This window comes from Sphingomonas kyeonggiensis, from assembly GCF_014204495.1.
GTDB classification, from domain to species: Bacteria; Pseudomonadota; Alphaproteobacteria; order Sphingomonadales; family Sphingomonadaceae; genus Sphingomonas; species Sphingomonas kyeonggiensis_A.
Map to the genome: position 1 here is coordinate 952,972 of NZ_JACHLN010000001.1, position 659,633 is coordinate 1,612,604.

The window sequence follows — 659,633 nt, forward strand, 5'->3', positions numbered from 1 at the left end:
ACTCCGGCGCTGTCGAAGCTCGCCAACCATGTCCGCTTCGTGCCGACGCGCGACGGCATGCGGATCGACCTGCTCGACGACGCCAATTATTCGATGTTCAACTTGGGCACGACTGCCCTGGTGCCCGAAGCGAGCGCGCTGATCGGCACGATCGCCGAATCGATCAAGGGCATGGAAAACCCGATCATGATCCGTGGCCATACCGACAGTCTCGGCTATGGCGATCCGCTGGCGATGAACAACTGGATGCTCTCCAGCGGCCGCGCCGAGGCCACGCGCCGGCGCCTGCTGTCAGGCAGCGTTACCGAAACGCGCTTCGAGCGGATCGAGGGCGTAGCCGACCGTGAGCCGCTGATCGTCGAGAATCCCGCCGACCCGCGCAACCGCCGCGTCTCGATCACCCTGCTCTATCGCCGGATCATGGACCAGGACCAGCAGGGCCGCTTCCGCCCGGGCCTGCGCGCCAGCCGCGAAGCCGGCGCGCCGCTCGAGCACTGAGCCGGCCCGCAAGGCGCGCCGGCGCGTTTCCTCAGAAGAACTGCTTGCGGAAGGTCAGCTTGACCGTGCGGCCGAGCGGATCGCGCAGATTGGGCGCATAGGCCGCCGGAGTCAGGCCATTTTGGTCGGTCACCCGCTGGCGGGCATTGAAGATATTGTCGACGCGCAGCTGGATCCGCGAACCGCGGAACCAGGGATGCTTGAGCAGGAAATCGATATCCTGGCCCGGGTTGTACTCGGCGAGCAGGTTCAGCTTGGCGAGGCTGCCGAAATTGAGCTCGCTGATGCTGCCCGGGATCGCCGCGCTGCCCGTGCTGGTATGCGTGCCGCTGGTCCAGTTGCCGTTGAGCTGGACGAGCATCGCGTCGCGCTTCACGCCCGCGGTGATGTCGATGCGGTGCGCGGCGATCGCCTGGGCGCTGTCGCCGCTCAGCCGGTCGATCACGGGCAGGCCCGGACGGATCTGGATCTCATCCTTGAGCACCCAGGTGTGATAGGCGCTGAAGATCAGGCGGTTGCCGCCCCCCCCGCCGCCAAAGCCGCCACGGCCGCCGCCCGGACCGCCACCAAAGCGCGGACCGCCGCCCTGACCACCACCACCGGCGCCCGGCCCCTGGCCCGGCGCATCGGTCTGCACCCGGCCCTGGCCCTGATCCTGCCCCTGGGGCTGCGGCTGGTTCTGGCCCTGCTGGCCCTGCTGCCCTTCGGGGCGCGGGCCGCGGAACTGCTGGCTCATCGTGCCGCCGAACAGGCTCGATTGCTGGCCGAAACGGCGGAACTGCTCGAACATCGCGGTCATCTCGGCCGGCATGGGCTGGCCGGTGCGCCGCGATTCCTCGCGCGCCTTCTGGAAGGCCTCGCGCCGCGCCTGCATCCGCTTCTGCTGCGGCGAGGCGATCGGCAGGAACAGGTTGAAGCCCCAGCGCAGTTCCGAATGCTCGGTCCGGTCATAGTTTACCGGGCGCGAATCGATGCTGAGCAGCCGGCCGGCGCCGTCGCGGACAAAGCGATCGGGGAACGCCGCCTCGACTTCGGCCGAAGCGCCGGGGAAGCTCTGGATCGCGTTGCGGAAGCGCGAATTGGTGTAGTTCACCACGATGCCGAGATTGGTCTCGGTTAGCGGGCGGATGTTGAGCCCGGCGCGGAACACGTGCCGGCTGTCGGCGCTCAGCCCCGGATTGCCGCCGGTGATCTGGCTGATGTTGACGCTCTCGCCGCGCACGAAGTCATAGACGGTCACATTGGGCGTGGTGACCACCGGATTGCCGAGCTGGCCCGGCGTCGGCGCGTTGCTGTCGTCGATGACGCTGACAATCGCCTGGACCTGGGTGATCGGCGACCAGTTGAAGCCATAGCCGGTAGTGGTCAGCCGGCCGAAGTCCGAGAGCTGCTCGACTTCGATATTGGCGTTGATCGAGAAGTCGCCGATCGCATCGAGCACGGCGCGGCGGCGGCTGGCGATCGGCACGCTGATATTGCCGCGGATGCTGCCGGTGTCGCGCGAGATGTCGCTGTTGCTGAACACCCCCGAGCGGAAGGAGCGGCCCGACAGGTCGTTGGTGCGCCCGGCCACGCGGATGCTGGTGGTTACATCGCCCGCCGGCAGCTTGAACAGCGCACCATTGGTGAGGAACTCGACATTGCCGACCTTCGTGGTCGATTCGGTCCAGTCGTTCGGCCGGATGACAAGCGCGCTGTAGGGCAGCTCGGCGAACGGGTTGAAGCTCGCGTCATTGGCGTTGAGCAGCGCCTGCATCTGCGAGGGATCGATGCCGCGCGTCGTGCTCGAATCGCTGCCGGTCTGCTGGTAATTGGCGTTGAGCGACCAGCGCCAGCTCTTGATCCAGGGCGCCGAATCGCCGTTGACGGTCACTTCGCCGCGCAGCGCCTGGCTGCCGCCCGAGCGGGTGAGCGGATTGAGATTGTCGTAGTAGCGCAGCAGCTGGACGTTCTGGCCGAAAGGCGAGAACCGGTTGCCCGCCGGCAGGGTCAGTGTCGCGCTGGGCAGGCCGAGCCAGGATTCATTCTCTGTGACGTCGAGGTTGATCGTCGCGGTCGCATTCACCTTGGGCGAGAGCGCGCGATTGTAGATGCCGCTGACGTTCAGCGTCTTCGCCGGGCCGATCAGGGTGCGATAGGGCGTGAGATCGGTGACGTTGGGATCATTCGCGTTGGCCGCATAGGCCGAGAGCGGGAGCGGCCCGTTCGCCGCGCCGACCGGCACGCCCGCGACGGTGACCGGCGCCCCGACCAGCGCGCTCAGCGCCGGATCGATCTGCGCGCCGCCGATGCCGGTGATGTTGCCGGTGGTGTCGAACAGCGAATTGCCCGCCCGGGTCACGCCGCGCTCGCTCTCGAGGATCGCGGAATTCTGGTTGTACTTCACATCCAGCGTCACCCGCCCGTCGCGGTTGAGCTTGAGGATGTTGACGTTGCCGCTGCCGGTGAAATTGCCGCCGGCGGTGGGCATCTGCCCCTCCAGCACGGTGGTGAGCGCCTGGAAGCGGCGGCGCAGCACGAAGTTGATCACCTTCTGCGTGGCCGCATAGCCATATTGCAGCGCGACTTCCTCGGGCAGGATGTCGATCCGCTCGATCGCTTCGGTCGGCAGGTCGCGGACTTCGTTCATGCTCGAGCGGCGGCCGCTGATCAGGATCACCGGCTGCTCGTCGCCGCGGCCCGAACCGCTGCCGAGCTGCGCCTGGAGCGCCGTGATCAGCTCCGACACGTTCGAGGCGCCATAGGCACGGATATCGGCGGGGTTGAGCTGCACCTCCGGCTTCACATCGGTCTTCACCGCGCCCGGAAGCACACCGTTGACGACGATCGCGCCTTCATCCCCCATCTCGTCGCTGCCGCTATCCTGCGGAGCCGCCGGCTGGGCCGATTGCTGCGGACGGGTCTGGGCCGGGGCCGGACTGGGTGCGGACTGCTGGGCCTGGGCCAGCGCGGTTCCCGGCATGGTGCCGACAAGCAATCCCGCAACAGCAGACCCGAGCATCAACGTCGAACGCATGAATTCCCCACCCTTTTCGAAAACCCCGGCGGTGCCGTGACACCGCTCGCATGAACAAGGCGTGGCTAAGCGCGACTTGTCGCAGAAGTTTGCCCGGTTCTCGAAAAAATTGCGGCACCGCGGCGATGTCGCCGGGTGCCTGCATTTTTCACTGGTGCGGTCGAGAAGACTCGAACTTCCACGGCCTTTCGGCCACAACGACCTCAACGTTGCGCGTCTACCAGTTCCGCCACGACCGCACGTGAAATCCGCTGGTTGGGATACCAACGGCTGGTAAGGCAGCGGCCCCTAGCAATGCGTTTCAGACATTGCAAGCGGTTCCGCCACGCTTTTCCAAACGAAGCGAAATCCGCTAAGCGCGCCCTCCCATGCGCCTCTCCCCCGATCTTTCCGCCGAGATGCGCCGAATCCTGTCGCTGGCATGGCCGGTGGCGCTGACCAGCCTCAACTGGACGATCCTCCACGTCACCGATGTCGTCGTGGTCGGCTTCACCGGCACCGAGCAGGTCGCGGCGCTGGGCGCGAGTCGAGCGCTGACCTTCCCGGGCATCGTGATGGGGCTCGGGGCGCTGACCGGCGTGCTCGTCCATGTCTCGCGCGCCGACGGCGCCAAGGACCTGCCCGGCACCGGCCGCGCGCTGCACCAGGGGCTGCTGCTCGCGCTCGTCCTTGGCCTGCTCAGCGCCCTGCTGCTCTTCGCCTTTGCCGAGCCGATGCTGCTCGGCATCGGCGTGGCGAGGGAAGTCGCGCCGCTTGCCGCCGATGTCGTGCGGGTGATGGCGCTCGCCTATCCCTTCCAGCTGCTGATCATCGCCGCGAGCTTCTTCCTGGAGGGCGTGAGCCGCCCGCAACGCGTCACCGTGGTCAACCTGGCGATCCTGCCGGTCAATGCGCTGCTCGCCTGGGCATTGTCTGCCGGGCATCTCGGCCTGCCCGCGATGGGCGCGACCGGCGCGGCGCTGGCCACTGCGATAGCCTCTGGCCTCGGCGCGGCCGGAATGGTCGGCGCGGCCTGGACGCTGCCCCGTGCCCGCCAGCGCGGCGTACAGGACCTGGCGCATCTGTTCAGCCGCGATTCGCTGACCGGCGCCCTTGGCCTCGCCAAGTTCGGGCTGGTGCCCGCCATCGCCTCGGGCCTCGAGCTGGTAGGCTTCTCGATCCTGATCGCGCTTTCGACCGAACTGGGCGACGTGACCACCCACGCCTTCCAGATCGTCTTCTCGATCCACAACGTCACTTTCTCGGTCGCGCTGGGGCTGGGATCGGCGGCGGGAGTACGCGTAGGCAATGCGGTGGGCGAAGGCGCTCCCCAGGCCGCGGCGCGGCGTGCGGCGATCGCCGCCGCGCTGGCCGCGCTGGCGACAGGGCTGCTCGCCGTGCTGCTGGTGCTGGTGCCCCACCCCTTTGTCGCGCTGTTCCCGGCGGTGGCCGAGGTGCGGACGCTCGCATTGGTGATGCTGCCGGTCTGGGCTCCCTTCATCCTGTTCGACGGGGTGCAGGTGGTATTCGTCTATGCGCTGCGCTCGCTCGGCGACCAGGTGGTGGCCGGGATCAACTCGGTGATCGCCTTCTTCCTGGTCACGGGGGGTGCAGGCCTGCTGCTCGTCCGCACGCTGGATCTGGGCGCGACCGGATTGGCGCTGGCATCGGGCATGGGCATGGTGGTCGCCGCGACATTGCACGGCACCCGGCTCTGGTGGGTCAGCCGCCGATTTCGGTAGCGAAGGTCAGCCGGGCCGAGCGCGCGCTGCGCGGCGGATCGACCTGGGCCGAATTGAAATCGATCACCTGCTTGGGACCAAGCTCGCGCACCTGCGGGGTGACCCGCCAGCTATAGACCAGCCGGTTCTGCTCGTCCTTCAGCTCGATACGGATATCGGGCACATGCTGCTTGTCGGCCGTGGGATTGGCCACCTTGCCGGAGATGATGAACAGCTCGCTGCCATTGGTCTGGGTGCGCAGCTCGACATTCTTCTCGGTGAACACCAGCGGCGTCTCGACTTCGCCGCCCAGGCCAAGACCGATCCCGAGCTGGGCGGCAAGGCCGGGCGCGCCCGAATAGAGGATCGCCCCGGTGCCGAGCAGCATCGAGAAGCCCGCGACGAACGCTGCGGCGGTCCAGCGCCGGGCCGGATTCCGGCGGGGCTTGAACGGCGGCTGCGGCGCGAAGGGATCATAATCGGGCGTGGCGCCGGCAGCGGCCATGATCGAGGCATCGTCGAACACGCGCGGTGCGGCGGGGGCTTCCCGCTTCGGTGCCTCGGCCTCGCGCTTGGGCGCCTGGGTTACCGGACCGTCCGACGCGGTCGCGCGGGTGGTCAGATCGAGCGCGACCGGGGCCTGGAACCAGCTATGCTTGCAGCTCGCGCAGCGCACGGTGCGGCCGTCGGCGCCAATGGCGCTGTCGGGCACCAGATAGCGGGTTCGGCACTGGCTGCATTCGAGGATCATTACGCGCGGCTCACGACACGGGGGCCTGTCGCCCGATTGTCACGATTCTAGACCCATCGATTCGCGGCCACAAGAGTCCCCGTCCCGAGTATCCCCAGCTTCTTGAGCGGGGCGGGTCTCTGTGCGATGGCAGGTGCAAGGGAAGCGCCGGGAGCCTGATGGCCAGCATCGTTCAATTCGAGAATGTCGGCCTGCGCTATGGTTCGGGCGACGAGACTCTCTCGGATGTCAGCTTTTCGCTGAACACCGGCAGTTTCTATTTCCTCACCGGCCCGTCCGGCGCGGGCAAGACCTCGCTGCTCAAACTGCTCTACCTCGCCCAGCGGCCAAGCCGCGGCACGGTGCGGCTGTTCGGCGAGGATGCCGGCGCGCTGCCCCGCACCCGGCTGCCCGGCTTCCGCCGGCGGATCGGCGTGGTGTTCCAGGACTTCCGGCTGGTCCCGCATCTTTCCGCCTATGACAATATCGCGCTCCCGCTGCGCGTCGCCGGCGTATCCGAGAGCGATATCGAGGCGCCGGTGCGCGAGATGCTCGCCTGGGTCGGCCTCACCGATCGCGGCCGCGCCAAGCCGCCGACGCTTTCGGGCGGCGAGCAGCAGCGCATCGCCATCGCCCGCGCGGTGATCGGCCGCCCCGAGCTGCTCGTCGCCGACGAGCCGACCGGCAATGTCGATCCCGACATGGCCGAGCGGCTGCTCCATCTGTTCGACAGCCTCAACCGCCTCGGCACCACCGTGGTGGTGGCGACGCACGACTTCCATTTGCTCAACCGCATCCCCAACGCGCATATGATGCGGCTGGAAAAGGGCCGGCTGAACGATCCCACCGGCGCGCTGCGCAACCCGCCGCCGGGGCGCGCATGAAGCTGAGCCTCAACCCCAATGCGCCCGACCGCCGCCTGCTCGACGAGAGCCGGCGGACCCGCGCCATGACCTGGATCATGGCGATCATGCTGTTCCTCACCGTGCTGGCCGGCGCGCTGGGGCTCGGCATGTTCGCCGCGACCGCGCAGCTCGACCGCCAGCTGGCCGGCCGGATGACGATCCAGGTCGTCGAGCCCAATGCCGCCACCCGCGACAGCGAAGTGAAGGCACTGCGCGCCGCCCTGCCGCGCGTGGCCGGCGTGACCCGTGTCGCCGAAGTCGATCGGCAGCGGCTGGCCGAGCTGCTCAAGCCCTGGCTGGGCGATACCGGGCTCGATCCCGACCTGCCGATGCCGGCGATGATCGATGTCGAGACGCGCGGCGGCAACAGCGCCGCCGTCGAGCAGACCGCCAGGGCGATCGCGCCGAACGCCCGGATCGACCGGCACGCCCAGTGGCTCTCGCCCGTGCGCAGCTTCATGACCACGATGAGCTGGCTCGCCGTCGGCCTGATGCTGCTGATCGCCACCGCCACCGCCGCGGTGGTGCTGCTTGCCGCGCGCTCGGGGCTGGACACGCACCGCGACACCATCGATGTGCTCCACATGCTCGGCTCCACCGATGTCCAGATCGCCCGCCTGTTCCAGCGGCGGATCGCGTTCGACACGCTGCTCGGCGGCCTGATCGGCACGCTGGCGGCGCTGGGGCTCGTCTGGTTCCTCCAGTCGCGCATGGCGCTGGTCGGCTCGGAGATGCTGAGCGGCGTGGCACTGCAGCAGCGCGACTGGTTCCTGCTCCTGCTGCTGCCGCTCGGCTTCGCGCTGCTCGCCACCTTCGCCGCACGCAAGACCGTGCTGCGCGCGCTGGGCCGCACGCTGTGATCCTGCGGCTGATTGCCTTGGTCGTGATCGCCTGGCTGCTCGGCTTCGCCGCGTTCATGGTGTCGCTGGGCCACCCGCTCGAGGGCCGAAAGACCGATGCGATCGTCGTGCTGACCGGCGGCCCCAAGCGGATCGACCGCGCGCTGGCCGTGCTGCGCGCCGGCGATGCGGAACGGCTGCTGGTCAGCGGCGTCGATCCCGATGTGCGCCCGGGCGAGTTCGCGGCGGAGTACAAGATCGACCGCAAGCTGATGCGCTGCTGCGTCGACCTGGGCTGGCAGGCGGTCGATACCCGCTCGAACGCCGAGGAGACGGCGGAATGGGTGAAGGAGCATGGCTACAAGACCGTGCGCCTCGTCACTTCCGACTGGCATATGCCGCGGGCGCGGCTCGAGCTTTCGCACGCGCTGAAGGGCGTCGAGCTGGTCGGCGATCCGGTGCGCAGCCAGCCTGGCTTCGCCATGCTGTTCCGCGAATATCACAAATATCTGGTGCGGCGGATCGCGCTGCTGATGGGCGCCAATTGATGAACCTGCTGCGCACGCTGATCTTCTCGATCTTCTTCTACGGCCTGTCGATCCTCCTGGTGCTGCTGGTGCCGCTGGTCGCGCTGCTCGGCGGCGATTCGCTGCGCACCTATGCGATGGCCTGGGTGGCGCTGATGACCTGGTCCGCCCGCTGGATCCTGGGGATCCGGGTGCAGATCGAAGGGACGATCCCCAAGGGCCCGGTGCTGTTCGCCGGCAAGCATGAATCGCTGTTCGAGGCGCTGGAGCTGAGCCGGCTGCTGGGCTCCCCGGCGACGGTGATGAAGCGCGAACTGGCGCAGATCCCGCTCTGGGGCTGGGCAGCGCGGCGCTACGGCGTGATCATCGTCAACCGCACCGCCAATGCCGCGGCGCTGCGATCGATGATGAAGGACGCGAAGGCGGCACTGGCGCAGGGCCGCTCGGTGCTGATCTTCCCCGAGGGCACGCGCGTAAAGCCGGGCGAGGCCCCCGAGCTGCGCTCCGGCTTTGCCGGGCTCTACCGGATGCTCGACCTGCCGGTGGTGCCGATCGCGGTGAAGAGCGGCCATGTCTGGCCCAAGCACGGCATCAAGAAGCCGGGCGTCATCACCTTCCGCTTCCTCGACCCGATCCCGCCGGGCCTGCCCCGCGCCGAGGCCGAGGCCAGGGTGCATGCCGGGATCAATGCGCTGAACGGCTGAGCGCGCTCCAGCAGGGCCTGCGCGGCGGCTCGCCAAAGTACACGAAGTACAGGCCAAGAACGGGTTTTTGTCGGCGCTATTTTCCCTATCTTCTCCGGCAACGCGCCGCATCCCGCAACGATCTTGCGCGGGCGTGATCCTATTTCCCCAACGGATTCAAGGAGCGGCCAGCCAGCAGGCCGACCGCCCGAGGCAAACAGGCAAAATCCTACATTGCAAGCCTGGGCCAGTCTGTTGGCTCCCCGGCGAAAGCCGGGGTGCAGATATTGCTGGAGGCCAAGGCCCTATTTGTGCGCGCGACCGAAGTCGGGCGCCGCATCGTCCTGGCCCTGCTCGATGATCGAGCGGCGGATCGTGCGGGTGCGGCTGAACAGCTCGAACAGCTCGTCGCCCTTGCCCCAGCGGATCGCGCGCTGGAGCGCGGTCAGGTCCTCGGAGAAGCGCTGGAGCATGTCGAGCACCGCTTCCTTGTTCGCCAGGAACACGTCGCGCCACATCGTCGGGTCCGACGCGGCGATGCGGGTGAAGTCGCGGAAGCCGCCGGCCGAATACTTGATCACCTCGGACTGGGTGACTTCCTCCATGTCCGACGCGGTGCCGACGATCGTATAGGCGATCAGGTGCGGCAGGTGGCTGGTGACGGCGAGGACGCGGTCGTGATGATCGGGCGCCATCGTCTCGACCTCGGCACCCAGGCGGCGCCAGAACTCCAGCACGCGCTCGACGGCGAAGGGCGCAGTGCCCTCCACCGGCGTGACGATGCACCAGCGGCCCTGGAACAGCGAGGCGAAGCCGGCCTCGGGCCCGCTATTCTCGGTGCCTGCCACCGGGTGCGCCGGCACGAACACGGCATCGGGCAGTGCGGCATGAACCGCCTCGACCACGCTTTCCTTGCACGAGCCGACATCGCTGACGATCGCATCGGCCGGCAGGTCCGCCGCGATCTCCGCCGCCGCCGCACCCATCGCACCGACGGGGACGCAGAGGATCACCAGATCGGCATCGATCACCGACGTGCCGGCGGTGTCGGCGATATCGTCGCACAGATCGATGCGCACCGCGGTCTCGCGCACCGCCGGATCGGCGTCATAGCCGGTCACCCGCACGCTTGGCATGTGCTGGCGGATGCCGCGCGCGATCGACGAGCCGATCAGGCCCAGCCCGATGATGGTGACGCGCGCGAAGGGCAGCATCAGTCCTCGCCAGCCATCTTGCGGAGCGAGGCCATCACGCCGCGCGTCTCATCCTCGGTGCCGATGGTGATGCGCAGGCCGTGCGGAAGCCCCTGGCCGGGCAGCCAGCGGACGATATAGCCGTCTTCCATCAGGCCCTTGTACGCCGCCTCGGCGGTGAGCTGGCCCTCGAACAGCACCAGCACGAAGTTCGCCTGGCTCGGCACGGCGCGCAGGCCCTTGTTGCCCAGCTTGGCGATCTCGTCCGAGAACCAGCGGCGCCACTGCGCATTATGCGCCTTGGTGTGGTCGACGAACTCGGTATCGCCCAGCGCCGCGACCGCCGCCGCGGTGCCCGCGATGGTGATCGAGAAGGGCAGGCGGATGCGGTGCATCGCCTCGATGATCGGCGCCGAGGCATAGCCCCAGCCGATCCGCTCGGCGGCAAGGCCGTACATCTTGGAGAAGGTGCGCGTCACCAGCACGTTGGGCGCGCTGCGAGCCAGCTCCATGCCGCCATCATCGTCGTCGCCTTCGATATATTCGGCATAGGCATGGTCGAGCACGAGCAGCACGCTGCTCGGCAGCCCGGCGTGCAGGCGCAGGATCTCCGAGCGCGGCGCATAGGTGCCGGTCGGGTTATTGGGATTGGCGACGAAGACGACCTTGGTCTTGTCGGTCACCGAGGCGAGGATCGCGTCGACATCGGTCGCGTAATCCTTGTCGGGTGCCACCACCGGGATCGCGCCGACGCGGCGAGTCGCGATCGGGTATACGGTGAAGCCGTAATGGACGTAGATGATCTCGTCGCCCGGGCCGGCGAACGCGCCGGCGGCGAGGTGGAGCACTTCGTCCGAGCCGTTGCCATAGATGATCCGCGCGGGATCGAGGCCATATTTGGCCGCGATCGTCTCGCGCAGCTCGACGGCGCTGGCATCGGGATAGCGCTCGAGGCTGGTCGCGGCGGTGAGGAAAGCCTCACGCGCCTTTTGCGAAGTGCCGAGCGGATTCTCGTTGGACGAGAGCTTGGTCACCTTGCGGCCGTCATCGGTGGTGGAGCGCCCGGGCACATAGGGGGCGATTTCCATGATCCAGGGCTTGGGAACGGGTGCGGTCATGGTCGCGCGGCTTGGCGGAATGGTTACCGGATGGCAAGGGTCCGGCGCTAGGGCTTCATGGTTAAGCAGGAGCCGAGGAGGGGCAATGCGGGGGAACGGCATCGTCTGGCGCGCACTGGAAGCGGCGCGACGACGGAATCTGGAAGCGGCGGGCGAGGCCATGCCGATCAAGGGCGCGAGCGGCGCGACACGGCGCGCGGTGCTGCAGGCAATGGCCGCCGGCGGCGTCGCCACTGCCCTGCCCCGCCCGGCCATGGCGCGCCCTGCCGGCCGCGTGGCGATCATCGGCGGCGGCATCGCGGGCCTGACCGCGCTGCATCACCTGCGCGAGGCGGGCGTCGATGCGTTCCTCTATGAGGGACGCAACCGCACCGGCGGCCGCATGTACACGCACAAATCGGGCGACTGGACGTTCGAAGTGGGCGGGCAGCTGGTCAACACCGACCATTATGACATGCACGGGCTGCTCAAGCGCTTCGGCGTGGCGCTGCTCGACCGCAAGAGCGAGCCGCACGACACGCTGATCCTGGCGAATGGTCGCCTGATTACCGATACCGAGCTGGCCGAAGCGCTGCGCCCGATCGCGGCGCAGATCGCCAAGGATGCCGACCGGCTCGACAAGGACCAGGCGCGAGTCGCGCCCGACCTCGATCGGATGTCGATCCACGACTATCTCGACAGGCACGCGGCGCTGATTCGCCAGCCCTGGCTGCGCCAGCTGCTCGAGGCGACCAGCCGGACCGAATATGGCGTGGAACCGAAGCGTGCCTCGGCGATCGAGCTGATCTTCAACCTGCCCACCGTCGATGGCGAACGCGCCGAGGTGCTGGGCGGCGCCGACGAACGCTATGTGATCGAGGGCGGCAGCTCGGCACTGGTCGAGGCGATGAGCGCGCATTATGCCGATCGGATCGCGACCGGAAAGCGCCTGCTCCGCGTCGAATCGGGGCTCAGGCTGCATTTCCTGGACGGCTCGACAGAGGCCGCCGATACGCTGATCGTCGCGGTGCCCGGCCCCCTCACCCGCCAGATCGACTTTCGCGTGCCGCTGCCCGCCGCCTGGCGTGCGTTCATCGGCGAGATGGAGCTGGGACTGAACGAGAAGGTCCAGTCGGGCACCAACGCGACGCCGTGGCGCCAGCCGATGGGCGTGGGCGGCGAGCTCTGGCAGACCGATGCCGACGCCGGCTGGGCGCTCGGCTGGGACGGCAGCGTCCACCGCAAGGACGGCATCTCGCCGGTCTGGACCTGGTTCCTGGGCGGCGACGAAGTGCTGCGCGCCGAGAGCGAGGCGCCTTCCGCGCTGGCCAAGCGCTTCGCCGCCAGCGCCGCACCGGCGATCCCCGGGCTGATCGAAGCGGCCACCGGCCCCTTCACCCGCACCAACTGGCATGCCCAGGCGCTGACGCTCGGCGCCTATTGCAACTATGCCCCTGGCCAGCTCACCCGCTTCTCGAAGCTGCTCTGCGTCGAGGACGAAGGCGGCAACCAGGTGCCCCATGCCGGGCGGATCTGGTTCGCCGGCGAGCATCTCTCCGACGCCTTCCCCGGCTATATGAACGGCGCGGCGCAGACCGGGCGGATGGCGGCGGGCGCGATCCTGGGCAAGCGGATCGACGCCAAGGCCGCTTGAACCGCGGGGCCAGCGCCCGTAACGAGCCGGATATGTCCGTCGATCCGCGCTATGGCACTGGCCGCTCGGTGACGCTGCCGGGGCCGTTGCGTCTCGACGGCGGCGTGCTGCTGTCGCCGGTCGACATCGGCTACGAGACCTATGGCACCCTCGCCCCCGATGGCGGCAACGCGATCCTGGTCTGCCACGCGCTGACCGGCGACCAGCATGTCGCCTCCGAGCATCCGCGCACCGGCAAGCCCGGCTGGTGGACGCGGATGGTCGGCCCGGGCAAGCCGATCGATACCGACCGCTATTTCGTGATCTGCTCGAACGTGCTCGGTTCGTGCCTGGGCTCGTCGGGCCCGGCGACGATCAATCCCGCCACGGCCAAGCCCTGGGGGATGAGCTTCCCGGTGATCACCATCCGCGACATGGTGCGTGCGCAGGCGATGCTGCTCGACCATCTGGGGGTGGACAAGCTCTTCGCGGTCGTCGGCGGGTCGATGGGCGGGATGCAGGCGCTGAGCTGGGCCGCGACCTTCCCCGAGCGCGTCGCCTCCGCCGTGGTCATCGCCAGCGCGGCACGGCATTCGGCGCAGAATATCGCCTTCCACGAAGTCGGCCGCCAAGCGGTGATGGCCGACCCGAAGTGGCGCGGCGGCGACTATTACGAGGACAATGATCCGCCCGTGGCCGGCCTCGCCGTGGCGCGGATGGCGGCGCACATCACCTATCTCTCCGAGGCCGGGCTCACCGCCAAGTTCGGGCGCAAGCTGCAGAGCCGCGAGACCAAGACCTTCGGCTTCGACGCCGATTTCCAGGTGGAAAGCTATCTGCGCCACCAGGGACTGGCGTTCGTCGATCGGTTCGATGCCAACTCCTATCTCTACATCACCCGGGCGCTCGACTATTTCGACCTGGCCGAGGAGCATGGCGGACTGCTCGCCAACGCTTTCAAGGGCGCCGACACGCGCTTCTGCGTGGTCAGCTTCGACACTGACTGGCTCTACCCGACCAGCGAATCGCGCAGCGTGGTGCATGCGCTGAACGCGGCGGGGGCGCGGGCGAGCTTCGTCGAGCTGAAATCGCCCTTCGGCCATGACGCTTTCCTGCTCGAAAGCCCCGAGCTCGACCGGGTGGTGCGCGGTTTCCTGCAGGCGGGGGTGGCATGAGCGACTATCGCATCTCGTTCGACAAGGCCGAGCTCGACCTCGACCTGATCCATGCGTTCCTGAGCGGCTCCTATTGGGCCAAGGGCATCCCGCGGCACATCGTCGAGACGTCGATCAAGCACAGCTTCTGCGCCGCCGTCTTCGCCAAGGACGAAGCCGGGCAGGACGAGCAGGTCGGCTTTGCCCGGCTGATCACCGACTTCGCGACCTTCGCCTATCTGGCCGATGTGTTCGTGCTGCCGGCGCATCGCGGCAAGGGCGTGGCGATGCAGATGCTGGAGGCGGTGCAGGCGCATCCCGAACTGACGGGGCTGCGGCGCTGGCTGTTGTTCACCCGCGACATGCAGCCGCTCTACGCCAGGCTGGGCTGGACGCCGATCCCGCATCCGGAGCGCTGCATGGAGCGGCACGACGTGGATCTCTACACGCGATGAGCCTGCGGCCAGACCTCGCGATCATCGCGGCGAATGTCGCGGCGGGCAGCCGCGTGCTCGATGTCGGCTGCGGCGACGGCGCGCTGATGGCGGCGCTGCGTGACACAAGGCAGGTGGATGCGCGCGGGCTGGAGCTCGATGCGGGCGACGTGGCTGCGGCGGTCGGCCGCGGGCTCTCGGTGGTGCAGGGCGATGCCGATACCGATCTGGCCGACTATCCCGACAACAGCTTCGACTATGCGATATTGAGCCAGACGCTGCAGACCACGCGCCATCCGGACCTGGTGCTGGAGAACCTGCTGCGGATCGGCAAGCACGCCTTTGTCTCCTTCCCCAACTTCGCCCATTGGCGGGTGCGCGCCTCGCTGCTGTTCGGCGGGCGGATGCCGGTGACCCGGCTGCTGCCGATCGCCTGGTACGCGACGCCCAATATCCATCACGTCACCGTCGACGACTTCCGTGCGCTGGTGCAGGAGCGCGGGATCGGAATCGAGGGCAGCTGGTTCCTGTCGGGTGACCAAAGCTGCGGCTCGGCAATGGCGAACCTGTTCGCCGAGCACGCCGTGTTCCTGCTGCGGAGGTGATACGATGCGGACGGTGAAGCGGCTGCATCCGGCGTTTCGCGACGATATCGGCGACCTGGTCACGCGCCGCCCGGTGCCGGGGCCGGCAATCGGCCATGTCGGCGCCTTCCTGTTCCTCAACCATCACGGACCGCAGCGCTATCCGCCGAACAATCGCGGCCTGCCCTTCGGCCCGCACCCGCATCGCGGCTTCGAAACGGTGACCTTCATCCTCGAAGGCGAGCTGGCGCATACCGACAGCGCCGGCCATGCGAGCATCATCCGCGCCGGCGGCATCCAGTGGATGACCGCGGGCAGCGGCATCGTCCATGCCGAGGTCTCGCCCGCCGATTTCAAGCGTGACGGCGGGCCGATGGAGATCCTCCAGCTCTGGGTGAACCTGCCCGCCCGGCTGAAGATGACCGCGCCGCGCTATGTCGGTGCGCAGGCCGGTGCGATCCCGGCGGTGACGGCGGACGGCGCGACCGTGCACCTGATCTCGGGTGCGTTCGGCGGCGCGCAAGGCGTGGTCGACTCGCTGACCGGCGTGTTCCTGAGCTGGGTCGAGATCGAAGCAGGCGGCAGCGTGACCTTTGACGGGCTCGCGGGGCGCGACGTGTTCCTCTATGGCGCGCGGGGCATGTTCCACGTGGAAGGCACCGCGGTGCCGCACTTCCACCTCGCCGAGCTGGGCCCGGGCGACGGCGTGACGATCACCGCGACCGAGCCGGCACTGTTCCTGTTCGGCCATGCCGCGCCGATCGACGAGCCGATCGTGGCGCACGGGCCCTTCGTGATGAACAGCGAGGCGGAGATCCGCCAGGCCTTCCACGACTACCAAGCCGGCAAGTTCGGCGTGGCGGAGATCGTGGAAGCCTAGTTCTTCACGCCCCAGTTCACCGTGACATTGGTCCGCGCGGTGCCCGATTCGGCCATCACCCGCAGCGTGCGCGCATCGCCCTGGGCCGCGCTGAACGACTTGCCGTCCTCGATGCTGAGCGCCAGCCCCGACGCCATCGCCTGCTGCTTCGACCAGGTGAGGATCGAGGAAGGCGTGGCGAAATCGGTGTAGATCACCGTGCCGCTGCGCTTGCCGGTGACCGCGACATCGCCGCTGGTGCAGCTGATGATCTTGGCTTCCTTGTAGATCGGCACCCAATCGGGCTTGTCGGCGCACGTACCCGCCGCGACCGCGGCGGGCGTGCCCTTGGACGCGGCATCGATCACATTCTGCGCGGCGGGATCGTCGGTGGTCTTGGGGCCGCCACAGGCAGCCGCCAGAAAAGCCAGACCAATTACAGCGCCGCGCATGGCAATCCTTTCACCGATCAGAACGGGACGTCGTCGTCCAGATCATCAGGGAACCCGCCACCGAAGCTATTGTTGCCGCCACCGCCATTGCCGCCGCCCGAGCGCTGGCCGCCGCTGTTGAAGTTGCCGCCGCCCCGGCTGGAGGACTGGCCGGCGAACTCGTCGCCGCCGCCACCCCAATCGTCACCGCCGCCCGAGGAGCGGCCGCCGCCGAAGCCGCCGCCCGCGCCACCGCCGCCACCCGGCGCGCCGTCGAGCATGGTCAGCACCGAGTTGAAGCCCTGGAGCACGATCTCGGTCGAATAGCGGTCCTGGCCCTGCGCGTCCTGCCACTTGCGGGTGGTCAGCGCGCCTTCGATGTAAACCTTGCTGCCCTTGCGCAGATAGCGCTCGGCGACATTGGCGAGGCCTTCGTTGAAGACCTTGACCGTGTGCCACTCGGTCTTCTCCTTGCGCTCGCCCGAGTTGCGGTCCTTCCAGCTTTCGGACGTGGCGATGCGCAGCTCGACGACCTTGCCGCCGTTCTGGAAGCTGCGGCTCTCGGGATCGCGCCCGAGATTGCCCACCAGGATCACTTTGTTGACGCTGCCCGCCATGGAAACTCCGCTATGAAAATCGTATCGACGGTGGCGCGTGCGCATGCCGCCGGTGAACGAATGGGGTACTATCCTTGGCCGAGATCATCAACCTGAACCGGGCGCGCAAGGCAAAGGCACGTGTGGAAAAGTCCGCCCGTGCGGAGGAGAACCGCATCCGCTTCGGACGCAGCAAGACCGAGAAGCAGGCGGAAGCCGCCGAACAGGCCCGGATCGCGAAGACGCTGGACGACGCCAAGCGCGATTGAGCGCCGCTACAGCCCCAGCCCCACCGCGCTCCAATAGGTCAGCCCCGCCGAGACATAGGCGAGCGCGAAGAGATAGCCGATCATGAACATCGGCCATTTCCAGCCATTGGTCTCGCGCCGCGTCACCGCGATCGTCGAGATGCACTGGGGCGCGAAGACGAACCACATCAGGAAGGCAAGCGCGGTCGGCAGCGTCCAGCGGGCGCGCAGATTCTCGGTGATCGTCGCCTCGCCCCGCGCATCCTCGGGATTATCGACCGCGTAAACGGTGCCGATCGCCGCCACCGCCGCCTCGCGCGCAGCCATCGCGGGAAGCAGCGCCAGCGAGATGTCGTGGTTGAAGCCGATCGGCTTGACCACGACCTCGATCCCGCTCGCGATGCGGCCGGCGATAGAATATTCGCTCTGCTTCTGCCCGGCGGGCGCCTGGGGGAAGGTGGCGAGCAGCCAGAGGATCGCCACCGTCGCGGCAATGGTGGTGCCGGCGCGCTTGAGGAAGATCATCGCGCGCTGCCACAGGCCGAGCAGCACGTCGCCGATCCGCGGCGCCTGGTATTTCGGCATCTCCATCATGAAGCCCGAAGTCGCGCCCTTGGTCACGGTCCGGCGAAGCAGCAGCGCCGCGCCGAACGCGCCGGCGATGCCGAGGATATAGAGGCCGAACAGCACCAGCCCCTGCAGGCCGATGCCGGGCAGGATCGCGCGATCGGGGATCAGCGCGCCGATGATGATCGCATAGACCGGCAGGCGGGCCGAGCAGGTCATCAGCGGGGCGATCAGGATCGTGGTCAGCCGGTCCTTCTCGTCGGCGATGGTGCGCGTCGCCATGATGCCGGGCACGGCGCAGGCGAAGCTGGAAAGCAGCGGGATGAAGGCACGGCCCGACAGGCCGACGCTGGACATCACCCGGTCCATCAGCATCGCGGCGCGGACCATGTAGCCGGTCGCCTCGAGCACCAGGATGAAGGCGAACAGGATCAGGATCTGCGGCAGGAACACCACGACCGCGCCGACGCCGGCGATCAGGCCCTGGGTGAGAAAATCGCGGACGAAGCCGGCGGGCAGCGCGCCCGAAACCGCATCCTCGATCCAGGCCATGCCGGCCTCGATCCAGCCCATCGGCGCCTCGGCCCAGGCGAAGACCGACTGGAACATGACGAACATCAGCGCGAGCAGGATGATCGGCCCGGCGACCGGATGGAGCACGATCGCGTCGATCCGGTGGGTCCAGCGGCGTGCGGCGGTCTCGGAAACGGTGACCGCGGTGGCGATCTGGCGGGCGCGGCGCTGGAGCACGACCATCTCGTGCTGGACGCCGTCGCTCTTGCGCAGCTTGTGATCGCCGCGGACCACGTCGCCCAGCCGCTCCTTGAGCATGTCGAGCCCGCGCTTGCGCACCGCGACGGTGGCGACCACGGGCACGCCGAGTTCGCGCTCGAGCGCCTGGGGATCGAGGATCAGCCCGTCGCGCTCGGCCATGTCGACCATGTTGAGCGCGACCACCACCGGCAGGCCCAGCGCGATCAGCTGGAGCGTGAAGCGCAGGTGGTTGTCGAGATTGGTGGCATCGACGACGACGATGATCGCATCGGGCAGCCGCTCGCCTTCCTGCTTGCCGACCAGCACGTCGCGCGTGACCTGCTCATCGGGGCTCGAGGGATCGAGGCTGTAGGTGCCGGGCAGGTCGAGCAGCTCGACCGGGCGGCCATCGGGCAGCGAGAAGCGGCCGGCATGGCGCTCCACGGTGACGCCGGGATAGTTGCCGACCTTCTGGCGGGCGCCGGTAAGGGCGTTGAACAGGGCGCTCTTGCCGGCATTGGGATTGCCGACCAGCGCAACCAGCGGGGCTGCGTTCATGACCGGAGGCTGACCTGGATCGCCGAGGCGACGTGACGGCGCAGCGCGACGGTCATCCGGCCGATGCGGCAGGCGATCGGCCCGCCGCCGAGCAGGCCCGACTTGTGGAGCAGCTCGACTTCCACGCCCTCATCGAGTCCCAGCTCGCGCAGGCGCCGGCCCTCGGGCTCGCTCAGCTTGCTCCAGTCGACAGTGGCGACGGCACCGGGCTTGTGGCGGGGCAGGCTGGCAAGCGGAATGGGCACGGGAATCGCAGCGGGGGCATTCATGCTGCGAGTCATTATCAATTGGGAGTGCGGTGCGCCAGTGCGCTTTTATACCGCGGGGTAGCGCAGCCGTCCGATAAAGCGCGACAGGCTGAAATGATGCTCGGGCGGCGTCAGCCACTTCGCCTTGGTGCGCTCGAACTGCATGATGTTCTCGATGCGGCGGGCAAGGAAGGCGCGGGTATCCGCCTGGCCCTCGCTCTCGTCGTCGAGGAACACCACGATCGTCGAGCCATAGACGGCACCGAGCGTCATGCGCTTGGTATAATGGTTATAGTCGGTGGCGGTATCGCCGGCGGCGCGCCAGATCGCATCGGCGGCGCGCCAGCCGAGCTTCGCGCCGCGCGCGGCGTTCTGCGGCATGGCGAGGATGGCGAGCGCACGGCGCAGCGCCTCGCGGTGCGGAGCGGCGAGATCGAGCCGGGCCTCGACCAGCGCGGTGATGCGCGCGCGGATCTTCATCGCCGCCAGCTGCTCGGGCGTGAAGCGGGCGAGCATCGCGGCATCGATATGGGCGAACCAGGCGTCGATCATCGCGACCGGGCCGTCGGTGAAGGCGAGATGCGCGACGTCGCGGTCGACGCCGAGGCTGTCCGCGGCAGCGTCGAGCGCGTGATTGTTCCAGCCGTCGAACGCCGCATTGACCGCCACTTCGGGGGCGAGCGCGGCGCGCAGTTCGTCGAGAGTCGCGTCCTTCAGGTCCATCATGCCGGTCTAGCCTCCTCAGATTCCTGCGCAACCCGCGCGCCGCCGCTGCGCACCAGCACCAATGCGATCGCGACGAGGATGGCGCCGATGAAGTCGGCCAGGCCCAGCTTCTCGCCATAGGCGCTCCAGCCGACGATCCCGGCGACGATCGGCTGGGAGAGCAGGCCGATGCCGACCACCAGCGGCGGAAGATGGCCGATCGCATAGATCATCAGCCCCTGCCCCACCACCTGGCTGGCCAGCGCGAGGCCGACCAGGATTCCCCAATGCTGGGGCCAGAAGGTCTCGCCCATCAGATGGGCGGCGAGCGCCAGCGGCAGGATGCCGGCGAGCGTGGAGAGCGCCAGCGCCGGGATCGGCGCCATCGCCTCGCGTGCCTTGCTCATCAGCACGAAATAGACGGTGTAGAGCGTGCCGGCGAGCAAGCAGAGCAGGTCGCCGACGAGATGATCGGGCGAGAGCTGGTAGGAGCGCCCGAGCAGCAGCCCGGCGCCGGCAGCGGCGAGCGCGAGCGCGAGGCCCTGGGTCCGCGTCGGCCACATGCGGGCGACGAGGAAGCCATAGATCGGGTACATCAGCGTCGCCGAATTGCCGAACAGCGTGGCGTTGGCGAGCGTGGTCTGCAGGATGCCGACATGCCAGCTCGCCAGATCGGCGGCGAAGGCGATGCCGCCCAGCGCGATCGCCGGCCACAGGCCACCCACGGCGGCGAAGGGGCGCTTCTGCCCGGCAAAGGCCAGCGCGATCAGGATCGGCGCGGCGATGGCGAGGCGCCAGAAGCCGGCCGAGACCGGCCCGACATCGGCCAGCCGCACGAACCACGGCCCGAAGGCGAGCGCGATGTTGCCGGCGAGAAGCGCCAGGATCGGCAACGCAGAGCCGGTTTGCGGCGACGAAGCTTTTCTTGAAGGGGCGGGCCGATGCATGCGCCCCCTTAGCCACCTATTTGGCCGTCGTCACAGTCGTTAGGGAATTTGCGACGATGCCGAACCTGTTCGATCCGATCCAGCTGGGCGCGATCCATGCGCCGAACCGCCTGTTCATGGCCCCCCTCACCCGCGGCCGCGCGACGCGCGCGCATGTGCCGACGCCAATCATGGCGGACTATTATGCCCAGCGCGCCAGCGCCGGCCTCATCATCTCCGAAGCCACCGGCATCAGCCAGCAGGGCCTCGGCTGGGCCTATGCCCCGGGCCTGTGGAACGACGAACAGACCGATGCCTGGAAGCCGGTGGTCGAGGCGGTGCATGCAGCCGGCGGCCGCATCGTCGCCCAGCTCTGGCACATGGGCCGGCTGGTCCATCCCGACTTCCTCGGCGGCGAGGCCCCGGTCTCGGCCTCGGCGAACACCGCGCCGGGCAGCGTGCGCACCTATCCGGCCGAGGAGAGCGGCGAGATCAAGCGCCCCTATGCCCAGGCCCGGCCGCTGCGCACCGACGAGATCCCCGGATTGCTCGACGACTATGCCCGCGCCGCCCGCAACGCGATCCGCGCCGGCTTCGACGGGGTGCAGGTCCATGCCGCCAACGGCTATCTGATCGACAGCTTCCTGCGCGACAATTCGAACTTCCGCGACGACGCCTATGGCGGCTCGATCCCCAATCGGGTGCGGCTGCTGAAGGAAGTCACCCAGCGCGTGGTCGACACGATCGGCGGCGATCGCACCGGCGTGCGCCTGTCGCCCAATGGCGAAGTGCAGGGCATCAACGACAGCAACCCGGCGCCGTTGTTCGAAGCGGCGGCGGCGACGCTCGACGAGATCGGCATCGCCTTTCTCGAGATGCGCGAGCCGCGCCCGGGCGGCACGCGCGGCCTGCCCGACCATCCGCCGGTCCATCCGGGGATGCGCAAGGTCTTCAAGGGGCCGCTGATCCTCAACGCCGATTATCATCTCGACGACGCCCAGGCCGCGCTCGATGCGGGCGAGGCCGATGCGATCGCCTATGGCCGCACCTTCCTGGCCAATCCGGACCTGCCGCTGCGCCTGCGCGAGCGCCTGCCGCTCAACCCGCAGCGCGAGGACCTGTTCTATATCGGCGGGGCCGAGGGCTATACCGACTACCCCGCCTGGGAAGCCAAGGCCGCCTAGGGCTGCTTGATGTCGATCCGCATCTCGTAGCTGGACGCGCCGAGCGGCTTGAACCTGCCTACGAAACTGTCGACCCAGGGGCCGCTGCCGCCGTCGCGGACGAGCAGCTGGCGGCCCTGATGGCGGACGCTGACCCGGTAATCGTCGAACGGCACGCCCGTCGCCACCCAGCCCTCCCCGGTCTGGCGCAGGCGGCGGGTGAGCGGCGCTCCGCCCTTTGATGGGACCAGCGTCACTTCGACTTCGCCGAGCGGAGTGAAGTCCATCACCGCGGTCTGCACCAGCACGATGCCGCCGACGCCGTAGCTGCTCTCGCCGCTGCCCTCGGTATAGCCGAGCCGGAAATTGCGGACGGTCGCCGCGGTGCTGGCGAAGTTCGCTTCGTTGGTGGGGATCAGCTTTACCTGGATCCGCTGCCCGTTGACGTTGAGCGTGGCATAGCCGGAGATGCTGTATTCGCCCGGCGCCATGTCGGCGACGCGGATTCGGTAGGTGCCGTTGGGGCCGGTCCTGGTCCCGCGCTGGTGGCTGGCGCCATATTGCATCGCCCGGCCGCCGCCGAACGACTGGTAGTTCACATAGATCTCGGCGCCGGCGACCGGCCTGCCCTGGTCATCGACCACCCGGCCGCTCACGCTGCCCTGCTGGGCCTGGGCCTGGCTGGGCGAGGGCGCGCAGGCGCAGCCGAGCGAGATCAGGGCGAAGGCGATGGCATAGCGAAACATGGATCCCTCCCGAAGGTATTCCGCGCGGGCTGCCGCGCGGGAGGATCGGGAGCAATCGAACCGCGACGGGCGCGGACCATGTCTCGACGGAGCTATTGCGGCCGGTCGATCGCGGTCAGCCAGGTGGCGCCGGCGGTGCGCAGCCCGGCGCGGGTCTTGGGATTGAAGGCCAGGAAGCCGAGCACCAGCAGGATCGGCCAGCCGATCAGCGTGACGAAGAACCCGAGGACAACAAGACCGATCAGCAGCACCGCAACAAGCTGCGTGACCCCGTCCTGGTCGAGCTGGATACGCCGCGGACCCTCGCCATCATACCAGCGCGCGCTGACGAAACTGAATCCCTCCCCTCCGGCATAGCGCCCAAGGGGGTCGGGCGAGCCTGACGGGCGGGGCGGGGATTGAACCCGTGACTGCGGTCGCGGTGCTTCCATGGCGCGCCGCCGGTCGGCAAATAGTTCGGGCCTGGATACGACAACAGGCGGGGAGGAAGACCGCCCCGCCTGCGTATCGATCACGATCAGCCGACGCCCCTGCTCCACTACACGGTAGCGGGTCGGGGGCATGTCCATGGGATCAGCCGAACTTGCTCTTGAGCGCCAGCATCGCCAGCGCCGCCTTGGCGGCCTCGCCGCCCTTGTCCTTCTCGTCGGGCTTGGCGCGGGTGAGCGCCTGGGCCTCGTTCTCGACGGTGAGGATGCCGTTGCCGATGGGCAGCGAATCCATCGCCAGCGCCATCAGGCCGCGGGCGCTTTCGTTCGAGACGACTTCGAAGTGATAGGTCTCGCCGCGGATCACCACGCCGAGCGCGACGAACGCGTCATAGCGGCCGCTCTCCGCCGCCATCGCCACCGCGCCGGGAATCTCGAGCGCGCCGGGGACGGTGATGGTCTCGTGGCTGTGGCCCGCTTCCTCGATCGCGGCGCGCGCGCCTTCGAGCAGCAGGTCATTCAGATGCGCGTAGAAGCGCGCTTCGACGATCAGGACACGTGCCAAGTCATTCTCCGGTATCGATGGGACGCTCGCCGACGATCGACAGGCCATAGCCGTCGAGCCCCACGAGCGTGTGGTGCGTATTGGTGAGCAGGATCATGTCCTGCACGCCGAGTTCGGTGAGGATCGTCGCGCCGACGCCATAGTCGCGCAGCTCGTCCATGTCCTTGACCTCGAGCGTGCCGGCGCGTGCCTGGAGCGCGACGGTGAACTGGTCGGGACGCGGCTTGTTGATCACCACGACCACGCCCGAGCCTTCCTCGGCGATGATCTCCATCGACCGGCGCAGCAGCCCGCCGCGCGCACCACCCTCACCGAAGATGTCGGAGAAGGGCGACAGCGCGTGCATGCGGACAAGCGTGGGCTTGGCGGGATCGATCTTGCCCTTGACCAGCGCGACCTGCTCGCTCTCGGTTGCCTTGTTCCAGAAGGTCAGCGCGGTCCAGTCACCGCCCCATTCGCTCTCGAACTGCGTCTCGGCGCGCTTCTCGACGAGATGATCGTGGCGGCGGCGATAGGCGATCAGGTCGCGGATCGTGCCGAGCTTGAGATTGTGGAACTGGGCGAAGGCGATGAGATCGTCGAGACGGGCCATGGTGCCGTCGTCCTTCATGATCTCGCAGATCACGCCCGACGGATTGAGCCCGGCAAGCCGCGCCAGATCGACCGCAGCCTCGGTATGGCCGGTGCGGACGAGAACGCCGCCGTCCTTGGCGATCAGCGGGAAGACATGGCCGGGCGAGGTGATCGCGTCCGGGCCGTTGGTCGCATCGATCGCCACCGCGACGGTGCGCGCACGGTCGGCGGCGGAGATGCCGGTCGAAATGCCTTCCTTCGCCTCGATCGAGACAGTGAAGGCGGTACCGAGCGGGGTGCCGTTGATGCGTGCCATCGGTTCCAGTTGCAACTGGCGCCCGCGCTCGGCGGTAAGCGCCAGGCAGATCAGGCCGCGGCCGAAGCGCGCCATGAAATTGACCGCGTCGGGCGTCGCCATCTGGGCGGGGATGACGAGGTCCCCCTCATTCTCACGGTCCTCGTCATCGACGAGGATGACCATGCGGCCATTGCGGGCCTCGTCGATCAGTTCCTCGGGCGAGGAGAGGAAACCATGCTTCAGGCGGGCGAGTTCAGGCTTTGCCACGGAGCGCCTCCATGCGCTGCAGGTAACGGGCGAGCACATCGATCTCGAGATTGACGGCCTGCCCTGCTTCAAGTGCGCCGAACGTGGTGACGGCGGCGGTGTGCGGAATGATATTGAGGTCGAACTCGACGCCGGCATCGGTATCGCGCACCGCATTGACGGTGAGCGAGACGCCATCGACGGTGATCGAGCCCTTGGGCGCGACATAGGGCGCGAGCTCGGGGCCGGCGGCGATCACGATGTGATGCGAGCCGCCGATCTCCTCGATCGACTTGACCGTGCCGATGCCGTCGACATGGCCGGTGACGATATGGCCGCCCAGCTCGTCGCCAAGCCTGAGCGCGCGCTCCAGGTTGAGCCTGCGGCCCGAGGTCCACATGCCCTCGGCCGTCCGGCTGATCGTCTCGCCCGAAACGTCGAACGCGACCCAGGCCGGGCCCTTGTCGACCACGGTCAGGCAGACGCCCGAGCAGGAGATGGACGCACCGAGATCGATGCCCCCGGTTTCATAGGCGGTGGACACACGGACATGCAGGTCGCCCTGCTTCTCGGTGGCCTCAACGGTGCCGATATCGGTGACGATTCCAGTAAACATCAGGCGCGCTCGTAGGCCTCCATCCTGTCCTTGCCAAGCATGCGGCTTTCTACCAGCCGCCAGCGATCCTGGGCATCGCCCAGCCGGGTGAGACCAATATCCCCAAGCGCCGGCCGCCCGTCGCCGCCGATCAGGATCGGCGCGCGGTAGAGCAGCAGCCGATCGACCAGGCCGGCGCGCAGGAAGGACGCAGCGGTCTCGGCCCCGCCCTCGACGAACAGATGGTTGATGCCCTCCAGCTTCGCAATGTCCACCGGGGATTTCAGTTCACCGGCGGCGGAAAGCACCAGCCGGCGCGGCGACCGATCCTCGAGGCCGGGCAGGCGGACGTCGAGCCGGGGGGTGTCGATCTCCATCGTCCGCCGGCCGACCAGGATCGCCTCGTGCCGGGCGCGCTCGAGATGAGTATGGGCCCGCGCCTGCTCGCCGGTGATCCATTTGCTCTCGCCCGAAGCGAGCGCGATGCGGCCATCGAGCGAGGTTGCGAGCTTGAGCGTGACGAACGGGCGGCCGCTGGCCAGACGAGTGAGGAAACCGGCCGTCGAACGGCGCGCCTCTTCGGTGCTGACGCCTTCGATCACTTCGATTCCGGCGGCGCGCAGGCGGGCGGCCCCTGCCCCATTGGTGCGTGGATCGGGATCGCCGAGCGCGATCACCACCCGGGCGACATCGGCAGCGGCCAGCAGGTTGGAGCATGCCGGGCCGCGCGCCGATTCATGCGCGCAGGGCTCGAGCGTGACATAGGCAGTTGCGCCGCGCGACTTTTCGCCGGCCTGCGCCAGTGCCATCGCTTCGGCATGCGGACGGCCGCCGGGCTGGGTCCAGCCGCGTCCGACAACGATTCCATCCCGCACGATCACGCAGCCTACATTGGGATTGGGCGCAGTCCGCCCCCTGCCCCGCTCCGCCAGCGCGAGCGCAGCCCCCATCCAGCGCGTGTCGCTCAGAAGCCGTGCTGGGTCAGCCAATCGTCATATTTCTTGAATTCGGCCTGACGCTTCTTCTGCGCCGCCTCATATTCGGCCTTGCGCTTCAGTTCCTCGGGCAGGTCCTTGGCCTGCTGCGCCTTGATATCGGCATCGCTGCGATCGAGGCGCCATTGCTGCACATAGATGATGTCGCGCTTGTAGGGTGCCTCGACGGCCGAATCCTTCACGAACATGTAGAGGATCACCAGCGTCACCACCATGGCGAGCATCATGAACCACAGCTCATAGGTCTTGCGGGTGGCAAGCCAGCGCCTGAAATCGCCAAAGGCGAGCAGCGGGTTGAATCTCTTGAGGTAGTCCATCTTGGTGCCGAAGATAGGAGCGCGGGGGCCCGAGAGCCAGCCCCCGCGCTATCAAGAACGTCCCGTTACTGGTCCTTGATCTCGAAGGTGACGCTGAGCGTCATCCAGCTTTCCTCCGCGACGCCGCCGCGCGTCGCCGGCTTGAAGCGCCATTTGGACAGTGCCTGGCGCCTGGTCGCGTCGAAGAAGGCCGCGCTGGTGGCGCTGACCTGCTCGACCGATTTCACCCGGCCATCGGCGCCGACCAGCACCCGGACCGAGACGCGTCCGTCGCGCTGGGCACGCAGTTCGGAGGCGGGATAGGCGGGCTGGAAATCCTCGGCATAGCGACCATCGCGCCGCGCGCCGACCAGCGGCGGCACGACCTTGGGCGGATCGAGCGAGACCGGCGGGCCGGTGTCGACCGGCTTGGCCGGCTCGGGAATCGGGGGATAGATCTCGGTCGTGGTCGCGGTGGGATTCTGTGTCGGCGCCTTGACCAGCGGTTCCGGCGCATTGGGCAGCGGCTGGGTCGGCGTCTTGGCCTTGACCTCGGGCTGCGGCTTGGGCGGGTCGATCGGCGGCGGGGGCGTTTCTTTCACCTCATAGGCTTCGATCACCGTGCCGGTCAGCGCCTTCACGACATTCGGTGCCGAATAGATCATTCCGGTAATGATGGCCCCGCTGACGAGCAGCGATGCGCCGATGCTGACGGCGCGCGATTGCTGGGGCTGGTAGCGATGTTCGGCATACATGGCGTTGCACTCCATCTCCTTCGCCGGACTGGGCCGACTCCAGTGATGATACAACATTACATTTTACGTGCAAATGATTTTGCGATCATGTGCCGCGCAGGCGTTCCAGGGCAGCATCCTTGCCGATCAGCGGGAGCAACGCCGCCATGTCGGGGCCATGCTCGCGGCCGGTAAGGGCGAGTCGCAGGGGCAGGAACAGCGCGCGGCCCTTGCGGCCGGTGGCTTCCTTGAGCGCACCGGTGAGCGCGGGCCAGGGGTCTGCCCAGTCGAGCCCGGCGGCGATCCCGGCGGCCTGGGCAAGGAAGGCGCGGTCCTCCTCGGCGATCTCGGCATGCACGGGGCCTTCGACCACCTGCCACCAGTCGGCGGCTTCGGCGATCGTGGAAAGGTTGGGGCGGATCGCGTTCCAGCCCGCTTCGGTCATGCCGGCGGGCAGGCGGTCCCGCACGGCTGCATAGCCGAACTGGTGGACGATGCGGGCATTGAGCTGGGCCAGTTCGTCCTCGTCGAACCGCGCGGGGGCGCGGCCGAAGCGGGCGAAGTCGAAGCTTTCGACCAGCGGCGCGGAATCGACAAAGGGTTCGACGGGATCGCTGGTGCCGAGTCTGGCGAGCAGGGCGCGCAGGGCCTGGGATTCGATCCCTGCTCCGCGGAAATGATCCAACCCGAGCGAACCGAGCCGTTTGGAGAGCTTGCCTTCGCTGCCGGTGAGCAGGGCCTCATGGGCAAAGCGGGGCGGCTCGGCACCGAGCGCGGCGAACATCTGGAGCTGGGTCGCGGTATTCGAGACATGATCCTCGCCGCGCACGACATGGCTGATGCCCATATCGATATCGTCGATCACCGAGGGGAGCAGATAGAGCCAGCTGCCGTCGGCGCGGCGCACCACCGGATCGCTCATCGTCTTCGGATCGAAGCGCTGCGGGCCGCGGACCATGTCGTCCCACTCGATCATGGCGTCATGGTCGAGCTTGAAGCGCCAGTGCGGGCGGACGCCCTCGGCCTCCAGCTTCGCCTTGTCCGCATCGCTCAGCGCCAGCGCAGCGCGGTCATAGACCGGCGGCAGGCCGCGCCCGAGCAGCACCTTGCGCTTGAGCTCCAGCTCCTGCGCCGTCTCGTACGCCGGATAGACTCGCCCCGCGGCCGCCAGCTCGGCCAGCCGCGCCTCGTAGCGATCGAACCGGGCCGACTGGCGTTCCTCGCCATCGGGATGCAGCCCCAGCCAGGCGAGATCAGCGCGGATCGCCGCGACGAAGCGCTCCTCCGAGCGCTCGCCATCGGTATCGTCGATCCGCAGCAGGAACCGCCCGCCATGCCGCTTCGCGAACATCCAGTTGTGGAGCGCGGTGCGGATATTGCCGACATGGAGCGTGCCGGTGGGGCTCGGCGCGAAGCGGGTGGTGACGGTCATGTGCTGCCCTTAGCCGTGCCGTGAAAGCCACGCCACCGATGCATTAGCCGTGTATAAGCACTTCCCCGTCTTGCCCCGCCGGGAATCGGCTGACAAAGGGGCGCAACGGGACACGCTGGAGATTTTCGATGAAATTGTTGGCCGGCAATTCGAACGCGCCGCTCGCCAAGGCGATCGCCGAGTATCTCGAGATTCCGCTGACCCAGGCGAATGTCCGCCGCTTCGCGGATGAGGAGATCTTCGTCGAGATCCTCGAGAATGTCCGCGGCGAGGACGTCTTCGTGCTCCAGTCGACCAGCTATCCGGCGAACGACAACCTGATGGAGATGCTGATCATGATCGATGCGCTGAAGCGCGCATCGGCCAAGCGCATCACCGCGGTGCTCCCCTATTTCGGCTATGCCCGCCAGGACCGTAAGCCCGGTCCGCGCACCCCGATCTCGGCCAAGCTGGTCGCCAACCTGGTGACCACCGCCGGCGCCGACCGTGTCCTCTCGGTCGACCTGCACGCCGGCCAGATTCAGGGCTTCTTCGACATCCCGACCGACAATCTCTTCGCCGCCCCGGTGATGAGCGCCGACATCCACAGCCGCTTCCCCGACAAGAAGTGGATGGTGGTGTCGCCCGACGTCGGCGGCGTGGTCCGCGCCCGCGCGCTGGCCAAGCGACTGGAGAACGCTCCGCTCGCCATCGTCGACAAGCGCCGCGAGCGCCCGGGCGAATCGGAAGTGATGAACATCATCGGCAATGTCGAAGGGCGCTTCTGCATCTTGATCGACGACATCGTCGATTCGGCGGGCACGCTGTGCAACGCCGCCGCCGCGCTCAAGGCGGCGGGCGCCGAGGACGTGGTCGCCTATTGCACCCACGGCGTGCTTTCGGGCGGCGCCGTCGCCCGTGTCGACGGTTCGGCGCTGGCCGAGCTGGTCATCACCGACTCGATCGGCAACCACGCCGTGATCGCCGAGAGCAGCAAGATCCGCCACCTGACGATCGCGCCGCTGCTTGCCGAAGCGGTCAAGCGCATCGCGGACGAGAGCTCGGTGTCGAGCCTGTTCGACTGATCTGCTTCCCCTCCCGGCAGGGAGGGGAGTTCAGCGGATCGCCTCGGCGACGAGCGCGATGCCGACGCCGATCATCAGCACATAGATCGCAGTGTAGAAGCGTGCCGCGTCGACCTTGCGCACCAGCCAGACGCCGGCGACGGTGGAGACGAGGGCGAGCGGCAGCAGCGCGGCCGAGGTCATAAGGTTGGCCCGGGTGAACTGGCCGAGCGCGAGATAGGCCGGCACCTTGATCCAGTTGGTCGCGGCGAAGAAGATCGCGGTGGTGCCGACAAGCACGTCGCGCGGCAGGTTGCGCGGCAGCACCCAGAGCTGGAAGGGCGGCTGGCCGGCATGGGCGATCTGGCTGGTGAAGCCCGAGGCGATGCCGAACAGCGATCCGATCCAGTCCGGCCAGCGGGCGGTATCCTTCGGCGTCGTGTTGCGCGCTGCCCAGAGCCGATAGACGCCGAACAGGATCGAGATCGCCCCGACCATCGCCATCACCGCCGCCGAGGGAACGCTGGCCGCGAACCAATAGCCGAGGGCGATGCCGAGCATCGAGCCGGGCAGCATCCAGCCGAGCAGTTTCCAATCGACGGTGCGGCGGAACGCCCAGACGCCGACCACATCCTGCGCGATCAGGATCGGCAGGGTGATCGCGGCGGCGCGGACCGGATCGATCGCGAAGGCGAGCAGGGGCAGGGAGAGGGCGCCCATCCCCGCGAACCCGCCCTTGGAGAGACCGAGCAGGATCACCGCGGGCACGGCGAGCGCGTAGAAATGCCAATCGGTGATCATGGCGCAGGCGCTACGGGCAAATGCCGGCAAGCGAAAGTGGGGCGCTGCGATCCTCCTTCGTCAGGCCGAACTTGTTTCAGCATCCAAGGCGCGGCGAGGGATATCGCCGGTGGAGGGTTGGACCCTGAAACAAGTTCAGGGTGACGGGGGAGTTGTGGGTAGCGCTGCCCTTCGGCGCCATCGGAGCTCGGCGCGGGGCGGCGTCATGCACCTTCGCCTGAGACCCCGGCTTTCGCCGGGGTGACGGTTAGGTTAGGGGCAGGGTCCATGGCAGAGGATCGCAGCGGGCAAACCGTCGTCATGTTCATTTCCGAGCGCACCGGCACGGACCCGGCGGGCTATGCGGAGGCCGCGGCGCGGATGGATGCGCTGGCGGCGCAGCAGCCGGGCTATCGCGGCGTCGATCATGTCGGCAACGACCAGGCCCAGGCGATCACGCTCAGCTATTGGGCCGACGAGGCCAGTGCCGTGGCCTGGCGCAAGCATCCCGAACATGCCGAGACGCGCGAGGCCGGGCGCGGGCGCTGGTATAGCTGGTACATGCTCCATGTCGCCGAGATCGGGCGCAGCTATAGCTGGCAGCGGCCGTGAAGTTCCGGCGGGTCGACGGCACCTTCGGGCTGCTGTTCACCGTCATGCTCGTCATCGCGGCGGGCAATACCGCGCTGCAATCGGTGCTGCCGGCGCTCGGCCGCTCGCTCCATGCGCCCGACAGCGCCGTCGCCGCGGTCTTCTCGGTCTCCGCCCTGCTCTGGGTGATCTCCGCGCCCTTCTGGGCCAATCGGTCCGACCGGCATGGTCGCCGCCTGATGGTGCTGATCGGCATCGCCGGCTTCACCGTGTCGCTCGGGCTGTGCGGCCTGTGCCTGGCGCTGGGAATCAATGGCTGGCTGGGACCGGTGGCGACCTTCATCGCCTTTGTCGCCGGCCGGGTGATCTACGGGACCTTCGGATCGGCGGCGCCGCCGGCGGTGCAGGCGATCGTGGCGGGACGGACCAGCCGCGAGGAGCGGACGCAGGCGCTGACGCTGCTCGCTTCGGCCTTCGGACTCGGCACGATCCTGGGCCCGGCGATCGCGCCCTATCTGGTGATGGGGCATCTCTGGCCGGGAGGACCATTGATAGGACTCGCCGGACCCGCCTTTGCCGCCAGCGCGATCGGCGTGGTGATCTGGATCGCCGCCGCGCGCGGCCTGCCCAAGGACGAGGGCCATGCGCATGGCGCCGCGATCTCCTATCCCTCGATCGGCGGGCAGGGGACCGGCGCGACGGTGACCGCCGCCACCGCCGAGGAAACCAGCGAGAATGTCCGCTATTTCGATCCGCGCATCCGCGCCTGGATCATCGCGGGGCTGATCATCGGCCATGCCCAGGCGATGACCGGCCAGGCGATCGGCTTCCTGGTGATCGACCGGATGCAATTGCCCCCGGTCGAGGCGCTGCACCCCACCGGGCTGGTGCTGATGATCGGCGCCGGCGCATCGCTGCTCGCGCAATGGGGACTGATCCCGATGCTCGACCTGCGCCCGCGCGCGCTGATCCTGACGGGTGCCGCGCTGGGGCTGCTCGGCTGCGTGGCGACCGGCACCGCGACGACGCTGTACGGTATCGCGATGGGCTATGCGCTGATCTCGCTGGGGATGGGGTTTGCCCGGCCGGGATTCACCGCCGGCGCCTCGCTGGGGGTAGGGGCGGACGCGCAAGGTTCGGTGGCGGGGAAGGTTACCTCGGTGAACGGCGCCGCGTTCGTGCTCGGGCCCTCGATCGGGGTAGGGCTGTACGAGGTCTGGCGGCCGCTGCCCTATCTGACCGCGGCGGGAGCGCTGGGGTGCCTGCTGGTCTATGCCTGGGTGGCGACGCGGCGGGCCGAGCCGAACACCCAATAAACGTCATCCCCGCGAAGGCGGGGATCCAGGGTTACAAAGCACTGTCCTCTGCGACTCTGGATCCCCGCCTGCACGGGGATGACGAATCAGTTTGGGCGGCGTTTAGTCCACGCCCTTCGGCCCGTGCGCCTGGAGCATGCCCGGCGAGATGAAGCCGATCGGCTCGATCGCCGAGGCCTGCTGCTTCAGCCGACCCGACATCGCCTGATATTCATTCTCCATCTCGGGCGTGACCGTGGCGCGTGAATCGGCAAGCGCCGCTTCGAAGTGCGCCGCGGTCACTTCCTTGGTCTGGAGCGACTGGCGCAGCGCGATCAGGCCGGCGCGGCGAACCACATCCTCCAGATCGGCGCCGGTATAGCGCTCGGTCTGCTCGGCGATCGCCCCCAGATCGACGTCGGACGCCAGCGGCATCTTCTCGGTCTGGATACGCAGGATGCGCTCGCGACCGGCCGCATCGGGCACGCCGACATAGATCAGCTCGTCGAACCGTCCGGGGCGCAGCAACGCCGGATCGATCAGGTTCGGCCGGTTGGTCGCACCGATCACCACCACCGACTGCAGCTCCTCGAGCCCGTCCATCTCGGCGAGGATCGTGTTGACCACGCGCTCGGTCGCCTGGGGCTCGCCCAGGCCGCCGCCACGCGCCGGCACCAGCGAATCGAGTTCGTCGATGAAGATCACGCAGGGCGCGACCTGGCGGGCGCGGGCGAACAGCCGCGCGATCTGCTGCTCGGACTCGCCATACCATTTGCTGAGCAGGTCGCTCGACTTGGTGGCGATGAAGTTCGCCTCCGCCTCGCGCGCCACTGCCTTGGCGAGCAGGGTCTTGCCGGTGCCCGGCGGTCCATAGAGCAGGAAACCCTTGGCCGGGCGGATGCCGAGGCGCCGGAACGCGTCGGGATCCTTGAGCGGCAGCTCGACGCCTTCCTTCAGACGCATCTGGGCATCGTCGAGCCCGCCGACATCCTCCCAGCGCACCGTCGGCGCCTGGACCATGACTTCGCGCATCGCCGAGGGCTGGACACGCTTCAGCGCCTCGAGAAAGTCCTCGCGGGTGACGGCCAGCGTATCGAGCACCTCGGGCGGGATCGTGCCCTTCTCGAGGTCGAGCCTGGGCATGATCCGGCGCACCGCCTCGATCGCCGCCTCGCGGGCGAGCGCCGAGAGATCGGCGCCGACAAAGCCGAAGGTGGTGCGGGCGAGCTCCCCGAGATCGACCTTGTCGCCGAGCGGCATGCCGCGGGTGTGGATGCCGAGGATCTCGCGACGCCCCCGCTCGTCCGGCACGCCGACCACGATCTCGCGGTCGAACCGGCCCGGCCGGCGCAGCGCCTCGTCGATCGCATCGGGGCGATTGGTCGCGGCGATGACGACGATGTTGGCGCGGGCCTCGAGCCCGTCCATCAGCGTGAGCAGCTGGGCGACCAGGCGCTTCTCCGCCTCGCCCGAAACCTGGCCGCGCTTGGGCGCGATCGAATCGATCTCGTCGATGAAGACGATCGACGGCGCCGCCTTGGCCGCTTCCTCGAAGATCTGGCGCAGGCGCCCTTCCGATTCGCCATAGGCCGAGCCCATGATCTCGGGCCCGTTGATCAGGAAGAATTGCGCGTCCGATTCATTGGCGACGGCGCGGGCGAGCCGCGTCTTGCCGGTGCCGGGCGGGCCATGGAGCAGCACGCCCTTGGGCGGATCGACGCCGAGGCGCTGGAACAGCTCGGGATAGCGCAGCGGCAGCTCGACCATCTCGCGGAGCTGGTCGATCGTGCCGGCCATGCCGCCGATATCGTCATAGGTGACGTCGGCGCGGCGGCCGTCGCCGCCGACCTCCTCATATTCGGGACGCAGTTCGACCTCGGTATTCTCGTCGATATGGACGATGCCCTTGGGGCTGGCCGAGACGACGTTGAGGCGGATCTCCTGCAGCGCATAGGCGGGCGCGCGGAGGAACTGGGCGACCTGGGGCGGGATGTCCGCGCGCTGCTGGGCGTTGGTGTTGACGACATCGCCCTGGGCCAGCGGGCGCTGGAAGAAGACGCGCTTGAGCGCCTCGCCGCTGCCCTGGAGGCGGAGATTCTGCTGGGCAGGCGCGAAGACGACGCGAGTCGCGGGCTTGGACACCGCCTTGCGCACCTCGACGAAATCGCCCGAGCCGACGCCGGCATTGGCGCGCTGGAGGCCGTCGATGCGCAGGATCTCGAGGCCCTCGTCCTCGGCATAGGGCAGCACGGCGAGCGCCGGGGTGGCGCGCTTGCCGACGATCTCGATCACATCGCCCTCGGTGAGGCCGAGCCGCGCCATCAGGGCGCGCGGCAGATGCGCGAGGCCCCGGCCGCTGTCCTCGGGCCGGGCATTGGCAACTTGCAGCTTGATCGGCTGCGCTTCTTCGTCCGCCATGTTTCTGTTCTCCGCAGGCGTTGTGCGGGGAACATGGGGTGCGGATTTCGCCGCCGCAACGGCGGAGGCGGCAGGGCCCGGCGCGAATCGCGCGGGCAAAAAAAAGGCCGATCTCAAGGACCGGCCGGGAAAGTTTTAGGAGAGGATGCCTGAAAGGCACGTGCTTTGTGCAGTGCGGCCGGTTTTTGTGCAAGTGCGAAAAGAAACATTAACGCGTGCACAACTTGCAATCGGTGATAACAAAGGTGATATATGGCTAACACCCAAAAGGGCATTGGCGTGGCGCAAAACCCACGCCAAGGATAATGACGCAGCGCAACAAAAAGAGAGCGAGATGCGACGACTTCCTCCCCTGACGGCAATCGAGGCTTTCGTGCAGGTGGCGCGACTGGGATCGATCAAGGCTGCCGCCGAGGAGCTGGCGCTCTCCTCGCCGGCACTGAGCCGCCGCGTCCAGGCGCTCGAGCGCTTCATCGGCAAGCCGCTGTTCGAGCGGCGCCACCAGGCGCTCAAGCTCAACGACGACGGCGACCGGCTGCTCGGCATGATCGCCCCGGCACTCGATACCATGGCGGATGCGGTGGAGACGATGACCAGCGGCACCGAGCTGCTGCGCCTGCGTCTCGGCCTGTTGCCGCTGTTCGCGACCCAGCGGCTGATGCCGCACATGGGCGACCTCAAGCGCAAGCATCCCGAGCTGCATCTCGACGTCGACACCGGCGGCCATGCGGTGGCGCGGCTGGGCGACGGGCTCGACGCGGCGATCGTGGTGGCGCGCGACATCGACCCGACGCTCTACGCCAAGCGGCTCGACCGCAACCGCGTCTATGTGATCGGCGCGCGCTCGCTGCTGGAAGGCGCCGACCCGATCACCCGGCCGGAGCAATTGTCGAAGCTGACCGCGCTCGTCCACCGCGACATGGCGGATACGTTCACGGCATGGCGCGCGGCGGCGGGACTCTCGGAGCAGGAAATCGAGCCGGCCGCGATCGACCATTTCGATTCGGGCACGCTAATGCTCGAGGCGGCAGCGCAGGGCCTGGGCGTCGCCTTCATGCTCGAATCGCATTTCGAAGCGGCGCGGGACGACCGGCTGGTCCAGCTCTTCGACCTGACCGTGGAGAGCGACTACAGCTACTGGTTCGTCTGCCGCCCACGCGCGCTGACCACGCGGCCGGTGAAGCTGTTCCACGACTGGCTGATCGACGTGCTCGAAGCCGATCGCGTCGCCTAGATACAAAAAGCCCCTCCGGATCGGGAGGGGCTCTTCGTTCGATCAGGCCTCGGTGCGGGCCTTGACGATCTTGCCCGGCTCGCGCGGCGGCTCGCCCTTGGGAAGCGCGTCGACATGCTCCATGCCCTCGGTGACCACACCCCAGACGGTGTACTGGCCGTCGAGGAAGGTCGCGTCGTCGAGGCAGATGAAGAACTGCGAGTTGGCGCTGTTCGGATCCATCGTGCGCGCCATCGAGCAGACGCCGCGGACATGCGGCTCGCGGCTGAACTCGGCGGGCAGGTTGGGCAGCTTCGAGCCGCTCATGCCGGTGCCGGTGGGATCGCCGCCCTGGGCCATGAAGCCGTCGATCACGCGGTGGAAGATCACGCCGTCATAGAAGCCTTCGTCGGCGAGGGTAGCGATGCGCTCGACATGCTTGGGAGCGAGATCGGGACGCAGCTGGATGTGCACGTCGCCGGTATCGAGGGTCATGACGAGCTTGGTGGGTTCGGACACGCAGATTACTCCTGAGAAGGATTTGCACTGCACCTAGTAGCGCGCGGGGCGACTTGCAAATCACGGCCGGCAATGGCAGCGGCGAAGGAGGGGCGAACAAGGGAGGTCGAACCGTGAGCGAGACCGAACTTCAGGCGGACAATAGCGCGCCCGAGCCCCAGCTCGACGAGGATGACCGGCTGCGTCCCGAGTTCGTCGATGCAGTGCTCGACGCGGTCCATGACGGCGATGCCGCGCGCGCGCACGAACTGGCCGAGCCGCTCCACCCCGCCGACATCGCCGACCTGGTCGAGCTTGCGCCGTCCGAGGAACGCCCCGCGCTTGTCGCCGCCATCGCCGACCTGATCGACGGCGACGTGCTGGCCGAGATGAACGACTGGGTGCGCGAGGCGCTGGTCGAGTCGCTCACCGCCACCCAGGTCGCCGATATCGCGGCCGAGCTCGATACCGACGACGCCGTCGCGATCATCGAGGACATGGATGTCGAGGACCAGCGCGAGGTACTGCGCGCGCTCGACCCCGACGACCGCGCCGCGATCGAGGAAGCGCTTTCCTATCCGGAGGAATCCGCCGGCCGCCTGATGCAGCGCGAGCTGATCGCGGTGCCCGAGCATTGGAGCGTGGGCGACGTCCTCGATTATCTCCGCAAGAACGAGGACCTCACCACCGATTTCTGGGAGATCTTCGTGGTCGACCCGGGCCACAAGCCGCTCGGCACCTGCCAGCTCTCCTGGGTGCTGCGCACGCCGCGCGTCGTCTCGATGGGCGATGTGATGAAGCGCGAGCAGACGCTGATCCCGGTCGACATGGACCAGGAAGAAGTGGCGCTGCGCTTCCAGAAATACGCGCTGATCTCCGCCGCCGTGGTCGACCCCAGCGGGCGGCTGGTCGGCATGATCACGGTGGACGACATCGTCCACATCATCTCCGAGGAAGCCGGCGAGGACGCGCTGCTGCTCTCGGGCGCCGGCGAAGGCGACATCAACGAGCCGGTGATCGACTCGTACAAGGGCCGCGTCCGCTGGCTGTTGACCAACCTGCTGACCGCGCTGGTGGCTGCCACGATCATCAGCCTGTTCGAAGGCACGATCCAGAAGATGGTCGCGCTGGCGGCGCTGATGCCGATCGTCGCCGGCGTGGGCGGCAATGCCGGCACCCAGACCATGGCGGTGACGGTGCGCGCACTCGCCACCAACCAGCTGACCCAGTCGAACACGCTGCGCGCGATCCAGCGCGAGATCTCGATCGCGCTGCTCAACGGCGTGACCGTTGCTTGCGTGATCGGCACGGCGGTGGGGCTGTTCTACCACCATGCGGCGCTGGGCGGGGTGATCGCGGCGGCGATGATGACCAACATCTTCATCGCGGGGCTTGCCGGCGTGGTCGTCCCGGTCACGCTCGACCGGCTCAAGGCCGATCCCGCGGTGGCCAGCTCGATCTTCGTGACGATGACCACCGATTCGATGGGGTTCCTCGCCTTTCTGGGCCTGGCCAGCGCGAGCGGGCTGGTCGGTTGATTGGGGCGGGCCGAACGCCCAGATTAGCGCCGTGCCACTCCATCTGACCAAGGTCGCCTTTGGCTGCGACTCCGTAGACTATCTCGCCCAGCGCCTCGCTTCGCGCGGCGACGTCTGGGGGCTGACCACCCGCTACCTTCCCAAGCGCCATGCGGAGATCGGCGGCGAGGGATCGCTGTTCTGGATCCTCAAGCACCAGCTGGTCGGCCGCACCCCGATTATCGGGTTCGGCGAAGCCGAAGGCGGGCGTACCGCGATCCTGATGGAACCGCGGCTGATCCTGGTCGCCAACCGCCCCAAGCGTGCGCATCAGGGCTGGCGCTATCTCGAAGGGACGGACGCGCCGCCCGACCTGGGCGAGGCCGGGGCAGGGATGGAGGAACTTCCGCCCGCGCTGATGGGCCAGCTGGCGGGGCTGGGGCTGATCTAGTTCGTGATCTTCTCGCAGGCGGCGAGCGCTTCGCCGGCGAGGTCGTCCAGGAGAGGCATGTCCGAAGGCTCCGCCCATATGCGGAGATCCCCGATCAGCGAGGGGTGCGCGCACAGCAGCGCGGCCTCGAGCATCGGCGCACATACGCTTTCCCCGCCGAGCGCCTCCTGTACCAGTGGCAGGGCGATCTCGGGATCGCGGATCGCCAGGCCGAGCATGGCCTCTCCGCGAATCACATCCTCCTCGTCCGATGCAGCGTGGAACAGCGCCTCGCGAACGGCCGGCGTATCGATCTCCTCCTGGGCGAGCAGCATGGTAGCCCAGTCGCGGTTCGATGCATCGGCATCGCGGGTCAGTGCGATGACCTGTTCGAGATTGGCATCGTCGGCAAGCGCCTGCTCCTCGGCAAGGATCGCCTTGAGCAAGGCGGACGCAGGCTCGTAGCGCTCGCCCTTCGCCATCTCAGTTCACCAGCAGCGGATAGGCGTTGCGGAACGCCGCGACTTTCGGCTTGTCCCAGCGCACGATGTAGGGGTGCGTCGGGTTCCGCCAGAAGAAGTCCTGGTGATAGGCTTCGGCCGGATAGAAAGTGCCCGTCTCCAGCTTCGTGACGATCGGCCGGGCGAAGGACCTGGCCTTGGTCAGCTGGTCGATATAGGCGGCGGCGACGCGGCGCTGGTCCTCGTCCTGCGGGAAGATCGCCGAACGATAGCTGGGGCCGCGATCCGGGCCCTGGCGGTTGAGCTGGGTCGGATCGTGCGCCACCGAGAAATAGACGCGCAGCAGCGTGCCGTAGCTGACCTTGCGCGGATCATAGGCGATGCGCACCGCCTCGGCATGGCCGGTGCGCTCGGTCGACACCTGGCGATAGGTGGCGGTCTGCGCGGTACCGCCGGCATAGCCGTTCGTGACCGAATGGACGCCCTTCACCGACTGGAAGACCGCTTCCATGCCCCAGAAGCAGCCGCCCGCCAGTACCGCGACCTGCTCGCCCTTGCTCGGTTTCACGTCGAGCGTGGGGACCGGCACGGGAACGGCACGCTCGACGACGCCCGCCGTCGAAAGCGCAGGGGCAACGAACAGCGCGGCTCCAAGGAGCGCGGCAGCGGGAAGCGACCATTTCAGCATGACCGCAATGTCGGGCTTGTTCGCCCTCAGCGCAAGGCCGCGCACGCTTCCTGGATTCGGCCGCACGCCTCGGTGAGCAGCGCGTCCGAGGTCGCATAGCTGATCCGCAGCGCCGGCGAGAAGCCGAAGGCCGCGCCGTGCACCGCCGCGACCCGCGCCTCGGTGAGCAGATAGCCGACCATTTCCTCGTCGGTGGTGATGACCTGGCCCTTGGGCGTGGTCTTGCCGATCAGCTGGCTGAACTCGGGATAGACGTAGAAGGCGCCTTCCGGACGCGGGCAGGTCATGCCGTTGATCTGGTTGAGCATCGAAACCACCAGATCACGACGACCCTGGAAGGCATTCACCCGCTCCTTGAGGAAGCTCTGATCGCCATTCAGTGCCGCAACAGATGCTGCCTGGGAGATGGAGGAGGGATTCGAAGTCGACTGGGACTGGAGCTTGCCCATGGCCTTGATCAGCCATGCCGGGCCGCCCGCATAGCCGATCCGCCAGCCGGTCATCGCATAGGCCTTGGAAACACCATTTGCCGTGAGCGTGCGATCGTAGAGCGACGGGCAGACCTGCGCGATCGTGGCGAATTCGAAGCCGTCGTAGAGGATGTGCTCATACATGTCGTCGGCATAGATCAGCACATGCGGGTGCCGCTCGAGCACCTCGCCGATCGCGCGAAGCTCGGCCGCGCTGTACGCAGCGCCGGTCGGGTTCGACGGCGAGTTGAGCACGACCCACTTGGTCCTGGCGGTGATCGCCGCATCGAGCTGCTCGGGCTTGATCTTGTAGCCCTGCTCGGCGCCGGCCGAGATGAAGACCGGCTTGCCGCCGGCGAACTCGACCACGTCCGGGTAGCTGACCCAATAGGGCGCCGGGATCACGACCTCGTCGCCCGCGTCGATCGTCGCGCAGAAGGCGTTGAACAGGGTGTGCTTGCCGCCCGAGTTCACGCTGATCTGGTTCTCGGCATAGGTCAGGCCATTGTCGCGGCCGTACTTTGCGATGATCGCCTGCTTGAGCTCGGGCGTGCCATCGACATTGGTATACTTGGTCTTGCCCGCGCGGATCGCTTCGATCGCGGCTTCCTTGACGAAATCGGGCGTATCGAAATCGGGCTCGCCGGCGCCGAGGCCAATCACGTCGATCCCCTGGCGCTTCAGCTCGAACACCTTGCTCGTCATCGCGAGCGTGGCGGAGGGCTGGATACGATTGAGCGCGGCCGAGGTCTGCATGAATGGCGCCTTTTCCGGGAGGGGAGACGCCGGGCCTATAGGACCGCGTTCTAGGCTTTCGCAACCGTTACGGCTGAAACCAATCCGCGCAGCGCATTGCCGACATAGAAGCCGCCCTGGAGATCGGCCGGGGTGAGATCCCCCTCGACCGCGCGGCCGCTCTCCAGCAGCTCGGCGCGCAGCACCCCCGGCAGCAGGCCGCGGGCGAGCGGCGGGGTGACCAGCATGTCGCCGCGCTCGACGAAGATCGAAGTGAAGCTGCCCTCGGTCAGGAAGCCCTGGTCGTCGGTGAACACCACTTCCCAGGCGCCGGACTCGCGCCGCGCCGCGTCATAGAAGCCGCGTCGGCTGGTCTTGTGCGCCAGTCGGAAGTCGTCCCGCGCGACTTTGCGGGGCTGAATCGCCACCTGCACCGGCGTGGCGGGTGCTTCGGGCAGCGGTGCGATGCCGATCGCGATCGCCCCCGACGGGGCGAGCAGCAGCCGCACCCGGGCCGGCGCGCGCAGGCGGAAGGTCGCCGCCTGCAGCTCGTTGCGCGCCTCGTGCCGGTCGAACTCGAAGCCGAACACGCGCGCGCTCGCCTTCATCCGCGCCAGATGCCGCTCGAGCAGCACCAGCCCGGCAAGCGGATCGAAGCGCATCGTCTCGATCAGGTCGAAGGGCTGTTCGCCGGCCGTGACGAAGGCGCCCTTGGCGAGGCACTCGTCCCATTCCTCCAGGGCGTTCGAATCAGCGACCACGCCCGATCCTAACCCGAGCACCGCGCTTGTCGCCCCCTGATCTATCGTCAATGTGCGGATAGCCACGTTGAAACTGGCGTCGCCGTCCGACTCGATCGCGCCGATCGCCCCGGTATAGATGCCACGCGGTCCCTGCTCGACTTCGGCGATCACCTGCATCGCGCGCAGCTTGGGCGCGCCGGTGACCGAGCCGCAGGGGAAGAGCCCCGCCAGCACCTCGACCGGCCCGGCATCGCCCGAGGGATAGGCGGTGACGGTGGAGACCATCTGGTGGACGGTCGGGTAGCGCTCGACCTGGAACAGCGACGGCACCTTCACCGTGCCCGGCTGGGCGAGGCGCGTGAGATCGTTGCGCATCAGATCGACGATCATCAGATTCTCGGCGCGCTGCTTGGGATCGGCGGCCAGCGCGGCGGCGATCGCGTCGTCCTCGGCCGGAGTCGCGCCACGCCGCGCGGTGCCCTTCATCGGGCGCACGGTGATGCCGTCCCTGTCCTCATTATACTCGAAGAACAGCTCGGGCGAGAAGGACAGCACCCACTCGCTGCCGGTGAAGACGAGCGCGCTGTGGCCGGCGGCGGCGCGGCGGCGGATCAGCGCGTAGAGCGCGGCCGGGTGGCCGGCGAAGGGCACATCGGCGCGGAAGGTGAGGTTGGCCTGATAGATGTCGCCGGCGCGGATATATTCGGCAACGCGATCGAACTGGCCGCGATAGGCAGAGGCGGTGATCCGCGGCACCGGCGCGCCGGCCCAGGCCCCCGCCGGATCGGGGAGCAAGGCCTCGGCATCGACCTGCTCGACATGGGGGAAGATGCCGAACCACATGCAGGGCCCCGCGCCGCGCTGAACGACAGCATGCGGCTCGATCCCCGGCGCGGCTTCGTAGGAAGCGAAGCCGGCGAGATGGAAGCCGTGATCGAACCAGAGCTGCATCTGCTGGAAGGCGCGCTGCACCTCCTCCGGCGTTTCCGCGCGCACCGCGCCCTGCGGCGTGTGGAACAGCCGGGCGCCGGCGCCACCGGGCCGGGCATCGTCGAGCAGGACGAAAGGAGTATCGGGCAGGGTCATGCCGTGCCCCGCATGCAGCCGCTTGGCACGGACGGCAAGCCCGTGTTGCGGCGCGGGGCACCGCGGCCTATCTCCGCGCCATGGCAAATCCCCCGATGCGCGCCGCGGTGATCCCGGTCACGCCGCTCCAGCAGAATTGCACGCTCCTGTGGTGCACCGAGACGATGCGCGGCGCATTCGTCGATCCGGGCGGCGACCTGGACAAGCTGCGCGCGGCGGCGAAGCAGGCGGGCGTGACGATCGAGAAGATCCTGGTCACCCATGGCCATATCGATCATTGCGGCGCGGCCGGCGAGTTCGCCAAGGAACTGGGCGTGCCGCTGGAAGGGCCGCACGAAGCGGATCGCTTCTGGATTTCGCGGCTCGACGAGGATGGCCGGAAATACGGGATCCGCGGCACCGTGTTCGAGCCCGACCGCTGGCTGGAGCAGGGCGACCAGGTGACGGTCGGCAACCTTACCCTCGATGTCTATCACTGCCCCGGCCACACGCCGGGCCATGTCGTGTTCCACCATCCCGAATCGAAGTTCGCGACGGTGGGCGACGTGCTGTTCCAGGGATCGATCGGCCGCACCGACTTCCCGCTGGGCAACCATCAGGACCTACTCGACGCGATCGTGCAGCGGCTGTGGCCGCTGGGGGACGACACCACCTTCGTCCCCGGCCACGGGCCGCTGAGCAATTTCGGGCACGAGCGGAAGACGAACCCGTTCGTTGCCGATTCGGTGCTGGCGGGGGGCTAAGCCCGTTATTTCGCCATTCCCTTATTTCGTCATCCCCGCGCAGGCGGGGATCCAGAGCCAAGGGCGGGGAACGCGCGGCCTGCGCTGCCGTTTCCGGCACCCCAACGCCTGATTGCTTCGAGCTTCCCGAACTACCCTGGATCCCCGCCTTCGCGGGGATGACGATTATGGGTGCGGGAAGGCAGTATCGACTCAGCCCTTCGGCCCGACCTTGAACACCGTGACCGGCGCTTCGCGGTACTGGCTGCCGATATAGATGCCGTAGCCGGCCAGCCCGAGCATCGTCAGCAGGGTGAGCGCGATGCCGATTCGGCGGCCCAGGCCCCAGCCGTCCATGCCGAAGGCGTGGAGGACGCGGCCGAGAATCAGCGCGAAGCCGACGCCCCACAGCCAGATGCTGGGGCCGCCCGCCAGCTCGACCAGCGCGAGCAGGACGAGAATCAGCGGCACATATTCGGCGAAATTGAGCTGGGCGCGCATGCGGCGGACGAGTCGATCGTCGCCGCCATCGCCGATGAAGACTTTTTCGGCGAGTCGCAGCCGGCTGATTCGCAGCGCGAGCCAGAAATTGACAACGGCGGCGGCACCGGCGGTGCAGAGCGTAACGGGCAGGATGATCATATAAGGTGTCCCCTCCAGAGGGTTCCTCCTACACTCCCTTGCGTCGCTCGCAAGAATCGCTATAGGCGCGCACTCGCTTTCGTGACCGTCCGCTGGTCCGGCGAGCGCCGGAGTTTCCGTCGCTTGCCCGCTGGGCCGTGCGGGCGTATCGCGATTTTGACTTTTGTTTCGTTAGAAGGTGCCGAAATGGCCGTTCCCAAGAGAAAGACTACGCCGTCGCGGCGTGGCATGCGTCGCTCTCATGACGCTCTGGTTCCGCAGGCGTTCCAGGAATGCCCGAACTGTGGCGAGCTGAAGCGTCCGCACGTGCTGTGCGGTTCGTGCGGCCACTATAACGGCCGCGAGATCGTCTCGGCCGAAGACTGATCGGTAACGATCGGGCCGAGATGCGCGGGGGCATGCGGGTATGACGAATTCCTCTCGAATCGCCGTCGATGCGATGGGCGGTGACGAGGGAATTGCGGTCATGCTCGCCGGTGTCGCGCGCGCACGCCGCCGGTTCGAGGGCATGGAGTTCATCCTCGTCGGAGACGAGGCGCAGATCCGCGAGGGTCTGAAGAACCACCCGAACCTGACGGCCGCCTCCGAAATCGTCCATGCACCGGACGTCGTCGCCTCGGAAGAGAAGCCGAGCGCGGCGATTCGGCGTGCCAAGACCACCTCGATGGGAATCGCCATCGACCTGGTGAAGAAGGGGCAAGCGGGCGCCGCCGTCTCTTCGGGCAATACCGGCGCGCTGATGGCGATGGCCAAGCTCTCCCTGCGCACCATGCCGGGGATCGACCGGCCGGCGCTCGCCGCGCTGATGCCGACGCTGGGCGAGAACGACACGGTGATGCTCGACCTGGGCGCCAACACCGAAGTCGACGCCCGCAACCTCGTCCAGTTCGCCGTGATGGGTGCCGCCTATGCGCGCACCGCGCTCGACCTGCAGAATCCGCGGGTCGCGCTGCTCAACATCGGCACCGAGGACATGAAGGGCACCGACTCGATCCGCGAAGCCGCGGCCGAGCTGCGCAAGGCCGATCATCTCCGCCTCGATTTTCAGGGCTTCATCGAGGGCAACAAGCTGTCGCGCGGCGATGTAGACGTGATCGTCTGCGACGGTTTCTCGGGCAATATCGCGCTGAAGACGGTGGAAGGCACCGCCCGCTTCGTGGCCGACCTGCTCAAGCGCGCCTTTTCCAGCTCGACCCGCTCGAAGATCGGTTTCCTGATCTCCAAGCCGGCGACCGAGCTGCTGCGCACGCACCTCGATCCCAACAACCATAATGGCGCGGTCTTCCTCGGCCTGAACGGCATCGTCGTGAAGAGCCATGGCAGCGCCAACGAACTCGGCGTCGACACCGCGATCGGCTTCGCGGCGAAGATGCTGCGCGACGATCTCAACCGGCGCATCGCCGAGGATCTCGGGAACTTCGAAGCAAAGGCGGCGTAGACACAACAAGATGACCCTGCGTTCCGTCATCATCGGCACTGGCTCCGCCCTGCCGCCCCGCCGCGTTTCCAACGCCGAACTCGCCCAGGAAGTGGATACGAGCGACGAGTGGATCGTCGAGCGCACCGGCATCCGCTTCCGCCATATCGCGGCGCCGGACGAGACCACCGGCACGCTGGCGGCCGAGGCGAGCAAGGCCGCGCTGGCCAGCGCCGGCGTCGCCGCCGCCGATATCGACCTGATCGTGCTCGCCACCGCGACGCCGGACCAGACCTTCCCCGCCACCGCCACCAAGGTGCAGGCGCTGCTGGCGATCGACGATTGCGTGGCGTTCGACGTCGCCGCGGTCTGCTCGGGCTTCCTTTATGCGGTGCAGGTTGCCGATTCGATGCTGCGCGCCGGCGTCCACAAGCGGGCGCTGGTGATCGGTGCCGAGACGTTCAGCCGCATCCTCGACTGGGAAGACCGCGCGACTTGCGTGCTGTTCGGCGACGGCGCCGGCGCGATCGTGCTCGAGGCGCAGGACAGCGCCGACGAGGGCGGGCGCGGTATCCTGGCGACCAAGCTCCATGCCGATGGCCGCTACAACGACATGCTCTATGTCGATGGCGGGCCCTCGACCACCCAGACCGTGGGCAAGCTGCGGATGAAGGGGCGCGAGGTGTTCCGCCACGCCGTGGTCAACCTCGCTTCGGTGATGTCCGAATCGCTGGCGCTGGCCGGGCTCAAGCCGAGCGACGTCGACTGGGTGGTGCCGCACCAGGCCAATGCCCGCATCCTCGATGCGACCGCGCGCAAGCTCGACCTGCCGGCCGAGAAGGTGATCGTCACCGTCGACCAGCATGCCAATACTTCCGCCGCTTCGGTTCCGCTCGCGCTTGACACCGCGGTGCGCGACGGGCGTATTCGCCAAGGAGACCTTCTGGTTCTGGAAGCGATGGGCGGCGGCTTTACCTGGGGCGCGGCGGTCGTTCGTTTCTGATAGCTGCGAAAAATCGCAGATATTCGTTGCGGAACCTCAATGTTCCCGTTTGCTGTGTCGAAACAATCTGATAGGACAGACTCGACAGAGATCAACTCAAGGGGGAGTTGCCGAATGACGGCCGCGGGAACGCTGACCAGAGCCGATCTAGCCGAATCGCTGCACCGGGAGGTGGGCCTTTCGCGCGCCGATGCCGCGCGCCTCGTTGAGCAGATCCTCAGCCATATGTGCGAGGCACTGGCCGAGGGGCAGAACGTCAAGATTTCGGGCTTCGGCAGCTTCATCCTGCGTGACAAGGGCGAGCGCGTCGGTCGCAACCCCAAGACCGGCGTCGAAGTGCCGATCGCGCCGCGCCGCGTCCTCACCTTCCGTGCAAGCCAGATGATGCGCGACCGCATCGTCTCGGCGAGCTGAGGGGGATTAGCCCATGCCGGGGGCCGAAAAGGCTGCTGGCGCGCTACGGACGATAGGGGAGCTCGCCCAGGAAATCGGGCGCCCGCAACACATCCTTCGCTACTGGGAAACGCGCTTCCCCCAGCTCCGCCCGCTCACCCGGGCGGGCAATCGCCGCTACTATCGGGCCGAGGATGTCGCGCTGGTGCGGCGGATCCACGACCTGCTCTCCAATCAGGGCTATACGATCCGCGGCGTGCAGAAGCTGCTCGCGGCGGAGAAGGGCACCAAGGTGGCGCGGGCCGCCGCCGGCACCGCCACGCCGGGCGCCACCGTCGACAAGCAGGGGTTGAAGGCCGTGCGCGATTCGCTCAGCCAGGCGCTGGACGAGGACGGCAGCTAGAAGCTCAGTTATAGTCCGGCCCGAGGGTCGGATCGAGGTCGCGCGGACGGGTGAAGCGGACCAGCTCGCCCCTGCCGGGCTTCACATCACCCCAGTCCGCCACGTCGAAGCGCATCTCGGCCAGGGTCGCCGTGGGGTATTTCTGCTCGACCGAAAGGCGCAGGTCACTCTCGGCCGAGAGCAGCAGCACCAGCTCCTCGAGTCCCGGGTTATGGCCCGAGACCAGAACCGAATCGGCACCGGCGGGGAGTTCGTGGACCAGATCGAGCAGAGTCGCGGCCGACGCGAGGTAGAGGCGCTGGTCCCAGTGCGGGGCGAGATCGCTGCCATAGCCCGTGGCGACCTGCGCCAGCGTCTCGACAACCCGCACCGCGGGCGAGGCGAGGACATGGTCGAAGGCCAGCCCTTCGGCCCTGAGGTGCCGCCCCATCATCGCGGCGGCGCGCTGGCCCTTGGGATTGAGCGGCCGATCGAAATCGCGGGCGACCGGATCGTCCCATCCGGACTTGGCGTGGCGGAGCAGCGTGAGCGTCTTCATGGATTCCCCGTCAGGCGTTCGCGGGGGCCTCTTGCCCCAGCTTTGACGCCAAGGAAAGCCGGACGCGATCAACTGCCTGATCCAGCGTGACGCGCGTCACCCGCGTGCCCGGCGGAAAGGCATCGAGCAGGCGCGACGGGCTGGCGGCGGAAAGCAGCACGAAAGTGCCGCGATCGTCCGCCCGGCGAATCAGCCGGCCGAACGCCTGGGCGAGGCGCGCACGCACGATACGGTCGTCATAGGCCGTGCCGCCCCCGGCAAGGCGGCGTGCGGCATGGAGCACGCTTGGCTTGGGCCAGGGAATGCCCTCCATCACCACCAGCCGCAGCGAATCACCGGGCACGTCCACGCCGTCGCGCAGCGCATCGGTGCCGAGCAGCGAGGCACGCGGATCGTCGCGGAAGATGTCGACCAGGGTGCCGGTGTCGATCGGATCGACATGCTGGGCGAGCAGGGGCAGCCCCTCGCGCGCCAGCCGATCGGCGATGCGGGCATGGACCGCGCGCAGGCGCCGGATCGCGGTGAACAGCCCGAGCGTGCCGCCCTCGGCCGCGACCACCAGCCGGGCATAGGCATTGGCGAGCGCGGCGGTGTCGCCGCGCTTCACATCGGTGACGATCAGCACTTCGGCCTGGTCGGCATAGTTGAACGGGCTGACCGCCGAGAAACGCTGAGGCGGACGCATCAGATGGACGGCGCCCGAGCGGGCCTCGGCCACATCCCAGTCGCCACCGGCACGCAGCGTCGCCGAGGTGATCAGCGCGCCATGCGCCTGCTTGAGTACGGTCTCGGCAAAGGGCTTGGACGGATCGAGCCAGTGCCGGTGCAGGCCGATATCATATTCGCGCCCCTCGACCCGATCGACCGCCAGCCAGTCTACGAAGGCCGAATCGGCCGGGCCGCCGATCCGGGCGATCAGCGCGAGCCAGGCGCCGACGGTATCGGCACGCCAGCCGAGCGACGCGACCGCACCTTCGATCCGGGCACGCGCCGGGCCATCCATCCAGTCGGGCGCCTCGGTAAGCACCGCTTCGAGCCGGCGACCGAGATGGACGAGCGGGCGAAGCAGCGCGTCGAGCGCTTCGCCGGCAGGACCGGCCGCCTCGACCAGAGCCGCATCGGGCTCGGCCAGTTCGGTCTCCAGGCCATAGCCCGCTTCGGCCGCGCCATTGACGTCCCGGGCATAGACCAGCCCGCGCACCGCGGCGAGGAGATGCTCGACCGGGCCGAAGGGCTCGCCCTCGTTGAGGCGCTGCAGCCAGCCGTCGCTGGGCAGCGCCTGCGCGGCATTTACCGCCTCGGCAATCGCGCGGCCGCCTTCCTCGTCATAGCCGGCCACATCGGACAGGCGGGCGGCAAGGCCCCGGCGCCGGCCGCGCGAACCCGATTCGGGACCAGTCACCCAGCGGCGGATCTCGATCGCTTCCTGCCCCGTCAGCGCGGCGGCGAACATCGCGTCCGCCGCATCGAACAGATGATGTCCCTCGTCGAAGACATAGCGGGTCGGGCGGCTCGCCGTCTCGCGGCCGCGCGCCGCGTTGACCATCACCAGCGCATGGTTGGCGATGACGATGTCCGCGTCCGCCGAGGCGCGGGCGGCGCGCTCGATGAAGCATTTCCGGTAGTGCGGGCAACCGGCATAGATGCACTCGCCACGCCGATCGGTGAGCGCGGTCGAGCCGTTGCGGCGGAACAGGGTGGGGAGCCAGCCGGGCAGGTCGCCGCCGACCATGTCGCCGTCGGCGGTATAGGCCGCCCAGCGCGCGACCAGCTGCGCGAGGATCGCCGCACGGCCCGCGAATCCGCCCTGCAGCGCGTCCTCGAGATTGAGCAGGCAGACATAATTCTCGCGGCCCTTGCGGGTGACGATCCGCTTCTTGCGTTGCTCGGGATCGGCGACCAGCCGCTCGCCTTCATGCCCCAATTGCCGCTGCAGCGCCTTGGTGAAGGTGGAGACCCAGACCGCACCGCCGGCCTGCTCGGCCCAGAGCGAGGCGGGAGCGAGATAGCCGAGCGTCTTGCCGATGCCGGTGCCCGCCTCGGCCAGCACCAGATTGGGCGATTCGCGCATGTCGCGCGGGGCGAAGGCGCCGGCCGCGGCCGCGGCATAGTCGCGCTGGCCCTGGCGCTGCTCGGCGCCGCTGCCGGTGAGCCGGGCGAGACGATCGGCGACATCGGCATCGCTGAGTGTCACCGTACGCGGCGCCACACGCGGTGGCTGCTCGGTCCATTCGGGCAGCTTCGAGAACAGCCAGCGCTCGGCCTGGGCGGGCTTGGCCAGCCGCTGGCTGAGCGCGGGCCCCCAAGGCCAGCGCAGCCGGAACAGCGACTGCACTGCGTTCCAGGCGCCTTCGCGCTCGGGCCAATTGCCCTCGGTGACCGCGAGCAGCTTCACCGCCGCGGCGCGCAGGAAGGGGGCGATATCGGCGTCGTTCGCCGGCGCTTCGAGCCCGGAGACGCGCGCCAGCCCCTTGGGGGTGGGCACCATGAAGCGCGCGGGATGGAGAAAGGCGAACAGCTCGAGCAGATCGAGGCCGGACAGATCGGCATAGCCGAGCCGCTGGCCGATCAACGGGGCGTTGAGCAGGATGACCGGCGTATCGGCGGCGATGCGAATCGCCTCGCCCCGGCTGATCGCGCGGCAATCGCCATCGGGCGTGGCGATCCAGACGCCGCCATGGCTGGCGTGGAGGGCGGGATAGGGCAGGGTCATCGCGCGCCCGGCCGCAGCACGGCGAGGAAGCGATCGGCATCGGGCAGGCCGCGCAGATCCTCATGACGCACGTCATCCCTGGTGCGGATCGTGAGCGCGACCCAGGCGCGGCGGCCCTTGCGCTCGACGATCGCCGCGTCGATCAGTTCGGCAAAGGCGAGATCGCGGTAGAAGCGCCCGGACAGGGGAACCGCCCAGGCGATGCGGCGATCGGTAACCACCACCGTGCCGAACAGGTCGAAGAACCAGGCACGCAGCCGCTCATGAAAGACAGCGAGCACATAGAGCGCGAGATAGCCGAACAGGCAGAATGTCATGCCGGAGAAGAACAGGCCGACGATCACCATGGGCTCCGCGCTCCAGATCATCCATTGCGCGCCAAGGAAGAAGAGCAGCGGCAGGAACACCGCGAACAGCAGGAAGGCACGGCCGGAGTCGAACGAGGCGAGGCCGGGCCGCCCGCGCCATCGCACCGACTCGCCGGGGAGGAGCGTGTCGATTTCGGCGGGCTGTTCGATCGCATCGAGCGCACCGCATTCGACGCCCAGTCCGCGCAACGCGGTCAGCACCCGCGCGGCGTCGCGGCTGCCGAGCAGCATGAGAATCCGCTGCCGGTTGCTGCCGACAATGCGCACCCGATGCCAGGCGCCATAGCCGTGCACGATGACACGGCGGATATCGGCGATCGCGATCCGATCGGTCATGCCATCGGCGGTGCGCTCCGCGGCCTGTCCATCGACGCGGTAACGCTGGCTGCCGCTGCGCACGATCGTCAGCAGGATCGCACCAAGGGCAAACGCCAGGACCAGCAGGACCAGCCCTATGGCACCCGAGCTGACCGCAGCCGCGGTTCCATCGTCGAGCGGGAAGCTCTGCCCGCCGATCCGCAACTCCGCCGTCCCGGCAATCCGCGGCATGAGCCCGGCAGCCAGCCAGCCGCCGGCAAACAGCCCAAGCGCGATGAACGGCGGCAACCAGAACGCCAGCGCGGCGCTGCGCGAGCTGTGCCCCTCCCAAAGGGCCGGCCCGGGCAGATCGTCGCCATGGCTGGCCGGAAGGGCGGGTTGCGCGGTCATGTACGCCTTTCGTTCTAGCGCCGCTTACCCGGCAAAGTGAAGGGAGCGCGGCATATTCTTTTCGTCCCACTCTCGCGGGGACACGCCAGAGCGGATGCCGGTGCGGCGTTCTCAGTAAATGCCCGGATAACTTCGAATATTTTTCCAGTCAGTTCCATATGGGACTGCGGCAATGCTTCGAAATTCGATTAGCGATCGACAGTCGCAAACCGCCGGAGATTCGGATTCCGGCGCTCCCACAAAAGAAAAGATTCAACCATCCTTTCATCGTGGAGACTTGTCATGCCTGATACACTTCCCGCATTCCCGACCATCGACAGCCTGAACTGGTCGCCGCCTTCGCAGACCGACCCCGTCGAAATGGTCCGGTCCACGCGCAACCTGATCATCTATGCAGATGCGGACAACGCCAACTACCAGGACAATGTCTGGGACCAGGAAAGCGGCGACGGCGCGCCACGGCTCAACAACTGGTGGGAAGGCAGCGCGCCGGTGGCCCGCCAGTTCGTGCTGCGCAAATATTGGAAGATGGTGCCCGGCACCTTCACCCATCTCTCCCCCGGCACCCAGCTGCAGAAGAGCTGGGAATATGACCATGGCATCTCGACCACCGACACCGAATCGATCACCGCGCAGATGGGCTTTTCGGGCGGCGGGCTCAGCGCCAGCCTGAGCGCGACACTTTCGCATTCGGTGACGATCAACGACCTGCAGAAGACCACCACCCAGTTCACCATCCAGCCGCCCGCCTCGGGCACCCGGGTGTGGCTGCTATGGGACCTGATGTACCAGTTCATGATCGTCCGCAGCGACAGCAACGACCCGATCCCGCAGGGTACCTATCGCGGCGACGTCGATTTCAGCAACGACGACCATTATTCCGGTGCCTATCTCAACTATCGCTGGACGAACCTGACCGTGTCGGCGGGCATATTGTGCCCGCAGGACCGGGTCTTCGCCTGACGCGCTTCCGGCCCCTCCCATCGCGGAGGGGCCGGATTTGGTCCCTGGCGCTTCCGAGAACTTGCAAAAACGCGGTGTTTCGCGCACGCGCGACCGATCATGACAGACGATAGCATCCTGCGCGCAGCCGCACTCGAATCCAAGGCCTGGCCCTACGAAGAAGCGCGCAAGCTGGTGAAACGCTATCCGCAGGGCAAGCCCGACGGTTCGCCCGTGCTGTTCGAGACCGGCTACGGCCCCTCCGGCCTGCCGCATATCGGCACCTTCCAGGAAGTGCTGCGCACCACCATGGTGCGCCACGCCTATGAGGAGATGACCGGCAACAAGACTCGGCTGATCGCGTTCAGCGACGACATGGACGGCCTGCGCAAGGTGCCGGACAATGTGCCGAACCAGGCGCTGCTCGCCGAGCATCTCGGCAAGCCGCTGTCACGCATCCCCGATCCGTTCGAGAAGTTCGAAAGCTTCGCGGCGCACAACAACGCGATGCTGCGCGAATTCCTCGATCGCTTCGGCTTCGAGTACGAGTTCGCCTCCTCGACCGACTATTATGGCTCGGGCCGCTTCGACGAGACGCTGCGCAAGGTGCTGCGCAACTACCAGGCGATCATGGACGTGATGCTGCCGACGCTGCGCGCCGAGCGCCAGGCGACCTATTCGCCGGTGCTGCCGGTGAGCCCGAAGAGCGGCGTGGTGCTGCAGGTGCCCGTGGAAGTGGTCGATGCCGAGGCCGGAATCATCCGCTTCGAGGATGAAGGCGAAGTGATCGAGCAGTCGATCTTCGGCGGCCAGGCCAAGCTTCAGTGGAAGCCCGACTGGGGCATGCGCTGGGCGGCGCTGGGCGTCGATTACGAGATGTACGGCAAGGATCTGATCGACAGCGGCGTGCAGAGCGGCAAGATCACCCAGGTGCTCGGCGGCAGGCGCCCCGAGGGGCTGATCTACGAGCTGTTCCTCGACGCCAAGGGCGAGAAGATCTCCAAGTCGAAGGGCAACGGCCTGTCGATCGAGGAATGGCTGACCTATGGCCCCGATGAGAGCCTCGCTTTCTATATCTATCGCGAGCCCAAGAAGGCCAAGTCGCTGCACCTGGGGCTGATCCCGCGCGCGATCGAGGAATATTGGCAGTTCCGCGCCAATTATCCGACCCAGGAGATCGCGCAGAAGCTCGGCAACCCGGTCCACCATATCCATGGAGGCAAGGTACCGGCCGAGACGCTGCCGGTGACCTTCGGGCTGCTGCTCAACCTGGTCAGCCTGCCGGGCGTGGGCAATCGCGAGACGATCTGGGGCTTCCTGCGCCGCTATTCGCCGGACCTTTCGCCCGAGAGCCATCCCGAGCTCGACCGGATGGTCGGCTATGCGATCCGCTATGCGAAGGATTTCGTCGAGCCGACCTTGCAGCGCCGTGCGCCGAGCGAAGCGGAAGCCGGCGCGCTGCGCCAGCTCGACGCGCAGCTCGCCGAACTGCCCGAGAACGCCTCGGCCGAGGATATCCAGAACATCGTCTACGAGATCGGCAAGACCGATGCGTTCGAGAACCTGCGCGACTGGTTCAAGGCGCTCTACGAGACGCTGCTGGGCAGCGAGCAGGGGCCGCGCATGGGCAGCTTCATCGCGCTCTACGGGATCGAGAACAGCCGCAAGCTGATCGCCGAGGCGCTGGCCAAGGCATGAACATCAGGATCGGCACGGCTCCGGCAAGGGCCATGCCGATCCTGCTTTGCAGCGCGACACCCACCCCATAGAGATCGGGCATGACCATGCCCGCATCGATCAAGCACCAAGCCAGAGACCGGCTTCGCGCCTTTCTGGAGAGCGAGGCCGCCGGCGGCATCCTGCTGATGTTCGCCTCGGCGCTGGCACTGATCGTCGCCAACTCACCGCTGGCGACCGACTATTTCCACCTGCTCCACGTGGAACTGGGCCCGCTCAGCATGCATGGCTGGATCAACGATGCGTTGATGGCGGTGTTCTTCCTGCTCGTCGGGCTGGAGATCAAGGCGGAGGTGACCGAAGGCCAGCTCGCCAGCTGGTCGCAGCGCACCTTGCCGGTGCTGGCCGCCGCTTCGGGCATGGCGGTGCCGGCGCTCGTCTATCTCGCGGTTATTGCCTCCACGCCGGGGCTGGCGCGCGGCTGGGCGATCCCGGCGGCAACCGACATCGCCTTTGCGATGGGACTGCTCGGCCTGCTCGGCAAGCGTGCTCCGGCTTCGCTCAAGCTGCTGCTCACCACCATCGCGATCGTCGATGACATGGGCGCGGTGGCGATCATCGCGCTGGCCTATACCGCCAAGCTCAACCTGATGGCGCTGCTCGGTGCCGGCATCACGCTGGCCTGCATGTATTTTCTCGGGCGCCGCGGCGTGCAGCGGCTGTCGCCCTATCTGGTGCTGGCGGTGGTGCTGTGGCTGTGCGTCTATGCATCCGGCGTGCACGCGACCATCGCCGGGGTGGCGGCGGCAATGATGATCCCCCGCCATGCCGCGCACCAGCTCGAGCATGCGCTCAACCCCTGGGTCGCGTTCGGCATCGTGCCGCTGTTCGGCTTCGCCAATGCCGGTGTGTCGCTTGCCGGGCTGGGCCCGGAGATATTGATCGCGCCGCTGCCGCTCGCCGTCGCGCTCGGGCTGTTCGTCGGCAAGCAGATCGGCGTGTTCGGCAGCATCTGGCTGGCGGTGAAAACCGGCATGGCGCCGCGCCCGCACGCCCGCTGGGGGCAGATCTATGGCATGGCGCTGCTCGCCGGCATCGGCTTCACGATGAGCCTTTTCATCGGCGGACTCGCCTTCCCGCCGGGGCCGCTGACCGACCAGGTCAAGATCGGCGTGCTCGCCGGATCGATCCTGTCGGCGCTGGCCGGCTACCTGGTCCTACGCTCGACCAGCACCGCCACCACCAGTACCGCGAACCCGCCGAGCGAGAGCAGCGCGCCGACCCAGCCGGTCGACGTCCAGCCATAGCCGGCGGCGATCGCCAGGCCGCCCAGCCAGGGGCCGAGCGCATTGGCGGTGTTGAAAGCGGAGTGGTTGAGCGAGGCGGCGAGCCCCTGGGCTTCGCCGGCCACGTCCATCAACCGGGTCTGCAGCACCGCGCCGAGCGCGCCGAGGAAGCCGATCGCGAAGATATCGAGCGCGATGCTCCATAGCTGATGCGCGGCGAGCGGATAGAAGGCGAGCGCAACCGCGCTGCCGAGTAGCAACACCGCGGCGGTGGGCATCAGCGCGCGGTCGGCGAACTTGGGCACGATGATGCTGCCCAGCGTCGCGCCCATGCCGAAGATCGCCAGCACCAGCGGGATCATCGCCGGCGACGCCTTGGTCACCTCGAGCATGGTCGAGGCGACATAGGTGTAGACACAGAACATGCCACCAAAGCCGATCGCGCTGATGCCGAGCGTGAGCCACACCTGGCCATTGGCGAGCGCGCCGAGCTCCTTGAGCGGGCTCGCGCCATGCTGGGGCGGATCGCGCGGGGCAAGCGCTGCGACCAGCACCACCGTCGCCAGTGCCAGCACGCCGACCACGACAAAGCCCCAGCGCCAGCCGACCGCCTGGCCCAGCCAGTTGGCGAGCGGCACGCCGAGGATCGTCGCCACGGTGAGGCCGAGCATCATCCTGCCAACTGCCTGCGACCGCTTGTTCATCGGCACCAGCGAAGCGGCGACCAGCGCGGCGATGCCGAAATAGGCGCCATGCGGCAGGCCGGACAGGAAGCGGAACAGCAGCAGCCAGTGATAGTTGGGCGCCGCCGCGCTCAGCGTGTTGAACAGGGCAAAGGCGCCCATCAGCAAAAGCAGCGTGAAACGGCGCGACAGCTTGGCAGCCCCCACTGCGATCAGCGGCGCGCCGACCACCACGCCCAGCGCATAGGCGCTGATGACATGGCCGGCCGAAGGCGCGTCGATGCCGAGCCCCTGCGCCATGTACGGTACCAGGCTCATCGTCGCGAACTCGGTGGTGCCGATGGCAAAACCGCCCATCGCGAGCGCGAAATGGACGAGGCCGACATTATGGGTCGGTGCGCGAGTGCTGGTGGGGGCGTGCATTGGCGCTCAAGTGGCCATGCTGCACTGCAGCGTCAATGCCTGTAGGGCGCAACATACGAATGCAGAAACTGCATTCAGCCTTTGAAGCAGTTCTCCCTGTGCCAGCCAAGGAACAAGGGATGCGGATGATCGGCCGCCCGTGCAGGCAGCCGCGCGCGACCGGAGCGGTTGAGCAAGGCCGCGATGCTATCGCGATCGTTGACGTGACGCGAGACCAGGATCGAGAGATCGTCAGCCAGCGAAAGCAGCCCGCGATCGAACATCCAGTGCACCGTCCCGGACAAGGCGAGCCCATTGGAGACGATGTCCGGGCCATTGGCCTCGACCGGGCGAATATGTGCAGCTTCTGCTTCGGCACGGCCGCCGCCATTGATTAGCTTCAGACCGGTCAGCGCACAGCGTGCGTCATAGGCATCGAGCACGGTACGTCGGAAAGCACGGTCCCGGAGCGGCCGCGAGACCAGTTGCTGGATCCGTTCACGCTCTTCGAAATGAAAGACCGGTCCTTCTTCGCGCACCCGATTTGCGGGCTCATCCCGGCGCGGCAGCAACGCGTCCTCGTCATGCAGCCCGAGATTGATGATCCGGATGAAATCCTGGGTCGAGATCGGACGTACCGCGGCCTGGGTGCGGCCGGAATTCTTCTGCGAATCGTTAAGCACGCCTCGCTCGACCACGACGCCATCGATCTTGAATGGCACCGGCGTGCCGAACTGTATGAAATCCCCCTCGGCGATCATCGCATAATACATGCCCGCCTGCTCGGGGTCGGGCACGATCGAAGCCACACGGGCCATCGCCCAATAGCCTCGCGTACGCTTCACCTTCACCGGCTCGTAATAGAGGATCCAGTCGCCAATACAGGCCTGTGCCCGCCCGAGATACTGCTTGGGAAAATGATAGCGGATTGCTGGCGTGTCCTGATAATTCGAATCTTCGCGGTGAATGAACACGCCGTTGGCCATACGTAATGACTATCGGGCCAGATCGGCCATTGGCAAGCGATCCGAAAGACTAGCTAGCCGAACATCCCCTCGCCAAGCTTGCCCTATAAGGAACTGTAACTGCGAAAAATGCAGGTGCGCCGTGCACTTGAGAGGCGCAGATGCGTTGGCGGACGATGACTGAAACTGGCGGCTATTCCCGCGGCACTCCCGGATACAGGCGCCTGACGCTCGCGATGCTGTTCGCCGGCTTCTCGACCTTCTCGCTGCTCTATTCCGCCCAGCCGCTGCTGCCACTGTTCGCCAGCGAGTTCCATCTGAGCGCCGAGGTCGCCAGCCTCGCCATCTCGCTCGCGACCGGACCGCTCGCGGTTGCGATCGTCGTTGCCGGCATGCTCTCCGACAAGCTCGGGCGGCGGCCGCTGATGGTGGGCGCGATGTTCGGTGCGGGGTTGCTGACGATGCTGACCGGCCTGGCGCCGGGCTGGGACGCACTGCTGGCCTTGCGCTTCCTCACCGGCATCGCGCTGGCCGGCATGCCAGCAGTCGCCATGGCCTATGTCAGCGAGGAGATCGAGCCGCGCTCGGTGGGGCCGGCGATGGGGCTTTATATCGCGGGCAGCGGGATCGGCGGCATGGCCGGGCGGCTGGGGGTGAGCCTCATCACCGAACTGGTCGACTGGCGCTGGGGCCTGATCGGCGTCGGCCTGGCCGGGCTGGCGATGGCCGAGGGCTTTCGCCGGCTCGCCCCGCGCTCGCGCCGCTTCGTACCGCAGGAAGTGCATCCGGGCGCCGTGCTCGCCGCCGGGCGCGACCTGTTCCGCGACCGCGCGATGCCCTTGCTCTATGCCGAGGCCTTCCTGCTGATGGGCGTGTTCGTCACCATCTACAATTATGTCGGCTTCCGCCTGCTCGCCCCGCCCTTCGGCCTGAGCCATGCGGCGATCGGCGCGATCTTCCTGCTCTATCTGCTCGGCTCGGTAAGCTCGACCTGGTTCGGGCACCTGGCCGAGAAGCGCGGGCGGCGGCTGATCTTCTGGATCCCCACCGCGATGCTGCTGGTCGGCGTGGCGCTGACCGCCTCGACCTGGCTGGCCCTGGTGGTGGCCGGGATCGGCATCGTCACCATCGGCTTCTTCGGTGCACACTCGATCGCCTCGAGCTGGGTCGGCAGGCGCGCACGGGCCAGCCGGGGGCAAGCGGCGGCCTTCTACCTGTTCTTCTATTACCTGGGCTCGAGCGTGCTCGGCTCGGCGGGCGGCTTTGCCTGGACCGGCTGGGGCTGGGGCGGCGTAGCCCTCTATTGCGGGGTGCTGACCGTGCTGGCGCTGGCCATTGCCGCCAAGCTCTCGACCATCCCACCGCTGCCGCTGCCCGAGGTCACGCCGCCGCGAGCGATGGGAACGGACTAGGCATCGAAATCCCCTTCCGCCTTCAACACCACCAGCGGCTCCAGGCACGCCGAAGGATTGCCGCCTTCTCGGCCGATCTCGCGCGAAAGGCAGGCACTGGCAGCCTGCACCAACCTGATCCGCTCGGCATAGCGCCGCGCCTCGCAGATCGCCGCGAAGCTGCCCGATGACGGACCATTGGCACCGGTCATGACCCCGACCAGCCCGCATTCGCGCCGGATATAGCCACGCCAGCCGGCGAGCAGCGCGGCGACGCTTTCAGCGGGAAAGATATTGCCGTGCGAGGGCGGAAGCTTCGCGACCTGGCGCAGCAGCACGGCATCGGCGCGATCGAGTTGTTTCGCCGCCTTCACCGCCTCCATCTGGTCGCGGCGCAATTCGTCGATCGACTGGGCCCGCACCGGCAAGACCGGGAACAGCGCCAGAGCAGCAAGCAGGGGAGCAAGTCGTCCTATCATGGGGGAAGACTATGCCGGGACCTGAACAAAACAAAAGGGGGCGTTCCGGCGAGGAACACCCCCAATATTGTTCGCCCGAGAAAGGGATCAGAGCTTCTCGGTCAGCTCCGGAACGATCTTGAACAGGTCACCGACCAGGCCGATGTCCGCCACCTGGAAGATCGGGGCGTCCTCGTCCTTGTTGATCGCGATGATCGTCTTGGAGTCCTTCATGCCGGCGAGGTGCTGGATCGCACCCGAGATGCCGATCGCGACATAGACTTCCGGGGCGACGATCTTGCCGGTCTGGCCGACCTGATAGTCGTTCGGAGCGTAGCCCGCGTCGACCGCGGCGCGCGAGGCGCCGACGGCGGCACCAAGCTTGTCCGCCAGCGGATCGATCTGCGCGTGGAACTGCTCCGACGAGCCGAGCGCGCGGCCGCCCGAGACGATCACCTTGGCGCTGGTCAGCTCCGGACGCTCCGACTTGGCGATCTCGGCACCCGCGAAGGTGGAGAGGCCCTTGTCGCCTTCGCCCGAAACCGCCTCGACGGCACCCGAGCCGCCGGTGGCCGCCGCCTTGGGGAAGGCGGTGCCGCGCACGGTGATCACCAGCTTCTTGTCGCTGGTCTGCACGGTGGCGATCGCGTTGCCGGCATAGATAGGACGGGTGAAGGTGTCGGCACCCTCGACCGAGAGGATGTCCGAGATCTGCATCACGTCGAGCGCGGCGGCGACGCGCGGCGCGATGTTCTTGCCGGTGGTGGTCGCCGGGAACAGGACCGCGTCATGCGTGCCCATCAGCGACACGATCAGCGGCGCGACGTTCTCGGCGAGGAAATGCTCATAGGCCGCGTCGTCGGCGACATGGACCTTGCCCACGCCTTCGATCGCCGCCGCCGCCTGGGCAACGCCATCGACGCCCTTGCCTGCGACGAGGAGATGGACTTCGCCAAGCTTCGCGGCGGCGGTGACCGCCGAGAGGGTGGCATCCTTCAGGCTCTGATTGTCGTGCTCGACCCAAACCAGCGTCTTCATTTCGCGACTCCCAGACCCTTGAGCTTTTCGACCAGCTCGTCGACCGAGCCCACCTTGATGCCGGCCGAGCGCTTGGCCGGCTCGACGACCTTGAGCGTCTTGAGGCGCGGGGTGACGTCGACGCCGTAATCCGCGACGGTCTTCTTCGCGACCGGCTTGGACTTGGCCTTCATGATGTTCGGCAGCGTGGCGTAGCGCGGCTCGTTGAGGCGGAGATCGGTGGTGACGATTGCGGGGAGTTTCAGATCGACCGTCTCGAGGCCGCCATCGACTTCGCGGGTGACCTGCACGCCCTGACCGCCCAGCTCGACCTTCGAGGCGAAGGTGCCCTGGGGCCAGCCGAGCAGCGCGGCCAGCATCTGGCCGGTCTGGTTGCTGTCGTCGTCGATCGCCTGCTTGCCGAGGATGATCAGCCCGGGCTGCTCCTCTTCGGCGACCTTGGCGAGGAGCTTGGCGACGGCCAGCGGCTCGATCTCGTCATCGGTCTGGATCAGGATGCCGCGATCGGCGCCCATGGCGCGCGCGGTGAGCAGCACGTCGGTCTCGGCCTTGGCGACGCCAATGGTGACCACGACCACCTCGGTCGCGGCGCCCTTTTCCTTCAGGCGCACGGCTTCCTCGATCGCGATCTCGTCGAACGGGTTCATGCTCATCTTGACGTTGGCGAGATCGACCCCCGTCCCATCCGCCTTCACGCGGGGCTTCACATTGTAGTCAAGCACGCGCTTGACCGGCACCAGAACTTTCATCGAAATCCTCTCCATCGCTGGAAGAACGGCAATGCCAACCGCTAATGCCCGAGATTCCGGCCAAGTCCACCCCAAACAGTGATAGGGCATACCCAATCATCGAAAAATCGGTGCGGATGGCCGTTTTGCCGAGGCGCCGCGAGTTCACCCGAAATTCAGACGCGAATATGCAGCTTCATGAAGGAAGGGAGAGGACAGATGGGGAAATACCAGCTGATCATCGGAGCGGCCCTGTCGACGGCGATCGCCGCGGCGCCCGCACTTGCACAGGAAACGCCGGTCGCCGCCAAGGACAAGGCGCCACCGAAGACCATCGCCAGGCCGGGCGGCGCGGTCTCGTCGAGCTATGCGCGCTGCGCGCCCGGCAGCCCGATCGGCGGCATCGTCGTGAAGGGCGGGGTGAACCCGACCAGGCGGGAGGGCGCGGCCGAGCCGGAATGCCAGTCCACGACAAGCAGCGAAGCGGTGGAGGGCCGAACCTATACCGGCGGCCGGCGCAATGAGGATGCACCCGCGGCAGCGGTCGAGGCAACGGCGGCCGGGGACGTGCCTTCGCGGCTTTCGATGACACCGACCACGGCCAAGACGGTCACGCCATCCGCGCCGGCGGGCAAGAGCATCAACGAGAAGGGCCTGCCGGCGCCGAAGCCGCACTGAACGAAAAAGGGCGGAAGAGACCTGTGGTCTCTCCCGCCCTTCGATCAGGAACGACTGTCAGCCAGTCGGGTCGCTCAGGCAGCGAGCTTCTTGACCTCGGCCACGATCTTCTGCGCGGCATCGCCCAGATCGTTCGCGGGAACGATGGCGAGGCCCGAATTGGCGAGGATTTCCTTGCCCTCGGCAACGTTGGTGCCCTCGAGGCGCACGACCAGCGGCACCGAGAGGTTCACTTCCTTCGCCGCGGCGACGATGCCGGCAGCGATGATGTCGCACTTCATGATACCGCCGAAGATGTTGACCAGGATGCCCTTCACGTTCGGATCGGCGAGAATGATCTTGAACGCCGCGGTGACCTTCTCCTTCGAAGCGCCGCCGCCGACGTCGAGGAAGTTGGCCGGGAACATGCCGTTGAGCTTGATGATGTCCATCGTGGCCATCGCCAGGCCTGCGCCATTGACCATGCAGCCGATGTCGCCATCGAGCTTGATATAGGCCAGGTCATACTTCGAGGCTTCGAGTTCGGCGGGATCTTCCTCGCTCTCGTCGCGCAGCTCGGCCAGGTCCTTGTGGCGGAACATCGCGTTCGAATCGAAGCCGACCTTGGCGTCGAGGACGAGGAGGTTGCCCTGCTCGGTCAGCGCCAGCGGGTTCACTTCGATCTGCGCGGCATCGGTCGCGACGAACGCGGTGAACAGCGACGACGCAACCTTGGCGGCCTGCTTGCCCTGATCGCCGGTCAGGCCCAGCGCGGCGGCGACGGCGCGGCCGTGGTGCGGCATGAAGCCGGTCGCCGGATCGACGTCGAAGGTGTGGATCTTCTCGGGAGTCGAGTGGGCGACTTCCTCGATGTCCATGCCGCCCTCGGTCGACACGACGAAGGCGACGCGGCCGGTAGCGCGGTCGACGAGGAGCGCGAGGTAGAACTCCTTCGCGATATCGGCGCCGTCAGTGATGTAGAGGCGGTTGACCTGCTTGCCATGCTCGCCGGTCTGGATCGTCACCAGCGTGTTGCCGAGCATATCGGTGGCGTGGGCGCGGACCTCGTCGAGCGAGAAGGCGAGGCGGACGCCACCCTTCGCATCGGGGCCGAGCTCCTTGAACTTGCCCTTGCCGCGGCCGCCGGCATGGATCTGCGACTTCACGACGAAGAGCGGTCCAGGCAGCTTCTTGGCGGCCTCGACGGCCTCCTCGACGGTGAACGCGGCGAAGCCGGCAGCGATCGGCGCGCCATACTTGGCGAGCAGTTCCTTGGCCTGATATTCATGGATGTTCATGGGACGCGCCCTCGTCTTTTGTGGCGGGAAGGAGTTTGCGGGTGCCTTAAGCACGGCGCGCGCGCGAATCCAAATCTTTTCGCAGTAAATGCGATTGCGACAAACTTGCAATAAGTCGTCGTAAACCCGGTATGGCGGCAACCACCTTCCACCGCTAGGAAATCGCCATGACCCTTTCCCTTGCCGCCGCGCTGCTGCTCTCGCCCTCCATCGAACCGGGTATCGCCCATCAGGCGCTCGACCGGCTCACCGGCTGCTGGGATGCGCCAGGCGACGTGATGGGCAAGCGGGTTGCGACTCGGGTGCGGGCCACCTGGCGGCTCGGCGGGCGCTATCTGCTGCTGGAATCGCACGGGCTCGATCCCGCCGATCCCTATGACGCGGCGATCACGATCGGCGACCATGACGGCGACAGGCTAAGCGCCTGGTGGATGGACAGCTTCGGCGCGGGCTACAGCGCCGCTGGCAAGGGCCAGGCCGACAAGTCCGGCACGATCGCGATCGACTATGCCTATCCCGATGCGCTCTACGCCAATCGGCTGGCGCCCCAGGGCAAAGGCTGGCGCTGGACGATCACCGAGCGCAAGCCCGATGGCAGCGAGAAGCCCTTTGCCAGCTACACACTGACTCCGATCAAATGCGAAGCCACCGTCTTCGCCTTCTGATCCGGAACGCCTATCTAACGCTCATGTCGCCCTGGATCGGCCTTGCCCTGTTCCTTGCCACGCTCGCCGGGATGGAGCTGTTCGCCTGGGCGATGCACCGCTGGGTGATGCACGGGCCGGGCTGGTTCCTGCATGAGAGCCACCACCGCGCCCGCACCGGCTGGTTCGAGTGGAACGACCTCTACGCGGTGATCTTCGCGGTGCCCTCGATCATCCTGATCTATGGCGGCGTGCAAGCAGGCTGGTGGCCTGGTTCCACGTGGATCGGTGCCGGAATCGCCGGCTATGGCGCGATCTATTTCGGCTTCCACGACGTGATCGTCCACCAGCGGGTGCGCCATCGCTATGTGCCGCGCTCGCGCTACATGAAGCGGATCGTCCAGGCGCACCGGCTGCATCACGCGGTCGAATCGAAGCAGGGCGCGGTCAGCTTCGGCTTCCTCTGGGCCGCGCCCGCCGACGAGCTGAAGCGCCAGCTCAAGGCCCGTGGCAGTTCGGCCCGCATCCGCACGAACCCGGATTGACGACTCATCCAGCGCCGGACACATGCTTGTGTCCATGGAGCATCTGAACCTCCCCGAGTCCGAATGGCGCAAGCGCCTCAACCCGGAACAGTTTCACGTGCTGCGAGAGGCCGGGACCGAACCCGCCTTTTCCGGCCGCTTCACCGACAACAAGGCCGATGGCCTGTATCTCTGCGCCGGCTGCAAGCTCGAGCTGTTCGACAGCGCCGACAAATATGATTCGGGATCGGGCTGGCCCAGCTTCACCCGGCCGCTCGATTCGGAGAACGTCACCGAGCATGCCGATGTCAGCCATGGCATGCGCCGCGTCGAACTGCGCTGCGCCCGGTGCGACGGACATCAGGGCCATGTCTTTCCCGACGGGCCGCCGCCGACCGGCCTGCGCTACTGCATCAACTCGGCCAGCCTCGATTTTCGTTCACGTGGTGGCAACCACAATGCCGCTAGCGACCGGGCTTGAGCGCCTGATCCTTGTGAGCGGGCCGAATAGGGCTTAATCGCACTCCCCCGATGCCATCGAAAAACCTGCCAGCCGTGATCCGCACGCCCAAATGGCGTGACCTTGCCTTCTGGAAGCGCCTTGCCTTCTGGACTCTGATCAGCGGGGGCAGCCTGGCGCTGCTTGCATTCATCGCGCTGTTGATCGCGGTCTATTCGACCAAGTCGACGCTGCCGAGCTTCGACGAACTCAAGTCGTCGCCCAACGGCCAGATGATCCGCGTCCATGCCGCGGACGGCACCGTGCTGGTCTCGCTCGGGCCGAGCTATGGCGAGTGGATCAAGTACGACCAGATTCCGCAGGTGATGAAGGACGCGATCATCGCCACCGAGGATCGCCGCTTCGAATCGCACTGGGGCGTCGATCCGGTCGGCGTCGCCCGCATGTTCTGGCGCGCCAAGCAGCTGCATGACGAAGGGCGGCGCCTGCAGGGCGGCTCGACCATCACCCAGCAGGTGGCACGCACCATCTTCCTGTCGAACAAATATGATCTCGGCCGCAAGGTGCGCGAAGGCATCATCGCGCTGTCGATGGAGCGCAAGTTCACCAAGAACGAGATCCTCGAGCTCTATCTCAACAAGGTCTATTTCGGCGGCGGCGCCTACGGCATCGACGCGGCGAGCCGCAAGTTCTTCGGCCATCCGGCGACGAACCTGAGCCTGGCCGAGGCGGCGGTGATCGCCGGCCTGGTCAAGGCGCCGTCGCATTATTCGCCCACCGCCGATGCCGACGCTGCGATCGGCCGCGCCAGCGTGGTGCTCGACCTGATGGCCGAGACCGGCAAGATCACCGAGGCGCAGGCCAAGGGCACCGATCCGCGCACCGTGGCGCTTGCGCCCGAACCCAAGCAGAACAGCGTCCGCTACTTCACCGACTGGGCGCTGCCCCAGCTCGAAGTGCTGATCGACGAGACCGAGGCGCCGCTCGAGGTGTGGACCACGCTCGACCTGGGCATGCAGCGCGCCGCCGACGATGCGATCCGCGCCAATGCCCCGAAGAACGCGCAGGGTGCGCTGGTCAGCCTCGACCGCGACGGCGCCGTCCGCGCGATGGTCGGCGGCAAGGACTATGTCGCCTCGATCTACAACCGCGCGACCCAGGCGACCCGCCAGCCAGGCTCGGCGTTCAAGCTGTTCGTCTATCTCGCCGCGCTGGAATCGGGCCACAAGCCCGACGACCTGGTGGTCGACGAGCCGGTGACGATCAATGGCTGGAGCCCCCGCAACAGCTCGGGTGCGTTCCGCGGCGAGATGAACATCCGCACCGCCTTCGCCTATTCGGTCAATACGATCGCGGCGAAGCTCGGCCAGGAGGTCGGTTTCGGCGCGATCGCCGACATGGCGCGCCGCTTCGGCATCACCACGCCGGTGGATACCCATCCGGCGATGGTGCTCGGCACTTCGGACGTGCGCCTGATCGACATGACCCGCGCCTTCGCCTCGGTGGCGAACAAGGGCGTGGCGGTGACGCCCTATGGCATCACCCGGGTGACCGCGAACGGCGCGGTGATCTACCAGCACGAGGTCGACACCAGCCATGTCCTCGTCGCGCCCTATGTGGCGGCGCAGATGACCGACCTGATGCAGACCGCGGTCGCCACCGGCACCGGCCGCGCCGCGCAGATCGGCCGCCCGGTCGCGGGCAAGACCGGCACCACCACTTCGAACAAGGATGGCTGGTTCGTCGGCTTCTCCTCGGGCCTGACCACCGGCGTGTGGATGGGCCGCGACGATGCCAGGGTCGTCCCCGGCCTGCAGGGCGGCACCGCCCCGGCACGCGCCTTCCATGACTTCATGATCAAGGCCGTCGCCAAGCGCCCGGTCGAGCAGTTCGACACCCAGGTGACCCTGCCCGAGTACCAGCTCGACGAAGAGAACGCCGCCTATGGCGAGCCCGACAATGGCGTGTTCGTCGACGAGGACGGCAATCCGGTGCCCGAGGACCAGCAGCCGCGCGGCGACGGCACCGAACAGGTCCAGCCGATTCCCGGCCAGCAGGGCGGTCAGGGCGACGAGCAGCTCGACCAGGACTGGATCGACCGGATGACCGGCCGCCGTCCCTCGGCGCCGGCCCAGCCGCAGCGTGATCCCCGGGACGCACCGCGCGACGCGCCGCGGCAGCAGGCGCCCCAACCGCGGGACGCGGCGCCTCGCGGCGAACAGCAGTAACGCTTCGTGAAGCCCCTCCCGGGAAGGGAGGGGAAATTACCGCCCGTACCAGTGCAGCCCGGCGCCGTTGCGCTTGAGCCAGGCCCGGGCGCGCTCGGGATCGCCTTCGTAGAGCTCGGCCACCACCCGGTGGAACGCCGGCGAATGGTTCATATGGATGCGGTGCGCCACTTCATGCGCCACCGTCGAGCGGCGGACGAAGCTCGGGGCGAGCAGCAGCCGCCAGCTGTAGCGGATCTGGCCCGAGGAAGCGCAGCTGCCCCAGCGGCCGCGCGGATCGCCGATCGATACCTTGGTGACGCTCACCCCGGCACGTTCGGCATATTCGGCGGTTTCCTCGCTCAGCAGATCGAGCGCCGCCTGGCGGAGCCAGCGCTCGATGCGCTTCTCCAACCCCTCGCGCGGGCCACCGCAGAGCAGCTGGTCGCCGATCAGGCGCGGGGTGCGACCGGCACCGGTCGCGGGCCAGACGATCTCCACTTCGGCATCGCCGATCGGAATCCGCGCGCCCGGCTCGAACGGCCGTGCCTCGGGCATCTTGGCCTGTTGCGCGGCGATCCAGCCCTGATGCTCGCGCGCCCAGTCCATCGCCTTCTTGAGCGAAGCGCGCGGAGGCAGAGTGAGCTTTATCCGGCCACTGCGCGGATCGACCGAGAGCCGCATCCGCCGCGAGCGGGCGTTGCGAACCACCTCGATCTCGGGGTCGCTCAAAGTTCGCGGTCCACCAGGTGATGCTCGAAGTCGATCACATCGTCCTCGCTGACCGTCCAGCCGCGAGTCGATTCACCGGCCTTGTGGACGGCTTCGGGATCACCGCTCACCAGATAATGCCAGTCGGGCAGCGGCTTGCCCTCGCTGCGCAGGCGATAGGCGCAGGTGGAGGGCAGCCACTCGATCTCGGGGACGTTGCGCACCGTCAGCCGCACGCATTCGGGGACATAGGCGTGGCGGTGCTTGTAATCCGAACAGCGCCCCATCCGCCGGTCGAGCAGCCGGCAGGCGACGTTGGTGGCGTGCAGCTCCCCCGTCTCCTCATCCTCCAGCTTGTGGATGCAGCATTTGCCGCAGCCGTCGCAAAGGGCTTCCCATTGCGCCCGGTCGAGCTTTTCCAGCGGCAGGTCTTCCCAAAATTTCCCGGTCATTTCACCCAGTGTTCGAGCTCCGCCACCAGGGCCGGAGCATCCTTCTCGATCGGCAGCGACGTGATTGGCTTGCCGTCCCGATCCATCAGATAGGCAATCTGGCTGTGTCCTACCAGATAGGCGCCGCCCGGACCGGGCGCTTCCTTCCTGGCATAGACCGCATATTGCTTGGTGACCGCCTGGATCGCCGCCGGCGTGCCGGTGAGCCCGACGATCCGGTCGTCGAAATTGCGGACGAACTCGCCGACCATCTTGGGCGTGTCGCGCTCCGGATCGACGGTGATGAAGATCGGCACGATCGCCTTCGCCTTGTCCGGCGCCTGCTTGTCGAGTGTCTTCATCGCCTGGCCGATCTTGAGCATGTCGTTCGGGCAGATGTCCGGGCAATAGGTATAACCGAAATAGACGATGCGATATTTGCCGGCGAAATCGCCGTCGCGAACCGTCTTGCCCGCGGGATCGGTGAGCGCGAACGGCCCGCCGATCCGCGCCCCGGCCAGCGGGGGCTCATCGGCCGCGCCGCCGCTGCAGCCTGAGACGATCAGTAGCAAAGGCGCAAAGGCCTGAAATATCCTGCTCATGGTATCGCCAGCCATGATCTGATAGTCCGGGGCTTGCAAGCACTGCCGCTATGGGGTTTGGGCAAACACATGATCGTACGCGTAATGGGCGCCGCCGGCGCCGCCCTGCTGATGCTCGCCGCCGTGCCGGCATCGGCCCAGCAATTCTCGGACAGCTACAACTTCCTCAACGCCATCCGCGAGACGGACGGCGCCAAGGTGAACAAGTATCTCGAGAACAAGTCGCTCCGCATCGTCAATGCGAAGGATCGCATGACCGGCGAGGGCGCGCTGCACATCGTGACCAAGCGCAACGACGCGACCTATCTGCGCGTGCTGCTCCAGCAGGATGACATCAACGCCAACCTGCCGGACGGCCGCGGCAACACCGCGCTGATCATCGCCGCCGAGCGGGGCTGGGGCGAAGGCGTGCAGATCCTGATCAAGTACGGCGCCAACGTGAACCTGGCGAACAGCAGCGGCGAGACGCCACTGATCCGCGCCGTGCAGGTCCATGACATCGACGTGGTCCGCCAGCTGCTCGATGCCGGCGCCAATCCGGATCGCACCGACAACGTCACCGGCAAGTCCGCTCGCGACTATGCCCATGACGAGACCCGCTACCCGCAGATCGCCAAGCTGCTCAACGAAGCACCCAAGGGCGGCAAGAGCAGCGGCGCGGCGGCACCGGCCGGCCCGAAACTCTAAGGCCCGGCATGGAAGCCGGGCCTTCCCGGCTTCCCCCTCGAACATCGAAGCTGCGGCCAGGCGCCAAAAGTACACAAAGTACAGGCCAAGAGCGGGTTTGTGCGCGCCTTTGGACGGCCCAGCACCGGCCGGAAGCGCGCCCCAAGCAGCCCTATTACGCGCGCGAGATCCTATTTTTCCAACAGGCCTAGAACGCCGCCTCCGCATCGGGATCCAGCATCTGGATCACCCGGCGCGCGGCGCGGCGGGCGAAGGCGAGGGTGGTCTTCTTGCGGGTGGGTGCCGGCAGCGGCACCGTCGCCGATTCGCGCATCACCGCCGCGTCGTAGCGATCGGCGACGATCAGCCCGGCGCGCGCCGGCAGGAAGCCTTCCTGCTCGAAGGGCCGCAGGTCGAAGCCTTCCGGCACCGCCCAGAAGAAACGGTCGCAATGCGCGAGATAATCGGTCCATTTGCCGTCACCGAGCAGATCGGCGCGCGAGACCTTGATCTCGACGATGACGATGTTGCCCCGGGAATCGATCGCCATCAGATCAGCGCGGCGACCGCCCTCGAGCGGCACTTCGGCCAGCGCGACGCAATCATGGCGCAGCAGCAGCCGCGTTACCCCGCGTGCCACGTCGGCGGCGATGAGCGGGTCTTCCGAAAGCGAAACGGCCGGGGAGTTCATCCCCGGCCGTTTAGAACATTAAGCGAACGCGGGGAACCCCGCGACTCGACTCAACGATAGAAAACGTGATTGCCGACCGAGCCGACACGGGCGCGCTTCCAGCTCGGCTTCACATAGCGGGCATGGAAATAGAGCGCTTCCGGCACCGGCGAATCCCACTGGTCCTTCATCGCGACCTGGGCAACGGCGAGCGCCTTCTTCCACTGGCCGTTCGACGGCGGGGTCGGCAGCTTGCCGCCGCGCACGAAGGAGAACTGGCCGCGCTGGGTGACGACACCGCACACCGAGGTGGGGAAACGACCCGACTCGGTGCGGTTGAGGATCACATCGGCAACCGCGAGCTGGCCCGAAAGGGGCTCGCCCTTGGCTTCGTAATAGATGCTGACGGCAAGACAGTTGAGCTCACGGTCGAGCGACGCGGGCGCATCCTGCGCAGCCACGGCATCAGACAGCGAATCGAAATCTTCGTCCGCATCCGCATTGGGGATCGGCTGGACGATTTCCGTCTTTTCCTGGACCGGAGTCGGCGCGGCCTGGGGGGCCGGCGCGGGAACCTGCTGGAGGTTCTGGACGTTGACCTGATGAACCGGCGCATCCTGCACGGTGTTGGTCACGTCGAGCGTGGCGGCATTCGCAAGTGCGCCAGCGCAAAAAGTCACGGCCGCGAAGCCCGCGGCGCGATGGATGAACTTCATTAGGGTTCGTTACTGTGCGGTTGGTGCGCGGCCGGCCCTGTTTCTCATATGGGCCGCCGGGCTTCCCCCCCGACTGCGTAACCGACCGACTTCACACCCCGGCAGGCACAACGCGATTGAAAGTGGTGGGCCCTTTCGCCGCGCGCGAGGCTTATGTCAATTCAATGTCATCGTTTCAGCGGCGAACCGTTCGCCGTCTGCGATATCCAGTTCAATCACCCACAGATCGGAATCGCGCTCGCGACGCCGCTGCCAATAGGCGGTGACTTCGCCGTCCTCGGCAAATAGCTGAGGTCCCGAGCGAATTAGCGCGGGAGCCCCATCGGGACCGAGGCCACGTTCGAAGAAGCGCGGATTGGCACCCCGTTCGACCAGCAGCAGCAGGACCGCACCGGCGGTCGCATCGCCTTTCGCCAGCACCATCGCACTGCCGCCGGCACCCTCGGCACGGCGGATCAGCGCATTGACCAGCATGCCTGTGGCAAGGCGCGCCATCAGCCCTGAGCGTAGCCGGGAAGCGTGGCGAGCGGGATGCGCGAGCGCATGAAGGTGCCGGTGCCGCGCGCCGCTTCCTCGCCGGTCGCATCGATCAGCCGCGCCTCGCCGACGAATACGCGGCGCTGCCCGCTCACCCAGCGCCCCTCCGCCACCACCGGGCCCGGGCCCAGCGGCTTGGTGAGCAGCAGGTTGAACTGGGTGGTGAGCACGAAGCGATCGGTGACCAGGCTGTTCACCGCGTAAAAGGCGGCGTCGTCGAGCATCTTGAAATAGCTCGTGCCATGCGCCGCGCCGGCGGCATGGAAATAGCGCTCGTCGATATTGAAGCGGATGCGCGCGACGCCGGGTTCCGGGATCTCGAGCACGGACTCGAACAGCCGGTTGATCGGCGCCGCGGCATAAAGGGATTCGAGCGCACGGAAATGCGCCTCCGCCCCCGTGGGAGACTCAGGCTGCGTCACGCGTCTCCACGCCGGCGAGCAGGGCATAGAGCGCATCGCGCGAGCCCGCGCCGCGCAGCTTGGCGGCGATGGTCTTGTCGCGCAGCAGCCGCGAGACACAGGCCAGCGCCTTGAGATGCTCGGCACCCGCGCCAACCGGCGAGAGCAGCATGAACACCAGGTCGACCGGCAGCTCGTCCACCGCGCCGAAATCGACGGGTTTGTCGAGCCGGACGAATATGCCGCAGACGCGGCGGATGGATTCGAGCTTGCCGTGTGGAATGGCGATACCGGCGCCAAAACCGGTCGAACCGAGCTTCTCGCGCTCGGAAAGCGTTTCGGCCACACCGCGGGCGTCGAGGCCGTAAGCCTCGGCCGCCGCGGCCCCCAGCGCCGCGAACAGCGCCTTCTTGCTGGCAACACTCACGCCGGAGAGCACTGCCTCCGGCACGAGCAAATCACTGATCGTCGTCATCGAAATTCCAGTTGAGGTCCGCCCCCCGGGGCCTGCCTAATACTCAGGCGGCGCGATTGGGTTCCACCCATCCGATCGTCCCGTCGCCGCGCCGATACACCATGTTATGGGCGCCCGTCGCGCTGTTTTTGAACAGCAGCGCATTGGTATTCCGCAGGTCGAGCATCATAACTGCGTCCGAAACGGTGGCATCCGGCACATCGACGCGGGTCTCCGCGATGATCAGCGGCGCATCCGAGGCCTCATCCTCATCCACGCTTTCCTGGAACAGCGTGTAGCCGGCATTGTTGTCATAGGATCCGTTATCATAGGCGCCATTCTCGGCGAAGGCGTTGACCACGCCATTCTGCCGATCCTTGAGCCGGCGCGTATAGCGGCGGAGCTGCTTGTCGATCCGGTCGGCCGCGCCGTCGAACGCGCCATGCGCCTCCATGCCCTTGTTGGTCGCCTTGAGGACCAGGCCCTGCATCACGTGCATCACGATGTCGCAGGTGAAGCCGTTATCGTGCGGCCCCTTGCCGAAGGTCGCCTGGGAGGAGAGAGCGCGCGAGAAATATTTGTCGGCGATCCCCTGGAGTCGTTCGGTCACCTGCTCCTTGAGCGCGGCGCCAGTTTCGACCTGATGCCCAGAAACCCGAATGTCCATCGTTCACCTCCACTTTTATGAGGACCCTAGCTGGGGCGGGGTCCGGACCGATTGACCGCGGTCAACTGCCGGGATCAACTGGTCGGGGCGGTGCCCCAGAGCGGCTCCTCCATCTTGGAAAGAAAGGCTGCGTGGCGTTCGAGTTCCGCCGGACTCGCAGCAAATTGTCGTGCGGGACGCACATGTACCCGCGTCGGCGCCTCGGCAGCGGTCTCGCGGACCACCGGCGCGTCCACCGCCAGGCCCAGCGTGATCTGCCGGCCCCCGGTCAGCTCGACATAGACCTGCGCCAGCAGCGAGGCGTCGATCAGCGCGCCGTGCAGCGTGCGCTGGGTCAGATCGATGCCGTAGCGCGAGCAGAGCGCATCGAGCGTATGCTTGGCGCCGGGATGCTTCACCCGCGCGATCGCCAGCGTATCGACCATGCGTCCGAGGTCGACGATGGGCCGGCCGCTGCGGATCAGCTCGCCATTGATGAAGCCGAAGTCGAAATTGGCGTTGTGCGCGATCATCGGGCTGTCGCCGATGAACTCGAGCATGTCCTCGACCACATCCTCGAACAGCGGCTTGTCCGACAGGAACACGTCCGACAGGCCATGGACGTTGAACGCCTCGATCGGCATCGGCCGCTGGGGATTGATATAGACGTGGAAATTGCGCCCGGTCAGCACGCGATTGACCAGCTCGACACAGCCGATCTCGACCAGCCGGTCGCCACCAGAGAAGCTGAGCCCGGTGGTTTCGGTGTCGAACACGATTTCACGCATTGCGACCTTATCCTCCCGCGCGGCCGACTAGGCAAGCGATGACATTACGTACCACCGCGCGCGTCTCCCCGATCGTCCCGCCGGTGGGGATGACGAAGTCGGCGCGGTCACGCTTTTCCGAGTCGGGGAGCTGGCGGGCAAGGATCGCTTCGAATCGCGCCTCGGTCATGCCCGGCCGGGCCAGCACGCGCTCGCGCTGCACTTCGGCCGGTGCGGAGACCACGGCGATCTTGTCGACATGGCGCCAGCCGCCGGCTTCGAACAGCAAAGGTATGTCGAGCACCACCAGCGGCGCATCGCGATTCGCGTGGAGAAAGGCCTCGCGCTTCTCGGCGACAGCGGGGTGGAGGATCGCCTCCAGCCGGGCAAAGGCAGTGGGATCGGCCATCACCGCCTCGCGCAGCAGCGTGCGGTTCACCCCGAGTTCGCTGGTCGTGTCGGGAAACTCGGCCTCGATCGCGGCGACGGCGTCGCCATCCGGCCCCTGGAGCCTGTGGACCTCGGCATCGGCATCGAACACCGGCACGCCGCTTTCCGCGAACATCGCCGCCACGGTCGACTTGCCCATGCCGATCGACCCGGTGAGGCCCAGGGTGACCGGGCGATCGCTCATTTCAGCAGCAACTCGCGCAGTTCGTCGTCGCGGTCGCGTGGCGGCTCGGCGCCGAAGAACAGCTCGAAGGCAAGCGCGGCCTGGCCGACCAGCATCTCGAGCCCGTCGACCGTATCGAGATCGCGGTCGCGCGCCTGGGCGAGCAGGTCGGTCTCGAGCGGGGCATAGACCGCGTCATAGACCACCGCATCCTCGGGCAGCGGCGACAGGTCGATCTCCAGCGGCGGCTGGCCGACCATGCCGAGCGCGCTGGCATTCACCAGCAAGGCGGCCGGCGGCAGCTTGGCGGTGAGCGGCAGTGCCTCGCCCTTGATCCCGAAGCTGGAGAGCAGGGCCGCGCCCTTCAGCACATTGCGGTTGAGCAGGGTGACCTTGCCGACGCCGACACGCGACAGCGCGAACAGGATCGCGCGGGCGGCTCCCCCAGCGCCGATCATCACGACATGCTGGCCATCCAAATCGAGCCCGGCGATCGGCGCATAGAAGCCGCCGGCATCGGTATTGGTGCCGATCAGGGCACCATCCTCGGCGCGAACCACCGTGTTGATCGCGCCGATCGATTCCCGGACGCCGCCGCGATCCTCGACGAACGCGAGCGACTCCTGCTTGTGGGGCAGAGTGATGTTGCAGCCGCGCCAATCCGGATCCGCCTTCCTCGACTCGAAATAGCCGGCGAGTTCCTCGGGCTTCACATGGGCGCGGCGATATTCGGCGGCGATGCCGAGCTGCTTCAGCCAGAAACCGTGGATCACGGGCGACTTGGACTGGGCGATAGGGTCGCCGATCACCTCGGCATATACAGTCATGACGTCAGAACCCCGCGGGTGCGCAGATAGGAAAGGATCGGCAGCAGCGGCATGCCGAGGATGGTGAACTGGCTGCCGTCGGTGCGGCTGAACAGCTGGACGCCCGGACCCTCGATCCGGAAGCAGCCGACGCACCCGGCGATCGCGGGCCATTCCATATCGAGATATTGCTCGATGAAGGCCTCGGAGAGCGGGCGGACATGGAGCTTGGCGCGATCGACGAAGCGCCATACCGCGCGGCCGCCCTCGGCGATCACCGCGGCGCTGTAGATGTCGTGCGTCTTCCCCGACATGCGGCGGAGATGGTCGGCGGCCTGCTCGCGGCTCTCGGGCTTGTCGAGCAGCGAGCCGTCATCGAGGGCGACCAGCGAGTCCCCGCCCAGCACCAGGGCGGCCGGCACCAGGCCGGAGACCTTGAGTGCCTTCAGCTCAGCCAGCGCATCGGCCAGGTCGCGCGGCGAGATGCCGCCGGCGAGCAGGGATTCCTTGGCCGAGGCTTCGTCGACCTGTGCCGTCACGGCTTCATGCGGCACGCCGGCATCGTTGAGCATCGCGCGGCGCGAGGCGCTCTGCGAAGCGAGTACGAGTTTCATTGGCTTCCTTTTTCGAGCGTCCGCTCGTTGCACAGCTGGATGATCGCCGCCGCGGTTTCCTCGATCGAGCGACGCGTGACGTCGATCACCGGCCAGCCATTGTCGGCGAACATCCGCCGCGCATAGGCGACTTCGCGGGTCACCGCATCCTGCTCGACATAGCTGGTCTCGGTGGCCTGGTTGAGCGAGAGCAGGCGGTTGCGGCGGATCTGGATCAGCCGGTCGGCGCTGGTGGTGAGGCCGACGATCAGCGGATGCTTGAGCTTGTAGAGCTCCGGCGGCGGCGGCGATTCCACCACGATCGGGATGTTCGCGGTCTTGTAGCCGCGGTTCGCCAGGTAGATCGAGGTCGGCGTCTTGGACGAGCGCGAGACGCCGGCGAGCAATATGTCGGCCTCTTCCCAATCCTCGGCGAGCAGCCCGTCATCATGCGCGATGGTGAACTGGATCGCATCGACACGGGCGAAATAGGCGGCGTCGAGCGTATGTTGCCGGCCCGGCCGCGCCTTGGCTTCCTGGCCGAGCAGGTTGGACAGCGCGTGATTGACCGGATCGAGCGGCGCGATCGCCGGCAGGCCCATCGCCCGGCAGCGGCTTTCCAGCGTGCGGCGGATCTCGGGGTTCACCAGCGTATAGAGCACCAGCCCGGGGTTCTGCGCGATCTCCTGGAGAATCCGCTCGAGATGCGCTTCGCTGCGCACCATCGGCCAGAAGTGGCGGAGCGTTTCGACATCGTCATATTGGGCGAGCGCTGCCTTGGCGATGTTCTCCAGCGTCTCGCCGGTGGAATCGGAGAGGAGATGGAGGTGAAGCCGCATCAGTGACCCTTGTGGAAGGCGCGAAGCGCCGCTGGGTGTGAATCTGTGGATAACATGGCTGACAGCCACTAGCGCAACCCGGCGCATGAACCAATCGGGTCAGTTTGATGACTCCCACTGGTGATTCGTCCACAGCCGCGTCCCCAGCTTGTGATTCCAATCCACAGCCTGTTGAAAACGGGGACGGCGATTCCGAATCCGAGGATTCCTGCGGGGCAGCGAGAGTCAAACTGTTGGCAAGGCGCGGACGATTCCATAAGCCCCGGCTTTCACGCGCCAACAGACTCCAACAATCTCTAGATTCATTCTTTATTGTTTTAGGAACGAGGCTCTGACCGACTCCCATTCCAAGCCGCTGCTCGAGACGCTCCAGGGTGTTCGACAGGAGACTCCGCCCGTCTGGCTGATGCGTCAGGCCGGGCGCTATCTGCCCGAATATCGCGCGCTCCGGGCCGAGAAGGGCGGATTCCTCGAACTCGCGCTCGACCCTGAAGCCGCGGCCGAGATCACCCTCCAGCCGATCCGCCGCTTCGGCATGGACGGCGCGATTCTGTTCTCCGACATCCTGATGGTGCCGATGGCGCTGGGGCAGAAACTCTGGTTCGAAACCGGCGAAGGTCCCCGCCTCGCGCCGACCGTGACCGCCCGTCAGATCCTGGATGGCCTTGAATCGCGTCCTGAAGCCCTGCAGCCGGTCTATGAGACGGTTCGGCAGGTCAGGGCCGCACTCGACCCGCGAACCACTTTCCTGGGCTTTGCTGGCAGTCCCTGGACCGTCGCCACCTACATGATCGCCGGCCAGGGCAGCCGCGAGCAGGCCGAAGCGCGCAGACTCGCCTATGGCGATCCCGGGCTCATGCAGGCGCTGATCGACCGCATTGCCGATTGCACGATCGACTATCTGGCGGCGCAGATCGATGCCGGCGTGGAAGCGGTGCAACTGTTCGACAGCTGGGCCGGCAGCCTCTCGCCCGAGCAGTTCGAGCGCTGGGTAATCGCGCCGACCACCCGCATCGCCGCGGCGGTGAAGGGCAAGGCACCGGTGATCGGATTCCCCAAGGGCGCCGGCGGCAAGCTGCCCGCCTATGCGCGCGAGACCGGCGTCGATGCGATCGGTCTCGACGAGACGGTCGATCCGGCCTGGGCCAACGCCGTGCTGCCGGAAGGGCTGCCGGTGCAGGGCAATCTCGATCCGCTCGCGCTGATCGCCGGCGGCGAGACGCTCGATCGCGCGGTCGACCGCATCCTTTCGGCCTTCCCAACCCGTCCGCATGTGTTCAATCTCGGGCACGGCATCCAGCAGGACACGCCGATCGCGCATGTCGAGCGGCTGCTGGCACGGATCAGGGGGTAGAGATGGCGGGATTCCTCGGCGGGGCGTATCTTTGGGTCAAGGCGTTCCACATCATCTTCGTGATCTTCTGGATGGCCGGCCTGTTCCTGCTGCCGCGCTATCTCGTCCATCACCAGGAAGCCCTGGGCACGCCCGAGGCAGCCGCCTGGGAAAAGCGCGAGGCGCTGCTCCGCCGAATGATCCTCACCCCCTCGATCGGGATCGTCTGGCTGCTTGGCCTGGTGCTTGCCGCCAATCTCGGCCTGTTCGAAGGCGGGGCAGGGCTCGGCTGGCTCCATGCCAAGCTGCTGATCGTGTTCCTGCTTTCCGGCTATCACGGCTGGGCGGTCGGCTATTCGAAGAAGCTCGCAAAGGGGCAGGGCGCGATCGCCCCGCGGACGCTGCGTCTGGTCGGCGAAGTGCCGGCGCTGGCGGTGATCCTCATCGTGATCCTCGCGGTGGTGAAGCCCTTCTGAGCGTTGGCGCAATTAAGTTGCGCCATTTCGGTTGGTCGCCGCAACTTACCGCTTGCCGCAAAAGCGCATACCAGACCGCGGAGACCGGTTGACTTGGGGGTAGGCCACTCCTAATTCGGCGCTGTGGACCGGGTCACCGGGCCATCCCTCCTCCAAGCATCGTTATTCGCGCGCGACTCTACCCGCCGACCGACGCTCCCCCCAGCATCCAAGCACCCGGACTCCCAATGCATCTCAAGGACCTCAAGAAGAAAGCCCCCGCCGAACTGGTCTCGATGGCCGAGGAGCTCGGCGTGGAGAGCGCTTCGACGCTGCGCAAGCAGGACCTGCTGTTCGGCATCCTCAAGGCAGAGGCCGAGAATGGCGAGCAGATCCTGGGCCTGGGCACGATCGAGGTGCTGCCGGACGGCTTCGGCTTCCTGCGCAGCCCCGAGGCGAACTATCTCGCCGGCCCCGACGACATCTATGTCTCGCCCAACCAGGTCCGCAAGTTCGGCCTGCGCACCGGCGACACGGTGGAAGGCGAGATCCGCGCGCCCAAGGATGGCGAGCGCTATTTCGCCCTGGTCCGCCTGGTCTCGGTCAATTTCGACGATCCCGACGCGGTTCGCCACCGGGTCAATTTCGACAACCTCACGCCGCTCTACCCTGAGAGCAAGCTGACGCTCGACCAGCTCGACCCGACCCAGAAGGACAAGTCGGCCCGCGTCATCGACATCGTCTCGCCGCAGGGCAAGGGCCAGCGCACGCTGATCGTTGCGCCGCCGCGCGTCGGCAAGACGGTGATGCTGCAGAACATCGCCAAGGCGATCACCGACAACCATCCCGAAGTCTTCCTGATCGTGCTGCTCATCGACGAGCGCCCGGAAGAAGTGACCGACATGCAGCGCTCGGTGAAGGGCGAGGTGATCTCCTCGACTTTCGACGAGCCGGCCCAGCGCCACGTGCAAGTCTCTGAAATGGTTATCGAAAAGGCCAAGCGCCTGGTCGAGCACAAGAAGGATGTGGTCATCCTGCTCGACTCGATCACCCGTCTCGGCCGCGCCTACAACACCGTGGTGCCGAGCTCGGGCAAGGTGCTGACCGGCGGTGTCGACGCCAACGCCCTGCAGCGCCCGAAGCGCTTCTTCGGCGCGGCGCGCAACATCGAGGAGGGCGGGTCGCTCTCGATCATCGCCACCGCGCTGATCGATACCGGCAGCCGCATGGACGAAGTCATCTTCGAAGAGTTCAAGGGCACCGGTAACTCGGAAATCGTCCTCGATCGCAAGGTGGCGGACAAGCGCATCTTCCCGGCGCTCGACGTCGGCAAGTCGGGCACCCGCAAGGAAGAGCTGCTGGTCGACAAGGCCAAGCTCACCAAGATGTGGGTGCTGCGCCGCATCCTCATGCAGATGGGCACCGTCGACGCGATGGAGTTCCTGCTCGACAAGATGAAGGACTCGAAGACCAACGAGGATTTCTTCGACTCGATGAACCAGTAAGCTGTCCCACGCTCCACGTGGAACAGGACGAAGAGGCCGGGCCCAGCGCCCGGCCTTTTTCGTTTTGATGCTGGACGCGCCCGACGCTTGCATGCCGCTGCAAGCACGTTAGGGCTTGGCCGATGCTCGACATGCTCCTCAGCGCCGCCGCAGCCGGAATCGGCTCTCCTGCCGATATCTGGCAGCATATCCTCGCCGATTTCTCGAACCTGGGCGATCCGTCCGCGCTTGCTGCCTTCGGCTCGGTGCTGATGATCGACCTGGTGCTGGCGGGCGACAATGCGATCGTCGTCGGTGCGCTTGCCGCGGGGCTGCCCGCGGAACAGCGTAAGAAGGTCATCCTGATCGGCATCGGTGCCGCGCTGGTCCTGCGCATCGCTTTCGCGCTGATCGTCAGCTGGTTGATGGGAATCGTCGGCCTGATCTTCGCCGGTGGCCTGCTGCTGCTCTGGGTGAGCTGGAAGTTCTGGCGCGAGATCCGCGAGGGCGGTCCGCACGCCGATGAGGTGGAATCGGGCCTGAAGCCGGCCAGGAGCTTCGCCGGGGCTGCTTGGGCCGTTGCCGTTGCCGACGTCTCGATGAGCCTCGACAACGTCCTGGCGGTCGCCGGCGCGGCCCGCGAGCATCCCGGCATCCTCGTCGTCGGCCTGCTGCTCTCGGTGGCACTGATGGGCATCGCGGCGAACCTGATCGCCAAGCTGATCAACCGCTATCCCTGGATCGCCTATATCGGCCTGATCGTGATCGTCTTCGTAGCGTTCCGCATGATCTATGAAGGCTGGGTGGGCACGCACGAGACGCCGGGGATCACCAGCTTCTTTTGAGGGTCTAATAGCGATGTTCTCGCATTGGCCTTGGACATCGCTGGTAATCTGCGTTGGGGTTGCGGTCGCGTACCGGGCCATTGTGCTGCTTTGTGGCAGCCGGTCGGTTCAAACCGCGCAACCGCTGCCGAAGAAACGCGGGACATTCGAGGCCGATCCATCGGCATTACCGCATGCGACGCTTGCTGCTTTCTGGGCCTATGGCGGAGACTATCCGGTGCCATATCCGGATGCGGAGAAGGTGGTAAGGGATCTGGAACGGCGTCACGGAATCGTACTGCCTGACGACTTCCGGGCCTATCTGCTGACCACAGCGCCGAAGGATGATCAGTGGGATGGCACCGATATGATCTGGTGGTCGCTCTCTCGAGTCCGGAGCATCCCGGAGGAGTATGAGCATTCGCTCAAGAATCCGCTGATCGCCGCAAAGGCGGAGCGCTATCTGTTCTTCGCCGATTATTGCCTATGGTTCTGGGCGTGGGCGATTTGCTGCGAGGCAGGCGAGGACTATGGCAAAGTCGCGATTATCGGGGCTGGAGATCGCTGGGTCGCGGACAGCTTCACCGATTTCGTGAAAGCTTATGTCGGGAATCCGGATTCGGTGAATTGAAGGAGCGATATAGTGGTACCTTCAATGCGCCACCGCCTTCGAAAACAGGTTCATCACCACCACACCGGCGATGATCAGTCCCAGCCCAAGCATTGCCGGCATATCGAGCTTCTGCCCCTGGAAAATCCAGGCGATCACGGTGATCAGCACGATCCCCACGCCGGACCAGATCGCATAGGCGATTCCGGTCGGAATCGTCCGCAGGGTGAGCGACAGGCAGTAAAAGGCAGCCGCATAGGCAACGACCGTGACCAAGCTGGGCACCAATCGGGTGAAGCCTTCGGACTGTTTCATGAAGCTGGTGCCGAGCACTTCGGCGGCAATCGCGATACCCAGGAAGAGATAGTTCATGGCGGACTCCGATGGGTTCGGAGCGGCAAGCCATGCGTCGCTTCGAACCGGGTTCGTTGGACGCCGAGGCTGAGAAGAACCCGCGCGCGGGCGCAGGAGCCACCACCCTGCTGCTCTATTTTCGACGGTTGATATCTAGACGGAAGCGATTCGTCTGTCACGTCGCCGGCGGAGGCGAGAGGTGGCGCGCTCACAGGAACACGCCACCTTCAAAGCAGCTTAGCCGAGGTTCTTCGCAAAGAACTCCGCTGTCCGCCCATCCGCGAGCTTGGCGGCCTCATCCGAGCGACGCTTGCCGAAGGTGTCGGCAAAGCCGTGATCCTCGCCGGCATAGTCGTACAGCGTGACCTTGGGGTGATCGTCCAGGCCGGCATGCATCGCCGCCTGGGCTTCCGGGCTGACGAAGTGATCGGCCTGGGGGATATGCATCAGCACCGGGCGCGAGATGCCGTGCTTCTCGCCGAGCAGATTGTCGATGCCCACGCCATAATAGCCGACGCTCGCGTCGCTGTCGGTCCGGGTCGCGCTCATGAATGCCAGGCGTCCACCCAGGCAGAAACCGACCACGCCGACCTTGCCGCCCTCGCCGAGCTGCGCACGCGCCGCGCGGATCGTTGCCTCGATATCGCGGATGCCGGCATCCTGGTTGAACTTGCCCATCAGCGCGAGCGCCTGCTGGAACTGCTCGGGCACGTCGGGATCGAGCTGGATGCCCGGCTCAAGGCGCCAGAACAGATCGGGCGCGAGGCTGAGATAGCCCTTCGCCGCCCAGTCATCGCACTTTTGGCGGATGCCCGGGTTCACGCCGAAGATCTCCTGGATCACGATCACCGCAGCCTTGGGCGTGCCCTCGGGCCGGGCGACATAGGCCTGGAAGCTGCCGCTGTCGTCGATCGTGTCGATGCTGATCATCTCGCTCACAATAAGGTCCTTCCGGAATAGCGCCGCTCATGATCGAGCAGCCAGGATTTGGTCTTGGGCCCGTCGCCGCCCGAATAATTGCCGAGGCGGCCGCCATCGGCGAGCACGCGGTGGCAGGGGACAAGGATGGGAAAGGGATTGCGCGAGCAGAGCTGGCCGATCGCCCGCGCGCTCGATCCGGTCCGGTGCGCGAGTTCGCCATAGCTCAGCGTCTCGCCGTAACCGATGCCGATCATCGCGGCGCGCAACTCTGTTCCACGTGAAGTCGGCAGGGGTTCGAGCGGCAGGTCAAAGTCATGCCGCGCACCGGCGAACCAGGATTCGAGTTGCTCGAGCGCGCTGCGGACCGCAGTTGCGCCGGCAGGGCAGGGTGATTCCGCGCCACCGATCGTCACCGAAACCAGCATGTCTTCGCCGCCATCCACCCGCACCGGGCCGATGGGCGTTGCGATCACACCATGGTCGCGCGCATACATGCATCCGAACTAGCAGCCGCATCGCGGCGCGCGCAACGGAGATAGCCATGAAGATCAACGTCGAGGTGGATTGCACGCCCGAGGAAGCGCGCCGGGCGATGGGCCTGCCCGATCTGGGGCCGGTGCATGAGCGCTATGTCTCGATGATGGTCGATGCGATCAACAAGCATGGCAGCCCCGAGGCCTTCCAGCAGATGCTGCAGAGCTGGTCGCCGATGGGCGAGGCGGGGATGGGCTTCTGGCGCGCGATGTTCGATGCCGGCACCGGGAGCAAGACCGACAAGTAATGGATACGATCTACGCGGTTTCCAGCGGCGCTCCGCCCGCCGCGATCGCGGTGCTGCGGGTGAGCGGTCCGCATGCGTTCGAAGTGGTGCGGGCGTTTGCCGGCGATCTGCCGAAGCCGCGCCGCGCTGCGGTGCGAGCGCTGCAGGATCCTGCGGATGGCGCGCTGCTCGATCGTGCGATCGTGCTGTGCTTTCCAGGGCCGAACACTGCGACGGGTGAGGACCTGGCCGAATTCCATCTTCATGGTGGCCGCGCCGTGGTCCGCGCGGTTGAAGCGGCGCTGGCTGCCCGACCGGGGCTCCGGTCGGCCGAGCCAGGCGAGTTCACCCGGCGCGCGTTGATCCATGGCCGGATCGACCTGAGCGAGGCGGAAGGGCTGGGCGATCTGCTGATGGCGGAGACCGAGGCCCAGCGCCGATCGGCGATCCGGTCGGCGGAAGGCGCGGTGCGTCGCGCCGTCGAGGGTTGGACGGATCGGTTGCTCGGGCTTGCCGCCCGGGTCGAGGCCGAGCTCGATCATAGCGATGAGGATGATGTCGCCGACGCAGCCCTGCTCCCGGCGATCCGATCGGGCGCGACTTCCCTGGCGGCGGATATCGAAGCGATTGCCGATCGCCCGCCGGTCGAGCGGTTGCGCGACGGCATAAGGGTGGTGCTCGCCGGGCCGCCCAATGCCGGCAAGTCGTCCTTGCTCAATGCGATGGCGGGCCGTGATGCGGCGATCGTCTCGCCGATCTCGGGTACCACGCGCGATCGGATCGAAGCGCCCGTGGTGCGTGGCGGGATCGCCTGGTTGCTGATCGACACTGCCGGCCTGGCGGAGCTGCCCGGCGACGAGATCGAAGCGATCGGCATCGCTCGCGCCCAGGCGGCCCAGGCCGAAGCCGACATCCTGCTGTGGCTCGGCGACGAGATTCCGCCCGCGCACGACCATCTGCTTTGGCTCAATCCCCGCGCCGATCTGCCGGGGCGGGAACGGGAAGCGGGCGAGGCGCGGCTGTCGCTGTCCTCGCGAACGGGCGAGGGCATGGATGCGCTCTGGCAGGCCATGGCGGGGCTTGCGAGCGATCTGCTCCCGCCACCGGACCAGATGGCACTCAATGCGCGTCAACGGGAGCTGTCCCAAGGCGCGGCCGCCGCGCTGCGGGCGATTGAGTGGGAAAATGACCTGCTGCTGATCGCGGAGCATCTTCGTTCCGCCATGCGCGCCTTCGACGCGATCACGGGCCGGGCAGGGGTGGAGGCGATGCTCGATGCGCTGTTCGGGCGTTTCTGCATAGGTAAATAGATGTTCCACGTGGAACGCTTTTGACGCGGCGCGTGCGATTCTGTAGCGCGCGGGCAATGGATTTCGACGTCATCGTCATTGGCGGCGGGCACGCCGGCACCGAAGCGGCTGCCGCCTCGGCCCGCCGCGGCGCGCGCACCGCCCTGCTCAGCTTCGACCTGTCCAAGCTCGGGGCGATGTCGTGCAACCCCGCGATCGGCGGCTTGGGCAAGGGTCATCTGGTCCGCGAAGTCGATGCGTTCGACGGGCTGATGGGCCGCGCGACCGATGCCGCCGGCATCCATTATCGGATGCTCAACCGGTCCAAGGGCACCGCCGTCCAGGGTCCACGTGTCCAGGCGGATCGCGTCCGCTATGCCGCCGCGATCCAGAAGATGCTCGCCGAGCAGCCCAATCTGCATCTCGTCGCGGGCGAGGCCGAAGCGCTGGAACTGGCGAGTGGTGCCGTCGCCGGCGTCCGCCTGGCCGATGGCAGCCTGCTCGAATGCAGTGCCGTGGTCCTTGCCACCGGCACCTTTCTCGGCGGCCGCATTTTCCGCGGCGAGGAGCGTGAGACCGGCGGCCGGGTAGGCGAGGGCTCCGCCATCCGCCTGGCCGGGCAGCTCCGCGAACTGGACCTGCCGATGGCGCGTCTCAAGACCGGCACCCCGCCGCGTCTCGACGGCCGTACGATCGACTGGGCGCGGATCGAGGAGCAGTCCTCCGACGGTGATCCCTGGACGATGTCGCCGCTCACCCCGGCGCGCGTGCTGCCCCAGCTCCATTGCGGCGTCACTCGCACCACCCACGTCACCCATGATGCGATCCGTGCGGGCCTCGATCGCTCACCGCTGTTCACCGGTGCGATCGATGCACAGGGCCCGCGCTATTGCCCTTCGATCGAGGACAAGATCCACCGCTTCGGTGATCGTGACGGCCACCAGATCTTCCTCGAGCCCGAGGGGCTCGACACCCACCTGATCTACCCGAACGGCATGTCGACTTCGCTGCCGGTCGATATCCAGGTGGCGATGGTCAATTCGATCCCCGGGCTCGAGCGTACCGCAATCGTCACGCCCGGCTATGCGGTCGAGTATGACCATATCGATCCGCGCGCGCTCGATGCCACGCTGGGGCTTCCCGCGATTCCGGGCGTCTGGTGCGCCGGGCAGATCAACGGCACCACCGGCTATGAGGAGGCAGCGGGGCAGGGCCTTGTCGCGGGCCTCAACGCTGCCGCCTATGCCCGCGATCTCGCGCCGCTGGTCCTTGATCGTGCGACTTCCTATCTCGGCGTGATGGTCGACGACCTGGTGTTGCAGGGCGTTACCGAGCCCTATCGCATGCTCACCGCCCGCGCCGAGTTCCGCCTTCGCCTGCGCGCCGACAATGCCGGCACCCGGCTCGGTCCGATCGCGGCGGGGCTGGGCTGCCTTGGGCCCCAGCGTCTCGCCTGGCTGGAGGCGCGGGCAGGGGGCAGGGCAGCGCTCGACCAGGTCTTTGCCGCCGAACGTACCGCCAGCGCGCTGGCAGCCCGGGGCGCCTCGGTCGCCCAAGATGGTGCCAAGCGCCCCGCGCGCGAATGGCTGCGCTTCCCCGGCATCGAGCTGCACCATCTCGATGTCCATCCGGATGCCGATCCCGATCTGCTCGCCGAATATGTCGAGGATGCCCGCTACGCGCCCTATCTCGAGCGGCAGGAAGCCGAAGTCGCCCAGCTCCGCGCCAATGACGCAGTGAAGCTTCCCGCGACGATGGACTTCGCCGCAATCGCCGGGCTCTCCAACGAAATGATCGAGAAGCTCACCGCGTCGCGTCCCGAGACGATCGGCGCAGCGGCGCGCATCCGCGGCATCACCCCGGCGGCACTCTCTGCCATCCTCCTTCACGCGAAACGGCGCGCCGCATGACCGAAGACGAAGCACGCGAGTGGATCCGTGCACATTTCAATGTTTCACGTGAAACGCAGCTACAGCGCTTCGGCGAGATTCTGCGCGAGGAGTCGGCGCGGCAGAACCTGATCTCGGCCGCATCGTTCGACGAGCTCTGGACCCGCCACTTCGTCGATTCCGCCCAGTTGATCCCGCTGGCGGGGGAAGCCGGGGAGGGCGCATGGGTCGATGTTGGCACGGGTGCCGGCATGCCCGGGCTGGTGGTCGCGATCCTGATCGATCGTCCGGTGGTGATGGTCGAGCCGCGCATCCGCCGGGTCGAGTTTCTCCGCGCCGCTGCCGACCAGCTCGGCATCGCCGATCGCGCTACCGTGGTTCACGGCAAGATCGAGAGCTACCAGCCCAAGCAGAAAGCGGCGATCGTTTCGGCTCGCGCCGTCGCCGCATTGCCCGATTTGTTCAAGACCACGGCGCATTGCACCGACTCTCCCACAATATGGTTGCTCCCAAAGGGCCGAAGCGTGCAATCGGAGGTGGAAGCGGCGCGCGCGAAATGGCAGGGTGCGTTTCACGTGGAACCCAGCATCACGTCGCCGGAATCGGGGATCGTGGTCGCGCGAAAGGTACGCCCCAAATGATCTGCATCGCTATCGCCAATCAGAAGGGCGGGGTGGGTAAGACCACCACGGCGATCAATGTCGGCACCGCGCTTGCGGCGACCGGCCAGCGCGTCCTGCTGATCGATCTCGATCCGCAGGGCAATGCCTCGACCGGCCTCGGCATCAGCCGGGCCGAGCGCGAGCATTCCTCCTATGACCTGCTCGTCACCGATGTCGACCTGGTCGATGTCGCGACGCCGACCAAGGTCCCCGGGCTTGATATCGTGCCGGCGACGCAGGACCTGTCGGGCGCCGAGATCGAACTGATTGAATTCGACGCGCGCACCCACCGGCTCGACAGCGCGATCGCGCGCCACCATGCCCAGCGCTGGGACGTGATCCTGATCGATTGCCCGCCGTCGCTCGGCCTGCTGACGATCAACGCGATGGTCGCCGCGCACGCGCTGCTCGTGCCGCTCCAGTGCGAGTTCTTCGCGCTCGAAGGGCTCAGCCAGCTGCTCAGCACGGTCGAGCGCATCCGCAGCCGCTTCAATCCCGGCCTGTCGATCCTCGGCGTGGTGCTCACCATGTATGATCGCCGCAATCGCCTGACCGACCAGGTTTCCGACGATGTCCGCGCGGTGCTCGGCCGCGTGGTGTTCGACACCGTCATCCCGCGCAACGTGCGTCTCTCCGAAGCACCGAGCCATGGCCTGCCGGCGCTGATCTACGATCATCGCTGCCCGGGCTCCGAAGCCTATATCGCGCTCGCACGTGAAGTGATCGATCGCCTGCCCAAGCTCAAGAAAGCCGCATGAACGACGCCACCCGCAAGCCTCGCCCCGGTCTCGGCCGCGGCCTCTCGTCGCTGCTGGGCGACGCCGTTCCCGAAGCACCGGTCTCCGGCACGCCCGATATCGCCTCGGGCCTGCGCATGCTCCCGGTCAGCTCGCTGGTGCCGCACCCGGACCAGCCGCGCCGCCATTTCGACGAGGAAGCGCTGGAGGAGCTGGCCCAGTCGCTCAAGCTGCGCGGGCTGATCCAGCCGATCGTTGTCCGCCCGACCGGCCATAACTACCAGATCGTCGCCGGCGAGCGCCGCTGGCGCGCGGCGCAGCGCGCGCGGCTCCACGAAGTCCCGGTCATCGTCCGCGACTTCAACGAAGCCGAGACGATGGAAATCGCGCTGGTCGAGAATATCCAGCGCCAGGACCTCAATGCGATCGAAGAGGCGGAGGCCTATGCCCGGCTGATCCGCGAGTTCGGCCATAGCCAGGAAGCGCTCGGCAAGCTCGTCCACAAGTCGCGCAGCCATATCGCCAATTTGCTCCGCCTGCTCGACCTGCCCGAGGGCGTACGCAACATGGTCGTGGTCGGCGAGCTCGACATGGGCCATGCCCGTGCGCTGATCGGCGCGCCCGAGGCGGAAAAGCTCGCCCGCGAAGTCGCGAGCAAGGGGCTTTCGGTGCGCGAGACCGAGAAGCTCGCCCGCCACGCCAAGCCGAACAGCAAGCGCAAGCCCGAGCCGAAGATTCGCGACGCCGATATCTCGGCGCTCGAGCACCAGCTGGGCGATGTGCTGGGCCTCAACGTCCGCATCGCGCACGGCGCCAAGGGCGGCACGCTGACGCTCTCCTATTCGACGCTCGATCAGCTCGACATGGTTTGCCAGCGGCTGAGCGGCGAGCGGATTTAGGTCGCTCATTCTTCAGAAGGGCAGGCTCTCATGACCAAGGAGCAACTTGTCGAGCAAATGAAGCTCGAAGGGCTTCGCACGGATATGCTCTGCAGGAACTCTGCGATACCGTCAGAGTGCTTCGTAGTCCGCCGGAATGGAGCAGTCTGGGAGACTTTCTACGCCGAACGCGGCCTTGAGACCGGGCTGCGGGCCTTTCCCACGGAGGACGCAGCTTGCCGAGCCTTACTCGTAGAGCTGCGGGCTAACGCTGCAGCATCAGGCCTCTAGGTACGCTTTATCCCTTCGCCCGCGCCGCCTGGCGCGCGATCGTCACCGCCTCGGCTTCGGCCAGAACCTCGCCGGCGCTGCCCGAATGCATCATCGCCCGTTCGGCTGCGCGCACCCGGTCGATCGCGCGAATCAACTGCGCGCCGTTCCAGCGACGCAGGGCACGGCCGGTAGCGGCTTTCTCTCGGAAGAAAACGCGATGCTTTTCAAGCACTTCGTCCATATCGCCGCCGCGATCCAGGTCGATCCGCATCTCGGCCATCGCCTGTAGCCGCCGGGCGAGCTGGCGCATCAGCGGCACGCCGATGCCTTCGCCCAGCCGAGCCAGCTCGAATCCAACATCGCCAACCCGGCCATCGACCACGGCGGTGATCGCATCGCTCAGGTCCGAATCCCCCAGGTCCGCGCCGATCGCGTCCAAAGCGGCGCTGTCGGCGTCCCTGGGGCGATCTGGAGCCGCATCGAGGAAAAGGGCCAGCTTCTCGATCTCGCGCGCCAGGATGGCCCTGTCGCCGCCCGTAGCGGCTGCCAGGCGCTGGGGCACGTCACCCATCAGCCGCAGGCCATGCTCGCGCGCGACATTGGAGGCGAGGCGGGTCGCATCCACGCCCTCGGGCACATAGCAGGCATGGGCATAGGCGTTCTGCGCGGCGATTACCGATTTCACCAGCTTGCCGCTCGCCTTCAGTCCCGGGCCGATCGCCACGACGGGGTTGCCGGCCTTCTCGGCGCTCAGCAGCAGGCCGATCGCTTCGGCAGCACCTTCCTCGACGCCGAGCACGCGGACATAACGGGTGCCGCCGAACAGCGAGAGCGATGCCGCTTCGTCGGCCAGCCGGCCCGGCTGCTCGCGCAGCGCCTTCATGTCGAGGTCGATGCGTTCCGCCTCGGGTCCCAACGTCTTGCCGAGCTTGGCCGCCAGGTCGGCGGCGCCCGCTTCATCGGGGCCGTGGAACAGATAGAGCCGCGTATCGGGGTTGAGCTTCTCGATCGCGGCGCGGATCTGCGTCGCGTTGGCCTTCACTGGCCGCCCGCCCCGGGCGCGGTCTGCGCATAGCGGGCGACGCGCGCGACGATCTGGTCGGCGACGATGCCCGAAAGCCGCTCGAGCGCGCTCTTCTCGGCCGCGATCGTGGCATATTCGCTGCCAACCACGTCGATACCGGCATCGGAGCCGGCAGTGGCGTCGAGCACGACATTGCCGTTGCTCAGGTCGATCAGCTGGTAGCGGGCGCGCAGCGTGCGGCGCTCGCGCGCCACTGAATCGTCGCGCTTCACGCCCAGGCCGGAGATCTGGTCGTCCAGCTTCACTTCCAGCCGGAAGCGGGCCGGGGCGTCGTTATGATCGAGCCGGTCCTTGAGCGCATTGGCGACCAGCCAGCCCGACTGGCCCTGGATCGGCGCGACTTCGACCGCGGAAAGCGTGGAGCGCACCGCGCCGTCCGGCCCGCCGCCATAGAGCGGACGCAGGCCACAGCCCGAGAGCGAGCCGGAAAGCGCCAAGGCGCCGGCGACGAGGAGCGCTACATGCTTCATGCGACGATGTTCACCAGACGATCGGGCACCACGATCACCTTCTTCGGTTGCTTGCCTTCGAGCGATCGAACGATCTTGTCGCTGGCAAGTGCCGCGGCCTCGACGATATCCTTGGCCGCGCCCTTGGGCATTAGCAGCGTATCGCGCAGCTTGCCATTCACCTGGACGGCGATGGTGACCTCGTCGTCGACGAGCAGCGCGCTGTCCACGGCGGGCCATTCGGCGTCGGCGATCAGCCCGCTTTGGCCCATATCGGCCCAGGCCTGCTCGGCGATATGCGGCACCATCGGCGCGACGACGCGGGCGAGCGTACGGATCGCGTTGGTTCTGGACGCGGAAGGTTGCGTCTTCTCGATCGCGCCGACCAGTTCGTAGAGCTTGGCGACCGACTTGTTGAAGGTCAGCGCCTCGATATCCTCGGCCACGCCGGCGATCGTGCGGTGCAGGCGTTTGTCGAGATCGCGATCCTCGCCGGTGCCAGCTTCGCCGTCCGCAACGCTATGGAACAGCCTCCAGAGGCGGTTCACGAAGCGCCAAGCGCCCTCGATGCCGTTCTCGCTCCACTCCAGGTCGCGCTCGGGCGGGCTGTCGGAGAGCATGAACCAGCGCACCGCGTCGGCGCCATACTGGTCGACGATCGGCTCGGGATCGACGGTGTTCTTCTTCGACTTGGACATCTTCTCGATGCGGCCGATCTCGATCGGCTCGCCCGAGGCGAGTTCCACCGCGCCGGCGCTGTCCTTGCGGATCTCCTGGGGGGAGAGCCAGCGGCCGTCGAGGCTCTTGTAGGTCTCGTGCGTCACCATGCCCTGGGTGAACAGGCCCTGGAACGGCTCGGCCACGTCGAGCTTGCCGATATGGCGCAGCGCGCGGGTGAAGAAGCGTGCATAGAGCAGGTGCAGGATCGCATGCTCGACGCCGCCGATATACTGGCCCACCGGCAGCCACTGCTCGGCCACGGCCTTGTCGAACGGCTTGTCCGTGGGCTGGCTGGCGAAGCGGATGAAATACCACGAGGAATCGACGAAGGTGTCGAGCGTGTCGGTCTCGCGACGCGCGGGCGATCCGCACTTCGGGCAATCGACATGCTTCCAGCTCGGGTGCCGGTCGAGCGGGTTGCCGGGCACGTCGAAGCTGACGTCCTCGGGCAGCACCACCGGCAGCTGGTCGCGCGGCACCGGCTGGGCGCCGCAGCTCTCGCAATGGATGATCGGGATCGGCGTGCCCCAATAGCGCTGGCGGCTGACGCCCCAGTCGCGCAGGCGCCACACCGTCTGGCCCTTGCCCCAGCCGCCTTCCTCGGCGCGCTGGATGACGGCGCGCTTGGCGTCGGCCACGTCCATCCCGTCGAGGAAGTGCGAGTTCACCAGCGTACCCGGGCCGGTATAGGCCTCGGCATCGTGGAATTCGGGCGCGGTCTTGTCGCCTTCGGAGACGACACGCCGGATCGGAAGCGAATATTTGCTCGCGAATTCGAAGTCGCGCTGGTCGTGCGCGGGCACGCCGAACACCGCGCCGGTGCCATAGTCCATCAGCACGAAATTGGCGATGTAGACCGGGACTTGCCAAGCGTTATCAAAGGGATGCGTCGCGGTGAGGCCGGTGTCGAAGCCCAGCTTCTCCTGCGTCTCCAGCTCGGCCGCGGTGGTGCCGCCCTGCTTGCACAGCTCGATGAACGCGCCAACTTCCGGGTTCGAAGCGGACAGTTTCTGCGCGATCGGATGATCCGCCGCCACCGCGATGAAGCTCGCGCCGAAGATCGTGTCCGGCCGGGTCGTGTAGACTTCGAGAGCTTCGCCGTCCGAAAGGCTCCAGTTGAACTGCAGGCCCTCGGACTTGCCGATCCAGTTCTCCTGCATCAGCTTGACCTTGTCGGGCCAGTGCTCAAGGCCCTGGACGCCGGTCAGCAGGTCGTCGGCGAACTCGGTGATCTTGAGGAACCACTGGCTCAGCTTGCGCCGCTCGACCAGCGCGCCGGAGCGCCAGCCGCGTCCGTCGATCACCTGCTCGTTGGCGAGCACGGTCATGTCGACCGGGTCCCAGTTGACTGCAGATTCCTTGCGGTAGACCAGGCCATTCTCGAAGAAATCGAGGAAGATAGCCTGTTCGTGGCCGTAATAGTCGGGCTCGCAGGTGGCGAGCTCGCGGGTCCAGTCGAGCGCGAAGCCCAGGCGCTTCAGCTGCGCCTTCATCGTCGCGATATTGGCGCGGGTCCAGCTGCCGGGATGGACCTTCTTCTCCATCGCGGCATTCTCGGCCGGCATGCCGAACGCGTCCCAGCCCATCGGGTGGAGCACTTCCATGCCCTTCATCCGCCGGAAGCGCGCGAGCACGTCGCCCATCGTGTAGTTGCGGACATGCCCCATATGGATGCGCCCCGAGGGATAGGGGAACATCTCGAGGACGAAGCTCTTGGGCTTGGGCGAATCGTCACGCGCGGCGAAAGTGCGGTTCTCTTCCCACACCTTCTGCCACGCGGCGTCCGCCTTCAACGGGTTGAAGCGAGACAAAGTCAGTTCCTGCAATCTTCTCGCGGCTCCGGCCTGCTTCGCCGGGCGGAGGAGCAGGCTGGAACCGACACTAGGGGATTAGTCGTTGGTCACCGCAGCGCGGCGAAGGTCGCGGGCGCGGGTGAGGATGATGTCCTCGAGCTTCTGCACCGTCGCGGCCTGCACGGGTGCTGCGACCCAGGCGCCGTTGCGATTGACTTCGCGCAGGGCGGCGACACGCAGCGCATCGGCGCGCAGATCCTGGTCGAGGATCGTCACGGTCACCTTCATGCGCTCGGTCTGCACGTTCGGGTTCACATACCAGTCGGTGACGATGACGCCGCCGTTGGAGTCCGTCTGCAGCAGCGGCATGAAGCTCAGCGTGTCGAGGCTGGCGCGCCACAGATAGGAGTTCACGCCGATCGTGGTGATCTTCGACGCCGCGAGATCCGCCTCGGGGCGCTTGTTGTGACCGCCGCACGCGGTGATCGAAAGAGCAAGCGACCCCAGGATCGCGGTGCGCAACAGGCGGTTCATCGTCACATTCCTAGCAGGCGAGAAAAGTCGGGGAGCATCTATAGTGGCGCATGTGGCGGGAGCAAGGCGGGAAGCCATGCCCCGATTCGCACGATTGAAACACTTCTCGTTAATGGGCCCGCAAGCAGATTCTGTGGGTCTGATGCAACACCGTCACGAAATTTGTGCCACCGGTGGAACCTCGCTTCGGAATCATGGTAGTCGGACCTATCTAGGGAATCATGACGATGCGAGTCGGACGGATCAGGACGGGAATTGCACTGGGAGCGCTTGGCGCTGCCGGTCTCCTGCTTGCGCCATCGATTCAGGCCCAGACCAGCAAGGCCGAGCGCGTTGCGGCGGCCAAGCGCGCGGCGCTGCCGGCGCGCGGCGGCATGGGCATCTTCACCCCTGCAGCGGCGGATCCCAAGCTCGCCGCCGTGCTCGCCCGTTCGGGCCTGCCCGAAGGCAGCTTCCGTTTCACCCCGGCCGAATCGCGCGGCAATGCCCGCGGCGTGACGGTCGCGGTCCGTGCCAGCTCGAGCCGCGCGCTGCGCAACCGCGACGTGACGCGGGACGTCGCCGCGGCGGCCATCCCGGTCAGCCTGGCTCCGATCTCGTACAATCTCGGCGTCTCGGTTGGCTGGAAGCGTCTCGCCGTTTCGGGTGACGTCACCCGCGTCGAGCTGGTCGACCAGCCGGGCAGCCGCGAGCGCGCCGATATCGGTGTCAGCTACACCGGCAAGCGCCTGAGCGGCCGCGTCACCGCGACCTCGGATCGTCCGCTGACCAACACCCCGGTGCTGATCGGCGACAAGCCGAGCTACTCGATCGATGTCGGCGGCAGCTATTCGCTGACCCGCAACCTCGATGTCACCGCTGGTGTGCGCTATCGCAGCGAGGAAGATCGCCTGCCCAAGCTCAACGAGAGCCGCCGCGAGAGCCAGGCGGTCTATGTGGGCACCGCCTTCCGCTTCTGACGGCGCCGTCGTCATCCCGACGAAAGTCGGGATCTCAGGCAGCTAGTCCTTCGCCTTTGTCCACGCGTCGATTGCCGCCCATCCATATATCCCGAACGGCCTGAGGCTCGCTGCCTTGCGCGTGTCCATGCCGCCCAGCGCGATCACCGGCACGTCGAGCCCGCGCACGAGCATCCCGAAGCGGCTTCGCCCGAGCGCGCGCGCGCCGGGATGCGAGCGGGTAGGGAAGGCGGGCGAGATAAACAGTGCCTCGGCGCCCGCCCGCAATGCCGCGATCGCCTCGCGACGGGTATGCGCCGGTGCGGTACGGATTCCCCGGCCCGGTGCGGCATGGCTACCGGCTTCGCCGCGCATCGGTTCGATTCCGGCTCGGACCAGCACCAGGCCCCGCCGTTGCGCGACCTTCCGCACCCGGGCAAACAGCGCCCGGCGTTCGGCTACCGGCAGACTGTAGTGCCGGAACACCACGCCCGATTCCCGCGGCAGCCGCTCCAGTGCCTCCCACAGCGCATCGCCCATGCGCTCGTCGGTCATCAGCCAAAGGCGCGGGAGGGGGTGGCGGCGGCGCATTGCCCTGCCTATAGCGCGCTTCATGCCGATAGACGAAGCCAGCCAGCGCCTTGCCGATGTGCGCGCCCGGATCGCGCGTTCCGCCAAGATCGCCGGCCGCAAGCCCGACAGCATCACGCTGATCGCCATCTCCAAGACGCAGGAAGCCGAGGCGATCGCGCCGCTGATCGCTGCCGGCCAGCGCGTGTTCGGCGAGAACCGCGTCCAGGAAGCCGAGGCCAAATGGCCGAAGTTGCGCGAGACGACTCCCGATATCGCCCTCCACCTGGTCGGCCAGCTCCAGTCGAACAAGGCCGAGGATGCGGTTGCGCTGTTCGATGCGATCCATTCGGTCGACCGCCCCTCGCTGGTGGGGGCGCTCGCCAAGGCGATGGACAAGGCCGGCAAGCGCCCCGCCTGCTTCCTTCAGGTCAATATCGGCGACGAGGAGCAGAAGGGCGGCTGCCCGGTGCTCGAGCTGCCGGCGCTGCTCAAGGAAGCGCAGGCGGCGGACCTGCCGGTCCAGGGGCTGATGTGCGTGCCGCCGCTTGAGCTGGAGCCGGCGCCCTATTTCGCGCTGCTTGCCAAGATCGCCCGCGATCACGGGCTCGAGGGCCTGTCGATGGGCATGTCGGGCGATTTCGAAACCGCCGTGACGATCGGCGCAACCCATGTCCGCGTCGGTACCGCGCTGTTCGGCGCCCGCGCATGAAGTACGACGCCATATTGTTCGACTTCGACGGCGTGCTGCTGGAGAGCGAAGCGGCCGGCAACCGCCAGATCGCCGCCTATCTCACCAGCATCGGCCACCCGACCTCGCCCGAGGATTCGATGGCGAACTTCATGGGCCTGGCCGGTGCCGATTTCCTGGGTGCGATCGAGAACTGGATCGGCCGGGCAATCCCCGACGACTTCCACGCCGTGCGGGCAGAGGAAGATGCGCGCGTGCTCGAAGAGGGGCTTCCTGCCGTGGCCGGGGCTATCCGCTTCGTCGAGGAACTGCCCAGGTCGCTGCCCCGCGCGATCGCCTCGTCCAGCCGGACCGAATGGATCGACCGGCATCTGCGCCATCTCGGCATCCGCGATTGCTTCGGCGACCATATCTATAGCGGCCGCGAGCATGTGACGCGCGGCAAGCCGGCGCCGGACCTCTATCTCCATGCCGCCGCGGCGATCGGCGTGCCGATCGAGCGCTGCGTGATCCTCGAGGATTCGCCGGTGGGGGTTACCGGCGCCGTCGCCTCGGGTGCCGACGTCATCGGCCTGTGCGCCGGCTCGCACTGCGCTCCCGACCATGCCGAGCGCCTCCGCGCGCTGGGCGTGAAGCTGATCGCCCATGATTTCGACGAAGTGGCGCGGCTGGTCGCCTGACTCTTCCTTCTTCGTCATCCCCGCGAGGGCGGGGATCCAGAGTCACGAAGGACATCGCCGCCTCCGCGGGACAACGGGAGGGGCCTAGAAGCCTCGAGCTTCCCTCGCGAGCAGATACTCCCGCAACGCCATGGCGTCACTCAGTGCATTGTGCGGCCGTCGGCTCAGCGCCGCGCTGTCGAAGCCGAAGGCGTCGCACAGCTCGAAGCGGATGCGGTCGATCGGATAGCGGTGCCCCGGCGCGACGATCAGCAGTTGGGCGGCATGGGCGATGTCCTCGGGCCAGTCGGCGACCAGCACCGGATCGGGATCATTGCCCAGATAGGTGGCAAAGCCATGCCCCATCGCCGCGCGGCTGATCGGCGCCACATCGAGCGCCGGCAGGATATGCTCCGCCACCCAGGGCGTCGGATCGGGGCAGGGGAGCGCCGCATAGAAGGGCGCACCGCCATCCTCCGGCACCAGCGCCAGCGAGATCAGCGGCCCGCCGAACCCGTTGAACTCGGTGTCGAGGAAATACCTCAGAGCTGGTGCCCCGTCCGGTCGCGCTTGGTGGCGAGATAGCGTTCGTTGTGCGGGTTGGGCGGCAGGAAATGGGGGACGCGCTCGGTCACCGTCACGCCTGCGGCTTCGAGTGCCGCTACCTTGTCGGGATTGTTGGTGAGCAGCCGGATACGGTGCTGGCCGAGCAGCGACAGCATCTTCGCCGCCGTGGCGAAGTTGCGCGCGTCCACCGCGAAGCCCAGCCGGGTGTTGGCGTCGACCGTGTCGAAGCCCTGGTCCTGCAGCGCATAGGCGCGCAGCTTGTTGATCAGCCCGATCCCGCGTCCTTCCTGGCGGAGATAGAGCAATATGCCCCAGCCGCTTTCCCGGATCGCCCGGATCGCCGCCTGAAGCTGCGGCCCGCAATCGCATTTGAGCGAGCCCAGCACGTCGCCGGTCAGGCATTCGCTGTGCAGGCGAACAAGCGGCGGATTGCCGTTGGGTTCGCCGATCAGCAGCGCGACATGCTCGCCGGGCATCTCGTCGGTGCGGAACGCGACGATCTCGCTGTCCTCGGCGTCGAGCACAGGGAGGCGCGCGCGGGCGACGATGCGCAGGCGATCGGCATCCTCATGCGCGTCGATATCGGCGGCGGTGATCGTCTCCTCGCCGGCAGCCTTGCGGACGAAGAAGGCCGGCAGCAGCCCCGCCACCCGGGCGAGGCGCAACGCGGCGGCCGAAAGCTCGGGCTCGGCCAGTGGGATCGCCCGGAACGGCCCCTTGAGCGGCGTGGCGAGATCGAATTGCGGATCGGCGAGCGCGGTCGCGGTGTCGAAGTCGAGCCAGGGTGCGCGCTGGACCAGCACCGGCGCATCGGGTGTCGCGGCATCGCGCTGGTTGGCGAGCTTGAGCGTTGCCGCGCGCCCGGCGGAGAGCAGCAGATCGGCCTCGCCGCCCGCGTCGAACGCCGCCAGTCGCGGCGCGTCGGCGGTCTCCACCGCAAGCAGCGCGAGGTCGCCGATCGCGATCGGCCAACCCCGGCGCAGCGCGTCGACCGCGCGGGCGGCGTCATGCGCGCTCAAAAGTCGAACTCCGTGATGATCGGCACATGGTCCGAAGGCTTGAGCCAGGAGCGGCAGGGCTCGCACACCTTGTGGCTGGTCGCCTTCGCGGCGACGTCGGGGCTCGCCCACATATGGTCGAGCCGGCGCCCGCGGTCCGATGCGGCCCAGTCCTTCGCGCGGTAGCTCCACCAGCTGTAATAGCGCGCCGGGGCAGGCACGAAGTGGCGGCCGAGATCGACCCAGTCGTTCGCCGCCTGCAGCCGGCCCAGCGTCTCGACTTCGATCGGGGTGTGGCTGACCACGTCGAGGAGCTGCTTGTGGCTCCACACGTCGCTTTCCAGCGGCGCGACGTTGAAGTCGCCGGTCAGGATAGAGGGAACGCTCAGGTCCTTGGACCAGGCGATCATCCGCTCGAGGAAGTCGAGCTTCTGGCCGAACTTGGGGTTCAGCTCGCGGTTCGGGATGTCGCCGCCGGCGGGCACATAGACATTCTCGAGCCGCACGCCGCCCGGCAGCCGCACGCCGACATGGCGCGCCTCGCCATTGGCCTGCCAGTCGAACCGGTCGTCCTCGACCACCGGCACCCTGGCGATGATCGCCACGCCGTGGTGCATGCGCTGGCCGTGCTTGATGATGTGGTCATAGCCGAGCGCGCGGAAGGCGCCTTCGGGGAAGTCGCCGTCGATGACCTTGGTTTCCTGCAGGCAGAGCACGTCGGGCGCTTCCTCGCGCAGGAACTGCTCGACGATCTCGATGCGGAAGCGGACGGAGTTGATGTTCCAGGAGGCGATCTTCATCGCGCCGGATTTAGGGAGTGTTTCGGCTCCGCACCAGTGGGGAGCGCCAGACAAGGAAAGGCCCTCGTCCCGGGGGCAATGGAACGAGGGCCGACCTAGCGTTCGTCACGCAGGCGGGAAGTGGAAATCCCGGGTAACAGGGGGAAAATCCCGGGTACGCCCCACATCCGCAAGACTGGTTCTAGGGCAGGCAACCTGTCGCCAGCATGAACGATGTTCAGCTTCAGCGCGGGCCCTGGCGCCGCGGGTCGTTCCAGCGGAACGTTCCGTCGCTCACATTGGTGTTGAACTGCTGGTTCGACAGCCGGATCGAGGTCCGGTTGTTCTGCGAATCCAGCGCCACCCAGCCCTGGAGCATCAGCCCGGCCGGGGCCGAGGCGTTCTTCTGGAAGATCAAGGTGATCCGGCCATATTCGGGATGCTTTGCATCATAGACCTCGACCGAGACGACCTGGTCGCTGCCGGTCGGGATCACCTTGGCGAAGCTGGCGATGTCCTTCTTCGGGTTGAGCAGCACGGCAAGCGGCGAGTTGCCGATCGGCCAGCGCTCGACCTGGCGGACCTGGTAGTCGATGAAATAGAGGCTGCGCCCGTCCGCGACGATCAGCTGGGGCACGCCCTTCTGATACTGGAAACGGATCTTGCCCGGGCGCTTGAGCGTCATCGTGCCGGTCAGCGTGCGGCCGTTGCGATCGGTCTGCGCGAAGCCGGCGACCATCGAGTTCACCGCCTGGAGATGCTGCTGCACCTGGGCGAGTTCATTGGCCGGGGCGGGCGCCGCGGCCGAGACCAGCGCCGGCGCCGAAAGGGCGAGGCTGAGGACTAGGGGCCGTGCAAACACGTGTCGTTTCTCCAAATTGCGGGGAAATGCCCTGGAAGGCGGGGCTTGAATGTCCCCTGAACCCCCAGGCCCTGCGATTCGATCCCGTTACAATTGCCGGCCGTCGGTATCCATCAGCACTTCGCGGCGGCCGACATGGTCGGGGCGCGAGACCAGCTCGTCCTTCTCCATCCGCTCGATCAGCCGCGCGGCGGAGTTGTAGCCCACGCGCAGCTGGCGCTGCAGCCACGAGGTCGATGCCTTCTGGCTCTCCGCCACCAACTGGATCGCGCGGCGATAGAGCTGGTCCTCGGGCGAATCGTCACCCTCGGGCGCGCCGTCCAGGCTGAACCCGCCATCCTCGGGCTCCTCGGTGACCGCCGAGATATAGTCCGGCGTCCCCTGCGAGCGCCAGAAATCGGCCACGCCCTGCACCTCGTCGTCGCTGACGAAGGGCCCGTGCACGCGCACCAGCTGCTTGCCGCCCGGCATGTAGAGCATGTCGCCCTTGCCCAGCAGCTGCTCCGCGCCCTGCTCGCCCAGGATGGTGCGCGAATCGATCTTGCTGGCGACGTAGAAGGAGAGGCGGGTCGGCAGGTTCGCCTTGATCACGCCGGTGATGACGTCGACCGAGGGGCGCTGCGTCGCCATGATCAGGTGGATGCCCGCCGCGCGCGCCTTCTGCGCGAGCCGCTGGATCAGGAACTCCACTTCCTTGCCCGCGGTCATCATCAGGTCGGCGAGCTCGTCGACGATCACCACGATCTGCGGCAGCGGCTGCAGATCGAGCGCTTCCTCCTCGTACATCGGCTTGCCGGTGTCGGGGTCATAGCCCACCTGCACCTTGCGCCCGAGCTTCTGGCCCTTCGCCTTGGCCTGGCGCACCTTGTCGTTGAACGAAGCGAGGCTGCGGACATTGGCGTGCGCCATCATCCGGTAGCGATCCTCCATCTGCTCCACCGCCCATTTGAGCGCGCGCACGGCCTTGGCCGGCTCGGTCACCACATCGGCGAGCAGGTGGGGAATGTCCTTGTACATGCTCAGCTCGAGCATCTTCGGATCGATCATGATCATCCGGCACTGCTCGGGCGTCAGCCGGTAGAGCAGCGACAGGATCATGCAGTTCAAGCCCACCGACTTGCCCGAGCCGGTGGTACCCGCAACGAGCAGGTGGGGCATCGGCGCCAGGTCGGCGATCACCGCGTCGCCGGCGATGTTCTTGCCCAGCACCAGCGGCAGCGTCGCGCCCTGGTCCTCGAAGCTCTGGCTGCCGATCAGCTCGTGCAGGTTGACCGATTCGCGCACCGCATTGGGCAGCTCGATGCCGATCACGCTGCGCCCGGGGATCGTCGCGATGCGCGCCGAGGTGGCGGACATGTTGCGTGCCACGTCGTCGGCGAGCTGGATCACGCGGCTCGCCTTGATGCCCGCGGCCGGCTCGAACTCGTACATGGTGACGACCGGACCCGGCCGCACCTCGACGATCTGGCCCTTCACGTTGAAATCGTCGAGCACGCTCTCGAGCAGCCGGGCGTTGCGCTCCAGCGCCGCCTTGTCGATTCCCGCATTCTTGTTGACTGGCGGTGCCTTGAGCAGGTCGATCGAGGGCAGCTGGTAGCTGTCCTTGAAGTCGAGGCTGGTCTGGGTCGGCGGCTTGGTCCGCGCCGGCGAGGGCGTGACGTTGCGGTCGGCGATCACCGGGCCCGGGCGATTGTCGGGCACCACGGTCTTGCGCGGTTCGCGGCCGTCGCGGATCTTCGGCTCGGCGAATTCGCGCTCGTCGAACACTTCCTTCTGCGGCGCGCCGAGCAAGGGCGCCTTGGCCGGGCCCTTCAGGTTCGGGATGCTCGGCAGGATCACCCGCTCGGGCAGCGAGAAGTCGAGGCTACGCCACCAGATGAACAGGCCGATCAGCCCGCAGACCAGCCCGAGCCCGCGCGCCGACCACCAGCTGATCGCCGGATCGCCGGTGAAGCCGATCAGCCAGTTGAAGAAGCTGGCGATGCTCAGGCCGACCACGCCGCCCCAGCCGCCGGTAAGCGACAACAGCGCATCGCTGGAGAAAAAGGCGAGGGCGGTGGCGATGAACACCACGCCGATCGCGACGCCGCGTGTCATCGGCCCCCAATTGCCGACGGGTCGGTCCTTGAGCAGCCGCATCGCGACGATCAGCCCCACCGGGAGGAACAGCCACACCGCGGGGCCGAGCAGCGCATAGAGCAGATCGGCGATCCACGCGCCGGGATCGCCCATCCAATTGCGCGCGGGCCCTGCCGCGGCAGTGTTCATCGACGGATCGGTCGGGTGATAGCTGCCCAGCGCCACGCCGAGCGCCAGCACGCCCAGGAACAGGGCGGCTCCGCCGATAACCGCGCCGCTGCGGCGCGCGCCGGCCTTCATGGTTTCGCGCCAAAGCGGCGCTTGTGCCCGGGACGCCATGCCCAGCCTCCAGATTTTCAGGGGTGCGAGCCGGTTAATCGCGCGAGCGGACTCCGCCGTCAAGCGTTCCCGCCACGTTCCGCCGCATTGTAAGAGGCGGCGCGCCAATTCCCCTCCCTGCAAGGGAGGGGTTAGGGGTGGGTTAGAAAAGGGCGGGCTCGATGCCCGACCTTTTCTCTTCTCGCCGGCGGACTGGCTGCGCTCGCTTCGCTCGCCACCCACCCCCGGCCCCTCCCTTGCAGGGAGGGGAGCAGGAAGGGCGCATCGGGGATGACGCGAACGAAACCACGCGCTACGGCACGCCAATGGATCGCGCAGATGTCCTCATTCTCGGTGGCGGGCTGGTCGGCTCGGCGCTGGCCACCGCGCTCGATGCGCATGGCATTTCCTCGATCGTGGTCGATCCGGCTGATCCGGAGCAGATCCTCGCCGCCCGGCATGACGGCCGCGCCTCGGCGATCGCCAGCGCGCCGATGCGCATGTTCGAAGCGATCGGCGTGGCGGAGCGGCTGGCGGGGAAGGGCTGCCCGATCCAGGGCATCCGCGTTTCGGACGGGCTGGAGCCCGGCAAGCTCGATTTCGCCCCCGGCGAAGGTGACGGCGCGCTCGGCCACATGTTCGAGAACCGCATCCTGCGCACTGCACTCTATGAAGCCGCGGTCGCCGCGCCCCTCGCCGATGTGCGGATGCAGACCCGGGCGCTTCACGTGGAACGTGGCGAATTCGGCGTCACCGCGACGCTCAGCGACGGCAAGCAGGTCTCCGCCCAGCTGCTGATCGGTGCCGAGGGCCGCAACTCGCCCACCCGCCAGGCCGCCGGGCTCAACACCGCGCGCTGGAGCTATGACCATGCCGCGATGGTCGCCACGCTCGGCCACGAGCACAGCCATGAGAATATCGCCTTCGAGATCTTCTATCCCGAGGGTCCCTTCGCGATCCTGCCTTTGCTCGACGACGAGAACGGCCATCGCTCGGCGGTGGTCTGGACGGTCAATGCCCGCGACGCTGCCGGCATGATGAAGATCTCCGAGCGCGCCTATCTGGCCGAGGCGGAGAAGCGGATGGGCGGTTTCCTGGGCAAGCTCGGTCCGCTCACCGCGCGCTTCAGCCACCCGCTCGGCTTCCACCACGCCGCCTGGATCACCAGCGACCGCCTGGCGCTGGTCGGCGATGCCGCGCACGGCATCCATCCGATCGCGGGGCAGGGCGTCAATGTCGGCTTCCGCGATGTCGCCACGCTGGTCGAGGTGCTGGTGGATGGCAAAAGGCTCGGGCTCGACATGGGCGATCCCCAGCTGCTCGCGCGCTACCAGCGCTGGCGCGGGCTCGACACCTTCATGGTCGCCGCTGCCACCGACGGGCTGACCCGCCTGTTCGGCATCCCCGGCAGGACCGCGAGCGCGGTTCGTCGCTTCGGCCTTTCCGCGGTCGACCGGCTGCCACCATTGAAGCACTGGTTCATGGCCGAGGCGCGCGGCGAAAGCGGCGATGTGCCGAAGCTGCTGCGGGGGATTCCGGCTTAGCCTGCTGAACCTGCTCCCCGGCGAAGGCCGGGGCCCAGTTGCAATGTCGTTCGAGAGTCTCCTGCGCTATCGATAGTGCGCCGAGCCTGGGCCCCGGCCTTCGCCGGGGAACGAGAAGGGTAGAATCACGATGCCGGTGTTGCCGTTCGCATTGCTGTTGCTGCTCCAGGACGCGCCCGCGCCGATCGATGCCGAACTGGTCGAGGTCGCCCCCGGCCCCAAGCGCTATTTCCACGCCGGTGACGAGCGGGAAGGGTGCCCGGCGCCCACCGCCGCCTGCCGGCGCAAGGGCTATGTCGTCGCCGGCGACAGGCTGGTCGCCTGGGAAGCGAAGGGTGCGCTCACGCGCGTCACCTATCTCGCCCCCGGCAGCACCTTGCCGAGCGAGGGCTGGATCGAAAGCGCTGCGTTGCGCCGGGTAGCGCCCACCCCGCCCAAGGCCAGTGACTGGTTGGGCGGCTGGAACGTCTGGGAGGCGGAGATCGATATCACCCGGGGCGCGCGGCCGGGCTCGCTCCATTTCAGCGGCAATGCCACCTGGGGCGCGCGCGATCCCGAGCGGGTGAAGATCGGCGCCATCAACACCGGCGGCTTCGGCGCCGACAGGCCTGTGCCGGCCGGCGACCGGATCGAAGTGTCCGACGCGGAAGAGCCCGATTGCCGCGTCGCGATGCGACTGCTCGGCCCGTATCTGATCGCGCGCGACAATGGCCAGTGCGGCGGGCTGAACGTGACGTTCACAGGCGTCTATCGGCGCTGAGCGCCGAATGGGGAGGGGTGTTGCGATGCAGGGCAAATGGAACTTCTATGCGTGCCTGATCGAGGACATGCCCGCCTCGATCTTACTCGACCTGAGTCTGATCGGAGCGGCGCCCCTCCATGGCTTCGATCGCCTGGGCTATCTGCGCCTCTACATGAATGCGCCGCGTCCAGACGGCCTGTCGAGCAATGACGAGTTCGACCGTCTTGTCGCGCTGGAGGACCAGCTCCTTGCGCAGCTCGAGCCGGACAGCCGGCTTCGCTATGTCGGGCGCGATACGGCGAATGGCGCGCGGACCTATTATTTCTACCTGGCGGAATCGATGCCGTTCGAGGATCGCGCGGCGCAGGCGATGGCGGCCCATCCCGAATATGCCTTTGATGCCGGGGAGCAGGACGACCCCGATTGGCGCGTCTATCGCGATTTCCTCTATCCCCGTCCGCAGGATCTGCAGGCAATCCGCAATCGTGATGTGCTGCAGGCGCTGCGCGGGCACGACGATCATCTGGAGTTGCCCCGCCAGATCGACCACTGGGCCTATTTCCCCGATGTGGCGTCGGCTCAAGCCTTTGCCATGTGGGTGGAAGGAGAGGGCTTCCATCTGTCGCCGCCTCCGCCCGGTTCGGACAGCAGCTTTGGGGTGCGCTTCGATCGAATCGATCAGCCGGACGCAATCGATTCGATCAACTTGCCGCTGGTCGAGAAAGCGAAGGCGCTGGGCGGGGATTATGACGGTTGGGAGTGCCAGGTCATCCGGCCCTAAGCCGCTATTGCAGCGTGACCTCGTCGTCCCCGTCATGGCGGCCGTAGAACTGCATCAGCTGCACCACCAGCTCACTGCGCTCGGCGAGCGTGTCCGCCTCAAGCAGCGCCTGCTTCGATGCCGCATCGAACGGGGCGATCTGGGCGATGCCGTTGACCAGCGATTCGTCGTCGAGCCGGCTCACCGATTCCCAGTCGACCGCATAGCCGAGCACATCGGCGAAGCGGCGCGATTCGATCTCCAGCGCGGCGCGCTCGGCCATGGCGAGCACTTCGATGTCGCCCACCGCCTCCAGCTCGGCCTCGACCTGGCGGAACGGCGTCGTGACGTCGAGCTCGCGCCGGATGACGAAGCGCGCCAGTCCTTCGAGCACGATGTCGAAGCGCCCGTCGTCGAGCGCTTCCACTTCGGCGATGCGGCCGACACAGCCGATCTCGAACAGCCCGGGCGGGTTGGCGGCGTCGCGCGGCTGGATCATCCCGATGCGCCGGTCGCGGACCAGCGCGTCGGAGACCATCGCCCGGTAGCGCGGCTCGAAGATATGCAACGGCAGGTGCATCCGCGGGAAGAGCAGCGCGCCGGCCAGCGGGAACACAGACAGCCGCGTGATCTTCCCAGAAGGCGTCATCCGAACAGGATCGCCGAAAGCTTGCGGCGCTGGGCGGAGACCCAGGGGTCTTCCAGGCCGACTGCCTCGAACAGCTTGAGCAGCCGCTGGCGGGCGGCGCCTTCGTTCCATTCGCGGTCGTCGCGCACCATCGCAAGCAGGGTCTCGGCGGCGCCGTCGCGGTCACCCGAGGCCATCTGGCCGCCGGCGAGCTCGTAGCGCGCTTCCATGTCGCCGGTGGCGGCCTGGGCGGCGAGGCCCGACAGGTCCTCTACCGGCTGGGCTTCCTTCGCCAGCGCGATCGCGGCGCGGGCCTGCTCGATCTCGGCACCCTTGGCGTCCTCGGGCAGGGCCGCGAGCACCGATTCGGCTTCCTCGGCGCGGCCCAGCGCCAGCAGGGCGCGGGCGCGGCCGGCGGCGACCACGGGATGCTCGGGCACCAGCTCGGCGATCTGCTCGAAGATCGACAGGGCGCGTTCCGGATCATTCTCGGCCAGCGACTGCTCGCCCATCTCGATCAGCGGCTCGAGCTCGGCTTCCGCCTGGGCTTCCGTGCTCTGCACCGGCAGCTGGCGCAGCAGCTGGTCGAGCATCGTGCGCAGCTGCGATTCGGTGCGCGCCGAGCTGAGGTCGGCGACCAGCTGGCCCTGGAACATCGCATAGACGGTCGGGATCGAGCGGACCTGGAACTGGTTGGCGATGAACTGGTTCGCGTCGACGTCGACCTTGGCGAGGATCACGCCCTTGCCGGCATAGTCGGTCGCCACCTTTTCCAGGATCGGGGTCAGCGCCTTGCAGGGGCCGCACCATTCCGCCCAGAAATCGATCATGACGAGGCTGGTCATCGAGGGCTCGACGACGTCCCGGCGGAAGCCGTCCACGGCTTCCTTTTCCGCGGGGGTGAGTCCAAGCGTGGCCAAGGTGTCTGCTCCTGAAAAAGATGCGCTTCGGTTCGTCGCGATATGTGGGCTTTCAGGGGCGATGCGCCAAGCCTTTAAAAAAACTGTGGCGATAGGGGTTGCGGACCCAAAAAGCCGGTGCTAGTGGCCGCGCCTCACCCAGCCCGGTGGCGCTTCGCTGCCCCGGACTAGAACGCCAGAGCGGGCGTAGCTCAGGGGTAGAGCACGACCTTGCCAAGGTCGGGGTCGAGGGTTCGAATCCCTTCGCCCGCTCCAGCGTTTCCCACCGGATTTCCGGTGCCTGGGAAACGAACTTCAGAAAATTTCCAAAGATCCGCCGGCGTTCGATGATTCGATCCGCGCCTACCCTATCGGATGGCTTGCGCGTGCCCGGGGTCGGATGACAAAGTGTTGCCGATGATCGCACGGCTCGCTCTGGCGCTTGGCGCCGCCCTTCTCGCTTCCGCCGCTTCCCCGCCCGACGGGATCGAGGGCGTGTGGCGCAATCCGCACAACAGCGTCCACATCCGCTACGAGCCCTGCGGCAAGGGCGCGATCTGCGGCACCGTCGTCTGGGCCAGCGACAAGGCGATCGCGGATGCGAAGCGCGGCGGCACCGAGAACCTGATCGGCACCCCGATCTTCCGCAATCTCTACAAGAACGGGCCGAATCGCTGGAAGGGCAGCGTGTTCGTCCCCGATATCCGCAAGACCTTCTCGGGCACCGTGACGATCGAGGGCGACCGCATGATCGGCCGCGGCTGCCTGGTGCTCGGCGTCGGCTGCAAGTCGCAGACCTGGTCGCGAATCACGGAATAAACCCGAACGCTGGGTTTCCGTAAGCGGCCTTGTTCGAGGGACGCGGGCTTTCCACTTCAGCGGGCATACAGGTTCCAACCGCAAGAAGCCCCGCCATGTTCGGAAAAGTCCTTCGGGCGATTCTGCCCGCATTCGTGCTGTTCTCGCTCGCTGCCCCCGCGTCCGCCTCCCCGCCCGACGCGCCGATCGCCAGCGAGTGGCGCAACCCCAGCAACAGCGTGCACATCCGCATCGACAATTGCGGCGGCGCGGTCTGCGGCACGATCACCTGGGCCAGCGACAAGGCGATCGCCGACGCGAAGCGCGGCGGCACCAACAGCCTGGTCGGCACCCGGTTGTTCCGCGACCTCAAGCCCGCCGGCCAGGGCAAGTGGAGCGGCAAGGTGTTCGTCCCCGACATCCGCCAGACCTTCTCGGGCACCATCCAGTTCCAGGACGGCGACAAGATGGTCGGCAAGGGATGCGTGCTGTTCGGCATCATCTGCAAGGCCCAGACCTGGTCGCGCGTGCGCTAGGCTTGTTGAGGCGGTACCGGCCCGCGCCCCCACCCGGCCACCCATATGATACTGCCGTTGGGTGGCCGGGTGGGGGCGCGGGCCGGTACCGCAATGCGCTGACAGGCGCATTCCAAAACCGCGTTTGACCGCCAGCTTCGGGCTGGCGGCAGGCCCCGCACCGGCTAGGGTGCGGGGCATGACCCAAGCACCCATTCGAGTCGGCATCGGCGGCTGGACCTTCGAGCCCTGGCGCGGGACCTTCTATCCGGAGAAGCTCTCGCAGAAGAAGGAGCTGGAATACGCTTCCCGCCAGCTCACCGCGATCGAGATCAACGGCACCTATTATTCCAGCTTCAAGCCCGCCACATTCGAAGGCTGGGCGAAGACCGTGCCCGACGGCTTCGTCTTCGCGGTCAAGGGCTCGCGCTTCTGCACCAATCGCAAGGTGCTGGCCGATGCCGGCGAATCGGTCGCCAAATTCGTCGGCCAGGGCGTGGTCGAGCTCGGCGACCGGCTCGGCCCGCTGATGTGGCAGTTCATGGCCACCAAGAAGTTCGACGCCCAGGATTTCGGCGCATTCCTCGACCTGCTCCCGCGCACCCATGAAGGCGTCAAGCTCCGCCACGCCGTCCAGGTGCGGCACGAGAGCTTCGCGGTGCCCGAGTTCGTCGATCTCTGCCGCAGGGCGGGCGTGGCGATCGTCTATGCCGATTCGCCGCAATATCCGGCGATCGCCGACATCACCGGCGACTTCGTCTATGCCCGGCTCGAGGCGGGCGAGGACGACAACCCCCATTGCTATCCCGATGCCGAGCTGCCGCGCTGGACCGAGGCGGCACGGACCTGGGCGTCGGGCGGCCGCCCGGCCGGCCTCCCCTATGTCGAGGACAGGGACCCGCCCGCGGCGCGACGCGAAACCTTCATCTTCTTCATCCATGGCGGCAAGATCCGCGCACCGGCGGCGGCGCAGGAGCTGATCCGCCGGCTCGACGAGTCGAGCCAGGGCTGACGTCAAACCGTCCGTCCTGGTCGCGAGACTGCCCGAATCCGTCGCAATTCTGCCGTTTTCGGACGAAGCGCGCGCATTTGCGAAAACTGACGGAAACAATTCAGTAAAAATGCGTGCCTTTCGGGATACAGCCGATTGGCAAAGCGCAACTTTATACCAACGGCCGCTTTACGCGCGAAACCCCTGCTCTCATCCAACGCACCGCACATGCCGTTTCAGGCGGTTTGAGCCAGTTCGTACCCACGCAATGTGCGCGTGGGGCAGTATGAAAAGGGTATCATGTTTACGCGTAACATCGCTCGCACGCTGCGTGCAGGCACCGCCTTGTCGGCGCTGACCCTGGCCACCAGCCTCCTCGCCGTCCCCGCCTTCGCGCAGGACACCGCTCCCACCCCCACCGCCGACCAGACCGCCCCGGCGGCCGACGAAGCCCCCGAAATCGTCGTCACCGGCTCGCTCTTCGCGACCAAGGTCACCACCTCGCCGGTCACCACCGTCACCGCCGACACGCTCGATGCCAAGGGCATCACCACCGTGCAGGACGGCCTGCAGCGCCTCGCCGCCAATAACGGCCCGACGCTCACCAACAGCTTCTCGGCAAACGGCGCGTTCGCCGGCGGCGCCTCGGCGATCTCGCTGCGCGGCCTGTCGACCAACTCGACGCTGGTGCTGTTCGACGGCATGCGCGCGGCCTATTATCCGCTCGCCGACGACGCGACCCGCAACTTCGTCGATCTGAACACGATTCCGGACGACATCATCGACCGCGTCGAAGTGCTCAAGGACGGCGCTTCGTCGAGCTACGGCGCCGATGCGATCGCGGGCGTGGTCAACATCATCACCAAGCGCAGCTTCCAGGGCGTCTCGGCCCGCGCCGAAGCCGGCGTCTCGCAGGACGGCATCGCCGCCAGCCAGCGCTTCTCGGTCACCGCCGGCACCGGCGATCTCGATCGTGACGGCTTCAACGCGTACATCAGCGGCTTCTACTTCCACTCGGACGCAGTCTACACCAAGGACCTGCGCGCGCCGTTCAACTCGGACGACCAGACCAGCATCGGCGGACCGAACAACCTGGTGAACGGCGACAATTTCGCACCGACCTATGCCGGTTCGAACATCTATGCCGCGCCGGGCTCGGGTGGCCGCTACCAGCTGCTCCAGTCGGGCTGCGCCAATGGCAACCTGACCCAGACGACCGCTGCCCAGCAGGCGGCCAGCGGCCTGCTGCCGACCTCGATCTGCCAGCAGGACCTGACCAACCAGTATGGCGTGGTCGCGCCGCAGGTCGATCGCTTCGGGGTCTCGGCGCATGTCGCCAAGACCTTCGGCGATTCGACGGAAGCCTATCTCGAAGTGAACTTCCAGCAGTCGCGCAGCCAGTATAGCGGCGCTGCTTCGTCGATCTATGCCAACGCGCCGGCCGGCATCTACTATGCGCCGTTCTCGACGCGTGGCACCGGCGCCGCCTTCGCACCTGGCTCGGGCGCGCTGACCCTCCCGGTCTATGTCTGCGCCGCGCGCGTGAACTGCACCGCGGCCAACGGCACGCTCAACCCGAACAATCCGTTCGCGGCTTCGGGCCAGACGGCGACGATCATCGGCGCGATGCCGAACCTCACCCGCAATGACGAGACGCGCAGCCGCGTGTTCCGCGCCGCTGCGGGCGTGAAGGGCACGTTCGGCGACGACTGGAACTACAAGATCGACGCGACGGCGATGCACACCGACCTGCGTCGCACGATGAACGGCTATGTCTATATCCAGCACCTGCTGGATGTGATCGCCGACGGTTCGTACAACTTCGTGAACCCGGCGGCGAACAGCCAGGCGACGCTCAACTATCTGGCGCCGGAACTGAACGTCGATGCGTCCTCGGATCTCTACCAGGTCCAGGCGAGCGTCAACAAGTCGCTGTTCGAGCTGCCGGGTGGCCCGGCCCAGCTCGGCTTCGGCGGTTCGTTCTTCTACGAGGCGGTCGATTCGCCCTCGGCGAACAGCGACATCAACGGTCCGACCCAGCGCTACTTCACGATCAACGCGTTCGGCACCAAGGGTAACCGCACGGTCACCTCGGGCTTCGGCGAACTGAGCCTGCCGGTCCTCAAGCAGGTCGAGCTCAACCTGTCGGGTCGCTATGACCACTACTCGACCGGTCAGGGCTATTTCTCGCCCAAGGTCGGCGCGAAGATCACTCCGATCGACATGCTGACGGTGCGCGGTACCTGGTCGCGTGGTTTCCGTATCCCGTCCTTCGGCGAGTCGAACGCACTCCCGACGACCGGCTACGTGACCAACTCGGCCGGCCTGTTCAACGATGCGTACCTGGCCCAGTATGGCTGCTCGGTCGCGACGTTCAGCACCGCCTGCCCGCAGTATCTGCGTACCGCGAGCTACGGCCAGACCACGCTCGCTTCGCCGGATCTGAAGCCGGAGAAGTCGCGCAGCATCACGCTGGGCGCGGTGTTCACGCCGATGCGCAACGTTTCGCTCTCGGTTGATTACTTCAACATCAAGAAGACCGATGCGATCACCTCGCTGTCGTCGGCCGCGGCCCTCCAGGCCTATTATTCCGGCCAGGCGATCCCGGCTGGCTACACGGTCATCCCGGATGCGGTGGATCCGGCCAACCCGTCGGCGCTGCCGCGCGTTGCCTATGTCCAGTCGCACTATGTCAACGCCAACACCCAGAAGGCGGAAGGCATCGACTTCGGAGCGAACGCACGCTTCAACGTCGGCGCGGTGACCTGGACGAGCAACCTCGACGCCACGCTCATGCTCGAGCTCAGCACCACGCTGGCAGACGGCACGCGCGAGACCTATGTCGACACGCTCGGCAACTACAACCTCACCGCGGGTTCGGGCACCTTCCGCTGGAAGGGCAGCTGGATGAACAGCTTCGCGATCGGCAACTACACGGTTACCGGTACGGCCAACTACACCTCGGGCTATGACCTCTCGGCCATGGACCAGGGCAATGCGTACAAGGATTGCGGCCTGGCGCCGTCGCCCGCGTACACCGGTTGCCGCGTGAAGAGCTACTTCACCTTCGACCTCAACATGACCGCCAAGGTCGCGGACAAGTTCACGATCTACGCGAACGTGCTGAACCTGTTCGACCGCCTGCCGGACTATGATCCGGTCACCTATGGCGCGTATCTCTACAACCCGGTCCAGGCCGGCGACGGCATCTATGGCCGCCGCTTCTCGGTCGGCGCGAAGGTCAATTTCTGATCCTTCGTCAGGACTGAAACGAAAGAGGGCGGTCCCGAAAGGGGCCGCCCTTCTTCTTTGGGGGCATTGGCCACTCCACGGTCCGCTCCCCGTCGCCTTCTTTACTCCGTCATCCCCGCGCAGGCGGGGATCCAGGGTAGTCCGGGACAATCGAAGCATCGAGCACCGGCTCACCGGACAGGGTGGAGCGCGCCGCGCCCTCAGGGTGCTTGGCTCTGGATCCCCGCCTGCGCGGGGATGACGATGGAATGGTTTTCCAGCTTTACTGTTCCCCGGCGAAAGCCGGGACCCAGGGTCACAAGCGGGACGGCAGAGAAACCCTGGGCCCCGGCCTTCGCCGGGGAACCGCTAAACCGCGAATATCGATGATTTCTAAGGCCGCTTCGGGCTCGCCCGGTCCGCCACCATCCGCTCGCCGTCGATCGTGATCGGCGAGGCGATGCCCGGCAGCCCGTCGCGGTTGATCTTCATGCCGCGCGCCACCACCTGGGGATCGGCGAACACCTCGCCGACATTGTTGATCGGCCCGGCCGGCACGCCTTCGGCTTCCAGTGCCTCGTACAGGTCGGCCTTGGCCCATTGCCGGATCGCCGCGTCGAGCAGCGGGATCAGCGTATCGCGATTCATCACCCGCGCCGGATTGGTCGCGAAGCGCGGGTCGCTGCCATAGTCGAGCCCCAGCACCCCGCAGAGCTTGCGGAACTGCGAGTCGTTGCCCACCGCGATGATCAGCGCGCCGTCGCGCGTGTCGAACGCCTGATAGGGCACCAGATTGGCGTGGCCGTTGCCCATCCGCCCCGGCACCTTGGCCGGGTTGGCCATCCAGTTGAGCGCCTGGTTGGCGAGCACGCCCACCTGGGTGTCGAGCAGCGCCATGTCGATATGCGCACCGTGCCCGGTGGCGTCACGGCGTCGTAGCGCCGCGAGGATCGCCACCGCCGAATAGACGCCGGTGAAGATGTCGGCATAGGCGATGCCGGCCTTTTGCGGCGCGCCGTCGGGCTCGCCGGTCAGGCTCATCGCGCCGCCCATCCCCTGGATGATGAAGTCGTATCCCGCGCGCGGCGCATAGGGGCCGGTCTGGCCGAAGCCGGTGATCGAGCAGACCACCAGCCGCGGGTTGAGCGCGCGCAGGCTCGCCGCATCGAGCCCGTATTTGACCAGCCCGCCGACCTTGTAGTTCTCGATGACGACGTCCGCCTCGGCCACCAGCGCGCGCACCGCCGCCTGCCCCTCGGGGGTGGCGATGTCGATCGCCCGGCTCTCCTTGCCGCGATTGCAGGCATGGAAATAGGCGGCGTCGCGATTCCCGCCTTCGGCGTCGTGCAGGAAGGGTGGGCCCCAATGGCGGGTATCGTCGCCTTCGCCCGGTCGCTCGATCTTGACCACCTCGGCGCCGAGGTCGGCGAGCAGCTGGCCGCACCAGGGACCCGCGAGGATCCGCGCCAGCTCGACGACCCTGATCCCCTCCAGCGGCTTCACGGCCGGTGGATCTCGTAGATCAGGTGCGGCTTCATCTCGCCGGCCATCAGCCGGTCGACAATGCCCGGCCGGGCGGTACCGCCGATCTTCTCCATGGCCTTGCGCGAACGCACATTGTCCACGCCGACGGTGAACACCGCGGTGCGCACATAGCGGTGGATATGGCCCAGCATCAGCCGCTTGATCTCGCGGTTATAGGCCCCGCCCCAGAATGCGCGGGCGATATAGGTCCAGCCGATCTCGATCTCGTCGGCCTCGGGCTCCCAATTGTCGAAGCGCGACGATCCGATCACCTGGCCGCTGGCCTTGTCGATGATCGTCAGCGCGCCGCCGCTGGCGATGCCGGCGTCGAAATAGGCGCGGAACACCGGCTCCTGCCAGCGGTCATGCGCCGGGTGGACTTCCCAGACGAGCGGATCGCTCGCCACCGCATAGAGCGCGTCCCAATCTTCCGGCGTGCTGGGACGCAGAGTCACCAGCGCGCCTTCGAGGGTCGGCTGCCGGTCGGGTGTCATCAGAACGCCGCGATCCCGGTGATCGCGCGGCCCAGGATCAGGCCGTGGACGTCGTGCGTGCCTTCATAGGTGTTGACCGTCTCGAGGTTGATCGCGTGGCGCAGCACATGGAATTCGGCCGAGATGCCATTGCCGCCGTGCATGTCGCGGGCGATGCGGGCGATGTCGAGCGCCTTGCCGCAATTGTTGCGCTTGATGATGCTGATCGCTTCCGGGGCGAGCGTGCCCTCGTCGAACATGCGTCCGGCCCGCAGCGCCGCCTGCAGGCCGAGCGCGATCTCGGTCTCCATGTTGGCGAGCTTGAGCTGGACCAGCTGGTTGGCGGCGAGCGGCTTGCCGAACTGGGCGCGGTCGAGCGTATATTGCCGCGCGGCGTGGAAGCAGGCCTCGGCCGCGCCCATGCTGCCCCAGGCGATGCCGTAGCGCGCGCGGTTGAGGCAGCCGAACGGCCCTTTGAGCCCCTGCACCTCGGGCAGCAGCGCGTCCTCGCTCACTTCGACGCCGTCCATCACGATCTCGCCGGTGATCGACGCGCGGAGCGACAGCTTGCCCTCGATCTTCGGCGCGGAGAGGCCCTTCATGCCCTTTTCGAGCACGAAGCCCTTGATCCCGCCGCCATGCGCCTCGCTCTTCGCCCAGACGACGAACACATCGGCGATCGGCGAGTTGGTGATCCACATCTTCGAGCCGGTGAGGCGATAGCCGCCGTCGATCTTCGCCGCCCGGGTGCGCATGCCGCCCGGGTCCGAGCCCGCATCCGGCTCGGTCAGCCCGAAGCAGCCGACCCATTCGCCGGTCGCCAGCTTGGGGAGGTACTTCCGCTTCTGCGCCTCGGTGCCATAGGCGTTGATCGGGTGCATCACGAGCGAGCTCTGCACCGACATCGCCGAGCGATAGCCCGAATCGACCCGCTCGACTTCGCGCGCCACCAGCCCGTAGGAGACATAGCCCAGCCCGGCGCCGCCATAGGCCTCGGGGATCGTCGCGCCGAGCAGCCCCAGCGCGCCCATCTCGGACATGATCTCGCGGTTGAAATGCTCGTCGAGATAGGCCCGCGTCACCCGCGGCAGCAGCTCGCCCTGCGCATAGTCGCGCGCGACGTCGCGTACCATCCGCTCCTCATCGGTCAGCTGCGCATCGAGCCCGAAGGGATCCGCCCAGTCGAACCGGCCCATCTCCGCCATTTCCTCGTCCTTCTCTAGTTCTCGGCCGTCCTAACGGCTCCGCATCCCGCTGCGTGTCGGGATGGCTTCATGGGGTATAGGATGCGGCTATCCCGCCGGGGGCGCAGGCGGCGGCGTATCCATCGCCGCCCGCTCGATATCGGTGAGCGCCACCCGCGCCGCGACATAGCGCCGCGCCGCCGCGGTCCAGCTCTCGGCGCTCGACACGCCCGGCATGTGCGCCACTTCCGCCAGCGCCGCCTCGACATCGCCGCGATCGAGCGCGCGCCTGGCCCGGCGCAGCCGCTCCGCCGGCAGCGGGCTCGGCGTATCGGCCTGGCGCAGCACCACGAGGTTGCCGAGCATCCGCCGCACCTTGTTCCACAAACTGTCGTTGGGATCGTTCGCCAGCCGCACCGCCAGCGTATCGAGCGCGAGCCGCAGGTCCTCCAGCGTCACCGGCTGGCCTGCCGCGCGCAGGATCGCCGCGACCGATTCGCCGTTCCGCTCGCCGAAGCGCTGCTTGAGCTGCCCCTCGAGCGGCCCCAGCGGCTGGCCGCGCTCGATCGCGCGCCGCGTCGCAAAGGCGACCAGGATCCGTTCCGCCCGCGTCGCATAGGCCGCGGCCCCCCGCGAGCTCGCCTCCGAATCGCGGATGCGCAGCTCGATCTGGTCGAGCTTGCCCGCCAGCATCGTCTCGCGCGCCGCCAGCGTCGCCAGGTCGGTGCCCGGCGGCAGCGCCGGCACGGACACGCTGGCAGGTGCGGGCAGCGGCGCGGGCGCCGGCGCGCGCGGGGAAAATCCGCCGGCCAGGCCGACCGCGCCGATGCTCACGCCGATGCCGGCGGTAAAGGCGATGGTGCCGATCAGGCTGGCGCTCCGCCACCACGGCGCGCGCGGCTGGGGCGCGAGGGTCTCGTCGCTCATATGCCCTTAATCGCCGCCCGGCCCCGCCCGGTCAATCGGCGAGGTGCAGCGCAAGCGCGATCAGCGTGTCCGGGCGCATGTCGCCGGCGACTTCGACCCGCCGCCAGCCGGTGCCCGCCGCCGCCGCCGCCCGCGCGCTGATCGCGGCGATGCTGGTGATCGCGCGGTGGTCGGGCGCCACCAGCTCGGCGAGCCGCGCCCCGGCCCGCGCCGACTGGACCAGCGCCACGCATCCGCGCAGCCGCACCGCCTGTCCGGGCGCCACGTCGAGCGGCGCGCTGGCATAGACGGTGATCGCCCGCGTCACGACGCCGCCCGCCTGCAGGACCGCCTCGCGCCCGCCCAGCCACAGCGCCCGCGTCACTCCCGCCGCTTCGGCCGCGGCGACCAGCGCGTCCGCGCCGCCTTCGCCGACATGCACCACCCGGAAGCCCGCCCGCGCCGCGGCCTCGGCGGTCACGCGCCCCACCGCATATACCGGCAGCCCGAGCAGCCCGCCCAGCTGGCCGCCTCCGTGGCGCAGCGCATTGGCGCTGGTCAGCAGCAGCGCGTCGAACCCCGCCGGATCGGGCGCGTCCCACGCCACCGGCGCCGCCGCGAACAGCGGCAGCCGGATCGCCGTCCGCCCCGCCGCCTCGATCGCCGCCGCGGTCACGCGGTTGCCGGGCTCGGGCCGGAGCACGGCGATCGGCCGGCTCATCCCTCGAACAGGCGGCGCACCGCTTCGGGCGCGCGATCGAGCAGGTCGCGCGCCAGTGCCGCCGGCAGGTCATGGTCGAGCGGCGCGCCTTCGATCGCGCCGTGGACATGCGCGGCGCCATCCTCGCTCAGCAGCTCGGCCTCGAGCGTCAGGATGCCGCCCTCGATGGTCGCCAGCGCCGCCACCGGCGAATGGCAATCGGCCTTCAATGCCGCCAGCAAGGCGCGCTCGGCGGAGACGCAGCCATGCGTCACCGCATCGTCGATCGCGCGCACCAGCTCGCGGGCATGCGCATCATCGGTGCGGATCTCCACGCCCACCGCGCCCTGCGCCGGCGCCGGCAGCATCACATTGGTGGGGATCTCGACACCGACGTCATGACGTCCCAGCCGCGCCAGCCCCGCCGCCGCCAGCAGCGTCGCATCGGCCTCGCCGGCGGCCAGCTTGGCCAGCCTTGTGTCGACATTGCCGCGGAACAGCACCGTCCTCAGGTCCGGCCGCAGCTTCTTCACCTGCGCGGCCCGGCGCGGCGAGCTGGTGCCGAGCACGCCGCCCTGCGGGATCGCGTCGATCGATTCGGCCCCCACCAGCCGGTCGCGCACATCGGCGCGCGGCAGCATCGCGGCGATCGCGATCATGTCGGTGCGGAAGGTCTCGACATCCTTCATCGAATGGACACAGGCATCGATCTCGCCGGCGAGCAGCGCCCGGTCGAGCTCCTTGGTCCACAGCGCCTTGCCGCCGATCTCGGCGAGCGCGCGGTCCTGCACCGTGTCGCCGGTGGTCTTGATCACGACGATCTCGAAGGCGCCCTCGGGCAGGCCGTGCGCCGCCATCAGCGCATCGCGCACCATGTTCGCCTGCGCCAGCGCCAGCGGCGAACCCCGCGTCCCGAGTTTGAAAACGGTCATGCGGAATGCCTTAGTAGCTCGAACGCCGCTTGTCGAAGCGGGCCTTGCTGGATTCCCCTCCCTGCAAGGGAGGGGCTAGGGGTGGGTGGCGACCCCGGCGAAGGCCGGGGGAGCTCAGCTATCGGCCCGCGATAAAGAAAAGGCCGGGCATCGAGCCCGCCCTTTTCTAACCCACCCCCAACCCCTCCCTTGCAGGGAGGGGAGTGGAATTGGCCCAAAATCCCCCACAACTTCGACAATCGCCCCGCGACACCCTAGATGCGCAACCAACGGAGTAAGAAACACACATCATGGCCCTGATCCTCGGCCTCGAATCGAGTTGCGATGAAACCGCCGCCGCATTGGTCACCACCGATCGGCAGGTGCTGGCGCACAAGCTCGCGCGCCAGGAAGCCGCGCATCGCCCCTATGGCGGCGTCGTCCCCGAAATCGCGGCGCGCGCGCATGTCGAGGCGATCGGCCCGCTGATCCAGGGTGCGTTCGAGGAAGCCGGCGTCACCCTCGCCGATGTCGATGCGATCGCCGCCACCGCCGGCCCCGGGCTGATCGGTGGCGTCATGGTTGGCCTGGTCACCGGCAAGGCGCTGGCGCTGGCCGGCAACAAGCCGCTGATCGCGGTCAACCATCTCGAAGGGCACGGCCTGTCGCCGCGCCTCACCGATCCCGATCTCCACTTCCCCTATCTGCTGCTGCTCGTCTCGGGCGGCCATTGCCAGCTGCTGCTGGTCGAGGGGGTAGGGCGCTACAAGCGCCTCGCCACCACGATCGACGATGCCGCCGGCGAAGCCTTCGACAAGACCGCCAAGATGCTCGGCCTTGGCTTTCCCGGCGGCCCGGCGGTCGAAGCCGCGGCGGCGCTCGGCGATCCCAGGGCGGTGCCGCTGCCGCGCCCGCTGCTCGGCTCGGCCGAGCCGCATTTCTCCTTCGCCGGGTTGAAGAGCGACGTCGCCCGCAAGGTCGGGCTCTACAGCGCCGAGGATATCGCCGCCTCCTTCCAGCAGGCGGTGGTCGATTGCCTGATCGATCGCACCCGCCGCGCCATCGACAAGGTCGACGCGACCGCGCTGGTCGTCGCCGGCGGTGTCGCCGCCAACAAGGCGGTGCGCGGCGCGCTCGAGCAGCTTGCCGCCGAATCCAACCTCCGCTTCGTCGCGCCGCCGCTCTGGCTGTGCACCGATAATGCGGCGATGATCGGCTGGGCGGGAGCCGAACGCTTCCTCGCCGGTTTCACCGATCCGCTCGATGTGGCGGCGCGGCCGCGCTGGCCGCTCGATCCGGATGCGGAAAAGGTCCGTGGTGCGGGAGTGAAGGCATGAAGATTGGCGTCATCGGCGGCGGTGCCTGGGGCACGGCGCTCGCCCAGGTCGCGGCACGCGGCGAGCAGGATGTGCTGCTCTGGGCGCGCGAGCCCGAAGTGGTCGAGAGCATCAACGCCCGCCACGGCAACGATCTGTTCCTGGCCAACGTCCCGCTCAGCACCAGCATCCGCGCCACGGGCAACCTCGCCGATCTCGCCGGCATGGAAGCGCTGCTGGTCGTCGCGCCTGCCCAGCATGTCCGCGCGGTCCTCTCCGAAACCCCGGTCGGCAACACGCTGCTGGTGCTCTGCGCCAAGGGGATCGAGGCCGGCACCAAGCTGCTGGTCGGCGAAGTCGCGCACCAGGTCGCGCCCGATGCCCCGCTCGCGGTGCTCTCCGGCCCCACCTTCGCGCACGAGGTCGCCGCCGGTAAGCCGACCGCCGTCACGCTCGCCTGCGAGCATGAGGGGCTGCGCACGCGCCTGTCCGATCGCCTGGCCGGGCCTGCCTTCCGCACCTATGGTTCGGACGATGTCGTCGGCGCGGAGATCGGTGGCGCGGTCAAGAACGTGCTCGCCATCGCCTGCGGCGTGGTCGAGGGTGCCGGGCTCGGGCTCAACGCCCGCGCCGCGCTGATCGCGCGCGGCTTTGCCGAGATGACGCGCTTCGGCATGGCCCGCGGCGCCCAGGCGGAAACGCTCACCGGCCTGTCGGGCCTGGGCGATCTCGTCCTCACCTGCTCCTCCACCAATTCGCGCAACTTCTCGCTGGGCCTCGGGCTGGGGCAGGGCCGTAGCGCCGCCGAGCTGATGGCCGATCGCAAGACCGTGGCCGAAGGCGCCTTCACCGCGCCCGTCCTCCGCGAAGCCGCCCGCGATGCCGGAGTCGACATGCCGGTCACCGAAGCGGTCAACGCGCTGCTCGAAGGCGCGCCGGTGGCCAAGGTGATCGAGGCGCTGCTCAGCCGCCCCTTGCGGGAAGAAAAACTGTGAAATGGGCGGCGATGCTGCGGGGGATCAACCTCGGCAAGCGCCAGCTCAAATCGGCGGAACTGAAGGCCGTGGTCGAGGGGATGGGCTTCACCGAGGTCAAGACGATCCTCGCCTCGGGCAATGTCGTGTTCGAAGCGGGCGACGCCAGCCCGGAAGCGCTGGAGCGCGACCTCCATGCCGCGCTCGAAAAGGCGACCGGGCTCAAGTCCGATGTCTATGTCCGCAATCGCGCCGATCTGGAGAAGCTGGTCGCGGCCAATCCCTTCCCGAAGGAAGCCGAGGAGCGCCCGAGCTTCCTCCTCGTCACCTTCCACCGCGAACCGCCGAGCCAGGCGGCGATCGACAAGCTCCTCGAAAGCCATGACGGCCCCGAGCGGATGGTGATTCTCGGCCGCGAGCTGTTCACCGATTTCCCCGAAGGCCAGGCCCGCTCGACCCTGATCCCCGCGATGCAGAAGGCGAAACTCGCCCACGCCAATACCGGCCGCAACTGGAACACGGTCCTCAAGCTGCTGGCGGCGCTGGGGGAGTAGAACACATTCCCCTCCCTGGAAGGGAGGGGCTAGGGGTGGGTGGAATGCTCGCCTACGGTGACCGCTCGGGTCGAATTGGCCGTAACACCAAGACGCGACCCACCCCAACCCCTCCCTTCCAGGGAGGGGAGAACAAGCGGATCACCACCACCCAGTTCCCCGGCGAAGGCCGGGGCCCAGTCTCGGCGCACTATCGACGGCACGGGAACCTCTCGAACGACATCGCAGCTGGACCCCGGCCTTCGCCGGGGAGCAGCTATGCGGGCGCCGTCAGAAGTCGACGGCGATACCCTTGCGCTCCCAATCCCCATACCGAGTCGGGTCCAGCGCATCGGGCTCCTTCTCCGCCGGCGCGGGCTTGGGCACGGGGGGGCTGGGCGTCAGATACGCGGGCGGTTTCACATTTGCGGGGCGCTGGGCCATAGGCTGCAGATCGTCCTTCCAATCCACGAGGTCAAGTGAAGCCCCCACGTCGCCCCAATCCCCGCCAGTCCGCGCCCGATGGCCCCGGCGTCCCCACCCGTCGCGCGGCGCTGAAGCTGCTCGATGCGGTGCTCCGGCGCGGGCTGGCGCTGGAGCAGGCGCTCGATTCGGCGGCGCAGGGTCTCGCGCCCAATGATCGCGGGCTTGCCCATGCGATTGCCGCCGAAGTGCTGCGCCGCTTGCCCGATCTCGATGCGCTGATCGATTCGGCGACCAAGCAGACGCTGCCCGAGGATGCCAAGGCGCGCTTCGCCTTGCGCATCGCTTTGGTGCAGGCGCTGGCGCTCGGCACGCCGGGCCATGCCGCGATCTCCACCGTGCTGCCCTTGGTCGATGGCGGTCCGCGCAAGCTGGTCCATGGCGTGTTCGGCACTTTGGTCCGCCAGGGCGTGACCCTGCCCGAGCCGCCGGCGCTGCCCGATGCGGTGGCGCTGCGCTGGCACGCCGCCTGGGGCGACCAGATGATCGAGGATGCCGAGCGCGCGATCGCGGTGCCGCCGCCGCTCGACCTGACCTTGCGCGATCCGTCGGTGGTGCCCGATCTGCCCGGCACCAGCCTGGTCGCCGGTAATCTTCGCCTCGACGAGAAGGGGCCGGTGGCGATGCTGCCGGGCTATGCCGAGGGCGAATGGTGGGTGCAGGATCTCGCCGCCTCGATGCCGGCGCGGCTGCTCGGCAAGGGCGCGGGGACGGCGCTCGATCTGTGCGCGGCGCCGGGGGGCAAGACGCTCCAATTGGCGGCGGCCGGCTGGCAGGTGACGTCGGTGGACGTGTCGGAAAGTCGTCTGGCGCGACTTCACGAGAATCTCGAGCGCACGGGGCTTGAAGCGACGGTGGTCGAGGCCGATCTGCTCCAGTGGCAGCCTTCGGGGCCGGTCGATGCGATCCTGCTCGATGCGCCGTGCAGCGCGACGGGCATCTTCCGCCGCCACCCCGATGTGCTCCACCGGGTGCGGCCCAGCCTGATCCGCGAGATGGCCGAGCTGCAGGGCAAGCTGCTCGCCCGCGCGGCCGAGTGGGTAAAGCCCGGCGGCACGCTGGTATACGCGACTTGCTCGCTGGAACCGGCGGAGGGCGAAGAGCAGCTCGAATCCTTCCTCCAGCGCGACCCGCGATATAAAATTGCGCCGATCGCGCCGGAGGAGCTGCCGGAAGGGGTGCAGGTGCGGGCGGATGGCACGCTGCGGTTGTTGCCGGGAATGCTGGCGGATGCCGGCGGGCTCGACGGGTTCTTCATCGCAAGGCTCGTCCGCAAGGCCTAAGCCGGTTGCGTGTGATTCGCGGGGTGCCTAAGGCTTTGTCATGGCCGTCCGCATCGCACCTTCGATCCTCTCCGCCGATTTCGCCAAATTGGGCGAGGAAGTCCGCGCCATCGACGCCGCCGGCGCCGACTGGATCCATGTCGACGTGATGGACGGGCATTTCGTCCCCAACATCACGATCGGCCCGGCGGTGATCAAGGCGCTCCGCCCGCACACCGCCAAGCCGTTCGACGTCCACCTGATGATCGCGCCGGTCGATCCGATGCTCCAGGCCTTCGCCGACGCCGGCGCGGACTGCATCTCGGTCCACCCCGAATCCGGCCCGCACCTTCACCGCACGCTCCAGACCATCAAGGGCTTGGGCAAGCGCGCCGGCGTGGTGCTCAATCCGTCCACGCCAGTGGAGTCGGTCGACTATGTCATGGACATGATCGACCTGATCCTGGTGATGAGCGTGAACCCCGGTTTCGGCGGACAGAAATTCATCGAGAGCCAGCTCGGCAAGATCGCCGAGCTGCGCAAGCGGATCGATGCCAGCGGCCGCGCGATCGATCTCGAAGTCGATGGCGGCATCGATCGCGAGACCGCACCGCGCGCGATCGCGGCCGGCGCCGACGCACTCGTCGCCGGCACCGCCACCTTCACCGGCGGGCCGAGCCAGTACGCGGCGAACATCGCCGCGCTACGAGGCGGGTGAATGACCAACCGATCGACTCCGGGGCCGACGGAGTCGAGCAGGGCAAGCGGCTCATCCGCACCGGCGGCGAGCGCGGCCTCAGCCTCGCCGAGCGGCTGTCCGAACATTTCCAGCGCCTCGCCTGGCGGAGCCCGCTCCACAATATGCGCCTGAAGGGCCGGCACCCCCTCAAGCTGATCGCGGTCGGCGAAGACCCGTTCTTCGGCGATGTCGAGCGCGGCAATGCCCTGCTCGACGGCGCCGTCTGCTTCCGCGGCGAGCAGCGTTCGATCGCCAGTCTCGACTTCGCCCGGCCGGACTGGTCGGTGGCGATGGGCGAGTATCTCCACGGCTTTGGCTGGCTGCGCGACCTGTCGAGCGTCACCACCCGCGTCACCGCCGCGCCGATCGCCGAGGCGCTGATGCAGCGCTGGCTGTCGGCCCATGGCGACAAGGTTTCCGAGCCCGCCTGGCGCGCCGATCTGGTCGGCCGGCGCATCCTCGCCTGGACGGCGCATGCCCCGCTGATCCTCTCGGCCAACGACCTCGTCTATCGCTCCTCGGTGCTCCACGCGCTCGCCAAGGGCGCCCGCCACCTCGACCGCGCCGCCGATCGTGTCGCCCCTGGGCCGGGACGGATCGCGGCCTGGTGCGGCGTGCTTGTCGCCGGGCTGATGATCCCGGGCGGCGATCCGCGCCGCTCCTTCGGCGAGACCGGGCTCAAGCGCGCGCTCGAACAGTCGATGTTCGACGATGGCGGCACCGTCGGCCGCTCGCCCTGGGGCCAGCTCGACGCGGTGCAGCTGCTGGCGATCCTGGCCAACGCCTATGAAGCGCGCCGGCTCGAGCCGCCCGCCTTTGTCGCCTCGGCGCTCAACCGCATGGTCACGGCGCTGCTCGGTGTCTGCCATGGCGACAGGGGGTTGGGCAGCTGGCAGGGCTGCGCCCCGGTTTCCGGCGCGATGATCGAGCAGGTCGTGGAGGCGACGGGCGTGCGCACCCGCCCGCTCAAGCAGGCGCGCGAATGGGGCTATCAGCGGCTGAACGCCGGCAGCACCGTGCTGATCATCGATGCCGCCCCGCCGCCGCTCGCCCGGCTGGCCGCCGGCGGTTGCGCCTCGACGCTTGCCTTCGAGCTTTCCGACGGACCGCACCGGATCGTGGTCAATTGCGGCGGCGCGAACATGGCGACGGCTTCGTTGCCGAATGCACTCACCGAAGGGCTGCGGACAACTGCCGCGCACTCCACGCTGGTGCTCGCCGACAGCAACTCCACCGCGATTCATCCTGATGGCTCGCTTGGCCGCGGCGTCGTCGAAGTCGAGCTGGCGCGTACCGAGAGCGAGAATGGTAGCCGGGTCGAAGCCAGCCATGACGGCTATGTCCGCCGCCTCGGCTTCACCCATCGCCGGTTGATCGCGCTGGGCGGCGACGGGCGCGACGTGCGCGGCGAGGACATGCTGCTCCCCGCCGACAAGCGGAAGCGCAAGGCCAACACGCCCTTCGCGATCCGCTTCCACCTCGCCCCCCAGGTTGAGATCTCGCCGACTGCGGACGGCCAGGCCGCGATCCTGCGCCTGCCGAGCGGCCATCTCTGGCAGTTCCGCTGCAAGGGCGGTTCGCTGGCGTTCGAGGATTCGATCTGGATCGACGGCGCCGGCAAGCCGATGGCGACCAAGCAGCTCGTCATTACCGGCGAATCGCTGGCGGGTGGCGCCAATGTGAGCTGGCTGTTTCACCGGGCGAAATAGGTGGCGCGGGTCGAGATATTCCGCGGCAAGGACGACCTTGAGCCCTTCCTCACCAGCGAATTCGGCTTTCTTCCCCGCATCGGCGAATATCTGGCGATCGAGGCCGATGGCTATTTCCACCACTATAACGTCGTCGAGATCTGGCACCGGCGCGACGAGGGCGGGGGCGACTTTATCCCCTGCATCCGCGTCGAACTCGACGACTAGGGGTTGCCAGCGGCGCCCCGATCCGTAGAGGGGCATGCCGCATGGACCAGATCAAGATCAGCCGTGCGCTACTCTCCGTCTCCGACAAGACCGGGATCGTCGAACTCGCAACCGCGCTTGCCGCACAGGGAGTGGAGCTCGTCTCGACCGGCGGCACTGCCACCGCGCTGCGTGACGCGGGGCTGAGCGTCCGCGACATCTCGGATCTCACCGGCTTTCCCGAGATGATGGACGGCCGCGTGAAGACGTTGCACCCCAAGGTCCATGGCGGCCTGCTCGCGGTGCGCGGCAATGCCGAGCACGAGGCTTCGATGGCCGAGCATGAAATCGGCGCGATCGATCTCGTCGTGGTGAACCTCTATCCCTTCGCCCAGACGGTGGCGCGCGGCGCCGATCGCGAGACGATCATCGAGAATATCGACATCGGCGGCCCGTCGATGGTTCGCTCGGCGGCGAAGAACCATGAGAGCGTCGTGATCCTCACCGATCCGGCCGATTATCCGCTGGTGCACGGTGCCACCACCACGCTCGAGCAGCGCCGCCTGTTCGCAGCCAAGGCCTATGCCGCCACCGCGGCCTATGACTCGATGATCTCGAGCTGGTTCGCCTTCGCCGATCAGGGCGAAGCCTTCCCCGAGACGCTCAACCTCAGCCTCAAGCGCGGCGCGGCGCTCCGCTATGGCGAGAACCCGCACCAGTCGGCCGCCTTCTATGCGGCGACCGGCCCGGCGGCGCAGGGCATCGGCCAGGCCCGGCAGGTGCAGGGCAAGGAACTGAGCTACAACAACTATAACGACGCCGATGCGGCGCTAGAGCTGATCAGCGAATTCCGCGACGGCCCGCCGAGCGTGGTGATCGTCAAGCACGCCAATCCCTGCGGCGTGGCGAGCGCGGATACGCTGGCCGAGGCCTATGCGGCCGCCTTTGCCTGCGACACCGTTTCGGCGTTCGGCGGCATCATCGCGGTCAACCGCCCGCTCGATCGCGCCACGGCCGAGCAGATCACCTCGATCTTCACCGAAGTCGTGGTCGCGCCGGGGGCGGACGAGGAAGCGCTGGCGCTGTTCGCCGCCAAGAAGAACCTGCGCCTGCTGCTCACCGACGGCCTGCCCGATCCGAAGCGGCCGGGCCTGATGGCCAAGTCGATCACCGGCGGCTGGCTGGTGCAGAGCCGCGACAATGGCGGGATCGACGCGGGTGACCTCAAGGTCGTTACCAAGCGCCAGCCGACCGAGCAGGAACTTGCCGACTGCCTGTTCGCCTGGACGGTGGCCAAGCACGTCAAGTCGAACGCGATCGTCTATGCCAAGGGCGGCAGCACGGCAGGCGTGGGCGCCGGCCAGATGAACCGTCTGGAAAGCGCCCGCATCGCAGCCTGGAAGGCCAAGGATGCCGCCGAGAAGGCCGGCTGGGACGAAACCCGCACGATCGGCTCGGCCGTGGCTTCGGACGCCTTCTTCCCCTTCGCCGATGGCCTGCTGGCCGCGGTGGAAGCGGGTGCCACCGCGGTGATCCAGCCGGGCGGCTCGATCCGCGACGACGAAGTGATCGCCGCTGCCGACGAAGCTGGCCTGGCGATGATCTTCACCGGCATGCGCCACTTCCGGCACTAAGACGCAAGGCCGTCACCCCGGCGAAAGCCGGGGTCTCAGGCGAAGGCGGGAAAGAACCACACGAGATCCCGGCTTTCGCCGGGATGACGGCTTATTCGTCAGATCTTCTCTTCGATCGGCAGCGTGGCTTCGCCCGCGCGCGGCATCTTGCGGAACAGGGCCTTGTCCTCGGGGCCGAAGCCGAACTTGATGATCACGAACAGATAGGTGATCAGGATCGCCGGCATGCCGAAGCTCAGCTCGGCCCATTCGGCGCTCTTGGGCAGCGACGTGAACGCGCCGCCGACCAGGCAGGCAATCGCGATCGCCGCGAAGAAGCTCGGCCGGATCGAGACGACCGGTGCGCCGGTAAGCCGGTAGAGCAGGGCGGCCTTCACCGCCGATCCGATGGTCAAGGATACCGCCAGCGCCAGTGCGGGACCGGCGGCCTGGATCGGCTCGGACCAGCCCTCTTCGCGGGCCACCACCACGAACACGAAGCTCAGCACGATCTGCAGCAGCAGCACGCAGACCGAGATGGCCAGGTTCTTGTGCCGGGCGATATAGACCAGCCCGGTCTCGCAGACCGCGCCGGTCGAGGCGAGCACTTCGGCGACGAGCAGGATGCACAAGGCGCCCGCGCCGATCACGAACTCCTTGCCGATCAGCCCCATCACGCCCTCGGCGGGGATCGAGAACATCACGGCGAGCGCCGCCTGCGCGCTGGTCACCCAGAAGCCGACCTGGCGGACCTGTTTGGCGACCGCCACCTTGTCGTCCTCGGCCAGCGCCTTGGTGACCACCGGGCCCAGGATCGGATCGAAGCTCGACTTGAGTCGCTGCGGCACCGAGGCGACCTGCTGTGCCATGTAATAGACGCCGACCACCGCCGGGCTGAACAGCAGCGCCAGGATGAAGCGATCGACATTGCGTGTCGCCCATTCGATCGCGTCGGCGCCAGCGAGCGGGGCGTTGGCGCGCGCCAGCCCCCAGATCGCGCTCGGATGCGGCCGCCAGCCGCGCGGCAGGCCGTAATCCTTGACGAACGGCACGATCGAAGCGGCAAGCGCGGCGATCATCGACAGGGCATAGGCGTAAAGCAGCCCGTCGCGCGCCGAGACATAGGAGAAGCCCCAGGCAGCGATGCTGATCGTCCAGGGCTCGATGATCGCCCGTGCGGTCACCGCGGCGCCGATATTGTGGCGATAGGCGCAAGCCGAAAGCGCGACGTCGGACAGGGCCGGACACAGCACCACCAGCGCGAGCAGCGGCTCGAGCCCGGTCACCGGGCTGTTGGGGAACATCGCCTGGGGGAAGAGGACCAGCACGCCGCTCGCGACCAGCGAGGCGATCAGCGCGACCACCATCGCGTCCCAGACGACATGGGCATGCGGCCGGTCGGTCTTGGCCAGCGCCTGGGCCAGCCCGCGCTTGAGCCCGAGGGTGGCGAGCAGCGCGGCGACTTCGATCACCAGCACCGCGATCGCATAGCGGCCGACAATGTCCGGGCCATAGGCGCGGCCGGCGATGAACAGGAAGGGCAGCCGGGCGACAAGCCGGATGATGAAGCCCAGCATATTGGTCCGCCCGCCCTTGGCGAGCGCGTTGATATCCTCACCGCCCGAAGGCGCGGTCACGGCCTCGCTCAATGCGCTGCGCCCCAGCTCGGGCCCACGCCGATCTCGACGCCGAGCGGCACGGTCAGCTTCACCGCCGGCTCGGCCGCGGTCGCCATCACCCGCTGGATGACCGGCTTGGCGGCCTCCACATCCCCCTCGGGCAGCTCGAACACCAGTTCGTCATGCACCTGGAGCAGCATCTTGACGTTGGGCAGCCCCGCTTCGAGCAGGGCCGGGCCCATCCGCGCCATGGCGCGCTTGATGATGTCGGCGCTGGTGCCCTGGATCGGTGCATTGATCGCCGCGCGCTCGCTGCCGGCGCGCTCGTTCGGGTTGGAGGCCTTGAGGCGCGGGAAGTGGGTCTTCCGGCCGAACAGCGTGGTGGTGTAGCCGCGTTCCTTGGCGAGGCTCAGCGTGTCGGCGATGTAGCGGTTTATGCCCGGGAAGCGTTCGAAATAGCGGTTGATCATCGCCTGCGCCTCGTCGGGCGTCACGTCGAGCCGCCCGGCCAGGCCCCAGCGCGAGATGCCGTAGAGGATCGCGAAGTTGATGGTCTTGGCGCGGCCGCGGGTGTCGCGGTTCACTTCGCCGAACAGCTCCATCGCGGTGCGATTGTGGATGTCCTCGCCCTGCTCGAAGGCTTCGCGCAGCGCGGGCACGTCGGCGATATGCGCGGCCAGCCGCAGTTCGATCTGCGAATAGTCGGCCGAGAGGATGACATTGCCCGGCTCCGCCACAAAGGCATCGCGGATCTGCCGCCCGGTCTCGGTGCGGATCGGGATGTTCTGGAGATTGGGGTCGGTCGAGCTCAATCGCCCGGTCTGCGCGCCGGTGAGCGAATAGCTCGTATGCACGCGGCCGGTCGCCGGATTGATCTGCGCCTGCAGCGCATCGGTGTAGGTCGACTTGAGCTTGGTGAGCTGGCGCCAGTCGAGCACCTTGAGCACCATCTCGCGGCCCGGCGAATCCTTGTCCGCCGCGATCCGCTCGAGCTCGTTGACATCCGTCGAATAGACGCCGGACTTGCCCTTGCGCCCGCCCTTGATCCCCATCTTGTCGAAGAGGACGTCGCCGAGCTGCTTGGGGCTGCCGATGGTGAACTTGAACCCGGCAATGCCGTGGATCTCTTCCTCCAGCGCCGCGATCTGGTGCGAGAAGTCGGTCGAGAGCTTGTGGAGGACCTGCGCATCCACCTTGATGCCCTCGCGCTCCATGCCGGCGATCACCGAGACCAGCGGCCGGTCGACCATCTCATAGACGCGGGTCGAGCCTTCATAGGCCAGCCGCGGCTTGAAGCGCCGCCACAGCCGCAGCGTGACGTCGGCATCCTCGGCGGCGTAGCGGGTGGCGGCCTTGAGATCGACCTGGCCGAAGCCGAGCTGGTTCTTCCCCGTGCCGACCACGTCCTTGTAGGCGATGCAGCTGTGCGATAGGTGCGTCGCCGCCAGTTCGTCCATGCCGTGGCCGTGCAGGCCGGCATCGAGGTCGAAGCTCATCACGATCGTGTCGTCATAGGGCGCGACATCGATCCCGACACGGCCCAGCACGATCATGTCGTACTTCAGATTGTGCCCGATCTTGAGGACCGCGGGGTCCTCGAGCAGCGGCTTCAGCCTGGCGATCGCCACCGAGCGATCGATCTGCACCGGCTTCTCGGCGAACATGTCGGTACCGCCATGGCCGAGCGGAATATAGCAGGCGAGGTTGGGGTGCAGCGCCATCGACACGCCGACCAGCTCGGCGCGCGTCGCATCGACGCCGGTCGTCTCGGTATCGATCGCGACCCAGCCCTGATGCCTGGCGATGGTGATCCAGCGATCGAGCGCGGTCTCGTCGGTGACCGTCTCATAGCCGTCGTGATTGCAGGGCGGGTCTTCCTCCAGCCCCGGCGTCTCATGCGTCTCGACCGGCGCCTCGGCCACCGCCGACAGCCGGTTGAGCAGGGTGCGGAAGCCGTGATGCTCGAGGAAGGCGCGCAGCGGCGCATCCGGGATGCCCTGCAGCGCGAAATCCTCGAGCGGCTCGGGCAGCGGCACGTCGCTCGCGAGCTGCACCAGCTGGTGCGACAGCCGCGCCATATCGGCATGCTCGATCAGATTGTCGCGCATCTTGGACGGCTTCATCGCCGGTGCCGCCTCCAGCACCGCCTCGACCGTGCCGAACTCCTGGATTAGCTTGGCGGCGGTCTTGGGGCCGATGCCCTTCACGCCGGGAACATTGTCGACACTGTCGCCCATCAGCGCCAGCACTTCGCCCAGCTTCTCGGGGCCGACGCCGAACTTCTCCTCGGTGTCCGCCGGGCCCAGCCGCCGGTTGTTCATCGTGTCGAGCATGTCGACCGACGGATCGGTCATCAGCTGCATCAGGTCCTTGTCGGAGCTGACGATGGTCACCTGCCAGCCCTGGGCCAGCGCCGCCTTGGTATAGCTGGCGATCAAATCGTCGGCTTCCCAGCCGGCTTCCTCGATGCAGGGCAGCGAGAAGGCGCGCGTCGCGTCGCGGATCATCGGGAACTGGGGCACCAGATCCTCGGGCGCCGGCGGGCGGTGCGCCTTGTACTGGTCGTACAGCTCGTTGCGGAAGGTGTGCTCGCTCTTGTCGAGCACCACCGCCATGTGAGTCGGGCCGTCGGCCTTGTTCAGCGTGTCGACCAGCTTCCACAGCATGGTCGTATAGCCATAGACGGCACCCACCGGCTCGCCATGCTTGTTGGTGAGCGGCGGCAGCCGATGATAGGCGCGGAAGATATAGCCGGAGCCATCGACGAGATAGAGATGAGGCATTGCCGCGCCGGGATAGCCGAGCCGGTGCGCCGAACAAAGCCCCTCAGGCCATTACGATATTTTGCAGGGTGAACTGGAAGGGCGAGGACTCGTCGCCCGGGCCGTTGCCGGTCATCACGATATCGGCGCTGGCGATGCCGAGCAGCGAGATCTCGCTATTGTCCTGCGCCACGCTGATCGGAACCGGCGAATCCGCCGGTGTCATCTGGGAGAAGGTGCCGACCCAGAGCCGGGGCTCCAGCACGAACTCGGCCCTCGCCCCCGGATGGATGACGGCACCGCCCGAATAGAGCCTGCTGTCCTTGTAGATCTGCGCGGTGATCGCCCCGCTCGGGAGGGTATTGATCAGCTCGATTGCCCGGGGGTTGCTCGCCGGACCGGTCATCTGGATCGTGTCGCCGGCATTGGTGAAGGTCGCCGCGAAGCGCTGGCCCGCTTCGGCCGGCAGGCGCGGCGTGTAATTGCCGTCGCTGTCGAGATAGCTGATCTGCGAAGCCGCCGGATAGGTGAAGGGGTGATTGCTGCCCGGCCCGCAATTGCGAATCACCTTCCAGGCTGCTGCGGGACCTGCCTGGGGAGGCGGCAGGTTCTCCGAATAGAACAGCACCTGCGTGTTGTGGGTGTCGTTCGATCTGTTGATGAAGTTGAGCCGGATATCCACGCGACTAGCTCCCCGGAAGTTTCGGCGACTATCCGGGGTTTTCGTTTCGGGTGCGAGTCGAGATTACACCGAATCATGGAATATCACGCCGAGTACATGGCGCCGTCCGCTGCGCACTTCGCTGACGCCATGACGCATGTTCACCCGGTAGTCGCCCCGGCTGCCGCGCACCGGGCGTTGATGCACGGCGAAGACCACGGCATCGCCCTGGCTCAGCGGCACTACCGAAGCGCGCGACTGCATGCGCGGGCGCTGCTCGGTCAGCACGAACTCGCCGCCGGTGAAGCCTTCGCCCGGCGCGGAGAGCAGCACCGCCAGCTGGAGCGGGAAGACATGCGCGCCGTACAGGTCCTGGTGGAGGCAGTTGTAATCGCCCGGGCCGTAGCGAAGCAGCAGCGGGGTCGGGCGTAGCTGGCCCGCCGCATGGCAGTGCGCGAGGAAGTCGCCATGCGCGGGCGGGAAGCGCTGCTCGATCCCCATCCGATGGTTCCAGAGATTGGCAAGTGCCGCGAGCGGCGGATAGAGGCCGGTCCGCAGCCGTGCCACGATGCCCGGCAGCGGATAGGCGAAATAGCGATATTCGCCGCGGCCAAAGCCGTGCCGCGCCATCACCACCCGGCTGCGAAATCCGGCTTCCGCATCATAGAGCGCGGCGGTTCCGGCGCATTCGGCGGGAGAGAGCAGGCCGGGCAGCACGGCCCAGCCCTGCGTGTCGAGCGATACGGCGATCGCGGTCCAGTCGAAACGGTCAAGCATGGCGCCGGGCTAGCGGGTTGCTGCCTCGCGCGCCTTCCGCTGCTTGCGCCCGAACTCACTTGCCGCTGGTGAAGGCCTTCCACGCCGGATCGGCAGTGTCCTGCACCGGCGGCGTGCTGCCATGATGCGCGACGATCGCCTGCGCCACCTGCTGCATCAGCATCTGGCGCTCGCGGATCGGGCGGCGGGTGTCGCCGATCATCACGGCCAGCGCATAGGAAGTGCCGTCCGGCGCGGTGAGGATGCCGACGTCGTTGAAGCCCGCGGTGCGCGAACCAAGGTCCTGGCCGGTCCCGGTCTTGTGGCCATAGACCCAGCCGGCAGGGACCGCGCCATGCACGCGGTAGCGCCCGGTCTTGGCACCATCCATCGTCCGGATCAGCCAGGCGGTCGAGGTCGGCGACAGCAGCTCGCCGCGCTTCAGCCGGGCAAGTGCCACCGAGATGCCGGCAGCGGCCGCGCCGTCGGGCGGGTTCTTCACATAGGATTCGTACGCCGCGAGGCGAACCGCGGGCGACAGCCGCGAGCGGGCGACCATGAAGGCGTTGCCCATCGAATATTCCTGCTTCCACTCCAGCCCGGCGGTGCCCGCCTGGAGCAATCGCTCGCCGGGGCCGAAGCGCACGCCGGTGATGCCCTTGCGCGCCAGGAAGGCGCGGATCGCGTCGGGCCCGCCGACCAGCCGGAGCAGCTTGTCGTTGCAGGTGTTGTCGCTCATCTGCATCGCCCGGCGGACGATCTCGCCGACCGTGGTGGTATAGCCCTGGTCGCCCTTCACCAGCGCGGCGATCGGCTGGTGGAACAGGGTGAAGTCGGCCTTGGTGATGGTGATCGGGTCTTCGAGGCGGATCTTGCCCTGGTCGATCTGGTCGAGCACCGTCATGGTGACCCAGAGCTTCGACACGCTCTGCTGCGGCATCGGCCGCGCGGCGTCGTTCGAGGTGACGATCCAGCCGTCCCGCACATTGGTCACCGCCACGCCGACCAGGCCGTCGAAATTGCGGGTGATGCCGTCGATCGCGCTGACCAGCCCCTGCGGTGCGGGCCTGCTCGGCTTCCAGGTGGCTGCGGTCGGCTTGGCGCTGCCTTCCCAGGGGAAGGCCAGGCTCACGCCGTAGCTGGCGGGCGCGAAGGTGGCGAGCGAGGGATCCCCGTGCACCGTGCAGCCGACCAGCATCGCCGGGCCGAGGCCCGCGATCGTCACTGCCCGTTGAAATCTCGAGAAGTCCTCGAACTTAAACACTTTTACCCGACCCTTTACCCGTTCGGAATCATGTAGCGGATGTGCGTATCGCGAAAGGCCGCGCTATCCCGGGTTGCGACGAATGCCAGTCTTGTAGCGGTGAAGCGTGAACATCGCGGAAACCGGACGCGCTTTTTGGCCAGAACGCAGGGAAAATCCTGAGGTTTCAATTGCCGCTGGCGGCGAGCCAGGCGTTGAGGCTGGTCGCGGTCGGATCCGGCGTGCAGCTGCCGATGCGCCGCGCGACGCAGCCCGGCGCATCGGTGATGCCCGGCGCGGCACAGCTTTCGAGGCGATATTGCCGGGGCAGCTCGGCGACATGCGCACGCGGTGCAACCAACACATCGAATGCATCGGCGCGGCGCCGGGCTTCCTCCGGCGTCCCGATCACATAGATCGGGGTATCGCGGCGATAGAGCGCATAGGCGCCGGCGACTGTGTCGCGCGGGCGATAGAGCGCGAGGCCGCAGGTCCCGGGCGGGCGGCCGGCGCGCTCCAGTGCAGCGGCGAGATCGGCTTCCATCGTCCAGTTCGGCCGGAAATGCTCCATGGCCAGAGCCGTCGAGGTCCCGCCCCACAGCAAAAGCGTGCCGGCAGTGGCCAGCGCCAGCCGGCGGCGGGGCACGCGGCGCAACAGGTCGGCACTGCCGATCGCCGCCAGGATCACCAGCAGCGCGGTGCTCGCCAGCACGAAGCGATATTCCTTGTGGCCGATCAGCGAATGGAAACCGAGATGGACCAGCGCGATCCAGAGCAGCGCCGGGTAGCGCTTCGCCCCGATCCATGCGAGCAGCAGGATCGGCGCCATCGCCAGATACCAGTACCAGGCGATCAGCTGCAGATAGCCGGTGATCGGCATGACGCCATAGGCCTTGGCGCGCCCTTCGATAATGTTGATCCGCGCCGCCTCGATCATCCAGCGGAAGGGGACGGCGCCCATGGCGATATTGGCCAGCGCATCCACCGCCAGCGCCCCGCATCCGCCCGCGATCATCGGCAGCCAGGCGCCGCGCCAGTCCGCGCGCGCGGTCAGGATCGCCAGGGTGAGCAGGGCGGGGGCGTATTGGATGCGCGCGACGAAGCAGAGCCCCATCAGCAGCCCGGCAAGGGCGAACCGGCGCGGTCCCGGCCGGTCCCGTGCGAGCAGCAGCCAGACCGCGCCCATCAGCAGCGCCAGCCCGATCGGCTCCGAGAGCGCGCGCGGGGCGAAGAAGACCAGCTCGAACCAGGTCGCCGCGACGAACCCCGCGACGATCCCGTGCAATCGCGACAGCCTGAGCCCGAGCGCCACCGCCGCGCCCACGATCACCAGCGAAAGCGCAGCCAGGGTGAGCCGCACGAGCAGCAGGTGCAGCGTCGTATCGGGGGACAGCGCGTGCCCCAGCCCCATCGGCAGGCTGAGCAGTTCGGGGATCAGCCAGCTGCGAAGGCCCGCGCGATAGTCCCAGGTCTGCACCCAGGGCCCGGCGACCAGGTGCCAGGCCGGCTCGAGATATTGCCAAATCTCGTCGAACCAGCCGACCATGAAGGGAAGGGCGGCGACGGCACGCAGCAGCGCCGCCAGCGCGATCGCCCCCCAGAAGATCCTTTTGGCGCTCAGGGCACCAGCACCGTGTCGACCGCCTGCGGCAGCGTCTCGGGATAGTCGAGATTGTAGTGCAGCCCGCGGCTCTCCTTGCGGTGGAGCGCCGAGCGCACGATCAGGTCGGCGCTTTCCAGCAGGTTGCGCAGCTCGATCAGGTCGGGCGTCACCCGGAAATGGCCGTAATAGTCCGCCACTTCCTCGCGCAGCATCTTGATCCGGTGCGCCGCGCGCTCAAGCCGCTTGGTGGTGCGCACGATGCCGACATAGTTCCACATGAAGCGCCGGATCTCGGTCCAGTTCTGCTTGATCACCACTTCCTCGTCGGAATCGGTGACGCGGCTCTCGTCCCAGGGCCGGATCGCCGGCACCGGGTGCAGCGCGTCCCAGTGCGCGGTGATGTGGCGCGCCACTGCCTCGCCGAACACGAAGCATTCGAGCAGGCTGTTCGACGCCAGGCGGTTGGCGCCGTGCAGGCCGGACTGGGTGACTTCGCCCGCCGCATAGAGATTGGGCAGGTCGGTGCGCCCGTCGCGGTCCACCATCACGCCGCCGCACGTATAATGCTGGGCGGGCACGACCGGGATCGGCTCGCGGGTCATGTCGATGTCGAGGTCGAGCAGCCGGGCATGGATCGTCGGGAAGTGATGCTTCACGAACTCGGCGCCCATATGGCTGATGTCGAGATGGACATAGTCGAGGCCGAGCCGCTTGATCTCATGGTCGATCGCCCGCGCCACGATGTCGCGCGGCGCCAGCTCGGCTCTGGAATCGAACTCCGGCATGAAGCGCTTGCCCGCTTCCTCGCCGGCATCGGGCGGCAGCAGCAGCCGCCCGCCCTCGCCGCGCACCGCCTCGGTGATCAGGAAGTTCTTGACCTCGAGATTGTAGAGGCAGGTCGGGTGGAACTGCATCATCTCCATGTTCGAGATGCGGCAGCCCGCGCGCCACGCCATCGCGATGCCGTCGCCGGTCGCGCCCCTCGGTGCGGTGGAGAACAGATAGGTCCGCCCCGCGCCGCCCGTCGCCAGCACCGTCGCCCGCGCGGTGAACAGCTCCACGCGGTTCGTCGCCCGGTTGAAGGCATAGACGCCCCAGACATTGCCCGCGCCCGAATAGCGCTCCTCGTGCCGGCTGGTCGCCAGGTCGATCACCACCTGGTCGGGCACCAGGGTGATGTTCGGATGGGCCTGCGCCGCCTTGAGCAGGGCCGTCTGCACCGCCAGGCCGGTGGCGTCGTCGACATGGACGATGCGGCGATGGCTGTGCCCACCCTCGCGAGTCAAATGCAGCGCGCCGCCCTCGGTGTTGAACGGCACGCCCAGCTCGGCCAGCCGCGCGATCGCAGCCGGCGCATTCTCGACCACCATCTCCACCGTGGCGCGGTCGTTCAGCCCCGCGCCGGCGATCATCGTGTCCTCGATATGGCTCTCGAAGGTGTCGCCGGGCTCGAGCACCGCGGCGATCCCGCCCTGCGCCCAGGCGGTCGAGCCCTCGGCGAACCCGCCCTTGGCGAGCACGGTAACCTTGAAGCGCTGGGCCAGGTTGAGCGCGGCGGTGAGCCCCGCCGCACCCGATCCGATCACAAGAACGTCGCTGCTATGGGGATCGTCCGACATGTCTCTTCCGCTGGTTCATGCCCGGACTAGGCGTTAGGCAGGAGTGCTGCAACGGGAGAGAGAGATGCGCCGCCAAAGCCTGGGTTTAGTCATGGCGATGATCGCTGCCTTCTGGGCCGTTCCGGCTGCCGCCAAGGGCTGCACGCTCGGCGCTGTCGGCCAGACCGTCCAGCTCCGCATCGGGGACACCGGCCGCGCCGCGATGCTCCATCTCCCCGCCGGCTTCTCCCGCGCCCGCCCGGCGCCGCTGGTCCTGCTGCTCCATGGCAGCGGCGGTACCGGCGCCGCGATGCTGGAGAATTCCAGGCTCGCCAAGGCCGCGGACGATCACGGGTTCATCGTCCTCGCCCCCGATGCCGGCATCCCGCTGGAAAAGGGCTATGTCTGGAACATCCCCGGCGTCCCCACCGTCTCAGGCAGGATCCCCGGCCCCGGCGATGCCGATGACGTCGCCTTTCTCGGCAAGGCGATCGACTGGCTGGCCGCCAATCGCTGCATCGATACCAGCCGCGTCTATGCCACCGGCCTGTCGGGCGGCGGGCGGATGACCAGCTGGCTCGGCTGCGTCGCCACCGATCGCTTCGCCGCGATCGCCCCGGTCGTCGGCCTGCGCGCCGGCAACCCGCTGGCGAGCGACAAGCGCGTCCCCGATCCCGCCACCTGCCGGCCCTCCAGGCCCCTGCCGGTGATCGCCTTTGCCGGCGATGCCGACGGCACCAATCCGATCCAGGGCGGCGGCGCAGGCTATTGGCAATATACGATGGCGACCGCGCTGCGCCGCTGGGCCGATCTCGACCTGTGCCGCACCGGCCCGGTCCAGCGCGACCTCACCGACAAGCTCTACGAGGTCCGCTATGCGAGCTGCCGCGCCGGCACCGAAGTCACCGGCCGGATCACGCGCGGCGCCGGCCATGTCTGGGCGGCGGACAATGACGCGATGTGGACCTTCTTCGCCCGGTACCGGCGGCGCTGATGGACGAGGCGAAGCGCCGCGAGATCGCCGCCCGGCGCGAAGCGATGCGCGGGCGGATCGGCCGCGAGGAACAGCGCGCCGCGCTCTGGGGGGACGACGAGAAGCTCGCCGCCGCCGGCACCCCCTTCCGCCTGCGCTACCGCGACGAGGAAGACCGGCCAGACTGGCGTGGCGGCCTCGTCCCCGCCGGCCTGTTCCATCTCGAATGGGACAGCGTCGCGCACGCGCATGAAACCGTGTTCGAGAATGAACGCCCCGCTTTCGCCCGCGCCGCGCTGGCCGCGCGGATCGGCCCCGACGACCTGTTCTGGGTCGTCCCCGGCAACGGCCTCGCCCCGATCATCGAGATCAGCCGCGCCGGCTTCGATCTTCATGCCGAAATGCTGATGGAGCTGGGCTCGGAGATGTGGCTGTCCGGCGCGCCGGACTGGCTGATCGAGTTCCGGAAGTGGGACGTGCGGATCGCCGGCTAGAAGCAACCCCGCTCCCCGGCGATAGCATTACGCTTCCCCGGCGAACGCCGGGGAACAGGAAGGGAGAACTCAGCCGTTCGCCGCCCGGGTCAGGTTCAGGAACACATCCTCCAGGTCCGCCTCGCGCGTGGACACATCGACGATGCCCAGCCCCGCGCCCTGCACCGCGCCCAGCACCTCGCCGGCATTCGCCTGGTCCTTGCGATAGGTGATGACCAGGGTGCGCTCACCCTTCATCTCCACCTTCTGGAAACAGGCATTGTCCGGCACCGTTGCCACGTCGCGGTCAACGGTGACCTCGACCACCTTTTCCTGCGCCATGCCCACCAGCTCGCGGGTCGGCTTGTTGGCGATCAGCTTGCCATGGTTGATGATCGCGATCCGGTCGCACAGCTGCTCGGCTTCCTCGAGATAATGGGTGGTCAGCACCACCGTAACGCCGCGCTGGTTGAGCTCGCGGACATAGGCCCAGAGCTGCTGGCGCAGTTCCACGTCCACGCCGGCGGTCGGCTCGTCGAGGACGAGCACGGGCGGCGAATGCACCATCGCCTTGGCGACCATCAGCCGGCGCTTCATCCCGCCCGAGAGCGTGCGCGAATAGGCGTCCGCCTTGTCCTCGAGGTGGACGGCGCGCAGCAGCGCCATCGCGTTGAACCGGTCCTTCGGCACGCCGTAGAGCCCGGCCTGGATCTCCAGCGTCTCCTTCGGCGTGAAGAAGGGATCGAAGATGATCTCCTGGTTGACGATGCCGATGCTCGCCTTGGCGTTGCGCGGATGGGCGTCGATGTCGAAGCCCCAGATCGAAACGTTGCCGCCGGTCTTGTTGACCAGCCCGGCCAGGATGTTGATCAGCGTCGACTTGCCCGCGCCATTGGGGCCGAGCAGCCCGAAGATCTGCCCGCGCGGCACGTCGAAGGTCACGCCGTCGAGCGCGCGCTTGCCTCCCTGATAGGTCTTGCAGAGAGAGTCGATCGCAATGGCCGCCTGAGTCATGCCCGCCGCATAGACGCTTGCGCGCCCGCGGCAAAGGTCAGGCGGCGTGGACCGCTGCGTTTGCCTCGGCCAGCGGCAGCCGGATCGTCGCGCGATAGCCTTGTTCGATCGGCGCCCCGTCCAGCCGCGCGGCGGCGCCGTAGAGCATGCCCAGCCGCGCCCTGGTGTTGGCCAGGCCGATGCCATGGCCGGGGCGGGAAGGGGGGCGTCGGGGTCCGGCGCCGCGATTCTCCACGATCAGCAGCAGCGCATCGCCCTCGCGCCGCGCCGCGATGTCGAGCGTCGAATCGCCGGCGGTGGCTTCCACCCCGTGCTTGATCGCATTCTCGACCAGCGGCTGGAGCAGGAAGCTCGGCACCTGCTGGCCGAGCATCCCCGGCTCGGCGGCGATCGACACCTGCAGCCGGCTGCCGAAGCGCGCGCCTTCGAGCTCCAGATAGCGTTCCACCGTCTCCAGCTCGTCGGCCAGCGCCACCATGCCGGTATCGAGGTCCATCGTCGCGCGCAGGAAGCCGCTCAGTCCCTCCACCATCTGGTTCGCCTCGGCGATTCGCTCGGTGAGGATCAGGCTGGAGATGGCGTTGAGCGAGTTGCACAGGAAATGCGGGTTGAGCTGCAGGCGCAGCAGGTTGAGCTCGCTTTCCAGCCCGGCGACGCGGGCGGCGGCGAGCTCTTGCTCGCGCAGCCGGATGCGGCGCACCGTGCCCAGGATCACGAACAGCGCGGCGGTGCAGCCGTCGATCAGGAAATAGATCACCGTCACCAGCAGCAGCGATTGCGGCGAATGGTCGGGCACGCGCGTGTCCATGAAGGCATGGACGAAGAACTGGCCGCCGAAGTCGGCCGCCATCTGGAGCAGCGCGGTCACCAGCAAGGCGGCGAGGCCCAGCGGCAGCGCGATCCACAGGGGCCGGCCGCTCGCCCAGCGCAGCGCGAGATAGATCAGCGATGCGAGCAGGATCGCCGCCAGCGTGCCCCAGATCAGCGTGATCCACTCGCCCAGGCCCGCCATCTGGCCGGAAACCGCGATGCCGGGCACGATCACCGACAGCGCGGCGGCCCAGAGCACGATGGTAAGCTGCGCCGCCTCGCGGGGCGCGGGCGCGACGATCTCCAGGGTAGGCGACATACCTCTTCCGTTTCTCGACGCGGGGGTGCCTATAGGGGATAAGCCACCGGGCTGTCATCCCGCCCGGTCATGCTGTGCGTTGCGAGCGGCGATGCGCGGCGTTATAGGCGCGGCATGACCGCGCACCTGCCCGAGCTTATCCGCACCGCTTCCGCCCGCGTCGCCTGTGACGGCACCGGCCCCGGCCTGCCCGCCGCCCTGGGTCATCCGCGCGTGTTCCTGCAGATCGACGAGCATGGCTATGTCGATTGCGGCTATTGTGATCGCCGCTTCGTGCTGATCGGCGGCCCGGCCGACGGCGCCGACCAGAGCCAGCTTCCCGATCATCCGGCTGGCGCCAGCATTTAAGCGTCCTATATCGGGGGTATGAGCATTCCCTCCGATCCGCGCAGCTACATCTATCGCGCCTCGCTCGACCCCGAGACGGCCGCGAAGCTCACCGCCGAGGCGCTGGCCAGCGCCGAGGATGGCGAGCTCTATCTCCAGTACCGCAAGACCGAGGCGTTCGGCTTCGACGACGGCCGGCTGAAGACCGCCTCGTTCGATACCCAGTCGGGCTTCGGCCTGCGCGCGGTGTCGGGTGAGACCACGGCCTTTGCGCACGCCAACGAGATCACGCCCGCCGCGATCCGCCGCGCGGCGGAGACGATGGCGCTGATCGAGCCGGGCAAGGCCGGCAAGGCGCCGCCGCCCCAGGGCAATAACCGCCATCTCTACACGCATCAGGATCCGCTCGATCTGGTGCCGTTCGCCGACAAGGTGAATCTCTGCCAGTCGATCGACGCGGCGGCGCGGGCGCGCGATCCGCGGGTGCAGCAGGTCTCGGTCGGGCTCACCGGTTCGTGGAGCGTGGTCGAGATCGTCCGGCCGGACGGCTTCATCGCCACCGATATCCGTCCGCTGGTGCGCCTGAACGTGTCGATCGTGGTCGAGCAGAATGGCCGGCGCGAGACGGGCAGCTTCGGGCTGGGCGGGCGCACGCTCTACGACAACCTCTTCCAGCCGGAGACCTGGAACCGCGCGATCGACGAGGCGCTGGCCCAGGCGCTGGTCAATCTCGACGCGGTTGATGCGCCGGCGGGCGACATGACCGTGCTGTGCGGTCCCGGCTGGCCGGGCGTGCTGCTGCACGAGGCGGTCGGGCACGGGCTCGAGGGCGATTTCAACCGCAAGGGCACTTCGGCCTTCTCCGGCCGGATCGGCGAGCGGGTTGCCGCGCCGGGGGTGACCGTGGTCGATGACGGTTCGCTGACGGACCGCCGCGGCTCGCTGTCGATCGACGACGAGGGCACGCCGACGCGCGAGACGATCCTGATCGAGGACGGCATCCTCAAAGGCTATATGCAGGACCGTTTGAACGCGCGTTTGATGGGGGTTTCGCCCACCGGCAACGGGCGTCGTGAATCCTTCCAGCACGCCCCGATGCCCCGCATGACCAACACGTTCATGAAGGGCGGCAAGGACGATCCCGCCGAACTTTTGAGCCGCGTGAAGAAGGGCATCTTCGCCAAGTCGTTCGGCGGCGGGCAGGTCGATATCGTCTCGGGCAAGTTCGTCTTCTCCTGCACCGAGGCCTATCTGATCGAGAACGGCAAGCTGGGTGCCCCGATCAAGGGCGCGACGCTGATCGGCGACGGCCCGACCGTGCTCAACAAGGTCACCGGCATCGGCAACGACTTTGCGCTCGATGAAGGCGTCGGCATGTGCGGCAAGGGCGGGCAGAGCGTTCCGGCCGGCGTCGGCCAGCCGACGCTGCTGGTGGACGGGCTGACGGTGGGCGGCACCGCGGCGTGATCCGGGCCGGGCGTCGCCTCCATGCGGCGCTCGTCACCTGGCCGGATGCGCGTGGCTGGCGTGCAATGGGGCGCGAGTTGCTCTGGGGGCTGCCCCTCATCGCACTGCTCGCCTTCGCCACCAGCCTCGCCCATTTCGATCCGATGCCCTTTGGCTTTCATTGGCTGGGCGTCTTCTTCACGCTGATGCTCGTTCCCGCATTGGGCGAGGAGCTGGTCTTCCGCGGCCTGATCGTCCCGCCGCCGGATCGCCCTTTCCCGCCATGGCAGGCGGCACTGGCGGTCGGCATGTTCGTCCTATGGCACCCCTTCCAGGCAGGGACCTTCGGCCCGCCCTGGTCGGCGATATTCCTCGACTGGCGCTTCCTGATGATCGTCACGGTGCTCGGCGCCCTGCTCGTCCGCCTCTATCGCGCGACCGGCAGCATCTGGCCCTGCGTCTGCACGCATTGGCTTATCGTCGCGGGGTGGAAGCTGTTGTTCGCCGGGCCGATCGGATAGGAAATGGGCATGAACCAGGCGCTTCCCGAACTCGACTGGACCGGCTGGCGCGGTACCGCGCAGCACCTTCACCTGATCACCCAGATCATCGGCAAGGTCCGCCTCGCGCATACCCCCTGGCTCAACCATAGCTGGCATGTCGTGCTCTATCCGATGGCCTGGGGTCTGACGACCGGGCCGATCCCGTGCGACGATGCCACGCTGCAGCTCGATCTCGACCTGCTCGAGAGCGAGCTCCGGCTTACGACCGACGGCGGCGGCGAGGCGAGCATCCCGCTCGGGCCCGGCAGCATCGCCGGTTTCCACGCCGCGCTGGTCGCCGCGCTGGCCGCGCTGGGCACGGCGGTAGCGTTCAACGGCGTCCCGAGCGAAGTCCCCGATCCGGTGCCCTTTGTCGAGGACACCGCCGAGCGCCCCTGGGATGGCGAAGCGGTACGCGACTTCCATCGGGCGCTGCTCTGGATCGACCGGGTCTTCCGGCAGTTCCGCACCGGCTTCCTCGGCAAGGCCAGCCCGGTCCATTTCTTCTGGGGCAGCTTCGACCTCGCGGTCACCCGCTTCTCGGGCCGCACCGCGCCGAAGCACCCGGGCGGATTCCCCGGCCTGCCCGATGCGGTGACCTGCGAAGCCTATAGCCATGAGGAAGCCAGCGCCGGCTTCTGGCCGGGGAGCGACGCATTCCCGAGACCTGCCTTCTACGCCTATGGCTATCCCGCGCCCGGGGGTTATGCCGATGCCGAAGTGGCCGCCCCGGCCTATTTCGACACCGGCCTCGGCGAATGGCTGCTCGACTATGACGCCGTCCGCACCGCGGAGGACCCGCGTGCGATGCTGCTCGGCTTTCTCCAGTCGACCTATGATGCCGCGGCCGATCTCGGCAAATGGGATCGTGCGCATCTGGAATGCTCGCCGGGTGTTCCCCGCAAACCGCGCATCGTCTAGAAACGCGGCATGGCCGAGTTCTTCGATGCGCTCACCGACGATCACCGCGCCTTCATCGCGCGCCAGCCGATGTTCTTCGTCGCGACGGCGGCGCCCGAAAGCCGGGTGAACCTCAGCCCCAAGGGCATGGACTGTTTCCGCGTGCTGGGACCCAACCGCGTTGCCTATCTCGACGTCGCCGGCTCGGGCAACGAGACGCATGCGCACCTGATCGCCGACGGGCGCATCACCATCATGTTCTGCGCCTTTGACAGTCCCGCGCTGATCCTGCGCCTCTATGGCCATGGCAAGCCCGTGCTGCCCCAGGATCCGGAATGGGCCGAGCTGGCCCCGCATTTCACGCTGCTGCCCGGTACCCGCCAGATCTTCGATGTAAGCGTGGACAGCGCGCAGAGCAGCTGCGGCTGGGCGGTGCCGCACATGACGTTCGATCGGGAGCGTGAGACGCTCAGCAAATATCATGTCAAGCACGGCGCCTCGGCGCGCTTCGCCAAATATGCGGTGCGCACCCACAGCATCGATGGCCTGCCCGTGCGCAATCCCAGCGAGGAACCCGCCTGATGGCGCTTGTCGAGATCGGCCGGTTCGACCGGCAGGAAGCTTTTATCGTCCAGGGGCGGCTGGAGGACGAGGACATCCCCAGCTTCGTGTTCGATGCCGGCACCAGCATCGCCGATGGCTCGTACCTGCTGATCCCGGTTCGGGTGATGGTCGATGACGAGGACGTCGAGCGCGCTCGCGCGATTCTGGATGCCGCAGCCTAGCCGAGCAGCAGTGCCGTTGCCTTCTTGGCGATCCGGATCAGCTCCTCGCGCGGCGTGCCGGCGCGGGCGCGGGTGCTCAGCGAATGGATCACCGAGGAGGCGATCTGCGCATCGCCGAGCGGATCCGCGCTGCCGGCCTGCACCATCAGCTTCTCGATCCAGCCATCCTGCAACGCGACGAACGCCGCCAGCGCCGCGCGGATGTCGGGGTCGGTCACCGCCTCGGTCGCGGCGGTATTCACCGCGATGCAGCCCGAGGGGCCGTCCTCACCGGTCAGGAAGCCCTCGATCGCGCCGATGAACAGTGCCTTGAGCATCTTCTCGGGCGGATAGGCCGCTTCATGGAGCGCCCGGAAGGTCGCATCGACGCTGGCATGCGTCCGCGCCAGCCCGGCGAGATACAGCGCCTTCTTGTCGCCGAACGTGGCGTAGAGGCTCGGCCGGTTCACCCCCGTCGCCTCGGCCAGGTCGTCGAGCGATGTGTTCGAATAGCCGAGCGTGCGGAAGCGCTGGAGCGCGGCACGCAGCACCGCTTCCTCGTCGAACTTGCGCGGCCTTCCACGGCCCCGGCTGGCTATTTTTGTATCGGTTCGCATTAAATTCCTTGACCCGGTTATTTTTGTGCGAGATCGTACAAAAATACAAGGGAGACTCGTCATGAAGCTCTATTTCACCCCCTTCGCCTGTTCGCTGGCGGCGCGCATCGCGCTGGAGGAGGCCGGGCTCGACGCCGATTATGTCCAGGTGCCCAGGGATCTGCGCCTGGCCGATGGCAGGGACTTCACCGAGATTTCGCCGATGGGCTATGTGCCGGCGATCGAGACCGGCACCGGCTTCGTCCTTACCGAAGGGCCCGCGGTGCTCACCTATATCGCCGAGTTGGCGCCCGAGGGCGCGCTCAGCTTCACCGGCTTTTCCGATGCGCATTACCGGATGCTCGCCTGGCTGAACTTCGTCAGCACCGAGCTGCACAAGGCCGTCTACATGCCGATCCTCGGCAAGGGTTACTCGGAAGCCGAGGAGATCGCGGCCCGCGCCCGCCATGCCCGGCCCTTCACCGTGCTGTCGAAGCATCTGGACGGGCGCGAATTCCTCCAGGACCGCTTCACCGTCGCCGATGCCTATCTAGTCGCGGTGCTCAACTGGTCCGAATTCAGCAAGGTGCCGCTCGCCGACTGGCCGGTACTCGCCGCCTATCGCGAACGGCTGCGAGCACGACCTTCGGTCGCCCGTGCGATGGCTGCCGAATGGCCGCTGCTCAAGGCCGCCTGATACCCTCCCGAGCTCCGGGCGTGGCCGCATCGCGGTCGCTCCCACCACACCTGCCCCTTCCGTCTCGCGCGGGAGGGGCATTTTTGTTGGAATCGCGCGAATCGCTGGGTTAGGCCTGTGCCATGCCCGCAACGATCAACTGCGACGTGGCGATTGTCGGCGGGGGACTTGCCGGCGGCCTGATCGCGCTCGCGCTGCGCCGGCGACGGCCCGATGTCGATGTCCGCATCGTCGAGGGCGGCAGCCGGATCGGGGGCAACCATCTCTGGTCCTTCTTCGCCAGCGATGTCGCGCCAGCCGATCGCTGGCTGACTGCGCCGCTGATCTGCCATGGCTGGCGCAGCTATGACGTCGCCTTTCCCACGGTCTCGCGGACGCTGCGCACCGGCTATTATTCGATCGAATCGCGCCGGTTCGACCAGGTTGTCCGCGGTGACCTGCCCGAGCAGGCGGTGATGACCCGGCGCGAAGTCGCTGAAGTCACGCCTACCACCATCCTCCTCGCCGATGGCGACCGGATCGAGGCCAAAGGGGTGATCGATTGCCGTGGCCCCGGCGACCTCTCGATGCTCGATTGCGGCTGGCAGAAATTCTACGGTCGCGAGCTGGAATTGCGCGGCGAGCATCATCTCGAGCGCCCGGTGGTGATGGACGCGACGGTCGAGCAGCTCGACGGCTATCGTTTCCTTTATGCGCTGCCCTTCTCGACCACCGGTGTCTTCGCCGAGGATACCTATTACAGCGACACGCCCGATCTCGATCCGGTGCTGCTCGGCAGCCGGCTCGATGCCTATGCGGAGGGGCGCGGCTGGAAGGTCGATCGTGTCGTCCGGGAGGAAGGCGGCGTGCTGCCGGTGGTGATGGGCGGTAGTTTCGAGGCCTATTGGCGCGCTGGGGGCGAGAAGGTCGCCAAGGCGGGCTCGCGAGCGGGTCTTTTCCACCCGCTGACAAGCTACACCCTGCCCGATGCGGTGCGCACCGCCACGCTGGTAGCGGCCGCCAGCGACCTTGGCGGTGCCGCACTGCACAATCTTATGCATGATTTCGCGCGATCGACATGGCGCCGCCGCCATTTCTACCGCATGCTGGCCGCCATGTTGTTCAAGGCCGCCGAACCCGAGGAGCGCTACCGCGTGCTGCAGCGCTTCTATCGCCTCGATCCCCAGCTGATCGGCCGCTTCTATGCCGGCCATTCGACCTTGCTCGATCGGCTGCGCGTCGTCTCGGGCAAGCCGCCGGTACCGGTCGGCCGCGCACTTTCGGCGATCCGGGAATCATACCGGTGAAGCGCGCCGCGGTGGTGGGTGCCGGGCTCGGCGGGCTGGCGCTGGCGATCCGGCTGCAATCGGCGGGTGTCGAGACCGTGGTGCTCGAAGCCCGCGACAAGCCCGGTGGCCGCGCCTATTTCTGGGAGCGTGACGGGTTCACCTTCGATGCGGGACCCACCGTCATCACCGCGCCAGAAGTGCTCGAGGAACTCTGGCAGCTCTCCGGTCGCCGCATGGCCGATGACGTCAGGCTCATGCCGGTCACGCCTTTCTACCGGCTGTTCTGGCCCGATGGCACGCGCTTCGACTATTCAAATGACGATCATGCGCTTGCCGCCGAGATCGCCCGGCTCGAGCCGCAGGATGTCGCCGGCTATGGCCGTTTCCTCGAATATTCCGCCGGCGTGTACGAGGAAGGCTATGTGAAGCTCGGCCATGTCGCGTTCCAGGACTTCATGTCGATGGTCCGCGCCGCGCCTGCGCTCGCCAAATACGGCGCCTGGCGATCGGTTTACGCCAAGGTCGCGAGCTTCATCCGCAACGAGAAGCTGCGCCAGGCCTTTTCCTTCCACACGCTGCTCGTCGGCGGCAATCCGATGACCGCCAGCTCGATTTACGCGCTGATCCACCAGCTGGAGCGCAAGAGCGGGGTCTGGTGGGCCGAAGGCGGCACCAACCAGCTGGTCGCCGCGATGGTCCGCCATTTCGAACGGTTGGGCGGAACGATCCGGCTCGGCGATCCGGTCGAGCGCATTGAGACGCTCGGCGATCTCGTCACCGGTGTGCGGACGATGGGCGGGCATGAGCTGCAGGTCGATGCCGTCGCCTGCAATGCCGACGTGGTCCACAGCTATCGCGACCTGCTCAAGGGCTCGCGCTCCAGCCAGCGCGCGGCGCAGCGCCTGCAGCGCAAGCGATTCTCGCCGTCGCTGTTCGTCGTCCATTTCGGGGTACGCGGGACCTTTCCGGACATCCCGCACCACTCGATCCTGTTCGGCCCGCGCTACCAGGGGCTGCTCGAGGATATTTTCGAGCATGGCGTGCTGAGCGAGGACTTTTCGCTCTATCTCCACCATCCCAGTGCCAGCGACGCCTCGATGGCGCCCGAAGGCCATTCGACCTTCTATGCGCTCGCCCCGGTGCCGCATCTCGGCAAGTTCCCCGCCAATTGGGACGAGATCACGCCGATCCTCGAGGAGCGCATCCTCACCGAGATCCAGCGCCGGCTGATCCCCGATCTCAAGGATCGGATCGTGACGAAGTTCAGCTACGCGCCTCCCGATTTCCGCGACGATCTCGGTGCGCATATGGGCTCGGCTTTCAGCCTCGAGCCGATCCTTACCCAGAGCGCCTGGTTCCGCACCCACAATCGCGACGATGCGATCCACAACCTCTTCTTCGTCGGCGCCGGTACCCATCCGGGCGCGGGCATCCCCGGCGTGGTCGGCAGCGCCAAGGCAACCGCGGCGCTGATGCTGGGGGACGGCAAGTGATCGACTTGCCCCAAAGCGCGTTCTGGCCGAATGCGGGGCGATCCATGACTTTCGGAAAGACCAGAATATGAAGCGCGTCGCAGTCTATTGCGGTTCGGCCAGCCCGGCCGATCCTGTCTATATCGAGGCCGCGCGCCATGTCGGGCGCACGCTGGCGGAGCGGAACATCGGCATCGTCTATGGCGGCGGCAAGCTCGGCCTGATGGGCGCGGTGGCGGATTCGGCGCTGGAGGCCGGCGGCGAGGTGATCGGCGTGATCCCCGAGTTGCTGGTCAATGCCGAAGTCGCGCATCGCGGCTGCACCGAGCTGCACGTCGTCGGCACGATGCACGAACGCAAGGCGCGCTTCACCGATATCGCCGACGGCTTCATCAACCTGCCCGGCGGCACAGGCACGATGGACGAGCTGTGGGAAGCGCTGAGCTGGGCCCAGCTCGGCTATCACACCGATCCGGTCGGCCTGCTCAACATCGCCGGCTATTATGACAAGCTCGTCGAGTTCTGGGAGCATATGGGCCAGGTCGGTTTCGTCCGCCCGCAGCACCAGAACATGCTGATCGTCGACACCACGCTCGAAGGGCTGCTCGACAAGATGGTCGCGGCCAAGCCGGTCGAGACGATCGTGCAGATGCGACGCGGCGATCTGTGAGCGCCTCGCTTCCTTCGCGTGCCGCGTTCGTCGCGACCGCGCAGGAATCGATCGCGCGCGGTTCGGGCAGCTTCTCGGCGGCCAGCCGGCTGTTCGACCGCAAGACGCGTGAGCGCGCCTGGCTGCTCTATGCCTGGTGCCGCGCCTGTGACGATCTCGCCGACGGGCAGGATCATGGCCACGGCGCGAGCGAGAGCGACAGGCAGGCGGGGCTCGCCCGCATCCGCCTGCTCACGCAAGCAGCGCTGGATGGACAATGGATCGGTGATCCGGCGTTCGACGCGCTGCGCATCGTCGTGGCCGAGGCCGGTATTCCGCACCGTTTCGTCTGGGACCTGGTCGAAGGTTTCGCGCTCGACGCCGACGAGTGGCATCCCCGGCACGAGGTGGATCTCTATCGCTATTGCTATCATGTCGCCGGCTCCGTCGGCTGCATGATGGCGGTCATCATGGGCGTGTCGCCGGACGACGACGCGACGCTCGATCGCGCCTGTGATCTCGGCATTGCCTTCCAGCTCGCCAATATCGCCCGCGACATCGAGGCGGACGACCGGATGGCGCGCTGCTATCTGCCCGATGACTGGCTGGTCGAGATGGATATCCCGCCCGGCCAGCACATGAAGCCGCCGTTCCGCCAGCGCCTTGCCGTGCTGGCCGGGCGGCTGGCGCGGGGGGCGGAGGACTATGCCGCGAGCGCCCGGGTCGGTACCCCGAAGCTCGGCTTTCGCTCGGCCTGGGCGGTGCTCGCCGCGACCGGTATCTATGGCGCGATTGCCGAGAAGGTCGCCGCACGCGGTGAACACGCATGGGATCACCGGGTCTCCACCTCGGGATTCGAGAAGCTCGGCTGGATCGGCCGGTCCTGGTGGCAGGCGCTGCACCGCCGGGATCTCTATCCCGCGGCCCCGCGCGATCCCGATCTCTGGACCCGCCCCCGTCCGGATTGAACGCAGCGTGCACCGGCTCGGTCGCGGGACGGAAGACGAACGCCCGCGGATGGGGGAACCCGCTCGGCATGCGTATCCTCCTTTTCCCGCTCGCTTGCCTGGCGCTTGTCGCTGCGCAGGATGCGCCCCAGGGTGCCGCCGAACTGGCCGGGCAATGGGATCAGACATCCACGCGCACCCAGCTGGTGCGCGTGCCGGTGCTCCGCGATCGGCCGACTGCTTCGCTTGCCGGCCGCGGCATGGTCACCGGACGGGGGCCGGTGACCAGCACCGTGCTGCGCGACGAGGAAGTGCCGATGCAGGTTCACTATATGGTCAGCCTGCGCATCCAGCCCGATGGCCGCTTCAAGTGGATCACCGAGAAGCGCCGCACCGCTTCGCCGACCAATGACTGCGAAATCCGCGAAGGCACGCGCCGCGACGGCATGGCCGGCTACGCCGATGGCCGGCTGGTGCTGAAGAGCGAGTCCGTCCGCGCGCTCAGCCTCGATTGCGATGGCACGGGCGACGAGACGCGCGAAGCCGGACGTGTCGATGTCTATGCGGTGCGCCGCCAGGGCAATATGCTGGTCCTCCAGTCCGCTGATGGCGAGGTCTGGCAGTTCCAGCGAGCCGGGGGCTAGGCCGGCCGCGCGATCCCCGAGACGACGACGCCCGCCAGCAGCGGTGCGACCACCGCTGCGATCTGCATCGACAGGGGGTGCGGATGGATCAGGACTTGGGTGATTGCGAAGCCGGTCGCCAGCAGCACGATGATCCAGCCGCTTGCTGGCCAGTTGCCTATCCGTACTGCCGCAACGCCACCCACAAGAGCGCCGAGCGTCCAGGCGCCTATGGTGGTAACACCCTCCAGAGTGTCCAGTCCTGGGGGCAGGCAATCGGGTGGCAGGGAAACATTCTGTCCGATGAAGAGCACGCCCAATATGGTGCCGAACCCCGCGGTGATCCCGATCACCAAACCAAGCAGCTGCTTCATTCCGTTTCCCCCGAAACAGTTTCGCATCTGCAACATAAATGAAACGAGACGGCGGTGCTAGCGGCCTTTGCCGTCCAGTTTCGGGGCGCCCTGGCGTGCCATTTCCGGCGTTTGGCGCTGGCAGGCGCCGGCGATCACCGGAAAATCTAGATCGGTATTGCGGCGCAACGCATCGGCCACAGCCTCCTGGCAACGCGCATAGCTGGTGTAGCGCGCCGGCTCGATCCGCGCCTGCCGGCAGTCGAGATTGTCGTCGCTGCAGCCCATGATCGCGAGCAGATAGAAGACCTGGTCCATCGCCGCCTCCTTCAAAGGCCAACAACGGCTCGCGCGTCCAACCGTTGCATCCCGGAGCCGAGCGCCCCAAATTCGCGGGCGATGGCTTCCAATCCCAACGCGTCCACCGGCGAGCGCTCCGTGCTCGCCACGCTTCGGCGCTTCCTCCCCTATCTCTGGCCCAATGGCGCGAACGGCCTGCGCGCGCGCATCGTCATTGCGCTCACCCTGGTGGTGATCTCCAAGTTCGTCCAGGTCGCCGGACCTTTCGCCTATGGCGCGGCGATCGACCGGATGTCCGGTGGAGCGCGCGATCTCGCTTGGCTCGTGATCGCGCTCGTCGGCGGTTATGTCGCCGGGCGTTTCGGCACCTTGTTGTTCGAGAATCTGCGCAACGTCGTGTTCGAGCGCGTCGGCCAGGATGCGACGCGGCGACTGGCGAGCGAAGTCTTCCGCCATCTCCATCGGCTCTCGCTTCGTTTCCATCTCGAACGGCGCACAGGCGCGATCACCAAGGTGGTCGAGCGCGGCACCAAGAGCATCGATTCGATGCTCTATTTCCTGCTGTTCAACATCGCCCCGACGATCCTCGAGCTGGCGATCGTGACGACCCTGTTTTGGACCAAGTGGGGCGGCTGGCTGGTCGCCGGCACCCTGGCGATGGTCGTCGTCTACATCGCCTTCACCCGCTGGGTGACCGACTGGCGCTCGAAGTTGCGCGAGAAGATGAATGATCTCGACACCGGTGCGGTGGCGCATGCGGTCGATTCGCTGCTCAATTTCGAGACGGTGAAATATTTCAACGCCGAGGAGCGCGAGGCTCGACGCTATGAAAATGCCGTGGCCTCCTATGCGAAGGCGGCGACGGTCAGCGAGAACTCGCTCGCCTGGCTCAATATCGGCCAGGCGGTAATCACCAACGCTATGCTGTTCGCCGGCATGGTGCTGGTGGTGAACGGCTGGGCGCGGCACCAGTTCTCGCCGGGCGACGTCGCGGTCGTCTCGACGCTGCTCACCCAGCTCTTCCGCCCGCTCGACATGCTGGGCTGGGTCTATCGCAACATCCGCCAGGGCGTGATCGACATGGCCAGCATGTTCGATCTGCTCGACGCCCATGCCGAGGTTCGCGACGCCCCGAACGCCGTGCCGCTCGCCATCGCCAGCGGCCATGTCCGCTTCGAAGCCGTGCATTTCGGCTATGATCCCGACCGCGAGATCCTGAAGGGCGTCGATCTCGACATCCCGGCCGGCGCCACCGTCGCGGTGGTCGGCCCCTCGGGCGCCGGCAAGTCGACGCTCGCACGGCTGATGTACCGCTTCTATGACGTCACCGGCGGCCGTATCACCATCGATGGGCAGGATATCCGCGACGTGACCCAGTCGTCGCTGCGCGGCTCGATCGGCATCGTCCCGCAGGACACGGTGCTGTTCAACGACACGATCGGCTATAACATCGCCTATGGTCGCGAGGGCACGACTCCCGACGAAATCGCCGTCGCCGCGCGGGGTGCCGCGATCGCCGGTTTCATCCAGTCGCTGCCCAACGGTTTCGAGACGCGGGTCGGCGAGCGCGGGCTCAAGCTTTCCGGCGGCGAGAAGCAGCGCGTCGCCATTGCGCGCACGCTGGTGAAGAACCCGCCGATCCTGATCCTAGACGAAGCGACCAGCGCGCTCGACAGCCGTACCGAGGCGGATATCCAGGCGACGCTCGAGGCGATCGAGCATGGCCGTACCACGATCGTCATCGCGCACCGGCTTTCCACGGTCGTCCATGCCGACCGGATCATCGTGCTCGAGGCAGGCCGGGTGGCGGAGCAGGGCACCCATGCCCAGCTCTTGCGCAAAAACGGTCTCTATGCCGAAATGTGGGCGCGGCAGGCGCAGGAGCGCGAGGCCGAGGGCGGAGAGGAAGTCCCCGCCGAATAGGAGGGGCAATGATCTGGTTCCTGGTTGCGCTGGCGGTAGTGATCGCGGCGCTCATTCTCTGGTCCGCCTATGTCGCGCGCGGGGTCGAGCGCTGGGTGCCGATGGACGGCCGCCAGGTCGAAGTGCCCGGCGTGCGCATGCATGTCGTCGAGATGGGCCCGGCCGATGCCCCGGCGATCGTGATGATCCACGGCATCATGAGCCAGCTGCGCGTCTTCACCTATGCGCTCGCCGGCCGCCTCGCTGCCGATCACCGCGTCATTGTGATGGATCGTCCGGGCTGGGGCTATTCCACGCTCACCGGTCCGCGCCTCGACCTGAACGCACAGGCCGATGCCGTCGCCGCGGCGATCGCGAAGCTCGGGCTGGAAAAGCCCTTGCTGGTCGGCCATTCAATGGGCGGTGCGGTCAGCCTGGCGCTGGCGCTGCGCCATCCGCAGGCGGTGCGTGGCCTCGGCCTGATCGCCCCGCTCACCCAGCCGATCGACGAAGCACCCGCGCCGCTCAAGGGGCTGGTGATACCTGGGCCGCTTCGCCCGCTGATCGCCTGGACGATCGCGGTGCCGCTCTCGATGCGCACCGGCAAGGCCAAGACGACTGCCGTTTTCGCCCCTGATCCGCTGCCCGAGGATTTCCCTGTCAAGGCCGGCGGCGCACTCGCCATCCGCCCGGCGAGCTTCGAGATGGGGTGCTTCGAGATCGACCATGCCCCTGGGGCGATGAAGGTCCAGGCGCCGCGCTATGGCGAAATCGCGATACCGGTCTCGATCCTTTATGGCCGGCAGGATGCGCTGCTCGATCCCGAGTTGCATGGCCGCAAGACCGCGTCGGACGTGCAGAATGGTACGGTCGCGCTGCTCGACGGCGGTCATATGCTCCCGGTGACGCATGTCGACGCAACCGAAGCCTGGCTGCGCGGTCTCTAGCTGCTGCCGATCTCCGCTGGCTGCGTGGTCCAGCCCAGCCGCGGGATGGTGATCGAGCGCTTGCCGGACAGGTCGGTGCGCGTCACGAACAGCTCCTTGCTCTCGATATATTGCAGGAGCCGGCGCACGCGGCCGAGCGAACTGGTGCCATAGGTCGCGGCGATCTCGGTGTCGCTCGGGCAGGGCGCGCCTTCGCGGGCGGCGCGCGCCACCAGCAGGAACGGCCCGAGCATGTCGTCGGGCAGTGCCCGTGCCGCTTCGAGCGCCTGCGCCCAGTCGTCGTCGGGGTCGCCGTGAATGCCGGCCCGTGCCGCCGAGAGCCGGCGCACGAAGCTGGACAGATCGAGCGGCGGCCGCGCGAGCCCGACCATCCGGCAGCGGACCAGGAAGTCCTGGTAGAGCACCGAAGGCGAACGATAGGTGCTTTCCTCGTCGGCGGTGATGTCGCGCAGCACCTCGGCGATCTTCTGCGCCGCTTCCTCGGGATCGACGTCCGGGATTTCCTCGCGCGCCGGCGTCGATCGGGCGAGCGCCTCGAGCAGCCGGTCGCTGGCGAGCTGGGGCGGGGCGGAGGGAGCCGGGGGTGCCGGCGGCGTCCATTCGGGCTCGGCGGGCGCGAGCAGCAGGTCCTTGAGCTCGGCCGAGGGGGCCTCGGGCAGCGGAGTCAGCTTGGGGCTGCCGCTGCGCGCGCTGGTCTCGACCGCGCCGATCTGCACCGAGATCGGCCGGCGCGACACGGCCGGGCCAAGCGCCAGGAAATGGCCGCGCGCCAGGTCGCGGATCGCCTCGGCCTGGCGGCGCTCCATGCCGAGCAGGTCGGCGGCGCGCGCCATGTCGATGTCGAGGAAGGTGCGACCCATCAGGAAGTTCGAGGCTTCGGCGGCGACGTTCTTGGCGAGCTTGGCGAGGCGCTGGGTGGCGATCACGCCGGCAAGGCCGCGCTTGCGCCCGCGACACATCAGGTTGGTCATCGCGCTCAGCGAGGCGCGGCGGACATCCTCGGCAACCTCGCCGCCGCCCGAAGGGGCGAACAGCTGCGCTTCGTCGACCACCACCAGCGCCGGGTACCAATGGTCGCGCGGGGCATCGAACATCGCGTTGAGGAAGGCCGCGGCGCATTTCATCTGCCCCTCGGCTTCCAGCCCCTCCAGGCTTAGCACCACCGATGCGCGATGCTCGCGGATGCGGGTGGCGAAGCGGGCGATCTCGCGCTCGCTATAGTCGGCCGCCTCGATCGAGATATGGCCGTATCGGTCGCTCAGGGTGACGAAATCACCTTCGGGATCGATGATCACCTGCTGGACATGGCCGGCGCTTTTCTCGAGCAGGCGGCGCAGCAGGTGCGACTTGCCCGACCCCGAGTTGCCCTGGACGAGCAATCGCGTCGCCAGCAGCTCCTCGAGATCCATGGCGACGGCATCACCCTTGCCGTCCTGCCCCATGTCCACGCGTACCGTCATCCCATCCGCTTTGGCGCATGGAGAGGGATGGGGGCAAGCGGCATCGGTGGAAAAGCTGTGAGCGATACGCCTGCGTCCCAATCGTCACCCCGGGCCAGGCCCGGGGTGACGAGGCAAAAGGTTCAGCGCCTGAACCCCAGCAGCACATTCCCCTCGGTCGACAGATAGTTCTTCCGGTAATCGAAGCGGCGGCAATCGGAGAAGATCAGCCAGTAATATTTCATCTGCTCCGACCACCAATAGCCCGGACAATGATCCGCCTGCGCCTTGGTGGTGACATCCGCCATGGTCGCATAGCCGAACGCGGCCTTGTTCCACTGCTGCATCGCCCGGAAATGCCGGGCGACCAGCGCGCGCCATTCCTCCTTGCGATCGAGCAGCCAGTGGTTGAACGCGGCATCGGCCAGCTCGGGGCGCAGCGCGTTGGTCTTGTAGGTCGGGGTGCCCTTTTCGGCGTCATAGCCTTCGGGCAGGATGCCGTACTTCGCCTGCACCTTGTCCCAGCTGCGGGTATAGGCTTCGCCCGCCGCCGTATCGCCGCCCTGGGCGAGCAACCCGCCATAAAAGGACGAAAGCTCGTCCTGCTCCCAGTTGATCCGCTTGCCGGTCTCGAAATCGACATCGACGAACCAGGTGTCGCCGTTCAGCTCGACCTTCTGGTTCTCCAGGATCGCCGCGGTGCAGCTCTTGTACATCACCAGGAACTCGCGGTCGCCGAACAGCTGCCAGCCGTCCCAGAGATATTCGTAGTAGCTGTCCGAAGGCGGGCCGATCGTCGCGCGGCGGCTCTTCCACTCGCCGGTCATGCAGTCGAACGAATCCGGCATCAGCCCGATCTCCGATCGCCGACCGAACAGCGCGACCATCGCGCGCTTGGCCGCCTTGTGGTAGCGCGGATCTCCGGTAAGCCGGCTCAGCGTGCCGAACTCGGTGATGCAACTGCCCACTTCGGCCGGATTGGTGATGGGATCGCGCAGCGCACCCGTCTTCAGGTTGATGAAGCGGTGCGGCAGCCCGATCGGCGAATGGTCGAAGCTCGGCATCAGCCGGTCGGCCAGGTCCTTGGCCTTGGCGAGCAGCAGCTTGTCGCCGCTGGCGAGATGCGCCGAGAGCAGCCCGCCGACCAGCCGGATGATCGTCTCGAACACCGAGACTTCGCCGTCCACGTCGAAATCGAGATTGGCGTGGATCCAGTCCACCCCGTCCTTGAACTCGGCATCCAGCTCCATCAGCCACAGCGTATCGAGTGCCTCGATCAGGCTGAGGCCGAGATGATGCCCCTTGATCGAGAAGCTCTCCGATCCACCCGAGACCGGCATGATCTGGTCCTTGCCCCAGGCCTTCTCGCGATAGTTCCGCCAGGCCCAGCGCATGCTTTCGCGCACTTCGCCGGCAAGTTCGCGCCAGTCCTCCTTCGCCGTGGCGGGCAGGGGAAGCAGCGCGGCGGCGCCACCGGCGATCAGGCCGCGACGGCCGATGCGAAAGCTGGACATGGCGTCAGGCTAGCGCGCGTCCGCGCTGGTGCAAACCCTGCTTGCCGGTGCCCGGCGGCTGACGGATAGTTGCGTGGAACAGGGGGAGACGGGGCGATGCGCGGCAAGACATGGATATTGGGCGCTGCAATGATGGCGGTGGCGGGCCCCGCCGCGGCGCAGGGCGTAAAGCTTGCCATCGGCGACGAAGTCACCTTCACGCTCGACAGCGGCAAGCCGGTTGCGCTCCGGAAGGCACCGGCGATACCCACCCGGTTCGAAACCGCGGTCGGCGCGCATTTCCTGGGGCTGGAGCCGCCCAAGGCGCCCGTCACCGAAGGCCAGGCATTCCCGAAAGATCTCGAACTGCCTGCCCCGCCGGTGCCGGATGCCGGCAAGATCCGTTTCCGTTTCCTGGGCGTGGCCGGCTCCGACCATGCGATGCTGGTCATCCAGAACGGCTATGCGCAGGCGCTCGTCTATCGCGCCAGGATCACCGCCAGGGGCCAGGCCGCTCCCACCGATGTCTGCCTGGTGATGCCGGGCAAGCCGAGCATCGAGCATTGGCCCTATGCGATCAGCGCGATCGAAGTGAGCGACTTCACGCTGGTCCCCTGGAAGCCCGAGGACGGAGTTCCGTGCGAATAGCCTCGACTTTCCGGGCCCTCGCCCGCTAACCGGGCGCGATGGTCCCCACCGATACGCTCCGCCGGATCTTCGGCTTCGACGCCTTTCGCGGCGTGCAGGAGCAGGTGGTCGCCCGCGTTCTCGCCGGCGAACGCACCCTGGCGGTGATGCCCACCGGTGCGGGCAAGTCGCTCACCTATCAGCTGCCCTCGGTGATGCTGGAGGGCACCTGCGTCGTCGTCAGTCCGCTGATCGCGCTGATGCACGACCAGCTGCGCGCCGCCGAAGCGGTGGGCATCCGCGCCGCCACGCTGACCAGCGTCGACGAGAACCGCGCCGAGACGATCGAGCGTTTCCGCGCCGGCGAGCTCGATCTGCTCTACGTCGCGCCGGAGCGCGCCTCGAACGAATATTTCCGCAACCTGCTCACCCAGGCGAAGCTCAGCCTGTTCGCGATCGACGAGGCGCATTGCGTCTCCGAATGGGGGCATGATTTCCGCCCCGATTACCGGCTGCTCCGCCCGCTGCTCGATCGCTTCCCGGAGGTGCCGCGCCTCGCGCTCACCGCGACGGCCGATGCGCATACCCGCGCCGATATCCTCGATCAGCTCGGGCTGCCGCAGGACGGGCTGATCGTCGCCGGCTTCGACCGGCCGAACATCCGCTATGCGATCGCCCCGCGCGAGAACACCACGCGCCAGGTGATCGACCTGATCGCCGAGACGCCCGGACCCGGCATCGTCTATGCCCAGACGCGCGCCGGAGTGGAGAAGCTCGCCGAGAAGCTCGCCGCCGAGACCGGCCGCCCGGTGCTGCCCTATCATGCCGGGCTCGATCCCGATGTCCGCCGTCGCAACCAGGCGGCGTTCGTGGCGAGCGAGGACATGGTGGTGGTCGCCACCGTCGCTTTCGGCATGGGCATCGACAAGCCGGACGTGCGCTTCGTCGCCCATGCCGGCCTGCCCAAGTCGATCGAGGCCTATTACCAGGAAACCGGCCGTGCGGGCCGCGACGGCGATCCGGCGGTGGCGCATCTCTTCTGGGGCGCCGACGATTTCGCCCGGGCCCGCCAGCGGATCGGCGAAGTCGAGCCCTCGCGCCAGCCCGGCGAGCGTACCCGGCTCACCGCGCTCGGTGCATTGGTCGAGACCGCCACCTGCCGCCGCCGCATCCTGCTCAAGCATTTCGGCGAGAACGACGCGCCGGAGAACTGCGGCAATTGCGACAATTGCCTGAGCCCGCCCGCCGCGGTCGACGTGACGGTGACCGCGCAGAAGTTCCTCTCGGCGGTGTTCCGCACCGGCATGTTGTTCGGGGTCGGCTATATCGAGAGCATCCTGCTCGGCCAGTCGAGCGACCGCAGCATCTCCAACGGGCATGAGAGCCTGTCGGTGTTCGGCATCGTCGATGGCGAGGAAGCGGCATTGATCAAGCCGGTCGCCCGTGCGCTGCTGCTGCGCGACGCATTGCGCGCCAATGACTATGGCGGACTGGAGTTCGGGCCCGAAGCGCGCGCGATCCTCAAGGGCGGCGCCAAGGTGGAGCTGGTGCTTCCCCCGAAGCGCGAGCGCCGCCGGCGCGGTGGCAGCCGGGCGGGCGGGGACAATCCGGTCGGCAATCCGCTGTTCGAGGCACTGCGCGCCAAGCGTCGCGAGATCGCGCAGGAAACCGGGCTGCCGCCCTATGTCATCTTCCACGATTCAGTGCTGCGCGACATGGCGCTGCTGCGGCCGGAAAGCATCTCCGCGATGGGCAACATCTCGGGCGTTGGCGCGCGCAAGCTCGATGCCTATGGTGATGCCTTCCTGCAAGTGATCCGCGAGGCTGCGTGAGACTGTTCTTCGCCCTTCCGCTGTCGCTCGCCGCCTGTGCCCCGGCGGCGCCGGTCGTGGCACCCGCGCCTGCGGTTTCGAGCATCGCGATGGATCGCAGCAGCTGGGGCCGCCCGGTCTCGCGCTGGACGATCGATGCGGCGGGCAAGGGCAGCTACACCGTGCCCGAGCCCGATGTGTTCAATGCCGAGCGGCTGGTGACGCGCGGCTTTGCCACGGGGCCCGAGGGTTTCGCCGAGATCCGCAAGCTGCTCGCCATCGGTGAAGCGCGTGCCGGGCGCGAGCTGGTCTGCGGTGCGCGGATCACCGATCAATATTATGGCACCGTCCGCTGGGGCGACGTGCACCTGGTCTATGACATGGGCTGCCAGGACAAGGCGACCGAGGAAGTGCTCAAGGGCATCACTGCCGCCGAGCGCAAGGTCGCAGCCTGGGCCGCCAACCAACCGATCCTCGAAACCCAGAAGGTGGAACGCCAATGAACCTGCGCCGCGTCGACGAGAGCATCTCGGTCGCCCCCCAGATCGCCGCCGAGGACATCCCCCTGCTCGCCGAGCAGGGCTTCAGCTTCGTGGTCAACAATCGCCCCGACGAGGAAGAGATGGGCCAGCCCGAGGGTGAGGCGATCCGCGTCGCGGCCGAGGCCGCCGGGCTCGGCTATGCCGCGATCCCGGTGACGCATGCCGGCTTCTCCTCGGCCCAGGTCGAGGCGATGGCGGCGGCGCTGGCGGAGGCCAAGGGCCCGGTGCTCGCCTATTGCCGCTCGGGCACGCGCTCCTGCAATCTCTGGGCACTCGCCGAGGCCTCGCGCGGCGGCGACCCCGTGGAGATCACCGCCAAGGCTGCCCAGGCTGGCTACGACATCTCGGGTATCCGCCCGCTGCTCGACCAGCTCTCGGGCAGGGCGTGAACCAGCTTTACGTCTCCCTGGGCTCGATCGGCGCGATCCTGGTGATGACGCTAGTGGCCTGGGCGCTGGGGCTCGGTCGTGGCGCCGCGATCGCCAGCGCCGAGGAAGCGCGGGAGACGGCGGAGGGGATGATCTCCGGCTTCGATGCCGGAGAGGCACTGCTCGGCAGCGACGGCAAGGCCGCGCTCGTCCATGGCAAGGCCGGCGATGTCGCGCTGCTGAAAATGCACGGCGCCCGTGTTGCGGCGCGGCATCTGCGGTTGCCGCTCGCCAGCCAGGCGACCCCCGATGGCCTCCGTGTCGACAGCGGCGACAAGCGCTTCGGGATCGTGCTGCTGCGCGGCGTGACAGGCTACTGACAACAGGGTAAGCAAGCGCCATGCTGGTGCCCCATCTCCCCGATCCGGTGACCTATGCCATTCCCGGCTTCGTCATCCTGATCCTGGCGGAGATGGTCATTGCCCGTATCCGCGATCGCCGCCGCTTCTGCCCGAAGGACACGCTGACCAGCCTCGCGCTCGGCTTCGGCAGCACCGTGGCCGGGCTGCTCACCACCGGCCTGGTCTATGCGCTGTCGATGTGGCTCTACCAGTATCGCCTCTTCACCATCGGCTTCGCCTGGTACTGGTTCGTCCTCGCCTTCCTGCTCGACGACCTGGCCTATTACGCCTTCCACCGCGCCGCTCACCGCGTGCGCTGGTTCTGGGCGAGCCATGTCATCCACCATTCGAGCCAGCATTATAACCTGACCACGGCGCTGCGGCAGACCTGGACCGGCTTTGTCAGCATCAGCTTCGCCTTCCGGCTGCCGCTGTTCCTGATCGGCTTCCACCCGGCGATGATCTTCTTCTGCGCCGGGCTCAACCTGATCTACCAGTTCTGGATCCATACCGAGATGGTCGGCCGCATGCCGCGCTGGTTCGAGGCGGTGATGAACACGCCGTCGCACCACCGCGTCCACCACGCGACCAACCCGCGCTATCTCGACAAGAATTATGCCGGGGTCTTCATCATCTGGGACCGCATGTTCGGCACCTTCGTGGAAGAGCGCGCCGACGACCGGCCGCGCTACGGGATCGTCAAGGACCTCGGCAGCTTCAACGTCCTCTGGGCCGCCTTCCACGAGTGGGTCGGCATCGCCAAAGACGTGTGGGCGGCGCCGGACTGGAAGTCCCGAATTGGCTATATGATCGCGCCGCCGGGCTGGAGCCACGATGGCAGCCGCGATACATCCGAGACCATAAAGGCGCGCTGGGAGGCGCGGGAGCAGCTACGGGGGGATTCGTGGAAGCAGCCGATATCGTCGTCATCGGTGGGGGATCCGGCGGGAGCGCCGTCGCGGGCCGCCTGAGCGAAGGCGGCAAGTACAGCGTCGCGGTGCTCGAGGCGGGTGGCCGCAACACCAGCATCAAGACCCGCATGCCCGGGATGATGCCGTTCCAGCGCCCCGGCGCCAACTGGGCGTTCGAGACGGTGCCGCAGCGCGGGCTCAACGGCCGGCGCGGCTACCAGCCGCGCGGGCGCGGCCTTGGCGGCTCGAGCGCGATCAACGCGATGCTCTATGTCCGCGGCCACCATAGGGACTATGATGAGTGGCGCGACCTCGGCTGCCCCGGCTGGGGCTGGGACGACATGCTGCCCTGGTTCAAAAAGGCCGAGCACAATGTCCGCGGCGCCAGCGACTATCATGGCGACAAGGGTCCGCTCTGGGTCAGCGACCAGCTCTGGGCGCACCCGGGCTCCGAGGCGTTCATCGACGCGTGCGGCGAGCTCCAGATCCCGCGCAACCAGGATTTCAACGGCGCCGAGCAATCGGGCGCCGGCCTGTTCCAGGTCACGCAAAGGAATGGCGAGCGCTGGACCGCCGCGCGCGCCTATCTCGATCGCCGCGACAATCTCGAGATCATCACCGATGCGATGGTCGAGCGCGTGCTGTTCGAGGAGGGCCGCGTCTGGGGCGTCGCCTATCAGCGCGACGGCCAGGCCCGCGAGATCCGCGCCCGCCGCGCCGTGGTCCTCGCCGCCGGTGCCTTCCAGACCCCGCAGCTGCTGATGCTCTCGGGCATCGGCCCGGGCGAGCATCTGCGCGAGATGGGCCTGTCGGTGCGGATCGATCGTCCCGCGGTCGGCGGCAACCTCCAGGACCATGTCGACTATGTCGCCGCCTTCGAGACCGAGGGCAGCTTCTTCCTCGGCCGTTCGCTACCCGGCACGCTCAAGTCGCTCGGGTCGATCGGCCGCTGGATGGTCAGCCGCAAGGGGCGGATGACCACGCCCTATGCCGAGGCCGGTGCATTCCTGCGCAGCGATCCGGCGCTGGAGCGGCCCGACCTCCAGCTCCATTTCCTGATCGCCATCGTCGAGGATCATGGCCGCACCGCCGTGCCCGGGCACGGCTTCAGCTGCCATGCCTGCGTGCTGCGGCCGGAAAGCCGGGGCACCGTCCGCCTCCAGTCGCTCGATCCCCGCGCCGCGCCGCTGATCGATCCGGACTTCCTCGGCGATCCGCGTGACCTTGAGCTGCTCAAGAAGGGCACGCGGGCGATGTACCGCGTGCTCGAGGCCCCCCAGCTCGCCCAGTACAGGGGCCGTGATCGCTATCCGATCGACCTGGACGACGATGCCGCGCTCGAGCGGCTGATCCGCGCCCGCGCCGACACGATCTACCATCCGGTCGGCACCGCGCGCATGGGCTCGGACGAAGGCGCGGTGGTCACCCCGCGGCTCAAGGTCCGCGGGGTCGAGGGGCTCTATATCGCCGACGCCTCGATCATGCCCCGGCTGGTCGGCGGCAACACCAATGCCCCCAGCATCGTGATCGGCGAACGCTGCGCCCAGTTCATCAAGGAAGATCTGGCCTCCTAATTCCCTCTACCGCAGAAGCGGTAGAGGGCGATGATTCCGCACATAAAAAAGGGCCGATGGTCGAAACCACCGGCCCAGTCGTCCGCAGGAGGAACCTCGGTTGGGCGCCGCGCTAAGGAGAGGTGTGCGCGGCGCCCGATCTCGTCAGTAGTTGTAGGCGCGCTCGCCGTGCGCGTTGATGTCGAGACCTTCCATCTCGACCTCGACGCTCGGGCGGATGCCGATCGTGTACTTCAGCACCAGGAACAGGACCGCCGACACGCCGCCCGAGAGCAGCAGCGTCACGCCCACGCCCGTCGCCTGGGTAACCAGCTGCGACGCCATGTCGTACTTGCCGGCAACCGCCGGGATCACGGTGAAGTCGATCCAGCCCTGGCCGCCCAGCGCCGGGTCGGCGACGACGGCCGTGCCGATCGCGCCGATGATGCCGCCGATGCAGTGCACGCCGAACACGTCGAGCGTGTCGTCATAGCCGAGCGCGTTCTTCACCGTGGTGACGAAGAAGAAGCAGCCGATCGAAGCAACGATGCCGAGCACCACCGAGGTCATCGGGGCGGCGAAGCCGGCAGCCGGGGTGATCGCGACCAGGCCGGCGACCACGCCCGAGGCTGCGCCGAGCAGCGAAGGCTTGCCGTGCACCACCTGCTCGATGATCGCCCAGGCGGCACCCGCGGCGGCGGTGGCCACCATGGTGTTGATGAAGGCGAGCGAAGCGAACTTGTTGGCTTCGAGGTTGGAGCCGGCGTTGAAGCCGAACCAGCCCACCCAGAGCAGCGAGGCGCCGATCATCGTCATGGTCAGCGAGTGCGGTGCCATCGGCTCGCTCTTGTAGCCGGTGCGCTTGCCGATCACGAGGCAGCCGACCAGGCCGGCGATACCGGCGTTGATGTGCACCACGGTGCCGCCCGCGAAGTCGAGCGCGCCCTTGCCCCACAGGAAGCCATGGTCGTCGGGCAGGCCGGCGGTGAAGTCCGGACCCGGCCAGTACCAGACCATATGGGCCATCGGGTAATAGACGAGGATCGACCAGATCACGACGAAGAGGATCAGCGGCGTGAACTTCACGCGCTCGGCAAAGGCGCCGACGATCAGCGCCGGGGTGATCATCGCGAAGGTCATCTGGAAGACGACGAAGGTCGTCTCGGGCAGATAGACGCCGTTCGAGAAGGTCGCGGCGAAGGTGTTGGCGTCAACGCCCTGCATCAGCGCCTTCGAGAAGCCGCCGACGAACAGGTTGAGCGCGCCGCCATTGGTGAAGGCCATCGAATAGCCGATGGTGACCCAGAGCAGGCCGGCGACGCAGACGATGGTGAGCACCTGCATCAGCACCGAGAGCATGTTCTTGGTGCGGACCAGGCCGCCATAGAAGAGCGCGAGGCCGGGCACCGACATCATCAGCACCAGCGCGGCCGAGACGAGCATCCAGGAGACGTCGCCCTTGTTGACCATCGCGTCGGTCGGCACGACCGGCGCTGCGGCGGCAGGCGCCTGCGCGAGGGCAGGCATCGCGGCGAACAGGGCGCCGAGCCCCGCTCCCGCGGCAATCTTCATCGCAAGTTTCATCTGGACCCCCATCTTACAGCGCCGTCTCGTCGGTTTCGCCCGTGCGGATGCGCACGGCCTGGCCGACATCGAGGACGAAAATCTTGCCATCGCCGATCGCGCCGGTGCTGGCGGCGGCCTGGATCGCTTCCACGGCGCGGTCGGCCAGATCGGCTCCCACCACGACCTCGATCTTGATCTTGGGCACCATGTTGGTGCTGTATTCCGCGCCGCGATAGATTTCGGTCTGGCCCTTCTGGCGGCCGAAACCCTTCACTTCCGACACGGTCATCCCCGCGACCCCGACACCCGTGAGCGCCTCGCGGACCTCGTCCAGCTTGAACGGTTTTATGATGGCGATGATGAGCTTCATGTCGCCCCCTCGTTGGCGGTTATCCCGAGGGGGTTCGTCGCAAACAGCGTGCCAAGCGCAAGAATCCCACGATTCCGTGGGGTTTGGGCGCAATCAAATATTACCCATGGGTAAATTTTTGTGCAGATGCGAAGGTCTGCTCAAAAAACGGGCAGGATTCGTTACGCATCCGAAGCCGTACTGCACAATTAATTCGCCCCCGCGCGCCTTCGGCTGGAAAATGCGGTAAGCCCTTGCCCATGGTGCTTGCCATCGCCCTCTCCGCGCTCGCGATGACGCTGATCGTCGGCGTGCGCTATCTGCTGGCGAGCGGCGGCTTCGCGCTGGCGACGCGGGTGAAGCATCCCGGCCTCTACACCGGGCTCGACCGGCAGATCCGCCGCGAGATCGGCTGGAGCCTCGCCAGTGCCGCCATCTACGGTGTGCCCGCCGGTGTGGTCGCCTGGGGCTGGCAGAACCATGGCTGGACGCGGATCTACACCGATGTCCACGCCTTCCCGCTCTGGTACCTGCCGGTCTCTGTGCTGCTCTATCTGCTCGCGCACGATGCCTGGTTCTACTGGACGCATCGGTGGATGCACCGCCCCGCGCTGTTCCGCCGGATGCACGCCGTCCATCATGCCAGCCGGCCGCCCACCGCCTGGGCCGCGATGAGCTTTCATCCCTGGGAAGCGGTCACCGGCGCGGTGGTGATCCCGGCGCTGGTGTTCCTGATCCCGATCCATGTCGGCGCGCTCGGCCTGGTGCTGACGATCATGACCGTGATGGGCGTCACCAATCACATGGGCTGGGAGATCTGGCCTCGCTTCGTCTGGCAGGGGCCGCTCGGCGCCTGGCTGATCACCGCCAGCCATCACCAGCGTCACCACGAACATTATGGGTGCAATTTTGGACTCTATTTCCGCCACTGGGACCGGCTTTGCGGCACCGACAAGGGCCTTGGGGATTTCGATCGCGGCCATGCTGCTGCTCGGCGCCGGATCGCCCGCGGCTGAGACCGGCGGTCCGCTCGAGATCGAGATGACCGGGCTGCGCTCGGCCAAGGGCGTCGTGCGGCTCTGCCTCGTCCAGGATCCGGGCGACTTTCCCGATTGCCGCGACGGCAGGGGCGCGCTCAAGCGCACGCTCCCGGCCGCCAATCCGCGCATCCGGCTCGAGGGCCTGCCAGTGGGCGACTATGCGATCGCCGTGATCCATGATGCCAATGGCAATTCGAAGCTCGATACGATGCTCGGCATTCCGCGCGAGGGTTTCGGCTTCTCGCGCAACCCCGCGATCCGTTTCGGTCCGCCCCGCTACAAGGACGCGCGCTTCACCCTCGGCGCTGATGCACAGCGGCAACAGGTCCGAATTCGCTATCTGTTATAGGAACTTGGGCGCTCCGGGCGGCGTTCTCGCGCCTGCAACATAACAGAGGGTGCCCCCATGATCCGACTTAGCGGTGCGCTTGTCGCCTCGTTCCTCGCCATTGCCCCGGCCTGCGCGCAGGACAAGGCCGCGCCCCAGTCGACCGGCGCGTCCGCCGAAGTGGCCGAAGCCGCCAGCGAAGGCGCCGCGCGTCTCACCCTGGGCGTCGGCGCGGCCTATTTCCCGGACTATGAAGGCTCCAGCCACAATCGCTGGACCCCGATCCCGGTCGCCAACGGCACGGTGGCGGGGATGAGCTTCACCCTGGTCGGCAACCGCGCCCAGCTCGACGTTATCCCGAACGGCACCGGCCCCGGCTGGGACATCCAGCTCGGGCCCGTCGCGGTCTACAACATGAACCGTTCGAACCGCGATTCCATCCGCGATCCCCGCGTCCGCGCGCTCGGCGAAGTCGATTCCGCGCTTGAGGTTGGTGGCTATTTCGGCATCGGCCGCACTGGGCTGATCACCAGCGATTTCGACAAGCTCTCGGTCACCGTGTCCTATCGCCGCGACGTCACCCGGGTGCACAAGGCCGGCATCTGGAACCCGGTGGTCACCTATTCGACGCCGCTCAGCACCAAGGCGATGGTCAGCCTCTCCGCCTCGGCCGAGATCGTCGAGGATCGCTATGCCCGCACCTATTTCGGCGTCACCCCGGCACAGAGCATCGCCAGCGGCCTGCCGATCTTCCGCCCCGAGGGCGGCCAGAAGGACATCACCTTTGGTGGCTATTTCGCCTATGCGCTCACCGGCAACCTCACCAAGGGCCTGTCGCTGGTCGCCGGCGGCACCTATCGCAAGCTGGTGAACGACTTCGCCGACAGCCCGCTGGTCAGCATCGCCGGCGATCGCAACCAGTGGACCGGCGCGGCGGGGCTGGCGCTGACCTTCTGAAGCTGCTCCATTGCCGCGATGCCTACAGACGATCTCTGGGTCACCGCCCTTTCCACCTGGTCGTCGACGCGCGAGAAGATCCTCGAGCACCGCTTCATCGCGGACGTGACGGCGGAGCTCTGGGCGCGCGGGATATTCGATTTCGCCGTGTCGCACAGCGAGGTCGACAATAGCGGCTACGACCTGATCCTCGAGGCGCGGGGCGTGACGCGGCATGTCCAGCTCAAGGCGATGCACCTGCGCAGCAGCACCGCCGAGTTCCCGGTGCAGGCGCGGCTCGAGGAGAAGCCGTCCGCCTGCGTCGTCCTCATGATCCACGATCTCAGGACGCTGGCGATCGCCGAATATCGCTGGTTCGGGGCGGCACCCGGAGCACCGCTGCCGTCACTCGGCAACAGCATCGGCAGGCAGAGCAAGCCGAACATGCAGGGGATCCGGACGGAGCGCCCGGCGATCCGCCGCCTGGCGAAGCGCCGGCTCGAGCCGGTCACGGGTGTGCCGATGCTTGTCGATCGCCTGTTCGGCGGCGCTGAACAAATGCTTGGAAGCGCGCCGGTTACGCCGTAAGAGTCCCGCCATCCCCGGGGGACCGCTTCGTCGCGGTTGAGAGGGAGGCCGCAGCCTCCGACCCGCTGAACCTGATCCGGTTGAGACCGGCGTAGGGAGGGAGCGGCCCCACCACAGGACCGTCCTCTCCCCGAATGGAGAAGTGACGAATGGCCGACATCCCCGCCAAGACCGAACTCGCCGTCACCACCGGCGCGATCCGCGGCTCGAAGAAGATCCATGTCGGCCCGTTGAAGGTCGCGATGCGCGAGATCCATCTCGAGCCGTCCTCGGGCGAACCGCCGGTCCGCGTCTACGACACCTCCGGTCCCTATACCGATCCCGATGCCCGGATCGACATCATGGCCGGCCTGCCCGAGCTGCGCCGCGACTGGATCCGCGCCCGCGGAGACGTGGAGGAAGTCACCCAGCGCGAAGTCCGCCCCGAGGACAATGGCCAGCTCGGTCCCGATCGTTCGGGCGGCGTCCAGCCCTTCCCGAACGTCCGCAAGAAGGTGCTGCGCGCCAAGCCGGGCATGAACGTCTCGCAGATGTATTACGCCAAGCGCGGCATCATCACGCCCGAGATGGAATATGTCGCCGAGCGCGAGAATCTCGGCCGCGCCCGCCTTGCGGAGTACACGCGCGACGGCAACAGCTTCGGCGCCGCGATCCCGGACTATGTCACGCCCGAATTCGTCCGCGACGAGGTCGCCCGGGGCCGTGCGATCATCCCGAACAACATCAACCACCCGGAATCGGAGCCGATGGCGATCGGCCGCAACTTCCTGGTCAAGATCAACGCCAATATCGGCAACTCCGCCGTCGCCTCGAACGTCGCGCAGGAAGTCGACAAGATGGTCTGGGCGATCCGCTGGGGCGCCGACACGATCATGGACCTGTCGACCGGCCGCAACATCCACGACACCCGCGAATGGATCATGCGCAACGCGCCGGTGCCGGTCGGCACCGTGCCGATCTACCAGGCGCTCGAGAAGGTCGGCGGCATCGCCGAGGACCTGACCTGGGAGATCTTCCGCGACACGCTGATCGAGCAGGCCGAGCAGGGCGTCGACTATTTCACCATCCATGCCGGCGTCCGCCTGCCCTATGTGCCGCTCACCGCGAAGCGCGTCACCGGCATCGTCAGCCGCGGCGGTTCGATCATGGCGAAATGGTGCCTGGCGCACCACAAGGAGAGCTTCCTCTACGAGAAGTTCGACGAGATCACCGAGATCATGAAGGCGTATGACATCGCCTATTCGCTCGGCGACGGCCTGCGCCCCGGCTCGATCGCCGACGCGAACGACGAAGCCCAGTTCGCCGAGCTCTACACGCTGGGCGAGCTCACCAAGCGCGCCTGGGAGCAGGACGTCCAGGTGATGATCGAGGGCCCCGGCCATGTGCCGATGCACAAGATCAAGGAGAATATGGACAAGCAGCTCGAGAGCTGCGGCGAGGCGCCCTTCTACACGCTCGGGCCGCTCACCACCGACATCGCGCCCGGTTACGACCACATCACCAGCGGCATCGGCGCCGCGATGATCGGTTGGTACGGCACCGCGATGCTCTGCTACGTCACGCCCAAGGAGCATCTCGGCCTGCCGGACCGTGACGACGTCAAGGTCGGCGTGGTGACCTACAAGCTCGCCGCCCACGCCGCCGATCTCGCCAAGGGCCACCCCGCGGCCAAGGTCCGCGACGATGCGCTGAGCCGCGCCCGCTTCGAGTTCCGCTGGCGCGACCAGTTCAACCTGTCGCTCGATCCTGATACGGCGGAGAAGTATCACGACCAGACGCTGCCGGCCGAAGGCGCCAAGACCGCGCATTTCTGCTCGATGTGCGGCCCGAAATTCTGCTCGATGAAGATCACCCAGGAAGTGCGCGACTTCGCGGCGAAGCAGAACGCCCCGGTCGAAGGCTTCCTCGCGGCGGAAGATGCCGAGGCCGGCATGGCCGCGATGTCGCAGCTCTACAACGAGACCGGCCGTGAGCTCTATATGGGCCAGGGCGACCGCGAGCACGACTGATGCGGAAAGGGGCGGCCGTGCGCGTCTCGGCCGCCCCCTTCGTTCGGCTCAGTGCCAGTGGCCGCTGCCGCCGCCGATCCCGCCCACGGTCGAGATCGACCCGGCCTGGAAGCTGCCCAGCGTGTTGCCGCTGTCGTCCATGAAGATGAAGCTGGTATAGACCGGCGTCGCCACCAGCGTGAAGCTCGAGGTCTTCGCATACAGCTTGTTGATGTCGTCGGTATAGACGTCGCCCTTCAGCGCGCCGCCGCCGGGGAAGGTCACGCCCCAGGCCGAGCCGTCAAAGGTCTTGCCGCCGTTCAGGATCGTGCACTGGCACTTGGTGTAGACGATCAGCGAAGCGACGCTGCCATTGGCGGGATAGGCCGTCGTCGCCGCCGCCCTGGGCGCGCTCTCCAGATGCGCCACGGCATTGTCGATTGCTTCCTGCGGCAGATGATCCGCAAGCAGTTTCCTGAAGTCGCTGGCGATCTGGTCGCGATCGATTTCGGTAACGGTGTCCGTCATGTGAAGTCCTCCCCATCTGGATCGGTCCAATCGAGGCGAGGATCGCCTCGACGATCCAAGGCTGATCTTGTGCCCGACTGCGCGCAATCACGGCTTGGGTCGGATCGGAGCATAACCATTTCGGCTGTTTCGTCGCCGACTCGCCGGAATTGCTGGTATTTCGGGCCACCACCGGCCCGGTCCGCGCCGGAATGACTCCGGAGCGGACCAGCCTTGCGCCGCGGACGGCACGGCACCGCCCGCGGCTCGGCGATCAGGACCAGCTGCCGGTGCCGCCATAGCTGCCCGAAATCGTCCCGATCGCGCGGCCCTGGAAGCTGCCCAGCGCATTGCCGCTGTCGTCGAGGAAGATCAGGCTGACATAGACCGGCGTCGCGACCAGCATGAAGCTGGTCGACTGGCTGTAGAGCCGCTCGGGATCGTCGGTGTGGATCGATCCGGGCGACCGGCTGGCCGGCCCGCCGCCCCAGAAATGCCCGAGGAAGGTCGGCCCGTCATCGACCACGCACTGGAGCTGGCCGGTGATCCCGCCGGTGATGATCAAGGTGGCGTCGCCGCTGCTGCCGGCGACCAGCGGCCGGCTTTCGAGATGGGCGCGGGCCGACTCCAGCACCTGTTGCGGCACCTTGCCGTCGAACAGCTGCTGGAGATCGGCGGCCTGCCGGCCGGGCTCGACGGTCTGCGTATCGGTGGTCATGAGGGCCTCCCCTGGAAGTGCGCGCCGCATGGCGTATCGGGTCGGAGATCGACTCGACCCGCCAAGGCTCCCCCGCGCCGCCCCAATCGGCAATCGCGGCATGGGCCGCTTCGGAGCAGACCCGTTTCGGGGTTAATCGGGTCAAGCACCGGGAGCGCCACGCTTTTCAGCGTCCCGGCCTGCCGCCACGCCGGAGACGCGTCCGAAACGGACGCGCCTCCCGCCAAAGCGGATGCGTGTCGCGATAGCCTGATGCGCAGGACAATGGGGGAGGCGGCGATGGCACGTGCGTGGCGGGGACTGGTCGGGGCTTTGCTCCTGTTGGGTGCGCTGGTGCCGGCGTCGCTCGCAAGGATGCAGGAGATGGAGCAGCCGTCGGATCGTCCCGACTTCTCGGGCATCACCAGCAAGGCGGCCGCGAACCGGCTGGTTCGCGAGGGCAGGCTGGTGAAGATCCACATCTTCCCCAAGGAACTGGGCGGGCCGAACGACCCGCGCAACTTCGTCTATATCCCGCCCGCAGTGGAAGAAGCCCGCCAACTCGTGATCGGCACCCTGCGCCGCTTCACCGAGGAAGACCTGATCGACAAGCTCGACGTCCAGGCGGAATACAAGGGCACCAGCATCATCCCCAGCCGCATCCACTACACGGCGACGCACAGCCGCGGCGGCCCGCCGTTCGAGGCGGTGGTGGAAGTTTGGTAGGGCGTGAGCGTTATTAAACTGAGTCTATAATGTCACGGATCGCCGCTTCAGCGTTTTCCCAAATGCGGCGCGGTCGATTACTCTTGACACCGCAGTGGCGGCTCGATTCAACTTAAACAGGTGAACGAAACGGGATCTTAACCCGTTCGAGCCCTGTTTAGCGCATTCCCAGGGGAATTCACAAATGTCACTTGAAGACGAATTTGCCCGTCTGGTGGCAAACGGAGCTATCCAGACTCCGCTTCCGGGATTCAATGTTCCCGTGCTGGAATCTGCGCCTGTCTGCGTAAGAACCAGAACTGTCTACAGCGTCGCTGAGGCTGTTCAATACAACAGGCGGTCTGTGGATGCCAAATTGGGGACAGGTTCTAGCTGAGATTCAGGCTGACGAATCTAAGCTCGCGCATAAATCTAAGAGCGCGATAGACAACGTTCGTCGTAAGTATCTCAGGCGCTTAAATAAACATACAGGCCGGAATGTCATAGGCTACTACTCCGGGTGGCTCACGAACCCTCGTGCGCCCGGTATAGATGTTAATGATGAAGACAAGGCAGCCTTTATGATGGCCATTCATGGCCTTGATAAGTCAAAAGGGCTGGATTTAATTCTTCACACGCCAGGGGGCGGAATAGCGGCGGCCGAATCTCTTGTAGATTATTTGAGACGCGTATTCGGCACGGATATTCGGGCCATCGTTCCCCATTTGGCGATGTCGGCAGGGACAATGATTGCATGTTCATGCAAAAGCATTGTTATGGGAAAACAATCCAACCTAGGCCCAATTGATCCTCAACTGAATGGTCTTCCTGCGGCGGCTGTCACTAAGGAAATTGAACGGGCTATAAGAGAGATTAAGGAAAGTCCGGAAAGGCTACAGTTCTGGCAATTTGTGCTAAACAAGTATTCCCCAACTTTTGTTGGGCAATGCGAGCAGGCAATTAAAATGGCTGCTGAGTTTGTGCGAGCCAGATTGCTGGATAATATGCTTATCGGCATAGATGGAGCGGAAGGCGTAGCTGAGGCTATCGTTAGCGGCCTTTCAGATGTCGAGGAGAATAAATCTCACGCACGCCATATTCACATTGATAAATGCCAGGACTTAGGCCTCAAAATTGAATGCTTGGAGGATGATCAGGATCTTCAAGAGGCAGTTTTGACGGTGCATCACTGCTATATGCATAGTTTAGGTGTAAGTGGCGCTTCAAAGATGGTGGAGAACCATCAAGGTGCGGCGTTCGTTAAAATTCCGACCTAGAACTCCAGATCATACGGTCCTGAAATGCCCGCCACCCCCGACCCAGAACCCCACCCCCTCTTCACCCCGCAGACCGCGCGCGCCACGCTGCGCGCCGGGAAGTTCGTGATGGAGGCGGAGGCGCGAGCGACGCCGATCGGGCTGCTCGCCATTGGCGGGATGGTCGCGGCTATCCTGTTGTCGGTTCCGCCGATCCTCCATGCCGGCCGCGCCCGCAAGACGCTGCCGTCGCCCCGGGACTGACGGGGCCGCGATCCTGATGGATGCCCGCGCGCAACACCCGGCGGGAATCGGTCCTACACCTCTCGCAATGTAGGATTTCGCCTGTTCCCCTCGCGCTATGGAACAGCTGGACCATCGCATCGCTTTCGATCCCGCGCTCTCCGCCGGCATCGATCCCCTCAACCTTCCCGCCGTCGCCCAGGGCGGTGCCGTTGCGCCGCCGGATGCGCGGCCGCTGACGCCGCTCGATGAGCACGGCCATTACCCGGACGACTATGAATGGGTGCCCGTGCGCCGGAAACATCGGCATGATGGCTGGTCCCCCGAGCGCCAGCGCGACTTCATCGAGGCGCTGGCCGATCGCGGCTCGGTGACCGAGGCGGCGCGGCAGGTCGGCATGTCGGTCGGCAGTGCCTACAAGCTGCGGCGCTCGCCGGGCGGCGAGAATTTCGCCCGCGCCTGGGAAATTGCCATCCACCACGCTGCGAACCATTTGGCAGACCTCGCTTTCGATCGTGCGATCCATGGCAGCGACGAGCCCGTTTTCGACAAGGAAGGTCGCCGCGTCGGCCGCCGCATGCGGATCAACGACAGGCTGCTGATGTTCCTGCTGCGCGCGCATCTGCCTGAACGCTATGCCCATGCGCACCGCGACACGCTGCCGGCCGGGGCCGTGCCCTATGTGCCGCCCATGGCGCTCGCCGATGCGCTGGCCGCGCTCGCGCCGGTCCAGCCGGCCGATCCTGCCGCTGGGCTTTCGGCGGAGGAGCTGGAGTACAAGCTCGAGATTGCCGACCTTGCCGGCGACAAGCTGCCGCGCTGGCTCTACGAAAAGTCGGAGGAGGAACAGGATACGCCCTCGGGGGCGCAGCTGGCCATCGATGCGCATTTCGATGCAGAGCTGGATCGGATACGCGGCGAGGGGACGATCTGATCCGCCGAAAAACGCGCTCTTGGCGTGTACTTCGTGTACTTTGGACCGGTAACGCCGCCGCTCAGAGCCCGCGGCGGCGCTTCCAGTCGAGCGTCACGCCGATGCGCTTGTCCCAGCTGCCGTCCCAATGGGTGGCCAGGCCATGCGCCTCGAGCTCGGCGACGATGTCGCGGGCGACGGCAAGTGCCGCGTCCTCGCCCTCGGCACAGGCGCCATAGTTGAGGTAGAGCCCGCCGCCGTCCACCGCGCCCTCGGTGTCCTGCATGTGGTAAAAGGCATAGCCGCGGATCTCGGCGCCGGTCTCCTCCGTGGCGCGGACCTCGTCCCAGATCTCGGTCGCGCCACAATTGCCGCAGCAGCTGAAGTTCTGGCGGGCGATCACGCCGCTCTCCTCGAGCGCGGCGAAGGCGGCGTCGAGCCGGTCGCAATCGGTCTCGTCGGGCCAGTGGCGCTCGGCGACGCGCTGCTCGGCCAGCGCCTCGCGCAGCGCCTGCTGGGCCATCGGGCGGAGCTCGTCGGGGGTCAGGTCGTCGGCAAAGGCGTCGGCCGCGTTGGTCAGGATCGCGTCCTCGTCATAGAAGCCGCTCGCCACGTCGCGGCGGATCTGGTCGCGGACCCATTCGGCCTTTTCGTCAGGCGGGGCCGCAGCAGGCGCCAGCTCCGTCTGCTCCGGAGCGCGCTTGCCGAACAGGCGGCCGAACAGCGACTTCATCATTTCCTCCATCGTCCGGAGGGCAAGATAGCAAGCCGCGGCGCCCGCGCCTATGCCGGGCGCCGCAAAATCGGGTCAGAACATGCCGGGCACGTCACGCTGCGGCACGCTCGGCGCCTGCGGGCTCAGCAGTTCCTGGGCGCCCGGGCTGCCGGTCTCGCCGGTGGTGCGGGCACTGGCGCTGGCGCCGCTGACGGCGCTGATCGCGGTGCAGCTCTTGCCCTGGATGAAGTCGAGCGCGGCGCGGGTCGAGGCTTCGCGCGGATCGCCCATCGGATAGGCGATGTCGTCCGACGCGCGGCAGCTCGCCTTCACGATGCTGGAAAGGCCGGTGAAATAGGCGCCCTGATGGTCGCGATTCTCGAGCGCGAAGGCGATGATCCGGAAGCGGTCGTCGCAGGCGCTCTTGTCCACCGCGATCTGGCCGACCGGCTTGCCATAGGTGTTGGTGCCGACCAGCGCCATGTTGGTGCCGAGATAGGGCAGCATGCCCGCGGCGACGAGCTCGCTGGCCGAGGCGGTGCTGGAGGTGCCGATGAAGGCGACGCGGGTCGGCGCGATCGACTGGGTCTGCGGCGCGAAGAAGGCGGTGCTGTTCTGCGACGACTTGCTGGGCCGGAAGGTCATATAGTCGAACACGTCGGAGGTGCTGCGGTTGGCGCCCATCAGGTTGCCCATCAGCTCGGCGATCGAGACCAGGCCGCCGCCATTGTAGCGCACGTCGACAATGACTTCGGTCACCCCCGCCGCCTTGAACTGGGCGAAGGCGGCGCGCAGCGGGGAATCGGCGGTGTTGATGAAGGTGCGCAGATTGACATAGCCGACGCGGTGGCCGCCATCGTCGATGATCTTGGCGCCGTAGCGGCTGGAGACCGGGTCGAGCGTATAGTCGGTCTTGGCGATGGTCACCACGCGGGTGCCCGCCGTCGTGTCGGTCACGCGGAAGCTGCGGGTGGTGCCGGCGGTGTTGGGGCCGAGCGCTTCGGTCAGCCCGGCGCTGCCGCTGCTCGCCAGGATGTCGCTGACGGTGCGCAGGTTGGCGGTGGTGGTGCCCACCGCGAGGATCTCGGTGCCGCGGTCGATGCCGACACCCAGTGCCGTTGTGCCCTCGAAGGTCTCGGCCGAGAACAGCCGGTTGCCGCTCAGGTACAGCCGGAAGCCGAAGCCCGCGGTCGCGCCCGAATTGTAATAGGCGTTCTCCTCGGCGATCGAGGTGACATAGGTGAAGTAGCGGTCGCGGCCCTGCGAGCGCGCGGTGGCGGTCAGCGCGTCGACATAGTCGCCGACATTGGAATAGGGCGCCGGGTCGAGGCTGGTCGGCAGCGTCTCGGGGAAGAGGTACCATTCGTTGAGCTGCGCCGCGGCCCAGGCCTGGCGCTCGCGCAGCGTGCAGCCCGCGGTGGTCGGGGTCGGCGTGGTGGTGGGCGTCGGCGTGACACTGCCCGTCGAACCGCCGCCCGCCGATACGGAACCGCCGCCACCGCCGCTGCAGGCAGAAAGGGAAAGCGCGATCAGGGCAGTAAGGGTGCGACGCATGCCAGGTCTCCGAAGAGTTTCTGGAGCCAGCCTAAGTCAAGCCGCGAGACAAGTCATCCTGTTGTATTTGCGCCACTTCGGCGCTGTTGTTCAGCGCTGCAGCGGCGGCAGTGCCCAGTCGATCGGCTTCTGGCCGACATGCTCCAGGAACGCGTTGGCCTTGGAGAAATGGCGCGATCCGAAAAAGCCCGAATGGGCGGAAAGCGGCGAGGGGTGGGGGGCCTTGAGCACCAGGTGGCGCCCGCCCTTGTCGATCGAATCAACGAATGCTGCCTTCTTCTGGGCATGGCTGCCCCAGAGCAGGAACACCACCGGCTCTTCCCGGGCATTGACTAGCCGGATCACGGCGTCGGTGAACCGCTCCCAGCCGCGGCCCTGGTGCGATGCGGCCATGCCCATCTGCACGGTCAGCACCGCGTTGAGCAGCAGCACGCCCTGCTCCGCCCAATGCTCGAGAAAGCCGTGCTGGGCGCGCGGGATGCCCAGGTCGGTCTCCATCTCCTTGTAGATGTTGACCAGGCTCGGCGGGGTGCGGACGCCGGGCTTCACCGAGAAGCACAGGCCGTGCGCCTGGCCCTCGCCATGATAGGGGTCCTGGCCCAGGATGACGACGCGCACCTTGTCGAGCGGGGTCAGGTCGAGCGCGCGGAACCACTCGCTGCCCGCCGGGAAGATGCGCTTGCCCGCCGCCTTCTCGCCGACAAGGAACTGGCGCAGCTGCGCCATGTAGGGATCGGCGAACTCGCTTTGCAGCGGTTCAAGCCAGCTCGGATGGAGTTTCACCTCGGCCATGGCTTCCTGTCCGGGAGCATGCGCGTGCTGTCAATCGCTGCGCGCGCGGCAATCGGTCCGAAGCGGGCAGCGGGCGCAGTCGGTGCCGTCGAACCGGCACAGCGTCTGGCCGAGCTTCTTGGTGCCGATATGGAAGTCGAGGAAATCCTGGCCCCGCCATTCGGGCATCGCCGCGGTCACTGCTTCGCTCGCGTCGCGCCCCTCGGCACCGCGCCGCACGAAGCCGGTGCGCTGGAGCACGCGCAGCACATGGCCGTCGACGATCAGCACCGGCCGGTCGAGCGTGCTGCCGTTGAGCGTCGCGGCGGCGACCTTGCGGCCGACACCGGGCAGTCGCTCGAGCCAGGCCAGTGCCTCGCCCAGCGGCAGCGTGCCGAGAAAGCCCAGGTCGAAGCCCTTGCGCTCGGCCGCGATCCGGCCGAGCGCGCCGATCAGGTAGCGCGCCTTGTCCTCGGCATGGGTAACCGCGCCGATGCAGCGAAGCACGTCGGCCCGTCCCGCCGCCAGCACCTGCCCGGGGGTGCCGAAGCGCGCGACCAGCCGGTCATAGGCGGCGAGCGAAACCGGGTCCTTGGTCCGCCCGCTGATCATCGACTTGACCAGCGCGCCGATCGGCGAGCGTCGCGGCAGCGGTCCGGCAAGCGCCCGCATCGGCTCCAGCGCTTGCTGCCAGCGGATTATGTCGTCATGCCCGTAGAAGCCGAAGCCCGATTGCATGGTCTCGGTATAGAACATAATGAGAACAAGAACAATGGGGGTGGCCCATGCGTTGCCCCGAAAACGATAAGAGAATGCAGGATAGGGAGGAGCCGATGCCGTTCACCGGAAGCTGCCATTGCGGCGCGATCGCCTTTGTCGTGCAGGAGGATCCGCCGACGCGGGCGATGCAGTGCAACTGCTCGATCTGCCGCCGCAAGGCGCCGCTCCACCATTTCACCACGCCCGAGCGCTTCACCCTGCAGACCCCGATCGACGCGGTGGCGACCTATCGCTTCAACCATCACATCATCGCGCATCATTTCTGCCCGGTCTGCGGTGTCGCACCCTTTGCCGAGGGGCAGGGGCCGGACGGGCCGATGGTCGAGATCAACCTGCGCTGTGCCGACGGGATCGATCTCGATGCGTTGCAGGTGCAGCTCTACGACGGCGCCAGCCGCTGATACTGGCGGGCGCGGCGGCGGGATGGCATGGGGTGCTCCATGCACATGAACCACGATCCCGCCGCCGCGCCTGCAGAGACGATCGGCTTCGACCACTTCCTCGCGGTCGATATCCGCGTCGGCACGATCGTCGCGGCGGAGACGTTCCCCGAAGCGCGCAAGCCCGCCTACAAGCTGCTGATCGATTTCGGGCCGACGATCGGCCGTAAGCGCTCCTCGGCCCAGATCACCGAACATTATGCGCTGGAGGACCTGTCGGGCATGCAGGTGGCCGCAGTGGTCAATTTCCCGCCGCGCCAGATCGGCAAGATGATGTCCGAAGTGCTCACGCTCGGCTTCCCCGACGAAGACGGCAAGGTGGTGTTGTTCCACCCCTCCGTACCGGTGCCGAACGGGGGGCGGCTCTTCTGATCGCCCGCTTGAAGATACCGCTAACATTTCCGTTGAAACAAACCGGACACAGGCATAGCCTCCCTGCAAAATAACGAGGGGAGGAACTGATGACCAAGCGACTGGCGCTCGCCGCCATGGTACTCGCAATTCCGGCGGGGCTCGCATTCGCCCCGCTCGCCGCGCAGACGGCGGCGGCGGAGCCTGAAGTGCTCAACAACGCCAATCCTGACAGCTTCCAGGTCTATGGCCTGCCGGGCGGCGCCAAGCCGACGCCGATCAAGGACGCGAAGGTCCAGTTCGGCAAGGCAATCCGGGTCGATACGCCGGGGGACGGCAATCCGTGGAGCATCGGCGTCAACTCGCCGCTCCAGGCGGGCGTGAAGAAGGGCGACAAGGTCGTGATCGCCTTCTACGCCCGGGTCGAGAAGCCGGCCGAGGGCGCGACCACCGCGACCATCGCCAATGTCCAGATCCAGCTCGCCTCGGCGCCCTACACCAAGGTGTTCGGCAATCCGGTGACGGTCGGCCCTGACTGGAAGCTCTACACCGCCGCCGGCCATGCCGACCGCGACTATGCCAAGGGCGAGCTCGCCGCCGCGCTCCACATCAACACGGCGAAGCAGACGTTCGATATCGGCGCGATGGCGGTGCTCAACTACGGGCAGAAGCCGTAAACCACACGCAATGAACTGCTCCCCGGCGAAAGCCAGGGCCCAGGGTTTCTCTGCTTTGTCGCTCGTGACCCTGGGCCCCGGCTTTCGCCGGGGAACCAACAGGGGTTGCGAAGCTACGCCCGCACCACCGTAACCAGATAGTTCAGCGCCTCGCCGGTGCCGGTCACGAAGCCGCGCGCCGGCGAGAAGCCGAGGCCGGTGCGGTCGATCACCTTCAGCCCGGCGGCGACCAGCAGCTCCTCCAGCTCCTCGGGGCGCAGGAACTTGCTCCAGTCATGCGTGCCCTCGGGGATCGCGCCGGTGCCTTCGGCCAGCGTGATCATCGCAATGCGCGAGGCGAATGTGCGGTTCGGGGTAGAGAGCACCATCAGCCCACCCTCGGCGAGCGCACCCGCCAGCGCGCCGACGAACGCCGCCGGATCGGTGACATGCTCGATCACTTCCATCGACGTGACCAGGTCGAAGGTCCGGCCCGGCAGGTTCTCGATCCCGCCGGCGATATAGTCGATGTCGAGGCCCGTCGCGGCGGCATGGGCGCGGGCGGCGCCGATATTCTCGGGCGCGGCGTCGATGCCGGTCATCCGGGCGCCCAGTCGGGCCAGTGGCTCGACCAGCAGGCCGGCGCCGCAGCCCACATCGATCGCGGTCTTGCCGGCGAGCGGCGCAAAGCCCGCCGAGTCGCCGCCCCAGTGCAGGTCGATCGCCTGGCGGATATAGCCGAGCCGGGCCGGGTTGAGCCGGTGGAGCATCGCCGACGAGCCCTTCGGATTCCACCAGTCCGCGGCGAGCTTGCCGAAATGCTCAGCTTCACGCGGGTCAATCGTAGCTTTGGTTGCGCTTCCCATGAGCCGCTCCTATCAGGGCGCCCCATTATCGTCATCCCCGTGCAGGCGGGGACCAAAGGCCCGCAAAGCAGACAGGCTCATTACCATGGCGCGTATCGTGATGAAGTTCGGCGGCACCTCGATGGCAGGCATCGAGCGCATCCGGAGCGTCGCGGCGCGAGTCAAACGCGAATGGGAAGCCGGTAACCAGGTCGCGGTCGTCGTCTCGGCGATGGCCGGCGAGACCGACCGGCTGGTCAATTTCTGCCGCGAGGCGAGCTCGCTCTACGATCCGCGCGAATATGACGTCGTGGTGTCGAGCGGCGAGCAGATCACTTCGGGCCTGCTTGCGGTAGCGCTCCAGGCGCTCGGCGTGCCGGCGCGCTCCTGGCTGGGTTCGCAGGTCGCGATCCATACCGACGCGGCGCACGCCAAGGCGCGCATCCAGTCGATCGATTCGGCCGGGCTTGAAGAAGGCTGGTCGCGCGGCGAAGTCGCGGTGATCCCGGGCTTCCAGGGCGTCACCAGCGATGGCAGCAACCGGGTCACCACGCTCGGCCGCGGCGGCTCGGACACCTCGGCGGTGGCGGTGGCGGCGGCGGTCAAGGCCGATCGCTGCGACATCTATACGGACGTGGACGGTGTCTACACCACCGATCCGCGCATCGTCCCCCGGGCCCGCAAGCTCAAGAAGGTGACGTACGAAGAGATGCTGGAGCTTGCCAGCGTCGGGGCCAAGGTGCTCCAGACGCGCTCGGTGGGCCTGGCGATGAAGGAACAGGTCCGCGTTCAGGTGCTGTCGTCGTTCACCGGCGACGATGCCCCGATGGCGGACACGCTGCCCGGAACGATGATCGTGGGCGAAGAGGAGATTCAGGACGTGGAAAGCCAGCTCATCACCGGCATCGCGCACGACAAGAACGAAGCGAAGATCACCCTCACTGCCGTTCCGGACAAGCCCGGCGCGGTGGCGACGATCTTCAATCCACTGGCCGAGGCCAACATCAACGTCGACATGATCATCCAGAACATCGCGCACCAGAGCGCGGGTTCGGCGAGCGCGACCGACGTGACCTTCACCGTGCCGGCGGCGGACCTTGCCCGCTCGATCGAGACGCTGAACCAGGCCAAGGGCTCGATCGGTTTCGCCGAGCTGCTGCAGGATACCCGCGTCGCCAAGATCTCGGTGGTCGGCGTCGGCATGCGCAGCCATGCGGGTGTGGCGGCGACCATGTTCAAGACGCTCGGTGAACGCGGGATCAACATCCAGGCGATCACCACGTCGGAGATCAAGGTCTCGGTCCTGATCAACGAGGACGAGACCGAGCTGGCGGTGCGCATCCTCCACACCGCCTATGGGCTCGATGCGACCGACGAGGCCGCGTGATCGCTTCCTGACCGCCGGCTGCAACGAACCGTAACATGCGGCTGGATGCTGCCATGTTTCGGTCGCGGTGCCGCCGCGCGGGCGTGGTTGGGGGAAGTTCGTGATGCGGTGGCCTTCCCGTCTCTTTGCTGATTCGGGACTGCTCCGCAGGCGCGGCGCTGCCTTGCTCATCGCGCTCGTCATCGAGCTGCTGCTCCTGGCGCTCCTGCTGTTCTTCGTGCCGCCCCTTCCGGGCCGCAAGCAGGGCAACAGCCTCAATACCTTCGGGATCGAGGCGTCGAAGGGCGAGGAGAGCCCCGACAAGAAGCCGGCCGAGAAGCAGCAGAAAAAGGCCGCGCCGAAGCAGCAGGCGCAGTCCCGGACGCAGCCGCCTCCCCCGGTGCCGACTCCGGTCGAGAGCCCGGTGCCGATCGGCCCGCCGACCTTCCTCAAGCTCAGCCGCAACGATTACCAGCAGGGCGACATCGCCAAGGTGCCGTCGCGCGCGCCGGCTGACGCCCCGGACGGCGCCACCGCCGATGCGGGCGGTGGTGGCGGCGGTGCCAACGACACGCCGGTGGCGGGCCGCAAGGGCCGGCATGGCGAGACGCTCTATGTCGCCGAATGGGTGCGCGAGCCGCGCGATGCCGAGCTGTCGCCCTATATCAACGAGAACCGCGCCCGCTTCCCGGGCTTCGGCCTGGTCGCCTGCCGCACCGTGGCGCGCAACCGGGTCGAGGATTGCTACGAGCTCGACGAGACGCGCGGCACCGGTTTCGCCGGATCGGTTCGCCAGGCCGCCTTCCAGTTCCTGGTCCGCCCGCCGCGGGTGAACGACAAGCTGATGGTCGGCGAATGGGTGATGATCCGCATCGACTATCGCCGGGTGACACGCCAACCCTGAGCGATCTCTTGCCGGGAGCCCCCTGCCGAGGCTAGGCGAGGGCGATGACCAATGCATCTTCCGTCGGCGCCGAGCGCCTGGCCCGCCGCATGGCCCGCGGCTGCGAATTCCTGGGCAGCGAAACCGCGATCATCTCGGGCGCCATGTCCTGGGTGTCCGAGCGCAACCTCGTCGCCGCCATCTCCAACGCCGGCGGTTTCGGCGTGATCGCCTGCGGCGCGATGACGCCCGAACTGCTCGACGCGGAGATCGCCGGCACCAAGACGCTCACCGACAAGCCCTTCGGCGTCAACCTGATCACCATGCACCCGCAGCTCTTCGAGCTGATCGAGGTCTGCAAGAAGCATGATGTCGGCCATGTCGTCCTGGCCGGGGGCCTGCCGCCCGCGGGCTCGCTCGACGCGATCAAGGCCAATGGCGCCAAGCTGATCTGCTTCGCCCCGGCGCTCAGCCTCGCCAAGAAGCTGATCCGCAGCGGCGTCGACGCGCTGGTGGTCGAGGGCATGGAAGCCGGCGGCCATATCGGCCCGGTCTCGACCAGCGTGCTCGCGCAGGAGATCCTGCCCGAGGTGGCGAGCCAGGTCCCCGTCTTCGTCGCCGGCGGCATCGGCCGGGGCGAGGCGATCGCCGGCTATCTCGACATGGGCGCGGCCGGCGTCCAGCTCGGCACCCGCTTCGCCGCGGCGACCGAGAGCATCGCGCATCCGAACTTCAAGAAGGCATTCATCCGCGCCTCGGCCCGCGATGCCGTCGCCAGCGTCCAGATCGATCCCCGCCTGCCGGTGATCCCGGTCCGCGCGCTCAAGAACGCGGGTGGCGAGCTGTTCACCGCCAAGCAGCGCGAAGTCGCCCAGTCGCTCGACGAGGGCAAGGTCGAGATGATGGAAGCCCAGCTCCAGATCGAGCATTACTGGGCCGGCGCGCTCCGCCGCGCGGTGATCGACGGCGATGTCGAGCATGGCAGCGTGATGGCCGGCCAGTCGGTCGGCATGGTGACCAGGGAGGAGCCGGTCGCCGAGATCATCGCCACGCTGATGGCCGAGGCGGCGCACGCGCTGGAAAAGCGCGCGGCCTGATCCCTGCAGGGGAGCGCCTCAGCGGCGCTCCCGGTACAGCTGGTAGAGTTCCTTCGCGCACTGGAACACGGTCAACGCGGCGATCACGATCACGGCGATCTCCAGGCTCTTGTCCAGGCTCTCCTGCACGCGGGCGGCCTTCACCGTGTCCGTGCCGACCACGGTGACGATCTGCCCGGCCTCGTGCAGGATCTTGGCGATCCACAGCGTGCCCGCGGTGCAGCCCAGGATCAGCGCGGCGCGCACCGGCTTCCAGTGCGGGCGCAGGAAGCCGATCAGGCTCAGCGCGATCCGTGTGGAGACCAGCGCCACCACCGGCCAGTAGAGCCCCTGCCACACCGCCGCGCCGGTGATCCGCACATCGGCGTCATGCGGCACGAAGGGCACGGTGAAGCCGCCGGCCCACCAGACCAGGAAGGCGATGCCCAAGCCGATCTCGAACAGCGGCTCCCAGCGCTTCTTCGGCGGCAGGTCGAGGCGCAGCTTGCCCAGGTCGGGCAGCTCCTCGGGCTTCCATTTGGCGAGATACTTGTCGAGCAGTCCGATCCGCTCGATCACCGCGAAGGCAAGCGTCACCAGCGCGGCATTGTAGAGCAGCGCATGGACCAGCGCGCCCGATCCGTGCGCCATCGCGCGGGCGAAATTGCCGGTCACCACCAGCCCGCCGCCGATCTGCACCAGCTCGATCACCGCGACGATCGCCAGCACCACCTTGAGCACGAACCAGTAGAAGGGGAATACTTCCGCCCCGATCAGCGCGCGCTGATCGCCATATTGCCCGGCGACCGCCAGCGGATGCCCGAATTCGCGCAGCACCTGGCTCACCTCGCGCCTGTCGAGCGGCCGGCCGAGCATTTCCTCGCGATCCTCGATCCGCGCGGCGATCAGGTCGGCCAGCTCGGCGATGATGTCGTCGGCCTTGGCGGCGGGCAGGTTCCAGCGCACCGCGCCGAGATAGCGTTCGATGAGGTCCATCACTTGTCTCCCTCGGTAAGGCGCAGGATCGATTCCGAAATCGCGTTCCATTCGGCGAGCAGCTGGCCGAGCACGTGCAGGCCGTCGGCATTCAGCCGGTAGAAGCGCTTGTTGCGCTTGCCTTCCTCGCGCCATTCGCTGGTCAGCAGCCCCTGGGCCTCCAGCCGGCGGAGCAGCGGATAGAGCGCGCCTTCGTCGATCGGCAGCCCGGCTTCCTCCAGGCTGGTGCGCAGCGTGTAGCCATAGCGCTCCTCGCGCAGCGCCCCGAGCACCGCCAGTACCAGCGATCCGCGCCGCAGCTCGACGCGCAGTTTCTCGAACAGGTCTTCCTCGACCGGCATCGTCCTGTGCCTCATATCGTGTATGACACATACTATGTAGTACACAGTATATGTCGCGGCAAGGCCTTCGCCCGATCGTTACGCAAGTGATTGGAATATGCGACGAATCGAAGCGGTAACCGGCTGATTCACAAAGATTCTTCAGGGCAGATTCAGCGCGTCGCGAGAAGCTGTCACCGGGGATAGAGACCGGGGGGTTTCACACATGAAGAAGGTAATCTGGGGCGCTGCGGCGCTCGTTGGAATCGCGTGCGCAGTTCCGGCGCAGGCGCAATATCGGGGGGATTCGCGGCCCCTGCCACCGGCTGGGGCGACGTTCAATCAGCTGATCCCGGCCATCGCTGCCGATGGCCGGTACGACACCGTCAATCACCATATCTCGCGTGAGCAGACTGCCTGGCATGTCCGCGCCGCGCTCAACGTTGCGGCGCTTGGTTGCCGGGACGAAGCGGAGCGCGAGACGGTCGCAGCCTATAACGCGATGCTCGGCCGCCACCGGGCCTCGCTGGCCGCGGCCGATACGGCGGTGAAGGCGCAATATCGCGCGCGCTACGGCGCGGGCTGGGATTCGCGGCACGATCGCGACATGACCCGCGTCTACAATTTCTTCGCCCAGCCACCCGCCCAGACCGGCTTCTGCCGCGTCGCGCGCGACGTGCTGGCCGAAGTGGGGCAGGTGCGGCCCGAGGCGTTCGCCGCCTTCGCGGCCGACGCGCTGCCGCGGCTCGAGGCGCCGTTCACCGATTTCTACCGCGACTACGACGCCTGGCGGATCGCCGATCGCGCCTGGGGCAGCCGCCTGGCCAGCCTCCAGCGTTAAAAACCTTCGCAGCCGTAACGGTTTGTGTTCGTCGGCGCATGGCGCGGGCGAACACAATCTGTTAGCGCCTTGTGCATGCCCGTTTCCGCCGCCGCCTCGGCCCGCGAAATCCTGACGCGCCTCCACGACGTGATGGCGTCGCGCAACCCGGCGCAATCGAAGCTCAATTCGGTCGTCAACATCATCGGCGAGGCGCTGTCGAGCGAAGTCTGCTCGATCTACCTGCTGCGCGAAGGGTTGCTCGAGCTGTTCGCCACCCGCGGCCTCGCGCAGGAAGCCGTCCATGTCACCAAGCTCGCGCTCGGCGAGGGCCTAGTCGGCACGATCGCCCAGAATGTCGAGACGCTGAACCTCGACGAGGCCGAGATGCACCCGGCCTTCGCCTATCGCCCGGAAACGGGGGAAGAGGCGTTCCACAGCTTTGCCGGCGTGCCGATCATCCGGCGCGAGCGCTCGGTCGGCGTGCTCGCGGTCCAGCATGCCGAATCGCGGCGCTATGCGAGTGAGGAGATCGAGGCGCTGCAGACCGTGGCGATGGTGCTCTCCGAGCTGATCGCCAATGCCGACCTGATCGATCCCGCCAGCGCCGGCGGCTCCACCCGGCTCCAGTCGACCGCGCCCGAGCTCGGCCACGGCTTCAAGCTGGTCGATGGCATGGCCGCCGGCGTCGCGGTGTTCCACCAGCCGCGCATCGTCATCGAGCATACCGTCGCCGAGGATACCGAGGCGGAGCGCCACCGCGTCTATGCCGCGTTCGACAAGATGCGCGAGCAGATCGACCGGATGGCCAGCCAGGCCGAGTTTGGCGGCGGCGGCGAGCAGGACGAGATCCTCGCGACCTACAAGATGTTCGCCTATGACGAAGGCTGGTCGCGCCGGATCAACGAGGCGATCGATTCCGGCCTGACCGCCGAGGCGGCGATCGAGCGCGTCCAGCAGCGCACCCGCCAGCGCATGCGCGAGATCGACGATCCCCTGCTTCGGGATCGCATGCACGATCTGGAGGACCTGGCGAACCGCCTGCTCCGCATCGTCTCGGGCCAGCTCGGCACCGCCGCGCAGATGGGCCTGCGCCAGGATTCGATCCTGATCGCCAAGAATCTGGGTCCCGCCGAACTGCTCGAATATGACCGCCGCCGCCTGAAGGGCGTGGTGCTCGAGGAAGGCTCGCTCACCGCGCATGTCACCATCGTCGCCCGCGCCATGGGCGTGCCGGTGCTTGGTCGTGTCCGCAACATCCGCCAGCTGATCGCCGAAGGCGACATGATGCTGCTCGACACCGTCGAGGAAAGCCTGCTCGTCCGACCGACGCCCGCGATGGAAGAGGCGTTCGAGGCCAAGCTCGAGCTCAGCCAGAAACGCCGCGCCGCCTTTGCCCAGATGCGGAACGTGGCGCCGGTCACGGCCGATGGCCACCGGGTCGCGGTGATGATCAACGCGGGTCTGCGCGACGACATGGCCGCGCTGGACCTGACCGGTGCCGACGGCATCGGTCTGTTCCGCACCGAATTCCAGTTCCTCGTCTCGGCCACCTTGCCCCAGCGCGAGATGCAGCGCCGGCTCTACAAGGACGTGCTCGATGCGGCGGGCGACCGCTCGGTCACCTTCCGCACCGTCGATATCGGCGGAGACAAGGCGCTGCCCTATCTCAATCACGACGAGGACGGCGAGGAAGAGAACCCCGCGATGGGCTGGCGGGCGCTTCGCCTGGCGCTCGATCGCGATGGCCTGATGAAGGCGCAGGCGCGCGCGCTGATCGAGGCGGGTGCCGGCCGCCCGCTCAACATCATGTTCCCGATGGTCTCCGAACCCTGGGAGTTCGACGAGGCGCGCGAGCTGTTCGAGGCGCAGCGTACCTGGCTGGCCGCGCGCGGCCGCAAGATGCCGACCGAGATCCGCTACGGCGCGATGCTCGAAGTGCCGGCCCTCGCGGAGGTGCTCGACCTGCTGCTGCCCAAGCTCGATTTCCTGTCGATCGGCACCAACGACCTCACCCAGTTCCTGTTCGCCGCCGATCGCGCGCACCCCAAGCTGGCGCTGCGCTATGACTGGCTCAGCCCGTCGATCCTGCGCTTCCTCAAGCGTGTCGCCGATCAGTGCGCGGCGGCAGGCGTGCCGGTGGGCGTGTGCGGCGAGATGGGCGGGCGTCCGCTGGAAGCGCTGGCGCTGCTCGGGCTCGGCATCGATCGCCTGTCGATCACCCCGGCGGCGGTCGGGCCGATCAAGGCGATGGTCCGTTCGCTCGATCGCGCGGCGCTGATCGATGCGATGGGCGCGATGCTGGCCGAACCGGGGCGTTCGCTGCGCGATCAGCTCGAAGCCTGGGCAAGCGAACATTCCGTCGAACTGGCTTGATCTGCCGGTAAAATACCCCCTGTCGGCGTTGACAGGGGCGGCTTGGTGAACGACAGCTTCAGCCGTGGCGGGAGCTCCGGGCGCAACCCTTCCGCTACGGAGAGTATGGATGGAAGGCGAAGCCGCCGAAGACCCGACCCTGTTCCCCACCACGGTGGGCGAGAAGCTTCGTGCCGCGCGTGAAGCGCAGGGGCTCGATCTTCCCGAAGTAGCGGCGCGTACCCGAATTCCCCAGCGGCATCTCGAAGCGATCGAAAAGGGCAATTACGCCGGGCTTCCCTCGATCACCTATGCGCTGGGTTTCGCCAAGGCTTATGCCCGCGCGGTCGGTGCGGATGAAGTGGTGATCGCCCGCGAGCTGCGCACCGAGCTGCACCGCAATCCCGAGCGCGCCGCGCCGGTACCCGCCTATGAGACCAGCGATCCGGCGCGCGTGCCGCCGCGCGGCCTGGCGATCTTCGGCGTCATCCTCGCGCTCGTGCTGATCGCCGGCGCTATCGTCTATTACGGCACCGATCTTTTCCGCGGCAGCGCGCCGGCGCCCGAGACGCTGACCACCGAGGAGCCGGTGGCCAACACCGCCGACAATGGCGTGATGGCCAATGCCGCGACGCCGGTGGTGCCGAATGGCGGCCAGGTCTCGCTGGTTGCGCTCGACACGGTCTGGATCCGTGTCACCGACGCCAAGGGCCAGAAGCTGGTCGAGAAGGAGCTTGCGCCGGGTGAGCGCTATGACGTGCCGGCCGATGCCGATCATCCGCGCATCCGCACCGGCGGGCCGGAAAAGATCCAGGTCACGCTCAACGGCTCGAACATCGATCCGCTCGGCCGTGCCGGCACGACGGTGGATGTCGAGGTGAGTGCCGACGCGCTGCGCAACCGCAACCAGCCGGGTGCTGGGCCGATCGCCGGATCGTCACCGACCGCAGCTGCCCCGGCCGCCGCGCGTCGCGAACGCCCGGCTGCGCGCCTCTCGGTGAGCACGCCGACCCCTGCACCGGTCGAGCCGGCTGCGACGAGCGCTGGCAACAGCACGCCATAAGGATTTCCCCCGGGACTGGCGGGAAGTGCCTTCTGGCGGTTATAGCGAATTTCCGTTCACCTTGTTTGACCTGCACCGGGGGGTGTGATCGATGCGTTTTCTTCTCGCTGCAACGGCAATGGCCGTCGTCTTCGGTGCCGCCGGCACTGCCCAGGCCCAGGATTCCGCCATCTCCGGCCGTGTCGACCGGCTGGAGCGCGAGATGCGCGCCGTGCAGCGCAAGGTCTTCCCGGGCGGCGCCGGCCAGACGGTCGAGCCCCAGATCACACCCGAGACCAGCACTACCGTGCCGGGCATGCCCTCCAGCTCGCCGCTGAGCGACCTCACCCAGCGCGTGACTGCGCTTGAGGAGCAGCAGCGCACGCTCACCGGCCAGGTCGAGCAGGGCCAGTATCGCCTGCGCCAGCTCGAGGATGCCTTCGCCGCCTATAAGCGGCTTGCCGACAACCGCCTCAAGGCGCTCGAGGATCGTTCGACCGCCACTGCCGCGCTTGGCGGCGAGGACACCACCGTGCCCGCCGATACCGCCGGCGCGGTGATCCGGCCGCCCGCCCCGATCGGCACGCGTCCGAGCATCCCGGCGCCAGGTGCCGGCACCACGCCCGCCGCGCCCAAGCCGACCGGCACGCGCGCGCAGCAGGTCGCCGCGATCGAGAAGCCCGCCACCGGCGATCCGGCCGAGGACGGCTACACCTATGGCTTCCGCCTGTGGCAGGCCAAGCTCTATCCGGAAGCGCGCCGCGAGCTCGAGACCGTCGCGACGAAGTACCCGACGCATCGCCGCGCCAGCTATTCGCAGAACCTGCTCGGCCGCGCCTATCTCGACAGCGGCGCGCCCAGCCTGGCGGCGGTGGCGTTCTATGAGAACTACAAGAAGAACCCCAAGGGCGAGCGCGCGCCCGACAGCCTCTATTATCTCGCCCAGGCGCTCATCAAGCTGAAGAAGCCCGCCAGCGAAGTCTGCAAGGTCTATACCGAGCTCGACCAGCTTTATGGCGACAAGCTGTCGACCGAGATGAAGGCCGGCGTGGCCGAGGGCCGTGCAAGTCAGAAGTGCAAGTGACCGGCTGACGCTCGACCGCGACCAGGTCGAGCGTTTCCGCCGGGACTGTGTGGCGCTCACCGGCGCCGCGCCTTCCCCCGACAATGTCCTCGCGCTTGCCGTCTCGGGTGGGCCGGACAGTCTCGCGCTGCTGCTCCTCGGCCATGCCGCCTTTCCGGGCTCAGTGATCGCCGCCACCGTCGATCACGGCCTGCGCCCCGAGGCGGCCGAGGAGGCGGCGCTGGTCCGCCGCCTGTGCAACCAGCTCGACGTGCCGCATGAGACGCTCGCCGGCACCGTTCCCGCCGCCGGCAACCTCCAGCAGGGCGCACGGGCGCTGCGCTACGCGCTGCTCGCCGACTGGGCGATGGGCCGCGCGGCCTGGGTGGCCACCGCGCACCAGCAGGATGATGTCGCCGAGACCTTCCTGATGCGCGCCCGGCGCGGCGCCGGGGCAGGGGGACTCGCGGCGATGGCGGCCGCGCGCCCGCTCGGTCCCATCCAGCTTATCCGCCCGCTACTCGGATGGACCCGTGCCGAGCTGGAGGTGCTGGTCGAAGGCGCCGGCATCGCCCCGGTCCGCGACCCCTCCAACCAGGACCCCCGCTTCGACCGCGCCCGCATCCGCGCCCTGCTTGCCGAGGCCGGGGACCTGCCCGCCGATCGCCTCGCTGCCGCGGCGCGCAACCTGCGCGACGCCGAGGATGCGCTTGCCTGGATCGCCGAGCGCGAATGGCAGGGGCGGGCGGTGGTCGCCGGCGGCACGGTCGCGCTCGATCCCGCCGGGCTGCCCCGCGAGCTCCGCCGACGTCTAGCCGAACGCGCCGTCGCCACCGTCCGCGAAGCGCATGGCCTCAGCCCCGACTGGCGCGAGACCGGGCTCGAGCCACTGCTGGCCGCGCTCGATTCGGGGGGCACCGGTACTCTTGCGGAAGTGATCGGGCGAACCAAAGCCGCTATCTGGCGTTTCGAGCTGGCGCCACCCCGTCGATCACACTGATCGACGCTGTTCCATTGCCATTAACTTGGCCATGCCTATCTTGGGGCGTGAAAGGTACCGATTCCGCATGAGCGACAACGACAAGCAGCCGCAGGGTCCCGAGAATGGGGGCAACCCCTGGATGAAGAGCCTGTTGATCTGGGTGGGCATCCTGGCGGGCCTCGCCCTGTTCGTGACCTTCTTCGACAATCGCAGCGCGCCGGCCACTGGCGACGCGATCCCCTATTCGCAGTTCATCGCCAAGGTGAACAATGGCGAGGTGAAGTCGGTCAACGTCTCGCGTACCACCGGTCTGGTCAGCGGCGAGCTCACGGGCGGCGGCAAGTTCCGCACCAATGCGCCCGACGATCCCAAGATGATCGAGACGCTGCTCGCCAAGAACGTCCAGGTCTCGGCGCGCCCTGAGGAAGGGCCGAATATCTGGATCTACCTGCTCTACCAGTCGCTGCCGTTCCTGCTCATGCTCGGCATCGCCTTCTTCGTGATCCGCCAGATGCAGAAGGGCTCCGGCTCGGGTGCGATGGGCTTCGGCAAGTCGCGCGCGCGCCTGCTCACCCAGAAAGAAGGCAAGGTCACTTTCGACGACGTCGCCGGCATCGACGAGGCGCGCGAGGAGCTGCAGGAGATCGTCGAGTTCCTCAAGGACCCGACCAAGTTCGCCCGTCTCGGCGGCAAGATCCCCAAGGGCGCGCTGCTGGTCGGCTCGCCGGGTACCGGCAAGACGCTGCTCGCCCGCGCGATCGCAGGCGAGGCGGGCGTGCCCTTCTTCACCATCTCGGGCTCGGACTTCGTCGAGATGTTCGTCGGCGTCGGCGCGAGCCGCGTGCGCGACATGTTCGAGCAGGCCAAGAAGTCGGCCCCCTGCATCGTCTTCATCGACGAGATCGATGCGGTCGGCCGTTCGCGCGGTGCCGGCCTCGGCAACCAGAATGACGAGCGCGAGCAGACGCTCAACCAGCTGCTTGTCGAGATGGACGGCTTCGAGGCGAACGAGGGCATCATCATCGTCGCGGCGACCAACCGCCCCGACGTGCTCGATCCCGCTTTGCTCCGTCCGGGCCGCTTCGACCGTCAGGTCCAGGTGCCCCGTCCGGACATCGAAGGCCGTGTGAAGATCCTCCAGGTCCATATGAAGAAGGTGCCGCTGGCGCCCGACGTCGATCCGCGCGTCATCGCACGCGGTACGCCGGGCTTCTCGGGTGCCGATCTCGCCAACCTGGTCAACGAAGCGGCCCTGCTCGCGGCCCGTCGCGGCAAGCGGCTGGTCGCGGCGCAGGAGTTCGACGACGCGCGTGACAAGGTGCTGATGGGCGCCGAGCGCCGCTCGATGGTGATGACCGACGACGAGAAGCGGATGACCGCCTATCACGAAGCCGGCCACGCCCTGGTCTTCGCGCACGAGCCGACCGCCGATCCGATCCACAAGGCGACGATCATCCCGCGCGGCTTTGCCCTCGGCATGGTCCAGCCGCTGCCGGAGCGTGACAGCTACTCCTATCACCGCGACAAGATGCACGCCGATATCGCCGTGGCGTTCGGCGGCCGCGTCGCCGAGGAGCTGATCTTCGGCTATGACAAGGTGTCGTCGGGTGCCTCGAACGACATCATGCAGGCGACGCGCCTCGCCCGCGCGATGGTCACCAAATGGGGCCTGTCGGACAATGTCGGCCCGCTCGACTTCTCCGAGAGCGATGAGGCGTACGGCTATTCGATGGCGCGCTCCAAGCCGATGTCGGACGAGACCGCGCGGCTGATCGACAGCGAAGTGAAGGCGTTCGTCGAGCGCGGCCTCGGCCGTGCCCGCCAGCTGCTGAGCGACCATATCGACCAGCTCCACACCATCGCCCAGGCGCTGCTCGAGTACGAGACGCTGACCGGCGAGGAGATCAAGCGGCTGATCGCCGGCGAGGATCTCGGCCGCGAGGATCCGGGCGCCAGCGCCCGCCCGACCGCGGTCGCAGGCACCTCGATCCCCAAGATCCGCAAGCCCAAGGGGCCGTTCGGCCAGCCGACGCCGCAAGGTGCCTGATCCGGCGGAAACGCCGCCGACACGGATGTGAATTAGCCCTTCCCGGCAACCTTGCTGGGGAGGGCTTTTTCGTGCGCTTTCTGATCCCGCTTGCACTGCTGTCGGCCGCCGCTGCACAGGAGGCGCCGAACCTGACCATCGCCGATTTCCTGAGCGAGTGGCGTGTCGCGCAAGCCGAGACCGATCGCGGGGAGAAAGTCGCCAGGTTCAGCCGGCTCGCCGAGCGCCTCGCGCCGAGCTTCAATCGCTACAAGGCGCTGCTCGACGCGGACAAGGCAGCCGGGCGCCCGCCCCGCGCCTGCCCCGTCAAGGGCAGCAAGGCGACGGTCGACATCAACGCGCTCGTCACGGATCTGGAGAAACTGTCCGAGGCACAACGCGCAGCGCCGATGGACGCGGCGATCTTCGCTCAGCTCGACCGGCGCTTCCCTTGCCCGACGGCTTGAAGCCTCAGCCGAACATCCCCAGCGCGACCAGGATCAGCAGGAACAGCACCAGGATCCAGCTGATGAAGAAAGTCAGCACCCAGGCCCGCATGAACGCGGAGAACCAACCGATGTCATAGGCCTGCTTCAGCTGCCGGGTGATGTGGATGAAGGGGACGAGCACCGCCACCATCCCGAGCGGTCCGCCGCCCAGCCCGATCGCGGCGGCAATCGCCACCACGATGTAGAAGAGCGACATGAACGAGATCGAGTAGATGATGAAGATCGTGTGGTCGTACAGCTTGTACTGGCGCTTCCAGAAGAACAGCGACCACAGGAAGGGCAGCGATAGCGGGATCAGCAGCCAGGAGAATTTGTAGCTGGCCGACTGCAGCTTGTACATCATCAGCGCCGGGTTCTTCTGCCACTTCTCGATGCCGTGATCGAGCGCGTGCCAGCCGGTATGCACCTCGTCCGTGCTCACATCGACCGGACCGCCTTCCAGCGACTTGGCCGCCTTGTCGAGCCCGGCAAGCTGCTGCTGCGCATCGGCGATGTCCTCGCGATACCTGGCCTTGTCGTCCTCGTCCGTCGCCTTGGCGAGCTTCTTCTGCGCCTTTTTCAGATCGTCCTGCGCGTCCTTCTTCGCGAAGTCGATCGCCGCCGCCGGCCTGAGGTTGCCACCGTTGAGCTGGGTCGGCGTCGAGATGCCCACCCAGGAAAAGACCGCGAACATCGCGAAGACCGAGAACAGGAAGATCGCCATTGGCGAGACGAAGCGCGCGCGCTCGCCGGCGATATAGCGCTTGGTCAGCTCGCCCGGGCGCCAGGCCAGCATCGGCAGGGTGCGCCAGAACTTGCCTTCGAAATGGAAGACGCCGTGCACGATGTCGTGCCCGATCGCATGGAGCGAGCGGTGGACATGCCCCGCCTGCCCGCAATTATGGCAATGCGATCCGATCAGCGCGGTTCCGCAATTAAGGCAGAGGCCATGGCCCTCGCCATGTCCTTCGCCAGCCCCCGGCTCGACCGCACGGCCAAGCAACGCCCCAGTCGCCAGTTCCCCGGCTGCTTCGATTTCCCCCGACATGCGGCCTTGGCTACCAGCTTCATGCTGCACGTGCTAGCGAGTGAATCATGACTGACGCAGCAACCTTGATCGCCGATATGGCCGCCCGCGCCCGCCTCGCCTCGACGAAGCTTGCCGCGATGCCGACCCCGGCCAAGGCCGCCGCGCTTAGGGCCGCCGCCGCCGCCATCCGCGCCGATGCCGCTGCGATCCAGGCCGCCAATGCCGAGGACATGGCCGCTGCAGAAGCGAACGGCCTGTCCGGCGCGCTGCTCGATCGGCTCAAGCTCGACGAAAAGCGAATCGAGAGCATGGCGGCGGGCGTCGAGGCGGTGGCCGGGCTCGCCGATCCGGTCGGCGATGTGTTCGATCGGGTCGAGCGGCCCAATGGCCTCGTCCTCACCCGTGTTCGCGTGCCGATCGGCGTGATCGGCATCATCTATGAGAGCCGGCCCAACGTTACCGCGGATGCCGGTGCGCTCTGCGCGATGGCGGGCAATGCCGCGATCCTGCGCGGCGGCTCCGAAGCGATCCGCTCGAACCGCGCGATTCATGCGGCACTGGCGCGCGGCCTGGCCGAAGGCGGTATGCCCGAGGATGCGGTGCAGCTCGTGCCCATCACCGATCGCGCTGCGGTCGGCGCGATGCTCACCGCCGAGGGGGCGATCGACATGGTCGTGCCGCGCGGCGGCAAGGGGCTGGTGGCGCGCGTCCAGGCCGAGGCGCGGGTGCCCGTGCTCGCGCATCTCGACGGGCTCAACCACACCTATATCGATGGCGCCGCCGATCCGGCGATGGCGAAGGAACTGGCGCTCAACGCCAAGATGCGCCGCACTGGCATCTGCGGTGCGACCGAGACCTTGCTGATCGACCGCGCCTTCGCCGATCCCGCGCCGATCCTCGCCGCGCTTGCCGATGCCGGCTGCGAGCTGCGCGGCGATAGTGATCTGCAGGCGCTCGAGCCGCGCATGGTCGCGGCGAGCGACGAGGATTGGGATACCGAATATCTCGATTCGATCCTGTCGGTGAAGCGGGTCGATGGCGTCGACGATGCGATGGCGCATATCGCCGCGCACAGCTCGCACCACACCGATGCGATCGTCACGGCGGACGCGGCCGTGGCCGAGAAGTTCCTCGCCCAGGTCGACAGCGCGATCGTGGTTTGGAACGCCTCGACCCAGTTCGCCGATGGCGGCGAGTTCGGGCTGGGCGCCGAGATCGGCATCTCCACCGGCCGCCTCCATGCCCGTGGCCCGGTCGCGCTCGAGGGGCTGACGACCTATAAATGGGTGGTCCGCGGTACGGGGCAGGCGCGTCCTTGAAGCGCATCGGCCTGCTCGGCGGCTCGTTCAATCCGGCGCACAAGGGGCATCGCAAGCTCTCGATCCACGCGATTCGCGCGCTGGGGCTCGACGAGGTGTGGTGGCTCGTTTCGCCCGGCAATCCACTCAAGGACAAGGCGGGCATGGCGCCGTTCAAGCTGCGCATGGCCTCGGCCCAGCGCATGGCCCGCCACGCGCCGATCCGGGTGTCGGACATCGAGAAGCGGATCAAGACGCGCTATACCGCCGATACCGTCCGCAAGCTGCCCCGGCTGTTCCCCCAGCATCGCTTCATCTGGTTGATGGGCGCGGACAATCTCGCCCAGTTCCACAAATGGGAACGCTGGCGTGACATTGCCGAGCAGGTTCCGATTGCGGTGATCGCCCGTCCGGGATATGATCGCGATGCCCATGCAAGTCCTGCAATGGGTTGGCTGCGGCGCGCTGTGTGGCCCGCAGGCCAGGCGAAGAACTGGACGCGTTGGAGATTGCCGGCCCTCGTGCTGTTGCGCTTCCGCCCCGATCCTACTTCGGCGACGAGCCTTCGGGCCGCCGATCCCGCCTGGCACCGGCGTTACGTTGCGTCGTCTCCATCCCAACACCACACAGATTTGTTGCAACCCTAGGAGGCCCCTTGGCCACATCGCCCAATGTTCTGCGTTCCTCCGATGCCAATGGTGGCGTCGAGGCGCTGCACCAGCTCGTGATGGCGTCGCTCGACGACGATCAGGCGGTCGAGACGGTCTCGATCCCGCTCGCCGGCAAGAGCAGCATCGCCGACTATATGGTCGTGGCTTCGGGCCGCTCGACGCGCCAGGTCGCGTCGATGGCGGTGAAGCTCGCCGACAAGATCAAGGCCGAGTTCGGCCGCACCCCGCGCGTGGAGGGCCTGCCCACCGCCGATTGGGTGCTGATCGATGCCGGTGACGTGATCGTCCACCTGTTCCGTCCCGAAGTGCGCAGCTTCTACAATCTCGAGCGCATGTGGTCGTTCGGCGAAGCCGGCCAGGCCTGATTCGGTAAAGGGCCGCGCGGGCGATGCAGCTACACATCGTCGCGCGCGGCAAGATCGGGCGCAGTCCCGAGGCCGAGCTGGTCGATCGCTATCTCAAGCGCATCCAATGGCCGACCAGGATCACCGAGCTGCCCGATACCGGCGGCAGGATCCCCGACATCTCGGGCACCACCCGAATCGTCATGCTCGACGAACTGGGCGAGAACCTGCCGTCCAAGGCGATCGCCGAGCGGCTGGGCAGCTGGCGTGACGACGGGGTGCGCGAGGCGCGCTTCCTGATCGGCGCGGCGGACGGCTTTGACGACGCGGCCCGAGCCCAGGCCGACCTGCTGATCAGCTTCGGCCGTGCCACCTGGCCGCACATGATGGCCCGGGCGATGCTCGCCGAGCAGCTGTGGCGCGCCACCTCGATCCTTGCCAACCACCCCTATCATCGCGAAGGCTAGCGGCATGCTCCGCCCGCTCGCCATCCTTGCCGGCACCCTCGCTATCCTCGCCACCGGCAGTTTCGCGGCGGCGCAGGCGCCCGGCCTTGCCGAGCAGCAGGGCAGGCTGCGTGAGGCCAACGCACAGTCCCAGGCCGCCCAGGCGCGCAGCGCCGCGCTCGAGCGTCAGGCCGCCTCGGAGCGCGACCAGGCCCTGCGTGCCCGCGCCCAGGAAGCCGCCGCCGCCGAGCGGATCAAGGCCGCCGAAGCCGACATCGCCGCCGCCCGCGCCCGGATCGGCATCGTCGATCGCCAGTTGGCCGAGCAGCGCACCCGCGTCGCCGAGCGCCAGGGCCCGATCCTCCGCCTGATCGCCGCGCTCCAGTCGATGGCCCGCCGCCCCGCGGTGCTCGGCCTCGTCCAGCCCGGCTCGACCGCCGACATGGTCCATGTCCGCGCCGTGCTCGGCACCGTGATGCCCGTGGTCGAGGCGCGCACCCGCGACGTCCGCGCCGAACTCTCCCGCATCCGCGCGCTGCGTGCCGATGCCCTGGCCGCGGTCAACAGCTTCCGCGAGGCCCGTCAGCGCATCGAGAACGAGCGGACCGCGCTGGTCAGGCTCGAGGCCGATCACCGCGCCCGCTCGGCCCAGCTCGCCTCCAGCGCGCTGGTCGAATCGGACCGCGCGATTGCCCTTGGCGAGCGCGCCCGCGAGATCGTCGACCAGATGGAGACGGCGGGGGAGGCGGCGGAGATCCAGTCCGGTCTCGCAGCCCTTCCCGGGCCGCTGCCTCGCCCGGGCAGCGCCGCGCCGGCACCCACGAGCAAGCTCGGCGCACCCTATGTGCTGCCCGTCGCCGGCGCCGTCGTCACCGGCATGGGCGAGCTTTCGCCCACCGGCGTGCGCGCCCGCGGCGTGACGCTCGCCTGCGCCGCCAACAGCGATGCCGTCGCGCCCGCCGCCGGCCGCATCCTCTATGCCGGCGCGTTCCGTGACTATGGCGGGGTGGTCATCATCGATCACGGCAATGGCTGGACCAGCTCGGTCACCGGCCTCGGCGGCATCGCGGTGCGCGTCGGCCAGCAGATCGGCCAGGGCGCCCGCATCGGCCGCGCCCCGGGCAGCGACGCCCCGCGCGTCACCGTCGAGCTGCGCCGCCGCGGCGAGCCCATGGACCTTGCGCGCCTGCTCGGCTGATTGTGCCGTGCAATTGCCGCGATCCCGGCCTAGATTGTCCCTCGAACGCGTTTCCGGAAAGTAGTTGTTGATGCTCCGTTCGTTCCTTCAGGTCACCGCCGCCGTCGGCGCGCTGGCGCTCGTTCCCGTCGCCTCGGGCGCGATGGCCGGCGTCGATACGTCGAGCTTCAAGGAGCTCGACACCTTCATGGAAGTCTACAGCCAGGTGAAGGCGAACTATGTCGACAAGGTCGACGACGCCACGCTGATGAAGGGCGCGATCCAGGGCATGCTCGCCGCGCTGGATCCGCACTCCAGCTTCGCCGACGGGCTCGATTTCGACAATCTCAAGATCCAGACCGACGGCAATTATGGCGGCCTCGGCCTCACCGTCACCCAGCAGGACGGCGCGGTGAAGGTCGTTGCCCCGACCGAGGACACCCCGGCCGCCCGCGCGGGCATGAAGTCGGGCGACTTCATCACCCATATCGACGGCAAGTTCATCGTCGGCGGCAGCCTCGACGAAGCGATCGAGCAGATGCGCGGCAAGCCGGGCACCTCGGTCACCCTCACCGTCGTCCGCCCGGGCGGCGACAAGCCGCTCACCTTCACGATGAAGCGCGAGATCATCGTGCAGAAGCCGGTGAAGTGGGAGGTCAAGGACGGTGTCGGCATCATCAACATCAACACCTTCACCGCCCAGACCGGCGCCGACACGGTCAAGGCGATCCAGGAGATCGACAAGAAGCTCGGGCACAAGCCGCTCGGCTATATCGTCGATCTGCGCGAGAATGGCGGCGGGCTTCTCAGCCAGGCGATCGAAGTCTCGGACGTGTTCCTCGGCCATGGCGAGATCGTCTCGCAGCGCGGCCGCGAGAAGAGCGATATCGAGCGCTGGTATGCCGATGTGAACGAGCCCGGCATCACCTCGATCCCGGGCGATCTCGCCAAGGGGCTGCCGGTCGTCGTGCTGATCGACGCGGGCACCGCCTCGGCCTCGGAGATCGTCGCCGGCGCGCTCCAGGATCATCACCGCGCGCTCGTCATGGGCGTGCGCAGCTTCGGCAAGGGCTCGGTCCAGTCGATCCTGCCGATGGGCCCCCGCGCCGCGCTGCGCCTCACCACCGCGCGCTACTACACGCCGTCGGGCCGCTCGGTGCAGGAAGGCGGCATCAAGCCCGACCTGCTGGTGCCGCAGCTCACCGATCCCGACTACAAGAGCCGTCCCTCGATCCGCGAGGCGGACCTGCGCGCGCACCTGATCAACAACGACAAGGTCGATGATTCGGTGCTTGAGGATGACCAGCGCACCGATCCGCGCTTCGCCAAGACGGCGGACCAGCTGAAGAAGGAAGGCGTGGACGACTTCCAGCTCCACTACGCCCTCCAGACCATCTCCCGCCTCGGTCCCAAGACCCAGGTCGCAGCCGCCAAGAGCAAGTAAGCCATGCGTATCGACACTTTCTGCGCCGCGCGCTGGCTCGCGCTCCTGCTGCCCCTCGCCCTGGTCGGCGGTGCGCACACCACCGAATTTTTCGGGCTGGTCCCGTGCGAGATGTGCTGGTGGCAGCGCTATCCGCATTATGCCGCGATCCTGATCGCGCTCTCGGCCTTCCTGGTGAAGGATCGCCGTGCCCAGCTCGGGCTCGTCCTGCTCGCCGGCCTTGCCGTGGCGATCAGCGGCGGCATCGGCGTGTTCCATGCCGGCGTCGAGTATAAATGGTGGCAGGGCATCACCGCCTGCACCGCCCAGGTGCACGGCACCAACCCGATGGACATGCTGACCGACGCGCTGCGCCGTCCGCTGATCCGCTGCGACGTGCCGCAATGGACGCTGTTCGGCATCAGCCTGGCCGGGTTCAACGCGATCTTCTCGCTCACCGGTGCCGCCGCGATCTTCGCGCTGGCCCTGCGGAAGGCGCGCGCATGAGCTGGAAGCCCGGCGATCGGCGCGAGGGGACGTCCTCGATGGTCCGCGTCGATCAGGCGGGCGAATATGGCGCGACGCGCATCTATGCCGGCCAGCTGGCGGTGATGGGCGATCGCACCCCGATGGCGCGGATGATCGCCGGCATGGCGATTCAGGAAGAGCGCCACCGCGCATTCTTCGATTCGATGATCGCCCGGCGCGGCGTCCGCCCGACGGCGCTCCAGCCCTTCTGGAACGTCGCCGGCTTCGCGCTCGGCGCGGTGACCGCGGCGATGGGCCCCGAGGCGGCGATGGCCTGCACCGCCGCGATCGAGACCGAGATCGATCTCCATTACCAGCAGCAGCTCGAAGAGCTGGGCACGGGGGATCCGGAGCTCAGCGAAGCGGTCGCGAAATTCCGCGATGAGGAGCTCGAACACCGCGACACCGCGCTGGAGCATGGCGCGGAACAGGCCCCGGCCTATCCGCTGCTCTCCACCCTGATCCGCGCCGGTTGCCGGGCTGCCATTGCGGTATCGAAACGGATATAAAGCGTCTGTTCAGCCGTTGTCCCCGATGCACGGCATAGAGGAGTAAGCCGATGTTGAACCGGATCCTGATCGCGGGCGCGCTCGCCGCCGTCCCGATGCTGATGCCCGCCGCTGCCCATGCGCAGAGTTCGGCGCAGAACAGCGTGCTGATCATCTATGGCAACGACAAGTGCCCGACGAACAGCAACGGCGAAGAGATCGTGGTCTGCAAGCGCCTCGACGAGGCCGAGCGCTTCCGCATCCCGTCGAACCTGCGCGACCAGGGTGGGCCGCCGCAGAAGACCGAGAGCTGGGCGGTGCGCTCGCAGGACGCGGTGACCGCGGGCAATTTTGGTACCGGCAGCTGCACCTCGGTCGGCGCCAATGGCAGCACTGGCTGCTTCGTCAAGCGCGCCACCGCCGCCCGCGCCGAAACCCGCGCCCGCCGCAAGGCCGAGCAGAATTTGCCGCTGCCTTGATCTGCGGCCACATCCGATTCCCCTCCCTGCAGGGAGGGGAGTTAAGCTACTCCCGCACCGGCCACCGCCCCACCCATTCCGGTGGCTCCCGGCGCAGGCAATCCACGATGATCCACAGCATCACCGCTCCGCGCGCCGCGGCCGCCCAGGCGATGTCGATCGTACTGGCCGCCGGCCACACGCCGTCCATCCCGGCGAAATACCAGAATTCGGCAAAATAGGCGGCGATCCCCGCCAGCGCGAACAGCGCCACCGGCAGCAGGCGCGGCGCGGTCATCACCAGCAGCGGCCACAGCCACAGGTCGAATTGCGGCGAATAGACCTTGTTGGTCAGCATGAACCAGGCCAGCACCGGCGTCGCCAGCAGCCACAGCCGGTCGCGGTGTCGCCGCCAGCCGATCGCGACGATCGCCACCGCCCCGATGGCGAAGGCCAGAGTCGCGCAGAGGTTCTTGTCCTCGATGCTCAGCGGCAGCCAGCCGAGATTGCCGAGCACATCCCAGGTCCCCGCCGCGGTGCCGCTGCGCGATTGCGAGAACAGGTAGAATTCGCTCCAGTTGCGCGGTGCGAGCAGTGCGATGGGCAGGTTCACCGCGGCCCAGGCCGCGATCGCCGCCAGCGTCACCAGCGCGGCGCGGCGCAGTCGCTGCACCCAGTCCTTGCCGCGCTCGAACAGGGCGGAGAGCCCGATCAGCGGCAGGATCACGACCGGGAACAGCTTGGCCGCTACGCCCAGCCCGGCGGCGGCCGCCGCGCGCACCAGCCGGTCCTCGCGTGCCTGCAGCAGCGCCGCCACGGCCAGGGTCACCGCGATCATGTCCCAGTTGTGCCCGACATAGAGGACGAGCGGCGGCGCCGCCGCCCACCACCAGAGCCGCTTGCGGTCGACCCCCGCGCGCCACAGCATCCACAGCACCAGGAAGGCGAGGGCGATGTTCACCGCCGTCACCACGCCCAGGAACTTGGCGTCATTGGCGCGGGCGCCGAAGAGCAGGTGGGTCGCGGTCCCCTCGATCCAGATCGCCGCGCCGGTCAGCACCGGATATTCGATCGGGGTCTGCAGGTACGGGATCCTGCCCTTGTCCACTTCGCGCGCGGTCCAGAAGGGCACCGCGTCGCTGTAGCAGCCGGTGATATACTGCTCGGAATCGGTCCAGCCGCCGGGCATGCAATGCTGCTTGAAGCTGAAGCCGAGCAGGCAGGTGACCGCCAGGCCGATCAGCAGGATCCTGAATTGCCGGTCGATCGTCAGCCGCATCCCGCGCTCCCTTCGCCGCGCCTCCTCCCACAACCCACTGGACACTGCAATATCAGGAACATAGAAGGAACAAATGTCGCAGCTCGATCTCCGCGGAAAGCTCGCCATCCTCGCCGATGCCGCCAAATATGATGCGAGCTGCGCGTCCTCCGGCACGACCAAACGCAACGCGGCGAGCGGCCCCAAGGGCGGGCTCGGCTCGACCGAGGGGATGGGCATCTGCCACGCCTATGCCCCGGACGGTCGCTGCATCTCGCTGCTCAAGATCCTGCTGACCAACAGCTGCATCTTCGACTGCCATTATTGCATCAACCGCAAGAGCTCGAACGTCCGCCGCGCCCGCTTCACGCCCGAGGAAGTCGTCGATCTCACGCTCAATTTCTACCGGCGCAACTATATCGAGGGGCTGTTCCTCTCCTCGGGGATCATCCGCTCGTCCGACTATACGATGGAGCAGATCGTCCGCGTCGCACGGCTGCTGCGCGAGGAATATGATTTCCGCGGCTATATCCATTTGAAGACCATCCCCGATGCCGATGCCGAGCTGGTCCGGCAGGCAGGTCTTTATGCCGATCGCGTCTCGATCAATGTCGAGCTGCCGACGGTGGCGGGGCTCACGCGCCTGGCTCCCGAGAAATCGGCGCCGCGCATCGAAGGCGCGATGCGCGATGTCCGCGCCGCGATCGACGACACGGCGGATGCCGGCAAGCGCTACAAGTCGGCGCCCAAATTTGCCCCTGCCGGCCAGTCGACCCAGATGATCGTCGGCGCCGATGCCGCTACCGATGGCGACATCATCACCCGCGCCGCCGGGCTCTATGATCGCTTCCAGCTGCGCCGCGTCTATTATTCGGCGTTCAGCCCGATCCCCGATGCCAGCGCGGTCCTGCCGCTCCAGCGCCCGCCCTTGATGCGTGAGCATCGGCTCTACCAGTCCGACTGGCTGATGCGCTTCTACGACTATCAGCCCAGGGAAGTCGCGGCGGCGGCCGACCCCGCCACCGGCATGCTCCCGCTCGACATCGATCCCAAGCTCGCCTGGGCGCTCAAGTTCCGCGAGTCCTTCCCGGTCGACGTCAACCGCGCCCCGCGCGAACTGCTGCTGCGCGTCCCCGGCCTCGGGGTGAAGGCTGTCGATGCGATCCTCTCCGCTCGCCGCATGCGCCGCCTCCAGCTCGCCGATGTCGCGCGGCTCACTGCCTCGATCGCCAAGGTCCGTCCCTTCCTGGTCGCTGCCGACTGGCGCCCGGTCGCCTTGTCCGATCGTGCCGACCTGCGCAGCCTCGTTGCGCCGAAACGCGAGCAGTTAGAACTATTTGCGGCCTGATCGGTTCTGACTCTCCGACCAAGGGAGAGAGTAGAATGGCCGATGCCCGCATCTTCGCCGACCTGATTGCCGACCATGACCGCCAGCGCGACCTGCTCGAGCGCGTGGGGGAGACCTCGGGCGACAGCAAGGATCGTCGCGAATTGTTCGAGCAGCTCCGCCTCGAGCTGCAGGCCCATGCCGCCGCCGAGGAAGAGGCGCTCTACGCGACGATGCTCGCCGATCCCGAGCTGCGCGAGGATGCCCGGCATTCGGTGTCGGAGCACAAGGAAGTCGACGATTATCTCGGCGAACTGATGGACACCGACATGTCCTCGCCCGGCTGGCTGGTGAAGTTCAAGGAGATGCGCCACCGCTATCTCCACCATATCGACGAGGAAGAGGAAGAGATGTTCCCCACCGCCGCGAAGCACCTGACCGCGGCGCAGGAGGAACAGCTCGGCAAGCTCTTCGAGAAGCGCAAGCCCCGCGAACTCGAGCGCGCCGAAGCCAGTCCCCCGGGCGATGAACGCGATTAACTGACAGGACTGTCAATTCAGGGTCGAAGGCGTATCATCCCCAAAAAGAGGGAGAGAGGGATGCTTCGACTCTGCGCATTTGCGGCAATGCTTGCCGCGACTCCGGCCCTGGCGAAGGACATCATCGTCGAGGCCGGCCCCAACGCCCAGGAACGGCTTCAGTCCGCCCTGCTCGATGCCAGGCCCGGCGACACCGTCCGCATCGGCGCCGGCCGTTTCGAGCTGACCGACGGCCTCAGCCTCGACGTCAACGGCGTGACGGTGCGCGGCGCCGGGCAGCTCAGGACGGTGCTCAGCTTCAAGGGGCAGCTCGGGGCGGGCGAGGGGCTGCTCGTCACCTCGGACGACGTCGTGCTGCGCGACTTCGCGGTCGAGGATTCGAAGGGCGACGGCATCAAGTCCAAGGGCGCCGACCGGATCGTCTACAAGAACATCCGCGTCGAATGGACCGGCGGGCCCAAGGCGACCAACGGCGCGTACGGCGTCTATCCGGTCGAGAGCGGCGATGTGCTGATCGACGGTGTGACGGTCATGGGCGCTTCGGATGCAGGCATCTATGTCGGCCAGTCCAACCGCATCATCGTCCGCAATTCGGTCGCCAAATACAATGTCGCCGGCATCGAGATCGAGAATAGCGGCTTTGCGGAGGTCACCAACAACCTCGCCACCCACAATACCGGTGGCATCCTGGTGTTCGACCTGCCCGCCTTGCCCAATCGCGGCGCCGGCTGGATCACCGTCAGCGGCAACAGGGTGATCGACAACGACACCCCCAATTTCGCCCCGCCCGGCAACATCGTCGCCACCGTGCCCACCGGTACCGGCGTGCTGGTGATGGCCGAGAACGACGTCACCGTGACCGCCAACGATCTCAGTGGCAACGGTACCGCCAACATCATGGTCGTCGCCTATCGCAAGCCGTTCGAGGACAAGGGCTATGATCCCTATCCCCGCAACATCCGCCTCTCCGGCAACAAGCATGGCCGCGCCGGCTTCGCGCCCGCCATGCCCGGCGGCGCGCTGCTGGCGAAGATGCTGGGCGGCACGCTCCCGCCGGTCTTCTGGGACGGCACCGGCGGCGACCAGGTCCACCTTACCGGCGATGACGGCCCGGTGCTCACCCTCGCCCTGGCCCTTGGCGCCCCGCTCGACACCGCCAAGCCGCAGCTGATCAAGCTCGACAACCCGATCCCGCCGCCCTGGCAGACCTTCAAGCTGCCGGCATCGATGGAGGCCGCCGCCAAATGAAGGCGCTGCTCGGCGCGGCCGCCTTGTTCGCCGCCGCGCTGCTCGGCCGTCCAACGGGCGTGAACGACGCCGCGATCACGGCCGAAGGCTGGCCCGCGCACCTCTCCGACTACGCCTTCTTCACCGATCTCAAGGCCCGCGCCCCGGCCCCGCGGCTGGTCCGCTACACCCTCGAAACCCCGCTCTTCTCCGACTATGCCGAGAAGGAGCGCTACCTCTATCTGCCCGAGGGCAGCCGGGCGAAATACGATCCCGACAAGCCGCTCGACCTCCCCGTCGGCGCCGCGCTGATCAAGACCTTCGGCTACCGCACCAACGGCGTGTTCAAGCCGCTCGAGACCCGTGTCCTGCTCCACCGCGCCACGGGCTGGACCCCGATCCCCTATGTCTGGAACGCCGAGGGCACCGACGCCGATGTCAGGCGCGCCGGCACGCGCATCCCCGTCACCTTCGCCGACCCCTCAGGCGAGCCGCACAGCATCTCCTACGCCGTCCCCAACCAGAACCAGTGCAAGGACTGCCACGGCCTCGCCGGCCAGGTCGTCCCGATCGGGATCAAGGCGCGCTATCTCAACCATGGCGGGCAGCTCGAACAATTGCTTGCCGCCGGCATGCTCGACCGGCTCCCCGCCGATGCCCCGAGAGTCGCGCGCTGGGACGACACCGCCGCGCCGCTCGACCAGCGCGCGCGTGCCTGGCTCGAGATCAACTGCGCCCATTGCCACAACCCCCAGGGCGCGGCGTCCAACTCCGGCCTGTTCCTCGATCTCGGTCGCGCCGATCCCGAGCAGCGCGGCCTGTTCAAGCGCCCCACCGCCGCGGGCCGGGGGGCAGGCACCCGCGATTTCGACATCGTCCCCGGCGATCCGGAAGCCTCGATCCTGCTCTACCGCATGCAATCGACCGATCCCGGCATCGCCATGCCCGAGCTCGGCCGCGCGACGGTCCACAAGGAAGGCGTCGCGCTGGTCCGCCAGTGGATCGAATCGATGCCGAAATCGCCGCCGGCGCGTTAAACCGCCTTCATCGTCATCCCCGCGCAGGCGGGGATCCAGAGCCAAGGGCGACACCGCTTGTGACCCTGGATCCCCGCCTGCGCGGGGATGACGGGTTTGGAGGATGGCGTTGCGCGTAGTTACCCTGGCGGCGGAAGATGATTTCGAAGGCTGGCGCGATGCCGCGCGCGGGCTGGCACAGGCCGGCGTCCCCGCATCCGAGATCCTCTGGCAGGTCGGCGAAACCCCGGTCGACCTGTTCGCCGACGAAGCCGTGCTGCCCCCGGCCGCCTCGCGTGCCCTCAAGGTTCCGCGCGCGTTCCTCGACCTCGCCCAGTCGGCGATCCTCCATTCGGACCCCGAGCGCTTCGCCCTGCTCTACGCGCTGCTCGCCGGCGATCCGCACCGCGTCGCCGACCCGGCCGACCCGCTCGTCCGCAGGCTCGAGGGCATGGCGCGCGAAGTCCGCCGCGACATCCACAAGATGCGCGCCTTCGTCCGCTTCCGCGAAGTCCAGGACGCGCAGCCCTTCCCCGGCACCGGCGAGCCCAACACGCGCTTCATCGCCTGGTTCGAGCCGACCCATCACATCGTCCGCGCCAATGCCCGCTTCTTCGTCGATCGCTTCACCTCGATGCGCTGGTCGATCCTCACGCCCGAGCTCTCGCTGCACTGGGACACCGAGACCCTCACCGAAGGCCCCGGCGCGACCAAGGCCGATGCTCCGGGCGAGGACCCGGTCGAGGATATCTGGAAGACCTATTACGCTTCGATCTTCAATCCGGCTCGCCTCAAGACCGGCGCGATGCTCAAGGAGATGCCGCGCAAATATTGGAAAAACATGCCGGAGACCGCGTTGGTCCGGGAGCTGGTCGCCACCGCGCGCCAGCGGGAGACGGCAATGGTGGCAACCCAGCCCAGACCCGGCGGCAATATCGAGGGCGCCTGGGAGGCCCTGCGCGAGGAAGCCGCGCATTGCACCCGTTGCGACCTCTACAAGCACGCCACCCAGACCGTCTTCGGCGAAGGCCCGGTCGATGCGCGGATGATGATCGTCGGCGAGCAGCCCGGCGACCAGGAGGATTTGGCCGGCCACCCGTTCGTCGGCCCGGCCGGCGAAGTCTTCGACCGGGCAATGGTCGAGGCCGGGATCGACCGAGCAGGTGTCTACGTCACCAATGCGGTCAAGCACTTCAAGTTCGAGCCGCGCGGCAAGCGCCGCATCCATTCGAAACCCGATGCCGGCGAGATCCAGGCCTGCCGCTGGTGGTATGAGCAGGAGCGCCTGCTGGTGAAACCCGAACTCACGATCGCGCTCGGCGCCAGCGCCGCCCGCCAGATGCTCGGCAAGACGGTGACGATCGCCGCGACCCGGGGGCGGGCGCTCGACCTGCCCGATGGCGGTCGCGGCTGGGTGACGGTCCACCCGAGCTATCTCCTGCGCCTGCCCGACCGCGCGAAGGCGGAGGACGCGTTCGCCGCGTTCGTGGAGGACCTGAAGGGCGCGGAGAAGCTGCTGGCCTAAAAATCCTCTCCCGGAGGGAGAGGAGGACCGCGACGCGCAGCGTCGTGGTGGAGAGGGAACGCCGCAGGCGATATCGCTCGTGGCAGGCCCCCTCCACCAGCTTCGCTGGTCCCCCTCCCCCTCCGGGGGAGGATTTCTTCAGAACCCCAGCCGCTCCGCGATCCCCTTCACCGTCTCCGCCCGTCCCGGCGCGAACTTCTCCGCCATTGCCCGGTAGCGCGCCACCGTCTCCGCCCCGGCCCGTTCCGGCGATCCGGAATCGAATGGTGGCGCCGGATCATATTCCAGGCTCAGCTGCACGAACCGCGCATGGTCCTCGCCCCGGATCGCCGCGGTCAGCGCCAGCGCGAAGTCGATCCCCGCGGTCACCCCGCCGCCGCTCACCCGGTTGCGATCGAACACCACCCGCTCGGCCACCGGCTCGGCGCCGAACCAGGCGAGCTGCTCGCGCGATCCCCAATGGCAGGCCGATCGATATCCGCGCAGCAGCCCCGCCGCGCCGAGCAGCAGCGATCCGGTGCACACGCTGGTCACCCAGGTCGCTTCCGCCGCCACCTGCCGCAACCAGTCCAAGGTATCGGCATCCTCCATCGCCGCCACCGTGCCGAACCCGCCCGGCACGCACAGGATGTCGGCGCGCGGCACCTCGGCGAAGGTCGCGGTCGGATGCAGGTCGAACAGCGCATCGGTGCGCACCGGATCGCGGGTCTTCGCCACCAGGTCGAGCGTCACATTCCCCATGCGCGACAGCACCTGCGCGGGGCCGGTCAGGTCGAGCTGGGTCACGTCGGGGAACAGCAGGAAAGCGATATGCAGCGGTTCGGGCATCATTGTCCTCCAGCAGGGAAGGTGCCCAGGCGAACGGCGTCCACCCCCGCGCTTCCCGATGGTGCTCCATCTCGTATCGCCAGTCACGCGAGGCCAGGGGAACCTACGCCGGTGATACGCGTCTGTCACGCATGGTATCCCGGAGCGGATCCCCGGCGAAGGCCGGGGCCCAGTTTCGGCGAAGTGGGTGAGGCGGGTCGAACCTCTCGACCGACATTGCAACTGGACCCCGGCCTTCGCCGGGGAACAGGGCGGGCCTCGCGAAACCAAACCCCTTGCTTCAAACCTGCGCATCCAATATTAGTTCGTTCGAACGAACAAGATTCGGTGCGATGACCAGCCAGATCCTGATCGACACGGCAATCGAGCAATTCGGCCGCCACGGCTTCGAAGGGGCGAGCACGCGCGAGATCGCCCGCGCCTCGGGCACGGCGATGTCGTCGATCACCTATCATTTCGGCGGCAAGCAGGGCCTCTATCTCGCCGCCGCCGATCACATCGCCGCCAGTGTGAAGACCATCCAGGGACCGGCGCTCGAAGCTGCCCGCGCCGTCGCCGAGAAGGGCAGCCGCGAGGAAGCGATCGAGGCGCTGCTTGCCGTGCTCGACGGCTTCGCATTGATGATGCTCAGCCCGCAGACCGAAGCCTGGGCGCTGTTCATCACCCGCGAGCAGCAGAACCCCACCGAAGCATTCGACCGGCTCTATACCGGGGTGATGCAGGGCGTGGTCGAGACCTTCGTCGTCACCCTCAAGCGCGTCCGCACCGATCTCGGCGAGCGCGAGGTGCTGGCGATGGGGATCCTCCTGTTCGGCCAGTCGCTGGTGCTGCGGGTCGCCCGTGCCGCCGTCACCCGCATCCTTTCGGTCGAGACGATCGACGAGCCCACCCAGAAACTGCTCCGCGCCCGCCTGCGCGCCAACGCCCTCTGCATCCTGTCGGAGAATCCCGCATGAACCGCCGCCGCATCGCGATCCTCGTCGTCATCGTCGTGCTGGTGATCGCCGCGATCGCCACCAGCGGCTTCGGCCTGTTCCGCGCGAAGGATGACGGCGCGCTCAAGTTGAACGGCAATGTCGATATCCGCGAAGTCGATCTGGGCTTCCGGGTGAACGGCCGGATCTCGGGCATCACGGTGGAGGAGGGGGCCAAGGTCAGGCAGGGCCAGCTGCTCGCCACGCTCGATGCCGCCATGCTCGACAGCCGCATCGCCCAGGCCGATGCGAAAGTCTCCCAGGCCGAGGCCCAGCTGGCCAAGCTGCGCAACGGCAACCGCGCCCAGGATATCGCCCAGGCCCGTGCCCGGGTCGCCGCCGCCGCCGCGGTCGGCCAGGATGCCGATCGCGACTATGCCCGCCGCCAGCCCCTGGTCGAGCCCGGCGCGATCAGCCGCGACCTCTGGGAGCAGACCGTCGCCACCCGCGACAAGGCCCGCGCCGATCTCGCCCAGGCCCAGCAGGCGCTGTCGCTGATGAACGCCGGCAGCCGCAAGGAGGACGTGGCTGCCGCCGCAGCCGATGTCCGCGCGGCGACCGCCGCCCGCCAGAGCGCCGCCACCGATCTCGGCGACGCGCGCCTGCTCGCCTCCACCGACGGCACCGTCGTCACCCGCGCCCGCGAGCCCGGCGCCATCGTCCAGCCCGGCGAGACGGTGCTGACCCTGGCGATCATGCGACCGCTGCGGGTGCGCGCCTATGTCGCGGAGAGCGATCTGTCGCGGATCAGCCCGGGGATGCAGGTGGTGGTCACCGCCGACGGCAACCCCAGGCGCTACAAGGGCACGATCGGCTATATCTCCCCCCGCGCCGAGTTCACGCCCAAGACGGTCGAGACCGAGAACCTCCGCACCGATCTCGTCTACCAGCTCCGCATCATCGTCGACGATCCCGACGACGGCCTGCGCCAGGGCCAGCCGGTCAGCGTCTCCGTCCCCGGCGCCCGCCCGAAGCACAAGGGCTGAGGGGGTGGCGTCGCTGCCCCCTCTTCTTCGTCATGCTGAACTCGTTTCAGCATCCAACGCTCCCCCGGCGATATCGCTTGAGGCGCGTTGGACCCTGAAACAAGTTCAGGGTGACGCGGGAACTTGGCTGAGGGCGAAATGACCCAGCCCCTCGCCAGCACCACCGACCTCGTAAAAGCCTTCGACGCCAACCGCGCGCTCGACGGCGTCTCGATGGCGATCGAGCCCGGCCGCATCACCGGGCTGGTCGGGCCGGACGGCGCGGGCAAGACCACGCTGATCCGCATCCTCGCCGGACTGATGGCGCCCACTTCGGGGACTGTTTCTGTCCTGGGGGGCAAGCCGGGGGAAAAGCTCGAAACTCTCGGCTATATGCCCCAGCGTTTCGGGCTCTACGAGGATCTCTCCGTCCTCGAGAACCTCAAACTATACGCCGAAGTGCGCGGGCTGCCCCGAAACGAGCAGCAGGATAGTTTCGACAAGCTGCTCGCGTTCACCGATCTCGCCCGTTTCCAGGATCGGCTGGCCGGCAAGCTCTCGGGCGGCATGAAGCAGAAACTCGGGCTTGCCTGTGCCTTGGTGAAGACTCCTAAGGTTTTGCTGCTCGACGAGCCCGGGGTTGGCGTTGATCCGATCAGCCGGCGCGAGCTTTGGGCCATGGTGGGGGATCTTACCGAACAGGGCATCGGCGTGCTCTGGTCGACCGCCTATCTGGACGAGGCGGAGAAGTGCGACACCGTCTATTTGCTCAATGAAGGCAAGCTGTTGTTCGACGGTCCTCCCGCCGAACTGACCGGTCATGTGCGGGACCGGGTGATCCGGGTGAGCGGTTTCGAGGCCCGCCGCCGCCAGTTCCTCACCCGCGCGCTCGACCGTGACGACGTGATCGACGGCACGATCCAGGGCCGTTCGGTGCGTCTGCTGGTCGCCGACGGCAAGCCGGTGCCCGATGCCCAGGCGCTTGCAGCCGGACCAGACACCGAAGTGGACACAGCCGATCCGCGCTTCGAGGACGGGTTCATCGAGCGGCTCGGCGGCGGCCCCAAGGGCACTTCCGCTCTCGCCGCACGCTACCGCACCATCCCCGAGACCACGGACTGCGCGATCGAGGCGAACGGCCTCACCAAGGTCTTCGGCGCGTTCACCGCGGCCAGGGATATGAACTTCCGCATCCCAAGGGGACAGATATTCGGCCTGCTCGGGCCCAATGGCGCCGGCAAGTCGACCACCTTCAAGATGCTTTGCGGGTTACTTTCGCCAACTTCGGGGACTGGAGCGGTTGCTGGCAAGTCGCTCCGCAAGTCCGCCGCCGCGGCGCGGGCGTCGCTGGGCTATATGGCCCAGAAATTCTCCCTCTATGGCGACCTCTCCGTCCGCCAGAATCTCGATTTCTTTGCAGGGGCTTACGACCTGCCGCGCGACAAGGCGCAGCGCGCGATCGAGGCGATGATCGAGATATTCGAGCTGCACGACAAGCTCGACGTCAACGCCGGCACCCTGCCCTTGGGCTTCAAGCAGCGCCTCGCCTTGGCCTGCGCGGTGATGCACGAGCCCCCGGTGCTCTTCCTCGACGAACCCACCTCGGGCGTCGATCCGGTGACGCGCCGGGAATTCTGGATGCACATCAATGGTTTGGTCGAGAAGGGCGTGACCGTATTGGTCACCACGCACTTCATGGACGAAGCCGAATATTGCGACCGCGCGACGCTGATCTACCGCGCCGAGCAGATCGCCACCGGCACCCCGGATGAGCTCAAGGCCGAAGCCGCCCGCCTCACCGGCGCGGCCGATCCGACGATGGAGGATGCCTTCATCGCCCTGATCGAGGCGTTCGACCGCAAGCGCGAGGCGCGCGAGGCCGCATGAGGTTCCGCTTCGATCTCAGGCGCTTGGCCGCATTGGTCCGCAAGGAGGCCGCGCAGATCCTGCGCGATCCGTCGACCTTCCTGATCGCCTTCGTGCTGCCGATGATCCTGCTCTTCCTGTTCGGCTATGCGGTCTCGCTCGACAGCACCCGGACGCGCGTCGGCCTGGTCATCCAGGACAGCAGCGCGCCTGCTTTGCGTCTGGCCCAAGCCTATAGGAACTCGCGTTATTTCGAGGTCACCGAGGCCCGGACGGTGGCGCAGGTGCGCGACAAGCTGGTCGATGGCGAGCTGCGCGCGCTGATCGTCATCCCCCAGGATTTCGGCGCCGGGATCAAGCGCGGGCACATGCCGCCGATCCAGATCGTCACCGACGGGTCCCAGCCCAATACCGCCAATTTCGCAGCCGCTTACGGCGAGGGCGTGCGGGCGAGCTGGGCCGCGGCCGAGGGGCTCGAGCGCAATCCCGGCGCCCGCGAAGCCCCGGTGATCGTCTCGGCGCGCTACTGGTACAACCCTGAACTCAAGAGCAAATTCTTCCTCGTCCCCGGCTCGATTGCCAATGTCATGACCATGGTCGGCACGCTGCTGACCGCGCTGGTGGTGGCCCGCGAATGGGAGCGCGGGACGATGGAAGCGATGATGGCCACGCCAATCTCGATGGCCGAGTTCATCGCGTCCAAGGTCATCCCCTATTTCTTCCTGGCCCAGGCCTCGATGACGCTCTGCGCGGTCATCGGGGTGTGGGTGTTCGGGGTGCCGTTCCGCGGCTCGATCTTCGCGCTCTACGCCATTTCCTCGGCCTTCCTGATGCCCGCGCTCGGTCTCGGCCTGTTCATCTCGGCGGCGACCAAGAACCAGTTCGTCGCCAGCCAGGTGGCGCTGCTCTCGGCCTTCCTCCCCACCTTCCTGCTCTCGGGCTTCATCTTCGAGATCGGCTCGATGCCCTGGCCGATCCAGGCGCTGACCTATATCGTCCCCGCGCGTTACCTGATCCCCAGCCTCGAGACGGTGTTCCTCGCCGGCGACCAATGGGGGCTGCTGCTGCCCAACATCGGCATCATGCTGTTGTTCGGCATGGTGTTTTTCACGCTCTCCTTCCGCGTCACCCGCCGGAGCCTCGACTGATGCGTCGGCTCCTTGAAGGCGCCGGCTTGCGCCGGTTGGTCGCCATGATCGTCAAGGAGATGTGGGCGGTGCTGCGCGATCCGCAGTCGCGGCTGGTGCTGTTCGTGCCGCCGCTGATGCAGCTGTTCATCTTCACCTATGCGACCACGCTCGACGTCAAGAATGTCGATATCGGCATCCTCGATCGCAGCTCGGGCGCGCATTCGGTCGAGCTGGTCCAGCGCATCGCCGGCAGCCCGAACTTCCGCCATATCAAGCGTTTGGCGACCCCCGCCGAGCTCAAATCGGCGATCGACAACCAGAAGGTGATCGCCGCCCTGGTGATCGACGAGGATTTCGACCGCCAGCTCGCCCGCGGCCGGAGCGCCACCATCGGCCTGGTGCTCGACGGCCGCCGCTCCAACGCGGCCCAGATCGTCACCGGCTATATCACCAATATCGCCGGCACGATGGGCGCCGAGCTCGCCCCGCCCCAGCTGCGCGGGGCAGCGGGCGGCAGCGTGGTGACCAACTGGTACAACCCCGCGCTCGACTATATCTGGTTCACCTTGCCCTCGCTGGTCGCGATCATCACCTCGGTGGCGGGGCTCGCGGTCACCTCGCAATCGGTTGCGCGCGAACGGGAACTGGGCACGTTCGATCAGCTGATGGTCTCGCCCTTGCGGGTCCATGAGATCCTGATCGGCAAGATGGTGCCGCCCTTCATCATCGGCATGATCAACGGCAGCGTCTATCTGGTGGTCGCGCCCCTGGTGTTCGGCGTGCCCTTCACCGGATCGCTGCTGCTCTTCTTCCTGTCGCTCGGCATGTACCTGCTCGCGCTGATCGGGCTCGGCATGCTGATCTCCGCCGCCTCGCAGACCCAGCAACAGGCATTCCTCGGCGTGTTCCTGGTGACGACGCCGCTGATCCTGCTCTCCGGCTATGCCAGCCCGATCGACAACATGCCGGACTGGCTGCAGACGATCACCTATCTCGATCCCGCCCGCTATTTCCTCACCATCGTCCAGGGGCTGTTCCTCAAGGCGATGCCGGCGGCGGCGGTGTTCCACCAGCTCTGGCCCCTGGCGCTGATCGCCTGCGTGACGCTTTCCGCCTCGGCCTGGCTCTTCCGTGCGCGCATGGAGTAACAAGATGACCCGTTCGCTCCCGCTGTTCCTGCTGCCGGTGCTGCTGGCTTCCGCCTGCACGGTGGGGCCGGACTATCATGCGCCCGAGACCAGGGCTGCGCCAGACTGGCTCGAAGCCGGCGCACCCGGCCAGGTCGATCTGCAATGGTGGGACCGGTTCGGCGATCCGCAGCTCTCGTCGCTGGTCCAGCGCGCGGTGACGTCCAGCCCGGACCTCAGGGAAGCCCAGGCCCGGCTGGCCGAGGCACGCGCCAATCGCGAGGCGGTCGCCGGCGGGCGCCTGCCCAGCGTCACTGCCAAGGGCTCGGCGACCGAGAATGTGCTGAGCAACAACGGCCAGCTGCCGATCGGCAACATCCCGTTCCCCGGCTTCTCGCGTGATTTCCCGCTTTACGATCTCGGCTTCGATGCGAGCTGGGAAGTCGATCTCTGGGGCCGCCGCACCCGCCAGATGCAGGGCGCAACCGCGCGCGAGGAGAGCGCCGAATATGCCCGGCGCGACGTGATGCTCACCCTGATCGCCGAAGTCGTCCGCGGCTATATGGACCTGCGCGCCGCCCAGGCCGATGGCGCTACCGCCGAGGCGCAGGCGTCCTCGGATGCCGAACTCGCGCGTCTCACAAAGCTCCGCTTCGACCATGGCGAAGCCTCGCGGCTCGAGCTCGACCGTGCCGACAGCGCGGCCAGGGCTAGCGCCGCCGCCGTGCCCAACGCCCGCGCCCAGGCCAGCGCCGCCGCCTATCGAATCGCCACCTTGGTCGGCGTGCCGCCCGAGCAGGTGGTGCCCGAGCTGCAGGCTGCCGCACCTCTGCCGGCGAGCCCCGATGGCATCCTGATCGGCCTGCGCTCGGAGCTGCTCGAGCGGCGCCCCGATGTCCGCCGCGCCGAGCGCGAGCTTGCGGCGGCGACCGCCGATATCGGCGTCGCCACCGCTGATCTCTTCCCGCGCTTCAGCCTGCTCGGCAGCATTGGTCAGCAGGCGCGCAAGCCCGGCGATCTCGTCTCGGGCGATTCCTTCCGGCTCCAGATCGGGCCGAGCTTCTCCTGGCCGATCTTCCAGGGTGGCACGATCCGCGCCCAGATCCGCGCCGCCGATGCCCGCGCCGATGCCGCCGCCGCGCGCTACGAAAAGGCGGTGGTCGGCGCGCTGGCGGACAGCGAGGCGGCGATCAACCGCTTCCTCAATGCCCGCGCCACCGCCGAGGACGCCGCTGCCTCGCTGGCCCGAGAGCAAAGCGCCTTTTCGCTCGCGCAAAAGCGGGCGGACAGCGGCGAAGACGACAAGCTCACGCTCGAACGCGCCCGCCAGTCGCTGCTCGCCGCCCAGCGCCGCGACCAGCAGGCCCGCGCCGCCAAGGCGCAGGCGGCAACCGCGCTCTACAAGGCGCTCGGCGGCGGCTGGAGCTGAGCGATCGGCACGCGGATCTCGAAACTGGTGCCGCGTTCGATCGGAGCCAGCGCGATCGTCCCGCCATGCGAGGCGAGCAGCGAGCGCGCGATCGGCAGGCCCAGGCCGGTACCTCCGGCGGCGCGGCGGCTGGTGAAGAAGGGCTCGAAGATGCGCGCGCGATCCGCCTCGGGAATGCCGGGGCCGTCATCGGCGATGGTCAACAGAATCTCGCCATCCGCCTGCATCGCCGCCATCCGAACCCGCGCTGCACCGGCCTGGCGGCTGTTCTCGACCAGGCTCTCGACGATCGCCTCCAGCATCGTGCTCGGCAGCGCGGCGCGGGGCAGGGCTTCGGGCAGGTCGAGCGTGATCGCCAATCCGCGATCCGTCCAGGCATCGGCGATCCGGCGCAGCGGCAGGGCGACATCGGTGGAGGCGTCCGCCTCGGCTTCGGCCATGTCCGCCCGCGCCAGCTCCAGCAGCCGGGTGACCAGCTGGGCCAGCCGGTCCGCATCGGCGCCGGCATTGGCAAGGAAGCGACGGCGATCCGCCTCGTCCATGTCGGCGTGATGGTCTTCGAGGATCTCGATCGCGCCGCGAATGCCGGCGAGCGGAGTCTTGAACTCGTGGCTCACCGCATGGGCGAAGTCGCGCAGATAGCGCGAACGCCGGTCGATCGCGTCGGCCATCGTCGCGAAATCGCTGTAGAGCGCCTGGATCTCGATCGCGGCGGTGTGCGGCGCCTCGGGCACGGTGCCGCCGCCCCGCGCCACGTCGCGCGTCGCCTGGCTCAGCATCTCGATAGGCCGCGCGATGCCGCGCGAGAGCAGGCCGCTCAATACCACCAGGGTCGCGAAGATCGCGCCGATGCCGAACAGGATCTTCCCGCGATCCTCATAAAGGCCGCGGAACAGCGCGCGCGGCGAGCGGGAGAGCAGCAGCACCGCGACCACCTTGCCGTTCACCAGCACCGGCCGGGCATGGTGGATGCGCAGGCCCGAGGCCCGGCTCAGCCATTCAAAGGCATATTCCGGACGATAGTCGCCGCGCCGGCGCAGCACCGTTTCCGCCTTGCCGCCTCGCGCCGCCGCCAGTTCGGGCAGCCCGGCCAGGCTCTTCCCGGCATTCTTGCCGATCAGGATCCGGCCATCGGGCGCGAGCAGCAGGATCGAGGCGAGCGTCGCGTCGGCGGTCGCATCGAACAGGGGGGCAAGGCGGATCGCGGCGGCCTGGGCATCGGCCGCGGGACTGCCGGCCACGCTCGCGGGTTCGGGCCGCTCCGGCATCGGCCGGGTGCCGAGATCGATTGTTGACAGCGGGCCGCCGGCGATGCCGTTGGAGACGCGGGGGATCAGCTCGGGGCCACTCGATCCCGGCCATTCGGCGCTGGCAACTGCCGCCAGGGCCGTCCCTTGCGCGATCAGCTCCGCTTCGGTCTGGCGGACCAGCGTGTTCTCGTAGACGCGCAGGAACAGCGCGCCGACACCGGGCAGCGCCGCTACGAACACGAAGGTGACGAGCAGGATCGTCCGCAGCCTCAGCCGCGGCCAGAAGCGCCGGATCGGCGCCTTGATCGCTTCGGTCAGCCCTCCGAACATGCGCCGATGCGATAGCCGATGCCGGGGCGCGTCTCGATCAGGTCCTGCGCGCCGGCCTGGGCGAACTTGGCGCGCATGTTGCGGATATGGCTGTCGATCGTCCGGTCGGTGAGCGCGAAGCCGGGGCCGCGCAGCCGGTCGATCAGCGCGTCGCGGCTGAACACCTTGGAAGGCATGGCGGCCAGCGTGCGCAGGATACCGAACTCGGTGACGGTGAGCGGTACCGGCGCTCCCCCCCAGCGTGCTTCCCAGCTCTCGGTATCGAGCGCCAGCCTGCCATGGCGGATCGGCGGGGCAGCGCGGTCGACATCGGGCGCGTGGGCGGCGGTGCGGCGTAGCACCGCCATCACCCGGGCAACCACTTCGCGAGGCGAGAACGGCTTGGTGACATAATCGTCCGCGCCCAGCTCGATGCCGATGATCCGGTCGATCTCGTCGTCGCGCGAGGAGAGGAACAGGATCGGCAGCCCACCCTCGGCGCGCAGGCGGCGGCAGACCTCCAGCCCGTCCATGCGCGGCATGTTGATGTCGAGCACGATCAGGTCGGGCGCCTGGGTCTCGGCGATCTTCAGCGCCTCCTCGCCATCGGCTGCCTCGAGCGTCCCGAGCCCGGCCTTGGCGAGGGCGAAGACGAGCAGCTGGCGGATATGGGGATCGTCATCGGCGACAAGGATGGTGCGGGGCATGGGGCATTGGATCATCGCGACGCTGCTCCGGTCAATGGCGGAGTGGCATTGGCCGCGGCGTTGGCGACCGCGGCCTCGGTCGCCTGGGCCGCTGCCTCCGCCGCGCTGGCAGCGGTTGTCGGAGCGGGTTCGGGCGCGCTTGGCGGGGCCGGCAGCTGGATCGAGCCGTCGCAATCGCGGAAGGCGCCGGGTGGCAGGGCTGCGGGCATGGGCGGGTTGAGCCCGAGCAGCTGGCGGGCGGTGGCCAGCCGCTGGGCGCCGCGCCAGGTCCAGCTGCGCCAATCGGCCTGGGCGTCGGCGAGCATCCGGAACTGGAGGTCGCGGACGAAGCGCACCCGGTCGCGGAAGCCGGGCTGGAGCGGGCGACGTTCCAGCTCGACCAGCGAGACCAGCGCGGAGGAACCGCTGCGCGACAGGTAGCAAAGGTCGAGCTGCACGCCGCGCCCGCCAACCTCGCGGGCATGGCGGACATTCCAGGCCGCGGCGGTGGCGTCGAGGTCGACGACGCTCGCGGCGCTCAGCACCAGCGCGGCCATCAGCGCATTGGCGTTGATCATCCAGGCGGCGCTCTTGCCGGCGAGCATCCGCCAGCAGATCAGCGCGAGCCCGATCGCCACCAGCCCCATCCAGGCCAAGGCAGCGATGCGGAAGGCAGTGAGCGAATAGGCCTCGACATAGTCGAGCGTGCGCAGGATCGACGAGGCGACGAGCAGCAGGTTCTGCGCCACCCACAGCACCACCAGCCGCCGGATCGCGGGATTGGCGGCGCTCGGCGAGCCGGGCCGCAGCGCGACCAGCACGAACAATCCGGCGAGCAGCGCCGTGGCGATCAGCGGATAGGCGCCCTGATGGGCATAGTCCGCCAGGGTCATCCCTTTGGGCAGCGGCGCGCCGCTCCATAGAAAGGCAAGGTCGAGCCCGTTCTGGACCGCGAACACCAGGTTGAAGAGCAGCAGCGACAGGAGCAGCGACGCGGCGGGGAGGCTCGGCAGCGGCATTCCGGTGCGCGGTAGCAATGTGGTGACGCGCGTCGCCCAGCGCGACGGGCGCAGGCTCGGCCAGACCACCACCAAGGTCATGCCCCAGAAGACCACTTCGCCGAACCAGGGCAGGCGGACCTGGCCCAGCGTCTCGGCGATGATCGGGTTGGCGCTGGCGAAGAGTGCGACGAACAGGCCGGTCATCGCCAGCGGCAGGACCAGCAATGTCAGCAGGTTCGCCGGGGTGGGCCCGCCGCGCTGCGGACGCCGGCGCGAGAGGCGGGCCAGGTCGAGCAGCGGGGTGAGCGGGCCGCTCAATCCATGGGCGAGCAGGCGCAGGCCCCAGCGCCCGGCATCGTCGAACCGCCCGATCCGCGGCATCAGCGCGGCGATCGACAGCGCGCTCCAGAACAATGCCCAGCCGAGCGGCCACGGATCATAGGCCAGCACCAGCGCGAAGCCGGCCGCTATGCCCAAGGCAACCAGGCTGGCGGGCCGGCGCAGCGCCGGGCGGACCGCGAGCAGCAGGCCGATCCAGCCGAGCGCCAGCCCGCCGAACCAGGATCCCATCGCGCCGTTCAGCAGCAGCTGGTCGGCGGCGACGATCAGCAGGATCGCGGCGGGGATCTTGAGCAGGAAAAGGTAACGGTGCGCCATGCGGGTCTCCCAGGTTCGGGAGTGCTGATCGCGCATCGCCGTCCAGCCGGCATGCCGAAGCCGGTGGAGAGGCTGTGCAGATAGTGTGCAGGGCGATAGAGGCGCCCGACCATGACTCAGCTTCCCGCCCTTGGCTTCGATTTCGGCACCACCAACTCCGTCGCGGCGCTTGCTGTCGATGGCCGCTCCGAGCTGGTCCAGCTTGCCGGGCCGGAGCGCGCCGATCCGGTGTTCCGATCGGCCCTGTGCTTCTGGCAGGACGAGGATGTGCGCGGCGGGCTGGCGGTAGCCGCCGGCCCCTGGGCGATCGCCGAGTATCTCGAGTTCCCGGAGGGCAGCCGCTTCCTCCAGTCGTTCAAGTCGGTCGCGGCGAGCGCGAGCTTCGAGCATGCGATCGTCTTCGAAAAGCGCCTGCGCTTCGAGGAACTGGGCCGCACCTTCCTCGGGCTGATGGCGGCGCGGGCGGGCGGCGCGCTGGACGGCGGCGCACGCCGGGTCGTCGTCGGCCGGCCGGTCGAATATGCCGGCAGCCGGCCCGACGACGCGCTCGCCCGCCAGCGCTATGACATGATGTTCGCCGGCTTCGGCGCCGAGATCCACTATGTCTATGAGCCGCTGGGCGCCGCGTTCAGCTATGCCTCGCGGATCGAGGAGCCGGCGACGGTGCTGGTCGCCGATTTCGGCGGCGGTACCAGCGACTTCTCGGTGGTGCGGATCGAGGCGCCGGGCGCCGCGCGGCGCTGCGTGCCGCTCGCCCATGCCGGTGTCGGCATCGCCGGAGACCGGTTCGACCAGCGCATCGTCGAGCATCTGGTGCTGCCCCTGCTCGGCAAGGGCGGCAGCTATCGTTCGTTCGACAAGATCCTCGACATCCCCGGCGGCTGGTTCACCGACTTTTCCGACTGGTCGCGCCTCGCGCTGATGCGCAACCGCAAGACGCTGGCCGAGCTCGAGAAGCTCAAGCGCGCCGCGCTCGATCCCGAGGCCATCGGCCGGATGATCGCGGTGATCGAAGGCGAGCTCGGCTATCAGCTCTACCACGCGATCGGCGCGCTCAAGCGGGCGCTGTCGTCGGACGACGCGGCGCACTTCCATTTCGAGGGCGGCGAGCTGGCGATCGAGGCCGATGTGACCCGCGCGGAGTTCGAGGACTGGATCGCCCCCGACATCGCCCGGATCGAAGCGGCGGTGGACCGCGCGCTGACCATGGCCGGCACCGAGCCCCAGGCGATCGACCGGGTGTTCCTGACCGGCGGCACCTCGCTGACCCCGCGTGTCCGCCGGCTGTTCGCCGAGCGCTTCGGCACCGAGAAGCTGGCGACCGGCGGCGAGCTTACCTCGATCGCGCATGGCCTGGCGCTGATCGGACAGGAGCCGGACATCGGCGCCTGGACGGCCTGATCCAACATCCCGGGCGACGGCGACTCGCCAAAGTACACGAAGTACAGGCCAAGAGCGGGTTTTCCGGCCCGCAATTTTGACCTTGTCTACGGGAACGCGCCGTATCCCGCACGATCGTTGCGCGCGGCTGATCCTATCTTTCCTGCGGCTTCAAGGAGCGGCTGACCCCGGGTCGGCCGCGCAAGCCGAGCAGGCGAAATCCTACATTGCAAGGCTCGCCCACCCCGAATCTTCGCTTTCAATCTTTCCAAGCGCTTGCTTGTATGCTTTAGCGCTAATTCTGCTTTGGGAATCCAGGGCGGCGACAAGCAGAATGGAGAGGGCGCGCGTGGTCACGGGATCGATTTCGGAAGAAGCAGGCGCAAAATCGGGCTGGATGCCGGCCAGGGGCGCCGGCGCGCAGGAAATCGATGCACTGGTGACGCGGGTGCTCGCCGAGCTGACCCTCGACGAGAAGGTCACGATGATGTCCGGCAAGGGCTTCTTCGACGCGCTCGCCGAGGACGACCGGATCTGGGGCGCGCGGCCCTATCGCGCCGGCGGCGGCGTCGAGCGGCTGGGCATCCCGCCGCTGATGTTCACCGACGGCCCGCGCGGCGTGACGCGTGTCGGCTCCACTTGCTTCCCCTGCACCATGGCGCGCGGCGCCACCTTCGATGCCGCGCTCGAGCGGCGCGTAGGCGAAGTGATGGGCGTGGAGGCGCGCGCGCAGGATTGCAGCTTTTCGGGCGCGGTCTGCATCAACCTGCTGCGCCATCCCGCCTGGGGCCGGGCGCAGGAAACCTATGGCGAGGATCCCTGGCATCTCGGCGTGATGGGCGCGGCGATGGGCACGGGCATCCAGGCGCATAACGTGATCGCCACGGTGAAGCATTTCGCGCTCAATTCGATGGAGAATGCGCGCTTCAAGGTGAACGTGACCGCCGACGAGCGCGCGATGCACGAAGTCTATCTGCCACACTTCAGGCATTGCCTCGATGCCGGCGTGGCGACGGTGATGACCGCGTACAACAAGGTGAATGGCGAGTTCTGTGGCCAGAGCCGCGCGCTGCTGACCGATGTGCTGCGCGGCGAATGGGGCTTCGAAGGTTTCGTCCATTCGGACTGGGTGCGCGGCGTCCACAAGGTATACGGCGCCGCCGCGGGTCTCGACGTGGAGAATCCCGAGCCGCTGGTGTTCGGCGAGAAGCTGGTCGCCGCGGTCGAGGCCGGGACGATCGAGCCCGAAGTGATCGACCAGGCATGCCGCCGCATCCTCACCACCCAGTTCCGCTTCGCCGCGCAGGAAGATCCGCTGGAAGCGTATCCGAAGGAGCTGATCGCGCAGGAAAGCCACCGCGCGCTGGCCCGCGAAGTGGCCGAGAAATGCGCGGTGCTGCTCGAGAATGACGGCACGCTGCCGTTCGACCGCGCCAAGGTGCACAAGCTCGCGGTGCTGGGTGCGCTCGCCGATATGGAGAATACCGGCGACAATGGCTCGAGCCGGGTGCGGACTCCCTATGTCATCACCCCGCTCCAGGGCCTGCGCGCGCTGCTCGGTGACGATGCGGTGGCCTATGCCAGCGGCGAGGACCTGGGTGCCGCGACGCAGCTGGCGCGCGAGTCCGATGCGGTGGTCGTCGTCGCCGGCTTCACCGCCAAGGAAGAGGGCGAGTACATCATCGGCGACATTGCGCTGGGCGCCGATGGCAAGCCGGGCCGCCCGAGCATCTCCAAGGAGCCGATCGGTGGCGACCGCCTGTCGCTGGGCCTGCCCGAGGCGCAGGTCGAACTGATCCGCGCGGCGGCGGCGAGCGGCAAGCCGGTGGTGGTCGTGCTGGTCGTGGGCTCGGCGGTGCTGGTCGAGGAATGGCGCGAGGGCGCGAACGCGATCCTGATGAGCTTCTATGCCGGCATGGAAGGCGGCCATGCGCTGGCCAGCCTGTTGTTCGGCGAGGTCAGCCCTTCCGGCAAGCTGCCCTTCACCGTGGCGCGCGATGCGGGGGACTATCCGTTCTTCGATCGCGACGCCGATGCGATCGAATATGACCGCTGGCACGGCTATACCAAGCTCGACCGCGACAAGGTGACGCCGCGCTACGCCTTTGGCCATGGCCTCTCCTATGCGCGCTTCGCCTATCGCGGGCTGACGGCGCGGGTGGTGGACGGCGCGATCGAAGTGTCGGTGGCGGTGCGCAATGACGGCGAGATGGCCGCCGAGGAAGTCGTGCAATGCTATGTCGGCGCGCCTGGCGTCGAGGCCGAGCAGCCGGTCAAGCTGCTGCGCGCGTTCGACCGTGTGGCGCTGGCGCCGGGCGAGACCGGGATCGTGCAGCTGTTCGTGAGCCTGGAGAGTCTCTGCTGGCGTGATCCGGCGACGCATGGCTGGCGGCTGGAAGCCGGCGACTATCGCGTGCTGGTCGGCGGTGCGTCCGACCAGCTGATCGAGACGCGCGTTACGCTCTGATCTCGGCCAGCCAGCGATCGACGATGCGGGCGGTGGCGATGCTGTCCGCCGCGCTGAGGCCGGGCCGGACGAATTCGGTGGCGCCCGAGCGGATCGCGCGGTTCGCGGCTTCGAACTGGAAGCTGTAGAGGTGGCGCGGTTCGTCGACCGCGATCGCCTCGCGGCTCCCGTCCGGGCGGATCAGCCGCATCGTGTTCACTCCACCGGTCTTGCCGCCGGCGAACCAGAACTGGTCGACCTCCAGCCGGCCGGTGGTGCCCATCACATGCAGGATGTTTTCCTGGCGGACGCTGATCGAGCAGGAGAGATCGGCCATGATCCCGCCGGGGAAGCGAAGCAGCGCCGAGGTCCATTCATCGACGCCGCTCGGCCCGATATGGCCGACGGCGCTGATCGTGTCGGGCATCGGGATGGTGCCGCCGTCGCGGGCACCGGCGATAAGCCCGGCCATCGAGACCGGATAGCCGGCCAGGTCGAGGATCGCGCCGCCGCCGAGCTCGGGCTTGAACAGCCGGTGGCCGGCCCGCGCTCCCTCGGGCACCGCGAAGCCGAAGCTCGAGCGGATCATCCGCACCTCGCCGATCGCGTCCGAACGGATCAGCTCGGCGATGCGGCTGGCGAGCGGGTGGAAGCGGTACATGAAGGCTTCACCGAGAAAGGTCGCCGCGGTGCGCGCGGCGAGGAACATCGCTTCGGTCTCGGCGGCGCAGACGCCCATCGGCTTCTCGCACAGCACATGCTTGCCGGCTTGCGCGGCCGCGATCGCCCAGTGCGCGTGATGGCTGTGCGGGGTCGCGATGTAGATCGCGTCGATCCCGGGATCGGCGATCAGCGCCTCATAGCCGGTGACGACGCGGATGCCGGGGAAATGCTCGGCCAGCTCGGGTCGGCCGGGATTGCGGGTGCCGAGCGCGGCGATCGTGCCGGTGGTCGAGCCGGCGGCACCGGCGCGGAAATCGCGGGCGATGGTGCCGGGGCCGAGAATGCCCCAGCGCACGGGTGCGGCGCTCATGCCTGGCTCTCCTGGTGCGCCTTCAACGCGGCCAGCGCCTCGACGGCGTAGCGATGATCCTCCTCCTGGGCGAGACCGCTGATCGCGACCGCGCCGATCACCCCGGTGCCGGCGATCCGGATCGGCACCGCGCCGCCGGCAGCGACATGGGTGCGCAGGTCGAGCCCGAAGCGATCGAACGCGCCCGGCGGCGCGGCATCGAACTTGAGGCGCATTGCATAGCTGGAGCGCTCGAAGCGCATCACCAGCGCGATCTTGCGATCGATCCAGCCAAGATTGTCGGCGGTGGCGCCGGGCAGCAGCGCGCTGAACAGCCGCGTGCCGGCGCGGCGGATCTCGATCGCGATCGGGGCACCGGCCGCCGCGCCACGCTTGCGCAGATGGCAGCCGAGCCACCAGGCGTCCTCGGCATCGAAGCGCTGCAGCTGGAGCGATTGCTCCTCGCGGTCGATTGCTTCCAGGTCCATTGCCCGCTCTCCGATTCTAGTTTAATTTAGCGCTAAATCTACCAGGTCCCGATCAATGTCAAATAGCGGAGAGGCGCAAGCATGACGACGGTTTCCAAGGCGCCCCCGGGGGCCAATCCCGCGCATGGGCCGTTCCGCCCGCTGCTGCCGGGGCAGGTCTCGCAGGTGCGGATCATCCGCCGCGACGGCAGCGAGGACCGGCTGGTGCTCGAGGCTGACCGGCTGCTCGAGGCGCCGAACTGGACGCCGGACGGGGGCGCGCTGATCGTCAATGGCGGGGGGCATCTGTTCCGCCTGAAGCTGGCGGGCGCACCGGTGCTGGAGCCGATCGCGATTGACGGGATCGACGATGCCAACAACGACCATCTGCTCTCGCCCGACGGCCGGACGCTCTACATCACCGCGGCGCGCAAGGTGCATGCGGTGCCGGTCACCGGCGGCACGCCGCGCCAGGTGAGCCCGGCGGATGGGCTGGCTTATTATCTCCACGGCATCTCGCCCGACGGCAGCGCACTCGCCTGCGCGACGATCCGGCCGGGCGAGGTGCTGCGCTGGGGCATCGCGATCGTGCCCGAAGCGGGTGGCCCGGCGCGGCAGCTGCTCGAAGGGCCGGCACCGGTCGACGGGCCCGAATGGTCGCCCGACGGCGCGTGGATCTGGTTCAATGGCGAGCTGGAGGCCAGCGTGCCGGGCGACGCCAGCCTGTTCCGCATGCGGCCGGACGGCAGCGGGATCGAGCGGCGGAGCGAGGGCAACCGGGTCGACTGGTTCCCGCATCCCGACCCTGCCGGCGAGACCATCGCCTATATCAGCTTCCCCGAAGGGACGGAGGGACATCCGCCCAATCTGCCGGTCGAGCTGCGGGCGATGCCGGCCGAGGGCGGCGCGGTGCGGACGATCGCCAGCTTCTTCGGCGGGCAGGGATCGATCAACGTCAACAGCTGGTCGCCGGACGGGGAGTGGCTGGCCTATGTGGCGTATCCGGTGGGGTAGCGGGCTTCAGCCGGGTGAAGGTCCTAGCATTGGCCAGCCTGTTATCGCCCTGCTTGCTGCCATCCACAGTCGCTGGCAGACTTGCGCCATGAGTAGGTTAGAACGAGAGCGGTGGGCGTTGGGCCAAGAGCGTTGGCCAAACCTGCAAATCTTTCTTTCTCAGGATGTGTACGATGCTGTGCTCGGCGATCCGAAAGAGTTTCCGGGCAAAATAAGAGAGAAGCTGTCCGCGATTGAGCTGTCCAACCAGTTGGACATCACACGGGAATGCTGGGACTTTCTGGCGCACTTCAAAGATCGATATGACGATTGGAGCTTTCTGCGCGATGGCTTTGGCGTGTCGGGTAAGCCGCCTTCCGATAATCGAGGAAAAGGCCAAATGGCTCTTTCCCGCATGACGAATTTGTATGGCATTTTGGCCGAAGGGATCAGGGCTGAGCTTCCGAATTGGAAGCCAACTTCTTGATCGCGTGAATGTCCGCTTTCCATCCAGAATTGGTCGTCGGTATCCGTGCCGAAAGTAGCCATTGGGGCTTCACCCACTGGTTCCCCGGCGAAGGCCGGGGCCCAGTCTCGGCGCAGGTGGAGAGGGCAGTCAGACCTCTCGAACGACGTGGCAACTGGGCCCCGGCCTTCGCCGGGGAACCAGGGGTTGCTTAGACTGCGACGCCATCCAGCAGCCCGAGCAGGCGGATCGCCGTGTCGATCTGCCCGCCATCCCCGGCGCCTTCGGTGAGCCGCACATGCAGCGCCCGCCACGAGGCGCGCAGGCCGCCTTCGTAGCGCGGCAGTGCGGTGCGGGTGCCGGTGGCGTCGAACAGGCGGACTTCGGCCGGGGTGGAGACGGCGATGTCGTTGATGACGATCTCGCGGCGCAGGGTGCGCGAGACGGTCTCCAGCGCATAGCGGGTGCGGAAGCTGCGCCGGGCGCTGACCCGGGTGCCGTTCCAGCTGTCGGCGCTGTCGATCACCAGCGCGATCTCGTTCGGCGTGGTTGCAAGCAGGCGCAGGCCCTCGGCACGGCAGCCGAGCGTGTCGAGCAGCATCAGCAGCTCGAACAGCGCGGCGCGCAGCGAGCCGGCGGTCTCGGCGGCGGCATCGACGATCAGCGGCACGTCACTGGCCTGGGCGCGGATGCTCTCCAGCGCCGCTTCGGGCAGCGCGGCGGATGCGGCCAGCGCCAGGCCGATCGGGCGGCCGGTGGCGACGAGGCTGCGCAGCGCTTGTGCCGAGGCGAGGCCCGGTTCGACGATCATCACCGCGCCGGCGGCGGCATCGGCGAGCGCGTCGCCGCGCAGGGTTTGGACGTCCGCGCCCGCCGCATCGATAACGAAGCGATTGGGCAGGGTGGCGAGCACGGCCTGCTGGTCGGCGGGCATCACATGCAGCCGGTTCATGCGACGATCTCCATCACGTCGGCAGCGGCATCGGCAAGGTCGAGCGCGAAGGCGAGGTCCTCGACCGCGACGTCGAACGGGGTGTCGAGCGGCACGCCGCGCGTCACGACGTCATGCAGGTGGCGCCACTGCGCCGCATAACCGTTATCGGGATGGCTGAATCCATAGCTGCCACGCGCATCGCTCAGTGTCGCGCGGCCCGAGCCGGCGGAGATATAGGACGGGCCGAAATCGACATGGAGCCGGCGCTCGGCATTCGATGCCTCGAAGCTCCAGGACGGTGGCCATTGGCCGGGCATCACTGCGAGCAGCTCGGCGATCTGGTCGCCATTCCGCATCAGCACCGAATAGCCGAAGGGCGGGTGGCGGCGCGCTTCGACCACTTGGCCGAGCTGCGGATAGAGCCGGCGGATCAGCGGGACATGGTGGATGGCGAGGCCAAGGATGGTCTGGCGCAGGCGGTCGCGCTGGAATTCGGGCGGCTGTTCGGCGGGTGGTGCGGGCGGCGGCGGGGAGGGGAAGGCCTCCTCGGTCGCCGCGTTCACGAACTGGGCGTTGGGCGGCACGAAGATCGCCGAACGGATGCGAGTGGCACGCTGGCCCTCAGCTTCCCAGGCGGCAAGCCCGGCGCGGAAGCCCGGATCATACCAGTGCATCGTGCCGACCAGCACGGTCATGCCCGTCTCGGCGACGACGCGGCCGATCTGCTCCGCCTGTTCGCGGCTGACCGCCAGCGGCTTCTCGACCAGAGCGGCGCGCTTGCCGGCGCGGGCGGCGGCGACGAGCTGCTCGGCATGGAAGACATGCGGGCTGCAGATCGCGACCACGTCGATCGACGGATCCTCGATCACCGACGCGGCATCGGTGACGCCGGTAGCGCCGCAGCGCGCGGCGACGATGTCTGCCACCTCTGCGTTGACGTCCATCACTTTGCCCACGCGCCATAGCTCGGGCATCTGCGCCAGTGTCGGCAGGTGGATCGCCTGGGTGACCGGGCCGGCGCCGAGGAAGCCGATGGTCAGCGGCGCGCTCATGCGAGCGCCGTCCAGCCGGCGCGCTCGGCGCTGGCCTGCACCGCCGTCTCGACGAAACGCATCGTGCGCACGCCGTCTTCGATGCCGGGCAGGACGGTGCCGATCAGCGCGGCGTCGCCGTCGATCGCCTTGGCGAAGTCGCGATACTGGACCGCGAAGCCGGCAAGGATCGAGCCGCCAAAGCCGGGCGGCAGCGGCTCGCGGACGAGCAGGCCGGGCGACATCGGGCTGAGCAGCGAGACGGCGCCGTCGGCGGCGATGAAACGCAAAGTCTCGGGCGCCTCGGCATGCCAGTGCAGCGCGCCCTTCTCGCCGAACACCTGCAGCGTGAAGCCGAGGCGCTCGCCGACCGCGACCTGCGACGAAGCCAGCACGCCCGAGGCACCGCCGGCGAAGCGCATCAGGATATTGGCGTCATCGTCGAGCGCGCGGCCGGGGACGTGCGTGCGCACATCGGCGACGATCTCGCTGACCGTGTCGCCGGTGACATATTCGGCAAGGTGGAAGGCATGGGTGCCGATGTCCGAGATGCAGCCGCCCACGCCCGAGCGCGACGGATCCATCCGCCAGGCGGCGCGGGGATTGCCGGCCTGCTCCAGCGCGTTCGCCAGCCAGCCCTGGTTGAAGGTGACGACGACCTTGCGCACCGCGCCGATCATGCCTGCGGCAATGCGAGCGCGGGCCTCGCGGATGATCGGGAAGCCCGAATAGGTGAAGGTGAGCGCGTAGAGGCTGGTGCCGGCGGCGAGCGCGTCGCGCAGCTGCTCGGCTTCGGCGAGCGTGGCGGTGGCGGGCTTGTCCGACATCACATGGAGCCCGGCCTCGATCGCGGCCAGCGCGGCGGGCAGATGGAGATGGTTGGGGGTGGCGATCGCCAGCACCTGGATGCCGTCGGGACGGGCCTTCTCGGCGGCGATCATCTCGGCGTGGCCGGCATAGCAGCGATCGGGCGCCACGCCGTAATTCGCCCCCGCATCCCGCGCGCGTTCGGGGTCGCTGGAAAAGGCGCCGGCGACCAGCTCGAACCGCCCGCTCAGCTGCGCGCCCAGCTGATGCATCGGCCCGATGAACGAGCCGATGCCGCCGCCCACCATGCCCAGCCTGATCTTCGCCATCACGCGACTCTCCCATATCTGTGTTCTGATTTAGTTTAGCGCTAAACTAATCTAGGAAAGATTGTCAACCGTAGGCGTTGTTTGTTGTGCTAGAGGGTTCGCAAACAGGTCGCGATGCCAACCGGGAATCAGGAACGGGCAGGATGGCGCGGCGGCGCGGTAGTACAGGCGTAACAATCCAGGCGGTGGCGGAACGTGCCGGCACCTCGACGATGACGGTGTCGAATTTCCTCAACGGCACCGGCAAGATGGGTGATGCGACGCGGGAACGGGTGCGCGAGGCGGTCGAGGCGCTCGGCTACAAGCCCAATGCGGCGGCGCGCGCGCTGGCGAGTTCGGGCGCGGCGCGGATCGGGCTGGTCTATGCCAATCCCCAGAATGCGTTCCTCAGCGCGATGCTGGTCGGCACGCTGCATGCTGCGGCAACGCGCGGCGCGCAGTTGATGGTCCAGCACGGCGGCAAGAGCGCCGACTATGAGACGCTGGCCGAAGCGCTGCGCGCCCTGGTGCGGAGCGGCGCCAATGCGCTGCTGCTGCCACCCCCCTATTCGGAAGTCGTCGTGGGGCGGCCGATCCTCGCCGAGCTTGGCGTGCCGGTCGCGGTGGTGGCGGCCGGTCGGCCGATGCCGGGCATGGTCACGGTGCGGGTCGATGATCGGGCCGCGGCGGAGGCGATGACCAATTTGCTGATCGAGCAGGGGCATCGCCGGATCGGCTTTATCGGCGGCCCCGAGAGCCATGGCTCCACGGCAGGGCGACGCCAGGGCTATCGCGATGCGCTGCGCACGCACGGGCTGGCCGAAGAGGCCGAGCTGATGGTCGATGGCGACTTCACGTTCGAATCGGCATTGGATGCCGGCGAGCAGCTGCTCGAGCTTCCCAACCCGCCGAGCGCGATCTTCGCGGCGAATGACGACATGGCCGCCGCAGTCATCTCGCTCGCGCACCGGCGTGGCCTGCGCATTCCCGAGAAGCTGGCCATTGCCGGGTTCGACGATACGCCGATCGCGGTGAAGTCCTGGCCGCCGCTGACCACGATCCGCCAGCCGATCGCCGACATGGCCGAGCGGGCGACGCTTGCGCTGGTCACGCGACTCGCGGGCGGCGACTCGGCCGGCGACGACGATGTGCTGGTCGATTTCACGCTGGTCGAGCGGGGAACTACGGGCTTTCTTCCGGATCGCGACTAGGCCCAGGCTGCCGCGCCCGGAGCAGGGATGCGGCCAAAATGGCACAATCCGGACGGTGAATGCCCAATCCGCATTGGGCAATGCATTCCACCATTGACAATGACGTCGGAAAGTTTCAGCACAGGCTAGATTTAGCGCTAAGGCAACTTGCCGAAGCGACTGAACGGGAGCTTGGTCGCACGGTCGCGTCGCTCCTTAGGAGAACAAGGCGAGCCGCATAGCGGTCGCTGCTGTGGGAGGAACTGATGAGCGTCTCTAACATGAAGCTTAAGTGCGGCATCAGCGCTACGGCCCTGGTCGCGGCGGCCATGCTGCTGCCGGGCACGGCGTTCGCGCAGGACGCTGCCGCATCGGCCGAGGCCACGCAGGAAGCGCCCGCCGCCGACATCTCTTCGGAAGGCGAGATCATCGTTACCGCGAACAAGCGCAGCGAGCGCCTGGTCGAAGTGCCGGTCGCCGTCACCGCGGTCAGCGCCGACACGCTGTCGAGCGCGCAGATCAACGACACCGCCAGCCTCACCCGCGCGGTGCCGTCGCTCCAGTTCCAGCAAGGCAACAACCCGGGCAACAGCGGCTTCCGCATCCGCGGCGTCGGCACCCAGCTGTTCAGCCTCGGCGTCGAGTCGGCGGTGGGCGTCGTGGTCGACGGCGTGGTGGCGCCGCGCCAGGCCCAGGGCTTCAGCGACCTCGCCGATCTCGAGCGCGTCGAAGTGCTGCGCGGCCCGCAGGGCACGCTGTTCGGCAAGAACGCGACCGCCGGCGTGATCAACATCATCACCGCGCGCCCGTCCAAGACCTTTGGCGGCAATGTCGAGGCGACGATCGCCGAGCATAACGAGTATCGCGTGAAGGGATCGATCAGCGGCCCGATCAGCGACACGCTGCGCGCCCGGGTGAGCGGCTTCTACAATCACATCGGCGGCTACATCTACAACGCCGCCCAGGACAAGATGGTCAACGGCAACGAAAGCTGGGGCGCGCGCGGCAAGCTCGAATGGGATGCCGCTTCGAACCTCACCTTCCTGCTGACCGGCGACTATCGCGAGAACAATGCGGAGTGCTGCTCGCGCGTGCCGGTCTCGATCGTCACCCCGGCGATGAAGACGCTGCTCGGCACCTCGGTGGTCGCTTCCCCCGAGAACCGCACCATCTCGAACGACAATCTCAGCTATTACCACACCAAGTCGTCGACCGTGTCGCTGCAGGGCGACTGGGACCTCGGCTTCGGTACCGTCACCTCGATCACCGCCTGGCAATATTATCGCCAGAACGACCAGTTCGAGCCCGACCAGATCGCGTCGAACCCGGTGCGCTATGTCGGCGCCTTCCCCTATTCGCAGTGGAACAACAACTCCACGCACCTGGGCTACAACAACTATTCGCAGGAGCTGCGCCTCGGCTCGAACGGCAGCCGCGACTTCACCTATGTCGTCGGCGCCTTCTACAACCATCTCGATCTCGACCGTTCGCTGGCGCGCCGCCGCCTGCGCTGCGCCGCCGGCACGCTGGGCCAGCCCTGCACCCAGACCAGCGCCGACTCCTCGGGCTTCGAGGGCAATTTCAAGAGCGACAACTATGCGCTGTTCGGCCAGGTCGACTGGCGCGTGGCGGGCGGCCTGCACGTGATCGCCGGCCTGCGTGGCCAGTATGAGAAGCAGACCGTCACCGGCCGCGTCTTCGGCCCGCTGGTCGCCGGCGACGCGCTGTTCCCGGGCATCACCGTCAACAGCGGCACCCGCTCGCGGGACGATACCGCGTTCACCGGCAAGGCCGGCCTGCGCTACGAGTTCAACCGCAACCTGCAGGTCTATGGCAGCTATACCCGCGGCTATAAGGCCTTCGCGCTCGACATCGACGCGCAGACCCGGTTCGACACCCAGAACGGCATCGCGCCGGAGCATGTCGATGCCTATGAACTCGGCGCCAAGTGGATCGCGCCGGGCGGCAAGTTCGACGTCAACGCAGCGCTGTTCCGCTCGGACTTCACCAACCTGCAGATCCAGTCGCTGGTGAGCGATCCGGCCGCGGGCACGTTCATCACCGTGCTCGGCAACGCCGGCAAGTCGCGGTCGCAGGGCTTCGAAGTCGAGGCGAACTTCCATCCTTCGAGCGAGCTTTCGATCGCCGCGAACTTCACTTTGGTCGATGCCACGATCGACGTGCCGGGGCAGAGCTGCCCGATCCAGACGGTGTCGACCGGCACCTATGCGTCGAACTTCCCGTCCAACCAATGCTATGTCCGCAGCACCACGGTGAACGGCACCACGACGCTGTCGAGCGCGATCATCGACGTAGTCGGCGGCAACCTGCCCGCCACCCCGCGCTACCGTGTCGGCATCACGCCGCGCTACGAGCATGACTTTGGTTCGGTCGCGACCTTCGCCCAGATCAGCCTGAACTATCAGAGCAAGACCGGGTTCGCGCTCAACCAGGATCCGCTGCTCACCCAGCAGGGCTATGCGATCGTCGACGCCAGCGTCGGCATCCACACCAGCGACAACAAGTACGGGCTGACGGTGTTCGTCCGGAACCTGTTCGACCAGACCTATTACACCCAGCTGAATCATGGGACGATCCTGGCCAATGCCGCGAACCCCTATGACCTGTGGGCGAATGTCAGCAAGGACGCCGACCGCTACTTCGGCGCGACCTTCAGCGCCCGCTTCTAGGAGCCCCTCCTATCGGGCGGACCGTCCCTCCGGTCCGCCCACCCTTTTGTTTCTACCCGCGTGACCGAGGACTGGCCGATGCTTCCCTTCGCCCTCCTCCTGCTTTCCGCCCAGGCGGCGCCGGCGATCCCCGCCGCGGCCGCCCCCGCCGAGCGCCCGCGCGTGATCGTGCTCAGCGACATCGGCAACGAGCCCGACGATTCGGAGTCGCTCGTCCGCTTCCTGCTCTACACCGACAGTTTCGATGTCGAGGGACTGGTCGCCACCACTTCGGTCTGGCAGCGCGACAAGGTCCAGCCGCAGCTGATGCGCGAGCGGATCGATGCGTATGAAACCGTGCGGCCCAACCTGCTGCGCCACTCGCCGACTTATCCCACCGCCGATGCCCTGCGCGCCGTGCTCCGCTCGGGCCAGCCGAGCTACGGCATGGCCGGGGTCGGCAAGGGCAAGGACAGCGAAGCCTCGAAGCTGATCGTCCACGCCGTGGACCGCGCCGACAAGCGCCCGGTCTGGGTGCTGGTGTGGGGTGGGGCGGTCGATCTCGCCCAGGCGCTCTGGCATGTCCGCGCCACCCGCGGCCCGGCGCAGGTGCAGGCGTTCCTCAAGAAGCTGCGCGTCCATTCGATCTCCGACCAGGACGATGCCGGCCCCTGGGCACGGCAGAATTTCCCGTCGCTGTTCTGGATCGCCAGCATCCATGGCTGGGGCCAGTACAACATGGCGACCTGGGCCGGCATCTCGAGCGACCGGCGCAATGCCGAGCAATTCCCCGATCGCGAGATGGTCACCGATGGCTGGCTGTCGCAGCATATCCGGCGCGGGCCGCTTGGCGCGCTCTATCCGCTGCCCGAGTTCATCATGGAAGGCGACACGCCCTCCTTCCTCCACCTCATCCCCAACGGCCTGAACGATCCCGAGCATCCCGAACAGGGCGGCTGGGGCGGGCGCTATATGCATGCCGGGCCCGACGGCGCCGGGCCGTTCGCCGATGTGAAGGACGTCTTCACCCGCGACGGGCGGACCTGGTCGGGCAACCAGGCCTCGGTCTATCGCTGGCGTGCTGCCTTCCAGAACGACTTTGCCGCGCGGATGGCGTGGAGCGTCGATGCCAAGGCGAACCATGCGCCGGTCGTGGTGGCGCAGGGCGTCGCCGGGCTCGCGCCGGTGCGGATCAAGGCAAAGGCGGGCGAGACGGTGACGCTCGATGCCGCCGGCACCAGCGATCCCGATGGCGACGCGCTCGACACTCGCTGGTGGCAATATCGCGAAGTCGGCGGCATTCCCGGCCAGCCGGCGGTCGAGATCGCCGATGCCGGGGCACCGCGCGCCAGCTTCGTAGCGCCGACGGTAAAGGCGCCGACCGCGCTGCATATGATCCTCGAAGTGCGTGACCGGGGCGCCCCGCCGATCACTCGCTATCGCCGCGTCATCGTGGAGGTCTCGCCGCAATGAACTCGTCCCGCCGCCAGCTGATCGGCGCCCTGCTCGCAACCAGCGCGCTCGCCGCCGCCACGCCCACGGCTGCCAAGACCCGCAAGCCGCCGAACATCGTGCTGATCGTGCTCGACGACACGGGCTATTCGGATTTCGGCTGCTTCGGTTCGGAGATCCGCACCCCGAACATCGACGCGCTCGCCGCCGACGGCCAGCGCTTCAACCATTTCGAGAGCAAGGCGATCTGCACCGCGACGCGGGCGGCGCTGCTCACCGGGCGCAACAACCACACACTGGGTCTCGCGGACCTGCCCTCGGGCAAGTTCCAGCCGCCCGGCACAGGCAAGGATGCCGGCGATCTCGCCTCCAATGTCCAGCTGCTGCCCGAGGCACTGCGCGCACGCGGCTATGCGACGATGGCGATCGGCAAATGGCACCTCGCTACCGAATTCCAGGACGGCAGCCCCGGTAACAACGCCTCCTGGCCGCGCCAGCGCGGGTTCGACTATTATTACGGCTTCGTCAGCGGCTGGGCTGACCAGCTCCGCCCCGATCTGGTCGAGAACAACAAGAAGATCGGCAAGCCGTCCGACCCGAACTATCATTTCTCCGCCGACATCACCGATCGCGCGATCGCCAGGCTGGCCGAGAGCAAGGCGGCGGTGCCCGACAAGCCGCGCTTCCTCTATCTCGCCTATGGCGCCACCCATGCGCCGATCCAGGTGCCCAAGCCCTATATCGACGCCTATGCCGGCCAGTATGACAAGGGCTGGGACGCGATCCGCGCCGATCGCTTCGCCCGGCAAAAGGCGATGGGGATCGTGCCGCCGGGCACGAAGCTGCCGCCGCCCAATGCCGGCGACGACGCCTGGGAACCGCTCGATCCGGTCAAGAAGCGGGTCTATGCCCGGTTCATGGAAGCCTATGCCGGCTTCCTGACGCATACCGACGAGCAGATCGGCCGGCTGGTCGCCGCGCTCAAGGCGAGCGGCGACTATGACAATACCGTGTTCGTGCTGCTCTCCGACAATGGTGCGAGCGCCGAGCATGGCCAGACCGGATCGATCGGCCAGCTCTATCCGCCGGTCCATCTCGATGCCGCCGAGCTGGTTACGCACATGCAGGATATCGGCACCGCGCAGATCGGCATGCAGCGGCCCTGGGGGATGGCGAGCAACACGCCGTTCCGTCGCTACAAGTCGTGGCCCAATGCCGGCGGGGTGCGCACGCCGCTGATCATCAGCTGGCCGGGGCATCTGCCGAACAAGGGCGCGATCCGCCGCCAGCGCATCGACGCGGTCGATATCGCGCCGACCCTGGTCGCGCTGGCCGGGGCGCACTTCGATGCGGTGGTGGGCGGCAAGCCGATGCTCCCGGTCGCCGGTGCCTCGTTCCGCAGCGCGCTGTTCTCCGCGAGCGCGCCCGATCCGCGGCCGGTGCAGTTCTTCGAGCTGCGCGGCAACCGCGCGGTGCGCGCGGGCAAGTGGCGCGCGGTGGCGATCCACAAGCTCGGCACCCCGTTCGAGCAGGATCACTGGGCGCTCTACGACACGGAAGCTGATTTCGCCGAAGCAGAAGACCTCTCGGGTCGCAATCCGAACAAGGTCTCGGAGCTCAAGGCGATATGGCAGCGGGAGGCCAGCCGGTACGGCGCCCTCCCGCTGTCCGAGGGGCCGGACTATGTCCGCAAGCTCGACCGTTACCGCGACGCGTTCCTGAAGGACTGACATGAGCAAGCTCCGCCGCATCATCCTGTCCGGCTGCGCCGCCATGGCGAGCGTGGCGCTGGCGACGCCGGCGATCTCGGGGCCTACCAGTACGCCTGCCGCGCAGGCACAGGAAGCGCAGCAGCCTAACATCATCTTCGTGCTGGTCGACGATCTGCGCTTCGACATGATGGGCTTCCTCAACCCGGGGCTGAAGACGCCGAACATCGATTTCCTGGCCAGGAACGGCACCTATTTCCCCAATGCGGTGGTCACGTCCTCGCTGTGCAGCCCGAGCCGGGCGACGATCCTGACCGGCCAGACCGCGCGCAACCACGGCGTGGTCGACAACAACAACAGCTCGGAAGACGGGCTGATCTTCTTCCCGTCCTACCTCCAGAAGGCCGGCTACCAGACCGCCTTCTTCGGCAAATGGCATATGGGCTTCGACACCGATGCCCCGCGGCCCGGCTTCGACAAATGGGTGAGCTTCAAGGGGCAGGGCACCTATTTCCCGACCGAGCGGCTGAGTCCGGCGCAGCGTGCCGCCGGCGAGCGCCAGATGCTCAATGTCGACGGCCGCGAAGTGAAGCGGACCGGCTATATCACCGACGAGCTGACCGATTACACGATGGACTGGCTGGAGAAGGGCCGGGACAAGTCGAAACCCTTCTTCGTCTATCTCAGCCACAAGGCGGTGCATTCCGACGCGCTGCCGCCCGAGCGCTACAGGGACCAGTACAAGGATCTCGACATCCGGCTGCCCGATACGCTGGCGAACACGCCGGAGAACAATGCAGGCAAGCCGCTCTGGGTGCAGAACCAGCGCAACAGCTGGCACGGGGCCGACAATCCCTATACCGGCAAGCCCGACCTCAAGGAGCGGGTGCGCGACATCTACCGGACGCTCTCGCCGGTGGATGACAGCCTCGGGCGTATCCTCGCCTATCTGAAGAAGAACCGGCTCGAGAAGAACACGATGATCGTGTTCTATTCGGACAATGGCTTCCTGATCGGCGACCATGGCCTGATCGACAAGCGCAACGCCTATGAGCCCTCGGTGCGCGTGCCGATGGTGGTGTACGCGCCGGGGCTTGGTGTGGCGAAGGGAGCGACCAACCCCGCGCTGGTCCGCAACCTCGATCTTGCGCCGACCTTCCTCGACGTCGCGCATGTCGCGAAGCCCGGGCAGATGGAGGGTTCGAGCTTCCTCGGCCTGGCCGAGGGCAAGGTGACGCTCGCCGACTGGAAGCCCAGCGACTTCATCTACGAATATTATTGGGAATGGACCTTCCCCCAGACGCCGACGACCTTCGCGATCGAGCGCGATCGGGTGAAGTACATCCAGTATCACGGGGTATGGGACACCGAGGAGCTGTACGACCTCGCCAAAGACCCCGAGGAGCGCCGCAACCTGATCGACGACCCGGCCTATTTCGATGCCAAGGTCTCGCTGCGCAAGGCGCTGTTCGCCCAGCTCGCGAACGCCAGGGGCCAGCACGCCGTGCCCTATACCGAGAAGACCAGCCCCGGCGTGGTCTATCGGGTCGAGGGCGGCACGCACGCCGCGGACTTCCCGGCCGGCTGGTACAAGCCCGCCGACCTGCCGACCAAGATGAACGACATCTTCCCCGACAGCCCCGCCAAGACCAAGGCGACGGAGGCGGGCAAGCCCTATTTCCCCCAGAAGCCGGAATGACCATGACCGCAGCCACCGCCGCCGCCGACACCACGCCCTGGCCGGCGAGGACCACCGCCTGGTATGTCGCGATCCTGCTGATGCTGGCGAACACGCTGGCCTTTGTCGATCGCCAGGCGATGGCGCTGCTGGTGCAGCCCATCAAGGCCGACCTGCAGATCAACGATACCGCGATCAGCCTGCTCTATGGGCTCAGCTTCACGCTCTTCTATGTCGCGGTCGGCATCCCGATCGCGCGGATCGCGGATCGCTCGAACCGGCGCAACATCATCGCCGGGGCGATCTTCGTGTGGAGCGTGGCGACCAGCCTGTGCGGGCTGGCGCGCTCCTTCGCCGGGCTGTTCGCCGCGCGGGTGATGGTCGGCGCGGGCGAGGGCGGGCTGACGCCGGCGGCCTATTCGCTGCTCTCCGACTATTTCCCCAAGGAGAAGCTGCCGGCGGCGATGGGGGTCTATCAGATCGGCCTGTACCTTGGCGGCGCCTCGGCGCTGATCATCGGCGGGCTGATCTCGACCGCGATCCCGCCTTCCTCGACGGTGATCGTGCCGGTCTTCGGCGCGATGAAGGGCTGGCAGATCGTCTTCCTGCTGCTTGGCCTGCCCGGCATCGTGCTTACCGGCCTGATGCTGACGGTGCGCGAGCCGCTGCGCCGGGGTGCTGCAGTGGCGCAGGAGAAGGTGCCGCTGTCCGAGCTGTTCGCCCATATCGGCGCGCGCAAGGGCGCCTATATCGGCATCACCCTGGGCTTCGCGCTGATGATCTTCATCGGCAACGGCACTTCGGTGTGGATCCCGGCCTTCCTCCAGCGGACCTTCGGCTGGACCACCGCGCAGGTCGGCAGCCATTACGGGCCGATCGTGTTCCTGTGCGGCACCAGCGGTGCGCTGGTCGGCGGGTTCGTCGCGTCGAAGCTGCGCGCGGCGGGGCGCTCGGGGGCGAGCCTCAAGGCGTCGCTGTTCGGCTTCGTCGCGCTGGTGCCGATCACCATCGCCTTCCCGCTGATGCCGACCGCCACCGGCGCGCTGGCGCTGATCGGGCTGATGAACTTCTTCGCGGGGTTCAACTTCGGCGGCGGTCTCGCCACGCTGCTCGAGATGACGCCCAACCGGATGCGGGCACTGGTCTCGGCCTTCTACATGCTCACGATCAACCTGATCGGCGCGGCGCTTGGTCCCACGGCGATTGCACTGTGCACCGATTACTGGTTCGCCGATCCGCAGAAGCTGCCGGAGGCGATCGCATTGGTCGCCGGCGTGGCTTCGCCGCTTTCGGTGCTTGCCCTGTGGCTTGGCATGCGGTGCTATCGCGCGCAGACGGGGCGGGACGCCGGATAAGGGAGCGAGCAGGGGGTAGATGGCACGGGCACGACGCAAGGGGACGGGCGTCACCATCCAGACGGTAGCCGAGCATGCCGGCGTATCGGCGATGACGGTGTCCTATGTCGTCAACGGCACCGGGCGGGTAAGCGCGGCGACGCGCGAGAGCGTGCTCGAATCGGTGCGCGCGCTGGGCTACCAGCCCAATGTCGCGGCACGCTCGCTGGCCAGCGCCGCCACCTGCCGGATCGGGATCGTCTACCAGAATTCGCAGAACGCGTTCCTCAGCGCGATGCTGGTCGGCGCGCTCAACGCCACCTCGCGGTTGGGCGCCGAGCTGATGATCGGCAAGGTCGAGGCGCCGGTGATGGCGAATACCGAAGCGGCGATGCGCCTGCTGGTGCGCGGCGGGGCGAATGCGATCCTGCTGGCGCCGCCCTATGGCGAGCTGGTCAGCGGGTCCGGCCTGATCGCCGAGCTCGGCGTGCCGGTCGCGGCGGTGGCGCATGGCGGCGAGCTGCCCGACATGGCGACGATCGGCGTCGACGACCGCGCCGCCACAAGGGCGATGGCCGAGCGGCTGATCGCGCGCGGGCATCGCCGGATCGGCTTCGTCACCGGTCCGCCCAGCCATGATTCGAGCCCGTTGCGCCTCGCCGGCTTCCGCGATGCGGTGGCCGCGGCGGGGCTGCCCTGGGAGGAGGGCCTGGTCCAGCAGGGGCGCTTCACCTTCGAATCCGGGCTGGAGGCGGGCGAGGCGCTGCTCGCGCTGTCCAGGCCGCCGACCGCGATCTTCGCCTCGAACGACGACATGGCCTCGGGCGTCTCCGCGGTGGTTCATCGCCGCGGGCTGCGCATTCCCGAGGATATCGCGGTAGCCGGCTTCGACGATGCGCCGATCGCGGTGAAGATCTGGCCGTCGCTCTCCACCGTCCGCCAGCCGGTCGAGCTGATCGGCGAGCGCGCGACCGAGCTGCTCGTCGCCCGCGTCACCGGGCGCGACGATTTCGGCGACACCCGGTCGATCCGCATGCCCTTCGATGTGATCGAGCGCGAATCGACGGCTTTCGATCGCTGATTGCCGCCCCTAGAGTGCCCCGATGACGGAAAGCACAGAGGGCGAGGCCGACAAGCGTCGGCGGGGGATTCAATCGGTCGAGATCGGGCTGGGGGTGCTCGAGGCGCTGGCCGCGCTGGGCGAGGCTTCGACGCTGGGCGCGATCGCCCAGGCGAGCGGCCTGTCGGGCCCGCAGACGCACCGCTACCTCGCCAGCCTGACCGCGGCGGGGATGACCCAGCAGGACCGCACCACCGGCCGCTACGACCTGGGGCCGGCCGCGCTCAAGCTCGGGCTGAGTGCGCTCGCCCGCACCGATGCCTTCCGCGTCGCCGATACCGCGATCGAGGCGTTCGTCCGCGAGACCGGGCGCACCGTGCAGGTCGCCGCCTTGGGGCCGCAGGGGCCGACGGTGGTGCGCTGGCACATGGGCCGTCCGGCGGTGATGACTTCGTTCGGCGTCGGCGCGGTGCTGCCGCTCCTCTATTCCGCCACCGGGCACATTTTCCTGAGCTTCGTGCCCGAGGTTGAGACCGATCCGCTGCTCGAGCGTGAGCTTGCCGACAGCGAGATGACCGCCGCCGATGTCGCGGCGATCCGCAAGCGCGTCCGCGCCGATGGCCGTGCCTATGTCGAGGGCACGGTGATCCCCGGCCTGCGCGCCGCCGCCTTCCCGATCTTCGACATGCAGGGCCGCGCGATCCTGAGCGCCACCGCGCTGGTGCCCGGTGCGTACAAGGCGGACGACAGCGGCGCGGTGCTCGACAAGCTCGCCGCTTCCTGTCGCGAGGTCAGCGAAAGGCTCGGCTGGAGCGGATAATTCATTTGACATAGGACAATCAATTGCCCGATGGATAACGGGTGCGGCGCCCCCTACTCTGCGCCGCACACCCCATTTCGTGAGTATCGGGCATGACTCTCGCCAACGACCAGCGGACCCAGCTTGAAGCGCTGTACGAGGAGATGGCGCCCGCGCACCTGACGCCGCTGTGGGAATCGCTCGCCGAGCTGGTCCGCCCGCAGCCCAAGTCGCCCGCGCAGGTGCATCGTTGGTCCTATGCCGAAGCGCGCGACTATCTGCTGCGTGCCGGCGACCTGATCTCCGCCGAACAGGCCGAGCGCCGCGTGCTGATCCTCGAGAACCCCGGGCTGGAAGGCCAGTCGGCGATCGTGCCGAGCCTCTATGCCGGGCTGCAGCTGATCCTGCCGGGCGAAGTCGCCCCCGCGCACCGCCACGCCCAGTCGGCACTGCGCTTCGTGATGGAAGGCGACGGCGCCTTCACCGCGGTCGACGGCGAGAAGGCCATCATGCGCCCGTTCGATCTGGTGCTGACCCCCGGCTGGCAATGGCACGACCATGGCAACCCCACCGACAAGCCGATGATCTGGCTCGACGGGCTCGACATCCCGACCGTCCGCCATTTCGATGCGAGCTTCGCCGAGAAGGGCGAGGAGAAGGTCTATCCCGAGACGGTGAAGCCCGGCGACACGCTGGCGCGCTATGGCCACAACATGCGGCCGCTGCGCGGATCGCTGGCCGATCGCCGCCCGTCGCACCAGCCGCTGTTTCACTATCCCTATGCCGAGTGGCGCCCCGCACTCGATGCGATGGCGGCCTCGGCCGAGATCGATCCGCATCTTGGCCATGCACTGGAGTTCCTCAATCCGGCCAATGGCGGCCCGGTGATGTCGACTATCGCCGCGCATGTCCGCCTGCTGCCCGCCGGTTTCGAAACGCGGCCGCGCCGCAGCACCGACGGCACCGTGTTCGTCGTGGTCGAAGGCAGCGGCACCGCGGTGATCGAGGGCAAGGAAATCGCGCTCAATCCGCGTGACATCTTCACCGTGCCGTCGTGGCACGAGCTTCGCCTGCAGGCCGGGAGCACGCTGGTGCTGTTCGGCTATTCGGACAAGGCCGCGCAGGAGAAGCTGAACCTCTACAAGGAGCAGAATTCGTGACGACCCTCTTCGCCCCCAAGGATCCGGTGCTCGCCGCGACCAGCGACGGCAACCAGTTTCCCGTCCGCCGCGTCTTCTGCATCGGCCGCAACTATGCCGCCCATGCCCGCGAGATGGGCCGCGATCCGGACCGCGAGCCACCCTTCTTCTTCACGAAGTGGGCCGAGACCGTGGTGCCGACCGGCACGACCGTGGCCTATCCCAGCGAGACGGCCAATTTCCATTATGAAGCCGAGCTGGTGCTCGCGATCGGCAAGGGCGGGCGCAACATCGCCGCCGCCGATGCGCTGGAGCATGTCTATGGCTATGCCACCGGTCTCGACATGACGCGCCGCGACTTGCAGCTCGAAGCGCGCGAAAAGGGCCGTCCGTGGAGCACCGGCAAGAATGTCGAGCAGTCCTCGCCGCTCGGCCTGATCCATCCGGCCAGCGAGACCGGCACGTTCGACAGCGGCAGCATCAAGCTGACGGTGAACGGCGTGGTGAAGCAGGATGCCGATCTCAACGAGTTGATCTGGGACGTGCCCGATGTGATCGCCTATGTCTCGCGCTTCTACCGGCTGGAGCCGGGCGACCTGATCTATACCGGCACCCCGGCGGGCGTCGGCGCGGTAGTCGAGGGGGACGAGGTCGTCGTGTCGATCGCCGGCCTCAGCGATTGCGTGATCAAGGTGGGAGCGCCGGCGCGTGACTGATGCGGTGACCCTGCACGGCTATTTCCGCTCGGGCGCATCCTATCGGGTGCGCATCGCGCTCAACCTGAAGGGCATCGCCTATGCCGATGCCTTCCACCATCTGCGCAAGGGCGAGCAGAACGCGCCGGCATATCGCGCGATCAATCCGCAAGGACTGCTGCCCGCGCTGGAGATCGACGGGGCGGTGCTCACCCAGAGCCTGGCGATCTGCGAATATCTGGATGAAGTGCATCCGGAACCGGCGCTGCTTCCCGCGGAGCCGATCGCCCGCGCCAAGGTCCGCGCCTTTGCCCAGGTGATCGCCTGCGACACGCATCCGGTGCAGAACCTCAAGGTGCTCGCCAATCTGCGCGCGCTCGGGCTCGACGAGGCGCAGATCAATGGCTGGGCGGCCAAGGTGATCGAGGACGGGCTCGACGCGTGCAGCGCGCTGATCGAGGGCCGCTCCGGCACCTATTGCTTCGGGGACAGCGTGACGCTGGCGGACCTGTTCCTGGTGCCGCAGCTGGTCAATGCGCGGCGTTTTGGTGTGGATCTGCAGCGCTGGCCGAAACTGCTCGAGATCGAGCGCGCCTGCCTGGCGCTCGATGCGTTTGCCAAGGCGGCGCCGGAGAACCAGCCCGACGCAGAATGAGCCGACCCGAATACGGGCGGATACAAGGAGGACAGGATGACCGGATTTCCGCTGAACCGCCGCGCCCTGATCGGCGCGGCCGGATCGACTTTCCTGGCGAGCCTCGCCGCCCGCGCACGTGTGCCGGGCGGCTCCCGGCCCAATCTGATCCTGTTCTTCCCCGATGAGATGCGGGCGGATTCGCTGGCCTGCTACGGCAATCCGGTCACCCGCACCCCGGCGTTCGACCTGCTGGCGAAGCAGGGTACGCGCTTCGCCAATTGTCATGTCCAGACGCCGATATGTGCAGCCTCGCGCTGTTCGATGCTCACCGGGCTGCCGACCGGCGCGACCGGGCATCGCGGTTTCGGCTATCTGCTCCAGCCCGACGAGCCCAATTTGTTCCGCACGCTGCGCGAGGGCGGCTACGACACCTATTTCTTCGGCAAGAACGATGTGCTGGCGCCCGAGACCTTCGCGCGCAGCCTGACCGACTGGGCCGATCCGCCGGCTCCTGGCGCGGCGCCGGGCGATCATGCGCCCGGCGCGCGGCGCGGCAAGCTCGACGGGCCGACGACGATGCTGCTGCCCGCCACCGGCGATCGCCGCGCGACCAGCGATTACGGCATCCTTCGCCGCGCGATCCAGGTGATCGAGCGCCGCGAGCAGGACCGGCCCTTCTGCCTGTTCCTCCCGGTCTTCCAGCCGCATCCGCCCTATCATGCGCCCGACGGCTTCCAGGACATGTACAAGCCGGGCGACCTGCCGCCGCTGATCCCGCCGGGCACCAGGGGCCGGCCGGCCTATCATGCGGCGATCCGCGACAAATACCGTCTGAATGAAGTCGACGATGCGGTGCTGCGCCAGGTGCGCGCCACCTATTACGGCCAGGTCTCGTACACCGACTGGCTGCTCGGCGAGCTGATGGAAGCGCTCGAGCGCACCGGCCGCGACAAGGATACCGCGCTGCTCGTCAGCTCGGATCACGGCGATTATGCCGGCGATTACGGGCTGGTCGAGAAATGGCATGGCGGGCTCGAGACCTGCCTCACCCATGTGCCGATGATCGGGCGCGTGCCCGGCGGCGTGGCCGGCCATGTCGCCACCGGCATGACCGAGCTGTACGACGTGCTGCCGACCTTCCTCGATCTCGCCCGCCTGTCCTCCACCCACACCAATTTCGCCCGCTCGATGATGCCGCAGCTGCGTGGTGGGCAGGGTGATCCCGATCGCGCCGCCTTCACCGAGGCGGGGATGAACATCTATGAGCCCCAGGCCTTCGATTCGCCCTCGGGCGGGCTCTATGCGCGCAAGTCCGAGCTGGCGGCGGAGCAGCCGGTCTTGGTCGGCCGCGCAGCCTCGGTGCGCACCCAGCGCTACACCTTCGTCCAGCGGCCGCAGGGGCTGAGCGAACTCTATGATCGCCAGGCCGATCCGCGGGAACTGAACAACCTGATCGGCCGGCGCAGCCACGCCAAGGTGCAGGACGCGCTCGAGCGGCGGCTGCTCGACTGGTACATCAACACCACCGGCGTGCCCGCTGATCTGCGCAACAGCCGCGACGTCCCCAATTTCACCGCGCCGCTCGCCCCCAGGGGCGATGCCGCCGCCGCGAACGCCATTCTCGACAAGTGAGGCCGATGATGACCAAGCCCGTTCGCCTTTTCGCGCTCCCGCTCATGGCAACGTTGTCGGCTGCCGCCGCGCCGAACGACCCCGCGCGCGTCACCATTGCCTCGGGGCCGATCGAGGGCAGCGTCGAGGGCAAGGTGATTGCGTTCCGCGGCATTCCCTATGCTACCGCTCCGGTCGCGGATCTTCGCTGGCGTGCCCCGCAGCCGGTTTCGCCCTGGACGCAGGTGCGGGAAACGAAGGAATTCGCGCCGATCTGCATGCAGCAGATGATCCCGATGGACGAGCCGCAGTCAACTTCCGCGTCCGAAGACTGTCTGTTCGTGAACATATGGAAGCCTGTGTCTGTTTCGGCCAGGCTGCGGCCGGTGGTGGTCTGGATCCATGGCGGCGGCCTGATGAACGGCGGCAGCGCCTCCAGGATCTTCGACGGCGCAACCTTTGCCAACAACGGCTTCGTCACTGTTACGCTGAACTACCGCCTCGGCCGCTTCGGCTTCTTCGCCCACCCGGCCCTGACGGCGGCCAAGGAGGGGCCAACCGGCAATTTCGGCTTCATGGACCAGATCGCCGCGCTGAAGTGGGTGCAGGCCAATATCGCCAAATTCGGCGGCGATCCCAAACAGGTAACCGTGGTCGGCGAGTCGGCCGGCGGCATCTCGATCCTGACGCTGATGGGCTCGCCCGCGGCCAAGGGGCTGTTCGCCCGCGCGGTGGTGATGTCGGGCGGCGGGCGCAACCTGCTCGCGCCCAGGACGCTGCCCGAGGCCGAGCGCTTCGGCGAGAATTTCGCCCGGAGTTCAGGTATTTCCGCCTCGGGCCCGGAAGCCCTGGCGCAGCTGCGGGCCTTGCCGGCGGCGACGGTGTCCGAAGGCGTGTTCATGGCGATCGGCAAGGTGCCGGGCGGCGACACCTATGTCGGTGGCGGCATGATCGACGGCACCGTGATCACCGGCGCGACCGAGGACATCTTCCGCGCCGGCAAACAGGCCAGGGTCCCGCTGATCGTCGGCGCCACCTCCGACGACGCCCCGATCGGCGCACGGCCGGGCGACAAGGACGCGCTGTTCGCTGTTTTCGGCGCGAACCAGGCGGCGGCGCGGGCGGCCTATGATCCCGACGGCGCGCGCGATGCCGATATGGTGCGCCGGGCGATGGCACGCGACCGGGCGTTCCTCGAGCCGTCGCGCTTCATCGCGACTTCGGTCGCACGAACGGGCCAGCCGGTCTGGTTCTACCGCTTCTCCTATGTCGCCCAGTCGCTGCTGCCGTCGCCCGGCGCGCGACATGCGAGCGACGTGCCGTACATGTTCGGCACGGTGGCGGCGCGCTACGGCGACAAGCTCGCCCCGCGCGACGTCCAGCTGTCGGATGCCTTCCACGCCTATGTCGAGAATTTCGCGCGGACCGGGAATCCCAACGGGGCGGGCCGTCCGGCATGGGCACCGTTCCGGGCCGGGGACAAGGTACTGATGGACCTGGCGGCGGACGGCCAGGTGCGGATGACCCGCGATCCCTTCGCGGCGCGGCTCGACGTTGCCGAGGGGTTGGCGGGCAGCCGCTGAACGGCTGCTATTGCAGACGCGGGTTCAGGTCTTCCCGGAAGGCCGTCCGCCCGGTCTCCAGTAGCCGTTCAGGGGTCACGGGCCCTGCCGCCGCCGTGAGGTCCCGCACCCAGGCCCCGACCCGCGACGTGCCATGGGCCGCCTCCAGGCCGGCGAAGACACGCCATGCCGCTTCATAGCGTGCGGCGGTGTTGCTTTCGTCGCTGACCATGTCGTCCGGCTTGAAGCTGAACGGGCCGGCGGGCGCATAGTGCGGGTCGGCCTTGATCTTCTCCCGCTCCTCGGCGCTGACCTGGCGCAGGATCGCCTCGGGCTTCACCTGCATGCCGCCCCAGCGGGCAAGCGCTACCGGCTCGGTCGAGACCTGGAGCGCCCGGGCGCCCTCAAGTGCGTCCGCGCGGGCTTCGGCGGGCGCCAGGACCGCGACGACCTTGCGGCTGATCCATACGGCGTGCCCCTCATGGAACCAGCGCGGCGTCTGCGCGCCGGCGCGTTGCTGGAAGGCATGGACCTGCTCGTGCGGCATGACCACGACCGCCATCTTCTGCCCGGCGGGGGTAAGCGTGCCGTCCGGCGCGGTGGCGATCGTCCAGCGCTTCTCGGAGGTATCGCGCGGCGGAATATAGTCGGCGTGGGGCGTGAAGACCACGGAGGACCAGTGGGCATTGCGCCAGACCCTGCCGGTCTCGGCATGGAGCAACCGGATCTGGGCACCCAGGCAGGCCGCCCGTGCCCAGGCGGCCGGTTGCGCGGCGGGATCGTAATAGGCGTTCATGCGGCCGCCGCTCTCGCGATCGGTGATGCGCAGATAGGGAAGGTCGCCGCCGCGCGCGGCGATCGCCTCGACCTCGATCCCCTGCAGTTGCAGGCGCGTGCCGGCAGAGGCAGCGCAGGCAGCGCGTGCCTGGGCATCGAAGCTGGTGGAAGGCGCCGATAGCGCAAGGGCAAGCGTCAGCAAGGGCATTGATCGACTCCGATGGCTGGATTTCAGGCCGGGATCGGCAGCGGTGCGGCGGGATCGACCAGGCCGGCCGCGCGCAGATCGCGCCAGAAATCGGCGGGAATGCTTTCCTCAAGCGCGGCGCGGTCCTCGGCGATCCGCCCGGGGCGGCTCGCGCCCGGGATCACCGCGGCGACGGCGGGATTGGCGAGCGCGAACTGCAGTCCGGCCGCCTTCACGCTGATGCCGTGGCGATCGGCGAGCGCCTTGATCCGCGCCACCTTGTCGAGGATGGCGGGCGTGGCCGGGGCATATTCGAAATTCGGCCCGCCGACGAGCGCGCCGGAACTGTACGGCCCGCCGACGACGATGCCGAGCCCGCGCTCCGCCACCCTGGGCATCAGGCGCTGCAGCGCGCGGCCATGGTCGAGCAACGTGTAGCGGCCGGCGAGCAGCGAGCCGTCTGGGCGGGGGCCGTCGAGATCGAGCAGCAGCTCGATCGGCTCGACGCGATTGACGCCCAGGCCCCAGGCCTTGATCACGCCCTCGTCGCGCAGCCGGTCGAGCACCCTGAACGCGCCGGTCCGCGCGGTCTCGAACATCGCCAGCCATTCGTCGCCGTAAAAGTCCTGGGCGATGTCGTGCACCCAGACGATGTCGATGCGGTCGGTCCGCAGGCGCTTCAGGCTGTCCTCGATCGAGCGGAGCGTGGCGTCGGCCGAATAGTCGTTGATCACCTTGTTCGGGCGGCCATGCGCGAAGACGGCGCCTTTCTCGCCATTGTCGCGCGGGCCGTCCTCCAGCGCTTCGAGCACGACGCGCCCGACCTTGGTGCTGATCACATAATGATCGCGCGGCTTGCCCTGCAGCGCCGCGCCCATGCGGAGCTCGGCCAGGCCGGCGCCGTAGAAGGGGGCGTTGTCATAATAGCGTATGCCGTCGTTCCACGCCGCCTCGACGGTGGCCAGCGCCTCGTCTTCGGGGATGTCACGGAACATGTTGCCGAGCGGAGCCGCGCCGAAGCCGAGCCTGCTGCCGATGATGTCATGGAGTGCCATGGCTTCATTGCCCTCGCTTGGCCGCGCCGCCCTGCGCCGCTTCCTCGATAACCGCGGCGATCGCCTCGGGCTTCGACACGAAGACCGCGTGGCTGCCGGGGACTTCGCGGAGCGTCGCCCGGGCGCGCTGCGCCATGCCGCGCTGGCCGGCGGGCGGGATGATGTGATCGTCCTTCGGCACGACGAACCAGCTTGGCCTGGTCTTCCAGGCCGGCACGGTGATCTTGCCCTCCAGCGCCTTCGCACCCCAGGGCTGCTGCGAGTCCGCCATGAACCGTGCCGTCTCCGGCGCCACGTCGCCGGCGAAGAGCGCGGGGAACTGCGCCTTGTCGAGCGTCAGCGTGCCGTCGGGGCTCGGAATGATCGGCAGCGCGGGTGCGCCCGGCGGGGCGCTGGCGACGATCGAGGAAACCGACTCTCCCTGGTCGGGCGCGAAGGCGGCGACATAGACGAGCGCGGTGACCTTGGGATCCGATCCGGCTTCGGTGATGATCACGCCGCCATAGCTATGGCCGACCAGCACCACCTTGCCCTTGATCGTCGCGAGCGCGCGCCGGGTGGCGGCGACATCGTCCTCGAGCGAGGTGGTCGGGTTCTGCAGGACGACCACCTCATAGCCGTCCTTGCGCAGGATATTGTACACGCCCGCCCAGCCCGAGCCGTCGACGAAGGCGCCGTGGATGAGGACGATGGTCGGGTGCCCGGCATCATCGCTAGCTAGGGCGGGGGCGGCGCTGGTGGCGAGGCTCGCGGAGGCGAGCGCTGCGATTGTCTTGTTCATCTGGGTATCTCCGATTTCGGGGGGATCAGGGGCGGTTGTTGAGGATCTGCATCCGCGTCGCCTTGACCGGGCCGTTGGCGAGCTCGGGCAGGCGCGCGAACCAGGCCTGGACGTGCGGCGTGCGGTTGTGCGCTTCGAAATCCGCCTGGGTGGCGAAGATCTCGTAGAAGATGAAATGGCCGGGCCGCTCGCGATCCTCGTGGAGGAAATAGAGCAGGTTGTTGGGCTCGGCGCGGACCTTGGCGACGAGCGGCAACGTCGCCTGGCGCAGCGCGTCCTCCTTGCCGGGCCTGGCCTGGATCTCGGCGACCACGGCATAGGCGGTGGCGGGGATTTCGGCATAGCGGATGCCGGCATGATCCTGTGCCAGCGCCGGTACGGCGGGGGCTGCCGTACCGATCAGCATGGCGAGCGCGAAGCGGGTGGAAAGGCGCATCTTGCATCTCCTCTGAAAGAATGGGGTCAGTCGGCGACCCAATTGCCGTGAAAGCCGGGCGGGACGATGTGGGGCACGCGGATGCGGGCGAGGGGCGGTGCCTCGAAATCCCGGGCATCGAGGATCGCCAGGTCGGTGGTCCCGGCGGCCGCGTCGATCACGAAGCCCATCAGCCAGCCTTCATCCTCTTCCGCGCCCGGGTGCGCCGGCACGAAGATGAATTCGCAGGGATGACGGTCCGGACCGAAGTCGTGCGTCTGGCGGGTGCCGGTGGCGAGGTCGTGCTTGAACAGGCCGGTGCCGAGAAACGGATCGACCATCGCCATGGTATAGGCATAGCGATAGGTCTGGCCGAGCCGCCGCTCGTCGCAACGCGGAAACTCCTGCGGTGCCGGATCGAGCGTGGTGCGCCGTACCGTTTGCGCCACCGGATCGAGCGTCCAGCGCTCCAGGCTGCAACGCTCGGAATCGGGGCCCGAGGTTCGCCGCCAGAACATCCGGTCATGGACGACCAGGTCGAGGATCACGCTCCCGTCCGCAGCGTCATGCGCGTTGGCGGCGTGGAAGACGAAGCAGGGATCGACCGGGCACCAGATCACGTCGCCGGTATCGCCGTCACGCGGCAGCAGGCCGATGCGCGGCTTGTGGCCGGCATTCCAGCGATAGGGGAATTGATAGCCCGCGATCGCCGCGGTGAGCGAGAAGGTGACCGGCAGGTCGAACAGGATCGCGAACCGGCCGGTAAAGGCGAAGTCGTGAATCATCGGGCCGTGGCGCACCGGCACCTTCACTTCGCGCCGTACCTCGCCCTCGGGGCCGATCGCCAGGTAGCGGATCGCGCTCCATTTCGCCGCGTCATAGCTGACCGCGAGCATCTCGCCGGTCAGCGGGTCGACATGCGGATGCGCGCTGAGCCCGCCGTGCAGCGTGCCGGCGAAATCGGTGTAGCGCTCGGTCTCCAGCGTCTCGCCGATCACCACCGGTGTGCTGCCCGCTTCGATCAGCCCGAAGGTCTCGCCGCCATAGCCGATCACATTGGTGTTGACCGTGTCGAACAGATGGCGCGGCCCCGGCGTCCGTTCCTCGCCGAGCGCGTCGCTCACCGCGTTGGAGCGGATCCAGCGATTGCGGTACCAGAGCGCCCGGCCATCCTCGATGCGGATGCCATGGATCATGCCGTCGCCGGCGAACCAGTGATGCTTGCCCGGATTGGGGTGCATCGGATTGGGGCCCATGCGCAGGTAGCGTCCGCGGAGTGCCGGGGGGATCGTGCCGAAGACCTCGAGGTCTTCGATCGTCAGCTCCTCGCGCATCGGGGTGTTTACGCCGGTGATGTAGGGCGTGTCCTGCGCGGTGGCGGGACGGCGCCCGAGTAGCGAACCGAACATGGGCTGATCCTTCGCGATGGAGGATTAGGCGCGCGCCACCAGGCGCTGCCGTGCGGCGCGGGCATTGTCGAAGACCTGCTTGACCGGTCCGAGCGCCTGGACGAACTCGAGCTGCTCGCCTTCGGGACCCTTGCAGTAGATCAGCCGCCAGCCATTCGACTTGCCTTCGGTGATCGGATTGGAATTGGCCTGCAGCGGCGCTGCCTGGCGCTGGGCCTCGGTGGTGACGGTCAGCACGCGATTGGCGCGGACCTGGACCATGCCGCGCCGGGCCGATTCCGCTTCCAGGTCATGGATGAACTGGTTGAAGTCGACATCGTCGCGGATGTGGAAGCAGATATGCATCATCCGCGGAAAGGCCGGGCTCATATGGTCGAGCGGCTCGGCGAAGCTGCGCGGTCCGCCCAGTGGCTGGTCGGCGTCGCGATATTGGAGCAGCTCGAGCACGACATTGTCGAACTGGATGAAGCGCACGTCGAGCCGCTGGGAACCGCCCTTGAGATCGGGCACGCCCATCGTCCGCGGATTGACGCCGCGCACCCGCGCCTCGATCTCCTGGTCGGTCAGCAGCGTGTTGTGGATGCGCTCACCCTGGAAATCGCCGTCGCGCATCACTTCGGTGCCGCCGAGCACTTCGGTGTAGAAGGTGAAGGCGCGTTCCATGTTCTGGACCGTCAGCCCGAAATGCTGGACGCCCTGCAGCCGCATGCCGAGCGCACTGGCGCCCGCTTCTTCGGCGCTGGCGGGCACGATCCCGCCGGTTGCCAGCAAGCCCGCCATCGCGGCGCCGCCACTCGTCTGCAGCAGCTCGCGCCGATCGATTCCGGAGCGTTCCATCTTGTCGGTCATCGCCTGTCTCCTTCGTTCGATGTCATCGCCGGCCACGCGCCGGCCGTTTCAGGTGAAATCGCGTGGAACGGCGCTCCGCCATGGGGGGAGGGGCTGTCCGGGGGAGCGCCGTTCCTGTCTGGCGTTCATTGCGCCAGATATCCGCCGTCGATCGCGAGCTCGGTGCCGGTGACGTAGCTGGCCTCGTCGCTGGCCAGGTACAGGCAGCCATAGGCGACCTCGCTCGGCTGGCCGCCGCGCCGCATCGGCGTCGCGTCGATAACCGCCTCGTTGAGCGCTGCATCCTGTGCATCGGTGAGCGGCGTACGGATGAAGCCGGGCAGCACCGCGTTCACGCGAATGCCGTCCCCGACATAGGTGATCGCTGCGTTCCTGGTCATCTGGAGCACCGCGCCCTTGGCCGCGTGATAGCTGTGTGCGCCGGCAACCGCGGCGGTACCCCAGATCGAGGCGATGTTGACGATTGATCCGGCCTGCTGGGCCCGCATCACCCGCACCGCTTCACGCATGCCCAGGAACACGCCGGTCTGGTCGACCGCGATCATCCTGAGCCAGGCTTCCAGGCCGAGCGCGTGCAGCGGCTCGTACGCGATGACCCCGGCATTGTTGACCAGTATGTCCAGCCCGCCCGCCTGTTCGACCACATGATCCACCGCGCGGGCCCAGTCGCCTTCGCTCGTCACGTCGAGCGTCAATGGCGTGACCCCGTCCGGATAGGGCCGGGCCGGCGGCACGATATCGGCGGCGAACACCACGGCGCCTTCGCGAACGAACAGGTCGGATATGGCCTGGCCGATGCCGCTGGCGGCGCCGGTGACGAGGGCAACTTTCCCTGTAAGCCGCATGGCGATCGCTCCTGCTCGACGATGTCCTGATCGCTGTCTGGCGGACGCGGCGCCGCGCTTCGATGTCGTACGGGGTAGCCCGCAGCCACACTTTCGAGGGAAGCCGGAACGGAGCGAGGCACCCGGCCGGGGCGCGAAATGGCCGCTTTTCGGGGCTGATCCTCAAACGGGGGAAAAGCTGCTACGCCCTTTGGTGCCGACAGGCTCGGCATGCCGCGACAGGCCTGGGATGACGAAGGCGAGGGGGGAACGCCGGTGCGCATGCTGATTGCCGCTTGCCGGGGATTGCTCGCCGCGCTTCTCGCGGTCGCCGCCTTCTGTGCCGCCCCCGCCGCCGGCCAGGAAATTCCACCCCGTCTCGAGCAGTTCCGGCACGATCGCTGGATGACCTATGAAGGCGCGCCCGCCGGCATGGCCCGGATCGCGCAGACGCCGGATGGCTGGATATGGATATCCGCCGCCGAGGGCCTGTTCCGCTTCGATGGACTCACCTTCGAGCGGATCCCGGTGGAAATGGGCTCGCCCCTGGAGCGTGCCTCCGCCGGGCCGCTGCTGGTGGCCCGCTCGGGGGAGCTATGGGTCGGCTATGGCCAGAGTGCCGGCGTTGCGGTCTATCGTGGCGGCAAACTCCGCCATGTGCCGATGCCCAGCCCGCCGGCGACGATCAGCTATCTGGCGCAAACCCCGGACGGGGCAATCTGGGCGGTGGCCGGCTATCGCAACTTCGCCCGCGAGCGGCTGTTCCGCTTCGCCGGTGGCCGCTGGGAGAATGCCGAAGCGCGGTACGGGGTGGCGGAGGGCTATCTGAGCGAGCCGTGCGTCACGGCGGACGGAACGATGTGGCTCACCCGCTCCGATACCCGAAGATCGATACTCCTGTTTCTCCGCCCCGGTGCGAAGCGGTTTGAGGCCAGTTCATTTCCGCTCACCGGGTCCCGCTGCTTCGCGGATCGATGGGGCCGGCTATGGGTCCCCGGCAAACAGCTGGTGATGCTGGCCGGGCGGGACGGCAAGCTGCTCGATCGCCCGCCGGGCCTGCGGGAAGCCGCGGCCGCACCGCCGATCTTGCGGAGCATAGGCGCCGATGGCGGCCTGTGGGGTCTGGTATTGCGCAAGGGCGTCTATTACGCGCCCGGCGTGCCGGAAGCCGGGCGCGGGGCCAGCAATCGGGCAGGACTGTTCTCGGTCGCCGACGGGCTTACCTCGGAAAGCACCGCCGATCTCTTCATCGATCGCGACGGCAACATCTGGGTTGCCACGCAATTGGGGCTCGACCGGTTCCGCCGCGCCACCGCGGTGCGCGAGCCGTTCGTCACGGGCAATTTTTCCTATGGCCTCGCCATGAGCCAGAGCGGTTCGGAGGTCTATGTCAGCTCCGACCAGGGGGTATTCCAGCTTTCCCCGGGCGAGCCGCGCAAGCTTGTGCGCGATTGGCCGGACGGGCAGTGCCCTGCGCGCGGTAAGGGTCTCTGGCTGATCTACGGAACGCGGATCGTGCGGCTCCAGGAGGGGCGCGAGCACGTGATCCCCCGGCCTTCGGGCCAGAACCTGACCTCCGTCTGTGCCGAGGATCGCTTCGGCCGCCTCTGGGTCGGTACCGTCGGGAATGAACTCAGATGGCATGATGCGCGCGGCTGGCACGTGCCGGGGCGGCAGCTCCCCAGGCCGCAATCCGCGGATCTTGTGATCACCGCGGCCGGGGACCTGGCCTATACGACCGGCAAGGAGCTGGTGCAGGTGATTGGCGAAAAGGTCAGCATCACGCCGCTTGGCAAGCATGACCCGGGGGTGATTACCCATTTGTCGGCTGGCCTGGATGCCTTGTTTTTGAGCGGAAGCAACGGCCTGTTGCGGATACGCGGAAACAGGATCGATCGCCTGGACTGGCGGCGCGTGCCCTGGGCCGTGCAGCTGCGGGATCTGCTGCAGACGCCGGCGGGCGACACATGGCTGATGCGCCGCGACGTCATCTCCCGGGTCTCCACCCGGGACCTCGAACGCGCCTTTGGCGATCCTGGCGCAGCGCTGGAGCGGGTTGCGCTCGACCTGCGGGACGGTGTCCGGATTTCCCAGAACCTTGCCTTTGCCGGTCCCCAAATGGCGTTCGGGGCCGATGGCCGGGTATGGCAGCTCAACAACAATGGCGTCGCGTTCATCGATCCGGCGCAGCTTCTGCGAAGGGCGGTCCGCCCGCCTGTCACGATCCGGGCGCTGACGAGTGCCGGCGCCGTCCACCGCGATCCGGCGGCGCTGGTCCTTTCGCCGGGGACCCATGCCTTCGATATCGACTATACCGCGCTCTCCTATGCCCATCCCGAGCGGCTGCGGTTCCGCTATCGCCTGGAGGGTGTCGATGCCGACTGGGTCGATGCCGGTAGCCGGCGCCTGGCGTCCTACGCCAATCTCGGCCCCGGTTCGTATCGCTTCCGCGTCATCGCTTCGGACAATCGGCAGGACTGGAGCGATCCGGGCGCGATGCTCGACATCGTCATCAAGCCGACCTTCGTGCAGGGCTGGCCGTTCAAGCTGCTCTGCGCGATCCTTCTGCTCGGCCTGCTCTGGCTCGCTTACGCGTTGCGCCTGCGTGCCGTCGCCAACCGCATCCAGCTGCGCATGGCGGACCGGATGGCCGAGCGCGAGCGCATCGCCCGCGAGCTGCACGACACGCTGCTTCAAGGCATCCAGGGGCTGATGATGCGCTTCCAGGTGGTGGCCGACCGGATCACCGATCCCGTCACCCGGCAATCGCTCGACCGCGCGCTGGATAGCGCCGATGCGGTGGTGATCGAGGGGCGCGAGCGGGTGCGAGACCTGCGCTGTGTGCCGGAAGCGGGAGAACTCGGGCACAAGATCGATTCGCTGGTGGAATCGATGGTCGAGGGGGACGGCCCGCGGATCCGCCTGTCGGTCAGCGGCGGGCAGCGTTCGCTGCGTGCGCTAGTGACCACCGAGGCGCTGCGCATCGTCGAGGAGGCGCTCCGCAACGCCCTGCATCATGCGGCGGCGCAATCGATCTCGGTCGGGCTGGAATATGGCCGCCGGCAGTTCGTCCTGAGCATCCGCGATACAGGCGTCGGCATTCCCGAAGAGATACTCGCCGCAGGCAGCCGTTCGGGGCATTATGGCCTGATCGGCATGCGCGAGCGTGCTAGCCGGATCGGTGGGAGGCTCGATATCGTGGGCAGGAAAGGCGACGGGACGGAGGTCGTGCTGCGCGTGCCCGCACGCGCCGCCTATGCCGGGCGCCGTCGTGTTGCCGGCTGGCTGCAGGCGATCCTTGGGGGAGTGCGGGACGCGTGACCGCGGGCAATCCCATCCGTGTGCTGGCGGTCGACGATCATGCGGTGTTCCGCGACGGCATCGCCGCCATCCTCGCCCCTGAGCCGGACATGGTCCTGGTCGGCGAGGCGACCAATGGCGTCGAGGCTGTCGATGCGTTCCAGAATCTGCGCCCTGACGTCACGCTGATGGACCTCCAGATGCCGGTGCGCAGCGGCATGCAGGCGATCGCCGAGATCCGGGCGCAGGCCCCCGCGGCACGCATCGTCGTGCTCACCACCTATGACGGCGACGTTCAGGCCGTGCGCGCGCTCAAGGCCGGCGCCTGCGGCTATCTGCTGAAGAGCTCGCTCCGCAAGGAATTGCTCGAGACGATCCGCATCGTCCACGCCGGCGGCCGCTACGTCCCCGCCGCGCTGGCGCAGCAGATCGCCATCCATTCGGCTGAAGAGCCGCTCAGCGTTCGCGAGGTGGCGATCCTCCAGCACGTGGCGGCGGGCAAGCCGAACAAGGTGATCGCCTGGGAACTGTCGCTGTCCGAGGAAACGGTGAAGGCGCACCTGCGCAGCGTTTATTCCAAGCTCGACGTCAACGACCGCACCCAGGCAGTTACCGTCGCCCTGCGCCGCGGCATCATCGCCTTGTAGGGCGATAAAGGCCGACAGCCACGGCCACTCGGCCGGTCTATCCATATTAAGTAATTGATATTATTGAAATAATGGCGGAGCGGGAGGGATTCGAACCCTCGATACGGTTTTGCCGTATACTCACTTTCCAGGCGAGCGCCTTCGACCACTCGGCCACCGCTCCGCATGTCCCGGAAGTTGCGTGCCCTAACGATTGACGGGGGCGGAGGCAAGCAGCAGTCTTGCGCCATGCTGAAGCCCTTCCTCGCGCTTGCCGCGCTCGCCGCCATTCCGACCGCAACAGCCCAGACCGCGCCGTCGCCGGCCGATCCGGCGCCCGAGGACTGGAAGGCGATTCCCGACAACGAGATCCTGGTGATGACGCTGCAGGGCGGCCATCAGGTCTATATCCGCCTCGCCCCGCGCTACGCCCCCGCGCACGTCGCCAATATCCGCAAGCTCGCCGAGGCGCATTGGTGGGACGCCACCAGCGTCTACCGGGTGCAGGACAATTACGTCACCCAATGGGGCGGCGGCGACGACAAGACCGCGCTCCCGCCCGGCGTCATCGAGAATCCGCCTGCGGAATATGAATGGCCGGGCTTCGACGCGGTGAAGAACGTCACCTTCGCCAAGCCGGACAGCTATGCGGCCAAGACCGGCCTCAGCGCCGATGGCTGGCCGCTCGCCAATTACGGCGCGGTCAGCTCGCTCACCCATTGCTACTCGATGGTCGGCGTCGCGCGCGACCTGGCGCCATCGACCGGCAGCGGCGCCGAGCTCTACACCGTGATCGGCCACGCCCCGCGCCCGCTCGACCGCAACATCGCGATCGTCGGCCGGGTGATCGAGGGCATGCAATGGCTCTCTAGCCTGCCGCGCGGCACCGCGCAGCTGGGCGTCTATGCCAAGGACCAGGTGCCCACGCCGATCCTCTCGGTCCGCCTCGCCAGCCAGCTGCCCGAGGACGAGCGCCCGCACTTCCAGTATCGCGGCACCGACAACCCGCGCTTCGCCGCCTGGATCAAGGCACGCGAGAATCGCGACGGGGCGTTCTTCACCGTGCCGATGGGCGGGGTGGACGTGTGCAACGCGCTGCCGGCGGTGCGGCGGGCGCAATAGAGTTCGGTATGACCGTTCCCCGGCGAAAGCCGGGGTCCAGGGTGGCGAGCGAGTCGGCAGAGAAACCCTGGGCCCCGGCCTTCGCCGGGGAAAAGGCCGCGGAATGCGGCGCGGTTACTTGCCCACCCAGTCCGAGACTTCGACCGCGACCTGGTTGGCGGCCTTGTTGAGCGCCTCCGCGACCAGCTCGGGTTTCACTTCTGCGAGCGGCGCGCGCGCTTCGAAGCGGCGCTTCTGGAACTTGGTGGCATCGTCGCCTTGCACCAGCAGCGCGTCATAGATCACCACCGCCTCGTTGGTATCGGCATCGACGCCGAAGCTGCGCAGCTCGCCCGACAGGGTGGCGCCGGGATCGACCTGCGACTGGCGATAGCTCAGCACCGGTCGACCGGTGCGCGCCGAGATGGTGTCGCCGAGCAGGCGGGCGAACAGGCGCGGCGGCGCCTCCACCCACTGCGCATCCTTCACATAGGCGACGGCATTGCCGCCCTGATGGACGGGCACACGCGTCGTCGCGAGCTCGTGCGGGACCACCGGGAACAGCACGGTCACCGTCGAACCCGAGGCCGGCGTCTGCACGTCGCCGGGCTTGACCTGCTCGGCGGCGCGGATGGTCATGAACGGCACCTTGGGCGGCTTGCCGCCGAACGAGATGCAGCCGGAGAGCATCGCGGCGAGCGGGGCGGCCAGCAGGAGCGGGGCGAGCTTCTTCATCGCGTCTCTCACTTCTTGGGCTTGTAGTCGGGGAGCTTGGGGCTGCCGACCAGGCTGGACGCGCCGCCCTGGTCGAGCTTCTCGGAGACCGAGGAGAGCGACTGCGCCATGATCCGCAGATCCTGGATCAGCTGGCCGATCTCGGGCACGGTCTTCTTGGAGAAGGCCTGCACGCCCGGCCGTGCGTCGCTCAGCATCGCCTCGAGCGCATCCATGCTCTTCTTGGCCGAGGCGATGGTTTTGTTGAGATTGGCGATCGTCGGCTTCACGTCATCGGCGACGACGCCATTGGCGGTCTGTGCCAGCTGGCCGATCTGCTCGGTGGCGACGCCGAACTTCTGGATGGCGACCCGCGTCTCTGCGAGCGTCGCGGCGATCTCCGGTCCGCGATCGGCGAGGGCATCGGTCAGGCGGTTGGTGTTCGCCAGGATGCCGGCGATCGAGGCCTGGTTCTTGTCGCTCATCAGCTCGGTCAGCCGCTCGGTGAGCGTGGTCAGCCGCTCGAGCAACTTCGGCGCCGAGGAGAAGATCGCGCCGAGGCCGCCGGGCTTGGTCGGGATCACCGGAACGCCGAGCGGGCAGGCCGCCTTGGGGTTCTCGTGCGGGCACTTGATCTCGGGCGCGCCCTTCACCGCGCCTTCGAGCTGGATCGTGCTCGGGCCGGTGAAGCTGCTCTGGATCGTCGCGGTGGTGCCTTCGAGGATCGGCACCTCGTCCTTCACGGTGATGCGCACGCGGACCAGCTGGGGATCGGGCTTCCAGAATTCGATCGCCTTCACCTGGCCCGAGGGCACGCCGGAGAAGGCCACGGCCGAGCCCGGGTTGAGCCCATCGACGGCCTGGCGGAAGAAGATGTCGTATTCGCGCTCATTGCCGCCGGAGAGGCGGGCGAGCCAGACGATGAACAGGGCCAGCACCGCGAGCAGGATCAGCACGACGGCGCCCACCAGCACGTGATTCGAACGCGTTTCCATCAGCCCCTGTCCTCAGTCGCGTGCCCGGCATTTGCCTTGACGCTGCTGACCGCGGCGCGTCCGCGCGGTCCGTTGAAATATTCCTGGATCCACGGATGGTCCAAGGCGAGCAGCTCGGGAATCGTTCCCACTGCGATGACCTTCCTGTCCGCCAGCACCGCGACGCGATCACAGATCGCATAGAGCGTGTCGAGATCATGGGTGATCAGGAACACGGTCAGCCCCAGCGTCTTCTGGAGCGAGGCGGTGAGCTCGTCGAACGCCGCGGCGCCGATCGGATCGAGCCCGGCGGTGGGCTCGTCGAGGAACAGCAGCTCGGGATCGAGCGCGAGCGCACGGGCGAGCCCGGCGCGCTTCTTCATGCCGCCCGAAAGCTCGGCGGGGAATTTGGGCGCGGCCTCGGGCGGCAGGCCGGTCATCACCACCTTGTACGCGGCGATCTCCTCGAGCAGCGCCTGGTCGAGCTTGGGGTAATATTCCTTGAGCGGAACCTGGACATTCTCCGACACGGTGAGCGTGGAGAAGAGCGCGCCGCCCTGGAACAGGATGCCCCAGCGCTTGCGGATCTCGGTCGCCTCGGTCTCGTCGCGGCCGATCGTGTTCTCGCCGAACACTTCGATCTCGCCTTCGATCGGGGTCTGCAGGCCGATGATCGAGCGCATCAGCACCGATTTGCCGGTGCCCGAGCCGCCGACCACGCCGAGGATCTCGCCGCGGCGCACGTCGAGATCGAGATCCTCGTGCACGATCTGCTCGCCGAACCCGTTCTTGAGGCCGCGGACGCAGATGACGACATCGTCGTCATGGGAAAGAGTGGGCGCGGTCATATCCAGCCGACCTGGGTGAAGAACACCGCGAAAAAGGCATCGAGCACGATCACCAGGAAGATCGCCTGGACGACGGCGATGGTGGTGCGGCGACCGACCTGTTCGGCATCCGCCTCCACCTGCATGCCCTGGAAACAACCGGCGATCGCAATGATCGCGCCGAATACCGGCGCCTTGACCAGCCCGACCCAGAGATCGGTGAGCGGCACGACTTCGCGGATGCGCTGGACAAAGGTGACGGGCGGAATGTCGAGCTGAACCCAGCACAGCAGCCCGCCGCCGATGATTCCGATCAACGCCGAATAGAAGCCGAGCAGCGGCAGCATCATAACCACCGCCAGCACGCGCGGAACGACCAGCGCTTCCATCGGCGAGACGCCGATCGTGCGCATCGCATCGATCTCCTCGGTGAGCTTCATCGTGCCGATCTGCGCGGCGAAAGCCGAACCGGAACGTCCGGCGACCATGATCGCCGTCATCAGGATGCCCAGTTCGCGCAGCGTGATGCGGCCGAGCAGGTTGATCGTATAGACTTCCGCGCCGAACTGGCGGAGCTGCACCGCGCCCTGCTGGGCGATGACGATGCCGATCAGGAAGCTCATCAGCCCGATGATGCCGAGCGCCGAGACGCCAACCACTTCGAAGCGGTGGACGGTGGCGTTGAAGCGGAAACGGCTGGGATGCCTGGCTACGTTCCAGAAGGCGATCAGCGTCGCGCCGAAGAAGCCGAGCAGGCCGTAGAGCGTGTGGAAGGCGGTGAGCACCGCATCGCCGACTTCGGAGAGCAGGTGGACGAAGGGGCTGGCCGGCTTGCGCGGCAGCTCGATCGGATGCTCGGCGGCGACGACCTGGTCGAACAGATGCTGGCTTGCCGGTTGCAGCCCCTCGACCGGCGCTTCCTTGTCGCGTGCGAAGCGATGGACCACCCAGGCGCCGACCGTGTCGATCCGCTCGACCTGCGACAGGTCGATGCGGCTGACATCGCCCTCGACCGCATCGAGCCGGTCGGGCAGGTCGCCCAGGCTGGCGAGCGACAAATTGCCGGTGAAGCGGAGGACTGCGCCGCCGCTGCCGGAATCAACCCGTTCGAAATCGGCCAAGGCGCTCATCGCGCGCACCTTTCGGCGATTCGGGCTGGATCGGCAAGCGCCTCCGCTCGTAGATGCATCAATGCACTGTCTCGCAATCTACGACATGGACAAGACCATCACCGCGGCACCGACCTGGACGCGCTTCCTGGTGGCGGCGGCAAAGGCGCGCGCGCCGTGGCGGCTGGCGCTGTTCCCGGCGGTGGGCGTGGCCGGGATCGGCTATCTGCTCAAGCAGGTCGATCGGTCGGGCCTCAAGCAATTCTCGCAGCGGCTGCTGCTGGGCGGCGCGCTGACTCCGGAGGAGATGGCGAAGGTCGCGGAAGCCTTTGCCGAGCACGAAGTTGCCCACGGTGTGCTCCACGGCGCGCGCGAACGGATCGCGGCGGACCGGGCCGAGGGCTACCGGATCGTCATGGCGACGGCCTCGCACGGCTATTACGCCGCGGCGATCGCCCGGCGCCTGGGCATCGAGGACGTGATCGCAACCGAGGCTAAGCGCGATGGGCAAGGCCGAATTCTCTCACTGATTGAAGGCGATAACTGTTACGGGCCCGTAAAGCTCCATAGAATCGAGAGCTGGATGGCGGGGCAGGCGATTCCGCGGGGCAGCGCCCATGTCCGCGCCTATTCGGACCATGTCTCCGACGCGCCGATGCTCGACTGGGCGGACGAGGGCTATGCGGTCAACGCGCATGGCCCGCTGCGCAGGCTCGCCGCGGAGAAGGGCTGGCCAATCCTCGACTGGAGATAATCGCCACGGCGTTCGTTCTTCCCTTCGCACACAAGATGCGGAGAGGATCATGGCCAAGACGCTGGAACAACTGGCGGAAATGATGAAGGACGTCGATTTCGCGATGCTCTCGACGCATAGCGAAGGCGGCACCATCGCAGCCCGCCCGATGAGCAACAATCGCGACGTCGACTATGACGGCGACAACTGGTTCTTCGCCTGCGAGGACACGCGGCTGATCGCGGACCTGAAGGCGAATGCGCAGGTCGGCCTGGCCTTTCACGGCAAGGGCGGGCTGCTCGGCATGAAGCCGGTGTTCGTCCATGTCGAGGGCGTCGCCGAGCTGATCCACGACAAGGCGGCGTTCGAGGACCATTGGACCAAGGGGCTTTCGCTCTGGTTCAAGGAAGGTGTCGATACGCCGGGACTGGTGCTGATCAAGGTGCACGGCGTCCGGGCGCATTACTGGGACGGCGAGGACCAGGGCGAGATCGTGCTGGAAGGGGTTGCTGTCTAGCCATCCATCATCGTCATCCCGGCGAAAGCCGGGATCCCGTGCGGTATCGCGCCTTCGCCTGAGATCCCGGCTTTCGCCGGGATGACGCTAAACTACAGCAGCGTATCCACCGTGTGGATCAGCACGCCGACCAGGCCGCCGACCAGCGTGCCGTTGATGCGGATATATTGCAGGTCGCGGCCCACGGCATTCTCCAGCCGGCCGGTGATGGTCTGCGCGTCCCAGCCCTTGATCGTGTCCGAGACCAGCCGGACAATGCCGTCGCCATAATCGGTCGCCGCACCCACCGCGCTGCGGCGGGCGAAACGGTTGATCGTGTCGGCGAGCTTGCGGTCCTCCTGCAGGGTGACGCCGAACTGCCTGAGCGTCTCGCCCATCTTGCCGCCGAGCGCCTTGCCGGGGTCGCGGGCGAGGCGGAGCAGGGCGGCGCGGCTGGTTTCCCACAGCCCGTCGATCCAGCGCTGGAAAGCCTGGTTCTCGAGCATCTCGAGCTTGAAGGCTTCGACGCGTTCGCGCAGCTCGGGCTTGTGCTGGAGGTCGTATGCGAGCCGCTCGAGCCCTTCCTCGGCCTTGAGGCGCAGGGGGTGGCCGGGGTCCTCGTTCATTTCGACGAGCAGCTTCTCCAGCCCCTCGATGATCTTGTTGGCCAGCGTCTCGTCGAGCCCGGTCCAGCGCATGATGCTGCCGGCGCGGCTATGGACCATCTCGCGGATCAGATGCTCGTTGGCGTCGAGCGCGCGGGCGGCCCAGCGGGTCATGCCATCGAGCAGGGGAAGGTGGCGGTCCTTGGCGATCGCGGCGCCGAGCGCCTGGCCGAGCAGCGGGGCGATGTCGATCGCGCGCAGCCGGGCGGCGATCGCGCCCTTGGCCATGCCGCCGAGGCGCTCCTGGTCGAGCGATTCGAGGAAGTCGGCGGCGAGCCGGCTGGCGCCGCGGCCGATCCGGCCGTCGCCATGCACCGGATTGGCGAGCCAGCGGCCGGCGGCAGCGGCGATGTCGAGGCGCTGCATGCGCCGGGCGACGACCTTGGGGGTCAGGAAATTGTCGCGCAGGAACTGGGCGAGGGTGGAGGCGATCCGGTCCTTGTTGCGCGGGATGATCGCGGTGTGGGGGATGGGAAGGTGGAGCGGGTGGCGGAACAGCGCCGTCACCGCGAACCAGTCGGCGAGGCCGCCAACCATCGCCGCCTCGGCAAAGGCGCGCACATAGCCCAGCGCCGGGTGCAGATGATCGAAGGCACGGGCGAGCAGGAAGATCGCCGCCATCGCCACGAGCAGTCCGGTGGCGACCAGCCGCATCCGGCGCAGCGGCGCCGGCACGGCCTCGGATGAAGAAAGGGGAGCGCGCAACTTCGTCACACGCTCCCCAATACATCAGACGCGATCAAGTTCACTCCGCCGGTTGCGGTGCATCGTCCCCGGGCTTGTGCTCGATCGTGCCGCCGCCATGGCCATGGCCGATCACGCGGCTGCCATCATCGCCCGGCCGGAAGGTGAGCAGGCGGCGCGACAGCTTCGGTCCGAGCCAGTGCTCGAGGCCGACCGCGAGGCTGAACAATGCGGGGACCATCACCAGGGTGAGCACCGTCGACAGGATCAGGCCGCCGATCACGGTCATGCCCATCGGCGCGCGCCACGATCCGTCGCCGTTGAGCGACAGCGCGGTCGGCACCATGCCGGCGACCATTGCCACCGTGGTCATCACGATGGGCTGGGCGCGCTTGTGCCCGGCATCGACGATCGCGGTGAACTTGTCGACGCCCTTGGCCATCTCCTCCAGCGCGAAGTCGACCAGCAGGATCGAGTTCTTCGCGACGATGCCGAACAGCATCAGCATGCCGATGAACACCGGGAGCGACAGCGGCTGGCCGGCGATCCACAGCGCGATCAGCCCGCCCAGCGGCGCGTTGAGCAGCGAACCCATGTTCACCAGCGGCGACATGAAGCGGCGATACAGCAGCACCAGCACCGCGAAGACGAGGAAGATGCCCGTCGCCAGCGCGATGAAGAAGTTGTTGAGCATCTCCGCCTGCCACTTGGCGTTGCCGACGGTCATTTCCGCCACGCCGATCGGCAGGTTCTTCATGATCGGCAGCTGGTGGATCTTCTGCAGCGCCAGGCCCGAGACGATCGCCTTGCCGGTCTTCGGATCGGTCGCCAGGTCCGCGCCGATGACGACGCGGCGCTGGAGGTTCAGGCGCTCGATCTTGGTCGGGCCCGTGCCGAAGCCGATATCGGCGACGACGTCGAGCGGCACCGAGCCGCCGGTCTGGGTCTGCACCGGCAGGTTCTGGATCGTCGACAGCTTGGCGCGCGCATCTTCCTGCAGCGCCACGCGGATCGGGATCTGACGATCGGACAGCGAGAATTTCGCGCTGTTCTGATCGATGTCGCCCAGCGTCGCGATGCGGATCGCGTTCGACAGTGCCGCCGTGGTCACGCCCAGGTTCGCCGCGAGGTCGAGACGCGGCTTGATCACGATCTCTGGGCGGTTGAGGTCGCCGGCGATGCGCGGAGCCACCACTTCGGGCATCTTCTGCATCTGGTCGACCAGGGTGAGCGCGGTCTTGGTGAGCAGCTCGGGATCCTCGCCGCCCAGCGTCACGGTCAGCGCGCGGCCGCTCGAGCCCCAGCCGCCCTGTGCGCGGAAGCCGACACGGGCATCGGGGATGGCGAGCAGGTCCGGCGTGATCCGCCGGGTGAATTCGTCGCTGGTCTCCTTGCGATCGTCCTTGAGCATCGCGGTCACGCGGCCGCTGCCGACGAACGCACGCTCATAGACGTTCTGGACGTCGGGCTCCTGGCGCAGGCGGGCCGCCACGCGGCGAACCACGGCGTCGGTCTGCTCGAGCGTGGTGCCCGGCACCATCTCGACATTGGCGGTGACCTGGTCCTCGTCCTGGGTCGGCTGGAAGGTCATCGGCAGCATCGCGAAGAACACCACCGTGAGCGCCAGCGACGCGACGAAGCCGGCGATCGCCGACCAGCGATGGTGCAGCGTCCAGCGCAGCAGCTTCACATAGGCGTCCATGATCCGGCCTTCGCCGTGCGAGACATGGCCGTGCGCCTTGAGGAAATAGGCCGCGATCATCGGGGTGACGAGACGTGCCACGGCAAGGCTCATCAGCACCGAGGCGACGACGGTGAGGCCGAAATTCTTGAAGAACTGGCCCGACACGCCCGGCATCAGGCCGACGGGCAGGAACACCGCGACGATCGACATCGTGGTGGCGAGCACCGCGATACCGATCTCGTCGGCCGCGTCGATCGATGCCTGATAGGCCGATTTGCCCATGCGCATGTGCCGGACGATGTTCTCGATCTCCACGATCGCGTCGTCGACCAGCACGCCGGCGACCAGGCTGAGCGCGAGCAGCGTCATCTGGTTGAGCGTGAAGCCCAGCATGTCCATGAACCAGAAGCTGGGGATCGCCGAAAGCGGGATCGCCAGCGCCGAGATGAACGTGGCGCGCCAGTCGCGCAGGAAGATCAGCACCACGATGACCGCGAGCACGGCGCCCTCGATCATCGCTTCCATCGCCGAGTGATATTGCTGCTCGGCATATTTGGACCAGTTCGAGAGCAGCTCGAAATGGACCTTGGCGTTGTTCTTCTCGAGCTTCTGGAGCGTCTTTTCCGCTTCATGGAAGATCGCGACGTCCGACGCGCCCTTGGCGCGCTGGATGTCGAACGAGATCACTGCATGGCCGTTGAAGCGCGCGGCGCTGCGCAGCTCGGCATAGCTGTCGGTCACCGTCGCGATATCGGCGAGGCGCACGGTGCGGCCATTGCCGGTCGAGATCTGGGTCTGGCCGAGCGCATAGGCGTTCTTGGCGTTGCCGAGCACGCGGACCGACTGTTCATAGCCCGAGATCTCGGCGCGGCCGCCGGCGGCGTTCATGTTCACCGCGCGCAGCTGCTGGTTCACCTGGCTGGCGGTAAGGCCATAGGACTGGAGCCTGGCGGGATCGATCTGGACGCGGATCTCGCGGTTGACGCCACCATTGCGGTTCACCGCCGACATGCCGGTGATCGAGAGCAGGCTCTTCGCCACCGTATTGTCGATATACCAGCTCAGCTGCTCGACGGTCATGTCGGGCGCGATCGCGGTGAAGCTGGCGATGTCGTTGTCGCTCGCCGAATCGACGCGGCCGATCTGCGGCTCGAGAATGCCGTCGGGCAAATTGCCGCGGATCTGCTGGACCGCGCTGCGCACGTCCTCCACCGCGCGATCGATCGGGGTGCCGATCGCGAGCTGGACGACGGTCTGCGACTGGCCCTCGGTCACCGTCGAGTTGATCTCGTCGATGCCCTGCAGGCTGCGCACGGCGCTTTCCACCTGCTGGGTGATCTGCGTCTCGAGTTCGCTGGGCGCGGCGCCCGGCTGGCTGATCGCGATCCAGACGATCGGGAAATCGATGTCCGGATTGTTGTTCACGTCCATCCGGTTGAAGCTCATCAGGCCCGCAACCGTGAGGAACAGGAACAGGACGATCGGCGGAATCGGATTCCGGATCGACCAGGCCGAGATATTCCGGAAGCTCATCGCTTGGATCTCACTTCTTCAGGAGCTGGGGGATGACCTTCTGGCCCGGGTTCAGGAACGCGCCGGCGGTCATCACCACGCGCTCATTGCCGGTCAGGCCCTGCGTCACCGAGACGCCCGAATCGGTCACCGCGCCGGTGACGACGGGCGTGCGGACCGCCTTGTTGTCGCGGTCGAGCGTGTAGACATAATTGCCCTGCGCATCGCTCTGGATCGCCGACTGGGGCAGGATCACGGCGTTCTCGGCGCCGGTGATGATCTGCGCGCTGGCGAAGCCGCCCGGGCGGAGCGCCGGGTTATAGGCGAGCTGGATGCGGGCAATGCCCTGGCGGGTGTTCGGATCGATCACCGGCGAGACCTGCCACACCGTGCCGCTGAACACCTGGGTGCTGCCGGTCGGCGTGATCTGCGCGGTCGAGCCCACACGGGTGCGCAGGAGGTCTGCTTCGGCGAGCTGCGCGCGCAGCTCCATCTGGCCGCCCATCGCCATGCGGAACAGCACGCCCGAGCCGCCGCTGACGATCTGGCCCGGCTCGACCTGGCGGGTGAGCACCAGGCCGGCTTCCGGCGCGCGGATGTCGAGGCGGTGGTTGCGCGCCTGGGTCTCGGCGAGCTGGGCGCGGGCGACGCGGACGCGAGCCGACGCCTGGTCGCGCGCGGCGGTCAGCCGGTCGATATCGGCCTTGGACACGAAGCCGTTCGAAACGAGGCTCTGCGCACGGTCGAGATTGGCCTGGGCGAGCTTGGCATCCGCTTCGGCGACGCGCACCGACGCGGCGAGCGAATCGGCGGTCTGGACCTGGACCGAGCGATCGACGGTGGCGAGGACCTGCCCCTTGCCGACCCAGGTGCCCGGCTCGACCAGGACGCGGGTGACCAGGCCACCCTCGCCGACGACGCCGACCGGCATCTCGCGCTTGGCGGCAAGGCTGCCGGTGCCGCTGATCACGGTCTGCACGGCCTGGCGGCCAGGCGTGGTGACCGTGACGGTCGGCATCTGCGACGGGTTGTTGGACTTGCCCGCGGCCTTGTTGGCGGCGCCGTCCTGCTTGCCGCCCATGAACTTGCCCATGGTGAAGAAGCCGGCAACGGCGATCGCGAGGACGATCAGCGTAATCCAAAGCCACCGCCGCGACTTCGGCGCATCCCCACTATATTCCAGCCGCTCCTGTCGTCCGAACATCCCTGCCTCGTAATTCATGTGCGACATTCCGATCCGGCCGAAATCGGCCGCTGCCCCCAAGTTGATCGCACTGTATTAGATGAATAAGGCACCGGCTACAAGAGCCGTTTCGCGTGGCCGGCCAAATGCCCGTTCCGGCCATTTTCCGCAAGTATCCGGGATGTTTCCAGAACCGTTTCCGTCAAGAAACAGTTGCAATGAAGTCGCACTAGCGCGACCTTCCGCGCGGCTCGGGGGAGACGGGCCGAATCGAGGAGGGAATTCATGCCGCACGGGATTATTGGGTGGCTGCTCATCGGCCTGGTGGCCGGTGTGCTGGGCAAGCTGATCATGCCGGGCAAGGATCCGGGCGGCGTGATCGTGACGATCCTGCTGGGCATCGCGGGGGCGCTGCTGGCCTTTTACCTGACGCCGATGCTGGGTCTCGAAGTGCGCGACAGCACCTGGCAGGCCTATGCCGCCGCCACCGCCGGTTCGGTGGTGCTGCTGGCGCTCTACCGGCTGATCATGGTGCGCCGGGCGTAAGTTCTTCGGGACGGGGGCCTGCGCCGGCCCGTGCCCGATTTCCGTTCAGCTTCCATTTGTCCCGCGCGCGGCATGGCTGTGTGCGGGACAATCATGTTGGAGTGAATGATGATTCGACTGGCTCTTGCCGCTTCTGCCGCCGCGATTACCGTCGCGGCGCTTCCCGCTGCCGCGCAGAGCGACGCGCGCCCGGTGCTCATCGACGGCACCGTGCTCGATGTGAGCGCGACCGGCACCAGCACGCGCGTGCCCGATCTCGCGGTGATCGAGGCGGGCGTGGTCAGCCAGGCGAGCACCGCCGCGGTGGCGATGCAGCAGAACAATGCGCAGATGACCAAGGTCCTGGCCGCGCTGCGCAAGTCGGGCGTGGCCGAGCGCGACATCCAGACCGCGACGATCAACCTCAGCCCGCAATATCGCTATGCCCAGAACGAGCCGCCGGTGATCACCGGCTACCAGGCATCGAACCAGGTCTCGATTCGCTTCCGCGACATCGCGAAGAGCGGGACGATCCTCGACACGCTGGTCCGCGAGGGCGCCAACAACATTTCCGGCCCGAACCTGACGGTCGACAAGCCCGAGGGCGCGCTCGACGAGGCGCGGACCGATGCGATCAAGAAGGCGCGGGCGCGGGCCGAGCTCTATGCGCAGGCGGCGGGGCTCAAGGTCGATCGCATCCTGGCGATTTCCGAGGGCGGATCGCTGCCGATGCCGCCGGTGCCGATGATGGCGATGCGCGCCAGCGCCGGCATGGTTGCCGACAAGCTCGAGGTCGTGGCGGGCGAGCGCGAACTGAACGTCACCGTCTCGGTGCGCTTCCTGCTCAAGTAATCCGCGCATGAAAAAGGGGCCGTCCCTCGCGGGGCGGCCCCTTTTTGATCCTGGACCCGGTTAGCGCAGCGAACCGCGACGGACCAGATTGACCAGCGCGAGCAGAACGATCGCGCCGACCAGCGACACCAGGAACGTCGTCGGATTGATCACGCCGCTGTTGATGTCACCGCTGCCGAACAGCCAGCCGCCGATAAAGGCGCCGACAATGCCGACAATCACGTTCAGGAAAATGCCCTGCTGGGCATCGGTACGCATCACGATGCTGGCAAGCCAGCCGACGACGCCGCCGATGACCAGCCAAACGATAAGGCTCACCATAAGTCCCTCCGTTATCTAGGCCCGCGGACCGGGCGACGAAGGAAAAATGAGCGGGCGCTCGTGTTGGTTCCGTACCGATATTTTGCACGGAAACGGGAACTTTTCCCGAGAGCCATAAAGAAAAAGGCCCGCCCCGGTCGTGCCGGGGCGGGCCGATGCCTGCTCTTCGAGGGAAGAGATCAGTATTTCTGCTGGCGCTCGTAGAGCGAGCGATAATGCTGGATGCGCGTGACGCGCAGGCCCGGCATGCCCGAACGGTCGATCGCGCGCTGCCAGCCCGCGAATTCCTCGACGGTGAGGCCATAGCGCTCGCAAACCTCGTCGACACTGAGCAGCCCGCCATTGACGGCGGCGACCACCTCGGCCTTGCGGCGGACCACCCAGCGGGTGGTGTCCGCCGGCGGCAGCGTCTCGAGGGTAAGCGGCTCGCCGAGCGGGCCGATCACTTTCGCGGGACGGATCTTCTGGTTCTCAATCATCTACTCGCCTTTCGGGGCGGGGGGCCCCCGCTACGCAAACTGAACACGCCCACCGATATTCGTCGCTCTTTGAACATCGGCTAAAACGCCTCGGTAAATTCGCTCTTCATTCTTCCTGACGACGGGTTAGCGCTCGCGCGGCAAGGCGATGGAACGCCCCATGCGCAGGTGCGAGAAGCTGCTCGACCGGCGCGACCAGCGCCAACCGGGCCTGCGCGCGTGCCGTGGGACTCGCCGCCTGGCGCGCCGCCACGCCGACCAGCAGTACCGCCAGTTCGGTCGGCATGGCGGTGATCGCCACGTCGCGTTCCAGTCTGGCAAAACTCAGGTCCACGCGCTCTTCTACCCATCCGACAAGTTGAACTCGGATTTGGGCTTTCTACCCAAAAGTCTTGAAGGGTCCGTAAAGCAGGTGAAAACGAGCGCTTAACCAGCGTTACCGGAATCCAACCGGGGTGGCGCGGGGAACTACGAGTGCCTAAATGCGCGCGATCATGATCGCAGGAGACTTCCAGCTCGAGGCGCCGTTGAAGGCGCGCCGCATCGTCGTCGCCATGTCGGGCGGGGTCGATTCCTCGGTCGTGGCCGGGCTTGCCGCGGCTACCGGCGCCGAGACGATCGGCGTGACGCTGCAGCTCTACGATCATGGCGAGGCGGTGGGCCGCGCCGGCTCGTGCTGTGCCGGGCGCGACATCCGTGACGCCCGCGCGGTCTGCGACAAGCTCGGCATCGCGCATTATGTCTTCGACCATGCGTCGAGCTTCAAAAGCGAAGTGATCGACGATTTCGCCGACGAATATCTCGCCGGGCGCACGCCGATTCCCTGCGTGAAGTGCAACATGGGGCCGAAATTCACCGATCTGTTCGCGCTCGCCCGCGACCTGGGTGCCGATTGCCTGGCGACCGGCCATTATGTCCAGCGGGTGATGGGGGCAGAAGGCGCCGAGTTGCACCGTGCGTACGACCCGGCGCGCGACCAGAGCTATTTCCTGTTCGCCACCACTGCGGCCCAGCTCGATTTCCTGCGCTTCCCGCTGGGCGGCATGCCCAAGCCGCAAGTGCGCGAACTGGCCACGCAGCTCGGGCTGGCCGTGGCGGGCAAGCCCGACAGCCAGGACATCTGCTTCGTGCCCGACGGCGACTATGCCGCGCTGGTCAAGAAGCTGCGCCCCGAGGCGGGGACCCAGGGCGAGATCGTCGACGAATCGGGCAAGCTGCTCGGCCGCCACAAGGGGTTGATCCACTTCACCGTCGGCCAGCGCCGCGGGCTCGAGATCGGCGGCGCGCCCGAGCCCTATTATGTGCTGCGGCTCGATCCCGCGACCAAGCAGGTGATCGTCGGCCCCAAGCGAGCGCTGGCGGTGCGCGCGGCGCGGATCGAGGGGATCAACTGGCTGGGCGGCAGCTATTCGGGGCCGATGACCGCCAAGGTGCGCAGCCTCGCCAAGCCGGTACCCGCACGGCTCGAGGATGGCCGCGTGGTGTTCGAGACGCCGGAATATGGCGTCGCCCCCGGCCAGGCCGCGGTGCTCTATGCCGGCGAGCGCGTGCTCGGCGGCGGCTGGATCGCCGAGACCGAGCGGGCGGAACTGGTGCCCGCCTGACAGGCGGTTGCCGGACCCGTGCCGATGTGTATTATGTAAATAACACACATCGGAGACCCGCATGTTCCTGGCCGCCGCGCTTTCGATCGCCCTGCTGCAGTCCGCGCCTGATCCGGCGCTCCTCGCCGAAGTGAAGGCGGCGGATGCGGCGCTGTTCGAGACCTTCTTCGAGCGCTGCGATCCCGCGCGGCTCGCCGCGCAGGTGACGCCCGATTTCGAGATGTACCACGACAAGGACGGCGTGGTGGCGACCAGCGGGGACGCTTTCGTCGCGCTCTATGCAAAGGGGTGCGAGGCGAAGAAGGCACCCGATGCCTGGCGCAGCCGACGCGCGCTGCTGCCCGAGACGTTGCGGGTCGATCCGGTGCCGGGCTTCGGCGCGATCGAGGAGGGCGATCATGTCTTCTACGAGCGCCAGGGCGACGGGCCGGAGAAGCTGGTCGGCAAGGCGCATTTCGTCCAGCTGTGGAAGAGGGGGGCGGACGGCTGGCGGGTGGCGCGTATCCTCAGCTATGCGCACCAGGCGATGCCCTAGCAGCGCCCCGCATTGGCATTGGCGGCGCCACGCCCTATCTCCCGGCCTCGAATTGAGCGGGAAGGATTAGCGCGTGGCCGAATACGATTATGATCTCTTCGTGATCGGTGCAGGTTCAGGCGGCGTCCGCGCCTCGCGCGTCTCGGCGGCCTATGGCGCCAGGGTCGCGGTGGCCGAGGAATATCGCATCGGCGGCACCTGTGTGATCCGCGGCTGCGTGCCCAAGAAGCTGCTCGTCTACGGCGCGCATTTCGCCGAGGACCTGAAGGACGCGCGCCGCTTCGGCTGGAACGTGCCCGAATGCGATTTCGACTGGGCGGTGCTGCGCGACAATGTGCTGGCTGATGTCGATCGCCTCAACGGCCTCTACACCCAGACGCTGCACAACAACCAGGTCGAGACCTTCCTCGAGCGCGCCACCGTCACCGGCCCGCACGAAGTGATGCTGGCGAGCGGGCGCAAGGTCACCGCCAAATATATCCTCGTCGCCACCGGCGCGCATCCGCATGTGCCGGAATTCCCGGGCAGCGATCTCGGCATCACCTCGAACGAGGTCTTCCACCTCGACAAGCTGCCCAAGCGCGTGCTGATCGCCGGCGGCGGCTATATCGCCAACGAGTTCGCCGGCATCTTCAACGAGTTCGGCAGCCATGTGACCCTGGTCAACCGCACCGATGTCATCCTGCGCGGCTATGACCATTCGATGCGTGACCGGCTGCTCCAGATCTCGCTGATGAAGGGCATCGATTTCCGCTTCCACTGCGAGTTCAAGTCGATCGAGAAGCTGGAGAGCGGCGCGCTCAAGGTGACGCTGAGCAAGCACGAGCCGATCGAAGTCGATTGCGTGATCTTCGCTACCGGCCGCGTGCCCAATACGACGGGACTTGGCCTCGAGGATGTCGGCGTGCAGCTCGACGGCAAGGGCGCGGTGCAGGTCGACGCCGACAACATGTCGTCGGTCGATTCGATCTATGCGGTGGGCGACGTGACCAACCGGGTGCAGCTCACGCCGATCGCGATCCGCGAGGGCCAGGCGTTCGCCGACACGATCTTCGGCGGCAAGCCGCACCAGGTCGATTATTCCTGCATCCCGAGCGCCGTGTTCAGCCACCCGCCGATGGCCGGCGTCGGCATGACCGAAAGCGAGGCGCGCAACAAGCTCGGCTCGATCGCGGTCTATCAGAGCGATTTCCGCGCGATGAAGAATGTCCTCGCCGATCGCAATGAGCGTTCTCTCTACAAGATGATCTGCGACGGCACGACCGGCCGGGTCGTCGGCCTCCACATGATCGGGCCGGACGCGCCGGAGATCCTCCAGGCGGCGGCGGTGGCGGTGAAGGCCGGGCTGACCAAGGATGCCTTCGACCAGACCGTGGCGCTGCACCCGACCATGTCGGAAGAGCTCGTGCTGATGAAGTGATCGGGAAGTTCGTGCCGAAGGCGCGAACCGAAGGCTGCGGGGCAGCCTTCGCCGCTCACTCCCCCGCAGGGCGGGTGGGACTGGGCGATTCCTCTGCGGTGGACTTGGCGAACCGCCCCGCCGCCGCCCGCGCCAGCGTCGGCCCCAGCGCCAGCACCGCGAGGAACCGCAGCGCCTGCATCGCCATCACGAAAGGCTGGTCCACCGGCACCGAGGTCGCGATGATCGCCACCGAATCGAGCCCACCGGGGCTCACCGCCAGATAAGCGCTCACCGGGTCGATCCCGGTGACCTTCGACAAAACCAGCGACAGCGCGGCGGAAAAGCCGATCAGGGTGAAGGTGGCGAGCAGCACGCGCGGCAGTGCCCGGCCAGCCACGGCAAGCGTCTCGCGGGTAAAGGCCAGGCCGATCCGCCAGCCGACCAGCGCATAGCTTACCGCCAGCACCGGCTCGGGCAGGGTCATCCGCAACATGCCGAGCGCGTGCAGCGTGATCCCCGCCGCCATCGGCACCAGCAGCGCCCCGGCCGGGATGCGCAGCTTCAGGCCGATGAGCGCGCCGATCCCTGCAACCGACAAGGTAGCCAGTGAAGGGATCAGCGGGGCCGGGGCCAGCATCGTCACCAGCCAGTCGCCGCCATGATGCGCGCCGAGCGCCGCCGCGAGGATCGAGGCCACCGCGGCGACCGATACGACGCGGGTATAGGTCATGAACGCCACCAGCCGCGCGTCCGCGCCGAACGCATCGGCCATCACCACCATGGCCGAGGCGGCACCCGGCATCGATCCCCAGATCGCGGTGCTGCCGGGCAACACCTGCCAGCGGCTGAGCAGATAGCCGAGCAGGCTGCTCGCGCCGAGCGTAACCGCGGTCACGCCCAGGAACAGCGGCCACTCAGCCATCACCCGCGAAAAGGCACCGACATCGAGCGTGCCGGCGATCAGGCAGCCGATCACCGCCAGCATCGGCCCGAGCAGCAGCCCCGCCGAAAGCCCGATCCATTCCAGGATCGCCGTGCCCACCGCCGAAGCCGCGAGCAGGCCGAGCCATGCCCCCGCCTGGCGCCCGCTCAACTGTCGTGGGCGAGGATCGCGTCAGCCTCGTCCAGCGGCACCTTGCCGGCGCGGCGCGACAGCCAGGTCGTCGCGGCGATGTCCCAGGTGACGTTGCCGACGGTACGCATGATGTCGGGCAGCGTCTCGACCGCGACGAGCAGGCCGAGCGGGCTCACCGGCGCGCCGATCGTCGCCGCCACCGGGGCGATCGCGCTGACATAGCTGACCGTGCCGGGCAGGCTGACCGAGCCGAGCGAAGTGAGGGTGGCGACGACCACGCCCACCGCCAGCGTGGCGGGGCTGAGCGGCACGCCGAACCATTCGGCGACATAGATGGCCACCGCGAAGTTCATCGCCGGGCCGGTCGCGCGGAAAATCGCCACGGCGAGCGGCAGCGTCACGCCCGATACGGCCACCGGCACGCCGAGCTTGCCCGAGCCCTCGATCATCACCGGCAGCGTCGCCAGCGAGCTCTGGGTGCTCAGCGCCACCGCCTGGCTGGGCAGCGCGGCGCGGGTATAGGCGCCCAGGCGCACCCGCCCGCCGAACACCGCGACCGGATAGGCGAAGATCGTCACCGCCAGGCCGACGCCCGCGACGATCAGGATGTAATGGATCAGCGCGCCGAACGCGCCGGTGCCGGCCTTGGCGCCGACAACCAGTGCCAGCGCGAACACGCCGACCGGTCCGACCCACAGCACCCAGTCGATCACCACCAGCATCACGTCGCGGAGTGCCTTGAAGAAGTCGGTGAGCAGCTTCTGCGCCTCGCCGCCCACCCGGGTCATTGCGAAGGCGAAGATCAGCGAGAAGATGATCAGCGACAGGAACGCGTTCTCGGCCGCGGCCTTGACGATGTTGGCCGGGATGATCGCCGCCAGGAAATCGCCGATCGGCGGCACCGGGCCGATCTTCTCGGCGCCGGCCAGCGCGCCGCGCAGCGCGGTGGCGGATTCGTGCGGCAGCGGGGCGAAATGGAGGAACAGCGGGGTCAGGATCGCGGCGGCGGTCGCCGACAGCGCCAGCACGATGACGTATAGCGCGATGGCGCGGGCAGCCAGCCGCCCGGCCTGGGCGGCCTCGGCGGTGGCGGCGACGCCGGTGATCAACAGCGCCACGACCAGCGGCACGATCGTCATCTGCAGGCCGTTGAGCCAGGCCTGGCCGATCGGCTGGGCCCAGTCGGCCGCGATCGTCGCACCGGACGGCGCGTACGCGGCGAGCAGCGCGCCGACGACCAGTCCGGCAATAAGCGACAATAGAATACGAGTTGGTTGCGACATGCTCGCCCTTTTGGAGTTTCCGCGCTAATCCGGTGGCGGTTGAGGGCCTGCAAGGTCGCGAGAAAACGGCACATGGCAAGAAAATATTTCGGGACGGACGGAATCCGGGGGGCGACGAACCTGTCGCCGATGACCGCGGCGATGGCGATGAAGGTCGGCATGGCGGCAGGCGCGCACTTCCGGCGCGGCGATCACCGCCACCGGGTGGTGATCGGCAAGGACACGCGGCTTTCGGGCTACATGCTCGAGAACGCGCTGGTCGCCGGCTTCACGAGCGTCGGCATGGACGTGGTGCTGCTCGGGCCGATGCCGACTCCGGCGGTGGCGATGCTCACCCATTCGATGCGCGCCGACATGGGCGTGATGATCTCGGCGAGCCACAATCCCTATGCCGACAACGGCATCAAGCTGTTCGGGCCCGACGGCTTCAAGCTTTCGGACGAGGACGAGCTGGCGATCGAGGCGCTGATCGACGGGGAGGTGCCGCTCGCGGCTTCGGCCGATATCGGTCGTGCCCGGCGCGTCGAGGATGCGCGCGGCCGCTACATCCACTTCGCCAAGTCGACTTTCCCCGAGGAGCTGACGCTCGACGGGCTCAAGATCGTCGTCGATTGCGCCAATGGCGCGGCATACCAGGTCGCGCCCTCGGCGCTGTGGGAGCTCGGCGCCGAAGTGATCGCGATCGGCGTCACCCCCAACGGCAAGAACATCAATGACGGCGTCGGCTCGACCGCGCCCGACACGCTGTGCGAGACCGTGGTCGGCTCCGGCGCGCATATCGGCATCGCGCTCGATGGCGATGCGGATCGCCTCATCGTGGTCGACGAGCAGGGCAAGGTGGTCGATGGCGACCAGCTGATGGCGACGATCGCCGGCGGCTGGGCGCGGCAGGGCCGGCTTGCCGGGGGCGGCCTGGTCGCCACCGTCATGTCGAACCTCGGGCTCGAGCGGCACCTCTCGGCGCAGGGCCTCGGTCTGATCCGCACCTCGGTGGGCGATCGCTACGTCCTCGAGAAGATGCGTTCGTCGGGCTATAATGTCGGCGGCGAGCAGTCGGGGCACATCATCCTGTCCGACTATGCCACGACGGGCGATGGTCTGGTCGCCGCGCTCCAGGTGCTGGCCGAGCTGGTTCGCGCCGGCGCGCCGGCCAGCGAAGTGCTCCATCGCTTCGATCCGCTGCCCCAGCTGCTCAAGAATGTCCGCTTCAAGGGCGGCAAGCCGCTGGAGGATTCGCGCGTGAAGGACGTGATCGCCGCGGCCGAAGCGGAGCTGGACGGCAAGGGCCGCCTCGTCATCCGCGCGTCGGGCACCGAGCCGGTGATCCGGGTGATGGCCGAGGGCGACGACAAGGCGCAGGTGGAAGCGGTGGTCGACCGCATCTGCGACGTGGTGCGCGAGGCTGCCGCCTGATGCTCGAGATGCGCCCCGATTGCGAGCGCTGCGGCGCCGATCTGCCGGCGGACGAGGGCGGCGCCTTCATCTGCTCGTTCGAGTGCACCTTCTGCGCCGATTGCACCGATGCACTCGACGAACGCTGCCCCAATTGCGGCGGCGAACTGTTGGACCGGCCGGCGCGTGTCGGTAAGGCGCTGGCGAACAATCCGGCGAGCACGGAGCGCCGGTACAAGGGTTGAAACCCAGGGGCTGAGGCATGCCGCTATTCTTCTTCCGTCATGCTGAATTTGTTTCAGCATCCAATTATCCACCAGCGGTATCGCTTGAGGCGCGTTGGACCCTGAAACAAGTTCAGGGTGACAAAGGAATAGAGGTATGACTCCCCGGATACTCATCATCGCCGGCTCGGATTCCGGCGGCGGCGCCGGCATCCAGGCGGACATCAAGACCGTCACCATGCTCGGCGGCCATGCGATGACCGCGATCACCGCGATCACCGCGCAGAACACCTTGGGCGTCACCGGCGTGCATCCGGTGCCGACCGAGATGGTGCTGGCGCAGATCGATGCCTGTGTCGCCGATATCGGCGTAGACGCGATCAAGATCGGCATGATCGGCTCCGCCCGCACCGCGCTGGCGGTGGCCGGGAAGCTCGCCGAGCTGCCCGGCATCCCGGTGGTGTTCGATCCGGTGATGATCGCTTCGAGCGGCGCCACCCTGGCCGATGACACGACCATCGCCGCGTTCGAGCGGCTGATGGACCGCGCCACCGTCGTCACCCCCAATATCCCCGAGCTGGCGGCGCTGGGCGGCGATGCCCGCGCGCTGGTCGAGGCGCATCGCTGCGCCGTGCTGGTCAAGGGCGGGCATGTCGAGGGGCCCGTGGTCACCGATCGGCTCTATTCCGCCGATCCCGAGGATCCGCCCGAGATCGAGTGGAGCAATCCGCGCATCGACAGCGACAACACCCATGGCACCGGTTGTACCCTGTCCTCCGCCATCGCCTGCGGGCTCGCGGTCGAATGGGACCTGCCCGAGGCGATCCGCCGCGCCCGCCGCTTCGTCCGCATCGCGATGCGCGAGGCGCCCGGGCTCGGCCGCGGCCATGGCCCGATGGGGCAGCAGGCGGTGCGGCTCGACCTCAACATGAGCTTCTTCGAGCCGATGCTGAACCAGGTGACCGTGCCCGCCGCCGATCTTGCGGCGAGCGAGCGCTTCTACCGGCTGCTCGGCCTGCGCCAGGTCGTCCGCGCGAGCCCGCGCTATGCCCGGTTCGAGACCGAGGGCGGCGCCACCTTCAGCATCGCCACCGATCCCAGCTACACCGCCCCGGTCGTCTATTTCGAATGCGGCGACCTCGACGTCACCGTCGCCTATCTCCAGCAGCAGGGAATCGTCTTCGAGCAGGATCCCAAGGACGAGAATTGGGGCTGGCGCGAAGCCCGGCTGCGCGATCCGGCCGGCAATTCGGTTCGTCTCTACCAGGCTGGCGAGATGCGCCGCTATCCGCCATGGCGGGTCCAGGATGCCTGATCTCAAGTTCGAGCGGAAATATGGAAAGCTGCACGGCGGCCCGGTTGCCGGGGTGGACGAGGCCGGCCGCGGCCCGCTCGCCGGCCCGGTGGTCGCCGCCGCGGTCATCCTCGATCCCAAGTGCATTCCCGAGGGCGTCGACGATTCCAAGGCGCTGACCGCGCTCAAGCGCGAGCGGCTCTGCGCCGAGATCCTCGCCTGCGCCCAGGTCGGCCTCGGCATCGCCACGGTCGAGGAGATCGACAGCCTCAACATCTTCTGGGCGACGATGCTGGCGATGACCCGCGCGGTCGAGGCGCTCGGCCCGGCGCCCGCCTTCGTGCTGGTCGACGGCAATCGCTGCCCGGACTGGACGCACCGGAGCCATGCCGTGGTCGGCGGCGACGCGCTCTGCCTGTCGATCGCCGCCGCCTCGATCGTCGCCAAGCATCGCCGCGACACGATGATGATAGAGCTCGACGCGCTCCACCCCGGCTATGGCTGGGCGAGCAACAAGGGCTATGGCGCGAAGGTCCACCAGGAAGCGCTGCGCATCCTCGGCCCGACGCCGCACCACCGCAGGAGCTTCGCGCCGGTCGCCCAGGCGCATTTCGACTTCGGGATCCCGGCCGCCGAATGATTCGGCGATCTCCAGCCCGCTATGCCTTGGGGCGGCGCTGGCCGAATCATTGATTCGGGCGATCCCGGTCCTTCCGCCGCGCCGTCATCCGCTTCCGGTTCCGGCGAGCGCACGACAGGCGAAATGAGTCTTTTTCGCCACACCCCATATCTTGTGCCTGTGGATAACTTTGCGACTCAGCATGTGGATAAGTTCGTGGAGCGTTCTACAAGTTAACGGAATCGCAGGTTTTTTCGTTAACCAATCAGCGCTTGACGCGAGGCCATTCGCCGACAGAAACCGCCTCTCCAACAAGGGGAAAGAGGTTAATGGGGGTTCTCGAAAAGGGCAGACTCAAGCCGGCAACGGTGCGTTCATGGGTCGATGTGTTGCCCTACGATACGATCCTGCAGCAGGACTGCATCGAGGCGATGCGCGCTTTGCCCGCAAAGTCGGTCGACTGCATCTTCGCCGATCCGCCCTATAATCTGCAGCTCGGTGGCGACCTGAACCGTCCGGACGGCAGCGCCGTCGACGCGGTCACCGACGAATGGGACAAGTTCGACAGCCTGGCCGCCTATGACGCGTTCACCCGCGAATGGCTGGCCGAGGCGCGCCGCATCCTGAAGGACGACGGCACGATCTGGGTGATCGGCAGCTATCACAACATCTTCAAGGTCGGCTCGGCGATCCAGGACCTCGGCTTCTGGATCCTCAACGACATCATCTGGCGCAAGGCCAACCCGATGCCCAATTTCAAGGGCACCCGGTTCACCAACGCGCACGAGACGCTGATCTGGGCGAGCACCGGCGAGAAGGCGAAATACACCTTCAACTATCGCTCGATGAAGACGCTCAACGACGAGATCCAGATGCGCTCGGATTGGGAATTCCCGATCTGCGGCGGCCAGGAGCGTCTCAAGAAGGGCGGCACCAAGGTCCACCCGACCCAGAAGCCCGAAGCATTGCTCTATCGGATCATGCTCGCCAGCACCAAGCCGGGCGACGTCGTGCTCGATCCCTTCTTCGGCACCGGCACCACCGGCGCGGTCGCCAAGCGGCTTGGCCGCCGCTGGATCGGCATCGAGCGCGAGACCGCCTATGTCGAAGCCGCCAGGGAGCGCATCGAAGCGGCGCTGCCGCTCGACGAATCGGCGCTCAAGACGATGCAGGCGCCCAAGAGCCAGCCGCGCGTCGCCTTCGGCCAGCTGGTCGAGAACGGCTTCCTGAAGCCCGGCACCGTGCTGACCGACGGCAAGCGCCGCTGGAAGGCCGTGGTCGGCGCGGACGGCTCGCTCAGCTGCGACGGCCAGGCCGGCTCGATCCACAAGCTCGGCGCGACGCTGCAGAACGCCCCGTCGTGCAATGGCTGGACCTTCTGGAACTATGAAGCCGCCGACGGCCTCAAGCCGATCGACGCGATCCGCCAGAACTACCTGCTGGCGACCCAGCCGTAAGCCACGCTTGCGAAGGCGCGGGACGGTAATTGCTCTGTTCCCCGGCGAAGGCCGGGGCCCAGTTGCAACGTCGTCAGAGAGGTTCCCGCGCCTTCGATAATGCGTCGAGACTGGACCCCGGCCTTCGCCGGGGAACAGGCAGGCTTGGCGGCATGCGCACCGATGCACTTTCCCCTTCCCATGCGGGATCGCCTCTGGAACGGTCGCCGCATGACCTTCGATCTCCCCGCAGCCGCGCGGCTCTATCTCCGCCCCGTCCAGTTCGCCGATTCGCCGGTCAGACGCGACGGCGAAGTCGTCCGCCTCGCCGGCGGGCTCAGCTGGTGCTCGGCCTTCGAGCTGATCGCGCGGGAAGGCGGCAAGCGCGTGTTCCAGCGTACGATCGCGGTCGCCGATCTGCCGGACGATCCCCGCGTCGCCGCGATCCTCCAGCGCATCACCGCCCCGCGCGCGTCGCTGAAGCTTGGCGAGCGCGTCGTCCGGCTCGACCAGCCCCAGGTGATGGCGATCCTCAACCGCACGCCCGACAGCTTCTCCGATTCGCGCGCGCTCAGCGAGGATGTCGATGCGGCCGCCGGCGTGGGCGTCGACATGGCCGCGGCGGGCGCTGCGATCCTCGACATCGGCGGCGAATCGACCCGGCCCGGCGCCGCCGAGGTGTGGGAGGGCGAGGAGATCGAGCGCGTCGTTCCCGTGATCCGCAAGCTTGCCGCCGGTGGTGCCGCGATCTCCGTCGATACCCGCCGCGCCGCGGTGATGGCGGCGGCGCTTCAGGCCGGGGCGCATATCGTCAACGATGTCGCGGCGCTGCTCTACGATCCCCAGGCGCTGGAAGTGGTCGTGAATGCCGGTTGCCCGGTCGTGCTGATGCATTCGCCCGAGCCGGAAAGGGGCCCGCACGGCGGCGATGGCTATGGGGACGTGCTGCTCGACGTCTATGACTGGCTGGAGAAGCGGGTCGAGGACGTGGCCGCGGCCGGTGTCGATCGGGCGAAGATCCTGGTCGATCCGGGCATCGGCTTCGGCAAGTCGCTGCAGGACAATCTCGTGCTGATGAACGGCCTCGCGCTGTTCCACGGGATCGGTTGCGGGCTGCTGCTCGGCGCCAGCCGCAAGCGGATGATCGGCGCGCTGTCGAACGAGGCGCCGGCGGATCAGCGGCTCGGCGGCAGCCTGACGCTTGCGCTCAAGGGTGCCGATGCCGGGGCGCAACTCATCCGTGTTCATGATGTATTCGAGACGGTTCAGGCGTTGAGGGTCTGGCGTGGCCTGCGCGATTCGGCGCTGATCGCCCGCTAGAGAAACGGAGAAGAACCATGCGTCTCGCCCTTGCCCTCGCCCTGGTCGCCGCGCCGATGCCGGCACTTGCCCGGGAGCCGGGCCCGCAGGATGCCCGCGATACGGTCCAGGCCTATTACGCTGCGATCGAACGCGGCGATTTCCGCACCGCTTATGGTCTGTGGGATCGCGGTGGCCAGGCCAGCGGCAAGAGCTTCGCCGCGTTCCGCCAGGGCTTCGCCGCGACGGCGCACAGCCGGGTCGAGACGCGCAATCCGATCAACGCCGATGCGGGCATGAGCCAGCGCTGGATCACCGTGCCGGTCGATGTCTATGCCACGCTCAAGAACGGCAAGCGCCAGCATTTCCGCGGCAGCTATACGCTCCATCGCGTTGTTGCCGGGGTGAGCGCCAACCCGGCCGATGTGAACTGGCATTTGTCGAAAGCGAAGCTGGTCGCGGTACGCTGAGCCGGCTTGCAATGTAGGATTTCGCCTGCTTGTCTCGGGCGGCCGGTTCCTGGCCGGCCGCTCTTTGACGCTGCAGGAAAATAGGATCACGCGCGCGCAACAATATTGCGGGATGCGCGGCTAACCCAGGAAAACAGGGAAGATAGCGGGCCGTAAAACCGGCTCTTGGCCTGTACTTTGTGTACTTTCGCGAGTCGCGGCCTCCGCCGTGTTGGAGCGCCTAGAACCAGCCCGCGGCTTCCAGCCCCGGTGCCTGCGCGCGCGCCACCGGCGCCTCGATCCCGCCGGTCAGTAGCAGCCGGACATTGCGTCCGTCGCGCCGGGTGCCGGTCACTGCTTCGCGCGCCACCCACCAGCTACGATGGACCAGCGCGCCCGGCATGCCGTCCAGCTCGGCCACGGCATCGCGCATCCGCATCAGCAGCAGGGTCGAGCCGTGCTGCGTGTGGACGCGGACATAATGGTCCTCCATCTCCAGCGCGATCGGTGCCGCGCGCAGGTGCGGGGGCAGGCGCTCGACCAGCCGGGGCAGTCCAGGCTCGCCGGTGGGTGCGGTCTGTACGGGGCCCGGTTCGGCACCGGCCATACGCCGCTTCCGGGTGAACCAGAACAGCGCGCAGACCAGTCCGCCGAGCACGGCGACGTTGAAATAATGGGCGATCCATTGCTCGAGCGTCGGCCAGCGCGCCGGGTGCCAGATCAGGTTGGCGGCCCAGACCACCACGCTCATCGGCAGGCTGACGAGCACGCTGGCGGCGGCCCATAGCGACCATTCGGGCAGGTCGAGCTTCGGGGCGAAATGGTTCGCGGCGGTCATCGCCGGGAAATAGAGGAAGTAGCCAGCATAGCTCATCGCCAGCCAGTAGAGCAGCCTGAGGCCGAACGGCGCCGCGAAGCTGCCGAACGGGCCGATCAGCGCCAGCACCAGGCCCACGCCGAAGATGATCGTGCAGTCGATCAGGATTCGCCGCGCACTGCCCAACTTCGTTCGTCCCCCGTCCCGTTCGCGCTTCGCCAAATGGCAGCGCCCGGCGCGCGCCTGCCCGCCCACGCAGCAATCGGCCCGGCGGCGCAGACGCGATTGTCCGACTGCCGCCACCGGCCATGCTGGTCCCGCCAATAGCGTCGGGAGGCAAGCAATGGCCAGTCATGCAGGGGTTCGGGAAGAAGTTATGGGCGGGACGAAGGATCTGTCGCGCCTTGCCAAGGGGGCGATGCTCGCGGTCGCCGCGATACTGGCCGGAGCGACGATGGTCGCGGTGGCGCGGGTGCTGATGGGCGTGGCGCCGTCCACCTATGAAGCCAGGCAGGTCGCGGTGCTGATCCACCTGTCGAGCGTGCTGCCGGCGATTCCGCTCGGCCTGTGGGTGTTGCTGGCGCGCAAGGGCGATGCCACGCACAAGCTGCTCGGGCGGATCTGGGCGGTGCTGATGCTGGTGGCCGCAGGCTCGGCGATCTTCATCCGGACGATCAATCATGGCCAGTTCAGCCCGATCCACCTGTTCGTCCCGCTGGTCTTCCTAGCCCTGTTCCGCGCCATCCGTGCCGCCCGGATGGGCCGGATCGCCGTGCACAAGCGCCTGATGTGGACGCTCTACGGCGCCGGGCTGCTGCTGCCGGGCCTGTTCGCCTTCCTGCCCGGCCGGCTGCTGTGGAACTGGCTGATGCTCTAGCCGAGCCCGGCCTTCCGCCTGGCCGCCGGCCTCGCCAGGTCGCGCGCCGCGTCCCGCCCGATCCAGCGTGCGGCGGGAAGCGGTACGGCGGAGAGCCGCTCGGCGAGCTCGCTGGCCGAGTGGTGCAGGGTGGGGTTGCGCATGCCGATGGCCCGCAGCGCCCAGCTCACCCCCTTCTTGACGAAGTTGCGGTCGTCGCCGGCATGGGCCTCGATCAGGGGCAGTGTCGCAAGGAAGGGTTGGTCCGGCAGCTTCTTCGCGTGCAACGCCAGCCCGGCGAGCAGCGCGAAGGCGCCGCGGCGGACGAATTCGCGCTCGTCGCCTGCCCAGCGGGACACGGCGTCCCAGGCCAGCGGGCTCTTGTCGAACAGGTCGAAACAGGCAGTGTCGCAGGTCGCCCAATTGTCGAAACCCGCTGCCCAGCGGTCCATGCCTTTGGCAGTGAGGGCGCTGGGCTCGCCGACGAAGCAGGCGAGCAGCCGTGCTTCGTAAATCCCGGCATCCCAGAGCTGCTCGGCGAGTGCCTGGTCCCGGCCGAACGCCCTGGCGATGCCGCGGATGGTGCCGACCTTGATGCCGATCACGCGGTCCGCCGTGGTGATGCCGAAGCGCGGCATGCCTTCGGCCACGCCCGGTTCGGCGGCCTGTTCGAGCAGGTGGAGCGCGTCGGCCAGCATGGCCGCAGGCTAGGCTCAGGCAGCGCTCTGGTCGATCCCCAGCTCGCCGAGCTTGCGGTAGAGCGTCGAGCGCCCGATGCCGAGCCGGCGGGCCACCTCGGTCATCCGTCCGCGATAATGGCCGATCGCCAGGCGGATCACATCGGCCTCGATCTCGTCCAATGCACGCAGGTTGCCGTCGGGGCGGAACAGGGTGACGCCGGCATTGTTCGCGCCTGGGGCCTGATGGCCATTGCCCATGGGGCGGCCGGCGGCGAGCTGGGCGATCTGCGGGAAATCCGCGCGGGTCAGCCCGTCATTGTCGCAAAGCACCGAGGCGCGGAACAGGGCGTTCTGGAGCTGGCGGACATTGCCCGGCCAGTCATAGCTGCCCAGCAGCTGGAGCGCGTCGTCGGTGATGCCCAGCTCGCGCAGGCCCGGCTGGTCGGCGATGCGGGCGAGCAGGTGGCGGGCAAGCGCCGGGATGTCGCCGGTGCGTTCGCGCAGTGGCGGGATCGTCACCTGGACGACATTGAGCCGGTAATACAGGTCCTCGCGGAAGCGTCCGGCCTCGACTTCGGCCTGCAGCGTCTTGTTGGTCGCGGCGATCACCCGGACATCGACTTCGCGGGCATGGCGCGCGCCGATCGGCTGGATCTCGCCCGACTGGAGCACGCGCAGCAGCTTGACCTGCGCGTCGAGCGGCATCTCGCCGATCTCGTCGAGGAAGATGGTGCCGCCATCGGCATCGGCGAATCGGCCGATCTTGCGCTCGAAGGCGCCGGTAAAGGCGCCCTTCTCGTGCCCGAACAGCTCGCTCTCGACCAGATTGGCGGGGATCGCCCCGCAGTTGATCGAGATCATTTCCTTCTTGTTGCGCGGCGAAGCGGCGTGGATCGCCTCGGCCACCACTTCCTTGCCGACGCCGCTTTCTCCCTCGATCAGCACGGGCACGCGGGCGCGGGCAGCCTTGGCCGCGATGGCCAGCGCCGCGCGGAACTGCGGCGCGCTGCCGACGATCTCGTCGAAGGCGAGCGGCGCGGAGAGCTTTTCGGTGAGCGGGCGCAGTTCGCCCGCGGTCTTGCCGCCGACGGCCGCTTCCAGCGCGGCCAGCAGGCGCTCGGCGGCGAGCGGCTTGACCAGGAAGTCGGTCGCGCCGGCGCGCATTGCGTTGACGGCGTTGGCGACCGAACCATTGGCGGTGAGCATCAGGATCGGCAGCTGGGGCCGGCGCTCGCGCAGCTCGGCGATCAGCGCCGCCGCGTCGGCGTCGGGCGAGGCGTGGTCGAGGATGATCGCGTCGAGCGCCATCCCGTCGGGTGTGCCCAGCGTGGCGATGCCGGTCTCGGCCTCGCTCGCGAAGATCGTCTTCCAGCCGCGGCGCGCGGCAATTGCTGCGACGAGGCGGCGCTGGGCCGGCTCATCGTCGATCAGCATCAGGAGGCGCTGGCCGTTGCGCGTCATCGCTCTTCCATGTCCCTACTGTCCCGTTTCAGGCCGACCGTGATAAAGCAGATGGGTAAAGGCGGGCTTAAGCTTGCTGAAGCTGCGGCGGGGTTGAGGGAGCCGGCGCTGGTGGCTACAGTCGCTGCATAAAGTTTCAGGGGAGAGACGAATGGCTGACACCGGTGACAATGCCGCGCAGCTCAAGGCGCACGAGCAGACGTGGAATGGTTTCAAGGCGATGATGACCTGGGGCACGGTCGGTGTTGCCCTGATCGCTGCACTCGTCGTCTTCCTGATCTCCGCCAAGTGAAGATCGCGGTCCTGAAGGAAGCCGCCGCCGGCGAGCGGCGTGTTTCCGCGACTCCGGAAACGGTGAAGAAGTTCGTCGGCCTCGGCGCCGAAGTGTCGGTCGAGGCCGGTGCGGGCGCGGATGCATCGATCGCCGACCAGGCCTATGCCGATGCTGGCGCCACCGTCGGCGCGCGGACCGCAACGCTCAAGGATGCGGATATCGTGCTCGGCGTGCAGGGACCGGATCCGGCCAACCTTGCCGGCGCGAAGCCTGGTGCCTGGATCGTCGCGGGGCTCAATCCATTCGGCGAACGCGCCCGGGTCGATGCCTATGCCTCGGCCGGATTCGAGGCGCTGGCGATGGAGTTCATGCCGCGCATCACGCGCGCGCAGTCGATGGACATCCTCTCCTCGCAGTCGAACCTGTCGGGCTACAAGGCAGTGCTCGATGCTGCGGCCGAATATGGCCGCGCCTTCCCGATGATGATGACCGCGGCGGGCACCGTTTCGGCCGCCAAGGTCTTCGTCATGGGCGTGGGCGTTGCCGGGCTCCAGGCGATCGCCACCGCGCGCCGCCTCGGTGCCCAGGTCTCCGCGACCGACGTGCGCGCGGCGACCAAGGAGCAGATCCTGTCGCTCGGCGCCAAGCCGATCTTCGTCGAGGCGATGAAGGGCATCGAGGGCGAAGGCACCGGCGGCTATGCCACCGAGATGAGCGACGAATACAAGGCCGCCCAGGCCGAGCTCGTCTCTTCGCATATCGCCAAGCAGGACATCGTCATCACCACCGCGCTGATCCCGGGACGCCCCGCGCCGCGGCTGATCAGCGATGCGCAGATCGCCACGATGAAACCGGGCAGTGTGATCGTCGACCTCGCGGTCGAGGCCGGCGGCAATGTCGAAGGCGCGGTCGCCGGCGAGATCGTGACGATCCACGGCGTGAAGATCGTCGGGCACAGGAACGTGCCGTCGCGTCTCGCCGCCGACAGCTCGGCGCTGTTCGCGCGCAACCTGTTCAACTTCCTCTCCGCCTTCTGGGACAAGGAGCAGGGCAAGCCGGTCCTCGACGAGGAAATCGGCAACGCCATCCGCCTGACTCAGGGCGGCAAGGTAGTGAACGAGAGGCTGCTCGGGTGAGGTCCGCCGTGCTTTTAGCGGCGAGTGTTCTGATGCTACTTCCCGCGACGGCTTTCGCTCAGGTTAAGTCGGTTCGCTTCGCGTGGAAGATGGCGGCAACGATTCCTGATGGGTCGGAACTGATCGTGGGCAAGAAGCAGCGGGTTGGTCTCGTCAAAATCGCGCCCGCTGGTGCCGTACGATTGAACCGGGATGTGATTGTGGACGGGAACGTCCTGATTCCAGTCGGCACGATCATGGCTCCTTCGGTCCTGCCCGGCCTAATCTATTGCGAAGTGTCCCGGCGTCCGAAGCAGGATTTCTTCAAATGCCTCGAGGACACCGATGGCGATCGTGTCCTGGACAATTATTCATCGACCTTCGCGCGGGAATATTATGCGGGGTCTACGGTCAAGTACGAGTATATGCTCGGCAAGTTCGATCCGTGGAACCATCACGCGCTTCCTGGGCCTTTGGCGCTGTCGATCTTCGAGGATGCGGATGGGCCGGTGGTGACCATGGAGCTCGATCTTATCGGCAATGGTAAGCGCAATAGCACCTTTCGCCTCTGCACTGCGCCGGTTGGAAGGATTGACGAGTTGTGCATGGATCCGTTCAGGATCGATATCGCCCAACTACCGGCATCGACCAAGTATTTCGGCCTCCAGCTGACTCTCACCAGCTTGGACGCAGATAGCGTGCATATCTCATTCGTGCCGCCAGCCATCGGATCAGTCTTGGACTGAGGCTGGGGCAACTGGGGAAATAACATGGACTTCATCTCGATCCTGTCGATCTTCGTACTGGCCTGCTTCGTCGGCTATTACGTGGTCTGGTCGGTCACGCCGGCCCTGCACACGCCGTTGATGGCGGTGACCAATGCGATTTCCTCTGTGATCATCGTCGGCGCGCTGATCGCGTCGGCTGCGACCGGTTCGGAGGTTGCCAAGTGGCTCGGCCTTGTCGCCGTGGCGCTGGCATCCGTGAACATCTTCGGCGGCTTCGCCGTCACCGAGCGCATGCTCGCCATGTACAAGAAGAAGGGCTGAGCCGATGCACGAGGGGGCAGCAATCAATCCCTGGGTCGCCTTCGCCTATCTGGTGGCGGGCATCTGTTTCATTCTCGCGCTGCGCGGGCTTTCCAGCCCGGCGAGCAGCCGGCGGGGCAACCGGCTCGGCATGCTCGGCATGGGCATCGCCGTGGTCACCACGCTGATCACGCACGAGATCGCCAGCCCGATCGAGCTGGGCGCGGCGATCGCGATCGGCGGCGTGATCGGCTTCGTAACCGCGCGGCGGATCGCGATGACCGCGATGCCGCAGCTCGTTGCCGCCTTCCACTCGCTGGTCGGCATGGCGGCGGTGCTGGTCGCCGCGGCTGCCTTCCTCAATCCGGGTGCCTTCGGCATCCTGGGTGCGGACGGCGAGATCCTCAGCGTCAGCCGGGTCGAGATGGGTCTGGGCGTGGCAATCGGCGCGATCACCTTCTCGGGTTCGGTGATCGCCTTCCTCAAGCTCAACGGCAACATGTCGGGCAAGCCGATCCTGCTGCCGGGGCGCCATGTCATCAACCTGGCCGTGCTGGCCGGCATTCTCGGCCTGGTCGGCTATTTCGTCACCGACCAGAGCCCCTGGGTGTTCTGGACGGTCACCGCGCTCAGCTTCGTCATCGGCTTCCTGCTGATCGTGCCGATCGGCGGCGCGGACATGCCGGTCGTGGTGTCGATGCTCAACAGCTATTCGGGCTGGGCCGCCGCCGCGATGGGCTTCACGCTGCACAACAGCGCGATGATCATCACCGGAGCGCTGGTCGGCTCGTCGGGCGCGATCCTCAGCTACATCATGTGTCGCGCGATGAACCGCAGCTTCATCAGCGTGATCGCCGGCGGCTTCGGTGCGGTCGCCGATACGAGCGGCGGCGGTGCGGCGATCGACCGGCCGTGGAAGCGCGGCTCCGCGGAGGACGCGGCCTTCCTGATGAGCCAGGCCGAGCAGGTCATCATCGTGCCCGGCTACGGCATGGCGGTCGCCCAGGCACAGCATGCGCTGCGGGAGATGGGCGACAAGCTCAAGGAGCACGGTGTCCGCGTGAAATACGCGATCCATCCGGTCGCGGGGCGCATGCCGGGCCATATGAACGTGCTGCTCGCCGAAGCGAACGTGCCCTATGACGAAGTGTTCGAGCTGGAGGACATCAACAGCGAGTTCGCCCAGACCGACGTCGCCTTCGTGATTGGCGCCAATGACGTGACCAACCCGGCCGCCAAGACCGACAAGTCGTCGCCGATCTACGGCATGCCCGTGCTCGATGTCGAAAAAGCCAAGACGGTGCTTTTCATCAAGCGCTCGATGGGCGGCGTCGGCTATGCCGGTGTGGACAATGAGCTGTTCTATCGCGACAACACGATGATGCTGCTGGCCGACGCGAAGAAGATGGTCGAGGAGATCGTTAAGAGCCTCGACTGACGCGGATGCCTGGAACGAATGGGGGGACTTGGCATGGCGAGCGTGGGTTCGATTCTGGGTGGTGCGTTCGGGCTGCTGCGCGAACGCCCCGGCTCGGTGGCGATCTGGGCGGTGACTTATTGTGTCGGCGCGCTGGCGATCTCGCTGGTGATGGGCTTCGTGGTGGCCGGCACGGTCATGCCCATATCCGCGGATCCCAGCACGGCGATGTCGGTATGGGCAGGGCCGATGTTCAGCCTCATGCTGCTCATGAACCTGTTGCTGCTATTCCTCGTCGTGGTGCTGATGAACGCGGTGTTCCGCGTGATGCTGCGCCCGCAGGAGGGTGGCTTTGCCTTCATGCGGATCGGGATGGACGAGTTCCGCATGTTCGGGCTGGTCATCATGGTCTGCGTCGCGGCGTTTGCCGCGATCCTGGTGGGTGAGCTGCTGCTGCTTCTGGTCATCACGGTGCTCGGCTTCGCGCTGGGCACGAGCATGATCACGGGGGCGATCTCGTTCCTGCTGTTCCTCGCCTTTGTCTGCGCGGTGGTCTGGGCGGAGGTGCGCATCTCGCTGATCTTCCCGCTTACCTTCCATCGCCGGCGGATCAGCGTCGATGCTGCCTGGGAGCTGACCCGCGGCCGCTTCTGGATGCTGTTCGCCTGCTATTTCCTGATCACGCTGATCTTTGCCGTTGCGATCGGCATCGTGGTGTCCTTCGTAATGGGCGATTACTTCGCTGCGCTGATTGCCGCCAATGGCGATCAGGAGCAGATGCGTGCTGCCGCCGAAGCATTTGCCGCACGGCAATTCGCCATGCCGCTGGTCAACCAGATCCTGTTCGGCGTGGTAGGGGCGATATTCTTTGCAGCGGGCCTGGCGCTGGGCCCTGGCCTGCTTGCCAGCGCCACGCGCGAACTTCTCGGCGATGAGAGCGAAGCTTCGGTATTTGCAGCCGAATCCGACGGATCAGTCGTGGACTGATCCGGAACGGACAGGCAATGATTCGGCCGCCTGTCCGGGTCGCGCCACAAGCTCCGAAACGGAGCGGATAGAGCAATCCGTTCCGGAGGCTGGGCCTCTCCGGGACATTCTAGCCGAGCAGGCGATGGCGAATTTTCCCGCGGCCCCCCTCCCGAACCGCGACACGCTGGCGCAGGCGTTCAACGCGCTGCTCGTTACGGGCGCGGGCAGTGCCGAGGTGGTGGAGGCCGCGACCATGGCGGGGATCCGGATCCGCGACATGGTCGATCCCAGCCATGCCGGGCCGTTGCTCGATGCGGCCCGGCTCGATCTTGTCCTGCTCGATGCGCGCGCGGTGGCGGAAGCCCCGTTGCTATCGCTGCTCGATACCCTGGCGGCGCGCGATGGCCAGGCCGGACCGGCGCTCGTCGCGATCTTCTCGGCTGATCGGATCGACCTTGCCGGCCCATTGCTCGGGGTCTCGCGCACCCAGCTTCTTTGTGACCCGAGCGCATCCGAGCTGCTCGCCGCGCTGGTGCTGGCGCGTGCGCAGGGCGAAGCGACGCCGCATGCTTCGTGGAATGATGTCACTCGCGATTCGGAGACCGCGCGCCTGCGCCGGCTCAACGAGGAAGTCGCGCGGATCGCCGATGCGCTGGCACGGCTGACGCGGGGCGAGCTGGCCGAAGAAGACGAGATCGAACGACGGACAGGCGTCCGCGCGCCGGACCTGGGCTATCGCGGGCCGGATGAGCCGGTGCCCGATATCGCCTCGGCGGAGATTCGGGCGGTGATCCGGTCACGCCGTCTGCGCGGACAATATTTCGAAGCGGAGCTGTTCGCCGACCCGGCCTGGGACATGCTGCTCGACCTGTTCGCGGCCAGTCTCGAGCGTCGGCGCGTATCCGTTTCCAGCCTGTGCATCGCGGCCGCGGTGCCGCCGACCACGGCGTTGCGCTGGATCGGCACCATGCACGAGGCCGGCTTGTTCGGCCGCGAGGCGGATCCAGGCGATCGCCGCCGTGCCTATATCGTGCTGAGCGAAAAGGCGCTTGCGGGCATGCGCGCCTATGTCGGCGCGGTGCGCCGCGCGGGGCTCGGTCTGGTCTAGCGCGCCAGTGGGGGCTTGCCCCGAGGCGCGGGCTTTGGCATCGGGGCGCCACCGGCATCATGCCCGGGCGCTTAGCTCAGTTGGTAGAGCATCTCGTTTACACCGAGAGGGTCGGCGGTTCGAGCCCGTCAGCGCCCACCATCCCCCGATATCGCAGCCGATGCGCGGTTCAATGTACCGGCGCGGGAGCAGTGCCCGAGCCTGTGGTGACCGGGGGCGTGGCGGTGCCTGTTGCAGTTCCTGAGCCGGTACCGGTTCCCGATCCGCTCGTCGGCGGCGGTGCGGTGCCGGATGCCGGCGGGGGTGGCGTCGATGTGCCGCCGCCTGTGGTTCCGGTTCCGCGTGGCGTAATCGGCGCGAGCGCGGGCGGCGTCACTGTCTGGGAGGGGGCGAGGCTCGATGCCCCGCCCGTGGGCGTCGGTGTCGGCGGGTTGGCGGCGCCATTGGCGGTGATGCGGGCGCGATCGGTCTCCGCCGCGATGGCCGCCTCGCGCTCCGGATTGAGCGTGTTGAGCCGCAGCCGCTCCACGGTGTTCTGCGAGGCGATCCGGTCGAGCGGCACCTGATCGGTGCGGAAATGCAGTTCCACCGAACTGTCGAGATCGGCCGAGACATTGGTGCTCTCGTTGGTGGTGACGTCGTCGGTGCGGACATAGCCGATCGTCGAGTTGACCGATGCCGATGCGCTCCAGAAGCCGAACCCGCCCGAAGCGCTTGCGCCCACCGTGGTGCGGGTGTCGAAGCCGCTGTGCTCCTGTTCGCGCGCGGCGGATTGCGCGTCGATGTGGAAGCGCATCGAGGCGGCGATGCGGCCCGAATCGATCACGATCCGCTGCATGCCCATCTGCACCATCGTCGCCAGCATCTGCTGGCGGTTGCGGGCCAGGCTGCTGCGCACGAACGGGATCAGCTGCTGGGCATCGGTGCCGGGGATCGCGGTATCGGGCTCGAGGTTGAGGGCTGCGCGCACCGCATCGACCGTGGGCGGGGCGCCGACCGGGATCAGGCGGACCGGATCGGGGGTGTCCTCGGGGTCGGGGATGTCGCGGGGGTCGGGGGCTTCGGGTTCCTCGATGCGGAAGCTCTGGGGGAACTGGTCGGCGATCCAGCGCTTGGCGGGGTCGTCGCTTGAGCCGCCGGTGGAGGCGAAGCCGTCGAGGGACTGGGAGACGCCGCGGACCAGCTCGATATATTGCTGGAGCTGCTGCTGGTTGGTGTCGACCATCGCGCGGAAGATTCCGTTCACCAGTTCCGCGACGAATCGCGGGAAGCTGATGGCCCGCAGAACGGCGTGGGTGGTGCCCGCCACGCCGGCTACCGCGGTGCCGGAATAATGTTCGCCGGCACTCATGCCGGCGGCGACCGCCGGTCCCCCTTTTCTCGGCGCCGCCTCGGCTTCGAAGAGCTGGGCGGCATGGGCGATCCGCACCAGCGCGTTCGCGATTTCGCGCTGGTCGGCGGTGGGGAGGGATTCGAAACCCTCGGCGCCGACCAGCGAATCGCGGACCGCGCCGCGTACTTCCGGCGGTGGATCGGCCAGCGCCACCACCGCTCAATTCCCCAGGTCGCGCCAGCTGGCGGACGGAGGTGCCGCCCCATTCTGCCCCCGCACGATCGACAGCGTCTCGTCGACCCAGTCGACCGCCGAATCGACCACCGGATCATTGGGCTGGACCAACGCCCCGCCCGCCGTCTCGATCGTGTCGACATGCTCGGCCAGCCAGGCCAGCACCGCCATTCCGGCACGGCCGCGCCGCAGCAGGGTGAGCGTCGGCCGCGGCGTGCGGCGGAACTTGCGATCGATCGCCCCCACCGCGTCCCAAAGCGTCCGCGCATGCAGCAGCGTGCGCACCTGCCCGTTATTTAGGATCGCGATCGCCTGAGACAATGTGTCGAGGATCTGGCGGGCGAGCATCAGCACCATGCCGCTGGCCGCGCCCGAGACATTCTCGGCGACCTGGATCACCGCCTGGCGCGCGCGCCCCTGGCTGCCGCCGTCCGCGGCCTTCATGATCGCGTCGCACAGGTTGAGCAGCAGCTCCTCGAACTCGCCATTGGCCCGCGCGCTGGCATCCTCCGGACCCGTCGGCGCCCCGAACAGCCGGCCGAACAGCGACAGCCGCTCGGCCTCGTTCGGCCGCTCGTCGCGGCTCTGCCAGAAGCGCTCGACCGCCGGCGCGGCATCGCCGATCTCGCCGTCGAGCGCGCCGGTGCGCATCAGCCGGGTGAAGTCGTCCGCCGCCTGGATCAGTCCCGCCATCTCCAGCGTCGAAGCGAGATAGAGGCTGGCGATCGCGCGGATCTGCGTCGCATCGGCGCGCGCGGCCGGCGGCAGCTCGATATCGCCGAGCTCGGCGAGCATCGTCGCATGGGCATGGGCCGAGAGCAGCAGCCGCTCGGCATCGTCGACCGCGCGGACCAGGCCGAGCGGCACCGAGGTCTCGGCTTCGAGCGCCAGGGCAAGGGCATTGGTGTGCAGCATCGCTCAGGGTCCTGCCGGGGCGGGGGTGGGCGCGGGCGCGGCGGCACCAGGCGCGGGCGGGCGGGCGGCACCGCCACGTGGCGGCGGCGGGATCGAATTGCCCTGGATCGCGCCGATCATCTCGGGCGTCGCCATCTTCTCGAGCGGCAGATAGTCCGACTTGAAGTTGACCCGCACCTCGCCCTGCATCTTGGCGGCAAGCTCGAGCTGCGATTCGCTCGTCTCGTTGACCGCGGTGCTGACGGTGGCGACATGCGACTGCTCGTTGACGTTCACCGAGCCGCCGCCAAAGCCGAGGAAGCTGCCGCCGAACGCGCTGACATTGCGGTTGCGGCTCGACTGGCGGTCATAGGCCGAGGCGCGATAGTCGCGCTTGGCCTGGTCGGTCGCGCGCATGTCGAACTTCACCTTGGCGGTGATCGAGCCGTCGGTCACCACGATCCGGTTGATCCCCAGCATCACCATCGAGGCGAGCAGCTGCTGGCGCGACTTGGCCATGACGATGCGCGCGGCATTGACGAAGCCGATCTCGGTCTCCTCCTCGCTCAGGTCGGACGGGGCCGGGCCGCTCATGCCGAGCGTCGCGTGGATCTCGCTCAGCGCGGCTTCCTCGTCCTCGCCGGTGACGCGCAGCTTCGACTTGCCGCTATCCTCGTCGACGTCGAGCGCGAGCAGGTCGGGGAAGCGATCGACCATGTAATCGCGGCCCTGACCCATGCCGATATTCTCGGCCATATATTCCTCCGCGGTCTTGGCGACGGCGGAGATCAGCTCGGCATAGGCGCGCATCTGCTCGATCGTCGTTTCGACGATCGACTTGAAGACATTGTTGATGAGCCCGCCAACAAATGCAGGAAAATCAACATTATGGACGAGATTTGTGAACTGTTCGGTGCCCTGCGCGGCGGCACCGGCGACGAAGTCCTTGCCCGCGAAGCCGGGGGATTTGGAGAGGTTCTGGCGGGTCTGCTCGTTCGCGTCGGCGAGCCCGCGCGCGGGCGCGGCCATCGCACCTGCCGCAGGTGGCGGGGCCCCCAGCGCCGTGTCCTCGACCACCCCGGCGGGATCGTCGATATAGGCAAGCACCTTGACCATGTCGTTGGCGAGCTTGGCCTGTTCGAGGCTGCTCAGCATCGCGAAGGCCGGGATGCCGGTGAGCATCGCCTGCACCTTGGGGCGGACCCGGGCGATCGCGGCGGGCGTCATGCCGCCAGGGCCGCCGTACAGCGCCGGCGCCTGCGGATCGGGCTCGGAGGCGAGGGCCTGTGCCATGGCTCAGGCGTGCGCCGGTGCGGGCGCCGGCGTGGCGGCGGGAGCGGGCGCCGCCGGCGCCGGGGCCGGTCCCGGCGTATATTGCGGCTTGTTGTGATCGACCGGCTTGGAGCGCATCTGGATCGCCGCGATCATCTCGGGCGTCGCCATCTTCTCGAGCGGCAGATAGTCCGACTTGAAGTTGACATCGACCAGGCCGGCCAGGCTGGCCTTGGCGCTGATCTGGTCGGTGCTCTGGTCGCTTGCCACCGCCTGGGCGGTCATCACCGGCTTCTGCGAATATTTGTATTTGCCCTTGGTGTAGTAATCGGAATCATAGTTGCCGCTGTAGCTCGACTTCCCGCTCTGATAGCTGCCGCTGTAATCGCCCTTGCTGGTGCCGCCGCGCTCGCTCTCGCCTTCGCCGTCGGTGGTGACGGCGAGGTTGCCCGAGGCGTCGCGGGCATAGTCGCGGGCCATGGCGGTGCGCGACAGGGTTCGCTGGCTCGACGCGTTGAAATCGTAGAGGATCTTCGCCTGGATCTTGCCGTTGGTGACGACGATGCGCGACAGGCCCATCATCACCATGGTGGCGAGCAGCTGCTGGCGCGACGTGGCGATCTGGCCGCGCGCCGCCTTGATCAGCGTTTCCTGCACTTCGGGATCGGTGACGTCGATCGAATCGATCTCCTTGTCGGCATGGCTGCCCAGCGTGTCGCGGACGCGCTGGAGCCCGGCATCGAGATCGGCGCCGTCCTTGATGCGCAGCTGCGCGGCGCCGCCCCCGGAGAAAGCGTCGGCGCCGATATCGAACAGGTCGGGGAACTGCTCGCAGAGCTGGTCCTTGCCGTCATCCGAGGTGGTGTTGTCGTCGCGGAACTGGTTGAGCGACTTGGACACGTCGGAGACCATCTTCGAATAGGCCTCCATCTGCTGGATGTTCGAGGTGATGATCGAGTTGAAGACTCCGTCGATAAGTCCCGAAACAAACTCGACAAAATTCACTTGCCGCATGAATTCGCCGGCGGCCTGGGCACCCGCCATCAGCGATCCGGCGGAGAATTCCTCCTTGCCGATATCGTCGACCGCCTGCTTGTTCGATTCCCACTGGCTCTTTTCCGCCATCGGCTGCGCGGTGACCGACTGAGTGCCGGCCTCGGCCTGGCCGACCAGCGCATCGGCGATCAGCGCGGTATCCCGCGCCACCTGCATCTGCGTGTCCGCCGGCAGCTGGTGGAAGGACGGGGTGGCGGCGAGCATCTCGCGCACCTTGGCGCGCACCTCGGGCCGGGGCGTCGCCTCCGGGGCGACAATAGCGGGAGCGTTCATCTCTTCGATCCTCGACTGGCCGGCCGCAGCCGGCACCTCCTGTCTCAGGCAGCGGCGGGCATCGGCGCGCCGACCAGCGACGCCGCCGGGCTGATCTCGAACTCCACCGGGCGGAGATAGAGCTTCACCTTGGGCGGGCCGCTGGGGCCGATGCGGATGCCCAGGATGGTGAAGCGCCCGGGCCAGACATCGTCGGCCGGGGTGAAGGCTTCGAGGAAGCGCTCGAGTGCCGCCAGCTCGCGCGGCCGCTCGCGCAGGTTCATCGTCAGCAGCTGGAGGAAGTTGGGCGGCACATCCGGGATCGCATCGAGCATGATCTGCAGATCGAGCTCGACGCCCTGGGGACTGCGCCCGAACGCGACCAAGGCCGCGCCGTCGGGCACGTCGAAGCGGCCGCCGAGCGCGACGCCGACGATCTGGAGGATGCTGCCCAGCCGCGCGCCCAGCCCAAGCTCGTCGAGCATCGGCCGCATGTCGGTGATGCGGAAGCGGTTGGTGAGCAGGAAGGTCACCCATTGGCTGCCATAGTCGCGCCCCGCCACCAGCGTGGTGAACACCGGACGCAGGCCGGGCATCGCCGCCATCGCCTGGCCGATCAGCCGGGCGAGCGCGGGATTGACCTCGTTCATCGGATTGCCGTTGCCGCCCTCATAGGTGACGGTGGCGCTTTCCAGCCCGCCCTGATCGAAGCTCGATCCGAAAAAGGCGCCGTAGCGCAGGCCGCCGGCGCGGGTGAGGCCGCGCTGGCTCTCGCTCGCGCCGTCGAACCAGTGCAGCGCCTCGCGGCCGAAATTGTCGCCGACCAGCCGCCGCATCTCGCGGCTGGCCATGTCGCGCCGCTCGCAGCCCGACGCCTCGGGACCGAGCGGTTCCATGTGGAAGGCGAGCGCGCGGCTCTGGTTCGATCCGAACACCGGCTCGATCGGCGCCGCGCCGGGAACCAGCGCGTTGGCGGCATAGCGCGGATCGCCCATCGGCAGATCGAAGCTGTCCTCGAGCATGCGCCCGACGAAGCTCAGGGGGTTGGCGGTGCGCAAGGTGCGCGAGGCGCTGAACAGCCGCCCCTTCACCTGCGTGCTCAGTGGCTCATAGCCCATGGCGATGCTCCTTCCGCCCGGGGGTCAATAGCCATAGCCGTTGCGGGCATGGCCGTTGGACTGGGGTGCCTGGGCATAGCCCATGCCCATGCCGAGCCCGGCGCTGTCGAGCAGGTCGCGCGCGATCGACGGGATCTGGATCGGCCGGCTCGTCATGTTCGGGGCTTCGCGCGGCTGCGACATCTGCTCGATGCGGCCCTCGTCCATCGCCGAATCGGCGAGCCACATCTCGCAGGCATTGACCAGGTCATAGTCGTTGGGGTGCGACACCGCCGACTGGCCGCGCGGCCGGGTGGGCGGATTGCTGACCACGCCAAGATCGATCATCGGCGAGGTGGGATCGCGCAGCCGATCGTTGTTGTTGGCGATCCAGCTGCTGATGATCGCGCCGCTGGTGGCGAGCATCCGGTATTTGGAGCTGTTGCGCGCGCCGCCAAGCTCGGTCTGGGCGACCTGGTCGATCACGCCCCACATGTCCTTCTGCCCGATCGCGAGGAGCAGCTCCTTGTCCTGGAGCAGGCTGATCATGTCGTTGATCTGCTTCTGCAGGTCCGCGGCGGCATAGAAGGCCATGCCATAGCCGTGCAGCGACATGTTGGTGGCGAGGTCGCGCGCGGCCTTCTTCACCTGCTGCTGGTTGACCGCCATCGGGGTGGCAGCGCGGATCAGCGCATCGACCCGGGCCTCGCGCACCAGGGTGGAGACCGAGGAGACGAAGCGCAGCCACAGGTCCTGGAACTCGACATTGACCTTCACGCCGGGCTGGCCGGTCGGCAGGCCGAGCATCATCGCGTAGAAGCCCTGGCGCTCGCTCTCGCTCATCCGGTTCGGCGCCTCGCGCCAGTAATTGTAGAGCTGGGTGCCGGCCGGTCCCTTGATCAGCGCGAGGTCGCCGCGCTGCGACATCTCGACCAGCTTGTCGACGACCTGGAAGGCCTTCAGCTCCTCGAAGGCCGAGGCGAAGATGAACGAGCCCATCAGCTTGCAATGGCTGGCGACGACTTCGAAGGCGGTGGTCGCCTCGAGATCGGGCAGGTCGATCAGCACGTCGTGCATCGCCTGGTCGTCGCCGAGCGCCTGGACCTTGTCGAACTGGTCCTCGACCAGCCGCTTGAGGTTGACGTCATGGGCGGTGACGCCGCGGCCGACCAGCCCCTCGAACACCTTGGCATATTCGGCGCTGGAGACGCCGGGCTCCTTGCGGTCGCCCTGGATGTTCACCGCGGCGCCGACCTGCTTGAGGGTGCGCTCGGCCAGCTCGGTGCGGCCGGCGATGCGGCCGACGGCGCGGAACAGGCCCTCGCCGAACTCGGCGGTGTTCGGATCCTCGGGATCGGGCTGCGGGGTCTTGCCCGAGACGACCAGCCGGGGCAGCGCGGTGCCGTTATACTGGAGCAGGCCGAGGATCAGGCCGACGCGGGCGACTTCGGCGTCGCGCTCGGCCTCGGTGGCCTTGTCGCCCGCCATCTCGGGGAATTGCAGCACGCCCTGCTCATGCTCGACGGCGCGCGGGCGCAGGCCGCTCTCGGCGGACTTGAGCGCGGCGCGGGCGGTGGCGAAGAGCGGGTCGAAGTAGAATTTGCCCTTGTCGCTGTCGATCAGCGCCTTGAGCTCGCGGACGCGGGCGAGCTCGGCGGCGTCGGTCTGGCTGAGCTGGCCCAGCTTGGCGAGGCGCGCGGTGAGGTTGTCAAAGCTGCTGGTGATCGCTTCGCGGGCGGCCTTTTCACGGGCGGCGATGTCGACGAAGCGGATGGTCGGGATCAGGATGTCGGCCATTTGAGGGTTCCTTTCGAAAATCTTGGTCCATCTCGGGGAGGGCGCGGGGCGCCTTAGGGAGCGGGGCGGGCTCTAGCCGTCATCGGCGCCTCCCAGTTCGGTGGTGTCGTCGGCGTCGATCGCGCGATCGAGCAGTTCGAGCGCGCGGGCGGCGTCCAGGATGCCGGCGCCATTGCCGGCGGCGAGATCGGGGCGGTGCGGCTGGGCGCTGGCGATCAGGAGCTTCTTGATCGTCTCCGGGTCGACCGCGGCGGCGCGCTCCTGGGCGCGGGCGACGAGCAAAGCGGCGGCGCCGGCGACGAAGGGCGCGGCGAAGCTGGTGCCGGTGGCGCGCTGATAGCCGTCGAGGTCGGCGGTGCGGATGTTCACGCCGGGGGCGCAGAGCGCGACATGGTCGCCGCTGGTCGAGAAGCCGGCCATGCGGCGATCGGCATCGACGGCACCGACCGCGACGACCTGGGGGAAGGCGGCGGGCCAGTAGACGCGCCTGTCGCCGCTGTTGCCCGAGGCGGCGACCAGGGTGCAGCCGCGCTCGGTGGCATAGGCGACGGCTTCGCTGTGCGGCTTGGGCATGCCGGGCTCGATCGCCTCGTCATCGGTGCCGAAGCTGCAGTTGATGACGTGCGCGCCGAGCTGGGCGGCCATGACCAGCCCCATGTCGAGGTCGCTGATCGCGCCGATGCCGACGGGCTTGTGGTCGGGCGGCTGGGCGGCGCCGAGCGAGCGGATCGGCAGCAGGCGGCAGGCGCCGGCGAGGCCGGGCGGGATGCCGGCGCCGCTGCCGCCGATGATCGCGGCGCAGGCGGTGCCGTGGCCGACATAGCGGTCGGTCGGGTCGGTATCGGCGCCGCGATTGTCGCCGAGCAGCCGGATGCCGGTCGCGAGCTGGCCTTCGCTGAGCTGGACGGTGTCGTAGCCGCGCCGCAGCCGGTCGCCGGTATCGAGCGCCTGGCTGGAGAATTCGGGGTGGCGCAGGTTGATGCCGCTGTCGACCACCGCGACGATCACCCCGCCATCGCCGGCGCAATAGGACAGCGCGCGGCGGGCATTGACCATGTCGCGCGGGTCCCAGCCCGCATTGTCGTCATCCTCGTCGCGGCGGGGATGCCGGTCCGGGCCGTCCAGCCCGATCGTGCAGAGATAGTTGGGCATGGCGGACTCGACGATGTCGAGCTGCATCAGCGACACGGCGAGCGAGCCGATATGGGTGTCGGGCTCGACGTCGAAGCGCAGCACCCGGGCGATGCCGCTGATCTCCTCGGCCTCGCTATACCCCCGGTTGCGCGCGCCGATCGTGTGGAGCGCCTGAGCGGCGGCGTGGAGGCGCGAGACGCGGACGGCGCCGCCAAAGGACTTCACCACCCGGTCGAGGATCTGGTGCTGCGTGGTCTCCGCCGGCGTCGCGGCCTTGCGGCGGATATCGAGCGCGGCGGGGATGCCGGCGGGCACCTCGCCGAGCTTCAAGCGGACGAGCAGGCTGCCCGGCGCGGCATAGGCGCCGGCGCGGTGCGCCCAGGGCTGGACGAGGCGGCCGAGCCGGGCGGTCATGGCTGGGCTCCGTCGAAGCCGTTGACCGGCGTCGCGGGCAAGGGCCGGCGCGGCTGCTGGTCGAACCACAATTCGGTCGGCGCACGGGGATCGTGCGTCAGGCTCATCTGCCCGGCGAGCTGGTCGTGATCGGGCGCCAGCACGAGCTCATTGTCATGCGCCTGGACGACATTGACCGGCCGGCCGGCGATCATCACCTGGGGCGGCATCCCGCCGCGCAGCAGGTTGCGGCCCTTGACCCGCAGCCGCTGGCGCAGCTCGTCGGTCTGGTCGCCCTCATCGGTGCCGTCGCGGCTGACATCGTCGACCATCGGGCGCGAGGCGCGGGCGAGGACCTGCTCGAGCTTGTCGGGCGCCAGCCGGGTGATCCGGCCGACCGAGCCCGAAATGCCGCGCCGCTCCATCTCGTTGAGCTTCTCGACGGTGCGCACGCCGATCCCCTCGAGCCGGCGGCGCTCGGCGGGATCGAACTCGTCGCCCAGCGCGGAGAGCGGCACCTCGTTCTTGTCGTCGATCGACATGGGAACCGCATTCTCCTCGATCATCGGCTTGGTGATCGCGGTGAAGACGAGGTGGAGGACGGTGGGGTCCTTGTCGCTCGGTCCGGCCGGACGGATGCGCAACTCGCCCTGGTTGAGCTCGAGATGCGCCTTCAAATCCATCGAGATGTCCCGGATCGCGAAGGTGAGCGGCAGCCGGTCGTTCTGCGCCTTCAGCGTCATGCGCGCCTGGGCCGTATCGAGCTGCGACTGCACCGCCTGGATGAAGTCCTCGAGCGCCACCGCTTCGCCGGTATCGCCGTTCATTGCACCTCCTCCACCGGCAGCGTGCCGATGTTGAGCGAGAGGCGGCCGACCGGCCGGTCGAACCAGGTGCGGGTGCGCGTGCGCGGGACATCGGCGCGGACCATCGGCCCGGTGGGACCGGCCTCGACCGTCGCCTCGATCGGCAGGTCGAACGCGACGCTGGTCGCGCGCAGCCCCGCCGCCGGCAGCGCGGTGACGCCGTCGAGCAATTCGCCGATCAGGTCCTCGAGCGGGCGGCGGGCGGCGTCGGTCATGCAGCACCTCCGGGCGGAACCGGCAGCGGCGCGGGCGAGGCGGGTGCCGCCGGCGATGCAGGTGCGGCGACGGCGGGGACCGGGGCGGGCAGGGCGGCGGGGGCCGGCGCCCGTGCCGGCATCTGGGCCGGGCGCGCGGCGCGTTCGAGCAACGTGCGCCGGGCATCGTCGACGAACCGGTCGAGCGGCAGCGTCTCGCTGGCGAAGTTGATCTTCACTTCGCCGAACAGCTCGGCATTGAGCTGGCTGTCGGTCTGGGCGTTGACCCCGACGGTCGACACCTTGGTGACCGGCGCCTGATAGGAGGTGCTGCCTCGCGTCGACCAGCTGCCCGAGGGCGTGGCGTTGCCGGGATCGTCGCTCACCGCATAATCGACCGCGGTCTTGTCGGACGCCGCGGCGCGGAAGCGCAGCCGGGCGGTGATCGAGCCGTCCTTCACGACGATCCGGTTCATGCCCATCATCACCAGCGTCGCCAGCGTCTGCATCCGGTCTCCGGCGAGCCGGTCGCGCGCGGCGGGAACGAGCTGCTCCTCGATCAGCTCGGAGGTCAGCTCCTGCCCGCCAAGACCATAGTCGGAGAGCCAGGTCGGCGAGTTGCTCTCCCCGGAATCGCCGCCAGCGCTGCCACTGCCCCCGCGCGGCACCAGCGTGCCTTCGCTCTCGCCGCGCGCCAGCCCGATATCGCCGGGATATTGCGCCATCAGCCAGTCGCGCGCCTGGTTGGCGGTGACATTCTCGTCGCGGAACTGGGAGAGCGGCTTGGAGATCGCGGCGACCAGATCGGCATAGCTGTCCATCTGGCGGATCGACGAATCGACCATCGCATCCCAGGTTCCATGAATCAGCGAAGCCACAAAATCGGGAAAGTTCAGTTCATCCGAAAGTGCGCCGGCACGCCGGCCGATCGTCTCGGTGGCGGGCGGCGCCTTGCCGCCCGACGCACCCGAACCGGCACCCGGCGCGGTCAGCTCGTCCTGCTGGGCAGGCTGTTGCTGCGCGCCCTCACTGCCCCAGAAAGAGCCCGCCATCGCGTGCGATGGCACGGCATGGCTCGCCTGGCGCGAGGTGGCCGCCGGGGGCGGCGGAAGGTAGCGATCACCCGACATCGATCACGCCAGAGCGAGCGGGCGGGGTGCGTTGGTCGGGTTGCCGCCCCCGGGCCGCGAATGCTGCACCCAGCGGCTCTCGATATCGTGAGTGCCGTCGGCGTAGAGCGTGATGCGGGAGTTGGCGACCTGATCGTCGGCGATCACTTCGTCGAACGTATAGGTGATGTTGATGTGGAGCGCCGGCACCTGCGCCGCCCCGGGCGCGCTGGCATGCGAGCTGCGCGCATAGAGGCGGGCATCGTCCTCGATCGTTGCGTTGACGGTGAGGCCCCAGCCGGCGGCGTCATCATGGCCGATATCGTCGATATAGATATGGCCGAGCGAGGTGCCGTTATACTGCCAGCGGATCCGCAGCCAGCAATAGATGTCGTCCATCCCGAAGGTGCCGCCGACCACCGGCCAGTCGCGCAGTTCTATCGCGCCATCGAGGAAGGCGGCGGAGCGGGACGGTGCGCGGTCGTTCGGATGCTTGATCCCGCCCCAGCTCGCCAGGTTGGTGTGAATGTCGCCGCTGTTCTGGGCGATGATCTGCACTGCCGTGCCGGCGATCGTGGCGGCGGCGCCGATGTCCAGCGCGCGGCTGCGGGCGACCGGTGGCTCGGGCAGGGTGCGCGGCGCGGCCATGGCGAAGCCGGCCGGCGCGGTGGTGGTCCGGTTGATCTGGCGGCCGGCGGGCACGCCGGCGCTGAAGATCTGGACGTTCGCCGGATTGCCCGTCGCCGCCATCTCGTACTCGGTCTGGAAATCCTCGTAGCGCAGGATGTAGCGGCTGCCATGATCGTGCGTCGCGGTGTGGCGGCCGGGATTGCCCGGCGTGCCGACCGGCCGGTCCCAGGGATCGGCGACGCGGACATAATATTGGCCGCCGCTCGAATACATGCCGACGACGAGCACCGCATGGCCCGAGCGATCGGCCGAGCTGGCCATCTTGCCGACATAGAGCGGGCCGTGGTTCTCGATCAGCTGGGCGAAGCCGTCGGTCGAATAGCATTGCGGAGCATGGGCGGTGAGGCCGAGCTGGACCGCGGTGGCGGCGTGATCGACCCAGGGCAGGATATTCTCGATGTTCCTGCCGCAGCGCGCGCCGATCGATTCCGGGGTGATGCTCTGCTGGTTGCGCCAGCCTAGCATCATCGCGATCGTCGTCGCCCAGCAGCCATTGTCGGTGGGCTGCGCGACCAGCTGGACATTGTCCCAATTGATCGACCAGTCGGGTGCCGACATCGCGCTGCTGGTACGCGGCGCGGCCATCGCATAGCCGGCCGGCGGCGTGGTGCCGCTGTTGATCTGGCGGCCCGCGGGCACGCCGGCGCTCAGGATCTGGACGTTCACCGGATTGCTGCCCGATGCGGCCATCTCATATTCGGCCTGGAACGCTTCGTAGCGCATGATGTAGCGGCTGCCGTGATCGTGGCTGTCCGGATAGGCGCCGGGCTTGCCCGGGGTGCCGACCGGGCGATCCCAGGGATCGGCGATGCGGACGAAATACTGGCCACCGCTCGAATACATGCCGACGACGAGCACGGCATGGCCCGACAGGCCGCTCGCGGTGGCCATCTTGCTGACATAGAGCGGGCCGTGGTTCTGGATCAGCTGAGCGAAGCCGTCGGTCGAATAGCATTGCGGCGGATGGGCGGTTAGGCCGAGCCGAGCCGCGGTGGAGGCATGATCGTCCCAGGGCAGGCCCTGCTCGATATCATGGCCGGCGCGCTGCGCGATCGATTGCGGGGTGATGCTGCGCTCGTCGCGCCAGCCGAGCATCATCGCGATGGTCGTTGCCCAGCAGCCATTGTCGGTCGGCTGGGCGACCAGCTGGACGCCGTCCCAGTTGATCGACCAGTCGGGCGCGGACATTGCGCTGCTGGTGCGCGGCGCCGCCATCGCGAAGCCGGCCGGCGCGCTGGTGCCGGTGTTGGGCTGGCGGCCGGCGGGGATGCCGGCATAGATGATCTGGACATAGGCGGGGGTGCCGTCCGCCGCCATTTCATATTCCTGGGCGAAATCCTCGTAGCGCAGGATGTAGCGGCTGCCGCGATCATGGGTGCTGGCATAGGCGCCGGGCGCGCCCGGCGTGCCGACCGAGCGATCCCAGGGATCGACGACGCGGACATAATATTGGCCGCCATCCTCATACATGCCGACGACGAGCACGGCATGGCCCGACAGGTTGGTCGAGCTGGCCATCTTGCCGACATAGAGCGGGCCGTGGCGCTCGATCAGGCTGAAGAAGCCCTCGGGCGTGTAGCATTGCGGCTGCAGCGTCCCCAGGCCGAGCGCGGCGGCGACGGTGGCGCGCTGGTCCCAGGGCAGGCCCTGGTTGATGTCGCGTCCGCAGCGCTGGGCAATGCCGGCCGGTTCATAGCATTGCTGGTCCTTCCAGCCGATCAGCATCGCCAGCGTGGTTGCCCAGCAGCCATTGTCGGTCGGCTGGGCGATCCAGTCGACGCCGTCCCAGTTGATGCTGCGGCTTGCCGCCTGGGCGCGGGCATAGGCCATTGGCGCCGGCCGCGCGCTGCCCTCGAGCTTCTCGAACAGCGGGGTGAGCGTGGTCTCGGCCAGGCCGAGGTCGAGCGCTTCGCCGATGCGGGTGGCGAACTGGCCGCCGATGCGGGTGGCGCGATCGCGCGCGCCGGTGCCGGGCAGGCTGGGCGGCACATAGGCGGCCGCTTCCTGGCCGAACTGCAGCGCGAAGCCCGCGCCGATCGACACGGCGCCGCCCAGCCCCTGATCGGCGCCGTCGAGCCACAGCTCGGCGCCGACCACCAGCTCCTCGCCGGCATTGATCGCGGCGACCTTGCGCAGGCTGGCGAAGCCGTCGATCCCGAGCCTGTTATAGCCGAGCTTGAACTTCGCCTGGAGCGCGAGCTTGAGATGCTCGATGAAGTCGCTGATGCCCTGGGCATCGAAGCTCGAATCGGCGGTACCGAACAGGGCGGCCTGGCCGTCGGGCGCGAAGACCGCGCCGATACCGGCGCCGAACACCGGCGTATCGAGCGCCGGGCCGACCGAGATGGTCACGCCGCTGCGCGCGGCGAGCTGGGGCAGGGCGGCGAGGAAGGCGTTGAGCGGGTTGATCAGCCCGGTGATCCCGAACCCGGCCTGCCAGGCGGCGACGAAGGTGCTGCTCGCCGCGCCGAAGCGATAGAGGCTCGGCGGATTGACGTCGCTGCCCGCTGCCGCCGCGGCGCCGCGGACCTTTTCCATCAGCCAGGCGAGTGCGTCGTTCGCGCTCAGGCCCGAGCTCATGTTGAGCGCGACCTGGCCGCGCGATCCGGCCGACATCGGGCCTGAGCGGGCAAGGCCGGCGGCCTTTGCGGGGATATCGGGCATCGGGCCGAAGCCGTCGTCATAGGTACCGCCGCCGCCCGGCGCGGGGGGCGTGGTGACCGGGGCGGGGGCCGCGGGGGTGGCCGGCCGGCTGCCGGGAGTCGGCACGTCGCCGGCCCATTCGAGCACCGGCGCGGTGCGCGATGCGGTATAGCTGCGGCGCAGGCTGCGGCCGGTGAAGCTGTTGAGCGCGACATAGGGGCTGCCCTCGCGCGGCAGGGCGTCGACGCTCAGCCCGCCCACGCCGGTCGCCAGCCCGAAATAGAGCTTCTGCGCGCCGATGAAGCGGGCGAGCACTTCGGGCGGCACGACGAACACGCCGTCGCCGCGCGGCACGCTGAGGCGGCCCTGCTCGTCACTGCAGTAGAAATTGGCGGCGGTGCGGCGCGGCTTGTTCGCTCCGTCGAACAGGGTGACGTCGGTCGCCAGCACCACCTGTGCCTCGACATTGGGCTGGTCGACGCGGACGGCGAACCCCAGCATCGGGAACCGATCGCTGACCTCCATGCGGTTGGGACGGATCTGAGCAGTCATGGATCACCTGTCGTTGCTGGAAGGGGAGTTGCGGCCGGCATCGTCGCTGCCGGGGGCGGAATCGGGTCGGGTGCGGGCGGCGCGCAGCGCGCGGGCGCGCTCCTCGAAATCGCCGAGCGAGGAGAGGACGATGTCGAAGGGGGAGCTGTCCTGGCCGATCTGGGCGATCGGGCCGTTCTCGCGCTCATGCTCATGCACCGAGCGCGAGAGCAGCTCGGAGAGCATCTTGGCGTAGGACGGGGTGAGCACCAGGCGGGTGTGGATGCCGATCGTGCCGACGCCCTCATGGCCGCTGGGATAATATTGGCCGAGGTCGATGAGGAATTCGAAGGGGTTCTGGCCGAGCTCGAAATAGTTGACGTAGCTGGCGGGCGCGCGGCTGGCGTCGCGCATCGCCATGTCGGTCTCCACATCTGCCAAGCTGCCCTGACTCATCCGGCACGCCTCCTGCCGGACAGAGGAGCAAGCGCTGTGCCAGCTTGTGAAAAGCTTGCAAATCAGCAGGTTGGGTGATCGGGCTACGGGATAGTACGTAACATTGCGGCGGCACGGGCGTATCGGTGTTACGCGCGGTTGTTACAGGGTGGGGCCGCCTTCCGGGCCCTCGGGGCCGCCGCGGGTCATCTCGTACTTGGTCATCTTGCGATAGAGCGTCATGCGCGACCAGCTGAGCGAGCGGGCGGCCTCGGCGCGGTTCCAGTCGGTGCGGTCGAGCGCGGCGCGGATGAGGGCGCGCTCGTCCTTGCCCGAACAGTCGAAGCTGCGCTGCAGCCGGACGAAGGCGTCGGGGATATGGTCGAGCCGGATCGCGCCGCGCGGCGGATCGATGAAGATCGCCTCGACGAAGTTGCGCACCTCGCGGATGTTGCCCGGCCAGTCATAGTGGAGCAGCACGTCGAGCAGCTCGTCGTCGGGCGCGGAGACCTGGCAGCCGCAGCGGCGATTGAAGCCCTCGATGAAGTGGCGGATGTAGAGGGCGATGTCCTCGGCGCGCTCGGACAGGTCGGGCAGGGTGAGGCGGGCGACGTTGAGGCGGTAATAGAGGTCGGGGCGGAAGCTGCCCTCCTCCACCTGCTGCTCGACGTCGCGGTTGGTTGCCGCGATCACGCGCAGGTCGACCTTGACCGGCTTCTCGCGCCCGATCGGCTGGACTTCCTTCTCCTCGAGCAGCCGCAGCAGCTTGACCTGGCTGAACGGCGAGAGCTCGCCGACCTCGTCGAGGAACAGGGTGCCGCCGGCGCCGGCGATCACTGCCTTGCCGGTCTGGCTGCGCACAGCGCCGGTGAAGCTGCCCCGCTCGAAGCCGAACAGCTCCGCTTCGAACAGATTGTCGGGCACCGCGCCGCAATTGATCGCCACGAAGGGGCCGTCGTGGCGTTCGCTGAGCGCGTGGATGGTGCGGGCGCAATGCTCCTTGCCGGTGCCGGTGGAGCCGGTGATCAGCGTGGGCGCATCGCTGCGCGCGATCTTGGGCACAAGGGTGCGCAGCCGCACCATCGCGTCACTGTCGCCCAGAAGCCTGGTCTCGAGATCGTCCACCCGCTCACCCGACAGCATCCCGCGCCCGCTCCGGAGGATCCGGAGCAGTTGCGTCACGTGAACACGAAAAAGCGCGTGATGCGCCTGTTTCGGAAATCGTCATGTACTTGTGAGGCGGCCGCGATCGAATGGCGGCCATGATATCTAAGGCGACTCGACGGGCCTGTGGATAACTTTAACAGACCGGACAGTCGACTCCATTTAATGGTGGACGTTTCGTCTACTTTTAGACTGTGCGGGAATTGGCGAGTCGAAACCGCTCGACTCGAATAGACACCACCGATCCGGACCTGATTTGGATCAATCTCCGTCCGCGCCATGCCGGACAGGCAAATGGCGGAGAGCCGGATGGGCTCCCCGCCATGCGGGTTTCGATGCGTACGAACTCAGTTCGCGGTGAAGGTCGGTGCGCCGGCCGCGCTGTACTTCACCGTGACATAGCTGTTGTCGCACACGTTGATGCCGGTCCACACGCCGCTGCTGCTGTCGGCGAAGTTGAGCTTCACGTCGTATTTGCAGCCGGCACCCTTGTCGAAATGCACGGTCATCCGCGCACCCGGCTTCACCGTGGCGTCTTCCTTCTTGAAATCGGGATCGACCTTGTTGGGCTGCCAGGTGGTGGTGCCGGTCGGCGCGATCTCGACCGTCTTGATCGCCTTGCCGCTATTGTTGATCAGCACGAAATCCCAATCGTCCGCCATTGCCGGCGCGGCGATCGAGAGCGCGGCGATTGCCGCAAGACTCAGTTTCAGCATGACATGCCCCTCCTGCTTTTCCGGCAAAATGCGCCTGTCCGAAGCGCTCCGCAAGGAGATTTCAGAGAGGGCGGACCAGCCGGATCGCCTCGGCGATCCAGGGCGGATCGGCGACCACCTGCTGGCGCGCGCCGGCGCCGAACGGGAGGAGATGCAGCCGCTCGCCCTCGCGCCCGATCAGCCGCGCGAACAGGAAGCGGCCGGCGGGCCGCGGCACCAGCACATCGCGGTTGAGCGCGCCGCCAAACCCCTCCGGCGCGAGCGTGCGGCACCAGATCTCGTCACCGGTACGATAGTCGCCAACCCCGGCGGTCACCACCACCGCGACCATCCCGGGCTCGGCATGCGGCGGCACGATCGTGGCGGTCCTGCGCGGTGCCTGGGCGCCCCCGGCCTCCAGCAGCGCGGCCACGGGAATCTCCGGACGCTCGGGCAGCTTGACCAGATCGGCGGCATCGACGCCCAGCGCGGCGGCAATGCGATTGAGCCAGCCGACCGAGACGGTGCGGGTGCCCATCTCGAGCCGACCCACGGTCTGCGCCGTGGTCGGCGGCACGCAGCGCGCCGCGACTTCCTCCAGCGTGAGCCCCTTTGCCCGGCGCACTTCGCGGATGGCGGTAATCATCGCAGCCTCCAGATAACCAAATCGGTTTCTGCCTTTCCTACAATCGATCCTGCATGGCAAGAGAAACGAATCGCAACAAAAGGAGATCATCATGCGGGAACTGGTGGAGCGCGTGGTCGAGGATACTGCGGGGCTGAAGCGTCGTGTCACCGTCAACCTGGCGGAGTCGCCGCTCGCCTGGCTGGCGTCGCGCGGCCATGTCAGCACACGGCAGCTCGAGGCGGGGGAGCGGCTGCGGAGCGATTACGAGATGGCGGCACTGGGCCCGCGCGTGACGATGCGCTGGGATCCGGCGCCGGTGGGCCGTACCCCGGGTGGCGTCGCCGAGCGGCTGGATCCGACGCTGGCGCAGATCTCGGCGCGGCGTCGTTTCGATGGCGCAGTGGAGGCAGCGGGGCCAGGGCTGGCCGACATCCTGTGGCGCGTCGTCTGCGCCGGCGAAGGTATCGGTCCGGCGGAGAAGGCGCTGGGCTGGCCGAGCCGCGCGGGCAAGCTGGTGCTCTGCTTCGCGCTCGACCGCGTCGCCGATTTCTACGGGCTCAAATAGCGGGTTCGGGCTCGGCGGCGCCCTTGCCGACGAACCGGCCATAGGCCCAGCCGATCCCGATCAGCGCCAGGCCCAGGCCGAGGAAGGAGAGGATGCGCAGCACCCCGTCGAGCGCGGCGGCATCGACCAGGAAAACCTTGAAGGTGGTGGCGGTGAGCAAGGCGAGGCCGAAGATGCGCAGGTCGCGGCTGCCGCCGGCAATGCCGCGCCACAGCCAGAACAGCGCCAGCGCCAGCATCGCCGCGCTGTAGCCGCCATTCTCGGCCGTGCCGATCGCGCCGGTGAGCAGGGTGCCATGCGCCGCCTGGCGCACTGCGGCGAGCAGGGCGAGGAGCGCGAGCAGCGCCGCGCCCGGTCGCCAGCGTGCCGGCAAGGTCCATAGCCAGAAGCTCGCCAGCCCGAGATGCAGCACGGCGGCATTGAGGAGCGGCAGCGGGCCGACGGATTGCGGCTCGAACAAGGGGCTCAGCAGGAACAGGTCGAACCAGGCGATGCGGAACAGGCCGAGTGCGAGCAGCGCATGGCCGATCGCCGGGGCCTTGCCTTGGCGGAGCAGCCACCAGCCGGCGGCGAGGCTCGCCTGGCTCAGCACCGCGCGCTCGACAAAGCCCCAGGCGAGGAAGCGCGGCAGCGTCGCGATGGCGAGAGGCTGCTTGGCGACTGCATAGAGGAGGAGCACGCCCAGCGCGATTGCCGCGATCGACACGGTGCGGCGGAGGCGGCCGAAGAGGGCGGGATCGAACAGCAGGGCGATGGCCAGCGCGACGGGCAAGGCGAGCTCGCGCAGAAGCTCGGCCAGCGACGGCAGCAGCGGATAGGTTAGCCGTTCGCCGGAAAGCGAAGCGAGGACCAGCTCGCTGAGCGCACCGAGCGGCAGCGCGGCGGCGACCAGTGCCGCGGCAAGCGGATAGGCGGGCAGCGCATTGAGGCGGGGTGCACGGATCTTGCGCGCCCACCAGGCCAGTGCGGCGGCGACCAGGGTGAGCGGTAGCGACAACCAGTCGCCTGGGACGAACTGGCCCAGCCCGAGCCCGGCCAGGAATGCCGCCACAGCGGTGGCCGCGACCAGCATCGGATTGCCGGTCTCCGATCGGGTCCGCCAGGCGAGGCTGAACGTCGCGATTGCGGCGAGCAGCTCGACAATGCCCCAGGCCTCGGCGGGAAGCAGCACGGGTGCGCGCAGATGGGCGAGAAGGAGCGGTCCGGCGGTACCGAGCAGCGCGATCGCCGCCCAGATCGGATGGCGGCGCGCGAGGATATGGCCTGGAAACGCGAAGAGCGCGGTAGCCAGGATTGCCGCGATGGGGGTGAAGCCGCGGTCGGGCAGCCCGATCGCCAGCATCTCCAGCACGAGCAGCAGGGCAAGGGCGGCGAGCGCGCCGGGCAGATAGACGGCGTCCCGCCAGGCGAGGATCAGCGCCGCGCCGGCCAGGACGAGGTAGAAGCTCCAGGCCAGCCAGCCGAAATCGAGCGCCGGGGCGAGGATCGCGAGCTGCAGGCAGCCGGCCACGAGCGGCGCGAGGCGGAGCCAGCGATTGCCGGCACCGGTGGCCGGTAGCGCGGCGCTCGCGCCGATGGCGAGCAGCATGGTGAAGCCGCCGACCGCGGAGAGATCGTCGCTGCGGGTCACCAGCATCGCGATCAGGAAGTTGATCCAGGCAAAGCCCGCAACGCAGGCGGCAAGCGCCAGCCAGGCCCAGCCGCGATGGATGGCGAGGCCGAACAGCGCGGCGGTGAACAGTCCAAGATAGACGAGCAGCGGCCCGATCCCCGCGGCGTCGAAGCCGGCGACCATCGGGGCCGCGAAGCCGCCGACCAGCGCCATCACCGCGGTTGGCGGGCCATGGCGCAGGGCCAGCGCGAGCGCGCCTCCGGTGACCAGCAGGACCAGCAGGAAGGCAGTGAGCGGTGTGATCAGGTGGTAGAGCGCGGCCGCCATGTAGAGCGTGCCGTAGAGGCTGGCGATGCCGGCCCCGGCCAGCGCCTGGGCAACGCGCGGATCGTCCGCGGTGGCGGGCAGCCGCCGGGTCGCTTCGCTGCCCGCGATCAAGGCGAGGCCGAACAGGGCGGCGAGCAACGTCCGTGTCGAGGGGCCGAGCAAGCCGCTCTCGATCGAGTAGCGGACCAGGAAGAAGCCCGCGAGCACCAGTGCCGCGCCGCCGATCCAGATCGGCAGCTTGCCACCGATCAGCGTCTCCAGGCTGAACTGCGGGAGGGGGCGGGATTCGGAAGCGGGCCGCTGAGGCTCGGGCCCGGATCTGGCGGCACGCTCCGGCGCCGGCTCGGCGACCATGACCGGCGCTTCGGCCGTTCGATGACGTGCCGCCGCGGGCGAGGCCGGGCGGACGGGCGGCTCGCCCGCGCCTTCCTCGAGCGCAACGATCCGCGATTCGACACGGCGCAGTTCTTGTTCCAGAAAGGCCATGCGCCGCAGCACGATATAAAAGGCCGCAGCCGCGCCCAGCGCGAGGAGAAGGGTGAGACCAATCACTCACCCGATCCTTGCACAGTGGAGCGCACCTGTCGCGCACAACCCGGTTGCCCCGTGCAACCGATCGGATAGGCCTTTTGCCAAAAGCCTGGGAGAGGTTGGCATGATCGTGTTTGGTTCGACGCTTTCGCCCTATGTGCGCAAGGTCATGGTGTTCGGTGCTGAGAAGGGCCTGGAACTCGAGTTGCAGCCCGCCGGAATGGGGCGCGGGAGCCCGGAATTCATGGCCGCCAGCCCGTTCGGCAAGATGCCGGGCTTCAAGGACGGCGATTTCCTGATCTCGGACAGTTCGGCGATCGTCGCCTATCTCGATGCCAAATATCCCGAGCCCAGCCTGATCCCCGCCGAGCCGCGGGCCCGCGCCCGCACGATCTGGTTCGACGAACTCGCCGACACGATCATGATGGCGGCCGGGAGCGCGATCTTCGGCCAGCGCTTCGTACGCCCGCGCGTGCTCAAGATGGAATGCGACCATGAGGCGGCCGACGCCGCCGAGCGCGACCTGATGCCGCCGATCCTGGCCTATCTGGAGGGCGCGATCCCCGCGAGCGGGTTCCTGGTCGACGATCGGCTGACGCTGGCGGACATCGCCGTGGCCAGCCCGCTGGCGACGCTGGGCTGTATCGGCGTGACGGTCGATTCGGCACGCTATCCGCGGCTCGCCGCCTGGGTTGCCTCGATGCATGCCCGGCCGAGCTTCGCGGCGATCATTACGCGCGACCGCGCCATGGTCGACGCAATGGGCGGGCCCGTGCCGCGCGAGGCGGTTGCCGGCTAGGGTTGGACCTAGCCAGCGTCGCGCGGCGCGCCTATCTGGGCGCCATGCGGTTCGCCTTCATCAAATGCCATGGCTCGGGGAACGACTTTCCCCTGATCGACGCACGCGCGCTCACCCTGTCCGACGCGGACTGGGCGGGCGTGGCGCGTGCGCTCGCCGATCGTGCCGGGCCGGTGGGCGGCGACGGGCTGCTGCTGCTCACCGCGGGCGACGATGCCGGGCATGATTTCGGCATGCGCATGTTCAATTCGGACGGATCGGAGGCGGAGACCTGCCTCAACGGGCTGCGCTGCACCGCGCGGCTGGGCTTCGAGCTGCTCGGGCTCGACCATGCCCGGGTGCGGCTGAAGACGAGCAGCGCGGAGGTCGCGCGCGCCGAGCCGCTGGCGCCCGGCGTGGTGACGATCCGCGAGACCGCCGGGCCGGCGTCGACGCGCACCGCCGATGTCGGGCTGCGGGTGGCGGCGGCGGAGATCATCGACGCGCCGATCCCCGGGCTGCCGAGCGCGCGCGCCTTCACCGCGATCGCGATGCCCAACCCGCATCTGGTCACATTTGTTGAATCGGTTGATGAAGCCGAGCTGGTCGCGCTCGGCGACTGGTGCGAGGCGGGGCCCGAACTGATCCCGGCCCGCGCGAATGTCTCCTTCGTCGAAGTGCGCGGGCAGGACCTGTTCGTGCGCACCTATGAGCGCGGCGTCGGGCTGACCGACAGCTGCGGCAGCGCGATGGCGTCTTCGGTCTATGCCGCGGGCCGCACCGGGCGGGTGCCGTTCGGCACCGTGATGAAGGTGTTCAACAAGGGCGGGCTGGTGATGGGATCGTCCGATGCGGACGGCATGGTCACCATCCGCGGCAACGCGACCTTCCTCTACGACGCGACGATCACCGTCGATCCGGCGGCGGGCATTGCGGAGACGCCGCTGGTCCATGCCCGGCGCGAGGACGAAGCCGCTGCCTGGGCCGCGGCGATCCCGGCCTAGGCTTCGACGAACCCCGCCAGGTTGGCGAGCGAGGATTTCAGTCCCTGGACATGATCCTGCTTGCCGATCCCCTGCGGAACATCCTCGCAGGTGATCGCGACGCGGGTGCCGCCGTCGGCAGGCTCCAGCGTCCAGGTCATGCGCATGGTGCCGGCAAAGGCCGGGTCTTCCGAATCGAACACCGCCGCCTGGACGATGCTCCGGCCCGGGTTCAGCGCGGTGAAGCGCACCTCGACGACATCGGCATTTTCGGAGGTCTTGCCCGGTGCGTCCTGTTCGGGATCGTCATAGGACAGCGCCATGCGATAGCCGCCGCCCGGCCGCGCATCGAATGCCAGCATCTCGCCGGTCATCCCTTCGGGCGGGAGCCAGCGCACCAGCTCCGCGGGATCGATGAAGGCGCGCCAGATCCGGCTGGCCGGCGCCTTGATCAGCCGGGAAGCGCGATCGGTGCGCGAGACCGTCCTCACCCGAACTCCACGGCCTCGAAGCGCACCGGCCGGCCGATCGCCCGGTTGGCGAGCTCGGCTTCCCACATCACCCGGTGGCCGCGCACGATCGTGCCGATCGGCTTGCCGGTCAGCTGCTTGCCGGTGAAGGGGGACCAGCCGCAGCGCGAGGCGAGCCAGCTTTCCTCGATCGTCCAGCGTGCCTTGAGGTCGACCACGGTGAAATCGGCGTCATAGCCGACCGCGATGCGGCCCTTGCCGGCGATGCCGAAGATGCGCTGCGGACCGGCGCTGGTCAGGTCGATCACCCGCTGCAGCGTAGTGCGGCCCTCGGCGACATGGTTGAGCATCAGCGGCAGCAGCGTCTGCACGCCGGGCATGCCGCTGGGGCTGTCGGGATAGGGCTTGGCCTTTTCCTCGCGGGTGTGCGGCGCGTGATCCGAGCCCAGCACATCGGGCACGCCCTGGTTGAGCCAGTGCCACAGCCCGTCGCGGTGCGCCGCCGAGCGGATCGGCGGGTTCATCTGCGCGAAGGTGCCGATCGTGGGATAGGCTTCCTCGCCCGCCAGCGTCAGGTGCTGCGGGGTGACTTCGCAGGTGGCGATGTCCTTGTGCTGGCCCAGCAGCTCCAGCTCGGCCGGAGTCGTCACGTGGAGGACGTGGATCCGCCGCCGCGCCGCGCGGGCAAGGCCGAGGATGCGGCGGGTGGCGAGCATCGCGCTCTCGTCGTCGCGCCACACCGGATGGCTGGAAGGATCGCCGGGGACGCGCTCGCCGAGGCGATCCTGCATGCGGAACTCGTCCTCGGCATGGATCGCGACGCGGCGATGGCCCGAGGCGAGCACGCGCGCGAGATTGGCGTCGTCCGACACGAGCAGGTCGCCGGTCGAGGCGCCCATGAAGATCTTCACGCCTGCCGTGCCGGGCAGGCGCTCGAGCTCGGCGAGATGCTCGGCATTGTTGTTGGTCGCGCCGACATAGAAGGCGTGGTCGCACCACATGCGATCCTTCGCCCGGGCGAGCTTGTCCTGCACCGCCTCGGCCGAATCGGTGTTGGGCTTGGTGTTCGGCATCTCGAACACTGCGGTCACGCCGCCGAGCACTGCCGCGCGCGCGCCGCTTTCCAGGTCTTCCTTGGCCTCGAGGCCCGGTTCGCGGAAATGGACCTGGCTGTCGATCACGCCGGGCAGCACGTCGAGGCCGGTACAGTCGATCGTCTCGCCGGCTTCCAGCACGCCGCCGATCGCGACGATGCGGCCGTCCTTCACACCCACATCGGTTTCGGCAGGACCACCGGGCAGGTGCACGCGACCGCCCTTGAGCTTCAGATCGACAATCATATTCCGCGCCTCTTCCGTCGCCCCCGGCCACCCCCTACCTGTTCGGCATGACCGATACCAGCACCAGACTAGCCGACCGCGCCCTGATCCGCATTTCGGGTGAGGATGTTCGTGGATTCCTCCAGGGGCTGGTGACGCAGGACATGGCGGGCGTCACGCCGGAGACACCGCAATGGGCAGCCTTGCTGACGCCGCAGGGCAAGGCGCTGTTCGATTTCATCCTCTGGGCGGACAGAGATTCGATCCTGGTCGATTGCGAAGCGACGCAGCGCGAGGCGCTGGTACGCCGGTTGAGCATCTACCGGCTGCGCCGCCCGATAACGATCGAGCCGGTGGAGGGTGGGGTGCATTGGTCGCCGAAGGCCGGGCAAGGCGTCCCCGATCCGCGCCTCGCGGCGCTTGGTTATCGCTGGCTGGGCTCGGTGGAGGGTGATGAAGCTAGTGGTTGGCGGGAGCATCGCCTGCGCCTCGGTGTCACCGAAGGGGTCGAGGAACTGGGCCAGGACAAGACGCTCTGGCTCGAATGCAATGCCGGCGAGCTCGGCGGCGTCAGCTTCACCAAGGGCTGTTATGTCGGCCAGGAGAACACTGCGCGCATGCATTATCGCGCCAAGGTCAATCGCCGGCTTGTGGTCACGCCGCTGGGCGAGCCGGGCGACCGGACGCGTATCGCCTATCCGGATCTTGGCCTGATGGTGGAATTGCGCCGGGTGGAGTCGCTTGGCGATGCGCTGATGCCGCAGTGGCTGGCGGCAGCGCTGCAGGCGGACGCGAGCTAGATTCCCAGCCAGGACAGCCCACCGGGGAGAGCCGTTGCGGCGTAGTCGACCTGCAGCACGCGGCGGCGTTTCGGTCGCGTGGCGGCATTCGAGGCATGGAGAATCGGCGTCGCATACGCCCAGATATCGCCCGGTTCAGCCACGCAGGCATGGATGCCATGGGCTGCCACCATGCGCTCGATGTCGCTCTCCGCAACCAGGGTTCGATGCGATCCGGGCGCGACCAGCAAGGGAGCATTGTCGAGCGGTACCGGATCCAGGTGGACGCGCAGCGTCAGCATTCCGGCAAGCAATGCGAATGGTGGCGCGACATGGTGCATGCCGTGCTTGATCGTCCACGGGCCGAAGCCGGGGACATCGCAGCGTGCGGTGACGGCGATGGTGCGGTCCTGATGCCAGCCCAGGGCCCAGTTGGTGCGGTCATTCTTGTCGAACAGGATAGCGCGAACAGGCTGGGTATCCGGGCCGAGCCATCTCGCGGCGATTCGCCCGATTGTGCCTTGCGCTTCAAGCAGGTCTGGCAGGTCCGTGATCTCGCGAAGGCGTAGCCCGGGGCGATCGACGGGCAGGCCGGCGAGCGCGGCTTCGATTCTGTCTCGTGCCGCCAGCGCCGCACCGCGCAAATGCTCGGCGCCATCGCGCTCCAGGGAAAGGGGCATCGCCGAATCGATCATCTGGATCGAGCTAGTGCGCCTCATGCCCGGGGCGCAACCGCCCAAAGAAAAAGGGAGGCCGGTTTCCCGACCTCCCCAATTCTGTCAGTCCCTTGGGACCGGTCTGGCTTAGTAGCCCGAACCCGGACCGTAGGTGACTTCCACGCGACGGTTCTGCAGCTCGCGAACGCCGTCGGCGGTCTCGACGCGCGGCTTGCTCTCACCGAATGCTTCGGTCGAGATCGCACCGGCACCGATGCCACGAGCGGTCAGGTAAGCCTTCACCGAATCAGCGCGACGCTGCGACAGGCCAACGTTGTAGCTGGCCGAGCCCGAGCGGTCGGCGTGGCCGGCCAGCATGACCTGCGCGTTACCGCAGTTCTGGTAGTTGCTGATGGCGTTGTCGAGGATGCTCGCGGCTTCCGGCGTGATGTCCGACTTATCCCAGTCGAAGAACACGATGTACGGTCCCGGGGTGCAGACGACGGTCGGCGTCGGGGTCGGTTCCGGAGTCGGGGTCCAGGTCGGCGTCGGAGTGGGCTCCGGCGTCGGCGTCGGGGTCGGCTCGGGAGCCGGCGCACCGAAGTTGAAGGTCAGACCGCCGAGGATCGAGTGCGAACGGAACCGACCGTTGAGGGTGCGGCCCGAAGCATCCACCAGCGCGGTGGTCGAGCTGTTGAAGAAGCGATACTTCAGCGACACGTCGATCGAGTCCGACAGCGGAGCGCGAATGCCGGCGAGAGCCTGCCACGCGAACACGGTGTCCGAATCGTTCAGCGAGTCCTGATAGCTGTTCAGAGCGAGCTTGCTCTTGACGCGCGCGACACCGACACCAGCGCCGACGAAGCCCTGAACGCCATCATCGTCACCGAAGTCGAGCAGGCCGTTCACCATGAAGCTCAGGGCCGAAGTGCGGCCACCGGCATAGGCGTAGTTGCCCGGAGCGGCGTTGACGGCAGCGCCGGCAGCGGTGCGGACCGGCATCGTCACGGTGCTGACGATACGATTGACCGAAGCCTCGCGATAGCCAACTTCGGCTTCCGCACGGAACGGACCGAAGTCGTAACCGACGGTTGCGTCAGCGTCCCAGCCAGCCTTGTGGTGCGCAGTCACGACATCCTTGGCAGCGCCGATGTCGAACTTGATGTCTTCGACGAGCATAGCGCCGCCTTCGACACCCACATACCACGCATCGTCGCGGGCGAGGGCGGGCGTGCTCAGCGCGGTGGTCGCAAGTGCCAGAATTACGGCAAGCTTCCGCATCTTAATCCCCTTTCATGATTGTCACTACGGACAGCGAAAAACTCAGTACCGAAACGAAAGTTTCTGCGCAAGCGCACAAATCCGGGGACTGTTGCAGGAACGTCACAGTCAGCCGGAATGGATCAGGCCATGCGCACGCAATGCAACGATCACCGCAGAAATTGCGGCCCGCGCTGGCGCATCAACCACCGTCCCGCCTTCTGGTTCCGCAATTTCCGGCATTTGCGCGCCGACCACCTGTTGCCCTTCGACGACAAGCCGACCATGCGCTTCGCCTTGGTGCCATTCGCCGTTGCGGAATAGGGCATATCCGGCACCGTGGCCAAGCCATAGGCGCATGCCTTCGCGCGGAGTTGCGAAGCGCCAGCCGCCCTCCGTCCAGCCGGCGACGTCACCGCCATGACCTGACCAGGCCCCCATCGGCGCGGTACCCACGATCCAGCACTGGCCGGGAGCGGGGGTTTCCGGAGCGATGTTCAGGTCCATTGCCTCGGCCGTCGCCTGGACCAGCAGGTCGAGCCGGACAAGCGCTTCATTGTGATGGATTTCCTTCTGCGCCTGCCCGGCGTCGAGCAGCGGCAGGGCGAGTCGGCTGGTGATCTCGGTCATGCGGGTTCTCCTTGATCGGGCAGGGTCAGCGTTGCGGGCGGGGAGGCGCCGGCGGTGCCGAGCTGACGCACCTCGATTCTCGCGCCTCCGGCGATGGCGGCGGCCCCCAGCGTCATTTCGGGTGCCCGCGTCTCCACGGCCCATCCGATGCCGTCGTTCGGAATCAGGGTTACGCGGTAGCGCTCGCCGCCGGGCTCCGGAGCCAGGTCGCGCCCGTCCTCCCACTCCCAGTCCGAACGGCTGCGGCGTACCCAGGTCAGGCGTGCTGCACCGTCCGTTAGCCTGTGGGCGACTAGATGAACGGGAGGGAGCGGCAGCCAAGAGATGCCGTTGATGACAGCGGAAGCCTGTGCGGCTTCGCCGATGTCTCCCGCACCCTCGGCCAGCAGCCGCACCTCGGTGCCGATTGCGCCGCGTGGCAGGTCGGCCGTGGCGACCGTTCGGCTGTCGAGCAGCACTAAGCGGTCGCCCTCGACCTGGCTCCCGATCGCATTTTCGGTGCCACGCCGGCCGCGCCACAGGCCGGAAAGGCGCCATTGTCGTGCATCGAGCCGCTCGGCGCGCCTGAACTGGATCAGTTCGTCGCCCAGCATCGCGAGATTCGCTCCCGCGTCGAGCGCCATGTCGTCCGCATGGTCGAGCAGTATTGCGGGATTGGCGAGTTCGACGACGACATGGTTTCGCCGGTCCTCGATCTGCGGCGCTGCGCGTCCGGGCGGCGTGAGGATCCGGCCGAGCACGGCGATGCCCTGCGTGCCGCCGATTTCCTGCCACGCCGTGCCGCCGTCGATGCTGAGCAGCACCGCCGCCCGGCGCCATCCCTCGGCCTCGCCGGCGGCGGCGATCGCTATTCTCGGGGTTGTTGCGGGGACGTCGTCGATCGGCGGGAGCTCGAAGGCGTGCAGGATCGTACGTCCGATGGCCACGTCCTCGGCGCCAAGCGCACGGCCTCCGCTGCCTGGCAGGGGGGCGACTTCGGGGGCCAGGGCCACGCAGTCCAGGGACACCGACATTCCCTCGAACTTCCAGCCATCGACACGCCAGATGCCCGGCGTGCCCGCGATGCGCACCCGGCTGCCGGGCGGGATGGCAAGTGCTTCCCAGCCCAGATGCACCGTGCGGCGAGTGCGTTCGGTGTCCGTGCGGAGCAGCGCGGCCTCGGCCAGCGTCCGCGCGGTCCCGGCATCTATCGCGGCGGGCAGCTCGATTCGCATGTCCCGGCTGGCCGGCCCGGTACCGCCGGCGCGCTGCACGCCGATCTGCCAGTCGCGGGCCGGGTCGTAATGGCTGAGGCTCAGCGTGCGCGGCACCCGGGTCGCCGATGCGACGCTGCGATTCCCGCGACCATGCCCGCCGACGCCGCTGTCCTCGATCGTGATCGCCTCGCCGGTGCCGCAGTGCAGCACCGGTCCCTCGCCGAACCAGCCGCCCGCGGCCTGGCCCAGCAGTTCGACTACGCCGGCCAGGCTCGCGCCCTGTGCCGCGAAGCCTGCCAGCGCCACGCTCGGATCGGTTCGGTTCAGCGCGCCCAGCGCCACGGCGATGTCGCCGGCCGGCACCGGGGCGGCATCGGCCTCCACTTCGAAGCTGAGCGAGCCGGGTGAACTGGTCGGCCGGCATCGCGCTGCCGTCGCCCGGATCATGGACCAGCGCGCCCGAAGGCCGCGCCGCATTGTCGAGCAGCGCCTTGTTCCAGCGCGCCGCTTCATTGTGGATCGCGACGGCGCCCGAAGCCGCGCCCAGGCAGCCTAGGCCATAATGATCGTCGATCGGCGAGAAATTGCGCAGGTGGATCACCGCCGGCCGCCCGCCGCCATCCTCGGCCGCCAGCCGCGCCACCCGCTCGCCCACCTTGTAGCGATAGGCGACCGGCCAGCCCCGCGCATCGGGTTCCACGCTCACCCGCTCGGGGCGCAACGCATAGAGCTCGCGCACCGCGCCGCCGTCATCGGCCAGCACCTGGACATAGCCATTGCCGTGCAGCAGCAGCTGCGCCGCCAGCGTCTCGATCAGCGGCTGGCCGCCGCTGCGCGCGGTCACCAGCGCGAGCAGCGCCGGATCGCTGGCCTTCAGGGCCGCGCTGCCCGCGCCTTCGGCCACCAGCTTCACCGCCCGCTGCGCCACCGGATTGTGGCAATAGGCGTCGCGCACCTGCGCCTCGTAGCTGCGCGGCCATTCGCCCATGCTGCCGGCGAAGCTGCCCGCGCGCGACAAAGCCGGCCGCGCGCCTTCGCGCACGGACTTTCGCCCGAACCATTTCATGCGTTGCTCCTGAAACTCGCTGCAAATTCTCGCGATGTGCCCCGGGCGGCAAACTGATCCCCGGCGAAAGCCGGGGCCCAGGGTTTCCTGGCCGTATCGCTCGTGACCCTGGGCCCCGGCTTTCGCCGGGGAACGACAAGGTGGCGTAGGCTGCGCCCATTCCTCTCCCGGAGGAGGAACAGCTATGTTCTCAACCCCCGCATCTGCCACCCGCCGCCAGCTCGCCGGCAGTCAGCTTCCCGTCGCGGTCGCAATCCCGCGTCCAGTATCCCGCCGCCAGCCCGGCGCGCGCCGCCTCGATCGTCGGCCCGCTCCCCGGCATCGCGGCCGAGACCATCGCGGCAACCTCCGCCCGGTCCAGCCCGCCATCGCGGTCCGCATCGAAGCGCGCCACCAGCGCCGCGCTTCCCACATCCAGCGCGGCCCGCCCGATCGCGCACCCGCACAGCATCAGCATTCCGGCAAGTGCACCTGCCCGCCGGGCCCGGATCGGTCCCGTCATTTGTTTTCTCCCACTTGAAACTCCCCTCCCTTCCAGGGAGGGGGAACTCACAAAACCCGGATCGCCGCCTTGCCCCTGCGCCCGAGCATCAGCTCGTGCAGCGCCCAGACCAGCGCGTCCGCGCGGTCCGGCGATCGGCCGGGGCCTTCATAGCCGCCGCCCATCACCAGCCCGCACAATTCGTCCTCCAGCGCCGGGAAGGCGCCGGCATGCAGCACCTTGCCGCCTTCATAGAGCAGGCTCACCGGCTCGGCGCGTGCCGCCTTGCCCTGGCTGGCATGCACCAGGGTCACCGGCAGGTTGCTGTCGGCGCCGAGCAGCACGGCCTTCACCATCGCGCCGCCCTGGTTCTTCTCCGCCACCACCCGGTCGGCATCGTGCCGTGCGGCACAGGCCGCCACCGCATGCGCCCAGCGCTCGGGCGACACCCCGTGCACGCTGGCATCCTCGAGCACATAGGCCTTGCCGTCGCGCCCCAGCGCCGCCGCCACGATCCCGCAGCTGTCGCCGCCGATCCCCGCCGGCGGGTCGACGCCGATGATCCGGCGCGCCAGCTCGGGCAGTTCGCCCGCCCGGCAGGCATCGAGCAGGTCGCGCGTCCACAGCGCGCCTTCCACCTGGTCGAGCATCTCGCCGTCCAGCTCCTGCCGGCCGAGCCTGCTGCCCGCATATTGCGCGGTCATCGCCTCGACGAAGCTCGCCGGCAGCCAGGGATTGTCGCGGGTCTTGCCCAGGGTCTCGTGCACGCCGGGCAGTGCCATCACCATCCGCATCAGCTTGCCCGGGCGCGGGGTGGTGGTCACCACGGTCTGCGGCATCTCCCCCACCCGCAGCGTCATCGCCAGATTGTCCCAGGCCGCCTGGCCGCCGCGCCCCCATTTGGCGAGCTCGTCGCACCAGGCGAAATGATGTTCGGGCCCGCGCAGCCCGTCCGGCGCCGCCGCCGAATAGACCTGGGCCTGTGCGCCATTGGGGAAGCGCAGCGTGCCGGTGGTCCGGTGCCACACCAGTTCCTCGTCCACCCGGGCGGCGGCAAGCAGCCCGCCTTCGCCTTCCACCATCACCCGCTGCACATCGGCTTCATTGGCGCCGACCAGTGCGATACGCGCCTCGGGATGCGCGCGTGCGCGAGCGAGCACCCATTCGGCGCCCGCGCGCGTCTTGCCGAAGCCGCGTCCGGCGCGGATCAGCCAGATCCGCCAGTCGCCTTCGGGCTCGGCCTGCCCACGATGCGCCCATTGCCACCAGCGCTCGCCATATTCGCGCTTCTGCGGCGTGCTCAGCGCGCGGATCGCGTCGGCCCGCTTGTCGGGCGGATAGGTGAGCAGCCGCTCGAAGGCGTCATTGGCCATCCTGCTTCTCCGCCTGTTCCGCGGCTTCGCGGGCCCGGGCGCGATCGATCGCGTCGAGCTTCCGCATGATCGCCGCATCGGTATCCTCGGGCCGTGCCCGCTTGAGCCGCGGGCCACCCTTCCATTTGCCCTGCAGGCTGTTGCGGTGCAGGCCGAGCAGGCGGATCGCCTCCTGCACATCGATCTCGCGCCCGTCCGCGCAAGCGATCGTCCTGCCGCCGCCGGCCAGGATATGGCCGAGCAGCTCGGTCTCCAGCATGTCATAGCCAAGCGCCAGCGCCTTGCGCCATTCCTCGGCGAATTCCTCGTCCTTGCGCCGCAAATGATAGACGCTCGGCGGCGTCACCCCGGCGACATCGGCCGAGGCGCGGACATTGGCGGTGCCCGCCAGGTGATCGAGGAATGCTTCGCGCTTGGTCTTGGACCAGCGCACCCAGTGCCGTCGCTTCTTCTCCACGGCGCTTCTCCCGAAAAAGAAAAGGGCCGGATGGCGTTGCCGCCCCGGCCCGACTCGCAATTCTTCAGCGTTCCTGATTTGTGCCAGATCAGCGTGACGATGTCAAGAGAAAAGTGCCTATATGGTTCGTTGGGGCGTGCGATTTCCGGTTCGTGGGAGGGGAAGGGGAGGATTCAAAGGTGCGGTTGGCCCACCAGTTCCCCGGCGAAAGCCGGGGCCCAGGGCTTCTCTGCCGGATCGCTCGTGACCCTGGCCCCGGCTTTCGCCGGGGAACCGAAGGAGCTGAATCTTGAGACGCAGCCTCAGAAGGGCAGCCAGCGCGCCTTTTCGCTGAACTTCATATAGCCGGCGTTGACGCCCAGCCGCCAGCCGACGCCCAGGCGCACCGGGATCAGCACCACGTCGCCGCGGCGCATATAGGAGGCGGAGAGGCCGCCGACGAAATAGGCGCGGCCCTCGCCCTGGGGGAAGCGCTTGTAGAGGTCCTGGGTGTCGTAGAGGTTGTAGACCAGCACGAACACCTTGTTGGCGTCGCCGCCCAGGTCGAAGCCGATCGACGGGCCGGTCCAATAGACTTTCCGCTGGCCCTCGACCTTGTGGAACAGCATGCCCGAACCATATCGCAGGCCGACGCCGATCGCGCCCGAGGCTTCGCTGCCGGCGATATAGCCGTTGGGCTGGCCCTGGTCCTTGAGGATGTCCTCGATCAGCTTGGCCAGGCCCGATGCGCCCTTGCCGAACACGCCCTCGGCGGCGCCGACGAGCTCGTCCTGCTGGTAGGTGGTGGCCTGGTCGCGCGAGGTGCCGCCCTGCTGGGCGGAGGGGGCGGGCTGCTGCTGGCCGGCCGGGCCCTGCTGCTGGGGATAGGGATCCTGCGGCGGCGGGGCGGGGACGTCCTGCTGCTGCGCCGGCCGGTTGTACGGGTCCTGCGCGGGTGGGGGCGTGTTTATGTCCGAATCGATCGCGGTGTTGGGATCGATCGTGGTCATCTGCTGCTGGGCGGCGGCGGGCATGGCCGTCATCGCGAATGCGGCCGTCGCAGCCATCAACACCAGTGCACGAACGTTCATCGCGGAATTACCCCAGCTCATCAGATTGGCCCTTTTGTAGGGGGCGGGGCTGTCGCGGCAATGAACGAGCGGCAAATTGAGTCGATTTCACGTCAAGCTGGGCGTTGATTGCTGCGAAACCCGTCGCTATAGGCCCTGCCTTCGAGCCGTTATCCGGAGACGTGGGTGAGTGGCTGAAACCAACGCTTTGCTAAAGCGTCATACGGGAAACCGTATCGAGGGTTCGAATCCCTCCGTCTCCGCCACCCTGGTAATGCGCTGATATTACTTATATTTCTAATGTGACCCCGGCCCAGCCGGCCCGATTCGCAGGTCTTGGCAGCCGCCGCCAAAGCGCTTAGGCAGGGATATGCCCAGCTGGCAGCCCAAAGCGTCGATCCCGCGCACAGAGAAAAAATCCCGCACCCGCAAGCCGCGGCCCCGGTCGCTGCGCCTGCACGGCACCGTTGCGCGCACTCTCGGCATCCGGATCGTCTCCGGCCAGATCACGCCGGGCGAGATCCTCGAGGGCGAGATCGCCGCGAGCGAGCAGTTCAAGGTCTCCCGCACCGCCTATCGCGAGGCGATCCGCATTCTCGCGGCGAAGGGGCTGGTGCACTCCCGTCCCAAGATCGGCACCCAGGTCAGCCCGCGCCGCGAATGGCATCTGCTCGATCCCGATGTGCTCAGCTGGATCTTCGCCGGCGAGCCCGATGATTCGCTGATCGAGAGCCTGTTCGAGCTGCGCCGAATCGTCGAGCCCGACGCTGCCCGCCTCGCCGCGCTGCGCCGCACGCCCGAGCAACTCGCCCGCATGCAGGAAGGGTTGGCGGGGGTCGGCAGGCATGGATTCGATTCGGAGGAGGGGCGATGCTGCGATGAGGCCTTTCATTCGGCATTACTTGAGGCTTCCGGCAATGATTTCATCATGTCGCTCACCAGCGGCGTCGCTGCCGCGATCGAGCTGACCACGGCGTTCAAGCAGCAGCACCTTCCCGCCCCGCACGACGCGCTTCCCGTCCACCTCGCGGTGCTCGAGGCGATCGAGGCGCAGGACGCCGACCGGGCGCATGACGCGATGGCGCGGCTGGTCGAGCGCGGCTTCCAGGACACGATGGAAGCGCGCGATCCCGCCAACAACGCCGTCGGCCGTCGCCGCGCCTGCTGATACGCGACAGCTTTTCTATCGCCCGCCGCAACAACCGTGCTGACAAGCGCATTTGCATTTTGCCATAGCGCTGCCTAAGTCCCGCGCGAGCGATGTTACCGCTAACTTAATTCGAAAGACAGGAGAGCAGGCATGGCGCTGACCGGCGATTTGTTCATTGCATCGAAGCGCGTTCACCGTGACGGACCGGGCTTCCAGGCCGTAGCCGCGTCGACCGGCGCGCCGCTGGAGCCGAGCTTCAGCGTGGCGACCAAGGAAGACGTCGAAGCCGCGACCGCCGCCGCCGAGGCTGCCTTCCCGATCTATTCCAACCTGCCGCGCGAGAAGCGCGCCGAGTTCCTCGAGGCGATCGCCGAAGAGATCGACGCGCTGGGCGAGACGCTCACCGAGCGCGCGATGCAGGAAAGCGGCCTGCCGCACGCCCGTCTCACCGGCGAGCGCGGCCGTACCTCGGGGCAGCTGCGCCTGTTCGCCAAGGAACTGCGCCTGGGCGAATATCTGCGCGCGCGCATCGATCACGCCATCCCCGATCGCCAGCCCGCCCCCAAGCCGGACCTGCGCCTGCGCATGATCCCGGTCGGCCCGGTTGTCGTCTTCGGCGCCTCCAACTTCCCGCTCGCTTTCTCGGTTGCCGGCGGTGACACCGCCTCGGCGCTCGCCGCGGGCTGCCCGGTGATCGTGAAGGGCCATTCGGCCCACCCCGGCACCTCGGAGCTGGTCGCCGGTGCGATCGAGCGCGCGGTTGCCCGGACCGGCATGCCCGCTGGCGTGTTCTCGCTGATCAACGGCGCGGGCAACGAAGTCGGCTCGGCGCTGGTCAGCCACCCGGTGGTCAAGGCAGTGGGCTTCACCGGCTCGCGCGGCGGCGGAACGGCGCTGATGAAGCTTGCCGCGAGCCGTCCGGTGCCGATCCCGGTCTATGCGGAGATGAGCAGCATCAACCCGGTCTTCCTGCTCCCCGCCGCGCTCGAGTCGCGCGCCGAGGCACTGGGCAAGGCCTATATCGGCAGCCTGACCATGGGTGCCGGCCAGTTCTGCACCAACCCGGGCCTGGTGCTCGCGCTGGAAAGCCCGGCGCTCGACCGCTTCCTCGCCGCTGCGACCGAAGCGGTGTCGGGTGCGGCAGCACAGACCATGCTCACCCCGGGCATCCTCAAGGCCTATGAGCAGGGCGTTGCCCGCTGGGCCGCCGCACCGGGGCTGAACCAGGTCGCGCAGGGCCAGGAAGGCTCGGCAAGCTGCGGCCGCGCCGCGCTGTTCACGATGACCGGCGCGGACTTCATCGCCGATCCGAGCCATGCCGAGGAAGTCTTCGGCGCCGCTTCGCTGCTGGTGCGCTGCGCCACGATCGAGGAGCTACTCAAGGTCGTGTCGCTGCTCGAAGGCCAGCTCACCGCGACGCTGCACCTCGACGATGCCGATACCGAAGTGGCGGCCCAGCTGCTGCCGCTGCTCGAGCGGCTCGCCGGGCGCATCCTCGCCAATGGCTGGCCGACCGGCGTCGAAGTGACCGACGCGCAGGTCCATGGCGGCCCGTTCCCGTCGACCGCGGATGGCCGCAGCACTTCGGTCGGCACGCTGGCGATCGACCGCTTCCTGCGCCCGGTCGCCTATCAGGACCTGCCGGCGGCGCTGCTGCCCGCGGACCTGCGCGACGGCGATGCGGGCATCCCGCGCCGCATCGACGGCAAGCCGACGCTGTAAGGGTCCACTTCCCCTCCCTTCCAGGGAGGGGAGTATGGGTTGTTCGTCCCACCCGCGGGACGTTCGGCCCGGAGCGGGTGCATGTCCGCTCACCGGATGCTAGCATGGAGACCTTCCCGCAACGGAGGATCTCCATGCGTTTCCTGCTTATCGCCACCGCTCTCAGCTTCGCCGCCCTGCCTGCGCACGCGCAGGAAAAGGACGAGGCGGGCGCCCGCGCCGCGGTGAACCATTATCTCGCCGGCCACGCGACCGGCAGCGCGGCCGAGTTCTCCGCCGCCTTCCACCCCAAGGCGATGCTCTACTGGAACCGCGACGGCGCCTTTGCCGAGCGGACCAGCGCCGAGTACATCGCCGGCGCACCCGGCAAGCCTGCCGCGGATGAAGCGCAGCGCAAGCGCTCGATCGAGAGCCTCGACGTCACCGGCAATGTCGGCATGGCCAAGGTCGTGCTCGATTATCCGAGCGTTCGCTTCGTCGATTATCTTTCGCTGGTGAAGGCCGATGGCGAGTGGCGGATCGTCAACAAGATCTTCCAGGCCGAACGCAAGGCGAACTAGGGCGTGAACCCACAAATGGCCGCTTCTGGCGAGAGTGGCTGAACGGCTGACATTGGGTGGATTGCGGTCGTTGACCTCATCCTGCTCGTGACCAACCTTCGGGCCATTCAGACCGCAGATACGGCCTGATCTGAGTGTCGGTTGGCAGCTTCCCACGCAGGCAGCGGAGCGATGCCTGAACTTCCCTGCGTGGCGCGATCACATGAAAACCATCCGTGTCCGTCAAGCGACCCGAATAATTGAAAACCTCAAACCGTGTGACCCCGCATCTCCTCAAGTCCTCCATTAACGACCCTTCGATCACGCGCGAGCCGTCGGTTTGAATGTATTTCCCCAACGAGAATGTGCCCTCGTCCCCAAACAGCACCACCGCATCTGACTGCCACTCCGGTTTCGCGGCGCAGCTCGTGAAGATCAGGCACAATGAGATGGCCAAGACCTTCACCGGGAAAGCGGGGGCAAGGTCCTCCATGCAGGGATGATGCACTGCTCTGCTAATGTCTGCAATCGGGGCGCTTGCCGCCAGGCAGCTTTATCAGTCTACGAACTAGCCAAAGGCCTGCTCGACGCTTCCCGCAGTACGGAAGCGGAAAGCGATGTCGTGGCGGTAGGTCTCACCCGGATCGAGCCGTGCCGAGGGGAATTCCGGCCGGTTCGGGCTGTCGGGGAATTTCTGCGGTTCCAGGCATAGCCCCTGCCGGGTGACATAGACCTTCCCGCTAGTGCCCGGCGCGCCGCCCGCAAGGTGGTTGCCCGAATAGAATTGCAGCCCGGGCTCGCCGGAATGGAGATCGAGCACCCGGCCCGAGCCGGGATCGAACAAGGTCGCGACGCAGCGCGGGGCACCATCGATCACGAAATTATGGTCATAGCCATGGCCGAGCGTCAGCTGGGCATCGTCCGCGCCTATCCGTTCGCCGACCCGCCGCGGAACCCGGAAATCGAAGGGCGTGCCGGTGACTTCGGCGAACGCGCCCGTCGGGATCAGTCCGGGGCCGACCGGGGTGGTGCGGCTGGAGGATATCCGCAGCAGGTGATCGAGGATCGTCGCGCCGCTCGCTTCGCCGGCCAGGTTGAAATAGGCGTGGTGGGTCAGGTTCACCACCGTCGGCGCATCGGTGGTCGCGGTCAGCGCGATGGCGAGCCCGTCCTCTTCCATCGTATAGCGCGCTTCCACTGCCAGCGTGCCCGGAAAGCCGTTATGCCCGGCCGGGCTGACATGGCGGAAGGTGACCGACTCCGCCGACTGCGCGTTGACTTTCCAGATCTGCTGGTCGAGCCCGAACGGCCCCGAATGGAGGCTGTTGGCGCCGTCATTCGCCGTGACGCGGTGCTCGACGCCGTCGAGCGTGAAGCGCGCGCCGCCGATCCGGTTGGCATAGCGGCCGGCGATCGCGCCGTAGAAGCGCGGATGGCCGCGATATTCCTCGATATCCGCGAAGCCGAGCACGACATTTGCCGGATTGCCGTGCCGATCGGGCACTTCCAGCGTGCGCAGTGCCGCGCCGAGCGTGAGCAGCTCGGCGCGATAGCGGCCGCAGGCAATCGCGACCGTCTCGATCGGATCGCCCGCGACCGTCGTCACTTCGGCATACCCGGGCAGATCGAGTTGGCGGGATCCGAGACGATCCGCGCGTCGGACAGGCTGAACACCAGCGGATCGGAGGCGGTCACCACCACCGGTGCCGACACCGCGTTCATGTCGGTGCCGTTCTGCTGGTAGCATTTGAGCAGGATCTTCACCGTGCGCCACGTGCCGGTCTCACCGGTGAACAGGCTGGTGGCATCCAGCCCCTTGCCATTGCCCATGCCGAGCGTCACCGGCCCGCCCGCCGCGCGATCGAGGCGATAGGTGAGGGCGAGCGACAGGTCGCCATTGGCTTCGCGGCCAAGGTTGATCGGCGCGCCGCCGCCGATGCTCAGTCGCGCCGTTCCGCCGGTCCAGCTCAGCTGCTGCGCGCCTTCCTGGGTCTGCGGACCGTCGATCGGCGCGCGGGTGATCTTCGATTCGGTGGCGAAGGAGAAGGGCTTGGGCGTAACGCCCTTGGCGAAATAGACGCTGGTGTTGAGCGACGAGGCATCGAAGCCCGGATCCTCGCCCAGCACGGCGACCTTGCCCGGCTTGGCGTAGCTCAGGCCATAGCCGAGCGCGAACAGCGGGTCATAGCCCGGCTTGCCCTTGTTGAGGGTGAACTGGCCGGCGGTCTTGGGCCAGCTGAACGACAGCGTGCCGTTGAAGTCCTTGCGCGGCTTGCCGGCCTTGTCGCCGATAATCACGTCGGCCACGCCCGCGCCTTCGCTGCCCGGCAGCCAGGCGGCAACGAACGCGTCCGAGGCGTTGATCTCCGGGTTCACCCAGAGCGGCCGGCCCGAGAGGAACACCGAAACAGTCGGCACGCCGGCGGCCTTGAGCTTCTTGAGCAGGGCCAGCGCCTGCTTGTCGCCGGGCTGGAATTCCAGCGTCGGGATATCGCCGCGCATTTCGGCATAGGGCTGCTCGCCGAACACGACGATCGCGACATCGGGCTTGGCGGTGAAGCTGCCGTCCGCCGAAAGCGTCGCGGTGCCGCCGCCGGCCTTCACCGCTTCGGCAATGCCCGAGAAGATCGTCTGGCCGTTGGGGAACATCGAATTGTCGTTGCCGTCGCCCTGCCAGCTCAAGGTCCAGCCGCCGGTCTGCTGCGCCATCGAATCGGCGCCCGGCCCGGCGACCAGCACGTTGGCGGAGGCCTTTACCGGCAGCACGCCCGTGTTCTTGAGCAGCACCAGCGACTTGGCCACCGCCTCGCGCGCCACCGCGCGGTGCTCGGCATTGCCCAGCACCCCGGCCTTGCCTTCATAGGGGCGGGCCGGATCGAACAGGCCGAGCTTCGCCTTGACGCGCAGGATGCGGCGCACCGCATCGTCGATGCGCGCCATCGGGATGGTGCCGTCCTTGGCATGGCGCACCGTGCTCTCGAACAGGCCCTTCCAGCTGTCCGGCGCCATCGCCATGTCGAGCCCGGCATTGAAGGTCTGGGCGCAATCCTCCTTGGTGCAGCCCGGCACCTGGCCATGGCCGTTCCAGTCGCCGACGACAAAGCCCTCAAAGCCCATCCGGCCCTTGAGCACATCGGTGAGCAGCGACTTGTTGCCGTGCATCTTGGCGCCGTTCCAGCTCGAATAGCTGGCCATCACGGTGAGCGTGCCCGCCTGGATCGCCGGGACATAGCCCTGCGCATGCGTCCTGATCAGCTCGTCCTCGGAGACGCGGGTGTCGCCCTGGTCGACGCCCTCGAAGGTGCCACCATCGCCGAGGAAGTGCTTGGCCGAAGCCGCGACCAGCCCCTTCTGGATACGATCCTTGGTGCCGGGCTCGCCCTGCAGGCCGAGGATCATGTCGGCGGCATAGGAGCGGACGACCGCGGGGTCTTCCGAATAGCCTTCATAGCTGCGGCCCCAGCGATCATCCTGCGGCACGGCGAGGGTCGGGCCGAACGCCCAGTCGGGCCCGGTCGCGGCGGTTTCTTCCGCCGTCGCCTTGCCGATGCGGCGGATCAGCGCGGGATCGTGCATCGCGCCGAGCCCGACATTGTGCGGGAAGATCGTCGCGCCGATCACGTTGTTGTTGCCGTGCACCGCGTCGATGCCGAAGATCAGCGGGATCGGGGCATGCTTGCCGCGCGGCTCCATCGCGACGGCGCGGAAGGCCTTGGCGGTCTCCACCCAGGGCATCTGCGGCGAACGGTCGGGCGCGCCGAGCGGCGGCGAGCTGCCGCCTGCCAGGATCGAGCCGAGCGGATACTGGCGCAGCTCCTCGGGCTTCATCGCGCCGATATCGGCCTGGATCATCTGGCCGACTTTTTCCTCCAGCGTCATCTGCGCCATCAGATCGGTGATGAACTTCTCGGTCGCGGGATCGACCAGGCCCTGCGAGCCGGCGGTCGGCCATTTGGCGGGATTGGCGACCTGCTGGCCAGACAGCGTTGTCGGCGCGTGCTGCGCAAAAGCGGGCGATGCGGCCCAGATCATGGTGGTCGACAGCAACAGCTTCAGGCCAGGCCGCATTTCACTCTCCTCTTTTCTTGTATCTGGTAGCGATAACAGAAGTTCATCGGGCGAGTCCACGCTCCAGCCAGCGCGCGGCTTCGTCGGGACTTGATTTGTTACTGTCGCGATCGACCATGTAATTGGCCTCGCGCATCCGCTCGACCGGGATCGCGCCGATCAGCGGGCGGAGCGCCGCCTGGAAACGGACATCGTCGGCGCGTTTCGGGGCGAGCAGCAGGATCGCGTCATAGCCGGGAATGGCGCCCTTGGGATCGGCGAGCACCGCCAGCTTGTCGGCGGCGATGCGGCCGTCGGAGGAGAAGGCCGGGATCACGTCCGCGGTGCCGCTCGCCAGCGCGCGGTACATGAAGGTCGGCTGATAGGGATGGGCGGACTTGAAGCTCAGGCCATAGGCCTTCTTCACCGCCGCCCATTCGGGCCGCTCGAGGAACTCGACATCGGTGGCGAGGCTGAGGCTGCCGGCGACCGGCGCGAGATCGGCGATGCTGGTGATCCCGCGCTTCCTGGCATCGTCGCCGCGCATCGCGAAGGCATAGGCGTTCTCGAAGCCGAGCGAACCGAGCAGCGTGACCCTGTGCTTGTCGCGCGCCCATTTAGCGACACCGGCGACGATCGCGTCGCGCGGCGGCACGTCGTCGCGCCGCATCTCATTGGTCCAGATCGTACCCGAATAGTCGACATAGACATCGACATCGCCGCCCGCGAGCGCGCTGAACGCTACCGCCGATCCCAGCCCTTCGCGGTAGCGGACCTTGTAGCCCGCCGCCTCCAGCCGGTGCCCGATCAGCCGGGCGAGGATATACTGTTCGGAAAAGCCCTTGGCGCCGACTGTGATGGTGCCCCGCGACGAGGGCAGGGCCGGGACAAGCGCTACGGCAACCGCGACCAGCAGGGTGCCGAGGCTCGCCCAGGCAAGCATCCGCCTGCGCCTGGCGATGCCATATTCGGCCAGCCCCAGCAGCCCGTCGACCGCCAGCGCCAGGCAGGCGGCGGCGATGCAGCCCGTCAGGACCAGCGACCAGTTCTGGGTCTGCAGCCCGGCGAAGATCAGGTCGCCCAGGCTCGGCTGGCCGACGGTGGTGGAAAGCGTCGCCGCGCCGATCGTCCACACCGCAGCGGTGCGGATGCCGGCCATCAGCACTGGCAGCACCAGCGGCGCCTCGACCAGCCACAGCTTCTGCGCCGCGGTCATGCCCACGCCGTCCGCCGCCTCGATCACCGCCGGGTCGATAGTGGCAAGTCCGGTCACGCCGTTCCGCAGGATCGGCAGCAGCGCATAGAGCGACAGCGCGAGCAGCGAGGGCAGGAAGCCCAGTGCCGGTATCCCGCCGCCCACCAGCGAGGAGAGCGAAAGCAGGATCGGGTAGAACAACGCGAGCAGCGCCAGGCTCGGGATCGTCTGGACCAGACTGGCGAACCCCAGAGCGATCCGTCCCACGACGCGGTTGCGCGCGGAGAGCACGGCCAGGGGCAGTGCGATCACCAGGCCCAGCAGCAGCGCCGCCAGCGCCAGCAGCAGATGCTGGGCAAGCAGCTCGGGTACCCGGGCGAGTGCGCCGCTCACGGCTCCAGCTCCGCCAGCCGGTGCGCCTGCGCGCGGGGTACCGCGACCAGTGCGTCCGCTGCGGCGCCGCCCTTGCCGGCGAGCAGGTCGCGCGGGGTGGCGTCGGCAACGATGCAGCCCTTCTCCATCACCAGCACGCGGTCGGCGAGCAGCAGCGCCTCGGCCATGTCGTGGGTGACCAGGATCGTGGTGAGCCCCATCCGGTCGTGCAGCGCGCGGATCGCCTTGCCGAGTCCGTCGCGCGTCACCGGATCGAGCGCGCCGAACGGCTCGTCCATCAGCAATATGCCCGGCCCCGTCGCCAGCGCCCGTGCCACGCCGACGCGCTGGCGCTGCCCGCCCGAAAGTTCATCCGGCATCCGCGTGGCCATGTCGGCAGGCAGCTCGACGAGTCCCAGCAGCTCGGTCACGCGCCCCGCGCTATCCTTCCCGCCGGCCAGCCTGAGGCCGATCGCGACATTCTCCCCCACCCGCATGTGCGGGAACAGCCCGACATTCTGGAAGACATAGCCGATACGTCGCCGCAGCTCCGGCGCGGGGCCGGTATCCACCGGCTCGCCGCCGACCAGCACCGCGCCTTCGCTCGGTTCGATCAGCCGGTTGACCATCTTGAGCAGAGTCGACTTGCCCGAGCCCGAGGCGCCGACCAGCGCGACGAAGCTGCCCGCCGCGACTTCCAGAGACACCTCATCGACGGCCTTCACGCCCCCCGGCCAGACCTTGCTGACATTTTTGAAGGTAACGGAGCGGCTTTGCTCTGGCATCGCGCAGCGTTGTGCGAGATGAAATGGCAAAGGTCAAAACAACAGGAGAGGCGGGGACATGGCAGCGAAGGCAATCTTCATCACCGGCGGCGGATCGGGCATCGGGCAGGCAGTCGCGAAGCATTTCGCCGCGCAGGGCTGGCTCGTCGGGCTGGCGGACGTCAATGCCGCCGGCCTCGAGGAGACCCGGGCGATGCTTCCCGCCGGCATGGCCACCACCCATGTGATGGACGTGCGCGACCGCGCCGCCTGGGCGAGCGCACTCGCCGAATTCACCAAGGCGAGCGGCGGCCGGCTCGATTTCCTGTTCAACAATGCCGGCATCGCGGTGGGCGGCCTGCTTGCCAACAACACCGACCAGGAGGTCGACAATATCGTAGGGATCAACCTGGTCGGCGTGATCAACGGCGCGCGCGCCGCCTATCCCTATCTCAAGGCGACGCCGAGCTCGTGCCTGGTCAACACCGCCAGCGCCGCGGCGATCTATGGTGGAGCCGGGCTGTCGCTCTATGCCGCAGTCAAGTTCGCGGTGCGCGGCTTCTCCGAGGCGCTGGACGGCGAATGGTATCCGGACGGGATCAAGGTCCGCGTGCTGATGCCGAGCTTCATCGACACGCCGCTGCTCGATTCGATGGCGCAGGGCAGCAACCAGACGGCGCGCGAAGTGGTGCGCGGCCGCGGCCTGGAATTCACGCCGCTCGACATCGTCGCCAAGGCCGTGTGGGATGCGCCGAGCCAGGAAAAGGTCCATGTCATCGTCGGCAAGACCGCGAAGCAGATGGCCTTTGCCCAGCGCTGGATGCCCGGCGCGCTGCGCAAGCAGATGCGCGCGAAGTTCGGCTAGGCCAGCAGCGCGTCGATCTGCTGCGCCATCTGGATGTCGCGGGTGGAGAGCCCGTCCGCGTCATGGGTGGTCAGCAGGATCTCGACCTTGTTCCACACATTCGACCATTCGGGGTGATGATCGGCCTTCTCGGCGATCAGCGCCACGCGGGTCATGAAGCCGAAGGCCTGGTTGAAGTCCCGGAACTCGAACTTGCGGGTGATCGCGTCGCGCTCCGCGTCCCAGGTCCAGCCGGGCAGCGCGGCGAGCGATTCCTCGCGAAGTCCATCCGTCAGCCGCGCAACCATCACTGCCTCCTTGCCGTAGCTCCGTTCCCCGGCCTATTCCGGGCGACATGACCGGGCAAGCCCCAGACGCCGCCATTATCGAGCGCCTCGCCCGCGCCGCCCTTGCGCGCATCCCCGAGCCTTTCCAGGGCTATCTCGCCGACATCGTGCTGGTGATCGAGGACTTCGCCGATGACGAGACGCTCGACGCCATGGGCATCGAGGATCCGTTCGACCTGACCGGCCTGTATCGCGGGCGCCCCGTCGGCGAGAAATCGGCCTGGGACGGGGTGACCATGCCCGACGAGATCCACCTCTATCGCCGGCCGCTGCTCGACGAATGGGTGCACACCAGCGTGACGCTCGAATCGCTGGTCAACCATGTCGTGGTCCATGAGGTCGGGCATCATTTCGGCCTGTCCGACGACGACATGCACGCGCTGGAAGACTCGGCCGAGTGACGCGCCTTGCCCTTGAAGGCGTGGCCTGCCTGCGCGGCGGGCGGCTGCTGTTCGAGGGGCTGGACCTGGCGCTCGCGCCGGGCGAGGCGGCGCTGGTCAGCGGGCCCAACGGCGTCGGCAAGTCGAGCCTGATCCGCATCGCCGCCGGCCTGCTCTCGCCGGCCGCGGGCAAGATCGAAGTCGAGGGCGAGATCGCGCTGATGGCCGAGGCGCCGGCGCTCGATCCCGAACTGCCGCTGGGCAATGCGCTGGGCTTCTGGGCCGGTCTCGACGGCCGGCGGGGCGCGGTGCCGGACGCGCTGGCCGCGGTCGGGCTCGCCGATATCGCCCGGGTGCCCGTCCGCATGCTCTCGACCGGCCAGCGGCGGCGTGCCGCGCTCGCACGGGTGGTGGCGAGCGGGGCGCCGATCTGGCTGCTCGACGAGCCCGCCAACGGGCTGGACGTGGCATCGGTGGCGCTGCTCGAAGGGCTGATCGCCGGGCACCGGGCGGCGGGCGGCATCGCGCTGGTCGCCACGCACCTGCCGATCGCGCTGCCCGATGCGCGCGAGGTTGCGCTGTGAGCGCCTATGCCGCGATCGTCTGGCGCGAGCTGCGACGGGCGTGGAGCATCGGCGGACTGGCGCTGCCGGTCGTCTTTTTCCTGCTCGTCGCGATCCTTTTCCCCTTCGCTGTGGGCCCCGATGCGAAGCTGCTCGCCCGCATCGCGCCGGGGGTGATCTGGGCGGCGGCGCTGCTCGCCGCGCTGCTCCCGGTCGAGCGGCTGGTCGCGCCGGACGTGGAGAGCGGGGTGCTGGATCAACTGGCGGTGCGCGGGCTGCCCGATGCCGGGGTCGCTGCCGCCAAGGTCGCCGGGCACTGGCTGGGCTTTGCCCCGGCGCTGCTCGTCGCGACGGTGATCGCCTCGGGCTTGCTCCAGTTGCCCGGCGAAGCGCTGGTGCCGCTGCTGCTTGCGCTGCTGATCGGCACGCCGGGGCTGGCCGCGCTGGGTGTCGCCACCGCCGCGCTGGTTGCCGGGCTGCGTGGGGCGGGGGCGCTGGCGGGGCTGGTGATGCTGCCCTTCGCCGTGCCGCTGCTGATCTTCGGTGCCACCGCCGAGCAGCCGGGCGCGCTCAAGCTGCTCGGGGCAGTGAGCCTGTTGCTGGTGGCGGGCTGCCCGTTCGTGGCGGGGGCGGCGGTACGAATGGGGCGGAACTAGATCCGTTTTGGAAGTACACGAAGTACAGGCCAAGCGCGGTTTTTTGCGGTCCTTATTCTCCAGCAGGCGCGCGTGTCGGATTGCGCCCTTGGTGGCGCCCTATTTTTCCAACCGGTCGGAGCGCCTGGCGGTCAATATTGGCGGAGGGTGCCGTCCTGCGGGGAGCGGTTTAGGTAAATGTCGCTAGCTCAGGCCTCGGGCGGCAGCTCGTCGCCATAGACGACCATTGCCGAGCCCTCCGCCAGCGCATCGGCGGCGGCGGCGCGCAGGACCGGGTCCTCGGTCGCGCCCGGATCGGCGACTTCCATGCCCTTTTCCAGCCGGACCAGCATCCAGCCGGTGCCGAGCGCGACACCGGCGGCCTTGGCCTGCGCCTCTTCGAAGCTGTCCGCCGAGACATAGATCAGCATGGCGTGGCGCCCGCCGGGGCGGCGGCCCTCGACGGTGTCCGCCACCGCGGTCGCCAGGAATACCGAGAGGCCCATCAGCCGCGACTCCAGCGCGCGAAGATCGCGGTCGGCAGCTCGAGCCCGCGCGCTTCCTCGCGCACCGCCAGCTCGCCGCATTCCACCTTGCCCGGCAAATGCGACACGTGCTGGCGCAGCAGCTCGCCGATCGCCAGCGCCGACATGCGCACGGCATAGACGGTGAGGAACAGGAAGCGCGAATTGGCGTCGAGCAGCTTCGTCGTGTCGGCGATCAGGCCGGGCAGGCCCTCCTCCAGCTTCCACACTTCGCCGTTCGGCCCACGGCCCCATTTCGGCGGATCGAGGATGATTCCGTCATAGCGCCGTCCGCGCCGCACTTCGCGCGCGGTGAACTTGGCGGCGTCGTCGATCATCCAGCGGATCGGCAGGTCTTCCATGCCCGACAGCGCGGCATTGGCCTTGCCTTCCGCGACCGACTTCTTCGAGGCATCGACATGGGTGACCTTCGCCCCCTTGGCCGCCATCGCCAGGCTGCCGACCCCGGTATAGCCGAACAGGTTCATGAACTCGGGCGCGTCCATCCCGTCGATCTGCGACCGCATCCAGTGCCAGACCGGCGACATGTCGGGGAAGAAGGCGAGGTGGCGAAAGGGGGTGTTCTGCGCGGTGAAGCGCACTTCCTCCCAGCGCAGCGGCCAGCCTTCGCTCGGCACCGGCTTGGTGAAGTTCCAGCGGCCGCCGCCATCCTCGTCCGCGCCGGGCACGAACTCGCCATGCGCATCCCAGTTTTCGGAGGCGGGCGCCCACATTGCCTGCGGCTCGGGGCGGATGAAGCGATATTTGCCGTAGCGCTCGAGCTTGCGGCCATGGCCGCTGTCGACCAGCCCGTAATCGGCCCAAGGCTCGCCGGTGAGAGTGATGAGGTCCATGGGGGGTCTTTAGAGCGCAACAAAACGCCCGTCATCCCTCCCAATTCCTCCCCCTCCGGGGGAGGATTTAAGTGCGCGGCTTGGCGCGCTCGGCGATGTAATCGCGCACCGCGTCGAGCGTGCCGGGCAGCACGTCGTAGCGCTCCTGCCGCTCGAACAGGTCGCCCACGCGTGCCGGCAGCGAGGGACGGATGCCGGTGGCGCGCTCGACGGCGTCGGCGAACTTGGCCGGGTGCGCGGTCGCCAGGGTGACGACCGGAACATCGGCGGGGATGTCCGCGCGGCGCGCGGCGGCGAGGCCGATCGCGGTATGCGGGTCGATCACCTGCGCCGCCTCGGCCGAGGCCCAGCGCATCGCGGCGTTCATTTCGTCGGGGGTGATCCGATCGCTCGCGAAGATCTTCGCGGCGCCTTCGGTCTGGGCATTGGTCAGGCGCATCGCCTTGCTCGATTCGAAGCCGGCCATCTGCTCGGCGACGCTGCCGCCGGCGAGATCGGAGAGCAGACGCTCGAAGTTGGAGCTGACCTGGATGTCCATGCTCGGCGCGGCGGTCGGCGTGACGGTGCCCGCCGAATAGTCGCCGCTCGACAGCGCGCGATGGAGGATGTCGTTGACGTTGGTGGCGACGACCAGCCGCTCGACCGGCAGGCCCATGCGCGCTGCGACATAGCCGGCGAAGACGTCGCCGAAATTGCCGGTCGGCACCGCGAAGGCGACCTTCTGCGCCGGCGCGCCGAGGCGGACGGCGGCGTAGAAATAATAGACCACCTGCGCCATCAGCCGGGCCCAGTTGATCGAGTTGACCGCGCTCAGGCGGAAGCGGCCGGTGAAGTCGCGGTCGTTGAACAGCGCCTTCACCATCGCCTGCGCGTCGTCGAAGCTGCCCTCGATCGCGATGTTATGGACGTTGGGTGCCAGCACCGTGGTCATCTGGCGGCGCTGCACGTCGGAGACGCGGCCCTTGGGGTGCAGCATGAAGATGTCGACGCCGTGCCGCCCGGCAACCGCGTCGATCGCGGCGCTGCCGGTGTCGCCCGAGGTCGCGCCGACGATGGTCAGCGGCTCGCTGCTGCCGGTCAGGAACTTCTCGAAGAGCAGGCCGAGCAGCTGGAGCGCGACGTCCTTGAAGGCCAGCGTAGGCCCGTGGAACAGCTCGAGCAGGAAGTGGCGATGATCGAGCTGGACGAGCGGGGTGACCGCAGCCTGGGAGAAGCGGCCATAGGCCTGCTCGCAGAGCGCGCGGAGCTCGTCCTCGCCGAGGTCGTCGCCGGTGAAGGGCAGCATCACGCGGACCGCGGTCTCGACATAGGACAGGCCCTTGAGGCCCTCGATCTGCTCGCGGCTGAAGCTCGGCCAGCTGGTCGGAACATACAGGCCGCCGTCGCTCGCCAGGCCGGCAAGGGTCACGTCACGGAAGCCAAGCAGCGGCGCAGCGCCTCGGGTGCTCTGATATTGCATGAGGGCGGGGCCTAGCGGGGAGCGGGGAGGGGGACAAGATAGGCTATGTTTAGGTGGCGTCATTCCCCACTCCGTCATCCCCGCGCAGGCGGGGATCCAGAGTGGCAAAGCGACGTCTTCGGTAACCCTGGATCCCCGCCTGCGCGGGGATGACGATTATGGTTTGGGCTTCTGCCGCCAGCGTAGTGCGAGGACGTAGATCACCGAGGCGATAAGCGCGAACAGGAACCATTGCACCGCATAGGAGAGATGGTTGTTCGGCACGCTCGACAGGTCGGGTTTCGCGGTCGGTTCGAGCCCCGGCGCGGCGTTTTCCGAGATCAGCATCAGATGCTTGGGTTCGCTGTCGAACAAGCCGGCAAGCAGCGGGCGGTGATCGGGGGCATGGGTGATCGTGCCCGTCACCTTGCCACCGCTCCATGTGGGAAAGAATGTCGGATTAGCCGCCACGCCCATATCGACCAGCAGTAGCGGGCCCTCCGCGCCCGTGCGGCACTGGGCGATATGGCGATAGCCATTGGTGCCCTTGATCGAGCGTCCGCCTTGGGGGCGCCAGTCGATCACTTCGAGGCAGAAGGCATCGGCGCGGCGGAAGAGATTCTCGTCGCCCACCGGCAGACGCGGAAAGGCCATTTTCGGCTTGCCGAGATTCTGCGCATACAGCTTGAGCGCGTCGAGCTTCTCGCCGCGGCGCTCGAGCTGCCAGACGCCCAGGCCGATCATCAGGGCGACGGCAAGGGCGACGATGATCGTCGGGATCAGCGGAAAGCGTGGCATCATTCGCTCCGAACGCGCCCTTCGCCCGCGCGGTTGCGATATTCGAGCGCGAGCAGCAGCCCCTTGGAGAAGCGCAGCGAGAGGATCACCAGCGCGGCGGTGATCGGAATCCACAGCAGCGCATGGATCAGCAGGCCGGGCTGGAAGGTGAATTCGACCCAGAGCGCGAGGCCGGTGACCAGCGCGCCGATGCCGAGGGTGAGGAACACCACCGGCCCATCACCCACGTTGAACCGGGTGAAGTCGAGGTCGCAGGCACCGCATTTGTCGGCAAAGCCGGCGAAGCTGCGGAACAGCGTGGCCGCCCCGCAGCGCGGGCAGGCGCCCTTGGTCCCCGAAAGGATAGGGGGAGGCGACACCGGGCCGCCTCCCCCTGGATTATCGTTGGTCGTGTCGGTCACGTCAGCCGTGGACCGGCGCGCCCCAGCCGCCCCAGACATAGATGGAGGCGAAGAGGAACAGCCACACCACGTCGACGAAGTGCCAGTACCAGGCCGCCGCCTCGAAGCCGAAATGCTGCTTCGGGGTGAAATCGCCCTTGTACGCGCGCACCAGGTTCACGATCAGGAAGATCGTGCCGACGATGACGTGGAAGCCGTGGAAGCCGGTCGCCATGAAGAAGGCGCCGCCATAGCTCGAGCCGCCCTCGCTCGCCGCCTTGAAGGGGAAGGGGGCCTCCATATACTCATAGGCCTGGAAGAAGCTGAACGAGATGCCGAGCAGCACCGTCAGCCACAGGCCCTTCTTCAGCCCCTCGCGATCGCCGTTGATCAGCGCGTGGTGCGCCCAGGTCACGGTGCAGCCCGAGCAGAGCAGGATCAGCGTGTTGAGCAGCGGGAACTGCCAGGCGTTGAGCACTTCCATGCCCTTGGGCGGCCACTGCCCGCCGACCGCCTCGACATGCGAGGGGAAGAGCGAAAAGTCGAACCAGGCCCAGAACCAGCCGACGAAGAACATCACTTCGGAAGCGATGAACAGGATCATGCCGTAGCGCAGATGGAGCTGCACGATCGGCGTGTGATCGCCGGCATGCGCTTCCTGGATCACCTTGGCCCACCAGCCGAACATGGTGATCGCCACGAGCGCGAGGCCCGAGAAGAAGACCAGATAGGCGCTCGGATAGCTGTGCATCACCATGATGCCGCCGATGGCGAGCACAAAGGCAGCAAATGCACCGAAGAGCGGCCAGATGCTGGGTGGCAGGATATGGTATTGGTGATTCTTTGCCCCGGCCATCGATCTTCCCTGTCCTAAGCTTTTGCTCGGAGCTTAGGGCGCGAATTCGCTTCCCGCAACAACCCTCGTGTCGGGTCGATTCAGGATCCGTGCGCGGTGGCCGCCGCTGCCTTCACCGCAGGCGATTCGGACGGGTAGAAAGTGTAGGACAGGGTGATTTCCTGCACGTCGCGCGCATCCGGATCGTCGAGGATCTTGGGATCGACATAGAAGATCACCGGCATGCGCACCGTCTCGCCGGGCTTGAGCGTCTGCTGGGTGAAGCAGAAGCACTGGATCTTGGTGAAATATTTGCCGACGAAAGTGGGGGTGACGTTGAACGTCGCCGTGCCGGTCACTTCATGGTCGCCGGTGTTGGTGGCGGTGAAGAACGCCATGTCGCGCCCGCCGATATCGATCGTGTCCGATCGGCGTTCGGGCTGGAACTTCCAGGGAATGCCCTTCGCCACGTTCGAATCGAAGGCGACGGTGATCTTCTGGCCGACGCTGCCCGGCGCGCGCAGGCCGCGCTGGGTGGTGCCGTTCAGGCCGGTCGCCTCGCAGAACATCCGGTAGAGCGGCACCGCCGCGAAGCCGAGCCCGGTCATCGAACACACGCCGATGCCGGCGAGGATGGCGACGCGCAGGTTGCGGCTCGGCCACTTCATACGGCGTGGCCCAGCTGGATCTTCACGATCGAGATGGCGAACACGAGCACCACGAACAGCCCGAGCAGCACCGCCATCACCACGGCGCGGCTGCGCTGGCGGGCGCGGACCAGTTCGGCCTCCTCGAACGGAGTCGCGGGGGTCTGGATCAGATCATCGGTCATGCGAACCACCTGTCGATAACGAGCGCGCCGAAAACGACGAACAGATAGAGGATCGAGAATTTGAACAGCCGCTTCTCGGGCGCCATGTCGTCATCCGGCCCGGTGCGGCGGATCGCCACCTGCACCGCCATGGCGAGGAACAGGCCGGACATCACCGCGGCGGTGATCCCGTAGATCGCGCCGGTGAAGCCGAGCGGCCAGGGGGCGGCGGCGCACAGGATCATCGGGATCGTGTAGAGCCCGATCTGGATGCGCGTCGTGCGCTCGCCCGCCACCACCGGCAGCATCGGCACGCCGGCATTGGCGTAGTCGGTCTTCACGAACAGCGCGAGCGCCCAGAAATGCGGCGGGGTCCACAGGAAGATCAGCGCGAACAGCAGCACCGGCATGGTGCTGACGTCCCCGGTCGCCGCCGCCCAGCCGATCATCGGCGGAAAGGCGCCGGCGGCACCGCCGATCACGATGTTCTGCGGCGTCCGGCGCTTGAGCCAGATCGTGTAGACGAAGACGTAGAACAGGATCGAGGCGGCGAGGATCAGGGTCGCCGCCAGGTTGATCGCGAAATACATCAGCACGAGGCTGAAACAGGCCAGCCCCACGCCGAAGTGCAGCGCCGACTGGCGATCCATCCGTCCCGCCGGCAGCGGGCGCTTCTGCGTCCGCTTCATCTTGGCGTCGAGATCGGCCTCATACCACTGGTTGAGCGCCCCCGCCGCGCCCGCGCCCAGCGCGATGCACAGGATCGCGGTGAAGCCCAGGATCGGGTGGATATGCGCCGGCGCGGCAAGCATGCCGCAGAGCCCGGTGAAGACGACAAGGGTCATCACCCGCGGCTTGGTCAGCGCGAGGAAGTCACGCCAGTCGGCGGGAAGCGAAACGGTGGCGGCGGAAGTGCTCATGGTCGTGCCACCGGCTATAGGACAGCGCGAGCCGGCGGCAAAGTGGACGATTTGACCCGCGCCGGGCCGATCAGTGCTTCACCCTGGTGTCGAGCGGCGCGGCGGGCTTGGGCGGCACCGGCGGCTTACCGATCCAGGCGAGGCCGTGGGCAAGGTCCAGCGTCACCACCCAGTTGCGCAGGAACGGCATGCCGAGATTGCCGTCCATGATCATGTCCGGGGTGAACGCATCGCCGGTTGTCGCGCGGATGTCGCCCAGCACTTCGAAATCGGCCGGCTGCTTGTCTTCCAGCGCGGGGTCCATGCCCACCAGCCTAGCGATCGGCTTCGAAGCGAGCACGGTGCCGCCATTGCCCGAATCGAGCTCGAACCAGAGCGTGCCCTTCTTCGACGGCACCGCGGCCATCACCGCCAGCGCGCCGCCATCGATCTCGCGCTTCAGCCGGATGCGCAGCGGGCGCATCTTCGCGATTCGCGCGGCACGGCTTGCCTCCGATTCGAGCGTCATCACGCCCGCTGCGAAGTCGAAGGTCACGGTACGGCCCTCGAACAGGTTGAGCCCGATGATCCCGTCGAGATCGACGTCCCTGGGGTTGAGCTTGCCCATGTCGATAAGGCCGAGGATCGGCGGCGTGAGCGTGATCCCGGCCACGATGACCGGCACGGTCTCGCCGCAATGCGGTCCGTCATGACGGGTGCCCATCATGTTGTAACCGGTCAGCCGGCCCCAGGGTTCGCATCCCGCGCGCTTTGCGCTTTCCGGCGAAACAAGGGTGATCCCCGCACCGGTGTCGAGCAGGTAGAGCCCCTTCCTGCCGCCAACCTCGGCTTCGATTGCCCAGCGGGTGCGCCAGGGCTTCATCTGGATGACTGCGTCGGGCGCCGTGGGAGCCTGCTGCGCTTCGGCGGTGGGGATGGCGGCAAGCAGCAGCGCGAAGGCGGCGGGCAGGAACTTCATTGTCTGTCTCCCTGTGGTCCCGGGCATCGTTTCGATGTCGCATCTTTCGCGGCGATGAACTTGCGGCCGCGTCGCGACCAGATCCGCTGCCCATGCGACGGGGGCGAAACGAAAGCGCCCCGGAAGTTTCCTTCCGGGGCGTCTTCAATTCCAGCCTTTCGGCGCTGCTCAATGGTGTCCGTGATCGTCGATCACCGGCAGCGTTTCGAACTGGTGGAACGGCGGCGGGCTGGACAGCGTCCATTCCAGCGTCGTCGCACCTTCGCCCCAGGGATTGCCCTCTGCCTTGCGGCCGGCGAGCAGCGACTGGATCACGTTCCAGAAGAAGATCACCATCGACAGGGCCATGATCAGATAGCCGAACGAGGCGACCTTGTTCCACAGCGCATAGGCATCCGGATAATCCGGATAGCGGCGCGGCATGCCCTGCAGGCCCAGGAAGTGCATCGGGAAGAACATCACGTTCACGCCGATGAAGAACACCCAGAAGTGCAGCTGGCCGAGGAACTCGCTGTACATCCGGCCCGACATCTTCGGGAACCAGTAGTAGAAGCCGGCGAACAGCGAGAACACCGCGCCGAGCGACAGCACATAGTGGAAGTGCGCGACGACATAGTAGGTGTCCTGCATATAGTCGTCGACGCCGCCGTTCGCGAGCACCACGCCGGTGACGCCGCCCACGGTGAACATGAAGATGAAGCCGATCGCCCAGACCATCGGGGTCTTGAAGCTGATCGAGCCGCCCCACATCGTCGCGATCCACGAGAAGATCTTCACGCCGGTGGGCACCGCGATCACCATGGTGGCGGCGGTGAAGTACATCTTGATCGTCACCGACATGCCGGTGGTGAACATGTGGTGCGCCCACACCACGAAGCCGACCAGGCCGATCGCGACCATGGCATAGGCCATGCCGAGATAGCCGAACACCGGCTTGCGGCTGAACGTCGCGATGATGTGGCTGACGATGCCGAAGCCCGGCAGGATCATGATGTACACTTCGGGGTGGCCGAAGAACCAGAACAGGTGCTGGTACAGGATCGGGTCGCCGCCATATTGCGGGTCGTAGAAGGCGGTGCCGAAGTTGCGGTCGGTCAGCAGCATGGTGATCGCGGCGGCGAGCACCGGCAGCGCCAGCAGCAGCAGGAAGGCGGTGATCAGCACCGACCACACGAACAGCGGCATCTTGTGCAGGGTCATGCCCGGCGCGCGCATGTTGAAGATGGTGGTGATGAAGTTGATCGCGCCCAGGATCGAGCTGGCGCCGGCAAGGTGGAGCGACAGGATCGCCATGTCGACCGACGGCCCGGGCTCGCCATAGGTGGAGAGCGGGGCATAGACCGTCCAGCCCGTGCCCGCGCCGATGCCGACGAAGGGCGAGGCGAGCAGCAGCAGGAAGGCCGGGATCAGCAGCCAGAACGAGATGTTGTTCATGCGCGGGAACGCCATGTCCGGCGCGCCGATCATGATCGGCACGAACCAGTTGCCGAAGCCGCCGATCATCGCCGGCATGACCATGAAGAACACCATGATCAGGCCGTGCGCGGTGATCAGCACGTTCCAGAAGTGCATGGCGTCGTCGAACTTCGCCTCGTGGTGCAGATAGCCGATCCAGGTCGGCAGGTGCTGGATGCCCGGCTCGGCGAGCTCCCAGCGCATCAGGCCCGAGATCGAGCCGCCGATGATGCCCGCGACGATCGCGAAGATCAGGTAGAGCGTGCCGATGTCCTTGTGGTTCGTCGACATGAACCAGCGGGCGAAGAAGCCCGGCTTGTGATCGGCATCGTGGTGATCATGGGCATGGTCGTGCCCGTGATCATGCGCGTGGATGGCGGTGTCGGTCATCTCAGTTGCCCGTCGTGTTGCCGGCGGCGGCATTGGCGGCCGGCGCGGTCTCGTTGGTGGCGGCCGGTTCGGCGGCGGCGTTGGTCTCGGCGGCCGGCGCGGCGGCGTTCTGCGCGGCCTCGGCGGCAGCAGCCGCGGCGACCTCGTTCGGCATGGTGCCGCCCTTTGCCTTCACCCACTGGGCGAATTCGGCCGGCGACACGGCCTCGACCGCGATCGGCATATAGGCATGGCGCGCGCCGCACAGTTCGGAGCACTGGCCGAAATAGAGGCCGGGCTTCTCGATGATGAAGCTGGTCTCGTTGAGCTTGCCCGGCACCGCGTCGAGCTTGATCCAGAAGGCGGGGACCGCCCAGCTGTGGATCACGTCCTGCGCGGTGGTGACCAGGCGGATCGGCACGCCGACCGGCAGCACGACGCGCGTGTCGGTCGCCAGCAGGCGGGGGCCGTCGGCATCGGTGCGGAAGCGCTCGCCCTTGCCGACCTGGCTTTGCTCCTTGAGCATGTTCGCGGTCAGCTGGATGCCGCCATTGTCCGGATATTCATAGCTCCAGAACCACTGGTTGCCGATCGCCTTGAGGGTGATCGCATCCTTCGGCGCCGGCTTGAACTGCGCGGCGAGCAGGCGGATCGAGGGCACGGCGATCGCGATCAGGATCAGCACCGGCACCAGCGTCCAGACGATCTCGATCGGCGTGTTGTGCGCGGTCCGGCTCGGCGTCGGATTGGCGGCGCGGCGATAGCGGACGATCACCCAGAGCAGCAGGATCAGCACGAAGATCGAGATGATCGTGATCAGCGGCAGCAGCACCACATTGTGGAACCAGTGCGCTTCGCGTCCGGTCGGCGTCACCTGCGGCTGCAGCGAGATCGCGTCGGCGGTCGGCTGGCCGATGCCCGGAGCCGCCTTGGTCAGCGGCTTGCCGGTGGCATCGAGTGTGGGATCAGCAATAGCGGGGGTCGCGACAGCCGCCGGAGCGGCGGTGTTGGCGACCGGTGCCGCGGCATTTGCGGCAGGCTCCTGGGCGGATGCGGGCGTGGCGAACGCCATCCCCGCCGCCAGGAGGATCGAAGTCAACCCAAGCATGCGCATCGTCTATCTTCACCCTGTTCCGCAAGAGCCCCGGGCTGGGAAAGGATTACCCCCAGTGCAATCGGGGTATACGAGTCATGCATCCATTCTCAACCCTTTTTGATCGGCCGTTGCGGTCGATAGAGGCTGGTCCTAAGGGAAATCGACAATCCCGGGAATGATGGAGTGAGCATTGGAAGGCAACGCAGTTCTGGATGAGTTTCGTGCTGCAGGTGCGTTGCTCGAAGGTCATTTCATCCTGTCTTCCGGGCTTCGTTCGCCCATCTTCCTGCAAAAGATGCGTATTTTCGAGGACCCTGCGCGAACCGAGCGTGTGTGCAGTGCACTAGGAAAGTTGATTCGCGAGTCGTTCGGCGAAGTCGACATGGTCGTCTCGCCCGCGATCGGCGGAATCATTCCCGGCTATGAGACGGCGCGGGCACTCGGCTGCAAGGCCGTGTTCGTCGAGCGCGAAGAGGGCGAATTCCAGCTGCGTCGCGGTTTCGAGATTCCCGAGGGCGCGCGGATCGTGATGGTCGAGGACATCGTCACCACCGGGCTCAGCTCGCGCGAATGCATCGCCGCGATCCGCAAGCATCCGGGCAACCTGCTCGGCGCCGCCTGCATCGTCGATCGCTCGAACGGCACCGCCGATGTCGGCGTGCCGCTCGTCTCGCTGCTCAAGATGGACGTGCCCGCCTATCCCGCCGACCAGCTGCCCCCCGAACTGGCCGCGATCCCCGCGACCAAGCCGGGCAGCCGCGCGATTGCCTGAGATGGGCGGAAAGCTCCGCCTCGGCGTGAACATCGATCACGTCGCGACCGTGCGCAACGCGCGCGGCTCGGGCTATCCCGATCCGGTGCGCGCGGCGCTGCTCGCGGTCGAGGCGGGCGCCGACGGCATCACCGCGCACCTGCGCGAGGATCGCCGCCACATCACCGATGACGATATCGCCCGGCTGGTCGACCAGCTGACCGTGCCGCTCAACCTCGAGATGGCGGCGACCGAGGAGATGCTGGCGATCGCCCTGCGCGCGCGTCCGCATGCGGTGTGCATCGTGCCGGAGAAGCGCGAGGAGCGGACCACCGAGGGCGGGCTCGACGCTGCCGGGCTGCACAACCATCTCGCGCCGATGGTCGAGAAGCTGCGTGCCAATGGCAGCCGCGTCTCGCTGTTCATCGAGCCCGACGCGCGCCAGATCGACGCGGCGCTGCGCCTCGGCGCCCCGGTCGTCGAGCTGCACACCGGCCGCTATTGCGAGCTGGAGGAAGATGCGCGCGAGGCCGAGCTCAAGCGCATCGCCGATGCCGCCGCGCTGGCGGTGAAGGCGGGGCTGGAGCCGCATGCCGGCCACGGCCTGACCTTCGACAATGTGATCCCGATCGCGGCGATCCCGCAGATCATGGAGCTGAACATCGGGCATTTCCTGATCGGCGAGGCGATCTTCGACGGGCTGGCGCCGGTGATCCGCCACATGCGCGCGCTGATGGACGCGGCGCGGTGAGACGCGCCCTCTTCGCGGTGTTCGCGGTTGGCGCGATCGGCACCGCGACGGTGCTGGGTCTTCACCCGGTCTGGTTCGCGTTTGCCAAGCTCGGCGTGGAGGAGCGGATCGTCGATTGGGCCTTCTGGCAACAGTCGATGCCGGCAGTGGCGATAGCGCTGTTGGTCGGGGCGACGGGCCTGATGGTCGCGGATCGCCGTCCACGGATTGCCATGGCGTTGCTCCTGGCCTCTCCGGTTGTCGCCTTTGTAGCTGCTCACCTCATTCTGGCGCTTACCCTATGATCCTCGGCCTCGGCTCCGACCTCTGCAATATCGAGCGCATCCAGAAGTCGCTGGATCGTTTCGGTACACGCTTCGAGCAGCGCAGCTTCACCGATCGCGAGATCGCCAAGGCGAAGACCCGCCCGCACAACTATGCCGCGACGCTCGCCAAGCGCTTCGCCGCCAAGGAGGCTTTCTCCAAGGCGGTGGGAACCGGGTTCAAGGCGGGCGTGTTCATGAAGGACATCGGTGTCGTCAACGCGCCCTCCGGCGCCCCTACGCTGGCATTGACCGGAGGCGCGAAGGCGAGGCTTGACGCGATCACCCCTCCGGGTCACGTCGCCAAGGTGCATCTGACGCTGACGGACGATCATCCCTGGGCGTTCGCCATGGTGATGATCGAGGCGGTGAAGGAAGGTTGATGGGGGCGGACGAGCTCGCGTTGAGTCACGAAGCGTTCGAGGAAGAGGCCGAAGCCCGACCGCACACCGACTGGTGGGCGGAGGCGCGCGGCATCCTGTGGCTCGTGGTCGCGGTGCTCGGCTTCCACAGCCTGATCGCCAAGCCGTTCTTCATTCCCAGCGAATCGATGCTGCCCGGGCTGCTGGTGGGCGACCGGCTGGTCGTCACCAAATATCCCTATGGCTATAGCTGGGTGACGCCGACCTTCCATGTGCTGCCGCACATGCCCGGCCGCATCCTGGGGCGCCTGCCCGAGCGCGGCGACGTGGTGATCGTCACCCCGCCCGGCACCAATACCGACTATATCAAGCGGGTGATCGGCCTGCCCGGCGACATGATCGGGGTGCGCGGCGGCATCGTCTATCTGAACGGCAAGGCAGTGCCCCGCCGCGCGATGGGCGACCGCTACATTCCGGTCGATACCAACACCCGCTGCGACGACGACCATTATCACGGCTTCCTCGTCACGCGCGGCGGCAAGCAGTTCTGCCGCCTGCCGATCTTCCGCGAGACCCTGCCCAATGGCCGGTCCTACGACACGGTCGACCTGGGCTTCCGCGTGGGACGTGGCGACAATTACCCCGAGATCCGGGTGCCCCAGGGCAAGGTGTTCCTGATGGGCGACAATCGCGACAATTCGGCCGACAGCCGCTTCCCGCTCTCGCAGAACGGGCTGGGCGGGCCGGTGCCCTGGGAGAATATCGGTGGTCGCGCCGAATTCATAACCTTCAGCCTCGATGGCAGCGCCAGCTGGAACCCGCTGACCTGGCCCAAGTCCTTCCGTCCCGGCCGTGCCGGCACCACGCTCCACCCCCAACGGGATAACCAGTGATGAGTGATGCGCTCGAATCCGCGAAGGTCCACGTCGTCCAGGAGCCGGGGCCCAACGAGCTGCGCGATCCCGTGGTCCGCGCCGAGCTGAAAAAGGCGAGCGTCTGGTTCGGCCTCGGCATCGCGGTGGCGCTGTTCGTGCTCCTGGTCCAGCCGATCCTGATCATCTTCGGCGGCCTGGTCTTCGCCTCGATGCTCGACGGCGGCGCGCGCCTGCTCGGCCGCATCCTGCCGATCCCGCGCACGCTCCGGATCGTCATCGTCATCCTGCTGGTGATCGCCTTTTTCGGCGGCATCTTCTACCTGACCGGGATGCAGATCGCCGCCCAGGCGGAGCAGCTGCGCACCACGCTGGAAGTGCAGGCCAACAAGGTGGCGCAATGGGTGGCCGAGCTCGGGCTGATGCCGGGGCGCTCGGACCTGACCGGCTTGGCCAAGGAAGCGCTGGGCAGCGTCGGCAAGCTGACCTCGGCGGTCGGCTCGGTGTTCGGCGCGGTTTCCTCCTTCCTGATGATCGTGATCATCGGCCTGTTCGTGGCGCTGGAGCCGCGCATCTATGAGCGCGGGCTGCAATGGCTGGTGCCGAGCGATGCGCGCGACGCCTTCGCCGTCACGATCAGCCGCATGGCGACGACGATGCGCCGCCTGCTCGCCGGGCGCCTGCTCGGCATGCTCTTCGAAGGCGTGCTCACCGCGATCCTGCTGTGGTTCGCCGGGGTGCCGATGGCGCTGCTGCTCGGCATCATCACCGGCGTGCTCGCCTTCATCCCCAATATCGGCGCCTTCATCTCGGGCGTGATGATGGTCTCGGTCGGCTTCAGCGCCGGTACCGAGACGGGCATCTGGGCGATCATCATCTATTTCGGCGTGCAGAATTTCGACGGCTATGTCGTGCTGCCGCTGGTCGCGCGCCGCACGGTCGACATGCCGCCGGCGCTCACCCTGTCGTCGCAGATCCTTGCCTCCACCCTGTTCGGCGTGCTCGGCCTGGCGCTGGCCGATCCGATCGTGGCGATGATCAAGGTCGCGCTGGAGAGCGAGGCGGAGCGCGCCGCCCGAGCCGCCAATGAGCATGGCTCGCGGGTCAAGTGGCGGGTGCGGCTGCGCAAGGGCTATGACCAGGATGCACCCACGCCGCTCGAGCCACCGACGAGCGCGGCATGATCCTCTACGATTATTTCCGCTCCTCCGCGTCCTACCGCGTCCGTATCGCGCTGAACCTCAAGGGCGTGGCGGTCGAGCGGCGCGACGTCATGCTGCTCGAGAACCAGCAGCGCAGCCCCGAGCATCTCGCGCGCAATCCGCAGGGCTTCGTGCCGGCGCTGGAGGCGGATGACGGTCATGTCATTACCCAGAGCCTGGCGATCCTCGACTGGCTCGACGCGCGTTATCCCGAGCCGCGACTGATCCCCGCCGATCCCGATGCCCGTGCTGCCGCACTGGCGCGGGCGCTGGTGATCGCGGCGGACACGCATCCGCTCAACAATCTCCGCGTCATGCGCCGGCTCAAGGACATGGGCGTGGACGAGGCGGGGCGGAACGACTGGACGCGCCACTGGATCGCCGAGGGTTTCACGGCACTGGAAGCGATGGCGGGCGAGAGCCCGTTCCTTGGCGGCGACGCGCCCGGCGTGGCGGACCTGTTCCTGGTGCCGCAGATGTACAACGCCCGGCGCTTCGACACGCCGCTCGCCGCCTTTCCCCGGCTCGTCGCGATCGACGCGGCCTGTACCGCGCTGCCCGCCTTCGCCGCTGCCCATCCCGACGCCGTGGCGCCGAAGTGAGGTGCCTTGGGATCGCGGCGGGCTTGCTGCTCGCCGCGCCGGCCTTTGCCCAGGACCGTGACCCCGATGAGATCGTCGTCACCGGGCGCGGGCTGGAGGCGCCTCCGGGCGATGCTGCCTATGATGTCGTGACGATCGACCGCGCGCGGATCGCCGGGACCGCCAGCGGCCGGCTCGAGGACGCGCTGCGCGATGCTGCCGGGCTCGCCCAGTTCCGCCGCTCCGATTCGCGCTCGGCGCATCCGACCTCGCAGGGCATCACCCTGCGCGGCCTGGGCGGCAATGCCTCGAGCCGGGCGCTGCTGCTGCTGGACGGCGTGCCCCAGGCCGATCCGTTCGGCGGCTGGGTCGCCTTCCCGGCCTATCTCCCGAATCGTCTCGCCGGCGCCCGCATCGTCCGGGGTGGCGGCAGCGGCTATGCCGGGCCGGGCGCGCTGGCCGGCACGATCGAACTGGAGAGCAGCAGCCCCGCACAGCTCGGCGCCCTCAGCCTCGATGCGCTCTATGGCAGCCGCGACAGCGTCGACGTTTCGGGCGTCGGCGCGGCGGCCCTGGGGCGCGGCTTCATCACGCTTGCCGGCCAATATGCCCGGGGCGACGGTTTCACGCCGATTGTTGCGGAGGATCGCGGCCCGGCGGATCGCCCGGCGCCTTATGAGCAGGCGGCGGCGGCGCTCCGTGCGGTCACCGATCTTGGCGGCAATGTCGAGCTGCAGGCCAATCTCTCCGCCTTTGCCGACCACCGCGATCGCGGCGTCGACTTCACCCAGGTGAAGAGCGAAGGCGCCGACGCCAGCATCCGGCTGGTCGGTCGCGGCACCTGGGGCTGGTCGGCGCTCGCCTATCTCCAGACGCGCGGCTTTGCTTCGGGATTCGCCAGCGTCAATGACACGCGCACCGCTGCCACCGCCACGCTCGATCAATATGCCGTGCCCGCCACCGGCCTGGGCGCGCGCGTCGAGATCGCACCGCCCGTCGGCGGCGGTGTGACCCTGCGATTGGGCAGCGATCTGCGCCGCGTTTCGGGGCAAACCGAGGAACTCTACACCTATGTTTCGGGCCTGCCGACGCGCCGCCGCGTCGCGGGCGGCGAGAGCCTGACCGTCGGTGGCTTTGCCGATGCCAGCTACGAAAGCGGTCCGCTGACGCTCAGCCTGGGCGGTCGCCTCGATCATTGGGACATTACGGGCGGGTCGCTGCGCGAGACGTCGCTGGCACCGGGGCCGGTGCTCACCGACAGCCACTTCTCCGATCGTCACGGCTGGGAAGCCACGGGCCGCGCCGGTGCGGCTTATCGCCTGGGGAGAGTGACCCTGCGAGCGGCGGGCTATCGCGGCTGGCGTCTGCCGACGCTCAACGAACTCTACCGTCCCTTCCGGGCCGGCGCCGACGCGACCGCGGCGAACGCCGCGCTCGATCCCGAGCGGCTGACCGGTGCGGAGATCGGTGCCGACTGGCAGCCGACCCGCACGCTCAGCTTCCGTGCGACCGGCTATTGGAACCGGCTCGACAGAGCGATCGCCAATGTCACGATTGCCCAAGGGCCCGGCACCTTCCCCGGAGTGGGTTTCGTCTCGGCGGCGGGTTTCTATCGCCAGCGCCGCAATCTCGACGCGGTGACGGCGAAGGGCGTCGAACTCGACGGCCGCTGGACCTCGGGCGATCTCAGCCTGGGCGCTTCCTATGCCTATACCGATTCGCGGGTTTCCGCCTCGGGCGTGTCCGCGCCGCTCGACGGGCTTCGCCCGGCCCAGACCGCGCGCCACCAGGCGAGCGCGACTCTCGGTTGGAGCCGGGACGATGCCGGCGCCTCGCTGACCGCGCGCTATGCCGGGCCGCAGTTCGAGGACGACCAGAACACGCGAACCTTGAAGGGCGCCTTCACGCTCGACGCCGGTGCCGTGCTGCCGCTCACGCGCAGTTTCACGCTCCAGGCGCGGGCGGAGAATATCTTCGACGCCGAGGTCCAGGCCGGGATCAGCGGGCCCGGCGTGATCGAACGCGCCCTGCCGCGGACCTTGTGGCTGGGGGCGAAGATCAGGCTGCGGTGATCGATCTTCGTCATCCCGGCTTTCGCCGGGATGACGGCTATTTCTCCCCAACCAGCCGATCGAACAGCGCGAGATAGTCCGCGATCGGATCGCCGCCCACCGCGACCGGCGCGGGCCGCACCGCACCTGCACCCAGCCAGTGGTCCAGCGCCGCGACCAGCCCCTCTGCATCCTCGCGGTCGATCACCGTTCCCAGTTCGGGCGCATGGACGATCTCGCGCACCGCAACGCTCGATTCGGTCGAGACCACCGGCGTCCCCACCGACAGTGCCTCGCGCAGCACGCCGGGAACGCCTTCATAGTCCGAAGTCAGCACCGCCACTGCCGCGCCTTTCAGCGCGGGCAGAGGATCGCCGGCATGGCCGGGCATCGTCACCCGGTCGCCAAGCCCCAATGCCGACACCTGCGCTTCGAGCGCCGCCCGCGCGCCACCTTCGCCGAGCAGGAGGAGCTTTACCTGCTGGTCCGCCAGCCGGGGCAGGGCGGTGAGCAGCCGGTCCCAGCGCTTCTGCGGCTCGAGCCGGCCGACGCCGATCAGGTAACGTCCCTCGGGCAGCGCCACCGGCATGGCCCCGGCGATCGTCGCGGCGGGTGGATTGGCGATCACGCTTACCCGCGCGGCGGGCATGCCCATCTCGGCGATCGCTTCCGCCGCCATTGCCGGGGTCATCGCCACGACATGGTCGAGGAAGCGTGGGTGCAGCCTCAGCCATTGCCGATAGCGCCACGCCGCGCCCGACGAGAGCTCCGGGCGCACCAGTGCATTGGAGACCTTGCCGACGATCGGCGGGCTCTTCCGTCCCAGCCGCAGCCGGGTCGCGGCGGCGATCCCGCTATAGTGGTTGCCGGCACAGAAAATCAGGTCGGGTTGCATCGTGCGAACGTGCTGCGGCAGCGAGAGCAGCGCCGAATAGCGCGGGTCGCCGAGCTCGATCAGGTCGATGCCGTCGGGGATCTCGGCGGCCAGCGGTCCCTCGCGGCTGCCCAGCACCAGGGTCACCCGACGCCCCGAATCGAGCCATCCGCGCGCCATGCGCAGCATCGCGCGTTCCACCCCGCCACCCTGCAATCGCTGGGCATAGGTGAGGATATGGTGCGCGGTTTCAGGATGGGTGCAGTGCAACATAGACCTTGCGAATTGCCACTCTTACGCCCAAATCGCCCCCGCAATAAACCGCATTCTGCTGTCACCAGCCAATTTCGCGTCGTGTGAACTGGGGGCTGCAAAGCCGCATGGCGCCGGTAAAGTACTGTAATATGCCGGTTATTTAGGCAGCGGATACGAATCAGTGAACGAACCCAGTTTGGAGGCTTCGGTGAACACGAGCGTTGTCGAGGCCGTCCCCCTTCCGGGCGCGCCCGACCTTGCGGGTCTTGAGCCCGTCGAAAAGATCAAGCGTCGCTGGCCGGCGCTCGTTGGCGGTGCGCTGACGCTGCTGATGATCGTGGCGCTTGGCCGCGAGCTGTTCGGCTCGGGCCTTGCGGGCCTGTACCGCACGCTGCCGACCAACCCGCTCTTCTATCTGGTCTTCGCGCTCTATTATGTGGGGCCGCCGACCTTCGACTATATCATCTTCAAGCGGCTGTGGCAGATTCCGCTCGCCGGACTCGCCGCGCTCCACAAGAAGCGCATCTCGAACGAGGTGCTGTTCGGCTATTCGGGCGAAGCCTATTTCTACGCCTGGGCCCGCCAGCGCACCCAGATGGTCGCGGCGCCCTTCGGCGCGGTGAAGGACGTGATGATCCTGTCGGCGATCGCGGGCAACGCGATCACCTTTGTGATGATGATCCTCGGCCTGCCGCTCTATCTGGGGCTGGTGCCGCCGCAGTGGAAGCTGGCGGTGATCGGCTCGGTCGGGGTGCTGGCGCTGATGTCGCTGCCGTTCCTGCTCTTCTCCAAGCGCGTCTTCTCGCTGCCCCGCCGCGAGCTGTGGTGGGTGTTCATGGTCCACTGCATCCGTATCCTCACCGGATCGCTGCTCGTCGCCATCGCCTGGCATCTGGCGATGCCGAACGTGTCGATCGGCGTGTGGCTGATGATGGCCGCCGGCCGCCTGCTCGTCTGGCGCCTTCCGCTGGTGCCGAGCAAGGAAGCCGCCTTCGCCGCGATCACCGGGGTGGTGATCGGCCAGGGCTCGGCGATGTCCGAGCTGATGGCGCTGATCGCCGGACTCACCCTTCTCGCCCATGTCACGCTGATCGGAGGGTTCAGCGTCCAGGCCCTGCTCATGAGGAACAAGCAGCAATGATCCGCGTCCTGACCGCCAGCACCGCCGCCCTGCTCGCCTTCGCCGCGAGCCCGGCCGCCGCGCAGCAGGATCCGGTCGACGGCACCTGCGCGATCCCCGGCGGTGCGCGGCTCTATGTCAACGTCACCGGCCTCAAGGACCGGACCGGCCGGCTCAAGGTCGAGCTCTATCCGCCGAACGAGGAAGACTTCCTGCGCGACGACACCTCGCTCAAGAAGGAAGGCAAGCCGTTCCGCCGCGTCTGGGCGTCGGTGCCGCAGTCGGGTCCGGTGCGCATCTGCATCCGCGCGCCCCAGGCCGGCACCTGGGCGGTGCTGTTCACGCATGACCGCGACGGCAAGAACAAGTTCAACTTCTGGGAGGACGGCGCCGGCTTCGCCAGCAACCAGAAGCTCGGCCGCAGCCGGCCCAAGGTGCGCCAGGCGCTGGTCAATGTCGGCCCGGCTGGTGGACAGATCACGATCAAGGCCCAATATCTGCGGGGCCTGGGCGGTTTCGGTCCGCTCGACGACTAGGGAAGGTGCGGCCGATGCGCATCGTCGACGTCAACGAGTTCTACTCCCCCACCGGCGGTGGGGTGCGGACCTATCTCGATCGCAAGATGGGGATCATGGCCGATATGGGCCATGAGCTGACCGTGATCGCGCCCGCGCTCGAGTCGAGCGTCGAGGAGCGGCCCGGCGGCGGCCGGGTGATCTGGGTGAAGGCGCCGCCGCTGATCCTCGATCGCAACTACGGCATCTTCGTCAAGGACGAGCCGGTCTGGAACCTGCTCGACGAGCTGAAGCCCGACATCGTCGAGACCAGCTCGCCCTGGCTGCCCGGCTGGACCGTGGCACGGTGGCAGGGCGATGCGGTGAAGGTGTTCTTCGCGCATGGCGACAATATCGGCGCCTATCCGCAGCGCTGGCTCGACAGCGTGGCGACGCCGATCCAGGTCGAGCAGGCCTTTGCCTGGTACACGCGGTACATGAACCGCTTCCTCCAGCACTATGACGCGTTCGTCACCAACGGCCCGGCGCTCGCCAAGCGCTTCCGCCGGCGCGGCATGCATGTCGATGCGTCGATGCCGCTGGGGATCGAGCGGCAATGGTTCTCGCCCGATCTGCGCGACGAGAAGCTGCGCGTGGCGCTGCTCGCCCAACTCGGCCTGCCGCCCGAGGGGCATCTGCTGCTCGGGCTCGGCCGGCACCACAAGGAAAAGCGCTGGCCGCTGGTGATCGACGCGGTCGAGGCGGCGGCGAACGACCTGCCCGTCGGCCTGATGCTGATCGGCGACGGCCCGCAGCGGCGCCAGCTCGAGGAGCGGATCGCCGGCAGCCCGCACATCAAGATCTTCCGCCCGGTCTATGACCGGGTGCGCTTCTCGCGGATCATGGCGAGCTGCGATGCGCTGATCCACGGTTCGGATGCCGAGCCGTTCGGGCTTGTCGCCTCGGAAGCGCTTGCCTCGGGCCTGCCGCTGATCGGGCCGGACGAGGGCGGTTTTGCCGAGATCGCCGATCCGCTGTTCGCCGAAACCTATCGCGCGCGCGATGCCTATTCGGCGGCCGATGCGATTCGCCGCATGTTCGGCCGCGAGCAGACGATCCTGCGCAATGCCGCGCGCATCGCTGCCGGCAAGGTGCGCAGCGACGCCGATCACGCCGCCGAGCTCATGACCTATTATGCCGGCTTGCTTGAAGCCAGGCGGGGCGGCGTCGACTTGCGGGCCTCGGGCAACTCGTAGACCGAGATGTAGAGATCGCCGAGCGGCCAGCGGCCGCGCAGGCGATAGCCCAGCTCGTCCATCCGCTTCACCGTCAGCTGGTGCGATTCCGCGCGCTCGCCATAATAGGCCGGGCGCATCACCACGATCTCGGGCGGGTTGGCGAAGATCCGGTTGATCTCCTCGAGCTGGTCGACGCCCAGCGCGCCATTCTCGCGCTCGCGCGACAAGTGGCTGGGGAAGATCCACGGCGTCACCGTGCAGCGATCGGTATAGCTGTAGAGGATGGCGTTGCCCGAATAGACATACATGCAGCCGCTGCCCTTGCCGATACCATCGGCCAGCGCTTCAAGCTGCTCGGCATTGCCGCGGTGCCACTTGGCGCTCCAGGCGGTATATTCGCCGCCCAGGCCCGCTGCGAGCAGCATCACGGGCGCCACCCACTTCCGGCCGAATTCGGTGCCGCCCAGATAGCCGGCACAGCACAGGCTGGCCGGTACCAGCACCGGCAGGGCATAATGGTTGAACCAGCTGCCGAACACGAGCAGCCCGATGACGGCGGCGATCAGCCAGCCGAAGAAAAGCCCGCGCACCGGATGCTCGCTCGGGTCCTTTACCGGCACGTGGCGCGACAGGCCCGAGATGATCAGCAACAGCCCCAGGATCAGCGCGATCTTCAGGAAGGCGCGCAGCAGCACCAGGGGCGGATCGCTCAGCCGGTCTACGATCGAACCGAAATTGGCGTAGAACCAGGCCTCGCCATGCCCCATCAGGATGAACACGGCCCAGACGATCAGCGTCGGCAGCCACACCGCCGCCGCCCACAGGCAACCGCGACGCAGGATATGGGCGATGCTGGTGCCAAGCCGCATCTCGCGCCACATCAGCCAGATGCCGAGGAACATCGCCTCGAACACCACCGAATATTTCACCTGCATCGCCACGCCGACGATCAGCATGGCCAGCGTGCCGCGATGGATGCGACGGCGGTCGCCGCTCTGGTCCTCGGGCTTGGGCACCACCAGCAGGAAGGCCCAGGCCATCAGCAAATTGTAGAAGACCGGTGCCTGGCCACCCTGGCCGTCGGCGAAGTTGATCATGAACAGATAGAGCAGGGCGGCGATCAGCGCACCGCGTTCCCAGCCGGCCTTTTCGGCAAGCCGCGCGATCAGCATGGCGGTGCCCACCACGCAGGCCAGCGCCATCGCCTGATATACCCAGATCCCTGCCGGCACGCCGAAGGCGGCGGGCAGCAGGTAGATCAGGAACAGGCCGACGGGCTTGCGGTCCCACACATCGACAAAGGGCACCGCGCCGTGCAGCATCTGCTGCGCCGTGACGAAGTAGAATTCCTCATCGACATGGACCACCGGGTTCCCGAAGGTCAGCGCGCGCACCACGACGGCAGCGAGCAACAGGATGGACCAGCGCGGCAGCTGGGCGAACCCTGTGGTGAGGTCGGTCAGGCGAGTCGTCCGGCTCCCCAGCACTTCGGACTTGCTTGCCATCAGGAGCGCGAAGCCCCGGGCGGGAGGTGATGCTGCATGGAGTTGGGTCAGGGCCTTGTTGCTTGCGACGTGCGCTGTGCTTAGCGTCCATGGCGCACGCTGTCACGAACTCGACACGCAGGCCCGGCAAGGCTTGCGACGAAATAGCTTGGGAACGCCTCAAAATGACACTGCGCATTGATCGCCGCTCGCTCATCCTCACCGGCACGCTCGGCCTTGGCGCGCTGGCCATCCCGGGCTTCGCGCTGGCGCAGAGCCTGGCGCGTGGCTTCACCCATTCGGTCGCCAGCGGCGAACCGGGGCCGGACACGATGCTGCTGTGGACGCGCTATGTCCCGGTCAGCGGCGGCCCGGTGAAGCTCAAGGCCGAGATCTCGAAGACCGAGGATTTCGCGCACGTCGTCTCCGGCGGTGAGCAGATCACCGGCCCGTGGCGCGATCACACCGCCAAGATCACCGTCCAGGGGCTCGAGCCCGGCACCGACTATTTCTACCGCTTCGTGGCGCCGGACGGCGGCTTCTCGCCGGTCGGCCGCACCAAGACGCTACCGGTGGGCAACACGGCCAGGTTCGGCATCGGCATCTTCTCCTGCTCGAACCTGCCCTTCGGCTATTTCAACGCCTATGGCCATGCCGCCGCGCGCAAGGACATCGACCTGTGGGTCCATCTCGGCGACTATCTCTACGAGTATAAGGCGGGCGGCTATGGCCCGAAGGACGGCCCTGTCGGCGGGCGCTCGCCCGAGCCGGCCGGTGAGATCATCCTGCTCGCCGATTATCGCCTGCGCTATGCCAGCTATCGCTCCGATCCGGACCTGCAGGAGCTGCACCGCGTCAAGCCGATGCTTGTCCAGATGGACGACCACGAATCGGCCAACAACAGCCGCGAGATGAGCGCGCAGAACAACCAGCCGGGCGAGGCCGACTGGAACGATCGCAAGGCGGCGGCGCTCCAGGCGTTCAAGGAATGGATGCCGGTCTCGGAAACGCCCTGGAGCAGCTATGACATCGGCGGCCTCGCCACCCTGTTCCGCACCGAGAGCCGGCTGCTCTATCGCAGCGACGAGCCCGAACTCGGCCCGCTGTTCCGATCGGCCGATGCGCAAAAGGCGCTGATCGAATTCCGCGACGGTGCGCTCCAGGATCCGGCGCGCACCATGCTCGGCACCGAGCAGGAAGCCTGGCTCGGCCATGCGATGAAGAAGTCGGTGCGTTCGGGCCAGAAGTGGCAGGTCGTCGGCTTCGGCACGATCATGGGCAAGCAGCGCATGCCCGAGAATGCGATGGACTGGATCAAGGCCGATGCCGGCGCCGGCACCAAGGCCTATGTCCAGGCCGGCGTGACCGCGAGCAAGCTCGGCCTGCCGTCGGACCTCGACAATTGGGGCGGCTTCCCGGCGGCGCGTGCGCGCTTCCTCAAGTCGGCCCAGGCTGCCGGCGCCAATCTGCTGGTGCTCTGCGGCGACAGCCACAATGCCTGGGCATTCGACCTCGGCCAGGACGGCAAGCCCGCCGGCGTCGAGTTCGCCGGCCACAGCGTCACCTCGCCCGGCTATGAGAATGGCAGCAGCACCGATCCCAGGATCATTGCGGCCGCGCTTGTCGCCACCAATCCCGAGCTGAAATGGTGTGACACCAGCCGTCGCGGCTACATGGCGCTGACGCTCACGCCGGAAAAGGCGACCAACGACTGGGTGTTCATGGACACCATCCTCCAGCGCACCACCAAGGCGAGCGTCGGCCACACCGCAACCGTGACGCGTGGCCGCAACGTGATGGCCTGACACCCTATTCCGTCATCCTCGCCTGGGCGGGGATGACGGACTTCAGGCTAGTGCGAGGGCAGAAGCCAAAATCACTGCCCCGCCGATCAGCGCGCCTGCGATCCATCCCGCACCCGTCCGGATCGCCGCCGCCGTCGCGGCATCCCCGATCGGCTCCGCCTCGATCCGCCGGATCGCCGCGCGCACCAGCCGGGGCGCATCGTCGCCGAGCCCCGCCAGCGTCCAGGCGAGCATCCCGCCGCTTGCCGCCAGCCGGCCCGGCGCGAAGCGTTCCGCAATCAGGCGCGCCTGCGCCCGCCGGATCGCGCCCGACAGGTCGAAGCCCGGCGCGATCCGTGCCAGCACGCCGTCCATCGTCATGAATGCCTTGAACACCAGCAGCGGGTCGGGCGGCATCACCAGCCCTTCCTCGCGCAGCAATCGCAGGAAATCGGGCACCATCTCGGCCATCACGATCCGCCCACCGCCATGGCGCTGGACGATCTGCTCGGCGGCGCGGTCGATCGTGCGACGGGGCACGCCATGCCCTTCGGACCACAGCGCCAGCGTCTCGGCCAGTGCGCGCGGATTGCCCGAGGCGAGCGACATCACGAAGCCCAGGAATTCCTCGCGCCGCCCCGGCCCGACATGGCCGATCGATCCCAGGTCGAGCAGTGCCAGTCGGTTGCCGGGCAGGCAGAGCAGGTTGCCGGGATGCGGATCGCCGTGGAAGCGGCCATGGATCAGCACCATCTCGATGACGAGATCGGCGCCGAGCTCGGCGATCGCGCGCGGATCGATCCCGCGTTCCTGCAGTGCTTCCGCCGAGAGCGGCTTCACCCCTTCGATATAGTCCATCACCAGCAGCGTCTCGCTGGTCCACTCCCAATGGATCTCGGGCACCACCGCGCCGGGCTGACCGGTCAGGTCGGCCCGGATGCGATCGGCGTTGCGCCCTTCCTGGGTGAAGTCGAGCTCCTCGAGCATCGCCTGGCGCAGCTGCCGGGCGAGCGCGACGGGTTCGAAGCGCCGCGCCTCGGCGCTGCTCCGCTCGGCCAGGGCGGCGAGTTCGGCGATCAGCCGCATGTCCGCTTCCATCGCCTTGCGGATGCCAGGCCGCCGGACCTTGAGCACCACTTCGCGCCCGTCCATCAGTTGCGCGCGGTGGACCTGGGCCATCGATGCGGCGGCAAGCGGTATGGGGTCGAAGCGGGCGAATGCGGCCTCGGGCGGCTCGCCCAGGGCCTCTTCAACTGCCGCCCGGATCGTTTCGAAATCGAGCGTCGGCGCGTCGCTGTGGAGTTGCTCCAGCTCGGCGATCCATTCGGGCGGGAGCAGGTCGCCGCGCGTCGCGAGGATCTGGCCGATCTTGACGAAGCTCGGCCCCAGCGCCTCCAGCGCCAGCCGGGTGCGACGGGGCAGCGGCACGCCGCCATCGGGTTCGTCCCCTTCGCCGGCGAAGCCCAGGCGGGCAAGCAGTACGCCGAGCCCGAAGCGGGTGGCGACGCCGGCGATCTCGCGCACGCGGTGCTGGTCTCGGGCGGTGGCGGCAATCAGCTTGATCATGTCCCGCCAACGCGGGTGCCGGGCGAACGCTCCCTAGCCGGCGCGGCCCTCGAGCTTCAGCAGATAGTCTTTCGCATCCAACCCGCCGGCGAAGCCGGTGAGCTTGCCGGTCGATCCGATCACCCGGTGGCAGGGCGCGACGATCGAGATCGGGTTGCGGCCATTGGCGGCACCGACGGCACGGGATGCCTTGGGCCGGCCGAGCTTCATCGCGATCTCGCCATAGGAACGCGTCTCGCCGAACGGGATGGCGAGCAGCTCGGCCCAGACCGATTTCTGGAAATCGGTACCGTGGAAATCGAGCGGCAGGTCGAAGCGGGTTCGGCTGCCGGCGAAATATTCCTTAAGCTGGGTTTCGGTGGCGGTTAGCACGGGATGATTCCCGCTCTCGGCAACCGTACCCAGCTTCACGCGATCGGGGGAGTCATTCTCCCACAGGATCGCCACCAACCCCTTGTCGCTGGCGACCAGGGTGAGGTCGCCGACCGGCGAGGGGATCGTCTTGCTCGACAGGGTCATGGTTGGTCTCCTTACCCTGCCGATATGGCCTGCGCCGGAAAGGATCGCTTCCCGGCGCTTGCCACCAAAGCGTCAGTCGAGCGACTTGCTGGCCTGCTCGAACATGTCCTTGCTCAGCCCCGGCGTCGCGACGATGCGTTCCAGCTCGGCGCGCATCTTGGCGGCGCGGCCCGCGTCGAAGCGCTTCCAGCGGCCGAGCGGCGGGACCAGCTTGGCGGCGGTCTGCGGGTTGAGGCGATCGAGCGCGATCAGCTGGTCGGCCACGAAGCGATAGCCGCGGCCGGACACGTCGTGGAACGCCCGCTGGTTGACGCTGAACGCACCGATCAGCGCACGGGCGCGGTTCGGATTGGCGAGGGTGAAGTCCTTGTGGTTCGCCAGCGCCTCCACGGCCTGCGCCGTATCGTCGCGCGAGGACAGCGCCTGGGTCTGGAACCACTTGTCGAGGACCAGAAAATTGCTCTGGTAGCGTTGGTAGAAGGATTCGAGCGCCTCTGTGCGCTTTTCCGAATTGCCGTTTACCAGGGTGGTAAGCGCGCCCTGGCGGTCGGTCATGTTGTCCGCCGCCTCAAACTGGCCAAAAGCGAGCTCTGCCGCGTCCGCCGCGCCGCTGGCGGCGATATAGCCGAGCGCCACCGTCTTCACCCGGCGCGCGCCCTTGGCCGCAGGCGAATATTCGAAGCGATTGGCCTGCGCCCCGTCATAGGCCGCGCGCCACTCCGCATTGAGCGCCTTGCCGAGATCGCCGCGCAGCGCCTCGCGCGCCGCGAAGATCGCGTCGGGATCGACCACGCCCATCTGGTCGCCGATGAAGCTGTCCGACGGCAGCAGCACCGCCTCGGCGATGAACGCCTGGTCGAGCGACGCGTCGGTCAGCGTGTTGCGCACCGCCTCGATCACCGCGCCATGCTCGCCCTTGCCGCTGGTCACCGCGGCGACCAGCGTATCGAGCATCAGCTGCTGCATCGCCTCGTAGCGGGCAAAGGGATCGTCATCATGCGCCGAGAGGAAGGCGAGGTCCTTCGCCGTCCGGTTGGTCTCGACGATCACCGGCGCCGAGAAGCCGCGATTGATCGACAGCACCGGCGTCTCGGAGAGGTTCTCGAAGACGATCTCCTGCGCCGCGTCCTTGAGCAGCACCAGCTGCTCGTCGCACATCGGCCGCCCGGTCACGCCGCCGAACAGCTTGAGCTTGAGCGGCAGCACCATCGGCTCCTTGACCGGCTGGCCCGGCGTCGGCGGCACGCTCTGGGCGAGCTTCAACCGCGCCTTGCCGCCTTCCTGGGTCAGGTTGGCCGAGACGCGCGGCGTGCCCGCCTGGCTGTACCAGCGGCGGAACTGGGTGAGGTCGACGCCACCGGCCTCTTCCATGCAGCGCACGAAATCCTCGCAGGTCGCCGCCGTGCCGTCGAACCTGTCGAAATAGAGATCGGTCGCCGCGCGGAACTTCTGCGGGCCGAGGATGGTCGACATCATCCGGATCACTTCGGCGCCCTTGTTGTAAATGGTCGCCGTGTAGAAGTTCGAGATCTCGATATATTCGTCCGGGCGCACCGGATGCGCGAGCGGACCGGAATCCTCGGGGAATTGCGAGGCGCGAAGCCCGCGCACATCCTCGATCCGCTTGACCGCCTTCGAGCCCTGGTCGCCCGAGAAGCTCTGGTCGCGGAACACGGTGAAGCCTTCCTTGAGGCTCAGCTGGAACCAGTCGCGGCAGGTGACGCGGTTGCCCGACCAGTTGTGGAAATATTCGTGCGCGACCACCGCGGCGATCGCGTCATAGTCATAGTCGGTGGCGGTGTCGGGATCGGCGAGGATGTAGCGGCTGTTGAAAACGTTCAGCCCCTTGTTCTCCATCGCGCCGAAATTGAAATCGTCCACCGCGACGATGTTGAACACGTCGAGGTCGTACTCGCGGCCATAGACGCTTTCGTCCCAGGCCATGGAGAGCTTGAGCGCGTGCAGCGCGTGATCGGTCTTGGGCAGATCGGCTTCGCGCACCCAGATGCCGAGATCGACCTTGCGGCCGCTCATCGTGGTGAAATGCCCCTTGTTGGCCACCAGGTCGCCGGCGACCAGCGCGAACAGATAGCTCGGCTTGGGGAAGGGATCGTGCCATTCCGCCCAGTGGCGGCCGTCGCCGGCATCGCCCCCCTCACAATCGCCTTGCGCAATCGGATCGCCATTGGCGAGCAGCACCGGGAAGCGCGCCTTGTCGCCGGTCATCCGGACCTTGTACTTCGACAGCACGTCGGGGCGGTCCGGGAAGAAGGTGATGCGGCGGAAGCCCTCGGCCTCGCACTGGGTGCAGAGCATGCCCGACGAGGCATAGAGCCCCTGCAGCTGGGTATTGCGCTCCGGCGCGATCGTCACGACCGTCTCGATCGTGTGGCTTTCGCCGGTCAGCGGGATCACCAGGTCGGGGCCGTCCATCGTCCAGCCCTGCGCCTCGACGCCGTCGACCAGCACCGATTCCGCCGCCAGCGCATCGCCGTTGAGCACCAGCGGGCGATCATGCGCGCCGTTACGCTCGACCTTGAGCGTCGCCTGCACCCGGGTCGCGGTGGGATCGAGATCGAAGTCGAGCGCGATCTCGGGAACAAACCAGTCCGGCGCGCGATAGTCTTCGCGGCGAATGATCTGCGGGGTCTGCGGTGCGATGCGTGCGTCTGCCATGATCCCTCGGATATAGGGGCAACTATTGGATTGGGGACACCTAATTTGGTCGGGATCCCGGCTATTTTTCATAACGGCTATTCGTTCGCTTCGCGGGAGCCGCGATCCCGGCGCGCCGTAACGATATCTGCCGACTTGCGCCTGCGCCAAGCCGTGCTACCGAAGCGATATACCGAGTTACGCCCGAGAGGTTCCCCCCGAAATGATCCGTAACACCACGCCGCTCGCCCTTGCGCTGTTGCTGGCGATGCCCGCCTATGCCCAGAACGCCCCCGCACCGGCCCCGGCACCCGCGCCGACCGCCGCCGAGCGCAACGCGATCATCAATGCCGAGCTGCCGGCCGACCAGGCCGCGCTCAAGAGCCATGTGATGTTCCTCGCCTCGGACGCGCTCAAGGGCCGCGAGGCGGGCAGCAACGAGTTCAACATCGCCGCGCAATATGTCGCGTCGCAATTCTATTCGGCGGGCCTCAAGCCGGCCGGCGATGACGGCGGCTATCTGCAGAATGTGCCGCTGATCAGTGCCAAGCTCGACGGTCCCGGCACCTTCTCGCTCACGCGCAAGGGCGGCACGCCGGTCGCGCTCGAATTCGGCAAGGACTTCGTCTCCTCGGCCAATCCGGAGACGCCCGACTACACCGTCACCGCGCCGGTGGTGTTCGTCGGCTACGGCATCGTCGGCCAGGGCCGCGACGACTATAAGGGCGTCAATGTGAAGGGTAAGATCGTCGCCTATTTCGGTGGCGCGCCCGAGAGCTTCCCCGGCGAAGTCGCCGCGCATTTCTCCAACCCGGCATCCAAGTCGGAGATCGCCGCCAAGCATGGCGCGGTCGCCACGATCACGCTCGAATCGCCGCGCACCGCCAAGACGCGCCCGTTCAGCGTCTATGCCGGCGCGGTGGCGCGGGCGCGCTTCACCTGGGGCAACGCCAACGGCACCGGCCATATCGCCGCGCCGGGCACGCCTTCGGCCGGCACGGTCAGCCTGGTCGGCGCCGAGAAGCTGTTCGCCGGGGCCAAGCAGAAATGGGCCGATATCGCCAAGGCGGCCGAAGCCGATGACGCGAAGTTCAAGGCCGAGGCGCTGCCGGTGAGCATCACCGTCGCCGCCAAGACCGCGCTCACGCCCGTCCAGAGCTATAACGTCGCCGGCATGCTGCCGGGCAGCGATCCGACCCTGTCGAAGGAAGTCGTGGTCCTTTCCGCGCATCTCGATCACATCGGTGTCGGCCGCCCGGACAAGACCGGCGACACGATCAACAACGGCGCGCTCGACGACGCGGTCGGCATCGCCTCGCTGATCGAGGAAGCCAAGCGCTTCAAGACGGCGGGCACCAAGCCGCGCCGCTCGATCCTGTTCCTCGCGGTCACCGCCGAGGAGAAGGGCCTGGTCGGCTCGGACTATTTCGCCAACAACCCCACCGTGCCGCTGTCGAGCATCGTCGCCGATGTGAACCTCGACATGCCGATCATCACCTACAAGTTCCAGGACATCGTGGTGTACGGCGCCAGCCACTCGACGCTCGGCCCGATCGTCGAGCGCGCCGGCAAGGCGATCGGCGTGCCGCTGTCCGACGATCCGCTGCCCGGTGAGAACATCTTCGTCCGTTCGGACCATTATAATTTCGTCCGCAAGGGCGTGCCCTCGGTCTTCCTGTGGCCGGGTGCCGGCGGCCCGGGCCGCGCGGCGATCGATCACTTCATGAAGAACCACTACCACCAGCCCTCGGACGAAGTCGGCCAGCTGCCGGCGATCGACTGGGAATCGGGGGTGCGCTTCGTCGATGTGAACTATCGCATCGCCCGCGAGATCGCCGATGGCGACCAGAAGCCGGTGTGGAACAAGGGCGATTTCTTCGGCCTCACCTATGAAGGCGCGGGCGCCAAGTGATGATGAAGCGCGCACTCCTGCTCGCCGCGACCCTGCTCGCGGCGACTCCCGCTTTCGCCCAGGACCTCAGCAAGGACGAGGCGGCGCTCAAGGCGCATGTCCAGTTCCTCGCCTCCGATGCGATGAAGGGCCGCGATACCGGTTCGCCGGAGCTGACCATCGCCGAGCAATATGTCGCGGCGCAGATGCTCGCGGCCGGGCTCAAGCCGGCGGGCGTGGACGGGACCTGGTTCCAGCCGGTGCCGCTGGTCGCCTACAAGTCGGCCGATCACGGCACGCTCGTCATGACCCGCGGCGGGGTCCAGACCCCGCTCGAATGGGGCAAGGACTATGTCGCTCGCGCGGTGCCGTCCAACCCCAAGGTCGCGGTGGCCGGCCCGGTGGTCTTCGCCGGCTATGGCAGCGAGGCCGAATATAAGGGGCTGAACGCCAAGGGCGCGATCGTCGCGGTGCTGCGCGATTCACCGCATGACCTGCCGAGCGACATCCGCGCGCATTCGTCGCAGCCCGACCAGCAGGCTGCGGTTGCCGCCCGGCACGGCGCGGTCGGCGTGATCCTGCTCGAGGGCAATGCCCGCCACGCGATCTTCCCGTTCGCGGTCAGCGTCGGCTATGCGCAGAGCGAGGCGATGACCTGGGCCGGATCGGATGCCGGCGGCGGCGCGCCGCCCTTCGCCTATCTGGGCTTTGATGGCGCGGCGAAGCTGTTCGCCGGTTCGAAGATCAAGTGGGACGCCGTGCTCGCCGCCGACAAGGCGGACAAGAAGCTGCCCACCGGCGCGATCGGCGTGACGATCACCGGCACCGCCAACACCGCGATCCGCAAGCTCAGCGCCAACAATGTCGCCGGCCTGTTGCCGGGCACCGACAAGGCGGGCGAATATGTGGTGATCTCCGCCCATCTCGATCATGTCGGCGTCGGCAAGCCCGATGCGAAGGGCGACACCATCTATAACGGCGCGATGGACAATGCCGTGGGCACCGCCTCGATGCTCGAGGTCGCCCGGCGCTTCCAGGCATCGGGCAAGGCGCCGAGCCGCTCGATCCTGTTCGTTGCGGTGACGGCGGAGGAGAAGGGGCTGGTCGGCTCCGAATATTTCGCCGCCAACCCGACCGTGCCCAAGGGATCGATCGTCGCCGACGTCAATCTCGACATGCCGATCCTGACCTACAATTTCGTCGATCTGGTCGCGTATGGCGCGGATCGCAGCACGGTGGGCAAGATCGTCGAGCAGGCGGCGGCGGCCGAGGGCGTCAAGCTGGTGCCCGATCCCACGCCCGAGGAAGCAAGCTTCGTCCGCTCGGATCACTACAGCTTCGTCAAGGCGGGCATCCCCGCGGTCTCGCTCGATCTCGGGCCGGGCGGCGAGGGGGCTGCCGCGACCAAGGAGTTCCTCGACAAGCATTACCACCAGCCTTCGGATCAGGTCGAACTGATCAACTGGAAGCAGGGGCTGCGCTTCGTCGGGCTCAACTATGCGATCGCCCGCGCCATCGCCGACGGCGCGGACAAGCCGGTTTGGAACAAGGGCGACTTCTTCGGTACGCTGTACAAGGGCCCGATGGCGAAATGATCCTGCGCCGTTTCCTCCTCGCCGCCGCGCTGCTCGCGGCACCGCTTGCGCATGCGCAGACGGCGCCCCAGCCGCTGCCGCCCGAACAGGCGGCGTTGAAGGGGCATGTCCAGTTCCTCGCCTCGGATGCGATGCGCGGGCGCGAGGCGGGAACGCGCGACTATGAGATCGCGGCCGAATATGTCGCGGCGCAGATGCTCGCGATCGGGCTGCAGCCGGGGGTGGAGGGCAGCTGGTTCCAGCCGCTCAAGCTGGTGGCGTTCAAGCCGGCCGAGAAGGCGAAGTGGAGCCTGGTGCGCGGGAACAGCGAGATCCCGCTCCAGTTCGGCATCGATTTCGTCAACACCCCGGCGCCGGCCACCCCGGACTTCAAGGCCGAGGGCGGGATGGTCTTCGCCGGCTACGGCATCGTCTATCCCGAGGGGAAGCGCGACGATTACAAGGGGCTCGACGTGAAGGGGAAGATCGTCGCGATCCTCCCCGGCGTGCCCAAGGGGCTGCCCAACGAAGTCGAGGCGCATTTCGGCGACGACGAGGCGAAGGCGGCGATCGCGCAGGCCAGGGGCGCGGTGGCGGTGGTCGTGCTCGAATCGGTGGCGCAGCGCGAGCAGTTCCCGTTCGAGGCGATCGTTCCCTATTACGACTATGAGCGGAATAGCTGGGCGCGGCCGGACGGCACCGCCTTCGCCATCGCTGCGGGGGCGCCGCCGGTCGGCTATGTCGGCGGCACCGGCGCCGAGAAGCTGTTCCAGGGCGCGAAGATCAAATGGTCCGAGGTGCTGGCCGCTGAGCGCAAGGGCACGAAGATCCCGACCGGCCCGCTGGTCGGCACGCTCAAGGTGGCGAGCAAGACGCGGCTGGTGACCCAGTCGACGCGCAACGTCGTCGGGATGATCCCGGGCAGCGATCCTGCGCTCAAGGGGGAATATGTCGTGCTCTCCGCGCACCTCGACCATGTCGGGGTGGGCGACGCGGTGAATGGCGACCGCATCTATAACGGCGCGATGGACAATGCGGTGGGCGTCGCGACGATGCTCGAGGTGGCGCGCAAGTTCGTGGCTTCCGGCGAGAAGCCGAAGCGCTCGATGCTGTTCGTGGCGCTGGCGGGGGAGGAGAAGGGGCTGCTCGGCTCCGACTATTTCGCGCATTACCCGCCGGTGCCGAAGGACAAGCTCGTCGCCGACGTCAACATGGACATGCCGATCCTTACCTATCCGCTGGTCGATGTGGTGGCGCTGGGCGGCGAGCGCTCGAGCCTGGGGCCGGTGATCGCGGCGGCGGCGGCGAGCGAGGGACTGAAGGTCGTGCCCGATCCGAGCCCGGAGGAGATGTTCTTCGTCCGCTCGGACCACTACAGCTTCGTCAAGGCCGGCATCCCCGCCGTGTCGCTCGATACCGGGCCGGGCGGGCAGGGCGCCGAGGCGCAGAAGAAGTTCCTCGCCGAGAATTACCACAAGCCCTCCGACCAGATCGACCTGCCGTTCGACTGGAACTCGGCCGCCAAGTATATGCGGCTGAACTATGCGATCGCCCGCACCCTCACCGACGCGCCCGAGCGGCCGCGCTGGAACAAGGGCGATTTCTTCGGGGTCCAGTTCGGGGGCTATGGGGCGGAGTAAAGCGGCATGCGGCTGCTGGTGTTCGGTCCGGGCTATAGCGCCAGCCGCCTGATCGCGTGGCTGGCGGGGCGGGCGGAGATCGCCACCGTCACCCGCGAGACCTTCGTGGGCCGCGCGGGCGAGATCGCGGGCGCCACGCATATCCTCTCCACCGTCCCGCCGGGCGCGGACGACCCGGTTCTCGCGGCATATGGCCGGGAGATCGCCGCCTCGGGCGCGTGGATCGGCTATCTCTCCTCGACCGGCGTCTATGGCGACACGGGCGGCGCCTGGGTGGACGAGACCGCGCCCATCGGCACCGGCCGCCGCACCGCGCGTAGCGAGGCCGATGCCGCCTGGCTGGCGCTCGGTGCCCGGGTCTTCCGCCTGCCCGGTATCTACGGCCCCGGCCGCTCCCCGCTCGACCGCATCCGCGCCGGCGAGGCCAGGCGGATCGACGTGCCGGGGCAGGTGTTCAGCCGGGTGCATGTCGACGATATCGTGGGCGGCGTGATCGCGGGCTTCGACGGGCCGCCCGGCGCCTATAACCTCGCCGACGATCGCCCCGCGCCGCAGAGCGAGGTCATCGCCCATGGCTGCGCGCTGTTGGGCCTGCCGGTTCCGCCGCTGGTGCCGCTCGAACAGGCGAACCTCAGCCCCCAGGCCCGCGCCTTCTACGCCGAGAACCGGCGCGTCGCGAACGGCAAGGCGAAGCGCATCCTCGGCTGGCGCCCGGGCTATCCGGACTACCGGTTGGGCCTGCGTGCCTTGAGCGCCACGACCAACCCGGCGACCACCAGCACCGCGCCGCCCGCCGCCAGCCACGACCAGCGATAGCCCTCGAACAGGGTCGAGAAGAGCATCGCGATCACCGGGATCAGCACCCCGGTATAGGCCGCCTTGGCCGGGCCGATCGTGCGGATCAGCCGGAAATAGAGGCTGAAGCTCACCGCCGATCCCAGCACGCCGAGATAGAGGATGCCCCCGGCATAGCTGGGCCGCCAGTCGAACACCGGCGCGCCGACCGTGGCGAGCGCGAACAGCCCATCGAGCGCCGCGCCGCTCAGCATCGCCCAGCCGAGCATCGTCGCCATCGGATAGGCCTTGGCAGTGCTGGTCGCCTGCATCACGTTCGCTACCGACGCGCACATCACCCCGCCGAGCGCGATAGTGATGCCGAGCAGCGCGGCATGCGGGCCCACCAGGCTCAGCCGCGCCTCATGGACGAACAGCAGCGCGACGCCGGCCACCGCGATGGCCGAGCCGATCACCAGCTGCCGCCCCATCTTCTGGCCGAGGAAGACCCGCGCCAGCACCGCATTGGGCACCAGCAGCAACGCATAGACCACCGCGACCACGCCCGAGGTGATGTACTGCTCGGAGCGGTAGACGAGGTTGAAGTTGAGCACGAACTGGGCGAGCCCGAGCAGCACCGCGAAGCCGACGCCGCGCGCATCCATCTTCAGGCTTTCGCCACGCAGCAGCGCCCAGCCGAGCATCGTCACGCCCGCCACGGTGAAGCGATAGGTCACCGACCAGCTCGGCGGCACCACCAGCAGCTGGTCGCGGATCACGATCCAGGTCGATCCCCAGATCAGCGTGACGATCGCGAAGGGGATCAGGACGCTGAGGCGGGTGGATTGGGGGGCGGGCTCCGCGGTCACAGCGCCGCGATGGCGTCGGCCAGCGGCCGGATCGCATCCGCGCTCTGGTCCCAGCTGGTCACCAGCCGCACTTCGCCCTCGGCCCAGTCATAGAAGTCGAAGCCGAGCGCGCGCAGCGACGCCGCTTCCGCCGGGCTCACCTTGAGGAACACTTCATTGGCCTGCACCGGATGGACGAGCCGATCGCCCGCCGCCTGCGCGAGCAGCGCCGCGCCGGCATTGGCCGCGCGGCCGTTGCGGAGCCACAGATCGTCCTCGAGCAGTGCCAGAATCTGCGCCGCCAGATAGCGGCCCTTGGAGAAGAGCAGCCCCGCGCGCTTGCGGCGATAGAGCGTCGCCTCGGCCAGCTCGGGCTTGAAGAATATCAGCGCTTCGGCGCTCATCCCGCCATTCTTGACGAAGCCGAAGCTCAGCGCGTCTACGCCCGCGCGCCAGGTGACGTCGCCCGGATGGCAGCCGAGATGCGCCACGGCATTGGCGAAGCGTGCGCCGTCCATGTGCAGCCCGAGCTTGCGCGCCTTCGCCAGCGCGCCGATCGCCGCGACTTCGTCGGGCGTATAGGCCAGGCCATATTCGGTGGCGTTGGTGATCGAGATCGCATGCGGCTGGACCTGATGGACGTCCGGGCGGATCGGATCGATCACCGCGCGGATCGCGTCCGGCGTCAGCTTCGATCCTTCGCCCTCGCCGACCAGCAGCTTGGCGCCATGCGTGTAGAATTCAGGCGCGCCGCACTCGTCGACATTGATATGCGCGTCGCGGTGGCAGACCACGCCGCCATAGGGCGGGCAGAGCGCGGCAAGCGCAAGGCTGTTCGCCGCCGTGCCGGTCGGCACCCACAGCGCGCGCACCTGCGTGCCGAACAGGTCCGAGAACGCGCCGTCGAGCGACTTCGACCATTTGTCGCCGTCATAGGCGGTGTCGAGCTGGTTCACCTTGCCGAGCGCGGCGAAGACCTCGGGGCAGACGGCGGCGGCGTTGTCGGAGAAGAAGCGCATGGGGAGGTCCATGCGGGGGGGCAGGCGTAAGGTCAACAACGCTGCGCCCAAATCCGGTGGCGCCCTGTATCGACATTCGGGGGCCGCTGTCAGTCTCCCAACTCCCTGGCAAAGGCCGAATGCCTATACCTGCTAGGGCTGGCGCTTCCTTATGGTCATCGACTTGAAATAGCCCTCGGACCCCGGCCCCACCCACAGGCCGATGCCCCCTTCCTCCGCGGGGAGCTTCAGATCGTTGACGATCAGGCTCGGCTGGCCGGCGCCATTGACGTAGAGCTGCGCGGTGGTGCCGCGGACCACGAGCTTGAGCCTGGTCCATGCGCCGGATTCCAGATCGGCATAGGATTCATATTGTCCCGGATGTTCCTTCCGCAGCCGATGCCAAGGATAGTCGGGATGGGAGATATATTGGGTGCTGTGATTGCGCCGCAGCTGGTCGGTGGCCCTGCCATTGGTCGGGCGGATGTAGATGGCCTCGAATTTCTTCGAATCCTCCGAAATCCGGAAGGCGATTCCAACGAAACCCCTGGCATCCGTATCGCCTTTCACCGGTTGCCCGGCCAGCACCAGGTCGATCGTGAAATCCCTGGCCCGAACCCCATCGAGGCGTGCGAAGGTGGCATCGCTTGCGGGGCCGGCCCGAACCACCTCCAGGCGAAGCGCGCGCGAACCTCGATACGTCACGCGGGAAGCATCGACACCGACTGCAGTGATCTCCGCTTTGTCGAGCGACATGCTCCTTGCGGATGTGGCCGCGCGTTCCCGGGATTGCGGGGACGCGCCGCTGGACGATGCGGCTAAAACTTCAAGGCACAATGCCGCGAGTTTCAAGGATCGGACTCTGGTGTCTCTCATCATCGGTGCGCTTTCCCCAGGTCGGATGCGCTATGCGTGCGCGCAATATCCATCCATTGCCGTTCGTCCGCCGCCGCCCTTGCTGCTGCCAACCTGAACGGGGAGGGGCAGGGCCCCCAAAACCCGGGCGGTATCAGCTTTCAGTTCTCTCGGTTCCCCGGCCTTCGCCGGGGAGATGCAGGGGCTCGACCTGAAACCTAGCGTTCCTCGCCCCGGCGGTCATCCAGCCGGGCGCGGTCCTGCGGGCCTGGCGCATCCGGCGCGCGGTCCCGCCGCGGCCTGCGATCCTCCGCCGGCCGCGCGTCGATCGGCGCTTCGCCCTGCTCGTCGGGATCGACGCCCTGCGGCACCACCTGGGTCTCGATGCCCGAGCCCTGGATGAATTCGCCGACGCCGTTCAGCACATCGTCGAGTGTCGTGTCATTGCCGTCCGGCTCCACCGTCGGCTCGGGCGGCGGGATGCGCAGGTCGAGCGCGCGGGTCATGAAGTCGCGCCATACCCGTGCCGGCAGTCCGCTGCCCGACAGGCCGGGATTGGGCGAATTGTCGTCATTGCCCAGCCACACGCCGCAGACGATGCCGCCCGCATAGCCGATGAACAGCGCGTCGCGATTGTCCTGGGTGGTGCCGGTCTTGCCATAGGTCGGGATCGGCAGCGCCGCGCCGCGTCCGGTGCCGGCCTCGACCACGGTGCCGAGCAGGCTGCGCAAATCGTCGAGCTGGCGGCCGTTGAACCGGGTCGGCCCGCCCAGCCGCCGGGCCAGCCAGTCGCTCGCCGCCTCATCCTCGCTCAGCCCCTGTGGCCGCACCGGATAGGAGCCGTTGGCGACCGAGGCATAGGCGGCGGTCAGCTCGAGCAGCGAGACGGTGGAGGTGCCGAGCGCGATCGAGGCATCGTCGCCGATCGGGGTGGAGATGCCGAGGTCGCGCGCCGCCTGGGTCACCGCGCGCACGCCGAACTTCTGGGTCAGCCGCGCCGCCACGACGTTGGACGAGCGGGCAAAGGCGCGGCGCAGCGTGATCTCGCCGGCGTAATCGCCGTGGGAGTTTTCGGGCTTCCAGTCGCCGATCTGGACGGGGCTGTCATCGACCATGCTGTCGGGCTCCATCCCGCCGCGCAGGGCCGCGAGATAGACGAACAGCTTGAAGGTCGAGCCCGGCTGGCGCCGCGCCTGGGTCGCGCGGTTGAACGGGCTCTCGCGATAGTTGCGGCCGCCGACCATCGCGATCACCCGGCCATCGGGATGCATCGCCACGATCGCGATCTGCGACTTGTTGAGCCCGGCGCCGCGCACCGCGCGCTCGGCGGCCTGCTGCGCGCTCAGCTCGAGCGTGGTCTGCACGGTCTGCTCGGTGCCGACGCCGCCGGCGCGGTCACGCGCCTGGGGCAGCACCCAGTCGGCGAAATAGGTGCCGTTGGGCAGGTCGTCCTCGGACTTGGTGACGTTGAGCACCGCCGGGCGGATCGCGTCCGCCTTCGCCTTGGTCAGCAGCCCGGCATCGACCATCGAGGCGATCACCAGCTTCTGCCGGTCGCGCGCGCCCTTGAGGTTGCCGGTCGGCGCGAGGCGGCTCGGCGCCTGGACGAGGCCGGCGAGCAGCGTCGCCTGGCTCAGGCTGAGGCCCTCGGGCTCGACGCTGAAATAATGGCGGGCGGCGGCACGCAGGCCGTAGACGTTGTCGCCGAAATAGACGTTGGAGAGATAGCGCGAGAGGATCTCGTCCTTGCTCAGCCAGGCCTCCAGCCAGAAGGCGATCAGCACTTCCTGCGCCTTGCGCCCGAAGGTGCGCTGCGAGTTGAGGAAGGCGTTCTTGGCGAGCTGCTGGGTGATCGTGCTGCCGCCCTGCGAGCCGCCGTCGCTGGTCACATTGTGGACGAAGGCGCGCATGATGCCGCGCGGATCGACGCCCCAATGGCCGTAGAAGCGCCGGTCCTCGATGCCGACGAACGCGTTGCGCACATAATCGGGCAGCTTGGTCGCATCGACCGGGGCGGCGATCACCGCGCCGCGCCGGGCGATCGGCTTGCCCTCGGCGGAGAGCAAGGTGATCGAGGGCGGCGCCGGCGGCTGCAGCGACTTGGAGAGCGGCGCGGTCAGTGCCAGCCAGCCGACCGCGAGGAAGAACAGCACCAGCAGCCCGGCGATCGCCCAGCTCGCATAGCGCAGCCAGCTGCGCTTCTTGAGCACCACCGGCAGGTTGGTGGTGTAGCCGCCGGCCGGCAGCGGCGCGGCCAGGCCGGGCTGGATCGGCGGTGGCGGGGGAGGCGGCGGCGGAGTCGCGGCGCGGCGCCAGCGTGGGGCATAGTCCTCGGGCGCGGGCATGCCGCCCGAAAGCTCGAGCGGCGGCTCGGGCCTTTGCGGGGTCACGCGCTTGATCGCTTCGCCGATGCCCGCGCCGATCTTGTCGATCGAGGGCGGGCGCCAGGCGCGCGGCTCGGGTTTCGGCGCCGGTGCGGGCGTCGGCTCGGCATCGTCGCTGCCCCGGCGCAGCGGGAAGCGCACGTTCCGGGGATCGTTGCCGTCAGCCATTACTCATCGAATCCGCCGCGTGCATGGCGCCCTTCTAGCGCAGCATCTGTATTACTACAATAATACAGTTGATTACGAGACCGGCACGAACGCCAGGTGCTGATAGTCATAGCTGAAATCGGCGAGCGGCGAGAGCGCCTCCATGGTGATGCCGGTGATCCTGCCGTCCTTGACCTGGAAGCGGACGATCGCGTCCTCGCCGGCATCCTTGGCGAAGCGGGTGCGGAAGGTGTCGGGGCCCCAGGGCTCGAGCACGCTCTTGAACACCGGGGTCGGCGTGAAGTCGATCCACAGCTTGCCGCCCTTCTGGCTGACGACCACGTCGCCATACCAGGGATCGCGGTAGCGCCCGGCATAGGCGGCCAGCGGCAGCGAGGGCGCGCCTGCCGGCGCCTTGTCGATGCCGCCCTCGACGCTGGCCAGCGCTTCGTCCTGCGCGGCCTTGCTGCGCGTGCGGTAGCTCGCCACCCAGTCGAACGCCGGCGCGTCGATCAGCCGGTCGAGAATCGCGTTGCGGATCGCGGCGGAGACGCTCTCCTCGACATTGCTCAGCACCGACACGCCGATGCCGCGCGACGGGAGCATGCCGCTGTACGTGACCTGGCCGGAAAGACCGCCGCTATGCTGTACCAGCCGCATGCCGCGATAATCCTGGACGAACCAGCCGAGTGCATAGGCAGCAAGCACCGGGCGCGCCGGATTGGTGTCGGTCGGGCCGTCACTCGCCGACGTGATCGTCTGCGGCTTCCACATCTCCTTGGCCTGGGCGGTCGACCAGAGCTGCTTGCCGTCGGGCAGCTTGCCCTGGGCGAGCTGGACCTGCAGCCACTTGGCCATGTCGCTCACGCTGGCGTTGATGCCGCCGGCGGCGTCGACCATCTCGCCTTCGTCGGGCTGCACCACTTCCTGCTTGCCGATCCCGCGCACCGGCGGGCCCAGGCGCGCATGGCGGCCGGCGACATTGTCGGTCTTGAGCGAAAGGCGCGAGCCGACCGCGTCCGCCATGCCGAGCGGCGCGAAGATCCGCGTCTCGACGAACTTGTCCCAGGGCGTGCCCGAGACACGTTCGATCAGCAGGCCGGCGACGATGTAGAGGATGTTGTCGTAATCATAGCCGGCGCGGAAGCCGCGCGCGGGCTTCAGGTACGGCAGCGCCTTCAGCACGTCGGCGGCGACATGCGTGCCCGCCGGGAAGAACATCAGGTCGCCCGCGCCCAAGGGGAGCCCCGAGCGGTGGACCAGCAGGTCGCGCACCGTCATCATCTGGGTGACGCCGGGGTCGGACATGCGGAAGTCGGGCAGGTGCTTGATGACCGGGTCTTCCCAGCCGAGCTTGCCCTCGTCGACGAGCAAGGCGAGCGCGGCGGCGGTGAACGCCTTGGAATGCGAGGCGATGCCGAAGCGGGTATGCGCATCGACCGCGCCGGGCTTGCCGAGGGTGCGCACGCCGTAGCCCTTGGTGAAGGCGGGCATGCCGGGGCGGACGATCGCGACGGCGACGCCGGGCGTCTCGAACGCGGTGAGGAAAGGCGCGACGATCGCATCGATCGCCGCTTCGTCGAGCGCCGCCGCCAGCGCGAGGCGCGGAAACGCGACCGTCGCCGCGCCGCCCAGCGAAAGCGCCAGCGCGGTGCGCCGGTCGATGGTGAAACCGCTCATGCCTACATCCCCCGAAACAGGTCGTTATCGGGCAATGCTAGCAGATCAGGCCAGCAGCTCCACATCCCAGTAGAGCCAGTCGCGCCAGGTATCGTGGAGATAATTGGGGGGGTAGCGCCGGCCATGCTCCTGGAGCTGCCAGCTGGTCGGCCGTATCGGCTGGAGGTAGAGGGGCATCGCGGCCTGCTGGGGAGTGCGCCCGCCCTTTTTCAGGTTGCAGGGCGCGCAGGCGGTGGCGACATTTTCCCAGGTGGTGCGCCCGCCCTGGGCGCGGGGAATGACATGGTCGAAGGTGAGGTCGCGGTGGCTGCCGCAATATTGGCAGGCGAACTTGTCGCGAAGGAACAGGTTGAACCGGGTAAAGGCGGGGAATTGCGAAGGTCTGACATATTGCTTGAGCGCGATGACCGAAGGAAGCTTCAGCCTCGCGCTGGGACTTCGCACCTCGCGTTCGTAGTAGGAAACTACGTCCACCCGGTCGAGGAACAGCGCCTTGACCGCCGTCTGCCAGGGCCAGATGCTCAGCGGATAATAGCTCAGGGGCGTATAATCGGCGTTGAGCACAAGGGCAGGGCAGCTGTCCGGATGGCGGATCAGATCGGGATGATACATGCGCTCCCTCGCCCAGTTCGTGGTGGCACGCATCTCGCCGAGAAGCGTGACGCGGTGATGACAGCATATGCCGCGACTCGTGGTCAAGGGCCGTTCTGATGGTTGTCCACACCAGATTCGCACCGAGCCCGACGGGGCGCCTCCACCTCGGCCATGCCTGGTCGGCGCTCCAGGCGCACGACTTCGCGCGGGCGAACGGCGGGGCGTTTACCCTGCGTATCGAGGACATCGACGGCACCCGCTCGCGCCCCGAACATGTCGAGGCGATCCTGCGCGATCTGGAGTGGCTGGGGCTAGGCTGGGACGGGGAAGTGACCTTCCAGTCTCGGCGGCTTGCCCTTTACGAAGCCGCTCTCGACGATCTGCGCGCCCGCGGGCTGCTCTACCCCTGTTTCTGCACCCGCGCCGACATCGCCGCCAGCCTGACCGCGCCGCACGGGCCGGAAGGCCCGCTCTATCCGGGCACCTGCCGCGGGCTCGATGCGCCGGACCTCAGCAAGCCCCATTGCTGGCGGCTGGATGTGGCGAAGGCGCTGGCGTCGCTCGGCGATCCCGAACTCCTGTGGCACGACGCCTTTGCCGGCCAGGTCCGCGCCGACCCCGCTTCGGCGGGCGACGTCGTCCTCGCCCGCAAGGATGCGCCGGCCAGCTATCACCTCGCGGTCACGGTCGACGACGCCGCACAGGGCGTCACCCATGTCGTGCGCGGGGTGGACCTGTTCGCCGCCACCCATGTCCACCGCCTGCTCCAGGCGCTGCTCGGCCTGCCGACGCCGGAGTATCGCCACCACCCGCTGCTCCTCGGCCCCGACGGCACCCGCCTCGCCAAGCGCCACGGCGCCCCCAGCCTCGAGGCGATGCGGCTGGCCGGCGAGGATGGCCGCGCGCTGGCCGAGCGATTGCGCAACGGACAACTGCCAGTTGGCATCGCCGCGGCACAGGCGTAGGGTCGGTCCATGATCTTCCTGGCCTTCCTGCTGCTCGCGGCGATGTTCGCCACCCTGTTCATCCTCATCAAGGGGCTGGTGAACATGGCGCAGACGACCAGCCAGGACCTGGAGGGCACCGGCGACGGCCCGAGCCCGCGCGCGCTCAAGTCGCAGAAGCTGATGCAGCAACGCATCCTGTTCCAGGCGATCGCGATCGCGGTGATCGCGCTGATCCTGATCATGATGTCGGCCAAGGGCTGACGCGCCGGGCCCGCTCGGCCCTTCTTCAAGCCTCCAAGGTTGCCGCAATGACTCTCCAGACCTGGTGGCTGTTCGTCATGGCCGTGTTCCTGCTGTCGGGAACGCCGGGGCCGAACATGCTCCACATCCTCCAGCGCAGCGTAGAGTTCGGCCTGCGCCGCACCGTCGCGGCGATGGCCGGCTGCCTTGCCGGGCTGGTGACGATCCTTGCCGCCTCCGCCGCCGGCCTCACCGCGCTGCTGCTTGCCATTCCCGGCGCGTTCGAAGTGCTGCGCTGGCTCGGCACCGCCTATCTGGTCTGGCTCGGCATCAAGGCCTGGCGTGCCGACCCGACGCCGCTCGATGTCGGCGACGATGCCGCGCTGGCCGACAAGCGGCTGACCCCCGCCCAGCTGTTCCGCGGCGGCTTTGCGATCAGCATCTCCAATCCCAAGGCACTGCTGTTCGCCGCCGCCTTCTTCCCCCAGTTCGTCAGCGCCGCCGCGCCCAAGCCGCCGCAGTTCGCGATCCTGGTGCTCACCTTCGCGGTGGTCGAGTGCTTCTGGTACCTGGTCTATGCGCTGGGCGGCCGCGGCCTTGCCCGCCATCTCGAGCGGCCCTCGCTCAAGAAATGGTTCAATAGACTTACCGGCTCGATCTTCATCGGCTTTGGTGTGTTGCTGTTACGTTTCCGGCACAACTGAGTCCGCGGCGATTCCTATAAGTTGGGGGTAAACAGGAGGATGCCCCATGACCTTCGGAACTTTCATCGCACCTGACACCACGCTTCACGACGTTCCGGATCCTGCCGCCAAGCTCGGCGTGCCGATCCTCTCGGGCTATCAGACGCGCCACCAGATATCGGAGCTGCTCGGCCAGAACCGCATCTTCGATTCGATCGCCGAACGGGTCCGCCTGCTCAGCCTCGCCTATGAGGACCAGTGCTCGCCCCAATATTATTACGACATCGTCCGCACCCTGCGCGACTTCAACGGCCAGTTCGATCGGCTGGTCGAAGTCGGCGTCTATATGGGCGGCTCCACCGCCTATCTCGCCGGCTGCATCGATGCGTTCGACTTCGATCTCGACCTGGTCGATTTCCGCTCCGAATTCCTGCTCTTCACCTATGAGCGCGTCCGCCGCATGTTCCCGGAAGCAGCGCGCCGTATCCGCCTCTTCCATGGCGACGTGCCCAGCTATGTCCGCCATGTCATGCTCGAGGAGCGCGGCCACCGAAACATCGTCCATCACGACGGCGCGCATGATTTCAACCAGGTGGTGAAGGACTTCTCCGCCTTGTCCTTCGCCAGGGAGGATCTGGTCGCGCTGATCGCGCAGGACACGCATCTGCGCGGCACGCTCGAGGAGATGAACTTCGTCGATCTGGCGCTCTACGCGGTGTTCGGCACCGAGCTGAACTATGCCTCGATCGGTGCCGCCTATCACGGCGATACCGAGATGACCCGGCCCAACCGCTTCCAGGGCAATTACTTCATGCCCGGCGTAGCCGAGGGGGTGGTGCTGCCGATGGCGGCCAACCAGTTCCTCTATCCCCATCCCGCGCTGGGGATGGAGCATTTCCTGCCGCCGCGCCGCGCGGATATCGCCCGGGCCGCCTGATCCGGCTTCCCCCGTCATCGCCCGGGGCGTAGAGTCCCGGGCGATGGTCAAGCTCAACAAGATCTACACGCGCACCGGCGATGACGGCACCACCGGGCTGGTCGACGGCTCGCGCGTCTCCAAGGCCAGCCTGATCATGGCCGCGATCGGCGATGTCGACGAGGCGAACTGCACGATCGGCGTCGCCCGCGCGACGCTCGGCCATCATGCGTTCGGCGGCATGCTCGCGCACATCCAGAACGACCTGTTCGACATGGGCGCCGATCTCGCCACGCCCGAGGGTATCGAAGGCGCGCTGCGCATCACGCCCGGCCAGGTCACCTGGCTCGAGGAGCGGATCGACCATATCAACTCGGCGCTCGAGCCGCTGACCAGCTTCGTCCTTCCGGCCGGCGCCCCCGGCGCGCCCGAGCTGCATCTCGCCCGCGCCGTCACCCGCCGGGCCGAGCGCACCGCCGTCGCCGCCGGCGCCGGGGTGCAGCCGCTCGCCTATCTCAACCGCCTGTCCGACCTGCTGTTCGTCGCCGCCCGCGCGGTCAACCAGAGCGAGGCGGGCGACGTGCTCTGGGTACCCGGCGCGTCGCGCTGAGCATTTCCGGCCGGGCGGATCACCCGGATCCATCAACAAGCGATACCTTGGCATGGCTTCGCGCGGCGCGTCCGTCCGCTATCCCCTTGTGCGTGAACAAAAGTACGGGCCGCTTCGTTGACTCGACTACCGGGGGCAATCCGGACACCTATATCTCGCCGGTTGACGGCGATTGCGCGCGCCGCTAGGAGAACATAATGCGAACGGAAACGGGATCCGCTCCGGCTTCCAGCGCGCTTGGCGCGAAGTTCCTCCGCACCCGGGCGCTCAGCGAAGCGCTGGTCCGGCCGCTCTCCGATGCCGATGCCACGATCCAGTCGATGGACGATGCCTCGCCGGCCAAATGGCACCTCGCACACACGACCTGGTTCTTCGAGACCTTCGTATTGCGCGATCATGTGCCGGGCTATGCGCTGCACGACGATCGCTGGCCGTTCCTGTTCAACAGCTATTACGAAGCCGAGGGCCAGCGCCACGCCCGCCCGCGTCGCGGCATGCTCTCGCGCCCCAGCCTCGACGAGGTGCTCGCGTACCGCGCATATGTCGATGCCGCGCTGGCCGATGTGCTCCCCGATCTGCCGCCGGCGGCGCAGGCGCTGGTCCTGCTCGGCTGCAATCACGAAGAGCAGCACCAGGAGCTGCTGCTGACCGACATCCTCCACCATTTCTCGGTCAACCCGCTCGAGCCCGCCGTCTGGCAGGGCGCGCCCAAGGTGCCGGTGGCGATGCCGGGCCCGGTCGGCTGGATCGAGGGACGGGCCGGCCTCGTGCAGGTGGGTGTACCAAGCGATTCAACATTTTCGTTCGATTGCGAGGGGCCGCGGCACCAGGCGCTGCTCACCCCGCATGCGATTGCGGACCGCACCGTCACCAATGGCGAATGGGCGGCGTTCATCGCCGATGGCGGCTATCGCGACCCGCGCCACTGGCTGTCGGACGGCTGGGCCTGGGTGAAGTCGGAAGGCATCGAAGCCCCGCTCTACTGGCGGCGCGACGGCGATGTCTGGACGCGCTTCGGGCTCGACGGCCGCCGCCCGGTCGATCCCGCCGCGCCGGTCACCCATGTCAGCTTCTTCGAGGCCGATGCCTATGCCAGCTGGGCCGGCGCGCGCCTGCCGAGCGAGTTCGAATGGGAAGCGGCGGCATCCGCCTTCGATCCCGCGAGCGGTAACCAGCTCGATGCCGCCGGCCCGGTTGAGCCGCGCCCGTCCACCGGCGGTCCGGCTTTCTTCGGCGATGTCTGGGAATGGACCGGCAGCGCCTTCCGCCCCTATCCCGGCTTCCGTCCGGTCGAGGGCGCGGTCGGCGAGTATAATGGCAAGTTCATGAGCGGGCAGTTCGTGCTGCGCGGTTCCTCCTGCGCCACCCCGCGCGGCCATTCGCGCGCCAGCTACCGCAACTTCTTCTACCCCCATCAGCGCTGGCAGTTCACCGGCGTGCGCCTCGCAAAGGATCTGTGATGCTCAAGCAGGAACTCGAAGACGGCCAGGCCAGCCTGGCCGATCCGCATTTCCGCGCCGATGTGCTGAGCGGCCTGGAAGCGCGGCCGCGGGCGATCCCGGCGCGCTGGTTCTATGATCGCCGGGGCTCCGAACTGTTCGAGGAGATCACCCGGCTTCCCGAATATTATCCCACCCGTACCGAGACCGAGCTGCTCCGCCAGACCGGCCCCGAGCTCGGCGCATTGGCGGCGCGCGGCGCGGCGGTGGTCGAGTTCGGCTCGGGCTCCTCGGTGAAGACGCCGTTGCTGCTGCGGGCGATCGATCCCGCCGCCTATGTGCCGATCGACATTTCGGGCGATTTCCTCCGCCAGTCCGCCGCCGAGCTGGGCCAGGCCTTTCCGGGCCTGCCGGTCTATCCGGTCGAGGCCAATTTCCTCCGCCCCGTGCCGCTGCCCGAGCAGGTGACGGGCATGCCCAAGCTCGGCTTCTTCCCCGGCTCGACGATCGGCAACATGCAGGCCTGGCACGCGGTCAACCTGCTGCGGGCGATGCGCGAATGGCTGGGCGACGGCGCGCGGCTGCTGATCGGGATGGACCGGGTCAAGTCGCCCGATGTGCTGGTGCCCGCCTATGACGATGCCCAGGGCATCACCGCGGCGTTCAACCTGAACCTGCTTGAGCGGATCAACCGCGAGCTGGACGGGACGATCCCGGTCGAGGCCTTCCGGCACGTCGCGCTGTGGAACGACGATGCCGCGCGGATCGAGATGCATCTCGAAGCGGTGCGCGACATGGCGTTCACTGTCGAGGGCCGGCCGTTCGAGATGGCGGCGGGCGAGACGATCCACACCGAGAACAGCCACAAATATGGCCGCAACGGCGCCCGCATGCTGCTGCGTGCCGGCGGCTGGACCCCGATCCGGGAATGGACGGACGACAATGACTGGTTCGCGCTGATCCTCTGCGAAGCCCAGCCGCTGCGGGTGGCGCCGTGATTGGAACGGGCACTGCGTGGCGAGGCTCCGTGTTCCCCGGCGAGAGCCGGGGAGCGGAAATGGCTGAGTGCCTAAGTCTTCAATTCAGCGCCCGGCGCCGGTCCAGGCTGCGGCCGAACGCGACGAACAGGTAGATCGCCGCCGGCACCAGCACGATGCTCAGCACCACCTTGCTCAGCATCTGGCCGACCAGCAGCTCGCCGATCGGGAACACGCCGTAGAAGGCGACGGTGATGAAGATCAGCGTGTCGGCGATCTGGCTCAGCACCGATGCGATCGCGGCGCGCAGCCAGAGCAGCTTGCCGCCGCCGCTCTTGAGCGCGGAGAAGATGGTGACGTTGAGGATCTGCGAGATGCCATAGGCGATGATGCCGCCCAGCCAGATGCGCGGAGTGCCGCTCATCATCATCTCGAAGGCGTGCAGCCGGTCGGGCTCCATGCTCGGCGAGGCGGGGAGTGCCAGCACCAGCATCGAGAGCAGTACGGAAGTGACCAGCGGGACGAAGCCGATCAGCACGAGGCGACGGGCGGTATCCGGCCCGTGCAGCTCGGCGACGGCGCTCGAGACCGAGACGAGCAGCAGGAAGGCGAAGATGCCGGCTTCCACCGCGAGCGGGCCGACGCCCACCCAGTTGCCGATCTGCGAGATCGGACCGAGCGAGACCTGCTTGTTGCCCAGCACGCCGGCAATGCAGACCATGCCGCCATAGAAGATCGACAGGAAGAAGAGCGAACGCGGGATGCGAATGGTGTCCATGGGCGGACGCTAGCGAGAAATGCCCGCGCCGCAAGCCCCGGGGCCTTGCCTTGGTGGGGAAGCGCAAGGCCCGGCTGATCGGCCCCGGGCTTTCAATGTAGGGAATGTTCCTGCACTGTTCCCGGGTTGCGGCCCTTCGGGGCCGCGCCGCTCTTTGAACCGTCGATACGCCGACATTCGCTGCGAAGTTCCGGCGCCGAATCAATGCCCTGGCTATGGGCTGAGGTCATGGTCCGCCAACTTCCGCGCGCGCTGGCGTCTGGATGCAACCATCGACTCCGCGGGATTCTGGCCGCTTTCCGTCGGTTTCCATATCGTTTGGCGCGGCCCCGCGGGGGCCTCCCCCCGCAACCTGTGCCAATTTCGGCGTATGGATGTGTCCGCTTCTGCGGGGAATGGAGCGGCTGGGCTCTGGCCATGCCGCCACGAGCGTGTATGGTTGGAGGCTTGGGCGTTCGCCTGGGGGAATAAGCAGTTGAATCAGTTTCCGATCGGCATCTTCGGCGTGGTCGCGATCCTCGGGATCGCTTTCCTGTTCTCGTCGAACAAGCGCGCGATCAATCTGCGCGTGGTCGGCGCGGCCTTCGTCCTCCAGGCGGGCATCGCGGCGCTGGTGCTGCGGACCAGCTGGGGCCAGGCGGCGCTGCACGGCCTGTCGAACGGCGTCTCGGCGCTGCTCGGCTATGCCGGCGCCGGCACCAGCTTCCTGTTCGGCCCGCTCGCCAAGCCCGAGCTGGGCGGCCAGAGCTTCGCGATCGCCGCACTGCCGGTGATCATCTTCTTCGCGGCTCTGGTGTCGATCCTCTACCATCTGGGCGTGATGCAGTTCGTCGTCCGCTGGATCGGCGGCGCGATCGAGAAGGTGGTCGGTACCACCAAGGTCGAGTCCCTGTGCGCCGCCGCGAACATCTTCGTCGGCCAGAGCGAATCGCCGCTGGTGATCCGCCCCTATCTGGCGCGGCTCACCCCGTCGCAGCTGTTCGCGGTGATGAGCGTCGGCATGGCGGGCGTCGCCGGCACGATCCTGGCCGCCTATGCCAGCCTGCTTGGGCCGGCCTCGCTGCCCTATCTGCTCGCCGCGTCGTTCATGGCGGCCCCGGGCGGCCTGCTGATGGCCAAGATCATCATGCCCGACGAGCCGGTGAAGGCGGGCGAGCTTCCGCTCGGCGACGATGCCGAGGACGCGGCGATCAAGGTCGCCGAGCATGACATCGAGGAAGAGCGCGCCGCCAACATCATCATGGCCGCCGCCTCGGGTGCCTCGACCGGCGTGAAGATCGCCGTCGCGGTCGGTGCGATGGTGCTGGCCTTTGTCGCGCTGGTCGCGCTGGCCAATGGCCTGCTCGCCGGCGCCGGCAACTGGATCTACGACCTGACCGGCCATGCCGCCTGGGCGGGCTTCCTCCAGAATCTCAGCTTCCAGAAGATCATCGGCACGATCTTCGCTCCGGTCATGTACCTGCTCGGCATCTCCTGGCACGAGGCGACCGCGGCGGGTGGCCTGTTCGGCACCAAGGTGGTGCTCAACGAGTTCGTCGCTTTTATCGACCTGGGTGGGATGACCGATCTGGCGCCGCGCACCCGCGCGATCATCACCTTCGCACTGTGCGGCTTCGCCAATTTCAGCTCGATCGCGATCCAGATGGCCGCCACCGGCAGCCTGGCGCCCAACCAGCGGCCGATGATCGCCAAGCTCGGCATCCGCGCGCTGCTCGCGGGCAGCCTCGCCAATCTGATGAGCGCGGCGCTGGCGGGCCTGCTGCTGCCCTGATCCCTTGCGGGGTGCCGGCGTTAACCTTTTGGATACCGGCACCTCGTAAAATTACGTATATTCGCAGGCACAACGCTGCGCCGGGGGCGCGCTGTACCTGCCAAGAACAACCGACATCGGATGGAGAGCGGGTCGCGCGCCATCGAACGTACGCGCCGTGGATGCTCCGCGGCCTGGCGTCGGATGTGCGCTCTCCAGCACCTCAGTATCTGGAGTAAAGCGTGACCAATTTCATTGCCACCGGTCCGGATGCCCGTCCGCTCCGCATCCTGCGGCGACCGCCGCCCACACCCGGCGAGGAGGCGCTGGCGCGGGTTCGGGACTGCCTGGCACTGGCCTTTGAACCCGCCACCGCCGCCGGTCCGCATGCCCCGCGGCATTTACCACGCCTCGTTGCGACCACGAAACGTTCCAGACATCTGACGGAAGCATATTCTCCGCGGGTCACAACAATCACGCCGTCGGAGGCCGACATCCGCACCGAAATCTCCTTCCAGCCCGAAGTGCCGACCATGGACCGCAGAACCGACGACCGTTCGAAAATCTCGGTCTATCGATCGGCGATGCTGCGATGGGATGGCTATGAGGCGCTGTGCCTGATCCGCAACATCTCGCCGGGTGGGCTGATGGGCAAGCTCCACACCAGCCTGCCGCCCGACGAGCCGGTGACGGTGGAAATCCGGTCGGGAAACCATATCGCGGGCCGCGTCGCCTGGTCGGCTGACGGCATGGTCGGCGTGCAGTTCGACGAGAAGATCGACGTGCTCGAGGTGCTGCATGCGCCGGTGCACGGCGAGTCAGGCCTCGTCCAGCGCATGCCGCGGCTGCACATCGCGTGCCCGGTGAGCCTGGTGGCCGAGGGCATGCGGGTGAGCGTCACCCTGATCGACGTGTCGCAGGGCGGAGTGAAGGTGGAAGCCGATTTCCTGCGCGAGGGCGACGAAGTCGTCGTCGGCGTGCATGGGCTTGAGGGCCGCCGCGGCATCGTGCGCTGGGCGCATGACGGTCGCGCGGGGATCGCCTTCCTTGCGGCGATCCCGTTCGACACGCTCGCCAAATGGGCACTCGACCGCCAGGCCGAGCTGGCGGAAGCCGGCGGCGCCTAGCGCGTCGGCACCGGCTCCGCGCCCGAATAGTCATAGAAGCCGCGCCTGGTCTTGCGGCCATACCAGCCGGCTTCGACGTACTTCACCAGCAGCGGCGCCGGGCGGAACTTGGGATCGCCGGTGCCCTCGAACAGCACGCGGGTGATCTCGAGGCAGGTGTCGAGGCCGATGAAGTCGGCCAGGGTGAACGGCCCCATCGGATGGTTGAGGCCGAGCTGGCAAGCGGCGTCGATATCGGGGATCGTGGCCACGCCTTCGCCCAGCGCGAAGCACGCCTCGTTGAGCATCGGCATCAGCACGCGATTGACGATGAAGCCCGGCGCGTCGTTCGCATGGACGATGCGCTTGCCGAGCGACTGGCCGAACTTCTCGACTGCGGCGACGGTGGCGTCCGAGGTGGCGAGGCCGCGGATCAGCTCGATCAGGCCCATCACCGGCACCGGATTGAAGAAGTGCACGCCCATGAAGCGCGCCGGATCGGGCGATGCCTGGGCGAGGCGGGTGATCGGGATCGACGAGGTGTTGCTCGCCAGGATCGCGTCGGCGCCGAGCACCTTGCCCACCGCCTCGAAGATCTGGCGCTTGATCGCTTCCCGCTCGGTCGCCGCCTCGATCACCAGGTCGCAGGGGGCGAAGGCATCGGTGCCACCGACACAGGTTATGTTCGCCAGCGCCGCCTCGGCATCGGCGGCGCTGATCTTTTCCTTCTCGACCGCGCGGGCAAGCTGCTTGGCGATTCCGGCCTTGCCCGCTTCGGCGCGCGCCTGATCGACGTCCGAGAGCAGCACGGCATAGCCCGCCTGGGCCGAAACCTGCGCGATGCCCGCGCCCATCTGCCCTGCACCGATAACGCCAACCGTCTTCATGCCGTCTCTCCTTTGGGCCGCTCCTATCGATTCGGAGTCGAATCGGCTAGGCTTGGCGCATGCTGCTGCTCGCTCTCCTTCTTGCCGCCCCGGCCCCGCAAGACGATCCCGAAAAGCTCTATGGCGACTGGGTGGTGGCCTGCGACAATCTGCATGGCTGCGAGATGACTTCGCTCCAGCCGGGCGACCAGCCGGTGCCCGAGGACGATTCGGCCTGGGACGCGAGCATGTCGGTCACTCGCGCTGCCGGCCCGGCCGGCGGTTTCACTGTCGAGGTCTGGGCCTCCGGCAAGCTGGGCGGCAAGGTCACGCTCAAGATCGACGATGCCGCGCTCGCCACTGCGCTCGCCAAGGATGAGAGCGTGACCTTCACCGGCGCCGACGCGGCCCGGATCGCCGCCGCCATGCCCAATGGCAAGGCACTGGTGGTGATGGGCGCAGACGGCAAGGTTGCCGCGCGCATCTCGCTTGCCGGCTCCGCTGCCTCCCTGCGGCATATCGATGCCAATCAGGGCCGAGCCGGCACCGTGACCGCAGTGGTGGCCAGGGGCGCCAAGCCGGCCGGCATCGTGCCTGCTGCCCCGGTGGCCGAGCGGGTCGTGGGGATTCGCCCTGCGGGCACGCCGGCCGTCGTGACCAAGGCGATGCGCGCAGGCATGGAAAAGCAGAGCGAGTGCGGCGGGCTCTATGACGGCGCTGACAGCGTGCCCGAGGTCGAGACCTTCGCGCTGGGCGGCGGCAAGACGCTGGCGCTGCTGCCCTGCGGCGCGGGGGCCTATAATTTCAGCAGCATTGCCTTCATCGTCGCGAGCGGCAAGGCGGTGCGCGCCGTGTTCGACGGCAGCGACGGCATGCTGGTCAATGCCGGCTTCGGCAACGGCCGCCTCTCCAGCTACAACAAGGGGCGCGGCGTCGGGGATTGCGGCAATGCCGAAGTCTATGTGTGGGATGGACGGCGCTTCCGGCTGATCGAGGCACGCTCGATGGGCGAGTGCCGCGGCTCGACCAATTGGCTGATCACCTACCGTGCGACGGCGGTCTTCCGCTGAAAGTTGCGGGCGCGTCCCACTGGCCCTATGGGGCCGGGATGACCAACGCCCCCGACCCCGCACTGCTTGCCAAGGCCGAAACGCTCACCGAGGCGCTGCCCTATCTGCAGCGCTATGCCGGCGCGACTTTCGTCGTGAAATATGGCGGCCACGCGATGGGTGATCCGGAGCTGCAGCGCGACTTTGCCGAGGACGTGGTGTTGCTCAAGGCGGTGGGTATCAACCCGATCGTCGTCCATGGCGGCGGCCCGCAGATCGGCGCCATGCTCAAGCGCCTCGGTGTCGAATCGAACTTTGTCGGCGGCCTGCGCGTCACCGATGCCGAGACCGCGCGCATCGCGGAGATGGTCCTTGCCGGCTCGATCAACAAGGAAATCGTCAGCTGGATCGGCGCCGCGGGCGGCCGCGCCGTCGGCATCTCGGGCAAGGATGCCGGCCTGGTCACTGCCGAGAAGGTCACCGGCCGCGAGGCCGATCCGCTCCAGGGCATCGAGCGCCATGTCGACCTGGGTTTTGTCGGCGAGCCGACCGGCGTCAATCCGGCGATCCTGCATTCGCTGGCGGCGCAGGGCTTCATCCCGGTGGTCGCGCCGATCGCGCTGGGCGCGGACGGTCACACCTACAACATCAATGCCGACACGATGGCCGGCGCGATCGCCAGCGCCTGCGGTGCGTCGCGCTTCTTCCTGCTGACCGATGTCGCCGGCGTGCTCGACAAGCAGGGCGAACTGCTGACCGATCTCGATCCGGCACGCGTCGATGCGCTCAAGGCCGATGGCACGATCAAGGGCGGGATGATCCCGAAGGTCGAAACCTGCGTCAACGCGGTGAGGTCGGGCGTCGACGCGGCGGTGATCCTGGACGGGCGCATTCCGCACGCGATGCTGCTCGAGATCTTCACCCGCCAGGGCGCGGGAACGCTGGTCCACGCCTGATCCGGCAAGCGCCGGGGTTGTTGCGGGGCGCGGCCTTGCCTAAGTTCCCGCCCAACCATTCTCGGAGATCGCCTTGTCCTTTCTCATCATGCTCCTGCAGGTCGCGCAGTATCTGCTGTGGGTGCTCAGCTGGATCATCATCGTCCAGGCGATCCTGTCCTGGCTGATCGTGTTCAACGTGATCAACACCTACAACGACTTCGTCCGCTCGGTGTGGCAGACGCTCGAGGCGATCACCCGGCCGATCTATCGGCCGATCCGGCGGATCATGCCCGATTTCGGCGCGCTCGACCTGAGCCCGCTGGTCGCCCTGCTGCTGATCATCATCCTCAAGGACTATGTGCTGAACTGGGCGATCGCCCAGCTCGCTCCGGCCGTCTACTGATCGGCCGGTGCCGGCCTGGCGGCGCATCGCGGACGGGATCGAGATCGCGGTCCGCGTGACGCCGCGCGCCTCGCGCGACGCTTTCCTTGCCGGCACCGAGGAGCATTTCGCCGCGCGGCTTGCCGCGCCACCGGTGGAGGGCGCGGCCAATGCCGCGCTGGCGCCGCTGGTCGCCAAGGCGTTCGGCGTGGCCAGGCGGAACGTGACGCTGATCGCGGGCGATACCGCGCGGCTCAAGCGGCTTCGTGTCGAAGGCGATCCCAGGGCGCTGGAAGAAGTGGCGCAACGTCTCTATGGCGGGGCGCATGACGGCTGACATCATCGACGGCAAGGCGTTCGCCGCGGGACTTCGCGCCCGCGTGGCCGAACTGGTTCCCGCATTCCAGGCGGCGGCAGGGCGCGTGCCCGGCCTGGCCGTGGTGCTGGTCGGCGAGGATCCGGCGAGCGCGGTCTATGTCCGCTCCAAGGGCAAGCAGACCCGCGAATGCGGCATGGAGAGCTTCGAGCACAAGCTGCCCGCCGAGACGACGCAGGAAGCACTGATCGCGCTGGTCGATCAGCTCAATGCCGATCCGGCGGTGGACGGCATCCTCGTCCAGCTGCCGCTGCCGAAGCATATCGACGAGCAGGCGGTGCTGCTGCGGATCAACCCGGACAAGGACGTGGACGGCTTCCACCCGGTCAATGCCGGGCGCCTGGCGACGGGCCTGCATGGCTTCGTGCCCTGCACGCCGCTCGGCTGCCTGATGCTGCTCGAGGACCGGCTGGGCGACCTGACCGGCCTCGACGCGGTGGTGATCGGTCGCTCGAACATCGTCGGCAAGCCGATGGCGGCGCTGCTGACCCGGGCAAGCGCGACGGTGACGATCGTCCATTCGCGGACGCGCAACCTGCCGCACTATCTCAAGCACGCCGATATCGTCGTGGCGGCGGTCGGCCGGGCGCACTTCGTCAAGGGCGAGTGGCTGAAGCCGGGCGCGACCGTGATCGACGTAGGTATCAACCGCACCGATGCGGGCCTGGTCGGCGATGTCGATTTCGACAGCGCGGCGAGCGTGGCGGGCGCGATCACGCCGGTGCCGGGCGGCGTCGGTCCGATGACCATCGCCTGCCTGCTGCGCAACACGCTGGTGGCGGCGCACCGCAATGCCGGCGTGGCGCTCGAGAAGGGCGTGATCTGATGCTCCTTGCCGCGCTGGTCCTGCAGGCGGCGGCGCCGCAGAGCGCGGTGGATGCCGAGCGCGCCTTCAACGCGGCGGCACAGGCCAGGGGCCAATGGACGGCGTTCCGGGAATTCGCCGCCCCCGATGCGGCGATGTATGTGCCGCAACGGGTGAACGCGCGGGAATGGCTCGGGGATCGCAAGGATCCGCCCAAGTCGGTCGAATGGTGGCCGATCGCGAGCTATGTGTCGTGCGACGGCAAGCTTGCCGTGAACACCGGCGGATCGAAATGGCCCGACGGATCATCCGGTTATTTCACCACGCTCTGGATGCGGCAGCCCGACGGCTCGTGGAAATGGACGCTCGATTATGGTGCGCGGCTCGATGTGCCGAGGGCGCGAGTCGAGCAACCAGCGGTACGCAAGGCCGAATGCGCGAAATTGCCGCCGCGTTTTCCGCGTGCAACTCTGCCCCCCGGACAATCCCGTGCTAACCTTTTCGACTTTGACGATACGCTGACGGTGATGCCGATGCGCTTGCCGGATGGCTCCCGGAGGTTCCAGGTGTTCCTGTGGAATGGTACGGAGCATGTCCCTGTCATCGATGATGTGATCGCGGCGCCTTCCAAATGATCGAACTCTTCATCTCCACCTTCATCACCTTCTTCGTGGTGATCGATCCGCCGGGCTGCGCGCCGATCTTCGCGGGGCTGACCGCGGGTACCAGCGTGGCGCATCGCCGCGCCATGGCGCTGCGCGCGGTGGTGGTCGCGGCGATCATCCTGTTCGGCTTCGCGCTGTTCGGCGAGGCGCTGCTGCGCGCGCTGGGCATCAGCCTGAACGCCTTCAAGATCGCTGGTGGCATCATGCTGTTCCTGATCGCGCTCGAGATGGTGTTCGAGAAGCGTACCGAGCGACGCGAGGACCGGGCCGAGAAGATCAAGGCCGAGGAACCGACCGACATCTCGATCTTCCCGATGGCGATGCCGATGATCGCGGGGCCGGGTTCGATCGCCTCGACCATGCTGCTGATGTCGCAGAACAACGGCATCGAACGCACCGCCGTGGTGCTGGCGGCTATGGCGGCGATTCTGGTGCTCACCCTGCTTGCGCTGCTGGCCGCTGGCCCGTTGATGCGTGTGGTCGGCGCCAAGATCGAGGCGGTGGTGTCGCGGCTGCTCGGCGTGCTGCTCGGCGCGCTGGCGGTGCAGTTCGTGATCGACGGGATCAGCGCCGCGCTGGTCGCCGGGCGGGCGGTCACGGGGCACTAGGTTCGTCATCCCGGCCTTGAGCCGGGGTCCCGCTTCTTCTTTGGCAGCCAACACACCGTCACCCCGGCTCCAGGCCGGGGTGACGGTGTCGGTTAGCGAGCAGCGGCCTTCGCCGGTGCATCCGGCAAGTCGTAGCGGATCTTCCACAGCTGGAAGGGCAGTGGCGTGCCCGGACGGACTTCGCGCAGCGTCACCGGTTCGAGCCAGTTCGGCACCTGGCCCTTGATCAGCTGCGAATAGAAGCCGTTGGGGCCGCGGGCGCGGTAGAGCGTCGTTTCGGACATGTTCGGGCAGATCAGCAGATACTGCGCGCCATGCGCCTTGGCGATCGGGCGGAAGTTCGGCGTCGGCCAGGTGAAGGCGTGGTGGACGTCAAGGATCGCGCGGCCGTTGCGGTGATAGGGTCCGGCGATCGCGCTGTGGTGCGTGGTGACGATCAGGCGCGGCCCGAGATCGACATGGGTGAAGATCGTCGCGGCCGGGATGTCGTTGAGCATGCGCAGGTTGCTCAGCCGGGCGCAGGCGGCATTGGCGGCGACGATCTTGTCCGGTGCGGCAGGCTTGCCTGGCTTCGCGCCCTTGTCGGCCGAGAAGAAGGGCACGACCAGCCCGGCCCAGAGGCCCGACAGCAGCAGGAAGGCGAGGACGGTGCCGAACACCCGGATCAGCACGCCGAGGATGCGCGCGGGCACTGCGCCGATCCAACGGGCGAAGGGCTCGCGGATGCCGAGGAACCAGGGCACGATCACCACGAGCAGCGCGACCGAGCCGGGCACGGCGAGCAGCTGCGCGGCCGGGGCGGCGCGGACCTGCCAGAGCAGCATCGCGCTGGCGAAGGCCGTGAACAGTGCAACCGCCGCCCAGCCGACCAGCGCCTCGCTGCGGCGTGCGCGCCAGGTGGCGAACAGCGCGCCGATCACGCCGATCACCGGCAGCACCGCCATCGGGAAGGCGGTCTTGAAGGCATGCTTGTAGATCGGCCGCGCCTCGCGGACATTGTTGAGCCAGGTATTGGCCAGCTCGTCCGAAACCTGTTCGGGCCGGCCCAGGCATTGCGGGAAGAGCAGGGCGAAGCCTGCGACGATCGCTGCGCCGGCGGCCGCGGCAAGGGCGAGGCGGACCCAGCGATTGGCCGGGTTGAGCAGCGACAGCCCGAACAGCAGCGCGCCGGCGGCGATCATGACGGTGAGCCAGACCGGGGTGAGCGCGTCGCAGCGCAGCACCTGGTTGGCGTTGGAAGCGAAGACCGCGAAGCCAAAGGCCGAACCGCCGCCGAGCGTCAGCGCATAGACCTGCATGCGGCGGACATCTGCGCGGTCCCAGATCCAGCGCAGCGCGATGATCGCGCCGGCCATCGCGCAATAGGGCAGCATCTCGAGCCCTATGGTGAGCGAGGCGGCGCTGGCCAGGCCGACCGTGGCGCCGCCGCGCGCGCGCTTCGGATCGGCGAGGCCCGCGACGGTGAGCGCGAGGAAGGCGAGCTGCCAGCCATGATGGTCGATCCGCATCGGTGCATACATCGACATGGTCGAGGTGCAGCCCATCAGCACGACCAGCGCCACCGGCCAGGCCCAGGGCGCGATCAGCCGGCGCACCGCGAGCGACAGCCCGGCCATTGCCACCGACAGGGGGAGCAACGGCGCGAGTCCGCACGCCCAGCGCTCTGCCGTCGCGATGCCGACGAACGGCTTGAAGGCGAGGATCAGCCCGGCGAGCGGCAGATCGACAAGTCGCGACCAGTGGATGTCGGCCCCGCCCAGCGCCGGATCGAGGCGATACTGGCGAAGGTCGTACCAGCCCTGGCCGGCCAGCCAGGCGCGGACCTGCATCAGCCGCATATTGTCGTCGGTGTCGCCGAGCAGCAGCCAATAGATGTTGCCCTGGCGATCGTGGAGGAACCAGGCGACGACGCAGAGCCAGAAGAGCGCCATCCAGCGCAGCCAGTTGCGGTCCAATTCTCGATCGAGGCGGAACCCGCCCAGTACGTCCGGCTTCAAAATCGCTTCCCTCGCATTGATGCAGGCATTAGGGCCGGCGCTCGGCACTGGGCAAGCGATAGTGACAGCAGTACTCAAGCGATTTGAAGAGATGTGGGCGAATGGCGTGCTGGGGCAGCTCGTCCGCTTCGGCATTGTCGGACTGGCATCGACCTTCGTCTATGCCCTGGTCTACTGGCCGCTCGCCACCTACGCGATCCCGCCGGTGCTCGCCTCGATCGCGGGTTTCCTGGTCGCGGTCGTGTTCGGCTATGTCTTCCACAGCCGCTGGAGCTTCAAGGGGCACGAGGCCGAAGGCGGCGTCGGCACCCAGTCCAAATTCGTCGCGGTCCAGTCGGTCGGCATGGCGATGAACGCTACCTTCACCTGGATCTGCACCGGCCCGCTGCATCAGCCGACCTGGGTTCCGCTGCTGCCCGTGGTCTTCGTGACCCCTGTCGTTACCTTCGCGCTCAACCGTTATCTGGTGTTCAAATAAGATGGACCGCATCGTCTACGAGCGCATGGCCGCGCATGACACCACCCATTGGTGGTACCGCGCCCGCCGCGAGATTCTTTCCGACTACCTGACGCGCTACGGCGCGCTTCCCGACGGCGCGCGCATCCTCGAGATCGGCTGCGGCACCGGCCACAACCTGCCGATGCTCGCCCAGTTCGGCGAGATCGACGCGATCGAGATCGACGAGACCGCCGCCGCCAAGGCGAGCGAGCGGCTGGGCAAGCAGGTCGGCTCCTCGCCGCTGCCCGAGCTGACCGGCGTGGCCGATGGCAGCTACGACCTGGTCGCGGTGCTCGACGTGGTCGAGCATGTCGAGGACGATGTCGCGGCGCTCAAGGCGATCGCGCGCGTGCTCAAGCCCGGCGGCAAGATCCTGATCACCGTGCCGGCGCACCAGTGGATGTGGAGCGCACACGACGTGGTGAACCACCACAAGCGCCGCTATTCCAAGGGCACGCTGATCGCTTCGCTGCAAAAGGCCGGGCTGGGCTGGCGCAAGCTGCGCTGGTTCAACTCGCTGCTGTTCCCGGTGGCGGTGGCCGCGCGCTTCGTCGGCAAGCTGACGGGCAAGGACGACAGCGACGATTCGCCGCCGCCCAAGCCGCTCAACGCCGCGTTCGAGGCAGTGTTCGGGTTGGAGCGTCACCTGCTCGGCCGGCTGCCGATGCCGCCGGGCCTGTCGATCATCGTGCTGGCGGAGCCGAAGAAGTAACCGTCATCCCGGCTTTCGCCGGGGTGACGATCAGTCCGCCGGCCGCGGCGTCACCGGCGAGACGCTGACTTCGCCCGAATCGGCATAGCGATAGCCGAGCGAGGCATGGCCCATCACCGGGCCGGCGACGTCGGCGACGATGTAGAGCGGGCGGCGCTTGGATTCGACATAGAGGCGGCCGAGATATTCGCCGATCATGCCGAGCACGAACATCTGCACCGCGCCCAGCACCACCACGACCAGCATCAGCGAGGTCCAGCCGGGGATCGCCGCGCCCATCAGCCAGCCGGCGACGATATAGAGCACCAGCAGCGCGGACAGGCCCGTGAGGATCAGGCCGACATGGCTGGCGAAGCGGAGCGGCGCAGTCGAGAAGCCGGTGATCGCGTCGAGGGCAAAGCGGATCATCTTGCCGAGCGGGTATTTGGTCTCGCCGGCATGGCGCTCGTGCCGGTCATAGGGGAAGGGCACCTGCTTGAAGCCCACCCAGGCGACCATGCCGCGGATGAAGCGCGCCTGTTCGGGCAGCGACAGGAAGGCATCGAGCGCGCGCCGCGTCATCAGGCGGAAGTCGCCGGTGTCGAGCGGGATCGGCGTGTCGGTGATCTTGTCGAGCATGCGATAGAAGAAGGCGGCGGTGATCTTCTTGAAGATCGTCTCGCCGTCGCGCTTGCGGCGCACCGCATAGACCACGTCGGCACCCTGCGAGCGCATCGCGGCGCGCATGTCGGTCAGCAGTTCGGGCGGATCCTGGAGATCGGCGTCGATGATCAGGATCTCGTCGCCCGAGCACAGGTCGAGCCCGGCGGTGAGTGCGAGCTGGTGGCCGTGGTTGCGCGACAGGTTGATCGCGACGAGGCGGGGATCGCCGGCCGAGAGGCGCTGCATGACTTCCCAGCTCTTGTCGCGCGAACCGTCGTTGATCAGCACGATCTCGTAATCGTCGCCCACCGCTGCCCTTGCCGCGCCGGAGACGCGGCTGTGCAGCATCTCGAGGCACTGCTCTTCATTGTAGCAGGGGATGACGACGGAGAGCTTGGGACGCTTTTGCATGACCGGACGCTCTAACGCTGCGACGGGCCGACGTCGAGCGGCCCGTTGCATACGGTTGTGGACGCGGAAGTTGGCGTAGGTCGCTCGAGTCGCACTTCCGCGGTGCTGCGAAACGATATCGTTCGCGAGATTGGCGGGGTCACGCGAGCAGACGCTTCCTGCCGTGAAAGGTTGCACGGCTCCGCCGCGCATGCCGGGAAACCCGCGCATTTCCGGGCGCTGGTGCAGTGCTGCGCTTGGGATCCACTGAGTCAAAGAGCGGCCCTGAGGCTGCAAGAACATTAGCGGAACAAGGCCGTGTAGGACAGGCCTTTCGCCCGGTGGCCTCGTTACGGGGTTGACGCTTCCCGCACCCGCGCCTAACCAAACCGCAATTGAGAGTCACTTGCATTAGCAGAAAGGTTTCAGGGCATGCGCGGGGTTTTGGGGGTGGGGATCAGTCTTTGGGCTCTGGCGGTCGCGTTGCCCGCCAATGCGCAGGACAAGAAGGATGACGCGCAGCAGGATTCGACGATCACCGTCACCGCCACCCGCATCCCGGCCGACGTCAAGGAAGTCCCCGCCACGGTCACCGTGATCGACGAACGGCGGATGGCCGACGAACTGACCACCGACATCAAGGACCTGGTCCGCTACGAGCCGGGCATCAGCGTGCCGCGCGGCCCGACCCGCTTCGGCGCGGCGCAGGGCACCACCGGCCGCGCGGGCAATGAAGGCTTCGTCATCCGCGGCATCGGCGGCAACCGCGTGCTGATCCAGGTGGACGGCGTGCGCGTGCCTGACGGCTTCGCCTTTGGCGCGCAATCGACCGGGCGCGGCGACTATGTCGACCTGGGCCTGGTCAAGTCGGTCGAGATCCTGCGCGGCCCGGCCTCGGCGCTGTACGGCAGCGACGGCTTGGCCGGCGCGGTGAGCTTCACCACCAGCGACCCTGCGGACTTCCTGAAGGACGGCAAGAAGGTCGGCGGGCTGGCGCGCGCCGCCTACAGCTCGGCGGATGACGAATTCTCCGAAACCGGCGTGATCGCCGGCCGCTTCGGCGACCTGTCCGCGATGGTCGCCTATACCCGCCGCGACTATCATGAGCTCGACAACAAGGGCACGACCGGCGGCATCGGCACCGCCCGCACCGAGCCCAATCCGCAGGACGGCCATTCCAATGCCGCGCTCGGCCGGCTTGTCTACGAGCCCGACGCGCATAACCGCTTCCGGATCACCGGCGAATATGTCGACAGCCGGCTTGCCACCAATGTGCTGACCGGGCTGACGCCGCTGCCGGCCACCGGCACTACCATTGACCTGCTGCAGGCGCGCGACACCAGCAAGCGCGGCCGCATCGCCGGCGACTGGACCTGGAACGGCGAGGGCACGCTCGAGTTCGCCCGGCTGAGTGGCTATTGGCAGAACAGCAAGGATCGCCAGTTCACCGACGAGGACCGCAGCCCGGTCGCCGATCGCGAGCGGCTCAACACCTTCGAGAACCGCGTCTATGGCGCCTCGGGCGAAGTGCGCTTCGGCTTTGGCTCGGAAGAAGGGCTGCGCGCCAAGCTGACGCTGGCGGGTGACATCAGCTGGACCAACCAGAAGGGCCTGCGCGACGGCGTGACCCCGCCGGCGGGCGAGACCTTCCCGACCCGCGCCTTCCCCGAGACCGACTATATGCTGGCGGGCCTCGTCGCCGCTGCGGAAGTCAGCTTCGGGCCGCTGACGCTCTATCCCGCTCTGCGCTTCGATGCGTACAAGCTGACGCCCGAGAAGGATCCGCTGCTGCCGACCTTCGTCGCATCGGGCCAGGACGGATCGCGCGTCTCGCCCAAGGTGGGCGCGGTCGTGAAGCTGACCGAAGGCGTGCGGCTGTTCGCCAACTATGCCCAGGGCTTCAAGGCGCCCGAGCCGAGCCAGGTGAACAACTTCTTCGCCAATCCGCCGGTCGGCTACACCAGCATCTCGAACCCGAACCTGAAGCCCGAGACCAGCGAGAGCTTCGAAGGCGGCCTGCGCTATTTCAACGATTTCGTTTCGTTCGACCTGACCGGCTTCTATGCCCGCTATCACGACTTCATCGACCAGGTGGAGACGACCGGGCGCCCATTCCCGTCGCCGGCCAACCCGTGGATCTACCAGTGGCGGAACCTGGGCGGCGTGAAGATCCGCGGCTTCGAGGCGCGTACCGAAGTGCGCCCGGCGAAGGGCGTGACCGGTACGCTGGCGCTGTCCTACTCGCATGGCGACACGATCGGCACCAATGGCGCCAAGCTGCCGCTCCAGTCGATCGATCCGCTCAAGGTGGTGGGCGGCATCGGCTATGACGCGGCCGACCGGCGCTTCGGCGGGCGGCTGATGGCCACCTATGGCGGGCAGAAGGAGATCGCCCGGACGCGCGGATCGAGTTGCTATACCGGCACGGTCCCGGGCTGCTTCACCGGCACCGACTTCGTCACCTTCGACGTCACCGCCTATGTTCGTGTCACCGACGCGGTGACGGTGCGCGGCGGCGTGTTCAACCTGACCGACCGCAAATACTGGCTGTGGCAGGACATTCGCGGCCTCGCCGCGAGCTCCGCGGTGCGCGACGCCTATACCCAGCCGGGCCGCAACGGCTCGGTCTCGATCAGCTATCGTTTCTAACCGCTTCTGAGGACCAAGATCATGAAGCTGCTGCTCCCGATTGCCCTTTCGCTGCTCGCGCCGATGCCGGCGCTCGCCCAGACCACGGCTTCCGCGCCGGTGGCCAAGTCCGCCTTCGAGGCGGACCGGGCCGACATCCTGGCGATGGCCGGCACCTACAAGGTGAAGTTCGACATGCAGGAGAGCACCTCCTGGCGCACCGACTATACCCCGATCCCGGTGAAGGTGTCGGGCGGCAACGAAGTCGTCCGGGTGATCGAGGACAGCGGCAAGACCATCCGCCTCCAGCACCTGCTTGTCGTCGACATGGGCGAGGGCAAGAAGATGGTGATCAAGCATTGGCGCCAGGACTGGCAGTATGAGCCGGCGAAGGTGCTGGTCTATTCGGACCGCGATGCGTGGACCTGGACCGAGGTGCCCGCCGCCGAGCGCAAGGGCGCCTGGTCGCAGACCGTCTACCAGGTGGATGACTCGCCGCGTTATGGCGGCTGGGGCAAGTGGACCGATATCGGCGGAGTGCGGCGCTGGGAATCGAACCGCAGCTGGCGGCCGCTCGCCCGGCGCGATGCGGTGCGCGGGCCGGTCTATGACCGCTATCTGGGCGTCAACCGCCATGCCGTCTCGCCGGCCGGCTGGATCCACTGGCAGGACAATCTGAAGATGGACGGGGCCACCACGCCGGTCGTCCAGGAATATGTCCTCAACAGCTATACCCGGTTCGGCGACTTCGACGTGAAGGCGGCGGACGATTACTGGGCGGCGACCAAGGGCTATTGGGCTGCAATCCGCGGTGAATGGGATCGGATCGCCGCGACGAAAAAGGGCATCCGCATCACCGAGGAAGCCGATCACGGCACGGTGATCGCCGGGCGCGTGCTCGAGATCGCCGACGAGATCCAGCAGGGCAAGACCAGCGAGGCCGACGGCATCAAGACCGCCAAGGCGCTGATGGACCAGGCGACCAGGGCCGCCAACTAGAGTTCCCCCTCGGGAAAAGGCCCGCTTTCCTTGGTCGGAGCGGGTCGGGGGTGCGCACGGTTCCCAAGCCCTTGCGCACCCCCTTTTTTATCCGCGTTACAGCGCGGCGATCATGAAGGTCAGCAATTCCTCGTAGCGCAGGCTGTAGCGCTCCCCGCCCGGCACGAAGGGCCGGAGGATGTTGTTGTCGTCATCCAGAAGCTCCGGCTGTTCCTCCCACATGTCGTGGCAGAACAGGCCATAGGTGTGGGCGTCCAGGCCTTCCTGGGCAAAGGCGTCCCGCACTTCCTGCGCGATGACGCCGAAATGCCACCGGGCATCGTCGCCCTTGCCCGCGACGGCATCCCTGAACTTGTAGGCGCGGACCAGGGCCTTGCAGCGGATGGCGGCCGCGCGTTCCGCCGCGTCGAGATCGCGGATCTGCTCCTTGGCATTGGCGTCGGACGTGGAGATCGTGCCGCTGGCGGCATAGACGGTCGACCAGCGCAGCGGCCCGGAGCCATTGGTGGTCACATTGTCGGCACCGGGCTCGATCGCGTTGTTGCCGCCGCGGCCGACGAATAGCAGCGTCACGCCATGGCCGCCCAGGGCGATGCCGCCGGCCGCATTGTCGTTGGTGAGATAGTGATCGCTGGTGGCCGAGGTCTGGAAATAGCCGACCCGGGTGCCGTTCGTCCTTTCGAAACGAAGCTGGACGACATCCGATCGGAAGTTCGCCGCGATGTTCGATGCCGCGACGATGCTGGCGGACTGGATATTGATGCAGGGATCGCTCGGTGTCGGGTTGATGCCGAAGCCGATGCGGCCCGAGCGGATGCAGACCACGCCGGACAACGTACCATTGATATCGCCCTCGACGTCGATCAGCGTGCCCGAAGCGTTGGCACCGAAATAGGTGCCGAGCTTTCCGCCGGTGGCGATGCGGGATGCGATCAGGGTGGCGCGGCCGCGCTCGACATGGACCTGCCGGGCGGCGCCGGCGACGACCTGGCACCCTGCCATAAGCAGGTTCTTCGTCGTGTCGGCGCCGTTGTAGTAGAGGTTGTACTGGCCGGGATTGGCTTCGAAGTGCGAGCCGAAATAGTTGATGTTGCCGGCATCGTCATGCTCGGTGACCTTGATCCCGTCGCTGTCGGTTCCGAGCTGGTTGTTGCCTTCGATCTCGGAATTGAAGAAATTGACGATGCCGTTCGGATTGGCATGCGAATAGCCGCCGCGATCATTGTTGATCGCGCGAAGTCCGAAAAAGCCCAGGCTGTTGGGGGCGAAACTTGCGGTCTCGCTCAGGTGAAAGCCGAAGCCGCTGTCGCGAAGCGTCAGGCCGTAAAAGTCGCTGATCAGGCCGCCGGTGGTTTTCAGGGCATAGTCATAGCTCGAGATCAGGCCGTCCTGGACATAGACATCGGCGGTGTCGTTGACGGCGATGCCGACCGAGTTGGTCGTCGTGCTGCGGTCCGGGCCGGTGAGATTGAGGTTATGGAGCCGGAGGTTCAGCCGATACTCCGGAGCCGGGTCGCTCAGGTCGCCCAGCTTCAGCGCCGGCCCATCCTGCGTGGACGTAATCTTGACGTTGCCGGCGTCCAGCGCGGCGGGGCCGCCGAGGTCGCCCTTGATGACGATCGGTGTGGTGATCGTGGTCGGAGTGGTGGGGAAGGAAGGCAGGGACATCGCGATCTCCTTTGGTTGCGAATCGATGTTCCCATTATGTTCTTGTTCGGAATCCTACATTGCAAGCGCCGGAATCGAGGGCGCGGGGCCGGCGGATGACGCGGCAATGGGCTTGACCAATGTAATAGTACAACATAACAGTGATTTTTGCGCTGCGGCATGTGCGGCGGCGCGCTATGGTCGTGTTGGCGATATGAGCTTGCGGTATCAGCGGAGCGCCTGGGCGCGTGGCGGAGATCGGCTTGCCGGCCTGCGCGCGCTCTGGGCGGCGATGCTGCTGCTTACGCTGCTCGCCTTTGGCTGGCAGAGCTTCGCCACCCAGACCCACCGGCATTTCGGGCAGGCTGGCGTCTCGCTTGGGCTGTCCGTCCAGCAGCTGGGCGGAACCCGGGTCGAGAAGGGTGGGCAGGCGCCGGCCGATACGCCGGACAATTGCCCGATCTGCCAGGAAATCGCGCATGGCGGCGCCTATCTGCTGCCCGCGCCGATCGCCTTCCAGCCACCGGCGGCGCTTGCCGCCTGGTTTGCCGTCACCCTGCTGCTCGCGCTGGCGCTGCGCCAGCAATCGCACGCCTGGCGCAGCCGCGCGCCGCCCCTCCGCTCCAAGGCCTGAACCCACATAGTCGCGAAGGGCAGGTCGTGCCCTCGCACCCCGCCGGACCGCTGCTGCGCGCCCGGCGCCAAGGTCCTTGGAGTTTGTCTACATGCGTTATCTCTTCCTGCTGGGCGCGGCTTCCGCTGCCCTGATCCCGTCCATCGCTTCCGCACAGGACGCGCCGGCGGCCCCCGCCAAGCCCGACAGCAACACGATCGTTGTCACCGGTTCGCCGCTCGGCTCGCAGACGCCGACGATCGTCGCCACCGTCGATCGCGACACGATCGTCCAGACCGGCGGCGGCAATATCGCCGATGCGCTCAGCCAGGTGCCCGGCATCGCCGGCACCGGCTTTGCCTCGGGCGCCAGCCGGCCGATCATCCGCGGCATGGACGCGACGCGTGTGCGCATGCTCGAGGATGGCAGCAGCGCGTCCGACGTCTCCGATATCGGCCCCGATCACGGCGTGCCGATCGATCCGCTCTCGGCCCAGCGCATCGAGGTGGTGCGCGGTGCCGCGACCTTGCGCTATGGCAGCCAGGCGATCGGCGGCGTGGTCAATGTGCTCAACAACCGCGTGCCGACCGAGCTGCCGACCCGCGACCTGTCGGGCGAGCTGAGCGGCAGCTACGCGACCAATGCCGATACCTGGCAGACCGCCGGGCTGGTCGATGCCAAGGCGGGCGACCTCGCGCTCCATGCCGACGGCTTCTACCGCCATGCCGGCGATTATGAGACGCCGCTCGGTACGCAGGAGAACAGCTTTGTGCGCGGCTGGGGCGGGTCGCTCGGCGGCTCGGTATTCTTCGGGCCGGACAAGGGTAGCCATATCGGCGCCGCGGTGATCCATTACGACAGCGAGTACGGCATCCCGGCCGACACCGCCTGGATCGACATGCGCCAGACCAAGGTGATCGGCCGCTCCTCGTTCGAGCTGGGCGACGGGCTGCTCAAGTCGCTCGATGTCGATGCCAGCTATGGCGATTACCAGCACCAGGAGAAGAACCCGGACGGCTCGGTCAACACCACCTTCAAGAACAAGGAGTTCGACAGCCGTGCCGAGCTGCTGCTCGGCCAGATCGGCTTCCTCTCCAAGACCGCGATCGGCATCCAGGTGGGGCATCGCGACTTCTCGGCGATCGGCGAGGACAGCTCGTACCTGTCGCCGGCGACCTCGCAGAGCGAAGCGGCTTACCTGTTCACCGAGGTGCCCATCGGCAGCGCGCTGCATATCCAGGCGAGCGGGCGGGTGGAAACGGTGCATATCGAGGGCACGCCGGCATCGGACGTGTTCACCAAGCGCGACTATACGCCGCTGAGCGGGGCGATCGGCGCATTGCTCGACGTGACCCCGGCGGTGAAGCTGGGCGTGACCTTCTCGAGCACCGGCCGCGCGCCGGCGCTGACCGAGCTGTTCGCGCGCGGCGGGCATGACGGGCCGCAGACCTTCGAGACCGGAGATCCGTCGCTCAAGATAGAGCGGGCCAATTCGCTCGAAGGCACGATCCGGGTGAACTCCGGGCCGTTCCGCTTCGAAGGCAGCGTCTATGGCACCTGGTTCCACAATTACATCTATGGCGACCTGACCGGGCGGACCTGCGACGATGACGGCGCGTGCGTGGTCGGCGACGGCGAGGAGTTGAAGGAGCTCAACTACGGCCAGCAGGGCGCGCATTTCTGGGGGCTGGAAGGCGACCTGCGCTACCAGTTGTTCAAGACCCAGGCGGGCGGACTCGAGGCGCATGTGCTGGGCGACTATACCCGCGCCAAGCTCGACGACGGCAACAACGTTCCGCGCATCCCGCCCTACCGGATCGGTGGCGGGCTCAACTGGAAGAGCGACCGGTTCGATGCCGGCTTCCTGTGGATGCATGTCGGCGAGCAGGACAAGTTCGGCGTCTTCGACACTCCGACCGATGGCTACAACAACCTCAGCGCCAATCTGGTGGTGCGGCCGTTCAAGAGCCAGCCGGGGATCGAGCTGGCGATCGTCGGCCAGAACCTGACCAACGACGTGATCCGCAACGCATCGGCCTTCAACAAGGAAGATGTCGTGATGCCCGGGCGGACCGTCCGCTTCGTGCTGCGCGTCGCCACCTTCTGAGCCGCGATGCCGCCGCCGTGACGGCTTCGCGGCGGCGGCACGCTGTGGGAGAGACCCATGCGTTGCGTACAGCAGGACAGGGGCGTGTCGCTGCTCGACTGGTTCGAGCGGGCGGCGGCGAGTGCGTCGATCCTGTGCCTGATCCATTGCGCCGGGCTGCCACTCCTGCTGGCGGCGCTGCCGGCATTGTCGCGTGTGCTCGCGCTCCCCGAGAGCCTGCATCTGTGGCTGCTCGCCTTTGCGGTACCGGCTTCGGGATCGGCATTGTTCTTCGGCTTTCGCCAACATCGGGCGGTGTGGCCGGTCCTTGCCGGCACGATCGGCCTGGCCCTGCTGGCCGTCGGCGCGCTGCTGCTGGAGGGCGGGCGATACGAGACGCTGGCGACGATTGCCGGGAGCATCAGCCTGGTCGCCGCGCATGTCGGCAACTGGCGGCGGCGCCACGGCGGGCGGCCGCATGGCGGGTAGGAAGCGCGGCGCCGGCTTCCTGCACGAGCGGGTGCTACGGCTTCTTGAGCTACGCTACCCGCGGCCGCTCACCGGGCTCGAGCTGGTCGAGATGCTGCTCGACACGGGCGAGGTGGTGCCGCCGAGCCAGGTCTATCGTGCGCTCAAGCGGCTGATCGACGCGGGCGAGGCGTGCAAGGTGCTGGTCGCGGGCGGCTATGTGCCGGCCGGTCCGGTGCCGGCGATGTTGTTCTGGTGCCGCGGCTGCGGAGCGGTGCACGCGGTGGCGTGTCCCGAACTGTTCGCGCGGCTGGAGGCGGGGGCGACTGCCGCGGGGATGCGCGACGTGCGCAGCGTGGTCGAGGTGCCCGGGCTCTGCGGCAGGTGCGCGGGGCGCAACCCGGCCTAGGCCCGCTCGGCCGAGCTCACCACGTCCGCCGCGCGCAGCGCCGCGAGCAGGCGCATCAGGTGGGCGGCGTTGCGCACTTCCAGGTCCATCGTGTTGGTGTGGAAGGTGGTGTCGCGATTATCCATGCGCAGGCCGAGGATGTTCGCCTTTTGCTGGCCGATCAGCGTGGCGACCGCGCCGAGCGCGCCGGGCTCGTTCTTCAGCGTGATCTCGATCTGGGCGATGCCGCCCTCGGCCTTGTCGCCCCAGGTGAGGTCGACCCAATCCTCCTCGATCGTGTCGGCCAGGCTCGGGCAATCGATTCGGTGGACCTCGATCGGCTCACCCGGACGGCGGATGCCGACGATGCGGTCGCCGGGCACCGGGCGGCAATCGGGCGAGAAGTGGAAGGCCACGCCGGGCGTCAGCCCCTTGATCTCGATCGCGTGCTGCTGCGGCGGCAGGTCATGCTCGTCCTCGCCCTCGGTCGAGCCGGGCATGAGGGCTTCCATCACCTGGAAATCGGTGAACTGGCGACGCGCGATCGCTTCCATCAGCGTCGCCTCGTCCTGCACCTTGAGGCGCTTGAGCGCGTCGGGGATCGCGCTTTCGCCCGGGGGCGTCGGCAGGCGCTCGACGATCTCGTCATAGAGCTTGCGGCCGAGCGCGATCGTCTCCTCGCGTTCCTTCAGCCGGATATGGCGGCGGATCGCCGCGCGCGCCTTGCCGGTGATCGCGAAGTTGAGCCAGTTGGCCTGGGGCTCCTGCGCCTTGGACCGCAGGATCTGGACCTGGTCGCCCTGCTCGATCTCGGTGCGCAGCGGCACGACGCGGCCATTGATCTTGGCGCCCACAGCCTGGTCACCCAGGTTCGAGTGCACCGCATAGGCGAAGTCGATCGGCGTCGCGCCCTTGGGCAGCTGGATCAGCTCGCCCTTCGGCGTGAAGGCGAAGATCCGGTCCTGGTACATCGCCATCCGGGTATGCTCGAGCAGCTCCTCGGGGCTGTCGGCATGTTCCAGGATCTCGATAAGGTCCTTGATCCAGCTGACCTGGGTGTCCGGCCGGACATTGCTGGTCTTGTAGGCCCAGTGGGCGGCGAGGCCGTACTCGGCCTGGGCGTGCATGTCGCGCGTGCGGATCTGGATCTCGATGCGCGTGTCGCCGGCATGCATGATCGTGGTATGGAGCGAGCGATAGCCGTTGCGCTTCGGCGTGGAGATGTAATCCTTGAACCGGCCCGGCACCATCGGCCAGCGGCGGTGGATCACGCCGAGCGCGCGATAGCATTCCTCTTCGGTATCGACGATCGCGCGGAATGCCATGATGTCCGAAAGCTGCTCGAGCGACACGTGCCGCTCCGACATCTTCTTCCAGATCGAATAGGGGTGCTTCTCGCGGCCGGTGATCTCGGCGTCGATGCCGCCGCGCGAGAGGAGCAGTTTCAGGCCCGAGGAGATCTTGGCGATCCGGTCCTCGCCTTCGACCTTCAGGCTGTCGAGCCGCTTCGAGATCGATTCATAGGCTTCGGGCTCGATTTCCCGGAAGGCGAGCGTCTGCATCTCCTTCATGAACTCGTACATGCCGATCCGCTCGGCGAGCGGCGCGTAGATCTCCATCGTCTCGCGGGCGATGCGCTTGCGCTTGTCCGGGTTCTTGATGTGGACCAGCGTGCGCATGTTGTGCAGCCGGTCGGCCAGCTTGACCAGCAGCACGCGGACATCGTCCGACATGGCGAGCAGGAATTTCCGCAGGTTCTCGGCGGCGCGCTCGCTCTCGGTCTGCGCTTCGATCTTGGAGAGCTTGGTGACGCCGTCGACCATGCGCGCGACATTGTCGCCGAACAGGCGCTGGATGTCCTCGGGCGTGGCGACCGTGTCTTCCACCGTGTCGTGCAGGATCGCCGTGACGATCGTCTCGTCATCGAGGTGCAGGTCGGTGAGGATGCCGGCCACTTCGATCGGGTGGCTGAAATAGGGGTCGCCCGAGGCGCGCTTCTGGGTGCCGTGCGCGTTCACCGAGAAGACATAGGCCCGGTTGAGCATGGCTTCATCGGCATCGGGGTCGTAGCTGAGGACCCGGTCTACAAGTTCATATTGACGCAGCACGATATCTAAATGGGGCGCGGCGCTGCTGCTTTGCAATGAAATTGAGCGCGATCCGGGAATTTCGGACCGCGCTCAATCACTTTAGCCGAACTGGTGTGGCGCCGGCGCCATAGGCTCAGTGCGCCTTGGCGTTGCACTTCTCGAGGCTCGCGGCGTCGAAATCGGTGCCATTGGCGCGGAAGGCCGAAAGCTTGCCGACTTCACGGGCGACGAGCTCGCAGACGATGCCGTCGCGGGCATTGGCCTTGGCGGCGGTGCAGGTGCCGCCATTGCACTTCCAGAGGGTCGAGCGGGTGACGAGGCTGGCCTTGGCCGGCGCGCTCACCGGAGTGGCGGCGTAATAGCCGTTCGGGGCACCCTGCGCGATGCCGGCGGCGGGGACGAGGGCCAGCGTGGCCGCGGCCGCTGCGGCGAAGAAGCGGGTCATGGAAACCTCCTGGGGTCGAATCACACTGCAACGGGTGTTGCGACTCAATATCTAATTGACACAAAGGTAAGTTGCAACGAGAAACTATTGCTGCAATGCAAGAAGTTACGGCATTCCGTAGCGTCATAAATTGCGATAGGGTGACAAGTCATGGGTGGTGCCATTCGAGAGTCCCTGCGCCAGCTGGCGAATGACTGCAGCCTTCCGGCGGCACTGGAAGCGATGGGCGAGCGCTGGTCGTTCCTGATCCTGCGCGGCTCGTTCAACGGGCTGCACCATTTCGAGGAATTCCAGTCCGAGCTGGGCATCGCGCGCAACATCCTCGCCAATCGGCTGGCGCGCCTGGTCGACAAGGGCATCCTGGTCCGCGAGCCCTGCGCCGACGATCGCCGCAAGATCGAATATCGCCTGACCGACAAGGGCTATGCGCTGCTGCCGGCGATGATCGCGCTCAGGCAATGGGGCGAGCGCTGGGAGACCGGCACGCCTGCCTATCCGGTGCTGGTCGATGCCCGCGACAGCCGGCCGATCCGGCCGGTGCAGGTGCTGAGCCATGACGGACGGGCGCTGGGCAAGGGCGACCTGCTCTGGGCGCTGCCCGAGGATGTGGTGCGCGACGAGGAACTGGCCGAGGTGAAGGCGGCGGAATAGTCTCTTCTTCCTCCCCTCTGGCGGGGGGAGGATTTGGAAGTCAGCCGCCCAGCCCCGCCAGCCGCCCCCGCACATTCTCCGGGATCGGCTTCGACTTTCGGGTCTCCAGGTCGACATGGACGCTGACCATCTCGATCTCGGTGTGCAGCTCGCCGGTGTCGGCGTGGCAGAGCTCGATGCGCATCGTCATGCTCGATGTGCCGACCCGCTCGACGCGGGCGAAGCCTTCCACCATGTCGTCGAAGGCGAAGGGCTTCCTGTAGTCCACGCGCGCGCTGACGACGTTGAACTCGGCGTCGAGCCAGTCGGGGCCGATATCGCCCAGATCCGCCCAGCGCCAGAATTCGCCGAGGGTGACGTCGGCATATTCGAGATAGCGCGAGTTGAAGACGATCTTCTGCCCGTCAATCTCGGAATAGCGGACGCGGAAGCGGGTGGAGAATTGGAAGCCTGGGCGCATGGCGGTGGGTTGGCGCGGTGTGAGCGTCAGGTCAACCTGGGTAGCTCCCCGGCGAAGCCGGGGAGCGGGAGGAGGGAAACTAGGTCAGCAGCTTGACGCCGACGATCGCGAGCACCGTCGCCAGGATCGGCGTGAGTACCCGGTCTGACACGCGGGTCGCGATCAGGCTGCCGACGACGATGCCGGGGATCGAACCGAGCAGTAGCGCGACCAGCAGGTTGAGATCGACCGAGCCCATCGACCAGTGGCCGAGTCCGGCGATGAAGGTGAGCGGCACGGCGTGGGCGATATCCGAGCCGACCAGCCGGGCGACCGGCGAGCCGGGATAGAGGACGAGCAGCGCGGTCATGCCCAGCGCGCCCGCGCCGACCGAGGTGAGCGAGACCAGCACGCCGAGCGCCACGCCGAGCAGCACGGTGAGCGCGGCCACCACCTGCTCGTCGAGCTTGGCGAAGCGCCGGCCCGCGGCGCGGACGATCTGGACACGGAACAGCACTGCAACGGCGGTGAAGACCAGCGTGGCACCGAGAATGACGGAGATCAGGTGCCCGGTATCCTTGGCGTCGCGGTGGGCGGCGGCGAGGTAGAGCAAGGTGAGGATCGTCGCCGGCACGCTGCCGGTCGCCAGCCGGCGGACCACTCGCCAATCGACCGAGCCGCGCCAGCCATGGACGGCGGTGCCGACCGCCTTGGTGCCCGAGGCATAGAGCAGGTCGGTGCCGACCGCGGTGGCCGGGTGGAAGCCGAAGGCGAGGACGAGCAGCGGCGTCATCAGCGATCCGCCGCCAACCCCGGTCAGCCCGACAAGCAGGCCGACCAGAATCCCGGCCAGCGAATAAAGCAGGTCGATATGCAGCACTGGACCGGGCTCAGCCTGCCTTTGCCGGGGTGTTGACGCCCATCGACTTGAGATACTGCTTCACGTTGCGCGCCGCCTGGCGCAGGCGCTGCTCGTTCTCGACCATCGCGATGCGCACAAAGCCCTCGCCATTCTCGCCGTACCCGACGCCGGGTGCGACCGCGACCTTGGCATGGGTGAGCAGCTGCTTGGAGAATTCGAGGCTGCCGAGATGCGCGAGCGCCGGGGGCAAGGGTGCCCAGGCGAACATCGAGGCGGGCGGGCTGGGGATATCCCAGCCGGCGCGGCCGAAGCTCTCGACCAGCACGTCACGGCGCTTGTGGTAGAGCTGGCGGTTCGCCTCGACGATGTCCTGCGGGCCGTTGAGCGCGGCGCAGGCGGCGGCCTGGATCGGCGTGAAGGCGCCGTAGTCGAGATATGACTTCACGCGCGTCATCGCCGCGATCAGCTTCTTGTTGCCGACCGCGAAGCCCATGCGCCAACCGGCCATCGAATAGGTCTTGGAGAGCGAGGTGAACTCGATCGCCACGTCCTTGGCGCCCTTGACCTGCAGGATCGAGACGGTCGGCTTGCCGTCGAAATAGAGCTCCGAATAGGCGAGGTCGGAGAGGATCCACACCTTGTTCTCTCGCGCCCAGGCGACCAGCCGCTCGTAGAAGGCGAGGTCGACCGTCTCCGCCGTCGGGTTCGACGGATAGTTGACCACCAGGATCGAGGGGCGCGGCACGGTGAAGGCGATCGCGCGCTCGAGGCTCTCGAAATAATGCTCGTCCGGCGTGGTCGGCACCGCGCGGATCGTGGCACCCGCGAGGATGAAGCCGAAGGTATGGATCGGGTAGCTGGGGTTGGGTGCCAGCACGACGTCGCCCGGCGCGGTGATCGCGGTGGCGAGGCTGGCCAGGCCTTCCTTCGAGCCCATCGTCACCACGACTTCGGTCTCGGGGTCGATCTCGACGCCGAAGCGGCGGGCATAATAATTGGCCTGGGCGCGGCGCAGGCCGGGGATGCCGCGCGACTGGGAATAGCCGTGCGCGTCAGGCTTCTGCGCGACTTCGACCAGCTTCTCGATCACGTGCGGCGGCGGCGGCAGGTCGGGGTTGCCCATGCCGAGATCGATGATGTCCTCTCCCGCCGCACGCGCCGCTGCCCGCATCGCGTTCACTTCGGCGATGACATACGGGGGCAGGCGCTTCATGCGGTAGAATTCTTCGGACATTTCCTCATCTCTCAGGGGTTGGAGCGCGGCACGACGCTGTACCGTTCGGTTCCCCTACGCCATGTTCGCGTCTGCGGGAATGACGAGTTGGATGTGGTGCGCTAAAGCAGCGCTTGAAGAGGATGCGCATGGCCGAGACGACGACCCCGCCGATTCCCGACCTGGAAGACCTGCAGCACTGGACCTGGGTGCTGGGCCGGGCCCAGCAGATGATGCTGGAACATGGCTTCGACTGGGTCGAGCACATGCCGGCGGCGCCGCCGTTCGGCGCGCTGCTCGATCCGACCGCGGCGGTGAAGGCGAGCACCGATTTCTGGTCGGACACGATGAAGCTGTGGCAGCGCTTCCTGGATCCGACGCATGCCGAACCCTTCGAGGAATCGCCCGAGCAGGCGCGCGACAAGCGCTTCAAGGCGCCGCAATGGCGCGAGGAGCCGGTGTTCGATTTCCTGCGCCAGAGCTATTTCGTCATCGCCGACCATATGTTGCGCGGGGTCGATGCGATGGAGGGGATGGATTCGAAACAGAAGGAGCAGGTGCGCTTCGCGACCAGGGGATTCATCGATGCACTGAGCCCGACCAACTTCCCGGCGACCAATCCCGAAGTGCTCGAGAAGATCGTCGAGACCAAGGGCGAGAGTCTGCTCAAGGGCCTGTCCAACATGATGGGCGACATGGCCAAGGGCCAGATGACCCAGACGGCGGAAGGCGCCTATGAGCTGGGCCGCAACCTGGCGATGACGCCGGGCAAGGTGGTCAAGCGCACGCCGCTCTACGAGCTGATCCAGTATGCGCCGGCCGAGGGCGCCAAGCAGGTCTACGCCACCCCGCTGCTGATCTTCCCACCCTGGATCAACCGCTTCTACATCCTCGATCTCAACCCCGAGAAGAGCTTCATCCGCTGGGCGGTGGAGCAAGGGCTGACCGTGTTCGTCGTCTCGTGGAAGTCCGCCGATGCCACGATGAAGGACGTGGTGTGGGACGATTTCGTCGAAGGCGGGCAGATCGACGCGATCGACACGGTCCGCGATCTGCTCGGCGTCGAGGGCGTGCACACGATCGGCTATTGCGTCGCCGGCACCACGCTCGCGGCGACCCTGGCGGTGCTGCATGCGCGGGGCGAGGCAAGGAAGGTGGCGAGCGCGACCTTCTTCACCGCGCAGGTCGATTTCTCCGAGGCCGGCGAGCTCGGCATGTTCGTCGATGACGACCAGCTGGCGATGATCCGCAACCTGAGCGCCGACGGCTTTCTCGACGGGCGCTACATGGCGGCGACGTTCAACCTGCTGCGCGGCCGCGACCTGATCTGGAACTACGTCACCAACAACTACCTGATGGGCAAGGACTATGCCCCGTTCGACCTGCTCCACTGGAACTCGGACGTGACCAACCTGCCGGCACGCTGGCACATGAGCTACCTGACCGACCTGTACCGCGACAACAAGCTGGTCCAGCCCGGCGCGCTGACGATCAACGGGACGCCGCTCGACCTCTCCAAGGTGCTGACGCCGACCTATGTCCAGGCCGGGCGCGAGGACCATATCGCGCCGGCGCAGAGCGTCTGGAAGATGACCCATTACTTCAAGGGGCCGCTCAAGTTCGTGCTGGCGGGCTCCGGCCATATCGCGGGGGTGGTGAACCCCCCTTCGGCGCAAAAATACCAGTATTGGACCAATTCGGACAAGGTTGAGACGCTCGCGGAGTTCTTTGCGGGCGCAAAAGAGACTAAGGGGAGCTGGTGGCCCGACTGGATCGAATGGCTTGCAGCAATCGATTCGGAAAAGGTGCCGCCAAAGGGCGCTCGCGTGCCCGGCAAGGGGAAGCTTGCGGCGCTGGAAGATGCGCCCGGCAGCTACGTGCGTACGCGCTGATTTATCATCTAATTTGAACGCTTTGTGTATTTTTGTGCACTGCACAATAATGCTTGCAATGCCTGCCGGAAAAGCCTACATGTTGCATCGCAGCAATAGCTTTTAGGGAAGGCATATCATGGCCACCAAGGGACCGAAGACCGGCAAGCCAGCCGCTCCGAAGCCTGCGGCGCGCGCCAAGGCCGCGCCGGCGAAGGTTGCTGCGCCCAAGGCTGAGACGCCCGTGCAGGAGAAGGTTGCCAAACCGATCGTCGAGACGATCGTGAAAGCCCCCGTCGCCGAGCCGGCACCGGTCCTTGCGGACGCAACGCAGGAAGTGACTGAAACTGTTGAAGCCGTGGTCGAGCCGATCGTCGAGGCCGTCACGGAAACCGCAACCACCGCCGTGGAGATCGTCGAAGAGACGGTCGCCGCGCCGGCAGTGAAGGAAAAAGTGATGACCACCATCGAGAACGCCACCGGCAAGGCCCAGGCTCTGTTCGCCGAGTGGAACGACCGCACCAAGGCCGCTGTCGAGAAGTCGACCAAGCTGGTCGAGGAAGCCAATGACTTCGCCAAGGGCAATGTTGAGGCACTCGTCGAGTCGGGCCGCATCGCCGCCAAGGGCTTTGAAGGCCTTGGCCAGGACGCCGCCGAGTATAGCCGCAAGAGCTTCGAAAGCGCGACCGCCGCGCTGAAGAGCTTCTCGTCGGCCAAGACGCCGGCCGACTTCTTCAAGCTGCAGAGCGACTATTTCCGCGGCGCGTTCGACTCGTACGTCGCCGAGGCTTCGAAGAACACCGAGGCGCTGATCAAGCTCGCCAGCGACGCGGCCCAGCCGCTGTCGAACCGCGTTGCCGTCGCCGCCGAGAAGGTGAAGACCGCGGCGTAAGCCGGCGCTTCCCGCCAACCGGCGCAAGCCGGACAAATCGGCGCCGGAAGACACAGGATCAGGGCGGCCTTTCCTTCGGGGAGGGCCGCCCTTTCCTTTTGCGAAAAGCACCCGGCTGTTCTCAATCAGGGTTTACGCGTGCGGCGCGGCCTTGCCCTTGGGGACGCGAGCCCATATTTTCCGCGGCGTGACAGATCCCGTGACATTCGACACCAACATGCCGCTGCGCATGGCCGAGGACGGCAATGACGACGATCGGGGCAACAACCCCTCGATCGGCCTCGCCACGCGTACTCGCACGCGCACCAAGAAGCCGACGCCCTATCGGGTGCTGATGCTCAACGACGATTACACGCCGATGGAGTTCGTCGTGCTGTGCCTGCAGCGCTTCTTCCGGATGGACATGGAAGAGGCGACTCGGGTGATGCTCCACGTCCACCAGCGCGGCGTGGGCGTGTGCGGGGTGTTCAGCTATGAAGTCGCCGAGACCAAGGTGAGCCAGGTGATCGAGTTCGCCCGGCAGAATCAGCATCCGCTCCAGTGCACGCTGGAAAAGGCCTGATCCTTTCCTGACTGTCGTTGCGGCGTTTCCCGCATGGCCGTTCCCCGGCGAAAGCCGGGGCCCAGGGTTTCTCTGCCGCCTCGTTTGCGACCCTGGGCCCCGGCTTTCGCCGGGGAACCGGTGTTAGTGCATGGTTGCGGCCGCGGTCGCGGTTAATGTCGTTACACCCCTGCCTAAGGGCTTGTCCTCGTAGGCGTTTTTCCGGGCGACACAGGTTCGGCGCGAATCGGTAAAAGGCCCTCAGTTCCTGGGAACCGGGGGGGTTTGGGCGGGAACGCAGGGCCGGACGGCGCGACTTGTCACCGCTGACGTCCGGCCCGACTTTTTCCGAGAATCGATGGATGCCGCTCAGCGCGCCCTGGGGAGCCAGCTGAGATCGAGCCCTTCATAGCGATTGACGTAATTGGCGGCGCGGGCGAGCGCGCGTTCGTCGAGCAAGGTGACGCGACCGCCTTCGCGCGCGATCAAATGCTCCTCCTCGAGCTGGCGCAGCATCCGGTTGACGTGCACGGCGGTCAACCCGGTGGCGTCCCCCACTTCCTCCTGCGTCAGTCCCAGCGAGAAGACATTGGCCAGGCTCTTGTCGGTGGCGCGCAGGCGATTGCGCAGCTCGAGCAGCAGCGCGGCGACGCGCGCCTTGGCGCTGGTGCGGCCGAGCGCGGCGAGCCGGTCGGTGAGCGCCACCCGCTCGATCTGCGAATAGACGAACACCATCGCCGAGAGGCGGGGATGGGCGAGCATCAGATCCGACAGCACGCCGCGATCGAACGGGCATACGACGCAGTCCGAAAGCGCGGCGAGTGTCTCGGGGGCTTCCTGATAGACGGCGCTGGAGACGCCGAGCATGTCCCCCGGGAACATGAAGCGCAGGATCTGGCGGCTGCCGTCGTCGAGCAGCACATAGCTCATCATCAGGCCCTTGCGCAGGATGTAGAGCTCGCTGCAGCCCTCATTCTCACGCTGGAGCACCGCCCCGCGACGCACATGCCGCTGGCGTTCCTCCAGTTTTTCGAGCGCATTCTGCTCGATCTCGGTCAGATCGATCAGCTCGCTCAGCTTTTCCGCAAAACAACTGCCGGACACGCGATGGCTTCCCCCCACGCGCCGATGCAAAGCAGTGCAATTGAATCAATGCATTAAAATCGATCAAGGGCGCAAAAAACGCCTGCACCCGAGCGGAGCGCCCCCTCAGACTTGCGTGCAGCGGGCGAGCGACTAGAAGCCCGGCATGGACCGTATTCTCATTCGTGGCGGCAATCGCCTCTCCGGCAAGATTCCCGTCTCCGGCGCCAAGAACGCCGCGCTCACGCTGATGCCCTGCGCGCTGCTCACCGACGAGCCGCTGACGCTGCGCAACCTGCCCCGCCTGGCCGACGTCGACAGCTTCGGCCACCTGCTCAACGAGCTGGGCGCCTCGACGGCGATCGAGGGCACGCGGCCGACCGATTTCGGGCGGGTGATGACGGTGCGCGCGGGCAAGCTGACCTCGACGGTCGCGCCCTATGACATCGTGCGGAAGATGCGCGCTTCGATCCTGGTGCTGGGTCCGCTGCTCGGCCGTGCCGGCGAGGCGACCGTCTCGCTGCCCGGCGGCTGCGCGATCGGCAACCGCCCGATCGACCTGCACCTGAAGGCGCTCGAGGCGATGGGCGCTGAGATCGAGATCGCTGCCGGCTATGTGAAGGCAAGCGCGCCGGGCGGGCGACTCAAGGGCGGGCGCTTCAGCTTCCCGGTGGTTTCGGTCGGCGCCACCGAGAATGCGCTGATGGCGGCGGTGACCTGCAAGGGTACCACCGTGCTCGACAACGCGGCGCGCGAGCCGGAGATCGTCGACCTGTGCAACCTGCTCGTCGCGATGGGCGCGCAGATCAGCGGCATCGGCACCGAGCGGCTGGAGATCGAAGGCGTCGATCGTCTGCACGGGGCGACCTATGCGGTGATGCCCGACCGGATCGAGGCGGGCAGCTATGCGTGCGCCGCCGCGATCACCGGCGGTGACGTCGAGCTGGTCGGCGCCGAGGCGAACGACATGCGCGCGACTCTCGATGCACTCGTGCAGGCCGGCGTCACGGTCGAGGAGACCAAGGGCGGCATCCGCGTCGCGGCCAATGGCCCGCTCAAGCCGCTGACGCTGTCGACCGCGCCCTTCCCGGGCTTCGCGACCGACATGCAGGCGCAGTTCATGGCGATGCAGCTGGTTGCCGAGGGCGCCAGCGTGTTCACCGAGACGATCTTCGAGAACCGCTACATGCACGTGCCCGAGCTCGCCCGCATGGGCGCGCATATCGACGTGCGCGGCCGCACCGCCGTGGTGCACGGGCCGACCAGGCTGGTCGGTGCCCAGGTGATGGCAACCGACCTGCGGGCCTCGATGAGCCTGATCCTTGCCGGCCTGGCCGCCGAGGGCGAGACCCAGGTCAATCGCGTCTATCATCTCGACCGCGGCTATGAGCGGCTCGAGGAGAAGCTGCAGGCCGTGGGCGCCGATATCGAGCGCGTCGGCGACGGTTAGGATGCCGCGGGGGCGGGGCATCAGGCTGGCGATGGGATCGGCGGCGCTGCTGCCGGCCCTTGTGCTTGCCGCAAGCTGGTTCCTCGCCTCCAAGATCGCCGCCGGCCATGCATCGGTAGTTACGCCGGCAGCGGCGCCGGCCGAGCAGGTGAAGCTGACGGCACGAGACGGCGTCGCGATCGCCGGCACCTATTGGCCGGGCCGAACGGCGAACGCGCCGGCGGTGCTGCTGCTCCACGGCGTCGGCGCCTCGCGCAACCAGACCGCGCCGATGGCCGAGGCGCTGGTCGCGCAGGGCTATGCGGCGCTGGCGATCGATCTGCGCGGGCATGGCGCATCGACGATCACCGATCACAGCTATGGTCTCGACGAGGGGCTGGACGCACGCGCCGCGTTCGACTGGCTGAAGGCCCGGCAGCATCGCGGCAAGGTGGCGGTGATCGGCGTCTCGCTGGGCGGGGCGGCGGCGCTGATCGGGCGCGACGGTCCGGTGCCGGCCGACGCGCTGGTGCTGGTCGCCGTGTTCCCGGACATCCGCCACGCCATCTACAACCGCATGGCTTCGGTGCTGACGCCGGTGGGCGGGACGATCGCCGAGCCGCTGCTCAGCTTCCAGTCGCTGCCGCGCTACGGCGTCTGGCCCGGGCGCATCGCGCCGATCGCGACGATCCGCGATTTCACCGCGCCGGTGCTGGTGATCGGCGGGGCGTCGGACCGCTACACGCCGCCGACGGAAACCCGCGCGCTGTTCGAGGCGGCGCCGAGCCGCAAGGGGCTGTGGCTGGTGCCGGGGCTGAGCCACGGCGAGGTCAGCAACCTGCACGATGCCGAATGGGCCCGGCGGGTGAGCGGTTTCCTGCGCGGAACGATCGGAGCGCCCTAGCGGCTATTCCGCCGCGATTGCGATCGGCGGCGGGTCCTTGCGGTGGGCCGAGGCGACCTGGTTCCGGCCGTTCTCCTTGGCCTGGTACAGCGCCGCATCGGCCATGGTGAGCAGGTCGCCGGCGGTGCGGGTGGTCTCGGGGATCGAGGCGACGCCGAACGAAGCCGAGATCCTGGCATCGTGGATCGCCGACAGCGCCTCGATGCGGGTGCGCAGCATCTCGCCGATATGCATCGCATCGGCATGGTCGCATTCGGGCAGGATCACCACCAGCTCCTCGCCGCCATAGCGGCAGGCGACATCGGAGGGGCGCAGTGCGCCGATGATCGCGCCGGCGACCGCGCGCAGCACGGCGTCGCCCATCGCATGGCCATGCTCGTCGTTGAGCTTCTTGAAATGATCGAGGTCGATCATGATCGCCGAGAGCGGCGTGCCGCTGCGCTCGGCAAGGCTGGCGTAACGCTCCAGCGCATCTTCCATGTAGCGGCGATTGTAGAGCCCGGTCAGCGGATCGCGCAGCGCCTGGGTGCGCAGCTTCTCGCGCAGCGCGATGTTGGAGACGGCGAGCGACATCGCATCGGCGACCGCTTCGGCGAGCGGGCGGATCTCGGCGAGGCGCGCGGTGGCGTCTTCCGCGCCGGTGGCGACCTTGAGCATGCCCTGGATCTCGCCATGCGCCATCATCGGGACTTCGAGCACGGTCAGGCCCGATGCGTGATGCTCGCAGCGGAGCATGCCAGGGCCGTTGCCGTTGATATGCGCCTTGCCGCGCTTGAGCGCCCAGCAAAGCGAGGGCGACAGCGTCTTGAGCAGCCGCTCGTCCTCCGGCCAGTTCCAGCTGGTCGACAGCTCGAGCCGGTCGCGCGAATTGTTGAAGATGTAGAGCGCGCCGCAAAAGCCGGCGAGCAGGGTCTCGACCGTGGCGCGCAGCACGGCGTTGGCGTCGGCATAGCCATTGGCGCTCTGCAGCATGTCGGTCATCTGGAGCAGGCGCTGGACGCGGCGCCGCTCCGCCTCGGCTTCGACCGCGGCGAGGCGGCGCTGCTCCAGGCCTTCGTTGTTGCGCGGCGTGGCGAACACCAGGATCGCCAGGGCGATGCTGCCGGCCAGCATCTCTACCGCATAGGCGATGAACTGGCCGAGCTCGCCCTGCACGAACATGCTCGTGCCGCGCGCGACCATCATCAGGACGACCGAACCGGCAAGCGCCGCCGGCACGACGCGCATCAGCCGGTCAAGCGCTTGGGAGGACTTCGAGTTCATCTTCACCCATCCGAGAGCACCCGCTCGAACGGGCATACCCACTCATTATAGGGCGATCTCGGATGGGGTGTGCTCAGCGGGTGGCGGTGCTCATCGAATAGGGGCGGGCGGCCTTGCCGGTCGCCCAGCTCTTGTTCGGGGTGGCCGACATGGTGAACTTCAGTTCGCCGCCGGCGACGATCTCGTCATGGGTCAGATAGCCGCGCGCCAGCGGCTTGCCGTTGAGCGTGACCTTGCCGACATATTTGTTGGCGTCCGACAGGCCCTCGGCGACCACGGTGAAGCGCTTGCCGTTCGGCAGGTTGAGCGCGGCGCGATCGAGGAAGGGCCGGCCGATCACATACTGGTTCGAGCCGGGCGCGACGGGATAGAAGCCGAGCGCGGTGAAGACGAGCCAGGCCGACATCTGGCCGAGATCGTCATTGCCCGACAGGCCATCCGGCGTCGGCTTGTACTGGCTCTCGACAATCTGCTTCAGCCGCTCCTGGGTGCGCCAGGGCTGGCCGGCATAGCTGTAGAGATAGGCCACGTGGTGGCTCGGCTCGTTGCCATGGATATACTGGCCGATCAGTCCGGCAATGTCCTCGGCATGGCTGTAGTCGATCTTCGAATTGTCGAAGTCGAACATCGCATCGAGCTTCTTCACCACCGCGGCGTCGCTGCCGAGCAGCTTGAACATGCCGGCCTGATCCTGGGGCACGAACCAGGAATATTGCCACGCATTGCCCTCGGTATAGTCCGATCCATAGTTGATCGCCGTGGGGTCGAAGGGGGTGCGGTAGCTGCCGTCCGACTTGCGGGCGCGCAGGAATCCGGTCTTCGCGTCGAAGCTGTTGCGCCAGTTGCCGGCGCGCTTCTCGAAGGTCGCGGCGATGTCAGCCTTGCCCATCGCGCTCGCCATGCGGGCGATGGTCCAGTCGTCATAGGCATATTCGACCGTCTTGGAGGCCGCTTCCGGCTCCTTGTCGATCGGGACATAGCCGAGCTTCATATGCTGATCGAGGCCGCCATAGGGGCCGTAGGTGGCGCTCTTCACCATCGCGTCGAGCGCGGCGTTCGGATCGAAGCCCTTGATGCCCTTGAGATAGGCATCGGCGATCACCGGTACGGCATGATAGCCGATCATCGTCCAGGTCTCGCGGCCATGGAATTGCCAGACCGGCAGGATGCCGAAAGGGCTGACCTGCTGGCTGGCGATCAGCGAATTGACGAAATCGGCGTTCTTCTGCTCGCCCTGGGTAAGAAGCAGCAGCGGATGTTCGGCGCGGAACGTATCCCAGAGCGAGAAGGTGGAGTGGAAGGTGAAGCCCTTGGCAGCATGGACCTGATCGTCCGGCCCGCGCCAGCGGCCGTCGGCGTCGGAGAAGACGCTGGGGGCGATCATCGTGTGATAGAGCGCCGCGTAGAAGGTCTTCACCATCGCCGGCGAGCCCTGGACGGGGATCGCACCCAGCGCCTTGTCCCAGTCGGCGGTCGTCTTGTTCGAGATTTCCCGGAAGCCGCCCGGCTCGCTATCCAGATTGGCGATCGCGCCATCCTCGTCGACCGAGGAGATCGCGACCTTCACTTCGAGCGGCTGGTCGAGCATGCCGAAGTCGAGCTGCGCCACCAGCGCGCGGCCGGCGAGCTGGGCGGCATCGTCCGCGCCGCGGCTCGGGCCCTGGAAGCCCTTATATTCGACCTTCTCCTCCTTGTTCAGGAAGGCATGGCCGGTCAGCGGCGCCGAAGGACGGATCGCGAAGAACAGCTTGCGCGCCGGCGCCCAGCCGCGGGTCTCGCGCGAGCCGGTGATCGTGCCGTCCGCGCGGATGCGGATCGACGACCAGAGCGTCTTGCCCGGATAATTGTAGAGCGAGCTGCGCAGGTCGAGCACCAGATGTGCGGCCTTGCCCTTGGGGAAGACATATTGCTGGACGCCGACGCGGGTGCCGGCGGTCAGCCGGGCGCCGATGCCCGAATCGTCGAGCACCACCGAATAAAGGCCCGGCCGCGCCATCTCGCGGCTGTGGCTGAAGCGCGAGCGATAGCCCGACCCCGGCTGCTTGGGGTCACCCGGCTCGAGCGGCACCGTGTCGCCCGCGACAGGCATCATCAGGAAGTCGCCCAGGTCCGAATGGCCGGCGCCCGAGAAATGGGTCAGCGAGAAGCCCTGGATCGTCGGGTCTTCGTAGCGATAGCCGGCGGCGTGCGCATAGCATTCGCGGATCTTGCAGCCGGTATCGGTGTCCGGGCTGAGCTGGATCATGCCGAAGGGCGCGACCGCGCCGGGGAAGGTGTGTCCTTCGCCGCCGGTGCCGACCAGCGGCGCTTCGAACCAGGGCGGCGGCACCGGTTCGCCCTGTGATGCGCTGCCGGCATCCGGACTGGTCTGCGCCCATGCCGGCGCGAAGGTGAGCGACAGGGCGAGCGCGGCGAGGCCGGTACGGAGCGGGGCGTTCATGGGCGCGGGTTAGAGCATGGCCCGCGCCCGCGTCCAAGCGCGATCAGAGCTTCATCGTGCCGGTATCGACGAACCGTTGATGCCAGGACAGCGCCTCTCCACAGAGCATCGGCGTCTGCAGGCCATAGCTGCCCTTGAGTGCACGCTCGTAATAGTCGCGCAGCATCTCGCGGTAATCGGGATGCGCGCACTTCTCGATCACCACTTCGGCGCGGCGGCGCGGGGCGAGGCCGCGCAGGTCGGCCAGGCCCTGCTCGGTGACGATCACCTGCACATCCTGCGCGATATGATCGACATGGCTGACGTGCGGCACGATCGACGAGATCTTGCCGCCCTTGGCGGTGGACGGGGTCATGAAGATCGAGAGATAGGCGTTGCGCGCGAAATCGCCCGAGCCGCCGATGCCGTTCTGGATGCGCGAGCCCATGATATGGGTCGAGTTGACGTTGCCGTAGATGTCCGCCTCGATCAGCCCGTTCATCGCCAGGCAGCCCAGGCGGCGGACGATCTCGGGATGGTTGCTCATCTCCTGCGGGCGCAGGATGATGCGATCGCGGAACTGCTCCATCTCGCTGTTGAGCCGCGCCGCCGCATCCGGGCTGAGCGAGAAGGCGGTGCACGATGCCATGCGCAGCTTGCCCGAGGCCAGCAGGTCGAGCATCCCGTCCTGCAGCACCTCGGTATAGGCAGTCATGTCGGTGAAGGGCGCATCGAGCAGCCCGGCGAGAACGGCATTGGCGATGTTGCCGACGCCCGACTGGAGCGGCAACAGGTTCGCGGGCAGGCGGCCCTTGCCGACTTCGTGCTTGAAGAACTCGATGATGTGGCCGGCGATCGCCAGTGCGGTATCGTCGGGCTTGGCGAAGGGCAGGTTGCGATCGGGCGCATCGGTTTCGACCACGGCGATCACCTTGTCGGGGTCGCAGCGGAAGCTCGGCTGGCCAAAGCGATCGTCGGGGCGGACCAGCGGGATCGGCACGCGGTTGGGCGGCAGCGCGGTGCCGTAATAGATGTCGTGCATGCCATCGAGCGCGGGGTTCTGCCAGCTGTTGACCTCGAGGATCACGGCATGGGCGCGATCGAGCCAGGTCTTGTTGTTGCCGACCGAGGAGGAAGGGATCAGCGAGCCGTCCGCGTTGATGCCGGCGACTTCGATCACCGCGATGTCGAGCGGCCCCAGAAACCCTTCCCAGGCCATGGGCGCGACCTGGCTCAGATGCATGTCGAGATATTCCATCTCGCCCTTGTTGATCCGCTCGCGCGCGGTGGGGTCGGAGTTATAGGGCAGGCGCAGTTCGATGCCGTCAGCCGCGGCGAGCGCGCCGTCGAGCTCGGGGCCGGTCGAGGCGCCGGTCCACACCTTCACCCGCAGGTTGCGCCCTGCCTTGCGCTCGTCGGCGATCCGCTTCGCGAGCGCCATCGGCACCGCCTTGGGATAGCCCGATCCGGTGAAACCGCTCATGCCGACGGTCATGTGATCGTCGATGAAGCTGGCGGCCTGCTCGGCGCTGGTGACCTTGGCGGCAAGTCCGGGATGGGCGATACGCGAAGTCATGGGCATCCTCTCGGGCGATGTCGCCCGCTCGCTAGCGCACGGCGGATGCATGCACGAATGCAGGTTTCGCATGCTGCACGCGCGAGGCGAGCACGGGGGCTGACGCGGCGCGGCGGGCGCTCTAGGCTGGCGGCATGAAGATCGCCGCACTGCTGCTGCCCGTCGCCCTTTCGGTTCCCGCGCCCGAGCAGGGCAAGCGCCTGCCGGTGCATATCGGCGGCCGCGCCGTGGCCGAGGGGAAGGCGCTGCGCTTCGGCTGGCCGGGCACCTATTTCGAAGGGCGCTTCCGCGGCACCGACGTGACCGTGGCCTTCGACACCAAGACCGATTTCTATCGCGTGCTGGTCGACGGCAAGGTCTTCCAGACCTTGACCAAGCCGGAGCGGACCGAGTTGCGGGTGAAGGGGCTCAAGCCTGGTGTGCACACGGTCCGGCTGGAGAAGCTGACCGAAAGCCAGTCGGGCGGCGGCATCTTCCTGGGCTTCTTCACCAGCGGCACGCCGATGGCAGCGCCGGCGCTGCGCAACCAGATCGAGTTCATCGGCGATTCGCACAGCGTCGGCTATGGCAACACCTCGCCGACGCGCGACTGCAAGTCGCAGCAGGTGCACGACACGACCGATACCAGCGCGGCGTTCGGGCCGGTCCTGGCGAAGCGGCTGGGCGCGGACTATCGGGTGATCGCCTATTCGGGCTACGGCGTCGTCCGCAACTATGCGGGCAAGTTCCCGGGCGAGAACCTGCCCTATCTCTATCCGCGTGCCATCCCGGGCGAGGCCGGGGCCGCCGCGCCGGACAAGGGCTGGCGGCCGGGCGTGATCGTCATCAACCTCGGTACCAACGACTTCTCGACGCCGGTCCATGCCGGTGAGGCCTGGGCGGATGAAGCGGCGCTTCGGGCGGACTATCGGGCCAAATACATCGCATTCGTCCGGGCCCGACAGGCGGCGCAGCCTGGTGCGCGCATCCTCCTGATGGGCGCCGAGAATTTCTACGCCGATGTCGCCGCCGTCGCCGCCGCGACGGGGGCAACCCCGGTGAAGGTGCCGGCGCTCGAAATGACAGGGTGCAACTGGCACCCGTCGCTCAAGGATCACCGGGTGATGGCGGACCTGCTCGCCGCGACGCTCAGAACGCCGAAGCGCTGAGCTTCACATCGGCGCGGACCCAGGCGGCGGCGAAGTCCTTTTCCGCCGTGCCTGCATCCTTGCCTTGCGCCTTCAATGCCTGGGCGAGGCCGAACAGCGCCCAGCCGTTGTGCGGATTGCGCTTGAGGTCCTCGCGATACACTGCCTCGGCTTCCGTCGGCGTGTTGCTGCCGAGCAGGGCTGCGCCGAGCAAGTGGCGGCTCGGGAAGAACGCGTCCGAAGGCTCGTTGTACGAGAGCGTATCCTCGACCTTCACGGCTTCGCGTAGCGCGGTGAGCGCGGCCGGCTTGTCGCCGCTGTCCCAGGCGATCCGCGCTTCCGCGCGCAGTTCGGCGATGCGGAACAGCGGGGCGGCCATGTTCATGCCGGCCAGCGCATCGGCGGGAGCACCGGCGATCTTCGCCTTGAGCTTCGCCAGCTCTGCTTTTGCCTCATCGCGCTTGCCCGTGGCGGCGAGCGCGATGGTGCGGGCGGAGAGCCAGTTGACGGTGAGATCGAGCAACCGGGCATCGGGCTGCGGCTCGGCGAGCATCTCCTGCCAGCGGCCAAAGCGGATCAGCGCTTCGTAGAGATAGCCGATGCCCCAATCCATGCCGGGCATGGCGGCGGCCTGATCGTCGGTGAATACCTTGCGGACGTCGCGCAGCGCCTTGATCGTCTCGGCGCTGCGGCCCTCCATCGAGGCGGCGGCGGCGAGGAACTGGAGATTGTGCGCCGAATACATCGGGTAGTAATCGATCGCCGCGGTCTTCGCGTAATAGGCCTTGTCCGCCGCATCGGCGAGGCGATTGGCCTCGGCCGATTCCTCGTAGCGGCCGACGCGCTGGAGGATGTGCGAAGGCATGTGCACGACATGGCCGGCGCCCGGCATCATCGCCTTGAGCCGCTCGGCGGAGTCGATCGCCTTGCCCGGCGCGGTCGAGGCTTCGACGGCGTGGATGTAATAATGATTGGCGCCGGGGTGATGCGGGTTGCGGGCGAGCACCGTCTCCAGCGTCGTCACGATCTCGGGCGTATCCCTGGCCGGGGTGCCGTCGGCGTTCCACAGCTTCCACGGCGTACGGTTCATCTGCGCTTCGGCGAACAGCGTCAGGATGTCGTCATCCTTGGGGAAGGCCCTGGCGGCATCGCGCATCGCGTCGCCGAACGCGGCGAGCAGGGGTGCGCTGTTCGTCGGATCGACCGGCTGGGGGCCGGTGTAGCGCTTCGCCAGCGCGACGATCAGCGCGCGGTTCGCCGGGGTGGCGGCCGGTGCCAAGGCTTCGGCCTTCTTGAGCGCGTCCCAGGCGACGCGGGCGCGGGCCTCGGCCATCATCGGCATGTTGTAATTGGGGCCGAGGGTCAGTGCGACGCCCCAATAGCAGATGCCGCATTTGGGATCGGCCTTGGCGGCCCTGGCGAAGCTCCGCGCGGCCTCGTCGTGGTTGAACGCCCAGAGCAGGCGCATGCCCTGGTCGAAATAGGCCTGGGCGGCGGGGACCGTGGTACCGGCATCGCGGTGAAAGCTGCCGAGATCGGGGAAGAGCTGGGCGCCCGCGGACCAATCGGCGAGCGTCTGCGGGAAGCCGTGGCCGGCGTGCATGCCGGCCATGTCATTGGTCTGGGCGGCGGCGGGTAGCGCCAGCAGCGATGCGGCGAGCAGCGTGAGAAAGCGCGAAAGACGGATCATGGCCGAGTCCTCCTCGGGACGGCAGGATACGCCTTTCGCGCTCTAACCTCAATCAAGCCCTAAACGGCTTTCAGCGCCTCCTCGAAGTCCGCGATCAGGTCGTCGGCATCCTCGACGCCGATCGAGATGCGGACGAGATTGTCGGTGATGCCCAGTGCCTGTTTGCGCGCGTCCGGCACCGACAAATGCGTCATGCCGGCGGGGTGGCTGGCCAAAGTCTCGGTGCCGCCGAGCGACACGGCGAGCTTGGCGATCTTGAGCGCGTCGAGGAAGGCGAAGGCCTCCTTCTCGCCGCCCTTCAGATAGAGCGAGAAGGTGGAGCCGGCGCCGGTGCAGTGGCGCTTGTAGATGTCCGCCTGGCGCGACCCTTCCTCGAGGAAGCCGAGATAGCCGACATGCTCGACCTTGGGATGGTTGCGCAGGAACTCGCAGACCTTCACCGCATTCTCGCCGGCGCGCGACATGCGCAGCTCCAGCGTCTCCAGCGAGCGCAGCAGCATCCAGGCGGTGTTGGGATCGCAGATCGTGCCGATCGTGTTGCGCATCAGCCGGATCGTGTTGATGTGCTCCTTCGAGCCGAGCACGCCGCCCGCCACCAGGTCCGAATGGCCGCCCGCGTACTTGGTCAGCGAGTAGACGACGATGTCGGCGCCCTGCTTGAGCGGCTGGGCCCACAGCGGCCCGAGGAAGGTGTTGTCGATCGCGATCGGCGGCTTGTTGGCACCCGTGAAGATCGCGTCGCGGCTGGTGCGTACGGCCTCGACATCGACCAGCGCGTTGGTCGGGTTGGCCGGGCTCTCCAGATAGATCAGCGCGACATTGCCCGAGGCGGCCTTGCTCAGCACCGCGTCGATCTCCTCGCGGGTGGCGCCGGCAGGGAAGTCGAGCCAGTGGACGCCGAAGCGGCCGAGGATGCGGGCGATCAGCGTCTCGGTCGCTGCATAGAGCGGGCCCGAATGGACGATCGTGTCGCCCGGCTTGACCATCGACAGGAACAGGGTGGCGATCGCCGACATGCCCGAGGAGAAGGCCAGCGCGTCCTCGGCGCCTTCCCAGATGCCGAGGCGATCCTCGAGGATCTCCTGGTTCGGGCCGTTGAAGCGTGAATAGACCAGGCCATCCGCCCCGCCCGGGCGCTTGCCGGTGACGCCTTCGAAGTGGCGCTTGCCGGCCGCGGCATTGGGGAAGACGAAGGTCGAGGTGAGGAAGATCGGCGGCTTGAGCGAGCCTTCCGAGAGCATCGGGTCATAGCCATGGCCCATCATCATCGTGCTGGGCTTGAGCTGGCGGCTGCCGATCTTGTCCGCCGACGGCTTGGGGCGGCGACGCGGGGTACCGCCGGTCAGATCGGCTTCGGTTTCGTCAGTCATTCAGGCTCTCCGGACTCGGGTTATTTTGTTTCAACTGTAACGATCCGAGTGGGATTGGGGAGCCTGAAACGCGTTGGAAGGCGGAAAAGGTGCGGCGCATTTTTGCTCGCACCCAAAGGAGTGGGGCTTGGCTCAATCGATATGCAGCCTTCCCCGTTCCCCGGCTTTTGCCGGGGAGCTGCCAAAGCAACCGCTGTACTGGAGATCGATGCGCTCTTTAGAGCCCGATCAGGCTGATCTGCCGGCCATAGTCAGGCTCCTGCCGGTGCGTCGCGCGGCGGAAGCTGTAGAAATGCGCTTCTCGCGCATAGGTGTCCTGCCCCAGCATCTCGATGGTGCGCAGCCCGGCGGCGGCGAGGCGCGCGGCGACATAGGCTTCGAGGTCGAACTGCCAGTGATCCTCACGCCGGCCTTCGGTGAAGAAGCGCTCATTGTCGGGATCGGCATCGGCGAAGCGCTGGAGGAAGGCGAGATCGACTTCATAGGAGGCGCGGGCGATGCACGGGCCGATCGCGGCGACGATGCGCTCGCGGCTGGCGCCGAGCGCTTCCATCGCGGCGATGGTCGAATCGGTGACGCCGCCGACCGCGCCCTTCCACCCGGCATGAGCAGCGCCGATCACGCCAGCCTGTTTGTCGGCGAACAACACCGGCGCGCAATCGGCGGTGAGGATGCCGAGCGCCAGGCCGGGGCGATCGGTGACCAGCGCGTCGGCATGCGGGCGCAGCCGCTCTTCCCAGGGCTCGGCGACGGTGACGCAATCGGCCGAATGGACCTGGTAGAGTGAAACCAGCCGGCCGCCGGGCAACACCGCCTCGGTCGCGCGGTGGCGATTCTCGGCGATCAGCGCGGGATCGTCGGTGGAACCGAGCCCGACATTGAGGCTGGCCATCGCGCCGGTGGAGACGCCGCCCTTGCGGCCGAGAAAGCCGTGCGCGATCCCGTCCAGCGCGCGGGCGCGGAAAACTTCGACTTCACTCGTCATGCCATCACTCACAATGCGCGGCGCATCAGCCGGTCTTCATCCTCATGCTCGCCGACCAGGAAGATATAGGGGCCGCGATCCTCGAACCCGTTCTTCTCGTAGAAGCGCTTCGCCCGGTGGTTGTCGATATAGACCGACAGCCAGAGCTCGTCGGCGCCGCGCGCGCGGCCCTCTTCCACCGCCCAATCGAGCAGCGCCTGGGCGGCGCCGCTGCCCTTGGCGCGCTCGTCGAGATAGAGCTGGCGGAGTTCGTGGGGGCGCGAAGTCACCGTCGCCGGCAAGGTGAGCGCGCTGGTCTTGGCGAAGCCGGCCAGCCCCTGTTCGTCCTCGGCGATGCGGAAGCGCAGGTCGGGCTGGGCGAACTCCTCCGCCCAGGCCTCGGGCGTGAATCCCGCGAAGAAAGCGGCGAGATTCTCCGGCGCGTAGAGATGGCCGAAGGTCGCGGTGAAGCTGACCCGGAACAGCGTGTCGATCGCGGGCAGATCGGCGGGCGTGGCATCGCGGTAGATCATTCGCTGAATCCTGCCGGCACCGGCCAGCCCGGTGCAGTGAAGGCGATCACCTTGAACAGCTCGCCCATCTGCTCGGGATCGGTCAGCCGCTCACGATCCACGGCCAGCTGGCCGGCGCGATCGGGTGAGGCGAGCGACAGGCTGGCGGTACGCTCGGTGATGCCGAGGCGGGTGAGGAACTCGCCCTGGGTGACCGGGCCATGGACGACCAGCCCCTCGGCGCGCGCGGCCTCGCCCAAAGTGGCGAAATCGACATGCGCGGTGAGGTCCGCCTCGCCGGGTTCGTCGAACGGATTGGCATAGGCATGACCCCTGACCGCCTGCAGCGTGTCGCCAAGGGCCGGGCCCATATAGCCATAGTCGATGACCAGCGCCGCACCCCCCTGGTCGTTCAGCCGCTTGGCAAGCTGGCGCAGCACCGCGACACTCGCCGGCGAGGTCTCCATGATCGAGCCGGGCGCGGCATCCTTGTAGTCGCGCGGGATGATCATGTCGAAGCTGCGGTCACCGGCGATCGGCAGGAACAATGTGTCCTGGCAGGCGATGAGCCGCTCGCGCCAGCCTTCCTGGGTGGCGATGAGCTGGCGGATCGGCAGCGCGTCGAAGAACTCGTTGGCGACGAAGACCAGCGGAGCGTCGTCGGGCAGGCCGACCAGGTCGAGATGGAATTCGGCACCCGGCACGCGCTCGGCCTGGGCCGTGCGGAGCGTCGGGCTGGTCTCGACGAGATCGACCGGCGGGGTGAGGTCGATGCGCGACATTGCCCGCAGCGCGTCGGCAGCCAGCGTGCCGCGGCCCGGGCCCAGCTCGACATAGCGGATCGGCGGCTGCCCGGCGCGCTGCCAGATATCGGCGATCCACAGGCCGATCAGTTCGCCGAACATCTGGCTGACCTCGGGCGCGGTGGTGAAGTCGCCGCGTGCGCCCAGCGGATCGCGGGTGCCGTAATAATGCGCGTTGGCGGCGCCCATGAACTGCGAGAGCGGGATGGGCCCGGCCATGGTGATGGCGCGGGCCAGCCGCTCGGCAAGCAGGGGCTCGGCGGCATTGGACGCGCGTTCCCCTGCCGGGGCGTCGAGAGGGTTCTCGCTCAGGCTACGCTCTCCGTGCCAAGCGTGGGCTCGACGCGCTGGCGGCGGCCCTTGGCGGTGACGATCAGATAGATGCCGCCGACGATCATCGGCAGGCACAGCACCTGGCCCATATGGATGACATGCTCGAAGATCGTGCCCGCGAACTGCGAATCCGGCTCGCGGAAATATTCGACGAAGAAGCGGAAGCAGCCATAGCCGAGCAGGAAGATGCCGACGAGCTTGCCGGGCTCGTAGCGCGCCTTGGTGCGCCAGAAGGCATAGGCGAGGATGGCGAACAGCAGCGCGCCTTCGAGCAGGGCCTCGTAGAGCTGGCTCGGATGGCGGGCGAGCGGGCCGGCGCCGGGGAAGACGATCGCCCAGGGCAGTTCCGCCGGCTTGCCCCACAGCTCCCCGTTCACGAAGTTCGCCAGGCGGCCGAAGAACAGGCCGAAGGGCGCGCAGCAGGCGACATAGTCATGGACGCGCAGCCAGTTCAGCCCCTGCTGGCGGCACATCAGGATGATCGCCAGCGTGGTGCCGATCACGCCGCCATGGAAGGACATGCCGCCGTCCCACAGCCGCAGGATGCGCAGTGGCTCGAGGAACATTTCCGGCGCGTAGAAGATCACATAGCCAAGGCGTCCACCCAGGATGATGCCGAGCGTCGCGTAGAAGACGAGGTCGTCGGCGTGCTTCTTGCTCATCGGGGCGCCGGGTTGGCGGATCATGCGAAGCAGATACCACCAGCCGACCAGGATGCCGGCGATATAGGCCAGCGAATACCATTTGATCTGGAAGAAGCCGAGATCGAGCGCGACCTTGTTCAGGCCGAGATCCTGGAAGTGGATATGATCGGCCGCCGCGGCAGCCAGGGTGGAAAGCAGCACTGTCGGTCCCTCCGGGTGTAGCGCCCCGATAGAACAGGCTCGGTGCAAACCCAAGTGCATCTTCAACTGGGGCGGGGATGACACATCAAGGGCCGCAGGATAGAGCGGGCGGGATGAAGGTCGATGTCGGCAAGCTCCAGAAGCTGGATCGGCGCACGCTGCTGATCGGCGGCGGCGTGGGCGTGGGGCTGGTGGTCGCCTGGGCGGTATGGCCGCGGACCTATCTCCCCAATCTCACCGCGGCGCCGGGCGAGAGCCTGTTTGGCGCCTGGATCAAGATCGGTACCGACGGGCATGTCTCGGTCGCGGTGCCGCAATGCGAGGAAGGGCAGGGCGTGTTCACCGCCATGCCGCAGATCATCGCCGACGAGCTGGGCGCGGACTGGAAGCTGGTCGGCGTCGAACCGGCGCCGCTCAATCCGCTCTACGCCAATCCGCTGGCGGCCGAGGAATTGTTCGAGCTGGCGCTGGGCGGCCTGCCCGAGCAGCTGCGCCGCACCCATGCCGCCCGCACCGGGCTGATGCTCACCGGTTGCTCGACGTCGATCCGCAGCTTCGAGGATCAGCTGCGCCATGCCGGCGCCACTGCGCGGGTGCTGCTGTGCAAGGCGGCCGCGCGCCGCTGGGGGACGGAATGGCAGAGCTGCGACACCGCCGCCGGCCAGGTGATCCACGGCAATTCGAAGCTTGGCTTCGGCGCATTGGCGGCGGAAGCCGCGGCGGAAAGCGTGCCCGGCGACGTGCCGCTGCGTACCGGCGAGACCAACCGGCTTTTCGGCCAGCCGCTGCCGCGGCTCGACGCGCCGGCCAAGGTTGATGGCAGCCTGGTCTATGCCGCCGATGTCCGTCTGCCGAACATGGTGTTCGCCTCGATCCGGATGGGGCCGATCGGCGAGACAGAGCTGGTGAAGCTGGATCGGGCGGCGGCCAACAGGATCCCCGGCATGCTCTCGATCGTGACCACGAAGGACTGGGTCGCGACGATCGCCAATAATGGCTGGGCGGCGGAGAAGGCGATCGACGCGATGCGTCCGCGCTTCAAGACGCCCGAGGAGGTGATCAACAATGATTCGATCGCCGATGCGCTGAACGCCGCGTTCGATGCCGACGGCGCACGTGTTCATGAGGCGGGGAACCTCGCCGCCGATTTCCGTGGCGCCAAGGTGGTGTCGGCCGAATATCGCGTCGATGTAGCGCTCCATGCCGCACTCGAGCCGATGACCTGCACCGCGCATTATCATGACGGGCTGCTCTCGATCTGGCTGCCGACCCAGGCACCCGGGCTGGCGCGCGCCGCGGCGGCGCGGGCGGTCGGCATCTCGGAAGGCGCGGTGACGGTGCACGCAACGATGGCGGGCGGCTCGTTCGGCGCCAAGCTCGAGCATGAAGTGGCGGCGCAGGCGGCCCTGCTCAGCCAGAGCGTCGGCCGGCCGGTGCAGCTCACCTGGCCGCGCGGCGAGGACATGCGGCACGACCGCTATCGCCCGCCGGCGATCGGGCGGATGACCGGCAAGCTCAATCCGCAGGGACAAGTGACCGGCCTGCTTGCCAAGATCTCCACGCCGGAGACGGGGCGCGAGCTGGCGACGCGGCTGCTCGGCGGCGATCCGGTGGTGCAGGCGTCGCTCGCGCTGCCGGGCAAGGGCGATCCCTCTGCGGTGGCGGGTGCGCAACCGGCCTATGGCATCGCCAATTATGCGGTGGACCATCATCCGGCCGCGATCGGTGTGCCGACCGGATACTGGCGCTCGGGTGCGCATAGCTACACCTGCTTCTTCACCGAGAGTTTCATGGACGAGCTGGCGCATGTCGCCGAGCAGGATGCGGTCTCGTTCCGCATGGCGATGCTTGGCGGCGAGACGCGGCTTGCCCGATGCCTGCAGACCGCGGCCCAGCTCGGCGGCTGGCAAGGCGGGCAGCCCGGCAGCGGCCAGGGCATCGCCTGCCATGCGTTTCGCGGCTCCTATATCGCGGTGATGGCCGAAGCGCGGCTCGAAGGGCGCAAGGTCAAGGTCGAGCGGCTGGTAGCGGCCGTGGACTGTGGGCGAGTGGTCAATCCGGACCTGGTCACCCAGCAGATCGAAGGCGGGCTGCTGTTCGGCATGGCGGCGGCGCTCGCGGGTTCGACCAGCTTCACCGAGAATGTCGCGGACGTACGCGAGCTCTCCGAGCTTGGCCTTCCGACGCTGGCGGACGCGCCGGACATCACCGTCGAGATCCTGCGTAACGGCGCCGATCCCGGCGGGGTCAGCGAGCTGGCGGTACCGCCGGTCGCGCCCGCCATCGCCAACGCGCTGCAATCGGCAAGCGGGGTGCGCTTCCGCGTGCTGCCGCTGCTCTCGGACGCCGAATGACCCTGCCCGCCGATCACCCGCCGGTTGCCGCGCCGAAGATCGGCGTACTGCTGGTCAACCTCGGCACGCCCGATGCGCCGGACGCGCCGTCGGTGCGGCGTTATCTCGGCGAGTTCCTGTCCGATCGGCGCGTCGTCGAGATTCCGCCGCTGCTCTGGCAGCCGATCCTGCGCGGCATCATCCTGCGCACCCGCCCGAAGAAGTCGGCGCATGCCTATCAGCAGGTCTGGCGCGAGGACGGTTCGCCGCTCGCCGCGATCACCAGGGCCCAGGCCCGGGCGCTCCAGGGCGCGTGGGGCGAGCAGGTGCTGGTCGATTACGCGATGCGCTATGGCTCGCCCGCGATCGGCGGGCGGATCGCCGCGCTCAAGGCGCAGGGTGCCGAGCGCATCCTGCTTGCACCGCTCTACCCGCAATATTGCGGGGCGACGACGGCGACCGCCAATGACAAGGCGTTCGAGGCGCTGGCAGCCATGCGCTGGCAGCCGGCGATCCGCACGCTGCCGCCCTATCATGACCACCCGGCCTATATCGCCGCGTTGAAGGCTTCGGTGGAGGCGAGCCTCGCGAAGCTTGATTTCGAGCCCGATGCGATCCTGGCCAGTTTCCACGGCATGCCGGCGCGCACGCTGGAATTGGGCGATCCCTATCATTGCCACTGCCAGAAGACGGCGCGGCTGCTGAGCCAGGCGCTGGGCCGCGAACTGGTCATCACCTTCCAGTCGCGCTTCGGCCGGGCGAAATGGCTTGAGCCGGCGACCGATGCGACGCTGGCGGCGCTGCCGGGCAAGGGTGTGAAGAAGGTGGCGATCGTCGCGCCCGGCTTTTCGGCGGACTGTCTGGAAACGCTGGAGGAGCTGGCGATCCGCGGGCGCGAGACGTTCCTCGGCGCGGGTGGCACCCGTTTCGCCTATCTCCCCTGTCTCAACGACAGCGAAGGCGGCATGGCGATGTTGCGTACAATTTTGAGCGAGGAGCTTGCGGGCTGGAGCCAGCCTGCCTAGCGTTTCGCGAAACCCCGGTAATTGGAGAGGATAAGGCATGGCACGCGTAGCGATCGTGACGGGCGGCACCCGCGGCATTGGCGAGGCGATCAGCGTTGCCCTCAAGGACGCCGGGATGATCGTCGCCGCCAACTATGCCGGCAATGAGGAGAAGGCCAAGGCCTTCACCGAGCGCACCGGCATCGCTTCGTACAAATGGGATGTGGGCGATTATGACGCCTGCCATGCGGGCGTGAAGCAGGTCGAGGCCGAGCTCGGCCCGGTCGATGTGGTGGTCAACAATGCCGGCATCACCCGCGACGGCACCATCCTCAAGATGAGCCGCGACATGTGGGAGGATGTGATCCGCATCAACCTGGGCGGCTGCTTCAACATGGCGCATGCGGTGTTCCCGGGCATGCGGGACCGGAAGTGGGGCCGCATCGTCAATATCGGCTCGATCAACGGCCAGGCCGGCCAATACGGCCAGGTCAATTATGCCGCCGCCAAGTCCGGCATCCACGGCTTCACCAAGGCACTGTCGCAGGAGGGCGCGCGTTTCGGCGTGACCGTGAACGCGATCGCGCCGGGCTATATCGACACCGACATGGTCGCCGCGGTGCCGCCCGAAGTGCTCGAGAAGATCGTCGCCAAGATCCCGGTCGGCCGCCTCGGCCAGGCGCACGAGATCGCGCGCGGCGTAGCGTTCCTCTGCTCGGACGAGGCCGGCTTCGTCACCGGATCGACGCTGTCGATCAACGGCGGCCAGCACATGTACTGATATGACGAGGGCCGCCCCTTGGGGCGGCCCTCAGCCCTCGATACGCTACGCGAGGGAAAAAACGGTTCTGCCGTAACAACACCCTTGTCCTAGCGCAGTTCCCTTTATTTTCTCCTGAACGCGCTGGTCATCTGGCGTTCATCTTTCCGGCACTGGTCCTCGGGCGCCCAGTCGCTATGAGCGAGCGTGATGCTGCTCCGCTCCGCAATCGCCCTGTTCTCGCTGGCTTTCATCCTGCTGCTGTCGGCGTCGGGCCGCGAAGGCCGTGACCTGTTCGGCAGGACGCCGCGGATGACGGTGGAGCGGGTGCCGCTCGACCTGCACGATCCCGCGCGTACTCGGGTGGGGGCGCTCACCTATCTTGGCGGTATCAGGCTCAGGAGCCCGGAACGGGCGTTCGGCGGCTTCTCCTCGATGCGGATCAAGGGCGATGACTTCACCCTGCTCAGCGATGGGGGCACCTTCATCCGCTTCCGCATGGGCAAGGACTGGGCGCCGCGCGACGTGCGGTTCGGCGATCTGCCGGATGGCCCGAGAAGCGGCTGGCTCAAGGCGGATCGCGATTCGGAATCGATGACCAGCGATCCGGCCACCGGGCAGGTCTGGGTCGGCTTCGAGCAATATAACGCGATCTGGCGCTATGACGCGGACCTCACCCGTGCCGAGCGCAGTGCCCGCCCGCCGGCGATGCGCGACTGGTCGGACAATGGCGGGCCCGAATCACTGGTGCGCCTGCATGATGGCCGCTTCGTCGTGCTCGGCGAGACTTCGCGGCCCAAGGGCAGCCGGATCGGACGCGAGGGGCTGTTGTTTCCCGGTGACCCGACCATTCCGGGCATCAAGCCGGTCCGCTTCGTCTACATGCCGCCCAATGAGCTGTACGACCCCAGCGACGCGGTGCAGTTGCCGGATGGCCGGCTGATCGTGCTCAACCGGCGCTTCTCGGTGCCCGGGCTGTTCACCGCCAAGCTTACCCTGATCGATCCGCGCGCGATCCGCCCTGGAGCGGTGCTGCGCGGGGCCGAGATCGCCACACTGGCCGCGCCGCTGCTCCACGACAATTACGAGGCGCTGGCGGTGACCCGCGAAGGCGACGACACGATCCTGTGGATCGCGTCGGACGACAACCAGCAATTCTGGGAATGGTCGCTGCTGCTCAAGTTCCGGATCGAGTTCGCGAAGCGCTGAGCGGGGTTGCCTGCCGCGAAATACTTCCCATCGGTCGGAGGATGCTCCAGAATATTGCCCAGACCATAGGAATGGGAGGGGCAATGTTCATCATACCTGGCGTCTTGGGGGCCTGGATGGGCTGGCTCGTCCTGAAGGCGCTCACCGGAGGCGCGGTGACCGCGAGGAGCGTCACCTACCGGCGCGTGGAGGAGCCGCTCTGGTTCTGGCTCGCGACGTCGATCTACGCGTTCCTATTTCTCTTCCTCACCGGAGCCGCGGTGCTGTGGTTCTGGCGAGGCGTGTTCCCGCGTCCATACTGACAGCCATAGCGGCGGAATCCACACATGCGAAAAGCCCGCCCTCCGCTTGGAGAACGGGCTCGCATTGAGCCGTCGAAGGAACGGGCTGTTAGGCCGCGGTCTTCTCGGCCGACGCCTTGCGCACTTCGCGCTTCAGGCGACGGGCACGCAGCGACAGATCGTCGTCGCTGGTCTTGAGCAGCCAGTTGTCGAGGCCGCCATTGTGCTCGACCGAACGCAGGCCGTGCGTCGAAACGCGCAGGCGCACGCTGCGGCCCAGCGAATCGCTGATCAGCGTGACGTTCTGCAGGTTCGGCAGGAACGTACGCTTGGTCTTGTTGTTGGCGTGGGAAACGTTGTTACCCACCTGCCGGCCCTTGCCGGTCAGCTCGCAAATGCGCGACATCGCTTGATATCCTGGTTTGAGCCCTGGCGAACCACGGCCGGAAAGGCGGCGCGAATAACCGTAATGGGACGGAGCGTCAACCGATTCGCTCGAAGAAACGCCTTGTACCCATGCAACCGCCATGGTTGATGCGGCGTTGATTACGCAAACGATTCAATTGGGGAGATGAAGCGATGCGTGGAATTCTCGTGCTTATCGGACTGATCGCGCTTGCCGTCGTGGTGCTGATGTCGGTCGGCATGCTGCGGATCGAGCAGCAGCAGGGCGCGACCATGCCCACGATCACCTTCGACGCAAAGGGCGGCCAGCTGCCCAAATTCAAGGCCGAAACGGGATCGGTGGGGATCGGAACCACCAACACGACCGTTGCAGTACCGACGGTAGAGATGAAGAACACCACGGTCACCTTGCCCACCATCGAAGTGAAGCAGGCCGGCGCCACTCCGACGCCGACGCCCGCCGCGAAGTGATGGCAGCGAGCCCCGGACCCATCGCGGCGGCGATCCTGCTGCCGCCGCTGGGCACCTACTTGGCAAGGGGGGCGGGGCGCGACTTCTGGATTACTTGCGGACTGACGGCGCTCGGGTTCCTGCCCGGTGTCGCGTTCGCGCTGTGGAGCGTGTTGCGCGATTCGGAGGTTAGGTCGGCCGAACCCGCGACAGCTTGATGTCTTGGCTGTTCCCCGGCCTTCACCGGGGAACAGTTCTGGTGACGACGCAAGCCTTCCACGCTACGCACCTCTCCATGTTCCCGCTCCCCGAACCCATGCGCCTGGCGCTCGATGCAGCCCGCGCGGCCGCCGAGGCCGGCGAGGTGCCGGTGGGCGCGGTGCTGGTGCAGGACGGCAAGGTGATCGCCACCGCGGCCAATGCGCCGCGCACGCTCCGCGACCCCACCGCCCATGCCGAGATGCGGGTGATTCGCGCCGCCGCCGAGCGGCTGGGCCGCGAGCGTCTCGAGGACTGCGACCTTTGGGTGACGCTCGAGCCCTGCGCGATGTGCGCCGGCGCGATCGCCCATGCCCGGATCGCGCGGGTCTATTATGGTGCCGGCGATCCCAAGGGCGGCGCGGTGGAGCATGGTCCCCGCTTCTTTACCCAGCCCACCTGCCATCACCGCCCGGAGCTCTACCCCGGCATCGGCGAGGCGGAAGCCGGCGAGATCCTGCGCGATTTCTTCCGCGAACGGCGCGGCTAAGCTGTCATTTCATTGCGCGGATGCAACACCGGTTGCCGCGTGGCCCCCTGTGCGGATATGAAGGCGCCGCACCATGTTAGCGCCTTTCCCCTGGATAGACGTAGCGATCATCTTCGCGCTGATCGTTCTCAACGGCCTTTTTTCGATGTCCGAGCTGGCGATCGTCTCGTCGCGCACCGCGCGGCTGGAGGCCATGGCCCGGGCTGGTCGCAGCGGTGCGGGCGCCCGTACCGCGATCCAGCTCGCCGCCGATCCGGGCAAGTTCCTCTCCACCGTGCAGATCGGCATCACGCTGATCGGCATCATCGCCGGTGCCTATTCGGGCGCCAGCCTGGGCGAGCCGACCGCGCAGCGAATCGCGCTGCTGGGGGTCAGTGACGAGCTGGCGCATACGCTCGGCATCGCGATCGTCATCGGCCTCACCACCTTCGGCTCGCTGGTCGCGGGCGAACTGGTGCCCAAGCAGTTCGCGCTGCGTTCGCCCGAGCCGATCGCGGTGCTCGTGTCGGTGCCGCTGCTGTGGATCAGCCGCCTGACCGCGCCGCTGGTCTGGCTGCTCGATTCGACCACCAAGCTGATCTTCCGCCTGATCGGGCTCGACCGCGAATCGGAGAACAGGGTCACTGCCGAGGAGCTGCACCTGCTCGTGGCCGAAGCCAGCAAGTCGGGCGTGATCGAGGAGCATGAGCGCTCGATCATCTCCAGCGTCGTCCGCCTTGCCGACCGGCCGGTGCGCGAAGTGATGACGCCGCGCACCGATGTCGACTGGGTCGATGTGAACCTCGACGCCGACGGCATCCGCGAGGCGCTGCTGCTCACCCCGCACACCCGCCTGCCGGTGGCCGAGGGCTCGGTCGACACGGTGATCGGCGTGGTCCAGGCCCGCGACATCGCCGCCGCGCTGTTCCGCGGCGAGGCGCTCGACCTGCGCAAGCTGATGCGCGAGGCGCCGATCCTGCCCGACACGGTCGATGCGATGGACGCGCTGGGCGCGCTGCGCCGTGCGGAGGTGCCGATGGGGCTGGTGCATGACGAATATGGCCATTTCGAAGGCATCGTGACGCCGGCCAACCTGCTCGCGGCGATCGCCGGCGAGCTGGCATCGGACGTCGAGCCGGGCGACAACCCCAATATCGTGACCCGCGAGGACGGCTCGCTGCTGGTCTCCGGCCAGATGCCGGCGGACCTGCTGGCGGAGAAGCTCGGCCTCGATCTCGACGAGGATCGCGACTACGCCACGGTTGCCGGCCTGGCGCTGGCGGTGCTCAAGCACCTGCCGACCGAGGGCGAGAGCTTTGTCGAACAGGGTTGGCGCTTCGAAATCGTCGACATGGACGGCCGCAAGATCGACAAGCTGCTGGTGGACCGGGCGGAGAAGTAACCCGCGCTCAGGGCTTCCAACAGCGCGTGGGTGGCGACTCGCGAAAGTACACAAAGTACAGGCCAAGAGCGGGTTTCTCGGTGCGCTATGCGCCCTGTTTTCCCCGGAACGCCGCACATCGCGTAACTTTCTTGCGCGGGCGTGATCCTATTTTTCCAACCGGGTCAAAGGATGACCGGCTTGGGGGCTGGCCGCGCAAGCCAGGCAGAGGAAATCCTACATTGCAAGCGCGGCAGAGCCGCTCCCCGGCTTTCGCCGGGGAACCGAGGAACGGCAGTGTCAGAGCTTCCCGAACACGCCCTCGAAGCCGGCAATGTCTTCCTTTGCCAGGAAGCTCGCCTGCTCGATCCAGCGATCGCGGTGGATGCGGCCCTGGAAGTCGCCGAGCTTGGCGTCGAGCGCATCGGCTTCCTCGGGGGTGAGCGCCGCGAGCTGGGCGAAGCTGGTGATGCCGACGCTGTTGAGCTTTTCGCCCAGGCGCGGGCCGACGCCCTTCATGCGGGTGAGGTCGTCCGCCGTCGGTGCGGCAGGCGCGGGCGCAGGCTCGGGTGCTGCGCTGACAGGCTCGGGCGCTGGCGCGGGCTCGGCATGCGCAGGTTCGGCGATGTCCGCCGCGAGCGAAGCGGGCGATGCCTCGAGCGGCGCGGCAGCGGCGATCGGTTCGTCGGCGAGCGGCTCTGCGACAGGCGCTTCCTCGACGACGGGCGGTAACGGCGCCGGGACGATCTCGGCGACAGGCTCGGGTGCGGCGACAGGCTCCGGCTCCGCAACCGGGGCAGGCGCCGGGGCTACAGGTTCTGGTTCCACAACCGCAGCGGGAGCCTCGGCAACCGGCTCGGGTGCCGGCGGAGCGAGAGGTGCCTCGGCGAGAGGCGGCGGCGGCGGGGCGACCGGCGGGGTGATCGGCCGGGCGGCCGTGTCCTCGCGATATTCCTCGTTATACTCCTCGATCTCCTCGCGCGCCTTGTTGCGGCGAGAGGCGAGGCGGGCCCCGAAGATCAGGATGAACAGCGCGAAGACCACTCCCGCCGCGATTGCCGCGAACGGGAGGGTCAGCCAGACCGGGGCTCCGTCAAAGAGCGGTTGCGTGCTGTCCATCTGCGCTTTCCCCGTCATGCAAGTTTGCGATTCCGGGCACCTGCATAACGTGGTGCGGCGCAGCGCGACAAGCTAGTCGCTCGACCCCGGCTTGGAGTGTCCCGAATCGGCAAGCTTCACCAGCCGGGTGAACTCGGCCCGCCAGTAGTTGCTGGAGGCCGGCGCGAGGGCGCCGATCTGGGTGTAGCTGTAGCCGTTGAGGTATTTGTCGCCGCGCAGATGCTGGCCGAACGCGGCGACCGAGGTGACGAAGGCCATGTCGCCGCTGGGCGCACGGGCGCCCTGCATCAGGCTGGCCGGCACCGGGCGCTCGATCAGCTTCGAGGTCTCGCTGCCGGGCGCCTTGTAGCGCAGTTTGACAAAGGCCATCTCGCTGCCGGTCGAGGCAGCCGTGGCCGGGCGATTGGCATCGTAGCGCCGATCCGGCGTCCATCCTTGGGCATTGGCGGGGACGACTTCATAGAGCGCGGTCACCTGATGCCCCGCGCCGATATCGCCGGCATCGACGGTATCGTTGTTGAAGTCCTCCTCGGCCAGCGCGCGGTTCTCATAGCCGATCAGGCGGTACTGCTTCACCTGGCTGGGGTTGAACTCGACCTGGACCTTCACGTCCTTGGCGATGGTGAAGAGCGTGGCGGATAGCTCGTCGTCGAGCACCTTGCTCGCCTCCATCGCGCTGTCGATATAGGCATAGTTGCCGTTGCCGACATCGGCGATGCGCTCCATCATCGCTTCGTTGTAATTGCCCTGGCCGAAGCCGAGCGTGGTGAGCGTGATGCCGTCGTCGCGGTTCTTCTTCACCAGCGCCTCGAGCGCCTTCTTGTCGTTGATGCCGACGTTGAAGTCGCCATCCGTGGCCAGGAAGATGCGGTTGATACCGCCCTTCATGTAGTTGGCCCGCGCCACCGAATAGGCGAGCTGGATGCCCTCGCCGCCCGCGGTGGAACCGCCGGCCGAGAGGCAGTCGAGCGCGGCCTTCACATATTCCTTCTTGTAGGTCGGCTCGAGCACCACGCCCGCCGCGCCCGCATAGACGACGATCGAGACGCGGTCCTTCGCGGTCAGTCCGTCGGCGAGCTGGGTGAGCGCCTTCTTGACCAGCGGAAGCTTGTCGGCGTCCTCCATCGATCCCGAGACATCGACCAGGAAGACGAGATTGGCCGGCGGCCGCCCCTTGGCATCGACGTCATAGCCGCGCAGGCCGATGCGCAGCAGCCTCGTCTCGGCGTTCCACGGCGTGGTCGAGACGTCGGTGGTCACGCTGAACGGCACGTCCTGCGAGGTCGGGCGCGGATAATCGTAGCGGAAATAGTTGATCATTTCCTCGGTGCGCACCGCGTCGGCGGGCACGTCCTGCCCCTGGGTCAGGAAGCGGCGGACATTGGAATAGGCGCCGGTATCGACATCGACCGAGAAGGTGGAGACGGGCTGCTCGGCAACCGCCTGGATCGAGGCGACGGCCTTGCCGTCATAGCGCTCGGTATTGCCTGGCGCGCCATAGGGCTGGGGCCCCGTGATCCGGCTGCCGGTCACCACGGGCGCGCTGGCGGCATAGCCGTTCGCGACGCGCTTCTGGGCGGTTACGCTCAGCGCTTCGGCCATTGGCGCGGACGGCGGGGGAGGCGGAGCCGGCATCGGCTCGGGCGTGGGCATTACCGTCGGCATGGGCGGCGGAGCATAGCCCAGCGGCCGCGGCATGCGGCGGCCGCGGTCGCGCGCGCTATCATTGTCTTCGCGCACGCAGCGGACCGGCGAATGGCGGTCCTGGCTGGCGGCGACCGGACCGGCCTTGGGCAAGGGCGGCGGCGCGGCGGAGGTGGTGAGCAGGGCGGAACAACCGATCAACAGTGCGGAACGCGACATGGCAACTCTCCCCTTCAGAGTGCGGCGCGCGAGTCGCTGCGCGCCCAGGGATGGAATGTCGCGTTTTCGAGATGAGCGCCAGATGAACGAGATGTTATTATGTATCATTTCAATTTGTGTAATTTGCGCGGATTTGCCGGATTGAATCGGGTGTCGCGGCCCGTGCGGCGGGCAAATCTCCTAAGATAGGAGGAAGAATGTGAGACCGAATTGCTTCAACGGATATCGCCCAGCCAGGTAAAACTTGGAATGTTCATCCACGGCTTCGAAGGCTCGTGGCTGAAGCATCCCTTCTGGCGCTCGCGATTCCTGCTGGAGCGGCCGGCCGACCTGGCGCTGCTGCGGACCTGCGACGTGACCGCGGTGGTGATCGATCTCAGCCGCGGCGTCGGTCCCGATCCATCCGCGCCGCCTCCGCCCCCGCCCGCGCCGATGTTCCTTCCCGAGCCGCTGGCCGAGGCGGTGAAGGCCGATCGCGACTATGCCCGGCGGACGATCGCACGCGCGCACGGCGTGGCGCGGGGCATCTATGAGAATGCCGGGCAGGGGCGGCCGATCGACGCGCGCGAGGCGACCGCGGTGGTGGCCGAGATTGCCGATTGCGTCGCCCGCAATCCCGGCATGTTCGTCGACATGGCGCGGCTCAAGTCCAAGGACGAATATACCTATCTCCACTCGGTCTCGGTCTGCGGGCTGATGGTCAATCTGGCCCGCCAGATCGGGCTCGACGAAGCGGCGATGCGCGCAATGGGGCTGGCCGGGCTGCTCCACGATGTCGGCAAGACCAGCGTGCCGGCCACGGTGCTCAACAAGCCGGGCCGGCTCGACGATGCCGAGTTCGCGATGATCAAGCGGCACCCCGAGGCCGGGCATGCGATGCTGCGCGGCGCCGAGGGGATCAACCAGGAGGCGCTGGACGTCTGCCTGATGCATCATGAGAAGATGGACGGCAGCGGCTATCCGTTCGGCCTCAAGGGCGCGGAGATCAGCCTGGCCGCGCGGATGGGCGCGATCTGCGACGTGTTCGACGCGCTGACCTCCGACCGTGCCTATAAGGACCGCTGGACCCCGTTGCGCGCGGTCACCGAGATGTTCGGCTGGACCGGGCATTTCGATCCGGAACTGATGTTCCAGTTCTGCCGCAGCATCGGCGTGGCGCCGACCGGGCTGCTGGTGCGGATGGCCTCTGGCCGGCTCGGCGTGGTGCTGCCCGATGGCGGGCAGGGCCTGCGCAGCATGGTCCGCCTATTCTACTCGGCCGAGCACCGCCGGATGATCCCGCTCGAGGATATCTTCCGCGGGATGAAGGAAGTCGTGGTCGGGCTGGAAAACCCGGCGGACTGGGGCTTTTCCGACTGGGATGCCGCGGTCCGCCTGCTTTCCGAAGGCCATAACGCGCTGCCGGATTCGCAGCGCTAGCCTTCGCGGGCGATCTCGCGCCAGCCGATGTCGCGGCGGCTGAAGCCGGTGGGGAAGTCGATCGCGTCGACTGCGGCATAGGCGGCAGCCTGCGCGTCCTTCACCGTATCGCCCAGCGCGGTGACGTTGAGCACGCGACCACCGCTGGAGACCAGCGTGTCGCCGTCCATCCGGGTGCCGGCATGGAACACCTTGGCGCCGGTTGCCTCCGCCTTGTCGATGCCGGCGATCGCGCCGCCGGTTTCGGGCGTGCCGGGATAGCCGTTGGCGGCCATCACCACGGTGAGCGCGGTCCTGGCCGCGAAGGTCGGCGCCGGCTGGCTGGCGAGCTCGCCCTTGGCCACGGCCAGCATCAGCGCGAGCAGATCGCCGGTGAAGCGCAGCATCAGCACCTGGCATTCGGGGTCGCCGAAGCGGGCATTGTACTCGATCAGCTTGGGGCCGGTCGCGGTCAGCATCAGCCCGGCATAGAGCACGCCCGAATAGGGTGCGCCCATCCGTGCCAGCGCCTCGACCGTGGGGCGGACGATCTCGTCGATCGCCTGGGTCTCCAGCGCCGGGGTGAGCACCGGGGCGGGGCTGTATGCGCCCATGCCGCCGGTGTTCGGGCCGGTATCGCCGTCACCGACGCGCTTGTGGTCCTGCGCCGATCCGAAGGAGACGAGCGTCTCGCCGTCGGTCAGCACGAACAGGCTGGCTTCCTCGCCTTCCAGGAATTCCTCGATCACCACGCTGGCGCCGGCATCGGCGAAGATCGCGCGGACCGCGCCTTCCGCTTCCTCATGGGTGAAGGCGACGGTGACGCCCTTGCCCGCGGCCAGGCCATCGGCCTTGATGACGACCGGCAGGCCGAAATCCTCGAGCGAAGCGAGCGCGCCGTCGCGGCTCTCGCAGCGGACATAGCCGGCGGTCGGGATCTTCTCGCGGGCGCACAGGTCCTTGGTGAAGCCCTTCGAGCCTTCGAGCTGGGCGGGCAGCTTGTTCGGCCCGAACACCGCGATGCCCATGGTGCGCAGATTGTCGCCGAGACCCGCGACCAGCGGCGCCTCGGGCCCGATCACGACGAAGCCGATCGAATGGCGAAGGCAGAAATCGATCACGCCGCGATGGTCGTTCACCGCGATGTCCACGATTTCGGCATGCTCGGCTATTCCCGGATTGCCCGGGGCGGCGTAGAGCCGTTCGAGCAGCGGCGATTGTGCGAGCTTCCATGCAAGAGCATGTTCGCGGCCGCCCGAGCCGAGCAACAGGACATTCATGAGCGACCCCTTCTTCGATACACCAGCGCGGCTCGTAGCCGAGCAGGTGGCGGGCGACAACGCACCGGCGCTATCGGTCAGCGAATTATCTTCGGCGCTCAAACGGATGGTCGAAGGCGAGTTCGGCCATGTCCGCCTGCGCGGCGAAATCTCGGGCTGGAAGCGGGCGGCTTCGGGCCATGCCTATCTGGCGCTCAAGGACGCCGATGCGGTGATCGACGGGGTGATCTGGCGCGGTGCCGCCAGCGCGATCCCGTTCGCACCGCAGGACGGGCTGGAAGTGATCGTCACCGGCAAGCTGACCATCTATCCGGGGCGCTCCAAATACCAGATCGTCATCGAGCGGATGGAGCTGGCCGGCGAAGGCGCGCTGATGGCGCTGTTCGAGAAATTGAAGGCCAAGCTCGCGGGCGAGGGGCTGTTCGATCGTGCGCGCAAGCAGCCGCTGCCGTACATGCCCAGGGTGATCGGCGTGGTGACGTCGCCGACCGGTGCGGTGATCCGCGACATCCTGCACCGGCTCGCCGATCGTTTCCCCAGCCATGTGCTGGTCTGGCCGGTCAAGGTGCAGGGCGACGGCGCGGCGCAGGAAGTCGCCAATGCGATCCGCGGCTTCGATGCGCTGGCGGAAGGCGGCGCGGTGCCGCGGCCCGACCTGCTGATCGTCGCGCGTGGCGGCGGCTCGATCGAGGATCTCTGGGCGTTCAACGAGGAAGTCGTGGTCCGCGCGGTTGCCGATTGCCGGATCCCGGTGATCTCGGCGGTGGGGCATGAGACCGACACGAGTCTCTGTGACTATGCCGCGGACCTGCGCGCGCCGACGCCAACCGCGGCGGCGGAGATCGCGGTGCCGGTGCTGGCGGACGTGCGCCATACCATCGCGACGCTGGCGCACCGGACCGAGCGTTGCGTGCGTCGCTATCATGAGCGCGCCGGCGAGCGGCTGGCGGCTTTGGTCCGCGTGCTGCCGCGCCGCGACGCGCTGCTTGGGCCGCAGCGCCAGAAGATGGACGATCTCGGCGGCCGGCTCGATCGCGCGCTGGAGCGCCGGGTCACCGTGGCGCGGGGCGTGCTCGATCGCTCGGCCGGCGCGCTGCGCCCGGCGATGCTCGACCAGAAGCTGTCCGCGGCGCGCCAGCGGCTGGAGGGGATCGGCCGGCACCTCGATCTGGTCCATCCCAATCGCCCGCTCGAGAAGGGCTATGCCTGGGTCGAGGCGCGCGGGACCAGCAAGGTGATCGGTACTGCCGAAGCCGCGCGCGGTGCCGGCGCCGTGACGCTCCACTTCATCGACGGGGCCGTCGACGCGCGGGTTGAGCGCCCGGGCGCCAAATCCTATGATGCGCCCAAGCCCGAACAGCCCAGCCTGTTGTAAGAGAAGAGCCATTTCGAGGATGCCGCGCCCATGCTGATGTCGAACCCCGTCGCCCGCGCGGCCCGCCTCCACTTCATGGCCAATGGCTTTCGCGTGCTGACCCCGGGCGATCACGTCGTCTGCGCGGTCAGCGGCGAGAAGGTGCCGCTGCAGATGCTGCGCTACTGGAGCGTCGCCCGGCAGGAGCCCTATGCCTCCGCCGCGCTGGCGATGCAGGCGATGCACGGCTGATGGGGCTCGCCGCGCGACTGCCCGCCGCCGTTCTGGGCTTCGTGCTGCTCGGCAGTGCCCAGCTTCCTGCCCTGCCGGGCTCCCCGGTCGCGGAGGCGATCGCCGCGCCGATTCCCGCCGCTCCCAATGTCGCCGGGCCCTTCATCTTCCAGGGCCAGCTGATCCAGGGCGGCGCCGTGATCGGCACCGCGCCCAAGGGCGCCAGCATGCTCACGCTCGACGGGGAGCCGGTGCCGGTAACGCCGGATCGCAAGTTCCTGATCGCCTTTGATCGCGACCATGGCCCGAGCGCGACGCTGGTGGCGACGATGGGCGACGGCAGCCAGCAGCGCCAGGTGCTGGCGATCGCGCCGCGTGCCTGGGATATTTCACGTTTGGATACACTTCCGAAATATCCGGTGCCGCGCCCGGAGTTCGAGCGGGTGCGCCCGGCCGAACTCGCGCAGATCAATGCGGCGCGGAAAATGCAGACCGATGCGACCGGCTGGCGGCAGATGCCCTTCTTCTGGCCGGCGGTTGGACGCATCTCCACGCTGTTCGGCTCGCAGCGTATCTATCGCGGTGAGCCGGGGTCCTATCATTCCGGGATCGACATCGCCCGGCCTACCGGCACGGTGGTGCTCGCGCCGGCCGATGGCGTGGTCATCCTTGCTGCCGCCAAGCCCTTCACATTGGAGGGGAATTTGCTGATGATCGATCATGGCGCGGGGCTCAACAGCGCCTTCATGCACTTGTCGAGAATCGACGTGAAGCTGGGCGAGCATGTCCGTCGGGGCCAGCCCATCGGCGCCGTGGGGATGACTGGGCGCGCGACGGGGCCGCACCTCCACTGGAGTCTCAAGTGGCGTGACGCGCGGATCGATCCGCTGCTTGTCGCGGGGTCGATGCCTGTTATCGATTGAGGCGCGAATGTGTCGCGCTGCAACATAAAGCAACACAAAACGAGGTTGTTGCGCAATATTCTGCCCGTTGTTGTGGCATTTTGGCTACAGGTTTGTTGAAAGCGCGCGCAGCATGGCCTTCCCAGTTTACAGGGAGGGGGTCCACATTCACGATCCGTTCAAGCTTCGCCATCCCGACACGTGAGTTGCACACGAATGGATGGTGAAGCGGGGAGACAATCCGGCTGTAAAACAGCCGGACAACAGAGGGATCATCATGAAGAACTCGCAGATCACCCTGCGCGGTAGCACGGCGCTGTTTGCGCTCGTACTCGCGGGCGCGACGGCGGCTACGCCGGCTTTTGCCCAGACCACGCCGACGCCGACGCCGTCGACGACCGTCCCGGCCACTCAGGACAACAGCAGCCAGGACGAAGGCACGATCGTCGTCACCGGCTCGATGTTCCAGAGCGCCGCCGGTGCAGCGACCCCGTCGCCGGTCACCGTCGTGACCGCCGAGAATCTCGACAAGCGCGGCATCTCGACGGTGCAGGACGCCATCCAGTCGCTCGCTTCGAACAACGGCCCGGCGCTGACCAACAGCTTCTCGGCTAACGGCGCGTTCGCGGCCGGCGCATCGGCCGTGTCGCTGCGCGGCCTTTCGACCAACTCGACCCTCGTGCTGTTCGACGGCCTGCGCGCGGCTTACTACCCGCTCGCCGACGACGGTTCGCGTAACTTCGTCGACCTGAACACCATTCCCGACGACATCATCGAGCGCATCGAAGTGCTGCGCGACGGCGCGTCGTCGACCTACGGCGCAGACGCGATCGCGGGCGTGGTCAACATCATCACCAAGAAGGAAGTGAAGGGCTTCAGCGCACGCGCCGAAGCAGGCATTTCCGATCGTGGCGATGCTCCGAGCTATCGTCTGACGGCCTCGGCCGGCACCGGCGATCTCGATGAGGACGGCTACAACGCCTATCTCTCGGGCTTCTGGTACAAGTCCGAAGCGCTGATGAACAAGGATCGCGCCTATCCGTACAACTCGGACGACCAGACCGGCATCTGCTTCGAAGGTCACTGCGGTGGTACTGCGGTTCGCAACAACATCAGCCCGTCGACCGGCCAGGTGGTGCTCAGCACCGGCGCGAACTTCATGGTCCGCCCGTACGACATCACCAACACCACCACGCCGGCAGGCAGCCGCTACCAGAACCTGAGCGGTTGCGGCATCGGCACGCTGGTCAACCTGACGGCCGCGCAGCAGACCGCGACCTCGCCGTCGTCGGTCTGTCAGTATGACGCGACCAACCTGTGGGGCACCATCACGCCGAACATCGAGCGCTTCGGCGTTTCGGGCCGCGTGACCGCTCGCCTGGGCGACACGATCGAGGCGTATGCCGAAGTCAACTTCATGCAGAGCAGCGTGGACTACACCGGCTTCCCGGCGACCATCTACGGCACTGCGCCGACCGGCATCTACGGTCCGACCTTCTCGACCAGCTCGAACACCGTTCCGCCGCGCGCGGCCGGCTCGGGCATCCTGGCGCTTCCGGTCTATGTCTGCCCGCGCGCCAACGGCGCTTCGGCAACGATGGTCAACGGCGTCCCGACGGTTCCGGGCTGCACCGCGGCCAATGGCACGCTGAACCCGAACAACCCGTTCGCGGCGGCTGGTCAGGTCGCTCGCCTGATCGGCATGGACACCAGCGAGGTCACCTATAACGCGACCCGCAACCGTGCGTATCGTGGCGCTCTCGGCATCACCGGCAACCTCTCCGACAACATCACCTTCAATGTCGGTGCGACGGCGATGCACACCGACCTGCGTCGCACGCAGGACGGCTATGTCTACATCCAGCACCTGCTCGATGTGATCGCGGACGGCACCTACAACTTCCGCAACCCGTCGGCGACGCCGCAGTCGGTCCGCGACTATCTGACCCCGGTCAACGTCGTGAACGCCAGCTCGGAGCAGTTCCAGTTCCAGGCGAGCCTGAGCGCTGCCGTGGTCGACCTTCCGGGTGGCCCGCTGCAGATCGGTGTCGGTGGCTCGATCCGCTACGAGGGCGTCGATGCTCCCTCGGGCAACTCGGACATCAACGGCCCGACCCAGCGCTACTTCACGCTGAACGCCTTCGGCACCAGCGGTAATCGTACCATCAGCTCGGCCTTCGCCGAACTCGATGCGCCGATCACCGAATGGATCGGCCTGAACGCTTCGGGTCGCTATGACCGTTACTCGAGCGGCCAGGACGCCTTCTCGCCGAAGGTCGGCCTGAAGGTCACCCCGATCAAGCAGCTGGTGCTGCGCGGCACCTACTCGCGCGGCTTCCGTATCCCGTCGTTCGGCGAAGCCAACGCTCTCCCGACCACTGGCTATGTCACGCCGTCGTCGAGCGCGTTCACCAACGCCTATCTGGCCCAGTACGGCGCGGCCTGCACCGTCGCCAACTTCGCAGCAGGCTGCCCGGCCTATGTGAAGCAGAGCTACGGTCTGACCACGCTGGCCAGCCCGAACCTGAAGCCTGAAAAGTCGCGCAGCTTCACCGCCGGCGCGATCTTCGAGCCGATGCGCGGCATCTCGTTCACGGTCGACTACTACAACATCAAGAAGACCGGTGCGATCACCTCGCCGGATACCGGCTCGGCGCTGCAGGCTTACTATGCCGGCACCGCGATCGATCCGACGATCCGCGTGATCGCGGACGCGCCGGACATCAACAATCCGACCGCCAAGCCGCGTGTCGCGTTCATCGAATCGACCCTGATCAACGCCGACACCATCAACTCGGAAGGCCTGGACTTCACCGCCAGCGCCGACGTCAAGGTCACCGAGGGCTTCCGTATCTCGACCTCGCTCGAAGCCAGCTACATCCTGAAGCTGTCGACGATCGTGGCGGGCCACGAGGAGCGCTATGACGGCACGCTCGGCAACTTCAACCTGACGGCGGGTTCGGGCACCCCGAAGTGGCATGGCAGCTGGCTGACCACGTTCGACTTCGGCAGCCTGCAGCTGAACGGCACTGTCAACTATTTCGGCGGGTACAACCTGTCCGCGATGGACCAGGGCGACGACTATAAGGACTGCGGATCGAGCCTCGGCATCACGCCGTGCGACGTCAGCAGCTACGTCACCTTCGACATGAGCGTGCGCTACAAGGTCAACGACAAGTTCTCGATCTACGGTGTCATGAACAACGTCTTCGACCGCATGCCTCCGATCGATCCGGTCACCTATGGTGCCAACAACTACAACCCGGTTCAGGGTGGTCAGGGCATCCTCGGCCGCTATCTGAAGGCCGGCGTCCGGGTGAACTTCTAAGTCCACCTGACGGCAAAAAATCGGGGCGGCTCCTTCGGGAGCCGCCCCTTTCTTTTGCCTGCGATATTGGCGATGCGCGCCGCCCCGGCACGCGCCGGAACGGCGGAAGGTCAGGCGACCGACAGCGCCAGCGCTCCGTCGCCTTCGTCGATCTTCACCGTCGATCCGTCCTTCACGTCACCGCGCAGGATCATGTCGGCCAGCGGATCCTGGAGGTAGCGCTGCACGGCCCGCTTGAGCGGCCGCGCGCCATAGACCGGATCATAGCCCACCCGACCCAGCCAGGCGCGGGCGGCATCGGTCAGGTCCAGCCCGATCTTGCGATCCTTGAGCAGCTTCGCGACGCGGTTCACCTGGATGTCGACGATCGGCGCCATGTGCTCGGCCGCCAGCCGGTGGAACAGGATGATCTCGTCCAGCCGGTTGAGGAACTCCGGGCGGAAATGCGCGCGGACGATCTCCATCACCTGCGGCTCGACACTGTCGACCGACTGCCCCTCGCCGAGATTGGTGAGGAACTGGCTGCCCAGGTTCGAGGTCAGGATCACGATCGTGTTCGAGAAGTCGACCGTGCGGCCCTGGCCGTCGGTCAGGCGCCCGTCGTCGAGCACCTGCAGCAGGACGTTGAACACGTCGCCATGCGCCTTCTCGACCTCGTCGAACAGCACGACCTGATAGGGCCGCCGCCGGACCGCCTCGGTCAGCACGCCGCCTTCCTCATAGCCGACATAGCCGGGAGGGGCGCCGATCAGCCGTGCGACCGCGTGCTTCTCCATGAACTCGCTCATGTCGATGCGCACCATCGCGTTGGGATCGTCGAACAGGAATTCGGCGAGCGCCTTGGTCAGCTCGGTCTTGCCGACGCCCGTCGGGCCGAGGAACAGGAAGCTGCCCAGCGGCCGGTTCGGGTCCTGCAGGCCGGCACGCGAACGGCGCACCGCGGTCGACACGGCCTTCACCGCATCGGCCTGGCCGATGACGCGCTTGCCGAGCTGCTCCTCCATGTTGAGGAGCTTCTCGCGCTCGCCTTCCATCATCTTGTCGACCGGGATGCCCGTCCAGCGCGCGACCACCGCGGCGATGTCCTCGGCGGTCACTTCCTCGCGCAGCATCGCGCCGCGGCTAGTGTTCCGGGCCTCCGCGAGCTGCTTCTCCAGCGCAGGGATCGCGCCGTAGCTGAGCTCGGCCATCTTCGCGAGGTCGCCCGCGCGCTGCGCCTGGTCGAGCTCCCCGCGCGCGGCATCGATCTGCGCCTTGATCTGGGCCTCGGCGTTGATCTTGTCCTTTTCCCCCTGCCAGCGGGTGGTCAGCTCGGCCGACTGCTGCTTGAGGTTCGCGAGTTCGCTCTCGAGCGAGGCGAGCCGGTCCCTGGACGCGGCATCGCTCTCCTTCTTCAGCGCCTCGCGCTCGATCTCGAGCTGCATGATCCGGCGATCGAGGTTCTCGATCTCCTCGGGCTTGGACTCGACTTCCATGCGGATGCGCGAAGCCGCCTCGTCCATCAAGTCGATCGCCTTGTCGGGCAGGAAGCGGTCGGTGATGTAGCGGTTCGACAGCGTCGCCGCCGCGACGATCGCGCCGTCGCTGATCCGCACGCCATGGTGCAGGTCGTACTTCTCCTTGATCCCGCGCAGGATCGAGATGGTATCCTCGACCGTCGGCTCGCCGACGAACACCGGCTGGAAGCGCCGCTGCAGCGCGGGGTCCTTCTCGACATATTTCCGATACTCGTCGAGCGTGGTCGCGCCGATGCAGTGCAGTTCGCCGCGCGCGAGCGCCGGCTTGAGCAGGTTGCCCGCATCCATCGCGCCCTCGGTCTTGCCCGCGCCGATCAGCGTGTGCATCTCGTCGATGAACAGGATGATATGCCCTTCCGCGGCCTTGACCTCGTCGAGGACGCCCTTGAGTCGCTCCTCGAACTCGCCGCGATACTTCGCGCCGGCGATCAGCGAGCCCATGTCGAGCGACATGAGCGCACGGTCCTTGAGCGTATCGGGCACGTCGCCATTGGCGATGCGCAGGGCGAGGCCTTCCGCGATCGCGGTCTTGCCGACGCCTGGCTCGCCGATCAGCACCGGATTGTTCTTGGTGCGGCGCGCCAGGATCTGGATGGTGCGGCGGATCTCCTCGTCGCGGCCGATCACCGGATCGAGCTTGCCGGCCCGCGCCGCCTCGGTCAGGTCGCGCGCGAACTTCTTGAGCGCGTCATAGCGGTCCTCGGCGCCAGCGGTGTCGGCGGTCCGGCCGCCGCGCAGCTGGTTGATCGCGGCGTTGAGCGCCTCGGGGCGTGCACCGGCCGCCTGCAGCGCCTTGCCCGCCGCGGTGTTCAGCGACAGCGCCAGTGCTACGAGCAGCCGCTCGACCGTGACGAAGCTGTCGCCGGCCTTCTGGGCGATCTGCTCGGCCTGGTCGAGCACCCGCACCGTGTCGTTGTCGAGCCCCGGCGTCTGCTGCGCGCCGCCGCCCGATACGGCGGGGATCTTCGACAGCGCCAGGTCGGTCTCGCTCAGTGCACGCTTCGCGTCGCCGCCGGCGGCGTTGATCAAGCCGCTGGCCATGCCCTGCTCGTCTTCGAGCAGCGCCTTCAGGATATGCTCCGGCGAGATCCGCTGATGGCTCATCCGGATCGCAACGGTCTGCGCCGACTGGAGGAAGCCCTTGGCGCGGTCGGTGAATTTCTCGAGGTTCATGCTCGTCCCTGTTGGTTCCTGCCCCGCGAGATAGTGTTGCAAAGATGCAACACAAGGGGCGCTTCCTGCGCTAGTCGTAACATGTAGTGACACAGCCGCCCCCGCCAAGTCACGGCGTGCGCTGGGCTTTGTTGCTTGTCTGAAACCTGTCACCGCACCGTCGCGCAAATGACATGCGGGCTACCCGATGTTGCAACGCACAATCCCTAGCGCCCCTGCAGCGGGTCATTGGGGCCCTGCCAATATTTTCAGGGAAACATGCATGCGCAAGGCTGCAATCTGGCTGCTCGCCGGTACTTCGATTCTGATTTCCGGCACGGCGATGGCGCAGGACGTCCAGCCGGTCGCGCCGGCCTCGGCCGCCGACGAGGGCGGTGAAGAGGGCCAGATCGTCGTGATCGGGCGCGGCGAAACCCGCCAGGTCCAGCAGATCTCGGCGAGCGACATCGCCGAGCTCGCGGCCGGCACCAGCCCGCTCAAGGCGATCGAGAAGCTGCCCAGCGTCAACTTCCAGTCCGCGGATCCGTTCGGCGCCTATGAATGGGCGCAGCGCGTCTCGATCCGCGGCTTCAACCAGAACCAGCTCGGCTTCACGCTCGACGGCATCCCGCTCGGCGACGCCAGCTACGGCAATGTCAACGGCCTGCACATCAGCCGTGCAATCAGCAGCGAGAATGTCGGCGAAGTGCGCGTCTCGCAGGGCGCCGGCTCGATCGGCACCCAGGCGACCAACAATCTCGGCGGCACGCTGGAGTTCTTCTCGCGCGATCCGTCGAACAGCTTCGGCCTCCACGCCGAGGGGACCTATGGCAGCGAGAACACGGTGCGCCTGTTCGGCCGTATCGAGAGCGGCGACCTGGGCGGCGGCGTGAAGGCCTATGCCTCCTATGTCTATTCGGACATGGACAAGTGGAAGGGCTGGGGTTCGCAGCGCACCAACCAGGCCAACGGCAAGATCGTCGCCCCGGTGGCGGCCGGCATCCGCCTGGTCGGCACGATCAGCTACTCGGATCGCCGCGAGAACGACTATCAGGACCTGTCGCTCGGCATGATCCAGCGCCTCGGCTATGACTGGGACAATATCTCGAACAACTATGCCCTGGCGGTGCGCATCGCCGACATCGCCAACAATCGCGGCGACACCGGCGCCCCCGTGTCGAACGCGGCCGCCGGCACCGTCTATCCGGCGCCGATCACCTCGGTCGACGATGCCTATTTCGATGCCGCCGGCCTGCGCCGCGACTGGCTGGGTTCGTTCGGGGTCGAGGGCGATACCGGCGGGCTGAACTTCGCGCTCAAGGGCTATTACCACAACAATCACGGCCAGGGCCTGTGGTACACGCCGTACGTCCCGAGCCCGGGTGCCGGCGCTTCGCCGATCTCGATCCGCACCACCGAATATGACATGGACCGCAAGGGCGTGTTCGGCCACCTCACCGGCGAGATCGGCGGCAACAACGCGCTGACCGTCGGCGCCTGGTACGAGAACAACGCCTTCCAGCAGGCCCGCCGCTTCTACGCGCTGAGCAGCCGCACCGAAGTGACCCGCGACAGCCTCGACTTCCAGTCGAACCCGTTCGCGACCCAGTGGGACTATGACTACACCACCGACACCTTCCAATATTATGTCCAGGACAAGCTGACGCTCGGCGCGCTGACGCTGAACCTGGGCTGGAAGGGCTTCAGCGTGAAGAACCAGGCCGATCCGAACGTCGCCGGCAGCCTCGCCTCGGGCGAGATCAAGGTGACCGACTGGTTCCAGCCGACCGCGGGCTTCAACTTCCGCCTCGGCAGCGGCGCCGAGCTGTTCGGCGGCTTCAGCCAGGTGACCCGCGCCTTCACCGCCTCGGCCACTACCGGCCCGTTCGCCACCACCCAGGCCGGCTTCAACGCGCTGCTCTCGGGCTCGACCAAGCTCAAGCCCGAACAGTCGGATACCTATGAGCTGGGCGGCCGCCTGCGCTCGGGCCCGTTCACCGGCTCGCTAGCCGGCTATTATGTCAACTTCCGCAACCGCCTGCTCGGCGTGACCACCGGCGCCGGCATCGTCGGCAATCCGGTGACGCTGCAGAATGTCGGCGACGTCCGCTCGCTCGGCTTCGAGGCGACCGGCGATCTGCGCCTGGGCAGCGGCTTCGGCGCTTTCGTGTCGTACAGCTACAATGACTCGACCTATCGCGACGATGTCCGCAACGCCGCCGGCACGCTGCTCGCCGCGACCAAGGGCAAGACCGTGGTCGATGCCCCGAAGCACCTGCTCAAGGGCGAGCTGACCTATGACCTGGGCGGCTTCAATGCCCGGGTCGGCGCCAACTATATGAGCAAGCGCTACTTCACCTACACCAACGACCAGTCGGTCGAGGGCCGCGTCGTGGTCGATGCCACGCTCGGCTACAAGTTCGACCTGGCCGGCCGCCAGCTCGAGATCCAGGCGAACGCCACCAACCTGTTCGACAAGAAGTACATCTCGACGATCGGCACGAACGGCTTCGGCAATTCGGGCGACAACATGACGCTGATGGTCGGCGCGCCGCAGCAGTTCTTCGTGACGCTGAAGGCCGGGTTCTAGGCGGCTTCTCTCTCCCGGACAGCAGGGAGGGAAGGGAAGGGCCGGGGCGAAAGCTCCGGCCTTTTCCGTTCCGGGGTTTCGTCAGATCCAATTCGCTCCCCGGCGAAAGCCGGGGCCCAGGGTTTCTCTGCCGTGTCGCTTGTGACCCTGGGCCCCGGCTTTCGCCGGGGAACAGAAATGCTGTGATCCCGAGCGGATCAGTTCTTCTTCGGCGCGGGCACCGGGATGGTGATCACCGCCGGCGACCGTGCCGGGGCTGCAGCCGGCGCACCTGCGGGCCGCGGCGCCTTGGGCGCATCCTTGGCGAAGCGCTCGCCGAAGCTGTTGCCGACATACCAGCGCGGTTCCTGGTCGGCATCGGCGATCTCGCGCGCGATCAGGTAGTTGATCTTCGCGAACTTGGCGCCGGCCTTCCAGTCGAAGGGCTGGCGGATATCGTCGCTCACCTTGTGGTAGTTGGTCTTCAGGAAGTCGCGGAACGCCTTCTCGCCGCCGTTCTTGAAGCCGGTGACGAGGAACACCGAGGGCACGCCCGCCTTGACGAAGCTGTAGTGATCCGAGCGCAGGAACAGCTGCTCCTCGGGCATCGGATCGGGCGACAGCGTCACGCCCATCTTCGCCGCCGCGCGCTCGACGATCGGGCCCAGCGTCGAATGCTCGGCGCCGAAGGCGACCACGTCCTGGAAGTCGTAGAGCAGGATCGGCATGTCGAGATTGACGTCGGCCACCACCTTGCCGCTGCCGACCACCGGATAGCGGGCAAGATATTCGGAGCCGATCAGTCCATCCTCCTCGGCGGTCAGCGCGACGAACAGGATCGAGCGGCGCGGCCGTTTGCCGCTCTGGGTGAAGGCGCGGGCGGCTTCCAGCATCGAGGCGACGCCGGCGGCATTGTCCATTGCGCCGTTGAAGATCTTGTCCTCGCCTTCCACGTCGAGCTGGGTGCCCTCGTGGTCGAGATGCGCGGAGAGCACGACATATTCATTGGCGAGCTTAGGGTCCGATCCCGGCAGGATGCCGATCACGTTGTTGCTCTTCTTCAGCGTGACGACGCTGGTCCGCTGCAGCGTGACCTTCTGCTTGAGCGCGAAGCTTGCCGGCGCCGCATCCGGCTTGGCGAGCGTTGCATAGAGCTGCGCCGCGCTGGTCGGCGCGCCCTTGAACAGCGCATCCGCGGCGAGGCCCTTCACATAGGCGCCGATCTTGAGCCCCGGATCCTCGCCCTTGGGAAAGCCCCTGGCGTCGAGCCAGTTGCTCTGCGGCATCTGGAAATAGCTGATCGCCTGCGCCCAGGGGAATGCGCCCTTCAGATTCTCCGGTGTGACCAGGTAGATCATGCCGAGCGCGCCGTGCTTGCCGGCGATGCCCGGCTTGTCGATCTTGCCCGGTGCCGCGCCCGGTGGGTTGCCGAGCAACGTGACCACGAACTTGCCGGTCACGTCGAGCCCGGCATAATCCTCTTCGCGGCCATGGCCGACGAACACGGCGTCGGCGGTGAGGGTCTGGGTTTCGTCGCCATAAAGCGGGCTCGGCCCGAACAGCACGTCCTCGCCACCCGCGAATTTCTTCGTGCCGATCGTCGCCGAGGCCGGTTTCTCGGCATCGAGCACATAGTCCGCGATGTTGACCGGCTGGTACCAGCCCTGGGTGCCGCCCGGCTTGAAGCCCATCGCGTCGAAGCGGCTGGAGACATAGCGCGCCGCGATGTCGAAGCCTTCGGTGCCGTTGTCGCGTCCGCCGAGCAGGTCGTCGGCCAGGAACTCGACATGCGCGCGCACTTCGTCCGGGCTGAACACCGGCTCGCTTTGCGCCCAGGCGACAGCGGGCGCGAGGCCGAGCGACAGCGCGGCGATAAGGGGCTTCAGGCGCATGGATACTCCCGGAATGGCGCGATTTTTCCGCAGGCTAGAGGAAATGAAAGGCGGCGCAACTGACTTGCGGAGGTCATACACCGCGTTATGCTCGACCCCATCCAGACCGTTCGGGGGAATCAAGACAGATGAAATCGTTCCTGATGCTTTGCAGCGCGGCCAGCTGTGCGCTGGCGATCGGCGCCGCGATGCCGGCCGCTGCGCAGCAGGCACCCGCCGCCGCGCCGGCCAAGGCTGAGGCCAAGCCGGTGCCGGTCGCCGAGCTCGTGAAGAAGGTCGACATCCCGTATGAGAGCTTCACGCTCAAGAACGGCCTGCGCGTGCTCGTCCACACCGATCGCAAGGCGCCGATCGTCGCGGTCTCGACCTGGTACGATGTCGGCTCGAAGCATGAGCCCGCGGGCAAGACCGGTTTCGCCCATCTGTTCGAGCATCTGATGTTCAACGGCTCGGAAAACGCCCCCGGCGATTTCTTCGAGCCGCTCAAGCAGGTCGGCGCCACCGATTTCAACGGCACCACCAGCTTCGATCGCACCAATTATTTCGAGACCGTGCCGCGCCCGGCGCTCGATCGCGCGCTGTTCCTCGAGAGCGACCGCATGGGCTATCTGCTCGGCGCGATCACCCAGGACGTGCTCGACGAGCAGCGCGGCGTCGTCCAGAACGAGAAGCGTCAGGGCGACAACCAGCCTTACGGCCTGGTCTATTACAAGGTGCTCGAGGAACTGCTCGGCACCACCCCCTATGGCCATAACGTCATCGGCTCGATGGCCGATCTCGATGCCGCCAGCCTCGACGACGTCAAGAACTGGTTCCGCTCGCACTACGGCCCGAACAACGCGATCCTGGTGCTCGCCGGCGATATCGACGCGAAGGAAGCCAAGCCGCTCGTCGAGAAGTATTTCGGGGCGATCCCGGCCGGCCCCAAGAGCGTGCTGCCCAAGGTGACCGTGCCGACGCTGCCTGCGGCCAAGACGGTTACGATCAAGGACAGCGTGGCCGCCACGCTGATCCTGCGCAGCTGGGCGGTGCCCGGCCTCAACGACAAGGATGCGGTGCCGCTCAGCGTCTTCGCCTCGGTGCTCGGCGGCCTCGCCAGCTCGCGGCTCGACAATGAGCTGGTCCGCAAGGACAAGACCGCGGTGCAGGTCTCGTCCGGCATCCAGTCGATGGCGCAGCTCGGCATCTTCACGGTCCAGGCCGTGGTGAAGCCCGGCGTCGATCCGGCGGTGGTCTCCAAGCGGCTCGACGAGATCCTCGCCGATCTGCTCAAGAGCGGCCCGACCGCGGACGAAGTGACCCGCGTCGCCACCACCAAGGTCTCGGGCCGCATCTCGGGGCTGGAATCGGTCGGCGGCTTCGGCGGCAAGGCCGTGGCGCTGGCTTCGGGCGAGCTCTATTCGAACGATCCGCTGTTCTTCAAGAAGGAGCTGGAGGCGACCGCGAAGGTCACGCCGGCCGAAGTGAAGGCGGCGGCGAACAAGTGGCTCAACCGCCCGGCGCTCACCGTGATGGTCGTGCCCGGCCAGCGCGAGGCCTATCAGGAAGCGACCGCCGTCGCCGCCAAGCCGGCTGCGGAAGGCGCCAAGGCCGAGCCGGTCAAGGGCACGCGCGGTGCGCTGCCGGCGGTGTCGCCGATCGGCGACCTCGTCTTCCCGAAGGTGGAGCGCACCAAGCTCTCGAACGGCATCGAGCTGATCTACGCGAACCGCACCGCGGTGCCGGTCACCCAGGTCGAGATGAGCTTCGACGCGGGCGTTGCCGCCGATCCGTCGGAGAAGCTGGGCACCCAGCGCCTGACGCTCAACATGATGGACGAGGGTACCACCAGCCTCGATTCGACGGCGCTGGCCGAAGCGCGTGAGCGCCTCGGCGCGGGCATCAGCTCGGGCAGCTCGGCGGACCGCACCTATCTCAGCGTCGATGCGCCGAGCCCGAACCTGGCGGGCGCGCTCGATCTGTTCGCCGATGTCGTCGAGCACCCGGCCTTCGCCCCGGCCGAGCTGGAGCGCGTGCGCGGCCAGTCGCTCACCGGCATCGCCCAGGAGCTGACCACGCCGCAGAGCCTCGCCAGCCGCATGACGCCGCGTGTGCTCTACCCGGCCGCCAGCCCCTATGCGAAGCTGGGCGCCGGCTCGGGCGACCCGGCCGTGGTCAAGACGATCACCCGTGACGACCTCGTCGCCTGGCACAAGGCGTGGATCCGCCCGGACAAGGCCAAGATCTTCGTCGTCAGCGATCGTCCGCTCGCCGAGATCAAGGCGGCGCTCGAGGCACGCTTCGGCGGCTGGAAGGTCGATGGCCCGGCGGGCACCAAGGCGTTCGCCGCCGCCAGCCAGGCGGTGACGCCCAAGATCATCCTGATCGACCGGCCGAACTCGCCCCAGTCGCTGATCGTCGCGGCGCAGCTCACCCCGGTCGATCCCTTCGCCGACACGCTCGCGGTGGCGACGGCCAACCAGGCGCTCGGCTCGGGCTTCCTGTCGCGCATCAACATGGACCTGCGCGAGGCCAAGCACTGGTCCTACGGCGCCGGCGGCGGCTTCAACTTCATGGAGCACGCGGTCCCCTACACGATCAGCGCCCCGGTCCAGGCCGACAAGACGGGCGATTCGATCAAGGCGATCCAGCAGCAGGTGAAGGACTTCCTCACCACCAAGGGCGTCACGCCCGAGGAGCTGACCCGCGAAGTCAATGGCTCGACTCGCGAACTGCCCGGCCGCTTCGAAACCTCGGACGCGGTGCTCAACGCGATGCAGCAGAACGACATCCGGCGCCGTCCGGACGACTATTTCAGCACCATCGCGCAAAAATATCGCGCGCTCACCATTCCGCAGCTTGACGCTGCGGCACGCGCGGCTCTCGACCCGAACAAGTTCGTCTACGTGGTCGTGGGCGACGCTTCCAAGGTCCGGCCGCAGCTTGACAGCATCGGCCTCCCCGTCGAGGTGGTTCCGGCAGCGTCGCTGGCGAGCACCAAGCCGGCGGGCAACTAATCAGGAGAGCTCTCATGGCGAATGTGGATGGCAGCTGGAACACGGTCGTGAAGTCGCCGCTCGGTGACCAGGCGGCGGTGTTCACCGTGACCAGCAACGGCGATACCTTCACCGGCACCTTCGCGGGCGCGATGGGCAATGCCGAAGCCAAGGACGGCAAGGTGAGCGGTGACACCCTGACCTGGTCGATGGACGTCTCGGTTCCCATGCCGATGACGCTGACCGGCGAAGCGACCGTGGACGGCGATACGATCACCGGCACCGTCACTGCCGGCGCGTTCGGCGCTTTCCCGCTCACCGGCTCGCGCGCCTAAGCACGCGGCCGCAAGGCAAAACGAGGCGCCCGTCCCGCACCCGCGGGGCGGGCGCCTTGCTTTTGGGCTTCTCAAGCCCTCCCCTTCAGGGGAGGGGCTTTCATAGGCCACGCACTCCGCTATGGGCTGAACCCGGGTTCACAAAAGGGGATGACATGGCGGGCGGTCTGGTCGCATTGCTGGATGACGTGGCGGCGATAGCCAAGCTGGCGGCGGCCTCGCTCGACGATGTCGCGGGCGCCGCGGGCCGCGCGGGCACCAAGGCGGCGGGCGTGGTGATCGACGATGCCGCGGTCACCCCGCGCTACGTCGTCGGCCTCACCCCGGACCGCGAGCTGCCGATCATCTGGAAGATCACGCTCGGCTCGCTGCGCAACAAGCTGCTCTTCATCCTGCCGGTCGCGCTGCTGCTCAGCGCCTTCGCGCCCTGGGCGGTCACCCCGCTGCTGATGCTCGGCGGATCGTACCTCTGCTTCGAGGCGGCCGAGAAGATCATCGAGGCGCTGGCCGGCCATCATGCCGAAGAGGAAGTCGCCGAGATCGCCAGCCCGGAGGAGCTCGAGAAGCGCCAGGTCAGCGGCGCGGTCCGCACCGATTTCATCCTCTCGGCCGAGATCATGGCGATCGCGCTGGCCGAGCTGCCCGACGCCTCGCTGCCGATGCGCGCGGCGGCGCTGGCGGCGGTGGCGGTGGCGATCACCGTCGGCGTCTACGGCGTGGTCGCGCTGATCGTGAAGATGGATGACATCGGCCTGCACCTCAGCCGCAAGCCGTCGGCCGGCGCGCGCCAGCTTGGTGCCGGGCTGGTCAAGGCGATGCCGGTGCTGCTCACCGCGCTGTCGCATATCGGTGTCGCCGCGATGGTCTGGGTTGGCGGCGGCATCCTGCTGCACGGGCTCGAGGTATTCCACCTCGGCGCGATCCCGCACTTCGTCCATCACATCGCCGAAGTCGCCGGCCATGCCGTGCCCTTCGCCCAGGGTTTCGTGGAGTGGCTGGTCGGCGCGATCGGCGCGGGCATCTGCGGGCTGATCGTCGGCGCGGTGATCGCCGGGCTGCTGCACCTGGTACCGAAGAAGAAGGCGGCAGCAGCCCATTAATGGTTCCCCGGCGAAAGCCGGGGCCCAGGGTTTCTCTGCAGTGTCGCTTGTGGCCCTGGACCCCGGCTTTCGCCGGGGATCAGCAGAGCGAGGGCCTCAGCCCCGCTTCACCCGCGTGACATGCCCCATCTTGCGCCCCGGGCGCACATCGCCCTTGCCGTAGAGGTGCAAATGCGTGCCCGGCTCGGCGAGCAGCTCGGCCCAGCGATGGGCGTCCTCGCCGATCAGGTTCTCCATCTCGATCGCGGTACCGGTAAGTCCGGTCGAGCCGAGCGGCAGGCCGCAGATCGCGCGGATATGGTTCTCGAACTGCGAGCATTCGGCGCCTTCGATCGTCCAGTGCCCGGAGTTGTGCACGCGCGGCGCCATCTCGTTGAACACGGGGCCTTCGTCGGTCGCGAAGAATTCGAGCGTCAGCACGCCGACATGGCCCAGCGCCTCGGCGACGCGGCCGGCCAGCGTCGCCGCTTCGGTCCAGTGGCGGGCGATCTCGGCGGGAGCGGGCACGGTCGACTTGTCGAGGATGCCGTCCTTGTGCTCGTTCCAGGGCGGTGGATAGCTCGCCAGCGAGCCATCGACGCCGCGCACCGTGATGATCGAGAATTCGTGGCTGAAGGTGACGAAGCCCTCGAGGATCGCCGGACGCTCGCCGATCTCTTCCCAGGCGCTCGCCGCCTCGGCGACGTCGCGGATGCGCACCTGGCCCTTGCCGTCATAGCCGAGCCGCAGCGTCTTCAGGATCGAGGGTGCGCCGATCTCGGCGATCGCCGCCTCGAGCTGCTCGCGCGTCTCGACCAGCGCCCAGGGCGCGGTGCGGCCGCCGAGCGCGGCGACGAACGCCTTTTCCCGCGCGCGGTCCTGCGCGATCGACAGGCTCTGCGCACCGGGGCGCACCGGCACCTTGCCGGCGAGGAACTCGACCGGGCCGACCGCGATATTCTCGAACTCATAGGTGATCACGTCGCACTGGGCGGCGAGCTCATCGAGGACGATGCGGCTGTGATAATCGGCGCGGGTGTAGCTGGACGCGGTCTGCGCGGCGACGCTCTCCTCGTCGGGCGCCAGCACATGGGTACGATAGCCGAGCTGGGCTGCGGCGACCGCGAGCATGCGGCCGAGCTGGCCGCCGCCCAGGATGCCGATGGTCGAGCCGGGGGGCAGGGGCGCGGTCATTCGGGGTCGATCGCCACGCTCTCGGTCTGCGCCGCGCGCCACGCCTGGAGGCGCTCGCTCAGCGCCTCGTCCGACGTCGCCAGGATCGCCGCGGCGAGCAGGCCGGCATTGATCGCGCCCGCCTTGCCAATCGCCAGCGTGCCGACGGGGATGCCGCCGGGCATCTGGGCAATCGAGAGCAGGCTGTCCATGCCCTTCAGCGCCTTGGATTCGACCGGCACGCCGAGCACCGGCAGGTGCGTCATCGAAGCGGCCATGCCCGGCAGGTGCGCCGCGCCGCCGGCGCCGGCGATGATCACCTTGAGCCCGCGATCGGCCGCGCCGGTGGCGTAGTCATAGAGCCGCTGCGGGGTGCGGTGCGCGCTGACCACCTTGGTCTCGTGCGCCACGCCGAGCTTCTCGAGCACTTTGGCGGCGTGGTGCATCGTCTCCCAATCGGAGGTGCTGCCCATGATGATGCCGACCAGAGGTGCCACGTCTTGCCCCAAGCTGTTGGAAGCGCGCTGACTAGAGCGAAGGGCCGGGGAGGGCAACATACTTAAAGCCCCTCTCCTTCAGGGGAGGGGTTGGGGAGGGGGACTCTCCGCAAGCACAGGTCTCCATGAGACTCTGCCCCACCCCAAACCCCTCCCCCGAGGGGGAGGGGCTCAAGATCGATCACCGCTCGCTCAGATAATAGCGATCCACCGCGTTCAGCTGGTCGTCCAGCTCATAGACGATCGGCGCGCCGGTCGGGATCTCGAGGCTGACGATCTCCTCGTCGGGAATGCCCGACAGGTGCTTCACCAGCGCGCGCAGCGAATTGCCGTGTGCCGCGATCAGCACGCGCTTGCCGGCCTTCAGCTCCGGCGCGATCGTTTCTTCCCAATAGGGCAGCACGCGCGCGATCGTGTCCTTGAGCGATTCGGTCTGCGGGATCGGCACGCCGTGATAGCGCTCGTCCTTGGCGAGGTCCCAGGGCGAGCCTTCCTCCGGCAGCGGCGGCGGCACGTCGAAGCTGCGGCGCCAGATCTTCACCTGCTCATCGCCATGCTTGGCCGCGGTCTCGGCCTTGTTGAGCCCGGTCAGGCCGCCATAATGGCGCTCGTTGAGCTTCCAGCTCTTCTCCTCGGGCAGCCACAGCCGGCCCATCGCTTCCAGGGCGAGGTGCAGCGTCTTGATCGCGCGGCTCTGGAAGCTGGTGAAGCACAGGTCGAAGTCGAGCCCCTTCTCCTTCATCAGCACGCCGGCGGCGGTCGCCTCGGCGACGCCCTGCTCGGTCAGGTCGACGTCCCACCAGCCGGTGAAGCGGTTCTCGAGGTTCCAGGCCGACTGGCCGTGGCGGATCAGGACAAGCGTGGGCATCGGGGAACTCCTTGCAACCGGTTGAGGGCGCTCTTAGCGGCAGCAGCGACAGGGACAAGCGCAAGGGAGTCGCAAGATGGCGATCGTTCGGCAAACTCTGGTGTATCAAGGCTCCGGCGGCCCGTTCGAAGGCGTGATCGCCTATGAGGACGAAGTGACAACGGCGCGCCCCGGCGTGCTCGTGCTGCCGAACGTGCTCGGCCAGAAGGAAGCCGACAACGTCCATGCCGAGAATCTCGCCAAGCTCGGCTATGTCGCGCTGGCGGCCGACGTCTATGGCCAGGGCAAGCGGACGCAGCACGGCCCCGATGCCGGCATCTACATGAACCAGCTCAATGCCGATCGCGCGCTGCTGCGCGACCGGCTGGAGGCATCGCTCGAGGCGCTGGCCAGCTTCGGCAATGTCGATCCCGGCAAGCTGGCGGCGATCGGCTTCTGCTTCGGCGGCAAATGCGTGCTCGACATGGCGCGCAGCGGGCTGCCGATCCTCGGCGGCGTCTCCTTCCACGGCGTCTATGACCAGCCGGACTATTTCACGGTCTCGCCGATCAAGGCGAAGCTGCTGGTCTGCCATGGCTGGGAAGACCCGATCGCGCCGCCCGAGAAGACCGTGGCGCTGGCGCAGGAGCTGACCGAATCGGGCGCCGACTGGCAGATCCACGCCTATGGCCATGCCGGCCACGCCTTTACCGACCAGGATCGCAAGACCTCGACCGTGCCCGGCGTGGTCTATGAGCCGAAGGCGGACCGGCGCAGCTGGCAGGCGATGACCAACTTCCTCGAAGAGGTGTTCGCCTGAGCGGCGGGATTTCCGCGCTTTCCTTCGCTGTTCCTCGGCGAAAGCCGGGGCCCAGGGTTTCTCTTCCGAGCCGCTTGTGGCCCTGGGCCCCGGCTTTCGCCGGGGAACCGAGCACCGAAAGGTCGATCCTTTGATCCGCACCGCTGATCGAGTCGGGATTTGGGAGAGGTGAAGCCACCCCGCCCCAAGCTGCTGGACCGCATCACGTCCCGCACGATCGACGAGGTGGAAGTCGTCGCCTCGGTGCTGCTGGCGATCGCGGTGGCGCACTGGCTGGGCGCCGCGAACGTCTATTGGGCGGCCTTTGCCGGCTACATGGTGATGCGCGGCCATGCCGGCGAGACGTTGGTGCGCGGGCTGCTGCGCATCACCGGCACCGGCGCGGGCGGCCTGCTCGCGCTCGCCGCCGCGCCGTTCCTCGGCTGGTGGCCGGCGGCGGCCGCGGCCCTGTTCCTCGTCGGCGGCGGCGCGCTCTATGCCGCCATCACCGCCAGGCGCTCCTATGCCTGGCTGTTCTTCGGGCTCACCTTCGCGATGGTCGTGCTCGACAAGCTCGCCCATCCGCATGTCGCGCTCGCCAGCTTCGTCGAGACCCGGGTGCTGGAGACGGTGGCGGGCACGCTCGCCTGTGTCGCGGTCAGCCTCGCCTCGACGCTCACCCTGCGCCGGCGCTGGCCGGCAACGCCCGCGCCGCGCCCCGCCGGGCTCGGCTGGCATCCCGAAGCCGCGCGGCATGCGCTCCAGGGGGCGACGGCGCTGGCGCTGCTCGTCGGCCTGTCCGCCTGGCTGCATGTCCCGGCGCTGTCCCAGGCGGCGATCGGGATCATGGCGGTGATGCTGGTCCCCGCCGATTCGATCGGGGCGAGCGGGCTGCTGCCGGTCAGCCGCCGGCTGGTGCAGCGCTTCCTCGGCTGCCTGGCCGGTGCCGCGCTCGCCGCGCTCTTCCTGTTCGTCGCGCACGGATCGGCGCCCCTGCTGGTCCTCGGCACCGTGATCGGCGTGGTGATCGGCAAGCATCTCGAGAATGGCGACCATGCCCATCGCTATGTCGGCACCCAGTTCGCGCTGGCGATTCTCATCGTGCTGGTGCCGGACAGCTATGCCGATGCCGAGATCGGCCCGGCCCTGATGCGACTCGCCGGGGTGCTGATCGGCTTCGCGGTGCTCGAGCCAGTGCTGCTCGCCTGGCACGGGATCGCGCCGCGCCGGCAAGTAGCGCGACAGTCAAACAGCGACGGACCCGGCGATATCTAAGGAAACCGGCGAGTCGCCCCGGATGGTTAACGAAATGCCTCCAGCAGCAACTAGGATTCATCCGTAAGGTGCGACTACCATAAGGGTTCCCGCCGAATATTCGGCGTCCGAGTCGCCGTTCATAAACCCCTCACGACAGCAGCCGAACGGTTGCAGAAGCAGGGGATTGCAGACCATGTCGAAGACCACGATCGCGCTTGAAGCCGCCGTTGCCACCGTCCTTGAGAACACTCCCAAGGATGCGCCGCAGACCAACCGCCAGCGCGTCTATGTCGATCGTGCCTTCGCCCAGATCCTCAAGCTGATCGCCCCGCGCATCCGCCACTTCGTCCGCCAGTACGGCCTGACCGCCCATTGGGAAGATGCCGAGCAGTGCTGCGCCATCGCCGTGCACCGCGCGATCGAGAGCTACGACCCCACCAAGGCGCAGTTCACCACTTTCGTGAACTGGCAGATCCGCGGCGAGCTGCAGAGCCTGCGCTTCCGCCTGATGACCGACCAGCGCCCCTCGGCGAAGAAGGTCGAGGCCACGACGATTTCGCTCTCCGCCCTTGCAACCTCGCCTGACGGTGACGAGATCTCGCCCGAGGCGATGATCGAGGACGAGGACGCATTGGGCCGCACCGAGGCCGGCGCGTCGGACTATCTCGCCGAGGGCGCGGTTTCCGATCTGATCGACGCCTATGTCGACCAGCTCCGCAAGGTGGGTGTCGAGGCGCTCCGCCGCCGCCCCCGCGCCAAGGGCGCCGACGCCCCGGTCCGCCGCTCGGGCCCGTTCAAGACGGTCGATCCGGTCGAGATGGAGAAGCTCGAGGCCAAGCTGCAGCGCGACCGCGAGATCGTCGAGCGCCGCATCTTCGAGACCGCCACGCTCGATGAGATTTCGAACGACACCGGCGTCACCAAGGAGCGCATCCGCCAGATCACCAAGCGCGCTACCAAGGCGCTGGTCGAGATCGCCACCGAGCAGCCCCGCTTCGCCGTGATGGCCGAGGATGCGCGCCGCGCCATGCCGCCGGCCCGCCCGCGCCGCAGCGCCGCGGTTGCCGCCGCCAAGGTCTCGCTGCTCCCCGATCCCAGCGCGCTCCACAACCGCCTGGCCCATGTCGAGGCGATCGAAGCCGAACGCCGCTCGTACATCACCCCGGCCCTGCCGGTGATGCAGCTGGTGATGCACTGATCGCAGACCGTTCAGTACCCCGGCGAAAGCCGGGGCCCAGGGTCACAAGCGATACGGTAGAGAAACCCTGGGCCCCGGCTTTCGCCGGGGTACTGCGTTGGGATATGGCGGTCTTGCTTACACCACCCGCGACAGGAACCGGCTGAACGGATCCTCGCGATAGTCGCCGAAGGGGCCGCATTCGGTGAAGCCGAACTGGCGGTAGAGCGCATGGGCGGCGTCGAACGCCTCGCCCGATCCGGTCTCCAGGCTCACCCTTTTGTATCCGCGCGAGCGCGCCGTGCCCAGGATGTGCCCGACCAGCTTGGCGCCGGTGCCGCGGCGCAGATGCTCGGAAGCGGTGCGCATCGACTTGATCTCGCCATGCTCCGAATCGAGCTGACGCAGCGCCCCGCAGCCGAGCAGGTCCCCGCCGTCCCACACCGTCCAGAAGGTCACGTCGGGCGCGGCGAGGCCGGAGAGGTCGAGGAAATGGCAGCTGTCCTTGGGCGAATTGGCCAGCATGCCGGCGAAATGCTGCTCCAGCAGCCCGCGGACTCGCGAATCGTCGAGCCCGTCCTCGCGGATTTCCATTTCCTGCTCCCCCTTGTTGTTTTCCTTGGGCTCAGATCTCGTCGATAAATCCTGCCAAAGTCTCAAGGCACGAATGCGCCAGCGTCTTGCAGCGCGCCGGCGACCAGGCGAACTCGGGATCCGCGTTCACTTCATGGTCCTTGAACGGCATCTCCAGCGTCATCGAGACCGCGCCGAAGCGCTCGGCGAGCTGGTTGGTCGACATCGAGAGATTGGCCTGGCCCGGCGCCGACTTCTCATAGCCCAGGTCGAGCTGGAAATCGGGGGTCTGCCTGGCGAGGCGGCGGGCATATTCGTAGAATTTCTCGCCATGTTCGTCGGTCCAGGACGCGATGCCTTCATAGCCGGCCAGGAAGTTGGCCGGGATCGCCTCGTCGCCATGGATGTCCATCGCGAAGTCGACGCCGGTCTCGTCCATCGCCGTCTTGACGAGGAACACCTCGGGGCTCTTCTCCATCGTCGGCGCATGCCATTCGCGGTTGAGGTTGATGCCCGCCGCGTTGGTGCGCAGATGGCCGCGGCGCGAGCCGTCCGGGTTCATGTTCGGCACGATGTGGAACACGGCCTTTTCGCGCAGGGCGAGCGCGGTCGGGTTGGTCGGATCGGTCAGGAACTCGAGCGCCCCTTCCATCCACCACTCGGCCATGGTCTCGCCCGGATGCTGGCGAGCATAGAGCCACACGGTCTTGGGGCCGGTGCCCAGCGTCAGCAGGTCCATCGGCTGGCCGTCGAGCGTCTTGCCGAGCTCGCGGTGCGACACGCCGGGCATCAGCGCCATGCGGCTGACCAGGTCGTGGTGGCGTTCCATCGAATAGGGCGCGAAATAGGCGAACCAGACGAGATCGGTGTCGATCTGCTTGGTGAAGGTCAGCACGCCGTCGGCATAGGACGAATCGGCGGTGCGCCACGCCTCGCGGTCGGTCGACCAGCGTGCCTTGTAGCCCGGCCAGCCAAACGCATAGGCCGCATTCCCTGCGTTCAGCAGGCGGAAGGTGAGCTTGCGCCCCTTCGCGCCCGCCACGCGGAAATGGAACCACTGGTAGAAGTCGGACAGGTGATCGGTGACGATCTCGAGGTCGACGCGGTCGCCCTCGATGCCGACGAGGCGGATGTTGCCGGAATCGAAGCCGGAATTGATCTGGATGGTCATTTCACCGTGATAGTGATGCCGGACTCGCCGGGGAAGTCCTTGAACAATGCCCGGGCCATGCGGGCGGCCGCAACCGCCGGCTGGTCGGGATCGGTGCCGCTCACGCTGCCGCTCTGGGCGCGGCCTTCCCACACGGTGGTGTTGTCGCTGCGCCGGCGCAGCTGCACCCACAGCTCGGTCTGGTAGAGCTCGCGCACCTTGCCGCCGATGCCGAATCCGACATCGCCGCCAACGCCTACGCCGCCGCGGCGCCCGCCGCTATAGCTGCCGCCGCCGACGCCGATGGTGACGGGCGGCGGCTCCTTGAAGGCGCCCTTGCTCGTGCGGCGGAAGGCGACCGCGGCGATATAGCCCGAGGGCGTGCTGCTCACCGACTGGACATAGCCCAGCCGCTCCAGCTCGGCGCGCACCGCGTCCGAATAGGCCTGGTATTCGGGCCCGAACGTATCGGTATTGGCCATCGGCTCGACCGCCACCGTGGTGCGCTCCAGCGGTGCGCCCAGATGATAGCGGGTCACATCGATCGGCTGGGGACGATAGGTGGGAGCGCAGGCCCCCAGCGCGACGAGCAAGGCGATGCTGAGCGGCTTCTTCACGCGACGAACTCCTGTTTCGCGAACGGAACGTCCCCGTTTGCCCTCCAACACGGATCAGGTCGAGTCGGTTCCGCACGGCGACAGGGCGACTCCCGCCTTGACTTGCCCGGCATCGGACACTAGGCGAGCCCCTCTTTCCGGCATTCCATAATTTGAGAAGCGAATCGGTCATGAAGATCGTGAATTCATTGAAGTCGCTCAAGGATCGGCATCGCGACAACCGCGTGATCCGTCGTCGTGGGCGCATCTACGTCATCAACAAGACCCAGAAGCGGTTCAAGGCCCGCCAGGGCTGATCCTGCGCGTGGAGGCCCCGTCGGCCGTCATCTTCGACGTCGGCAACGTCCTCTACGACTGGAATCCGCGGTACTTGTACGAGCGCCTGATCGGTGACGATCGGGCGCTCGACGCGTTTCTGGCCAATGTTGCCACCAAGGCGTGGCATTTCCAGCATGACGCTGGCCGCCCCTTTGCCGAGACCTCGGCAGAGCTGGCCGCCGCGCACCCCGAGTTCGCCGAGATGATCGCGCTCTGGGGTCCGCGATTCGACGAGCAGATCCCGCATGCGCTGCCGGGCATGAAGGAGCTGGTCACGGAGCTCGACGAATCGGGCGTGCCGCTCTTCGCGATCACCAATTTCTCGGGCGAGTTCTGGCCGCCTTTCCGCAACCGCGAATCGGCATTGTTCGATCGCTTCCGGGGCATCGTCGTCTCGGGCGACGAGAAGCTGGTGAAGCCCGATCCTGCGATCTACGCGCTGGCGCTTGCCCGATTCGGGCTGGCGGGATCGGATGCGGTGTTCGTCGACGATCGCGAGGACAATGTCGCCGCGGCGTTCGACGCGGGCATCCATGGCCTGCTGTTCACCGGCGCGGACAAGCTGCGCGCGGATCTCGCCGCGCTGGGGCTGTTGTAAACTCTCACCATTCACTGCCTTCCTGATCCCCGGCGAAGGCCGGGGTCCAGTATCGGTGAATTTTGTGAGGCGCACGCACCTCTCGAACCACATTGCAACTGGGCCCCGGCCTTCGCCGGGGATCAGCCTATGCCTGCCGCAAGCGCAGCGCAGCGAGCCAACCGAGGCTGCGGAGATAAAGAAAAAGGCCGGGCATCGAGCCCGACCTTATTCTAACCCACCCCTAACCCCTCCCTTGCAGGGAGGGGGATCGCAGCGAATCAGATCGCGTCAGGGCCTTCCTTGCCCGGGTGGTTCTTCAGCTCGTCGCCGACCAGCGTCACCACGTGCAGCACGTTGGTCGAGCCCGGCGTCTTGAACGGCACGCCGGCGCACAGCACCACGCGGTCGCCCGATGCGGCGATGTGATGGCGCAACGCCATCCGCTTCGACTTGGCGACCATCTCCTCGAACGAATCGACGTCGCGGGTGTGCACCGCGTGCACGCCCCACAGCAGGCCGAGCCGGCGCGCCGTGTCGATATGCGGGGTCAGCACCAGGATCGGCACCGCCGGACGCTCGCGGGCGATGCGGCGCGCGGTCGAGCCCGAGCTGGTAAAGCAGGCGATGCCCGATGCCGACACCGTCTTGGCGATGTTCTTCGCCGCTTCGGCGAGCGCGTCGGCAGTGGTGGGATCGGGGCGCAGCACGGTGAAGTGGACGCGGTCGCCATGCGCGGGGTCGCGCTCCACCGCATCGGCGATCGAGTTCATCATCGCCACCGATTCGACCGGCCACTTGCCCGCGGCGCTCTCGGCCGAGAGCATGATCGCGTCCGCACCGTCATACACGGCGGTGGCGACGTCCGAGACCTCGGCGCGGGTCGGCGACGGGCTCTCGATCATCGATTCGAGCATCTGGGTGGCGACGATCACCGGGCGGCCCATGCGGCGGGCGGTCTCGACGATGCGCTTCTGCAGCGGCGGCACGGTCTGCGGCGGCAGCTCGACGCCCAGGTCGCCGCGGGCGACCATCACGCCGTCGCACTGCTCGACGATCTCGTCGAGGCGCGCGATCGCCGAGGGCTTCTCGATCTTGGCGAGCAGCGCCGCCTTGCCGCCGATCAGGCGGCGGGCTTCCATCAGGTCCTCGGGGCGCTGGACGAAGCTGAGCGCGATCCAGTCGGCGCCCTGCTCGACCGCGAAGGCCAGGTCGCTGCGGTCCTTCTCGGTGAGTGCCGCGAGCGGCAGCACCATGTCGGGCACGTTCAGGCCCTTGTTGTTCGACAGCGGGCCACCGACCTCGACGATCGTGGTCAGCCGGTCGGGCGCGACCGAGAGCACGCGCAGCACCAGCTTGCCGTCATCGAGCAGCAGGCGGGCATTCTCGTGCGCCGCCTCGAAGATCTCGCGGTGCGGCAGCTCGACGCGGGTGGCGTCGCCCGGGGTCTTGTCGCGGTCGAGGATGAATTCGTGGCCGGTGACCAGCTGCACCTTGCCGTCGGCGAACTTGCCGACACGCAGCTTCGGCCCCTGAAGGTCGGCCAGGATCGTGGTCGGCCGGCCGAACTTCTTCTCCAGGCCGCGGATCGCCTCGAACAGCGGCACCTTCGATGCCTGGTCGCCATGGCTCATGTTGATGCGGAACGCGTCGGCGCCGGCTTCGAACAGCTTGGCGATCATCTCCGGGGACGCGCTGGCGGGGCCGAGCGTCGCGAGGATGCGAACCTTGCGGGTGCGGGGGCTGATTGCCTTTGTCATCGTTGTCATATCCTCGGCTTGTGCCTCGGTGCCTCTAACCTCATATCGCACAGGATCAACCGCCGAGGTGGAAAATGGACGAACTCGATCATCTGGATGACGCTACCGCCGCCAAGGCGTTCCGCACGCTTGTCCGCCACCTCCGCCATCGCACCGATGCGCAGAATATCGACCTGATGGGCCTTGCCGGCTTCTGCCGCAACTGCCTGGCCGACTGGATCACCGAGGCGGACCCGGGAATCGCGAAGGACGAGGCGCGCCGCATCATCTACGACATGCCCTTCTCGGAGTGGAAGGCGCAGCACCAGGGCGAGGCAACCCCCGAGCAGATCGCCCGGATGGAAGAGAGCCTCAGGAAGAACGAAGTCCGCGACGAGGAGCTGGACGAAGCGCTTGACGAGAGCTTCCCGGCTAGCGACCCGCCTTCGATGACCGAACCGGGCCGCTGACCGGCCTGGCCGGCGGCTTGCCCGCGCCGTGTGCCGGTGGCTTGGGCAGCGCGCGCGGGGGCAGGGGCGCCAGCTTCCACTTCATCGCCTTGCCCACCGCCGCGCGCCAGATGTCATAGCCGGTACGGGTCATGTGCAGCCCGTCGCCGAGGAACAGCTCCGGGCGCGGCCTGCCGTCCGGCCCCAGCATCTGCGGCACGATGTCGACATAGCCGAGCAGCGGATCGGTCGCGGTGTATTCGCGCACCAGCGCGTTGGTCGCGCGGATGCCGTCGATCAGCCGCCAGCGTGAGATACTCGGCTTGATCGACAGGAACAGGATGCGCGTGCCGGGCAGCTTCGCCCGGATCCTGGCCACCAGCGCCTGGAAATCGGCGAAGACCTCGTCGGGGGTGTGGCCCGCCTCCAGGTCGTTGTCGCCGGCGTAGAAGACCACCGTCTTCGGCGCATAGGGCGTGACGATGCGGTCGACATAGCGCACGCTGTCCGGGATCGTGGAGCCGCCGAAGCCGCGGTTGATGACATTGTGGCCCGGGAAATCCTTCGCCAGGTCGGTCCACATCCGGATGCTCGAGCTGCCGAGGAACAGCACGCCGCCTTTCGCCGGCCTGGCAACCGCGTCGCGCGCCTCGAACGCGGCGATCTCGGCGGCGAAGGGCTGCTTCTCGACCGGGATCGGGGCGGGGCGGATCGGAGCCGGCACGCGCATCGTCGGCGGCAGCAGCACCGGCGCTGCCGGTTTGGTCTGCGCCAGGGCGGTGGCGGGCTGCAGGACAAGCGTCAGGGCGGCGAGAAGCGGGATTCGGCGGAAAAGCGGCATGGGCATGCGATAGCGGCAGGTGCCCGCCGGGGCAATCGACTGGTGCGTCTGCATGGGGCGGCAAGCGCTTGGGGGTTGAGCGGCGCCGCCGGCTCCGATAATCGCGCCCCTTTCCAGATTCTATTCTTCCAGGAGCTTTCCCTTGTCCGATTCGATTTCCGCCGAGCAGCTGCGCCTTTTCATCGAGCGGATCGAGCGCCTCGAGGAAGAGAAGAAGGGCATCGCCGACGACATCAAGGATGTCTATGCCGAAGCCAAGTCGACCGGTTTCGACGTGAAGACGATGCGCAACATCGTCCGCCTGCGGAAGATGGAGAAGCATCACCGCGACGAGGCGGAGATGCTGCTCGAGACCTACAAGCAGGCGCTCGGTATCTGATCGATTTCCGTTATCCCGCTCCGGACCGGGTCCGGGGCGGGGCGGCGATCTCGGGCCGGGCATTGCCCATTGGCCCTTGCCTGGCCTAGAGACGCGCCACGATTTTCCATACGAGAGCGCAATGGCAGGCCATTCCAAGTTCAAGAACATCATGCACCGCAAGGGCGCGCAGGATAAGAAGCGCTCGAGCATGTTCTCCAAGCTCAGCCGCGAAATCACTGTCGCGGCGAAGATGGGGATGCCCGATCCCGACATGAATCCGCGCCTGCGCGCCGCGATCGCCGCGGCCAAGGCGCAGTCGATGCCCAAGGACAATATCCAGCGCTCGATCGACAAGGCGAGCAAGGGCGACGCGGAGAATTACGAAGAGATCCGCTACGAAGGCTTCGGCCCGGGCGGCGTCTCGCTGATCATCGAGGCGCTGACCGACAATCGCAACCGCACCGCCACCAATGTGCGCACCGCGGTCTCGAAGAATGGCGGCAATCTCGGCACCGCCGGCTCGGTGAGCCACGGCTTCGACCGGATGGGCCTGATCAACTATCCGGTCAGCGCCGGCGACGCCGAGAAGGTGTTCGAGGCCGCGCTCGAAGCCGGGGCCGAGGACGTCACCTCGTCCGAGGACGGCCATGAGATCTGGACCGCGCAGGACGCGCTCCACGAAGTCGCCAAGGCGCTCGAGCCGGTGCTCGGCGAGGCCGAGGGCGCGAAGCTCGCCTGGCGCCCGCAGACCATGGTCGATGTGAACGAGGACGACGCGACCAAGCTGTTCAAGCTGATCGACGCGCTCGACGACGATGACGACGTCCAGACCGTCTGGGGCAATTACGAAGTCTCGGACGCCGTGATGGAGAAGCTGGGCTAAGGTGATCATCCTCGGCCTCGATCCCGGCCTCGGCACCACCGGCTGGGGCCTGATCCGTGCCGAGGGCAATCGCTTGTCGCACCTCGCCAACGGCAAGTTGAAGACCGATACCAAGGCGCCGCTGCCCCGGCGTCTCGCGCATCTCGATGCCATGCTCGCCGCGCTGATCGCCGATCACGCGCCCCAGGCGGCGGCGGTCGAGGAAGTGTTCGTCAATTCCAATGCCCAGTCGACGCTCAAGCTCGGCCAGGCGCGGGGCGTGGTGCTGTGCGCCGCCGCGCGGACCGGCATCGATGTCGGCGAGTACAAGCCGAGCACGGTCAAGAAATCGGTGGTCGGCGTCGGCAATGCCGAGAAGGAGCAGGTCCACGCCATGGTCTCGCGCCTGCTGCCCGGCGTGAAGATCGACGGGCCGGATGCGGCGGACGCGCTCGCCGTGGCGATCTGTCACGCGCACCATCTCGCTAGCGCGCGGCTGGGGCTGCGCTAATTCCCCGGCAGCGGAACTGGCCGCCCCCGGCGAAAGCCGGGGAGCAGAAAAGTCGAATAGCGGGTCGCTCAGGCCGCCAGCGCCGGCAGGGTGATTTCGCTTTCCTACGCAGCGTTGTTCCGCTTATGTACCAGCCATGCGCCAGGCTCTCCCTTGTCCATCGATCCCGCTTCATGCGCGCATGCGTGGGGACTCAAGAGATTCAACATTTTTGCCCGTCCGCCGGGTTGCCGCGCAGGGGAGAACGGCATGATCGCGCATCTCAAGGGCCGCATCGAAGCGACCGGGATCGACAGCGTCGTGATCGACGTCAACGGCGTCGGCTATCTCGCCGGCGCCTCGGCCCGGACGTTGGCGGCGCTCGGCGCGGTCGGCGAGTTCGCGACGCTGCATACCGAGATGCTGGTCAGCGAGGATTCGATCCGGCTGATGGGCTTCGCCACGGCGGCGGAGCGGGACTGGTTCCGCCATCTGACCAGCGTGCAGGGCGTCGGCGCCAAGGTGGCGCTGGCGATCCTCTCGATCCTGTCCCCTGAGGAAGTGCAGACCGCCGTCGCCCGCGCAGATGCGGCGATGATCGCCCGCGCCAACGGCGTGGGGCCGAAGCTCGCCCAGCGCATCGTCAACGAACTCAAGGACAAGGCCGGCGGCGTCGCGCTCGGTGCCAGCGCCGGCGGCGCGGCCCCGGCGAGCGGCGCGGCGCAGGACGCGGTTTCGGCGATGCTCAACCTCGGCTTCAAGCCGGCCGAGGCAAGCGCCGCGGTCAATGCCGCCGCCGATGAGCTGGGCAGCGGTGCCACGCTCGACGCGCTCGTCCGCCTCGCGCTGCGCAAGGCCGCCAAGTGACCACCCGCACCGCCTCGTGCCGCTGTGGCCAGCTCCGCGCCGAATGCACCGGCGAGCCGGTGCGCATCTCGGTCTGCCACTGTCTCAACTGCAAGCAGCGCAGCGGATCGGCCTTTGCCGTGCAGGCGCGTTTTCCCACGGACCAGGTAACGATCACGGGCCAGTCGACCGAATGGCTTGCCCCTTCGGAAAGCGGTGGTCCGCCGGCCAGCTTCCATTTCTGCCCGGTCTGCGGCGGCAATGTCTGGTACAGCGGCGGCGGTATCGCCGACACCATCGCCATCCCTGTCGGCCATTTCGCCGATCCCGCCTTCCCGGCGCCGAGCATCTCGGTGTTCGAGGAGCGGCAATGCGCCTGGCTGAGCATCACCGGCGTGGTCGAGCATTATGACTGAGCGCTCAGCCCAGCGGTGTGAGCAGCGGCTTCCCCGCGAAATGCGCGTCGAGATTGGCGAGCACCAGGTTGCGCATCTCGGTGCGGCTTTCCTCGGTGGCGCTGCCCTGGTGCGGGGCGAGGACGACCTGGTTCATCGCCTTGAGCGCCTCCGGCACCTGCGGCTCATGGGCGAACACGTCGAGCCCGGCGCCGGCGATGCGGCCCTCGGCCAGCGCGGCCACCAGCGCATCCTCGTCGACCAGGCTGCCCCGGGCGATATTGACCAGCACACCGTCCGGCCCCAGCCGGTCGAGTATCTCGGCATCGACGATATTCTGCGTGTCGCTCCCACCGGGGGCGGCGAGGACCAGCACGTCGCTCGTCTCGGCCAGCGCGGCGATGTCGGGCACGAAGCGCCACGGTACCGCTTTCTCGCTGCGGGCGGTGTAGAGCAGCTCGCCGGCAAAGGGCGCGGCGCGAAGGGCGATGGCATGGCCGATCCGGCCCAGCCCGAAAATGCCGATGCGCCGTCCGCTCGCGCGCCTGCCCAGCGGCGCGCTCCAGCCGCCGGCGCGCACCAGCGCGTCGTTCGCCGCGATGCGCCGGTGGACGGCGAGCATCAGCGCGATGGCAAGGTCGGCGACATCCTCGGTCAGCACGTCCGGGGTCAGCGTCAGCGGAATGCCGCGGGCCCGCAGCGCCGCCGTATCGATGCCGTCATGGCCGATGCCGTGGATCGCGACGATCTCGAGGTCGGGCAGCTGCTCCAGCAGCGCCGTATCCAGCTTCGCCATGCCGCCGCCCACCACGGCGCGGATGCCGGGCACCGGCGCGCCTTCATGCAGGGTGAAGCGCTCGGCCAGCGCCGCGCGGAGCGGGGCGGGGACGTTCGAGATCAGCAACAGGTCGGGGCGGGGCATGGTCGGGCACTAGCTCCTGGGGTGCAGGCAGGATAGGGCAGCGCGATGGAAATCGAAGTCAGCGCCGAGGCCAAGGACAAGTCGCTCAACCGCAAGGTGGCGATCACCGTGGTCGTGCTGTCGGTGTTCATGGGCCTGTGCGGGATCAAGGACGGCAATATCGTCCAGGCGATGCAACAGGCCCAGTCGGCCTCGGTCGACACGTGGAACGAATATCAGGCGACCAAGACCAAGCAGCATGTCGCCGAGGCCAGCCGCGTCCAGATCGCCGCGCTCGCCGACCCGAAGCGCGCCGCGCCGGTGCTTGCCGGGCTCGATGCGGAGATCGCCAAGTACAAGGCCGAAGCCCCCCGCCTCGCCGCCGATGCGAAGGCGCAGAGCGACCAGTATGACGCGCTCAACGTCCATGACGACCAGTTCGACGCCAGCGATGCGGCGGTCTCCACCGCCATCTCGATCGCGGCGGTGGCGGCTTTGGTCGAGAGCGGATGGCTGCTCTGGGCCGGCTGGGCCTTTGGCGCCTTCGGCCTGTTCATGGGGCTGTGCGGGTTCCTCGGCTGGGGTTTCCACCCGGCGCTGCTGAGCGGGGTGCTGGGGTGAGCAACCCACATGTCGAGCGGCTGTTCGAAGCCTGTCCATTTCTCCGCGCTCACATCACGGATCCGGATATTCTCGATCTGGCGACAATCGTATTCGGTGGAACTGCCGGCCTGCTGATCGAACACCGGCTGTTCGCGTCGGAAGAGGATCAGGTTTTTAATTATTTCAATAGCTTGGCGAGTCATGGGACTGAGGAGGAACGTCAGATCCTTGGAACGGGCGCGATAGAATTGTTCAACGATACTCCCCAGGCACAGCGCCTTGCGCGGCGGAAGTTGAAAGGCGCGGCACTCGGAATGCTTGAGGAATTGCGGGAATATTTCGGTCAGCCCGATTATGGGAATGCCGCGTGACCGACACCGATCGCCTCCTTTCCTCCGGCCGACGCGCCGATGACGTGGACGCCGCACTGCGCCCGAAGAGCCTCGACGAATTCGTCGGCCAGCGGGCGGCGCGCGAGAATCTCCGGGTGTTCATCGATGCCGCCAAGTCGCGGGGCGATGCGCTGGACCATGTCCTGTTCTTCGGCCCCCCGGGGCTGGGCAAGACCACGCTCGCCCAGATCATCGCCCGCGAGATGGGCGTCGGCTTCCGCTCCACCTCGGGTCCCGTCATCGCCAAGTCGGGCGACCTCGCCGCGCTGCTCACCAATCTCGAGGATGGCGACGTCCTGTTCATCGACGAGATCCACCGGCTGAATCCCGCGGTCGAGGAAGTCCTTTATCCGGCGATGGAGGACCGCGCGCTCGATTTGATGATCGGCGAGGGACCCTCGGCGCGCAGCGTGCGGATCGACCTGCCGCGCTTCACCCTGGTCGGCGCCACCACCCGCCAGGGGCTGCTCACCCAGCCGCTCCGGGATCGCTTCGGTATTCCGGTGCGCCTCAATTTCTATGGGGTGGACGAGCTGGAAAAGGTCGTCACCCGCGCCGCCTCGCTGCTCGACCTGCATGTCGCCCCCGATGGCGCGCATGAGATCGCGCGGCGTTCGCGGGGCACGCCGCGCATCGCCGGCCGCCTGCTGCGCCGGGTGCGCGATTTCGCCAATGTGCTGGGCGAGGATGTGGTGCATGCCCGGGTGGCCGACCAGTCGCTGACCCGGCTCGAGGTCGATGCGCTCGGCCTCGATGCGATGGACCGGCGCTATCTCATGATGATCGCCGATATCTACAAGGGCGGCCCGGTCGGCGTGGAGACGCTGGCGGCGGGGCTCAGCGAGCCGCGCGACACGATCGAGGAAGTGATCGAGCCCTATCTGATCCAGATCGGGATGATCGCGCGGACGGCGCGTGGACGCTGCCTCAACGCCGCCGGCTGGAAGCATCTCGGGCTCAATCCTCCGTCCACCGCGCAGGAAGGGCTGTTCGACTGAGGCTGGGGGTTTCCCCCGCGGAATTGCCGGGTTAGGGGCCGGGAATGCATGCCGCCTTTGCCCCTGGCCGCTTCGAGGGCCTCGAGCATCATTTCGTCCTGCGTGTCTATTTCGAGGACACCGACCTGAGTGGCGTGGTCTATCACGCCAACTATCTCAGGTTCATGGAGCGGGCCCGCTCGGATATGCTGGCCCTGGCCGGCGTCGACCAGCGCGCCGTCCATGAGGCCGGCACCGGCGCCTATGCGCTGCGCGAGGCGAACATTCGATTCCGGGCGCCGGCGCGCTTGGGCGACGAACTGGTGGTGGTCAGCAGGCTGGTCCAGCTGCGCCCCGCCGCAGTGGATATTCATCAACGAGTCATGCGCGACGTTACCATAGTGGCCGAAGCGGAAGTCGAGGCGGTGTTCGTCTCCCCGTCCGGGCGGCCCCGCCGGCAGCCGGCGGAATGGATGGATCGATTCGCGCCGCTGGTCTGGAAGGGGAACTGAACCGATCATGGAATTTATCAGCACCGACGCCGCAACCATGTCGCCGATCGGCCTGTTCCTGCAGGCGGACTGGGTGGTGCGCGCCGTGATGATCGGCCTGCTGCTCGCGTCGCTCTGGACCTGGACGATCATTCTGAGCTTCGGCTTCCGGGTCGGCTCGGTGCGCAAGGCGATCGACAGGTTCGAAAGCGAATATCGCGAAGCCGATGACATCGACGAGTTCCACCGCCGCGCCGCCGGCCGCGAGCAGCCGATTGCCCGGGTCTTTGCCGCCGGCGTTACCGAATGGCGCCGTTCGACATCGGGCAAGGCCATCGACCGCGAAGGCACGCGCGAGCGCCTGGCCACCGCGATGGGCGCGACGATCGCGAACGAGATCGACAAGCTGGCCGACCGGCTGAACTTCCTCGCCACCATCGCCTCGGCAGCGCCGTTCATCGGCCTGTTCGGCACGGTGTGGGGCATCATGCGCAGCTTCACCGGGATCGCCAAGGAGCAGAGCTCCTCGCTTGCCGTGGTCGCGCCGGGCATCGCCGAGGCACTGTTCGCCACCGCGATCGGCCTGTTCGCCGCCATCCCGGCGCTGATCGCGTACAACCGCTATTCGCATGCCGTGAACCGCGTCGAGGCGCGGCTCAACCGCTTCGCCGACGGCTTCCACGCGACGCTCAGCCGTCGCCTGGAGATGGAGGCCTAAGCCGGTGTCGATGCACCTTCCTTCGAACAAGGGGCGCGGCCGCCGCGCGCCGATGGCCGACATCAACGTCACCCCGCTGGTCGACGTGATGCTGGTGCTGCTGATCATCTTCATGGTCACCGCGCCGCTGCTCACCGCCGGCGTGCCGGTGAACCTGCCCGAGAGCCGCGCCAAGCCGGTCGACCAGGACCAGAAGCCCGTCCAGATCTCGATCGACGACAAGGGCCAGGTGTTCGTCGACAACGAGCTGACCGCCGACACGGCGCTGCCCGCCAAGCTCGAGGAGATCGCCGGCCGTGCGCCGGGTCCGGACGGCAAGCCGGCGGCGGTGTTCCTGCGCGCCGACCAGGGCCTGGGCTATGGCAAGGTCATGAAGGTGATGGGCGAGCTCAACCATGCCGGGCTCAACCGCGTTTCGCTGATCACCGACGCGAGCGCCAAGCCGTGAACCGGACCGAGGGAGCAGGGCTGACCGTTGCGCTGATCGGGCATCTCGCCCTGTTCGGGGTGCTGTCGGTCGGTTTCCTCGCCACTCCCAATCCGATGAAGCTGAAGCCGACGCCGATCGAAGTCGCGCTGGTCGACCAGGTCGCACTGGAAAGCACCTCGCCGACGCCGACCAGCGAAGAACCGGCCGCCAAGCTCTCGCCGGTGGAAGCGCCGATCGAGCCGGACAGTGCGCCGCCCGAGCCCGCGCCCAACCCGCAGCCTATCGCCAAGCCGCAGCCCGCGCCGCCCAAGCCGGCACCGGCGCCCGATGCGGTAAAGCCCGCGCCGAAGACACCGCCCAAGGCAGCCCCGGCCCAGGCGCCGTCGCGCCCGTCCAACCGCCCGGTTGCACCGACGGGTCGGCTCGACGGCCTGCTCAACGGCATCAACGACAAGCCGGCAAAGAGCACCTCGGTCACGCCGCCCGCCGCCACGGTCGGGCCGGAGCAGAAGGCTGCGCTCAGCGCCGCGATCATCCGCCAGATCCGCCCCCACTGGGCCCCGCCCAGCGGTGCCGATTCGGACAAGCTGCGCACGACGGTGACGGTGCGCCTCAACGAGGACGGCTCGCTTGCGGGCGAGCCGCGCGTCACGGCGCAGACCGGCATCACCGACAGCAATCGCGCCCAGGCCGATCTCGCCCGGGACCGCGCGATCCGAGCGGTGAAGCTGGCGGCCCCTTTCAAGCTGCCGCCGCAATTCTACAGCGCGTGGCGAGTCATAGCCCCGGTTTTGTACGAGGACCTGTGAAGATGAAATTTGCCCATCTGACGATCGCGGCCCTGCTGGCGAGCACCGCGGCCACCGTCGCGCAGGCGCAGGAAGTGCCGGCGCCCGCACCGATCCCGACCCCGGACCAGGACACGCCGCTCAGCGTCGACGTGAGCAATACCGCCGCCAAGGACCTGGTCATCGCGATCCCGGCGATGCCGACCTCGCAGTCCGTCGACACGCCGGCGGGCCCTACCGACCAGCTCGGTGCCAAGCTCGCCCAGGTGGTCGAGGACGATCTGCGCAACACCGGCTTGTTCAAGACGCGCGGGCCCTCGGCCAGCCGCGGGATCGCGTACAGCGAAGTGGCCGCGCCCAATTACGGCAGCTGGAACGGCAACCAGGCGATCATCCAGGGCTATGTTCGCGCCAATGGCAACGGCTCGCTGACCGTCGGCTGCTATCTCTACGACGTGCTGCTACAGAGCGAGCTGGTCCGCCAGGGTTTCGTCGTCTCGCCGGGGGACTGGCGTCGCGCGGCGCACAAGTGTGCCGACGCTGTCTATTCGAAGCTGACCGGCGAAGGCCCCTATTTCGACAGCCAGGTGGTCTACGTCGCGGAGACCGGCCCCAAGAACAAGCGCCGCAAGCAGCTGGCGATCATGGACCAGGACGGCGCCAACCACCGCTTCCTCACCAACGGCCAGTCGATCGTGCTGACGCCGCGCATGTCGCCGAAGCAGAACGCGATCGTGTACATGAGCTACACCCAGCGCAAGCCGTCCATCTATGTCTATGACATGGCGGCGCGCTCGAACCGGCTGCTCGTATCCAATGTCAGCCTCAGCTTCGCGCCGCGCTTCTCGCCGGACGGCCGCTGGGTGCTGTTCTCGATGTCGCAGGCCGGCAACACCGATATCTATCGCATCGCGGCGGCGGGCGGCGAATCGCAGCGGCTCACCAACTCGCCGGGCATCGATACCGGCGGCAGCTACTCGCCCGACGGCTCGAAGATCGTGTTCGAGAGCGACCGCGGCGGCACCCAGCAGCTCTATGTGATGGGCGCCGATGGCTCGAACCAGCACCGGATCAGCTTCGGCGGTGGCCGCTATGCCACGCCGGTGTGGAGCCCGCGCGGCGACCTGATCGCCTTCACCCGCACCGGCGGCGGCGCGTTCCGGATCGGCGTGATGAACCCTTCGGGCGGCGGCGAGAAGCTGCTCACCAACAGCTGGGGCGACGAGGCGCCGAGCTGGTCGCCCAACGGCCGCGTGCTGATGTTCTTCCGTTCGGCCCAGGGTTCGGGCCGGCCGGACCTTTGGTCGGTGGACCTCACCGGCACCAATGCGCGGCGTATTCCCACGCCGCTCGACGGATCGGATCCCAGCTGGGGACCGATTCGCCCCTGAAACGTTACCGCATCTGTGCTAGCGTCCGGGCAAGCGGACGAGATGCGACCAGAGAAGGAGGAAAGACCATGTCCAAGATCACGACTGGCCTGGTGCTCGGCATCGCGCTGATCGCCACTGCGGGTTGCACCAAGAAGCGCAATGTCGCCGACATTCCGCCCGCGCCGTCGGATACCGGTCCGGTCAATGCCGGCGAGGGCGACAGCGATACGGTTGCGGCGCCGATCAACGAGCAGTTCCGCCGCGAAGTGGCGAGCGACACGATCCACTTCTCGTTCGACCAGTATGACATCGATCCGGAAGCGCGCGCGATCCTGGACAGCCAGGCGCAGTGGCTGACCAGCCACCCGAACACGCGCATCACGATCGAGGGGCACTGCGACGAGCGCGGCACCCGCGAGTACAATCTCGGCCTGGGCGATCGCCGCGCCAATGCCGCGAAGAACTACCTCGCTTCGCGCGGCATCTCGCCGGCGCGGATCACTACGATCAGCTACGGCAAGGAGCGCCCGATCGCGCTCGGCTCGGACGATGCCAGCTGGGCGCAGAACCGTCGTGCGGTGACGATCGTCATCAGCTAAGGCGTTTCGCCAGACAGGACACGGGCCGCCGGGAGCAATTCCGGCGGCCTTTTTCGTGGTCAGGGCTGGCGGTTCAGCGGCAGGGCAGGTCCTTCGCCGCGGGCGAAATAGTCGAGCCGGATCACCGCGCCGTGCGCATCGCGTACGGGCAGGAAATAGCTGAGCTCGTCGGGCATGAAGCGGATCGCGCCGTCGCTGCCGAGCATCGCCGGGGTGCCGCTGCGATTGGGGCGGCTGATCACCAGCCCGCCGTCCTGCACCGCGATGGTGCGGGACGTTGCCGGATCGCTGCCATAGCTGCCGGCAAGCGGCGCCAGCGATCCGGCTGGAACGGCGCTGGCGCGTTGGAGCGGATAGGGCTTGCCGATCACGATCGCCGCCATCCGCCGGGCAAGCGTCTGCGCGTCGAAGCTGTCGCTGTTGGCGAGCACCACCACCGTCGCGTCTTCGGCGGGCAGGTAGAACAGCGCCGAGGTGAAGCCGTTGATCTGGCCGGTATGCCCGATCGCATCCTGACCGCGAATCTGCCAGCGATAGAGGCCCAGCCCATAGCGCTCCTGCACACCGACGCTCGCCAGCGCAGGCTTGCTCATCTCGGCAAAGCCAGCTGTGCCGACCACCCGGCCTTGCGACAATGCGCGCATCCAGCGCAGCAGGTCGGCCGCGGTCGAGCGCAGCGATCCGGCGGTCTTGGGGATCGAGACATTGAACGGCGCGGCATTGCGCAGCACGCCCTTGTCACTGGAATAGCCGCTCGTCCGGCCGGGCACGATGTCGTCCGGGCGGTCATAGGCGGTGTTGGCCAGTCCCAGCGGCACGAGCAGGCGCGTCCGCATCGCCTCATCCCAGCTTTGCCCGGTCACTTTCTCGATCACTGCCGCGAGCAGGATATAACCGGCGTTCGAATAGCGCTGCGCGGTGCCGGGCTCGAAGGCGAGCGGTCGCGCGGCGATCCGCCGCACCTGCTCGGCGATCGGTACTTCGCCATTGCCGAAGGGCGGCTGCGCCACCGTATCGGTCTCGCTGACGCCGGCGGTGTGGCTGAGCAGCTGGCGCAGCGTGATCCGCGGATCCAGCGGGACGTCGGGTAGATAGCGCACCGCCGGTGCATCGAGCGAGACTTCGCCGCGTGCCCCCATCTGGACGAGCAGCGCACCGGTGAAGCTCTTGGTGATCGAGGCGATGCGGAACAGCTGGTCGGGTGACAGCGGCACGCCCAGCTCTACCTCCGCCATGCCGCGCGCCTTGCGGTAGAGCACCGTGTCGCCCCGTGCGATCAGCACCACCGCGCCCGACCCCTTCGGATCGATTGCCGCGGCCATCGCCGAATCGGCATCGGGGGCGATCATCGCGGGGGAGGGCTGGGCCCATGCCGGCGTCGCCAGCATCACGGTGCAGAGCATGGCAGGCAGAAAAGGCCGCATCGATTCCCCCTCTCGAACGGCGGACACTCTCTCGAATGCGGATGAGCCGGGCATGAACCGCGTTCCGATTCCGCTTGCGGGGCGTTTCGACTCGATATAAATACGATATCATAATTTTGGGAGGTAATGATGACTGACGTTCGTAGCGCCGCGCCGGCACTGCGCCAGAGCAGCGAGAAGACTGCAACCACGGCAAGCGGCTATGGCATGCTGCTCGTGGCGCTGCTCGCGATTGTCGCGGCGGGCGTGGCGCTCTCGCAGATCGACCGCATCGCCGACTGGATCGTGATCACCACGCTCCTGGTCGCGATCGTCGTCGAGCTGTTCGTGCTGTGCGGCTTCTATCTGCTCCAGCCCAACCAGGCGGCGGTGATCACGCTGTTCGGCGACTATCAGGGCACCGATCGCACCACCGGTCTGCGCTGGGCCATGCCGTGGCTGATCAAGAAGAAGGTCTCGGTGCGCGCCAACAACATCATTTCGGAGCGCATCAAGGTGAACGACCTGCGCGGCAACCCGATCGAGATGGCGGCGCAGGTGGTGTGGCGCGTGACCGACACGGCGCAGGCGCTGTTCGACGTCGACGACTACAAGGCGTTCGTGAACGTCCAGATCGAAGCGGCGGTGCGCACCATCGGCTCGCGCTACCCCTATGACGATTTCGAGCATCAGGAAGTCACGCTGCGCGGCAATCACGACCAGGTCGGCACCGAGCTGCGCGGCGAGCTGATCGAGCGTCTGCGCGTCGCCGGCATCACCGTCGACGAGTGCGGCTTCACCCATCTGGCCTATGCCCAGGAGATTGCCGGTGCGATGCTCCGCCGCCAGCAGGCCCAGGCCGTGGTCGCTGCCCGCCAGACGCTGGTCGAGGGTGCGGTCGGCATGGTCGAGATGGCGCTGGCCCAGCTTTCTGCCAAGGACGTGGTGCATCTCGACGACGAGCGCCGCGCCGCCATGGTCTCGAACCTGATGGTCGTGCTGTGCGGCGAGCGCGATACCCAGCCGGTGGTCAACACGGGCTCGCTCTACCAGTAAGTATCAAGGCGTACCCCGTGTCCGAACCGCCCCAGAAGAAAGCCTTCCCGCTCCGGCTCGATCCCGCGCTCTATGCGGCGATCGAGCGGTCGGCGGCGGCCGACCTTCGCAGCGTCAATGCCCAGGTCGAATGCCTGCTGCGCGAGGCGCTGGGGCGCCGGGGCGTGAAGCTGGCCGAGCCGGTGCGCGCCCGGCGCGGCCGCCCGCCCAAGGCAAGGGAAGACGAAGCATGACCCGGCCCCGACGTCCCGATGCATGGTTCGTCCGGGTCCGCCGGGGCGCCAAGGTCAACATCACGCCGTGCGCGCGGCAGGGCTGGGCGGTCACCATCGCCTATGTGCTGTTCAGCATGGCGCTTACCCCGGTGATCCTTCCGCCCGAACCGGTGCGGGTAGCCGCCTGGCTGATCCTGTTCCTTGCCGCGACGGCGCTGTTCCTGGTCGTCGCCTGGCGCACATCCTCGCCTGCCGCGGACGACGGCAAGGCCGACTGAAAGGCTTTCGCGATGTTGCTCGCCACGCATATCCGCCGTGCGCATCTGCCCTATGTGCTCGGTATCGCCGGGCTCGCGCTGGCCGCCGGCATCGCCTTGGCGCTGTTCCAATGATGGGCGCCCGCTTCCGTGAGCAGGGCTCGGTTCGCCCCGGCTACTGGTTCCGTCCCAAGCGCTTCGGCCTGGGCGCGGTGCCGGTGACCTGGCAGGGCTGGGCGGCGACCTTTGCCTTTGCTGCGATCGTCGGCCTGATCGTCAATTTCGCGACGCACCGCGATCGGCTGTGGCTGGTGCTGCTCCTGCCCGTGGTCGGCGCCTATCTATGGCTGATCGCAAGCAAGACCGATGGCGACTGGCGTTTCCGCTGGGGCGGTGACCAGTGATCCGCCGGAGCCTCGCGCTCGCCGCGCTCGCCATCGCGTTCCCGGCACTGGCGCAGGAAGCGCCCGCAGGCATCGAGATCACCGCGCCGGGCCCGCAGGGGAGCCTCGCCGGTACGCTGCTCGATCCCGATCCCGGCGCACCGCTGGTGCTGATCGTACCCGGCTCGGGTCCCACTGATCGCGACGGCAACAATCGCTATGGCGTCGCCGGCGGACCCTATCGCCAGCTCGCCGAGGGGCTGGCGAAGCGCGGCGTCGCCACGCTGCGTATCGACAAGCGCGGCATGTTCGGCAGCAGGGCGGCGGTTGCGGACGGCAATCATGTGACGATCGCGGACTATGCGGCGGATGTCCGCGCCTGGATCGAGATCGCGCGCAAACGCACCGGTCGTTCCTGCATCTGGCTGGGCGGGCATAGCGAAGGCGGGCTGGTCGTGCTCGCGGCCGCGCAGCAGCCCGAAGGGGTCTGTGGCGTGGTGCTGGTCGCCGCCGCCGGGCGGCCGCTTGCCGCGATCATGCGCGCGCAGTTTCGCGCCAATCCGGCCAATGCGCCCTTGCTTGAGCCGCTGCTGTCGCTCGTCGATACGCTGGAGAGCGGCAAGCATGCCGACACCGCCGCGATGCCGCCGCCGCTGCCCGCCTTGTTTCCGGATGCGGTGCAGGACTTCCTGATCGACCAGTTCCGCTACGATCCCGTGAAGCTCGCGGCGTCGCTGAAGGTGTCGCTACTCGTCACCCAGGGCGATCGCGACATCCAGATCGGAGTGTCGGACGCCCGGGCGCTTGCCGGTGCGAGGTCGGGTACCGGGCTCGCGATCGTGCCGGGCATGACGCATGCGTTGCGCATCGCCGCGAGCGAGGAGCGGATGGCGAGCATCGCGACCTATGGCGATGCGTCGCTGCCCGTCGCCCCGGCGCTGGTCGATGCCATCGCCGGGTTCGTTGAGAAGCGTTAGGCCAAGGCCTCGTCAAGCAGGCGGGCAAGGCGCAGGCCGCCCTTGATGACCTGGGTGCGTGCCTCGGGCACCCACTTCTCGATCATCGGCTCGGTGATCGCGATGCGGGTGGTGATCGGCTTGCAGGTTTCGCCGCCATTGAGGTCGGCATAGACGGTCTTGGCCAGCTCCCAGCTGTCCTTGCCCCAGTCCTGCACGGTGCCGCCGCCCAGTTCGGCGCGGTCCTTGCGGCTATAGGTGCGCACGATGTTCGGGCCCGAGGTGATCGCGCGCTCGGCGAGCAGCCCGTCCCACACCGAATGGAGGTTCAGCCGGTCGGTGGTGTAGATGCCATAGCTGACCTGCGCCTTGTTGCCGCCGGCGTCATGGTCATGTTCGGCGCCGTGCAGCGGCTGGCCGATATCCCCGACGAAATGGACGAGGAAGAGCAGCGCCTTCACCCGCTCGACCTGCGGCGCCTTGCGGTCCTTGAGGAGCTTCACGTCGCGCTCGATCTGGGCGGAGACGCAATTGCCGTCCTTGCATTCGGCGGTCACGTCGAACGGCTTGCAGACGTCGGCGTCCTGATAGTGCCAGACCGAGGCGTAGCGCCAGTCATTGCCCAGCTTCTTGATGCAATCGGCCCATACCGAAGCCTCTTCGATATTGGTCGCCGGGCAGCCCTCGGTCTTGAGCAGGTCGGTGTGGCGGAGCAGCTGGGTGATCTTCGCGCGGGTGGCCGGGGTGACGTTGCGCCAGGCGATCGCGGCGACCGTCTGGTGGCCATATTCCCAATAGGCGTTGGCGGGCGCGGCAAAGCCGATCAGGGCCGCGAGGATCACGAGAAAGCGCATCAGACTACTCCAGAGGCAGGCGCTGTCTCCCTAGCAGGATGTTCGGGCTTCGCCAGCCGGTTGAGTCCGATGAGCGGGCGCAGCCAGCCGATCCGCCGGCCGATCAGATAGGTCGCGGCACAGACGCTCGCCGTGCCGCCGAGCAGCAGCGCGAAGTCGAGCGGGGCGCTCAGGTGCAGCGGTAGCGAATACCAGGCGATCAGCACGATCGCCGGGTGGTGGACGATGTAGAAGGGGAACACCGCCTCGGCGAGCGGCCTGCGCAAGCGATGATCGTGGTTCCAGCGCGTCTCGGCGATGTGGAACAGGGCGAGGATCATGCCCCAGGCCATGGCGGTGCGGGCGGCGCGATCGAGCGCCATCACTTCATGCGGCGGCACGCTGGCGCCCGGCCAGGTCAGCTCGACCGCGACGACCACCGCGCCGGCCAGCGCCGCCATCGCCGCGCCCGGCTTCCAGTTGCGCGCGATCGCCGTCCATAGCCTGGGCGATCCCGCCAGCGCGAAGCCGAACAGGAAGATCGGCACATATTGCGCATGCCCGCCCCAGTCGCGCAGCAGCCCCTGGCGTTCGGGCGCCACGAACAGCAGCGCCAGCCGCGCTACCGCCAGTGCCGCCACCGGCACCCAGAGCAGGCGGCGACCCTGGGTGAGCCATTCCGCCGCCGTGCCGATCGCGCGCAGCGTCCGCCCGCCGTCGCGCGCCAGCACCAGCGCGAGCAGCAATGTGTAGGCGGCGAGATAGGCGACGAACCAGAGATGCTCCCAGCTCGGGAACTCGCGGCCCCAGAAGATGCCGCTGCGCCAGTAATCGAGCGCCCAGAAATGGAGATATCCGTGCGGATAACCATTCTCCATCACCCGCACCCACATCTCGAGCGGCACCAGCACCGCCATGCCGAAGGCCAGCGGGATGAGCAGCCGCAGCGCACGGCTCCGCGCGAAGTCGCCGGGCGCGCGGTCATAGAGCTTGCGCGAGGCATAGCCGGAGACGGCGAACAGCAACGGCAGCCGCCAGGGGGTGAGCAGCGCCATGGGCGGGATCAGCCACTGGAAGGCGTAGCCGGTCTTGATCACCCAGTCCCAGGGCGAGAAGGCCATGGCGATGTGATAGAGGATCAGCAGCCCGAACGCAGCGATCCGCAGCCAGTCCATGCCGTAATGGCGCTGGCTGGTTCGCGGTGCAGCTACGGGAACAGGATCGTGCCGCATCAGGCCTCGGGATAATCGAACAGCCTGCAAGCTTAACCCGGGTTGCTTAGCATCGCGTAAAGCCAGGCCCCGCATCTGCACGGAATCTCGATATTCTGGCGGCTGGCCCCCCGGGGCCAAAGCGCCTATATGGCCGCCATGTCCGTACGTCCCTGGCGCGATATCGTCCGGCGGCCCAGCCGTCAGATCATGGTGGGTAATGTGCCCGTTGGCGGCGATGCGCCGGTGACGGTGCAGACCATGACCAACACTGCCACCTCAGACGCGCGCGCGACGATCGACCAGATCCGCCGCTGCGAGGATGCCGGCGTGGATATCATCCGCGTCTCCTGCCCGGACGTCGAATCGACCGCCGCGCTCAAGCAGATCGTCCGTGCCAGCCGGGTGCCGATCGTCGCGGACATCCATTTCCACTACAAGCGCGCGCTCGAAGCCGCCGATGCCGGCGCCGCATGCCTGCGCATCAATCCGGGCAATATCGGCAGCGCCGACCGCGTGAACGAAGTGGTCAACGCCGCCAAGGCCAATGGCTGCGCGATCCGCATCGGCGTGAATGCCGGCAGCCTCGAGAAGGATCTTCTCGAGAAATATGGCGAGCCGTGCCCCGAGGCGCTGGTCGAATCGGCGCTCGATCACATCAAGCTGCTCCAGGACCGCGACTTCCACGAGTTCAAGGTCGCGGTGAAGGCATCGGACGTGTTCCTGGCCGTCGCCGCGTACCAGCAGCTGGCCGACGCAGTCGATTGTCCGCTGCACCTCGGCATCACCGAGGCGGGCGGTTTCGTCGGCGGCACGGTGAAGAGCGCGATCGGTATCGGTTCGCTGCTTTGGTTCGGTATCGGCGACACGATCCGGGTCAGCCTCTCGGCCGAGCCTGAAGAGGAAGTCCGCGTCGGCTTCGAGATCCTCAAGGCGCTCGGCATCCGCAATAGGGGTGTCCGCGTCGTCAGCTGCCCGAGCTGCGCGCGCCAGGGCTTCGACGTGATCCGCACGGTGCAGGCGCTCGAGGACCGGCTCCAGCACATCCGCACGCCGCTGTCGCTCTCGGTGCTCGGTTGCGTGGTCAACGGCCCCGGCGAAGCGCGCGAGACCGATATCGGGCTCACGGGGGGCGGCAATGGCAAGCACATGGTCTATCTGTCGGGCGTCACCGATCACACGGTGAACGATGCCGACATGCTCGATCACATCGTCAAGCTGGTCGAGGCCAAGGCGGCGGAGATCGAGGCGGCCAGCGAGGCCGCGGCCCAAGCCGCCGAATGATCCTGGCAGCGATCGTCGCGCAGGTGGTGATCCCGCCCGCGCCGTCGACCGAGCCCGGCACCCTGCTGCGCGCCCAGGTTCTCCAGCGCTGGGACGTCGACAGCAAGCCGCATCGCCAGTTTCCGGAACTGCCGATCTTCCAGCAGCGCGTGGAGCCGGCGGGCGACATGATCCTCGCGCTTTCGGGCGCGGAGGCGAAGGCGTTCAAGGCGCGGACCGGCATAGGCGTGATCGGCAGCTGGGAAGTCGCGGAATGGCTGGTCCAGCCGCGCGACCCCTATGCCCCACTGGTCCACCGTGGGTTCCTGTTCTGCGACCGCGACGGCAAGCGCTATCGCCTCTGCCTGCGCGACGCGGATGACGATGGCCGGGTCGAGGCGAAGGGCGAAGTGGTCCCCGGAGGGATCGTCTTCACGCCGATCGAACCCGCGCCCTACAACATCTCCGGCAGCTCGGGCGAACCCAATATTTCGGCGTCACCATCGCCTATGATCACCGTCCCGACGGGCAGCTGGATTTCTATGCGTCGATCGCGGGCAATTCGAGCGCGCGGATCAGCCGGCCGGTGATCGTCGATCCCGCGCGGCTGCCGGCGAGGGTCGAGCTGCTCGGCGCCCAGCTCACCGTGCACGCCTGGGACGGCAAGAAGCCCATGGTCTCGGTCGACCGGATCATGACCAGCGGAGCGATCCGGCTGGTCGAGGCGCCGGTACCCGGTCGGAGCGGCAAGAGCCTCCGCGTCGAGATGGTCGACGGGCCACTTCCGCAGATGGTCGTGCGCGCGATCGATAAGCGCTAGCGGCGCGGCATGCATCGGACGATCATCGCGGCGCTGCTCGCCGCCTGCGCGGGCATTGCGCTCTATTCGATCATGGACGCGGTGATGAAGGGGATCAGCCTCGTCATCGGCGCCTATGCCGCGATCTTCTGGCGGCTGGTGGCGGGCGCGGCGATCATGACGCCGCTGTTCGCCTTTTCCGGGCAGCGCCTGCCGTCGGCCCGGGTGCTCCGCATCCATGCGATCCGCAGCGTGGTGATCGCGGTGATGGCGATCGCCTTCTTCTGGGGCATCGTCCGCGTGCCGCTGGCCGAGGCGATCGCGCTCACCTTCATCGCCCCGCTGATCGCGCTCGTGCTTGCCGCGGTCTTCCTGCACGAGAAGATCGGCACCCGCTCGATCCTCGGCTCGCTGCTCGGCCTGGCCGGGGTCGGCATCATCCTGGCCGGGCAACTGGGCGTGCCGCACCGGCCCGATTCGGCGCTGGGCATGGTCGCGATACTCACCTCGGCGGTGTTCTACGCGGTCAATCTCGTCATCGCGCGGCACCAGGCGCAGCAGGCCGGGCCGATCGAGATCGCCTTCTTCCAGAACTGGATCATCCTCGGCCTGTTCGCGTTGCCGGCGCCCTGGCTGCTGGTGATGCCGGCACCCGGCCAATGGTGGCTGGTGGTGCTGGCCGCCGGGCTGGCGATCGTCTCGCTGCTGCTGCTGTCCTGGGCCTATGCCAGGGCGGAAGCCCAGGTGCTGCTCACCGTCGAGTACACCGCCTTCGTCTGGGCTGCGCTCATGGGCTGGCTGTTCTTCCGCGAGCCGCTGACCCTGCTGACGATCGGCGGCACCTTGCTGATCGTCGCCGGATGCGTGATGGCGGCGCGCAGCAAGCCCGGCATCGCCGAGCCCGAAGTGGAGCCCGCCCTTTCATGATCGCCATCCGCACCGCCACCCCCGACGACGTCGCGCTGATCCTCGGCCTGGTCCGCGAGCTTGCCGTCTACGAGCGTGAGCCCGACGCGGTGGTCGCGACCGAGGCGATGCTGCACAAGGCACTGTTCGAGACCCATGTCGCGGAGAGCCTGGTCGCCGAGCTGGACGGCAAGCCCGTGGGCTTCGCGCTGTTCTTCCACAATTTCTCGACCTGGACAGGCAAGCCCGGCATCTATCTCGAAGACCTGTATGTCACACCCGATGCGCGCGGGTCTGGCGCGGGCAAGGCGCTGCTCCGGTATCTGGCCGGCATCGCGCTCGATCGGGACTGCGGCCGTTTCGAATGGTCGGTGCTCGACTGGAACACGCCGGCGATCGATTTCTACCGGGCGATGGGTGCCGAGGCGATGGAAGAATGGACCGTGCAGCGCGTCTCGGGCGATGCACTGCGCAAACTGGCCGGACGCGCCTGATGGCGATCGACCAGGGCCTGGTCGATTGGGTGGCGGAGGCGATGGAGCCGGTCGGCACGGTAACCTCGAAGCGGCTGTTCGGCGGCGCGGCGCTTTATTGTGACGGGCTGGCCTTCGCGATCCTCGCCTTCGACGCGCTGTGGCTCAAGGCGGATGCGGAGAGCGATGCCGAATGGGGCGATGCCGAGCGCTTCTCGGTCACGCGCGAGGACGGCAAGGTCCAGTCGCTCAACTATCGCCGCGCGCCCGACGAGACCTATGACGATGCCGACGAACTGCGCCGCTGGGCGCTGCTCGCGCTTGATGCTGCCCGTCGCGCACCGCCGAAGAAACCAAGGAAGAAGAAGGCCTAGCCGCCGCCCAGCACGTTGATCGTGAACGCCAGGATGCCCAGGTTGAACACGAACGCCGCCAGGCAGTGCGCGGTCACCACGCGGCGCAGGCGCCGGCTGGAGATGGTCACGTCGCTGGTCTGGAAGGTCATGCCCAGGCAGACCGCGAAATAGAGGAAGTCCCAGTAATCGGGCTCCTTGGTATCCGGGAATTCCAGTCCGCCCGAATCTGCGCCGTTCCGTGCCGCCGTGTAGAAGATATGCGCATAGTGCAGCGCGTAGATGGTGTTGCTGAACGTCCAGCTCAGCGCCAGCGTGCCGAGGATCGCCGGCAGCGCCCAGGGGTTGGACTTGATCCCGCTCAGCACTTCGGCGGCGATCGAGGTGAACACCGCTGCGCCCACCATCACCGTGATCAGCAGAAGCATCGGCCGGTTGGCATCGTTGCGGCAGGCGCTCTCGCGCATCCCGCTGGCGCGGTGGCTCAGCAGCGGGATCGTCGAAATCAGGAAGGCGGCCGCGCCGATGTCGAAGGCCAGCATCACGCCGAAATGCAGGCCGACCGCGGGCAACAGGATCCAGCCCGACGCCAGGGTCGCGCCGACGAACAGCAGGAAGCGCGGCGGCGCCACGACATTGCCGATGCCGCGGCGATGCGGCGCGCTCATGCCCGGCGCACCCAGCGCGGGTTGATCGCGCCCACCGCGGCAAGCGCGAGCAAGGCCATCCAGCCATAGCTGTGGGCCTGCATCATCCAGGGGTGGTGCGGCGCGCTCAGCAGGAACCAGAGCGAGACCAGCCCGCCTGCCGCCAGCGGCACGGCGGTGAGCTTGGCGACCAGGGTCCCGCGCCAGGCCAGCAGCGACAGCATCAGCTCGCCGATGCCGAGCAGCGCGAACTTGGTGCGCACCACGACGAACAACATGTCGAACAGGCTCTGCGCATCTGGGCCGACCGGCAGGATCTGGAGCAGGATCACGCCCTCGACCTGGTCGAACAGCGCGGCGGCGAACAGCACGCCCATCGCGGCGAGGCCCAGCCTGCGCGCATCGTGGCGCAGCGCCCAGGCGCCGAGGACCAGGAAGGTCGCATAAGCGGGGATGAAGACGAGTGCGTCCCACCAGCTCGCGCTGAGCTGCGCGATGCGGAACTTCTCGGAACAGGGTGGGGCGCCGAACAACTCGGCAAGCTCGGCGGGATTGCGGACCAGCTCAAGCGCGATGATCGGCCCGGCACCATGTGTGGGGCCGCAGGCGACGAGGTCCGGGATGCGCCCAAACCCCATCGACGCTGCCAGCGTCGCCAGCCCGGCCACTGCGCACAGTCGCCAGGCCAGCGCACCGTTCAAGCCGCGGCGGCCTCCTTGGCCTTCTTCGCGGCTTCGATCGCTTCGAGCACGATCTTGCGGGCCTCTTCCGCATCGCCCCACTGGCCGATGCGCACCCACTTCTCGGACTCGAGGTCCTTGTAGTGCTTGAAGAAGTGCTCGATCTGCTGGAGCACGATCGAGGGCAGGTCCTGCCGCTCGCCGATGTCCGAATAGTACGGGAAGGTCGAGTCGACCGGCACGCAGATCAGCTTCTCGTCGCCGCCGGCCTCGTCCTCGAGCTTGAGCACGCCGATCGGGCGGGCACGCACGACGCAGCCCGGCACGAAGGGCGAGCGCGCGATGACGAGCGCATCGAGCGGATCGCCGTCCGGCGACAGGGTGTGCGGCACGAAGCCGTAATTCGCCGGATAGCGCATCGGGGTGTGCAGGATGCGATCGACGAAGAGCGCACCGCTCTCCTTGTCGAACTCATACTTCACCGGCTCGCCGCCGACCGGCACTTCGATGATGACGTTCAGGCTGTTCGGCGGATCATCACCCACCGGAATAAGATCAATACGCACGCTGCTGTTATCCCTTAGCTGGGCGGTTGCGCCCCTCCGGCCTCACTTGGGCTGGAGGAGTTTGTCCAGGCCAGCCTCTCCTTCGCTTGTTTTTTCGAGGTGCGGATAGCGCAGCCCGTCATGATAGTCGATGGCCACGTCGCGGTAGCGCGAGCCGCGCTTCACGGTGAGCTTGATCGGCTCCTTGCTGCCCTTGGCGGCCTTCACCGCGTCCCGCAGCTTGTCGCCGCTGAACACCGCGCCGTTCACCGCGACGATCTCGTCGGCCAGGGTGATGCCGGCGTCGAATGCCGGGCTGCCCCACATCACGCCCGTGATGCCCTTGGGCCCGATCGACAGGCCGATCGAATAGGACAGGTCGGTGGCGGTCTTGGGCGTCACCTTGTTGGGGGTGTCGTTGTAGACCAGCTTGTAGCCGTTGCGCTCGAACCCGCTGAGCGGCGCATGCTCCGACACGTCGTTGACGCGCTCCTTGAGCAGCGTGCGCCAGTCATAGGGCAGGACCTGGTTGAGCGTCGCGACCACGTCGTCGAACGTGTAGGCCAGCTCGCCGAAATCGCCGTCGCGTCCGCCGAAGAAGATATGCGCGAAATCGTCGATCGACTTGGTGCCGCCCGACTTCTCGCGCAGGATCGAATCGACTTCCATCCAGATCAGCAGGCCTTCGTTGTAATAGTCCTCGCTGCGCTGCCAGCTCACCCAGCCCTTGGGCGAACGCGGGGTGATCACCGGATCGTTGGTGGTGTCTCCCATCGGGCGCCAGGTGCGGCCCTGGCGGTTGTCGAGGTTGGCGGCGATATTGGCGTAGGCATCCAGGGTATCGGCCTTGCTCACCAGCCCCGAGCGCGCCTGGAACACATAGCCCCAGAACTGGGTCTGGCCCTCATAGACCCAGAGCAGCGAGCCGCGCATCGGCACGCGATAGTCCGGCGTCCACAAATCGGCGCCGCGGCGGAACTTGCCGTCCCAGCTATGGGTGTATTCGTGCGGCAGCAGGTTGCGGCTAGTCGCCTTCTCGTCCCACTTGGTGAAATAGCCCAGGCCCGTGCCGTTCTCCGAGCTGCGGTGATGCTCCACGCCGATCCCGCCCAGTTCCTCGCTGATCGAGAGCAGGAAGCGGTAGTGATCATAGTGCTCGACGCCGAAGGTCTTCACCGCCTGGTCGACCAGCTTGGCATGCGCCGCGATCTGCTCGGGCTTGGCGGCCAGCTCCTCGGCACTGTCGGCATAGGTCTCGATGGTCACGCGGTCGCTCAGCTTGAGCTGGCGGTAATAGCGGCCGGCGAGCACCGGCGAGTCCATCAGGATGTCGTAGCTGGTCTTGTCATAGCTGTAGACATTGCCGGCCACCTTGGCGTCCACCGCCGAGCTCGCGGTCCAGCCCTGGGGATAGGTCACCTTGGCCTGGATGGGCACGCGGCGGACGAAATAGCCGGCCGGGTAGAGGCTGAGCGAGAAGAACTGCAGGCTCATCAGGTTGGGTGTCATCACGATGCGGCCCTGGTCGCCCACGGTGGCCGAGACGAAGTTGAAGCTCACGTCGAGCTTCTTCGCGCCCGCCGGCACGTCGATATGGAAGGCATAGACATCAACGGGATCGCGCTTCCACGGGATCACCTTGCCGTTCGCCTTGATGACCAGGCCGCCGACCTTCTCGATCTCGCCGCGCGGACCGTGCTTGCCGGGGATCCACTTCGGATAGAGCAGCACCATGTGCCCGCTCTTCGCGACCGGGATCGTCTCCTTCACGTTGAAGATCCCGCGCGTGATGTCGGTCGCGTCGATATCGAGCGTCAGCGTGCCGGGATAGGCGACGTCCCGCGCATCGGGGATGGTGTTCGGATAGGGCGCGGTCTGCGCCGGCGCCGACTGGACCACCGAGGTCTGAGCGATGGCGGGAGCGGAGACGGAGGCGAGCAGGGCAGCTGTGGCAAGCGCACGGATCATCGGTGGAAGCGACCTCTCATTTTGAAGCGACGGGTCATAGGACCCTGCGGGCAGAGGCGTAAAGGCCTGCGCGCAAGTGCAATCCTTCACGGGACGCTAACCATTGCGCGCTACTCGTTTCCACCATGTATCACGATCCCAAGCTGACGGCGGAAACCCGGGCCGATCCACGGCCCCGCTCGGCGGTGAGTACCGGCGTCGGCATGGCTGGCCTGGCCGGCATGAGCCTGTGGACCGGGATCGCCACCTTTTACGGCATGGACGGGCCCTATTCGGCGCTGGTCAATGTCGTCGCCTGCGCCGTGCCGATGGTGCTCTGGTCGATCTTCGTCGACAAGGTGCACCTGAACCCCAGCACCGGCATCGACTGGTCCTCGAAGCGCACGCTCAGGGATACGCTCGACATCTCGATCACCAAGCTCACCGGCTTGTGGCTGACCTGGGGCGGGATCGCGCTGATCTATGCCACCTTCCGCTTCTGGTGGACGGGCCGCTACGCCAATTTCGGCTGGTCGATCTGGTGCATCGAGATGGCGGCGCCGGCGCTGTTCCTGCTCTCGATCCCCTATGTCCTGTGGCTCGATCGCAAGCTGGTGCAGCCGAAGGACGGCGCCTGGCATCTCGGCGCCTGGCTGATGGGGATCAAGGAGCCGATCGATATCCCGGCGATCCAGAACCATCTGCGCAGCTGGGCGATCAAGGGCTTCTTCCTCGCCTTCATGCTCTCGATCGTGCCGCCCAATTTCGGCGATTTCGTCGGCTGGAACTTCAGCCGCATGTTCGACAGCCCGGCGGTGATCGCCAACTACTGCATCAGCTTCATGTTCGTGATCGACGTGGCCTTCGCCACTGCCGGCTACATCCTGACGATGCGGCCGCTCGATTCGCACATCCGCAGCGCCACGCCCTATGCGGCGGGCTGGACCGCGGCGCTGATCTGCTACCCGCCCTTCGTGCTGATGAACGAAGGCGGCGTGCTGGATTATCATCCGGGCAGCGCCGACTGGACTTACTGGTTCGCCAACCATCCCTGGATTCTGGGCGGGCTCGGCGCGGTGCTGGTGGTGCTGACCGGCATCTATGCCTGGGCGACGATCGCCTTCGGCCTGCGCTTCTCCAACCTCACGCACCGCGGCATCCTGACCCATGGGCCCTATGCGTGGAGCCGCCACCCGGCCTATCTGTCGAAGAACCTGTTCTGGTGGCTTTCGGGCCTGCCCTTCCTCGCCACTACCAACTGGGTCGAGGGGCTGCGCAACGCGGCGATCATGGCCGTTGTCAGCGGCATCTATTACTGGCGCGCCCGCACCGAGGAGATGCATCTCGGCGCCGATCCGGCGTACCAGGAATACAGCGCCTGGATGCAGCGGAATGCCCCGGTGCCGCGCTTCTTCGCCTGGGTTGGGGGCAAGCTAAGGGCTGCCTAACGCCTCCTTCATGCCCTCTCATCCGTCATCCCCGCGAAGGCGGGGATCCAGGGTTTCTCTGCCGTTTCGCCTGTGACTCTGGATCCCCGCCTTCGCGGGGATGACGGTTGTTAGAGCCTACCAATCCCCGGCAGCGCCCATCCACAGCGCCACCGCCGCCGCCGCCGCTGTCTCCGCCCGCAGGATCCGCGGCCCCAGCGCGATCCCGATCGCCCTGGGATGCGCCTTGATCGCCTCGCGCTCGCTCTCGTCGAACCCGCCCTCGGGCCCGATCAGGATCGCCGCCGGCCCCGGATTGGCCCGCATCGCATCCACCGCCGGCACGCCGCCGGTCTCGTCGGCGAAGAACAGCACGCGCTCCTCGGGCCAGTCGCGCAGCAGCGCGGGCAGCTTCACCATCTCGTCGAGCCGGGGCAGGGCAGTGCGTCCGCACTGCTCGGCTGCCTCGATCATGTGCGTGCGCAGCCGCTCCAGGTTGAGCTTGTCGACCACCGCGCGCCGGGTGAGCACCGGCACCAGCCGGTCGACGCCCAGTTCGCAGGCCTTTTCGGCGATCCAGTCGATCCGGCCCTTCTTGATCGGCGCCGCGCACAGCCACAGGTCCGGCACCGGCTCACGCTCGCGGAGCTGGTCGGTCACCTCCAGGATCAGGTCGCGCTTGCCGATCGAGCGCGCGACCCCGGCCCATTCGCCGGTGCGATCGTCGAACAGCTTGATCGCCTCGCCGATCTTTATCCGCATCACCGAGATCAGATAATGCGCCTGCGGGCCGTCGATCTTGATCTCGCCGGGCGAAAGCTCGGTCTCGACGAACAGGCGCGGGGCGGATTGGGGCGGCCAGGCGGGCGTAGCGGGCATGGCACTGCTCTAGCCGTCGAGCCGGGGCGCCGTCACTCCCCCAGGTTCATTCGGTCCAGCCTCATTCGCCAATGCCACCCATGCCGCCGCCCGAGCCCATGCCGCCACCGCCATAGCCGCCGCCACCGCGACGCCCACCGCCGCCACGTCCACCGCGACCGCGCCCACCGCCGCCGCGCTTGCCGGGCCTGAAGCTCGCCTTCTCGATCTTGGGCAGCTCGGACTTCTCCAGCTTGCCGTCGCCGTTCTTGTCGAGCAGCGCGAAGCGCTTGTCGGCGGCGACGCGGAACTCGCGCGCATCCACGCCCCGGTCGAAGTTGGTGTCGGCCACCACCACCGGTTCGGGATAATCGAAATAGCCGAAGCGGGCCGCGCCCTGTGCGACATAGGCGGGTGCGCGCTTCTGGCCGTCGCCATCGCCTTCGGTGCTCTCCGGCTGGTCGCCCATATAGCCGCCGACGCTGATCATCGGCGCCACGACCGTCTCGTAATTCTCGATCTCCTCGGGATCGAGCTCGCCGTCCTTGTTCTTGTCGAGCGTGGCGAAGAAGCGCGCCGCATCGGCTTCCATCTCGGCTTCCGTCAGCACGCCGTCATGATTGGCATCGGCCTTGTCGAACCAGATGTTGGGCGCGTCCGGCCCGCGGAAGGGCTCGCCCATCGGACTGATGAAGAAGCTCGGCGCATCATCGGCCAGGGCAGGGGTGGCGACAGCGGCGAGCGTAAGGCTGGCGAGGACAAGGCGCATCGACTGTTTCCCGGGTGAAATATAGGCACCCCGCGCCTGCGCCCGCTTTGTCGCAGGAGTATGCCAGAATGTTGCGGGCTTGATCTTTCACGCGTGGGGGCGGAGGGACGGCCATGGCCGAAGCGCAGCAGATCGTACCCGATACCGAGCATCGCGGACTGGTGGGCCTGCTCCCCGTCGCCGCGCGACCCTATGCCTTGCTTGCCCGGTTCGACCGGCCGATCGGCTGGTGGCTGCTGTTCTGGCCCGGCGCCTGGGCGGTCGCGCTGTCGGGCGGCGCGGTCGAGCGCTGGGATCTGATCCTCTGGCTCCTGCTCGGCAGCATCGCGATGCGCGGTGCCGGCTGCGTGTTCAACGACATCGTCGACCGCGACCTCGATCGCCAGGTCGCCCGCACTCGCAGCCGCCCGGTGGCGAGCGGCGCGGTGTCGGTAAAGGCCGCCCTGCTCTGGCTCGGTCTGCTCTGCCTGGTCGGGCTGGTCGTGTGGTTCCAGCTCCACTGGCCCGCGCGGCTGGTGGCGCTCGCCAGCATCGCGCCGGTTGCCGCCTATCCCTTCATGAAGCGGATCACCTGGTGGCCCCAGGCCTGGCTCGGCATGGTCTTCTCCTGGGCGGCTCTGGTCGGCTGGGCCGAGATCGGCACCCAGCCCTTGCTCCCGCTCGCCTTGCTCTATGCCGGCTGCATCGCCTGGGTGATCGGCTACGACACCATCTACGCGATCCAGGATATCGAGGACGACGCGCTGGTCGGCGTCCGCTCCTCTGCCCGCGCGATGGGCGCGCATATCCGGGGCGGCGTGACGGCGTTCTACCTTGTCGCCATCGCCTGCTGGGGTGCCGCGATCTGGCAGCTCCGCCCCGATTGGCTCGCGCTGCTTGCCCTGCTGCCGATGGCGCTGCACCTGCTCTGGCAGGTCGCGACGCTCGACACCGCCGACGGCGCCAATGCGCTCGCCCGCTTCCGGTCGAACCGCAATGCCGGCCTGCTGATGTTCGCCGCCTGCTTCGTCGTGGGCCAGACACTTTGACCTTCGGCCCCGGCATACCTAAGTCGGCGCGATGCTGACCATTTCCGAAGCCTGTGAACGCGCCGCCGATGTCGTCGCGCGGGCGCGCCGGGCGGGCGCCGATGCCGCCGATGCCGTTTTCGCCGCCGACAGCTCGCAGTCCGTCTCCGTCCGCATGGGCGCGCTCGAGGATGTCGAGCGTTCGGAGAGCGAGGAGCTCGGCCTGCGCGTCTTCATCGGCCAGCGCTCGGCCAGCGTCTCCACCTCGGACCTGAGCTCGGCCGCGCTCGACATGCTGGTCGAGCGCGTCGTCGCGATGGCCAAGGAAGCGCCCGAGGACAAATGGGCCGGCCTCGCCCCGCAGGACCGGCTGCTCCACGGCGCCCCGCCCCAGCTCGATCTCGACGATGGCGCGCATGTCGACCCGCAGAGCCTCAAGGCCCTGGCCGAGCGCGCCGAGCAGGCCGCGCGCGGCGTCGAGGGCGTCACCAACAGTGAAGGCGCCAGCGCCGGCGCCTCGCGCTCGGTGATGACGCTCGCGACCAGCCACGGTTTCACCGGCGGCTATGCCCAGACCAGCCACGGCATCTCGGCCAGCGTCCTCGCCGGGGCCGGCGGCAACATGCAGCGCGACTATGCGCATCATTCGGCCCGCCACGCCGCCCAGCTCGAGGCGCCCGAGGCGATCGGTGCGCTCGCCGGCGAGCGCGCGGTCGCCCGGCTCGATCCGGCCAAGATCCCCAGCGGCGCGATGCCGGTCGTCTTCGATCGCCGCGTCTCGGCCGGGCTGATCGGCCATTTCCTCGGCGCGATCTCGGGTGCCGCGATCACCCGCAAGACCAGCTTCCTGCTCGATCGACTCGGCCAGCAGGTCTTCGCCAAGGGGGTGACGATCCGCGACGATCCGCACCGCCCGCGCGGGCTGCGCTCGCGCCCCTTCGATGGCGAGGGGCTGCCGGTCCAGCCGGTCAAGCTGGTCGACGGCGGCATGCTGGAGACCTGGCTGCTCGAAAGCGCCTCGGCGCGGCAGCTCGGGCTCGAGCCGACCGGCCATGCTTCGCGCGGCATCGGCGGCGCGCCCGGCGTGGCGCCGTCCAACCTCTATATGGAAGCCGGCCATATCCCCGCCGAGACCCTGGTCGGCGAGATCGAGTACGGCATCCTCGTCACCGAGCTGATCGGGCAGGGCGTCAACGGCGTCACCGGCGATTATAGCCGCGGCGCCGCCGGCTTCCTGATCGAGAGGGGCGAGATCACCCGCCCGGTCTCCGAGATCACGATCGCGAGCAACTTGAAGGACATGTTCCTCGCGCTGACCCCGGCGAACGACCTGGAGTTCCGCTACGGGATCAACGCACCGACCATCCGCATCGACGGGATGACGATCGCCGGTGCCTGAAGCCGGCCTCGCCTCCGAAGTCGCGGCGATCGCCGCGGAGGCGGGCCGCCTCGCCATGACGCGCTGGGAGACCGAGTTCAAGCGCTGGGAGAAAGTCCCCGGCAGCCCGGTCTGCGACGTCGATCTCGAACTCGATGCGCTGCTCCGCGATCGGCTGACCGCGCTGCTTCCCGAAGCCGGCTGGTTGTCCGAGGAGACCGCCGACAGCCGCGCCCGGCTCGACGCGCGGCGCATCTGGGTGGTCGATCCGATCGACGGCACCCGCGACTATCTTCGCCACCGTCCCGGCTGGTCGGTCTCGGTCGCGCTGGTCGAGGACGGCGCGCCGGTGATCGGTGTGCTCGATGCCCCGGCGCGCGGCGAGCGCTGGATCGCCGAGGCGGGCAGGGGCGCCGCGCGCAATGGCGTGCAGCTCCATGTAACCCCGCGCGACCAGCTGGCCGGATCGCGCATGCCAACCGACCACCTGCCCAAGGTCGATGGCGACCTGGTGATCGTCGACAAGCCCAATTCGATCGCGCTGCGTATCGCGATGGTCGCGGCGGGCGAGGCGGACCTGCTGGCTACGATCCGCTGGGGCAATGAATGGGACGTCGCCGCCGCGGTGCTGCTCGTGCGCGAGGCAGGTGGGGTGATTACCGATGTGCTGGGGCAGGAGCTCGTCTTCAACACGCCGAGCGCCAAGGCGTTCGGTCTGCTCGTAAGCGCGCCCGGCATCCACGATGCCGCGGTCGAGCGGTTGGCCCATCGTGCGCGGGAAGCACTGGAAAGCTAAGCCATCTCCCCCCTTGTACCCCGGCGAAAGCCGGGGCCCAGGGTTTCTCTGCCGTGTCGCTTGTGACTCTGGGCCCCGGCTTTCGCCGGGGTACAGATAAGAGGGCCCGCACCGTACCGGCTTACCGCCCCGCCACCGCAATCAATGCCGTCGAGGGTACCGGCAACACCGACCGCCCATCCGCCATAAGCCGCACCTCCTCGACCACCGCCGCCTGCTGCTCCGCATCCAGCGCCACCCAGTCCGGGCTCATCCCGAACAAAGTCTCCGGCCGGTCGAGCTGCGACACGTCCAGCACGAAATCATGCGTGACCTGCTCGATCTCGGGCGCCGCGAACCCGGCATCGACCATCGCCGCCGACAGCCATTCGGGATCGCCCAGCGCCACCGCGCCCTCGGGCAGCCTGGTCTTGCCGTCGAGCCTGGGGAACAGCCGACGGCGGATCTGCGAGAGCAGCAGGAAGGTCGCCGCGCCCTCGCTCTGCCAGGTGGCGAGCACGCCCAGCCCGCCGGGTTTGGTCACCCGCGCCATCTCGGCCAGCCCCCTGCGCCAGTCGGGGAACATGATCACCCCGAATATCGAGAAGCTGACATCGAAGCTCGCGTCCGGCAGGTGGAGCGCCTGCCCGTCCATCACCTCCGCATCGACATTGGGCAGCTTCGCGGCGGCGATCCGCGCGACCATCCCGGCCGAGAAATCGGTGGCGAGCACATAGGCGCCGCTCCGTGCGGCAGCCAGCGTCAGCGCGCCGGTCCCCGCCGCCACGTCGAGCACCTGCATGCCGGGCGTCAGCGTCACCCGGGCCAGCGCATCCTCGGCGAATTGCGACGTGAACGGGTGGGCGGTTGCTTCGTAATTGGCAGCGGTCTCGTCCCAATGCGCCGGGTTCTCGTGCTTCTTCTCGGTCATTTGCGGCCTTTCGCGAATCATGTAACAATACAAGTATCGTGAAAGAGCGCGCTTGCCAACCGGCCCGGCGCGCCCGAGGAAGATCAGGATGCGAAAGGACAGCCGCCTATCCCGGATGCTCCATGTGCTGCTCCACATGGCGCGGCATGACGGGCCGATGACCTCGGAGCACATCGCCCAGATGCTCCAGACCAATCCGGTGGTGGTCCGCCGCACGATGGCCGGGCTGCGCGACGCCGGTTATGTCCGCTCGGAAAAGGGCCATGGCGGCGGCTGGGCTATCGCCGCTGATCTCGACAAGGTCTCGTTGCTCGACATCCACCGCGCCGTCGGCGGGCCGACCCTGTTCGCGATCGGCAGCGAGCATGCGAACCCCGCCTGCGCGGTCGAGCAGGCGGTCAACGAAGCGCTGGACGATGCGCTGCGCGAAGCGGAGGCTTTACTGGTGGCGCGGCTGGGCGCGGTGAGCCTCGCCGAACTGGCCCGCAGCTTCGATGCACGCTGCGTGGCGGGTGGCTGGCCGCACTAGATCCTGCGGACATACTTCTTTAGTTCCCCGGCGAAGGCCGGGGCCCAGGGTCACAAGCGGAACGGCAGAGAAACTCTGGGCCCCGGCCTTCGCCGGGGAGCAGCTGGAAGCACGGTACGTCCGGAATGGTGACGAACGCCTAGCCCTCTTCGCCTTGATATTTGATCTGCAGGAACCGCCCGCGCGTCGCGAGATTGTCGAGGTCGCCCTGCGCCAGCTGCGTGGTCATCTCGGCGATCTCGTCGTCGATCAGTTGCAGGCCCTGCGCCAGCTGCTGGTCCGGGGTCAGGCCGTTGCGCTCCACCCGGCGCAGCGGCTCGGGCACGCGGCCATATCCCTTGACCAGCTCGGGCAGCTGCTCGCCGACCAGCTTGCGCACTTCCACCGCCGCCGGGCTGTTCTCGTCGAGCGTCGCCAGCTGCGGCGCCAGCGTCTCCAGCTTCACGCCGATCGAATCGACCAGCCCGCGCACCGGCGAGGGCAAAGCCGGGCGCTGAGTCTCCAGCCAGCGCTCGGTCGAGCGGGGCAGCGCCTTGAGCGGAATCTCCGCCAGCTTCTCGACATTCACCGGCGCGCTCGCCGGCATCACCGCGAAGAGCATGGTCGCCGCGATCATCAGCACCGCCACCAGCATCGCGCCCATGATGCCCAGCGGCGCCACGATCAGCGCAAAGGCGATCGCGCCGACGAGGATCGCGCCGTCCGCCGCCGCGATCCGCCCGAGCCGGCGGACCACTTCGGCCTCGCGGTGCTGGCGGTTGCGGCTCGATACGGCCAGATCGGTGCGGCTGCGCACGCGATCCAGCGTGCTCCCGATCCGGTTCAGTTCGCGATCGACATCGGTGGGCACGGCTTACATCGCCTCCAGCTTGAACGTCTCCGCCCCGCCCGAGACCTGGTTCTGCGAAGCCCCCTCGGCGCGGGCGATATAGCCCTTCGACTTCTCGACTTCGTTCGACAGCGTGTTGACCGTCACCTTCATGTTGTCGAGCGCCTTGAGCTTGAACGTGTCGATCGCGTCCATCGTGTCATAGATGTTCTGGAAGGCACGCTGCAGCGTCTCCACGGGGATCGTCGAGTTCGCCGCCTGCTCGTGGATCGCCGCCGACTGGCTCTTGAGCAGCGCGCCGGTCGAATCGATCAGCCCTGCGGTGGTCGAGTTGAGCGCGGTGATCTGGTCGAGCACCAGCTTCTGGTTGGTCAGCGCCTGGGCCACGGTAACCGCGGTGCGCAGCGCCGAAACCGTCGTCGTCGAAGCGCGATCGACGCCCTTCACCAGCTCGACATTGTTCTTCTTGACCAGGTCGAGCGCAAGATAGCCCTGCACCGTCACCGCCATCTGGGTGAGCAGGTCGGTGGTGCGCTGGCGGACATAGAAGAGCGCGGTCTCGCGCAGCGCCTTGGCCTTGGCCGGGTCGGTGTGATCGAGCTCGTTGGCCTTGTCCTCGATCTTCGCGTCCATCGCCTTGGACAGATAGATCATCTGCTCGAGCCGCCCCATCGAGGCCCAGAGATTCTGCCGCTCGGTGTCGATCGCGGCATTGTCCATCAGCAGCTCGTCCTTGCCGTTGGCCAGGCTCTTGAGGATGCCGTTGATGTGCGTCTGCGACGACTGGTACTTGCGGAAATATTGCTGCATCCCGCCGCCGAACAGCTTCGACAGGAAGCCCTGGCTGCCGCCGATCAGCTTGCCGTTCTGGCTGGGATCGAGCTCCTCCACCTTCTTGCGCAGCGCGAGCAGGTCGGCGCCGACGCCGTCATTGCCCATCGCCTTGACCGGGCGATCGAGGAAGCGGTTGGACTGGCCCGCCGCGTCGCGGATCTCCTTCTGCCCCATCGCCGCGATCGCATCGACGCGCTTGCCGAACTCGGGGCTGTTGACGTCCTGCGCGACGAGATCCTCGATGAAGCTGTCGACGCGGGTCTCCAGCTCGGTCTTCTTGGTATCGTCCACCGGCACCAGCCCGGCTGCCTTTTCCGGCGCGACGACCTTCACCGGCTCGGGCGGGGTCAGCACCAGATCCTGTTCGGCCACCAAGGTCTCGCTTGCCATTCTCGCGTCTCCAAACTGTCCGGCCTAAGCATAGGGTCATCCGGACAACAGTCCAACTGTGTCGTTTATATAATACACCAACAGGCCAAGCCAAGGGGCAGCCTATTTGCTCTCGGTCTTCACCCGGCTCGAGCGATAGATCTGCTCGCCGTCGCGCAGCGGGGTGAGGCTGCAGCCGTTCTGCGGCTCTGCCTCGCCGGCGCAGAAGCGTGCGCCCTCGGCCGCGCCGGTCGCCGATTCCGCGGTCTTGCCCTTCTCCGCGCTCAGCCGAACCGGCTCGCCCGATCCGGCGACCAGCACATGGCAGCTGCCGCTGCTCGAATCGCGGCAGGTCAGCAGCAGCGTGCCGGTGGTGAAATCGGCATCGAGCACCAGGTTCACGTTCTGCTTCTCGGCGGTCGTCGCGCCCGAGCAGCCCGCCAGCAGCGCCAGCGCGAGCAGCGCCATTCCCTTGTTCATTCCCTTACTCCCTTGTGTGCCGCACCCGGCAGCCGCGCTTGTGATATAGCTATATACCACACCAGCTTCCCGTCACCCCGAAACCGTCGGGCCAAGGAAGCACGCGGGCTCAGCCCGCCTCCCGCCCGGCCCGGAGCGCCCGCCCCCACCAGGCCAGCTCGTCATAGAGGTGCTGGGTCCAGCGCGCGTCCTTGTCGTCCGGCGTGAAGCTGCCGCCGGCCACCTTGCTCCACACGCTCATGATGTGGACCGACGCTTCCAGCGGCGCCATGCGCAGCTCGCGCGCCACCATCGTCGCCTGCTCGATCGATCGCGCCGCGCCATTGCCGCCATAGCCGACAAAGGCCACTGGCTTGCGGTGCCATTCGGCATAGACGAAATCGAGCGCGTTCTTGAGCACGGCCGGCAGCCCGTGATTATACTCCGGGCAGATCAGGATATAGCCGTCGGCGCTCGCGATCTTCTCCGCCCAGCGGATCTGCAGCGGGTCCTGATAGTCCCCCATCGCCGGTGCCCTGGCAAAGGCATAGAAGGGCAGGTTCCAGTCCTTCAGGTCGATCAGCTCGGGATCGAGCTCCGGCCGCGCCGCCGCGCCCTCGACCACCCATTTGCCCACCGGCTCGGCCATCCGCCCCTCGCGGATGCTCCCCAGGATGACGAGGATCTTGAGCGGCTCGGCCATGGTCTTCCCTTCATGCGGTTCGCGCTGTCCTACACGGCGCTCTTGTGGTTCAGAATGTCCGATGCGCGCACTTGCTCCAATCCCCCCTTTTGGTGAACCCGGCTCCCCTTGCCGCCGGCAAGGCGTCTGCCCATCTTCGCCGCAGAGGCACCCTGCGGGCATGCGTGGTGATTCAAGGGATTCAACATTTTCGCGGCGGCGGGCGTTGAAAGCCGCGGCGAATCACCGGGCTTCCCGCAACGCACAAATTGCTGTACGGGCCCGCCAACTTACTTCCAGGATAGCATCATGAACCTCCGCAACGTGGCGATCATCGCGCACGTCGACCACGGCAAGACCACGCTCGTCGACCAGCTCTTCCGTCAGTCCGGCACCTTCCGCGACAACCAGCGCGTCGAAGAGCGCGCGATGGACTCGAACGACCTCGAAAAGGAGCGCGGCATCACCATTCTGGCGAAGCCGACCTCGGTCGAGTGGGCGCCTCCGGGTGGCGGCGAGCCGGTTCGCATCAACATCGTCGACACCCCGGGTCACGCGGACTTCGGCGGCGAGGTGGAGCGCATCCTCTCGATGGTCGACGGCGTGATCCTGCTGGTCGACTCGTCGGAAGGCGCGATGCCGCAGACCAAGTTCGTCACCGGCAAGGCGCTCAAGCTCGGCCTGCGCCCGATCGTGGTCGTCAACAAGATCGACCGTTCGGACGCGCGCGTGCAGGAAGTGCTCGACGAAGTGTTCGACCTGTTCGTCACGCTTGAGGCCAATGACGACCAGCTCGACTTCCCGGTGCTCTACGCCTCGGGCCGCAACGGCTATGCCTCGGACGATGCCGATGCGCGCGAAGGCACGCTGCAGCCGCTGTTCGAGAAGATCGTCGAGCATGTGCCGCCGCCCGCGCTCGACCAGGACGCGCCGTTCAGCTTCCTCGTGACGCTGCTCGATCGCGACAACTTCCTCGGCCGTATCCTCACCGGCCGCGTCCAGTCGGGCACGGTCAAGCTCAACCAGCCGATCCATGCGCTCGACGCCGACGGCAAGGTGATCGAGACCGGCCGCGCCTCGAAGATCATGACCTTCCAGGGCCTGGAGCGCGTGCCGACCGACGAAGCCAAGGCGGGCGACATCATCTCGCTGGCTGGCCTCACCGTCGCCACCGTGTCGAACACCATCGCCGACACCTCGGTGTCGACGCCGATCCAGGCGCAGCCGATCGATCCGCCGACGCTGTCGATGCGCTTCGCCGTCAACGATTCGCCGATGGCGGGCCGTGAAGGCTCGAAGGTCACCAGCCGCATGATCCGCGACCGTCTCGAGCGCGAAGCCGAGAGCAACGTCGCGATCAAGGTCACCGAGAGCGAGGACAAGGACTCGTTCGAAGTCGCCGGCCGCGGCGAGCTTCAGCTCGGCGTGCTGATCGAGACGATGCGCCGCGAGGGCTTCGAGCTCGGCATCAGCCGTCCGCGCGTGCTGTTCGGCGAGGACGAGAACGGCAAGAAGACCGAGCCGTACGAAACCGTCGTGATCGACGTGGACGATGAATTCTCGGGCACGGTCGTCGACAAGATGAACCAGCGCAAGGCCGAGATGACCGACATGCGTCCCTCGGGCGGCGGCAAGACCCGCATCACCTTCTCGGCGCCGTCGCGCGGCCTGATCGGCTATCATGGCGAGTTCCTGTCGGACACCCGCGGTACCGGCATCATGAACCGCCTGTTCGAGAAGTACGGCCCCCACAAGGGCCAGATCGAAGGCCGCAAGAACGGCGTGCTGATCTCGAACGGCAATGGCGAAGCGCAGAGCTACGCCCTGGGCCCGCTCGAAGAGCGCGGCATCCTGTTCGTCGGTCACGGCGAAGCCCTGTACGAGGGCATGATCGTCGGCGAGAACGCCAAGACGGAAGACCTTGAGGTCAACCCGATGAAGGCGAAGCAGCTCACCAACTTCCGCGCCTCGGGCGGCAAGGACGACGCCGTCCGCCTCACCCCGCCGAAGAAGATGACGCTCGAGCAGGCGATCGCCTATATCGACGACGACGAGATGGTCGAAGTCACCCCGACCAAGATCCGCCTCCGCAAGCGCCACCTCGATCCGCACGAGCGCAAGCGCGCCAGCCGCGCGAAGAACGCGGCCTGAGGCTCGAAGACACGAAAGGCGCCGGGAAAACCCCGGCGCCTTTTGCTTTGGGGGGAGCTTCCTCGCGGCAGGGCCGCAGCCCTCTCCCGGGTGCCCAACGCAAGTGATGCGTTGATCCGCACGAGCGGAAATGGGTCATTTGCGCGTTAACTTCGCTTGATTTCAGCGCTCCCTTTGCCATCTTCCTGGCAAGGCGGAGGGGGCGATGCCGGGTTGGTGGGGATCAGTTAGGGCGATACTTGTTTCGGGCGGCGCGTTCCTTGTCGGCGGGCTCGTCGCGATCGGTGGCGCCTATGACAAGATCAAGGATGTGCCCGGCGCCGGTTGGTGGGAAGCCGGTGCCGCCGCCTTTACGCCGGTGCTTCCCCTGCTGGGGAGCCTGGCCGCAATTCTGAGTTTCGTCGCGACGGTCGCGCAATTGCTGGGCCCCAAGCCGGTGACGGCGAAGGAAGCCCTCACCATCGTCACCAACGACGGGGACCGAACGCGGGCGTTGGCCGAGGAGACGCTTGCCAACACGGCGTTGCAGGGTGCGGAATCGGAGCAGCGTGATGCGGGGATGTCCGGGCAGCTGGATGAGATCCTTGCGATCCTGAAGCAACAGGGCGGTGTCGGCGGGCAGCAGCTCGAGACCGCGGCGCGTACCGTCCAGCAACTCGCGGAATCGGAATCCGCCCGTGACCGCGAGATCGCGAACGAGGCGACCAGCGGCGATCCGGAAGGCGCCTACCGGGCGCTGGTTGCCGAGGCCGAGGCCGGCAAGCGGCGCAACGCCGAACGGTTCCGCCAGGCCGCGCGCCTTATCGCACCGTTCTCTCCCAGCAAGGCGCGTGACGCCTATCGATCCGCGGTCGAGCTCGATCCCGAGGATGTATGGGGCTGGATCGAACTGGGCCGCCTTGAAGTGGCCTACACCTCGCTTGCGGAAGCCCGCGCCTGTTTCCTGGCGGCGCTGCAGCGCGTTCAGGACGAAAGGAACCGCAGCGTCCTGCACAATGAGTTCGGCGACATCCTGATCGCTGAAGGGGAATTGCGTCTCGCCCGGGCGGAGTTCGAAACCGGGTTTGCGATTTCCGAGCGACTGGCGGCGCAGGATCAAGGAAACATTCTGTGGCAGCACGACCTGACGGTGAGCAACAACAGGCTTGGTAACGTCGAGGTGGCGTCGGGCAATCTGGGTGCAGCGCGCGAGCGGTTCGAAGCGGGACTTGCCATTCGAGAGAGACTGGCGGCGCAGGAGCCGGGCAACAGTCTGTGGTGGCGCGACCTGTCGGTGAGCTACAACAATCTCGGCGATATCGAGGTGGCGACGGGCGATCTGGGTGCCGCGCGCGAGCGGTTCGAGGCGGGGCTTGCCATTCGTGAACAGCTGGCGGCGCAGGAGCAGAGCAGCGAGCAGCAGCGCGGCCTGTCCGTAAGCTATGACAGACTTGGCGATGTCGAGGTGGCGACGGGCAATCTGGGTGCGGCGCGTGAACGGTTCGAGGCGGGACTTGCGATTTCCGAGCGGCTGGCGGCGCAGGAGCCTGCGAACAACGCATGGCAGCGCGATCTGTCGGTAAGCTACAACAAGCTTGGCGAAGTCGAGGTGGCTTCGGGCAATCTGGGCGCGGCGCGCGAACGATACGAGGCAGGGCTTGCCATTCGCGAGCGGCTGGCGGGGCGGGAGCCGGGGAACAGCGCGTGGCAACGCGACCTGTCCGTGAGCTATGAAAGACTCGGCGACGTCGAGGTGGCGTCGGGCAATCTGGACATGGCGCGCGAACGGTTCGAGGCGGGGCTTGCCATTCGAGAGCGGTTGGCGGCGCGGGAGCCGGGGAACAGCGCGTGGCAGCGTGACTTGTCGGTGAGCTACAATCAGCTCGGCAATGTCGAAGCGGCTACGGGCAATCTGGATGCAGCGCGCGAACGGTTCGAGGCGGATCTGGTCATTGCCGAGCGGCTGGCGGTGCTGGAGCCGGGGAACGGCGCGTGGCAGCGTGATCTGTCGGTGAGCTACAACAAGCTTGGCGAACTCGAGGTGGCTACGGGCAATCTCGGCGCGGCGCGCGAACGGTTCGAGGCGGGGCTTGCCATTCGCGAGCGGCTGGCGGCGCGGGAGCCCGGGAACAGCGAGTGGCAGCGCGACTTGTCGGTAAGCTATAATCAGCTTGGCGAAGTCGAGGTGGCGTCGGGCAATCTGGGTGCGGCACGCGAGCGGTTCGAGGCGGATCTCGCCATTGCCGAGCGGCTGGCGGCGCGGGAGCCGGGGAACAGCGAGTGGCAACGCGACCTGTTCGTCAGCAAGGCTAAGCTGGCACAGCTTGTTGAAGCAGAGGGCGATACGGCGGAGGCGATCGCTGGGTTCGAAGCTGCCGAGGCTGTAGTTGTGCAGCTGGCGGAGCGGTGGCCCGATCATCCAGGCTTTGCGCGCGATCTTGTGCGGGTTCGTCAGGAGCTTGCCCGGGTACGCGCGATGGATAGGCTGGGCTGATTCCCCGGCGCGCTTGTGCCGCCTTCGAGTGATTTCTCCACCCCAAGGGCTTTCCTACAGGCGGCTATCCATGGTTAGCTCCGTCTAGTCCCCGGTGGATGGGCGGAGTTTTTGATGCTGCTTGTGGTGCTGGCCCTGATTGCCGCGCAGGATACGCCGGGTACGGTCAACCAGCCGAAACAGGCGGCTGACGGCAAGCAGAGCTGGTCGATCCTCAACGATCCATGCACCAGCGGCCCGCCGCGCAAGCAGAACGAGATCCTGGTCTGCGGCCAGGGCGCCGATTCTGTGCCGCGCCTGCCCTTGCCCGACGAGCGCGGGCCGCCCGACCGGCCGATGCCCAGCAACCCGGATGTCACCGGCATCGGTGCGCTCAACGCCTCGATCGCGCCCTGCGCGACCAGGTCGGAGGGCTGCACCACCGGGATCAACATCTTCGGCATGGGCACCGCGCTGATCCGCGGCATCGGCAAGATCGTCGACCCGGACAGCTGCTGCGAGGAGCCCGGCGAGTCCACCAATCCGGTCAACCTGGTCGGCGATGCGATCGGCGGGGTCGGACGGGCGTTCCGGAAGAAGCCCGACAAGTCCGGCCGCGTCGCGATCGACCTGAACAACCTCCCGCCTCCCGAGCCCGCGGGACTGCGCGACCTGGACATCCAGCTGCCCCTTCCTTGACCGTTGGCACCGGTGTCATCTAGCCTCGCGGCAAAGAAGATTCAGGAGGATATGGATGTCGAAATGGATGCTCGCCGGGCTTGGCCTGGTGCTTTCGGCCGGCATGGGCCATGCCCAGACGGCACCGCGGACGACCTCGCAAGCCACACCTGCCGATCGTCCGGCGGCGGCGCCGATCAAGGCGTCGAAGATCATCCTGGTCGGCGATTCGACTACCCAGGTGCTGTCGGGCTGGGGCGGCAGTTTCTGTGCCTATCACGTCACCAGCTTCGCGGCGTGCGTGAACCTGGCGCGGGGCGGGCGGAGTACCTATAGTTATCGGGCGGAGGGCAGCTGGGATCTGGCGCTGGCCGAGATGAAGACGCCGGGCTTCGTGAAGACCTATGTGCTCATCCAGTTCGGTCATAATGACCAGCCGGGCAAGCCGGGCCGCTCGACCGATCTCGCTACCGAGTTCCCCGCGAACTTGCGGCGCTATGTGGCGGAAGCGCGGTCGGCGGGTGCCGAGCCGATATTGCTCACACCGCTCACGCGAAGGCAGTTCAAGGACGGAAAGCTGGACCGCGATCTCGAGCCCTGGTCGGCGTCGATCCGCAAGGTCGCTGCTGAGTTGAATGTTCCGCTGGTCGATTTGAACAAGCGCAGCGCAGACGCTGTCGAAGCACTGGGGCCCTCCATGGCGAACCGCTTTGCCCAGGTGCCGCCGGTGCGGGAAGTCTCGGCAGCCGCGCTGACCGGGACAACGATCGCGAACCCCACCGCCGCTGCCGCCTCGCCGGCGGCGCCGCAGAACAACGCCGCGGTGGAGCCGCTTGGTGATGCCAAGCTGGCCTTCGACTATACCCATCTCGGGCCGGTCGGTGCCGATTTCTTCTCCAAGATGGTTGCGGACGAACTCGCGGTGGCAGTGCCGAAAATGCGCCCGCTGCTGGTGCCCTGAGGGTTTCGGCGGCCCGCGGGATTGCGGGCCGCCGGACGAGAGCTCAGTGGCGGCGGAAGATTCGGCTCCGTGCGATGGAGCGGCCGCCGAATCCGGTCGAGGTCTGGCTGGTGTTCCAGCCGCCATCGGTGCGGATTCGGCTGTAGTTGTGCGAGGCGATCGCCCCGTCGGACTTGCGGACGACGCTGGTGCCGCGGCTGACATTGCCCTGGCCATCCCGCGTGACGGTGCGCGAGCCCTGGTAATTGGGCCGGTCGACCGTGGTCGAGTGCGATGACTGGGCATGGGCGGGCAGGGCGATCAGGGCCAGGGGGGCGATAAACAACAGGCGCTTCATGGCTTTCTCCGTGGGTTGCTGCTCCCCTAACGGTCGATCGGAAGATTCCCTTCGCGGTCCATTTCGATCCGGTGTCGTTCCCGCCATGCGCGGCGGCGTTCGAAGCGTTCGCGGATCGCCTGGGCCCGCGGGCTCTCGGAAATGGCACGAGCGATCGGATGCGGATCGCCTTCGTCGCGCAATTGCCGGGCGCGGGCGGCGATCTCGGGATGCCGTTCGGCGACGCGGCGACGCAGCGCCTCCCGCTGCTCGGGCGGCATCGCCTGGATATGGGCGCGGATCGCCGCGCGCCGCTCCAGCCGGCGGACGAGGATGGGGTTGGCCTCCTCCGGAACAGTTGACGGTGTCGCTTGCGGCGCGGGTTTTGCCACCTTGGGTCGCGGGGCATGTACCACGGGCGCAGGCTTGGGCGCGGGCGAGAAGACAGCGGCGATGGCGGGCAGCGGATCGGGCAGCTTGCTGAGCACACCCGAGGCCGCCGCCGCGGCGCTGGTCAGCAGCAGCACGCCCGCTCCGGTGAAGAGCGCGCGGTGGCGGCGGATGCTTCCCCGCAGCGTCCGTCGCGGTGGAGGCAATTGGCCGGCCAGCGCCACCGCCGTCACGTCCCTGCCGAAGCCGGCGCGTAATGGCGGCGGGCTTGCCCGGTCGAGCGCGGCACGCTCGGTTGCGGTAAAGGGTTCGCCGCTCATGCCGCGTGCTCCAGCGATACCAGCCCGCGTGCCGCCAGTGCTTCGCGCATGGCAGTACGGGCTCGAAGCAACAGCGACTCGAAGGCCTTGAGGTTCATGTCCATCGCCGTTGCCGCCGCATGGTTCGGCAGCTCCTCATAATAGGTCAGCACGATCGCCGCGCGGTGGCGCTCGCTCAATGCACCGAGTGCCGCCACCGCCTGCGCCCGTAGCCGTTCGGCATCGAGCAGCGCGTCGGCGGCGGGGCTTTCGTCGGCACGCTCGGGCACGGGCTCGTCGCTGGCGAAGCGTCGGCGGCGGAGGCGATCGAGGCACAGGTTCATCGCCACCCGCGTCAGCCAGGCCGCGATCCCCGAGCGACCGGTCTTCCACCCGCCCGCCTGGCTCCACAGCCGCAACAATGCTTCCTGCGCCACGTCCTCGGCCTCCGCGGCATCGCCGATCATCCGCCAGGCGATGCGATGCAGCCGCTCGGCATGCAGATCGACGACATGCGAGAAGGCCACCGCATCGCGCCGTGCGATCCGGGCCATCATCGCGTCGTCATCGCCACTCTGCATCAACACCCGACCGGCATAGACTATCCTGCACTGCAGGGGCTTAACGGCCCGCCGTGCAAAACCCTTCGCGGCTTTTTCGGGTCAGGCGTCGCCCAGTTCGAGGATCACGGCCCACTCGTCCTCGCGCACCGGCGTCACCGACAGGCGGGACTGGCGCAGCACTTCGAGCTTGGCGAGCCGGGGCTCGGCCTTGAGCATCGCAAGGGTGACAGGCTTGGCAAGCTTGCGCACCGGCTTCACCGCCACGCTCGCCCATTTGCCGTCGTCGCCATCCGGCTGCCAGGCGCGGGTGATCTCCATGATCCCGACCGCGGCCTTCTCCGTGTTCGAATGGTAGAACAGCGCCAGGTCGCCCGGCTCCATCTCCTTGAGGAAGTTGCGCGCGGTGTAGTTGCGCACGCCGTTCCACTCGGTGGCGCCCTCCTTGATCAGGTCATCCCAGCCATAGACATCGGGTTCGGAGCGCAGCAGCCAGTATCGCATGCCCGGGGCTTAGCCGCCTAAACCGCCGCTTAACAACCGATTCCGAACCAGTTCAGCCACCGGGCGTTATCTCCATAACCTCAGCGCCGCGACTCGTCCCTCCTCGGGCAGCCGGAGGCGCCATCAGTTGAGGAGGATATGATGTTCAAGTTCACGCAGAGGGTGGTGCTCGGCTTCGCCATGGGTGCCGCGGCACTCACCGCCTTCGCACCGTCGGCCGAGGCGCAGCGCTATCGCGGCGGCTATTATGGCGACCGCCACCATTATCGCGGCCATGACGATACCGGCACCGCGATCGTCGCGGGCATTGCCGGCCTGGCCATCGGCGCCGCGATCGCCAACAACAATGATCGCCGCTACGACTATGATCGCGGCTATTATCGCGATCACGGCTATTACCCGACCGACGGCTATTACTACCGCAACCACTACCGCTCCTATCGCGGCTGGTGCGAGACCCGCCGCGTCTGGGATCCGTATCTCGATCGCCCGGTCCGGGTGCGTTACTGCCGCTAACACTTTCAGGGGGGTGGTCACCGGCCACCCCCTTGTTACGCTGCGGCCATGGGCACCGATTCGCACCTGCAGCCGCAGCTCGCCGCCGATCCTTCCGATCCCTATCGGCGGGAGGCCCAGACCTTTCCGGAACTCAATGACGACATGGCCGGGCGCGTCGCCGCGTTCGGCAGCGTCGAGGACTGGCCGGATGGCGGCATGCTGTTCGAGCGGGGCGAGCGCAGCGTCGACTTCTTCCTGGTCCTCGAAGGCGCGGTCGAAGTGCTCGATGCGAATGCCAAGGGCTGCGAGCATGTCGTCCATGTCCATGGGCCGCGCCAGTTCACCGGCGAGCTCGACCTGTTCAACGACCGCAAGATCCTCGTCTCCGCCCGGGCACGACCGGGCACCAGGGTCGCCCGGGTCGAGCGGCTGGACTTTCGCCGGCTGATCGCATCCGAGCCGGACATCGGCGAAGTGGTGATGCGCGCCTTCATCCTGCGCCGGGTGGGGATGATGCTCCATGGCGAGGCGGGCATCGCGCTGATCGGGCCCGCGCACGGCGCCGCCACCTCGCGGATCGAGAGCTTCCTGCGCCGCAACGGCCTGCCGCATCGCCAGATCGACACCGAGACCGATGCCGATGCCGGCGGCTTCCTCGAATGTTTCCAGCTCAGCCCCGAGGATCTGCCGGTGGTGGTGGTCCGCGGCCAGACGCTGCGCCGGCCGAGCAACGGCCAGGTCGCCGATGCGCTGGGCCTCACCGTCGAGCTCGACCCGAGCCATGTCCATGACGTTGCCGTGGTCGGCGGCGGACCGGCGGGGCTCGCCTCGGCGGTCTATGCCGCCTCGGAAGGGCTCGACACCATCGTCATCGAGTCGATCGCGCCGGGCGGACAGGCGGGGACCAGCTCCAAGATCGAGAACTATCTGGGCTTCCCGACCGGCATCTCGGGCCAGGCGCTGGCGGGGCGGGCGCAGGTGCAGGCGCAGAAATTCGGGGCGCGGCTGCTGATCTCGCGCGGCGCGGTGGGGCTCGATTGCTCGCAGACCCCGTTCACCGTGCGGCTCGACGACGATACCGAGATCAAGGCCCGTGCCGTCGTGGTCGCCACCGGCGCGCGCTACCGCAAGCTCGACCTGCCCAACTATGCCGCGCTGGAAGGCAATGGCATCTATTACGCAGCGACCAACATGGAGGCCGGGCTGTGCGCCGGACAGGAAGTGGTGGTCGTCGGCGGCGGCAATTCGGCGGGGCAGGCGGCGATCTACCTCGCGCGCAGCGCCGGGCACGTCCATATCCTGGTCCGCGGCAAGGGCCTGGCCGAGACCATGTCGCGCTACCTGATCGACCGGATCGAGGCATCGGACCGGATCACGCTCCACCCCTTCACCGAAGTGACCGAGCTGGAGGGCGAGCGGCATCTGGAAGGGCTGAGCTGGACCGACCGCAAGACCGGCGAGACCAGCCGTCGCCGGGTGGGCGCGCTGTTCGTCATGATCGGCGCGGTGCCCTCGACCGACTGGCTGGAGGACTGCCTGGCGCTCGATCCGGCCGGCTTCGTGCGGACGGGCAGCGGCGAGACCTTCTTCTGCTCGTCGAAGCCGGGCATCTTCGCGGTCGGCGACGTCCGCTCGGGATCGGTGAAGCGGGTCGCTTCCGGGGTGGGCGAGGGATCGGTGGTGGTCTCGTCGATCCACCGTTATCTTGAAAGCCTGCGCCAATAGCGGCAAAGGGCACGGCCATGAGTGATACGCCTCCGGACCGCCTGTCGGTCAACCAGAACAGCCCCTTTTTCCAGCGCGAACTGCTGGAGCGCGGCATCGGCATCCGCTTCAAGGGCGTCGAGCGCCGCGACGTCGAGGAATATTGCATTTCCGAGGGCTGGATCCGCGCCGCGCTCGGCAACAAGGTCGACCGCAAGGGCAACCCGCTGACCATCAAGCTGAACGGCCCGGTGGAAGCCTGGTTCGAGCGCCCGGCCGCCGGCGAAGCGGAAGAGAACGCCGAGGGCTGATCTTCAACCCTCTGGTTGAGCGATTCATTGAATCTCTTGATACTCCCACGCATGCGCGCGGGGGCACGGTTTCGTGTGCCTCGGGTGTGTGTTCGACGATGAGAAAGAGCCTGTCGGGGGTGGCAGGTGAAATCCTACATTGGAAGCTCTTTGCTCCCCTCCCTGGAAGGGAGGGGCTGGGCTGGTTTGGGCTGACAGTTCCCCGGTGAAAGCCGGGGCCCAGTTGCAATGTCGTCCGAGAGTTTCCGGCGCCATCGATAGCGTGCCGAGACTGGGCCCCGGCCTTCGCCGGGGAACTGAGAGAATTAAGTGGCGATTTGCCCTAGGAAAACGCCGCCCTTGCCGCATCCTCGAAGGCCTTGAGCGCGGCCATGTGGGGGAAGGGGCCGTGGCTGATCCTTGCCACGCCGGTTTCCGCCACGGCCTTCGCCTCGGGCGCGCCGGGGAAGGCCATGAAGTTGACCGGGAGCGGCACGGCCTTGGCCACGCTCTCGAGCAGCGCCAGGTCGGCCAGGCCGGGGACGAAGAAGCCGCTGGCGCCGGCATCGGCATAGGCCTTGCCCCGCTCGATCGCCGCATCGGCCATCGCCGCGTCATGCGTGTCGCCCGGCGCGATCAGGAAGATATCGGTGCGGGCGTTGAGGAAGAAGTTCGGGCCCACCGTCCAGCGGATCGCCGCGATGCGCGAGGACTGCTCCGCGGCGCTGTGCATCACCCGTGTCGCAGTGCCGTTGCTGGCGACGACCTGGTCTTCGAAATTGCAGCCGATCGCACCGGTGGCGGCAAGCTTCTCGACATTGGCGGCGACCGCATCGGGATCGACCGCATAGCCGCCCTCGAAATCGACGCTGACCGGCAGCGCCACCGCGCCGACAGTGCGCCGGGCATTGGCGAGCGCGAGTTCGAGCGGCAGCGCCTCGGCATCGTCAAAGCCATGCGCGGTCGAGACCGAGGCGCTGCCGGTGGCGATCGCCTTCGCTCCGGCGCGCTCGGCGACCCGGGCGCTGCCCGCGTCCCACACGTTGAACAGGATCACCGGGTCGCCGGGCACGTGCAGCGCGGCGAAGCTCTGGAACTTTGCGGACATTTGGGAACCCCTCTTGTTCTCTTATTGTTCTAGATCGACATCAGAACAACCGCAAGAGTCCGTAGCGTCCTTTTGTGTTGGGTGGCGTTAGCTGGTGCGGGTTTCGCGACAGGTGCCGTGTGTTCGCGCTACCACCCCGGCGCGTGCCGGGGTGGCGGTGCAAGATGGAAGCGCAGGCGGCTCAGTGCAGGCGGGTGCTTGCCGGGGCGTTGCGGCGGACCGGATTCGCCGGTGCCTCCGCCACCTGGAACTGCGCGGCGCTGTCGGCCAGCACTTCCACCTCGTCGCTGAGCTTGCGCGCGGTGGCGGAGGTTTCCTCGACCATCGCGGCGTTCTGGCGGGTGGTGGCGTCCATCGTGCCGATCGCGCTGCTGATCCGGCCGATCGCGGCGGCCTGGGTCTGGTTGTCCTCGGCCATGGCGCCGAGCAGCTGGTGGACCTGGGCGACATGCTCCGAGATGCTGCCGAGCGCGCCATCGACCTTCCCGACCGCGCCGACGGCGTTCTGGATGTCTTCCTGGGTGACGGTCAGCTGCTCGCGGGCGCGCTTGGCTTCCTCTTCCGCGCGCATCGCCAGCGCCGAGACGAGATCGGCGACCACGGCGAAGCCGCGGCCCGCCTCGCCGGCGCGGCCGGCCTCGACCGCGGCGTTCATCGCGAGGACGCGGGTCTGGAAGGCGATCTTGTCGAGGCCCTCGATCACATCGTCGATGCCCTTGGCGCTGTCCGACACGCGGCCCATTGCGCCGACGACTTCGTCGGCGACGGTGCGGCTCTCGCGCACGGTGAGGATCGCTTCGTCGGCGCGGGCGACGACGCCGTCGGCGCTGATCGCGATCGCCTTGAGCCGGTGGTCCATCTGGCCGATCGCCTCGCTGGTCTGCTCGAGGCTGGCGGCGGTGCTTTCGGTGCGGCGGGCAAGGTCTTCCGACGCGGCGGCGATCTCGCTCGAGGCGAGGCGGATCGCCTCGGTACCCATGCCGACCGAGCCGATCAGCTTGCTCAGGCTTTCCACCGCTTGGGTGAAGTCCGCCTCGAGCGCGGCATAGGCGGCGGGCAGGTTTCCGGCGATGCCGCTGCGCAGATCGCCCTTGGCGAGCGCGGAGAGGCTGGCGCTGACCGTCTCGATGACGGTGGTGAGCTCGGCCTCGTGGCGGGCGCGTTCGGCGGCGGTGCGCGCCTCGATCTCGGCGCGCTGGCGGGTCTCGGTGTTGAGCGCGTCGATCAGCCCGGCGAGCTGGGCGGAGAGGAAGACGAGCGCGCCGGTCTCGGCGATCAGGATCACCGCGTGGAGCAGGATGCGGCCGAGGCCACCGCCGTTCAGGAACACCCAGTCGGGCACCAGCATGCCGAGGCCGAGATGGTGGAGCGCGACCACGGCGGCGCCGGCGACGATCGCGCGCCAGTCGACCAGCATCGCGGTGGTGGCGAGCGAGGCGAAGAACAGCATGTGGAGGTCGACCTGCCAGGGCTGGCCCTGGAAGACGAACAGCATCACCGCGGGCTGGGCGACCATCGTCATGGTGACGGCCATGCGGGCCTGCGCGTCGGTACGGCCGCTCAGCGCCAGCCAGATCGGCCAGGCGGGCAGCGCCAGCGCGAGGAACAGGGCGATGGCTTCATTGCCGACGCTGGTGAAGAAGGTGCCGACGACGGTGGCGAGGGCCATCACGCCCATCAGGGCGGCGAGCAGCTTCATGCCCATGCGGCGCATCGCGTCGAGGGAGAGTTCGGTCATTGCTGGGGTTCCATCTGGAATTCGCCGCAGATGCGCGGCGATACGCTGACTAATATCATGCCCCGGCGCAGCGCGGCGGGGAGCAGGCGGGCACGATCGCCCTCGACGAAGCGCGAGCGCGGCAGGGGGCCGACGGCGCCCACGGTCCCGCCCGCCGCAAGGGCGGCATCCTCGACCGTGACGGCGCTGGCCGGATAGAGCGGCACGAGCAGCATCGTGCCGTTCACGGGCGGCGCGAAGATCAGCAGGCCGGGGGCGAGCAGCAGCATCGCCTGCCACGCGAGTGCGAGGGACAGGCGGCTACGCGGCGCGGCGGTGGCCGGAAGGATGGGGCGCTGGTGCACCCTCCATTATAGAAAAATCGCGGGCGTGCCGGTCCGGTCACGCCCGCGACTGCGGATTTTTCCTGGCGTGCGGCGCCTAGTGGACAAAGCGGGCGACGACGTCGCGGTAGCTGCGGCTCACCTTCACCTGCGCGCCCGAATCGAGCACCAGGAAACACTCGCCATTGGTGTGCGGCTTGACCTGGCGGACCAGGTCGAGATTGACGATGGTCGAGCGGTGGACGCGCTGGAAGCGGCGCGGATCGAGCCGCTTCTCCAGATCCTTCATCGTCTCGCGCAGGATCAGCGTGTTGTCGCCGGTATAGATGCACATGTAATCGCCGGCCGCGTCGATCCGTTCGATCGTGTCGACGTCGACGCGGAAGATCTGGCCGCGATCCTTGATGTTGATCAGCTTCTCGAAGCGGCTCGACGCCATCTCGCCCTCGACGGCGGAGGCGGCGATCTCGTCGGCCGCATCGGGCGCGACTTCGGCGAGCACTTCCTTGAGCTTCTCGATCTCCTCGACGCCGCGCTTCTCGCTCAGGCGCTGGCGCACCCGCTCGATCGTGTCGGCGAGCCGGGCGGGTTCGACCGGCTTCATGAGGTAATCCATCGCCTGCGCCTCGAAGGCGCGGATGGCATGATCGCTATAGGCGGTCACGAACACGAACAGCGGCGGTTCGACTTCCATCAGGCCCTGGACGACGGAGAACCCGTCGAAGCCGGGCATCTGGATGTCGAGGAAGACAAGGTCTGGCTTGTGCGTCTTGATCGAACGGATCGCTTCGCGCCCGTTCGAGCATTTGTCGATGATCTCGACATCTTCATGTTCCTGGAGCCGGAGCTCGAGCCCCTGAATTGCCAGGGATTCGTCGTCTACCAGGATGGTCCGAATGGTCATGCGGCCTCTCGATTAGGTTCCTCGATCTGGAACGGTATCTCGATCTCAACGCTGAACCCCTTCCCTGGGTCCGAACGCGCTTCAAATCGATGGTCAGGCCCGAAAGCCTGGGCCAACCGCTCCTTGATATTGGCGAGCCCCACGCCGGTTGAAAGAGTCGGCCGCTGCTTGGCTTCGATCAATCCCGGACCCGTGTCGGATACGGTGATCTGCACCCGTTCTCCGGCGAGCCGAGCGGAGACGGTGATTTCGGCGCCCTCTTCCTGCGGGGTCACCGCATATTTGATCGCGTTCTCGACCAAGGGCTGGAGCAGCAGCGACGGCAGCCGCGCCTTGGCGACGCGCTCGTCGATCTCGAACACCGGGCGCAGGCGATCGTCGAAGCGCATCTTCTCGATCTCGAGATAGAGCTTCAGCGTCTCGGCCTCCTGGGCGAGCGTGACATGCGCGGTCGGCTCGTTGGCGAGCGTGTAGCGCAGGAAGGAGGAGAGGCGGCTGAGCATGATGTTCGCCCGCTCGGTCTGCTTGAGCAGCACCAGCGTCGAGATCGAGTTCAGCGTGTTGAACAGGAAATGCGGGTTGAGCTGGTAGCGCAGCATCGCCAGCTGGGCCTGGCTGGCCTGCATCTCGAGCGCCTGCATCTGATCGATCTGGCGCTCGACCACCAGGTAGAAGTTCACCGCGAAATAGAGCGCCGACCAGCCGGCCAGCACGGTGAAGTTGATGAACACCGTGCCGACGACGAGATTGATCGAGATGCTCGGCTCCGGCATCTTGATGAAGGAATAGATGAAGGCATCGAGCACCGCGTAGATCACGGTGGCGGTGCCGAGCGTCGCCAGCGTCAGCAGGATGGCGGGGATGCGCGGCAGGCGGCGGTACGTGCCATACAGCGTCGAGAGCAGCAGCGTGAGGCAATAGCCGATGATCGCCTCGATGATCACCGCGATCACGCCTTCGACGCTGAAGCCGTTGGACAGCGACACCACGGTGCGCAGCAGCAGATAGCCGGTCCAGCCGCCTGCCTGGAGCATCCAGAAGGCGCGGTTCTTGTCCTCGAAGAACGGACGCGACAGCGCGACCGGAGGCTTTACCGGCTGCGCGAAGAACGGAGAGCTTGGGTCGAGGGTCGCCACGAACCCGCCTCTACCATCGGCGCGGCGCGAGGGCAAAACCGTGAGTGCCCGAAACGAAAACCGCCGCCCCGGTTGCCCGGAGCGGCGGAATTCGTTGCCGTCAGGCTGGTCGCTTAGAAAGCGACGACCAGCGAGCCGGTGATCGAGCGCGGCGTGCCGATGATGGCGTTGCCGACCGAGTAGCGGTTCGGCAGGCCGACGAAGCCCGACGAGCCCGACAGACCGCCAACGTAGAACCGGTCGAACAGGTTGCTGACGTTGAGCTGGAAGTAGGTCTTCTGGTTGTCGAGCAGCTTGCCCAGGTTGAAGCGGACGTCAAGGTCGACAACCGCATAGGCCGGGATCTTCGCATAGTAGATCACGTACTGCTGCGCGCTCGGGCAGAGGCCGCCGCTGATGGTGCCAGCGCAACCATAGACCGGCAGGTTCTCGTCGTTGACGAAGCGCGGGCCGGTGTACTTCGACTGCACACCGATGTCGAACAGGCCGATGGTGCCCTGGACGCGGCCACCGACAGTCCAGTCGGGCGAGCCGCCTTCACGCTTGCCGGCCGTCTGGAAGTAGTTGACGGTGCCGGTCGAGGTCACGCCGGCCTCGATGTTGTCCTTGATCTTCGAGTGCAGGTACGAAGTGAAGGCATAGACCGTCAGGTCGCGGACCGGACGATAGGCGATCGACGCTTCGAAGCCATACTTATCGACGGCGCCGAGGTTGCGATACACGCTGGTGTCGCTCTCGATGTCGTAGACCGAGACGGTGCGGTTCTGGAACTTGGTGTACCAGCCCGACAGCTGCGCCTGGATGCTGCCGGTGTTGTAGCGGAAGCCACCTTCGAAGCTGTCCGTGGTTTCCGGCACCGGCTTCGCCTGGGGCGAACCGGCCGCATAGTAGAACGAGTTGTACAGGTTGTCGGTGCCCGGGACCGAGAGGCCCTTCGCATAGCTGGCATAGACGCTGTAGCCATCACCGAACTTGTAGGTGACGCCGACGTTCGGAAGCGCGCGGTTGTAGTTGAAGGTGCGCTTCTGCGGCGGGGCGAAGCCGACGACGCAGGCGCGGGTGGTGATGGCGCACGAACCGGTGGTCGGACGGACGACCGTGCCGACCGTGGTCACGCCCGGCGCGAAGTAGGTGTAGGGGTTGGCGGCCGCATAGGCGGCAACCTGGCTCGGCGAGATGCACGAGACGTTGCCGTTGCCCTGCACGGTGAAGCAGCGCTGATCGAGACGACGCTCGAAGAACGGTGCACGGACGCCGACCTTGACGATCAGCTTCTCGTCCATGAACTGGCCGCGATATTCGCCCGACACCTGGTTGAGCATCGCGATCGACTTGCGGTCACGCTTCTCGATCAGGGCGCCCTTCGAGTCCAGGATCCCGTTGTTGACCGGGAACACGTCGAACGGCTCGCCGTCGGTGCCGACCAGGCCGGCTTCGCCGGTCTGACGGTGACGACCATAGTCGAACGTGTAGGTCAGGCGAACGCGGTTGTTGTCGTTCAGGTCGTAGATCAGGTTGGCGACTGCGCCGAAGCGGCGGGTCTGGGTCTGGCTCGGCGCGATCGCGAGGATCGTGTCGAGGATGTCGCCGTCACCGTTCAGGTCGCGGCCGACATAATAGCCGAAGCCGCCCGGCGAACCGTTGCCGGTGTTGCCGGTGGTGTTGATCACGCCGGTGTAGGTGCCCGTGCCGCAGGTGCGCAGCGTGGTGCTGCCCTGGGTGCCGCAGCCCTCGAGCAGGCTGACCGTGCCGCCGCCATTGGCCTTGGTGTACTGGTAGCTGGCGTCGAGCGTGAAGACGAGGCTGTCGGTCAGCGAGAAGCGCGAACCGAAGCGCAGGCTGCCCGTGTTCGACGGGTTGTAGCGACGATCGAATTCCTGGCCGCAGCTGGCGCCGGCGGTCGGGGCAGCCGGAGCGGCCGACGGCGTGTCGGCGAGACCCGGACGTGCCGCGGTGTTGATCGTGCACGGATAGTTGATGTTGTAGTAGCGCTCGTCGCGGTTCCACGGGAAGCGGTTGGCGCTGTTCGGACCGGTGATGCGGGTGCCCAGGCCCTGGATGAAGGCCGGGGTGGTCGGGGTCGCCGGAACGAGGGTGTAGCTCGCATAGCGATCGGTGCGCAGCGGAACCGAGCCGAAGAAGTTGTTGCGGTTCTCGTTGTACTGGCCGGCGAGCGAGACGAAGTCGCCATTGTCGCCCAGGCTCTTGTAGATGCGGCCGTTATACTGCTGCTTCTTCAGGCGGCCGTAGTTGTTGAACGGCTGGCGGGCTTCGAGGTTCGAAGCCGAGAAGAAGGCGCGAACGCCGGTGTGGGCGATGTCGCCGGTGTCGACCATGCCGAACATGCGGAACATCGGGCGGCTCATGTTGTTGCCGATGCCGATATAGTCACCATAGGTGCCCGACAGCATCGCGCCGAACTGCTCCGAGGGAACGCGGGTGCGGATGTTGACGGTGCCGCCGACGGCCGATGCCGTGGGGCTGTCCACGTCGGTGGTGCCCAGGTTCACGCTCACCGATTCGAGCGTTTCCGGATCCTGCTGCTGGTTGGTGTAGATCGCATAGTTGCCGGTGTCGTTCAGCGGAATGCCGTCCAGCGTCTGCGAGATGCGCGAGCTGTCGAAGCCGCGGATCGTGAAGGTGCCGCCCGCGGCGCCCGTCGCATCGTTGTTCTGGAAGCTGACGCCCGGAACCAGGTTGATGATTTCGTTGACCGTCTGGCCGGGGCGCTGGCGCGAGATCGTCTCGGCGCCCACCGTGACGCGCGTCTTCGGCTCATCGGGGATGGTGATCTGACCCGTGTTCACACGCGAACCGGTGACGACGATTTCCTCGCCCTCGAAGTCCGCGGAACCGGTCGACTGCGCGAAGGCGGCCCCCGGGATCAGCAGCGCGGCAAAAGCCACGCCCGCAAAAAGCTTGGTGCGCATTAGAGGTGTTTCCCTTTCGGTGTGTGCTTATCGTGTGCACTGAACGCGGTGCGGTTCACCGTCGTCGCCGCCCATGCTATTGTTTTATGTCGGTCCTGTGACAGTCAATCCGAGTCATGCTGGGGCGGGCTGTTAATCTGTAATTCAGGATTGTTGCGTTGCAAAAAAGTCACGCCACCGTGGCGACGATTTGCAGCCATTCGCTCTCGGAAATGACGCGAATTCCGAGGTCTTCCGCCTTTTTGCGCTTCGAGCCGGCGTTCGCGCCAACAATGACCAAGTCGGTCTTTTTGGACACCGATCCGGCGACTCGGGCGCCCAGCGATTCGGCCTGGGCCTTGGCTTCGTCGCGACTCAGCGCCTCCAGCGTGCCGGTGAAAACCAGCGTCTTGCCCGAGACCGCGGAGTCACGGGTTTCGACGATATAGGGCGGCGGTATCACTTCGCGCAGCAGGTCGTCCCATACCGCGCGATTGTGCGGCTCATGGAAGAAGTCGGCCAGCGCCTGGCCGACCGCACCGCCGACATTCTCGACGCCGATATGCTCGGCGATGGCCTTGTCGAGCCGGGCGCGATGCTTGGCCTCGGTCTCGCCGATCTGCGGCGGCGTCGCATCGCGCAGCGCGATGACCTCGTCGGCCAGCGCCTGCAGCGCGGGCAGGGTGGTGTAGCGCTTGAGCAGGTCGCGCGCGGTGATCGCGCCGATATGGCGGATGCCCAGGCCGAACAGCAGCCGCGCCGCGTCGGGCGCGCGCTTGGCCTCGATCGCGGCCATCAGCGCATCGGCCGACTTCTCCTGCCAGCCTTCGCGCCCGAGCAGCTCCTCGCGGTGCGCGGCAAGGCGGAAGATGTCCGCCGGCTCGGCGATCCAGCCGAGATCGAGGAACTCGACCAGCGTCTTCTCGCCCAGCCCCTCGATGTCGAGCGCGCCGCGGCTGACGAAATGCTTGAGCCGCTCGAGCCGCTGGGCCGGACAGATCAGCCCGCCGGTGCAGCGGATATCGACTTCGCCTTCCTCCGCCACCGCTTCGGAATTGCAGATCGGGCAATGGACCGGGAAGGCCCAGGGCTCGCGCGCTTCGTCGCGGGTGAGGTTCTCGACGATCTGCGGGATCACGTCGCCGGCGCGCTGCAGGACGACGCGGTCGCCGGGGCGCACGCCGAGCCGCGCGATCTCGTCGGCATTGTGCAGCGTGGCGTTGGTGACGACGACACCGCCGACGGTGACGGGCTCGAGCCGCGCCACGGGCGTGAGCTTGCCGGTGCGGCCGACCTGGATGTCGATCGCGCGCAGGATCGTCTGGGCGCGCTCGGCGGGGAATTTGTGCGCCAGGCCCCAGCGCGGGAAGCGGCCGACGAAACCGAGCCGGGTCTGCCAGTCGAGCCGATCGACCTTGTAGACCACGCCGTCGATGTCGAAGGGCAGGTCGGCGCGCACCGCCTCGATCTTCCTGTACTGCGCCAGCGCCGCATCGAGATCGACAGGTCCGATGAACAGGTCCGAGACCGGGAAGCCCATCGCTTCGATCGCGCGGATCACCGCGACCTGGGTCTCGCCCGGCAGCGCCGTGACTTCGCCCCAGCCCCAGGCCCAGAAGCGCAGGGGGCGCGAGGCGGTGACGGCCGCATCCTTCTGGCGCAGCGAGCCGGCGGCGGCGTTGCGCGGATTGGCGAACTGGCGGGCTTCCTTGCCGCTCGCCTCGGCCTCGGCGAGCAGCCGTGCATTCAGGGCGGCGAAATCCTCCTTCGCCATATAGACTTCGCCGCGCACCTCGAAGACCTCGGGCGCGCCGGCGATCTCGTGCGGGATGTCCCGGATCGTGCGCGCATTGGCGGTCACGTCCTCGCCGATCTGGCCGTCGCCGCGGGTGAGCGCCTGGACCAGCTTGCCGTTCACATAGCGCAGCGAGCAGGACAGCCCGTCGATCTTGGGCTCCGCGGTCAGCGCGACCGGCTCGGCATCGCTCAGGTTGAGGAAGCGGCGGACGCGGCCGAGGAAGTCGGCGACCTCCTCGTCGTTGAAGCCGTTGTCGAGGCTGAACATCGGCCGGGCATGGGCGATCTTGGACAAGGCGCCCGACGGCGCCGCGCCGACCAGCTTCGACGGCGAATCGGGGCGGACCAGATCGGGGAAGGCCGCCTCGATCGCGGTGTTGCGCCGCATCAGCGCGTCATATTCGGCATCGCTGATCTCGGGCGCGTCTTCGGCATGATAGAGCCGGTTGTGGTGCGCGATTTCGGCGGCGAGCTTCTCGAGCTCGGCGGCGGCTTCCTGCGGGGTCTGGGGCAGCGGATCCATGGCGCCGGGGTTAGGCTGGCGGGCCCGCCACGATCAAGCTTGAAGACGTGCGGAGGCGTAACGATAAAGTGGGGAATGCGCCTGATCCGGATTGCTCTCGCTTCGCTGCTCTGGATCGTGGTGGCGTTCTGCCTGATCGCCACGGCCGCGCCCTTCTTCCTGGATCGCATCTATTATACCGGGCCGGTCACCGGGCATTTCGACGGCAAGCGCTTCTTCAATCCGGATGGCGATGCGCTCGATATTTCCGCCACGCGCCGCAACAAGCTGCTCTGGCAGCAGATATTCGGCGATCCGACGCGGCCGGCCTGGCCCGACAAGGTTGCGGTGACGCCCTCCAAGCCGCCCGCCAGCGTGGAGGGCGAACGGATGCGCGTGACCTGGATCGGCCATGCCAGCGTGCTGGTGCAGGCGAGCGGGCTCAACATCCTCACCGATCCGGTGTGGAGCGAGACGGTCGGCCCCTATGGCTTCGGCCCGAAGCGGGTGGCCGAGCCGGGGGTGCGCTTCGAGGATCTGCCGAAGATCGACATCGTCCTCGTCAGCCACAATCACTACGACCATATGGACCTGGCGACGCTCAAGCGGCTCTGGGACCGCGACCACCCGATCATCGTCACCAGCCTGGGCAACGACACGTTGCTGCACCAGGCCGGGATTCCGTCGCGCGGCATGTATCATTGCGGCGATTGCCCGGGCGTCGTCGCCCGCGACTGGGGCGAGGAAACGATCGCGATCCGCTTCGAGGAGCCCGAGAAGGGCAAGCCATTCCGCGATGCGCGGCCGGCGGTCGTCCATGTGACGCGCAGCCACCATTGGGACAGCCGCTGGTTCGCCGATCGCAACCGGGCGCTCTGGTCGAGCTTCGTGGTCGCACTGCCCTACGGCTCCTTCTTCTTCGCCGGCGATACCGGCCTTGGCGACGGCAAATGGCCGGCGGAAGCCGCCGCGCAGGTATCGAGCTTCGGCATCCGCTTCGCCGCGATCCCGATCGGCGCCTTCCGCTTCGACGAGGGGCAGATGGAAAGCGGCAGCCATATCGGGCCGAAGGACGCGATAAAGGTGTGGGACGGTCTCGGTCGCCCGCCTTCGCTGGCGGTGCATTGGGGCACCTTCCGCCTGTCGCGCGAAGGCTATGCGACTCCGCCCAGGATGCTGCGCGGCATGATGCAATGCGCGGGCGAGGATCCGGCGCGCTTCGCCCCCCATGCGATCGGGCAGGGCTTCGAAGTGCCGCCCATGGGTGCCGCGCCGCGCGCGCCCGATTATGCCGGGCTCGATCGCTGCATCCGAAACGGGAATTTCGACGCGCTGCGCTGACTTCCGCTTTGGCGCGGATGCGCTAGGCTGCGGCCTCTCGAAGGGGGAGAGACAGATGCGCAAGTTCATTGCCCTGGCCGTGATCGCGGCAATGGGAATCGCCGCCGCGCCGATCCAGGAGAAGCAGGAAGGCAAGGTGCCCAACAAGGGCCGCGACATGATGCTGTCGATGGGCGCGGGGATGAAGGGCAAGAAGCTCGCTAAGGCAATCCTGGAGGCGGAGAAGTCGCCGATCGGCAGCAAGGCCAATCCGGTGCGCGAGAACATGCCCGAGGGTGAAGTCGCCTATCTGCGCAAGCTGCGCTGCGAGGATGGCGCCGCGCCGAAATTCGAGCGCGCCGGCAATGTCGGCGAGGGCCCCTATGGCTTCATCGTCGATCTCTACAAGGTGACCTGCCCCGGCAAGGCCGCGGTCGATGTCCATATCGACATGTACCATGACGGCGGCGAGACGCGGCCGGTGCCCGGCTTCACCATCGTCAACTGAGCGCCGAGCGCCGCGGGGGCCGTTCCGTTTCGGCCGGCCTCCGTATCTTTCAGGTGCTTGAAGGGACTCGGCGCCCGGGTTTATCTTCCCGCGAATCCGGGAGGGGGTCCCAAGTGAACGACCGCGCCGCCAGCGCCGTGCGAAGCTATGACACGACCATCGACCGCGCCGGCCTGGCGCTGGGCGTGGGCAGTATGTTTGCCGGGCTGATCGTGCTCGGGCTGCTGCTGCTCGGCGGCAAGCGCGACCCGCTCAGCCTGGTCGGCGGCTGGATGATCGGCAGCCTGATCGCCGGCATCGCGATCACCGCGGTGGGCGGGCCGGTCTGGGTGGCGATGCATGTCGCCGGGCTGCGCCGTGCGCGCCATGCCGCGCTGGTCGGTGCGCTCACCGCGCTCGCCATCTTCATCGGCGCGCAGACCTATGGCTTCGGGCTGTTCGAGATGCCGCCGATGGACAATCGCGCGCTCGTGCTGCGCTGGCTCAGCGCGCTGGCGACCAGCGGTATCCTGGCCCTGTTCGCTGCCGCGACCGCCACGCTGATGTGGCGCATCGCCTATCGCCGCGAATATTGACGCCGGCTGATCGGCGCATGCCCGTGCGGCATGCGCCGTGGCGGGTCACGCCTTGCACGCGCCCAGGCGCTTGCCGGTCAGGCGGATCGTCATCGACGATTCCTTGGCCTGGCCGGGCATGGTCATGCTGCGCTTCATCGTCAGGTCATAGGCGTTGGGGCCCTGGGTGCCGCTGATCGACACGCGCGACGGGCCCGCCGGCGTGGTGCATTCCATCACCGCATCGACCTTGCCCGCCTTCGAAGCGAATTTGGGGAAGCGGCAGATGCTCTGCATCGCCGGGAATTGCGTGACGTCGAACGGCTTGACGTCCTGCGCGGTGCGGCAACCGCTGCGCATCCGCGGCGGCTTGCCGATCTCGGCCTTGAGCGGGGCGACCTTCTCCTCGGGCGCGCCGCCGGCCTCGAGCGCAACCAGCTGCTCGCCTTCCTCCCACTGGCCCGCCGACTGGCCGGGCGCCTTGGTCTCGGCCGCCGCGCTCTGCTTGGCGACTTCCTCCATGCTGGCATTCTCCAGCTGGATCACCCCGGTCTGACGCGCGCTCTCCTCGGTCGAGGGCCCCTGGTTGCAGGCGGCGAGCGGGAGCAGCGCTCCGGCGGCGAGAATCGTCAGACGCATCATGTTCCCCTGGGGTTGGCGTGCGGGGCAGCCACACCCCATATTCCCCGCGATGGCAATCCAGATTCGCACCAGCCTGGCCGAGCCCGAGACCGGGCAGAGCTTTGTCCCCCACCGCCCGCAGCGCCCTGACAAGCTCGAGGGCGGGCGGCCGTTCAAGCTCGTCAGCGAGTATGAGCCCTCGGGCGACCAGCGCTTTGCGATCCCCGAGCTGGTCGAGCAGGCGCGGCAGGGGGAGCGCGACCAGGTGCTGCTCGGCGTGACGGGTTCGGGCAAGACCTATACCATGGCCAAGGTGATCGAGACGCTGCAGCGCCCGGCGCTGGTGCTCGCGCCGAACAAGATCCTGGCCGCGCAGCTCTATGGCGAGATGAAGTCGTTCTTTCCGGAGAACGCGGTCGAGTATTTCGTCAGCTATTACGACTACTACCAGCCCGAGGCGTACGTTCCGCGGTCGGACACCTACATCGAGAAGGAAAGCTCGGTGAACGAGGCGATCGACCGGATGCGCCACTCGGCGACGCGTTCGCTGCTCGAGCGCGACGACGTCATCATCGTCGCGTCGGTGTCGTGCCTCTATGGTATCGGCTCGGTCGAGACCTATTCGGCGATGATCTTCGACCTGAAGAAGGGCCAGTCGGTCGACCAGCGCGAGGTGATCCGCAAGCTGGTCGCGCTCCAGTACAAGCGCAACGACGCCGCCTTCGGGCGCGGCGCCTTCCGGGTGCGCGGCGACAGCCTGGAAATATTCCCGTCGCACTATGAGGACAGCGCCTGGCGCATCTCCTTCTTCGGCGACGATATCGAGGAGATCACCGAGTTCGACCCGCTGACCGGCGCGAAGGTGGCGAGCCTCGACTATGTCCGCGTCTTCGCCAATTCGCACTATGTGACGCCCGGGCCGACGATGAAGCAGGCGATGGAGGGCATCCGCCACGAGCTGAGCGAGCGGCTCAAGGAGCTGGAGGCGGAGGGCAAGCTGCTCGAGCACCAGCGGCTGGAGCAGCGCACCAATTTCGACCTCGAGATGATCGCCGCGACGGGCAGCTGCGCGGGCATCGAGAATTACTCGCGCTTCCTCACCGGACGCCTGCCCGGCGAGCCGCCGCCCACGCTGTTCGAGTATCTGCCGGAGAATGCCCTGCTGTTCGTGGACGAAAGCCACCAGACGATCGGCCAGATCAACGGCATGTCGCGCGGCGACCATCGCCGCAAGGTGACGCTGGCCGAGTATGGCTTCCGCCTGCCCAGCGCGATCGACAACCGGCCGCTGCGCTTCAACGAATGGGAGGCGATGCGTCCCCAGACCGTCTATGTCTCGGCCACCCCGGGCGGCTGGGAGATGGAGCAGACCGGCGGCGTGTTCGTCGAGCAGGTGATCCGCCCCACCGGCCTCATCGATCCGCCGGTCGAGATCAAGCCGGTCGAGGAGCAGGTCCAGGACCTGATCCAGGAATGCAAGGCGACCACGGCCAAGGGCTATCGCACGCTGGTGACCACGCTCACCAAGCGCATGGCCGAGGACCTGACCGAATATATGCACGAGGCGGGCGTGAAGGTCCGCTACATGCACTCGGACACCGAGACGCTGGAGCGCATCGAGCTGATCCGCGACCTGCGGATGGGCGTGTACGACGTGCTGGTCGGCATCAACCTGCTGCGCGAGGGCCTCGACATCCCGGAATGCGGCCTCGTCGCGATCCTCGATGCCGACAAGGAAGGCTTTCTGCGCAGCGAGACCTCGCTGATCCAGACGATCGGCCGCGCGGCGCGCAACGTCGAGGGGCGGGTGATCCTCTATGCCGATCGCATGACCGGCAGCATGGAACGCGCGCTCGCCGAGACCGGCCGCCGCCGCGAGAAGCAGGAGGAATATAACCGCGAGCACGGCATCACGCCGGCGACGATCAAGCGCAATATCGGCGACATCATCGCCCATGTCGCCTCGAAGGACCAGGTGACGGTCGAGATCGACGCCGATCGCCCGCACATGGTCGGCCACAACCTGCGCGCGTATATCGAGGAGCTCGAGAAGAAGATGCGCGACGCGGCGGCGAACCTCGAATTCGAGGAAGCCGGGCGCCTGCGCGACGAGATCCGCGCGCTCGAGGCCGAGGAACTCGGCCTGCCCGAGGACCAGCGCAAGGCGCCGGTCATGGGGCGGTCGAACGAAGGCAAGCCGGGCACGCGCAAGACGCGCTATGGGAAGGTGCAGAAGAAGTGGGGCGGGAAACGCTAGGCACGTCGCCACGCGCCGCTGGGCCGTTTCGTCGCCGCAGCGGTTGAGCCGTCCCGGTACTTCCCCCATAAGGCCGGGCATGCGCCGCCAATTGCTCGTCTTCGCCTCCGCGCTTGCCATTGCGGGCTGTTCGGAAACCCCGCCGATCGTGCCGCCGCCGGCGCCCCGGCCGGTTCCGGTGCCGACGCCCGCTCCGGCACCCGCGCCCACGCCGACCCCGACGCTGGCTGCGGACTGGCGTGACTGGCCGCTGACGCCCGGGACCTGGGCGTACAGGCAGGACGGGCGCGGCTCGGTCGCGCTCTATGGCGTGGCCGGGGCCGAGGCGGAGCTGATCCTGCGCTGCGACAATGCGCGCGGCCGGGTGGTGCTGTCGCGCCGCGGTGACGGTACGGCGAACCTGACGGTGCGGACCACCAGCACGCTGCGCCAGCTTCCCGTCCAGCCGCTGCCTGCCGGCGCCACGCCCTGGCTGGCCGCCGATCTGGGCGCGCGCGATTCCGTCCTCGACGCGATGGGCTATAGCCGCGGGCGTTTCCTGGTGGAGGGCAACGGGCTGCCGACCCTGGTGGTGCCCGCCTATGCCGAGATCCTGCGCGTCGCCGAGGATTGCCGCGGCTAGGCATTGGGCTTGCTTCAGCGATGCGGGGAGGGGTTCTGGCCAGCTTCCGGCCCAGAATTCCAGAATCGCTCAGAAAAAGATTTTATACAAGACTTGTTCTGCGACTCGCGGTGATTCAAATAGTTGGCGTGCCCTTCGAGTGCACAGGCTTCTTCAACTAGCGAAAGGAGGTGATCCGATGTCTCATGGTTCAGCAATGGGGTCGGTTCAGTTCGTTCGGGAGACGCACCGCTAAGCTTCAGGCGCGATCGGAAGCCCTCCGATCGTACGGCGCCGGGAGGTATTCTCCTCCAATCAACGGCGTCAGTCCGAAGCAAAGCGGTCCGCATGGTCTCCCGGGCTGGAGCTTCCGGCCGCTGACCATGTCGGAGGTCGCCGGGTCGTCGGGAGACGCCCCGGCGACCTCTTTCATTTTGGGGAGATGCACATGGCAATCGCATTGCGCATCGCCGGTCTGGTCCTGCTTCTTGTCGGCGCCGCGCCGCCGCAGGACGGTGCCAGGCAGGCCCGGTTGATGGACCGGATCGAGCGCATGCTCGTCCTGCCGAAAGGTGCGCAACCCTTCGCCCGTTATGGCCGCAACTATGCGCTTGCCGCACCCGACACGGTCCGCGCGGTTTATATCGTGCCGCCGTCGCCGAGCACGAGCACCGCATGCACGGTCGTCCTGCCGGGAGACCGCTCGCGGCCCTGCTCCCGCGCGGAAATCGCGGAAATGGCGCGGGAGGAGAATGCCGCCATTGCCGGGCAGGCGCGGGCGGGGCAGCGGCGCTGGTACGCCAAGGCGTCCAGCCTCCCCCTTGTCGATGATGGCGGCTGCACCGTCGTGACGATCGAGTACAGCATCTCGCGGAACAGGATCCTCAGCACCGCCTGCAACGGCGTGGGTTGATCCGGCGGCTCAGCGCGGGTCGAAGATCGACCAGCCGGTGTGATGGACCAGCCGCTCGAGCGCCAGCGTGCCAAGCTGTGAATTGCCGCGCTCGTTGAGCCCCGGCGACCAGACCGCGATCGAAGCGATACCCGGGGCCACGGCCAGGATGCCGCCGCCCACTCCCGACTTGCCCGGCAGGCCGACGCGGAAGGCGAATTCGCCCGATCCGTCATAATGGCCGCAGGTCAGCATCAGTGCGTTGATGCGGCGGGCGCGGCGCGGCGAGACGATGCTGAGCCCGGTATCGGGCTGGACCCCGCCCGCCATCAGGAAGCGGCCGGCGCGGGCGAGCTGGCGGCAGCTCATCGCGATCGCGCATTGGTGGAAATAGACGCCGAGCACTTCCTCGGCCGGGCGGTGCAGGTTGCCGAAGGCGCGCATATATTGGGCCAGCGCGAAGTTGCGGAAGCCGGTGTCCTGCTCCGCCCGCGCGACGGTTTCGTCGACATGGATCGCCTCGTCGCCGGCCAGCCCGCGCACGAAGCGCAGCATCTCGCCGATCACCTCGCGCGGCGCGCCGCGGCCGAGCAGGACATCATCGACCACGATCGCGCCGGCGTTGACGAAGGGGTTGCGCGGGATGCCGTGCTCGGTCTCGAGCTGGACGATCGAGTTGAACGCGCTTCCCGAAGGCTCGCGGCCGACGCGCTGCCAGAGCTGGTCCCCCACCGCGCCCAGCGCCTGGGTGAGCGCGAACACCTTGGAGACCGACTGGATCGAGAAGGGCAGATCCGCATCGCCGGCGGCATATTCGCTGCCATCCGCCAGGGTGATGGCGATGCCGAAATGCGCCGGATCCACGGCGGCGAGGGGCGGGATATATTGGGCCGGTGTGCCGCGATCGGGCGCCGCGGCCATCTCGGCGGCGATATCGGCAACGATCCGCGACAGGCTTTCCATTCGCTCTTGCTAGACGGCGCCGGCGCGAACGCAAATCCTCGCGCCGAAATCGCCGCCGGCTCCCCGTCGTGCCCGCCTAGGGGTTTGCCGGCTCGCCGCCGCTCCTGGCGACGCCGGAACTGATCTGCCCCATCTGCGAGGCCGCGCTGCGGTTGCCGCGGCCATAATAGAGGCCGCTCAGATAGGCGCGGTCGCTGGCGGTCAGGGTCGTCGGGCCCGGCAGCGCGCCAGGCTCGAACAGGCGCAGGATGGTGTCGTCATCGGCCGCCAGCTTTTCGGGGCGGCTCTGCATTAGGCCGCGCATCGCCGCATAATCGGCCACCTGCATCAGGTTCTTGCCGAGCGTCGCACGCGTCTCGATCACGACATAGGCGAGCTCGATCTGCTGCTGGGTGGACTGGTTGATGATCGATGCCTGGGGGATGCGCAGCACCGGCTTGCCGTTGCCGATGGTGATCCGCGTGCCGTTCATGCTGGTGTCGCTGTCGCTCGAACGGGATTCGCCGATCATCTGGCCATCCTCGTTATGGATGCGCGTGACGGTCCAGCTGCGCGCCGCTGCCGTGGAGGCGAGCAGGCGCTTGCGCTTGCTGGGGTCCATGTCGGTGAACTGGGTGGGATAGAGGCGGTAGAGCTCGCGGGTGAATTCGCGGCCGTCATCGACGATCACCACCACCAGATTGGGCCGGCACTTGGCGTCGCCGAGCTTTGCTCCCGCCTCGGTCGCCACCTTGCGGATGCGCGCGGCGACCTTCTGGGCATAGACATCGGTAAAGCCCGAGACGAAGGGACAGACCTCGTCGCCGTAGCGCGCGAGCTGCCCCGCCACCGGCACCGACATCCGCCCGACCAGCGCCCGAGCCTGCTCCTTGGCATCGAGCACCTTGCCGCGGACGATGATCGTCGATTGGCCGTCGGAATCGGCGCGATCCTGCGCGAAGGCCGGGGTGGCGAGGAGCAGCGCCGCCGCGCCGATTGCTTGAGACAGTTTCAGCACGGGTACCTCGTTGAACAAAGTGCGGCCCTTGTATCGCAAGCGATTGCGGCGTCCAACGCCGCGATGGGGTCTTTGCACCGCTCCGGAGCGAGCCGTTTCGATACCCGATCGGAGTCAGCGGGCGGGCAGGAGGCGCAGCAGGCGCACATTGCCGGCGAACCCCGCCGAGCCGAGCCGCAGCATGTTGTTGCCATCGAGCAGCGAGAGCGGCGCGGCAAGGCGAAGCTTCTGCCAGCCGGGCCTGCCGGGTACCGCGAGGGTGGCCGGCGCGCCACCGTTGAGCGTGATCGTCAGCGGGCCGCCGGTATCGGATTTCACTTCGATCTCCACCGCGAAGCGGCCGCCGCCCTCGGCCACCAGCGTGTAGCGCATCCATTCGCCGGGCACGAAATCGCTGACATACAGGCTCTCGCCGTCGCCGCGCGCGATGTCGACCCCGTCGTTGCGCCAGGTCCGTCCGTTGTTCCACAGCGCGCGCGCCTTGCCGGTGGAGACATGGTAGTTGGCGTTGTCGCTGTCGTGATAGGCGACGCCGTCCGGGCCGAGATCATAATCGGTGGCGCCGATCTCCGCGCCTTCGGGACCCACCCCAAGCGGCGCGAAGGAGCGGGGACTGGGATCGTGCGGCTGGCGCAGCATCGCGTCGACCACGTCGGGATGGAAGACATTGTTCTCGTGCCGGATGTCGTGCCGGGCGAGTTGCATCAGCGTGGCATAGGCCTCGTCGGCGGTCGGGCGCGGGCCCTTGGCGGTCCAATAGGCGACCAGCTTCGCCCAGCCGGGATTGGGGGCGATCTCCAGCGGGTTGTTGAAGCCGATCTTCTTGAGCGGCCAGAAGGCCCAGCCGATATCGTGCTTCTCGACCAGGCCGATCGCGTCGCGGAACCAGACATTGGAATTCTCGCCCGATTCACCCAGCCAGAGCGGCATGGCGTAGGTCTCGCGCAGCTTGAGCACGCCGGCGATCGAGGCTTCGTCGTTGGTGTTCCAGTATTTGTGGAAGCTGAGCGCGGTGTTCTTGTCGGCGAAGGGCAGCAGGCCCTGGTAATTGTTCCCCCAGCAATTGCCCTCGATGATGATCATGTGGCGCTTGTCGACCTGGCGGATCGCGGCGGCGATATCGGTATAGAGCTGCTTGAGCGGGGCGTTGCTCGTCTCCTTGCAGCCATGGTCGCCGCCGGGCGCGGTGAAGTCCCAATTGGGCTCGTTGAGCACGTCATAGGCGCCGATGCCGGGCTCGTCGGCATAGCGCCGGGCGAGCTCGCGCCACAGCGCGATCGTCTTGCGGCGGTTCTCTTCGCTCTGCCACAGCGAGGGCTTGTCGGGATCACGGTCGGCGATCGGCAGGTCGTTGCCCTGGCCGCCGGGCGCCGCGTGCAGGTCGAGGATCAGGTACATGCCGTTCGCCTTGGTCCAGGCGAGCAGCGCGTCGATGCGCTTGAAGCCGTCCTCCAGCCAGGTGTCCTTGCCGGCGACGGGTTCCTTCTCGATCGGCAGCGTGAGCAGGTTGTAGTGGAGCGGCAGGCGGACCGAGTTCATGCCCCAGCGCGCCATCATGTCGATGTCCGCCTTGCGCGTGTGGTTGTCGAGCCAGGCCTGGTAGAACTCCGCCGCCTTCTCTTCGCCGATCAGCTCGGCGATGGCGGCGCGGATGCGATATTGCTGGCCCGAGCCAAGCTGGCCGAGCTGGAGCATATAGCCTTCCTGCAGCATCCAGCCGCCCAGCCCCATGCCGCGTAGCAGCACCGGGTCGCCGCTCTCATCGACGATGCGCGGCCCATCGGCGCGCAGGAAGGTCTGCGCCGATGCTGGCAACGTTGTCATGCAGGCAAGCAGGGCGAGCGCGAGCTTCTTCATTTCGGGCGGTCCTCTCTGTTCGGTTTTGGAGGAGCCTAGCGCGAAGCGCGGTTGAGAGCGATCACAATTGTCGATGGGATGGCGTCGGAAGGCGGCTATTGGCCTGTACTTCGTGTACTTCCGATTCGGATCAATCGATGATCGGGTGCTTGTCGCGCAGGCGATCGGCGATGCGCTCGATCGCGTCATTCTCGTCCGCCTCGCCGCCGGGGGTGATCGACCAGTTGCAGTGGGGGTGCGTCTCGGCGCTGTAGCGCTTCACCGGGCCGATGACGTTGCGCCAGCGCCGCCGGGTGCCGCCCACTTCGCGCAGCAGGATGGCAAGGAACTGGTCGGTGAGATCGAGCGCGTTCATGCGCCTTCCGCCGCCAGGCCCTTGAGCCGGTAGAGCATCTCCAGCGCCTCGCGCGGGCTCAGGCTGTCGATGTCGAGCGCGCCGAGTTCGGTGCGCAGCACGTCGACTGCTTCTTCCTCTTCCACCGCGGTGGCGGCGAACAGCGGCAGGTCGTCCAGCCCCGCCGCGAGGCCGCCGGTCTGGGCGCGCCCTGCCTCGAGCTTGTCGAGCACGGCCTTGGCGCGCTTGATCGTGATCGGCGGCAGGCCGGCGAGTCGGGCGACGGCAAGGCCGTAGCTGCGGTCGGCCGGGCCCTCGGCGACTTCGTGGAGCAGGACGAGATCGCCCTTCCACTCGCGCGCGCGGACATGATGGAGGGTCAGCGCGTCGCAGCGCTCGGCCAGCCGGGTCAGCTCATGATAGTGCGTGGCGAACAGGCACCTGCACCGGTTGTCCTCATGGATCGCCTCGACCACCGACCAGGCGATCGCCAGGCCGTCATAGGTCGAGGTGCCGCGGCCGACCTCGTCGAGGATGACGAAGCTGCGCGGGGTCGCTTGCGCCAGGATCGCGGCGGTCTCGACCATCTCGACCATGAAGGTCGAGCGGCCCCGCGCGAGATTGTCCGAAGCGCCGACGCGGCTGAACAGCCGGTCGACCATGCCGAGCGTCGCGCGGGCGGCGGGAACGTAGCTGCCAGCCTGGGCCAGCACCGCGATCAGCGCGTTCTGGCGCAGGAAGGTCGACTTGCCGCCCATGTTCGGGCCGGTGACCAGCCAGAGCCGGCTGCTCTCGGACAGGTTGCAATCATTGGCGACGAAGCGGCCCCCCGACTTGGCCACGGCTTCCTCGACCACCGGATGGCGGCCGCCCTCGATCTCGAAACAGGCATGCTCGACGAGATGCGGGCGGGCCCAGCCGCCCTCGGCGGCGCGTTCGGCGAGGCCGGCGGAGACGTCGATCCGGGCAAGCGCATCGGCGGTGCGGGCGATTGGTTCGCGCGCCGAGAGGGCGCGGGTGGTGAGGTCCTCGAGATGCGCGGCCTCGGCGGCGAGCGCATGGGCGCCGGCCTGGGTGACCTTGACCGCGACGTCGTGGAGCTCGGGCGCGTTGAAGCGGACCACGCCGGCCAGCGTCTGGCGATGGGTGAAGCCGCTGTCCTGCGCCATCAGCGGGTCGGCGTTCTTGGCCGGTACTTCGATATGATAGCCGAGCACGCCGTTATGGCGGATCTTGAGCGAGCCGATGCCGGTGCGGGTGCGATACTCGGCCTCGAGCGCGGCGATGGCGCGGCGGCCGCCGGCGCCGGCGTCGCGCAGGTCGTCGAGCGCGGCGTCATAGCCCTCGGCGATATAGCCGCCATTCGCGGCATCGACCGGCGGCTCGGGGACGAGCGCGCGGCTGAGCAGGTCGATCAGCGCGCCGTGGCCGCGCATCTGCGGAATCAGGTCGGCGAGCAGGGGCGGAATGCCGGTCGCCTCGAGCCGTTCGGCGAGGCGCCAGGCGCCGTCGAGGCCGTCGCGCAGCTGGCCGAGATCGCGCGGGGAGCCGCGTCCGGCGGCGAGGCGACCGAGCGCGCGGCCGATGTCGGGCATCGCCCGCAATGCGCCGCGCACCATGTCGCGCAGCAGGGCGTCGTCATGGAAATGGGTGACGAGATCGAGCCGTGCCTCGACGCCCGGGCGGTCCATCAGCGGTGCGGCGATGTCGCTGCCGAGCAGGCGCGCGCCGGCGCCGGTAACGGTGCGATCGACGCTGTCGAGCAAGCTGCCCTTGCGGGTGCCCGCCGAGCTGACGGTGAGTTCCAGGCTCTCGCGCGTTGCCGCGTCGATCGCCATCGCCGCTTCGGTGCGGGTGACGCGGGGCGGGCGCAGAAAGGGCAGTGCGCCCTTGGCATTATGCTCGAGATAAGCCGTGAGGCCGCCCGCCGCGGCCAGCGCGGCGCGGGAGAACTGGCCGAAGCCATCGAGCGTCGCCACGCCGAACAGCCGCTTGAGCCGATCCTCGCCGGCGGCGCTGTCGAAGTCGATGCGCGGGCGCGCGACCGTGGCGAGCTCGTCGAACGACGATCCGTCGCCGACCACCGTTTCGGCGGGCGAAAGGCGGGCGATCTCGGCGCCGGCGCGGTCGGCCGTCGTCTCGATGATCTCGAAGCGGCCGGTGGAGATGTCGGCGCAGGCAATGGCGACGCTGCCACCGGCCTCGCCGATCGCCGCGCACCAGTTGGCGGTACGGCTGTCGAGCAGCGATTCCTCGGTCAGCGTGCCGGCGGTGACGACGCGGACGATCGCGCGGTTGACCAGCGCCTTGGAGCCCATGCGCTTGCGCGCTTCCTCCGGCGTCTCGGTCTGGTTGGCGATGGCGACGCGGTGGCCGGCCTTGATCAGGCGGGCGAGATAGCCCTCCATCGCATGCACCGGCACGCCGCACATCGGGATGCGCTCGCCGTCATGCTCGCCGCGCGCGGTCAGCGCGATGTCCAGCACCGCGCTGGCGATCTTGGCGTCCTCGAAGAACAGCTCGAAGAAGTCGCCCATCCGGTAGAAGAGCAGGCAATCCTCGGCCTCGGCCTTGAGCGCCAGATATTGCGCCATCATCGGAGTGGGAGCGGTGGAGGACATGTCCGTTCCGGACTAGCCGAACGTCCCCGCCGATCAACACCCGCTCGTCGCTTTTCTGGGGAAAAGCGAGATGTGCGGTTTTCCGCACGGTTGTGCGAAATTATCAGACCAGGAACACGGCAAACCTAGCGTCATTTGGAGGATTCCGCGCATTGCGACCTCGGAAACGCCCCCCTAAAGGAGGGGTAATCCGGGAGAGAGAAATGTCTGAGGAATCGAACGTCCAGTTTTCCGAGCGCGAGGCACTGCTTTACCATTCGGAAGGACGTCCGGGTAAGATCGAGATCATCGCATCCACGCCGATGGCGACGCAGCGCGACCTCGCGCTGGCCTATTCGCCCGGCGTCGCCGTGCCGGTGCGCGCGATCGCCGAGGACCCGGCGACCGCCTATGACTATACCGCCAAGGGCAATCTGGTCGCCGTGATCTCCAACGGCACCGCGATCCTGGGCCTCGGCAATCTCGGCGCGCTGGCTTCCAAGCCGGTGATGGAAGGCAAGGCCGTGCTCTTCAAGCGCTTCGCCGACGTCGATTCGATCGACATCGAGCTGAAGACCGAGGACGTCGATCGCTTCATCGACGCGGTGGAGCTGATGGAGCCGACCTTTGGCGGCATCAACCTGGAGGACATCAAGTCCCCCGAATGCTTCGTGATCGAGCAGACCCTGCGCGAGCGGATGAACATTCCGGTGTTCCATGACGACCAGCACGGCACCGCGATCATCGCCGCCGCCGGTCTGATCAACGCGCTCCACCTGACTGGCCGCGACATCAGGACGACGCGGGTGGTGGTGAACGGCGCCGGCGCGGCCGCGATCGCCTGTGCCGAGCTGATCAAGGCGATGGGCCTGCCGCACGACAATCTGCTGATGCTCGATCGCACCGGCGTGATCTATCAGGGCCGCGAAGGCATCAACCAGTGGCAGTCGGCGCATGCCGTCTCCACCGAGCGCCGCACCCTGGCCGATGCGCTGGAAGGCGCCGATGTCTTCCTGGGCCTCTCGGCCGCGGGCGCGCTGCCCGCCGAGCTGCTCAATCACATGGCGCTCAAGCCGATCATCTTCGCGATGGCCAATCCCGATCCCGAGATCACGCCGCCGGAAGCCAAGCGTGCCCGTCCGGATGTGATCATCGCCACCGGTCGTTCGGACTATCCGAACCAGGTCAACAACGTGCTCGGCTTCCCGTTCATCTTCCGCGGCGCGCTCGATGTGCGCGCGACGACGATCAACGACGCGATGAAGGTCGCCGCGGCGCAGGCCATCGCCGAGCTCGCTCGCCAGCAGGTGCCCGAGGAAGTCGCCGCGGCCTATGGCACGCAGCACAGCTTCGGCCCCGACTATATCATCCCGGCGCCGTTCGATCCGCGCCTGATGGAGCTGGTGCCCGCCGCCGTCGCCCAGGCGGCGATGGACTCGGGCGTGGCGACCAAGCCGATCACCGACATGAACGCCTATCGCCAGACGTTGCGCGCGCGCCTGAACCCGACGACGTCGGTGCTCAGCCTCGCCTATGAGGGCGCCAAGGCCAATCCGAAGCGCGTGATCTTCGCGGAAGCCGAAGAGGAAGTCGTGCTGCGCGCGGCGATCGCCTTCAAGGATGGCGGTTACGGCACGCCGGTGCTGGTCGGCCGCGAGAGCGTGCATGACCGGCTGCGGGTGCTTGGCGTCAATCCCGACGATTTCGAGGTCCACAACAGCGTCAATTCGCCGCTGGTGCCGGAGATGGTCGAGTTCCTCTATGCCCGCCTGCAGCGCCGCGGTTATCTCCGCCGCGACGCGGAGCGGATGGTCAATCGCGACCGCAACATCTTCGGCGGCCTGCTGCTCCAGCTCGGCCATGCCGATGCGATGATCACCGGCGTGACGCGCACCTGGGCCGAATCGATGCGCCAGGTGAAGCGCGTGATCGACCATCGTCCGGGCCAGACGCCGTTCGGCATGCACGTGCTGGTCGGCCAGTCGCACACCGTGTTCATCGCCGACACCACGGTGAACGAGCGGCCCAGCGCCGAGGAACTGGCCGATATCGCGGAGGGCGCCGCGACGGTTGCCCGCCGCATGGGCCATGAGCCGCGCGTCGCCTTCCTCAGCTACTCCAACTTCGGCAATCCCGAAGGGCAGTGGCTCGACAATGTCCGCGGCGCGATCAAGATCCTCGACGGGCGCGCGGTCGAGTTCGAATATGAGGGCGAGATGTCGCCGGACGTCGCGCTCAACGAGCGCCAGCTCGCCAACTATCCCTTCGCGCGGATCTCGGGCCCGGCCAATGTGCTGATCATGCCCGGCCTGCAGTCGGCCAACATCTCGGCCAAGCTGCTTCGCGAGCTGGGTGGCGATTCGACCATCGGCCCGATGCTGATCGGCATGGAGAAGCCGGTCCAGATCGCGCCGATGACCGCCACGGCCAGCGAGCTGGTGACGCTGGCGGTGCTGGCTGCGGGCGGGATTGCCCGCTGATATAGCACGATAAAACACCCCTTGCCTGTTACATTTGTAGCATGCTACAAATGTAACAGGTTGAGGGAGGTCGAGTCGTGATCGAATCGCTGCCGCGCCGCGAGCGCGAGGTATTCGAGGCATTGTGCAGCCTGGGGGAGGGCACCGCCGCCGCCGTGCGCGGGGCGATGGCCGATCCGCCCAGCGACTCCGCGGTGCGCACCCTGCTCGGCCGGCTCGTGGCCAAGGAGCTGATCGGCCACCGCACCGTCAACCAGGCCTATGTCTATGCCCCGGTGCCGCAGGCCGATGCGGTGGCGGAGACCGCGCTGCAGCGGCTGGTGCAGACCTTCTTCCAGGGTTCCGCGGCACGCGCCGCCACGGCGCTGCTCGGCATGGAGACCCGGCTGACCCGGGACGAGATCGACGAGCTCCAGCGCGCGATCGACGAAGCACGGGGAGAAGTGAAATGAGCTTCGACCTGCTGATCGAGCTTGGCTGGAAATCCTCGCTGGCTTGCGCGGTTGCATTGTTCGCGAGCCATGCGTTGCGCGGCCGGCCGGCGGCGCAGCGGGTCGCGATGCTGCGTGCCGGGGTTGTGGCGCTGCTGTTGCTGCCGCTGCTGATCCTCACCGTGCCGGCGCTCGAGATCGCGGTGTTGCCCGCGAGCGCGCCGATGCCGGCACTGCCGGAGGCGGCGGCTGCCGCCATCCTGCCCGTGGCGACGGCGGCGCCTGCGCCCGAGATCGACTGGATCGCCCTTGCCTACATGATGGGTGGCACGCTCATCCTGCTTCGCCTCGCGCTCGGCCTGTTCATGCTGCACCGTTGGACCCGCCATGCGGTGCCCGTCTCCGATCCCGTGTGGATGGAGGCGATCGCACGGGCCGCCGAACCCTTGAGGCGGCCCGTGCGACTGCTCGTCTCGCCGCGCGTGCCCTCGCCGCTGAGCCTGGGCGTGACGCCGGCGACGATCCTGATCGGGCCCGATATCGAGCGTTCCCCGGACCGCGCCGCCGCGGTGGTCGCCCATGAGATGGCGCATGTCCGCCGCTTCGACTGGCCGGTGATGCTCGCCGCACGGGTCGCGCTCGCACTGTTCTGGTTCAATCCGCTCGCCTGGCTGCTGGTTACCGAGCTTGCCCGCCAAACCGAGCTGGCGGCGGACGAGGACGCGGTGACGCGGGTGGCACGGGCCGATTATGCGCAGACGCTGCTGGCGGTGGCCGGTGGCTGCGGCGCGCATTCGGCGTGCGGGATGGCAGTGACGCGCAGCGCGCTGGGCCGGCGAATCCGGCTGGTGCTCGACGCGGCGCCGCGCAAGCCGGCGAGCGGGCTGCTCTGCGCCGCGCTGATCGGCAGCATCCCGCTGGGCATCGCGCCGCTGGCGGCGATGCAGCTGGTCGAGAAACCCTATGTCCAGGTGCCGGGTGCACGGGGCGACCTGCGGGCAGCATTGGCCAAGCTCGAGGCGCAGCCGAACCCGGCGCCGGGCGCGCTTCGGTTCCGGGCGGCGGCACCCGTCACGCAGGAGCGCCGGCCGGTGCGCGCGCCACGCGCCGTTGGGCCGGAGCGGCCCCTGCTCGTCGCCCCGGCTGGCCCCCGACAGGAGCATGCCCGGCTTGTCACGCCGCGTCCCGCCAACCAGGAGCATGCGCCTCTCGACCCGAAGCCTGTGCCGGCAAAGCCGCCCGTGCCCGGCATGGAGGAGGTGTATCTGAGCGGCGCCAAGGCGCGCAGCATGGTCAAGGCGTCGCTGGAGGCGACCAAGCCGGAAGCGAGTGCGCCGCCCAAGCTGTCCTGGAAAACCGGGCCGGATGTGAAGGCCCAGGTGGCGCAGCTGATCCAGGCGGCCGGGCAGTTGCGCGCGGCGGCAAAGGAATATCGCGAAAAGGCACAGGACCCCAGCCTATCGCTCGGTATCCGCCAGGGCTACCGCAACGCCGCCGAGACACTGCGGGTCGAGGCCTGGAAACTCAACAAGCAGGCAGAGCAGATAAAGGGCGTCCTTTAGCCCTTCGCTGACCCACCAGCACCGAATCAAAGCGCGGCTTTCGCGCCACGGGGCCGGCTTGCCCGGCGAACTGAAGGGAGAATGACGATGCGTTCGATCCTGTTCCTGTCCCTGATCATGGCCGGCACCTGCGCGGCCCGCGAGCCCGAGCTCGTGCAGCGGCCCGAGCCCTCGGCCCGGCTCGCCTATGCCGACCTTGCCCTCGACACCCCGGCGGGGCGCGACGCGCTGCGTGCCCGGGTGGAGACCGCGGTGCGCGCCTTTTGCCGGGCGCATGGCGATACCGTCACCCCGCAGCTGATCCGCAACGAGACGGGCTATTGCCTCGACACGCTGCGCCAGTCGATGGCCGACGCCATGCCCGAGCCGGTGCGCCGCGCCTATTACCGGCGCTAGGGTCTCCAACATCGATCCGGCGGCGACTCGCGGAAGTACACGAAGTACAGGCCAAGCGCGGGGTTTGGGGCGCCTCAAATTGATGCAATTCCCGCCAACGCCGCGCATCTCGCAACAATCTTGCGGGCGCGTGATCCTATTTCCCCAACGGCTTCAAGGAGCGGCCGGCGCGGGCGCCGGCTGCTCCAGCCCAGCAGGTGAAATCCTACATTGCAAGCGGCGTCAGCCGTCGATGCTGATCCCCAGCGAAGCGTTGACCAGCCCGCCATCGACGGTGATCGTGTCGCCCACGACATAGTCGCCGGCGCGGCTGGCCAGGAAGATCGCGGCGCCGGCCATGTCCTCGTCATAGCCGATGCGCTTCGCCGGGATCGCCTTGGCGACTTCGCCGCCATGGTCGCGCGCCGCCTTGTTCATGTCGCTGGCAAAGGCGCCGGGGGCGATCGAGGTGACGTTGATATGGTCGCGGATCAGCCGGGCGGCCATGCGCTTGGTCAAATAGATCAGCGCCGACTTGGAGGCGTGATAGCTGTAGGTCTCCCAGGGATTGAGCCGCTGGCCGTCGATCGAGGTGATGTTGATCACCTTGGCCGGGCGCTCCGCCGAGCCGCCGGCCTTGAGCAGGTCGAACAATGCCTGGGTGAGGAAGAAGGGGGACTTCACATTGAGGTCCATCACCTTGTCCCAGCCCTTTTCGGGGAAGTTCTCAAAAGGCTCGCCCCAGGCGGCGCCGGCATTGTTGACCAGGATGTCGAGCCGTTCCTCGCGCTCGGCAAGCGCAGCGGCGAGCGCCTTGCAGCCTTCGACGGTCGACACATCCATCGGCAGGGCGATGCAGTTGGGGCCGAGCGCGGCGGCGGTTTCCTCGCAGGCCTCGGCCTTGCGGGACGAGACATAGACCTTGGCGCCCTGGGCGATGTACCCCTCGGCAATCATTTTGCCGATGCCCCGGGAACCGCCGGTGACGAGTGCGATCCGGCCGTCGAGGCGGAAGAGCGTGCTGGTGTCCATTTTTGTCCTCTCCAAAATTCGTCATCCCGGCGATGGCGGGAAAAGAGCCGCACGAGATCCCGGCTTTCGCCGGGATGACGGTTTCTTTCTTTCTACCCGCCCCGCTTCAGCGTCTCGCGGGCAATGATCAGCTGCTGGATCTGGCTGGTGCCTTCATAGATCCGGAACAGGCGCACGTCGCGGTAGAGCCGCTCGATGCCGTAATCGGCGATATAGCCGGCACCGCCGAAGATCTGCACGGCGCGGTCCGCCACCCGGCCGACCATCTCGCTGGCGAAATACTTCGCGGCGGCGGCTTCCATCGTGGTGTTCTGGCCCGCGTCCTTGGCGGCGGCGGTCTCCAGCACCAGCGCCTTTGCCGCCAGCACCTCGGTCTTGGAATCGGCGAGCATCGCCTGGATCAGCTGGTGCTCGGCGATCGGCTTGCCGAACTGCCTGCGCTCGCTGGCATAGGCGACGCAGTCGGCGATCAGCCGCTCGGCCACGCCGACGCAAACCGCCGAGATGTGGAGCCGGCCCCGGTCGAGCACCTGCATGGCGATCCTGAAGCCTTCGCCCTCGGCGCCGAGCCGGTTGGCGGCGGGGACGGGGGTGTCGTCGAACACCACATCGGCCACCCTTGCGCCTTTCTGGCCCATCTTCTTCTCGGGCTCGCCGACGCTGACGCCGGGCAGGTCGCGCGGCACCAGGAAGGCGGAGACGCCGCGGCCGCCAGGCTCGCCGCCGGTGCGGGCCATCACCGTGAACAGCTCGGCCTTGTCGGCATTGGTGATGAAGCGCTTGGTGCCGGTGAGGCGGTAGACATCGCCGTCCTTCACTGCCCGGGTCTTCACCGCGCCGCTGTCCGATCCGACATCGGGCTCGGTCAGGGCGAAGCTGGTGACGATCTCGCCGCTGGCGATCCTGGGCAGCCATAGTGCCTTCTGCTCGGGGGTGCCGGCCATGACGAGGCCCTGCGAGCCGATGCCGACATTGGTGCCGAAGCTCGAGCGGAAGGCCGGGGTGGTGCGGCCGAGCTCGATGGCGACCTTGCACTCCTCCAGCATCGTCAGCCCCAGGCCGCCATAGTCCTCCGAGATCGACAGGCCGAACAGGCCTAGCGCCTTCATCTCGTCGATGACCTGGGCGGGGATGGCGTCGGCGGCCTCGACCTCGCCCTCCAGCGGGCGGAGGCGCTCGCTGACGAAGCGGCGGATAGTGTCGATCAGCGTATCGAAGACTTCGGGGTCGAGCGCCATTGCTTCACGTTCCTCAGGTTCGAAGCGGGACGCTATACCGCCAGCACGGGCTTGGGCAAGCCATACCCGATGTTCCAATCTGTTCCGGTTGACCCTCCGGGTGCGGCACCTATGCTGCGCGGCAAACGGGTCGAGAGGGAACGCAAGGGCATGGACACCAACCAGGCGGCAGTGCCCCCGACACGGCGAATCCGCACCCCGATCATGCTCGCCTATGGCTTCGGCACGGTGGCGTATGGCGTGAAGGATTTCTGCTTCTCGACCTTCCTGTTGTTCTTCTTCAACCAGGTGCTTGGCCTGCCGGCGACCGAGGTGGGTTTCGCGATCATGTGCGCGCTGCTGCTCGATGCGGTGGCCGATCCGGCGATCGGGTTCCTGTCGGACCGGACGCGGAGCCGCTGGGGGCGGCGCCATCCCTGGATGTATGCTTCCGCCATCCCGATCGCGGTGGGCTGGATCCTGCTGTGGAACCCGCCCTCGCTTTCCCATGGCAACATGCTGCTCTGGGTCTTCGCCATGTCGGTGCTCGTCCGCACCGCGGTGTCGGCGTACGAAGTGCCGAGCCAGGCACTGACCCCGGAGCTTTCCGCCGATTACGAGGAGCGGACCCGGATCATGTCCTATCGCTTCCTGTTCGGCTGGGCCGGCGGGCTGGTGATGATGATCCTTGCCTATTCCTGGCTGCTCGGGCCGTCGCCGGGGCATCCCAACGGCCAGCTGGTTCGGGAGAACTACCCGGGCTTCTCGCTGGTGAGTGCCGGGCTGATGGTGTTCGCGATCCTGGTTTCGGCCTGGGGTACGCATGGCGAGATCAAGCGGCTGCCCCGTGCCGAGGGCGCGCGCCAGTCGCTCGGTGCGCATTTCGGCGAGCTGGGCCGGACGGTGCGGAACCGCGCCTTCCTGATCCTGATGGCGGCGGGGCTCTGCTATTATTGCGCACAGGGCGTCAGCTTCGCGCTGTCGAGCTACATCTACGCCCATGTCTGGCGCTTCCAGAACCAGGACTTCACGATCATCGCCTTCTCGCTGCTGGTCGGTGCCTATTTCGCGTTCCTTGTCGCGCCCCGCGTCTCGCGCCGGCTGGGCAAGCCCAGGGCGGCGATGTGGCTGATGATGGCGGCCGCCTTCTGGGTGGCCCTGCCCTATGTCCTGCGCCTTGCCGGGCTGTTCCCCGAACCCGGCACGCCGTGGATGCTGCCTTCGCTGTTCGTCATCTACGTCCTCAATGTGACGTGCAGCATCTCGGCGACGATCCTGGGCGCCTCGATGATGGCCGATGTCGTCGAGCAGTCCGAGATCGAGACCGGGCGGCGCAACGAGGGCGTGTTCTTCGCCGGCGCCTTTTTCGTGCAGAAATGCTGCAGCGGCCTGGGCATCTGGGCGACCGGCATGCTGCTCGACCTGGTCGACTTCCCGGCGGTGGCCAAGGTGGGGCAGGTCGCCCCGGCGGCAGTGGATCGGCTGACCATCCTCTTCTCCGTGCTCTACACCGTGCTCGCCCTGGCGGCGGCGGGCTTCTACCGCTTCTTCCCCTTCGGCAAGGCCGAGCACGAGGCCCGGGTGGCCGTGCTTGCCGGCCGAAACGCGGAAATGTCCGCCGAGGGCTGACCCCTCGGCGGACATCCTTTCCTCCCCAGGAAAGGCGTTCCTCATCCCCTTCCGCCATCCCCGCCAGGGCAGGGATGGCGCGGGGGGAGAGGGCAAGTCGTCAGGCTCAGGCCACGCGGCCCAGGCGGTGATAGAGGTTGGCGTATTTCACGCTCTCGGGCGCGTCCTTCACCTTCTCGAGATGGGTCGCCACCGCATCGCGGATGAGGCGGAAATCCTCGGTCGAGAAGACGGCGCGGCTGCGCTGGGGTTCGGTCATGGCAATCACTCCTTTCTCAGGTTTCAGGCGGCTTCGGTGGTGACGAACTGGGCGGCTTCGGTGCTCTCGGCCAGCGCCGTGGTGCTGCTCGATCCGCCCGCCAGCGTGGTGGCGATCGCATCGAAATAGCCGGTGCCGACTTCGCGCTGGTGGCGGGTCGCGGTGTAGCCGTTCGCCTCGGCGGCGAACTCGGCCTGCTGCAGCTCCGAGTACGCGGCCATGCCGCGATCCTTGTAGCCCCGGGCCAGCTCGAACATGCCGTAGTTGAGCTGGTGGAAGCCCGCCAGGGTGACGAACTGGAACTTGTAGCCCATCGCGCCGATCTCGCGCTGGAAGCGGGCGATGTCGTCCTTGTCGAGATTCTTCTCCCAGTTGAAGCTGGGCGAGCAATTGTACGCCAGCATCTTGTTCGGGAACTCCTTCTTGATCGCCTCGGCGAAGCGGCGGGCATCGTCCATGTTGGGCTTGCTCGTCTCCCACCACAGCAGGTCGGCATGCTCGGCGAACGCCAGGCCGCGCTTGATGCAATGATCGACGCCGGTGCCTTCCTTGAGGCGGAAGAATCCTTCCGGGGTCCGCTCGCCGGTGAGGAACTCGCGGTCGCGCTCGTCGACATCCGAAGTGATCAGGCGCGCGCTCTCGGCATCGGTGCGGGCGCAGATCACCGTCGGCACGCCGGCGACGTCCGCGGCCAGGCGCGCCGCATCGAGGTTGCGGACATGCGCCTGGGTGGGGATCAGCACCTTGCCGCCCAGATGGCCGCACTTCTTCTCCGAGGCGAGCTGGTCCTCATAATGCACGCCCGCGGCGCCGGCGGCGATATAGGCCTTCATGATCTCGAAGCAGTTGAGCGGACCGCCGAAGCCGGCCTCGGCATCGGCGACGATCGGCATGAACCAGTCACGCTTTGCGCCGCCTTCCATATGCTCGATCTGGTCGGCGCGCTGGAGCGTGGCGTTGATCCGCTTGGCCAGCTCGGGGCCGGCATTGGCGGGGTAGAGCGACTGGTCGGGGTACATCTGGCCGGCGGTGTTGGCGTCGGCCGCGACCTGCCACCCGGAGAGGTAGATCGCCTTCAGCCCGGCGCGGACCATCTGCATCGCCTGGTTGCCGCTGAGCGCGCCGAGGGCGTTGATGTAATCCTCGGTCTGTAGCAGCTCCCAGAGCTTGAGCGCGCCGCGGCGAGCGAGCGTGTGCTCGATCGGGAGCGAGCCGCGCAGCCGCTCGACATCCTCCGGCGTGTACGGACGCACGATGCCGTCGAACCGGCCGGTGGGGGCGGGGATCAGGTCTTCGAAGCGCGTCGACATTGTGTGTTCCTTGACTAGGTTGCCCAGTCTGTATGGATATTTTTTGAGTCTCTTGGCAGTCAGTCTGTGCGTTTGTGAGGGTCTGGATGTTGTGGCGGCTTTCCTTTGGCTTGAAAGGTTGTAAATTATTTACAATCGGGATCGACTCGTTCGATGTGAACGTATCGGGAACATTTAGTGTAGGACAGTATCAATCGTCATCCCCGCGAAGGCGGGGATCCACGGTGGCAGAGCGATGCCCTGTGTGACTCTGGATCCCCGCCTTCGCGGGGATGACGGTTAGAGAGGAGGTGCGGATGGCCGAACAGAAGCTCTTTGCAGGTCATGCCGTCCGCCGGCTGCGGCGGCAGTTGCTGCTGACCCAGGCGGCGATGGCTGAGGCGCTGGGGGTGTCGGCCAGCTATCTCAACCTCGTCGAGCGCAACCAGCGGCCGGTGTCGGCGACGCTGATGCTGCGGCTGGCCGAAGTCTATGACTTCGATCCGCGCAAGCTGGCGGCGGCCGAGCCGGGTGGGGGGATGGAGGCGCTGCGGCGGCGGTTGGCCGATCCGTTGTTCGCCGATCTCGAGATCGACCGGCAGCAGATGGAGGAATGGCTGGCGGGCGCGCCGGGCGGGGCGGAGGCGTTCGCCCGCGCCTATGACCGGCTGGGCGGCGGCGGGCCGGTGACGGACGCGGGCGCGGGTGATCCCGGGCGGCAGGTGCGCCGCGAGGTCGAGCGCTGGCGCAACCATTTCGCCGATCTCGACGCGGTGGCCGAGGCGCTGGCCGACGAGCTGCGCCAGACCGCCGGCGATCCCTATGGCGCGATGGCCGAGCGGCTGCGGGTGAAGCACCAGCTCTCCGTGCGCATTCTGCCGGCGGATGTGATGCCGGGGCTGCTCAAGCGGCTCGACCTGCATGCGCGGCAGGTGCAGCTCTCCGAGCTGCTCGATGTGCCGGGGCGGACCTTCGCGCTGGCCGAGCGGCTCTCGCAGGAGGCGCGGGGCGAGATCGAGGCGCTGGTGCGCGGCGCCGGGCTCGATCGCGCGGGCGAGCGGCTCTACACGCGGCACCTGGTCGGCTATTTCGCGGCGGCGCTGGTGATGCCCTATGGCCGGTTCCTGCGCGCGTGCGAGCAGAGCGGCTATGACATGGAAGTGCTGCAGCGGCGCTTCGGGGCGAGCTTCGAGCAGGTGGCGCACCGGCTGACCACGCTGCAGCGGGTGGGCGCGCGCGGGCTGCCCTTCTTCCTGATGCGGATCGACCGGGCGGGGCAGGTCTCCAAGCGCTTTGCCGGCGCCAGCGGATCGGCGCTGGTGGAAGGTCCCGGCCTGTGCCCGTTATGGAACCTCACCGAAGCGTTCGGCCAGGCCGACGAGACGCTGCGCCAGCTGGTCGAGACCGAGGACGGCGCGCGCTGGTTCACGCTGGCCCAGGCGCGGACCCCGCAGGGCGCGCGCGGGGTGAAGGCGCGCTTCGCGATCGGCATAGGGCTGGCGGCGGCCGAGGCGCGGGCGCTGTCCGTGGCGCGGGGCGTCGACCTGGCGGGCGAGGCGGTGCCGGTGGGGCTGGGGTGCAGGGCCTGCACCCGGCCCGATTGTGCGCAGCGCAGCGCCGCACCGGCGGGGCGCGCGGCGCTGGCGAGCGAGCGCGAGAGCGGGGTTACGCCGTTCGGATTTGCGGGGGATTAGGCCGCAAAGGCATGGCAGGCATCCCACTTGTGGAGGCCTACTTCATCGGTAGAATTCCAACATGCCCGGCCTGCTGATGATCTATCTGCTTTTCTTCTTCGCGGCGCTGATCGGGCTGCTGCCTGTTTTCGCGATCGCCTATCTGCTGCGCAACCAGCGGTTGAATGCATGGGTCTGGGCGTGGCTGGGCACCGGCGTCGGCGTCGTCCTGATCCTGCAGGTGACGGGTGTCATCTGGACGGTGCTCAGCTGGCAATAGCTTGCCGTCACCGGTGAGCGGGCGCGAGGGCGGGGTTACGCCGTTCGGCTTTGCCGGGGAGCAGGGGGATGGAAGCCAGGCTTTCGGCGGGCTAGCCTGATCGCGTCATGACCCGCCGCTTCAAGCCAATCCTTCGCTTCGGCGCGGCGTTGATCCTGCCAGCCGTCTCGGCCGTGCTCTACATGGGCTTGGCGCTTGAAGAGCAATATCAGGCCGGCTGGTATGCGGCGCAGGGGTGCCGCCCGGAGCAGGGATGCAGCTTGGGGACTGCCAGTATCGCCGAATTGGCGGCGGTCGGCGCACTGGTGCTTGCCAGCTTCGTGCTTGTTGGCGCGGGCAGAACCAGATGGGGCAACTACCTCGCAATTGCGCTCGCATTGTTGTGCGGGACCGCCTGGCTGGGGGCTACGCGATAGCGTTCGCCATGAGGTGTTTCGAGGCGTGCCACATGGGTACGGCTTTGCGGGGGATAGCACCGGAAGCGCGGCAATCGCGCTAACGCAGAGGGTGGGCGACCGGATAGGAAGGGTGCGCAATTCCAGGGGGACGAGCGATGGCGATGAGCATGATCACGATCAATTTCCAGAATACGACGCTGACGACGACGACGTCGCAGATCCTTATCCAGAACGGGAATTTCGCGCTCGATACGACGAGCGCCCTGTCGATGTCCGGCACGATCTCGTTCTCGTCGCTCTACATCACTTCGGGTGCGATCAACTTCAATGTCGAGAGCGGGACCAGCTTCACCGCGAGCGTTATGGTGCCGGTGAATGCTCCCGGCGGCGCGCCGGTGATCGAGATCACCAATTTCGCCGGCACCGTCACGGTGACCTGGCCGACGTTCAGCGGGCTGCAGACGCAGACGGTGATGTCGGGCGATCCGATCACGCTCAACGGGTTTGCGAACTAGCCTTGCGGTTCCCCGGCGAAGGCCAGGGCCCAGGGTAATTCAGCGGTCGGGCAGAGAAACCCTGGGCCCCGGCTTTCGCCGGGGAGCAGTTTAGGATGCTGGTTGGGCCTCAGCCCTGTTCGGCCAGCAGTTCCGCCAGCTGGGCGAACTGCTCCGGCAGGCCTTCGCTGCCGCCGATATTGGCGTCGAGCGCTTCCTTGGAGGGGTGGCGTTCGTGGAAGGTGAGCAGGGTCTTGCCGTCCCGCTCCTCGAAGGTGACGGTGGAGATCGGGCCGTCCTCGCTCTCCTCGTTGGTCCAGACGATGCGCTGGTTGGGGACCACTTCGAGATATTTGCCGAAGAACGCCCAGACCTGGCCGCCCTCGCCGTCGAACTCGATGCGGTAGCCGCCGCCGACCCGGACATCGAGCTGGCGGACATGCATCGGCGCGCCGAGCGAGGCGGGGACCCACCAGCGCTGGAACAGTTCCGCCGTGGTCCAGGCGCGCCAGACGAGGTGGGGCGGGGCGTCGAACAGGCGGGTGGCCTCGACTTCGGTGTCCGAGGTGCGCGTCACCTTGGTGGCGCCGAGTTCAGTGGCGTTCAGGCTCATCCAAATTCTCCTGGGCTTTGAGTTCCGCGATGACCTGGTCGAGCGCGTCGAAGCGCGCGTTCCAGAGTTGGTGATAGCCGGCGATCCAGGCCGCCTCGTCGGCAAGGCCCTGCGCGCCGAGCCGGCAGGTGCGCACCCGGCCGATCTTCTCGGTGACGACCAGCCCGGCGCGCTCGAGGACCTGGATATGCTTCTTCATGCCGGTGAGGGTCATGTGGAAGCGCGCGGCAAGATCGGTGATCGACGCTTCTGCGCGGGCGAGTTGCTCGAGCACGCCGCGGCGCGTGGCGTCCGACAAGGCGGCGAAGGAAGCGTCGAGGCGCGCGGTGGCTGAAAACTGAACCATATGGTTCAGTGTTAGCCTATCGCGGATTTGCACGCAAGCGCAGGGAACCGCCGGCCGCCGCTGCCGGTTGCCCCTGGCGAGAGAGGAGCATCCCCATGGAAACCATGCAGCTGCATCGCGGGCGGTTGATCGATCATATCCAGCTGGTCGTGCGCGACCTGGGCGCCAGCCGGCGCTTCTACGGCAAGGTGTTCGAGGTGATCGGCGTGCCGATCGCGGGCGAGGGCGAGGAGTTTTTCTGGGCAGACGAGCTGTTCATCTCGACCGCGGACAGCGAAGCGGCGGCGGGCAAGCTGACCGGCAGGCACCATATCGCCTTCCAGGCCAGGGACCGGGCGATGGTCGACCGCTTCCATGCCGAGGGGCTGGCGGCGGGCGGCACCGACAATGGCGCCCCGGGCGAGCGACCCTATCATCCCGGCTATTACGGCGCCTTCCTGATCGACCCCGACGGCAACAATATCGAAGCGGTGTATCACGGGCCGGCCGAGGTTTCGGCGGAGAGCGTGGTGGTTACGTTCGAGGCGTGATCTCAGGCCGGCTCGGCGGACGAGGCGGCGGGTTTCCTGCGCCGACGCCGGCGGCGGGGTTTCCCGCTGACGAAATCGTTGATCCACGAGGCGACGAGAACCATGCTGATGACGATCTGCGCGGAGTACAGGATGCGCACGGTGCGGTGATTGGGTGCGATGTCCCCGAAGTTCGCGGTGGTCGCCCCGCCCAGGCTGAAATAGAGAAAGTCGAAATAGCCGAGCTTCGCCTTCGCCGCGGTGAGATAGGCGGCGAACGCATCGTACAGCCTGCCGTTGAGATCGTAGATCGAGAGCTGGTGGTCCGACAGGCGCTTCTCGAGCGCGGCGGTCTCCCTGAGCCGGGCCAGATAGGCCTGCTGGGCGGGCTCGCGCAGGAACGCGTTCAGATTCTTGAGGATGTGATCGCTGGCATCGATGTCCGCCTGGATCGCCTTGACCTTGAGCTCCGCCGCCTGGATCGCCAGGTCCGCATGCTTGATCGCATCGGGGCCCGCTGGCAGCTCCTCGTTGGTCCTGGCGTGATAGGCGTCGAGGATGTCCTGCTGCTGCCTGGCGATCGCGGCGAGCTGGCTGTCGAACGGCGCGGTCCTGGACTTGCGATAGGCCTCGGCCTGACGCCACATGCTGGCCTGGAACGGCACATTGTCCTGCTGCTCGGCCTTGCGCCGTGCGTCGAGCGCCCGGCGTTCGCCGTCGATCACGGCGGTGCGCGCCTGAAGTTCGCGATAGGCGCCGCGGATCCGGGCGACGGCGGCATCGACATCGGGATCGGTGAATTGCGGCAGCGGGCGGCCCGAGGTGACGCTGTAGGAACGCGCGGCGAGATAGAGATCGAGCGGCAAGTCGTTGAGCTTGCTCTCGACGCGGAAATAGTCGGGCCGCCACTCCCAGATCTGCTGATAGACGAACGCCATCCCGACGACCTGCACGGCCAGGACGATCGATTTACAGTGTCGGCCAAGCCGGACGGACCAGGTGCGCTTCATGTTTCCCCCGATGCCGCGGACCATAGGGGGGCGCCGCCGGGGGAAGCAATGGCGCCTGGCCCGCCTCAGCCCCGCTCCCGCATTTCCTTGAGCCAGCGGGCGCGGAGCTGGGCGGCGCTGCCGGGGATCGGGGCGTCGAGGAACTCCGCCGCCAGGATCCGGTCGAGCCGGAAGGTGCGGAAATCGGCGCGCAGCTCGCACCAGGCGAGGACCATGCGGGTGGCGTCGGCATAGCCGATCATCAGCGGCCAGACCGTGCGGCGGGTCGCCCGGCCCTGCTCGTCGGCATAATCGAGGCGCAGCTTGCGGCCGGCGCGGATCCAGGCGCGTAGCTGGGTGGCGTCGATGCCGTCGACCGGGCGATCGAAGGCCGGCACCGCGCGGGCGGCGGGATTGCCGAGGAACGGGCGCATCTCCTCGGGCAGCACCGCGGCGATCTTGGCGAGCAGGTCGCTGGCGGCGCGGGCGAGGTTCTCATCGGCATGGCCGGCGACCCAGGTGGCGCCGAGCGCGACCGCGTCGATCTCGTCGGCGGTAAGCATCAGCGGCGGCAGGTCGAAGCCGCTTTCGAGGACATAGCCGATCCCCGCCTCGCCGCGGATCGGCACGCGCTGGCCGATCAGCGCGGCGATGTCGCGATAGACCGAGCGCTTCGACGTCTCGAGCTCGGCGGCGATCGCGTCGGCGGTCACCGGGCGCGACGAGCGGCGGAGAATCTGGACGATCTGGAAAAGACGGTCGGCCTTGCGCATTTCAGAACCCTACTGCCACACTGCTGACACCATGCTGGCAGCAGTGTGGCAGTAGGTCGAGTCCCGACACAGACAAACGGGAGTTCGGGACATGACGATGAAGACCTATCAGGGCAGCTGCCATTGCCGCGCGGTGACCTTCGAGGCGGATATCGACCTCGAGGCGGGCACCGGGAAGTGCAATTGCAGCTATTGCCGCAAGCGCCGCAACTGGGGCGTGGTGCTCAAGCCTGACCAGTTCCGCCTGCTCTCGGGCCGCGACGCGCTGGGCGAATATCAGTTCGGCACGAAGAGCGGGCATCACCGCTTCTGCGTCTATTGCGGGATCGCGCCGTTCGGCGACGGGCATGTCGAGGCGATCGGCGGGGACTTCGTCTCGGTGCAGGTCCTGTGCCTCGACGATGTGCCGCTGGCTGAGCTGGAGGCGGCGCCGGTCCGCTATGCCGACGGTCTGCACGACGCCTGGTGGCAGGAAGCCGAGGAGAAGGCGATCCTGTAGGAAAGAGCCCGGCGGACGCGCCGGAGTTCTTCGCGGCCAATAGGCGGCGGATTTATTGAGGAGGACAATTATCCGATTGCGGATGTCGGCGCGGAGTAACTTGCGCTTCCGCTGTTCATGGTTACTATTTCCTTTGTTCGGGTAATCATGAGCTGGGGGGTAGCATGATATTTCGTTCGCATCTGACGGTATTCACTCTGGTGGCGGCGTGCGCGCCGCTGCCTGTTCTGGCGCAGGGCGCGGAAGCGGTTTCCGGTTTCCGGAACGGCCTGAAGGGGCGGATCGTCGAGCAGCGCGCGCAGGGTGTCGATCCGCAGCGCGATTCGGCCAACAAGATCGATGCCGGCTATTATCGCCTGCGCTTCGAGCAGACCAGCATCGCCGACGCGGCGATCTGTCCGCGCGCCGCGTTCAAGTCCAGCAACGAGTTCGAGAAATGGCGGAGCGACGAGGGCGGGCTCTACCAGCAGATCTTCGACAAGAAGGGCGTCTGGAGCCTCACCGCGCGGGTGGGCCTGCGCGCGAAGGGAAGCGAGCGGGCGTCGCGCGAGCTGCGCCTGATCGCGGTCGAGAATCCCGAGGAGAAGAACTGCAAGCTGAAGATCGCCGGCAGCCAGCAGGGCGATGACGACGCACTGGACGCGGCTTCGCTGCTGGTGCCGTTCGACCCGACCGCCACGATCTACGAGGACCGGCTCACGGTCGCGTTCAAGTCGGTCTACAAGCTGGAGCCCAACAGCCAGCGGCTCGACCAGCTCTGGGCCGGGATCAACCTGTTCGCCACCACGATCTCGGCGGGGCTCGGCCCCATCGTCGGCGCGGCGACTCCGCTCGGGAAGACCGAGACGGCGAAGCTGCTGACGACGGATGTCGAGACGGAAGCGCCGGCCAGCTTCGAGGCCGATCCCGGCCTGGGCACCCGGGCGAACCGGGTGTTCGTCTATCTGGGGTTCCCGCCGCTGCCCAGGACGCTCCCCGCGACGCTCACGGGCGGCATGACGATCTCGCTCAACTACCAGGCGTCGCTGTTCCGCAAGGGGCAATATTATTCGACGACCTTCACCCAGACCAATCCGATCAAGGCCAATGAGGTGCTCAATGCGACGCCGATCCCGGCCGAAGCCGCGGGCGGCACTTTGCGCACGGTGCGCCAGGCGCTGGCGACCGGCGTGTTCGACGGCCTGAACAACGCCACCTCGACCGCGGGCTTCGACGGGGCCTGTTCGACCGCTCGCCCGGCGCTCAAGGCGCTCGACCTGTCCGAGGTGGATATCGATGCGTTCCTGTGGGCGGTCGCGGCCAGGTCCAGCCATGCCGCGGTGCGCGACCATCTCGGCAAGCTGGCCTGTTTCGGTATCGAGGGGCGCGCCAACCTTGCCAAGCTGGGCGTGGTCGTCACCGATGAGGTGGTGCAGCCGCCCACGACGCAGGCGACCCTTTCGGCGATGCACGCCGCGATGACCAGCTTCGGCGGCATCGTGCAGGCGCCCCCGGGGACGCCGCTCAATCCCGACCTGACGGTGCGCTTCGCCGAGAAGATCAAGATCGTCCTCGCCGACGATGCAGCGCAGGCGCTGATGCCGCAATCCGAGATCAGCTTCGAGCGTTCGCGCGACGAGGCGCTGACGCTGCTCAACCAGAATTTCTCCAATATCGGCTGCTTCGCGCCCCGCCTGGGAAGCGATACGCTGATGCTGCCCCTGCGCCCGAACTTCTTCCCGCTCCCGACCAATGGCCGGGCGGCGGCGGCGCTGGTGCTGTCGAGGGAAGCCACGCCGCGGCCCTTCATCTTCTCGTTCGGCTTCGATCCGGTGCTCGAGGGCGGGAATGCGAAGATCTCGACGATCCTGATCGGGCGGCGCGGAGCGGGGACCGACGACGTGGTCAAGGAACTGACCGTCAACCGGCGCCCGAAGAGCTGCACCGAGACCTGGATGAACGACGCGTTCAATCCCTGAGGCCGGGTGCGGCGGCGCCGTGGAAAATGCGAAAGGCCGGGGCGCGAACCCCGGCCTTTCCTTTTGCGTGGACCCGGCGATCAGAAGGACGTGCTGAGCGTGCCGAACACCTGGCGCGGGGCCGAGGAGTGGAACACCACGATGCTGCCCGCCGCGTCGTCCGGCGCGAAGACGCTGCTGTCGAAGTTCGACGCGTAGCGCTTGTCGGTCAGGTTGGTGACGTTGAGCGACAGCTTGAGGCTCTTGAGCCCGGCGAGATCGCCGAAATCATAGCCAATGCCGAGATCGACGGTGGTGTAACCGCCGAAGCTCTGGTCGTTGGTGTAGGTATAGTAGCGGCGGCCGGTATACTTGCCCTGCACCGAGGCGGAGAAGCCGCCGGTGTGGAGGGTCAGCACGCTGGCGAGCATCTCCTTGGGCGTGTCCACCTGCTGCTTGCCGGCGGTCATCTTCACCACGCAGGTGGTGGTGCACCAGTTGAGATTCTCGTCATAGGTCGACTTGTTGTACGAAGCCGAATTGTACCAGCTCAGCCAGGGCGTCGCCTTCCACAGCACGCCGAGCTCGACACCCTTGCTGGTGACGCCGCCGGCATTGTGGAAGCTGTTGCCGCAGCCCGGGTTCTGCTGCTGGTTGGTCGGGCAGGGGTTGTACTGCAGCAGGCGGTTCTCGAACTTGACGTAATAGCCGCTGAGCGCGACCTGGAGCGGGCCGCCGACATAGCGATAGCCGCCCTCGACGCTCTTCGAGGTTTCGGGCTTGAGATACTGGCCCTGCTGGTTCCACACGGTCTGCGAGACCGACTGCGGCCCGAGCTTGAAGCCGCCCTGGTACATGGCCATGTTTTCGGCATAGCTGGCGAACAGCTCATGGCCGGGCGCGACGTTCCAGTGGACGCCGACCTCGGGGAGGAAATTGTCCTTGGCGACTAGCGAGCCGGTGGCGAACTGGCTCGAGGCGGGCGGGGCCGAGGCGGCGATGCCGCGGATCGCATAGGCGTTCGAGCGCGAATAGGTGCTCTTGAAGCCGAAATCGACAGTCAGCGCGTCGTCGAACAGGCGCACCGTGTCCTGCACGAAGAACTGGTGGGTCTTCCAGCGGGTCTCCTGCACCCACTGGGCGGTGTTGGGCACGCCGCCGAGGAACTGGGCGAGGCTGAACACGCCGGTGACGTTGGTCCAGATATAGCGCGCGGCGCTGCTGGTGTTCTGCTCGACCCACAGGCCGGCCTGGAGTTCGTTGAAGCCGAGCTTCCAGGTCAGGCTGCCGACCACGCCGGTGCGGTCGATCGTGTAGCGGGTGTCGCGGATCTGGACGGGCAGGTCATCCGCGGTCGACGTGGTGCCCTGGTTCGACAGGCCGGCGATCCAGTTGTTGCCCGCGCCCTTGTCATTGTGATGATAGACCTGGGTGCGGACGCTGAGGTTGCCAGTCAGGTCGAAGTCGCCGGCCAGGTAGAACAGGTTGTCGTTGCGCAGGATCTGGCCGTTGGTGAAGGTGACGTCCGAGTTCTTCTGCGGCGAAGGGGCGGCGGCGCACTTGATCGGGGTGGTGGTCACCGTGCAGGCGGCGACGCCGAGATAGCGGTTCCAGTCGGGCGCATAGCCGGCCCAGTCCCAGCCGAGCCGGTTCAGCATGTCCTTCGACAGATAGGGATCGTCGGCCTGGTTGGTGCGCGAGACGTCGGCGAAGGCGGTGATCCTGATGCCCTCGGCCTGGTACTGGAGCTTGGCGTTGAGCTGCTTGCCGTTCGACCAGTTATAGGCGCCCTGGTTCACGAACAGGTCCTGCTCGACATATTGCGCCGAGACATAGGCCGAGAAGCCGCCATGCTCGCCGGTGTCGAAGCGGACGAAGCCGCGACGGCTCTTCTCGCTACCGGCGGTGATGCTGGCCGAGACGCCCATTTCCTTCTTCGGATCGCTGCTGAAATAGGTCAGCGCGCCACCCAGGTTGCTGGTCGAGGGAATGGCGAGGCCGGCGATGCCGGTGGCGAGATCGGCGCGGCCGAGATTCTCCGAGATCAGCGCGCGGCTGATCGTGAGGCCGTTGTAATTGTTATAGGCGCCGTCGCCGAGCGGCATGCCGTCGAGCGTGTAGCCGAGATGCGTGGTGTTGAAGCCGCGGACCTGGAGGGTGAGCGACTGCTCGTTGGTGCCGAGCGCGTCGATCGACTGGGCGCTGACGCCCGGCAGGAAGTTGAGCGCCTTCTGCACGCTGGTGCCCGGCGGCAGCGTCTCGAGGTTCGAGGGGAGCAGGGTGGAGACCGAGCGGGTCTGGCCGCTGCCGATCACGACGATGGTGGCGTCGCTGCTGCTATCCTCATCGGCGACGGCGGTGGTGCTGTCGGCGGTCTGGGCATGCGCGGCGGGCGCGAGCGAAACCAGCGCGGCCGAGGCCATCAGAAAGGCATAGGCGTGGCCATGGCGCAGCCGGCGGCGCGAAAATTCGGTCATGTGATCTTTCCCATCCCGGCGACCGGCCGGTCGCCCTCGACCCGGGCGGCTAGGCAGGGTTGGGGACGGTAGCGTTACGGGAGCGAGACAGTTTGATGACGCGGGGCGGTTGGCCATGTTGCGTTGCCAAATGGCAACAATCCGTAGCGGTCCGCGGCGCCGGTGATCTTCTGAGCAAGCGCCGCCAACCACCGGTTTTTGTTGCTGCAGGACCATGAACATGCAGGATGCCGCTCAAACAGGGAGGGTGTTCATGCGTCGAGTGGTGCGATTCGGGATGGCCGGGCTGCTGGCATTGGGGGTCGTCGCGCCAGCCGCGGCCAAGGGGCCGGACATGGATGCCGCGGTGAAGGCGGCGATGGCCGAGACCGGGGCGAAGGGCGTCGCGGTTGCGCTGATCGACAAGGGCAAGGTCGTCTCGGTCAAGACCTATGGCGACCGCAACGCCAAGGGCGATCCGCTGACGCCCGACACGATCCTGTACGGCGCATCGCTGACCAAGGCGGTGTTCGGCTATCTGGTCACCCAGCTGGCGGAAGAGAAGAAGCTCGATCTCGACGCGCCGATCGCGGCGATGCTGCCGAAGCCGATCCCCGACTATGGCAATCTCGATGCCTATGGCCATTGGGGCGACCTGGCCGGTGACGAACGCTGGCGGAAGATCACGCCGCGCCATGTGCTCAACCACGCCACCGGCTTCGCCAATTTCGCGGTGCTCGAGCCCGACGGCAAGCTGCGCTTCCATTTCGATCCGGGCAGCAATTACGGCTATTCGGGCGAGGGCATCTCGCTGCTCCAGTTCGGAGTGGAGAAGGGGCTGGGGCTGAGCGTGGAAGCCGAGCTGCAGCGCCGCTTCTTCCAGCCGCTGGGCATGACCCGGACCAGCCTGATCTGGCAGGACAGCTTCGGCACCAACCTGGCGGACGGCTGGGACGAGAACGGCAAGACCGAGCCGCATGACGATCGCAGCCGGGTGCGCGCGGCGGGATCGATGGACACGACGATCCACGACCTGGCGATCCTGGCGGCGGCGATGGTGCGCGGCCAGGGCCTGTCGCCCAAGTGGCGCGCCGAATATGTGCGCGGCACCCAGAAGATCCCGAGCCGGACGCAGTTCCCGACGCTGAACAACCCGGCCAGGCCGGGCGAGGGAACAAGCGCGAAGGCGGCGCTGGGCGTGATCGCCTTTACCGGGCCGCAGGGCGCGGGCTGGCTGAAGGGCGGGCACAATGAAGTGACCGCGAATACGCTGGTCTGCCTGGAGAAGGGCCAGCGCTGCGTGCTGATCCTCGGCAATGACGTGCGGATCGAGAAGGCGTTCCCGAAGCTGGTGAAGGCGGCGCTGGGGGATACCGGCGTGCCCTATGCCTGGGAATATGGCTTCAAGGACTGAGGCCTGAGGGTTGCGGCAGCCGGTGGCGCGCCGGCTGCCGCCTTCGCGCGACCCTCAGGGTTTGCCCAGCGCCGAGGACAGGTCGAATTCGGTGACCGGCTTGCCGTAATAGTCGCGGACGACCAGGCGCACGGGCTTCACGTCGAACGGCATCGGATAGACATAGGTCAGCGGCGCGGTGCCGTTCTTCTCCAGATAGACGCTGGTGACCATCCGGTCCGAGCCGTCGCGGCCATAGCCATTGCCGTCATGCTTGTAGGTCATGCCGTCCGAGCCGAGGACGGTCCAGCTGTTGTAGTTGTTCCAGATGCTGCGCCGGATGGTCTGGTCGTTGCGCATCATCAGCGTCACTTCGACTGCGCCCGAGCGCTGGCGGCGGACCGCGTCGAGCCGGGTGAAGAAATAGCCGGTGTTGCGGAAATCGCCGGCGACGGTTGCCGAGGTCGCGGCCGGGGCGGGCGTCGGCGTGGGAGCAGGCGTTGGCGTTGGAGCCGGTGTTGGCGTCGGGGCGGGCGTCGGTGTGTCCTTCGCGGTCGACGTGCTCGTCTTTCCTGTCGTCGCCGGCTCCGGCGCCTTTCGCCGCGACGCCAGGGGGAAGTCGGTGCTGTTCGCGGCCTGCGCCTTGAGCAGCAGCCCCTGCTTGGGCTGGGCCAGCTCCTTGACCGTGATCGAGCTGACCGTTTCCTGCTGGGCGCGCGGCAGGTCGAACGACGTGGTGATGACGACGTCCTTGAGCACGCCGACAGAGGGGCTCGGCGCGTAGGCGATCTGCTTGGCGACTGTCTTGGTCGCGGCGCCGGTGCCGCTGTTCAGCGTGAACTCGAACGCCGATTGCGCCGACAGCGCCACCACCGTCTTGTTGGTCGCGGTGATGCTGACCGTCATGCTGGTGGGCGTCTTGTAGTGCAGCTCGGTCATCCGCACCTTCCAGCGGCCGAGGCTGACGAACCCCGGCTCGGTGAACTTGATCGGATCGCCGCTGGTATCGGCTGGCGGAGCGCTGGCCGGCGGAGGGGTCTGTGTCGGCGTTGGGGTCGCGCCCGGTGGGGCCGGCAATTCGACCACGGTGCTCGCTTGGCTGGCGGGGAACAGCGGGCCCTTGATCTTGTCGAGCGTGGTTACCTTGACCGATTTGACCTTGGCCCGGTCCGCTGCTGGCACGCGGAAGGAAGCGTAGACGGCCACTTCCTCGCCAGTCTTGACCGATGGGGGAACGAGCGGCCCGGGCATAGTCGTCCGCGTATAATCGGCCAGGGGGTTGCCGGTGGAAGGCGGACGCGGAGTGCCGGCGGACAGGATGTCGTAGCTCAGGCCCGTCGCCTCATAGCTGCTCGCGCCGTTCAGGCTGAGCTGGAACGAACCGCTGGCGGTCTGCGGCAGGGGCGAAGCGTTCTTCGCGGCGATGGCGACGATGACGTTCGGGGTCTTCCCGTCGTCTTCCGGGCTATAGTAGACGCCGGCCTTGCGCAGCAGCCATCTGCCGAGCGTCTGCGGCTGCGCGCTGGCGAGGGTGAAGCCGGCAAGCGTGGCCTCGGGTGGCGGGGCCGGCGTCGGGTTCGGGTCCGATCCTGGCCCCGGATTGTTGGAGCCGCCGCCAGCCTCCTTCACCAGAAGCCGTATGCGGGGAAGGCCGTGGTCTGCCTGGAACTCGCTTGTGTAGCTGCTTGCCCATTGCCGCGGCGTGACCTCCGCGCTCACCAGCAGCGCCCGGCCGTTATAGGTCGCGCTGATTTCGTATTTGTCGGGCCGCAGGCCGCTTATTACATGGCCTTCGCCGCCCGTGTAGCGTGCCGTGCGCGTGATCGCGGTGCCGCCGCCAACGGGCTTCGCCGTGACGACGGCCTTGGACAGGTCCAACGTTTCATAGGTCTGGGCGATGACGTTGATCACGCCGCCCAGGCCATAGTCGCTCAGCGGATCGGGGTTCCCCCGCAGCTCGACGAAGCGCAGCTGGAAGTTGCGGGTCGCACCCGTGGCGCTGCTGAACTCCTCCTTGGTATCGGGCAACAGCTCGAACCGCCAGCCGCGGTAGACGGTATAGGCGTAGCCGGACCACTTGCCCTTCGGCTGGGTGACGGCAACGCGGTAATAGCCGTTTGCGTCGGTCGTGGTTGCCTTGTTGCTCTGGTTGTTCGTGCCGCCGCCGTCGGACGTGTAGTAGGCTGACACCTCGGCATTCGGGATGCCCTGGCCGTTCTCGTCGGTGACGCGGCCCTGCATATAAGTGTCTTCCTGCGCCGCGGCGTCGACCGCCAGCATGCAGGCGATCGCCGCGATGGAGACCGAAGCGCCTCGAATGAAACCCGGATGATACATGCTTGCTCTCGTCGCTGAGGATTTGTCCGGGACGCTGCCTCCGCGGCGACGAGGCGGACAGGGATAAGCGATGAAAGCGGAGCGCGGCGATGCAGGGTGCGCGCCAGCGTCTCAATCAGGTCCGGTTCCGTCGCAGCGAGGCTTGCCGGCCCGCCTCGCTTGCCCATGAACCGCGTCGATGCCGCGCACGGGCGCGGGAAAGATGGGTGGAGGACGGATGCTCTTTCGATTTGGCCTGGGCCTTGCCGCACTTGCGCTGACGCTGCTGGCGCAGCCCGGGGCGGCGCAGGCGCAGACGCGGCGGCCGACGATCCAGTTCAGTGACGGCCGGGTCTTTCCCTTCATGAACCTGATCCGCTTCTGGGAAGCCAATGGCGACCAGGCGATGGGGGAAACACCGAACGAGCGCGCGCCGGGGCGGATCTTCGCCAAGCCGGGAGTCGCCGTGCTGGGCAATGTGTCCAAGGCCGATGCGGCTGTCGTCATCCGCAAGCTCACCATCGCCTGCGATGCGCTGCTCGCGCTGGAGCCGCTGCGCGACGTGCATGGATCCTATGTGATGGCGGCGATCACGGTCAGCCGTGGCCAGTACGGCCAGGTACAGGGGCTGCTGAACATCAAGGCCTATGCGATCAACCTCAACGATCCGGCGACCCGGGTGGATGCGGGGCGTTATTCGACGCCGGGCGGCGATGGGCCTTCGCTGAACGTCTGGTACAATGCGCCGTTCGACCAGCGCTATTCGGACCGGCTTGCCATCTGGGGTGAGCAGGACGGGGTCAAGATCCTGCCGATGGCCGGCGGCTATGCCGGGCTGATCGCCAGGGCGGATCGGCAGCTGCTGGTCCCGGGCCGGAACGGGAACGTGCTCAATCCCAAATATCTCGATCCGAGCCGGCCGGCGGGCGAGCTGCAGATGCTCTGGTTCCATGCCGCCAGCGGCTGGCGGGATCGCCAGGCCCCGACGTCGCAGAACGGGCGGCTGGCAGCCGCGAGCTTCATGGCGGACTGGGGCGCGATCGTGCGCCAGATGGAGCAGGTGCGCTAGCGGGCTGGCCCTGGCCGGCTCTGCAGATAGGCGATGATGTCCGCGCGATCGAGCGGATCGGACACGCCGGAGAACATCATCGTCGTGCCGGGCACCCGCCGGGCGGGGTCGGCGATCCAGGCATCGAGCGTGGGCGCATCCCAGGTGCCGCCGGCGTCGCGCAGGGCGGCCGAATAGCCGAAGCGCGGGCTGTTCCGCCCCATCGGCCGGCCATAGATGCCGTAGAGATTGGGGCCGCCGAGATCGGGCGCACCCGGGTTGATCCGGTGGCAGGCCGCGCATCGGCCGAACTTGCGCGCGCCGATCTCGGCATCCGCTACCTTGAGCAGCGCCTCGAGCGACGGGTTGGGCCCGGCCTTTTGCAGCCGCGCGTCATGCTGGTCGCCCGAGCATCCGGCGAGGAGGGCTGTGGCGATCAGGGCACAGGTGGAAGCGACGCGCACGAACATGGCGCGGCGCTAAGGGCTCTCGCGCCCGGTTCCCATGGGACGAATTGTCCGGGTGGTCAGGCGCCGGCGGCGGTGAGCCTGTCGAGCTGCGCCTTGCCGAGCGTGACGTTCCAGCTGCCGACCAGCTCCTCGGCCTGGGCGACCGAAGTGGCGCTGGCGATCGGGGCGGTGACGCCGGGCTGGGCGGCGAGCCAGGCCAGGGCGATCTGGGCGAGGGTGGCACCGGTCTCGGCGGCGATTTCGTCCAGTGCGGCGAGCATGGCCGGGCCCTTGCCCTCCATGAACGCGGTCATCCGGCCGCCGCGCACCGATTTGCCGAGATCGGCCTCGGAACGGTACTTGCCGGTGAGATAGCCCGAGGCGAGCCCGTAATAGGGCACGCAGCCAATATTATACTCGACGCACAGGTCCTGCAGCTCGCCTTCGTATTTGTGGCGGCTGAGCAGATGATATTCGTTCTGCAGCGCGCGGTAATGCGGCAGCCCCTCGCGCGTGGCGATGTCGAGCGCGGACTTGAGGCGCATCGCGTGGAAGTTCGACGCGGCGATCGCCTGGACCTTGCCGGCCTTGATGAGCGTGTCGAACGCGGCGAGGACTTCCTCCTGCGGCACGTCCTCATCGTCCTGGTGCGCGAAATAGAGGTCGATCGTCTCGACGCCGAGCCGCTTGAGGCTGGCGTCGCAGGCGGCGGCGATGCGCGCCGGGGCGAGCTTGGTGCCGCCCTCGCCATCGAGCATGCCGACCTTGGTGGCGACCTTGATCTTGCCCTGCTTGCCCGAGCCCTTCAGCCACTCGCCGATGATCGCCTCGGACTCGCCGCCCTGATGGCCGGGGACCCAGGCGGAATAGACATCGGCGGTGTCGACCAGCGTGCCGCCGGCCTCGGCGAACCGGTCGAGGATCGCGAAGCTCGTCGCCTTGTCTGCGGTCCAGCCGAAGACGTTGCCGCCGAGGATCAGCGAAGGCGTCTGGATCCCGCTGGCGCCGAGGTCGCGAAGGTTCGTCATTGCTGGTTTCCGGTGCTGGCGTTGATGTCGGTTGCGGCCGCCGCCGCATCGAGGTCGCGCGACTGGCTGGGGCTCAGCCCGCCATTGCCGTCATCGGAGCCGCCGCCGCTGCCGCAGGCCGCGAGCGCGAGGAGCAGGAGGAGCGGGGCGAGACGCATGGCCTATTCGTCGCCCGAGCCTTCGTCGCCCGAACCGGTGGCACCCGCGGCGTTGCCGACCGGCACGGCCTGGTCGTAATTGCTCTCCGCAGCGCCAAAAGCGGCATTCTCCGCGGCGTTCACGTCGCCGACCGCTTCGCCCATCGTGTTGCTGTCGCCCGCGACCGATTCATTGGCTTCGGCGGCTTCGTTCTTCGCGCTCTTGCCGCAGGCCGACAGGCCGAGCAGCGCGACCGCCGCGAGCGGGAGGAAGATCTTGCGCATGACGGGGACCCTTTTGCCGGAAAATTGCTCGGGCCAAGGGCTAACGGGGGCCGGACTCGCGTGCAAGGCGCATGCGATGCGTTGACCCCATATAAAGATATCTTTATATGTCTAACTGCCATGCAACAGGCCCTCGCCATCTTCCGTGCCCTTGCCGATTCGACGCGGCTGCGCATCCTTGCGCTCGTCCGCTCGATGGAGCTCAGCGTGGGCGAGCTGGCGCAGGTGCTCGGGCAAAGCCAGCCGCGCGTCAGCCGGCATGTGAAGATCCTGTGCGACGCCGGGCTGCTCGAGCGGCGCAAGGAAGGCAGCTGGGTGTTCGTCGGCCTGGGCGCGGATGCCAAGGTGGCGCCGGTGCTGGCCGCGCTCGACCAGTGGAGCGAAGCCGATCACTGGATGGTCGCCGACGAGGCACGCCTTGCGGCGGTGCGCGCCGACCGGGCGAGCGCGGCGGCCGAATGGTTCGAGAGCAATGCCGGCGAATGGGACGCGATCCGCTCGCTCCATGTCGCGGAGAGCGAAGTCGAGGCGGCGATGGCCCGGGCGCTGGGAGACGGCGAGATCGGCTATCTGGTCGATATCGGCACCGGCACCGGGCGGATGCTCGAGCTGTTCGCGCCGCGTGCCGAGCGGGCGCTGGGCATCGACCGCTCCTCCGAGATGCTGCGGCTTGCCCGCGCCAAGCTTTCCGAGCAGGGGCTGGCCAATGCCGAGCTGCGCCAGGCCGATCTCTATGCGCTGCCGATCCAGGATGGCGGCGCGGATCTCGCTATATTGCATCATGTGCTCCACTTCGCGCAGCAGCCCGGTGCCGCGATCGGCGAGGCGGCGCGTGTGCTGGCCCCCGGCGGCCGGCTGCTGATCGCCGATTTCGCGCCGCATGAGCGCGAGGAACTGCGCAGCAAGGACGCGCATACGCGCCTCGGTTTCTCGGACGAGCAGGTGCTCGGCTGGTTCGAGGCGCATGGGCTCGCCCCGATCCAGGTGGAAACGCTGGTGGGCGGCGAGCTGACGGTGAAATTGTGGCTCGGTCGCAAGACCGGGCAGGTGAATGAAAAGGTGAGGGCCGCATGACTATTCTGGACCCGCTGGCGGCGCCGCTCTTCGCGGATGTGGCGGGCGATATCGATGTGAGCTTCGAATTCTTCCCGCCCAAGACGGAGAAGATGGAGGAGACGTTGTGGGAGTCGATCGAGACGCTGAGCCCGCTTGGGCCGCGTTTCGTCAGCGTGACCTATGGCGCCGGCGGCACCACCCGCGAGCGCACCCACAATACGGTGGCGCGGATCGCGCGCGAGACCGGCATCCCGGCGGCGGCGCACCTCACCTGCGTGGAAGCGACGAAGGAAGAGATCGACCAGGTCGCGCAGGAATATTGGGCGGCGGGCGTGCGCCACATCGTGGCGCTGCGCGGCGATCCGCCCCGCGCCGGCGAGAAGTACCAGACCCATCCGGGCGGCTATGAGAATGCGGCGGACCTGGTGGCGGGGCTGCGCAAGCTGCATCCGTTCGAAATCTCGGTCGCGGCCTATCCCGAATGCCATCCGGATTCGCCCAATCCGACGGCGGACATCGAGAACCTCAAGCGCAAGATCGACGCCGGCGCCAACCGCGCGATCACCCAGTTCTTCTTCGAGCCGGACACCTTCTTCCGCTTCCGCGACGATGCGGCCAAGGCGGGGATCGACGCCGAGATCGTGCCGGGCATCATGCCGGTGATGAGCTTCGCCAGCGTGGTGCGCATGGCGGCGATGTGCGGCACCGAAGTGCCCGGCTGGATGGAGCGGCTGTTCGAGGGGCTCGACGAGCATCCGGGCGCGCGCCAGCTCGTCTCGGCGACGCTGGCGGCGGAGCTGTGCCGCAAGCTCTATGCCGGCGGGGTGCGCCAGTTCCACTTCTACACGCTGAACCGCGCCGAGCTGAGCTACGCGATCTGCCATCTGCTGGGCGTGCGGCCGAAGGTGCCGGCACTGGTGGGGGCGTAAAATCAATTAGCCCCTCTCCCGAGGGGGAGAGGCTTTTGAGGACTGAATATGACTGCACGCGAGAAACTGCTGGCCGAAGCCGCCAAGCGCATCCTGATCACCGACGGCGCGTTCGGCACCGAGATCCAGAACTGGAAGCTCGACGAAGCCGCCTATGCCGGCGACCTGGGGCTGAGCCATGACCAGAAGGGCAACAACGACATCCTCGCGCTGACCAAGCCCGAGGTGCCGGCGAGCATCCACCGCGCCTATTTCGAGGCGGGGGCGGACATTGCCGAGACCAACACCTTCTCGGCCAACCGGATCAGCCAGGCCGATTACGGCGCCGAGCATCTGGTGCGCGAGATCAATGTCGAGAGCGCCAAGCTCGCCCGCAGCATCGCCGACGAGTTCGAGGCCAGGGATGGCCGCCCGCGCTTCGTCGCCGGCGCGCTGGGGCCGACCAACAAGACGCTGTCGCTGAGCCCGGACGTCAACGATCCCGGCTATCGCGAGATCGACTTCGATTACCTCAAGGACGTGTACCGCGAGCAGATCGACGCGCTGGTCGAAGGCGGGGTGGACTTCATCCTGATCGAGACGGTGTTCGACACGCTCAACGCCAAGGCGGGCGTGATGGCGGCGATCGAAGCGGCGAACGACCTGGGTCGCGACCTGCCGATCATGCTGTCGATGACGCTGACCGATCTTTCGGGCCGCAACCTGTCGGGGCACACCGTCGAGGCGTTCTGGCATGCTGTGCGGCACGCGAAGCCGCTGACGATCGGGCTCAACTGCTCGTTCGGCGCCGAGCAGCTGCGCCCGCATGTGAAGACGCTGTCGGGCATCTGCGACACGCTGATCATGGTCTATCCGAACGCCGGCCTGCCCAACGAGCTGGGTGCCTATGACGAGGCGCCGGTGACCACCGCCGGACTGGTTAAGGAATGGGCCGATGCCGGCCAGGTCAATGTGCTGGGCGGCTGCTGCGGCTCGACGCCGGCGCACATCAAGGCGATTGCCGATGCCGTGGCCGGGCTGCCGGCGCGGCCGATCCCCGAAGTCGCGGTGCGCACCCGGCTGGCCGGGCTCGAGCCGTTCACGATGGCGGCGGCTTAGCCGTCACCCCGGCGAACGCCGGGGTCTCGCAGTTTTGTAGCGTGCGCATGCGGCACGAGATCCCGGCTTTCGCCGGGATGACGATTGGAAGAACAGAATGACCACCGCCTCCTCCACCAACTTCGTCAATATCGGCGAGCGCACCAACGTCACTGGATCGGCGCGGTTCAAGAAGCTGATCATGGCCGGCGACTATGCCGCCGCCGTGGAAGTGGCGCTGCAGCAGGTGGAAGCCGGCGCGCAGGTGCTCGACGTCAACATGGACGAGGGCCTGCTCGACGCGTTCGAGGCGATGACCACCTTCCTCAAGCTGATCGCCGCCGAGCCCGACATCGCGCGCATCCCGGTGATGGTCGACAGCTCCAAGTGGGACGTGATCGAGGCGGGCCTGAAGTGTGTCTCCGGCAAGCCGATCGTCAACTCGATCAGCATGAAGGAAGGCGAGGCGCAGTTCCTCGAGCATGCCCGCAAGTGCATGCAATATGGCGCGGCCGTGGTCGTGATGGCGTTCGACGAGACCGGCCAGGCCGACACCCAGGCGCGCAAGGTCGAGATCTGCGAGCGCGCCTACAAGCTGCTCGTCGGGATCGGCTTCCCGCCCGAGGACATCATCTTCGATCCGAATGTGTTCGCGGTGGCGACGGGCATCGAGGAGCATAACAATTACGGCGTCGACTTCATCGAGGCATGCCGCGAGATCAAGGCGCGCTGCCCGCATTGCCATATCTCGGGCGGCCTCTCGAACCTGAGCTTCTCGTTCCGCGGCAACGAGCCGGTGCGCAAGGCGATGCACTCGGTGTTCCTCTACCACGCGATCCCCGCGGGCATGGACATGGCGATCGTCAATGCTGGCCAGCTCGACGTCTATGACCAGATCGAGCCGGAGCTGCGCACCGCCTGCGAGGACGTGATCCTCAACCGCGATCCCGAGGCGGGCGACCGGCTCGTCGCGCTCGCCGAGAAGTTCCGCGGCACCGACGCGGCGGCGGAGAAGCAGGCGGCGGAATGGCGCGGCTGGCCGGTCGAGAAGCGGCTGGAGCATGCGCTGGTCAAGGGCATCGACGCGCATGTCGTCGAGGATACCGAGGAATGCCGCGCCGCGCTGATGGGCAGCGGCGGCCGCCCGATCCAGGTGATCGAGGGCCCGCTGATGGACGGCATGAACGTGGTCGGCGACCTGTTCGGATCGGGCAAGATGTTCCTGCCCCAGGTGGTGAAGTCGGCGCGCGTGATGAAGAAGGCGGTGGCGCACCTGATGCCGTTCATCGAAGCGGAGAAGGAAGCCGGCTCCAAGGCCAAGGGCCGCGTGATCATGGCGACCGTGAAGGGCGACGTGCACGATATCGGCAAGAACATCGTCGGCGTCGTCCTGCAGTGTAACGGCTTCGAAGTGATCGACATGGGCGTGATGGTGCCCTGGTCGGACATCCTAAAGGCCGCGAACGAGAATGACGCGGACATGATCGGCCTCAGCGGCCTGATCACGCCGTCGCTCGACGAGATGGTGACCGTCGCCGAGGAGATGCAGCGCGCGCAGATGACGATGCCGCTGCTGATCGGCGGCGCGACCACTTCGCGCGTCCATACCGCGCTGCGCATCGAGCCGGCCTATACGGGCCCGGTGGTGCATGTGCTCGACGCGTCGCGTGCGGTGGGCGTGGCGACGGCGCTCGTCTCCGAGACGCAGCGCGACGACTATGTCGCCAAGGTCGCGGCCGAATATGAGCAGGTGCGCCAGGCACGCGCCGGGCGCGGGCAGAGCGAGCTGCTGCCGCTGGAGAAGGCGCGCGACAACGCCTTCGAGGCGGACATGACCCTCAAGCCGGGCAAGCCGCGCATGCCGGGCGTCCACAGCTTCGACGACTGGGACCTAAAGGACCTGCGCGAGTATATCGACTGGACGCCCTTCTTCCGCGCCTGGGAGCTGGCGGGCAATTATCCGGCGATCCTGACCGACGAAGTGGTCGGCGAGAGCGCGAGCAGCCTGTTCGCCGACGCGCAGAAGATGCTCGACACGATCATCGCCGAGAAGTGGCTGACCGCGCGCGGCGTCGCCGGGCTGTGGCCGTGCCGCCGCAAGGGCGACGACATCATCGTCCATGTCGGCGACGAGGAGCATGTCACGCTGCCGATGCTGCGCCAGCAGATTGCGAAACGGGAAGGCCGCGCGAACATGTGCCTGGCCGACTTCATCGACACCCAGGGCGACTGGATCGGCGGCTTCGCGGTCTCGATCCATGGCATCGAGCCGCATCTCGCGCGCTTCAAGAACGCGATCGACGATTATTCGGACATCCTTCTGAAGGCGCTGGCCGATCGTCTGGCCGAGGCCTTCGCGGAGCGACTGCACCAGTTCACCCGCACGTCGCTGTGGGGCTATGCCGAGGGCGAGCAGCTCGACAATGCCGCGCTGATCAAGGAAGAATATCGCGGCATCCGCCCGGCGCCGGGCTATCCGGCCTGCCCCGAGCACAGCCTGAAGCCGATCCTGTTCAAGATGCTCGACGCGCATCACCGGACCGGCATCTCGTTGACCGAGAGCTTCGCGATGCTGCCGACCGCGGCGGTCTCGGGCTTCTATTTCGGGCATCCCCAGGCCGAATATTTCGGCGTGGCCCGGATCGGCCAGGACCAGGTGCAGGACTATGCTGCGCGGCGCGGCATCGATCTCGACCTGGCGACGCGCTACCTGCGGCCGAACCTGGATTGATCTGATTCCCGTTCCCCGGCGAAAGCCGGGGTCCAGGGTAACAAGCGATAAGGCAGAGAAACCCTGTTCCCCGGCTTTCGCCGGGGAACAGGCTTGTTATTGGCCTTAGGGCTGCGTGTACTGCCCCTTGGTCCAGCCCGAGCTGCCGGGATCGGAGCAATATTCGGTCGTGAGGTCGTTGCCGGTCACATAGAGGCGGATGTGCTGCCCGGCCGAATCCGCCCAGGTGATGGCCGAGGCCTGCTGGCCCGGGAAGCTGGCGCCGGTGACCCAGCCATTGCCGTCGTTGCAGCGCTCGGTGATCGTGTAGTTGTCGCTCGAATAGACGCGGATATGCAGCGCGTGGTTGCTGTCGAACCAGCTGATCGCGCAGGTGCTCACTGGAAAGCTTGGGTTATCGGCCATTGGAGTTCCCCCTCTTTGCTGCACGCCTCGAGGGCGCGCGGCGGGAGGCTCCCTTTTCGCCTGAGCCGGGGCAACCGGCATTCGGTCCGGATCGGTGCGGCGCGGGCCGGGGACACTTTAATCTGGGTTGATCCCGGAACGCCCGGCAATCGATAAGGTTGTGCGATCGTCACGATCCCCGGAGCCTGCATGACCGAGAAGAACAATCAAAAAACCTCGGTAGCAAAGCAGCTCGGCCCGGGATTGATCACCGGTGCGGCCGATGATGATCCCAGCGGCATCGCAACCTATTCCCAGGCCGGCGCGCAGTTCGGCTATGGGCTGATGTGGACGATGGTGCTCACCTATCCGCTGATGTCGGCGGTGCAGCTGGTGAGCGCGCATATCGGCCGGGTGACCGGGCAGGGGCTGGCATCGAACATGCGCGGCTTCCTGCCGGGCTGGCTGCTGAACCTGCTCGTCACCATCCTGTTCATCGCCAACACGATCAACATCGGTGCCGACATCGCCGCGATGGGCGATGCCGCGCAGATGGTGGCCGGCTGGGGCGACCATTGGTTCACGATCTTCTTCGCGCTGGCCAGCCTGCTCCTGCAGGCGTTCGTGCCCTATCACCGCTATGCGCGGGTGCTGAAATGGCTGACCCTGTCGCTGTTCGCCTATGTCGCGGTGGTGCTCGCGGTGCATGTCGACTGGGCCGCGGCGGCGCGCGGGCTGGTAGTGCCGCGCATCGATGGGCCCGATGCCATCGCGACGATCGTGGCGCTCTTCGGCACGACGATCAGCCCCTATCTCTTCTTCTGGCAGGCGGCGCAGGAAGTGGAGGAAGTCGAGGACCATGACGGCGCCCGCCCGCTGGTCGAGGCGCCCGAACAGGCGCCGGACGAGATCCGGCGGATGCGGGTCGATACGTTCGTCGGCATGGCCTTTTCCAACCTGATCGCGCTGGCGATCATCACCGCGACCGCCGCGACGCTGCATGTGCAGGGGATCACCCAGATCAACACGGCGACCGATGCCGCCCAGGCATTGAAGCCGGTCGCCGGCAATTTCGCCTTCGCGCTGTTCGCGGTGGGGATCATCGGCACCGGGCTGCTCGCGGTGCCGGTGCTCGCCGGGTCGGCCGGCTTCGCGGTGAGCAATGCGCGCGGCTGGCGCTGCGGGCTGGAGCACAAGGTCAAGGATGCGCCGGGCTTCTACGGCGTGATCGCACTGGCGATCCTGCTCGGCATCTTCCTCGACTGGTCCGGCATCCCGCCGATGCAGGCCTTGTTCTGGAGCGCGGTGGTCAACGGCTTCGCGGCCGTCCCGATCATGGCGGTGATGATGGTGATCGCCACCCGGCGCAGCGTGATGGGCGACTTCCGCATCCATGGCCCGCTGCTGGTGTTCGGCTGGGCGGCGACGATCGTGATGGGCGCGGCGGCGGTGGCGATGCTGGTCTGGCAATAAAGCCGCGAGCCGCTAAGCTTCACCCAAAGGGCAGGTGAGGGGGCATATGGCAGAGGGCGCAGGCGAGCCGAGCGGCAAGGATATCCGGCTGGTGATCGGCGCATCGTCGCTGGGCACCATCTTCGAATGGTATGACTTCTTCATCTGGGGCACGCTGACCGCCACCGGCATCCTGCAGCATACCTTCTTCCCCGCGGGCAACGATGTGCTGGCGAGCCTGCTCGCCTGGGCGGCGTTTGCAGTCGGCTTCGGCTTCCGTCCGCTGGGCGCGGTGTTGTTCGGCTATCTCGGCGACAAGATGGGGCGGAAATACACCTTCCTCGTCACCATCACCGTGATGGGGCTGGCGACCGCGGGCATCGGGCTGGTGCCGGGCTATGCCGCGATCGGCGTGGCGGCGCCGGTGCTGATCCTGATCATGCGGGTGGCGCAGGGGCTGGCGCTGGGCGGCGAATATGGCGGCGCGGCAATCTATGTCGCCGAGCATTCGCCGGGCGGACGCGCCGGCTTCCATACCAGCTTCATCCAGGCGAGCGTGGTCGGCGGCTTCATCCTGAGCCTGGCGGTGGTGCTCGCGTTCAAGACCCCGATGCCCGCCGCGACCTGGGAGGCCTGGGGCTGGCGTCTGCCCTTCCTCTTCTCGATCCTGCTGCTCGCGGTGTCGCTCTACATGCGCCTCAAGCTCTCCGAGAGCCCGGTGTTCAAGGCGATGAAGGAAGCCGGCGAGACGGCGAGCAACCCGTTCCTCGAGAGCTTCACCTATCCGGGCAACCTGCCCCGCCTGTTCGTCGCGCTGTTCGGCATCGCGGCGGGATTGACGGTGATCTGGTACACTTCGATGTTCTCGGTGCTGTCGTTCCTCACCGGGCCGATGCGGATGGACCCGACCACGGCGCAGCTGATCTGCGGTGGGTCGGCACTGGTCGGCTGCGGGTTCTTCATCCTGTTCGGGCATCTGTCCGACCGGATCGGGCGCAAGAAGCCGATCGTGATCGGTTATGCGCTGACGCTGGTGCTGCTGTTCCCGCTGTTCTGGGTGATCGGCAACGCAGCCAATCCGGGACTGGCGGACTCGGCCCGGCACGCGCCGGTGATCGTGCGCGGGCCCAATTGCAAATATGATCCCTTCGCCGCGAAGCAGACCGATCCCTGCGCGCAGGTGCTCGACCATCTTTCGAAGAAGGGCGTGCCCTACAAGACCCAGCGTGCCGATGCGGTGGTGGTGACGGTGGACAGCGTGCCGGTAGCCGATGCCAGCCCGGCGGGGCTCGACGCGGCGCTGGCCGAGGCGGGCTACCGGCTCGAGCGGGTCAGGCCCTCGATCGGCAATGTCGCGGTGATCGTCCTGGCGATGCTGGGGCTGATGGCGCTGGCCGGCGCGACCTATGGCCCGGTGGCGGCACTGCTCAGCGAGATGTTCCCGAGCCGGATCCGCTATTCGTCGATGTCGATCCCCTATCATCTCGGCACCGGCTATTTCGGCGGATTCCTGCCCTTTATCAGCCAGTATATCGTCGCGCGCACCGGCGATCCCTATGCCGGGCTGTGGTACACGATGGCGGTGGTGGCGATGGCGCTGCTGGTCACCGCCCTGGGGCTGACCGAGACGGTGCAGCCGAAGAAGCACGGGCACGCAAGGCACTGAGGGCATAGCCTCCCCCCGCAACGGCCATTGCGGGGGTGGGGCGCAGGGCCTAACCGCTGGAAACATGACTGCACCCCTGCGCCTGCGGCTGGACAGCGCCGCGCTCGTTTCCAACTGGCGGCACATGGCGAAGCTGAGCGGCAGTGCCGCTTGCGGCGCCGCGATCAAGGCCAATGGCTATGGGCTCGGATCGCGCGGGGTGGCCGAGCGGCTGGCCGGGGCGGGGTGTCGCGACTTCTTCGTCGCCACCTGGGCCGAGGCGGAGGCGCTCGCCGATCTGGGACTGGGCGTGTCGGTGCTGCACGGGCTGCGCGCCGAGGACCCAGTCGACGCGACCTATGCCCGGCCGGTGCTGGCCACGCCCGAGCAGGTCCGGCGCTGGAAGCCGACCGGGCGGCCGTGCGACGTGATGGTCGATACCGGCATGAATCGGCTCGGCGTCTCGGCGGAGGAAGTCGGCGCGGGGCTGCTCGACGGACTGGCGATCGAGAACCTGCTCAGCCATCTCGTCTCGGCCGACGAGGATGTGCCGCTCAACGCAAAGCAGCTCGCAGCGTTCGGCGCGCTCAAGGGGCGGACCCAGGCGAAGCGGATGAGCCTGGCCAATTCGGCGGGCATCGCGCTGGGCGCCGACTATCATTTCGATCTGACCCGGCCGGGCATCGCGCTCTATGGCGGCTGGCAGCGCAGCGGGCATGACGCGATCCGCCAGGTGGCGACACCCGAGGCGCAGATCCTCCAGCGGCGGCTGGTGCGGGCGGGCGAGAGCGTGGGCTACAACGCCACCTGGATCGCCGAGCGCGACACCGAGGTGGCGACGCTCAACCTGGGCTATGCCGATGGCTATCTGCGCTGCTTCTCGAGCAAGGGCCTGGCATCGGCGGACGGAGTGACGCTGCCGCTGATCGGGCGCGTCTCGATGGACCTGACCGCGCTGGACGTGAGCGCGCTGCCTTCGCTCGGGGAAGGCGACTGGGTGACGATGTCCTATGCGCTGCCCGAGACGGCGGCGCTGAGCGGGCTGTCGCAATATGAGCTGCTGACCGGGCTCGGCCCGCGCTACGACAGGATCTGGGCATAAGAAAAGGGCCGCTCTTTCGAGCGGCCCTTTCCGTTTGTCAGGTGCTTCGGATCAGAAGCGAACCTGGGCGCCCGCGTAGAAGAAGCGGCCCATGTTCGGGTAGATCGCGTCGTTGCCGGTGCCGGTCGCGTCATACGGCGGCAGCTCGTTGGTGACGTTGTCCACGCCGAAGTACAGGCGGTAGTCCTTCGACACGTTCACGCCCAGACGGATGTTCTGGTAGACGATCGGATCGTAGAACACGAACGGACGCGCATCGGGATTGAGCGCCGCACGGCCCTGCGACGGGAAGAAGGTCTCGTAGGTGAGGCTCGAGACGATCTGCTTGCCGACGTAGCGCGCGTTGTAGTTCACGTCGAACTGGCCGAGCTTGATGTTCGCGGTGAACTGGCCCTGCCACTTCGGATCGCCCAGCGTGCTGTCGATACGATCGTAGCGGTTCGGCTCCGTGATGTAGCTGTAGGACAGACGATCCATCACATAGCTGACCACCGTGCGCAGGCTGATCGCGAAGTCGTCGTTGAACTTCTTCTCGTAGCCGACGTCGATGTCGATGCCGCGGGTCGCCAGCTTGGCGAAGTTGTACGGCTGGTTGATGAAGCTGTTGCCGTTGCCGGCCAGCGCCAGGTTGAAGGTCGACTGATCGATCTGACGGGTCGACTGGCCGTTGAACGTGAGGTTCTCAACCGCATTCGTGCTGGTGCGACGGAAGACCGCGGCGCAGAAGATGTTGTTGATGCCCGAGGGATCGTCATAGCAGCGATTGATGATCGCCTGGCCGGTAAGGCCCGAGATGACGTTCTTCACGCGCACATTGTAGTAGTCGACCGAGATCGTCAGGCCCGGGACGAAGCTGGGCGTGAACACCGAGCCGACCGTGAAGCTGTAGCCGGTTTCCGGCAGCAGGTTCGGGTTGCCCGAGTTGATGCCCGCCAGGCCGGCCGTGGTCTGGTTGGTCCAGGCACGGGTCAGCACGGCGCCCGAAGTCGGATCGGTATAGGTGATCGTCGTCGGAACACCGGCCGCGGCGCAGTTCTTCGCGCGGTTCGGGTTGGCATTGATGTTGTTCGCCGAGTTGGTGCCACCGGGCTGGTCGCACGGATCGGTGAAGCCGTTCTGGAAGGTGGTCGCCGCCGTCGCATAGAGGTTGCTCAGGTTCGGCGCGCGGACCGACTTCGAGAAGGTGCCGCGGAAGCGCAGGTCGCGGATCGGCGCCCAGATCGCGCCCGCATTCCACGCCCAGACCGAACCCGTCGTGCCGCCGTAATCGGAGACGCGCGCGGCGCCTTCGAAGGTCAGCTCGCGGATGAGCGGCAGCTTGGCGAGCAGCGGGATGCGCAGTTCGCCATATGCTTCCTTCACCTTCACCGCCGGCGGATCGAAGGTCGCTGCCGGGTTGAGGAAGGTCTGGCCCGACGAGGTGATCGCGTCCTGGCTCGAGCGCGCGTCTTCACGGCGATATTCGCCGCCGATCGCGAAGCCGACCGGGCCGCCCGGCAGGCTGAAGAAGCCGCTGGTGTCGCCCGACAGGAACGCAGTGAAGTCCAGCTGCTCTGCCCACTGGTTGCGGGTCGAGGTGTGCAGGATGTAGTTCAGCGCGTTCTGATCGTAGCGGTTCTCGCCGAACAGGTTGATCGGGTAGCAGGCCGCGTCGTCATTGGTCGTGCTGGCATCGGCGTTGACGCCGCAGACGACCTTCTGGCCGGCGCTGTTGAGCACGAAGTTCGAGCCCGCATAGCCGGTCGGTGCGAGCACCGCATTGGCTGCGCGGTTGAACTGGGTGACCAGCACGTTGCCGCCGGTGCGGTAGAAGTTCTCGGTGCGGCCATAGTTGGCTGCGACTTCGTAGCGCAGGTTGCCCGAGCTGCTCAGGTCACCGGCGACGCCGATCACGCCGCGATAGGTCTTGCGATCGTGGAACTCGGCGCGGGTGCCGAGATCGTTGTTGAAGCGGTTGAGCGAGAAGCTCGTCGCGCCCGGAGCCAGGATGGTCGTCAGCGTGTTGCGGGCGGCCGTGGTCAGGAACGGGTTGTTGACGCTGAAGGTCGAGGTCAGCGTGCCGCCGGTGAAGCTCGGCTGCACCGACTGCTGGTGGACCTTCACCTGCGCATAGGTGAGCTCGGCGAACGGCTTGAACGCGCTCGAGAAGTCACCGTTGATGAGCAGGTTCGCGACATAGCGGTCCTGGCTCGGCATGAGCATGGCGCCTTCGACGCCCGAAGCCGACTTGCCGAACAGGATGCCGCCGCCGATCGCGCGGTTGTCGGTCATGCCGGTGGTGGCCGGCGAGTCCTTCACCAGCGAGCCGTCCGGCTCGAACATGTAGAAATAGGCGAGCGGGCTGCCGGTCGGCGAGTTCTGGCCGGTGCAGATCGCGGCGCGCTGGGCCGCATTGGCCGCGGTCGCGGTCGCCGGGCAGGTGGTCACGACGGTACCGCCGATCGAGCGGTTGCCGAACACGACGCCGCGCGGAACGAAGCCGGTGTTCGGAATGCCGTCGAAGTTGCGGTTCGGCGCAGTGGTGATCTGCGTGGTGATGAAGCCCGGCGTGCCGCCATAGGCACCCAGATAGTCGCGATCGGCGTAGTAGAGCTCGTTCGCGTGGGTGTATTCGGCCGACGCGGTGATGTTCAGACGGCCGTCCATCAGGTTCTTGCCGGCAAGCGCGCTGACCAGATAGGTGCCGCGATCGCCATAGGTGCTGACGCCGCCCTGTGCGCGGACGCGCAGGCCCTCATAGTCACGACGCAGGACGAAGTTGGCGACGCCCGCGATGGCGTCCGAACCATAGATGGCCGACTGGCCGCCGGTCACGGTCTCGACGCGGTCGATCAGGTCGTACGGAATGGTGCTGACGTCGGGCGTGTAGCTGCCCGGGACTGCCGAGACGACGCGACGGCCGTTGATCAGGGTCAGCGTGCGCGCAGTGCCGAGGCCGCGCAGATCGAGCAGGCTGAGGCCGGCGGTGCCGATCGAGCCGGTCGAGTTGGCCTGGCTGAAGGTCGAGCGGAACTGCGGAAGCTGGTTGAGCGCGTCGCCGACCGAAACGTCGCCGCGGGTGCCCAGCAGCTGGGTCGCGGAGATCGTCTGGACGGGAACTGCGGCGTCGATCGTGTTCCGGATGCGAATGCGCGAACCGGTTACAACGATTTCCTCATCCGGCGCCTTCTCGGCATCGCTGGTGGCGGGCGCGGTCGGCGCCTGCGTATCCTGAGCATATGCTGCTGAGGACCACAGGAGCGACCCGGCGAGCGCCGTCGCGCTCAGCAAGTGAGAGATTTTCATTGGTTCTTTTGCCCCTTCGGACTGGATGTCCGAGGGTGCAAAGAAGCCGGACATGTTTCCGCATCGCAAGATATGGAAATAAGGGGCCGCGCAATTAGGCAGGCACTGTTGCAGAAATGCGACTGTTACACGCGATAAATTTCAATAGCAACGACATTAATGCAACATTCAGAATGTGCCTTAGCGCTTCAATACGCTAAGGCCCCATTCACTGGAAATATTTCGTCACACGATGAAAACAGTCGAGCAAGCGATAAAGCCCGCTCAGCGCTCGACGCACATGGCGATTCCCATGCCGCCGCCGATGCACAGAGTTGCCAGGCCCTTCTTGGCGTCGCGCTTGCCCATTTCGTAGATCAGCGTGGTCAGCACGCGGGCGCCAGACGCGCCGATCGGGTGGCCGATGGCGATCGCGCCGCCATTGACGTTGACCTTCGAAGCGTCCCAGCCCAGCTCCTTGCCGACCGACAGCGCCTGGGCGGCGAAGGCTTCATTGGCTTCGATCAGGTCGAGCTCGGCGATCGTCCAGCCGGCCTTTTCCAGCGCCTTCTTCGACGCCGGGACCGGGCCGATGCCCATGACCGACGGATCGACGCCGGCGCTGGCCCAGCTCTTCACCGTGGCGAGGATCGGGGCGCCGCGCTTCTCGGCTTCGGCGCGGCTCATCAGGACGAGGGCGGCGGCGCCGTCGTTGAGGCCCGATGCGTTGGCGGCGGTGACGGTGCCGTCCTTCTTGAAGGCCGGGCGCAGGCCGGAGACGCTGTCGAGCGTCGCGCCGGCGCGGATATATTCGTCATCGGCGACGACGGTGTCGCCCTTGCGGCCCTTGATCGTGACCGGCGCGATCTCGTCCTTGAAGCGGCCCTCGGCGCGCGCCTTCTCGGCCTTGTTCTGGCTGGCGACGGCGAACTCGTCCTGCTCGAGGCGGGTGACCTGGAACTGCTCGGCCAGGTTCTCGGCGGTGATGCCCATGTGATAGCCGTTGAACACGTCGGTCAGGCCGTCCTTGATCATCGTGTCGACCAGGGTGACGTCGCCCATCTTCGCACCGGCACGCAGCGCCTGGGCGTGGTTGGCGAGCGACATGCTCTCCTGGCCGCCGGCGACGACGATGGTCGAATCGCCGGTCTGGATCGCCTGGGCGGCGAGCGCCACGGCGCGCAGGCCCGAGCCGCAGACCTGCTGCACGCTCCAGGCCGGCACTTCCCTGGGCACGCCGGCGGCCATCGAGGCCTGGCGGGCGGGGTTCTGACCCTGGGCGGCGGTGAGCACCTGGCCGAGGATGACTTCGCTGACTTCCTCGCCCTTCACGCCGGCCTGCTCGAGCGCGGCCTCGATCGCGACGCGACCCAGCTCATGCGCGGGGGTGCTGCCGAATGCGCCGAGAAAGGCGCCGACGGGGGTGCGCTTGGCGGCGATGATGACGACGTCGGTCGGGCTGGTCATGAGAGGACTCCTGCGGTGGTCTTTGTCGTTTGGCGGCTATTTAGTGTGCGCTGCGGCAAGAAGCCAGTCGCGCAACGGCTCCCAAACCATTTCGCGTGCCCGGCCGCCGACGATCATGCCGACATGGCCAAGTGCGAGGCTTTGCCGCTCGGCCAGACCCGCTGCGGTGGCGGCGGGGACGATCCGGTCGGTGGTCGAGAGCAGCTCCAGCGCCGGGCAGGCGAGGCGGGAGGGCAGTATACGCGTGCCGTTCACCCACCAGCGTCCGCTGCCTGGACGATCGGCGCGGAAGAAACGCTCGAACATCTCCGAGCCGGCCGCATAGGTAAGCGGCGCACCGGCATTGGCCCAATCCTCCAGCGCCAGGAAGGCGCGGGCCTGTTCGCTGCCCGGTTCCAGCCGCGCGAAACGCTCGAACTTGGCGATCGTGCGGGCGGGATCGAGCTGCCAGAAGCCGGACTGGAGCACTTCCATGGGCACGAGGCCGAGCTGTTCGCAGGCCGGCTGGGCGGCGTCCCATTGCGCCGCAATGGCTGCGCGCGCGAAATCGCCATAGCGGCGGAAGCGCCAGGGCGCCGCGATCGTCACCAGCCCGCGCACCGGGCGGAGCATCGCCGCGGCCATCGCCAACGTGCCGCCCAGGCAGTAGCCGGCAAGGATCGGAGGCTCCTCCAGCGCATCGAGCAGCGGAAGCAGCAGTTCGGCGATGTGGTGGTCGATGCCCTGGTCGCGATCCGCGGGGCCGGGGGAGCCCCAGTCTACAAGAAGCGGTCGAACCCCTTGAGTCGCCAGCCATTCGAGCAGCGAATTGCCGGGCGCCAGATCGAGGATGAAGGGCGGATTGATCAGCGAGGGCACGAACACCACCGGCATGCCACTGCCGCCATAGTCGCGCAGGGATGCCCGTCCGGCGGTGGCGATGGCGGGCTTCGGCGCGCGTTCGGCGGGCCGTTCCGCCTCCTGATAGGCCTTCAATCCGGCAAGCGCGGCGGCTCTTCTTTCAGGCGATGTTGCAGTTTCGCTGCGCAACAGCGAAAGGAATAGCGGAAGCGGTCGCGGCCCGTGTTGCGCCGCAGAATGAAACGATGATAGATATGTTTCACTCACGCGGGGATCCTAGATGAAGAAAAGCGCTGCGGGCACTGGGCCGGTCATCATCAAGAAGTACGCGAACCGGCGCCTCTACAACACCGAAACCTCGTCCTACATCACGCTCGACCATCTGGCGGCGATGACGCGCGAGGGGCGCGACTTCAAGGTCGTCGATGCCAAGACCGAGGAGGACATCACCCATAATGTCCTCACCCAGATCATCATGGAAGAGGAGCAGCGCGGCCAGACGATGCTGCCGGTCAACTTCCTGCGCCAGCTGATCGCGCTGTACGGCGATTCGATGCAGGCGATGGTGCCGGGCTATCTCGAAGCGTCGATGGAAAGCTTCCGCCGCAACCAGCAGCAGTTCAAGTCGGCGGTCGAGGGTGCGTTCGCCAACTCGCCTTTCGCCGAGATGGCCAAGCGCAACATGGAGATCTTCGAGGCGGCGACCCAGGCGTTCAAGCCGGGCGCGACCCCCGGTGCGCCCGGCGCCGCCGCGGGGGCCACGCCGGCAGCTGCTCCGGCCGCCTCTGGCGAGGACGATGTCTCCGCGCTCAAGGCTGAGCTGGCCCGGCTGCAGGACAAGATCGAGAAGCTGGCGAAGTGACGAAGCGAGCGCGCTAGCGCCGGTTCGTCATCCCGGCAAAGGCCGGGATCTCGTGCCGCAAGCGCGCGCTCAATTCTCCTGAGATCCCGGCTTTCGCCGGGATGACGGTTACGCCCGCGCGTTCAATCCGCCCAGCGCCGCGCGGATTTCCTCCAGCGTCGGCATCTTCTGCTCGATCACGCAGCGCAGGCCGAGGCCGCCAAAGCCGTGATAATCGGTGGCGCTGGCGAAGGCGATCGTGTTGTCCCCGCGCACTTCGGCGCCGCGCACCGCATTGGCGGGAAGCGCGACATGCTCGCCATAGCGCTTGCCCGAGGAACTGGCGACGATGCGATCCTGCTCGTCGACGATCGAGATACTGGTGCGGCTCCAGTCGCGCTCGCCGAACAGCGACCTGTCCGAGATGATCGTCGGGATATGGCCTTCCCAGTCGAACTCGACATAGAGCGCGCCTAGCGGGCGGCCGTCATGGCCGCGCGGGCGCACGCCGGTGACGAAGACGAGCACCGCGCGATGGTCCGAATAGGGGTTCAGCCAGACTTCGTCGGTGAACCATTCGTCGCGCCGGTGGCTGCGCATCGCGTTGAGATATTGCGGCGCGCTCGACAGATCGACGCCGCGCACGCGCGCATGCGGATCCGAAGCGGCGATCACCTGCCCGGCATCGTTGGCGAGGAAGGTATTGAGATAATAGGGTGAAATCGAAGTAAGCATCGCCAGCCGGGCATCGGCCGCGGCGATCGTCTCGGGCGAGGGATCGGTGAGCGCAGCGATCACCTCGGCGTCCGAGGCCATCACGCGGAGGTCGACGCTGCGGCCATAGAGATGGCGCGTGACGTTCTGGATCAGCGCCTGGGCGAGCTCGACAAGGCGGGTGCCCTCGATCTCGCTGACCATCTCGTCGGCAATGCCGGCGCCCATTGCCAGGCGTTCGCGCACTTCGGAGCGGAATTCGATCGAGGCGCCGCGCGCCTGCTGCGCCAGCGCCTTCACTTCCTGCGCCACCACCGAGAAGCCGCGACCGGCCTCGCCCGACCGGGCAGCCTCGATCGCCGCGTTCAGGGCGAGCAGATTGGTACGCGCAGCGATCTCCTCGCTCGTCGCGGCGTAGCTGTCTACTTCCTCGCGGAGGACCGACAGAAGGGTTCGAATTCTGCGTGGCACATGACGGTCATAAGACACGTCAGTTAATGCCTAGTTTAGCACGATAAAATCAGGGCTTGCGGAATTTGAGCGTCATTCGGTCGCTTTCGCCGATCGCCGCGTATTTGGCGCGGTCGACATCCTTCAACCTGTAGCTCGGCGGCAGCGTCCACACGCCATCGGGCCAATCCGCCGTATCGCGCGGATTTGCGTTCACTTCCGATGCGCCGGCGAACACGAAGCCGGCCTGCTCGGCGAGGCGGCGCACGGTCGAGACCTTGATATAGCCGCTCGATTTCTCGCGCTCGGCGCTGGCGCTTTCGGGCAGGCGGTGGTCCTCGATGCCGAGCGTGCCGCCCTTCTTGAGCATCGCGAACATCTGCTTGAAGGCTTCGGGCGAATAATCCTGGTCGTTCCGCTTGTAACCCATCCGCCAGTTATGGACGTTGCGGAAGGTCAGCACGACGTCGGCGGTGCCGTCCGGCACCCTGGGCTGGCCGGCCTCGGCCGGGAAGGCGACGAGCTTGGCGTGCCCGTACAGCGCCGGGTCCTTCGCCTTGAAGGCTTCGACCGCCTTGCCGCCGTTCGGGAAATCGGGGCCGACCGCGGCATAGTAATTGCCCTTCGCCCGGGTGAGCGGGGCGAGGATCTCGGTATACCAGCCACCGCCCGGCCAGATCTCGACCACGGTGTTGCCGGGCTTCACGCCGAAGAAGGTCAGCGTGTCGACCGGGTGGCGATATTGGTCGCGCGCCACGTTCGCCGGCGTGCGGCTGGGCGAGGAGACTGCTTCGGCGATGGCGGAACGCTGCGTGCGCGGCGCGCCGGTGGCGACGCTTGCCACCGCGGCGGCAGTGGTGAGCACGGCGAGCACGGACAGGGTCTGGCGCATGCGAAATTGCTCCCTAGATGTCGCGCTCGCCTTTGGGGGGTTTTTGTGACGATGCAACTACAATTATGGCTCGGCGCGGCGGGCGCGGCAGTGATCGCGGTGGTCAGCGGCCTGGGCGAGCATCGCCGGCGCAAGCGCAAGCGGATCGACGATGTCGGTTTCGTGCCCTGGCAATTCGTCCAGGTGATGGCGATGCTGGGCGCAGTGATCCTGGCGAGCGTGGCGCTGAATTTGCGCTAGGGCGCGCCTATTTCGCCTCGGGTGGGCACAGGGCGACGCCTGCGGATCGCTGGTCGATCAGCAGCGCGAAATGCTGCAGGGCATGCGCGCCGACCAGAAGCTCGGGATATTTCTCCGACACCCGCACCCTTACATCGGCGAGCGTCGCTGCGCCGATGCGGAAGGGGCCATGCAGCGTCGCGCTGCCCGTCTTCACGGTCGTGTTGGTCAGCTTGCCCTCGCCGGCCGCCTCGATCGCACCGCCGCCAACCCGATCGAACAGCGCCTGCGGCAACACGAACGCGACATTGGCGCCGGTATCCAGATTGCCTTCGGTGGCGACGCCGCCGATCGTCACCGGCACGCGGAAGGCGCGCGTATAGCCCAGTACACCCGGTTCGCCTGGCTTGAGCGCGAGGTTGCGCGTGAAGGTGAGCCTTTGCCGCGGATAGTCGATCACCAGCAGCCCGTCGGCGAAGAACTCGCGGCCGAGGATTCCGGCGAATGCCGCTTCGGGCGCCATCCTGCTGCTATAGTCGCGGGTCATGACCCTGACGTCGCGGCGGACCAGGCCGCCAAGCTCGACCGAGGCGAGCGTCACTGTCTCCACGCGCGCGGTGGCTAAGGCGTCCGAAGTCTCCGAGCTTCCCGTGACGGGCAGGTTCAGCTTCGAGACGAGGCTGGCATCGGCACGGCCCATGCCGCTGGCGCCGGTATCGACGGCGAAGGGGAACGGCCCTTTGCCGTCGACGCGCACGTCGATATAGATGCGGCCATCGATGACGCGAAACGGAACGCTCAGCACCGCATCGCTCCGCGCTGTATCCACCAGCGAGCATGGGGACGAAGGCGCTGCCGCCATGGAGGGCTGCGCCGGCGCCATGCCCGCGATCAGGCCGGCAATTGCGGCGGTTCCAGCCTTCCAATTCATGTTTGCCCCCAAACGTTGTGTATTATTATCATAATACACTTGCGCGGATTGGCGTCAATGATCGTGCGAGCCTAATAGAATTTCCGCAGCGTCAGCCGGCGTTCGGTGCCGTCGCACAGGCCCAGTGCCACCACCCGCCCCGGCACCCCGGCGCTCCATTCGATCGGCCTGCCAGCGACCGGCGTGCCATCGGCGGTGCAGATCGTGTCGCCTTCGTGCCAGCCGGTCTCGGCGGCCGGCGAACCGCGCATGACGTGAAGCACACGCAGGTGCGTGCCCTCGGCGCCGAGCAGCAGTCCGCTGGTCGAGCGCAGCACCGGTGGCGGCGCCAGGCCCGGCTGGAGGACCATGCGGCCGGCGCGCGGATCGAGCAGGACGCGGTAACGCAGCAACAGGCCGGTGCCGATCCGCCCGGCCGCGCCGGCACTGGCGGAATAGCCGCCCTCGCCTTCGATGCGGACTTCGGTTTCGGACAGGAGGGTGCCACCGAGCGCGAAGCCCTGGATCACCGCGGCTTCGCTGACCAGGGCGCCGCCGATGCCCCAGCCCAGCGTGGTGGTGAGGGTGGCGCCGCGATAGCCGGCCGAGGTCCAGGCCGCATGGCTGAGCGTGATCGCGGCGCCGTCGCCGGTATCGACGATCATCGGGCGCAGCCGCGCGCCGGCCAGTCGTATTTCGGTGACCGGGACTTCGGAGCCCCGCTGGAGCGCAAGCGGCGCGGTCTGGCCGGTAAAGGGCATGCGGCCGCTGGGCAGGATGCGGAAGCGGCGGGCAGCATAATCGATATCGAGCGCGCAGCAGCTCAATATGTCGCTGCCGATTAGCAAATCGGCGCCGAACCGGTCCTGGCCCGGTGCATCAGGCACGGCGATGCGGCCGCCGCGCCGGGTGAGCCCGCCCATGACCAGCGTGCCGCCGGGCGCCCAGGCGACCTCGACGCCGCCGCCGATCGCCAGCGCGCGCTGGCTACGGCCCAGGGCAAGCCGGGCGCGGGTGGCGAAGTCGCGGGTGGCGAGCGTGTTGGTGAGGCCGGTATCGAGGATCGCGCGGACCGGGCGGCCGTTCAGCACCGCCTCGAAGCGGATCTGGTTGGAGGGCGTCAGGTCGAACGCGATCCAGCGCGCCTCGCTGTCGGGCGCGAGGACGATGCCGTCCCTCGGCTCGTCGGCGGGCGCGGAAACGGGAGAAGCGGCGAGCGCCAGGGGCAGGAGAAAAGACAGCACCGACACAGACTAGCCGGTCAGGCGATCAGAGGCACGCCTCGAGCAGCGCCTGGTCGAAGCCGTACTGCTTGGCCTTGTCGAGCGTGTAGGGGCGCAGGCCCATCGAGCGATACTCGCCGATGATCTTGCCGTCGGCGCTCTCGTCCAGATATTCGAACTTGAACAGCTCCTGCGTGACGATCACCGGGCCTTCCATGCCGATCACCTCGGTGACGTTGGTCACGCGGCGCGAGCCATCGCGCAGGCGCTTCACCTGGATGATGAGATCGACCGAATCGGCGATCTGGCGGCTGATCGCCTCCTTCGGCACCTTGATGTCCGACATCATCACCATGTTCTCCATACGGGCGAGCGCCTCGCGCGGAGAGTTGGAGTGGAGCGTACACATCGAGCCGTCATGGCCGGTATTCATGGCGGCGAGCATGTCGAAGCACTCGCTGCCGCGGATTTCGCCCAGGATGATGCGGTCCGGGCGCATACGCAGCGCGTTCTTCACCAGGTCGCGGATCGTGATCTCGCCCTGGCCCTCAAGGTTGGGCGGGCGGGTTTCGAGCGGCAGCCAGTGCGGCTGCTGCAGGCGGAGTTCGGCCGCGTCCTCGATCGTCAGCACGCGCTCGCCCGGGTCGATCATCTTCGACAGGGCGTTGAGCATCGTCGTCTTGCCCGAGCCGGTACCGCCCGAGATGACGATGTTGAAGCGGCTGGCGCCGGCGATCTTGAGCGCGGTTGCCATCTTCTGCGACATCGATCCGCCCTGGGCCATCATGTCGAGCGTGATCGGCTTGGCCGAGAACTTACGAATCGAGATCGCGGTGCCGCGCAGCGACAGCGGCGGCACGATCACGTTGACGCGGCTGCCGTCCTTGAGACGGGCGTCGGCGAGCGGCGTGGTCTGGTCGACACGGCGGCCGACGGAATTACAGATGCGCTGCGCGATCTGGAACAGATGCTCCTCGTCGCGGAACTGGATGTTGGCGAGTTCGAGCTTGCCCTTGCGCTCGACAAAGGTCTGCTCGGGGCCGTTGACCATGATGTCCGAGATGGCCGGATCGGCCAGCAGCTCCTCGAGCGGCCCGAGGCCGAGCAGCTCGTCGACCAGCACCTTCTCGAGCGCGAACTGCTCGCGGCGGTTCAGCGTGAGCTTCAGCTCGGCGAGGACTTCGCCGATGATCGGGCGGAACTCCTCGGCCAGCTCGTCCTTGCTGAGCGTGGCGGCGGCTTCGGGATCGACGCGCTCCAGCAGGCGCGGAAGCACCTGTTCCTTGATGCGGTGGATCGACGCCTCGAATCCCTCGACGCGCGAATTGCCGGCATCGCCCGAGGCGGCCTGGCGATCGGCAAGGCGCTGCAGCGCCTCGGCGCTGGCTACGCTCGGGCCGTTGGGGTCACGCTGCTCGAAGGAGTCGGGCGCGGGCCCCTGGCCGGGCAGCGGCACCGAATTGATCGGCGGGAACTGTTCGCCGCCCAGCGGGGCGGGATCGACCGGGCGGGGCAGCGGTCCGCCGCCCTGCATCGGGCGCGCAACGCCGAACGCCGGCCGGCCTGCCGGTCCACCACCCAATCCGCTGCGTCGTCCGAAAGCGCTCATCAGAACCCAATGTCCCCTCGACGGCAGAGTGTTACCGGCCAAGGCTTGATATTTACCTAACCCGATCACCGCCGCGCAGTTACGGATTGTTCCTGCGGGTAAACGTGCGGGGTTAAAGGAATGGTCCCCGGGCGCGGGTGCGGGCGCCGCTGGGCGGCACGCCGGCGAGTTCGCGGAAGTCGCGGGCCATGTGCGCCTGGTCGGCATAGCCGCGCGCGGCGGCGGTATCGGCGAGATTGTCCCCGGCCTGCTGGACGTCGCGCAAGGCTTCGCGGAAGCGGAGAAGGCGCAGATAGGTGCGCGGGGCCATGCCCAATTCGCGCGCGAAGACGCGCTGGAGCTGGCGCGGGGGCAGGCCGGCGCGGGCGGTGATCTCGCCGACGCTGTGCGATGCAAGGATCGCCTGGGCGAGCGGCGGCGGCGTTCTGCCGGCCAGCGCCCGGGCAAGATTGGCGGCCGGGTCGCCTTCCAGCAAGGCGGCGAGCGCCGAACCCGGCGCAAGCGCGATCCAGTCATCGGCGAAGCCGGGGCAGGGCGAGCCGCCCAGCGCGTGCCAGGCCCAGGGCCAGAGCTTGATCGCGGTGAAGCGGGCATCGCCGCTGAAACCGAAGCGGATCGGATGCGGCGAAAGGCCGGTGGCGAAATATTCGGGCTGGTCGCGCCGCCAGGTCGAGCGGCCGGCGTGGCGGCGGATCAGCTCGATGCAGCCATCGGGCGTTGCCTCATGCTCGACCCAGCCGGGCTCGCTGGCGGCCAGCGTCCAGACAGAGGCGACCAGTCCGTCCAGCGCGGGCGGCAGGGGCAGCTCGGCATAGTCCATCGCGCCAGCCTCGCATGTCGTGTCGGTTCAAGCCAGTGTCGGCGCGTGGGGCTATCGGCTGTGCAAACGGGAGGATCGACGATGATTGCCAACCTCATGCTGCTTGCGGGCATCGGCCTGTCTCCGGAGTCGTTCGACTGGCTGGTCGGGAAATGGTGCACCGAGCCGCGGAACGGCCGGATGACCTGCGAGACCTGGCAGCCTGGCGACGCCGACGGCGTGCTGCACGGCGAGACGGTCATCACCTCGCCCAAGGGCGAGCAGCGCGAGACCATGCGGATCGGCGGGACGGGCGACGCACTGGTGTTCCATGCCGAGCCGGCGGGTCAGGCACCGGCCGATTTCAAGGTCAAGCCCGGCGGGATCGGGGCACAGAGCGTGGAGTTCCTCGATACCGCGCATGATTACCCCCAGCGCGTCCGCTACTGGCGCGAGGGCGAGATGCTGATGGCGGAGATCTCGCTGGCCGATGGCAGCAAGCCGATGCGCTGGGCGTATCGCCGGGTCACCAAATAGCGATCAGTGCCGCTCGGGCGCGATGAACAGCTGCGGGCCGGGCCAGGGGCCGTCCCAGCAGGGCTGGCGGTCATCCGGGCGGAACCTTGCCGGATCGCGCGGGGCGATCAGCGACGGTGCGCGGGAGAGCGGCGCGACATAGGTCATGTAGCCGCCGGGCACGACGCCGAAATAACTGCAACGGATATGCGGCGCGCGCGGCAGGGTGACGGCGCGCCAGATCTCGAAGGCAGGGGTGATCGCGCCGATCGCCAGCGATGCGACCAGCAGGTTCCACCACAGCCGCTTGCCGGGGGGCGGCGCCTTGACCAGCTGGTCGGCGACCGCGAACGCAAGCACCACCAGGGCGGGGATCGACGCGCGCATGGTGAAGTCGTTCGACTGGCCGACCTGGCCATAGGGGACGGCCAGCAGCACCAGCGTGACGATCGCCAGCGTCACCCCGCCGAAACGGGCATCGCGGCCGATGAACCAGAGCGGCAGCAGATAGAGGCCGACCTCGCAGATCTCGAACACGATATATTGGTGGAGTGGCAGCGCCGCCGCGCTGCCGCCGACCGCGTCGCTCCCCGTGGCCAGATAGAGCAGGGCGGGGATCGCTATGAGCGTGGCCGCAGCGGGGGATAGCACCGCTGCCGGGGACAGACTGCGGTGCCGAAGCGCCTCCATTCCGGCATGGGCGGCGAACGGCATCAGGCCGATCAGCGACAGTGGCGACCACAGCGCGAGCAAGGGCAGCGGCGTGAGGAAGCCGGCGAGCGTGAGCCGGTTGTCGAGCCAGAGCAGGTAGAGCAGCGCGCCGATCCAGCCGGCCAGGCAGTGCGGCGGCGTCCAGAACAACTGGCTGATGTGCGAGGAATAGACCGCGACGCTCCAGCGCTCGGCATTCCAGCTGATCGGCTGGCCGGCCAGGACCTGGCCCATCGCGTCGAGCCCGCTGAAGCCGATCAGGATCGCCAGCGCGATGACGCGGGCGCGGGTGGTGGAGAAGAGCGTGGCGCCGAGCGCGAGGATCGCGGCGAGGATCAGGCTGTTCTGGACGAGCAGCGCCAGCTCCGCGGCATATTGGCCGCCGACCCGGCCGACCGCCGCGGGCGCCAGATACATGCCGAGCGGCGCGCGCAGTATCTGCGGCGTGGGGGCGACATCATAGACGAAGGGCCAGGGATTGAGCGCCATGTCGCGCAGCACCGCGCCGCGCACCTGCCAGTCGGTGGTCGCGTAGAAGAAGCGCCCCTCGCCGCCGAGGAGGAAGACGACCAGCGCGATGCCGGCGCAGAGGGCGAGCAGGCGCAGGGTCGGGCCGTCGCCACGATCGGGCACCCGCCTTGCGATCCAGGCGACCAGACCGGCGATGAGCAGGGCCAGCAACGCGGTGACCCCGGTCGAGATCAGGCCGAGGAAGCGCCAGAGCAGGATATTGTCGAAGGCGAGCCACCCGCCGAGCAGCACGACCAATATGCCTGGAGCAACGGTGCGGTCGCCGAGGCGGGCCGATCCGGTGGGCAAAGCTGCCTGCGGCGCTGCGGATGTTGCCATCGTTCCTCCCCCGGATGCCGGGCTAGCGGCCATGCGAGAAGAAATGGTTACCGGAGGGGGAGGGGGATGGACAGGGGGAGCATATCGGGCGGCGAAGGCAGGATCCGAGGTTCTGGTTCAGCGCATGCGGTCCGGCGGACCCCGGAAACAGAAAAGGCCGGGCATTGCGCCCGGCCTTGTCCAGCCCTGCCTATTCGGGCGGGCGATTCTCAGTGCGGCCTTAGCCGGCCTTTTCGGCGAGGACCGTCAGGCCCTTCTCGTTTACTTCGGCGAAGCCGCCTTCGATGCGGATCGTCTCCTGCGTGGTCGCGCCGGCCTTGTAGATCTCGAGATTGCCGTCGCGGATGGTCGACATCAGCGGGGCATGGCCTTCGAGCACGCCGAAATCGCCCTCGGTGCCGGGAACGACGACCATGTGCACTTCCTCCGAGCGGAGGAGCTTTTCGGGGGTCACGAGTTCGAAGTGGAGGGACATGGTTGCTATGCTCTCTATTTCATCAAAATGACGGTCGCCGCAGGGTTCGAGCCGAACTCGCCGCCTGCATCACCCACAATGACGACCATGGTCTTGTAGGCGCCCTGCTTGCGCACGGCCTTCAACAGCATCGTGCCGTCCCCGAGCGACATCGGGTCGCTGATCGAGAAGCCGCTCGCGCTGGCGTCGGTCAGCATATAGCCGAGCTGCTCGTTTGTGTCCGACCCGCCGAACCAGATGGTGCAGCTGGGCTCGGTGCCGGCCTGGCCGGCGAGGACGATCTTGGCTGCGCCTTCGCCCATCTCCGCGCGCGGGACCGTCCCGTTCGCGACCTTGCGCGGCGCCGTTGCCGTATAGCCGATCTCGGAGAGCTGCGCCGGGTCGGTCAGTCCGACCTCACCGGCGTAAATCTTCGGGCACAGCTCGAACACTGCGCGCTTGATGTCGGCACGGTGATCCGGAGTCGTCGCCTGCGCGCCGGCAAGCGCCGACGCGAAGGCTGCGACCAGGATCCCGACCGGCGTCAATTACGCCTCTTCGGCCAGCTTCTTGCCCTTGGCGATGGCGTCGTCGATGCCGCCGACCATGTAGAAGGCTGCTTCCGGCAGGTGGTCATATTCGCCGTTCACCACCGCCTTGAACGAGCGGATCGTGTCCTCGATCTGCACGAAGGCGCCGGGGATGCCGGTGAACACTTCGGCGACGTGGAAGGGCTGCGAGAGGAAGCGCTGGATCTTGCGGGCGCGCGAGACGGTCAGCTTATCTTCTTCGCTCAGCTCGTCCATGCCGAGGATGGCGATGATGTCCTGGAGCGACTTGTACTTCTGCAGGATCGACTGGACCGCACGGGCGGTCTCGTAATGCTCCTGGCCGACGACGCGCGGTTCGAGAACGCGGCTGGTCGAGTCCAGCGGATCCACCGCCGGATAGATGCCGAGCTCCGAGATCGCGCGATTGAGCACGGTCGTCGCGTCGAGGTGGGCGAACGAGGTTGCCGGCGCCGGGTCGGTAAGATCGTCCGCGGGGACGTACACGGCCTGCACCGAAGTGATCGAGCCCTTGTTGGTCGAGGTGATGCGCTCCTGCAGCGCGCCCATGTCGGTCGACAGGGTCGGCTGATAGCCCACGGCCGAAGGAATACGGCCGAGCAGTGCCGACACTTCGGCGCCCGCCTGGGTGAAGCGGAAGATGTTGTCGACGAAGAACAGCACGTCCTGGCCTTCGACGTCGCGGAAATATTCGGCGATCGTCAGGCCCGAAAGCGCGACGCGGGCACGGGCGCCCGGCGGCTCGTTCATCTGGCCATAAACCAGGGCGACCTTGGAGCCTTCCGAGATGGCGTTGCCGTCGGCGTCCTTGGCGATCACGTTCGCGTCGAGGAACTCGTGATAGAGATCGTTGCCCTCACGGGTACGCTCGCCCACGCCGGCGAACACCGAGGTGCCGCCATGGCCCTTGGCGATGTTGTTGATCAGCTCCTGGATGAGCACGGTCTTGCCAACGCCGGCGCCGCCGAACAGGCCGATCTTGCCGCCCTTCGCGTAGGGCGCGAGCAGGTCGATGACCTTGATGCCGGTGACGAGGATCGCGCTCTCGGTCGACTGGTCGACGAAGAGGGGAGCCTCGGCGTGGATCGGCGCGCGCAGGTCGGTGGCGACCGGGCCACGCTCGTCGATCGGCTCGCCGACGACGTTGAGGATGCGGCCGAGCGTCGCCGGGCCGACCGGCACGGAGATCTGCGCGCCGGTGTCGACCACGGTCTGGCCGCGGGTCAGGCCCTCGGTCGCGTCCATGGCGATCGTGCGGACGGTGTTCTCGCCGAGGTGCTGCGCAACCTCGAGGACGAGCTTGTTGCCGTTGTTGTCGGTCTCGAGCGCCGAAAGGATCGCCGGCAGCTCGCCTTCGAAGGCGACGTCGACGACGGCGCCGATCACCTGGCTGATGCGGCCAACATTGTTGGTCGTCGTCGGCGCAGTGGCCGGAGCGTCGGCCTTGGGCTTCGCGGCGCGCGGCTTGCGCGCGGGCTTCTCTGCGGTCGGGGCTGCGGTGGCCATCTTACTTTCCTTGGGTCTGATTGGCGGGGGCACTAGCCCCGACGCGGGTGAAAGTCACGGTGATGTGGCGATCCTTGGCGTTGCCGCCGCTGATCGGGTTGGCATCGACGACGATCGAGACGCCGTGCTGAACGTCCTTCGCCGATTCGCGGCGCTGGAGCGCGCCGTTGATCGTGTCGCCCGGGCCGACTTCGAAGCGCGACAGGAAGCCGAGCACGATGCGGCGGACATAGCCGTAGGAATCGCGGGCGCGCTCCTCGGGCTTCGCGTCATGCTTCACGTCGAAGGTGAAGCGGACGGTCTCGATCCTGTCGGCCGCGGGGCCGGTGGCGTCGAAGACGCTCTCGACGGCGATGCCGTTGGACTTTTCGGGCCAGGTGACCTTGCCGGTGGCGGCATAGCCCTTGCCCGATGCCTTATAGCCTTCGGCCTTGAAGCCGAAATCGTTGGCGGCGGCGACCACGGCGGCCGGGTTGGTGAAGATGCCGTTCCAGCGATCGGCCATCACCTTGTCGCGGTCGGGCGCGCGATTCTGCGCGGCCGCGGCCTGCTGCTCGTTGAGCGCCGGATCATGCGCAGCCCCGCAGCCCGCGAGCGGGGCCGCAGCCACGATCAGCAGGAGGGGAGCCGCGAAGCGCATCAGAGGGCTTCGGCGCCCGAGATGATCTCGACCAGCTCGGTGGTGATCGCAGCCTGGCGCTGGCGGTTATACTGGGTGTTCAGGCGCTTGATCAGGTCGCCGGCGTTGCGCGTGGCGTTGTCCATCGCGGTCATCTTCGAACCCTGCTCCGACGCGGCGTTCTCGCGGATCGCGCGGTAAAGCTGGATCGCGACGTTGCGCGGCAGCAGGTCGGCGAGGATCGATTCCTCGTCCGGCTCATAGGTGACGGCGGCGCCGCTCGACACGGCCTGGGCCTCGCCCTGCGGGATCGCGACCGGCACGATCTGCTGCGCGGTCGGCTCCTGGGTAAGCACCGACTTGAAGTTCGAATAGAAGAGCGTCGCCACGTCGAACTCACCGGCCTCGTAGCGGGCGATGATGTCGTTGGCGAAGGCGCGCGCATCGGCGAAGGTCAGCTTGCCGAGATCGCCCGGCTCGACCGAATGCACGATGTGCTTCGGGAACAGGCGGTTGAGCGGCGCGCGGCCCTTGCGGCCGATCGTGTAGATCTTCACCGTCTTGCCCTGCGCGATCAGGCTTTCGGCATGACGGCGGGCGAGGCGGGCGATGTTGGTGTTGAACGCGCCGGCCAGGCCCTTGTCGCTGGTGGCGACGACGAGCAGGTGGACATCGTCCTTGCCGGTGCCGGCGAGCAGCTTGGGCGAGCTCTCGCTCAGCGTCACCTTCGAGGCGAGGCTGGCGACGACGCCTTCGAGACGCTGGGCATAGGGGCGCCCGGCCTCGGCCGCTTCCTGCGCGCGGCGCAGCTTGGCGGCGGCGACCATCTTCATCGCCTTGGTGATCTTCTGGGTCGACTTGACCGAGTTGATCCGGATCTTGAGTGCCTTGAGGCTTGCCATTTAGGTATTCCGAGCAAGGGCCAGACGGCCCGCGAGACCAACAAATGCGACGCCGAGAACGCCTTCGATCCAGCGCATCGCGCTGCTCTGCTTGGCGGCACGGCCCGCGCGGGCAGCGACGAATGCGACACCGGCGAGCCAGAAGGCGCCGAGCACATAGGGCACCGCGATCAGCAGCGCGCCCTTGAGCGGCGCCTCCGGACCGGTGCCGACGAACTGCGGCAGGATCGCGAGGAAGAACAAGGCGACCTTGGGGTTGAGCGCGGTGGTGAGCAGGCCCTGCCAGAAGGGCTTGCCAAGCGCCGGCGCCGCAGTGGTGGCGGCCGGTGCCGGGCGCACCGCGCCGCGGATCAGCTTGTAGCCGAGCCAGGCGAGGTAGATCGCGCCGGCGGTCTTCACCACCGTGAACAGCGCCGGGAAGACCGTGAGCACGGCGAGGAAGCCGAAGCCGCACAGCGCCATGTACCACAGCCCGCCCAGGGCAACCCCGGACACTGCTGCCAGGCCGGCCCGCACGCCTCCGCGCGCCGCGTGACCCGCGACGAGCATCGTGTCCGGGCCGGGCGTCAGCACAAGGCCGACGCTCAGCAGCGTCCACGCGAGGAGGGAGTGGTCGGCCATCGACTGCGGATCAGGCGAAGGTCTTGGCGAACGCTTCGAGCGCGGCCTTCAGCTTCGCCTTCACTTCGTCGCCCAGATCCTTGGTGTCGCGGATCGTGGTGAGGACATCGGCATGGTTCGCGCGAAGGTCGGCGAGCATCGCCGCTTCGTAGCGCACCACGTCCTGCACCGCGACGGCGTCCAGGAAGCCCTGGGTGCCGGCGTAGATCGACGCGGTCTGCTCCTCGAACGGCAGCGGCGAGAACTGCGGCTGCTTCAGCAGCTCGGTCAGGCGCGCACCACGGTTGAGCAGCTTCTGGGTCGAGGCGTCGAGGTCCGAGCCGAACTGCGCGAACGCAGCCATCTCGCGATACTGGGCGAGCTCGAGCTTGATCGAGCCGGCGACCTTCTTCATCGCCTTGGTCTGCGCCGACGAGCCGACGCGCGACACCGACAGACCCACGTTGATCGCGGGGCGGATGCCCGCGAAGAACAGGTCGGTCTCGAGGAAGATCTGGCCGTCGGTGATCGAGATCACGTTGGTCGGGATATAGGCCGACACGTCGCCCGCCTGGGTCTCGATGATCGGCAGCGCGGTGAGCGAGCCGTTGCCATTGGCGTCATTGAGCTTGGCAGCGCGCTCGAGCAGGCGGCTGTGGAGATAGAACACGTCGCCCGGATAGGCTTCGCGGCCCGGCGGACGGCGGAGCAGCAGCGACATCTGGCGATAGGCGACGGCCTGCTTCGACAGATCGTCGAACACGATCAGCGCGTGCATGCCGTTGTCACGGAAATACTCGCCCATCGCGGTGCCGGTGTACGGCGCGAGGAACTGCAGCGGGGCGGGGTCCGAAGCGGTCGCGGCGACGACGATGGAATATTCCATCGCGCCATTCTCTTCGAGCGTGCGCACCAGCTGCGCGACGGTCGAGCGCTTCTGGCCGACGGCGACGTACACGCAGTAGAGCTTCTTGCTCTCGTCGGTGCCGGCGTTGACGGTCTTCTGGTTGATGAAGGTGTCGATCGCGACGGCCGACTTGCCGGTCTGGCGGTCACCGATGATCAGCTCGCGCTGGCCACGGCCGACGGGGACGAGCGCGTCGATCGCCTTGAGGCCGGTCTGCACCGGCTCGTGCACCGACTTGCGCGGAATGATGCCCGGCGCCTTCACTTCGACGCGCGAGCGCTGGTCGGCGACGATCGGGCCCTTGCCGTCGATCGGGTTGCCGAGGCCATCGACGACGCGGCCGAGCAGGCCCTTGCCGACGGGCACGTCCACGATGGTGCCGGTGCGCTTGACGGTGTCGCCCTCGCGGATTTCGGCGTCCGAGCCGAAGATCACGACGCCGACATTGTCGGCTTCGAGGTTGAGCGCCATGCCCTGCACGCCATTGGCGAACTCGACCATCTCGCCGGCCTGGACATTGTCCAGACCGTGGATGCGCGCGATGCCGTCACCGACGCTGAGCACCTGGCCGGTTTCCGAAACCTGGGCCTCGGTGCCGAAATTGGCGATCTGGTCCTTGATGACCTTCGAGATTTCTGCGGCGCGGATATCCATTGTCTTAGCCTTCAGCCTTTCATCGCGTGCGCGAGGGAGTTCAGTCGGGTCTTGATCGAGCTATCGATCATCTGGCTGCCGATCTTCACGACCAGCCCGCCAAGGAGCGAGGGATCGACCGAAAGGTCGACGGCCACTTCCCGGCCGATACGGGTGCGCAGCTGCTGCTTGAGCGCGCTGACCTGATCGGCGGAAAGCGGATGGGCGGAGGTGACCAGCGCGGTCGTCTCGCCGCGATGCGCGGCTGCGAGCTGGCGGAAGGCCCGGATGATCGCCGGGAGCTGGCCCAGGCGACGATTCTCGGCGAGCACGCCCAGGAAGTTCGCGGTGGTGCCGTCGAGCTTCAGGCTCTTGGCGACGGCGGCAACGGCCTTGGCGGCATCGCCGCGCGAGATCAACGGGCTGGCGGTCAGCGCCTTGAAGTCGGCCGATTCGGCAAGCGCCTTGGCGACGGTGGCGAGGCTGTCCTCGACCTTGGCCAGGGCCTTCGAATCACGCGCGAGCTCGAACAGGGCGGTAGCGTAGCGTCCGCTTAGGCTTGCCTGGATACCGGCGGAATTCTCCACGCGTTTCGGTTCCTCTCGGAGGTTCGGGTTACTGCCCATATGAATTGGGGGCCGATTTCCGGCTCCACCAAAGTATTACTCCGGTGGCAACCCCATACGGCCCCCTATGGGTCGCGGCGCGGTTAGCATCGGTGTCACGGGGATGCAACCCGAGTCCGATTCGCTCTCGTGGAAGACTCTCCCGCCGGCGGCAAAAGCGCGCGTGGACCGAATCGTTTCATATGGTAAACGATGGCCCCATCATCCTTTTGGGGGAAGGGTTGGGGAAATGAACAAGCGGATTCTTGGCGGGGTCGTGCTCGCCGCTCTCGTCGCGGGCATCGCGCATGCCGAAGTCCTGAAGATCACCGGTGAGTTTGCCGCGCCTAGCCGCGAGGCAAGCCTGCTGCGCTCGCTTTCGATCGACCGGATCGGCGGCCAGGACGGTTCGGCGCTGGCGCGCGCGATCGAGCAGGGCCTGTCGGGCACGCATTTCGACCTGATGGGCGGCTATGCCGGCCAGGGCAATGCCGAGGGCTCGCTGACCGGCGGGATCACCACCGGCGTGGACGAGCAGCCCTTCAAGCGGCGCGAGAAGCGCTGCGTCGAGAAGGACAGCGCCGACCAGAAGAAGTGCATCCGCGAGGAAGAGGTCGAGCTGCGCTGCCGTCGCCGGATCGTCAGCGTGAAGGCCGATCTGCGCATCGTGCGCAACCGCGACGGCCGCATCGTCTATTCGGCGACCAAGCCGTTCAGCCAGGAAAGCAGCTGGTGCGAGGGCAAGAACGACCGCCCGGCGCCGGTGGAGGACGTGATCGCCGATGGCGTGCGCAACCTGGGCCAGGCGGTGCGCGAGGATATCGCGCCGACCATTTCGACCTATGACATCCGGGTGCGCGAGAGCGACAAGGGGATGAGCAAGGACCAGGCGAAGCGCTTCAAGGACCTGGTGAAGCTCACCAAGCGCGACGTGCGCGGGGCGTGCGACGGCTGGGAGGCGATGGCCGGTGAGCTGCCCGGCAATGCCTCGCTCACCTTCAACCGCGGCCTCTGCGCGGAGCAGGCGGGTGACTATCCGCGCGCGCTGCAGCTCTATCATGACGCCCAGCGCGCGGGCGCGGCAGAGGGTGGCGTGGGTGCCGACCGGGCGATGCGGCTGATCGCGGGCAGAGAGGATGCTGCGATCCGGGAGCGGCGGCGATGAGTGTGCTTGGGTTCGTGATTGCGCTGGTGAGCGGTGCGCAGTTGGGCTTGGCGAACCCGCCGGATAGGGCGGCCTGGCAAGTCGACGAAACCTTGGTCAGCCTATCTGTTCCGCAGGGTTATTGCGCCAATACCGAGGCGGCAATCGAATATGACAAGCGGCAGCGAGGGCGTTCGCTTCCATCTGCGGATCTTGCCCTGTTCCGTTGCGGGGAGAGCGATCCGCAGAGCTACGACTATTACACGGTGCAAACGATGCATCAGCTTCCCAAGCTGACTTTGGAAACACTGTTCGCGCGTATGGGCGAAAGCGGAAGTTCGGCATCCGTCATTGAAAACGCATCGAAAATGCGCCGGGCAATTGAGGACTGGATAGCCGGGAATAGCGTCCCTGCATTTGGCGGAGGCCAAAAAATCGGATCGGACGAACGCTGTATATATTCGGTTTATATTATGTCGGCTCCAGCAGGCTCGAAGGTTCCGAAGGTTGCTTTCTTTACTTGTACGAGCGTTGTCGCCAATCGGGTCACGCAATTCACGCGATTCATGCCGGTCCTGGATGTCGAAAAGGCAGTAAGCGCGCTGGCTGAGGTCAGGAACTTATCGTTGTCAGTCAAATAGATCCTTGCCCCGGACGCGGCTCTTTTGCTCCTGGTCGCCGAAGTTGGCTGGTAGGATTCGCCGTTTCTATCCGTGCTGGCAATTTCCCCTCCCTTGCGGGGAGGGGAATTCAACGACGCTTAGCGGCCGCGATTGCCACCCTGGCCGCCCTGGCGACCGCCGCCGCCCTGGCCACCCGAGCGCTGGCCACCGCCGCTACCGGTCGGGCGGGGCTGCCACTTGCGCTTGGGGCGGGCATAGTTGCGGGGCTGCTCGCCCTGCGGCTGCGCATCGAAGCGGCGCGGCCGCGGCTCGCCTGCCGCGGCACCGGCGGCTTCCGGACGCGGGGCGTGGCCGTCGCGGCGCGGCTGGTCGCCACGTGCACGATCGTCACGCTGGCCACCACCGGGGCGGCCGCGCTGTGGCGGGCCACCCGGGCGGCGACCGTCGCGCTGCATCGCGCGGCCGTTGCGGCCATTCTGCTCGTCGCGGCTCGGCGCGACGTTGACGCGGCTCGACTTGATCTTGTCGGCGGCGGCGACGAAGCCCTCGGGCAGCGGCACGACGCTGAGCTTCTGGCGGATCAGCCGCTCGATGTCGCGCAGATAGGGGCGCTCGTCATCGGCGCAGAAGCTGATCGCCTCGCCGTCATTGCCGGCGCGCGCGGTGCGGCCGATGCGGTGGACATACTGGTCCGCCACGTTCGGCAGCTCGAAGTTGAAGACATGGCTGACGCCCGACACGTCGATGCCGCGCGCGGCGATGTCGGTGGCGACCAGGATCTTCACCTTGCCGGCACGGAACTCGCCGAGCGCGCGCTCGCGCTGCGGCTGGCTCTTGTTGCCATGGATCGCGTTGGCGGCGATGCCGTTGCCCGCGAGCAGACGGACGACGCGGTCGGCGCCATGCTTGGTGCGGGTGAACACCAGCGCGCGATCGATCTCGGTATCGCGCAGCATCATGGTGAGCAGCGCCTGCTTCTCCGCCTGCTGGACGAAGGTCACGCTCTGGTCGACGCGCTCGGCGGTGGTCGCCTCGGGGGTGACCTTGACCTCGACCGGTTCCTTGATGAACTGGCCGGCGAGCTCGCGGATCGTCTTCGGCATGGTCGCCGAGAAGAACAGCGACTGGCGCTTTGCCGGCAGCTCGCGGACGATGCGCTTGAGTGCGTGGATGAAGCCCAGGTCCATCATCTGGTCGGCTTCGTCGAGCACGAAGATCTCGAGGCCCATCAGGATCGCGTAGCACTGGTCCATCAGGTCGACGAGGCGGCCCGGCGTGGCGACGAGGATATCGACGCCCTTGGCAAGGTCGGTCTTGTTCTTGTGGATCGAAGTGCCGCCAAAGATGGTGGCGACCGAAAGGCGGGTGCCCTTCGAATAATGGCGGGCCTGATCGGCGATCTGGCTGGCGAGCTCGCGGGTGGGGGCGAGCACGAGCATGCGGCAGCCGCGCGGCTGGGCGCGCTTGCCGCTGGCGACCAGACGGTCGATCGAGGGAAGCATGAAAGCGGCGGTCTTGCCGGTGCCGGTCTGGGCGATGCCGAGCAGGTCGCGCCCTTCGAGCAGCGACGGGATCGACTTGGCCTGGATCGGCGTCGCCTCGCTATAGCCCTTGGCGGCAAGCGCGGCGAGAACGGTCTCCGAGAGACCGAGTTCGTTGAACTGCATTGAATATCCTGTGCATACGGCCGGCGCACGCCGGACGGACTCCAGGTGCGAAGGCGGGGTCAAAAATGACGACCCGCGTGACTAGGGAAGCCGTGGAAACAATCGAGGCGGAGCCTGGGCCCTTGGGGTTTCCCCGCATGCCCGATCACGCTGCCATAACGCCTCGTTGGCCGTGCATATGGCGATGAAATCGGTTTCCGTCAAGGAAGTGGCACGGACGGCGTCGGGGCACGCCGCCCGTGCCGGGTGATCGGAAGGGTCAGTTCCCGATCACCGGTCCCGGATATTCGCGCGGGCGATAGCCGAGGCGGACGGCCTCGAGCTGGCCGTGGAGCGCGGGATCCTGATAGGCGCAGCGGCCGTTCATCTGGGTCGGGCAGCTTGTCGGGATCACCTTGTCGAAGATGTCGGCGATCAGCGCATCGTCGAAGCTTCGGCTGGGGAAAGTGCCGAAGCGGATGTTGATCAGCCGGGCGAGCAGCAACGGGGTGACCCAGGAGGTGGTGGGTGTGGTGATCGGCTCGAGCGCCAGGCCGAAGCCGTCGAGCTGGAGCAGCGGGGTGGTGTTCCACTGGAAGGGGCGCTGGGGCTCGACGCCAGTGTTGAGGAACACGTCCGCATCGGCTCGCGCCGGCCAGATCGGGAAGCCGCCGATCCCGCCGCGCCCGACCTCGTCGAGGTTCGAATCGAGCACTGCGAAATAGCCCGCGCGCAGGCGGTTGTAATATTGCGCGACCTTCTGGTCATAGGGCGCGTTGACGAGCCCGTCATTCTCCACCGCCGCATGGGCGGTCATCACGCCGGGCGTGCCGAACAGCGCGGCGTAGATCGGCGCATAGGCGGCGAGCTTGTCGCGCAGCACGGCTTCCGCAGGCGCGGCGGCGCCGCAATCGGTGGCCCAGCTGTCGCGGATCACCTCGTAGCTGTGGCCCGCGCTGTAATTGACGTAGCGGACATTGTTGGCGCGCATCATCGCGACGAGATTGTCCGCGGTGGTCTGCGCGGCGGCGGTGAGGCGCGTCTGCACCGCGGCACTGCCCGAGATGTCGCAATAATCGGCTCGGGCGACATCGACGAGGTCGATCTTGTCGAGCAGCACCAGCGGCTGGGCCGGATTGGTGTCGGCGATCAGGCGGAAGACGGTGGCGCCATGCCCGACATTGTCGAGGTTGAGTCCCGGATACATGCGATAGGCCATCTCGGCGACGGCGCGCAGCTGCTCGGTGGGGTCATATTCCGGATAGGCGAAGCGATCGAGTGCCTTCCAAAGCGAAGTCGGCACGCGCCAGGTGGAGGTAGCGTTGGCCAGCGCGCCGGCGGTGCCAAACCGGTAATAGTTCTTGATCCGCTTGCGGAAGCGGATCGCCGCACCGGGCAGGCGCGGGAAGTCGTCGATGACCAGCACGGCTTCGTTGCTGTTCGGGTCCATGGCGAAGTCGCCTGGGCGATAGGGCTGCTCGGTGAAGCTGCACCCGGTGGTGACGCCGCCCTGGAAACAGGTGTCCGCCTGCATCTCGGCGCGCGCGGCGGTGATGCGCTCGGCGAGCGGGCCCCGGGGCGGCTGCGGGATCGGAGTGGAGGTCGGCGTGGGGCTGGGTGTCGGCGTGGGCACCGGGCTGGGAGTGGCCGTCGGTGTCGGGGAGGGTGCGGGGGCTTCCGCGCTTCCACCGCATGCGGCCAGGGCAAGAGGGAAGAGGAAGAGCGCGCTGCGCGAAGCCGGGCGCCGGGGGCGGGACAGGAGAGTGGGTGCGGACATGGCCGCGTCCATAAGTGTATTGCTATACTAACTCACCGTTTCAGTTGTAACGATCGTGTTTCGAAGCAGAAACATCCCTGCTTGATGGCGGAATCGGCCCGGATCGCCGGATATGCAAAGCACTCGTTAACGCCTCTCCGGCTAGGTTCGGGGCGCCAATCATGGAGCCCCAAATTGCTCGTCGCCAAGCTTGAGATCCTCGGAGATATCGACCGCCGCGGCGCGATCCGTTTCGATGCGGATTCGCCCTCGACCCTGCGCACCCCCGATGGCGCGCCGATCGATGTGCAGGTCGAGGATTTCTCGCGCACGGGCTTCCGCTTCGGCTCCGAGCTCGACCTGCCGGTGGGCACGCTCGTCTCGCTCGGCCTGTCGGGTGCCGGATCGCGCGCCGCCAAGATCGTGCGCCGTTCGGGCAACACCTATGGCTGCGCGTTCATGAAGGCGCTGACCGAGGAAGAGATCGCGCACGCGTTCCGCGGGCAGGAGCATATCCTGGCCGATCTCTCGGCCGCGCTCGCCGCCCGCTTCGGCACCGGCAAGCCGGGCCAGAAGCCGACGATCCCGCCGCTGCGCCGGCTTATGCGCCGTCCGGTCCGCGAGGACTGAACTCCCGCTCCCGATAGGCGAACCAGTCGAAGTCCGCGTGGAGCCCCGCGCCGGACATGTCCTGGCACGCCATGCCGACAAAGGCGCCGGTGAAGTTCGCCATGCCCGGCGCGCTCGCTTCGTCCGAGAGGATCGAGGCGTCGAACTGTTCCGGGAGCCAGTTCCACGCGCCGCCGGGCGCGCGCCAGGCGAAGCGCAGCCGCTCATAATCGACGTCGACGCGCAGCTCGACCGGCCCTTCGGGAATCGCGATCGGCGCGGTGAACGCATCGGCCTGGGGCGAATCGGGCAGCGCCGACATCACCCGGATGTGGCGGCCGACTTCCTCGTCCTGGCTGATGTGGAGGTAGTGGAATTTGGACGCGTTGTACCAGGCGACCAGCCCGGCGGCTTGCTGGAAATGGCGCGGGGCATAATCGAGCGCGCAGGAAGCCGAATAGCAGAAGGCCTGTTGTCGCCGCGCGACCAGCGCCTGGGTGAACAGGCTGCCGATCGTCTCGCGGCCATATAGCCGGAGACGGCCCGGCCGGGCGGTGAGGCTGAAGATCGCCTCGGGCTCGGGCGTGCGCAGCCATTGGAAGTCGATCGGCAGAGCCGTGCTGTCGAAATCGTCGCGGATATCGACCAGCGCTCTGCCTTCCGGGCCGGGGACTTCGAGCATCGGCATGCCGGGATCGCCAATGGTGTAGAGCCAGCCGTCCTCGGCCCAGCGCATCGGCTGGATCGCGGTCTCGCGGCCCAGCACGCAGCGCCCGCGATTGGGGAGCGGCCGGCCGCAGAGATAGACCAGCCAGGGCTCGCCCTCGGGCGTCTCGACCAGATCGGCATGGCCGGCGCGCTGGAGCGGTGCATCGGGGCGGGTGCGGCTGCTCAGGATATAGGTGTCGGGATGGAGCTCGTAGGGGCCGGTAAGGCTGCGCGAGCGCGCCATGGTCACGGCATGGTTCCAGCTGGTGCCGCCCTCGGCGGTGAGGAGGTAGTACCAGCCGTCGCGCCGGTAGAGATGCGGCGCCTCGGTGAGGCCGAGTGGCGTGCCGGGGAAGATGTTGACCCGCTCGCCGATCAGCCTGCGTTCGGCCGGCGAATATTCCTGCGCGACGATTCCGGCAAAGCGGTTGCGGCCCGGTCGGTGGTCCCAGAGCATGTTGAGCAGCCACTTGCGGCCGTCTTCGTCGTGGAAGAGCGAGGGATCGAAGCCGCTGCTGTTGAGATGGATCGGATCGGACCAGTCGCCGTCGATGGTCTCGCAGGTGACGAGGTAATTGTGGAAGTCGCGCAGGGACGCGCCCGATGCACCGCCGACCGTGGTGCGGCCATAGCGCTTCACATCGGTGTAGATCAGGTGGAAGCGCTCGCCGTCGTGCGAAAGGCACGGCGCCCAGACGCCGCAGCTGTCCGGATCGCCGCGCATGTCGAGCTGGCTCGCGCGGTTGAGCGGCCGAGCGACCAAAGTCCAGTTGGCGAGGTCGCGGCTGTGGTGGATCTGCACGCCGGGGAACCACTCGAAGGTGGACGTGGCGATGTAGTAATCCTCGCCGACGCGGACGATCGAGGGATCGGGATTGAAGCCGGGCAGGATGGGATTGCGGGTCATGCGGGCTTTCGTACGAGCGTCCAGAGCACGGCGGCGGCGATCAGGTCGAGCAGGCCGAGCGCGATGAAGAAGGGGTTATAGCCGATCGAGGCGACGAGGCTCCCCATCAGCAGCGAGAAGATCAGGATCGAGGCATTGGCGCAGGTGCCGGCCATGCCCGCCACGGTGCCCAGCTCGTCGCGGCGGAACAGGTCGCTGGCCATGGTGATGACGGTGACCGACAGGGTCTGGTGCGCGAAGCCGCCGAGGCAGAGCAAAGCGACCGCCGCCCAGGCATTCTCGACAAAGCCTACGAACATCATCCCGGTCATCAGCACCGCGCCCAGCGTGAAGGTCCAGCGGCGCGCGTCGATCAGGTTCACTCCACGCCGCTGGAGCCACAGCACCAGGGTGGGGCCGAACAGGCAGCCGAGATCAGCGGCGACGAAGGGCAGGAAGGCGCTCAGCGCGATCTCGGCCAGATCGAAGTGACGGATCTTCACCAGATAGAGCGGCAGCCAGAAGGTGAGCGTGCCCCAGGTCGGATCGGCGAGGAAGCGCGGGATGGCGATGCCCCAGAAGTTGCGCTGGCGCAGGATCGATCCGATCGACGGGCGCGCGCCTGCGGCCTGGATATGGGCTTCCTGGCCGGCGAGGATATGGGCGCGTTCCTCCTCGCTGATGTCGGGATGCTCGGCGGGGCCACGGTAGAAGCGCAGCCACAACAGCACCCAGAGCAGCGCCATCGCACCGGCGATCACAAAGGCCGCGCGCCAGTTCCACATCCAGATCGACCAGGCGACCAGCGGCGCGGCGAGCGCGGATCCGGCCGAGGCGCCGAGATTGTAGACGCCGCCGGCCAGCCCGCGCTCCTTCGCCGGAAACCATTCCGAGACGACCTTGAGCCCGCCAGTGTGCGAAGTGCCCTCGGCGAAGCCCAGCGCGCCGCGCAGCCCGAACAGCATCTGCCAGTTGAAGGCGAGGCCGTGTGCCATGGTGAGCAGCCCCCAGCAGCTCGCGAAGATGGCGAGCCCGGTGCGCAGCCCGATCGTGTCGAGGATGTATCCCACCACCGGCTGCAGCATGACGCCGGCCTGAAAGGCGGCGGTGATCCAGCTATACTGATGCTCGTCGATGCCGAGATCGGGCATGAACACGGGCGCCGCGACCGCCAGGGTCGACCGGGTGAGATAGTTGACGATCGTGCCCAGCATCACGATCGCGATGATCCACCAGCGCAAGGCGCGCGTGCGTTGCCAGAAGGACATGGCCTCTCCCATGCGGGCGTCGGGGTCGCGCCCGTTAGCGCTAACGGTGGCGGGTTTGGCCGGGCAGGGCAAGAGGCTTATTGTATGAGTTATTGTCTGGCGTCCGTCATCCCGGCGAAAGCCGGGATCTCGTGCGGCTCCTTCCCCGCGCCTTCGCCTGAGATCCCGGCTTTCGCCGGGATGACGGCAGGGCCGCTTTGACCGCAAACGCCGGGATGTGGGGCAGGGGATAGAAGCCTATATCGCTCCCATGACCCACCATCTCTCCCTTCCCGAAGACGCGGCCTGGGCCGCCTTCGAAGCGCGCGACCGCGCATTCGAGGGGCGGCTGATCGTCGCGGTCACCACCACCCGCATCTATTGCAAGCCGACCTGCCCGGCGCGGCGGCCGAAGCGCGAGCATGTCGAGTTCTTCGACGATGCCGAGGCCGCGCGGGCGGCCGGCTATCGCGCCTGCCTGCGCTGCAAGCCCGATGAAGTGGGGCGCGACCGGGTGGCGGTGGCGCGCGCCGTCGCGCTGATCGAGGCGGCAGAGGAGAATGTCTCGCTCGACGCGATCGCGACGGCGGTCGGCTATGCGCCGCATCATTTCCACCGTCTGTTCAAGCGCGCCACCGGCGTGACTCCGGCTGCCTATGCCCGCGGCCTCAAGGCGAAGCGGGCGGCCGCGGCGCTGGACGAAGGCAGCGTCACCGAGGCGATCTACGAGGCCGGCTATTCGGCGCCGAGCCGCTTCTACGAGACCGCCAATGCCCGGCTCGGCATGTCGCCCAGCGTCTGGAAGCGCGGTGGCGCCGGCGTGACGATCCGCTGGGCACTCGCCGAGACCAGCCTGGGGCCGCTGCTGATCGCGGCGACCGACAAGGGGCTGTGCCGCGTCGCGTTCGAGGAGAATGCGCTCGATCTCGCGACGCGATTCCCGGCGGCAGAGATCGTCCAGGGCGGCGCCGCGCTCTCGGCGCTGGCAGCGCGGGTGGTCGCCGAGGTCGAGAGCCCGGGGCGCGACACCGACCTGCCGCTCGACGTGCAGGGCACGGCTTTCCAGGAAGCGGTGTGGCAGGCGCTGCGGGCGATCCCGCCGGGCGAGACGCGCAGCTATGCCCAGCTCGCGGCGGCGGCCGGCAGCCCCGGCGCGGTGCGCGCGGCGGGCACGGCCTGCGGCGCGAACCATGTGCCGGTGATCATCCCCTGCCACCGCGCGCTGCGCTCGGATGGCAGCATGGGCGGCTATGCGTACGGCGTCGATCGCAAGCGCGCGCTGCTCCGGCGCGAGGGAGGCGACGAATGAGCTATGTGATCCAGGGGATCGACCCTGCGCCCTTCCGCCGGCTGTACGGCATGACGGACGAGGCGCTTGCCGCCGAGCAGGTGGTGCGCTTCACGGTCGAGAAGAAGCCCGATGCGCCGTGCCGGGTCGAGTTGGTCGATGTCGATCCGGGCGAGGCTGTGCTGCTGGTCAACCACGTGCACCTGCCCATCGCCTCACCCTATCGCAGCGCGCATGCGATCTTCGTGCGCGAAGGTGCAGAGGTGCCGGCCCGGTTCGAGAACCGGATACCCGAGCCGCTGGCGATCCGCCTGCTCTCGGTCCGCGCGTTCGACGGCGCGGGGATGATGACCGATGCCGATGTGGTCGAGGGCAATGCGCTCGAGCCGCTGATGGCGCGGATGTTCGCCGATCCGGCGGTGGCGTATCTCCATGTCCACAATGCGAAGCGCGGCTGCTTCGCGGCGCGGGTGGACAGGGGTTGATCCGTCATCCCGGCGAAACCCGGGATGACGTCTATTTGGCCGCAGCCGGCGTCGCCACGGCAGCCGGGGCCCCGGCCGAGGCCGAGCATTTGTATACCAGCTTCTCGTTATAGACCGCAGGCAGCGCGGTGCGGATGTTCTGCTGCTGCGTCGCCAGTTCGGCGCGCTTGGCCTGGTCGGACGAGCATTCCTTCAGCGGCACGCCCTTACGCAGCGCCCGCGCCTGCTTCATCTGCTCGGAGGAGAGCAGGTAACGGGTGTTGGTATAGGTGCCCGTGGCGGGATCGAAGTCGAGCACCGAGACATTGGCTTCCTGGTCCGGCACCAGGATGCGCTGCCAGTGCGTGCCGGCTTCGGCATATTGGGTCCGGCTGTTGATGCAGCCGTCCTTGCCGACATCGAGATCGACATTGTCGGTGGCGGAGACGATCACGCGGCTGCGTTCGGGCACCAGGGTGCAGACCAGCTTGCCTTGCGCCGCCGCGGTTGCCGCTCCGGCCGCGGCTGCCGCCTTGGGCACCGGCACCACCGACGCTTCGTCGAAGCCCGGCCGGCTGAGGAACAGCGCGACCGCGCCGAGCATCAGCACGCCGCCGCCCGCCGCGACCCAGATCGCCTCGCGCTTGCGCTCGCGCGAGAGCAGCAATCCGGCGCCGCCCACGGCAAGCGCGCCGAGAACGAGCAGCACCGCGGCACCGGCCATGTAGTTCTCACGCGTGGTCTCGGCGCGGTTGCGTGCCCGGGCGATCGCATCGTCCCGTTCCGCCTCGGCCCGGGCGGCATCGGCGCGCGAGGTCTCGTCGGCTGCCAGCCGCGCCTTGTCGTCGGCGCTGCGCTCCTGCGCCATCTGCTCCTCGACCGAGGTGCAGGGCATTTCGATGGTCGCTACCGGCTGCTTCGCCTCCGCCAGGAAAGCGGCAAGCTCGCTGTCCGCGATGGCGAAGGCAAAGGTCGAATCGCCTTCGTCATTATGCGTGATCGCCGAATTGACGCCGAGCACGCGGCCGCAGCGGTCGAGCAGCGGACCGCCCGAATTGCCGCGCGCGATGCTGGCGGTGTGGAGCAGCACGCTCACGCCGCTCAACTGGCGCAGTCCCGCGAATCCGCCCTGCGAGCGCACCGGCGATTGCGGCTTGATGAAGTCGGCGGCCGACCGCGCGGTGGCGACATCGACATTGCCCGGATAGCCGAGCGCGACCAGCGCGTCGCCATCGGCGATCTTGCCGGTGAACAGGGTGAGCGGCGGCAGGCGCACCCCGGTGAACTCGATCAGCGCCAGGTCACGCGCCTGGTCGACCTTGATCACCTTGCCCTGGTAGGACTTGTCGCCCTCGGAAGGGACGACGCCGATCACGACATTGTCGGGATAGCGCGAGGCAAGCTCGACGACATGCGCATTGGTGACCACCCGGTTGGGCGCCACCGCGAAGCCGCTGCCATGGCCGAAGCCGACCACCTCGTCATCGACCACCGCGATGGTAACGATGCGCACCACGCCGCGCGCCGAGGCGGAGATGTCGTCGGCATGCGCGGGGCCCGCCCATGCGAAGAGCAGCGCCACGACCAGAAGCAACCGACGCATCATCGAACCCGAACCCTTTGTTTCTGGCCGGCAGCTTTCGGGCAAAAGCGGCGCGGGTTCAAGCGGCAGGCGGCGCGGTCCGTGTGCCGAACCGCGCCGCTGCGGGCATCATCCCGCCTTCTTCTTGTTCTTGGCGTCTTCCTCGGCCTTCTTGGCCTTGGCCTCGGCATCCGCGATCACCTTGAGCGCGGCCTCCTTGCCGTCCTTGTCGAGCGCATCCAGCACCTTCAGGGAGACATTCTCGCCACTCTGGTGCGGACCATAGGCGATCTTCTCGAACGCGATCTTCGCGCCGGGGATGTTGCCCTGCTCGAGCAGCACCCTGCCCACCTGGAAGCGCAGCCCGTCGTCGAACGGCGCATAGGTATAGGCACCGACCAGCCCGTCCTGCGCCATCTTGGGCACCGGCTGCCCCGCCGCCTCGTAGCTCTGGTAGAAGAGCACCAGCGGCTGCGGATAGGTGGGGTCGAGCTTGTTGGCCTTGATGAACCAGCTGCGGATCGCCTTCCAGCGGGCCGCATCGGTCACCTTGGCGTCCTTGGCGATCGCCTGCTGGGCCATGCCCTTGTAGAGCAGCGCGTGGATCGAGTTCGGATCGGCCGCCAGCGCGCGATCCGCTGCCGCTTCCGCCGCGGCATAGTTCTTCGCGTCGAACTCGGCTTCGGCCAGTTCGTTCTGCGCGCCCGGATCATTGGCATAGGGGGCGGCCGCCTGGCGTGCCCATTCGACCACCATCTTGGCGCGCTCCTCGTTGACGCCGCGGGTGGAATAGATCCGCGCCTTCATCGTCGCGGCCTCGCCCGCGCTCAGGCGGCGCATCGTGACTTCGCCCACCTGGACCTTGCCGGCCGGCACCGCGATCGTCGGCAGCGCACCGCGCGCGCCATAGGCGTTGAGCTTGGCGTCGAGCTGGCCCAGGCTGCCGAAAGCCTTGTTCGCCTCCTCCACCGACTTGCCCTCGTTGAGCGCCTGGATATAGGCGCCCAGTTCCTTGGCATGGCCGCCGAGGACGGAATAATGGGTGAGCAGCCAGCCGCGCCCATAGAGCGTCTGGGTGTCCAGCTCCTTGTCCTTGGGATCGAGCTTGAGCAGCCGCTCGGCCGGCATCTGCGCGGTGCGGTTGATGCCATAGGCGCGATATTCGGGCGCCTTGCCGATCACCAGCGTATCGTCACCCCCGCGGTAGAAGGCGGTGCCGACGAATTCGGCGAAGCCCTCCACGAACCATTTCGGGAAGACCACGCTCGGCCAGCTCGAGAACATGAAGCTGTGGCCATATTCGTGCTGCAGGATCGTCTGCGCGTTGAGCGAATTGCCGCCATCGTCCCTGGGCACGAAGGCCACCGGCCCGGTGGCCCGCGCATCGAAGAAGCCGGCCGGACCGCTGCCGCCGTACAGGCGCTGGATCTCGCCGACATTGGCGACGACGAACACGTGCACCCGCATCATCGGGCTCAGCGGCTTGTCCGGCGTGCCGGTCAGGAAGCGCAGCGTCTGGTCGAACCGCTCCAGCTTCTCGGTATAGGCTTTGAGCTTTTCCGGATTCTCGTCCGAATAGACGACGAAATGCTTCGAGCTCGCCTCATACCAATCGGCATGCGCGAGCGATGGTGCCAGCAGAAGCGTGGCAGTGATGAACAGGCGTTTGAACATGATCTTGTCCCCCAACAATGCGGGAGCTTAGGAATGACTTGGCGGCTCGGCAAGGCGGCACGATCCGTCGTTCGTGCCGGTCTTCCTCAGCCGGGTTTTTTCCAGTTGTCAGCCGTCATTTCCCGCTCCTCTCGTCGGCCGGTTTCTCCAGCATCTCGATTGCGCCCTCGATGTCGCCCGCATCTATCTTCGCGATCAGGGCAGTGGCGATCTTCGCCGTGGCGCGGCCATGCGGATCATAGGCGAGGGGGGCGAGCAAGGTCCGCGCCGCGCCACCATTGCGCTCTTGAAGGTACATGGCGGCCGTGTCGAAGCGCAGGCTCTTGTCATAGGGCGCGAGCTGGAAGGCCGTTGCGAGTCCGTCCTTCGCGATCTCCGGCGGTGCCGCGCCCTGCTCGGCGAAGCTGCGATAATAGAGCCAGAGCGGGAGCGGGTCGCGCGGATCGAGGCGATTGGCGGAGGAGAGAAGGCTGCGTACGCCGTTCCAGGTTTCCGCTCGGGCGTCGCTCGCCTTGCGGGCAGCGACCATCCGCGCGGTTGCCTTGAACGTCAGTGCGCGGAGCAGCTTCGGATCGGCCGCCAGCGCTCTGTCCGCCGCGGCCGTGGCGCCGGCATAGTCGCTTGCGTCGAGCGCGGCACCGGCCAGCACCAGCTGCGCATCGGCATCGTTGGGCCAGGGCGCGGCGGCGTGCCGGGCATCGGCATAGATGTCGGCCGCGTTCGCGGCGGTCACGGCCACCCGCGAGCGAATCCGCACGTCCATGATCGCGGCGGCGCCGGCGGGAAGCTTGCGCAAGGTCACCGGACCGATCGCCAGCCGATCGCCCGGAATGGTCGAGATCGGCAGGTGCCGCTTCTTGTAGACGTCCAGCTCGCCATCCAGCCGCTTCAGGTCGCCGAACGCGGCTCTGGCCGCCTCGAGTGACGGCTCGCCGGCCTTGAGCGCGGCAATATAGGCGCCGAGCTGGGTGCTGCGCTGCTGCGCGCCGATCCGCAGATAATGGGTGAGCAGCCAGGCGCGCCCGTAGAACGCGCTCATCTCCTCCTCGCTCAGCGACCTGGCGTCGGCGGTGAGCAGCTTCTCGATCGGCATGGTCTCGCCCAGGATCGCGATACCGCGATACAGCGGTGGCTCGCCGAGCGTCACCGATCCGTCCGTGCCGAAGCGGGCGGTGGCGTTGAACTCGGCAAAGCCCTCGATCAGCCAGCCCGGATAGGCCGTGTCGGGATCGAGACTCCACATGAGGTGATGGCCATATTCGTGGAGCAGCACCTGCATCGGCTTGAGTGCCGTGTCGCCGCTGCCGGCGCGTTCCTGTGTGACGACCGCGAAGGACCCGCTGGCCCGAGCACTGAAGAAGCCGGCAAGGCCCGACCGGGAGAGTTTTTCCACCGCAGCCACGTCATCGACCATGAACACGGTGACCCGGCTTGCCCGGGCGATCTCGGTATCCTTCTGGCCCACCATCAGCCGGATCGCGCGATCCAGCCTTTCCAGCCGCGTGGCGAAGGCTTCCAGTCTGTCGGGATTGCCCTCGGCATAAACGACGAAATGCGGCGTGCTCGCCTCATACCAGTCGGCCCGCGCGACTGCAGGCATGGCAAGCAGCATTAGCGCGAGAAACACACGCAACATGATGGAAATCCCCCCGATTCCATCGCGATGCTAACCGGCGGGGCAGGCTCCCGATAGCGGAAAACCGACCGATTCAGACGAAACTATAAGGATCCACGTCCACCGCCACGCGCACCTTCTGGCTCCAGGCCAGGCTGCCCAGCCAGTCGCGCAGCACCTGCTGCACGTCGAAGCTGCGCCGGGCATGGACGAGCAGCCGGTAGCGGTGCCGTCCGCGCAGCATCGCCAGCGGGGCGGGGGCAGGGCCGTAGACGTGCATGTCCTCGCCGATCTCGGGCGCGGTGCGGCCGATCATCCGCGCGGTCTCCTCGGCGGCGGCGCGGTCCTCCGAGCTGACGATGATCGCGGCATAGCGGCCGAAGGGCGGGGCATCGGCGTCGCGCCGCGCCTCGGTCTCCGCCGCATAGAAGCTCTCGGCATCGCCGGTGATCAGCGCCTGCATCACCGGCGCGTCGGGGGCATGCGTCTGGATATAGACGGTGCCGGGCTTCTCGCCGCGCCCGGCGCGCCCCGACACCTGCATGATCTGCTGGAAGGTGCGCTCGGAGGCGCGCAGGTCGCCGCCGTCGAGCCCGAGATCGGCGTCGATCACGCCGACCAGGGTGAGGTTGGGGAAGTGATAGCCCTTGGTGACCAGCTGGGTGCCGACGACGATGTCGATCGCGCCATGCTCCATGCGGGCAACGAACTCGGCGGCCTTGGCGGGCGACCACAGCGTGTCCGAGGTGACGATAGCCGTTCTGGCTTCGGGCCACAGTGCCGCCACTTCGTCGGCGATCCGCTCGACGCCGGGGCCGCAGGCGACCAGCGTATCCTCGCTCTTGCACTCCGGGCAGATCTCGGGCGCCGGCACCGTGTGCCCGCAATGATGGCAGGACAGGCGGCGCAGCAGCCGGTGCTCGACCATCCAGGCGGTGCAGTTCGGGCACTGGAAGCGGTGGCCGCAATGCCGGCACAGCGTCAGCGGGGCATAGCCGCGCCGGTTGAGGAACAAGAGCGACTGCTCGCCCCTGGCCAGCGTCTCGTCGATCGCCTTGACCAGCGGCGGCGCGATCCAGCGGCCGCGCTCGGGCGGCTCCTGGATCAGATCGATGGGGACGATCTCGGGCATCTCCGCCAGCCCGTAGCGGCCGGGCAGCTTGAGCTCCTCGTAACGGCCGAGCTCGACCTGGTGCCGCGTCTCGATCGCCGGGGTGGCGGAGGCGAGGATCACCGGGCATTCCTCGAACCGTCCGCGCATCACGGCGACGTCCCGGGCGTGGTAGTGGACGCCGTCTTCCTGTTTGAAGCTGGTCTCGTGCGCCTCGTCGACCACGATCAGCCCCAGGTTCGGATAGGGCAGGAACAGCGCCGAGCGCGCGCCCACCGTCACCATCGCCTCGCCGCTGGCGATCGCGCGCCAGGCGCGGCGGCGCTGCGAGGTGCGCAGGCCCGAGTGCCAGGCGACCGGATCGCAGCCGAAGCGCTTCTCGAAGCGGGTGAGGAACGGCTCGGTCAGCGCGATCTCGGGCAGCAGCACCAGCGTCTGCTTGCCGGCGGCGATCGCGGCGGCGACCGCTTCGAAATAGACTTCGGTCTTGCCCGATCCGGTCACCCCGTCGAGCAGGAACGGCTGGAAGGCCTCCGCGCCCACCGCCTGGCGCAGGATCGATGCGGCATCGGCCTGGAGCGGGTTGAGCTCGGGCGGCGCGAAGCTCGGATCGGGCATCGGATAGGGCGTGTCGGTATCGACCACCACCGGCTCGATCGCGCCGACCTTGACCAGCCCGCGGATCACCGCGTCGGACACGTCGGCGACCAGCGCCAGTTCCTTGACCAGCCCCTGGCGCTCGCCGATCCGCTCCAGCGCCTGGGCGCGCTGTGGGGTCAGTCGCTCGGGCACCTGGCCGGTCGCGCGATATTCGGTGATCGTCGGCGCGCTCTCAAAGGCGGCAGAGGTGCGCAGCGCCATTGCCAGCACGGCCGAGGGCGGGCTCAGATAATAGTCCGCCGTCCACTCGACGAGCCGGCGCACCGGCGCCGGGATCGGCGGCGCGTCGGCCACCGCCATGATGTTGCGCAGCCGGTTGTCGCCGATCTCCTCGGTCGGCAGCCGCTCGGCTTCCCAGACCACGCCGGCATATTGGCGCGGGCCGATCGGCACGACGACGATCGACCCCGGCGCGACCCGCATGCCGGCGGGCACGCGATAGTCGAGGGGGCCAAGCGCGGGATGGAGGACGAGAACGCGGGCGCGCGACATGCGGCCCCTCATATGGGGTTTTGCGCGCGAAACGGAATCCCCCTATTCCGGCCGACGAAGGAGATCCCCCCCGATGTTGCTCGCCGCTGCCCTGCTGCTGCTCCAGACCGCGCCCGCGCCTGCCGCCCAGACCACGGCGTGCAAGGCGACGGATGCCAGCCTGCCCACCGCGCTGCTCGGCTGGGTGAAGCCGGGCGACGAATTCGTCCCCGGCAAGGCCGTCGAGCTCGACACGATCGATGCCGCGGCGCTCAAGGGGCTGCCGGCCGGCACCAAGCCGGGCAAGGCGGCGATGATCGGGTTCAAGGTCGAGACCGCCGGCGTCTACGGCGTCGCGCTCGACCAGGGCGGCTGGATCGACGTGCTGCCGGGCACCGAGGGCGGCGCTGCGCTCACTTCGGTGAAGCATGGCCATGGCCCCGAATGCTCGACGATCCGCAAGATCGTCCGCTTCGATCTCAAGCCGGGCCTTTACCGGCTCTACGTCTCCGGCCTGCCGGGCGCGAAGGTGAAGGCGATGCTGGTGAGTGGCGAGTAATCAGGGCGGCTATTTGGCAGATTGTTCCCCGGCGAACGCCGGGGCCAAGGGTTTCTTCGCCGAATCGCTTGTGACTCTGGGCCCCGGCGTTCGCCGGGGAACTGGTTCGGGATTTCCTCGCGAATGCGCGACTAAGGCCGCAGCGTCAGCCCGATCGTCATCGCATGATCCATCTGGTCGCGCGCGCCCATGCGACCGAAGCGATACTGGTTGAGATAGCCGATCTCGCCGCGCAGCTGGCGACCGATCGGCACGCCCAGCCCGATATTGGCGCGCACCCGCTCAATCCCGCTGCGTTGGCCCCAGCCGGTGGTGTTGAAGTTGAGGAAGGTCTCGTGCGTGGCGAACATGCCCAGCCCGCCTCGCGTGATCTGGCGGTTGAACCGCAACTGCCCGCGTATCCGGTGGCCGATCTCCGGCCCGGAGCTGTTGAATCGCTGTTCAAGCCGGACGCGCGCCGCGAAGCCCGCGCCGAGCGGCACGATCACATGCTGGCGAATCCGCTCCTCATTGGGCAACACCCGGTCACCAACGAAATCCTCGACATGGCGAAAGCCGATTCCGAGCTCGACCTTGCCGATCTTCCGGGCGAACAGGCCGCCGATCTCGGTGTGTGCCAGCCCTTTGGCGCGATCGCCGAAGCGGACGATGCTCTCCACCGTCGCTTCCTCATGCTCGCCCACCCGCACGATCCCGCTTGCCTGAAGCCACAGCTGGTCGTCGGTCCGCTGCGCCAGCACGGGCGTGGCGGCGAACAACGGAAGCAAAGCGAGAAACAAGCGCATCGCGCCTAAACGCATCGTCTTCATTTCGGTGCAAGCTTTTGTTGCTGGTGTCGGAACATTCATGGAACATCCCGCCGATCAGCAAGGGGGATGACAATGATTCTCACGGCACTCGCCCTGGCCGCGGCGATCCAGGACCGCTGTACCGCGCTCGATACCCGGCTTCCGCGTCCGCTCGCCGGCTGGACCCGGGACGGCAAGGGGCTCGACACGCGGCATGCGGTGACGCTTCCCGTGCGGAACGGCACGCTGGAGACGCGAATCACCATCCGCAAGGCGGGGCTGGTTGGGATCGCGATCGATCGCGAGGGCTGGATCGATGCCTTCCCGGCGACCGGCAGGCGCCCGCTGCGCATGGCGTCGGAACGCCGGGGGCCGCGCTGCTCGACGATCCACAAGATCCTCACCTACCGGATGCGTCCGGGCACCTATCGCGTCACGGTGAATCGGCTTAAGGGCGGTCGCGCAAAGCTCATGCTCACGCACGACTGACAAGGATTGCTCATGAAGTTCTTCGCCGACACTGCCGATACCGCAGACATCCGCGACCTGGCCGATACCGGCCTGCTCGACGGCGTCACCACCAATCCCTCGCTGATCCACAAGGCCGGCCGCGACTTCCTCGAAGTCGTCAAGGAGATCTGCGGGATCGTGCCGGGCATGCCGGTTTCGGCCGAAGTCGTCGCGCTCGATTTCGAGGGCATGATGCGCGAGGCGGAGATCGTCCGTAAGGTAGCCGACAATGTCGCGGTCAAGGTGCCGCTGACGATCGACGGCCTCAAGGCGTGCAAGGCGCTCACCAGCGACGGCACGATGGTCAACGTCACGCTCTGCTTCTCGGCCAACCAGGCGCTGCTCGCCGCAAAGGCCGGCGCGACCTTCATCTCGCCCTTCGTCGGCCGTCACGACGATATCGGCTATCCGGGCATGGACCTGATCGCCGACATCCGCACGATCTATGACAATTACGCCTTCGACACCGAGATTCTGGTCGCGTCGGTGCGCAACCCGATCCATGTGCTCGAGGCTGCCAAGATCGGCGCCGACGTGATGACCGCCCCGCCGGCGGTGATCCGCCAGCTGGTCAAGCACCCGCTGACCGATGCCGGCATCGCGTCGTTCATGGCGGACTGGGCCAAGACCGGCCAGAAGATCGGCTGATTCCGCGTCGCCCCGCCCCGGCGAAGGCCGGGGCCGGGTCTCGTGCCGCAGGCCGTTCGCTCGGATCGCCTGAGATCCCGGCTTTCGCCGGGGTGACGACAGGGGCTAGGGTGGGCCGGTGAACCAGCCCGCCCTTCCGCTCCTCTACGCGCAGCATCTCGCCCGCGACCGGCGGCGATCGGCGCATACGGTGCGGGCTTATGGCGCCACGGCCGAGCGGCTGGTCGCCTTTCTCCAGAAGCATTGGGGTGGCCCGGTCACCCGCGACGCGCTCGGCAAGGCGAGTGCCGCCGATCTGCGCGCCTATCTCGCGCATCGCCGTGAGGACGGGCTCACCAATGCGTCCGCCGCGCGCGAGCTTTCCGCCGTGCGTGGCTTCCTGAAATTCGCTGTCGGCGAGGATGCGGAGCTGCCGCGCCTCAAGGGGCCGCGCGTCAAGAAGGGCGTGCCCCGCCCGATCGCCCCGCACGAAGCGGTCGCACTGGCCGAAACCGTATCCGAGGAAGCGCGCGAACCGTGGCTGGCGGCGCGTGACTGGGCGGTGCTGCTGCTCCTCTACGGCGCCGGCCTGCGCATCGGCGAGGCCGTGGGCCTCACTGGCGCGGTCCTCCCGCTCGGCGCGACGATGGCAGTCACCGGCAAGCGCGACAAGACACGGATCGTGCCGCTGCTCCCCCAGGTCCGCGACGCGATCGAGGCTTATGCGAGGCAATGCCCCTATGGCGTCTCGCGCGACGCGCCGCTGTTCCGCGGTGCCAAGGGCGGGCCGATGCCGCCGGGGGTGATCCGCAAGTCGATCCGGGCGGCCCGCACCGCGCTCGGCCTGTCGGACCGCACCACGCCGCATGCGCTGCGCCACAGCTTCGCGACGCACCTGCTCGGCCGCGGGGCCGATCTGCGCGCGCTGCAGGAACTGCTCGGCCATGCCAGCCTCAGCTCGACGCAGATCTACACCGCGGTCGACGCCGCGCATTTGCTGGATGTGTACCGAAACGCGCACCCTCGCGCGTAGTGCTCAGCCTCGCGGCTTCCAGGTGAACACCCGCCACAGATAGAGCACCGCCACCGCCGCGATCGCCGCGATCGAGACCGGGGCGATCCAATGGTCGACCGTCTCGAAATTGGTGCCCAGCCAATAGCCCACGCCGACCAGGATCGTGTTCCAGATCGCGCTGCCGATCGTCGTGTAGACCAGGAAGCGGCCCAGCGGCATGTGCATCAGTCCGGCCGGGATCGAGATCACCGTGCGCCCGATCGGCATGAAGCGGAACACCAGCACGGTGATCCCGCCCCAGCGATCGAAGAAGTGGCGCAGCTTCTCGATGTCTTCCCATTCCAGCGTCAGCCAGCGGCCCCAGCGGCGTACCAGCGGCTCGAGCCGCTTGTAGCCGAAGCGCCGCCCGATCTCCCACCAGAACAGGTTGCCGATGGCGCAGCCCGCCGTGCCGGTGAGCACCAGCAGCGCGAAGTCCATCTTGCCCTGGCCGGCGGCGATGCCGGCAACGCTCATGATCAGTTCGGAAGGGACGGGAGGAATGACGTTTTCCAGCACCATCAGCAGGAAGACGCCGAAATACCCCCAATCGAGCCAGTCGACCATTGCGTCAGCGGCGCTCCGCCACGCGGCGCTCGATCGCCTGCCAGATCACCGCGCCGGTATCGCTGCCGTTGAACTTGTCGATCGCGACGATGCCGGTGGGGGAGGTGACGTTGATCTCGGTCAGCCACTCGCCGCCGATCACGTCGATGCCGACGAACAGCAGCCCGCGCTTCTTCAGCTCGGGCCCGAGCACCGCGCAGATCTCTTCCTCGCGCGCCGTCAGTTCGGTCTTGGCCGCACTTCCGCCCACTGCCAGGTTCGAGCGGATCTCGCCCTCGCCGGGGATGCGGTTGATGGCGCCGGCCACGTCGCCATCGACCAGCACGATGCGCTTGTCGCCCGCCGCCACCGAGGGAAGGAACGCCTGCACCATGTGCGGCTCGCGATAGGCGGTGTTGAACACTTCGATCAGCGAGGAGAGGTTGGCGCCGTCGCTGCCCACCTTGAAGATCGCCTTGCCGCCATTGCCGTGCAGCGGCTTGATGACGATCTCGCCATGCACCGCGAGGAAGGCGCGGGCTTCCTCCAGGCTGCGCGTCACCAGCGTCGGCGGCATGAACTGCGGATAGTCGAGGACGAAGATCTTCTCGGGCGCGTTGCGCACGCTGGCCGGGTCATTGACCACCAGCGTCCTGTCCGAGATCCGCTCGAGCAGGTGCGTCGCGGTGATATAGCCCAGGTCGAAGGGCGGATCCTGGCGCATCAGCACCACATCGGCTTCCTCGCCCAGGTCGAGCTGCACCGGCTCGCCGAACTCGAAATGGTTGCCCGCCACCCGCTGCACCGTCACCGGATGCGCCTTCGCCCAGACGCGTCCGGCCGAATAGTTCAGGTCCTCGGCGGCATAGTGGAACAGCTTGTGCCCGCGCGCCTGCGCCGAGAGCATCAGCGCGAACGTCGAATCTCCGGCGATGTTGATCGCGTCGAGCGGGTCCATCTGCACGGCGACGTTGAGCGACATTGGGCCTCCTTGGTGAAAACGCTTTAGGTGACTTATCTGGATAAGTCACCCCATCCAGGCGTTTTCGATATGGCGAGGCAGGGTGCGCGGAGCAATGAGGATTACGTCGACCCGGATATCGTCGGTCGGGCCGGCATAGCGGGGCATCAGATACTCGGCCGCGGCCGCGACCCTGGCCAGCCGGCGCTCGTCGATCGCGAAATCCAGGTCGGTGGCAGTCGCGCGGGTCTTGACCTCGACAAAGGCGACAAGGTTGCCGCGCCGCACAATCAGATCGACTTCGCCGGCCGGGGTGCGGACCCGCGAATCGAGGATTTTCCAGCCCTTGAGCCATAGCCACCAGGCCGCCCGGCGCTCGCCTTCGCGGCCACGCGTTTCCGCAGCGCGGCGATCCGTTGTCCTGCGGCCCCTCACGACTCGCAGCTGTGGATAACTTTGGTTACCATGGCCAGACCGAGTCGCACCGAACCGGGTTTATCGGTGCTTCCGGGGGGTCGCATCTGATGGAATCGAACGAACGCTATTATCGGCGTCGCGCCGCTCAGGAACTCGCAGCCGCCAAGCGGGCGATGACCGAGGCCGCGGCCCTTCGCCGTCGCCAGCTTGCCGAGACCTATCTCAGGCGCCTTGCCGAGCTTACCGGCGCGGACGAGCTGCGCATGCTCGAGCAGGAATTCGCCTGAAGGCTTCGGCTCCGCTCCTGTTTGACGGGGTGAAGCATCGGGGTGCCTCCGCGCCTAGTCGCTCCCCTTCATCTCCATCGCTCGCGCGTAAAGCGCCTTGCGATCGAGCCCCAGCTTCTTCGCGACTTCGCCCGCCGCTTTGCTTGTCGGCAGCCGGGTCAGTGCCTCGGCCAGCGCGGCGTCGGCGTCATCGGCCGTAGCCGGGGCAGGGGCGCCCGGCGGGGCGACCACCACCACGATCTCGCCCTTGGGCGGCGCCTCGGCATAGCGTTCGGCCAGCTGGGTGAGCGAGCCGGTCACGCATTCCTCGAACTTCTTGGTGATCTCGCGCGCCACCGCCGCCTCGCGGTCGCCCAGCCCCTCGGCCAGCGCGGCCAGGCAGGCGGAGAGTCGCGGCCCCGATTCGTAGAGCACCAGGGTCGCGCGCACGGCGGCGATCTCGGCGATCGATTCGGCGCGCGCCTGTTGCTTCGAGGGCAGGAACCCCAGGAACAGGAAGCGATCGGTCGGCAGCCCCGCCAGGGTCAGCGCCGCGATCGCCGCGCAGGGCCCGGGAATCGTGGTCACCGTGTGGCCCGCCTCGCGCGCGTCGCGCACCAGCTTGAAGCCGGGATCGGAGATCAGCGGCGTCCCCGCATCGGAGACCAGGGCGATCGCCTCGGTCGCCATCCGCGCCACCAGGCCGGGGCGCACCGCATCGGCATTATGGTCGTGATAGGGGAGCATTTTCCCCTTCTGGCCGAGGTGCCGAAACAGTCCCGCTGTCACACGGCTGTCCTCAACGGCAACCAGATCGGCGTTCAGGAGTATTTCCGAAGCGCGCGGGGAGAGGTCGCCGAGATTGCCGATCGGCGTGGCGACGATATAGAGGCCGGGCGTAAGAAGAGCGTTCATCGGGGAGAGTAAATGGCAGACGCGACCCTAACACCGCAACGGGGCATCCTCCGCTGGGCCGCTTTGGGGCTCGCTGCGCTCCTCGCGGCCTGCGCCAGCGGACCTCGTGTAATCCCCGAAACCCGCCCCGCGCCGACGACCGAGGCGCCGCGCGAGCGGCCCTCGACTCGGCCGATCTCGCCGGGCCTGCCCCAGGACGTCGAGCGCCACCGCGTCGCGTTGCTGGTGCCGATGACCGGCCCGAACGCCGGCGTCGGCAAGTCGCTGGCCAATGCGACGCAGCTCGCCATCCTCGACACCAGGTCGGATGTGCTGCGCATCACCACCTACGACACCGCCGGTGGCGCCGCCAATGCCGCGCGCCAGGCGATCGCTGACGGCAACAAGCTGATCCTCGGTCCGCTGCTCGCCGAGGAAGCGCGTGAAGTCGCCCCGATCGCCCGCGCCGCGCGCGTGCCGGTGCTCAGCTTCTCGAACGACACCTCGGTCGCCGGCGGCGGCACCTATCTGCTCGGCTATTCGCCGGCGCAGTCGATCGAGCGCGTGGTCGATTATGCCAAGGGGCAGGGGATCACCAATTTCGTCGGCCTGATGACCTCGGGCGTCTATGGCGAGCGCGCCGCGACCAATTTTCTGCGCGCCGTCGAGGATCAGGGCGGCAAGGTGCTGGCGATGGAGACCTATGACGGTCGTCCCGGCTCGATGACGACCGCGATCACCAAGCTGTCGCGCTCGCCCTATCAGGCGATCCTGATCGCCGGCTCGGGCGCGAGCGGGGTGACGGCGGCGCCGCTGATCCGCAAGTCGGCGGGCGGCAAGACCGCCCGCATCCTCGGCACCGAGCTGTGGAATACCGATTCGGCGATCGGCGCGAATGCGGTGCTCAACGGCGCCTGGTTCGCCAGCGTGCCCGACAATTACTATCGCACCTATGCCACCAAATACCGTACCCGCTTCGGCGCGGCGCCCTATCGCCTCTCGACGCTCGGCTATGACGCGGTGCTGCTCACCGTGCGCATCGCCCGCGAATGGCGCCCGGGCGACATCTTCCCCGAACGCCGCCTGACGGCTCCGGATGGATTCGGCGGCCTTGACGGTGCCTTCCGCTTCGGCCGCGACGGCATCGCCGAGCGCGCGCTCGAGGTCCAGGAAGTGAAGGCGGGGACGACGGTGACGATCTCGCCGGCACCGACTGGGTTCGGGAACTAGACCTCTACTCCCCTCCCGTGCGGGATAGGCATATCCTTGGGTTCCCCGGCGAAGGCCGGGGCCCAGTTGCAATGTCGTTCGAGAGGTTCGACCGCCTGACCAACTGCGCCGATGCTGGACCCCGGCCTTTGCCGGGGAACAGCTTGGGTGCAGGGTCAGGCGTTCCTAGGTAACCACCAACTCGCGCAGGATCGCCTCGAGCACCGGCATCCCGGCATCGGTCACGATCAGCAGCGTGCCTTCCCGCCGAATCAGCCCCTGCGCTTCCATCCCCGCCAGCGCCTTCGCATCCAGCGGTGCGTCCGGGATGCGTGACAGGTCCACGCCTTCGGCCAGCCGCAGCCCCATCAGCAGGGCCTCCACGCCGCGATCCTGCGGATCAAGCGGGTCCTCGCGTTCGATGCCATGCCCGTTGCGCTCGATCGCGCTCAGCCAGTTCTCGGGCTTCTTGCGCCGCAGCGTCGCGACGCCGCCGCGCCGGCCATGCGCGCCGGGGCCGACCCCGGCATAGTCGCCATAGCGCCAATAGGTCAGGTTGTGCCGGCTCTCCGCGCCCGGCCGGGCATGGTTGGATATCTCATAGGCCGGCAGCCCGGCGGCGGCGGTGATCGCACGCGTCGCGTCGAACAGGTCGGCGGCCTCGTCCGGATCATAGGCGGCAAGCTCGCCTTTCTCGAACAGCGTGGCGAAGCGCGTGCCGGGCTCGATGGTCAGCTGGTAGAGCGATAGATGCTCGGTGCCATAGGCCAGCGCCCGGCTCAGCTCGGCTTCCCAGCCGGCGAGCGTCTGGCCGGGCCGGGCATAGATCAGGTCGAAGCTCACCCGGGCGAAGGCGCGCTGCGCGGTCTCCAGCGCGGCGAGTCCCTCGTCCACGCCATGCGCGCGGCCAAGGAACCGGAGATCCTTGTCGTCGAGCGCCTGCAGCCCCAGCGACACCCGGTTCACGCCTGCCGAGGCGATATCGGCGAAGCGCGCGGCTTCCACCGAAGAGGGGTTGGCTTCCAGCGTGATCTCGATGCCGGGCTCGAAGCCCCAATGCCGCTCCGCCGCCTCGATCACCGCGGCGACTGTCTCGGGCGGCATCAGCGACGGGGTGCCGCCGCCGAAGAAGATCGAACCCAGCCGCCGCCCGGGCAGCACCGCGGCCTCATGCTGCAGATCGACGAGCATCGCCGAGCGCCACAGCGCCTGGTCGACGCTCTCGCGGACATGGCTGTTGAAGTCGCAATAGGGGCATTTCGACACGCAGAACGGCCAGTGCACATACAGTGCTAGAGGGGCGGAGGTGTCGGTCATCGAAAATGTGGGGCTTGGAGCGGGTAACGGGAATCGAACCCGTGTATTCAGCTTGGAAGGCTGCTGCACTACCATTGTGCTATACCCGCGAGCCAAGCGCCGCCTGCCACAAGCATGGGCGTGCGGTCAACAGCGCTGGGTCGGATCGAAACCTTCTTTGTTTCCCCGGCGAAAGCCGGGGCCCAGGGTTTCTCTGCCGAATCGCCCGTGACCCTGGGGCCCGGTTTTCGCCGGGGAGCAGATAAGCGGGGAGGGCATCTCGAATCACGGAATCGGCAGCGCCGTCGTCGCCTTCACCTGCGACAGCGCCACCGTGGAATTGATTTCCTGCACCCCCGGCAGCTTGGAAAGCTTGGTGAAGAAGAAGCGCTCATAGGCATCGATATCGGCGGCGACGATGCGCAGCATGAAGTCGAACACGCCCATCAGCACATAGGCTTCGAGCACCTCGGGGAAGGAGCGGATCGCCGCCGCGAACTCGTCGAGATTGGCGCGGCCATGCGCGTTGAGCTTGATCTGGGCGAAGATGTGCGCGTTGAGCCCCACCTTCTGCCGATCGACCAGCGCCACGCGCTTCGTGATGATCCCTTCCTTCTCCATCCGGTCCACCCGGCGCCAGCAGGGCGAGCTCGACAGGCCGACCATCTCGCCCAGCTTGGCGGTGGGCATCGACGCGTCCTCCTGGAGCACCTGGAGGATCCTGCGTTCGAACGGATCGAGTTCGGCGGGCAAATCTGTTCTCCAAAATGCCGATATGGGGTGAGATATTGCCCATATGGCATTCAACTATGCAAAGAAGGCCACATTCTCCCGCAAATCCATGGAAGAGTCATCTCAGGATTTCAGGAGCCCTTTCATGGTCGATGCCCCGCAAGTAACCGCCACCCCGCCCGAGAGCGTGCATGTGCTGCGCGACGAGGAGAGCGGGCTGGACGGGGTCATCGTCCTCCATTCGAGCCGGCGCGGGCTGGCGGCTGGCGGGTGCCGGCTGTGGCGCTATGGCGATCATGCCGCCTTGGTCGGCGATGCGATGCGGCTGGCCGAGGGCATGACCTACAAGAATGCGATGGCCGATCTGCCGCTCGGCGGCGGCAAGGCGGTGCTCAACCTGCCCCAGGGCGATTTCGACCGGCGCAAATTGTTCGCGGCGTTCGGCCGGGCAGTCGCGCGGCTCGACGGCAATTACGTCACGGCCGAGGATGTCGGCACCAGCGTCGCGGACATGGAAGCGGTGCGCGGCGAGACCCGCCATGTCGCCGGCCTGCCGCCGCGCGACGGGCGGCCCGGTGGCGATCCCTCGCCTTGGACCGCACGCGGCGTGTTCCTGGCGATGGAGGAAGCTGCCCGGCGCCAGCTCGGCAGCGAGCTCAAGGGGCTGCGCGTCGCGGTGCAGGGGCTGGGCCATGTCGGCTCGGCGCTGTGCGGGATGTTGCACGAAGCGGGCGCGCGGCTGATCGTCGCCGAGCCGCGTCCCGGCGTCGCGGCCGAGGTCGCCTGTCGTTGCGACGCGGAGATCATGGGCCGCGACAGCATCCTCGATGCCCGCTGCCAGATCTTCGCCCCCTGTGCGCTGGGCGGAGTGATCGACGGAGACGCCGTCGCCCGGTTGCGCGCCCGGATCGTCTGCGGTGCCGCCAACAATGTGCTGGCCACGCCCGAAGATGGCGACCGGCTGGCCGATCGCGGCATCCTCTATGCGCCCGATTATGTCGTGAATGCCGGCGGGATCATCAGCGTCGCCGGCGAATATCTCGGCTGGAGTGTCGATGAAGTCGCGGCGCGCGTCCATGCCACCGGGCTCCGGCTCGGTGCCGTGCTCGCTTATGCCGGGCGCGAGGGGCTGGCGCCGCACCGCGCCGCCGATGCGCTGGCTCGTGCCCGGATCACCGCCGCTCCGCTCGCGCCGGTACGCGAAGCCGCCTGAGTCATGCGCCTCGATATTGTCGGCGAATCGAGCGCCGCCCTGCTGTGCCGGCTGGTCGGCCTGGCCGCGCAGCACGACCTGGTCGCGCCCGAGATGGAGGTGCGGGTGACCGAAGACGGCATGGCCGTGCGGCTCGATCTCGAGCTGGACGGTCCGCCCGGCGTGATCGTCGCGGAGAAGATGCTCCGCTGCATCGGGGTCGAGGCGGTCGCGCTCGACGGGGTGCCGCTCTAGTCTAAGGCGCGAACGCCCGCAGGAAGATATCGGCCATCTGCGCGGCCTCGTGGTCGCGCTCGGCAACCGACAGCTCAAATCCCCAGATCATCCGCTGCTGCACGCCCAGGCACAGCGAGGCGAGCACCCGCGCCGCGAACAGCGGATCCTCGCGGCGCAGCTGCCCCGCATCCATCGCCCGCTCGAAGAACGCCGCGAGCATCTGCTGGGTCGGCAGCGGTGCGCGGCGATAGAAGATCTCGCCGATCTCGGGGAAGCGCGCGACTTCGGAGGCGATCAGCCGGTGCAGCCGCAGTCCGTCGGGCGAGGAGACCTTGGCGATGAAGCCCTTGCAGAACTGGCGCACCGCCGCGCTCACGTCCTCGCCCGGCTTGAGCACATCGGCGAGCTGCGCGCGATAATCCTTGGTCGCATCGTCGAGCACCGCGGCGAACAGCTCTTCCTTGGACGGGAAATAGCTCCACAGCGTGCCCTTGGACCCGCCCAGCTCGGCCGAGATCGCCGACATCGACGCGCCCGAATAGCCCTGGTCGAGGAATACGCGCTTGGCGATCGCCAGGATCGCCTCGCGGCGTTCCTCCTTGCGTGCCTCACGCTTGCCGGGCGCCTTCTCCACTATTTTTGTCATTACCGTACTATGGGGTACGATTTTTCGGTTGACAAGATGCTGCACTGCACCCATTTGCATCGTCGTACCAGACAGTACGGTATTTAAATCATGACCCGATTCTTTCTCCGCCCGCTGCTGCTCACCGCGACCGCCGGGACCGCACTCCTTTCCGCCTGCGCGCCGGTGCCGAACCTCGGCGCCCGCCCCGAAGTGCGCGCCGCGACCGCCTATGCCGCGGACCAGTCGCTCAAGGGTGACGCCGCCAACTGGCCGGCCAATGACTGGTGGAGCGCCTATGGCGACAGCCAGCTCACCAGCCTGATCGCCGAGGGCCTTGCCGATTCGCCCGATCTCGCCGCCGCCGCCGCGCGCCTCCGCTCGGCCCAGGGCTATGCCCAGCAGGCCGGCGCGGCTTTGCTCCCGTCGGTCGGCGTCCAGGCGGGCGCGACCGAGGGCAAGCAGAGCTACAACAACGGCATCCCCGCGGCCTTCGTGCCCAAGGGCTGGAACGACAGCGGCCAGGTCGCCGCCAACCTCAGCTTCGATCTCGACCTGTGGGGCAAGAACCGCGCCTCGCTCGCCGCCGCCACCTCGGACGCCGAGGCCGCGCGGATCGAGCTCGAGCAGTCGCGCCTCGTCCTGTCGACCAACATCGCCGGCGCCTATGCCGATCTCGCCCGCCTCGCCGCCCAGCGCGAAGTCCAGGCCAAGGCGCTCGAGCTGCGCAGCCAGACCCAGAAGCTGGTCGGCGACCGCGTCACCAACGGCCTCGATACCCGCGCGGAGCTCAAGCAGGCCGATGCCGCCGTCCCCGCCGCCCGCGCCGATCTCGCCGCGACCGACGAGGCGATCGGCCTCACTCGCAACCGCATCGCCGCTTTGCTCGGCAAGGGCCCGGACCGCGGCCTGACCATCACGCTCCCCGCCGGCCCGGCCGAGAGCCATGGCCTGCCCGCAGGCGTCACCACCGATTTGATCGGCCGCCGGCCTGACATCGCCGCCGCCCGCGCCCGGGTCGAGGCTGCCGCCAGCCGCATCAAGGTGGCGCGTGCCGACTTCTACCCTTCGATCAACCTGAGCGCGCTGATCGGCTTCCAGTCCTTCGGCCTCGACAATCTGTTCAAGAGCGGATCGACCTATGGCTCGGTCGGCCCGGCGGTCAGCCTGCCGATCTTCCGCGGCGGCGCGCTCGCCGGCCAGTACAAGGGCGCCCGCGCCGGCTATGACGAAGCGGTCGCGACCTATGACTCGACCGTCACGACTGCCTTCAAGGAAGTCGCCGACGCGGTGACCAGCAAGAACGCGCTCGTCACCCGCCTCTCCGAGAGCCGCCAGGCGCTCGCCGATTCCGAGGCCGCCTATTCGATCGCCCGCCAGCGCTACGAGGGCGGGCTCTCCACCTTCCTCGACGTGCTGACCGCCGAGCAGGCCGTGCTGCAGAACCGCCAGATCGTCGCCGACCTCCAGGCCCGGGCCTTCACGCTCGACGTCCAGCTGGTCCGCGCGCTGGGCGGCGGCTTTTCCACCAACACCGCGGCCGCTGCCGCCACCAAGGACTCGACCCATGGCTGACGCCGAACCCAATCTCCATGTCGCGAACACCACCGCACCGGAGGCGCCCGCCAAGCCCAGCCTGCGCAAGCGCCTGCTCACCGGCATCGCCGGCGCGGTGCTGATCGCGGGCGTCGGCTATGGTGGCTGGTACGCGCTGGTCGGAAGCCACTATATCAGCACCGACAACGCCTATGTCGGCGCCGACACCGCCAGCGTGACTCCGATGGTCGCCGCGCAGGTCGCCGGCGTCGCGGTGTCCGACACCCAGCAGGTCAGGAAGGGCGACGTGCTCGTCCAGCTTGACGACAGCGACGCGCGGATCGCGCTCGCCCAGGCCGAGGCGGATCTCGCCAAGGCCCGCCGCCAGTACGGCCAGACCTCGGCCACCAGCGCGGCGCTCGCCGCGCAGGTCCAGGCCCGCAGCGCCGATATTTCCCGTGCCCGTGCCCAGCTCGTCGCCGCCGAGGCGGATTACGAGAAGGCGCGGGTGGACCTCGCCCGGCGCCAGCGCCTCGCCCCCAATGGTGCGGTGTCGGGTGAGGAGCTTACCTCCGCGACCAACGCCTTCTCCTCGGCCAAGGCCAATCTGGAGCTGGCGCGCGCCGGGGTGGCCCAGGCCAATTCGACCCGCGGCGCCGCCACGGGCGAGCTGGCCGCGAACAACGCGCTGATCAGCGGCACCACCGCCAATTCGGCACCCGAAGTGCTGGCGGCCCAGGCCAGGGTCGATCAGGCCCGGCTCGACCTGCAGCGCACCGTGATCCGTGCGCCGGTCGACGGCGTGGTCACCCGCCGCGCCGTCCAGGTCGGCCAGCGTGTCGCCCCCGGCGCGCAGCTGATGCTGATCGTTCCGATCAACCAGCTCTATGTCGATGCGAACTTCAAGGAAGGCCAGCTGACCCGCGTCAAGGTCGGCCAGCCGGTCACGCTCAAGTCGGACCTGTACGGCGGCAATGTCGAATATCACGGCAAGGTCGTCGGCCTGTCGGGCGGCACCGGTTCGTCCTTCGCGCTGATCCCGGCGCAGAACGCCACGGGCAACTGGATCAAGGTGGTCCAGCGCCTGCCGGTGCGCGTCCAGCTCGACCCGAAGGAGCTCGCCGAGCACCCGCTGCGCGTCGGCCTTTCCATGGACGCCGAGATCGACGTCTCGAAGAACTGAGGACCCAGGCCATGAACGGCAAGGCCGAGGAAATGGCGCCGCTGAAGGGCGTGTCGCTGATCCTGGCGGGCGTGGTGCTCGCACTCACCAACTTCATGGTGGTGCTCGACACCACCATCGCCAACGTCTCCGTGCCGCACATCGCCGGCAGCTTGGGCATCTCGGGCAGCCAGGGGACGTGGATCATCACCTCCTATGCCGTGGCGGAGGCCGTCTGCGTGCCGCTCACCGGCTGGCTCGCCGGCCGCTTCGGCACGGTGCGCACCTTCACCTTCGGCATGATCGGCTTCGGCGTCTTCTCGGTGCTGTGCGGCCTGTCGACCACGCTCGGCATGCTCGTCGCCTGCCGTATCGGCCAGGGCCTGTGCGGCGGCCCGCTGATGCCGCTCAGCCAGACCTTGCTGATGCGCATCTTCCCGCCCCAGCAGCGCGCCCAGGCGATGGGCGTCTGGGCGATGACCACCGTCGTCGCGCCGATCCTCGGCCCGATCCTCGGTGGCACCATCTCGGATAGCTGGTCGTGGCACTGGATCTTCTTCATCAACATCCCCGTCGCCGCGCTCTGCGCCTTCGGTGCGATGCGCCTGCTGTCGAAGGTCGAGACCCCGACGAGCAAGCTGCGCGTCGATCGCGTCGGCCTGATGCTGATGCTGCTGTGGATCGGCGCGCTGCAGATCATGCTCGATCTCGGCCGCGAGCATGACTGGTTCAACGACACCACGATCGTGATGCTCGGCGTCACCGCGCTGATCGGCTTCCTGGTGTTCCTCGCCTGGGAAGGGACCGAGGACCAGCCGATCGTCGATCTGCGCGTGTTCCGTCATCGCGGCTTCACCGTGGCGGTGGCATCCTTGTCCTTCGCCTTCGCGACCTTCTTCGCCTCGGCGGTGATCATCCCGCAATGGCTGCAGACCAGCATGGGCTACACCGCGACCTATGCCGGCTATGCCACGGCCTTCACCGGCGTGGCGGCGGTCATCATGTCGCCGATTGTCGCCAAGCTAAGCACCAAGGCGGATCCGCGTGCGCTGGTCTGCTTCGGCATCCTGTGGCTCGGCTTCACCTCGCTGCTCCGCGTCCACTGGAACAGCCAGGCCGATTTCTGGAGCCTCGCCTTCCCGCAGATGCTCCAGGGCATCGGCATGCCCTTCTTCTTCATCCCGCTGACCACGCTCGCGCTGGGTTCGGTGCGGCCGGAGGAGACGGCATCGGCGGCGGGCGTGATGAGCTTCCTGCGCACGATGGCGGGCGCGATCGGCACCTCGATCGCCACCACCGCCTGGGACGACAGCGCCCGCGTCGCGCGCAGCGAGCTTACCTCGAAGCTCAACAGCGACGGGACGGTCAATGCCCTGACCGCGCAGGGCTTCTCGCTCGATCAGGCGCGCGCCACCATCGCCCAGCTGGTCGATAAGGAAGCCTTTGCGCTGGCGACGAGCCACATCTTCCTGCTCTCGGCGATCGTCTTCGTCGCGGCGGCGATGATCATCTGGCTGACGCCGCGCCCCACGCGGGCCGTGGGGCCGGGAGCGGCGCATTAGGGCGGGGGCTACAACGCGTAACGTTACCGCGCTCCCTCTCTCGTCCTCCCCGCTCTCTCCCTCGTCATCCCCGCGAAGGCGGGGATCCAGGGTTACTCCGCGCATCGCTTTTGGCTCTGGATCCCCGCCTTCGCGGGGATGACGAAGAATCTTGGAGGGGCGCTGTCCCTTCAAACCGCCAGTTCCCCGGCGAAGGCCGGGGCCCAGTTTCGGCGCAGGTGGTTAGGGCGGTCAAACCTCTCGAACGACGTGGCAACTGGGCCCCGGCCTTCGCCGGGGAACTGCTAAACCAAATGTCACCCCGCTCACTTCCCCGTGAAATTCGCCTTCCGCTTCTGCAGGAACGCCAGCCCGCCCTCCATCGAATCCGCCGTCCCGCGCGCCGCACGCTGGTGATTGGCTTCCATCGCGAGCGTCTCTTCCAGCGTCAGTTCCAGCGCCTGGCCCAGTCCGCGCCGGATCATGCCCAGCGCCTGGGTCGGCCCCGCGGCCAGCCGGGTGGCCAGCGCCAGCGCCTCATGCTCCAGCTGCTCGTCCGAGACGACGCTGTGCACCAGCCCCCATTCGCGTGCCTTCGCCGCCGGCAGCTTCTCGCCGAGCATCATCATCTCGGCGGCGCGGGCGCGGCCGACCAGCCGGGGCAGCAGCCAGGTCGCGCCGCCATCGGGCACCAGGCCGATATTGACGAAGGCCTGGAGGAAATAGCCGGTGTCACTCGCCACGCAGAAATCGGCGGCCAGCGCCAGGCTGCAGCCGATGCCGGCGGCGGCACCGCGCACCGCGCTCACCACCGGTACGCCAAGCCGCGTCACCGCCAGGATCGTCGGGTTGTAATGGTCGGTCAGCGCCGCATGGGTGGCATTGCCGGGATCGGCCGACGCCAGCGCCCCGCTTGCGACATCGGCGCCCGAGCAAAAGGCGCGGCCGGCGCCCTGGAGCAGCACCGCGCGGGCGCCGTCCAGATTGGCGAGCGCGTCGCGGATCTCGTCGAACATCTGGGGCGGCGCGGCATTGAGGCGATCGGGCCGGTTGAGCGTGAGCACCAGCACATCGCCGGCGCGCGCGGTCAGGATCGTCTCGTAGGCCATGCTTCCACTCCCGTTTCTCTTCGCAACCGATAGCGGGGAAGGGAGGGGCGGAAAAGCGGGGGTGATTTTCCGCTAGGGCAGCGGGGCCTGTTCCCTGGGCTGCTCCCCGGCGAAAGCCGGGGCCCAGGGTTTCTGTGCCGAATCACTCGCAATCAATCCTCCCCCGGAGGGGGAGGATTGGGAATGGCCTCGCTCAGTTCTGAGGCGCTACCGCCTCCGGCCCGTTCGCCGTCGTCGTCAGCAGCGAATCCCCGCCCAGCGTGCGATACAGCGTCACCAGGTTGGTCGCCTCGACCAGCCGCGTGTTCACCAGCCCGCGCTGCGCGGTGTAATAGGAGCGCTGCGCGACCAGGTTCGCCAGGAAATTGTCGATGCCGCCGCGATAGCGCGCTTCGGACAGGCGGTAGCTGTCCTGCGCCGCCGTCAAATTGGCGGTGTCGGCCTTGAGCTGGTCGGCGATCGTGCCGCGCCGGGCCAGCGCATCGGCGACTTCGCGGAAGGCGGTCTGGATCGACTTCTCATAGCTGGCGAGCGCGGCGTCACGCTGCGCCTGGCTCGCCTGCACGCCCGCGCGCCCGGCGCCGGCGTTGAAGATCGAATAGCTGCCGCTCGCGCCGCCCGACCAGTGGAAGCCCTCGCCCGAGAACAGCCCGCTCAGCGCGTTGCTGGCAAGGCCGAGCAGTCCGGTGAGCGAGATGCGCGGGAACAGCGCGGCGCGCGCCGCGCCGATCTCGGCATTGGCGGCGCGCAGCGTGTACTCGGCCTGCACCACGTCCGGGCGGCGAAGCAGCACGCCCGAATCGACGCCGGCGGGCAGCTCGGCGACGGTGGGCGCGGCTTCCTCGATCGCCGAGGAGAGCAGGGCGGGGTCGATCTCGGCGCCGACGAGCAGGCGCAGCGCGTTGACGTCCTGTGCCAGCGCGGTGGTCTGCGATGCGACGTCGGACTGGGCGCTGGCCAGCGTCTGCTGCGCCTGGGCCAGGTCGGTGCGCGGGGCGATGCCGCCCTTCAGCCGCATGTCGGTGAGCTTCACCGAGCGCTCGGCATTGGCCGCCGTGTCCTGCGCGATCTTGAGCAGGCTGGCATCGGCGGCATGGTTGAGCCAGGCCGAGGCGATGTCGCCGATCAGGGTCAGCCGCGTGGCGCGCGCGGCCGCTTCGGTCGCGAACCAGCGATTCTGCTCGGCGCGGGTGAGCGAGGCGACGCGGCCGAACAGGTCGAGCTCGAATGCCGGGATGCTCACACTGCCGGTGAAGCTGGTCTGGCGGTCGCTGCCATCCGCCTTGGAGACGGTGGCGCCGGCCCCTGCGTCGAGGCCCGGGATCCGGTCGGCGCGCTGGATGCGGTATTGCGCGCGGGCGGCGGTGATGTTGGCCGCGGCGATGCGCAGGTCGCGATTATTGGCCAGCGCCGTCTCGATCAGCTTCTGCAGGCGCGGATCGCGGAAGATCTCCTGGTACGTCACCGTCGGCAGCGCGGCCTCGTTGGCCTTGAGATAGGCGTCGCCCACCGGCCAGCCCGGCGGCACCGGCGCGGCCGGGGTCTCGAGCTTGGGGTCCATCGAGCAGCCGGCCAGCGCGCTGCCCAGCATCAGGGTGAGGACGATGCGCTTCATGCCTGCGCCTCCGGCTTGTTGCGGCCCATTCGCCCGCGCACCGCCTTGAGCGAATCGCGCACACCGCGGCGGACGAGCACGAAGAACAGCGGGATGTAGAAGATCGCCAGCACCAGCGCGGTCAGCATGCCGCCGATCACCGCGGTGCCGATCGCGATGCGGCTGTTGGCGCCGGCGCCGGTCGAGATCGCCAGCGGCAGCACGCCGAACATGAAGGCGAGGCTGGTCATCACGATCGGGCGGAAGCGGATGCGTGCCGCCTCCAGCGCTGCCTCGATCACCCTTTTGCCTTCCTTCTCGGCGCGCTCGGCGAACTCGATCATCAGGATCGCGTTCTTCACCGCCAGGCCCATCGTGGTGAGCAGGCCGATCTGCAGGTAAACGTCGTTCTGCAGGCCGCGCAGGCTCACCGCGAACACCGCGCCGATCAGGCCGAGCGGCACCACCAGCATCGCGGCGACCGGGATCGACCAGCTCTCGTACAGCGCGGCCAGGCACAGGAACACGATCAGCAGCGACACGCCGTACAGCAGCGGCGCCTGCCCGCCCGCCAGCCGCTCCTGATAGGAGAGGCCCGCCCAGGCGACGCTGGTGCCCGGGATCTGCGATGCGAGCTGCTCCATCCGGTTCATCGCGTCGCCCGAGCTCTTGCCCGGGGCCGGCTGGCCCTGGAACTCGAAGGACGAGATGCCCTGGAAGCGCGACACCGTGGTCGGCGCGGTCGCCCAGCCGATCGTCGCGAAGGCGGAGAAGGGCGCCATCTGCCCGTTGCTGCCGCGCACGAACCATTCGCTCAGGTTCTGCGGATCGGCGCGATAGGGCGCGTCGCCCTGGACATAGACGCGCTTCACGCGGCCGCGGTCGATGAAGTCGTTGACGTAGCGCCCGCCCCAGGCGGTCGACAGCGTGTTGTTGACGTCGGCCTGGGTCAGCCCGAGCGCCGCCAGCTTCTCCTGGTCGATCTGGATGTTGAGCGTCGACACGTCGGGCAGGTCCGACAGGCGCACCGCCTGCAGGTCCGGATCGGCATTGGCCGCGGCGAGCAGCTTGTCGCGCGCCGCGACGAAGTCCTCGCGCGACATGCCACTCGAATTCTGCAGCTCGAGCGTGAAGCCGTTCGACTGGCCGAGCCCGCGGATCGCCGGCGGCACCAGCGCGAAGACCTGGGCATCGCGGAAGTTGCGGAAGGCACCCGCCGCGCGCTGGACGATCGCGTCCGCCGCATTGTCCTTGCCCGGGCGATCGTCCCAGGGGACGAAGTTCACGAAGCCCTGGCCGGTATTCTGGCCGCTCGCGCCGCCGCCGCCGCCGCCGCCGGTCACGGTGAAGGTGGTCTTGACGTTCTTGCCTTCCTGCTGGGTCAGGTATTTCTCGATCGCCAGCTGCACTTCCTGGGTGCGGCTCTGCGTCGCACCCGCGGGCAGGCGGAACTGGACGCTCGCCGCGCCCTGGTCCTCGGTCGGCAGGAAGCCGGTCGGCAGGCGGTAGAACATCAGCACCAGCACCGCGCAGACCAGCAGGTAGATCAGCAGGAAGATCCACTTGCGATCGACGACATAGGAGATCGTCCGCGTGTAGCGATCGATCGTCCATTCGAAGCCCTGGTTGAACTTCTCGGTACTCGTGCGGAACGCGTTGCCGAGGAACGGCACCCGGCGCGACAGCCAGCCGCTGCCCGGCTCGGCCATGTCCTTCTTGCGCTTGAGCACGGTCGCGGTCAGCGCCGGGCTCAGGATCAGCGCGACCAGCACCGACAGGATCATCGCCGAGACGATCGTCACCGAGAACTGGCGATAGATCACGCCGGTCGATCCGCCGAAGAACGCCATCGGCAGGAACACCGCCGACAGCACCAGGGCGATCGCGACGAGCGCGATCTGGATCTGGTCCATCGACTTGATCGTCGCCTCGCGCGGGGTGAGGTCGGGATCCTCCTCCATCAGGCGCTCGACATTCTCGACCACCACGATCGCGTCGTCGACGAGCAGGCCGATCACCAGCACCAGCCCGAACAGGGTCAGCGTGTTGATCGAATAGCCCAGCGCATAGAACACCGCGAAGGTGCCGAGCAGCACCACCGGCACCGCGATCATCGGTACCAGGGTGGCGCGCCAGCTCTGCAGGAACACGAACATCACGATGACGACCAGCACGATCGCCTCGATCAGCGTCATCACCACTTCGTGGATCGAGAGCTTGATGAACTCGGTGGTGTCGTTGGCATAGGCGTAGTTGAAGCCCTCGGGGAACTCCTTCGCCGCTTCCGCCACGGTCGACTTGACCAGCTCGGCGGTCTTGAGCGCGTCGGCGCCCGGCGCGGTGCTGATCGCGATGCCCGAGCCCGGATGGCCGTTCACCCGGCTGACCGCGTTGTAGTTCTCCGCGCCCAGCTCGATCCGCGCCACGTCCTTCAGCAGCACATGCGCGCCGTTGGTCTGGGTCTTGAGGATGATCTTGGCGAACTGCTCGGGCGTCTGCAGCCGCGATTGCGCGGTCACCGTCGCGTTCAGCATCTGCGAACTCGGCATCGGCTGGCCGCCGATCTCGCCTGCCGCGATCTCGGTATTCTGGTTGGTGATCGCGGTCACCACGTCGCTCGGCATCAGGCTGTAGCTGGCCAGCGCCGAGGGGTTGAGCCAGATCCGCATCGCATAGGGCGAGCCGAACACATTGACGTCGCCCACGCCCGGCAGGCGCGACAGCGTGTCCTGCAGGTTGGACGAGAGCCAGTCGGAAACGTCGCGATTGGTGCGCTTGTCGGTCTCGTCATAGACGCCGACGAGCAGCAGCGTGTCGGGGTTCGACTTGGTGACGCGCACGCCCTGCTGCTGCACCTGGTTGGGCAGGCGGGACAGCGCCTGCTGCACCTGGTTCTGCACCTGCACCTGGGCGATGTCGGGATCGGTGCCCTTGTCGAAGGTCGCGCTGATCGTCACCTGCCCGCGCGAGGTCGAGGACGAGCTGAAATAGAGCAGCCCGTCGATGCCGGTCAGGTTCTGCTCGATGATCTGCGTCACCGAATTCTGCACCGTCTCGGCCGACGCGCCCGGATAGGTGGCGCGGATATTGACCTGGGGCGGCGCGATGTCCGGATATTGCGCGATCGGCAGCGAGAAGACCGCGCCCAGGCCCATCAGCATCGTGATGATCGCGATCACCCAGGCGAAGATCGGGCGATCGATGAATACGCGGGACATAGTGGCTTAGCCGCCCTTCGACTTGGAGGCGCCGGTGCCCTGGCCCTTGCGGGGCGTCTCGATCTTCTGCGGCGTGTCGGCCGGGACCGGGCGGATATCGGCATTGGGCTTCAGGTTGGCGATGCCCTGGGTGATCACCTTGTCGCCGGGGTTGAGCCCCTTGGTGATGACCCAGAAGGCGCCCTGGGTGCGGTCGGCGGTCACGTCGCGGCGCACCGCCTTGTTGTCGGCGCCGACCACCCAGAGCTGGGCGCTGCCCTTGGCGTCGCGCGACACCGCCTGCTGCGGCACCAGATAGGCGCGGGTGTCGACCGCCTGGGTGAACACCGCGCGGACGAACATGCCGGGCAGCAATATGCCCTCGGGATTGTCGAAGCGGGCGCGCAGCGTGACCGTGCCGGTATTCTGGTCGACCATCACTTCGGAGAATTCGACGGTGCCGGTGCGGCCATATTCGCTGCCGTCCTCCAGCTTCACGCGTACGCTGGCGCTGCCGGGCATCACGCCCTGCTGCTGGAGCGAGCGGCGCAGCGCGAGCAGCTCGGTGCTCGATTGCTGGATGTCGACGAAGATCGGGTCGAGCCGCTGGATCACCGCCAGCGGATCGGCCTGGTTGCTGGTGACCAGCGCGCCTTCGGTGAACAGCGAGCGGCCGATGCGGCCGGTGATCGGCGCCGGCACCCGGGTGAAGTGCAGGTTGATCTTCGCGGTCTGCAGCTGGGCGCCGCTCTGGGCGATCTGCGCGCTCGCCTGGCGCGACGCGGCCAGCGCGTCGGTATAATCCTGCTTCGAGACCGCCTCGGCCTCGGCCAGCGGCTTGTAGCGATCGGCCTTGGTCCGCGCCGCCTCGGCATTGGCGCGGGCGTTCTGCAGGCTGGCCGAAGCCTCGGCCACGCTGGCGGCATAGAGGCGCGGATCGATCTGGTAGAGTGTCTCGCCCTGGCGGACGATCGTGCCTTCCTTGAACAGGCGCTTGAGGATGATGCCCGCCACCTGCGGACGCACTTCGGAGACCTGATAGGGGTTCACCCGGCCGGTCAGCTCGGCGACGACCGGCACTTCGCCGGGCTGCACCACCACGAAGCCGACCTGGGGCGGCCCGCCCGCGCCCTTCTTCTGCGCGGACTGGCTGCCGCTCCCGCACGAGGCGAGAATCAGCGTGGCGGAAAGCAGGGCAAAGGCAGGAAGGCGGGATCCGCCAGCAGTGATTCGGTGCAAGTGTTCAACCCGGATCAAGGCGCCGACTCGGGGCGCGGTTCTATGCGGAAATTCTCTTGGGCAGCGGCCTGTGCAGGCGCAACACAAGAAATATGCGGGAAACGCGAAACTATGTCCCGCCGCTGGATACGTTTCCACGATATGATTACCGCGCGCAACAATCCTCGGGATGCCGTAGCGTTCCGTGGGGCGTGGGTGTCGAACTCCCTCTCCCGCAAAAGCGGTAGAGGGCATGGAAGGCCTCCCCCGTTGCGGCAAACCCGCAACCGGCCTATTGGCGCGCGCCAATATGGCACGCATCGAAACGCCCGCCCGCATCCGCGGCTTCCAGGATATCTTCGGCGAGGATCAGCGCCGGTTCGCGCATGTCGTCGATACGTTCGATCGCATCCGTCGTCTTTACTGTTTCCAGCGCGTCGAAATGCCGGTGCTCGAATCGACTGCGGTTTTCTCGCGCTCGATGGGCGAGACCAGCGATGTCGTCTCCAAGGAGATGTATACCTTCGCGCCCGGCGAGGACGAGGACGGCACGGTGACGATGCGCCCTGAGTTCACCGCCGGCATCTGCCGCGCCTTCATCACCAATGGCTGGCAGCAGCACACCCCGCTCAAGCTGGTGACCAGCGGCGCGGCGTTCCGTCGCGAGCGCCCGCAAAAGGGCCGCTACCGCCAGTTTCACCAGATCGACGCCGAAGTGCTGGGTGTTGCCGAGCCCTCGGCCGATGTCGAACTGCTCGTGCTCGCCGACCAGCTGCTGCGCGCGCTCGGCATCGAGGACGTGACGCTTCAGCTCAACACGCTGGGCGATGCCGAGACGCGTGAAGCCTGGCGCACCGCGCTGGTCGCGCATTTCGAGCAGCACAGGGATCAGCTCAGCGAGGACAGCCTTGTCCGGCTCGAGAAGAACCCGATGCGCATCCTCGATTCGAAGGATCCGCGCGATCGCCCGATCGCCGACAGCGCGCCGGATATCGACGCCTATCTGACCGAGAGCGCCGCCGCCTTCTTCAAGGCAGTGACCGACGGGCTCGACGCGGCGGGCGTGCGGTGGACGCGCAACTCGCGTCTTGTGCGCGGGCTCGACTATTATCGCCACACCGCCTTCGAGTTCGTCACCAACAAGCTCGGCGCGCAGGGCACGGTGCTGGCCGGCGGCCGCTATGACGGGCTGGTCGGCAGCCTGGGCGGTCCCGAGACTCCGGGCGTGGGCTGGGCGGCCGGCATCGAACGGCTGGGGATGATGATCCCCGAGCCGGCGGCAGAGCGACCCGACGTTATAGTCGTTGCGGAAGAGGATGACGCAATTCCGGCCGCACTTGCTGCAATAACTAGACTGCGAAAGCGTGGTTGGTCTGCGAGTCTGGTTGCCGCAGGTTCGCCGCGCAAGCGCTTTGATAAGGCCGTTAAAGAGAAGCCGAGGGCTATCGAGTCAGTTCGATTGGTGGATGGGAAAATAGTCCGTCGTCTCAAGGTGCTTGAAGCAGATGCGCCTGAACTAGAAGAGAAGTTGCTGGCGCTGATTGAAGAAAGCACCGCGCGGTGAAGATTCCCGCCGACCGGATTGCCGCGATCGAGGCGCGGCGCGACGAGTTGCAGGCGCAGATGGCGACCGGCGATCTCTCCGGCGACAAGTTCGTCGCGGTGTCGAAGGAATATGCCGAGATCGAGCCGGTGGCGCTCGCCGCCGGCGAAGTCCGCCGCCTGCGCTCCGAAGCCGAATCGCTCGCGCTGATGGCGCAGGAGCCCGATGAGGAAATGCGTGCGCTCGCGGCGGAAGAGCTGCGTGCCAACGAAACCGCGCTGGCCGCGGCCGAGCGCGGGCTCGCGCTGTCGCTGCTGCCGCGCGATGCGGCCGATGCCCGCCCGGCGATGCTCGAAATCCGAGCCGGCGTCGGCGGCGACGAAGCGGCTTTGTTCGCTGGCGACCTGCTGCGCATGTACCAGCGCTATGCCGATCGCATGGGCTGGAAGATCGAGCTGATCTCCGCCTCCGATTCGGAGTTCGGCGGCTACAAGGAAGTCGTGCTCAGCGTCACCGGCACCGGCGTGTTCGCCAAGCTCAAGTTCGAAAGCGGCGTCCACCGCGTCCAGCGCGTGCCGGCGACCGAAGCGGGCGGGCGCATCCACACCTCGGCGGCGACGGTGGCGGTGCTGCCCGAGGCCGAGGACGCCGACATCAAGATCGACGACAAGGATTTGCGCATCGACATCTTCCGGGCCTCGGGGCCGGGCGGGCAGGGCGTCAACACCACCGATTCGGCGGTGCGCATCACGCACTTGCCCACCGGCACGATCGTCATCCAGCAGGACGAGCGCTCGCAGATCAAGAACAAGGCCAAGGCGATGAAGGTGCTGCGCACCCGCCTCTACGAGCGCGAGCGCGATCGGCTGGCCTCGGAGCGCTCGGGCGCGCGTGCCTCGATGGTCGGCTCGGGCGATCGCTCGGAGCGCATCCGCACGTATAATTTCCCCCAGGGGCGGGTCACCGATCACCGCATCAACCTGACCCTTCACCGCCTGCCCGAAGTGATGGAAGGCGAGCTCGACGAACTGATCGGCGCGCTGATCGCCCAGGACGAAGCGGATCGACTGGCCCAGCTCGACGGGTAATCCTCTCAACTCCCCTCCCTGCAAGGGAGGGGCGGGGGTGGGTTGGAAAAGGCCGGGCTCGATGCCCGGCCTTTTCTGTTCCGGCGCGACCTTCTTGATCGTCATTCCGGTCCCCAACCCCGTCATCCCCGCGCAGGCGGGGATCCAGGGTAGCTCGGGATAAACGCGGAAATCGGACCTCCGCTTGCCGGAGATCGCAAGGCGAGCCGCACCGCCATCGCCCCTTGGCTCTGGATCCCCGCCTGCGCGGGGATGACGCTATTGTTGAGCGAGGGGGGATGCTCTCGGCGCGTCACCCCTCTGGCAATGTAGGAAATCTTCTGCTTCGGTCCCGGCATGACCCGCGCCGCGAAAATCCGGATCGATCCCTTGCCCCAGCGTCCCTCCCGCACCCGCGTGGCGTATCAAGGGATTCAACATTTTCCGGTTGCCGGCTCTAAGCGGGAGGCGCGGCATGCCCTCTCCTGATCCCCGACCCGAGGCGCCGTCGGCGGCAAATGGCAGGAGCGTGCGCGTCGGCCTCAACGAAGCCGCCCGCACGCTGGAGCCCGTCTCCGATTCGCCCCGGCTCGATGCCGAACTGCTGATGGCGCATGCGCTCGGCGTGACCCGGGAAGCGATGATCCTGCGCCATATCGGCGATCCGGTCCCTGGAGGGTTCGAATCCCTCCTCCAACGCCGCCTGGCACATGAACCCGTCGCCTATATCACCGGCAGCCGGGCCTTCTGGACGATCGAGCTGGCGGTGGGGCCGGGGGTATTGATCCCGCGTCCGGACAGCGAAACGCTGCTCGAGGCGGCGCTCGAATATTTCGGGGCGCGGTCGCCGGCGCGCATCCTCGACCTGGGTACCGGGCCGGGCACCTTGCTGCTGGCGGCGCTGGCCGAATGGCCCGAGGCGCAGGGGCTGGGCGTGGACGCGTCCGAGGTCGCGCTCGACTATGCCCAGCGCAATGCCGATGCGCTGGGGCTGGCCGATCGCGCCGGCTTCCAGCGCGGCGACTGGGCGCAGGGGCTGGAGGCGCGATTCGACCTGGTCCTGGCGAATCCCCCCTATATCGGCACCGTGGAGGATCTGCCCGAGCAGGTCCGCCGCTATGAGCCGGGCTCGGCCTTGTTCGCGGGTGCGGAAGGGCTCGACGATTATCTGCGGATCATCCCCGATCTGCGCCGGCTGCTGGCGCCGGGCGGCGCGGCGGTGCTGGAGATCGGCTGGACTCAGGCCGAACCCGTATCCGCGATTGCCCGGAAGTGCGGTTTCGCGGTGACGCTGTACAAGGATCTTGGCGGGCGTCCGCGGGCGTTGCTGCTGACTTGAAACGACGCGAAAACGACACATATTTCTGCTTGGACATTAGTGCTGCACCGGCTAAGACAGCGACGGGGTAGGGCACTTTCAACCAAGAAGTTGAAGCTTGGGCCGTGAAGAACGCACAGCCCCGATTCAGGTCATGATAGCCGCTGCAGTCCGGTGGCCATGGCAGGCGAGTTGCGCCTCCCGAGGCGTTGACGCGCATTTGTAAACTGCATCCGGGACCCAGGAATTGGACCGACGGACAGCGTAAACAAGACAGGACATACAGACCTTGATGAACAATCGTCAGGCCGGCCGCCGTCGTGGTCGTGGCGGGCAGCAGCAGCGCCAGGGTGGCAACCCCGGCCAGGGTAACGGGAATCGCATCGACAACCGTGCGCGCGGCAACGCCGCCCAGCTGCTCGAGAAGTACAAGAATCTGGCGCGCGACGCTCAGATGCAGGGCGATCGGGTCAACACCGAATATTATCTCCAGTTCGCGGATCACTATTTCCGCGTGCTGAGCGAGAGCCGGTCGCGCTTCGAGGAGCAGAACCAGCAGCAGCGCCGCAACCGCGATGATTTCGACAGCGACGACGAGGATTTCGACGTCGAGGCCGATGGCAACCGCGCCGAGGATGGCGACGACCAGCCCGAGCAGCGTGCCCAGCAGCAGCCGCGTCGCGAGCGTGAAGGCCGCGGTGATCGCGAGGGTCGCCAGGAGCGGTCGGAGCGTCAGCCCCGCCGCGAGCGCGAGCAGCGCAACGGTCACGCCAACGGCAATGGCTATGCCAATGGCCATGGTGCCGAGGGTGAGGGCGACGCCGCCGAGGCGGTCGAAGCCCAGGCGCCCCGCGAGGAGCAGGCTCCGCGTCGTGCGCGTCGCCCGCGCCGCGAGGAAGCCCAGGCCGAGGAAAGCCATGCGATCGACGCCGCGGTGCTCCCGCCCGCGCTCGGCGTAAGCGATGCGGCCCCGGCCGAGGCCGCGGAAGAGCCGGCCAAGAAGCCGCGCCGCCCCCGCGCCCGCAAGGACGCCGAAGCGACGGCCTGATTGGTGATACCGAAATCGGCGGCTGGGCTCGGGCTCAGTCGCCGATTTCGATTTGGTCGCGCAGCAAGTCCTCCACCTGCGCGTCATGCCCGGTCCCGGAGCTGAGGAACATCAGTCCCATCAGCGCGGCGCCGAGCAGGATCGTGAAGAACACGCCGAGTGCGGTGGCCAGGGCCAGGGTGAAGTTCAGCCAGCCCAGCCAGTGCCAGAGGATCAGCACCGAAAGCACCGCCACCGCGGCGGCAACCAGTGCCATCCGCGCCAGGACGCGGCGATAGCGCCCCCAGGCGAAGGCAGCATATTCCGGATCGTCCAGGCCCCGGGGCGCTTCCATCTTTTGCAATTGGGGACGATTCGTGGGACACACAAGCGCCTCAACCCGAACGAGGAGTCGAGCGATGACAATCGCGGCAATCCTGGGTGGCAAAGGGCGTGACGTTGTCTCGGTCGATGGTGACAGCACCGTAGCCGATGCCGTTTCGCTGCTTGCGGGCAAGCGCATTGGCGCCGTGCCCGTGATGGTCGGCAATGCCGTGGCCGGCATCTTCTCCGAACGTGACGTGATCTACTGCCTCGAACGCGACGGCGCGGCGGCGCTCGCCCGCAAGGTCAGCGAAGTGATGACCGCCCCGGCGATCACCGTTTCGCCGGACGAGGGCGTGCTTGCCGCACTGGCGCTGATGACGCGCAGGCGCATCCGCCATCTGCCGGTGGTCGAGGGTGGCACCTGTATTGGCTTCATTTCGATCGGCGACCTGGTGAAGTACCGGATCGAGCGGATCGAATCCGAAGCCGATGCGATGCGCGCCTATATCCAGGCGGTCTAGGCGCCGCGGTTGCGGACGAGGTTGATCGAGTCGACCAGCATCCGCCGGGCGAACAGGAACAGCAGCCCGGCATAGGCGAGCCCGCCGGCGGCGACCAGCAGCGCCAGACGGAGAAGTTCGGGCACCGGAGGGAGCAAGGCGTCGAGGCCGGTGACAATCAATGCCATTGCCCCGGCGGCGAGCGCCGACGGCGCGATCGCCTCGACCAGTGTGCCGAATTTTACGCCGATCACCGGCAGCGTCCGCCAGGTCGAGAGCGCGAGATAGAGCGGGTAGGCGGCGAACCAGGCGGCGACGAGCCCCATCACTCCCCAGTGCACGCCGATCAGGAAGGCGATCGGCAGGCAGAGCGCGCCCGTCATGGAATTCTGCGCGCTGATCCCGGGGCGCCCACAGGCATCGCTGGCCGGGGCGAAGAGTACCTGCAGCGTCATCATCGGCATGGCGAGCGCGAGCCAGTGCACCACCGGCACCGCTTCCATCCATTTCGGGCCGAGCGCGACCGCGACCAGCGGCTCGGCCGTGGCAGCCATGCCGAGATAGAAGGGCATGGCGACCAGCATCACCAGCCGGACCGACTTGGTGAAGGCGGCGCCAACTGCGGCCTTGTCGTCCTTCAATCGGGCATAGGCGGAGAAGGCGACTTCGTTGAGCGGTGGCACGAATTTCGAGACGAAGATCTGGGTGAGGAACAGGCTGGTCGTATAGATGCCCAGCATGTGCGGATCGAACAGGCGGCCGGCGATGAACACATCGGCCTGACTCTGCGCGAACCAGAAGATCTGGCCGGTGGCCATCACGCCACCATAACGGGCGATGTCGCCGGCGCCGCGAAAGTCGAAGCTCGGCCACATATAGGAGCGCGCGGCGATGGTCATGCCGATGGCACGAGTGGCGAACAGCGCGATCGGCGCGGCGACCAGCGTCCAGACGCCCATGCCGGCGAGTGCGCCGGCGAGCGCGGTGATGGCTCCTGCGAGCGCCGAGACGAAGTTGACCAGCGCCTGCCTGCGGAAGTCCATCTCCCGCGAGAGCAGTGCTTGGGGCAGGGCGATGAACGGCGTCGCTATATATAGAAGCGCCTGAACCCGGAGCAGGTCGGCGACCATCGGCTGGCGATAATAGGCGGCGGCGGCAGGCGCGGCGAGGTATTGCAGGCCGCCCAGGGCGAAGTTGAGCAGGATCAACATGCCGAACAGCTGGCGCTGGGCGTGGCGCCCCGCGTCCTCGCGCTGGATCAATGCGCTGGCGAGACCGTAGCCATTGAGCATGTTGAGCAGCACCAGGATCACCTGGGTCATCGCGAACAGGCCATAGGCCGAAGGGCCGAGCAGCCGGATGACGATGAAGGTCGAGGCCCAGGTGAGCAGCTGCCCGAAGATCTGGGTGCCCGAACGCCAGATGACGGCGCTGCGTACCTGCTGGCGCAGGCTGGTGCCTTGGGTCTCGGAAGTGGCCAGCACGGGTTCGCTCATACGCGCGCTATGCGCCCGTTCGCCTTTATGCCGCGTAAACCGTCGAGAAGGCCGCATTTGCGTGCATGGCTATGCAACCGAGCAGCCGTTCGAGTCGGGAATCGAGGCCCGGATCGATGAATCGCGCAGGTTCGACCGCCGGAGGGCCTGTTTGGGCGGCTCAAGGCGCCTGATTCCCGCTGATTCTGGGTCGTGATTCGGATGGTTTGGGGATGATTCGGGGTTTGAGGCGAGGGTTTGCGGACCTTCAAAATGGTGCTAAAGTGTTGATATTGAGTGGTTTGTGGTTCCTGTTTCGAAAAAAAGACAGAAAGTTACAGATGGCTGT

The 659,633-nt window shown here is 67.5% G+C and carries 647 protein-coding genes, 6 tRNA genes, 1 pseudogene and 2 riboswitches (1 of these 656 running past the window's edge); of the genes and pseudogenes, 344 read left to right on the plus strand and 310 right to left on the minus strand.

Annotated features, from left to right (window positions below; translation table 11 throughout):
* Positions 1 to 498, plus strand: partial view of a flagellar motor protein MotB gene (locus tag HNP52_RS04640; protein ID WP_184163115.1) — the 3' portion only. 474 nt of this gene lie to the left of the window's left edge; 498 of the gene's 972 nt are visible here — the last part of the coding sequence; its start codon lies off the left edge, out of view; its stop codon occupies positions 496 to 498.
* Positions 499 to 529: 31 nt separating this feature from the next.
* Here the strand turns inward: HNP52_RS04640 and HNP52_RS04645 are convergent, their stop codons facing one another.
* Positions 530 to 3,514, minus strand: a complete 2,985-nt coding sequence (locus HNP52_RS04645; protein ID WP_184163118.1) for a TonB-dependent receptor — start codon at positions 3,512 to 3,514, stop codon at positions 530 to 532.
* A gap of 152 nt (positions 3,515 to 3,666) precedes the next feature.
* Positions 3,667 to 3,753, minus strand: a tRNA-Leu gene (locus HNP52_RS04650).
* A 129-nt stretch (positions 3,754 to 3,882) separates the two neighbouring features.
* Between HNP52_RS04650 and HNP52_RS04655 the strand changes: the two genes are divergently transcribed.
* Complete coding sequence (locus HNP52_RS04655) at positions 3,883 to 5,235, plus strand: MATE family efflux transporter (protein ID WP_184163121.1); 1,353 nt, start codon at positions 3,883 to 3,885, stop codon at positions 5,233 to 5,235.
* Here HNP52_RS04655 and HNP52_RS04660 read toward each other — a convergent pair.
* Positions 5,216 to 5,965, minus strand: coding sequence for an MJ0042-type zinc finger domain-containing protein (locus HNP52_RS04660; RefSeq protein ID WP_184163124.1), 750 nt, complete (start codon positions 5,963 to 5,965; stop codon positions 5,216 to 5,218). The genes HNP52_RS04655 and HNP52_RS04660 overlap by 20 nt on opposite strands.
* 158 nt (positions 5,966 to 6,123) lie before the next feature.
* Here HNP52_RS04660 and ftsE point away from each other — a divergent pair, with 158 nt between their 5' ends.
* Genes ftsE through HNP52_RS04680 form a run of 4 tightly spaced genes read left to right on the plus strand, consistent with a single transcriptional unit; the run spans position 6,124 to position 8,919 of the window.
* Positions 6,124 to 6,828, plus strand: coding sequence for a cell division ATP-binding protein FtsE (ftsE, locus tag HNP52_RS04665; protein WP_184163127.1), 705 nt, complete (start codon positions 6,124 to 6,126; stop codon positions 6,826 to 6,828).
* A complete protein-coding gene (locus HNP52_RS04670; protein ID WP_184163131.1) occupies positions 6,825 to 7,709 on the plus strand; it encodes an ABC transporter permease in 885 nt (294 codons plus the stop codon). The genes ftsE and HNP52_RS04670 overlap by 4 nt, the downstream gene beginning before the upstream one ends.
* Entirely contained in the window at positions 7,706 to 8,236 is a 531-nt protein-coding gene (locus HNP52_RS04675; protein ID WP_184163134.1) for a YdcF family protein, read from the plus strand. Before HNP52_RS04670 ends, HNP52_RS04675 begins: the two co-directional genes overlap by 4 nt.
* Entirely contained in the window at positions 8,236 to 8,919 is a 684-nt protein-coding gene (locus tag HNP52_RS04680; RefSeq protein ID WP_184163137.1) for a 1-acyl-sn-glycerol-3-phosphate acyltransferase, read from the plus strand. Before HNP52_RS04675 ends, HNP52_RS04680 begins: the two co-directional genes overlap by 1 nt.
* A gap of 284 nt (positions 8,920 to 9,203) precedes the next feature.
* Here the strand turns inward: HNP52_RS04680 and HNP52_RS04685 are convergent, their stop codons facing one another.
* Positions 9,204 to 10,112, minus strand: coding sequence for a prephenate/arogenate dehydrogenase family protein (locus HNP52_RS04685; RefSeq protein ID WP_184163140.1), 909 nt, complete (start codon positions 10,110 to 10,112; stop codon positions 9,204 to 9,206).
* Positions 10,112 to 11,209 carry a histidinol-phosphate transaminase gene (gene hisC / locus HNP52_RS04690; protein ID WP_184163143.1) on the minus strand — a complete coding sequence of 366 codons (1,098 nt, stop codon included), beginning with the start codon at positions 11,207 to 11,209 and terminating at the stop codon, positions 10,112 to 10,114. The genes HNP52_RS04685 and hisC overlap by 1 nt, the downstream gene beginning before the upstream one ends.
* Positions 11,210 to 11,294: 85 nt before the next feature.
* Here hisC and HNP52_RS04695 point away from each other — a divergent pair, with 85 nt between their 5' ends.
* The 5 genes from HNP52_RS04695 to HNP52_RS04715 are packed head-to-tail and all read left to right on the plus strand — an operon-like array spanning position 11,295 to position 15,873.
* Positions 11,295 to 12,842: an NAD(P)/FAD-dependent oxidoreductase gene (locus HNP52_RS04695; protein ID WP_184163146.1), complete on the plus strand. Its 1,548-nt coding sequence runs from the start codon at positions 11,295 to 11,297 to the stop codon at positions 12,840 to 12,842.
* 32 nt (positions 12,843 to 12,874) lie between these two features.
* Positions 12,875 to 13,996 (plus strand): homoserine O-acetyltransferase, encoded by a 1,122-nt coding sequence (locus tag HNP52_RS04700; RefSeq protein WP_184163149.1) that lies wholly within the window; start codon positions 12,875 to 12,877, stop codon positions 13,994 to 13,996.
* Positions 13,993 to 14,430, plus strand: a complete 438-nt coding sequence (locus HNP52_RS04705) for a GNAT family N-acetyltransferase (protein WP_184163152.1) — start codon at positions 13,993 to 13,995, stop codon at positions 14,428 to 14,430. The genes HNP52_RS04700 and HNP52_RS04705 overlap by 4 nt, the downstream gene beginning before the upstream one ends.
* Positions 14,427 to 15,014, plus strand: coding sequence for a methionine biosynthesis protein MetW (metW, locus tag HNP52_RS04710; protein WP_184163155.1), 588 nt, complete (start codon positions 14,427 to 14,429; stop codon positions 15,012 to 15,014). Before HNP52_RS04705 ends, metW begins: the two co-directional genes overlap by 4 nt.
* A gap of 4 nt (positions 15,015 to 15,018) precedes the next feature.
* On the plus strand, positions 15,019 to 15,873 hold the full coding sequence (locus HNP52_RS04715; RefSeq protein ID WP_184163158.1) for a pirin family protein: 855 nt from the start codon (positions 15,019 to 15,021) through the stop codon (positions 15,871 to 15,873).
* On the opposite strand, the gene HNP52_RS04720 is transcribed toward HNP52_RS04715, so the two are convergent.
* Together HNP52_RS04720 and ssb are read right to left on the minus strand one after the other, a co-directional pair.
* Entirely contained in the window at positions 15,870 to 16,304 is a 435-nt protein-coding gene (locus HNP52_RS04720; protein ID WP_184163160.1) for a hypothetical protein, read from the minus strand. The genes HNP52_RS04715 and HNP52_RS04720 overlap by 4 nt on opposite strands.
* A gap of 17 nt (positions 16,305 to 16,321) precedes the next feature.
* Positions 16,322 to 16,900 carry a single-stranded DNA-binding protein gene (gene ssb / locus HNP52_RS04725; protein WP_184163164.1) on the minus strand — a complete coding sequence of 193 codons (579 nt, stop codon included), beginning with the start codon at positions 16,898 to 16,900 and terminating at the stop codon, positions 16,322 to 16,324.
* 74 nt (positions 16,901 to 16,974) lie between these two features.
* Between ssb and HNP52_RS04730 the strand changes: the two genes are divergently transcribed.
* A complete protein-coding gene (locus HNP52_RS04730) occupies positions 16,975 to 17,148 on the plus strand; it encodes a DUF4169 family protein (protein ID WP_184163167.1) in 174 nt (57 codons plus the stop codon).
* Between the two features lie 6 nt (positions 17,149 to 17,154).
* On the opposite strand, the gene HNP52_RS04735 is transcribed toward HNP52_RS04730, so the two are convergent.
* From HNP52_RS04735 to HNP52_RS04750, 4 genes are read right to left on the minus strand one after another with little or no spacing between them, the layout of a single operon-like run.
* Entirely contained in the window at positions 17,155 to 19,005 is a 1,851-nt protein-coding gene (locus HNP52_RS04735; protein ID WP_184163170.1) for a ferrous iron transporter B, read from the minus strand.
* On the minus strand, positions 19,002 to 19,274 hold the full coding sequence (locus tag HNP52_RS04740) for a FeoA family protein (RefSeq protein ID WP_184165030.1): 273 nt from the start codon (positions 19,272 to 19,274) through the stop codon (positions 19,002 to 19,004). Before HNP52_RS04740 ends, HNP52_RS04735 begins: the two co-directional genes overlap by 4 nt.
* 45 nt (positions 19,275 to 19,319) lie before the next feature.
* Entirely contained in the window at positions 19,320 to 19,979 is a 660-nt protein-coding gene (locus HNP52_RS04745; protein WP_409372594.1) for a COQ9 family protein, read from the minus strand.
* Positions 19,976 to 20,905, minus strand: a complete 930-nt coding sequence (locus HNP52_RS04750; protein ID WP_184163173.1) for a DMT family transporter — start codon at positions 20,903 to 20,905, stop codon at positions 19,976 to 19,978. Before HNP52_RS04750 ends, HNP52_RS04745 begins: the two co-directional genes overlap by 4 nt.
* Positions 20,906 to 20,961: 56 nt before the next feature.
* On the opposite strand from HNP52_RS04750, the gene HNP52_RS04755 reads away from it, so the two are divergent.
* Positions 20,962 to 22,068, plus strand: coding sequence for an alkene reductase (locus HNP52_RS04755; RefSeq protein WP_184163176.1), 1,107 nt, complete (start codon positions 20,962 to 20,964; stop codon positions 22,066 to 22,068).
* Here the strand turns inward: HNP52_RS04755 and HNP52_RS04760 are convergent.
* From HNP52_RS04760 to HNP52_RS04800, 9 genes are all read right to left on the minus strand, one after another.
* Positions 22,065 to 22,793, minus strand: coding sequence for a carboxypeptidase-like regulatory domain-containing protein (locus tag HNP52_RS04760; RefSeq protein ID WP_184163179.1), 729 nt, complete (start codon positions 22,791 to 22,793; stop codon positions 22,065 to 22,067). The two genes, HNP52_RS04755 and HNP52_RS04760, sit on opposite strands and share 4 nt — an antisense overlap.
* 92 nt (positions 22,794 to 22,885) lie before the next feature.
* Entirely contained in the window at positions 22,886 to 23,224 is a 339-nt protein-coding gene (locus HNP52_RS04765) for a hypothetical protein (RefSeq protein ID WP_184163181.1), read from the minus strand.
* A 142-nt stretch (positions 23,225 to 23,366) separates the two neighbouring features.
* Positions 23,367 to 23,786, minus strand: a complete 420-nt coding sequence (ribH, locus tag HNP52_RS04770) for a 6,7-dimethyl-8-ribityllumazine synthase (protein WP_184163183.1) — start codon at positions 23,784 to 23,786, stop codon at positions 23,367 to 23,369.
* Position 23,787: 1 nt separating this feature from the next.
* Entirely contained in the window at positions 23,788 to 24,924 is a 1,137-nt protein-coding gene (gene ribB, locus HNP52_RS04775; protein WP_311768402.1) for a 3,4-dihydroxy-2-butanone-4-phosphate synthase, read from the minus strand.
* Positions 24,911 to 25,519, minus strand: coding sequence for a riboflavin synthase (locus HNP52_RS04780; RefSeq protein WP_184163188.1), 609 nt, complete (start codon positions 25,517 to 25,519; stop codon positions 24,911 to 24,913). Before HNP52_RS04780 ends, ribB begins: the two co-directional genes overlap by 14 nt.
* Complete coding sequence (gene ribD / locus HNP52_RS04785) at positions 25,519 to 26,448, minus strand: bifunctional diaminohydroxyphosphoribosylaminopyrimidine deaminase/5-amino-6-(5-phosphoribosylamino)uracil reductase RibD (RefSeq protein WP_184165036.1); 930 nt, start codon at positions 26,446 to 26,448, stop codon at positions 25,519 to 25,521. The genes HNP52_RS04780 and ribD overlap by 1 nt, the downstream gene beginning before the upstream one ends.
* A 14-nt stretch (positions 26,449 to 26,462) precedes the next feature.
* Positions 26,463 to 26,810, minus strand: a complete 348-nt coding sequence (locus HNP52_RS04790) for a hypothetical protein (protein WP_184163191.1) — start codon at positions 26,808 to 26,810, stop codon at positions 26,463 to 26,465.
* Positions 26,811 to 26,875: 65 nt separating this feature from the next.
* A complete protein-coding gene (locus tag HNP52_RS04795; RefSeq protein ID WP_184163193.1) occupies positions 26,876 to 27,544 on the minus strand; it encodes an energy transducer TonB in 669 nt (222 codons plus the stop codon).
* A gap of 85 nt (positions 27,545 to 27,629) precedes the next feature.
* Positions 27,630 to 28,955, minus strand: a complete 1,326-nt coding sequence (locus HNP52_RS04800) for a glutamate--tRNA ligase (protein ID WP_184163195.1) — start codon at positions 28,953 to 28,955, stop codon at positions 27,630 to 27,632.
* Between the two features lie 128 nt (positions 28,956 to 29,083).
* On the opposite strand from HNP52_RS04800, the gene HNP52_RS04805 reads away from it, so the two are divergent.
* A complete protein-coding gene (locus HNP52_RS04805) occupies positions 29,084 to 30,019 on the plus strand; it encodes a ribose-phosphate pyrophosphokinase (RefSeq protein ID WP_184163198.1) in 936 nt (311 codons plus the stop codon).
* A 30-nt stretch (positions 30,020 to 30,049) separates the two neighbouring features.
* Here the strand turns inward: HNP52_RS04805 and HNP52_RS04810 are convergent, their stop codons facing one another.
* The gene (locus HNP52_RS04810) at positions 30,050 to 30,799 is read right to left on the minus strand and encodes a sulfite exporter TauE/SafE family protein (protein WP_184163200.1); all 750 of its coding nucleotides are present in this window, start codon (positions 30,797 to 30,799) and stop codon (positions 30,050 to 30,052) included.
* 267 nt (positions 30,800 to 31,066) lie between these two features.
* Here HNP52_RS04810 and HNP52_RS04815 point away from each other — a divergent pair, with 267 nt between their 5' ends.
* Entirely contained in the window at positions 31,067 to 31,390 is a 324-nt protein-coding gene (locus HNP52_RS04815) for an antibiotic biosynthesis monooxygenase (protein WP_184163202.1), read from the plus strand.
* 44 nt (positions 31,391 to 31,434) lie between these two features.
* On the plus strand, positions 31,435 to 32,685 hold the full coding sequence (locus HNP52_RS04820; RefSeq protein WP_184165039.1) for an MFS transporter: 1,251 nt from the start codon (positions 31,435 to 31,437) through the stop codon (positions 32,683 to 32,685).
* Between the two features lie 102 nt (positions 32,686 to 32,787).
* Here HNP52_RS04820 and HNP52_RS04825 read toward each other — a convergent pair whose 3' ends face one another.
* Entirely contained in the window at positions 32,788 to 35,082 is a 2,295-nt protein-coding gene (locus HNP52_RS04825) for a CDC48 family AAA ATPase (RefSeq protein WP_184163204.1), read from the minus strand.
* Positions 35,083 to 35,416: 334 nt separating this feature from the next.
* Here HNP52_RS04825 and HNP52_RS04830 point away from each other — a divergent pair, with 334 nt between their 5' ends.
* The gene (locus tag HNP52_RS04830; protein WP_184163206.1) at positions 35,417 to 36,316 is read left to right on the plus strand and encodes a LysR substrate-binding domain-containing protein; all 900 of its coding nucleotides are present in this window, start codon (positions 35,417 to 35,419) and stop codon (positions 36,314 to 36,316) included.
* A gap of 42 nt (positions 36,317 to 36,358) precedes the next feature.
* On the opposite strand, the gene HNP52_RS04835 is transcribed toward HNP52_RS04830, so the two are convergent.
* A complete protein-coding gene (locus HNP52_RS04835) occupies positions 36,359 to 36,790 on the minus strand; it encodes a peptidylprolyl isomerase (protein WP_221416155.1) in 432 nt (143 codons plus the stop codon).
* 137 nt (positions 36,791 to 36,927) lie between these two features.
* Between HNP52_RS04835 and mgtE the strand changes: the two genes are divergently transcribed.
* Both mgtE and HNP52_RS04845 read left to right on the plus strand, forming a co-directional pair.
* A complete protein-coding gene (mgtE, locus tag HNP52_RS04840; protein ID WP_184163210.1) occupies positions 36,928 to 38,331 on the plus strand; it encodes a magnesium transporter in 1,404 nt (467 codons plus the stop codon).
* Between the two features lie 31 nt (positions 38,332 to 38,362).
* Entirely contained in the window at positions 38,363 to 38,761 is a 399-nt protein-coding gene (locus HNP52_RS04845; RefSeq protein WP_184163212.1) for a DUF1489 family protein, read from the plus strand.
* On the opposite strand, the gene HNP52_RS04850 is transcribed toward HNP52_RS04845, so the two are convergent.
* The 4 genes from HNP52_RS04850 to pabB are packed head-to-tail and all read right to left on the minus strand — an operon-like array spanning position 38,758 to position 42,923.
* Complete coding sequence (locus tag HNP52_RS04850; RefSeq protein ID WP_260395910.1) at positions 38,758 to 39,186, minus strand: HEAT repeat domain-containing protein; 429 nt, start codon at positions 39,184 to 39,186, stop codon at positions 38,758 to 38,760. The two genes, HNP52_RS04845 and HNP52_RS04850, sit on opposite strands and share 4 nt — an antisense overlap.
* Before the next feature lie 37 nt (positions 39,187 to 39,223).
* Entirely contained in the window at positions 39,224 to 39,889 is a 666-nt protein-coding gene (msrA, locus tag HNP52_RS04855) for a peptide-methionine (S)-S-oxide reductase MsrA (protein WP_184163216.1), read from the minus strand.
* Between the two features lie 26 nt (positions 39,890 to 39,915).
* On the minus strand, positions 39,916 to 41,115 hold the full coding sequence (locus tag HNP52_RS04860) for a pyridoxal phosphate-dependent aminotransferase (protein ID WP_184163218.1): 1,200 nt from the start codon (positions 41,113 to 41,115) through the stop codon (positions 39,916 to 39,918).
* Positions 41,116 to 41,165: 50 nt separating this feature from the next.
* The gene (pabB, locus tag HNP52_RS04865; protein WP_184163220.1) at positions 41,166 to 42,923 is read right to left on the minus strand and encodes an aminodeoxychorismate synthase component I; all 1,758 of its coding nucleotides are present in this window, start codon (positions 42,921 to 42,923) and stop codon (positions 41,166 to 41,168) included.
* Positions 42,924 to 43,003: 80 nt separating this feature from the next.
* Between pabB and HNP52_RS04870 the strand changes: the two genes are divergently transcribed.
* On the plus strand, positions 43,004 to 43,666 hold the full coding sequence (locus tag HNP52_RS04870) for an MBL fold metallo-hydrolase (RefSeq protein WP_311768403.1): 663 nt from the start codon (positions 43,004 to 43,006) through the stop codon (positions 43,664 to 43,666).
* Positions 43,667 to 43,858: 192 nt separating this feature from the next.
* Here the strand turns inward: HNP52_RS04870 and HNP52_RS04875 are convergent, their stop codons facing one another.
* Complete coding sequence (locus tag HNP52_RS04875; protein ID WP_221416095.1) at positions 43,859 to 44,287, minus strand: MAPEG family protein; 429 nt, start codon at positions 44,285 to 44,287, stop codon at positions 43,859 to 43,861.
* A 186-nt stretch (positions 44,288 to 44,473) separates the two neighbouring features.
* Between HNP52_RS04875 and rpmF the strand changes: the two genes are divergently transcribed.
* From rpmF to HNP52_RS04900, 5 genes are read left to right on the plus strand one after another with little or no spacing between them, the layout of a single operon-like run.
* Positions 44,474 to 44,653 (plus strand): 50S ribosomal protein L32, encoded by a 180-nt coding sequence (gene rpmF / locus HNP52_RS04880; RefSeq protein ID WP_184163223.1) that lies wholly within the window; start codon positions 44,474 to 44,476, stop codon positions 44,651 to 44,653.
* 40 nt (positions 44,654 to 44,693) lie between these two features.
* Entirely contained in the window at positions 44,694 to 45,725 is a 1,032-nt protein-coding gene (plsX, locus tag HNP52_RS04885) for a phosphate acyltransferase PlsX (protein ID WP_184163226.1), read from the plus strand.
* Between the two features lie 10 nt (positions 45,726 to 45,735).
* Positions 45,736 to 46,707, plus strand: a complete 972-nt coding sequence (locus tag HNP52_RS04890; protein WP_184163229.1) for a beta-ketoacyl-ACP synthase III — start codon at positions 45,736 to 45,738, stop codon at positions 46,705 to 46,707.
* A gap of 39 nt (positions 46,708 to 46,746) precedes the next feature.
* Entirely contained in the window at positions 46,747 to 47,121 is a 375-nt protein-coding gene (locus tag HNP52_RS04895; protein WP_184163232.1) for an integration host factor subunit alpha, read from the plus strand.
* Positions 47,122 to 47,134: 13 nt separating this feature from the next.
* A complete protein-coding gene (locus HNP52_RS04900; RefSeq protein ID WP_184163235.1) occupies positions 47,135 to 47,503 on the plus strand; it encodes a MerR family transcriptional regulator in 369 nt (122 codons plus the stop codon).
* A 4-nt stretch (positions 47,504 to 47,507) separates the two neighbouring features.
* On the opposite strand, the gene HNP52_RS04905 is transcribed toward HNP52_RS04900, so the two are convergent.
* Genes HNP52_RS04905 through HNP52_RS04915 form a run of 3 tightly spaced genes read right to left on the minus strand, consistent with a single transcriptional unit; the run spans position 47,508 to position 51,830 of the window.
* Complete coding sequence (locus tag HNP52_RS04905; RefSeq protein WP_184163238.1) at positions 47,508 to 48,041, minus strand: histidine phosphatase family protein; 534 nt, start codon at positions 48,039 to 48,041, stop codon at positions 47,508 to 47,510.
* A gap of 10 nt (positions 48,042 to 48,051) precedes the next feature.
* Positions 48,052 to 50,754 carry an ATP-dependent DNA helicase gene (locus HNP52_RS04910; protein WP_184163241.1) on the minus strand — a complete coding sequence of 901 codons (2,703 nt, stop codon included), beginning with the start codon at positions 50,752 to 50,754 and terminating at the stop codon, positions 48,052 to 48,054.
* Positions 50,751 to 51,830, minus strand: a complete 1,080-nt coding sequence (locus HNP52_RS04915; RefSeq protein ID WP_184163244.1) for a hypothetical protein — start codon at positions 51,828 to 51,830, stop codon at positions 50,751 to 50,753. Before HNP52_RS04915 ends, HNP52_RS04910 begins: the two co-directional genes overlap by 4 nt.
* A gap of 282 nt (positions 51,831 to 52,112) precedes the next feature.
* Here HNP52_RS04915 and HNP52_RS04920 point away from each other — a divergent pair, with 282 nt between their 5' ends.
* The 3 genes from HNP52_RS04920 to nhaA all read left to right on the plus strand — a co-directional run bounded on the left by HNP52_RS04920 (position 52,113) and on the right by nhaA (position 55,756).
* Complete coding sequence (locus HNP52_RS04920) at positions 52,113 to 52,793, plus strand: hypothetical protein (protein ID WP_184163247.1); 681 nt, start codon at positions 52,113 to 52,115, stop codon at positions 52,791 to 52,793.
* A gap of 99 nt (positions 52,794 to 52,892) precedes the next feature.
* Positions 52,893 to 54,470 carry a lysine--tRNA ligase gene (locus HNP52_RS04925; RefSeq protein ID WP_184163250.1) on the plus strand — a complete coding sequence of 526 codons (1,578 nt, stop codon included), beginning with the start codon at positions 52,893 to 52,895 and terminating at the stop codon, positions 54,468 to 54,470.
* Positions 54,471 to 54,550: 80 nt separating this feature from the next.
* Positions 54,551 to 55,756, plus strand: a complete 1,206-nt coding sequence (gene nhaA, locus HNP52_RS04930) for a Na+/H+ antiporter NhaA (RefSeq protein WP_409372595.1) — start codon at positions 54,551 to 54,553, stop codon at positions 55,754 to 55,756.
* On the opposite strand, the gene HNP52_RS04935 is transcribed toward nhaA, so the two are convergent.
* Together HNP52_RS04935 and HNP52_RS04940 are read right to left on the minus strand one after the other, a co-directional pair.
* Positions 55,657 to 56,841 carry an MFS transporter gene (locus tag HNP52_RS04935; RefSeq protein ID WP_184163253.1) on the minus strand — a complete coding sequence of 395 codons (1,185 nt, stop codon included), beginning with the start codon at positions 56,839 to 56,841 and terminating at the stop codon, positions 55,657 to 55,659. The two genes, nhaA and HNP52_RS04935, sit on opposite strands and share 100 nt — an antisense overlap.
* A 74-nt stretch (positions 56,842 to 56,915) precedes the next feature.
* Entirely contained in the window at positions 56,916 to 57,806 is an 891-nt protein-coding gene (locus tag HNP52_RS04940; RefSeq protein WP_184163256.1) for an HNH endonuclease, read from the minus strand.
* Between the two features lie 155 nt (positions 57,807 to 57,961).
* Here HNP52_RS04940 and HNP52_RS04945 point away from each other — a divergent pair, with 155 nt between their 5' ends.
* Positions 57,962 to 59,197 carry an MFS transporter gene (locus HNP52_RS04945; protein WP_184163258.1) on the plus strand — a complete coding sequence of 412 codons (1,236 nt, stop codon included), beginning with the start codon at positions 57,962 to 57,964 and terminating at the stop codon, positions 59,195 to 59,197.
* On the opposite strand, the gene HNP52_RS04950 is transcribed toward HNP52_RS04945, so the two are convergent.
* The 3 genes from HNP52_RS04950 to HNP52_RS04960 form a co-directional block, all read right to left on the minus strand.
* Positions 59,194 to 59,655: a hypothetical protein gene (locus tag HNP52_RS04950; protein WP_184163261.1), complete on the minus strand. Its 462-nt coding sequence runs from the start codon at positions 59,653 to 59,655 to the stop codon at positions 59,194 to 59,196. The genes HNP52_RS04945 and HNP52_RS04950 overlap by 4 nt on opposite strands.
* An 87-nt stretch (positions 59,656 to 59,742) precedes the next feature.
* A complete protein-coding gene (locus HNP52_RS04955) occupies positions 59,743 to 60,672 on the minus strand; it encodes an electron transfer flavoprotein subunit alpha/FixB family protein (protein ID WP_184163264.1) in 930 nt (309 codons plus the stop codon).
* The gene (locus HNP52_RS04960) at positions 60,669 to 61,421 is read right to left on the minus strand and encodes an electron transfer flavoprotein subunit beta/FixA family protein (protein ID WP_184163267.1); all 753 of its coding nucleotides are present in this window, start codon (positions 61,419 to 61,421) and stop codon (positions 60,669 to 60,671) included. The genes HNP52_RS04955 and HNP52_RS04960 overlap by 4 nt, the downstream gene beginning before the upstream one ends.
* A 198-nt stretch (positions 61,422 to 61,619) precedes the next feature.
* Here HNP52_RS04960 and HNP52_RS04965 point away from each other — a divergent pair, with 198 nt between their 5' ends.
* Positions 61,620 to 62,078: a hypothetical protein gene (locus HNP52_RS04965; protein ID WP_184163269.1), complete on the plus strand. Its 459-nt coding sequence runs from the start codon at positions 61,620 to 61,622 to the stop codon at positions 62,076 to 62,078.
* Between the two features lie 74 nt (positions 62,079 to 62,152).
* Here HNP52_RS04965 and sucC read toward each other — a convergent pair whose 3' ends face one another.
* Positions 62,153 to 63,355 (minus strand): ADP-forming succinate--CoA ligase subunit beta, encoded by a 1,203-nt coding sequence (gene sucC, locus HNP52_RS04970; protein ID WP_184163272.1) that lies wholly within the window; start codon positions 63,353 to 63,355, stop codon positions 62,153 to 62,155.
* 167 nt (positions 63,356 to 63,522) lie between these two features.
* Here sucC and HNP52_RS04975 point away from each other — a divergent pair, with 167 nt between their 5' ends.
* From HNP52_RS04975 to HNP52_RS04990, 4 genes are read left to right on the plus strand one after another with little or no spacing between them, the layout of a single operon-like run.
* Positions 63,523 to 64,020 (plus strand): hypothetical protein, encoded by a 498-nt coding sequence (locus HNP52_RS04975; RefSeq protein WP_184163274.1) that lies wholly within the window; start codon positions 63,523 to 63,525, stop codon positions 64,018 to 64,020.
* 23 nt (positions 64,021 to 64,043) lie between these two features.
* A complete protein-coding gene (locus HNP52_RS04980) occupies positions 64,044 to 64,544 on the plus strand; it encodes a sterol desaturase family protein (RefSeq protein ID WP_184163278.1) in 501 nt (166 codons plus the stop codon).
* Between the two features lie 34 nt (positions 64,545 to 64,578).
* The gene (gene msrB / locus HNP52_RS04985) at positions 64,579 to 65,004 is read left to right on the plus strand and encodes a peptide-methionine (R)-S-oxide reductase MsrB (protein ID WP_184163282.1); all 426 of its coding nucleotides are present in this window, start codon (positions 64,579 to 64,581) and stop codon (positions 65,002 to 65,004) included.
* Between the two features lie 50 nt (positions 65,005 to 65,054).
* On the plus strand, positions 65,055 to 67,211 hold the full coding sequence (locus tag HNP52_RS04990; RefSeq protein WP_184163285.1) for a transglycosylase domain-containing protein: 2,157 nt from the start codon (positions 65,055 to 65,057) through the stop codon (positions 67,209 to 67,211).
* 36 nt (positions 67,212 to 67,247) lie between these two features.
* On the opposite strand, the gene HNP52_RS04995 is transcribed toward HNP52_RS04990, so the two are convergent.
* The 3 genes from HNP52_RS04995 to HNP52_RS05005 are packed head-to-tail and all read right to left on the minus strand — an operon-like array spanning position 67,248 to position 68,934.
* Positions 67,248 to 67,922, minus strand: coding sequence for a M48 family metallopeptidase (locus HNP52_RS04995; RefSeq protein ID WP_260395912.1), 675 nt, complete (start codon positions 67,920 to 67,922; stop codon positions 67,248 to 67,250).
* Positions 67,919 to 68,353: a YcgN family cysteine cluster protein gene (locus HNP52_RS05000; protein WP_184163288.1), complete on the minus strand. Its 435-nt coding sequence runs from the start codon at positions 68,351 to 68,353 to the stop codon at positions 67,919 to 67,921. Before HNP52_RS05000 ends, HNP52_RS04995 begins: the two co-directional genes overlap by 4 nt.
* On the minus strand, positions 68,350 to 68,934 hold the full coding sequence (locus HNP52_RS05005) for an SCO family protein (protein WP_260395913.1): 585 nt from the start codon (positions 68,932 to 68,934) through the stop codon (positions 68,350 to 68,352). Before HNP52_RS05005 ends, HNP52_RS05000 begins: the two co-directional genes overlap by 4 nt.
* A gap of 69 nt (positions 68,935 to 69,003) precedes the next feature.
* Between HNP52_RS05005 and HNP52_RS05010 the strand changes: the two genes are divergently transcribed.
* Positions 69,004 to 69,621, plus strand: coding sequence for an ankyrin repeat domain-containing protein (locus tag HNP52_RS05010; protein WP_184163294.1), 618 nt, complete (start codon positions 69,004 to 69,006; stop codon positions 69,619 to 69,621).
* 187 nt (positions 69,622 to 69,808) lie between these two features.
* Here the strand turns inward: HNP52_RS05010 and HNP52_RS05015 are convergent, their stop codons facing one another.
* The 11 genes from HNP52_RS05015 to HNP52_RS05065 all read right to left on the minus strand — a co-directional run bounded on the left by HNP52_RS05015 (position 69,809) and on the right by HNP52_RS05065 (position 76,645).
* The gene (locus tag HNP52_RS05015; RefSeq protein ID WP_184163297.1) at positions 69,809 to 70,291 is read right to left on the minus strand and encodes an MmcB family DNA repair protein; all 483 of its coding nucleotides are present in this window, start codon (positions 70,289 to 70,291) and stop codon (positions 69,809 to 69,811) included.
* Between the two features lie 50 nt (positions 70,292 to 70,341).
* Positions 70,342 to 70,950: a cell wall hydrolase gene (locus tag HNP52_RS05020; protein WP_311768404.1), complete on the minus strand. Its 609-nt coding sequence runs from the start codon at positions 70,948 to 70,950 to the stop codon at positions 70,342 to 70,344.
* A 192-nt stretch (positions 70,951 to 71,142) separates the two neighbouring features.
* Positions 71,143 to 71,481 (minus strand): DUF1491 family protein, encoded by a 339-nt coding sequence (locus tag HNP52_RS05025; RefSeq protein WP_409372596.1) that lies wholly within the window; start codon positions 71,479 to 71,481, stop codon positions 71,143 to 71,145.
* Positions 71,481 to 71,972, minus strand: coding sequence for a PaaI family thioesterase (locus HNP52_RS05030; protein WP_184165057.1), 492 nt, complete (start codon positions 71,970 to 71,972; stop codon positions 71,481 to 71,483). Before HNP52_RS05030 ends, HNP52_RS05025 begins: the two co-directional genes overlap by 1 nt.
* Positions 71,932 to 72,399, minus strand: coding sequence for a PTS sugar transporter subunit IIA (locus HNP52_RS05035; protein ID WP_184163303.1), 468 nt, complete (start codon positions 72,397 to 72,399; stop codon positions 71,932 to 71,934). The genes HNP52_RS05030 and HNP52_RS05035 overlap by 41 nt, the downstream gene beginning before the upstream one ends.
* Positions 72,400 to 72,442: 43 nt before the next feature.
* Positions 72,443 to 73,045, minus strand: coding sequence for a ribosome hibernation-promoting factor, HPF/YfiA family (gene hpf, locus HNP52_RS05040; RefSeq protein ID WP_184163307.1), 603 nt, complete (start codon positions 73,043 to 73,045; stop codon positions 72,443 to 72,445).
* Between the two features lie 74 nt (positions 73,046 to 73,119).
* Positions 73,120 to 73,812, minus strand: a complete 693-nt coding sequence (dnaQ, locus tag HNP52_RS05045) for a DNA polymerase III subunit epsilon (protein ID WP_184163310.1) — start codon at positions 73,810 to 73,812, stop codon at positions 73,120 to 73,122.
* Positions 73,813 to 73,819: 7 nt separating this feature from the next.
* Complete coding sequence (gene coaE / locus HNP52_RS05050; protein ID WP_184163313.1) at positions 73,820 to 74,425, minus strand: dephospho-CoA kinase; 606 nt, start codon at positions 74,423 to 74,425, stop codon at positions 73,820 to 73,822.
* The gene (gene aroE, locus HNP52_RS05055) at positions 74,422 to 75,231 is read right to left on the minus strand and encodes a shikimate dehydrogenase (RefSeq protein WP_184163316.1); all 810 of its coding nucleotides are present in this window, start codon (positions 75,229 to 75,231) and stop codon (positions 74,422 to 74,424) included. The genes coaE and aroE overlap by 4 nt, the downstream gene beginning before the upstream one ends.
* Complete coding sequence (locus HNP52_RS05060; RefSeq protein ID WP_409372612.1) at positions 75,228 to 75,782, minus strand: Maf family protein; 555 nt, start codon at positions 75,780 to 75,782, stop codon at positions 75,228 to 75,230. The genes aroE and HNP52_RS05060 overlap by 4 nt, the downstream gene beginning before the upstream one ends.
* 38 nt (positions 75,783 to 75,820) lie before the next feature.
* The gene (locus HNP52_RS05065) at positions 75,821 to 76,645 is read right to left on the minus strand and encodes a pyruvate, water dikinase regulatory protein (protein WP_260395996.1); all 825 of its coding nucleotides are present in this window, start codon (positions 76,643 to 76,645) and stop codon (positions 75,821 to 75,823) included.
* Between the two features lie 328 nt (positions 76,646 to 76,973).
* Between HNP52_RS05065 and hemE the strand changes: the two genes are divergently transcribed.
* The 5 genes from hemE (at position 76,974) to HNP52_RS05090 (ending at position 81,369) form a co-directional block, all read left to right on the plus strand.
* Positions 76,974 to 77,996 carry a uroporphyrinogen decarboxylase gene (hemE, locus tag HNP52_RS05070; RefSeq protein ID WP_184165060.1) on the plus strand — a complete coding sequence of 341 codons (1,023 nt, stop codon included), beginning with the start codon at positions 76,974 to 76,976 and terminating at the stop codon, positions 77,994 to 77,996.
* Between the two features lie 2 nt (positions 77,997 to 77,998).
* Positions 77,999 to 78,451: a CopD family protein gene (locus HNP52_RS05075; RefSeq protein WP_184163325.1), complete on the plus strand. Its 453-nt coding sequence runs from the start codon at positions 77,999 to 78,001 to the stop codon at positions 78,449 to 78,451.
* A 227-nt stretch (positions 78,452 to 78,678) separates the two neighbouring features.
* Positions 78,679 to 79,935, plus strand: coding sequence for a transcription termination factor Rho (gene rho / locus HNP52_RS05080; protein ID WP_184163328.1), 1,257 nt, complete (start codon positions 78,679 to 78,681; stop codon positions 79,933 to 79,935).
* 122 nt (positions 79,936 to 80,057) lie between these two features.
* Positions 80,058 to 80,759 (plus strand): TerC family protein, encoded by a 702-nt coding sequence (locus HNP52_RS05085; RefSeq protein ID WP_184163331.1) that lies wholly within the window; start codon positions 80,058 to 80,060, stop codon positions 80,757 to 80,759.
* Between the two features lie 13 nt (positions 80,760 to 80,772).
* Positions 80,773 to 81,369 (plus strand): SMI1/KNR4 family protein, encoded by a 597-nt coding sequence (locus HNP52_RS05090; RefSeq protein WP_184163333.1) that lies wholly within the window; start codon positions 80,773 to 80,775, stop codon positions 81,367 to 81,369.
* Positions 81,370 to 81,390: 21 nt separating this feature from the next.
* Here HNP52_RS05090 and HNP52_RS05095 read toward each other — a convergent pair whose 3' ends face one another.
* The 3 genes from HNP52_RS05095 to HNP52_RS05105 all read right to left on the minus strand — a co-directional run bounded on the left by HNP52_RS05095 (position 81,391) and on the right by HNP52_RS05105 (position 83,117).
* Positions 81,391 to 81,720 carry an SMR family transporter gene (locus HNP52_RS05095; protein ID WP_184163336.1) on the minus strand — a complete coding sequence of 110 codons (330 nt, stop codon included), beginning with the start codon at positions 81,718 to 81,720 and terminating at the stop codon, positions 81,391 to 81,393.
* Positions 81,721 to 81,939: 219 nt separating this feature from the next.
* Positions 81,940 to 82,641 (minus strand): dienelactone hydrolase family protein, encoded by a 702-nt coding sequence (locus tag HNP52_RS05100; RefSeq protein ID WP_409372598.1) that lies wholly within the window; start codon positions 82,639 to 82,641, stop codon positions 81,940 to 81,942.
* Positions 82,638 to 83,117, minus strand: a complete 480-nt coding sequence (locus tag HNP52_RS05105; protein WP_184163339.1) for a methylated-DNA--[protein]-cysteine S-methyltransferase — start codon at positions 83,115 to 83,117, stop codon at positions 82,638 to 82,640. Before HNP52_RS05105 ends, HNP52_RS05100 begins: the two co-directional genes overlap by 4 nt.
* A 47-nt stretch (positions 83,118 to 83,164) precedes the next feature.
* On the opposite strand from HNP52_RS05105, the gene HNP52_RS05110 reads away from it, so the two are divergent.
* The 6 genes from HNP52_RS05110 to HNP52_RS05135 are packed head-to-tail and all read left to right on the plus strand — an operon-like array spanning position 83,165 to position 88,859.
* Positions 83,165 to 83,404, plus strand: a complete 240-nt coding sequence (locus HNP52_RS05110) for a DUF6489 family protein (RefSeq protein ID WP_184163342.1) — start codon at positions 83,165 to 83,167, stop codon at positions 83,402 to 83,404.
* Positions 83,404 to 84,693: a tRNA uridine-5-carboxymethylaminomethyl(34) synthesis GTPase MnmE gene (gene mnmE, locus HNP52_RS05115; RefSeq protein WP_184163345.1), complete on the plus strand. Its 1,290-nt coding sequence runs from the start codon at positions 83,404 to 83,406 to the stop codon at positions 84,691 to 84,693. Before HNP52_RS05110 ends, mnmE begins: the two co-directional genes overlap by 1 nt.
* Positions 84,694 to 84,749: 56 nt before the next feature.
* Complete coding sequence (gene mnmG, locus HNP52_RS05120) at positions 84,750 to 86,582, plus strand: tRNA uridine-5-carboxymethylaminomethyl(34) synthesis enzyme MnmG (protein ID WP_184163348.1); 1,833 nt, start codon at positions 84,750 to 84,752, stop codon at positions 86,580 to 86,582.
* Positions 86,579 to 87,202 carry a 16S rRNA (guanine(527)-N(7))-methyltransferase RsmG gene (rsmG, locus tag HNP52_RS05125; RefSeq protein WP_184163351.1) on the plus strand — a complete coding sequence of 208 codons (624 nt, stop codon included), beginning with the start codon at positions 86,579 to 86,581 and terminating at the stop codon, positions 87,200 to 87,202. The genes mnmG and rsmG overlap by 4 nt, the downstream gene beginning before the upstream one ends.
* Positions 87,199 to 87,981, plus strand: a complete 783-nt coding sequence (locus HNP52_RS05130) for a ParA family protein (RefSeq protein WP_184163354.1) — start codon at positions 87,199 to 87,201, stop codon at positions 87,979 to 87,981. Before rsmG ends, HNP52_RS05130 begins: the two co-directional genes overlap by 4 nt.
* Positions 87,978 to 88,859: a ParB/RepB/Spo0J family partition protein gene (locus HNP52_RS05135; protein WP_184163358.1), complete on the plus strand. Its 882-nt coding sequence runs from the start codon at positions 87,978 to 87,980 to the stop codon at positions 88,857 to 88,859. Before HNP52_RS05130 ends, HNP52_RS05135 begins: the two co-directional genes overlap by 4 nt.
* A gap of 277 nt (positions 88,860 to 89,136) precedes the next feature.
* Here HNP52_RS05135 and holA read toward each other — a convergent pair whose 3' ends face one another.
* From holA to HNP52_RS05155, 4 genes are all read right to left on the minus strand, one after another.
* Positions 89,137 to 90,153 (minus strand): DNA polymerase III subunit delta, encoded by a 1,017-nt coding sequence (holA, locus tag HNP52_RS05140; protein ID WP_184163360.1) that lies wholly within the window; start codon positions 90,151 to 90,153, stop codon positions 89,137 to 89,139.
* Positions 90,150 to 90,665, minus strand: a complete 516-nt coding sequence (gene lptE, locus HNP52_RS05145) for an LPS assembly lipoprotein LptE (protein ID WP_184163363.1) — start codon at positions 90,663 to 90,665, stop codon at positions 90,150 to 90,152. The genes holA and lptE overlap by 4 nt, the downstream gene beginning before the upstream one ends.
* A complete protein-coding gene (leuS, locus tag HNP52_RS05150) occupies positions 90,662 to 93,175 on the minus strand; it encodes a leucine--tRNA ligase (RefSeq protein ID WP_184163366.1) in 2,514 nt (837 codons plus the stop codon). The genes lptE and leuS overlap by 4 nt, the downstream gene beginning before the upstream one ends.
* Positions 93,176 to 93,253: 78 nt before the next feature.
* Positions 93,254 to 93,691, minus strand: coding sequence for a DUF3576 domain-containing protein (locus HNP52_RS05155; protein WP_184163369.1), 438 nt, complete (start codon positions 93,689 to 93,691; stop codon positions 93,254 to 93,256).
* A 221-nt stretch (positions 93,692 to 93,912) separates the two neighbouring features.
* On the opposite strand from HNP52_RS05155, the gene HNP52_RS05160 reads away from it, so the two are divergent.
* The gene (locus HNP52_RS05160) at positions 93,913 to 94,650 is read left to right on the plus strand and encodes a hypothetical protein (protein WP_184163372.1); all 738 of its coding nucleotides are present in this window, start codon (positions 93,913 to 93,915) and stop codon (positions 94,648 to 94,650) included.
* A gap of 42 nt (positions 94,651 to 94,692) precedes the next feature.
* Here the strand turns inward: HNP52_RS05160 and HNP52_RS05165 are convergent, their stop codons facing one another.
* Positions 94,693 to 95,184 carry a thiamine phosphate synthase gene (locus tag HNP52_RS05165; RefSeq protein WP_260395916.1) on the minus strand — a complete coding sequence of 164 codons (492 nt, stop codon included), beginning with the start codon at positions 95,182 to 95,184 and terminating at the stop codon, positions 94,693 to 94,695.
* A 58-nt stretch (positions 95,185 to 95,242) separates the two neighbouring features.
* On the opposite strand from HNP52_RS05165, the gene HNP52_RS05170 reads away from it, so the two are divergent.
* Together HNP52_RS05170 and HNP52_RS05175 are read left to right on the plus strand one after the other, a co-directional pair.
* On the plus strand, positions 95,243 to 95,911 hold the full coding sequence (locus tag HNP52_RS05170) for a YggS family pyridoxal phosphate-dependent enzyme (RefSeq protein WP_184163378.1): 669 nt from the start codon (positions 95,243 to 95,245) through the stop codon (positions 95,909 to 95,911).
* Positions 95,908 to 96,570, plus strand: a complete 663-nt coding sequence (locus HNP52_RS05175) for an HAD family phosphatase (RefSeq protein WP_184163381.1) — start codon at positions 95,908 to 95,910, stop codon at positions 96,568 to 96,570. The genes HNP52_RS05170 and HNP52_RS05175 overlap by 4 nt, the downstream gene beginning before the upstream one ends.
* A gap of 84 nt (positions 96,571 to 96,654) precedes the next feature.
* Here HNP52_RS05175 and HNP52_RS05180 read toward each other — a convergent pair whose 3' ends face one another.
* The 5 genes from HNP52_RS05180 to HNP52_RS05200 all read right to left on the minus strand — a co-directional run bounded on the left by HNP52_RS05180 (position 96,655) and on the right by HNP52_RS05200 (position 102,173).
* The gene (locus HNP52_RS05180; protein WP_311768405.1) at positions 96,655 to 97,032 is read right to left on the minus strand and encodes a hypothetical protein; all 378 of its coding nucleotides are present in this window, start codon (positions 97,030 to 97,032) and stop codon (positions 96,655 to 96,657) included.
* 59 nt (positions 97,033 to 97,091) lie between these two features.
* Complete coding sequence (gene ribA / locus HNP52_RS05185; RefSeq protein ID WP_184163384.1) at positions 97,092 to 98,135, minus strand: GTP cyclohydrolase II; 1,044 nt, start codon at positions 98,133 to 98,135, stop codon at positions 97,092 to 97,094.
* Positions 98,132 to 98,914 (minus strand): exodeoxyribonuclease III, encoded by a 783-nt coding sequence (locus HNP52_RS05190; RefSeq protein ID WP_184163387.1) that lies wholly within the window; start codon positions 98,912 to 98,914, stop codon positions 98,132 to 98,134. The genes ribA and HNP52_RS05190 overlap by 4 nt, the downstream gene beginning before the upstream one ends.
* A gap of 223 nt (positions 98,915 to 99,137) precedes the next feature.
* Positions 99,138 to 99,755: an outer membrane lipoprotein carrier protein LolA gene (locus HNP52_RS05195; protein ID WP_184163390.1), complete on the minus strand. Its 618-nt coding sequence runs from the start codon at positions 99,753 to 99,755 to the stop codon at positions 99,138 to 99,140.
* An 87-nt stretch (positions 99,756 to 99,842) separates the two neighbouring features.
* Positions 99,843 to 102,173 carry a DNA translocase FtsK gene (locus HNP52_RS05200; protein WP_184163394.1) on the minus strand — a complete coding sequence of 777 codons (2,331 nt, stop codon included), beginning with the start codon at positions 102,171 to 102,173 and terminating at the stop codon, positions 99,843 to 99,845.
* 305 nt (positions 102,174 to 102,478) lie between these two features.
* On the opposite strand from HNP52_RS05200, the gene HNP52_RS05205 reads away from it, so the two are divergent.
* The 3 genes from HNP52_RS05205 (at position 102,479) to HNP52_RS05215 (ending at position 105,219) form a co-directional block, all read left to right on the plus strand.
* On the plus strand, positions 102,479 to 103,696 hold the full coding sequence (locus tag HNP52_RS05205) for a UbiH/UbiF/VisC/COQ6 family ubiquinone biosynthesis hydroxylase (protein ID WP_184163396.1): 1,218 nt from the start codon (positions 102,479 to 102,481) through the stop codon (positions 103,694 to 103,696).
* A 130-nt stretch (positions 103,697 to 103,826) separates the two neighbouring features.
* A complete protein-coding gene (locus HNP52_RS05210) occupies positions 103,827 to 104,456 on the plus strand; it encodes a hypothetical protein (protein WP_184163399.1) in 630 nt (209 codons plus the stop codon).
* Positions 104,457 to 104,481: 25 nt separating this feature from the next.
* The gene (locus tag HNP52_RS05215) at positions 104,482 to 105,219 is read left to right on the plus strand and encodes a DUF695 domain-containing protein (RefSeq protein WP_184163402.1); all 738 of its coding nucleotides are present in this window, start codon (positions 104,482 to 104,484) and stop codon (positions 105,217 to 105,219) included.
* A 4-nt stretch (positions 105,220 to 105,223) separates the two neighbouring features.
* Here the strand turns inward: HNP52_RS05215 and HNP52_RS05220 are convergent, their stop codons facing one another.
* The gene (locus HNP52_RS05220) at positions 105,224 to 105,847 is read right to left on the minus strand and encodes an LON peptidase substrate-binding domain-containing protein (protein WP_184163404.1); all 624 of its coding nucleotides are present in this window, start codon (positions 105,845 to 105,847) and stop codon (positions 105,224 to 105,226) included.
* Positions 105,844 to 106,746 (minus strand): tetratricopeptide repeat protein, encoded by a 903-nt coding sequence (locus tag HNP52_RS05225; protein WP_184163407.1) that lies wholly within the window; start codon positions 106,744 to 106,746, stop codon positions 105,844 to 105,846. The genes HNP52_RS05220 and HNP52_RS05225 overlap by 4 nt, the downstream gene beginning before the upstream one ends.
* Before the next feature lie 180 nt (positions 106,747 to 106,926).
* Between HNP52_RS05225 and HNP52_RS05230 the strand changes: the two genes are divergently transcribed.
* The 5 genes from HNP52_RS05230 to HNP52_RS05250 all read left to right on the plus strand — a co-directional run bounded on the left by HNP52_RS05230 (position 106,927) and on the right by HNP52_RS05250 (position 112,281).
* Positions 106,927 to 107,001, plus strand: a tRNA-Gly gene (locus HNP52_RS05230).
* Positions 107,002 to 107,142: 141 nt separating this feature from the next.
* Positions 107,143 to 107,544, plus strand: a complete 402-nt coding sequence (locus HNP52_RS05235) for a DUF2147 domain-containing protein (protein ID WP_184163410.1) — start codon at positions 107,143 to 107,145, stop codon at positions 107,542 to 107,544.
* A 95-nt stretch (positions 107,545 to 107,639) separates the two neighbouring features.
* On the plus strand, positions 107,640 to 108,059 hold the full coding sequence (locus HNP52_RS05240) for a DUF2147 domain-containing protein (protein ID WP_184163413.1): 420 nt from the start codon (positions 107,640 to 107,642) through the stop codon (positions 108,057 to 108,059).
* A gap of 178 nt (positions 108,060 to 108,237) precedes the next feature.
* Positions 108,238 to 109,050, plus strand: a complete 813-nt coding sequence (locus HNP52_RS05245) for a DUF72 domain-containing protein (protein ID WP_184163416.1) — start codon at positions 108,238 to 108,240, stop codon at positions 109,048 to 109,050.
* Positions 109,051 to 109,329: 279 nt separating this feature from the next.
* Positions 109,330 to 112,281 (plus strand): TonB-dependent receptor domain-containing protein, encoded by a 2,952-nt coding sequence (locus HNP52_RS05250; protein WP_184163419.1) that lies wholly within the window; start codon positions 109,330 to 109,332, stop codon positions 112,279 to 112,281.
* 372 nt (positions 112,282 to 112,653) lie between these two features.
* On the opposite strand, the gene HNP52_RS05255 is transcribed toward HNP52_RS05250, so the two are convergent.
* The 6 genes from HNP52_RS05255 to hemC form a co-directional block, all read right to left on the minus strand.
* Positions 112,654 to 113,763, minus strand: a complete 1,110-nt coding sequence (locus tag HNP52_RS05255; RefSeq protein WP_184163422.1) for a CaiB/BaiF CoA-transferase family protein — start codon at positions 113,761 to 113,763, stop codon at positions 112,654 to 112,656.
* Entirely contained in the window at positions 113,760 to 114,278 is a 519-nt protein-coding gene (locus HNP52_RS05260; RefSeq protein WP_184163425.1) for a GNAT family N-acetyltransferase, read from the minus strand. Before HNP52_RS05260 ends, HNP52_RS05255 begins: the two co-directional genes overlap by 4 nt.
* Positions 114,278 to 115,462 (minus strand): acyl-CoA dehydrogenase, encoded by a 1,185-nt coding sequence (locus HNP52_RS05265; protein ID WP_184163428.1) that lies wholly within the window; start codon positions 115,460 to 115,462, stop codon positions 114,278 to 114,280. Before HNP52_RS05265 ends, HNP52_RS05260 begins: the two co-directional genes overlap by 1 nt.
* 87 nt (positions 115,463 to 115,549) lie before the next feature.
* Positions 115,550 to 116,368, minus strand: a complete 819-nt coding sequence (locus HNP52_RS05270) for a hypothetical protein (RefSeq protein ID WP_184163431.1) — start codon at positions 116,366 to 116,368, stop codon at positions 115,550 to 115,552.
* A 31-nt stretch (positions 116,369 to 116,399) separates the two neighbouring features.
* The gene (locus HNP52_RS05275) at positions 116,400 to 117,068 is read right to left on the minus strand and encodes a uroporphyrinogen-III synthase (protein ID WP_184163434.1); all 669 of its coding nucleotides are present in this window, start codon (positions 117,066 to 117,068) and stop codon (positions 116,400 to 116,402) included.
* Positions 117,065 to 117,979 carry a hydroxymethylbilane synthase gene (hemC, locus tag HNP52_RS05280; RefSeq protein ID WP_184163437.1) on the minus strand — a complete coding sequence of 305 codons (915 nt, stop codon included), beginning with the start codon at positions 117,977 to 117,979 and terminating at the stop codon, positions 117,065 to 117,067. The genes HNP52_RS05275 and hemC overlap by 4 nt, the downstream gene beginning before the upstream one ends.
* A 290-nt stretch (positions 117,980 to 118,269) precedes the next feature.
* Here hemC and tsaD point away from each other — a divergent pair, with 290 nt between their 5' ends.
* From tsaD to HNP52_RS05295, 3 genes are read left to right on the plus strand one after another with little or no spacing between them, the layout of a single operon-like run.
* On the plus strand, positions 118,270 to 119,295 hold the full coding sequence (gene tsaD, locus HNP52_RS05285) for a tRNA (adenosine(37)-N6)-threonylcarbamoyltransferase complex transferase subunit TsaD (RefSeq protein WP_184163440.1): 1,026 nt from the start codon (positions 118,270 to 118,272) through the stop codon (positions 119,293 to 119,295).
* Positions 119,292 to 120,269: an NAD(P)H-dependent glycerol-3-phosphate dehydrogenase gene (locus tag HNP52_RS05290; protein WP_184163443.1), complete on the plus strand. Its 978-nt coding sequence runs from the start codon at positions 119,292 to 119,294 to the stop codon at positions 120,267 to 120,269. The genes tsaD and HNP52_RS05290 overlap by 4 nt, the downstream gene beginning before the upstream one ends.
* A gap of 11 nt (positions 120,270 to 120,280) precedes the next feature.
* Positions 120,281 to 120,802, plus strand: a complete 522-nt coding sequence (locus HNP52_RS05295; protein ID WP_184163446.1) for a DUF1697 domain-containing protein — start codon at positions 120,281 to 120,283, stop codon at positions 120,800 to 120,802.
* 270 nt (positions 120,803 to 121,072) lie between these two features.
* On the opposite strand, the gene HNP52_RS05300 is transcribed toward HNP52_RS05295, so the two are convergent.
* Positions 121,073 to 121,225, minus strand: coding sequence for a DUF1674 domain-containing protein (locus tag HNP52_RS05300; protein WP_184163449.1), 153 nt, complete (start codon positions 121,223 to 121,225; stop codon positions 121,073 to 121,075).
* Positions 121,226 to 121,260: 35 nt separating this feature from the next.
* Between HNP52_RS05300 and HNP52_RS05305 the strand changes: the two genes are divergently transcribed.
* From HNP52_RS05305 to purH, 5 genes are read left to right on the plus strand one after another with little or no spacing between them, the layout of a single operon-like run.
* Entirely contained in the window at positions 121,261 to 122,547 is a 1,287-nt protein-coding gene (locus HNP52_RS05305) for a transcription antitermination factor NusB (protein ID WP_184163452.1), read from the plus strand.
* A 40-nt stretch (positions 122,548 to 122,587) separates the two neighbouring features.
* Positions 122,588 to 123,244, plus strand: a complete 657-nt coding sequence (gene rpe, locus HNP52_RS05310) for a ribulose-phosphate 3-epimerase (protein ID WP_184163455.1) — start codon at positions 122,588 to 122,590, stop codon at positions 123,242 to 123,244.
* Positions 123,241 to 124,974: a heparinase II/III family protein gene (locus HNP52_RS05315; protein WP_184163457.1), complete on the plus strand. Its 1,734-nt coding sequence runs from the start codon at positions 123,241 to 123,243 to the stop codon at positions 124,972 to 124,974. Before rpe ends, HNP52_RS05315 begins: the two co-directional genes overlap by 4 nt.
* A complete protein-coding gene (locus tag HNP52_RS05320; protein ID WP_184163460.1) occupies positions 124,975 to 125,181 on the plus strand; it encodes a hypothetical protein in 207 nt (68 codons plus the stop codon).
* Positions 125,182 to 125,222: 41 nt separating this feature from the next.
* Complete coding sequence (gene purH / locus HNP52_RS05325) at positions 125,223 to 126,794, plus strand: bifunctional phosphoribosylaminoimidazolecarboxamide formyltransferase/IMP cyclohydrolase (RefSeq protein WP_184163463.1); 1,572 nt, start codon at positions 125,223 to 125,225, stop codon at positions 126,792 to 126,794.
* Between the two features lie 98 nt (positions 126,795 to 126,892).
* Here purH and HNP52_RS05330 read toward each other — a convergent pair whose 3' ends face one another.
* From HNP52_RS05330 to nadB, 7 genes are all read right to left on the minus strand, one after another.
* Positions 126,893 to 128,350: a lipopolysaccharide biosynthesis protein gene (locus HNP52_RS05330; protein WP_184165069.1), complete on the minus strand. Its 1,458-nt coding sequence runs from the start codon at positions 128,348 to 128,350 to the stop codon at positions 126,893 to 126,895.
* 68 nt (positions 128,351 to 128,418) lie between these two features.
* Positions 128,419 to 131,175, minus strand: a complete 2,757-nt coding sequence (polA, locus tag HNP52_RS05335; protein WP_184163466.1) for a DNA polymerase I — start codon at positions 131,173 to 131,175, stop codon at positions 128,419 to 128,421.
* Between the two features lie 43 nt (positions 131,176 to 131,218).
* Positions 131,219 to 131,836: a hypothetical protein gene (locus HNP52_RS05340; protein ID WP_184163469.1), complete on the minus strand. Its 618-nt coding sequence runs from the start codon at positions 131,834 to 131,836 to the stop codon at positions 131,219 to 131,221.
* 63 nt (positions 131,837 to 131,899) lie between these two features.
* On the minus strand, positions 131,900 to 132,592 hold the full coding sequence (locus tag HNP52_RS05345) for a 2OG-Fe(II) oxygenase (RefSeq protein ID WP_184163472.1): 693 nt from the start codon (positions 132,590 to 132,592) through the stop codon (positions 131,900 to 131,902).
* A gap of 55 nt (positions 132,593 to 132,647) precedes the next feature.
* Positions 132,648 to 133,769: a serine hydrolase gene (locus HNP52_RS05350; protein WP_184165072.1), complete on the minus strand. Its 1,122-nt coding sequence runs from the start codon at positions 133,767 to 133,769 to the stop codon at positions 132,648 to 132,650.
* 232 nt (positions 133,770 to 134,001) lie between these two features.
* On the minus strand, positions 134,002 to 135,435 hold the full coding sequence (locus tag HNP52_RS05355; protein WP_311768423.1) for a hypothetical protein: 1,434 nt from the start codon (positions 135,433 to 135,435) through the stop codon (positions 134,002 to 134,004).
* Positions 135,432 to 137,036: an L-aspartate oxidase gene (gene nadB / locus HNP52_RS05360; protein WP_184163477.1), complete on the minus strand. Its 1,605-nt coding sequence runs from the start codon at positions 137,034 to 137,036 to the stop codon at positions 135,432 to 135,434. Before nadB ends, HNP52_RS05355 begins: the two co-directional genes overlap by 4 nt.
* 91 nt (positions 137,037 to 137,127) lie before the next feature.
* Here nadB and HNP52_RS05365 point away from each other — a divergent pair, with 91 nt between their 5' ends.
* Together HNP52_RS05365 and HNP52_RS05370 are read left to right on the plus strand one after the other, a co-directional pair.
* Positions 137,128 to 138,009 carry a PHB depolymerase family esterase gene (locus HNP52_RS05365; protein ID WP_260395922.1) on the plus strand — a complete coding sequence of 294 codons (882 nt, stop codon included), beginning with the start codon at positions 137,128 to 137,130 and terminating at the stop codon, positions 138,007 to 138,009.
* The gene (locus tag HNP52_RS05370; protein ID WP_184163480.1) at positions 137,976 to 138,482 is read left to right on the plus strand and encodes a hypothetical protein; all 507 of its coding nucleotides are present in this window, start codon (positions 137,976 to 137,978) and stop codon (positions 138,480 to 138,482) included. Before HNP52_RS05365 ends, HNP52_RS05370 begins: the two co-directional genes overlap by 34 nt.
* A gap of 69 nt (positions 138,483 to 138,551) precedes the next feature.
* Here the strand turns inward: HNP52_RS05370 and HNP52_RS05375 are convergent, their stop codons facing one another.
* Together HNP52_RS05375 and HNP52_RS05380 are read right to left on the minus strand one after the other, a co-directional pair.
* On the minus strand, positions 138,552 to 139,475 hold the full coding sequence (locus HNP52_RS05375) for an ABC transporter ATP-binding protein (RefSeq protein WP_184163484.1): 924 nt from the start codon (positions 139,473 to 139,475) through the stop codon (positions 138,552 to 138,554).
* Between the two features lie 37 nt (positions 139,476 to 139,512).
* Positions 139,513 to 140,604, minus strand: a complete 1,092-nt coding sequence (locus tag HNP52_RS05380) for a sensor histidine kinase (protein WP_184163487.1) — start codon at positions 140,602 to 140,604, stop codon at positions 139,513 to 139,515.
* A gap of 114 nt (positions 140,605 to 140,718) precedes the next feature.
* Between HNP52_RS05380 and HNP52_RS05385 the strand changes: the two genes are divergently transcribed.
* The 6 genes from HNP52_RS05385 to HNP52_RS05410 are packed head-to-tail and all read left to right on the plus strand — an operon-like array spanning position 140,719 to position 144,604.
* Positions 140,719 to 140,952 (plus strand): zinc-finger domain-containing protein, encoded by a 234-nt coding sequence (locus HNP52_RS05385; RefSeq protein ID WP_184163490.1) that lies wholly within the window; start codon positions 140,719 to 140,721, stop codon positions 140,950 to 140,952.
* A gap of 18 nt (positions 140,953 to 140,970) precedes the next feature.
* Positions 140,971 to 142,398, plus strand: coding sequence for a metalloprotease TldD (gene tldD, locus HNP52_RS05390; RefSeq protein ID WP_184163493.1), 1,428 nt, complete (start codon positions 140,971 to 140,973; stop codon positions 142,396 to 142,398).
* Positions 142,395 to 142,898 carry a type II CAAX prenyl endopeptidase Rce1 family protein gene (locus HNP52_RS05395; RefSeq protein WP_184163496.1) on the plus strand — a complete coding sequence of 168 codons (504 nt, stop codon included), beginning with the start codon at positions 142,395 to 142,397 and terminating at the stop codon, positions 142,896 to 142,898. Before tldD ends, HNP52_RS05395 begins: the two co-directional genes overlap by 4 nt.
* Positions 142,899 to 142,907: 9 nt before the next feature.
* Positions 142,908 to 143,840 (plus strand): DUF5996 family protein, encoded by a 933-nt coding sequence (locus HNP52_RS05400; protein ID WP_184163499.1) that lies wholly within the window; start codon positions 142,908 to 142,910, stop codon positions 143,838 to 143,840.
* 9 nt (positions 143,841 to 143,849) lie between these two features.
* Complete coding sequence (locus HNP52_RS05405) at positions 143,850 to 144,401, plus strand: pyridoxamine 5'-phosphate oxidase family protein (RefSeq protein WP_184163502.1); 552 nt, start codon at positions 143,850 to 143,852, stop codon at positions 144,399 to 144,401.
* Positions 144,401 to 144,604, plus strand: coding sequence for a DUF2007 domain-containing protein (locus tag HNP52_RS05410; RefSeq protein ID WP_184163504.1), 204 nt, complete (start codon positions 144,401 to 144,403; stop codon positions 144,602 to 144,604). Before HNP52_RS05405 ends, HNP52_RS05410 begins: the two co-directional genes overlap by 1 nt.
* On the opposite strand, the gene HNP52_RS05415 is transcribed toward HNP52_RS05410, so the two are convergent.
* Complete coding sequence (locus HNP52_RS05415) at positions 144,601 to 145,200, minus strand: TetR/AcrR family transcriptional regulator (RefSeq protein ID WP_184163507.1); 600 nt, start codon at positions 145,198 to 145,200, stop codon at positions 144,601 to 144,603. The two genes, HNP52_RS05410 and HNP52_RS05415, sit on opposite strands and share 4 nt — an antisense overlap.
* A 61-nt stretch (positions 145,201 to 145,261) precedes the next feature.
* Here HNP52_RS05415 and HNP52_RS05420 point away from each other — a divergent pair, with 61 nt between their 5' ends.
* From HNP52_RS05420 to HNP52_RS05445, 6 genes are all read left to right on the plus strand, one after another.
* Positions 145,262 to 145,876, plus strand: coding sequence for a glutathione binding-like protein (locus HNP52_RS05420; protein ID WP_184163511.1), 615 nt, complete (start codon positions 145,262 to 145,264; stop codon positions 145,874 to 145,876).
* 122 nt (positions 145,877 to 145,998) lie between these two features.
* A complete protein-coding gene (crtY, locus tag HNP52_RS05425; protein ID WP_184163514.1) occupies positions 145,999 to 147,162 on the plus strand; it encodes a lycopene beta-cyclase CrtY in 1,164 nt (387 codons plus the stop codon).
* Positions 147,159 to 148,637 (plus strand): phytoene desaturase, encoded by a 1,479-nt coding sequence (locus HNP52_RS05430; protein ID WP_184163517.1) that lies wholly within the window; start codon positions 147,159 to 147,161, stop codon positions 148,635 to 148,637. The genes crtY and HNP52_RS05430 overlap by 4 nt, the downstream gene beginning before the upstream one ends.
* A 67-nt stretch (positions 148,638 to 148,704) precedes the next feature.
* Positions 148,705 to 149,286: a TIGR00730 family Rossman fold protein gene (locus HNP52_RS05435; RefSeq protein ID WP_184163519.1), complete on the plus strand. Its 582-nt coding sequence runs from the start codon at positions 148,705 to 148,707 to the stop codon at positions 149,284 to 149,286.
* Positions 149,283 to 150,233, plus strand: a complete 951-nt coding sequence (locus tag HNP52_RS05440; RefSeq protein ID WP_184163521.1) for a phytoene/squalene synthase family protein — start codon at positions 149,283 to 149,285, stop codon at positions 150,231 to 150,233. Before HNP52_RS05435 ends, HNP52_RS05440 begins: the two co-directional genes overlap by 4 nt.
* Positions 150,234 to 150,301: 68 nt before the next feature.
* On the plus strand, positions 150,302 to 150,856 hold the full coding sequence (locus HNP52_RS05445; RefSeq protein ID WP_184163524.1) for a hypothetical protein: 555 nt from the start codon (positions 150,302 to 150,304) through the stop codon (positions 150,854 to 150,856).
* On the opposite strand, the gene HNP52_RS05450 is transcribed toward HNP52_RS05445, so the two are convergent.
* Both HNP52_RS05450 and HNP52_RS05455 read right to left on the minus strand, forming a co-directional pair.
* Complete coding sequence (locus HNP52_RS05450; protein WP_184163527.1) at positions 150,853 to 151,209, minus strand: hypothetical protein; 357 nt, start codon at positions 151,207 to 151,209, stop codon at positions 150,853 to 150,855. The genes HNP52_RS05445 and HNP52_RS05450 overlap by 4 nt on opposite strands.
* A 57-nt stretch (positions 151,210 to 151,266) precedes the next feature.
* Complete coding sequence (locus tag HNP52_RS05455) at positions 151,267 to 151,506, minus strand: hypothetical protein (RefSeq protein ID WP_184163530.1); 240 nt, start codon at positions 151,504 to 151,506, stop codon at positions 151,267 to 151,269.
* A gap of 81 nt (positions 151,507 to 151,587) precedes the next feature.
* Between HNP52_RS05455 and HNP52_RS05460 the strand changes: the two genes are divergently transcribed.
* Both HNP52_RS05460 and HNP52_RS05465 read left to right on the plus strand, forming a co-directional pair.
* The gene (locus HNP52_RS05460; protein ID WP_184163533.1) at positions 151,588 to 153,411 is read left to right on the plus strand and encodes an ABC transporter ATP-binding protein/permease; all 1,824 of its coding nucleotides are present in this window, start codon (positions 151,588 to 151,590) and stop codon (positions 153,409 to 153,411) included.
* A gap of 8 nt (positions 153,412 to 153,419) precedes the next feature.
* A complete protein-coding gene (locus tag HNP52_RS05465) occupies positions 153,420 to 154,337 on the plus strand; it encodes an alpha/beta fold hydrolase (protein ID WP_184163536.1) in 918 nt (305 codons plus the stop codon).
* Here HNP52_RS05465 and HNP52_RS05470 read toward each other — a convergent pair.
* Complete coding sequence (locus HNP52_RS05470) at positions 154,334 to 155,797, minus strand: ATP-binding protein (protein ID WP_184163541.1); 1,464 nt, start codon at positions 155,795 to 155,797, stop codon at positions 154,334 to 154,336. The genes HNP52_RS05465 and HNP52_RS05470 overlap by 4 nt on opposite strands.
* Positions 155,798 to 155,919: 122 nt before the next feature.
* Positions 155,920 to 157,290: a glycoside hydrolase family 47 protein gene (locus HNP52_RS05475; RefSeq protein ID WP_184163544.1), complete on the minus strand. Its 1,371-nt coding sequence runs from the start codon at positions 157,288 to 157,290 to the stop codon at positions 155,920 to 155,922.
* A gap of 96 nt (positions 157,291 to 157,386) precedes the next feature.
* Here HNP52_RS05475 and HNP52_RS05480 point away from each other — a divergent pair, with 96 nt between their 5' ends.
* The 7 genes from HNP52_RS05480 to HNP52_RS05510 are packed head-to-tail and all read left to right on the plus strand — an operon-like array spanning position 157,387 to position 163,503.
* Complete coding sequence (locus HNP52_RS05480; protein ID WP_184163547.1) at positions 157,387 to 157,917, plus strand: hypothetical protein; 531 nt, start codon at positions 157,387 to 157,389, stop codon at positions 157,915 to 157,917.
* A gap of 38 nt (positions 157,918 to 157,955) precedes the next feature.
* A complete protein-coding gene (recQ, locus tag HNP52_RS05485) occupies positions 157,956 to 159,728 on the plus strand; it encodes a DNA helicase RecQ (protein WP_184163550.1) in 1,773 nt (590 codons plus the stop codon).
* Positions 159,725 to 160,210, plus strand: coding sequence for a hypothetical protein (locus HNP52_RS05490; RefSeq protein ID WP_184163554.1), 486 nt, complete (start codon positions 159,725 to 159,727; stop codon positions 160,208 to 160,210). Before recQ ends, HNP52_RS05490 begins: the two co-directional genes overlap by 4 nt.
* Entirely contained in the window at positions 160,207 to 160,638 is a 432-nt protein-coding gene (locus HNP52_RS05495) for a TIGR01244 family sulfur transferase (RefSeq protein WP_184163557.1), read from the plus strand. Before HNP52_RS05490 ends, HNP52_RS05495 begins: the two co-directional genes overlap by 4 nt.
* Complete coding sequence (locus tag HNP52_RS05500; protein ID WP_184163560.1) at positions 160,635 to 160,997, plus strand: hypothetical protein; 363 nt, start codon at positions 160,635 to 160,637, stop codon at positions 160,995 to 160,997. Before HNP52_RS05495 ends, HNP52_RS05500 begins: the two co-directional genes overlap by 4 nt.
* Before the next feature lie 20 nt (positions 160,998 to 161,017).
* On the plus strand, positions 161,018 to 161,989 hold the full coding sequence (locus tag HNP52_RS05505) for a sterol desaturase family protein (protein WP_184163562.1): 972 nt from the start codon (positions 161,018 to 161,020) through the stop codon (positions 161,987 to 161,989).
* Positions 161,923 to 163,503 (plus strand): GMC family oxidoreductase N-terminal domain-containing protein, encoded by a 1,581-nt coding sequence (locus HNP52_RS05510; RefSeq protein ID WP_184163565.1) that lies wholly within the window; start codon positions 161,923 to 161,925, stop codon positions 163,501 to 163,503. The genes HNP52_RS05505 and HNP52_RS05510 overlap by 67 nt, the downstream gene beginning before the upstream one ends.
* Positions 163,504 to 163,647: 144 nt before the next feature.
* Here the strand turns inward: HNP52_RS05510 and HNP52_RS05515 are convergent, their stop codons facing one another.
* Positions 163,648 to 165,066, minus strand: a complete 1,419-nt coding sequence (locus HNP52_RS05515; RefSeq protein WP_184163568.1) for an ammonium transporter — start codon at positions 165,064 to 165,066, stop codon at positions 163,648 to 163,650.
* A 13-nt stretch (positions 165,067 to 165,079) separates the two neighbouring features.
* Positions 165,080 to 165,418, minus strand: a complete 339-nt coding sequence (locus HNP52_RS05520; RefSeq protein ID WP_086127851.1) for a P-II family nitrogen regulator — start codon at positions 165,416 to 165,418, stop codon at positions 165,080 to 165,082.
* A 239-nt stretch (positions 165,419 to 165,657) separates the two neighbouring features.
* On the opposite strand from HNP52_RS05520, the gene HNP52_RS05525 reads away from it, so the two are divergent.
* The 5 genes from HNP52_RS05525 to thiC all read left to right on the plus strand — a co-directional run bounded on the left by HNP52_RS05525 (position 165,658) and on the right by thiC (position 170,298).
* Entirely contained in the window at positions 165,658 to 166,413 is a 756-nt protein-coding gene (locus HNP52_RS05525; protein ID WP_184163571.1) for a sterol desaturase family protein, read from the plus strand.
* A complete protein-coding gene (locus HNP52_RS05530; RefSeq protein WP_184163574.1) occupies positions 166,379 to 166,786 on the plus strand; it encodes a DUF2141 domain-containing protein in 408 nt (135 codons plus the stop codon). Before HNP52_RS05525 ends, HNP52_RS05530 begins: the two co-directional genes overlap by 35 nt.
* A gap of 57 nt (positions 166,787 to 166,843) precedes the next feature.
* Entirely contained in the window at positions 166,844 to 167,722 is an 879-nt protein-coding gene (locus HNP52_RS05535; protein WP_184163577.1) for a MipA/OmpV family protein, read from the plus strand.
* An 18-nt stretch (positions 167,723 to 167,740) separates the two neighbouring features.
* Positions 167,741 to 168,289 (plus strand): hypothetical protein, encoded by a 549-nt coding sequence (locus HNP52_RS05540; RefSeq protein WP_184163580.1) that lies wholly within the window; start codon positions 167,741 to 167,743, stop codon positions 168,287 to 168,289.
* A 5-nt stretch (positions 168,290 to 168,294) separates the two neighbouring features.
* Positions 168,295 to 168,404, plus strand: a riboswitch (TPP riboswitch).
* 34 nt (positions 168,405 to 168,438) lie between these two features.
* On the plus strand, positions 168,439 to 170,298 hold the full coding sequence (thiC, locus tag HNP52_RS05545) for a phosphomethylpyrimidine synthase ThiC (RefSeq protein ID WP_184163583.1): 1,860 nt from the start codon (positions 168,439 to 168,441) through the stop codon (positions 170,296 to 170,298).
* A 48-nt stretch (positions 170,299 to 170,346) separates the two neighbouring features.
* On the opposite strand, the gene HNP52_RS05550 is transcribed toward thiC, so the two are convergent.
* Together HNP52_RS05550 and HNP52_RS05555 are read right to left on the minus strand one after the other, a co-directional pair.
* The gene (locus tag HNP52_RS05550) at positions 170,347 to 170,805 is read right to left on the minus strand and encodes a VapA/VapB family virulence-associated protein (RefSeq protein WP_184163586.1); all 459 of its coding nucleotides are present in this window, start codon (positions 170,803 to 170,805) and stop codon (positions 170,347 to 170,349) included.
* Positions 170,806 to 171,058: 253 nt separating this feature from the next.
* Complete coding sequence (locus HNP52_RS05555) at positions 171,059 to 171,502, minus strand: VapA/VapB family virulence-associated protein (protein ID WP_184163589.1); 444 nt, start codon at positions 171,500 to 171,502, stop codon at positions 171,059 to 171,061.
* A gap of 279 nt (positions 171,503 to 171,781) precedes the next feature.
* On the opposite strand from HNP52_RS05555, the gene HNP52_RS05560 reads away from it, so the two are divergent.
* From HNP52_RS05560 to HNP52_RS05575, 4 genes are all read left to right on the plus strand, one after another.
* Positions 171,782 to 172,207, plus strand: a complete 426-nt coding sequence (locus tag HNP52_RS05560) for a hypothetical protein (RefSeq protein WP_184163592.1) — start codon at positions 171,782 to 171,784, stop codon at positions 172,205 to 172,207.
* A gap of 347 nt (positions 172,208 to 172,554) precedes the next feature.
* Complete coding sequence (locus tag HNP52_RS05565) at positions 172,555 to 173,463, plus strand: SDH family Clp fold serine proteinase (RefSeq protein ID WP_184163595.1); 909 nt, start codon at positions 172,555 to 172,557, stop codon at positions 173,461 to 173,463.
* A 24-nt stretch (positions 173,464 to 173,487) separates the two neighbouring features.
* Positions 173,488 to 173,706, plus strand: coding sequence for a hypothetical protein (locus HNP52_RS05570; RefSeq protein ID WP_184163598.1), 219 nt, complete (start codon positions 173,488 to 173,490; stop codon positions 173,704 to 173,706).
* A 97-nt stretch (positions 173,707 to 173,803) separates the two neighbouring features.
* Positions 173,804 to 174,619, plus strand: coding sequence for a hypothetical protein (locus HNP52_RS05575; protein WP_184163601.1), 816 nt, complete (start codon positions 173,804 to 173,806; stop codon positions 174,617 to 174,619).
* Positions 174,620 to 174,680: 61 nt separating this feature from the next.
* On the opposite strand, the gene HNP52_RS05580 is transcribed toward HNP52_RS05575, so the two are convergent.
* From HNP52_RS05580 to nth, 4 genes are all read right to left on the minus strand, one after another.
* A complete protein-coding gene (locus HNP52_RS05580; RefSeq protein WP_260395928.1) occupies positions 174,681 to 175,331 on the minus strand; it encodes a DUF6891 domain-containing protein in 651 nt (216 codons plus the stop codon).
* 75 nt (positions 175,332 to 175,406) lie between these two features.
* Positions 175,407 to 176,867: a S41 family peptidase gene (locus HNP52_RS05585; protein ID WP_184163607.1), complete on the minus strand. Its 1,461-nt coding sequence runs from the start codon at positions 176,865 to 176,867 to the stop codon at positions 175,407 to 175,409.
* Between the two features lie 90 nt (positions 176,868 to 176,957).
* Positions 176,958 to 177,659, minus strand: a complete 702-nt coding sequence (gene ung / locus HNP52_RS05590) for a uracil-DNA glycosylase (RefSeq protein WP_184163610.1) — start codon at positions 177,657 to 177,659, stop codon at positions 176,958 to 176,960.
* A gap of 30 nt (positions 177,660 to 177,689) precedes the next feature.
* Positions 177,690 to 178,394: an endonuclease III gene (nth, locus tag HNP52_RS05595; RefSeq protein WP_184163613.1), complete on the minus strand. Its 705-nt coding sequence runs from the start codon at positions 178,392 to 178,394 to the stop codon at positions 177,690 to 177,692.
* A gap of 77 nt (positions 178,395 to 178,471) precedes the next feature.
* On the opposite strand from nth, the gene HNP52_RS05600 reads away from it, so the two are divergent.
* From HNP52_RS05600 to HNP52_RS05610, 3 genes are all read left to right on the plus strand, one after another.
* Complete coding sequence (locus HNP52_RS05600) at positions 178,472 to 178,819, plus strand: GFA family protein (protein WP_184163616.1); 348 nt, start codon at positions 178,472 to 178,474, stop codon at positions 178,817 to 178,819.
* A gap of 39 nt (positions 178,820 to 178,858) precedes the next feature.
* The gene (locus HNP52_RS05605) at positions 178,859 to 179,230 is read left to right on the plus strand and encodes a tRNA-binding protein (protein ID WP_184163619.1); all 372 of its coding nucleotides are present in this window, start codon (positions 178,859 to 178,861) and stop codon (positions 179,228 to 179,230) included.
* Between the two features lie 89 nt (positions 179,231 to 179,319).
* Positions 179,320 to 179,886 (plus strand): hypothetical protein, encoded by a 567-nt coding sequence (locus HNP52_RS05610; RefSeq protein WP_184163622.1) that lies wholly within the window; start codon positions 179,320 to 179,322, stop codon positions 179,884 to 179,886.
* A gap of 113 nt (positions 179,887 to 179,999) precedes the next feature.
* Here the strand turns inward: HNP52_RS05610 and ubiG are convergent, their stop codons facing one another.
* Positions 180,000 to 180,731, minus strand: coding sequence for a bifunctional 2-polyprenyl-6-hydroxyphenol methylase/3-demethylubiquinol 3-O-methyltransferase UbiG (ubiG, locus tag HNP52_RS05615; RefSeq protein WP_184163625.1), 732 nt, complete (start codon positions 180,729 to 180,731; stop codon positions 180,000 to 180,002).
* Positions 180,732 to 180,816: 85 nt separating this feature from the next.
* On the opposite strand from ubiG, the gene HNP52_RS05620 reads away from it, so the two are divergent.
* The 3 genes from HNP52_RS05620 (at position 180,817) to HNP52_RS05630 (ending at position 184,056) form a co-directional block, all read left to right on the plus strand.
* The gene (locus HNP52_RS05620) at positions 180,817 to 182,097 is read left to right on the plus strand and encodes an aspartate kinase (protein ID WP_184163627.1); all 1,281 of its coding nucleotides are present in this window, start codon (positions 180,817 to 180,819) and stop codon (positions 182,095 to 182,097) included.
* A 163-nt stretch (positions 182,098 to 182,260) separates the two neighbouring features.
* Positions 182,261 to 182,980 (plus strand): hypothetical protein, encoded by a 720-nt coding sequence (locus tag HNP52_RS05625; protein ID WP_260395929.1) that lies wholly within the window; start codon positions 182,261 to 182,263, stop codon positions 182,978 to 182,980.
* Positions 182,981 to 183,024: 44 nt separating this feature from the next.
* Complete coding sequence (locus HNP52_RS05630) at positions 183,025 to 184,056, plus strand: nitronate monooxygenase family protein (RefSeq protein ID WP_184163634.1); 1,032 nt, start codon at positions 183,025 to 183,027, stop codon at positions 184,054 to 184,056.
* Positions 184,057 to 184,074: 18 nt separating this feature from the next.
* On the opposite strand, the gene HNP52_RS05635 is transcribed toward HNP52_RS05630, so the two are convergent.
* Positions 184,075 to 185,031, minus strand: coding sequence for a hypothetical protein (locus HNP52_RS05635; protein WP_184163636.1), 957 nt, complete (start codon positions 185,029 to 185,031; stop codon positions 184,075 to 184,077).
* A complete protein-coding gene (locus tag HNP52_RS05640) occupies positions 185,031 to 185,387 on the minus strand; it encodes a PadR family transcriptional regulator (protein ID WP_221416099.1) in 357 nt (118 codons plus the stop codon). The genes HNP52_RS05635 and HNP52_RS05640 overlap by 1 nt, the downstream gene beginning before the upstream one ends.
* Positions 185,388 to 185,577: 190 nt before the next feature.
* Between HNP52_RS05640 and HNP52_RS05645 the strand changes: the two genes are divergently transcribed.
* The 7 genes from HNP52_RS05645 (at position 185,578) to HNP52_RS05675 (ending at position 194,106) form a co-directional block, all read left to right on the plus strand.
* Entirely contained in the window at positions 185,578 to 186,192 is a 615-nt protein-coding gene (locus HNP52_RS05645; protein WP_184163639.1) for a hypothetical protein, read from the plus strand.
* Positions 186,193 to 186,267: 75 nt separating this feature from the next.
* Positions 186,268 to 188,547, plus strand: a complete 2,280-nt coding sequence (ptsP, locus tag HNP52_RS05650; RefSeq protein WP_184163642.1) for a phosphoenolpyruvate--protein phosphotransferase — start codon at positions 186,268 to 186,270, stop codon at positions 188,545 to 188,547.
* Positions 188,548 to 188,656: 109 nt separating this feature from the next.
* On the plus strand, positions 188,657 to 189,589 hold the full coding sequence (locus HNP52_RS05655; protein WP_184163645.1) for a helix-turn-helix domain-containing protein: 933 nt from the start codon (positions 188,657 to 188,659) through the stop codon (positions 189,587 to 189,589).
* Positions 189,590 to 189,680: 91 nt separating this feature from the next.
* Positions 189,681 to 190,652 carry a tol-pal system YbgF family protein gene (locus HNP52_RS05660; protein WP_184163647.1) on the plus strand — a complete coding sequence of 324 codons (972 nt, stop codon included), beginning with the start codon at positions 189,681 to 189,683 and terminating at the stop codon, positions 190,650 to 190,652.
* The gene (gene tilS, locus HNP52_RS05665) at positions 190,630 to 191,631 is read left to right on the plus strand and encodes a tRNA lysidine(34) synthetase TilS (RefSeq protein ID WP_184163650.1); all 1,002 of its coding nucleotides are present in this window, start codon (positions 190,630 to 190,632) and stop codon (positions 191,629 to 191,631) included. Before HNP52_RS05660 ends, tilS begins: the two co-directional genes overlap by 23 nt.
* Positions 191,632 to 191,698: 67 nt before the next feature.
* Positions 191,699 to 193,660, plus strand: coding sequence for an ATP-dependent zinc metalloprotease FtsH (gene ftsH / locus HNP52_RS05670; RefSeq protein WP_184163653.1), 1,962 nt, complete (start codon positions 191,699 to 191,701; stop codon positions 193,658 to 193,660).
* 71 nt (positions 193,661 to 193,731) lie between these two features.
* Complete coding sequence (locus HNP52_RS05675) at positions 193,732 to 194,106, plus strand: hypothetical protein (protein ID WP_184163656.1); 375 nt, start codon at positions 193,732 to 193,734, stop codon at positions 194,104 to 194,106.
* Between the two features lie 4 nt (positions 194,107 to 194,110).
* Here HNP52_RS05675 and HNP52_RS05680 read toward each other — a convergent pair whose 3' ends face one another.
* Complete coding sequence (locus HNP52_RS05680) at positions 194,111 to 195,175, minus strand: DUF3667 domain-containing protein (RefSeq protein WP_184163659.1); 1,065 nt, start codon at positions 195,173 to 195,175, stop codon at positions 194,111 to 194,113.
* A 47-nt stretch (positions 195,176 to 195,222) separates the two neighbouring features.
* On the opposite strand from HNP52_RS05680, the gene HNP52_RS05685 reads away from it, so the two are divergent.
* The 9 genes from HNP52_RS05685 to HNP52_RS05725 all read left to right on the plus strand — a co-directional run bounded on the left by HNP52_RS05685 (position 195,223) and on the right by HNP52_RS05725 (position 202,011).
* Positions 195,223 to 196,476: a glutamate-5-semialdehyde dehydrogenase gene (locus HNP52_RS05685; protein WP_184163662.1), complete on the plus strand. Its 1,254-nt coding sequence runs from the start codon at positions 195,223 to 195,225 to the stop codon at positions 196,474 to 196,476.
* Positions 196,473 to 197,102, plus strand: a complete 630-nt coding sequence (locus tag HNP52_RS05690) for a nicotinate-nucleotide adenylyltransferase (protein WP_260395930.1) — start codon at positions 196,473 to 196,475, stop codon at positions 197,100 to 197,102. Before HNP52_RS05685 ends, HNP52_RS05690 begins: the two co-directional genes overlap by 4 nt.
* Before the next feature lie 80 nt (positions 197,103 to 197,182).
* The gene (gene rsfS, locus HNP52_RS05695; protein ID WP_137861951.1) at positions 197,183 to 197,491 is read left to right on the plus strand and encodes a ribosome silencing factor; all 309 of its coding nucleotides are present in this window, start codon (positions 197,183 to 197,185) and stop codon (positions 197,489 to 197,491) included.
* Between the two features lie 23 nt (positions 197,492 to 197,514).
* A complete protein-coding gene (locus HNP52_RS05700; protein WP_184163668.1) occupies positions 197,515 to 197,937 on the plus strand; it encodes a 23S rRNA (pseudouridine(1915)-N(3))-methyltransferase RlmH in 423 nt (140 codons plus the stop codon).
* Positions 197,938 to 197,941: 4 nt separating this feature from the next.
* Positions 197,942 to 199,114, plus strand: coding sequence for a murein hydrolase activator EnvC (locus HNP52_RS05705; RefSeq protein WP_184163671.1), 1,173 nt, complete (start codon positions 197,942 to 197,944; stop codon positions 199,112 to 199,114).
* Between the two features lie 70 nt (positions 199,115 to 199,184).
* Positions 199,185 to 200,537, plus strand: coding sequence for a S41 family peptidase (locus HNP52_RS05710; RefSeq protein ID WP_184163673.1), 1,353 nt, complete (start codon positions 199,185 to 199,187; stop codon positions 200,535 to 200,537).
* A 3-nt stretch (positions 200,538 to 200,540) separates the two neighbouring features.
* On the plus strand, positions 200,541 to 201,023 hold the full coding sequence (locus HNP52_RS05715) for a disulfide bond formation protein B (RefSeq protein ID WP_184163676.1): 483 nt from the start codon (positions 200,541 to 200,543) through the stop codon (positions 201,021 to 201,023).
* Entirely contained in the window at positions 201,020 to 201,553 is a 534-nt protein-coding gene (locus HNP52_RS05720; RefSeq protein WP_184163679.1) for a demethoxyubiquinone hydroxylase family protein, read from the plus strand. The genes HNP52_RS05715 and HNP52_RS05720 overlap by 4 nt, the downstream gene beginning before the upstream one ends.
* A gap of 50 nt (positions 201,554 to 201,603) precedes the next feature.
* Positions 201,604 to 202,011, plus strand: a complete 408-nt coding sequence (locus tag HNP52_RS05725) for a hypothetical protein (protein ID WP_184163682.1) — start codon at positions 201,604 to 201,606, stop codon at positions 202,009 to 202,011.
* Between the two features lie 46 nt (positions 202,012 to 202,057).
* On the opposite strand, the gene HNP52_RS05730 is transcribed toward HNP52_RS05725, so the two are convergent.
* Positions 202,058 to 203,269 (minus strand): glycosyltransferase 87 family protein, encoded by a 1,212-nt coding sequence (locus tag HNP52_RS05730; RefSeq protein WP_184163685.1) that lies wholly within the window; start codon positions 203,267 to 203,269, stop codon positions 202,058 to 202,060.
* A gap of 73 nt (positions 203,270 to 203,342) precedes the next feature.
* Here HNP52_RS05730 and HNP52_RS05735 point away from each other — a divergent pair, with 73 nt between their 5' ends.
* From HNP52_RS05735 to HNP52_RS05755, 5 genes are all read left to right on the plus strand, one after another.
* Entirely contained in the window at positions 203,343 to 204,596 is a 1,254-nt protein-coding gene (locus HNP52_RS05735) for a putative DNA modification/repair radical SAM protein (protein ID WP_184163688.1), read from the plus strand.
* A 35-nt stretch (positions 204,597 to 204,631) separates the two neighbouring features.
* The gene (locus tag HNP52_RS05740; protein ID WP_184163691.1) at positions 204,632 to 205,114 is read left to right on the plus strand and encodes a hemerythrin domain-containing protein; all 483 of its coding nucleotides are present in this window, start codon (positions 204,632 to 204,634) and stop codon (positions 205,112 to 205,114) included.
* 60 nt (positions 205,115 to 205,174) lie between these two features.
* The gene (locus HNP52_RS05745) at positions 205,175 to 206,362 is read left to right on the plus strand and encodes a parallel beta-helix domain-containing protein (RefSeq protein ID WP_184163694.1); all 1,188 of its coding nucleotides are present in this window, start codon (positions 205,175 to 205,177) and stop codon (positions 206,360 to 206,362) included.
* Positions 206,359 to 207,378 (plus strand): SO2930 family diheme c-type cytochrome, encoded by a 1,020-nt coding sequence (locus HNP52_RS05750; RefSeq protein ID WP_184163697.1) that lies wholly within the window; start codon positions 206,359 to 206,361, stop codon positions 207,376 to 207,378. The genes HNP52_RS05745 and HNP52_RS05750 overlap by 4 nt, the downstream gene beginning before the upstream one ends.
* 109 nt (positions 207,379 to 207,487) lie before the next feature.
* A complete protein-coding gene (locus tag HNP52_RS05755; protein WP_184163700.1) occupies positions 207,488 to 208,882 on the plus strand; it encodes a UdgX family uracil-DNA binding protein in 1,395 nt (464 codons plus the stop codon).
* A 138-nt stretch (positions 208,883 to 209,020) separates the two neighbouring features.
* Here the strand turns inward: HNP52_RS05755 and HNP52_RS05760 are convergent, their stop codons facing one another.
* Positions 209,021 to 209,710, minus strand: a complete 690-nt coding sequence (locus HNP52_RS05760; protein WP_184163704.1) for a DJ-1/PfpI family protein — start codon at positions 209,708 to 209,710, stop codon at positions 209,021 to 209,023.
* Between the two features lie 16 nt (positions 209,711 to 209,726).
* Positions 209,727 to 209,807, minus strand: a riboswitch (ZMP/ZTP riboswitch).
* Positions 209,808 to 210,042: 235 nt separating this feature from the next.
* Here HNP52_RS05760 and HNP52_RS05765 point away from each other — a divergent pair.
* From HNP52_RS05765 to HNP52_RS05790, 6 genes are all read left to right on the plus strand, one after another.
* On the plus strand, positions 210,043 to 210,666 hold the full coding sequence (locus HNP52_RS05765) for a CerR family C-terminal domain-containing protein (RefSeq protein WP_184163707.1): 624 nt from the start codon (positions 210,043 to 210,045) through the stop codon (positions 210,664 to 210,666).
* A complete protein-coding gene (locus HNP52_RS05770) occupies positions 210,663 to 211,670 on the plus strand; it encodes an HlyD family efflux transporter periplasmic adaptor subunit (RefSeq protein WP_184163710.1) in 1,008 nt (335 codons plus the stop codon). The genes HNP52_RS05765 and HNP52_RS05770 overlap by 4 nt, the downstream gene beginning before the upstream one ends.
* A gap of 138 nt (positions 211,671 to 211,808) precedes the next feature.
* The gene (locus HNP52_RS05775) at positions 211,809 to 213,536 is read left to right on the plus strand and encodes an ATP-binding cassette domain-containing protein (RefSeq protein WP_184163713.1); all 1,728 of its coding nucleotides are present in this window, start codon (positions 211,809 to 211,811) and stop codon (positions 213,534 to 213,536) included.
* Complete coding sequence (locus tag HNP52_RS05780; protein WP_184163716.1) at positions 213,533 to 214,663, plus strand: ABC transporter permease; 1,131 nt, start codon at positions 213,533 to 213,535, stop codon at positions 214,661 to 214,663. Before HNP52_RS05775 ends, HNP52_RS05780 begins: the two co-directional genes overlap by 4 nt.
* A complete protein-coding gene (locus HNP52_RS05785) occupies positions 214,663 to 215,793 on the plus strand; it encodes an ABC transporter permease (protein WP_184163719.1) in 1,131 nt (376 codons plus the stop codon). The genes HNP52_RS05780 and HNP52_RS05785 overlap by 1 nt, the downstream gene beginning before the upstream one ends.
* A gap of 4 nt (positions 215,794 to 215,797) precedes the next feature.
* Positions 215,798 to 217,201, plus strand: a complete 1,404-nt coding sequence (locus HNP52_RS05790) for an efflux transporter outer membrane subunit (protein WP_184163722.1) — start codon at positions 215,798 to 215,800, stop codon at positions 217,199 to 217,201.
* Here HNP52_RS05790 and HNP52_RS05795 read toward each other — a convergent pair.
* From HNP52_RS05795 to HNP52_RS05805, 3 genes are read right to left on the minus strand one after another with little or no spacing between them, the layout of a single operon-like run.
* Positions 217,171 to 218,781: a HAMP domain-containing sensor histidine kinase gene (locus HNP52_RS05795; RefSeq protein ID WP_260395931.1), complete on the minus strand. Its 1,611-nt coding sequence runs from the start codon at positions 218,779 to 218,781 to the stop codon at positions 217,171 to 217,173. The two genes, HNP52_RS05790 and HNP52_RS05795, sit on opposite strands and share 31 nt — an antisense overlap.
* Entirely contained in the window at positions 218,766 to 219,467 is a 702-nt protein-coding gene (locus tag HNP52_RS05800) for a response regulator transcription factor (protein WP_184163725.1), read from the minus strand. The genes HNP52_RS05795 and HNP52_RS05800 overlap by 16 nt, the downstream gene beginning before the upstream one ends.
* Before the next feature lie 11 nt (positions 219,468 to 219,478).
* Positions 219,479 to 221,104 (minus strand): DUF4173 domain-containing protein, encoded by a 1,626-nt coding sequence (locus HNP52_RS05805; protein WP_184163728.1) that lies wholly within the window; start codon positions 221,102 to 221,104, stop codon positions 219,479 to 219,481.
* A gap of 111 nt (positions 221,105 to 221,215) precedes the next feature.
* On the opposite strand from HNP52_RS05805, the gene HNP52_RS05810 reads away from it, so the two are divergent.
* Together HNP52_RS05810 and HNP52_RS05815 are read left to right on the plus strand one after the other, a co-directional pair.
* Positions 221,216 to 222,505, plus strand: a complete 1,290-nt coding sequence (locus HNP52_RS05810; RefSeq protein ID WP_184163731.1) for an Hsp70 family protein — start codon at positions 221,216 to 221,218, stop codon at positions 222,503 to 222,505.
* A 376-nt stretch (positions 222,506 to 222,881) separates the two neighbouring features.
* Positions 222,882 to 224,951 (plus strand): glycoside hydrolase family 3 C-terminal domain-containing protein, encoded by a 2,070-nt coding sequence (locus tag HNP52_RS05815; protein WP_184163734.1) that lies wholly within the window; start codon positions 222,882 to 222,884, stop codon positions 224,949 to 224,951.
* Here HNP52_RS05815 and HNP52_RS05820 read toward each other — a convergent pair.
* Both HNP52_RS05820 and HNP52_RS05825 read right to left on the minus strand, forming a co-directional pair.
* The gene (locus HNP52_RS05820) at positions 224,941 to 225,963 is read right to left on the minus strand and encodes a Gfo/Idh/MocA family protein (protein ID WP_184163737.1); all 1,023 of its coding nucleotides are present in this window, start codon (positions 225,961 to 225,963) and stop codon (positions 224,941 to 224,943) included. The genes HNP52_RS05815 and HNP52_RS05820 overlap by 11 nt on opposite strands.
* Positions 225,960 to 226,430, minus strand: coding sequence for a heme-degrading domain-containing protein (locus HNP52_RS05825; RefSeq protein WP_184163739.1), 471 nt, complete (start codon positions 226,428 to 226,430; stop codon positions 225,960 to 225,962). The genes HNP52_RS05820 and HNP52_RS05825 overlap by 4 nt, the downstream gene beginning before the upstream one ends.
* A gap of 81 nt (positions 226,431 to 226,511) precedes the next feature.
* Between HNP52_RS05825 and HNP52_RS05830 the strand changes: the two genes are divergently transcribed.
* Positions 226,512 to 227,423, plus strand: a complete 912-nt coding sequence (locus tag HNP52_RS05830; protein WP_221416100.1) for a hypothetical protein — start codon at positions 226,512 to 226,514, stop codon at positions 227,421 to 227,423.
* Positions 227,424 to 227,511: 88 nt separating this feature from the next.
* On the plus strand, positions 227,512 to 227,889 hold the full coding sequence (locus HNP52_RS05835) for a hypothetical protein (RefSeq protein ID WP_184163742.1): 378 nt from the start codon (positions 227,512 to 227,514) through the stop codon (positions 227,887 to 227,889).
* 190 nt (positions 227,890 to 228,079) lie between these two features.
* Here the strand turns inward: HNP52_RS05835 and HNP52_RS05840 are convergent, their stop codons facing one another.
* Genes HNP52_RS05840 through HNP52_RS05850 form a run of 3 tightly spaced genes read right to left on the minus strand, consistent with a single transcriptional unit; the run spans position 228,080 to position 230,969 of the window.
* On the minus strand, positions 228,080 to 228,820 hold the full coding sequence (locus tag HNP52_RS05840; protein WP_184163744.1) for a hypothetical protein: 741 nt from the start codon (positions 228,818 to 228,820) through the stop codon (positions 228,080 to 228,082).
* Complete coding sequence (locus tag HNP52_RS05845; protein WP_184163747.1) at positions 228,817 to 229,854, minus strand: Gfo/Idh/MocA family protein; 1,038 nt, start codon at positions 229,852 to 229,854, stop codon at positions 228,817 to 228,819. Before HNP52_RS05845 ends, HNP52_RS05840 begins: the two co-directional genes overlap by 4 nt.
* Positions 229,851 to 230,969: a Gfo/Idh/MocA family protein gene (locus HNP52_RS05850; protein WP_184163750.1), complete on the minus strand. Its 1,119-nt coding sequence runs from the start codon at positions 230,967 to 230,969 to the stop codon at positions 229,851 to 229,853. Before HNP52_RS05850 ends, HNP52_RS05845 begins: the two co-directional genes overlap by 4 nt.
* 185 nt (positions 230,970 to 231,154) lie before the next feature.
* Here HNP52_RS05850 and HNP52_RS05855 point away from each other — a divergent pair, with 185 nt between their 5' ends.
* The 13 genes from HNP52_RS05855 to HNP52_RS05915 all read left to right on the plus strand — a co-directional run bounded on the left by HNP52_RS05855 (position 231,155) and on the right by HNP52_RS05915 (position 248,504).
* Entirely contained in the window at positions 231,155 to 232,159 is a 1,005-nt protein-coding gene (locus HNP52_RS05855) for a LacI family DNA-binding transcriptional regulator (RefSeq protein WP_221416101.1), read from the plus strand.
* A gap of 245 nt (positions 232,160 to 232,404) precedes the next feature.
* Positions 232,405 to 234,828 carry a TonB-dependent receptor gene (locus HNP52_RS05860; RefSeq protein ID WP_260395932.1) on the plus strand — a complete coding sequence of 808 codons (2,424 nt, stop codon included), beginning with the start codon at positions 232,405 to 232,407 and terminating at the stop codon, positions 234,826 to 234,828.
* Between the two features lie 78 nt (positions 234,829 to 234,906).
* Positions 234,907 to 236,280, plus strand: a complete 1,374-nt coding sequence (locus HNP52_RS05865; RefSeq protein ID WP_184163755.1) for a DUF1593 domain-containing protein — start codon at positions 234,907 to 234,909, stop codon at positions 236,278 to 236,280.
* Positions 236,277 to 237,989, plus strand: a complete 1,713-nt coding sequence (locus HNP52_RS05870; protein ID WP_184163758.1) for an arylsulfatase — start codon at positions 236,277 to 236,279, stop codon at positions 237,987 to 237,989. Before HNP52_RS05865 ends, HNP52_RS05870 begins: the two co-directional genes overlap by 4 nt.
* Before the next feature lies 1 nt (position 237,990).
* Positions 237,991 to 239,667, plus strand: coding sequence for a sulfatase (locus HNP52_RS05875; protein WP_184163762.1), 1,677 nt, complete (start codon positions 237,991 to 237,993; stop codon positions 239,665 to 239,667).
* A gap of 2 nt (positions 239,668 to 239,669) precedes the next feature.
* Positions 239,670 to 241,001: an MFS transporter gene (locus HNP52_RS05880; RefSeq protein ID WP_184163765.1), complete on the plus strand. Its 1,332-nt coding sequence runs from the start codon at positions 239,670 to 239,672 to the stop codon at positions 240,999 to 241,001.
* 19 nt (positions 241,002 to 241,020) lie between these two features.
* On the plus strand, positions 241,021 to 242,061 hold the full coding sequence (locus HNP52_RS05885; RefSeq protein WP_184163768.1) for a LacI family DNA-binding transcriptional regulator: 1,041 nt from the start codon (positions 241,021 to 241,023) through the stop codon (positions 242,059 to 242,061).
* Positions 242,062 to 242,083: 22 nt separating this feature from the next.
* Positions 242,084 to 242,860 (plus strand): IclR family transcriptional regulator, encoded by a 777-nt coding sequence (locus HNP52_RS05890; RefSeq protein ID WP_184163771.1) that lies wholly within the window; start codon positions 242,084 to 242,086, stop codon positions 242,858 to 242,860.
* Between the two features lie 92 nt (positions 242,861 to 242,952).
* Positions 242,953 to 243,999, plus strand: a complete 1,047-nt coding sequence (gene gtdA / locus HNP52_RS05895) for a gentisate 1,2-dioxygenase (RefSeq protein WP_184163774.1) — start codon at positions 242,953 to 242,955, stop codon at positions 243,997 to 243,999.
* The gene (locus HNP52_RS05900) at positions 243,996 to 244,694 is read left to right on the plus strand and encodes a fumarylacetoacetate hydrolase family protein (RefSeq protein ID WP_184163778.1); all 699 of its coding nucleotides are present in this window, start codon (positions 243,996 to 243,998) and stop codon (positions 244,692 to 244,694) included. The genes gtdA and HNP52_RS05900 overlap by 4 nt, the downstream gene beginning before the upstream one ends.
* Positions 244,687 to 245,328, plus strand: coding sequence for a maleylacetoacetate isomerase (gene maiA / locus HNP52_RS05905; protein ID WP_311768407.1), 642 nt, complete (start codon positions 244,687 to 244,689; stop codon positions 245,326 to 245,328). The genes HNP52_RS05900 and maiA (HNP52_RS05905) overlap by 8 nt, the downstream gene beginning before the upstream one ends.
* Positions 245,329 to 245,364: 36 nt before the next feature.
* On the plus strand, positions 245,365 to 246,942 hold the full coding sequence (locus HNP52_RS05910) for a sulfatase-like hydrolase/transferase (RefSeq protein WP_184163781.1): 1,578 nt from the start codon (positions 245,365 to 245,367) through the stop codon (positions 246,940 to 246,942).
* 44 nt (positions 246,943 to 246,986) lie between these two features.
* Positions 246,987 to 248,504: a carboxylesterase/lipase family protein gene (locus tag HNP52_RS05915; RefSeq protein WP_184163784.1), complete on the plus strand. Its 1,518-nt coding sequence runs from the start codon at positions 246,987 to 246,989 to the stop codon at positions 248,502 to 248,504.
* Between the two features lie 7 nt (positions 248,505 to 248,511).
* Here the strand turns inward: HNP52_RS05915 and HNP52_RS05920 are convergent, their stop codons facing one another.
* From HNP52_RS05920 to HNP52_RS05950, 7 genes are all read right to left on the minus strand, one after another.
* Entirely contained in the window at positions 248,512 to 249,468 is a 957-nt protein-coding gene (locus tag HNP52_RS05920; protein ID WP_184163787.1) for a hypothetical protein, read from the minus strand.
* Between the two features lie 23 nt (positions 249,469 to 249,491).
* Complete coding sequence (locus HNP52_RS05925) at positions 249,492 to 250,502, minus strand: aldo/keto reductase (RefSeq protein ID WP_184163790.1); 1,011 nt, start codon at positions 250,500 to 250,502, stop codon at positions 249,492 to 249,494.
* A gap of 4 nt (positions 250,503 to 250,506) precedes the next feature.
* Complete coding sequence (locus tag HNP52_RS05930) at positions 250,507 to 251,283, minus strand: alpha/beta fold hydrolase (protein WP_184163793.1); 777 nt, start codon at positions 251,281 to 251,283, stop codon at positions 250,507 to 250,509.
* Positions 251,284 to 251,308: 25 nt separating this feature from the next.
* Positions 251,309 to 251,719: a putative quinol monooxygenase gene (locus HNP52_RS05935; protein ID WP_184163796.1), complete on the minus strand. Its 411-nt coding sequence runs from the start codon at positions 251,717 to 251,719 to the stop codon at positions 251,309 to 251,311.
* Positions 251,720 to 251,745: 26 nt separating this feature from the next.
* Entirely contained in the window at positions 251,746 to 253,107 is a 1,362-nt protein-coding gene (locus HNP52_RS05940; protein WP_184163799.1) for a carotenoid oxygenase family protein, read from the minus strand.
* 24 nt (positions 253,108 to 253,131) lie between these two features.
* On the minus strand, positions 253,132 to 253,956 hold the full coding sequence (locus HNP52_RS05945) for a VOC family protein (RefSeq protein ID WP_184163802.1): 825 nt from the start codon (positions 253,954 to 253,956) through the stop codon (positions 253,132 to 253,134).
* 125 nt (positions 253,957 to 254,081) lie between these two features.
* Positions 254,082 to 254,801, minus strand: coding sequence for an SDR family NAD(P)-dependent oxidoreductase (locus tag HNP52_RS05950; RefSeq protein WP_184163805.1), 720 nt, complete (start codon positions 254,799 to 254,801; stop codon positions 254,082 to 254,084).
* A 210-nt stretch (positions 254,802 to 255,011) separates the two neighbouring features.
* Here HNP52_RS05950 and HNP52_RS05955 point away from each other — a divergent pair, with 210 nt between their 5' ends.
* Together HNP52_RS05955 and HNP52_RS05960 are read left to right on the plus strand one after the other, a co-directional pair.
* Positions 255,012 to 258,101 carry a sensor histidine kinase gene (locus HNP52_RS05955; protein WP_184163808.1) on the plus strand — a complete coding sequence of 1,030 codons (3,090 nt, stop codon included), beginning with the start codon at positions 255,012 to 255,014 and terminating at the stop codon, positions 258,099 to 258,101.
* Positions 258,098 to 258,727: a response regulator transcription factor gene (locus tag HNP52_RS05960; protein WP_184163811.1), complete on the plus strand. Its 630-nt coding sequence runs from the start codon at positions 258,098 to 258,100 to the stop codon at positions 258,725 to 258,727. Before HNP52_RS05955 ends, HNP52_RS05960 begins: the two co-directional genes overlap by 4 nt.
* A gap of 72 nt (positions 258,728 to 258,799) precedes the next feature.
* Here HNP52_RS05960 and HNP52_RS05965 read toward each other — a convergent pair.
* Positions 258,800 to 258,890 (minus strand) — tRNA-Ser (locus HNP52_RS05965).
* Positions 258,891 to 258,955: 65 nt separating this feature from the next.
* Here HNP52_RS05965 and HNP52_RS05970 point away from each other — a divergent pair.
* Positions 258,956 to 259,828 carry a peptidylprolyl isomerase gene (locus tag HNP52_RS05970; RefSeq protein ID WP_184163813.1) on the plus strand — a complete coding sequence of 291 codons (873 nt, stop codon included), beginning with the start codon at positions 258,956 to 258,958 and terminating at the stop codon, positions 259,826 to 259,828.
* A 114-nt stretch (positions 259,829 to 259,942) separates the two neighbouring features.
* Here HNP52_RS05970 and HNP52_RS05975 read toward each other — a convergent pair whose 3' ends face one another.
* The 4 genes from HNP52_RS05975 to HNP52_RS05990 are packed head-to-tail and all read right to left on the minus strand — an operon-like array spanning position 259,943 to position 263,452.
* Positions 259,943 to 260,542, minus strand: coding sequence for an ABC-type transport auxiliary lipoprotein family protein (locus HNP52_RS05975; protein WP_184163816.1), 600 nt, complete (start codon positions 260,540 to 260,542; stop codon positions 259,943 to 259,945).
* Positions 260,543 to 260,550: 8 nt separating this feature from the next.
* Positions 260,551 to 261,516 carry an MlaD family protein gene (locus tag HNP52_RS05980; protein WP_184163819.1) on the minus strand — a complete coding sequence of 322 codons (966 nt, stop codon included), beginning with the start codon at positions 261,514 to 261,516 and terminating at the stop codon, positions 260,551 to 260,553.
* Complete coding sequence (locus HNP52_RS05985) at positions 261,516 to 262,343, minus strand: ABC transporter ATP-binding protein (protein WP_184163822.1); 828 nt, start codon at positions 262,341 to 262,343, stop codon at positions 261,516 to 261,518. The genes HNP52_RS05980 and HNP52_RS05985 overlap by 1 nt, the downstream gene beginning before the upstream one ends.
* Positions 262,340 to 263,452 carry an ABC transporter permease gene (locus HNP52_RS05990; protein ID WP_184163824.1) on the minus strand — a complete coding sequence of 371 codons (1,113 nt, stop codon included), beginning with the start codon at positions 263,450 to 263,452 and terminating at the stop codon, positions 262,340 to 262,342. The genes HNP52_RS05985 and HNP52_RS05990 overlap by 4 nt, the downstream gene beginning before the upstream one ends.
* 61 nt (positions 263,453 to 263,513) lie before the next feature.
* On the opposite strand from HNP52_RS05990, the gene HNP52_RS05995 reads away from it, so the two are divergent.
* Positions 263,514 to 264,185: an HAD family phosphatase gene (locus HNP52_RS05995; protein WP_184163827.1), complete on the plus strand. Its 672-nt coding sequence runs from the start codon at positions 263,514 to 263,516 to the stop codon at positions 264,183 to 264,185.
* Positions 264,186 to 264,234: 49 nt separating this feature from the next.
* Positions 264,235 to 264,681 (plus strand): pyridoxamine 5'-phosphate oxidase family protein, encoded by a 447-nt coding sequence (locus HNP52_RS06000; protein ID WP_184163830.1) that lies wholly within the window; start codon positions 264,235 to 264,237, stop codon positions 264,679 to 264,681.
* Positions 264,682 to 264,773: 92 nt separating this feature from the next.
* Here the strand turns inward: HNP52_RS06000 and HNP52_RS06005 are convergent, their stop codons facing one another.
* From HNP52_RS06005 to HNP52_RS06015, 3 genes are all read right to left on the minus strand, one after another.
* Positions 264,774 to 265,979: a DUF445 domain-containing protein gene (locus HNP52_RS06005; RefSeq protein WP_184165092.1), complete on the minus strand. Its 1,206-nt coding sequence runs from the start codon at positions 265,977 to 265,979 to the stop codon at positions 264,774 to 264,776.
* A 91-nt stretch (positions 265,980 to 266,070) separates the two neighbouring features.
* Positions 266,071 to 269,226, minus strand: coding sequence for an efflux RND transporter permease subunit (locus tag HNP52_RS06010; RefSeq protein WP_184163833.1), 3,156 nt, complete (start codon positions 269,224 to 269,226; stop codon positions 266,071 to 266,073).
* 10 nt (positions 269,227 to 269,236) lie between these two features.
* On the minus strand, positions 269,237 to 270,427 hold the full coding sequence (locus tag HNP52_RS06015; RefSeq protein ID WP_184163836.1) for an efflux RND transporter periplasmic adaptor subunit: 1,191 nt from the start codon (positions 270,425 to 270,427) through the stop codon (positions 269,237 to 269,239).
* 246 nt (positions 270,428 to 270,673) lie between these two features.
* On the opposite strand from HNP52_RS06015, the gene HNP52_RS06020 reads away from it, so the two are divergent.
* Positions 270,674 to 270,934 (plus strand): GlsB/YeaQ/YmgE family stress response membrane protein, encoded by a 261-nt coding sequence (locus HNP52_RS06020; RefSeq protein ID WP_184163839.1) that lies wholly within the window; start codon positions 270,674 to 270,676, stop codon positions 270,932 to 270,934.
* Positions 270,935 to 271,039: 105 nt separating this feature from the next.
* Positions 271,040 to 271,765: an SIMPL domain-containing protein gene (locus HNP52_RS06025; RefSeq protein WP_184163842.1), complete on the plus strand. Its 726-nt coding sequence runs from the start codon at positions 271,040 to 271,042 to the stop codon at positions 271,763 to 271,765.
* Positions 271,766 to 271,825: 60 nt separating this feature from the next.
* Here HNP52_RS06025 and HNP52_RS06030 read toward each other — a convergent pair whose 3' ends face one another.
* From HNP52_RS06030 to HNP52_RS06040, 3 genes are all read right to left on the minus strand, one after another.
* Positions 271,826 to 272,083 (minus strand): GlsB/YeaQ/YmgE family stress response membrane protein, encoded by a 258-nt coding sequence (locus HNP52_RS06030; protein ID WP_116840180.1) that lies wholly within the window; start codon positions 272,081 to 272,083, stop codon positions 271,826 to 271,828.
* Positions 272,084 to 272,265: 182 nt separating this feature from the next.
* Positions 272,266 to 272,565, minus strand: coding sequence for a DUF1153 domain-containing protein (locus HNP52_RS06035; protein WP_184163844.1), 300 nt, complete (start codon positions 272,563 to 272,565; stop codon positions 272,266 to 272,268).
* Positions 272,566 to 272,671: 106 nt separating this feature from the next.
* Positions 272,672 to 272,899, minus strand: a complete 228-nt coding sequence (locus tag HNP52_RS06040) for a hypothetical protein (protein WP_311768409.1) — start codon at positions 272,897 to 272,899, stop codon at positions 272,672 to 272,674.
* Between the two features lie 160 nt (positions 272,900 to 273,059).
* Between HNP52_RS06040 and mnmA the strand changes: the two genes are divergently transcribed.
* From mnmA to gorA, 3 genes are all read left to right on the plus strand, one after another.
* Positions 273,060 to 274,169: a tRNA 2-thiouridine(34) synthase MnmA gene (gene mnmA, locus HNP52_RS06045; RefSeq protein ID WP_184165098.1), complete on the plus strand. Its 1,110-nt coding sequence runs from the start codon at positions 273,060 to 273,062 to the stop codon at positions 274,167 to 274,169.
* Between the two features lie 61 nt (positions 274,170 to 274,230).
* On the plus strand, positions 274,231 to 274,704 hold the full coding sequence (locus HNP52_RS06050) for a nuclear transport factor 2 family protein (protein WP_184163847.1): 474 nt from the start codon (positions 274,231 to 274,233) through the stop codon (positions 274,702 to 274,704).
* Between the two features lie 73 nt (positions 274,705 to 274,777).
* Entirely contained in the window at positions 274,778 to 276,124 is a 1,347-nt protein-coding gene (gene gorA, locus HNP52_RS06055; RefSeq protein WP_184163850.1) for a glutathione-disulfide reductase, read from the plus strand.
* 55 nt (positions 276,125 to 276,179) lie between these two features.
* Here gorA and HNP52_RS06060 read toward each other — a convergent pair whose 3' ends face one another.
* Both HNP52_RS06060 and HNP52_RS06065 read right to left on the minus strand, forming a co-directional pair.
* Positions 276,180 to 277,199 (minus strand): AbrB family transcriptional regulator, encoded by a 1,020-nt coding sequence (locus tag HNP52_RS06060; RefSeq protein WP_221416103.1) that lies wholly within the window; start codon positions 277,197 to 277,199, stop codon positions 276,180 to 276,182.
* Complete coding sequence (locus tag HNP52_RS06065) at positions 277,196 to 278,464, minus strand: dicarboxylate/amino acid:cation symporter (RefSeq protein WP_184163853.1); 1,269 nt, start codon at positions 278,462 to 278,464, stop codon at positions 277,196 to 277,198. Before HNP52_RS06065 ends, HNP52_RS06060 begins: the two co-directional genes overlap by 4 nt.
* A 72-nt stretch (positions 278,465 to 278,536) precedes the next feature.
* Here HNP52_RS06065 and glmM point away from each other — a divergent pair, with 72 nt between their 5' ends.
* The 7 genes from glmM (at position 278,537) to HNP52_RS06100 (ending at position 285,198) form a co-directional block, all read left to right on the plus strand.
* Entirely contained in the window at positions 278,537 to 279,877 is a 1,341-nt protein-coding gene (glmM, locus tag HNP52_RS06070) for a phosphoglucosamine mutase (RefSeq protein WP_184163855.1), read from the plus strand.
* Entirely contained in the window at positions 279,877 to 280,101 is a 225-nt protein-coding gene (locus HNP52_RS06075) for a DUF1272 domain-containing protein (RefSeq protein ID WP_184163858.1), read from the plus strand. Before glmM ends, HNP52_RS06075 begins: the two co-directional genes overlap by 1 nt.
* A 136-nt stretch (positions 280,102 to 280,237) precedes the next feature.
* Entirely contained in the window at positions 280,238 to 281,395 is a 1,158-nt protein-coding gene (thiD, locus tag HNP52_RS06080; protein ID WP_184163861.1) for a bifunctional hydroxymethylpyrimidine kinase/phosphomethylpyrimidine kinase, read from the plus strand.
* Positions 281,388 to 282,014: a ribonuclease HII gene (locus tag HNP52_RS06085; protein WP_184163864.1), complete on the plus strand. Its 627-nt coding sequence runs from the start codon at positions 281,388 to 281,390 to the stop codon at positions 282,012 to 282,014. Before thiD ends, HNP52_RS06085 begins: the two co-directional genes overlap by 8 nt.
* Before the next feature lie 308 nt (positions 282,015 to 282,322).
* Positions 282,323 to 283,450, plus strand: a complete 1,128-nt coding sequence (locus HNP52_RS06090) for a site-specific DNA-methyltransferase (RefSeq protein ID WP_184163867.1) — start codon at positions 282,323 to 282,325, stop codon at positions 283,448 to 283,450.
* Between the two features lie 210 nt (positions 283,451 to 283,660).
* Positions 283,661 to 284,749 carry a dihydropteroate synthase gene (gene folP / locus HNP52_RS06095; protein ID WP_184163870.1) on the plus strand — a complete coding sequence of 363 codons (1,089 nt, stop codon included), beginning with the start codon at positions 283,661 to 283,663 and terminating at the stop codon, positions 284,747 to 284,749.
* Between the two features lie 17 nt (positions 284,750 to 284,766).
* Positions 284,767 to 285,198, plus strand: a complete 432-nt coding sequence (locus HNP52_RS06100; protein ID WP_184163873.1) for a hypothetical protein — start codon at positions 284,767 to 284,769, stop codon at positions 285,196 to 285,198.
* Between the two features lie 220 nt (positions 285,199 to 285,418).
* On the opposite strand, the gene HNP52_RS06105 is transcribed toward HNP52_RS06100, so the two are convergent.
* Complete coding sequence (locus tag HNP52_RS06105) at positions 285,419 to 286,180, minus strand: LytTR family DNA-binding domain-containing protein (RefSeq protein WP_184163876.1); 762 nt, start codon at positions 286,178 to 286,180, stop codon at positions 285,419 to 285,421.
* A 190-nt stretch (positions 286,181 to 286,370) separates the two neighbouring features.
* Here HNP52_RS06105 and HNP52_RS06110 point away from each other — a divergent pair, with 190 nt between their 5' ends.
* On the plus strand, positions 286,371 to 286,871 hold the full coding sequence (locus tag HNP52_RS06110; RefSeq protein ID WP_184163879.1) for a DUF2306 domain-containing protein: 501 nt from the start codon (positions 286,371 to 286,373) through the stop codon (positions 286,869 to 286,871).
* On the opposite strand, the gene HNP52_RS06115 is transcribed toward HNP52_RS06110, so the two are convergent.
* A complete protein-coding gene (locus tag HNP52_RS06115; RefSeq protein WP_184163881.1) occupies positions 286,868 to 287,548 on the minus strand; it encodes a DNA alkylation repair protein in 681 nt (226 codons plus the stop codon). The genes HNP52_RS06110 and HNP52_RS06115 overlap by 4 nt on opposite strands.
* Positions 287,549 to 287,563: 15 nt before the next feature.
* Positions 287,564 to 288,991: a sigma-54 dependent transcriptional regulator gene (locus HNP52_RS06120; RefSeq protein ID WP_184163883.1), complete on the minus strand. Its 1,428-nt coding sequence runs from the start codon at positions 288,989 to 288,991 to the stop codon at positions 287,564 to 287,566.
* A 151-nt stretch (positions 288,992 to 289,142) separates the two neighbouring features.
* Between HNP52_RS06120 and HNP52_RS06125 the strand changes: the two genes are divergently transcribed.
* The 8 genes from HNP52_RS06125 to HNP52_RS06160 all read left to right on the plus strand — a co-directional run bounded on the left by HNP52_RS06125 (position 289,143) and on the right by HNP52_RS06160 (position 295,043).
* The gene (locus HNP52_RS06125) at positions 289,143 to 289,283 is read left to right on the plus strand and encodes an aa3-type cytochrome c oxidase subunit IV (RefSeq protein WP_184163885.1); all 141 of its coding nucleotides are present in this window, start codon (positions 289,143 to 289,145) and stop codon (positions 289,281 to 289,283) included.
* Entirely contained in the window at positions 289,280 to 290,401 is a 1,122-nt protein-coding gene (locus tag HNP52_RS06130) for an NAD(P) transhydrogenase subunit alpha (protein ID WP_184163887.1), read from the plus strand. Before HNP52_RS06125 ends, HNP52_RS06130 begins: the two co-directional genes overlap by 4 nt.
* A gap of 89 nt (positions 290,402 to 290,490) precedes the next feature.
* Positions 290,491 to 291,126, plus strand: a complete 636-nt coding sequence (locus HNP52_RS06135) for a hypothetical protein (RefSeq protein WP_184163889.1) — start codon at positions 290,491 to 290,493, stop codon at positions 291,124 to 291,126.
* A 24-nt stretch (positions 291,127 to 291,150) separates the two neighbouring features.
* The gene (locus tag HNP52_RS06140; RefSeq protein ID WP_184163892.1) at positions 291,151 to 291,429 is read left to right on the plus strand and encodes an NAD(P) transhydrogenase subunit alpha; all 279 of its coding nucleotides are present in this window, start codon (positions 291,151 to 291,153) and stop codon (positions 291,427 to 291,429) included.
* Positions 291,430 to 291,433: 4 nt separating this feature from the next.
* Positions 291,434 to 292,846: an NAD(P)(+) transhydrogenase (Re/Si-specific) subunit beta gene (locus tag HNP52_RS06145; protein WP_184163895.1), complete on the plus strand. Its 1,413-nt coding sequence runs from the start codon at positions 291,434 to 291,436 to the stop codon at positions 292,844 to 292,846.
* Positions 292,847 to 292,879: 33 nt separating this feature from the next.
* Positions 292,880 to 293,812 (plus strand): hypothetical protein, encoded by a 933-nt coding sequence (locus HNP52_RS06150; RefSeq protein ID WP_184163898.1) that lies wholly within the window; start codon positions 292,880 to 292,882, stop codon positions 293,810 to 293,812.
* 124 nt (positions 293,813 to 293,936) lie between these two features.
* A complete protein-coding gene (locus HNP52_RS06155; protein WP_184163901.1) occupies positions 293,937 to 294,902 on the plus strand; it encodes a hypothetical protein in 966 nt (321 codons plus the stop codon).
* Positions 294,903 to 294,967: 65 nt separating this feature from the next.
* Positions 294,968 to 295,043, plus strand: a tRNA-Val gene (locus tag HNP52_RS06160).
* Positions 295,044 to 295,071: 28 nt separating this feature from the next.
* Here HNP52_RS06160 and HNP52_RS06165 read toward each other — a convergent pair.
* From HNP52_RS06165 to HNP52_RS06235, 15 genes are all read right to left on the minus strand, one after another.
* Positions 295,072 to 296,451 (minus strand): hypothetical protein, encoded by a 1,380-nt coding sequence (locus HNP52_RS06165; protein ID WP_184163904.1) that lies wholly within the window; start codon positions 296,449 to 296,451, stop codon positions 295,072 to 295,074.
* Between the two features lie 3 nt (positions 296,452 to 296,454).
* Positions 296,455 to 297,384: a hypothetical protein gene (locus HNP52_RS06170; RefSeq protein ID WP_184163907.1), complete on the minus strand. Its 930-nt coding sequence runs from the start codon at positions 297,382 to 297,384 to the stop codon at positions 296,455 to 296,457.
* 3 nt (positions 297,385 to 297,387) lie between these two features.
* On the minus strand, positions 297,388 to 298,656 hold the full coding sequence (locus tag HNP52_RS06175; protein WP_184163910.1) for a hypothetical protein: 1,269 nt from the start codon (positions 298,654 to 298,656) through the stop codon (positions 297,388 to 297,390).
* 3 nt (positions 298,657 to 298,659) lie between these two features.
* Complete coding sequence (locus HNP52_RS06180; protein WP_184163913.1) at positions 298,660 to 299,964, minus strand: hypothetical protein; 1,305 nt, start codon at positions 299,962 to 299,964, stop codon at positions 298,660 to 298,662.
* A gap of 44 nt (positions 299,965 to 300,008) precedes the next feature.
* Positions 300,009 to 301,061 (minus strand): hypothetical protein, encoded by a 1,053-nt coding sequence (locus tag HNP52_RS06185; RefSeq protein WP_184163916.1) that lies wholly within the window; start codon positions 301,059 to 301,061, stop codon positions 300,009 to 300,011.
* A gap of 24 nt (positions 301,062 to 301,085) precedes the next feature.
* Entirely contained in the window at positions 301,086 to 302,837 is a 1,752-nt protein-coding gene (locus HNP52_RS06190) for a hypothetical protein (RefSeq protein ID WP_184163920.1), read from the minus strand.
* 72 nt (positions 302,838 to 302,909) lie between these two features.
* Complete coding sequence (locus HNP52_RS06195; RefSeq protein WP_184163923.1) at positions 302,910 to 304,385, minus strand: S8 family serine peptidase; 1,476 nt, start codon at positions 304,383 to 304,385, stop codon at positions 302,910 to 302,912.
* Entirely contained in the window at positions 304,382 to 305,191 is an 810-nt protein-coding gene (locus HNP52_RS06200; protein ID WP_184163925.1) for a hypothetical protein, read from the minus strand. Before HNP52_RS06200 ends, HNP52_RS06195 begins: the two co-directional genes overlap by 4 nt.
* Positions 305,188 to 305,445 carry a hypothetical protein gene (locus tag HNP52_RS06205; RefSeq protein ID WP_184163927.1) on the minus strand — a complete coding sequence of 86 codons (258 nt, stop codon included), beginning with the start codon at positions 305,443 to 305,445 and terminating at the stop codon, positions 305,188 to 305,190. Before HNP52_RS06205 ends, HNP52_RS06200 begins: the two co-directional genes overlap by 4 nt.
* Positions 305,442 to 306,476, minus strand: coding sequence for a hypothetical protein (locus tag HNP52_RS06210; RefSeq protein ID WP_184163930.1), 1,035 nt, complete (start codon positions 306,474 to 306,476; stop codon positions 305,442 to 305,444). The genes HNP52_RS06205 and HNP52_RS06210 overlap by 4 nt, the downstream gene beginning before the upstream one ends.
* Positions 306,477 to 306,557: 81 nt before the next feature.
* Positions 306,558 to 310,418, minus strand: a complete 3,861-nt coding sequence (locus HNP52_RS06215) for a papain-like cysteine protease family protein (protein ID WP_184163933.1) — start codon at positions 310,416 to 310,418, stop codon at positions 306,558 to 306,560.
* 3 nt (positions 310,419 to 310,421) lie between these two features.
* Positions 310,422 to 310,853 (minus strand): DUF3467 domain-containing protein, encoded by a 432-nt coding sequence (locus HNP52_RS06220; RefSeq protein WP_184163936.1) that lies wholly within the window; start codon positions 310,851 to 310,853, stop codon positions 310,422 to 310,424.
* Between the two features lie 141 nt (positions 310,854 to 310,994).
* Positions 310,995 to 312,014 carry a sigma-54-dependent Fis family transcriptional regulator gene (locus HNP52_RS06225; RefSeq protein ID WP_221416104.1) on the minus strand — a complete coding sequence of 340 codons (1,020 nt, stop codon included), beginning with the start codon at positions 312,012 to 312,014 and terminating at the stop codon, positions 310,995 to 310,997.
* A 329-nt stretch (positions 312,015 to 312,343) separates the two neighbouring features.
* Positions 312,344 to 312,712, minus strand: coding sequence for a hypothetical protein (locus HNP52_RS06230; protein ID WP_184163939.1), 369 nt, complete (start codon positions 312,710 to 312,712; stop codon positions 312,344 to 312,346).
* Between the two features lie 61 nt (positions 312,713 to 312,773).
* A complete protein-coding gene (locus tag HNP52_RS06235; protein WP_184163942.1) occupies positions 312,774 to 313,337 on the minus strand; it encodes a helix-turn-helix domain-containing protein in 564 nt (187 codons plus the stop codon).
* A 91-nt stretch (positions 313,338 to 313,428) separates the two neighbouring features.
* Between HNP52_RS06235 and HNP52_RS06240 the strand changes: the two genes are divergently transcribed.
* The gene (locus HNP52_RS06240; RefSeq protein WP_221416105.1) at positions 313,429 to 313,884 is read left to right on the plus strand and encodes a DUF6456 domain-containing protein; all 456 of its coding nucleotides are present in this window, start codon (positions 313,429 to 313,431) and stop codon (positions 313,882 to 313,884) included.
* Here the strand turns inward: HNP52_RS06240 and HNP52_RS06245 are convergent.
* The gene (locus tag HNP52_RS06245) at positions 313,877 to 316,375 is read right to left on the minus strand and encodes a DUF2339 domain-containing protein (protein ID WP_311768410.1); all 2,499 of its coding nucleotides are present in this window, start codon (positions 316,373 to 316,375) and stop codon (positions 313,877 to 313,879) included. The two genes, HNP52_RS06240 and HNP52_RS06245, sit on opposite strands and share 8 nt — an antisense overlap.
* 103 nt (positions 316,376 to 316,478) lie before the next feature.
* Here HNP52_RS06245 and HNP52_RS06250 point away from each other — a divergent pair, with 103 nt between their 5' ends.
* Entirely contained in the window at positions 316,479 to 317,153 is a 675-nt protein-coding gene (locus HNP52_RS06250) for a glutathione S-transferase family protein (protein ID WP_184163945.1), read from the plus strand.
* A gap of 44 nt (positions 317,154 to 317,197) precedes the next feature.
* The gene (dapF, locus tag HNP52_RS06255; protein ID WP_184165113.1) at positions 317,198 to 318,136 is read left to right on the plus strand and encodes a diaminopimelate epimerase; all 939 of its coding nucleotides are present in this window, start codon (positions 317,198 to 317,200) and stop codon (positions 318,134 to 318,136) included.
* Here dapF and HNP52_RS06260 read toward each other — a convergent pair.
* Positions 318,133 to 318,606 carry an SRPBCC family protein gene (locus HNP52_RS06260; RefSeq protein WP_184163947.1) on the minus strand — a complete coding sequence of 158 codons (474 nt, stop codon included), beginning with the start codon at positions 318,604 to 318,606 and terminating at the stop codon, positions 318,133 to 318,135. The genes dapF and HNP52_RS06260 overlap by 4 nt on opposite strands.
* Positions 318,603 to 319,925 (minus strand): dihydroorotase, encoded by a 1,323-nt coding sequence (locus HNP52_RS06265; RefSeq protein WP_184163950.1) that lies wholly within the window; start codon positions 319,923 to 319,925, stop codon positions 318,603 to 318,605. The genes HNP52_RS06260 and HNP52_RS06265 overlap by 4 nt, the downstream gene beginning before the upstream one ends.
* 47 nt (positions 319,926 to 319,972) lie before the next feature.
* Here HNP52_RS06265 and HNP52_RS06270 point away from each other — a divergent pair, with 47 nt between their 5' ends.
* A complete protein-coding gene (locus HNP52_RS06270) occupies positions 319,973 to 320,704 on the plus strand; it encodes a folate-binding protein YgfZ (protein WP_184163953.1) in 732 nt (243 codons plus the stop codon).
* Here the strand turns inward: HNP52_RS06270 and HNP52_RS06275 are convergent.
* From HNP52_RS06275 to HNP52_RS06315, 9 genes and pseudogenes are all read right to left on the minus strand, one after another.
* Positions 320,701 to 321,378 (minus strand): phytanoyl-CoA dioxygenase family protein, encoded by a 678-nt coding sequence (locus HNP52_RS06275; protein WP_260395933.1) that lies wholly within the window; start codon positions 321,376 to 321,378, stop codon positions 320,701 to 320,703. The genes HNP52_RS06270 and HNP52_RS06275 overlap by 4 nt on opposite strands.
* A 108-nt stretch (positions 321,379 to 321,486) precedes the next feature.
* Complete coding sequence (locus HNP52_RS06280; protein ID WP_184163956.1) at positions 321,487 to 322,620, minus strand: OmpA family protein; 1,134 nt, start codon at positions 322,618 to 322,620, stop codon at positions 321,487 to 321,489.
* A 108-nt stretch (positions 322,621 to 322,728) separates the two neighbouring features.
* Positions 322,729 to 323,229, minus strand: coding sequence for a DUF2793 domain-containing protein (locus HNP52_RS06285; RefSeq protein WP_184165119.1), 501 nt, complete (start codon positions 323,227 to 323,229; stop codon positions 322,729 to 322,731).
* A complete protein-coding gene (locus tag HNP52_RS06290; protein ID WP_409372601.1) occupies positions 323,226 to 324,902 on the minus strand; it encodes a phage tail protein in 1,677 nt (558 codons plus the stop codon). The genes HNP52_RS06285 and HNP52_RS06290 overlap by 4 nt, the downstream gene beginning before the upstream one ends.
* Positions 324,802 to 325,491, minus strand: a pseudogene (locus tag HNP52_RS06295) (phage portal protein); the annotation flags it as partial. The gene HNP52_RS06290 and the pseudogene HNP52_RS06295, both read right to left, overlap by 101 nt.
* 190 nt (positions 325,492 to 325,681) lie before the next feature.
* Entirely contained in the window at positions 325,682 to 325,993 is a 312-nt protein-coding gene (locus HNP52_RS06300) for a hypothetical protein (RefSeq protein ID WP_184163962.1), read from the minus strand.
* A 47-nt stretch (positions 325,994 to 326,040) separates the two neighbouring features.
* Positions 326,041 to 327,345 (minus strand): DNA-packaging protein, encoded by a 1,305-nt coding sequence (locus HNP52_RS06305; RefSeq protein ID WP_184163964.1) that lies wholly within the window; start codon positions 327,343 to 327,345, stop codon positions 326,041 to 326,043.
* Positions 327,335 to 327,802 (minus strand): hypothetical protein, encoded by a 468-nt coding sequence (locus tag HNP52_RS06310; protein ID WP_184163967.1) that lies wholly within the window; start codon positions 327,800 to 327,802, stop codon positions 327,335 to 327,337. Before HNP52_RS06310 ends, HNP52_RS06305 begins: the two co-directional genes overlap by 11 nt.
* Before the next feature lie 302 nt (positions 327,803 to 328,104).
* Positions 328,105 to 328,893, minus strand: coding sequence for a DUF1134 domain-containing protein (locus tag HNP52_RS06315; protein ID WP_409372602.1), 789 nt, complete (start codon positions 328,891 to 328,893; stop codon positions 328,105 to 328,107).
* Positions 328,894 to 329,027: 134 nt separating this feature from the next.
* Between HNP52_RS06315 and HNP52_RS06320 the strand changes: the two genes are divergently transcribed.
* The 4 genes from HNP52_RS06320 to HNP52_RS06335 all read left to right on the plus strand — a co-directional run bounded on the left by HNP52_RS06320 (position 329,028) and on the right by HNP52_RS06335 (position 332,283).
* Positions 329,028 to 329,117, plus strand: a tRNA-Ser gene (locus tag HNP52_RS06320).
* Between the two features lie 104 nt (positions 329,118 to 329,221).
* Entirely contained in the window at positions 329,222 to 330,019 is a 798-nt protein-coding gene (locus tag HNP52_RS06325; RefSeq protein WP_184163970.1) for a FadR/GntR family transcriptional regulator, read from the plus strand.
* Between the two features lie 132 nt (positions 330,020 to 330,151).
* Positions 330,152 to 331,723, plus strand: a complete 1,572-nt coding sequence (locus tag HNP52_RS06330; RefSeq protein WP_184163973.1) for an aldehyde dehydrogenase (NADP(+)) — start codon at positions 330,152 to 330,154, stop codon at positions 331,721 to 331,723.
* 134 nt (positions 331,724 to 331,857) lie between these two features.
* Entirely contained in the window at positions 331,858 to 332,283 is a 426-nt protein-coding gene (locus tag HNP52_RS06335; RefSeq protein WP_184163976.1) for a nuclear transport factor 2 family protein, read from the plus strand.
* A gap of 76 nt (positions 332,284 to 332,359) precedes the next feature.
* On the opposite strand, the gene HNP52_RS06340 is transcribed toward HNP52_RS06335, so the two are convergent.
* The 5 genes from HNP52_RS06340 to HNP52_RS06360 all read right to left on the minus strand — a co-directional run bounded on the left by HNP52_RS06340 (position 332,360) and on the right by HNP52_RS06360 (position 338,661).
* Complete coding sequence (locus tag HNP52_RS06340; protein ID WP_184163978.1) at positions 332,360 to 332,755, minus strand: hypothetical protein; 396 nt, start codon at positions 332,753 to 332,755, stop codon at positions 332,360 to 332,362.
* 75 nt (positions 332,756 to 332,830) lie between these two features.
* Complete coding sequence (locus tag HNP52_RS06345) at positions 332,831 to 333,868, minus strand: aldose epimerase family protein (protein WP_184163981.1); 1,038 nt, start codon at positions 333,866 to 333,868, stop codon at positions 332,831 to 332,833.
* Positions 333,865 to 336,330, minus strand: coding sequence for a glycoside hydrolase family 3 protein (locus tag HNP52_RS06350; protein WP_184163984.1), 2,466 nt, complete (start codon positions 336,328 to 336,330; stop codon positions 333,865 to 333,867). The genes HNP52_RS06345 and HNP52_RS06350 overlap by 4 nt, the downstream gene beginning before the upstream one ends.
* A 43-nt stretch (positions 336,331 to 336,373) precedes the next feature.
* Positions 336,374 to 337,897: an ABC transporter permease/substrate-binding protein gene (locus HNP52_RS06355; protein WP_184163987.1), complete on the minus strand. Its 1,524-nt coding sequence runs from the start codon at positions 337,895 to 337,897 to the stop codon at positions 336,374 to 336,376.
* Positions 337,894 to 338,661, minus strand: coding sequence for an ATP-binding cassette domain-containing protein (locus HNP52_RS06360; RefSeq protein ID WP_184163990.1), 768 nt, complete (start codon positions 338,659 to 338,661; stop codon positions 337,894 to 337,896). Before HNP52_RS06360 ends, HNP52_RS06355 begins: the two co-directional genes overlap by 4 nt.
* A gap of 58 nt (positions 338,662 to 338,719) precedes the next feature.
* Between HNP52_RS06360 and HNP52_RS06365 the strand changes: the two genes are divergently transcribed.
* Positions 338,720 to 339,505, plus strand: a complete 786-nt coding sequence (locus tag HNP52_RS06365; RefSeq protein WP_184163993.1) for an SDR family oxidoreductase — start codon at positions 338,720 to 338,722, stop codon at positions 339,503 to 339,505.
* Here the strand turns inward: HNP52_RS06365 and HNP52_RS06370 are convergent.
* Positions 339,502 to 339,795, minus strand: a complete 294-nt coding sequence (locus HNP52_RS06370) for a 4a-hydroxytetrahydrobiopterin dehydratase (protein ID WP_184163996.1) — start codon at positions 339,793 to 339,795, stop codon at positions 339,502 to 339,504. The genes HNP52_RS06365 and HNP52_RS06370 overlap by 4 nt on opposite strands.
* 44 nt (positions 339,796 to 339,839) lie before the next feature.
* On the opposite strand from HNP52_RS06370, the gene HNP52_RS06375 reads away from it, so the two are divergent.
* The 3 genes from HNP52_RS06375 to HNP52_RS06385 are packed head-to-tail and all read left to right on the plus strand — an operon-like array spanning position 339,840 to position 341,430.
* Entirely contained in the window at positions 339,840 to 340,232 is a 393-nt protein-coding gene (locus HNP52_RS06375; RefSeq protein WP_184163999.1) for a metallopeptidase family protein, read from the plus strand.
* Positions 340,229 to 340,795 carry a heme ABC exporter ATP-binding protein CcmA gene (ccmA, locus tag HNP52_RS06380; RefSeq protein WP_184164002.1) on the plus strand — a complete coding sequence of 189 codons (567 nt, stop codon included), beginning with the start codon at positions 340,229 to 340,231 and terminating at the stop codon, positions 340,793 to 340,795. The genes HNP52_RS06375 and ccmA overlap by 4 nt, the downstream gene beginning before the upstream one ends.
* Complete coding sequence (locus tag HNP52_RS06385) at positions 340,792 to 341,430, plus strand: heme exporter protein CcmB (protein ID WP_184164005.1); 639 nt, start codon at positions 340,792 to 340,794, stop codon at positions 341,428 to 341,430. The genes ccmA and HNP52_RS06385 overlap by 4 nt, the downstream gene beginning before the upstream one ends.
* 188 nt (positions 341,431 to 341,618) lie before the next feature.
* Here the strand turns inward: HNP52_RS06385 and HNP52_RS06390 are convergent, their stop codons facing one another.
* The 12 genes from HNP52_RS06390 to coxB all read right to left on the minus strand — a co-directional run bounded on the left by HNP52_RS06390 (position 341,619) and on the right by coxB (position 351,859).
* Entirely contained in the window at positions 341,619 to 341,915 is a 297-nt protein-coding gene (locus HNP52_RS06390) for a hypothetical protein (protein WP_184000378.1), read from the minus strand.
* Positions 341,915 to 342,787, minus strand: a complete 873-nt coding sequence (locus HNP52_RS06395) for a class I SAM-dependent methyltransferase (protein WP_184164008.1) — start codon at positions 342,785 to 342,787, stop codon at positions 341,915 to 341,917. The genes HNP52_RS06390 and HNP52_RS06395 overlap by 1 nt, the downstream gene beginning before the upstream one ends.
* A 67-nt stretch (positions 342,788 to 342,854) precedes the next feature.
* Positions 342,855 to 344,246: a threonine synthase gene (gene thrC / locus HNP52_RS06400; RefSeq protein WP_184164011.1), complete on the minus strand. Its 1,392-nt coding sequence runs from the start codon at positions 344,244 to 344,246 to the stop codon at positions 342,855 to 342,857.
* Positions 344,247 to 344,402: 156 nt separating this feature from the next.
* Positions 344,403 to 345,023 (minus strand): SURF1 family protein, encoded by a 621-nt coding sequence (locus HNP52_RS06405; protein WP_184164014.1) that lies wholly within the window; start codon positions 345,021 to 345,023, stop codon positions 344,403 to 344,405.
* Positions 345,023 to 345,382: a DUF983 domain-containing protein gene (locus HNP52_RS06410; protein ID WP_311768412.1), complete on the minus strand. Its 360-nt coding sequence runs from the start codon at positions 345,380 to 345,382 to the stop codon at positions 345,023 to 345,025. Before HNP52_RS06410 ends, HNP52_RS06405 begins: the two co-directional genes overlap by 1 nt.
* A 43-nt stretch (positions 345,383 to 345,425) precedes the next feature.
* Positions 345,426 to 346,259: a cytochrome c oxidase subunit 3 gene (locus HNP52_RS06415; protein WP_184164020.1), complete on the minus strand. Its 834-nt coding sequence runs from the start codon at positions 346,257 to 346,259 to the stop codon at positions 345,426 to 345,428.
* Between the two features lie 80 nt (positions 346,260 to 346,339).
* A complete protein-coding gene (locus HNP52_RS06420) occupies positions 346,340 to 346,906 on the minus strand; it encodes a cytochrome c oxidase assembly protein (RefSeq protein WP_184164023.1) in 567 nt (188 codons plus the stop codon).
* Positions 346,903 to 347,070: a hypothetical protein gene (locus tag HNP52_RS06425; protein ID WP_184164026.1), complete on the minus strand. Its 168-nt coding sequence runs from the start codon at positions 347,068 to 347,070 to the stop codon at positions 346,903 to 346,905. The genes HNP52_RS06420 and HNP52_RS06425 overlap by 4 nt, the downstream gene beginning before the upstream one ends.
* A complete protein-coding gene (locus HNP52_RS06430; protein WP_184164029.1) occupies positions 347,067 to 347,969 on the minus strand; it encodes a heme o synthase in 903 nt (300 codons plus the stop codon). Before HNP52_RS06430 ends, HNP52_RS06425 begins: the two co-directional genes overlap by 4 nt.
* Before the next feature lie 70 nt (positions 347,970 to 348,039).
* Entirely contained in the window at positions 348,040 to 348,927 is an 888-nt protein-coding gene (locus HNP52_RS06435; protein WP_184164032.1) for an aspartyl protease family protein, read from the minus strand.
* Positions 348,928 to 349,095: 168 nt separating this feature from the next.
* Positions 349,096 to 350,772 (minus strand): cytochrome c oxidase subunit I, encoded by a 1,677-nt coding sequence (gene ctaD / locus HNP52_RS06440; protein WP_184164035.1) that lies wholly within the window; start codon positions 350,770 to 350,772, stop codon positions 349,096 to 349,098.
* A 1-nt stretch (position 350,773) separates the two neighbouring features.
* On the minus strand, positions 350,774 to 351,859 hold the full coding sequence (coxB, locus tag HNP52_RS06445; protein WP_409372603.1) for a cytochrome c oxidase subunit II: 1,086 nt from the start codon (positions 351,857 to 351,859) through the stop codon (positions 350,774 to 350,776).
* A gap of 178 nt (positions 351,860 to 352,037) precedes the next feature.
* On the opposite strand from coxB, the gene pyrE reads away from it, so the two are divergent.
* Genes pyrE through HNP52_RS06485 form a run of 8 tightly spaced genes read left to right on the plus strand, consistent with a single transcriptional unit; the run spans position 352,038 to position 358,740 of the window.
* Complete coding sequence (gene pyrE / locus HNP52_RS06450; RefSeq protein WP_184164040.1) at positions 352,038 to 352,619, plus strand: orotate phosphoribosyltransferase; 582 nt, start codon at positions 352,038 to 352,040, stop codon at positions 352,617 to 352,619.
* 1 nt (position 352,620) lies between these two features.
* Positions 352,621 to 353,349 carry a pyridoxine 5'-phosphate synthase gene (locus HNP52_RS06455; protein WP_184164043.1) on the plus strand — a complete coding sequence of 243 codons (729 nt, stop codon included), beginning with the start codon at positions 352,621 to 352,623 and terminating at the stop codon, positions 353,347 to 353,349.
* On the plus strand, positions 353,346 to 353,633 hold the full coding sequence (locus HNP52_RS06460; protein ID WP_184164046.1) for a hypothetical protein: 288 nt from the start codon (positions 353,346 to 353,348) through the stop codon (positions 353,631 to 353,633). Before HNP52_RS06455 ends, HNP52_RS06460 begins: the two co-directional genes overlap by 4 nt.
* Positions 353,630 to 354,034 carry a holo-ACP synthase gene (acpS, locus tag HNP52_RS06465; protein ID WP_184164049.1) on the plus strand — a complete coding sequence of 135 codons (405 nt, stop codon included), beginning with the start codon at positions 353,630 to 353,632 and terminating at the stop codon, positions 354,032 to 354,034. The genes HNP52_RS06460 and acpS overlap by 4 nt, the downstream gene beginning before the upstream one ends.
* On the plus strand, positions 354,034 to 354,906 hold the full coding sequence (gene lepB / locus HNP52_RS06470) for a signal peptidase I (protein ID WP_184164052.1): 873 nt from the start codon (positions 354,034 to 354,036) through the stop codon (positions 354,904 to 354,906). The genes acpS and lepB overlap by 1 nt, the downstream gene beginning before the upstream one ends.
* Positions 354,906 to 356,069, plus strand: coding sequence for an AI-2E family transporter (locus HNP52_RS06475; protein ID WP_184164055.1), 1,164 nt, complete (start codon positions 354,906 to 354,908; stop codon positions 356,067 to 356,069). Before lepB ends, HNP52_RS06475 begins: the two co-directional genes overlap by 1 nt.
* Positions 356,066 to 356,689, plus strand: coding sequence for a maleylacetoacetate isomerase (maiA, locus tag HNP52_RS06480; protein ID WP_184164058.1), 624 nt, complete (start codon positions 356,066 to 356,068; stop codon positions 356,687 to 356,689). Before HNP52_RS06475 ends, maiA (HNP52_RS06480) begins: the two co-directional genes overlap by 4 nt.
* A complete protein-coding gene (locus tag HNP52_RS06485; RefSeq protein ID WP_184164061.1) occupies positions 356,686 to 358,740 on the plus strand; it encodes a TonB-dependent receptor domain-containing protein in 2,055 nt (684 codons plus the stop codon). Before maiA (HNP52_RS06480) ends, HNP52_RS06485 begins: the two co-directional genes overlap by 4 nt.
* Positions 358,741 to 358,777: 37 nt before the next feature.
* Here the strand turns inward: HNP52_RS06485 and HNP52_RS06490 are convergent, their stop codons facing one another.
* Complete coding sequence (locus tag HNP52_RS06490; RefSeq protein WP_184164064.1) at positions 358,778 to 359,866, minus strand: glycosyltransferase; 1,089 nt, start codon at positions 359,864 to 359,866, stop codon at positions 358,778 to 358,780.
* A 190-nt stretch (positions 359,867 to 360,056) separates the two neighbouring features.
* On the opposite strand from HNP52_RS06490, the gene HNP52_RS06495 reads away from it, so the two are divergent.
* From HNP52_RS06495 to HNP52_RS06505, 3 genes are read left to right on the plus strand one after another with little or no spacing between them, the layout of a single operon-like run.
* Positions 360,057 to 360,989, plus strand: a complete 933-nt coding sequence (locus HNP52_RS06495; protein WP_184164067.1) for a hypothetical protein — start codon at positions 360,057 to 360,059, stop codon at positions 360,987 to 360,989.
* Positions 360,986 to 361,504: a DUF2141 domain-containing protein gene (locus HNP52_RS06500; protein WP_184164070.1), complete on the plus strand. Its 519-nt coding sequence runs from the start codon at positions 360,986 to 360,988 to the stop codon at positions 361,502 to 361,504. The genes HNP52_RS06495 and HNP52_RS06500 overlap by 4 nt, the downstream gene beginning before the upstream one ends.
* A gap of 14 nt (positions 361,505 to 361,518) precedes the next feature.
* Positions 361,519 to 362,718 carry a glycosyltransferase gene (locus HNP52_RS06505; RefSeq protein WP_184164073.1) on the plus strand — a complete coding sequence of 400 codons (1,200 nt, stop codon included), beginning with the start codon at positions 361,519 to 361,521 and terminating at the stop codon, positions 362,716 to 362,718.
* Here the strand turns inward: HNP52_RS06505 and HNP52_RS06510 are convergent.
* Positions 362,655 to 364,205, minus strand: coding sequence for a glycosyltransferase family 39 protein (locus HNP52_RS06510; RefSeq protein WP_184164076.1), 1,551 nt, complete (start codon positions 364,203 to 364,205; stop codon positions 362,655 to 362,657). The two genes, HNP52_RS06505 and HNP52_RS06510, sit on opposite strands and share 64 nt — an antisense overlap.
* Before the next feature lie 164 nt (positions 364,206 to 364,369).
* Here HNP52_RS06510 and HNP52_RS06515 point away from each other — a divergent pair, with 164 nt between their 5' ends.
* The gene (locus tag HNP52_RS06515) at positions 364,370 to 365,989 is read left to right on the plus strand and encodes an alkaline phosphatase (protein ID WP_184164079.1); all 1,620 of its coding nucleotides are present in this window, start codon (positions 364,370 to 364,372) and stop codon (positions 365,987 to 365,989) included.
* A 42-nt stretch (positions 365,990 to 366,031) separates the two neighbouring features.
* Here the strand turns inward: HNP52_RS06515 and HNP52_RS06520 are convergent, their stop codons facing one another.
* From HNP52_RS06520 to pepN, 3 genes are all read right to left on the minus strand, one after another.
* Positions 366,032 to 367,534, minus strand: a complete 1,503-nt coding sequence (locus HNP52_RS06520; RefSeq protein WP_184164082.1) for an AarF/ABC1/UbiB kinase family protein — start codon at positions 367,532 to 367,534, stop codon at positions 366,032 to 366,034.
* 33 nt (positions 367,535 to 367,567) lie between these two features.
* A complete protein-coding gene (locus HNP52_RS06525) occupies positions 367,568 to 368,053 on the minus strand; it encodes a methylated-DNA--[protein]-cysteine S-methyltransferase (RefSeq protein WP_184164085.1) in 486 nt (161 codons plus the stop codon).
* Positions 368,054 to 368,125: 72 nt separating this feature from the next.
* Positions 368,126 to 370,729, minus strand: coding sequence for an aminopeptidase N (pepN, locus tag HNP52_RS06530; RefSeq protein WP_184164088.1), 2,604 nt, complete (start codon positions 370,727 to 370,729; stop codon positions 368,126 to 368,128).
* A 202-nt stretch (positions 370,730 to 370,931) separates the two neighbouring features.
* On the opposite strand from pepN, the gene HNP52_RS06535 reads away from it, so the two are divergent.
* Genes HNP52_RS06535 through HNP52_RS06550 form a run of 4 tightly spaced genes read left to right on the plus strand, consistent with a single transcriptional unit; the run spans position 370,932 to position 376,629 of the window.
* Positions 370,932 to 372,620: a M28 family metallopeptidase gene (locus HNP52_RS06535; RefSeq protein ID WP_184164091.1), complete on the plus strand. Its 1,689-nt coding sequence runs from the start codon at positions 370,932 to 370,934 to the stop codon at positions 372,618 to 372,620.
* 2 nt (positions 372,621 to 372,622) lie between these two features.
* Positions 372,623 to 374,194, plus strand: coding sequence for a M20/M25/M40 family metallo-hydrolase (locus tag HNP52_RS06540; RefSeq protein ID WP_311768413.1), 1,572 nt, complete (start codon positions 372,623 to 372,625; stop codon positions 374,192 to 374,194).
* Positions 374,191 to 375,813 (plus strand): M28 family metallopeptidase, encoded by a 1,623-nt coding sequence (locus HNP52_RS06545; RefSeq protein ID WP_260395934.1) that lies wholly within the window; start codon positions 374,191 to 374,193, stop codon positions 375,811 to 375,813. Before HNP52_RS06540 ends, HNP52_RS06545 begins: the two co-directional genes overlap by 4 nt.
* A 6-nt stretch (positions 375,814 to 375,819) precedes the next feature.
* Positions 375,820 to 376,629 (plus strand): NAD(P)-dependent oxidoreductase, encoded by an 810-nt coding sequence (locus tag HNP52_RS06550; protein ID WP_184164098.1) that lies wholly within the window; start codon positions 375,820 to 375,822, stop codon positions 376,627 to 376,629.
* Here the strand turns inward: HNP52_RS06550 and HNP52_RS06555 are convergent.
* The 6 genes from HNP52_RS06555 to HNP52_RS06580 all read right to left on the minus strand — a co-directional run bounded on the left by HNP52_RS06555 (position 376,539) and on the right by HNP52_RS06580 (position 384,111).
* Positions 376,539 to 377,456 carry a DMT family transporter gene (locus HNP52_RS06555; protein WP_184164101.1) on the minus strand — a complete coding sequence of 306 codons (918 nt, stop codon included), beginning with the start codon at positions 377,454 to 377,456 and terminating at the stop codon, positions 376,539 to 376,541. The genes HNP52_RS06550 and HNP52_RS06555 overlap by 91 nt on opposite strands.
* A complete protein-coding gene (locus tag HNP52_RS06560; protein ID WP_184164104.1) occupies positions 377,453 to 378,454 on the minus strand; it encodes a low specificity L-threonine aldolase in 1,002 nt (333 codons plus the stop codon). Before HNP52_RS06560 ends, HNP52_RS06555 begins: the two co-directional genes overlap by 4 nt.
* A 132-nt stretch (positions 378,455 to 378,586) precedes the next feature.
* Entirely contained in the window at positions 378,587 to 379,285 is a 699-nt protein-coding gene (locus HNP52_RS06565; RefSeq protein WP_184164107.1) for a hypothetical protein, read from the minus strand.
* 221 nt (positions 379,286 to 379,506) lie between these two features.
* Positions 379,507 to 381,633 (minus strand): transglycosylase domain-containing protein, encoded by a 2,127-nt coding sequence (locus HNP52_RS06570; RefSeq protein WP_184165127.1) that lies wholly within the window; start codon positions 381,631 to 381,633, stop codon positions 379,507 to 379,509.
* Between the two features lie 279 nt (positions 381,634 to 381,912).
* Positions 381,913 to 383,499, minus strand: coding sequence for a serine hydrolase (locus HNP52_RS06575; protein WP_184164109.1), 1,587 nt, complete (start codon positions 383,497 to 383,499; stop codon positions 381,913 to 381,915).
* A 45-nt stretch (positions 383,500 to 383,544) separates the two neighbouring features.
* Entirely contained in the window at positions 383,545 to 384,111 is a 567-nt protein-coding gene (locus HNP52_RS06580) for an HNH endonuclease (RefSeq protein ID WP_184164112.1), read from the minus strand.
* Between the two features lie 98 nt (positions 384,112 to 384,209).
* Here HNP52_RS06580 and gluQRS point away from each other — a divergent pair, with 98 nt between their 5' ends.
* The 7 genes from gluQRS to egtD all read left to right on the plus strand — a co-directional run bounded on the left by gluQRS (position 384,210) and on the right by egtD (position 389,926).
* Positions 384,210 to 385,058, plus strand: a complete 849-nt coding sequence (gene gluQRS / locus HNP52_RS06585; protein ID WP_184164115.1) for a tRNA glutamyl-Q(34) synthetase GluQRS — start codon at positions 384,210 to 384,212, stop codon at positions 385,056 to 385,058.
* A gap of 9 nt (positions 385,059 to 385,067) precedes the next feature.
* Complete coding sequence (locus HNP52_RS06590; protein WP_184000342.1) at positions 385,068 to 385,301, plus strand: twin transmembrane helix small protein; 234 nt, start codon at positions 385,068 to 385,070, stop codon at positions 385,299 to 385,301.
* A gap of 47 nt (positions 385,302 to 385,348) precedes the next feature.
* Positions 385,349 to 385,984: a LysE family translocator gene (locus HNP52_RS06595; RefSeq protein ID WP_184164118.1), complete on the plus strand. Its 636-nt coding sequence runs from the start codon at positions 385,349 to 385,351 to the stop codon at positions 385,982 to 385,984.
* Between the two features lie 46 nt (positions 385,985 to 386,030).
* Positions 386,031 to 386,900: a class I SAM-dependent methyltransferase gene (locus HNP52_RS06600; protein WP_184164121.1), complete on the plus strand. Its 870-nt coding sequence runs from the start codon at positions 386,031 to 386,033 to the stop codon at positions 386,898 to 386,900.
* 43 nt (positions 386,901 to 386,943) lie between these two features.
* A complete protein-coding gene (locus HNP52_RS06605) occupies positions 386,944 to 387,489 on the plus strand; it encodes a cob(I)yrinic acid a,c-diamide adenosyltransferase (RefSeq protein WP_184164123.1) in 546 nt (181 codons plus the stop codon).
* A 197-nt stretch (positions 387,490 to 387,686) separates the two neighbouring features.
* Positions 387,687 to 388,949, plus strand: coding sequence for an ergothioneine biosynthesis protein EgtB (gene egtB, locus HNP52_RS06610; protein ID WP_184164126.1), 1,263 nt, complete (start codon positions 387,687 to 387,689; stop codon positions 388,947 to 388,949).
* The gene (gene egtD / locus HNP52_RS06615) at positions 388,949 to 389,926 is read left to right on the plus strand and encodes an L-histidine N(alpha)-methyltransferase (protein ID WP_184164129.1); all 978 of its coding nucleotides are present in this window, start codon (positions 388,949 to 388,951) and stop codon (positions 389,924 to 389,926) included. Before egtB ends, egtD begins: the two co-directional genes overlap by 1 nt.
* 79 nt (positions 389,927 to 390,005) lie before the next feature.
* On the opposite strand, the gene HNP52_RS06620 is transcribed toward egtD, so the two are convergent.
* Positions 390,006 to 390,683, minus strand: coding sequence for a queuosine precursor transporter (locus HNP52_RS06620; protein ID WP_184164132.1), 678 nt, complete (start codon positions 390,681 to 390,683; stop codon positions 390,006 to 390,008).
* Positions 390,684 to 391,158: 475 nt separating this feature from the next.
* On the opposite strand from HNP52_RS06620, the gene HNP52_RS06625 reads away from it, so the two are divergent.
* On the plus strand, positions 391,159 to 392,454 hold the full coding sequence (locus tag HNP52_RS06625) for a NupC/NupG family nucleoside CNT transporter (RefSeq protein WP_184164135.1): 1,296 nt from the start codon (positions 391,159 to 391,161) through the stop codon (positions 392,452 to 392,454).
* Positions 392,455 to 392,966: 512 nt separating this feature from the next.
* Positions 392,967 to 393,560 carry a PilZ domain-containing protein gene (locus HNP52_RS06630; RefSeq protein ID WP_184164137.1) on the plus strand — a complete coding sequence of 198 codons (594 nt, stop codon included), beginning with the start codon at positions 392,967 to 392,969 and terminating at the stop codon, positions 393,558 to 393,560.
* Here HNP52_RS06630 and HNP52_RS06635 read toward each other — a convergent pair.
* Positions 393,557 to 394,426, minus strand: coding sequence for a 3-hydroxyacyl-CoA dehydrogenase NAD-binding domain-containing protein (locus HNP52_RS06635; protein ID WP_184164140.1), 870 nt, complete (start codon positions 394,424 to 394,426; stop codon positions 393,557 to 393,559). The genes HNP52_RS06630 and HNP52_RS06635 overlap by 4 nt on opposite strands.
* Before the next feature lie 59 nt (positions 394,427 to 394,485).
* On the opposite strand from HNP52_RS06635, the gene HNP52_RS06640 reads away from it, so the two are divergent.
* From HNP52_RS06640 to HNP52_RS06670, 7 genes are all read left to right on the plus strand, one after another.
* Positions 394,486 to 395,475, plus strand: a complete 990-nt coding sequence (locus tag HNP52_RS06640) for a DUF1176 domain-containing protein (RefSeq protein ID WP_184164143.1) — start codon at positions 394,486 to 394,488, stop codon at positions 395,473 to 395,475.
* A 38-nt stretch (positions 395,476 to 395,513) separates the two neighbouring features.
* Positions 395,514 to 396,410, plus strand: a complete 897-nt coding sequence (gene argB / locus HNP52_RS06645) for an acetylglutamate kinase (protein WP_184164146.1) — start codon at positions 395,514 to 395,516, stop codon at positions 396,408 to 396,410.
* Positions 396,411 to 396,498: 88 nt separating this feature from the next.
* Entirely contained in the window at positions 396,499 to 396,795 is a 297-nt protein-coding gene (locus HNP52_RS06650; RefSeq protein ID WP_184165130.1) for a YggT family protein, read from the plus strand.
* Positions 396,796 to 396,802: 7 nt separating this feature from the next.
* Positions 396,803 to 397,111 (plus strand): DUF167 family protein, encoded by a 309-nt coding sequence (locus HNP52_RS06655; RefSeq protein ID WP_184164149.1) that lies wholly within the window; start codon positions 396,803 to 396,805, stop codon positions 397,109 to 397,111.
* Entirely contained in the window at positions 397,101 to 397,976 is an 876-nt protein-coding gene (folD, locus tag HNP52_RS06660; protein WP_184164152.1) for a bifunctional methylenetetrahydrofolate dehydrogenase/methenyltetrahydrofolate cyclohydrolase FolD, read from the plus strand. The genes HNP52_RS06655 and folD overlap by 11 nt, the downstream gene beginning before the upstream one ends.
* A complete protein-coding gene (locus HNP52_RS06665) occupies positions 397,976 to 398,590 on the plus strand; it encodes a hypothetical protein (RefSeq protein WP_184164156.1) in 615 nt (204 codons plus the stop codon). The genes folD and HNP52_RS06665 overlap by 1 nt, the downstream gene beginning before the upstream one ends.
* Positions 398,587 to 399,228: a MarC family protein gene (locus HNP52_RS06670; RefSeq protein WP_184164160.1), complete on the plus strand. Its 642-nt coding sequence runs from the start codon at positions 398,587 to 398,589 to the stop codon at positions 399,226 to 399,228. Before HNP52_RS06665 ends, HNP52_RS06670 begins: the two co-directional genes overlap by 4 nt.
* Before the next feature lie 92 nt (positions 399,229 to 399,320).
* Here the strand turns inward: HNP52_RS06670 and HNP52_RS06675 are convergent, their stop codons facing one another.
* Positions 399,321 to 401,159, minus strand: a complete 1,839-nt coding sequence (locus HNP52_RS06675; RefSeq protein ID WP_184165133.1) for an AcrB/AcrD/AcrF family protein — start codon at positions 401,157 to 401,159, stop codon at positions 399,321 to 399,323.
* A gap of 127 nt (positions 401,160 to 401,286) precedes the next feature.
* On the opposite strand from HNP52_RS06675, the gene HNP52_RS06680 reads away from it, so the two are divergent.
* Positions 401,287 to 401,703: a GtrA family protein gene (locus tag HNP52_RS06680; RefSeq protein ID WP_311768414.1), complete on the plus strand. Its 417-nt coding sequence runs from the start codon at positions 401,287 to 401,289 to the stop codon at positions 401,701 to 401,703.
* 1 nt (position 401,704) lies between these two features.
* Positions 401,705 to 402,436 carry a bifunctional 2-polyprenyl-6-hydroxyphenol methylase/3-demethylubiquinol 3-O-methyltransferase UbiG gene (locus tag HNP52_RS06685; protein WP_184164162.1) on the plus strand — a complete coding sequence of 244 codons (732 nt, stop codon included), beginning with the start codon at positions 401,705 to 401,707 and terminating at the stop codon, positions 402,434 to 402,436.
* Between the two features lie 30 nt (positions 402,437 to 402,466).
* Here the strand turns inward: HNP52_RS06685 and HNP52_RS06690 are convergent, their stop codons facing one another.
* Positions 402,467 to 403,489, minus strand: a complete 1,023-nt coding sequence (locus HNP52_RS06690) for a glycosyltransferase family 2 protein (protein WP_184164165.1) — start codon at positions 403,487 to 403,489, stop codon at positions 402,467 to 402,469.
* 429 nt (positions 403,490 to 403,918) lie between these two features.
* Here HNP52_RS06690 and HNP52_RS06695 point away from each other — a divergent pair, with 429 nt between their 5' ends.
* Positions 403,919 to 406,117 (plus strand): TonB-dependent hemoglobin/transferrin/lactoferrin family receptor, encoded by a 2,199-nt coding sequence (locus tag HNP52_RS06695; protein WP_311768415.1) that lies wholly within the window; start codon positions 403,919 to 403,921, stop codon positions 406,115 to 406,117.
* Between the two features lie 21 nt (positions 406,118 to 406,138).
* Positions 406,139 to 407,095 (plus strand): DUF6607 family protein, encoded by a 957-nt coding sequence (locus HNP52_RS06700; RefSeq protein WP_184164171.1) that lies wholly within the window; start codon positions 406,139 to 406,141, stop codon positions 407,093 to 407,095.
* Between the two features lie 96 nt (positions 407,096 to 407,191).
* Here the strand turns inward: HNP52_RS06700 and HNP52_RS06705 are convergent, their stop codons facing one another.
* A complete protein-coding gene (locus HNP52_RS06705; RefSeq protein ID WP_184164174.1) occupies positions 407,192 to 408,763 on the minus strand; it encodes a tail fiber domain-containing protein in 1,572 nt (523 codons plus the stop codon).
* A 193-nt stretch (positions 408,764 to 408,956) separates the two neighbouring features.
* On the opposite strand from HNP52_RS06705, the gene HNP52_RS06710 reads away from it, so the two are divergent.
* The 4 genes from HNP52_RS06710 (at position 408,957) to HNP52_RS06725 (ending at position 412,318) form a co-directional block, all read left to right on the plus strand.
* Complete coding sequence (locus tag HNP52_RS06710; protein ID WP_184164177.1) at positions 408,957 to 409,376, plus strand: DUF2946 family protein; 420 nt, start codon at positions 408,957 to 408,959, stop codon at positions 409,374 to 409,376.
* Positions 409,377 to 409,467: 91 nt separating this feature from the next.
* Positions 409,468 to 411,462 carry a TonB-dependent receptor domain-containing protein gene (locus HNP52_RS06715; protein WP_184164178.1) on the plus strand — a complete coding sequence of 665 codons (1,995 nt, stop codon included), beginning with the start codon at positions 409,468 to 409,470 and terminating at the stop codon, positions 411,460 to 411,462.
* Between the two features lie 57 nt (positions 411,463 to 411,519).
* Positions 411,520 to 411,930 (plus strand): MerC domain-containing protein, encoded by a 411-nt coding sequence (locus HNP52_RS06720; protein ID WP_184164181.1) that lies wholly within the window; start codon positions 411,520 to 411,522, stop codon positions 411,928 to 411,930.
* Positions 411,881 to 412,318 (plus strand): Fur family transcriptional regulator, encoded by a 438-nt coding sequence (locus HNP52_RS06725; protein WP_184164184.1) that lies wholly within the window; start codon positions 411,881 to 411,883, stop codon positions 412,316 to 412,318. The genes HNP52_RS06720 and HNP52_RS06725 overlap by 50 nt, the downstream gene beginning before the upstream one ends.
* Here the strand turns inward: HNP52_RS06725 and HNP52_RS06730 are convergent.
* On the minus strand, positions 412,315 to 414,405 hold the full coding sequence (locus HNP52_RS06730; RefSeq protein WP_184164187.1) for a bifunctional (p)ppGpp synthetase/guanosine-3',5'-bis(diphosphate) 3'-pyrophosphohydrolase: 2,091 nt from the start codon (positions 414,403 to 414,405) through the stop codon (positions 412,315 to 412,317). The two genes, HNP52_RS06725 and HNP52_RS06730, sit on opposite strands and share 4 nt — an antisense overlap.
* A gap of 115 nt (positions 414,406 to 414,520) precedes the next feature.
* On the minus strand, positions 414,521 to 414,832 hold the full coding sequence (locus HNP52_RS06735) for a CC_3452 family protein (RefSeq protein ID WP_184164190.1): 312 nt from the start codon (positions 414,830 to 414,832) through the stop codon (positions 414,521 to 414,523).
* Between the two features lie 150 nt (positions 414,833 to 414,982).
* Here HNP52_RS06735 and HNP52_RS06740 point away from each other — a divergent pair, with 150 nt between their 5' ends.
* Positions 414,983 to 415,483 carry a helix-turn-helix domain-containing protein gene (locus tag HNP52_RS06740; RefSeq protein WP_184164193.1) on the plus strand — a complete coding sequence of 167 codons (501 nt, stop codon included), beginning with the start codon at positions 414,983 to 414,985 and terminating at the stop codon, positions 415,481 to 415,483.
* A gap of 40 nt (positions 415,484 to 415,523) precedes the next feature.
* On the opposite strand, the gene HNP52_RS06745 is transcribed toward HNP52_RS06740, so the two are convergent.
* The 3 genes from HNP52_RS06745 to HNP52_RS06755 all read right to left on the minus strand — a co-directional run bounded on the left by HNP52_RS06745 (position 415,524) and on the right by HNP52_RS06755 (position 418,018).
* A complete protein-coding gene (locus HNP52_RS06745) occupies positions 415,524 to 415,943 on the minus strand; it encodes a thioesterase family protein (RefSeq protein WP_184164196.1) in 420 nt (139 codons plus the stop codon).
* A 79-nt stretch (positions 415,944 to 416,022) separates the two neighbouring features.
* A complete protein-coding gene (locus HNP52_RS06750) occupies positions 416,023 to 416,799 on the minus strand; it encodes a sulfite exporter TauE/SafE family protein (RefSeq protein WP_184165138.1) in 777 nt (258 codons plus the stop codon).
* A 13-nt stretch (positions 416,800 to 416,812) separates the two neighbouring features.
* Entirely contained in the window at positions 416,813 to 418,018 is a 1,206-nt protein-coding gene (locus tag HNP52_RS06755) for an LL-diaminopimelate aminotransferase (RefSeq protein WP_184164199.1), read from the minus strand.
* Between the two features lie 122 nt (positions 418,019 to 418,140).
* On the opposite strand from HNP52_RS06755, the gene HNP52_RS06760 reads away from it, so the two are divergent.
* The 3 genes from HNP52_RS06760 to clpS all read left to right on the plus strand — a co-directional run bounded on the left by HNP52_RS06760 (position 418,141) and on the right by clpS (position 421,322).
* On the plus strand, positions 418,141 to 419,889 hold the full coding sequence (locus HNP52_RS06760; protein WP_409372613.1) for a PHA/PHB synthase family protein: 1,749 nt from the start codon (positions 418,141 to 418,143) through the stop codon (positions 419,887 to 419,889).
* Between the two features lie 118 nt (positions 419,890 to 420,007).
* Positions 420,008 to 420,760: a phasin family protein gene (gene phaP, locus HNP52_RS06765; protein WP_184164205.1), complete on the plus strand. Its 753-nt coding sequence runs from the start codon at positions 420,008 to 420,010 to the stop codon at positions 420,758 to 420,760.
* Between the two features lie 229 nt (positions 420,761 to 420,989).
* Positions 420,990 to 421,322: an ATP-dependent Clp protease adapter ClpS gene (clpS, locus tag HNP52_RS06770; RefSeq protein WP_184165141.1), complete on the plus strand. Its 333-nt coding sequence runs from the start codon at positions 420,990 to 420,992 to the stop codon at positions 421,320 to 421,322.
* A gap of 348 nt (positions 421,323 to 421,670) precedes the next feature.
* Here clpS and HNP52_RS06775 read toward each other — a convergent pair whose 3' ends face one another.
* Positions 421,671 to 422,405, minus strand: coding sequence for a Crp/Fnr family transcriptional regulator (locus HNP52_RS06775; RefSeq protein WP_311768416.1), 735 nt, complete (start codon positions 422,403 to 422,405; stop codon positions 421,671 to 421,673).
* Between the two features lie 145 nt (positions 422,406 to 422,550).
* Here HNP52_RS06775 and murA point away from each other — a divergent pair, with 145 nt between their 5' ends.
* Together murA and HNP52_RS06785 are read left to right on the plus strand one after the other, a co-directional pair.
* A complete protein-coding gene (gene murA / locus HNP52_RS06780) occupies positions 422,551 to 423,834 on the plus strand; it encodes a UDP-N-acetylglucosamine 1-carboxyvinyltransferase (RefSeq protein WP_184164208.1) in 1,284 nt (427 codons plus the stop codon).
* A gap of 1 nt (position 423,835) precedes the next feature.
* A complete protein-coding gene (locus tag HNP52_RS06785; protein WP_184164210.1) occupies positions 423,836 to 424,717 on the plus strand; it encodes an alpha/beta hydrolase in 882 nt (293 codons plus the stop codon).
* Positions 424,718 to 424,720: 3 nt separating this feature from the next.
* Here HNP52_RS06785 and HNP52_RS06790 read toward each other — a convergent pair whose 3' ends face one another.
* From HNP52_RS06790 to HNP52_RS06800, 3 genes are all read right to left on the minus strand, one after another.
* Positions 424,721 to 425,980, minus strand: a complete 1,260-nt coding sequence (locus HNP52_RS06790) for a GGDEF domain-containing protein (RefSeq protein WP_221416108.1) — start codon at positions 425,978 to 425,980, stop codon at positions 424,721 to 424,723.
* A gap of 73 nt (positions 425,981 to 426,053) precedes the next feature.
* Positions 426,054 to 428,420 carry a GH92 family glycosyl hydrolase gene (locus tag HNP52_RS06795; protein ID WP_184164216.1) on the minus strand — a complete coding sequence of 789 codons (2,367 nt, stop codon included), beginning with the start codon at positions 428,418 to 428,420 and terminating at the stop codon, positions 426,054 to 426,056.
* 43 nt (positions 428,421 to 428,463) lie between these two features.
* On the minus strand, positions 428,464 to 429,975 hold the full coding sequence (locus tag HNP52_RS06800; protein ID WP_184164219.1) for an acetyl-CoA hydrolase/transferase family protein: 1,512 nt from the start codon (positions 429,973 to 429,975) through the stop codon (positions 428,464 to 428,466).
* 134 nt (positions 429,976 to 430,109) lie between these two features.
* On the opposite strand from HNP52_RS06800, the gene HNP52_RS06805 reads away from it, so the two are divergent.
* Entirely contained in the window at positions 430,110 to 431,123 is a 1,014-nt protein-coding gene (locus HNP52_RS06805) for an SGNH/GDSL hydrolase family protein (protein ID WP_184164221.1), read from the plus strand.
* Here the strand turns inward: HNP52_RS06805 and HNP52_RS06810 are convergent.
* The 6 genes from HNP52_RS06810 to lgt all read right to left on the minus strand — a co-directional run bounded on the left by HNP52_RS06810 (position 431,104) and on the right by lgt (position 437,679).
* Positions 431,104 to 432,792, minus strand: a complete 1,689-nt coding sequence (locus HNP52_RS06810) for a hypothetical protein (protein ID WP_184164224.1) — start codon at positions 432,790 to 432,792, stop codon at positions 431,104 to 431,106. The two genes, HNP52_RS06805 and HNP52_RS06810, sit on opposite strands and share 20 nt — an antisense overlap.
* A 59-nt stretch (positions 432,793 to 432,851) precedes the next feature.
* Entirely contained in the window at positions 432,852 to 434,162 is a 1,311-nt protein-coding gene (locus HNP52_RS06815; RefSeq protein ID WP_184164228.1) for a cystathionine gamma-synthase family protein, read from the minus strand.
* A gap of 217 nt (positions 434,163 to 434,379) precedes the next feature.
* Complete coding sequence (pgeF, locus tag HNP52_RS06820; RefSeq protein WP_184164231.1) at positions 434,380 to 435,147, minus strand: peptidoglycan editing factor PgeF; 768 nt, start codon at positions 435,145 to 435,147, stop codon at positions 434,380 to 434,382.
* Between the two features lie 8 nt (positions 435,148 to 435,155).
* Positions 435,156 to 435,659 carry a GNAT family N-acetyltransferase gene (locus HNP52_RS06825; RefSeq protein WP_184164233.1) on the minus strand — a complete coding sequence of 168 codons (504 nt, stop codon included), beginning with the start codon at positions 435,657 to 435,659 and terminating at the stop codon, positions 435,156 to 435,158.
* Complete coding sequence (locus HNP52_RS06830; RefSeq protein ID WP_184164236.1) at positions 435,656 to 436,660, minus strand: class I SAM-dependent methyltransferase; 1,005 nt, start codon at positions 436,658 to 436,660, stop codon at positions 435,656 to 435,658. The genes HNP52_RS06825 and HNP52_RS06830 overlap by 4 nt, the downstream gene beginning before the upstream one ends.
* Before the next feature lie 89 nt (positions 436,661 to 436,749).
* On the minus strand, positions 436,750 to 437,679 hold the full coding sequence (lgt, locus tag HNP52_RS06835; RefSeq protein WP_184164239.1) for a prolipoprotein diacylglyceryl transferase: 930 nt from the start codon (positions 437,677 to 437,679) through the stop codon (positions 436,750 to 436,752).
* A gap of 53 nt (positions 437,680 to 437,732) precedes the next feature.
* On the opposite strand from lgt, the gene HNP52_RS06840 reads away from it, so the two are divergent.
* The 5 genes from HNP52_RS06840 to HNP52_RS06860 all read left to right on the plus strand — a co-directional run bounded on the left by HNP52_RS06840 (position 437,733) and on the right by HNP52_RS06860 (position 443,227).
* On the plus strand, positions 437,733 to 439,973 hold the full coding sequence (locus tag HNP52_RS06840) for a xanthine dehydrogenase family protein molybdopterin-binding subunit (protein WP_184164241.1): 2,241 nt from the start codon (positions 437,733 to 437,735) through the stop codon (positions 439,971 to 439,973).
* Entirely contained in the window at positions 439,970 to 440,977 is a 1,008-nt protein-coding gene (hemH, locus tag HNP52_RS06845) for a ferrochelatase (protein ID WP_184164245.1), read from the plus strand. The genes HNP52_RS06840 and hemH overlap by 4 nt, the downstream gene beginning before the upstream one ends.
* A gap of 37 nt (positions 440,978 to 441,014) precedes the next feature.
* On the plus strand, positions 441,015 to 441,737 hold the full coding sequence (phbB, locus tag HNP52_RS06850) for an acetoacetyl-CoA reductase (protein ID WP_184164248.1): 723 nt from the start codon (positions 441,015 to 441,017) through the stop codon (positions 441,735 to 441,737).
* Between the two features lie 189 nt (positions 441,738 to 441,926).
* The gene (locus HNP52_RS06855; RefSeq protein ID WP_184164251.1) at positions 441,927 to 442,925 is read left to right on the plus strand and encodes an esterase-like activity of phytase family protein; all 999 of its coding nucleotides are present in this window, start codon (positions 441,927 to 441,929) and stop codon (positions 442,923 to 442,925) included.
* An 83-nt stretch (positions 442,926 to 443,008) separates the two neighbouring features.
* Positions 443,009 to 443,227, plus strand: coding sequence for a hypothetical protein (locus HNP52_RS06860; protein WP_184164253.1), 219 nt, complete (start codon positions 443,009 to 443,011; stop codon positions 443,225 to 443,227).
* Between the two features lie 88 nt (positions 443,228 to 443,315).
* On the opposite strand, the gene rpmB is transcribed toward HNP52_RS06860, so the two are convergent.
* The gene (gene rpmB / locus HNP52_RS06865; protein ID WP_116839891.1) at positions 443,316 to 443,612 is read right to left on the minus strand and encodes a 50S ribosomal protein L28; all 297 of its coding nucleotides are present in this window, start codon (positions 443,610 to 443,612) and stop codon (positions 443,316 to 443,318) included.
* Positions 443,613 to 443,785: 173 nt separating this feature from the next.
* On the opposite strand from rpmB, the gene HNP52_RS06870 reads away from it, so the two are divergent.
* From HNP52_RS06870 to HNP52_RS06885, 4 genes are all read left to right on the plus strand, one after another.
* Complete coding sequence (locus tag HNP52_RS06870; RefSeq protein ID WP_184164256.1) at positions 443,786 to 444,082, plus strand: hypothetical protein; 297 nt, start codon at positions 443,786 to 443,788, stop codon at positions 444,080 to 444,082.
* Positions 444,082 to 444,279 carry a YqaE/Pmp3 family membrane protein gene (locus HNP52_RS06875; protein WP_184164258.1) on the plus strand — a complete coding sequence of 66 codons (198 nt, stop codon included), beginning with the start codon at positions 444,082 to 444,084 and terminating at the stop codon, positions 444,277 to 444,279. Before HNP52_RS06870 ends, HNP52_RS06875 begins: the two co-directional genes overlap by 1 nt.
* Positions 444,280 to 444,377: 98 nt before the next feature.
* Positions 444,378 to 444,809: a nucleoside deaminase gene (locus HNP52_RS06880; RefSeq protein ID WP_184165147.1), complete on the plus strand. Its 432-nt coding sequence runs from the start codon at positions 444,378 to 444,380 to the stop codon at positions 444,807 to 444,809.
* Positions 444,810 to 444,882: 73 nt separating this feature from the next.
* Positions 444,883 to 446,190, plus strand: a complete 1,308-nt coding sequence (locus HNP52_RS06885; protein WP_184164262.1) for a hemolysin family protein — start codon at positions 444,883 to 444,885, stop codon at positions 446,188 to 446,190.
* Between the two features lie 279 nt (positions 446,191 to 446,469).
* On the opposite strand, the gene HNP52_RS06890 is transcribed toward HNP52_RS06885, so the two are convergent.
* Both HNP52_RS06890 and HNP52_RS06895 read right to left on the minus strand, forming a co-directional pair.
* The gene (locus tag HNP52_RS06890) at positions 446,470 to 447,288 is read right to left on the minus strand and encodes a hypothetical protein (RefSeq protein WP_184164265.1); all 819 of its coding nucleotides are present in this window, start codon (positions 447,286 to 447,288) and stop codon (positions 446,470 to 446,472) included.
* 72 nt (positions 447,289 to 447,360) lie between these two features.
* Entirely contained in the window at positions 447,361 to 449,151 is a 1,791-nt protein-coding gene (locus tag HNP52_RS06895; protein WP_184164268.1) for a VWA domain-containing protein, read from the minus strand.
* Between the two features lie 210 nt (positions 449,152 to 449,361).
* Here HNP52_RS06895 and HNP52_RS06900 point away from each other — a divergent pair, with 210 nt between their 5' ends.
* Positions 449,362 to 450,570 (plus strand): HD-GYP domain-containing protein, encoded by a 1,209-nt coding sequence (locus tag HNP52_RS06900; protein WP_184164271.1) that lies wholly within the window; start codon positions 449,362 to 449,364, stop codon positions 450,568 to 450,570.
* Here HNP52_RS06900 and purD read toward each other — a convergent pair.
* The gene (purD, locus tag HNP52_RS06905) at positions 450,567 to 451,829 is read right to left on the minus strand and encodes a phosphoribosylamine--glycine ligase (protein WP_184164274.1); all 1,263 of its coding nucleotides are present in this window, start codon (positions 451,827 to 451,829) and stop codon (positions 450,567 to 450,569) included. The genes HNP52_RS06900 and purD overlap by 4 nt on opposite strands.
* Between purD and xseA the strand changes: the two genes are divergently transcribed.
* The 4 genes from xseA to HNP52_RS06925 all read left to right on the plus strand — a co-directional run bounded on the left by xseA (position 451,828) and on the right by HNP52_RS06925 (position 457,644).
* A complete protein-coding gene (gene xseA, locus HNP52_RS06910; RefSeq protein ID WP_184164277.1) occupies positions 451,828 to 453,204 on the plus strand; it encodes an exodeoxyribonuclease VII large subunit in 1,377 nt (458 codons plus the stop codon). The two genes, purD and xseA, sit on opposite strands and share 2 nt — an antisense overlap.
* 30 nt (positions 453,205 to 453,234) lie before the next feature.
* Positions 453,235 to 453,435: a DUF2093 domain-containing protein gene (locus tag HNP52_RS06915; RefSeq protein WP_184164280.1), complete on the plus strand. Its 201-nt coding sequence runs from the start codon at positions 453,235 to 453,237 to the stop codon at positions 453,433 to 453,435.
* Positions 453,435 to 454,337, plus strand: a complete 903-nt coding sequence (locus tag HNP52_RS06920) for a M23 family metallopeptidase (RefSeq protein WP_184164283.1) — start codon at positions 453,435 to 453,437, stop codon at positions 454,335 to 454,337. The genes HNP52_RS06915 and HNP52_RS06920 overlap by 1 nt, the downstream gene beginning before the upstream one ends.
* Before the next feature lie 256 nt (positions 454,338 to 454,593).
* A complete protein-coding gene (locus HNP52_RS06925; RefSeq protein WP_184164285.1) occupies positions 454,594 to 457,644 on the plus strand; it encodes a TonB-dependent receptor domain-containing protein in 3,051 nt (1,016 codons plus the stop codon).
* A 110-nt stretch (positions 457,645 to 457,754) separates the two neighbouring features.
* Here the strand turns inward: HNP52_RS06925 and clpB are convergent, their stop codons facing one another.
* Positions 457,755 to 460,334, minus strand: a complete 2,580-nt coding sequence (clpB, locus tag HNP52_RS06930) for an ATP-dependent chaperone ClpB (protein ID WP_184164288.1) — start codon at positions 460,332 to 460,334, stop codon at positions 457,755 to 457,757.
* Positions 460,335 to 460,596: 262 nt separating this feature from the next.
* Between clpB and HNP52_RS06935 the strand changes: the two genes are divergently transcribed.
* The gene (locus HNP52_RS06935; RefSeq protein ID WP_184164291.1) at positions 460,597 to 462,903 is read left to right on the plus strand and encodes a TonB-dependent receptor; all 2,307 of its coding nucleotides are present in this window, start codon (positions 460,597 to 460,599) and stop codon (positions 462,901 to 462,903) included.
* A 197-nt stretch (positions 462,904 to 463,100) separates the two neighbouring features.
* Here HNP52_RS06935 and HNP52_RS06940 read toward each other — a convergent pair whose 3' ends face one another.
* Positions 463,101 to 464,774: a M20/M25/M40 family metallo-hydrolase gene (locus HNP52_RS06940; RefSeq protein WP_184164294.1), complete on the minus strand. Its 1,674-nt coding sequence runs from the start codon at positions 464,772 to 464,774 to the stop codon at positions 463,101 to 463,103.
* Positions 464,775 to 464,902: 128 nt separating this feature from the next.
* Between HNP52_RS06940 and HNP52_RS06945 the strand changes: the two genes are divergently transcribed.
* The 3 genes from HNP52_RS06945 to HNP52_RS06955 all read left to right on the plus strand — a co-directional run bounded on the left by HNP52_RS06945 (position 464,903) and on the right by HNP52_RS06955 (position 469,184).
* Complete coding sequence (locus tag HNP52_RS06945) at positions 464,903 to 467,770, plus strand: pitrilysin family protein (RefSeq protein WP_184164297.1); 2,868 nt, start codon at positions 464,903 to 464,905, stop codon at positions 467,768 to 467,770.
* A gap of 14 nt (positions 467,771 to 467,784) precedes the next feature.
* Positions 467,785 to 468,084, plus strand: a complete 300-nt coding sequence (locus HNP52_RS06950) for a hypothetical protein (protein ID WP_184164300.1) — start codon at positions 467,785 to 467,787, stop codon at positions 468,082 to 468,084.
* A gap of 155 nt (positions 468,085 to 468,239) precedes the next feature.
* Positions 468,240 to 469,184 (plus strand): DUF808 domain-containing protein, encoded by a 945-nt coding sequence (locus HNP52_RS06955; RefSeq protein WP_184164302.1) that lies wholly within the window; start codon positions 468,240 to 468,242, stop codon positions 469,182 to 469,184.
* Between the two features lie 96 nt (positions 469,185 to 469,280).
* Here HNP52_RS06955 and HNP52_RS06960 read toward each other — a convergent pair whose 3' ends face one another.
* The 3 genes from HNP52_RS06960 to gpmA all read right to left on the minus strand — a co-directional run bounded on the left by HNP52_RS06960 (position 469,281) and on the right by gpmA (position 471,701).
* Positions 469,281 to 470,357 carry a 5-(carboxyamino)imidazole ribonucleotide synthase gene (locus tag HNP52_RS06960; protein WP_184164305.1) on the minus strand — a complete coding sequence of 359 codons (1,077 nt, stop codon included), beginning with the start codon at positions 470,355 to 470,357 and terminating at the stop codon, positions 469,281 to 469,283.
* The gene (purE, locus tag HNP52_RS06965; protein WP_184165150.1) at positions 470,354 to 470,809 is read right to left on the minus strand and encodes a 5-(carboxyamino)imidazole ribonucleotide mutase; all 456 of its coding nucleotides are present in this window, start codon (positions 470,807 to 470,809) and stop codon (positions 470,354 to 470,356) included. Before purE ends, HNP52_RS06960 begins: the two co-directional genes overlap by 4 nt.
* A 205-nt stretch (positions 470,810 to 471,014) precedes the next feature.
* On the minus strand, positions 471,015 to 471,701 hold the full coding sequence (gpmA, locus tag HNP52_RS06970) for a 2,3-diphosphoglycerate-dependent phosphoglycerate mutase (RefSeq protein WP_184164308.1): 687 nt from the start codon (positions 471,699 to 471,701) through the stop codon (positions 471,015 to 471,017).
* 76 nt (positions 471,702 to 471,777) lie between these two features.
* On the opposite strand from gpmA, the gene HNP52_RS06975 reads away from it, so the two are divergent.
* From HNP52_RS06975 to HNP52_RS06985, 3 genes are all read left to right on the plus strand, one after another.
* On the plus strand, positions 471,778 to 472,500 hold the full coding sequence (locus tag HNP52_RS06975; RefSeq protein WP_184164311.1) for a dienelactone hydrolase family protein: 723 nt from the start codon (positions 471,778 to 471,780) through the stop codon (positions 472,498 to 472,500).
* A gap of 168 nt (positions 472,501 to 472,668) precedes the next feature.
* Entirely contained in the window at positions 472,669 to 473,754 is a 1,086-nt protein-coding gene (locus HNP52_RS06980) for an FUSC family protein (protein ID WP_184164313.1), read from the plus strand.
* Between the two features lie 175 nt (positions 473,755 to 473,929).
* Positions 473,930 to 474,934 (plus strand): sigma-70 family RNA polymerase sigma factor, encoded by a 1,005-nt coding sequence (locus HNP52_RS06985; protein ID WP_184164316.1) that lies wholly within the window; start codon positions 473,930 to 473,932, stop codon positions 474,932 to 474,934.
* Between the two features lie 117 nt (positions 474,935 to 475,051).
* Here HNP52_RS06985 and HNP52_RS06990 read toward each other — a convergent pair whose 3' ends face one another.
* From HNP52_RS06990 to HNP52_RS07000, 3 genes are read right to left on the minus strand one after another with little or no spacing between them, the layout of a single operon-like run.
* The gene (locus HNP52_RS06990; RefSeq protein ID WP_184164320.1) at positions 475,052 to 475,507 is read right to left on the minus strand and encodes a GNAT family N-acetyltransferase; all 456 of its coding nucleotides are present in this window, start codon (positions 475,505 to 475,507) and stop codon (positions 475,052 to 475,054) included.
* Between the two features lie 31 nt (positions 475,508 to 475,538).
* A complete protein-coding gene (locus HNP52_RS06995) occupies positions 475,539 to 476,657 on the minus strand; it encodes a carboxypeptidase family protein (protein ID WP_184164323.1) in 1,119 nt (372 codons plus the stop codon).
* Positions 476,654 to 477,253, minus strand: coding sequence for a DUF4136 domain-containing protein (locus tag HNP52_RS07000; RefSeq protein ID WP_269573011.1), 600 nt, complete (start codon positions 477,251 to 477,253; stop codon positions 476,654 to 476,656). The genes HNP52_RS06995 and HNP52_RS07000 overlap by 4 nt, the downstream gene beginning before the upstream one ends.
* 170 nt (positions 477,254 to 477,423) lie before the next feature.
* Between HNP52_RS07000 and ykgO the strand changes: the two genes are divergently transcribed.
* Together ykgO and HNP52_RS07010 are read left to right on the plus strand one after the other, a co-directional pair.
* Positions 477,424 to 477,549, plus strand: a complete 126-nt coding sequence (gene ykgO, locus HNP52_RS07005) for a type B 50S ribosomal protein L36 (RefSeq protein ID WP_086130464.1) — start codon at positions 477,424 to 477,426, stop codon at positions 477,547 to 477,549.
* An 8-nt stretch (positions 477,550 to 477,557) separates the two neighbouring features.
* Positions 477,558 to 478,169: an HAD family phosphatase gene (locus HNP52_RS07010; protein WP_184164326.1), complete on the plus strand. Its 612-nt coding sequence runs from the start codon at positions 477,558 to 477,560 to the stop codon at positions 478,167 to 478,169.
* Between the two features lie 260 nt (positions 478,170 to 478,429).
* Here the strand turns inward: HNP52_RS07010 and pyk are convergent, their stop codons facing one another.
* Entirely contained in the window at positions 478,430 to 479,908 is a 1,479-nt protein-coding gene (pyk, locus tag HNP52_RS07015) for a pyruvate kinase (RefSeq protein ID WP_184164329.1), read from the minus strand.
* 74 nt (positions 479,909 to 479,982) lie between these two features.
* Between pyk and HNP52_RS07020 the strand changes: the two genes are divergently transcribed.
* Entirely contained in the window at positions 479,983 to 480,357 is a 375-nt protein-coding gene (locus tag HNP52_RS07020) for a DUF1244 domain-containing protein (RefSeq protein WP_184164332.1), read from the plus strand.
* Here HNP52_RS07020 and HNP52_RS07025 read toward each other — a convergent pair.
* Complete coding sequence (locus tag HNP52_RS07025; RefSeq protein WP_221416110.1) at positions 480,320 to 481,177, minus strand: SGNH/GDSL hydrolase family protein; 858 nt, start codon at positions 481,175 to 481,177, stop codon at positions 480,320 to 480,322. The genes HNP52_RS07020 and HNP52_RS07025 overlap by 38 nt on opposite strands.
* 142 nt (positions 481,178 to 481,319) lie before the next feature.
* On the opposite strand from HNP52_RS07025, the gene HNP52_RS07030 reads away from it, so the two are divergent.
* From HNP52_RS07030 to HNP52_RS07050, 5 genes are all read left to right on the plus strand, one after another.
* Positions 481,320 to 481,556, plus strand: coding sequence for a DUF2312 domain-containing protein (locus HNP52_RS07030; RefSeq protein WP_183999475.1), 237 nt, complete (start codon positions 481,320 to 481,322; stop codon positions 481,554 to 481,556).
* Between the two features lie 121 nt (positions 481,557 to 481,677).
* Positions 481,678 to 482,421 carry a YebC/PmpR family DNA-binding transcriptional regulator gene (locus tag HNP52_RS07035; RefSeq protein WP_184164338.1) on the plus strand — a complete coding sequence of 248 codons (744 nt, stop codon included), beginning with the start codon at positions 481,678 to 481,680 and terminating at the stop codon, positions 482,419 to 482,421.
* A 1-nt stretch (position 482,422) separates the two neighbouring features.
* Positions 482,423 to 482,911, plus strand: a complete 489-nt coding sequence (gene ruvC, locus HNP52_RS07040; RefSeq protein WP_184164341.1) for a crossover junction endodeoxyribonuclease RuvC — start codon at positions 482,423 to 482,425, stop codon at positions 482,909 to 482,911.
* A 249-nt stretch (positions 482,912 to 483,160) separates the two neighbouring features.
* A complete protein-coding gene (ruvA, locus tag HNP52_RS07045; protein WP_184164344.1) occupies positions 483,161 to 483,757 on the plus strand; it encodes a Holliday junction branch migration protein RuvA in 597 nt (198 codons plus the stop codon).
* Complete coding sequence (locus tag HNP52_RS07050; protein WP_184164346.1) at positions 483,754 to 484,152, plus strand: GFA family protein; 399 nt, start codon at positions 483,754 to 483,756, stop codon at positions 484,150 to 484,152. Before ruvA ends, HNP52_RS07050 begins: the two co-directional genes overlap by 4 nt.
* Before the next feature lie 4 nt (positions 484,153 to 484,156).
* Here the strand turns inward: HNP52_RS07050 and HNP52_RS07055 are convergent, their stop codons facing one another.
* Entirely contained in the window at positions 484,157 to 485,053 is an 897-nt protein-coding gene (locus HNP52_RS07055; protein WP_184164349.1) for a 2-hydroxyacid dehydrogenase, read from the minus strand.
* A gap of 45 nt (positions 485,054 to 485,098) precedes the next feature.
* Between HNP52_RS07055 and HNP52_RS07060 the strand changes: the two genes are divergently transcribed.
* The 9 genes from HNP52_RS07060 to pal all read left to right on the plus strand — a co-directional run bounded on the left by HNP52_RS07060 (position 485,099) and on the right by pal (position 491,403).
* On the plus strand, positions 485,099 to 485,653 hold the full coding sequence (locus tag HNP52_RS07060) for a DUF4337 domain-containing protein (RefSeq protein WP_184164352.1): 555 nt from the start codon (positions 485,099 to 485,101) through the stop codon (positions 485,651 to 485,653).
* On the plus strand, positions 485,650 to 486,006 hold the full coding sequence (locus HNP52_RS07065) for a hypothetical protein (RefSeq protein WP_184164355.1): 357 nt from the start codon (positions 485,650 to 485,652) through the stop codon (positions 486,004 to 486,006). Before HNP52_RS07060 ends, HNP52_RS07065 begins: the two co-directional genes overlap by 4 nt.
* Positions 486,003 to 487,025, plus strand: a complete 1,023-nt coding sequence (ruvB, locus tag HNP52_RS07070) for a Holliday junction branch migration DNA helicase RuvB (RefSeq protein ID WP_184164358.1) — start codon at positions 486,003 to 486,005, stop codon at positions 487,023 to 487,025. The genes HNP52_RS07065 and ruvB overlap by 4 nt, the downstream gene beginning before the upstream one ends.
* A 44-nt stretch (positions 487,026 to 487,069) precedes the next feature.
* Positions 487,070 to 487,516 (plus strand): YbgC/FadM family acyl-CoA thioesterase, encoded by a 447-nt coding sequence (locus tag HNP52_RS07075; RefSeq protein ID WP_184164360.1) that lies wholly within the window; start codon positions 487,070 to 487,072, stop codon positions 487,514 to 487,516.
* Between the two features lie 7 nt (positions 487,517 to 487,523).
* The gene (tolQ, locus tag HNP52_RS07080) at positions 487,524 to 488,213 is read left to right on the plus strand and encodes a protein TolQ (RefSeq protein WP_184164363.1); all 690 of its coding nucleotides are present in this window, start codon (positions 487,524 to 487,526) and stop codon (positions 488,211 to 488,213) included.
* A 4-nt stretch (positions 488,214 to 488,217) separates the two neighbouring features.
* Positions 488,218 to 488,661: a protein TolR gene (gene tolR / locus HNP52_RS07085; RefSeq protein WP_184164366.1), complete on the plus strand. Its 444-nt coding sequence runs from the start codon at positions 488,218 to 488,220 to the stop codon at positions 488,659 to 488,661.
* Positions 488,658 to 489,452, plus strand: a complete 795-nt coding sequence (locus HNP52_RS07090) for a TonB C-terminal domain-containing protein (RefSeq protein ID WP_184164369.1) — start codon at positions 488,658 to 488,660, stop codon at positions 489,450 to 489,452. Before tolR ends, HNP52_RS07090 begins: the two co-directional genes overlap by 4 nt.
* Positions 489,453 to 489,454: 2 nt before the next feature.
* Positions 489,455 to 490,822, plus strand: coding sequence for a Tol-Pal system beta propeller repeat protein TolB (gene tolB / locus HNP52_RS07095; protein ID WP_184164372.1), 1,368 nt, complete (start codon positions 489,455 to 489,457; stop codon positions 490,820 to 490,822).
* A 68-nt stretch (positions 490,823 to 490,890) separates the two neighbouring features.
* On the plus strand, positions 490,891 to 491,403 hold the full coding sequence (gene pal / locus HNP52_RS07100) for a peptidoglycan-associated lipoprotein Pal (protein WP_184164375.1): 513 nt from the start codon (positions 490,891 to 490,893) through the stop codon (positions 491,401 to 491,403).
* Positions 491,404 to 491,462: 59 nt separating this feature from the next.
* On the opposite strand, the gene HNP52_RS07105 is transcribed toward pal, so the two are convergent.
* A complete protein-coding gene (locus HNP52_RS07105; RefSeq protein WP_184164377.1) occupies positions 491,463 to 492,827 on the minus strand; it encodes a serine hydrolase in 1,365 nt (454 codons plus the stop codon).
* A 129-nt stretch (positions 492,828 to 492,956) separates the two neighbouring features.
* Here HNP52_RS07105 and HNP52_RS07110 point away from each other — a divergent pair, with 129 nt between their 5' ends.
* The 5 genes from HNP52_RS07110 to HNP52_RS07130 all read left to right on the plus strand — a co-directional run bounded on the left by HNP52_RS07110 (position 492,957) and on the right by HNP52_RS07130 (position 495,694).
* Positions 492,957 to 493,862: an SPFH domain-containing protein gene (locus HNP52_RS07110; RefSeq protein ID WP_184164380.1), complete on the plus strand. Its 906-nt coding sequence runs from the start codon at positions 492,957 to 492,959 to the stop codon at positions 493,860 to 493,862.
* A gap of 17 nt (positions 493,863 to 493,879) precedes the next feature.
* Positions 493,880 to 494,095, plus strand: coding sequence for a toxin-antitoxin system HicB family antitoxin (locus HNP52_RS07115; RefSeq protein WP_184164383.1), 216 nt, complete (start codon positions 493,880 to 493,882; stop codon positions 494,093 to 494,095).
* On the plus strand, positions 494,092 to 494,355 hold the full coding sequence (locus tag HNP52_RS07120; protein ID WP_184164385.1) for a hypothetical protein: 264 nt from the start codon (positions 494,092 to 494,094) through the stop codon (positions 494,353 to 494,355). Before HNP52_RS07115 ends, HNP52_RS07120 begins: the two co-directional genes overlap by 4 nt.
* Before the next feature lie 110 nt (positions 494,356 to 494,465).
* Positions 494,466 to 494,738, plus strand: coding sequence for a hypothetical protein (locus tag HNP52_RS07125; RefSeq protein ID WP_184164388.1), 273 nt, complete (start codon positions 494,466 to 494,468; stop codon positions 494,736 to 494,738).
* Entirely contained in the window at positions 494,735 to 495,694 is a 960-nt protein-coding gene (locus tag HNP52_RS07130) for an alpha/beta hydrolase (RefSeq protein WP_184164391.1), read from the plus strand. The genes HNP52_RS07125 and HNP52_RS07130 overlap by 4 nt, the downstream gene beginning before the upstream one ends.
* Here HNP52_RS07130 and HNP52_RS07135 read toward each other — a convergent pair.
* Both HNP52_RS07135 and HNP52_RS07140 read right to left on the minus strand, forming a co-directional pair.
* The gene (locus tag HNP52_RS07135) at positions 495,691 to 496,527 is read right to left on the minus strand and encodes a S1/P1 nuclease (protein ID WP_311768418.1); all 837 of its coding nucleotides are present in this window, start codon (positions 496,525 to 496,527) and stop codon (positions 495,691 to 495,693) included. The genes HNP52_RS07130 and HNP52_RS07135 overlap by 4 nt on opposite strands.
* A complete protein-coding gene (locus tag HNP52_RS07140) occupies positions 496,527 to 497,738 on the minus strand; it encodes an acyltransferase (protein WP_184164394.1) in 1,212 nt (403 codons plus the stop codon). Before HNP52_RS07140 ends, HNP52_RS07135 begins: the two co-directional genes overlap by 1 nt.
* 138 nt (positions 497,739 to 497,876) lie before the next feature.
* On the opposite strand from HNP52_RS07140, the gene ispG reads away from it, so the two are divergent.
* From ispG to HNP52_RS07170, 6 genes are read left to right on the plus strand one after another with little or no spacing between them, the layout of a single operon-like run.
* Positions 497,877 to 499,001 (plus strand): flavodoxin-dependent (E)-4-hydroxy-3-methylbut-2-enyl-diphosphate synthase, encoded by a 1,125-nt coding sequence (gene ispG, locus HNP52_RS07145; RefSeq protein WP_184164397.1) that lies wholly within the window; start codon positions 497,877 to 497,879, stop codon positions 498,999 to 499,001.
* On the plus strand, positions 498,998 to 499,570 hold the full coding sequence (locus HNP52_RS07150; protein WP_184164400.1) for a hypothetical protein: 573 nt from the start codon (positions 498,998 to 499,000) through the stop codon (positions 499,568 to 499,570). The genes ispG and HNP52_RS07150 overlap by 4 nt, the downstream gene beginning before the upstream one ends.
* Positions 499,567 to 499,800 (plus strand): hypothetical protein, encoded by a 234-nt coding sequence (locus HNP52_RS07155; protein ID WP_184164402.1) that lies wholly within the window; start codon positions 499,567 to 499,569, stop codon positions 499,798 to 499,800. Before HNP52_RS07150 ends, HNP52_RS07155 begins: the two co-directional genes overlap by 4 nt.
* A gap of 9 nt (positions 499,801 to 499,809) precedes the next feature.
* Entirely contained in the window at positions 499,810 to 500,706 is an 897-nt protein-coding gene (locus HNP52_RS07160; RefSeq protein WP_184164405.1) for a DMT family transporter, read from the plus strand.
* Positions 500,703 to 501,179: a GNAT family N-acetyltransferase gene (locus HNP52_RS07165; RefSeq protein ID WP_184164408.1), complete on the plus strand. Its 477-nt coding sequence runs from the start codon at positions 500,703 to 500,705 to the stop codon at positions 501,177 to 501,179. The genes HNP52_RS07160 and HNP52_RS07165 overlap by 4 nt, the downstream gene beginning before the upstream one ends.
* Positions 501,179 to 501,532, plus strand: a complete 354-nt coding sequence (locus HNP52_RS07170; RefSeq protein ID WP_184164410.1) for a TfoX/Sxy family protein — start codon at positions 501,179 to 501,181, stop codon at positions 501,530 to 501,532. The genes HNP52_RS07165 and HNP52_RS07170 overlap by 1 nt, the downstream gene beginning before the upstream one ends.
* Here HNP52_RS07170 and HNP52_RS07175 read toward each other — a convergent pair.
* From HNP52_RS07175 to HNP52_RS07190, 4 genes are read right to left on the minus strand one after another with little or no spacing between them, the layout of a single operon-like run.
* Positions 501,529 to 502,179, minus strand: a complete 651-nt coding sequence (locus tag HNP52_RS07175; RefSeq protein WP_184164413.1) for a DUF1345 domain-containing protein — start codon at positions 502,177 to 502,179, stop codon at positions 501,529 to 501,531. The two genes, HNP52_RS07170 and HNP52_RS07175, sit on opposite strands and share 4 nt — an antisense overlap.
* Entirely contained in the window at positions 502,176 to 502,859 is a 684-nt protein-coding gene (locus tag HNP52_RS07180) for a hypothetical protein (protein ID WP_184164416.1), read from the minus strand. The genes HNP52_RS07175 and HNP52_RS07180 overlap by 4 nt, the downstream gene beginning before the upstream one ends.
* On the minus strand, positions 502,856 to 503,404 hold the full coding sequence (gene ppa, locus HNP52_RS07185) for an inorganic diphosphatase (protein ID WP_184164419.1): 549 nt from the start codon (positions 503,402 to 503,404) through the stop codon (positions 502,856 to 502,858). Before ppa ends, HNP52_RS07180 begins: the two co-directional genes overlap by 4 nt.
* A 42-nt stretch (positions 503,405 to 503,446) precedes the next feature.
* The gene (locus HNP52_RS07190) at positions 503,447 to 505,351 is read right to left on the minus strand and encodes a M61 family metallopeptidase (protein WP_184164422.1); all 1,905 of its coding nucleotides are present in this window, start codon (positions 505,349 to 505,351) and stop codon (positions 503,447 to 503,449) included.
* A 125-nt stretch (positions 505,352 to 505,476) separates the two neighbouring features.
* Between HNP52_RS07190 and HNP52_RS07195 the strand changes: the two genes are divergently transcribed.
* On the plus strand, positions 505,477 to 506,778 hold the full coding sequence (locus HNP52_RS07195; protein ID WP_184164425.1) for an isoprenylcysteine carboxylmethyltransferase family protein: 1,302 nt from the start codon (positions 505,477 to 505,479) through the stop codon (positions 506,776 to 506,778).
* Positions 506,779 to 506,895: 117 nt separating this feature from the next.
* Here the strand turns inward: HNP52_RS07195 and HNP52_RS07200 are convergent, their stop codons facing one another.
* Both HNP52_RS07200 and HNP52_RS07205 read right to left on the minus strand, forming a co-directional pair.
* Positions 506,896 to 507,636 (minus strand): 16S rRNA (uracil(1498)-N(3))-methyltransferase, encoded by a 741-nt coding sequence (locus HNP52_RS07200; RefSeq protein WP_184164428.1) that lies wholly within the window; start codon positions 507,634 to 507,636, stop codon positions 506,896 to 506,898.
* A gap of 61 nt (positions 507,637 to 507,697) precedes the next feature.
* On the minus strand, positions 507,698 to 508,384 hold the full coding sequence (locus HNP52_RS07205) for a hypothetical protein (RefSeq protein WP_184164431.1): 687 nt from the start codon (positions 508,382 to 508,384) through the stop codon (positions 507,698 to 507,700).
* Between the two features lie 113 nt (positions 508,385 to 508,497).
* Here HNP52_RS07205 and ubiA point away from each other — a divergent pair, with 113 nt between their 5' ends.
* The 3 genes from ubiA to HNP52_RS07220 are packed head-to-tail and all read left to right on the plus strand — an operon-like array spanning position 508,498 to position 511,565.
* Positions 508,498 to 509,412 (plus strand): 4-hydroxybenzoate octaprenyltransferase, encoded by a 915-nt coding sequence (ubiA, locus tag HNP52_RS07210; RefSeq protein ID WP_184164434.1) that lies wholly within the window; start codon positions 508,498 to 508,500, stop codon positions 509,410 to 509,412.
* A gap of 31 nt (positions 509,413 to 509,443) precedes the next feature.
* Positions 509,444 to 510,790, plus strand: coding sequence for a TldD/PmbA family protein (locus tag HNP52_RS07215; protein ID WP_184164436.1), 1,347 nt, complete (start codon positions 509,444 to 509,446; stop codon positions 510,788 to 510,790).
* On the plus strand, positions 510,783 to 511,565 hold the full coding sequence (locus HNP52_RS07220) for a 3'(2'),5'-bisphosphate nucleotidase CysQ (protein ID WP_184164438.1): 783 nt from the start codon (positions 510,783 to 510,785) through the stop codon (positions 511,563 to 511,565). Before HNP52_RS07215 ends, HNP52_RS07220 begins: the two co-directional genes overlap by 8 nt.
* A gap of 121 nt (positions 511,566 to 511,686) precedes the next feature.
* On the opposite strand, the gene HNP52_RS07225 is transcribed toward HNP52_RS07220, so the two are convergent.
* Positions 511,687 to 512,475 (minus strand): class I SAM-dependent methyltransferase, encoded by a 789-nt coding sequence (locus HNP52_RS07225; RefSeq protein WP_184164441.1) that lies wholly within the window; start codon positions 512,473 to 512,475, stop codon positions 511,687 to 511,689.
* Between the two features lie 88 nt (positions 512,476 to 512,563).
* On the opposite strand from HNP52_RS07225, the gene HNP52_RS07230 reads away from it, so the two are divergent.
* Positions 512,564 to 513,004 carry an Rrf2 family transcriptional regulator gene (locus HNP52_RS07230; protein ID WP_184164443.1) on the plus strand — a complete coding sequence of 147 codons (441 nt, stop codon included), beginning with the start codon at positions 512,564 to 512,566 and terminating at the stop codon, positions 513,002 to 513,004.
* 139 nt (positions 513,005 to 513,143) lie between these two features.
* Here the strand turns inward: HNP52_RS07230 and HNP52_RS07235 are convergent, their stop codons facing one another.
* The 4 genes from HNP52_RS07235 to HNP52_RS07250 form a co-directional block, all read right to left on the minus strand.
* Positions 513,144 to 513,854, minus strand: a complete 711-nt coding sequence (locus HNP52_RS07235; protein ID WP_184164446.1) for a hypothetical protein — start codon at positions 513,852 to 513,854, stop codon at positions 513,144 to 513,146.
* A 3-nt stretch (positions 513,855 to 513,857) separates the two neighbouring features.
* Entirely contained in the window at positions 513,858 to 515,057 is a 1,200-nt protein-coding gene (locus HNP52_RS07240) for a toxic anion resistance protein (RefSeq protein ID WP_184164449.1), read from the minus strand.
* A gap of 102 nt (positions 515,058 to 515,159) precedes the next feature.
* Positions 515,160 to 515,516 carry a hypothetical protein gene (locus HNP52_RS07245; protein WP_184164452.1) on the minus strand — a complete coding sequence of 119 codons (357 nt, stop codon included), beginning with the start codon at positions 515,514 to 515,516 and terminating at the stop codon, positions 515,160 to 515,162.
* A gap of 109 nt (positions 515,517 to 515,625) precedes the next feature.
* Complete coding sequence (locus tag HNP52_RS07250) at positions 515,626 to 516,198, minus strand: NADPH-dependent FMN reductase (protein WP_184164455.1); 573 nt, start codon at positions 516,196 to 516,198, stop codon at positions 515,626 to 515,628.
* 288 nt (positions 516,199 to 516,486) lie between these two features.
* Here HNP52_RS07250 and typA point away from each other — a divergent pair, with 288 nt between their 5' ends.
* From typA to HNP52_RS07270, 4 genes are all read left to right on the plus strand, one after another.
* Positions 516,487 to 518,328, plus strand: coding sequence for a translational GTPase TypA (typA, locus tag HNP52_RS07255; RefSeq protein WP_184164458.1), 1,842 nt, complete (start codon positions 516,487 to 516,489; stop codon positions 518,326 to 518,328).
* A 205-nt stretch (positions 518,329 to 518,533) separates the two neighbouring features.
* The gene (locus HNP52_RS07260; protein ID WP_184164461.1) at positions 518,534 to 520,801 is read left to right on the plus strand and encodes a tetratricopeptide repeat protein; all 2,268 of its coding nucleotides are present in this window, start codon (positions 518,534 to 518,536) and stop codon (positions 520,799 to 520,801) included.
* Between the two features lie 114 nt (positions 520,802 to 520,915).
* Positions 520,916 to 521,479, plus strand: coding sequence for a hypothetical protein (locus HNP52_RS07265; protein WP_184164464.1), 564 nt, complete (start codon positions 520,916 to 520,918; stop codon positions 521,477 to 521,479).
* Positions 521,480 to 521,534: 55 nt separating this feature from the next.
* Complete coding sequence (locus HNP52_RS07270) at positions 521,535 to 522,419, plus strand: rhamnogalacturonan acetylesterase (RefSeq protein WP_260395936.1); 885 nt, start codon at positions 521,535 to 521,537, stop codon at positions 522,417 to 522,419.
* A gap of 43 nt (positions 522,420 to 522,462) precedes the next feature.
* On the opposite strand, the gene HNP52_RS07275 is transcribed toward HNP52_RS07270, so the two are convergent.
* The 4 genes from HNP52_RS07275 to HNP52_RS07290 all read right to left on the minus strand — a co-directional run bounded on the left by HNP52_RS07275 (position 522,463) and on the right by HNP52_RS07290 (position 524,488).
* Positions 522,463 to 522,756 (minus strand): hypothetical protein, encoded by a 294-nt coding sequence (locus tag HNP52_RS07275; RefSeq protein WP_184164466.1) that lies wholly within the window; start codon positions 522,754 to 522,756, stop codon positions 522,463 to 522,465.
* 26 nt (positions 522,757 to 522,782) lie between these two features.
* Entirely contained in the window at positions 522,783 to 523,445 is a 663-nt protein-coding gene (locus HNP52_RS07280; RefSeq protein WP_184164469.1) for a hypothetical protein, read from the minus strand.
* The gene (locus HNP52_RS07285) at positions 523,442 to 524,005 is read right to left on the minus strand and encodes a sigma-70 family RNA polymerase sigma factor (RefSeq protein ID WP_184164472.1); all 564 of its coding nucleotides are present in this window, start codon (positions 524,003 to 524,005) and stop codon (positions 523,442 to 523,444) included. The genes HNP52_RS07280 and HNP52_RS07285 overlap by 4 nt, the downstream gene beginning before the upstream one ends.
* An 81-nt stretch (positions 524,006 to 524,086) precedes the next feature.
* A complete protein-coding gene (locus HNP52_RS07290; protein WP_184164475.1) occupies positions 524,087 to 524,488 on the minus strand; it encodes an EVE domain-containing protein in 402 nt (133 codons plus the stop codon).
* Positions 524,489 to 524,629: 141 nt separating this feature from the next.
* On the opposite strand from HNP52_RS07290, the gene HNP52_RS07295 reads away from it, so the two are divergent.
* From HNP52_RS07295 to HNP52_RS07305, 3 genes are read left to right on the plus strand one after another with little or no spacing between them, the layout of a single operon-like run.
* Positions 524,630 to 525,004: a hypothetical protein gene (locus HNP52_RS07295; RefSeq protein WP_184164478.1), complete on the plus strand. Its 375-nt coding sequence runs from the start codon at positions 524,630 to 524,632 to the stop codon at positions 525,002 to 525,004.
* A 48-nt stretch (positions 525,005 to 525,052) separates the two neighbouring features.
* Positions 525,053 to 526,711 carry an FAD-dependent oxidoreductase gene (locus HNP52_RS07300; RefSeq protein WP_184164481.1) on the plus strand — a complete coding sequence of 553 codons (1,659 nt, stop codon included), beginning with the start codon at positions 525,053 to 525,055 and terminating at the stop codon, positions 526,709 to 526,711.
* 17 nt (positions 526,712 to 526,728) lie between these two features.
* The gene (locus HNP52_RS07305; RefSeq protein ID WP_184164484.1) at positions 526,729 to 527,001 is read left to right on the plus strand and encodes a DUF3297 family protein; all 273 of its coding nucleotides are present in this window, start codon (positions 526,729 to 526,731) and stop codon (positions 526,999 to 527,001) included.
* 322 nt (positions 527,002 to 527,323) lie between these two features.
* Here HNP52_RS07305 and HNP52_RS07310 read toward each other — a convergent pair whose 3' ends face one another.
* The 7 genes from HNP52_RS07310 to ligA form a co-directional block, all read right to left on the minus strand.
* Positions 527,324 to 528,088 (minus strand): isocitrate lyase/phosphoenolpyruvate mutase family protein, encoded by a 765-nt coding sequence (locus HNP52_RS07310; protein ID WP_184164487.1) that lies wholly within the window; start codon positions 528,086 to 528,088, stop codon positions 527,324 to 527,326.
* Positions 528,089 to 528,269: 181 nt separating this feature from the next.
* Positions 528,270 to 529,826 (minus strand): methyl-accepting chemotaxis protein, encoded by a 1,557-nt coding sequence (locus HNP52_RS07315; RefSeq protein WP_184164490.1) that lies wholly within the window; start codon positions 529,824 to 529,826, stop codon positions 528,270 to 528,272.
* Positions 529,823 to 530,170 carry a hypothetical protein gene (locus tag HNP52_RS07320; RefSeq protein ID WP_184164492.1) on the minus strand — a complete coding sequence of 116 codons (348 nt, stop codon included), beginning with the start codon at positions 530,168 to 530,170 and terminating at the stop codon, positions 529,823 to 529,825. The genes HNP52_RS07315 and HNP52_RS07320 overlap by 4 nt, the downstream gene beginning before the upstream one ends.
* A gap of 76 nt (positions 530,171 to 530,246) precedes the next feature.
* Complete coding sequence (locus HNP52_RS07325; RefSeq protein ID WP_184164495.1) at positions 530,247 to 531,053, minus strand: LytTR family DNA-binding domain-containing protein; 807 nt, start codon at positions 531,051 to 531,053, stop codon at positions 530,247 to 530,249.
* A complete protein-coding gene (locus tag HNP52_RS07330) occupies positions 531,050 to 532,087 on the minus strand; it encodes a sensor histidine kinase (protein WP_184165162.1) in 1,038 nt (345 codons plus the stop codon). The genes HNP52_RS07325 and HNP52_RS07330 overlap by 4 nt, the downstream gene beginning before the upstream one ends.
* Positions 532,088 to 532,302: 215 nt before the next feature.
* Positions 532,303 to 535,119: a TonB-dependent receptor gene (locus HNP52_RS07335; RefSeq protein WP_184164498.1), complete on the minus strand. Its 2,817-nt coding sequence runs from the start codon at positions 535,117 to 535,119 to the stop codon at positions 532,303 to 532,305.
* A 169-nt stretch (positions 535,120 to 535,288) separates the two neighbouring features.
* Entirely contained in the window at positions 535,289 to 537,418 is a 2,130-nt protein-coding gene (gene ligA / locus HNP52_RS07340; protein WP_184164501.1) for an NAD-dependent DNA ligase LigA, read from the minus strand.
* A gap of 75 nt (positions 537,419 to 537,493) precedes the next feature.
* Between ligA and HNP52_RS07345 the strand changes: the two genes are divergently transcribed.
* The 3 genes from HNP52_RS07345 (at position 537,494) to HNP52_RS07355 (ending at position 539,800) form a co-directional block, all read left to right on the plus strand.
* Positions 537,494 to 538,738, plus strand: coding sequence for an MBL fold metallo-hydrolase (locus HNP52_RS07345; RefSeq protein WP_184164504.1), 1,245 nt, complete (start codon positions 537,494 to 537,496; stop codon positions 538,736 to 538,738).
* Between the two features lie 55 nt (positions 538,739 to 538,793).
* A complete protein-coding gene (locus tag HNP52_RS07350) occupies positions 538,794 to 539,225 on the plus strand; it encodes a hypothetical protein (RefSeq protein WP_184164507.1) in 432 nt (143 codons plus the stop codon).
* Between the two features lie 113 nt (positions 539,226 to 539,338).
* Entirely contained in the window at positions 539,339 to 539,800 is a 462-nt protein-coding gene (locus tag HNP52_RS07355; protein WP_184164510.1) for a hypothetical protein, read from the plus strand.
* Positions 539,801 to 539,845: 45 nt separating this feature from the next.
* On the opposite strand, the gene HNP52_RS07360 is transcribed toward HNP52_RS07355, so the two are convergent.
* Positions 539,846 to 540,418, minus strand: coding sequence for a DUF3617 family protein (locus HNP52_RS07360; RefSeq protein WP_184164513.1), 573 nt, complete (start codon positions 540,416 to 540,418; stop codon positions 539,846 to 539,848).
* 52 nt (positions 540,419 to 540,470) lie between these two features.
* Between HNP52_RS07360 and uvrB the strand changes: the two genes are divergently transcribed.
* The 3 genes from uvrB (at position 540,471) to HNP52_RS07375 (ending at position 544,171) form a co-directional block, all read left to right on the plus strand.
* Entirely contained in the window at positions 540,471 to 542,657 is a 2,187-nt protein-coding gene (gene uvrB / locus HNP52_RS07365) for an excinuclease ABC subunit UvrB (protein WP_184164515.1), read from the plus strand.
* Between the two features lie 79 nt (positions 542,658 to 542,736).
* Positions 542,737 to 543,279, plus strand: a complete 543-nt coding sequence (locus HNP52_RS07370) for a hypothetical protein (protein ID WP_184164518.1) — start codon at positions 542,737 to 542,739, stop codon at positions 543,277 to 543,279.
* A gap of 427 nt (positions 543,280 to 543,706) precedes the next feature.
* Positions 543,707 to 544,171, plus strand: a complete 465-nt coding sequence (locus HNP52_RS07375; RefSeq protein WP_184164521.1) for a hypothetical protein — start codon at positions 543,707 to 543,709, stop codon at positions 544,169 to 544,171.
* Positions 544,172 to 544,180: 9 nt separating this feature from the next.
* Here HNP52_RS07375 and HNP52_RS07380 read toward each other — a convergent pair whose 3' ends face one another.
* From HNP52_RS07380 to mutS, 5 genes are all read right to left on the minus strand, one after another.
* The gene (locus tag HNP52_RS07380) at positions 544,181 to 545,113 is read right to left on the minus strand and encodes a glutaminase (protein WP_184164524.1); all 933 of its coding nucleotides are present in this window, start codon (positions 545,111 to 545,113) and stop codon (positions 544,181 to 544,183) included.
* A gap of 76 nt (positions 545,114 to 545,189) precedes the next feature.
* Complete coding sequence (locus HNP52_RS07385; protein ID WP_184164527.1) at positions 545,190 to 546,110, minus strand: hypothetical protein; 921 nt, start codon at positions 546,108 to 546,110, stop codon at positions 545,190 to 545,192.
* Positions 546,111 to 546,224: 114 nt separating this feature from the next.
* Positions 546,225 to 547,967 carry a cellulase family glycosylhydrolase gene (locus HNP52_RS07390; RefSeq protein WP_184164530.1) on the minus strand — a complete coding sequence of 581 codons (1,743 nt, stop codon included), beginning with the start codon at positions 547,965 to 547,967 and terminating at the stop codon, positions 546,225 to 546,227.
* Positions 547,968 to 548,097: 130 nt separating this feature from the next.
* Positions 548,098 to 548,322: a hypothetical protein gene (locus tag HNP52_RS07395; protein ID WP_184164533.1), complete on the minus strand. Its 225-nt coding sequence runs from the start codon at positions 548,320 to 548,322 to the stop codon at positions 548,098 to 548,100.
* Positions 548,319 to 550,898, minus strand: a complete 2,580-nt coding sequence (gene mutS / locus HNP52_RS07400; protein WP_184165165.1) for a DNA mismatch repair protein MutS — start codon at positions 550,896 to 550,898, stop codon at positions 548,319 to 548,321. Before mutS ends, HNP52_RS07395 begins: the two co-directional genes overlap by 4 nt.
* A 227-nt stretch (positions 550,899 to 551,125) precedes the next feature.
* Here mutS and HNP52_RS07405 point away from each other — a divergent pair, with 227 nt between their 5' ends.
* The 4 genes from HNP52_RS07405 (at position 551,126) to HNP52_RS07420 (ending at position 555,770) form a co-directional block, all read left to right on the plus strand.
* Positions 551,126 to 553,381 carry an NADP-dependent malic enzyme gene (locus tag HNP52_RS07405; RefSeq protein ID WP_184164537.1) on the plus strand — a complete coding sequence of 752 codons (2,256 nt, stop codon included), beginning with the start codon at positions 551,126 to 551,128 and terminating at the stop codon, positions 553,379 to 553,381.
* Between the two features lie 77 nt (positions 553,382 to 553,458).
* Positions 553,459 to 553,833 (plus strand): BlaI/MecI/CopY family transcriptional regulator, encoded by a 375-nt coding sequence (locus HNP52_RS07410; protein ID WP_184164540.1) that lies wholly within the window; start codon positions 553,459 to 553,461, stop codon positions 553,831 to 553,833.
* Positions 553,830 to 555,374, plus strand: coding sequence for a M56 family metallopeptidase (locus tag HNP52_RS07415; protein ID WP_184164543.1), 1,545 nt, complete (start codon positions 553,830 to 553,832; stop codon positions 555,372 to 555,374). The genes HNP52_RS07410 and HNP52_RS07415 overlap by 4 nt, the downstream gene beginning before the upstream one ends.
* A gap of 81 nt (positions 555,375 to 555,455) precedes the next feature.
* Complete coding sequence (locus HNP52_RS07420) at positions 555,456 to 555,770, plus strand: UrcA family protein (RefSeq protein ID WP_184164546.1); 315 nt, start codon at positions 555,456 to 555,458, stop codon at positions 555,768 to 555,770.
* A gap of 222 nt (positions 555,771 to 555,992) precedes the next feature.
* Here HNP52_RS07420 and HNP52_RS07425 read toward each other — a convergent pair whose 3' ends face one another.
* Positions 555,993 to 556,781 (minus strand): SDR family oxidoreductase, encoded by a 789-nt coding sequence (locus HNP52_RS07425; protein WP_184164549.1) that lies wholly within the window; start codon positions 556,779 to 556,781, stop codon positions 555,993 to 555,995.
* Between the two features lie 92 nt (positions 556,782 to 556,873).
* Positions 556,874 to 558,019, minus strand: coding sequence for an acyl-CoA dehydrogenase family protein (locus tag HNP52_RS07430; RefSeq protein ID WP_184164552.1), 1,146 nt, complete (start codon positions 558,017 to 558,019; stop codon positions 556,874 to 556,876).
* A 150-nt stretch (positions 558,020 to 558,169) separates the two neighbouring features.
* Between HNP52_RS07430 and HNP52_RS07435 the strand changes: the two genes are divergently transcribed.
* Positions 558,170 to 559,627: an MFS transporter gene (locus HNP52_RS07435; protein WP_260395937.1), complete on the plus strand. Its 1,458-nt coding sequence runs from the start codon at positions 558,170 to 558,172 to the stop codon at positions 559,625 to 559,627.
* 106 nt (positions 559,628 to 559,733) lie between these two features.
* Here the strand turns inward: HNP52_RS07435 and HNP52_RS07440 are convergent, their stop codons facing one another.
* Together HNP52_RS07440 and aceA are read right to left on the minus strand one after the other, a co-directional pair.
* Positions 559,734 to 559,886 (minus strand): hypothetical protein, encoded by a 153-nt coding sequence (locus HNP52_RS07440; RefSeq protein WP_180147184.1) that lies wholly within the window; start codon positions 559,884 to 559,886, stop codon positions 559,734 to 559,736.
* A gap of 23 nt (positions 559,887 to 559,909) precedes the next feature.
* Positions 559,910 to 561,196 (minus strand): isocitrate lyase, encoded by a 1,287-nt coding sequence (gene aceA / locus HNP52_RS07445; RefSeq protein ID WP_184164555.1) that lies wholly within the window; start codon positions 561,194 to 561,196, stop codon positions 559,910 to 559,912.
* Between the two features lie 296 nt (positions 561,197 to 561,492).
* Between aceA and HNP52_RS07450 the strand changes: the two genes are divergently transcribed.
* The 4 genes from HNP52_RS07450 to HNP52_RS07465 all read left to right on the plus strand — a co-directional run bounded on the left by HNP52_RS07450 (position 561,493) and on the right by HNP52_RS07465 (position 564,041).
* A complete protein-coding gene (locus tag HNP52_RS07450) occupies positions 561,493 to 562,869 on the plus strand; it encodes a short-chain fatty acyl-CoA regulator family protein (RefSeq protein WP_184164558.1) in 1,377 nt (458 codons plus the stop codon).
* A 76-nt stretch (positions 562,870 to 562,945) separates the two neighbouring features.
* Positions 562,946 to 563,128: a hypothetical protein gene (locus HNP52_RS07455; protein WP_184164561.1), complete on the plus strand. Its 183-nt coding sequence runs from the start codon at positions 562,946 to 562,948 to the stop codon at positions 563,126 to 563,128.
* A gap of 107 nt (positions 563,129 to 563,235) precedes the next feature.
* Positions 563,236 to 563,544, plus strand: coding sequence for a hypothetical protein (locus HNP52_RS07460; protein ID WP_184164564.1), 309 nt, complete (start codon positions 563,236 to 563,238; stop codon positions 563,542 to 563,544).
* Between the two features lie 137 nt (positions 563,545 to 563,681).
* Complete coding sequence (locus tag HNP52_RS07465) at positions 563,682 to 564,041, plus strand: hypothetical protein (RefSeq protein WP_184164567.1); 360 nt, start codon at positions 563,682 to 563,684, stop codon at positions 564,039 to 564,041.
* Between the two features lie 109 nt (positions 564,042 to 564,150).
* Here the strand turns inward: HNP52_RS07465 and HNP52_RS07470 are convergent, their stop codons facing one another.
* Both HNP52_RS07470 and HNP52_RS07475 read right to left on the minus strand, forming a co-directional pair.
* Positions 564,151 to 564,633, minus strand: coding sequence for an SRPBCC family protein (locus HNP52_RS07470; protein ID WP_184164570.1), 483 nt, complete (start codon positions 564,631 to 564,633; stop codon positions 564,151 to 564,153).
* Positions 564,614 to 564,979, minus strand: a complete 366-nt coding sequence (locus tag HNP52_RS07475; RefSeq protein WP_184164573.1) for a helix-turn-helix transcriptional regulator — start codon at positions 564,977 to 564,979, stop codon at positions 564,614 to 564,616. The genes HNP52_RS07470 and HNP52_RS07475 overlap by 20 nt, the downstream gene beginning before the upstream one ends.
* A gap of 95 nt (positions 564,980 to 565,074) precedes the next feature.
* Here HNP52_RS07475 and HNP52_RS07480 point away from each other — a divergent pair, with 95 nt between their 5' ends.
* Positions 565,075 to 565,509, plus strand: a complete 435-nt coding sequence (locus tag HNP52_RS07480; protein ID WP_184164576.1) for a VOC family protein — start codon at positions 565,075 to 565,077, stop codon at positions 565,507 to 565,509.
* 2 nt (positions 565,510 to 565,511) lie between these two features.
* Here HNP52_RS07480 and HNP52_RS07485 read toward each other — a convergent pair whose 3' ends face one another.
* Complete coding sequence (locus HNP52_RS07485) at positions 565,512 to 566,498, minus strand: potassium channel family protein (protein ID WP_184164578.1); 987 nt, start codon at positions 566,496 to 566,498, stop codon at positions 565,512 to 565,514.
* 65 nt (positions 566,499 to 566,563) lie between these two features.
* Positions 566,564 to 567,250 (minus strand): YafY family protein, encoded by a 687-nt coding sequence (locus HNP52_RS07490; protein ID WP_184164581.1) that lies wholly within the window; start codon positions 567,248 to 567,250, stop codon positions 566,564 to 566,566.
* A 91-nt stretch (positions 567,251 to 567,341) separates the two neighbouring features.
* Here HNP52_RS07490 and HNP52_RS07495 point away from each other — a divergent pair, with 91 nt between their 5' ends.
* A complete protein-coding gene (locus HNP52_RS07495) occupies positions 567,342 to 567,749 on the plus strand; it encodes a GFA family protein (RefSeq protein ID WP_184164584.1) in 408 nt (135 codons plus the stop codon).
* A 164-nt stretch (positions 567,750 to 567,913) separates the two neighbouring features.
* Entirely contained in the window at positions 567,914 to 569,707 is a 1,794-nt protein-coding gene (locus tag HNP52_RS07500; protein WP_184164588.1) for a hypothetical protein, read from the plus strand.
* 80 nt (positions 569,708 to 569,787) lie between these two features.
* On the opposite strand, the gene HNP52_RS07505 is transcribed toward HNP52_RS07500, so the two are convergent.
* The gene (locus HNP52_RS07505) at positions 569,788 to 572,163 is read right to left on the minus strand and encodes a TonB-dependent receptor (RefSeq protein WP_260395938.1); all 2,376 of its coding nucleotides are present in this window, start codon (positions 572,161 to 572,163) and stop codon (positions 569,788 to 569,790) included.
* Positions 572,164 to 572,416: 253 nt separating this feature from the next.
* Here HNP52_RS07505 and HNP52_RS07510 point away from each other — a divergent pair, with 253 nt between their 5' ends.
* Positions 572,417 to 573,556, plus strand: coding sequence for a serine hydrolase (locus HNP52_RS07510; RefSeq protein ID WP_184164591.1), 1,140 nt, complete (start codon positions 572,417 to 572,419; stop codon positions 573,554 to 573,556).
* Between the two features lie 54 nt (positions 573,557 to 573,610).
* Here the strand turns inward: HNP52_RS07510 and HNP52_RS07515 are convergent, their stop codons facing one another.
* Entirely contained in the window at positions 573,611 to 575,872 is a 2,262-nt protein-coding gene (locus HNP52_RS07515) for a carboxypeptidase-like regulatory domain-containing protein (protein WP_184164594.1), read from the minus strand.
* Between the two features lie 217 nt (positions 575,873 to 576,089).
* Here HNP52_RS07515 and HNP52_RS07520 point away from each other — a divergent pair, with 217 nt between their 5' ends.
* Positions 576,090 to 576,920, plus strand: coding sequence for a hypothetical protein (locus tag HNP52_RS07520; RefSeq protein WP_184164597.1), 831 nt, complete (start codon positions 576,090 to 576,092; stop codon positions 576,918 to 576,920).
* Here HNP52_RS07520 and HNP52_RS07525 read toward each other — a convergent pair.
* Genes HNP52_RS07525 through HNP52_RS07540 form a run of 4 tightly spaced genes read right to left on the minus strand, consistent with a single transcriptional unit; the run spans position 576,917 to position 578,798 of the window.
* The gene (locus tag HNP52_RS07525) at positions 576,917 to 577,369 is read right to left on the minus strand and encodes a cytochrome c family protein (RefSeq protein WP_184164600.1); all 453 of its coding nucleotides are present in this window, start codon (positions 577,367 to 577,369) and stop codon (positions 576,917 to 576,919) included. The genes HNP52_RS07520 and HNP52_RS07525 overlap by 4 nt on opposite strands.
* A 56-nt stretch (positions 577,370 to 577,425) precedes the next feature.
* On the minus strand, positions 577,426 to 578,376 hold the full coding sequence (locus HNP52_RS07530) for an aldo/keto reductase (protein ID WP_184164603.1): 951 nt from the start codon (positions 578,374 to 578,376) through the stop codon (positions 577,426 to 577,428).
* Positions 578,373 to 578,534, minus strand: a complete 162-nt coding sequence (locus HNP52_RS07535; RefSeq protein ID WP_184164607.1) for a hypothetical protein — start codon at positions 578,532 to 578,534, stop codon at positions 578,373 to 578,375. The genes HNP52_RS07530 and HNP52_RS07535 overlap by 4 nt, the downstream gene beginning before the upstream one ends.
* 3 nt (positions 578,535 to 578,537) lie before the next feature.
* Positions 578,538 to 578,798 (minus strand): hypothetical protein, encoded by a 261-nt coding sequence (locus HNP52_RS07540; RefSeq protein WP_184164609.1) that lies wholly within the window; start codon positions 578,796 to 578,798, stop codon positions 578,538 to 578,540.
* 120 nt (positions 578,799 to 578,918) lie between these two features.
* On the opposite strand from HNP52_RS07540, the gene HNP52_RS07545 reads away from it, so the two are divergent.
* From HNP52_RS07545 to metH, 4 genes are all read left to right on the plus strand, one after another.
* Entirely contained in the window at positions 578,919 to 579,872 is a 954-nt protein-coding gene (locus tag HNP52_RS07545; protein WP_184164612.1) for a metalloregulator ArsR/SmtB family transcription factor, read from the plus strand.
* Entirely contained in the window at positions 579,869 to 580,783 is a 915-nt protein-coding gene (gene metF / locus HNP52_RS07550; RefSeq protein WP_184164615.1) for a methylenetetrahydrofolate reductase, read from the plus strand. The genes HNP52_RS07545 and metF overlap by 4 nt, the downstream gene beginning before the upstream one ends.
* 48 nt (positions 580,784 to 580,831) lie before the next feature.
* The gene (locus HNP52_RS07555; protein WP_184164618.1) at positions 580,832 to 581,881 is read left to right on the plus strand and encodes a homocysteine S-methyltransferase family protein; all 1,050 of its coding nucleotides are present in this window, start codon (positions 580,832 to 580,834) and stop codon (positions 581,879 to 581,881) included.
* A 97-nt stretch (positions 581,882 to 581,978) separates the two neighbouring features.
* On the plus strand, positions 581,979 to 584,591 hold the full coding sequence (gene metH, locus HNP52_RS07560; RefSeq protein ID WP_184164621.1) for a methionine synthase: 2,613 nt from the start codon (positions 581,979 to 581,981) through the stop codon (positions 584,589 to 584,591).
* Between the two features lie 105 nt (positions 584,592 to 584,696).
* Here the strand turns inward: metH and HNP52_RS07565 are convergent, their stop codons facing one another.
* Positions 584,697 to 584,996 carry a fucose-binding lectin protein gene (locus HNP52_RS07565; protein WP_184164624.1) on the minus strand — a complete coding sequence of 100 codons (300 nt, stop codon included), beginning with the start codon at positions 584,994 to 584,996 and terminating at the stop codon, positions 584,697 to 584,699.
* 189 nt (positions 584,997 to 585,185) lie between these two features.
* On the opposite strand from HNP52_RS07565, the gene HNP52_RS07570 reads away from it, so the two are divergent.
* The 3 genes from HNP52_RS07570 to HNP52_RS07580 all read left to right on the plus strand — a co-directional run bounded on the left by HNP52_RS07570 (position 585,186) and on the right by HNP52_RS07580 (position 589,174).
* Positions 585,186 to 586,448 carry an NRAMP family divalent metal transporter gene (locus HNP52_RS07570; RefSeq protein ID WP_184164628.1) on the plus strand — a complete coding sequence of 421 codons (1,263 nt, stop codon included), beginning with the start codon at positions 585,186 to 585,188 and terminating at the stop codon, positions 586,446 to 586,448.
* A 46-nt stretch (positions 586,449 to 586,494) separates the two neighbouring features.
* Positions 586,495 to 588,093 carry an MFS transporter gene (locus tag HNP52_RS07575; RefSeq protein WP_184164631.1) on the plus strand — a complete coding sequence of 533 codons (1,599 nt, stop codon included), beginning with the start codon at positions 586,495 to 586,497 and terminating at the stop codon, positions 588,091 to 588,093.
* A gap of 64 nt (positions 588,094 to 588,157) precedes the next feature.
* Positions 588,158 to 589,174 (plus strand): alanine racemase, encoded by a 1,017-nt coding sequence (locus HNP52_RS07580; protein WP_184164634.1) that lies wholly within the window; start codon positions 588,158 to 588,160, stop codon positions 589,172 to 589,174.
* Positions 589,175 to 589,225: 51 nt separating this feature from the next.
* Here the strand turns inward: HNP52_RS07580 and HNP52_RS07585 are convergent, their stop codons facing one another.
* The 3 genes from HNP52_RS07585 to HNP52_RS07595 all read right to left on the minus strand — a co-directional run bounded on the left by HNP52_RS07585 (position 589,226) and on the right by HNP52_RS07595 (position 595,012).
* Positions 589,226 to 592,459 carry a TonB-dependent receptor domain-containing protein gene (locus HNP52_RS07585; RefSeq protein ID WP_184164637.1) on the minus strand — a complete coding sequence of 1,078 codons (3,234 nt, stop codon included), beginning with the start codon at positions 592,457 to 592,459 and terminating at the stop codon, positions 589,226 to 589,228.
* 264 nt (positions 592,460 to 592,723) lie between these two features.
* Positions 592,724 to 593,905 (minus strand): acetyl-CoA C-acetyltransferase, encoded by a 1,182-nt coding sequence (locus HNP52_RS07590; RefSeq protein ID WP_184164640.1) that lies wholly within the window; start codon positions 593,903 to 593,905, stop codon positions 592,724 to 592,726.
* Positions 593,906 to 593,941: 36 nt separating this feature from the next.
* Entirely contained in the window at positions 593,942 to 595,012 is a 1,071-nt protein-coding gene (locus tag HNP52_RS07595; protein ID WP_409372608.1) for an alpha/beta fold hydrolase, read from the minus strand.
* Positions 595,013 to 595,025: 13 nt separating this feature from the next.
* Between HNP52_RS07595 and phaR the strand changes: the two genes are divergently transcribed.
* Entirely contained in the window at positions 595,026 to 595,607 is a 582-nt protein-coding gene (phaR, locus tag HNP52_RS07600) for a polyhydroxyalkanoate synthesis repressor PhaR (RefSeq protein ID WP_184164643.1), read from the plus strand.
* 108 nt (positions 595,608 to 595,715) lie between these two features.
* Here the strand turns inward: phaR and HNP52_RS07605 are convergent, their stop codons facing one another.
* Positions 595,716 to 596,771, minus strand: a complete 1,056-nt coding sequence (locus HNP52_RS07605) for a methyl-accepting chemotaxis protein (protein WP_184164646.1) — start codon at positions 596,769 to 596,771, stop codon at positions 595,716 to 595,718.
* Positions 596,772 to 596,820: 49 nt separating this feature from the next.
* Positions 596,821 to 597,642 carry a class I SAM-dependent methyltransferase gene (locus HNP52_RS07610; RefSeq protein WP_184164649.1) on the minus strand — a complete coding sequence of 274 codons (822 nt, stop codon included), beginning with the start codon at positions 597,640 to 597,642 and terminating at the stop codon, positions 596,821 to 596,823.
* Positions 597,643 to 597,693: 51 nt separating this feature from the next.
* Here HNP52_RS07610 and HNP52_RS07615 point away from each other — a divergent pair, with 51 nt between their 5' ends.
* Positions 597,694 to 597,882, plus strand: a complete 189-nt coding sequence (locus tag HNP52_RS07615) for a hypothetical protein (protein WP_184164652.1) — start codon at positions 597,694 to 597,696, stop codon at positions 597,880 to 597,882.
* Positions 597,883 to 597,889: 7 nt separating this feature from the next.
* Here the strand turns inward: HNP52_RS07615 and HNP52_RS07620 are convergent, their stop codons facing one another.
* The 4 genes from HNP52_RS07620 to HNP52_RS07635 all read right to left on the minus strand — a co-directional run bounded on the left by HNP52_RS07620 (position 597,890) and on the right by HNP52_RS07635 (position 602,423).
* Positions 597,890 to 598,792, minus strand: coding sequence for a retropepsin-like aspartic protease (locus HNP52_RS07620; RefSeq protein WP_260395939.1), 903 nt, complete (start codon positions 598,790 to 598,792; stop codon positions 597,890 to 597,892).
* A 71-nt stretch (positions 598,793 to 598,863) separates the two neighbouring features.
* Entirely contained in the window at positions 598,864 to 600,015 is a 1,152-nt protein-coding gene (locus tag HNP52_RS07625) for an aspartyl protease family protein (RefSeq protein WP_311768419.1), read from the minus strand.
* 25 nt (positions 600,016 to 600,040) lie between these two features.
* Positions 600,041 to 601,603 (minus strand): CpaF family protein, encoded by a 1,563-nt coding sequence (locus tag HNP52_RS07630; RefSeq protein WP_184164655.1) that lies wholly within the window; start codon positions 601,601 to 601,603, stop codon positions 600,041 to 600,043.
* Between the two features lie 112 nt (positions 601,604 to 601,715).
* Positions 601,716 to 602,423: a helix-turn-helix domain-containing protein gene (locus HNP52_RS07635; RefSeq protein WP_184164658.1), complete on the minus strand. Its 708-nt coding sequence runs from the start codon at positions 602,421 to 602,423 to the stop codon at positions 601,716 to 601,718.
* Between the two features lie 81 nt (positions 602,424 to 602,504).
* On the opposite strand from HNP52_RS07635, the gene HNP52_RS07640 reads away from it, so the two are divergent.
* Complete coding sequence (locus HNP52_RS07640) at positions 602,505 to 602,939, plus strand: DUF6265 family protein (protein ID WP_184164661.1); 435 nt, start codon at positions 602,505 to 602,507, stop codon at positions 602,937 to 602,939.
* A 3-nt stretch (positions 602,940 to 602,942) separates the two neighbouring features.
* Here the strand turns inward: HNP52_RS07640 and HNP52_RS07645 are convergent, their stop codons facing one another.
* From HNP52_RS07645 to HNP52_RS07685, 9 genes are all read right to left on the minus strand, one after another.
* Positions 602,943 to 604,478 (minus strand): hypothetical protein, encoded by a 1,536-nt coding sequence (locus tag HNP52_RS07645; protein WP_184164664.1) that lies wholly within the window; start codon positions 604,476 to 604,478, stop codon positions 602,943 to 602,945.
* A 220-nt stretch (positions 604,479 to 604,698) separates the two neighbouring features.
* Positions 604,699 to 604,953 carry an ATP synthase F1 subunit epsilon gene (locus HNP52_RS07650; protein WP_184164667.1) on the minus strand — a complete coding sequence of 85 codons (255 nt, stop codon included), beginning with the start codon at positions 604,951 to 604,953 and terminating at the stop codon, positions 604,699 to 604,701.
* A 14-nt stretch (positions 604,954 to 604,967) separates the two neighbouring features.
* A complete protein-coding gene (locus tag HNP52_RS07655) occupies positions 604,968 to 605,480 on the minus strand; it encodes a hypothetical protein (protein ID WP_184164670.1) in 513 nt (170 codons plus the stop codon).
* The gene (atpD, locus tag HNP52_RS07660) at positions 605,481 to 607,007 is read right to left on the minus strand and encodes a F0F1 ATP synthase subunit beta (RefSeq protein ID WP_221416111.1); all 1,527 of its coding nucleotides are present in this window, start codon (positions 607,005 to 607,007) and stop codon (positions 605,481 to 605,483) included. It lies immediately after the preceding gene.
* Between the two features lies 1 nt (position 607,008).
* Positions 607,009 to 607,647 (minus strand): hypothetical protein, encoded by a 639-nt coding sequence (locus HNP52_RS07665; RefSeq protein ID WP_184164673.1) that lies wholly within the window; start codon positions 607,645 to 607,647, stop codon positions 607,009 to 607,011.
* Positions 607,647 to 608,528, minus strand: a complete 882-nt coding sequence (locus HNP52_RS07670) for a F0F1 ATP synthase subunit gamma (protein WP_184164676.1) — start codon at positions 608,526 to 608,528, stop codon at positions 607,647 to 607,649. Before HNP52_RS07670 ends, HNP52_RS07665 begins: the two co-directional genes overlap by 1 nt.
* The gene (locus tag HNP52_RS07675) at positions 608,529 to 609,149 is read right to left on the minus strand and encodes a LysE family translocator (protein WP_184164679.1); all 621 of its coding nucleotides are present in this window, start codon (positions 609,147 to 609,149) and stop codon (positions 608,529 to 608,531) included.
* A 10-nt stretch (positions 609,150 to 609,159) separates the two neighbouring features.
* A complete protein-coding gene (gene atpA, locus HNP52_RS07680; RefSeq protein WP_184164681.1) occupies positions 609,160 to 610,689 on the minus strand; it encodes a F0F1 ATP synthase subunit alpha in 1,530 nt (509 codons plus the stop codon).
* Between the two features lie 11 nt (positions 610,690 to 610,700).
* The gene (locus tag HNP52_RS07685) at positions 610,701 to 611,255 is read right to left on the minus strand and encodes a F0F1 ATP synthase subunit delta (RefSeq protein WP_184164684.1); all 555 of its coding nucleotides are present in this window, start codon (positions 611,253 to 611,255) and stop codon (positions 610,701 to 610,703) included.
* Positions 611,256 to 611,523: 268 nt separating this feature from the next.
* Between HNP52_RS07685 and HNP52_RS07690 the strand changes: the two genes are divergently transcribed.
* Positions 611,524 to 612,438, plus strand: coding sequence for a hypothetical protein (locus HNP52_RS07690; RefSeq protein ID WP_184164687.1), 915 nt, complete (start codon positions 611,524 to 611,526; stop codon positions 612,436 to 612,438).
* Entirely contained in the window at positions 612,435 to 613,058 is a 624-nt protein-coding gene (locus HNP52_RS07695; RefSeq protein WP_184164690.1) for a hypothetical protein, read from the plus strand. The genes HNP52_RS07690 and HNP52_RS07695 overlap by 4 nt, the downstream gene beginning before the upstream one ends.
* 119 nt (positions 613,059 to 613,177) lie before the next feature.
* Here HNP52_RS07695 and HNP52_RS07700 read toward each other — a convergent pair whose 3' ends face one another.
* Positions 613,178 to 614,707: a DEAD/DEAH box helicase gene (locus HNP52_RS07700; protein WP_184164692.1), complete on the minus strand. Its 1,530-nt coding sequence runs from the start codon at positions 614,705 to 614,707 to the stop codon at positions 613,178 to 613,180.
* Between the two features lie 259 nt (positions 614,708 to 614,966).
* Positions 614,967 to 616,319, minus strand: a complete 1,353-nt coding sequence (locus HNP52_RS07705; RefSeq protein WP_184164695.1) for a hypothetical protein — start codon at positions 616,317 to 616,319, stop codon at positions 614,967 to 614,969.
* A 318-nt stretch (positions 616,320 to 616,637) separates the two neighbouring features.
* Here HNP52_RS07705 and HNP52_RS07710 point away from each other — a divergent pair, with 318 nt between their 5' ends.
* A complete protein-coding gene (locus HNP52_RS07710) occupies positions 616,638 to 617,072 on the plus strand; it encodes a PilZ domain-containing protein (protein WP_184164698.1) in 435 nt (144 codons plus the stop codon).
* Here HNP52_RS07710 and HNP52_RS07715 read toward each other — a convergent pair.
* Both HNP52_RS07715 and HNP52_RS07720 read right to left on the minus strand, forming a co-directional pair.
* On the minus strand, positions 617,044 to 618,666 hold the full coding sequence (locus tag HNP52_RS07715) for a glycoside hydrolase family 43 protein (protein ID WP_184164701.1): 1,623 nt from the start codon (positions 618,664 to 618,666) through the stop codon (positions 617,044 to 617,046). The two genes, HNP52_RS07710 and HNP52_RS07715, sit on opposite strands and share 29 nt — an antisense overlap.
* Entirely contained in the window at positions 618,663 to 619,913 is a 1,251-nt protein-coding gene (locus HNP52_RS07720) for an MFS transporter (RefSeq protein ID WP_184164704.1), read from the minus strand. Before HNP52_RS07720 ends, HNP52_RS07715 begins: the two co-directional genes overlap by 4 nt.
* A gap of 250 nt (positions 619,914 to 620,163) precedes the next feature.
* Here HNP52_RS07720 and ada point away from each other — a divergent pair, with 250 nt between their 5' ends.
* Entirely contained in the window at positions 620,164 to 621,201 is a 1,038-nt protein-coding gene (ada, locus tag HNP52_RS07725; protein WP_184164707.1) for a bifunctional DNA-binding transcriptional regulator/O6-methylguanine-DNA methyltransferase Ada, read from the plus strand.
* Positions 621,198 to 621,665, plus strand: coding sequence for a DUF1203 domain-containing protein (locus HNP52_RS07730; RefSeq protein ID WP_184164710.1), 468 nt, complete (start codon positions 621,198 to 621,200; stop codon positions 621,663 to 621,665). The genes ada and HNP52_RS07730 overlap by 4 nt, the downstream gene beginning before the upstream one ends.
* A 31-nt stretch (positions 621,666 to 621,696) precedes the next feature.
* Here the strand turns inward: HNP52_RS07730 and HNP52_RS07735 are convergent, their stop codons facing one another.
* From HNP52_RS07735 to HNP52_RS07750, 4 genes are all read right to left on the minus strand, one after another.
* Entirely contained in the window at positions 621,697 to 623,247 is a 1,551-nt protein-coding gene (locus tag HNP52_RS07735; RefSeq protein ID WP_184164713.1) for a S1C family serine protease, read from the minus strand.
* Positions 623,248 to 623,355: 108 nt separating this feature from the next.
* The gene (locus tag HNP52_RS07740) at positions 623,356 to 624,900 is read right to left on the minus strand and encodes a hypothetical protein (protein WP_184164716.1); all 1,545 of its coding nucleotides are present in this window, start codon (positions 624,898 to 624,900) and stop codon (positions 623,356 to 623,358) included.
* Between the two features lie 115 nt (positions 624,901 to 625,015).
* Positions 625,016 to 626,536 carry a hypothetical protein gene (locus HNP52_RS07745; RefSeq protein ID WP_184164719.1) on the minus strand — a complete coding sequence of 507 codons (1,521 nt, stop codon included), beginning with the start codon at positions 626,534 to 626,536 and terminating at the stop codon, positions 625,016 to 625,018.
* Between the two features lie 73 nt (positions 626,537 to 626,609).
* Positions 626,610 to 628,778 (minus strand): primosomal protein N', encoded by a 2,169-nt coding sequence (locus HNP52_RS07750; protein ID WP_184164722.1) that lies wholly within the window; start codon positions 628,776 to 628,778, stop codon positions 626,610 to 626,612.
* Between the two features lie 73 nt (positions 628,779 to 628,851).
* Between HNP52_RS07750 and HNP52_RS07755 the strand changes: the two genes are divergently transcribed.
* Positions 628,852 to 629,316, plus strand: coding sequence for a hypothetical protein (locus tag HNP52_RS07755; RefSeq protein ID WP_184164725.1), 465 nt, complete (start codon positions 628,852 to 628,854; stop codon positions 629,314 to 629,316).
* Positions 629,317 to 629,447: 131 nt separating this feature from the next.
* On the opposite strand, the gene HNP52_RS07760 is transcribed toward HNP52_RS07755, so the two are convergent.
* Positions 629,448 to 630,101, minus strand: coding sequence for a DUF2490 domain-containing protein (locus HNP52_RS07760; RefSeq protein WP_184164728.1), 654 nt, complete (start codon positions 630,099 to 630,101; stop codon positions 629,448 to 629,450).
* A gap of 96 nt (positions 630,102 to 630,197) precedes the next feature.
* On the opposite strand from HNP52_RS07760, the gene HNP52_RS07765 reads away from it, so the two are divergent.
* The 3 genes from HNP52_RS07765 to HNP52_RS07775 all read left to right on the plus strand — a co-directional run bounded on the left by HNP52_RS07765 (position 630,198) and on the right by HNP52_RS07775 (position 632,274).
* Positions 630,198 to 630,593: a hypothetical protein gene (locus tag HNP52_RS07765; RefSeq protein WP_184164730.1), complete on the plus strand. Its 396-nt coding sequence runs from the start codon at positions 630,198 to 630,200 to the stop codon at positions 630,591 to 630,593.
* A gap of 12 nt (positions 630,594 to 630,605) precedes the next feature.
* Positions 630,606 to 631,262, plus strand: a complete 657-nt coding sequence (gene fsa, locus HNP52_RS07770; protein ID WP_184164733.1) for a fructose-6-phosphate aldolase — start codon at positions 630,606 to 630,608, stop codon at positions 631,260 to 631,262.
* Between the two features lie 118 nt (positions 631,263 to 631,380).
* Positions 631,381 to 632,274: a tyrosine recombinase XerC gene (locus HNP52_RS07775; RefSeq protein WP_184164736.1), complete on the plus strand. Its 894-nt coding sequence runs from the start codon at positions 631,381 to 631,383 to the stop codon at positions 632,272 to 632,274.
* 3 nt (positions 632,275 to 632,277) lie between these two features.
* Here the strand turns inward: HNP52_RS07775 and HNP52_RS07780 are convergent, their stop codons facing one another.
* The 3 genes from HNP52_RS07780 to HNP52_RS07790 are packed head-to-tail and all read right to left on the minus strand — an operon-like array spanning position 632,278 to position 634,237.
* Positions 632,278 to 632,862 (minus strand): DedA family protein, encoded by a 585-nt coding sequence (locus HNP52_RS07780; protein WP_184164739.1) that lies wholly within the window; start codon positions 632,860 to 632,862, stop codon positions 632,278 to 632,280.
* A 4-nt stretch (positions 632,863 to 632,866) separates the two neighbouring features.
* Positions 632,867 to 633,823: a glutathione synthase gene (gene gshB / locus HNP52_RS07785; RefSeq protein WP_184164742.1), complete on the minus strand. Its 957-nt coding sequence runs from the start codon at positions 633,821 to 633,823 to the stop codon at positions 632,867 to 632,869.
* A gap of 45 nt (positions 633,824 to 633,868) precedes the next feature.
* On the minus strand, positions 633,869 to 634,237 hold the full coding sequence (locus tag HNP52_RS07790; protein ID WP_184164745.1) for a YraN family protein: 369 nt from the start codon (positions 634,235 to 634,237) through the stop codon (positions 633,869 to 633,871).
* 89 nt (positions 634,238 to 634,326) lie between these two features.
* On the opposite strand from HNP52_RS07790, the gene HNP52_RS07795 reads away from it, so the two are divergent.
* Positions 634,327 to 634,506, plus strand: coding sequence for a hypothetical protein (locus tag HNP52_RS07795; protein ID WP_184164748.1), 180 nt, complete (start codon positions 634,327 to 634,329; stop codon positions 634,504 to 634,506).
* Positions 634,507 to 634,560: 54 nt separating this feature from the next.
* Here the strand turns inward: HNP52_RS07795 and rsmI are convergent, their stop codons facing one another.
* Entirely contained in the window at positions 634,561 to 635,400 is an 840-nt protein-coding gene (rsmI, locus tag HNP52_RS07800) for a 16S rRNA (cytidine(1402)-2'-O)-methyltransferase (protein WP_184164751.1), read from the minus strand.
* Between the two features lie 12 nt (positions 635,401 to 635,412).
* On the opposite strand from rsmI, the gene HNP52_RS07805 reads away from it, so the two are divergent.
* Positions 635,413 to 636,609, plus strand: coding sequence for a penicillin-binding protein activator (locus HNP52_RS07805; RefSeq protein ID WP_184164754.1), 1,197 nt, complete (start codon positions 635,413 to 635,415; stop codon positions 636,607 to 636,609).
* A gap of 165 nt (positions 636,610 to 636,774) precedes the next feature.
* On the opposite strand, the gene hemW is transcribed toward HNP52_RS07805, so the two are convergent.
* The 3 genes from hemW to HNP52_RS07820 form a co-directional block, all read right to left on the minus strand.
* Entirely contained in the window at positions 636,775 to 637,905 is a 1,131-nt protein-coding gene (gene hemW, locus HNP52_RS07810) for a radical SAM family heme chaperone HemW (protein WP_184164757.1), read from the minus strand.
* A gap of 15 nt (positions 637,906 to 637,920) precedes the next feature.
* Positions 637,921 to 637,994, minus strand: a tRNA-Gly gene (locus HNP52_RS07815).
* 175 nt (positions 637,995 to 638,169) lie between these two features.
* Complete coding sequence (locus tag HNP52_RS07820; RefSeq protein ID WP_184164759.1) at positions 638,170 to 638,637, minus strand: Lrp/AsnC family transcriptional regulator; 468 nt, start codon at positions 638,635 to 638,637, stop codon at positions 638,170 to 638,172.
* A gap of 124 nt (positions 638,638 to 638,761) precedes the next feature.
* On the opposite strand from HNP52_RS07820, the gene HNP52_RS07825 reads away from it, so the two are divergent.
* Entirely contained in the window at positions 638,762 to 639,829 is a 1,068-nt protein-coding gene (locus tag HNP52_RS07825) for a Glu/Leu/Phe/Val dehydrogenase (protein WP_184164762.1), read from the plus strand.
* 3 nt (positions 639,830 to 639,832) lie between these two features.
* Positions 639,833 to 640,063: a hypothetical protein gene (locus tag HNP52_RS07830; protein ID WP_184164765.1), complete on the plus strand. Its 231-nt coding sequence runs from the start codon at positions 639,833 to 639,835 to the stop codon at positions 640,061 to 640,063.
* 1 nt (position 640,064) lies between these two features.
* Here HNP52_RS07830 and HNP52_RS07835 read toward each other — a convergent pair whose 3' ends face one another.
* Positions 640,065 to 640,691, minus strand: a complete 627-nt coding sequence (locus tag HNP52_RS07835; protein ID WP_184164767.1) for a TetR/AcrR family transcriptional regulator — start codon at positions 640,689 to 640,691, stop codon at positions 640,065 to 640,067.
* Between the two features lie 90 nt (positions 640,692 to 640,781).
* On the opposite strand from HNP52_RS07835, the gene HNP52_RS07840 reads away from it, so the two are divergent.
* The 3 genes from HNP52_RS07840 to HNP52_RS07850 are packed head-to-tail and all read left to right on the plus strand — an operon-like array spanning position 640,782 to position 644,930.
* A complete protein-coding gene (locus tag HNP52_RS07840; RefSeq protein WP_184164770.1) occupies positions 640,782 to 642,245 on the plus strand; it encodes an efflux transporter outer membrane subunit in 1,464 nt (487 codons plus the stop codon).
* A complete protein-coding gene (locus tag HNP52_RS07845; RefSeq protein WP_184164773.1) occupies positions 642,238 to 643,389 on the plus strand; it encodes an HlyD family efflux transporter periplasmic adaptor subunit in 1,152 nt (383 codons plus the stop codon). The genes HNP52_RS07840 and HNP52_RS07845 overlap by 8 nt, the downstream gene beginning before the upstream one ends.
* 11 nt (positions 643,390 to 643,400) lie before the next feature.
* Complete coding sequence (locus HNP52_RS07850; RefSeq protein WP_184164776.1) at positions 643,401 to 644,930, plus strand: DHA2 family efflux MFS transporter permease subunit; 1,530 nt, start codon at positions 643,401 to 643,403, stop codon at positions 644,928 to 644,930.
* 305 nt (positions 644,931 to 645,235) lie between these two features.
* On the opposite strand, the gene HNP52_RS07855 is transcribed toward HNP52_RS07850, so the two are convergent.
* From HNP52_RS07855 to HNP52_RS07870, 4 genes are all read right to left on the minus strand, one after another.
* Complete coding sequence (locus HNP52_RS07855; protein ID WP_184164781.1) at positions 645,236 to 646,018, minus strand: enoyl-CoA hydratase-related protein; 783 nt, start codon at positions 646,016 to 646,018, stop codon at positions 645,236 to 645,238.
* A 193-nt stretch (positions 646,019 to 646,211) separates the two neighbouring features.
* Positions 646,212 to 647,633 carry an efflux transporter outer membrane subunit gene (locus tag HNP52_RS07860; protein WP_184164784.1) on the minus strand — a complete coding sequence of 474 codons (1,422 nt, stop codon included), beginning with the start codon at positions 647,631 to 647,633 and terminating at the stop codon, positions 646,212 to 646,214.
* Positions 647,630 to 650,830 carry an efflux RND transporter permease subunit gene (locus HNP52_RS07865; protein WP_184164786.1) on the minus strand — a complete coding sequence of 1,067 codons (3,201 nt, stop codon included), beginning with the start codon at positions 650,828 to 650,830 and terminating at the stop codon, positions 647,630 to 647,632. The genes HNP52_RS07860 and HNP52_RS07865 overlap by 4 nt, the downstream gene beginning before the upstream one ends.
* A gap of 6 nt (positions 650,831 to 650,836) precedes the next feature.
* Positions 650,837 to 652,039, minus strand: a complete 1,203-nt coding sequence (locus HNP52_RS07870) for an efflux RND transporter periplasmic adaptor subunit (RefSeq protein ID WP_409372614.1) — start codon at positions 652,037 to 652,039, stop codon at positions 650,837 to 650,839.
* 298 nt (positions 652,040 to 652,337) lie between these two features.
* Between HNP52_RS07870 and hisS the strand changes: the two genes are divergently transcribed.
* The 4 genes from hisS (at position 652,338) to HNP52_RS07890 (ending at position 657,003) form a co-directional block, all read left to right on the plus strand.
* Positions 652,338 to 653,591 (plus strand): histidine--tRNA ligase, encoded by a 1,254-nt coding sequence (gene hisS, locus HNP52_RS07875; RefSeq protein ID WP_184164792.1) that lies wholly within the window; start codon positions 652,338 to 652,340, stop codon positions 653,589 to 653,591.
* On the plus strand, positions 653,588 to 654,658 hold the full coding sequence (prfA, locus tag HNP52_RS07880; protein ID WP_184164795.1) for a peptide chain release factor 1: 1,071 nt from the start codon (positions 653,588 to 653,590) through the stop codon (positions 654,656 to 654,658). The genes hisS and prfA overlap by 4 nt, the downstream gene beginning before the upstream one ends.
* Before the next feature lie 454 nt (positions 654,659 to 655,112).
* On the plus strand, positions 655,113 to 655,976 hold the full coding sequence (prmC, locus tag HNP52_RS07885; protein WP_184164798.1) for a peptide chain release factor N(5)-glutamine methyltransferase: 864 nt from the start codon (positions 655,113 to 655,115) through the stop codon (positions 655,974 to 655,976).
* A gap of 271 nt (positions 655,977 to 656,247) precedes the next feature.
* Positions 656,248 to 657,003, plus strand: coding sequence for a DUF4167 domain-containing protein (locus HNP52_RS07890; protein ID WP_184164801.1), 756 nt, complete (start codon positions 656,248 to 656,250; stop codon positions 657,001 to 657,003).
* Between the two features lie 34 nt (positions 657,004 to 657,037).
* Here HNP52_RS07890 and HNP52_RS07895 read toward each other — a convergent pair whose 3' ends face one another.
* Positions 657,038 to 657,337 carry a hypothetical protein gene (locus HNP52_RS07895; protein WP_184164804.1) on the minus strand — a complete coding sequence of 100 codons (300 nt, stop codon included), beginning with the start codon at positions 657,335 to 657,337 and terminating at the stop codon, positions 657,038 to 657,040.
* 64 nt (positions 657,338 to 657,401) lie between these two features.
* Here HNP52_RS07895 and HNP52_RS07900 point away from each other — a divergent pair, with 64 nt between their 5' ends.
* A complete protein-coding gene (locus HNP52_RS07900; RefSeq protein ID WP_184164807.1) occupies positions 657,402 to 657,830 on the plus strand; it encodes a CBS domain-containing protein in 429 nt (142 codons plus the stop codon).
* Here HNP52_RS07900 and HNP52_RS07905 read toward each other — a convergent pair.
* Positions 657,827 to 659,305 carry a lipopolysaccharide biosynthesis protein gene (locus HNP52_RS07905; protein WP_184164809.1) on the minus strand — a complete coding sequence of 493 codons (1,479 nt, stop codon included), beginning with the start codon at positions 659,303 to 659,305 and terminating at the stop codon, positions 657,827 to 657,829. The two genes, HNP52_RS07900 and HNP52_RS07905, sit on opposite strands and share 4 nt — an antisense overlap.
* Positions 659,306 to 659,633 lie beyond the last annotated feature (328 nt).

Bases quoted from the DNA above. Each gene is read 5' to 3' on its own strand.
- HNP52_RS07370 (WP_184164518.1), top strand. From the start codon at position 542,737: ATGCGCCGCCAATTGCTCGTCTTCGCCTCCGCGCTTGCCATTGCGGGC.
- HNP52_RS05515 (WP_184163568.1), bottom strand. From the start codon at position 165,066: ATGAAACTTGCGATGAAGATTGCCGCGGGAGCGGGGCTCGGCGCCCTG.
- HNP52_RS06145 (WP_184163895.1), top strand. From the start codon at position 291,434: ATGCACGAGGGGGCAGCAATCAATCCCTGGGTCGCCTTCGCCTATCTG.
- HNP52_RS07360 (WP_184164513.1), bottom strand. From the start codon at position 540,418: ATGCGTCTGACGATTCTCGCCGCCGGAGCGCTGCTCCCGCTCGCCGCC.
- HNP52_RS05555 (WP_184163589.1), bottom strand. From the start codon at position 171,502: ATGACCACCGATACGCAGACCGTCGAGCCCGGCCGGCAGGCCGCCGAT.
- HNP52_RS04655 (WP_184163121.1), top strand. From the start codon at position 3,883: ATGCGCCTCTCCCCCGATCTTTCCGCCGAGATGCGCCGAATCCTGTCG.
- HNP52_RS05090 (WP_184163333.1), top strand. From the start codon at position 80,773: ATGTTCTCGCATTGGCCTTGGACATCGCTGGTAATCTGCGTTGGGGTT.
- HNP52_RS05560 (WP_184163592.1), top strand. From the start codon at position 171,782: ATGGCACGTGCGTGGCGGGGACTGGTCGGGGCTTTGCTCCTGTTGGGT.
- HNP52_RS07795 (WP_184164748.1), top strand. From the start codon at position 634,327: ATGGAATCGAACGAACGCTATTATCGGCGTCGCGCCGCTCAGGAACTC.
- HNP52_RS07675 (WP_184164679.1), bottom strand. From the start codon at position 609,149: ATGGCCGACCACTCCCTCCTCGCGTGGACGCTGCTGAGCGTCGGCCTT.
- HNP52_RS05780 (WP_184163716.1), top strand. From the start codon at position 213,533: ATGAGGTTCCGCTTCGATCTCAGGCGCTTGGCCGCATTGGTCCGCAAG.
- HNP52_RS07530 (WP_184164603.1), bottom strand. From the start codon at position 578,376: ATGACGAACCTTCGCGACCTCGGCGCCAGCGGGATCCAGACGCCTTCG.
- HNP52_RS06950 (WP_184164300.1), top strand. From the start codon at position 467,785: ATGGCGAATGTGGATGGCAGCTGGAACACGGTCGTGAAGTCGCCGCTC.
- HNP52_RS07020 (WP_184164332.1), top strand. From the start codon at position 479,983: ATGGACGAACTCGATCATCTGGATGACGCTACCGCCGCCAAGGCGTTC.
- HNP52_RS05980 (WP_184163819.1), bottom strand. From the start codon at position 261,516: ATGGAAACGCGTTCGAATCACGTGCTGGTGGGCGCCGTCGTGCTGATC.
- HNP52_RS07540 (WP_184164609.1), bottom strand. From the start codon at position 578,798: ATGCGCAAGATCTTCCTCCCGCTCGCGGCGGTCGCGCTGCTCGGCCTG.
- prmC (WP_184164798.1), top strand. From the start codon at position 655,113: ATGCCCTCTCCTGATCCCCGACCCGAGGCGCCGTCGGCGGCAAATGGC.
- hpf (WP_184163307.1), bottom strand. From the start codon at position 73,045: ATGGACATTCGGGTTTCTGGGCATCAGGTCGAAACTGGCGCCGCGCTC.
- HNP52_RS05165 (WP_260395916.1), bottom strand. From the start codon at position 95,184: ATGACCGACGAGCGCATGGGCGATGCGCTGTGGGAGGCACTGGAGCGG.
- HNP52_RS06715 (WP_184164178.1), top strand. From the start codon at position 409,468: ATGCGTTATCTCTTCCTGCTGGGCGCGGCTTCCGCTGCCCTGATCCCG.
- HNP52_RS05825 (WP_184163739.1), bottom strand. From the start codon at position 226,430: ATGGACCTGGAAGCAATCGACCGCGAGGAGCAATCGCTCCAGCTGCAG.
- HNP52_RS07895 (WP_184164804.1), bottom strand. From the start codon at position 657,337: ATGGAAGCGCCCCGGGGCCTGGACGATCCGGAATATGCTGCCTTCGCC.
- HNP52_RS05915 (WP_184163784.1), top strand. From the start codon at position 246,987: ATGGCAACGTTGTCGGCTGCCGCCGCGCCGAACGACCCCGCGCGCGTC.
- HNP52_RS06860 (WP_184164253.1), top strand. From the start codon at position 443,009: ATGTTCATCATACCTGGCGTCTTGGGGGCCTGGATGGGCTGGCTCGTC.
- metF (WP_184164615.1), top strand. From the start codon at position 579,869: ATGACTATTCTGGACCCGCTGGCGGCGCCGCTCTTCGCGGATGTGGCG.
- HNP52_RS05465 (WP_184163536.1), top strand. From the start codon at position 153,420: ATGATCTGGTTCCTGGTTGCGCTGGCGGTAGTGATCGCGGCGCTCATT.
- HNP52_RS05060 (WP_409372612.1), bottom strand. From the start codon at position 75,782: ATGCTCAACGATGCCGGCGTGCCGCATGAAGCCGTGACGGCACAGGTC.
- HNP52_RS05865 (WP_184163755.1), top strand. From the start codon at position 234,907: ATGCTTCCCTTCGCCCTCCTCCTGCTTTCCGCCCAGGCGGCGCCGGCG.
- HNP52_RS05010 (WP_184163294.1), top strand. From the start codon at position 69,004: ATGATCGTACGCGTAATGGGCGCCGCCGGCGCCGCCCTGCTGATGCTC.
- HNP52_RS07750 (WP_184164722.1), bottom strand. From the start codon at position 628,778: ATGTCGCGCGCCCGCGTTCTCGTCCTCCATCCCGCGCTTGGCCCCCTC.
- ftsE (WP_184163127.1), top strand. From the start codon at position 6,124: ATGGCCAGCATCGTTCAATTCGAGAATGTCGGCCTGCGCTATGGTTCG.
- HNP52_RS07265 (WP_184164464.1), top strand. From the start codon at position 520,916: ATGCTGCTTGTGGTGCTGGCCCTGATTGCCGCGCAGGATACGCCGGGT.
- HNP52_RS07305 (WP_184164484.1), top strand. From the start codon at position 526,729: ATGAGTGATACGCCTCCGGACCGCCTGTCGGTCAACCAGAACAGCCCC.
- HNP52_RS07590 (WP_184164640.1), bottom strand. From the start codon at position 593,905: ATGACCAGCCCGACCGACGTCGTCATCATCGCCGCCAAGCGCACCCCC.
- HNP52_RS06595 (WP_184164118.1), top strand. From the start codon at position 385,349: ATGACTCTCCAGACCTGGTGGCTGTTCGTCATGGCCGTGTTCCTGCTG.
- HNP52_RS06940 (WP_184164294.1), bottom strand. From the start codon at position 464,774: ATGCGCCTGAAGCCCCTTATCGCCGCGCTGTCGCTCGGCCTCGCGCCC.
- HNP52_RS05365 (WP_260395922.1), top strand. From the start codon at position 137,128: ATGGCGATGATCGCTGCCTTCTGGGCCGTTCCGGCTGCCGCCAAGGGC.
- HNP52_RS05460 (WP_184163533.1), top strand. From the start codon at position 151,588: ATGGCTTCCAATCCCAACGCGTCCACCGGCGAGCGCTCCGTGCTCGCC.
- HNP52_RS04740 (WP_184165030.1), bottom strand. From the start codon at position 19,274: ATGAATGCCCCCGCTGCGATTCCCGTGCCCATTCCGCTTGCCAGCCTG.
- HNP52_RS05260 (WP_184163425.1), bottom strand. From the start codon at position 114,278: ATGACACCCGACCGGCAGCCGACCCTCGAAGGCGCGCTGGTGACTCTG.
- HNP52_RS06920 (WP_184164283.1), top strand. From the start codon at position 453,435: ATGGGGCTCGCCGCGCGACTGCCCGCCGCCGTTCTGGGCTTCGTGCTG.
- HNP52_RS07635 (WP_184164658.1), bottom strand. From the start codon at position 602,423: ATGGACTATGCCGAGCTGCCCCTGCCGCCCGCGCTGGACGGACTGGTC.
- HNP52_RS05270 (WP_184163431.1), bottom strand. From the start codon at position 116,368: ATGAGCGACGAGACCCTCGCGCCCCAGCCGCGCGCGCCGTGGTGGCGG.
- HNP52_RS06675 (WP_184165133.1), bottom strand. From the start codon at position 401,159: ATGGCGCTCTTCTGGCTCTGCGTCGTCGCCTGGTTCCTCCACGATCGC.
- HNP52_RS04790 (WP_184163191.1), bottom strand. From the start codon at position 26,810: ATGGACTACCTCAAGAGATTCAACCCGCTGCTCGCCTTTGGCGATTTC.
- HNP52_RS05130 (WP_184163354.1), top strand. From the start codon at position 87,199: ATGATCTGCATCGCTATCGCCAATCAGAAGGGCGGGGTGGGTAAGACC.
- xseA (WP_184164277.1), top strand. From the start codon at position 451,828: ATGAGCGACCCCTTCTTCGATACACCAGCGCGGCTCGTAGCCGAGCAG.
- rsfS (WP_137861951.1), top strand. From the start codon at position 197,183: ATGGCGTCGCTCGACGACGATCAGGCGGTCGAGACGGTCTCGATCCCG.
- HNP52_RS06580 (WP_184164112.1), bottom strand. From the start codon at position 384,111: ATGTATCATCCCGATCTGATCCGCCATCCGGACAGCTGCCCTGCCCTT.
- HNP52_RS05925 (WP_184163790.1), bottom strand. From the start codon at position 250,502: ATGGCACTCCATGACATCATCGGCAGCAGGCTCGGCTTCGGCGCGGCT.
- HNP52_RS05565 (WP_184163595.1), top strand. From the start codon at position 172,555: ATGCCAAATTGGGGACAGGTTCTAGCTGAGATTCAGGCTGACGAATCT.
- HNP52_RS05470 (WP_184163541.1), bottom strand. From the start codon at position 155,797: ATGACGGTACGCGTGGACATGGGGCAGGACGGCAAGGGTGATGCCGTC.
- HNP52_RS05740 (WP_184163691.1), top strand. From the start codon at position 204,632: ATGGCCGATGCCCGCATCTTCGCCGACCTGATTGCCGACCATGACCGC.
- HNP52_RS05550 (WP_184163586.1), bottom strand. From the start codon at position 170,805: ATGACGGACACCGTTACCGAAATCGATCGCGACCAGATCGCCAGCGAC.
- HNP52_RS07295 (WP_184164478.1), top strand. From the start codon at position 524,630: ATGTTCAAGTTCACGCAGAGGGTGGTGCTCGGCTTCGCCATGGGTGCC.
- HNP52_RS05200 (WP_184163394.1), bottom strand. From the start codon at position 102,173: ATGGCGTCCCGGGCACAAGCGCCGCTTTGGCGCGAAACCATGAAGGCC.
- hisS (WP_184164792.1), top strand. From the start codon at position 652,338: ATGGCACGCATCGAAACGCCCGCCCGCATCCGCGGCTTCCAGGATATC.
- rsmI (WP_184164751.1), bottom strand. From the start codon at position 635,400: ATGAACGCTCTTCTTACGCCCGGCCTCTATATCGTCGCCACGCCGATC.
- HNP52_RS04875 (WP_221416095.1), bottom strand. From the start codon at position 44,287: ATGATCATCCTGCCCGTTACGCTCTGCACCGCCGGTGCCGCCGCCGTT.
- mutS (WP_184165165.1), bottom strand. From the start codon at position 550,898: ATGATGGCGCAATATCTGGCGCTCAAGGCCGAGGCCGAGGATTGCCTG.
- HNP52_RS07715 (WP_184164701.1), bottom strand. From the start codon at position 618,666: ATGACCCGCAATCCCATCCTGCCCGGCTTCAATCCCGATCCCTCGATC.
- HNP52_RS06170 (WP_184163907.1), bottom strand. From the start codon at position 297,384: ATGCTGCACACCAATGCCCTTGCCCTGGCGCTCGAAGCCGAGACCTCG.
- HNP52_RS07170 (WP_184164410.1), top strand. From the start codon at position 501,179: ATGGCGATCGACCAGGGCCTGGTCGATTGGGTGGCGGAGGCGATGGAG.
- HNP52_RS05215 (WP_184163402.1), top strand. From the start codon at position 104,482: ATGCAGGGCAAATGGAACTTCTATGCGTGCCTGATCGAGGACATGCCC.
- HNP52_RS06685 (WP_184164162.1), top strand. From the start codon at position 401,705: ATGGACCGCATCGTCTACGAGCGCATGGCCGCGCATGACACCACCCAT.
- mnmA (WP_184165098.1), top strand. From the start codon at position 273,060: ATGATCGCAGGAGACTTCCAGCTCGAGGCGCCGTTGAAGGCGCGCCGC.
- HNP52_RS06305 (WP_184163964.1), bottom strand. From the start codon at position 327,345: ATGGCCAATGACGCCTTCGAGCGGCTGCTCACCTATCCGCCCGACAAG.
- HNP52_RS06425 (WP_184164026.1), bottom strand. From the start codon at position 347,070: ATGACCGATGATCTGATCCAGACCCCCGCGACTCCGTTCGAGGAGGCC.
- HNP52_RS05005 (WP_260395913.1), bottom strand. From the start codon at position 68,934: ATGAGCAGGATATTTCAGGCCTTTGCGCCTTTGCTACTGATCGTCTCA.
- HNP52_RS07260 (WP_184164461.1), top strand. From the start codon at position 518,534: ATGCCGGGTTGGTGGGGATCAGTTAGGGCGATACTTGTTTCGGGCGGC.
- HNP52_RS06395 (WP_184164008.1), bottom strand. From the start codon at position 342,787: ATGGACCTCATCACTCTCACCGGCGAGCCTTGGGCCGATTACGGGCTG.
- HNP52_RS05210 (WP_184163399.1), top strand. From the start codon at position 103,827: ATGCCGGTGTTGCCGTTCGCATTGCTGTTGCTGCTCCAGGACGCGCCC.
- HNP52_RS07215 (WP_184164436.1), top strand. From the start codon at position 509,444: ATGCTGACCATTTCCGAAGCCTGTGAACGCGCCGCCGATGTCGTCGCG.
- HNP52_RS07575 (WP_184164631.1), top strand. From the start codon at position 586,495: ATGGCAGAGGGCGCAGGCGAGCCGAGCGGCAAGGATATCCGGCTGGTG.
- HNP52_RS07245 (WP_184164452.1), bottom strand. From the start codon at position 515,516: ATGAACAAGGGAATGGCGCTGCTCGCGCTGGCGCTGCTGGCGGGCTGC.
- HNP52_RS06315 (WP_409372602.1), bottom strand. From the start codon at position 328,893: ATGAGCTGGGGTAATTCCGCGATGAACGTTCGTGCACTGGTGTTGATG.
- HNP52_RS05175 (WP_184163381.1), top strand. From the start codon at position 95,908: ATGAAGTACGACGCCATATTGTTCGACTTCGACGGCGTGCTGCTGGAG.
- rpe (WP_184163455.1), top strand. From the start codon at position 122,588: ATGGCCGTCCGCATCGCACCTTCGATCCTCTCCGCCGATTTCGCCAAA.
- HNP52_RS05910 (WP_184163781.1), top strand. From the start codon at position 245,365: ATGACCGGATTTCCGCTGAACCGCCGCGCCCTGATCGGCGCGGCCGGA.
- ispG (WP_184164397.1), top strand. From the start codon at position 497,877: ATGTCCGTACGTCCCTGGCGCGATATCGTCCGGCGGCCCAGCCGTCAG.
- HNP52_RS06220 (WP_184163936.1), bottom strand. From the start codon at position 310,853: ATGAGTCAGGGCAGCTTGGCAGATGTGGAGACCGACATGGCGATGCGC.
- HNP52_RS06005 (WP_184165092.1), bottom strand. From the start codon at position 265,979: ATGCGGCTGGTCGCCACCGGACTGCTCGTGGCGATGGCGGCGATCTTC.
- HNP52_RS04685 (WP_184163140.1), bottom strand. From the start codon at position 10,112: ATGCTGCCCTTCGCGCGCGTCACCATCATCGGGCTGGGCCTGATCGGC.
- HNP52_RS05415 (WP_184163507.1), bottom strand. From the start codon at position 145,200: ATGCGAACCGATACAAAAATAGCCAGCCGGGGCCGTGGAAGGCCGCGC.
- HNP52_RS05540 (WP_184163580.1), top strand. From the start codon at position 167,741: ATGCCTACAGACGATCTCTGGGTCACCGCCCTTTCCACCTGGTCGTCG.
- HNP52_RS05300 (WP_184163449.1), bottom strand. From the start codon at position 121,225: ATGGCCCAGCGCCCCGCAAATGTGAAACCGCCCGCGTATCTGACGCCC.
- HNP52_RS05745 (WP_184163694.1), top strand. From the start codon at position 205,175: ATGCTTCGACTCTGCGCATTTGCGGCAATGCTTGCCGCGACTCCGGCC.
- HNP52_RS06065 (WP_184163853.1), bottom strand. From the start codon at position 278,464: ATGTCGCAACCAACTCGTATTCTATTGTCGCTTATTGCCGGACTGGTC.
- HNP52_RS07470 (WP_184164570.1), bottom strand. From the start codon at position 564,633: ATGAGCCTGAACGCCACTGAACTCGGCGCCACCAAGGTGACGCGCACC.
- HNP52_RS05110 (WP_184163342.1), top strand. From the start codon at position 83,165: ATGAAGATCAACGTCGAGGTGGATTGCACGCCCGAGGAAGCGCGCCGG.
- HNP52_RS05635 (WP_184163636.1), bottom strand. From the start codon at position 185,031: ATGGACCTCATCGAACGCTATCTCGGCGCGGTGCGCTGGAACCTGCCC.
- pgeF (WP_184164231.1), bottom strand. From the start codon at position 435,147: ATGACGAGTGAAGTCGAAGTTTTCCGCGCCCGCGCGCTGGACGGGATC.
- HNP52_RS06885 (WP_184164262.1), top strand. From the start codon at position 444,883: ATGTTAGCGCCTTTCCCCTGGATAGACGTAGCGATCATCTTCGCGCTG.
- HNP52_RS06740 (WP_184164193.1), top strand. From the start codon at position 414,983: ATGGGTGGTGCCATTCGAGAGTCCCTGCGCCAGCTGGCGAATGACTGC.
- HNP52_RS06840 (WP_184164241.1), top strand. From the start codon at position 437,733: ATGAAGGTCGATGTCGGCAAGCTCCAGAAGCTGGATCGGCGCACGCTG.
- HNP52_RS07205 (WP_184164431.1), bottom strand. From the start codon at position 508,384: ATGCGCCTTGTCCTCGCCAGCCTTACGCTCGCCGCTGTCGCCACCCCT.
- HNP52_RS07140 (WP_184164394.1), bottom strand. From the start codon at position 497,738: ATGCGGCACGATCCTGTTCCCGTAGCTGCACCGCGAACCAGCCAGCGC.
- HNP52_RS07865 (WP_184164786.1), bottom strand. From the start codon at position 650,830: ATGTCCCGCGTATTCATCGATCGCCCGATCTTCGCCTGGGTGATCGCG.
- HNP52_RS06665 (WP_184164156.1), top strand. From the start codon at position 397,976: ATGCTCCTTGCCGCGCTGGTCCTGCAGGCGGCGGCGCCGCAGAGCGCG.
- HNP52_RS05645 (WP_184163639.1), top strand. From the start codon at position 185,578: ATGAAGAAGGTAATCTGGGGCGCTGCGGCGCTCGTTGGAATCGCGTGC.
- typA (WP_184164458.1), top strand. From the start codon at position 516,487: ATGAACCTCCGCAACGTGGCGATCATCGCGCACGTCGACCACGGCAAG.
- HNP52_RS05170 (WP_184163378.1), top strand. From the start codon at position 95,243: ATGCCGATAGACGAAGCCAGCCAGCGCCTTGCCGATGTGCGCGCCCGG.
- HNP52_RS04895 (WP_184163232.1), top strand. From the start codon at position 46,747: ATGTTCCCGTTTGCTGTGTCGAAACAATCTGATAGGACAGACTCGACA.
- glmM (WP_184163855.1), top strand. From the start codon at position 278,537: ATGGCAAGAAAATATTTCGGGACGGACGGAATCCGGGGGGCGACGAAC.
- phaP (WP_184164205.1), top strand. From the start codon at position 420,008: ATGGCCACCAAGGGACCGAAGACCGGCAAGCCAGCCGCTCCGAAGCCT.
- HNP52_RS04945 (WP_184163258.1), top strand. From the start codon at position 57,962: ATGACTGAAACTGGCGGCTATTCCCGCGGCACTCCCGGATACAGGCGC.
- HNP52_RS06155 (WP_184163901.1), top strand. From the start codon at position 293,937: ATGGCGAATTTTCCCGCGGCCCCCCTCCCGAACCGCGACACGCTGGCG.
- HNP52_RS04810 (WP_184163200.1), bottom strand. From the start codon at position 30,799: ATGATCACCGATTGGCATTTCTACGCGCTCGCCGTGCCCGCGGTGATC.
- HNP52_RS05400 (WP_184163499.1), top strand. From the start codon at position 142,908: ATGAACCAGGCGCTTCCCGAACTCGACTGGACCGGCTGGCGCGGTACC.
- HNP52_RS05035 (WP_184163303.1), bottom strand. From the start codon at position 72,399: ATGACGACGATCAGTGATTTGCTCGTGCCGGAGGCAGTGCTCTCCGGC.
- HNP52_RS06125 (WP_184163885.1), top strand. From the start codon at position 289,143: ATGGCTGACACCGGTGACAATGCCGCGCAGCTCAAGGCGCACGAGCAG.
- HNP52_RS04750 (WP_184163173.1), bottom strand. From the start codon at position 20,905: ATGCATCGGCCCGCCCCTTCAAGAAAAGCTTCGTCGCCGCAAACCGGC.
- HNP52_RS04765 (WP_184163181.1), bottom strand. From the start codon at position 23,224: ATGGAAGCACCGCGACCGCAGTCACGGGTTCAATCCCCGCCCCGCCCG.
- thiD (WP_184163861.1), top strand. From the start codon at position 280,238: ATGACTCCCCGGATACTCATCATCGCCGGCTCGGATTCCGGCGGCGGC.
- HNP52_RS06050 (WP_184163847.1), top strand. From the start codon at position 274,231: ATGTTCCTGGCCGCCGCGCTTTCGATCGCCCTGCTGCAGTCCGCGCCT.
- HNP52_RS05480 (WP_184163547.1), top strand. From the start codon at position 157,387: ATGCGCGGCAAGACATGGATATTGGGCGCTGCAATGATGGCGGTGGCG.
- HNP52_RS06935 (WP_184164291.1), top strand. From the start codon at position 460,597: ATGCGCAAGGCTGCAATCTGGCTGCTCGCCGGTACTTCGATTCTGATT.
- ubiG (WP_184163625.1), bottom strand. From the start codon at position 180,731: ATGGGAAGCGCAACCAAAGCTACGATTGACCCGCGTGAAGCTGAGCAT.
- HNP52_RS07835 (WP_184164767.1), bottom strand. From the start codon at position 640,691: ATGACAAAAATAGTGGAGAAGGCGCCCGGCAAGCGTGAGGCACGCAAG.
- msrA (WP_184163216.1), bottom strand. From the start codon at position 39,889: ATGCTGAAATGGTCGCTTCCCGCTGCCGCGCTCCTTGGAGCCGCGCTG.
- HNP52_RS07495 (WP_184164584.1), top strand. From the start codon at position 567,342: ATGACGATGAAGACCTATCAGGGCAGCTGCCATTGCCGCGCGGTGACC.
- HNP52_RS04695 (WP_184163146.1), top strand. From the start codon at position 11,295: ATGCGGGGGAACGGCATCGTCTGGCGCGCACTGGAAGCGGCGCGACGA.
- HNP52_RS06875 (WP_184164258.1), top strand. From the start codon at position 444,082: ATGGCAGCGAGCCCCGGACCCATCGCGGCGGCGATCCTGCTGCCGCCG.
- lptE (WP_184163363.1), bottom strand. From the start codon at position 90,665: ATGAAGCATGTAGCGCTCCTCGTCGCCGGCGCCTTGGCGCTTTCCGGC.
- purD (WP_184164274.1), bottom strand. From the start codon at position 451,829: ATGAATGTCCTGTTGCTCGGCTCGGGCGGCCGCGAACATGCTCTTGCA.
- HNP52_RS05790 (WP_184163722.1), top strand. From the start codon at position 215,798: ATGACCCGTTCGCTCCCGCTGTTCCTGCTGCCGGTGCTGCTGGCTTCC.
- HNP52_RS04830 (WP_184163206.1), top strand. From the start codon at position 35,417: ATGCGACGACTTCCTCCCCTGACGGCAATCGAGGCTTTCGTGCAGGTG.
- nhaA (WP_409372595.1), top strand. From the start codon at position 54,551: ATGACCATGCCCGCATCGATCAAGCACCAAGCCAGAGACCGGCTTCGC.
- HNP52_RS04720 (WP_184163160.1), bottom strand. From the start codon at position 16,304: ATGCGCGGCGCTGTAATTGGTCTGGCTTTTCTGGCGGCTGCCTGTGGC.
- HNP52_RS05920 (WP_184163787.1), bottom strand. From the start codon at position 249,468: ATGCCCTTGCTGACGCTTGCCCTTGCGCTATCGGCGCCTTCCACCAGC.
- HNP52_RS07610 (WP_184164649.1), bottom strand. From the start codon at position 597,642: ATGCGCCAGACCCTGTCCGTGCTCGCCGTGCTCACCACTGCCGCCGCG.
- HNP52_RS06855 (WP_184164251.1), top strand. From the start codon at position 441,927: ATGCTGCTCCGCTCCGCAATCGCCCTGTTCTCGCTGGCTTTCATCCTG.
- nadB (WP_184163477.1), bottom strand. From the start codon at position 137,036: ATGTCGGACGATCCCCATAGCAGCGACGTTCTTGTGATCGGATCGGGT.
- HNP52_RS05575 (WP_184163601.1), top strand. From the start codon at position 173,804: ATGGAACAGCTGGACCATCGCATCGCTTTCGATCCCGCGCTCTCCGCC.
- HNP52_RS06975 (WP_184164311.1), top strand. From the start codon at position 471,778: ATGGCGATCGTTCGGCAAACTCTGGTGTATCAAGGCTCCGGCGGCCCG.
- HNP52_RS07830 (WP_184164765.1), top strand. From the start codon at position 639,833: ATGCGCCTCGATATTGTCGGCGAATCGAGCGCCGCCCTGCTGTGCCGG.
- crtY (WP_184163514.1), top strand. From the start codon at position 145,999: ATGCCCGCAACGATCAACTGCGACGTGGCGATTGTCGGCGGGGGACTT.
- HNP52_RS04820 (WP_184165039.1), top strand. From the start codon at position 31,435: ATGCTCGTCATCGCGGCGGGCAATACCGCGCTGCAATCGGTGCTGCCG.
- HNP52_RS06805 (WP_184164221.1), top strand. From the start codon at position 430,110: ATGAAGATCGCCGCACTGCTGCTGCCCGTCGCCCTTTCGGTTCCCGCG.
- HNP52_RS07735 (WP_184164713.1), bottom strand. From the start codon at position 623,247: ATGCGTCGGTTGCTTCTGGTCGTGGCGCTGCTCTTCGCATGGGCGGGC.
- HNP52_RS05025 (WP_409372596.1), bottom strand. From the start codon at position 71,481: ATGGCGCGCCTTGCCACAGGCATGCTGGTCAATGCGCTGATCCGCCGT.
- HNP52_RS07280 (WP_184164469.1), bottom strand. From the start codon at position 523,445: ATGAGCGGCGAACCCTTTACCGCAACCGAGCGTGCCGCGCTCGACCGG.
- HNP52_RS07225 (WP_184164441.1), bottom strand. From the start codon at position 512,475: ATGACCGAGAAGAAGCACGAGAACCCGGCGCATTGGGACGAGACCGCT.
- HNP52_RS06020 (WP_184163839.1), top strand. From the start codon at position 270,674: ATGCCGCACGGGATTATTGGGTGGCTGCTCATCGGCCTGGTGGCCGGT.
- msrB (WP_184163282.1), top strand. From the start codon at position 64,579: ATGGAGCATCTGAACCTCCCCGAGTCCGAATGGCGCAAGCGCCTCAAC.
- HNP52_RS07135 (WP_311768418.1), bottom strand. From the start codon at position 496,527: ATGCGCTTTCTCGTGATCCTCGCGGCCCTGATCGGCTTTGCCGCGCCC.
- HNP52_RS05945 (WP_184163802.1), bottom strand. From the start codon at position 253,956: ATGACCGACAAGATGGAACGCTCCGGAATCGATCGGCGCGAGCTGCTG.
- HNP52_RS07345 (WP_184164504.1), top strand. From the start codon at position 537,494: ATGCGCCTGATCCGGATTGCTCTCGCTTCGCTGCTCTGGATCGTGGTG.
- HNP52_RS05820 (WP_184163737.1), bottom strand. From the start codon at position 225,963: ATGAGCGCCGCACCCGTGCGCTGGGGCATTCTCGGCCCCGGCACCATC.
- HNP52_RS05950 (WP_184163805.1), bottom strand. From the start codon at position 254,801: ATGCGGCTTACAGGGAAAGTTGCCCTCGTCACCGGCGCCGCCAGCGGC.
- HNP52_RS05380 (WP_184163487.1), bottom strand. From the start codon at position 140,604: ATGTCGCCTACCCTGGAGATCGTCGCGCCCGCGCCCCGCGAGGCGGCG.
- ubiA (WP_184164434.1), top strand. From the start codon at position 508,498: ATGGCCGAAGCGCAGCAGATCGTACCCGATACCGAGCATCGCGGACTG.
- HNP52_RS06575 (WP_184164109.1), bottom strand. From the start codon at position 383,499: ATGAGCGGTTTCACCATCGACCGGCGCACCGCGCTGGCGCTTTCGCTG.
- HNP52_RS05030 (WP_184165057.1), bottom strand. From the start codon at position 71,972: ATGCCCTGCTCGCCGGCGTGGAGACGCGTGACGCAGCCTGAGTCTCCC.
- HNP52_RS06150 (WP_184163898.1), top strand. From the start codon at position 292,880: ATGGCGAGCGTGGGTTCGATTCTGGGTGGTGCGTTCGGGCTGCTGCGC.
- thiC (WP_184163583.1), top strand. From the start codon at position 168,439: ATGGCCGACATCCCCGCCAAGACCGAACTCGCCGTCACCACCGGCGCG.
- HNP52_RS07650 (WP_184164667.1), bottom strand. From the start codon at position 604,953: ATGTCCCTCCACTTCGAACTCGTGACCCCCGAAAAGCTCCTCCGCTCG.
- HNP52_RS05760 (WP_184163704.1), bottom strand. From the start codon at position 209,710: ATGCCCGAACCGCTGCATATCGCTTTCCTGCTGTTCCCCGACGTGACC.
- HNP52_RS07110 (WP_184164380.1), top strand. From the start codon at position 492,957: ATGACTGACGTTCGTAGCGCCGCGCCGGCACTGCGCCAGAGCAGCGAG.
- HNP52_RS06015 (WP_184163836.1), bottom strand. From the start codon at position 270,427: ATGAATTACGAGGCAGGGATGTTCGGACGACAGGAGCGGCTGGAATAT.
- maiA (WP_184164058.1), top strand. From the start codon at position 356,066: ATGATCCTCTACGATTATTTCCGCTCCTCCGCGTCCTACCGCGTCCGT.
- HNP52_RS05375 (WP_184163484.1), bottom strand. From the start codon at position 139,475: ATGACTCAGGCGGCCATTGCGATCGACTCTCTCTGCAAGACCTATCAG.
- HNP52_RS05345 (WP_184163472.1), bottom strand. From the start codon at position 132,592: ATGCTTGACCGTTTCGACTGGACCGCGATCGCCGTATCGCTCGACACG.
- lgt (WP_184164239.1), bottom strand. From the start codon at position 437,679: ATGCACTTGGGTTTGCACCGAGCCTGTTCTATCGGGGCGCTACACCCG.
- HNP52_RS04755 (WP_184163176.1), top strand. From the start codon at position 20,962: ATGCCGAACCTGTTCGATCCGATCCAGCTGGGCGCGATCCATGCGCCG.
- HNP52_RS07375 (WP_184164521.1), top strand. From the start codon at position 543,707: ATGGCAATCGCATTGCGCATCGCCGGTCTGGTCCTGCTTCTTGTCGGC.
- HNP52_RS06075 (WP_184163858.1), top strand. From the start codon at position 279,877: ATGCTCGAGATGCGCCCCGATTGCGAGCGCTGCGGCGCCGATCTGCCG.
- HNP52_RS06205 (WP_184163927.1), bottom strand. From the start codon at position 305,445: ATGACCGACGCCGCCCGCCGCCCGCTCGAGGACCTGATCGGCGAATTG.
- HNP52_RS04980 (WP_184163278.1), top strand. From the start codon at position 64,044: ATGTCGCCCTGGATCGGCCTTGCCCTGTTCCTTGCCACGCTCGCCGGG.
- HNP52_RS05630 (WP_184163634.1), top strand. From the start codon at position 183,025: ATGACCAATGCATCTTCCGTCGGCGCCGAGCGCCTGGCCCGCCGCATG.
- HNP52_RS06405 (WP_184164014.1), bottom strand. From the start codon at position 345,023: ATGCCACGCTTTCCGCTGATCCCGACGATCATCGTCGCCCTTGCCGTC.
- HNP52_RS05620 (WP_184163627.1), top strand. From the start codon at position 180,817: ATGGCGCGTATCGTGATGAAGTTCGGCGGCACCTCGATGGCAGGCATC.
- HNP52_RS05085 (WP_184163331.1), top strand. From the start codon at position 80,058: ATGCTCGACATGCTCCTCAGCGCCGCCGCAGCCGGAATCGGCTCTCCT.
- ligA (WP_184164501.1), bottom strand. From the start codon at position 537,418: ATGGATCCGCTGCCCCAGACCCCGCAGGAAGCCGCCGCCGAGCTCGAG.
- HNP52_RS07765 (WP_184164730.1), top strand. From the start codon at position 630,198: ATGATTCTCACGGCACTCGCCCTGGCCGCGGCGATCCAGGACCGCTGT.
- HNP52_RS07825 (WP_184164762.1), top strand. From the start codon at position 638,762: ATGGTCGATGCCCCGCAAGTAACCGCCACCCCGCCCGAGAGCGTGCAT.
- HNP52_RS07240 (WP_184164449.1), bottom strand. From the start codon at position 515,057: ATGGCAAGCGAGACCTTGGTGGCCGAACAGGATCTGGTGCTGACCCCG.
- HNP52_RS06985 (WP_184164316.1), top strand. From the start codon at position 473,930: ATGTCGAAGACCACGATCGCGCTTGAAGCCGCCGTTGCCACCGTCCTT.
- thrC (WP_184164011.1), bottom strand. From the start codon at position 344,246: ATGCAATATCAGAGCACCCGAGGCGCTGCGCCGCTGCTTGGCTTCCGT.
- gpmA (WP_184164308.1), bottom strand. From the start codon at position 471,701: ATGCCCACGCTTGTCCTGATCCGCCACGGCCAGTCGGCCTGGAACCTC.
- HNP52_RS06810 (WP_184164224.1), bottom strand. From the start codon at position 432,792: ATGATCCGTCTTTCGCGCTTTCTCACGCTGCTCGCCGCATCGCTGCTG.
- HNP52_RS04780 (WP_184163188.1), bottom strand. From the start codon at position 25,519: ATGTTTACTGGAATCGTCACCGATATCGGCACCGTTGAGGCCACCGAG.
- HNP52_RS07420 (WP_184164546.1), top strand. From the start codon at position 555,456: ATGACGATGCGTTCGATCCTGTTCCTGTCCCTGATCATGGCCGGCACC.
- HNP52_RS05725 (WP_184163682.1), top strand. From the start codon at position 201,604: ATGTTGAACCGGATCCTGATCGCGGGCGCGCTCGCCGCCGTCCCGATG.
- HNP52_RS07515 (WP_184164594.1), bottom strand. From the start codon at position 575,872: ATGTATCATCCGGGTTTCATTCGAGGCGCTTCGGTCTCCATCGCGGCG.
- HNP52_RS05955 (WP_184163808.1), top strand. From the start codon at position 255,012: ATGCCGCGACAGGCCTGGGATGACGAAGGCGAGGGGGGAACGCCGGTG.
- HNP52_RS06265 (WP_184163950.1), bottom strand. From the start codon at position 319,925: ATGATTGTCGATCTGAAGCTCAAGGGCGGTCGCGTGCACCTGCCCGGT.
- HNP52_RS05105 (WP_184163339.1), bottom strand. From the start codon at position 83,117: ATGTATGCGCGCGACCATGGTGTGATCGCAACGCCCATCGGCCCGGTG.
- HNP52_RS05135 (WP_184163358.1), top strand. From the start codon at position 87,978: ATGAACGACGCCACCCGCAAGCCTCGCCCCGGTCTCGGCCGCGGCCTC.
- HNP52_RS04905 (WP_184163238.1), bottom strand. From the start codon at position 48,041: ATGAAGACGCTCACGCTGCTCCGCCACGCCAAGTCCGGATGGGACGAT.
- HNP52_RS07620 (WP_260395939.1), bottom strand. From the start codon at position 598,792: ATGAATTGGAAGGCTGGAACCGCCGCAATTGCCGGCCTGATCGCGGGC.
- HNP52_RS05235 (WP_184163410.1), top strand. From the start codon at position 107,143: ATGATCGCACGGCTCGCTCTGGCGCTTGGCGCCGCCCTTCTCGCTTCC.
- HNP52_RS06745 (WP_184164196.1), bottom strand. From the start codon at position 415,943: ATGCGCCCAGGCTTCCAATTCTCCACCCGCTTCCGCGTCCGCTATTCC.
- HNP52_RS04815 (WP_184163202.1), top strand. From the start codon at position 31,067: ATGGCAGAGGATCGCAGCGGGCAAACCGTCGTCATGTTCATTTCCGAG.
- HNP52_RS06195 (WP_184163923.1), bottom strand. From the start codon at position 304,385: ATGACCGCCCGGCTCGGCCGCCTCGTCCAGCCCTGGGCGCACCGCGCC.
- HNP52_RS07755 (WP_184164725.1), top strand. From the start codon at position 628,852: ATGTTGCTCGCCGCTGCCCTGCTGCTGCTCCAGACCGCGCCCGCGCCT.
- HNP52_RS07380 (WP_184164524.1), bottom strand. From the start codon at position 545,113: ATGGAAAGCCTGTCGCGGATCGTTGCCGATATCGCCGCCGAGATGGCC.
- HNP52_RS05420 (WP_184163511.1), top strand. From the start codon at position 145,262: ATGAAGCTCTATTTCACCCCCTTCGCCTGTTCGCTGGCGGCGCGCATC.
- HNP52_RS07670 (WP_184164676.1), bottom strand. From the start codon at position 608,528: ATGGCAAGCCTCAAGGCACTCAAGATCCGGATCAACTCGGTCAAGTCG.
- HNP52_RS05535 (WP_184163577.1), top strand. From the start codon at position 166,844: ATGATCCGACTTAGCGGTGCGCTTGTCGCCTCGTTCCTCGCCATTGCC.
- HNP52_RS06210 (WP_184163930.1), bottom strand. From the start codon at position 306,476: ATGGCGGGCTCTTTCTGGGGCAGTGAGGGCGCGCAGCAACAGCCTGCC.
- HNP52_RS05570 (WP_184163598.1), top strand. From the start codon at position 173,488: ATGCCCGCCACCCCCGACCCAGAACCCCACCCCCTCTTCACCCCGCAG.
- murA (WP_184164208.1), top strand. From the start codon at position 422,551: ATGGACCGTATTCTCATTCGTGGCGGCAATCGCCTCTCCGGCAAGATT.
- HNP52_RS05940 (WP_184163799.1), bottom strand. From the start codon at position 253,107: ATGTTCGGTTCGCTACTCGGGCGCCGTCCCGCCACCGCGCAGGACACG.
- metW (WP_184163155.1), top strand. From the start codon at position 14,427: ATGAGCCTGCGGCCAGACCTCGCGATCATCGCGGCGAATGTCGCGGCG.
- atpD (WP_221416111.1), bottom strand. From the start codon at position 607,007: ATGGCCACCGCAGCCCCGACCGCAGAGAAGCCCGCGCGCAAGCCGCGC.
- ftsH (WP_184163653.1), top strand. From the start codon at position 191,699: ATGAGCGACAACGACAAGCAGCCGCAGGGTCCCGAGAATGGGGGCAAC.
- HNP52_RS05385 (WP_184163490.1), top strand. From the start codon at position 140,719: ATGACCGCGCACCTGCCCGAGCTTATCCGCACCGCTTCCGCCCGCGTC.
- HNP52_RS06620 (WP_184164132.1), bottom strand. From the start codon at position 390,683: ATGGACACCATTCGCATCCCGCGTTCGCTCTTCTTCCTGTCGATCTTC.
- HNP52_RS06420 (WP_184164023.1), bottom strand. From the start codon at position 346,906: ATGAAGTGGCCGAGCCGCAACCTGCGCGTCGCCATCCTCGCCGGCATC.
- rpmB (WP_116839891.1), bottom strand. From the start codon at position 443,612: ATGTCGCGCATTTGCGAGCTGACCGGCAAGGGCCGGCAGGTGGGTAAC.
- HNP52_RS07150 (WP_184164400.1), top strand. From the start codon at position 498,998: ATGATCCTGGCAGCGATCGTCGCGCAGGTGGTGATCCCGCCCGCGCCG.
- HNP52_RS05160 (WP_184163372.1), top strand. From the start codon at position 93,913: ATGACGATGCGAGTCGGACGGATCAGGACGGGAATTGCACTGGGAGCG.
- HNP52_RS06945 (WP_184164297.1), top strand. From the start codon at position 464,903: ATGAAATCGTTCCTGATGCTTTGCAGCGCGGCCAGCTGTGCGCTGGCG.
- HNP52_RS07325 (WP_184164495.1), bottom strand. From the start codon at position 531,053: ATGACCATTCGGACCATCCTGGTAGACGACGAATCCCTGGCAATTCAG.
- HNP52_RS07745 (WP_184164719.1), bottom strand. From the start codon at position 626,536: ATGTTGCGTGTGTTTCTCGCGCTAATGCTGCTTGCCATGCCTGCAGTC.
- HNP52_RS07200 (WP_184164428.1), bottom strand. From the start codon at position 507,636: ATGCCCGCTACGCCCGCCTGGCCGCCCCAATCCGCCCCGCGCCTGTTC.
- tolQ (WP_184164363.1), top strand. From the start codon at position 487,524: ATGGAATTTATCAGCACCGACGCCGCAACCATGTCGCCGATCGGCCTG.
- HNP52_RS06235 (WP_184163942.1), bottom strand. From the start codon at position 313,337: ATGATTACCGCCATCCGCGAAGTGCGCCGGGCAAAGGGGCTCACGCTG.
- HNP52_RS06600 (WP_184164121.1), top strand. From the start codon at position 386,031: ATGACCTTCGGAACTTTCATCGCACCTGACACCACGCTTCACGACGTT.
- HNP52_RS07390 (WP_184164530.1), bottom strand. From the start codon at position 547,967: ATGAAGAAGCTCGCGCTCGCCCTGCTTGCCTGCATGACAACGTTGCCA.
- HNP52_RS06085 (WP_184163864.1), top strand. From the start codon at position 281,388: ATGCCTGATCTCAAGTTCGAGCGGAAATATGGAAAGCTGCACGGCGGC.
- mnmG (WP_184163348.1), top strand. From the start codon at position 84,750: ATGGATTTCGACGTCATCGTCATTGGCGGCGGGCACGCCGGCACCGAA.
- HNP52_RS05475 (WP_184163544.1), bottom strand. From the start codon at position 157,290: ATGTCCAGCTTTCGCATCGGCCGTCGCGGCCTGATCGCCGGTGGCGCC.
- HNP52_RS06435 (WP_184164032.1), bottom strand. From the start codon at position 348,927: ATGAAGTTCCTGCCCGCCGCCTTCGCGCTGCTGCTTGCCGCCATCCCC.
- HNP52_RS04925 (WP_184163250.1), top strand. From the start codon at position 52,893: ATGACAGACGATAGCATCCTGCGCGCAGCCGCACTCGAATCCAAGGCC.
- ung (WP_184163610.1), bottom strand. From the start codon at position 177,659: ATGGCCGAGGTGAAACTCCATCCGAGCTGGCTTGAACCGCTGCAAAGC.
- HNP52_RS06100 (WP_184163873.1), top strand. From the start codon at position 284,767: ATGCGTCTCGCCCTTGCCCTCGCCCTGGTCGCCGCGCCGATGCCGGCA.
- HNP52_RS06925 (WP_184164285.1), top strand. From the start codon at position 454,594: ATGAAGAACTCGCAGATCACCCTGCGCGGTAGCACGGCGCTGTTTGCG.
- gtdA (WP_184163774.1), top strand. From the start codon at position 242,953: ATGACTCTCGCCAACGACCAGCGGACCCAGCTTGAAGCGCTGTACGAG.
- ruvA (WP_184164344.1), top strand. From the start codon at position 483,161: ATGATCGCGCATCTCAAGGGCCGCATCGAAGCGACCGGGATCGACAGC.
- HNP52_RS05715 (WP_184163676.1), top strand. From the start codon at position 200,541: ATGCGTATCGACACTTTCTGCGCCGCGCGCTGGCTCGCGCTCCTGCTG.
- HNP52_RS07160 (WP_184164405.1), top strand. From the start codon at position 499,810: ATGCATCGGACGATCATCGCGGCGCTGCTCGCCGCCTGCGCGGGCATT.
- rpmF (WP_184163223.1), top strand. From the start codon at position 44,474: ATGGCCGTTCCCAAGAGAAAGACTACGCCGTCGCGGCGTGGCATGCGT.
- HNP52_RS05435 (WP_184163519.1), top strand. From the start codon at position 148,705: ATGAAGCGCGTCGCAGTCTATTGCGGTTCGGCCAGCCCGGCCGATCCT.
- HNP52_RS05605 (WP_184163619.1), top strand. From the start codon at position 178,859: ATGCACATGAACCACGATCCCGCCGCCGCGCCTGCAGAGACGATCGGC.
- HNP52_RS06830 (WP_184164236.1), bottom strand. From the start codon at position 436,660: ATGGCCGGGCCCATCCCGCTCTCGCAGTTCATGGGCGCCGCCAACGCG.
- HNP52_RS06000 (WP_184163830.1), top strand. From the start codon at position 264,235: ATGGCCAAGACGCTGGAACAACTGGCGGAAATGATGAAGGACGTCGAT.
- HNP52_RS07435 (WP_260395937.1), top strand. From the start codon at position 558,170: ATGGACACCAACCAGGCGGCAGTGCCCCCGACACGGCGAATCCGCACC.
- HNP52_RS05830 (WP_221416100.1), top strand. From the start codon at position 226,512: ATGACGACGGTTTCCAAGGCGCCCCCGGGGGCCAATCCCGCGCATGGG.
- folP (WP_184163870.1), top strand. From the start codon at position 283,661: ATGACCTTCGATCTCCCCGCAGCCGCGCGGCTCTATCTCCGCCCCGTC.
- HNP52_RS06475 (WP_184164055.1), top strand. From the start codon at position 354,906: ATGAGTGATGCGCTCGAATCCGCGAAGGTCCACGTCGTCCAGGAGCCG.
- HNP52_RS04890 (WP_184163229.1), top strand. From the start codon at position 45,736: ATGACCCTGCGTTCCGTCATCATCGGCACTGGCTCCGCCCTGCCGCCC.
- HNP52_RS06895 (WP_184164268.1), bottom strand. From the start codon at position 449,151: ATGTCGCGTTCCGCACTGTTGATCGGTTGTTCCGCCCTGCTCACCACC.
- HNP52_RS07300 (WP_184164481.1), top strand. From the start codon at position 525,053: ATGGGCACCGATTCGCACCTGCAGCCGCAGCTCGCCGCCGATCCTTCC.
- HNP52_RS07075 (WP_184164360.1), top strand. From the start codon at position 487,070: ATGCATGCCGCCTTTGCCCCTGGCCGCTTCGAGGGCCTCGAGCATCAT.
- HNP52_RS06760 (WP_409372613.1), top strand. From the start codon at position 418,141: ATGCGCATGGCCGAGACGACGACCCCGCCGATTCCCGACCTGGAAGAC.
- HNP52_RS06300 (WP_184163962.1), bottom strand. From the start codon at position 325,993: ATGACGGGACCGATCCGGGCCCGGCGGGCAGGTGCACTTGCCGGAATG.
- HNP52_RS04960 (WP_184163267.1), bottom strand. From the start codon at position 61,421: ATGAAAGTTCTGGTGCCGGTCAAGCGCGTGCTTGACTACAATGTGAAG.
- pal (WP_184164375.1), top strand. From the start codon at position 490,891: ATGTCCAAGATCACGACTGGCCTGGTGCTCGGCATCGCGCTGATCGCC.
- HNP52_RS05000 (WP_184163288.1), bottom strand. From the start codon at position 68,353: ATGACCGGGAAATTTTGGGAAGACCTGCCGCTGGAAAAGCTCGACCGG.
- HNP52_RS06350 (WP_184163984.1), bottom strand. From the start codon at position 336,330: ATGCGGCCTGGCCTGAAGCTGTTGCTGTCGACCACCATGATCTGGGCC.
- HNP52_RS05845 (WP_184163747.1), bottom strand. From the start codon at position 229,854: ATGAGCGCGCCGCTGACCATCGGCTTCCTCGGCGCCGGCCCGGTCACC.
- aceA (WP_184164555.1), bottom strand. From the start codon at position 561,196: ATGTCGACGCGCTTCGAAGACCTGATCCCCGCCCCCACCGGCCGGTTC.
- HNP52_RS07730 (WP_184164710.1), top strand. From the start codon at position 621,198: ATGAGCTATGTGATCCAGGGGATCGACCCTGCGCCCTTCCGCCGGCTG.
- HNP52_RS05770 (WP_184163710.1), top strand. From the start codon at position 210,663: ATGAACCGCCGCCGCATCGCGATCCTCGTCGTCATCGTCGTGCTGGTG.
- HNP52_RS07740 (WP_184164716.1), bottom strand. From the start codon at position 624,900: ATGTTCAAACGCCTGTTCATCACTGCCACGCTTCTGCTGGCACCATCG.
- HNP52_RS06955 (WP_184164302.1), top strand. From the start codon at position 468,240: ATGGCGGGCGGTCTGGTCGCATTGCTGGATGACGTGGCGGCGATAGCC.
- HNP52_RS05995 (WP_184163827.1), top strand. From the start codon at position 263,514: ATGCACTGTCTCGCAATCTACGACATGGACAAGACCATCACCGCGGCA.
- HNP52_RS05525 (WP_184163571.1), top strand. From the start codon at position 165,658: ATGGTGCTTGCCATCGCCCTCTCCGCGCTCGCGATGACGCTGATCGTC.
- HNP52_RS06785 (WP_184164210.1), top strand. From the start codon at position 423,836: ATGCCGCGGGGGCGGGGCATCAGGCTGGCGATGGGATCGGCGGCGCTG.
- HNP52_RS06545 (WP_260395934.1), top strand. From the start codon at position 374,191: ATGATCCTGCGCCGTTTCCTCCTCGCCGCCGCGCTGCTCGCGGCACCG.
- ptsP (WP_184163642.1), top strand. From the start codon at position 186,268: ATGCCCGTTTCCGCCGCCGCCTCGGCCCGCGAAATCCTGACGCGCCTC.
- ada (WP_184164707.1), top strand. From the start codon at position 620,164: ATGACCCACCATCTCTCCCTTCCCGAAGACGCGGCCTGGGCCGCCTTC.
- HNP52_RS06960 (WP_184164305.1), bottom strand. From the start codon at position 470,357: ATGACCGCGCCCCTGCCCCCCGGCTCGACCATCGGCATCCTGGGCGGC.
- HNP52_RS05735 (WP_184163688.1), top strand. From the start codon at position 203,343: ATGTCGCAGCTCGATCTCCGCGGAAAGCTCGCCATCCTCGCCGATGCC.
- HNP52_RS04860 (WP_184163218.1), bottom strand. From the start codon at position 41,115: ATGCAGACCTCGGCCGCGCTCAATCGTATCCAGCCCTCCGCCACGCTC.
- HNP52_RS05685 (WP_184163662.1), top strand. From the start codon at position 195,223: ATGACTGACGCAGCAACCTTGATCGCCGATATGGCCGCCCGCGCCCGC.
- HNP52_RS06340 (WP_184163978.1), bottom strand. From the start codon at position 332,755: ATGGAGGACCTTGCCCCCGCTTTCCCGGTGAAGGTCTTGGCCATCTCA.
- dapF (WP_184165113.1), top strand. From the start codon at position 317,198: ATGCGGTTCGCCTTCATCAAATGCCATGGCTCGGGGAACGACTTTCCC.
- rsmG (WP_184163351.1), top strand. From the start codon at position 86,579: ATGACCGAAGACGAAGCACGCGAGTGGATCCGTGCACATTTCAATGTT.
- HNP52_RS06330 (WP_184163973.1), top strand. From the start codon at position 330,152: ATGGCGCTGACCGGCGATTTGTTCATTGCATCGAAGCGCGTTCACCGT.
- HNP52_RS07415 (WP_184164543.1), top strand. From the start codon at position 553,830: ATGAGCTTCGACCTGCTGATCGAGCTTGGCTGGAAATCCTCGCTGGCT.
- HNP52_RS05190 (WP_184163387.1), bottom strand. From the start codon at position 98,914: ATGAAGATCGCCTCCTGGAACATCAACTCCGTCCGCTTCCGCATCGAG.
- HNP52_RS05750 (WP_184163697.1), top strand. From the start codon at position 206,359: ATGAAGGCGCTGCTCGGCGCGGCCGCCTTGTTCGCCGCCGCGCTGCTC.
- HNP52_RS05800 (WP_184163725.1), bottom strand. From the start codon at position 219,467: ATGCCCCGCACCATCCTTGTCGCCGATGACGATCCCCATATCCGCCAG.
- HNP52_RS06700 (WP_184164171.1), top strand. From the start codon at position 406,139: ATGAAGCTGCTGCTCCCGATTGCCCTTTCGCTGCTCGCGCCGATGCCG.
- HNP52_RS07405 (WP_184164537.1), top strand. From the start codon at position 551,126: ATGTCTGAGGAATCGAACGTCCAGTTTTCCGAGCGCGAGGCACTGCTT.
- HNP52_RS07395 (WP_184164533.1), bottom strand. From the start codon at position 548,322: ATGAACGCGCTCGATCTCACCGACCAGTTCCTTGCCATCCTGCTGCGC.
- ssb (WP_184163164.1), bottom strand. From the start codon at position 16,900: ATGGCGGGCAGCGTCAACAAAGTGATCCTGGTGGGCAATCTCGGGCGC.
- HNP52_RS06115 (WP_184163881.1), bottom strand. From the start codon at position 287,548: ATGCTGGCCGACGCGCTCCACCTGCTCGAACAGGCCGCCGAACCGGGC.
- HNP52_RS04910 (WP_184163241.1), bottom strand. From the start codon at position 50,754: ATGACCCTGCCCTATCCCGCCCTCCACGCCAGCCATGGCGGCGTCTGG.
- HNP52_RS06500 (WP_184164070.1), top strand. From the start codon at position 360,986: ATGATCCGCGTCCTGACCGCCAGCACCGCCGCCCTGCTCGCCTTCGCC.
- HNP52_RS05405 (WP_184163502.1), top strand. From the start codon at position 143,850: ATGGCCGAGTTCTTCGATGCGCTCACCGACGATCACCGCGCCTTCATC.
- HNP52_RS06890 (WP_184164265.1), bottom strand. From the start codon at position 447,288: ATGGACAGCACGCAACCGCTCTTTGACGGAGCCCCGGTCTGGCTGACC.
- HNP52_RS06230 (WP_184163939.1), bottom strand. From the start codon at position 312,712: ATGCTGAAACTGAGTCTTGCGGCAATCGCCGCGCTCTCGATCGCCGCG.
- HNP52_RS05970 (WP_184163813.1), top strand. From the start codon at position 258,956: ATGCTGAAGCCCTTCCTCGCGCTTGCCGCGCTCGCCGCCATTCCGACC.
- HNP52_RS04870 (WP_311768403.1), top strand. From the start codon at position 43,004: ATGGCAAATCCCCCGATGCGCGCCGCGGTGATCCCGGTCACGCCGCTC.
- purE (WP_184165150.1), bottom strand. From the start codon at position 470,809: ATGGGCAGCACCTCCGATTGGGAGACGATGCACCACGCCGCCAAAGTG.
- HNP52_RS06090 (WP_184163867.1), top strand. From the start codon at position 282,323: ATGGGGGTTCTCGAAAAGGGCAGACTCAAGCCGGCAACGGTGCGTTCA.
- gshB (WP_184164742.1), bottom strand. From the start codon at position 633,823: ATGTCGCTCAACGTCGCCGTGCAGATGGACCCGCTCGACGCGATCAAC.
- HNP52_RS04900 (WP_184163235.1), top strand. From the start codon at position 47,135: ATGCCGGGGGCCGAAAAGGCTGCTGGCGCGCTACGGACGATAGGGGAG.
- HNP52_RS05930 (WP_184163793.1), bottom strand. From the start codon at position 251,283: ATGAACAAGACAATCGCAGCGCTCGCCTCCGCGAGCCTCGCCACCAGC.
- HNP52_RS06790 (WP_221416108.1), bottom strand. From the start codon at position 425,980: ATGAACTCGAAGTCCTCCCAAGCGCTTGACCGGCTGATGCGCGTCGTG.
- HNP52_RS07720 (WP_184164704.1), bottom strand. From the start codon at position 619,913: ATGTCCTTCTGGCAACGCACGCGCGCCTTGCGCTGGTGGATCATCGCG.
- HNP52_RS05975 (WP_184163816.1), bottom strand. From the start codon at position 260,542: ATGAAGAAGCTCGCCCCGCTCCTGCTGGCCGCCCCGCTCGCCGCGATG.
- polA (WP_184163466.1), bottom strand. From the start codon at position 131,175: ATGCCTCATCTCTATCTCGTCGATGGCTCCGGCTATATCTTCCGCGCC.
- HNP52_RS06550 (WP_184164098.1), top strand. From the start codon at position 375,820: ATGCGGCTGCTGGTGTTCGGTCCGGGCTATAGCGCCAGCCGCCTGATC.
- HNP52_RS07545 (WP_184164612.1), top strand. From the start codon at position 578,919: ATGCAACAGGCCCTCGCCATCTTCCGTGCCCTTGCCGATTCGACGCGG.
- HNP52_RS07195 (WP_184164425.1), top strand. From the start codon at position 505,477: ATGTATCACGATCCCAAGCTGACGGCGGAAACCCGGGCCGATCCACGG.
- HNP52_RS07475 (WP_184164573.1), bottom strand. From the start codon at position 564,979: ATGGTTCAGTTTTCAGCCACCGCGCGCCTCGACGCTTCCTTCGCCGCC.
- HNP52_RS04935 (WP_184163253.1), bottom strand. From the start codon at position 56,841: ATGCACGCCCCCACCAGCACTCGCGCACCGACCCATAATGTCGGCCTC.
- HNP52_RS07640 (WP_184164661.1), top strand. From the start codon at position 602,505: ATGATTGCCAACCTCATGCTGCTTGCGGGCATCGGCCTGTCTCCGGAG.
- HNP52_RS06250 (WP_184163945.1), top strand. From the start codon at position 316,479: ATGATCGTGTTTGGTTCGACGCTTTCGCCCTATGTGCGCAAGGTCATG.
- metH (WP_184164621.1), top strand. From the start codon at position 581,979: ATGACCACCGCCTCCTCCACCAACTTCGTCAATATCGGCGAGCGCACC.
- HNP52_RS07165 (WP_184164408.1), top strand. From the start codon at position 500,703: ATGATCGCCATCCGCACCGCCACCCCCGACGACGTCGCGCTGATCCTC.
- HNP52_RS07315 (WP_184164490.1), bottom strand. From the start codon at position 529,826: ATGACCGAACTCTCCCTCGACGCGATGCGCCGCATGGGCATGAAGCTG.
- HNP52_RS05935 (WP_184163796.1), bottom strand. From the start codon at position 251,719: ATGCGCCTTTCCACCCGCTTCGCGCTCGCCATGCTGATCGGTACGGCA.
- HNP52_RS06290 (WP_409372601.1), bottom strand. From the start codon at position 324,902: ATGCGGCGCGGCCTTCGGGCGCGCTGGTCCATGATCCGGGCGACGGCA.
- HNP52_RS04680 (WP_184163137.1), top strand. From the start codon at position 8,236: ATGAACCTGCTGCGCACGCTGATCTTCTCGATCTTCTTCTACGGCCTG.
- HNP52_RS07905 (WP_184164809.1), bottom strand. From the start codon at position 659,305: ATGAGCGAACCCGTGCTGGCCACTTCCGAGACCCAAGGCACCAGCCTG.
- HNP52_RS06670 (WP_184164160.1), top strand. From the start codon at position 398,587: ATGATCGAACTCTTCATCTCCACCTTCATCACCTTCTTCGTGGTGATC.
- HNP52_RS06285 (WP_184165119.1), bottom strand. From the start codon at position 323,229: ATGACCGAGATCACCAGCCGACTCGCCCTGCCGCTGCTCGACGCCGGG.
- HNP52_RS07570 (WP_184164628.1), top strand. From the start codon at position 585,186: ATGACCGAGAAGAACAATCAAAAAACCTCGGTAGCAAAGCAGCTCGGC.
- HNP52_RS06825 (WP_184164233.1), bottom strand. From the start codon at position 435,659: ATGATCTACCGCGATGCCACGCCCGCCGATCTGCCCGCGATCGACACG.
- HNP52_RS07290 (WP_184164475.1), bottom strand. From the start codon at position 524,488: ATGCGATACTGGCTGCTGCGCTCCGAACCCGATGTCTATGGCTGGGAT.
- HNP52_RS07105 (WP_184164377.1), bottom strand. From the start codon at position 492,827: ATGCGGCCTTTTCTGCCTGCCATGCTCTGCACCGTGATGCTGGCGACG.
- HNP52_RS06275 (WP_260395933.1), bottom strand. From the start codon at position 321,378: ATGATCGATTCGGCGATGCCCCTTTCCCTGGAGCGCGATGGCGCCGAG.
- HNP52_RS05815 (WP_184163734.1), top strand. From the start codon at position 222,882: ATGCCGGCCAGGGGCGCCGGCGCGCAGGAAATCGATGCACTGGTGACG.
- HNP52_RS07450 (WP_184164558.1), top strand. From the start codon at position 561,493: ATGGCCGAACAGAAGCTCTTTGCAGGTCATGCCGTCCGCCGGCTGCGG.
- HNP52_RS06755 (WP_184164199.1), bottom strand. From the start codon at position 418,018: ATGTCCGAAGAATTCTACCGCATGAAGCGCCTGCCCCCGTATGTCATC.
- HNP52_RS07330 (WP_184165162.1), bottom strand. From the start codon at position 532,087: ATGCTCCAGGCAGGCGGCTGGACCGGCTATCTGCTGCTGCGCACCGTG.
- HNP52_RS07630 (WP_184164655.1), bottom strand. From the start codon at position 601,603: ATGAGCGCTTTCGGACGACGCAGCGGATTGGGTGGTGGACCGGCAGGC.
- HNP52_RS06360 (WP_184163990.1), bottom strand. From the start codon at position 338,661: ATGCCAGAGCAAAGCCGCTCCGTTACCTTCAAAAATGTCAGCAAGGTC.
- HNP52_RS05660 (WP_184163647.1), top strand. From the start codon at position 189,681: ATGCGTTTTCTTCTCGCTGCAACGGCAATGGCCGTCGTCTTCGGTGCC.
- HNP52_RS05410 (WP_184163504.1), top strand. From the start codon at position 144,401: ATGGCGCTTGTCGAGATCGGCCGGTTCGACCGGCAGGAAGCTTTTATC.
- HNP52_RS04735 (WP_184163170.1), bottom strand. From the start codon at position 19,005: ATGAACGCAGCCCCGCTGGTTGCGCTGGTCGGCAATCCCAATGCCGGC.
- HNP52_RS04645 (WP_184163118.1), bottom strand. From the start codon at position 3,514: ATGCGTTCGACGTTGATGCTCGGGTCTGCTGTTGCGGGATTGCTTGTC.
- HNP52_RS06135 (WP_184163889.1), top strand. From the start codon at position 290,491: ATGGCGGCAACGATTCCTGATGGGTCGGAACTGATCGTGGGCAAGAAG.
- HNP52_RS07025 (WP_221416110.1), bottom strand. From the start codon at position 481,177: ATGCCGCTTTTCCGCCGAATCCCGCTTCTCGCCGCCCTGACGCTTGTC.
- HNP52_RS05075 (WP_184163325.1), top strand. From the start codon at position 77,999: ATGGCGGGATTCCTCGGCGGGGCGTATCTTTGGGTCAAGGCGTTCCAC.
- HNP52_RS06110 (WP_184163879.1), top strand. From the start codon at position 286,371: ATGGGCGGGACGAAGGATCTGTCGCGCCTTGCCAAGGGGGCGATGCTC.
- HNP52_RS06605 (WP_184164123.1), top strand. From the start codon at position 386,944: ATGGTCAAGCTCAACAAGATCTACACGCGCACCGGCGATGACGGCACC.
- recQ (WP_184163550.1), top strand. From the start codon at position 157,956: ATGGTCCCCACCGATACGCTCCGCCGGATCTTCGGCTTCGACGCCTTT.
- HNP52_RS07850 (WP_184164776.1), top strand. From the start codon at position 643,401: ATGAACGGCAAGGCCGAGGAAATGGCGCCGCTGAAGGGCGTGTCGCTG.
- HNP52_RS07805 (WP_184164754.1), top strand. From the start codon at position 635,413: ATGGCAGACGCGACCCTAACACCGCAACGGGGCATCCTCCGCTGGGCC.
- pabB (WP_184163220.1), bottom strand. From the start codon at position 42,923: ATGACCCTGCCCGATACTCCTTTCGTCCTGCTCGACGATGCCCGGCCC.
- HNP52_RS06990 (WP_184164320.1), bottom strand. From the start codon at position 475,507: ATGGAAATCCGCGAGGACGGGCTCGACGATTCGCGAGTCCGCGGGCTG.
- HNP52_RS07230 (WP_184164443.1), top strand. From the start codon at position 512,564: ATGCGAAAGGACAGCCGCCTATCCCGGATGCTCCATGTGCTGCTCCAC.
- HNP52_RS05765 (WP_184163707.1), top strand. From the start codon at position 210,043: ATGACCAGCCAGATCCTGATCGACACGGCAATCGAGCAATTCGGCCGC.
- HNP52_RS07060 (WP_184164352.1), top strand. From the start codon at position 485,099: ATGGAAATCGAAGTCAGCGCCGAGGCCAAGGACAAGTCGCTCAACCGC.
- tldD (WP_184163493.1), top strand. From the start codon at position 140,971: ATGAGCATTCCCTCCGATCCGCGCAGCTACATCTATCGCGCCTCGCTC.
- HNP52_RS07615 (WP_184164652.1), top strand. From the start codon at position 597,694: ATGCAACTACAATTATGGCTCGGCGCGGCGGGCGCGGCAGTGATCGCG.
- HNP52_RS06025 (WP_184163842.1), top strand. From the start codon at position 271,040: ATGATGATTCGACTGGCTCTTGCCGCTTCTGCCGCCGCGATTACCGTC.
- HNP52_RS05795 (WP_260395931.1), bottom strand. From the start codon at position 218,781: ATGTTCGGAGGGCTGACCGAAGCGATCAAGGCGCCGATCCGGCGCTTC.
- HNP52_RS07585 (WP_184164637.1), bottom strand. From the start codon at position 592,459: ATGAAAATCTCTCACTTGCTGAGCGCGACGGCGCTCGCCGGGTCGCTC.
- HNP52_RS05295 (WP_184163446.1), top strand. From the start codon at position 120,281: ATGCTGCGGGGGATCAACCTCGGCAAGCGCCAGCTCAAATCGGCGGAA.
- HNP52_RS05245 (WP_184163416.1), top strand. From the start codon at position 108,238: ATGACCCAAGCACCCATTCGAGTCGGCATCGGCGGCTGGACCTTCGAG.
- tolB (WP_184164372.1), top strand. From the start codon at position 489,455: ATGAAATTTGCCCATCTGACGATCGCGGCCCTGCTGGCGAGCACCGCG.
- HNP52_RS06995 (WP_184164323.1), bottom strand. From the start codon at position 476,657: ATGACCATCCAGATCAATTCCGGCTTCGATTCCGGCAACATCCGCCTC.
- HNP52_RS07535 (WP_184164607.1), bottom strand. From the start codon at position 578,534: ATGCGTCTCGCCCCGCTCCTCCTGCTCCTCGCGCTCGCGGCCTGCGGC.
- HNP52_RS05155 (WP_184163369.1), bottom strand. From the start codon at position 93,691: ATGAACCGCCTGTTGCGCACCGCGATCCTGGGGTCGCTTGCTCTTTCG.
- HNP52_RS05015 (WP_184163297.1), bottom strand. From the start codon at position 70,291: ATGAACTCCCCGGCCGTTTCGCTTTCGGAAGACCCGCTCATCGCCGCC.
- egtB (WP_184164126.1), top strand. From the start codon at position 387,687: ATGCGAACGGAAACGGGATCCGCTCCGGCTTCCAGCGCGCTTGGCGCG.
- gluQRS (WP_184164115.1), top strand. From the start codon at position 384,210: ATGGTTGTCCACACCAGATTCGCACCGAGCCCGACGGGGCGCCTCCAC.
- HNP52_RS04660 (WP_184163124.1), bottom strand. From the start codon at position 5,965: ATGATCCTCGAATGCAGCCAGTGCCGAACCCGCTATCTGGTGCCCGAC.
- HNP52_RS06735 (WP_184164190.1), bottom strand. From the start codon at position 414,832: ATGACCCGCTTCTTCGCCGCAGCGGCCGCGGCCACGCTGGCCCTCGTC.
- ribD (WP_184165036.1), bottom strand. From the start codon at position 26,448: ATGGGGGCTGCGCTCGCGCTGGCGGAGCGGGGCAGGGGGCGGACTGCG.
- HNP52_RS04760 (WP_184163179.1), bottom strand. From the start codon at position 22,793: ATGTTTCGCTATGCCATCGCCTTCGCCCTGATCTCGCTCGGCTGCGCC.
- HNP52_RS05585 (WP_184163607.1), bottom strand. From the start codon at position 176,867: ATGCGTCGCACCCTTACTGCCCTGATCGCGCTTTCCCTTTCTGCCTGC.
- HNP52_RS07125 (WP_184164388.1), top strand. From the start codon at position 494,466: ATGATGGGCGCCCGCTTCCGTGAGCAGGGCTCGGTTCGCCCCGGCTAC.
- HNP52_RS04825 (WP_184163204.1), bottom strand. From the start codon at position 35,082: ATGGCGGACGAAGAAGCGCAGCCGATCAAGCTGCAAGTTGCCAATGCC.
- HNP52_RS05220 (WP_184163404.1), bottom strand. From the start codon at position 105,847: ATGACGCCTTCTGGGAAGATCACGCGGCTGTCTGTGTTCCCGCTGGCC.
- mnmE (WP_184163345.1), top strand. From the start codon at position 83,404: ATGGATACGATCTACGCGGTTTCCAGCGGCGCTCCGCCCGCCGCGATC.
- HNP52_RS06710 (WP_184164177.1), top strand. From the start codon at position 408,957: ATGAGCTTGCGGTATCAGCGGAGCGCCTGGGCGCGTGGCGGAGATCGG.
- HNP52_RS07270 (WP_260395936.1), top strand. From the start codon at position 521,535: ATGTCGAAATGGATGCTCGCCGGGCTTGGCCTGGTGCTTTCGGCCGGC.
- HNP52_RS05530 (WP_184163574.1), top strand. From the start codon at position 166,379: ATGCTGCTGCTCGGCGCCGGATCGCCCGCGGCTGAGACCGGCGGTCCG.
- HNP52_RS07525 (WP_184164600.1), bottom strand. From the start codon at position 577,369: ATGTTCGTGCGCGTCGCTTCCACCTGTGCCCTGATCGCCACAGCCCTC.
- HNP52_RS05890 (WP_184163771.1), top strand. From the start codon at position 242,084: ATGACGGAAAGCACAGAGGGCGAGGCCGACAAGCGTCGGCGGGGGATT.
- HNP52_RS07465 (WP_184164567.1), top strand. From the start codon at position 563,682: ATGGCGATGAGCATGATCACGATCAATTTCCAGAATACGACGCTGACG.
- HNP52_RS06280 (WP_184163956.1), bottom strand. From the start codon at position 322,620: ATGCGGAAGCTTGCCGTAATTCTGGCACTTGCGACCACCGCGCTGAGC.
- HNP52_RS06720 (WP_184164181.1), top strand. From the start codon at position 411,520: ATGCGTTGCGTACAGCAGGACAGGGGCGTGTCGCTGCTCGACTGGTTC.
- HNP52_RS06185 (WP_184163916.1), bottom strand. From the start codon at position 301,061: ATGGGCTATGAGCCACTGAGCACGCAGGTGAAGGGGCGGCTGTTCAGC.
- HNP52_RS04805 (WP_184163198.1), top strand. From the start codon at position 29,084: ATGAAATTGTTGGCCGGCAATTCGAACGCGCCGCTCGCCAAGGCGATC.
- HNP52_RS04965 (WP_184163269.1), top strand. From the start codon at position 61,620: ATGGGGAAATACCAGCTGATCATCGGAGCGGCCCTGTCGACGGCGATC.
- HNP52_RS04800 (WP_184163195.1), bottom strand. From the start codon at position 28,955: ATGACCGTCACCACCCGCTTCGCGCCGAGCCCCACCGGCACGCTCCAT.
- HNP52_RS05290 (WP_184163443.1), top strand. From the start codon at position 119,292: ATGAAGATTGGCGTCATCGGCGGCGGTGCCTGGGGCACGGCGCTCGCC.
- HNP52_RS05985 (WP_184163822.1), bottom strand. From the start codon at position 262,343: ATGACCGCGCCCACTCTTTCCCATGACGACGATGTCGTCATCTGCGTC.
- HNP52_RS07780 (WP_184164739.1), bottom strand. From the start codon at position 632,862: ATGGTCGACTGGCTCGATTGGGGGTATTTCGGCGTCTTCCTGCTGATG.
- HNP52_RS07430 (WP_184164552.1), bottom strand. From the start codon at position 558,019: ATGGCGCTCGACCCCGAAGTCTTCGATACGCTGATCGACACTATCCGC.
- HNP52_RS05880 (WP_184163765.1), top strand. From the start codon at position 239,670: ATGACCGCAGCCACCGCCGCCGCCGACACCACGCCCTGGCCGGCGAGG.
- HNP52_RS04670 (WP_184163131.1), top strand. From the start codon at position 6,825: ATGAAGCTGAGCCTCAACCCCAATGCGCCCGACCGCCGCCTGCTCGAC.
- HNP52_RS04705 (WP_184163152.1), top strand. From the start codon at position 13,993: ATGAGCGACTATCGCATCTCGTTCGACAAGGCCGAGCTCGACCTCGAC.
- fsa (WP_184164733.1), top strand. From the start codon at position 630,606: ATGAAGTTCTTCGCCGACACTGCCGATACCGCAGACATCCGCGACCTG.
- uvrB (WP_184164515.1), top strand. From the start codon at position 540,471: ATGGCAATCCAGATTCGCACCAGCCTGGCCGAGCCCGAGACCGGGCAG.
- nth (WP_184163613.1), bottom strand. From the start codon at position 178,394: ATGTTCTATACCGAGACCATGCAATCGGGCTTCGGCTTCTACGGGCAT.
- HNP52_RS07840 (WP_184164770.1), top strand. From the start codon at position 640,782: ATGACCCGATTCTTTCTCCGCCCGCTGCTGCTCACCGCGACCGCCGGG.
- HNP52_RS06705 (WP_184164174.1), bottom strand. From the start codon at position 408,763: ATGTCCCTGCCTTCCTTCCCCACCACTCCGACCACGATCACCACACCG.
- HNP52_RS06520 (WP_184164082.1), bottom strand. From the start codon at position 367,534: ATGATCAAGCTGATTGCCGCCACCGCCCGAGACCAGCACCGCGTGCGC.
- argB (WP_184164146.1), top strand. From the start codon at position 395,514: ATGACCAACGCCCCCGACCCCGCACTGCTTGCCAAGGCCGAAACGCTC.
- HNP52_RS07425 (WP_184164549.1), bottom strand. From the start codon at position 556,781: ATGGACACCAGCACGCTCTTCCGCCTCGACGGCCGGATCGCACTCGTC.
- HNP52_RS06175 (WP_184163910.1), bottom strand. From the start codon at position 298,656: ATGGCACAGGCCCTCGCCTCCGAGCCCGATCCGCAGGCGCCGGCGCTG.
- HNP52_RS07860 (WP_184164784.1), bottom strand. From the start codon at position 647,633: ATGAAGCGCATCGTCCTCACCCTGATGCTGGGCAGCGCGCTGGCCGGC.
- HNP52_RS05720 (WP_184163679.1), top strand. From the start codon at position 201,020: ATGAGCTGGAAGCCCGGCGATCGGCGCGAGGGGACGTCCTCGATGGTC.
- HNP52_RS04920 (WP_184163247.1), top strand. From the start codon at position 52,113: ATGCCTGATACACTTCCCGCATTCCCGACCATCGACAGCCTGAACTGG.
- HNP52_RS04940 (WP_184163256.1), bottom strand. From the start codon at position 57,806: ATGGCCAACGGCGTGTTCATTCACCGCGAAGATTCGAATTATCAGGAC.
- HNP52_RS06510 (WP_184164076.1), bottom strand. From the start codon at position 364,205: ATGGCAAGCAAGTCCGAAGTGCTGGGGAGCCGGACGACTCGCCTGACC.
- HNP52_RS06795 (WP_184164216.1), bottom strand. From the start codon at position 428,420: ATGAACGCCCCGCTCCGTACCGGCCTCGCCGCGCTCGCCCTGTCGCTC.
- HNP52_RS07760 (WP_184164728.1), bottom strand. From the start codon at position 630,101: ATGCGCTTGTTTCTCGCTTTGCTTCCGTTGTTCGCCGCCACGCCCGTG.
- HNP52_RS05860 (WP_260395932.1), top strand. From the start codon at position 232,405: ATGAGCGTCTCTAACATGAAGCTTAAGTGCGGCATCAGCGCTACGGCC.
- HNP52_RS06200 (WP_184163925.1), bottom strand. From the start codon at position 305,191: ATGAACGGCGATACCGGCGAAGCGGTGGCGCTCGAGGACTTCATCCAG.
- HNP52_RS06535 (WP_184164091.1), top strand. From the start codon at position 370,932: ATGATCCGTAACACCACGCCGCTCGCCCTTGCGCTGTTGCTGGCGATG.
- HNP52_RS06180 (WP_184163913.1), bottom strand. From the start codon at position 299,964: ATGAACGCTCCCGCTATTGTCGCCCCGGAGGCGACGCCCCGGCCCGAG.
- HNP52_RS07490 (WP_184164581.1), bottom strand. From the start codon at position 567,250: ATGCGCAAGGCCGACCGTCTTTTCCAGATCGTCCAGATTCTCCGCCGC.
- HNP52_RS06800 (WP_184164219.1), bottom strand. From the start codon at position 429,975: ATGACTTCGCGTATCGCCCATCCCGGACTTGCCGCCAAGGTCACCAGC.
- clpS (WP_184165141.1), top strand. From the start codon at position 420,990: ATGGCCGAGGACGGCAATGACGACGATCGGGGCAACAACCCCTCGATC.
- HNP52_RS07845 (WP_184164773.1), top strand. From the start codon at position 642,238: ATGGCTGACGCCGAACCCAATCTCCATGTCGCGAACACCACCGCACCG.
- dnaQ (WP_184163310.1), bottom strand. From the start codon at position 73,812: ATGCGTGAAATCGTGTTCGACACCGAAACCACCGGGCTCAGCTTCTCT.
- HNP52_RS05730 (WP_184163685.1), bottom strand. From the start codon at position 203,269: ATGCGGCTGACGATCGACCGGCAATTCAGGATCCTGCTGATCGGCCTG.
- HNP52_RS05785 (WP_184163719.1), top strand. From the start codon at position 214,663: ATGCGTCGGCTCCTTGAAGGCGCCGGCTTGCGCCGGTTGGTCGCCATG.
- HNP52_RS05450 (WP_184163527.1), bottom strand. From the start codon at position 151,209: ATGAAGCAGCTGCTTGGTTTGGTGATCGGGATCACCGCGGGGTTCGGC.
- HNP52_RS04975 (WP_184163274.1), top strand. From the start codon at position 63,523: ATGACCCTTTCCCTTGCCGCCGCGCTGCTGCTCTCGCCCTCCATCGAA.
- HNP52_RS04955 (WP_184163264.1), bottom strand. From the start codon at position 60,672: ATGAAGACGCTGGTTTGGGTCGAGCACGACAATCAGAGCCTGAAGGAT.
- HNP52_RS04990 (WP_184163285.1), top strand. From the start codon at position 65,055: ATGCCATCGAAAAACCTGCCAGCCGTGATCCGCACGCCCAAATGGCGT.
- HNP52_RS06505 (WP_184164073.1), top strand. From the start codon at position 361,519: ATGCGCATCGTCGACGTCAACGAGTTCTACTCCCCCACCGGCGGTGGG.
- HNP52_RS05205 (WP_184163396.1), top strand. From the start codon at position 102,479: ATGGATCGCGCAGATGTCCTCATTCTCGGTGGCGGGCTGGTCGGCTCG.
- coaE (WP_184163313.1), bottom strand. From the start codon at position 74,425: ATGAGCGATCGCCCGGTCACCCTGGGCCTCACCGGGTCGATCGGCATG.
- HNP52_RS06525 (WP_184164085.1), bottom strand. From the start codon at position 368,053: ATGACCCTGTCGAGCAAGACGATCCCCTCGCCGGTCGGCGACCTCACC.
- HNP52_RS06430 (WP_184164029.1), bottom strand. From the start codon at position 347,969: ATGAGCACTTCCGCCGCCACCGTTTCGCTTCCCGCCGACTGGCGTGAC.
- HNP52_RS05810 (WP_184163731.1), top strand. From the start codon at position 221,216: ATGACTCAGCTTCCCGCCCTTGGCTTCGATTTCGGCACCACCAACTCC.
- acpS (WP_184164049.1), top strand. From the start codon at position 353,630: ATGATCCTCGGCCTCGGCTCCGACCTCTGCAATATCGAGCGCATCCAG.
- HNP52_RS07120 (WP_184164385.1), top strand. From the start codon at position 494,092: ATGACCCGGCCCCGACGTCCCGATGCATGGTTCGTCCGGGTCCGCCGG.
- HNP52_RS06880 (WP_184165147.1), top strand. From the start codon at position 444,378: ATGCGCCTGGCGCTCGATGCAGCCCGCGCGGCCGCCGAGGCCGGCGAG.
- HNP52_RS07690 (WP_184164687.1), top strand. From the start codon at position 611,524: ATGAACAAGCGGATTCTTGGCGGGGTCGTGCTCGCCGCTCTCGTCGCG.
- HNP52_RS07190 (WP_184164422.1), bottom strand. From the start codon at position 505,351: ATGATCCGTGCGCTTGCCACAGCTGCCCTGCTCGCCTCCGTCTCCGCT.
- HNP52_RS05250 (WP_184163419.1), top strand. From the start codon at position 109,330: ATGTTTACGCGTAACATCGCTCGCACGCTGCGTGCAGGCACCGCCTTG.
- HNP52_RS07055 (WP_184164349.1), bottom strand. From the start codon at position 485,053: ATGCCCCGCCCCGACCTGTTGCTGATCTCGAACGTCCCCGCCCCGCTC.
- pepN (WP_184164088.1), bottom strand. From the start codon at position 370,729: ATGGCAGACGCACGCATCGCACCGCAGACCCCGCAGATCATTCGCCGC.
- HNP52_RS05885 (WP_184163768.1), top strand. From the start codon at position 241,021: ATGGCACGGGCACGACGCAAGGGGACGGGCGTCACCATCCAGACGGTA.
- plsX (WP_184163226.1), top strand. From the start codon at position 44,694: ATGACGAATTCCTCTCGAATCGCCGTCGATGCGATGGGCGGTGACGAG.
- coxB (WP_409372603.1), bottom strand. From the start codon at position 351,859: ATGCTTGGGTTGACTTCGATCCTCCTGGCGGCGGGGATGGCGTTCGCC.
- HNP52_RS07175 (WP_184164413.1), bottom strand. From the start codon at position 502,179: ATGAGCGCGCCGCATCGCCGCGGCATCGGCAATGTCGTGGCGCCGCCG.
- HNP52_RS04700 (WP_184163149.1), top strand. From the start codon at position 12,875: ATGTCCGTCGATCCGCGCTATGGCACTGGCCGCTCGGTGACGCTGCCG.
- HNP52_RS05805 (WP_184163728.1), bottom strand. From the start codon at position 221,104: ATGGCGCACCGTTACCTTTTCCTGCTCAAGATCCCCGCCGCGATCCTG.
- HNP52_RS07460 (WP_184164564.1), top strand. From the start codon at position 563,236: ATGACCCGCCGCTTCAAGCCAATCCTTCGCTTCGGCGCGGCGTTGATC.
- HNP52_RS04745 (WP_409372594.1), bottom strand. From the start codon at position 19,979: ATGATGGACCTGAAGGACGCGACTCTCGACGAACTGCGCGCCGCGCTC.
- HNP52_RS04950 (WP_184163261.1), bottom strand. From the start codon at position 59,655: ATGATAGGACGACTTGCTCCCCTGCTTGCTGCTCTGGCGCTGTTCCCG.
- HNP52_RS05240 (WP_184163413.1), top strand. From the start codon at position 107,640: ATGTTCGGAAAAGTCCTTCGGGCGATTCTGCCCGCATTCGTGCTGTTC.
- pyk (WP_184164329.1), bottom strand. From the start codon at position 479,908: ATGACAAAGGCAATCAGCCCCCGCACCCGCAAGGTTCGCATCCTCGCG.
- HNP52_RS06490 (WP_184164064.1), bottom strand. From the start codon at position 359,866: ATGTTGCACTGCACCCATCCTGAAACCGCGCACCATATCCTCACCTAT.
- HNP52_RS06650 (WP_184165130.1), top strand. From the start codon at position 396,499: ATGCTCCTGCAGGTCGCGCAGTATCTGCTGTGGGTGCTCAGCTGGATC.
- HNP52_RS06365 (WP_184163993.1), top strand. From the start codon at position 338,720: ATGGCAGCGAAGGCAATCTTCATCACCGGCGGCGGATCGGGCATCGGG.
- phaR (WP_184164643.1), top strand. From the start codon at position 595,026: ATGAAGAAAAGCGCTGCGGGCACTGGGCCGGTCATCATCAAGAAGTAC.
- phbB (WP_184164248.1), top strand. From the start codon at position 441,015: ATGGCACGCGTAGCGATCGTGACGGGCGGCACCCGCGGCATTGGCGAG.
- HNP52_RS05095 (WP_184163336.1), bottom strand. From the start codon at position 81,720: ATGAACTATCTCTTCCTGGGTATCGCGATTGCCGCCGAAGTGCTCGGC.
- HNP52_RS07855 (WP_184164781.1), bottom strand. From the start codon at position 646,018: ATGGCCTACGAGACGATCCTGACCGCGCGCGCCGGCGATGTGCTGGTG.
- HNP52_RS06915 (WP_184164280.1), top strand. From the start codon at position 453,235: ATGCTGATGTCGAACCCCGTCGCCCGCGCGGCCCGCCTCCACTTCATG.
- HNP52_RS07350 (WP_184164507.1), top strand. From the start codon at position 538,794: ATGCGCAAGTTCATTGCCCTGGCCGTGATCGCGGCAATGGGAATCGCC.
- HNP52_RS05350 (WP_184165072.1), bottom strand. From the start codon at position 133,769: ATGCTGGTCGGCTGCACGGTGCACGGGGATCCCTCGCTCGCCACCTTC.
- HNP52_RS06815 (WP_184164228.1), bottom strand. From the start codon at position 434,162: ATGACTGACGAAACCGAAGCCGATCTGACCGGCGGTACCCCGCGTCGC.
- HNP52_RS07665 (WP_184164673.1), bottom strand. From the start codon at position 607,647: ATGCGCTTCGCGGCTCCCCTCCTGCTGATCGTGGCTGCGGCCCCGCTC.
- hemH (WP_184164245.1), top strand. From the start codon at position 439,970: ATGACCCTGCCCGCCGATCACCCGCCGGTTGCCGCGCCGAAGATCGGC.
- aroE (WP_184163316.1), bottom strand. From the start codon at position 75,231: ATGACTGTATATGCCGAGGTGATCGGCGACCCTATCGCCCAGTCCAAG.
- HNP52_RS07565 (WP_184164624.1), bottom strand. From the start codon at position 584,996: ATGGCCGATAACCCAAGCTTTCCAGTGAGCACCTGCGCGATCAGCTGG.
- HNP52_RS07580 (WP_184164634.1), top strand. From the start codon at position 588,158: ATGACTGCACCCCTGCGCCTGCGGCTGGACAGCGCCGCGCTCGTTTCC.
- HNP52_RS05705 (WP_184163671.1), top strand. From the start codon at position 197,942: ATGCTCCGCCCGCTCGCCATCCTTGCCGGCACCCTCGCTATCCTCGCC.
- HNP52_RS04915 (WP_184163244.1), bottom strand. From the start codon at position 51,830: ATGACCGCGCAACCCGCCCTTCCGGCCAGCCATGGCGACGATCTGCCC.
- HNP52_RS06570 (WP_184165127.1), bottom strand. From the start codon at position 381,633: ATGCCCGCGCCCGAGGACTATGCCCCACGCTGGCGCCGCGCCGCGACT.
- HNP52_RS06215 (WP_184163933.1), bottom strand. From the start codon at position 310,418: ATGACTGCTCAGATCCGTCCCAACCGCATGGAGGTCAGCGATCGGTTC.
- HNP52_RS07310 (WP_184164487.1), bottom strand. From the start codon at position 528,088: ATGTCCGCAAAGTTCCAGAGCTTCGCCGCGCTGCACGTGCCCGGCGAC.
- HNP52_RS07890 (WP_184164801.1), top strand. From the start codon at position 656,248: ATGAACAATCGTCAGGCCGGCCGCCGTCGTGGTCGTGGCGGGCAGCAG.
- sucC (WP_184163272.1), bottom strand. From the start codon at position 63,355: ATGAACATCCATGAATATCAGGCCAAGGAACTGCTCGCCAAGTATGGC.
- HNP52_RS07505 (WP_260395938.1), bottom strand. From the start codon at position 572,163: ATGACCGAATTTTCGCGCCGCCGGCTGCGCCATGGCCACGCCTATGCC.
- HNP52_RS06390 (WP_184000378.1), bottom strand. From the start codon at position 341,915: ATGGGCCTCTCGGTATTCCTGGCGACCGCGGTGGCGGACACCGTCGAG.
- HNP52_RS06590 (WP_184000342.1), top strand. From the start codon at position 385,068: ATGATCTTCCTGGCCTTCCTGCTGCTCGCGGCGATGTTCGCCACCCTG.
- ykgO (WP_086130464.1), top strand. From the start codon at position 477,424: ATGAAGATCGTGAATTCATTGAAGTCGCTCAAGGATCGGCATCGCGAC.
- HNP52_RS05710 (WP_184163673.1), top strand. From the start codon at position 199,185: ATGCTCCGTTCGTTCCTTCAGGTCACCGCCGCCGTCGGCGCGCTGGCG.
- HNP52_RS05600 (WP_184163616.1), top strand. From the start codon at position 178,472: ATGCCGTTCACCGGAAGCTGCCATTGCGGCGCGATCGCCTTTGTCGTG.
- HNP52_RS07520 (WP_184164597.1), top strand. From the start codon at position 576,090: ATGCTCTTTCGATTTGGCCTGGGCCTTGCCGCACTTGCGCTGACGCTG.
- HNP52_RS07510 (WP_184164591.1), top strand. From the start codon at position 572,417: ATGCGTCGAGTGGTGCGATTCGGGATGGCCGGGCTGCTGGCATTGGGG.
- HNP52_RS06335 (WP_184163976.1), top strand. From the start codon at position 331,858: ATGCGTTTCCTGCTTATCGCCACCGCTCTCAGCTTCGCCGCCCTGCCT.
- HNP52_RS05505 (WP_184163562.1), top strand. From the start codon at position 161,018: ATGCTGGTGCCCCATCTCCCCGATCCGGTGACCTATGCCATTCCCGGC.
- HNP52_RS06455 (WP_184164043.1), top strand. From the start codon at position 352,621: ATGGGCGGAAAGCTCCGCCTCGGCGTGAACATCGATCACGTCGCGACC.
- HNP52_RS05330 (WP_184165069.1), bottom strand. From the start codon at position 128,350: ATGCTGGGCTTCATCATCCGGCTTGTCGCCCGGCTGCCCTTCCTGTTC.
- hemW (WP_184164757.1), bottom strand. From the start codon at position 637,905: ATGACCGACACCTCCGCCCCTCTAGCACTGTATGTGCACTGGCCGTTC.
- HNP52_RS06870 (WP_184164256.1), top strand. From the start codon at position 443,786: ATGCGTGGAATTCTCGTGCTTATCGGACTGATCGCGCTTGCCGTCGTG.
- HNP52_RS07335 (WP_184164498.1), bottom strand. From the start codon at position 535,119: ATGCGCACCAAGCTTTTTGCGGGCGTGGCTTTTGCCGCGCTGCTGATC.
- HNP52_RS04715 (WP_184163158.1), top strand. From the start codon at position 15,019: ATGCGGACGGTGAAGCGGCTGCATCCGGCGTTTCGCGACGATATCGGC.
- HNP52_RS06140 (WP_184163892.1), top strand. From the start codon at position 291,151: ATGGACTTCATCTCGATCCTGTCGATCTTCGTACTGGCCTGCTTCGTC.
- HNP52_RS05680 (WP_184163659.1), bottom strand. From the start codon at position 195,175: ATGTCGGGGGAAATCGAAGCAGCCGGGGAACTGGCGACTGGGGCGTTG.
- HNP52_RS07485 (WP_184164578.1), bottom strand. From the start codon at position 566,498: ATGAAGCGCACCTGGTCCGTCCGGCTTGGCCGACACTGTAAATCGATC.
- HNP52_RS05835 (WP_184163742.1), top strand. From the start codon at position 227,512: ATGAGTAGGTTAGAACGAGAGCGGTGGGCGTTGGGCCAAGAGCGTTGG.
- clpB (WP_184164288.1), bottom strand. From the start codon at position 460,334: ATGAACCTCGAGAAATTCACCGACCGCGCCAAGGGCTTCCTCCAGTCG.
- HNP52_RS06690 (WP_184164165.1), bottom strand. From the start codon at position 403,489: ATGCAAAAGCGTCCCAAGCTCTCCGTCGTCATCCCCTGCTACAATGAA.
- HNP52_RS06630 (WP_184164137.1), top strand. From the start codon at position 392,967: ATGGACCGCAGAACCGACGACCGTTCGAAAATCTCGGTCTATCGATCG.
- HNP52_RS05840 (WP_184163744.1), bottom strand. From the start codon at position 228,820: ATGAACCGGCTGCATGTGATGCCCGCCGACCAGCAGGCCGTGCTCGCC.
- HNP52_RS07440 (WP_180147184.1), bottom strand. From the start codon at position 559,886: ATGACCGAACCCCAGCGCAGCCGCGCCGTCTTCTCGACCGAGGATTTC.
- folD (WP_184164152.1), top strand. From the start codon at position 397,101: ATGACGGCTGACATCATCGACGGCAAGGCGTTCGCCGCGGGACTTCGC.
- HNP52_RS06640 (WP_184164143.1), top strand. From the start codon at position 394,486: ATGCTGCTGCTCGCTCTCCTTCTTGCCGCCCCGGCCCCGCAAGACGAT.
- HNP52_RS07480 (WP_184164576.1), top strand. From the start codon at position 565,075: ATGGAAACCATGCAGCTGCATCGCGGGCGGTTGATCGATCATATCCAG.
- egtD (WP_184164129.1), top strand. From the start codon at position 388,949: ATGCTCAAGCAGGAACTCGAAGACGGCCAGGCCAGCCTGGCCGATCCG.
- hisC (WP_184163143.1), bottom strand. From the start codon at position 11,209: ATGACCGCACCCGTTCCCAAGCCCTGGATCATGGAAATCGCCCCCTAT.
- HNP52_RS06560 (WP_184164104.1), bottom strand. From the start codon at position 378,454: ATGCGCTTCTTCTCCGACAACGCCGCCGCCGTCTGCCCCGAGGTCTTC.
- HNP52_RS06240 (WP_221416105.1), top strand. From the start codon at position 313,429: ATGCGGGAACTGGTGGAGCGCGTGGTCGAGGATACTGCGGGGCTGAAG.
- HNP52_RS07455 (WP_184164561.1), top strand. From the start codon at position 562,946: ATGATCTATCTGCTTTTCTTCTTCGCGGCGCTGATCGGGCTGCTGCCT.
- HNP52_RS06270 (WP_184163953.1), top strand. From the start codon at position 319,973: ATGACCGATACCAGCACCAGACTAGCCGACCGCGCCCTGATCCGCATT.
- HNP52_RS06035 (WP_184163844.1), bottom strand. From the start codon at position 272,565: ATGATTGAGAACCAGAAGATCCGTCCCGCGAAAGTGATCGGCCCGCTC.
- HNP52_RS05495 (WP_184163557.1), top strand. From the start codon at position 160,207: ATGAACCTGCGCCGCGTCGACGAGAGCATCTCGGTCGCCCCCCAGATC.
- HNP52_RS06120 (WP_184163883.1), bottom strand. From the start codon at position 288,991: ATGACGCGCAACGGCCAGCGCCTCCTGATGCTGATCGACGATGAGCCG.
- HNP52_RS05580 (WP_260395928.1), bottom strand. From the start codon at position 175,331: ATGAAGTCGCTGTTCGGCCGCCTGTTCGGCAAGCGCGCTCCGGAGCAG.
- HNP52_RS06515 (WP_184164079.1), top strand. From the start codon at position 364,370: ATGACACTGCGCATTGATCGCCGCTCGCTCATCCTCACCGGCACGCTC.
- HNP52_RS05610 (WP_184163622.1), top strand. From the start codon at position 179,320: ATGACCAAGCGACTGGCGCTCGCCGCCATGGTACTCGCAATTCCGGCG.
- rho (WP_184163328.1), top strand. From the start codon at position 78,679: ATGCATCTCAAGGACCTCAAGAAGAAAGCCCCCGCCGAACTGGTCTCG.
- HNP52_RS07645 (WP_184164664.1), bottom strand. From the start codon at position 604,478: ATGGCAACATCCGCAGCGCCGCAGGCAGCTTTGCCCACCGGATCGGCC.
- HNP52_RS07285 (WP_184164472.1), bottom strand. From the start codon at position 524,005: ATGCAGAGTGGCGATGACGACGCGATGATGGCCCGGATCGCACGGCGC.
- HNP52_RS06325 (WP_184163970.1), top strand. From the start codon at position 329,222: ATGCCCAGCTGGCAGCCCAAAGCGTCGATCCCGCGCACAGAGAAAAAA.
- atpA (WP_184164681.1), bottom strand. From the start codon at position 610,689: ATGGATATCCGCGCCGCAGAAATCTCGAAGGTCATCAAGGACCAGATC.
- HNP52_RS05875 (WP_184163762.1), top strand. From the start codon at position 237,991: ATGAGCAAGCTCCGCCGCATCATCCTGTCCGGCTGCGCCGCCATGGCG.
- HNP52_RS07275 (WP_184164466.1), bottom strand. From the start codon at position 522,756: ATGAAGCGCCTGTTGTTTATCGCCCCCCTGGCCCTGATCGCCCTGCCC.
- purH (WP_184163463.1), top strand. From the start codon at position 125,223: ATGGACCAGATCAAGATCAGCCGTGCGCTACTCTCCGTCTCCGACAAG.
- lepB (WP_184164052.1), top strand. From the start codon at position 354,034: ATGGGGGCGGACGAGCTCGCGTTGAGTCACGAAGCGTTCGAGGAAGAG.
- HNP52_RS05275 (WP_184163434.1), bottom strand. From the start codon at position 117,068: ATGAGCCGGCCGATCGCCGTGCTCCGGCCCGAGCCCGGCAACCGCGTG.
- hemC (WP_184163437.1), bottom strand. From the start codon at position 117,979: ATGACCGTTTTCAAACTCGGGACGCGGGGTTCGCCGCTGGCGCTGGCG.
- HNP52_RS06375 (WP_184163999.1), top strand. From the start codon at position 339,840: ATGACCGGGCAAGCCCCAGACGCCGCCATTATCGAGCGCCTCGCCCGC.
- HNP52_RS06190 (WP_184163920.1), bottom strand. From the start codon at position 302,837: ATGGCCGACATCCTGATCCCGACCATCCGCTTCGTCGACATCGCCGCC.
- HNP52_RS07555 (WP_184164618.1), top strand. From the start codon at position 580,832: ATGACTGCACGCGAGAAACTGCTGGCCGAAGCCGCCAAGCGCATCCTG.
- HNP52_RS07700 (WP_184164692.1), bottom strand. From the start codon at position 614,707: ATGCAGTTCAACGAACTCGGTCTCTCGGAGACCGTTCTCGCCGCGCTT.
- HNP52_RS07035 (WP_184164338.1), top strand. From the start codon at position 481,678: ATGGCAGGCCATTCCAAGTTCAAGAACATCATGCACCGCAAGGGCGCG.
- HNP52_RS05655 (WP_184163645.1), top strand. From the start codon at position 188,657: ATGGAAGGCGAAGCCGCCGAAGACCCGACCCTGTTCCCCACCACGGTG.
- HNP52_RS05455 (WP_184163530.1), bottom strand. From the start codon at position 151,506: ATGGACCAGGTCTTCTATCTGCTCGCGATCATGGGCTGCAGCGACGAC.
- HNP52_RS04795 (WP_184163193.1), bottom strand. From the start codon at position 27,544: ATGTATGCCGAACATCGCTACCAGCCCCAGCAATCGCGCGCCGTCAGC.
- HNP52_RS05520 (WP_086127851.1), bottom strand. From the start codon at position 165,418: ATGAAGCTCATCATCGCCATCATAAAACCGTTCAAGCTGGACGAGGTC.
- HNP52_RS05850 (WP_184163750.1), bottom strand. From the start codon at position 230,969: ATGGCGAAGATCAGGCTGGGCATGGTGGGCGGCGGCATCGGCTCGTTC.
- HNP52_RS07250 (WP_184164455.1), bottom strand. From the start codon at position 516,198: ATGGCCGAGCCGCTCAAGATCCTCGTCATCCTGGGGAGCATCCGCGAG.
- HNP52_RS04835 (WP_221416155.1), bottom strand. From the start codon at position 36,790: ATGACCCTCGATACCGGCGACGTGCACATCCAGCTGCGTCCCGATCTC.
- HNP52_RS05265 (WP_184163428.1), bottom strand. From the start codon at position 115,462: ATGGCGGAGATGGGCCGGTTCGACTGGGCGGATCCCTTCGGGCTCGAT.
- HNP52_RS05775 (WP_184163713.1), top strand. From the start codon at position 211,809: ATGACCCAGCCCCTCGCCAGCACCACCGACCTCGTAAAAGCCTTCGAC.
- HNP52_RS05700 (WP_184163668.1), top strand. From the start codon at position 197,515: ATGCAGCTACACATCGTCGCGCGCGGCAAGATCGGGCGCAGTCCCGAG.
- HNP52_RS07695 (WP_184164690.1), top strand. From the start codon at position 612,435: ATGAGTGTGCTTGGGTTCGTGATTGCGCTGGTGAGCGGTGCGCAGTTG.
- ctaD (WP_184164035.1), bottom strand. From the start codon at position 350,772: ATGACCGACACCGCCATCCACGCGCATGATCACGGGCACGACCATGCC.
- HNP52_RS06635 (WP_184164140.1), bottom strand. From the start codon at position 394,426: ATGAAGACGGTTGGCGTTATCGGTGCAGGGCAGATGGGCGCGGGCATC.
- HNP52_RS05445 (WP_184163524.1), top strand. From the start codon at position 150,302: ATGCGTATCCTCCTTTTCCCGCTCGCTTGCCTGGCGCTTGTCGCTGCG.
- HNP52_RS05640 (WP_221416099.1), bottom strand. From the start codon at position 185,387: ATGAGGCACAGGACGATGCCGGTCGAGGAAGACCTGTTCGAGAAACTG.
- tsaD (WP_184163440.1), top strand. From the start codon at position 118,270: ATGGCCCTGATCCTCGGCCTCGAATCGAGTTGCGATGAAACCGCCGCC.
- HNP52_RS05990 (WP_184163824.1), bottom strand. From the start codon at position 263,452: ATGAGCGCCTTGGCCGATTTCGAACGGGTTGATTCCGGCAGCGGCGGC.
- HNP52_RS06725 (WP_184164184.1), top strand. From the start codon at position 411,881: ATGTCGGCAACTGGCGGCGGCGCCACGGCGGGCGGCCGCATGGCGGGT.
- HNP52_RS06540 (WP_311768413.1), top strand. From the start codon at position 372,623: ATGAAGCGCGCACTCCTGCTCGCCGCGACCCTGCTCGCGGCGACTCCC.
- HNP52_RS07900 (WP_184164807.1), top strand. From the start codon at position 657,402: ATGACAATCGCGGCAATCCTGGGTGGCAAAGGGCGTGACGTTGTCTCG.
- HNP52_RS06010 (WP_184163833.1), bottom strand. From the start codon at position 269,226: ATGAGCTTCCGGAATATCTCGGCCTGGTCGATCCGGAATCCGATTCCG.
- HNP52_RS06415 (WP_184164020.1), bottom strand. From the start codon at position 346,259: ATGGCCGGGGCAAAGAATCACCAATACCATATCCTGCCACCCAGCATC.
- HNP52_RS07500 (WP_184164588.1), top strand. From the start codon at position 567,914: ATGATATTTCGTTCGCATCTGACGGTATTCACTCTGGTGGCGGCGTGC.
- HNP52_RS05870 (WP_184163758.1), top strand. From the start codon at position 236,277: ATGAACTCGTCCCGCCGCCAGCTGATCGGCGCCCTGCTCGCAACCAGC.